This window comes from Stenotrophomonas sp. 17(2023) (assembly GCF_030345315.1).
GTDB lineage: Bacteria > Pseudomonadota > Gammaproteobacteria > Xanthomonadales > Xanthomonadaceae > Stenotrophomonas > Stenotrophomonas acidaminiphila.
In genome coordinates this window covers 1,414,508-2,322,577 of the sequence record NZ_CP128405.1, presented here as the reverse complement: position 1 = coordinate 2,322,577, position 908,070 = coordinate 1,414,508, and the positions used below count along the sequence as shown (strand labels likewise).

General features: G+C 68.9%; 812 protein-coding genes, 24 tRNA genes, 1 other RNA gene and 11 pseudogenes (2 of these 848 only partly in view). 346 read left to right on the top strand and 502 right to left on the bottom strand.

Annotation, left to right across the window (positions count from 1 at the left end; all coding sequences use genetic code 11):
* Window positions 1-1,017, bottom strand: the 5' portion of a protein-coding gene (locus tag QQA12_RS10460) for an alkaline phosphatase (RefSeq protein WP_226049931.1). The gene continues 681 nt to the left of window position 1, outside the view; the window shows 1,017 of its 1,698 coding nt (coding positions 1-1,017); it begins with the start codon at window positions 1,015-1,017; the stop codon falls past the left edge of the window.
* A gap of 146 nt (window positions 1,018-1,163) precedes the next feature.
* Here QQA12_RS10460 and QQA12_RS10455 point away from each other — a divergent pair, with 146 nt between their 5' ends.
* From QQA12_RS10455 to QQA12_RS10445, 3 genes are all read left to right on the top strand, one after another.
* Window positions 1,164-2,474, top strand: a complete 1,311-nt coding sequence (locus tag QQA12_RS10455) for a dicarboxylate/amino acid:cation symporter (protein ID WP_054666683.1) — start codon at window positions 1,164-1,166, stop codon at window positions 2,472-2,474.
* Between the two features lie 110 nt (window positions 2,475-2,584).
* Window positions 2,585-3,952: a pitrilysin family protein gene (locus QQA12_RS10450; RefSeq protein ID WP_054666681.1), complete on the top strand. Its 1,368-nt coding sequence runs from the start codon at window positions 2,585-2,587 to the stop codon at window positions 3,950-3,952.
* A 10-nt stretch (window positions 3,953-3,962) separates the two neighbouring features.
* A complete protein-coding gene (locus QQA12_RS10445) occupies window positions 3,963-5,384 on the top strand; it encodes a pitrilysin family protein (protein WP_226049254.1) in 1,422 nt (473 codons plus the stop codon).
* A gap of 132 nt (window positions 5,385-5,516) precedes the next feature.
* Here QQA12_RS10445 and QQA12_RS10440 read toward each other — a convergent pair whose 3' ends face one another.
* Window positions 5,517-6,263 carry a C40 family peptidase gene (locus tag QQA12_RS10440; RefSeq protein WP_226049253.1) on the bottom strand — a complete coding sequence of 249 codons (747 nt, stop codon included), beginning with the start codon at window positions 6,261-6,263 and terminating at the stop codon, window positions 5,517-5,519.
* A gap of 105 nt (window positions 6,264-6,368) precedes the next feature.
* A pseudogene (locus QQA12_RS10435) lies at window positions 6,369-6,967 on the bottom strand (C40 family peptidase).
* A gap of 45 nt (window positions 6,968-7,012) precedes the next feature.
* Here QQA12_RS10435 and QQA12_RS10430 point away from each other — a divergent pair.
* From QQA12_RS10430 to QQA12_RS10405, 6 genes are all read left to right on the top strand, one after another.
* Complete coding sequence (locus tag QQA12_RS10430; RefSeq protein ID WP_054666677.1) at window positions 7,013-7,495, top strand: peptidylprolyl isomerase; 483 nt, start codon at window positions 7,013-7,015, stop codon at window positions 7,493-7,495.
* Window positions 7,496-7,619: 124 nt separating this feature from the next.
* Complete coding sequence (locus QQA12_RS10425; protein ID WP_226049252.1) at window positions 7,620-8,840, top strand: DUF418 domain-containing protein; 1,221 nt, start codon at window positions 7,620-7,622, stop codon at window positions 8,838-8,840.
* Window positions 8,841-9,012: 172 nt separating this feature from the next.
* Entirely contained in the window at window positions 9,013-10,365 is a 1,353-nt protein-coding gene (gene gorA / locus QQA12_RS10420; RefSeq protein WP_226049251.1) for a glutathione-disulfide reductase, read from the top strand.
* Window positions 10,366-10,479: 114 nt separating this feature from the next.
* Window positions 10,480-11,388 carry a DMT family transporter gene (locus QQA12_RS10415; RefSeq protein WP_054668718.1) on the top strand — a complete coding sequence of 303 codons (909 nt, stop codon included), beginning with the start codon at window positions 10,480-10,482 and terminating at the stop codon, window positions 11,386-11,388.
* Window positions 11,385-11,729, top strand: coding sequence for an MGMT family protein (locus QQA12_RS10410; RefSeq protein ID WP_226049250.1), 345 nt, complete (start codon window positions 11,385-11,387; stop codon window positions 11,727-11,729). The genes QQA12_RS10415 and QQA12_RS10410 overlap by 4 nt, the downstream gene beginning before the upstream one ends.
* Before the next feature lie 138 nt (window positions 11,730-11,867).
* Window positions 11,868-12,536: a rhomboid family intramembrane serine protease gene (locus QQA12_RS10405; protein ID WP_226049249.1), complete on the top strand. Its 669-nt coding sequence runs from the start codon at window positions 11,868-11,870 to the stop codon at window positions 12,534-12,536.
* Window positions 12,537-12,654: 118 nt separating this feature from the next.
* Here the strand turns inward: QQA12_RS10405 and QQA12_RS10400 are convergent, their stop codons facing one another.
* Together QQA12_RS10400 and QQA12_RS10395 are read right to left on the bottom strand one after the other, a co-directional pair.
* Window positions 12,655-14,661, bottom strand: a complete 2,007-nt coding sequence (locus QQA12_RS10400) for a M13 family metallopeptidase (RefSeq protein WP_054668715.1) — start codon at window positions 14,659-14,661, stop codon at window positions 12,655-12,657.
* Window positions 14,662-14,803: 142 nt separating this feature from the next.
* Entirely contained in the window at window positions 14,804-16,900 is a 2,097-nt protein-coding gene (locus QQA12_RS10395; protein WP_226049930.1) for a M13-type metalloendopeptidase, read from the bottom strand.
* Window positions 16,901-17,055: 155 nt separating this feature from the next.
* Here QQA12_RS10395 and QQA12_RS10390 point away from each other — a divergent pair, with 155 nt between their 5' ends.
* Both QQA12_RS10390 and QQA12_RS10385 read left to right on the top strand, forming a co-directional pair.
* The gene (locus tag QQA12_RS10390) at window positions 17,056-18,657 is read left to right on the top strand and encodes an NAD(P)/FAD-dependent oxidoreductase (protein WP_226049248.1); all 1,602 of its coding nucleotides are present in this window, start codon (window positions 17,056-17,058) and stop codon (window positions 18,655-18,657) included.
* Window positions 18,658-18,837: 180 nt separating this feature from the next.
* Entirely contained in the window at window positions 18,838-19,542 is a 705-nt protein-coding gene (locus tag QQA12_RS10385; protein ID WP_226049247.1) for a sel1 repeat family protein, read from the top strand.
* Window positions 19,543-20,321: 779 nt separating this feature from the next.
* On the opposite strand, the gene QQA12_RS10380 is transcribed toward QQA12_RS10385, so the two are convergent.
* From QQA12_RS10380 to QQA12_RS10370, 3 genes are all read right to left on the bottom strand, one after another.
* Window positions 20,322-23,192, bottom strand: coding sequence for a TonB-dependent receptor (locus tag QQA12_RS10380; RefSeq protein ID WP_226049246.1), 2,871 nt, complete (start codon window positions 23,190-23,192; stop codon window positions 20,322-20,324).
* 53 nt (window positions 23,193-23,245) lie between these two features.
* Window positions 23,246-23,431, bottom strand: coding sequence for a hypothetical protein (locus QQA12_RS10375; RefSeq protein WP_226049245.1), 186 nt, complete (start codon window positions 23,429-23,431; stop codon window positions 23,246-23,248).
* Between the two features lie 62 nt (window positions 23,432-23,493).
* Window positions 23,494-25,527, bottom strand: coding sequence for a prolyl oligopeptidase family serine peptidase (locus tag QQA12_RS10370; protein WP_226049244.1), 2,034 nt, complete (start codon window positions 25,525-25,527; stop codon window positions 23,494-23,496).
* A 188-nt stretch (window positions 25,528-25,715) separates the two neighbouring features.
* Between QQA12_RS10370 and apbC the strand changes: the two genes are divergently transcribed.
* Window positions 25,716-26,573, top strand: a complete 858-nt coding sequence (gene apbC, locus QQA12_RS10365) for an iron-sulfur cluster carrier protein ApbC (protein ID WP_226049243.1) — start codon at window positions 25,716-25,718, stop codon at window positions 26,571-26,573.
* A 106-nt stretch (window positions 26,574-26,679) separates the two neighbouring features.
* Window positions 26,680-27,252 (top strand): dCTP deaminase, encoded by a 573-nt coding sequence (gene dcd / locus QQA12_RS10360; protein WP_054666666.1) that lies wholly within the window; start codon window positions 26,680-26,682, stop codon window positions 27,250-27,252.
* Between the two features lie 72 nt (window positions 27,253-27,324).
* Here the strand turns inward: dcd and QQA12_RS10355 are convergent, their stop codons facing one another.
* The 3 genes from QQA12_RS10355 to QQA12_RS10345 are packed head-to-tail and all read right to left on the bottom strand — an operon-like array spanning window position 27,325 to window position 28,601.
* Window positions 27,325-27,492 (bottom strand): DUF5668 domain-containing protein, encoded by a 168-nt coding sequence (locus QQA12_RS10355; RefSeq protein ID WP_162838910.1) that lies wholly within the window; start codon window positions 27,490-27,492, stop codon window positions 27,325-27,327.
* A gap of 30 nt (window positions 27,493-27,522) precedes the next feature.
* Window positions 27,523-27,945, bottom strand: a complete 423-nt coding sequence (locus tag QQA12_RS10350) for an HIT family protein (RefSeq protein WP_054666665.1) — start codon at window positions 27,943-27,945, stop codon at window positions 27,523-27,525.
* On the bottom strand, window positions 27,942-28,601 hold the full coding sequence (locus QQA12_RS10345; protein WP_226049242.1) for a dienelactone hydrolase family protein: 660 nt from the start codon (window positions 28,599-28,601) through the stop codon (window positions 27,942-27,944). The genes QQA12_RS10350 and QQA12_RS10345 overlap by 4 nt, the downstream gene beginning before the upstream one ends.
* 142 nt (window positions 28,602-28,743) lie before the next feature.
* On the opposite strand from QQA12_RS10345, the gene rimO reads away from it, so the two are divergent.
* Both rimO and QQA12_RS10335 read left to right on the top strand, forming a co-directional pair.
* On the top strand, window positions 28,744-30,105 hold the full coding sequence (gene rimO, locus QQA12_RS10340; RefSeq protein WP_226049241.1) for a 30S ribosomal protein S12 methylthiotransferase RimO: 1,362 nt from the start codon (window positions 28,744-28,746) through the stop codon (window positions 30,103-30,105).
* A 122-nt stretch (window positions 30,106-30,227) separates the two neighbouring features.
* Window positions 30,228-30,965 carry a DUF3025 domain-containing protein gene (locus tag QQA12_RS10335; protein WP_226049929.1) on the top strand — a complete coding sequence of 246 codons (738 nt, stop codon included), beginning with the start codon at window positions 30,228-30,230 and terminating at the stop codon, window positions 30,963-30,965.
* A 154-nt stretch (window positions 30,966-31,119) separates the two neighbouring features.
* Here the strand turns inward: QQA12_RS10335 and greB are convergent, their stop codons facing one another.
* Window positions 31,120-31,626: a transcription elongation factor GreB gene (greB, locus tag QQA12_RS10330; RefSeq protein WP_054666659.1), complete on the bottom strand. Its 507-nt coding sequence runs from the start codon at window positions 31,624-31,626 to the stop codon at window positions 31,120-31,122.
* A gap of 284 nt (window positions 31,627-31,910) precedes the next feature.
* On the bottom strand, window positions 31,911-33,416 hold the full coding sequence (locus tag QQA12_RS10325; RefSeq protein WP_054666657.1) for a helicase HerA-like domain-containing protein: 1,506 nt from the start codon (window positions 33,414-33,416) through the stop codon (window positions 31,911-31,913).
* Window positions 33,417-33,528: 112 nt separating this feature from the next.
* Between QQA12_RS10325 and QQA12_RS10320 the strand changes: the two genes are divergently transcribed.
* The 21 genes from QQA12_RS10320 to QQA12_RS10220 all read left to right on the top strand — a co-directional run bounded on the left by QQA12_RS10320 (window position 33,529) and on the right by QQA12_RS10220 (window position 60,234).
* Complete coding sequence (locus QQA12_RS10320) at window positions 33,529-35,118, top strand: transglycosylase SLT domain-containing protein (RefSeq protein ID WP_226049240.1); 1,590 nt, start codon at window positions 33,529-33,531, stop codon at window positions 35,116-35,118.
* 77 nt (window positions 35,119-35,195) lie between these two features.
* Window positions 35,196-35,693 (top strand): CinA family protein, encoded by a 498-nt coding sequence (locus tag QQA12_RS10315; protein WP_054666655.1) that lies wholly within the window; start codon window positions 35,196-35,198, stop codon window positions 35,691-35,693.
* A 37-nt stretch (window positions 35,694-35,730) separates the two neighbouring features.
* On the top strand, window positions 35,731-37,410 hold the full coding sequence (gene ubiB / locus QQA12_RS10310; RefSeq protein ID WP_226049239.1) for a 2-polyprenylphenol 6-hydroxylase: 1,680 nt from the start codon (window positions 35,731-35,733) through the stop codon (window positions 37,408-37,410).
* An 89-nt stretch (window positions 37,411-37,499) separates the two neighbouring features.
* Window positions 37,500-38,141: a transcriptional repressor LexA gene (gene lexA, locus QQA12_RS10305; protein ID WP_226049238.1), complete on the top strand. Its 642-nt coding sequence runs from the start codon at window positions 37,500-37,502 to the stop codon at window positions 38,139-38,141.
* Window positions 38,142-38,324: 183 nt separating this feature from the next.
* A complete protein-coding gene (recA, locus tag QQA12_RS10300; RefSeq protein WP_054666650.1) occupies window positions 38,325-39,359 on the top strand; it encodes a recombinase RecA in 1,035 nt (344 codons plus the stop codon).
* Between the two features lie 105 nt (window positions 39,360-39,464).
* A complete protein-coding gene (gene recX / locus QQA12_RS10295) occupies window positions 39,465-39,956 on the top strand; it encodes a recombination regulator RecX (RefSeq protein ID WP_226049237.1) in 492 nt (163 codons plus the stop codon).
* Window positions 39,957-40,054: 98 nt separating this feature from the next.
* Window positions 40,055-42,706 (top strand): alanine--tRNA ligase, encoded by a 2,652-nt coding sequence (gene alaS / locus QQA12_RS10290; protein WP_226049236.1) that lies wholly within the window; start codon window positions 40,055-40,057, stop codon window positions 42,704-42,706.
* A 139-nt stretch (window positions 42,707-42,845) separates the two neighbouring features.
* On the top strand, window positions 42,846-43,049 hold the full coding sequence (csrA, locus tag QQA12_RS10285) for a carbon storage regulator CsrA (RefSeq protein WP_054668711.1): 204 nt from the start codon (window positions 42,846-42,848) through the stop codon (window positions 43,047-43,049).
* A 75-nt stretch (window positions 43,050-43,124) separates the two neighbouring features.
* Window positions 43,125-43,217 (top strand) — tRNA-Ser (locus tag QQA12_RS10280).
* Window positions 43,218-43,445: 228 nt separating this feature from the next.
* Window positions 43,446-43,799: a transfer-messenger RNA gene (gene ssrA / locus QQA12_RS10275) on the top strand.
* Between the two features lie 685 nt (window positions 43,800-44,484).
* Entirely contained in the window at window positions 44,485-45,351 is an 867-nt protein-coding gene (locus QQA12_RS10270) for a CoA ester lyase (RefSeq protein WP_226049235.1), read from the top strand.
* A gap of 26 nt (window positions 45,352-45,377) precedes the next feature.
* Window positions 45,378-47,816, top strand: a complete 2,439-nt coding sequence (locus tag QQA12_RS10265; RefSeq protein WP_226049234.1) for a sodium:solute symporter — start codon at window positions 45,378-45,380, stop codon at window positions 47,814-47,816.
* A gap of 85 nt (window positions 47,817-47,901) precedes the next feature.
* Window positions 47,902-48,783, top strand: a complete 882-nt coding sequence (locus tag QQA12_RS10260; RefSeq protein WP_152984982.1) for a LysR family transcriptional regulator — start codon at window positions 47,902-47,904, stop codon at window positions 48,781-48,783.
* A 270-nt stretch (window positions 48,784-49,053) separates the two neighbouring features.
* The gene (locus QQA12_RS10255) at window positions 49,054-51,246 is read left to right on the top strand and encodes a TonB-dependent receptor (RefSeq protein WP_054666637.1); all 2,193 of its coding nucleotides are present in this window, start codon (window positions 49,054-49,056) and stop codon (window positions 51,244-51,246) included.
* A 302-nt stretch (window positions 51,247-51,548) separates the two neighbouring features.
* Entirely contained in the window at window positions 51,549-52,754 is a 1,206-nt protein-coding gene (locus QQA12_RS10250; protein WP_226049233.1) for a serine hydrolase domain-containing protein, read from the top strand.
* Window positions 52,751-53,692 (top strand): ribokinase, encoded by a 942-nt coding sequence (locus QQA12_RS10245; RefSeq protein ID WP_226049232.1) that lies wholly within the window; start codon window positions 52,751-52,753, stop codon window positions 53,690-53,692. The genes QQA12_RS10250 and QQA12_RS10245 overlap by 4 nt, the downstream gene beginning before the upstream one ends.
* A 29-nt stretch (window positions 53,693-53,721) precedes the next feature.
* Entirely contained in the window at window positions 53,722-55,911 is a 2,190-nt protein-coding gene (locus QQA12_RS10240; protein ID WP_226049231.1) for an SUMF1/EgtB/PvdO family nonheme iron enzyme, read from the top strand.
* A complete protein-coding gene (locus tag QQA12_RS10235; RefSeq protein WP_226049230.1) occupies window positions 55,908-57,767 on the top strand; it encodes a beta-L-arabinofuranosidase domain-containing protein in 1,860 nt (619 codons plus the stop codon). The genes QQA12_RS10240 and QQA12_RS10235 overlap by 4 nt, the downstream gene beginning before the upstream one ends.
* A 113-nt stretch (window positions 57,768-57,880) precedes the next feature.
* Window positions 57,881-59,074, top strand: a complete 1,194-nt coding sequence (locus QQA12_RS10230) for a CoA transferase (RefSeq protein ID WP_226049229.1) — start codon at window positions 57,881-57,883, stop codon at window positions 59,072-59,074.
* Window positions 59,075-59,087: 13 nt separating this feature from the next.
* Window positions 59,088-60,044, top strand: coding sequence for a transaldolase (locus tag QQA12_RS10225; protein WP_226049228.1), 957 nt, complete (start codon window positions 59,088-59,090; stop codon window positions 60,042-60,044).
* Window positions 60,045-60,060: 16 nt separating this feature from the next.
* Window positions 60,061-60,234, top strand: a complete 174-nt coding sequence (locus tag QQA12_RS10220; protein ID WP_226049227.1) for a hypothetical protein — start codon at window positions 60,061-60,063, stop codon at window positions 60,232-60,234.
* 235 nt (window positions 60,235-60,469) lie between these two features.
* On the opposite strand, the gene smpB is transcribed toward QQA12_RS10220, so the two are convergent.
* Complete coding sequence (gene smpB, locus QQA12_RS10215; protein WP_054666626.1) at window positions 60,470-60,973, bottom strand: SsrA-binding protein SmpB; 504 nt, start codon at window positions 60,971-60,973, stop codon at window positions 60,470-60,472.
* Between the two features lie 52 nt (window positions 60,974-61,025).
* Here smpB and QQA12_RS10210 point away from each other — a divergent pair, with 52 nt between their 5' ends.
* Window positions 61,026-61,454, top strand: a complete 429-nt coding sequence (locus QQA12_RS10210; RefSeq protein ID WP_056932956.1) for a type II toxin-antitoxin system RatA family toxin — start codon at window positions 61,026-61,028, stop codon at window positions 61,452-61,454.
* Window positions 61,455-61,457: 3 nt separating this feature from the next.
* Entirely contained in the window at window positions 61,458-61,715 is a 258-nt protein-coding gene (locus tag QQA12_RS10205) for an RnfH family protein (RefSeq protein WP_226049226.1), read from the top strand.
* A 21-nt stretch (window positions 61,716-61,736) separates the two neighbouring features.
* Here the strand turns inward: QQA12_RS10205 and bamE are convergent, their stop codons facing one another.
* Window positions 61,737-62,132: an outer membrane protein assembly factor BamE gene (bamE, locus tag QQA12_RS10200; RefSeq protein ID WP_056932960.1), complete on the bottom strand. Its 396-nt coding sequence runs from the start codon at window positions 62,130-62,132 to the stop codon at window positions 61,737-61,739.
* A 104-nt stretch (window positions 62,133-62,236) separates the two neighbouring features.
* Between bamE and fur the strand changes: the two genes are divergently transcribed.
* The gene (gene fur / locus QQA12_RS10195; RefSeq protein ID WP_054668708.1) at window positions 62,237-62,644 is read left to right on the top strand and encodes a ferric iron uptake transcriptional regulator; all 408 of its coding nucleotides are present in this window, start codon (window positions 62,237-62,239) and stop codon (window positions 62,642-62,644) included.
* 177 nt (window positions 62,645-62,821) lie between these two features.
* Here fur and recN read toward each other — a convergent pair whose 3' ends face one another.
* Window positions 62,822-64,486 (bottom strand): DNA repair protein RecN, encoded by a 1,665-nt coding sequence (gene recN, locus QQA12_RS10190; RefSeq protein ID WP_226049225.1) that lies wholly within the window; start codon window positions 64,484-64,486, stop codon window positions 62,822-62,824.
* Between the two features lie 186 nt (window positions 64,487-64,672).
* Between recN and grpE the strand changes: the two genes are divergently transcribed.
* From grpE to QQA12_RS10165, 5 genes are all read left to right on the top strand, one after another.
* Window positions 64,673-65,188: a nucleotide exchange factor GrpE gene (gene grpE, locus QQA12_RS10185; protein ID WP_054666618.1), complete on the top strand. Its 516-nt coding sequence runs from the start codon at window positions 64,673-64,675 to the stop codon at window positions 65,186-65,188.
* 141 nt (window positions 65,189-65,329) lie between these two features.
* Entirely contained in the window at window positions 65,330-67,252 is a 1,923-nt protein-coding gene (dnaK, locus tag QQA12_RS10180) for a molecular chaperone DnaK (protein ID WP_054666617.1), read from the top strand.
* A 133-nt stretch (window positions 67,253-67,385) separates the two neighbouring features.
* Window positions 67,386-68,516, top strand: a complete 1,131-nt coding sequence (gene dnaJ, locus QQA12_RS10175) for a molecular chaperone DnaJ (RefSeq protein WP_226049224.1) — start codon at window positions 67,386-67,388, stop codon at window positions 68,514-68,516.
* Window positions 68,517-68,640: 124 nt separating this feature from the next.
* Window positions 68,641-69,549, top strand: coding sequence for a pyridoxal kinase (pdxY, locus tag QQA12_RS10170; RefSeq protein WP_226049223.1), 909 nt, complete (start codon window positions 68,641-68,643; stop codon window positions 69,547-69,549).
* Window positions 69,550-69,554: 5 nt separating this feature from the next.
* Window positions 69,555-70,667 (top strand): prephenate dehydrogenase, encoded by a 1,113-nt coding sequence (locus QQA12_RS10165; RefSeq protein WP_226049928.1) that lies wholly within the window; start codon window positions 69,555-69,557, stop codon window positions 70,665-70,667.
* 394 nt (window positions 70,668-71,061) lie between these two features.
* Here QQA12_RS10165 and QQA12_RS10160 read toward each other — a convergent pair whose 3' ends face one another.
* The 5 genes from QQA12_RS10160 to QQA12_RS10140 all read right to left on the bottom strand — a co-directional run bounded on the left by QQA12_RS10160 (window position 71,062) and on the right by QQA12_RS10140 (window position 75,222).
* Window positions 71,062-71,253 (bottom strand): hypothetical protein, encoded by a 192-nt coding sequence (locus QQA12_RS10160; RefSeq protein ID WP_054666611.1) that lies wholly within the window; start codon window positions 71,251-71,253, stop codon window positions 71,062-71,064.
* 74 nt (window positions 71,254-71,327) lie between these two features.
* Window positions 71,328-73,097: an ABC transporter transmembrane domain-containing protein gene (locus QQA12_RS10155; RefSeq protein WP_226049222.1), complete on the bottom strand. Its 1,770-nt coding sequence runs from the start codon at window positions 73,095-73,097 to the stop codon at window positions 71,328-71,330.
* Between the two features lie 37 nt (window positions 73,098-73,134).
* Window positions 73,135-73,725 carry a YigZ family protein gene (locus QQA12_RS10150; RefSeq protein ID WP_226049221.1) on the bottom strand — a complete coding sequence of 197 codons (591 nt, stop codon included), beginning with the start codon at window positions 73,723-73,725 and terminating at the stop codon, window positions 73,135-73,137.
* A 79-nt stretch (window positions 73,726-73,804) separates the two neighbouring features.
* Window positions 73,805-74,707 (bottom strand): hypothetical protein, encoded by a 903-nt coding sequence (locus QQA12_RS10145; RefSeq protein WP_226049220.1) that lies wholly within the window; start codon window positions 74,705-74,707, stop codon window positions 73,805-73,807.
* Window positions 74,704-75,222, bottom strand: a complete 519-nt coding sequence (locus QQA12_RS10140) for an RNA polymerase sigma factor (protein ID WP_233324836.1) — start codon at window positions 75,220-75,222, stop codon at window positions 74,704-74,706. The genes QQA12_RS10145 and QQA12_RS10140 overlap by 4 nt, the downstream gene beginning before the upstream one ends.
* 204 nt (window positions 75,223-75,426) lie before the next feature.
* Here QQA12_RS10140 and QQA12_RS10135 point away from each other — a divergent pair, with 204 nt between their 5' ends.
* Window positions 75,427-78,330, top strand: coding sequence for an EAL domain-containing protein (locus QQA12_RS10135; protein ID WP_233324833.1), 2,904 nt, complete (start codon window positions 75,427-75,429; stop codon window positions 78,328-78,330).
* 240 nt (window positions 78,331-78,570) lie between these two features.
* Here QQA12_RS10135 and QQA12_RS10130 read toward each other — a convergent pair whose 3' ends face one another.
* The 10 genes from QQA12_RS10130 to purB form a co-directional block, all read right to left on the bottom strand.
* The gene (locus QQA12_RS10130) at window positions 78,571-79,164 is read right to left on the bottom strand and encodes a TIGR00730 family Rossman fold protein (RefSeq protein ID WP_054666604.1); all 594 of its coding nucleotides are present in this window, start codon (window positions 79,162-79,164) and stop codon (window positions 78,571-78,573) included.
* 114 nt (window positions 79,165-79,278) lie between these two features.
* Window positions 79,279-80,715 carry a dihydrolipoyl dehydrogenase gene (gene lpdA / locus QQA12_RS10125; protein ID WP_054666602.1) on the bottom strand — a complete coding sequence of 479 codons (1,437 nt, stop codon included), beginning with the start codon at window positions 80,713-80,715 and terminating at the stop codon, window positions 79,279-79,281.
* Between the two features lie 129 nt (window positions 80,716-80,844).
* Complete coding sequence (gene sucB, locus QQA12_RS10120) at window positions 80,845-82,038, bottom strand: dihydrolipoyllysine-residue succinyltransferase (protein WP_182212824.1); 1,194 nt, start codon at window positions 82,036-82,038, stop codon at window positions 80,845-80,847.
* Window positions 82,039-82,080: 42 nt separating this feature from the next.
* Window positions 82,081-84,912 (bottom strand): 2-oxoglutarate dehydrogenase E1 component, encoded by a 2,832-nt coding sequence (locus QQA12_RS10115; RefSeq protein ID WP_054666599.1) that lies wholly within the window; start codon window positions 84,910-84,912, stop codon window positions 82,081-82,083.
* 178 nt (window positions 84,913-85,090) lie between these two features.
* Window positions 85,091-85,996 (bottom strand): GNAT family N-acetyltransferase, encoded by a 906-nt coding sequence (locus tag QQA12_RS10110; protein ID WP_226049217.1) that lies wholly within the window; start codon window positions 85,994-85,996, stop codon window positions 85,091-85,093.
* Window positions 85,993-87,438 (bottom strand): cupin domain-containing protein, encoded by a 1,446-nt coding sequence (locus QQA12_RS10105; protein ID WP_226049216.1) that lies wholly within the window; start codon window positions 87,436-87,438, stop codon window positions 85,993-85,995. Before QQA12_RS10105 ends, QQA12_RS10110 begins: the two co-directional genes overlap by 4 nt.
* 57 nt (window positions 87,439-87,495) lie before the next feature.
* Window positions 87,496-89,748 (bottom strand): EAL domain-containing protein, encoded by a 2,253-nt coding sequence (locus QQA12_RS10100; RefSeq protein ID WP_226049215.1) that lies wholly within the window; start codon window positions 89,746-89,748, stop codon window positions 87,496-87,498.
* Between the two features lie 141 nt (window positions 89,749-89,889).
* Complete coding sequence (locus tag QQA12_RS10095; RefSeq protein ID WP_054666595.1) at window positions 89,890-90,177, bottom strand: hypothetical protein; 288 nt, start codon at window positions 90,175-90,177, stop codon at window positions 89,890-89,892.
* 170 nt (window positions 90,178-90,347) lie between these two features.
* Window positions 90,348-92,342, bottom strand: coding sequence for a methyl-accepting chemotaxis protein (locus QQA12_RS10090; protein ID WP_226049214.1), 1,995 nt, complete (start codon window positions 92,340-92,342; stop codon window positions 90,348-90,350).
* A 335-nt stretch (window positions 92,343-92,677) separates the two neighbouring features.
* Window positions 92,678-94,060, bottom strand: coding sequence for an adenylosuccinate lyase (purB, locus tag QQA12_RS10085; RefSeq protein ID WP_054666591.1), 1,383 nt, complete (start codon window positions 94,058-94,060; stop codon window positions 92,678-92,680).
* A 153-nt stretch (window positions 94,061-94,213) separates the two neighbouring features.
* Between purB and QQA12_RS10080 the strand changes: the two genes are divergently transcribed.
* On the top strand, window positions 94,214-95,611 hold the full coding sequence (locus QQA12_RS10080; RefSeq protein WP_226049213.1) for a class II fumarate hydratase: 1,398 nt from the start codon (window positions 94,214-94,216) through the stop codon (window positions 95,609-95,611).
* Between the two features lie 84 nt (window positions 95,612-95,695).
* Here the strand turns inward: QQA12_RS10080 and QQA12_RS10075 are convergent, their stop codons facing one another.
* From QQA12_RS10075 to QQA12_RS10045, 7 genes are read right to left on the bottom strand one after another with little or no spacing between them, the layout of a single operon-like run.
* Complete coding sequence (locus tag QQA12_RS10075) at window positions 95,696-96,130, bottom strand: hypothetical protein (protein WP_056932201.1); 435 nt, start codon at window positions 96,128-96,130, stop codon at window positions 95,696-95,698.
* A gap of 60 nt (window positions 96,131-96,190) precedes the next feature.
* Window positions 96,191-96,778 (bottom strand): DUF2884 family protein, encoded by a 588-nt coding sequence (locus QQA12_RS10070; RefSeq protein WP_226049212.1) that lies wholly within the window; start codon window positions 96,776-96,778, stop codon window positions 96,191-96,193.
* 37 nt (window positions 96,779-96,815) lie between these two features.
* Window positions 96,816-97,655: a DUF4097 family beta strand repeat-containing protein gene (locus tag QQA12_RS10065; protein ID WP_226049211.1), complete on the bottom strand. Its 840-nt coding sequence runs from the start codon at window positions 97,653-97,655 to the stop codon at window positions 96,816-96,818.
* A gap of 37 nt (window positions 97,656-97,692) precedes the next feature.
* Window positions 97,693-98,706, bottom strand: a complete 1,014-nt coding sequence (locus QQA12_RS10060; RefSeq protein ID WP_056932200.1) for a hypothetical protein — start codon at window positions 98,704-98,706, stop codon at window positions 97,693-97,695.
* The gene (locus tag QQA12_RS10055) at window positions 98,703-99,575 is read right to left on the bottom strand and encodes an ABC transporter ATP-binding protein (protein ID WP_056932199.1); all 873 of its coding nucleotides are present in this window, start codon (window positions 99,573-99,575) and stop codon (window positions 98,703-98,705) included. Before QQA12_RS10055 ends, QQA12_RS10060 begins: the two co-directional genes overlap by 4 nt.
* A complete protein-coding gene (locus tag QQA12_RS10050) occupies window positions 99,572-99,934 on the bottom strand; it encodes a GntR family transcriptional regulator (RefSeq protein WP_054666580.1) in 363 nt (120 codons plus the stop codon). The genes QQA12_RS10055 and QQA12_RS10050 overlap by 4 nt, the downstream gene beginning before the upstream one ends.
* Before the next feature lie 2 nt (window positions 99,935-99,936).
* Window positions 99,937-100,179 (bottom strand): hypothetical protein, encoded by a 243-nt coding sequence (locus QQA12_RS10045; protein ID WP_152985053.1) that lies wholly within the window; start codon window positions 100,177-100,179, stop codon window positions 99,937-99,939.
* 133 nt (window positions 100,180-100,312) lie between these two features.
* On the opposite strand from QQA12_RS10045, the gene QQA12_RS10040 reads away from it, so the two are divergent.
* The 5 genes from QQA12_RS10040 to QQA12_RS10020 all read left to right on the top strand — a co-directional run bounded on the left by QQA12_RS10040 (window position 100,313) and on the right by QQA12_RS10020 (window position 104,211).
* Complete coding sequence (locus tag QQA12_RS10040; RefSeq protein WP_056932197.1) at window positions 100,313-100,882, top strand: glutathione peroxidase; 570 nt, start codon at window positions 100,313-100,315, stop codon at window positions 100,880-100,882.
* A 100-nt stretch (window positions 100,883-100,982) separates the two neighbouring features.
* A complete protein-coding gene (locus tag QQA12_RS10035) occupies window positions 100,983-101,942 on the top strand; it encodes an FKBP-type peptidyl-prolyl cis-trans isomerase (protein ID WP_054666563.1) in 960 nt (319 codons plus the stop codon).
* A 22-nt stretch (window positions 101,943-101,964) separates the two neighbouring features.
* Window positions 101,965-103,314: a UDP-glucose/GDP-mannose dehydrogenase family protein gene (locus tag QQA12_RS10030; RefSeq protein WP_182334670.1), complete on the top strand. Its 1,350-nt coding sequence runs from the start codon at window positions 101,965-101,967 to the stop codon at window positions 103,312-103,314.
* Window positions 103,307-103,549 (top strand): SlyX family protein, encoded by a 243-nt coding sequence (locus QQA12_RS10025; protein ID WP_054666557.1) that lies wholly within the window; start codon window positions 103,307-103,309, stop codon window positions 103,547-103,549. The genes QQA12_RS10030 and QQA12_RS10025 overlap by 8 nt, the downstream gene beginning before the upstream one ends.
* Before the next feature lie 17 nt (window positions 103,550-103,566).
* Window positions 103,567-104,211 (top strand): DUF2058 family protein, encoded by a 645-nt coding sequence (locus tag QQA12_RS10020; RefSeq protein WP_226049210.1) that lies wholly within the window; start codon window positions 103,567-103,569, stop codon window positions 104,209-104,211.
* A gap of 109 nt (window positions 104,212-104,320) precedes the next feature.
* Here QQA12_RS10020 and QQA12_RS10015 read toward each other — a convergent pair whose 3' ends face one another.
* A complete protein-coding gene (locus tag QQA12_RS10015) occupies window positions 104,321-105,490 on the bottom strand; it encodes an MFS transporter (protein WP_226049209.1) in 1,170 nt (389 codons plus the stop codon).
* A 138-nt stretch (window positions 105,491-105,628) separates the two neighbouring features.
* Window positions 105,629-107,080, bottom strand: a complete 1,452-nt coding sequence (locus QQA12_RS10010) for an amidohydrolase family protein (protein ID WP_226049208.1) — start codon at window positions 107,078-107,080, stop codon at window positions 105,629-105,631.
* A 229-nt stretch (window positions 107,081-107,309) separates the two neighbouring features.
* Between QQA12_RS10010 and QQA12_RS10005 the strand changes: the two genes are divergently transcribed.
* Complete coding sequence (locus QQA12_RS10005) at window positions 107,310-108,191, top strand: LysR substrate-binding domain-containing protein (RefSeq protein ID WP_056932191.1); 882 nt, start codon at window positions 107,310-107,312, stop codon at window positions 108,189-108,191.
* 12 nt (window positions 108,192-108,203) lie between these two features.
* On the opposite strand, the gene QQA12_RS10000 is transcribed toward QQA12_RS10005, so the two are convergent.
* The 4 genes from QQA12_RS10000 to QQA12_RS09985 all read right to left on the bottom strand — a co-directional run bounded on the left by QQA12_RS10000 (window position 108,204) and on the right by QQA12_RS09985 (window position 114,396).
* The gene (locus QQA12_RS10000) at window positions 108,204-109,382 is read right to left on the bottom strand and encodes an amidohydrolase family protein (protein WP_226049207.1); all 1,179 of its coding nucleotides are present in this window, start codon (window positions 109,380-109,382) and stop codon (window positions 108,204-108,206) included.
* Between the two features lie 281 nt (window positions 109,383-109,663).
* On the bottom strand, window positions 109,664-112,345 hold the full coding sequence (metH, locus tag QQA12_RS09995; protein ID WP_226049206.1) for a methionine synthase: 2,682 nt from the start codon (window positions 112,343-112,345) through the stop codon (window positions 109,664-109,666).
* On the bottom strand, window positions 112,342-113,421 hold the full coding sequence (locus tag QQA12_RS09990) for a homocysteine S-methyltransferase family protein (RefSeq protein ID WP_226049205.1): 1,080 nt from the start codon (window positions 113,419-113,421) through the stop codon (window positions 112,342-112,344). The genes metH and QQA12_RS09990 overlap by 4 nt, the downstream gene beginning before the upstream one ends.
* Before the next feature lie 45 nt (window positions 113,422-113,466).
* A complete protein-coding gene (locus QQA12_RS09985; RefSeq protein WP_056932965.1) occupies window positions 113,467-114,396 on the bottom strand; it encodes a metalloregulator ArsR/SmtB family transcription factor in 930 nt (309 codons plus the stop codon).
* Window positions 114,397-114,602: 206 nt separating this feature from the next.
* Between QQA12_RS09985 and QQA12_RS09980 the strand changes: the two genes are divergently transcribed.
* The gene (locus tag QQA12_RS09980) at window positions 114,603-115,751 is read left to right on the top strand and encodes an acyl-CoA dehydrogenase family protein (protein WP_226049204.1); all 1,149 of its coding nucleotides are present in this window, start codon (window positions 114,603-114,605) and stop codon (window positions 115,749-115,751) included.
* Window positions 115,752-115,872: 121 nt separating this feature from the next.
* On the opposite strand, the gene QQA12_RS09975 is transcribed toward QQA12_RS09980, so the two are convergent.
* From QQA12_RS09975 to QQA12_RS09965, 3 genes are read right to left on the bottom strand one after another with little or no spacing between them, the layout of a single operon-like run.
* The gene (locus tag QQA12_RS09975; protein WP_226049203.1) at window positions 115,873-119,040 is read right to left on the bottom strand and encodes a multidrug efflux RND transporter permease subunit; all 3,168 of its coding nucleotides are present in this window, start codon (window positions 119,038-119,040) and stop codon (window positions 115,873-115,875) included.
* 18 nt (window positions 119,041-119,058) lie between these two features.
* Entirely contained in the window at window positions 119,059-120,237 is a 1,179-nt protein-coding gene (locus QQA12_RS09970) for an efflux RND transporter periplasmic adaptor subunit (RefSeq protein ID WP_226049202.1), read from the bottom strand.
* A gap of 20 nt (window positions 120,238-120,257) precedes the next feature.
* The gene (locus QQA12_RS09965; protein WP_232522677.1) at window positions 120,258-120,806 is read right to left on the bottom strand and encodes a TetR/AcrR family transcriptional regulator C-terminal domain-containing protein; all 549 of its coding nucleotides are present in this window, start codon (window positions 120,804-120,806) and stop codon (window positions 120,258-120,260) included.
* Between the two features lie 326 nt (window positions 120,807-121,132).
* On the opposite strand from QQA12_RS09965, the gene QQA12_RS09960 reads away from it, so the two are divergent.
* From QQA12_RS09960 to QQA12_RS09940, 5 genes are all read left to right on the top strand, one after another.
* Entirely contained in the window at window positions 121,133-126,112 is a 4,980-nt protein-coding gene (locus QQA12_RS09960) for an NAD-glutamate dehydrogenase domain-containing protein (protein ID WP_226049201.1), read from the top strand.
* 323 nt (window positions 126,113-126,435) lie between these two features.
* Window positions 126,436-127,206 (top strand): NAD kinase, encoded by a 771-nt coding sequence (locus QQA12_RS09955; protein WP_054666519.1) that lies wholly within the window; start codon window positions 126,436-126,438, stop codon window positions 127,204-127,206.
* Between the two features lie 51 nt (window positions 127,207-127,257).
* On the top strand, window positions 127,258-128,211 hold the full coding sequence (locus QQA12_RS09950) for a 5'-nucleotidase (RefSeq protein ID WP_054666515.1): 954 nt from the start codon (window positions 127,258-127,260) through the stop codon (window positions 128,209-128,211).
* Between the two features lie 20 nt (window positions 128,212-128,231).
* Window positions 128,232-128,933: a transferase gene (locus tag QQA12_RS09945; RefSeq protein ID WP_226049200.1), complete on the top strand. Its 702-nt coding sequence runs from the start codon at window positions 128,232-128,234 to the stop codon at window positions 128,931-128,933.
* 273 nt (window positions 128,934-129,206) lie between these two features.
* Entirely contained in the window at window positions 129,207-129,419 is a 213-nt protein-coding gene (locus QQA12_RS09940) for a cold-shock protein (protein WP_054666511.1), read from the top strand.
* A gap of 311 nt (window positions 129,420-129,730) precedes the next feature.
* Here QQA12_RS09940 and QQA12_RS09935 read toward each other — a convergent pair whose 3' ends face one another.
* The 15 genes from QQA12_RS09935 to asnS form a co-directional block, all read right to left on the bottom strand.
* Window positions 129,731-129,874: a hypothetical protein gene (locus tag QQA12_RS09935; RefSeq protein ID WP_226049199.1), complete on the bottom strand. Its 144-nt coding sequence runs from the start codon at window positions 129,872-129,874 to the stop codon at window positions 129,731-129,733.
* 27 nt (window positions 129,875-129,901) lie between these two features.
* Window positions 129,902-130,147: a hypothetical protein gene (locus tag QQA12_RS09930; RefSeq protein ID WP_054666509.1), complete on the bottom strand. Its 246-nt coding sequence runs from the start codon at window positions 130,145-130,147 to the stop codon at window positions 129,902-129,904.
* 9 nt (window positions 130,148-130,156) lie between these two features.
* A complete protein-coding gene (locus QQA12_RS09925) occupies window positions 130,157-130,477 on the bottom strand; it encodes a YkgJ family cysteine cluster protein (RefSeq protein WP_152985120.1) in 321 nt (106 codons plus the stop codon).
* Window positions 130,478-130,888: 411 nt separating this feature from the next.
* Entirely contained in the window at window positions 130,889-131,440 is a 552-nt protein-coding gene (locus tag QQA12_RS09920) for a DUF2939 domain-containing protein (RefSeq protein WP_054666508.1), read from the bottom strand.
* Between the two features lie 16 nt (window positions 131,441-131,456).
* On the bottom strand, window positions 131,457-131,927 hold the full coding sequence (locus tag QQA12_RS09915; RefSeq protein WP_226049198.1) for a hypothetical protein: 471 nt from the start codon (window positions 131,925-131,927) through the stop codon (window positions 131,457-131,459).
* Between the two features lie 74 nt (window positions 131,928-132,001).
* Complete coding sequence (locus tag QQA12_RS09910) at window positions 132,002-132,688, bottom strand: DUF2461 domain-containing protein (protein ID WP_054666502.1); 687 nt, start codon at window positions 132,686-132,688, stop codon at window positions 132,002-132,004.
* The gene (gene sbcB, locus QQA12_RS09905; protein ID WP_226049197.1) at window positions 132,685-134,127 is read right to left on the bottom strand and encodes an exodeoxyribonuclease I; all 1,443 of its coding nucleotides are present in this window, start codon (window positions 134,125-134,127) and stop codon (window positions 132,685-132,687) included. Before sbcB ends, QQA12_RS09910 begins: the two co-directional genes overlap by 4 nt.
* 56 nt (window positions 134,128-134,183) lie before the next feature.
* A complete protein-coding gene (locus QQA12_RS09900) occupies window positions 134,184-135,557 on the bottom strand; it encodes an NAD(P)/FAD-dependent oxidoreductase (RefSeq protein WP_226049196.1) in 1,374 nt (457 codons plus the stop codon).
* An 18-nt stretch (window positions 135,558-135,575) separates the two neighbouring features.
* A complete protein-coding gene (gene kynU, locus QQA12_RS09895; RefSeq protein WP_226049195.1) occupies window positions 135,576-136,850 on the bottom strand; it encodes a kynureninase in 1,275 nt (424 codons plus the stop codon).
* Between the two features lie 100 nt (window positions 136,851-136,950).
* Window positions 136,951-137,469: a 3-hydroxyanthranilate 3,4-dioxygenase gene (locus QQA12_RS09890; protein WP_182334649.1), complete on the bottom strand. Its 519-nt coding sequence runs from the start codon at window positions 137,467-137,469 to the stop codon at window positions 136,951-136,953.
* 16 nt (window positions 137,470-137,485) lie between these two features.
* A complete protein-coding gene (gene can, locus QQA12_RS09885) occupies window positions 137,486-138,148 on the bottom strand; it encodes a carbonate dehydratase (RefSeq protein ID WP_226049194.1) in 663 nt (220 codons plus the stop codon).
* 71 nt (window positions 138,149-138,219) lie between these two features.
* Window positions 138,220-138,858, bottom strand: coding sequence for an FMN-binding negative transcriptional regulator (locus QQA12_RS09880; RefSeq protein ID WP_226049193.1), 639 nt, complete (start codon window positions 138,856-138,858; stop codon window positions 138,220-138,222).
* A 7-nt stretch (window positions 138,859-138,865) separates the two neighbouring features.
* Window positions 138,866-139,180 carry a hypothetical protein gene (locus QQA12_RS09875; protein ID WP_054666485.1) on the bottom strand — a complete coding sequence of 105 codons (315 nt, stop codon included), beginning with the start codon at window positions 139,178-139,180 and terminating at the stop codon, window positions 138,866-138,868.
* Complete coding sequence (locus QQA12_RS09870) at window positions 139,177-139,482, bottom strand: hypothetical protein (RefSeq protein WP_054666482.1); 306 nt, start codon at window positions 139,480-139,482, stop codon at window positions 139,177-139,179. The genes QQA12_RS09875 and QQA12_RS09870 overlap by 4 nt, the downstream gene beginning before the upstream one ends.
* A 102-nt stretch (window positions 139,483-139,584) precedes the next feature.
* Window positions 139,585-140,979, bottom strand: a complete 1,395-nt coding sequence (gene asnS, locus QQA12_RS09865; protein ID WP_054666481.1) for an asparagine--tRNA ligase — start codon at window positions 140,977-140,979, stop codon at window positions 139,585-139,587.
* Window positions 140,980-141,124: 145 nt separating this feature from the next.
* On the opposite strand from asnS, the gene QQA12_RS09860 reads away from it, so the two are divergent.
* The 12 genes from QQA12_RS09860 to gyrA all read left to right on the top strand — a co-directional run bounded on the left by QQA12_RS09860 (window position 141,125) and on the right by gyrA (window position 156,296).
* Window positions 141,125-141,463 (top strand): iron-sulfur cluster assembly accessory protein, encoded by a 339-nt coding sequence (locus QQA12_RS09860; protein WP_054666478.1) that lies wholly within the window; start codon window positions 141,125-141,127, stop codon window positions 141,461-141,463.
* A 238-nt stretch (window positions 141,464-141,701) separates the two neighbouring features.
* The gene (rpsF, locus tag QQA12_RS09855; protein ID WP_054666476.1) at window positions 141,702-142,133 is read left to right on the top strand and encodes a 30S ribosomal protein S6; all 432 of its coding nucleotides are present in this window, start codon (window positions 141,702-141,704) and stop codon (window positions 142,131-142,133) included.
* Between the two features lie 11 nt (window positions 142,134-142,144).
* Window positions 142,145-142,375, top strand: coding sequence for a 30S ribosomal protein S18 (gene rpsR / locus QQA12_RS09850; RefSeq protein WP_054666474.1), 231 nt, complete (start codon window positions 142,145-142,147; stop codon window positions 142,373-142,375).
* A gap of 79 nt (window positions 142,376-142,454) precedes the next feature.
* The gene (gene rplI, locus QQA12_RS09845) at window positions 142,455-142,904 is read left to right on the top strand and encodes a 50S ribosomal protein L9 (protein WP_054666472.1); all 450 of its coding nucleotides are present in this window, start codon (window positions 142,455-142,457) and stop codon (window positions 142,902-142,904) included.
* Window positions 142,905-143,113: 209 nt separating this feature from the next.
* The gene (gene smc / locus QQA12_RS09840) at window positions 143,114-146,617 is read left to right on the top strand and encodes a chromosome segregation protein SMC (protein ID WP_226049192.1); all 3,504 of its coding nucleotides are present in this window, start codon (window positions 143,114-143,116) and stop codon (window positions 146,615-146,617) included.
* Window positions 146,618-146,663: 46 nt separating this feature from the next.
* Window positions 146,664-147,398 (top strand): cell division protein ZipA, encoded by a 735-nt coding sequence (zipA, locus tag QQA12_RS09835; RefSeq protein ID WP_226049191.1) that lies wholly within the window; start codon window positions 146,664-146,666, stop codon window positions 147,396-147,398.
* A 106-nt stretch (window positions 147,399-147,504) separates the two neighbouring features.
* Complete coding sequence (ligA, locus tag QQA12_RS09830; protein ID WP_226049190.1) at window positions 147,505-149,985, top strand: NAD-dependent DNA ligase LigA; 2,481 nt, start codon at window positions 147,505-147,507, stop codon at window positions 149,983-149,985.
* The gene (locus QQA12_RS09825; protein ID WP_054666461.1) at window positions 149,982-150,458 is read left to right on the top strand and encodes a GNAT family N-acetyltransferase; all 477 of its coding nucleotides are present in this window, start codon (window positions 149,982-149,984) and stop codon (window positions 150,456-150,458) included. Before ligA ends, QQA12_RS09825 begins: the two co-directional genes overlap by 4 nt.
* The gene (gene epmA / locus QQA12_RS09820; protein WP_226049189.1) at window positions 150,455-151,399 is read left to right on the top strand and encodes an EF-P lysine aminoacylase EpmA; all 945 of its coding nucleotides are present in this window, start codon (window positions 150,455-150,457) and stop codon (window positions 151,397-151,399) included. Before QQA12_RS09825 ends, epmA begins: the two co-directional genes overlap by 4 nt.
* A 227-nt stretch (window positions 151,400-151,626) precedes the next feature.
* Entirely contained in the window at window positions 151,627-152,277 is a 651-nt protein-coding gene (locus QQA12_RS09815) for a DUF3011 domain-containing protein (protein WP_226049927.1), read from the top strand.
* A gap of 23 nt (window positions 152,278-152,300) precedes the next feature.
* The gene (gene mtnA / locus QQA12_RS09810) at window positions 152,301-153,365 is read left to right on the top strand and encodes an S-methyl-5-thioribose-1-phosphate isomerase (protein WP_226049188.1); all 1,065 of its coding nucleotides are present in this window, start codon (window positions 152,301-152,303) and stop codon (window positions 153,363-153,365) included.
* Between the two features lie 234 nt (window positions 153,366-153,599).
* Window positions 153,600-156,296 (top strand): DNA gyrase subunit A, encoded by a 2,697-nt coding sequence (gyrA, locus tag QQA12_RS09805; protein ID WP_226049187.1) that lies wholly within the window; start codon window positions 153,600-153,602, stop codon window positions 156,294-156,296.
* Between the two features lie 217 nt (window positions 156,297-156,513).
* Here gyrA and QQA12_RS09800 read toward each other — a convergent pair.
* The 10 genes from QQA12_RS09800 to QQA12_RS09755 all read right to left on the bottom strand — a co-directional run bounded on the left by QQA12_RS09800 (window position 156,514) and on the right by QQA12_RS09755 (window position 162,562).
* Window positions 156,514-156,590: transfer RNA gene (locus QQA12_RS09800), tRNA-Arg, on the bottom strand.
* Between the two features lie 52 nt (window positions 156,591-156,642).
* Window positions 156,643-156,719, bottom strand: a tRNA-Arg gene (locus tag QQA12_RS09795).
* 62 nt (window positions 156,720-156,781) lie between these two features.
* Complete coding sequence (locus QQA12_RS09790) at window positions 156,782-157,624, bottom strand: alpha/beta fold hydrolase (protein ID WP_226049186.1); 843 nt, start codon at window positions 157,622-157,624, stop codon at window positions 156,782-156,784.
* Window positions 157,621-158,430, bottom strand: a complete 810-nt coding sequence (gene thiD, locus QQA12_RS09785) for a bifunctional hydroxymethylpyrimidine kinase/phosphomethylpyrimidine kinase (protein ID WP_226049185.1) — start codon at window positions 158,428-158,430, stop codon at window positions 157,621-157,623. The genes QQA12_RS09790 and thiD overlap by 4 nt, the downstream gene beginning before the upstream one ends.
* A 35-nt stretch (window positions 158,431-158,465) precedes the next feature.
* A complete protein-coding gene (locus QQA12_RS09780) occupies window positions 158,466-159,140 on the bottom strand; it encodes a YoaK family protein (protein ID WP_054666444.1) in 675 nt (224 codons plus the stop codon).
* A gap of 25 nt (window positions 159,141-159,165) precedes the next feature.
* Window positions 159,166-159,642 (bottom strand): hypothetical protein, encoded by a 477-nt coding sequence (locus QQA12_RS09775; RefSeq protein WP_226049926.1) that lies wholly within the window; start codon window positions 159,640-159,642, stop codon window positions 159,166-159,168.
* A 46-nt stretch (window positions 159,643-159,688) separates the two neighbouring features.
* Window positions 159,689-159,919 carry a hypothetical protein gene (locus QQA12_RS09770; RefSeq protein WP_054666439.1) on the bottom strand — a complete coding sequence of 77 codons (231 nt, stop codon included), beginning with the start codon at window positions 159,917-159,919 and terminating at the stop codon, window positions 159,689-159,691.
* 42 nt (window positions 159,920-159,961) lie between these two features.
* A complete protein-coding gene (locus QQA12_RS09765) occupies window positions 159,962-161,362 on the bottom strand; it encodes a PhoH family protein (RefSeq protein ID WP_054666437.1) in 1,401 nt (466 codons plus the stop codon).
* An 81-nt stretch (window positions 161,363-161,443) separates the two neighbouring features.
* Window positions 161,444-161,923, bottom strand: coding sequence for a peroxiredoxin (locus QQA12_RS09760; protein WP_054666435.1), 480 nt, complete (start codon window positions 161,921-161,923; stop codon window positions 161,444-161,446).
* Window positions 161,924-162,001: 78 nt separating this feature from the next.
* On the bottom strand, window positions 162,002-162,562 hold the full coding sequence (locus tag QQA12_RS09755; RefSeq protein WP_056931767.1) for a glycine cleavage system protein R: 561 nt from the start codon (window positions 162,560-162,562) through the stop codon (window positions 162,002-162,004).
* 162 nt (window positions 162,563-162,724) lie between these two features.
* Between QQA12_RS09755 and dapA the strand changes: the two genes are divergently transcribed.
* Together dapA and QQA12_RS09745 are read left to right on the top strand one after the other, a co-directional pair.
* The gene (gene dapA / locus QQA12_RS09750) at window positions 162,725-163,618 is read left to right on the top strand and encodes a 4-hydroxy-tetrahydrodipicolinate synthase (RefSeq protein WP_054666432.1); all 894 of its coding nucleotides are present in this window, start codon (window positions 162,725-162,727) and stop codon (window positions 163,616-163,618) included.
* A 31-nt stretch (window positions 163,619-163,649) separates the two neighbouring features.
* The gene (locus QQA12_RS09745) at window positions 163,650-164,159 is read left to right on the top strand and encodes a hypothetical protein (protein WP_226049184.1); all 510 of its coding nucleotides are present in this window, start codon (window positions 163,650-163,652) and stop codon (window positions 164,157-164,159) included.
* Between the two features lie 134 nt (window positions 164,160-164,293).
* Here QQA12_RS09745 and fdxA read toward each other — a convergent pair whose 3' ends face one another.
* A complete protein-coding gene (gene fdxA / locus QQA12_RS09740) occupies window positions 164,294-164,617 on the bottom strand; it encodes a ferredoxin FdxA (protein ID WP_054666428.1) in 324 nt (107 codons plus the stop codon).
* Between the two features lie 236 nt (window positions 164,618-164,853).
* Window positions 164,854-164,928, bottom strand: a tRNA-Glu gene (locus QQA12_RS09735).
* Window positions 164,929-164,969: 41 nt separating this feature from the next.
* Between QQA12_RS09735 and pcnB the strand changes: the two genes are divergently transcribed.
* The 6 genes from pcnB (at window position 164,970) to pgi (ending at window position 170,596) form a co-directional block, all read left to right on the top strand.
* Window positions 164,970-166,343, top strand: coding sequence for a polynucleotide adenylyltransferase PcnB (gene pcnB / locus QQA12_RS09730; RefSeq protein WP_054666426.1), 1,374 nt, complete (start codon window positions 164,970-164,972; stop codon window positions 166,341-166,343).
* Between the two features lie 5 nt (window positions 166,344-166,348).
* Window positions 166,349-166,837, top strand: a complete 489-nt coding sequence (folK, locus tag QQA12_RS09725; RefSeq protein WP_226049183.1) for a 2-amino-4-hydroxy-6-hydroxymethyldihydropteridine diphosphokinase — start codon at window positions 166,349-166,351, stop codon at window positions 166,835-166,837.
* Window positions 166,838-166,868: 31 nt separating this feature from the next.
* A complete protein-coding gene (gene panB, locus QQA12_RS09720) occupies window positions 166,869-167,684 on the top strand; it encodes a 3-methyl-2-oxobutanoate hydroxymethyltransferase (protein WP_182334624.1) in 816 nt (271 codons plus the stop codon).
* Window positions 167,681-168,523, top strand: coding sequence for a pantoate--beta-alanine ligase (gene panC, locus QQA12_RS09715; protein ID WP_054666420.1), 843 nt, complete (start codon window positions 167,681-167,683; stop codon window positions 168,521-168,523). Before panB ends, panC begins: the two co-directional genes overlap by 4 nt.
* A 181-nt stretch (window positions 168,524-168,704) precedes the next feature.
* Entirely contained in the window at window positions 168,705-169,085 is a 381-nt protein-coding gene (gene panD, locus QQA12_RS09710) for an aspartate 1-decarboxylase (RefSeq protein ID WP_054666417.1), read from the top strand.
* On the top strand, window positions 169,082-170,596 hold the full coding sequence (gene pgi / locus QQA12_RS09705; RefSeq protein ID WP_226049182.1) for a glucose-6-phosphate isomerase: 1,515 nt from the start codon (window positions 169,082-169,084) through the stop codon (window positions 170,594-170,596). Before panD ends, pgi begins: the two co-directional genes overlap by 4 nt.
* Before the next feature lie 127 nt (window positions 170,597-170,723).
* Here pgi and QQA12_RS09700 read toward each other — a convergent pair whose 3' ends face one another.
* Window positions 170,724-171,761: an AraC family transcriptional regulator gene (locus QQA12_RS09700; RefSeq protein ID WP_054666413.1), complete on the bottom strand. Its 1,038-nt coding sequence runs from the start codon at window positions 171,759-171,761 to the stop codon at window positions 170,724-170,726.
* A gap of 121 nt (window positions 171,762-171,882) precedes the next feature.
* On the opposite strand from QQA12_RS09700, the gene QQA12_RS09695 reads away from it, so the two are divergent.
* The 4 genes from QQA12_RS09695 to QQA12_RS09680 all read left to right on the top strand — a co-directional run bounded on the left by QQA12_RS09695 (window position 171,883) and on the right by QQA12_RS09680 (window position 178,335).
* Entirely contained in the window at window positions 171,883-173,100 is a 1,218-nt protein-coding gene (locus tag QQA12_RS09695; RefSeq protein ID WP_226049181.1) for a parallel beta-helix domain-containing protein, read from the top strand.
* A gap of 10 nt (window positions 173,101-173,110) precedes the next feature.
* Window positions 173,111-174,235, top strand: coding sequence for an SO2930 family diheme c-type cytochrome (locus QQA12_RS09690; protein WP_226049180.1), 1,125 nt, complete (start codon window positions 173,111-173,113; stop codon window positions 174,233-174,235).
* Between the two features lie 94 nt (window positions 174,236-174,329).
* Complete coding sequence (locus QQA12_RS09685) at window positions 174,330-176,801, top strand: TonB-dependent receptor (protein WP_226049179.1); 2,472 nt, start codon at window positions 174,330-174,332, stop codon at window positions 176,799-176,801.
* Window positions 176,802-176,922: 121 nt separating this feature from the next.
* Window positions 176,923-178,335, top strand: coding sequence for a coniferyl aldehyde dehydrogenase (locus tag QQA12_RS09680; RefSeq protein ID WP_226049178.1), 1,413 nt, complete (start codon window positions 176,923-176,925; stop codon window positions 178,333-178,335).
* A 199-nt stretch (window positions 178,336-178,534) separates the two neighbouring features.
* On the opposite strand, the gene QQA12_RS09675 is transcribed toward QQA12_RS09680, so the two are convergent.
* Together QQA12_RS09675 and QQA12_RS09670 are read right to left on the bottom strand one after the other, a co-directional pair.
* Window positions 178,535-178,996, bottom strand: a complete 462-nt coding sequence (locus tag QQA12_RS09675; RefSeq protein ID WP_054666404.1) for a phasin family protein — start codon at window positions 178,994-178,996, stop codon at window positions 178,535-178,537.
* Between the two features lie 91 nt (window positions 178,997-179,087).
* A complete protein-coding gene (locus QQA12_RS09670; protein WP_054666401.1) occupies window positions 179,088-179,363 on the bottom strand; it encodes a polyhydroxyalkanoic acid system family protein in 276 nt (91 codons plus the stop codon).
* Window positions 179,364-179,481: 118 nt separating this feature from the next.
* Between QQA12_RS09670 and QQA12_RS09665 the strand changes: the two genes are divergently transcribed.
* From QQA12_RS09665 to aroA, 4 genes are all read left to right on the top strand, one after another.
* Window positions 179,482-180,285, top strand: a complete 804-nt coding sequence (locus tag QQA12_RS09665) for an FHA domain-containing protein (protein ID WP_226049177.1) — start codon at window positions 179,482-179,484, stop codon at window positions 180,283-180,285.
* Window positions 180,286-180,427: 142 nt separating this feature from the next.
* Window positions 180,428-181,513: a 3-phosphoserine/phosphohydroxythreonine transaminase gene (gene serC / locus QQA12_RS09660; RefSeq protein ID WP_226049176.1), complete on the top strand. Its 1,086-nt coding sequence runs from the start codon at window positions 180,428-180,430 to the stop codon at window positions 181,511-181,513.
* A gap of 55 nt (window positions 181,514-181,568) precedes the next feature.
* Window positions 181,569-182,717 carry a prephenate dehydratase gene (gene pheA / locus QQA12_RS09655; RefSeq protein ID WP_054666395.1) on the top strand — a complete coding sequence of 383 codons (1,149 nt, stop codon included), beginning with the start codon at window positions 181,569-181,571 and terminating at the stop codon, window positions 182,715-182,717.
* A gap of 151 nt (window positions 182,718-182,868) precedes the next feature.
* On the top strand, window positions 182,869-184,179 hold the full coding sequence (aroA, locus tag QQA12_RS09650; RefSeq protein ID WP_226049175.1) for a 3-phosphoshikimate 1-carboxyvinyltransferase: 1,311 nt from the start codon (window positions 182,869-182,871) through the stop codon (window positions 184,177-184,179).
* Between the two features lie 69 nt (window positions 184,180-184,248).
* Here the strand turns inward: aroA and QQA12_RS09645 are convergent, their stop codons facing one another.
* The gene (locus QQA12_RS09645; RefSeq protein WP_226049174.1) at window positions 184,249-184,794 is read right to left on the bottom strand and encodes an energy transducer TonB; all 546 of its coding nucleotides are present in this window, start codon (window positions 184,792-184,794) and stop codon (window positions 184,249-184,251) included.
* Window positions 184,795-184,924: 130 nt separating this feature from the next.
* Window positions 184,925-185,575, bottom strand: coding sequence for an energy transducer TonB (locus QQA12_RS09640; protein ID WP_233324831.1), 651 nt, complete (start codon window positions 185,573-185,575; stop codon window positions 184,925-184,927).
* 127 nt (window positions 185,576-185,702) lie between these two features.
* Between QQA12_RS09640 and serS the strand changes: the two genes are divergently transcribed.
* The 13 genes from serS to QQA12_RS09575 all read left to right on the top strand — a co-directional run bounded on the left by serS (window position 185,703) and on the right by QQA12_RS09575 (window position 198,886).
* Window positions 185,703-186,983: a serine--tRNA ligase gene (gene serS, locus QQA12_RS09635; RefSeq protein ID WP_226049172.1), complete on the top strand. Its 1,281-nt coding sequence runs from the start codon at window positions 185,703-185,705 to the stop codon at window positions 186,981-186,983.
* A gap of 161 nt (window positions 186,984-187,144) precedes the next feature.
* Window positions 187,145-188,152: a LysR family transcriptional regulator gene (locus QQA12_RS09630; RefSeq protein WP_152985014.1), complete on the top strand. Its 1,008-nt coding sequence runs from the start codon at window positions 187,145-187,147 to the stop codon at window positions 188,150-188,152.
* A 69-nt stretch (window positions 188,153-188,221) separates the two neighbouring features.
* Window positions 188,222-188,311, top strand: a tRNA-Ser gene (locus QQA12_RS09625).
* Window positions 188,312-188,374: 63 nt separating this feature from the next.
* Window positions 188,375-188,839: an acetyltransferase gene (locus QQA12_RS09620; RefSeq protein ID WP_226049171.1), complete on the top strand. Its 465-nt coding sequence runs from the start codon at window positions 188,375-188,377 to the stop codon at window positions 188,837-188,839.
* Complete coding sequence (gene tadA / locus QQA12_RS09615) at window positions 188,836-189,348, top strand: tRNA adenosine(34) deaminase TadA (protein WP_054666380.1); 513 nt, start codon at window positions 188,836-188,838, stop codon at window positions 189,346-189,348. Before QQA12_RS09620 ends, tadA begins: the two co-directional genes overlap by 4 nt.
* A gap of 103 nt (window positions 189,349-189,451) precedes the next feature.
* The gene (orn, locus tag QQA12_RS09610) at window positions 189,452-190,036 is read left to right on the top strand and encodes an oligoribonuclease (protein ID WP_054666378.1); all 585 of its coding nucleotides are present in this window, start codon (window positions 189,452-189,454) and stop codon (window positions 190,034-190,036) included.
* Window positions 190,037-190,039: 3 nt separating this feature from the next.
* On the top strand, window positions 190,040-190,894 hold the full coding sequence (locus tag QQA12_RS09605) for an EcsC family protein (protein ID WP_054666375.1): 855 nt from the start codon (window positions 190,040-190,042) through the stop codon (window positions 190,892-190,894).
* 48 nt (window positions 190,895-190,942) lie between these two features.
* Window positions 190,943-191,479, top strand: coding sequence for a GNAT family N-acetyltransferase (locus QQA12_RS09600; RefSeq protein ID WP_054666373.1), 537 nt, complete (start codon window positions 190,943-190,945; stop codon window positions 191,477-191,479).
* 251 nt (window positions 191,480-191,730) lie between these two features.
* Window positions 191,731-192,354 (top strand): glutathione S-transferase family protein, encoded by a 624-nt coding sequence (locus QQA12_RS09595; protein WP_233324830.1) that lies wholly within the window; start codon window positions 191,731-191,733, stop codon window positions 192,352-192,354.
* A 42-nt stretch (window positions 192,355-192,396) separates the two neighbouring features.
* Window positions 192,397-194,673 (top strand): thiamine pyrophosphate-dependent enzyme, encoded by a 2,277-nt coding sequence (locus QQA12_RS09590; protein WP_226049169.1) that lies wholly within the window; start codon window positions 192,397-192,399, stop codon window positions 194,671-194,673.
* Window positions 194,674-194,681: 8 nt separating this feature from the next.
* Window positions 194,682-196,625 carry an asparagine synthase (glutamine-hydrolyzing) gene (asnB, locus tag QQA12_RS09585; protein ID WP_226049168.1) on the top strand — a complete coding sequence of 648 codons (1,944 nt, stop codon included), beginning with the start codon at window positions 194,682-194,684 and terminating at the stop codon, window positions 196,623-196,625.
* Between the two features lie 75 nt (window positions 196,626-196,700).
* Window positions 196,701-197,258 carry an NADPH-dependent FMN reductase gene (locus QQA12_RS09580; RefSeq protein WP_226049167.1) on the top strand — a complete coding sequence of 186 codons (558 nt, stop codon included), beginning with the start codon at window positions 196,701-196,703 and terminating at the stop codon, window positions 197,256-197,258.
* A gap of 212 nt (window positions 197,259-197,470) precedes the next feature.
* Window positions 197,471-198,886 carry a replicative DNA helicase gene (locus QQA12_RS09575; protein WP_054666361.1) on the top strand — a complete coding sequence of 472 codons (1,416 nt, stop codon included), beginning with the start codon at window positions 197,471-197,473 and terminating at the stop codon, window positions 198,884-198,886.
* A gap of 15 nt (window positions 198,887-198,901) precedes the next feature.
* Here the strand turns inward: QQA12_RS09575 and QQA12_RS09570 are convergent, their stop codons facing one another.
* Window positions 198,902-200,044: a membrane dipeptidase gene (locus tag QQA12_RS09570; RefSeq protein ID WP_226049166.1), complete on the bottom strand. Its 1,143-nt coding sequence runs from the start codon at window positions 200,042-200,044 to the stop codon at window positions 198,902-198,904.
* Window positions 200,045-200,275: 231 nt separating this feature from the next.
* A complete protein-coding gene (gene acnA, locus QQA12_RS09565) occupies window positions 200,276-203,032 on the bottom strand; it encodes an aconitate hydratase AcnA (protein ID WP_226049165.1) in 2,757 nt (918 codons plus the stop codon).
* 278 nt (window positions 203,033-203,310) lie between these two features.
* Between acnA and QQA12_RS09560 the strand changes: the two genes are divergently transcribed.
* The 4 genes from QQA12_RS09560 (at window position 203,311) to QQA12_RS09545 (ending at window position 207,494) form a co-directional block, all read left to right on the top strand.
* Complete coding sequence (locus QQA12_RS09560) at window positions 203,311-203,544, top strand: AbrB/MazE/SpoVT family DNA-binding domain-containing protein (RefSeq protein WP_054666355.1); 234 nt, start codon at window positions 203,311-203,313, stop codon at window positions 203,542-203,544.
* On the top strand, window positions 203,541-203,942 hold the full coding sequence (locus tag QQA12_RS09555) for a type II toxin-antitoxin system VapC family toxin (protein WP_054666354.1): 402 nt from the start codon (window positions 203,541-203,543) through the stop codon (window positions 203,940-203,942). The genes QQA12_RS09560 and QQA12_RS09555 overlap by 4 nt, the downstream gene beginning before the upstream one ends.
* Window positions 203,943-203,983: 41 nt before the next feature.
* Window positions 203,984-206,575, top strand: coding sequence for a bifunctional aconitate hydratase 2/2-methylisocitrate dehydratase (gene acnB, locus QQA12_RS09550; RefSeq protein ID WP_054666351.1), 2,592 nt, complete (start codon window positions 203,984-203,986; stop codon window positions 206,573-206,575).
* A 151-nt stretch (window positions 206,576-206,726) separates the two neighbouring features.
* Window positions 206,727-207,494, top strand: coding sequence for an SDR family oxidoreductase (locus QQA12_RS09545; protein ID WP_226049164.1), 768 nt, complete (start codon window positions 206,727-206,729; stop codon window positions 207,492-207,494).
* A gap of 33 nt (window positions 207,495-207,527) precedes the next feature.
* Here the strand turns inward: QQA12_RS09545 and QQA12_RS09540 are convergent, their stop codons facing one another.
* A complete protein-coding gene (locus tag QQA12_RS09540; RefSeq protein WP_056931741.1) occupies window positions 207,528-208,091 on the bottom strand; it encodes a response regulator transcription factor in 564 nt (187 codons plus the stop codon).
* Window positions 208,088-209,323: an ATP-binding protein gene (locus QQA12_RS09535; RefSeq protein WP_056931740.1), complete on the bottom strand. Its 1,236-nt coding sequence runs from the start codon at window positions 209,321-209,323 to the stop codon at window positions 208,088-208,090. The genes QQA12_RS09540 and QQA12_RS09535 overlap by 4 nt, the downstream gene beginning before the upstream one ends.
* 83 nt (window positions 209,324-209,406) lie before the next feature.
* Between QQA12_RS09535 and ispG the strand changes: the two genes are divergently transcribed.
* The 3 genes from ispG to QQA12_RS09520 all read left to right on the top strand — a co-directional run bounded on the left by ispG (window position 209,407) and on the right by QQA12_RS09520 (window position 212,259).
* Entirely contained in the window at window positions 209,407-210,672 is a 1,266-nt protein-coding gene (gene ispG, locus QQA12_RS09530; RefSeq protein WP_054668701.1) for a flavodoxin-dependent (E)-4-hydroxy-3-methylbut-2-enyl-diphosphate synthase, read from the top strand.
* Window positions 210,653-211,351: a phosphatase PAP2 family protein gene (locus QQA12_RS09525; RefSeq protein WP_226049163.1), complete on the top strand. Its 699-nt coding sequence runs from the start codon at window positions 210,653-210,655 to the stop codon at window positions 211,349-211,351. Before ispG ends, QQA12_RS09525 begins: the two co-directional genes overlap by 20 nt.
* A 260-nt stretch (window positions 211,352-211,611) precedes the next feature.
* The gene (locus tag QQA12_RS09520; protein WP_054668700.1) at window positions 211,612-212,259 is read left to right on the top strand and encodes a response regulator; all 648 of its coding nucleotides are present in this window, start codon (window positions 211,612-211,614) and stop codon (window positions 212,257-212,259) included.
* A 76-nt stretch (window positions 212,260-212,335) separates the two neighbouring features.
* Here the strand turns inward: QQA12_RS09520 and QQA12_RS09515 are convergent, their stop codons facing one another.
* Window positions 212,336-215,488, bottom strand: a complete 3,153-nt coding sequence (locus QQA12_RS09515; protein WP_226049162.1) for an Rne/Rng family ribonuclease — start codon at window positions 215,486-215,488, stop codon at window positions 212,336-212,338.
* A 409-nt stretch (window positions 215,489-215,897) separates the two neighbouring features.
* On the opposite strand from QQA12_RS09515, the gene QQA12_RS09510 reads away from it, so the two are divergent.
* On the top strand, window positions 215,898-216,887 hold the full coding sequence (locus QQA12_RS09510; protein ID WP_054666331.1) for an RluA family pseudouridine synthase: 990 nt from the start codon (window positions 215,898-215,900) through the stop codon (window positions 216,885-216,887).
* An 81-nt stretch (window positions 216,888-216,968) separates the two neighbouring features.
* Here QQA12_RS09510 and QQA12_RS09505 read toward each other — a convergent pair whose 3' ends face one another.
* Window positions 216,969-217,382 carry an energy transducer TonB gene (locus QQA12_RS09505; protein ID WP_226049161.1) on the bottom strand — a complete coding sequence of 138 codons (414 nt, stop codon included), beginning with the start codon at window positions 217,380-217,382 and terminating at the stop codon, window positions 216,969-216,971.
* Window position 217,383: 1 nt separating this feature from the next.
* A complete protein-coding gene (locus QQA12_RS09500; RefSeq protein WP_054668699.1) occupies window positions 217,384-217,728 on the bottom strand; it encodes a 4a-hydroxytetrahydrobiopterin dehydratase in 345 nt (114 codons plus the stop codon).
* Between the two features lie 90 nt (window positions 217,729-217,818).
* On the opposite strand from QQA12_RS09500, the gene QQA12_RS09495 reads away from it, so the two are divergent.
* The gene (locus QQA12_RS09495) at window positions 217,819-218,418 is read left to right on the top strand and encodes an NfuA family Fe-S biogenesis protein (RefSeq protein WP_054666326.1); all 600 of its coding nucleotides are present in this window, start codon (window positions 217,819-217,821) and stop codon (window positions 218,416-218,418) included.
* 18 nt (window positions 218,419-218,436) lie between these two features.
* Entirely contained in the window at window positions 218,437-220,161 is a 1,725-nt protein-coding gene (locus QQA12_RS09490; RefSeq protein ID WP_226049160.1) for a hypothetical protein, read from the top strand.
* 363 nt (window positions 220,162-220,524) lie between these two features.
* Here QQA12_RS09490 and QQA12_RS09485 read toward each other — a convergent pair whose 3' ends face one another.
* Window positions 220,525-220,986 (bottom strand): cytochrome c, encoded by a 462-nt coding sequence (locus QQA12_RS09485; RefSeq protein WP_054666321.1) that lies wholly within the window; start codon window positions 220,984-220,986, stop codon window positions 220,525-220,527.
* Between the two features lie 9 nt (window positions 220,987-220,995).
* The gene (locus QQA12_RS09480) at window positions 220,996-221,406 is read right to left on the bottom strand and encodes a c-type cytochrome (RefSeq protein WP_056931736.1); all 411 of its coding nucleotides are present in this window, start codon (window positions 221,404-221,406) and stop codon (window positions 220,996-220,998) included.
* A 205-nt stretch (window positions 221,407-221,611) separates the two neighbouring features.
* Between QQA12_RS09480 and QQA12_RS09475 the strand changes: the two genes are divergently transcribed.
* Genes QQA12_RS09475 through QQA12_RS09455 form a run of 5 tightly spaced genes read left to right on the top strand, consistent with a single transcriptional unit; the run spans window position 221,612 to window position 230,515 of the window.
* Entirely contained in the window at window positions 221,612-222,751 is a 1,140-nt protein-coding gene (locus QQA12_RS09475) for an efflux RND transporter periplasmic adaptor subunit (RefSeq protein ID WP_226049159.1), read from the top strand.
* On the top strand, window positions 222,748-226,239 hold the full coding sequence (locus tag QQA12_RS09470) for an efflux RND transporter permease subunit (RefSeq protein WP_226049158.1): 3,492 nt from the start codon (window positions 222,748-222,750) through the stop codon (window positions 226,237-226,239). The genes QQA12_RS09475 and QQA12_RS09470 overlap by 4 nt, the downstream gene beginning before the upstream one ends.
* Window positions 226,240-226,244: 5 nt before the next feature.
* Window positions 226,245-229,322 (top strand): efflux RND transporter permease subunit, encoded by a 3,078-nt coding sequence (locus tag QQA12_RS09465; RefSeq protein ID WP_226049157.1) that lies wholly within the window; start codon window positions 226,245-226,247, stop codon window positions 229,320-229,322.
* 52 nt (window positions 229,323-229,374) lie between these two features.
* The gene (locus QQA12_RS09460; protein ID WP_054666309.1) at window positions 229,375-230,088 is read left to right on the top strand and encodes a DUF4386 family protein; all 714 of its coding nucleotides are present in this window, start codon (window positions 229,375-229,377) and stop codon (window positions 230,086-230,088) included.
* 7 nt (window positions 230,089-230,095) lie between these two features.
* Complete coding sequence (locus tag QQA12_RS09455; RefSeq protein ID WP_226049156.1) at window positions 230,096-230,515, top strand: DUF6326 family protein; 420 nt, start codon at window positions 230,096-230,098, stop codon at window positions 230,513-230,515.
* Between the two features lie 24 nt (window positions 230,516-230,539).
* Here QQA12_RS09455 and QQA12_RS09450 read toward each other — a convergent pair whose 3' ends face one another.
* The 6 genes from QQA12_RS09450 to ykgO all read right to left on the bottom strand — a co-directional run bounded on the left by QQA12_RS09450 (window position 230,540) and on the right by ykgO (window position 235,177).
* Window positions 230,540-231,757 (bottom strand): TraB/GumN family protein, encoded by a 1,218-nt coding sequence (locus QQA12_RS09450; RefSeq protein ID WP_152985008.1) that lies wholly within the window; start codon window positions 231,755-231,757, stop codon window positions 230,540-230,542.
* Window positions 231,758-231,761: 4 nt separating this feature from the next.
* Window positions 231,762-232,292 (bottom strand): GNAT family N-acetyltransferase, encoded by a 531-nt coding sequence (locus QQA12_RS09445; RefSeq protein WP_054666303.1) that lies wholly within the window; start codon window positions 232,290-232,292, stop codon window positions 231,762-231,764.
* A gap of 15 nt (window positions 232,293-232,307) precedes the next feature.
* Complete coding sequence (locus QQA12_RS09440) at window positions 232,308-233,192, bottom strand: carbon-nitrogen hydrolase (RefSeq protein ID WP_054666300.1); 885 nt, start codon at window positions 233,190-233,192, stop codon at window positions 232,308-232,310.
* 139 nt (window positions 233,193-233,331) lie between these two features.
* Window positions 233,332-234,366 carry an agmatine deiminase family protein gene (locus tag QQA12_RS09435; RefSeq protein WP_054666296.1) on the bottom strand — a complete coding sequence of 345 codons (1,035 nt, stop codon included), beginning with the start codon at window positions 234,364-234,366 and terminating at the stop codon, window positions 233,332-233,334.
* A gap of 118 nt (window positions 234,367-234,484) precedes the next feature.
* Window positions 234,485-234,754: a hypothetical protein gene (locus QQA12_RS09430; RefSeq protein ID WP_226049925.1), complete on the bottom strand. Its 270-nt coding sequence runs from the start codon at window positions 234,752-234,754 to the stop codon at window positions 234,485-234,487.
* A gap of 297 nt (window positions 234,755-235,051) precedes the next feature.
* Complete coding sequence (ykgO, locus tag QQA12_RS09425; protein ID WP_005409283.1) at window positions 235,052-235,177, bottom strand: type B 50S ribosomal protein L36; 126 nt, start codon at window positions 235,175-235,177, stop codon at window positions 235,052-235,054.
* 189 nt (window positions 235,178-235,366) lie between these two features.
* On the opposite strand from ykgO, the gene cmk reads away from it, so the two are divergent.
* The 8 genes from cmk (at window position 235,367) to galU (ending at window position 243,652) form a co-directional block, all read left to right on the top strand.
* Window positions 235,367-236,044, top strand: coding sequence for a (d)CMP kinase (cmk, locus tag QQA12_RS09420; protein WP_054666292.1), 678 nt, complete (start codon window positions 235,367-235,369; stop codon window positions 236,042-236,044).
* A gap of 193 nt (window positions 236,045-236,237) precedes the next feature.
* A complete protein-coding gene (rpsA, locus tag QQA12_RS09415; protein WP_054666289.1) occupies window positions 236,238-237,929 on the top strand; it encodes a 30S ribosomal protein S1 in 1,692 nt (563 codons plus the stop codon).
* Window positions 237,930-238,018: 89 nt separating this feature from the next.
* Window positions 238,019-238,324, top strand: coding sequence for an integration host factor subunit beta (locus QQA12_RS09410; RefSeq protein ID WP_054666286.1), 306 nt, complete (start codon window positions 238,019-238,021; stop codon window positions 238,322-238,324).
* A 79-nt stretch (window positions 238,325-238,403) separates the two neighbouring features.
* Window positions 238,404-238,694: a lipopolysaccharide assembly protein LapA domain-containing protein gene (locus tag QQA12_RS09405; RefSeq protein ID WP_054666284.1), complete on the top strand. Its 291-nt coding sequence runs from the start codon at window positions 238,404-238,406 to the stop codon at window positions 238,692-238,694.
* 6 nt (window positions 238,695-238,700) lie between these two features.
* Window positions 238,701-239,879: a lipopolysaccharide assembly protein LapB gene (gene lapB, locus QQA12_RS09400; protein WP_054666281.1), complete on the top strand. Its 1,179-nt coding sequence runs from the start codon at window positions 238,701-238,703 to the stop codon at window positions 239,877-239,879.
* A 3-nt stretch (window positions 239,880-239,882) separates the two neighbouring features.
* A complete protein-coding gene (locus QQA12_RS09395; RefSeq protein ID WP_226049155.1) occupies window positions 239,883-240,869 on the top strand; it encodes a lipopolysaccharide biosynthesis protein in 987 nt (328 codons plus the stop codon).
* Window positions 240,870-240,872: 3 nt separating this feature from the next.
* The gene (locus tag QQA12_RS09390) at window positions 240,873-242,774 is read left to right on the top strand and encodes a nucleoside-diphosphate sugar epimerase/dehydratase (protein WP_226049154.1); all 1,902 of its coding nucleotides are present in this window, start codon (window positions 240,873-240,875) and stop codon (window positions 242,772-242,774) included.
* Window positions 242,774-243,652 carry a UTP--glucose-1-phosphate uridylyltransferase GalU gene (galU, locus tag QQA12_RS09385; RefSeq protein WP_054666275.1) on the top strand — a complete coding sequence of 293 codons (879 nt, stop codon included), beginning with the start codon at window positions 242,774-242,776 and terminating at the stop codon, window positions 243,650-243,652. The genes QQA12_RS09390 and galU overlap by 1 nt, the downstream gene beginning before the upstream one ends.
* Window positions 243,653-244,038: 386 nt before the next feature.
* On the opposite strand, the gene QQA12_RS09380 is transcribed toward galU, so the two are convergent.
* From QQA12_RS09380 to QQA12_RS09370, 3 genes are all read right to left on the bottom strand, one after another.
* Complete coding sequence (locus QQA12_RS09380; protein ID WP_226049153.1) at window positions 244,039-245,247, bottom strand: acetyl-CoA C-acyltransferase; 1,209 nt, start codon at window positions 245,245-245,247, stop codon at window positions 244,039-244,041.
* A gap of 68 nt (window positions 245,248-245,315) precedes the next feature.
* Window positions 245,316-247,688, bottom strand: coding sequence for a 3-hydroxyacyl-CoA dehydrogenase/enoyl-CoA hydratase family protein (locus QQA12_RS09375; RefSeq protein ID WP_226049152.1), 2,373 nt, complete (start codon window positions 247,686-247,688; stop codon window positions 245,316-245,318).
* Window positions 247,689-247,719: 31 nt separating this feature from the next.
* Complete coding sequence (locus QQA12_RS09370) at window positions 247,720-248,373, bottom strand: TetR family transcriptional regulator (RefSeq protein WP_226049151.1); 654 nt, start codon at window positions 248,371-248,373, stop codon at window positions 247,720-247,722.
* A gap of 209 nt (window positions 248,374-248,582) precedes the next feature.
* On the opposite strand from QQA12_RS09370, the gene ndk reads away from it, so the two are divergent.
* The 11 genes from ndk (at window position 248,583) to guaA (ending at window position 260,739) form a co-directional block, all read left to right on the top strand.
* Window positions 248,583-249,008 (top strand): nucleoside-diphosphate kinase, encoded by a 426-nt coding sequence (gene ndk, locus QQA12_RS09365; RefSeq protein WP_182334567.1) that lies wholly within the window; start codon window positions 248,583-248,585, stop codon window positions 249,006-249,008.
* A gap of 23 nt (window positions 249,009-249,031) precedes the next feature.
* Window positions 249,032-250,249, top strand: coding sequence for a 23S rRNA (adenine(2503)-C(2))-methyltransferase RlmN (gene rlmN / locus QQA12_RS09360; protein ID WP_054666259.1), 1,218 nt, complete (start codon window positions 249,032-249,034; stop codon window positions 250,247-250,249).
* Window positions 250,242-251,033 (top strand): type IV pilus biogenesis/stability protein PilW, encoded by a 792-nt coding sequence (gene pilW, locus QQA12_RS09355; RefSeq protein ID WP_056931721.1) that lies wholly within the window; start codon window positions 250,242-250,244, stop codon window positions 251,031-251,033. Before rlmN ends, pilW begins: the two co-directional genes overlap by 8 nt.
* 24 nt (window positions 251,034-251,057) lie before the next feature.
* A complete protein-coding gene (locus tag QQA12_RS09350) occupies window positions 251,058-251,897 on the top strand; it encodes a RodZ domain-containing protein (RefSeq protein ID WP_226049150.1) in 840 nt (279 codons plus the stop codon).
* Window positions 251,898-251,955: 58 nt separating this feature from the next.
* Window positions 251,956-252,597, top strand: coding sequence for a tetratricopeptide repeat protein (locus tag QQA12_RS09345; protein WP_054666255.1), 642 nt, complete (start codon window positions 251,956-251,958; stop codon window positions 252,595-252,597).
* The gene (bamB, locus tag QQA12_RS09340) at window positions 252,597-253,793 is read left to right on the top strand and encodes an outer membrane protein assembly factor BamB (RefSeq protein WP_226049149.1); all 1,197 of its coding nucleotides are present in this window, start codon (window positions 252,597-252,599) and stop codon (window positions 253,791-253,793) included. The genes QQA12_RS09345 and bamB overlap by 1 nt, the downstream gene beginning before the upstream one ends.
* Before the next feature lie 12 nt (window positions 253,794-253,805).
* The gene (gene der, locus QQA12_RS09335) at window positions 253,806-255,206 is read left to right on the top strand and encodes a ribosome biogenesis GTPase Der (RefSeq protein ID WP_054666251.1); all 1,401 of its coding nucleotides are present in this window, start codon (window positions 253,806-253,808) and stop codon (window positions 255,204-255,206) included.
* A gap of 99 nt (window positions 255,207-255,305) precedes the next feature.
* Window positions 255,306-256,445, top strand: a complete 1,140-nt coding sequence (gene moeB, locus QQA12_RS09330; RefSeq protein ID WP_226049924.1) for a molybdopterin-synthase adenylyltransferase MoeB — start codon at window positions 255,306-255,308, stop codon at window positions 256,443-256,445.
* An 81-nt stretch (window positions 256,446-256,526) separates the two neighbouring features.
* Window positions 256,527-257,411, top strand: a complete 885-nt coding sequence (gene folD, locus QQA12_RS09325) for a bifunctional methylenetetrahydrofolate dehydrogenase/methenyltetrahydrofolate cyclohydrolase FolD (protein WP_054666247.1) — start codon at window positions 256,527-256,529, stop codon at window positions 257,409-257,411.
* A 195-nt stretch (window positions 257,412-257,606) separates the two neighbouring features.
* Window positions 257,607-259,064, top strand: coding sequence for an IMP dehydrogenase (guaB, locus tag QQA12_RS09320; RefSeq protein WP_054668697.1), 1,458 nt, complete (start codon window positions 257,607-257,609; stop codon window positions 259,062-259,064).
* Window positions 259,065-259,173: 109 nt separating this feature from the next.
* On the top strand, window positions 259,174-260,739 hold the full coding sequence (gene guaA, locus QQA12_RS09315; RefSeq protein ID WP_182334560.1) for a glutamine-hydrolyzing GMP synthase: 1,566 nt from the start codon (window positions 259,174-259,176) through the stop codon (window positions 260,737-260,739).
* Between the two features lie 115 nt (window positions 260,740-260,854).
* Here guaA and QQA12_RS09310 read toward each other — a convergent pair whose 3' ends face one another.
* The 6 genes from QQA12_RS09310 to QQA12_RS09285 all read right to left on the bottom strand — a co-directional run bounded on the left by QQA12_RS09310 (window position 260,855) and on the right by QQA12_RS09285 (window position 266,658).
* Complete coding sequence (locus tag QQA12_RS09310; protein WP_056932797.1) at window positions 260,855-261,700, bottom strand: DMT family transporter; 846 nt, start codon at window positions 261,698-261,700, stop codon at window positions 260,855-260,857.
* 50 nt (window positions 261,701-261,750) lie between these two features.
* Window positions 261,751-262,791, bottom strand: a complete 1,041-nt coding sequence (gene murB / locus QQA12_RS09305; RefSeq protein WP_226049148.1) for a UDP-N-acetylmuramate dehydrogenase — start codon at window positions 262,789-262,791, stop codon at window positions 261,751-261,753.
* Window positions 262,788-263,843, bottom strand: a complete 1,056-nt coding sequence (locus tag QQA12_RS09300; RefSeq protein WP_054666119.1) for a quinone-dependent dihydroorotate dehydrogenase — start codon at window positions 263,841-263,843, stop codon at window positions 262,788-262,790. Before QQA12_RS09300 ends, murB begins: the two co-directional genes overlap by 4 nt.
* Before the next feature lie 5 nt (window positions 263,844-263,848).
* Window positions 263,849-264,619, bottom strand: coding sequence for a class I SAM-dependent methyltransferase (locus QQA12_RS09295; protein ID WP_226049147.1), 771 nt, complete (start codon window positions 264,617-264,619; stop codon window positions 263,849-263,851).
* Between the two features lie 7 nt (window positions 264,620-264,626).
* Complete coding sequence (locus QQA12_RS09290) at window positions 264,627-264,914, bottom strand: DUF4190 domain-containing protein (RefSeq protein ID WP_226049146.1); 288 nt, start codon at window positions 264,912-264,914, stop codon at window positions 264,627-264,629.
* Between the two features lie 211 nt (window positions 264,915-265,125).
* A complete protein-coding gene (locus QQA12_RS09285; RefSeq protein WP_226049145.1) occupies window positions 265,126-266,658 on the bottom strand; it encodes an aldehyde dehydrogenase family protein in 1,533 nt (510 codons plus the stop codon).
* A 152-nt stretch (window positions 266,659-266,810) separates the two neighbouring features.
* Here QQA12_RS09285 and QQA12_RS09280 point away from each other — a divergent pair.
* The 6 genes from QQA12_RS09280 (at window position 266,811) to thrC (ending at window position 273,967) form a co-directional block, all read left to right on the top strand.
* Window positions 266,811-266,887, top strand: a tRNA-Arg gene (locus QQA12_RS09280).
* A 55-nt stretch (window positions 266,888-266,942) separates the two neighbouring features.
* Window positions 266,943-267,644 carry an AraC family transcriptional regulator gene (locus QQA12_RS09275; RefSeq protein WP_054668690.1) on the top strand — a complete coding sequence of 234 codons (702 nt, stop codon included), beginning with the start codon at window positions 266,943-266,945 and terminating at the stop codon, window positions 267,642-267,644.
* A gap of 83 nt (window positions 267,645-267,727) precedes the next feature.
* Window positions 267,728-268,660: a DMT family transporter gene (locus QQA12_RS09270; protein ID WP_226049144.1), complete on the top strand. Its 933-nt coding sequence runs from the start codon at window positions 267,728-267,730 to the stop codon at window positions 268,658-268,660.
* 513 nt (window positions 268,661-269,173) lie between these two features.
* Entirely contained in the window at window positions 269,174-271,678 is a 2,505-nt protein-coding gene (gene thrA / locus QQA12_RS09265) for a bifunctional aspartate kinase/homoserine dehydrogenase I (RefSeq protein ID WP_226049143.1), read from the top strand.
* Window positions 271,675-272,625, top strand: a complete 951-nt coding sequence (locus QQA12_RS09260) for a homoserine kinase (protein ID WP_226049142.1) — start codon at window positions 271,675-271,677, stop codon at window positions 272,623-272,625. Before thrA ends, QQA12_RS09260 begins: the two co-directional genes overlap by 4 nt.
* A gap of 43 nt (window positions 272,626-272,668) precedes the next feature.
* Window positions 272,669-273,967 (top strand): threonine synthase, encoded by a 1,299-nt coding sequence (gene thrC, locus QQA12_RS09255; protein WP_226049141.1) that lies wholly within the window; start codon window positions 272,669-272,671, stop codon window positions 273,965-273,967.
* Between the two features lie 135 nt (window positions 273,968-274,102).
* Here the strand turns inward: thrC and QQA12_RS09250 are convergent, their stop codons facing one another.
* A complete protein-coding gene (locus QQA12_RS09250) occupies window positions 274,103-274,549 on the bottom strand; it encodes a hypothetical protein (protein ID WP_054666099.1) in 447 nt (148 codons plus the stop codon).
* Window positions 274,550-274,638: 89 nt separating this feature from the next.
* Window positions 274,639-275,397 carry a helix-turn-helix domain-containing protein gene (locus QQA12_RS09245; protein ID WP_054666096.1) on the bottom strand — a complete coding sequence of 253 codons (759 nt, stop codon included), beginning with the start codon at window positions 275,395-275,397 and terminating at the stop codon, window positions 274,639-274,641.
* A 109-nt stretch (window positions 275,398-275,506) separates the two neighbouring features.
* Here QQA12_RS09245 and hisS point away from each other — a divergent pair, with 109 nt between their 5' ends.
* The 11 genes from hisS to QQA12_RS09190 all read left to right on the top strand — a co-directional run bounded on the left by hisS (window position 275,507) and on the right by QQA12_RS09190 (window position 286,095).
* The gene (hisS, locus tag QQA12_RS09240) at window positions 275,507-276,913 is read left to right on the top strand and encodes a histidine--tRNA ligase (RefSeq protein ID WP_226049140.1); all 1,407 of its coding nucleotides are present in this window, start codon (window positions 275,507-275,509) and stop codon (window positions 276,911-276,913) included.
* Between the two features lie 132 nt (window positions 276,914-277,045).
* Window positions 277,046-277,372 (top strand): YerC/YecD family TrpR-related protein, encoded by a 327-nt coding sequence (locus QQA12_RS09235; RefSeq protein ID WP_056932785.1) that lies wholly within the window; start codon window positions 277,046-277,048, stop codon window positions 277,370-277,372.
* 10 nt (window positions 277,373-277,382) lie between these two features.
* Window positions 277,383-278,294, top strand: coding sequence for an ATP phosphoribosyltransferase (hisG, locus tag QQA12_RS09230; protein ID WP_056932784.1), 912 nt, complete (start codon window positions 277,383-277,385; stop codon window positions 278,292-278,294).
* Window positions 278,291-279,586: a histidinol dehydrogenase gene (gene hisD, locus QQA12_RS09225; RefSeq protein ID WP_226049139.1), complete on the top strand. Its 1,296-nt coding sequence runs from the start codon at window positions 278,291-278,293 to the stop codon at window positions 279,584-279,586. The genes hisG and hisD overlap by 4 nt, the downstream gene beginning before the upstream one ends.
* Window positions 279,583-280,665, top strand: coding sequence for a histidinol-phosphate transaminase (gene hisC, locus QQA12_RS09220; RefSeq protein ID WP_226049138.1), 1,083 nt, complete (start codon window positions 279,583-279,585; stop codon window positions 280,663-280,665). The genes hisD and hisC overlap by 4 nt, the downstream gene beginning before the upstream one ends.
* Window positions 280,662-281,735: a bifunctional histidinol-phosphatase/imidazoleglycerol-phosphate dehydratase HisB gene (gene hisB / locus QQA12_RS09215; protein WP_226049137.1), complete on the top strand. Its 1,074-nt coding sequence runs from the start codon at window positions 280,662-280,664 to the stop codon at window positions 281,733-281,735. Before hisC ends, hisB begins: the two co-directional genes overlap by 4 nt.
* The gene (hisH, locus tag QQA12_RS09210) at window positions 281,732-282,334 is read left to right on the top strand and encodes an imidazole glycerol phosphate synthase subunit HisH (protein WP_056932780.1); all 603 of its coding nucleotides are present in this window, start codon (window positions 281,732-281,734) and stop codon (window positions 282,332-282,334) included. The genes hisB and hisH overlap by 4 nt, the downstream gene beginning before the upstream one ends.
* The gene (gene hisA / locus QQA12_RS09205; RefSeq protein ID WP_226049136.1) at window positions 282,331-283,065 is read left to right on the top strand and encodes a 1-(5-phosphoribosyl)-5-[(5-phosphoribosylamino)methylideneamino]imidazole-4-carboxamide isomerase; all 735 of its coding nucleotides are present in this window, start codon (window positions 282,331-282,333) and stop codon (window positions 283,063-283,065) included. The genes hisH and hisA overlap by 4 nt, the downstream gene beginning before the upstream one ends.
* Complete coding sequence (gene hisF / locus QQA12_RS09200; protein WP_226049135.1) at window positions 283,059-283,835, top strand: imidazole glycerol phosphate synthase subunit HisF; 777 nt, start codon at window positions 283,059-283,061, stop codon at window positions 283,833-283,835. Before hisA ends, hisF begins: the two co-directional genes overlap by 7 nt.
* Complete coding sequence (gene hisIE / locus QQA12_RS09195) at window positions 283,825-284,460, top strand: bifunctional phosphoribosyl-AMP cyclohydrolase/phosphoribosyl-ATP diphosphatase HisIE (RefSeq protein ID WP_226049134.1); 636 nt, start codon at window positions 283,825-283,827, stop codon at window positions 284,458-284,460. Before hisF ends, hisIE begins: the two co-directional genes overlap by 11 nt.
* Before the next feature lie 108 nt (window positions 284,461-284,568).
* Complete coding sequence (locus QQA12_RS09190; RefSeq protein WP_226049133.1) at window positions 284,569-286,095, top strand: calcineurin-like phosphoesterase C-terminal domain-containing protein; 1,527 nt, start codon at window positions 284,569-284,571, stop codon at window positions 286,093-286,095.
* 154 nt (window positions 286,096-286,249) lie between these two features.
* On the opposite strand, the gene QQA12_RS09185 is transcribed toward QQA12_RS09190, so the two are convergent.
* The 3 genes from QQA12_RS09185 to QQA12_RS09175 are packed head-to-tail and all read right to left on the bottom strand — an operon-like array spanning window position 286,250 to window position 288,834.
* Window positions 286,250-287,227 carry a C13 family peptidase gene (locus QQA12_RS09185; RefSeq protein WP_226049132.1) on the bottom strand — a complete coding sequence of 326 codons (978 nt, stop codon included), beginning with the start codon at window positions 287,225-287,227 and terminating at the stop codon, window positions 286,250-286,252.
* 40 nt (window positions 287,228-287,267) lie between these two features.
* Window positions 287,268-288,293: a hypothetical protein gene (locus QQA12_RS09180; RefSeq protein ID WP_226049131.1), complete on the bottom strand. Its 1,026-nt coding sequence runs from the start codon at window positions 288,291-288,293 to the stop codon at window positions 287,268-287,270.
* Window positions 288,286-288,834 carry a sigma factor-like helix-turn-helix DNA-binding protein gene (locus QQA12_RS09175; protein ID WP_226049130.1) on the bottom strand — a complete coding sequence of 183 codons (549 nt, stop codon included), beginning with the start codon at window positions 288,832-288,834 and terminating at the stop codon, window positions 288,286-288,288. The genes QQA12_RS09180 and QQA12_RS09175 overlap by 8 nt, the downstream gene beginning before the upstream one ends.
* Before the next feature lie 126 nt (window positions 288,835-288,960).
* On the opposite strand from QQA12_RS09175, the gene QQA12_RS09170 reads away from it, so the two are divergent.
* On the top strand, window positions 288,961-289,644 hold the full coding sequence (locus QQA12_RS09170) for a hypothetical protein (RefSeq protein ID WP_226049129.1): 684 nt from the start codon (window positions 288,961-288,963) through the stop codon (window positions 289,642-289,644).
* Window positions 289,632-290,261, top strand: coding sequence for a cytochrome b/b6 domain-containing protein (locus QQA12_RS09165; RefSeq protein WP_226049128.1), 630 nt, complete (start codon window positions 289,632-289,634; stop codon window positions 290,259-290,261). Before QQA12_RS09170 ends, QQA12_RS09165 begins: the two co-directional genes overlap by 13 nt.
* A 24-nt stretch (window positions 290,262-290,285) precedes the next feature.
* On the opposite strand, the gene QQA12_RS09160 is transcribed toward QQA12_RS09165, so the two are convergent.
* A complete protein-coding gene (locus QQA12_RS09160; protein ID WP_226049127.1) occupies window positions 290,286-291,554 on the bottom strand; it encodes an amino acid permease in 1,269 nt (422 codons plus the stop codon).
* 214 nt (window positions 291,555-291,768) lie between these two features.
* Between QQA12_RS09160 and QQA12_RS09155 the strand changes: the two genes are divergently transcribed.
* Both QQA12_RS09155 and QQA12_RS09150 read left to right on the top strand, forming a co-directional pair.
* The gene (locus QQA12_RS09155) at window positions 291,769-293,589 is read left to right on the top strand and encodes a DUF885 family protein (protein WP_054666053.1); all 1,821 of its coding nucleotides are present in this window, start codon (window positions 291,769-291,771) and stop codon (window positions 293,587-293,589) included.
* A gap of 239 nt (window positions 293,590-293,828) precedes the next feature.
* Window positions 293,829-294,995 (top strand): metallophosphoesterase, encoded by a 1,167-nt coding sequence (locus QQA12_RS09150; protein WP_226049126.1) that lies wholly within the window; start codon window positions 293,829-293,831, stop codon window positions 294,993-294,995.
* Window positions 294,996-295,008: 13 nt separating this feature from the next.
* On the opposite strand, the gene QQA12_RS09145 is transcribed toward QQA12_RS09150, so the two are convergent.
* From QQA12_RS09145 to QQA12_RS09120, 6 genes are all read right to left on the bottom strand, one after another.
* The gene (locus QQA12_RS09145) at window positions 295,009-295,512 is read right to left on the bottom strand and encodes an MgtC/SapB family protein (RefSeq protein ID WP_054666049.1); all 504 of its coding nucleotides are present in this window, start codon (window positions 295,510-295,512) and stop codon (window positions 295,009-295,011) included.
* A gap of 205 nt (window positions 295,513-295,717) precedes the next feature.
* Window positions 295,718-296,416, bottom strand: coding sequence for an acireductone synthase (gene mtnC, locus QQA12_RS09140; protein ID WP_226049125.1), 699 nt, complete (start codon window positions 296,414-296,416; stop codon window positions 295,718-295,720).
* Window positions 296,417-296,578: 162 nt separating this feature from the next.
* Window positions 296,579-297,133 carry an acireductone dioxygenase gene (locus tag QQA12_RS09135; protein ID WP_054666045.1) on the bottom strand — a complete coding sequence of 185 codons (555 nt, stop codon included), beginning with the start codon at window positions 297,131-297,133 and terminating at the stop codon, window positions 296,579-296,581.
* Window positions 297,134-297,216: 83 nt separating this feature from the next.
* Window positions 297,217-297,864: a methylthioribulose 1-phosphate dehydratase gene (locus QQA12_RS09130; protein ID WP_226049124.1), complete on the bottom strand. Its 648-nt coding sequence runs from the start codon at window positions 297,862-297,864 to the stop codon at window positions 297,217-297,219.
* A gap of 208 nt (window positions 297,865-298,072) precedes the next feature.
* Window positions 298,073-299,506, bottom strand: coding sequence for an amino acid permease (locus tag QQA12_RS09125; RefSeq protein ID WP_056930836.1), 1,434 nt, complete (start codon window positions 299,504-299,506; stop codon window positions 298,073-298,075).
* 64 nt (window positions 299,507-299,570) lie between these two features.
* The gene (locus QQA12_RS09120) at window positions 299,571-301,049 is read right to left on the bottom strand and encodes an amino acid permease (protein ID WP_054666038.1); all 1,479 of its coding nucleotides are present in this window, start codon (window positions 301,047-301,049) and stop codon (window positions 299,571-299,573) included.
* A gap of 181 nt (window positions 301,050-301,230) precedes the next feature.
* On the opposite strand from QQA12_RS09120, the gene QQA12_RS09115 reads away from it, so the two are divergent.
* Window positions 301,231-301,788, top strand: coding sequence for an NUDIX hydrolase (locus tag QQA12_RS09115; RefSeq protein ID WP_226049123.1), 558 nt, complete (start codon window positions 301,231-301,233; stop codon window positions 301,786-301,788).
* 72 nt (window positions 301,789-301,860) lie between these two features.
* Here QQA12_RS09115 and serA read toward each other — a convergent pair whose 3' ends face one another.
* Entirely contained in the window at window positions 301,861-303,102 is a 1,242-nt protein-coding gene (gene serA, locus QQA12_RS09110) for a phosphoglycerate dehydrogenase (RefSeq protein WP_226049122.1), read from the bottom strand.
* Between the two features lie 206 nt (window positions 303,103-303,308).
* On the opposite strand from serA, the gene QQA12_RS09105 reads away from it, so the two are divergent.
* The 4 genes from QQA12_RS09105 to QQA12_RS09090 all read left to right on the top strand — a co-directional run bounded on the left by QQA12_RS09105 (window position 303,309) and on the right by QQA12_RS09090 (window position 307,139).
* Window positions 303,309-304,697 (top strand): FAD-binding oxidoreductase, encoded by a 1,389-nt coding sequence (locus QQA12_RS09105; protein WP_056930839.1) that lies wholly within the window; start codon window positions 303,309-303,311, stop codon window positions 304,695-304,697.
* 49 nt (window positions 304,698-304,746) lie between these two features.
* The gene (locus QQA12_RS09100) at window positions 304,747-305,046 is read left to right on the top strand and encodes a DUF2388 domain-containing protein (protein WP_056930840.1); all 300 of its coding nucleotides are present in this window, start codon (window positions 304,747-304,749) and stop codon (window positions 305,044-305,046) included.
* Window positions 305,046-306,779, top strand: coding sequence for a DUF4105 domain-containing protein (locus QQA12_RS09095; protein ID WP_226049121.1), 1,734 nt, complete (start codon window positions 305,046-305,048; stop codon window positions 306,777-306,779). Before QQA12_RS09100 ends, QQA12_RS09095 begins: the two co-directional genes overlap by 1 nt.
* 93 nt (window positions 306,780-306,872) lie before the next feature.
* Window positions 306,873-307,139 (top strand): DUF2249 domain-containing protein, encoded by a 267-nt coding sequence (locus QQA12_RS09090; protein ID WP_054666024.1) that lies wholly within the window; start codon window positions 306,873-306,875, stop codon window positions 307,137-307,139.
* Window positions 307,140-307,295: 156 nt separating this feature from the next.
* On the opposite strand, the gene yeiP is transcribed toward QQA12_RS09090, so the two are convergent.
* From yeiP to QQA12_RS09060, 6 genes are all read right to left on the bottom strand, one after another.
* The gene (gene yeiP, locus QQA12_RS09085; RefSeq protein ID WP_054666021.1) at window positions 307,296-307,862 is read right to left on the bottom strand and encodes an elongation factor P-like protein YeiP; all 567 of its coding nucleotides are present in this window, start codon (window positions 307,860-307,862) and stop codon (window positions 307,296-307,298) included.
* A 67-nt stretch (window positions 307,863-307,929) separates the two neighbouring features.
* On the bottom strand, window positions 307,930-308,700 hold the full coding sequence (locus QQA12_RS09080) for an SDR family NAD(P)-dependent oxidoreductase (protein ID WP_226049120.1): 771 nt from the start codon (window positions 308,698-308,700) through the stop codon (window positions 307,930-307,932).
* A gap of 74 nt (window positions 308,701-308,774) precedes the next feature.
* Complete coding sequence (locus QQA12_RS09075) at window positions 308,775-309,191, bottom strand: DUF4189 domain-containing protein (protein ID WP_226049119.1); 417 nt, start codon at window positions 309,189-309,191, stop codon at window positions 308,775-308,777.
* Between the two features lie 26 nt (window positions 309,192-309,217).
* Window positions 309,218-310,111: a hydroxymethylglutaryl-CoA lyase gene (locus tag QQA12_RS09070; protein WP_226049118.1), complete on the bottom strand. Its 894-nt coding sequence runs from the start codon at window positions 310,109-310,111 to the stop codon at window positions 309,218-309,220.
* Window positions 310,108-310,905: an enoyl-CoA hydratase-related protein gene (locus QQA12_RS09065; RefSeq protein ID WP_226049117.1), complete on the bottom strand. Its 798-nt coding sequence runs from the start codon at window positions 310,903-310,905 to the stop codon at window positions 310,108-310,110. Before QQA12_RS09065 ends, QQA12_RS09070 begins: the two co-directional genes overlap by 4 nt.
* 555 nt (window positions 310,906-311,460) lie before the next feature.
* Window positions 311,461-311,862, bottom strand: coding sequence for a hypothetical protein (locus QQA12_RS09060; protein ID WP_233324829.1), 402 nt, complete (start codon window positions 311,860-311,862; stop codon window positions 311,461-311,463).
* A gap of 344 nt (window positions 311,863-312,206) precedes the next feature.
* Between QQA12_RS09060 and QQA12_RS09055 the strand changes: the two genes are divergently transcribed.
* From QQA12_RS09055 to QQA12_RS09040, 4 genes are all read left to right on the top strand, one after another.
* Window positions 312,207-312,449 (top strand): helix-turn-helix domain-containing protein, encoded by a 243-nt coding sequence (locus QQA12_RS09055; protein WP_233324828.1) that lies wholly within the window; start codon window positions 312,207-312,209, stop codon window positions 312,447-312,449.
* A 524-nt stretch (window positions 312,450-312,973) separates the two neighbouring features.
* The gene (locus tag QQA12_RS09050) at window positions 312,974-313,219 is read left to right on the top strand and encodes a FeoA family protein (protein ID WP_054666005.1); all 246 of its coding nucleotides are present in this window, start codon (window positions 312,974-312,976) and stop codon (window positions 313,217-313,219) included.
* On the top strand, window positions 313,216-315,078 hold the full coding sequence (locus QQA12_RS09045; RefSeq protein WP_054666003.1) for a ferrous iron transporter B: 1,863 nt from the start codon (window positions 313,216-313,218) through the stop codon (window positions 315,076-315,078). The genes QQA12_RS09050 and QQA12_RS09045 overlap by 4 nt, the downstream gene beginning before the upstream one ends.
* Window positions 315,078-315,332, top strand: a complete 255-nt coding sequence (locus tag QQA12_RS09040) for a DUF6587 family protein (RefSeq protein ID WP_056930846.1) — start codon at window positions 315,078-315,080, stop codon at window positions 315,330-315,332. Before QQA12_RS09045 ends, QQA12_RS09040 begins: the two co-directional genes overlap by 1 nt.
* Window positions 315,333-315,417: 85 nt before the next feature.
* On the opposite strand, the gene QQA12_RS09035 is transcribed toward QQA12_RS09040, so the two are convergent.
* Window positions 315,418-315,999 carry an NAD(P)H-dependent oxidoreductase gene (locus QQA12_RS09035; RefSeq protein WP_226049115.1) on the bottom strand — a complete coding sequence of 194 codons (582 nt, stop codon included), beginning with the start codon at window positions 315,997-315,999 and terminating at the stop codon, window positions 315,418-315,420.
* A 480-nt stretch (window positions 316,000-316,479) separates the two neighbouring features.
* Here QQA12_RS09035 and dapB point away from each other — a divergent pair, with 480 nt between their 5' ends.
* From dapB to recJ, 6 genes are all read left to right on the top strand, one after another.
* On the top strand, window positions 316,480-317,208 hold the full coding sequence (dapB, locus tag QQA12_RS09030; protein WP_226049114.1) for a 4-hydroxy-tetrahydrodipicolinate reductase: 729 nt from the start codon (window positions 316,480-316,482) through the stop codon (window positions 317,206-317,208).
* Window positions 317,209-317,415: 207 nt separating this feature from the next.
* Entirely contained in the window at window positions 317,416-318,543 is a 1,128-nt protein-coding gene (gene carA, locus QQA12_RS09025; RefSeq protein WP_226049113.1) for a glutamine-hydrolyzing carbamoyl-phosphate synthase small subunit, read from the top strand.
* 109 nt (window positions 318,544-318,652) lie between these two features.
* The gene (gene carB / locus QQA12_RS09020; protein ID WP_226049112.1) at window positions 318,653-321,895 is read left to right on the top strand and encodes a carbamoyl-phosphate synthase large subunit; all 3,243 of its coding nucleotides are present in this window, start codon (window positions 318,653-318,655) and stop codon (window positions 321,893-321,895) included.
* Window positions 321,892-322,368, top strand: a complete 477-nt coding sequence (gene greA, locus QQA12_RS09015; RefSeq protein WP_054665989.1) for a transcription elongation factor GreA — start codon at window positions 321,892-321,894, stop codon at window positions 322,366-322,368. Before carB ends, greA begins: the two co-directional genes overlap by 4 nt.
* Window positions 322,369-322,614: 246 nt before the next feature.
* A complete protein-coding gene (locus tag QQA12_RS09010; RefSeq protein ID WP_226049111.1) occupies window positions 322,615-323,544 on the top strand; it encodes a phosphoglycerate mutase in 930 nt (309 codons plus the stop codon).
* The gene (gene recJ, locus QQA12_RS09005) at window positions 323,537-325,264 is read left to right on the top strand and encodes a single-stranded-DNA-specific exonuclease RecJ (protein WP_226049110.1); all 1,728 of its coding nucleotides are present in this window, start codon (window positions 323,537-323,539) and stop codon (window positions 325,262-325,264) included. The genes QQA12_RS09010 and recJ overlap by 8 nt, the downstream gene beginning before the upstream one ends.
* Before the next feature lie 42 nt (window positions 325,265-325,306).
* On the opposite strand, the gene QQA12_RS09000 is transcribed toward recJ, so the two are convergent.
* Window positions 325,307-326,497: an acyltransferase gene (locus QQA12_RS09000; protein ID WP_226049109.1), complete on the bottom strand. Its 1,191-nt coding sequence runs from the start codon at window positions 326,495-326,497 to the stop codon at window positions 325,307-325,309.
* 169 nt (window positions 326,498-326,666) lie between these two features.
* On the opposite strand from QQA12_RS09000, the gene QQA12_RS08995 reads away from it, so the two are divergent.
* Window positions 326,667-327,527: a LytTR family DNA-binding domain-containing protein gene (locus QQA12_RS08995; protein WP_226049108.1), complete on the top strand. Its 861-nt coding sequence runs from the start codon at window positions 326,667-326,669 to the stop codon at window positions 327,525-327,527.
* Window positions 327,528-327,622: 95 nt separating this feature from the next.
* Here QQA12_RS08995 and QQA12_RS08990 read toward each other — a convergent pair whose 3' ends face one another.
* Together QQA12_RS08990 and QQA12_RS08985 are read right to left on the bottom strand one after the other, a co-directional pair.
* Entirely contained in the window at window positions 327,623-328,966 is a 1,344-nt protein-coding gene (locus tag QQA12_RS08990; protein ID WP_226049107.1) for an ABC transporter substrate-binding protein, read from the bottom strand.
* A gap of 126 nt (window positions 328,967-329,092) precedes the next feature.
* The gene (locus QQA12_RS08985; RefSeq protein ID WP_226049106.1) at window positions 329,093-330,235 is read right to left on the bottom strand and encodes a PPC domain-containing protein; all 1,143 of its coding nucleotides are present in this window, start codon (window positions 330,233-330,235) and stop codon (window positions 329,093-329,095) included.
* 168 nt (window positions 330,236-330,403) lie between these two features.
* On the opposite strand from QQA12_RS08985, the gene prfB reads away from it, so the two are divergent.
* The 4 genes from prfB to QQA12_RS08965 all read left to right on the top strand — a co-directional run bounded on the left by prfB (window position 330,404) and on the right by QQA12_RS08965 (window position 336,580).
* A protein-coding gene (gene prfB / locus QQA12_RS08980; RefSeq protein ID WP_152984963.1) for a peptide chain release factor 2 occupies window positions 330,404-331,529 on the top strand; the annotation gives its coding sequence in 2 pieces (ribosomal slippage) (window positions 330,404-330,478 and window positions 330,480-331,529; 1,125 coding nt in all).
* A gap of 100 nt (window positions 331,530-331,629) precedes the next feature.
* On the top strand, window positions 331,630-333,147 hold the full coding sequence (lysS, locus tag QQA12_RS08975) for a lysine--tRNA ligase (protein WP_226049105.1): 1,518 nt from the start codon (window positions 331,630-331,632) through the stop codon (window positions 333,145-333,147).
* A 192-nt stretch (window positions 333,148-333,339) separates the two neighbouring features.
* Window positions 333,340-334,401, top strand: coding sequence for a two-component system response regulator (locus QQA12_RS08970; protein WP_082394009.1), 1,062 nt, complete (start codon window positions 333,340-333,342; stop codon window positions 334,399-334,401).
* A 1-nt stretch (window position 334,402) separates the two neighbouring features.
* Window positions 334,403-336,580 (top strand): response regulator, encoded by a 2,178-nt coding sequence (locus QQA12_RS08965; RefSeq protein ID WP_226049104.1) that lies wholly within the window; start codon window positions 334,403-334,405, stop codon window positions 336,578-336,580.
* Window positions 336,581-336,604: 24 nt separating this feature from the next.
* Here QQA12_RS08965 and QQA12_RS08960 read toward each other — a convergent pair whose 3' ends face one another.
* Window positions 336,605-337,492: a crotonase/enoyl-CoA hydratase family protein gene (locus QQA12_RS08960; protein ID WP_226049103.1), complete on the bottom strand. Its 888-nt coding sequence runs from the start codon at window positions 337,490-337,492 to the stop codon at window positions 336,605-336,607.
* Between the two features lie 157 nt (window positions 337,493-337,649).
* On the bottom strand, window positions 337,650-339,332 hold the full coding sequence (locus QQA12_RS08955; protein ID WP_056931354.1) for a long-chain fatty acid--CoA ligase: 1,683 nt from the start codon (window positions 339,330-339,332) through the stop codon (window positions 337,650-337,652).
* Between the two features lie 104 nt (window positions 339,333-339,436).
* Between QQA12_RS08955 and QQA12_RS08950 the strand changes: the two genes are divergently transcribed.
* Together QQA12_RS08950 and QQA12_RS08945 are read left to right on the top strand one after the other, a co-directional pair.
* Window positions 339,437-339,880, top strand: coding sequence for a hypothetical protein (locus QQA12_RS08950; protein ID WP_082394007.1), 444 nt, complete (start codon window positions 339,437-339,439; stop codon window positions 339,878-339,880).
* 286 nt (window positions 339,881-340,166) lie between these two features.
* The gene (locus tag QQA12_RS08945) at window positions 340,167-340,865 is read left to right on the top strand and encodes an OmpA family protein (RefSeq protein ID WP_152984964.1); all 699 of its coding nucleotides are present in this window, start codon (window positions 340,167-340,169) and stop codon (window positions 340,863-340,865) included.
* Between the two features lie 70 nt (window positions 340,866-340,935).
* On the opposite strand, the gene QQA12_RS08940 is transcribed toward QQA12_RS08945, so the two are convergent.
* Window positions 340,936-341,946 carry a GGDEF domain-containing protein gene (locus tag QQA12_RS08940; protein ID WP_226049101.1) on the bottom strand — a complete coding sequence of 337 codons (1,011 nt, stop codon included), beginning with the start codon at window positions 341,944-341,946 and terminating at the stop codon, window positions 340,936-340,938.
* 223 nt (window positions 341,947-342,169) lie between these two features.
* On the opposite strand from QQA12_RS08940, the gene QQA12_RS08935 reads away from it, so the two are divergent.
* The 4 genes from QQA12_RS08935 (at window position 342,170) to QQA12_RS08920 (ending at window position 348,098) form a co-directional block, all read left to right on the top strand.
* Entirely contained in the window at window positions 342,170-344,653 is a 2,484-nt protein-coding gene (locus QQA12_RS08935) for a prolyl oligopeptidase family serine peptidase (RefSeq protein WP_226049100.1), read from the top strand.
* 489 nt (window positions 344,654-345,142) lie between these two features.
* On the top strand, window positions 345,143-346,408 hold the full coding sequence (locus QQA12_RS08930) for a ferredoxin reductase family protein (protein ID WP_226049099.1): 1,266 nt from the start codon (window positions 345,143-345,145) through the stop codon (window positions 346,406-346,408).
* A gap of 573 nt (window positions 346,409-346,981) precedes the next feature.
* Window positions 346,982-347,251 (top strand): hypothetical protein, encoded by a 270-nt coding sequence (locus QQA12_RS08925; RefSeq protein WP_054665946.1) that lies wholly within the window; start codon window positions 346,982-346,984, stop codon window positions 347,249-347,251.
* Window positions 347,252-347,411: 160 nt separating this feature from the next.
* On the top strand, window positions 347,412-348,098 hold the full coding sequence (locus tag QQA12_RS08920; RefSeq protein WP_226049922.1) for a L,D-transpeptidase: 687 nt from the start codon (window positions 347,412-347,414) through the stop codon (window positions 348,096-348,098).
* A 121-nt stretch (window positions 348,099-348,219) separates the two neighbouring features.
* On the opposite strand, the gene QQA12_RS08915 is transcribed toward QQA12_RS08920, so the two are convergent.
* From QQA12_RS08915 to hutI, 9 genes are all read right to left on the bottom strand, one after another.
* Window positions 348,220-348,726, bottom strand: a complete 507-nt coding sequence (locus QQA12_RS08915; RefSeq protein ID WP_226049098.1) for an N-acetyltransferase — start codon at window positions 348,724-348,726, stop codon at window positions 348,220-348,222.
* A gap of 144 nt (window positions 348,727-348,870) precedes the next feature.
* The gene (locus QQA12_RS08910) at window positions 348,871-349,191 is read right to left on the bottom strand and encodes a DUF5056 domain-containing protein (RefSeq protein ID WP_226049097.1); all 321 of its coding nucleotides are present in this window, start codon (window positions 349,189-349,191) and stop codon (window positions 348,871-348,873) included.
* Window positions 349,188-349,757 (bottom strand): sigma-70 family RNA polymerase sigma factor, encoded by a 570-nt coding sequence (locus QQA12_RS08905; RefSeq protein ID WP_289211188.1) that lies wholly within the window; start codon window positions 349,755-349,757, stop codon window positions 349,188-349,190. The genes QQA12_RS08910 and QQA12_RS08905 overlap by 4 nt, the downstream gene beginning before the upstream one ends.
* A complete protein-coding gene (locus QQA12_RS08900; RefSeq protein WP_054665936.1) occupies window positions 349,750-350,115 on the bottom strand; it encodes a DUF6249 domain-containing protein in 366 nt (121 codons plus the stop codon). The genes QQA12_RS08905 and QQA12_RS08900 overlap by 8 nt, the downstream gene beginning before the upstream one ends.
* A 69-nt stretch (window positions 350,116-350,184) precedes the next feature.
* Window positions 350,185-351,711 (bottom strand): serine hydrolase domain-containing protein, encoded by a 1,527-nt coding sequence (locus QQA12_RS08895; protein ID WP_226049095.1) that lies wholly within the window; start codon window positions 351,709-351,711, stop codon window positions 350,185-350,187.
* A gap of 216 nt (window positions 351,712-351,927) precedes the next feature.
* Complete coding sequence (hutU, locus tag QQA12_RS08890; protein WP_226049094.1) at window positions 351,928-353,595, bottom strand: urocanate hydratase; 1,668 nt, start codon at window positions 353,593-353,595, stop codon at window positions 351,928-351,930.
* Window positions 353,592-354,437 (bottom strand): N-formylglutamate deformylase, encoded by an 846-nt coding sequence (gene hutG, locus QQA12_RS08885; protein WP_226049093.1) that lies wholly within the window; start codon window positions 354,435-354,437, stop codon window positions 353,592-353,594. The genes hutU and hutG overlap by 4 nt, the downstream gene beginning before the upstream one ends.
* Window positions 354,438-354,595: 158 nt before the next feature.
* Complete coding sequence (hutH, locus tag QQA12_RS08880) at window positions 354,596-356,131, bottom strand: histidine ammonia-lyase (protein WP_056931359.1); 1,536 nt, start codon at window positions 356,129-356,131, stop codon at window positions 354,596-354,598.
* A gap of 78 nt (window positions 356,132-356,209) precedes the next feature.
* On the bottom strand, window positions 356,210-357,418 hold the full coding sequence (hutI, locus tag QQA12_RS08875) for an imidazolonepropionase (protein ID WP_226049092.1): 1,209 nt from the start codon (window positions 357,416-357,418) through the stop codon (window positions 356,210-356,212).
* Between the two features lie 61 nt (window positions 357,419-357,479).
* Between hutI and QQA12_RS08870 the strand changes: the two genes are divergently transcribed.
* Both QQA12_RS08870 and hutC read left to right on the top strand, forming a co-directional pair.
* A complete protein-coding gene (locus tag QQA12_RS08870) occupies window positions 357,480-358,850 on the top strand; it encodes a formimidoylglutamate deiminase (RefSeq protein ID WP_226049091.1) in 1,371 nt (456 codons plus the stop codon).
* Window positions 358,851-358,869: 19 nt separating this feature from the next.
* Window positions 358,870-359,601: a histidine utilization repressor gene (gene hutC, locus QQA12_RS08865; protein WP_054665923.1), complete on the top strand. Its 732-nt coding sequence runs from the start codon at window positions 358,870-358,872 to the stop codon at window positions 359,599-359,601.
* Between the two features lie 21 nt (window positions 359,602-359,622).
* Here hutC and QQA12_RS08860 read toward each other — a convergent pair whose 3' ends face one another.
* The 76 genes and pseudogenes from QQA12_RS08860 to QQA12_RS08485 form a co-directional block, all read right to left on the bottom strand.
* Complete coding sequence (locus QQA12_RS08860) at window positions 359,623-360,714, bottom strand: restriction endonuclease (RefSeq protein ID WP_226049090.1); 1,092 nt, start codon at window positions 360,712-360,714, stop codon at window positions 359,623-359,625.
* Between the two features lie 85 nt (window positions 360,715-360,799).
* Window positions 360,800-361,588, bottom strand: coding sequence for a YggS family pyridoxal phosphate-dependent enzyme (locus QQA12_RS08855; RefSeq protein ID WP_226049089.1), 789 nt, complete (start codon window positions 361,586-361,588; stop codon window positions 360,800-360,802).
* A 113-nt stretch (window positions 361,589-361,701) separates the two neighbouring features.
* Window positions 361,702-364,227, bottom strand: a complete 2,526-nt coding sequence (locus tag QQA12_RS08850; RefSeq protein ID WP_226049088.1) for an EAL domain-containing protein — start codon at window positions 364,225-364,227, stop codon at window positions 361,702-361,704.
* 3 nt (window positions 364,228-364,230) lie between these two features.
* Window positions 364,231-365,307, bottom strand: a complete 1,077-nt coding sequence (locus QQA12_RS08845) for a chemotaxis response regulator protein-glutamate methylesterase (protein WP_226049087.1) — start codon at window positions 365,305-365,307, stop codon at window positions 364,231-364,233.
* Window positions 365,304-365,900 (bottom strand): chemoreceptor glutamine deamidase CheD, encoded by a 597-nt coding sequence (cheD, locus tag QQA12_RS08840; protein WP_054668680.1) that lies wholly within the window; start codon window positions 365,898-365,900, stop codon window positions 365,304-365,306. The genes QQA12_RS08845 and cheD overlap by 4 nt, the downstream gene beginning before the upstream one ends.
* The gene (locus QQA12_RS08835; protein WP_226049086.1) at window positions 365,897-366,742 is read right to left on the bottom strand and encodes a CheR family methyltransferase; all 846 of its coding nucleotides are present in this window, start codon (window positions 366,740-366,742) and stop codon (window positions 365,897-365,899) included. Before QQA12_RS08835 ends, cheD begins: the two co-directional genes overlap by 4 nt.
* Before the next feature lie 9 nt (window positions 366,743-366,751).
* Window positions 366,752-368,902 carry a methyl-accepting chemotaxis protein gene (locus tag QQA12_RS08830; protein ID WP_289211187.1) on the bottom strand — a complete coding sequence of 717 codons (2,151 nt, stop codon included), beginning with the start codon at window positions 368,900-368,902 and terminating at the stop codon, window positions 366,752-366,754.
* A 202-nt stretch (window positions 368,903-369,104) separates the two neighbouring features.
* A complete protein-coding gene (locus QQA12_RS08825) occupies window positions 369,105-371,483 on the bottom strand; it encodes a methyl-accepting chemotaxis protein (RefSeq protein WP_226049085.1) in 2,379 nt (792 codons plus the stop codon).
* 84 nt (window positions 371,484-371,567) lie between these two features.
* Window positions 371,568-371,948 (bottom strand): hypothetical protein, encoded by a 381-nt coding sequence (locus tag QQA12_RS08820; RefSeq protein WP_182334473.1) that lies wholly within the window; start codon window positions 371,946-371,948, stop codon window positions 371,568-371,570.
* A 114-nt stretch (window positions 371,949-372,062) separates the two neighbouring features.
* Window positions 372,063-372,554 (bottom strand): chemotaxis protein CheW, encoded by a 492-nt coding sequence (locus QQA12_RS08815; protein WP_054665899.1) that lies wholly within the window; start codon window positions 372,552-372,554, stop codon window positions 372,063-372,065.
* A gap of 85 nt (window positions 372,555-372,639) precedes the next feature.
* A complete protein-coding gene (locus QQA12_RS08810; RefSeq protein ID WP_226049084.1) occupies window positions 372,640-373,413 on the bottom strand; it encodes a flagellar brake protein in 774 nt (257 codons plus the stop codon).
* A gap of 133 nt (window positions 373,414-373,546) precedes the next feature.
* On the bottom strand, window positions 373,547-375,907 hold the full coding sequence (locus QQA12_RS08805) for a methyl-accepting chemotaxis protein (RefSeq protein WP_226049083.1): 2,361 nt from the start codon (window positions 375,905-375,907) through the stop codon (window positions 373,547-373,549).
* Between the two features lie 278 nt (window positions 375,908-376,185).
* Window positions 376,186-378,831 carry a methyl-accepting chemotaxis protein gene (locus QQA12_RS08800; RefSeq protein WP_226049082.1) on the bottom strand — a complete coding sequence of 882 codons (2,646 nt, stop codon included), beginning with the start codon at window positions 378,829-378,831 and terminating at the stop codon, window positions 376,186-376,188.
* A gap of 143 nt (window positions 378,832-378,974) precedes the next feature.
* Window positions 378,975-381,731: a methyl-accepting chemotaxis protein gene (locus QQA12_RS08795; RefSeq protein ID WP_289211186.1), complete on the bottom strand. Its 2,757-nt coding sequence runs from the start codon at window positions 381,729-381,731 to the stop codon at window positions 378,975-378,977.
* A 140-nt stretch (window positions 381,732-381,871) separates the two neighbouring features.
* Window positions 381,872-384,067: a methyl-accepting chemotaxis protein gene (locus tag QQA12_RS08790; RefSeq protein ID WP_226049081.1), complete on the bottom strand. Its 2,196-nt coding sequence runs from the start codon at window positions 384,065-384,067 to the stop codon at window positions 381,872-381,874.
* Between the two features lie 204 nt (window positions 384,068-384,271).
* Complete coding sequence (locus tag QQA12_RS08785; RefSeq protein ID WP_226049080.1) at window positions 384,272-385,432, bottom strand: porin; 1,161 nt, start codon at window positions 385,430-385,432, stop codon at window positions 384,272-384,274.
* Between the two features lie 212 nt (window positions 385,433-385,644).
* Entirely contained in the window at window positions 385,645-387,636 is a 1,992-nt protein-coding gene (locus QQA12_RS08780; protein ID WP_226049079.1) for a chemotaxis protein CheA, read from the bottom strand.
* Window positions 387,637-387,678: 42 nt separating this feature from the next.
* Window positions 387,679-388,044, bottom strand: a complete 366-nt coding sequence (locus QQA12_RS08775) for a response regulator (protein ID WP_054665888.1) — start codon at window positions 388,042-388,044, stop codon at window positions 387,679-387,681.
* The gene (locus tag QQA12_RS08770; RefSeq protein ID WP_226049078.1) at window positions 388,041-388,349 is read right to left on the bottom strand and encodes an STAS domain-containing protein; all 309 of its coding nucleotides are present in this window, start codon (window positions 388,347-388,349) and stop codon (window positions 388,041-388,043) included. The genes QQA12_RS08775 and QQA12_RS08770 overlap by 4 nt, the downstream gene beginning before the upstream one ends.
* A 149-nt stretch (window positions 388,350-388,498) precedes the next feature.
* Window positions 388,499-389,347 (bottom strand): annotated as a pseudogene (locus QQA12_RS08765) (chemotaxis protein CheW); the annotation flags it as partial.
* A gap of 8 nt (window positions 389,348-389,355) precedes the next feature.
* Window positions 389,356-390,138: a ParA family protein gene (locus QQA12_RS08760; protein WP_054665882.1), complete on the bottom strand. Its 783-nt coding sequence runs from the start codon at window positions 390,136-390,138 to the stop codon at window positions 389,356-389,358.
* A 128-nt stretch (window positions 390,139-390,266) separates the two neighbouring features.
* Window positions 390,267-391,091: pseudogene (gene motD / locus QQA12_RS08755) on the bottom strand (flagellar motor protein MotD); the annotation flags it as partial.
* 3 nt (window positions 391,092-391,094) lie between these two features.
* The gene (locus QQA12_RS08750) at window positions 391,095-391,835 is read right to left on the bottom strand and encodes a flagellar motor protein (protein WP_054665876.1); all 741 of its coding nucleotides are present in this window, start codon (window positions 391,833-391,835) and stop codon (window positions 391,095-391,097) included.
* 143 nt (window positions 391,836-391,978) lie between these two features.
* A complete protein-coding gene (locus QQA12_RS08745) occupies window positions 391,979-393,979 on the bottom strand; it encodes a chemotaxis protein CheA (protein ID WP_226049076.1) in 2,001 nt (666 codons plus the stop codon).
* A 4-nt stretch (window positions 393,980-393,983) separates the two neighbouring features.
* Window positions 393,984-394,601 (bottom strand): protein phosphatase CheZ, encoded by a 618-nt coding sequence (locus tag QQA12_RS08740; RefSeq protein WP_152984936.1) that lies wholly within the window; start codon window positions 394,599-394,601, stop codon window positions 393,984-393,986.
* Between the two features lie 5 nt (window positions 394,602-394,606).
* Window positions 394,607-394,999 carry a chemotaxis response regulator CheY gene (gene cheY / locus QQA12_RS08735; RefSeq protein ID WP_054665867.1) on the bottom strand — a complete coding sequence of 131 codons (393 nt, stop codon included), beginning with the start codon at window positions 394,997-394,999 and terminating at the stop codon, window positions 394,607-394,609.
* Window positions 395,000-395,012: 13 nt separating this feature from the next.
* A complete protein-coding gene (locus QQA12_RS08730; protein ID WP_054665863.1) occupies window positions 395,013-395,759 on the bottom strand; it encodes an RNA polymerase sigma factor FliA in 747 nt (248 codons plus the stop codon).
* Window positions 395,756-396,640, bottom strand: coding sequence for a MinD/ParA family protein (locus QQA12_RS08725; RefSeq protein WP_054665860.1), 885 nt, complete (start codon window positions 396,638-396,640; stop codon window positions 395,756-395,758). Before QQA12_RS08725 ends, QQA12_RS08730 begins: the two co-directional genes overlap by 4 nt.
* Window positions 396,627-398,345 (bottom strand): flagellar biosynthesis protein FlhF, encoded by a 1,719-nt coding sequence (flhF, locus tag QQA12_RS08720; protein WP_226049075.1) that lies wholly within the window; start codon window positions 398,343-398,345, stop codon window positions 396,627-396,629. Before flhF ends, QQA12_RS08725 begins: the two co-directional genes overlap by 14 nt.
* Before the next feature lie 163 nt (window positions 398,346-398,508).
* The gene (gene flhA, locus QQA12_RS08715) at window positions 398,509-400,617 is read right to left on the bottom strand and encodes a flagellar biosynthesis protein FlhA (RefSeq protein ID WP_054665851.1); all 2,109 of its coding nucleotides are present in this window, start codon (window positions 400,615-400,617) and stop codon (window positions 398,509-398,511) included.
* Window positions 400,614-401,744, bottom strand: a complete 1,131-nt coding sequence (flhB, locus tag QQA12_RS08710) for a flagellar biosynthesis protein FlhB (protein WP_054665848.1) — start codon at window positions 401,742-401,744, stop codon at window positions 400,614-400,616. Before flhB ends, flhA begins: the two co-directional genes overlap by 4 nt.
* 128 nt (window positions 401,745-401,872) lie before the next feature.
* A complete protein-coding gene (locus QQA12_RS08705) occupies window positions 401,873-403,957 on the bottom strand; it encodes an EAL domain-containing protein (protein WP_226049074.1) in 2,085 nt (694 codons plus the stop codon).
* 155 nt (window positions 403,958-404,112) lie between these two features.
* A complete protein-coding gene (fliR, locus tag QQA12_RS08700; protein WP_226049073.1) occupies window positions 404,113-404,904 on the bottom strand; it encodes a flagellar biosynthetic protein FliR in 792 nt (263 codons plus the stop codon).
* 8 nt (window positions 404,905-404,912) lie between these two features.
* A complete protein-coding gene (locus QQA12_RS08695) occupies window positions 404,913-405,182 on the bottom strand; it encodes a flagellar biosynthetic protein FliQ (protein ID WP_054665837.1) in 270 nt (89 codons plus the stop codon).
* A gap of 88 nt (window positions 405,183-405,270) precedes the next feature.
* On the bottom strand, window positions 405,271-406,053 hold the full coding sequence (gene fliP, locus QQA12_RS08690) for a flagellar type III secretion system pore protein FliP (protein WP_054665835.1): 783 nt from the start codon (window positions 406,051-406,053) through the stop codon (window positions 405,271-405,273).
* Between the two features lie 2 nt (window positions 406,054-406,055).
* On the bottom strand, window positions 406,056-406,442 hold the full coding sequence (fliO, locus tag QQA12_RS08685) for a flagellar biosynthetic protein FliO (RefSeq protein ID WP_162486525.1): 387 nt from the start codon (window positions 406,440-406,442) through the stop codon (window positions 406,056-406,058).
* Between the two features lie 35 nt (window positions 406,443-406,477).
* Window positions 406,478-406,837, bottom strand: a complete 360-nt coding sequence (fliN, locus tag QQA12_RS08680; RefSeq protein ID WP_056932954.1) for a flagellar motor switch protein FliN — start codon at window positions 406,835-406,837, stop codon at window positions 406,478-406,480.
* Window positions 406,830-407,846, bottom strand: coding sequence for a flagellar motor switch protein FliM (gene fliM / locus QQA12_RS08675; protein ID WP_054665826.1), 1,017 nt, complete (start codon window positions 407,844-407,846; stop codon window positions 406,830-406,832). The genes fliN and fliM overlap by 8 nt, the downstream gene beginning before the upstream one ends.
* A 10-nt stretch (window positions 407,847-407,856) precedes the next feature.
* Complete coding sequence (locus QQA12_RS08670; RefSeq protein WP_056932953.1) at window positions 407,857-408,390, bottom strand: flagellar basal body-associated FliL family protein; 534 nt, start codon at window positions 408,388-408,390, stop codon at window positions 407,857-407,859.
* Between the two features lie 148 nt (window positions 408,391-408,538).
* Entirely contained in the window at window positions 408,539-409,723 is a 1,185-nt protein-coding gene (locus QQA12_RS08665; RefSeq protein ID WP_226049072.1) for a flagellar hook-length control protein FliK, read from the bottom strand.
* Entirely contained in the window at window positions 409,720-410,172 is a 453-nt protein-coding gene (fliJ, locus tag QQA12_RS08660; RefSeq protein ID WP_226049071.1) for a flagellar export protein FliJ, read from the bottom strand. The genes QQA12_RS08665 and fliJ overlap by 4 nt, the downstream gene beginning before the upstream one ends.
* A complete protein-coding gene (locus tag QQA12_RS08655) occupies window positions 410,169-411,578 on the bottom strand; it encodes a FliI/YscN family ATPase (RefSeq protein WP_054665815.1) in 1,410 nt (469 codons plus the stop codon). The genes fliJ and QQA12_RS08655 overlap by 4 nt, the downstream gene beginning before the upstream one ends.
* Window positions 411,575-412,222 (bottom strand): FliH/SctL family protein, encoded by a 648-nt coding sequence (locus QQA12_RS08650; RefSeq protein WP_226049070.1) that lies wholly within the window; start codon window positions 412,220-412,222, stop codon window positions 411,575-411,577. Before QQA12_RS08650 ends, QQA12_RS08655 begins: the two co-directional genes overlap by 4 nt.
* Window positions 412,219-413,205, bottom strand: a complete 987-nt coding sequence (fliG, locus tag QQA12_RS08645) for a flagellar motor switch protein FliG (protein WP_054665809.1) — start codon at window positions 413,203-413,205, stop codon at window positions 412,219-412,221. Before fliG ends, QQA12_RS08650 begins: the two co-directional genes overlap by 4 nt.
* 13 nt (window positions 413,206-413,218) lie before the next feature.
* Window positions 413,219-414,862, bottom strand: coding sequence for a flagellar basal-body MS-ring/collar protein FliF (fliF, locus tag QQA12_RS08640; RefSeq protein ID WP_226049069.1), 1,644 nt, complete (start codon window positions 414,860-414,862; stop codon window positions 413,219-413,221).
* A gap of 13 nt (window positions 414,863-414,875) precedes the next feature.
* Entirely contained in the window at window positions 414,876-415,238 is a 363-nt protein-coding gene (gene fliE, locus QQA12_RS08635) for a flagellar hook-basal body complex protein FliE (protein ID WP_182212848.1), read from the bottom strand.
* Between the two features lie 295 nt (window positions 415,239-415,533).
* Window positions 415,534-419,025 carry a glycosyltransferase gene (locus QQA12_RS08630; protein WP_226049920.1) on the bottom strand — a complete coding sequence of 1,164 codons (3,492 nt, stop codon included), beginning with the start codon at window positions 419,023-419,025 and terminating at the stop codon, window positions 415,534-415,536.
* Between the two features lie 38 nt (window positions 419,026-419,063).
* Window positions 419,064-420,368 (bottom strand): CDP-glycerol glycerophosphotransferase family protein, encoded by a 1,305-nt coding sequence (locus QQA12_RS08625; protein WP_226049068.1) that lies wholly within the window; start codon window positions 420,366-420,368, stop codon window positions 419,064-419,066.
* Window positions 420,365-421,492 (bottom strand): DegT/DnrJ/EryC1/StrS family aminotransferase, encoded by a 1,128-nt coding sequence (locus QQA12_RS08620; protein ID WP_226049067.1) that lies wholly within the window; start codon window positions 421,490-421,492, stop codon window positions 420,365-420,367. Before QQA12_RS08620 ends, QQA12_RS08625 begins: the two co-directional genes overlap by 4 nt.
* 92 nt (window positions 421,493-421,584) lie before the next feature.
* Complete coding sequence (locus QQA12_RS08615; RefSeq protein WP_226049066.1) at window positions 421,585-422,868, bottom strand: ATP-grasp domain-containing protein; 1,284 nt, start codon at window positions 422,866-422,868, stop codon at window positions 421,585-421,587.
* A gap of 1 nt (window position 422,869) precedes the next feature.
* Window positions 422,870-426,754 (bottom strand): CDP-glycerol glycerophosphotransferase family protein, encoded by a 3,885-nt coding sequence (locus tag QQA12_RS08610; RefSeq protein ID WP_226049065.1) that lies wholly within the window; start codon window positions 426,752-426,754, stop codon window positions 422,870-422,872.
* A gap of 14 nt (window positions 426,755-426,768) precedes the next feature.
* Window positions 426,769-427,161, bottom strand: a complete 393-nt coding sequence (locus QQA12_RS08605; RefSeq protein WP_054665792.1) for an adenylyltransferase/cytidyltransferase family protein — start codon at window positions 427,159-427,161, stop codon at window positions 426,769-426,771.
* A 70-nt stretch (window positions 427,162-427,231) separates the two neighbouring features.
* Window positions 427,232-427,891 carry a TylF/MycF/NovP-related O-methyltransferase gene (locus QQA12_RS08600; protein ID WP_226049064.1) on the bottom strand — a complete coding sequence of 220 codons (660 nt, stop codon included), beginning with the start codon at window positions 427,889-427,891 and terminating at the stop codon, window positions 427,232-427,234.
* Window positions 427,892-427,903: 12 nt separating this feature from the next.
* Window positions 427,904-428,920 carry an XcbB/CpsF family capsular polysaccharide biosynthesis protein gene (locus QQA12_RS08595; RefSeq protein ID WP_226049063.1) on the bottom strand — a complete coding sequence of 339 codons (1,017 nt, stop codon included), beginning with the start codon at window positions 428,918-428,920 and terminating at the stop codon, window positions 427,904-427,906.
* Between the two features lie 141 nt (window positions 428,921-429,061).
* Window positions 429,062-430,513, bottom strand: coding sequence for a sigma-54 dependent transcriptional regulator (locus QQA12_RS08590; RefSeq protein ID WP_226049062.1), 1,452 nt, complete (start codon window positions 430,511-430,513; stop codon window positions 429,062-429,064).
* Complete coding sequence (locus QQA12_RS08585; RefSeq protein WP_054665780.1) at window positions 430,506-430,889, bottom strand: response regulator transcription factor; 384 nt, start codon at window positions 430,887-430,889, stop codon at window positions 430,506-430,508. The genes QQA12_RS08590 and QQA12_RS08585 overlap by 8 nt, the downstream gene beginning before the upstream one ends.
* 13 nt (window positions 430,890-430,902) lie before the next feature.
* Entirely contained in the window at window positions 430,903-432,318 is a 1,416-nt protein-coding gene (gene rpoN, locus QQA12_RS08580) for an RNA polymerase factor sigma-54 (RefSeq protein WP_226049061.1), read from the bottom strand.
* A gap of 266 nt (window positions 432,319-432,584) precedes the next feature.
* Window positions 432,585-433,217 carry a response regulator transcription factor gene (locus tag QQA12_RS08575; protein WP_054668677.1) on the bottom strand — a complete coding sequence of 211 codons (633 nt, stop codon included), beginning with the start codon at window positions 433,215-433,217 and terminating at the stop codon, window positions 432,585-432,587.
* 84 nt (window positions 433,218-433,301) lie between these two features.
* A complete protein-coding gene (locus QQA12_RS08570) occupies window positions 433,302-433,886 on the bottom strand; it encodes a PilZ domain-containing protein (protein WP_226049060.1) in 585 nt (194 codons plus the stop codon).
* The gene (locus QQA12_RS08565; protein WP_182212854.1) at window positions 433,883-434,191 is read right to left on the bottom strand and encodes a hypothetical protein; all 309 of its coding nucleotides are present in this window, start codon (window positions 434,189-434,191) and stop codon (window positions 433,883-433,885) included. Before QQA12_RS08565 ends, QQA12_RS08570 begins: the two co-directional genes overlap by 4 nt.
* 4 nt (window positions 434,192-434,195) lie before the next feature.
* Window positions 434,196-434,615: a flagellar export chaperone FliS gene (gene fliS / locus QQA12_RS08560; protein WP_054665771.1), complete on the bottom strand. Its 420-nt coding sequence runs from the start codon at window positions 434,613-434,615 to the stop codon at window positions 434,196-434,198.
* Between the two features lie 109 nt (window positions 434,616-434,724).
* Window positions 434,725-436,086: a flagellar filament capping protein FliD gene (fliD, locus tag QQA12_RS08555; RefSeq protein ID WP_226049059.1), complete on the bottom strand. Its 1,362-nt coding sequence runs from the start codon at window positions 436,084-436,086 to the stop codon at window positions 434,725-434,727.
* A 240-nt stretch (window positions 436,087-436,326) separates the two neighbouring features.
* Window positions 436,327-437,574 carry a flagellin gene (locus QQA12_RS08550; RefSeq protein ID WP_226049058.1) on the bottom strand — a complete coding sequence of 416 codons (1,248 nt, stop codon included), beginning with the start codon at window positions 437,572-437,574 and terminating at the stop codon, window positions 436,327-436,329.
* Between the two features lie 312 nt (window positions 437,575-437,886).
* Window positions 437,887-439,125, bottom strand: a complete 1,239-nt coding sequence (locus QQA12_RS08545; RefSeq protein WP_056932651.1) for a flagellin — start codon at window positions 439,123-439,125, stop codon at window positions 437,887-437,889.
* Window positions 439,126-439,187: 62 nt separating this feature from the next.
* A complete protein-coding gene (gene flgL / locus QQA12_RS08540) occupies window positions 439,188-440,390 on the bottom strand; it encodes a flagellar hook-associated protein FlgL (RefSeq protein WP_054665761.1) in 1,203 nt (400 codons plus the stop codon).
* Window positions 440,390-442,273 (bottom strand): flagellar hook-associated protein FlgK, encoded by a 1,884-nt coding sequence (gene flgK, locus QQA12_RS08535; protein ID WP_226049057.1) that lies wholly within the window; start codon window positions 442,271-442,273, stop codon window positions 440,390-440,392. The genes flgL and flgK overlap by 1 nt, the downstream gene beginning before the upstream one ends.
* A gap of 11 nt (window positions 442,274-442,284) precedes the next feature.
* The gene (gene flgJ / locus QQA12_RS08530; RefSeq protein WP_226049056.1) at window positions 442,285-443,487 is read right to left on the bottom strand and encodes a flagellar assembly peptidoglycan hydrolase FlgJ; all 1,203 of its coding nucleotides are present in this window, start codon (window positions 443,485-443,487) and stop codon (window positions 442,285-442,287) included.
* Between the two features lie 2 nt (window positions 443,488-443,489).
* Complete coding sequence (locus tag QQA12_RS08525; protein ID WP_056932661.1) at window positions 443,490-444,608, bottom strand: flagellar basal body P-ring protein FlgI; 1,119 nt, start codon at window positions 444,606-444,608, stop codon at window positions 443,490-443,492.
* 57 nt (window positions 444,609-444,665) lie between these two features.
* The gene (gene flgH, locus QQA12_RS08520) at window positions 444,666-445,358 is read right to left on the bottom strand and encodes a flagellar basal body L-ring protein FlgH (protein WP_054665753.1); all 693 of its coding nucleotides are present in this window, start codon (window positions 445,356-445,358) and stop codon (window positions 444,666-444,668) included.
* Between the two features lie 23 nt (window positions 445,359-445,381).
* Window positions 445,382-446,167 carry a flagellar basal-body rod protein FlgG gene (flgG, locus tag QQA12_RS08515; RefSeq protein WP_054665751.1) on the bottom strand — a complete coding sequence of 262 codons (786 nt, stop codon included), beginning with the start codon at window positions 446,165-446,167 and terminating at the stop codon, window positions 445,382-445,384.
* A gap of 100 nt (window positions 446,168-446,267) precedes the next feature.
* Window positions 446,268-447,017, bottom strand: a complete 750-nt coding sequence (locus QQA12_RS08510; protein WP_226049055.1) for a flagellar basal body rod protein FlgF — start codon at window positions 447,015-447,017, stop codon at window positions 446,268-446,270.
* Window positions 447,018-447,169: 152 nt separating this feature from the next.
* Complete coding sequence (flgE, locus tag QQA12_RS08505; RefSeq protein WP_226049054.1) at window positions 447,170-448,447, bottom strand: flagellar hook protein FlgE; 1,278 nt, start codon at window positions 448,445-448,447, stop codon at window positions 447,170-447,172.
* A gap of 34 nt (window positions 448,448-448,481) precedes the next feature.
* Window positions 448,482-449,156 carry a flagellar hook capping FlgD N-terminal domain-containing protein gene (locus QQA12_RS08500; protein WP_054665742.1) on the bottom strand — a complete coding sequence of 225 codons (675 nt, stop codon included), beginning with the start codon at window positions 449,154-449,156 and terminating at the stop codon, window positions 448,482-448,484.
* Between the two features lie 23 nt (window positions 449,157-449,179).
* Window positions 449,180-449,587 carry a flagellar basal body rod protein FlgC gene (gene flgC / locus QQA12_RS08495; RefSeq protein ID WP_054665740.1) on the bottom strand — a complete coding sequence of 136 codons (408 nt, stop codon included), beginning with the start codon at window positions 449,585-449,587 and terminating at the stop codon, window positions 449,180-449,182.
* Window positions 449,588-449,597: 10 nt separating this feature from the next.
* Entirely contained in the window at window positions 449,598-449,996 is a 399-nt protein-coding gene (gene flgB / locus QQA12_RS08490; protein ID WP_054665738.1) for a flagellar basal body rod protein FlgB, read from the bottom strand.
* Window positions 449,997-450,169: 173 nt separating this feature from the next.
* The gene (locus QQA12_RS08485; RefSeq protein ID WP_056932645.1) at window positions 450,170-451,114 is read right to left on the bottom strand and encodes a chemotaxis protein; all 945 of its coding nucleotides are present in this window, start codon (window positions 451,112-451,114) and stop codon (window positions 450,170-450,172) included.
* Between the two features lie 164 nt (window positions 451,115-451,278).
* Here QQA12_RS08485 and flgA point away from each other — a divergent pair, with 164 nt between their 5' ends.
* The 4 genes from flgA to QQA12_RS08465 all read left to right on the top strand — a co-directional run bounded on the left by flgA (window position 451,279) and on the right by QQA12_RS08465 (window position 453,928).
* The gene (gene flgA, locus QQA12_RS08480) at window positions 451,279-451,923 is read left to right on the top strand and encodes a flagellar basal body P-ring formation chaperone FlgA (RefSeq protein WP_182212856.1); all 645 of its coding nucleotides are present in this window, start codon (window positions 451,279-451,281) and stop codon (window positions 451,921-451,923) included.
* Window positions 451,924-451,988: 65 nt separating this feature from the next.
* Window positions 451,989-452,291: a flagellar biosynthesis anti-sigma factor FlgM gene (flgM, locus tag QQA12_RS08475; protein ID WP_226049053.1), complete on the top strand. Its 303-nt coding sequence runs from the start codon at window positions 451,989-451,991 to the stop codon at window positions 452,289-452,291.
* Window positions 452,292-452,293: 2 nt separating this feature from the next.
* The gene (locus tag QQA12_RS08470; RefSeq protein WP_182212908.1) at window positions 452,294-452,626 is read left to right on the top strand and encodes a flagellar protein FlgN; all 333 of its coding nucleotides are present in this window, start codon (window positions 452,294-452,296) and stop codon (window positions 452,624-452,626) included.
* 150 nt (window positions 452,627-452,776) lie between these two features.
* Window positions 452,777-453,928, top strand: a complete 1,152-nt coding sequence (locus QQA12_RS08465) for an ATP-binding protein (protein ID WP_226049919.1) — start codon at window positions 452,777-452,779, stop codon at window positions 453,926-453,928.
* A 55-nt stretch (window positions 453,929-453,983) separates the two neighbouring features.
* On the opposite strand, the gene QQA12_RS08460 is transcribed toward QQA12_RS08465, so the two are convergent.
* Both QQA12_RS08460 and QQA12_RS08455 read right to left on the bottom strand, forming a co-directional pair.
* The gene (locus tag QQA12_RS08460; RefSeq protein WP_226049052.1) at window positions 453,984-455,729 is read right to left on the bottom strand and encodes an EAL domain-containing protein; all 1,746 of its coding nucleotides are present in this window, start codon (window positions 455,727-455,729) and stop codon (window positions 453,984-453,986) included.
* Window positions 455,730-455,731: 2 nt separating this feature from the next.
* Window positions 455,732-456,463: pseudogene (locus QQA12_RS08455) on the bottom strand (sensor histidine kinase); the annotation flags it as partial.
* A 391-nt stretch (window positions 456,464-456,854) separates the two neighbouring features.
* Between QQA12_RS08455 and QQA12_RS08450 the strand changes: the two are divergent.
* Complete coding sequence (locus QQA12_RS08450; RefSeq protein WP_226049051.1) at window positions 456,855-459,644, top strand: EAL domain-containing protein; 2,790 nt, start codon at window positions 456,855-456,857, stop codon at window positions 459,642-459,644.
* A gap of 491 nt (window positions 459,645-460,135) precedes the next feature.
* Here QQA12_RS08450 and QQA12_RS08445 read toward each other — a convergent pair whose 3' ends face one another.
* The 6 genes from QQA12_RS08445 to QQA12_RS08420 form a co-directional block, all read right to left on the bottom strand.
* Complete coding sequence (locus QQA12_RS08445) at window positions 460,136-460,348, bottom strand: hypothetical protein (protein WP_152985152.1); 213 nt, start codon at window positions 460,346-460,348, stop codon at window positions 460,136-460,138.
* 82 nt (window positions 460,349-460,430) lie between these two features.
* Window positions 460,431-461,621 carry a methyl-accepting chemotaxis protein gene (locus tag QQA12_RS08440; RefSeq protein WP_054665716.1) on the bottom strand — a complete coding sequence of 397 codons (1,191 nt, stop codon included), beginning with the start codon at window positions 461,619-461,621 and terminating at the stop codon, window positions 460,431-460,433.
* A 52-nt stretch (window positions 461,622-461,673) separates the two neighbouring features.
* Window positions 461,674-462,297 (bottom strand): high frequency lysogenization protein HflD, encoded by a 624-nt coding sequence (gene hflD, locus QQA12_RS08435; protein ID WP_054665713.1) that lies wholly within the window; start codon window positions 462,295-462,297, stop codon window positions 461,674-461,676.
* Window positions 462,294-463,427: a tRNA 2-thiouridine(34) synthase MnmA gene (gene mnmA / locus QQA12_RS08430; RefSeq protein WP_056932912.1), complete on the bottom strand. Its 1,134-nt coding sequence runs from the start codon at window positions 463,425-463,427 to the stop codon at window positions 462,294-462,296. The genes hflD and mnmA overlap by 4 nt, the downstream gene beginning before the upstream one ends.
* Window positions 463,424-463,885, bottom strand: a complete 462-nt coding sequence (locus QQA12_RS08425) for an NUDIX hydrolase (protein WP_054665708.1) — start codon at window positions 463,883-463,885, stop codon at window positions 463,424-463,426. Before QQA12_RS08425 ends, mnmA begins: the two co-directional genes overlap by 4 nt.
* A 2-nt stretch (window positions 463,886-463,887) precedes the next feature.
* Window positions 463,888-464,364: a hypothetical protein gene (locus QQA12_RS08420; protein ID WP_054665705.1), complete on the bottom strand. Its 477-nt coding sequence runs from the start codon at window positions 464,362-464,364 to the stop codon at window positions 463,888-463,890.
* A gap of 105 nt (window positions 464,365-464,469) precedes the next feature.
* Here QQA12_RS08420 and clpS point away from each other — a divergent pair, with 105 nt between their 5' ends.
* Window positions 464,470-464,790: an ATP-dependent Clp protease adapter ClpS gene (gene clpS, locus QQA12_RS08415; RefSeq protein ID WP_054665702.1), complete on the top strand. Its 321-nt coding sequence runs from the start codon at window positions 464,470-464,472 to the stop codon at window positions 464,788-464,790.
* A gap of 278 nt (window positions 464,791-465,068) precedes the next feature.
* Window positions 465,069-467,348: an ATP-dependent Clp protease ATP-binding subunit ClpA gene (gene clpA / locus QQA12_RS08410; RefSeq protein WP_226049050.1), complete on the top strand. Its 2,280-nt coding sequence runs from the start codon at window positions 465,069-465,071 to the stop codon at window positions 467,346-467,348.
* A 129-nt stretch (window positions 467,349-467,477) separates the two neighbouring features.
* Here the strand turns inward: clpA and infA are convergent, their stop codons facing one another.
* The 3 genes from infA to QQA12_RS08395 all read right to left on the bottom strand — a co-directional run bounded on the left by infA (window position 467,478) and on the right by QQA12_RS08395 (window position 470,101).
* Complete coding sequence (infA, locus tag QQA12_RS08405; RefSeq protein WP_005409596.1) at window positions 467,478-467,696, bottom strand: translation initiation factor IF-1; 219 nt, start codon at window positions 467,694-467,696, stop codon at window positions 467,478-467,480.
* Between the two features lie 87 nt (window positions 467,697-467,783).
* Window positions 467,784-468,542: a leucyl/phenylalanyl-tRNA--protein transferase gene (aat, locus tag QQA12_RS08400; RefSeq protein ID WP_226050454.1), complete on the bottom strand. Its 759-nt coding sequence runs from the start codon at window positions 468,540-468,542 to the stop codon at window positions 467,784-467,786.
* A gap of 716 nt (window positions 468,543-469,258) precedes the next feature.
* Window positions 469,259-470,101, bottom strand: a complete 843-nt coding sequence (locus QQA12_RS08395; RefSeq protein ID WP_226050453.1) for an AraC family transcriptional regulator — start codon at window positions 470,099-470,101, stop codon at window positions 469,259-469,261.
* A gap of 101 nt (window positions 470,102-470,202) precedes the next feature.
* Between QQA12_RS08395 and QQA12_RS08390 the strand changes: the two genes are divergently transcribed.
* Window positions 470,203-470,760, top strand: a complete 558-nt coding sequence (locus QQA12_RS08390) for a peroxidase-related enzyme (RefSeq protein WP_054665694.1) — start codon at window positions 470,203-470,205, stop codon at window positions 470,758-470,760.
* A gap of 379 nt (window positions 470,761-471,139) precedes the next feature.
* Here QQA12_RS08390 and QQA12_RS08385 read toward each other — a convergent pair whose 3' ends face one another.
* From QQA12_RS08385 to trxB, 3 genes are read right to left on the bottom strand one after another with little or no spacing between them, the layout of a single operon-like run.
* Window positions 471,140-472,285: a GNAT family N-acetyltransferase gene (locus tag QQA12_RS08385; RefSeq protein ID WP_226050452.1), complete on the bottom strand. Its 1,146-nt coding sequence runs from the start codon at window positions 472,283-472,285 to the stop codon at window positions 471,140-471,142.
* On the bottom strand, window positions 472,282-473,175 hold the full coding sequence (locus QQA12_RS08380; protein ID WP_226050451.1) for a metallophosphoesterase: 894 nt from the start codon (window positions 473,173-473,175) through the stop codon (window positions 472,282-472,284). Before QQA12_RS08380 ends, QQA12_RS08385 begins: the two co-directional genes overlap by 4 nt.
* A 24-nt stretch (window positions 473,176-473,199) precedes the next feature.
* Window positions 473,200-474,177 carry a thioredoxin-disulfide reductase gene (trxB, locus tag QQA12_RS08375; protein ID WP_056932920.1) on the bottom strand — a complete coding sequence of 326 codons (978 nt, stop codon included), beginning with the start codon at window positions 474,175-474,177 and terminating at the stop codon, window positions 473,200-473,202.
* Between the two features lie 288 nt (window positions 474,178-474,465).
* Between trxB and QQA12_RS08370 the strand changes: the two genes are divergently transcribed.
* The 7 genes from QQA12_RS08370 (at window position 474,466) to QQA12_RS08340 (ending at window position 482,281) form a co-directional block, all read left to right on the top strand.
* A complete protein-coding gene (locus QQA12_RS08370) occupies window positions 474,466-476,823 on the top strand; it encodes a DNA translocase FtsK (RefSeq protein ID WP_054665686.1) in 2,358 nt (785 codons plus the stop codon).
* 90 nt (window positions 476,824-476,913) lie between these two features.
* Window positions 476,914-477,552 (top strand): outer membrane lipoprotein chaperone LolA, encoded by a 639-nt coding sequence (gene lolA / locus QQA12_RS08365; RefSeq protein ID WP_226050450.1) that lies wholly within the window; start codon window positions 476,914-476,916, stop codon window positions 477,550-477,552.
* A 74-nt stretch (window positions 477,553-477,626) separates the two neighbouring features.
* On the top strand, window positions 477,627-478,997 hold the full coding sequence (locus QQA12_RS08360) for a replication-associated recombination protein A (protein ID WP_056932922.1): 1,371 nt from the start codon (window positions 477,627-477,629) through the stop codon (window positions 478,995-478,997).
* A 68-nt stretch (window positions 478,998-479,065) separates the two neighbouring features.
* Window positions 479,066-479,452 carry a fluoride efflux transporter CrcB gene (gene crcB / locus QQA12_RS08355; protein ID WP_054665678.1) on the top strand — a complete coding sequence of 129 codons (387 nt, stop codon included), beginning with the start codon at window positions 479,066-479,068 and terminating at the stop codon, window positions 479,450-479,452.
* Window positions 479,453-479,505: 53 nt separating this feature from the next.
* Window positions 479,506-480,546 carry a glucokinase gene (locus QQA12_RS08350; protein WP_226050449.1) on the top strand — a complete coding sequence of 347 codons (1,041 nt, stop codon included), beginning with the start codon at window positions 479,506-479,508 and terminating at the stop codon, window positions 480,544-480,546.
* A 62-nt stretch (window positions 480,547-480,608) separates the two neighbouring features.
* The gene (locus tag QQA12_RS08345; protein WP_082595159.1) at window positions 480,609-481,547 is read left to right on the top strand and encodes a N(4)-(beta-N-acetylglucosaminyl)-L-asparaginase; all 939 of its coding nucleotides are present in this window, start codon (window positions 480,609-480,611) and stop codon (window positions 481,545-481,547) included.
* Window positions 481,544-482,281 carry a copper homeostasis protein CutC gene (locus QQA12_RS08340; protein ID WP_226050448.1) on the top strand — a complete coding sequence of 246 codons (738 nt, stop codon included), beginning with the start codon at window positions 481,544-481,546 and terminating at the stop codon, window positions 482,279-482,281. Before QQA12_RS08345 ends, QQA12_RS08340 begins: the two co-directional genes overlap by 4 nt.
* Window positions 482,282-482,314: 33 nt before the next feature.
* Here QQA12_RS08340 and QQA12_RS08335 read toward each other — a convergent pair whose 3' ends face one another.
* Both QQA12_RS08335 and QQA12_RS08330 read right to left on the bottom strand, forming a co-directional pair.
* Complete coding sequence (locus QQA12_RS08335) at window positions 482,315-482,683, bottom strand: DUF3693 domain-containing protein (protein ID WP_226050447.1); 369 nt, start codon at window positions 482,681-482,683, stop codon at window positions 482,315-482,317.
* Window positions 482,684-482,858: 175 nt separating this feature from the next.
* A complete protein-coding gene (locus QQA12_RS08330) occupies window positions 482,859-483,545 on the bottom strand; it encodes a hypothetical protein (RefSeq protein ID WP_233324844.1) in 687 nt (228 codons plus the stop codon).
* A gap of 89 nt (window positions 483,546-483,634) precedes the next feature.
* Here QQA12_RS08330 and QQA12_RS08325 point away from each other — a divergent pair, with 89 nt between their 5' ends.
* From QQA12_RS08325 to QQA12_RS08280, 10 genes are all read left to right on the top strand, one after another.
* On the top strand, window positions 483,635-483,793 hold the full coding sequence (locus tag QQA12_RS08325) for a hypothetical protein (protein ID WP_226050445.1): 159 nt from the start codon (window positions 483,635-483,637) through the stop codon (window positions 483,791-483,793).
* Window positions 483,794-483,903: 110 nt separating this feature from the next.
* Window positions 483,904-484,149, top strand: coding sequence for a hypothetical protein (locus QQA12_RS08320; RefSeq protein WP_226050444.1), 246 nt, complete (start codon window positions 483,904-483,906; stop codon window positions 484,147-484,149).
* Window positions 484,142-485,248, top strand: coding sequence for a replication initiation factor domain-containing protein (locus tag QQA12_RS08315; protein WP_226050443.1), 1,107 nt, complete (start codon window positions 484,142-484,144; stop codon window positions 485,246-485,248). Before QQA12_RS08320 ends, QQA12_RS08315 begins: the two co-directional genes overlap by 8 nt.
* A 39-nt stretch (window positions 485,249-485,287) precedes the next feature.
* Window positions 485,288-485,575: a hypothetical protein gene (locus QQA12_RS08310; protein ID WP_226050442.1), complete on the top strand. Its 288-nt coding sequence runs from the start codon at window positions 485,288-485,290 to the stop codon at window positions 485,573-485,575.
* Between the two features lie 12 nt (window positions 485,576-485,587).
* Entirely contained in the window at window positions 485,588-485,797 is a 210-nt protein-coding gene (locus QQA12_RS08305; protein ID WP_226050441.1) for a hypothetical protein, read from the top strand.
* Window positions 485,798-485,809: 12 nt separating this feature from the next.
* Complete coding sequence (locus QQA12_RS08300) at window positions 485,810-486,043, top strand: hypothetical protein (protein WP_226050440.1); 234 nt, start codon at window positions 485,810-485,812, stop codon at window positions 486,041-486,043.
* Window positions 486,044-486,185: 142 nt separating this feature from the next.
* Complete coding sequence (locus QQA12_RS08295) at window positions 486,186-487,592, top strand: hypothetical protein (protein ID WP_226050439.1); 1,407 nt, start codon at window positions 486,186-486,188, stop codon at window positions 487,590-487,592.
* A gap of 1 nt (window position 487,593) precedes the next feature.
* On the top strand, window positions 487,594-487,884 hold the full coding sequence (locus QQA12_RS08290) for a DUF2523 family protein (protein ID WP_226050438.1): 291 nt from the start codon (window positions 487,594-487,596) through the stop codon (window positions 487,882-487,884).
* A 1-nt stretch (window position 487,885) separates the two neighbouring features.
* A complete protein-coding gene (locus QQA12_RS08285) occupies window positions 487,886-489,028 on the top strand; it encodes a zonular occludens toxin domain-containing protein (RefSeq protein WP_226050437.1) in 1,143 nt (380 codons plus the stop codon).
* 51 nt (window positions 489,029-489,079) lie between these two features.
* Window positions 489,080-489,427 carry a hypothetical protein gene (locus tag QQA12_RS08280; protein WP_226050436.1) on the top strand — a complete coding sequence of 116 codons (348 nt, stop codon included), beginning with the start codon at window positions 489,080-489,082 and terminating at the stop codon, window positions 489,425-489,427.
* A 155-nt stretch (window positions 489,428-489,582) separates the two neighbouring features.
* Here QQA12_RS08280 and QQA12_RS08275 read toward each other — a convergent pair whose 3' ends face one another.
* The gene (locus QQA12_RS08275) at window positions 489,583-489,939 is read right to left on the bottom strand and encodes a hypothetical protein (protein ID WP_226050435.1); all 357 of its coding nucleotides are present in this window, start codon (window positions 489,937-489,939) and stop codon (window positions 489,583-489,585) included.
* Window positions 489,940-490,100: 161 nt separating this feature from the next.
* Window positions 490,101-490,364 carry a DUF3653 domain-containing protein gene (locus tag QQA12_RS08270; RefSeq protein WP_226050434.1) on the bottom strand — a complete coding sequence of 88 codons (264 nt, stop codon included), beginning with the start codon at window positions 490,362-490,364 and terminating at the stop codon, window positions 490,101-490,103.
* Window positions 490,365-490,920: 556 nt separating this feature from the next.
* Between QQA12_RS08270 and QQA12_RS08265 the strand changes: the two genes are divergently transcribed.
* Both QQA12_RS08265 and QQA12_RS08260 read left to right on the top strand, forming a co-directional pair.
* The gene (locus tag QQA12_RS08265; protein WP_226050433.1) at window positions 490,921-491,298 is read left to right on the top strand and encodes a hypothetical protein; all 378 of its coding nucleotides are present in this window, start codon (window positions 490,921-490,923) and stop codon (window positions 491,296-491,298) included.
* Between the two features lie 16 nt (window positions 491,299-491,314).
* A complete protein-coding gene (locus QQA12_RS08260) occupies window positions 491,315-491,725 on the top strand; it encodes a hypothetical protein (protein WP_226050432.1) in 411 nt (136 codons plus the stop codon).
* A 372-nt stretch (window positions 491,726-492,097) separates the two neighbouring features.
* Here the strand turns inward: QQA12_RS08260 and QQA12_RS08255 are convergent, their stop codons facing one another.
* Both QQA12_RS08255 and QQA12_RS08250 read right to left on the bottom strand, forming a co-directional pair.
* The gene (locus tag QQA12_RS08255; protein WP_226050431.1) at window positions 492,098-493,798 is read right to left on the bottom strand and encodes a serine hydrolase domain-containing protein; all 1,701 of its coding nucleotides are present in this window, start codon (window positions 493,796-493,798) and stop codon (window positions 492,098-492,100) included.
* A gap of 804 nt (window positions 493,799-494,602) precedes the next feature.
* Window positions 494,603-496,294, bottom strand: coding sequence for an EAL domain-containing protein (locus tag QQA12_RS08250; RefSeq protein WP_226050430.1), 1,692 nt, complete (start codon window positions 496,292-496,294; stop codon window positions 494,603-494,605).
* Window positions 496,295-496,505: 211 nt separating this feature from the next.
* Between QQA12_RS08250 and QQA12_RS08245 the strand changes: the two genes are divergently transcribed.
* The 5 genes and pseudogenes from QQA12_RS08245 to QQA12_RS08225 all read left to right on the top strand — a co-directional run bounded on the left by QQA12_RS08245 (window position 496,506) and on the right by QQA12_RS08225 (window position 502,388).
* Window positions 496,506-498,680, top strand: a complete 2,175-nt coding sequence (locus tag QQA12_RS08245; protein ID WP_226050429.1) for a methyl-accepting chemotaxis protein — start codon at window positions 496,506-496,508, stop codon at window positions 498,678-498,680.
* A 193-nt stretch (window positions 498,681-498,873) separates the two neighbouring features.
* A pseudogene (locus tag QQA12_RS08240) lies at window positions 498,874-499,145 on the top strand (transposase); the annotation flags it as partial.
* A gap of 617 nt (window positions 499,146-499,762) precedes the next feature.
* Window positions 499,763-501,535, top strand: a complete 1,773-nt coding sequence (locus tag QQA12_RS08235) for a ribonucleoside triphosphate reductase (protein WP_226050428.1) — start codon at window positions 499,763-499,765, stop codon at window positions 501,533-501,535.
* Complete coding sequence (nrdD, locus tag QQA12_RS08230; RefSeq protein ID WP_054665451.1) at window positions 501,532-501,726, top strand: anaerobic ribonucleoside-triphosphate reductase; 195 nt, start codon at window positions 501,532-501,534, stop codon at window positions 501,724-501,726. Before QQA12_RS08235 ends, nrdD begins: the two co-directional genes overlap by 4 nt.
* A complete protein-coding gene (locus QQA12_RS08225) occupies window positions 501,723-502,388 on the top strand; it encodes an anaerobic ribonucleoside-triphosphate reductase activating protein (RefSeq protein ID WP_226050427.1) in 666 nt (221 codons plus the stop codon). Before nrdD ends, QQA12_RS08225 begins: the two co-directional genes overlap by 4 nt.
* A gap of 151 nt (window positions 502,389-502,539) precedes the next feature.
* Here the strand turns inward: QQA12_RS08225 and QQA12_RS08220 are convergent.
* Window positions 502,540-503,115 (bottom strand): annotated as a pseudogene (locus QQA12_RS08220) (IS3 family transposase); the annotation flags it as partial.
* A 254-nt stretch (window positions 503,116-503,369) separates the two neighbouring features.
* Here QQA12_RS08220 and QQA12_RS08215 point away from each other — a divergent pair.
* Window positions 503,370-504,140, top strand: a complete 771-nt coding sequence (locus tag QQA12_RS08215; protein WP_226050426.1) for a class I SAM-dependent methyltransferase — start codon at window positions 503,370-503,372, stop codon at window positions 504,138-504,140.
* A gap of 146 nt (window positions 504,141-504,286) precedes the next feature.
* On the opposite strand, the gene QQA12_RS08210 is transcribed toward QQA12_RS08215, so the two are convergent.
* From QQA12_RS08210 to QQA12_RS08195, 4 genes are all read right to left on the bottom strand, one after another.
* Window positions 504,287-505,015: a cytochrome c biogenesis protein CcdA gene (locus QQA12_RS08210; protein ID WP_226050425.1), complete on the bottom strand. Its 729-nt coding sequence runs from the start codon at window positions 505,013-505,015 to the stop codon at window positions 504,287-504,289.
* A gap of 12 nt (window positions 505,016-505,027) precedes the next feature.
* The gene (locus QQA12_RS08205; protein WP_226050424.1) at window positions 505,028-505,480 is read right to left on the bottom strand and encodes a thioredoxin family protein; all 453 of its coding nucleotides are present in this window, start codon (window positions 505,478-505,480) and stop codon (window positions 505,028-505,030) included.
* A gap of 253 nt (window positions 505,481-505,733) precedes the next feature.
* Entirely contained in the window at window positions 505,734-506,375 is a 642-nt protein-coding gene (locus tag QQA12_RS08200; RefSeq protein WP_056932145.1) for a DUF1109 domain-containing protein, read from the bottom strand.
* Entirely contained in the window at window positions 506,372-506,950 is a 579-nt protein-coding gene (locus tag QQA12_RS08195; protein ID WP_226050423.1) for a sigma-70 family RNA polymerase sigma factor, read from the bottom strand. The genes QQA12_RS08200 and QQA12_RS08195 overlap by 4 nt, the downstream gene beginning before the upstream one ends.
* A gap of 505 nt (window positions 506,951-507,455) precedes the next feature.
* Between QQA12_RS08195 and QQA12_RS08190 the strand changes: the two genes are divergently transcribed.
* Entirely contained in the window at window positions 507,456-508,739 is a 1,284-nt protein-coding gene (locus tag QQA12_RS08190; protein WP_226050422.1) for an amidohydrolase, read from the top strand.
* A gap of 276 nt (window positions 508,740-509,015) precedes the next feature.
* Here the strand turns inward: QQA12_RS08190 and QQA12_RS08185 are convergent, their stop codons facing one another.
* Entirely contained in the window at window positions 509,016-510,071 is a 1,056-nt protein-coding gene (locus QQA12_RS08185; protein WP_226050421.1) for an NAD(P)-dependent alcohol dehydrogenase, read from the bottom strand.
* Window positions 510,072-510,194: 123 nt separating this feature from the next.
* On the opposite strand from QQA12_RS08185, the gene QQA12_RS08180 reads away from it, so the two are divergent.
* Window positions 510,195-511,088, top strand: coding sequence for a LysR family transcriptional regulator (locus tag QQA12_RS08180; protein ID WP_226050420.1), 894 nt, complete (start codon window positions 510,195-510,197; stop codon window positions 511,086-511,088).
* A 249-nt stretch (window positions 511,089-511,337) separates the two neighbouring features.
* Here QQA12_RS08180 and QQA12_RS08175 read toward each other — a convergent pair whose 3' ends face one another.
* Together QQA12_RS08175 and QQA12_RS08170 are read right to left on the bottom strand one after the other, a co-directional pair.
* Complete coding sequence (locus tag QQA12_RS08175) at window positions 511,338-513,710, bottom strand: catalase (protein ID WP_226050419.1); 2,373 nt, start codon at window positions 513,708-513,710, stop codon at window positions 511,338-511,340.
* Window positions 513,711-513,807: 97 nt separating this feature from the next.
* Window positions 513,808-514,467: a DUF6766 family protein gene (locus tag QQA12_RS08170; protein ID WP_226050418.1), complete on the bottom strand. Its 660-nt coding sequence runs from the start codon at window positions 514,465-514,467 to the stop codon at window positions 513,808-513,810.
* Here QQA12_RS08170 and QQA12_RS08165 point away from each other — a divergent pair.
* Window positions 514,442-514,840: a hypothetical protein gene (locus tag QQA12_RS08165; protein ID WP_226050417.1), complete on the top strand. Its 399-nt coding sequence runs from the start codon at window positions 514,442-514,444 to the stop codon at window positions 514,838-514,840. The two genes, QQA12_RS08170 and QQA12_RS08165, sit on opposite strands and share 26 nt — an antisense overlap.
* A 73-nt stretch (window positions 514,841-514,913) precedes the next feature.
* Here QQA12_RS08165 and QQA12_RS08160 read toward each other — a convergent pair whose 3' ends face one another.
* The 3 genes from QQA12_RS08160 to QQA12_RS08150 all read right to left on the bottom strand — a co-directional run bounded on the left by QQA12_RS08160 (window position 514,914) and on the right by QQA12_RS08150 (window position 516,936).
* On the bottom strand, window positions 514,914-515,930 hold the full coding sequence (locus tag QQA12_RS08160) for a CorA family divalent cation transporter (RefSeq protein WP_226050416.1): 1,017 nt from the start codon (window positions 515,928-515,930) through the stop codon (window positions 514,914-514,916).
* A gap of 2 nt (window positions 515,931-515,932) precedes the next feature.
* Window positions 515,933-516,535 (bottom strand): hypothetical protein, encoded by a 603-nt coding sequence (locus QQA12_RS08155; protein WP_226050415.1) that lies wholly within the window; start codon window positions 516,533-516,535, stop codon window positions 515,933-515,935.
* A gap of 149 nt (window positions 516,536-516,684) precedes the next feature.
* Window positions 516,685-516,936, bottom strand: a complete 252-nt coding sequence (locus tag QQA12_RS08150) for a hypothetical protein (protein ID WP_152985049.1) — start codon at window positions 516,934-516,936, stop codon at window positions 516,685-516,687.
* Window positions 516,937-517,242: 306 nt separating this feature from the next.
* On the opposite strand from QQA12_RS08150, the gene QQA12_RS08145 reads away from it, so the two are divergent.
* Window positions 517,243-517,590, top strand: a complete 348-nt coding sequence (locus QQA12_RS08145; protein ID WP_054665423.1) for a BON domain-containing protein — start codon at window positions 517,243-517,245, stop codon at window positions 517,588-517,590.
* Window positions 517,591-517,838: 248 nt separating this feature from the next.
* Here QQA12_RS08145 and ligD read toward each other — a convergent pair whose 3' ends face one another.
* The 8 genes from ligD to QQA12_RS08105 form a co-directional block, all read right to left on the bottom strand.
* Window positions 517,839-520,349 (bottom strand): DNA ligase D, encoded by a 2,511-nt coding sequence (ligD, locus tag QQA12_RS08140; RefSeq protein WP_226050414.1) that lies wholly within the window; start codon window positions 520,347-520,349, stop codon window positions 517,839-517,841.
* On the bottom strand, window positions 520,346-521,011 hold the full coding sequence (locus tag QQA12_RS08135) for a GIY-YIG nuclease family protein (protein WP_233324845.1): 666 nt from the start codon (window positions 521,009-521,011) through the stop codon (window positions 520,346-520,348). Before QQA12_RS08135 ends, ligD begins: the two co-directional genes overlap by 4 nt.
* A 2-nt stretch (window positions 521,012-521,013) precedes the next feature.
* Window positions 521,014-521,913 (bottom strand): Ku protein, encoded by a 900-nt coding sequence (locus QQA12_RS08130; protein ID WP_226050412.1) that lies wholly within the window; start codon window positions 521,911-521,913, stop codon window positions 521,014-521,016.
* A gap of 79 nt (window positions 521,914-521,992) precedes the next feature.
* The gene (locus tag QQA12_RS08125) at window positions 521,993-522,568 is read right to left on the bottom strand and encodes an isochorismatase family cysteine hydrolase (protein WP_226050411.1); all 576 of its coding nucleotides are present in this window, start codon (window positions 522,566-522,568) and stop codon (window positions 521,993-521,995) included.
* A 16-nt stretch (window positions 522,569-522,584) separates the two neighbouring features.
* Window positions 522,585-523,628 (bottom strand): SDR family oxidoreductase, encoded by a 1,044-nt coding sequence (locus tag QQA12_RS08120; protein ID WP_226050410.1) that lies wholly within the window; start codon window positions 523,626-523,628, stop codon window positions 522,585-522,587.
* A gap of 41 nt (window positions 523,629-523,669) precedes the next feature.
* Complete coding sequence (locus tag QQA12_RS08115) at window positions 523,670-523,882, bottom strand: hypothetical protein (RefSeq protein ID WP_054668664.1); 213 nt, start codon at window positions 523,880-523,882, stop codon at window positions 523,670-523,672.
* Between the two features lie 95 nt (window positions 523,883-523,977).
* A complete protein-coding gene (locus tag QQA12_RS08110; protein ID WP_226050408.1) occupies window positions 523,978-524,979 on the bottom strand; it encodes a DNA topoisomerase IB in 1,002 nt (333 codons plus the stop codon).
* Between the two features lie 898 nt (window positions 524,980-525,877).
* On the bottom strand, window positions 525,878-526,252 hold the full coding sequence (locus QQA12_RS08105; protein ID WP_054665411.1) for a hypothetical protein: 375 nt from the start codon (window positions 526,250-526,252) through the stop codon (window positions 525,878-525,880).
* A gap of 208 nt (window positions 526,253-526,460) precedes the next feature.
* On the opposite strand from QQA12_RS08105, the gene QQA12_RS08100 reads away from it, so the two are divergent.
* The 4 genes from QQA12_RS08100 (at window position 526,461) to QQA12_RS08085 (ending at window position 527,006) form a co-directional block, all read left to right on the top strand.
* Window positions 526,461-526,536, top strand: a tRNA-Ala gene (locus QQA12_RS08100).
* Window positions 526,537-526,590: 54 nt separating this feature from the next.
* Window positions 526,591-526,666, top strand: a tRNA-Glu gene (locus tag QQA12_RS08095).
* A gap of 141 nt (window positions 526,667-526,807) precedes the next feature.
* Window positions 526,808-526,883, top strand: a tRNA-Ala gene (locus QQA12_RS08090).
* Window positions 526,884-526,930: 47 nt separating this feature from the next.
* Window positions 526,931-527,006, top strand: a tRNA-Glu gene (locus QQA12_RS08085).
* Window positions 527,007-527,087: 81 nt separating this feature from the next.
* Here the strand turns inward: QQA12_RS08085 and QQA12_RS08080 are convergent.
* A complete protein-coding gene (locus tag QQA12_RS08080) occupies window positions 527,088-527,456 on the bottom strand; it encodes a response regulator (RefSeq protein WP_054668663.1) in 369 nt (122 codons plus the stop codon).
* A gap of 120 nt (window positions 527,457-527,576) precedes the next feature.
* Here QQA12_RS08080 and QQA12_RS08075 point away from each other — a divergent pair.
* Window positions 527,577-527,663 (top strand) — tRNA-Leu (locus QQA12_RS08075).
* A 132-nt stretch (window positions 527,664-527,795) separates the two neighbouring features.
* On the opposite strand, the gene QQA12_RS08070 is transcribed toward QQA12_RS08075, so the two are convergent.
* From QQA12_RS08070 to QQA12_RS08040, 7 genes are all read right to left on the bottom strand, one after another.
* Window positions 527,796-530,153: a Tex family protein gene (locus QQA12_RS08070; protein ID WP_226050406.1), complete on the bottom strand. Its 2,358-nt coding sequence runs from the start codon at window positions 530,151-530,153 to the stop codon at window positions 527,796-527,798.
* Between the two features lie 135 nt (window positions 530,154-530,288).
* Entirely contained in the window at window positions 530,289-530,504 is a 216-nt protein-coding gene (locus QQA12_RS08065) for a hypothetical protein (protein ID WP_054665407.1), read from the bottom strand.
* 129 nt (window positions 530,505-530,633) lie between these two features.
* Complete coding sequence (locus QQA12_RS08060; protein ID WP_226050405.1) at window positions 530,634-531,119, bottom strand: hypothetical protein; 486 nt, start codon at window positions 531,117-531,119, stop codon at window positions 530,634-530,636.
* An 8-nt stretch (window positions 531,120-531,127) separates the two neighbouring features.
* Entirely contained in the window at window positions 531,128-531,496 is a 369-nt protein-coding gene (locus tag QQA12_RS08055) for a DUF5329 domain-containing protein (RefSeq protein WP_226050404.1), read from the bottom strand.
* A complete protein-coding gene (gene phaC / locus QQA12_RS08050) occupies window positions 531,493-532,557 on the bottom strand; it encodes a class III poly(R)-hydroxyalkanoic acid synthase subunit PhaC (RefSeq protein ID WP_226050403.1) in 1,065 nt (354 codons plus the stop codon). The genes QQA12_RS08055 and phaC overlap by 4 nt, the downstream gene beginning before the upstream one ends.
* On the bottom strand, window positions 532,554-533,645 hold the full coding sequence (gene phaE / locus QQA12_RS08045) for a class III poly(R)-hydroxyalkanoic acid synthase subunit PhaE (protein ID WP_226050402.1): 1,092 nt from the start codon (window positions 533,643-533,645) through the stop codon (window positions 532,554-532,556). The genes phaC and phaE overlap by 4 nt, the downstream gene beginning before the upstream one ends.
* A 61-nt stretch (window positions 533,646-533,706) precedes the next feature.
* Window positions 533,707-534,321 (bottom strand): CDP-alcohol phosphatidyltransferase family protein, encoded by a 615-nt coding sequence (locus QQA12_RS08040; RefSeq protein WP_056932126.1) that lies wholly within the window; start codon window positions 534,319-534,321, stop codon window positions 533,707-533,709.
* A 164-nt stretch (window positions 534,322-534,485) separates the two neighbouring features.
* On the opposite strand from QQA12_RS08040, the gene QQA12_RS08035 reads away from it, so the two are divergent.
* Complete coding sequence (locus QQA12_RS08035) at window positions 534,486-535,133, top strand: class I SAM-dependent methyltransferase (protein WP_226050401.1); 648 nt, start codon at window positions 534,486-534,488, stop codon at window positions 535,131-535,133.
* Window positions 535,134-535,136: 3 nt separating this feature from the next.
* Here QQA12_RS08035 and QQA12_RS08030 read toward each other — a convergent pair whose 3' ends face one another.
* From QQA12_RS08030 to QQA12_RS08020, 3 genes are all read right to left on the bottom strand, one after another.
* Complete coding sequence (locus QQA12_RS08030) at window positions 535,137-535,625, bottom strand: 8-oxo-dGTP diphosphatase (protein ID WP_054665390.1); 489 nt, start codon at window positions 535,623-535,625, stop codon at window positions 535,137-535,139.
* 112 nt (window positions 535,626-535,737) lie between these two features.
* On the bottom strand, window positions 535,738-536,220 hold the full coding sequence (locus QQA12_RS08025; protein WP_226050400.1) for a DUF1249 domain-containing protein: 483 nt from the start codon (window positions 536,218-536,220) through the stop codon (window positions 535,738-535,740).
* A 49-nt stretch (window positions 536,221-536,269) separates the two neighbouring features.
* Window positions 536,270-537,091: a pyruvate, water dikinase regulatory protein gene (locus QQA12_RS08020; RefSeq protein ID WP_054665384.1), complete on the bottom strand. Its 822-nt coding sequence runs from the start codon at window positions 537,089-537,091 to the stop codon at window positions 536,270-536,272.
* A gap of 194 nt (window positions 537,092-537,285) precedes the next feature.
* Between QQA12_RS08020 and ppsA the strand changes: the two genes are divergently transcribed.
* On the top strand, window positions 537,286-539,664 hold the full coding sequence (gene ppsA / locus QQA12_RS08015; protein ID WP_054665381.1) for a phosphoenolpyruvate synthase: 2,379 nt from the start codon (window positions 537,286-537,288) through the stop codon (window positions 539,662-539,664).
* Window positions 539,665-539,849: 185 nt separating this feature from the next.
* On the opposite strand, the gene QQA12_RS08010 is transcribed toward ppsA, so the two are convergent.
* Complete coding sequence (locus tag QQA12_RS08010; protein WP_056932123.1) at window positions 539,850-540,674, bottom strand: glycine zipper 2TM domain-containing protein; 825 nt, start codon at window positions 540,672-540,674, stop codon at window positions 539,850-539,852.
* Between the two features lie 155 nt (window positions 540,675-540,829).
* Between QQA12_RS08010 and QQA12_RS08005 the strand changes: the two genes are divergently transcribed.
* Window positions 540,830-541,060 (top strand): DUF6116 family protein, encoded by a 231-nt coding sequence (locus QQA12_RS08005; protein ID WP_054665377.1) that lies wholly within the window; start codon window positions 540,830-540,832, stop codon window positions 541,058-541,060.
* A 3-nt stretch (window positions 541,061-541,063) separates the two neighbouring features.
* The gene (locus QQA12_RS08000) at window positions 541,064-541,834 is read left to right on the top strand and encodes a TatD family hydrolase (protein WP_054665374.1); all 771 of its coding nucleotides are present in this window, start codon (window positions 541,064-541,066) and stop codon (window positions 541,832-541,834) included.
* Window positions 541,835-541,876: 42 nt separating this feature from the next.
* Here the strand turns inward: QQA12_RS08000 and QQA12_RS07995 are convergent, their stop codons facing one another.
* Window positions 541,877-542,671, bottom strand: a complete 795-nt coding sequence (locus QQA12_RS07995) for a tRNA threonylcarbamoyladenosine dehydratase (RefSeq protein WP_226050399.1) — start codon at window positions 542,669-542,671, stop codon at window positions 541,877-541,879.
* A gap of 71 nt (window positions 542,672-542,742) precedes the next feature.
* Here QQA12_RS07995 and QQA12_RS07990 point away from each other — a divergent pair, with 71 nt between their 5' ends.
* A complete protein-coding gene (locus QQA12_RS07990) occupies window positions 542,743-543,174 on the top strand; it encodes a cytochrome c (RefSeq protein WP_056932120.1) in 432 nt (143 codons plus the stop codon).
* 109 nt (window positions 543,175-543,283) lie between these two features.
* A complete protein-coding gene (locus tag QQA12_RS07985) occupies window positions 543,284-543,775 on the top strand; it encodes a glycine zipper 2TM domain-containing protein (protein WP_226050398.1) in 492 nt (163 codons plus the stop codon).
* A gap of 82 nt (window positions 543,776-543,857) precedes the next feature.
* Here the strand turns inward: QQA12_RS07985 and QQA12_RS07980 are convergent, their stop codons facing one another.
* Complete coding sequence (locus QQA12_RS07980) at window positions 543,858-544,067, bottom strand: cold-shock protein (RefSeq protein ID WP_054665365.1); 210 nt, start codon at window positions 544,065-544,067, stop codon at window positions 543,858-543,860.
* Window positions 544,068-544,299: 232 nt separating this feature from the next.
* Between QQA12_RS07980 and QQA12_RS07975 the strand changes: the two genes are divergently transcribed.
* The 4 genes from QQA12_RS07975 to QQA12_RS07960 all read left to right on the top strand — a co-directional run bounded on the left by QQA12_RS07975 (window position 544,300) and on the right by QQA12_RS07960 (window position 547,672).
* Window positions 544,300-544,785, top strand: coding sequence for a DUF456 domain-containing protein (locus QQA12_RS07975; RefSeq protein ID WP_054665363.1), 486 nt, complete (start codon window positions 544,300-544,302; stop codon window positions 544,783-544,785).
* A gap of 117 nt (window positions 544,786-544,902) precedes the next feature.
* Window positions 544,903-546,042, top strand: a complete 1,140-nt coding sequence (locus tag QQA12_RS07970; protein ID WP_054668662.1) for a phospholipase A — start codon at window positions 544,903-544,905, stop codon at window positions 546,040-546,042.
* Between the two features lie 5 nt (window positions 546,043-546,047).
* Window positions 546,048-546,395, top strand: coding sequence for an arsenate reductase (glutaredoxin) (gene arsC / locus QQA12_RS07965; protein ID WP_226050397.1), 348 nt, complete (start codon window positions 546,048-546,050; stop codon window positions 546,393-546,395).
* Between the two features lie 167 nt (window positions 546,396-546,562).
* Window positions 546,563-547,672 (top strand): sterol desaturase family protein, encoded by a 1,110-nt coding sequence (locus QQA12_RS07960; RefSeq protein ID WP_054665358.1) that lies wholly within the window; start codon window positions 546,563-546,565, stop codon window positions 547,670-547,672.
* A gap of 68 nt (window positions 547,673-547,740) precedes the next feature.
* Here the strand turns inward: QQA12_RS07960 and QQA12_RS07955 are convergent, their stop codons facing one another.
* From QQA12_RS07955 to QQA12_RS07945, 3 genes are all read right to left on the bottom strand, one after another.
* Complete coding sequence (locus QQA12_RS07955; protein ID WP_054665355.1) at window positions 547,741-548,376, bottom strand: glutathione S-transferase family protein; 636 nt, start codon at window positions 548,374-548,376, stop codon at window positions 547,741-547,743.
* Between the two features lie 94 nt (window positions 548,377-548,470).
* On the bottom strand, window positions 548,471-548,791 hold the full coding sequence (locus QQA12_RS07950) for a hypothetical protein (protein WP_162486405.1): 321 nt from the start codon (window positions 548,789-548,791) through the stop codon (window positions 548,471-548,473).
* 76 nt (window positions 548,792-548,867) lie between these two features.
* The gene (locus QQA12_RS07945) at window positions 548,868-550,385 is read right to left on the bottom strand and encodes a fumarate hydratase (RefSeq protein WP_054665350.1); all 1,518 of its coding nucleotides are present in this window, start codon (window positions 550,383-550,385) and stop codon (window positions 548,868-548,870) included.
* Window positions 550,386-550,698: 313 nt separating this feature from the next.
* On the opposite strand from QQA12_RS07945, the gene QQA12_RS07940 reads away from it, so the two are divergent.
* From QQA12_RS07940 to QQA12_RS07920, 5 genes are all read left to right on the top strand, one after another.
* Window positions 550,699-551,343 (top strand): trimeric intracellular cation channel family protein, encoded by a 645-nt coding sequence (locus QQA12_RS07940; RefSeq protein WP_056932072.1) that lies wholly within the window; start codon window positions 550,699-550,701, stop codon window positions 551,341-551,343.
* A 61-nt stretch (window positions 551,344-551,404) separates the two neighbouring features.
* Entirely contained in the window at window positions 551,405-551,722 is a 318-nt protein-coding gene (locus QQA12_RS07935) for a BON domain-containing protein (protein WP_226050396.1), read from the top strand.
* 51 nt (window positions 551,723-551,773) lie between these two features.
* Entirely contained in the window at window positions 551,774-553,645 is a 1,872-nt protein-coding gene (locus tag QQA12_RS07930) for an ABC transporter ATP-binding protein (protein ID WP_226050395.1), read from the top strand.
* Window positions 553,646-553,813: 168 nt separating this feature from the next.
* Window positions 553,814-554,596 (top strand): ferredoxin--NADP reductase, encoded by a 783-nt coding sequence (locus QQA12_RS07925; protein WP_056932070.1) that lies wholly within the window; start codon window positions 553,814-553,816, stop codon window positions 554,594-554,596.
* A 109-nt stretch (window positions 554,597-554,705) separates the two neighbouring features.
* On the top strand, window positions 554,706-557,117 hold the full coding sequence (locus QQA12_RS07920) for an ATP-binding protein (RefSeq protein ID WP_054665337.1): 2,412 nt from the start codon (window positions 554,706-554,708) through the stop codon (window positions 557,115-557,117).
* Between the two features lie 12 nt (window positions 557,118-557,129).
* Here QQA12_RS07920 and QQA12_RS07915 read toward each other — a convergent pair whose 3' ends face one another.
* Window positions 557,130-557,588 carry a glutathione peroxidase gene (locus QQA12_RS07915; RefSeq protein ID WP_225546742.1) on the bottom strand — a complete coding sequence of 153 codons (459 nt, stop codon included), beginning with the start codon at window positions 557,586-557,588 and terminating at the stop codon, window positions 557,130-557,132.
* 173 nt (window positions 557,589-557,761) lie between these two features.
* On the opposite strand from QQA12_RS07915, the gene QQA12_RS07910 reads away from it, so the two are divergent.
* A complete protein-coding gene (locus QQA12_RS07910) occupies window positions 557,762-559,930 on the top strand; it encodes a M3 family metallopeptidase (protein WP_226050394.1) in 2,169 nt (722 codons plus the stop codon).
* A 69-nt stretch (window positions 559,931-559,999) separates the two neighbouring features.
* Here the strand turns inward: QQA12_RS07910 and cfa are convergent, their stop codons facing one another.
* Genes cfa through QQA12_RS07895 form a run of 3 tightly spaced genes read right to left on the bottom strand, consistent with a single transcriptional unit; the run spans window position 560,000 to window position 562,316 of the window.
* Window positions 560,000-561,115: a cyclopropane fatty acyl phospholipid synthase gene (gene cfa / locus QQA12_RS07905; RefSeq protein WP_226050393.1), complete on the bottom strand. Its 1,116-nt coding sequence runs from the start codon at window positions 561,113-561,115 to the stop codon at window positions 560,000-560,002.
* 16 nt (window positions 561,116-561,131) lie between these two features.
* The gene (locus QQA12_RS07900; protein ID WP_056932066.1) at window positions 561,132-561,965 is read right to left on the bottom strand and encodes a DUF3298 and DUF4163 domain-containing protein; all 834 of its coding nucleotides are present in this window, start codon (window positions 561,963-561,965) and stop codon (window positions 561,132-561,134) included.
* A gap of 57 nt (window positions 561,966-562,022) precedes the next feature.
* Entirely contained in the window at window positions 562,023-562,316 is a 294-nt protein-coding gene (locus tag QQA12_RS07895; RefSeq protein ID WP_056932065.1) for a GNAT family N-acetyltransferase, read from the bottom strand.
* Between the two features lie 201 nt (window positions 562,317-562,517).
* On the opposite strand from QQA12_RS07895, the gene QQA12_RS07890 reads away from it, so the two are divergent.
* Window positions 562,518-562,685, top strand: coding sequence for a hypothetical protein (locus tag QQA12_RS07890; RefSeq protein ID WP_169790237.1), 168 nt, complete (start codon window positions 562,518-562,520; stop codon window positions 562,683-562,685).
* Window positions 562,686-562,779: 94 nt separating this feature from the next.
* On the opposite strand, the gene QQA12_RS07885 is transcribed toward QQA12_RS07890, so the two are convergent.
* Together QQA12_RS07885 and QQA12_RS07880 are read right to left on the bottom strand one after the other, a co-directional pair.
* Window positions 562,780-563,400, bottom strand: a complete 621-nt coding sequence (locus tag QQA12_RS07885; protein WP_226050392.1) for a rhomboid family intramembrane serine protease — start codon at window positions 563,398-563,400, stop codon at window positions 562,780-562,782.
* A 2-nt stretch (window positions 563,401-563,402) separates the two neighbouring features.
* Window positions 563,403-564,998, bottom strand: coding sequence for an oligopeptide:H+ symporter (locus tag QQA12_RS07880; protein WP_054665321.1), 1,596 nt, complete (start codon window positions 564,996-564,998; stop codon window positions 563,403-563,405).
* A 147-nt stretch (window positions 564,999-565,145) separates the two neighbouring features.
* Here QQA12_RS07880 and QQA12_RS07875 point away from each other — a divergent pair, with 147 nt between their 5' ends.
* Window positions 565,146-565,955: an endonuclease/exonuclease/phosphatase family protein gene (locus QQA12_RS07875; RefSeq protein WP_226050391.1), complete on the top strand. Its 810-nt coding sequence runs from the start codon at window positions 565,146-565,148 to the stop codon at window positions 565,953-565,955.
* 96 nt (window positions 565,956-566,051) lie between these two features.
* On the opposite strand, the gene QQA12_RS07870 is transcribed toward QQA12_RS07875, so the two are convergent.
* The gene (locus QQA12_RS07870) at window positions 566,052-566,663 is read right to left on the bottom strand and encodes a superoxide dismutase (protein ID WP_054665316.1); all 612 of its coding nucleotides are present in this window, start codon (window positions 566,661-566,663) and stop codon (window positions 566,052-566,054) included.
* Window positions 566,664-566,902: 239 nt separating this feature from the next.
* Between QQA12_RS07870 and QQA12_RS07865 the strand changes: the two genes are divergently transcribed.
* Both QQA12_RS07865 and QQA12_RS07860 read left to right on the top strand, forming a co-directional pair.
* Window positions 566,903-567,361, top strand: coding sequence for a ribonuclease domain-containing protein (locus QQA12_RS07865; protein WP_226050390.1), 459 nt, complete (start codon window positions 566,903-566,905; stop codon window positions 567,359-567,361).
* On the top strand, window positions 567,358-567,801 hold the full coding sequence (locus QQA12_RS07860) for a barstar family protein (protein ID WP_182334343.1): 444 nt from the start codon (window positions 567,358-567,360) through the stop codon (window positions 567,799-567,801). The genes QQA12_RS07865 and QQA12_RS07860 overlap by 4 nt, the downstream gene beginning before the upstream one ends.
* A gap of 12 nt (window positions 567,802-567,813) precedes the next feature.
* Here QQA12_RS07860 and QQA12_RS07855 read toward each other — a convergent pair whose 3' ends face one another.
* The 3 genes from QQA12_RS07855 to QQA12_RS07845 form a co-directional block, all read right to left on the bottom strand.
* Window positions 567,814-568,236 (bottom strand): VOC family protein, encoded by a 423-nt coding sequence (locus QQA12_RS07855; protein ID WP_226050389.1) that lies wholly within the window; start codon window positions 568,234-568,236, stop codon window positions 567,814-567,816.
* 113 nt (window positions 568,237-568,349) lie between these two features.
* Window positions 568,350-570,245, bottom strand: a complete 1,896-nt coding sequence (locus QQA12_RS07850) for an ATP-binding cassette domain-containing protein (protein ID WP_056932060.1) — start codon at window positions 570,243-570,245, stop codon at window positions 568,350-568,352.
* Window positions 570,246-570,269: 24 nt separating this feature from the next.
* Window positions 570,270-571,175, bottom strand: a complete 906-nt coding sequence (locus tag QQA12_RS07845) for a LysR family transcriptional regulator (protein WP_056932059.1) — start codon at window positions 571,173-571,175, stop codon at window positions 570,270-570,272.
* A 97-nt stretch (window positions 571,176-571,272) separates the two neighbouring features.
* On the opposite strand from QQA12_RS07845, the gene QQA12_RS07840 reads away from it, so the two are divergent.
* Both QQA12_RS07840 and dbpA read left to right on the top strand, forming a co-directional pair.
* Complete coding sequence (locus tag QQA12_RS07840; RefSeq protein WP_056932058.1) at window positions 571,273-572,328, top strand: YeiH family protein; 1,056 nt, start codon at window positions 571,273-571,275, stop codon at window positions 572,326-572,328.
* Window positions 572,329-572,390: 62 nt separating this feature from the next.
* The gene (gene dbpA, locus QQA12_RS07835) at window positions 572,391-573,767 is read left to right on the top strand and encodes an ATP-dependent RNA helicase DbpA (protein WP_226050388.1); all 1,377 of its coding nucleotides are present in this window, start codon (window positions 572,391-572,393) and stop codon (window positions 573,765-573,767) included.
* 61 nt (window positions 573,768-573,828) lie between these two features.
* On the opposite strand, the gene QQA12_RS07830 is transcribed toward dbpA, so the two are convergent.
* The 3 genes from QQA12_RS07830 to QQA12_RS07820 form a co-directional block, all read right to left on the bottom strand.
* Window positions 573,829-574,359 (bottom strand): adenine phosphoribosyltransferase, encoded by a 531-nt coding sequence (locus QQA12_RS07830; protein WP_054665297.1) that lies wholly within the window; start codon window positions 574,357-574,359, stop codon window positions 573,829-573,831.
* Between the two features lie 23 nt (window positions 574,360-574,382).
* Complete coding sequence (locus QQA12_RS07825; RefSeq protein WP_226050387.1) at window positions 574,383-575,939, bottom strand: YdiU family protein; 1,557 nt, start codon at window positions 575,937-575,939, stop codon at window positions 574,383-574,385.
* Between the two features lie 162 nt (window positions 575,940-576,101).
* Complete coding sequence (locus QQA12_RS07820) at window positions 576,102-576,311, bottom strand: cold-shock protein (protein ID WP_054665293.1); 210 nt, start codon at window positions 576,309-576,311, stop codon at window positions 576,102-576,104.
* Between the two features lie 316 nt (window positions 576,312-576,627).
* Between QQA12_RS07820 and QQA12_RS07815 the strand changes: the two genes are divergently transcribed.
* The 4 genes from QQA12_RS07815 (at window position 576,628) to QQA12_RS07800 (ending at window position 581,086) form a co-directional block, all read left to right on the top strand.
* Entirely contained in the window at window positions 576,628-577,101 is a 474-nt protein-coding gene (locus QQA12_RS07815) for a YaiI/YqxD family protein (protein WP_056932055.1), read from the top strand.
* A 60-nt stretch (window positions 577,102-577,161) separates the two neighbouring features.
* Window positions 577,162-577,710 (top strand): YaeQ family protein, encoded by a 549-nt coding sequence (locus QQA12_RS07810; RefSeq protein ID WP_054665288.1) that lies wholly within the window; start codon window positions 577,162-577,164, stop codon window positions 577,708-577,710.
* Between the two features lie 25 nt (window positions 577,711-577,735).
* On the top strand, window positions 577,736-578,920 hold the full coding sequence (locus tag QQA12_RS07805) for an NAD(P)/FAD-dependent oxidoreductase (protein ID WP_226050386.1): 1,185 nt from the start codon (window positions 577,736-577,738) through the stop codon (window positions 578,918-578,920).
* Between the two features lie 93 nt (window positions 578,921-579,013).
* Window positions 579,014-581,086, top strand: a complete 2,073-nt coding sequence (locus tag QQA12_RS07800; protein WP_054665283.1) for an EAL domain-containing protein — start codon at window positions 579,014-579,016, stop codon at window positions 581,084-581,086.
* A 96-nt stretch (window positions 581,087-581,182) separates the two neighbouring features.
* Here the strand turns inward: QQA12_RS07800 and fabV are convergent, their stop codons facing one another.
* The 7 genes from fabV to QQA12_RS07765 all read right to left on the bottom strand — a co-directional run bounded on the left by fabV (window position 581,183) and on the right by QQA12_RS07765 (window position 588,913).
* Window positions 581,183-582,445, bottom strand: a complete 1,263-nt coding sequence (gene fabV / locus QQA12_RS07795) for an enoyl-ACP reductase FabV (protein ID WP_054665281.1) — start codon at window positions 582,443-582,445, stop codon at window positions 581,183-581,185.
* 205 nt (window positions 582,446-582,650) lie between these two features.
* Window positions 582,651-583,619 carry a protein translocase subunit SecF gene (gene secF / locus QQA12_RS07790; protein ID WP_056932052.1) on the bottom strand — a complete coding sequence of 323 codons (969 nt, stop codon included), beginning with the start codon at window positions 583,617-583,619 and terminating at the stop codon, window positions 582,651-582,653.
* A gap of 61 nt (window positions 583,620-583,680) precedes the next feature.
* The gene (gene secD / locus QQA12_RS07785) at window positions 583,681-585,522 is read right to left on the bottom strand and encodes a protein translocase subunit SecD (RefSeq protein ID WP_226050385.1); all 1,842 of its coding nucleotides are present in this window, start codon (window positions 585,520-585,522) and stop codon (window positions 583,681-583,683) included.
* A gap of 60 nt (window positions 585,523-585,582) precedes the next feature.
* On the bottom strand, window positions 585,583-585,912 hold the full coding sequence (gene yajC / locus QQA12_RS07780; protein WP_054665275.1) for a preprotein translocase subunit YajC: 330 nt from the start codon (window positions 585,910-585,912) through the stop codon (window positions 585,583-585,585).
* A gap of 262 nt (window positions 585,913-586,174) precedes the next feature.
* Window positions 586,175-587,305, bottom strand: coding sequence for a tRNA guanosine(34) transglycosylase Tgt (gene tgt / locus QQA12_RS07775; RefSeq protein ID WP_226050384.1), 1,131 nt, complete (start codon window positions 587,303-587,305; stop codon window positions 586,175-586,177).
* A gap of 67 nt (window positions 587,306-587,372) precedes the next feature.
* Window positions 587,373-588,407 (bottom strand): tRNA preQ1(34) S-adenosylmethionine ribosyltransferase-isomerase QueA, encoded by a 1,035-nt coding sequence (queA, locus tag QQA12_RS07770; protein ID WP_226050383.1) that lies wholly within the window; start codon window positions 588,405-588,407, stop codon window positions 587,373-587,375.
* A 74-nt stretch (window positions 588,408-588,481) separates the two neighbouring features.
* On the bottom strand, window positions 588,482-588,913 hold the full coding sequence (locus QQA12_RS07765) for an Lrp/AsnC family transcriptional regulator (RefSeq protein WP_054665268.1): 432 nt from the start codon (window positions 588,911-588,913) through the stop codon (window positions 588,482-588,484).
* Window positions 588,914-589,029: 116 nt separating this feature from the next.
* Here QQA12_RS07765 and QQA12_RS07760 point away from each other — a divergent pair, with 116 nt between their 5' ends.
* On the top strand, window positions 589,030-590,526 hold the full coding sequence (locus QQA12_RS07760) for an aminotransferase class III-fold pyridoxal phosphate-dependent enzyme (protein ID WP_226050382.1): 1,497 nt from the start codon (window positions 589,030-589,032) through the stop codon (window positions 590,524-590,526).
* Between the two features lie 97 nt (window positions 590,527-590,623).
* Here the strand turns inward: QQA12_RS07760 and QQA12_RS07755 are convergent, their stop codons facing one another.
* The 5 genes from QQA12_RS07755 to QQA12_RS07735 form a co-directional block, all read right to left on the bottom strand.
* On the bottom strand, window positions 590,624-592,054 hold the full coding sequence (locus QQA12_RS07755; RefSeq protein WP_226050381.1) for an efflux transporter outer membrane subunit: 1,431 nt from the start codon (window positions 592,052-592,054) through the stop codon (window positions 590,624-590,626).
* Window positions 592,048-592,785, bottom strand: a complete 738-nt coding sequence (locus QQA12_RS07750) for an SDR family oxidoreductase (RefSeq protein WP_054665262.1) — start codon at window positions 592,783-592,785, stop codon at window positions 592,048-592,050. Before QQA12_RS07750 ends, QQA12_RS07755 begins: the two co-directional genes overlap by 7 nt.
* Before the next feature lie 63 nt (window positions 592,786-592,848).
* The gene (locus QQA12_RS07745) at window positions 592,849-596,019 is read right to left on the bottom strand and encodes a multidrug efflux RND transporter permease subunit (RefSeq protein ID WP_226050380.1); all 3,171 of its coding nucleotides are present in this window, start codon (window positions 596,017-596,019) and stop codon (window positions 592,849-592,851) included.
* Window positions 596,020-596,129: 110 nt separating this feature from the next.
* Entirely contained in the window at window positions 596,130-597,344 is a 1,215-nt protein-coding gene (locus tag QQA12_RS07740) for an efflux RND transporter periplasmic adaptor subunit (protein WP_226050379.1), read from the bottom strand.
* A 213-nt stretch (window positions 597,345-597,557) separates the two neighbouring features.
* Window positions 597,558-597,785, bottom strand: coding sequence for a hypothetical protein (locus QQA12_RS07735; protein ID WP_226050378.1), 228 nt, complete (start codon window positions 597,783-597,785; stop codon window positions 597,558-597,560).
* 126 nt (window positions 597,786-597,911) lie between these two features.
* On the opposite strand from QQA12_RS07735, the pseudogene QQA12_RS07730 reads away from it, so the two are divergent.
* A pseudogene (locus QQA12_RS07730) lies at window positions 597,912-598,841 on the top strand (LysR family transcriptional regulator); the annotation flags it as partial.
* A 153-nt stretch (window positions 598,842-598,994) separates the two neighbouring features.
* On the opposite strand, the gene QQA12_RS07725 reads toward QQA12_RS07730, so the two are convergent.
* The 3 genes from QQA12_RS07725 to QQA12_RS07715 all read right to left on the bottom strand — a co-directional run bounded on the left by QQA12_RS07725 (window position 598,995) and on the right by QQA12_RS07715 (window position 602,206).
* Complete coding sequence (locus QQA12_RS07725; protein ID WP_226050377.1) at window positions 598,995-599,459, bottom strand: hypothetical protein; 465 nt, start codon at window positions 599,457-599,459, stop codon at window positions 598,995-598,997.
* A 240-nt stretch (window positions 599,460-599,699) separates the two neighbouring features.
* Window positions 599,700-601,076: a metallophosphoesterase family protein gene (locus tag QQA12_RS07720; protein WP_226050376.1), complete on the bottom strand. Its 1,377-nt coding sequence runs from the start codon at window positions 601,074-601,076 to the stop codon at window positions 599,700-599,702.
* Window positions 601,073-602,206: a phytase gene (locus QQA12_RS07715; RefSeq protein WP_226050375.1), complete on the bottom strand. Its 1,134-nt coding sequence runs from the start codon at window positions 602,204-602,206 to the stop codon at window positions 601,073-601,075. The genes QQA12_RS07720 and QQA12_RS07715 overlap by 4 nt, the downstream gene beginning before the upstream one ends.
* A 161-nt stretch (window positions 602,207-602,367) precedes the next feature.
* Between QQA12_RS07715 and QQA12_RS07710 the strand changes: the two genes are divergently transcribed.
* From QQA12_RS07710 to QQA12_RS07700, 3 genes are all read left to right on the top strand, one after another.
* A complete protein-coding gene (locus QQA12_RS07710) occupies window positions 602,368-604,695 on the top strand; it encodes a TonB-dependent receptor (protein WP_226050374.1) in 2,328 nt (775 codons plus the stop codon).
* A gap of 102 nt (window positions 604,696-604,797) precedes the next feature.
* A complete protein-coding gene (upp, locus tag QQA12_RS07705; RefSeq protein ID WP_056932041.1) occupies window positions 604,798-605,430 on the top strand; it encodes a uracil phosphoribosyltransferase in 633 nt (210 codons plus the stop codon).
* Between the two features lie 81 nt (window positions 605,431-605,511).
* The gene (locus QQA12_RS07700; protein WP_226050373.1) at window positions 605,512-605,811 is read left to right on the top strand and encodes a PsiF family protein; all 300 of its coding nucleotides are present in this window, start codon (window positions 605,512-605,514) and stop codon (window positions 605,809-605,811) included.
* Between the two features lie 60 nt (window positions 605,812-605,871).
* Here QQA12_RS07700 and QQA12_RS07695 read toward each other — a convergent pair whose 3' ends face one another.
* From QQA12_RS07695 to QQA12_RS07675, 5 genes are all read right to left on the bottom strand, one after another.
* Window positions 605,872-606,777 carry an alpha/beta hydrolase gene (locus QQA12_RS07695; RefSeq protein ID WP_226050372.1) on the bottom strand — a complete coding sequence of 302 codons (906 nt, stop codon included), beginning with the start codon at window positions 606,775-606,777 and terminating at the stop codon, window positions 605,872-605,874.
* Between the two features lie 98 nt (window positions 606,778-606,875).
* A complete protein-coding gene (locus tag QQA12_RS07690) occupies window positions 606,876-607,766 on the bottom strand; it encodes an MBL fold metallo-hydrolase (RefSeq protein WP_226050371.1) in 891 nt (296 codons plus the stop codon).
* Between the two features lie 109 nt (window positions 607,767-607,875).
* Entirely contained in the window at window positions 607,876-609,141 is a 1,266-nt protein-coding gene (glyA, locus tag QQA12_RS07685; protein ID WP_226050370.1) for a serine hydroxymethyltransferase, read from the bottom strand.
* Between the two features lie 69 nt (window positions 609,142-609,210).
* Entirely contained in the window at window positions 609,211-610,002 is a 792-nt protein-coding gene (locus QQA12_RS07680; protein ID WP_226050369.1) for a YggS family pyridoxal phosphate-dependent enzyme, read from the bottom strand.
* Window positions 609,999-611,228 (bottom strand): benzoate/H(+) symporter BenE family transporter, encoded by a 1,230-nt coding sequence (locus tag QQA12_RS07675; protein ID WP_226050368.1) that lies wholly within the window; start codon window positions 611,226-611,228, stop codon window positions 609,999-610,001. Before QQA12_RS07675 ends, QQA12_RS07680 begins: the two co-directional genes overlap by 4 nt.
* Before the next feature lie 106 nt (window positions 611,229-611,334).
* Between QQA12_RS07675 and QQA12_RS07670 the strand changes: the two genes are divergently transcribed.
* Window positions 611,335-612,810, top strand: a complete 1,476-nt coding sequence (locus QQA12_RS07670; protein WP_226050367.1) for a PLP-dependent aminotransferase family protein — start codon at window positions 611,335-611,337, stop codon at window positions 612,808-612,810.
* A 78-nt stretch (window positions 612,811-612,888) separates the two neighbouring features.
* Here the strand turns inward: QQA12_RS07670 and ggt are convergent, their stop codons facing one another.
* The 5 genes from ggt to rsmD form a co-directional block, all read right to left on the bottom strand.
* Entirely contained in the window at window positions 612,889-614,634 is a 1,746-nt protein-coding gene (gene ggt, locus QQA12_RS07665; protein WP_182212447.1) for a gamma-glutamyltransferase, read from the bottom strand.
* A complete protein-coding gene (locus tag QQA12_RS07660; RefSeq protein ID WP_054665222.1) occupies window positions 614,631-614,915 on the bottom strand; it encodes a YfhL family 4Fe-4S dicluster ferredoxin in 285 nt (94 codons plus the stop codon). Before QQA12_RS07660 ends, ggt begins: the two co-directional genes overlap by 4 nt.
* A gap of 126 nt (window positions 614,916-615,041) precedes the next feature.
* Complete coding sequence (locus QQA12_RS07655) at window positions 615,042-615,533, bottom strand: hypothetical protein (RefSeq protein ID WP_054665221.1); 492 nt, start codon at window positions 615,531-615,533, stop codon at window positions 615,042-615,044.
* A 45-nt stretch (window positions 615,534-615,578) separates the two neighbouring features.
* Entirely contained in the window at window positions 615,579-616,085 is a 507-nt protein-coding gene (coaD, locus tag QQA12_RS07650) for a pantetheine-phosphate adenylyltransferase (RefSeq protein WP_054665218.1), read from the bottom strand.
* Complete coding sequence (rsmD, locus tag QQA12_RS07645) at window positions 616,082-616,726, bottom strand: 16S rRNA (guanine(966)-N(2))-methyltransferase RsmD (RefSeq protein WP_054665215.1); 645 nt, start codon at window positions 616,724-616,726, stop codon at window positions 616,082-616,084. The genes coaD and rsmD overlap by 4 nt, the downstream gene beginning before the upstream one ends.
* 167 nt (window positions 616,727-616,893) lie before the next feature.
* Between rsmD and htpG the strand changes: the two genes are divergently transcribed.
* On the top strand, window positions 616,894-618,792 hold the full coding sequence (gene htpG / locus QQA12_RS07640) for a molecular chaperone HtpG (protein ID WP_226050366.1): 1,899 nt from the start codon (window positions 616,894-616,896) through the stop codon (window positions 618,790-618,792).
* An 82-nt stretch (window positions 618,793-618,874) separates the two neighbouring features.
* Here htpG and QQA12_RS07635 read toward each other — a convergent pair whose 3' ends face one another.
* Window positions 618,875-619,174, bottom strand: coding sequence for a hypothetical protein (locus QQA12_RS07635; RefSeq protein WP_056932031.1), 300 nt, complete (start codon window positions 619,172-619,174; stop codon window positions 618,875-618,877).
* Between the two features lie 111 nt (window positions 619,175-619,285).
* On the opposite strand from QQA12_RS07635, the gene ftsY reads away from it, so the two are divergent.
* The 3 genes from ftsY to QQA12_RS07620 all read left to right on the top strand — a co-directional run bounded on the left by ftsY (window position 619,286) and on the right by QQA12_RS07620 (window position 621,954).
* The gene (gene ftsY, locus QQA12_RS07630; RefSeq protein ID WP_226050365.1) at window positions 619,286-620,512 is read left to right on the top strand and encodes a signal recognition particle-docking protein FtsY; all 1,227 of its coding nucleotides are present in this window, start codon (window positions 619,286-619,288) and stop codon (window positions 620,510-620,512) included.
* A 77-nt stretch (window positions 620,513-620,589) separates the two neighbouring features.
* On the top strand, window positions 620,590-621,648 hold the full coding sequence (gene mutY, locus QQA12_RS07625) for an A/G-specific adenine glycosylase (protein WP_226050364.1): 1,059 nt from the start codon (window positions 620,590-620,592) through the stop codon (window positions 621,646-621,648).
* A 30-nt stretch (window positions 621,649-621,678) separates the two neighbouring features.
* On the top strand, window positions 621,679-621,954 hold the full coding sequence (locus QQA12_RS07620) for an oxidative damage protection protein (RefSeq protein WP_054665205.1): 276 nt from the start codon (window positions 621,679-621,681) through the stop codon (window positions 621,952-621,954).
* Window positions 621,955-622,005: 51 nt separating this feature from the next.
* Here the strand turns inward: QQA12_RS07620 and QQA12_RS07615 are convergent, their stop codons facing one another.
* From QQA12_RS07615 to QQA12_RS07570, 10 genes are all read right to left on the bottom strand, one after another.
* Window positions 622,006-622,464: a DUF6491 family protein gene (locus QQA12_RS07615; protein ID WP_182334299.1), complete on the bottom strand. Its 459-nt coding sequence runs from the start codon at window positions 622,462-622,464 to the stop codon at window positions 622,006-622,008.
* 123 nt (window positions 622,465-622,587) lie between these two features.
* Window positions 622,588-623,298 carry a lipoprotein-releasing ABC transporter ATP-binding protein LolD gene (gene lolD, locus QQA12_RS07610; RefSeq protein ID WP_226050363.1) on the bottom strand — a complete coding sequence of 237 codons (711 nt, stop codon included), beginning with the start codon at window positions 623,296-623,298 and terminating at the stop codon, window positions 622,588-622,590.
* Window positions 623,291-624,532, bottom strand: coding sequence for a lipoprotein-releasing ABC transporter permease subunit (locus QQA12_RS07605; RefSeq protein WP_054665198.1), 1,242 nt, complete (start codon window positions 624,530-624,532; stop codon window positions 623,291-623,293). Before QQA12_RS07605 ends, lolD begins: the two co-directional genes overlap by 8 nt.
* A 44-nt stretch (window positions 624,533-624,576) precedes the next feature.
* Window positions 624,577-625,005, bottom strand: a complete 429-nt coding sequence (locus QQA12_RS07600; RefSeq protein ID WP_226050362.1) for a hypothetical protein — start codon at window positions 625,003-625,005, stop codon at window positions 624,577-624,579.
* The gene (locus QQA12_RS07595; RefSeq protein ID WP_054665195.1) at window positions 624,956-625,210 is read right to left on the bottom strand and encodes a succinate dehydrogenase assembly factor 2; all 255 of its coding nucleotides are present in this window, start codon (window positions 625,208-625,210) and stop codon (window positions 624,956-624,958) included. Before QQA12_RS07595 ends, QQA12_RS07600 begins: the two co-directional genes overlap by 50 nt.
* A 112-nt stretch (window positions 625,211-625,322) precedes the next feature.
* Window positions 625,323-626,108, bottom strand: coding sequence for a succinate dehydrogenase iron-sulfur subunit (locus tag QQA12_RS07590; RefSeq protein ID WP_054665192.1), 786 nt, complete (start codon window positions 626,106-626,108; stop codon window positions 625,323-625,325).
* Window positions 626,109-626,126: 18 nt separating this feature from the next.
* On the bottom strand, window positions 626,127-627,917 hold the full coding sequence (gene sdhA / locus QQA12_RS07585; RefSeq protein ID WP_104938675.1) for a succinate dehydrogenase flavoprotein subunit: 1,791 nt from the start codon (window positions 627,915-627,917) through the stop codon (window positions 626,127-626,129).
* Window positions 627,918-627,920: 3 nt separating this feature from the next.
* Window positions 627,921-628,304: a succinate dehydrogenase, hydrophobic membrane anchor protein gene (gene sdhD, locus QQA12_RS07580; protein ID WP_054665186.1), complete on the bottom strand. Its 384-nt coding sequence runs from the start codon at window positions 628,302-628,304 to the stop codon at window positions 627,921-627,923.
* A complete protein-coding gene (gene sdhC, locus QQA12_RS07575) occupies window positions 628,301-628,693 on the bottom strand; it encodes a succinate dehydrogenase, cytochrome b556 subunit (RefSeq protein WP_054665183.1) in 393 nt (130 codons plus the stop codon). The genes sdhD and sdhC overlap by 4 nt, the downstream gene beginning before the upstream one ends.
* Before the next feature lie 53 nt (window positions 628,694-628,746).
* The gene (locus tag QQA12_RS07570; protein WP_082595062.1) at window positions 628,747-628,920 is read right to left on the bottom strand and encodes a DUF1674 domain-containing protein; all 174 of its coding nucleotides are present in this window, start codon (window positions 628,918-628,920) and stop codon (window positions 628,747-628,749) included.
* Between the two features lie 39 nt (window positions 628,921-628,959).
* Between QQA12_RS07570 and QQA12_RS07565 the strand changes: the two genes are divergently transcribed.
* Window positions 628,960-629,820, top strand: a complete 861-nt coding sequence (locus QQA12_RS07565) for a folate-binding protein (protein ID WP_226050361.1) — start codon at window positions 628,960-628,962, stop codon at window positions 629,818-629,820.
* Here QQA12_RS07565 and ugpC read toward each other — a convergent pair whose 3' ends face one another.
* Window positions 629,821-630,921, bottom strand: a complete 1,101-nt coding sequence (gene ugpC, locus QQA12_RS07560) for a sn-glycerol-3-phosphate ABC transporter ATP-binding protein UgpC (RefSeq protein WP_226050360.1) — start codon at window positions 630,919-630,921, stop codon at window positions 629,821-629,823.
* A 348-nt stretch (window positions 630,922-631,269) separates the two neighbouring features.
* On the opposite strand from ugpC, the gene zwf reads away from it, so the two are divergent.
* The 6 genes from zwf to QQA12_RS07530 all read left to right on the top strand — a co-directional run bounded on the left by zwf (window position 631,270) and on the right by QQA12_RS07530 (window position 637,522).
* The gene (gene zwf, locus QQA12_RS07555; RefSeq protein ID WP_054665178.1) at window positions 631,270-632,709 is read left to right on the top strand and encodes a glucose-6-phosphate dehydrogenase; all 1,440 of its coding nucleotides are present in this window, start codon (window positions 631,270-631,272) and stop codon (window positions 632,707-632,709) included.
* The gene (gene glk / locus QQA12_RS07550; protein ID WP_226050359.1) at window positions 632,706-633,713 is read left to right on the top strand and encodes a glucokinase; all 1,008 of its coding nucleotides are present in this window, start codon (window positions 632,706-632,708) and stop codon (window positions 633,711-633,713) included. Before zwf ends, glk begins: the two co-directional genes overlap by 4 nt.
* On the top strand, window positions 633,710-634,426 hold the full coding sequence (gene pgl / locus QQA12_RS07545; protein ID WP_182212450.1) for a 6-phosphogluconolactonase: 717 nt from the start codon (window positions 633,710-633,712) through the stop codon (window positions 634,424-634,426). Before glk ends, pgl begins: the two co-directional genes overlap by 4 nt.
* Before the next feature lie 134 nt (window positions 634,427-634,560).
* Entirely contained in the window at window positions 634,561-636,477 is a 1,917-nt protein-coding gene (gene edd / locus QQA12_RS07540) for a phosphogluconate dehydratase (protein ID WP_226050358.1), read from the top strand.
* A 43-nt stretch (window positions 636,478-636,520) separates the two neighbouring features.
* Window positions 636,521-637,180, top strand: a complete 660-nt coding sequence (gene eda / locus QQA12_RS07535) for a bifunctional 4-hydroxy-2-oxoglutarate aldolase/2-dehydro-3-deoxy-phosphogluconate aldolase (protein WP_226050357.1) — start codon at window positions 636,521-636,523, stop codon at window positions 637,178-637,180.
* Window positions 637,181-637,285: 105 nt separating this feature from the next.
* Window positions 637,286-637,522 carry a DUF2789 family protein gene (locus QQA12_RS07530; protein WP_226050356.1) on the top strand — a complete coding sequence of 79 codons (237 nt, stop codon included), beginning with the start codon at window positions 637,286-637,288 and terminating at the stop codon, window positions 637,520-637,522.
* Window positions 637,523-637,554: 32 nt separating this feature from the next.
* Here QQA12_RS07530 and QQA12_RS07525 read toward each other — a convergent pair whose 3' ends face one another.
* The 9 genes from QQA12_RS07525 to QQA12_RS07485 all read right to left on the bottom strand — a co-directional run bounded on the left by QQA12_RS07525 (window position 637,555) and on the right by QQA12_RS07485 (window position 650,405).
* A complete protein-coding gene (locus QQA12_RS07525; protein WP_226050462.1) occupies window positions 637,555-640,701 on the bottom strand; it encodes a discoidin domain-containing protein in 3,147 nt (1,048 codons plus the stop codon).
* Window positions 640,702-640,910: 209 nt separating this feature from the next.
* Window positions 640,911-641,747, bottom strand: coding sequence for a carbohydrate ABC transporter permease (locus QQA12_RS07520; RefSeq protein WP_054665165.1), 837 nt, complete (start codon window positions 641,745-641,747; stop codon window positions 640,911-640,913).
* Window positions 641,744-642,625, bottom strand: coding sequence for a sugar ABC transporter permease (locus tag QQA12_RS07515; protein ID WP_054665162.1), 882 nt, complete (start codon window positions 642,623-642,625; stop codon window positions 641,744-641,746). The genes QQA12_RS07520 and QQA12_RS07515 overlap by 4 nt, the downstream gene beginning before the upstream one ends.
* On the bottom strand, window positions 642,622-643,884 hold the full coding sequence (locus tag QQA12_RS07510) for a sugar ABC transporter substrate-binding protein (protein ID WP_226050461.1): 1,263 nt from the start codon (window positions 643,882-643,884) through the stop codon (window positions 642,622-642,624). Before QQA12_RS07510 ends, QQA12_RS07515 begins: the two co-directional genes overlap by 4 nt.
* Before the next feature lie 21 nt (window positions 643,885-643,905).
* Window positions 643,906-645,468 (bottom strand): glucoamylase family protein, encoded by a 1,563-nt coding sequence (locus QQA12_RS07505; RefSeq protein WP_225546741.1) that lies wholly within the window; start codon window positions 645,466-645,468, stop codon window positions 643,906-643,908.
* Between the two features lie 138 nt (window positions 645,469-645,606).
* On the bottom strand, window positions 645,607-648,570 hold the full coding sequence (locus QQA12_RS07500; RefSeq protein WP_226050355.1) for a TonB-dependent receptor: 2,964 nt from the start codon (window positions 648,568-648,570) through the stop codon (window positions 645,607-645,609).
* Window positions 648,571-648,655: 85 nt separating this feature from the next.
* Window positions 648,656-649,675 (bottom strand): LacI family DNA-binding transcriptional regulator, encoded by a 1,020-nt coding sequence (locus QQA12_RS07495; RefSeq protein WP_226050354.1) that lies wholly within the window; start codon window positions 649,673-649,675, stop codon window positions 648,656-648,658.
* A gap of 161 nt (window positions 649,676-649,836) precedes the next feature.
* Window positions 649,837-650,109 carry a BolA family protein gene (locus QQA12_RS07490; RefSeq protein WP_056932666.1) on the bottom strand — a complete coding sequence of 91 codons (273 nt, stop codon included), beginning with the start codon at window positions 650,107-650,109 and terminating at the stop codon, window positions 649,837-649,839.
* Complete coding sequence (locus QQA12_RS07485; protein WP_054665152.1) at window positions 650,106-650,405, bottom strand: YciI family protein; 300 nt, start codon at window positions 650,403-650,405, stop codon at window positions 650,106-650,108. Before QQA12_RS07485 ends, QQA12_RS07490 begins: the two co-directional genes overlap by 4 nt.
* Before the next feature lie 348 nt (window positions 650,406-650,753).
* Here QQA12_RS07485 and QQA12_RS07480 point away from each other — a divergent pair, with 348 nt between their 5' ends.
* The 3 genes from QQA12_RS07480 to QQA12_RS07470 are packed head-to-tail and all read left to right on the top strand — an operon-like array spanning window position 650,754 to window position 654,119.
* Window positions 650,754-651,656: a ScpA family protein gene (locus QQA12_RS07480; RefSeq protein ID WP_054665149.1), complete on the top strand. Its 903-nt coding sequence runs from the start codon at window positions 650,754-650,756 to the stop codon at window positions 651,654-651,656.
* 16 nt (window positions 651,657-651,672) lie between these two features.
* Complete coding sequence (gene scpB / locus QQA12_RS07475; RefSeq protein ID WP_226050353.1) at window positions 651,673-652,521, top strand: SMC-Scp complex subunit ScpB; 849 nt, start codon at window positions 651,673-651,675, stop codon at window positions 652,519-652,521.
* The gene (locus QQA12_RS07470; RefSeq protein ID WP_226050352.1) at window positions 652,518-654,119 is read left to right on the top strand and encodes a pseudouridine synthase; all 1,602 of its coding nucleotides are present in this window, start codon (window positions 652,518-652,520) and stop codon (window positions 654,117-654,119) included. Before scpB ends, QQA12_RS07470 begins: the two co-directional genes overlap by 4 nt.
* Window positions 654,120-654,320: 201 nt before the next feature.
* On the opposite strand, the gene QQA12_RS07465 is transcribed toward QQA12_RS07470, so the two are convergent.
* The 4 genes from QQA12_RS07465 to QQA12_RS07450 form a co-directional block, all read right to left on the bottom strand.
* The gene (locus QQA12_RS07465; protein ID WP_054665142.1) at window positions 654,321-654,752 is read right to left on the bottom strand and encodes a hypothetical protein; all 432 of its coding nucleotides are present in this window, start codon (window positions 654,750-654,752) and stop codon (window positions 654,321-654,323) included.
* Between the two features lie 105 nt (window positions 654,753-654,857).
* A complete protein-coding gene (locus tag QQA12_RS07460; RefSeq protein ID WP_226050351.1) occupies window positions 654,858-655,655 on the bottom strand; it encodes an amidohydrolase in 798 nt (265 codons plus the stop codon).
* Window positions 655,648-655,992, bottom strand: coding sequence for a hypothetical protein (locus tag QQA12_RS07455; protein ID WP_226050350.1), 345 nt, complete (start codon window positions 655,990-655,992; stop codon window positions 655,648-655,650). The genes QQA12_RS07460 and QQA12_RS07455 overlap by 8 nt, the downstream gene beginning before the upstream one ends.
* Complete coding sequence (locus tag QQA12_RS07450) at window positions 655,989-657,137, bottom strand: pyridoxal phosphate-dependent aminotransferase (protein WP_054665134.1); 1,149 nt, start codon at window positions 657,135-657,137, stop codon at window positions 655,989-655,991. Before QQA12_RS07450 ends, QQA12_RS07455 begins: the two co-directional genes overlap by 4 nt.
* 161 nt (window positions 657,138-657,298) lie before the next feature.
* Between QQA12_RS07450 and ccmA the strand changes: the two genes are divergently transcribed.
* The 13 genes and pseudogenes from ccmA to QQA12_RS07385 all read left to right on the top strand — a co-directional run bounded on the left by ccmA (window position 657,299) and on the right by QQA12_RS07385 (window position 667,928).
* Window positions 657,299-657,955 carry a heme ABC exporter ATP-binding protein CcmA gene (ccmA, locus tag QQA12_RS07445; RefSeq protein ID WP_226050349.1) on the top strand — a complete coding sequence of 219 codons (657 nt, stop codon included), beginning with the start codon at window positions 657,299-657,301 and terminating at the stop codon, window positions 657,953-657,955.
* A complete protein-coding gene (gene ccmB / locus QQA12_RS07440; RefSeq protein ID WP_054665129.1) occupies window positions 657,952-658,647 on the top strand; it encodes a heme exporter protein CcmB in 696 nt (231 codons plus the stop codon). The genes ccmA and ccmB overlap by 4 nt, the downstream gene beginning before the upstream one ends.
* 250 nt (window positions 658,648-658,897) lie before the next feature.
* Window positions 658,898-659,353 carry an azurin gene (gene azu / locus QQA12_RS07435; RefSeq protein WP_056932681.1) on the top strand — a complete coding sequence of 152 codons (456 nt, stop codon included), beginning with the start codon at window positions 658,898-658,900 and terminating at the stop codon, window positions 659,351-659,353.
* 141 nt (window positions 659,354-659,494) lie between these two features.
* Window positions 659,495-660,247: a heme ABC transporter permease CcmC gene (gene ccmC, locus QQA12_RS07430; RefSeq protein ID WP_054665123.1), complete on the top strand. Its 753-nt coding sequence runs from the start codon at window positions 659,495-659,497 to the stop codon at window positions 660,245-660,247.
* 59 nt (window positions 660,248-660,306) lie between these two features.
* Window positions 660,307-660,423, top strand: a pseudogene (locus QQA12_RS07425) (hypothetical protein); the annotation flags it as partial.
* Window positions 660,420-660,887, top strand: coding sequence for a cytochrome c maturation protein CcmE (gene ccmE, locus QQA12_RS07420; protein ID WP_054665118.1), 468 nt, complete (start codon window positions 660,420-660,422; stop codon window positions 660,885-660,887). The pseudogene QQA12_RS07425 and the gene ccmE, both read left to right, overlap by 4 nt.
* Window positions 660,888-662,816 (top strand): heme lyase CcmF/NrfE family subunit, encoded by a 1,929-nt coding sequence (locus tag QQA12_RS07415; RefSeq protein WP_226050347.1) that lies wholly within the window; start codon window positions 660,888-660,890, stop codon window positions 662,814-662,816.
* 95 nt (window positions 662,817-662,911) lie between these two features.
* Complete coding sequence (locus QQA12_RS07410; protein WP_232522679.1) at window positions 662,912-663,421, top strand: DsbE family thiol:disulfide interchange protein; 510 nt, start codon at window positions 662,912-662,914, stop codon at window positions 663,419-663,421.
* On the top strand, window positions 663,421-663,870 hold the full coding sequence (locus QQA12_RS07405) for a cytochrome c-type biogenesis protein (RefSeq protein WP_054668652.1): 450 nt from the start codon (window positions 663,421-663,423) through the stop codon (window positions 663,868-663,870). The genes QQA12_RS07410 and QQA12_RS07405 overlap by 1 nt, the downstream gene beginning before the upstream one ends.
* Window positions 663,864-664,886: a tetratricopeptide repeat protein gene (locus QQA12_RS07400; protein WP_226050346.1), complete on the top strand. Its 1,023-nt coding sequence runs from the start codon at window positions 663,864-663,866 to the stop codon at window positions 664,884-664,886. The genes QQA12_RS07405 and QQA12_RS07400 overlap by 7 nt, the downstream gene beginning before the upstream one ends.
* A 22-nt stretch (window positions 664,887-664,908) precedes the next feature.
* Complete coding sequence (locus QQA12_RS07395) at window positions 664,909-665,616, top strand: class I SAM-dependent methyltransferase (protein ID WP_226050345.1); 708 nt, start codon at window positions 664,909-664,911, stop codon at window positions 665,614-665,616.
* Window positions 665,617-665,794: 178 nt separating this feature from the next.
* Window positions 665,795-666,916: a homoserine O-acetyltransferase gene (locus QQA12_RS07390; RefSeq protein ID WP_226050344.1), complete on the top strand. Its 1,122-nt coding sequence runs from the start codon at window positions 665,795-665,797 to the stop codon at window positions 666,914-666,916.
* A 106-nt stretch (window positions 666,917-667,022) separates the two neighbouring features.
* Window positions 667,023-667,928, top strand: a complete 906-nt coding sequence (locus tag QQA12_RS07385; protein ID WP_226050343.1) for a DNA ligase — start codon at window positions 667,023-667,025, stop codon at window positions 667,926-667,928.
* Between the two features lie 144 nt (window positions 667,929-668,072).
* On the opposite strand, the gene cydC is transcribed toward QQA12_RS07385, so the two are convergent.
* Entirely contained in the window at window positions 668,073-669,761 is a 1,689-nt protein-coding gene (cydC, locus tag QQA12_RS07380) for a thiol reductant ABC exporter subunit CydC (RefSeq protein ID WP_226050342.1), read from the bottom strand.
* A complete protein-coding gene (gene cydD / locus QQA12_RS07375; protein WP_226050341.1) occupies window positions 669,758-671,461 on the bottom strand; it encodes a thiol reductant ABC exporter subunit CydD in 1,704 nt (567 codons plus the stop codon). The genes cydC and cydD overlap by 4 nt, the downstream gene beginning before the upstream one ends.
* Window positions 671,462-671,657: 196 nt before the next feature.
* Between cydD and QQA12_RS07370 the strand changes: the two genes are divergently transcribed.
* The 6 genes from QQA12_RS07370 (at window position 671,658) to QQA12_RS07345 (ending at window position 676,267) form a co-directional block, all read left to right on the top strand.
* On the top strand, window positions 671,658-673,226 hold the full coding sequence (locus tag QQA12_RS07370) for a cytochrome ubiquinol oxidase subunit I (protein WP_054665093.1): 1,569 nt from the start codon (window positions 671,658-671,660) through the stop codon (window positions 673,224-673,226).
* 15 nt (window positions 673,227-673,241) lie between these two features.
* Entirely contained in the window at window positions 673,242-674,393 is a 1,152-nt protein-coding gene (cydB, locus tag QQA12_RS07365) for a cytochrome d ubiquinol oxidase subunit II (protein WP_226050340.1), read from the top strand.
* A 25-nt stretch (window positions 674,394-674,418) separates the two neighbouring features.
* Window positions 674,419-674,529 (top strand): cytochrome bd-I oxidase subunit CydX, encoded by a 111-nt coding sequence (cydX, locus tag QQA12_RS07360; RefSeq protein WP_054665088.1) that lies wholly within the window; start codon window positions 674,419-674,421, stop codon window positions 674,527-674,529.
* A gap of 60 nt (window positions 674,530-674,589) precedes the next feature.
* Window positions 674,590-674,666, top strand: a tRNA-Pro gene (locus QQA12_RS07355).
* A gap of 152 nt (window positions 674,667-674,818) precedes the next feature.
* Window positions 674,819-674,895, top strand: a tRNA-Pro gene (locus QQA12_RS07350).
* Between the two features lie 157 nt (window positions 674,896-675,052).
* Window positions 675,053-676,267, top strand: coding sequence for an MFS transporter (locus QQA12_RS07345; protein ID WP_182334258.1), 1,215 nt, complete (start codon window positions 675,053-675,055; stop codon window positions 676,265-676,267).
* Between the two features lie 52 nt (window positions 676,268-676,319).
* Here the strand turns inward: QQA12_RS07345 and QQA12_RS07340 are convergent, their stop codons facing one another.
* From QQA12_RS07340 to QQA12_RS07290, 11 genes are all read right to left on the bottom strand, one after another.
* On the bottom strand, window positions 676,320-677,567 hold the full coding sequence (locus tag QQA12_RS07340) for a glutamate-5-semialdehyde dehydrogenase (RefSeq protein WP_226050339.1): 1,248 nt from the start codon (window positions 677,565-677,567) through the stop codon (window positions 676,320-676,322).
* A 55-nt stretch (window positions 677,568-677,622) separates the two neighbouring features.
* Complete coding sequence (proB, locus tag QQA12_RS07335; protein WP_226050338.1) at window positions 677,623-678,774, bottom strand: glutamate 5-kinase; 1,152 nt, start codon at window positions 678,772-678,774, stop codon at window positions 677,623-677,625.
* A gap of 4 nt (window positions 678,775-678,778) precedes the next feature.
* Entirely contained in the window at window positions 678,779-679,018 is a 240-nt protein-coding gene (locus QQA12_RS07330; RefSeq protein WP_056932613.1) for a YciI family protein, read from the bottom strand.
* A 137-nt stretch (window positions 679,019-679,155) separates the two neighbouring features.
* Window positions 679,156-680,448, bottom strand: coding sequence for an argininosuccinate lyase (gene argH / locus QQA12_RS07325; RefSeq protein WP_054665077.1), 1,293 nt, complete (start codon window positions 680,446-680,448; stop codon window positions 679,156-679,158).
* Between the two features lie 31 nt (window positions 680,449-680,479).
* Window positions 680,480-681,433, bottom strand: coding sequence for an N-acetyl-gamma-glutamyl-phosphate reductase (argC, locus tag QQA12_RS07320; protein WP_226050337.1), 954 nt, complete (start codon window positions 681,431-681,433; stop codon window positions 680,480-680,482).
* Window positions 681,430-682,041 carry a GNAT family protein gene (locus QQA12_RS07315; RefSeq protein WP_056932600.1) on the bottom strand — a complete coding sequence of 204 codons (612 nt, stop codon included), beginning with the start codon at window positions 682,039-682,041 and terminating at the stop codon, window positions 681,430-681,432. Before QQA12_RS07315 ends, argC begins: the two co-directional genes overlap by 4 nt.
* Before the next feature lie 4 nt (window positions 682,042-682,045).
* Window positions 682,046-683,362, bottom strand: a complete 1,317-nt coding sequence (locus tag QQA12_RS07310) for an acetylglutamate kinase (protein WP_054665067.1) — start codon at window positions 683,360-683,362, stop codon at window positions 682,046-682,048.
* A gap of 39 nt (window positions 683,363-683,401) precedes the next feature.
* The gene (locus tag QQA12_RS07305; RefSeq protein WP_226050336.1) at window positions 683,402-684,499 is read right to left on the bottom strand and encodes an acetylornithine deacetylase; all 1,098 of its coding nucleotides are present in this window, start codon (window positions 684,497-684,499) and stop codon (window positions 683,402-683,404) included.
* 186 nt (window positions 684,500-684,685) lie between these two features.
* Window positions 684,686-685,894 carry an argininosuccinate synthase gene (locus QQA12_RS07300; RefSeq protein ID WP_226050335.1) on the bottom strand — a complete coding sequence of 403 codons (1,209 nt, stop codon included), beginning with the start codon at window positions 685,892-685,894 and terminating at the stop codon, window positions 684,686-684,688.
* 71 nt (window positions 685,895-685,965) lie between these two features.
* Complete coding sequence (locus tag QQA12_RS07295; protein ID WP_182334250.1) at window positions 685,966-686,973, bottom strand: N-acetylornithine carbamoyltransferase; 1,008 nt, start codon at window positions 686,971-686,973, stop codon at window positions 685,966-685,968.
* A gap of 307 nt (window positions 686,974-687,280) precedes the next feature.
* Entirely contained in the window at window positions 687,281-687,838 is a 558-nt protein-coding gene (locus QQA12_RS07290; protein WP_056932604.1) for a hypothetical protein, read from the bottom strand.
* Between the two features lie 170 nt (window positions 687,839-688,008).
* Between QQA12_RS07290 and cysS the strand changes: the two genes are divergently transcribed.
* From cysS to QQA12_RS07275, 3 genes are all read left to right on the top strand, one after another.
* The gene (cysS, locus tag QQA12_RS07285; RefSeq protein ID WP_226050334.1) at window positions 688,009-689,382 is read left to right on the top strand and encodes a cysteine--tRNA ligase; all 1,374 of its coding nucleotides are present in this window, start codon (window positions 688,009-688,011) and stop codon (window positions 689,380-689,382) included.
* A gap of 76 nt (window positions 689,383-689,458) precedes the next feature.
* A complete protein-coding gene (locus tag QQA12_RS07280; protein WP_226050333.1) occupies window positions 689,459-689,899 on the top strand; it encodes a SufE family protein in 441 nt (146 codons plus the stop codon).
* Window positions 689,896-691,140: an MFS transporter gene (locus QQA12_RS07275; protein ID WP_054665052.1), complete on the top strand. Its 1,245-nt coding sequence runs from the start codon at window positions 689,896-689,898 to the stop codon at window positions 691,138-691,140. Before QQA12_RS07280 ends, QQA12_RS07275 begins: the two co-directional genes overlap by 4 nt.
* A 346-nt stretch (window positions 691,141-691,486) precedes the next feature.
* Here QQA12_RS07275 and gspD read toward each other — a convergent pair whose 3' ends face one another.
* The 12 genes from gspD to dksA all read right to left on the bottom strand — a co-directional run bounded on the left by gspD (window position 691,487) and on the right by dksA (window position 703,612).
* Entirely contained in the window at window positions 691,487-693,679 is a 2,193-nt protein-coding gene (gspD, locus tag QQA12_RS07270; protein WP_226050332.1) for a type II secretion system secretin GspD, read from the bottom strand.
* Between the two features lie 9 nt (window positions 693,680-693,688).
* Window positions 693,689-694,396, bottom strand: coding sequence for a general secretion pathway protein GspN (locus QQA12_RS07265; protein ID WP_226050331.1), 708 nt, complete (start codon window positions 694,394-694,396; stop codon window positions 693,689-693,691).
* Window positions 694,386-694,997 carry a type II secretion system protein GspM gene (gene gspM / locus QQA12_RS07260; protein WP_226050330.1) on the bottom strand — a complete coding sequence of 204 codons (612 nt, stop codon included), beginning with the start codon at window positions 694,995-694,997 and terminating at the stop codon, window positions 694,386-694,388. The genes QQA12_RS07265 and gspM overlap by 11 nt, the downstream gene beginning before the upstream one ends.
* Window positions 694,972-696,099, bottom strand: coding sequence for a PilN domain-containing protein (locus tag QQA12_RS07255; RefSeq protein ID WP_226050329.1), 1,128 nt, complete (start codon window positions 696,097-696,099; stop codon window positions 694,972-694,974). The genes gspM and QQA12_RS07255 overlap by 26 nt, the downstream gene beginning before the upstream one ends.
* The gene (locus QQA12_RS07250) at window positions 696,096-696,962 is read right to left on the bottom strand and encodes a type II secretion system protein GspK (RefSeq protein WP_226050328.1); all 867 of its coding nucleotides are present in this window, start codon (window positions 696,960-696,962) and stop codon (window positions 696,096-696,098) included. The genes QQA12_RS07255 and QQA12_RS07250 overlap by 4 nt, the downstream gene beginning before the upstream one ends.
* Window positions 696,959-697,600, bottom strand: coding sequence for a prepilin-type N-terminal cleavage/methylation domain-containing protein (locus QQA12_RS07245; protein WP_226050460.1), 642 nt, complete (start codon window positions 697,598-697,600; stop codon window positions 696,959-696,961). The genes QQA12_RS07250 and QQA12_RS07245 overlap by 4 nt, the downstream gene beginning before the upstream one ends.
* Before the next feature lie 2 nt (window positions 697,601-697,602).
* Window positions 697,603-697,995: a prepilin-type N-terminal cleavage/methylation domain-containing protein gene (locus QQA12_RS07240; RefSeq protein ID WP_226050327.1), complete on the bottom strand. Its 393-nt coding sequence runs from the start codon at window positions 697,993-697,995 to the stop codon at window positions 697,603-697,605.
* Window positions 697,992-698,429 carry a GspH/FimT family pseudopilin gene (locus tag QQA12_RS07235; protein ID WP_226050326.1) on the bottom strand — a complete coding sequence of 146 codons (438 nt, stop codon included), beginning with the start codon at window positions 698,427-698,429 and terminating at the stop codon, window positions 697,992-697,994. The genes QQA12_RS07240 and QQA12_RS07235 overlap by 4 nt, the downstream gene beginning before the upstream one ends.
* A gap of 81 nt (window positions 698,430-698,510) precedes the next feature.
* Window positions 698,511-698,939 (bottom strand): type II secretion system major pseudopilin GspG, encoded by a 429-nt coding sequence (gene gspG / locus QQA12_RS07230; RefSeq protein ID WP_226050325.1) that lies wholly within the window; start codon window positions 698,937-698,939, stop codon window positions 698,511-698,513.
* Window positions 698,940-698,971: 32 nt separating this feature from the next.
* The gene (locus tag QQA12_RS07225) at window positions 698,972-700,189 is read right to left on the bottom strand and encodes a type II secretion system F family protein (RefSeq protein ID WP_226050459.1); all 1,218 of its coding nucleotides are present in this window, start codon (window positions 700,187-700,189) and stop codon (window positions 698,972-698,974) included.
* Between the two features lie 338 nt (window positions 700,190-700,527).
* Window positions 700,528-702,234 (bottom strand): type II secretion system ATPase GspE, encoded by a 1,707-nt coding sequence (gspE, locus tag QQA12_RS07220; RefSeq protein ID WP_226050458.1) that lies wholly within the window; start codon window positions 702,232-702,234, stop codon window positions 700,528-700,530.
* Between the two features lie 274 nt (window positions 702,235-702,508).
* Window positions 702,509-703,612: an RNA polymerase-binding protein DksA gene (gene dksA, locus QQA12_RS07215; RefSeq protein WP_226050324.1), complete on the bottom strand. Its 1,104-nt coding sequence runs from the start codon at window positions 703,610-703,612 to the stop codon at window positions 702,509-702,511.
* Window positions 703,613-703,873: 261 nt separating this feature from the next.
* On the opposite strand from dksA, the gene yidD reads away from it, so the two are divergent.
* The 4 genes from yidD to QQA12_RS07195 all read left to right on the top strand — a co-directional run bounded on the left by yidD (window position 703,874) and on the right by QQA12_RS07195 (window position 707,159).
* A complete protein-coding gene (gene yidD, locus QQA12_RS07210) occupies window positions 703,874-704,146 on the top strand; it encodes a membrane protein insertion efficiency factor YidD (protein WP_152985112.1) in 273 nt (90 codons plus the stop codon).
* A gap of 1 nt (window position 704,147) precedes the next feature.
* The gene (locus QQA12_RS07205; RefSeq protein ID WP_054665043.1) at window positions 704,148-705,494 is read left to right on the top strand and encodes a dihydroorotase; all 1,347 of its coding nucleotides are present in this window, start codon (window positions 704,148-704,150) and stop codon (window positions 705,492-705,494) included.
* Window positions 705,494-706,345, top strand: a complete 852-nt coding sequence (locus tag QQA12_RS07200) for a M23 family metallopeptidase (RefSeq protein ID WP_056932608.1) — start codon at window positions 705,494-705,496, stop codon at window positions 706,343-706,345. The genes QQA12_RS07205 and QQA12_RS07200 overlap by 1 nt, the downstream gene beginning before the upstream one ends.
* A gap of 265 nt (window positions 706,346-706,610) precedes the next feature.
* A complete protein-coding gene (locus QQA12_RS07195; protein WP_226050323.1) occupies window positions 706,611-707,159 on the top strand; it encodes a DUF805 domain-containing protein in 549 nt (182 codons plus the stop codon).
* Between the two features lie 82 nt (window positions 707,160-707,241).
* Here QQA12_RS07195 and QQA12_RS07190 read toward each other — a convergent pair whose 3' ends face one another.
* Both QQA12_RS07190 and QQA12_RS07185 read right to left on the bottom strand, forming a co-directional pair.
* Window positions 707,242-707,931, bottom strand: coding sequence for a phytoene/squalene synthase family protein (locus tag QQA12_RS07190; protein ID WP_226050322.1), 690 nt, complete (start codon window positions 707,929-707,931; stop codon window positions 707,242-707,244).
* An 81-nt stretch (window positions 707,932-708,012) separates the two neighbouring features.
* The gene (locus QQA12_RS07185) at window positions 708,013-708,912 is read right to left on the bottom strand and encodes an AraC family transcriptional regulator (RefSeq protein WP_226050321.1); all 900 of its coding nucleotides are present in this window, start codon (window positions 708,910-708,912) and stop codon (window positions 708,013-708,015) included.
* A gap of 103 nt (window positions 708,913-709,015) precedes the next feature.
* On the opposite strand from QQA12_RS07185, the gene QQA12_RS07180 reads away from it, so the two are divergent.
* The gene (locus tag QQA12_RS07180) at window positions 709,016-709,453 is read left to right on the top strand and encodes a DUF6265 family protein (RefSeq protein ID WP_225546716.1); all 438 of its coding nucleotides are present in this window, start codon (window positions 709,016-709,018) and stop codon (window positions 709,451-709,453) included.
* On the opposite strand, the gene QQA12_RS07175 is transcribed toward QQA12_RS07180, so the two are convergent.
* Genes QQA12_RS07175 through efp form a run of 5 tightly spaced genes read right to left on the bottom strand, consistent with a single transcriptional unit; the run spans window position 709,432 to window position 713,496 of the window.
* Window positions 709,432-710,157 carry a phosphoglycolate phosphatase gene (locus QQA12_RS07175; protein WP_056932614.1) on the bottom strand — a complete coding sequence of 242 codons (726 nt, stop codon included), beginning with the start codon at window positions 710,155-710,157 and terminating at the stop codon, window positions 709,432-709,434. The genes QQA12_RS07180 and QQA12_RS07175 overlap by 22 nt on opposite strands.
* Entirely contained in the window at window positions 710,154-710,876 is a 723-nt protein-coding gene (gene ubiG, locus QQA12_RS07170) for a bifunctional 2-polyprenyl-6-hydroxyphenol methylase/3-demethylubiquinol 3-O-methyltransferase UbiG (protein WP_056932611.1), read from the bottom strand. Before ubiG ends, QQA12_RS07175 begins: the two co-directional genes overlap by 4 nt.
* Before the next feature lie 27 nt (window positions 710,877-710,903).
* Entirely contained in the window at window positions 710,904-712,247 is a 1,344-nt protein-coding gene (locus tag QQA12_RS07165) for a TRZ/ATZ family hydrolase (protein ID WP_056932612.1), read from the bottom strand.
* A gap of 39 nt (window positions 712,248-712,286) precedes the next feature.
* A complete protein-coding gene (locus QQA12_RS07160) occupies window positions 712,287-712,925 on the bottom strand; it encodes a TMEM175 family protein (protein ID WP_054665026.1) in 639 nt (212 codons plus the stop codon).
* A 4-nt stretch (window positions 712,926-712,929) separates the two neighbouring features.
* Window positions 712,930-713,496, bottom strand: a complete 567-nt coding sequence (gene efp / locus QQA12_RS07155; protein ID WP_054665025.1) for an elongation factor P — start codon at window positions 713,494-713,496, stop codon at window positions 712,930-712,932.
* A gap of 101 nt (window positions 713,497-713,597) precedes the next feature.
* On the opposite strand from efp, the gene epmB reads away from it, so the two are divergent.
* Complete coding sequence (gene epmB / locus QQA12_RS07150) at window positions 713,598-714,626, top strand: EF-P beta-lysylation protein EpmB (RefSeq protein WP_054665022.1); 1,029 nt, start codon at window positions 713,598-713,600, stop codon at window positions 714,624-714,626.
* Between the two features lie 45 nt (window positions 714,627-714,671).
* On the opposite strand, the gene QQA12_RS07145 is transcribed toward epmB, so the two are convergent.
* From QQA12_RS07145 to QQA12_RS07135, 3 genes are all read right to left on the bottom strand, one after another.
* Window positions 714,672-716,813 carry an EAL domain-containing protein gene (locus tag QQA12_RS07145; protein ID WP_226050320.1) on the bottom strand — a complete coding sequence of 714 codons (2,142 nt, stop codon included), beginning with the start codon at window positions 716,811-716,813 and terminating at the stop codon, window positions 714,672-714,674.
* A complete protein-coding gene (locus QQA12_RS07140) occupies window positions 716,810-717,691 on the bottom strand; it encodes a phosphate/phosphite/phosphonate ABC transporter substrate-binding protein (protein WP_226050457.1) in 882 nt (293 codons plus the stop codon). The genes QQA12_RS07145 and QQA12_RS07140 overlap by 4 nt, the downstream gene beginning before the upstream one ends.
* 98 nt (window positions 717,692-717,789) lie before the next feature.
* Window positions 717,790-718,545, bottom strand: coding sequence for an RNA methyltransferase (locus QQA12_RS07135; protein ID WP_054665014.1), 756 nt, complete (start codon window positions 718,543-718,545; stop codon window positions 717,790-717,792).
* A 120-nt stretch (window positions 718,546-718,665) separates the two neighbouring features.
* Between QQA12_RS07135 and QQA12_RS07130 the strand changes: the two genes are divergently transcribed.
* Window positions 718,666-719,493 carry an inositol monophosphatase family protein gene (locus QQA12_RS07130; protein WP_054665011.1) on the top strand — a complete coding sequence of 276 codons (828 nt, stop codon included), beginning with the start codon at window positions 718,666-718,668 and terminating at the stop codon, window positions 719,491-719,493.
* 931 nt (window positions 719,494-720,424) lie between these two features.
* Here QQA12_RS07130 and htpX read toward each other — a convergent pair.
* Window positions 720,425-721,288, bottom strand: coding sequence for a protease HtpX (htpX, locus tag QQA12_RS07125; protein ID WP_226050319.1), 864 nt, complete (start codon window positions 721,286-721,288; stop codon window positions 720,425-720,427).
* A 109-nt stretch (window positions 721,289-721,397) separates the two neighbouring features.
* Between htpX and gluQRS the strand changes: the two genes are divergently transcribed.
* The 3 genes from gluQRS to phaR all read left to right on the top strand — a co-directional run bounded on the left by gluQRS (window position 721,398) and on the right by phaR (window position 723,784).
* Window positions 721,398-722,282 carry a tRNA glutamyl-Q(34) synthetase GluQRS gene (gene gluQRS / locus QQA12_RS07120; RefSeq protein WP_054665002.1) on the top strand — a complete coding sequence of 295 codons (885 nt, stop codon included), beginning with the start codon at window positions 721,398-721,400 and terminating at the stop codon, window positions 722,280-722,282.
* 59 nt (window positions 722,283-722,341) lie between these two features.
* Window positions 722,342-723,085 (top strand): beta-ketoacyl-ACP reductase, encoded by a 744-nt coding sequence (locus QQA12_RS07115; RefSeq protein ID WP_226050318.1) that lies wholly within the window; start codon window positions 722,342-722,344, stop codon window positions 723,083-723,085.
* Between the two features lie 177 nt (window positions 723,086-723,262).
* Entirely contained in the window at window positions 723,263-723,784 is a 522-nt protein-coding gene (phaR, locus tag QQA12_RS07110; protein WP_054664996.1) for a polyhydroxyalkanoate synthesis repressor PhaR, read from the top strand.
* A 78-nt stretch (window positions 723,785-723,862) separates the two neighbouring features.
* On the opposite strand, the gene QQA12_RS07105 is transcribed toward phaR, so the two are convergent.
* The 6 genes from QQA12_RS07105 to QQA12_RS07080 all read right to left on the bottom strand — a co-directional run bounded on the left by QQA12_RS07105 (window position 723,863) and on the right by QQA12_RS07080 (window position 731,461).
* A complete protein-coding gene (locus tag QQA12_RS07105; RefSeq protein WP_226050456.1) occupies window positions 723,863-724,816 on the bottom strand; it encodes a TraB/GumN family protein in 954 nt (317 codons plus the stop codon).
* Between the two features lie 41 nt (window positions 724,817-724,857).
* Entirely contained in the window at window positions 724,858-725,787 is a 930-nt protein-coding gene (locus QQA12_RS07100) for a DUF1684 domain-containing protein (RefSeq protein ID WP_233324824.1), read from the bottom strand.
* Window positions 725,788-725,807: 20 nt separating this feature from the next.
* Window positions 725,808-727,652: a DNA mismatch repair endonuclease MutL gene (gene mutL / locus QQA12_RS07095; RefSeq protein ID WP_226050316.1), complete on the bottom strand. Its 1,845-nt coding sequence runs from the start codon at window positions 727,650-727,652 to the stop codon at window positions 725,808-725,810.
* A gap of 223 nt (window positions 727,653-727,875) precedes the next feature.
* Entirely contained in the window at window positions 727,876-729,420 is a 1,545-nt protein-coding gene (locus QQA12_RS07090; protein ID WP_226050315.1) for an N-acetylmuramoyl-L-alanine amidase, read from the bottom strand.
* Between the two features lie 80 nt (window positions 729,421-729,500).
* Window positions 729,501-729,980 carry a tRNA (adenosine(37)-N6)-threonylcarbamoyltransferase complex ATPase subunit type 1 TsaE gene (tsaE, locus tag QQA12_RS07085; protein WP_104940177.1) on the bottom strand — a complete coding sequence of 160 codons (480 nt, stop codon included), beginning with the start codon at window positions 729,978-729,980 and terminating at the stop codon, window positions 729,501-729,503.
* Window positions 729,981-729,988: 8 nt separating this feature from the next.
* Complete coding sequence (locus QQA12_RS07080; RefSeq protein ID WP_226050314.1) at window positions 729,989-731,461, bottom strand: NAD(P)H-hydrate dehydratase; 1,473 nt, start codon at window positions 731,459-731,461, stop codon at window positions 729,989-729,991.
* A 23-nt stretch (window positions 731,462-731,484) separates the two neighbouring features.
* Here QQA12_RS07080 and queG point away from each other — a divergent pair, with 23 nt between their 5' ends.
* The gene (gene queG / locus QQA12_RS07075) at window positions 731,485-732,567 is read left to right on the top strand and encodes a tRNA epoxyqueuosine(34) reductase QueG (RefSeq protein ID WP_226050313.1); all 1,083 of its coding nucleotides are present in this window, start codon (window positions 731,485-731,487) and stop codon (window positions 732,565-732,567) included.
* Window positions 732,568-732,648: 81 nt separating this feature from the next.
* Window positions 732,649-733,986 (top strand): exodeoxyribonuclease VII large subunit, encoded by a 1,338-nt coding sequence (gene xseA, locus QQA12_RS07070; RefSeq protein WP_226050312.1) that lies wholly within the window; start codon window positions 732,649-732,651, stop codon window positions 733,984-733,986.
* Window positions 733,987-734,103: 117 nt separating this feature from the next.
* On the opposite strand, the gene QQA12_RS07065 is transcribed toward xseA, so the two are convergent.
* Together QQA12_RS07065 and QQA12_RS07060 are read right to left on the bottom strand one after the other, a co-directional pair.
* Window positions 734,104-735,003 (bottom strand): M48 family metallopeptidase, encoded by a 900-nt coding sequence (locus QQA12_RS07065; protein ID WP_054664975.1) that lies wholly within the window; start codon window positions 735,001-735,003, stop codon window positions 734,104-734,106.
* 49 nt (window positions 735,004-735,052) lie between these two features.
* Entirely contained in the window at window positions 735,053-736,909 is a 1,857-nt protein-coding gene (locus QQA12_RS07060; RefSeq protein ID WP_226050311.1) for a formylglycine-generating enzyme family protein, read from the bottom strand.
* A gap of 94 nt (window positions 736,910-737,003) precedes the next feature.
* Here QQA12_RS07060 and rnd point away from each other — a divergent pair, with 94 nt between their 5' ends.
* The 4 genes from rnd (at window position 737,004) to QQA12_RS07040 (ending at window position 740,710) form a co-directional block, all read left to right on the top strand.
* Complete coding sequence (gene rnd / locus QQA12_RS07055) at window positions 737,004-738,098, top strand: ribonuclease D (RefSeq protein WP_226050310.1); 1,095 nt, start codon at window positions 737,004-737,006, stop codon at window positions 738,096-738,098.
* Window positions 738,099-738,179: 81 nt separating this feature from the next.
* Window positions 738,180-738,255, top strand: a tRNA-Ala gene (locus tag QQA12_RS07050).
* 176 nt (window positions 738,256-738,431) lie between these two features.
* Window positions 738,432-739,673 carry an integrase arm-type DNA-binding domain-containing protein gene (locus tag QQA12_RS07045; protein ID WP_226050309.1) on the top strand — a complete coding sequence of 414 codons (1,242 nt, stop codon included), beginning with the start codon at window positions 738,432-738,434 and terminating at the stop codon, window positions 739,671-739,673.
* A gap of 131 nt (window positions 739,674-739,804) precedes the next feature.
* Entirely contained in the window at window positions 739,805-740,710 is a 906-nt protein-coding gene (locus QQA12_RS07040; protein WP_226050308.1) for a toll/interleukin-1 receptor domain-containing protein, read from the top strand.
* Window positions 740,711-740,953: 243 nt separating this feature from the next.
* Here the strand turns inward: QQA12_RS07040 and QQA12_RS07035 are convergent, their stop codons facing one another.
* Both QQA12_RS07035 and yecR read right to left on the bottom strand, forming a co-directional pair.
* Complete coding sequence (locus QQA12_RS07035) at window positions 740,954-741,358, bottom strand: hypothetical protein (protein ID WP_226050307.1); 405 nt, start codon at window positions 741,356-741,358, stop codon at window positions 740,954-740,956.
* A gap of 40 nt (window positions 741,359-741,398) precedes the next feature.
* The gene (gene yecR / locus QQA12_RS07030; protein ID WP_226050306.1) at window positions 741,399-741,725 is read right to left on the bottom strand and encodes a YecR family lipoprotein; all 327 of its coding nucleotides are present in this window, start codon (window positions 741,723-741,725) and stop codon (window positions 741,399-741,401) included.
* A gap of 142 nt (window positions 741,726-741,867) precedes the next feature.
* On the opposite strand from yecR, the gene QQA12_RS07025 reads away from it, so the two are divergent.
* The 3 genes from QQA12_RS07025 (at window position 741,868) to QQA12_RS07015 (ending at window position 743,660) form a co-directional block, all read left to right on the top strand.
* The gene (locus QQA12_RS07025) at window positions 741,868-742,113 is read left to right on the top strand and encodes a helix-turn-helix transcriptional regulator (protein WP_325167377.1); all 246 of its coding nucleotides are present in this window, start codon (window positions 741,868-741,870) and stop codon (window positions 742,111-742,113) included.
* A 207-nt stretch (window positions 742,114-742,320) separates the two neighbouring features.
* Window positions 742,321-743,229: a ParB/RepB/Spo0J family partition protein gene (locus tag QQA12_RS07020; RefSeq protein ID WP_226050305.1), complete on the top strand. Its 909-nt coding sequence runs from the start codon at window positions 742,321-742,323 to the stop codon at window positions 743,227-743,229.
* A gap of 197 nt (window positions 743,230-743,426) precedes the next feature.
* Window positions 743,427-743,660, top strand: coding sequence for an AlpA family phage regulatory protein (locus tag QQA12_RS07015; protein WP_226050304.1), 234 nt, complete (start codon window positions 743,427-743,429; stop codon window positions 743,658-743,660).
* A gap of 174 nt (window positions 743,661-743,834) precedes the next feature.
* Here the strand turns inward: QQA12_RS07015 and QQA12_RS07010 are convergent, their stop codons facing one another.
* Together QQA12_RS07010 and QQA12_RS07005 are read right to left on the bottom strand one after the other, a co-directional pair.
* The gene (locus QQA12_RS07010) at window positions 743,835-745,385 is read right to left on the bottom strand and encodes a sensor domain-containing diguanylate cyclase (RefSeq protein ID WP_226050303.1); all 1,551 of its coding nucleotides are present in this window, start codon (window positions 745,383-745,385) and stop codon (window positions 743,835-743,837) included.
* Between the two features lie 152 nt (window positions 745,386-745,537).
* Window positions 745,538-745,613 (bottom strand) — tRNA-Phe (locus QQA12_RS07005).
* A 235-nt stretch (window positions 745,614-745,848) separates the two neighbouring features.
* On the opposite strand from QQA12_RS07005, the gene QQA12_RS07000 reads away from it, so the two are divergent.
* The gene (locus QQA12_RS07000) at window positions 745,849-746,388 is read left to right on the top strand and encodes a lipocalin family protein (protein ID WP_226050302.1); all 540 of its coding nucleotides are present in this window, start codon (window positions 745,849-745,851) and stop codon (window positions 746,386-746,388) included.
* A gap of 10 nt (window positions 746,389-746,398) precedes the next feature.
* Here the strand turns inward: QQA12_RS07000 and QQA12_RS06995 are convergent, their stop codons facing one another.
* From QQA12_RS06995 to QQA12_RS06975, 5 genes are all read right to left on the bottom strand, one after another.
* Window positions 746,399-747,859, bottom strand: a complete 1,461-nt coding sequence (locus QQA12_RS06995) for an amidohydrolase (RefSeq protein ID WP_226050301.1) — start codon at window positions 747,857-747,859, stop codon at window positions 746,399-746,401.
* Window positions 747,860-747,870: 11 nt separating this feature from the next.
* Complete coding sequence (locus QQA12_RS06990) at window positions 747,871-749,691, bottom strand: amidohydrolase family protein (RefSeq protein ID WP_226050300.1); 1,821 nt, start codon at window positions 749,689-749,691, stop codon at window positions 747,871-747,873.
* Between the two features lie 15 nt (window positions 749,692-749,706).
* Window positions 749,707-750,717, bottom strand: coding sequence for a FecR domain-containing protein (locus tag QQA12_RS06985; protein WP_226050299.1), 1,011 nt, complete (start codon window positions 750,715-750,717; stop codon window positions 749,707-749,709).
* Complete coding sequence (locus tag QQA12_RS06980; protein WP_226050298.1) at window positions 750,701-751,288, bottom strand: RNA polymerase sigma factor; 588 nt, start codon at window positions 751,286-751,288, stop codon at window positions 750,701-750,703. Before QQA12_RS06980 ends, QQA12_RS06985 begins: the two co-directional genes overlap by 17 nt.
* 61 nt (window positions 751,289-751,349) lie before the next feature.
* Entirely contained in the window at window positions 751,350-754,709 is a 3,360-nt protein-coding gene (locus tag QQA12_RS06975; protein WP_226050297.1) for a TonB-dependent receptor, read from the bottom strand.
* Window positions 754,710-754,883: 174 nt separating this feature from the next.
* Between QQA12_RS06975 and QQA12_RS06970 the strand changes: the two genes are divergently transcribed.
* The 6 genes from QQA12_RS06970 to QQA12_RS06945 all read left to right on the top strand — a co-directional run bounded on the left by QQA12_RS06970 (window position 754,884) and on the right by QQA12_RS06945 (window position 768,363).
* Entirely contained in the window at window positions 754,884-755,360 is a 477-nt protein-coding gene (locus QQA12_RS06970; protein ID WP_054664949.1) for an LEA type 2 family protein, read from the top strand.
* Between the two features lie 37 nt (window positions 755,361-755,397).
* Window positions 755,398-757,188 carry an acyl-CoA dehydrogenase C-terminal domain-containing protein gene (locus QQA12_RS06965; RefSeq protein ID WP_226050296.1) on the top strand — a complete coding sequence of 597 codons (1,791 nt, stop codon included), beginning with the start codon at window positions 755,398-755,400 and terminating at the stop codon, window positions 757,186-757,188.
* A gap of 77 nt (window positions 757,189-757,265) precedes the next feature.
* Window positions 757,266-757,931, top strand: a complete 666-nt coding sequence (locus QQA12_RS06960; RefSeq protein ID WP_054664943.1) for an HNH endonuclease — start codon at window positions 757,266-757,268, stop codon at window positions 757,929-757,931.
* Between the two features lie 333 nt (window positions 757,932-758,264).
* Window positions 758,265-760,175 carry a 1-deoxy-D-xylulose-5-phosphate synthase gene (gene dxs, locus QQA12_RS06955; RefSeq protein ID WP_226050295.1) on the top strand — a complete coding sequence of 637 codons (1,911 nt, stop codon included), beginning with the start codon at window positions 758,265-758,267 and terminating at the stop codon, window positions 760,173-760,175.
* Window positions 760,176-760,572: 397 nt separating this feature from the next.
* Entirely contained in the window at window positions 760,573-761,613 is a 1,041-nt protein-coding gene (gene bla / locus QQA12_RS06950; RefSeq protein ID WP_226050294.1) for a class A beta-lactamase, read from the top strand.
* Between the two features lie 603 nt (window positions 761,614-762,216).
* The gene (locus QQA12_RS06945) at window positions 762,217-768,363 is read left to right on the top strand and encodes a fibronectin type III domain-containing protein (RefSeq protein WP_226050293.1); all 6,147 of its coding nucleotides are present in this window, start codon (window positions 762,217-762,219) and stop codon (window positions 768,361-768,363) included.
* Window positions 768,364-768,589: 226 nt separating this feature from the next.
* Here the strand turns inward: QQA12_RS06945 and QQA12_RS06940 are convergent.
* The 39 genes and pseudogenes from QQA12_RS06940 to QQA12_RS06750 all read right to left on the bottom strand — a co-directional run bounded on the left by QQA12_RS06940 (window position 768,590) and on the right by QQA12_RS06750 (window position 808,363).
* Window positions 768,590-768,663 (bottom strand) — tRNA-Cys (locus QQA12_RS06940).
* Between the two features lie 77 nt (window positions 768,664-768,740).
* A tRNA-Gly gene (locus tag QQA12_RS06935) sits at window positions 768,741-768,816 on the bottom strand.
* 183 nt (window positions 768,817-768,999) lie between these two features.
* Window positions 769,000-769,075: transfer RNA gene (locus QQA12_RS06930), tRNA-Gly, on the bottom strand.
* 50 nt (window positions 769,076-769,125) lie between these two features.
* A complete protein-coding gene (gene pgsA, locus QQA12_RS06925) occupies window positions 769,126-769,740 on the bottom strand; it encodes a CDP-diacylglycerol--glycerol-3-phosphate 3-phosphatidyltransferase (RefSeq protein ID WP_054664925.1) in 615 nt (204 codons plus the stop codon).
* Window positions 769,741-769,747: 7 nt separating this feature from the next.
* Window positions 769,748-771,667 (bottom strand): excinuclease ABC subunit UvrC, encoded by a 1,920-nt coding sequence (gene uvrC / locus QQA12_RS06920; protein ID WP_226050292.1) that lies wholly within the window; start codon window positions 771,665-771,667, stop codon window positions 769,748-769,750.
* On the bottom strand, window positions 771,664-773,079 hold the full coding sequence (locus QQA12_RS06915) for a hypothetical protein (RefSeq protein WP_056930781.1): 1,416 nt from the start codon (window positions 773,077-773,079) through the stop codon (window positions 771,664-771,666). Before QQA12_RS06915 ends, uvrC begins: the two co-directional genes overlap by 4 nt.
* Window positions 773,076-773,564 carry a low molecular weight protein-tyrosine-phosphatase gene (locus QQA12_RS06910; protein WP_054664917.1) on the bottom strand — a complete coding sequence of 163 codons (489 nt, stop codon included), beginning with the start codon at window positions 773,562-773,564 and terminating at the stop codon, window positions 773,076-773,078. The genes QQA12_RS06915 and QQA12_RS06910 overlap by 4 nt, the downstream gene beginning before the upstream one ends.
* Window positions 773,561-774,334 carry a 3-deoxy-manno-octulosonate cytidylyltransferase gene (gene kdsB / locus QQA12_RS06905; RefSeq protein ID WP_054664914.1) on the bottom strand — a complete coding sequence of 258 codons (774 nt, stop codon included), beginning with the start codon at window positions 774,332-774,334 and terminating at the stop codon, window positions 773,561-773,563. The genes QQA12_RS06910 and kdsB overlap by 4 nt, the downstream gene beginning before the upstream one ends.
* A gap of 219 nt (window positions 774,335-774,553) precedes the next feature.
* On the bottom strand, window positions 774,554-775,576 hold the full coding sequence (lpxK, locus tag QQA12_RS06900; protein ID WP_056930783.1) for a tetraacyldisaccharide 4'-kinase: 1,023 nt from the start codon (window positions 775,574-775,576) through the stop codon (window positions 774,554-774,556).
* Window positions 775,576-777,321 (bottom strand): lipid A export permease/ATP-binding protein MsbA, encoded by a 1,746-nt coding sequence (gene msbA / locus QQA12_RS06895; RefSeq protein ID WP_056930784.1) that lies wholly within the window; start codon window positions 777,319-777,321, stop codon window positions 775,576-775,578. The genes lpxK and msbA overlap by 1 nt, the downstream gene beginning before the upstream one ends.
* Window positions 777,318-777,740, bottom strand: coding sequence for a biopolymer transporter ExbD (locus QQA12_RS06890; protein WP_054664904.1), 423 nt, complete (start codon window positions 777,738-777,740; stop codon window positions 777,318-777,320). Before QQA12_RS06890 ends, msbA begins: the two co-directional genes overlap by 4 nt.
* 6 nt (window positions 777,741-777,746) lie before the next feature.
* Window positions 777,747-778,406, bottom strand: coding sequence for a MotA/TolQ/ExbB proton channel family protein (locus tag QQA12_RS06885; protein WP_056930785.1), 660 nt, complete (start codon window positions 778,404-778,406; stop codon window positions 777,747-777,749).
* A pseudogene (locus QQA12_RS06880) lies at window positions 778,300-780,716 on the bottom strand (DNA internalization-related competence protein ComEC/Rec2). The gene QQA12_RS06885 and the pseudogene QQA12_RS06880 overlap by 107 nt, the downstream one beginning before the upstream one ends.
* Before the next feature lie 337 nt (window positions 780,717-781,053).
* Entirely contained in the window at window positions 781,054-783,162 is a 2,109-nt protein-coding gene (gene pnp / locus QQA12_RS06875) for a polyribonucleotide nucleotidyltransferase (protein ID WP_054664898.1), read from the bottom strand.
* Between the two features lie 147 nt (window positions 783,163-783,309).
* Window positions 783,310-783,570 carry a 30S ribosomal protein S15 gene (rpsO, locus tag QQA12_RS06870; protein WP_054664895.1) on the bottom strand — a complete coding sequence of 87 codons (261 nt, stop codon included), beginning with the start codon at window positions 783,568-783,570 and terminating at the stop codon, window positions 783,310-783,312.
* Window positions 783,571-783,752: 182 nt separating this feature from the next.
* Entirely contained in the window at window positions 783,753-784,664 is a 912-nt protein-coding gene (truB, locus tag QQA12_RS06865; protein ID WP_226050291.1) for a tRNA pseudouridine(55) synthase TruB, read from the bottom strand.
* Between the two features lie 431 nt (window positions 784,665-785,095).
* Window positions 785,096-785,488 (bottom strand): 30S ribosome-binding factor RbfA, encoded by a 393-nt coding sequence (gene rbfA / locus QQA12_RS06860; RefSeq protein ID WP_054664889.1) that lies wholly within the window; start codon window positions 785,486-785,488, stop codon window positions 785,096-785,098.
* A gap of 75 nt (window positions 785,489-785,563) precedes the next feature.
* Window positions 785,564-788,197, bottom strand: a complete 2,634-nt coding sequence (infB, locus tag QQA12_RS06855) for a translation initiation factor IF-2 (protein ID WP_056930788.1) — start codon at window positions 788,195-788,197, stop codon at window positions 785,564-785,566.
* Window positions 788,198-788,292: 95 nt separating this feature from the next.
* Window positions 788,293-789,804 (bottom strand): transcription termination factor NusA, encoded by a 1,512-nt coding sequence (nusA, locus tag QQA12_RS06850; protein WP_054664885.1) that lies wholly within the window; start codon window positions 789,802-789,804, stop codon window positions 788,293-788,295.
* 4 nt (window positions 789,805-789,808) lie between these two features.
* Complete coding sequence (gene rimP, locus QQA12_RS06845) at window positions 789,809-790,399, bottom strand: ribosome maturation factor RimP (protein WP_054664883.1); 591 nt, start codon at window positions 790,397-790,399, stop codon at window positions 789,809-789,811.
* A gap of 196 nt (window positions 790,400-790,595) precedes the next feature.
* A tRNA-Met gene (locus tag QQA12_RS06840) sits at window positions 790,596-790,672 on the bottom strand.
* Between the two features lie 207 nt (window positions 790,673-790,879).
* Window positions 790,880-792,340 carry an NADH-quinone oxidoreductase subunit NuoN gene (nuoN, locus tag QQA12_RS06835; RefSeq protein ID WP_226050290.1) on the bottom strand — a complete coding sequence of 487 codons (1,461 nt, stop codon included), beginning with the start codon at window positions 792,338-792,340 and terminating at the stop codon, window positions 790,880-790,882.
* A 37-nt stretch (window positions 792,341-792,377) separates the two neighbouring features.
* Window positions 792,378-793,889, bottom strand: coding sequence for an NADH-quinone oxidoreductase subunit M (locus QQA12_RS06830; protein WP_226050289.1), 1,512 nt, complete (start codon window positions 793,887-793,889; stop codon window positions 792,378-792,380).
* A 20-nt stretch (window positions 793,890-793,909) separates the two neighbouring features.
* The gene (gene nuoL, locus QQA12_RS06825; RefSeq protein ID WP_054664879.1) at window positions 793,910-796,048 is read right to left on the bottom strand and encodes an NADH-quinone oxidoreductase subunit L; all 2,139 of its coding nucleotides are present in this window, start codon (window positions 796,046-796,048) and stop codon (window positions 793,910-793,912) included.
* Between the two features lie 7 nt (window positions 796,049-796,055).
* The gene (gene nuoK / locus QQA12_RS06820; RefSeq protein WP_054664875.1) at window positions 796,056-796,361 is read right to left on the bottom strand and encodes an NADH-quinone oxidoreductase subunit NuoK; all 306 of its coding nucleotides are present in this window, start codon (window positions 796,359-796,361) and stop codon (window positions 796,056-796,058) included.
* Window positions 796,358-797,017 carry an NADH-quinone oxidoreductase subunit J gene (locus tag QQA12_RS06815; RefSeq protein WP_056930790.1) on the bottom strand — a complete coding sequence of 220 codons (660 nt, stop codon included), beginning with the start codon at window positions 797,015-797,017 and terminating at the stop codon, window positions 796,358-796,360. The genes nuoK and QQA12_RS06815 overlap by 4 nt, the downstream gene beginning before the upstream one ends.
* Before the next feature lie 10 nt (window positions 797,018-797,027).
* Window positions 797,028-797,516, bottom strand: coding sequence for an NADH-quinone oxidoreductase subunit NuoI (nuoI, locus tag QQA12_RS06810; protein WP_054664867.1), 489 nt, complete (start codon window positions 797,514-797,516; stop codon window positions 797,028-797,030).
* A 3-nt stretch (window positions 797,517-797,519) separates the two neighbouring features.
* Window positions 797,520-798,614: an NADH-quinone oxidoreductase subunit NuoH gene (nuoH, locus tag QQA12_RS06805; protein WP_054664865.1), complete on the bottom strand. Its 1,095-nt coding sequence runs from the start codon at window positions 798,612-798,614 to the stop codon at window positions 797,520-797,522.
* Window positions 798,611-800,869 carry an NADH-quinone oxidoreductase subunit NuoG gene (nuoG, locus tag QQA12_RS06800; protein ID WP_226050288.1) on the bottom strand — a complete coding sequence of 753 codons (2,259 nt, stop codon included), beginning with the start codon at window positions 800,867-800,869 and terminating at the stop codon, window positions 798,611-798,613. The genes nuoH and nuoG overlap by 4 nt, the downstream gene beginning before the upstream one ends.
* Window positions 800,866-802,203, bottom strand: coding sequence for an NADH-quinone oxidoreductase subunit NuoF (gene nuoF / locus QQA12_RS06795; RefSeq protein WP_054664860.1), 1,338 nt, complete (start codon window positions 802,201-802,203; stop codon window positions 800,866-800,868). The genes nuoG and nuoF overlap by 4 nt, the downstream gene beginning before the upstream one ends.
* A 3-nt stretch (window positions 802,204-802,206) precedes the next feature.
* Window positions 802,207-802,734, bottom strand: a complete 528-nt coding sequence (nuoE, locus tag QQA12_RS06790; protein WP_054664857.1) for an NADH-quinone oxidoreductase subunit NuoE — start codon at window positions 802,732-802,734, stop codon at window positions 802,207-802,209.
* 91 nt (window positions 802,735-802,825) lie between these two features.
* On the bottom strand, window positions 802,826-804,133 hold the full coding sequence (locus QQA12_RS06785) for an NADH-quinone oxidoreductase subunit D (RefSeq protein ID WP_226050287.1): 1,308 nt from the start codon (window positions 804,131-804,133) through the stop codon (window positions 802,826-802,828).
* Window positions 804,130-804,882 carry an NADH-quinone oxidoreductase subunit C gene (locus tag QQA12_RS06780; protein ID WP_226050286.1) on the bottom strand — a complete coding sequence of 251 codons (753 nt, stop codon included), beginning with the start codon at window positions 804,880-804,882 and terminating at the stop codon, window positions 804,130-804,132. The genes QQA12_RS06785 and QQA12_RS06780 overlap by 4 nt, the downstream gene beginning before the upstream one ends.
* Window positions 804,883-804,914: 32 nt before the next feature.
* Window positions 804,915-805,469 carry an NADH-quinone oxidoreductase subunit B gene (locus tag QQA12_RS06775; RefSeq protein WP_054664850.1) on the bottom strand — a complete coding sequence of 185 codons (555 nt, stop codon included), beginning with the start codon at window positions 805,467-805,469 and terminating at the stop codon, window positions 804,915-804,917.
* Complete coding sequence (locus QQA12_RS06770; RefSeq protein ID WP_054664847.1) at window positions 805,460-805,816, bottom strand: NADH-quinone oxidoreductase subunit A; 357 nt, start codon at window positions 805,814-805,816, stop codon at window positions 805,460-805,462. Before QQA12_RS06770 ends, QQA12_RS06775 begins: the two co-directional genes overlap by 10 nt.
* 112 nt (window positions 805,817-805,928) lie before the next feature.
* Window positions 805,929-806,013: transfer RNA gene (locus QQA12_RS06765), tRNA-Leu, on the bottom strand.
* A gap of 52 nt (window positions 806,014-806,065) precedes the next feature.
* Complete coding sequence (gene secG / locus QQA12_RS06760) at window positions 806,066-806,494, bottom strand: preprotein translocase subunit SecG (RefSeq protein ID WP_226050285.1); 429 nt, start codon at window positions 806,492-806,494, stop codon at window positions 806,066-806,068.
* 28 nt (window positions 806,495-806,522) lie between these two features.
* Entirely contained in the window at window positions 806,523-807,278 is a 756-nt protein-coding gene (gene tpiA / locus QQA12_RS06755; RefSeq protein ID WP_056930795.1) for a triose-phosphate isomerase, read from the bottom strand.
* Between the two features lie 149 nt (window positions 807,279-807,427).
* On the bottom strand, window positions 807,428-808,363 hold the full coding sequence (locus tag QQA12_RS06750; RefSeq protein ID WP_054664840.1) for a 2-oxoglutarate and iron-dependent oxygenase domain-containing protein: 936 nt from the start codon (window positions 808,361-808,363) through the stop codon (window positions 807,428-807,430).
* Between the two features lie 191 nt (window positions 808,364-808,554).
* On the opposite strand from QQA12_RS06750, the gene QQA12_RS06745 reads away from it, so the two are divergent.
* A complete protein-coding gene (locus QQA12_RS06745) occupies window positions 808,555-809,802 on the top strand; it encodes a glycosyltransferase family 4 protein (RefSeq protein ID WP_226050270.1) in 1,248 nt (415 codons plus the stop codon).
* A complete protein-coding gene (locus tag QQA12_RS06740; protein WP_056930797.1) occupies window positions 809,714-810,568 on the top strand; it encodes a polysaccharide deacetylase family protein in 855 nt (284 codons plus the stop codon). The genes QQA12_RS06745 and QQA12_RS06740 overlap by 89 nt, the downstream gene beginning before the upstream one ends.
* A gap of 114 nt (window positions 810,569-810,682) precedes the next feature.
* On the opposite strand, the gene glmM is transcribed toward QQA12_RS06740, so the two are convergent.
* The 6 genes from glmM to trpB all read right to left on the bottom strand — a co-directional run bounded on the left by glmM (window position 810,683) and on the right by trpB (window position 817,226).
* A complete protein-coding gene (gene glmM / locus QQA12_RS06735) occupies window positions 810,683-812,053 on the bottom strand; it encodes a phosphoglucosamine mutase (protein WP_226049975.1) in 1,371 nt (456 codons plus the stop codon).
* Window positions 812,053-812,940, bottom strand: coding sequence for an acetyl-CoA carboxylase, carboxyltransferase subunit beta (gene accD, locus QQA12_RS06730; protein WP_054664832.1), 888 nt, complete (start codon window positions 812,938-812,940; stop codon window positions 812,053-812,055). Before accD ends, glmM begins: the two co-directional genes overlap by 1 nt.
* Window positions 812,941-813,170: 230 nt before the next feature.
* Entirely contained in the window at window positions 813,171-814,358 is a 1,188-nt protein-coding gene (locus QQA12_RS06725) for an acyltransferase (RefSeq protein ID WP_226049976.1), read from the bottom strand.
* A 69-nt stretch (window positions 814,359-814,427) separates the two neighbouring features.
* On the bottom strand, window positions 814,428-815,231 hold the full coding sequence (trpA, locus tag QQA12_RS06720) for a tryptophan synthase subunit alpha (RefSeq protein ID WP_226050271.1): 804 nt from the start codon (window positions 815,229-815,231) through the stop codon (window positions 814,428-814,430).
* 7 nt (window positions 815,232-815,238) lie between these two features.
* Window positions 815,239-815,877 (bottom strand): hypothetical protein, encoded by a 639-nt coding sequence (locus QQA12_RS06715; RefSeq protein ID WP_226049977.1) that lies wholly within the window; start codon window positions 815,875-815,877, stop codon window positions 815,239-815,241.
* Window positions 815,878-816,008: 131 nt separating this feature from the next.
* Window positions 816,009-817,226 (bottom strand): tryptophan synthase subunit beta, encoded by a 1,218-nt coding sequence (gene trpB / locus QQA12_RS06710; protein WP_182212459.1) that lies wholly within the window; start codon window positions 817,224-817,226, stop codon window positions 816,009-816,011.
* 283 nt (window positions 817,227-817,509) lie between these two features.
* On the opposite strand from trpB, the gene QQA12_RS06705 reads away from it, so the two are divergent.
* A complete protein-coding gene (locus QQA12_RS06705; protein ID WP_056932908.1) occupies window positions 817,510-818,403 on the top strand; it encodes a LysR family transcriptional regulator in 894 nt (297 codons plus the stop codon).
* Window positions 818,404-818,427: 24 nt separating this feature from the next.
* Here the strand turns inward: QQA12_RS06705 and QQA12_RS06700 are convergent, their stop codons facing one another.
* The 8 genes from QQA12_RS06700 to prmB all read right to left on the bottom strand — a co-directional run bounded on the left by QQA12_RS06700 (window position 818,428) and on the right by prmB (window position 826,411).
* A complete protein-coding gene (locus QQA12_RS06700; protein ID WP_054664816.1) occupies window positions 818,428-819,087 on the bottom strand; it encodes a phosphoribosylanthranilate isomerase in 660 nt (219 codons plus the stop codon).
* Window positions 819,084-819,857: a tRNA pseudouridine(38-40) synthase TruA gene (truA, locus tag QQA12_RS06695; RefSeq protein WP_226050272.1), complete on the bottom strand. Its 774-nt coding sequence runs from the start codon at window positions 819,855-819,857 to the stop codon at window positions 819,084-819,086. Before truA ends, QQA12_RS06700 begins: the two co-directional genes overlap by 4 nt.
* Window positions 819,858-819,917: 60 nt before the next feature.
* Window positions 819,918-820,298: a VOC family protein gene (locus tag QQA12_RS06690; RefSeq protein WP_054664813.1), complete on the bottom strand. Its 381-nt coding sequence runs from the start codon at window positions 820,296-820,298 to the stop codon at window positions 819,918-819,920.
* Window positions 820,295-822,106, bottom strand: coding sequence for a FimV/HubP family polar landmark protein (locus QQA12_RS06685; RefSeq protein WP_226049978.1), 1,812 nt, complete (start codon window positions 822,104-822,106; stop codon window positions 820,295-820,297). The genes QQA12_RS06690 and QQA12_RS06685 overlap by 4 nt, the downstream gene beginning before the upstream one ends.
* A 125-nt stretch (window positions 822,107-822,231) precedes the next feature.
* A complete protein-coding gene (locus QQA12_RS06680; RefSeq protein ID WP_054664807.1) occupies window positions 822,232-823,257 on the bottom strand; it encodes an aspartate-semialdehyde dehydrogenase in 1,026 nt (341 codons plus the stop codon).
* Window positions 823,258-823,339: 82 nt separating this feature from the next.
* Window positions 823,340-824,392, bottom strand: coding sequence for a D-glycerate dehydrogenase (locus QQA12_RS06675; RefSeq protein WP_226049979.1), 1,053 nt, complete (start codon window positions 824,390-824,392; stop codon window positions 823,340-823,342).
* A complete protein-coding gene (aroC, locus tag QQA12_RS06670) occupies window positions 824,385-825,488 on the bottom strand; it encodes a chorismate synthase (RefSeq protein ID WP_226049980.1) in 1,104 nt (367 codons plus the stop codon). Before aroC ends, QQA12_RS06675 begins: the two co-directional genes overlap by 8 nt.
* Window positions 825,485-826,411 (bottom strand): 50S ribosomal protein L3 N(5)-glutamine methyltransferase, encoded by a 927-nt coding sequence (gene prmB, locus QQA12_RS06665; protein ID WP_054664802.1) that lies wholly within the window; start codon window positions 826,409-826,411, stop codon window positions 825,485-825,487. The genes aroC and prmB overlap by 4 nt, the downstream gene beginning before the upstream one ends.
* Before the next feature lie 204 nt (window positions 826,412-826,615).
* On the opposite strand from prmB, the gene QQA12_RS06660 reads away from it, so the two are divergent.
* From QQA12_RS06660 to QQA12_RS06640, 5 genes and pseudogenes are all read left to right on the top strand, one after another.
* Window positions 826,616-827,263 (top strand): SCO family protein, encoded by a 648-nt coding sequence (locus QQA12_RS06660; RefSeq protein ID WP_226049981.1) that lies wholly within the window; start codon window positions 826,616-826,618, stop codon window positions 827,261-827,263.
* On the top strand, window positions 827,260-828,102 hold the full coding sequence (gene asd / locus QQA12_RS06655; protein ID WP_226049982.1) for an archaetidylserine decarboxylase: 843 nt from the start codon (window positions 827,260-827,262) through the stop codon (window positions 828,100-828,102). Before QQA12_RS06660 ends, asd begins: the two co-directional genes overlap by 4 nt.
* Window positions 828,103-828,181: 79 nt before the next feature.
* Window positions 828,182-828,304, top strand: a pseudogene (locus QQA12_RS06650) (phosphatidylserine decarboxylase); the annotation flags it as partial.
* Window positions 828,305-828,383: 79 nt separating this feature from the next.
* Window positions 828,384-828,512 (top strand): annotated as a pseudogene (locus QQA12_RS06645) (phosphatidylserine decarboxylase); the annotation flags it as partial.
* A 55-nt stretch (window positions 828,513-828,567) separates the two neighbouring features.
* Entirely contained in the window at window positions 828,568-829,182 is a 615-nt protein-coding gene (locus QQA12_RS06640) for a DUF5625 family protein (protein WP_226049983.1), read from the top strand.
* Window positions 829,183-829,373: 191 nt separating this feature from the next.
* On the opposite strand, the gene QQA12_RS06635 is transcribed toward QQA12_RS06640, so the two are convergent.
* From QQA12_RS06635 to rlmE, 8 genes are all read right to left on the bottom strand, one after another.
* On the bottom strand, window positions 829,374-830,546 hold the full coding sequence (locus QQA12_RS06635; RefSeq protein WP_226049984.1) for a DUF6624 domain-containing protein: 1,173 nt from the start codon (window positions 830,544-830,546) through the stop codon (window positions 829,374-829,376).
* An 85-nt stretch (window positions 830,547-830,631) separates the two neighbouring features.
* Window positions 830,632-831,942 (bottom strand): ribosome rescue GTPase HflX, encoded by a 1,311-nt coding sequence (hflX, locus tag QQA12_RS06630; RefSeq protein ID WP_054664789.1) that lies wholly within the window; start codon window positions 831,940-831,942, stop codon window positions 830,632-830,634.
* Window positions 831,943-831,956: 14 nt separating this feature from the next.
* The gene (gene hfq, locus QQA12_RS06625) at window positions 831,957-832,232 is read right to left on the bottom strand and encodes an RNA chaperone Hfq (RefSeq protein ID WP_054668644.1); all 276 of its coding nucleotides are present in this window, start codon (window positions 832,230-832,232) and stop codon (window positions 831,957-831,959) included.
* Window positions 832,233-832,322: 90 nt separating this feature from the next.
* The gene (gene miaA / locus QQA12_RS06620) at window positions 832,323-833,276 is read right to left on the bottom strand and encodes a tRNA (adenosine(37)-N6)-dimethylallyltransferase MiaA (RefSeq protein ID WP_226049985.1); all 954 of its coding nucleotides are present in this window, start codon (window positions 833,274-833,276) and stop codon (window positions 832,323-832,325) included.
* Complete coding sequence (folP, locus tag QQA12_RS06615; protein ID WP_182334163.1) at window positions 833,276-834,172, bottom strand: dihydropteroate synthase; 897 nt, start codon at window positions 834,170-834,172, stop codon at window positions 833,276-833,278. The genes miaA and folP overlap by 1 nt, the downstream gene beginning before the upstream one ends.
* The gene (locus QQA12_RS06610) at window positions 834,172-834,351 is read right to left on the bottom strand and encodes a hypothetical protein (protein ID WP_152985084.1); all 180 of its coding nucleotides are present in this window, start codon (window positions 834,349-834,351) and stop codon (window positions 834,172-834,174) included. The genes folP and QQA12_RS06610 overlap by 1 nt, the downstream gene beginning before the upstream one ends.
* A gap of 189 nt (window positions 834,352-834,540) precedes the next feature.
* Entirely contained in the window at window positions 834,541-836,463 is a 1,923-nt protein-coding gene (gene ftsH / locus QQA12_RS06605) for an ATP-dependent zinc metalloprotease FtsH (protein WP_226049986.1), read from the bottom strand.
* Window positions 836,464-836,518: 55 nt separating this feature from the next.
* Window positions 836,519-837,154, bottom strand: a complete 636-nt coding sequence (rlmE, locus tag QQA12_RS06600) for a 23S rRNA (uridine(2552)-2'-O)-methyltransferase RlmE (protein WP_226050273.1) — start codon at window positions 837,152-837,154, stop codon at window positions 836,519-836,521.
* 58 nt (window positions 837,155-837,212) lie between these two features.
* On the opposite strand from rlmE, the gene yhbY reads away from it, so the two are divergent.
* Together yhbY and QQA12_RS06590 are read left to right on the top strand one after the other, a co-directional pair.
* Window positions 837,213-837,518, top strand: coding sequence for a ribosome assembly RNA-binding protein YhbY (gene yhbY / locus QQA12_RS06595; protein ID WP_226049987.1), 306 nt, complete (start codon window positions 837,213-837,215; stop codon window positions 837,516-837,518).
* Window positions 837,519-837,536: 18 nt separating this feature from the next.
* Window positions 837,537-837,920 carry an Mth938-like domain-containing protein gene (locus tag QQA12_RS06590; protein ID WP_226049988.1) on the top strand — a complete coding sequence of 128 codons (384 nt, stop codon included), beginning with the start codon at window positions 837,537-837,539 and terminating at the stop codon, window positions 837,918-837,920.
* A 90-nt stretch (window positions 837,921-838,010) separates the two neighbouring features.
* Here QQA12_RS06590 and QQA12_RS06585 read toward each other — a convergent pair whose 3' ends face one another.
* The 5 genes from QQA12_RS06585 to surE form a co-directional block, all read right to left on the bottom strand.
* The gene (locus QQA12_RS06585) at window positions 838,011-838,238 is read right to left on the bottom strand and encodes a hypothetical protein (RefSeq protein WP_054664771.1); all 228 of its coding nucleotides are present in this window, start codon (window positions 838,236-838,238) and stop codon (window positions 838,011-838,013) included.
* Between the two features lie 199 nt (window positions 838,239-838,437).
* Window positions 838,438-839,220: a peptidoglycan DD-metalloendopeptidase family protein gene (locus QQA12_RS06580; protein ID WP_226049989.1), complete on the bottom strand. Its 783-nt coding sequence runs from the start codon at window positions 839,218-839,220 to the stop codon at window positions 838,438-838,440.
* The gene (locus tag QQA12_RS06575) at window positions 839,217-839,831 is read right to left on the bottom strand and encodes a YqaA family protein (RefSeq protein WP_054664766.1); all 615 of its coding nucleotides are present in this window, start codon (window positions 839,829-839,831) and stop codon (window positions 839,217-839,219) included. Before QQA12_RS06575 ends, QQA12_RS06580 begins: the two co-directional genes overlap by 4 nt.
* A 20-nt stretch (window positions 839,832-839,851) precedes the next feature.
* Window positions 839,852-840,526 carry a protein-L-isoaspartate(D-aspartate) O-methyltransferase gene (locus QQA12_RS06570; RefSeq protein ID WP_226049990.1) on the bottom strand — a complete coding sequence of 225 codons (675 nt, stop codon included), beginning with the start codon at window positions 840,524-840,526 and terminating at the stop codon, window positions 839,852-839,854.
* Entirely contained in the window at window positions 840,523-841,302 is a 780-nt protein-coding gene (surE, locus tag QQA12_RS06565) for a 5'/3'-nucleotidase SurE (protein WP_054664760.1), read from the bottom strand. The genes QQA12_RS06570 and surE overlap by 4 nt, the downstream gene beginning before the upstream one ends.
* A gap of 173 nt (window positions 841,303-841,475) precedes the next feature.
* Here surE and QQA12_RS06560 point away from each other — a divergent pair, with 173 nt between their 5' ends.
* Window positions 841,476-842,015, top strand: a complete 540-nt coding sequence (locus QQA12_RS06560) for a Smr/MutS family protein (protein WP_226049991.1) — start codon at window positions 841,476-841,478, stop codon at window positions 842,013-842,015.
* 52 nt (window positions 842,016-842,067) lie between these two features.
* Here the strand turns inward: QQA12_RS06560 and truD are convergent, their stop codons facing one another.
* The 9 genes from truD to QQA12_RS06515 form a co-directional block, all read right to left on the bottom strand.
* Window positions 842,068-843,120, bottom strand: a complete 1,053-nt coding sequence (truD, locus tag QQA12_RS06555; protein ID WP_226049992.1) for a tRNA pseudouridine(13) synthase TruD — start codon at window positions 843,118-843,120, stop codon at window positions 842,068-842,070.
* 150 nt (window positions 843,121-843,270) lie between these two features.
* Window positions 843,271-843,768 (bottom strand): 2-C-methyl-D-erythritol 2,4-cyclodiphosphate synthase, encoded by a 498-nt coding sequence (gene ispF / locus QQA12_RS06550; RefSeq protein ID WP_054664758.1) that lies wholly within the window; start codon window positions 843,766-843,768, stop codon window positions 843,271-843,273.
* 54 nt (window positions 843,769-843,822) lie between these two features.
* A complete protein-coding gene (ispD, locus tag QQA12_RS06545) occupies window positions 843,823-844,518 on the bottom strand; it encodes a 2-C-methyl-D-erythritol 4-phosphate cytidylyltransferase (RefSeq protein WP_054664755.1) in 696 nt (231 codons plus the stop codon).
* A complete protein-coding gene (ftsB, locus tag QQA12_RS06540) occupies window positions 844,515-844,865 on the bottom strand; it encodes a cell division protein FtsB (protein WP_226049993.1) in 351 nt (116 codons plus the stop codon). Before ftsB ends, ispD begins: the two co-directional genes overlap by 4 nt.
* 5 nt (window positions 844,866-844,870) lie before the next feature.
* The gene (gene eno, locus QQA12_RS06535; protein WP_056932414.1) at window positions 844,871-846,163 is read right to left on the bottom strand and encodes a phosphopyruvate hydratase; all 1,293 of its coding nucleotides are present in this window, start codon (window positions 846,161-846,163) and stop codon (window positions 844,871-844,873) included.
* Window positions 846,160-846,654, bottom strand: a complete 495-nt coding sequence (locus tag QQA12_RS06530) for a hypothetical protein (RefSeq protein ID WP_226049994.1) — start codon at window positions 846,652-846,654, stop codon at window positions 846,160-846,162. The genes eno and QQA12_RS06530 overlap by 4 nt, the downstream gene beginning before the upstream one ends.
* 37 nt (window positions 846,655-846,691) lie before the next feature.
* Complete coding sequence (kdsA, locus tag QQA12_RS06525; protein WP_054664745.1) at window positions 846,692-847,525, bottom strand: 3-deoxy-8-phosphooctulonate synthase; 834 nt, start codon at window positions 847,523-847,525, stop codon at window positions 846,692-846,694.
* A gap of 157 nt (window positions 847,526-847,682) precedes the next feature.
* Entirely contained in the window at window positions 847,683-849,347 is a 1,665-nt protein-coding gene (locus QQA12_RS06520) for a CTP synthase (RefSeq protein ID WP_054664741.1), read from the bottom strand.
* A gap of 187 nt (window positions 849,348-849,534) precedes the next feature.
* A complete protein-coding gene (locus tag QQA12_RS06515; RefSeq protein WP_054664739.1) occupies window positions 849,535-849,786 on the bottom strand; it encodes a hypothetical protein in 252 nt (83 codons plus the stop codon).
* Between the two features lie 162 nt (window positions 849,787-849,948).
* On the opposite strand from QQA12_RS06515, the gene parE reads away from it, so the two are divergent.
* Both parE and QQA12_RS06505 read left to right on the top strand, forming a co-directional pair.
* Complete coding sequence (gene parE, locus QQA12_RS06510) at window positions 849,949-851,838, top strand: DNA topoisomerase IV subunit B (protein ID WP_226049995.1); 1,890 nt, start codon at window positions 849,949-849,951, stop codon at window positions 851,836-851,838.
* A 209-nt stretch (window positions 851,839-852,047) separates the two neighbouring features.
* The gene (locus tag QQA12_RS06505; RefSeq protein ID WP_226049996.1) at window positions 852,048-853,547 is read left to right on the top strand and encodes a peptidase S10; all 1,500 of its coding nucleotides are present in this window, start codon (window positions 852,048-852,050) and stop codon (window positions 853,545-853,547) included.
* A 90-nt stretch (window positions 853,548-853,637) separates the two neighbouring features.
* On the opposite strand, the gene QQA12_RS06500 is transcribed toward QQA12_RS06505, so the two are convergent.
* Together QQA12_RS06500 and QQA12_RS06495 are read right to left on the bottom strand one after the other, a co-directional pair.
* Window positions 853,638-854,759, bottom strand: a complete 1,122-nt coding sequence (locus QQA12_RS06500) for an inorganic phosphate transporter (protein WP_054664727.1) — start codon at window positions 854,757-854,759, stop codon at window positions 853,638-853,640.
* Between the two features lie 142 nt (window positions 854,760-854,901).
* A complete protein-coding gene (locus QQA12_RS06495) occupies window positions 854,902-855,528 on the bottom strand; it encodes a DUF47 family protein (protein ID WP_054664724.1) in 627 nt (208 codons plus the stop codon).
* 334 nt (window positions 855,529-855,862) lie between these two features.
* Between QQA12_RS06495 and QQA12_RS06490 the strand changes: the two genes are divergently transcribed.
* Window positions 855,863-857,122: a hemolysin family protein gene (locus tag QQA12_RS06490; RefSeq protein WP_233324826.1), complete on the top strand. Its 1,260-nt coding sequence runs from the start codon at window positions 855,863-855,865 to the stop codon at window positions 857,120-857,122.
* An 82-nt stretch (window positions 857,123-857,204) separates the two neighbouring features.
* A complete protein-coding gene (locus QQA12_RS06485; protein WP_225546738.1) occupies window positions 857,205-857,783 on the top strand; it encodes an exopolysaccharide biosynthesis protein in 579 nt (192 codons plus the stop codon).
* 102 nt (window positions 857,784-857,885) lie between these two features.
* Here QQA12_RS06485 and QQA12_RS06480 read toward each other — a convergent pair whose 3' ends face one another.
* The 3 genes from QQA12_RS06480 to QQA12_RS06470 form a co-directional block, all read right to left on the bottom strand.
* Entirely contained in the window at window positions 857,886-858,875 is a 990-nt protein-coding gene (locus QQA12_RS06480; RefSeq protein WP_226049998.1) for an LLM class flavin-dependent oxidoreductase, read from the bottom strand.
* Window positions 858,876-858,988: 113 nt separating this feature from the next.
* Window positions 858,989-859,735, bottom strand: a complete 747-nt coding sequence (locus tag QQA12_RS06475; RefSeq protein ID WP_054668642.1) for a sulfurtransferase — start codon at window positions 859,733-859,735, stop codon at window positions 858,989-858,991.
* A 27-nt stretch (window positions 859,736-859,762) separates the two neighbouring features.
* Window positions 859,763-860,128, bottom strand: coding sequence for a DUF6164 family protein (locus QQA12_RS06470; protein WP_054664712.1), 366 nt, complete (start codon window positions 860,126-860,128; stop codon window positions 859,763-859,765).
* A gap of 155 nt (window positions 860,129-860,283) precedes the next feature.
* Here QQA12_RS06470 and QQA12_RS06465 point away from each other — a divergent pair, with 155 nt between their 5' ends.
* Together QQA12_RS06465 and QQA12_RS06460 are read left to right on the top strand one after the other, a co-directional pair.
* Window positions 860,284-860,715, top strand: a complete 432-nt coding sequence (locus QQA12_RS06465; RefSeq protein WP_226049999.1) for an FKBP-type peptidyl-prolyl cis-trans isomerase — start codon at window positions 860,284-860,286, stop codon at window positions 860,713-860,715.
* Window positions 860,699-861,946 carry a TIGR03862 family flavoprotein gene (locus tag QQA12_RS06460; protein ID WP_226050000.1) on the top strand — a complete coding sequence of 416 codons (1,248 nt, stop codon included), beginning with the start codon at window positions 860,699-860,701 and terminating at the stop codon, window positions 861,944-861,946. The genes QQA12_RS06465 and QQA12_RS06460 overlap by 17 nt, the downstream gene beginning before the upstream one ends.
* 97 nt (window positions 861,947-862,043) lie before the next feature.
* Here QQA12_RS06460 and QQA12_RS06455 read toward each other — a convergent pair whose 3' ends face one another.
* The 5 genes from QQA12_RS06455 to QQA12_RS06435 all read right to left on the bottom strand — a co-directional run bounded on the left by QQA12_RS06455 (window position 862,044) and on the right by QQA12_RS06435 (window position 868,267).
* Window positions 862,044-863,666: an FMN-binding glutamate synthase family protein gene (locus tag QQA12_RS06455; RefSeq protein WP_226050001.1), complete on the bottom strand. Its 1,623-nt coding sequence runs from the start codon at window positions 863,664-863,666 to the stop codon at window positions 862,044-862,046.
* A 30-nt stretch (window positions 863,667-863,696) separates the two neighbouring features.
* Window positions 863,697-864,986 (bottom strand): nucleotide sugar dehydrogenase, encoded by a 1,290-nt coding sequence (locus QQA12_RS06450; RefSeq protein WP_226050002.1) that lies wholly within the window; start codon window positions 864,984-864,986, stop codon window positions 863,697-863,699.
* A 1,140-nt stretch (window positions 864,987-866,126) separates the two neighbouring features.
* Window positions 866,127-866,210: transfer RNA gene (locus tag QQA12_RS06445), tRNA-Leu, on the bottom strand.
* A gap of 143 nt (window positions 866,211-866,353) precedes the next feature.
* Window positions 866,354-867,763, bottom strand: coding sequence for an oxygen-independent coproporphyrinogen III oxidase (gene hemN, locus QQA12_RS06440; RefSeq protein WP_054668641.1), 1,410 nt, complete (start codon window positions 867,761-867,763; stop codon window positions 866,354-866,356).
* An 87-nt stretch (window positions 867,764-867,850) separates the two neighbouring features.
* A complete protein-coding gene (locus QQA12_RS06435; protein WP_226050003.1) occupies window positions 867,851-868,267 on the bottom strand; it encodes a group III truncated hemoglobin in 417 nt (138 codons plus the stop codon).
* A 187-nt stretch (window positions 868,268-868,454) separates the two neighbouring features.
* Here QQA12_RS06435 and QQA12_RS06430 point away from each other — a divergent pair, with 187 nt between their 5' ends.
* Window positions 868,455-868,742, top strand: a complete 288-nt coding sequence (locus tag QQA12_RS06430; RefSeq protein WP_182334107.1) for a hypothetical protein — start codon at window positions 868,455-868,457, stop codon at window positions 868,740-868,742.
* Window positions 868,739-869,851, top strand: a complete 1,113-nt coding sequence (locus QQA12_RS06425; RefSeq protein ID WP_226050004.1) for a 4Fe-4S dicluster domain-containing protein — start codon at window positions 868,739-868,741, stop codon at window positions 869,849-869,851. Before QQA12_RS06430 ends, QQA12_RS06425 begins: the two co-directional genes overlap by 4 nt.
* Before the next feature lie 12 nt (window positions 869,852-869,863).
* Here QQA12_RS06425 and QQA12_RS06420 read toward each other — a convergent pair whose 3' ends face one another.
* The 12 genes from QQA12_RS06420 to uvrB form a co-directional block, all read right to left on the bottom strand.
* Window positions 869,864-870,886, bottom strand: a complete 1,023-nt coding sequence (locus QQA12_RS06420; protein ID WP_226050005.1) for a TraB/GumN family protein — start codon at window positions 870,884-870,886, stop codon at window positions 869,864-869,866.
* Window positions 870,887-871,056: 170 nt separating this feature from the next.
* Window positions 871,057-871,133 (bottom strand) — tRNA-Pro (locus QQA12_RS06415).
* A gap of 66 nt (window positions 871,134-871,199) precedes the next feature.
* Window positions 871,200-871,556, bottom strand: a complete 357-nt coding sequence (locus tag QQA12_RS06410) for a MerR family transcriptional regulator (RefSeq protein ID WP_054664690.1) — start codon at window positions 871,554-871,556, stop codon at window positions 871,200-871,202.
* Window positions 871,537-871,836: an integration host factor subunit alpha gene (locus QQA12_RS06405; protein WP_054657702.1), complete on the bottom strand. Its 300-nt coding sequence runs from the start codon at window positions 871,834-871,836 to the stop codon at window positions 871,537-871,539. Before QQA12_RS06405 ends, QQA12_RS06410 begins: the two co-directional genes overlap by 20 nt.
* Before the next feature lie 23 nt (window positions 871,837-871,859).
* Window positions 871,860-874,241 (bottom strand): phenylalanine--tRNA ligase subunit beta, encoded by a 2,382-nt coding sequence (gene pheT, locus QQA12_RS06400; protein ID WP_226050006.1) that lies wholly within the window; start codon window positions 874,239-874,241, stop codon window positions 871,860-871,862.
* A 66-nt stretch (window positions 874,242-874,307) separates the two neighbouring features.
* Window positions 874,308-875,303 (bottom strand): phenylalanine--tRNA ligase subunit alpha, encoded by a 996-nt coding sequence (locus tag QQA12_RS06395; protein ID WP_056932292.1) that lies wholly within the window; start codon window positions 875,301-875,303, stop codon window positions 874,308-874,310.
* Window positions 875,304-875,665: 362 nt separating this feature from the next.
* On the bottom strand, window positions 875,666-876,025 hold the full coding sequence (gene rplT / locus QQA12_RS06390; protein ID WP_054664681.1) for a 50S ribosomal protein L20: 360 nt from the start codon (window positions 876,023-876,025) through the stop codon (window positions 875,666-875,668).
* Between the two features lie 11 nt (window positions 876,026-876,036).
* Complete coding sequence (gene rpmI, locus QQA12_RS06385; protein ID WP_010342861.1) at window positions 876,037-876,234, bottom strand: 50S ribosomal protein L35; 198 nt, start codon at window positions 876,232-876,234, stop codon at window positions 876,037-876,039.
* Between the two features lie 287 nt (window positions 876,235-876,521).
* On the bottom strand, window positions 876,522-877,046 hold the full coding sequence (infC, locus tag QQA12_RS06380; protein ID WP_225546736.1) for a translation initiation factor IF-3: 525 nt from the start codon (window positions 877,044-877,046) through the stop codon (window positions 876,522-876,524).
* A gap of 66 nt (window positions 877,047-877,112) precedes the next feature.
* Window positions 877,113-879,017, bottom strand: a complete 1,905-nt coding sequence (gene thrS, locus QQA12_RS06375) for a threonine--tRNA ligase (protein WP_226050007.1) — start codon at window positions 879,015-879,017, stop codon at window positions 877,113-877,115.
* A gap of 427 nt (window positions 879,018-879,444) precedes the next feature.
* Window positions 879,445-879,519: transfer RNA gene (locus QQA12_RS06370), tRNA-Val, on the bottom strand.
* A gap of 146 nt (window positions 879,520-879,665) precedes the next feature.
* A complete protein-coding gene (uvrB, locus tag QQA12_RS06365; protein WP_054668639.1) occupies window positions 879,666-881,681 on the bottom strand; it encodes an excinuclease ABC subunit UvrB in 2,016 nt (671 codons plus the stop codon).
* A 217-nt stretch (window positions 881,682-881,898) separates the two neighbouring features.
* Between uvrB and QQA12_RS06360 the strand changes: the two genes are divergently transcribed.
* Both QQA12_RS06360 and QQA12_RS06355 read left to right on the top strand, forming a co-directional pair.
* Window positions 881,899-882,408: a GspH/FimT family pseudopilin gene (locus tag QQA12_RS06360; RefSeq protein WP_233324823.1), complete on the top strand. Its 510-nt coding sequence runs from the start codon at window positions 881,899-881,901 to the stop codon at window positions 882,406-882,408.
* Window positions 882,409-882,483: 75 nt separating this feature from the next.
* Window positions 882,484-882,560, top strand: a tRNA-Asn gene (locus tag QQA12_RS06355).
* 92 nt (window positions 882,561-882,652) lie between these two features.
* On the opposite strand, the gene QQA12_RS06350 is transcribed toward QQA12_RS06355, so the two are convergent.
* From QQA12_RS06350 to QQA12_RS06325, 6 genes are read right to left on the bottom strand one after another with little or no spacing between them, the layout of a single operon-like run.
* Window positions 882,653-883,057, bottom strand: a complete 405-nt coding sequence (locus QQA12_RS06350; protein ID WP_289211199.1) for a type IV pilin protein — start codon at window positions 883,055-883,057, stop codon at window positions 882,653-882,655.
* A gap of 4 nt (window positions 883,058-883,061) precedes the next feature.
* Window positions 883,062-886,766 carry a PilC/PilY family type IV pilus protein gene (locus QQA12_RS06345; RefSeq protein ID WP_226050009.1) on the bottom strand — a complete coding sequence of 1,235 codons (3,705 nt, stop codon included), beginning with the start codon at window positions 886,764-886,766 and terminating at the stop codon, window positions 883,062-883,064.
* Between the two features lie 2 nt (window positions 886,767-886,768).
* The gene (locus QQA12_RS06340; RefSeq protein WP_226050010.1) at window positions 886,769-887,320 is read right to left on the bottom strand and encodes a PilX N-terminal domain-containing pilus assembly protein; all 552 of its coding nucleotides are present in this window, start codon (window positions 887,318-887,320) and stop codon (window positions 886,769-886,771) included.
* A complete protein-coding gene (locus tag QQA12_RS06335; RefSeq protein ID WP_056932287.1) occupies window positions 887,317-888,168 on the bottom strand; it encodes a prepilin-type N-terminal cleavage/methylation domain-containing protein in 852 nt (283 codons plus the stop codon). Before QQA12_RS06335 ends, QQA12_RS06340 begins: the two co-directional genes overlap by 4 nt.
* 5 nt (window positions 888,169-888,173) lie before the next feature.
* Window positions 888,174-888,656: a prepilin-type N-terminal cleavage/methylation domain-containing protein gene (locus QQA12_RS06330; RefSeq protein WP_225546696.1), complete on the bottom strand. Its 483-nt coding sequence runs from the start codon at window positions 888,654-888,656 to the stop codon at window positions 888,174-888,176.
* Window positions 888,647-889,126: a GspH/FimT family pseudopilin gene (locus QQA12_RS06325; protein WP_233324822.1), complete on the bottom strand. Its 480-nt coding sequence runs from the start codon at window positions 889,124-889,126 to the stop codon at window positions 888,647-888,649. Before QQA12_RS06325 ends, QQA12_RS06330 begins: the two co-directional genes overlap by 10 nt.
* Before the next feature lie 195 nt (window positions 889,127-889,321).
* Between QQA12_RS06325 and QQA12_RS06320 the strand changes: the two genes are divergently transcribed.
* Window positions 889,322-890,329 (top strand): histidine kinase, encoded by a 1,008-nt coding sequence (locus QQA12_RS06320; RefSeq protein WP_226050012.1) that lies wholly within the window; start codon window positions 889,322-889,324, stop codon window positions 890,327-890,329.
* Between the two features lie 93 nt (window positions 890,330-890,422).
* Here the strand turns inward: QQA12_RS06320 and ppnN are convergent, their stop codons facing one another.
* The 5 genes from ppnN to grxD all read right to left on the bottom strand — a co-directional run bounded on the left by ppnN (window position 890,423) and on the right by grxD (window position 897,098).
* Window positions 890,423-891,811: a nucleotide 5'-monophosphate nucleosidase PpnN gene (gene ppnN, locus QQA12_RS06315; protein WP_054664654.1), complete on the bottom strand. Its 1,389-nt coding sequence runs from the start codon at window positions 891,809-891,811 to the stop codon at window positions 890,423-890,425.
* Between the two features lie 114 nt (window positions 891,812-891,925).
* Window positions 891,926-895,216, bottom strand: coding sequence for a carboxypeptidase regulatory-like domain-containing protein (locus QQA12_RS06310; protein WP_233324821.1), 3,291 nt, complete (start codon window positions 895,214-895,216; stop codon window positions 891,926-891,928).
* A gap of 216 nt (window positions 895,217-895,432) precedes the next feature.
* Complete coding sequence (locus tag QQA12_RS06305) at window positions 895,433-896,026, bottom strand: YhgN family NAAT transporter (RefSeq protein ID WP_226050014.1); 594 nt, start codon at window positions 896,024-896,026, stop codon at window positions 895,433-895,435.
* The gene (locus QQA12_RS06300) at window positions 896,023-896,781 is read right to left on the bottom strand and encodes an SDR family NAD(P)-dependent oxidoreductase (protein ID WP_226050015.1); all 759 of its coding nucleotides are present in this window, start codon (window positions 896,779-896,781) and stop codon (window positions 896,023-896,025) included. Before QQA12_RS06300 ends, QQA12_RS06305 begins: the two co-directional genes overlap by 4 nt.
* Window positions 896,778-897,098: a Grx4 family monothiol glutaredoxin gene (grxD, locus tag QQA12_RS06295; RefSeq protein WP_054664643.1), complete on the bottom strand. Its 321-nt coding sequence runs from the start codon at window positions 897,096-897,098 to the stop codon at window positions 896,778-896,780. The genes QQA12_RS06300 and grxD overlap by 4 nt, the downstream gene beginning before the upstream one ends.
* Window positions 897,099-897,220: 122 nt before the next feature.
* Between grxD and QQA12_RS06290 the strand changes: the two genes are divergently transcribed.
* Window positions 897,221-897,799: a superoxide dismutase gene (locus QQA12_RS06290; RefSeq protein ID WP_056932283.1), complete on the top strand. Its 579-nt coding sequence runs from the start codon at window positions 897,221-897,223 to the stop codon at window positions 897,797-897,799.
* Between the two features lie 486 nt (window positions 897,800-898,285).
* Here the strand turns inward: QQA12_RS06290 and QQA12_RS06285 are convergent, their stop codons facing one another.
* Both QQA12_RS06285 and purE read right to left on the bottom strand, forming a co-directional pair.
* A complete protein-coding gene (locus tag QQA12_RS06285) occupies window positions 898,286-899,431 on the bottom strand; it encodes a 5-(carboxyamino)imidazole ribonucleotide synthase (protein WP_226050016.1) in 1,146 nt (381 codons plus the stop codon).
* Window positions 899,428-899,931, bottom strand: a complete 504-nt coding sequence (gene purE / locus QQA12_RS06280) for a 5-(carboxyamino)imidazole ribonucleotide mutase (RefSeq protein WP_054664635.1) — start codon at window positions 899,929-899,931, stop codon at window positions 899,428-899,430. Before purE ends, QQA12_RS06285 begins: the two co-directional genes overlap by 4 nt.
* 59 nt (window positions 899,932-899,990) lie before the next feature.
* Between purE and QQA12_RS06275 the strand changes: the two genes are divergently transcribed.
* The 4 genes from QQA12_RS06275 to QQA12_RS06260 all read left to right on the top strand — a co-directional run bounded on the left by QQA12_RS06275 (window position 899,991) and on the right by QQA12_RS06260 (window position 902,584).
* A complete protein-coding gene (locus QQA12_RS06275; RefSeq protein ID WP_054664632.1) occupies window positions 899,991-900,260 on the top strand; it encodes a Trm112 family protein in 270 nt (89 codons plus the stop codon).
* Between the two features lie 2 nt (window positions 900,261-900,262).
* On the top strand, window positions 900,263-901,132 hold the full coding sequence (gene nadC / locus QQA12_RS06270; protein WP_233324820.1) for a carboxylating nicotinate-nucleotide diphosphorylase: 870 nt from the start codon (window positions 900,263-900,265) through the stop codon (window positions 901,130-901,132).
* 116 nt (window positions 901,133-901,248) lie between these two features.
* Window positions 901,249-902,124, top strand: coding sequence for a DUF2272 domain-containing protein (locus QQA12_RS06265; RefSeq protein WP_226050275.1), 876 nt, complete (start codon window positions 901,249-901,251; stop codon window positions 902,122-902,124).
* 109 nt (window positions 902,125-902,233) lie between these two features.
* Window positions 902,234-902,584 carry a DUF3301 domain-containing protein gene (locus QQA12_RS06260; RefSeq protein WP_226050018.1) on the top strand — a complete coding sequence of 117 codons (351 nt, stop codon included), beginning with the start codon at window positions 902,234-902,236 and terminating at the stop codon, window positions 902,582-902,584.
* Window positions 902,585-902,653: 69 nt separating this feature from the next.
* Here the strand turns inward: QQA12_RS06260 and QQA12_RS06255 are convergent, their stop codons facing one another.
* The 6 genes from QQA12_RS06255 to QQA12_RS06230 all read right to left on the bottom strand — a co-directional run bounded on the left by QQA12_RS06255 (window position 902,654) and on the right by QQA12_RS06230 (window position 907,648).
* Window positions 902,654-903,091: a ClpXP protease specificity-enhancing factor gene (locus QQA12_RS06255; RefSeq protein ID WP_056932281.1), complete on the bottom strand. Its 438-nt coding sequence runs from the start codon at window positions 903,089-903,091 to the stop codon at window positions 902,654-902,656.
* 76 nt (window positions 903,092-903,167) lie between these two features.
* The gene (locus QQA12_RS06250) at window positions 903,168-903,803 is read right to left on the bottom strand and encodes a glutathione S-transferase N-terminal domain-containing protein (protein WP_054664619.1); all 636 of its coding nucleotides are present in this window, start codon (window positions 903,801-903,803) and stop codon (window positions 903,168-903,170) included.
* Window positions 903,804-903,954: 151 nt separating this feature from the next.
* Complete coding sequence (locus QQA12_RS06245) at window positions 903,955-904,698, bottom strand: cytochrome c1 (RefSeq protein WP_054664616.1); 744 nt, start codon at window positions 904,696-904,698, stop codon at window positions 903,955-903,957.
* The gene (locus QQA12_RS06240; protein WP_056932280.1) at window positions 904,691-905,953 is read right to left on the bottom strand and encodes a cytochrome bc complex cytochrome b subunit; all 1,263 of its coding nucleotides are present in this window, start codon (window positions 905,951-905,953) and stop codon (window positions 904,691-904,693) included. Before QQA12_RS06240 ends, QQA12_RS06245 begins: the two co-directional genes overlap by 8 nt.
* Before the next feature lie 2 nt (window positions 905,954-905,955).
* Window positions 905,956-906,576: a ubiquinol-cytochrome c reductase iron-sulfur subunit gene (petA, locus tag QQA12_RS06235; protein WP_054664611.1), complete on the bottom strand. Its 621-nt coding sequence runs from the start codon at window positions 906,574-906,576 to the stop codon at window positions 905,956-905,958.
* A 172-nt stretch (window positions 906,577-906,748) separates the two neighbouring features.
* Entirely contained in the window at window positions 906,749-907,648 is a 900-nt protein-coding gene (locus QQA12_RS06230) for a lytic transglycosylase domain-containing protein (RefSeq protein WP_226050019.1), read from the bottom strand.
* 308 nt (window positions 907,649-907,956) lie between these two features.
* Here QQA12_RS06230 and miaB point away from each other — a divergent pair, with 308 nt between their 5' ends.
* Window positions 907,957-908,070: the start of a tRNA (N6-isopentenyl adenosine(37)-C2)-methylthiotransferase MiaB gene (gene miaB, locus QQA12_RS06225; protein ID WP_233324825.1), read on the top strand. Its footprint extends 1,179 nt past the window's final position; only the first 114 of its 1,293 coding nucleotides appear in the window; its start codon is at window positions 907,957-907,959; the stop codon falls past the right edge of the window.

Sequence of the window (908,070 nt, the reverse complement as noted above, 5' to 3'; positions counted from 1 at the left end):
GTAGCCTTCCGGATGCCGCGACAGATTGGCGATGGCGGCGCGGGTCAGCTCGGCCAGCGACGGTTCGCCGGCCGGGTCACGGGCGCGGTCGTGCTCGTACTGCATGTGGTCCGGCTCGAACAGGCCCAGCAGCGCCGGGGCGTCGGCCGCGGCCTTGAGCTGCGCGGCGTTCCACACGTAGGCGCCCTGCGGGTGCGCGGCCTGCCACTCGGCCACCAGGTTGCGGCCGTCCAGGCGCAGGCCGACCTTGTCGGCGTATTCCGGGTCCTGCTCGTTGACGGTGGTGTACTGGGCGCGGCCGCCCCCCAGGGCGACCAGCGGGCCGCGGCCGTAGCGCGAGGTCGCCAGCAACTGCTGGGCGATGTCCACGCAGCCGGCGGCGCGGGCCGCTTCCGGCACGTCGGTGTCGTTCTCCCAGTTGCGGTCCGGCGAATGCGCGTAGGTCGCCGCCGGGGTGGCATGGGTCAGGCGCGCGGTGGAGACCATGCCGGTGGCCATGCCGGCGCTGTCGGCCAGCTGCAGCCAGGTCAGGGCATGCTTGCCCAGGCTGTCGGCGCAGTCGCTGCGGCGGCCGGCACTGACGCCGATCGCGCCCATGTGGGTCTTCACGCCGGTGGTGATGGCGGTCATGGTGCCGGCCGAGTCCGGCGTCTGCGAATCGGTGTTGTAGGTCTTGCTGAAGGCGGTGGCCGGGAAACGCTCCCAGGACAGCAGGTTCTCCTCGCCCGGGTTGCCATGGCGCTGGCCTTCGAGGATGCGCGCGGCGGCCACGGTGGTCAGGCTCATGCCGTCGCCCAGGAACAGGATCACGTTCTTCGCCTTGCCGGCCATCGCGCCGTTGCCGGCGGCCTGTGCCGCACCGGCGCGGTACCACCATTGCGGCGTCTCGCCCTGTGGGTGGCTGGCGGCCGGCACCTCGACGGCGAAGGCCTGCGGCGCCCTGGGCGCGGCGGTGCTGGCGCAGGCGCCGAGCAGCAGGGTGGACAGGGCGGCGAGCAGGGGTGTGGCGTTGCGCATGCGATCGACCATGAATCCGGGACAGGCGGCCATTATGACAATCCTGAAAAGGCATGCCGATGACACGCAGCTTTTCCGCCCGGGGATCGTGCCGCCAACGGGCTTGCGCTATCGTGCCGGTCCCTGAGAATTTCCCGGAACACCCTATGAAGCTGGTTTCTGCCTGGTTGCGGATTCCGTTCTGGCAGCGCGTGGCGGGCGGCTTCGTGCTCGGCGCGCTGGCCGGCTGGGTGCTGGGCCCGGCCGCCGAGGTCTGGTTCGGCCCGCTGGGCGAGCTGTACGTCACCCTGATCAAGATGATCGCCGTGCCGCTGGTGTTCTTCGCCGTGATCAGCGCCATCGGCTCGCTGCACGGGCAGAAATCGGTGGTGGCGCTGGGCGGGCGCACCTTCCTGTGGTTCATCATCACCGCCGCGCTGGCGGTATGCGTCGGCCTGGGCGTGGGCACGGTGATGCAGCCGGGCACCGGCGGCCTGAGCCTGGCCATGGACAGCGCCTATACCCCGCGCGACGTGCCTTCGGTGGCCAAGGTGCTGATGGACGTGGTGCCGTCCAACGTGTTCTACGCCCTGTCCGGCATCGGCACCCGGATCAATGCCGCCGGCGAGACCGTGCTGGCCGCCGGGCGCGGTTCGATCCTGCCGGTGATCTTCTTCGCCGGCCTGGTCGGCTTTGCCATGGTCAAGCTCGGCGACAAAGTGGGCGAGGCACGCAGGCTCACCGGGCAGATGAGCGAGATCATGATCCAGGTCACGCGCTTCGTGCTGGAAATGACCCCGCTGGGCACCTTCGGCCTGATCGCCGGCCTGGTCGGCAGCTATGGCTTCGAGAAGCTGCTGCCGCTGGGTAATTTCGTGCTGGCGCTGTACGTGGCCTGCGCGCTGCACATCGTGGTGGTCTACAGCGGCCTGCTGCTGGCGCACGGGCTGAACCCGATCAAGTTCTTCCGCGGCGCCGCGCCGGGCATGCAGGTGGCGTTCGTGGCCTCGTCCAGCTTCGCGGCGATGCCGGCGGCGATCCGCTCGATCACCGCCAACCTGGGCGTCAACAAGGACTACGCGTCGTTCGCGGTGCCGCTGGGCGCCAGCATCAAGATGGATGGCTGCGGGGCGATCTATCCGGCGCTGTGCGCGGTGTTCATCGCCCAGTACACCGGCGTGCCGCTGACCCCGGAGCAATACGTGGTGGTGCTGATCGCATCGGTGCTTGGCAGCTTCGGCACCGCCGGCGTGCCGGGTACGGCGGTGGTCATGGCCACCGTGGTGCTGAGCGCGGCCAACCTGCCGCTGGAGACCATCGGCTACCTGTATGCCATCGACCGCGTGCTGGACATGATGCGCACCATGACCAACGTCACCGGACAGATGGTGGTGCCGGTGATCGTGGCCAAGGAGACCGGGCTGCTCGACCGCCAGGTCTACGACGCCCCGGTGCGTCCCGGCGTCGGCGTGGACTGACCGCCCGTCACCAGCGCGGGATCGCCGGCGGATATCCGCGCGACGCGGGTGCATCATGGGGGCGGCGGCCGTCCGGCCTGCCTGCCCATGACAACGAAAGGAGTCGCTCCATGATGCTGCAACGAATGCTCCTGCTGGCCGGCTGTGTGCTGGCCGGCACGGCGGCTGCCGCCACTGCCGACCAGTGGCGGGTGCCGGTGGCGGTCGAGAAACTCGACAACGGCCTGACCGTGGTGGTGTCCGAGGACCACAGCGCGCCGGTGGTCGGGATCAGCGTGGTCTACCGCGTCGGCATGCGCCTGGAACCGCGCAACCGTACCGGCTTCGCGCACCTGTTCGAGCACCTGATGTTCCAGGGCACGCCGCAGGCGCGCAAGGGCGTGTTCGACAGCGTGATCACCGGCGGCGGCGGACGCAACAACGGCTCCACCCGCGCCGACTTCACCAACTACATCGAAACCGCGCCGGTCTCTGCGCTGGAACCGATGCTGTGGCTGGAAGCGGACCGGATGCGCACGCTGGACTTCAACCCGGAAACGCTGAAGAACCAGCAGGACGTGGTCAAGGAGGAAATCCGCAACAACGTCCAGAACCAGCCCTACGGCGGCTTCATGTGGATCGACATCGGCCAGCACGCGTTCTCCAAGTGGGAGAACAACCATGACGGCTACGGCAGCTTCCACGACCTGGAGAACGCCAGCCTCGACGATGTCCGCGCCTTCCATCGCGATTACTACGGTCCCAACAACGCGGTGCTGGCCATTGCCGGCGACGTCACCCCGGCGCAGGGCTTCGCCCTGGCCAGGCGCTACTTCGGTGACATCCCGGCGCGGCCGACGCCGCCACGCCCGGATTACCGGGAAGGGCTGAATACCCGCGAGGTCCGCCTGCAGCAGTCCGACGCGCTGGCGCAGGTGCCGGCGCTGGCAGTGGGCTGGAAGATGCCCGACCGCGGCAGCCGCGACCAGGCGCCGATGGCGGTGCTGGGCGCGCTGCTGGCCAACGGCGAGGCATCGCGCCTGCATCAGGGGCTGGTCAAGGAACGCCAGCTGGCGCTGAACGTCGATTCGCTCTACGGCCTGACCAGTGCCTGGGAGTACGACGGTCCCACCTTGTTCGTGGTGTTCGCGATGTACAAGCCCGACCACGACGCCGATGCGGTGCTGTCCGGGATCGACGCCGAGATCGCCCGGGTCGCCAGCGAAGGCGTGGACGCGGCCACCCTGGCGCGGGTCAAGACCCAACTGCTGGCGCAGTGGTACGACGGGCTGGAGATGTTCCTGGACCGCGCCGACGCGCTGGCCAAGCTGCAGGCGCTGTGGGGCGATGCCCAGGTGGTCAACCGGATCCCGGGATGGATCGAGGCGGTGGACGCCGCCGACGTACAGCGCGCCGCGCGCACCTACCTGACCACCGCCAACCGTACCGTCATCGACCGCAAGCCGGCGGCGATGCTGGCCCCCGCCGAGCAGAAGTGAGGACACCGCCATGATCAAGCCGATACCCTGCCTGCTCGCGATGGGCCTGGCCCTGTCGCTCGCTTCGACCGGCGCGGAGGCCACCCCCGCGGCGCTGCCCGCCGGCCTGCCGGACTATGCCGCCGACAAACCGCTGCCGGTGCCCGAGATTTCGCGCAGGACCCTGGCCAACGGCCTGGAAGTGTGGGTCGTGCCGCGCCAGGGCTTGCCGCGCGTGGACTACGTGCTGGCCATGCGTGGTGCAGGGCTGGCCGCCGATGCCGCCGCCACGCCCGGCTTCGCCACCGTGCTGGCGCGGCTGCTGAGCGCCGGCACCCAGACGCACGACGCACGCCAGATCGCCGAGCTGGCCCAGGGCATGGGCGGCAGCCTCAGTGCCGCCGCCAGCGTCGACGGCCTGCTGCTCAGCGGCTCGGCACTGGCCTCGCAGGCCAAGCCGATGCTGGCGCTGCTCGCCGAAGTCGCACGCACCCCGGCCTTCGCCGACAACGAAGTGGAACTGGCCCGGGCCAATGCCGCCCAGGAGCTGAAGGCGGCCGAGGCGCAGCCGGGCTTCCGTGCCTCGCGCGCGCTGTTGCAGGCGGTCTACGGCGACCACCCGTATGCGCGCAGGCAGCTCGACCACGCCACCTTGCCGGCCCTGACCCCGGCCGCACTGAAGCGCGAACACGTGCGCCGCTTCCATCCCGGGCATGGCCTGCTGGTGATCACCGGCAGGATCGATGCCGCCACCGCGTTCGCCGAGGCCGAACGGGCGTTCGGCGACTGGCGGGGACAGGGCGAGGCGGTCGCCGACACGGCACCGGCTCCGCGGCAGGTGCCGGTGCAGCGCACCCTATTGCCGCGACCCGGCAGCGTGCAGTCGACATTCCGGATCGGGCGCCCGGCCATCGCCGCCACCGATCCGGACTACGTGCCGCTGCAACTGGCCAGCACCGTGCTGGGCAGTGGCATCAGCAGCCGTCTCAACCAGAACCTGCGCGAGGAAAAGGGCTACACCTACGGTGCCGGCGCGGGTCTGGCGGCGCTGCGCGCCGGTGGCAACCTGGTGGCGTCGGCCGACGTGCGCAACGAGGTCACCGGTGCGTCCCTGCACGAGTTCATGAAGGAGTTCGACCGGCTGGGCAAGGAGCCGGTACCGGCCACCGAACTGGAGTCGACCAAGCGCTATGTCGCCGGCGGCTACCTGATCAGCAACCAGTTGCAGGCCGCGGTGGCCGGCACCCTGGCCAGCAACTGGCTCGCGGGGCTGCCGCCGGAGTTCCTGGGCCAGTACGTGGGCAGGATCCGTGCGGTGGACGCGGCGGCACTGCAGGCGGTGGCCGCGCGTTATTACGCACCGGACACGCTATCGGTGATCGTGGTCGGTGACCGCGACGCGGTCGCACCGCAGTTGGAGCCGTTCGGCCCGTTCGGCGTCGAGCAACGCTGAGGCACCCCCATCCGGGCCGGAGCGACTCCGGCCCGGATGCACGGCAGCCAGGGGGCCGGCATCGCCCGTGGACAGGCATGAAAAAAGCCGCGGCGGGGCCGCGGCTTTGCAGGAGGCAGGGCGGGGCGCCGGTTACAGGTCCAGGCGGCGCGCCTGCATGAACTTGTCGCCCCAGTATCCGCTGAGCAGGGTGTCGGTACGCACGTCCTTGCCGGTGCTGGGCGCGTGCAGGAAGCGGCCTTCGCCGACGTAGATGCCGACATGGTCGACGCGGCCCCTGCGGCCGAAGAACACCAGGTCGCCGGCGACCAGGGCCGAACGGTCCTTGATCAGCTCGTTGCTGGCCTGGCTGGCCATCTCGCGCGACACCCGCGGCAGCTCGATGCCCAGCGCGGTGCGGAACACGTAACCGACCAGGCCGCTGCAGTCGAAACCGGCGTCCGGCGAGGTGCCGCCCCAGCGGTACGGGGTGCCCAGCAGGGTCATGGCGCGGCGCAGGATCGACTGCACCTTGCCGTCGCTGTCGTTGGCCAGCGCCGAGTCGGTGGCGCCGGCCACGCTCTTGGACGCGTCATAGGCCGAGAGCAGGCGGCCGAGGTCGCCGGCGAACATGGCCGAGCGGTCCATCAGCGGAATGGTGTCGTTGGCGGCCAGGTGCGGGAGCAGGGCGGCCAGGGTAGCGGTAGCGGCGGCGTCGGCCTTGCTGCGCTGGGTGTCGGGCTTGGACGCGGCCGGCCGGGCGGCGGGCTCGGCTTCGGTGGCGCTCTGGGCGAACGCCGGCACGGCGGTGATGGCCAAGGCCGCGGCGCACAGCAGCCGGCGGAAGGCGGGAATTCGGTGACCGGGTTGACCCGGATGGGACGGATTTTCGTTCGTCACGCGGCAGTCACGGAAAAAATCGATGGGCGATCATGCCCTGTGAAAGGTGGGCATAGGTACAAATTTCGTTAAATTTTCATTATTTCCTATGACTTTTTTCACACTTCAGCGCAGCACGCGCTTGGCGCCGGTGTAGTGGTCCCGCCAGTAGGGGCCGTCCAGGTGATCCAGCCGGACCGTGCCGCCGGTGCTCGGCGCGTGCACGAAACGACCCTCGCTGACGTAGATGCCGACATGCCAGACGTTGCCCTTGTCACCGAAGAACACCAGGTCGCCGGCGGCCAGCTGGCGCGGTGCGATGCGGGGCCCCTGCAGGGCGGCCAGCTCGCGCGAGGTGCGCGGCAGGTTCAGCGCCAGCATGTCGCGGTAGACGTAGTTGACCAGCCCGCTGCAGTCGAACCCGGACTCGGGCGTGTTGCCGCCGTAGCGGTAAGGGGTGCCGACCAGCCCCAGCGCCCGCATCAGCACCGAGGCGGCGGCGGCCGGATCGGCCGGGGTCACCTGCGGCCAGGCATGGGCGGCCGGGGGCGGGGCGGGGTGTCTGGCGGGCGCATGGCCGCAGGCGGCGAGGACCGTGGCCACGGCGAACAGGGCTGGCAGCCGCCAGTGGCGGTACCGGAAAACTGGCGTGATGTGCATGGAGCCCGGATAATGCGCCACCTCAAGACGGCTGCCATGATGGCCGCCTCCCCGTCGGCCGGCAAGGCCGCCCCAACGTCTGCCAGCGGGCAGCCACTGAAGAGTTGCGCATGAAGATCGAAAAAGACCGCGTCGTCCGTTTCCACTACACCGTGTCCGAAGTCGGCCAGGAGCCGATCGAAAGTTCCCGCGAGCGTGGTGAGCCGCTGGCGATCCTGATCGGCCACGGCAACATCATCCCGGGCCTGGAGACGGCGATGATGGACAAGGAAGCCGGCGAGAGCTTCGGCGTTGACGTGAAGTCGGCCGACGCCTACGGCGAGCGCCGCGAGGGCCTGAGCCAGCGCGTGCCGAAGAAGCACTTCGGCAACACCCGCCTGGTGCCGGGCCAGCAGGTGATCCTGCAGACCAACTTCGGCCCGCGCGCGGTCACCGTCGAAAAGGTCGGCATGACCGTGGTCGACGTCGACCTGAACCACCCGATGGCCGGCAAGGACCTGCACTTCGACGTGGAGATCGTGGAAGTCCGCGAGGCCAACGAAGAAGAAGTGCAGCACGGCCACGTGCACGGCGACGGTGGCCACCACCACTGATTGCCCGACCGGCGATCTCGCAGCGAACGGCCCGCCCTGTGCGGGCCGTTTCGTTTCCGGCGCCGCGGACGGTGGGGATGGCCGCATGCTCTAATCGCCGGTCCATCCACGGGGAACCTCGGACGTGTCCAACGCCACTTTCCAGCCCATCGCGCCGGACGAGCGCATCGCCACGCTCGATGTCCTGCGTGGACTGGCGCTGCTGGGCATCCTGCTGATGAACATGGAGGCCTTCGTCGGCCCGCTGGACCTGTCCACCAGTGGCATAGATCCGCACTGGCAGGGCGTGGACCGCTGGGCGGATGCCTTCGTCTACATCTTCGTGCAGGGCAAGTTCTTCACCTTGTTCTCGCTGCTGTTCGGCGCCGGCTTCGCGGTGATGGCGCAGCGCGCCGAGGTTGCCGGGCGCGATTTCACCCGCTTCTACCTGCGTCGCAGCCTCGGCCTGCTGGGCATCGGCCTGGTGCATGCGCTGCTGCTGTGGTCCGGCGACATCCTGGTCGTCTACGCGTTGTTGTCGTTCCTGTTGCTGGCCTTCCGCGAAGCACCGCGTGCCTGGCTGCCGGTGATGGGCGTGCTGGCCTACCTGGCGGCGATCGGGTTGATGCTGTTGCTGGGCGCGCTGATGCTGCTGGTGCCGGACGAGGTCACCGCCGCGCAGGCAACCCATGCGCAGGCGGCGATCGAGGCGCAGCGGCAGGCCTACGGACACGGCACCTATGGACAGGCGGTGCTGCAGCGGCTGCGTGATTTCGGCGCGTCGCTGGGTGCGCTGCTGGTGGTGGGGCCGCAGGTGCTGGGCATGTTCCTGATCGGCAGCTGGTTCGCGCGCAGCGGCGCCATCGCCCATCCCGATGCACACCAGCGGTTGTTCACCTGGCTGCGCCGGGGCGCGCTGCCGCTGGGGCTTGCGCTGATGCTGGCCTGCACCTGGTACCAGCCGTGGCTGGCGCCGGGGCGCTTCGACCTGCGTTCGGCCGCGGTCTACGGCGGTAGCGCGCTCGCCGGCCTGCTGATGTGCCTGGGCTACCTGGCCTGGGGCGTGCGCTGGAGTCACGCGCTGCGCTGGCTGGCACCGGCCGGGCGCATGGCGTTGAGCAACTACCTGGGACAGTCGCTGGTGTGCACGCTGCTGTTCTACGGCTATGGTCTGGGATGGTTCGAGCAGATGGGGCGTGCGTGGCAACTGCTGTTCGCGGTGGCGTTGTTCGCCGCGCAGGTGGCGTTGGGCCGGGCCTGGCTGCGCCATTTCCGCTTCGGGCCGATGGAGTGGCTGTGGCGGGCGATCACCTACTGGCGATGGCCGCCCCTGCGCCGCGACGCAGCGGGCGCACCGCAACGGTAGCCGCCTGGCGCCGGCCTCGCCGGTCCGGTCGGGGCGTGTACAGGTCGGTGACGGCACGGCATGGCATGCTCGGGACCTGCATGGGCAACAGGAGTGGACGACTGATGGCCGATTTCATCAGTACACATGCGCCGGTGATCGATCCCTTGTCCCGCCGCACGGGGGCGCTCCGATGAGCCCGCCGTCGTTCGACGTGATCGTGCTCGGCGGCGGCTCCGGCGGGCTGGCGGCTGCGTTCCGTGCCGCGTCCCACGGCGCGAAGGTGGCGATGCTGGAACCGGCACTGCTGGGTGGCACCTGCGTCAACGTCGGCTGCGTGCCGAAGAAGGCGATGTGGCTGGCGGCCGACCTTGCCGAGCGCATCACGCTGGCCGCCGGGCTGGGGTTCGAGGTGCCGGCGGCGCCTCGCCTGTCGTGGCCGCGGCTGCTGCAGCGCCGCCAGCGCTACATCGACGGCATCCACGCCAGCTACCGCCAGCGGCTGCAGGACAGCGGCGTGGCGCATATCGCGCAGCGCGGGCGGCTGCTCGACGCGCGCACCGTGGAGTGCGGCGACGGTACCTTGCTGCATGCACGCCACATCGTGATCGCCACCGGCTCGCATGCGCTAAAGCCGCAGTTGCCCGGCGCTGCGCTGGGCGGGACCTCGGACGATTTCTTTGCCCTGCAGGCGCCGCCGGCACGGGTGGCCATCGTCGGTGGCGGTTATATCGCGGTCGAGCTGGCCGGCGTGATGCAGGCGCTGGGCAGCGACGTGACGCTGCTGGTGCGCGGGCAGCGCCTGTTGACCGGATTCGATGCCGGCATGACCGAACAGCTGGCGCGGAATCTGGCCGCGCAGGGCGTTGCCGTACGCTTCGGCTGCCAGGTGCAGGCGCTGCAGCGGCGCGGGGACGGCATCCAGCCGCACCTGCAGGGTGGCCCGGCCGATGCGGTGTTCGATACCGTGCTGTTCGCCACCGGCCGTGCGCCGAGCACACATGGGCTGGGGTTGGAGGCGGCAGGCGTGGCGCTCGACGACAAGGGCGCGATCGTGGTCGATGCGTTCCAGAACACTTCGGTGCAGGGCATCAGCGCGGTCGGCGACGTGACCGCGCAGGCGATGCTGACCCCGGTGGCGATCGCCGCCGCACGCCGGCTGATGGATCGCCTGTACGGCGGCCAGCCGGAGGCGCGGCTGGACTACGACAACATCCCCAGCGTGGTGTTCTCGCACCCGCCGCTGGGCAGCGTCGGCCTGAGCGAGGAGCAGGCACGCGAGCGCTTCGACAGCGTGAGCACGTACCACAGCCGGTTCCGGCCGATGCTGCAGGCGCTCGGCGACGGCGAAATGCGTTCGCTGTTCAAGATGGTCTGCGCCGGTGCGGACGAAAAGGTCGTCGGCATCCACCTGCTAGGCGAGGGCGCCGACGAGATCCTGCAGGGCTTCGCGGTGGCGCTCAAGGCGGGGGTGACCCGCCGGCAGATGGAGGATACGGTCGCGATCCACCCGACCTCGGCCGAAGAAGTGGTGCTGATGCGCTGAGTACGCCGCAGGCCGGATAATGCCGGGCTCATCTCCCCCGGATGCGGTCATACCGTGAATGTGTCCCCCAGGGGCGCCGCTGCGGCGCCGCCGCCGGCGCCTGTCGCCTCGCCGCTGCCGACCACGTCGCGGCGCCTGCTCGCCAGCGGCCTGCTGCTGGCCGGCGTGGGCGCCATCGCCGCATCCGGCAAGGCGGTGATCGTCAAGCTGGCCTACCGCCATGGCGCCGACGCGACCACGCTGCTGGCGCTGCGCATGCTGGTCGCACTGCCGTTCTTCGTGGCCATGGGCGCATGGGCGTCGCGCCGGGCACCGGCGCTGTCGCGCGGCGACCTGGGGCGGGTGGCGCTGCTGGGCTTCAGCGGCTACTACCTGTCCAGCTACCTGGATTTCCTGGGGCTGCAGTACATCAGCGCCACGCTGGAGCGGCTGATCCTCTACCTGAGCCCGACCCTGGTGGTGTTGATCGCGCTGGTGGTGCTGCGGCAGCGGCCGACGCGGCTGCAGGTGCTGGCGTTGCTGGTCAGCTACCTGGGCGTGCTGCTGGCCTTCGGCCACGACATCCAGCTCGATGGCCGGCGCACGCTGCTCGGCTCGGCGCTGGTGTTCGCCAGCGCGCTCAGCTATGCGGTCTACCTGTTCGGCAGCGGCCAGGCGGTGGTGCGGATCGGCGCGGTGCGCCTGACCGCCTACGCCAGCACCGTGGCCTGCGTGCTGTGCATCGGCCAGTACCTGCTGCTGCAGCCACTGGCGGCGCTCGGCAGGCAGCCGGCGCCGGTGTACTGGCTGTCGCTGCTCAACGGCACCGTGTGCACGGTGCTGCCGGTGCTGGCGATCATGCTCGGGGTCAAGCGCATCGGTTCCTCGCTGGCCGCGCAGGTGAGTATGCTGGGCCCGGTCTCCACCATTGTGCTGAGCGTATGGCTGCTGGACGAACCGATGGGCCCGTGGCAGGGCGCGGGCACCGTGCTGGTGCTGCTGGGCGTGCTGCTGGTGGGCAGCGGCGTGGCCCGCAAGCGGTGAGCGCGGCGACCGATGCGGCGGCGGCCCAGGCTCGCATCCTCGCGGTGATCCGCGCCATCCCGCGCGGGCAGGTGATGGGCTACGGCGAGGTCGCGGCCAGGGCCGGGCTGCCGGGCCGTGCGCGGCTGGTGGCGCGGCTGCTCGGCGGCAACGATGACCGGAGCCTGCCGTGGCACCGGGTGCTGCGTTCGGATGGGCGCATCGCCCTGCCCGAGGGGTCGGCCGGCTGGCGCGAACAGGCACAACGCCTGCGTGCCGAGGGGGTCCCGGTCGAGAACGGCCGGGTCCGCCGCGTGCGGCCGCTACGCGACCTGGATGCGGAGATCTGGGCGCCGGGCTAGGGGCCGATGGGCTGGCGGCCCGGCATCGTTCCGGCGGCCAGCGCCGAACCGCCCCCGGCAGCGACAGCGGTGTGCCGCCGGCACAAGGGCGATGGCGCATCCCCGGCTATCATGGCGGCAGTTCCCAAGGATGCCGCCATGTTCCCCCGATTGCCCACCGTCACCAAGGCGCTGCTGATCGCCAACGTCGTGCTGTTCGTCCTGCAGCAGCCGTTCCTGCTGGGAATGCAGACGTTCGAGCCGTTCATGCTGTGGCCGCTCAACGGCGGCGGCTTCGACCCGTTCTCGCCCGGACAGAACTTCCAGCCCTGGCAGCTGCTGACCTACGGCTTCCTGCATGGTGGTTTCACCCACCTGCTGTTCAACATGCTGGCCCTGTACATGTTTGGTGCGCCGCTGGAGCTGACCTGGGGCGAGAAGCGCTTCGCCACCTATTACCTGGTGTGCGTGGCCGGCGCTGGCCTGTGCCAGCTGCTGGTGGCGGCGCTGATCGGCGAGGGCGGCAAGGTGCTGGGCGCGTCCGGTGGCGTGTTCGGCCTGCTGCTGGCGTTCGGCATGCTGTTCCCGAACCAGCGGGTGATGCTGCTGTTCCCGCCGATCCCGATGAAGGCGCGCACCTTCGTCATTGTGTTCGGCGCCATCGAGCTGATGCTGGGGTTCACCGGCTGGCAGCCGGGCGTGGCGCATTTCGCGCACCTGGGCGGCATGCTGTTCGGCTGGCTGCTGATCCGTTACTGGCGCGGGCAGCCGCCGTTCAACCGCCGCGGCGGTGGCGGGCGTCCCAACCACCTGCGCCGGGTGAAGTGACCCGGCGCCGGCCGCGGCAGGAAGGCACCCGCGTGCGCTGAACAGGTCGCGCGCAGGACGCGAAAAGGAAAAAGGCGCGGAATCCCGCGCCTTTTTCGTGGGTCGAGGGGGTTGGCCGTCAGCGCCAGATCCGGATCTGCTCGGCCTCGGTGCGCTGCATCGGCTGGCCCGGCTTGCACTGGAACGCCGCGCCGAAGGCCGGCAGGTTGGCCAGCGGGCCGTTGGTGCGCCAGCGGCCCGGTGCACGGGGTTCGGCGGTCAGGCGCTGCACCGCCTCGTTGGGCGAGAGCTGCTGCGGCCACAGCGATGCCCAGGCGCGGAAGAAGGCCTGGCGGTCGGCCGGCTTGGCATCGGGCTGCGCGGCGGTGAACGCCTCCCAGGCGATTTCCACGCCGGAGATGTCGGCCATGTTTTCGTCGCGGGTCAGTTCGCCGTTGACCTTGGCATCCTTGACCCCCGGGAACGGATAGGCGCCGTACTGCGCGGCGACGCGGTTGCCGATCAGGGTCCAGGCACTCTTGTCGGCCGGCGTCCACCAGCTGCGCAGTTCGCCCTTGGCATCGACCAGCGCGCCCTTGGCGTCGATGGCGCGGCTGATCTCGTGCGCGACCAGGCTGCCATAGGCGCCGAACTTGCCGGGCAGGCCGTCGGCATCGGTGAAGATCGGCCCCTGCAGCGCGGCGGCGGTGACGATCAGGCGGTTCTGCGCCAGGTCGTAGGACAGCGCCGGCTGTTGCGGCAGCACGTCCCAGCGGCGGTCGGCGTTGCCCTTGCCGATGCGCTTCATTTCCTGGGCGTGGCGCCAGGTCGAGGCGATCAGGATGTTGCCGCCGAAGCTGCCGCGGCCCATCGGCTGCACGGTGTAGTCCAGGTCGCGCAGCGGCTTGCCGATCTCGATCTTCAACGCGGCCAGCTTGGCCTCGGCCTCGCTCCTGGCCTCGGCGCTCATCCAGGTGCTGCGCTTGACCGCGGCGATCTGCGCTTCGCGGATCTGGTCCACCATCAGCCCGGCCTGGCGCAGCGCGTCGCGGCTGACATGGGCCGCGGCGTACTCATGGCCCAGCATCGGGCCGGCGGCGACGTTGATCGCATCGAGCACCTGTTCCCAGCGCGCCGGCGCGATGGCCTGGCCGCGCAGCACGCGGCCGCGGAACTCGAATTCCGCATCGCGGTAGGCCTTGGACAGGTACGGCGCCATCGCATCGCCCACGCGCCAGCGCAGGTAGGCCTTCCACTGCTCGGCCGGCAGGCGGGTGATCATGCCGTTGAGCTGCTGGAACAGCGCCGGATCGGACAGCGACACCAGGTCGTCGTTGACGCCCTGCGCCTTGAGGAACGCATCCAGCTGCAGGTTGCGGTAGCGGCTGTTCAGGTCCTTGGTGGAGACCGGCGCGTAGTTGTTGAACGGGTTGTTGATGCCGGCCAGCGACTGCGCGTTGCGCGCCAGCTCGGTCTCCAGCTGGATCACCAGCGCCGACTCGGCGTCGAGCTTGTTGGCCGGGGTGCCGGTCAGCGCCAGGATCTGCTTCACGTAGGCGCGGTAACGGCCCATCAGCGCAACGGTGTCGGCGTCGGTGCGGGTGTAGAACGCCGGGTCGGGCAGGCCCATGCCGCCCTGCATGAAGTAGCCGATGTGGCGGTCCAATGCCTTGAGGTCGACGTCCGGGGCGAAGTTGAACGCCACCGGGATGCCGACCTGGTGCAGCGCGGCGATCGAGGCGGGGACGTCCTTGGCCTTCTTGATCGCGTTGATGCGGCCCAGCAGCGGCGCGATCGGCCTGGAGCCGTCGGCTTCCACCGCGGCTTCGTCCAGGCCGCTGGCCCAGAAGTCGCCCAGCAGCTTCTGCACGTTGCCCTGCGGCGCGGTCATCGCGCGCTCCAGCAGCTGGCGCTGCTGGGTGCGGGCGTTGTCGGCCAGTTGCCCCAGCGCCGTCACCGCGCCGACCTGCGGTACCGGGTTCGCCTTCAGCCAGGCCGCGTTGGCCTGGTCGTGGAAATCGGTGCAGGCCGGACTGACTGCCGGTGCGGGAGCCGCCTTCTTGCGGGCCGCGTCGGCGCCGGGCGCCGACAGCAGGGCTGCCAGGCCGAAGGACAGTGCCAGGGAAAGCGGGCGAACGTTGGGCATGTGGAGCGAATCCATCGAGGATTGGAAGTGGGCGGAGTTTAACAAGCCGGCACCGGCGCGGGTGTGGGCCCGCTCCCGCCGCGGAAACGCGAAGGCCCGGATCGCTCCGGGCCTTCGCGGGCAGCGTGCCGTCAGCCGCGGCTTACCAGATCACCACCTGCTTGTCGCCGGTGCGGACCATCGGCGCGCCGGCCTTGCACTGGAACGCGGCGGCGAAGGTCGGCAGGTTCGACGGCGCACCCATGGCGCGGAACTGCGCCGGGGCGTGCGGGTCGGTGGCCAGACGGACCTTGGCGTTCTCCGGGGTGTACTTGGTGCGCCACACGGTCGCCCAGTTGAAGAAGAAGCGCTGGTCGCGGGTGAAGCCGTCGATCTTCGGGTCTTCCTTGCCGGCGCTGGCCTTCTGCAGGGCATCGTAGGCGGTAGCCAGGCCGCCGAGGTCGGCGATGTTCTCGCCCAGGGTCAGCGAACCGTTGACGCTCTGGTCGCCCACCTTGTACTCGTCGAACTGCTTGACCAGCTTGCCGGTGAGGCCGGAGAAGCCCTTGGCATCGGCCTCGGTCCACCAGTTCTCGAAGTTGCCGGTCGGCCCGAAGCGGCTGCCCTGGTCGTCGTAGCCGTGGGTCATCTCGTGGCCGATCACCGCGCCGATGCCGCCGTAGTTGAGCGCGTCGTCGGCCTTGGGATCGAAGAACGGCGGCTGCAGGATGGCGGCCGGGAACACGATCTCGTTCTGCAGCGGGTTGTAGTAGGCATTGACCGTCTGCGGGGTCATGCCCCACTCGGTCTTGTCCACCGGCTGGCCGATCTTGGACAGCGCGAACTTGTAGTTGAACGCGTTGGCGGCGCGGATGTTGCCCAGGTAGTCGTCGTGCCGGGTCTGCAGGCCGCTCCAGTCACGCCACTTGTCCGGGTAGCCGATCTTCGGGGTGAAGGTCTCCCACTTGGCGATGGCCTTGGCCTTGGTCTCGGCGCTCATCCACGGCAGGTTCTGGATGCGGTCCTTCAGCGCCGCGGCCAGGTTCTTCACCAGTTCTTCCATCTTCGCCTTGGCTTCCGGCGAGAACGCGACCTTGACGTACATCTGGCCGAAGGCTTCGCCGGCGTCGTTCTCGATGGTGCCCAGAACGCGCTTCCAGCGCGGCTTGATTTCCTTCTGGCCGTTGAGCTCCTTGCCGTAGAACGCGTAGTTCTCCTGCACGAACGCATCGCTCAGGTACGGCGAGGCGCCGTCCACGGTGTGGAAGCGCAGGTAGGCGCGCCATGCGGCCGGGTCGGTATCGCCCAGCATCTTGCTCACTTCCTGGTGGAAGCTCGGGATGGCCAGCGAGAACTTCTCCGGCGCGGCGATACCCTGGGCCTCGAAGAACTTGCTCCAGCTGAAGTTCGGGGTCAGCGTGTCGGCGTCGGCCACGGTGACCGGGTTGTAGTACAGCGAGACATCGCGCGACAGCTCGACGCTGGACTTGGAGGCCTTGGCCAGGCGGGTCTCGAACTTGATCACGTCGCCGGCCTGCTTGGCGGCATCGGCGGCGGCCACGCCCGACAGTTCCAGCACCTTGGCCACGTGCGCCTGGTAGGCCTTGAGCTTGTCGGCCTTCTTCGCGTCGGTGTAGTAGGTGGTATCCGGCAGGCCCAGGCCGCCCTGGCTGGCGTAGGCCATGTTCATCGACGAATTCTTGAAGTCCGCTTCCGGGCCGAAGCCGAACAGCACGTTCTCGCCCTTGGCCGCGCTGGTGCGCAGGTAGTTGGCGATGGCGTCCTTGTCGGCCAGCGCGTCGATGGCGTCCAGGTCGGCCTTTAGCGGGGTGATGCCCAACGCGTTGATCTTGGCTTCATCCATGCCCGAGGCCCAGAAGTCGCCGACGATCTTTTCCACGCCGGTGGCGTTCTTCATCGCCGCGGCCTGTTCGGCCAGCTGGTGCTGCACGGCGACCGAGCGCTCGTCCAGGATGGTGAAGGCGCCCCAGCTGGTGCGGTCGCCGGGGATCTCGTTGGCGTTGAGCCACTTGTCGTTGACGTAGCCGCCGAAGTCGGTGCAGGCGTCCTTGCTGGGATCCAGGTCGGCCGCGGTGAAGGCGTTGTAGGCCGGCAGCTTGGACTCGTCCAGCTTCAGTTCGGCGGCGGCCTCGGGTGCAGCCGCGGGGGCGGCCGCGGCCGGGGCTTCTTCTTTCTTGCAGCCGACCAGCACGGCCGAGACGGCCAGGGTCAGCAGGAGAATCTGGGGTTTGCGAACGATCACAGGAGGCCTCCGGGCCGGATTCGGTGCATGGGTTGAGACCCCGATCACAGGGGCGTGCGCAGAAGATACGCCTGTAACCGTCGTGGAAAGGGTGTCGAAGGTCATGCCGGTTGCCGGCGCCGGCGGCCGCCGCGGGGTGATATACAGGCGTGATGACAGACAACGCTTCGCGGCAGTGGGATGCGCTCCTGGTCGGCGGCGGCCACAACGGGCTGGTGTGCGCGGCCTACCTGGCCAGGGCCGGCAAACGGGTACTGGTGCTGGAGCGGCGCGAGGTGGTCGGCGGCGCCGCGGTCACCGAGGAGTTCCACCCGGGGTTCCGCAATTCGGTGGCGTCCTACACGGTGTCGCTGCTGCAGCCGCGGGTGATCGAGGACCTGCAGCTCGAACGCCACGGCCTGCGCGTGGTCCCACGGCGGATCAACAACTTCCTGCCACTGCCCGGCGGCCGCTACCTGCTGGCCGGCGGCGGGCGCACCGGCGAGGAGCTGGCGAAGTTCTCCGCCCGCGACGCCGAACGCCTGCCGGCGTACGAGCAGCGCCTGGAGATCTTCGCCGACGTGCTGCGCGCGGTCGCGCTGCAGTCGCCGCCGAACGTGAGCGGCGGCGGCTGGCTGCATGCACTGCCGGAGCTGTGGAAGGCCGGCCAGCTGGGGCGGCGCCTGCAGGGGCTGGACGCGGGCCTGAAGCAGGAGCTGCTGGACCTGTTCACGATCTCGGCGGCCGAGTATCTGGACCGCTGGTTCGAAAGCGAGCCGATCAAGGCGCTGTTCGGCTTCGACGGCATCGTCGGCAATTACGCCAGCCCGTATGCGCCGGGTACCGCCTATGTGCTGCTGCACCACGTATTCGGGCAGAGCAACGGGGTCAAGGGGGCCTGGGGCCATGCCATCGGCGGCATGGGCGCCATCACCCAGGCGATGGCGCGTTCGGCGCGCGAGGCCGGCGCGGTGATCCGCACCGGGACCGGCGTGGAGCGGGTGCTGGTGGAGGGCGGGCGCGCCACCGGCGTGGTGACCACCGGTGGCGAGGTGATCCGCGCACGTGCGGTGGTCGCCAACGTGAATCCAAAACTGCTGTACGAACGGTTGCTGGAGCCGGCGGACGTGCCGGCGGCCACCCGCGAGCGGATGGCGAACTGGCGCTGCGGTTCGGGCACGTTCCGCATGAACGTTGCGCTGTCGCGGCTTCCCGATTTCAGCGTGCTGCCGGGGCAGGGCGACCATCTCACCGCCGGTATCATCATCGCCCCGAGCCTGGATTACATGGACCGTGCCTGGCAGGACGCGCGCCGCCATGGCTGGTCGCGCGAGCCGGTGGTGGAGATGCTGATTCCCAGCACGCTGGACGATTCGCTGGCGCCACCGGGACAGCACGTGGCCAGCCTGTTCTGCCAGCACGTGGCGCCGCAGCTGCCTGACGGGCGCAGCTGGGACGACCACCGCGAGGAGGTGGCCGACCTGATGATCGCCACCGTCGAGCGCCACGCCCCCGGCTTCGCCGCCTCGGTGCTGGGCCGGCAGATCCTCAGTCCGCTGGACCTGGAGCGCACCTTCGGCCTGGTGGGGGGCGACATCTTCCACGGCGCGCTGAGCCTCAACCAGCTGTTCAGCGCGAGGCCGATGCTGGGCCAGGCCAATTACCGCGGCGCGATCCCCGGGCTGTACCTGTGCGGTTCCGGTACCCATCCCGGCGGCGGCGTGACCGGGGCACCGGGGCATAATGCGGCGATCGAGGTGATCGCCGCATTGTGAGCAGGCAAGTCCAGTTCTGCATTTGCGCAGGGATTCATGCGCGATGGCACTTGTATCCGGGATCCAGGCGTGCGTGATGACAAACGGCAATGGCCCGCGATTGCCCGCGAATGCCGCCACGGGTTTTACTTTGCGTCGACCTGCCTCTAGGCTGCCCGCTCACCCAAGGAAGATGGACCGATGCGCCTGCGCTTGATTCCCCTGTTGTTGTTGCCATTGAGCATGCCTGCATTCGCTGCCGATACCCCTCCAGAGAGCAGCGAGGTCATGGTCAATGCCGGTTTCCTTGATGGTCATCCCGACATGATGTATCGGCAGTGGGGCGTGAACGCGCTTCATCGTGGCAAGGTCGATGAGGCCATGGAGAATTTCCGCCTGGCGGCCAGATATGCCGACAAACCCGCGCAGGGATACCTTGGCGAGATGTACTGGTTCGGGGTGGAGCGCCCTGCTGACCGGGTAATGGCCTTTGCCTGGATGGACGTGGCGGCCGAGCGCGGCTATCCGCTGTTTGTCGAGTTGCGTGACCAGTATTGGGCCGCGTTGCCCCTGGAGCAACACGAAGCTGCGCGTGAGCAGGCCCGCTTGTTGGCCGCGGAGTACGGCGATGCCGTGGCCAAGCCCCGCATCGACGCGGTGCTGATCAAGGGATTGCGGGCCATGACCGGAAGCCGCACTGGATCGATGTCCAACAACGTGGATATCGTCTATACCGAAGGCGGCATGACCCGGACGATCAAGGCCGATCGCTTTTACGACAAGAAGTATTGGGATCCCAAGCTCTACCAGCAATGGCAGGACGACACCTGGATGAAGATCCGGCGCGGCACGGTCGAGGTGGGGACGCCGGCGATGACGATTCCAACGGCTACAGACCAGCCCTGACAGCCCACCATTCGAGGGAGTTTTCCAGCATTGCTGGAAAATTCCCGGAAATCCGTCGCTCGTGAATCGTCTTGATGTGTGGCGGTCTGCCGCGTCGCAATGACGTAGCGGGCGTGCAAGCCCAGCAGGAGCGGGCCGGTTGGTCGGTTGGATGATGTTTCCGGGCAGCGCCTGCAAGGGATGCTGCCGGAATGTCGGCCGTGCTCCCGGTGCAAGTCTTGGAGCGCCGCTTCGTACAGGCCGTGTGCCATGGCCTTCGACGTTCCTCGCGACTCCTGATCGGCAGATGTTCTTTGTTGGCTCCAGTTGACCGCCTGGAGCTATGTCGTACTCCGGTCACGCCAGGTGGCGTGTGTAGGCGCTGGACCGTGATTCCGGCGTTTGCCGGGCATCCGGGCATTCCAGCGTCATGCTGGCTGGCGGGAATATTGTTTGTCCCGAGGTATGCCGTCGGTCATCCATGCCATCGTACTTTGGGCTGGGCATCGCCAAACCTTGGTGCCGTGCGTTCTTGCGCGCCCCGAGCAGCCTGTATTCCGCACGAGCGGCGCCATCCATTCCCCTCGAGACGGCTTGTGCTGCCGGCGGTCCGGGCACCGGCGTCTTGTGCAGGTCGCCGCTCTGTCGCTGCTTTCCGCGCCATGCGCTTGCCAGAACGATCAAGGCTGTCGTGATGCCGATTGAGCATGAAACGAAGCCGTTCCGGCCATCCTCGTGGCTTCACAACAAAAAAGGAGGCGGATTTCTCCGCCTCCTTTTCGTCAGGGTTCCGACTGCTATCAGAACTTGTACTTCAGGCGCACGAACGGAGTGCGGCCGTAGTAGTCGTACTGGGTTGCGAAGGCCGGGACATTGCCGTAGCGGGTAGCTGCGCCGGTGGACACCAGTGCCGGCTTCGTATCGAACACGTTGGCAATGCCCACCAGGATCTGCCAATCCGGCTGGTCGTAGCTCATCGATGCCGTATGGTAGAAGCGGGCGTCAGCGGTGATGTCACGATAGGAGTTCGGACGGCCCAGGTAGGTGAACTCGCGCTTCAGGTCCTTGTTCTCGGTTTCGCCGATGTACTGGGTCAGCCAGTTGTAGGTCCAGTCGCCACGCTTCAGGCTCAGGCCCATGTTGGCAACCAGTTCCGGCCGGCCGATGTAGCCCAGCTGGTTCGAGTCGCTCAGGCCGCTCGCCTCCGCGCTGTCAAACAGCTGCATCACGTCTTCCAGCGTGTAGGTGACCTGGGTGTCCAGGGAGAGCTTGCCGAAGCCGAACTCATGCTCCCAGTTCGCCGTCAGGTCCCAGCCGCGGGTACGCTGCTTGTTGATGTTGATGTACTGCGCACGCACCTCGGTGATCATGAACGGAGTGTCCGGATCATTCGCCGGATTACGGGACATCAGCTCGCAGAACTTGTTCGGGAAGCTCGCTGCACCGTAGCAGCCACTGACGATGTCGCCTGCACCGAGTGATGCAATCTGATCCTTGACTTCGTAATCGAAGTAATCGAGTGCCACGCTGAGGTTGGCAAACGTCGGCGTGAATACCAGGCCGACACTCTTGGCAGTCGAGGTTTCCGGCTTCAGCTGGCCGGCGCCGCCGCTGGTGTAGATGGTTGCGCTGGAGCCATTGCCGGCGTAGTCCTGCGGAATGCCAATGCTGCCGCAGTTCGCACGCAGCTGGTCATTGCTGCTTTCACCCCAGCGGATGCACGGATCAATGGCGGTCTGGCCCAGGAAGCCGGTCTGGTTGCCCAGGTACAGCTCGTACAGGCCCGGAGCACGATAGGACGTGCCAACGGTGCCGCGGATACGCAGTGCTGGGTTGATCTGCCAGTTCAGGCCGAGCTTCCACACGTTGTCCGATCCATCGACCGAGTCGTACTTGAAGATACGGCCGGAGGCATTGGCGGTCAGCGACTCAATGCCGGTAATGCCCTTGAGCAGCGGCACCTCGAACTCGACGAACGCTTCCTTGACCTTGTCATCACCCTTGGTGACGTCCGCACTGGACGAACCCCAGATGAACCCGTTTCGGGACTCCTGGCTCGGCTGGTCATTGATCTTGTAGTAGCGGTACTCAACGCCCGCGGCCATGCCTACGGCACCTGCCGGCATATTGAACAGTTCGCCACTGAAAATGGCGTTGACGGTAGCCTGGTCGAACGTGGTCTTGCCGGTGTGCCAGATGCCCAGGATATTGACGAGCTCGTCGACCTTGGCGCCGCTCAGGTAGCCCGGATCGAAGAAATTCGCCGCCGGGGTGTCGCCGCTGTTCTCTTCGCCCAGGTCACCCGTCAGGCGGGTGTCGATACCCAGGTTGCGATACGTTCCGCTGGAACGGCTGTAATTTGCATTGACTTCCCAGCCCCAGGTGTCGGAGCCAGCAAACAGGCCATCCAGCTTGTTGGCCAGGTAGTAATAGTCAACCTGGACCTGCGTGATCGACTTGAAGGGCATCACCGGCTGCGCGATACCACGGGCGGTACCCGGGGCCGGCAGGTACGGGAAGAACTGGCGCCACGAGAAGTTCTCGGTGTCACGCCGGTTGTACAGGAACTGGGTCTTCCAGTTGAAGGAATCGAAACCGAAGTCCGATGCCACATAGGCAGACTTGCGTTCCTGGCGGTTGATGATGTGGGCTTCACCATAACGACTGAAGTTGGTCGGGATCTGGGTGTAGGCCTCGGTGCTTCCGTTTGCGTAGGTCTTGTCCTGTCGCGGGACATAGCCAGCGAACGGACCGTTGGTGCTGCCGTCTGCCGAAGGAACCCAGAGCTTCGAGGTGCCGTATTCCGCGATGTAGTTGTGCTGCAGGTTGTTGCAGAACTTGCGGGGGCCGTAGATCGAGGCGTCGGTACGGTCGATGCGGTTGCCGTCTGCGTCCTTGACCAGGTCTTCCGCGCAACTGAAGAAGTCGCGGTCACCGCGGGTCAGCTCGTTGTGGCGATACCACTCGACGGCAGCAACGATGCTGCCCTTGTCGAAGTTCCAGCCATTGGCGATCGAGGCCGAGAACACTTCGCCGCCGCCGTGCTGGGGAATGCGCGAGGTCACGGTCAGTTCCGGGCGCTCGAAGTTCTTCTTGGTGATCAGATTGACCACGCCGGCCACGGCATCCGAGCCATAGATCGAAGACGAGCCGTCCTTCACGATTTCAGCGCGCTGCAGTACAGCAGTGGGGATGACATTCAGGTCGAATGCGCCGACAGCGCCGCGGGTACCGGCCGGACCGGGACGCTGGCCATCGAGCAGAACCAAGGTGCGGTTGGCGCCAAGGCCACGCAGCGAGAAGGTCTGCACGCCCGTGCCGCCGTCGACCACGAAGCCACCGAACTGGTGGGTGATCTGGGTTTCGGCAGCGCCGATGGCCGACTTCTGCAGGAACTCGCCTACGTTGACCTGACCCTGGGCGGTGTTGCGCTCAGTTTCAATGGTGAACACCGGAGAAGTGGTCTCGTAATCCGCGCGACGGATCAGGGAGCCGGTCACGGTCATCCGGTCAAGATCGGTGGTTCCCGGCTTCTTCGCCGGTTCGCTTGCGGCTTCCTTCTGGGTTTCGCTCGCATCCTGTGCCAGTACCGGCGCCGCCTGGAGGCAGGCAAGTACTGCCAGAGTCAACGGCAAGCGGATTGGCGAAATGTGGCTGTTCGCTTTGCGCATCTTGGTGATTCCCCACTTTTGTTATGTTTCGGTTAATGGAGTCTAGGTGTGCTTCAAGATAAATGCAACGTTAATGAAACCATTCTTTCAGACGGTTCTGTCATCACGTCATTCAGGTTGAGCACCCTGCTGGATGGTGGCGGGTGCTGCAGGGTGAAACGTGCCAGACGATCGAGGGATGCCACCACACACCCCCGCAACGCACTCCCTTCAGGGTCGAAGCGTTTGAGCGGATCCATTCAATCTCGAGTCTGGCGAGGCCTGGCCTTTCGGCACCGGCCTCGCCATGCCCGGCTCTGCCTTACAGGCCGCCTGGTCCGCAGTCGTTGCGGAGGAAGCTCTCCATGAGCGGCAGGGTGGCTTGGTAGTGGCGCGGATACCACGGCATGCTGTGCGGCATGTCGGGAATCAGCTCGAACTTCGCCGGCACCTTGCCCTGCACCGCGTTGTAGAAGCTGCGTGCATGGAAGGAGGGGGTGCGGACGTCGCGATCGCCCACGTACAGCAGTACGGGGATGTTTGCCTTGTCCGTGTTCTTCATCGGGTCCATGCCTGTCACGGTCTGTCCCTGCAGGATGCGCTGCAGGCGGTTCTCGCTCCAGGAAACGCCAAGTCGTGCCAGGTCGGTCACCGGCGCGCCTGCGATGGCGCACTGGAACGGCGACGGGCTGCGCACGGTGGCGGCCGCCGAGGCAAAGCCACCGTAGGAGTAGCCGAAAATGGCGATGCGGTCCTTGGTGGCAATCCCCTGCGACACCAGCCATGCGGCGGCATCGTCATTGTCATCCTGCATCGTCAGGCCCCACTGCTTGTCGCCAGCGATCCAGTGGTCGCGGCCGAAGCCGGTGCTGCCACGGTACTGCGGGCGTATGACGGCGTACCCGCGGGAAGTGAAGAACGGTACCCAGCCGGAAGCGTCCCAGCCGGTGTAGTCACGTGCCCAGGGGCCGCCGTGCGGGTGCACCAGTGCGGGCAGGGTGGGATCACCTTCCTTCCAGCCTGCGGGAAGGTCGATGATGGCCGGGATCTTGCGGCCATCGCGGGCGGTGTAGGTGACCCAGCGCTGTTCGCCGATCTGCTTGGTATCCATCCACGGACGTTCGCTGCCGAGGGGGACGACGCTCTTCTTGTCGGTCAGGACGTAGTAGGACGTGGGTTGGTTCGCCGCAGAGGTCGTGAACAGCACACGCGACAGGTCATCGTTGTAGCCGGTGATCGCAACATAGGTACCTGGATAGGCCTGCTTCAGGCTGTCATGCAGGCTCTTCATCGTCGGGTCGATGTAAACCGCCTCGCGTCGCGGGCCATCGACATAGAAGCCAAGTACCTGGTTGAAGTTGCTTGGCCGGGTGCCGAGGATCAGCCCGCTGATTGGGTAGTCGGGATGCGCCGCCAGCGGTTCCTTGTCGAAGGACCTGGTGGCCGGATCGTACTGCCAGGCCTGGACCTGATCGGAGAACTTGTCGGTGAGGATATAGAGCTTGCCAGTGGCATCGTCGATACCGGCGACATCCATCGCTTGACGATCGCTGAGCCGCGTCGTCAGGTTGTCGTGCTTTTCGAACTGGCCGCTTTCCTTGTTCTTGATCAGTATCTGCTGTTCATACTCGTTCGAACCGGCCGGTTCGATCTGGCTGCGCGTGAGCAGCTCGCCATTGCGCGGATGGAAAAGACCCGGTGCAGAACGCGCACCGCCGCGGAACAGCAGTTCGGTCTGCCCGGTCTTGAGGTTGTACAGGTAGTAATTGGCTGACAGCGTCAGCTCGTTCATCTGCGAGATGATCACCTTGTCCGGATCGAGCGGCAGCGAATGGACCAGGGAGGCAGTGCCCGCCAGTTCGAGGCATCGCTGGGTCTGCTCGCTGACGCCGAGCTTCCGGCTGTTGTCGGCGAATGCCTCATCGAACTTGGTCTGTGACGGATCGGTCAGGTAGGCCTTGGTCAGGAAGGTCTTGGTCGAGCCGGTCGAGTTGCCCTCGCCGCATCCTCCGAGCTGGCCCGTGAACTCCTGCCTGCCGAGGACGAGGGTTTTGCCGGCCTTCAGTGCACTGGCTGCAATGAACTTCATCCGATCACCGGATGGGGTGATGGAGGTCGGGCCCGCGGCAAGGTTGTCCATATCCCAGTTCGCCAGTGCGGTATCGGCATAGTTGCTGCCTGGCGCTGCGACAATCGCGACCAGGCGCTTTCCGTCGGCGCTCATCGTCACGGACTGGATCGCAGGGATCTTCGCGAAGCTCTCGGTGGGAATCGGCGTCGGCGCGGCGTGCGCGCTGGCCGCTGCGATCACAATGCCGGCGGCAAGCGCCAGCTTGGCTGGGGTGCGGTATTTCATCTGTCAGGACATCCTTGGCAAGGTTTGACTTTGCGGAATCGGGGCAAACATGTGTCGAAGATGAATGAACACTGTATCTGCGTCAACATTTGCGCAGACACAGCGCATCATTCATTGCTGCCGACGGCTGCGACGACCTGGGCTGCGGTGTGGCATGATCTACGCCGTTCTTGTGGCGTTTCAGGAAGATGCAAACCAATTCCCCCCTCCGAGCCCCCGCCCACCGCGTCCAGAAAGGCCTTTCGCCGCATCCCCGCATCCGCAACGTCATTGCCGTGGGCTCCGGCAAGGGCGGGGTCGGCAAGTCGACGACGGCGGTGAACCTGGCCGTGGCGCTGCAGCAGCTGGGCGCGCGGGTCGGGGTGCTGGACGCCGACATCTACGGGCCCAGCATGCCTGCGATGCTGGGGCTCAGCGGGCGTCCGGAGAGCCCGGACAACAAGTCGATCGAACCGATGCGGGCGTTCGGGGTGGAGACCATGTCGATCGGATTCCTGGTCGAGCAGGATTCGCCGATGATCTGGCGCGGGCCGATGGCGACGTCGGCGCTGACCCAGTTGTTCAACGACACCCGCTGGGACGACCTGGACTACCTGCTGGTCGACCTGCCGCCGGGCACCGGCGACATCCAGCTGACCCTGGCGCAGAAGATCCCGGTGGCCGGTGCGGTGATCGTGACCACGCCGCAGGACATCGCCACCCTGGACGCGCGCAAGGCGCTGAAGATGTTCGAGAAGGTCGAAGTGCCGGTGCTTGGCATCATCGAGAACATGGCGGTGCACACCTGCTCCAGCTGCGGCCACGTCGAGCACCTGTTCGGCGAAGGCGGTGGCCAGCGCATGGCTGCCCAGTACGGCGTGCCGCTGCTGGGCTCGCTGCCGCTGGAGATCGGCATCCGCGAGCAGGGCGACGCCGGCACCCCGATCGTGGCGGCAGCGCCTGATTCGGCGGCCGCCAAGGCCTATGTGGCCGCGGCGCGGCGCATGGTCGAGGAGCTGGGCAAGCGTCCGCGGGCGGGCATTCCCATCGTTTCCTCGCTGGTCTGAACCGGCCGCCGCGACGACCCGGCGGCCATGCCAGGCGCCGGGCTTGGGCTAGAATCGCTGTCCCTCCGGCCTGCGGGCCGGGTTCCATCGCCACCAGGAACATCGAATGAGCATCAAGAGTGACCGCTGGATCCGCCGCATGTCCGAGCAGCACGGCATGATCGAGCCCTACGAAGCCGGGCAGGTCAAGCAGCTTGATGGCCAGCGCATCGTCAGCTACGGCACTTCCAGCTACGGCTACGACGTGCGCTGTTCGCGCGAATTCAAGGTGTTCACCAACATCAACTCGACCATCGTCGACCCCAAGCACTTCGACCCGAAGAGCTTCGTCGACATCGAGGCCGACGAGTGCATCATCCCGCCGAACTCGTTCGCGCTGGCGCGCACGGTGGAGTACTTCCGCATCCCGCGCGACACGCTGGTGGTGTGCCTGGGCAAGAGCACCTATGCGCGCTGCGGGATCATCGTCAACGTCACCCCGCTGGAGCCGGAGTGGGAAGGCCACGTGACCCTGGAGTTCTCCAACACCACGCCACTGCCGGCGCGCATCTACGCCAACGAGGGCGTGGCGCAGATGCTGTTCTTCCAGGCCGACAAGGACGACGTCTGCGAAACGTCGTACCGCGATCGCGGCGGCAAGTACCAGGGCCAGACCGGGGTGACCCTGCCGCGTACCTGAGCGCGGGAGCCTGCGGCACGCGAAAAGGGCGCGGAATTCCGCGCCCTTCGTGTTTCCACCGGTTGCCGGGGCCTACTTGCCGCGCCCGAACAGCATGCCGATGCCTACGGCCACCAGGATGGCCGGCCACCAGGTGGCCAGCATCGAGCCGATGTTGCCGTTGATCCAGCCCAGGTTCTTGGCCAGGAAGAACAGGCCGACGACGATCAGGATCAGGGCGGCGATCAGGTTGGAGCGCATCGACTTGCGGGTCCTTGGATGAAGTGGCGGCTATCGTAGCCGCTGGCGCCAGATTTCGACACGCTCGGCCAGCACCCCGGGGTCGAAGCGCTGCGCCGGGCCGCTGCCCCAGACCGGGCCGGGCCAGGCGGCATCGCCTTCGTGGCGGCCGACCAGGTGGATGTGCAGCTGCGGCACGATGTTGCCCAGCGCGCCGATGTTGAGCTTGGTGACGTTGGGTTTCTGCTTCAGGTGGCGCGAGACCTGGTTGATCTCGGCCAGCAGCAGGCGCTGCTGGCTGCCGTCCAGGTCGATCCACTCGCTGGCGCCGGGGACGCGCGGGACCAGCACGACCCAGGGGAAGCGGTCGTCGTTCATCAGGCGGATCTGGGACAGCGGGCCGTCGGCGATCAGGACGCTGTCGGCGGCAAGGCGGGTGTCAAGCTCGAAATCGGACGTCACAACTTCGGTCATCGCAGGTTCTCGCTGAGGAAGGCCAAGGTGCGTTCGCGCGCCAGCGCGGCGCTCGGAGCGTGGTAATGCGCGCCGACCTCGCGGTTGAAGGCGTGGCCGGCCGGGTACACGTATACCTGCATCGACGGTTGCTTTTCACGGTGCGCTGCAACGGCGGCCGGCGGGATCGAGGGGTCCTGCGCGCCGAAATGGAAGATCGCCGGGGCCTTGAACGGCGCATCCAGGAACGGCACGTTGCGTGCGCCGTAATAGCTGGCCGAGGGCAGGCCAAGCCGCTGCGCGGCGAGCAGGGCGATGGTGCCGCCCCAGCAGTAACCCACGGTCCCGACCCTGCCGTGGCCGGACAGGGCGCGCGCGGCGGCATCGACGATGTCCACGGCGCGGTCCACGCCCAGCGCGTCCACCAGCGCCTTGCCCCGGGTGGTGCCGGCGGCGTCGTAGTCCAGCTCCAGCCCCGGTTCGATCGGGTCGAAGAAGGAGGGGGCCAGCACCGCGTAGCCCTCGCCTGCGTACTGGTCGGCGACGTGGCGGACATGGGCGTTGGCGCCGAAGATCTCCTGGATCACCACCAGCCCGCCACGCGCGGGGCCGTCGGGCAGGGCCTGCCAGGCGCGTACCGGGCCATGGGCGGTTGCGAGGGTGATCCAGTGGTTCATGGGCGACTCCGTGGCGCGCGGGGAATGGTCGATGCCCATGTTAAGGCCGCTGCCGGGTAGCGCCGGCACCCGGCCGGTATAATCGCCGCCCTCACGGCCCCGCGGCCATTCCGGCCCCGGCCTTACAGAACCGCCAGACCCCATGTCCCAGCTGAACCCCAAAGTCGGCTTCGTCAGCCTTGGCTGCCCGAAGGCCCTCGTCGATTCCGAGCGCATCCTCACCCAGTTGCGGGTGGAGGGCTACGACATCGTGCCGTCCTACGACTCGGCCGACGTCGTGGTGGTCAATACCTGCGGCTTCATCGACTCGGCCGTGGCCGAATCGCTGGACGCCATCGGCGAGGCGATGAACGAGAACGGCAAGGTCATCGTCACCGGCTGCCTGGGCAAGAAGTCGGAGATGATCCGCGAGCAGTACCCGGACGTGCTGTCGGTGTCCGGGCCGCAGGATTACGCCAGCGTGATGGACGCGGTGCATGCCGCGCTGCCGCCCAGGCACGACCCGTTCGTGGACCTGGTGCCGGATTACGGGATCAAGCTGACCCCGCGCCACTATGCCTACCTGAAGATTTCCGAGGGCTGCAACCACCGCTGCAGCTTCTGCATCATCCCGTCGATGCGCGGCGACCTGGTGTCGCGCCCGGTGGAGGACGTGCTGCGCGAGGCCGAGCGCCTGGTCAAGGGCGGCGTGCGCGAGCTGCTGGTGGTGTCGCAGGACACCTCGGCCTACGGCGTGGACCGCAAGTACGCGCCGGGCACCTGGCGCGGGAGGGAGTACGCCACGCGCATGAAGGCGCTGTGCGAGGGCCTGTCCGAGCTGGACGCATGGACCCGCCTGCACTACGTCTACCCGTATCCGCACGTGGACGACATCGTCCCGCTGATGGCCGAGGGCAGGGTCCTGCCGTACCTGGACATCCCGTTCCAGCACGCCAGCCCGCGCATCCTCAAGCTGATGAAGCGCCCGGGCGCGGTCGACAAGACCCTGGAACGGGTGCTGCGCTGGCGCGAAACCTGCCCGGACATCACCGTACGCTCGACCTTCATCGTCGGCTTCCCGGGCGAGACCGAGGCCGAGTTCGAGCAGCTGCTCGAGTTCCTCGATGCCGCCCAGCTCGACCGCGTCGGCGCCTTCGCCTACTCGCCAGTGGAAGGGGCGACCGCCAACCAGCTGCCGGACCCGGTGCCTGAAGCAGTGAAGCAGGAGCGTCTGGCCCGTTTCATGGAGAAGCAGGCGGCCATTTCCGCGGCCAGGCTCGAGGCCAAGGTGGGCAGCGTGCAGCAATGCCTGGTGGACGCCATCGAGGACGGCATCGCGGTGGCGCGCTCCAAGGCCGATGCGCCTGAGATCGACGGCCTGGTGCATATCCAGAATGCCGACGCGGCGGGGCTGCGCGTGGGCGATTTCGTCGACGTGGAAATCACCGACAGCGATGAGCACGACCTGTTCGGCGACGCGCTCGTCAAGCCGGGCGCCACGCCGTTCGACCTCAAGGTGCTGTGACCGGCCAGCCGCGTGGCGCGCGCGCGGCGCAGGACGATGCCGGCGCTGGCATCGGTCCGGATCGGCGGCGCTTCGTCGCGCCGCCGCGCGGGCAGGTCGATCCGGCGTGTTTCGGGCATCCGTTGCTGGAGTGCGATGCCGCTCACCGCACGCTGCTGGTGGCGACGGAATGGCCGGATATCGATGCGCTCAACGCGGCGCTGCCGCTGCCTGGGCGGCGCTTCGTCGTGCAGGACAAGGCGCTGCTCGGCGATGGCCTGCATTATGAAACGCGCATCGCCGCGCAGGGGCGCATCGCCACCCGCCCGGAGAACTGGCACGACCTGTTCAACGCGCTGGTCTGGGCGCGCTACCCGGCGATCAAGTCGGCGCTCAACGCGCGCCAGTGCCTGCATATCGACGCGATGGGTCCGCAGCGGCGCAACCGTGCGCAGCAGGCGCTGACCCAGTTCGACGAATGCGGGGTGATCGTGCGCATTGCCGATCCGGCCCTGCTGCCGCTGTGGGATGGCCATCGCTGGCACGCGCTGTTCGCCGCGCAGGCCGCGCGCTGGCATGACGGCGGCATCGGCGTGGCCGCGGTGATCGGGCACGCGCTGATGGAGCAGGCGCTGGTACCCGGGCGGCGCCTGGTCGGGCGCTGCGTGGCGGTGCAGGGCACGGACGATGCGGCCTGCGTGGCACGCGTGGCCGGGGCGATAGCCGCCGGCGAGATCCTCGGCGATCCGCTGCAGCTGCGTCCGCTGCCGCTGGCCGGGGTGCCGGGCTGGCAGCCGCGGCAGGACGATGCATTCTACGCCGAAGCCGGCTATTTCCGGCCGCTGCGCGAAGGGCGCACGTACCCCGCGCCGCTGCGCTGACGCATCCCGGGTTCGTCGGCCACGATCCGCTCGACCGCGCTCGCGGGGGTTGCCGGGTGGGCGTGCAGGCCAGCTGGCCTGGCCGGCGCAGGGCCGGGGGCGGGGCCCGGTCGCACGGCCGTTGCGGACCGGCTCGCCGCGCCGTGGCGGGGCATCACCCGGCGTCGTAGTCGATGCCGATGATGGCGAACCCCTGCCGTCCGCCGGGCAGTTCCACCTCGAATTCGTCGTCGATGCGCTTTTTCAGCAGCGCGCGGGCCAGCGGCGAATCGATGCTGATCCAGCCAGCGGTCGCATCGGTTTCATCCGGGCCGACGATGCGGTAGACGTGGACCTGGCCGGACTGGACGTTCTCCAGTTCCACCGTGGCGCCGAAGAACACCGCCTGCGGGTCGCTGGGGCGGGTATCCACCACCCGCAGCGCTTCCAGGCGCTTGCTCAGGTAGCGCACGCGGCGGTCGATCTCGCCGAGCTGCTTCTTGCGGTAGGTGTACTCGGCGTTCTCCGAGCGGTCGCCCTCGGCCGCCGCGGCGGCCAGCGCCTTCACCACTTCGGGCCGGCGCTGGCGCCACAGTTCGTCCAGTTCGGCCTTCAGCCGCGCATGGCCCCAGGCGGTGATCAGGGCGGTGCTTTTTTCTGCAGGGGGGCGCCAGCGGCTCATTGCGATGGAACATCGGGAAGACCGGGCGCATGGTAGCCGCGCACGCGTGCGCCCGGCCAATCGATGGCCGAAGCTGCGGCGCATCGACATGGATGCCGGGCACGGCCGATCCTGCCGCTGCGCAAGCCACCCACGGCGGCGACGCCGCCGCGGACGACACTAATTGCGGTCGGGGCCGATGCACGGGGCCATCGCGGCCGGCGGCAGGGCGACCCCCACCGTCGCATCGAGGCGCGCGGTTCGATGGCGCCCACGGTGAAAGCGATGGCGGCCGCGGGTTGCGGTCAGCGCTTGCCGCCGAATATCCCGCCGAGGATGCCGCGCACGATCTGGTTGCCCAGTTTGGTGCCGACCGTGCGCGTGGTCTGCTTGGCCATGGTCTCGATCATGCCCTGGCGGCGCCTGGTGCCGAAGATGGCGTCCTTGATGGCCTGGCTGAAGCCGCCTTCCTGGCCATCGTCCTGTTCGCGGGTGCGGGCGGCCGGCGCCTTGGCCTGTTCGGCTGCCTGCTGCGTGCGCCGGGCCAGGATCTCGGCCGCCGATTCGCGGTTGACCGCGTTGTCGTAGCGTCCTGCCACCGGGCTGCCGGCACGCACCTGGGAGCGCTCGGCATCGGTGATCGACCCCATGCGGCAGCGTGGCGGGGCCACCAAGGTCTTCTGCACGGGCGAAGGCACCCCCTTGTCCTGCAGGGTGGACACCAGTGCCTCGCCGGTGCCCAGCTGCGACAGCGTGGCGACCACGTCGAGCCGGGGGTTCGGGACGAAGGTCTCGGCCGCGGTCTTCACCGCCTTCTGGTCGCGCGGGGTGAAGGCGCGCAGCGCGTGCTGCACGCGGTTGCCGAGCTGGCCGAGGATGTTGGCCGGGACGTCGTCGGGGAACTGCGAGCAGAAATACACGCCCACGCCCTTGGAGCGGATCAGCCGCACCACCTGCTCGATGCGCTGCACCAGCGCGGCCGGGGCGTCGTCGAACAGCAGGTGCGCCTCGTCGAAGATGAAGACCAGCTTCGGCTTCTCCAGGTCGCCCACTTCCGGCAGTTTCTCGAACAGCTCGGACAGCAGCCACAGGAGGAAGGTCGAATACAGGCGCGGCTTGAGGATCAGCTGCGCCGCGGCGAGGATGCCGATCACCCCGCGGCCGTCGTGGTTGACGCGCATGATGTCGGCCAGTTCCAGCGCCGGTTCGCCGAAGAACTTCTCGCCGCCGTCCTGCGACAGGCGCAGCAGCGCACGCTGGATCGCCGCCACCGACTGCGCGCTGACCAGCCCGTACTCGGTGGACACGTCCTTGCGCTCCTCGGCCACCAGGTTGAGCAGGGCGCGCAGGTCGTCAAGGTCGAGCAGCAGCAGGCCGCGGTCGTCGGCCAGCTTGAACACGATGTCGAGCACCCCGGCCTGGGTGTCGTTGAGTTCGAGGATGCGCGCCAGCAGGGTCGGCCCCATCTCGCTGACCGTGGTCCGCACCGGGTGGCCGAGCTGGCCGTACAGGTCCCAGAACACCACCGGGCTGGCGGCCGGGGCATAGCCGGCCACGCCGATCTCGGCGGCGCGCTGGGCCAGCTTCTCGCTGCCGTCGCCGGGCACGGCCAGGCCGGCCACGTCGCCCTTCACGTCGGCCAGGAACACCGGTACGCCCAGCCGCGAGAAGCCCTCGGCCAGGGTCATCAGCGTCACCGTCTTGCCGGTGCCGGTGGCGCCGGCCACCAGGCCATGGCGGTTGCCGAAGCGCGGAAGCAGGGTGACGGCGATGTCGTCGGTGATGCCCTTGCCGATCAGGATGGGGTCCATGCAGTGCTCCCGGATGTTCGTGGGTGGATTCTAGCTGCCGACTGTATCGCCTGATCGTTCCGGTTGCCGGGCAGCGAGGCCGGCGGCTACCCTGCCAGCCTTTCCGCCCGTAATGCCGCTGATGCCCGCTTCCGTTCCGTCCGCCCGTCGTTGCTCGCTGCTGGTCGCCGCCTCGCTGCTGATCGCCATTCCCACCGCGCATGCGCAGCGCGTGTCCGCCCGCGACAAGGGGCGGATCGAGGCGATCGAACAGCGCATGGCCGCGGCCGAGAAGCGCTATACCGACGCGCTGCTGCTGGTCGCCAACGCCGACCCCAAGGGCACCGCCGAGGGCAATGCGGCGCTGGAGGACATGGAGGACGTGATCGACGCCTGCATCGGCCAGAAGGGCTGCCAGGTGGGCAACCTGCTGTCCACTTACAAGCGGCTGCTGAAGAAGCAGGCCGATGACAGCGCCGGCGATGCCGCGGACGAGGCCGGCGACACGCTGGAGGCAGACCCCGACCATGTCGGCCCGCTGGTGGCCGATGTGCCGGAGGCCGCCCGCGCGGCGGCGCTGCTCAACGACCACCGCCATGCCTTCGACGAGATGGTCGAATACAACCCGGCCATCCAGGCCGGCATCCGCCGCTGGCTGACCGACATGCGCCCGGCGCTGCTGACCAGCTACGAGAACTACATGAACCTGCGTGCGGTGATGTGGCCGGAGTGGGAAAAGCGCGGTCTGCCGGAGGCGCTGCTGTTCGGCATCATGGCCAAAGAGTCCAACGGCCGCGTGCACGCCTCCTCGCGCGCGGGGGCGGCGGGGCTGATGCAGTTCATGCCGGCCACCGGCCGCCGCTTCGGTCTCGGCCCGGACGGCACCGGCTTCGATACCCGCTTCGACGCGCGCAGTGCAGCCGAGGCCAGCGCCTCCTACATGAACGAGCGCATGGGCCAGCTCAACCGCAACATCGAGCTGGCGCTGGCCGCCTACAACGGTGGTGAAGGCCGCGCGCAGCGGGTGTTCAACCAGGGCGGCGGGCAGGGCTTCTGGACCGATTCGATCTACAACCAGTTCCCGGGCGAGACCAAGGACTACGTGCCGATGGTGATCGCCGCGGCGTGGATCTTCCTGCACCCGCAGCAGTACGGCGTCGAGTTCCCCAAGGTCAACGCGCAGCCGGCGACGATCCGCCTGGCCAGGTCCACCACGATCTACGAACTGACGATCTGCCTTGGCAGCGCCGGTACCCGCGACGGCTACATGCGCGTGCTGCGCAACCTCAACCCGCGCTACGAGGCCGATGGCTGGATTCCCGCCGGCACCACCATCAATGCCACCACCCGCATCGCCGGGCTGTACAACCGGCATTGCGTGAACGGGCCGCGCGCGGACCTGGCGCGGGCATTGATCACCGCCGATGTGAATGCCGCGATCAAGCGGCCGCAGGCCGCCAGCTACACCGGCAACGTGGCGGTGGGCGACGTGCAGGCGATGCAGGCGGCCGCGCCTGCCGCCACCGCGCCGGTCGCGCCGGCACGCCCGGCGCGGCGCCCGGCCGCGCGCAGCTACAAGGTCGCCAAGGGCGACACCCTCGGTCGCATCGCGGCACGTTTCCAGTGCGAGGTGCCGGCCCTGGCGCGTGCCAATGGACTGCGTGCGCCGGCCTATGCGATCAAGCCCGGGCAGACACTGAAGCTGGAAGGCTGCGACCGCTGAGCGCGGCGGACGCGGCGGCGGTTTCGCCGCCGCGCGTTTTTCGTTACAACGGGACAACCGTTCACGCAGGCGATGACATGGCCACCACGCCCGACGATCTCGAACTGGAGCGACTCGCCACCCGCATCGGCGAGCGCCTGCGCGCTGCGCGCGACCGCGTGGTCACCGCCGAGAGCTGCACCGGCGGCTGGATCGCCAAGGCCATGACCGGCGTGGCCGGCTCTTCGGACTGGTTCGACAGCGGCATGGTGGCCTACAGCTACGAAGCCAAGCAGGCGCTGCTCGGGGTGCGCCCGCAGACGCTGGAAAGCCAGGGCGCGGTGAGCCGCGAAACAGTGATCGAGATGGTTTCCGGTGCGCTGGTGCATTCCGGCGCCAGCGTCGCGGTGGCCGTCACCGGCATCGCCGGGCCGGGTGGCGGCAGCGCCGACAAGCCGGTCGGCACGGTGTGGATCGGCTGGAAGCGGCGCGGCGGCTACACCCATGCCGAGCGCTTCCACTTCGACGGCGACCGCGATGCGGTGCGACGGCAGACCGTGGCCCGCGCGCTGGAGGGGTTGGAGGCCCTGCTGTGATGCATGGCCAGCGGCCCCGCTGCGGAGGGCGCGCCTGATGTGGGAGGCGCTGGGTACGGTGCGCGACCTGGGGCGGCTGCAGGAAATTGCCGCCGTCCTGATCCGTTATGGTTTCGGCGACGTGGTCCGCCGCGTCGGCCTGGCCGATGTCCTGCAGCGCGCCGGGCGCCTGCTGCACTGGAACGATCCCGGCCAGATGCTGCAGATGTCCGCGCCGGTGCGGGTGCGGCGGGCGATGGAAGACCTCGGCCCGACCTTCGTCAAGCTGGGGCAGGTGCTGGCCACGCGCGTGGACCTGTTCCCGCCGGAGTGGATCGCCGAGTTCAGCGAACTGCAGAACGCGGTGCCGGCATTGCCCTACGAACAGGTGCGCGGGCAGCTGGAAGCCGACCTCGGTCAGCCGCCGGAACAGGCCTTCGCCCGGCTCGAGCAACGGCCGATGGCCGCGGCCTCGCTGGCGCAGGCGCACCGGGCCTGGCTGCACGACGGCACGCCGGTGGTGCTGAAGGTGCGCCGGCCCGGCATCCGCGAGGTGATCGAGGCCGACCTGCGCCTGCTGGCGCGGCTGGCCGTGATCATCGAGGCGCGCTTGCCGGACCTGCGCCGCTACCGGCCAGCGGAAGTGGTGGAGCAGTTCACCCGGTCGCTGCGCCGCGAGCTGGATTTCGCCGCCGAATGCCGCAATGCCGAGCGCATCGCCGGCAACTTCGCCGGTCATCCGGAGGTGCTGATCCCGCGCGTGCACTGGCAGTGGACCTGCGAGAGCCTCAACGTGCAGGATTTCGTCGACGGCATTCCCGGGCGCGACCTGGACGCGGTCGATGCCGCCGGCCTGGACCGCGTGGCGCTGGCGCACACCGGTGCGTCGATCATCCTCAAGATGGTGCTCGACGACGGTTGTTTCCACGCCGATCCACACCCGGGCAACATTTTCTACATGCCCGATGGCCGCATCGGCATCATCGATTTCGGCATGGTCGGGCGATTGTCCGAGCAGCGCCGCTTCCAGGTAGCGCGGTTGCTGCACGGACTGGTGACCCAGGACCCCGAAGCGGTGACCGACGTGTTGCTGGAGTGGGCCGGTGGCGTGGAGGTGGACGAATCGCGCCTGCAGCAGGACCTGGGCAGTTTCGTCGACCAGTACCGCGGGGTGCCGCTCAGGGACCTGCGCATCGGCCTGATGCTGGGCGAGGTGACCGCCCTGCTGCGCCAGTACGGGCTGACCCTGCCGGCCGACCTGGCGTTGATGATCAAGACCTTCCTGACCCTGGAGGGCATGGGCCGGCAGCTGGATCCGGACTTCGACATGGCCGGCGCCGCGCGTCCGTTCCTGGAGCGGATCATGCGCCGCCGTTATGCGCCGCGCGCGGTACTGCGGCGCAGTCGCCGCAGCCTGCTCGGCGCGCTGGACCTGGCCGGCGACCTGCCGCGCGACATGCGCCGCCTGCTGCAGGCCGCGCGGCGTGGGCGCATGCGCCTGATGGTCGACACGCCGGGACTGAAGGGCTTCGGCGACCAGGTCAACCGCGCCGCCAACCGCCTCACCGTCGGCATCGTCACCGCTGCCCTGATCATCGGCTCGTCCATCGTCATGAACAGCATCGGCAGCGGCAGCAACCGCTGGCTGCTGGCGCTGGGCGTGGCCGGCTTCCTCGGCGCCGGCCTGTGCGGGGTGTGGATCCTGTTCTCGATCTGGCGCAGCGGCAGGCGCCCCTAGGCCCGCCTGCCGGTGGCCCGTGAGCGGGCGCGAACCCGGCCGTCCCGAGGTACTTGCGGTGGCGTTAGTTAGTAGTAATACTACTAACCATGGACCTGACCCAGACCCAGCAGGCGATCCTGCAGATGATCGCCGAGCGCATCGATGCGGAAGGCATGCCGCCGTCGCAGACCGAGATCGCCCGCGCCTTCGGCTTCAAGGGGGTGCGCTCGGCGCAATACCACCTGGATGCACTGGAAGCGGCCGGCGCCATCGAGCGGGTGCCGGGCCGGGCGCGGGGCATCCGCCTGGTACGCCCGGCCGAGGAGGCCGATGCCGCCGCACCGCCGGCCGCGGCCGCGGAGCAGATGCTGCGGCTGCCGGTACTGGGGCGCGTGGCCGCCGGCCTGCCGATCGGCGCGGACATCGGATCGGACGATTTCGTGGTGCTCGACAAGGTGTTCTTCTCGCCGGCGCCGGACTACCTGCTGAAGGTGCAGGGCGATTCGATGATCGACGAGGGCATCTTCGATGGCGACCTGATCGGCGTGCACCGTACCCGCGACGCACGCTCCGGGCAGATCGTGGTGGCGCGCATCGACGACGAGATCACGGTCAAGCTGCTCAAGGTCGGCAAGGACCGCATCCGCCTGCTGCCGCGCAATCCGGACTATGCGCCCATCGAGGTCCTCCCGGACCAGGATTTCGCCATCGAAGGGCTGTATTGCGGGCTGCTGAGGCCGAACCGGTGACGGCATTTTCCCCATCGCAGGGGCGATGGTTTTCCTAAGGGCGGCAGGTACCGGCGCGGCTGCCGGTATCCTTCCCGCCCCGATAATCTGGCCGCATCGCCAACAGTCTCAGCCTATGCGATACGCCCCCGCTAAAGTGGACCCATGACGAAATCCATGACATCAACGACGAGGAAGACCCCGATGGACGATAACAAGAAGCGCGCGCTCGCTGCCGCCCTGGGCCAGATCGAAAAGCAGTTCGGCAAGGGGTCGGTGATGCGCATGGGCGACCGCGTGGTCGAGCCCGTCGAGGCGATTCCCACCGGCTCGCTGATGCTGGACATCGCGCTGGGCATCGGCGGCCTGCCCAAGGGTCGCGTGGTCGAGATCTATGGTCCCGAATCCTCGGGCAAGACCACCCTGACCCTGCAGGCCATCGCCGAGTGCCAGAAGCAGGGCGGCACCGCGGCCTTCATCGACGCCGAGCATGCGCTGGACCCGATCTACGCCGCCAAGCTGGGCGTGAACGTGGACGACCTGCTGCTGTCGCAGCCGGACACCGGCGAACAGGCGCTGGAAATCGCCGACATGCTGGTGCGTTCGGGCTCGGTGGACATCCTGGTGATCGACTCGGTCGCCGCGCTGACCCCCAAGGCTGAAATCGAAGGCGAGATGGGTGACCAGCTGCCCGGCCTGCAGGCACGACTGATGAGCCAGGCGCTGCGCAAGCTGACCGGCAACATCAAGCGCTCCAATACCCTGGTGATCTTCATCAACCAGCTGCGCATGAAGATCGGCGTGATGATGCCGGGCCAGAGCCCGGAAACCACCACCGGCGGCAACGCGCTGAAGTTCTACGCCTCGGTGCGCCTGGACATCCGCCGCATCGGCGCGATCAAGAAGGGTGACGAGATCATCGGCAACCAGACCAAGATCAAGGTGGTCAAGAACAAGCTGGCGCCCCCGTTCAAGCAGGTGGTCACCGAGATCCTGTACGGCGAAGGCATCAGCCGCGAAGGCGAACTGATCGACATGGGCGTGGATGCCAAGCTCGTGGAGAAGGCCGGTGCCTGGTACAGCTACGGCGACGAGCGCATCGGCCAGGGCAAGGACAACGCCCGCGGTTACCTGCGCGACAACCCGCAGGTGGCCGCCAGGCTCGAAGCCGAGCTGCGCGAGAAGTTCCAGCCCGCCGATGCCGCGCGTGAGGCCGGTGACGACGCGGACGAGGAGTGATTTTCCCGCGGGGACGGGCGGCGCATCGTCAGTGACGTCGCCCGGTCCCCGCGGTTTTCGCCGGTGCATGGCGTGCCCGGCACCGGTGCAGGGTGATGGCGGGCGATGAACGACAGCGAGGAACGGCCGGGGCGCCGCACCCGGCGACCGCGTGAACAGACGCCGTTGCAGCGCGCGCTCGGGCTGCTGGTGCGGCGGGAACATTCGCGCAAGGAGCTGGGGCGCAAACTCAAGGCCCGCGGGGTCGATCCCGAGGCGGTGGACGCCGCGGTGGCGCGGCTGGCCGAGGACGGCTGGCAGGACGACACCCGGTTCGCCGAGGCCCTGGTGCGCAACCGCACCGGTGGCGGCTACGGCCCGCTGCACATCCGTGCCGAACTGGGTACGCATGGCCTGGACAGCGACTCGATCGAGGCGGCGCTGGCCACCTTCGAGGGCGACTGGGCGGAGCTGGCCAGGGACCTGGTCTGCCGCCGTTTCGGCCCCGACGGGCCCCAGGACCTGGCGCAGCGCCGCAAGGCCGCGGACATGCTGGCCCGGCGCGGCTTCGATGGCGGCTGCATCCGCAAGGCCACCCGCTACGATCCTGAGGACTGAACGGACCGGGCCTGATACCCTTTCAGGGTTTCGGCCGTCCCGGGTCCACGCACCGCGTGGGGAGCCGGCTGCCGCCAGCCCGCCTATCGCCAGTCCTCATGAATACACCCGTAAAGTTCACCACCTCACAGATCCGCGCCGACTTCCTCGAATTCTTCAAGGGGAAGGGCCACACCATCGTGCCTTCGGCGCCGCTGGTGCCGGGCAACGACCCGACCCTGCTGTTCACCAACTCCGGCATGGTGCAGTTCAAGGATGTGTTCCTGGGCGCGGAGAAGCGCAGCTATGTGCGCGCAGCCGATGTCCAGCGCTGCCTGCGCGCCGGCGGCAAGCACAACGACCTCGACTCGGTCGGCTACACCGCCCGCCACCACACCTTCTTCGAGATGCTGGGCAACTGGTCCTTCGGCGACTACTTCAAGAAGGACGCCATCGCCTGGGCATGGGAGCTGCTGACCCAGGTCTGGAAGCTGCCGGCCGAGCGCCTGCTGGTCACCGTCTACCACAACGACGACGAGGCCTACGCGCTGTGGCGCGACATGATCGGCGTGCCGGAAGCGCGCATCGTGCGCATCGGCGACAACAAGGGCGCGCCGTATGCCTCGGACAACTTCTGGCAGATGGCCGATACCGGCCCGTGTGGCCCGTGCACCGAGATCTTCTTCGACCATGGCGAGCACATCGCCGGTGGCCCGCCGGGCTCGCCGGATGAGGATGGCGACCGCTTCATCGAGATCTGGAACCTGGTGTTCATGCAGTTCGACCGCCAGCCCGACGGCACCCTGGTGCCGCTGCCGGCGCCGTGCGTGGATACCGGCATGGGCCTGGAGCGCCTGGCGGCGATCCTGCAGCACGTGCACACCAACTACGAGATCGACCTGTTCCAGGCGCTGATCCGCCAGGCGGCCGGACTGACCGGCACCGCCGACCTGGAGAACAAGTCGCTGCGCGTGATCGCCGACCATATCCGCGCCTGCTCCTTCCTCATCGTCGATGGCGTGCTGCCGTCCAACGAAGGCCGCGGCTATGTGCTGCGCCGGATCATCCGTCGCGCCCTGCGCCATGGCTGGATGCTGGGCGTGCGCCAGCCGTTCTTCCACAAGCTGGTGCCGACCCTGGTCGAGCAGATGGGCGAGGCCTATCCGGAGCTGCCGGCCGCCGCCACCACGGTGCACAAGGCGCTGCTGGCCGAGGAGGAGCGGTTCGCCGAGACCCTGGACGCGGGCATGAAGATCTTCGACGACGTCGCGGCCAAGGTCGACGATGGCGTCATTCCGGGTGCCGATGCCTTCCGCCTGTACGACACCTATGGCTTCCCGGTCGACCTGACCGCCGACATCGCCCGCGAGCGCGGCATGACGGTGGACATGGCCGGCTTCGACAGCGCCATGGAACACCAGCGCGAGATGGCGCGCGCCGCCGGCAAGTTCGGCGGTGGCGTGACGCTGCCCGCCGAGCTGGTCGCGACCCTGTCGCCCACCGTCTTCCTGGGGTACGACCAGCAGCACGCCGACGGCCTCAAGGTGGTTGCCCTGCTCAAGGGCGGCCGTCCGGTGGAGGAGGTGCAGGCGGGTGACGAAGTGATCCTGTTCACCGACAGGACGCCGTTCTATGCTGAATCCGGCGGCCAGGTTGGCGATACCGGCATGCTGTCCGGCAGCGGCGTGGAGCTTGCGGTTGCCGATACGCAGAAGTTCGCCGGCCAGTTCCACGGCCACGTCGGTACCGTGAAGCAGGGCGTGATCAAGCTCGGCGACATGCTCGCCGGCGGGATCGACAGCGCCCGTCGCGGTGCCACCATCCTCAACCACTCGGCCACCCACCTGCTGCATGCCGCGCTGCGCGAAGTGCTGGGCAGCCATGTGCAGCAGAAGGGCTCACTGGTGGCGCCGGACCGCCTGCGCTTCGATTTCTCGCATTTCCAGCCGATCAGCAGCGAGGAACTGGCGCTCATCGAGCGCAAGGTCAACGAGCAGGTCCGCGCCAACAATGCCGCCGAAGTGCACCACATGGGCATGCAGGAGGCGCTGGATTTCGGGGCGATGGCACTGTTCGGCGAAAAGTACGGCGAGAACGTGCGCGTGCTGAAGATGGGTGACTACTCGACCGAGTTGTGCGGTGGCACCCACGTGTCGCGCACCGGTGACATCGGCCTGTTCAAGATCACCGCCGAGGGCGGCGTCTCGTCCGGCGTGCGCCGCATCGAGGCCGTCACCGGGCAGGGCGCGCTGGACCACGTGGATGCCGAGGAAGCCCGCCTGGCCGAGGCTGCCAGCCTGCTGGGCGGGGCGGCGACCGATGTGGTGGAGAAGATCCGCCAGCTCGGCGAGCGGCAGAAGCGGCTCGAGCGCGAGCTGGAGGCCCTCAAGGCCAAGCTGGCCTCGGGCGCGACTGCCGACCTCGGCGCTTCGGCGGTCGAGATCGGCGGCGTGAAGGTGCTGGCGGCGCGCCTGGAGGGTTTCGACGCCAAGGCGCTGCGCGAGGCGATGGACCGGCTCAAGCAGCAGCTGGGCGATGCGGTGATCCTGTTGGCCGGTACCCAGGACGGCAAGGCCTCCCTGGTCGCAGGCGTCAATGGCTCGGCAATGGGCAGGGTCAAGGCCGGGGAACTGTTGTCCCATGTCGCCGGTCAGATCGGGGGCAAGGGCGGTGGTCGTCCTGATCTGGCACAGGGTGGCGGTGAAGACGGTCCCCGGCTGGTCGCCGCGCTCGACGGCGTGCTGGAATGGATCAAGCCACACTTGGCATGAACGCAGGCAGCCGCGCGCCTTGAAGGTGCCTGCGGCCTGCCATTAACATTGGGAGTCTTTTCCCTTTGTCGTGGGGCGCAGGTTCTTGGCGCGCCAATGCCGGTGGGAAACCCCCACCGGTTCCATGGAGACTCGCACAATGTTGATCCTGACTCGCCGTGTAGGCGAAACCCTGATGATTGGTGACTCGGTCAGCGTGACCGTGCTCGGCGTCAAGGGCAACCAGGTACGTATCGGTATCACCGCGCCCAAGGACGTGGCGGTGCACCGTGAGGAAATTTTCCAGCGTATCCAGCGCGGCGACGAGCCCGCTGCACAGGGAAGTGAAGAAACTTCCGAATAAGGGTTTACCTTTCACCCCGTTAAACGGTATTCTTCGCGCCCTGCCACGGAACACGCGGCAGGGCAAAGAGAAAACGGAGTGATGCCCGAGAGGCCGAAGGGGCTCCCCTGCTAAGGGAGTATAGGGTCAAAAGCTCTATCGAGGGTTCGAATCCCTCTCACTCCGCCAGTTGAAAAACGTCTGCAAGCCCCGGGTTTGCGGACGTTTTTCGTTTCAGGATGTGTGTTCGTACCGCGGTCCTGGATTGGACGGACACGGCGCGTGACTGGAAGATGTCCACCCGGTCGCGTGCAGGTGACGCACCACGCCGCATCGCGTACCATGGCCGCTGTCGAGCATCGACCGGGCCGCATCATGGGTCAGGGCGATCAGTACGGAAGAATTCTTGAAGAAATCGGGGGTGCACTGGTTTCGACGGGGGTTGTGAAGTCGCTTGGCGCATGCCGAGGGGGTAGCTTTCCTCGTAAATCCAGCTGCACAACTCATAGTTGCCAACGACGACAACTACGCTCTGGCCGCTTAAGGCCTAAGCCCCGAAACAGCTTGTGTCCGTGCTCGCTGCGTAGGGTCATCATCACGGAATCGCATGGGGTGGCTGCCCGTCAGCCCCTAGCTAGATAAAGCGGGCTGGTTCCGGGATGCGCTTTGCGCGCCGTGCTGTTCCGGGGCGAGATACAACGGCGAGCTAAGCATGTAGTGCCGGGGATGGAGTGCCTTCGGACGGCGGTTCAATTCCGCCCACCTCCACCATATTGAGATACCGGGATTTTCCGGGAAGTCGCCCAAACCCCTGGGAAACCAGGGGTTTTTCTTTGGCTGTTGCCTGGCCGTGTCCGGGGTGGTCACCGGGGCACCGGGTCGCCGGGGCCGTGGAACCCGAGTTGGCGATGGGCGGGCGCCCTGGGAGGCGCGTGCCGCCCGGCCGGATCCCGGGGCGTGCGCTGCCCACGGCCCACGCGGCATGCGGCGTGCTTGCCGATGCTGTTTCCTGCTCGTCGAGCCCTTCGGGGTTATCGGTACCCGCCGTCGACGATGCTGGCGCCCATCCGGCTTCTGCCCGCCGCTGAGGCCGGGCGGGCGCGTCCGCACGTTTTCTCTGCGCCTCATTGACCGGGGGCGCCGGCAGCACCGCGTCGGTGCAGGTCCCGGGCTCCCGCGGGTGTGCCCGGGGCGCGGGTGGGCGCCAGCCCGGTTTGCCGATACCGGCCGCGTCCGCGACAGGGCGGAGCGGCCATGGTTCCTGGCGTGGCTGGGGGGCGTTGGGTGGGGCAGGGTTCCGCGCAGCGATTTCCCGGTGCGATCCCCTGTCTGGTGCCGCTCCGGGCCAACCGGGCAGGGTGGCAATGCAAACAAACGCTATCGCGTGAATGTCCGGGGATACACATTTTTCAGCGTTCCGAATCGCGCAGACTGCCCCGCAGGATGAGGGGGAACCATGCGTAGCAAGCTGTTCGTGCCCGGCGCACGCCCGGAACTGTTCGACAAGGCGATGGCCGGCGCGGCCGATGTCCTGTCATTCGACCTGGAGGACTCGGTCCCGGAGGCGGGCAAGGCCGCCGCGCGTGCGCAGGTCGCCAGCTTCCTCTCCCGGCCAGAGGTCGCGGACAGCGGCCGCCTGCTGATCGTGCGCAGCAACGGTACCGATACGGCCCATTTCGTTGCCGACCTGGCGGCGGTGGCGCTGCCGTCGGTGTGGCTGCTCAACCTCCCCAAGGTCGAATCGGTGGCGCAGGTGCACGCGGCGGTCGCGTCGCTGGAGCGCGCGGAGGCCGCCAACGGCGTCACCCGCCCCATCGGCCTGCTGCTCAATATCGAAACGCCATGCGGCCTGCGCATGGCCCCCGCGCTGGCCGCCGCGCATCCGCGCGTGGCCGGGCTGCAGCTCGGGTTGGGCGATCTGTTCGCGCCGCACGGCATCGCCCGTACTGCTACCAATGTCCACGCCACCCTGTTCGCGCTGCGCATGGCCGCTGCCGAAGCGGGCGTGTTCGCCTGCGATGGCGCCTTCCCCGATGTCGGCGACGACGATGGCTTCCGCGCCGAGGCCAGGCTGGCCCACGAGCTGGGCTTCATCGGCAAGAGCTGCATCCACCCGCGCCAGGTCGGACTGGCCAATGAGGTATTCGGCGCGTCCGATGCGGTGCTCGACGAGGCTTGCCGTATCGTCGCTGCCGCCGCGGATGCCGCTGCCCAGGGACGCGGCGCGTTCCTGTTCGAGGGACGCATGATCGACCTGCCTTTCCTGCGTCGCGCCGAAGCACTGCTGGCCGGCGCCGCCCGCCGCGCGCCCGCCGCGTCCTGATTCCCATGCCCTGCCGAGCCACATCGATGCCGATACCCGCAGTAGCGCACGCCTCCTCCCTTTCCCGACGCCTGCTGCGCGGGTTGCGCCTGTTCACGGCAGCGGCGCTGCTGGCGCTGGGCGGTACCGCGGCGGCGGACAACCTGACCAGCGTCGCGTCCGGCACGCTGGCGCCATTGCCGGCGGAGGCCGCCCAGCCACGGCTGCTGGTGGTCGATGGGCGCGACCTGGCGCTGTCCGCCGATGGAGCCTGGGCACTGGCCGGTGACGGCAAGGCCTGGCAGCCGCTGGCGCTGGCGCTGGCGCCGGCCGGGGCCGGTGCCGACATCCGCATGGCGGTCAACGCCGGTGGCCAGACCTGGTTGCTGCGCGGCGGCGACAGCGACAGCGACAGCAGCGACCGCCTGCAGAGCGCACGCCTGCAGGGCAATACGCTGTCGCTGGGGCGCACCCTGGCGCTGCCGGCGACGCTGCGCCAGGCGCAGGTCGCCGCGCTCGGGGAAGTGCTGTACGTGGCCGGCACCGGTGCCGATGGCTCGATGCACCTGTATCGGCACGCGCTGGCGGTGGAGGGGGGCGGCTGGCAGGCGCAGCCGGCGTGGCCTGCCGCCGGGCGCCTGGTGGCGCTGCAGGGCCAGAAGGGCGCCCTGTACGCCGCCGTTGGCGATGCCACCGGCGACGCGCTGTGGCGCTGGACCGCGGACAACGGCTGGCAGGAAGCGCCGGCGCCGGCGGGTCACATCCTGCCCGGCTCGCTGCGCGCGCTCGGCCAGGCGCACCTGCTGATGCTGGTGCGCGATGCCAACGGCATCGGCCTGCGCACCTTCCATACCATCACCAGTGCCTGGGCCACGCTCGACGCACCAGCCATGCCGGCCGGCGCGGCGCCGCTGGCGATCGCCGCGCGTGGCAACGGCCTGGCCTGGGCCGGCGCCGACGGTGGCATGCACTACGCCGAGGTGCAGGGCGGCAAGCACCTGCTCGGGTGGCTGGACTGGAGCGTGATCGTCATCTACCTGGCCGGCATGATCGGCATCGGCGTGTACTTCTACCTGAAGGACCAGACCGCGTCGGAATCGGAATTCTTCGTCGGCGGCCGCAGCATCCCGTTCTGGGCCGCGGGTATCAGCCTGTACGCCACCAACACCAGTTCGATCAGCTTCATCGCCATTCCCGCCAAGGCCTACGAGACCAACTGGCAGTACCTGACCAACAACCTGGTGGCGGTGCTGGGGCTGATGTTCGTGGCGGTGTGGATCGTGCCGCTGCTGCGGCGGCTGGACCTGATGAGCGTGTTCTCCTACCTGGAGACCCGCTTCCACCCGGCCATCCGCATGCTCGCCAGCGCCCTGGCCATCGCCATGCAGGTCGGCAGCCGGCTGAGCGTGATCCTGTTCCTGCCGGCGCTGGCGATCGCCACCATCACCGGCATCGACGTGGTCTGGAGCATCCTGATCATGGGCGTCTTCACCATCATCTACACGGTGATGGGCGGCATGCGCGCGGTGGTGTGGACCGACTTCGTGCAGGTGTTCGTGAAGATGGGCGGCGCGATCTTCGCCATCGGCTTCATCGTGTGGACCCTGGGCGCCGATTTCGACGGCATCCGCGAAGCGGCGATGGCCGAGCACAAGACCAAGCTGCTGGACTTCAGCTTCGACCTGACCAAGGCCACGGTGTGGGGGTTCATCTTCCTGGTGGTGTTCGACGTGGTGTTGACCTTCCCCAAGGACCAGGTGCTGATGCAGCGCACGCTGGCGACCAAGTCGGACAAGGAGGCCGGGCGTTCGATCTGGATCTTCGCCGCGATCATGATCCCCGGCGGCTTCATCTTCTACAGCATCGGCACCGCGCTGTGGATGTACTACAAGCACAACCCGGGCCGGCTGGACCCGCTGCTTCCGATCGACGCGACGTTCCCGCTGTTCATCGCCGCCGAGCTGCCGCCGGGCGTCACCGGCCTGATCATCGCCGGCATCTTCGCCGCGGCCATGTCCACGCTGTCGAGCATCATCAACAGCGTGGCGACGCTGCTGTCGGTGGATTTCTACGACAAGCTGGCGAAGAACCCGACCGAACGCGGCAGCGTGCGCTTCGCCGAGATCATGACCGTGGTCGTCGGCCTGGCCGGCATGGGCCTGGCGCTGGTGCTCTCGCGCTATGACATCCACTCGCTGTTCGACGTCTCGATCGAACTGGCCGGCCTGCTCGGCGGCGGCTTCGCTGGTGCCTATACGCTGGGCATGTTCACCCGCCGCGCCAACTCGCCGGGCGTGGCCATCGGCATCGCCGGCAGCATCGCGCTGACCCTGCTGGCATGGTCGCTGGACCTGGTGCACCCGTACTTCTACCTGGGCATCTCGATCCTGCTGTGCATCGTGATCGGCTACCTCGCCAGCCTGTGCTTCCCGGCGCCGGCGCGCTCGCTCAAGGGCCTGACCATCTACCGCCAGGACGCCACGTGAACGGCCGGCGCGCGACCGTGACGTTGGTCGGATGCCGCGCGCCGTGGCCTGCTGTAGCGTTGCCCCGGATCCAGAGGGCATAGTCGTGGAAACCCAGTTCCTCAACACGTTCGTCACCGTGGTCGATCGCGGCTCGATGGCCGCGGCGGCGCGCATGCTGCACATCACCCCGGCGGCGGTGGCGCAGCAGATCCGCACGCTGGAACGCGAGCTCGGCGCACCGCTGATCGCGCGCGCCGGGCGCACCGTCAGCGTCACCGCCGAGGGCGCGCGCATCCTGCAGCGTGCGCGCGACCTGCTGCGCGACGTGTCCGACCTGCGCAGCGTGGCCAACGAGAGCGGCATGGCCGGCGAACTGCGGCTGGGGGCCTGTCCGACCGCGCTGGCCGGGCTGGTGCCGGACATCCTGGCGCGCATGGTGGCCAAGTTTCCCGAGATCAACGTATTCATCCGCCCCGGCTATTCGGCCGACCTGTACGGCGCGGTGGAAGCCGGCGACCTGGACGCGGCGATGGTGCTGCAGGCGCCGTTCTCGCTGCCCAAGACCTGCGACTGGCAGCTGCTGCGCGAAGAGCCGATGGTGGTGCTGGCACCGGCGCGGCTGGCCGCGCGCGACCCGCACGACCTGCTGCGCGATGAGCCGCTGATCCGCTACGACCGCCATGAATGGGGCGGGCGCCAGGCCGACGAGTACCTGCGCCGCGTGGGCATCGTGCCGCGCGAACGCTTCGAGCTCAACGCGCTCAACGCCATCGCGGTGATGGTGGACCGTGGCCTGGGTGTGTCGCTGGTACCCGACTGGGCGCGGCCATGGCCCGAAGGGCTGGCGGTGGCGCGGCTGCCGCTGCCCGAACCGTGCGAGCCGCGGCGCATCGGCATGGTCTGGTCGCGTTCGTCGGTACGCATCCGCCAGGTCAACGCGCTGCTGGAAGAAGGCCGCGCCGAACTGTTGCCCGGCAGGGCCTAGCCGCGCCTGCCGGCGCAGCCCGTGCGCCTTTGCCGCACGCCCGCTACCGGCACGATCCGCAACAAATCCTAGGCAGTGAACATACGATTGCGCGCTTCTATCGTCATGAAGTCGCACCTAGTCTTCGGCCAAGACCGGCCGGTGCGTGACCAGATCCCGTAGAGGATCGTCCTCCACCCCGGCCCGACGGGCGCGAGCCCGGACGCGATATCCGGCACGTTCGACTCCCCGGTCGTCGGTGCCGCAATCCACTTCGGGGGGAGAGAATCAATGATCAAGCCACTTACGGCCGCCATCGGCATGGCCCTGCTCGCCGGCATGAACGGTGCCGCCTGGGCGCAGGACGCCCAGGACAAGAACCAGGACAAGGCCGTCGACCTGGACCAGGTGATCGTCACCGGTACCCGCACCGCCACCGCCATCGACAAGATTCCCGGCGCCATCACCCTGGTGTCCAAGGAAGAAGTGCAGCGCACGCTGAGCCTGACCGAAGACGCGACCGCGGTGCTGGCCCGCACCGTTCCCGGCTACGCCGAGTCCTCGCAGGCCATGAGCAACACCGGCGAAACCCTGCGCGGCCGCATCGCGCTGCGCCTGTTCGACGGCATCCCGCAGGGCTCGCCGCTGCGCGAAGGCAACCGCAACGGCACCTTCACCGACATGGGCGTGGTGGGGCGCATCGAGGTGATCAACGGCCCGTCCGCTTCCGAAGGCATCGGCGCGGCCGGCGGCATCATCAACTACATCTCCAAGGTGCCGACCGTCGAAGGCCACGAGACGGAAGTGATCTCGCGCTACTCCACCCAGTTCGGCGACGACAGCGCCGGCTGGAAGCTGGGCGTGAACCATGCCTACAAGGGCGATGACGTGGATGCGCTGCTGAGCGCCTCGTACATCGACCGCGGCATCTCCTACGACGGCAATGGCCGCCGCATCGGCATGAACACCAGCGGCTCGACCTCCGACTCCGAGGCCCGCAACCTGTTCCTGAAGGCCGGCTACAACTTCGGCGAATCCGGCGCGCAGCGCCTGCAGGCCAGCTACAGCCGCTTCAAGATCGACGGCAAGGCCAACTACCACCAGGTCGAAGGCTGCCGCTACGACCCAGTGTCGTGCCCGGTGCCGACCACCAATACCTCCGAGCGTGGCGCCATCGCCGGCTCGCTGGCCGAATTCAACGATTTCAAGCAGTTCGCGCTGAACTACAGCAACGGCGACCTGTTCGGCGGCACCCTGGTGGCCGACTACTACTGGGCCGACCAGGCCATGCGCTACCTGCCGGAGAACGGTGACGACAAGCAGCTGGTCAAGGTCGGCGCCGGCTTCGACGAAGCCCAGCGCATCTACGACCAGTCCGAGATCACCTCGAAGAAGCAGGGCCTGCGCAGCTCGTGGACCCGCGGCGACATATTCGGCCTGGAAGGGCTGCAGCTGCGTGCCGGCGTGGACCTGGTCAAGGACGAGGCCGCGCAGCGGCTGGCGCTGACCAACCGCCTGTGGGTGCCGCCGATGAAGTACACCAGCACCGCGCCGTATGCGCAGCTGACCTGGGACATCGGCCCGGTGACCGTCAGCGGCGGCCTGCGCCGCGAAGACGGCGAGCTCAAGGTCGACAGCTACACCACCACCGCCTACCGCAACGGCGTGTTCGTGCAGGGTGGGGGGCTCAAGTACGCCGAGAACATGAAGAACCTCGGTGCGATCTGGCGCGTGACCGACGAGCTGTCGGTGTTCGCGTCCTACGGCGAAGGCTTCGGCCTGCCCAACATCGGCATCCCGCTGCGCAACATCAACGTGCCGGGGCAGTCGGTGGACCGCATCTCCGACCTGCAGGCGATCATCGTCGACAACCGCGAGTACGGCTTCAACTGGCGCGGCGACCGCGGCGCGCTGGGCATGTCCTACTACGACAGCCGCTCCGAGTTCGGCACCTCGCTGGCCATCGATCCGCGCAGCAATGACTTCATCCTCAGCCGCGCACCGACCCGCATCAAGGGCTTCGAGGCCAACGGCGAGTGGCGCTTCAGCGATGCCTGGAAGGTGACGGCGCTGTATTCGCGCATCCGCGGCACCACCGAGTACTACCCGGGCTCGGGCCTGATCAAGAAGATGGGCGTGCTGGACATCAACCCGGACAAGATCGGCGCCTCGGTGGCCTGGAACTTCGTGCCCGAGGCCAACGTCACCCTCGGCGCGACCAAGCTGCTCGACCGCGATCTGCGCGCCACCCATACCCGCCCGAGCGATGGCGCGGTGTATACCAACGCGGAGAAGACCGAAGGCTACGTGCTGTTCGACCTGGTGGTGAACTACGACACCGGCCGCTACGGCAAGCTGTCGCTGGGCATCGAGAACCTGTTCGACAAGCAGTACATCCTGAGCTGGTCGCAGTTGCCCGGTTGGCAGAACTACTGGTCCGGCCGTGGCCGCATGGTCTCGCTGAGCCACAGCATCAAGTTCTGATCGTTTCACCCCCAGCGGCGTCCCGGTTCTCCGGGGCGCCGCTTTCGTTTGCAGGGCCCGGCGCTGCCGCCATCACCCCGGGATCGGTGTGGCCTGAAGCAAGCGGAGTTCCCTTTGCACCGGCGCGCCCTGCGTCTAGGCTGGTCCCGGCAAAGCGCCCCCGGCGCCAACGCACGCCCCGCTCGTTCCCGCGCCTGCACGGCCGGGCCATACGGAACCGCAGCATGCACTCCACGGCACCCACAACCGGCACCGCAGCATCCCCGGCATGGCGATCGCCAGCGCGCTGGCTGCTTTGCTGGATGCTCGCGGCCGCCTGCATCGCCCCGGCCGGCGCGCGCGACGATGACCGCTGGCAGCGGCTGGACGGCTTCCTCCAGGACAGTACCGGCAGCGGCCGCTTCCCCGGCGCGGTGGCGCTGGTCGAGCACCGCGGCCGCATCGTTTTCCATGGCCGCTGGGGCCATGCCGACAGCGCGGGCACCCGGCCGTTACACGAAGACGCCATTTTCCGCATCTACTCGATGACCAAGCCGGTGACCTCGGTCGCGGTGCTGATGCTGATGGAGGAGGGGCGGCTGGCGCTGGACGATCCGCTGTCGCGCTACCTGCCGGCATTCGCCGACCGCCAGGTCGTGGTCGGCGGCGACGCGCGGCATCCGCAACTGGCGCCTTCGCCGCGGGCGATCACCCTGCGCCACCTGCTCACCCATACCAGCGGGCTGGCGGCGGACTCGGCCGCGCACCCGGTCGCGACCGGGCTGCTGGATGCCGCCGGCATCGATGCGGCCACGTCGCTGGAGGACGTAGCCGCACGCCTGGCGACGCTGCCGCTGGCCGATGCGCCCGGTACCCATTTCCATTACGAAGGCAGCAACACCGAACTGCTGGCGCGGGTGGTGGAAGTCGTGAGCGGGCAGCCGTTCGCGCAGTTCCTGCAGCAGCGCATCTTCGATCCGCTGGCGATGCGCGATACCGGTTTCGTCGTGCCCGCCGCACAGCGCGGGCGCGTGGTGGAGCTGCCGATAGGCACCGACGATGGCCGCCTGCGCGTGGCCGGCACGCCCAGCGCGCTCAGCCCCGGCGTGCGCCTGAAGGGCTACGACAGCGGTGCCGGCGGCCTGTACTCCACTGCCGCCGACTACCTGGCATTCGCGCGCATGCTCCGTGACGATGGCCGTGCGGGCGGGCGCCGGCTGCTGGCGCGCAAGACCGTGGACCTGATGATGGCCGACCAGCTCGGTGGCTTCGTACCCGCCGTGCCGGGCCCGGCGCCCGGCGAAGGCTTCGGCCTCGGCGGTTACGTCGTCGTCGACCCGGCCGCGCGCGGCAAGCTGGGCAGTGCCGGGCAGTTCGGCTGGTCCGGCGCCGCCTCGACCTACTTCGCCATCGACCGCCGGGAACGACTGGTGGCGATCCTGATGCTGCAGTACCTGCCCGCCGGCCCACGGCCGCTGGCATCGCCTTCGACCCGCTTCTACAACCTCGTCTACCAGGCCATCCCATGAGCTCCACCGTCCTCGTCGCCGGCTCGGCCAATCTCGATTTCGTGGTGCGCGCCGCGCATGTGCCGGCGCCGGGAGAAACCGTGCTCGGTCGCCAGTTCCGTACCTTCCCCGGTGGCAAGGGTGCCAACCAGGCGGTGGCCTGTGCGCGTGCCGGCGGTGCCGATACGCGCATGCTGCTGGCCCTGGGCGAGGACGACTTCGCCAGGCCGATCGAGGCCTCGCTGGGCGACGCCGGGGTGCGGCTGCATGTGGTGCGCGATGCGCAGCTGCCGACCGGCACCGCCTTCATCTGCCTGTCCGACGATGCCGAGAACGCCATCACCGTCGCGCCCGGCGCCAACATGGCCCTGCAGCCGATGCACCTGCCGCCGCTGGACGGCGTGCAGTGGCTGCTGCTGCAGCTGGAGACGCCGCTGGACACCGTGCTCGCGCATGCGCGGGCCGCACGTGCGGCCGGGGTCAAGGTGGCGCTCAACGCCGCACCGGCTCAGGTGCTGCCGGCCGCGCTGCTGGCCGCGCTGGACATGCTGATCGTCAACGAGGGCGAACTGGACGTGGTCGCCGGCCACCCGCCGGACCTGGCCACCGGCCTGGCGCGACTGCAGGTGCCGTGCGTGATCGTCACCCTCGGCGCGCGCGGCTGCCTGGCGCGCAGCGAGGGCCGCATCCTGCTGCAGCCGGCATTTTCCATCCAGCCGGTGGACACCACCGCTGCCGGCGATACCTTCTGCGGCACGCTGGTGGCATCGCTGGCGCGCGGCCAGACGCTGCAACAGGCGCTGCTCCGCGCCAGCGCCGCGTCCGCGCTGGCCTGCACCCGGCTGGGTGCGCAGTCCAGCATCCCCGACCATGCCGAGGTCGCCGCACTGCTGGCCGATACCGCACGCGTCCCCGGTGCCGCCGCCCATGCCGCGCTGGCGACCGCCTGCGCGCTCTGACCCTTTCCGCTTTCCGTTGGATGAATGCCATGACCACGCCGTACACCACGCCCGATTACGACAACGAAGCCGCCGACCATGGGCGTGAGGCGATCACCACCGAATACAAGTTCTCCCACGTCACCACCGGCCGCTACCTGCCCACCCCGGGCAAGGCGCCGGCGTGGCCGTTCGCCGACATCGGCAGCTGGATGATCGACGCCAACGCCAGCGCCGCCGACTGGCTGACCGAACTGAAGGACTGGCGCCGCGAGCACCTGGTGCGGATCGGCTACACCGACGCCAACTACCGGCGCCCGGAACTGCAATGGGCGCAGCGCAACTTCGTGCATGCGCAGATGATGGTCGAGGACCGCTACTTCTTCGACGTGGATACCGCGCAGTACACCGTGGACCGCTACCTGGACGACCTGGTCGCGCGCTTCGGCGGGCTGGACTCGGTGCTGATCTGGTACATCTATCCGAACATCGGCATCGACGACCGCAACCAGTTCGACCTGGCGCACACGCTGCCCGGTGGCATCGAGGGCCTGAAGGCCGCGGTGCAGGCATTCCAGAAGCGCGGCGTGCGCGTATTCCTGCCTGCCAAGCCGTGGGACCACGGCACCCGCGACCCGGGCGTGACCCACTGGGACGGCATGGCCGCGATCATCAAGGCCACCGGCGCCGACGGCATCAACGGCGATACCTTCAACGGCGTGCCGCGCGCGTTCTTCGATGCGTGCGACGCCAACGGCAACCCGGTGGTGGTGCAGCCGGAGTCGACCATCAGCTCCGAGGAGCAGCTGATCTGGAACGTGCAGAGCTGGGGCAAGAAGGCGCCGGACGGCCCGGTGCCGCCGGTGTCCAAGTGGAAGTGGCTGGAGCCCCGGCACATGGTCAACTACGAGAACCGCTGGGGCCGCAACCGCAACCACGACCTGCAGTACTGCTTCTTCAACGGCATCGGCTATAACGCGTGGGAGAACATCTGGGGCATCTGGAATGCGTTCACCCCGCGCGACGGCGAGACCCTGCGGCGCATCGCGGCGATCTACCGCCAGTTCCCGCAGCTGGTGGTGTCGCTGGACTGGGAGCCGTACCAGGTCTGCTTCCAGGGCGGCATCTTCGCCAGCAGGTTCCCGGTCGGGGGCCTGACCCTGCACACCCTGGTCAACCGCAACGAGTACCCGGTCGACGGCGAGCAGATCGGCCTGGCGCACGTGGAGGGCACCCGCTACTACGACGTGTGGCATGGCGTGGAGCTGTCGCCGGTGGTGCGTGACGGCGTGGCGGTGATCGAGCTGCCGATGGAGGCGCGCGGCTTCGGCGCGGTACTCAGCGTGCAGCCGGGCGTGGTGGTGGATGGTTTCGACGCCTTCATGGCCACGGCCGCCACGCGCGCCCGGCAGCCGCTCAACAGCTACTCCGGCGCCTGGAAGGCGGCCCCGCAGCAGCTGCGCGAGATCCCGCCGACCGCGGCGCAGGCGGTCGCGCCGGACGGCATGGTCAGCATTCCCGCCGGCGAGTTCGTGTTCGCCGTCGGCGGCGTCGAGATCGAGGGCTTCAACTGGGCCGGGCAGGACGTGCAGTTCCCCTGGGAAGACTGCCCGCGCCGCCACCACCGCCGGCGCATGCAGATGGCGGCGTTCCACATCGACCGCCATCCGGTCACCAACGCGCAGTTCAAGGCGTTCATCGACGCCACCGGCTACCACCCGGCCGACGACATCAACTTCCTCGCCCACTGGGTGGACGGCGCGCCGCGTGCCGGCTGGGACAACAAGCCGGTGACCTGGGTATCGCTGGAAGACGCGCGCGCCTATGCCGCCTGGGCCGGCAAGCGCCTGCCGCACGAATGGGAATGGCAGTACGCCGCACAGGGCAGCGATGGCCGGCTGTATCCGTGGGGCAACGACTGGGACCCGGCCCGGGTGCCGCGGGTGAACCGCGGCCGCCGCATCCTGCCGCCGGACGACGTCGACGCTCACCCGGACGGCGCCAGCCCGTTCGGGGTGGAGGACCTGGTCGGCAACGTGTGGCAGTGGACCGACGAGTTCGTCGACGACCATACCCGCGCGGCGATCCTGCGCGGCGGTTCCAGCTACCAGCCGCAGACCTCGCACTGGTATTTCCCGCAGGCATACCGGCTTGACCAGCACGGCAAGTACCTGCTGATGGCGCCGGCCAAGGACCGCAGCGGCATGCTCGGCTTCCGCTGCGTGGTGGACGCGGCATGAGCGCGGCCATTGCCTGCGGCCAGCAGTGGGTGGGCCCGGCGGCGGTACGGCTCGACGGCCTGTTCGGGCAGATGCTGGCCGCCAACCGTGGCGGCCGGCTGAGCCACTTCATCGTCGATGAGGACAGCCCGTCGATCAGCATCTTCGGCCAGGCGCACAAGTGCCGGAACCAGGAAGGCGACTGGTACGGCGAGCATGCCGGCAAATGGCTCTCCGCCACCGCGCGGGCGGTGGCGCAGGGTGGGCAGCCGCAGCTTGAGGCCAACCTGCGCCGCGTGGCCGACTGGCTGGTCAGCCAGCAGGACGACGACGGCTATCTGGGCAACTACGCCGCCGACCGCCGCTTCACCGTGCCGCAGCCGCCCAGGCCCGAAAGCTGGAACGGCGAACCGGCGCTGCGCACCTGGGACATCTGGACCCACAGCTACCTGGTCCTGGGTTTCCTGGAAACCTGGCGCGCGCTGGGCGAGGTGCGCTACCTGCAGGCCGCGTGCCGCATTGCCGACCTGTGCTGGCAGGCGCTGGAGTCGGGCATCGACATCACCACGCTCGGCAACCACCATGGCATGTCCGCCACGGTGCTGCTGGACCCGGCCGCCGACCTGTACCTGGTGACCGGCGAGCCCCGCTATCTGGCGCTGGCCGAGAAGATCCTGCAGCAGGCCAATGCCAACCCGCGCCTGGCCCTGCTCGACAAGGCACTGGCCGGCGAGGACGCGGCCTTCATCGCCACCGGCAAGGCCTACCAGCTGTGCTGGAACCTGGTCGGGCTGGCCAAGCTGTACAAGGCTACCGGCAAGGATGAGTACCGCGTCGCCGTCGATGCGCTGTGGAACAACATCCGCACCCACCACCTCACCCTGGGCGGCGGCCCGTGGGGCGGGGTGGCGCACCGTTCGCGCGAAGTGTTCAACGCGCCGCGCACGTTCTTCCCGCAGGCCTACGTGGAGACCTGCTCGGTACTGGCATGGATACAGCTGAACCGCGAGCTGCTCGCGATCACCGGGCATGCGCGCCATGCCGACGAGCTCGAACGCACCGCCTACAACGACCTGCTGGCGGCGATGGCGCCCGATGGCGAGGACTGGTGCTACTACACGTTTCCCAACGGCAAGCGGGTGCACACCACCTACTGGCGCTGCTGCAAGTCCTCCGGCGCGATGGCGGTGGAGGAACTGCCGCAGGTCGCCTACGGCACCACCGCCGACGGCAGCCTGCGGGTCAACCTGTATGGCGCCGGGCAGGCGACCCTGCACCACGCCGAGGCCGGCGCGGTGACGCTGCAGCAGCAGACGCGCTATCCGTTCGACGGCCGGATCACGCTGCAGGTGACGCCGGAAAACCGCGCCACCTTCGGCATCGGCCTGCGCATCCCGGCCTGGGCCGGGGATGCGCGCATCCGGGTCAACGGCATCGAGGTGCCGGTGCAGGCAGGCGCCGACGGCTTCGTGCAGCTGCAGCGGCAATGGCAGGCCGGTGACAGCATCGCCGTGGTGCTGCCGATGCAGCCGCAGCTGCAGCGTGCGGCCAACGTCAACGTCCAGGAGTCGCGTGCGCCGGATGGCTCGCCGGTGGCGCAGGAAGTGCTGCGCTGGGAGTACGCCGGCCTGACCTACGGCCCGCTGGTCTACGCCACCACGCTGATCGACGGCTACAAGACCGACGAGACGGTGAAGCTGCCTGCCGGTGATCCGGCGCAGTGGTTGCGGGTCGGCGAGGACACGGGCGAGGGCGCGCCGCTGACGATGCAACTGGAATGCCGCGCACCGCTTCGGTTCGAGCCTTACTACCGCTGCGGTGGACGCGTGCACGGTGCCTGGCGGCTGACCTGGCTGTCGCTGGCGCCGACACCCTGACGGCGCCGCGCCACGGCCATTCGCCGCTTTAAGTCCTCGCTGAAAATACCCGCACGATATGTTTCTTCCCGGCCCTGCGGAGGAAACTGCAATCAAGGAATCGAGTGCACCCCATGCCCGCAAGCCCAAGCCCGTCACCCTTCGACATCGCCCGCCGCGACGGCGCCAGCGGCCCGCTGAGCGGCGTGCGCGTGCTCGATCTCAGCGCCTACATCGCCGGCCCCTACGGCTGCACGCTGCTGGCCGACCAGGGCGCGGAAGTGATCAAGGTGGAGCCGCCGGCCGGCGACAACCTGCGCAAGTATCCGTCCACGCTGGAAGCGGAAAGCCGCGCCTTCCTCGGCGTCAACCGATCCAAGCGCGGCGTGGTGCTCGACCTGAAGCAGCCCGACCAGCGCGCGGTGCTGATGCGGCTGGTGCGCGAGGCCGACGTGCTGGTGCACAACTTCCGCCCCGGCGTGCCGGCGCGGCTGGGCATCGACTTCGACAGCCTGCAGCGGCTCAACCCGCGGCTGGTGTACTGCGCGGTCACCGGCTACGGCGAGACCGGCCCGCTGCGCGACAAGGCCGGCTACGACCAGGTGCTGCAGACCATGACCGGCATGTGCGCGATGCAGGGCAAGCCCGGCGGCGCACCGGAAATCCTGTACGGCTCGGTGGTGGACTACTACGCCGCCGCGCTGGTGGCCGCGGGCGTGTCCTCGGCGCTGTACGAGCGCGAGCGCAGCGGCGAGGGCCAGTACGTGGGCGTGTCGCTGCTGCGCAGTGCGCTGACCATGCAGTCGGCGCGGATGATCTGGGCCGAGGGCGAGCCGGAAGCAGTCGGCCGCGACATGCGCTCGGGAGGTGTCACCGGCATCCATCCCACCGCCGATGGCTGGCTCTACATCTCGGCCAATACGCCGCATTTCTGGCAGGCGCTGTGCGAGAAGACCGGACTGCCGGAACTGGCTGCCGACCCGCGCTACGACACCGTGCGCAAGCGTGCCGCGCACTCGGACGAATTGCTGGCGCGGTTGCACGCGGCGTTGGCCGCGCGCAGCGCGCTGGAATGGGAATCGCTGTTCGGCGAGGACGTGCCGTGCGCGGCCGCGCGCAAGGTCGAGGACATGTTCGAGCACCCGCAGGTGCAGGCCGGCGAGATGATCGCATCGCTGCCGCACCCGGTGCTGGGCAGCTACCGCGGCATCACCCGTCCCATCGTGTTCGGCCGCACGCCGGGCCCGCAACCCTTCGCCGCGCCGGTATTCGACCAGGACACCGCTTCGGTCCTCGCCCGCGTCGCCGAAGACGGCGCCACGCCCTGACCTGGAACCTGCAATGACCCGATCCAAGCTCGCCCAGCTGCGCGGACTGTCCGTCGTGGTCGCCGATACCGGCGACTACGACGCCATCAAGCGCCTGCGCCCGGTCGACTGCACCACCAACCCGACGCTGGTGCGCAAGGCGCTGGACCTGCCGGTGTACGCCGGGCTGATCGAACGCGAGCTGCAATGGGGCCGTGCCCAGGCCGGCGACCGCGCCGAGGTCGCCCGGGCCGTGGTCGACCGCCTGACCATCGGCGTGGGCGCGATGCTGGCCGAGCTGGTGCCGGGTCGCGTCTCCACCGAGGTCGATGCCGACCAGGCCCACGACACCGCCGCGACCATCGCCAAGGCGCGCCAGTTCATCGCCATGTACGCAGCGGCCGGCGTGCCGCGCGACAAGGTGCTGATCAAGATCGCCGCCACCTGGGCCGGGGTGGAAGCCACCCGCGTGCTGCAGGCCGAGGGCATCGACTGCAACCTGACGCTGATCTTCAACCCGACCCAGGCGCTGGCCTGTTCGGAGGCCGGTGCGTTCCTGATCTCGCCGTTCGTCGGCCGCATCCTGGACTGGTACGTGGCCCACGGCCAGGCGCCGGCCAGCATCGACGAGGACCCGGGCGTGAGGTTCGTGCGCGGGGTGTACGCCGAGTTCAAGCGCCGCGGTTCGCCGACGGTGGTGATGGGCGCCTCGTTCCGCTCGACCGCGCAGATCGAGGCGCTGGCCGGCTGCGACCGCCTGACCATCTCGCCGGACCTGCTGGAAAAGCTCGACGCCGACCTGGGCGAGCTGCCGCGCAGGCTGGTGCCGGCCGCCGTCGAAGCGGTGGACGTCGCGCCGATCGACCAGGCGAAGTTCGACGCCGACATGGCCGCCGACCCGATGGCCACCGAGAAGCTGGCCACCGGCATCGATGCCTTCGCCAAGGACCTGCAGGCGCTGCGCCAGCGCATTGCCGACGAACTGGCCTGAGCCGGCGATGATGGCGATGCGCTCACGGCTCCTGCGTCTGCTCGCCACCGGCCGGTGCCTGCTGGCCAGCGCCTGTGCCACGCGGGCCGCGCGCGAGCCGGTGGCCGAGCTCGGCCCCGGCATCGCCCTGCCGCCGCCGGCGCCCGGATCGGCGGCATTGGCGCAGCCGTTGCCGGCCGCGGCCTACTGATTCCCCGCAGGTTACGTTACCGGTTGCTCTCTCCCTCCCTCCGGTATCGCCACGACCGTGCCGGCATGGCACGGTCGTTTTTTTTGCCGGGGAAGAACCGGGGGCCGCGTCGGATTCCCCGAGGCCACCGGCGTCAGGGGGAAGTAGAGCATTCGACTCCGCCCGCAGGTTTTGCCGCGCTCCCCCGTTTTATCGGTTTGATGGCGGAGCCAGCGGCCAGCGGCCGCCGCATCACTCAGGCGTTGCGGTTGTGGGCACGCAGCGCGCGCTGCTTCTCGCGGGCCCAGTCGCGGTCCTTGGCCGCATCGCGCTTGTCATGGGCTTGCTTGCCCTTGGCCAGTGCGATTTCCAGCTTGATCCGGTTCTTGCTCCAGTACATCGCGGTCGGCACCAGCGTGTAGCCGTCGCGCTCCACCCGGCCGATGAGCTTGTCGATCTCGCGCCGGTGCAGCAGCAGCTTGCGCTGGCGCCGGTCCTCCGGAACGGTATGGGTGGATGCCTGGATCAATGGCGTGATCTGCGCGCCGATCAGGAAGATCTCGCCGTCCTTCACGTAGGCGTAGGCGTCGGTCATGTTGCCGCGCCCGGCGCGGATGGCCTTGATCTCCCAGCCCTGCAGCACCAGCCCGGCCTCGAAACGCTCCTCCAGGTGGTATTCATGGCGCGCGCGCTTGTTCAGCGCGATGGTTTTGTCGGCCTGCGCGTTCTTTGCTTTATCCTTACCGGGTTTCTTGCTCATTTCCGTATTGTCTCCGATTAGGAGGCTTTCCGAACATCCGTCCGTATCCCGCATGCCTATCATCCGCCGCAGCGCCCTGGTCGAACAGCCGGCCGAGCGCATGTTCGACCTGGTCAACGACGTTGCCGCCTATCCGCGGCGTTTCCGCTGGTGTGAAGCGGCGCAGATCCTGGAATCGGGCCCGGAGCGCCTGGTGGCACGCCTGGACCTGGGGCTGGGGTCGTTCCGCACCTGGTTCATGACCGAGAACACGCTGCAGCGCCCGGGCAGCATCGACATGCAGTTGAAGGACGGCCCGTTCAAGCGCCTGCATGGCCGCTGGCAGTTCCAGCCATTGTCCGACGCCGCCTGCAAGGTGAGCCTGGAGCTGGAGTTCGAGCCGACCTCGCGCCTGCTCGGGCCGGCGCTGGCACTGGGCTTCCAGGGGCTGGCCGACCGCATGGTCAATGATTTCGTGCGCGTGGCCGAGCAGGGGGGCTGAGGCATGCGCGTGGAGGTGGTGCTGGCCTGGCCGGAGCGCTGCCTGCGGCGGGAGCTGGTGCTGCCGGAAGGGAGTACGGTCGCCGACGCGGTGGCGGTGGCGGCGCTGGATGCCGCTGGCGAATCCGTGGCCATGGCGGTGCATGGCGTACTGGCGCGGCCGCAGCAGGTGCTGCACGACGGCGACCGCGTCGAACTGCTCAGGCCACTGCTGGCCGACCCCAAGGAAAACCGCCGCCGGCGGGCGCGTGGCGGCGATTGATGCGGTGCGTGGCGCCTGGAATCAGCGGCCGCCGCGCTTCTTCTTGTCCTTGGGCAGGTTGCGGCCGAACTGGCGTACGCCTTCGCGCGCCAGCTCCGCGTCGTTGTTGGGGAAATAGTCGCCTTCCCAGCGGGTGACGCGGTCGTTCTCGAAGAACACGGTGAAGTTCTTCACCTCGGTCTTGCCCAGGCGGTTCACGCGCTGGCTGGAGGTGTAGTCCCAGCGCTGCGCATGGAACGGGTCGGGAATGGACGGCGTTCCCAGCAGCGCATTGACCTGCTGCTTGCTCTGGCCCGCCTGCAGTTGCGCGACGGACTTTTCTTGCAGCAGGTTGCCCTGGTAGATGGGCTGCTTGTAGATGATGCCGCAGCCGGTGGTGGACAGGGCGACAACGGCGATCAGCAGGAGGTTGCGCATTGGGACGGGCGAATGAGGAAATCCCGGCGATGATACACTCCCCGGCACCCAGCGCGATCTGACCGGAGGCAACTGGCGTCAAACCGCCAATGAACACGATGGCCATGGAATCCAACGACCTGCGCAAAGTCGGCCTCAAGGTGACGCATCCGCGGATGCGCATCCTCGCGCTGCTCGAGCAGAACACCCCCCACCACCACCTGACCGCCGAGGACATCTACCGGCAGCTGCTCGACTGCGGCGACGAGATCGGCCTGGCCACGGTGTACCGCGTGCTGACCCAGTTCGAGGCGGCCGGCCTGGTACTCAAGCACAATTTCGAAGGTGGGCAGGCGGTCTACGAGCTGGACCGTGGCGGTCACCACGACCACATGGTCGACGTGGACACCGGCAAGATCATCGAGTTCGAGAGCCGCGAGATCGAGGAACTGCAGAAAAGGATCGCGGCCGAGCACGGCTACGAGCTGGAAGAGCACTCGCTGGTGCTGTACGTGCGCAAGAAGCGACGCTGAGCCGCCCCGCACCGCCTGCATGCGTGAAGACACCGGCCTTGCGCCGGTGTTGTCGTTTCCAGGGGGGGGCTTCACGCCTTTCCACCGCCCGGACAGGGGGCAGGGGGAGGGCGCGGCGGGCAGGCCCCGGGTGGCATCCGCCGGCGCCGGGGCCGGGTAGCTGCCGGGGGGCCGGCCTCAGGCCTCGGCCAGCAGTTTGCGGGCCGCGGCGCGGGCTTCCCTGCTGACTTCGGCGCCCCCGAGCATGCGTGCCAGTTCTTCCTCGCGACCCCTGGCGTCGAGCAGTTCCACCGCGCTCTGGGTCATGCCCTCCACCGGGGCCTTGCTGACCCGGTAATGGGCGTGGCCCTTGGAGGCGACCTGCGGCAGGTGGGTCACGCACAGCACCTGGCGACGCTCGCCCAGGGCACGCAGCTTCTTGCCGACGATGTCGGCCACGGCACCGCCGATGCCCGAGTCGACCTCGTCGAACACCATGGTCGGCACCGCATCCAGGCCCAGCGCCGCCACTTCGATGGCCAGCGAGATGCGCGACAGCTCGCCACCGGAGGCGACCTTGCGCAGCGCCCTGGGCGGCTGCCCGGCGTTGGCGGCGACCAGGAACTCGAGCCGTTCGGCGCCATTCGGGTCGGGGCGCAACTGGGGTTGGGGTTCCAGCTCGATCAGGAACTGGCCGCCGCCCATGCCCAGCTCGCCGATCAGCGCGGTGGTGGTGTCCGACAGCGACCTGGCCGCGGTGGCGCGGCTGGCGGTAAGCAGGGCGGCCTGTGCCTGCCAGTGCGCGGCGGCCTTGTCGATCTCGCCCGCCAGCTGCGACAGCCTGGCGTCGGCGCCCCGCAGTTGTTCCAGCTCCGCGGCGATGCGCTCGCGGGTGGCCGCCAGCTCCTCCATCGACACCCGGTGCTTGCGCGCCAGGTCGTGCAGGCGGCCGAGCCGGCGCTCGATGTCCTCGAACGCCTCCGGGTCGCTGTCCAGGTCGTCCTGGACCCGGTCCAGCTGGGCCAGGGCTTCGTGCAGCTGGATGCCGGCGGCGTCGAGCATGCCGTCGATCTCGCCCAGCCGCGGGTCGTGCTGGCTGACCCGCGACAGCTCGTGCCGTACCTGCTGCAGCAGGCCGAGCAGGGACGGGCCGTCGTCGCCGTTGAGCGCGGCGCCGGCGTACTGGCAGGCTTCGATCAGCGCGGTGGAATGCGCCTGGCGGCGGTGGCTGGCGGCCAGCGCGGCCACCGCGGCCGGCTCCAGTTCCTCGCGCTGCAGCTCGCCGAGCTGGTGTTCCAGGAAGGCGATGCGGTCGGAGACGTCGCCCTGTTGCGACAGCGCGTCGCGCTCGTCGATCAGCGCCTGCCAGCGGCTGCTGGCGGCGCGTACCGCGGCGCGCTCGGCGTCGTTGCGGGCATGGGCATCGAGCAGGGCCAGCTGGCTGGGGCGCGACAGCAGCGCCTGTTGCTCGTGCTGGCCATGGATCTCGACCAGGAAGGCGGCCAGTTCGGCCAGCTGCGACACCGGCACCGGGCGGCCGTTGATGAAGGCACGCGAGCCGCCGTCGGCGCGGATCACCCGGCGCAGCTGGCACTGCTCCTCGTCGTCGAGCTCGTTGTCCCGCAGCCAGCGGCGTGCGGGGGCCTGGTCGTCGAGGTCGAACTCGGCCGAAAGCTCGGCCCGGCTGGCACCGTGGCGGACCACGCCGCTGTCGGCGCGCAGCCCGGACAGGAAGCCCAGGGCGTCGACCATCAGCGATTTGCCGGCGCCGGTTTCGCCGGAAACCACGGTCATGCCTGGCCCGAACTCCAGTTCGGTGGCGCGGACAACGGCGAAATCCTTGATCGAGAGATGTCTGAGCATGGTCGGCAGTGTGTGTGGCCGCGCAAAGCTAGCATGTGCATGCGGCGGGTCAATCCGGGAAGGGCGTTCCGGGCGTCACATTAATGCGCGCCGGTCGCACCGGGTGAGCCGGAGCCTTGAAACCCGGGGGGCAGCCCACATACGGGGGAGCAGGCAGGCGGCAGAACGACCGCCAGGGAACCGGAAATGAACCAAGACCACCCCGAATTCGAGACCGACAACAGCGCCGACGGCATGGCCGGGGCGCAGGACGCGCAGGTCCAGGCGCTGCGCGCCGAGATCGAGCAGCTCAAGGGCGAGTCGCTGCGCGAGCGCGCCGACCTGGAAAACCAGCGCAAGCGCGTGGCGCGCGACATCGAGCAGGCGCGCAAGTTCGCCAACGAGAAGCTGCTGGGCGAACTGCTGCCGGTGTTCGACAGCCTGGACGCCGGGCTGGCCGCCGCGGGCAGCGAGCCCAGCCCGCTGCGCGAAGGGCTGGAGCTGACCTACAAGCAACTGCTCAAGGTCGCTGCCGACAACGGCCTGACCCTGCTCGACCCGGTGGGCCAGGCCTTCAATCCGGAGCACCACCAGGCCATCAGCCAGGTCGATGCCCCGGCCGGGACGGCCCCGGGCGCGGTGGTCACCGTGTTCCAGAAGGGCTACCTGCTCAACGAGCGCCTGCTGCGGCCGGCGCTGGTGGTGGTGGCCCGGGTCGACTGACCCCGGCCGGCTGGCCGCTGCCTTAACGCCGGCGGCCGGCGGCAAACAGCGTTCCGGGGGTGGCTTGAATGTCATCCGGCCATCCCCCACATCCCGTTCATACCCGGCGGCTGCCGGCACACGAATCCTCAGGAGTCCCCCATGGGCAAGATCATTGGTATCGACCTCGGCACCACCAACTCGTGCGTGGCGATCATGGACGGCGGCAAGGCCCGCGTCATCGAGAACTCGGAAGGCGACCGCACCACACCTTCCATCGTCGCCTACACCAAGGACGGCGAAGTGCTGGTGGGCGCCTCGGCCAAGCGCCAGGCCGTCACCAATCCGAAGAACACCTTCTATGCGGTGAAGCGCCTGATCGGCCGCAAGTTCACCGACGGCGAGGTGCAGAAGGACATCGCCCACGTGCCGTACGGCATCCTGGCCCATGACAACGGCGACGCCTGGGTGCAGACCAGCGACGGCCGCAAGATGGCGCCGCAGGAAATCTCGGCCAAGGTGCTGGAGAAGATGAAGAAGACCGCCGAGGACTTCCTGGGCGAGAAGGTCACCGAGGCGGTCATCACCGTTCCGGCGTACTTCAACGACAGCCAGCGCCAGGCGACCAAGGACGCCGGCCGCATCGCCGGCCTGGACGTCAAGCGCATCATCAACGAGCCGACCGCCGCGGCCCTGGCCTATGGCCTGGACAAGGGCGACAACAAGGACCGCAAGATCGTCGTCTACGACCTGGGCGGCGGCACCTTCGACGTGTCGATCATCGAGATCGCCAACGTCGACGGCGAGAAGCAGTTCGAAGTGCTGGCCACCAACGGCGACACCTTCCTCGGCGGCGAAGACTTCGACAACCGCGTCATCGAGTACCTGGTGGACGAGTTCAACAAGGACCAGGGCATCGACCTGCGCAAGGACCCGCTGGCGCTGCAGCGCCTGAAGGACGCGGCCGAGCGCGCCAAGATCGAGCTGTCCAGCGCGCAGCAGACCGAGGTCAACCTGCCGTACGTCACCGCCGATGCGTCCGGCCCGAAGCACCTGAACATCAAGCTGACCCGCGCCAAGCTCGAAGCGCTGGTGGAAGACCTGATCAAGAAGTCGATCGAGCCGTGCCGCACCGCGCTGAACGATGCCGGCCTGCGTTCGAGCGACATCAACGAAGTGATCCTGGTCGGTGGCCAGACCCGCATGCCGAAGGTGCAGCAGGCGGTCAGCGAGTTCTTCGGCAAGGAGCCGCGCAAGGACGTCAACCCGGACGAGGCCGTGGCGCTGGGCGCCGCGATCCAGGGCGGCGTGCTGGGCGGCGACGTCAAGGACGTGCTGCTGCTGGACGTGACCCCGCTGTCGCTGGGCATCGAGACCCTGGGCGGCGTGTTCACCAAGATCATCGAGAAGAACACCACCATCCCGACCAAGGCCTCGCAGGTGTTCTCCACCGCCGAGGACAACCAGTCGGCGGTGACCGTGCACGTGCTGCAGGGCGAGCGCGAACAGGCCCGCTACAACAAGTCGCTGGCCAAGTTCGACCTGACCGGCATCGAGCCGGCGCCGCGCGGCCTGCCGCAGGTCGAGGTGTCCTTCGACATCGACGCCAACGGCATCCTGCACGTCTCGGCCAAGGACAAGAAGACCAACAAGGAGCAGAAGGTCGAGATCAAGGCCGGCTCGGGCCTGTCCGAGGACGAGATCAACCGCATGGTCGCCGACGCCGAGGCGCACCGCGAGGAAGACAAGAAGTTCCAGGAACTGGTGCAGGCGCGCAACCAGGCCGACGGCCTGATCCACGCCACCCGCAGCGCCATCACCGAGCACGGCAGCAAGGTCGGTGGCGATGTCATCGGCAAGGTGGAAGCGGCCCTGGCCGACCTGGAAACCGCGATGAAGGGCGACGACAAGGCGCAGATCGAGGCGCGTTCCAAGGCGCTGGAGGAAGCCGGCCAGTCGCTGTACGCCGCCGCTTCGGCCGGCGAGCAGGGCGCCCCGTCGCAGGGTGCCGGCGCCACGGGCACGCCGAACGACGACGTGGTCGATGCCGAGTTCACCGAGGTCAAGGACGACAAGAAGTCCTGACGTCCAGTGCCCCTCTCCCTGCGTGGAGAGGGGTTGGGGTGAGGGTTCGGGAGCGCATCGCGGTCCCGGGCCCTTGTCGCATCAACGAACCCCCGCCGCAGCCCTCCCCTGGAGGGGGAGGGAGAGGTAAAGCATGAGCAAGCGCGATTACTACGAAGTACTGGGTGTCTCCCGCGACGCCGGCGACGAGGAGCTGAAGAAGGCCTACCGTCGCTGCGCGATGAAGCACCACCCGGACCGCAATCCGGGTGATGCCGCGGCCGAGGCCGCCTTCAAGGAGTGCAAGGAGGCCTACGAGGTCCTGTCCGACGGCAACAAGCGGCGCATGTACGACGCCCACGGCCACGCCGCGTTCGAACACGGCATGGGCGGCATGGGCGGCGGCCCCGGTGGCCCGGACATGGGCGACATCTTCGGCGACATCTTCGGCAACATCTTCGGGGGCGGCGGTGGCGCCCGCCAGGCCCGTCGCGGCGCCGACGTCGGCTACGTGATGGAACTGGACCTGGAAGAGGCGGTGGCCGGCGTGGAGCGCCGCATCGAGATCCCGACCCTGGTCGAATGCGGCGACTGCGATGGCAGCGGCTCCGAGGACGGCAAGGTCGAGACCTGCAACGCCTGCGGCGGCCGCGGCCAGGTCCGCATGCAGCGCGGGATATTCGCCATGCAGCAGGCCTGCCACAACTGCGGCGGCCGTGGCCAGATCGTCGCCCGCCCGTGCAGGACGTGCCATGGCAACGGCCGCGTCGAGGAAGACAAGGTGCTGTCGGTCAAGGTGCCTGCCGGCGTCGATACCGGCGACCGCATCCGCCTGCAGGGCGAGGGCGAGGCCGGCCCGGCCGGTACCCCGCCGGGCGACCTGTACGTGGAAGTGCGCGTGCGCGAGCATCCGATCTTCACCCGCGATGGCGACGACCTGCACTGCGAGGTGCCGATCCGCATTTCGCAGGCGGCGCTGGGCGATGCCGTGCGCGTGGCCACGCTGGGCGGCGAGGCGGAGATACGCATTCCCGCCGAGACCCAGACCGGCAAGCTGTTCCGCCTGCGCGGCAAGGGCGTCCGCTCGGTGCGCAGCCGTACCGAGGGCGACCTGTACTGCCGCATCGTGGTGGAAACGCCGGTCAACCTGACCGCCGAGCAGCGCCGGCTGCTGGAGCAGTTCGAGGCCACCTTCGGCGGCGAGGAGGCACGCAAGCATTCGCCCAAGTCGGCCACCTTCCTGGATGGCGTCAAGGGCTTCTGGGACCGCATGACCTCGTCCTGACCCGGCGCGATCAATGCAATGCGATCACGAAGCCGCAGCCTGCTGCGGCTTCGTCGTTTCCGGCATTTGGTTGCGTGCGCATCCATGCCGCCGGCCGCGGTTTGCGCAGGCGTAGAATGCGGCGATGAACGACGTCGACCACAGCCATCTCGTGCACGGTCGCCGGCAACGCCCGGACGGGCCCTCGCCGGTGGACGTGATTTCCGTACAGTCGCAGCTGGTCTACGGCCATGCCGGCAACAGCGCGGCAGTGCCGCCGCTGCGCGCGCTGGGCCTGCGCGTGGCGGAGATTCCCACCACCCTGCTCAGCAACGCGCCGTTCTATGCGACGCTGCGCGGCCGCGTGCTGCCGGCGGACTGGTTCGCCGAGCTGCTGCAGGGGGCCAGCGAGCGCGGCCTGCCGCAGCGCGCCGGCGCGCTGGTGTCCGGCTATTTCGGCAGCGTGGCCAACGGCGCGGCGTTCGCCGACTGGCTGGATGCGGTGCTGCCGTCCTGCCCGGGCCTGCGCTACTGCCTGGACCCGGTGATCGGCGATACCCACACCGGCCCCTATGTCGAGCCGGGGCTGGAGCGCATCTTCGCCGAGCGGCTGCTGCCGCATGCCTGGCTTGTTACCCCCAATGCCTTCGAGCTGGGGCGCCTTACCGGCATGCCGGCGCTGCAGCAGGACGATGCCATCGCCGCTTCGCGCGTGCTGCTCGAGCGTGGCCCGCAGTGGGTGATCGCGCATTCGGTGTCCGGGGTGCCGGGCGAACTGGTGACGCTGGCGATCGGCCGCGAAGAAGTCTGGCGCTGGGCATCGCCGCACCTGCCGGTGGACGTGGCCGGCACCGGCGACGTGCTGATGTCGCTGCTGGTGGCATTCCTGCTCAAGGGCCATCGCTTCGAGGATGCGGTGGGTCGTGCCATTGCCGGCGTGCATGCCGCGCTGGAGGCGACGCTGGCGCACGGCGTGGAGGAGTTCGACGTATTGGCGGCGGCGCCGGCGGCGCTGGGCACACCGCACCGTTTCCGCGCCGAGCGGCTGGCGTGAGCGGAGTGCAGGCGCCGGTCGTCGGCATCGTCGGCAGCGGTGGCGCCTATGGCCGCTGGCTGCGTGGGTTCTTCCAGTCGCGCATGGGGCTGGAGGTGATCGGCCATGATCCGGTCGACGCCGCTTCGCAGACGCCGGAACAGCTGCTCGAGCGCGCCGACGTGCTGCTGTTCTCGGCGCCGATCCGGCATACGCCGGCACTGATCGACGCGTACGCGCAGCGTTCGGATGGGCGCGAACGCGGCAGGCTGTGGCTGGACGTGACCTCGATCAAGAGCGCGCCGATGGCGGCGATGCTGCGGTCGCAGGCCTCCGTGGCCGGGTTGCATCCGATGACCGCGCCGCCCAAGGCGCCCACGCTCAAGGGCCGGGTGATGGTGGTCTGCGAGGCGCGCGTGCAGCCGCACTGGCAGCCGTGGCTGCAACGCCTGTATGCCGCGCTGGAGGCCGAATGCGTGCCGGCCACGCCCGAGCACCACGACCGGGTGATGGCGCTGGTGCAGGCGATGGTGCATGCCAGCCACCTGGCCCAGGCCGGCGTGCTGCGCGGTTACGCGCCGCTGCTCGGCGAGCTGCAGGCGCTGATGCCGTACCGCTCGACCGCGTTCGAGCTGGATGCGGCGGTGATCTCGCGCATCCTGTCGCTCAACCCGGCGATCTACGAGGACATCCAGTTCGGCAATCCGCATGCGGGCGAGGTGCTCGACCGCCTGCTCGAGCAGCTGCAGCAGCTGCGTGCGCAGCTGGCCGATGGCAGCGACGCGGCGCGGGCGGCCTTCCGCAGGCAGTTCCTCGACGACAACCGCCAGGCGGTGGGCGAGCAGGTGCTGCGCGATGGCAACTACAGCTTCGAGCGCCTGGGCTACCTGCTGGCCGACCTGACCGACACGCGCGCGATGAGCGTGCACCTGCCCGAGGATAGAGCCGGTTCGCTGCGCGAGCTGCTGCATGTGTTCGAACGGCATGGCATCAGCCTGTCCTCGATCCACTCCTCGCGTACGCCTGGCGGCGAAGTACATTTCCGCATGGGCTTTGCCCAGCGCTATGCGCCGGAAGTGCTGGATGCCGCTGCACGCGAAATCGACCACAGCGGCATCGGCCGGGTACTGGATCGCTGAGCCGGCGTCATCCACAGCGGGTGTGGATGACCTGCGCACAAGCCTGTGGATGAACGCCGGCAGCCCTTGCGGCGCAAGGCTGTCAAGATGGGTGGCGAAATATTGACCGGGCATCGCCGACGATGCGGCGATGGCATCGGATGCGACTGTGTGGAGCCGGAATGCGCGCGCGCCGGCATGGCCGTCGTTGCCATGCGCATTCATCCACAGCGGGTGTGGATGACCTGCGCACAAGCCTGTGGATGAACGCCGGCAGCCGTTGCGGCACAAGGCTGTCAAGATGGCTGGTCAATTCTTCACCAGCCGGATGTGCGCACCGGAGGCGATGCCAGCGGGCAAGGCGGCAGGCTGGCGCGCGGGCGGCAGTCGCGGGCGGGGCGCTGCCGCCGGCCGTTCAGATGTGCAGCCGCACCTGTCCGTCGAGCGTGACGAATTCGCGCGCGTTGCGCCGCAGATGGCGGCCATCGTCCAGTTCATAACGCGGCGTGGTATCGCCGTTGCCGGTGCCTGCGGGCTCGGGAACGAACTCGATGATGATGCGGCTCTCGCCGTTGCTGTCGGTGGCGGGGAACTGGCGGAACGACATCGGCAACCTCCTGCGTGGCATGCAACCGGGTACGTCCGGGCCAGCCTGCATCGGCGCGCGTTAGCGCGGCGTCGTCAGTCGATGAACTGCAGCCGCGCCAGCTCCGCGTACAGGCCGCCCTCGCGCAGCAGCTGCTCGTGGGTGCCCTGCGCGACGATGCGGCCATGGTCCATCACCACGATGCGGTCGGCCTTGAGCACGGTGGCCAGGCGGTGCGCGATCACCAGCGTGGTGCGGCCGGCCATCAGCCGTTCCAGCGCCTGCTGCACCGCGCGCTCGCTCTGCGCGTCCAGCGCGCTGGTGGCTTCGTCCAGCAGCAGGATCGGCGCGTCCTTGAGCAGCGCGCGGGCGATGGCGATGCGCTGCTGCTGGCCGCCGGACAGGCGCGCGCCGCGCTCGCCCAGTTCGCTGGCATAGCCCTCGGGCAGGGCACGGATGAAGTCGTCGGCCTCGGCGGCGCGGGCGGCGGCGTACACCTCCTCGTCGCTGGCCTGCAGGCGTCCGTAGCGGATGTTCTCGGCGGCACTGGAGGCGAACAGGGCCGGTTGTTGCGGCACCAGCGCGATGCGCTCGCGCAGCGCCGCCGGTTCGGCCTGGCGCAGGTCGATGCCGTCGACGCTGATGGTCCCCGCCTCGGGGTCGTGGAAGCGCAGCAGCAGCGACAGTACCGTGCTCTTGCCGGCGCCCGAGGGGCCGACCAGGGCCACGGTCTCGCCCGGCCGTACGTGCAGGGTGAAGCCATCCAGCGCCGGGTGCCCGGGGCGCTGCGGGTAATGGAAGACCACGTCCTGGAAGCGGATGTCGCCGCGCAACGGCGTGGGCAGCGCCTGCGGCGCGGCCGGCGCGCGCACGCCGGGGCGTTCCTGCAGCAGTTCGGCGATGCGGCCCATGCCGCCGGCAGCGCGCTGCAGTTCGTTCCAGACCTCGGCGAGCGCGCCGACCGAGCCGCCGCCGATCAGCGCATAGAACACGAACTGGCCCAGCTCGCCCTTGCTGATGCGCCCGGCGATCACGTCGTGCGCGCCGGACCACAGCACCAGCACCACCGCGCCGAACACCAGGGTGATGACGATGGCGGTGACCAGCGACTGGGTGCGGATGCGCCCGCGTGCGGTGGCCACCGCCACCGCCACCGCGTCGGCGAAGCGGCCGGTCTCGTAGCCTTCGCGCGCGTGCGCCTGTACGGTGCGGACCGCGCCGAGGGTCTCGCTGGCGAGGTTGTTGGCATCGGCGACGCGGTCCTGGCTGGCGCGCGAGGCCTTCTCCAGCCGGCGCGCGCCGAAGATGATCGGCAGGACCGCCAGTGGAATGCCGACCAGGGTGAAGGCGGCCAGGCGCGGGCTGGTGACGAACAGCATCGCCAGGCTGCCGACCACGGTGACGGTGCTGCGCAGCGCCACCGACATGCTGCTGCCGACCACGCTGCGCAGCAGTTCGCTGTCGGCCGACAACCGCGAGACCAGTTCGCCGCTGCGGTTGCGGTCGTGGAACTGCGCATCCAGCGCGATCAGGTGCGCGTAGAGCTGGCGCCGCAGGTCGGCCACCACCTTCTCGCCCAGCAGCGATACGAAGAAAAAGCGCGCGGCGCTCGCCACGGCAAGCACCACCACCACCGCGAACACCAGCAGGAACACCTGGTCGATGTTGCTGCCGTTGCTGAAGCCGTCGTCGATCATGCGCCGGAACGCGACCGGGAAACTCAGCGTGGCCACCGAGGCCACCGCCAGTGCCACCAGCCAGGCGGTGAACAGCCCCATGTGGCGGCGCACGAACGGCCACAGCGCCCGCAGCGTGCCCAGCCTTGCCTTGGCGGAAGAAGAGGGAGCGATGGCGGTATCGGTCATGGGCGTGGCAGTGGGAAGGGAAAGGGCGGTGCCGGCGTCAGCCGCCGGCATCGAGCCAGCGCACCCTGTCACGGGTGGCGTCGCGCAGGTGGGTTTTCAAGCCGTCCACGCGCTCGGCGGGCAGTTCGATGGCCAGTTGTGCGCCGTGCTCGTCGAATGCCTCGCCCAGCTTGTCCGCCGCGTGCGTGGCCAGTTGCGCGTACACGGTGCCGAGTTCGTCGAACGGGCAGGCCAGCCGCAACCGGCACATCGCCACCAGCGGCAGGCGCGGCGCCAGCCGCAGGCATTCGGCCGCGGTGCCGCCGTAGGCGCGCACCAGGCCGCCGGCGCCGAGCTTGATGCCGCCGTACCAGCGGGTCACCACCACCGCGACGCGGTCGTAGCCCTGGCCATCGATCGCGGCCAGGATCGGGCGGCCGGCGGTGCCGGCCGGCTCACCGTCGTCGCTGGAGCGGTACTCGTTGCCGCAGCGGTATGCCCAGCAGTTGTGGGTGGCATCGGCCACCGAGACCGCGGCGACGAAGGACAGCGCATCGGCCGCGTTGCCGATCGGCATGGCCTGGGCAAGAAAACGGCTGTGCTTGATCTCCAGCAGGTGGCTGGCGGGCGCGGCGAGGGTATCGGGCATCGCCCCCATTCTAGGCCGCTGGCCGCGGGTTTGCCGCTCTGGCCCGGTGGGTTCGTCGCGGCCGCGGGCCCGCTGCCGCTCAGTTTCCCAGCAGCGGCCGCAGATCGCGCGGGATGCGGGCTTCCGGGTAGGTCTGCACGAAGCGCTCCAGGCTGGCACGTGCGCTGTCCAGGTCGCCTTCGGCGCGACGCGCGCGGATGCGCTCCAGCCATTGCCGGCGTGGAAGCTGCGCGTCCGCGTCGGCCGGTGCGACCGGCATGACCTCGATGCGTGCCTGTTCGCGCAGCGCGGATGCGGAGGCGCGCACCTGTGCATCGGCGGGTGCTGCCGCAGGGGCGGCGCGCAGGCGCATCTCCGGCTGTGCCGCGGCCTGCTCCACGGCAACGGGTGCCGGTTCCAGCGTGTAGGTGGGTGCGGCAAGTTCCGGCGCGGTTGTCGCTGCCGCTGCCGGCGTGGGCGCACCTGGCGGCGGAGGGGGGGCGGGTGCGACCGGTACGTGCGCCGGCGGCGCTGCGGCGCGGGGGGCCGCTGCCGGTTTCCGGGCGGGGGTGTCGGCGTGAGACTGGATGGGCGCCGCTGCCGGTGCGGGGATGGAGGGCGGTGGCGCGGGTATCGACGCCGCCGCTGCAGCCGCGTCGCGCGCATCCGCAGCGGCCGTTGGGGTTGGCAGCGTGGCCGCGGGCAGCGGTGGCGGCGCAGGCCGCAATTGCCAGGCCAGGCCGACAACCAGCACCAGCGACGCGGCGACGGCCAGCGACGACACCAGTCCGCGGCGCCAGCCGCGCCGCGTCCGGCCGGTGCCGATGCTGAACGTGGCCGGCGGCGCGGAGGGGCGCGGGGCCGGCGCGGATGCGGCGGGTTCGCGCGCGAGCGCGGCGATGGCCGCGTCGATCCGTGCCGACGGCGCGATGCCTGCGGCGGGACGGCCCAGCAGTCGTGCCAGTTCGCGTTCTTCGGGAGTCAGGGGTTCGGACGTGTTCATTCGCTCAGCCTCGCGCGCAGCTTGTCCATCGCATAGCGCAGCCGCGACTTGACGGTTTCCCGGCCCACGCCGGTGATCTGCCCGATCTCCTCCAGGCTCAGTTCCTGCTCCAGGCGCAGGATCAGGACTTCCTGCTGCTCCTGCGACAGTTCAGCCATGGCCTGACGCAGCCGCAGCCGCTCGGCCTGCTCGCCGGCCAGCAGTTCCGGGGTACAGGTGTCGGCCAGGCGCGCGGTGCGCTGGTCGGCATCGTCCGGGGCGGCGGGCCGGTGCCGTGCGGCGCGCCAGTGGTCGTTCAGGCGGTTGTGGGCGATGCGGAACAGCCAGGTGGCGAAGCTCGCCTCCGGCTTCCAGCGCGAGCGGGCCAGGATCATCCGCTGCCACACGTCCTGGAACAGTTCCTCGGCCAGCGAGCGGTCGCGCAGCTGGCCAAGCAGGTAGTGGAACAGCCGCGCGCGATGGCGCGCATACAGCTCGGCGAAGGCCTCGCCGTCGCCTTCGGCGTAGGCCAGCATCAGCGCTTCGTCGGTCGGGGCTTGGAGGGCGGTATCCACGGCGCCAGCCTAAGCGCTCGCCACGCCACTGCCTAGTCGCCGCCGGACAGGGGCCGGTGCGGGTTCAGCCAATCCCGGGGCGGGCGCACCGGAGGCGGGGGTTGCGGCATTATGCTGCGACAGGGGAGTTCCGGAGTGCCGGAACCCGGAACACGCATGGAGACCATGTCCCACAGCCAACTCGACGTACATGCCGGCAACGGCCGCGTGGACACCGATTCGCCCACCAACCGCGTGGTGGCGACGCTGCACGGCCTGCTGCCGCAGGGCAGCGCCGTGGCCTTGGCCTGGGACGATGTGGTGCTCGGGCAGGGCGATTGCGTCAGCCCGGGGGCCGATGGATTGCGCGGGGCGGTGCGCGGGTTGCTGGCCGGTGCGCCATTGGCGGATGGCCTGCGGCAGCCGCTGGTGGAACGCTGGACCGATGGTGACGAGGGTGCCCGCATCGTGGTGCTGGCCGAGATCGATGCCAGCTTCTCCGAGGCACAGCGGCAGGCCTGGCTGGGTACCGCGCACGCCCTGGTCGCGGCGGTGCTGGTGTCGTTGCGGCAGGGCGTGCAGATCGAACAGCTCGAACGCGCCAAGCGCCTGCAGCGGGCCCTGTTCGAGATCGCCGACCTCGCCGGCAGCGACCTGGAAATGCCGCAGATGCTGGCCCAGTTCCACCGCATCCTGTGCACGCTGATGTATGCGGACAACTGCTACATCGTCGAATGCGACGAGCACCAGAGCAGCCTGCGCTTCCTGTACTTCGCGGACAACCTGGACAACTTCGCGCCGCATCCGGAGCAGCGTTTCCGCTTCGAGGAAATGCAGGACAGCCTGACCTTCGCGGTGCTGCGCCTGGGCAAGACGATGCATGGCCCCTCGCGCGAGCTGCTGCAGGTGCTGGACCGGCAGCATTCGGTGCACAGCGGCCCGGACAGCACCGACTGGCTGGGCGTGCCGATGTGGCGCGACGGTGCCGTGTGCGGCGCGATCGTGGTGCAGAGCTACGAGAGTGGCGTGCAGTACGGCGACGAGGACCGGGCCGTGCTCAATTTCGTGGCCAAGCACATCCTGACCGCGATGGACCGGCGCCAGGCGCACGTGCAGCTGGAGCAGCACGTGCAGCGGCGCACGCTGGAACTGGAACGGGCCAATGCCAGCCTGCAGGAGGAGATCCAGGAACGGCGGCGCGCCGAGGCGCTGCAGGCGGCGCTGTTCAATGTCTCGGAGCTGGCGATGAACTGCGGCAGCCAGGCAGTGTTCCATGCCGAAGTGCACCGGGTGATCGGCGGCCTGCTGGACGCCAGCAACTTCTACATCGCGCTGGTCAACGAACAGGGCGACGGGCTGGATTTCGTCTATTCGGTGGACGAGTTCAACCGGGTGCGCGCCTCGCGCGCGTTCAGCGGCGGCCTGACCGAGTACACCATCCGCAGCGGCCAGCCGCTGCTGGCGACCCGCGCGGAGATCGACCAGCTGATCGCGCGCGGCGACGTCCGCGAGTTCGGTGCCAAGTCGTATTGCTGGCTGGGTGTTCCGCTGTTCAGTGACGACGAAGTGGTGGGCGTGATCGCGGTGCAAAGCTACAGCCCGCAGGTCAGCTTCACCGCGCACGACCAGCGGCTGCTGGCGTTCGTGGCACGCAACATAGGCAACAGCCTTGCGCGGCAGCGCGACCGCAACCGCTTGCTGCAGGCGCATGCCGAGCTGGAGCGGCGCGTGGCCGAGCGCACCCGCGAATTGGGCGAGGTCAACCAGAAGCTGCTGGCACAGATCGGCGAACGCATGCGCGTGGAGCAGCGCCTGACCCACCTGGCGATGCACGACGTGCTGACCGGCCTGCCCAACCGCCTGCAGTTGCTGGAAAAGCTGGAAGAAGCCATCGAGCACGCGCAACTGGGCATGGGCCCGTTGTTCGCGCTGCTGTTCCTGGACCTGGACCGCTTCAAGTGGGTCAACGACAGCATTGGCCACGCCGCCGGCGACCGCATGCTGGTGGAGGTGGCGCAGCGCCTGGTCGGCATGCTGCGCAGCGACGACGTGGTGGCGCGCCTGGGCGGCGACGAGTTCGCGCTGCTGGTGCGCTGCGACGGCGCCAAGAGCGCGATGGAGGTGGGCCGCCGGCTGCTGCGCTCGCTGGAACATTCGATGTGGGTCGACGGGCGCGAGCTGTTTCCCTCCGGCAGCATCGGCATCGCACTGTGGAGCCCGCGCTATACGTCAGGGGCCGAACTGCTGCGCGACGCCGATGCCGCGATGTACCGGGCCAAGGGCATGGGCCAGGACCGCTGCATGCTGTTCGACGAGGCCATGCGCGAGCAGTCGCTGCAGAGCCTGGAACTGGAAGCGGACCTGCGCCGGGCCATCATCAACAACGATTTCCTGCCGTTCTACCAGCCCATCGTGTCGCTGGCCGACGGCAGCGTGGTCGGCCACGAGGCGCTGCTGCGCTGGCAGCACGAGGGCAGGGGGCTGCTGCTGCCGGGCGAGTTCATCTCGCTGGGCGAGGAAAGCGGCCTGATCGAACAGGTGGACTGGCTGATCTACGAGCAGGTGGTGCGCGACCTGGCCGGTACCGCCTCGGGCTACGTTTCGGTGAATGTCTCGCCGCGCCACTTCCGCTCGTCCGAGTTCGCCACGCGCCTGTTCGGGCTGCTGGATGCGGCCGGCGCCGACCCGGGCCGGCTGCGGGTGGAGATCACCGAGATGGCGCTGCTGGAGGATGCCCCGCGCACGCTGCGCACGCTCTACCAGCTGCGCGAGCGCGGTATCGTGGTGCAGCTGGATGACTTCGGTACCGGCTATTCGGCGCTGTCCTACCTGCACCGGTTTCCGATCAGTGCGCTGAAGATCGACCGCAGCTTCGTGGCCGGGTTGCACGCCGACAATGGCAAGAGCACGCAGGCGCTGGTCGAGGGCGTGGTGTCACTGGCGCGGACCCTCGGCATCGAGACCATCGGCGAGGGCGTGGAGGACGAACGCCAGCTGCGCACCCTGTTCGAGATGGGCTGCAACTTCGGCCAGGGCTATCTGCTGGGCCACCCGATGCCACGCGAAGTGACGCTGCACAAGACGGAGTGAGCCGCCGTTCGTCGCGGGGCGGATACCGCGCCCGGGATGGGACGAGGCGCCGTCGATGCAGCGCCAGGCAGGGGAGGAGGCGCCAGCGAAATCCACCGCGTCGCCACGCGCCAGTGGGCTTACCGCAACGCTGCGCGCAGTTTCTCGTCGAACCGCGCCCTGCTGGAAGTGAGGCGCCGTTGATGCCTGCCGCGTCGCCACGCGCCAATAGGCTTGCCGCAACGCCGCGCGCCAGTGGACTTACCGCAACGCCGCGCGCAGTTTTTCGTCGAACCACTTCTCCGCCTGCGCCGGCGAATACGCGCGCATCCAGGCCAGCATCTGCCCAGCGTCGTCGCCGTACCACAGGTCCTGGCGCTGCTCGGGGTGCAGGAAGCGCTCTTCCACCATGTGGTCGATCATGCCGATCAGCTGCGCGTAGAAGCCATCGACGTCGAGGAACGCGCAGGGCTTCTTGCCGATGCCGAGCTGGCGCCAGGTCAGCATCTCGAAGATTTCCTCCGCGGTGCCGAAGCCGCCGGGCAGGGCGACGAAGGCATCGGACAGGTCGAACATGCGCGATTTGCGCTCGTGCATGGAGCCGACGATTTCCAGCGTGGTCACGCCCTGGTGCGCGACTTCCATGTCCACCAGGTGCTGCGGGATCACGCCGGTGACCTCACCGCCGGCGGCCAGCACGCCATCGGCCACCGCGCCCATCAGCCCGGTGCGGCCGCCACCGTAGATCAGGCGCAGGCCTTCATGGGCGATACGCGTGCCCAGTGCGGTGGCACGCTCGATGTACAGGGGGTTGGCGCCGGGGTTGGAGCCGCAGTAGACGCAGATGGATTTCATGGAGGTTCCTGCTGGAGGTGTGCGGATCGTGCCGATGCACAGGGCGCGATCTGGGGAATGCAAAAGCAAGAAGGCTCCGCCGGGGCGGAGCCTTCTCGGTCAGGCCGGTGTCGCTCAGTTGGCCTTGTGGATGGCGCGCTTGCTGACCGCCATCGCCGCGTCGTGGATCACTTCCGACAGCGACGGGTGGGCGTGGCAGATGCGGGCCAGGTCATCGGCCGAGCCGCTGAACTCCATGGTCAGCACGCCTTCGTGCACCAGTTCGGAGACATTGGCGCCGACCAGGTGCATGCCCAGCACGCGGTCGGTTTCGGCGTGGGCCAGCACCTTGACGAAGCCGGCCGGCTCGACCATCGCCACGGCACGGCCGTTGGCGGCGAACGGGAAGCTGCCGGCCTTGTACGGGATGCCCTCGGCCTTGAGCTGGGCTTCGGTCTTGCCGACCCAGGCCAGTTCCGGCTCGGTGTAGATGACCCACGGGATGGTGTCGAAATTGACATGGCCCGGCAGGCCGGCGATCAGCTCGGCAACCGCGATGCCTTCCTCGAAGCCCTTGTGCGCCAGCATCGGGCCGCGCACGCAGTCGCCGACCGCCCAGACGCCGTCGACGCCGGTGTGGCAGTGTTCGTCGACCACGATCTGGCCGCGCTCGTTGACCTGCACGCCGGTGCCATCGGCCAGCAGGCCCTTGGTCGCGGCGCGGCGGCCCACGGCCACCAGCAGCTTGTCGACGGTCAGGGTCTTCTCGCCTTCACCATCGGTGTAGGTGACCACCACTTCCTTCTTCTTGCCCTTGCCGGTCACGTCGGTCTTGCTGACCTTGGCGCCGAGCTTGATGTCCAGGCCCTGCTTCTTGAACTCGCGCGCGGCGACCTTGGCCACTTCGGCATCGGCGGCGGCCAGGAACTCCGGCAGCGCCTCGAGGATGGTCACTTCGGCGCCCAGGCGCTTCCACACGCTGCCCAGTTCCAGGCCGATCACGCCGGCGCCGATCACCGCCAGGCGGCCCGGCACTTCGGTGAAGTCCAGCGCGCCGACGTTGTCGACGATGGTTTCGCCGTCGAACTTGGCGAACGGCAGTTCGATCGAATCCGAGCCGGCCGCGATGATGACGTTGGTGCCCTTCAGCTCGACCTCGGTGCCGTCATGCTGCTTGACCTTGACGACGTTGCCGGCCTGCAGCTGGCCGAAGCCGTAGTAGGCGGCGACCTTGTTGGCCTTGAACAGCTGGGCGATGCCACCGGTGAACTGCTTCACGATGGCGTCCTTGCGGCCGACCATCTTCTCGACGTCCATCTTGGCGTCCTTGAAGCTGATGCCGTGGTCGCCAAAGATGTGGCCCATGTTCCAGTACTGGCGCGAGGAATCCAGCAGTGCCTTGGACGGGATGCAGCCCACGCGCAGGCAGGTGCCGCCCAGTGCCGGCTTGCCGTCCTTGCCCAGCGCCGCGTCGATGCAGGCGGTCTTCAGGCCCAGCTGGGCGGCGCGGATGGCGGCGTGGTAGCCGGCCGGGCCGGCACCGATGACGACGACGTCGAATTGTTCAGCCATTTGAGGTTCCTTGGTGCTTTCCTTCGGCTTCGGGGGCGAAGCCGGTGGCGCGGGGCGCCGGGGAAGGGGCGGGCGCTGGGCCGGCCCCGGAGCGACCGACCCCTCCGCTGGGGGAGGGGTCGGCGGGTCTTACAGACCGAACAGCATACGGCCCGGGTTTTCCAGCTGGTTCTTGATGTCCACCAGGAACTGCACCGCGTCCTTGCCGTCGATGATGCGGTGGTCGTAGGACAGCGCGATGTACATCATCGGCGCGATCACGACCTGGCCGTTCTCGGCGATCGGGCGCTCCTTGATCGTGTGCATGCCGAGGATGGCGCTCTGCGGCGGGTTGACGATCGGGGTCGACATCAGCGAGCCGAAGGTGCCGCCGTTGGTGACGGTGAAGGTGCCGCCCTGCAGGTCGTCCAGGGCCAGCTTGCCGTCACGCGCCTTCTTGGCGTAGTCGGCGATGCCCTGCTCGATCTCGGCGAAGGACATGCGCTCGACGTTGCGCAGCACCGGGGTCACCAGGCCCTTGTCGGTGGACACGGCGATGGAGATGTCCGAATAGCCGTGGTAGATGATGTCGTCGCCGTCGACCGAGGCGTTGACCAGCGGGAAGCGCTGCAGCGCGTTGGCAGCGGCCTTCACGAAGAAGCTCATGAAGCCCAGCTTGATGCCGTGGGCCTTCTGGAACTCGTCCTGCAGTTCCTTGCGCGCGGCCGAGACCTTGGCCAGGTTGACTTCGTTGAACGAAGTCAGCATGGCGATGGATTCCTTGGACTGCATCAGGCGCTCGGCGATGCGCTTGCGCATGCGGGTCATCGGCACGCGTTCTTCCGGACGCGCGCCACCGGCCTTGCCGACGCCGCCGTTGCGGGCGAAGTTGACGATGTCTTCCTTGGTCACCGCGCCATGACGGCCGGTGCCGGCGACATCGGCCGGGTTCACGCCTTCGGTGATGGCCGAGAAGCGGGCGCCCGGCGGCAGGCTGTCGGCGGCCGACTTGGCGGCCGGTGCCGGCGCGGCGGCGGCAGCAGCCGGGGCCGGGGCCGCAGCCTTCGGTGCCTCGGCGGCAGCCGGGGCCGGAGCGGCGGCAACCGCGCCTTCCTCGATGATCGCCACGACCTGGCTGCTGGTCACGGTGGCGCCTTCGGCGAACTTGATCTCCTTGATCACGCCATCGACCGGCGACGGGACCTCGAGTACGACCTTGTCGGTTTCCAGGTCAAGCAGGTTTTCGTCGCGCTTGACCGCGTCGCCGACCTTCTTGTGCCAGGTGGCGATGGTGCCGTCAGCGACGGATTCGGGCAGTACCGGGGCTTTGACTTCGGTGGCCATGCAGGGGCTTCCTGGTTCGTATTCTTCGTGAAAGGGGGAGAGTTATTCAGCGAACTGGTCGTTGAAGGGATTGACCAGCGCATCGGCAAGCAGCTGCTGCAGTTCGCGCAGGTGGTCGGCCATGTGGCCGACGGCCGGCGACGGCGAACGCGGACGGCCAGCGTAGTGCAGGTTCTGGCCGTCGGCCAGGCAGGCCTGCAGGTGGTGGCGGATCTGGTACCAGGCACCCTGGTTCATCGGCTCCTCCTGGCACCACACCACGTCCGCGGCCTTGCCGTACTTGTTCAGTTCGGCGGCCAGCAGCGTGCGCGGGAACGGGTACAGCTGCTCCACGCGGATGATGGCCACGTCGTCCTGGCCGCGCTTGGTCTGGTCTTCCAGCAGGTCGTAGTAGACCTTGCCCGAGCACAGCACCACGCGCTTGACCTTCTTGGCGTCGGCGTTGGCGTCGCCGATCAGGTGCTGGAATTCGCCATTGGCCAGCTCGTCCAGGGTCGAGACCGCCAGCTTGTGGCGCAGCAGCGACTTGGGCGACATCACCACCAGCGGCTTGCGGGTGGTCATGCACAGCTGGCGGCGCAGCATGTGGAACGCCTGGGCCGGGGTCGACGGCACGCAGACCAGCATGTTCTCCAGCGCGCACAGCTGCAGGAAGCGCTCCAGGCGCGCCGAGCTGTGTTCCGGGCCCTGGCCTTCGTAGCCGTGCGGCAGCAGCAGGGTCAGGCCGGAGATGCGGCCCCACTTGGCCTCGCCGGAGGCGATGAACTGGTCGATCACCACCTGGGCGCCGTTGGCGAAGTCGCCGAACTGGCCTTCCCAGATGCACAGCGTGTTCGGATCGGTGGTGGAGAAGCCGTACTCATAGGCCATCACCGCTTCCTCGCTGAGCAGCGAATCGATGATGGTGGCCTGCTCCGGCGACTGCACCAGCTGGCGCAGCGGCAGGTAATAGGCGTCGGTCTTCTGGTCGTGCAGGATCGCGTGGCGGTGGGTGAAGGTGCCACGGCCGACGTCCTGGCCGACCAGGCGCAGGCCATGGCCCTGGTCGAGCAGGGTGGCGTAGGCCAGGTTTTCGGCAAAGCCCCAGTCGCCCGGGATCTCGCCGGCGGCCATCCTGCGGCGGTCGTCATAGACCTTGGCCACGCGCGAGTGCAGTTCCACGCCCTCGGGGATGGTGTTGATCAGCTTGGCCAGGCGGGCCAGCTCGGCCATCGGCACCTGGGTGCTGACCGGGTCGGACAGCTTGCCGGCCAGCAGCTTCGGCCAGTCCACGTACAGCTTGCTGGTCGGCGGGGTCTTCTCGACCTGCGCCAGCTCGGTGGTGACTTCGCCCGAATCGAGCTTGTCGCGGTAGGCATCGACCAGCGCCTTGCCGCCGTTGGCGGGGATCACGCCGGCGGCCTCGAGCTTCTCGGCATACAGCTCGCGGGTGGTCTTGTGCTTGCGGATCACCTGGTACATCAGCGGCTGGGTGATCGCCGGCTCGTCGGCCTCGTTGTGGCCCCAGCGGCGGTAGCACACCAGGTCGATCACGACGTCCTTGTGGAACTGCTGGCGGAAGTCGTAGGCCAGCTGCGCGGCGAACACCACCGCTTCCGGGTCGTCACCGTTCACGTGCAGGACCGGCGCGCCGACCATCTTGGCGATGTCGGTGCAGTACAGGGTCGAGCGCGAGTCGTCGCGGTTGGAGGTGGTGAAGCCGACCTGGTTGTTGATGACGATGTGCACGGTACCGCCGACGGCGAAGCCGCGTGCCTGCGACATCTGGAACAGCTCCATCACCACGCCCTGGCCGGCGAACGCGGCGTCGCCGTGGATCAGGATCGGCATGACCTGCTTGCGCGCGGCGTCGCCGCGGCGTTCCTGGCGCGAACGCACCGAGCCGGCGACCACCGGGTCGACGATCTCCAGGTGCGACGGGTTGAACGCCAGCGCCAGGTGCACCGGGCCACCGGCGGTGGCGACGTCGGCCGAGAAGCCCATGTGGTACTTCACGTCGCCGGCGACGGCACGGTCGTCGTGTTCGAAGCGGCCTTCGAATTCGTCGAACAGCTTGCGCGGGTTCTTGCCCAGGGTGTTGACCAGCACGTTCAGGCGGCCGCGGTGGGCCATGCCGATCACCACGTCCTTGACGCCGTCCTTGCCGGCGCCGCGGATCACCGTGTCCATCATCGGGATCAGCGAGTCGCCGCCTTCCAGCGAGAAGCGCTTCTGGCCGACGTACTTGGTGTGCAGGTAGCGCTCCAGGCCCTCGGCGGCGGTCAGGCGCTCGAGCGTGCGGCGCTGGGTGTCGGCATCGAGGTTGTAGTTGCCGCCGGCGTTTTCCAGGCGCTGGTACAGCCACTGGCGCTGGTCGACTTCGGCGATGTACATGAACTCGGCGCCGATGGAGCCGGTATAGGTCGCCTTCAGGCGCGCCAGCAGGTCGCGCAGCTTCATGCGCGGCTGGCCGCCGACGCCGCCGGTGCTGAACTCGTCGTTGAGGTCGGCATCGGACAGGTGGTGGAAGGCAAGGCCCAGGTCGGGCGGGTTGACCGGCGGGGTCAGGCCCAGCGGGTCGAGCTGCGCGCCGAGGTGGCCGCGCGAGCGGTAGGCGGTGATCAGGCGTCCGACGTTGCGCTCGCGCTCGTCGCCGCCGCCGCTGCCGGCCACGGCGCTGGAGGCGTTGCGACCGGCCTCGGCGATGTGGGCGATGACGGCCGAATGCGGGACATCACCTGCCTCGCGGCCCTTGAAACCGTCGAAGTAGGACTTCCATTTGGGGTCCACACTGTCCGGGGAGACGAGGTACTGCTCGTACAGGTCCTCGATATAGGAGGCGTTGCCGCCGGCGAGTTGCGATGACTGCGCAAACTGCTTCAGGAGATTGTCCACGATGGAGGGTCGGATTCGCTTGTGGGGTATGGCTTCTGGAACCGGCGGGGACCTTGCAGCAGGGCGCCGCGCGGGCGTGATGAAACTGCTGAATTATACCCTCGCGGGGACAGGAAGGGGCACACACGCTGTCCCCCGGGTTAATGTCGGGCCATGCGTTGACCGCGCCCGACAGGGCTCAGATGCCGAGCGTCCGGAACCCTTCGCAGACCGCTGCCGCGTCCCATGCGCGCTGGAACAGCGCGTCCTGCTGGCGGGCCGGTGCGGGCATGTCCAGGCACAGCTCGCCCTCGAAGCGGTCACCCATTGGACGAAAGTAGCAGTCGCCGTTGTCATTGATGACGCTGGCCGGCGCCAGCGACGGGTCGCCCGGGTCCGCCGGCAGGCGCAGCGCGAATACGGTGGGCAGTCGCTGCAACAGTGCCAGCAGCGCCGTGGGCATGGCCGCGGGTTCGCCATCGTGGAGCAGTACCAGGGCCTGCTTGTCGTGGCGCCGGGTGGCGAAGTGGCGCAGCGCCTGCAGCACCGCCGGTTGCGCGAGCAGCGCGGTATCGCCGCCGCGGCAGCCGAGCAGGAGCCTGCGGCGGGCGCGGTGGATCACCGTCGCCATGGCTGCCTCGGCCTGGTCGGTATCCTGCACGCGCATGGCGCCGTCCATGCGGCGGCGCATGGTCTGGTGGACGATGCCGGCCTCGGTGAATGGCGCGCCCTCGGGCAGGAAGCCGTTGCGGGCATAGAAATCGCGGGCGTGGACCTGGGCATGCAGGGTCACCTCGCCCCAGCCGCGGCGTGCCGCTTCGGCCACCAGCGCCTGCAGCAGCGCCTCGCCGACGCCCTTGCCGCGCCATCCGGCCAGTACCGCCATGCGGCCGATGCGATGCTGCGGCGTCAGCCGGCCGGTGCCGATGGCGTGGCCATCGGCATCCAGCGCCAGGACATGGTGGCTGAGCGGGTCCAGGTCGTCGCTTTCCAGCGCGGCCGGGACCTGCTGCTCGTCGACGAACACGGCGCGGCGCACGCCATGCAGCAGGGCCTGCCGCGTGGCGTAGTCGGCCGCCTCCACATGGAACGCCGCCGGCGTCATGCCGCCGGGCCGTCCTCGTCGTCGCCGTCGTCGCAGATCACCACGACCTCGACGCCTTCCTCGTTCACCTGCACGGTGTCGATGGCGCCGCTGGCCGGCTCGCCTTCGCCGGCCTGGGCGTACTCGAACACCTCGATTTCCAGCTCCGGTGCGTCGGCTTCGTCGTCGAACGCGTCATCGAACGCTTCCTCCATGACGTCGAGCGCGTCCTGCTCGGCCTGCATCGCCGCCAGGGTCTCGGCGTCGAGCAACTGGTAGTGGCCGCCGGCAAGCAGTTCCATCACCGCGCTGCGGCCCTTGGCCGACAGCTTGCGGAACAGCGGTGCATCGATCCGTTCGGCCGCGGCCAGGCCCTGCGCGTCCTTGACCGGCAACGGGAAGGCATGGCCGCTGCTGTACAGCACGGCACCGCGGGTGGCGCGACGCCAGGCCAGCCGCGCCCACGGATGGCGCTCGAGCAGGCCACCCTCGTCCAGTATCCCGTCCACGTCCGTGAGGGCGGGCGGGGCCTGCGAGGGCAGGATGTCGCCGGCGGCGCGGTAGGTGGTGATGAAGCGGCCGAACCAGTCGCCCAGGCGGTCGGGGTCGTTCATGCGCAGCGCATTGAGCGCGGTGACCACGCGCTTCATCGCCGCCGCGTCGATCTCGTTGGGGTCTTCCGGCAGCTTCAGGTCCGGGTCCTGGTAGCGGATGGCCTCGTCGGCGTCGGCCACCAGGTCATCCAGCCAGTCGCTGATCAGCTCGGCCGAGGACGGCGCGCGCATGCCGAAGGAGAACGTCAGGCAGGGATCTTCGGCGACGCCGTGGTGCGGCACGTTCGGCGGCAGGTACAGCATGTCGCCCGGTTCCAGCACCCAGTCGTGGGTCGGCTTGAACTTGCGCAGCAGCTTCAGTTCGACGTCGGGGCGGAAATCCAGCGGCGGGCGCTTGCCCCTGGTCGATTCGCTGGCGTCGATCTGCCAGCGGCGGTGGCCGTGGGCCTGCAGCAGGAACACGTCGTACTGGTCGACATGGGCGCCGACCGAGCCGCCGGTGGCGGCGAAGCTGATCATCACGTCGTCCATGCGCCAGCGCGGCAGGAAGTTGAAGTGCTCGATCAGCGCGCGCACGTCCGGGTCCCATTTGTCCACGTCCTGCACCAGCAGGGTCCAGTCGTGGTCGGGCATGCCCGGGAAATCCTCTTCGCGGAACGGGCCGTTGCGCAGCGTCCAGCCGTCGGTGGCGCGGTCGTGGGTGACCAGGCGCGCCAGCGAGCCTTCTTCGCAGGCCAGTCCGGCCAGGTCTTCGGGCATCACCGGGGTCTGGAAATCCGGGAACGCGCCACGGATCAGCAGCGGGCGCTTCTGCCAGTAGTCGCGCAGGAAGCGCTCGGCGGGCATGCCCAGCGGATGGCGGGCGCTGGCCCTGATCTCGAGGGGCAGGGGGGAAGAGGTCTTTTTCATCGCGCGCAATACCATTGGAAACGGGGGCGGCGGTGTCCGCCGACGGAAACCGCATTGTCACCCAGTCGCCGCCGACGCGCCTAGCGCCGCCGGATGCGGGGCCGGCAGCGGCGGCGACGCAGCACCGTCCTGGAGCAGACGCTCCAGCATCGCCGCCGGGCAGGGCGGGCTGAAGCCGTAGCCCTGGGCCAGCGGGCAGCCTTCGGCGCGCAGGAACTCCAGGTGCCGGGGGTGCTCGACGCCCTCGGCCACCACCTCCAGGCCGAGGCTGTGGCCGAGGCCGATGATGGCGCGGCTGATCACCTCCAGCTCGGCGTCGCCGGGCAGGCCGGCGATGAAGCTCTTGTCGATCTTCAGCATGTGCAGCGGGAAGCGCTTGAGGTAACCCAGCGACGAATAACCCGTGCCGAAGTCGTCCAGCGCCAGCCGCACGCCGAGCGCGGCCAGGCCCCGCAGCGCGCCGAGGGTGGCGTTGCTGTCCTGCATCAGGTGGGTCTCGGTGATTTCCAGCACCAGGCTGGCTGCGGCCAGTCCGGTGTCATCGAGGATGGCGACCACCCGCGCGACGAAATCGTCCTGCTGCAGCTGGCGCCGGGACAGGTTGACCGAGCAGTACAGGTGCCGGTGCCCGGCCAGCTGCCAGGCCCGCGTCTGCCGGCAGGCCTCGCGCAGCACCCAGTCGCCGACCTGGACGATTTCCCCGGATTCCTCCAGCGAGGGGATGAACTCCAGTGGGGGGACCAGGCGCCCGTCGTGGCGCCAGCGCAGCAGCGCCTCGACCCCGACCATCGGCGGGTCGTGCGCGTCCAGGCGGTGGATCGGCTGGTAGTGCAGCACGAACTCGCCGCGTGCCAGCGCCTGGCCCAGCGCGCTCTCCAGCTCCAGCTGGCGCTGCGCGCTGGCCTGCAGCCCGGCGCTGTAGTGGGCGAACTGGGCCTTGCCGGCCTGCTTGGCCTGGTGCAGGGCAAGGTCGGCGGCCTGCAGGGCGTCGTTCAGGTCGGCGCTGGCCTGCAGGGTGGCGATGCCGATGCTGGCGTTGACCACCAGGGTGCGGTCGTCCACGCGCATCGGCTGGTGCAGGTGGCCGAGGATGCGCTGGGCGACCTGTTCGGCGCGCCCGGCACTGCCGGGGTCGGCCAGCAGCACCACGAATTCGTCGCCGCCGAAGCGGAACAGGTGGTCGTCGGCGCGCAGGCATTGCGCGAGCCGGCGGCCGACCTCGACCAGCACGCCGTCGCCGAACAGGTGGCCGAAGCTGTCGTTGATGAGCTTGAAGCGGTCCAGGTCGATGAACAGCACCGCGGCCTGGCCGTTGCCGGTTTCGTGCAGCTGGCGCTGGGTGTGCAGGAGCAGTTCGTCCAGGCGCAGGCGGTTGGCCAGCCCGGTCAACGGATCGTGGCGGGCGGCGTGGTGCAGCTGGTGCTCGACGGCCTTGCGCCGGCTGATGTCGCTCTGCGAGCCGGTGATGCGCAGTTGCCCGTCGCGTTCGGCCTCGGCCACGCCGCGGCTGAGCACCCACAGCCAGTCGCCATTGCGGCAGCGGATGCGGTATTCGTGGTGGATCCAGTGCGATTCGCCGTGCAGGTGCGCATTGATGGCCTGGTGCAGGCCGGACAGGTCATCGGGGTGGACGCGGGAAAACCAGGCGTCGCTGGTCTGGCCGAGGTGGCGCCGCTCCAGCCCGATCATCTCGGCCCAGCGTTCGGAGACGTAGAGCGTGTCCGCGCCCGGGTGCCAGTCCCAGATCCCGTCATGGGCGCCGCGCAGGGCGCGCGCGAAGCGGGCCTCGCTGTCCTCCAGCGCCTTGCGCTGGGCGGCGCTGTACGTGTCGATGGCCAGGGTCATGTCGAAGAACACCGCCTTGAGCAGGCTGGAAAACAGCTGCGCGTCGGCGCCCTGGCCGCACAGCGGGGCCAGCATCTGTTCCAGGTACAGCCGGTAGGCGGCCAGGTACCACTTCAGTTCGACCCCGTTGATGTGGTGGATCAGGCCGATGCGCAGGCGGTTGTCGAGGTAGTCGCGGTCGTAGGGCCCCTGCCACAGCCGCTGGTAGTACTCCAGCTGCCGTTGCTTGAGCCGGTGCACGGTGCCGGTGTCGCCGAGCAGCGCGGCCGGGGCGGGAAAGTCGTCGAGATGGCGGTAGAGCCGCTCGATGAAGGCGGCCTGCGCACCGGCCATGCGCGCGGCGTTCTCGTTCAGGCGCTGCGCATCGTCCTGCCGCCATTCCAGCAGGCGGCCGCGTTCGCTGATCTCTGCCTGCTCCAGGCCAATGCGCCGCATCAGCTCCTGCAGTGTGTCGACGGCACCCATGGTTTCCTCTTGCGTTGAAGGCCAGCATGAAAAAAGCGCCGTGGCGGCCGTCCCATCGGGAACGGCCGTCGCAGCGCTTCGTCTTGCAGGCCCGTGCGTCCTGCCCGGCAAAGCGGGTCCGCGCGCGGCGCGGCACCCGGGTCAAGCGGCGCCTGCCAGGTCCTCCAGCAGGCGGGTAAGGCGTTGCCGCAGCTGCCCCATCTCGCGCGAGCGGAAGGCGTGCCGGCTGCGCTCCAGGGTTTCGATGGCCTCGTACAGCGTGGCCTGGACCTGTCCGCTGGGTCCCAGCGGATCGGGATCGAGCCAACGGCACAGCGGCGCGCGGTCGCAGTCGCAGCTCTGCTGGATGACCTCGGCCTCGCCGGTCTCGGCCAGGAGCGTGCGCAGCCGCGTGGCCAGCCCCGGGTCAGTGCAGATGATCCGGGCCATGCCGCATTCCTGTGGTGGGGGACGCGGGCAGCGCCGCGGGCGCGGCGTCCGGTTCCGGATCGGGCCGGACGCGTCCGGCGCCGGGCGTGGGGTGGAGCATGCTCGACATCTGTTCCTGTTCCATGTTTGCGTGAAAAGCTTCCATCGTTTCCCGGCATGCGGGCATCCTCTCACCATGCCATCGCCGGTGCCGCGCGGGGTACCTCCATCGCGGCGTCCGGCGGCGGGGCAGCCAGCCGGAAGCGGGCCGCGGCGTGCGCCAGGCGGGTGGCCTCGCGCTCCATGTCATGGGTGGCGCATCCGGTTTCCTGCACCAGCTGCGCATTCTGCTGCGTGCTCCTGTCCATCTGCGCGATGGTCTGGTTGAGCTGCGCGATGCCCGCACTCTGTTCGCGCGAGGCGGTCGATATCTCGGCCGTGAGGGCGGTGACATGCTGCACCGAGGACACGATGTCGATCATGGTGCGGCGCGCCCTCTCCACCAGCGCCGAGCCGTCGGCGACCCTGTCCACCGAGTTGCCGATCAGGTCCTTGATCTCATGGGCGGCGATGGCCGAGCGCTGCGCCAGCGTGCGTACCTCGGCGGCGACCACGGCAAAGCCACGCCCGCTGTCGCCGGCGCGGGCGGCCTCGACCGCCGCGTTCAGGGCCAGGATGTTGGTCTGGAAGGCGATGCCGTCGATCACCCCGATGATCTCGCCGATCCTGCGCGAGGCGGTTTCGATGGCGCGCATGGTCAGTACCACCTCGTCGACCACCTGGCCGCCCTGGCGGGCGACCGTCGCGGCGCCCTCGGCCAGCTGGCTGGCGTGGTGCGCCGCCCCGGCATTGTCGCCGATGGTGGCGGTGAGCCGGTCCATCGAGGCGGCCGCCTCGCGCAGCGTGGCCGCCTGCCGCTCGGTGCGCGCCGACAGTTCGTCGTTGCCGGCGGCGATGCGGGTGGCGGCCGCCGAGATGTGGTCGGCCGATTGCTGGATGCCGGCGACGATGGCGGCCAGTTGTTCGGCGGTGGCGTTGGCATCGGTCTTCATCTGCCCGAACACCCCCTCGAAATCGCGGGTGATGCGGCGGCCCAGGTCGCCGCGGGACAACGCCGACAGCAGCTGGCGCATTTCGTCGGCGCTTTCGGCGGTGGCGTCGAGCAGCCGGTTCACGCCCCGCGACAGGCGTCCCATCAGGCCGGTCTCGCCGGTGGCGTGCAGGCGCTGGTCCAGCCGGCCCTGCGCGGCGCCATCGATGATCGTGGCAATGTCGTGCTCCATGCGGGCTTCGGCGGTGCGGTCGTGCCATTCGACGACGAAGCCGTGGCGCTGGCCGTCGCCGTCGACCATCGGCGTGACGTTCAGGCTGAAATGCGCCTCGCCGATCTGGATGCGCCCGGAATGGGTGCCGTCGAGCGTATCGAGCAGGGCGCGGATACGCGCCGGATCACGGTGGAAGCAGTGGATGCTGGCGCCGATCAGGCGCTCGGGATCGAAGTCGGGAAAGGCCTTGAGCAGCTCCCCGCGCTGGTTGCGCAGGATCGCGATGACGGCCTGGTTCGCGTAGACGATGTGATGCTCGCGGTCGGCGATCATCATGCCGGTGCGCAGCGCGCACAGCGCGGCCTCGACATGGAAGCCGGCGGGGGCGGTGCCTGCCGCGACGGGTGCCGGCGTGGTCGCCGGCGGCTCCTCGTGGGCAGGCTGGCGCACCGCCGCACCGGAACGCCGCAGCCGCACGGCGACCATGCAGGCGAACCCCGCCATGGCTGCGGCCCAGGCGATGTGCGGCCATGCCACCGTGGCGGCCGGCTGCAATGCCAACTGCGGCAGCAGCAGGCCCGTCGCCGCCAGCGCCAGCGGCACCCAGTCGCGATAGCACAGCAGCATGGCAACGACGGCCAGGCCGCCGGCATCGCCCAGGGCGGGCGGAGCGGCGGCCAGCGCCGCCGCCAGTGCCAGTGCGATCGCCAGGCGGCTGCGCCGGCTGCCGGGCGACCGCCAGACCTGGAACCCGGCGAACCCGGCCGTGGGCAGGCATGCCGCCACGAACAGGGCCCAGCTGCCCGAATCCAGTGCATGGGCCAGCGCCGCCATCCCCAGCAGCGCCAGCATCAGCAGGAACAGCCGGTCCGCCTCGATGGCCTCCGCATCCCGCGTCCGCGATGTCTCGACAGCACCCATGAATCCCCCTGTTGAAAACCTGGGCATTAAAAAAGCGCCATGACAGCCACCCCGGGGGAGTGGCTGTCATGGCGCTTCGTCTTGCAGGCCCGTGCGTCCTGCCCGGCAAAGCCGGTCACCGCGGCTGGCGGTACCTCAACCGCGCTTTTCTACACGATTGGCGGCGTTTGTTCCAGACGTCGGCCGCGTGCCGGCGGCAGGCCGGCGTGGGGGGCGCCGCCGGGCGGGGCCGGCAGTGGCGATGGCCCCGGCGGATACGACAACGGCCAGGCGCTGGCCTGGCCGTTGTACGCGCGGCGAACCCCGATACCCGCGGGATATCGGCCGGGCCGCGGTCAGATCGCCCGGGCCAGCTGCGCGGCCAGGCCGGCGTAGCCGCCGGGGGTGAGCTCGCGCAGGCGCTGCTTGGCATCGGCCGGCAGGTCCAGCGATTCGATGAAGCCGCGCATCGATTCGGCGGTGATGCCCTGGCCGCGCGTCAGCGCCTTGAGCTGCTCGTACGGATTGGGCAGGCCGTGGCGGCGCATCACCGTCTGCACGGCTTCGGCCAGGACTTCCCAGGCCGCGTCCAGATCGGCGTCCAGGCGCTGCGGGTTCACCTCCAGCTTGCCCAGGCCCTTGGCCAGCGATTCCAGCGCCACCTGGGTGTGGCCGAACGCGGTGCCCAGCGCGCGCAGCACGGTGGAGTCGGTCAGGTCGCGCTGCCAGCGGCTGATCGGCAGCTTGGCGCTGAAGTGCTCGAACAGCGCGTTGGCGACGCCGAAGTTGCCCTCGGCGTTCTCGAAGTCGATCGGGTTGACCTTGTGCGGCATGGTCGAGGAGCCGACTTCGCCTTCCTTGAGCTTCTGCTTGAAATAGCCCAGCGAGACATAGCCCCAGATGTCGCGGGCCAGGTCGATCAGGATGGTGTTGGCGCGGCGCGTGGCATCGCCGATCTCGGCGACGTTGTCATGCGGTTCGATCTGGGTGGTGTAGGGGTTGAACACCAGGCCCAGCGAGGTGACGAAGCGTTCGGCGAAGGCCGGCCAGTCCACGTCCGGGTACGACACCAGGTGGGCGTTGTAGTTGCCCACCGCGCCGTTGATCTTGCCGGTCAGCTCGACCGCGCCGATCTGGCGGATCTGCCGCTCCAGGCGCGCGACGACATTGGCCACTTCCTTGCCCAGCGTGGTCGGCGAGGCGGTCTGGCCGTGGGTGCGCGAGAGCATCGGCTGCGCGGCCTGGGCGTGGGCCAGCTGGCGCAGCGAGGCGGCGATGCCCTGCAGGGTCGGCAGCAGCACCTGGCTGCGCGCCTCGGCCAGCATCAGCCCGTAGGACAGGTTGTTGATGTCCTCGCTGGTGCAGGCGAAATGCACGAACTCCAGCGCCGGCGCCAGTTCGGCATCGTCCTTGAGCCGCTCCTTGATGAAGTACTCCACCGCCTTGACGTCGTGGTTGGTGGTGCGCTCGATGTCCTTGACGCGGGCGGCGTCGGTCACCGAGAAACCATCGGCCAGTGCGCGCAGGCGTGCCTTGGCGGCGTCGGAAAAGCCGGCCAGCTCGCCGATGCCGGGCTCGGCGGCCAGCGCCAGCAGCCACTCGATCTCCACCTTCACCCGCGCGCGGATCAGGCCGTACTCGGAGAAGATCGGGCGCAGCGCGTCGACCTTGGACGCATAGCGGCCGTCGAGCGGTGACAGGGCGAGCAGGGCGGCTTCCGGGCGGGACGTTTCGGTCATGTCGGCGGGCAGGGGCTGGGACGGGGGCGCATATTCTACGGCCTGCGTGGAGCGGCCGCCCGCGGCGCCGGTCCAGGCGCCGCGCGCACCCCGGCGTGCGTGCGCGCGGCGTATCCTCGGGCCCTTCCTTGGGCAATGGCTGGGAGAATGCCGATGAGCGGGAAATACCGGATCGAACACGACAGCATGGGCGAGCTGCAGGTGCCGGCCGGGGCCTTGTGGGGCGCGCAGACCCAGCGCGCCGTGGAGAACTTCCCGGTATCGGGGCAGCGCATGCCGCGCGCCTTCATCCGCGCGCTGGGGCTGATCAAGGCCAGTGCCGCCGAGGTCAACACCGGGCTCGGGCTGCTGCCCAGGGGCGTGGGCCGGGCGATCCGCGCGGCGGCGCTGGACGTGGCCACCGGCGGCCATGACGCGCATTTCCCGATCGATGTCTACCAGACCGGCTCGGGCACGTCCTCGAACATGAACGCCAACGAGGTGATCGCCACGCTGGCCAACCAGGGCGGCAGGGCCGGCAAGACCCGCGTGCACCCCAACGACCACGTCAACCTCGGCCAGAGTTCCAACGACGTGATTCCCACCGCCATCCGGGTCTCGGCGCAACTGCAGACGGTGGAGACGCTGCTGCCGGCGCTCAGGCACCTGCGCCGCACCATCGACCGGCGCGGGCGCGCGCTGGGCAAGGTGGTCAAGACCGGGCGCACCCACCTGATGGACGCGATGCCGCTGACCTTCGCGCAGGAGTTCGGCGCGTGGTCGGCGCAGCTGGAATCGGCGCAGGGGCGCATCGAGGACGCCCTGAAACGGCTGCGCCGGCTGCCGCTGGGCGGCACCGCGATCGGCACCGGCATCAACGCCGATCCACGCTTTGGCGGCAAGGTGGCGCGCGCGCTGTCGGCCGCGACCGGCACCCGCTTCGAGAGCGCACAGAACAAGTTCGAAGGGCTGGCCGCGCAGGACGATGCGGTGGAACTGTCCGGCCAGTTCAACGCGCTGGCGGTGGCGCTGATCAAGATCGCCAACGACCTGCGCTGGATGAACTCGGGGCCGCTGGCCGGGCTGGGCGAGGTCGAGCTGCCGGCCCTGCAGCCGGGCAGTTCGATCATGCCGGGCAAGGTCAACCCGGTGATCCCGGAGGCGACGGTGATGGCCGCCGCGCAGGTGATCGGCCACCACACCGCGATCACCGTGGCCGGGCAGACCGGCAACTTCCAGTTGAACGTGGCGCTGCCGCTGATCGCGGCCAACCTGCTCGACTCGATCCAGCTGCTGTCCAGCGTGATGACCCTGCTGGCCGACAAGGTGTTCGCCGGGCTGGTGGTCAAGCAGGAACGGGTGCGCGAAGCACTGGCGCGCAACCCGATCCTGGTGACCGCGCTCAACCCGATCATCGGTTACGAGAAGGCCGCGGCCATCGCCAAGCGCGCCTACCGGGAGCAGCGTCCGGTACTGGAGATCGCCCGCGAGGACAGCGGCCTGCCGGAAGCGGAGCTCAGGCGCCTGCTGGACCCGGCGGCGTTGACCCGCGGCGGCATCCACGACCATTGATGCGCTGGCTGGTTTGCGCCGCCGTGCGGCGGCGCGGACCGGCGGGCCGGTACCGCGGGCGGCCGTGGCGTGGTGCGCGGGCGGTCAGCGCAGTGCGCGCGGATTGGCCAGCGCTTCGCTGTACTGCTTGAACTCGGGAATGCGCTCGGCCAGGTCCGGCGGGAACGGGGTCTGCCCGGCGGGCACGTCCAGCGGGATGGTGCGGCCGCTGGCATCGGCCGGCGCGGTCGATTCGGTCAACGTGTTCTGGCGCAGGATCTGCAGCTTGACGAAGCTGGTCCGCAGCAGTTCGCGCTGCCCGTCGTCGAGCGGAATCTCGATGTCGTCCACGCGCAGCCTGCCATCGGGCAGGATGTCCAGGTTCGGGTACGGCGCACGCCGCACCGACACCACGTTGGCGCCCACTTCCATCTTCGGCTTGCTGCGCTCGGCGCGGTGGGCGGTGTACTGCTCGCGGTCGCCGCAACCGGCGACGGTGGCGATGCAGGCCAGCAGGAGGGACAGCAGCAGCTTGTTCATGGCGGGGTGCAACGGTACGGCGGGGGAGCGGCGATTCTACCGCTCCCCCGCCGCGGGCGGTCAGCGCGTGGTCACCCGGCCGTCGCGGCATTCATCGATGTCGCTCTGGTCCATCCTGGCGTAGGGCTTGAACTCGGGGATGGCCGCGGCCAGCCGCTGCTGGGTGGCGAGCATCGCCGGCAGCTGGTCGCAGATCCGGGTCGCGCTCTGCTCAAGCTTCCTGGCCTCGGCCTCGATCCGCTTCTCGATCTGCTCGGTGTCGCCGGACAGGACACCCTTGAGCGCCTCGCCGGCGGCGCGCACGCCGAGGTTGGCGCCCTGCACGCCGATCTCGATGCCGGCCTCGGCCACCTGGACGACCTGGGCGCGGTATTCCAGCAGGAGCTTGCGCTGGCTCTCGTCGATTGCGATCGCGCGGCCGTCGATCAGCAGGTCGCCGGTGGGCGAGATCTCGACCTTGGCGCCGCCGTCGCTGGAAATGCTGATGTTCTTCTCGGTGATTTCCTTGCGTGCGCGGTTGGTCGCTTCACGTACTTTCTGGCCGATGCTGGCTTCGCCCAGCGGGTCGTCGGCCTGGGGGCGTTCGTCGCAGGCGGCCAGCGGCAGGCACAGCAGCAGCGCGAACAGGGGGGCTTTGAGCGTTTTCATATGGGTGCTTCCGTGGCAGGCGGGAAGGGAAATGGGATCAACGCTTTTTCGGCAGTTCCACGGCACCGCGGATGCCTGAGTGGTCGACCGAGCCGCTGCCGGTGTGCCGTACCCGCAGGCTGCCGGCATCGCGCACGCGCAGGTCGCCCGAGCCCAGGGTGCCCAGGGTGACCGTGCCGCGGACGGCACCGACGTCGGCGTCGCCCGAGCCGATGCTGGCGATGTCGACGTTGCCCTGCACGTCGCGCAGTTCCAGGTCGCCCGAGCCGATGCTGCCGATACTGGCATCGCCGCGCACGCCGCCGACGCGGACATCGCCGGAGCCGATCGAGACCACGTGCAGCGCGCCGACGTTGTCCAGCTCGATGTCGCCCGAGCCGACCGCGGCCGTGGCCAACGCCTTGATGTCGCGCGCCTTCACGTCGCCGGAGCCGACGTCGGCGCTCATCGCCTGGGCGCCACTGAGCGAGGCATCGCCGGATCCGACCTTGAGCTGCACCATCATCGTGTCGGGCAGGGTGCCGGCGATGTCCAGCCAGGCGTAGCTGGAGCCGAAGCTGATGTTCATCCCGCGGCTCTCGCGCTGCAGGCGGACCACGAGCTTGTCGCCGACCTTTTCCTGGGTGAGCGACAGCTGGCCGAGCAGGTCCTGGCTGGAAGCGCAGGCGCGGCCGGACAGCGCGGCGCGGGCAGCGGACGATGCCTGCAGCCTGAGGTCGTGGCTGTTGACCTCGAACACCACCGCCTTGACGCCGGCCAGGTCCAGGTCCATTGCCTGGGGCTGGCTGAACTTGCAGTGGTCGTCGGCCAGGGCCACGCCGGGCAGCAGGGCCAGGGCGAGCAGCAGGGGCTTGATCGTCGTGTGCTTGATGTTCATCGGGTTCCTCGGGATCACGGCAGGCAGGAAAGGGAGCTCAGGTGTCGTCGCGGCGCTGGCGCAGCCAGATCGCCGCGGCGATGAACACGGCGCCGACCACCACGCCGACCCACAGCTCGGGGTTGGCCAGGCCGGCCAGCTGCACGCTGGGCGAGAAGCCGTTGAGCATCGACTTGACCGACTCGCCGGTAGGCGTGGGGCTGCGGTAGGCCAGCTCGATGCCCGGGGTGGCGCTGAGCAGCAGGCGGCTGACCACGTGGCCCCAGAACCAGCCGCTGTTCAGGCCGAACAGCTTCATCACGTCGAACCAGCTGACGATGACACCGGCGAACACCGGCAGCATCACCGCCCACAGGAACGGCTTGCTGCGGGCCCAGGCCGAGCACAGCAGCAGCCAGCCGGCGGTGGGCATCGCCCACAGGGCGTAGACCGGGATCCATGCCAGGTGGCTGGCGGCGATCGAGAACGGGTTGGACGAGGCCCAGATCAGGGTGAGCGGGTTGCCGCCGTGGAACAGCACCACCAGGCTGATCATGATCATGAAGCCGAACATGGTGATGATCGCCGCGACCACCGCCAGCAGCGGGGCGATGACCAGCGCGCCGACCAGCTTGGACAGCACCGTCTGCGTATCGGAGATCGGCATCGATTTCCAGAACAGCACGCTGCGGTCGCGGCGGTCGTCGTACAGCGCGCCCAGGCAATAGAAGAACACCACGAACGCCAGGGTGATGAACGGCCATGCCGAGCTGAGCAGCAGGGTCATGTTCATGCCCTCGCCGAACTTGGCCATGTCCGCCGGGGTCATGTGCTGGGTCAGCATGCCAAGGTCCAGGCCGTTGACCTGGATGCCGTTGATGTGCAGGTCGCCCTTCTCGGCGGCGCGGCGGGCGGCGATCAGGCCGGCGACGATCGCCATCAGCGACAGCAGCAGCGAGATGCCGCCGGCCACCAGCGGCGCGCGCAGGAAGCCGCCGCGGTTTTCCCAGTATTCGCGCTTGAGCAGCCACTTGAACCTGCCCAGCGGGGTGATGTGATGGACGGCGTTCATGCGTAGGTTCCCTTCATGATGGCCACGAACAGGTCGGCAAGGCCGGGGTTGCGGGTTTCGCCCAGGGCGTCGAGCTGGGTGCGGTCGGCGCCGTCGTAGAGCAGCACGGTCTTGCCGAACGGCAGCGAACGCTCGTCGATGGGTGCCAGCTCGCGCGCGGCCTGCAGGGTGTCGGCCGACGCCAGCAGCTCGACGTAGCGCTCGGATACGCTCTCCATGTCGGCCGAGAGCACGATCCTGCCGTCGCGGATGAACAGCACGTCGGTGAGGATGTGCTCGATCTCCTCGACCTGGTGGGTGGTGACGATGATCGTCTTCTGCTCGTCGAAGTAGTCCTCCAGCAGGCGCTGGTAGAACTCCTTGCGGTAGAGGATGTCCAGGCCCAGGGTCGGCTCGTCCAGCACCAGCACGCGCGCGTCGATGGCCATCACCAGCGCCAGGTGCAGCTGCACCACCATGCCCTTGGACATCTCGCTCACCCGCTGCTTCGGCTGCAGCTTGGTGTTGGCGAGGAAGCGCTCGCAGCGGGCGCGGTCGAAGCGCGGATGCACGCCGGCGACGAAATCGATGGCTTCCTTGACCCGGATCCAGCGCGGCAGCACCGCCACGTCGGCGATGAAGCACACATCGTTCATCAACGCGTTGCGCTGGGTGCGCGGGTCCATGCCGAGCACGCGCAGGTCGCCCTCGACCGCGGTCAGCCCGAGCAGCGCCTTGAGCGCGGTGGTCTTGCCGGCGCCGTTGGGGCCGATCAGGCCGACGATGCGGCCCGGGGCGATGGTGAAACTGGTGTTGTCCAGTGCCGGCTTCTGCTTGTAGGCCTTGCGCAGGCCCTGGGCGGAAACGACGGCTTCGACGGCGGCATTCATGGTGTGGTCCCCGGTGGCAGCAGATCTTCCAAGGTCAGGCCCAGGCGCTGGATGCGTTCCAGTACGCCGGGCCACTCTTCATTGAGAAAACGGTCGCGCTCGCTGCCGCGCAGTTTGCGCGCGGCTTCCTCGGTCATGAACATGCCCAGGCCGCGGCGCTTCTCGACCAGGTTCTCGTCGGCCAGTTCCTGGTAGGCGCGCGAGACCGTGATCGGGTTCAACTGGTACTCGGCCGCCACCTGGCGTACCGAGGGCAGGGCGTCACCCGGCTTGATGACCCCGTCCAGCATCATCGCGATCACGCGATCCTTCAGCTGGCGGTAGATGGGAGCGCCATCGCTCCACTGGATATCGCTCATGGTCAGCTCCGTGGGTTCAGCGACTGTGCGAATGAGAAGTAGGGCAGGGAAAGGCTGGTCCGCATCCGCCGGATCGGGCGCTTCTTTTCCTGCGCGTTGGCCTCCTGCTCTTCGCCGGTGGTCCCGGCGGCATAATCCTGGACCTGGCCACGGCCGGCAGGCAGGGACAGCGTGCAACCGATCAGCAACAACGTGCCGGCAGCGGTCAGTGCCGGGAGAAGATGTCGGTGGTGCCTTCGGCTCATGGCGGTCCCCCTGTGTAGGGTGGCTGGTGTTGTATGCAACTATAACACCGACACGCCGACATGCAACTCCCCTGTAACCCAACTGATGGCCTAGTCTGCGCACGCCGCTGCCACACCCCCCAGGAGAACTCCGATGTCCATTCGCAAGTGTCTGATTGGAATTATTTTTTCCCTGTCCGTAGCAGGCGCGGCCGGTGCCGCCGATGGCGCGCTGCTGGATCGCGACTACCGGCCGCTGGCCGGAAAGGACCCGGTGAACCTGAACCGCGAGTACGGCGGCAAGGTGCTGCTGGTGGTGAACACCGCCTCCAAGTGCGGCTACACCCCGCAGTACGAGGGGCTGGAGGCCCTGCACCAGGCGCTTGCCGGGCGTGGGTTCTCGGTGCTGGGCTTTCCCTCCAACGACTTCAAGGGCCAGGAGCCGGGCAGCGAGGCGGAGATCCAGGAATTCTGCACGCTGACCTACGGGGTGAAGTTCCCGATGTTCCAGAAAGTGCACGTGACCGGCGCGGAGGCCACCCCGCTGTACCGTGACCTCACCCGCCTGACCGGCGTGGCGCCGGGCTGGAACTTCCACAAGTACCTGATATCGCGCGATGGCCGGGTGGTGGCGCAGTTCCCCAGCAAGGTGCGGCCGGACGACCCGGAACTGCGCGCGGCGATCGAGCGCGAACTCGCGCGGCCGGTGCCGGGCCGCCGCTGATGCGCGCGGCGGCGCACCGCCTCGACATCGCCGGTGCGCGTGCGACAATGGCGCCCTTCGCGCCGATGCCGGCGTCTGTTCACTTCCAGGAAAGCAGCGAATGAAGATGGGAAAGCGCGGCGCCGTGGCGTCGCTGATGATTCTGGCGTTGGCGGTCCCCGCGGCCGTGATCGCGCAACAACCTGCCGCCCCGGCGGCCACCAAGGAGAAGTCCGTTTTGACCTCGGAACGTGAAAAGATCGGCTATGCCATCGGCGTGGACGTCGCCAGTTCGTTCGAACCCATCGCCTCGGAAGTCGACGTCGCCGCGCTGCGCCGTGCCGTGGAGAACGCCTTCGCCGGCGGCCAGCCGCTGCTGTCGCAGGAAGAAGCGCAGAAGACCGACCAGGCGCTGCGCATGGCGATGATGATCCGTTCCGGCCAGCAGGTTCCGGGCATGGCGCCGGGCAGCCAGCCGCCGGCGGTGGACCGCGAGAAGGTCGGCCTGATGCTGGGCAGCTACGCGGTCGGCCCGTCGCTGGCGCCGATCCGTGGCGACATCGACCTGGACTCGGTGTTCCAGGCCATCGGCACGATCTTCGCCAAGGGCACGCCGCTGATGGACCGCCAGCAGGCGCAGGCCACGCTGCAGGCGTTCAGCACCGCCAAGCAGGCCGCCGCCGCCGGCAAGAACCGCGAGGAAGGCAATGCGTTCCTGGCCAAGAACAAGACCCAGCCGGGCGTGGTGACCACCGCCTCGGGCCTGCAGTACCAGGTGCTGCGCGCCGGCAGCGGCGAGCGCCCGGTGGCCACCAGCCGCGTGCGCGTGAACTATGAAGGCAAGCTGCTCGACGGCACCGTGTTCGACAGCAGCTACCAGCGCGGCCAGCCGGCCGATTTCGGCCTGAACCAGGTGATCAAGGGCTGGACCGAAGGCGTGTCGCTGATGCCGGTCGGCTCCAAGTACCGCTTCTGGGTCCCGTCGGAACTGGCCTATGGCAGCAACGGTACCCCGGGCGGCCCGATCGGGCCGGACGCGACGCTGACCTTCGACGTCGAGCTGCTGGGCGTCCTGCAGTAAATCCCACGGAGCCACTGCACCCATGCGCGTTGCGATTTTCGGTACCGGCTACGTCGGACTCGTCACCGGGACCTGCCTGGCCGAGGTAGGGCACGACGTTGTCTGCGTCGACATCGACCAGGCCAAGGTCGACGGCCTGAACCGGGGCGTCATCCCGATCTACGAGCCGGGACTGGAACCGATGGTCAAGGCCAACCATGCCGCGTCGCGGCTGGCCTTCACCACCGACGCCGCCAGCGCGATCGCGCATGGGCAGGTGGTCTTCATCGCGGTCGGCACGCCGCCGGACGAGGACGGCAGCGCCGACCTGCAGTACGTGCTGGCCGTGGCCCGCACCATCGGCCGGCACCTGCAGGTGCCGACCGTGGTGGTCAACAAGTCGACGGTGCCGGTGGGCACCGCCGACAAGGTGCGCGCGGCGATCGCCGAAGAGCTGGCCGCGCGTGGCGTCGAGATCGCCTTCGACGTGGTTTCCAACCCCGAATTCCTCAAGGAGGGCGATGCGGTGGCCGACTGCATGCGCCCGGACCGCATCATCATCGGTGCGGCCAGCGACGCGCCGGTGGCGGTGATGCGCCGCCTGTACGCGCCGTTCAACCGCAACCACGACCGCGTGGTGGAAATGGACGTGCGTTCGGCCGAACTGACCAAGTACGCAGCCAACGCGATGCTGGCGACCAAGATTTCGTTCATGAACGAGATCGCCAACATCGCCGAGCGCGTCGGCGCTGACATCGAGCATGTCCGCCAGGGCATCGGCTCGGACCCGCGCATCGGCTGGCACTTCATCTACCCCGGCGCCGGCTATGGCGGCTCGTGCTTCCCCAAGGACGTGCAGGCGCTGGCCCGCACCGCCGCGCAGTACGGCCATGCGCCCCTTCTGCTGCAGGCCGTGGAAGCGGTGAACGAGGCGCAGAAGGGACACCTGTTCGAACTGGTCCAGCGTCATTACGACCGTGGCGAGGACGAAGGCGTGCGCGGCAAGACCTTCGCGGTGTGGGGGCTGGCGTTCAAGCCCAACACCGATGACATGCGCGAAGCCTCCAGCCGCCGCCTGCTGGCGCAGCTGTGGGAGGCCGGCGCGCAGGTACGCGCCTACGACCCGGAGGCGATGCACGAGGCGCGCCGCGTCTTCGGCGAGCGCGACGACCTGGTGCTGTGCGACTCCGCGTTCGAAGCGCTGGAAGGCGCCGATGCGCTGATCGTGGTCACCGAATGGAAGCAGTTCCGCAGCCCGGACTTCGCCCGCATCCGCCAGGCACTGGGCGACGCGGTGGTGTTCGACGGGCGCAACCTGTACGACCCGCGCGAGATCGAAGCGGCGGGGCTGGCCTACTACGGCATCGGCCGGGGGCGCTCCCTGCATGTCTGACCTGCTGCCGAGCGCCCGCGAACAGGCACTGGAAGAGCGCCTGATCGAACTTGAAATGCGCGTGTCCTTCCAGGAACAGGCGCTGGCCGAACTGAGCGAAGCCCTGGCCGATGCGCGCATGCAGGGCAGCCGCAACGCCGACGTGCTGCGCGTGCTGCTCGAGGACCTGGGCAAGGTGCGCAACGCGCTGAACGCCTCCGATCCGGCGAGCGAACCGCCGCCCCCGCACTACTGATACGACGTATTCCACGCATGAGCGACACTCTCCGCGACCAGCTCCTGGGGCTGGGTTTCAAACCCGCGCCCAAACCCGAGCGCAAGCCCGATACCCGCCGCGACGGCCGCCCGCAGGGCCGGCCCGCGCAGGCCCGCCCGCAGGCTGGCAACAAGCCCGGCCATGCCGGCAGGCCGGCGCACGGCCCCAAGGCCGCGCAGGGCGGCCCGCAGGGGCAGCGCAAGCCGCGCTCGCAGGAAGACATCGACCTGGCCAAGGCGTATGCGATCCGCGCGCAGCGCGAGAAGGACGAACGCATCGAAGCCGAGCGGCAGAAGCAGGAAGAAGCCCGCCTGCGCCGCGAAGCCAAGGCCCGGCTGGACGAACTGATCAAGGACAAGGGCCTCAACGACCCGGCTGCCGACATCGCCCGCCATTTCCCCTACGGCGGCAAGATCAAGCGCATCTACGTCACCGCCGACCAGCTCAAGGCGCTCAATGCCGGGCAGCTGGGCGTGCTGCAGCAGAACGGCCGCTACCTGCTGGTGACCGCCGAACTGCTGGCCGAGGCCGAGCGCATCTTCGCCCCGGCCGTGGCGCTGAAGGTCGATCCCGACGCGCCGGCCGAGGACGACCCCTACGCTGACCCGATGTACCAGGTGCCCGACGACCTGGTCTGGTAAGTCCGCAGGTGCGGGGCTTGCCCGCACCCTGCCGGTCGCGATGTGCGCAGGCGCGCCCCGGTGCTGACGGGGCATTTCCCGGCGAGGCCGGTCGTGGCGGAAGCCGCTGCTACTTGCGTCGTTCCGGCACGAAGCAGAACGCGATCACCGCGCCGGCCAAGGCAAAGCAGCCGCCGGCGATGAAGGCCACCCTGCCATCGCCGAACGGCCACAGCTGGCCGGCGATCAGCGCGCCGAACACGCCGCCCAGGCCCGACGAGAACCCATAGAACAGCCCCTGGCCGTGGCCGTTGAGGTTGCCCGGGAAGTAGCGCGCCAGCAGCTGCATCGCCGAGGCGAAGAACGCGGCGAAGCCCAGGCAGTGGGTGGCCTGCGCCACCAGCATCACCGGCAGGTTCTCCGGCCACAGCGCGGTGGCCCACCAGCGCAGCGCGGCGCTGGCCATGGAGATGATCAGCAGCCAGCTGGCATCCCAGCGCCGGAAGAAGCCGGCGATCAGGAAGAACACCGCCACCTCGAACACCACGCCCACGGTCCACATCAGGCCCAGCAGCGAGGTGCTGTAGCCATGCTGGTCCATGTACAGCGAGAAGAACGTGTAGTACGGCCCGAACGAGAGCTGCTCGAGGAACGCGGCGATGAAGAACGCCAGCACCGGTGGCCGCCGCACGATCGACCAGAAACCCTGCACGTGCGCGGCATGGGTGCCGACATGGCGGGCATAGCGGTTGACGAAGGACGCGCCGGTCATCAGCACGAACAGCGGCAGCATCAGCCATGGCAGCAGGCCGGCGCCGTGGCGTTCGATGATCCAGCCGAACAGCGTGACCACGGCGATGAAGCCCAGCGAGCCCCACACCCGGATCATGCCGTAGCGATGGCTGTCGCTGCCCAGGTGGGTGAGGGTGATGGACTCGAACTGCGGCATCACCGCGTTGTAGAAAAAGCAGAATCCGACCATCACCGCGTACAGCATCCATGTCGGCTGCGGCAGCAGGAAACCGGTGAAGCTGAGCACGGTCAACACGCAGCCGATGCGCAGCCAATGGATCGGGCGCGGCGATACCGCCGCCAGCGAGGTCCAGGTGCTGGGCGCGACCACCCGGGTGGCGTACCACAGGCTCATCATCACGCTGATCGCGGTCACGCCCATGCCGCGCGACTGCAGGTACAGGCTCCAGTACGGGGTGAACGCGCCCAGTGCGGCGTAATAGAAGAAATAGAAGCTGGACAGCCGGGCGACGGGAACCGTTGGCTGCAGCGTGGTCGGGGAGGTCATGAACGGGCGCGCGGGCGCGGAAAGCAGGGCGCCTATTGTGCGCCCTGCGCCGCGCTTCGTCCCGTCGAAGGCGTGCCGTCGCCTGCCGGCCGGGAACGGGGCCGCAGCGGCTGCGCCCGTATCGTGGGCGACGGGGGATCAGCGGGCGACTTCGGCGTTCCAGGCCGCGACCCGGGCGCGGACCCCGGCGAGCATGGCATCCAGCGCGGCACGGTCGTACACGACGCCGCGCATCACCACCGTGTCGATGCCGCGGGTGGCGCCGATGTCCTGCAGCGGGTTGCGTTCGAGCAGTACCAGGTCGGCGGCCCTGCCGGCGGCGATGGCACCGTAGCGGTCGAGCCTGCCGAACCAGGCCGGGCCGTTGCGGGTGGCCGTGGCCAGTGCCTGCGCGGGCGTCAGCCCGTGGCGGACATACAGCGCCAGCTCGTTGTGCAGGCCGATGCCGGGATAGTTGTACGAATTGAGGAAGCCGGCGTCGGTGCCGGCCATGATGCGCACGCCGGCCTCCTGCAGCAGCGGCAGCACCGCCGCGACCCGGGCATGGCGCGCATGGCGCGCCTGGATCTGTTCGGGCGTGGCGCTGGCGGCGCGCTCCACGCGCCAGGCGTAGGTCCTGCGCAGGCCCGGGCCGATGTAGGCCAGGTACGGGTCGTCAGCGTGCGTTTCGCTGTCGAGGAAGCTGAGGATCCGGCTGCCGTCGAGCGTGGGCGTGACCGCGACCCCGCGTTCGGCGAAACGGCGATAGGCGGCCATCGCGGTGGCGCGGTCGAAGCCTTCGTGCAGGCGGCGGCTGGCTTCGGCGCGGTCGATGCGGCCGGCGGCGAAATCGGCGGCGATCGCCGCCTCGTCCGGGATCCCGGCCTGGAACGCGTAGTCCAGGTGTTCGATGGAACTGATGCCGGCATCGACGGCCTGGCCGACGGTCAAGGCCATCGGGATATGGCCGGAGGTGCGCAGGCCGCGCTTCTTCGCTTCGGACAGCGCGTACAGGAACAGCTCCGGCTTGAGCGTGCTGTCGGTGATCTTGACGAAATCCACCCGGTCGCGCTGCTCGCGGTCCAGCGCGGCGTCCACGCCGGCCTCGTCGCCGGCTTCCAGGGTGCCCTTCCACACCGGTGCGATGCCCTCGATCTTGGCGCCGGAGGTGAACAGCTGCGGCCCGAACAACTGGCCATTGGCGATCTGCGCGCGCCACGCCAGCACCTGCCCGGGCAGGTCGCCGGACGCGTCGCGCACGCTGGTGATGCCGTGGGCGACGTACAGCGGCAGCAACGCCTTGTTTTCTTCGACCAGCGCCGGGCCGCCGCCGAAGTGCACGTGCATGTCCCACAGCCCCGGAATCAGGTAGCGGCCGCGTGCGTCGACGGTCCTGCGCGCGCGCCACTGCGCGGCCAGCGTCGCGTCCTCGCCCACCGCGACGATGTCCGCGCCGCGGATCGCCACGGCCTGGCCGGGCAGGGCGCGGGCGTGCTCGACATCGACGAGGGTGGCGTGGCGGACCAGTACATCGGCGTCCTGGCGCGCCGCCAGGGCGGGTGAGGCCAGCGCCAGCAGCGAGAAAAGGGCGAGGCAGAGCGTGGTTTTCATTGGGCAGGTTCCAGTGGCGCGCGGCGGGCCGCACGACGGGCAGGGGAGACCGGTGGATGCCGGCCGGTCACGTGGCGGGCATCGGCGCAGCCAGGTGGTAATGGCCGGGCATCGCCTGTCCCGGTCGGCATCGCGTGCGGGTGCGCCGTGAGGGGGGCGGGCCGGTGTTTGCGTGCGGTCCGGGTCGATGCTACAAGCCGTTGCCTCCATCCAGAAATGAAATGTGTCGATGGAAAACAGTCCGAAATCGAATAGGGTGCTGTTCGACCTCGACCTGCTGCGTGCCCTGTTGACGGTGGCCGACTGCGGCAGCTTCACCGCCGCCGCCGCGCGTCTGCATTCCACCCAGTCGACGATCAGCCAGAAGGTGCGGCGGCTGGAGGAGCTGGCCGGGCACCGCCTGCTCGACCGCGGCGTGCGCGACGTGCGTCCCACCGATACCGGCGAGACCGTGCTGGGCTATGCGCGGCGCCTGCTGGCACTGAACGAGGAACTGGGCGAGGCGCTGTCCGGCGCGCACGTGGCCACCACCCTGCGGCTGGGCGTACCGGAGGATTTCGCCGGCGGCCGGACCACGCACCTGCTGGCCGATTTCAGCCGGCGCCACCCGCGGGTGAAGCTGGAGGTGAGCAGTGGCCTGAGCCGTGCGCTGGCCGAGGGCTACGACCGTGGCGAACTGGACCTGGCGCTGGTCAAGCAGCGCCGCGGCAGCCGCGAGGCGCTTGCGCGCTGGCCCGAGCCGATGCGCTGGATCGACAGCGCGGCCAGCCCCGCGTTCGCGCTGGACCCGGTGCCGCTGGTGGCGTTCCCGCCACGCGGCCTGTACCGCGAGGACATGATCGACGCGATCGAGGCGCTGGGCCGGCGCTGGCGCATCAGCTTCACCAGCTCCAGTCTCGGCGGCATCCAGGCGGCGGTCGCCGATGGCCTCGGCATCAGCCTGCTGCCGGCGCGCACGGTGACGCCGGCGCACGTCGTGCTGGGAGCGGAAAGCGGCCTGCCGGAGATCGACAGCATCGAGCTGGCGATCCTGATGCGGCCCTCGGCCGACCCCGAGGTGCGGGTGTTGGCCGACATGCTGGTGGAGATGCTGGGCCAGTCGCGCGGCTGAGGCGCGGCCGGATCAGGACGCGGTTGCGTCCACTGCCCATTGGCCGCGGCGGACGATGCGCCGGCGGCATGGCACCCCGGCCACCGCGGCCGCGGCATTGGGTGCATCCAGCACCAGGAAGGTGGCCTCGTTGCCGACTGCCAGGCCATGGCCCTGCAGGCCGATCACGCGCGCGCCGGCGCCGCTGGCCATTTCCAGTGCCATGCACAGTTCCTCGTCGGCATGGAATCCGGAGCGGTAGCCCAGCAGCATGGCCCGTTGCAGCATGTCGCCGTTGCCATAGGGCCACCAGGCGTCGCGGATGTTGTCGTTGCCCAGGAACACCTCCACGCCGGCCGCGCGCAGATACCGCACCGGCGGGAACGGGCGGTCGCCCGGGGCGTTGGTCATGATCGCCACGCCGGCATCGGCAAGCGTCGTGGCGATGCGCTCCAGCTGTGCCTGGCCGACCTCACCCAGCGCATAGGCGTGGCTGACCGCAACCCGCCCCTGCATGCCCAGGGCGCGGCTGCGTTCGGCGATGCGCCGCAACTGTTCGATGCCGCCCAGGCCGGGTTCGTGCAGATGGATGTCGACCTTGGCGGCGTAGCGCCCGGCGATGCCGAAGACCACGTCGAGCTGGCCCGCGCTGTCGCCATCGAGCGTGTCCGGGTCGATGCCGCCGACCACCTGCGCGCCTTCGCGCATCGCCGCATCCAGCACCTGTGCGGTGCCGGGGCAGGACAGCACCCCGGCCTGCGGGAACGCGACCAGCTCGATGTCGACGGTACCGCGCCAGCGTTCGCGCACCGCGTTCACCGCGTGCAGGTTGTCCAGCCCGGTGGTGGCGTCGACGTCGACATGGCTGCGCATCGCCACCGTGCCGAACCCGGCCGCCTGCGCCACCAGCGCGTCGGCGCGTTCGACGATGGAGGGCGATACCGCCAGCTCCTGCTTTTCGATGGCCAGGCGCTCGCGCAGGGTGCGTGCGGGGCGATGCGGATGCCAGCGGTCGCCGACGAAACTCTTGTCCAGGTGGATATGGCCATCGACCAGGCCCGGCAGCACCAGCTGCCCGCCCAGGTCGATCTGTTGCACGCCGTCAATACGCGGCAGGGCCGGACCGATGGCGGCGAAACGGCCGCTGGCGACGGCCAGCTCCAGCGGCGCACCGTCGGCACCGACGGCGTTGGTGAACAGGTGGTCGAACATGGCGGTGTCGTGGGCGAGGGCTCGGGGCCGCCACCATAGGCCCGCGGCCGACGCACCGGAAATGAAGTATCGCGATGGGGGCCATTCGGCCCGGCACTGGCCGGCCGCCGGGGCCGCGGGTCCGGGCATGCCCGCCCATCGACGGCCATGCGCGCTGCCATCAGCGCCGTGCGGCGCCTTTCACTCCGGGGCGTGGTCGGCGCCGTGGGACAACCGGGGCGTCGAGCGCGCCGGGTGCGCCGCCACGTGCGCGGCGCCGACACCGCCCGCGAGCTGTCTTCTCATTCGGGGTCGTAGTCCAGGTTCGATGCCAGCCACCGCTCGGCCTGCGCGCGGTCCACGCCCTTGCGCCGCGCATAGTCGGCCACCTGCTCCCGCGACACCCGCCCGACCACGAAGTACTGGCTTTGCGGATGGCTGAAGTAATAGCCCGACACCGCCGCGGTGGGCAGCATGGCGAAGCTCTCGGTCAGCGACATGCCGATGCCTTCGGCACCGAGCAGGGCGAACAGCGTGCGCTTCTCGCTGTGTTCCGGGCAGGCCGGGTAGCCGGGCGCGGGGCGGATGCCGACGTAGCGCTCGGCGATCAGCGCCTCGTTGTCCAGCGCCTCGTCGGCCGCATAGCCCCAGTACCCGGTGCGCACGCGATGGTGCAGGCGCTCGGCCAGCGCCTCGGCCAGGCGGTCGGCCAGGGCCTTGAGCAGGATCGCGTTGTAGTCGTCGTGGTCGGCCTCGAAGCGCGCCACGTGCGGCTCGATGCCGATGCCGGCGGTGACCGCGAAGGCACCGATCCAGTCCTGCCTGCCGCTGTCTTCCGGGGCGATGAAGTCGGCCAGGCAGAAGTCCGGGCGCTCGGCCGGCTTGTCCACCTGCTGGCGCAGGAAGTGCAGGGTGGCCTGGCCGTCGGGCAGCGATACCACCACGTCGTCGCCGCGGCTGTTCGCCGGCCACAGCCCGAACACGGCACGCGCGGTCAGCCATTTTTCCTTGATGATCGTGTCCAGCATCGCGCGCGCGTCGCGGTACAGCGCGCTGGCCTGGGCGCCGACGATCTCGTCGTCGAGGATCGCCGGGTACTTGCCGGCCAGCTCCCAGGCGCTGAAGAACGGGCTCCAGTCCAGGAACGGCAGCAGGTCCTGCAGCGGCCAGTCCTCGAACACATGCAGGCCCGGCTGTGCCGGGACCGGTGGCGCGTACTGCGCCCAGTCGCAGCTGAAGCGCTGGCCGCGCGCATGTTCCAGCGAGACCAGGCGCTTGGCGTCGCCGCGGTTGCGGTGGCGCTGGCGGATGTCGGCGTAATCGGCATCGTTGGCCGCCACGAACGCGCCGCGCAGCTCCTGCGAGATCAGCGACTGCGCCACGCCCACCGCGCGCGAGGCGTCCTTCACCCACACCGTGGGCGCGCTGTAGTGCGGGTCGATCTTCAGCGCGGTGTGCGCGCGCGAGGTGGTGGCGCCGCCGATCAGCAGCGGCGTGCTGAAGCCCTGGCGCTGCATCTCGCGGGCGACGTGGCTCATTTCCTCCAGCGAAGGCGTGATCAGCCCGGACAGGCCGATCAGGTCGGCGTTCTCGGCGCGCGCGGTGTCCAGGATCTTCTGCGCCGGGACCATCACGCCCAGGTCGATCACCTCGAAGTTGTTGCAGGCCAGGACCACGCCGACGATGTTCTTGCCGATGTCGTGCACGTCGCCCTTGACCGTGGCCATGACGATCTTGCCGTTGCTCTTGCCGGCGTCGCCGGTGCGCAGCTTCTCGGCCTCGATGAAGGGCAGCAGGTAGGCCACCGCCTTCTTCATCACCCGTGCCGACTTGACCACCTGCGGCAGGAACATCTTGCCGGCGCCGAACAGGTCGCCGACCACGTTCATGCCGTCCATCAGCGGGCCTTCGATCACGTCCAGCGGCCGGCTGGCCTGCTGCCGCGCTTCCTCGGTGTCCTCCTCGACCCAGCTGTCCAGGCCATGCACCAGCGCGTGCGCCAGCCGCTCGCGCACCGGCTTGCGGCGCCAGGCCAGGTCCTCGGCCTTCTTCTCGCCCTTCCTGCCCTTGTAGCGCTCGGCGATCTCCAGCAGGCGCTCGGTGCCGTCGCGGCGGCGGTTGAGGATCACGTCCTCCACGCGCTCGCGCAGTTCCGGTTCCAGTTCGTCGTAGATCGGCAGCGCGCCGGCGTTGACGATGCCCATGTCCATGCCCGCGCGGATGGCGTGGTACAGGAACACCGCGTGGATCGCCTGGCGCACGGTCTCGTTGCCGCGGAAGGAGAACGAGACGTTGGACACGCCGCCGGACACGTGGCAGTGCGGCAGCGTGCGCTTGATGATGCGGGTGGCTTCGATGAAGTCCACCGCATAGTTGTCGTGTTCCTCGATGCCGGTGGCGACGGCGAAGATGTTCGGGTCGAAGATGATGTCCTGCGGCGGGAAGCCGACCTGCTCGACCAGGATGCGGTAGGCGCGGGTGCAGATTTCAACCTTGCGCGCGCAGGTGTCGGCCTGGCCGTCCTCGTCGAAGGCCATCACCACCGCGGCGGCGCCATAGCGGCGCACCAGCCGGGCGTGCTCGATGAACGCCGCTTCGCCCTCCTTGAGCGAGATCGAGTTGACCACGCTCTTGCCCTGCAGGCACTTCAGCCCGGCCTCGATCACGCTCCACTTGGACGAATCGACCATCACCGGGATGCGCGCGATGTCCGGCTCGGACATGATCAGGTTGAGGAAGCGGGTCATCGCCTTCTCGGAGTCGATCAGGCCCTCGTCCATGTTGACGTCCAGGATCTGCGCGCCGCTGGCGACCTGCTGGCGCGCCACCTCCACCGCTTCCTCGTAGCGCTCTTCCTTGATCAGCTTGCGGAACTGCGCACTGCCGGTGACGTTGGTGCGTTCGCCGACGTTGACGAACAGCAGGTCCGGGGTAATGACCAGCGGTTCCAGGCCGGACAGGCGGGTATATGGCAGGGTGTTCATGCGGCCTGCTCCCGGGCCTGCGGCAGGGCCCGCGGCGGCACCCCGGCCACGGCCTCGGCGATCGCCTTGATGTGCGCCGGAGTAGTGCCGCAGCAGCCGCCGACCAGGTTCAGCAGGCCGGAGGTGGCGAACTCCTTCAGCGTGGCGGCCATTTCCTCCGGCGTCTCGTCGTACTCGCCGAAGGCGTTGGGCAGGCCGGCGTTGGGGTGGGCGCTGACGTAGCCGTCCGATACCTGAGCCAGCGTCTCCACGTGCGGACGCATGTCGTTGGCGCCCAGCGCGCAGTTGAAGCCGATCGACAGTGGCTGGCCGTGCGCGACCGAAGCGTGGAAGGCCTCGGCGGTCTGCCCGGACAGGGTGCGGCCGGAGGCGTCGGTGATGGTGCCGGAGATCATCACCGGCAGGCGCCCGCCCCGCGCGTCGAAGGCTTCCTCGATGGCGAACAGCGCGGCCTTGGCGTTGAGCGTGTCGAAAATGGTCTCCACCATCAGCGTGTCGGCACCGCCGTCGATCAGGCCGTCGATGGCCTCGCGGTAGGTCGCACGCAGTTCATCGAAGCTGGTGTTGCGGAAGCCCGGGTCGTTGACGTCGGGGCTGATCGAGGCGGTGCGGCTGGTCGGGCCGAGCACGCCGATCACGAAGCGCGGCTTGTCCGGGGTCTTCGCCTCGACGGCGTCGCAGCATTGCCGCGCCACCTGCGCGCCGGCCTTGTTCAGTTCGTACACCAGGTGCTGCAGGTGGTAGTCGGCCTGGCTTACCGAGGTGGCATTGAAGGTATTGGTCTCGACCAGGTCGGCGCCGGCCTCCAGGTAAGCGGTGTGGATGCCGGCGATGATGTCCGGCCGGGTCAGCAGCAACAGGTCGTTGTTGCCCTTCAGGTCATGGCCGCAGCCGGGGCCATGCACGTGGGCGCTGTCGAAACCCTCCACGAAGCGCTGCCCGCGGTAGTCGTCCTCTTCCAGGCCGTGGCGCTGGATCATCGTGCCCATGGCGCCGTCGATGACCAGGATGCGCCGGGCGAGGGCGTGCAGCAGCTTGGCGACGCGTTCGGGATGGAGCCAGGGGAGGGCGTGCATGGGCGGACCGTGGGCTGGAATCGGGGAGGGGGTGGGGGCGCCGGCTCAGGGGCGGTGGGCGATCAGCGAGATCACCTCGAAATGCGGCGGGCGCTTCTCGCGGGTGACGGTCTCCAGACTGGACACCTCCAGCCCGGCCTTTTCGACGAACCTGCGCAGCTCCTTGCCGGTGAAGCCGAGGTTGACGTGGCCGTAGGCTTCCACCGCGGCCTTGTGCTCGTGGCGGGCCAGGCTGCACAGCATCAGCCGCCCACCCGGGCGCAGCACCCGCGCGCCTTCGGCCACCGCCTTGGACGGGTGGCTGGCGTAGGTGAGGGCGTGCATCAGCACCACCAGGTCGAAGCTGCCGTCCTCGAACGGCAGCTGGTGCATGTCGCCCTCGCGCACTTCCACGTTGGGCAGCTTGCGCAGGCGCTCGCTGGCCGCGGCGACCACGCGCGCGCTGGTGTCGATGCAGACATAGCGCTGCGCGTGCGGGGCCAGCAGTTCGGCCAGCACGCCGTCACCGGAGGCGATGTCGAGCACGTCGCCGGTTTCCAGCAGCGGCAGCGCGCTGCGTGCCAGCGCTTCCCAGGTGCGTCCGGGCGAGTAGTGGCGTTCCATGTCGCCGGCCACGCTGTCGGCCCAGTTCTGGTCGGCCGCGCGCATCGCCAGCACCGACGGCACCCGCTCGGCGTCCTGGCGCAGCAGCGGGTCGTCGCTGCCGTTGCTCAGCGCATGCCACAATGCGCGCTGCGCCGGATCCAGCGCGGCGTCGTCGAAGCGGTAGTAGGCCGACACCCCGGCGCGACGGTCGCGGACCAGCCCGGCTTCCTTCAGGCGGGCCAGGTGGGTGGACACGCGCGGCTGCGCCAGCGTGGTGATGGCCGACAGTTCGGCCACGGTCAGCTCTTCCTGTTCCAGCAGCGTCAGCAGGCGCACGCGGGTGGCGTCGGCGAACACCTTTAGGCGGGTCGACCAGTCTTCCAGATCCATAAATATCTACCTATCGAGATAGAGAGATATTTTGCTGCTGCGGCGCGGCAGGGTCAAGGCGCGGCCTGCATGGGCCGGGTGAACGGGCGCGCAGGTCGACGTGAATGGCGCTGCCCACCCTGCGCCGTCTGCCGCGGCTTGCCCCCTCTTTGCCGATCACGGCAACAGTTACAATCGCAACTTCGTAATGCCCTGGGAGGGGTGTAGTGGATTTCAGCTTTTCCGACGAACAACTGATGCTGCAGGATGTCGCCCGCCGCATCGCCCAAGAGAAGATCGGCCCCAGCGCCGAGCACCACGATGCCACCGGCGAATATCCGCTGGAGAACATCCGCCTGCTCGGCGAGAACGGCCTGATGGGCATCGAGGTACCCGTCGAGTACGGCGGCGCGGGCATGGACCCGGTGTCCAGCGTGCTGGCGATCATCGAGGTGTCCGCCGCCGATGCCGCGCACGCAACCATCATGTCGGTCAACAACTCGCTGTTCTGCAACGCAGTGCTCAGCCACGGCAGCGAGGAACAGAAGCAGCTGTACGTGCGCGCGATCGCCGAGGGCCGCGAGATCGGTGCCTTCGCCCTGACCGAATCGCAGTCCGGCTCCGACGCCACCGCCATGCGCTGCCGCGCGGTCAAGCAGGCCGACGGCACCTATGTGATCAACGGCCAGAAGAGCTGGATCACCTCCGGCCCGGTGGCACGCTACATCGTGCTGTTCGCGATGACCGACCCGTCGCAGGGCGCGCGCGGCATCACCGCCTTCATGATCGACACCACCCGCCCGGGCTTCGGCCGCGGCAAGACCGAGCCCAAGCTCGGCGTGCGCGCCTCGGCCACCTGCGAGATCGAGTTCCAGGACTACGTGGCCCGCGCCGAGGACGTGATCGGCGCCGAGGGGCAGGGCTTCAAGATCGCCATGGGCCTGCTCGACTCGGGCCGCATCGGCATCGCCGCGCAGGCGGTGGGTATCGCCCGCGCCGCCTACGAGGCGTCGCTGGCCTACGTGCGCGAGCGCAAGTCCTTCGGCGCGCCGATCGGCAGCTTCCAGATGATCCAGGCCAAGATCGCCGACATGAAGTGCAAGCTGGACGCGGCGCTGCTGCTGACCCTGCGCGCGGCCTGGACCAAGGCCCAGGGCAAGCGCTTCTCCACCGAGGCCGCGGTCGCCAAGCTCACCGCCTCGGAAGCGGCGATGTGGATCGCCCACCAGGCCGTGCAGGTCCATGGCGGCATGGGCTATTCCAGGGAAATGCCGCTGGAGCGCTACTTCCGCGACGCCAAGATCACCGAGATCTACGAAGGCACCAGCGAGATCCAGCGCCTGGTCATCGCGCGCAACGAAACCGGCGTGCGTTGAGCCGCGGCGGACGCCGGGTGGGCCCCGGTGTGGCGGGAGTCGGCGGTCCAGCCGCCGGTTGAGGAACAAACAAGAAGCCCCGGCATTGCCGGGGCTTCGTCGTTTCAGGATCAAGGTCCGGTCAGCGATCCTGCTGCACGGTACGCACCTTGTGCTGCCCGATGAACTGCTTGGACGGTTCGTCCAGCTTGTCGCCGAGCACGCGGCGCACGGTGACGAAGAACAGCGGGATCAGCAGCACGCCGATGACGGTGGCGAACAGCATGCCGCCGATGACGCCGGTACCCAGCGAGTGGCGGGCGTTGGCGCCGGCGCCGGTGGAGATGGCCATCGGCAGCACGCCCAGGATGAACGCGAACGAGGTCATCAGGATCGGCCGGAAGCGCAGGTGCGCCGCTTCGATCGCGGCCTCGCGCAACGTCTTGCCGGTGGCGCGCTGTTCCACCGCGAACTCCACGATCAGGATCGCGTTCTTCGCGGCCAGGCCAATGACCGTCACCATGCCGATCTTGAAGTACAGGTCGTTGGGCAGGCCGCGCAGCAGCGAGAACACCACCGCGCCGAGGATGCCGACCGGCACCACCAGCAGCACCGAGACCGGGATCGACCAGCTTTCGTACAGCGCGGCCAGGCACAGGAACACCACCACCACAGACAGCACCATCAGCAGCGCCGCGGCGTTGCCGGCCAGGATTTCCTGGTAGGACATGCCGCTCCAGTCGTAGCCGAAGCCGTTGGGCAGGTCGTTGCGCACCAGGTTCTCCATGGTCGCCATCGCCTGGCCGGAGCTGCCGCCCGGGGCCGGCGAGCCGACGATGTTCACCGCCGAGTAGCCGTTGTAGCGGCTCAGCGCCGGCGGCGCGTAGATCCACTCGGACTTCACCACCGTGCTGAGCGGGATCATCGAGCGCTGGCCGTCGGCGTCCTTGCTCAGCGAGCTGGGCACGTAGTAGCTGCGCAGCGATTCGGGACCGGTGCGGTAGGCGGCATCGGCCTGCATGTTCACGCGCTTGATGCGGCCGCCGTAGAAGAAGTCGTTGACGTACACCGGCGCCAGCATCATCTGGATCGCGGTGTAGACGTCGTTGACCGACACGCCCATGGCCTGGGCCTGCACGCGGTCCACCTTGAGCTGCAACTGCGGCGAATTCTCGAGAGTGTTGGGGCGCACGCCGACCAGCGACTTGTCGGCCGATGCCGCGCCGATGAGGGTGTTGCGCGCCTCCATCAGGGCATCCTGGCCGGCGCCGGCGCGGTCCTGCAGCCACATGTCGAATCCACCGAACTGGCCCAGGCCCTGCACGGTGGGCAGGTTGACGAAGAAAACCTGCGCGTCCTTGATGCCGACGAACGCCTTGCCGTTCATCTTCTGGATGAACTCCGGCGCGGTCTCCTTGCGCGCGTCCCAGTCCTTGAGGCGGATGAAGGCCATGCCGACGTTCTCGCCGGAACCGATGAAGCTGAAACCGGTGACCTGCATCATGCCCTCGAAGGACGGGTCGTCCTTCATCATCCCCAGCAACTGGTCGAACACCACCGAGGTGCGGGTCTTGGTCGCGCCCGGCGGCAACTGCACGATGGCCAGCGCATAGCCCTGGTCCTCTTCCGGCAGGAAGCTGCCGGGCAGGCGGGTGAACAGGAAGCCGCACAGCACCAGCAGCAGCGCGAACACCATCAGCCAGCGCGGACTGTGGCGGATGACGCTGCCGACGCTGCCGACATAGCTTTTTTCCAGCTTGCCGTAATAGGTGTTGAAGGTGCGGTAGATCCAGTTCGGCCTGTCGTTGTGGGTCGGCTTGAGGAAGGCCGCGCACAGTGCCGGGGTGAAGCTCAGCGCCAGCAGCGCCGAGAAGCCCATCGACATGGCGATGGTCAGCGCGAACTGCTTGTAGATCTCGCCCGAGGCGCCGGGCTGCATGGCGCTGGGAATGAACACCGCGGCCAGCACCACGGTGATCGCCACCACCGCGCCGGTGATCTGGCCCATCGCCTTCTGCGTGGCCGGCTTGGGGTCGAGCTTTTCCTCGCTCATGATGCGTTCGACGTTCTCGATCACCACGATCGCGTCGTCGACCACGATGCCGATCGCCAGCACCATCGCGAACAGGGTCAACTGGTTGATGGTGAAGCCGATCGCCAGCATGCCCATGAAGGTGCCGAGCAGGGCCACCGGGATGACCAGGGTGGGGATGATCGTCGCGCGGAAGTTCTGCAGGAAGATCAGCATCACCAGGAACACCAGCACGACGGCTTCCACCAGCGTGTTGACCACCTCCTTGATGGAGATGTTGACGAAGGTGGTGCTGTCGAACGGGGTGAACCAGCTCACCCCCGGCGGGAAGCTGGGGGCGAGGTCATCCATCTTGGCGCGTACCGCCTTGGACACGTCCAGGGCATTGGCGCCGGGCAGCAGCTGGATGGCGAAGGCGGCCACCGGCTTGCCGTTGTAGCGGGTGTCGAAGCCGTAGTTAGAGGCGCCGAAGGCGACGCTTGCCACGTCCTTGAGGCGCACCACGCTGCCGTCGGCGTTCGCCCGCAGGATGGTGTTCTCGAACTCCTCCGGCGAGCTGTAGCGGCCCTCGGCGGCGACGGTGGCGGTGAACGCCTGGCCGTTCGGGGCGGGATCGCCGCCAACCGAACCGGCGGCGAACTGCAGGTTCTGGGTGCCGATGGCGTTGTACACGTCGGTGGCCGACAGGTGGTAGCCCTGCAGCTTCTCCGGGTTGAGCCAGATGCGCATGGCGTACTCGGAACCGAACTGCTGGGTACTGCCGACGCCCGGCACGCGCGAGATCTGGTCGAGCACGCGCGAACCGACGATGTCGTTGAGCGCGTCGCGGTCCACCGAGCCGTCGTCCGAGCGCACGCCGATGGCCATCAGGAAGCCGGCGTTGGCCTTGGCCACCACCACGCCCTGCTTGGTCACTTCCGACGGCAGCCGCGGGGTCGCCAGCGCGACCTTGTTCTGCACCTGCACCTGGGCGATGTCCGGGTCGGTGCCGCTGTCGAACGTCAGGGTGATGGAGACGCGGCCGGTCGAGGACGAGGACGAGCTGAAATAGACCAGGTTGTCGATGCCGGTCAGCTGCTGCTCGATCACCTGGGTGACCGATTTCTCCGCGGTGGCGGCACTGGCGCCGGGGTAGGTGGCGCTGACGGTGACCTGCGGCGGGGCGACGCTGGGGTAGGACTCCACGCCCAGGTTGAGGATCGAGATCACGCCGCCGAGCGAGATCAGGATGGCCACCACCCAGGCGAATACCGGGTGGTCGATGAAGAATTTAGGCATGGCGGGTTCCCGTTTCCCTTACTTGGCCGGAGCCGGCGCGGCGGCGGGCTTGGCGGCGGGCTGGGCCGCGGCCGGCTGCCACGGCGAGGGCTTGGCCGGCGCGCCTTCCTTGACCTTCTGCACGCCCGAGACGATGACCTTGTCGCCGCCGGCCAGGCCGGAGGAGACCAGCCAGCTGCCGTTCTGCTGGCCGTCCAGCACCACGTCCTTGCGGACCACGTTGCCGTCGCTGCCCACGACCAGCACATAGCCACCGCGGGTGTCGCGCAGTACCGCCTGCTGCGGGATCAGGAAGGCGTTCTTGCGCTCTCCCAAGTTGGCCTTGAAGCTGACGAACGAGCCCGGCAGCAGGGTGCGTTCGGGGTTGGGCAGCTGCGCGCGCAGCGAGACCGCGCCGGTGGCCGGGTCGACCGTGGTGGCCGAGAAGTCCAGCGTGCCCTGGTGGGTGTACGGGGTGCCGTCGGGCAGGTTCACCTGCACCGTGGTCCTGCCGTCGCCGGCCAGGGCCACCGCGCCCTTGTCCTGGGCGGCACGCAGCGCGCTCAGTTCGTCGGCGGTCATCGAGAAGTTGACGTACAGCGGGTCGACCTGGTCGACGGTGGTCAGCAGGGTCGCCTCGCCCTGTCCGACCAGTGCGCCCTCGGTCACCTGCTGCTTGCCGGCCACGCCGGCGATGGGCGAGGTGACGTTGGCATAGCCCAGATTGATGCGGGCGGTGGCCACGGCGGCCTGCGCCTGCTGCACGGACGCGGCGGTGGTGCGTTCGGCGGCCTCGGCGTTGTCCAGGTCGGACTTGGACACGTAGCTCTGCGGCGCCAGCGAGCGCGCGCGCTCGGCGGTGGTCCTGGCGTTGGCATGGCTGGCACGGGCCGCGGCCAGCGCCGCTTCGGCCGAGGCCAGCGAGGCACGCAGCGGCGCCGGGTCGATCTGGAACAGCAACTGGCCTTCCTTCACCGCGCTGCCTTCCTCGTAGGCGCGCTTGAGCAGCACCCCGGAAACCCGCGCGCGCACATCGGCCGAGCGGAACGGCGACAGCCGGCCGACCAGTTCCCGCTGCAGCGGCAGGGTCTGCGCCTTGGCTTCGATGACACCGACGTCCGGCGGCGGCGGGGCGGCCTGTTCCTGGGGCTTCTTGCAGGCGGTCAGGCCCAGGGCCAGGGCGCCGGTAAGGGCGAGGATGCGGAGCGGGGAGGTCATCGTGAAACTCCGGAGGTTGTTTAGCGAGTGCCGGGGATGCCGGCCGGCGGCGCCGGGAAGGCGCGCAGGAAGGCATCAACGGCGAATTCGGCCCACCGGCGGCGCAACTCGGGGACGTCGCGGTAGGGGGCGTGGAACCGTTGTCGTTCGAAATCCTGGCCAGCGATCATGCTTATTAACATTTCAGCCATGAAATGCGCATCGTCATGGATGATGCGGCCGCGGGCCATCTCGGTTCGCATCCATTCAGCCAACTGGTCGCGCAGGACATCGGCGCTGTCGTGGTAAAGCGCGCGCGCTTCCTCGCGGAATTCCAGAGTGCCGCTGGCGATCACCTGCGCGGCCTGGCGGACACGCGGCTGGTTGCGGTGTTCCAGATAGTGCACGGCGAAATCCAACAGTACCTCACGCAATGGGCGCTCGTCGCCAGCGGCCAGCGGGGCGGCGGCGACGCTGGCGTGCCGCCGCATCGCCAGGCTGAGCAGTTCGCGCTTGCTGCCGTAGCGGCTGTAGAGGGTCTGTTTGGAGCAGCCCACGTAGGCGGCCACCGCGTCCATGCTCAGGTGCATGCCCTGGGTTGCCAGCAGCTCGCGCACGGCGTCGAAAACGCGCTGGTCGCGCGCCTCGGCAGGCGTGGGTCGGGAGGGGGTGGGATGCACGATTTGGACTATACCGTCCAGTTTACAATTGGTAAAGCGGCGCGAAAACGGGTTTTTCCAGGCCAGGTGCGGTTCGTCCGGAAAAACCCGGAACGCATCATTTTGTTGTTTTAAAACAATGCGTTGCATTGGTTATCGGGGGTGTTTGGAGGGGGTGATTGCGGCCCTGCAACAATGCTCTTCGAATGGCGGGGGCTACAATCGCGCCTCCCCAGGAGCCCACTGAAAGCTCAACCATGAAATCGCAAAACAACGCTGCCAAGTCCGCAAAAACGAAATCCCAACCGGCTGCCAAGCAGAGTGTTTCCGAGGCCGGCCTGTCCCTGGAGCCGGTTTTTGCGGCTTTGCGCAAGCGTTACCCCGCCGCGGCCCAGGCCCAGGCGGTCGCCTTCGCTTCGGCGTTCTACAAGCGCATGGAGACTGATGAATTCGGCGCGCACCGCGCCGAGGACTGGGCGGCGCTGGCCGCCGGCATGCTGGAGTTCGCCCGCGTGCGCAAGCCGGGCAAGGCCAATGTCCGCGTGTTCAACCCGGGCCTGAAGACCGACGGCTGGGAAACCGCCCACACCGTGCTGCAGATCGTCAACGACGACATGCCGTTCCTGGTGGACACGGTGTCGCTGGCGCTGGCCGACATGGGCGTTGGCGTGCACGTGCTGGGCCACCCGGTGATCGCGCTGGGTCGCGACAAGGCCGGCAAGCTCACCGCCGTGGGCGAAGGCGCGCTTGAATCGGTGATGCTGCTGGAGATCGACCGGCAGCCGGCCGACGCCATGGAAGCGGTGGCCAGGCGCGTGAACGAGGCGCTGGAAGACGTGCGCGCCATCGTCAAGGACTGGGAGCCGATGCGCGACAAGGCGCTGGCCCTGGCCGACGACCTGGGCCAGCGCACCCTGCCGGTGAGCGACGAGTCGCGCCAGGAGGCGCAGGAGTTCCTGCGCTGGGCCGCGGACAACCATTTCACCTTCTTCGGCTACCGTGAATACAAGGTCGAGAAGCAGGGCCGCGAGGACGTGCTGGCGGCGCAGAACGGCACCGGGCTGGGCCTGATGCGCGGCAAGGACACCTCGGTGGCGCGCCCGGTCAAGGGGCTGGCGGCGCAGGGCCTGAACACCACCAGCGGCCTGACCGACGCGCTGATCCTGACCAAGACCAACGCCCGCTCGCGGATCCACCGCGGCGGCTACATGGATTACATCGGCGTGCTGGAATTCGACGCCAAGGGCCGCATCATCGGCGAGCAGCGCTTCCTGGGCCTGTTCACCTCCAGCGCCTACAACCGCCGCCCGTGGGAAATCCCGCTGGTGCGCCAGCGCTACGAGAACGTGATGAAGCGCTCGGGCCTGAGCCCGTCCAGCCACAGCGGCAAGGCGCTGCGCCACATCCTCGAATCGCTGCCGCGCGAGGAGCTGTTCCAGTCCAGCGAGGACGAGCTGTTCCGCACCGCGATCGGCGTGCTGGGCCTGCAGGAGCGCGTGCGCAGCCGCCTGTTCCTGCGCCGCGACAAGTTCAGCCGCTTCATTTCCGCGCTGGTGTTCCTGCCGCGCGAACGCTTCAACACCGACGTGCGCCTGCGCATCGAGGGCCTGCTGCGCGATGCGCTGCAGGGCGAGTACGTGGATTCCAGCGTGGTGCTGGGCGACTCGCCGCTGGCGCAGGTGCACCTGATCGTGCGCCCGAAGGCCGGGCAGAGCCTGGACCTGGACACCGACGGCCTGGAGAAGCGCCTGGCCCACGTGCTGCGCAACTGGCAGGACGACCTGCGCGAGGCGCTGGTCGGCCGCCACGGCGAAAGCGAAGGCCTGCGCATCGCCTCGCGCATCGGCAAGGCGCTGCCGGCCGGCTACATCGAGGACTCCAGCGCCGAGATCGCCGCCGCCGACGTGGTCCAGCTCGACGCGCTGACCGGTCCGGACGACCTGCGCCTGAGCCTGCAGACCATCCACCGCGAAGGTGCCGATGGCCTGCGCATGAAGCTGTACCGCCAGCTCAAGGACATCCCGCTGTCCGACGTGCTGCCGATGATGGAGAACATGGGCCTGCGCGTGATCGCCGAGCGCCCCTACCGGCTGATGGTGGACGACGCGCCGGTCTACGTGCAGGACTTCGAGGTCGAATCGACCGTCGGCGCGATCGACGCGACCGCCGCCAGCGCGGCCTTCGCCGAGGCCTTTGCCCGGGTGTGGCACGGCGAGGCCGAGAACGACGGCTTCAACCGCCTGGTGCTGGCCACCGGCCTGGACTGGCGCCAGGTCTCGATGCTGCGCGGCTACTGCAAGTACCTGCTGCAGATCGGCGTGCCGTTCTCGCAGGCCTACGTCGAAGGCACCTTCAACCGCTACCCGCTGCTGGCGCGGCTGATCGTGGAGCTGTTCGAAGCCCGCTTCGACCCGGCACCGGCCACCGACAAGGCCACGGCCGATGCGCAGCTGGCGCAGTTCAAGGCGCTGGCCGGCGGCGATGCCGCCACCATCAAGCTGCTCGAGGGCGTGGTCAAGGCGCGCGGCGGCAGCCGCGACGCGCGCATGGCGCTGGTCCACGACACCCTGGTCAAGCTGCTGGACGGCGTGTCCAGCCTGGACGAGGACCGCATCCTGCGCAGCTTCATCGGCGTGATCCAGGCCACCCTGCGCACCAGCTACTACATGCCGCGCAAGGACGGCCTGCGCGCCGACGGCGGCCCGGCCGACTACATCAGCTTCAAGTTCGATGCCGCCAAGGTGCCGGACCTGCCCAAGCCGCGTCCGTACCGCGAGATCTTCGTGTGCGGCCCGCGCGTGGAAGGCACCCACCTGCGCTTCGGCCCGGTGGCCCGTGGCGGCCTGCGCTGGTCCGACCGCCGCGAGGATTTCCGCACCGAGGTGCTGGGGCTGGTCAAGGCGCAGATGGTGAAGAACACGGTGATCGTGCCGGTCGGCTCCAAGGGCGGCTTCTACGCCAAGCAGCTGCCGGATCCGGCGCTGGACCGCGATGCATGGTTCGCCGAGGGCGTGGCCTGCTACAAGCGCTTCATCAACGGCCTGCTGGACATCACCGACAACATCGTCGGCAACAAGATCGTGCCGCCGCAGGGCGTGGTGCGCCACGACCAGGATGATCCGTACCTGGTGGTCGCCGCCGACAAGGGCACCGCGACGTTCTCCGACACCGCCAACGGCATCGCCCGCGCGCACGGCTTCTGGCTGGACGACGCCTTCGCCTCGGGCGGCTCGGTGGGCTATGACCACAAGGGCATGGGCATCACCGCGCGCGGTGCGTGGGAGTCGGTCAAGCGCCACTTCCGCGCGCTGGGCCGCGACTGCCAGAAGCAGGACTTCACCGTGGTCGGCATCGGCGACATGTCCGGCGACGTGTTCGGCAACGGCATGCTGCTGTCCGAGCACATCCGCCTGGTGTGCGCGTTCGACCACCGCCACATCTTCCTCGATCCGAACCCGGTGGCGGCGTCGTCCTTCAAGGAACGCGCGCGCATGTTCAAGGTGCCGCGTTCGAGCTGGGCGGACTACGATGCCAAGCTGATCAGCAAGGGCGGCGGCGTGTACCCGCGCTCGCTCAAGTCGATCGAGATCACCCCGCAGGTGCGCGAGGCGCTGGGCATCGACGCCGGCATCAAGTCGATGACCCCGACCGATCTGATCAACGCCGCGCTCAAGGCGCCGGTGGACCTGGTGTGGAACGGCGGCATCGGCACCTACGTGAAGTCGGCCAGCGAGAGCAACGCCGACGTCGGCGACCGTGCCAACAACGGCCTGCGCGTCAATGGCGGCGAGCTGCGCTGCAAGATCGTGGGCGAGGGCGGCAACCTGGGCATGACCCAGCTCGGCCGCATCGAGGCCGCGCACAACGGCGTGCTGCTCAACACCGATTTCATCGACAACTCCGCCGGCGTTGATACCTCCGACCACGAGGTCAACATCAAGATCCTGCTCAACGACGTGGTGCGGGCCAAGAAGCTCACCGTCGAACAGCGCAACAAGCTGCTGGCGTCGATGACCGACGAGGTCGCCGGGCTGGTGCTGATGGACAACTACCGCCAGAACCAGGCCATCAGCCTGATGGAGCGGATGAGCGTCAAGCGCCTGGGCTCCAAGCAGCACTTCATCCGCACGCTGGAGCGGCAGGGCCTGCTCGACCGCCAGATCGAGTTCCTGCCGTCCGACGCCGAGCTGTCGGCGCGCAAGGTGCGTGGCCAGGGCCTGACCCGTCCGGAACTGGCGGTGCTGCTGTCCTATTCCAAGATCGTCGCCTTCCAGCAGCTGCTGGAGTCGGACATCCCGGAAGATCCGTACCTGTCCAAGGAGCTGCTGCGCTACTTCCCGCAGCCGCTGCAGAAGAAGTACGCCGACGCGATGAACGGCCACCGCCTGAAGCGCGAGATCATCGCCACCGCGGTGACCAACCAGACCATCAACCGCATGGGCGCCACCTTCCTGATGCGCATGCAGGAAGACACCGGCCGCAGCGTGGCCGAGGTCGCCAAGGCCTACACCATCAGCCGCGAGACGCTGGATGCGCGCGCGCTGTGGACGCAGATCGACGCGCTCGATGGCACCCTGCCCGAGGCCGTGCAGGTCGATGCCCTGGAAGTGATCTGGAAGCTGCAGCGTTCGTTCGTGCGCTGGCTGCTGAACCGTCCGGGCGCGATGCCGGGCATCACCGCCGCGGTCGAGCGCTACCAGGGGCCGTTCAACGACATCCGCGTCGCTTCGGGCGTGCTGCCGGATTCGCAGCGCCCGGCCTACGAGGCCAGCGTCAAGCAGTGGAAGGAGAAGGGCCTGCCGGCGGCACTGGCGCAGCAGCTGTCCGAGCTGCAGTTCCTGGAGCCGGCGTTCGACATCATCGAGCTGGCCCGCACCCGCAAGCTCAAGCCGGTGGACGTGTCCAAGGTCCACTTCCGCCTGGGCGAAGCCCTGCAGATGCCGTGGCTGTTCGAGCAGATCGACGCGCTGGAGGTCAACGGCCGCTGGCACGCGGTCGCCCGTGGCGTGCTGCGCGACGAACTGGCCGCGCACCAGCGCAACCTGGCCGGCCAGGTGCTGTCGATGAAGGGTGGCAGCGCCGAGGCCAAGGTCGCCGCGTGGCTGGGCCGCGACGACAGCAGCCTGCGCTTCACCCTGGCGATGCTGGCCGAACTGGCCGAGCAGAAGACGCTGGACTACCCGACCGTCTCGGTCGCGGTGCAGCGCCTGGGCCAGCTGGCGGCGCACGGGGTTTGAATCCCGTGGTCGGGCCGGTTCTACCGGCCCGACCCAAAAGTCCGCGGCGCGAACTTTTGGCACCGCCCTCGGGCTTGCCTGTCCCCGCGGCTGTCGCCGCGCCCCCTTGCACAAAGGGGGCTTTGCTCCAGAAAGATGGCAGGGGGGCCGACCACGGGTCGGCATCTGCCGGACAAAGCACCGCGGCCAGGGCCGCTCCTGTGAAAGCAACGGATGTTGCGGCAGGAGCGGCCCTGGCCGCGGTGCTTTCCGGCTTCCTGCTCCCGGCAAAGGCAGGGTTCGCGATTGCGGGTTATCCTCGGTAATCCTCACCGCAACCGACGATGGCCATGTCCCCCCGCATCGCCTTTCTCGCCAGCAGTACCGACACCGCGCAGCAGGCCCGCGAAGGCCTGGCCGCGCGCTATGGCGACCACGCCCCGGATGCGGCCGACGTGCTGTGCCCGCTGGGCGGCGATGGCTTCATGCTGCAGACGCTGCACCGCTTCGGCAGCATGGGCAAGCCGGTGTTCGGCATGAAGCTGGGCACGGTCGGGTTCCTGATGAACCACCATCGCGACGACGACCTGCTGCACCGGCTGTCACAGGCGGAGCCGGCGCACCTGCGCCCGCTGGAGATGATCGCGCGCACCGAATCCGGCACCACGGTCGGCTCGCTGGCCTACAACGACGTGTCGATGCTGCGGCAGACGCGGCAGGCGGCGCATATCGGCATCGACCTCAACGGCCAGCAGCGCGTGGAGGAGCTGATCTGCGACGGCGTGCTGGTCTCCACCCCGGCCGGCAGCACCGCCTACAATTACTCGGCGCACGGGCCGATCCTGCCGCTGGGTTCGAACACCATCGCGCTGACGCCGCTGGCACCGTACCGGCCGCGGCGCTGGCGCGGGGCCATCCTCAAGGCCGAGACCGAAGTGCGCTTCCGGGTGCTGGACCCCTACAAGCGGCCGGTCAGCGTCACCGCCGACTCGCACGAGACCCGCGACGTGGTGGAAGTCACCATCCGCGAGTCGCGCGAACGCCAGGTGACGCTGCTGTTCGACCCCGAGCACAATCTGGAAGAACGCATCCTCAGCGAACAGTTCATGTTCTGAGCGGGTGCGCGGGCAACAACGCCGGCAACGGCAAGGCAATGGATCAGGAACATGGGTGACAACACTCCCAGGCTGTTGACGGTGGCAGTGACCTCGCGGGCGCTGTTCGACCTCGAGGAAGGGCATGCGCTGTTCGAGCGCGAGGGCGTGGAGGCCTACGCCGCATACCAGCGCGAGCACGAGGACGACGTGCTCAAGCCGGGGGTGGCCTTCCCGGTGGTGCGCAAGCTGCTGGCGCTGAACGAGGGCGCTCCCATGGAGACGCCGCGGGTGGAGGTGATCCTGCTCTCGCGCAACTCGGCCGATACCGGGCTGCGCATCTTCAATTCGATCCAGCACTACGGCCTGGGCATCGTGCGCGCGACCTTCACCGCCGGCGAGCCGACCTGGCCGTACGTCAAGCCGTTCGGTACCGACCTGTTCCTGTCCGCCAACCCGGAATCGGTGCGGCGCGCGCTGGTGCACGGCATCGCCGCGGCCACCATCCTGCCGCGTGGTCCCGGCGAGGTATCCGCGGCGGCGGCCACCGACACCGGGCGGCCGCCGGCGCAGCTGCGCATCGCCTTCGATGGCGACGCGGTGATCTTCGGCGACGAGGGCGAGCGCATCTCGCGCGAACACGGCGTGGAAGCCTTCGGCCGCCACGAGCGCGAGAACGCGCACGCGCCGCTCAGCGGCGGGCCGTTCCGCAGCTTCCTGTCGGCCCTGCACGCGTTGCAGGCCGCGTTCCCGGCCGGCGAGGAGGCGCCGATCCGCACCGCGCTGGTCACCGCGCGCTCGGCGCCGGCGCATGAGCGGGTGATCCGCACCCTGCGCGAGTGGGGGGTGCGCCTGGACGAGGCGTTGTTCCTCGGCGGACGCCACAAGGGGCCGTTCCTGGAAGCCTTCGGCGCCGACATCTTCTTCGACGACTCCCAGCACAACATCGACAGCGCCCGCCAGCACCACAGCGTCGCCGCCGGTCATGTGCCGCACGGTATCGCCAACGCCGACCGCGCCGGATGAGCGGCGGCGGAGGCGCGCACGTGCGCCGTACCTGGCGGCACGTGGAGCTGCAGTTCCAGGGCGACGTCACCCAGACCCGGATGTCGCGCTGGTTCCCGCAGCGCCTGCACGTCGGTTACACCCGCACCATGCTCGCCGCGCTGTGGCTGCATCCGGCACCGCGGCGCATCGGCATCATCGGGCTCGGCGGCGGTGCGCAGGCCAAGTTCTGCCATCGCCATCTGCCGCAGGCAGGCATCGAGGTGGCCGAGAACAATGCCGAGGTGATCGCGCTGCGCGATGCGTTCCGCATCCCGGCCGACGACGCGCGGCTTCACGTGGCGTGCGTCGATGGCGCGCGCTGGCTGCGTGGCCAGCGCGGCCGCTTCGACCTGCTGCTGCTCGACGCCTACGATGCGCAGGGCATTCCCGCTGCGCTGTCCACCCAGGCGTTCTATGACGATTGCCGCGCCGCGCTGGGCGCCGACGGGGTCATGGCCAGCAACCTCTACGACACCGACACCCGCGCGCACCTGACGCGGCTGCGGCGCAGCTTCGACGGGCGCGTGCTGAAGCTGGACGAGCCGGGCATGAGCAACAAGGTCGCGATCGCGTGGAACGGCGCGCCGCATCCGGCGCCGGTCGATGCCGCACTTGCGGCGCTGCCATGGGCGGCACGGGGGCAGCTGCGGGCCGGTTTCCGGCGGCTGTCGCAGGCCTGGGCACGGTCCACACCGCACTGAGTTCCGGGCTGGCGGATGCCCGGCCGGCAGCCGGCGCGCCGGTCACGATGTGGTGCGTGCCTGGCGCCCGAGGCTGAACCGCGGCCAGCACCGGATTTGCTTTGCGCGCGCCAAGCCTCTACCGTGGTCGCGCTGAATGACAAGGGTCACCTTGAATCGTGGCCCGATGCTGTAGAGGTTGCCTTCTACACTGTTGCACCCGCTTCTCAATTCTCCTTGGAATCAGCGTCCTGCCGCCAAGCGCGGCGCCCATCCGCAACAAGGAGCATTGAAATGTCCCAGTCCCAAACCGGTACCGTGAAGTGGTTCAACGACGCCAAGGGTTTTGGTTTCATCACCCAGGACGGCGGCGGTGAAGACCTGTTCGTCCACTTCCGTTCGATCGAATCGTCCGGCTTCAAGTCGCTGCAGGAAGGCCAGAAGGTCACCTACGTGGCGGTGAAGGGCCAGAAGGGCATGCAGGCCGACCAGGTCCGCGTGGTCTGAACTGACCGGCAATCGCCGTGATCGGAAAGCCCGGCCTCGTGCCGGGCTTTTTCGTTGCGGCCGTGCGTGGCGCGCAGGCGCTACAGGGTGATAGCCGCCCGCACCCGGCAGGCGCAGGCGTGGGCGGTAAGCATGCGGCCGTCGGTCTTTACCCGTGCCCGCTGGCTGGCGGGTGCCGCCAGGGCACCGGCGCGCCGGTGGCGCATCCGTGCCACACCCGCGCGTCGGCGTGGCATGGCGTCCCGTGATCATGCAGTGCGGTGCGAAGCTCTACACGGGCTGCGCGGAGCTGGCTATGGCCGTCAGGAGCGTCAGGATGTGGATGCCGGCGGGTCGGCCGGACAAGTTGCCTGGGTGCCGTTGGGGGCGCGCTTCCTGGCGAGCTTCTCGTCCTTCTGCTTCTTCTTGGCCAGCTCGCGCTGGCGTTTCTCGTATGAGTAATTGATCTTGGCCAAGTTCGTCGTCCGTCGGGGGAGGGGAGGTCAGGTCTTTTCCGGGGTGCGCTCGGCGACCGCCGGCTTGCCGCCACGGCCGGACGGTTTCGGACTCTCGACCTTGCCGCGCAGCGGGGTGTTGCCGAGCGTTTCTATCTTTCCGCCGGCGCGGTCGAACGCGGCCAGGTCCTCGGCAATGCGCTCACGGGTCAAGGGCCCTGATGCGGACGGACCGGCGAAGGCCGACGATGTTTTCCTCGGTGCGATGGAACCGGATTTGCGCGGTGTACTCATGTGCTCTCCTCATGCCAGTGTCGATTCGATGGTGCGGCTTCCGGAGCGCGCGTATGCCGCGCGCACCGAGCGGCAGCAGGGCCCGCCCATGGCGAAGGATCTGCAGACCGCCGGCCGGCTTGCATGGATCCGGCAGTTCATCCGTTGCCCGTCCACGGCCACGCACCAGCCCTCCGGATCGCGGGCCATGACCCGCAGCCCGTGGAGCCGGGTGGTCATGTGCGCGGGCACGTCGTCTTCGCTGTCCAGCACCACGGTCAGGCGGCAGCAGACCGCGTCGCAGGACGTGCAGTGGACGCTGGCAGCGGCCTGCCTGGATGACGGGTTCAGGCCCCGTCTCCACGCAGGTCGTGTGCTGCCGGTGCCCTTGCGGGCAGGTGCCTGGCGACGCCGATGCCGGGCCGGCGTGATGCCGGTGTTTCGCGGATGCAATGTGCGGTCATGGAGACTCCCGTTGAGCGGCCGCCCGGACGCACCGGAGCGGATGACGCAGGAAAGGGAGCGGAGCGGGCAACTGCCTGGGCGGCTGCGCGGAACGCGCGGGGCAGGCATTGCCTGCCCGGCCATGCTACCACCTTGCGGCTGGGCCGGTTTCACGTACCGTGCCGTTTCCGGCATGCGCTGGATCGATCGCGTCCGCGATCGATGCGCAGCGACGGCGAACGCAGTCCACCGGCAACGCCGCCCGCGCGCTGTCTGGGGCGCCAAGGCCCGGCGCCCCGGGACGGCGCGGCAGGGGACTCAGTGCGGGGCGTCCAGGGGCAGGGTGATGTCGGTCAGGCGCCAGTGCAGCCCCTGGCGGGACAGCACGAAAACCACGCTGCCGCCGTCGTCGAGCGGCCGGGTAGCGGTGAAGCGCGACAGCGATTCGTAGCGCCCGCGTGCGCCCTGCAGGGGGCGGGCCGGCGCGGGCGGGCCCCAGGTATCGCCGTCGGCGGTGTCGCCAGTGGCGCGCTTCCACACCCCATGCCCCTGCAGCAGCGCGGAGATGCCGGCGGGGGTGACCATCACGTCCACCGCCGCGCCGGTCAGGCGGCCGGCCACGCCCAGCGCCATGACGCCGAACAGGCTGGACTGCATGTCGCTGCCGGCGCGCCGCACCAGCTGGTCGTCGAGTTGCGCCTTGAGGTTGATCCGCAACGCCGGGAAATCGACATGCCGGGCAAGTCGTGCGGCGTCGCGCTGTTCGATCGCCTCGGAGATGCCGCGGATCGCCAGCCAGGGGCCGGCGGCCACATAGGCGGCGAGCAGCACCAGCAGCAGGGCGATGGTCGGCAGCAGCCATTTCTTCATCGTCGCGCTCCGTGGCTCAGGTCGGCCGTTCGGGGTGGGATTCGGCCCAGCGCCGCAGCAGCACCAGGGTCTCGGCCCACGCCTGGCTGCAGAAGCCGAGGAACTCGCTGTCCGGATCCCAGCCCAGGTGGCGGAACTCGAGCACCGTCATCGGTTCGCCCTCATGCGGCAGGCCGCGCCAGGCGCCGGGACTGGCGCGGCGCGACAGTTCGAAGCGGATCTCGGTGCCGGTCCACGCCGAGGCCGGGCTCTGTACCGGGTGCCGGCTGATCACCTCCCAGCGCACGCAGTGCGCGGAGGTTTCCAGCACCTTCATGGCAACCACGCCATGCGCCGGCCCCGGGTTGTGGCTGAGCACGGCGTCGCCGTCGATCACGCTGGCGGTGTGGGCGACCCACCAGCGCCCCAGTCCCTGCGCGGTGGCCAGGCCGGCGTGTACGCTGGCCAGCGGTGCGTCGATCCAGATCTGGTGATGGATGGCGGCCATGGCGGCGGCTCCGTCGGGCGTTGCCCGCTAGGGTGCCGCAAATCCACCGGCGTGGCGTGAATCCCGGCGTGTGCTCAGAACTCCAGGTCCAGCGCCGCGCACAGGTAATCGACGAACGGCCCCAGCGCGGCGAGGTCGGCGGCCAGACTCTGGCGCAGCCGCGGGCCGGTCATGAGCGTGTCGTCCAACTGGCGCCACAGCACCCAGTTGCGATGCTTGAGGTCGTCGATGAACTCGAAATCGGCCGGGAACCCACGCGGTGCGCGCACCAGTTTCTCGCTGGTTTCGAACGCGTAGCGGCGGCGCGTGGCCGGCGCATGCGCGGCTGCCTTCCAGCTGCCGGGGTTGTCGAAGATGAACTGGCGGATGCGGCGTTGCGTATCCGGCTCCGGGTGCCAGATGCCGGCACCCACGAAGCTTTCGCCCGGTGCCAGGTGGATGTAATACGACGGCGCCGGCACCTGCTTGCGGCGCTCATGGAACAGGCGCGCGCCCTGCCAGGTCTTGTACGGCGTCTTGTCGTTGGAGAAGCGCGAGTCGCGGTAGATGCGGAACAACGAGCCGCCGACGGTGCGCGGGTCGGCACGGAAATGCGCGCTGACCTGCGCCAGGTCCGGTTGCAGGTCGGCGATCAGGCGCAGGAACGGCTGCCGCACGTGTTCCTCGTACTCGTGCTTGTGCTCGGCGAACCACGGCTTCTCGTTGTGGCGGGCGAGTCCGCGCAGGAAGGTGAAACTTGCGTCGCTGAAGTATCGGCTCATAGCGATTGCTGCAGGTTCTGGCCCCACTGGTCCAGTGCATCGAGCAGGTCCAGCGCGGCGGGGTTGTCGTGGTGTTCGGTACGCAGGGCAAGAACCTGCGCGAAGTAATCGGGCAGGGTCTGTTCGCCGAGCCCGGGGCTGTCCAGCAGGCGCTGGCGGCGATAGCCGTCCCAGCGCGTGCGCTCGCCGGCGTCCAGGGTCTGCGGGTGGTTGCGTGCGCGATAGCGGAACAACAGCTCCGGCAGGCGCGGGTCGCGGAAGCTGTCGGCCATCTGCGCCAGCGCCTCGGGCGGGCAGGCGCGCACGCGCGCAAGCTGTGCCCGGTCACCCTCGGCCAGGAAGCCGTCGTACAGCGCGCCATCGGGATCGGGCGGACCCTCGGCCGGACGCTCGCGGGCGAATACCCGGCGCATCTTCTCGGCCAGCGCCGGGCCGTGTGCGCGCAACTGCGCGGCGCGTGACTCGGTCGCCACCGGGTCGATGCCCAGCCGCTTGAAGTCGGGCGCGCGCAGATGATTCCAGGCCACCAGCGCCGGCACCTTGTTCAGGTGTACTTCCTTGAGCGGAATGCGCTGCTGGCCTTCGGGCAGGTCGGCGGCGCGGGTGTACAGCCGCTGCGCGATCTCCTCCACGGACAGGTCGAGCAGCATCTGCGGATCGCCGTCCAGGTCGAACACGATCACCCGGTTGCCGATGTGCGGGTGGGTCGCCAGCGGCAGCACCGGCGCCGCGCACAGGCGACTGGCGGGGTAGCGCATCGAAATGTGCAGCGCCGGCTGCATCGCCACCACGTCCAGCAGGCTGGCGGCGAAGCGCTTGTCGCGCAGCTTCAGCGCGTAGTCCCACATGCGCGGCTGCGCCTGCCGGAACGCGCGGGCCATGCCGATGGTGGCGTACACGTCGGACAGCGCCTCATGCGCATCGCCCTGGCGCACGCCGTTGGCCAGCGCCAGATGCTCGAGCTTGAACGAGGTGGCGCCATCCTCACGCTGCGGCCAGTGGATGCCCTCAGGGCGCAGCGCGTGCACCAGCCGCAGCATGTCCAGCAGGTCCCAGCGCGAATTGCCGCCGCGCCACTCGCGCTCGTACGGATCGAAGAAGTTGCGGAACAGGCCGTGGCGGACGAACTCGTCGTCGAAGCGCAGCGTGTTGTAGCCCAGCGTGCAGGTCTGCGGACGCGCCATCAGTTCGTTGATGCGCGCGAACGCCTCGGCTTCGCCCAGGCCCTCGGCCAGCGCGTGCTGCGGGGTGATGCCGGTGATCAGGGTGGCGATGGGCGAGGGCAGCAGGTCGTCGGCCGGCCTGACGAAGAAGCTCACCGGCTCCTCCACCACCTGCAGCTGCGCATCGGTGCGCACCGCGGCGAACTGCGCGATGCGGGTGCGGCGCGGGTCCTGGCCGAAGGTCTCGAGGTCGTAGAACAGGAAGGTGTCGGGCATGGGCGGTTACCGTGGCCGCGATGCCGGTGCGATTGGGCGCTGGCAGATGCGTGCCATCAGTGCGCGCCCTCCAGTACCGGCAGCTGGGCGAAGATGGTGCGCTCCAGCGCGGGCCAGTCGATGCCGGCCAGGCTGGCATGGCCGGCGGTGGCCTCGGCCAGGATCCGCTGCTGCAGCCGGGTGCGTTCCAGCGCCAGCGCATACGGCGTGTGCAGGAAGGTCACCATGGTGTAGTGCGGCACGAAGCGCGTCGGCCAGCGCCGCTGCAACTCCTGCTCCAGCTCGCGCTGCAGCAGGAAGGCCGGGTCGGCGACGCGGTCGCGCATCTCCAGGTAGTTGTCCAGCGCCATCTGCTGGATCGCCGCGGCGTTGGGCTTGCGCTCGCTCTCGAACGCGGCGAACGCCTGCGCGGTGTCCGGGTGCGCCTCCAGCAGTTCCGCCAGTGCGACGCAGTCCTCGAAGGCGCAGTTCATGCCCTGGCCGTGGAACGGCACCATCGCGTGCGCGGCGTCGCCCAGCAGCACCGCCTTGCCGCCCAGGTGCCAGCGTTCCAGGTACAGGGTGCCCAGCAGCCCGGGCGGATGCTGCTCCCAATCCCGGCGCAGGTGCGGGATCAGCGGCAGCGCATCGGCGAACTCGCGGGCGAACAACGCCTCGGCCTCGGCGCCGCTGCGTACGCTGGAGAAACCCGGGTCACCCTCGTTGGGCAGGAACAGGGTGACGGTGAAGGTGCCTTCGTCGTTGGGCAGGGCGATGCACATGTAGCGGCCGCGTGGCCAGATGTGCAGGGCGTTGGCCTCGATCTGGAAGCCGCCATCGGTGCCGGGCGGGATCTCCAGCTCCTTGTAGGAGTGGTCCAGGAACTCGGTGCGCTCGCCCAGCGGCGACTTGCGGTTCATCGCCGCGCGCAGCGCCGAACCGGCGCCGTCGGCGCCGACCAGCGGGGTGTCGAAGTGGATGTCGTGCGGGCTGTCGTCGCGGTCGTCGATGAAGCGCGCATAGCCGGCATCGAAATCCACCGTATGCAGGCGGCGGTGGAAATGGAAGCGTGCGCCGGCGTCCTCGGCCAGCTGCAGCAGGGTGACGTTGAGGTCCTTGCGGTGCACCGACCAGATCACTTCGCTGTCGTCGCGGCCGTAGCGCTGCAGTTGCGGCGGGCCGCCATCGCGCGGGTGCACCATGCGCCCGCGCATCATCACCGTGCGCGCCATCACCGCGTCCTCGACGCCGGCATGGCGCAGCGCGTTGCGGCCGCGCTCGGCCAGCGCCAGGTTGATCGAACGGCCGCTTTCGTAGTCGGCCACCCGCGGATCGCCACGGCGCTCGTAGACGGTGACGCGCCAGCCGCGGCGGGAGAGCAGGATGGCGAGCAGCGAGCCGGCCAGGCCGGCGCCGATCAGGGTCAGGTGACGCGGGGGGGAAGGGTTCAATTCAGTGTTTCCGGTGGATCAGGGGCCGGCCCAGGCTTCCACTTCCTCGACGAAGCGCAGCACGTCGCGGTAGCGGTTGTACATCGGGGTCGGGGAAATGCGGATCACGTCGGGTTCGCGCCAGTCGCCGAGCACGCCGACCGACTGCAGGTACTCGAACAGCGAGCGTCCGTGTTCGCGCCCGCCGGCCACGCGCAGCGACAGCTGGCAGCCGCGCCGCTCCGGCTCGGCGGGGGTGATGATCTGCAGCACGCTGGACAGGCGCGCGCGTACCAGCGTTTCCAGGTAGCCGGTCAGCCGCAGCGACTTGGCCCGCAGCGCCTGCATGCCGGCCTGGTCGAACAGCTCCAGCGACGCGCGCAGCGGCGCCAGTCCCAGTACCGGCGGATTGCTCAACTGCCATCCTTCGGCGCCGAGCTCGGGTACGAACTCCGGGGCCATGCGGAAGCGCGTGGCCTGCTCGTGGCCCCACCAGCCGGCGAAGCGCGGCAGGGTGGTGTCACGGGCATGGCGCTCATGCACGAAGCAGCCGGCGACCGCGCCCGGGCCGCCGTTGAGATACTTGTAGTGGCACCACACCGCGAAGTCGGGGGCCACGTCATGCAGCGCCAGCGGCATGTTGCCGACCGAATGGGCGAGGTCGAAACCGATATTGGCGCCGTGCGCGCGCGCCAGCCGGGTGATCGCGTCCAGGTCGAATGCCTGGCCGGTGCGGTACTGCACGCCCGGCCACAGCACCAGCGCCACCCGCCGGCCGTGCTCGGCCAATGCCTGCTCGACCGCGGCCATCGACAGCGTGCCGCTGGTCTGGTCCGGCTGCACTTCGATCAGGTCGGTGGCCGGGTCGAAACCGTGGAAGCGGATCTGCGCTTCGACCGCATGGCGGTCGGTGGGAAACGCGCCGGCTTCCATCAGGATCGCCGGGCGCTCGCGGGTCGGCCGGTAGAAGCTGACCATCATCAGGTGCAGGTTCACGCTCAGCGTGTTCATCGCCACCACTTCCACCGGCTGCGCGCCGACAACGCGGGCCAGCGCGTCGCGCACCAGACGGTGGTAGTTCATCCAGTGGGTCGGGCCGGTGAAATGGCCTTCGACCGCGATGCGCGCCCACAGGTCCATCACCTCCTGCACCATCGCCTGCGCGCCGCGCGGCTGCAGGCCGAGCGAGTTGCCGACGAAGTAGGCCTGGTCGGCCCCCTGGTGTTGCGGGAACAGGAACTGGCCGCGCAGGTGGCGCAGCGGATCGGCGGCATCGAGCGCAGTGGCGTGGGCCGGGGACAGGAGTTCGTTCATCGGGGCGCGCGCATTGAAAACGTGCTCGCAGTGTACCGCCCGGCCGCGGGACACGGTTGCAACCCCGGCAGTGGCCGCGCTCGTCGTGCGCGCCGGCCGTTCAGTCCTGCGCGGCGGGCAGCGGATGCAGCGCGCCGCATGCCCCGCAGGTGCGGTGCGCCAGCGAGGAATGGAAGCGGTCGAACACCTTGGGCAGGTCGGTCTCGATGTTGCCCAGGTGGAAGAACTCCTCGTACAGCTTGTGGTTGCACTGCTCGCAATGCCAGGCCACGCCGTCGAGCTCGTGCGGCAGGCGCTTGCGCTCGACCACCAGGCCGATGCCGCCTGGCGGGCGCCGCGGCGAATGCGGCACCCGCGGCGGCAGCAGGAAGATCTCGCCGGCGCGGATCGGGATATCGCGTACCGCGCCGTCCTCCTGCACCTTGAGCACCATCTCGCCCTCGAGCTGGTAGAACCACTCCGGGCCTTCGTCGTAGTGGAAGTCGGTGCGCGCGTTGGGGCCGCCGACCACCATGACGATGAAGTCGCCGTTGTCGATCATCCTGTTGCCCACCGGCGGCTTGAGCAGGTGGCGGTTGTCCTCGATCCAGGCGTGCAGGTTGATGGGCGCGGCGAGCATGGTCGGTTCCGGTCGGTCAGTCGCGCCGGCCCTGGCGCGGTACGAAGGCCAGGGCGTTCTCGTAGGCCTGCTTCAGGTCTTCGGACGCGCCCACGTCGATCCCCATCTCGCTGACGCGGCCGTCCTTGAGGCTGTACACCCAGCCGTGCACCATCAGCTTCTGGCCGCGGGCCCAGGCGTCTTCGACGATGGTCGAGCGGCACAGGTTGGCGACCTGCTCGATCACGTTCAGTTCGCACAGGCGCGCATGCTTGAGCTCGTCGTCCTCGATCGCATCGAGGATCGCCGCGTGCTTCTGCACCACGTCGCCGACATGGCGCAGCCAGTTGTCGGCCAGGCCGACGCGGGTGTTGTGCAGGCAGGCGTGGACGCCGCCGCAGCCATAGTGGCCGACGATCAGGATGTGCTTCACCTTGAGCTGGTCGACCGCGTACTGGACCACGCTCAGGCAGTTCAGGTCGCTGTGCGCCACCACGTTGGCGACGTTGCGGTGCACGAACACCTCGCCCGGCGCCATGCCGATGATCTGGTTGGCGGGCACGCGCGAATCGGAGCAGCCGATCCACAGGTATTCCGGGTGCTGCTGCTTGGCCAGGTGCTGGAAGAACTCGGGGTCTTCCCGGGCGATCCGGTCGGCCCATTCGCGGTTGTTCTGCAGCAGCTTGTGGATGTCTTTCATCTCGGGTGTCCCTGACGTTGATGGGTAGGAAGGCGCGGCCGCGGTGGCCGCGTTGTCGGGAATCGGGGCGCTCAGTCGCCGGTGGCGGCCTGCTCGCGGTGCCGGCGCATCCACTGCGCCAGCTCATGGGAAGCGGGGTCCTGCAGCCGTTCCAGTGCGGCGATCACCGCCTGCTGGTTGGCGTCGGGATGGTTCTGGCTCAGTTTCAGCTTGATCTGGACCTGTTCGACGTGGAAGCGGAAGCCGACGATGCCGCGCAGCTGGCGGCGCTGCTCGTCGCGCTCCGGTTCGAAGCGCCAGGCCTGGCCGACCGCGGCCTCAAACCGCTCGCTGAGCGCGCCGACCAGCGCGGCCAGCGCGTCCTCGCCGTCGAAGGGTTCCAGGTGGCCGCGCAGTTCGGCGCTGGCGTAGTTCCAGGTCGGCACCCGCGCGGCGCTGTCCTTGTCCGGATACCAGCTGGCCGACACATAACCGTGCGGGCCATCGACCAGCACCTTGGCCGTACCGGCATCGCGCGCCTGCGGGTTCGCCCGGGCCCAGTGGCCGCGCAATTCGATGCGTTCGCCGTCGCGCCGGTACATCACCGGCAGCCGGGTCAGTTCGGGCAGGCCGTCGGTGCCGGTGGTCAGCAGCGTGACGAACGGATCGCGCTCCAGCAGGCGATCCAGCCAGACCAGATCATGCTCGGCGAAGGCGCGCGGGGTGAACATCGGCCGCTCAGGCGCGCCCACCCAGTGACTGCACCATGCGTCCGCGCAGTCCGGCGTCGCTGGCCGCCTGCGGCGGCTGCACCTCGTGCAGCGAGAAGCCACGCGCCAGCGCATCTTCCTCGTCCAGCCCGTCCCAGGCGACGAATTCGGCGTCGAACAGCTGCGCGCGCGCGGTGTCTTCGCTGTCATAGCTCAGGGTGTTGCCGTCACTGTCCAGCACCTCGGCGGTACCGGCCGGGCGCACGCGCAGGCGCGCCCAGACCAGGGTGGTGCCGAGGCTGGCCAGCCACCATTGGTCGGCGCAGGTGTCGATGTCGTTCATTTCAGTACCAGGGAATAGAGCCAGAGCAGGCCGGCCATGCCCAGCCCGGCCCAGATCACCCACATGGCGATCCGCGCCGGTGTGGCCAGGCCGCTGAGCGCACGGTCGTCGAGCGCGCGGTAACCGCCGCCGACCAGCCAGCGCAGCGCACTGCCGTCGAGGAAGGCGAAGTCGCCGAAGCCGGCGGCGACCGCCGGGTGGCGGTCGCGGACATGCACCAGGGTGAGTGGCCAGAAGATCAGGAATGCGCTGAACCCGGCGATGGCCACGCCGACGAAGCACAGGGCCAGGAACAGGGTCATGGCCGGCGCGGGAACGGGGAGGCGGACAACGAGGGAAGGGCGTACCGCTGCGCCGGTCTGGCTGTTGTTCGTTCCTCGTTCCTCATCATTCCTTCCTCGTTGTCAGAATTCCGCCGAGCCCGGCGCGCGCGGGTAGGGGATGGCGTCGCGGATGTTGGACAGGCCGCAGACATATACCACCAGCCGCTCGAAGCCCAGCCCGAAGCCGGCGTGCGGCACCGAACCGTAGCGGCGGAAGTCGCGGTACCACTGGTAGTGCTCCGGATCCAGGCCGAACTGCGCCATGCGCGCGTCGAGGATGTCCAGGCGCTCCTCGCGCTGGCTGCCGCCGATGATCTCGCCGATGCCGGGGGCCAGCACGTCCATCGCCGCGACGGTCTTGCCGTCGTCGTTCAGGCGCATGTAGAAGGCCTTGATGTGCTCGGGGTAGTTGGTCACCACCACCGGGCGGCCGACGTGCTCCTCGGTCAGCCAGCGCTCGTGCTCGGTCTGCAGGTCCAGGCCCCACTCGACCGGGTAGTCGAACTTCCTGCCCGACTTCTGCAGCAGGCTGACCGCATCGGTGTATTCGATGCGCTCGAACGGTGCGTTGACGAACGTCTCCAGGCGGGTGATGGCGTCCTTCTGCACGCGCTCGGCGATGAAGGCCATGTCGTCGGCGCGCTCGTCGAGCACGGCGCGGAACAGGTACTTCAGGAAGTCCTCGGCCACGCGCGCGTCCTCGGCCAGGTCGGCGAAGGCGATCTCCGGCTCCACCATCCAGAACTCGGCCAGGTGGCGGGTGGTGTGGCTGTTCTCGGCACGGAAGGTCGGACCGAAGGTGTAGACCTTGCTCAGCGCCAGGCAGTAGGCCTCGACGTTGAGCTGGCCGGACACGGTCAGGAAGGTCTCCTTGCCGAAGAAGTCGCGGCTGAAGTCGATGCCGCCGTTCTCGCCGCGCGGCAGGTTGGCCATGTCCAGGGTGGAGACGCGGAACATCTGCCCGGCGCCCTCGGCATCGGACGTGGTGATGATCGGCGTGCTGATCCAGTAGTAGCCGTTCTCGTGGAAGTAGCGGTGCACGGCCTTGGCCAGGCAGTCGCGGATGCGGGTGACGGCACCGAACAGGTTGGTGCGCGGGCGCAGGTGCGCCACTTCGCGCAGGAACTCGGGCGACATCGGCTTGGGCTGGATCGGATAGGTCAGCGGGTCCTCGACCCAGCCGACGATCTCCAGGCCCTGGCCCTGGATCTCGAAGCTCTGGCCCTTGCCCTGCGACTTGACCAGCCTGCCGGTGGCGATGACCGAGCAGCCCGGGGTCAGGCGCTTGATGTCGTCGAAATTGGCCAGCGCGTCGGTGGCCACGACCTGGATCGGGGCGAAGCCGGAGCCGTCGCTGACATTGACGAAGGCCAGCCCGTTGGAGGCACGGACCGTGCGAACCCAACCGCGAACCGTGACTTCTCCGCCTTCCGGGATCTTCCCGGCCAGGGCGTGCGCAACGCTGACCACCGTCATGACTTGAATCCTCTGCTGATCGACTCGATCTGTGAACACGGAATTCTAGCGGCTGCGCGGCCGGACAGGCGAGGGATCCGCCATCCGCGGCCGGTACAGCCGGGTTTTCCTATAATCGCCCCGCAATCCCCGGAGTCGCATGCCCATGGCCATCCATCTCACTCCCGTCGCCTTCGCCCGCGTCCAGCGCTTCGTCGAGCAGACCCCCGGCGCGCTGGGCCTGCGTTTCGGCGTGACCCGCACCGGCTGCTCCGGCTGGGGCCATACCACCGACCTGGCGCGTGAACAGCGCGAGGACGACACCGTGTTCGAGCAGGACGGCGTGCGCATCTTCGTCGACGCCGAGAGCCTGGCGCTGGTGGACGGCACCGAGATCGATTTCGGCAAGCAGGGCCTGAGCGAGACCTTTTTGTTCAGGAACCCGAACGCCACCGCCGAGTGCGGGTGCGGCGAGAGCTTCACCACCGACGAAACCCACCGCTGAGGCCATTGCCCGCCTGGCCGGTGCCTGGCGCCGGCCCACGGGCGGTGCGGCCACGGCGCGCCGGGCGGCCGGCAGGTCCGGGTGGAAGGCTGCCCGGCACGGGGTGGCTTGCCCGCAGGCCGGGGGCGGTGGATAATGCGCGGCTCCCTGCGCCTCCGGTGCGGGGGTCCTTGCCCCACCGCGTTGCGTGCGGGGGGCTGTCCGGCCCGACAGGGCTACATCCGAAAGGTAGAAAAACATGAGTCGTCATTACGAAGTCGTGTTCCTGGTCCACCCGGACCAGAGCGAACAGGTCCCGGCCATGGTCGAGCGCTACAAGGCGCTGGTCGAGGGCGGCAACGGCAAGATCCACCGCCTGGAAGACTGGGGCCGCCGCCAGCTGGCGTACCCGATCCAGAACCTGGTCAAGGCCCACTATGTTCTGATGAACATCGAAGCCGACCAGTCGGTGCTGAACGAACTGACCGAAAGCTTCCGTTTCAACGACGCCGTGCTGCGCAACCTGGTCATCAAGCGTGACGAGGCCGAGACCGAGCAGTCGCTGATCATGAAGAGCAAGGACGAGAAGGGCGACAAGCCCGAGCGTGGCGAGCGCCGTCGTCGTGACGACGAAGAAGCTGCCAATTCCAACAATGAAGAAGCCGGCGACGACGCCGCCTCTGCCGAATAAGGAGTCAGCTCATGTCCAAGTTCTTCCGTCGCCGCAAGTTCTGCAAGTTCACGGCTGAAGGTGTGAAGGAGATCGACTACAAGGATCTCAACACCCTGCGCCAGTACCTGACCGAGAACGGCAAGATCGTGCCGAGCCGCGTCACCGGCACCAAGTCCAAGTACCAGCGCCAGCTGTCCACGGCGGTCAAGCGCGCCCGTTTCCTGGCGCTGATCCCGTACACGGACAACCACGACGTCTGATACGTCCAACCGTCCATTCGGACAGCAAGCGTTGCGGTGTCCCTCGCGGGACATCGCTAACGAATAACGGAGCAAGAAAATGAAGCTGATTCTGCTGCAGAAGGTGACCAACCTGGGCAACCTGGGTGACCTGGTCGACGTGAAGCCGGGCTACGGCCGCAACTTCCTGGTGCCGCACGGCAAGGCCGTGCCGGCCACCGAAGCCAACGTTGCCGCCTTCGAGGCCAAGCGCGCCGAGTACGAGGCCAAGGCCAAGGCGTCGCATGACGATGCCGAAGCCCGCGCCGCCAAGTTCGCCGACGCCAGCGTCACCATCGGTGCCCACGCCTCGACCGAAGGCAAGCTGTACGGCTCGGTCGGCCCGCGCGACATCGCCGAAGCCTTCACCGCTGCCGGCCTGCCGCTGGAGAAGAGCGAAGTCATCCTCGGCGAGGGCGCTTTCCGTGCCGTCGGCGAGTACGATGTCCTGATCAAGCTGCACGCCGACGTGGAAGTCACCGTCAAGGTCATCGTCGAAGCCGACGCCTGATCCCTGCGGTTCAAGCTGTACCTGGAACGGGCGCCGCAAGGCGCCCGTTCTTTTTGCCCTCCCCGGGCCCCGGCGGCCCGCCGCCGCGCACCCCCGCGCCACGGCGGAAGAGGGGCTTATACTCCCCGCAGACTGCTGTTCCCAAGCCCTGATCCCCCGCAGAACCCACGGTGCCGCCCCCGGCCCGGCACTGGAACCTTGCCTGCCCCATGCGTCTATCCACGATCAAGCTCTCCGGTTTCAAGTCGTTCGTCGATCCCACGACGCTGCATCTGCCGACCAACATGACCGGCGTGGTCGGGCCCAACGGCTGCGGCAAGTCCAACATCATCGATGCGGTGCGCTGGGTGATGGGTGAGAGCTCGGCCAGCCGCCTGCGCGGCGACTCGCTGACCGACGTGATCTTCTCCGGTTCGGCCGGGCGCAAGCCGGTGTCGCAGGCCACGGTCGAGCTGATCTTCGACAACACCGACCACACCATTGCCGGCGAGTACGCCTCGTTCAACGAGATATCGGTCAAGCGCACGGTCAGCCGCGACGGCAGCAGCAACTACTACCTCAACGGCACCAAGTGCCGGCGCCGCGACATCACCGACCTGTTCCTCGGCACCGGGCTGGGCCCGCGCAGCTACTCGATCATCGAGCAGGGCATGATCAGCCAGATCATCGAGGCGCGCCCGGAAGACCTGCGCGTCTACCTGGAAGAGGCCGCCGGCATCTCCAAGTACAAGGAGCGCCGCAAGGAGACCGAGACCCGCATCCGCCACACCCGCGAGAACCTGGACCGCCTGAACGACCTGCGCGAGGAGATCGGCAAGCAGCTCGAACACCTGCGCCGGCAGGCGCGCCAGGCCGAGCAGTACCAGGCGCTGCAGGAAGAGCGCCGGGTCAAGGATGCCGAATGGAAGGCGCTGGAGTACCGCGGGCTGGACGCGCGCCTGGGCGGCCTGCGCGAAGCGCTGGCACGCGAGGAAACCCGGCTGCAGCAGCTGGTGGCCGAGCAGCGCGAGGCCGAGAGCCGCATCGAAACCGGGCGCGTGCGCCGCGAGGAAGCCGCCGAAACGCTGTCCCGCGCACAGGCCGATGTCTACCAGGTCGGCAGCACCCTGGCGCGGCTTGAACAGCAGATCCAGCACCAGCGCGAGATGGCGCAGCGCCTGCACAAGGCGCGCGACGAGACCCGCCAGGCCCTGGCCGAGCTGGGCCAGCACATCAGTGGCGACGAAGCGCGGCTGATGGTGCTGCGCGAGGCGGTGGAGAACGCCGAACCGCAGCTGGAACAGCTGCAGGAAGAAAACGAATTCCGCCAGGAAGGGCTGCGCGAGGCCGAGGCCGCGCTGCACGACTGGCAGCAGCGCTGGGAAGCGCACAACCGCAACACCTCCGAAGCCACGCGCTCGGGCGAGGTGGAGCGCACCCGCGTCGATTATCTCGACCGGCAGATCCTGGAGGCCGACCGCCGCCGCGAGGCGCTGGCGGCCGAGCGCGCCGGGCTCGACGTCGAGGCCCTGGCCGAGGCGTTCGAGCAGCTGCAGCTGCAGCACGAATCGCAGGCCGCGGTGCTGGACGAGCTGAACGAGCAGGTGGAACTGCGCAAGGAGGGCGCGGCGACGCTGCAGGAACGGCAGCGCGCCAGCCAGGCCGAACTGGCCGAGGTACGCAAGCAGGCACAGGCCGCGCGCGGCCGCCTGTCCTCGCTGGAAACCCTGCAGCAGGCCGCGCTGGGCCAGGAACAGGGCGCCGCGGTGGCCTGGCTGAAGGCGCACGGGCTCGACTCGGCCGCCCGCGTGGGCGAACGCATCAGCGTCGAAAGCGGCTGGGAAAACGCGGTGGAAAGCGCACTGGGCCAGCTGATCGAGGGCGTGCTGGTCGAGGCCCCCGAAGCGCTGGTCGATGCGCTGGGCGAACTGGGCGAAGGCCGCATCGCGCTGGTGTCCGGCGCCGAGGGCAGCGCCGACTTCGCACCGACCTCGCTGGCCGCGCGCGTGCAGGGCCCGCTGGCGATCCGCCGGCTGCTGGCGCGCCTGCATGGCGCGCCGGACCTGGCCGCCGCACGCGAGCTGCAGCAACGGCTGGAGGATGGCGATTCGGTCATCACCCGCAACGGCGAGCGCCTGGGCGAGGGCTGGGTGCGGGTGTCGCGGCAGGGGGCGGCCAAGCAGGGCGCGCTGCTGCGCGAGCGCGAGATCGTCACCCTGCGCGGGCAGATCGAGGAACTGCAGGAGCGCGAGGGCGAGCTCGAACGCCAGCTCGGCGCGTTCCGCGAACAGTTGCTGGCGGCCGAGCAGCAGCGCGAGGAAGCGCAGCGGGCGCTGTACCAGGCGCATCGCAGCGTGTCCGAGCTGGCCGGGCAGGTGCAGAGCCAGCGTGGCCGGCTGGAATCGGCGCGTACGCGCATCGAGCGCATCGAGGCCGAGCTTGCGCAGTTGCTGGAAGCGCTGGACGCCAGCCGCGAACAGGCCGGCGAGGCCCGCGTGCGCCTGGAGGATGCCGTTTCCAGCATGGGCGACCTGGAGACCACGCGGCAGGCGCTGGAGGGCGAGCGCCGCCAGCTGACCGAGGCCCGCGACCTGGCCCGCGACGCGGCGCGCAACGTGCGCGACAGCATGCATGCGCTGGCGCTCACGCTGGAGTCGCAACGCGCGCAGATCGCCTCGCTGTCGCAGTCGCTGGAGCGCATGAGCACCCAGCGCGGGCAGCTGGATTCGCGCCTGGGCGAGCTGCATTCGCAGCTGGACCAGGGCGACACGCCGGTGCAGGCGCTGGAGGCCGAACACCAGAACGCCCTGGCCGAGCGCGTGCGCGTGGACCGGGTGCTGGCCGAGGCGCGCGCGCATCTGGATGGCATCGATGCCGAACTGCGCACGCTGGAGCAGACCCGCCACCAGCGCGACGAGCAGGCCCTGGCGCAGCGCGAGCGCATTTCCCAGCGCAGGCTCGACCAGCAGGCGCTGGTGCTCAGCGCCGAGCAGCTGCAGGCGGCCGTGGAGAAGGCCGGCTTCGTGCTGGAGGACGTGGTCAATGCCCTGCCCGAGGACGCGCGCATCGGCGAATGGGAGCAGGCGGTGCAGCAGATCGATGCGCGCATGCGCCGGCTGGAGCCGGTCAACCTCGCCGCCATCCACGAATACGGCGAGGCCTCGCAGCGTTCGGAATACCTGGAATCGCAGAACGTGGACCTGACCACCGCGCTGGAAACGCTGGAAGAGGCGATCCGCAAGATCGACCGCGAGACCCGCGGCCGCTTCAAGGACACCTTCGACCGCGTCAACGCCGGTGTCCAGGCGCTGTATCCGCGCCTGTTCGGTGGCGGCCATGCCTACCTGGAGCTGACCGGCGAGGACCTGCTCGATACCGGCGTGACCATCATGGCGCGCCCGCCCGGCAAGCGCGTATCGAGCATCTCGCTGCTGTCCGGCGGCGAGAAGGCGATGACCGCGGTGGCGCTGGTGTTCGCCATCTTCCAGCTCAACCCGGCGCCGTTCTGCCTGCTCGACGAGGTGGACGCGCCGCTGGACGAGGCCAACGTCGGCCGCCTGGCCAACATGGTCAAGGAAATGAGCGAGAAAGTGCAGTTCCTGTTCGTCAGCCACAACAAGGCGACGATGGAGGCCGCGCACCAGCTCTCCGGCGTCACCATGCGCGAGCCGGGCGTCAGCCGCCTGGTCAGCGTGGACCTGGAAGAGGCGGCGCGTTTGGCGGGCGCGGCCTGACGTGCCATTCTAGTTACCTGAACGAACCAGCCGGAGAACCTATCGAATGTCCGACACGGCACTGTTGCGTATCGGCATCCTTGCCGCCGGACTGCTGCTGATCGCGGCGATCCTCCTGTTCGGACGGCCCCGGAAGCCGGCGCAGGGCAAGCGCCGCGAACCGGCCGAGAGCGGCGAGCGGCCACGGCGCGAGCCGGTGCTGGGCGCGGGCGAGGAGGCGGGCGAGGGCCTCGCCGGGGCCGAGGCGGGCGAGGTGGCAGCCCAGCAGGAACTGGGGTTGCCGGACGTGGAAGCGCCAGGCAGCGAACTGGGCAAGCGCGCCACCCAGGATTTCGACAAGATCGTCTCGCTCTACGTGGCCGCACGCGCCGGGTTGTCGCTGCGCGGCGAGGACATCGTGGTCGCCGCAGAGAAGACCGGGCTGGTGTTCGGCTACATGAACGTGTTCCACCGCATGGTCGAAGGCCATCCCGAGCGCGGGCCGATCTTCAGCATGGCCAGCATCATGAAGCCGGGCAGTTTCGACATGGCCCATATCCGCGAGATGGAAACCCCGGCCATCGCCTTCTTCCTGACCCTGCCGGCGCCGATGACCGCGCTCGATGCCTGGGAGAAGATGCTGCCCACCGTGCAGCGCATGGCCGAGCTGCTCGACGGCGTGGTCCTGGACGACAGCCGCAACGCGCTGGGGCGCCAGCGCATCGCCCACATCCGTGATGAACTGCGGGCCTACGACCGCCAGCACCAGGCGCCACCGCTGACCAAGCCGCCGCGCTGGTGAGCGCGGTGCGGTAGCCACGGCAAGGGGCGTCGCGTGCGGCGCCCCTTGCTGTTTGAGCGGGCGGCCACACGCGTTGCGTATACGCGTGCGCGGGTAAAATCAGGGCATGACTTCCGAAGCCACCGCCCGCCGCCGCATCGCCGAACTCCGCCAGCAGCTGGCCACGGCCGCACAGGCCTACCACGAGCACGACGAGCAGCTGATTCCCGATGCCGACTACGACCGGCTGCTGCGCGAACTCGAAGCGCTGGAGGCGGCCCATCCGCAGCTGGACAGCGACGATTCGCCCAGCCACCAGATCGGCGGCAGGCCGTCGTCGCGGTTTCCCGAGGTGGTGCACGCGGTGCCGATGCTGTCGCTGGGCAATGCCTTCAGCGACGAGGAAGTGCGCGACTTCGTGCGCCGCATCGACGAACGCCTGCAGCGCCGTACGCTGGTGTTTTCGGCCGAGCCCAAGCTCGACGGGCTGGCGATCAGCCTGCGCTACGAGGACGGCGTGTTCGTGCAGGGCGCGACCCGCGGCGACGGCAGCCGCGGCGAGGACGTCACTGCCAACCTGCGCCAGATCAAGGTGATCCCGGCCCGGCTCGAAGGCGCGGGCTGGCCGGCGGTACTGGAAGTGCGCGGCGAGGTGTACATGCCGCGCGCCGATTTCGAGAAGTACAACGAGCAGGCGCGCCTGCACGGCGGCAAGGTGCTGGCCAACCCGCGCAACGGCGCCGCCGGCTCGCTGCGCCAGCTCGACCCGAAGGTCAGCGCCCAGCGTCCGCTGAGCTTCTATGCCTATGGCACCGGCGAGGTCGACGGCGGCCAGCTGCCGCCCACCCATTCGGCGACGCTGGCACGGCTGGCGCAGTGGGGGTTCCCGGTGAGCGAACTGTGCCGGGTGGTCGAGGGTGCCGATGGCCTGCTCGACTACTACCGCGACATCGGCGCGCGCCGCGACGGGCTGGCGTTCGACATCGACGGCGTGGTCTACAAGCTCGACGACCGCGACGGCCAGCGCGAGATGGGCTTCGTCGCCCGCGCGCCGCGCTGGGCCATCGCCCACAAGTTCCCGGCGCAGGAGCAGACCACCACGGTCGAGGCGATCGAGATCCAGATCGGCCGCACCGGCGCCGCCACGCCGGTGGCGCGCCTGCAGCCGGTGCAGGTGGCCGGGGTGACCGTCACCAACGCCACCCTGCACAACGCCGACCAGATCGCGCGCCTGGACGTGCGCGTGGGCGACAGCGTCATCGTGCGCCGCGCCGGCGACGTGATCCCCGAAGTGGTGAGCGTCATCCCCGGGCGCCGCCCGCCCGGCGCGCTGCCGTGGACGATGCCGCCGGCGTGCCCGGTATGCGGTGCCGAGATCGTGCGCGAGGAGGGTGCGGCGGTTTGGCGCTGCTCGGGCGAGCTGAGCTGCCCGGCGCAGCGCAAGGAGGCCATCGCCCATTTCGCCTCGCGCCGCGCGATGGACATCGACGGGCTCGGTGACAGGTACATCGAAATCCTGGTCGACGCCGGCATCGTGCGCGGCGTGGCCGATCTGTACCGGCTGCAGCGCGACACCCTGCTGCTGCTCAAGCTGGCGCTGGACGCGGCCGATCCCTCGGCGCTGGCCAACGGCATCGCCCCGCACCTGCCGGCCGAGGGCAGCGGTGAATGGCTCAAGGCGCTGCTGCGCCTGGACGGCAACGATCCGCGATGGCGCGCGCAGGCGCTGGCGTTGCCGGCACGCTTCGAGTGGAACCCGAAGAAGATCGCCACCCGCTGGGCCGACAACCTGATCGCGGCCATCGACGCCAGCCGCACCACCACGCTGGAGCGGCTGCTGTTCGCGCTGGGCATCGAGCATGTCGGCGAGAGCACCGCCAAGGCGCTGGCGCAGTGGTTCGGCGACCTGGAACTGATCCGCCAGCTGCCGTGGCCGCTGTTCAAGCGCGTGCCCGATATCGGCGGCGAGGTGGCGCGCTCGCTGGGTCATTTCTTCGAGCAGGAAGGCAACCAGCAGGCGATCGACGCGCTGCTGCAGGTCGGGCGGGTACGCATCGGCGACGTCCACCCGCCGTCGCCGCGGCTGCGCGAAGGGCTGGACCTGGCGCAACTGCTGGTCGAAGCCGAGATTCCGGGCATCACCCGGCTGCGCGCGGAGAAACTGGTGGCGGCGCTGCCGTCGGCGCAGCAGATCCTGGACGCCGAGCCGCAGCACCTGCTTGCCGCCGGCCTGCCAGAGGACACCGCGCACGGCCTGGCGCAGTGGCTGGACAGCGACAACCACGGGCAATTGCTGCTCAGGGGCGAGGCGCAGATGCAGCGCCTGCTGGAACTGGCCCCGGTGGCGGCCGCGCAGCCGGCCGGGCCGCTGGACGGCCAGACCGTGGTGCTGACCGGCACGCTGTCGGCGCTGACCCGCGACGCCGCCAAGGCGCGGCTGGAAGCGCTGGGCGCCAAGGTCGCCGGCAGCGTTTCGAAGAAGACCGCCTTCGTGGTTGCCGGCAGCGAGGCCGGCTCCAAACTGGACAAGGCCACCGAACTGGGCGTGGAGGTGTGGGACGAACCGCGCCTGCTCGCCTTCCTCACCGAACACGGACAACACCCATGAACCTGCGTTTCCGCCTCGCCACGCCCGAGGATTTCCCGCACCTGCTCGCCATGGTGCGCGCGTTCTATGCCGAGGACCAGATCGCCTACGACGCGGCGCTGGTCGAGCCCGGCCTGCGTACGCTGCTGGCCGAGCCGGCCTGCGGCGCGGCCCTGCTGCTGGAGGGCGACGATGTGGCCGAGGCCGGCTACATCACCCTGGGCTGGTGCTTCAGCGTGGAGCAGGGCGGTCGCTTCGTGCTGCTCGACGAACTGTACCTGGCCCCTGCCGCGCGTGGCCGCGGCTGGGGGCGGCAGGCGCTGGCGCTGGCGCGCGACTGGGCGATCGTCGAGGGCGCCAGCGTGATGCGGCTGGAGGTGAACCACCACAATGCCAGGGCCAAGGCGCTGTACCTGTCGGCCGGCTACCGCGACGACGAGCGTGACATCCTGACCCTGCCGCTGGCGGTGTCGCCGGCGGGCCTGCATCCGTGATCGAGGCGCTGCGCCGGCGCGCGCGCCTGAACGCGCTGATCCGCGATTTCTTCGCGCGCCGCGAGGTGCTGGAAGTGGAAACGCCGATCCTGTCCGCGGCCGGCAACACCGAGCCCAACATCGAGGGTTTCCAGACCCGCTTCAGCGGCCATGTCGATGCGGGTTCGGCGGTGCGCTGGCTGCGCACCTCGCCGGAGTATCCGCTCAAGCGGCTGCTCGCCGCCGGCGTCGGCGACTGCTACGAGCTCGGCCGGGTGTTCCGCAACGGCGAGGCCGGCGGCCGCCACAACCCCGAGTTCACCATGCTCGAGTGGTACCGCGTCGGCTGGGATCACCATCGCCTGATCGAGGAGACGGTGGAACTGGTGCGTGCGGCGCTGGCGCTGGTCGCGCGCGAGGCGGCGCTGCAGGTAATGACCTACCGCGAGCTGTTCGTCGGCACGCTGGGCGTGGATCCATTCAGCGCCGACGAGGCGCAGCTGCGTGCGCCACTGGCCGGCGTCGGCATCACTGCCGACGGCCTCACCCGCGACGACTGGCTCGACCTGCTGATGACCCACCGCATCCAGCCGCACTTCCCCGTCGACCGCATCACCGTGATCCATGACTGGCCGGCCACGCAGGCCGCGCTGGCGCGCATCCGCCCGGGCCAGCCGCCGCTGGCCGAGCGTTTCGAGCTCTATCTGGGCGCGGTGGAACTGGCCAACGGCTACCACGAGCTGAACGATGCGGTGGAACAGCGCCAGCGCTTCCAGCGCGACCTGGCGGTGCGTGCCGCGCGCGGTGACGTGCAGCCGCCGCTGGACGAGCCGTTCCTGGCGGCATTGCCGGGGTTGCCGCGCTGCGCCGGCGTGGCGGTGGGCGTGGACCGGCTGTTGATGGCGCTGGCCGGGACCGGCCGCATCGCCGACGTGCTGGCCTTCGATTTCGCCAGCGCCTGAGCGCCTTTCCCGCACCGGCGGGCCCGTGAAACGGGCGGCGATCGCTGCCCGTGCACCGCTGCCCGCGCGGCATGCCGCGCACGCACGTATTGCCTGCGCACCGCCGATGATGCTCTGATCATGCCTGCGGACGCAGCGTCTGTGCCGGCGGCGTCCATCGGATTGCAGGGTGGGAAGGTCTGATGAAAGGTGTGTGCGGCCTGTTGCCAACGCTGTGGCTGTTGCCGATGCCGGCCTTGGCGGGGCAGGACGGCGCGACGCCGGCGGAGACCCCGGTGGTGCGTTGCGAATCGGACGAGGGTACGCGCCAGCGCTGCGCGATGGACGTCTCGCGCGGCGTGCAGCTGGTGCGCCAGCTTTCCACCCAGAGCTGCATCCGCGAGACCAGCTGGGGCATGGACGAGCAGGGCATCTGGGTCAGCCGCGGCTGCCGCGCCGAGTTCGCTCCCGAACAGCCTGCGCCCGGGCAGCGCCTGGTGCGGCGCATGGTGCGCTGCGAATCCAAGGGCCGCACCGTGACCTGCCCGGTACTGCTGCGCGGCGCGCCGGTACGCCTGATCCGCCAGCAGTCGCTGCTGCCCTGCCGCGAAGGGCGCACCTGGGGATACGGGCGCAACGAGATCTGGGTGAGCCGCGGCTGCCAGGGGCAGTTCGAAGTGGGCGCCGAGGACGGCTCCGGGTTCGTGGATGTTCCGCGCCAGGTCATCTGCGAATCCAAGAGCGAGATGCGCCGGGAGTGCGGGGTCAGCGTCGAGCGCAAGGTCACGCTGGTCCGGCAGCTGTCCAATGCGCCCTGCGAGGAAGGGCGCAGCTGGGGCTGGGACCGTGCCGGCGTCTGGGTGGACAAGGGCTGCCGCGCCGAGTTTTCCGCCGACTGACGGCGGCCCCGTACAATGGCGCGATGAACGACAACCACGCCATCGATTACGCCCGTTACGACCATATCCGCCCGATCCGCTGGACCGGCGATGCACTGGAGCTGCTGGACCAGCGCAAGCTGCCGTTCGTCGTCGAGCACGTGCTGTGCAGCGACAGCGACGCGGTCGCCGCGGCCATCCATGCGCTCACCGTGCGCGGTGCGCCGGCGATCGGCATCGCCGCGGCCTGGGGCGTGGTGCTGGCCGCGCGGGGGCTCGATGCCGGCGACGGCGCCGCCGCGCTGCAGGCACTGGAACCGGCGATGGCGCGGCTCAATGCCGCGCGCCCGACCGCGGTCAACCTGGCCTGGGCGCTGGCGCGCATGCGCGGTGTTCTGGCCGCCGCGGGCAGCGACTGGAAGCAGGTGCTGGCGCTGGAAGCGCAGGCCATTGCCGACGAGGATCTCGCTGCCAACCGCCACATGGGCGAGCGGGGCGCGGGCCTGATCGCGCCGGGCAGCGGCGTGCTGACCCACTGCAACACCGGCTCGCTGGCCACCGCCGGCTTCGGCACCGCGCTGGGCGTGATCCGTGCCGGCGTCGCCCAGGGGCGCATCGCACGGGTGTTCGCCGGCGAAACCCGGCCGTGGCTGCAGGGCGCGCGCCTGACCGTGTGGGAACTGCAGCAGGATGGCATCGATGCGACCCTGGTCGCCGACTCGGCGGCATCGCACCTGATGAAGACCGGCGCGGTGCAGTGGGTGGTGGTCGGCGCCGACCGCATCTGCGCCAACGGCGATACCGCCAACAAGATCGGCACCTACCAGCTGGCCATCGCCGCGCGCCACCACGGCGTGAAGTTCATGGTGGTGGCGCCGTCCTCGACCGTGGACATGGGCACCGCGCATGGCGACGCGATCGAGATCGAGCAGCGCGATCCGGGCGAACTGTTCGGCGTCGGTGGCGTGCGCACCGTGGCCGAGGGCATCCAGGCCTGGAACCCGGTGTTCGACGTGACCCCGGGCAGCCTGATCGACGCCATCGTGACCGAAAAGGGCGTGATCCTGGACCCGGACGCCGCGGCCATGCGGGCGGCTTTCGGCGGCTGAACCCGGGCCCGGGCCCGGTACCGGCGGCGGTATCTGCGCGGCGGTTCGTGGAAACCGCCGCCCACCCCCGCGGACAGCGGCTAAGTCCCTGATTTGCTCCGTTAAAAGTGCTGCTTCCCGAGTCGGCAGACGGCGCCGTGTGGTAAACTCGGCTACTTGAATCGGGCTTGTGCCGGGACCGCCCACAAAGGCCGTCGGCGCTGCTCCGGACCGCTACCAGAATACGGAATCCGAATGGCAGAAACCGCCAAGGAAATCATCCAGGTCAACCTGGAAGACGAGATGCGCAAGAGCTACCTCGATTACGCCATGAGCGTGATCGTGGGGCGCGCGCTCCCCGACGCCCGCGACGGCCTCAAGCCGGTCCATCGCCGCGTCCTCTACGCGATGCAGGAGCTTGGCGCGCACGCCAACAAGCCGTATTACAAGTCGGCGCGTATCGTCGGTGACGTCATCGGCAAGTACCACCCGCACGGCGACAGCGCGGTCTACGACACGCTGGTGCGCATGGCGCAGCCGTTCTCGCTGCGCTACATGCAGATCGACGGCCAGGGCAACTTCGGTTCGGTCGATGGCGACAGCCCGGCGGCGATGCGTTACACCGAATCGCGCCTGTCGCGGATCAGCCACGAGATGCTGGCCGACATCGACAAGGAAACCGTCGATTTCCAGCCCAACTACGACGAGAAGGAGCTGGAGCCGACGGTCCTGCCGACGCGCTTCCCGAACCTGCTGGTCAACGGCTCGGCCGGCATCGCGGTGGGCATGGCCACCAACATCCCGCCGCACAACCTGACCGAGAGCATCAATGCCTGCATCGCGCTGATCGACAACCCGTCGATCGACGTGGACGGGTTGATGGAGTACATCCCCGGCCCTGACTTCCCGACCGCCGGCATCATCAACGGTACCGCCGGCATCATCGCCGGCTACCGCACCGGCCGTGGCCGCGTCCGCATCCGCGCCAAGGCCGATATCGAAGTGGCCGACAACGGCCGCGAGTCGATCATCGTCACCGAGATTCCCTACCAGGTGAACAAGGCGCGGCTGATCGAGAAGATCGCCGAGCTGGTGAAGGAAAAGAAGCTCGAGGGCATCAGCGAGCTGCGCGACGAGTCCGACAAGGACGGCATGCGCATCTACATCGAGGTCAAGCGCGGCGAATCGGCCGAGGTCGTGCTGAACAACCTGTACCAGCAGACCCAGATGGAGTCGGTGTTCGGCATCAACATGGTGGCGCTGGTCGACGGCCGCCCGAAGCTGCTGAACCTCAAGGAGATGCTGGAGGCGTTCGTCCGCCACCGCCGCGAGGTCGTCACCCGCCGCACCATCTTCGAGCTGCGCAAGGCGCGCGCCCGTGCGCACGTGCTGGAAGGCCTGACCGTCGCGCTGGCCAACATCGACGAGATGATCGAACTGATCAAGACCTCGTCCAACCCCGCCGAGGCCAAGGAGCGGATGCTCGCCAAGGTGTGGGAGCCGGGCCTGGTCGGCGCGCTGCTGGGTGCCGCCGGGGCCGAGGCCTCGCGTCCGGAGGACCTGCCCCGCGGCATCGGCCTGGTCGATGGCCGCTACCAGCTGTCCGACGTGCAGGCCACCCAGATCCTGGAAATGCGCCTGCATCGCCTCACCGGGCTGGAGCAGGACAAGCTCACCGAGGAATACAGGCAGCTGCTGGACGTGATCGCCGGGCTGATCCACATCCTGGAAAACCCCGACCGGCTGCTGCAGGTGATCCGCGAGGAGCTGGAGAGCGTGCGCGCCGAGTACGGCGACGAACGCCGTACCGAGATCCGCCACAGCGAGGAAGACCTGGACATCCTCGACCTGATCGCGCCGGAGGACGTGGTGGTGACGCTGTCGCGTGCCGGTTACGTCAAGCGCCAGCCGGTATCGGCGTACCGCGCGCAGAAGCGCGGCGGCCGCGGCCGCAGTGCGGCGGCGACCAAGGACGAGGATTCGATCGAGCAGCTGTGGCTGGTCAACACCCATGACACGCTGCTGACGTTCACCAGTTCCGGCAAGGTGTTCTGGCTGCCGGTGTACCAGTTGCCGGAGGCCGGCTCCAACGCGCGCGGGCGCCCGATCATCAACTGGATCGCACTGGAGAACGGCGAGCGCGTGCAGGCGGTGCTGCCGGTGCGCGAGTACGACGACAACCACTTCGTGTTCTTCGCCACCCGCAACGGCACGGTGAAGAAGACCCCGCTGAGCGAATTCGCGTTCCGCCTGGCGCGCGGCAAGATCGCCATCAACCTCGACGAGGGCGATGCGCTGGTCGGCGTCGGCCTGACCGATGGCGAGCGCGACATCCTGCTGTTCGCCTCCAACGGCAAGACCGTGCGCTTCGGCGAGGACCGCGTGCGGTCGATGGGCCGGACCGCCACCGGCGTGCGCGGCATCAAGATGGCCAAGGGCGAGGAAGTGGTCAGCCTGATCGTGGCCGAAAGCGCCGGTGGCGCCGAGGACGAGAACGAGGACGACACCGGTGCCGAGGACATGCTGGTCGACGCCGGCGAGATCATCGAGTCGGCCGACGATGCGGGCGTGCAGTACATCCTTACCGCCACCGAGAATGGTTACGGCAAGCGCACGCCGCTGGCCGACTACCCGCGCAAGGGCCGTGGCACGCAGGGCGTGATCGGCATCCAGACCAGCGAGCGCAACGGCAAGCTGGTCAGCGCGGTGCTGCTGGGCACGGGCGACGAGGTGCTGCTGATCTCCGATGGCGGCACCCTGGTGCGTACCCGCGGTTCGGAAATCTCGCGCGTGGGCCGCAACACCCAGGGCGTGACCCTGATCCGCCTGTCCAAGGGCGAGAAGCTGCAGGCGGTCGAACGCCTGGATGCCTCGCTGCAGTCGGGCGACGATGCCGACGAGGATGTGGCGTCCGGGGATGCGGAGCCGGCCGTGGCGCCGCCGCAAAGCTGAAAGGCAGCGGTTCGCGTTGAATGAAAGCGCCGGCGCAAGCCGGCGTTTTTTTTTACGCTCGTCCATGCGCCGGGTCCCCGGGGAATCGCCGGGCATGCTTGCGGGCGCGGCCCTGTCTGCCGGCGATGCGCGCGGTGGGGTGGCGGGCCCGTGGTCGCGGTCGTGGCGTTTGAAAACGCAAAAAAAAACAGCAGGCAAAGCCTGCTGTTCGGTGTAATGGCGCGCCCGGAGAGATTCGAACTCCCGACCGCCTGGTTCGTAGCCAGGTACTCTATCCAACTGAGCTACGGGCGCGTTTTACCTTTATTGTTCTGACGGGGAACGCTGCTGGTGCAGTGTTCCAAACTGGCGCGCCCGGAGAGATTCGAACTCCCGACCGCCTGGTTCGTAGCCAGGTACTCTATCCAACTGAGCTACGGGCGCGTCGTCAGGAGCGGAATTATGCGGATATGACGCGCATGCGTCAACGCTTTTGTGAAATTTTCCTATAACGATGCCGATGCCAGCGCATCGGCGACGATGGCCGGCGATTTCATCCAGCTGAAGTGGTCGGCAGGCGCGCCCAGTTCGTCGCCGGACAGGATCCGCAGCGTCGCCGGCGCGGCCGGCATCTTGGACAACAGGTGGCGCATGGAGCCGGCCGGGGCGAGCCAGTCGGCGTCGAACAGCAGCGCCTGCACCGGCAGCGCGAGGGCATGCATCGCCGCATCCAGGTCGACCGCCAGTCCTGCCGCGGCGTAGTGCCCGCTGAGGCCGACCCGGGCCCAGTCGTGGATCAGGCTGCGTGCCTCGGTGCCGCCGAAGCCGAGCCGGCGCCCGGGCAGCGCCCCGCGCCGTTGCGCCAGCCAGGGCAGGAAGCGATAGGCCGGTGGCAACAGCCAGCGCCGCGGCGCCGGAAAGCCCTGCCACCACGGGGTGCCGCTGGCGACCAGCCAGAGCGCGGCGAAGGCGTCCGGATGCAGGCCGGCATGGCAGCACGCCAGTTGTCCGCCGAGGCTGTGCCCGCCCAGCCGCAGCGCGAGGCCGGGCAGCGCCGAGCGGACCGCTGCCTCGGCGGCGGGCAGGTCGTGCTGCAGCAGCTCGCGGTAACCCCAGTCGCCGTTCCTGCCGGCGCGCAGGCTGCTGCTGCCGTTGCCACGCCATTCATGCACGAACACGGCGGTGCCGCGCCCCGCCAGGGCGTCTGCCAGCGGCAGGTAATGGCGCGCGGCCACGCCCAGTGCGGGCAGCCACAGCACCGCCGCACGGGGCTGCGATGGCAGGTGGGCGAGCAGCTGGAAGCGGTGTCCGTCCGCCGCCGCGACGTCGAGGACGGAGTGCGCGCTCATGCCGGGCCAGCCGCGCCGAAGTGATCCAGCACCATGACCTCGCCGCGCCCCGGGTGGTAGCCGTTGCGCAGGCCGCGCGCCACGTAGTCGATGGCGGCGCCGCAGGCATTGGGCAGCGACAGCCCGCGGCACAGCTGCGCGGCGACGGCCGCGGCCAGGGTGCAGCCGGTGCCGTGCGCCTCCACCGGCAGCCGGGCGTGGCTGAATTCCTCGCCGGTGACGCCATCGAAGTAGCGGTCGATCACGCGCGGGCCTTCATCCAGGTGCCCGCCCTTGAGCAGGACCGCCCCGGCGCCGAGCCCGAGCAGCGCGGCGGCGGCGTCTTCGGCCTCGGCGGCATTGCCGATGCGGCGCCCGAGCAGCAGCTCGGCCTCGGGGGTGTTCGGGGTGAGCAGCGTGGCCAGGGGCAGCAGGCGCTCGCGCAGCGCGCGCAGCGCGCTGGCTTCCAGCAGGCGGGCGCCGCTGGTGGCGACCATCACCGGGTCCAGCACCACCTGCGGCGGGCGGTGCGTTTCCAGTACGTCGGCGACCAGGTGGATGACGTCGGCGTTGGCGAGCATGCCGAGCTTGACCGCGTGGATGTCGAAATCCTCGAAGCAGGCATCGAGCTGGGCCTGCAGGAATTCCAGCGGCGGCACGTGCACGGCGATGACACCGCGGGTGTTCTGCGCGGTCAGTGCGGCGATCGCGGACAGGCCATGCACGCGATGCGCGGCGAAGGCCTTGAGGTCGGCCTGGATGCCGGCACCGCCGCCCGAATCGGAGCCGGCGATGGTCAGGGCGGAAACGGGTGTGGAAGGCGTCATGGCACGATTGTGCCGTGTTTGGCCTGCTGCTGCCGTCAGGGGGCGGTGTACAGGCGCTGGGACAGCCGGTAGATGATGTAGGTGGCACCGGTGCAACCGGTCAGCAGCGCCGGTGCGAGCAGCGCGTCGTAGCCGTAACGCTGGAACAGCCAGGCGCCGATGACGCCGCCGGCCAGGAAGCCGCTGATGATCAGCCCGCTCAGTGTCAGCCGTCGCATCTGCAGCGGCAGCCCGCGCAGCAGGTGGCCCAGGCCGATGCCCAGGTCGGTGAACATGCCGCTGAGATGGGTGGTGCGCACCACCGCGCCGCTGAAGGTGGTGACCATGGCGTTCTGCAGGCCGCAGGCCATGGCCGCGGCCAGCGCGCCCCAGATCTGCTGCTGCTTGAACAGCGGGATCGCCACCAGCAGCAACAGCGATTCGATGGTCAGCACCACGCCGTAGCGACGGCCCAGCCGCAACGTGCCGTCCTGCACGATGAGCCCGCTCAGCATCGCTCCCAGCGAGAACGCGATCAGCATCCCCCACAGGTGCGCGACGCTGCGCCAGTCGTGCTGCACCAGCGCCATGCCGAGCTGGCTGGTGGTACCGGTGAGGTGGCTGACCGCCTGGTGTTCGAAACCGAGGAAGCCGACCACGTTGACCATGCCGGCCACGCAGGACAGCGCGATCGCGCCGATCCATACCCAACGGGGGAGCTGTATGCCCATGGCGTTGACGGTACGGCCGGCCCGCTCAGAAACCGCCGTTGGTGGCGATCCCGGAGAAGCTGCCGGTCTGCGGGTCGTACACCGCGCCCCAGAAGGCGGCGCCGCCGTCGCAGACGCGCACCGCTTCGCGCGCCGGGTTGGTCTTGTCGTGGTCGGGCAGGGTGAAGGCGTTGATGTAGATCAGCTGCCGGCCGCCGGCGATGAAGCCCACATACTGGCGCCCCGAGCGGGTGGGCTCGGCGATGGTGGGCTGCAGTTGCTGCAGGCGGCTTTCCAGCGCCTCGATCTGCGCACGGCTGGGCGCCCAGTAGCCGCTGATGCCATCGGGTTGCCTGGCCGGGCTGTCGCGCGAGCAGGTGTCGAGCACCTGCGCGGCGACGATCGGGCGCGTGACCACCCACGACTGCCCGGCCTTGATCGCCGTTGGTACGGACGCGCCGGGCTTCACGTTGGCCGGCGTGCAGGCGGCCAGCGCGAGCAGGCAGGTGGCGAGCAGGGGCAGGGAATGGGCGGCTTTCACGGCGACTCCGGGCAGTGCATGGCGGGCTTCAGGCGGCGGGGGCGGGGGCGTAGCTCTCAAGGTAACCACAGCCCGTGCAGCGGTAGGTGCGCGTGGCCAGTTTCTCACGCGGCGTCTTCAGGCCCATCCAGAACGATTTCTGCGGCTGGCCTTCGACCCAGGCCGTGATCGAGCGTTCGTTGGCATGGCCTTCCTCCAGCAGGTAGCCGGGGTGCATCGGGGCATGGCATTTGCAGCATTCCAGTTCGGGAGCGGTCATGGGCATGGGCGGTCGGGAGGGATGGGCGTGGCGTCGGCGAGGTCACAGTACTTCGGATGCGTAGTCGGCCAGCCGCGAGCGTTCGCCCCGGCGCAGCGTGATGTGCGCGCTGTGCGGCCAGTTCTTGAAGCGGTCCACGGCGTAGGTCAGGCCCGAGGTGGTCTCGGTCAGGTAGGGCGTATCGATCTGCTCGACGTTGCCCAGGCAGACGATCTTGGTGCCCGGGCCGGCGCGGGTGATCAGCGTCTTCATCTGCTTCGGGGTGAGGTTCTGCGCCTCGTCGAGGATCAGGTAGCGCGACAGGAAGGTGCGCCCGCGCATGAAGTTCAGCGAGCGGATCTTGATGCGCGAGGCGAGCAGGTCGTTGGTGGCCGCACGGCCCCAGGCGCCGCCTTCCTGGTTGTGGGTGAGCACTTCCAGGTTGTCGGTGAGCGCGCCCATCCACGGCGTCATCTTCTCTTCCTCGGTGCCGGGCAGGAAGCCGATGTCCTCGCCGACGCTGACCGTGGCGCGGGTCATGATGATTTCCCGGTAGCGCTGGGTATCCATGGTCTGCGCCAGGCCGGCGGCCAGCGCCAGCAGGGTCTTGCCGGTGCCGGCGGTGCCGAGCAGGGTGACGAAGTCGATTTCCGGGTCCATCAGCGCGTTGAGCGCGAAATTCTGCTCCCGGTTGCGTGCGGTGATGCCCCACACCGAATGCGCGCCGTGGCGGAAGTCATCCACCAGGGTCAGGGTGATGCGGCCGTCGGCCTCGACCCTGGCGACCTTGAGTTCGACCTCGTCATCGCCCGGCAGGTAGACGTACTGGTTGGGGAACCACTGTTCGTCGTCGGTGGCGCGGATCTCGTAGCTGGTGCGGCCCTTGTCGCTCCAGCTGCGCAGGTCGCCCGAATGCTTCTTCCAGAAATCCTCGGGCAGGGCCGATGCGCCGGTGTACAGCAGGCTGAAGTCGTCCAGCGCGCGGTCGTTCTCGTAGTCCTCCGAGTCGATGCCGGCGATGGCCGCCTTGATCCGCAGGTTGATGTCCTTGGAGACGAACACCACCGGCACGTCCGGGGTCTGTTCCTTCAGCGCGAGGATCGCGCCGAGGATCGCGTTGTCCGGGATCACCGCGCCGAAGCTCTTGCCGGCCTCGAAATGGCTGGTCTGGAAGTACAGGTGGCCGGCGCTGCGCGCGCCGCGCAGCTGCAGTCCCTGCGGCAGCACCAGCGGGACGCCCTTGGCGATGCCGCCGATGCCGGAGGCCTCGATCAGCTCGTTGAGGAAGCGGCTGACCTGGCGCGCGTTGCGGCTGGCCTCGGAGGTGCCCTTCTTGCCGTTGTCCAGTTCCTCGATCACCTGCATCGGCAGGTAGACGTCGTGCTCCTCGAATTTGAACAGCGCGGTCGGATCGTGCATCAGCACGTTGGTATCCAGCACGTAGATGCGCTTGCCTCGGGTCATCGTCGATTCCTGGTTACGGGCAGGGAAAAACCGCCACGACCTGCGGGGCAGGGGCGCGGCGGACGAGGTGGGCGATGGGACTCACTTGGACCGGGCGGCCTTCAGGGCGTCGAGCACGGCCTGGGCATGGCCGGCGACCTTGACCTTGCGCCAGGCCTGCACCAGGGTGCCGTCGGGCGAGACCAGGAAGGTGCTGCGTTCGATGCCACGCACCTGCTTGCCGTACATGTTCTTCATGCGGATCACGTCGAAGGCCGTGCACAACGCCTCGTCGGCATCGCTGACCAGCGGGAACCCGAAGCCCTGCTTCGCGCAGAAGTTGTCGTGCGACCTGACCGAGTCGCGCGAGACCCCGAACACCACGGCGCCGGCCCGCTTGAACTGCGGCAGCAGGGCGTTGAAGTCGATGCCCTCGGTGGTGCAGCCGGGGGTGCTGTCCTTCGGGTAGAAGTAGAGCACCAGCCAGTGGCCGGCCTGCGCGGCGAGGGTGGTGGTGGCGCCGCCGGACAAGGCCAGCGGCAGCTCGAGGGTGGTGCGGTCCAGGGTATCGCCGATGTTCATCAGATCCTTTCCGGAGCCTGGGGTACTTCCATTGCAGCTACATGAAACGCCGCCCGCCCGTGACGGACGCGCGAATGTTCAGAACTTCATCGGGTCCATGATGGCGTCCAGGTTGAGGTGGTCGCAGAACTCGAGGAAATCGTCGCGCAGGGCGGCGATGTGCATGTTGGCCGGCACGCCGATGGTGATCTGCGCAGAGAACATCTCCGCGCCGGTCTGCATGGCCTGGTAGCGGGTGCTCTGCAGGTTCTCGATGGTGATGCCCTGACGGTCGAAGAAGTCGGCCAGCTGGAACAGGATGCCGGGCTTGTCCGCGGCGATCACTTCCACGATGTAGGGCAGCAGGTTGGACTGGGCCTGCTTGGCGGCGGTGCGGTACCACACCAGCTTCAGGCCTTCCTCGCGCTCCAGCCGGGTCAGCATCGCCTCGAGCTTGGCCACCGCGTCCCACGAACCGGTGGCCAGCGTGGTGACCGAGACATCGCGCCCCACCGTGGACAGCCGTGCATCGACCAGGTTGCAGCCGCTGTCGGCGATGCGGCGGGTGACGGACAGCAGGGGGGACTCCGGATGCGTCGTGTAGGCGTTGATCAGGAGGTGGTTTTCGGTCGGCTGCGGCCGCGGGGTGCTGTTGGTCAAGGTGGTTCCGGGATGCTCTGTGAGTCTGAACGGCGCCGGCGCGGGCACGTTCGCTGGCACCCAGCATACTTGCCCGTGCTTTCGACCGGCAAGTAACATGCCCCCGGTCACGAACCCGCCGCCAGGCGGGATTCCCAGCCCCCTCGAAGAACGGCGTTTCCCTTGTCCATTTCCGGCCTCATCACCGCCCTGGCGACGCCTTTCCTTGCCGACGGCGCGCTCGATGGCGAGGGTTGGCGGCGCCTGCTGGCGCGGCAGGTGGCCGGCGGTGCGCAGGGCGTCGTGGTGGCCGGGTCCACCGGCGAGGCGGCAACCCTGTCCGAGGCCGAATACGACACCCTGCTGCGCACCGCCGTGGAGGTCCTCGGCGGCCGCATGCCGGTGCTGGCCGGGACCGGCCATTCCGGTACCGCCCGGACCATCGAGGCGACCCGCCGCGCCGCGCGCAACGGCGCCACCCATGCGCTGGTGGTGACTCCGCCCTATGTACGCCCGACCCAGGAGGGCCTGCGCCAGCATTACTTGGCCGTGGCCGAGCAGGGCGGGCTGCCGGTGGTGCTGTACAACGTGCCCGGCCGCACCGGCTGCGACCTGTTGCCCGAGACCGTGGCGCAACTGGCGGCGCACCCGCGGATCGTCGGCATCAAGGAGGCGGTCAGCGACATGACCCGCATGAAGGCGCTGCTGGCGCTGCGCGGCGATGGCTTTGCCATCCTCGGTGGCGACGACGCCAGCGCCGCGCGTACGCTCCTGGCCGGTGCCGACGGCCTGGTTTCGGTCGGCTCCAACGTCCTGCCGGGCGCCTTCCGTACCCTGTGCGACCTGGCGCGCGCCGGCAACCATGCCGCCGCCGAAGCCTGGGACGCACGCTTGCAGCCCTACCACGATTTCTTCACCCTCGAGTCCAACCCGATCCCGGTCAAGGCATTGCTGCAGCGCCTGGGCATCGGCCATGGACTGCGCCTGCCGCTGTTGCCCCTTTCCGCTCCGCACCACGCCGCCGCCGACCACCTGGCGGCCGACGTGGGCGCACTTGAAGAACTATCCAGCCACTGAACCTGCAGTGGCCAGAACCTGGAGATCCACCATGCGTCATTCCCGTTCCGCTGTCCGCGCACTTTCGCTGGCCCTGCTGGCCATCGCCACCACCGTCACCGCGACCGGCTGCTTCAAGCGTGGCGCGCGCGGCGACTACGCGCTGGCGCCGGAAATGCGTCCGCTCGAAGTGCCGCCGGACCTGACCCTGCCCAACACCGCCGGCGCATCGCAGGTGCCGGCGCTGGCATCCGCCGCGCGTCCGGCCCAGCCCGCCGCGGCCCAGCCGGCGCAGGGCGGCTTCACCGTCAGCGGCAGCCGCGACGAGGTGTTCGGCAAGGTCGGCGACGCGCTGGCCACGATCGACGGGGTAACCATCGCCAGCCGCGCGCAGCTGCTGGGCTCGTACGACGTGGCCTATGAAGGCAGCAACTTCCTGGTGCGTGTGGTCGGCGTCGATGCCGGCGCCTACGTGTCGGCGGTCGATCCGCGTGGCCTGCCGGCCACCGATCCGGCGGCGATCAAGCTGCTCGGCGCACTGAAGGCCAAGCTGGCGCCGTAAGCGCCGCCGCCGCGACCCATGGCGGCGTGCCGCCATGGGCAGTGGTGCTTCCCGGGCCGGGCATCACCGGCGACCGGGCGCGGGAAACGAAAAGGGCGCCGATGGCGCCCTTTTCCGCGTGGCCTGTTGCCGGCTCAGCGTTCCAGCAGCTTGAGCTTGTCCGGCTTGCCATCCCATTCGGCGGCATCGGCCGGCGGATCCTTGCGCACCGTCAACACCGGCCAGACCTTGGCCAGTTCGGCATTCAGCGCGACAAAGCCTTCCTGGCCCCCGGGTACGTCGTCTTCCGGATAGATGGCGCTGACCGGGCATTCCGGCTCGCACAGGGTGCAGTCGATGCACTCGTCCGGGTCGATCACCAGGAAGTTGGGGCCTTCATGGAAGCAGTCCACGGGGCAGACTTCGACGCAATCGGTGTGTTTGCACTTGATGCAGTTTTCGGTGACGACAAAGGGCATGACGGGGTCCGGCGTTGAACCCGGTAATTCTAGAGCAGGATGCACGCGCTGGGCGGGACCATTTTCATTCGCGATGCCTGCCGGCGCGCATGGGGCGGGCCGCGGTGGCGCCGGCACGGCAGGGCGATGGCGCGGCGTCGCGGCCGAAGCCGGTGGCGGTCGTCCTTGCGGCCGGCCGTGGCGCGGGCAACAAAAAACCCCGCACAGGCGGGGCTTCTTGATTTCGCGGACGGAGTTGGCGCTCCCTAGGGGACTCGAACCCCTGTTTTAGCCTTGAGAGGGCCACGTCCTAACCACTAGACGAAGGGAGCGTTTGGTCGCGTCCGGCGAGCGCGCTAGTATATGCACCTGTTTGCCGTCAGGCAACCCTGCAACCCCAACCGGAATCGCCAACATCAATTCCACAGTTACAACGCCGTTCACCCTGCGCGTCATCCCGCGCGACCAGCACACCATCTCGCGCAAGGACGTCAGTCCCAATGCGCTGCGTGTGCTCTACCGCCTGCGCGAGGCCGGGTTCGGTGCCTACCTGGTCGGCGGCGCCGTCCGCGACCTGCTGGTGGGGGGGCGGCCCAAGGATTTCGACGTGGCCACCGACGCCACGCCGGAGCAGATCAAGCAGCTGTTCCGCAACTGCCGGCTGATCGGCCGCCGCTTCCGCCTGGCACACGTGGTGTTCGGCCGCGAGATCATCGAGGTCGCCACCTTCCGCGCCAACAGCGACGACGGCAGCGGCGACCGCGAGGTCGAGAACGGCATGCTGGTGCGTGACAACGTCTATGGCAGCATCGAGGACGATGCGCTGCGCCGCGACTTCACCTGCAACGCCCTGTATTACGCCATCGAGGATTTCTCGGTGCGCGACTACGTCGGCGGCTTCGAGGACGTGCTGGCGCGGCGCATGAAGCTGATCGGCGACCCCGAGCAGCGCTACCGCGAGGACCCGGTGCGCATGCTGCGCGCGGTACGCCTGGCGGCCAAGCTCCAGTTCGGGATCGAGCCGGCCACCGCCGCGCCGATCCCGCGCCTGGCCGGGCTGCTGGAAGAGGCCGCCCCGGCGCGCCTGTTCGAGGAGGTGCTCAAGCTGTTCCTGTCCGGGCACGGCGTGGCCAGCTTCGAGGGACTGGAGCGCCATGGCCTGCTGCCGGCCCTGTTCCCGGAGAGCGCGGCCGCGCTGAAGAGCAACCGCAGTGGCGCCTTGCGCCGCTTCGTGGTCGAGGGGCTGCGCAGCACCGACGAGCGCGTGGCCAACGACGAGCCGGTGTCGCCGGCCTTCCTGTTCGCGCTGCTGCTGTGGCCGGCGTTCTGCCGCACCCTGATCGCGCTGCAGCGGCAGGGGCTGGCACCGGAAGAGGCACAGCGCCGCGCCGCCGACCGGGTCACCCTGCACCAGCTGACCACCATCGCGCTGCCGCGCCGGTTCTCGCTGCCGATGCAGGAGATCTGGCTGCTGCAGTCGCGCTTTGCCACGCGCCAGCGCAAGCGCGTGTTCCGCACCCTGACCCATCCGCGCTTCCGCGCCGCGTTCGATTTCCTGGTGCTGCGCCAGGCCGCCTCCAGCGAACATGCCGCCGACATCGCGTTCTGGCGCGAGGCGCAGCAGCAGTCCGGGCGCGAACTGGAGTCCGCGCTGGACTCGCTGCATGCCGAGGGCGTTGCCGAAGAGGGGACGGCGCCGCGGCGTCGCCGCCGTCGCCGCCGCAGCAGCGCCGCCGCGGGCGAGTAGGCCACATGGTCATGGCGTGCGTCGGGCTGGGCGCCAACCTCGGCGACGCGCCGGCGACGGTGCGCGCGGCGGTGCAGGCGCTGGCGGTGCTGCCGCAGTGCCGGCTGCTCGCCGCCTCGCGGCTGTACCGCACCCCGGCCTGGGGCAACCCGGACCAGCCGGACTTCATCAATGCCGCGGTGGCGCTGGAGACCACGCTGGCGGCGCCGGTGCTGCTGGAGCGCCTGCTGGCGACCGAGCAGGCGTTCGGCCGCGTGCGCATGGCCGGCGAGCGCTGGGGGCCGCGCACGCTCGACCTGGACCTGCTGCTGTACGGGGAGCAGGTGATCGACCTGCCACAGCTCAAGGTGCCGCACCCCCACCTGCACGCACGCGCATTCGCCCTGCTGCCGCTGGCCGAGGTGGCGCCGGAGGCGGTGATTCCCGGCCATGGAACGGTGCGTGGCGCGCTGGCCGCCATCGAAACCTGCGGTATCACGCCGATAGGGGGATAATGCGCGGCTCATCACCGATCGTTATCCCCACATGAGCACCCACGCAGACAGCAAGCCCTGGACCGTCCCGGCGCTGGCCGAGGCCAAGCGCAACGGCCAGAAGCTGGTGATGTTGACCGCCTACGACGCCGGTTTCGCCCGCGCCTTCGACGCCAACGGGGTCGACCTGATCCTGATCGGCGATTCGCTGGGCATGGTGGTGCAGGGGCACGACTCGACCCTGCCGGTCACCGTCGCCGACATCGCCTACCACACCACCGCGGTCGCGCGGGTGCTGCAGCGCGCGCTGCTGGTGGCCGACCTGCCGTTCGGCGCCGACGCCACCCCCGAGCGTGCGTTCGAGGCCTCGCTGCAGCTGCTGCGCGCCGGCGCGGAGATGGTCAAGATCGAGGGTGCCGGCTTCAAGCTGGACGTGATCCGTTACCTGGTCGAGCGCGAGATCCCGGTGTGTTCGCACCTGGGCCTGACCCCGCAGTCGGTGCTGACCCTGGGCGGCTTCAAGGTGCAGGGCCGCGGCGAAGCCGCCGAGCGGCTGCGTGCCGACGCCCGCGCCGTGGCTGCCGCCGGCGCCGCGCTGCTGGTGCTCGAATGCGTGCCGTCGCCGCTGGCCGCGCAGGTCACCGCCGACGTGGCGATTCCCACCATCGGCATCGGTGCCGGCCCCGGCTGCGACGGCCAGGTGCTGGTGATGCACGATTTCCTCGGCCTGGACAGCGGCCACCGCCGGCCCAAGTTCGTCAAGGATTTCCTTGCCGAAGGCGGTTCGGTGGCCGGTGCGGTCCGCGCCTACGCCGACGCGGTCCGCGCCGGTACCTTCCCCGACGCGGAGCATGCGTACGCATCATGATCGAAACCGTCACCGAACTTTCCCGGCTGCGCGCCATCGTCGGCGGCTGGAAGCGCGAAGGGCTGCGGGTGGGCTTCGTGCCGACCATGGGCAACCTGCACGCCGGCCACTATTCGCTGGTCACGCTGGCGCGCCGGCATGCCGACCGCGTGGTGTCCAGCGTGTTCGTCAACCCGACCCAGTTCGGCCCGAACGAGGACTTCACCCGCTACCCGCGCACCCCCGAGGCGGACACCAGCGGGCTTGAGCAGGCCGGCTGCGACGTGCTGTGGCTGCCCACGGTCGAATCGATGTACCCGTTTGGCGTGGAGCTGGCGGCCAAGGTGCATGTGCCGGGGGTCAGTGCGCTGCTCGAAGGCGCCCACCGCCCGGGCCATTTCGACGGTGTGTGCACCGTTGTCTCGCGCCTGTTCAACCAGGTGCAGCCGGACATGGCCGCGTTCGGCCGCAAGGACTACCAGCAACTGGCGGTGATCCGGCAGATGGTGGCCGACCTGGCGTTCCCGATCGAGATCGTGGGCGGCGACATCGTACGCGAGGACGATGGCCTGGCGATGAGCTCGCGCAACCAGTACCTCACCGCCGACACCCGCCCGCAGGCCGCGGTGATCCGGCGCGTGCTGCTCGGCATGCGCGATGCCAGCCTGGCCGGCACCCCGCGGGCGCAGGTCGAGGCCGAGGGTGCGGCACGGCTGCAGGCGGCTGGTTTCCAGGTCGACTACGCGGTGGTGCGCCTGCCGGACCTGGGCGAGCCGGGCGAGGGCGCGGGCGGTGCACGCGTGGCGCTGGTCGCCGCCCGGCTGGGCAATACCCGCCTGATCGACAACATCGAGTTCTGACCCGGCCCCGGCCGGGACTCCCATTGTCCCGGCCGATGCGGCCCGATGTCCTGCAATGGCGCCCTCGTGGCGCCATTTTTCTGCCCGTGCGGCCGGGCGCGGCCGCTCATGTTGCAGTGCGGGCAAGGGCCCCGGCCGGTGCTAGACTGCGTGCTTTCTTTCGCAGTTTCCCGGCATCGCCATGCAACTTTCCCTGCTCAAGACCAAGATCCACCGCGCCACCGTCACCCATTCGGAGCTGAACTACGAAGGCTCCATCGCGATCGACGGCGACCTGCTGGAAGCCACCGGCATCCGCGAGTTCGAACAGGTGCACATCTGGGACGTGACCAACGGCGCGCGTTTCTCCACCTACGCCATCCGCGCCGAAGCCGGCAGCGGGGTGATCTCGCTCAACGGCGGCGCCGCGCGCCACGTGCAGGTGGGCGACATCATCATCATCGCCGCCTTCGCCAGCATGAGCGAGGCCGAGGCCGACAGCTTCCAGCCCAGGCTGGTCTACGTCGACGGCAACAACCGCATCACCCACACCAACCACTCCATCCCCACACAGGCCGCATGACCACGCACAACGGATTGACCGCATTGCACGCCCACGCCCAGCGTCTGCAGGGCACGGGTATTCCTTCGCTGTTGGCTGCCGAGCCGGACCGGGTGAAAGCCCTGGCATTCAAGGTCGGTCCGTTGTACGTGAACTTCGCGCGGCAGAAATACGACCGCGCCGCCCTGCGGGCGCTGCTGGAGCTGGCTGGCGCGCGCGATGTCGCCGGCGGCTTCGCGCGCCTGTTCGGCGGCGAGCGGATCAACCTCACCGAGGACCGCGCGGTACTGCACAGCGCGTTGCGCGGTACGGCCAGCGAAGCCCCGGCAGCGGTGGCCGCGCATGCCGAAGCCGCTGCCGTGCAGGCGCGCATGGGCGCCCTGGTGCAGGCGCTTGAGGCCAGCAACGTCACCGATGTCGTCAGCGTCGGCATCGGCGGTTCCGACCTGGGCCCGCGGCTGGTGGCCGATGCGCTGCGCCCGGCCAGCGGCGCGCGCTTCCGCGTGCATTTCGTCTCCAACGTCGACGGCGCTGCGATGCAGCGCACGCTGGCCGCGCTGGACCCGGCGACCACCGCCGGCATCCTGATCTCCAAGACCTTCGGCACCCAGGAAACCCTGCTCAACGGCGCGATCCTGCGCGATTGGCTGGGCGGCAGCGAGCGCCTGTACGCGGTCAGCGCCAATCCAGAGCGCGCCGCCCGCGCCTTCGACATCGATGCCGGGCGGGTGCTGCCGATGTGGGACTGGGTCGGCGGCCGCTATTCGCTGTGGTCGGCGGTGGGTTTCCCGATCGCACTGGCGATCGGCTTCGAGCGCTTCGGCCAGTTGCTGGCCGGTGCGGCGGAAATGGACGCGCATGCGGCCAGCGCGCCGCTGGAGCGCAACCTGCCGGTGCTGCATGCGCTGACCGACATCTGGAACCGCAACGTACTGGGCTGCGCCACCCACGCGGTGATGACCTACGACCAGCGCCTGGCGCTGCTGCCGGCCTACCTGCAGCAGCTGGTGATGGAAAGCCTGGGCAAGCGGGTCAGGCTCGACGGCAGCCCGGTCGAGACCGACACCGTGCCGGTGTGGTGGGGCGGGGCGGGTACCGACGTGCAGCACAGCTTCTTCCAGGCGCTGCACCAGGGCACCAGCATCGTGCCGGCCGATTTCATCGGCTGCGCGCGCGGCGACGACCCGTACACCGTCAACCACCAGGCGCTGCTGGCCAACCTGCTGGCGCAGACCGAGGCCCTGGCCAACGGCCAGGACAGCGACGACCCGCACCGCCAGTACCCGGGCGGTCGCCCGAGCACGCTGATCCTGCTCGATGCGCTCACCCCGCATGCGCTGGGCGCGCTGGTCGCCATGTACGAGCACGCGGTCTACGTGCAGTCGCTGGTGTGGGGCATCAACGCCTTCGACCAGTTCGGCGTCGAACTGGGCAAGCAGCTGGCCAACCAGCTGCTGCCGGCGCTGCAGGGCGAGGCGGTGGAGATCGCCGACCCGATGACGCGCGAGGCGCTGGCCCAGCTGCGCGGCTGAGCGGTCGCGCCCGGCGCCGGGTGCCGGGCCATGGGTGCAGGACCGACGCCGCGCAGTGATGCGCGGCGTTGTCCGTTCTGCGCCCGGCATCCGTCATGGTGCGCCGCATGCGCCTCCCGGCGCGCGTTCAATCGCCGGAGCGTCGTGCCTGGCTCGGCGCGCGTCCGGTCCAGCGCTTGAACGCGCGGCGGAACTCGCGGGCGTCGTTGAAGCCGAGCCGGCCGCCGATGGCGACGATGGACAGGCTCGGGTCGCGCAGCAGTTCCATCGCCCGCTTCGTGCGCACGCGGTCGTGGATCGCGCTGAACGAGGTGCCTTCCTCGGCCAGTTGCCGGCGCAGGGTGCGTTCGCTCAGGTGCAGCGCCGCGGCCATCTCGGCCATCTGCGGGTTTTCGCGCAGGCGGGTGCGCAGGTGGCTCTCCAGCGCGGCGGTGGTCTCGCCGCATGCCGGGCGGGCGTCCATCTGCATGCGGCACAGGGTCATCACCTGGTTCGACGTCACCGGGTTGTAGCTGGTGAATGGCAGTTCCAGCCAGCGCCGGTCGATCACCAGCGCATGCCGCGGCTGGTCGAAACGCACCTCGCAGCCGAACACGTCGCGGTAGCGCTGCGCATGGTGCGGCGCCTTGTATCCAAGCTCCAGGCGCTGCGGGCAGAACCCGGGGCCGACCAGTTCGCGCACCAGCTGCAGCACGCTGGAAAACAGTTCCTCGCACAGGAATGGCTGCAGGTCGCGGGCCTCCTCCGGGGCGCTGGCGACCGCCGCCACGCAGCCGTCGCCCTGTTCGGCCAGGGTGATGTCCATCAGCGCGCCGCTGTTGCGCTGGTAGGCCAGGCCGACGCGTACCGCCTCGCCGAAGTCGGGCGCGGTCTTCATCGCCAGCCCGAGCAGGCCGAAGTTGCCCAGGTTCTGGCGGCCGCCCAGCACCAGGCCCAGGTCCTCGACCGCCAGCGCGGCCAGCGCACGCCGGATCACCGTGCTCGCCTGCCGGTAAGAGATGCGGGTGTCGGGGTTGCTGATTTCCTCGGGCTGCAGGCGGGTTCCGGCGAACCAGGCGTTGCAGTCGGTTCCCCTCTCGGCGGCGAACTGCATCAGCCCGCAGAGGATGTTGGTCGGTCGGTCGGCGGAGGACAGGTCGTCGCCGATTGCGGTGTTCAAACGCATCCGAGGTCCTTCCGATTGTCCGTTTTGCCCCCCTTTGTATGCCGCTTATGCCCTTCGCGCAATGTGCCCGGGCGCACCAGACTGCGGCGCAGACTTGGCGAGCACGTACGGGAGAGAATTCATGCAATGCAGCATTCTTGTCGGCACGATCGGCGCCGTTGTGCTCGTCCTCTCCGGGTGCCGGAAGGCGCCCGAGGCTCCGGTTCCGGCGCCCGCTGACGCCGGCTTCGCCAAGGTGCTGCAGGAGAAGCTGCTCGATGCCAGGCCCGGTGACGTGATCGAGGTGCCGGAGGGTACCTTCCGGTTCGACCGCAGCCTCAGCCTGCGCGTGGACAACGTCACCCTGCGCGGCAAGGGCATGGACAAGTCGATCCTCAGCTTCAAGGGCCAGAAGGCCGGCGCCGAGGGCCTGCTGGTGAACGCCAACGGTTTCACCCTGGAGAACCTGGCGATCGAGGACAGCAAGGGCGACGGCTTCAAGATCAGCCAGTGCGAGAACGTCACCGTCCGCGGCGTGCGCGTGGAGTGGACCGGCGGGCCGAAGACCAGCAACGGCGGCTATGGCCTGTACCCGGTGCTGTGCAGGAACGTGCTGATCGAGGACTCGGTGGCCATCGGCGCCTCGGATTCGGGCATCTACGTGGGCCAGTCGCGCGACGTCATCGTCCGCAACAACCGTGCCGAGCGCAACGTGGCCGGCATCGAGATCGAGAACACCATCAACGCCGACGTCCACGACAACCTGGCCACCGGCAACACCGGCGGCATCCTGGTGTTCAACATGCCGGCGCTGACCCAGCAGGGCGATGCGATCCGGGTATTCCGGAACAAGGTGCTGGAGAACAACCACGACAATTTCGGCGCCAAGGGCACCCCGGTTGCCAGCGTGCCGGCCGGCAGCGGCGTGGTGATCAACTCCAACGACAACATCGAGATCTTCGACAACGACATCGGCGGCAACCGCACCGCCAACATCATCGTTTCCAGCGTGTATTCCACCGGCTACAAGGACGACAAGGCCTCCGACGGGTTCGATCCGTACCCGGAACGCATCCACGTGCATGGCAACCGCCTGTCCGGTGGCGGCGATTCGCCCGACCGCATGGACTTCAAGGCCCTGAAGGTGGCGATGTACGGCCTGACCGGGAGCTTCCCGGACGTTCTGTTCGACGGCTACGTCAATCCGCGGCGCGCCGAAGGCCCGCAGATCTGCCTGCGCGACGTCTCCGGCGTGCTCAATGCCGACGGCCCAGGCGGCTACAAGAACCCGAGCAAGGACGCCACGCGCTACGACTGCACGTTGCCGTCGCTGCCGGCGGTCGACCTGAAGCGCGGTTGAGGTGGGGCGCATGTCGCTGCATCGGATCCTGCTGGGACTGGCCGGACTGCTCGCCCTGGGCGCCTGCACGCGTGCGCCGGCGCCCGTGCACTTCTTTGCCGAGGGCCAGCCCGAACGCCTGTCCGACTGGAACGTGCTGTACGTGGCCGACGGCCGCCTGCGGCTCAATGCGCAGGTGCTGCCGTACGACCTGGACAGCGCGCTGTTCACCGACTACGCGCACAAGCTGCGCACCGTGTGGATGCCGGCCGGCACGCCCGCGCGCTACCGGCAGGACGGGGCGATCGATTTCCCGGTCGGCACCATCATCAGCAAGACCTTCTATTACCCGCGTGGCGAAGGCGACACGGTGCTGCGCAGCGACGACACCGGCGCGGACACGGACGGTGGGCTGACGCTGGGCAAGGTGCGGCTGGTGGAGACGCGGCTGCTGGTACGTCGTGCCTCGGGCTGGATCGCGCTGCCCTACGTGTGGAACGCCGGGCAGACCGAGGCACGGCTGATGCGCACCGGCGAACTGGTGCCGCTGACCCTGGCCGGTGCGGACGGCAGGCGCCAGCCGCTGGAATACATGGTGCCCGACGAGAACCAGTGCGCCGGCTGCCACGGCACCGACCTCACCTCCCGGCAGATCTTCCCGATCGGCCCCAGGGCACGGCATCTCAACCATGACTTCGCCTATGCCGGCGGCAAGGCCAACCAGCTGCGGCACTGGCAGGACGTGGGCTACCTGGGCGACCTGCCTGCCGGCGAACTGCCGCGGAACGTCGCCTGGAACGACCGCGCCGCGCCGCTGGAGGCGCGCGCGCGTTCGTACCTGGACATCAACTGCGGGCATTGCCACAGCCCGAGCGGCGCGGCACGCACCTCCGGCATGTGGCTGGATGCCGGCACCCGCGATCCGCTGCGGCTGGGGCGCTGCAAGCTGCCGATCGCCGCGGGGCAGGGGACCGGCAACCGCGCCTGGGACATCGTGCCCGGCGCGCCGGACGATTCGATCCTGACCTACCGCATGCAGAGCGTGGACCCCGGCGTGATGATGCCGGAGCTGGGGCGCGGCCTGGTCCACGAAGAGGGCGTGGAGCTGATACGGCAGTGGATCGCGGCGATGCCCGCGCAGGACTGCGGCGCCTAGCGCCGGAACCACACGTACGACGGGAAGGGTGCGGCCCGGGTATCGCCGCGCGCCGATGCTGGCAAGGGGGACTCACATGGGAAAGGGGAACGCGATGACATACAACCGATTGTCGCGCGGCGTCCGCAGGGCGCTGCTGACCTCGCTGCTGGCCACGCCGGCACTGGCCGTGCAGGCGCAGGTGCAGCATCCGCCGCCAGCACCACCGGAGGCGATCGAGCTGGACCGGATCGTGGTGACCGCGCAGAGCCGCGAGCAGGAGCTCAAGGATGTCCCCATCGCCCTGCAGGTGGTCGGCCAGAGCGTCATCGAACAGACCATGGCCGAGAACCTGGGCGACCTGGACAGTTTCGTCCCGGGCCTGTCGATCAGCGACGACCAGCCCACCCAGGCCAGCTTCAAGCTGCGCGGCCTGAGTACCGGTGACTTCGGCATCGGTACCGACCCGACCGTCGGCGTCTATGTCGATGGCGTCTACGCCGGCCGCGGCGGCGGCACCGTGCTGCCGTTCTTGGACGTCGAGCGCATCGAGGTGCTGAAGGGCCCGCAGGGCACCCTGTTCGGGCGCAATACCGCCGCCGGTGCGGTGTCCATCGTGACCCGGCGGCCCGACGACCAGTTCGGCGGCCGCGCGCGGGTGCGCGTGGGCAACCATGGCAAGCAGTACTTCGACGGCATGCTCAACCTGCCGGCGGGCGAGAGCACGGCCTTCCGCTTCAATGCGATGAACAGCCAGACCGACGGCTGGGTCAGGGACGCGGCCACCGGCAGGCCGCTCGACGACGGCCGCAACTGGGCCACGCGCGCGGCGCTGCGCTGGGACATCGACGACAACACGCAGATGCTGCTGAGCTGGGACCACGAGGACCTTGACCAGCGCTCGCGCCCGGCCATCGGCATCGTCGCGCTGCCGCCGGCGCCGGGGCTGCCGCTGGTGCCCGCCGATCCGGCGCACTACCAGGACCCGATCGGCCACGCCGCCCATACCGACGTGGCGGACAACAACGAGACGCGCACGTTCGATGGCGCGACCCTGATCCTCGACCACGCGTTCGAATGGGGCCACCTGGTGTCGACCAGCGCCTGGCGCAGCTTCGATACCTACAACCGCGCCGAGGAAGACGGCACCCACCGCCGCGAGCTGTACCTGGATACCATCAACATCGAGGACAACACCACCTGGTACCAGGAGTTCAAGTTCAGCGGCAACACCGGGCGGCTGGACTGGGTGGCCGGTGCCAGCTGGTTCCAGGAAAAGGCGCGCCAATCCAGCGTGGTCGACCTGACCAGCGACAGCATCAATACGGCGGCGGCCGGCCTGTACGGGATGCCGCTGTTCGGCATGCTGCAGGATGCGGCCGACTTCTACGGCCTCCCGGTGCAGCTGTTCGGCCACCCATGGCGCGAGGCGTACGACAACACCGTCGATTCCACCGCCTACGCGCTGTTCGGCGACGTGATCTGGCACGCCACCGACACGCTCAACCTGACTTTCGGCCTGCGCTATACGCGCGACCGCAAGGCGTTCACCTGGTTCAACGACCACCACCGCGCCGATGCCCTGAACCAGGCGCTGCAGGCGCTGGAGCAGTACGGCGTGCTGCCGCAGCCGGTACCGTGCCAGGCGCTGGGCCTGTGCGCCATGGATACCGACGGCGATGGCCTGATTCCGATCGATGCCGCGTTCCTGGCCGGCTTCGACCTGGCCTTCAGCGACCCGGTCTCGATGGCCAACAAGGGCGTGACCAGCCGCGCCAGCCACGCGTGGAGCGACTGGAGCCCGCGCCTGGTCATCGACTACCACCCGTCCGCCGACACCATGCTGTTCGCCTCGGTGGCCAAGGGCTACAAGGCCGGCGGCTACAACGCGTTCTCGCCGGGCGCCAGCTTCGCCAACGAAAGCGTCTGGAACTTCGAGGCCGGCATCAAGCGCGACCTGCGCGACCTGCGCATCCAGTACGAAGCGTCGGTGTTCCACTATGTCTACGACAACCGCCAGGCGATCCGGCTGGACACGACGTCCGACATCCCGCGCTATGTGGTCAGCACCAGCGACCTGGCCGCGCACGGTGTCGATTTCAGCGCGCGCTGGCAGGCCAGCGAGCATCTGAGCCTGGATGTCGCCGTCGAATGGATCGACTCCACCTACAAGAACTACGTCACCCCGGAAGGGATCGACCTGGGGGGGCAGCCGACCGGCGAGCCGAGCCTGTCCTTCGCCGCCGGGGCGGCCTACACCGTGCCGCTGGGCGCGCATGGCGAGCTGATGTTCTCGGCACGCCATTCCTATGGCGGCAGTGCGCGCTGCAACGCCGGTTCCCTGAGCCAGGGCAACTGCGGGCGCTACGCCGCCTTCACCATCGGGGAGGAACGCAACCGCACCGACCTGTACCTGCGCTGGCGCTCGCCGTCCACGCACTGGAGCGTGGCTGCCTACGCCAACAATGTCTTCGACAACCGCTACGTGAACGGGCTCTACACCTATGGCACCACGGTGGTCGGCACCACCGCTGCCGGCGTCAGCGAGCCGCGGTTCTACGGCATGGAGCTGATGTACCGGTTCTGATCGCCCGGCCAGCGGGGCCCCGGTGCACTGCCGGTACCCCGCTGGCCCGGGCAGTCCCTGCTTCCGGCCCGCCGCAGGCGTCGCGTCGCGCGCACCGCGGTGCAGCCACTAGACTCGACCCATGGACACCACCACCATCGCCACGCCCATTTCCGAACTGCGCCCGACGCTGGATCGCCTGCGCGCCGCCTGGCAGGCGCACAAGCCGGACCGCGCGCAGCGCAGCGCCGACCTGCTGCGCCTGCGCCAGGCCCTGAAACGGCGGCTCGAGGCGATGGCGCAGGCCATTGCCGCCGATTTCGGCCACCGTTCACTGCACGAATCGCGCATCGCCGACGGCATGGCCGTGCTCAACGAGATCGACCACCTGCGCCGGCACCTGCGCCGCTGGATGAAGCCGCGCCGGGTCGGCGTGGGCTGGCGCTTCCTGCCGGCACGCGCGGAGATCCGCGCCGAGCCGGTCGGCGTGGTCGGCGTCATCTCGCCCTGGAACTACCCGGTCAACCTGGCGCTGATCCCGCTGGCCACGGCCATCGCCGCCGGCAACCACGTCTACCTGAAGCCGTCCGAGCATACGCCGCGCACCAGTGCCTTCCTGCGCGAACTGCTGGCCGAGGTGTTTCCGGACGGGCGCGTGGCCCTCGCCGAAGGCGGTGCCGAGGTTGCCGCCACGTTTGCGGCGCTGCCGTTCGACCACCTGGTGTTCACCGGCTCCACCGCGGTCGGGCGCAAGGTGATGGCCGCAGCCGCGCCGAACCTGACCCCGCTGACGCTGGAACTGGGCGGCAAGTCGCCGGCGATCGTCTGCGACGACTATCCGCTGGAACTGGCCGCGGCACGGCTGGCCACCGGCAAGTGGTTCAACGGCGGGCAGACCTGCATCGCCCCGGACTACGTGCTGGTAGGGGCCGCACGCCGCGACGCGCTGGTGCAGGCACTGCGCACCCAGGTGCGCGCGCGCTACGGCCAGGTGCTGGCCGGCAACGAGGACTACAGCCGCATCATCAACGCCGGCCAGTACGCGCGCCTGCAGGGGTATGTGGACGACGCCCGCGCCCGTGGCCTGGAGGTGATCGAGCTGGGCCAGGCCGATCCGGCGCAGCGGCTGTTCCCCCCGACCCTGGTGCTGGAACCGGGCGACGACGCCACGGTGATGCAGGAGGAGATCTTCGGCCCGGTGTTCCCGATCCGCAGCGTGCGCTCGCTGGATGAGGCCATCGACTACGTCAACGCGCACGACCGGCCGCTGGCGCTGTACCCGTTCAGCCACGACCGCGCGCAGGTGGAGCAGATCCTGCGCGCTACCCTGGCCGGTGGCGTCTGCGTCAATGACACGCTGTTCCATTTCGCCATCAACGACCTGCCGTTCGGCGGCATCGGCCCCAGCGGGATGGGGGCCTACCACGGCCGCGCCGGTTTCGATGCGATGAGCAAGCAGCTGCCGATCCTGTGGCAGGCGCGGCGCAGCGGCGGCGACCTGCTGAAGCCGCCGTACCGGCAGGCGCAGTGGCTGATCGACCTGATCGTGCGCTGAGTCGCTCCGGGTCCGGGCCAGGCGCTCCGCGCGCCCCGGCGCCGGGCCTGCCGCAGCCAATGTCGGGGGTGGGGCGCGGTTCCCCCGGGCGACGGGCACAAAAAACCCGCCATCCGGTGCCGTGAGGGGAGGGAGACAAACGGCGCGGTACTGCTGGCGGGTGAGTGGATTCTTGCTCAGTTGATGCTGCTTTGCAACATCAGGATTCGTCGGGGGCGGGCCTGGCGCTGGCCTGCGCTTCGGCGCGGTTCAGGCGCGCATTGAGCGCGTCCAGGCGCGCGTTGAGCGCCTCTATGTCCGAGCGGCTGGGAATGTCCATGCGCCGCAGCACCCGCTGCACCCGGTCCTCGAAGGACTTCTCGACCCGGTCCCAGGTGCCGGCCGCGCGGTCGCGGGCGTTGCCCAGGGTGGTCTCGACCGAATCGCGCAGGCTTTCGCCGCGCGGCGATTCCTCGCGGCTGCGGGCCTCCATCGATTCGCCTTCGCGGACCAGCGATTCGAACAACCGGCTGCCCTCGGCCTGGGCCCGCGACAGCGCGCCAAGCCCGGCCAGCCAGACCTGCTGTGCCGATCCGCTCAGCGTGCGGCCGGCGCGCGTAGTGTGCTCGGAACCGCCCGCGCCCGCGGCGCGGCCTGCATTGCCGTGTTCATGGGTACTCATGGGGGACGTTCCTCCGTTGGGTCAGTCACCGCTACCGTAGCGACAGGGATGCCTGCGTCGCGTGATGGAAGTCGGCGCCGTGCGCAGCCGTTCAGCCGAGCTTTTCGGACAGTACCCGCCGGATCTCCGCTTCCACCATGCCCTTCATGGCCGACAGCAGGAAGCCGAGTTCGGCCTTCACCCGCACCGCACCGGGCAACAGCTCGATCACCCCGTCGACCCCGGAACGGGTGAAGTGCAGGTTGGCCCCCTCCCAGCGCGTGCTCACTTCGAAGCGCTCCTGCAGCTTCCGCGCGACCTCGCCGATGGCCTCGCGGGCGCGCTCGTCGGTCAGCGGGTGGGCGTGGTGGATATCGATGGTGGACATGCAGGGCTCCTGGCGGTGGGCGTGGAATGCGGGTGCGGCATTGTGCGTACCGGTGCGGCGCAGTCCAAGTCCCGCGCCTACCTTATGCACGCTCGGCCAACCTGCTAGGCTGCCGCCGGTGCGCACCCTGCAAGTCCATTTCAGCAATCGCCAGCAACCGGATCAGCGCCTAGCGCCGGGGGTGCAGCGCATCGTCCGCGACGCGAGCGGGCAGGTCCGCCTGGGCGACGACAGCGTCGGCCCGCTGCTGCTGGCCCGGTTCTGTACCGACGAGCGCGGGGTCTGGCTGCAGGTGGCCAGCGGCAGCCGCGGCATCCACGTCAACGGCCGCCCGGTGCGGCGCATGGCGCTGCTGCGCGCCGGTGACTCGGTCTACGCCGATGGCGTGGAGATGCTGTTGCGTGGCGAATCCGAGCCGGTCGTGCAGCCGCCGGCGGCGAGCGGCGAGCACAGCGACGACCTGCGCGTGCTGCTGCGTGGCGTCGGCGGCCAACACCACGGCCGCTGCTACCCGCTCGACCGGCCCCGCACCATCGGCCGCGAGCGCACGGTGGACGTGGTGATCGACGACCCGGCCTTTCCCGAGCAGCATGCCCGGTTCGAGCGCCATGGCGACCGCGTGCTGCTGCGCGACCTGGGCTCGCCTGACGGGTGCCGGGTCAACGGCATCGCGGTCCGGCACTGCTGGCTGCAGGGGGGCGACCAGGTGGTCTTCGAGGGCAACCAGCGCTTCGTGCTGGAAGTCCCGCTGGACGCCCGCGCGGCCATGTTCGCCGCGGTGGCCGACGCGCCCGGCATGGCGCCCGACGCGCGCGCGGAAGACGACACGCCGCCGCGTGCGCGGCGCTGGCCCTGGCTGCTGCTCAGCGCGCTGCTGCTGGGCGGCGCGATCAGCGCGCTGCTGCTGTTCGGCGCCCGCTGAAGCCGGGCACCGTTTCCGTGCGCGGCCGCCTGGCCGGCGGCTGTCGAACCCCGGGAAAATTGGCTGCAGATGCAACCTTTTCCGCGCCCCCAAAGCCTGTTGCGCTGCGGCATACTTGGGGTTCCCCTCGGACAGGTGTGACATGACGCGCGCGTTCAATTTCAGTGCCGGCCCAGCGACCCTGCCGGAATCGGTCCTGCGCCAGGCGCAGGCGGAAATGTTGGAATGGAACGGCGTGGGCGCGTCCATCGTCGAGATCAGCCACCGCAGCGCCGACTTCATGCAGGTGGCGGCGCAGGCCGAAGCCGACCTGCGCACCCTGGTCGGCATCCCCGACGACTACGCCGTGCTGTTCCTGAGCGGCGGCGCGACCACCCAGCAGGCGCTGCTGCCGTTGAACCTGGCCGCGCCCGGACAGCGCGTGGACTACGTGGTCAGCGGCCACTGGGGCAAGACCGCGGCCCGGCAGGCGCGGCCCTACGTGGACGTGAACATCGCCGCCGACAGCGAGGCCGGTGGTTTCCGTGACATTCCGGCACCCGCGCAGTGGCGGCTGTCCGCCGATGCGGCCTACGTGCACATCACCGCCAACGAGACCATCCATGGCGTCGAATTCCGCGATGCACCGGACGTGGGCGCGGTGCCGCTGGTGGCCGATTTCAGTTCGTCGATCGCGTCCGAGCCGGTCGATGTCACCCGCTATGGCGTCATCTACGCCGGCGCGCAGAAGAATCTCGGCCCGGTCGGCATCACCGTGGTCATCATCCGCCGCGACCTGCTCGAACGCGCCGGCCAGCCGCGCGCGGACATCTTCGATTACCGCCTGCACGCCGCGCGCGACTCCATGCTCAATACCCCGCCGACGTGGAACTGGTATCTGCTCGGCCTGACAGTGAAGTGGATGCTGGCGCAGGGCGGCACCGCCGAGTTCGCCCGCCGCAACGCCGCCAAGGCAGCGCTGGTCTACGCCGCCATCGACGGTTCGGGCGGGTTCTACCGCAACCAGGTCGCACCGGCGGTGCGTTCGCGCATGAACATCCCGTTCTTCCTGCCCAGCGCCGAGCTGGACGCGCGCTTCGTTGCCGACGCCAAGGCCGCCGGCCTGTTGGCGCTCAAGGGCCACAAGGCGGTCGGCGGCATCCGCGCCTCGCTGTATAACGCCATGCCGCTGCAGGGCGCGCAGGCGCTGGTGTCGTTCATGCACGACTTCCAGCAGCGCAACGGTTGAAACACATGCCGCCGCCTGCGGGCAGCGGAAAGCAGACGTCATCGAGGAAGGCAACGTGGCCGCAAAGCCGAAGAAGTCCACCGTAGACAAGCCGCCGGCCAGGGCCGCCGACGCGGCGGCCGCTCCGCCGGCGCTGGCCGACGTGCGCGCCAAGATCGACCAGATCGACCGCAGCATCCAGTCGCTGATCGCCGAGCGCGCGCGCTTCGCCCACCAGGTCGGCAAGGCCAAGGGCAAGCTCGCCGCCGCCGTCGATTACTACCGCCCCGAGCGCGAGGCGCAGGTGCTGCGCATGGTGGTCGACCGCAACGAAGGACCGCTGTCGGACGAACTGCTGGTGCACGTTTTCCGCGAGATCATGTCGGCCTGCCTGGCGCAGCAGGAACCGCTGAAGATCGGCTACCTCGGCCCCGAAGGCACCTTCAGCCAGCAGGCCGTGCTCAAGCATTTCGGACGTTCGGCACTGGGCCTGCCGCTGGCCAGCATCGAGGAAGTGTTCCAGGAAGTGGAAGCGGGCAACGCCGACTTCGGCGTGGTGCCGGTGGAGAACTCGGGGCAGGGCACGATCCAGATCACCCTGGACATGTTCCTGACCTCCTCGCTCAAGATCTGCGGCGAAGTGGAGCTGCGCGTGCAGCAGTTCCTGATGTCGCGCAACGGCCGGCTGGAGGACATCGAGCGGGTCTACGCGCACCCGCAGTCGTTCATGCAGACCTCGGCATGGCTGCGCGCCAACCTGCCCAAGGCCGAGAAGGTGCCGGTGTCGAGCAACGCCGAAGGCGCGCGCCGGGCGCGCAACGCCGACGACGCGGCGGCCATCGGCGGCGAGAGTGCCGGCCACGTGTACGGGCTGAAGAAAGTGGTGACCAAGCCGATCCAGAACGACGCGGACAACACCACGCGCTTCCTGGTGATCGGCCGCCAGTTCTTTCCCTCCTCGGGCCACGACCGCACCTCGGTGCTGGTGTTCATCCACGACAAGCCCGGCGCCCTGTTCGACGTGCTCAGCCCGTTCGCGCGGCACGGCATCAGCATGAACCGCATCGAATCGCGCCCTTCGCACCAGGCCAAGTGGGAGTACGCGTTCTTCATCGACCTGGCCGGGCATATCGAGGACGCCTCGATGCAGGCGGCGCTGGCCGAGCTCGAGGCCCATTCGGCGCAGATCAAGGTGCTCGGCTCCTACCCGGTCGCCGTGCCCTGATCTGAAGCCGCTTTCTTCCCGGCGCGGCGGGGGTCGGCGAACATCTTCCGGTCCGCCACCGCGCGCACGGCATCGCGCCGGCGCATGGCGCGGCGGACGCGCACGGGCCTGATCCGCCCTGCATGGCAATCGAACAACCAGAGAGACCCGCATGACCTCCCAGCCCCACTGGATCGCAAGCAAAGGCCAGCCCCTGCAGGGCGCGCTCGACATCCCCGGCGACAAGTCGGTTTCGCACCGGGCGGTGATGTTCGCCGCGCTGGCGGACGGCGTGTCGCGCATCGACGGTTTCCTCGAGGGCGAGGACACCCGCGCCACCGCCGCGATCTTCGCCCGCATGGGCGTGCGTTTCGAAACCCCGTCGCCGTCCACGCGCATCGTCCACGGTGTCGGTGTCGATGGCCTGAAGGCACCCGACGGCGAACTGGACTGCGGCAATGCCGGCACCGGCATGCGCCTGCTGGCCGGGTTGCTGGCCGCACAGCCGTTCGACAGCGTGCTGGTCGGCGACGCGTCGCTGTCGCGGCGGCCGATGCGCCGCGTCACCGGCCCGCTGGCGCAGATGGGCGCCCGCATCGACACCCGCGACGACGGCACGCCGCCGCTGCGCATCCATGGCGGCCAGCCGCTGCACGGCATCGACTATGCATTGCCGGTGGCCAGCGCGCAGGTGAAGTCGGCGGTGCTGCTGGCCGGCCTGTACGCCAGTGGCGAGACTTCGGTGGTCGAACCGCATCCGACCCGCGACTACACCGAGCGCATGCTGCGCGCCTTCGGCGTGGAGATCGAGTTCGAGCCCGGCAGGGCGCGCCTGCGCGGTGGCCAGCGGTTGCGCGCCACCGACATCGCGGTGCCGGCGGATTTCTCCTCGGCCGCGTTCTTCATCGTGGCCGCCAGCGTCATTCCCGGCTCGCAGGTGCGGCTGCGCTCGGTGGGCCTGAATCCGCGCCGTACCGGCCTGCTGGCCGCGCTGCGGCTGATGGGCGCGGACATCGTGGAGGAGAACCCCGCCGAACACGGGGGCGAGCCGGTGGCCGACCTGGTCGTGCGCCACGCGCCGCTCAGGGGAGCCCGGATTCCCGAGGAACTGGTGCCGGACATGATCGACGAGTTCCCCGCGCTGTTCATCGCCGCGGCCGCGGCCGACGGCCCGACCGTGGTGCGTGGTGCGGCCGAGCTGCGGGTGAAGGAATCGGACCGCCTGGCGGCGATGGCCACCGGCCTGCGCACGCTGGGCCTGCGCATCGACGAGACCGACGACGGCGCCACCATCCATCCCGGTGCGCTGGGCAGCGGCACCATCGAGAGCCATGGCGACCACCGCATCGCCATGGCCTTCTCCATCGCCGGCCAGCTGAGCAGCGGGGAGGTACGGATCAACGATGTCGCCAACGTCGCCACCTCGTTCCCGGGCTACGACCGGCTGGCGCGCGGCGCCGGCTTCGCGTTGACGGCCGGCTGAGCGCTGCAGACCGCAGAATGGGCCGGCCGCGGGATGCGGCCGGCCCGTCGTCATTGCAGCGGCCTGCGGTCAGCGGCCTGTGCGGAAATCCACCGGCACCCGGACCACGGTCGCCACCGCGCGGCCGTCGCGCAGTGCCGGCTCGAAGCGCCAGCCACGCAGCGTGTCCAACACGGCGCGATCAAGGTCGCGGCTGCGCTGGCCGTCATGCGACACGATGCTGGCATCGGTGACCTTGCCCTGCGCGTCGACCTGCAGGCTGGCCACGACGCTGCCCTCGATCCCGGCGCGGAGCGCGGCCGGCGGATAGGCCGGGGCGGGATTGCCCGCCAGCGGCCGCGCCTGGCGGTCGCGCACCACGGCTGGCTTGCGCTGGAGCGGGGCGGGCGCCGTTTCCGGTGTTGCCACCTCCGTCGCGGGCGAAACCGCGGTGGGCGTGGCCGGGGCGCTGGCCGGCAGCGCCGGTGCCGGCGCGTCATGGCGCCGGATCAGGGTGAACACGCCGAGCAGGATCGCCAGCAGCAGTCCCATCCACAACACGGGCGAGACGGCATGGTTGCGCGATTGTCCGCTGTGTGCGGCGGCATCCAGTTCATGGGCATGGGTGGCACTCATCGTCGGCTCCTTATGCGTCCAGTGACGCCTGGAGTCTGGCCCGATGCGCATGGCGCTGGTGTAAGCAGGACGTCAATGCAGCGCCGCCGGGTCCGCCGCAGTTCAGCGTGCGGCGTACGTACGGTTCAGCTTACTGGGCGGGCTGGAAGTCGATCGGGATTTCCAGGCTGCCGGCCATCGGCTGGCCATTGCTCTGCGCCGGCTGGAAGCGCCAGCCGCGCACGGCTTCCAGTGCCGCGCGGTCGAGGTCGCGCGAGCCGCTGCGCTGGATGATGCGGGCGTCCAGCGGCATGCCGCTGGCGTCGACGTCGACGCGCACCACGACGGTGCCGCTTTCGCCGCGCCGCAGCGCGGCCGGTGGATAGGACGGTGGCGGGCTCTGGCCCGGCAACGGCACCGGCCGGTCGCTCGGCGCGGCGGCGGCCGGCGGTGCGGCCGGATTGGCCGGGGCCGCGGCCACCGGCGCTTCGGGCAATGGCTGCGGCGCTGCGGGTGCGGTCTCCAGCACCTGCGGCGCTTCGTCGGCAACCGCTTCCGGGCGTGCATCGGGCATGTCGCTGGCGCCGGTTGCGGCCGGCAACGGCTCGGGCAGCGGCATGGCCTGGCTTGCCTGGACCTGCGGCTGTGCCGGGTCGGCCCGGTAGAAATCGTTGTGCCGGCGCGCGTTCAACCACACCACCACGAACAGCAGCAGCCCGCCACAGAAGGCGATGCCGGCGATCTTCAGGGCGTTGCGGGGCAACTGGAAGGTGATGGTCTGGTCGGAACGGGAGGCGGGCATGGGCGGCGCGGGCAGGGGCGTGGCCGGAAGGAACGCCCGGATTCTGGCACAGGAACATGCTGGCGCGCGGCAGAGTGGCGCGGTTCGGGCGATAATCGCGTTCCGTATCCGTTTACAGTGCCGCCCCATGCTCGATCCCGCCCTTCTCCGACAGCAGCCCGCCGAACTGGCGCAACGCCTGCGCGACACGCGCGGCTTCGAACTCGACGTGGCCGCGATCGAGTCCCTGGAGGCCGACCGCAAGCGCATCCAGGTGCGCACCCAGGAACTGCAGAACCTGCGCAACAGCCGCTCCAAGGCGATCGGCCAGGCCAAGGCCAGGGGCGAGGACGTGTCGGCGATCATGGCCGAGGTGGCCGCCTTCGCCGATGAGCTGAAGGCATCGGAAGTCCAGCTGGACGAGCTGCGCGCGCGGATCGAGGCGATCTCGATGGGCATCCCGAACCTTCCGGCCGATGACGTGCCGGCCGGTGCCGACGAGAACGAAAACGTCGAGCAGTCGCGCTGGGGTACGCCGCGCACGTTCGACTTCGCGGTGCTCGACCACGTCGAACTGGGCGCCCGCAACAAGTGGCTCGACGGCGAGACCGCGGCCAAGCTGTCCGGTTCGCGCTTCACCGTGCTGCGCGGTCCGCTCGCGCGCCTGCACCGTGCGCTGGCCCAGTTCATGCTCGACCTGCACAGCGGCGCGCACGAGTACCAGGAAACCAACGTACCGGTGATCGTCAATGCCGACAGCCTGTACGGCACCGGTCAGCTGCCCAAGTTCGAGGAAGACATGTTCATCACCCAGCTGGGTGAGCAGAAGCGTTATCTGATCTCGACGTCGGAGATCTCGCTGACCAACATCGTGCGCGACGAGATCGTCGAGGCCGAGCGCCTGCCGCTGCGCATGACCGCGCACTCGCTGTGTTTCCGTTCCGAGGCCGGCAGCGGTGGCCGCGACGTGCGCGGCATGATCCGCCAGCACCAGTTCGAGAAGGTCGAACTGGTCTCGATCTGCCGCCCGGAAGAAAGCGATGCCGAGCACCAGCGCATGACCCGCTGCGCCGAAACCGTGCTGGAAAAGCTGGGCCTGCCGTACCGCAAGGTGCTGCTGTGCACCGGCGACATGGGCTTCTCGGCGGTGAAGACCTACGACCTGGAAGTCTGGTTGCCGTCGCAGCAGACCTACCGCGAGATTTCCTCGTGCTCCAACTGCGGCGACTTCCAGGCCCGGCGCATGCAGGCGCGCTGGCGCAACCCCGCCACCGGCAAGCCGGAGCTGGTGCACACGCTCAACGGCTCCGGCGTGGCCGTGGGCCGGGCGATGATCGCGGTCATGGAGAACTACCAGAACGCCGACGGCTCGATCACGGTTCCCGAGGCGCTGCGCCCGTACATGGGCGGCCTGGAGCGGATCGGCTGAGCCCGGCCGTCGTCTTCGTCCATCCCCGAGGCCCGCAGCGATGCGGGCCTCGGTGTTGTGGGGGCGCGGAAAAGAGGCGGCAGGTCGGTTCATACAGGACCGTTTGAGGTCTGATTTGTAAAATCAGGACAAAGGTGGTTGAATTTCACCATTCGTTCCAGTTGTGGGATCAATCCATGCAGGACCTCAACGACCTCTACTACTTCGCGATGGTGGTGGATCATGGCGGTTTCGCCGCCGCCGAGCGTGCGCTGGGCATTCCCAAATCGCGCCTGAGCCGGCGCATCAGCCAGCTGGAAACCGATCTGGGGGTGCGCCTGCTGCAGCGCTCGACGCGCCGCTTCGCGGTGACCGACGTGGGCATGAGCGTGCACCGCCATGCCCAGACCATGCTGGCCGAGGCGCAGGCCGCGCGCGAGGTGGTGGACCGGCTCAGTGCCGAGCCGCGCGGGCTGGTGCGCGCCAGCGTGCCGGTGTCGCTGGCGCAGATGCAGCTGCCCAAGCTGCTGCCGAAGTTCCTGGAGCAGTATCCGAAAGTGCGGTTGCAGCTGAACATCAGCAACCGCCGGGTGGACATCATCAACGAGGGCTACGACGTGGCGCTGCGGGTACGCTCGCGGCTGGACGACGATGGCAGCCTGGTGATGCGCAGCTTCGGCCAGGTGCAGGAACTGCTGGTGGCCAGCCCGAAGTACCTGGACCGCGCCGGCCGCCCGAAGACGCCCGAGGACCTTGCCCAGCACGTCACCCTGAGCATCAGCGAGGACGAGGCGCGGCAGCGCTGGGAACTGCACGGCCCGGGCGGCGTGGTCAGCCGCGTGGACCTGCAGCCGCGCGTGGCCGGTTTCGATTTCCCGCTGCTGCAGAGCATGGTCAAGGACGGCTTCGGCATCACCATGCTGCCGGAAACGGTCTGCGCCGAAGCGGTGCGCAGCGGCGAACTGGAAGTAGTGCTGCCGGACTGGTCGCTGCCGCAGGGCATCTGCCATGCGGTGTTCGCCTCGCGGCGCGGGCTGTTGCCCGCGGTGCGGGTGTTCATCGACTTCCTCGCCGAGCACCTGCCGCCACAGCTGGAAGCCTCGCGCCTGGACTGTGGCGGCGCCTGCGAGCGCGCCAAGGAGAAGATCCGCGCCTCGACCATGGGCGCGCTGGCGATCGAGGCCGGTTGAGCAAAAGCAATGGCAGCGTGCGAGAATGCGCGCCGCTGGCCGGTGCGCAGGCATCGGCGCCACAGACAAGGGCAGATGGCCGAGCGGTTTAAGGCACCGGTCTTGAAAACCGGCGAAGGGTCAAACCTTCCGTGGGTTCGAATCCCACTCTGCCCGCCATTCCCGCGGTCCGGGCACGCAATGCCCGGTACCCGTTGCGGGACTCTTGCGGATTTCCGAATCATGCCGACACTGCGTCCATCGCGCCCGCAAGACGGCGCCCGGGTCATCGACATATGGCGCCGCGCCGTCGATGCCACGCACCACTTCCTGGCCGACGCCGACCGCCAGGCCCTCGACGCCGAGGTCAGCGCCCTGCTGCCGCAGGCGCCGCTGCTGCTGGCGGTGGATGCCGCCGACGTGCCGCTGGCCTTCATGTGGGTCGTGGACGGCCACATGGAGGCGTTGTTCGTCGATCCCCTGCATAACGGCCGCGGGCTGGGACGCCGGCTTGTGCAGCAGGCGCTGCGCGAATACCCAGGCCTGGGCACAGACGTCAATGCGCAGAATCCGTCGGCCATGGCGTTCTACACGCGGCTTGGCTTCGTCGAGACCGGGCGCTCGGCGCTTGATGGCCAGGGGCGGCCGTATCCGCTTGTGCACCTGCGCCATACCGGTGCGACGGCCATGCCGGAACAGGCGGCATGAGCGACCCCGTCGTCGTGGCCGATGCGCAGGCCGACGAGCGCTGGATGCGCCACGCGCTGGCGCTGGCCGAGCGCGCGCAGCGCGAGTTCGACGAGATTCCGGTGGGGGCTGTGCTGGTCGGTGCCGACGGGCAGTTGCTGGGCGAGGGCTGGAACCTCAACATCGCCCGCCACGACCCCAGCGCGCATGCCGAGATCGTGGCGATGCGCGAGGCCGGCGCGCGGCTCGGCAACCACCGCCTGGTCGGCTGCACGCTGTACGTGACGCTGGAGCCGTGCGCGATGTGCGCGATGGCGCTGGTGCACGCGCGGGTGGCGCGGGTGGTGTATGCCGCCACCGATCCGAAGACTGGTGCCTGCGGCAGCGTGTTCGACCTGCTGGGCGACCCGCGCCACAACCACCGCGTCGCGGTGGCCGGTGGCGTGCTGGCGCGCGAGGCAAGCCTGCGCCTGACCAACTATTTCCGCGCCAAGCGCGGCCGCCCGCTGCTGCCGGCCGACGGCGGCTGAGGCGTGGCCGGCGCGCACGCGGCGTGGTGAACCCGCGGCGTATCATGTGTGCCCGATACCACGGCCGGCAGCGTCGCCGCCGGCCCCCTGCACGAGGCGCCACATGACGGACAACAGCACAGGCAACGACCGGTTGATCTGGATCGATCTGGAAATGACCGGGCTGGACACGGACAACGATTCGATCATCGAGATCGCCACCGTGGTCACCGATGCCCAGCTCAACGTGCTGGCCGAAGGCCCCGAGTTCGCCATCGCCCACCCGCTGGCGACGCTGGAGGCGATGGACGAGTGGAACCGCAACCAGCACCGCCGTTCCGGCCTGTGGCAGCGCGTGCTCGACAGCGAGATCAGCCTTGGCCAGGCCGAGGCGCGGACCATCGCCTTCCTGCAGGACTGGATCAAGGCCGGCGCGTCGCCGATGTGCGGCAACTCCATCTGCCAGGACCGCCGCTTCCTGCACCGGCAGATGCCGCGCCTGGAGCGCTATTTCCATTACCGCAACCTGGACGTGTCCACGGTCAAGGAACTGGCCAGGCGCTGGGCACCGGCCATCGCCGCCGGCGTCGGCAAGACCTCCAGCCACACCGCGCTGAGCGATGTGCACGATTCGATCGCCGAACTGCGCCATTACCGCCAGTACATGGGCGCGCTGGCCGGCCTGCCGGGCGTGTCGGAACCGGCCTGAGCGATGGGCGAACTGGCGCCGACCCTGGCCGACAGCCCGCAGGACATGGCCGACCTGCGGCGCGCGGTGGCGCTGCTGGAGGCGCCGACGCTCAGCGCGCGCATGGCCAACCTGGTCGGCTCGCCGCTGGAGTTCGCCGTGCGCCGGCTGCCCGCGGGCGTTTCCAGGCGCATCCAGGGGGTTGCCGAGGCCGCCCTGCACAAGGCCGCGCAGGCCGCTTTCTGGAGCATGGACCGCACCCGGCCGGGCAAGCCGGCGTCGCCGCGCCTGCACAAGCTGGCGGCGGCCGCTTCCGGTGCGCTGGGCGGTGCCGGCGGGCTGCCGGCACTGGCGATCGAGCTGCCGCTGTCGACCACGATCATCATGCGCGCGGTGGCCGACATCGCCCGCAGCGAAGGCTTCGACCTGGATGACTTCGCTACCCGCCAGGCCTGCCTGGAGGTGTTCGCGCTGGGCGGCAATTCGGGCGGCGACGACGCCAGCGAAACCGGCTATTACCTGGCGCGCGGCTTCACCACCGAACTGATGCGGCACCTGTCGGCCGAGCTGGCCGGCACCACCCTCGGCGGCAGCCACGGCCTGCTGCTGGGGCTGGGGCCGAAGGAAGCCGGCAAATGGCTGGCACGGATCGTGGAAAAGGTCGCCGCCCGCTTCGGCGTGGTGGTATCGGAGAAGTTCGCCGCGCAGGCGGTACCGGTGCTCGGCGCGGTGGCCGGCGCCACCTTGAACACCCTGTTCACCGGCTACTACCAGGACATGGCGCGGGGCCATTTCATTGTCCGCCGGCTGGAGCGCAGGTACGGCTTCGAGACCGTGCGCCTGGCCTACGGGGCGGTCAGCGGGCGCATGAGCGCCTGAACGCCGCGCGGTGGTAGCGTGGCCTGCCGGACACATGGAGAGCCCGCGATGAGCATTTTCGACCTGCGCCTGGAGACCGCGCGGCTGCTGCTGCGGCCCCCCTGCGCGGAGGATTTCGCTGCGTTCGCCGCGTTCTGCGCCGACCCGCTGCCGATGCGGCACCTGGGGGGCGTGCAGGCGCCGTCGGTGGCGTGGCGCAGCCTGGCCACCCTCACCGGCAGCTGGCACCTGCTCGGCTATTCGATGTTCTCGGTGATCGAGAAGGACAGCGGGCGCTGGGTGGGCCGGGTCGGCCCCTGGCAGCCGCACGGCTGGCCAGGGCCGGAGGTGGGCTGGAGCATCGTGGCGGACCGGTGGGGGCACGGCTACGCGCCGGAGGCCGCGCGCGCGGCCATCGACTGGGCCTTCGACACGCTGGGCTGGGAGCGGGTGATCCACACCATAGCCCCGGACAACCACAATTCGCAGGCGGTTGCGCGCAAGTTGGGGTCGCAGGTGCTGCATGCCACGCGCCTGCCGCCACCGCACGAGGTCGATGTCGAGGTGTGGGGCCAGTCGCGCCAGGCGTGGCTGGCCCGTCGCTGAGGCATCGTTGCGGTTGTATCCATCCTGCCCGGTGCGGGCATCGCGCGTGCCGGGGCCGGCGCCGAATACGCGGCCCTGCGATCGGTGCCCACACCGCGCCGGTGCGCTCCGGGCGCGGTGGTGGATTTTGCTGCGGTCGCAGCTTTACCAAAGTGCCCCGATTCCGGTCATATGGCAGGATCGCCTGCCAGTCGGCAGTGTGGGGAATCGTGTCGTTGAGCAATCCAGGTGCTGCGTTGACGGTGTATGGCATGTCCACTTCGGGCAACTGCCACAAGGTCCGTTTGCTGCTGGCGCAGCTGGGCACGCGCTACCGCTGGGTCGAGGTGGACAGTGCCGCCGGCCAGACCCGCACCGAGGCCTTCCTGGCGCTCAATCCGAACGGCAAGGTGCCGCTGATCGAACGCGGCGACGGGCGCGTGCTCACCGAGTCCAATGCGATCCTGTTCTGGCTGGCCGAGGGCACGCCGTTCCTGCCGGCTGATGGCTGGCAGCGTGCGCAGGCGCTGTCGTGGATGTTCTTCGAGCAGTACAGCCATGAGCCGTATATCGCGGTGGCGCGTTTCATCCGGGGCTGGACGCCGCCGGATTCGCCGCGGCGGCAGGAACTGCCACGGCTGCGCGAGCGCGGCCATGCGGCGCTGGCGGTGATGGAGCGGCACCTGGCCGACCATGCCTGGTTCACCGGGCCGGAGTACGGCATCGCCGACATCGCCCTGTTCGCCTATACCGCGGTCGCCGCCGACGGCGGCATCGAACTGTCTTCCTATCCGGCCATCGGCCGCTGGCTGCAGGCGCTGCGCGCCCGGCCCGGCTTCGTGGCCATGCCCGATCCATCCCCGGAGGTGCTGCGCAACTTCGCCGCGTCACCCTGATCCTTCCTTTCCCAACCTGTCTGCACCGTGGAGTCCTGCCTGATGTTCGCCCGTGTACCCAACCCCATCCCGGCCCGCATGAAGGGCCTGAACCGTGCCGAGATCTGCGATACCAATTTCATCGAATTCGTGAAGGGGCTGGGGCAGGGGCCGGCCGGCGCGCCGCAGGAGGGGGCCCCGGTGCTCCCGGGCAGCGCGCTGGACGTGCGTGGGTTCCGCGAACTGTTCGAATCGCAGCTGGTAAGCCGCCATCTCGACCTGATGGCGCGCGTGCTGCGCGTGCAGAACAAGGTCTTCTACACCATCGGCTCGTCCGGGCATGAGGGCAATGCCATGGTGGCGCGCGCCACCCGGCATACCGATCCGGCGTTCCTGCACTACCGCTCCGGCGGATTCATGGCCGAGCGCTTCCGCAAGTTGCCGGGCATGGACCCGATCATGGACTCGGCGCTTAGCTTCGCCGCCAGCGCCGAGGACCCGGCCAGCGGCGGCCGCCACAAGGTGTGGGGCAGCAAGCCGTTGTGGGTGTTGCCGCAGACCTCGACCATCGCATCGCACCTGCCCAAGGCGCTGGGCACGGCCCTGGCGATCGAGGCCGGCAAGCGCCTCGGGGTGGAGTTGCCGGTGCCGGGCGACAGCATCGCCATCTGTTCCTTCGGCGACGCTTCGGCCAACCATGCCACCGCGCAGACCGCGTTCAACGCGGCCTCGTGGACGGCCTACCAGAAGCTGCCGGCACCGGTGCTGTACGTGTGCGAGGACAATGGCATCGGCATTTCGGTGAAGACCCCCGGTGGCTGGATCGCCGAGAGCTTCCGCAACCGCCCGGACCTGGATTATTTCTTCGCCGACGGCCTGGACCTGGCCGCCGGCTACGCCGACGTGCAGCGTGCGGTCGAGCATTGCCGGCGCACGCGGCGGCCGACCTTCCTGCACCTGCGCACCACCCGCATCATGGGCCACGCCGGTACCGACTTCGAGATCGAATGGCGCGCGCTGGAGGAACTGTGCGCGGTGGAGGCGGGCGATCCGCTGCTGCGCTCGGCGCAGATCGCGGTCGAGTCCGGGGCGATGAGCGTCGACGAGGTGCTGGCGCTGTACGAGCGCACCCGCGCGCGCTGCTTCGCCGCCGCCGAGGACGCCGACACGCGCCCGCGGCTGACCTCGCTCAAGGACGTGATGGCACCGCTGGCGCCGTATACCCCGGAGCGGGTGCGCGCCGAAGCCACCCGCGCCGACTACGCGCAGCGCCGCCTGCAGGTGTTCGGCAGCGAGGCGTCGTTGCCCGAGAACCTGCCGCCGCGCCACCTTGCCATCCAGATCAACCAGGGCCTGCACGACCTGTTCTGCAAGTACCCGGACACCCTGCTGTTCGGCGAGGACGTGGCGCAGAAGGGCGGCGTGTACACGGTGACCAAGGGCCTGCACAAGGCGTTCGGCCCGCGCCGCGTGTTCAATACCCTGCTCGACGAGACCATGATCCTGGGCATGGCCCAGGGGTTCGCCAACATGGGCATGCTGCCGGTGCCGGAGATCCAGTACCTGGCCTACCTGCACAACGCCATCGACCAGGTGCGCGGCGAAGCCTGCTCGCTGCAGTTCTTCTCCAACGACCAGTACCGCAACCCGATGCTGATCCGCATCGCCGGGCTGGGCTACCAGAAGGGCTTCGGCGGCCATTTCCACAACGACAACTCGATCACCGCCATCCGCGACATCCCGGGGCTGGTGGTCGGTTGCCCGTCGCGCGGCGACGACGCGGCGATGATGCTGCGCACGCTGGCGGCGCTGTCCAGGGTCGACGGACGCGTGTGCGTGTTCCTCGAGCCGATCGCGCTGTACATGACCAAGGACCTGTACGAGGCCGGCGACGGCCAGTGGCTGTTCCCGTACCCGGCGCCGGAGCAGGCGCTGGAGCTTGGCCAGGGCCGTGTCTACGGCGAGGGCAACGACGACCTGGTGGTGTTCACCTACGGCAACGGCGTGCCGATGGCCCTGCGCGCGGCCAGGGCCATCGAGGCGGCGCAGGGCTGGAAGGTGCGGGTGGTGGACCTGCGCTGGCTGGTGCCGCTCAACGCCGCCTATGTCGCCGAGCAGGCCCGCGGTGCCAGGCGGATCATCGTGCTGGACGAGGGCCGGCACAGCGCGGGCGTGGGCGAGGGCGTGATCACCGCGCTGGCCGAGGCCGGCTTCGGTGCCGTGCCGCTGCGCCGGGTCACCGGCGCCGATACCTACACGCCACTGGCCGGCGCGGCACTGCTGGTGCTTCCGGGCGACAATGACGTGGTGAGCGCCGCAGCCGAGCTGGCGCGTGGATAACGATCTGTATGTGCGGACTGGCGGGAATCCTGCAATCGCAGGCGCGATTGCAGGAAGCGGAGTTGACGGCCCTGGCCGGCGCGATGGGCGATGCGCTGGCCCATCGCGGTCCCGATGACCGCGGCGTCTGGGTCGATGCCGCCGCCGGGGTGGCGCTGGCGCACCGGCGGCTGAGCATCCTCGACCTGTCGCCGCTGGGCCACCAGCCGATGCGGTCCAGCGACGGCCGTTACTGGCTGGCCTACAACGGCGAGATCTACAACTTCGCCGCGCTGCGCGCCGAGCTGGAGCCGCTCGGCCACCGCTTCGGCGGCCACTCCGATACCGAGGTGCTGCTGGCCGCGGTCGTGCAGTGGGGGCTGGAGGCGACGCTGCGGCGTTGCAACGGCATGTTCGCCATCGCCCTGTGGGACCGCCGCGAGCAGCGCCTGTCGCTGGCCCGCGACCGGGTCGGCAAGAAGCCGCTGTACTACGGCTGGGCCGGCGACGCGCTGGTGTTCGGTTCCGAACTGAAGGCGCTGTGGCGGCACCCGGCCTTCGACAACGGCATCGACCGCGACGCGCTGACCCTGCTGCTGCGGCTGGATTACATCCCGGCACCGCACTGCATCCACGAGCGTGCGTTCAAGCTGATGCCGGGCCGGGTGCTGCACCTGGACGCGGCGGCGGTGGCGGCCGGTGCCGCCGCGCACCGGCCGGCGCAGGCGCAGGTGGCCTACTGGGACGCACGCGAGCGCATGGCTGCCTGCCTGGCCGCGCCGTTCGCCGGCAGCGAGGCCGAGGCGGCCGATGCGCTGGACGGGCAGCTGCGCCAGGCCGTGGCGCTGCGCATGGTGGCCGACGTGCCGGTGGGAGTGTTCCTGTCCGGCGGCACCGATTCGGCCCTCGTCGCGTCGCTAATGCAGGCGCAGAGCGCGGCCCCGGTGCACAGCTTCAGCATCGGCTTCGAGGACTCCGACCACGACGAGGCGCCGCTGGCCAGGGAGGTGGCCACCCACCTGGGCTGCGACCACACCGAGCTGTACGTCAGCGGCGCCGATGCGCTGGCGGTGGTCCCGGAGCTGCCGGCGATGTTCGACGAACCGTTCGCCGATGCCTCGCAGGTGCCGACCGCGCTGGTCGCGCGGCTGGCGCGGCGCGGGGTCACCGTGGCGCTGTCCGGCGATGGCGGCGACGAACTGTTCTTCGGCTACACCCGCTACCAGCGCGCGCTGCGCAACTGGTACGCACTGCAGCGCGTGCCGGCGCCGTTGCGGCGCTGGCTGGGACGCCATGCCCACGCGCAGGGCGAGGCATCGCGTGCCGGCGGCCTGGCCGCGCTGCTGGCCGAGGCCGGCGCCACCGGCATCGGCGATGTCTACCGCAACCGCATCTCGCGGTGGCGCGACCCCGCTGCGGTGGTGCGCGGGGCGCACGAGCCGGCCACGTTCTACAGCCTGCCCGATCCGCTGCAGGGGCGGGGCGGGGCGGCCGATGCGATGATGCTGGCCGACTTCACCACCTACCTGGCCGACGACCTGCTGTGCAAGGTCGACCGCACCAGCATGGCGGCCAGCCTGGAGGCGCGCGCGCCGCTGCTGGACTGGCAGGTGGCCGAGTTCGCCTGGTCGCTGCCGCTGGACATGAAGCTGCGCGACGGCATCACCAAGTACCTGCCCAAGCAGGTGCTGCGGCGCTACCTGCCCGACGCGATGGTGTTCCGCGGCAAGCGCGGCTTCGGCGCGCCGGTGACGCAGTGGCTGCGCGGCGACCTGCGCGACTGGGCCGGCGACCTGCTCGATCCGCGGCGGCTGCGCCAGGACGGGGTGTTCGAAGAGGCCGCGGTTTCGGCGCTGTGGCAGCGCTTCGGCCAGGGCGAGCGCAAGTGGCATACCCACCTGTGGAACGTGCTGATGTTCCAGGCCTGGCAGGCCCACTGGCAGGCGCAGCGGGCGCAGGTGCGCGCCGGCTGACGGCCCTGGGTGCCTTCACCGGCCGCGAAGGCGCGGCCGGCTAGGCTGGCGTTCCCTTTCCGGAGCGAGGTCGTCATGCAACCGTATCGCATCGCCGTACTTGTCGGCAGCCTGCGCAAGGAGTCCCACAACCGCCGCCTGGCGCTGGCCCTGGAAAGGCTGGCCGGCGAGCGCGCGCGGTTCGACTACCTGCGCATCGACGACATCCCGCTCTACAACCAGGACCACGACAGCGACTTCCCGGCGCAGGGCACGCGCCTGAAGAATGCGATCCGCCAGGCCGACGCGGTGCTGTTCGTCACCGCCGAGTACAACCGCTCCATTCCCGGCGTGCTCAAGAACGCCATCGACACCGCCTCGCGTCCCTACGGCGACGGCGCTTTCGACGGCAAGCCGGCGGCGGTGATCGGCACCTCGCCCGGCGCGGCCGGTACGGCGATGGCGCAGCAGCACCTGCGCAACGTGCTGGTGTTCGTGAACCTGTCGGTGATGGCCCAGCCCGAAGCCTTCCTGCAGTACAGGGACGGGCTGATCGAGGCCGACGGCAGCGTGACCAACGACGGTACCCGCCGCTTCCTGCAGGCCTATGTCGACCGCTTCCTGGACTGGGTCGGGACGCACGCGCCACGCTGAACGCCCCGGCGGGACGCGAACAGGCGATAATGCCGGCCCCGGTAGCGGCAAGCGGCCGGGGCTCCCGTGCCGGTGGCGCGGCGGCCCTTGAGAAGCGGGCCCGGCGGCCACATCCACGGGCTGCCGACAGCTTGTCCACGGACTTATCCCCACATTGCCGGCCTGCATCGGCCTACCATGGCCGGGTCGTTTCCCGCTGCACAAAGGTTTTCATGTCTGCCCGTCCTGGCTTCCGTTCCGACCGCAACGACCGCGCAGAGCGCGGCGAACAGCGCATCGACACCCTGCGCGTGCCCCCGCATTCGGTCGAGGCCGAACAGGCGGTGCTCGGTGGCCTGATGCTGGCGCCGGAGGCGTTCGACCGGGTCAACGAGGCATTGACCGAAAAGGACTTCTACCGCCGCGACCACCAGTTGATCTACCGCGCCATCCGCGAACTGTCCGAGCGCGACCGCCCGTTCGACGCGGTGACGCTGGGCGAGTGGTTCGAATCGCAGGGCAAGCTGGAGCAGGTCGGCGACGGCGCCTACCTGATCGAACTGGCCAGTACCACGCCGTCGGCGGCCAACATCGGTGCCTACGCCGAGATCGTGCGCGACAAGGCGGTGCTGCGGCAGCTGATCCAGGTGGGTACCGACATCGTCAACGACGGCTTCCAGCCCGAGGGCCGCGACAGCACCGAACTGCTGGCATCGGCGGAAAAATCGGTGTTCGCCATTGCCGAGCAGGGCGCGCGCGGACGCACCGACTTCGTCGCCATGCCCGGTGCCCTGAAGGATGCGTTCGAGGAACTGCGCAACCGTTTCGAGAACGGCGGCAACATCACCGGCCTGCCGACCGGTTACAACGAATTCGATGCGATGACCGCCGGCCTGCAGCCGACCGACCTGATCATCCTGGCCGCGCGCCCGGCGATGGGCAAGACCACCTTCGCCCTGAACATCGCCGAGTACGCGGCGATCAAGTCGAAGAAGGGGGTGGCGGTGTTCTCCATGGAAATGTCGGCCTCGCAGCTGGCCATGCGCCTGATTTCCTCCAACGGCCGCATCAATGCCACGCGCCTGCGCACCGGCCAGCTCGAGGACGAGGACTGGAGCCGCGTCACCAGCGCCATCCGCATGCTCAAGGAGACCAAGATCTTCATCGACGACACCCCGGGCGTGTCACCGGAAGTGCTTCGCTCCAAGTGCCGCCGGCTCAAGCGCGAGCACGACCTGGGGCTGGTGGTGATCGACTACCTGCAGCTGATGAGCGTGCCGGGCAACAGCGAGAACCGCGCCACCGAGATTTCCGAGATCAGCCGCTCGCTCAAGGGCCTGGCCAAGGAGCTGAACGTGCCGGTGATCGCCCTGTCCCAGCTCAACCGCTCGCTGGAAACGCGTACCGACAAGCGCCCGGTGATGGCCGACCTGCGCGAATCCGGCGCCATCGAGCAGGACGCTGACATGATCGTGTTCATCTACCGCGACGAGTACTACAACAAGGAAAACTCGCCGGACAAGGGCCTGGCCGAGATCATCATCGGCAAGCACCGCGGCGGCCCAACCGGCTCGTGCAAGCTGAAGTTCTTCGGCGAGTACACCCGCTTCGACAACCTCAGCCACGACAGCGTCGGCGCGTTCGAGTAACGCGCCGCGGCGGCGTCAGCCGTCGCTCCAGATGTCGCCGAAGGCACGGGCGAAGTTCGCGCCCAGCACCTTGTCCACCACGCGCGGCGCATGTCCGCGGCGGAGCAGGGCATCGGCCACCTGCAGCAGCTTGCGCGGGGTATTGGCGTCGGGCAGGTAGGGCGTGCGGTTCTCGCCCGGCGCGCCGGTACCGGCCAGCCTGCGCTCGCGCATCTGCCGGTCCATTTCGCGGATGTCCTCTTCATCCACGGGGAAGAACAGCGCGTCGCTGCCGATCCCGACGTGGTCTTCGCCGCATACGCGCAGCGCATGCTCCAGGTGCGCGATGTAATCGGCCAGCAGCGGCTGGCGGCTGTCCTCGGTGAGGAACGGCAGCATGTAGATGCCAACCACGCCACCCTTGTCGGCCATCGCCCGCAGCTCGGCGTCGCGCTTGTTGCGCGGATGGTCGAACACCGCGCTGCAGCCGGCATGGGTGATCAGCGGTGGCGCGCGGCTGGCGTCGATGCCTTCGCGGGTGGCCAGGGCGCTGGAGTGGCTCAGGTCCAGCGCCACGCCGCAGGCGTTCATGCGGGCGATGGCCTCGCGCCCGAGCGGGCTCAGCCCGCTGGGCGCAGCGTCCAGGCAGCCGCCGCCGAACGGCGATGCATGGTTGTAGGACAACTGCATGACGCGCACGCCGAGTCCGCGGAACAGGTCGATGCGCTCGACCTTGCCCTCGAGCATGGTGGCGGCCTCGAACGAGAAGATCAGCGCCACCTTGCCTTCGCGCTTGGCACGCGCCAGGTCGCCATGGCTTGTGACCTTCAGAAACATCGCCGGCTGCGACTCGACCAGTTGCTGCGCGCGGGCGATGTCGGCGACGGTTTCCTCGAATGAACCGGCCGCGCCGCCGAGGGTGGTCTTGATCACGCTGATGCCCGACTCGCGGATCTGGCGCAGGTGCAGGGCCTGGGCGTCGTCGTGCAACAGGGCACCGATCGACGCCAGCGCATTGGCATCCAGGACCAGGGCGCTGGCGTAAAGCGCCGTGCTGTCCGGGCCGGCGGCGAGGGGAGGCGCTGTGGCGGCCGTTGCAGCGGCTGCTGGCAAGGCCATCCCCGCCAGCAGGCCGCTCCCCCATCCCAGCACGCGGCGACGCGATGCATCGATACCCATCGAACTCCCTTCGTGGCGATGACAGACGGCGATGATGACCCACACGGACTGCCCTGCACAAACCCGGACCCCGCGCGTTGCATGGGCCGGGTCTCCTGCGTTGTCCAATGGATGCCGGTCCCGTCGCCATTGCTGACCGCTGTCGCTCCTCCCGCGCGCGGCACTGCCGCGCGGTCCAGGCGAACGCCCCGCGCGTTGCGCGGGGCCGGGCCTGCGTGTTTCAGCAGGCGATCACGCTGCCTTCTTCGCTGCCAGCTGGCGGAGTACGTACTGCAGCAGGCCGCCATTACGGAAGTACTCGACTTCCTTCGGGGTCAGCAGCAGCACATGCGCCTGGAAGGTGGCCGTGCGGCCGTCGGCATGGGTCGCGGTGACGGTGGCGCGCCTGGAGTGGCCGTCTTCCAGTCCGCTGATGTCGAACACCTCCGAGCCGTCCAGCCCCAGCGTCTGCGCGTTCTCTCCCGGCAGGAACTGCAGCGGCAGCACGCCCATGCCGACCAGGTTGGAGCGGTGGATGCGCTCGAAGCTCTCGGCGATCACCGCCTTGACCCCGAGCAGGTTGGTGCCCTTTGCCGCCCAGTCGCGCGAGGAGCCGGTGCCGTACTCCTTGCCGGCCACCACCACCAGCGGCGTGCCGGCGGCCTTGTACTTCATCGCGGCGTCGTAGATGGACATCTTTTCCGGCGGCTGCGCACCGAAGTACAGGGTGTTGCCGCCTTCCTCGCCACCGAACATCAGGTTCTTGATGCGGATGTTGGCGAAGGTGCCTCGTACCATCACGTCATCGTTGCCGCGGCGGCTGCCGTAGCTGTTGAAGTCGGCCGGCTGCACGCCGCGCGACTGCAGGAAGCGGCCCGCGGGCGAATCCTTCTTGATGTTGCCGGCCGGGGAGATGTGGTCGGTGGTGATCGAGTCCCCGAACAGGCCGAGCACGCGCGCGCCGTGGATGTCGGCGATGCGGCCCACGGCCATGGTCATGCCGTCGAAATACGGCGGGTTCTTGATGTAGGTCGACTCGGCGTTCCAGCGGTAGGCCTGGCCTTCCGGCGACTCGATCTGCGCCCAGCGGCTGTCGCCCTTGAACACGTCGGCATAGTTCTGCTTGAACATCTCCGGGCCGACGGTGGCGGCGATGACGTCGCCGATCTCCTTGTTGCTCGGCCAGATGTCGCGCAGGTAGACGTCGTTGCCGTCGCGGTCCTTGCCCAGCGGTTCGCGGGTCAGGTCGATGTTGACCGTGCCGGCGATGGCGTAGGCCACCACCAGCGGCGGCGAGGCCAGGTAGTTGGCCTTGACCTCCGGGTGCACGCGGCCTTCGAAGTTGCGGTTGCCCGACAGCACCGAGGCCACCACCAGGTCGCCGGCGGCGATGCCGGCACTGACCTCGGTGGGCAGCGGGCCGGAGTTGCCGATGCAGGTGGTGCAGCCGTAGCCGACCACGTAGAAGCCGAGCTTTTCCAGCTCCTTCAGCACGCCGGCCTTTTCCAGGTAGTCGGTGACCACCCGCGAGCCCGGCCCCAGCGAGGTCTTGACCCAGGGCTGGCGGGTCAGGCCGCGTGCGGCGGCGTTGCGCGCCAGCAGGCCGGCGCCGATCATCACCGCCGGGTTGGAAGTGTTGGTGCACGAGGTGATGGCCGCGATCACCACCGCGCCGTCCTTCAGCCGCACCTTGCGGCCGTCGATCTCGACGTCGGCATGGCCCTTGGCCAACTGCTCGTTGCCCACCGCGGCGCCGCCGCCCTCGTTGATGAAGTCGGCCACCTCGCCGTTGCGCCGGTCGCGGTTGGCGGTCAACCCACCCAGCGCGTCGGCGAAGTTGCCGCGCACGTCCTGCAGCAGCACGCGGTCCTGCGGGCGCTTGGGCCCGGCCAGCGACGGCTGCACCGTGGACATGTCCAGTTCCAGCGTGGCGCTGTAATGCGCGTGCGGCGACCCGGGCGTGTGCCACAGGCCCTGAGCCCTGGCATAGGCTTCCACCAGGGCGATCTGCGCCTCGCTGCGCCCGGACAGGCGCAGGTAGTTCAGCGACTCGACATCAATCGGGAAGATGCCGCAGGTGGCGCCGTACTCCGGGGCCATGTTGGCGATGGTGGCGCGGTCGGCCAGCGGCAGGTGCTGCAGGCCATCGCCGTAGAACTCGACGAACTTGCCGACCACGCCCAGCCTGCGCAGCATCTGGGTGACGGTCAGCACCAGATCGGTGGCGGTGGCGCCCTCGGGCAGGCGGCCGCTGAGCTTGAAGCCGACCACCTGCGGGATCAGCATCGAGGAGGGCTGGCCGAGCATGGCCGCCTCGGCCTCGATGCCGCCCACGCCCCAGCCGAGCACGCCGATGCCGTTGATCATGGTGGTGTGCGAGTCGGTGCCGAACACGGTGTCCGGGAAGGCCCAGCGGGTGCCGTCGACCTCGCGCTCCATCACCACCCGGGCCAGGTTCTCCAGGTTCACCTGGTGCACGATGCCGGTATTGGGTGGCACCACCTTGAAGTTCTCGAACGCCTTCTGGCCCCAGCGCAGGAAGCTGTAGCGCTCGCGGTTGCGCTCGAACTCGATGCGGCCGTTGAGGTCCAGCGCGTCGGCGCGGCCGAACACGTCCACCTGCACCGAGTGGTCGATCACCAGTTCCGAGGGGATCAGCGGATTGATCTGCTCGGCGCGCCCACCCAGCCGGGTGACCGCGTCGCGCATCGCCGCCAGGTCCACCACGCAGGGCACGCCGGTGAAATCCTGCAGCACCACCCGTGCCGGCATGAAGGCGATCTCGGTGTCCGGTTCGGCCTTCGGGTCCCAGGTGGCCACGGCCTCGATGTGCTCCGGGCCGACCGTCTGCCCCCCATCCTCGTGGCGGAGCAGGTTCTCCAGCAGGATCTTCATCGAGTAGGGCAGGTGCGAGATGTCGAAGCGCTCGCCCAGCCGGGACAGGCTGCAGTACGTGTAGGTCTGGTCGCCGACGGTGAGTTGGCTGCGGGTGGAGAACGAATCGCTCATGGCTGACTCCTGTGTTGCGGATGGCGTGCGGCGGCGCGCGGGGCGCCTGCTGGCTGGGGGCGAACCCCGTTCAGTAACGGCTGCCCGAGTATGGACGATCTTCCCCGGGGCGGGGCCGCGCATGCCCTTGAGCATACGCACCGGTTTGTTGCAGCCGTGTCACGAGGCCGTCGCCGGCCCTTGCGTGGCAAGGCCTGCGCCGTCGCCAGCGGTACTGGCAAGGTTTGGGTATGCCCGTGCAAGTATGTATAATTCGTACATACTCAGGAGGGCGCCCGATGGAAGCCACCGTTGCTGAACGTGGACAGATCACCCTGCCCAAGGCCGTGCGCGACGCGCTGGGCCTGACCAAGGGCACGCTGCTGAAGGTCGAGCTCGAAGGCAGTCGCATCATCCTGCGCAAGAGCGTGGACGATGCCATTTCCCGTGCCCGCGGCAAGTTCGCGCTGGACGGCTTCCCGTCGGCCGAACAGGCCGTGCGCAGCGTCCGCGACGAGGCCGGCGAGGCATGATCGCGGTCGACTCCCCGGTACTGATCGAACTGCTCAGCGACGGCCCCCGCGCCGACGCGGTGGAGGCCTGCCTGCGGCAGGCGCTGGTCGGTGGCCGGGTGGTGGTCTGCGGCACCACGCTGGCCGAACTATGCGCCTCGCTGCGCGGCGGCGCGCAGGTGCAGGAGGCGCTGGAGGAAATGGGCATCCATTTCAGCCCGCTGGAGGCCAAGTCGGCGCTGCGCGCCGGCGAGATGCACCGCCGCCACCGCCAGCGCAACGCCGGCGACACACGCCGCATCGACGATTTCATGGTCGGCGCCCATGCGCTGCTGCAGTGCGACGGCCTGATCACCTGGAACGACACATTTTACCGCGACTACTTCAAGGGCCTGAAGCTGATCGTGCCGCAAGCCTGAGCCCATACCCCATTCCTCATCCGTACCACCCGGGAGTTGTCATGTTGGAAGCCTACCGCCACCACGTAGCCGAGCGCGCCGCGCTTGGCATCCCGCCGCTGCCGCTGAGCGCACAGCAGACGGCCGACGTCATCGAACTGCTGAAGAACCCGCCGGCGGGCGAGGCCGAGTTCCTGCTCGACCTGATCACCCACCGCGTGCCGGCCGGCGTGGACGATGCGGCCAAGGTCAAGGCGTCCTACCTGGCCGCCATTGCCTTCGGCACCGAGAAAAGTGCCCTGATCAGCCGCGAGCGCGCCACCGAGCTGCTGGGCACCATGCTCGGCGGCTACAACGTCGCGCCGCTTATCCAGCTGCTGGACGACGCCCAGGTCGGCGCCATCGCCGCCGGCGCGCTGAAGCACACCCTGCTGGTGTTCGATGCGTTCCATGACGTGCAGGAAAAGGCCAAGGCCGGCAACGCCAACGCGCAGTCCGTGCTGCAGAGCTGGGCCGACGCCGAGTGGTTCACCAGCAAGCCGGAAGTACCGCAGAGCCTGACCATCACCGTGTTCAAGGTGCCGGGCGAGACCAACACCGACGACCTGTCGCCGGCGCCCGACGCCACCACCCGCCCGGACATCCCGATGCACGCCCTGGCGATGCTGAAGAACAAGCGCGACGACGCGCCGTTCACCCCGGAGGAGGACGGCAAGCGCGGCCCGATCCAGCAGATCCTGTCGCTCAAGGACAAGGGCCACCTGGTCGCCTACGTCGGCGACGTGGTCGGCACCGGTTCCTCGCGCAAGTCGGCGACCAACAGCGTGCTGTGGTGGACCGGCGACGACATCCCGTACATTCCCAACAAGCGCGCCGGCGGCGTGTGCCTGGGCGGCAAGATCGCGCCGATCTTCTACAACACCATGGAAGACGCCGGTGCGCTGCCGATCGAGCTGGACGTGTCGAAGATGGAGCATGGCGACGTCGTCGAGCTGCGTCCGTACGACGGCAAGGCGCTGAAGAACGGCGAAGTGATCGCCGAGTTCGAAGTGAAGTCCGAAGTGCTGTTCGACGAAGTGCGCGCCGGTGGCCGCATTCCGCTGATCATCGGCCGTGGCCTGACCGCCAAGGCGCGCGAGGCGCTGGGCCTGCCGGCCACCGACCTGTTCCGCCTGCCGGTGCAGCCGGCCGATACCGGCAAGGGCTACTCGCTGGCGCAGAAGATGGTCGGCCGCGCCTGTGGCCTGCCGGAAGGCAAGGGCATGCGCCCGGGCACCTACTGCGAACCAAAGATGACCTCGGTGGGCTCGCAGGACACCACCGGGCCGATGACCCGCGACGAGCTCAAGGACCTGGCCTGCCTGGGCTTCTCGGCCGATCTGGTGATGCAGTCGTTCTGCCACACCGCCGCCTATCCGAAGCCGGTGGACGTGAAGACCCACCACACCCTGCCGGAGTTCATCTCCACCCGCGGCGGCGTGTCGCTGCGTCCGGGCGACGGCGTGATCCACAGCTGGCTCAACCGCATGCTGCTGCCCGACACCGTCGGCACCGGTGGCGACTCGCATACCCGTTTCCCGGTGGGCATCTCGTTCCCGGCCGGTTCGGGCCTGGTCGCCTTCGCCGCCGCCACCGGCGTCATGCCGCTGGACATGCCCGAGTCGGTGCTGGTGCGCTTCAAGGGCCAGATGCAGCCGGGCGTGACCCTGCGCGACCTGGTCAACGCGATTCCGCTGTACGCCATCAAGCAGGGCCTGCTGACCGTGGCCAAGGCCGGCAAGAAGAACATCTTCTCCGGCCGCATCCTGGAAATCGAGGGCCTGCCGGACCTCAAGGTGGAGCAGGCGTTCGAGCTGTCCGACGCCTCGGCCGAGCGTTCCGCCGCCGGTTGCAGCGTGCGCCTGAACAAGGAACCGATCATCGAGTACCTCAACAGCAACATCACGCTGCTGAAGTGGATGATCGCCGAGGGCTACCAGGATGCCCGCTCGCTGGCGCGCCGCGTCGAGAAGATGGAAGCGTGGCTGGCCGACCCGCAGCTGCTCGAGCCCGATGCCGACGCCGAGTACGCCGCGGTCATCGAGATCGACCTGGCCGACATCCACGAGCCGATCGTGGCGTGCCCGAACGACCCGGACGACGTCAAGACCCTGTCCGAAGTGGCCGGCGCCAAGATCGACGAGGTGTTCATCGGCTCGTGTATGACCAACATCGGCCACTTCCGCGCGGCCGCCAAGCTGCTGGAAGGCAAGCGTGACATCCCGACCCGGCTGTGGGTGGCCCCGCCGACCAAGATGGATGCCTCCGAGCTGACCAAGGAAGGCGTGTACGGCACCTTCGGCAGCGCCGGCGCGCGCATGGAAATGCCGGGCTGCTCGCTGTGCATGGGCAACCAGGCGCAGATCCGCGAAGGCTCCACCGCGATGTCGACCTCGACCCGCAACTTCCCCAACCGCCTGGGCCGCAACACCAACGTGTACCTGGGTTCGGCGGAACTGGCGGCGATCTGCTCGCGGCTGGGCCGGATCCCGACCAAGGAGGAGTACATGGCCGACATCGGCGTGATCAACGCCAACGGCGCGCAGATCTACCGCTACATGAACTTCGACCAGATCGCGGACTACAAGGACGTGGCCGACACCGTCGCGGCGTAAGCCCCGGCAGCACTCAGCACGCAGCACGCGGAAAGCCCGGCACATGCCGGGCTTTCCGTTTTCATGCGTGCGCCAATGCCATGTCCGATAGCGGCGAGCGCCATGCGCCGCGCGCCTTCATCCTGCGCGCTCCATCCATCGGGAGCAGGACATGAAGGCATTGCACGACAAGACCGTATTGATCACCGGCGCCAGTTCCGGCATCGGCCGCGCCGCCGCGCTGCTGTTTGCCGCCGAAGGCGCGCGGGTGGTGCTGGGCGCGCGCCGCGGCGCCGAGCTGGAGGCGCTGGTCACGCGCATCCAGGCCGCGGGCGGGGCCGCCACCTGGCTGGCCGGCGACGTGCGCGAAGAGGCCTACGCACAAGCGCTGGTGCGCCATGCCGAAGACACCTTCGGCCCACTGCATGCGGCGTTCAACAACGCCGGCGTACTGGGGCCGCTGCAGCCCACGCCCGAGGTCGCGCTGGCCGACTGGCACCACGCGCTGGAGGTCAACCTGACCGCTGCCTTCCTCGGCGCCAAGTACCAGATCCCGTCGCTGCTGCGCGCCGGCAGCGGCGGCAGCCTGGTGTTCACCTCGACCTTCGTCGGCCACACCGCCGGTTTTCCATGCACGGCCGCGTATGCGGCCAGCAAGGCCGGGGTCATCGGCCTGGTGCAGTCGCTGGCCGCCGAGCTCGGGCCGTCCGGGGTGCGCGTCAACGCGCTGCTGCCCGGGGGGACCGACACGCCGATGGCCCGCGAGATGAACCCCGACGAGGCGGCGCTGGGCGCGGTGGCGCGGCTGCATGCGCTGCGGCGGCTGGCGCAGCCCGAGGAGATCGCGGCCGCGGCGCTGTTCCTGGTCTCGCCGGCATCCTCGTTCGTCACCGGCACCGCGATGCGGGTCGATGGCGGGGTGTCCATCCAGCGCGGGTGAGGCGCCCCGTTTCCGGAGCGGCGGCGCGCAGCGTCAACGGTGCGGGTCGCGCTCCGGGCTCGGCCGCTTGAGCAGCTTGCGCTGCAGCGAGCGGCGGTGCATGCCGAGCAGGCGTGCGGCGGCCGAGACGTTGCCGCCGGTTTCGTGCAGCGCCTGCTGGATGTGTTCCCACTGCAGGCGGCTGATCGGCGTCATCGCGTCGGGGGGCTCGATGTCCTCGTGCTCCTCGCCGTTCTCGTCGGCTTCGCCGAGCGCGCGCAGGATCATCGGCACGGTCGCCGGCTTGGGCAGGTAATCGTCGGCGCCAAGCTTGATCGCTTCCACCGCGGTGGCGATGGAGGCGTAGCCGGTGACCAGCAGGATGCGCATGTCCGCGCGCAGCGTGCGCAGCGGCTGGATCAGCGCCAGCCCGGATTCGCCGCCGAGCTTGAGGTCGATCAGCGCGAACGCCGGCGGCGACTGCGTGGCCTGCTCCAGCGCGCTGGCGATGTCGTGGGCGGTGACGGTCTCGATCTCGCGGCGGGCGAGGCTGCGCTGCAGGGTGCGCACGTACAGCGGATCGTCGTCGACCAGCAGGCCGTGGGAAGAGGAGGTCATGGATTCGCTTCCATATTGACAAGGGGCAGGCGGAAACCGACGCGGGTACCGCGGCCTTCGGCCGGGCGCATCCACAGTTCCCCGTGCAGGCGTTCTATCGTGGCGTGCGACAGCGCCAGGCCCACGCCCATGCCGCCGCTCTTGCCGCTGTTGAACAGGGTACCCGGCAGCGCCGCGTGGGCGGCGTCGTTGGCCTTGAAGCCGGGGCCGTAGTCGCGGACTTCGCCGTACAGGTGGTCGTCGCGGATGCGGATGTCCAGGTCCACCTGGCCATGGCCGGTCTGTTCGCCGGCGTCGGCGGCGTTGTTCAACAGCACCTGCAGCAGGTGGCCGACGCCCGGGTCCAGCGCCAGCTGCAGCGGTGCGTCGGCATTGCGCCGCAGGTGCACGGTCGGGCGCACCAGCCGCCATTGTTCGAGTACGTTGCCGATCGACACCCGGGCGCGGCTGCGCGCGCCTTCCGCCGGCGCCGCCAGCGCCAGGACCCGCTCGCGGCATTGCACCAGCAGGCCGCGCAGGGTGTCCATGTCCTCCTGCATCGCCGGGTCGTCGGCGTACTGCTCGGCGATGTCGTCGGCCAGCAGGGTCATGGTCGCCAGCGGCGTGTTCAGTTCATGCGCCACCGACGCCGCGTGGGTGGCCAGGGCGACGATGCCCTCGTTGCGCACGAAGCGCTCGCGCAGCAGCGCCAGCTGGTTCTCGCGCTCGCGCAGCGCCGCGGCCAGCCGCGTGGAAAACACCAGCACGACCACGCTGGAGAGCAGGAAGTTGGCCGCCGCGCCCCACAGGTGCAGGCTCATCGAATCGAAGTAGCCGCCGTGCAGCGGCAGCCCGAAGATCGCGCTTACCGCATAACCGGCCACGCAGGCCGCGGCCACCGCATGGGTCCAGCGCAGGGGCAGGGCCAGCGCGGCCAGCGCGATCAGGATCAGGAACAGCGAGCCGAACGGATTGGCGATGCCGCCGCTCCAGCCGACCATCCAGGTCAGCACGGTGACGTCCACCAGGATGTGGCCGAAGGCGGTGACCGGGGCAGGGTCGCTGTCGTGCACGCGCAGCTGCACGTAGAGGTTGAACAGCGCCAGCACGCACACGCCGCTCCACAGCGGCAGCTGCGGCAGGTCGAGCCCCAGCAGCCCGGTGGCGACCAGGATCGCGCTGGCCTGGCCGGCGGTGGCCAGCCAGCGCAGGCTGCACAGGGTGCGGAGGAACGAGGTATCTGGGGAATCCATGCGTGCATCGTAATGCGTCCCGGCCCGCCGGCGCTCGCCGTGGTTCATGCCGGGACAGCGGCCGGCGCGCTAAAATGCGCGCCATGCACGACGCCGTCACCCGCCCGACTCCTCCCGCCGACGCCACCGCCTGGCCCCGCCGCATCACCCATGCCGTCGATATCGGCGGAGTGAAGGTCGGTGGCGGCCACCCGGTGGTCGTCCAGTCGATGACCAATACCGACACCGCCGATGTCGCCGCCAGCGTCCGCCAGGTGGCCGAGCTGTGGCGCGCCGGTTCGGAAATGGTGCGGCTGACCGTCAACAACGCCGAATCGGCGGCGGCCATTCCGCGCATCGTCGACAAGCTGCGGATGATGGGCATCGACGTGCCGCTGATCGGCGACTTCCATTACAACGGCCACCAGCTGCTGGCACAGGAGCCGGCCTGCGCCGAAGCGCTGGCCAAGTACCGCATCAACCCGGGCAACGTGGGCTTCGGCAAGAAGAAGGACACCCAGTTCGCGCAGCTGATCGAGTTCGCCATCCGCTACGACAAGCCGGTGCGCATCGGCGCCAACTGGGGCTCGCTGGACCAGAGCCTGGCGGCCCGGCTGATGGACGAGAACAGCCAGCGCGAACAGCCGTGGGACGCCGGCCGGGTGCTGCGCGAGGCACTGATCCGCTCGGCGCTGGATTCGGCGCAGACCGCGGTGGAACTGGGCCTGCCGCGCGAGCGCATCGTGCTGTCGGCCAAGGTCAGCGGCGTGCAGGAGCTGATCGCGGTGTACCGCGACCTGGCCAACCGTTCCGATTTCGCCCTGCACCTGGGGCTGACCGAGGCCGGCATCGGCAGCAAGGGCATCGTCGCCTCGTCGGCGGCGCTGGCGGTGCTGCTGCAGGAAGGCATCGGCGACACCATCCGCATCTCGCTCACGCCCGAGCCGGGGCAGCCGCGCACGCAGGAAGTCATCGTCGCCCAGGAACTGCTGCAGACCACCGGGCAGCGTGCGTTCACGCCCATGGTCACGGCCTGCCCGGGCTGCGGCCGCACCACCTCCGAGTTCTTCCAGGAGCTGGCCAAGGTGGTGCAGAACCACGTGCGCGAGAAGATGCCGGTGTGGCGCGTCAGTCACCCGGGCGCGGAGAACATGACCCTGGCGGTCATGGGCTGCATCGTCAACGGCCCGGGCGAGTCGCGCCATGCCAACATCGGTATCTCGCTGCCGGGCACCGGCGAGGCGCCGGCCGCGCCGGTGTTCGTCGACGGCGAGAAGAAGGTGACGCTGCGGGGCGAGAACATCGCGCAGGAGTTCGTGGCGCTGATCGACGAGTATGTCGAGAACCGCTATGCGCGCGACGCAGGCTGAATCCCGCCGCGAAGCCGCCGGCGTGCGCGACTGGCTCGCGCACAACGCCTGGCGTCTGCTCGTGCTGTTCGTCTGCCTGCTGCTGCCGCTGGCCGGGTTCGTGGCCCTGGCCGAGGAAATCCACGAGGCCGAGTCGCTGTACTTCGACCAGGTGCTGCTGTGGCGCATGCATGGGCTTGCCTCGCCCGCGCTGGACGCGTTCTTCCTGCTGATGTCGCGGCTGGGCTACCAGTGGGGCGTGATTCCGCTGGACCTGCTGCTGGTGGCCGTGCTTGCATTCCGGCGGCGCTGGCGCAACACGCTGTTCGCCGCCACCGCCTTCGCCGGCTCGGCGCTGTTGAACATCGGCAGCAAGCAGTTGTTCCAGCGCGAGCGCCCGAGCCTGTGGGAATCGATCGCGCCGGAAAGCACCTTCAGTTTTCCCAGCGGGCACGCGATGGGGTCGATGACGCTGGCCGCCACCGCGCTGTTCCTGGCATGGAACACGCGCTGGCGCTGGCCGGTGGCGATCACCGGCGGCATCTTCGTGTTCTGCGTCGGGTTGTCGCGCGTCCATCTGGGCGTGCATTACCCCTCCGATATCCTGGGCGGCTGGTGCGCTGCGCTGGCGTGGGTGACGGGCGTGCATGTACTGCTGTTCCGTCGCCGCTGGTCGCCATCGGCTGCGGCGAAACCCTAATTGCCTGCGAGGGATGCACTGATGGCCGCACAACGCTGCGGCGCACAGCATGTCATGGCCGGTCACCCGGCGCCGATCACGGCCGGGTCATGCGTGGACAGGGGAGTTGTCCAAGTGTGCCGTCCCCATGGGGCGGGACCGGCTTCTTGACTGATAATGGGCGCGGCCTGCGCGATGGCGGATCCACCGCCCGGCTCCGGATGGCGGAGCTGCATGGCCGGCTGCGACTGTCACTGGGTGTCGGGGGGAGGAAGCGGGTAGTGACGATAACGGTATTTCTCATTGACGACCACGCGCTGGTGCGCACCGGTCTGCAGATGATCCTTGCCGGTGAAACCGGTATCGAGGTGGTTGGCGCCGCGGACAGCGGCGAAGCGGCCCTGCCGCAGATCCGCCGGCTGAAACCGGACGTGGTGCTCTGCGACCTGAACCTGCCGGGGCTGAGCGGGCTGGAGATCACCGAGCGCATCGTCAAGGGCGACCACGGCACCCGCGTGATCATCGTGTCGGTACTGGAAGACGGGCCGATGCCCAAGCGGCTGCTGGAAGCCGGAGCCTCCGGTTATGTCGGCAAGGGCGGTGACGCCCGCGAACTGGTGCGCGCCATCCATGACGTGGCGCTGGGCCGACGCTACCTGGCCAGCAACATCGCCCAGAACCTGGCCCTGTCCAACATAGGCGGCGACGAATCGCCGTTCGACGGTCTCTCGCCGCGCGAACTGGAAGTGGCCCTGCTGCTGGTGCAGGGACACCGCCAGGAAGAGATCGCCCGTCGCCTCAGCCTGAGCGCCAAGACCGTCAACACGCACAAGTCGCGCCTGTTCCAGAAGACCGGCGTGCACGACAACATCGCACTGGCGCGCCTGGCTGCGCAGTACGGCGTGGGCGATCCGTCGAAGGCGATATGACAGCGTCCGGCGGCGCCGGAGGCACATGAAAAAAGCGGCCCGTGGGCCGCTTTTTTCATTCCGGGACGCGCTGCCTTCAGGCGTTGCGGTGCGGCTCGTCCGGGTTCGGCGCGCTGGCCTCGGTCTCGGTCTCGGCCGCAGCCTCGACTTCGGCGGTGGCGATCGCAGCGGCTTCGGATTCAACACTCGTGGCCAGCGGTGCCTGGTCGCCGGACGCGTGCTGCTCGCCGGTTGCCGGCGCCGTCACCGGTGCCTCGGCGAACAGCTGTCCGTTCTCCGGCAGGGCCGGTTCCGGCGTGGCAGCCGGGACCGGCATCGGCTCTGCCGCAACCGCAACCGGTTCGGCGGCCACCACCACTGACTCGACCGGCGCCGCAGGCTCGGCGACGGCCGCCGGCTCCGGGGCTTCCTGCTGCACGGCTTCCGCCACCGGAGCGACGACCGGTGCGGCTTCCGCTGCCGGTACGACGACGGGTGTGGCTTCCGCCGTCGCCACCACGGTTTCCAGCACGGGTTCCGGCTGCGCGATGGCCGTGGTTTCCGGTTCGGCGGCGATGCCCACCGCCGCGATCGCGGCGGCAGGCGTTGCAGCGGGCTCGGCCTGCGGCGCGACAGGCGCTTCGGCGCGCGCAGGGCGCGGTGCACGTGCAGGCGCATGGGCGATAGCCGGCTCGTCGTCGAAATCGAACTCCGGCTGGGCCGCGGCCGGTACGGAGTCCGTTCCGGTGGCCTCGTTGCCGGCGTCCTCGCCCTCGTCGGCGATGTCGTCATCGTTGCCCAGCACGTCGGTATCGGCGTTGCCGGTGCCTTCGGCATTGCCGCGGCGACGGCGGCGGCCGCCACGGCGACCACGGCGGCGGCGGCTGGCGCCGTCGCCAGTGCCATCGTCGGTGGCCGGGGCGGTGGTCTCATCGGTCGCAACAATGGCCTGCTCGGCGGTGGTGGTCACCGCTGCGGTGTCCTCCACGACCGGCAGCTGCACCTTGGCCGGTGCCTCGGTGGCGTCCGTATCCACGGTGGCGACCACGGTTGCCGCAGCCATGGCCGGGGCGGCTGCCACGACCGGGCGCGGGGCCTCGGCCTGCGGCTGCCGTGCCGGCTTTTCGCTGGCCGGCTGCACGGCCTTGTCCGCTTCCTGCTGCGGCTTGGGCTGCTTGGGCTGCTTCTGCGGCTTGGGCTGCTGCTGTTCGTTGTTGCGCTGCTGCTTGCCCTGGGGGGGCTGCTGTTCGCCACGCTGCTTGGGCTGCTGCTGGCCGGCGTTCTGCTGCTGCGGGTTGCCGCCGCCGCCCTGGCGACGCTCATCACGACGCTCATCACGACGCTCGTCGCGGCGCTGTTCGTCGCGACGGTTGCCGTTGCCATTGCCGCCGTTGCGTGCCGGCTGGCCGTTGGCGCCGTTGTTGCCGTTGCGGCCGTCGCGGCGCGGGTTGTTGCGCTCGTTGCGGTTGCCGCGGCCGCTGTCCTGGCGGGGCTGCGGCTGGGCCGGTGCCGCCGGTGCGGTTTCGCCACCGAAGATGCGCTTGAGCCACCCCATCACGCCGCCGCTTGCCGGCACGGCAGGCGCCGGTGCGGCGACCGGAGCCGGGACCGGCGTCTGTGCCGGTTCCGCGATCTCGCGCACCGGGGCCGGCTGGCTGTGCTTGACGTGGGTCACCGCCGGTGCCGGCGGGATGTTCAGCTGCGCCTTGGTCAGGGCGTGCACCGGCAGCTTGCGCGGGGTGCCGCGCTGGTAGCTCGGCCTGCCCGACTCCTCGCCCAGCTCGTTCTCGCGCAGGCGGGTGACTTCGTAATGCGGGGTGTGCAGCTGCTCGTCGGCGACGATGATGATCGGCGCGTCGTGGCGGCGCTCGATCTCGCGCAGCGCGCTGCGCTTCTCGTTGAGCAGGAAGTTGGCGATCTCGACCGGGGCCTGGACCAGCACCTGCCCGGTGTTTTCCTTCATCGCGTGCTCTTCGGCGACGCGGATGATCGACAGCGACAGCGACTCGACGCTGCGCATCCGGCCCTGGCCGTCGCAGCGCGGGCACACGATCTGGCTGGACTCGCCCAGGCTCGGGCGCAGCCGCTGGCGGCTCATTTCCATCAGCCCGAAGCGCGAGATGCGGCCCAGCTGCACGCGCGCGCGGTCATACTTCAGCGCGTTCTGCAGGCGGTTCTCGACTTCGCGCTGGTGCTTGTTCGAGGACATGTCGATGAAGTCGATCACCACCAGGCCGCCCAGGTCGCGCAGGCGCAGCTGGCGGGCCACTTCCTCGGCGGCTTCCAGGTTGGTCTGGAACGCGGTGTCCTCGATGTCGCTGCCCTTGGTGGCGCGGGCCGAGTTCACGTCGATGGCGGTCAGTGCTTCGGTCTGGTCGACCACGATCGAGCCGCCGGACGGCAGGCGCACGTTGCGCTCGTAGATCGCCTCGATCTGCGATTCGATCTGGAAGCGGTTGAACAGCGGGATGTCGTCCTTGTAGTGCTTGAGCTTGCGCAGGGTCTGCGGCATCACCTGCTGCATGAACTCGCGCGCGGTCTCGTACAGCTCCTCGGTGTCCACCAGGATCTCGCCGATGTCGGCGCGCAGGTAGTCGCGCAGGGCGCGCACGATCAGGCGCGACTCCTGGTAGATCAGGAACGGCGCGGGCTTGGCCAGCGCGGCCTCGGCGATGGAACGCCAGACCTGCAGCAGGTAGTCCAGGTCCCACTGCAGTTCCTCGGCATCGCGGCCGACGCCGGCGGTGCGGATGATCACGCCCATGTCGTCGGGGATGTTCAGCTTGTCCAGCGCGTCCTTGAGCGCGGCGCGATCCTCGCCCTCGATGCGGCGCGAGACGCCGCCGGCCGACGGCGAGTTCGGCATCAGCACCATGTAGCGGCCGGCCAGGGAGATGAACGTGGTCAGGGCGGCGCCCTTGTTGCCGCGCTCCTCCTTGTCGACCTGGACCACGACTTCCTGGCCCTCGCGCAGCAGCTCGCGGATGCCGGCCTTGTTGTGGTCGACACCGGCCTGGAAGTAATCGCGGGAGATTTCCTTCAGCGGCAGGAAGCCATGCTTGTCACCGCCGTATTCGACGAAAGCCGCTTCGAGGGAGGGTTCGAGCCGGGTGATGCGGCCCTTGTAGATGTTTGACTTCTTCTGTTCCTTGGACGGCTGTTCGATGTCGATGTCGTACAGGGTCTGGCCGTCCACGATGGCCACGCGCAGTTCTTCGGCCTGCGTGGCATTGATCAGCATTCGCTTCATTGTGCGTTCCTCGCGCGCTGCTACCGCGCGGAACGCCATGGCGTTTCGCCTCTGGACACGGGTCGCCGCCCCTCGCGCAGGCGCGGGTAGGGCGGCTTGGGTTTCCAGCGCTACGACACCACGGCAGGCCGCGGGAGCGCTTGTGTTCTTGGTTTCAGGTGTTTCGGGGCCGGCGGCCGCTCCGGCCGTGGCCGGGGCGTCGCACGGGACATGTTTTTTCGTCCAGCACGGATGCTTTTGGCATCCGGCGATGGCCGGGAGCGCCGACGAGCCGCTAACATGGCCGCCCCGGGGGCGGTGGCCGCGCACTGTGCCGGATCCGTCGGAAGCCGGGCTTCTGGCCCTGATCAACTTCCAACGAAATCAAACCCTTATATCGCTCCCCGAGTGTAACAGAATAAACAGGCAGATGACTGACTCCGAAGACCGCCGCATACCGCCTGCGGGCAAATCCAGCGTGCGCCTGATCAAGGTTCCGGAAGACCGGGCCGGGCAGCGGCTGGACAACTTCCTGCTCGGCCAGCTCAAGGGCGCCCCGCGCAGCCTGGTCTACAAACTGGTGCGCAGCGGCCAGGTGCGGGTCAATGGCGGCCGAGCCAAGGCCGAGCGCAAGCTGGAGGCGGGCGAGGAGGTGCGCGTGCCGCCGGTCAATCTCGCCGAGGTCGGAGACAAGGCGCCGCCGCCGGCCGGCTTCCTGCAGCGCATGGAGCAGGCCATCGTGTTCGAGGACGCGCGGCTGCTGGTCATCAACAAGCCTTCCGGGGTGGCCAGCCATGGCGGCAGCGGCATCAGCCATGGCGCGATCGAAACCATGCGCGCCCTGCGTCCGAACCAGGGGCTGGAACTGGTGCACCGGCTGGATCGCGACACCTCGGGGCTGCTGGTCATGGCCAAGAAGCGCTCGGCGCTGTCCGAGCTGCAGGCGCTGCTGCGCGAGGACCACGACGGCACCGGGCCCGGCGGCATCCGCAAGCGTTACCTGACCCTGCTGGTCGGGCGCATGCCCGACGGGGTGATGAGCGTGGATGCGCCGCTGCACGTGGGCCTGCGCCAGGGCGGCGAACGCCATGTGCAGGTGAATGCGGCCGGCAAGCCATCACTGAGCCATTTCAGGGTGCTGGAGCGGCGCGGCGGTCATTCGTACTGCGAGGTGAAGATCGATACCGGGCGTACCCACCAGATCCGCGTGCATGCCCAGCACATCGGTCATCCAGTCGCCGGTGACGACAAGTACGGTGATCCTGCCGTCAACAAGCGGCTTCGCGAGCAGATCGGGCTGAAGCGGCTGTTCCTTCACGCCGCCTCCCTGGAGTTCGCGCTCGATGGCGGCAAGGTGCCCTACGTGCTCAACGCACCGCTGGCGCCGGAACTGGCCGAGGCGCTGGACCGGCTGCGCTGAACCGGCGCGCATGCGGCCCGGCTGCATGCGCGGCATCGGGTCTGGTGCCCGTGCCGCCACGCCGGGTCGATGCGGTGGGGGTCAGCCGCCGCGCCGCATGCGTTCCTCGATGGCGAAGCAGCTGTCCGGCTTCGGCTGCGGCGGGTTGAAGCTCACCGGAACCTGGATGGTGGTCGGCACCGCCTGGCCATTGCGGGTGGCGGCCTTGAACTTCCATTCGCGCACGCGCTGGATCGCCGCATCGTCGAGCTGGCTGTTGCCGCTGCTGGTGAGCAGCGTGACTTCGGTCGGGGTGCCCTGCGGCCCGACCACGACCTTGAGCACGCTCTGTCCGCCGACGCCGCTGCAGGCCAGTTCGACCGGGTAATCCGGCGGTGGCGTCTGTACCGCGGCCACCTCGGTGGGGGCGATCGCCGGCGCGGCCGGTTCGGAAGGGCCGCAGGCGCTGAGTGCGATGGCGGTGGCGAGGGAGCCCAGCAGGAGATGCGCTTTCATGTCATTGCTCCACAAGTGCGGATGCCTTGGCGGCACAGATGAAGTCGTTCTCGCTCAGCCCGCCCACGTCGTGGGTGGAAAAGCGGACGATCGCGCGGTCGTAGTGCACCCCCAGGTCGGGGTGGTGGTCCTCGCGGTGCGCGACCCACGCCAGGGCATTCACGAACGCCATCGTGCCGTGGTAGTTGTCGAAGCTGAACGTGCGCACCAGGGCGTGGCCGTCCTCGGCCAGCTCCCAGCCCGGGACCTGTGGCAGCAGTTCGGCCAGCCGCGCCGCCCCAAGCCGGTGTTCGCTGCCCCTGCGCGGAATGCAGTGCGCCTGCGCGAGTGGAATCAGATCGGCCATGGGAATCTCCATCGACAAGGGGCTGAACGGCGCTGCGCGTGGAATCAGTGTCCCATCAGCAGTCGCCTAGACACGGCTAGAATACCCCGCATGATCCAGATTTCAGATACCGCACAGAGCCATTTCCGCAAGTTGATCGAACGTGAGGCCGTGCCCGGCATGGGCGTGCGCCTGAGCGCGGTCGAGCCGGGGACGCCACGCGCCGACGCGCGCCTTGAGTTCGCCGAGCCGGCCGATCTGCTGGGCGACGAATGGGCGGTGGACTGCGACGGCTTCACGCTCTACGTGGCGGCCACCAGCGTGGCCTGGCTGGACGGCGCCGAGATCGACTACGTCACCCAGGCGGCCGGTACCCAGCAGCTGACCATCAAGGCGCCGAAGATCAAGGGCGAAGCGCCCGGCGAGGCGGCGTCGATGGTCGAGCGCGTGCATTGGGTCATCGAGAACGAGGTCAACCCGCAGCTGGCTTCGCACGGCGGTCGCGTGGCGGTGCAGGAAGTGTCCGCCGACGGCGTGGTGCTGCTGCGTTTCGGCGGGGGCTGCCATGGGTGCGGCATGGCCGACGTGACCTTGAAGCAGGGCATCGAGAAGACCTTGATGGCCCGCGTGCCTGGCGTCACCGCGGTGCGCGACGCGACCGACCACGCCAGTGGCCAGGCGCCCTACATTCCGCGCGGCAGCGCGGGCTGAGCCTCTCCGCACGTGCCGGTGACGACGGTTGCCGACCTGATCGACCTGCTGGCCGCCCGGCGCAAGGGCAGCCTCCTGCACGACCGCCGCACCGGTTTTCCGTACAGCTGGAGTGCCTGGCTGCGCGGCGGGTCGCCGGCGAAGGGGCTGGCATTCGCCGGCGCGGATGCGGCCGCCGCGGCGCCGCCCTGGAAGGGGCCGCGTTCCCGTGGAAGCGGGCGGGCGACGTCGTTCCCGCATGCGCTGCTGCAGGTGTTGCGCTGGGCAGGCGACGATCCGCCTGCCGGCGACCAGCGCCGCCTCCGCTGGTTTTCCGCCTTGTGCAGCGTGGCCCTGCATCTGCTGTTCGCGGTGCTGCTGGTGTGGGTGGCGCTGGTCCGCAGCAACGTGCCCGAACCGGGGACGGACGCCGGCGAGCGCGTCCGGATCGAGTACATGGGCCGCGGCACTCCGGAGGACCCGGGCGGGGGGGCGCCGCAGGCCGCAGGCGCGCCGGCGACCACTGCGCAGGGGGCAGCGGCCAGCGCCGTAGCCGCTGCCGCGTCGCCGCAATCCCGATCACAGCCACAATCCGCGGCGCAGGACAGCAGCGCCGGCAGCGCGTCGGATGCAGCGCCGGCGGACGTGCCGCAGCCCGCGTCCGACACGCAGGCGCCGCAGCCGCTGCAGGTCACAGAGGTGCCGCGGCCGACCGGCGATTTCGTGTTGCCGCCGGCCACGGTGGCCGCGCCGGCGCTGCGCGTGCAGGTGCCTCAGGTGCGCGAGCGTACCGTCGAGACCATGCCGGAGCAGCCGGCGCAGGTGCGGGTGTTGCCGTTGCCGGATGTCGCCGCGCGGGCCCCGGCGATGCCGCAGGTGCAGGTGCGCGAGCGTCCGGTCGAGACCGGGCCCGTGCAGCCGGTGGCGATGGCGCAGGTCCGCCCGCGCGAGGCGGATGTGCGCCTGGCGGGCGCGGCGCCTGCGGTGCGCGAGCGGCAGATCGAAGCCGCGCCGCGGCAACAGGTGACGATGGCCACGGTGCCGGCGCGCGAAAGCGGGGTGCAGGTTGCGACGGCAGACCTGCCGGTGCGCGAGCGGCAGGTGCCGGGTGTCGCCGATGCCGTTCCCGCGCCTGCCGCCGGTTCCGCTGCGGCGGCGCCGATCAGCCAGGGCGCCGCGGCGGGCGGGCAGGGGACTAGGAGTGCACCGCAACCAGGTACCAGCACGGGGGCCGGCCCGCGGCCGCAGGACCGCAGCGGCGGCTGGGCCGCGCCGGTCCGTTCGGACGATTGGGGGGCTTCGCAGCGGCAGGCATCGGGTGGCAGCGGCGCTGCGTCCGACGCTGGCCGCGGCCTGTACAACAGCGATGGCAGCGTGCGCCTGGCGGGCGATGCCGGAAAGGATGCGGCGCCCGCTGGCCGCGGTGCGCCGGGCGGCGGGTCGGACAGCTGGAGCCGCGAGCAGATCGATCGTGCCGGCACCTGGCTCAAGCGGCCGCCCTATGACCACGCGCCGACCTCGTTCGACAAGTACTGGGTGCCCAACGAATCGCTGCTGGCCGAGTGGGTGCGCAAGGGCGTCAAAAGCATCGAGATCCCGATCCCGGGCACCGGCACCCGCATCTCCTGCGTGGTGTCCATCCTTCAGTTCGGCGGCGGCTGTGGCCTGAGCAACCCGAACATGCAGGAGCAGCCGGCCAGCGCGCGGCCGCCGCCGGACGTGCCGTTCAAGCAGGAACTGCAGGAAGACAACGGCAGCCGTTGAGCACGCGAAAGGGCGCGCGTGCCGCTGTGCCGCGGGGCGTGGATGGTTATCGATCCCTGCCGTGTCGCAGGCCGCGTGCCACGGTGTGCATCAGATGCGCATCGGCAGCATGCCGCAGGCGAGCGGTGCGAGGAGTCCGGTCACTGCAGTCGGGCCGGCCCATGGCGGATCGGTGGCGGGCAGTTCCGGGCATGCGCGGATACCGGCGAATCCGGCCAGTGCCGCCAGCGGGGGAAACCAGGGCAGGGGGCCTTCGACGGGAGGGATGCATCGGCCACTCATGTCCGGCTGGGCGGTTCATGCCCAGCCAACCCATGCCGCCCGGATCAGTGGCGCCGGCACGCGCGTGCCGGCGCGCCGCGGCTACTTGAGGCCGTGCAGATCGCGCAGCTGGCTTGGGCGCGAGCCGAAGTAGGCCGCCAGGTCGGAGATGTCCTGGTCGCTCAGGCCGGCCGCCTGCGGCGACATCAACATGTGCTCGCGGTCGCCGCTGCGATACGCCTGCAGGGCGTGGGCGAGGTAGTCGCCATACTGGCCGCCGAGCCGTGGATAGCCCGGATCGATCGGGGCGTTGCCATCGGCGCCGTGGCAGTCGATGCAACTCTGGCCGGTGGCCTTGCCCTTGCTGTTGGCCAGCTGCTCGCCGGCGGCGATGCGCCCCTGCGGCAGGCCGGCCGAAGAGCTGGAACCGTGTTCGCCACTGGCATGGCCGGGGTCGGCGGCGGACTTGCCGCTGGACTCCACCTCCGACTGGGTACAGGCGGCCACGGCGCAGGCAGCGAACAGTGCGATGGCGAGACGCGAAGCGTGCTTGGCTTTCGACATGAGCGGTGCTTACTTGAGAGTGGACAGGTAGGCGGCGAGATCAGCGATTTCCTGCGTGCTGAAGCTCATCGATTGCGCCTGCATGGTCGGATGCTTGCGCTTGCCTTCGCGGTATTCGGTCAACGCCTGGGCCAGGTACTGCGCCGACTGCCCGCCGATCTTGGGCACGCGGTAGCTCGGGTAGGCGTTCTTGTAGCCGGTGATGCCATGGCACCCCTGGCAGGTGTAGGCCAGGGTACGCCCGGCTTCGGCATTGCCTGCGGCCGACGGCGCCGCGGCGGCAGGCGCAGCAGCGGGGGCCGAAGCAGGCGCGGGAGCGGGAGCGGAAGGTTCAGACTGCTGCGGGTCGGCTTGTGCGGCGGCCCCGAAGGGCAGGGCCAGAGCCAGGGCGAGACATACGGCAAACGGCTGCGAGCGCATGGTTTCCTTGTCCGGTATGCGGGTCTGTTCGTTCCGCCGTGGGGACACGGAACGGGCCGAGTATAGCCCGCGTATTCACCGGTTCGGAACCATTCATGAATGCTGCGGTGCGGTATGCATGCATGACCTTTGGGGCATGGTGTCGTTGTGGGGTGGTGCAATACTTTGCTACAACACCAGCCACTGCATCTCCAGGGACCCCACGATGTCGCCATTCCTTACTCCGTACGGCCGCACCGGACGCTGCGCCGCCGCTCTCCTCGTCACCACGGTGCTGCTGCTGGGCGGCTGCAAGGCCGACGGCGAGGGCGCCAAGGACACGCCCAAGGAAGAGCAGAAGGCAAGCGACGCGGTCCCGGTCGAAGTGGCCAAGGCGGCACGCCGCGCCATCGCCGCCAGTTACACCGGTACCGCCTCGCTTGAGCCGCGCGCCGAGTCGCAGGTGGTCGCCAAGACCTCGGGCGTGGCGCTGGCGGTGATGGTCGAGGAAGGCCAGCACGTCAGCGCCGGGCAGCCGCTGGTACGGCTGGACCCGGATCGCGCGCGCCTGGCCGTTGCGCAGAGCGAAGCGCAGATGCGCAAACTGGAAAACAGCTACCAGCGCGCGCAGAAGCTGGTCCAGCAGCAGCTGGTCAGCGCCGCCGACATCGACCAGCTGCGCTTCGACCTGGAAAACGCGCGCGCGCAGTACCGCATGACGGCACTGGAGCTGTCCTACACCACGGTGGTGGCGCCGATTTCCGGCGTGGTCGCCTCGCGCGACATCAAGCCGGGCAATTTCGTGCAGATCAATTCGCCGATCATCCGCATCGTCGATGCCGGCAAGCTGGAAGCCACGCTCAACGTGCCCGAGCGCGAGATCGCCAAGCTCAAGCCGGGACAGGCGGTGGAGCTGGTCGCCGACGCGTTGCCGGGGCGCACGTTCGGTGGTGTCGTGGACCGCGTGTCGCCGGTGGTGGACACCGGTACCGGCACGTTCCGCGTGGTGGCTTCGTTCTCGGGTGAGAGCGACCTGCAGGCGGGCATGTTCAGCCGCCTGAGCATCAACTACGACCAGCGCGCCGATGCGCTGGTGGTGCCGCGCACCGCGCTGCTCGAGGACGGTGGCGAGCCCGCCGTTTACGTGGTGCGCGACGGCAAGGCGATGCGCACCCGGCTCAAGCTCGGCTACGACGATGCCGGCTGGATCGAGGTGCGCGAAGGCCTGCAGCCCGGCGAGGAAGTGGTCGTGGCCGGCAAGGCGGCACTGCGCGAGGGCAGCGCGGTGCAGGTGATCGGCAAGGAGAAGGCGGTCGCCACCGCCGCTCCCGCCAAGGCGCCGGCCGCACAGGCGGCCAAGCAATGAGTGCGCGTGATCCGTCGGTTCCCGGCGGTGGCGGCTTCGACCTGATCGAATTCGCCACCCGCCGCCGCGTCACCATCGCGATGATGACGCTGACCCTGGTGCTGTTCGGTCTGATCTCGCTGTCGAGCCTGAAGGTCGAGCTGCTGCCCGACCTGAGTTATCCCACGCTCACCGTACGCACCGACTACGAAGGCGCGGCGCCGGCCGAGGTGGAGACGCTGATCTCGCAGCCGGCCGAAGAAGCGCTGGGCATCGTCAAGGGGCTGCGCAAGCTCAAGTCGATCTCGCGTACCGGCCAGAGCGACGTGGTCCTGGAGTTCGCCTGGGGCACGGACATGCAGCAGGCCGGGCTGGACGTGCGCGACAAGATGGAGACGCTGCAGCTGCCGCTGGAGGCCAAGCCGCCGGTGCTGCTGCGCTTCAATCCGTCGACCCAGCCGATCATGCGCCTGGCGCTGTCCTCGAAGCAGGACGGTGGCAGCGACGCCGACGCGGTGCGCCGGCTGATGGAACTGCGCCGTTATGCCGACGACGACCTCAAGCGCAAGCTCGAGCCGGTCAGCGGCGTGGCCGCGGTCAAGGTCGGCGGCGGCCTGGAGGACGAGATCCAGGTGGATATCGACCAGCGCAAGCTGGCGCAGCTGGGGCTGTCGCTGGACAGCGTGATCCAGCGCCTGCAGCAGGAGAACGTGAACCTGTCCGGCGGCCGCCTGGAAGAGGGCTCGCAGCGTTACCTGGTGCGTACCGTCAACCAGTTCGCCACGGTCGAGCAGATGCGCGAGATGCTGCTCAATACCGCCGCCGGCTCGGGGGCCTCCTCGGCCGGTGAGAACCGCCAGCTGATGACCGCCATCCTCGGCAGCCGCGATCCGAACGTGATCGCCGCGCTGCGCAGCGATGGCAGTGGCGGCGGCACCTCGCCGGTACGCCTGAAGGACGTGGCCGACGTGCGCCAGGGCTACAAGGAGCGCGAGGCGGTGATCCGCGCCGGCGGCCACGAGGCCGTCGAGCTGGCCATCTACAAGGAAGGCGACGCCAACACCGTTTCCACCGCCGATGCGCTGGAAAAGAAGCTCGAGGCGATCCGCAAGCAGATGCCCAAGGACATCGAGATGACCACGGTGGAGGACCAGTCGGTCTTCATCCGCCATGCGATCAAGGACGTCAAGATCGATGCGGTGATCGGCGGCCTGCTGTCGGTGCTGATCATCTTCCTGTTCCTGCGCGATGGCTGGAGCACGTTCGTCATCTCGCTGTCGCTGCCGATCTCGATCATCGCCACGTTCTTCTTCATGGGCCAGCTCGGCCTGAGCCTGAACGTGATGTCGCTCGGCGGCCTGGCGCTGGCCACCGGCCTGGTGGTGGACGACTCGATCGTGGTGCTCGAATCGATCGCCAAGGCGCGCGAACGCGGCATGGGCATCCTCGAAGCCGCGATCAAGGGCACCCGCGAAGTGTTCATGGCGGTGGTCGCCTCGACCCTGACCACGATCGCGGTGTTCCTGCCGCTGGTGTTCGTCGAGGGCATCGCCGGGCAGCTGTTCCGCGACCAGGCGCTGACCGTGTCGATCGCCATCGCGGTGTCGCTGGTGGTGTCGATGACGCTGATCCCGATGCTGAGCGCACTGAAGGGGCGCCCGCCGCTGGAGTTCCCGGCCGAGGATCCGCGCCAGCCGTGGCGCCCGGAACGCCGCTGGCAGAAGCCGGCCGCGTTCGCCGGCCGCGGCATCGGCGCGCTGGTCCGCTATGGCTTCTATGCCGCGGCGTGGCTGGTGGTGCGGATGTTCCGTGGCATCGCCGCGGTGGTCGGCCCGATCATGCGCAAGGCCAGCGACATCGCCATGGCGCCGTATGGCCGTGCCGAACGCACCTACCTGCGCCTGCTGCCCGCCGCGCTGGCGCGGCCATGGCCGATACTCGGCGGCGCGGCGCTGGCGTTCGCGCTGACCCTGGCGGTGTTGCCGATGCTGGGCGTGGACCTGATCCCGCAGCTGGCGCAGGACCGCTTCGAGATGACCGCCAAGCTGCCGCCCGGCACGCCGCTGGCGCAGACCGACGCCCTGGTGCGCGAAGTGCAGCGCAAGCATGCCGGCGAGGACGGCGTGCGCCTGTTGTACGGCGTGTCCGGCACCGGCACGCGGCTGGACGCCAGCCCGACCGAGAGCGGCGAGAACATCGGCAAGCTGTCGGTGGTGATGAGCGACACCTCGCGCGAGCCGGAGCTGACCGAGAAGCTGCGCCAGACCATGAAGGCGTGGCCGGCCGCACAGGTGGATTTCGCGCGCCCGGAGCTGTTCGCGCTGTCGCCGCCGCTGGAGATCGAGATCGAGGGCAATACGCTGGACGCGATCCGGGTGGCCGGCAACCGCCTGGCCGGCATGCTGCGGCAGAATCCGCACTACGCGGACGTCAAGTCGACGGTCGAGCAGGGCTTCCCGGAAATCCAGGTGGTGTTCGACCAGGACCGCGCCGCGGCGCTGGGCCTGACCACGCGCCAGATCGCCGATGCGGTGGTCAACAAGGTGCGCGGCAACGTCGCCACCCGCTACAGCTTCCGCGACCGCAAGATCGACGTGCTGGTGCGCGTGCAGGAGTCCGAGCGCTCCTCGGTCGAGGACATCCGCCGCCTGATCGTGCACCCGACCGGTGGCAAGCCGGTTGAGCTGTCGTCCGTGGCCGAAGTGGTGGCGACCACCGGGCCCAGCGAGATCCATCGCGCCGACCTGCGCCGGGTGGCGATCGTCTCGGCCAACCTGCGCGGCATCGACCTGGGCACGGCGATCACCGAAGTGCAGAAGATGGTGGCCGACAACCCGCTGGGCACCGATGTCGGCATGCACATCGGCGGGCAGGGCCAGGAGCTGGGCGAATCGATCCGCTCGCTGCTGTTCGCCTTCGCCCTGGCGGTGTTCCTGGTGTACCTGGTGATGGCATCGCAGTTCGAATCGCTGCTGCACCCGTTCGTCATCCTGTTCACCATCCCGCTGGCGCTGGTCGGCGCGGTCGCGGCGCTGCTGCTGTCGCGCTCGCCGGTGTCGGTGGTGGTGTTCATCGGCCTGATCCTGCTGGTCGGTCTGGTGGTGAAGAACGCGATCATCCTGATCGACAAGGTCAACCAGCTGCGCGAGGAAGGCGTGGCGAAGCGCCAGGCGCTGGTGGAGGGCGCGCGCTCGCGCCTGCGCCCGATCATGATGACCACGCTGTGCGCGGTGTTCGGCTTCCTGCCGCTGGCGCTGGCCTTCGGCGAAGGCGCGGAGGTGCGCTCGCCGATGGCGATCACCGTGATCGGCGGCCTGCTGGTCTCGACCCTGCTGACGCTGCTGGTGATCCCGGTGGTGTACGACCTGCTGGACCGCAAGGCCGACGCGTTCTATGCCGAGCGTGGCCGCCGTGCGCGGCAGCAGGCACAGCAGGTCGAGCAGGTGCTGGCGCACGAGCATGACGCGCTGGGTGAAGGCGGCGCCGGCGGCGACGGGCTGAAGGGCTGATACGGATGAACATCACCGAGCTGTCCATCCGCCGCCCCGTCACCACCATCATGCTGTTCGTGTCGATGGTGGCGATCGGCCTGATCGCCGCCTTCCGGCTGCCGCTGGAGGCCGAGCCGGAAGCCACCATCCCCTTCTTCTTCGTGTCGCTGCCGTACCCGGGGTCGACGCCGGAGGAAGTGGAGCGCAACCTGCTGCGGCCGGTCGAGGAAGCCATCGCCACGATGCCTGGCATCAAGTCGATGAACGCCCGCGCCAATGCCGAGGGCGGGCAGATCCAGGTCGAATTCAGCGACTGGAACCGCGATATCGCCATGGCCGCGTCCGAGGCGCGCGAGCGCATCGATGCGGTGCGCGACCAGTTGCCGGACGATTTCCGCCGCTACTACGTGCAGCGCTGGAGCACCAGCGACCGCGAGGCGATGAGCCTGCGCCTGACCAGCGACGAGGACCTGACCGCGCGCGCGGACCTGATCGAGCGCAGCATCAAGCAGCGCCTGGAACGCCTGCCCGGGGTGGCCCGGGTCGAGGTCGAGGGTGTCGCCAAGCAGGAAGTGCTGGTGGCGCTGGACAAGGACCGGCTGAGCGCGCACGGGGTGGCGCTCAACGAACTGGTGCAGAAGCTGCAGGCGGCCAACTTCTCGGTGTCTGCCGGGCAGATCACCGAGGCCGGCCGGCGCCTGCGCGTGCAGCCGCGCGGCGAGCTGCTGGAACTGCAGGCGCTGCGCAACCTGCCGGTCGACAAGCGCGGCACCCGGCTGTCGGATATCGCCGAAGTCAGCCTGCAGCCGCAGCGCATGAACTACGTGCGGCAGATGGAGGGCAGGCCCAGCGTCGGCGTCGACGTGTACAAGGAGCGCTCGGCCAACCTGGTGGATCTCTCGCGCGCGGTGCGCGCCGAGATCGAGCGGCTGCAGGAAGATCCGGCGATGCGCGGCGTCGGCATCGAAGTCACCGACGACCAGGGACAGGCGGTCACCAGTTCGCTGCTGGCGCTGGCCGAGGCCGGCGCGATCGGCCTGCTGCTGTCGGTGATCGTGCTGTACGCCTTCCTGCGCCACTGGCCGTCGACGCTGATGGTGTCGCTGGCCATCCCGATCTGCTTCATCATGACTCTGGGGTTCATGTACTTCGCCGGCATCACCATGAACATCATTTCGATGATGGGCCTGCTGCTGGCGGTGGGCATGCTGGTGGACAACGCGGTGGTGGTGGTCGAGAGCATCTACCAGGAGCGCGAGAAGTACCCCGACCAGCCCTCGCTGGCCTCGATCATCGGTACCCGCCACGTGGCCATCGCGCTGTCGGCCGGCACCCTGTGCCACTGCGTGGTGTTCCTGCCGATGATGTTCGGCGAGAAGAACATCATCACCATCTACCTGTCGCAGCTGGCGGTGACGATCTCGGTCTCGCTGCTGGCCTCGTGGCTGGTGGCGGTGAGCCTGATCCCGATGTTGTCGGCGCGGATGAAGACCCCGCCGGCGCTGAAGTCGCCGCTGATCAACCGGATGCAGGAACGCTATGCGCGCGCGCTGCGCTGGACGCTGCAGCACCGCGGCTGGGCGGTGGGCGGCATCCTCGCCATTTCCCTGGCCAGCGTGTATCCGATGACGCATACCACCGGTGGCGGCGACGACGGCGATCCGAGCGAGATCAACATCTTCTACCAGTGGCGCGGCGCCTACTCCAAGGAGGAGATGGGCCGGGAAGTGGCGCGGGTGGAGGCATTCGTCAATGTGCACCGCAAGGAATTCCACGTCGAACGCGTGTTCAGCCGTTACAGCGAGCAGGGCTGGGCGCAGACGCGGCTGTTCCTGGACACCGAGGACCCGGCGCTGAGCGAGAAGATCAAGGAGGAGGTGCGCAAGGGGCTGCCGCAGTCGGCGCGCGCCAAGATCGGCATCGGCTGGCCCGGTGGCATGGGCAGCGACGGCCAGGGCATCCGCTTCAGCCTGGTGGGCGATTCGACCCAGACGCTGAAGGAACTGGCCGACGACATCCTGCCGATACTGGCACGCGACCCGAAGCTGCGCGACGTACGTGTGGATACCGGCGACGCCAACACCGAACTGGCGGTGCGGGTGGACCGTGAGCGCGCCGCCGCCTACGGCTTCAGCGCACAGCAGGTGGCGCAGTTCGTCGGCATGGCGCTGCGCGGCTCCTCGCTGCGCGACTTCCACCGCGACGACGTCGAGATCCCGGTCAACGTGCGCTTTGCCGGCTCTGAGAGCTATGGCATCGAGGACCTGTCGTCGTTCATGGTGCGCACTGCCGGCGGCAAGGAAGTACCGCTGCTGGCGATGGTCGACGTGAGCGTCAACCCGGCGGCCAGTTCGATCCAGCGGCTGAACCGGCAGACCATGCTGCGGATCGAGGCGGGGCTGGCCAAGGACGTGCCGATGGACCAGGCGCGCAAGTCGGTGGAGGCCACGCTGGAAGGCGTGCAGTTCCCGCCCGGTTACGGCTATACCTTCGCCGGCGCCGGTTTCAACATCAACTTCGATGGCATGCAGCAGATGGTGAACAGCATCTTCATCGCGCTGATCCTGATGGTGGTGATCATGGCCGCGGTGTTCGAGTCGCTGCTGTTCCCGGCGGCGATCATGTCCTGCGTGCTGTTCTCGATCTTCGGCGTGTACTGGCTGTTCTGGCTCACCGGCACCGAGATGAACATCATGGCGGTGATCGGCATCCTGGTGCTGATGGGCGTGGTGGTCAACAACGGCATCGTGATGATCGAGCACATCAACAACCTGCGCCGGCGCGGCATGGCACGTACCGACGCGCTGGTGGAAGGCAGTCGCGAGCGCCTGCGCCCGATCATGATGACGATGGGCACCGCGATCCTGGCGATGATCCCGATCGCGCTGAACACCAAGACCGCCGACGGCATGCCGCCGTACTACCCGATGGCACGCGCCATTGCCGGCGGCCTGGCGTTCTCGACCGTGGTCAGCCTGCTGTTCCTGCCGACCATCTACGCCATCCTCGACGACCTGCGCACGGGAACCGCGCGCCTGGTGCGGCGCGCGCGCGGGCTGGCGCCGCTGCCGGCGGCCGGGGCGGCGCCCGTGCAGGAGTAAGGCTGTCGCGCTCCCGCCACTCCGGCGGGAGCATTTTCCAGGGAGACCGCGGATGCCACATGCACTTCACCCGGGCGGCCGGCTTGCCGGTGTCCTGTACCTGATCGTCGTCGTCACCGGCATCTTCTGCCTGGCCTACGTGCCGGCGCAGCTGGCCGGCGCCGACGCGGGCGCGATGCTGGACAACGTGGTCGCCAGGCAGGCGCTGTTCAAGCAGGGCGTGGCGGCTTTCGTCGTCGAGCAGGTGGCGTACCTGCTGCTGGCACTGGTGCTGTACCGCAGCTTCCAGGATGTCAGCCGCAGCGCGGCGACGCTGATGCTGGCGTTCGTGGCGATGGCGGTTCCGTTGGCGTTGGCGGCGTTGTCGCACCGGTTGCAGGCGCTGTCGCTGCTGACCGACGCCGACAGCGCGCAGCTGTTGTCGCCGGAGCAGCGCCAGCAGCTCGCGCATGCGGCGTTGAAGGCCTACCGCGGCGGCATGCAGCTGGTGCGCGTGTTCTGGGGGCTGTGGCTGTTGCCGCTGGGCTGGCTGGTGCTGCGCTCGCGGCGCCTGCCGCGCCTGCTGGGCGCGCTGCTGGTGCTGGGCGGGCTGGGCTATGTGCTGGATGTGCTGGCGGAACTGCTGGTACCCGGCTACGCGGATTGGTGGATATCGGCCCACCTGACGCTGCCGGCCTCCGTCGGCGAGATCGGCACCTGCCTGTGGCTGCTGCTGTTCGGCCTGCGCGCGGCGCGCCCCGCCGCATCACGTTCCCTTGCCCAGTGAGGTCATCATGCAGACCCGATCTTCCCGGACCGCGCTGTCCGATCCGCCGCTTCCTCTGCGCCTGAAGCTGTCCGCGCTGTGGGCCAGCCTGACGTTCTGCTACCTGTACGGCGATTACTTCGGCCTGTACCGGCCCGGCAAGCTGAAATACATGCTCGATGGCGGCGGTCCGATGGGGCCGAGCAGCCAGGGCTCGTTGTTGTTCGTGGCCCTGCTGCTGGTCGTGCCCGGACTGATGGTGTTCCTGTCGCTGGCCCTGCCGGCGCGGCTGACGCGCTGGCTCGGCATCGGGCTGGCCCTGTTCTACGCCGCCTTCGTCGCGCTCACCATGCCGGGCGCATGGTGGTTCTACCTGGCCTACAGCAGCATCGAGATCGTGCTGTGCCTGCTCATCGTGGGCCTGTCCTGGCGCTGGCCGCGTGCCTGATGGCCGCGGTGGCGCCGTAGCCGGTCACACCAGCTTGCCGTAGACGGTGAAGCCGGTCAGCCACAGGCCGAGCATGCTGCCGAGGTTGGTGAGCATGAAGGTCAGCACGACGCGCGTGACCCGGTTGCGGTACCAGCCCTTGAGCGACTGCGCGTCGTCGCGCAGCCGCAGGAAGTCGGCATAGGCCGGCCGGCGCAGCCGCGTTTCCACCAGCGCTGAGAACGCGCCGGTGGGGATGCTCAGGCGGAACGGCTTGAACGGCGCCACCACCACCGCGGTCAGGATGCTCAATGGATGGCTGCCGGCCAGCAGTGCGCCGAGGCCGGCCAGGCCGCCGGTGTAGAGCGCCCAGGTCGCGAGCATGTCAGCGCCCATGCCCATGCCGCCCTTCCAGAAGCCGACGCCGATACCGGCCAGGATCACGGCCAGGATGGTCAGCGTGATCCACGGCACGTTGCGCTTCTTCGGTACCGCTTCCAGCGCCTGGCGCAGCGGGCCGGGGGCCACGGTATCGGTTTCCAGGTAGCGCGCCAGACCGGCCAGGTGGCCGGCACCGACCACCGCCAGCACGTTGCGCTGGCTGTCGCTGCGCTCCTCGCGCAGGCGCGTGGCCATGTAGCGGTCGCGCTCGCCGATGATGCTCTCGTACAGCGCCGGGCTCTCGCTGGCGAACTCGCCGAAGCTGGATTCGAGCATGTCGCCCTGCTTGAGCTTCTCGATCTCATCCTCGCCCACGTCCTCGGACGAGAACAGGCCGGCGCCGAGCCCGGCGACGAGCTTGAGCTTGCCGATGAAGCCCAGGCGCTGCGAGGCGCGGCGGAAGGTCAGGCCGACATCGCGGTCGATCAGGTGCACCGGCAGGCCGCGTTCCTGCGCCAGCGTCACCGCACGCTTGAGCTCGGCGCCCGGTTCGATGCCCAGCTGCTCGGCGAGCCGGCGCTGGTAGGCGGCGAGGGCGAGGTTGGCGGCGAACAGAGCGACCCGGTTCTTGCGGATCACCTCGACCAGGTCCAGCTGCGCCAGTGCATCCGGGTTGGTCAGGGCCTGCAGCCGCTGCGGATCGAGCTCGACCGCGACGGCATCGTACTGGCCGCTGCCGATGGCCTGTTCCACCGCCTGCACGCTGGCGGCGGAGACGTGGGCGGTGCCCAGCAGGGTGTAGCGCACGCCATCGCGTTCGACGATGCGCAGCGGCTGGCCGGCGAGCAGTTCGCTGCCGCTTTCAGAGTGGGTGTCGGTCATTGCGTCATTCATTGGAGGGGGCGCGCTCGCTGCCATCGCCGAGCGCGCGTTGCATCTGCACCGTGTCGAGCCAGCGGCCGTGTTTGCGACCCAGGCCGCGGAACACGCCCACGAGCTGGAACCCGAAACGCTCGTGCAGCCTGATCGACGCGGTATTGGCCGGCTCGCCGATCACCGCGACCATCTGCCGGTAGCCGCGCGCGGTGCAGGCGTCGATCAGCGCCTGCAGCAGCGCGCTGCCCACGCCGCGGCCCTGGAAGCGCGCATCGACGTAGACCGAGTTCTCCACCGTCCACTGGTAGGCGATGCGGCTGCGGTAGGTGTTGGCGTAGGCGTAACCGGCGACCTGGCCGTCGATCTCGGCGACCAGGTAGGGAAAGCCGCGGGCGAGGATGTCCTGCATGCGCCGCAGCATCTCGGCCTCGTCCGGCACCTCGTATTCGTAGGTGTTGACGAAGTCGGTCACTTCGACCGCGTAGATCGCGGCGATGGCGGCGATGTCGGCCGCGCCGGCATCACGGATGTGCACGGCCATGCGCAGGTGTCCCGGTCAGTCGATGTAGCGCTTGAGCAGGTCGCCGTAGGCGTCGATGCGACGGTCGCGCAGGAACGGCCAGATGCGGCGCACGTGTTCGCTGCGCTGCAGGTCCACCTCGCAGACCAGCACGGTCGGCTCGGCGCCGGCCTCGGCCAGGAACTCGCCCTGCGGGCCGAGCACGTGGCTGTTGCCCCAGAACTGGATGCCCGACGCGCCCAGCGGCGAAGGTTCGTGGCCGACGCGGTTGCACGACAGCACCGGCACGCCGTTGGCCACGGCATGGCCACGGTGGCTCAGTACCCAGGCGTCGCGCTGGCGGTTCTTCTCGTCCTGTACGTCGTCCGGATCCCAGCCGATGGCGGTGGGGTAGAGCAGCAGCTCGGCGCCGGCCAGCGCCATCAGGCGCGCGGCTTCCGGGTACCACTGGTCCCAGCACACCAGCACGCCGAGGCGGCCCACCGAGGTGTCGATCGGCTTGAAGCCGATGTCGCCCGGGGTGAAGTAGAACTTCTCGTAGAAGCCCGGGTCGTCGGGGATGTGCATCTTGCGGTACTTGCCGAGCAGGGTGCCGTCTTTCTCGAACACCACCGCGGTGTTGTGGTAAAGGCCGGCGGCGCGGCGCTCGAACAGCGAGCCGACGATGACCACGCCGTGTTGCCTGGCCAGTGCGCCCAGGCGCTCGGTGCTCGGGCCGGGGATCGACTCGGCCAGGTCGAACTCGTCCACCGATTCGTGCTGGCAGAAATACGGGCCGTTGTGCAGTTCCTGCAGCAGCACCAGCTTGGCGCCCTGCGCCGCGGCTTCGGCGACGCGGGCCTCGATCACGGCCAGATTGGCGGCGGCATCGCCGTGGTTGCGCTCCTGGATCAGGGCGACGGTGAGGGAATGGGTCTTCATGCGGGCATTGTAAACCGGGAGGAGCAACCGCCCCTGCACACGGGGCGGTTGGCGGCAAGGGCGTGAATGGGGGGGGGGCGGTATGCCGGGACCCCGGGCCTGCCAGGCAGGCCGGGGAAACAGGCGAGGGTGCCGGGCTTCAGTCGATCAGTCCGCTCGGCAACTGCATGGTGATGCAGTGCAGGCTGCCGTTCTGCCAGATCAGCGGGCGGCATGGCACCTGTACGATCTCGCGGTCCGGGAAGGCACGCGCCAGCACTTCGCGCGCGGCGTCGTCGGCGGGGTCGCCATAGGCCGGCATCAGCACCGCGCCGTTGATGATCAGGAAGTTCGCGTAGGACGCGGCCAGGCGGCGCCCCTCGTCGATCACCGGCTGCGCCCACGGCAGCGGGAACAGGCGGTAGGGCTGGCCATCGCGGGTGCGCAGCGCGGCCAGTTCGGCCCCCATCGCCTTGAGCTCGGCATGGTGCGAGTCCTGCGGGTCATCGCAGTCCTGGTAGACGATGCTGTCGGCCGAGGCGAAGCGGGCGAGGGTGTCGACGTGGGCGTCGGTGTCGTCGCCTTCCAGATAGCCGTGGTCCAGCCACAGCACGCGTTCCTGGTGCATCCACTGCGCCATGTCGGCGCCGAGCGATGCGCGGTCGCGCTCCGGGTGGCGCTCGTGCAGGCACTTCCAGGTGGTCAGCAGGGTACCGTCGCCGTCGGTGTCGATGGCGCCGCCTTCCAGCGCGAAGGCGATGCTGCGCACCTGGGCGTTGTTGAAGGCGCCGGCCTCGTGCAGCACGCCGACCAGCTGGTCGTCCAGGCTCGCCTCGAACTTGCCGCCCCAGCCGGTGAAGCGGAAATCCAGCAACTGGAAGCCGCCGTCGGCCCGCCGGAGGGTGATCGGGCCGGAGTCGCGCAGCCAGGTGTCGTCGTAGGGCGCGGTGATGAAGCGCACGCGCTGCATGTCGATGCGGTTGGAGCGCAGGCGCATTTCCGCATAGGTCTCGATGTCGTCGTCGGCCACGCAGATCAGCACCGGCTGGAAGCGGGTGATGGCGGCGACCAGCGCGATATAGGTCTCCTCGACCTCGGCCAGGCGTTCGGCCCAGTCGGTGTCGACGTGCGGCCAGGCGATCAGGACGCCGGACTGGGCCTCCCATTCGGCGGGAAAACGAAGTGCATCGGTCATTGCGGGTAGGTGCTCGGATCATGCCCGGAGCGGAGTCCGGTGCGTTGGCGCACCTCCCGGTGCCGGGAGGTGCAGGGAGTAATGGCGTGCAGGCCGCCGACGCGGCGGCGGGCGTGGATCAGCGGACCGGCGGTTTGGGGCCGATCTCGTCGGGGCCCGCCTGGTTGGCGACCACGTCGATCACCCGCTGCTTCTCGAAGTAGACGGTGAAGGCGGGATAGACCCAGCGGTTGATCGTCGGCCACTGCCGCTTCTGGCCGCCGCGCGGCTCCAGCCGCTCCTGCGGGTCGCCGAAGCGCGCCTGGACCTGCCCCATCGACTCGCCGCGCGCCGGGAGCGCGCCCGCCGGCTTTTCCTGCGCCCGCTCGATCAGCAGGGTGTCGGCCATCGCCGTGGTGGGTGCCGCGATGATCGCGGCGGTCAGGGCCAGGGCCCGGATGGTCTGCTTCATGGTCGCTTCTCCCCGGAGGACAAGTGGCGATTACAGCAAAAAAACGGCGTCGATAAAGCGGCAGGCAGCCCTGTTCCGCGCTGCCGGGCGCGGGATGCGCGCGGCGGACATGGCGGGTGCAGGATACGCGGCCGGTCGTGAGCAGGGGACGAAGATGCAAAAAGCCGCCCTGGGGCGGCTTTCTGCGAATACCGGAACCCTCGCGGATTCCGCTGGCGGCGGGCGCCAGTCGGCTCAGCGCTGGCGAGCCTTGAAGCGCGGGTTCGACTTGCAGATCACGAAGATCTTGCCGCGACGGCGAACCACCTTGCAGTCACGGTGACGGGCCTTCGCCGACTTCAGGGAGGACAGGACTTTCATGGCATACCTCGGCGGATACGTTGGAGTTCTACAGGGAGCGTAGCCGCGGATATGCAGGTTGACGCTCGTTCAAGCCCGCCATTCTACCGGGCAATTCCATGTGGGTTCAAGTGGTTGCGTGCAATCGGCGTCAGTCGGGCCGGAGCGGGCGCTAGAATGGCCCGATTCCCGTTCCCGCGCAGGCCGCAGATGAGTCCACTTCCCCCCGTTCTTACCATCGACGGCCCGTCCGGGGCCGGCAAGGGTACCGTCAGCCGCATCGTCGCGCACCGGCTGGGCTGGCATTACCTGGATTCGGGGGCGCTGTACCGGGCGGTGGGCGTGGCTGCCAGCTGGGCCGACATCGATACCTCCGACGCCTCGGCGCTGGTGCGCTGCACGTTCGACACCCGGATCCGCTTCGTCGAGCGCGGCGAGAGCCTGCGGGTGCTGGTCAACGATACCGACGCCACCGACGAGCTGCGCCTGGAGACCACCGGCGCCCTGGCCTCGGCGATCGCCGCCATCCCGGAGGTGCGGGCCGCGCTGAAGGAGCGCCAGCGCGCATTCAGGATGGCGCCGGGGCTGGTGGCCGACGGCCGCGACATGGGGACGGTGATCTTCCCGGACGCCCCGTTCAAGGTGTTCCTGACCGCCAGTGCCGAGGAGCGCGCGCACAGGCGGCATAAACAGTTGAAAGAAAAAGGGGTTTCGGTTAACTTTGATGACCTCCTGCGCGAGATCATGGCCCGCGACGCCCGTGATGCACAGCGCGCAGTGGCGCCCCTGAGGCCGGCCGATGACGCCGTTCTCATCGACACCAGCGGTATCGGCATCGACGACGTCGTTGCCAAGGTGCTGGGCCTGCTTCCTTCGCCGGAAGCGTGACCCGCGGTTCCGTGAGAGCGGCCGGTGACGGCCGCCGTCGCGCAAATCGAAGTCGTACAAGGCTCCGTCGTGCAGGGTGCACGGCGGTTTTTCCACTCCACACACGGCCGCCGGCACGGGGTCGACCAACAGGCGGGCGGCACGCATTCCCCGAAGGGAGCGGCCTGCCCATGTGTTCAACTGAGTAAATCCAATGACCGAATCATTTGCAGAACTGTTTGAAGCCAGCCAGGCCAATCTGGCCAAGCTGAAGCCGGGCGCCATCGTCGTCGGCACCGTCGTCGACGTCCGCGGCGACGTGGTGGTGATCAACGCCGGTCTGAAGTCCGAAGGCATCGTGCCGATCGAACAGTTCCGTAACGACGCTGGCGAAATCGACGTGGGCGTGGGCGACCAGGTGAAGGTCGCGCTCGACTCGATCGAGAACGGCTTCGGCGAAACCGTCCTGTCGCGCGAGAAGGCCAAGCGCGCCATGGTGTGGGACGAGCTGGAAGAAGCGTTGGAGAAGAACGAGACCATCACCGGCCGCATCAGCGGCAAGGTCAAGGGTGGTTTCACCGTCGACATCAAGGATGTCCGCGCGTTCCTGCCGGGTTCGCTGGTCGATGTGCGCCCGGTGCGCGACCCGGCCTACCTGGAAGGCAAGGAGCTGGAGTTCAAGCTCATCAAGCTCGACCGCAAGCGCAACAACGTGGTCGTTTCCCGCCGCGCGGTCGTCGAGAGCGAGCACTCGGAAGAGCGCGAGCAGCTGATGGACAAGCTGCAGGAAGGCGCGATCCTGAAGGGTGTCGTCAAGAACCTGACCGACTACGGCGCGTTCGTGGACCTGGGTGGCATCGACGGCCTGCTGCACATCACCGACATGGCGTGGAAGCGCGTGCGCCATCCGTCCGAAGTCGTGAACGTCGGCGACGAGCTGGACGTGCGCGTGCTGAAGTTCGACCGCGAGCGCAACCGCGTTTCGCTGGGCCTGAAGCAGCTGGGCGAGGATCCGTGGGACAACATCTCGCGTCGTTACCCGGCCAACAGCCGCGTGTTCGGCAAGGTCTCCAACGTCACCGATTACGGCGCGTTCGTCGAGATCGAGCCGGGCGTGGAAGGCCTGGTGCACGTGTCCGAGATGGACTGGACCAACAAGAACGTCAACCCGTCCAAGGTCGTGCAGGTCGGTGACGAAGTCGAAGTGATGGTGCTGGACGTCGATGAAGAGCGTCGCCGCATCTCGCTGGGCATGAAGCAGGTTGCCGCCAATCCGTGGGAAACCTTCGCCGCCACCCACAAGAAGGGTGACAAGGTCTCCGGCCAGATCAAGTCGATCACCGACTTCGGCATCTTCATCGGCCTGGACGGCGGCATCGACGGCCTGGTCCACCTGTCCGACATCAGCTGGAACACCACCGGCGAAGACGTCGTTCGCAACTTCAAGAAGGGCGACACCCTGGACGCCGTCGTCCTGGCCGTCGATCCGGAGCGCGAGCGCATCTCCCTGGGCGTGAAGCAGCTGGAGCAGGATCCGTTCGGCCAGTACATGGCGGCCAATCCGAAGGGCTCCAAGGTCGAAGGCGTGGTGAAGGAAGTCGACGCCAAGGGCGCCGTGATCGAGCTGGCTGACGGCATCGAAGGCTACGTCTCGGCCCGCGACATCAGCCACGACCGCGTCGACGACGCCTCGCAGCACCTGAAGGTGGGCGACAAGGTCGAAGCCAAGTTCGTGGGCATGGACCGCAAGGGCCGTACCATGCAGCTGTCGATCAAGGCCAAGGATGAAGCCGAGACCGCCGAAGCGCTGGCCGAGTACAACAAGTCCTCGACCGAAGCCGCTGCCGGCACCACCAGCCTGGGTGCGCTGCTGCGCGCGCAGCTGGGTGGCAACAAGTCCGAGTAATCGGCCTTGAGCTTGTCGTAGATGCAACCTGGGCGGCCCGGACGAAAGTCCGGGCCGCTTCGGGGTTTTACCTTCGTGACGAGTCCGCAATGACCAAATCCGAGCTGATCGAAATCCTTGCGCGCCACCAGGCGCACTTGAAGGCCGATGATGTCGATCTGGCCGTGAAGTCGTTGCTGGAGATGATGGGCGGCGCGCTGGCTTCCGGCGACCGCATCGAGATCCGTGGCTTCGGCAGCTTCTCGCTGCACTACCGGCCGCCGCGCATGGGGCGCAACCCGAAGACCGGCGAATCGGTCGCCCTGCCGGGCAAGCACGTCCCCCATTTCAAGCCGGGCAAGGAGCTGCGCGAGCGCGTGAGCGACGTCGTGCCGCTGGAAAGCGACCCGGCCTGAGTTTCTTTGATCCGCCTGCTGCGGATCGAGGCCACGGCCGTTAAGCTAGTGGCTCCGTGGACATGGAGCAGGCTGCCGCATGAAGGCTGTCCGTCTGTTGATTCTGCTGGCCGTGCTGGTCGGCGGCCTGGTGATAGGCTCGCTCAATTCGCAGCCCGTCGATATCCGGCTGGCGTTCTGGGCGCTCCACACCACATCCGGGCTCGCGATCATCGTGTCGCTGCTGCTCGGGGCGCTGGTTGGCGGTGGCCTGGTGCTGGCGGGTGTGGTCATTCCTCTTTATTCCAGGCTCCGGCGAGCCAACAAGGCCGCTGCAGCCCCTGCCGCCGCGCCCGCGCCGCAGGCACCTTCTCCCTTCGACGGACGCTGATCGACGATGGCCTTCATCAGTGAGTGGTTCTGGTTCTTCCTGTTCCTGCCGATCGCCGCGCTCTGCGGCTGGGTCATTGGCCGGCGTGGCGGGCAGCGCCACAGCGAGAACCAGGTCAGCCGCCTGTCGAGCACCTATTTCCGCGGCCTGAACTACCTGCTCAACGAGCAGCCGGACAAGGCCATCGAACTGTTCCTGCATATCGCCGAACTGGACCGGGAGACCTTCGAGACCCAGCTCGCGCTCGGTCACCTGTTCCGTCGCCGCGGCGAGGTGGACCGCGCCATCCGCCTGCACCAGGGGTTGGCCAACCGCCAGGACCTGTCGGACCACCAGCGTGTCCAGGCCCTGCTCGCGCTGGGCGAGGACTACATGAAATCCGGCCTGCTGGACCGTGCCGAGACCGTGTTCACCGATCTTGCGCGCATCGACCAGCGCGCGCCGCAGGCATTGAAGCACCTGATCGGCATCTACCAGGCGGAGCGCGACTGGGAGAAGGCGATAGAAAACGCGACCCGCTACGAACAGGTCACCGACGAGCCGATGGGCAAGCTGATCGGGCAGTTCGAGTGCGAGCTGGCCGAGCGCCATCGTGCCGCCGGACGCCTGGACGAGGCGCGTGCGGCGATCGAGCGCGCCAACGCCGCCGACGCCATGAGCGTGCGCGCCGGCATCATCGAGGGCCGGCTGGAAAGCGATTTCGGCAACGATGAAGCCGCCGTGCGTGCCTTCGAGCGGGCTGCGCGCAACGACCCCGACTATCTGCCCGAGATCCTGCCGCAGCTGCTCAAGAACTACCGCAACGTGGGCGACCTGGCCGGCGCGCGCGCGTTCCTGGCGGAAATGACCGAACACTACCGCGGCATCGCCCCGGTGCTGGCGCTGTCGCGGTTGATGGAAGAGCAGGAGGGTGCCGGCCCCGCACGCGCCTATCTGGGGCGCCAGCTGAAGGACCGTCCCTCGGTACGCGGCGAATCGGCGCTCATCGACCTCACGCTGGCCGAGGGTGCCGACCCGGTGGCGACGTTGCAGGACCTGAAGCACATCACCGACCAGTTGCTGGTGCGCAATCCGGCCTATCGCTGCACCCGCTGCGGTTTCGGTGCGCGTACCCACCATTGGCAGTGCCCCAGCTGCAAGGAATGGGGGACGGTCAAGCCGCTGCTGAACTACGCGGTGCTCTGATCGATGCAGCCGGCATGGATGGTCCCGGGGCTGCTTGCGGTCGTGCTGGTCGCGGCATGGCTGACGGCCATGGCACGCGGCTATGCGCTGCGCCGGCAGTTGCTGGACCAGCCGGGGGAGCGCAGGAGCCATGCGGTCGCGACGCCACGCGGGGGGGGCATCGCCATCGTCGCCTCGCAGCTGCTCGCCTGCCTGTGCATCGGCGTCCTGTTTCCCGCGGCGGCGGCGACGCTGGCGGTGTTTTCCGCCGGCCTGCTGCTGGTGGCGGGAATCGGCTGGTGGGACGATCACAGGCCCTTGCCGGCACTTCCGCGGCTGGCCGTACATGTGCTGGCCGGCCTGCTGCTGGCGGGCCTGGTGTGGCATTGGACCGGGGATGCGTTCCGGGCCGCTTCCAGCGCCTTGCTGGCGATTGGTCTGATCAACGTCTGGAACTTCATGGACGGCATCGATGGCCTGGCTGCAACGCAGGCGTTGCTGGCAGCACTGGCCTACGCCCTGCTGCTGCCCACCCCGGTTGCCGCGTTGGCGCTGGTCCTGGCGGCGGGCGTAGCGGGGTTCCTCCCATTCAATTTCCCCAGGGCGCGGATCTTCATGGGCGATGTCGGCAGCGGCGCGCTGGGCTATCTGCTGGCCGGGCTGGTCGCGTTGGGGCTGGCGACGCGCAGCGCGCCCCTGGCCGTACTGCTGATCCCGCTGTCCGCGTTCCTCGTCGATGCCGGCCTGACGCTGGCTGGCCGCATCCTCAGGGGGGAGCGCTGGATGGAGCCGCACACCCAGCATCTGTACCAACGCTGGGTAAAATCCGGCCACAGTCACGTCACAGTCACGTTGGGCTACGCATTGTTCGGCGTTGCCGGAATCGCGCTGACACTGGTTTCCCACCGGCTTTCCTCGCCGTGGAACCAGCTGGCGGCCATGGCCTGGGGGGCGGTGGCAGCGGGTCTCTGGTTCGCTCTACGGAACACGTCCAACAATAGGGAAGGATGACCAATGGCGGTCTGGCGACAGCTGGCAGGGAATTTTCCACGCATCGCGGTGATGCTGCATGACCTGGTGATGGTGTGGGCATGCTGGCAGCTGCTGCACGTCGCCCGCTATGCGATGCTGGAAGGCGCGCCTGTCATTCCCCTGATCAGCTTCGATCTCGTCATCGTCATGCTGCTGCAGGCCATGGCGTTCCATTACGTGGGCCTGTACCGCGGGCTTTGGCGCTTTGCCAGCGTCACCGACCTGGTCAACATCTTCAAGGCCTGTTTCATCGGCATGGGCGCGATCGTCCTGGTGTTCAGCTATCGGCGCCTGAACGGCATTCCGATGTCGGTGCTGGCGATCTACCCGTTCGCGCTGGCGGCCCTGCTGGGTGGACCACGCCTGCTGTACCGGGCGTGGAAGGACTACCAGTCGATCCATTCCGACGCGCGCGCGCGCCGGGTGCTGGTACTTGGGGCGGGGCACGCCGCCGAGGCGCTGGTCAAGGACCTGCGCCGCTCAGGCGATTACGAGCCGGTGGGCCTGCTTGACGATTCGCCGCACCTGAAGGGGGCCAAGCTGCAGGGCATCCCGATCCTGGGAACCATTTCCGACGTTGCGTCCGTGGCCAGGGAAACGGCAGCGAAACTGCTGGTGATCGCCATTCCCACCCTGGATGCGGCCGGGATGCAGCGGATCGTGGCGCTGTGCGAGAGCACCGGCCTGCCGTTCCGGACCGTGCCAAGGCTGAGCGATGTCCTGGAAGGAAGCATGCTGCCCGGGCAGCTCAAGGAAGTGGCCATCGAGGACCTGCTCGGCCGCAAGCCCATACAGCCGGACTGGGCGCTGATCCGTGGCTGGCTGCGCGGGCGCACGGTGATGGTGACCGGCGCCGGCGGATCCATCGGCTCCGAGCTCTGCCGCCAGTGCGCGCGCCATGGTGCAGGCAGGATCGTGCTGCTGGAAATCAGCGAGATTCTCATGCTGAACATCCAGAGCGAACTCTGCCGCAACTTCCCGCACCTGGAAATCGAGTGCGTGCTGGGCGACTGCGGCGATCCTGCCGTCGCCCGCCGTGCGCTGGGCCTGTACCGCCCGGATACCGTGTTCCATGCCGCGGCCTACAAGCAGGTTCCGCTGCTCGAAGGGCAGATGCGGGAGGCCATCCGCAACAATACGTTGGCGACCGAATGCATGGCCCGCGCCTGCCAGGAACACGGCGTGGACAATTTCGTGTTCATTTCCACCGACAAGGCGGTCGACCCGGCCAATGCGCTGGGTGCGACCAAGCGTTATGCGGAAATGATCTGCCAGAGCCTCAACGAAAAGAAGGGGACCCGCTTCGTCACCGTGCGCTTCGGCAATGTGCTGGGCTCGGTAGGCAGCGTGGTTCCGCTGTTCCGCGAGCAGATCCGCAAGGGCGGGCCGGTGACCGTGACCCATCCGGAAGTCAGCCGTTATTTCATGACGATCCCGGAGGCGTGCCTGCTGATCCTGCAGGCGGCGGCGTCCTCGTCGCGCGGTGCGATCTATATGCTGGACATGGGCGAGCCGGTGCTGATCCGGGTGCTGGCCGAGCAGATGATCCGGCTTGCCGGGCACCAGCCGGGTACCGATATCGCCATCGTCTATACCGGGCTGCGTGCGGGCGAGAAGCTGCATGAAAGCCTGTTCTATTCTGACGAGAACAGCCGGCCCACCGCCCATCCCAAGGTGCTCGAGGCCGGTGTCCGCGAATTCTCCACCGAGCGCGTGCTGGGCAGCCTGCCGCGCCTGCGCGAGGCGGTAGCCGGCTATGATGTCGAGGCGATGCAGGCGATCCTGTCTGCCGTCATCCCCGAGTATTCGCCACTGGGCGAAGCGACGGAGCCGAGCACGAAAACCAATATTGTCCCGTTTCCCAAAGAGGCTGGTAGGAACTGATGTCCCGACGCATTCGCAAGGCGGTTTTTCCTGTCGCAGGTCTCGGCACGCGCTTCCTGCCCGCTACCAAAACCGTTCCCAAGGAGATGCTGCCGATCATCGATCGCCCGTTGATCCAGTACGCCGTCGATGAGGCGATCGAGGCCGGTTGCGACACCCTGGTGTTCATCACCAACCGCTACAAGCACGCGGTTGCGGACTATTTCGACAAGGCTTACGAACTGGAGCAGAAGCTCGAGCGCGCCGGCAAGCAGGAACAGCTGGAAATGATCCGCCACGTGCTGCCCGAGGGCGTGCGGGCGGTCTTCGTGACCCAGGCCGAAGCGCTGGGCCTGGGCCATGCGGTGCTGTGCGCCAGGGCGGTGGTCGGCGACGAGCCGTTCGCCGTGCTGCTGCCGGACGACCTGATCTGGAACCGTGGCCATGGCGCGCTGAAGCAGATGGCCGATCTCAACGAGGCCAGCGGTGCGAGCGTGATCGCGGTCGAGGACGTGCCGCACGACAAGACTGCCAGCTACGGCATTGTCGCCACCGAGGCGTTCGATGGCCGCAAGGGCCGTATTTCGCAGATCGTGGAGAAGCCGAAGCCGGAAGATGCCCCCAGCGATCTGGCGGTGGTCGGTCGCTACGTGTTGAGCCCGAAGATCTTCGACCTGCTTGAGCAGACCGGCAGCGGCGCCGGCGGCGAGATCCAGCTGACCGATGCCATCGCGCAGCTGCTGAAGACCGAAGAGGTCGATGCCTACCGCTTCGAGGGCACCCGCTTCGACTGCGGCACGCACCTGGGGCTGGTGGAGGCGACGATCCGCTTCGCGCTGGACAACCCCAAACTGGCGGGCCCTGCACGCGAGAAGCTGGCGGCGATGCTGGCGGAATAGGGGGTTTTCAGGCGCTCCGTCGCGCCTTCCCGCCGGGCGTGGGAGGCGTGCGGGCAGGTCCGGCAGGACACACCGTAGATCCATCCGCAGGATTCGTTGGCGCCATCCATGATGCCAATGGTCCCGCGGCGACCTGTCCACGCCTCTGCACAGTTCCTGTGGGCGCGTAGGGGAAGGGCGGAATGAAGATCAGAGCAGAAACGGGAAAGGCAGCCATCGGCTGCCTTTCCTGTTTCCACAACGGGTATTGAATCGGGCGCCGATCCCTTTACGCGGCGGAGGGCTCCGCCAAACCCCGATGGACGGGTTTACGGCGTATCCCGGGCGGTCTCTTGCCCGCCCGGGACCACGGCAGACAGACACGCCCGCCGGCAACGCTTTGAACCTTACAGCGCCTCGAAAATACCCGCAGCGCCCATGCCGGTGCCGATGCACATGGTCACCATGCCGTACTTCTGCTGGCGACGGCGCAGGCCGTGCAGCAGGGTCGCGGTACGGATCGCGCCGGTGGCGCCGAGGGGATGTCCCAGCGCGATCGCGCCGCCCAGCGGGTTGACCTTGGCCGGGTCCAGGCCGCAATCGCGGATCACCGCCAGCGACTGCGCGGCGAAGGCTTCGTTGAGCTCGATCCAGTCCAGCTGGTCCTGGCTCAGGCCGGCCTGCTTCAGTGCCTTCGGGATCGCGGCGATCGGGCCGATGCCCATCACTTCCGGGCGCACGCCGGCCACCGAGAAGCTGACGAAGCGCGCCAGCGGAGTGAGGCCGTAGTCCTTGATCGCCTGCTCCGAGGCCAGCAGCACGGCACCGGCGCCATCGCTCATCTGCGACGAGTTGCCGGCGGTGACGGTGCCGCCGAACTGGCCGTTGCGGAACACCGGGCGCAGCTTGGCCAGGCCTTCGGCCGAGGAATCCGGGCGCGGGCCTTCGTCGGTGTCGGCGATCCTGTTGCGGGTGATGATGCGCTGGCCGTCGGCCAGGTCCGGCAGGTGCGAGACGATCTCGTACGGGCTGATCTCATCCTTGAATTCGCCGGCCTGGATCGCGGCCATGGCCTTCTGGTGCGAGGCCAGGGCGAACGCGTCCTGGTCTTCGCGCGAGACCTTCCACTCTTCGGCCACCTTCTCGGCGGTGATGCCCATGCCGTAGGCGATGGCCACGTGGTCGTTGTCGAACACGCTCGGCGCCATCGCGATCTTGTTGCCCATCATCGGCACCATCGACATCGATTCGGTGCCGCCGGCCAGCATCAGGTCGGCGTTGCCCAGGCGGATCGCGTCGGCGGCCTGGGCCACGGCCTGCAGGCCGGAGGAGCAGAAGCGGTTCACGGTCTGCGCGGCGATGGTGTTCGGCAGGCCGGCCAGCAGCACGCCGATGCGCGCCACGTTCATGCCCTGCTCGGCTTCCGGCATGGCGCAGCCGATGATCGCGTCATCGATGCGCTTGACGTCCACGCCCGGCGCCTGGGCCACGACGCTGCGCAGGACGTGCGCCAGCATGTCGTCGGGGCGGGTATTGCGGAACATGCCCTTGGGCGCCTTGCCCACCGGAGTGCGGGTGGCGGCGACGATGTAGGCGTCCTGGATTTGCTTGGTCATTGCGGTGATCTCTCGAATAGGGGTTGGAAGAGGGGCCGGCCCGTGGCCGGCACTGCCGTTGTCTTCCGTCAGTTCCGCAGCGGCTTGCCGGTCTTCAGCATGTGCGCGATGCGGGCCTGGGTCTTTTCCTGCTGGGCCAGCTCGACGAAGTGCCTGCGCTCCAGGGCCAGCAGCCACTGTTCGTCGACCAGGGTGCCGCGGTCGACCTTGCCACCGCACAGCACGGTGGCGATGCGCTCGGCGATCTCGTAGTCGTACTCGCTGATGAAACGGCCTTCGAGCATGTTTACGAGCATCATCTTGAAGGTCGCGATGCCGACGTCGCCGGCGACCTGGATGCGGCGCGCCGGCAGCGGCGGACGGTAGCCGGCTTCGGCCAGCGCACGTGCTTCGGCCTTGGCGATGTACAGCGCCTCGTAGCTGTTGAACACCACCTTGTCGGTGCCGCGCAACAGGCCCAGCTCCTTGGCGTTGACCGCCGAGTTGGACACCTTGGCCATCGCCACGGTCTCGAAGGTCTTCTTCAGTTCGGCGAACACGTCGCCGCCCGGGCCCGCGGCCTGCGAGGCGCGCACGGCCAGTTCCTTCAGGCCGCCGCCGGCCGGCAGCAGGCCAACGCCGGCCTCGACCAGGCCGATGTAGCTTTCCAGGAAGGCCACGGTCTTGGCGCTGTGCATCTGGAATTCGCAGCCGCCGCCCAGGGCCAGGCCGCGCACCGCCGCAACCACTGGCACCAGCGAGTACTTGATGCGCTGGCTGGTGCGCTGGAAGTTGGCGACCATCTGTTCGAACTGGTCGACCTTGCCGGCCTGCAGCAGGCCCAGCGCGCCGGCCAGGTCGGCGCCGGCGGAGAACGGCTCCTTCTGCTGCCAGATCACCAGGCCCTGGAAGTCCTTCTCGGCGCGGCTGACGCATTCCTGCAGGCCGTCCAGCACCTGGTCGGAGACGGTGTTCATCTTGGTCTTGAAGCTGACCACGGCGATGCCGTCGCCGTCGTGCCACATGCGCAGGCCGTCGTTCTCGAACACGGTCTCGCCCGGGGCGAACTTCTCGCCCAGCAGCGGGTCCGGGAAGCGCTGGCGCTGGTAAACCGGCAGCGACGAGCGCGGCAGCTTGGCGTTGCGCGATGGGCTGTAGCTGCCCTCGGCGGCATGCACGCCGTCGCGGCCGTCGAACACCCAGTCCGGCAGCGGCGCGCTGCTCATGCTCTTGCCGGCGACGATGTCATCGGCGATCCACTGCGCCACCTGCTTCCAGCCGGCGGCCTGCCAGGTTTCGAACGGGCCCAGCGACCAGCCGTAGCCCCAGCGGATGGCCAGGTCCACGTCGCGCGCGGTCTCGGCGATGTCGGCCAGGTGATAGGCGCTGTAGTGGAACAGGTCGCGGAAGGTCGCCCACAGGAACTGCGCCTGTGGGTGCTGGCTCTCGCGCAGCCTGGCGAATTTCTCGGCCGGGTTCCTGATCTTCAGGATCTCGACCACCTCCGGCGCGGCGGTGCGGTCGGCCGGGCGGTAGTCCTGCTTTTCCAGGTCCAGCACGACGATGTCCTTGCCGACCTTGCGGAAGATGCCGGCACCGGTCTTCTGGCCCAGCGCGCCCTTGGCGATCAGCGCCTCCAGCCACTTCGGCGACTTGAAGAACGCATGCCACGGGTCGTCCGGCAGGGTGTCGCCCATGGTCTTGATGACGTGGGCCATGGTGTCCAGGCCGACCACGTCGGAGGTGCGGTAGGTGGCCGACTTCGGGCGGCCGACCAGCGGGCCGGTCAGGCCGTCCACTTCATCGAAGCCCAGGCCGAACTGCTGGGTGTGGTGGATGGTGGACAGGATCGAGAACACGCCGATGCGGTTGCCGATGAAGTTCGGGGTGTCCTTGGCGTACACCACGCCCTTGCCCAGGGTGGTGACCAGGAATTCCTCCAGGCCTTCGAGCACGGCGGCGTCGGTGGTGGTGGCCGGGATCAGCTCGGCCAGGTGCATGTAGCGCGGCGGGTTGAAGAAGTGCACGCCGCAGAAGCGGTGGCGCAGCTGCTCGGGCAGCACGTCGGCCAGCTTGTTGATGCCCAGGCCCGAGGTGTTGGAGGCCAGCACCGCGTGGTCGGCCACGAACGGCGCGATCTTCCTGTACAGGTCCTGCTTCCAGTCCATGCGCTCGGCGATGGCCTCGATGATCAGGTCGCAGTCCTTCAGCTGCTCCAGCCCGGACTCATAGTTGGCCGGGGTGATGGCTTCGGCCAGCGAGGTGCTGGCCAGCGGCGCCGGGCTGAGCTTGCCCAGGTTGGCGATCGCCTTGAGCACGATGCCGTCGGCCGGGCCTTCCTTTGCAGGCAGGTCGAACAGCACGGTGTCGACGCCAGCATTGGTGAGGTGGGCGGCGATCTGGGCACCCATGACGCCGGCACCCAGCACGGCGGCGCGGCGGATCAGCAGGGAATTGGACATGGTGTAGGGCCTTTGTTGGTACCGGGTGGAATCAGGGGGAGGCGGGCGGGATGGCGCCATGCGCGCTGGCGCGGAACCCGGCCTCGGCGAAATGGATCAGTTCGTTGGCGGCCTTGCTGCGATGCGCGGCCTCGCTGATGCCGTGCGGGCGCTTGATCAGGCCGAAGTCGGCCATCGCATAGGTCAGCGCGCCGGCGAGGAAGTCGAGCCGCCAGTAAAGTTCTTCCTTGCTCAGGCCGGGCACGCAGGCGCCGATGGCCTTGCCGAACTCGCGCAGCACATGGCCGTAGTGGTCGGACAGGAACTTGCGCAGGTTGTCGTTCTTCTCGGCATAGGCGCGGGCGATCACCCGCACGAACGCGCCGCCACTCTGCCGGTCCTGGGCCATCGCCAGCGCCGGCTCGACGAAGGCGGCCAGCACCGCGCGCAGGTCGCCCGGGTGGGTGGAGCGGGCCTGCTCCAGCTGCGCCAGGCGGGCGGCGGTCATCTCGTCCATGCGCCGGCGGAACACCTCGTTGACCAGGTTTTCCTTGGAGCCGAAGTGGTAGTTGACCGCGGCGATGTTGACGTCGGCGTGACTGGTCACCTGGCGCAGCGAGGTGCCGGAGAAGCCGTATTGCGCGAACAACTCCTCGGCGGCGCCGAGGATGCGGTCCTTGGTGGAGAAGCTGGCGGGTTTGCCCATGGCGATGGAATCAATCAAACGATTGTTTGGATGCTACGCCCGGTGGGTGCCCGGGTCATGCTGCTATGCAGCATCATTCATCTGGCGCTGTGCAAAGCCCCGGGCCACCCGTTAGAATTGGCAACCGCAATTCAGGCTAAGCCCGCGTCCGCACGCGGGTTTTTTTCATGTACCCTCGGGCCGACCGGCCCCAAATCCGGAGAATTCCCATGGCGCTGGAGCGCACCCTTTCCATCATCAAGCCCGATGCCGTCGCCAAGAACGTGATCGGCGAGATCTACGCCCGCTTCGAGAAGGCCGGCCTGAAGGTCGTGGCCGCCAAGTACAAGCAGCTGTCGCGCCGCGAGGCCGAGGGCTTCTACGCCGTGCACCGCGAGCGTCCGTTCTTCAACGCGCTGGTCGAGTTCATGATCTCCGGCCCGGTGATGATCCAGGCCCTGGAAGGCGAGAACGCCGTGCTGGCCCACCGCGACCTGCTGGGCGCCACCAATCCGAAGGAAGCCGCGCCGGGCACCATCCGCGCCGACTTCGCCGAATCCATCGACGCCAATGCCGCCCACGGCTCGGACTCGGTCGAGAATGCCGCGATCGAGATCGCCTACTTCTTCGCCGCCACCGACGTGGTTTCGCGCTGAGCGGCAGGTAAAAGGTTGAATCCGTGAACGAGGTCGTACAGTCCCCCGCCATCCAGCCGCTGCCGAAAACCACGCCGGCGGCTGGCAAGCAGAACCTGCTCGACCTCGATCGCGCGGGCCTGGAGAAGTTCTTCGTCGAGACCCTCGGCGAGCAGAAGTTCCGTGCCCACCAGGTGATGAAGTGGATCCATCATCGCTACGTCACCGATTTCGACCAGATGACCGACCTCGGCAAGTCGCTGCGCGCCAAGCTGCAGCAGCATGCCGAGGTCGTCGTCCCCAATGTCGTGTTCGACAAGCCTTCCGCAGACGGCACCCACAAGTGGCTGCTGGCGATGGGCGTGGATGGCAGGAATGCCATCGAGACCGTGTACATCCCGGACAAGACCCGCGGCACGCTGTGCGTGTCCTCGCAGGTCGGCTGCGGCCTCAACTGCACGTTCTGTTCGACCGCCACCCAGGGCTTCAACCGCAACCTGACCACCGCCGAGATCATCGGCCAGGTGTGGGTCGCGGCCCGTCACCTGGGCAACGTGCCGCACCAGATGCGCCGCCTCACCAACGTGGTGATGATGGGCATGGGCGAGCCGCTGATGAATTTCGACAATGTCGTGCGCGCCATGAGCATCATGCGCGACGACCTGGGCTACGGCCTGGCCAACAAGCGCGTGACCTTGTCCACTTCCGGGCTGGTGCCGCAGATCGACCGCCTCTCGGTCGAGAGCGACGTGTCGCTGGCGGTGTCGCTGCATGCGCCCAATGACGAGCTGCGCGAGACCCTGGTGCCGCTCAACAAGAAGTATCCGATCGCCGAACTGATGGCGTCCTGCGCGCGCTACCTGCGCGGCAACAAGCGGCGCGATTCGGTGACCTTCGAATACACCCTGATGAAGGGCATCAATGACCAGCCCGAGCATGCCCGCCAGCTGGCGCGGCTGATGCGCCAGTTCGACAACGCCGTGCAGGCCCGGGACTCGGGCAAGGTCAACCTGATCCCGTTCAACCCGTTCCCCGGTACCCGCTACGAGCGTTCCGACGAAGAGCAGATCCGCGCCTTCCAGAAGATCCTGCTCGATGCGCAGGTGCTGACCATGGTGCGGCGGACCCGCGGCGACGACATCGATGCCGCCTGCGGCCAGCTCAAGGGGCAGGTGATGGACCGCACCCGCCGCCAGGCCGAGTTCAACCGCCTGCTGCAGGCCCAGGACGCGCTCCCGGCGCAGCGGGACGCGCTTGGTTGAGCGCCTGCTCGCGTCGGTGCTGCTCCTGCTGCTGCTTGCCGGCTGCGGGCATGGCACCAAGGCGACCAAGGTCCGCTGGGGCCAGGAGATGGCGCAGCCGGTCGAGGTGCATGACGACCGCCAGGTGCGTGCGCGCCTGCGTTACCAGGAACTGCTGCGCTTGGTCGGTGACCGGCTGGGCCGCGACGATCTGGATGGTGCCTTCAAGCACGCCCGCTCGGCGCAGAAACTGGCGCCGGACGATCCGGCGGCCTACACCCTGCAGGCGGTCATCGAGGGGCGGCGTGGCCACGTGGAGGCAGCCGGCAAGCTGTACCGGCGCGCCGCCGAGCTTGCGCCGGCCCAGGGCGACGTGCTCAACAACTATGGTGCCTGGCTGTGCGCCAACGGGCATCCGGCCGAAGCGCTGGTCTGGTTCGATCGCGCCGTGGCCGATCCGGGCTACCTGCAGCGTGCCGATGCGCTGGCAAATGCCGGCGGCTGCGCGCTGGAAGCGGGGCAGGGCGAGCGCGCCGGGCAGGACCTGCGGCAGGCGCTCGAGCTTGACCCGGACAATGCCTACGCGCTGGAGGCGATGGCGCGCAACGAGTTCCGGCTGGGGCGGTATTTCGAGGCGCGGGCGTTCTACCAGCGGCGGCTGGCGGCTGCGCCAGCAACGGTTTCCGTGTTACAACTTGCCATTCAGATTGAAGAACGGCTGGGCGACAGCAGTGCCGTCAGCCGATACCAGCAGCGGTTGCGTGAGGAATTTCCTGCCGGCGCAACCCCGAATTCCCAGGGCTGATGCATTGTGAGCAATGATCCGGGTATGAACGCTTTTGAGGGGGCGGTGGGCTGCGGGGAGCAGCTTCGCCAGGCGCGTCAAGCGGCCGGCCTGTCGCTGGAAGAGGTGGCAGGGCGGCTGCACATGCCGCTGCAGGTGGTTGCCGCGCTGGAGGAAGAGCGTTGGGAGCGGCTGGGGGCGCCGGTGTTCGTGCGCGGCCAGCTGCGCAGCTACGCGCGCCTGCTGGGCGTCAACCTGGACGGGCTGCTGCAGCAGGCGCGGATCGCGCCGGTCGAGCCGCCCAGGCTGGTCAGTCATACGCATACCCCGCGCGTCCGCCGCGTGGCCGAAAGCCTTGGCCGCCGGGCGGTATACGTGGTGATCACCGCGGTGCTCGCGGTACCGGTCTGGTATGCCTTCCAGAGCAAGTTCGGCGAGGCCGTGCCCAGTACCGCATCGCTGGACGTGGTGCCGGATGCGGCCTCGGTGGCTGCGGCTGCCGGTGGCGCCGGCGCCGACGACGCGGCGGTGCGCCCGGCATCCGAGCGCGCGCCCTATATCGCATCGATGGCGCCGCTGGCGCGACAGGCGGCCGAGCCGCAGCTGGTGGCGGCCTCGCCGGGCATGAGCCTGGAGTTCCGCGGCGACAGCTGGGTTGAGGTCTCCGCACCGGACGGCTCCATCGTCGAGAAAGCGCTGATCCGCGCTGGCGAGAAGCGCAGTTACACCCCCGGCCAGGTCGGCCGGATGAAGGTAGGCAACGCCTCGGAAGTCGACTTCCGGCAGGGCGCTGGCAGCGTCGACCTGGCGCCGTATACAAGCGGTAATAATGTGGCCCGCTTTACGGTATCCTCTGACGGCTCCGTGGCGCCGGTTTCGCACTGAAACAAGCGCAGATCAAAACACCAAGGCTCCCCCGGCAGGATTGGAGCGAGAGTTACGCATGGCGATTGACGACCTGCTCGACGAGCATGAACAAGGCGAACGTGTCCGCACCTGGCTGCGCCAGAACGGCGCTGGAATCATTGGCGGGGTAGTGCTTGCGCTGGCCTTGATCATGGGCTGGAAGTGGTGGCAGAACGATCAGGTAGGCAAGCTGGCCCAGGCCAACAGCCGCTACGATGCCGTTTCCCGCAGCCTGCAGTCCAAGAACCTGGACGAGGCGGCCAAGGAAGTGGCGGCGCTGGAAGGCAGCAAGGCCGGCATCTATGCCGACCTGGCAGCGCTGGAGCTGGCCAAGGCGCAGGTCGAGGCCGGCAAGAACGACGACGCGATCAAGACCCTGCGCGGGTTGAAGGTCGAGGGCGAGTTCAAGATGCTGATCGACCAGCGCATCGCGCGCCTGCTGATCGAAACCGGCAAGCCGGCCGAAGCGCAGGCGATGCTCGGCAACGCCGACGACAGCGCCGGCCTCGAGATCCGCGGTGACGCACTGGTCGCGCAGGGCAAGCGCGAGCAGGCCCGCGAGCTGTACGCGCAGTCGCTGGCCAAGCTCGACGTCGCCGCGCCGCAGCGTCGCCTGCTCGAAATCAAGCTGATGGACGCCGGCGGTACCGTCGCCGATCCTGCGGCGGAGAAGAACTGATGAAACTCAAGCATGTGGCGGGCATCGCGCTGGTCGCGGTGGCGCTGAGCGGTTGCTCGACGGTGAAGGGCTGGTTCGCGGGCAAGGATGCCGAAGCCAAGAAAGCGCTGGAGCCGGCGGAACTGGTCAAATTCGAGCCCACCCTCAAGGTCAACCGCATCTGGTCGGCCAACGTCGGCAAGGGCGAAGGCCGGATCGGCGTGCGCCAGGGGCCGGCCGTGGCCGATGGCCGGGTCTACGCCGCGGCGGTCGAAGGCGGCGTGCATGCGCTGGACCTGCAGACCGGCAAGCAGGTGTGGGAATACACGCCCGCCAAGGAAAAGAAGAAGGCCAGGCTGCGCCTGTCCGGTGGCCCGGGCGTGGGCGAGGGGCTGGTCGTCATCGGCACCCTGGACGGGCAGGTGATCGCGCTGGACGCGGCCAACGGCAGCGAGAAGTGGCGCGCGCGCGTGCCCGGCGAGATCATCGCCGCCCCGGCGGTTGCGCAGGGCCTGGTGTTCGTGCGCAGCAACGACGGCCGCACCACCGCGCTGGACGCCGGCAGCGGCGAGCGGCGCTGGTTCAATTCGCAGGAGCTGCCTTCGCTGACCGTGCGCGGCAATGCGCCGGTGGTCGCGGGGCCGGGCGTACTGTTCATCGGCAACGACGATGGCACCCTGGCGGCGCTGGCGATGCAGGATGGCCGTCCGCTGTGGGAGCAGGCCATCGGCACGCCGGAAGGCCGCACCGAGCTGGAGCGCATGGCCGACGTGGACGGCGCCCCGGTGCTGGAAGGCAACAACCTGTACGTGACCAGCTTCAAGAACGAGACCATGGCGATCGAGGGCCCGAGCGGCCGTCCGCTGTGGTCGCGCGACCATGGTGGCGGCGGCGGCCTGGCCGTGTCCTCCGGCCACGTGCTGGTGACCGACGGCAAGGGCACCGTCTACGGCCTGGACAAGACCTCGGGCGCGGCGATGTGGTCGCAGCAGGCGCTGGCGCGGCGTTCGGTGACCGGCCCGGCGATCCAGGGCGATTACGTCGTGGTCGCCGATTACAAGGGATACCTGCACTGGCTGCAGATGGGCGATGGCGCCCTGGCAGCCCGCGAGAAGAGCGGGGGCGACCCGGTGGTCGCGCAACCCATCGTCGCCGAAGGCGTACTGCTGGTGCAGAACGTGGACGGCAAGCTGACCGCCTGGCGGTTGGCGAACTAAGGAGTCCAAGCGATGCTGCCTTTGGTCGCCCTGGTTGGACGGCCGAATGTCGGCAAGTCGACCATCTTCAATGCCTTGACGCGTACGCGCGACGCCCTGGTCCATGACCAGCCGGGCGTCACCCGCGACCGCAACTACGGCGTGTGCCGGCTCGACGAGGACAACCCGTTCCTGATCGTCGACACCGGTGGCATCGCCGAGCAGGAGGAGGGCCTTGCCGGCGCCACCGCGCGCCAGGCCCGTGCCGCCGCCGCCGAGGCGGACCTGATCCTGTTCGTGGTCGATGCCCGCGACGGTACCTCGGCGCTGGACGACGAGATCCTGGCCTGGCTGCGCAAGCTGTCGCGCCCGACGCTGCTGTTGATCAACAAGATCGACGGCACCGACGAGCAGGAAGTGCGTTCGGAATTCGCGCGCTATGGCTTCGGCGAGATGCTCACGGTCTCGGCCGCGCACCGCCAGGGCCTGGACGACCTGCTGGCGGAAGTCGTCGAGCGGCTGCCGGAAGAGGGCACGACCGAGACCCTGGACAACGATCCGGCGCGGATCCGCATCGCGTTCGTCGGCCGTCCCAATGTCGGCAAGTCCACGCTGGTGAACCGCCTGCTCGGCGAGGAGCGCATGATCGCTTCCGACGTGCCCGGCACCACCCGCGATTCGATTTCCGTGGACCTCGAGCGCGACGGGCGGTTGTACCGGCTGATCGATACCGCCGGCCTGCGCCGCAAGTCGCGCGTGGACGAGGTGGTCGAGAAGTTCTCGGTGGTCAAGACCCTGCGCTCGATCGAGGAGTGCCAGGTCGCGGTGCTGATGCTCGATGCCAGCGAGGGCGTCACCGACCAGGACGCCAGCGTGCTTGGCGCGGTGCTCGATGCCGGCCGCGCACTGGTGATCGCGATCAACAAGTGGGACGGGCTGACCGACTACCAGCGCGAGCAGGCCGAAACCCTGTTGTCGCTCAAGCTCGGCTTCGTGCCCTGGGCCGAGGTGGTGCGGATCTCCGCCAAGCACGGTTCGGGCCTGCGCGAACTGTTCCGCGCGGTACACCGCGCGCATGCCTCGGCCACCCACGAATTCAGCACCAGCGAAGTGAACAAGGCGCTGGAAATCGCCTACGAGAGCAACCCGCCACCGAGCATCCGCGGCCATGTCTCCAAGCTGCGCTACGTGCACCCGGGCGGCACCAATCCGCCGACCTTCATCGTGCACGGCACGCGCCTGAAGGAGCTGCCGGACTCGTACAAGCGCTACCTGGAGAACTTCTTCCGCAAGCGCTTCAAGCTGGTGGGCACGCCGGTGACCTTCCTGTTCCGCGAGGGCGCCAACCCCTACGAGGGCAAGAAGAACGTGCTGACCGAGCGCCAGGTCAAGGCCAAACGGCGCCTGATGAAGCACGTCAAAGGCAGGAAGTGAGCATCCCGGGGCGGCCGCAAGGCCGCCCTTTGCGGTAGTGGCCAGCGGTTGAAGGCAGCCGCTACCGCCCACGGCGGGCGCATGACCGATAATCCCGGCATGAGCATTCGCGAACTGACCCCGGAACAGGCCCGCGCCCGGCAACAGGCCGGCGCGGCGATGATCGACGTGCGCGCCGCGCACGAGCGCGCCGCCGGCATGGCCGAAGGCGCGCGCGGGGTTGCCGGCGGCGAGCTGCTGGCGGCGCCCGGCAGCGTCCTGCCATCGCCGGAACAGGAAATCATCCTGATCTGCCAGAGCGGCAGGCGCTCGCTGGATGCGGCCGTGGCCCTGCAGGCGGCCGGATACACGCAGCTGGCGTCGGTCGCTGGCGGAACGGTCGCGTGGCGGGCGGCGGGACTGCCGCTGGTGCAGCCCGGGCTGGATGCGGGCGAGCGCGACTTCTACGACCGCTATTCGCGGCACCTGCTGCTGCCGCAGGTGGGCGAGGCCGGTCAGCGGCGCCTGCAGCGCTCGTGCGTGCTGGTGGTCGGTGCCGGCGGGCTGGGTGCGCCGGCGGCGTTCTACCTGGCCGCGGCCGGGGTGGGGCGGCTGCGCATCGTCGACGACGACGTCGTGGATCGCAGCAACCTGCAGCGCCAGATCATCCATACCGATGCCGCGATCGGCAGCGCCAAGGTCGAATCCGCGCGCGCGCGCCTGCTGGCGCTGAATCCGCACATCGAGGTGGACGCAGTCGCGCAGCGGGTGACATCGGCCAACGTCGACGCGTTGATGGAGGGCGTGGACGTGGTGCTGGACGGCTCGGACAACTTCCCGCTGCGCTACCTGCTCAACGACGCCTGCATCAAGCACGCGCGGCCACTGGTGTACGCCGCGATCGAGCGGTTCGACGGGCAGGTCGGCGTGTTCGATGCCGGCCGCCGGCGTGGCCAGGCGCCATGCTACCGCTGCCTGTTCCCCGAGCCGCCGCCGCCGGAGTTCGCGCCCAACTGCGCCGAGGCCGGGGTGCTCGGCGTGCTGCCGGGGCTGGCCGGCGTGATCCAGGCCACCGAAGTGCTCAAGCTGCTGCTGGAGATCGGCCAGCCGCTGGCCGGGCGGCTGCTGCGCTTCGATGCGCTGGGCATGCGTTTTGCCGAGACCCGCGTGCCTGCCGACCCCGGTTGCGCGGTGTGCGCGCCGGGCCGCGCGTTTCCCGGCTACATCGACTACGCCGCGTTCTGCGCCCATCGCGGCTGATCGCGGCCGCCGGCCACGGCGCGGGATGTCGTGCCGCGCCGAATCGGGGACAATAGCCGGCCCGTTCCCGCCTCCACGCCCATGACCCTGCCTGCCGAAGCCTCCGCGGCCACTTCCCGCATCCTCGATGGCCGCCGCATCGCCGAAGAACTGCTCGACGACCTGAAGCTGCGCGTCGATGCGCGGATCGCGGCCGGGCGTTCGCGGCCGGGGCTGGCGGTGGTGCTGGTCGGCGGCGACCCGGCCTCGGCGGTGTACGTGCGCAACAAGCGCCGTGCCGCGCAGAAGGTCGGGATCGAGGCCTTCGACCATGACCTGCCCGAGGGCACCACCGAGGCGCAGCTGCTGGACCTGATCGACCGGCTCAACGCCGATCCGAAGATCCACGGCATCCTGATCCAGCTGCCGCTGCCGGGCATCGCCGACGCCAACCGGCTGATCCAGCGCATCGATCCGCGCAAGGACGTGGATGGCTTCCATCCGCAGAACGTGGGGCACCTGGCACTGCGCGAATTCGGCCTGCGCCCGTGCACGCCGCGCGGCATCATCACCCTGCTGGCGCATACCGACCAGCCGGTGCGCGGCCGCAATGCCACCATCGTCGGGGTCAGCAACCATGTCGGCCGGCCGATGGGGCTGGAACTGCTGATTGCCGGCTGCACCGTCACCAGCTGCCACAAGTTCACCCCGCGCGAGGAACTGGAGCGGGCGGTGCGCAACGCCGACATCCTGGTGGTGGCGGTGGGCATCCCGCAGCTGGTGCCGGGCGAGTGGGTCAAGCCGGGTGCGGTGGTGATCGATGTCGGCATCAACCGCATGGACGACGGCCGCCTGGTCGGCGACGTGGGGTTCGAGGCGGCGTCGCGGCGTGCCAGCTGGATCACCCCGGTGCCGGGCGGTGTCGGTCCGATGACCGTGGCCACGCTGATGCAGAACACCATCGAGGCGGCCGAAGCGGCGGGCTGAACCACCGCGGTGGTGGCGGCCATCCAGCGGCAATCGAGGCGCTCCCCGCGCCGGGCAGGATCGCCGGGCGGTGGCCGTCCGGTCCCGCGGCCCGGAACCACGGGCGCCGGCGCGACACTGCGTCGCACCGGCCCCCTGCCATCGGCGCCCGAACAAGGGTAAAATGACGCGCTTCCCCACATCTCGGGTATGCCGATGCTGCGCATCCAGGCTGAAGCACTGACCTACGACGACGTCTCGCTCGTCCCCGCCCACTCCACGATCCTGCCCAAGGATGTCGACCTCGGCACGCGCCTGACCCGCGACCTGCGGCTGAAGCTGCCGATCGTCTCGGCGGCCATGGATACGGTCACCGAAGCGCGCCTGGCGATCGCCATGGCCCAGCTCGGCGGCATCGGCATCATCCACAAGAACTTGCCGCTGGAGCAGCAGGCCGCCGAAGTGGCCAAGGTCAAGAAATTCGAGTCCGGCGTGATCCGCGACCCGATCACGGTCGGCCCGGAAACCAGCATCCGCGAAGTGCTGGCGCTGACCCAGGCGCACAACATCTCCGGCGTGCCGGTGGTGGGCAGCGACGGCCAGCTGGCCGGCATCGTCACCCACCGCGACATGCGCTTCGAGACCGAGCTGGACGACCCGGTCCGCCACATCATGACCAAGAAGGACCGCCTGGTCACGGTCAAGGAAGGCGCGGCCTCGGACGAAGTGCTGTCGCTGCTGCACCGGAACCGCATCGAGAAGGTGCTGGTGGTCAACGACGCGTTCGAACTGCGCGGCCTGATCACCGTCAAGGACATCCAGAAGAAGAGCGACAACCCGAACGCGGCCAAGGACGCGGCGACGCGCCTGCTGGTCGGTGCCGCGGTGGGCGTCGGCGGCGACACCGACCGCCGTGTCGAGGCGCTGGTCGCCGCCGGCGTGGACGTGCTGGTGGTGGATACCGCCCACGGCCACTCGCAGGGCGTGCTGGACCGCGTGCGCTGGGTCAAGAAGCACTTCCCGCAGGTACAGGTCGTCGGCGGCAACATCTGCACCGGCGAGGCGGCGCTGGCGCTGCTGGACAGCGGCGCGGACGCGGTCAAGGTCGGCATCGGCCCGGGCTCGATCTGCACCACGCGCGTGGTCGCCGGCGTCGGCGTGCCGCAGGTCACCGCGATCGACCTGGTCGCCGAGGCGCTGCAGGACCGCATCCCGCTGATCGCCGACGGTGGCATCCGCTACTCCGGCGACATCGGCAAGGCGCTGGCCGCCGGTGCGTCGACGGTGATGATCGGCGGCCTGCTGGCCGGTACCGAGGAATCGCCGGGCGAGACCGAACTGTTCCAGGGCCGCTCGTACAAGAGCTACCGCGGCATGGGGTCGCTGGCGGCGATGGAAAAGGGCTCCAAGGACCGCTATTTCCAGGACGCGGCCACCGCCGACAAGCTGGTGCCGGAAGGCATCGAGGGCCGGGTGCCGTACCGTGGCCCGGTCGGCGGCATCATCCACCAGCTGGTCGGCGGCCTGCGCGCGACCATGGGCTACGTGGGCTGCGGCACCATCGAGGACATGCGCAGCAAGCCGAAGTTCGTGAAGATCAGCGGCGCCGGCCAGCGCGAGAGCCACGTCCACGACGTGCAGATCACCAAGGAACCGCCGAACTACCGCGCCTGACGCGGAACGAGCGAAGAGGAACGCGGACCCGGTCCCGTTCCTCTTTCTCTATACGCCACCGGCACCCGCATCGCCCCGCAACCCGACTCATCGATCCGTTCCAGGCCTCATGACCAACATCCACAACGACAAGATCCTCATCCTCGATTTCGGCGCCCAGTACACGCAGCTGATCGCGCGCCGCATCCGCGAGTTCGGCGTGTATTGCGAAATCTGGGCCTGGGACCATGATCCGGCCGAGATCGCCGCCTTCGGCGCCAAGGGCATCATCCTGTCCGGTGGCCCGGAATCGACCACGCAGGCCGGTGCGCCGGCCGCGCCGCAGGAAGTGTTCGACAGCGGGCTGCCGCTGCTGGGCATCTGCTACGGCCTGCAGACCATGGCCAAGCAGCTGGGCGGCGGCACCGAAGCCGCCGACCAGCGCGAATTCGGCCACGCCGAAGTGCGGCTGCTGGGCCACGACGGCCTGCTGGGCGGGCTGTCCGACCACAATGGCGAGCCGCGCCTGGACGTGTGGATGAGCCATGGCGACCACGTCACCCACGTGCCGCCGGGCTTCGTCATCACCGCGGTGACCGACCGCATCCCGGTGGCGGCGATGGCCAACGAGGAAAAGCGCTGGTACGGCGTGCAGTTCCATCCGGAAGTGACCCACACCAGGCAGGGCTCGGCGCTGCTCAAGCGTTTCGTCACCGAAATCTGCGGCTGCGCCACGCTGTGGACCGCGGCCAACATCATCGACGACCAGATCGCCCGCGTGCGCGAGCAGGTCGGCAGCGACGAGGTGATCCTGGGCCTGTCCGGTGGCGTCGATTCGTCGGTGGTCGCCGCGCTGCTGCACAAGGCCATCGGCCCGCAGCTGACCTGCGTGTTCGTCGACACCGGCCTGCTGCGCTTCCAGGAAGGCGACCAGGTCATGAAGATGATGGCCGAGAACATGGGCGTGAAGGTGGTGCGGGTCAATGCCGCAGACCGCTATTTCAAGGCGCTCGAAGGCGTGTCCGACCCGGAAGCCAAGCGCAAGATCATCGGCAACCTGTTCGTGGAGATCTTCGACGAGGAGTCGAACAAGCTCAGCAACGCCAAGTGGCTGGCGCAGGGCACGATCTACCCGGACGTGATCGAATCGGCCGGCAGCAAGACCGGCAAGGCGCACGTGATCAAGAGCCACCACAACGTGGGCGGCCTGCCGGAGGACATGAAGCTCAAGCTGGTCGAGCCGCTGCGCGAGCTGTTCAAGGACGAGGTGCGCCGCCTTGGCGTCGAACTGGGCCTGCCGCGCGCCATGGTCTACCGCCACCCGTTCCCCGGCCCGGGCCTGGGCGTGCGCATCCTCGGCGAAGTGAAGCGCGAGTACGCCGAGCTGCTGGCCAGGGCCGATGCGATCTTCATCGAGGAGCTGCGTGCGGCCGACCTGTACGACAAGACCTCGCAGGCGTTCGCGGTGTTCCTGCCGGTGAAGTCGGTGGGCGTGGTCGGCGACGCGCGCGCCTACGAATGGGTGATCGCACTGCGCGCGGTGGAAACCATCGACTTCATGACCGCGCACTGGGCGCACCTGCCGTACGACTTCCTCGGCCGCGTGTCCAACCGCATCATCAACGAACTGCGCGGCGTCTCGCGCGTGGTCTACGACATCTCCGGCAAGCCGCCGGCGACGATCGAGTGGGAGTGATTCCGGGCTGAGGGCCTGGCCCGTGTTGCACGGGGCAGGCCAACCGGGGCCGCCGGCTGCCCCTGGCATCCGCCACCCTCGTGGCCGCGCGTACCTGTGGGGTGCCGCCGGGGGTTCAGGGCGCCTGGGTCCGCCGACGACGCGCCAGTACCGCTTCGCGGTGGGCGATGTAGGCGTTGGCGGCGAGGATGATGGCCGCGCCCAGCAGGGTCCAGCGGTCCAGGGTTTCACCGAATAGCAGCCAGCCCAGCGCCACCACCAGCGGCAGCTGGGTGAAGCTGATCGGGGTCAGTGCCGAGACTTCGCCCAGCCGCAGTGCGCGCGTCCACAGCAGTTGGCCCACGGTCCCGAGGATGCCGGTGGCGAGCAGCCACAGCCAGGCGATGCCGGTTGGCCAGGTCCACACGAACAGCGCCGGCAGCAGCGACAGCGGCACCCAGAACACATAGGTGTAGAACACCACCGTATCCGGGCCGTCGACGCGGGTGAGCTGCTTGATCTGGATCGATACCAGCGCGCTGAGCATGGCCGCCGATACCGCGATCAGGCTGCCGGCCTGGAAGCCGTGCGCGCCGGGCCGCACGATCACCAGCACGCCGATGAAGCCGGCGATCACCGCCGCCCAGCGGCGCACGCGCACGGTTTCGCCCAGCCACAGCACCGCGGCGATGGTCACGAACAACGGCGTCGAATAGGACAGCGAGACGGCCTGCGACAGCGGCAGGTGGCCCAGCGCCCAGAAGCCGCACAGCATCGAGGCCAGGCCGATCGCGCTGCGCAGCAGGTAGCGCGGCAGCTGCTGCGTGCGCAGCGGCGCGTGGCCCGGGCGCAGCAGCACCGGCAGCAGTGCGAGCAGGCCGAAGGCGTTGCGGAAGAACGCCACTTCCTGGGTTGGCACGTAGGCCGTTGCCAGGCGGATGGCGATGGCCATCAGGCCGAAGGCCATGGCACTGCCGAACATGAGCAGCGCCGCACGCAGCGGGGCAGGGCCGGGCGCGGCCGCGACGGCGTTCACCAGCGCGCGCCGACCAGCCGCGGTTCGGGTTCGATGGGGACGCCGAAGGTCTCCAGCACCGATGCGGAGATGCGGCGGGCGAAGGCCAGCAGCTCGGCGCCGCTGGCGTTGCCATGGTTGACCAGCACCAGCGCATGGTCGGGCGAGACGCCGGCATCGCCCTCGCGCCGTCCCTTCCAGCCGCAGGCCTGGATCATCCACGCCGCCGACAGCTTGCGGTTGCCCTCGTCGTCGCCCGGGAACACCGGCAGCGCCTGATGCTGGCGGGACAGCAGCTCGGCCTGTTCGCGCGGCAGCATCGGGTTCTTGAAGAAGCTGCCGGCATTGCCGAGCACGTCCGGGTCGGGCAGTTTGCGGCGGCGGATGGCGATGACCGCGTTGGCGACATCGGCGGCCACCGGCAGCTCCACTCCCATCGCCTGCAGTTCCTCGCGGATGCCGGCGTAGTCCAGGCGCAGTTCGTGCAGCAGCGGCAGGCGCAACTGCACGGCGGTGATCAGGTAGCGGTCGGGCTCGTGCTTGAACAGGCTGTCGCGATAGCCGAAGCGGCAGGCCTCCTGGTCAAGCTGTACCCACTGCGCGTGCAGCGTGTCCCAGGCCTCCACCGACTGGATGAACTCGCCGACCTGGGCGCCGTAGGCGCCGATGTTCTGGATCGGCGCGGCGCCGACGGTGCCGGGGATCAGCGCCAGGTTTTCCAGCCCGGACAGGCCTTCGGCCAGCGACCACATCACCAGTTCGTGCCAGACCACGCCGGCACCGGCGCGGACCACGGCATGGTCTGCGCGGTGCTCGAGGATCGTGATCTCGCGGTTGTCGAAGCACAGCACGGTGCCCTCCGGATCGGCGGCGAGCAGCACGTTGCTGCCGCTGCCCAGCACCAGCAGCGACGATGGCGCCACCGCAGCCAGGGCCTCGGGGAGCGCGGCCACGTCGCGCACGCGCAGCAGCCGTGGCGCACGTGCGGCGACGTGAAAGGTATTGAGGGAATGCAGCGGGGCGTCTGTGGTCAGCGACCAGGGTGCAGCGGTTGTCATAGCGGGGCGACGGCGCCTCGGGACGGAGCCTCGCGGCGGCGGCGGATGGCATCGACGCATTCGCCGATCAGCGCCGGGCCGCGGAAGATCAGGCCGCTGTAGCACTGCACCAGGGTCGCGCCGGCGGACATCTTGGCCACCGCATCGGCACCGGACTGGATGCCGCCCACGCCGATCAGCGGGATGCGCTCGGGCAGGCGCGCGCGCAGCCGGCGCAGCACCAGGGTGGACTGCCCCAGCAGCGGCGCGCCGGACAGGCCGCCGCTCTCGGCCGCGCGGCGGTCGTGCTCAACGCCTTCGCGGCCGATGGTGGTGTTGGTGGCGATCACGCCGTCCACTTCCAGTTCGCTCAGTACCCGGGCGGCCGCTTCGATGTCGCGGTCGCTCAGGTCGGGCGCGACCTTGACCAGCATCGGCACGCGCCGGCCGTGCTGGGAGGCCAGGCGTTCCTGCGCCTCGCGCAGGCCGCCGACCAGCCGTCGCAGCGCCTGTTCCTCCTGCAGTTCGCGCAGGCCGGCGGTGTTGGGCGAGGAGATGTTGACGGTGACGTAGTCGGCCAGCGGGTACACCTTCTCCAGGCACGCCAGGTAGTCGGACAGCGCGTCCTCGTTGGGCGTGTCCTTGTTCTTGCCGATGTTGATGCCCAGCGGGCCGGTGCGCTGGCTGCTGCGCTCGACGTTGCGCACCAGCGCGTCGACGCCGGCATTGTTGAAGCCCATGCGGTTGATGATGGCCGCGTGCTGCGGCAGCCGGAACAGGCGCGGCTTCGGGTTGCCTGCCTGGGGCCGCGGGGTGACGGTGCCGATCTCGACGAAACCGAAGCCCAGGCCGAACAGCGCGTCGATATGCTCGCCGTTCTTGTCCAGCCCCGCGGCCAGCCCCACCGGGTTCGGGAAGTCCAGGCCGAACACCGACGTGGGCATCGGCGCCGGCCGCGCCGCCAGCAGCGGCGTGGTGCCGGTGCGCCACGCCAGTTCCAGCGCGGACAGCGCCAGGCCGTGGGCGCGCTCGGCGTCGAAGGCGAACAGGAAGGGGCGTACAAGCGGATACATGGGGTTCAGTCCAGCGTGCCGACGAAGGCACGGGTTCGGTATTCGAAGGCGACCCGTCCGTCCACCGCATGGGTGTCGAACAGGCCGCGCAGGGCGTCCAGCATCGGCGCATGCCGGGGATGGCCGGCCGGCGGCGCATAGGAGGAGGACTGCAGCCGGCCGCGCAGGCCGTCGAAGTCCAGGTATTGCGTGTTGGGCAACTGCACCTGGCCGCGCAGACCGTCACCGAACCATGCGCGCATGGTGGCGTCGTCCTGGTAGCGTTCGGCCACCGCGGCGTAATCGGTGCCGTAGTCGAGCAGCAACTGCTCGTAGGCGGACAGGAAGGGCGAGGCGTCGAGCAGGCGCGAGTTCCAGTACACCAGCGCCATGCCGCCCGGGCGCAGGATGCGGCGCCATTCCGGCCGCAGCGCTTCGGTGTCGAACCAGTGGAAGGCCTGGGCGGCGCTGACCAGGCCGACGCTGGCGTCGGCCAGCGTGGTCGCTTCGGCGGTGCCGGCGACGAAGGTCAGCTGCGGATGACCGGCTGCCAGCCAGTGCTCGGCGGCCGCGCGCATCGCGGCGTTGGGTTCGACCGCGATCACCGGGTGGCCGGCGTCGAGGAACAGGCGGGCGGAGATGCCGGTGCCGGCACCGATGTCGGCGACCGGCGTGGTGGCCGGGATGCCGATGTCGCGATGCAGCCAGTCCAGCAGCGCCGGCGGATAGCCGGGGCGGTAGCGGACGTAGTCCGCCACCCGGTTGCTGAAACGCTCGGTCGGACCGTTGGGCTGCACGCCAGCCTCAGGCGTTCAGCGTGGCCAGCCAGGCCAGACCGCCGAAGAACAGGATGAAGGCGAGGATGGCGATGACCCACAGCGCCACCGACGCCCAGCCCAGCACCAGCCCGGTGATGGCCAGGCCGTCGCCATCGAGCTGGCCGTTGCTGCGGCGGATCTCGCCGCGTGCCATGTGGCCGAAGACGATGCCGCCGAGGCTGCCCAGGAGCGGCAGCAGGGTCCAGCCGAGGATGCCGGCGACCAGGGCGATCACGGCATAGTTGCTGGTCTGTCGTGGTGCGGGAATGCTCATGGTTGGGACTCCGTTGCTGGGATGGAGCCCCTCTCCGGGCAGGAGAGGGAAGGGGGAAGGGGCGGGCTTGGCCGCCCCCTCGTCCAGTGCCTGGCGCCGCCACCGCGCGGCATGGTCCGGCCACGCCTTGGACCAGGCCCTGCCGCTGGCTTCGCCGTACGACGCGGCCGTGTGGCCGCATCGTCATTTCAATCGGCGAAGGCCGATGCCATCACAGGTCGAACTTGATGCCCTGGGCCAGCGGCAGCGAGTCGGAGTAGTTGATGGTGTTGGTCTGGCGACGCATGTAGACCTTCCACGCGTCCGAGCCGGACTCGCGGCCGCCGCCGGTTTCCTTCTCGCCGCCGAACGCGCCGCCGATCTCGGCGCCGGAGGTGCCGATGTTGACGTTGGCGATGCCGCAGTCGCTGCCGGCCGCGGACAGGAACTTCTCGGCCGACTTCAGGTTGGTGGTGAAGATCGACGAGGACAGGCCCTGCGGCACGCCGTTCTGCATGTCGATGGCTTCATCCAGGGTCGAGTACTTCATTACGTACAGGATCGGGGCGAAGGTCTCGTGCTGGACGATCTCGTCGGTGTTCTTCAGGCCGGTGACGATGGCCGGCAGCACGAAGTTGCCCGGGCGGTCGATGGCGGTGCCGCCGGTCTCGACGGTGCCGCCGGCGGCCTTGGCCTTTTCGATCGAGGCCAGGAACTGCTGCACGGCCTCGGGGCTGTTCAGCGGGCCCATCAGGTTGGCCGGGTCGGTCGGGTCGCCGATCTTGCCTTCGACCTGCTTGTACGCCTTGACCAGGGTGGCCAGCACGTTGTCGTAGATCGATTCGTGCACGATCAGGCGGCGGGTGGTGGTGCAGCGCTGGCCGGCGGTGCCGACGGCGCCGAACACGATGCCCGGCACGGCCAGCTTCTGGTCGGCGGTCTCGTCCAGGATGATGGCGTTGTTGCCACCCAGCTCCAGCAGGCAGCGGCCCAGGCGGCGGGCGACGCGCTCATTGACGATGCGGCCGATCTGGGTCGAGCCGGTGAAGGAGATCAGCGGCACGCGCTTGTCGTCCACCAGCTTCTCCGACAGCGCGGTGCCGGCGTCGTTGATCAGGAAGAAGATGTCCGGGAAGCCGCCCTGCTTGAGCGCCTCGTTGCAGATCTTCATCGTGGCGATGGCGGTCAGCGGGGTCTTGTTGGACGGCTTCCAGATGCACACGTCGCCGCAGATCGCGGCCAGGAACGCGTTCCAGGCCCACACCGCGACCGGGAAATTGAAGGCCGAGATGATGCCGACCAGGCCCAGCGGGTGGTACTGCTCGTACATGCGGTGGCCGGGGCGCTCGGAATGCATGGTGTAGCCATACAGCATGCGGCTCTGGCCCAGCGCGAAGTCGGCGACGTCGATCATCTCCTGCACTTCGCCGTCGCCTTCGGGCTTGGACTTGCCCATTTCCAGGGCGACCAGCGAACCCAGCGCGTCCTTGTGCTTGCGCAGCGCCTCGCCGCACAGGCGCACGGCCTCGCCACGGCGCGGTGCCGGGGTGGTGCGCCACGCCTTGAAGGCTTCCTGCGCGCGGGCGACAACGGTCTCGTAATCGGCTTCGGTGGTGGCCTGCACCTGCGCGATGACCTCGCCGGTGGTCGGGTTGCGCGGCGAGAGCACGCCCGCGTCAGTGGCCGCTGACCACTGGCCATTGCCGAGGTAGGTGCCAGCGTTGGAAGCGTCGAGGCCGAGCGCCTTGAGCATTTCGAAGGACATGAAATCTCCTGATTGCTTTGCGTTGGGGGGCGCAGCCGCTGGCAGCGGTGGGGTGCGGCATGCAGAACGACGATTTTAGCAGAGCCGCGCGCCCTTCTTGGCCCCGGGTGGATGCCGGATGTGGTGGCGGCATGCCACAATACGCGTCCGCAGGCCCCGTAGCTCAGCTGGATAGAGCGGTCCCCTCCTAAGGGACAGGTCGCACGTTCGAATCGTGTCGGGGCCGCCATCGTCCCGCCTGCCGCGCGATGCCCCGCGGCGGCGCCCCTGCGCAGACCGCCCGCATGTCCGCCAGCGCCAGCATCCCCCATCTGCGTCGTTACCTCCGGCCCACCGGGCTGGAGTGCCACGACCATGCGCAATGGGTGCTGCCGGTGCATGGCGAGCTGCCATTCGAGGTGGGCGGTGCCGGCGCCCACCTGGACCGGTTGCTGGGTGCCTTCGTCGCCCCCGGCCAGACCCATGACCTGGAGGTGCTGGGCGACAACTGCTGCCTGATCGTTGATTGCGCTGCCGGGGTGCTGGACGACGACACGCTCGAACACCTGCGTCGCAGGCCATGGCTGGCGGTGCCGGCGGACATGCGCCAGCGCCTGCAGGGATTGCCCGGCAGCCGGGCCATGGGCGACCCGCTGCCGCACCTGCTGCGGCATTTTGCCCCGGCCGGCAGCGGCGCGCGGCTGCAGGGCGTGTGCATGGCCGTGGTCGCGGCGCCGGGCCTGGACTGGTCGGTGGCGCGCATGGCCGCCATGGCCGGGGTCAGCGGCAGCCGCCTGCATGCGCTGTTCGTCCGCGAGTTCGGGCTGCCGCCGCTGGCCTGGGTCAGTGCCGCGCGCCTGCGCTGGGCCAGGCAGCAACTGCTGGGCAGCGATGCCAGCATCAGCGACATCGCCCTGCGCGCCGGCTACTCCGAACACAGCGCGTTCGCCCGTGCACTGCGGCGCGAGAGCGGGCGCACGCCGCGGCAATGGCGCGCCCGGCAGTAGCCCGGGTCAAGACGCGGCCCGCCGCGGTGCCTACACTGCGCGCCGTTCTCCATGGCAATGGTGCGGCAAGCGTGAGTCGTTCGATGAGTGTCGGGATCGCCAACGGCGTGGCTTCCGGGGCGCTGTGGGGCGTGGTGTTCCTGGCCCCGGCGGTGCTGTCCGGGTTCGCGCCGCTGCAGCTGGCGGCTGCGCGCTACCTGGTCTACGGCGCCCTGGCGCTGGTGCTGCTGGTGCCGCGCTGGCCGGCCCTGCGTTCGCGCATCGGCCGTACCGAATGGACCGCGCTGGCCTGGCTCAGCCTGCTGGGCAACCTTCTGTATTACGTGCTGCTGTCGGTTTCGGTGCAGTGGAGCGGCGGCGCGGCGGCATCGCTGATCGTCGGCATGGTGCCGGTGCTGGTGGCGGTCACCGCCGCGCGCGAACCGGGCGCGGTGCCACTGTCGAAGCTGGCTCCGGCGCTGGCGCTGTGCGTGGCCGGGGTGGTGCTGATGGGGTGGGCGGCGATGGCATCCTCGCATGTGCATGCCAGTACCGGGCGGCGCCTGGTCGGCCTGCTGTGCGCGGTGGGCGCGCTGCTGTCATGGACGGTGTATTCGGTAGGCAATGCGCGCTGGCTGGCGCGGTGCCCGGACGTGTCCGGGCATGACTGGTCGTTGTTGACCGGAGTGGCGACGGGCGGGCTGGCGCTGCTGGCGGCGCCGATCGCATTCGCCGCCGGAGGGCAGGGCCGGCCTGGTGCCGAATGGGTGCAGTTCTGGCTGGTCGCCGCGGCGGTGGCGGTGCTGGCCTCGATCCTCGGCAACGCCTGCTGGAACCGCGCCAGCCGTGCCTTGCCGCTCAGCCTGGGCGGGCAGATGATCGTGTTCGAGACGCTGTTCGGCCTGCTCTATGGCTTCCTCTGGCAGCAGCGCTGGCCGTTGCCGCTGGAGCTGCTGGCGGCCGGCTGCCTCCTGGCCGGCGTGGTGCTGGCCGCCGCGGCGCACCGGCCAGCGCCCGCGGCGTTGGCACAGCACTGACGGCGCCACGACCCGGGCGCAGGTGCGTGTTCCGCGCAGATCCGGCCGGAACCTGCGGGTCGGGAATGTCGGCGCGGTGGGCATGTGCCGCCGCAGGGTGGCGGGTCCCGGCGCACCGTTGCCGCTTTCGAACCGGACTTTTGTCGATGCTTGCGGTGTAGATGGCCGATGATCGGCGTTGATGACATTTGCAACCGATAAGTGCGTGTTCGCCGACGATGGGCGCAAGTGGTCTTTTGCGTCGCAGCACTTGACAGCGCATTCACCCGTGTTGTCCTCTTGACCGCATGCACATGCCGTCGCCCCTCTTCGCCATCGACCCGCCGCCCGCAGGCGCGCGGCCGGGCGACCGCGGCGGCCTGTCCATTACCACCACCACCATTACCGTCACCACTCGCCCGGTGCGGCCCGTCGTCTTCGCGTAATTTCCGAAAACCACGGCCCCGCACCCGGATCAGGATGCGGGGGATCCCATCCTGATGCGTGTCGGGGCCTCCAGCCGAGGTTCATCCGATGTCGCCAGTTGCCGCTCCCTCCCTCGCTCCCGCCACGGACGCCGTCGTCCGCCGCGTGGTCCACAAGTTCGGTGGCACCTCGGTGGCCGACGCCGACCGCTATCGCCACGTGGCGCGGCTGCTGCTGGCACGCGACGAGGACCTGCAGGTCACCGTGGTGTCGGCGATGAAGGGGGTGACCGACGCATTGATCGACCTGGCGCGGCTGGCGGCCGCCGCCGACCCGGGCTGGGACGAACGCTGGCATGAGTTGCGCGCCCGCCACCGCGCGGCGGCGGTGGCGCTGCTGGCCGAGAACGCCGGGCCGAGCATCGAGTGGCTGGATGCGCGCTTCAATCGCCTGCGCGAGATCCTCGCCGCGTTGGCGGTGATCGGGGAGCTGCCGCAGGAGGTGCTGGACCGGGTGCAGGGCCTGGGCGAGGTGTTCTCGGCGCACCTGCTCGGCCATCACCTGCAGGCGCTGGGCGAAGACGCCGACGTGCTCGACGCACGCGAGGTGCTGGTGGTCGACCATGGCGAACTCGGCGTCGACGTGGACTGGAAGGCCAGCGCCGCCAAGCTGGCGCTGTGGCGCGACGCGCACCCGGCGCGGCGGCTGGTGGTGACCGGCTTCGTCGCCCGCGACCGCAAGGGCAACATCACCACGCTTGGCCGCAACGGCAGCGATTTCTCCGGCGCGATCTTCGCCGCGCTGTTCGCCGCCGACGAACTGCACATCTGGACCGATGTGGACGGGGTGCTCTCGGCCGATCCGCGGGTGGTGCCCGAGGCCGTGCAACTGGAAGCCCTGAGCTACGACGAAGCCTGCGAACTGGCCTATTTCGGGGCCAAGGTGGTGCACCCGCAGACCATGTCCCCGGCGATCGAGCGCGGCCTGCCGATCATCATCCGCAATACCTTCCACCCCGAGCATCCCGGTACCCGCATCACCGCGGTCAGCGCCGGCAGGGGGCCGATCAAGGGGCTGACGCTCAGCCCCGACCTGGCGGTGCTGAACGTCGAGGGCACCGGCCTGATCGGCGTGCCGGGTACCGCCGAACGCGTGTTCGCGGCGCTGCGCAACGCGCATGTGTCGGTGGTGATGATCTCGCAGGGCTCGTCCGAGCACTCGATCTGCTGCGTGGTGCGCCAGGCCGAAGCGGCGCGCGCGCGCGATGCGCTGGTGCAGGCGTTCTCGCATGAACTGGCCGCCGGCCAGGTGCAGCGCGTGCAGCTGACCGGGGACGTGAGCGTGCTGGCCGCGGTCGGCGATGGCATGGCCGGCCAGCCGGGCGTGGCCGCGCGCCTGTTCGAGGCACTGGGGCGGGCGCAGGTCAATATCCTGGCCATCGCGCAGGGGTCGTCGGAGCGCAACATTTCCGTGGCCATCGATGCCCGCGACGCGACCAAGGCGCTGCGTGCCGCGCATGCCGGGTTCTGGCTGTCGCCGCAGACCTTCTCGGTCGGGGTGATCGGGCCGGGCAACGTCGGCGCCGCGCTGCTGGAGCAGCTGCACCTGGCCCAGCCGCAGTTGCTGGCGCGGGCGAAGCTGGACCTGCGCCTGCGCGCGGTGTTGTCGCGCAACCGCATGCTGCTGGACGCGCGGGGCGTGCAGGGCGACTGGAAGGCCGCGTTCGAGGCCGGCGCCGAGCCGGCCGACCTAGACCGTTTCACCGAGCACCTGTTGTCCGCGCGCCTGCCGCACGCCCTGGTCATCGACTGCAGCGGCAGCGCGGACGTGGCCGACCGCTATGCCGGCTGGCTCGCCGCCGGCATCCACGTGGTCACGCCCAACAAACAGGCCGGTTCCGGGCCGCTGGCGCGCTACCAGGCGATCCGCGAGGCGGCCGCCGCCACCGGCGCGCGCTTCCGTTACGAGGCGACGGTAGGTGCCGGGTTGCCGGTCATCACCACCCTGCGCGACCTGGTCGATACCGGCGACGAGGTCACCGCGATCGCCGGCATCTTCTCCGGCACGCTGGCCTGGCTGTTCAACAAGTACGACGGCAGCGTGCCGTTCTCGCAGCTGGTCGCGCAGGCGCGGGCGATGGGCTACACCGAGCCGGATCCGCGCGACGACCTGTCCGGGGTGGACGTGGCGCGCAAGCTGGTGATCCTGGCGCGCGAGGCCGGGCACGCGCTCAGCCTGGAGGACGTGGCGGTGGAAGGCCTGGTGCCCGCGGAACTGCAGCAGGGCGGCGTGGAGGACTTCATGGCCCGCCTGCACGAGGTCGATGCCGGCTTCGGCCAGCGCCTGGCCGACGCCCGCGGGCGCGGCAACGTGCTGCGCTATGTCGCGCGCTTCGAGCCGGGGCAGCGGCCCACGGTCGGCCTGGTCGAGCTGCCTGCTGACCATGCCTTCGCCAACCTGCGCCTGACCGACAACGTGGTGCAGTTCTGCACCCGCCGCTACTGCGACAATCCGCTGGTGGTGCAGGGGCCGGGCGCCGGCCCGGAAGTGACGGCCGCCGGGGTGTTCGCCGACGTGCTGCGGGTGGCTGCGGGGGAGGGAGCGCGACTGTGAGCGGGCAAGCAACGCAGGCGGTGGCCGGCCGGGACCAGGCGCGCGCCTTCGCGCCGGCCTCGGTGGCGAACGTGGCGGTCGGATTCGACCTGCTCGGCTATGCCGTGGCCGGTGTCGGCGACACGGTGACGGTACGCCGCATCGATGCCCCGGAGGTCCGCATCGCGGCGATCCGCGGCGCCGCCGTGGACCTGCCCAGGCAGGCGGCCGCCAACACCGCCGGTGCGGCGCTGATCGCGCTGAGGCAGGCATTGGCCCTGCCGTTCGGCTTCGAGATCGAGATCGACAAGGGTATTCCGCTCAGTTCCGGCATGGGCGGCTCGGCGGCCTCATGCGTGGCCGCGCTGGTCGCGGCCAATGCGCTGCTGGATGCGCCGTTGGGCCGGGACCAGCTGTACCTGCATGCGCTCGACGGCGAGGCCGTGGCCAGTGGCAGCCGCCATGGCGACAACCTCGGGCCGATGTTCCTGGGCGGACTGGTGCTGTCCACCCTGGAGCGGCTGGTGCCGGTGCCGGTGCCGCCAAACTGGCACAGCCTGCTGGTGCATCCGGATGCGCAGCTGGAAACCCGTCGCGCGCGCGCGGCGCTGCAGGGAAGCTATGCGCTCGGGGAATTCGTCGCGCAGAGCACCAACCTGGCGCTGGTGCTGGCCGGTTGCCATGCCGGCGACGCCGGGCTGGTCCGCGCAGGCCTGCGCGATGTGCTGGTCGAGCCGCGCCGCGCACCGCTGATCGCCGGCTTCGCCGCCGCCCAGCAGGCGGCACTGGCGGCCGGCGCCATGGGCGCGAGCATTTCCGGCGCCGGCCCCAGCGTGTTCGCATGGTTCGAGACCGCCGAAGCCGCGCAGGCCGCCGCAGCGGAGGTGCGGGCCGCTTTCGCCGCTGCCGGCTTCGACAGCCAGAGCTGGGTGACGCCGCTGGACAGCCCGGGCGCGCGCCTGCTTTGAATCCCCGCCCTCCCGCGGGGCGCTTTCACGGAATCCTCTCCCAATGCACTTCATCTCCACCCGCAACAACGCACCTGCCGCCACGCTCAGCCAGGCCATCGCCGCCGGCCTTGCGCCCGATGGCGGTCTCTACGTGCCGCAGCAGATGCCGGCGCCCCGGACCCTGCAGGCGGGCGCTTCGCTGGCCGATACCGCATCCACGCTGCTGCAGCCATTCTTCGCCGGCGACGGACTGGAGCCGGAGCTGCCGCGGATCTGTGCCGAGGCGTTCGACTTCCCGGCGCCATTGCGCCGCCTGGCCACCCGCAACGATCACGTGCTCGAGCTGTTCCACGGCCCCACGGCCGCGTTCAAGGATTTCGGCGCGCGCTTCCTTGCCGCCAGCCTGTCGCGGCTGCGGGCGGGCCAGGCGCGGCCGCTGACCATCGTGGTCGCGACCTCCGGCGACACCGGCGCGGCCGTCGCCGCCGCATTCCACGGCCAGCCCGGCCTGCAGGTGGTGGTGCTGTACCCGGATGGGCGGGTGTCGCCGCGTCAGGCGCACCAGCTGGGCTGCCTGGGCGGCAACATCCGCACGCTGCGCGTGTCCGGCTCGTTCGACGATTGCCAGGCCATGGTCAAGCAGGCATTGAACGACGCGGACCTGCAGGCGCGGGTGCCGTTGAGTTCGGCCAACAGCATCAGCCTCGGCCGCCTGCTGCCGCAGATGGCCTACTACGCGCACGCGGCACTGGCCCACCAGGCCGCGCAGGACGCACTGCTCAACGTCGTGGTTCCCACCGGCAACCTCGGCAACGCGATGGCGGCGGTCATGGCGCGCGCACTGGGCGTGCCGCTGGGCCGGATCGTGCTGGCCACCAATGCCAACCGGGTGTTGCCTGACTACTTCGGTGGCGGCCCGTACCAGGCCCGTGCCAGCGTGGCCACCCTGGCCAATGCGATGGACGTCGGCGCACCCAGCAACTTCGAGCGGCTGCGCTGGCTGTATGCCGGCGACGACACCGTGCTGCGTGCCCAGTTCGTCGCGCGCGCGGTCGATGACGAGGCCATCGCCGACACCATCGCCGCGCGCCATCGACGGCATGGCGAAGTGCTGTGCCCGCATACCGCTACCGCGGTGCGGGTGCTGGAGCAGCTGCGCGCCAGCGGCGAGGCCGCGGCGCACGAGCACTGGGCGGTGGTGGCGACGGCGCATCCGGCCAAGTTCGAGGCGGTGGTCGAGCCCCTGATCGGCTGCGAGGTGCCGGTGCCGCCGGCACTGGCCGAGCTGCTGCGGCGCCCGGCCCATGCCGAGCCCTGCGCCCCGGAGTACGCCGCGCTGCGCGATACGCTGCTGCGCTGACGCCGGCACCCGCCGCGTTGTCCACAGCGGATGTGGAGCGTGCCGAGGAAAGCCTGTGGACAAGTGCCCGCCGCGCCAGCAGCGGCGGGCGTTCGCGCCGGTCTGGCGAAAATGGCGCCAGACCGGCATGCGGACTCAGGCCGCGCGTGGCCTGGGCAGGGGGCCGGAGGGCTGGTGCCGGTTGCCGCGCCCGCGCAGGCCCAGCAGCCACGTCGCCAGCGGCAGTGCGGCCAGCATCAGCAGCCAGCCGGCAACGATGAAGCCGCCGGCGGAGAACACCGGCAGGCCGGCCGCGACCGTGAACGCGGTGGCGAAGGTGAGCGTCGCCAGCGCGCAGTGGAAGCGCAGCCGGTCGCGGCCCAGCCGCCGCAGCAGCCACGCCGCCGGCAGGGCGAGCAGCAGGTTGATCGCGAAGTCCTGCAGGGTCAGCGCGCCGTACCAGGCGGTGCCGGACAACCCGGCCTGCGCCAGCCATGCGGGGAGCGCGTTGTAGGCGGCGATGGCCGGCCAGGCGTAGAGGACCAGCAGCATGAAACCGATGCCGATGGCGATGGAGAGCAGTGTGGCGATCAGGCGCGACATGAGACCTCCCGGGTCAGCCGCCGGCGGTGGCACGGCGGTCGCGCCCAGCTTGCAGGGCCGGGCGGGGGGCGTCAAACGCGGGCCGGGGCTCAGCCGAGGTCGTCGTTGGCCAGCCGCTGCAGGCCGGTGAAGTCGAGGATCTCGACCACGTTCAGGTGCGGCAGGGCGATCAGCCCCTGCTGGCGCAGCTTGGTGAAGGTGCGGCTCACCGTTTCCATGGTCAGGCCAAGGTGGTCGGCGATGTCGCCACGGCCCATCGGCAGCGCCACGCGGTTGCCGACCTGGCCCAGCATCGCCTCGCGCGCGGCCAGGCGCAGCAGGAAATCGGCCAGCCGTTCCGGCGGCTGCAGCCGGGCCAGCGCCATGGCGTTGTCCTGGGCGGCATCCAGTTCCTGGCAGGCGCGTTGCAGCAGCTTGCGCTCCAGGTGCGGATAGCGCTGGCGCAGGTCGCGCATCTGCGAGGTCGCCACCCGGCACACCCGGCTGTCGGCGATGGCCTCGATATCGTAGCGGTGCAGGTCGCTGCCGCTCAGGCCCACGTAGTCGCCGGGCAGCACGAACCCGTTGACCTGGCGGCGGCCGTCGGCCAGCGTGCGGACCAGCCGCAGCGCGCCTTCGGTGACCGTGAAAACGTGCGCGCGGGGCTCGCCGCTGCGCGCCAGCGTGGCGCCCATCGGCACCGGCATGGACAGGGTGATCTGTTCCAGCGCCCGCACCTCGTCGCAGGACAGCGCCGAGCACACCGACAGGTGCCGCACCGAACAGTGCAGGCACTCGCGGGCGCCGCTTCCTTCGGAAACGGGGGGCGGTACGGAGTTTGGCTCGGAACCGGGAACGGACCGGGTCATGGCGTCGCGGCGGGGGGTGTGCGCCCATGATACTTCATGCGGTCGGCGTGGGCGGGGTGGCGCTAGAATTGGCGTCCGCTCATCCCCACTGTTTGCAGGAGTTTCGCCCGTGATCAAGCCCCGTACCCCGCCCGGCATCATGGAATTGCTGCCGCGCGAGCAGATTGCGTTCCAGCGCATGCTGGACGTCATCCGCCGCAACTACGAGCGCTTCGGGTTCCTGCCGGTGGAGACCCCGGTGTTCGAGCTGTCCGACGTCCTGCTGACCAAGTCCGGCGGCGAGACCGAGCGCCAGGTCTATTTCGTGCAGTCCACCGGGGCCCTGGCCAATGCCGCCGGGGCCGCCGAGAAGGGGCTGCCGGAGATGGCGCTGCGCTTCGACCTGACCGTGCCGCTGGCGCGCTACGTGGCCGAGCACGAGCACGAGCTGACCTTCCCGTTCCGCCGCTACCAGATGCAGCGGGTGTACCGCGGCGAGCGCGCCCAGCGCGGCCGTTTCCGCGAGTTCTACCAGTGCGACGTGGACGTGATCGGCAAGGATGCGCTGAGCATCCGCTACGACGCCGAGGTGCTGGCGGTGATCCACGCGGTGTTCTCGGAACTGCGCATCGGCAGCTTCGCGGTACAGCTGAACAACCGCAAGCTGATGCGCGGCTTCTTCGAGGCCCAGGGCGTGTCCGATCCGCAGCTGCAGGCACTGGTGCTGCGCGAGGTCGACAAGCTCGACAAGCGCGGTGCCGACTACGTGCGCGAGACCCTGGTCGGCGCGGATTTCGGCCTTCCTGCCGCCGCCGTGGAGCGCATCCTGGCCTTCGTCGAGGTGCGCTCGCAGTCGCATGCCGACGCGCTGGCCAGGATCGACGCGGTGCTGGCCGATGCCGGTGCCGCAGCCAGCGAATCGCTGCGTGCCGGCGCCGCCGAGCTGCGCGAGGTGCTGGAACTGGTCAAGGCGCTGGGAGTGCCGGAAAGCGCCTATTGCCTGAATTTCTCCATCGCCCGCGGGCTGGACTACTACACCGGTACCGTCTACGAGACCACCCTGCTGGACCACCCGCAGATCGGTTCGATCTGTTCCGGCGGGCGCTACGAGGACCTGGCCAGCCACTACACCAAGAGCCGGCTGCCGGGCGTGGGCATTTCCATCGGCCTGACCCGCCTTTTCTGGCAGCTGCGCGAGGCCGGCCTGATCGAGGGCATCGCCGAGAGCAGCGTGCAGGCCATGGTGGCGCTGATGGACGAGGCGGCGATGCCGCAGTCGCTGGACATCGCCCGCCGCCTGCGTGCCGGCGGGATCAACACCGAAGTGCAGATGGAGCCGAAGAAGATCGGCAAGCAGTTCCAGTACGCGGCCAAGGCCGGCATCCGCTTCGTGGTACTGGCCGGCGACGACGAGCTGGCGCGCGGCGTGGTCGCGGTCAAGGACCTGTTGCGCGAGCAGCAGTTCGAGGTCGCCCGCGACGAGCTGGCATCCACCCTGCAGGTGGAACTGGAACAGGCTCGCGCCATGGCGCGCTGAGCGCCCGCGCCGCGTCCGGACCCGAGGCCCCGCATCGCGGGGCCTTTTTCATGCCCGGAAGCCGGCGCCGCGCCCGTTTGACCGGGTGGATGGTTTGGACTAATGTATTAGCACGCTATTACATTGGTACGTATGAAACCGCGCCCAGACCCCGACCGCGAAAAGGCCTCCGACGCTTCCCTCAGGGCGCTGGCGCGTGCGTTCGCCGCGCTGGAGCGGCCGCAGGACGTGCAGGCGTTCCTGCGCGACCTGTGCACGCCGGCCGAGCTGGAGGCGATGGCCGACCGCTGGCGGGTGGTGCCGTTGCTGCGCAAGGGCGTGCCGTATCGCGAAATCTACGACCTGACCGGGGTGAGCGTGACCACCATCGGCCGGGTCGCGCGTTCGCTCGAGCATGGCGCCGGCGGGTATGCCGTCGCCATCGAGCGCCTGTCCGCGCGCAAAGCCGAATCCAACTGAGACAAGACCCATGAGTGCTTCCTCCTCCGCGCCGGCCCGCGACCGGCTGCGTATCGCCATCCAGAAGAGCGGGCGCCTGGCCGACCCGGCGCGCAGCCTGCTGGCCGCCTGCGGGCTGAGCTGGCGGCAGAGCCGCGACAAGCTGTTCTGCTTCGGCGAATCGCTGCCGGTGGACCTGCTGCTGGTGCGCGACGACGATATTCCCGGGCTGATCGCCGATGGCGTCTGCGACCTCGGCGTGGTCGGCCTGAATGAACTGGACGAGCAGGCCAAGGCGCGCCGCCAGCAGGGCCTGCCCGACGCCTACCAGCCGCTGCGCGGGCTTGGCTTCGGCCAGTGCCGGCTGATGATCGCCGTGCCCGAGGACTGGGACTGGCAGGGCGTGGCGCAGCTGTCGGGCAAGCGCATCGCCACCAGCTACCCGGCCATCCTGGCGGCATGGCTGCGCGACAAGGGCGTGGACGCGCAGGTGGTGGAACTGTCCGGTTCGGTGGAGATCGCGCCGAAGCTGGGTACCGCCGACCTGATCTGCGACCTGGTGTCCAGCGGCGCCACGCTCGCGGCCAACCAGCTCAGGCCGGTGGAAACGCTGCTGGACAGCGAAGCGGTGCTGGCCGGCCCGGTGCACGAACTGGACGACGCCCGCGCCGGGCTGATGGCGATGCTGCTGCGCCGCCTGGACGGCCTGAGCAGGGTGCAGGACCGCAAGCTGCTGATGTTCTCGGCCGCCGAAGAGCGCGTGGACGCGCTGGCGCGGCTGCTGCCCGACGCCGAGCCGCTGCTGCGGCTGCCGGGCAATGGCACGTCGGTGCGCCTGCAGACCATGTGCAACGGCGCGCTGAGCTGGCAGCGGCTGGAGGAACTCGAGCGCGCCGGCGCCCAGGGGTTGATGGTGCTGGCGGTGGAGAAGTCGCTGGCATGAACATCATCGACTGGAACGCACTGGATGCCGACGCGCAGGCACGCGCGCTGACCCGGCCGGCACAGGCGGTGGCCGCGCAGACCCGCGCCGCGGTGGAGGCACTGATCGGGCAGGTCCGCGAGGGCGGCGACGCCGCGCTGCGCGACATCACCGCGCGCCTGGACGGGGTGGCGCTGGAACGCTTCGAGGTGAGCGAAGCCGAGTTCGCCGCCGCCGAACAGGCGGTGCCGGCGGAACTGCGCATCGCCATGCAGCAGGCGGCCGAACGCATCGACACCTATCACCGCGCCGGCATGGCCCAGCCGTACTCGGTGGAAACCGCGCCGGGCGTGGTCTGCGGCAAGGTCGTCCGCGCCATCGCCCGCGTCGGCCTGTACGTACCGGCCGGCAGCGCGCCACTGCCGTCGACCGCGCTGATGCTGGGCGTGCCGGCGAAACTGGCCGGTTGCCGCCAGGTGGTGCTGTGCACGCCACCGCGCCGCGATGGCACCGCGGATCCGGCCGTACTGGTGGCCGCCCGGCTGACCGGCGTGCACCGGGTCTACAAGATCGGCGGCGCGCAGGCGATCGCGGCGATGGCCTGGGGCACCGCAACCGTTCCGTCCTGCGACAAGCTGTTCGGGCCGGGCAATGCCTACGTCACCGAGGCCAAGCAGCAGGTGGCGCAGGCCGGTGCCGCGGCCATCGACATGCCCGCGGGGCCGTCGGAGGTGCTGGTGATCGCCGATGCCGGTGCCAATCCGGTCTTCGTCGCCGCCGACCTGCTGTCGCAGGCCGAACACGGCCCGGACTCGCAGGTGCTGCTGCTCAGCGACGACGCCGCGTTGATCGCCGCGGCGCGCGACGAAGTGGAACGGCAGGTGGCGCGGCTGCCGCGCGAAGCCATCGCCCGGCAGGCGCTGGCGGCCTCGCTGCTGGTCCAGGTCGCGTCGATCGAGCAGGCGTTCTCCATCTCCAACCGCTACGCGCCCGAGCACCTGATCCTGGCGCTGCGGCAGCCGCGCGACTGGCTGGAGCGGGTCGAGGCGGCCGGTTCGGTGTTCCTGGGCGACTACACGCCCGAAGCGCTGGGCGACTACTGTTCCGGCACCAACCACGTGCTGCCCACCGCCGGTGCCGCGCGCGCCTACAGCGGGGTCAGCGTGGCCAGCTTCCAGAACCAGATCAGCGTGCAGGCCGCCAGCGCGCAGGGCATTGCCGGGATCGGGCCGTGCGCGCTGGTGATGGCCCGCGCCGAAGGGCTGGACGCGCACGCCAACGCGGTCGCGCTGCGGCTGGAGGTGGCGCAATGAGCGGCGTGCTCGACCTGGTGCGCGAGGACCTGCGCGGCTTCGCCGGATATGCGTCCGCGCGCAGCACCCGGCTGGAAGGCGAGATCTGGCTCAATGCCAACGAATCGGCGTGGCCCAACCCGGGCGATGCGGCGGCGCTGTGCCGGCGTTATCCCGAGCCGCAGCCGCAGGCGCTGCGCGAACGTCTGGCCGCGCTTTACGGCTGCACGTCCGAGCAGTTGCTGCTTGGGCGCGGCAGCGACGAAGCCATCGACCTGCTGGTGCGCGCGCTGTGCGCGCCCGGCCGCGATGGCGTGCTGTACACGCCGCCGGTGTTCGGCATGTATGCGGTCAGCGCGCGGCTGCAGAACGCGCCCGCGCTGGAGGTGCCGCTGCGCGACGGCCCGGCGGGGCTGGAGCCGGACATCGAGGCCATCATCGCCACCGCGAAGCAGGGCAACGCACGCCTGGTGTTCCTGTGCTCGCCCTCCAACCCGGGCGGGTCGAGCATCGGCCTGGCGCAGGTCGAGCGGGTGGCCGCGGCGCTGCGCGGGCAGGCGCTGGTGGTGGTCGACGAGGCCTATGCCGAATTCGCCGACGAGCCTTCGGCGGCAAGCCTGCTGCCGCGGCATGAAAACATCGCCGTGCTGCGCACGCTGTCCAAGGCGCATGCGCTGGCGGCGGCGCGCATCGGCTGCGTGATCGCCGATGCCGGGCTGATCGCGGTGCTGCGCAACTGCCAGGCACCGTACCCGATCCCGGCGCCGTGTTCGGCGCTGGCGCTGGCCGGGCTGGACGACGCGGCGCTGGCGCGCACGCGCGAACGCATCGCCCTGGTGCGCGCCGAGCGCGAGCGCCTGCGCGCCGCGCTGGCGCAGTTGCCCGGCGTGCGCCGGGTGTACCCGTCCGACGCCAATTTCCTGCTGGTGCGCTTGGTCGACGCCGAGGCCGCGTTCCAGCGGCTGCTGGTCGCCGGGGTGGTGGTGCGCGACCAGCGCGGCGCGCCGCAGCTGCACGACGCGCTGCGCATCACCCTCGGTACCCCTGAACAGAACGCGCGCGTACTGGGCGTGCTTGCCACGCTGGAGCCTGCAGCATGACCCCCATCCTGTTCGTCGACCGCGACGGCACCCTGATCGAGGAGCCGGCTGATTTCCAGATCGACGCCTACGAGAAGATCCGCTTCGTCAGGAACGTGATCCCGGCGATGCTGCGCCTGCGCGACGCCGGCTACCAGTTCGTCATCGTCTCCAACCAGGACGGGCTCGGCAGCGACAGCTACCCGCAGGCAAGCTTCGACGGCCCCAACGACCTGATGCTGCAGATCTTCGCCAGCCAGGGCATCGTGTTCCGCGACGTGCTCATCGACCCGAGCTGGCCTGCCGACAACAGCCCCAACCGCAAGCCGGGCATCGGCATGATGCTGCCGTACCTGCAGGACCGCTCGATCGACTGGGCGCGCTCGGCGATGGTCGGCGACCGGCCCACCGACATCCAGTTCGCGGACAACATGAAGATCCGGGGCTTCCAGCTGCGCACCGCGCAGTTCGGCGGCGACTGGGACTGGGACGGCATCGCCCACGAGCTGGCCGATGCGCCGCGCCGCGCCGTCGTGCAGCGCGATACCAGGGAAACGCAGATCCGCGTCGCCGTCGACCTGGACCGGGTCGCGGCGTCGCAGGTGGATACCGGCCTGCCGTTCTTCGACCACATGCTCGACCAGATCGGCCGCCATGGCGGCTTCGCGCTGGAGGTGCAGGCCAGGGGCGACCTGCACATCGACGAACACCACACCATCGAGGACACCGGCCTGGCGCTGGGCCAGGCGCTGCGCGAGGCGCTGGGCGACAAGCGTGGCATCGGCCGCTACGGCTTCACCCTGCCGATGGACGAAACCCTGGCCAGCGCCGCGCTGGATTTCAGCGGCCGCCCGTACTTCGTGTTCGAGGGCGTGTTCAAGCGTGAGCGGGTCGGCGACATGCCCACCGAGCTGGTGCCGCATTTCTTCCGCTCGCTGTGCGATGCGGCCGGGTTGAACCTGAACCTGAAGGTCGAGGGCGACAACGACCACCACAAGGTCGAGGCCTGCTTCAAGGCGCTGGCCCGCGCCCTGCGCCAGGCGATCCGTCGCCAGGGCACCGAGCTGCCATCGACCAAGGGGGCGTTGTGAGCACGGTCGGCCTGATCGATGCCGGCGGCGCCAACCTCGGCTCGGTGCGCTATGCGCTGGAGCGGCTGGGCGTGGCGGTGCGCATGGTGCGCGAGCCCGCTGGCCTGGAAGGCGCCTCGCGGGTGATCCTGCCCGGCGTCGGCGCCGCCGCCGAGGGCATGCGCCGGCTGCACGCCCAGGGGCTGGTGCAGCCGCTGCGCGAACTGCAGGTGCCGCTGCTGGGCATCTGCCTGGGCATGCAGCTGCTGTTCGAGCGCTCCGAGGAAGGTGGGGTGGAGTGCCTGGGGCTGTTGCCCGGGGTGGTGCGACGCCTGCATCCGGCGGTGGGCGTGCGGGTGCCGCACATGGGCTGGAACAAGCTGCTTGCGCTGCGCGAGTCGCCGCTGCTGGACGGCGTGACACCCGGCTCCAGCGCCTATTTCGTGCACAGCTACGCCGCACCGGTCACCTCCGATACCGTGGCCGCGTGCCACCACGGCGGCCTGTTCACCGCGGTGGTGCAGCGTGGCCGCCTGTGCGGTGCGCAATTCCATCCCGAACGTTCGGCCGGCCCCGGCGCGCGCATCCTGCGCAATTTCATCCAGAGCGATCTTTCATGAGCTTTACCGTCTATCCCGCGCTCGATATCCGCGACGGGCAGGTGGTGCGCCTGCTGCAGGGCGACTACGCGCAGCAGACCACCTACGGCGACGATCCGTTGCCGCGCGCACAGGCCTTCGCCGCTGCCGGCGCGCAGTGGATGCACCTGGTCGACCTGGACGCGGCCAGGGCCGGTGGCTACACCCTGGCGTCCCTGCTGGCACGGATCGCCGCGGACACCCGGCTGCAGGTGCAGACCGGTGGCGGCGTGCGTTGCCGCGACGACGTGGCCCGCATCCTCGATGCCGGCGCCAGCCGCGTGGTGGTCGGTTCGCTGGCGGTACGCGAGCCCGCGCAGGTGCTGGCGTGGCTGCACGAGTTCGGCGCCGCGCGGCTGACCATCGCGCTGGACACGCGGCAGGGTGACGATGGCGTGTGGCGGTTGCCGGTGCACGGCTGGACCGAGACCGCCGATGTCACCCTGGACGAACTCGCCGTGCGCTATGCGCAGGCGGGCATGCAGCACCTGCTGTGCACGGACATCGCCCGCGACGGCATGCTGTCCGGGCCCAACCTGGACCTGTACGCGCATCTGTCGCGGCTGCTGCCCGGGGTGGCGGTACAGGCTTCCGGCGGTGTGCGCGATGTCGCCGACGTGGCCGCGGCGCGTGCGGCCGGCTGTGCCGGCGCGGTACTGGGCAAGGCGCTGCTGGAAGGCCGGCTGCAACTGCAGGAGGCGCTGGCATGTTGAGCCGCCGCATCATTCCCTGCCTGGACGTGCGCGATGGCCGCGTGGTCAAGGGCGTGCGCTTCCGCGACCATGTCGACATGGGCGGGATCACCGAGCTGGCGCTGCGCTACCGCGACCAGGGCGCCGACGAACTGGTGTTCTACGACATCTCGGCCAGCCCGGAGGGACGCTCGGTGGACCGGGGCTGGATCGAGCGTGTCGCACGCCTGATCGACATCCCGTTCTGCGTGGCCGGCGGCATCCGCGACGTGGGAACCGCGCGCGCCATCCTCAATGCCGGCGCCGACAAGATCTCGATCAACACCCCGGCGCTGGAGCGGCCGGCGCTGATCGGCGAGCTGGCCGGGGCGTTCGGCCAGCAATGCGTGGTCGTCGGCATCGACTCGATCCGCGAACCCGACGGGCAGTGGCGCGTGCGCTCCTACACCGGCGACCCGGCCCGCACCCGCGACGAGGCACGGCTGACCCTGGACTGGCTGCGCGAGGCGCAGCAGCGCGGTGCCGGCGAGATCGTGCTCAACTGCATGGACAGCGATGGCGTGCGCAACGGCTACGACATCGCCCAGCTGCGCCAGGCCCGCGCCCTGTGCAGCGTGCCGCTGATCGCCTCAGGCGGTGCCGGCACGCCCGGGCATTTCGCCGACGTGTTCGAACAGGCCGACGTCGACGGCGCGTTGGCGGCCAGTGTGTTCCACTCCGGGGCCATCGCCATTCCTGAACTCAAGCGGTTCCTGCGCGAACAACAGATCGAGGTGCGCGATGTCTACTGAAACAAGCTTCGACACGACCGCGCTGGACTGGGACAAGGTCGGCGGGCTGATGCCGGCCATCGTGCAGGACGCGGCGACATTGCGCGTGCTGATGCTCGGCTACATGGACCGCGCCGCGCTGGACCGGACCCTGCGTGACGGCCGGGTGACCTTCTTCAGCCGCAGCAAGCAGCGCCTGTGGACCAAGGGCGAGACCTCCGGCCACCACCTGGAGCTGGTGGCCATCCGGGCCGACTGCGACGGCGATACCCTGCTGGTCAGCGCGCACCCGCACGGACCGACCTGCCACACCGGCAGCAACAGCTGTTTCGGCGACGCGCCGGGGCAGTTCCTGGGCGCGCTGGACGCACTGGTCCGGCAGCGCGAACACGACCGCCCGCTCAACAGTTACACCACCAAGCTGTTCGAGAAAGGCACCCGCCACATCGCCCAGAAGGTGGGCGAGGAAGGCGTGGAGACGGCGCTGGCCGGCGTGGTCCAGCGCGATGACGAGCTGCTGGGCGAGTCGGCCGACCTGCTGTTCCACCTGGTCGTGCTGCTGCGCGCGCGCGGGCTGTCGCTGGACGATGCGGTGGCGGTGCTGGAACAGCGCCACGCCAGGGCCGCGGAGAAGGCGGCACGCTGAGCGCAGGTGTGGCACGGGCGCCTGCCGTCCCTGGCCGGCGTGGCGCCATGCGCGCGTGGCATGACGGCGCGATAATGGCGGCCTGTCCGTTCTCTTGACGAGGCTCGCATGCGCCATTCCCTGTTCGCCGGCCTGTTGCTGGCCTGCGCACCGCTGACCGCGGCCGCGTCCTGCGTGGAGGGCGCGGTGTTCGACGATGCCAACGGCAATGGCGTGCGCGACCCGGGGGAACAGCCGCTGCCGGGCATCCGCGTGTCCGACGGCGAGCACATCGCCGTCACGGGCCACGACGGCCGCTACCGGCTGCCGGATTCGGCGCAGCCCATCGTGTTCGTCATCAAGCCCGCGGGCCGTGGTGCCGCCGCGCGTGCCGATGGCCTGCCGGACATCTGGCGCCCGCGCGCGGGCGAGGTGGCGGGTACCCAATGCCGTCCGTTCGCGCTGGTGCCGCAGGCGGATGCGGCGGACAGTTTCCAGGCCCTGGTGATGGCCGACAGCCAGACCTCCAGCACGCTGGACGTGGACTACTTCGAGCGCGACATCGTCGCGCCGCTGCGTGGCCGCCACCAGGCGCGGCTGGGCATGACCCTGGGCGACATCAGCAACGACGACCCGGCGCTGTATCCGCTGCTGGTCAAGGCGGTGACCTCGCTGGGGGTGCCGTGGCTGCACGTGCCCGGCAACCACGACATGGACCTGGGCGCGCGCAGCGATGCCGACGCGCTGGACAGCTTCCACCGCCAGCTCGGCCCGGACACCTATGCCTGGGAGGAACCGTCGATGGTGTTCATCGGCCTGGACGACGTCATCGCCCGACCGGGGCAGAAGCCGGCGTATGTCGGCGGCCTGCGCGAAGACCAGTTCGCTTTCCTCGAGCGCTACCTGCCGACCCTGCCAAGGGACCGGCTGGTGGTGCTGGGCCTGCACATCCCGCTGTTCGACCGCGGCTTCCGCGCAGAGGACCGCGCGCGCCTGTTCGCGCTGCTGGAGAAGCTGCCGCACCCGCTGGTGCTCAGCGGCCATACCCACAACCAGAGCCAGGTGTTCTGGAGCGCGGCGCAGGGCTGGAAGGGCGCGCGGCCGCTGCACGAGTACAACGTCGGTGCCGCCTGCGGTGCGTTCTGGTCCGGTGTGAAGGACGCACAGGGCATTCCCGACACCACCATGTCCGATGGCACGCCCAACGGTTACGGCCTGCTCAACGTGCAGCCGCAGGGCCGCTACAGCGTGGAGTACCGCGTCGCCCGTGCGCCGGAGGACATGCAGATCGCGCTGCATGCGCCCCGGGTGCTGCGGCATGGCGCGTACCCGGCGTGGGGGGTGTACGCCAACGTGTTCATGGGCCATGACGGCCTGCCGGTGGAGTTCCGCGTCGACGGCGGCGACTGGCAGCCGATGAAGCGGGTCGAGCAGCCCGATCCGCGCCTGCTGGCCGAGAACGTGGCCGACGACCAGGCCGACAGCCTGCGCGGCTACGACCGTTCGCCCGAAGCCACGCCGTCCTCGCACCTGTGGCGCGCGGCGTTGCCGACCCGGCTGGAGGTGGGCGAACACACGGTCGAGGTACGCACCACGCTCAACGGCAGGGAGTACCGCAGCCACACCACCTACCGGCTGCAGGACGCGCAACCCTGAGCCAGCGGGCGGGTGGTGCGGGCGCTACAGCCGCCCGTGCACCCAGGGCAGGCCGATCTACGCAGCGCTGGAGCGGCGCCGGTGCGTGCGCACGGGGAGGGGGTGGAGGGCACGCGACTGCGGCTGCGTTGACCCGGCGGCGTCCTCCAGGCGGTCAGCGCGTCCCGGGGCTGGCCGATGCCGCACCTGGCGCGGCCGACGGCGCATGCACGAACGGATAGGGCACCGGCGCACTTGCCGGCAGCCCTGCGCGCCAGCGCGCCAGCACCGGCGCGATCGCCTTGCCGGCGACGAACTGCGGATGCGATGGCAGCTCGCCCTCCTGCTTCTCGCGCCGGCGGACGCTGTCGCGGGCCATGGCGAAGGCGGCGGCGAAGTCGTCGGTGGCGTTCAGCGCCTCGACCAGGAACGCACGGCCGAACCAGGTGGCGCTGTCGGTATTGCCGCAGCCGAAGGAGGGGCGGTCGCTGCGCGCAGCGGTGATGACCATGCGGTTGGCGGCCTTCAGCACCGGCACGAAGCCCCCCGAATAGCAGGCCGAGACCACGATCACCGCATTGCCGATGCCGGCCTCTTCGAGCAGCTGCGCCAGGTCCTCCGGCGTCAGGTAGTCCTCCTGGTCCGGTCCGGTGTGAAGGTAGAGGCTGCTGTCGTCCAGGCCATGGCTGCTCAGATACACGAACAGCACGTCCTCGCGCGGGTCGAGCACCTGCCCCAGCCCGTCCAGCGCGCGGCCGATGCTCTCGTAGGTCGCCGGCGGCAGCGGCGCCTCATCCGGCAGCGTGTCCGGCTGGTTGACCAGCGCCAGCATGCGCCCGGGCGCATCCCAGCGCCGTGCCGACAGCTGCCGCAGGTAGGCGACCTCGTTGCGGAACACGTCCTCGTCGGCATCGCCGGCCACGCCCAGCACGTACACGTCGCCCACGCCCGGGCGTTGCGGCGGCAGCCGCGCGAGCATCTCCTCGAGCAGGGCCTGCTGGCGGTCGTCCAGCGCCGGCGTGGTCGGTTCCCAGGGCGGGGTGTCCGGGGTCTGCGCCAGCGCCGGCCAGATCGCGCAGGCCAACGCGCAGGCCAGGGCGATGGCGCGTGGCTGCCGGGTGCGGCGGATCGGTGCGGTGATGGCGGCAGGCATGGGCGCGGGGGTCGGCGGAACCGGATGATCGTATGCATTATCAGCCCGCCGCGGGAACCGCTGGTGCCCGGTCCAGCACGTCGCGCCAGTTCAACCACCACGCCTTGGGGGGGCGCGGGATCTGTTCCCACCACAGGTTCATGGCCTGCACGTCGCCGTGCAGCCACGCCGCGCGGTGCCCTGGCGGAGGCGCGCTGTCGAACATTGTCGCCAGCCGGGTGTACAGCGGCCCGGAGGCCAGCGCCGGATAGCGGGTAAGCAGGGTGAGCAGGCTGAACCGGTCCGCGGCCGTCGCTTCGCGGGCGACCTGGGCCTCGGCATCGGGGGGGCGCTGGCCGGCGGCCATCGCCTGGTCGAAGCGGATGACGGCCGTGCGGAAGCCGGCGGCCGCGTCGCTGGCCAGTGGAATGCCGCTGCGTTCGGCGCTGAAGTCGAGGGTCGAACCGGCCGGCACCAGGGTTTCCTGGCCTTCCACGCGGTGCATGACCCAGCCGCTGGTGACGCGCAGGGTGCCGTCGCCCTGCGGCGAGCGGCTCATCTCGAACGCGCATCCCAGGTCGACGGTTTCGCTGCTGCCGGTGGCGATGCCGAAATGGCCGGGTGGCGCCCAGATGCGCGCACGGATGCGGCCTTCCAGCAGTTCGATGCGGTGGTGGCCGGTGCGGGTGTCCGTGAGCCGGACCCGGGTCCCTGGCAGCACCTGCATCCGGCCGATGCGCGCCACCTGCAAAGTGGCCGACTGCGTTGCCGCCGTCGCCAGCGTCTGTCCGACCGCCAGCGTCGCCGGCAGGGTGCGGGCATCGGCTTCGACCTCGACCGCCCACTGCCGGTGCTCGCTCCACTGCAGGCGCCATGGCAGCCACGCGGCGACGATGGCCATGCCGGCAACCAGCACGGCGGCCGCGGCCCCCGGCAGGACCCGCCTGCTGCGCCTGCGGCGCAGCGCCGGCGCGGTGGGCAGCGGCCCGGGGACATGGCGGTAGCTGCCCAACAGTGTCGTCAGCCGCTCGAGTTCGCGGTCGCCCGGCAGGTCCGGGTCCCACAGCGGATCGGGTGTCTCAACCATCGCTCGTTTGCTCCTGCCGGGGGATGCCCAGCGCATCGCGCAGCCGCTGCATGCCGCGGTGAAGGTTCACCCGGACCGATTGCGGGGTCAGTCCGGTGAGGCTGGCTATCTCCGGTCCGCTGAGGCCTTCGACCAGGCGCAGGATCAGGGTCTCGCGGTAGGCCTCGGGCAGGGTGCGGATCGCGTGCAGTGCCTGGCCGGCCTGCGCCATCGCGTCCGGGCCCGCCCCCGGCCAGACCGGCTCGTCGGCGTCGGCCAGTGCATGTTCGTCGAGGGCTGTTGGGGGCCGGTTGCGGCGCGCGATCATCGCGATCCATGGCCCGAAGCGCGCCGGCTCGCGCAACTGCTCCAGCCTGCCGAAGGCGATGACGAAGGTTTCCTGGGTCAGCTCCTCCGCCCGCGCACGCGGCGCCATGCCCAGGTGGATGGCATGCACCAGCGGGGCGAAGGTGCGGTAAAGCCAGGCGAACGCCGCCTGCGACCCGCGGCGGGCTTCCTGTACCTGCCGGGCGATGTCCAACGGGAGGGTCGCGGCCTTCATGTCCTGGAGGGTCGGGGGGACACGGGGAAAGAGGGAGCGGCAGTGTGGAGTGTTAACAGGGCGACGCGGTTAACGCCGAGGCGGTGGCAGCGCTCTTCATCATGGCCCCCTGCCTGGAGCATCCGCATGCAACGATCCACCGGACTGTCGATCCCGTACCCTGCATCCCCCGCCGCACCGGCCGCGCGCGTGCCGCTGCTGTTTGTCCTGCTGGCTACCTGCAGCGCTGCCGGCGCCGCTACCACGCCGGTCGTCGGGCGGCCCTGCGAGGACTGCGAGGTGGCGCTGATCGGGTTGCCGGCCGCGCCGGCGGCCAGCGCCCGGTTGGCACCGGTCGACGAGCCCGGCCAGCGGCTGCGCCTGCATGGGCGTGTTGCCGATGCGCACGGGCGGCCGCGCCCGGGTGTGGTCGTCTATGCGCACCAGACCAACCAGCAGGGCCTCTACCCGGGCGAGAAGACCGACCGCACCCCGGGTGTCCGCCAGCACGGACGACTGCGCGGCTGGGCCGCCACCGATGCCGACGGGCGCTATGCGTTCCTCACCGTGCGCCCGGGCAGCTACCCGGGAACCCGCTTGCCCCGGCACATCCACCTGTACGTGATCGAGCGTGGCTGCGCGCTGTACTACATCGACGACGTGTTGTTCCGCGACGACCCGCACCTGACGCCCGCGGTCGCGCGCAAGGCGTCGCCGGGCCGTGGTGGCCCGGGCATCGTCACACCGGTGCGGGTCGGCGATGGCTGGGAGGCGCAGCGCGACATCGTGCTGGGCCGCAACATCCCCGGATACCCGCAGTGCGCGCAGTGAACGGCGGGCATGCGCAGCGTTATCCGCTGGCCCTGCGGCTGCTGCACTGGCTGCTGGCGCTGCTGCTGGTGCTGCAGATCGCACTGGGGTTCATGGCCGAGTACGCGGCCACGCCGGAATACTCGGCGGCGCTGCTCCCGCTGCATTTCCGGCTGGGCATGCTGATCCTGTGCCTGACATTGCTGCGCCTTGCCCTGCGCCTGTGGCTGCCGGTCCCCGGGGCCGACGATGCCACGCCCTGGAGCGGGCGGATCCGCACCGGGGTCCATGGCCTGCTTTACGCGCTGGCGCTGCTGCTGCCGGTGAGCGGCCACGTGATCTGGGTCTGGATGGGCGCGGACCGGACCCTGTTCGCCGGCGTGCAGGTACCGGCGCTGTTCGTTCCGCCGGCCGACGAAAGCGGGCGGGCGCTCGCCTGGTACGTGCATGTGTATGGCGCCTGGGCGCTGTCGGTCCTGGCCGGCCTGCATGTGGCGGCCGCAGTGTCGCGCCATTGCAGGCAGGGCGATGGTTTCATCACCCGGCGCATGGGGTTGGCCAGGTTGCCCGGCAGGCCCGTAGACGGTGGCTCGGCGCGACGCCACGACGCGGGCGCGGCACCGCAGGTCGAGGAATGAAGCCGGTTGCCGGCCGGCGCTGTCTCAGCGCCGCCGCAGCCAGAAATAGATCGGCAGCCCGGCCAGCACCAGGCCTGCGCCCCACAGCAGCGCTTCGGTGCCGATGCCGCCCAGCGCGTAGAGGCTGAAGGCCAGCGCGCCGGCGGCGGCCAGCCGCGAGCCCCGGCCATCGCCGCGCCACAGCCAGGCGGCTGCGCCGGCAAGGTAGGGCAGCAGGGTGGCGGCGGTGGACAGCAGCACCGAGAACTTGAACAGGTCCACCAGCGAGCGGTTGTAGTTGCTGATCACCAGCACGCTGGCCAGCAGGCAGCTGACGATGACGCCGAAGGCCGGGGCGCCGCGCGCGTTCTCGCGGGCGAAGGCGCGCGGCAGCACGCCGTCGCGGGCCGCGGCCATCGGCAACTGCGCCGCCAGCAGGGTCCAGCCGTTGAGCGCGCCGACGCAGGACACCGCCATCACCACCGCCAGCAGCACGCCGGCCGCCGGGCCCCACAATGCAGCCGCGGCGTCGGCCATCGGGGCGCTGGAACGGGCCAGCACGTCGGCCGGCAGCAGGCCCAGCACGGTGGTGCAGGCCAGTACCGTGGCGATGCCGGCGATCGCGGTGCCGGCCACGGTGGCGCGGGCCACGGTCCGCGGGGCATCGTCCACCGATCCGGCCGGCACGGTCGCCGCTTCCAGCCCGATCATCGCCCACAGCGTCAGCGCCACGGTGGCGGCGGCAACGCTGCCCAGTGATTCACCGCTGGGATTGAACGGCACGTAATGGCGGGTGTCGACGAACCACAGCGCCACCAGCCCGAACAGCAGCAGCGGCACCACTTTCAACACGGTGGTCAGCAGTTGCACGCGGCCGGCCTCGCGCAGCCCGGCCAGGTTCACGCCGGCGCACAGCCACAACGCGACCAGGCCGCAGCCGGCCGCGCGCACCGGGGTGGCGGTCAGGGACGGGAAGATGGCGCCGATGCTGCCGGCGAACGCCACCGCGATGGCGGCGATCGCGCACCACATCGAGATCCAGTAGCTCCACGCCACCACGAAGCCGGGCAGTTCGCCGAACGCGTTGCGCGCGAACACGTACGGTCCGCCGGTCTGCGGCCAGCGGCGCGCCAGGCGGGCGAAGGTGACGGCCAGCAGCAGCGCGCCGCACAGGGTGATGGCCCAGCCGACCAGGGTGGCGGCACCGTAGGGCGCCAGCGTGGCCGGCAGCAGGAAGGTACCCGAGCCGATCATGCTGCCCACGACCAGGGCGGTGGCGGACCAGAAGCCCAGCGGGCGGTGGGAGGTAGTCATCGGGAGCGCGCGGAACAGGGCGCGGCCGCGGGTGCCGTGGGCACCGGACCGGGCGGTAGGGGGAGCGCCTGCCGGAACGGGCGCTGGAGCGGGCGCGGATTATGACGCGTTGCCGGCGCGGCCGCGATGGTCGCCGCGGCAATGACCTTTGGCCCTTTCCCCGGCGGGAGCGCTGCGTGGACGCTGGCGGCTTCCTGCATCCGATGGATTCCCGATGAAGCTGCGTCCCCTGGCCCTGTCCGTTTCGCTGTCCCTGGCCACCGTGCTGGCCGCCTGTTCCCCGTCCACGCAACCGGCCGCGGGCGATGCCGCCAGCCAGGCGCCGCAGGCCGACAAGGCCGCCCGGCTCAACCAGCTCTATGCCGACTACTGGGAGGGCGTGCTGAAGCTGAACCCGTTGCAGGCGACCTTCCAGGGCGACAACCGCTACAACGACCAGCTGCCGGATTTCGGCTCGGCGCAGTTCCGCAAGCAGAGCCACGACTTCACCCGCGAATGGCTGGACAAGGCGGAGAAGATCGGCGATGCCGGGCTGGCCGGGCAGGACCTGCTCAGCTACCGCATCTTCGTCCAGGAGCAGAAGCAGTCGCTGGAAGGCGAGAAGTTCCCCGGCTGGATGATGCCGGTCAACCAGATGGGCTCGACCGTGAGCTACGCGGTGATGCTGGGCTCGGGCCAGGTCGCGCAGCCGTTCAAGACGGTGAAGGACTACGACAACTGGCTGGCGCGCGCCGCGCGCATCCCGGTGCTGCTGGATACCGAGATCGCCAACATGCGCGAAGGCATGAAGGCCGGAGTGGTGCAGCCGCGCGTGCTGATGGAAAAGGTGGTGCCGCAGTTCGACGAGATCCTGGCGGCCAAGGGCGCCGAGGACAGCCAGTTCTGGGGGCCGATCAAGGCGATGCCGGCCGATTTCGCGCAGGCCGACAAGGAACGCCTGGCCGCGGCTTACCGCACGCTGATCGAACAGCAGCTGCTGCCGGCGATCAGGAAGCAGCGTGACTTCATCGCCAACGAGTACCTGCCGGCGACCCGCGACACGGTGGGCCTGGACGCGTTGCCCGACGGCAAGGCGTGGTATGCCTTCAACGCCAAGGAGAGCACCACCACCGCGCAGACCCCGGAGCAGATCCACGAGATCGGCCTGAAGGAAGTGGAGCGCATCCACGGCGAGATCCGCACGGTGATGCAGCAGGTCGGCTTCAAGGGCTCGCTGCAGGACTTCTTCAAGTTCATGCAGCACGACAAGCAGTTCGAATTCGGCTCGGAGGCGGCGCTGCTGGAGCATTACCGTGGGCTGGAGGCGAAGATCAACGCCAACGTGCCCAAGCTGTTCTCGCTGACGCCGAAGGCCGGTTTCGAGATCCGCCCGATCGAGGCGTTCCGCGCCAAGTCGGCGGCCGGCGGCGAGTACATGCAGCCCAGCGAGGACGGCAGCCGCCCGGGCATCTTCTACGTCAACACCTACGATCTGCCGACCCGCAAGACATGGGACGCGGAGGACCTGTTCCTGCACGAGGCGATTCCGGGCCACCACTTCCAGCTGGCGCTGCAGCAGGAACTGCAGGGCGTGCCGGCGTTCCGCCGCTTCGGCGGCGAGACCGCCTTCATCGAAGGCTGGGGCCTGTACGCCGAAAGCCTGGGCAAGGACCTGGGCGTTTACACCGATCCGTACAGCTATTTCGGCCGCCTGCAGGGCGAGCTGTGGCGCGCGGTGCGGCTGGTGGTGGATACCGGGCTGCACGCCAAGGGCTGGAGCCGGCAGCAGGTGCTGGACTACATGTTCGCCAATTCCTCGGTGAGCGAGCCCGATGCGGTGGCCGAGGCCGAGCGCTACATCGCATGGCCGGGCCAGGCGCTGGCCTACAAGACCGGCGAGCTGAAGATCCAGGAGCTGCGGCGGCGCGCGGAACAGAAGCTGGGCGGCAAGTTCGACATCCGACAGTTCCATGCCGAGGTGCTGAAGGACGGTTCGGTGCCGCTGGACGTGCTGGAAGAAAAGGTCGACGGCTGGATCGCCACCCAGGGCGGCTGAGCAGCGCCGGGCGTGGACGGGGGTGGCCGTGTTGCCGCCTCCGTTGCCCGGTGATGCCGGCGGCGTCGCCGGCGTCAGCTGCCGCCGACGTCCGCCTGTCGCCACGCTGCAGCAACGCACTGGTGCAGCCGCCGCTCTCGCCGCCGGTGCGGCCGTGCCGCATGATTCCTGCTTCACCTTGAACGACTCCATGGCGGCCGGACGGCAACGTCCGCGCCGGCCCGCCCGCTCCCCCGCAGATGACCCTGATCGTATCGTTGCTCCTGCCGCTGCTTGCCCTGTGGTTGTGGTGGCCCGTGCAGTTTTCCGGAAGGCGGCAGCGCCGCTGGCACCTTGGCGCCAGCGTGGCGCTGGCCGTGGCGGGAGTGGGCCTGGCCGCGCTGTGGCGGATGGACGTGCTGGCGTACGCGGCCGAAGCATGGATCCAGCTGGTGTTCGGCTGGGTGCTGGCGATGTTCGTGATGCTGCTGGTCTGGCTGGCGCTGCGCGAGCTCGGCTGGCTGCTGTCGCGGCTGGCGCCCCGCACCTCCGCCCTGGCCACGGTCTGGCATGGCGCACGCGCCAACCAGGCCGCCGCCGCGCTGATCGTGCTGCTGGCCACGCTTGGCATCGTCAATGGCCTGAAGCCGCCACGGGTGCATGAGCGTGCGCTGGTGGTGCCGGGCCTGCCACAGGAACTGGACGGACTGCGCATGGCGGTGATCGCCGACCTGCACGCCAGCCCGGTCAAGCGCACCTGGCGCACGCGCCGCGTCGTTGACGCGGTGATGGCCACGCACCCTGACCTGATCGTGCTGCCCGGCGACATGGTCGACGGCGAGGTCGAGGACACGGCGGCGTTCGTCGCCCCGCTGGCCGAACTGGCCGCGCCGCACGGCGTATGGGTGGCGCCGGGCAACCACGAGTACTACCACGGCTACCGGCGCTGGATGGCGCACTTCCGCGGCATGGGCCTGGGCGTGCTGGAGAACCAGACCGCCCGGCTCGACATCGGCGGCCGCACGCTGGCGGTGTCGGGCGTGGGTGACCTGGCCGCGCTGCGCCCCAGCGCCTACACGCGCGGCGGGCTCGCCCCCGACCTGCCGGCGGTGATCGCTGCGGGCAAGGGCAGCGACGCCCACATCCTGCTTGCCCACCAGCCAAAGCAGGCACGCGCGGCGGCAGCCACCGGCGCGTTCGACCTGCAGGTATCCGGCCACACCCATGGCGGGCACATGCTGGGGTTCGACCGCTGGGTGGTGGCGCCGGCCAACCACGGCTACGTGCGTGGCGACTACCGGGTCGGGGCCATGAGCCTGTTCGTCAGCAGCGGTGCCGGGCAGTGGGACGGCTTCAGCGTGCGCCTGGGTGTCCCGTCCAGCATCGACGTACTGGTATTGAAGGCCGGGCGGCTGCCCGGCCGTTGAGGCGCCGGCGCTCCTAGTCCCCGGCGGCCATGCCGCCGGCCGCGGCCTTCCTGTCCGGCATCAGTCGCGGCAGCGTGCTGACCACCGCCAGCGCGGCCACGGTGGTGGCCAGCGCCACCATCTGCATGCCCATGCCGGCGGCCATGCCGATCGCCGCGGTCATCCAGATGCCGGCGGCCGTGGTCAGGCCCTGCACGCGTTCCTTGCGGTCCTGCTTGAGGATGGCGCCGGCGCCAAGGAAACCGATGCCCGAGACGATGCCCTGCATGACCCGGGTGACATCGGCGCCGCTGATGCCCATCTGCAGCGGCGCCAGCACGAACAGCGCCGATCCCACCGACACCAGGATGTGGGTCTTCAACCCGGCCGCGCGGCCCTTGCTCTCGCGTTCCAGTCCCAGTGCCCCGCCGAGCACGATGGCGGTGAGCAGGCGGGTGGCGACGACGGTCAGGGTGCCGACGTCGGGGATGGCGAATTCGGCGGCCAGCGCCTGGCCGACCTGCGTGGTGATGCTCATCGGATGCCTCCGGCACGGTTGCGGTGCGTGTCGACGCACGGGATGTCGGCGCACGCTAGCATCGCGCCGATGCGGCCCGGGTGATGACCGCGCCGGTGCCGGCGCCTGCGACCGTCAGGGGGCAATCGCACCGGCAGCGGCGTGCAGACGGCAACGGCCCCGTCAGCGGCCGTCGTGATGCCGGGTGGAGAGCCGCCGGCTGAGCTCAGGGCGCGATCTGTTCGAAGTTCTCCACCCGGACGTGGCCATGCGTGGCGTCGCCGGTGCGTGGCATCGGGTAATCGTCGCAGCGGTCCAGCAGCACCGTGCGCAGCCCGGCCTCGCGCGCCGCGTCCAGCTCCTCGACGATGTCGGACAGGAACAGGATGTCGTGCGCCGCGATGCCGATGGCACTGGCGATGCGCGCATAGCTGCCGGCCTCGCGCTTGCCGCCGATCTCGGTATCGAAGTGGCCGGAGAACAGGCCGGTGAGGTCCCCGGCGTCGCTGTAGCCGAAGAACAGCTTCTGCGCCGGTACCGAGCCGGAGGAATACACGTACAGCGGGATGCCGGCGGCATGCCAGCCACGCAGCACCGCAGCCACCTCCGGGTACAGGTGCGCGGTGTAGTCGCCGTTGCGGTAGCCGGCGTCCCAGATCATGCCCTGCAGCGCCTTGAGCGCGGTGTGCTTGCGGTCCTGGTCGATCCAGCCCTGCAGGGCCTCGACGACGACCTCGTCCTGGCAGGCGCTGGCGGCGATCTCGGTGGCGACCGCATCGAGCCAGCGGCGCACCTCCGGTTCCTGCCCGTGCGCGCGGACGAAGCCGGGCAGGGCGGCGCGTGCATAGGGGAACAGCACTTCCTTGACGAAGGAGATGCTGGAGGTGGTGCCTTCGATGTCGGTGAGGATGGCGCGGACGGTCATGACGGTGGTTCCGGTTCTTTCCCCGCCGGGGGAAGCTGCCGCGTGGGGCGGGTGGGGCGATGGCATCGCGCGGCGGCGCGGATGCGCGGGTGGGTCAGGTGCGGCGCGGCACGCGGCGGGCGTGAACCCGCCCCGCGCACGGCGCCGCGCAGGCGTCCGCGATCAGGCCGGTCCCGGCGTGTAGCGCGGGAACTTGCGCGCGATGTCGGTGCCGGTGAAGTGACCGACCCAGCCATCGGGCTCGGTGAAGAAGCGGATCGCGACGAAGCTCGGTTCCGGACCCATGTCGAACCAGTGGGTGGCGCCATCGGGTACCGCGATCAGGTCGTCCTTGACGCACTCCACCTCGTAGACCTTGTCGCCCACGTGCAGGGTGAACAGGCCCGAGCCGGCGACGAAGAAACGCACTTCGTCCTCCTTGTGGTAGTGCTCGTCGAGGAACTTGAGGCGGATCTGTTCGCGGTCGGGGTTGTCCGGCGCGATAGACGCCACGTCCACGCTCTTGAAACCATGCGCGGCGACCAGGCGGTCGATGTCCTCGCGGTAGGCGGCGAACACTTCGTCCTGGCTGGCGCCCGGTGCGACCGGATGCCGGGCCTGCCAGCGCTCGAAGGTGACGCCGATCTTCTCCAGTTCGGCGCGGATGACCGCGCCATCGCGGCTGTCCAGCAGCACGGTGTCGGGGTCGGTGTCGTTGAAGATGCGCAGTCGGCTCATGGCGGCGGCTCGAGGCGTGGGGAACGGGAAGGGTAGCAGGGCAGCCGGCGCCACCGGCGCGCGGATGCCCGCGGGAAACGGGCTCAGACGGCGGCGCGCAGCCGGCGCAGCTCCAGCTCGCAGTGGAGCAGGAACTCGAACGCTTCCAGGTGGCGGCGCGCCTCGGCCATGTCGCGGCCCCAGGCGTACAGGCCGTGGCCATCGATCAGGTAGCCCCACATCGGGCCCTTGTCGAGTTCGGCTTCCACCTGCGCGGCGAGCACGTCCATGTCCTGGGTGTTGGCGAACACCTTCAGGTCCACCGCGGTCTCGTGGGTGGCGTTGCCGTGCAGCGCCTTGAGCAGCTCGTAGCCCTCCAGGCGCACGTGGCTGTCGCCGCCATACAGGCGCGAGGCGATGGTCTGCACCGGCGAATGCGTGTGCAGCACGCAGTTCACTTCGGGAAAGCGCGCGTAGAGCTGGGTATGCAGCAGGGTCTCGGCCGATGGGCGCAGCGGCCTGCCCACGGCCTTGCCGTCGAAGTCCACGACCATGATGTCGGCCTCGACCAGCCGCCCCTTGTCCTTGCCGGACACGGTGATGGCCGCATGGCGGTCGTCCAGGCGGTGCGAGAAGTTGCTGCTGGTGGCCGGCGTCCAGCCGGCCCGGGCCAGTTCGCGGATGTTGTCGATCAGCAGCTGCGCCAGTTCGCTCAGCCGCTGGGCATCATAGGGGACAGTGGGGGCATTCATGCAGCGCATTCTACCCAGCCGGGGACGCTGTTAGGGGCCGCTGGGCGCCATGTCCGCGGCGGAAAGTGCCGTGTGCCCTGGATCATCCCTGTCGCGGAGACGATCCAGCCCCGCGCGTGGGATCTGCGGCGTCGAAGCGCATCGCCGGAGCACAGAAAAGCCCGGGTGTCTCCACCCGGGCTTCGAAGCGGCCGGCGCTGTGGCCTGCTCAGCCGTTGCGGCCGCCCAGCTTGCTGTGGCGCATGCCGTAGGCGAAGTAGATGATGAAGCCGGTGGCGGTCCACAGGCCCATCAGCATCCAGTTGTGCAGGGTCATGGCGGTCAGCAGGGCGATGCAGCTGAGCACGCCGAGGCTGCAGATCAACCAGGCCATCGGGATGCGGAACGGGCGCGGCAGGTCCGGCTGGGTGCGGCGCAGGACCAGCACGCCGGCGCAGACCGCGGCGAAGGCGATCAGGGTGCCCATCGAGGTCAGTTCGCCAAGGATGTCCAGCGGGAACAGCGCGGCGAGCAGGGCGATGCCGATGCCGGTGATCACCGTGTTGATGTGCGGCGTGCGGTACTTGGGGTGGATCCTGGTGAACACCGGCGGCAGCAGGCCGTCGCGGCCCATGATCATGAAGATGCGCGGCTGGCCGATCACCATCACCAGCACCACCGAGGACAGGCCGATCAAGGCGCCGATCTCGACGATGATGCGCAGCCAGTCCAGCTGCGGATGGGCGGCGACCGCGGTCACCACCGGCTCGGCGGTACCCAGCAGCTTGTACGGGACCAGGCCGGTCATTACCGCGGCCATGGCGATGTACAGCACGGTGCAGATCACCAGCGACAGCAGCATGCCGATCGGCAGGTCGCGCTGCGGACGGTGCGATTCCTGGGCGGCCACCGAGACCGCCTCGAAGCCGATGTAGGCGAAGAACACCATCGCCGCGCCACGCAGCACGCCGTCGAAGCCGTACTTGCCCGGGCCTTCGTTGGCGGGAATGAACGGGGTCCAGTTGGCCGGGTCCACGTATTTCCAGCCAGCGACGATGACCAGCAGGATCAGGCCGGTCTTGAGGATGACCATGGCCATGTTCATCGCCGAGGACTTGCTGATGCCCACGTAGCACAGCCAGGTCAGCAGCAGTACCAGCACGGCGGCGGGGATGTTGGCGATGGCGCCGGTCGGGCGCAGCTGGGCGTCCAGCGGCGCGCTGACCAGCGCCGCCGGCAGGTAGATGTCGAAATGGCTGAGCAGGCTGAGGAAATAGCCGGTCCAGCTCACCGCCACCGCCGAGGCGGAGACACCGTACTCGAGCACCAGCATCCAGCCGATGAACCAGGCCGAAAGCTCGCCGAAGGTGGCGTAGGTGTAGGTGTAGGCGCTGCCGGAGACCGGCACCATCGAAGCGAATTCGGCGTAGGCCATCGCGCAGAACGCGCAGCACACTGCCGCCAGCACGAAGGACAGCATGATCGCCGGGCCGGCGTGGTTGGCCGCGGCCTGCCCGGTGATGACGAAGATGCCGCCGCCGATGACCGCGCCGATGCCCAGTGCGGTCAGGCCCCAGGGGCCCAGGGTGCGGCGCAGGCTCAGGCCATTGGCCTCTTCATGGGCGGCGTGCGGATGTTTGGTGGCCCACAGTTGCTTGAACATGGTGCGTGTTCGCTCGTCGTGCGTACGGGAACGGCCGGCGCGGGGCCGGCCGGAAGGAATGGAATCAGGCGTTCCGGTTCAGTTTGCTGTGGCGCATGCCGTAGCCCAGGTAGATGGCTACGCCCAGTACGTTCCACAGCACGAACACCAGCCAGTGCGCGGCGAAGGCCATCGCGAACAGGCTCAGGCAGATCAGCGCGCCCAGCGGCGCGACCAGCCACACCGCGGGCACCCGGAACGCGCGCGGCATTTCCGGGCGGGTGCGGCGCAGGATCAGCACCCCGATGCAGACCGTGGCGAACGCCAGCAGGGTGCCCATGGCGACCAGTTCGCCCAGCACGTTCAACGGCACCAGGCCGGCCAGTGCGGCGGCCAGTGCGCCGACGATGACGGTGCTCAGGTGCGGCGTGCGGAACTTCGGATGCACCCGGCCGAATATCTCCGGCAGCAGGCCATCGCGGGAAATGGTGTAGGCGATGCGGGTCTGGCCCATCATCATCACCAGCACCACCGAGGACAGGCCGGCGATGGCGCCGATCTCGACCCAGGTCTTGAGCCACGCCAGGTTGGCATAGGCCTCCAGCGCGGTGGCCACCGGCTTGTCGGTGCCCAGCTTGGTGTAGTGCATGAGGCCGGTCATCACCGCACAGACCACGATGTAGATGATCGTGCACACCGCCAGCGAGCCGAGCAGGCCGATCGGCATGTTCCGCTGCGGGTTCTTGGTCTCGCCGGCGGCGGTGGAGACCGCATCGAAACCGATGTAGGCGAAGAAAACGATGGACGCGGCGCGGAACACCCCGCTCCAGCCGAACTCGCCGAACACGCCGGTGGTGTTGTCCGGGATGAAGGGCGTCCAGTTCTCGGGATTGACATACATCGCGCCGAAGCCGACGAACAGGCAGATCACCGCCACCTTGATCGCGACGATCACCGCATTGACGAAGGTGGACTGGGTCACGCCGACGTACAGCAGCCCCGAGATCACCGCGATGATCAGCACGGCCGGCAGGTTGAGCAGTTTGCCGGAGGCGACGAACTGGCCGTTCTCCCACGCGATCGGCGCGGCGGTCAGCGCCTCGGGGAAGGGCAGGTGCAGGGTACTGGTGAGGAAACTGAGCAGATAGGCCGACCAGCCCACCGCCACCGACGAGGACGCGAACAGGTACTCCAGTACCAGGCACCAGCCGATGAACCAGGCCATGCCTTCGCCGAGGGTGGCGTACGAGTAGGAATAGGCGCTGCCGGAGACCGGCATCATCGCCGCGAACTCCGCGTAGCACAGGCCGGCGAAGGCGCAGGCCAGGCCGGCGAGCACGAACGACAGCATGATCGCGGGGCCGGCGTGGTGGGCCGCCGCCTGCCCGGTGATGACGAAGATGCCGGCGCCGATCACCGCGCCCATGCCCAACAGGATCAGGTGCCTGGCTGTGAGGGTGCGCTTGAGCGTGGCTTCGCCCTGCAGGCTGCCTTCGACCGGCTCGCCGGCGTCCACGTGTGCGGCCGGCTCGACCGGTTTGACCCTCAACAGTGTTTTGAGCATTCGCTGTTTTTCCAGACCTGATGGTGTTTCCGCGCATCCACCGGGGATGCGCATGGGTGTGGCAAGCTGAACCGCTGGCAACGGCCTACCTTGCCAAAGCCCGGCCAAACCGACAAGCGCAGGTGCAGCATGGGCGGTGATAATGGCCGCCTGGTCGGACCGATGGGATGTGCCTGCAGTCATGTACGAACACGATGGGAGCCTGCGCGATGCGTTGCAGGACTATGCGCGAAGGGTGCCCGAGCATGCGGAGGTGGCCGCGGGATTCCTGGGCCTGCTGGACGGGCAGGGCGCGGATCCGTTCCAGCGCTCGCGCCTGGACGGGCACTTCACGGGTAGCGCCTGGCTGGTCAGTGCCGATGGCCGGCGCGCGCTGCTGACCCATCACCGCAAGCTGGGGCGCTGGCTGCAGTTGGGCGGGCATGCCGACGGCGAGCGCGACCTGGCGGCGGTGGCGCTGCGCGAGGCGCAGGAGGAATCGGGCCTGCCTGGGTTGTCGCTGCAGGCGCAGGCGCCGTTCGATCTTGACCGGCACTGGATTCCCGAGCGTGGCGACGTGCCCGGCCACTGGCACTACGACGTGCGCTACGTGGTGCGTGCCGGTGCGGACGAGCGCTTCCTGGTCAGCGAGGAGTCGCTGGACCTGGCATGGCGCGAGATCGATGCCATCGCCGCCGATGCGCAGGCCGACGCCTCGCTGCGGCGCATGGCGCTGCGCTGGCTGGCGCACGCGCGCTGAGGCCGGGCGCCGCAGCCTCGGCGGCGCTTGACCGGCCCGCGGCGGGATGGCGCCCGTCGGCGGGCGCCGTGCTCAGTACAGGATGCGGGTGCGCAGCGTGCCGTCGATCGCGGCCAGTTCGTCGCGGATCGCGTTGGCCTGTTCCACGGTGGCGGTGATGTCCACCACCACGTAGCCCAGCTTGGGGTTGGTGCGCAGGAACTGGCCGTCGATGTTGAGGTTGTGGCGCGAGAACACTTCGTTGAGCCGCGACAGCACGCCCGGTACGTTGCGGTGGATGTGCAGCAGGCGCAGGCTGCGCTCGTGCTCGGGCAGGGTCACTTCGGGGAAGTTGACCGCCGACAGGGTGCTGCCGTTGTCGCTGTAGCGCACCAGCTTGGCCGCCACCTCGACGCCGATGTTGTCCTGCGCCTCCAGCGTGCTGCCGCCCACGTGCGGGGTCAGGATCACGTTGTCGTGGGCGGCCAGCGGCGATTCGAAACGGTCGCCGTTGCCCTTCGGCTCTACCGGGAACACGTCCACCGCGGCGCCGCCGATGTGTCCCGAGCGCAACGCCGCGTCGAGCGCGTCGATCACCACCACGGTGCCGCGCGCGGCGTTGATCAGGTGCGCGCCGCGCTTCATCTTCGCCAGTTGCGGCGCACCGATCATCCACTGCGTGGCCGAGGTTTCAGGCACGTGCAGGGTGACGATGTCGGCGCGGGCGAGCAGGTCGTCCAGGCTGGCGGCCGGCTGCGCGTTGCCCAGCGACAGCTTGGTCTCGATGTCGTGGAAGATCACCTGCATGCCCAGCGCCTCGGCCAGCACGCCGACCTGGGTGCCGATGTGGCCATAGCCGATGATGCCCAGGGTCTTGCCACGCACCTCGTGGCTGCCGTCGGCCGACTTGGACCAGCCGCCGCGGTGGCATTCGGCGTTCTTCTGCGGCACCCCGCGGGTGAGCATGATGGTCTCGGCGATCACCAGTTCGGCCACCGAGCGGGTGTTGGAATACGGGGCGTTGAACACCGGGATGCCGGCCAGTTCGGCCGCCTCCAGGTCCACCTGGTTGGTGCCGATGCAGAAGCACCCCACCGCGATCAGGCGCTTGGCATGCGCCAGGACGTCGGCGTCCAGCTGCGTGCGCGAGCGGATGCCGATGATGTGTGCCTCGGCGATGCGCGCCTTCAGCTCATCTTCGGGCAGCGACTTGGTGTGGTACTCGATCTGCGAATAGCCGGCCGCCTTGAAGGTATCCACGGCGGTCTGGCTGACCCCCTCCAGCAACAAAACGCGGATGTCCTGCTTCGGGAACGAGGTCTTCTTGGGCGACATGGCGGCCACGGCGGTTGGAGGGGGATGGACTGTTCACTATGCCAGAACCGCACCGGATTTTGGTGCGCTGCGCCATGTGGCAACGCCTTGAACACAAAAGGTTTCATCTGAATTTACTGCCGCCATCGCGGGCCCTGTCGCGGTGACTGGACGGGCCGCTGCCGGGCTGGCACGCTTGCCGGCTTTCACGCCTTCGAAGCAACGCCATGACCGACCCGCGCCTGGACACCCTGCTGCACGCCTGCCCGGGGCTGCGCCTGAAGACCGACCCGGCCGACCTGGAGCACTACGGGCGCGACTGGACCCGGCGCTGGGCGCCGGCACCGCTGGCCATCGCGCTGCCTGGCAGCGTCGAGGAGGTGCAGGCGGTGGTGCGCTGGGCCAACCAGAACACCGTGGCGGTGGTGCCCTCGGGAGGGCGTACCGGCCTGTCCGGCGGCGCGGTGGCGGCCAATGGCGAACTGGTGCTGAGCCTGGAACGCCTGAACAAGGCGCTGGATTTCAACGCGGTGGACCGCACCCTCACCGTGCAGGCCGGCATGCCGCTGGAGGCCGTGCACAACGCCGCCCGCGAGCACGGCCTGCAGTACCCGGTGGACTTCGCCGCGCGCGGGTCCTGTTCGATCGGCGGCAACATCGCCACCAATGCCGGCGGCATCCGCGTGATCCGCTACGGCAATACCCGCGAGTGGGTGGCCGGCCTCAAGGTCGTGGCCGGCAACGGCGAACTGCTCGAGTTCAACAAGGGCCTGATCAAGAATTCCAGCGGCTATGACTTCCGCCAGCTGATGATCGGCTCGGAGGGTACGCTCGGCATCGTGGTCGAGGCGACGCTGAAGCTGGTCGATCCGCCGCCGGCGACCAACGTGATGCTGCTGGCGCTGCCTTCGTTCGAGGTGCTGATGCAGGTGTTCTCGGCGTTCCGCGAGCGCATGCAGCTGGAGGCGTTCGAGTTCTTCACCGATCGCGCGGTGCACCACGTCAGCGCGCATGGCGCGCAGTACCCGTTCGCAGAGACCTACCCGTACTACGTGGTGACCGAGTATGCCGCGGCCGACGAGGCGGGCGAGGCCGCGGCGCTGGCAGCGTTCGAGCACTGCATGGAACAGGGCTGGGTGCTGGACGGGGTCATCAGCGCCAGTGAGGCCCAGGCACAGCAGTTGTGGCGCCTGCGCGAGGGCATCACCGAGGCGCTGGCGCGCTACCGGCCGTACAAGAACGACGTGTCGGTGCGCATCTCGGCGATGCCGGCCTTCCTGGCCGAGGCGCAGGCATTGATCGGTGGCGCGTACCCGCATTTCGACGTGGTCTGGTTCGGCCATATCGGCGACGGCAACCTGCACATCAACGTGCTCAAGCCCGAGGACACCAGCGATGCCGAATTCCTGGGCCAGTGCGAGCACGTGACCAAGCTGCTGGCGCAGGTGCTGCACCGTTTCCATGGCAGCATCTCGGCCGAACATGGCATCGGCCTGGTCAAGAAGCCCTACCTGTCCAGCACCCGCGATGCGGCGGAAATCGCGTTGATGCGCGGGGTGAAACAGGCATTCGACCCATTGGGTTTGATGAATCCGGGCAAGGTGTTCGACCTGTAGCCGGCGGCCGGTTACGCTCGCCTCCTGTCCCCCAGTGTTGCCTCCGCCGATGATCCGTCCGTTCCTGTCCTGCGTCCTGCTCCTCGCCTCCGCGCCGCTGCTGGCCTCCAGTTTTGCCGGCAGCACCGCCGGCACCTCCGCGGGCGCCTCGTCCAAGGGGTCGAGCAGTTCCTCGGGCGATGACAAGGTGATCCAGGCCGCGCGCGAGGAAGCCGCCGGCTTCGTCGCCAGCGATGGCCGCCTGCGCGGTGCACGCCTGCAGGCCGCGCTGCTGCACCTGCGCCAGCGCGATGCCGGGGCTGCCCAGGCCAGCGACATGCAACTGGCGCGGGCCATCCTCGCCCGCTGATGCGCCTGGCCACGGGCCTGGCCGCCGCGCTGCTGCTGGCCAGTGGCAGCGGCCGGGCACTGGAACTGGCATTGGACCCGGCCGGGTTGGACCCGCCGGCGCAGCAGCGCGCGCGCGACCTGCTTGCCCGGGCCCGCGAACGCCTGCCCGGACACTGGCAGGCCGACCCGCGGCGGCTGACGCTGCGCTTCGATCCGCGCCTGCCGGCCGACATTGCCGGCCGCCACCGGCGTGGCCAGCTGCGGCTGTCGCCGGAACTGCTGGAGGTGCCGGCCACGGCCGCCGCGCACGACCTGGCCCGGGCCACCGTGTTGCATGAGATCGCCCACGCCTTCGACCGGGGCGAAGGCGGCGGCTGGTCGCGGCAACCGGCGTTCCGCCGGCTTGCCGGATGGGACCGGCGCGGTGCCAACCCGTACACGCTGCGCAGCCCGGACGGCTACGAGCGGCGCAGTCCGGCCGAGGCATTCGCGGTCAACCTGGAGTGGTACCTGCTCGACCCGCAGTACCACTGCCGGCGGCCGGCGCTGGCGGCGTGGTACCGGCAGCAGCTGGGGCCGGCGCCGGGGGCCGCGACGGCCTGCGGCACTGGGCTGCCGCTGCTGGTGGCCGGCGCCGCGCCGGCGCAGCTGGAGCTGGAAGCGCTGGATCCGGCGCGTGTCTACGCGGTGGATTACCTGCTGGCCGGTGCTGGCGACGCGGCGATGAGCCGCTTCGGTCATTCCATGCTGCGGCTGGTGGTCTGCGCGCCGGGCCGCGAACCGGGCCCGCGTTGCCGGATGGACCTGGCCTACCACCGGGTGCTGTCCTTCCGCGCCTTCGTCAACGACGTGCAGATCTCCAACTGGCGTGGACTGACCGGGGCCTACCCGGCGCGGCTGTTCGTGCTGCCGCTGGACCAGGTGATCGACGAGTACACCCGGATCGAGCTGCGCGACCTGCAGGCCTGGCCGCTGTCGCTGTCGCCGGCGCAGATCGACGCGCTGCTGCAACTGGCCGCCCGCGCGCACTGGAGCTACGACGGGCGCTATCGCTTCATCGGCAACAACTGCGCGGTGGAGAGCGGGCGCCTGCTCGACCTGGCGTTGACCCCGTCGCGACGGCGGCTGCAGGCCATCACTCCGCGCGGCGTGCTGCGACGCCTGCAGGACGCCGGCCTGGCCGCACGCCAGGCGCCGTCGCCGGATGCCGGCCAGGGCCTGTACTTCGCCTCGGCCCGGCAGGACTACGCGCAACTGTTGCATGGCCTGCAGCAGGCGGGCAGGGTGCCGCCGCTGCCGCTCGAACGCTGGCTGGAGAGTCCCCCACGACAACGCGGCGAGCCCGCGCCGGACCTGCCGCTGCAGGCCGCCGCGGCCTGGTGGGTGCTGGAGACCGCGGCGCTGCGCCGTGCCGAACTGCGCGCGCTCGCCCGGCTCAAGCGGCACCTGGATGGCGCCACGCCCGAACTGCAGGCGCGGGTGGCCGACTGGCAGCAGTTCAGCGGTCTGCTCGATGCGCCGGCGGCACTGCTGCCGGCCGGGGGCTACGGCATCGCCCAACCCGATGACCTTGGCGTGCTGGAGCAGGCACTCGCGCGGCTTGGCGAAGACGGGCAGGCGCGCTGGCAGGCGCTGCATGAAAGCGCCGAACGGGCCCTGCCACCCGCACAACGCCAGGAACTGGAGCAGACCCGGCAGCGGGTGCGCTGGCTGGCCGAACGCATGCGCGCGTTGGCGGCCGCGCCGGACTGAGCCGCGGCATCGGCGCCGTTCTTGACCCCGGTCAGGGCGACGGCGCTGGCGCGGCCTAGCATGGGCCGGGTTTCCCACGATGGAGTTCCCGCAATGCCTGTTTCCCTCGATCCGGCCCCGCACGTGCACGTCTTCGATGCGCGCGGCGTGGCGCGGCGGTTCCGCCACTCGGCGATCTTCGGTGCGCTGGGTGCGCTGCGCAACGGCGAGACCATGCGTTTCATCAACGACCACGACCCGATCCCGCTGCTGGACCAGCTCGGCCAGCGCTTCGGCGCGCACCTGTCGATCAGCTACCTGCAGCGCGGGCCGGATGCGGTGGTGATCGATTTCGGCGTCCAGGGGCTGCCCGAGGAGTGATCTGCAGCGGGGGGCGCGGCCGCCAGTGGCGTGCCGCGGCTTCCGGCGCAGGCATCGGCGGGACCTGCTGACAGCGCCGGGTCGCGTACCGCCGCCGATGACCATGAACGACGACGGCGCCCGCGGGCGCCGTCGCATGCCGTGTCCAGCCGTGGATCAGTCGGCGCGGCCGCCGAACTCGCCGGTGGTGGTGTTGACCAGGATGCGCTCGCCGTTGGCGATGTACTCCGGGACCATGATCTCGATGCCGGTGTTGAGCTTGGCCGGCTTCGGGCGCTTGGTGGCGGTGCCGCCCTTGAGTTCCGGCGGGGTCTCGACCACTTCCAGGGTCACGTGCTGCGGCAGCTGGATCGCCACCGGCTGCTCGTCGATCACCTGCACGTAGATGCCGGTCAGGCCCTCGGTGATGTAGCCGGCGTCGTCGCCGATCACGTCCGCGTCCAGCGTGTACGGGGTGTAGTCCTCGTCGTCCAGGAACACGAACGCATCGCCGTCCATGTACGAGTAGGTGGACTGGCGGCGCAGCAGCTCGACCTCGCTCAGGTTGTCGTCGGCGTCGAAGCTGGCGTCGAGCTTGTTGCCGCCCGGCACGCTGTACATGATGAAACGGAAGCGGACGTTGCCGCCGCGGCCCTGCGGCGAGCTGCGCTCGATGTCGCGGATCTGGTAGACGCCGTTGTTGTATTCGACGACGTTGCCTTTCTTGATATCGCTGGCTTTCATGCTTGGAAAGTCGGTTGGGGTAAGGGTGGAATCGAAGCGGGCGCCTTGTGGGCGCCCGCGGGATGGATCACTTGGGCGCCAGGCGCACGGCGCCATCCAGGCGGATGGTCTCGCCGTTGAGGTAGGTGTTGCCGATGATGTGGCCGACGAGCGCGGCGAAATCATCCGGCTGGCCCAGGCGCGAGGGGAACGGGATCGAGGCGGCCAGCGACTCCTGCACGCTGGCCGGCATGCCGTCGACCATCGGCGTCCAGAACACGCCCGGGGCGATCGTCATCACGCGGATGCCGAAACGCGACAGCTCGCGCGCCATCGGCAGGGTCATGCCGACCACGCCGCCCTTGGAGGCGGAATAGGCGGCCTGGCCGATCTGGCCCTCGTAGGCGGCGACCGAGGCGGTGTTGATGATCACGCCGCGCTCGCCGTCGACGCCGGCCTCGTTGTGCTGCATCAGGTCGGCGGCGGCCTTGGCCACGTTGAAGCTGCCGACCAGGTTGACCATCACCGTGGCCTGGAAGTTGGACAGCGGCATCGGTGCCTCGCGGCCGAGCACGCGGCCGGCGCCGAGGATGCCGGCGCAGTTCATCACCACGTTCAACCCGCCCAGGAACTCGCGCGCGGCGGCCAGGTTGGCGGCCACGCCGGCCTCGTCGGTGACGTTGGTGGTGAAGTAGCGGGCATTGTCCGTGCCCAGCTCGGCGACCGCGGCGGTACCTTTTTCCTCGTTGAGGTCGAACAGGGCGACCTTGCCGCCGTTGGCGACCAGGTGCCGGGCCACGGCCAGGCCGAGGCCGGAGACACCGCCGGTGACGACGGCGCGGACGGAGGACAGCTGCATCGGGACGCTACCTGCAATGGGTTGGTCGTTGATTCTAGCCGATGCCGCCGTCCCTACAGCAGGACGGCGGCCGCTCAGTACGGGCGGGGTGCGGGGACGGACATCGGCGGGTGCGCAGGCAGGCGGAGGGTGGCGGGTACCGGCCGTTCCCGCCACAGGAACTCAAGCTGGCAGTCGTCCGCCGCGCGCCGGCACATGGCCAGGGCCTTGTCGATCGCGGCGCGCTCATCGCGCTCACCCAGCGCATGGCCGAACGCGGCGCTGCCGCTGGCGATGGCCGAGTATCCGCTGTCGGCCGACGTGCTGGCCACTTCGGTGCAGTTGCCCGAGCGCCGCGCGCAGTGGCCGATGGCGGTCTGCAGGGCAACGCTTGCCGACGGCTGGTTGTAGCCGAAGCCGTAGGCGCCGGTATCGGAGAAGGCTACGGCCGAGGCGGCCATGGCGCTGCCTGCCGGCAGCAGGGTGGCGATGAGCAGGGTGGTGCGGAGCATGCGGGAGCGTGCTTTCGTTGCGTTCATCAGGGGGGCGTCATGGCCTGCCCGGCCTTGCTGCCGTTGCCGCGGCCGAGCACGCCGGCCAGCCAGCGCCCGGTGTCGGCCAGTGCCGGCAGGTCGATGCCGGTGTCCATGCCCATGCCGTGCAGCATGTAGACCACGTCCTCGCTGGCGACGTTGCCGCTGGCGCCGCGCGCGTAGGGGCAGCCACCGGTGCCGGCCACCGCCGAATCGACCACGCGCACGCCGTCCTCCAGGCAGGCGGCGATGTTGGCCAGTGCCTGCCCGTAGGTGTCGTGGAAGTGCACCGCCAGCGCCGCCATCGGCACTTCGGCGGCCACCGCGCGCAGCATCGCGCGCGCCTTCCGCGGGGTGCCGACGCCGATGGTGTCGCCCAGCGAGATCTCGTGGCAGCCCATCGCGTGCAGCGCGCGCGCCACGCGCACCACGTCGGCCAGCGGCACCTCGCCCTGGTAAGGGCAGCCCAGCACGGTGGACACGTAACCGCGCACCGCGATGCCGTCGGCCCTGGCCCGTTCCAGTACCGGTGCGAAGCGCTGCAGCGATTCGTCGATGCCGGCATTGGTGTTGGTGCGGTTGAACTGCTCGGAGGCAGCGGTGAACACCGCCACTTCGCTGGCCCCGGCCGCGAGCGCGCGCACGTAGCCCTGTTCGTTCGGCACCAGCACCGGATAGGCGATGCCGGGGCGGCGGGCGATGCCGGCCATGACCTCGGCGGCGTCGGCCAGTTGCGCCACCCACTTGGGGCTGACGAAGCTGGTGGCCTCGATGGTGCGCAGGCCGGTGACCGAGAGGCGGTCGATCAGCGCGATCTTGTCGGCGGTGGCGACCTGCTGTTTCTCGTTCTGCAGGCCATCGCGCGGGCCGACCTCGACGATGCGGACGAAATCGCTCATCGCCGATCCCCCGCGGCCCAGCGCGGCGGACGCTTCTCGAGGAACGCCGACAGGCCCTCGCGGCCCTCGTCCGAAGCCCGCAGCGCGGCGATCAGCCCGGCGTTGGCACGGTCGAGCGCATCGCGGTCGGCCGTGCCGGCGTGCACCTCGCGCACCAGCACCTTGGCCGACGCCGCGGCGACCGGGCCGGCCTTGCCGATCAGCTCCAGCTGCCGCTGTACGGCGGCGTCGAGCGCGTCGGCGGCGACCACCTGGTGCACCAGCCCCATGCGCAATGCGTCGGCGGCGTCGAAGTGTTCGCCGGTGGCGAACCAGCGCCGCGCCTGGCGTGGGCCGATGGCGGCGAGGACATACGGCGAGATCACCGCCGGCAGCAGGCCCAGGCGGCTTTCGGTCAGGCCGAAGCGGGCGCCCTCGGCGGCGATGGCGATATCGCAGCAGGCCACCAGCCCGACGCCCCCGCCGAAGCTGGCACCGTGGACGCGGGCGATGGTCGGCTTGGGCAGTTCGTCCAGGGTGCGCATCAGCCGCGCCAGCGCCAGCGCGTCCTGGCGGTTCTCCTCCTGCGAGGCGCCGGCCATGGCGCGCATCCACTGCAGGTCGGCGCCGGCCGAGAACGAGGGGCCATGCCCGGCCAGGACCACCGCGCGTACCGCCGGGTCGGCGGCGGCCGCTTCCAGCGCCGCGGTCAGGGTGGAAATCAAGCCGGCGTCGAACGCGTTGTGCAGCTCCGGACGGTTCAGGTAGAGCGTTGCCACGGCCTTGTCGTGGCGAACGAGCAGAGCCTCGCTCATCGGATTCCATGCATGTCTTGGGTGCACGGATTGTGGCCGGACACCAAGATTGATTAAAGGGACAAAGCGGGAAAAGTCGGGATGAAATGGGACGAAAACGCCCGTCATCACTGGGTTCTAGCGGCTTTCCGCTGTGCGCGCGCCCGGACAACTCCGGTTTGCAAAATGTACCGGAAATCGACCTGACGGACACCAGAAACGCAAAACGGCCAGCGCCAGGGCTGGCCGTTCGATTGGCGTTTGAGACCCCTATCTGGCAGGAAGGTCGTCTGGCAGGTCGCACAGCGTCATCGCGTTCTCCACCAAACCCTGCAAGTGTTCAGCCAGCCCCTCCAACTGAGGGGTATCCAGGTGCTGCAGAGACGGCACCCTTGCCCTGTCCAGGGCCATCTCTACAGCATCCCACCAGCCATACCGCATTGCGATACGGGTGATTTCCCGGATCGCACGCGCTCGGGCGCCTTGATTCAATGACCGGACCACCAGCCCCCCCGCCTCCATCACCTGCACGTGCCTGCGGCACTGCCTCGGTCATGAGCCGCGCGAGTCTAGCGATCAGCTGCTGTCACCTTTGCCACCTCCTTGAGCTAAACCAACTGCCCGCCGGGCCAGTGGGATCACCTCCGCTTGGGGGAGCCCGCTGCCAAGCAGTTCGTACACGAGCATCGCGGCCTCAGCGCGCTTTGGCGCGGGAAGCACTGCGTCCGTGGCCGTCAGCACGTCCTCGACCGTCTGCAGGGCTAGCGTAAGGCGCGCCTGGTTCAAATCCTGAGACTGAACAGGGGGCGCTCCAAGATCCCGCCCGGCTTCAAGCCGGTCTGAGCCGTGCCCGGTGATAAGCCAGCTACCGCTCCAGCCTTCCTGTATCAGCGGCGCCAGCATCAATGCGTCCGGGACTCGCTCGTTCCGCTCATAGCTGGCGTAGGTCCGCTTGGCGACGCCCATGACATCGGCCATCTCTTGCTGATTGCGAGAGGCGCGAACGTGCCTCAATCGCGCGCCGAGGTCATTTCGCACTTCAAGCCCCCCAAGTGCGAAGCGAAGCGTGAAGCGGTTTAGGTCCTTTCGCAGTTTAGGCAAGCTTTTGATCCATATAGGAAATCACCCGGAAAGGCTTGTTCGTTCCTCGTTGCGTGAAGTGCGAAGCAACTTTGCGCTTGGCGAAGGGAGCAGGCGTGTCCCATATTTGCCTCATAGACACCGGCAACGAATTTCCAGAAACGTGACGGCATTAAAGGCGCCAAAAAAAAGCCAGTCCCCCGAAGGACTGGCACCCAGCCGAAGTTGTCGCCCAGCTGCGCATGAAGGGCTACTCCCTTCGTCAGTTGAGCAACATCAACGGCTACAGGAACCCGAACAGCCTGGCGAAGGCGCTGCACCAGCCGTATCCGCTGGGCATCAGCGCCTCCGACATCTGGCCGAGCCGGTACGGCGCGGACGGCAAACCCAACGGCAAACGCTGCCAGAAGGCCCTGATTCCTGCTTCTGCCAAGCCTAGCAGGCTGCGCCTTGTCCGCAATCCACAAGACGGGAGCGCGGAATGAACAGCACACCCCTCCAGCCGGCGTACCAGGCACGTTCGATCAACAGCCTGGCCCGGGCAAACGGGTGGGGATCAGCCGGTAAGTGCCCCGCGTTGGCATGCGCGAAAACCCCGGCAGTTGGGGAGCAGGTAAGGCCCGCCACAGCTCACTCCGCCTGTGGGACCCAGCCGGTCAACGATGAGGGCATCCGCGCATGGCCGAACTGGAACGGTCGGCAGGCGTCTTTGGAGCCGGTTCCTGCCTGACCGGCCGGGCACGACGCTGGGAAGCAGAGATCGGGGGGGGGGGATGGCTTCCTTGCGACGTTTGCCGGGCTTGGCGTTGGCCCCGGCGAATGAGCGTTCAAAGGCTGATCGAGGGCCGTTCAAGCCCCAGCCTGGCAGTTGGCAAACCATCTGTCCCGACTTCGCAAACCATGTGTCCGCCTACATGGATCATAGCCGAGCGCCCGGGGCAGCAAGACGCCGCGCGACGGTGCTACAATTGATAACCATTCTTATCAACCTACTCAAAGGCGCCATTCAGTGACGTTGTCAGATTTGCCGCTGCATGCACCCGCGCAGGTGGAGGCGGTGCAGGACCTGCATCCCAACGATGCGATTGCGCGGCGATTGAGGGAGCTGGGATTCGTCGATGGCGAGGACGTGCGGGTGGTCGCGCGCGGGCCGGTGGGCGGTGAGCCGCTGCTGGTGCAGATCGGCTTCACCCGCTTCGCGCTGCGGCGCAGCGAGGCCGCCCGCATCCGCATCAGGCAGGAGGAAGCGGCATGAACGCAGCGACGACCGTGTCGCGGCTGGCGCTGGTGGGCAACCCGAACAGCGGCAAGACCGCGTTGTTCAACCAGCTCACCGGCAGCCGGCAGAAGGTGGCCAACTACGCCGGCGTCACCGTCGAGCGCAAGGAAGGGCGCATGCGCGCCCCGTCCGGGCGCGAATACGCGGTGCTGGACCTGCCCGGTGCCTACAGCCTGCAACCGGCGAGCCTGGACGAGGCCATCACCCGCGACCTGTGCCGCGGCTTCTATCCGGGCGAGCCGGCGCCCGATGCGCTGGTGTGCGTGGTCGATGCCACCAACCTGCGCCTGCACCTGCGCTTCGCGCTGGAAGTTCGCGAGCTGGGCAAGCCGATGATCGTGGCACTGAACATGGTCGACGCGGCGCGCCGGCGCGGTATCGCCATCGACGTGGCGGCGCTGGAACGGGCGCTGGGCGTGCCGGTGGTTGAAACCATCGCGGTGCGTCGCAACGGCGCCAGCGAACTGGTCGCGCGGATCGACGCGATGATGCCGCAGGTGGCGTCGATGGCGCCGCCGCAGGTGGCGCCTGCCGCCGACCACCACGCCCAGGTGCGCGACATCCTCGCCGCCGCGGTGAGCATGCCCACGCGCACGGCGAAGATCGACGACGCGCTGGACCGCTGGCTGCTGCACCCGGTGGTCGGGCTGCTGACCCTGGCGGTGGTGATGTTCCTGATCTTCCAGGCGGTCTATGCCTGGGCCACGCCGTTGATGGACGGCATCGAGGCCGGCTTCGCCTGGCTTGGTGCCCTGGTCGGCTCGACCCTGCCGGAAGGGCCGCTGAGCAGCCTGCTGGTGGACGGCATCATCGCCGGCGTCGGCGGCGTGCTGGTGTTCCTGCCGCAGATCCTGATCCTGTTCTTCTTCATCCTCGCGCTCGAGGAATCCGGCTACCTGCCGCGCGCGGCGTTCCTGCTGGACCGGATGATGGCGGCGGCCGGCCTGTCCGGGCGCTCGTTCATCCCGCTGCTGTCCAGCTTCGCCTGCGCGGTGCCGGGCATCATGTCCACGCGCAGCATCCAGGATCCCCGCGACCGGCTGGCGACGATCCTGGTCGCGCCGCTGATGACCTGTTCGGCGCGGTTGCCGGTGTATGCGCTGCTGATCGGTGCCTTCATCCCGCAGAAGACCGTGTGGGGCGTGTTCAACCAGCAGGGGCTGGTGCTGTTCGGCCTGTATGCCGCCGGCATCTTCAGCGCGCTGGCGATGTCGTGGACGATGAAGAAGTTCCGCCGCGACAAGGCCGAGCACCCGCTGCTGCTGGAACTGCCGTCCTACCGCCTGCCGCACCTGCGCGACCTGGCGGTCGGGCTGTACGAGCGCGGCATGATCTTCCTCAAGCGGGTCGGCGGCATCATCCTGGCGCTGACCATCCTGCTGTGGTTCCTGTTGTCGTTCCCGGCGGCGCCGGCCGACGCCACCCTGCCGGCCATCGACTACAGCTTCGCCGGGCGCATCGGCCACGCGATGGCGGTGTTCTTCGCGCCGCTGGGCTTCAACTGGCAGATCTGCATCGCGTTGATTCCCGGGCTTGCGGCGCGCGAAGTGGCGGTGGCCTCGCTGGCCACGGTGTACGCGCTTTCGGCGGCCGACGACGATGCCGCGGCGCAGGCGCTGACCCCGCTGATCAGCGATGGCTGGTCGCTGGCCACCGCGCTGTCGCTGCTGGTCTGGTACATCTACGCGCCGATGTGCATCTCCACGCTGGCCACGATCAAGCGCGAGACCAACTCGTGGAAGCAGATGGCGTTCGCCGCCGGCTACCTGTTCGCGGCGGCGTGGCTGGCCTCGCTGGTCACCTACCAGGTCGCCGTGGCGCTGGGGGCGGGCTGATGGACCGGGGCCTGCTGCTGCAGTACGCCATCATCGCCCTGGCCGTGCTGGCCAGCGCGTGGGTGGTGCTGAAGAAGCAGTTCCCCGGTACCGTGCGCCGGCTGCGCGGGGCATTGGTGCTGTGGCTGGTGAAGCCGCAGCGCTCGCCGCGGCTGCAGGCGCTGGGGCGCCGGCTGGCGCCGCCGGCAGGCGGCGGCGATGACGGTTGTGGTGGCTGCGGCGGCTGCGGGCCGAATCCACCGCGGCAACACTGAAGCGCGCGCCGGTGGCGATGGGGCCGGCCGGGCACGACCCAGGCAGTGGCGGACGGGCAGCCCCTGGAGCCTGCGCTTGCACCGCTCAGCCTGCGCGTGACCCGAGTTCCGACGCCAGCGCCAGCCACCGTTCGCGTTGTGCCGGGGTGCTGTTGCGCACCACGCCCAGGCGGCTGACCCGCACCGGGCGGATGCCGCAGAATTCCAGGATGGTGGCGCGGACCTGGGCGATTCCGGGGTCGCGGTAGATCCAGCGGTAGTACCACGACGGTGTGTCCAGGGTGGTGATCACCCGTGCGCTGCGACCGGACAGCAGGCGATCCCACCAGAGCGAATCGTGCCGGTAGCGGAAGGCGAAGCCCGGCAGCAGCACGCGATCGAAGAAGCCCTTCAGCAACGCCGGCATTCCGCCCCACCAGGTGGGGTAGACCAGCACCAGGTGGTCACAGGCGCGGATCGCTTCGGCCGCATCCTCCAGGCCCGGTTCCAGCGGCTGGACCTGGTGGTAGCCATGGTGCAGCACCGGATCGAAGGCCAGCTCGCCCAGCGCGATCAGGCGCACCCGGTGGCCGGCAGCCCCGGCGGCGGTGGCGTAGTTGTGGGCGAGGGCGCCGCACAGGCTGTCGCGGTCGGGATGGCCCAGCAGGATCAGGATGGAGCGGGACACGGCAACCTCCGGCAAGGGAAAGGACGCGATACAGGGCACTGCCCGCGGGGCAGGGCCACGCCGGGCGGGTGCGGCTGCCCGGGTGCGGTGTGCGGTGACTGCCGCGGCGACCGTGTGCAGGGCGAAGCCGGCCCGGCGCGGTCGCGCACGCCCGGCCGCAGCGTGTGTTGTGCGGGGGAGCATGAATGGCCGGCCCTGCCGGCGTTGCGTGCCGGCCATGACGACCAGGCCGATGGTCCCGCGCCGGGGCCGGGCGGATCGGCCGGCGCCATGCGGCGCCCTGCGCAGCGCAGTGGCGGTACCTGTTCAGGCGCGGCACCGCGGCATCGGCAGGCCGCCACACGTTGTGTCCACGCTGGCACCGCGTGGTCCCGCCGCGCCGCTGGGCATCGGGCGATGGCCATCCATTGCATGAAGGGATGTTCAGCCTAGCAGCGCCGGCGCTTGCCCGGGCAGGCATGCTGCCGCTAGCCTGCGGGCATGAACCAGACTCCGCTGCGATTGCTCATATACGGCGCTTCCGGGCGCATGGGCCAGGCCCTGCTGCGGCTGGCCGCAGACGACCCTTCGCTGCAGGTGGTCGCCGCGGTGCTGCGCAAGGCGCCGGCACAGCGCGTGATCGATGGCGTGCCGCATTTCGCCGCCAGTGAAATGCCGGGCGCTCCCGAATTCGACGTGGCCATCGATTTCAGCCTGCCGGCCGGGTTCGATCCGGTGCTGGCGCTGTGCGTGGACCGTGGCACGGCGTTCGTTTCCGGTACCACCGGCATCGACGCGGCGCAGCAGGCGGCGCTGGCGGCCGCGGCGCAGCGCATCCCGCTGACCTGGGCGACCAATTTCAGCCTGGGCGTCGCGGTGCTGGCCGAGCTGGTGGAACGGGCCGCGGCGAGCCTGCCGGGCTGGGACTGCGACATCGTCGAGTCGCACCACGTGCACAAGAAGGACGCGCCGTCCGGGACTGCGCTGACGCTCGGGGAGTCGGCGCTGCACGGTGGCGCCGAGCCGCGTTACGCCAGCCTGCGCGCCGGCGACATCATCGGCGAGCACCTGGTCCAATTCACCGGGCTGGGCGAGCGCGTGGAGCTGGTGCATCGCGCCACCAACCGCGACATTTTCGCGCGCGGCGCCCTGCACGTGGCGCGGCAGCTGCATGGGCGCGCCGCCGGGCGCTATTCGGTGCGCGACCTGGTAGCGCCCGGCGCAAACTGAACAGGCGCCGCGGCGGGGCGCTGCAGGACGACGCGGCGGCGTACGCGGCGCTGGCGTCGATGGCACCCATGCCTTTACAATTCCCGCTCGCCGAATCACGTCAGCCGGACCGGTTTAACACCGCCGTCCGCGCTTTTTTGCAACCGGTTTTTGCCGTGAGCGCAGGCGTGGCTTCGGAGCCCCCTCGGTAGCCAAAGTGAGATTCCCGTGACCCAAGCCGCAATCCTCGTGCTCGAAGACGGCACCGTATTCGAGGGCGAATCCGTAGGCGCGCCCGGCCTGTCCGTGGGTGAGGTGGTGTTCAACACCGCCATGACCGGTTACCAGGAAATGCTGACCGATCCGTCCTACGCCCGGCAGATGATCACCCTGACGTACCCGCACATCGGCAACACCGGCACCACCGAACAGGACAACGAGGCGTCGCAGGTCTGGGCCGCGGGCCTGATCGTGCGTGACGTGCCGCGCCGTCCGAGCAGCTGGCGCAACCAGCTTTCGCTCCAGGACTGGCTGCAGCAGCGCGGCGTGGTCGCCATCGCCGGCATCGATACCCGCAAGCTCACCCGCATCCTGCGCGAGCGCGGCGCCCAGAACGGCGCGCTGATGGCCGGCCCCGGCCTTGACGTGGACAAGGCGCTGGAAGCGGCGCGCAAGTTCCCCGGGCTGAAGGGCATGGACCTGGCCAAGGTGGTCAGCACCGACAAGCCCTATGCCTGGCGCGAAGGCCAGCTGGACCTGGACCAGGGCCAGTTCGTCCAGGCCGAGCCGAAGTTCAAGGTCGTCGCCTACGATTTCGGGGTCAAGACCAACATCCTGCGCATGCTTGCCGAGCGCGGCTGCGATCTCACCGTGGTGCCGGCACAGACCCCGGCCGCCGAGGTGCTGGCGATGAACCCCGATGGCGTATTCCTGTCCAACGGCCCGGGCGATCCGGAACCGTGCGACTACGCGATCGACGCGATCAGGACCTTCCTCGAGAAGAAGATCCCGACCTTCGGCATCTGCCTGGGCCACCAGCTGCTGGGCCTGGCCTCGGGCGCCAACACCATGAAGATGGGCCACGGCCACCACGGCGCCAACCATCCGGTGCAGGACATCGACAGCGGCCGGGTGATGATCACTTCGCAGAACCACGGCTTCGCCATCGACGAGGCCACGCTGCCGCCCGGCCTGCGGGTCACCCATCGCTCGCTGTTCGACCAGACCATCCAGGGCGTGGAGCGCACCGATGCGCCGGCGTTCTCCTTCCAGGGCCACCCGGAAGCCTCGCCTGGCCCGCACGACGTGGCACCGCTGTTCGATCGCTTCATCGCGATGATGGCCCAGGCCAACTGATCCAGCCGCCGGACCGGCCTCCCGTTCCGGCAAGGCCGCGACGGATGCGGCCATCCAGCGCACGTCTTCACTCACTGCGGCCCGCCGCAGCCCCCATGCGAGTACTGAAATGCCAAAGCGCACCGATCTAAAAACCATCCTGATCATCGGCGCCGGCCCGATCGTCATCGGCCAGGCCTGCGAGTTCGACTACTCCGGCGCGCAGGCGTGCAAGGCACTGCGCGACGAGGGTTACCGCGTGGTGCTGGTCAACTCCAACCCGGCCACGATCATGACCGATCCGGAGATGGCCGACGCCGTCTACATCGAGCCGATCAACTGGCAGACCGTCGAGAAGATCATCGACAAGGAGCGCCCCGACGCGCTGCTGCCGACCATGGGCGGGCAGACCGCGCTGAACTGCGCGCTGGACCTGGCCGACCACGGGGTGCTGGAGAAGTACAACGTCGAGCTGATCGGCGCCAAGCGCGAGGCCATCCGCATGGCCGAGGACCGCGAGCTGTTCCGCGTGGCGATGCAGGAGATCGGCCTGGAGTGCCCGAAGGCCGCCGTCGCCCACACGCTGGAAGAGGCGCTGGAGATCCAGACCCGGGTCGGCTACCCGACCATCATCCGCCCGTCGTTCACCCTGGGCGGCAGCGGCGGCGGCATCGCCTACAACCGCGAAGAGCTGATCGAGATCGTCAACCGCGGCCTGGAACTGTCGCCGACCACCGAAGTGCTGGTCGAGGAGTCGGTGCTGGGCTGGAAGGAGTTCGAGATGGAAGTGGTCCGCGACACCGCGGACAACTGCATCATCGTCTGCTCGATCGAGAACCTGGACCCGATGGGCGTGCACACCGGTGACTCGATCACCGTGGCCCCGGCGCAGACCCTGACCGACAAGGAATACCAGCGCCTGCGCGACGCTTCGATCGCCGTGCTGCGCAAGATCGGGGTGGACACCGGCGGTTCCAACGTGCAGTTCGGCATCAGCCCGACCACCGGCCGGGTGGTGGTGATCGAGATGAACCCGCGCGTGTCGCGGTCCTCGGCGCTGGCCTCCAAGGCCACCGGCTTCCCGATCGCCAAGGTCGCCGCCAAGCTGGCCGTGGGCTACACCCTGGACGAGCTGAAGAACGAGATCACCGGCGGCCTGACCCCGGCCTCGTTCGAGCCGTCGATCGACTACGTGGTCACCAAGATCCCGCGCTTCGCCTTCGAGAAGTTCCCGGCCGCCGACGCGCGCCTGACCACGCAGATGAAGTCGGTGGGCGAGGTGATGGCGATGGGCCGCACCTTCAAGGAATCGCTGCAGAAGGCGCTGCGCGGCCTTGAGACCGGCAAGATCGGCCTGGACCCGACCGGCCTGGACCTGGGCAGCGAGGAAGACATCGCCACGCTCAAGCGCGAACTGAAGGCACCGGGGCCCGAGCGCCTGTTCTACGTGGGCGACGCCTTCCGTGCCGGCATGAGCGTTGACGATGTCTACGGCCTGTCCTGGATCGACCCGTGGTTCCTGGACCAGGTCGAGGACATCATCGCCGACGAGAAGCAGGTGCGCGCCGAGGGCATCGACGCGCTGGACGGCAAGCGCCTGCGCGCGCTCAAGCGCGCCGGCTTCTCCGACGCGCGGCTGGCGCAGCTGACCGGCACCAACGAAGCGGCGATCCGCGCCCTGCGCCGCGCGCACAAGGTGCGCCCGGTGTACAAGCGGGTGGATTCGTGCGCCGCCGAGTTCGCCACCAGCACCGCCTACCTGTATTCGACCTACGAGGACGAGTGCGAGGCCAACCCGAGCGATCGCGACAAGATCATGATCCTCGGCGGCGGCCCGAACCGCATCGGCCAGGGCATCGAGTTCGACTACTGCTGCGTGCATGCCGCGCTCGCCCTGCGCGAGGACGGCTATGAAACCATCATGGTCAACTGCAACCCGGAGACCGTCTCCACCGACTACGACACCTCCGACCGCCTGTACTTCGAGCCGCTGACGCTGGAAGACGTGCTGGAGATCGTCGAGCTGGAGCAGCCCAAGGGCGTGATCGTGCAGTACGGCGGGCAGACCCCGCTCAAGCTGGCGCGCGCGCTGGAAGCCAACGGCGTGCCGGTGATCGGCACCTCGCCGGATTCCATCGACCTGGCAGAGGACCGCGAGCGGTTCCAGAAGCTGGTGCAGGAACTGGGCCTGAAGCAGCCGCCGAACCGTACCGCGCGCACCGCCGACGAGGCGCTGGTGCTGGCCCGCGAGATCGGCTACCCGCTGGTGGTGCGCCCGAGCTACGTGCTCGGTGGCCGCGCCATGGAGATCGTCTACGGCGAATCCGACCTGGCGCGCTACGTGCGCGACGCGGTCAAGGTTTCCAACGACTCGCCGGTGCTGCTGGACCACTTCCTCGACGCGGCGGTGGAAGCGGACGTGGACATCATCTGCGACAAGGACGGCAACGTCCTGATCGGCGGCGTGATGGAGCATATCGAGGAAGCCGGCGTGCATTCGGGCGATTCTTCCTGCTCGCTGCCGCCGTACTCGCTGTCGCCGGCCACCCAGGACGAGCTGCGCCGCCAGGTGCGCGAGCTGGCCAAGGCACTGAACGTGATCGGCCTGATGAACACCCAGTTCGCGATCCAGCCCGATGCCGACGGCAACGACGTGATCTTCCTGCTGGAAGTGAACCCGCGCGCCTCGCGCACCGTGCCCTTCGTGTCCAAGGCCACCGGCGTGCCGCTGGCCAAGATCGCCGCCCGCTGCATGGCCGGCATGAGCCTGGCCGAGCAGGGCGCGACCGGCGAAGTGGTTCCGGACTACTACTCGGTGAAGGAGGCGATCTTCCCGTTCGCCAAGTTCCAGGGCGTGGACCCGATCCTGGGGCCGGAGATGCGCTCCACCGGCGAGGTGATGGGCGTGGGCCGCAGCTTCAGCGCCGCGTTCGCGCGCGCGCAGGAGGCCGGCGGCATCAAGACCCCGCCTCTGGGCAAGGCCTTCATCTCGGTGCGCGATGCCGACAAGCCGCGCGTGCTGCCGGCGGTGCAGGGCCTGGTCGAGCGCGGCTATTCGGTGGTGGCCACCCGTGGCACCGCGGCCTGGCTGCAGCAGCAGGGCATCGCCTGCGAGGTGGTCAACAAGGTGGTCGAAGGCCGCCCGCACATCGTCGACAGCATCAAGAACGGCGAGATCGTCTACATCGTCAACACGACCGAAGGCCGTGCCGCGATCAACGACTCGTTCTCGATCCGCCGTGAGGCGCTGCAGCAGCGCGTCACCTATTCGACCACGGTGGCCGGCGCCAAGGCGCTGGTGCAATCGCTGGAATTCCGTGGCACCGGCCCGGTCTGGTCGCTGCAGGAACTGCACAAGGAGTTGAACGCATGAGAGCCCCCATTACCCTCAAGGGCGCGCAGCGGCTGCGCGAGGAGCTGGATCACCTGAAGACCGAAAAGCGCCCGAAGGTGATCGCGGCGATCGCCGAGGCGCGCGAGCACGGCGACCTCAAGGAGAACGCCGAGTACCATGCCGCGCGCGAGGAGCAGGGCTTCATCGAAGGCCGCATCAAGCAGCTGGAAGGCGAGCTGTCGCATGCCGAGATCATCGACATCAGCAAGCTCAATGCCGGCAGCCGCGTGGTGTTCGGCGCGACGGTGACGCTGGCCGACGTGGAGAGCGACGAGGAGAAGCGCTACCAGATCGTCGGCGACCTGGAAGCGGACATCAAACTGGGCCTGATCGCCATCTCCTCGCCGGTGGCGCGCGCACTGATCGGCAAGAACGAGGGCGACACCGTCGCCATCGCCGCGCCTGCCGGCCAGCGCGAGTACGAGATCGTCAGCGTCGAGTACCTCGATTGAACCCGGCGGCGCGGGTCGTACCCCCCGCCATGCCTGCCGGCTGACGCACCTGCATGACCGCCGCCGCTCCGGCAGGGAGCGGTGGCCAGGGCGCCCGCCATCGGGCCGCGGCCCCGGGAGCCGGCGATGTTTGGCGGCCGATGGTTTCGCCCGTACCCTCGTCCATGCCATCCGGGCCGGCTGCGCCGCGTACCCCGGCATCCCGCCGGGGCGTTTGTTGCAGGCAACAGGACCGCAGAGCCTTCCATGACCCACGCCAAAGCCACCTTGCTGCTTCCCGCCCGCAGCCGCTTCCCGGGCGGTTCCCTGCCGGCACCGGTGGCCAGCGCGTTTGGCCGCGCCGACCGCAGTACCGGCGCCGCCGGCGAGTCGGCGCAGTTGCGCCGGCATTTCCAGGTGCAGCCCGATGACTGGTCGGCGGCCGCGTTGACCCGCGAGGTCGACGCTGGCGATGCCGCCGGCAGCCTGTGGCTGCGCGCCGACCCGGCCAACGTGATGCCGGACATGCAGGGCGCGCGGTTGATGGCCTCGGCCGAGAGCCTGCGCCTGGAGCCGGCCGATGCGGCCGCATTGCTGCCTGCGCTGCAACCGCTGTTCGCCGGGTTCGGCTTCCAGCTCGACGCGCCTTCGCCATCGCGCTGGTACCTGCGCCTGCCCGACGACACGCCGCTGCCGGCCTTCACCGCGCCCGATGCCGCGCTCGGCGACGACCTGTTCGAACACCTGCCCGAGGGCGACAACGGCCGCCAGTGGCGGGCGCTGCTGACCGAAGCCCAGGTGGTCCTGCACCAGCATCCGTGGAACCAACAACGCGTCGCCGAGGGCAGGCGCGCGGTCAATTCGCTTTGGTTCTGGGGCGCCGGCCGCCTGCCGCAGTCGGTGCGGACCGGGCATGCCCAGGTCCGCAGCCGCGATGCCCTGCTGCAGGGGCTGGCGGCCATGGCCGGCGTGCGCATCGACGGCGACCAGACGGTCGATGCACTGGTGGACCTGCGCCAGCTGCGTTCGCTGGAGCAGCTCACCCGCGATGCCATCGCGCCGCTGCTCGATGCCATCGGCCGTGGCGAACTGCGCGAACTGCAGCTCGATTTCGAGGACGGCACCTGCTACCGCATCCACCGTGGCCAGCGCTGGCGCTTCTGGAAGAAGCCGCTAGCGGCCCTGCACGATGCGTGATGCATTGAAGATCGTCCGCCGGCCCGACGGCCCGGCCGGGCAGTGGGATGCGGCCACCCTGCCGCTGCTGCGTCGCATCTATGCCGCGCGCGGCGTGTGCAGCGCCGAGCAGGCGCAACCGAAGCTGGCGCAGCTGCATGCACCGGACCTGCTCGGCGGCATGCATGCCGCGGTGCAGCTGCTGGCCGCGGCGATCGCCTCCGGCCGGCGCATCCTGGTCGTCGGCGATTTCGACTGCGACGGCGCCACCGCGTGCGCGGTCGGCGTGCGCGGGTTGCGCCTGCTAGGCGCGTGCGACGTGGTGCATGCGGTGCCCAACCGCATGGTGCACGGCTACGGCCTGTCGCCGTCGCTGGTGGCTGAACTGGCCGCGCTGCAGCCGGACCTGCTGGTGACGGTGGACCATGGCATCGCCTGCCACGCCGGCGTGGCCGCGGCCAAGGCGCTGGGCTGGCAGGTGCTGGTGACCGACCACCACCTGCCCGGCGAGCAGTTGCCGGCGGCCGACGCCATCGTCGATCCGAACCTGGATGGCGACGCGTTCCCGAGCAAGGCGCTGGCCGGTGTCGGGGTGATCTTCTACGTGCTGATGGCGTTGCGCCGGCACCTGCGCGAGGCCGGCGCGTTCGCCGATGGCAAGGGTCCGGACCTGACCCCGCTGCTGGACCTGGTGGCGGTGGGTACCGTTGCCGATCTGGTGGCGCTGGACGACAACAACCGTGCCCTGGTCGCGGCCGGCCTGCGCCGGCTGCGCGCCGGCCAGGGCTGCGTCGGCCTGCGGGCGCTGATCGAGGCCAGCGGCCGTGATCCACGGCGGTTGACCGCCAGCGATATCGGCTTCGCCCTGGGCCCGCGCCTGAACGCCGCCGGCCGGCTCGAGGACATGGCCCTGGGCATCGAACTGCTGTTGACCGAGGACCCGGCGCAGGCGCGCGAAATCGCCGCGTTGCTGGAAGAGATCAACGCCGAGCGCCGGGCGGTGCAGCAGACGATGACCGACGACGCCGAGCTGGCGGTGTCACGGGTACTGCTGGACGGCAATGGCGGGCATCCGGTCGCGGCCTGTCTGTTCGATGCGCAGTGGCATCCCGGCGTGGTCGGGCTGGTGGCCTCGAAGATGAAGGACCGCCTGCATCGCCCGGTGATCGCCTTCGCCCCGGCCGAACCGGGAGCACAGGCGCTGCGCGGGTCGGCGCGCTCGATTCCCGGTTTCCACATCCGCGACGCCCTGGCCGCGGTGGATGCGCGGCACCCCGGGCTGATCGACCGTTTCGGTGGCCATGCCATGGCCGCGGGCCTGAGCCTGCCGCTGGCACGGCTGGAGGCGTTCCGCGCCGCGTTCGAACAGCAGGTGCTGGCGACGCTGGACCCGGCGCTGCTGCAGCAGCAGCTGCTCAGCGACGGCGAACTGTCCGTGGCCGAACTGGATTTCCGCCACGCCGAGGCGCTGCGGCTGGCCGGGCCATGGGGGCAGGGGTTCCCGGAACCGCTGTTCGATGGGCACTTCGAGGTGGCGCAATGGCGCGTGCTCAAGGAACGCCACCTGAAACTGGAACTGCGCCTGCCCGGCATGGCCGGTACCCTCAATGCCATCCACTTCGGCGGCTGGAGCGGCGTCGCCCCGGGCCGCCACGTGCACCTGGCCTACCGCCTGGTCGGCGACGATTACCGCGGTGGCGGCGCGATCCAGTTGATCGTGGAGCACTGCCAGGCGGCCTAGCGGCGGCCGTCATCCGCAGCGCGGATAGTGGCCGATGCGCACTCAGCGGCGGCCATCGACCAGCGCCGGCACCGGCGGGGCAGGCGCCACGGGCCTGAGCCCGAACAGCGGCCGCAGCCAATCGACGCGCCGGATCACCGCGTAGGCGCCCAGGCACAGCGCGAAGGTCGCCACCACCAGCAGCACCGCCTCGGCCGTGGCGGGGATGTGCAGGGGCTTGAGCGCATGCGCCAGCACCACGATCACCGTCTGGTGGAGGATGTACAGCGGGAACACCGCCAGGCTCAGGTAGCGCAGCAGCGGACTGTCGACGTCGCGCCAGCGGTAGGCGAAGCCGAGCAGGGCGGCGATGGCGCACCACTGGTCCAGCGCCCAGGCCGCGCGCAGCCATTGGCGCAGCGCTTCGGGTACCGGATGGGTTTCGTCATGGCCGGCGAAGTACCAGGTATGGACCAGCAGCGCATAACTGGCGGCCGCCAGCAGCAGCGCCGGCCAGCGCAGGCGCTGCAGGGACAGCCAGAAGCCTTCGTTGAAGGCCACCAGGAAGCCGATCAGGAACACGCTCGCGTACTGCGCGTGGTTGTACCAGTCGTCCACCAGGGCGTGGGTCTGCTCGAAGCGCGCGGCCAGCAGTAGGCGTGCCGCCGCCAGCAGCAGCACCGGCAGCAGCAGCGCGCCCCAGCCCTGCAGCAGGCGGGCGGTGCCGTCGCGCAGCGCCGCCAGGGCCGGTGCCGGCAGCAGCCACAGCAGCCAGGCCAGCAGCGTGTAGCACCACAGGTAGGGCAGGAACCACAGGTGGTTCCAGGTCGGCAGGACCAGACACTTGCCGTCGCTGCCGCAGAAGCCCTGGTAGGCGCCCAGGTATTTGCCATAGAAATCCAGCGCGCCGCCGGAATAGCCGCCGGGCAGCTGTTCGACCACCTGCAGGTAGGCCTGCGGCGGCACGATCACCAGCATGCCGAACAGCAGCGGCAGCAGCAGCTGGCGCGAGCGCCGTCGCACGAAGCCCGCGGCGCTGCCGCGCAGCATGAAGGCGGTGGCCACGCCGGAGACCAGGAACAGCAGTGACATCCGCCAGGGGCTGGTGAGCAGCATGAACGGTTCCGGCGTGGTGCTGGCCGCGGGGCTTTTCACGTGCCAGCCCCAGCTCACGTAGTACATGCCCACGTGGTAGAGCACCAGCAGGCAGAAGGCGAAGACGCGGACCCGGTCCAGGTCGTGGCGGCGTTGCATCGTGGTTGCATCCGGTCGTGTCGGGAAGGGCGCCAGCCTTGCCGCGCCGGGCCCGCCGGGCCACTGCGAGGGGACGGCCGGGGGGCGCGCAGGGACGAATGGTGGGCGCACGGGGACCGCCGGGACGGTGCCAGCGGCTAGAATGCGGCCGATGCGAGATGCCGGACCGATGCCATACGAACGCTATCTGCCGTGGAGGCGCTGGGTCGAGATCGGCTTCTGGTTGGTGATGATCGGCGGCAACTGCGTGGCCAACAGCGTGGTCACGCTGATGGACCTGCGCCGCCGCGGTTCGGATATCCCGGCATGGGAGCCGGCGCTGTGGGAAGCGAGCAGCGCGCTGATGTGGCTGCTGCTGATCCTGCCGGGCATGGCGTGGTTCACCCGCCGCCATCCGTTCCAGTGGAGCGGGTGGGCACGCCAGGGGCTGCGCTATTTCGCCGCCAGCCTGGTGGTCTGCGCGGTGCACGTGCTGGGCATGGTCGCGCTGCGCGCGTCCGTGTACGCCGGCGTCGGCATGGACTACGACTTCGGCCCCTGGGCGCGCGGGCTGTTCTACGAGTACCTGAAGGACATCCGCAGCTTCGCCTACATCGTGTTGACCATGGAGGCCTATCGCGCCCTGCTGCGGCGCTGGCAGGGCGAGGCCAGCCTGCTGTCCGAGCCGGACGAAGGCCCGGCGCTGGAGCCGGTCGAGCGCCCGGAGCGTTTCCTGGTGCGCAAGCTCGGCCGCGAGTTCCTGGTCGCCGCCGGCGACATCGAATGGCTGCAGGCCGCCGGCAACTACGTCAACCTGCGGGTGCGCGGCCATGACTACCCGCTGCGCAGCACCATCGCCGGGATCGAGGCCCGGCTGGATCCGGACCGCTTCGTGCGCATCCACCGCAGCTACATGGTCCACCTGGCGCAGGTGGTATCGATCGAACCGCTGGACAGCGGTGATGCACGCGTGCACCTGCGCGACGGCACGGTGCTGCCGTGCAGCCGCCGCTACCGCGCCGCGCTGCGCGCGCGTGGCGGCATGGAGTAGGCCGGCCGCGCGCGGCGGCCGGCCCGGTTCCGGGCGGCGGCGACGACGCAGGCCGGCGGTTGCCCACCGGCCTGCGCGGAGCTGCCGCCGGTGGCTTACCTGCGGCGGACCAGCAGCCGGTAGGTGCCCGCCGCATACGGGTCGAAGCTGTGCGCCATCAGTATGTACCGGCCGGCATCCAGCTCGATCTCCAGCTGCGGATCCAGGCTGGTGTCGCTGTCGTCCTGCGAGGCGACTTCCTCGCCGTCGCGCATCAGGGTGATCATGCCGTCCAGGCCGTTGCTGCCGGTCATGCTGATGACGTAGTGGCCCTTGCGCGGGACCTCGAGCGTGTACAGGCTGCGCGAGCCGGCGATCAGCTGGCCGCTGGTCTCGCGGCCGGGAACGAGCACCGGGCGGGTCGGGCCGTCCGGCGCCGGCGCGGTGCTGGTGGCCAGCTGGAAGATGCCGCCGCGGCCGTTCACCGAGCGCACCGAGACGTTGTACTCGCCCGGGTCCAGCACCTGCGACAGGCGCGCGTTGACCGCGCCGCCGCCATCATCGTCGGTGAGCGTGAAGTCGGCGCCCTGCAGGGTCAGGAACGGATCGATGTCGCCGCTGCTGGCATCGAACTGCACGCGGCGGCGCTCCGGCAGGGAAAACACGAAACTGCGGGTCTGGTCGGCGCCGACGAAGCTGCTGGCCAGGCCTTCCAGCGGCAGCGCGCTGCCGTCCTCGAACACCAGGCCTTCCGGGAAATCGGCCCGTTCCACGCCCAGGTAGAACGCGCCACCGTTGCGCGAGAAGGCGCTGGCGGTGAGCGTGTAGCGTCCCGGCTGCAGCGGCGCCACCAGCCGCGAGTCGGTGCCGTTGCCGCCATCGTCGTCTTCCAGCGTCACGCCGTTGCCACTGAGTTCCAGCCGGGTATCGAACGCGTCCGACTCCAGCGAGACGGTGTACAGGCCGGGCGCGTCGACCTGCAGCGTGTAGGTCTGGCGCTCGCCGACCAGCCAGTCGGTGATGCGCTGGCCGGCCGCCAGCGGCTTGCCGTCATAGGCGACGATCGGCGTGGCGGTGAGGTGGAACGGGCCGAAGGCGCGGGCATCGGCGCCGCTGACCGCGATCAGGTACGGGCCGGCCTTGTCGGCGCGCACGCTGAGCTGGGCGCCTTCGCCGCAGCCGCATTCGGTGCGGCCGACCAGCATGTCGCGGTGGAACACCGCCAGCGTGCCGTTGAGCGGGCCGTCCAGCTTCAGCGATACCGCCTGGCCGGCCGCCAGTTGCAGGCTGAACAGCTGGCTGCGGCTGCCATCGCTGTAGTTGAGCGCGGTGGCGGAGGTGATTTCACCCGCGGCTTCGCCGTTGCTCGGGAGCGGGCGGATGGTGGGGGCGGCATGCACGGGGGCGTTCAGGCCGGCGGCGATGGCGAGGGTCAGCAATCCAGCTGCGAGTCGCTTCACGTTGGTTTTCCTTGGTCTGTTGCAGGGGGACGGCCACGGCCGGATGCGGCGTGCGCGAACCGACGGTACGTGTGGCCGGTGGGAAGCGTCCCGGTGGCAGGCGGGGCCCGCCACCGGGGGCATGCTTCAGTTAGCTGCCGCCGCCTCGGTTGCCGCCTCGGCGGCATCCTTGCGGTTGCTGTTGGCCGGCGTGGCGGGTTCATCCCCCAGGTCGGTGGTTTCCAGCTCGAACACGCCCTGCTGGCTGCCGAAGCTGGAGACAGTCACGGTATAGCGGCCCGGACCCAGCTGCAGCACCAGCCGCGCGTTGGTGCCGTTGCCGCCGTCATCGTCCTCGGCATCGATACCGGGACCGCTGATGCGCAGCACCGAATCGAAGTTGTCGGCGATGGCATCGAACTGCAGGTGGCGCGCGGCGTCCAGGTCGAGCACGAAGCTGCGGCGCCCGCGCGAATCGACCATGCCCTGCGCGGTCCGGCCGATCACCAGCGCACTGCCGTCGCGGATGATCAGGTCCTTGTCGACCGGGGTCAGCGCGACCTTGAGCTTGAACGCGCCGGTGCTGCCGTTCAGCGACGAGGTACCGATGGTGTAGTCGCCCGGCTCCAGGTAGGCACGGATGCGGGCATTGAGGTTGCCGCCGCCGTCGTCGTCCTCGATGTCGATGCCGTGGCCGCTCAGGTGCAGGTACGCATCCAGCGCCCCCGATTCCATGGCGATGGTGTAGATGCCGGCCTTGTCGACCTTGAGGGTGTAGTCCTGCTTGTCGCCCATGAGCCAGTCGATGGCTTCGCTGCCCGCGCCCAGCGGCTTGCCATCGTAGGGAGTGACCTGGCTGCTCTTGAGCTTGAACGGGCCGAACGCGTCCGCGCCGGCGCTGTTCACCGCCACCAGGTAGGTACCATCCTTCGGTGCCTTGAACGCCAGGCTGACCTCGCTGGTGCCGGCCTCGCCCTCGTAGCCGCGCGACGACGCGCTGGCCAGCAGGCTCTGGCCGTCGAACACCGACAGCTGGCCATCGAGCGCGCCGCCCAGCTCCAGTGCCACGGCCTGGCCGCTCTTCAGTGTCACCCTGTAGCCCTGGTGGCGGCTGCCGTCGTTGTAGTTCAGGCGGCTGGAGGAGGTGATTTCACCGGAGACGCTGTCGCCGACGGCCAGGCTGGGGGCAGTGTCGCCATCGCCGCCGCCACCGCTGCCGAGCTTCTGGCAGGCGGCCAGGGCCAGGGTGAGGGAAAGGGCTGCGAACAGGCGGGTGGGGCGTGTATTCAAGCGAGAGTCCTTGATCGGTTGAAAGGGCCGCGCCGCGACGCGGCTGGCCGGGATTCTACCGGCAAGCGCGGGGCTTCCCCATCCACCCGCCCCCGCGTGCGGCATCGCCGACGGCGCCGGTGCGCGATGCTAGAATTGCCGGCTTGTCTGCACCTGCATGGACCGACCATGATCGAACTGAATCCGATCCGCCAGCGAATCACCGATCTGACCGATCGCGTGGTCTCGCTCAGGGGGTATCTTTGACTACGACGCCAAGAAAGAGCGTCTTGAGGAAGTAACCCGGGAGCTGGAAAGCCCCGACGTCTGGAACAACGCCGAATACGCGCAGAACCTGGGCCGCGAACGCGCCAGCCTGGAGAAGACCGTGCTCGGCATCGCCCGCGTGCTCGACGGCATGGCCGAGTGCGGCGAACTGCTGGACCTGGCCGAGAGCGAGCAGGACGAGGACACCGCGTTGGCGGTGGTCGCGGACCTGGACACGTACCAGGCGCAGATCGAGAAGCTGGAGTTCCAGCGCATGTTCTCCGGCCAGATGGATTCGGCCAACGCCTTCGTCGACATCCAGGCCGGTGCCGGCGGCACCGAGGCCCAGGACTGGGCCGAGATCCTGCTGCGCATGTACCTGCGCTGGGCCGAGAGCCGCGGCTGGAAGACCGAACTGCTGGAAGTCTCCGGCGGCGAAGTGGCCGGCATCAAGTCGGCGACGTTCCGCGTGGAGGGCGATTTCGCCTACGGCTGGCTGAAGACCGAGATCGGCGTGCACCGCCTGGTGCGCAAGAGCCCGTTCGACTCGGACAACCGTCGTCACACCAGCTTCACCTCGGTGTTCGTGTCGCCGGAAGTGGATGACAACATCGACATCCAGATCAACCCGGCCGACCTGAAGACCGACGTGTACCGCTCCTCGGGCGCCGGTGGCCAGCACGTCAACAAGACCGAGTCGGCCGTGCGCATCACCCACGTCCCCAGCGGCGTGGTGGTCGCCTGCCAGACCGAGCGCAGCCAGCACGCCAACCGCGACCGTGCGATGAAGATGCTGGCCGCCAAGCTGTACGAGCTGGAGATCCAGAAGCGCAACGCCGAGAAGGACGCGGTGGAGGCCACCAAGTCCGACATCGGCTGGGGCAGCCAGATCCGCAACTACGTGCTGGACCAGAGCCGCATCAAGGACCTGCGCACCGGCATCGAGCGCAGCGACACCCAGAAGGTGCTCGACGGCGACCTGGACGAGTTCGTCGAGGCCAGCCTCAAGTCCGGCCTGGAAGCCGGCTCCAAGCGCATCGACGCGTAACCCGCGCGGCCGCGATGGCGGCCGCGCATTCGCCTTGCCGCCCGTCCATCGGCATGATGGACGGGCCTGTTTCCTCCCCCGCAACCACCAAGCCAACGCCATGAACGACCAGACCCCCGCGCCGCAGCCCCCCGTCGACGAGAACAGCCTCATCGCCGAGCGCCGCGCGAAACTCACGGCGTTGCGCGGGCAGGGGATCGCCTACCCGAACGACTTCCGCCGCGAACACTTCGCCGGCGCGCTGCAGGCCGAGTTCGCCGATGCCGGCACCTGGACCGCCGAGGCGCTGGAAGCCTCCGGCCGTACCGTGAAGATGGCCGGCCGGCTGATGGCCAAGCGGATCATGGGCAAGGCCAGCTTCGCCCAGATCCAGGACGAATCCGGCCGCATCCAGCTGTTCCTGCAGGCCACCGCGCTGGACGAGGCCTATGCCGCGTTCAAGGGCTGGGACGTGGGCGACATCATCGCGGTCGAGGGCGGCCTGACCCGCACCAAGACCGGCGAACTGTCGGTCAAGGCGACCGCGCTGCGGCTGCTGACCAAGTCGCTGCGCCCGCTGCCGGACAAGTGGCATGGCCTGGCCGACGTCGAGCAGCGCTACCGCCAGCGCTACGTGGACCTGATCGTGACCCCCGAGTCGCGCGAGGTGTTCATCAAGCGCTCCAGGATCATCCGCGCCATGCGCGCCTGGCTGGACGCACGCGACTTCCTCGAAGTCGAGACGCCGATGATGCATTACATACCCGGTGGTGCCACCGCCAAGCCGTTCACCACCCACCACAACGCGCTGGACCTGGACCTGTACCTGCGCGTGGCCCCGGAGCTGTACCTCAAGCGCCTGGTGGTCGGCGGCCTGGAGCGGGTGTACGAGATCAACCGCAACTTCCGCAACGAGGGCGTGAGTACCCGCCACAACCCGGAATTCACCATGATGGAGCTGTACGAGGCCTACGCCACGTACAACGAAGTGATGGACCTCACCGAGGGCGTGATCCGCGATGTCGCCCGGCAGGTGCTGGGTACCACCACGGTGGAGTGGGACGGCGCGAGCATCGACCTGGCCCCGGCCTTCCGCCGCTGGCGCATGGACGAGGCGGTCCGCCACCACAATCCGGAAATCAGCGTCGCCGACTGCACCGACCGCGACGCCCTGCTGCGCCATTGCGAGCGGCTGAAGATCAAGGTCAAGCCGTCCTGGGGCTGGGGCAAGCTGCTGCTGGAAATCTTCGAAGCCACGGTCGAGTCCACCCTGGTGCAGCCGACCTTCATCACCGACCACCCGGTCGAGGTGTCGCCGCTGGCCCGTGCCAGCGACAGCGAGCCGGGCTATACCGACCGCTTCGAACTGTTCATCAACGGCAAGGAGATCGCCAACGGCTTCTCCGAACTGAACGACCCCGAGGACCAGGCCGCGCGTTTCCAGGCGCAGGTGGAGGCCAAGCAGGGCGGCGACGACGAGGCCATGCACTACGACTCGGACTACATCCGCGCCCTGGAATACGGCATGGCCCCGACCGGCGGCCTGGGCATCGGCATCGACCGGCTGGTGATGATGCTGACCGGCCGCGCCTCGATCCGCGACGTGCTGCTGTTCCCCTACATGCGTCCCGAGAACTGAGCGCGGGCATGTCCGCCCGCTGCCGTGCGCCGGCGTCCGGGCACCCCCGGGGCGCCGGCGTATTGCAGGGCCGGCGCATGCAGTTGATGATGCGATGTCCGCCGGACCGCGCCCGCAGGGGCCGGTGAGGAGGCGCGGCGTGCTGGGAGCCTGACTTCCCGGCAACAGCGGTTTCATCGGACAGACAGTCACATGCGCTTGGAAATCGTCATCGTCGACGACCAGACATCGGCCCGCAGCATGGTGCGGCATGTGCTGGAAGACATCTCGCCGGAACTGGGCGTGTACGACTTCGCCGATCCGCTGGAGGCGCTGGTCTGGTGCCAGTCGCACGATACCGACCTGCTGCTGCTCGACTACCGCATGCCGAACATGGACGGGCTGGAGTTCGCCCAGCGCTTCCGGCGCCTGCCCGGCAACCGCGACGTGCCCATCGTGCTGATCACCGTGGTCGGCGACGAGCCGCTGCGGCAGAGCGCGCTGGAGGCCGGGGTCATCGATTTCCTGGTCAAGCCGATCCGCCCGCGCGAACTGCGTGCGCGCTGCAACAACCTGCTGCAGCTGCGGCGCCACAGCCAGAGCGTGCGCCAGCGGGCGTTGTCGCTGGAACAACGGCTGCTGGCCAGCATGCACGAGGTCGAGGAGCGCGAGCGCGAGACCCTGTCGCGGCTGGCCCGGGCCATCGAGTACCGTGACGCCGGCACCAGCGCCTTCCTCGAGCGCATGGCCCACGTCGCCGGGCTTATCGCCGACGAGCTGGGGCTGCCCAGCGAAGACGTGCGCACCATCGAGATGGCCGCGCCGCTGCACGACATGGGCAAGATCGCCATTCCCGATTCCATCCTGCTCAAGTCCGGCAAGCTGGACGAGGACGAGCTGGCGATCATGCGCCGCCATCCGCGCATCGGCCACGAGCTGCTCAGCGGCAGCAACAACCGCTTCATCCAGGTCGGCGCGACCATCGCCCTGCGTCATCACGAGCGCTACGACGGCAGCGGCTATCCTGATGGCCTGGAGGGCGAGGACATCCCGCTGGAAGCACGCATCGTGGCGGTGGCAGACGTGTTCGACGCACTGCTGTCGCCGCGCCCCTACAAGGAAGCCTGGTCGATGGACGCCACACTGGCCTACCTCTACGCCCAGCGCGGGCGCCTGTTCTGCCCGCGCTGCGTCGATGCCCTGCTGCAGGCGCGCGAGCGCCTGGAGCAGGTCTGCGCACGCTACTCGGCCGCGTTCCCGAGACCGGAAGCCTGACATGACGAGCGCGTTCGCCTGGCTCCGGCAGCGCCTGCGGCAACGCGGGGACAGCGAGCACGCGCAGGCGCTGGTGCGCATCGTGATGATCGCGCTGATCCTGTGCTACGTGCTGTTGTCGGCCAACCGCTGGAGCCTGCCACCGGGACAGCTGCAGCTGGTGATCACCCTGATCCTGATCGCGCAGGGGCTGTCGCTGGTGCTCATGGGCTGGCTGCTGTGGAAGCCCGGGCGCTCGGACCTGCGCCGCATCCTCGGCATGGTCGACGACTACGCGCTGATGTGCACGGCGATGAGCACCATCGGCGAGCCGATGGCCTGCATCTACGTGGTGGTGATGTGGGTGACCGTCGGCAACGGCATGCGGTTCGGCAACCGCTACCTGATGCTGGCCGTGGTGATGGCGACCACCAGTTTCGGCATCACCCTGGCGTTGAGCGACTACTGGCAGCGCAACCTGGCGCTGGGCATCGGCCTGCTGGTCGGGCTTGCGGCCATTCCGCTGTACTTCTCCAGCCTGCTGCGGCAGTTGACCCGGGCCATGGCCGAGGCGCGCCGCGCCAGCGATGCCAAGAGCCGCTTCCTGGCCAACATGAGCCATGAGTTCCGCACTCCGCTCAATGGCCTGTCCGGCATGACCGAGCTGCTCGCCACCACCCGCCTGGACGAGGAACAGCGCGAGTGCCTTGGGACGATCCAGGCATCGGCCCGGACCCTGCTGGCGCTGGTGGAGGAGGTGCTCGACATCTCCGCGATCGAGGCCGGCAAGCTGCGCATCAACGCCCGCGACTTCTCGCTGGCCGAGCTGGTGCATTCGATCGGCCTGATCCTGGCGCCACAGGCGCGCGCCAAGCGCCTGGACTACCGCGTGTTCGTCGAATCCGGGGTGCCCGACGGGCTGCATGGCGACGTTGGCCACCTGCGCCAGATCCTGCTCAACCTGGCCGGCAATGCGGTCAAGTTCACCGACCATGGCCAGGTGGAAATCCGGGTATCGGTGAGCCAGTCGGGCGAGGGGGTGCCGCTGCGGCTGCGCTTCGAGATCCTCGATACCGGCATCGGCGTGCCACCTTCGCTGCGGCCGCGGCTGTTCGACGCCTTCGAGCAGGCCGACGTGTCCATGGCCCGGCGCCATGAGGGAACCGGGCTGGGTACGGCCATCGCCAAGGGCCTGGCCCAGGCCATGGGCGGCGAAATCGGCTACCGCGAGAACCTGCCGGCCGGCAGCTGCTTCTGGGTGGAGCTGCCGCTGGGCCGCGCCCTGGCGCCGGTCGCGGCCGATGCCGGCCCGGCCGCGGGCGCGGAACCGGTGGCCGCCGAGGACCCGGGCAACGTCATCGCCTTCACCGATCCGTTCCGTCGCCACCGCGCGCGCGTGCGCAGCCTGGACATCCTCGTCGCCGACGACCACGAGGCCAACCGCATGGTGCTGCAGCGGCTGCTGCAGAAGGCCGGCCACCGCGTCACCTGCGTGCACGGCGCCGAGGAGGCGCTCGACGCCATGGCCGCGCGCGAATTCGACGTGGCCATCACCGACCTGCACATGCCGGGCATGAGCGGCCTGGACCTGCTCAGGCAACTGCGGGTGATGCAGGCCGGCGGCGGCCCGCGCACGCCGGTGGTGATCCTCAGCGCCGATGTCACGCCCGAGGCCATCCAGCGCTGCAACCAGGCCGGTGCGCACGCGTTCATGGCCAAGCCGGTGGTGGCGGCCAGGCTGCTGGAAACCATGGCCGACATCGCCAGCGGCGCGGCGGCGGGTACCCGCGACATGGCCGCGGTGATCCCCACCTTCGCCGATGGCGACGCCGTGCTCGATACCGGTGTGCTCGACGAGCTGAGTGCACTGGGCATGGGCAAGGGCTTCGAACGCGAGTTCGTGCGCCAGTGCCTGGAAGACCTGGAAAGCGGCATCGGCGCCTTGCCCGGCGACGCGCAGGGCGAGGACTGGGCGCGTCTGCGCGAGCACGCACACGCGATCAAGGGCGTGGCCGCCAACCTGGGATTGTTGAAAGTCGCCCGGCAGGGGGGAGAATTGATGCGCATGGCCGACTGGCAACTCAAGGGCGAGTGGAAACCGCTGCACGCGCGCATCGGTGCCGCGCTGCTGGAGGGACGCCAGGCGCTGGATGCGCGCGCCCAGGGGCGCGCGCAATCGCACGACGACGTGACCGGCTGAGTTCCATCGCCGTCCCGCTGCCGTTCAACTCCGCACCTGGCCGCTGCGGCGGGTCTGCGCCTTGACCAGCCGGTCCATGGTGCGCAGCGACTTCTCGTCCAGCGCCAGCGCCGCATCCACCCAGACCCGGGTGATGTCCATCAGCTCCTGGTAGTCGACCCGGTTGGAGATGCCGCGTACCGCGTTCATCGCCAGGTACGACTGCGGGATGCGCTGCTGCTGGCGGATCAGGTCGTTGACCGCCTGTTCGCCCTGGCCGCGCGGTACCAGGATGTCGACCACGCCCATGGCGTGCATTTCCTCGGCGCTGTACACCCGCCCTTCCAGAATGATGCGCTCGGCCAGCTGCGGCGACACGCGACGGCTCAGGAAGTTGTAGGCGCCCATGCCCGGGAACAGGCCGAACAGCACTTCCGGCAGGCCCATCCCGACGCCTTCCTCGGCGACGATGGTGTGGCAGGACAGGGCCATTTCCAGGCCGCCGCCGAGCGCGTCGCCCTGCAGCAGGGCGATGGTGCGGAAGCTGCCGTCCAGGCCGGCATGGAAGCGGTACACGCCATCGACGCAACTACGCGCGTAGCGCAGCAGGCCGTCGCCGTCGCGCGCGCGGATCAGTGCGGAGAACACGTCCAGGTCGCCGCCGAGGTTGAACGCGTCGGCCGCCGACGCCAGGACCAGGTGGCGCAGGCGCTCGGGCCTGGCCTGTGGGTTGCCGGTGATGCCGTCCAGGTAGGCGTGCATCTCGGTCATCAGCGGCTTGCGGAAGCAGGGGCGCACGCCGGGGCCGGCGTCGGCGTGCATGTGCAGCCAATGCACGTCGCCGGCGGCGTCGGCGTGCACGCGGATGGTGGAGTAGGGCGGGGCGTAGGAGGTGGCGGGGGTGCCGACAGGCAACAGTTCGATCGCGTTCATGGGCTGGGTCCTTGCAGGAGGCCCGCAGAATCGGAAGCGTGGGCGGCGGGCCGGACGCTGGCACTCCGCGATCCTACACGTGGCAGGGTCCAGCGAATGCGCAAAGGCCCCGCCGGAGCCGGCGGGGCCTTCGCGGGAACGGCTGCAGCGGCGGGCTTCAGCCGGCCGGCGGCGCGTCGCGCAGTTCGCGGCGCAGGATCTTGCCGACGTTGGTCTTGGGCAGCTCCTTGCGGAACTCGACGATGCGCGGATGCTTGTAGCCGGTCAGGTTGGCACGGGCGAACTCCTTTACCTGCTCCTCGGTCAGGTTGGGGTCCTTCTTGACGATGACCACCTTGACCACTTCGCCGGATTTCTCGTTCGGCACGCCGACCGCGGCCACTTCCAGGACCCCGGGCATCATCGCGATCACGTCCTCGACCTCGTTCGGGTACACATTGAAGCCGGACACCAGGATCATGTCTTTCTTGCGGTCGACGATGTAGAAGAAGCCCTTCTCGTCCATGCGCGCCATGTCACCGGTATGCAGCCAGCCACCTGCATCCATCGCCTTGGCGGTCTCGTCCGGGCGGTGCCAGTAGCCCTTCATCACCTGCGGGCCGCGGATGCACAGCTCGCCGACTTCCCCGGCGGCCAGCATGTTACCGTCGTCGTCCTTCACGCAGGCGTCGGTGGAGGAGATGGGCAGGCCGATGGCGCCGTTGTATTCGGCCAGGTCCAGCGGGTTGATGCAGGCCGCCGGCGAGGTTTCGGTCAGGCCATAGGCCTCCACCAGGGTGGTGCCGGTGATCTTCTTCCAGCGCTCGGCCACCGCCCGCTGCACTGCCATGCCGCCGCCCAGGGTGACCTTGAGCGAGGAAAAATCCACGTCCTCGAAGCCCGGCGTGTTGAGCAGGCCGTTGAACAGCGTGTTGACGCCGGTGATGGCGGTGAAGCGGTTGTTGCGCAGTTCCTTGACGAAGCCCTTCATGTCGCGCGGATTGGTGATCAGGTGGTTCAGGCCGCCCAGTTTCATGAAGACCAGGCCGTTGGCCGTCAGCGCGAAGATGTGGTACAGCGGCAGCGCGGTGATGATCACCTCCTCGCCGGGCTTGACCCCCGAGGCGGAGATCCATGCCGAGGCCTGCTGCATGTTCGCCACCAGGTTGCGGTGGGTCAGCATGGCGCCCTTGGCCACCCCGGTGGTGCCGCCGGTGTACTGCAGGAAGGCGATGTCGTCGTGGTCGATCTCCACCGGCGGCATGGCATGGCGCGCGCCCAGGCGCAGCGCCTCGCCGAAGCGGATCGTGCCCTTGATCCGGTAATCCGGCACCATCTTCTTGACGTACTTGAGTACGAAATTGACGATCGCCCCCTTGGGGAAGCCGAGCATGTCACCCAGCCCCGTGGTGATCACCTGCTTGACCGGGGTCTCGGCGATCACCTGCTGCACGGTGTCGCCGAAGTTGTCCACCACCACGAGCGCCGAGGCGCCGCAGTCGACCAGTTGGTGCTTCAGTTCGCGGGGGGTATAGAGCGGGTTGACGTTCACCACGGTCAGGCCGGCGCGCAGGATGCCGAAGATGGCGATCGGGTACTGCAGGCAGTTGGGCATCATCACCGCCACGCGGTCGCCCTTCTTCAGCTGCAGCTCGCCCAGCAGGTAGGCGGCGAACCGGGTCACCAGGGCGTCGGTCTGCCCGTAGGTCAGCACCTTGCCGAAATTGGAGTAGGCGGGACGATCGCGGAACTTGGCCACGGAAGCATCGAATACCGCGGCGACGGAGCGGAACTCATCGACGTCGATCTCGGCAGGCACGCCAGCGGGATAACTCTGCAGCCAGGGACGTTCCAGATTCATTTTCCCCTCCAGGAAATGGTTGTGGTCTAGTTGGCATGGCGGCCGTGCGCCATGCTGGCCGTTACCGCAGCATACCGTCCAGAATGGAAAAGGCGAAGGGAGCAATGATCCGAACGGTCTTCAATTGCGTGCGTATTGCATTGATCGTGCTGGCCGTTGGCGCCTGCGCGCGGCAGGCCCCGGAGCAGCGCCTGCGCGACACGGTGGCGCGGATGCAGGCAGCGGTGGAGCAGGGCAAGCCGCGGGATTTCATGGCGGGCGTGGCTGCCGACTTCATCGGCAACGACAGCCTGGACCATGACGGCCTCGAGCGGCTGCTGCGCGGGCAGTTGTTGCTCAATGCCAGGGTGGGGGCACGCACCGGGCCGCTGCAGGTGACGATGGGACAGGGCGGTACCGCGACGGTGCGCTTCAGCGTGTTGCTCACCGGCGGTGACGGCCGTTTCCTGCCCGAGCGCGGGCAGTTGCAGCAGGTCAGCAGCCACTGGCGGGACAGGGACGGGCAGTGGCAGCTCTACAGCGCGACCTGGTCGCCGGCCGGGGAGTAGCGCCGCCGCGGGAGAGGGGCGGGCCCGGTGGCCGGACGCCATCGCGCATCCGCTGGACTGGCGATCCGCTGCCGCACCGAGGCATGGCGGTGCCGGCACGGCACACCGGGGCGATGCTCAACAATCGCGGCGCGACGCGATGCCGGCGACGCGATTTCCTCCTTGGACAGCTACCTGAATGGCGCCCCGGCCGCGGGTGGCTTCGTCATGCGCCAATCGCGCCGGGCTGTTTATCCTGCCTGCGCAATCCACGCTGGCACGGCCGGCCCTAGAGGAGATTCCCCCGATGAGCACCCGCACCGTTATCCGCAACCTTTCCATCGGCCTGGCAAGCGCCGCCGTGCTGTCGGCCTGCGCCACCGGCGGCTCCTATGTGCAGAGTGATCCGTACGGCAATCCCACCCAGCAGCAGAACCGCACCGGCAAGGGTGCGCTGATCGGTACCGCCATCGGCGTGGCCGCCGGCCTGCTCAGCGGCGACAACGCCACCGAGCGCCGCCAGCGCGCCATGGTCGGCGCCGGCATCGGCGCGCTGTCAGGCGCGGCCATCGGCAACTACCAGGACCGCCAGGAGCGCGCCCTGCGCGAGCGCACCGCCAACACCGGTATCGACGTGCAGCGCCAGGGCGACAACATCACCCTGAACCTGCCCGACGGCATCACTTTCGACTTCAACAAGACCACGCTCAAGCCGCAGTTCTACGGCGCCCTCAATGGCGTGGCCGCGACCCTGGCCGAATACAACCAGACCATGATCGAAGTGGTCGGCCATACCGACAGCATCGGCACCGACGCGGTCAATAACCGCATCTCCAAGGAGCGCGCCGACGCCGTGGCCGCCTATCTCGCCGCGCAGGGCGTGCAGCGCGAGCGCATCGAGACCCTGGGTGCCGGCAAGAACTACCCGATCGCCAGCAACGATACCGATGCCGGCCGCGCGCAGAACCGCCGTGTCGAGATCCGCGTCATTCCGCTGCGTTCGTGACCGTCCCGTAGCCCCACCCCGGAAGAGCCGCGCATGCGGCTCTTTCCTTTTTCGCCATGGGTATTAGCCCTCAGCCCAGGTCGTCGGCGATCACCACGCTGTTGCGGCCGTTGCCCTTGGCCAGGTACAGCGCCGCGTCGGCGCGCGAGAACCAGTCCTGCCAGTACTGTTCACCGGCGTACATGGCCGCGCCCAGCGAGATCGTGATGCCGCCGCCGGGACCGTGCAGCGACTGCTGGACCGATTCGCGCACCCGCTCGGTGAAGCTGGCCAGCGTCTCGCGGCTGCCGGCCTCGGCCAGGATCACGAACTCCTCGCCGCCGAAGCGGAAGACCTTGTCCTGTTCGCGCAGCTCCAGCCGCAGGATCGCCGCCAGCTCGACCAGCGCATTGTCGCCTGCGGTATGCCCGTAGTGGTCGTTGACGTCCTTGAAGTGGTCGATGTCCAGGATCACCAGTGCGCTCCGGAAGCGCCCGTTGCGGGCGCTGCCGATCTGCTGCATCAGGGTTCTCTCCAGCGCGCGGCGGTTGGGCAGGCCGGTCAGCTCGTCCAGCGAGGCCAGCAGCTCGAGCTGGGTGCGGTCGCCCTGCAGGCGCCGCGATAGGCGGAAGCCGAAGCCCATGATCAGTGCGATCACCAGCAGCGCCTGGGTATCGAGCGCCGGCGTGCGCAGCACTCCGGGGATGGCCAGCAGGCCTGCCAGCAGCAGCAGGTTCGCCGGCGTTGCGATGCGGTTGTGGACCAGGAAGAAATTGGCCATCAGCGCCAGCAGCGACCAGGGCAGGGCGCGGTGGCCCATTTCACCGGCGGCCAACAGGCAGCCGGCCACGTTCACCAGGCACAGCAGCAGGCCGGCGCTGGACAGGTGCGTGGCGCGCCTGTGTGCCAGCCAGGTGGCGACTGCGGCCGGCGCCGCGCAGGCCAGTGCCGCCAGCGACTGCAGCGGCAGCCGCTGCCACGCCAGCCAGGCGGCGAACACGATCAGTGCCAGCGTGGCGACCGGGGCGATGGTGCGCAGCGGTGCGCTGTGCAGCTCGCGCGGCAGCGAAGGGGGCGTCGGAGGTCCGGCGGCAGGTCTCATGGCGTTGGCAACATAGCAAGTAAGAGGGCGTCGTTCTTTCACCCGGTGCGCATCTTCAGCGTGCATTCGGCAGGCCGCCCGCCACGCGGCCCCATGGCGGGCGCGGCAGGTCCGCATCCGGCCATACCCCTTGCTTCCGGCCCATCCGTCGGCCGCCCGCGCGGTGCTAGATTCGGTTGCCACCGGCCTGCGGCCGGCGTCTTTCCAGCGCATGAGGGAAACCATGAGCATCCGTTGCAGCGTCTGGTCCGCGGCACTGGCCGCGACCGCCACCACCTTGCTGCTCAGCATGCCTGCGCATGCCGAATACGCCAAGCCACCGGCCGAACTGTTGAAGGTATTGACGGCGCCGCCACCGCCGATGCCCAGCGTCGACCCCACCGGCAAGCGCCTGCTGCTGACCACCAGCCAGACCTATCCGTCGATCAGCCGGGTCGCACGGCCCTACCTGAAACTGGCCGGCCTGCGCCTGGAGCCGGGCAACCGCAGCCGCCACGATACCCCGGGCGGCTACGGCATACCTGCCTGCGTCGCCGACTTCACCCTGGTGGACATCGCCAGTGGCGGGCAGGTCCGCGTGCCGCTGCCCGCCGATGCCTGCGCCGGCGGTGCGCTGTGGTCGCCGGACGGCCGGCGCTTCGCCTTCCAGAACGTGGTCGCCGATTCGGTGCAGCTGTGGGTCGGCGATGCCGCCAGCGGCCAGGTCCGGCAGATCCCCGGCGCACGCCTGAACCCCATGTTCGGCAGTACCGTGCAATGGCTGGACGGCGGCAACCGCCTGCTGGTCAAGCTGGTGCCGGCCAACCAGGGCCCGGTGCCGGCCGGTGACGATGTCTATGGCCCGGACGTGCAGGAATCGCTCGGCGCCAAGGGCGAGAGCAGCACCTACGAAACCCGCGACACCCTGGCCAGCGCCCACGACGAGCGCCTGTTCGCCTACTACGGCCAGTCGCAGCTGGCGGTGGTCGATGCCGGTTCCGGCGCGGTCCGTCCGGTGGGCGCGCCGCAGCTGTACAACGGCGTCAACGGCGCACCCGATGGCGTGCACGTGCTCACCCAGACGCTCAGGCCGCCGTTCTCGCACGCGGTCACCTACCAGCGTTTCGCCTACGACGTGGACGTGCTGGACCTGGCCACCGGCAGGCATGCGCGCATCGCCTCGCTGCCGCTGGCCGAGCGGGTGCCGGTGCACGGCGTGCCCGAAGGCCCGCGCGATTTCGACTGGCGCGCCACCGACCCGGCCACCCTGGTGTGGGCCGAGGCGCTGGACAAGGGCGACTGGAACGTCAGCGTGCCGCAGCGCGACCGGCTGATGCTGCAATCGGCGCCGTTCACCGACCCGCCGCGCGAGATCGCCCGCACCACCCAGCGCTTTGCCGGCTTCGACTGGACCTTGCAGCCGCGGCGCAGCTTCCTCAACGAGTATGACGAGAACCGCCACTGGCGGCAGACCCGCATCGTCGACATCGATGACCCGAAGCAGGAAGCACGCCTGCTGTGGGACCTGTCCAGCGATGAGCTGTATGGCGATCCCGGGAGCTTCGTCTACCAGCGCCTGGCCAATGGCGCGGTGGTGGTGCGCGAGGAAGACGGCAAGGTGTTCCTGCGCGGGCAGGGCAGTTCGCCGCAGGGCGACCGCCCGTTCCTCGACCGCCTGGACCTGGCCACGCTCAGGAGCGAGCGCCTGTTCCGCAGCGCGGCCGATGCCTATGACCAGTTCCTGGGATTCACCGCCGAACCGGGCCGCTACCTCACCTGGCACCAGTCGGTGATCGACCCGCCCAATGCCTGGCTGCGCGAGCTGGGCGCGCGCGACGCCGCGGCGCGGGACGGCGAGGCGCAGTACGCCGTCGAAGGCCGCCAGCTGACCCGTGTCGCCGACCCCACTCCGGAGGTGCGGCAGATCCAGAAGCGGCTGGTCACCTACAAGCGCGCCGACGGTATCGACCTGTCCTTCACCCTGTACACCCCACCGGGCTACAAGGAAGGCCAGCGCCTGCCGGCAATCCTCTATGCCTATCCGGCCGACTTCGCCAACAGCGCACAGGCCGGGCAGGTGTCCGGATCGCAGCAGACCTTCACCCGCCTGGCGCCGTACCGGCTGATGCTGCTGGCCGGCTACGCGATCATCGACAATGCCTCGTTCCCGATCGTCGGCGACCCGAAGACGGCTTACGACACTTACCTGGAACAGCTCACCGCCGATGCCAGGGCCGCGGTGGACAAGGCCGTCGAGCTGGGCGTGGTGGACCGCAACCGCATCGGCGTCACCGGCCACAGCCACGGCGGCCTGATGACCGCCAACCTGATCGCCCACACCGACCTGTTCAAGGCCGGCGTGGCCACCAGCGGCTCGTACAACAAGACCTTCACCCCGTTCGGCTTCCAGAACGAGCGCCGCTCGGTATGGCAGGCGCAGGACGTGTACCTGAAGGCCTCGCCGTACTTCCATGCCGACAGGATCAAGCTGCCGCTGCTGCTGGTGCACGGCGAGGACGATGCCAACCCCGGCACCGAACCGTTCCAGTCGCGCAAGCTCTACCAGGCGATCCGCGGCAATGGCGGCACCACCCGGCTGGTGATGCTGCCGCACGAACCGCACTGGTACACCGCGCTGGAATCCAACTCGCAGCTGGTGGCCGAAATGCTGGCCTGGTTCGACCGCTACGTGAAGAACGCACCGGCGCAGGCGGCATCCACCCGGTGATCATGTCGCGCTGATCGTGCAGTACGGGAAGCCCGCGCATGCGGGCTTCTTTATTGCGCGCGGGGAGCGGCGCCAGCCGCACGCAGCCTGGCCCCTGAAGCGCCACGTCCGCGGCTCCACCCGTCCCACGCGCGTATCGGCGTGCGGACGGCGCGGACCGTGCCCGTAAGCTGCCGCGGGGCACCGCCCTGCCAGTGCAGGGCGTCGTCCTGGCGGGGTGGTCCGCATAAAGCGCGGGCTCCTTCGTAAGCCATCCCGGGCGACCTGTCGGTTTGCACGCGCAGTGGCGTAGACCCTTGCCGCCTGGCCGGGAGCGCGGCCGTCGCGGTTGCGTCGATGGGGCCGTCATGCCGGGTAGCGGAACCCCTTGTCATGGCCATTGATGACGCGCCAAGCGCAGCGTGGATCCCGGCGTTTGATCCCGATCAGTTCGATTTGGCCACAAGCGGTCATACTCATCTCGTCCATTGAAAATGACTGGGGTTCGTCATGCGGCTGGGGTCGCGTTCACTGATCATTCCCGTGGTGATGGCCGGCTTCATCCTGCCGGCATTGGCGGTTCCCCACGGCACCTGGCCGACAACGGCCATGCTCAGTCTGGGCTCGGGCGTCACCGCGGTCTCGCTGATGGCGCTGGCCGCGGTGCTCGGCGCGCGCTGGAAGGCCGTCGAGTCGCTGTTCGATGGCCTGGACCGCGTCTACGAGACGCACAAGTGGCTGGGTGTGTGGGCGCTCGTGTTCGCCTCGATACACCTGGTCTTCAAGGCCGGTGTGCAGGAGTGGGAGGTGGCGCCGATCCTGGCCCTGCCCGGGCCTGTGACGCGCCTCGTCCGCCAGCTCAGCTTCGTGGCGATAATGCTGATCGTGCTGCTGGCACTGAACCGCAAGATCCCTTATCGCAGCTGGCGCTGGTGGCACAGGTTGTCGGGGCCGCTGTTCCTGATCGTGATCGCGCACTGGCTCAGCTTCAAGTCGCCCATCGTGCTGGGCAGCGCGGCCGGCGTGTGGCTGGCACTGCTGTCGCTGCTCGGCGTGGCGGCGGCGTTCTACAAGCTGCTGTTGTATCCGCTGTGGTCGCGGCATGCGCGCTACCGGCTGGATGCCGTTTCCTCGACCGGCAACGCGGTCTATCTGCAGCTGCGGCCGGAGGGGAAGGCGATTCCGTTCCAGCCCGGCCAGTTCGCCTTCCTGTCGTTCGAGCAGGACGGCCTGCGTGAGCCGCACCCCTTCACCATTGCCAGCGCAGGACGCACCGATGGAGGCATCGCCTTCATGGTACGTGCCCTGGGCGACTACACCGAGCGGTTGGTGCGCGAGGCAAGGCCAGGCTTGCTGGCGGAGGTATATGCACCGTTCGGCCGTTTCCTGCGGGAGCCGGGTGATGGCCCGGAAATCTGGATTGCCGGCGGCGTCGGCGTGACACCGTTCATTTCCTGGCTGCAGGATGCCGATGCGGTCGGGCTGGAGCGGGTGACCTTCTTCCACTTCTACACGCCGGGACGTGAGCTTCCGGAGGTGCTGGATCTACAGGGGCTGGCTGCGCGTCGCGGGGTCGAGCTGGTCGAGATCGCCAGCGGCCCGGGCGATGCCGGGTTCCGCGAACGCTTCGCCCAGTCGGTCGAGGGACGCGGCACATCGGCGCCGACGATCCATTTCTGTGGTCCCGCCGGACTGCTCAGGCAGGTACGCCAGTTGATGCGCGAAACCGGCGTGGCGGAAGAGCGCCTGCACCGTGAGCTGTTCGAGTTCCGTTGATGCCGCATGCAGCCCGGACAGGACATGCGTGTGGATGGCCTGTTGGCAACGAGGCGTTGGTTCACTGAACGGAGCGCCGATGAGCGCAATGACGGAACAACTGATCCCGTGCTGGGCCGTCCTGCGCAGGCTGCTATCGGTCCGCGGAGAACATCCCGCGAAGGATGAAAGTGGTTGCGGGCAGTCGTCCGTCCGCCTGGATGCCGGCCGCGATCGAACGTCGTGTCGCGGGACCCAACAATCCGCAAGGGATGCGATGTGCGCGTTGGACATCGCGTCCTGGGAGACATGCTGACGACAACCTCTGCCGGTGTACTGCCGGCACCTGGGGAAGCGGGAGCGATCGATGCCGAATACCGGTCTTTCATCGCCCGCAATCGCCTCAGACAGGTTCGTGATGGCGTGTCGGGAATCTGTGCATTGCACGGTGAATTGCCGGATTGGAAGCATGATTCCAGCATGTTTTCGCATCTTCACAGTCCATCCACGTGTGCCAACATCAGCTGAAGCTGTGGTCATTGCTTCTGCGAAAAGGCCGCTATATTCCAAGCTCCCCGACCAAGCAGGAGTGGAATGTTCATGACCCGACAACATCTCAAGAGCGCCGGCATGCTGGGTGTCGCACTCGTCGCAACGCTCGGCCTTGGCGCATGCGCGACCTACAAGAACGAGTTCGCCAACATCAACAGCCGCCTCGACCAGCTCGACGCGAAGGTGCAGGGCGCGGCGCAGAGCGCTGAATCCGCAAACCAGTCCGCACAGCGCGCCAACCAGCGCCTGGACCAGATCGAAGGCCGCGTCCAGCAGCTCGAATCCGCACCGCGCCGCGCGGCACGCGGTTGATGGTTCCCGCACCCTTCGCGGTGCGTCCATGAAGCGGAATCCGGTGGCCGTCACCGGCCACCGGATTCCTTGTCGCCAGGCAGTTGCCATACCCATGGAGTCCCCCATACGCATGTACAGACACCCTGCAATCCGTGCCGTCCATGGCGGCGTGCTGGCGATGGCGCTGGCATGTGCCGGCAGTGGCGTTGCCCAAGCCCACGAGGATGCAGGTGCGCAACCGGCGGCCGCCGTCGATCAGCTGCCGCAGGGACAGGAAGTGTCCGAGACAGTGATCGAACTGGCTGGCTGGGTGGTCGCCAGCCGCGACACCGAAGGCTATCCCTTCGCGATCATGGACAAGGCCGCGGCGCAGATCCTGGTGTTCGGCGGCGATGGCCGCCTGCGTGGCGCGGCGCCTGCGCTGTTCGGCTCGGCGGTCGGCGACCACATCGCCCCGGGCATTGCCGGCCTGGCACTCCGCGAGATTCCCGGCCGCGACCGCACGACCCCCGCCGGTCGCTTCGTGGGTGGCTACGGCTCCTCGCTCGATGCCGGGCGCGTGTTGTGGGTGGACTACGATTCGGCGGTGTCGATCCATCCGACCGCAACCGGTGTTCCCGCCGAGCGGCGCCCGGAACGGCTGGCCTCGCCGACGCCGGACGACAACCGCGTCACCCATGGCTGCATCAATGTCTCACCGGAGTTCTACGAGCAGGTCGTGCGCCAGACGTTCGAGCGAGGCGGCGTTTTCTACATCCTGCCGGACAAGGAATCGCTGGCCAAAACGTTCCCGGAGTTCGCGCACAGCCGCACGGCGGCACAGCGCGGTGGCGGCGGAAAGGACGCGGGACGCGCCAGCCATTGAGGCGCGCCTGGCCTGCCCGGATGGGCGGGCGGCGCCACTGCCGCGCGGTGGAGAGCTGGCGATGCCTCGGCCGCACGCCACGCACACCTTCCACGCACCGGTGCTCTGCACGCCGGCGCCATCAGGCAACGGCTTCGAAGGCCGGGTGATAGCTCACTTCGGCGACCGGTATTTTTCCGGCCAGCGGCAACGCCTGGAAATACTCCGCGGGTACACCGGGCAACACCAGTTGTTCGCATGCCCTGAATCCGAAGCGCGCGTAATAGCGCGGATCGCCCAGCAGCACGCAGCCGGCGGCGTGCCGGGCCTTGAGCCGTTCGATGGCCTCGACCACCAGTGCCGAGCCGATGCCATGGCCCTGCCGGTCCGGGCGTACCGAGATCGGGCCCAGCCCGTACCAGCCGCGGTCGCCGGAGGACAAGGCCACCGGCGACAGTGCGACATGGCCGACGAGCGCATCGCCTTCCAGCGCCACCAGTGAAACGCTCAGCTGCCCGGCCTGGCGCAGTGCACCGACGATGAACTGTTCGGTGTGGCTGGCATGCGGCGCGTTGGCGAACGCCGCCTCGGTGACGCGGGCGATGGCGTCCACGTCGCCCGGAGTTTCATCGCGGATGCTCGGATTCATGGCAGGTTCCGGTGAACGAGTCGCCCTGGCCGCCGTTCCGGTTGCGCTGGGCGTTGCAGGCATGCGCGCAGGTACCGTCGGCGAGGGCTTTGTGTTGCGGCAGGGTGCCGTGGAGGTGGCTGCCTGTCCACACCGGGCTGGCGCTCAGCGTGGCGCGGCTGCCGACAATGCCCACGCCGCCGCCAGCCAGGCGACGCCCATCGCCATGAGCCACATGCCGATACCGGCAGCCGAGAACTGGCCTGCGAGCCAGTCCTGCCAGCCGATGCGGAGCAGGGGCGTACGTGCAAGCGCCAGCCCGGCAGCGCTTGCGCCCGCGGACAGCCCCAGCCACATCGGCCAGCGCCGGCTGCGGCGCGGCGGCAACTGCCGCATCACCCGGTCGCTGAAACCACCGTCCGCAACCGGGCCTTCGAATTCACGGCGCAGGAGCGTGTCCAGGTCGCGCTGTCGTGGATCACTCATGGGGGTGTTTCCTCACTGTCGTCATCGCGCCACGCCGCCAGGCACGCCTTGAGTTTGGCCTTGCCGCGCAAGGCATGGGTCTTGACCGTGCCCAGTGGCATGGCCAGCACATAGGCGGCCTGGTCATGGCTCAGGCCCATCTGCACGCAGTGCAGCAGGACGGTCTGCTCGGCGGCGGACAGGCGACCCATGCAGCGCTGCAGGTCCAGCTGCAGGTCGATGCCATGTGCCGGTGCCGGCAGCAGGTCCAGGCTTTCCGGTTCCGTGCGCTCGCGCTGCGCGGGCTGGCGGCGCGACTGCAGGAAGCAGGTGTAGGCGATGCGGTACAGCCATGTCGAGAACTGCGCATCGCCGCGGAACTGCGCCAGCTTGCGCCAGGCCAGGAGAAAGGTCTCCTGGGCCAGGTCGTCGGCCAGGCTGTGGTCGCCATGCAGCAGGCGCCGCAACTGCGCGCGCACCATGCCCTGGTGCCGCCGCACCAGGTGCTCGAATGCCTGCCGGTCGCCGTGCCGGGCGCGTGCGGCCAGGGCCTGGTCGACGCGCGCGGCCGCGGCATCGTCAGCCACGCATGCCGTCCCGGCGGTCCAGGTAGGCACTGGCCAGATACCCCAGGCCGGTGGCCAGGGGCAGCAGGCCGATACCCCACAGCCGGCTGACCGCCAGGCCGCTGTCGAACCCGCCGGGCAGGGCCAGGAACATCGCCATCAGCCCGAGACCGCCACCGACCAGGACCAGCCCGTGGCGTCGCTGGACGTCGGCTGCGGGCGGCTCCAGCAGTTGTGCGCCCAGGTCCACGCCCTTGTCGGCCAGTGCCAGCAGGGCGGTGTAGCGGGCCTGGGCCTGCAGGTAACGGTAGCGCAGCACGATCAGCACGATCAGCACCGGCGCAAGCATGACGACAACGGGAATGAGCAGAAAATCCATGGCTATGGCTCCGTGCAACGTTCGGGAGTGGGGGAAGGACGGGAACGACGGGAACGCGTGGTGCGGGGGTCAGGGCCCGGGTGCGCTGGCGGCGAGCAGGTCCGCGATGCGCTCGGCCAGCATCCAGTTCTGGCTCTCTCCCTGATTGCTGGTCAATGCGACGGTCGCCCCGGTCTCCCAGACCATGGCCAGGTTGGCGGTGGTGCCCTCGATGCCGCCGGCGTGCCCGCGGATGTGCCGGCCGTGCGACAGCCGCTGGCCGAACCCGGCGGCATAACCGCCGGGGCCCGCGGGCACCGGATCGGCGAACATCCGTTCCAGGGTGGCCGGCGTGACCAGTTTGCCGGTACGCAGCGCCTGTGCGAACCGCAGCAGATCGGCATTGCTGGAGTAGCCCCCGCCGGCCGGGCCGCCCTTGTAGCCCAGCTTGAGCCAGGCCGCTTTCCAGGTGCTGGAGAAAAGCCCGTCGCGGTAGTAGCCGACCGCCAGCCGCGGCACCACCTGGTCGAGCGTGTCGAAGCCGCTGTCGTGCATCTGCGCGGGGGCGAAGACGTGGCGCTGCAGGTAGTGGTCATAGGGCTCGGCAGAGGCTTTTTCGACGATGCGGCCGAGCAGCATGTAGCCGGCGTTGCTGTAGTTCCATTGCGTACCGGGTTCGGCGACGCGCGGTTGCCGGGCGATCAGGTCCAGGTAGTCGCCCGGATCGACGAAGCGCTGCGAGTCGGCGAAGTACTCCGGTACCAGGAAGTCCCCGAGCCCGGCGGTATGGTGCAGCAGTTGCCACAGGGTGATCCTGCGCGCACTGGCCTGGTCGGGATACTCGGGCAGGTGCTGCGCCAGGGTGTCGTCCCACGACAGCTTGCCGGCTTCCACCAGCTGCGCGATGGCCACGGCGGTGAACATCTTGTTGATCGAGCCGATATGGAAGCGGGTGCGGTGATCGGCCGGAACGCCGAAGTTGCGTTCGGCAAGGCCGCGGCATTCGTCGAACACCACGCTTCCGGCCTGCTGCACGGTCAGGCAGCCGGAGAAGTCCTCGTGCTGCGCGAGGCGGTCGAGCGCGCCCTGCAGCAGGCGGGTCAGCACTGCCCCGGTGGCACCGCCTTGCGCCGGCCAGCCGGCATACAGTTGCGGATCGTCCATCGGCAATGCCATCGCCTCGGACAGCCGTCCCGGGTTGCCGGGATCACCGGTCAACCACAGCAATGCCGGCCGACCGTCGCGGCGCGCCTTGACGGCGATGCCAAGCACGCCGGGATGTCGCTTGTCGGTGCGTACATCGAACACCTCCAGTCCGCCACCGTCGCGCGCGGCGGAGACCAGCCCGGCCACGAACGCGGCCTTGTCCTGGTTGCCGATGGTGTCGGACAGGATGCCCGGCAGCCATTGCTCCAGCTGTGCCGGCGCGGCACTGTCCACCTGCTGGAGCAGTTGCCGGGCGACGCGGCCCGTGGCGGTGTCCGGCAGCGCCGGGGTGGCATCCGCGGCGGCCAGGGCGGGGCCGGCGAGCGCCAGCAGGGCCGCGGCGCGGCAACCGGCGACGAGTCGGCGGCCGATCGGGCCCGCACGGCGGGAAGGGGGGCGGTGGGTGTGCATGCGTCCTCGCTGTCATGCCGCCATCGGGCGGGTTCATGGCTTGGATGCAGCAAGTGCGCGGTTTGGATTCAGCCGCTTTGCGGATGCGACCGGAAGCGGGGGCTACCCGGTCGGGTAGCGTGGCCGGTGCGCGGCCGGTCCCGGCTCCGCGCCCGGGCCGCCGGCGGCCTGCCACTGGTGCGCCCCGCCAGCGGAGCGCGCCAGTGGCGGGGTGGATCAGCCGAGGATGCCCGGCAGGTCCAGTCCCTTTTCCTTCGCGCAGTCGATGGCGATGTCGTAGCCGGCATCGGCGTGGCGCATGACGCCGGTACCCGGGTCGTTCCACAGTACGCGGGCGATGCGCCGGTCGGCGGCCTCGCTGCCGTCGCAGACGATGACCACGCCGGAGTGCTGGCTGTAGCCCATGCCGACGCCACCGCCGTGGTGCAGGCTGACCCAGGTGGCGCCGCCGGCGACGTTGAGCATGGCGTTGAGCAGCGGCCAGTCGGACACGGCATCGCTGCCGTCCTTCATCGCCTCGGTCTCGCGGTTGGGCGAGGCGACGCTGCCGCTGTCCAGGTGGTCGCGGCCGATCACCACCGGTGCCTTCAGTTCGCCGTTGCGCACCATTTCGTTGAAGGCCAGGCCGAGCTTGTGGCGCAGTCCCAGACCGACCCAGCAGATGCGCGCGGGCAGGCCCTGGAAGCTGATGCGCTCGCGCGCCATGTCCAGCCAGCGGTGCAGGTGCGGGTCGTCGGCGATGATTTCCTTGACCTTGGCGTCGGTCCTGTAGATGTCCTCGGGGTCGCCGCTCAGCGCCACCCAGCGGAACGGGCCGACGCCGCGGCAGAACAGCGGACGCACGTACGCCGGCACGAAGCCGGGGAAGTCGAAGGCGTTCTTCAGGCCTTCGTCGAAGGCCATCTGGCGGATGTTGTTGCCGTAGTCGACGGTCGGGATACCGGCCGCATGGAACGCCAGCATGGCCTCCACGTGCACGCGCATGGCCGCTTTGGCGGCGTCGCGCACCTTCTCCGGGTTGGCCTTCTGTCCGGCCAGCCACTGTTCCACCGTCCAGCCGATCGGCAGGTAGCCGTGCACCGGGTCGTGGGCGCTGGTCTGGTCGGTGACGCAGTCCGGGCGCACGCCGCGGCGCACCAGCTCCGGCAGGATCTCGGCGGCGTTGCCGAGCAGGGCGATCGACCTGGCTTCACCGGCAGCGGTGTACCTGGCGATGCGCGCCAGCGCGTCGTCGATGTCGTTGGCCTGCTCGTCCACGTAGCGGGTGCGCAGGCGGAAGTCGATGCTGCTCTGGCGGCATTCGATGGTCAGGCTGCTGGCGCCGGCCAGCGACGCGGCCAGCGGTTGCGCGCCGCCCATGCCGCCCAGGCCGGCGGTGAGGATCCACTTGCCGGCCAGGCTGCCGCCGTAATGCTGGCGGCCCATCTCGACGAAGGTTTCGTAGGTGCCCTGCACGATGCCCTGCGAGCCGATGTAGATCCACGAGCCGGCCGTCATCTGCCCGTACATCATCAGGCCCTTTTTATCGAGCTCGTTGAAGTGCTCCCAGTTGGCCCAGTGCGGTACCAGGTTGGAGTTGGCGATCAGCACGCGCGGCGCGTCGGGATGGGTGGGGAACACGCCCACCGGCTTGCCGGACTGCACCAGCAGGGTCTGGTTGTCGTCCAGGCGCTTGAGCGTTTCCAGGATCGTGTCGTAGCTCTCCCAGTCGCGCGCGGCGCGGCCGATGCCGCCGTAGACCACCAGCGAGGCGGGGTCCTCGGCCACTTCGGCGTCGAGGTTGTTCTGCAGCATGCGGAACGGCGCCTCGGTCTGCCAGGACTTGCAGTTGAGCGTGTTGCCGCGCGGCGCGCGCGGGCTGCGGGAAGGATCGTGACGGGTCATGCGTTTCTCCGGGTAGCGAATTCCAGACAGGCGCTGAGCACCTGCTGCAGGGTGTTGCGCACGGGCGCTGCGTGTTCGGGGTCGTACGGCGTGGGCCAGCTGTGCTCGTCCACCTTGGCCGGTTCGTGCATGTAGCCGCGGCAGCCCAGCTCCATCTGCAGGGTGTGCACGCCGCCGGCGACGTCGCTGTAGTGGCGGGTGATCCAGCCGCCCTTGAAGCGGCCATTGCGCACATGGCCCAGGCCACTGAGCGCGCACAGGTTCTCGACCACGTCGGTGAGTGCGTTGTCGCAGGACGTGTCCGGCTCGCCGCCGGGGCCGGCGCTGCCGATGTTGAACTGCGGCAGCTCGCCGTCGAACAGGTGCGGGATGCGCGAGCGGATCGAATGCGCGTCGTAGACCACCACGGTGGGGTGGCGGCGGCGCAGCCGCGCGATCTGCGCGGCCAGCGCGGCGTGGTAGGGCATGAAATAGGCATCGCGGCGGCGCGCGATCTCGGCCGCGTCGGGCGCATGGCCGTCGCGGTACAGCGGCTGGTTGTCGAAGGTGGTCAGCGGGCACAGGCCGGTGGTGTTCTGGCCGGGGTACAACGACACCCCGGACGGATCGCGGTTGACGTCGATCACCGAACGCGAGACCGCGGTGCGCACGGTGGTGGCACCCAGTCCGCGGGCGAACGCATACAGCTCGTGCACCCACCAGTCGGCATCACGCCGCGCCAGCCATGGCGACACGAAATGCCCGGCCAGCGCGTCGGGCAGCTCGGTGCCGGTGTGCGGGAAGCTGACGATCAGCGGCGCATCGCCTTCGTGGATCTGCAGCCAGTCGGGGAGAGTGTTCATCGGGAAACCTTCGGGTTCGCGTGGATGCATGCGTCCGCCATCGGCACGGGATCGCCAGGCGGCGGGCGAGGGTGGGCAGGGTGCCGTGTGGAAGCAGGCGATGCCGGGCCTCGGTCCTTGTCCCCCCGCCGCAATCGCCGCGGCGGGGAGACGCGGCCTTACGCCTCGACGTGCGGCAGCACCTCGTGCAGGCCGGTGGCCAGCGCGCCGCTGCGTACCAGCGCCGTGGCGGCCACCATGTCCGGGTGGAAGTAACGGTCGTCCTGCAGGGTCGGCACCTGCGCGCGCACGCTGGCGCGCACCCGCTCCAGCGCGTCGCTGGAGCGCAGCGGGGCATGGAAGTCGCAGCCCTGCGCGGCGGCCAGCAGTTCGATGCCGACGACATGGGCGGCGTTGCCGGCCATCGCCAGCAGGCGCCGCGCGCCGTGCGCGGCCATCGACACGTGGTCTTCCTGGTTGGCCGAGGTCGGGATCGAATCGACGCTGGCCGGGTAGGCGCGCTGCTTGTTTTCCGAAACCAGTGCTGCGGCGGTGACCTGCGGGATCATGAAGCCGGAGTTCAGACCCGGCTTCGGGGTCAGGAACGCCGGCAGGCCGCTCAGCGCCGGATCCACCAGCATGGCGGTGCGGCGTTCGCTGATCGAACCGATCTCGCACACCGCCATCGCCAGCATGTCGGCGGCGAAGGCCACCGGCTCGGCATGGAAGTTGCCGCCGCTCAGGGCTTCACCGGTATCGGTGAACACCAGCGGGTTGTCGGACACGCCGTTGGCCTCGATTTCCAGCGTGGTCGCGGCCTGGCGGATCACGTCCAGGGCCGCGCCCATCACCTGCGGCTGGCAGCGCAGGCAGTACGGGTCCTGCACGCGCACGTCGTTGTCACGGTGTGACTCGCGGATGGCCGAGCCGGCCATCAACGCGCGCAGCGCAGCGGCGGTGGCTATCTGCCCGCGCTGGCCACGGATCTGGTGGATGCGCGGGTCGAACGGCGTGTCCGAGCCCTTGGCCGCTTCCACCGACAGCGCCCCGGTGACCAGCGCGGCCTGGAACACGGTCTCGATCTCGAACAGCCCGGCCAGTGCGTAGGCGGTGGAATACTGGGTGCCGTTGAGCAGGGCCAGGCCTTCCTTGGCGCCGAGCACCAGCGGCGCGTGGCCGATCCGCGCAAGCGCCTCGGCGGCCGGCATCCGCACGCCCTCGACGATGGCTTCGCCGACGCCGATCATCACCGCGGCCAGGTGCGACAGCGGCGCCAGGTCGCCGGAGGCGCCGACCGAACCCTGGCACGGCACCACCGGTATGAAATCGTGCTGCAGCAGTGCCTCCAGCAGCGCCAGGGTCTGCGGGCGGATGCCCGAGGCGCCCTGTGCCAGGCTGGTGAGCTTGAGCGCCATCATCAGCCGCACCACGTTGCCGGGCATCGGCTCGCCGACGCCTGCGGCGTGCGACAACACGATGTTGCGCTGCAGGGTTTCCAGGTCCTCGCGCTCGATGCGCACGCTGGCCAGCTTGCCGAAGCCGGTGTTGATGCCATACACCGGCTCGCCCCTGGCGACGATGGCCTCCACCACCTGCGCGCTGCGCAGCACGGCGGCCTGTGCCGCGTCGTCCAGGCGCACCCGGGCGCCGCGGTAGATCTGGCGCCACTGGGCCAACGGAACATGGCCGGGACGAAGCGTGAGGTGCGAATTCATCGGATTACTCCAGGTTCTCAAGGTCAGGTGCGCGGCCGGCCGCGCACGGGTGGTTGCGATGTGCGGGACGGGCCCGCGCTACGTTGTCGGTTCGCCGCGGAACACGCGCGCGTGCAGCGGGTTGAAGCCCATGCGGTAGACCAGGTCGGCCGGTGCGTCGATGTCCCAGATGGCAAGGTCGCAGTCCATGCCGGCGGCAATCCGGCCGACGCGGTCGAAGCGGCCAAGCGCGCGCGCCGCTTCGCGGGTGAAGCCGGCGATGCACTCGGGCACGGTCATGCGGAACAGGGTCGCGCCCATGTTCATCGCCAGCAGCGGGCTGGTCAGCGGCGCGGTCCCCGGGTTGCTGTCGGTGGCCAGCGCCAGCGGCACCCCGGCGGCGCGCAGGTTGTGGATCGGTGGCACCGTGGTGTCGCGGGTGAAATAGAACGCGGCCGGCAGCAGCACCGCGACCGTGCCGGCCGCGCGCATCGCCGCGATTCCGGCCTCGTCCAGGTGTTCGATGTGGTCGGCGGACAGCGCGCCATGCCGCGCCGCCAGCTCTGCGCCATGCTGGTTGCTCAGCTGTTCGGCATGGATCTTCACCGCCAGCCCGTGGCGATGCGCGGCCTCGAATACCTGCGCGGCCTGTTCGCGCGAGAAGGCGATGTTCTCGCAGAACACGTCCACCGCCTCGGCCAGGCCTTCGCCGGCAATGGCCGGGATCATGACGTCGCAGACCTCGTCGATGTATTCCTGTGCCTGCCGGCCCGGCGGTACCGCATGCGCGCCGAGGAAGGTGGGCACCACCTCGACCCGGCGCAGCCGTTGCAGCTGCCGGGCCACGCGCAGCTGCTTGCGCTCGTCGTCCAGCGTCAGGCCGTAGCCGGACTTGATTTCCAGCGTGGTCACGCCCTCGGCGAGCATTGCATCCAGCCGCGGCAGGGTCGCCGCGATCAGCACGGCGTCGTCGGCATCGCGGGTGGCGCGCACGGTGGCGACGATGCCGCCGCCGGCGCGGGCGATGTCGGCGTAGCTGACGCCCTGCAGGCGTTGTTCGAATTCGTTCGCGCGGTTGCCGGCGTAGACCAGGTGGGTGTGGCAGTCGACCAGCCCGGGGCTGATCCAGCGGCCGTCGCAGTCGATGCGCCGGACGGCGTCGAAGGCCGGTGCGGTCGCGGCCGGACCGGCATGCACGATGCGCCCGTCGCGGGCGGTGACGACGCCGTCGCGGACGATGCCCAGGCCGCCCGTGGCATCGTCGAGGGTCATCAGGTGGGCGTTGTGCCAGACCGTATCGCAGTGCATGTGCACCCTTCCGCGTTTATTTGTATATACAATAATCACCACCCACGCAGAGTGTCCAGTGATGGCGAACGAAGCTTCCAGCCCGAACCGTTTCCATGCCGCCCAGGCGTTGCTGCCGCAGGGCTGGGCGGACAATGTGCGCATCGATTGCCTGCACGGCCGCATCGTGTCGGTGGCGGCCGGGGCACCGGCCACGCCCGACGTGCAGCCGCTGGGCGTGGTGGTGCCCGGGCTGGGCAATCTGCACAGCCATGCCTTCCAGCGCGCCATGGCCGGCCTGACCGAGGTCGGCGGGCGGTCGGGTGACAGCTTCTGGAGCTGGCGCGAGCTGATGTACCGCTTCCTGGACCGGCTCGGTCCGGCCGAGTGCCAGGCGGTGGCGGAACAGGCCTACATGGAAATGCTGGAATCGGGATTCACCCGGGTCGGCGAATTCCACTACCTGCACCATGCGCCCGATGGCCAGCGCTACGCCGGGCACGCGGAGATGGCCGCGCGCATTGCCGCTGCCGCATCCGCCACCGGGCTGGGCCTGACCCTGCTGCCGGTGTTCTACGCGCACAGCGATTTCGGCGGCGTCGCGCCGCTGCCGGCGCAGCGGCGGTTCCTGCACGATATCGACGGCTTCGCCGCGCTGCTGGACGGCTGCCGGCAGGCGCTGCGCGAGGTGCCGGGCGCGGTGCTGGGGCTGGCGCCGCACAGCCTGCGCGCGTGCACGCCGCAGGAACTGCAGGCGCTGGTGGAACTGGCGCCGGGCCCGATCCATATCCATATCGCCGAGCAGGTGCGCGAGGTCGAGGCCTGCCTGGCCTGGAGCGGCCAGCGTCCGGTGCACTGGCTGCTGGAGCATGCGCCGGTGGACACCCGCTGGTGCCTGGTCCACGCCACCCACCTGGACCAGGACGAGGTACGTGGCATCGCCGCCACCGGCGCGGTCGCCGGGCTGTGCCCGGTCACCGAGGCCAACCTCGGCGACGGCCTGTTCCCGATGTGCGATTTCGTCCACCACGGCGGGCGTTTCGGCGTCGGTTCGGACTCCAATGTGCTGATCGACGCAGCCGAGGAACTGCGCCTGCTCGAGTACGGCCAGCGGCTGGCGCTGCGCGGGCGCAACGTGGTTTCGCCGGGGGCGCTGTCCAGCGGCCGCTGGTTGTACCAGCAGGCCCACGCGGGTGCCGCGCAGGCGCTGGGCGTTGCAGCCGGCCTGGCCGTCGGTGCGCCGGCGGACCTGGTCGAACTGGACGCCGGGCATCCGTCGCTGCATGGCCGCAGCGGCGACGCGCTGCTGGACAGCTGGGTGTTCGCCGCGCGCGGGGGCGCGGTGCGTTCGGTGTGGCGCGACGGCCGGCAGTGGGTGCGCGACGGCCGCCATGTGCACCGCGACGGGATCGCCGCGCGCTATCGGACGGCGTTGCAGCGGATACTGGGCTGACTCCAGGCAGGAATCACGCGTGAAGAACAGGAAGGTGCCTAGCCTCAACCAGCGTATCCGCGGCGATATCGAAGGCCGCATCCTCAGTGGCGAGTGGGCGCCGGGTTTCCGCATTCCCTACGAGCACGAACTGATGGCGCAGTACGGCTGTTCGCGGATGACGGTGAACAAGGTGCTCACCGCACTGGCCGAGAGTGGCATGATCGAGCGCCGCCGCCGCGCCGGCTCCTTCGTCGCGCGGCAGCCGCCGCACCTGGAGCAGGTGGCGCTGGAGATTCCCGACATCGCGCTGGCGGTGAACGAGCGTGGCCACCGCTACGGTTTCAGGTTGCTGGAGCGGCAACTGCGTCGTGCCGACGCGGCGGCGCCGGAGGAACTGCGGCTGGTCGGCGAGGGCGAGCTGCTGGCGATGCGCTGCCTGCACCTGGCCGACGACCGCCCGCTGGCGCTGGAGCGGCGCCTGATCAACCCCGAGGCCGTGCCGGAGACGCTGGCGGTGGATTTCTCCACCCATGCGCCCGGCAGCTGGCTGCTGCAGAACGTGTCGTGGACGCGTGGCCAGCACCGCATCAGCGCGGTGGCGGCGACCGCCGCCGAGGCCGCATTGCTGGAGGTGCCGGTGGGCACCGCGTGCCTGGTGATCGACCGCCAGACCTGGCGCGGCGAGATGCCCATCACCTGGGTACGGCAGAAATTCCTGGGCGATGCCTACGACCTGGTGGCGCGTTTCGCGCCGGGTAACAAGCTCTAGGAGCCAGCGCCCCGGACCTGGTCAGAACGTGCGGCACTGGCGCCAGCGCACCGGCTCGCCGGTACCCGGGCGCGGGTTGAGCTGGACCCGCACGGTGCGCAGCGCCGGGTAATGCTCGACTTCACGGCAGATCAGCGGCCACACCGTGGCGTCGTCGGCACTGCGCTCGACCGACAGCGTGGAGCGGGTCAGCCAGATGCCGCTGATGACCCCGGGCGTGGCGGCCAGCTTCTTGGAAACCGCCTGCTGGTAGCGCAGCAGGGTGTCCGGGTCGGGATCTTCCTGCAGGTCGCCGGCGGCGGCCTTGTCGATGCGGGCGGCGGCCGCAGTGGTCGCAGTGGCAGGTGCGGCGGGAGCGGGGGAGGAACCGGTCTGCGCGGCAGTGGTCCCGGCCTTCGCTGCTGCCTGTGCGGGAGCCGGGGCGGGTGTGGTGGGCGCCGGGCGCGGGGCGGGCGCCGGTGGTACCGCCGCTGCCGTGGCGGAGGCATCCGGGGCGCGCCTGTTCAGGTTCTCGTCGACCTGCAGGGTCATATAGCCCAGGCCGGCCAGCAGGCCCACCGCCAGCGCGCCGAGGGCGGCGATGCCGGTCTGCCGCACGGCCTCGCGGCGGGCAATGCCTTCCACCATCGTGCGCATGTCCGCCGGAACACAGGGGGCGAGCACCTGCCACAGTACGCGCCCGTCCAGCACTTCGATGGATTCCTTCTCGGCCGCGGCCAGGCCGTCGCGCTCGACCCGACCCTCGGTGATGAGGATGCCACTGGCCGCACCGGTCAGGTGCAGGGCGGCGCCCAGTTCGCTGATCGCCGGTGCGCCGATGCGGTAGGCGCGGCCGTGCTTGCACGACAGCAACCAGCGCTGGCCGTCGCGTTCCATCAGGAAATCGCTGCTGGTGCCGCGGTCGCTGCTGTCCTCGCCGGACAGATCGCGCAGGCCGCGCTGCTCACTCATGGCGCGCCGCACGATCTGCGAGAACTCGCGCCAGCGCATCCCCGCCAGCGCGGCCAGGCCATGCTGGGTTTCGGTCTTCCGGCGCTTGACCATCCACAGCCAGGCGGAGGTCACGCCCCAGACGAACAGTGCCAGCAGCAGGGCCAGGATCCAGGAAAACATCGTCGCGTCCGGTGAACAAATGTGAGTGGAGGCGCGCAGTTTATAGCGCTTCGTGCGAAGCCGATGCGACGCCGGCAGCCCCTGTTCAGCGGGTGCCGACCGGCCAATAATGGCTGTCCGGAACCGCGCGCGCGCCGAAGATGGCCTGGCCGACGCGCACCACGGTGGCGCCCTCCTCGATGGCGATCTCGAAATCGCCGGACATGCCCATCGACAGCTCGTCCAGGCCGATGCCGTCCGGCGCCTGCTGGCGCAGGCGGTCGCGCAGCTCGCGCAGGCGCACGAAGCAGGCGCGCACCCGCGCGGCATCGTCGGAGAACAGCGCCAGGGTCATCAGCCCGCGCACCCGCAGGCACGGGAACCGCGGCAGTCCGGCGATGAAGCCGGGCACGTCGGCCGGCGCCAGCCCGTACTTGCTGTCCTCGCCGGAGGTGTTGACCTGCACGAACACGTCCAGCTGGCGGCCTTCCAGCTGCAGGCGGCGGTCCAGGGTCTCGGCCAGGCGCAGGCTGTCCAGCGCCTGGAACTCGCTGGCGAAGCGTGCCACCAGCTTGGCCTTGTTGGTCTGCAGGTGGCCGATCACCGACCAGTGCAGGTCGGCCAGGTCCTGCATCGCCTCCCACTTGTGGTGCGCTTCCTGCACCTTGTTCTCGCCCAGGAAGCGGCAACCGGCGGCATAGGCCTGGCGGATGCGGGCCTCGTCGATGGTCTTGCTGACCGGCAGCAGGCGTACTCCGGCCGGGTCGCGGCCGGCGCGGTGGCAGGCCGCGGCGATGCGTGCCTGCACCACCGCCAGGTTGTGGCGGAAATCGTCGGCGGTCTCGGCACGGGGATAGCGACCATGCTGGTCGTGGAGGGTGGGGGTGTCGGTCATGGGGTGTTCCTGGGGCAACGACAGTGCTGGCGCATTATCGGCGTTCCGGGTGGTGCGTGGCGCGCGGCGTCCCGCTGGCTGCCGCCGCTGCCGCGACAGCCCGGCGGCCGGGATCAGTGCCGGGGCGACGGTGCGTATGCGCGCTCGCCCAGCCATTGCTCGAGGGCGCCGGGGGAAAGCGCCGGTGAGAACAGGTAGCCCTGCAGTGCCGGTGAACCATTGTCGATCAGGAACCGACGCTGGGCGTCGGTTTCCACGCCCTCGGCGACCACGTGCTTGCCCAGGCTCTCGCCGATGCGCAGCACCGACAGGATCAGTGCGCTGGCCGCGGGGTCGTGTCCGATCTCGCTGATGAAACTGCGGTCGAGCTTCATCTCGCTGATCGGCAGGCGGTGCAGGTGGCTGAGGCTGGAATAGCCGGTGCCGAAGTCGTCCAGCGACAGGCGCACGCCCAGCGCATGCAGCGCGTGCAGGTTGGCCGATACCTGCGATTGTGCGGAGAGCATGACGCTCTCGGTGATCTCCAGCACCAGCGACCCGGGCGACAGGCCATGGCGCTCGAGCAGCTGGCGCACCTGCTCGACCAGCGAGGGCAGTTCGAAGGCGCTGGCCGACAGGTTGACCGCGACCCGCGGGATCGCCAGGCCGCGCCGGCGCCAGTCGGCGTGCTGGCGGCAGGCCTCTTCCATCACCCAGTGGCTGAGCTCGGCCATCAGCCCGCATTCCTCGGCCAGCGGTACGAAACGGTTGGGCGGAATGTCGCCCAGATGGGGGTGGCGCCAGCGCAGCAGCGCTTCCACGCCGTACAGGCCGCGGCCGTCACCGCGCACCTGCGGCTGGTAGTGCAGGCGCAGCCCGCCCTGGCGCAGCGAGTCGCGCAGCGTGGCTTCCAGCAGCAGCCGCTCCTGCGCCAGTTGGTTCATGTCCGCGCTGAAGAAACGGAAGCGGCCGCCACCCTCGTCCTTGGCCCGGCGCATGGCCAGGTCGGCGTGGCGCAGCAGGGTCTCCATGGCGCGGCCGTCCTCGGGGAACATCGCAACGCCGATGCTGGCGCTGGCATGCAGGGTCATGCTGCCGACCACGGTGGGCGTGGCGATCATCGCCAGCAATTGCTCGCACAGCGCCGCGGCCTGGTGCTGCGCACAGCACGGCACCAGCACGGTGAATTCGTCGGCGACCTGGCGGGCGACCACCGACTCGGGGCCGACGATGTCGTGCAGGCGCCGCGCCAGGTCGCGCAGCAGGCCGTCGGCGGCGGCATGGCCCTGGCTTTCGTTGATGCGCTTGAAGCGGTCCAGGGTCACGAACAGCAGCGCCATCGGCGTCCCCTGTTGTTCGGCCTGGATCAGCGGCTGTTCGCTGAGCGCGTTGAACATCAGGCGGTTGGGCAGCCCGGTGAGCACGTCGTAGAACGCCAGGCGGTGCATGCGCGAGCGCGCCTGTTCGCGTTCCAGCGCCAGCGCGCACAGGTGCAGGCACAGGTCGGCCAGGCGGCGGTGCCAGGCGGTGGGCGGGCCCGGGCGGTGGCAGTGGAAGGCCAGCGTGCCCAGGACCTGGCCGGCGGTGGAGCGGATCGGGTTGGACCAGCAGGCGCGCAGGCCCAGCGCCAGCAGCGCGTCGCGCTGGCTGTCGAACAGCGGGGCGCTGGCGATGTCCTCGATGACCACCGCGCGGCCGCGGCGCAGCGCCTGCATGCAGGCCGGATGCTCCCAGCCGGAGGCGCCGGCCGCCATCAGCGGCGCGGGTGCGGCGAGGGTACACAGCTGCCCGTCGGCCTCGCCGCGGGTCACCACCACGCGCAGGTCGGGGGCGACCCGCTCGACCTCCTGGCACATCAGCGCCATGGTCGTCGCCAGCGGCTCCTCGCGCACCAGCGCGTCCAGCACCTTGCCGTTGAGGACCTCGTGGGTCTTGGCCTCGGTGATGTCGGTGAAAACGTTGACCAGGCTGCCGCTGGCGTCGGCCAGCGGCGTGGCGACCACCGACAGCCACAGCGGGCTGCCGTCCTTGCAGTAGCCGAGCAGGTGCTCGCGGTGGGCGCGACCGGCACGGTGCTGCTCGCCCAGCCGGTCCAGCGTCGCCACGTCGGTATGCGGGCCGCGGATCAGCTCGCGCGGCTGCTTGCCCAGGGCTTCTTCCGGCGCATAGCCGAGCATGCGCACGAACCCGGCGTTGACGTAGCGGATGCGCGACTGGCCGTCGCACAGGAAGATCGCGTTGTCGCTGCTGTCCAGCGCCTGCGACAGCAGGTGGATGTGCGCCTGTTCGTACATGCGCGCATCGGCCGGGCGCAGCACCGCCATGCCGCGCAGGCAGCCTTCGCCGGCGCACAGCCACAGGTCGCCGGGGCGGCCCGGGCGCGCCTGCGCCGCCAGCAACAGCGGCGCAGGCGGGTATTGGAGCCAGCGCTCGCGCTCCTCGGGCGTCAGCAGTTCAGGCAGCGCGAGCGGGGCCGCGCTCGCGCCGATGCCGAGCAGTTCGCAGGCCTTGCCATTGCCGAATACCACGCGTGCGTCGCGGTCGAGCAACACGATGCCGTCCGGCGCGTTCTGCAGGCATTGCCGCAGCGCCGTTTCGGCGGACGTGCCGGGCGGCTCGGGGGGCGCTGCCTGTGGCCCGGGCGGGTCGGCGGGCGACATGCCTTATCCCTGTTGCGCCCAGGCCAGCAGGCGCGCGGCGACCTGTTCCAGCGGCACCACCTCGTCGGCGGCGCCGAGCTTGAATGCCGCGCCGGGCATGCCCCAGACCACGCTGGTTGCCTCGTCCTGCACAAGGGTGCGGGCGCCGGCCTGCTTCATTTCCAGCAGCCCGCGTGCGCCGTCGTCGCCCATGCCGGTGAGGATGGCACCGATGGCATTGGCGCCGGCATTCTGCGCGACCGAACGGAACAGCACGTCCACGGCCGGCTTGTGCAGGTTGACCGGGGGGCTGTCATCGATGCGGCAGCGCCAGCGCGCACCGTCACGGATGATGCGCAGGTGGCGTCCGCCCGCGGGCAGGTAGGCATGCCCGGGCAGGATCGCCTCGCCGTCGCTGGCCTCGCGCACCGACATCGCCGAATGGCGGTCCAGGCGCTCGGCGAAGGCCGTGCTGAAACTGGCCGGCAGGTGCTGGGTGAGGACGATGGCGGGGGCATCGGCGGGCATCATTTCCAGCACCACGCGCAGCGCTTCGGTGCCGCCTGCCGAGGCACCGATGGCGATCAGGCGGTCGGTGGTGCGGAACTTCAGCGACGAGGCGCCGGCCGCGGCCGGGGCGATCGTGTCCAGGGTGCGCTTGGCCTGCGCCGGCACCGCCAGCGCCCGCACCCGCGAGCGGGCGGCCATCTTGACCTTGGCGCAGATCTCGGCGGCGTAGCTTTCCAGCCCGCGGGCCACGTCGAGCTTGGGTTTGGCGACGAAATCCACCGCGCCCAAAGCCAGCGCCTGCAGCGTGGTGTCGGCGCCGCGCTCGGTCAGCGACGAGACCATCACCACCGGCAGCGGATGCAGGCGCATGAGGTTTTCGAGGAAGGCCAGCCCGTCCATGCGCGGCATTTCCACGTCCAGGGTCAGCACGTCCGGGTTCAGGCGCTTGATCTTCTCGCGCGCGATGATCGGGTCGGAGGCGGTGCCGACGACTTCGATGCCGGGGTCGCGGGCCAGCAGATCGGACAGGATCTGCCGGACCAGCGCCGAGTCGTCCACCACCAGGACCCGGCAGGGGGCTTGAAGGCTCATTCGAACAGCTCCACGCCACCGGTGACCGGGGCTTTGGCCAGGCGGGCGCGCACGGCCGATTCGGCGGCGGCGACTTCGGCTTCGTGGGCGTGCGGCAGGCGCTGCACCACCACCCGGCCGGTCTGCGGGAAGAACCATACCTTGCGCGGATGGATGCCGAGCAGGTCCTCGGCGATCACCGGGATGTGCTCGGCGCGCAGGTACTGGCGCACGAACTCGGCATTGCGGGTGCCGACCGGGTTGCTGGTGAAGCCCTTGAGCACGTTGGCGCCGCCGAACACCTTGGCTTCCAGGCGCTTGCGGTGGGCGCCGCGCTTGAGCAGGTCGTTGATCAGCAGCTCCATCGCGTAGCTTCCATAGCGCGCCGGGGCGCCGTCGCCGACGTTGCCGTCGGGCAGCAGGAAGTGGTTCATGCCGCCGATCTTGAGCACCGGGTCGCGGATGCAGGCGGCCACGCACGAGCCCAGGGTGGTGGTCAGCGCGGTGTCGTCGTCCACCACCAGGTACTGGGTGGGCAGCAGCTTGGCAGCGATTGTCTGGAAACGCGTGTCGCGGTAGCGCATCACGTCGTCGGCGTGGGCGGGCAGGCTCATGCGCCGGCCCCGCGCACGCGGCGGTACAGGGTGCGGCCGCATGGCTGGATCAGGTCGGCCGCGTGCAGGTAGTTCTCGGAATGGCCGGTGTAGAGCAGGCCGTCGTCGCCCATGTGCTGTACCAGCCGCGACAGGATGGCGCGCTGGGTCGGCTTGTCGAAGTAGATCATCACGTTGCGGCAGAACAGGGCGTCGTAGGGCCCGCCGACGTCGTAGCGCGGGGCCAGCAGGTTGAGCTGGCGGAACTCGATCAGCTTGCGCAGCGCCGGCACTACCCGGCACTTGCCTTCATTGGGGCCGGTGCCGCGCTGGAAGTAGCGGCGCTTGAGCGCCGGGTCGAGGCCGGCGATGCGCTCGAGCGGATACATGCCCTGGGCGCCGGTGGCCAGCACCTGGGTATCGACGTCGGTGGCCAGTATGTGCACCGGCGGGGTGAGGCTGCCGAATGCCTCGCAGGCGGTGATCGCCAGCGAATACGGCTCCTCGCCGGTGGATGCCGCGCACGACCAGATCTGCAGCGGCGCGCGGTGGGCGCGCGCCAGCAGTTCCTCGCGCAGTTTTTCGAAATGATGCGGTTCGCGGAAGAATGAGGTCAGGTTGGTGGTCAGGGCGTTGGTGAATGCCTGCCACTCGTCGCCGCCGTCGCGCTCGAGCTGGTCCAGGTAGTCCTGGAACGAATGCAGGCCCAGCGCACGCAGCCGGCGCGACAGGCGTCCGTACACCATGTCGCGCTTGGCCGGTACCAGCGCGATGCCGGCGCGCTTGTGGATCAGTTCGCAGACGCGGCGGAAGTCGCGGTCGTTGAACTCGAAATCACGGGAGGCGGGAGCGGGCAGGGACACCGTGGCACCTCAGCTGGCCAGTGCCAGGTCGCGGGGCGCGTGGGACGACGCCTGCAGGCGGAAGGCCGAGACCGCGTCGCTCAACTGCTGCGCCTGCTCTTCCATGGCCCGCGCCGCGGCGGTGGCTTCCTCCACCAGCGCGGCGTTCTGTTGGGTGGTCTCGTCCATCTGGGTGACGGTCTGGTTGACCTGCTCGATGCCGGCGCTCTGTTCCTGCGAAGCGGCGGAGATCTCGGCCATGATGTCGGTCACCCGCTGCACCGAGGTCACGATCTCGCCCATGGTGCTGCCGGCCTGGTGGACCAGCGCCGAGCCTTCTGCGACCTTGTCGACCGAGTTCTCGATCAGCTCCTTGATCTCCTTGGCGGCCCCGGCCGAGCGCTGCGCCAGGGTGCGTACTTCCGAGGCGACCACGGCGAAGCCGCGGCCCTGTTCGCCGGCGCGGGCGGCTTCCACCGCGGCGTTGAGCGCCAGGATGTTGGTCTGGAAGGCGATGCCGTCGATGACGCTGATGATGTCGGCGATCTTCTTCGACGAGGCCTCGATGTCGGTCATGGTGGTGACCACCTGGCCGACCACCTGGCCGCCCTGCGAAGCGACCCCGGCCGCGCCCTGCGCCAGCTGGTTGGCCTGGCGGGCGTGTTCGGCGTTCTGGCGCACGGTGGAGGTCAGCTCCTCCATCGAGGCGGCGGTTTCCTCCAGGTTGGCGGCCTGCTGTTCGGTGCGGCGGGAGAGGTCGTTGTTGCCGGTGGCGATCTCCGAGGCGGCCAGGTTGATGCTGGATGCGGCGGTCTGGATGCGGCCGACGATCGAGGTCAGCTGCGCGACGGTGGCGTTGGCGTCGTCGCGCATCCGTGCGAACACGCCCTGGAAATCACCGTGCATGCGCGCGGTCAGGTCGCCGCGGGCGATGGCCTGCAGCAGGCTGGAGGTCTGCGCCAGGCTGTGGTCGGTGGCCTCCATCATCGCGTTGAGGTTGTGCACCATCTGCCGGAAATCATGCTCGAAGCGCTGCTCGTCGCCGCGCTGGCTGAAATCGCCCTCGGCCGCGGCGCCGCTCAGGCGGCGGATCTCGCTGCTGATCGCGGTGAGGTTGCGCTTGATGGTGGCCATGGTCTCGGTGATCTCGGCCTTCTCGCCGGGCAGCGCCGGCATGTCGCGGCTCAGGTCGCCCACGGCATAGCGCTGGGCCAGCTCGATCACCTGCATCTTCACGCCGATGTGGTTGCCGACCAGCTGGTTGGTGCCGGCGACCATCACCCCGTAGTCGCCGGGGAAGGCGGCCTGGTCCATGCGGTAGCTGATGATGCCGGCGTCATGCTGGCGGCCCATTTCCTGCTGCGCGGCGATCACTGCCTGCAGCTGCGCCTGCATGCGCTGCATGCTGCCCAGCAGCTGGCCCGGCTCGTCACGCGAGGTCTGGGCGATGGCGTTGTCCAGGCGTCCGCCGGCGATGGCATCGGCGACGGCCGTGGCCTTGCGCAGCGGCAGCACGATGCGGCTGCCGATCACCCAGCTCAGCGCGAACACCAGCAGCACCAGCACGCCGCCGGCGACCGTCATGATGCCGGTGAAGCGCAGCGCCTGGGACTGCACGTCGTCCATGTAGACGCCGGTGGAGACCACCCAGTTCCAGGGCTTGTACATGCCGGCATAGGCCAGCTTGGGGATCGGCTTGCTCTGGCCGGGCTTGGGCCATGCGTAGCCGACGTAGCCGCCGCCGCTCTTGGCCGCCTCGACCTGGTCGTGGTACATGCGCACGCCATCCTCGCTGCGGAAATCGGCCATGTCCTTGCCGACCAGGTCCTTGCGGAAGGGATGCATCAGCACCACGTAGTCGGCGCTGTAGATATTGAAGTAGCTGGAGTCGCCCTTTGTGCGCATGGCTTCCAGCGCGGCCATGGCCTCGGCCTGCGCGCGCTCAAGTGGCAGGCTGCCGTCCTTGGCGCGGGCGGCGTAGTGGTCAAGCACACCATAGGCCAGTTCCACGTCGCTCTGCAGCGCGGCCTTGCGGGTCTCGTAGAGATCCACGTACTGCATGCGCGCCGCGACCACCGCCAGGGTGACCACGCCGACCGCGATGATGGCCGTGAGCAGATTGAGCTTGGCGCGCACGGTGATGTTGGAGATGAAGCTCGACCAGGTACGGAAAATGTTCATGCGCGATAGGGGATATGGAGGGAGGGCGGCCGCGACGTGGCACGTGGCGGCGGGGGCTTCACTTGTGGATATCGGCCATGCCCGGCGCAAGTTGAGCCATGCCGCTGCGGGGGAGCGCCGGTAGCCCAGGCCTGCGTGGCCGGCCACCGGGGCGATGGCCGACAGCAGAACCCCGGCATGCGCCGGGGTTCTGTGGGATGGATCAGAATTCCTGCCAGTCCGAATCAACGGCCTCGGCAACGGCCACGCGGGCCGGGGCGCGTGGCCTCGGTTGCGGCGTGTTGGCCACCGGTGCTGCCGGCGCTGCGCTGGCGACCACCACCGGCGCCACCTTGGCCGCGGCGGCCGGTGCGTCGTTCGCATCGAGGCGGAACAGCGACACCGCTTCAGCCAGGTGCGCGGCCTGTTCTTCCATGGAACGCGCGGCGGCGGTGGCTTCCTCCACCAGGGCTGCGTTCTGCTGGGTGGTCTCGTCCATCTGGGTGACGGTCTGGTTGACCTGCTCGATGCCGGCGCTCTGTTCCTGCGAAGCGGCGGAGATCTCGGCCATGATGTCGGTCACGCGCTGCACCGAGCTGACGATCTCGCCCATGGTGCTGCCGGCGCGGCGCACCAGCTGCGAACCTTCGCCGACCTTGCCGACCGAGTCCTGGATGAGCTCCTTGATCTCCTTGGCCGCACCGGCCGAGCGCTGCGCCAAGGTGCGTACTTCCGAGGCGACCACGGCGAAGCCGCGGCCCTGTTCGCCGGCCCGGGCGGCTTCCACCGCGGCGTTGAGTGCCAGGATGTTGGTCTGGAAGGCGATGCCGTCGATGACGCTGATGATGTCGGCGATCTTCTTCGACGAGGCTTCGATGGCCGACATGGTGGTGACCACCTGGCCGACCACTTCGCCGCCCTGCGAGGCGACACTGGCCGCGCCCTGCGCCAGCTGGTTGGCCTGGCGGGCGTGTTCGGCGTTCTGGCGCACGGTGGAGGTCAGTTCCTCCATCGAGGCGGCGGTTTCCTCCAGGTTGGCGGCCTGCTGCTCGGTGCGGCGCGACAGGTCGTTGTTGCCCGACGCGATCTCGCCGGCCGCGGAATTGATCGCGGCGGTGGACTGCTTGATGCGGCCGACAATGGCGGTCAGCTGCTCGGTGGTGGCGTTGGCGTCGTCGCGCATTCTGGCGAACACACCCTGGAAATCGCCCTGCATGCGCACGGTCAGGTCGCCCTGCGACAGTGCCGACAGCAGGCCGGAGATCTGCGCCAGGCTGGTGGCGTTGGCATCGAGCAGGCTGTTGAGCTGGCGCGCCAGCTCCAGGAAGAAGCCGTCCTTGCCCTCGGTGCCGATGCGGCCGCTGAGGTCGCCCGCGGCGGCGGCGTCGATCACCTGCGCCACTTCGCGTTCCACCATGGCTTCGGTGGTGCGGTCGCGCCATTCGACGACATGGCCGACCACGCTGCCGGCGTCGTCGCGGATGGCCGAGATGGTCTGGGCGAACTGGGCGTCGCCGTAACGCATCTCGCGCGAGGCCACGCCGGTGCGCTGCAGCGCGTCGAGCACGCCGTGGTCCATCTCGCCGCGGAACTCCAGTGCGGTCACGTGCTGGCCGACCAGCGGACGCGAGGCATCGTAATGGTCCAGTGCGGCCCTGACGTCGTCGGCGTAACGCTCCAGCGTATGCGCCAGCGCCCGGTTGGCATAGACGATCTGCAGGTCGTTGTTGGTCAGGTAGACGCCGGTGGAGGAGTAGTCCAGCGCGGTGCGGATGCGCAGGTTCTCGGCGGCCACGGCCTGGTCGCGCTCGATGCGCTCGCGCAGGTCGCGCTGCATGCGCTGCATGGCGCGCAGCAGCTCGCCCACTTCATCGGCGCGGCGGGTATCGATGGTGCCGTCGAGCTTGCCGCTGGCGATCTCGTTGGCCACGTCCACCGCGCCGCGCATCGAACCGACCAGCGAGCGCGCGAACAGCCAGGCCAGCAGCAGGCCGGCGCCGACGCCGACCAGCACCGCGATCACGGTGACGATGACGGAGGCGGAGTAGGTATCGGCGGCACGGTCGCTGGCGGCCAGGGCGCGGGCGTTCTCGTCGGCCGACAGCGCTTCGAGCGAGGCATAGGCCTTGCGATGCAGGTCGCGGGTTTCGCCAACGAAGGTGTCGATGGCGTCGTCGGGCAGGTCGAGCTCCAGCAGCTCGGCCACCGAATCGTAGGATTTCTTGGCGGCTTCCCAGTCGGCGACGAAGGTATCGAGCAGCTTGCGCTGCTGCGGATTGTCCACCAGCTCGGAATACTTCGCGATGGATTCGTCGATGTGCTTGCGCAGCTCGGTGGCGCGGGTCCTGGCCTCGGCCTTCACCTCGGTGCTGGCGCGGATCAGGCTCTGGTAGGAGGCGTTGCGGTACTCGCTGACCATGCCGGCCAGCTCGCCGCCGGTGCGCAGGCCCGCCATGCGCTTGTCCGCGATCTCGGTGGTGACGCCATCCAGCGAGTGCAGGCCGCGGTACGCCACGATGCCCTGGATCAGCATCACGAGCAGGACGACGCCGAAGGTGAGCATCAGCTTCGGCATCAGGTTGAGGTTCTTGATCCACTGCATGGGTGCACGGTCTCCTGCTGCGTTCCCCGGCATGCATGCACCGGGACCGCGCCGGCCGGGCCAGCGCGGCATCGACGGGATGGATTACTTGATGTTGGCCAGCTTCAGGCTCGACGGCGAGGTGACTTCGATCTCGGCGCGCGAGGAATCGCGCTGGATCTTGCCGATCGCGCACACGGTCTTGCCCTCAAGCGTCATCAGGTCGAAGCCGAAGTTGCCGCGCGCCGAGCCCGGGATGCGCGCCGAGAAGGTATGGCGCGGGAACGCGCCGCCCATGTGCAGGAACGTCGGCTGGCCTTCGGAGCCTTCGGCGTAGCGGGCCTTCTCGACCTTGCCGCAGACCATGCCGTCCTTGCCGGCGAAGCGGGACGCGCTCTCCGGCGGGATCATCTCGTCGGCGGCGGCGACCAGGGAGACGCTTGCCAGCAGGGCCGCGGACATCAGCGAAATGAAGGGCTTGGACATCTTTTTCTCCGGATTGGGTTGCACCGGCAAACAGCCGGCCATGCGCTGGGTATCGGCCGGCGCTGGCGATGATTGATAGGCCGTGCCTGGAAGTGTGATGCGTGCCACGCTTTGTCAGGCGGCGGCTTCTTCGATGGTCGCGGCCTGGCCGAGGTCGGCGGTGTCGAGCAGGGTCTCGATGTCCAGCAGGATCAGCATGCGCTCGTCCTGGGTGCCGATGCCCGAGATGAAGCGGGTGTCCACCGCCGCGCCGAACTCCGGCTTGGGACGGATCTGCTCGGCGCTCAGCGGGATCACGTCCGAGACGCTGTCCACGACGATGCCGACCACCCGGTCCTCGACGTTGAGCACGATCATCACCGTGAAGGCGTCGTAGCGGGCTTCGTCCAGGCGCAGCTTCAGGCGCAGGTCGATGACCGGCACGATGGTGCCGCGCAGGTTGATCACGCCCTTGATGTAGTCCGGCGCATCGGGCACGCGGGTGACCGCGTCGTAACCACGGATTTCCTGTACTTTGAGGATGTCCACCCCATAGTGCTCGTTGCCAAGGGTGAAGCTGAGGTACTCGCCGCCGGAAGTGGCAGCGTGGGCGCTGGTGTCGTTCATACGGGGTCCTGATCCTGGCGGCATGCGGCTACGGAGATGCTTCACTCCGTGTATCGGCACTGGCCGCCGGAACTTTAGACGCGCCTTATGCGCCGCCGTTCTTGCGCGCCTTGCGCTCGCGGTCGACCCGGAAAATGTAGCGCTGGATGGCGGCATCGGCGCCGCGCGGCAGGTCCTCGAAGCGCAGGCCCACGCGCTGTTGCTCCATGCCGTTGGCCTGCTTGCGCACCAGCTGGCTGCAGACCACCAGGCTGACCGCGATCGGGGCCGAGTCGGGCAGCTGCAGTTCGCAGCCGGCCAGGCGCTGCTGCAGGCGCAGCAGGTTCAGGTCGGGGGGCAGCAGCACGGCGATGCCGCCGGCACTGATGTCGACCACGCGCCAGCGCAGCGGGTCCGCGCCCTGCGGGTCGGGAAACACGCACCAGGGCGAATCGCCGACCGGAGTCTCCAGCCGGTACAGTTCGCGGCGCTGCAGGTGGTAGGCCTCTTCCGGCAATGCGAGGCGGAACGCGGTGCGCCCATCTTCGACCAGCACCTGCGGGTAGTCCAGGCGGAAGCGCACCATGACCCGGTCCACCTGCGCGAAGCACAGCAGGTGGGAGGCCTCGCCGACGCTGCGGTTGACCGCAGGCAGCGGACTGCCGTCGAGCAGCAGGGCGTTCTCGTCCACCTCCAGCACCGCGCTGGGATAGGACTGTTCGTGGCCATCGGGATGGACCGCGATCGTGGCGCGCTGGTCGATCATCGCCTGCAGCAGCAGGCGGATCTGGCGCGGATTGCGAACCATGTACTTCTCGTCGGCATACAGGCTGCCGGCGAAGGAGGAAGGGGCGGATTCCGTCGGTTCGCGCTCTGACATGATCTCTGGAACAGGGAGGGCGGAGGCCTGGGGGCAACAGCATACCGGCAGGGTACCTCCGTGTATCGGCCCCATCACGTGGCTCTTTAGCACCGCAGGGATGGCGCCGGCGTTTCCGGCCGGCACCGGCGGCTCAGAATTCCCGCCAGTTGCCGCCGTCCGCGGGAGGCGCGGGACGTTGCCGCGCCGGTGCCGGCGGTTGCGGTCGTGCCGGCGCTACCACCTTGAGGACCGGGCGCGCCGGCGGCGTGCCACGGCTGGTCGTGGTGCGGAACATCGATACCGCCGTGGCCAGCTGGTTGGCCTGGTCTTCCATGGAACGCGCCGCGGCGGTGGCTTCTTCCACCAGTGCGGCATTCTGCTGGGTGGTCTCGTCCATCTGGGTGACGGTCTGGTTGACCTGCTCGATGCCGGTGCTCTGTTCCTGCGAGGCGGCGGAGATCTCGGCCATGATGTCGGTCACCCGCTGCACCGAGGTCACGATCTCGCCCATGGTGCTGCCGGCCTGGTGGACCAGCGCCGAGCCTTCGGCGACCTTGCCGACCGAGTTCTCGATCAGCTCCTTGATCTCCTTGGCGGCACCGGCCGAGCGCTGCGCCAGGGTGCGTACTTCCGAGGCGACCACGGCGAAGCCGCGGCCCTGTTCGCCGGCCCGGGCGGCTTCCACCGCGGCGTTGAGCGCCAGGATGTTGGTCTGGAAGGCGATGCCGTCGATGACGCTGATGATGTCGGCGATCTTCTTCGACGAGGCCTCGATGTCGGTCATGGTGGTGACCACCTGGCCGACCACCTGTCCGCCCTGCGAGGCGACGCTGGCCGCGCCCTGCGCCAGCTGGTTGGCCTGGCGGGCGTGTTCGGCGTTCTGGCGCACGGTGGAGGTCAGCTCCTCCATCGAGGCGGCGGTTTCCTCCAGGTTGGCGGCCTGTTGCTCGGTGCGGCGCGACAGGTCGTTGTTGCCGGTGGCGATCTCCGAGGCGGCCAGGTTGATGCTGGAGGCGGCGGTCTGGATGCGGTCGATGATGCCGGTGAGCTGGATGACGGTGGCGTTGGCGTCGTCGCGCATGTCGGCGAAGGTGCCACGGTAGTCGCCCTCCATCTGCACGGTCAGGTCCCCCTGCGAGAGTGCGCGCAGCACGCCGGACACCTGCTCGACGCTGCTGCCGATGGCCGCCAGCAGGCCATTGAGCTGCCCCGATATCTGCAGCAGGAAGCCGCTCTTGTCCTCCAGCCGGATGCGGCCGGAGAGATCGCCGTGCGACGCAGCCACGATGATGTCGCTGACCTCCTTCTCGGTCTGCACTTCGATGGTGCGGTCGTCCCATTCCACCACGTAGCCGATGCGCCGCCCCTCGGCGTCGGTCACCGGGTTGATGATCTGGCGCATGACATGCCCGCCGACCGTGATCTGCGCGCGATGGGTGCCGTTGAGCCCGCCGAGCAGGTTGCGCTGGTGCGCCGGGTGCTTGTGGAAGATGTCGATGTTGCTGCCGATCAGCGTCTGGGTGTTGAAGTGGGGCAGGTCGCGGCGCATGTCCTGTTCGGCCTTGCCCAGCATCTCCATCAGCGGCCGGTTGACGTAGATGATGTTCAGGTCGGCGTCGGCGATCATCACGCTGGTGGTGACATCGTCCAGCGCGGTGCGGATGCGCAGGTCCTCGGCGGCACGGGCGCGGTCCTGCCCGGCACGGGTCTTGAGCTGGACGATCATCTCGCCGATCGCGGCGTACATCTGCCCGATCTCGTCGCGCGAGCGGTAGTCCACCCGCACGTCGAGGTCGCCGTGCGAGACTGCCTGGATCGCACCGAGCGCACCGGACAACGGGCGCAGGATGGAGCGGGCGATCAGCCAGCACGCCAGCAGCGCCGACAGCAGTACCAGCACGCCGGCCAGGATCAGCACCCTGCCGAAGCTCCAGGCGCGCGCGGCGATGTCGTCGGTGTATTCGCCGCTGCCGATGATCCAGCCCCAGCGCTTGTGCAGGCCGACGTAGGATATCTTCTGCACCGCGCCCTCGACCCCGGGCTTGGGCCAGGTGTAGTCGAGGAAGCCGCCGCCATTGCGCTGCGCAAGCCTGACCATCTCCACGAAGATCTTCTTGCCGTCGGCACTGGTGGCGTCGCTGAGGTCCTTGCCGTTCAGCGCGGTCTGGTACGGATGCATCAGCATCGTGGGGTGCTCGTCGTTCACCCACAGGTAGTCGCTGCCGTTGGCGCTGCGCAGCGACTCGATGGCCGCCAGTGCCTGGCGGCGGGCCTCGTCCTCGCCCAGTTCGCCGGCGGCGGCGCGGTCGGCATAGCGGTTGGCCAGTGCCAGCGCTGCTTCCACGCGGGTATGCAGGGCGCTGCGCTCGTTGCGCAGCAGCTCGTCGTGGTTGCGCCGGGCCGTGACCAGGCACAGGGCGATGATCCCGGTTGCCAGGATCGCCAGCATCAGTACGAATTTCCGACGCAGCGGCAGGTCGCTGAAGATGCGCAGGGCGGGGTGGGTGTTCATGCGGCTGTTTCCTTTTCCGTCACCGTGCATGGAAGAACAGGCCCTGCAGCCCGTGCCACGACATGGCCGCCTGCCTTCCCGCGATATCGGCGCCACGTCCCGCGGCTGCAGCCCTGGTGACGGGAACATGGCATTTCCATGACGGCATGCGGGATTGCGGTGCGACCGGTATCACGGAACGGGCTGTACGCGGGATGGCGCACCCCCGGCATTGCGTCCCGCCTCCGTGGCGGGCCAGGCGCCGACGGGCCCGCCGGTCAGGGCCCGTCGGCGTTGGATCAGAACTCCTGCCAGTCGTCGCCGTCGGCCAGTGCCGCTTCGGCCTTGCGTGCAGCCACCGGCGCCGCGCGCCGCGGCGTCGGCGCGGGACGGGTGTCGTTACGCCGGGGCGCAGGTTGCGCATCGGCGGAGGCACGGGCAGGTGGCGCGGTGGCGTTGTCGAGGTGGAACAGGGCCACCGCTGCCGCCAGCTGGTTGGCCTGGTCTTCCATGGAACGCGCCGCGGCGGTGGCTTCTTCCACCAGCGCGGCATTCTGCTGGGTGGTCTCGTCCATCTGCATCACGGTCTGGTTGACCTGTTCGATGCCGGCGCTCTGTTCCTGCGAGGCGGCGGAGATCTCGGCCATGATGTCGGTCACCCGCTGCACCGAGGTCACGATCTCGCCCATGGTGCTGCCAGCCTGGTGGACCAGCGCCGAGCCTTCGGCGACCTTGCCGACCGAGTTCTCGATCAGCTCCTTGATCTCCTTGGCGGCACCGGCCGAGCGTTGCGCCAGGGTGCGCACTTCCGAGGCGACCACGGCGAAGCCGCGGCCCTGTTCGCCGGCCCGGGCGGCTTCCACCGCGGCGTTGAGCGCCAGGATGTTGGTCTGGAAGGCGATGCCGTCGATGACGCTGATGATGTCGGCGATCTTCTTCGACGAGGCCTCGATGTCGGTCATGGTGGTGACCACCTGGCCGACCACCTGTCCGCCCTGCGAGGCGACGCTGGCCGCACCCTGCGCCAGCTGGTTGGCCTGGCGGGCGTGTTCGGCGTTCTGGCGCACGGTGGAGGTCAGCTCCTCCATCGAGGCGGCGGTTTCCTCCAGGTTGGCAGCCTGCTGTTCGGTGCGGCGCGACAGGTCGTTGTTGCCGGTGGCGATCTCCGAGGCGGCCAGGTTGATGCTGGATGCGGCGGTCTGGATGCGGCCGACGATCGAGGTCAGCTGCGCGACGGTGGCGTTGGCGTCGTCGCGCATCCGTGCGAACACGCCCTGGAAATCACCGTGCATGCGCGCGGTCAGGTCGCCGCGGGCGATGGCCTGCAGCAGCGCCGAAACGTCGGACAGGTTGCTGTCGGTGGTTTCCATCAGGCGGTTGAGACCGGCCACCATCTCGCGGAAATCGTGCTCGAAGCGGTCGGCATCGCCACGCACGCTGAAATCGCCCGCGGCGGCCGCGCTGGCCAGGCGCCTGATCTCGGCGTTGATCGCCGACAGGCTGGCCTTGGTCTCGTCCATGGCCCGGGTGATGGCGGCCTTTTCGCCCGGCAGGCGGTCCATGTCCACCGACAGGTCGCCGTGCGCGTAGCGCTGCATCACTTCCACGATCCGCGCGGTCACGTCCAGGTGGCTGGACACCAGCTGGTTGGTGCCGGCGACCATCACCCCGTAGTCGCCGGGGAAGCGGGACGCATCGATGCGGTGGCTCACGCTGCCGGCGTCGTGGCTTGCGGCCATTTCGCCCTGCGCCTGGATCACCGCCCGGATCTGGTCGCGCATGTGCGACTGCGCCCGCAGCAACTGGCCGAGCTCGTCGTTGCGGCGCGCGGGAATGGTGGTGTCGAGCTTGCCCTGGGCGACGTCGGCGGAGACGCGCACGGCGTCGGCCAGCGGGCGCAGTACCATCGCCCGCAGCAGCAGCCACAGGCCGGCACAGAGCGAGGCGGCGGCCAGCAGGCCGACCAGGGCCACCAGTTCCAGCAGCGAGCGCGCCTGCGCGGTGAGCAGGTCGCGCGGCACCATCACCCCCAGCGCGAAGCGGCGGTCGCTCTTGCCGATGCGCAGCGGCGCATAGACCTCGACCATCCCGCCTTCATCGGCCTGGAAATTGCTGTAGAGCTTGTCCTCGGCCACGGCCGCCAGGATCGCCCGGGTGGTGTCGTCGTCGCGGGTCTTGCCGACGTTGGCCGCGTCCGGCGAGGCCACCACCATGCCCATCGGCGACAGCAGTTCGGTACGGCCCTGGCCCATCGGCCGGAGCTGGGCGATGCGTTCCTGCAGGGCGGAAAGCTCGAAGTCGGAGGTGACCACGCCGAGCACCTTGTCGCCATCCATGATCGGAATGGCGATGGTGGTCAGCATCAGCGTCTTGCCGCCGACCTCGTAGGGATACGGCTCGATGATGACCGGCTTCTTCAGCGTCCGCGGGCTCACGTACCAGGCGCCGAGCTTGGGATCCTCGTAGTCGCGCAACGGCTCGCTGACCAGCTCGCCGCCGACCCGCGCCCAGTAGCTCATGAAGCGGCCGGTGGCGTCGTGTTCGGGGGCATCGACGAACTGCGCGTCGTTGCCGTCGAACGCATCCGGCTCCCACAGCACGCACATGCCGGCACGCTCGGGATGCAGCTCCATCTGCTGCCTGAAGGTCTGCGAGATGGCGGCGCGGCTGATCTGCCCGCGCTGGGTGCCCAGGTTCTCGGCCAGCGTCTGCACCGCGTCGTAGGTCTGGCTCATCTCGGTGGAAAGATGCTGGGCCTCGTAGCGGGCCAGGTTCTCCAGGGTGGCCTGCGAGGACGCCAGCAGCGCGCGGCTGCTCTTCCAGTAGCTGATGGCGGCGGTGAGGCCGAAGGCGGCCAGGGCGATCAGGGCGATGCCCAGCATCAGGCGGGTGGCGACGCTGCTCTTGCGTTCGCCGGAGGGGGAGCGTGAGGACGAGGCGGGCATGGATGGACCGATAAGGGCGGAATCCCTTGCTTCATCGGTCGGTGGCGGCGGTTCTTGAGGGCCTTCGCTGCCGTCCGTCGGAAAACCCGCACCCGCTCGCCGGCCCTGGCCAGGGCCGGCGGCGGCTTATTGCACGGATCCGCTCAGAACTCCTGCCAGTCGCCGGCATCGGCGATGGTCGTCGAATCGACCGCGCGTGGAGCGGGGGCCAGCTTCGGTACCGGGGCCCGGGGCGCGCTGGCAGCTGGCGCGGCGCGGGCCACCGGTGGGAGGACGGCGCCGGCATTGCCGGCCGTGGTACGGAACACCGATACCGCCGCGGCCAGCTGGTTGGCCTGGTCTTCCATGGAACGCGCCGCGGCGGTGGCTTCCTCCACCAGCGCGGCATTCTGCTGGGTGGTCTCGTCCATCTGCATCACGGTCTGGTTGACCTGCTCGATGCCGGCGCTCTGTTCCTGCGAGGCGGCGGAGATCTCGGCCATGATGTCGGTCACCCGCTGCACCGAGGTCACGATCTCGCCCATGGTGCTGCCGGCCTGGTGAACCAGCGCCGAGCCTTCGGCGACCTTGCCGACCGAGTTCTCGATCAGCTCCTTGATCTCCTTGGCGGCACCGGCCGAGCGCTGCGCCAGGGTGCGTACTTCCGAGGCGACCACGGCGAAGCCACGGCCCTGTTCGCCGGCCCGTGCGGCTTCCACCGCGGCGTTGAGCGCCAGGATGTTGGTCTGGAAGGCGATGCCGTCGATGACGCTGATGATGTCGGCGATCTTCTTCGACGAGGCCTCGATGTCGGTCATGGTGGTGACCACCTGGCCGACCACCTGTCCGCCCTGCGAGGCGACGCTGGCCGCACCCTGCGCCAGCTGGTTGGCCTGGCGGGCGTGTTCGGCGTTCTGGCGCACGGTGGAGGTCAGCTCCTCCATCGAGGCGGCGGTTTCCTCCAGGTTGGCGGCCTGCTGCTCTGTGCGGCGGGAGAGATCGTTGTTGCCGGTGGCGATCTCCGAGGCGGCCAGGTTGATGCTCGATGCCGACTGCTGGATGCGGCCGACGATAGAGGTCAGCTGCGCGACGGTGGCGTTGGCGTCGTCGCGGATGCGGGCGAACACGCCCTGGTAGCTGCCTTCCATGCGTGCGGTCAGGTCGCCGCGCGACAGCGCGCCGAGCAGGGTGGAGACCTGGCCGACGCTGCTCGCGAAGCTGTCCAGCAGGCCGTTCAACTGTTCCGACAGCTGCAGCAGGAAGCCGCTCTTGCCTTCCAGCATGATCCGCCCGGAAAGCTCGCCGTTGGCCGCGGCGGCGACGATGCCGCTGACTTCGCGCTCGACCTGCACCTCGGTGGTGCGGTCGTCCCACTCCACCACGTAGCCCAGGCGACGGCCGTCGCCGTCGGTCACCGGGTTGATGATCTGGCGCATGATGTGGTTGCCGACGGTGATCTGCGCGCGGTGGGTGCCGTGCAGTTCGCCGAGCAGCTTGCGCTGGTGCGGCGGATGCTTGTGGAACACATCGATGTTGCTGCCGATCAGCGTCTTCATGTCGAAGTTCGGCAGGTCGCGGCGCATGTCCTGCTCGGCCTTGCCCAGCATCTGGAACAGCGGCCGGTTGGCGTAGATGATGTTCAGGTCGGCGTCGGCGATCATCACGCTGGTGGTGACGTCGTCGAGCGCGGAACGGATGCGCAGGTTCTCGGCGGCGATGGCGGCATCGCGCTCGATGCGCTCGCGCAGGTTGGCCTGCATGGTCTGCATGGAGCGCATCAGGGTGCCGATCTCGTCCTGGCGGGTGGCTTCGATGCGGCCGTCGAGCTTGCCATGGGCGATGTCGTTGGCGACGCCGGCGGCGGCCGCCAGCGGCAGTACCACCTGGCGGCGCAGCAGCACGAACAGCGCCGTGCACAGCGCCAGCGCCGCCAGCAGGCCCACCGCGGCGACGATGTACAGCAGCACGTCCGCCTGCCGGGTCAGCAGCGACTGCGGGACGATCACGCCGAGGGCGAAATGCTGGGCGGCGTCGCCCACCTTGATCGGCACGTACACCGCGACATTGCCGTCGGCGTCGGGCTCGAATGCCTCGGCGACCTCGCCCTTGGCGATGCGCGCGAGCACGGCACCGGTGGCCGCATCCTGGCGCTGGGTACCGATCCCGGCCGGGTCGCGGCTGGCCAGCACGCGGCCGGCCGGCGACAGCAGTTCGACGTGGCCTTCGCCCATCGGCGACAGCCGGGACAGGTGCTCCTGCAGCGAAGACAGGGCGAAGTCCACCGTCACCACGCCGAGGAAACGCTCCTGCTCGACGATCGGGATCGACAGGGTCGTCATCAGCACCTGCTTGCCGTTGATGGTGTAGCTGTACGGCTCGACCAGCGTGGGCTGGCGGCTTTCGCGTGGCTTGAGGTACCAGTCGCCATCACCGGCCACGTCATAGCCGCGCAGCGCCTCGGTCACCGGCTTGCCGTCCGCCCAGGCCCAGTAGCTCATGAAGCGGCCGCTCGAATCGTGGCCCTCATCATCCACGTGCGTGGCATCGGCGCCGTCGAACGCGTCCGGCTCCCACAGCGTGCTGACCCCGACCCACTCCGGATGCGCGAGCAACTGCTGCTTGAGCAGTGCCGATACCCCCTGGCGGGTCAGGATGCCCTGTTGTTGCTGCAGGCGCAGGGTGCCGGCCAGGGTGGTTGCGGTGTCATAGGCCTCGCCCAGTCCGGCCGAAACCCGCTGCGCTTCGAGGCCGGCCAGGTTGCGCATTGCATCCTGCGACGACGAAAGCAGGGCGTGGCTGCTCTTCCAGTAGCTGATCGCGGCGGTGACACCGAAGGAAATCAGCGCGATCAGCGCCACGCCCAGCATCAGGCGGATGACGATGCTGGAACCGGAACCGGAACCGGAACGGGGATGGGACACTGCTCTCTCCTGCGGCCACGTGCCCCTGCATGTCGGGGCACTGGCTCATGACTTTTGTGATGAAGGGGTGGCGCGGATGTTGGGTCACCGCCACCCCGTAATGCCTGCGCGCAGCCCCTGGGGGGCCGCGCACGGATGCCTCAGAACGCCTGCATGCCTCCTGCGGCCAGGCCGATGCCGTACCCGGTGGACGCAGCCGAAGCGACAGCGCCGACCCGGGCCGTGGGCAGCGCGGCCGCGGTCAGCCGGAACTGCGAGACCGCCTCGCTCAACTGCTGCGCCTGCTCTTCCATGGCCCGCGCGGCGGCGGTGGCTTCCTCCACCAGGGCGGCGTTCTGCTGGGTGGTCTCGTCCATCTGGGTGACGGTCTGGTTGACCTGCTCGATGCCGGCGCTTTGTTCCTGCGAGGCGGCGGAGATCTCGGCCATGATGTCGGTCACCCGCTGCACCGAGGTCACGATCTCGCCCATGGTGCTGCCGGCCTGGTGGACCAGCGCCGAGCCTTCGGCGACCTTGCCGACCGAGTTCTCGATCAGTTCCTTGATCTCCTTGGCGGCACCGGCCGAGCGCTGCGCCAGGGTGCGCACTTCCGAGGCGACCACGGCGAAGCCGCGGCCCTGTTCGCCGGCCCGGGCGGCTTCCACCGCGGCGTTGAGCGCCAGGATGTTGGTCTGGAAGGCGATACCGTCGATGACGCTGATGATGTCGGCGATCTTCTTGGACGAGGCCTCGATGTCGGTCATGGTGGTGACCACCTGGCCGACCACCTGGCCGCCCTGCGAGGCGACGCTGGCCGCGCCCTGCGCCAGCTGGTTGGCCTGGCGGGCATGCTCGGCGTTCTGGCGCACGGTGGAGGTCAGCTCCTCCATCGAGGCGGCGGTTTCCTCCAGGTTGGCGGCCTGCTGTTCGGTGCGACGCGACAGGTCGTTGTTGCCGGTGGCGATCTCCGAGGCGGCCAGGTTGATGCTGGAGGCGGCGGTCTGGATGCGGCCGACGATCGAGGTCAGCTGCGCGACGGTGGCATTGGCGTCGTCGCGCATCCGTGCGAACACGCCCTGGAAATCGCCGTGCATGCGCGCGGTCAGGTCGCCGCGGGCGATGGCCTGCAGCAGGCTGGAGGTCTGCGCCAGGCTGTGGTCGGTGGCCTCCATCATCGCGTTGAGGTTGTGCACCATCTGCCGGAAATCGTGCTCGAAGCGCTGCTCGTCGCCGCGCTGGCTGAAGTCGCCCTCGGCCGCGGCGCCGCTCAGGCGGCGGATCTCGCTGCTGATCGCGGTGAGGTTGCGCTTGATGGTGGCCATGGTCTCGGTGATCTCGGCCTTCTCGCCGGGCAGCGCCGGCATGTCGCGGCTCAGGTCGCCCACGGCATAGCGCTGGGCCAGCTCGATCACCTGCATCTTCACGCCGATGTGGTTGCCGACCAGCTGGTTGGTGCCGGCGACCATCACCCCGTAGTCGCCGGGGAAGGCAGCCTGGTCCATGCGGTAGCTGATGATGCCGGCGTCATGCTGGCGGCCCATTTCCTGCTGCGCGGCGATCACTGCCTGCAGCTGCGCCTGCATGCGCTGCATCGAGGACAGCAGCTTGCCGACCTCGTCGCGGCGCGAGGCGTCGATGCGGCGGTCGAGCTTGCCCGCGGCGACATCGTCGGCCACGCGTACCGCCTCGCCCAGCGGCTGCATGATCGAGCGGATGATGGCCCAGCCCAGCAGGGCGGCCAGCACCAGCGACAGCGCCATGCCGGCGGCCACCGCCATCAGCGACCGCTGGTAGGCCTGCCTGGACGCGGCCACGTCCCGGGCCAGCTGCTCCTGGTTGTACTGGGACATCAGCTTGAGCTGGTCGAACAGCAGGCGTCGCAGCTTGCGCGATTCGTCCGAGGAGATGCTCCGCGCGGTATCGAAATCGTCGGCGGCGATGGCGGCGGCGATGCGCTCGTGCGCGGCGAAATACGCCGCGCGGTGCTGCTTGAGCTTTTCGTACATCGCCTGTTCTTCCGGCGTGTAGTCGGTTTCGATGTCATCGTAGGCCTTCTCGGCGGCCTCGATCAGGCCGCGGGTGTCGGCCAGGCGCTTGTCGTAGTCTGCCAGCTGCCCGGGGTTGCCCTGGTAGCCCAGCTGCGCCTGCTCATAGGTACGGAACTCGCCGAGCTGCGCGCGCATCTCGCCCAGTTGCTGGACTGCCGGCATCCAGTTGTTGTTGATCTGCTCGATCTGGGTGTTGGCGAGCATCATCCGCCACAGCGAGAACCCTCCCATCAGCAGGGTGATCATGCAGGTGATGCAGAAGGCGAGGACAAGCTTCCGCGTGATCGAAAGGTTCTGGAACCATTTCATCGCAGATATCTCCAGTGACAGGCTCAGCGACAGGCAGGCCCGGCGCACCTGCGCGACGTCATCAATGTGGAATGGCCGCGACGGGAGGCCCGCACCGTATGGTGCACATTTGCGGTATCGGCGCCGGCGTCCACTTCTTGACGCCTGTCCGGTCGCCCGGCAGCGGGATGCCGACAGGCGGCGGACCGGTGCCTGCGGGCGCCGTCAGAAATGCAGCTGCGCGCGCAGCTGCACCACTTCGGGCTGCCAGTGCAGGGTGCCGCGCCGGGCATCGGCACGGACGTAGTTGGCCTGGAACTTCAGGTGGTTGCCCGCGTACCAGTTCGCGCCCACGGTCCAGTTGTTTTCGCGGCCGCCACGGACCAGGCCGTCGTCCAGGTCGATGCGGCTGTAGCGCGCCAGCAGCTCGATGGCGCCGCGCTTGCCTGCCGGGCGCGGATTGGCGACGTTGCCGCCGCTGTAGGTGCGCGATTCGCCGGTGAGCAGCCAGCTGCCTGCCAGGTACCAGCCATCGCCACGATAGTGCGGCAGGCCGTGGCGGTGCGTGGTCTGCTGCAGGTATTCGCCCTGCAGCGACCACGGGCCTTCGATCCAAAGCGCCTCCAGACCGCGCCGGTCGATGCGCTCGACGTCGCGCAGGGTGCCCGAGTCGACCAGCCGCAACGGGGTCAGCGACGCCTCCGGCCTGGCGCGCCAGCGCACGCTCGGCGCGACCTCCACGCCCAATCCATTGGTTTCGGCGTCGGGACGCTCGCGGGTGCCGGAAACGCCCAGGTGCAGCACATGCGAGGGCTGCTTGAGCGGGGTCCAGGCCAGCCGCGCGGCCACGCTGTCGCCGCGGTTGTTGCCCTGCAGGTCGTGGCTGTAGGCGCCGGCATTGAACAGCCAGCGCGGCCGTTCCAGGGCCCAGTCCACGCCGATGCGGCGGCCCTCGTAGAACGCCTGCGTGGGCAGTGCGTTCTCCATGAAGGCGCCGCTGCGGGTGGCGGTATTGCCTTCGAAGCCCAGCGGCAGCTTCATCTGGCCGATGCGCCATTTGCCGAGGTCGCGGCCGGTCAGGCCCTTGCTCTCCAGGCGCAGCGCCACGTCCATCCAGGTGTCGGACTGGAAGTCGTAGGACGCGGTGAAGTCGTACAGACCCTTGCGCTTGATGGCGAGACCGAATTCCTTGCGGCGCCAGTCCTGGTCGTTGTCGAGGGCGGTACCGTCGGCGTCGAAGCGGTTGATGTCCCAGGCGAAGTTGCCGGTGAGCGTAGCCTCGGTGCCGCCGGCCAGCGCCAGCCGCGGGGGCCATGCGTCGGCCTGCGTGCCGGCCAGGGCCGGTGCGGCGAGGGTGAGCAGGGCGAGCGGGGCGAGGCGATGCATGCGGATGTCCTGGAGCGAGGGCGGCGGCACGCCGGGGCGTGGGCCGGGGGTCGGTGTGGCGCCCACGGTCCTGCGGCAGCAGGGTGCGCGCGTGGCAAGGGCACGGGGCGGCGGCAAGGGGCCGGCTGCCACGCCGCCGGCAGGCGACGGCGCGCTGTGACCGCCGCGGAATGCGTCGGTGGCGGCCCGCCGCGAACGGCGGAAACGTGGGGTCAGGCGGCCTGCGGCAGGCGCAGCGAGCGCACCAGGCCGCCGACATCGACGATCAGCGCGACCCGCCCATCGCCGAGGATGGTGGCCCCGGAAACGCCGCCGATGCGGCGGTAGTTGTTCTCGATGTTCTTGACCACGACCTGCTGCTGGCCGAGCAGTTCGTCCACTTCCAGGGCGATCTTCTGCCCGTCGCCCTCGACCACCACCACCAACGGGTCGGCATGGCTGTCCTGGCGGTAGCCGTAGTACTGGCCCAGCGACAGGATCGGCAGGTACTCGCCGCGCACGCGCAGCACGCGGCCTTCGCCGGCCATGGTGCGGATGTCTTCGGCCTTGGGCTGCAGCGCCTCGAGCACGTAGGCCAGCGGCAGGATCAGGGTCTCGCCGGCAACCGAAACGGTCATGCCGTCGAGGATGGCCAGGGTCAGCGGCAGGCGGATCAGCACCCGGGTCCCTGCGCCGGCCTGGCTTTCCAGCTGCACTTCGCCACCGAGCGCCTGGATGTTGCGGCGGACCACGTCCATGCCGACGCCGCGGCCGGACAGGTCGGTGACCGCATCGGCGGTGGAGAAGCCGGGCTGGAAGATCAGGTCCCAGACCTGGGTATCGGTCGGGTTGTCGGGAATCGCCAGGCCGCGTTCGTGGGCCTTGGCCAGGATCTTGTCGCGGTTCAGGCCGCGACCGTCGTCGCTGACCTCGATGACGATGTGCCCGCCCTGGTGCGAGGCGGCCAGGGTGATGGTGCCCATCTCGTCCTTGCCGGCCTGGCGGCGCACGTCGGGCATTTCCAGGCCGTGGTCGATCGAGTTGCGCACCAGGTGCACCAGCGGGTCGGCGATCTTCTCGATCAGGCCTTTGTCCAGCTCGGTGCCTTCGCCGATGGTGCGCAGGCGGACCTGCTTGCCCAGGCGCGAGGACAGGTCGCGCACCAGCCGCGGGAAGCGGCGGAACACCGCGTCCACCGGCAGCATGCGCACGCCGATCACCGCTTCCTGCAGGTCGCGGGTATTGCGTTCGAGCAGGTCCAGGCCGGCCAGCAGGCGTTCGGCGTGCGACGGGTCCAGGCCACCGGAGACCTGCTTGAGCATGGCCTGGGTGATGACCAGCTCGCCGACCAGGTTGATCAGCGCGTCGACCTTGTCGACGCTGACGCGGATCGAGCTTTCGGCCTCGTGTGCACCACCAGCGGCAGTGGCTGCGGCGGCAGCCGGACGTGCGGCCGCGGCGACCTCGGCGGCCACTTCCTGGGCAGCGGTCGGGGCGTGGGTGGCCAGGCTCGGTGGGGCGATGATCGGCTGGATGTCCAGCTCACAGTCGTCCACGACCCAGGCGAAGGTGTCTTCGATCTTGCTGCGCGGGATGCGTCCGGTCAGGCCCAGGTCCCAGGCGATGTAGGCTTCCAGCGGGTCCATCTGCTCGAACCCGGGCAGACGCTGCATGCGCGCCTCGACCTGCAGCGGGCCGAGGGTTTCCAGCTCGCGGATGATGCGCAGCGGATCGTTGCCGCTCATGAACAGCGAGGGTGCGGGGACGAAGCCGATCTGCCAGCCTTCCGGCTCGGCCGCGGGCTGTTCCTGCCGGGCCGCGACCGGTGCGGCGGCGGTACCGGAGAGCACCGCTTCCAGGCGTGCCTTGACCGCGGCGACCGCGGCCGGGTCGGCGGCCTGGCCGTGTTCGGCCTCGCGCAGCAGTGCGCGCAGCACGTCCACCGAGGACAGCATGGCATCGACCGCGGTGCTTTCCAGCGCCCGCTTGCCGGCACGCAGCTCGTCCAGCAGCGTTTCCAGCACGTGGGTCAGCCCGGCGATGGCCTCGAAGCCGAAGGTGCCGGCGCCGCCCTTGATCGAATGCGCGGCGCGGAACACCGAGTTGATGATTTCCGGATCCTGCTGCCCGTCCTCCAGTGCCAGCAGCCCGGCCTCCATGGCGTCCAGTCCTTCGCGGCTTTCCTCGAAGAAGGTGGCGTGGAAACGTTGCAGGTCCATGCTCATCGGCGCGCTATCCGGTCTGGGTTCGGTGCGGTGGGAGGGCGATCAGCCCAGGACTTTCTGGACGGTGGCGACCAGCTGTTCGGGGTTGAACGGCTTGACCAGCCAGCCGGTCGCGCCGGCGGCCTTGCCTTCGGATTTCTTGTCGGCGGCCGACTCGGTGGTCAGCATCAGCATCGGGGTGAACTTGTAGTCCGGCAGCTGGCGCAGTTCGCGGATGAGCGAGATGCCGTCCATGTTGGGCATGTTCACGTCGGTGACCACCGCATTGAACCTGGCGCCCTTGGCACGGCCCAGGGCGACGGCGCCGTCTTCGGCTTCCTCGACGGAAAAGCCGGCCGAGGTGAGGGCGAAGGCCACCATCTGGCGCATCGACGCCGAGTCGTCCACCACCAGGATTCGAGCGCTCATGCAACGTTCTCCACAGAATTCGATTTGTCAGGGGTTGCGTCCAGACCCAGGGTCTGGAGGACGCCGAGCAGGCGCGCGGCGTCACGGAAGGTGTCGGTAGCGTCGTCGAAGACGGTGGCATGGCCGGCTTGGCGGCGGGCCAGGACGAAGGCGCACAGCACCTGGATGGCGGCGGTGTGCACCCGGGCCACCTGGCTGGCATCCACGCGCAACGCGCCGCTCCGGCCCAGGTGCGGGGCCAGGTGTTGCTTCAGGTCGCAGGTGGACTCGATGCCCAGGTCCTGCGCCAATGCCACAGTGCTCATCGTTGCTCCGGAGAGACGGTACTGGACCAGTTAACGGCAGTGCTGGAACGATCTTTAAGGCGCCGGATCAAATGCATGTGAATCCGTGAACTGGCGCACGGAACGCGGTCCGTGCCGGGTGCGGACTCAGTGCAGGGCGGCATGGTGCTTCAGCGCTCGCACTGCAGCAGTTCGGTGGCATCGAGCAGGATCATCGGCTGCTGGCCGATGCGGGCCACGCCCCGGAACAGGGTGTTGGATATCTGGCAGATGCGGGCGGTATCGGGCGGCTCGATCTGCGACTCGGTCAGGTTGGCCACGTCCTCGACCGCGGATACCCGCAGGCCCAGCACCTCGCCCTTCTCCTCGAGTACCACGATGCGGGTCTGGCTGCCTTCGCCGACCGCGGCGAAGCCCAGGTGCAGGCCCAGGTCGATCACCGGCACCACCTGGCCGCGCAGGTTCATGATGCCGAGCATCGAGGCGGCAGTGCCGCGCAGGCCCAGTAGCGGCACCGGCAGCACCACCTCCTGCACCTTGAGCAGTTCCAGCGCATAGGCCTGGGCGCCGCAGCGCAGGCGCAGCCAGCGCGAGGTGCGCTCGCTGGCGCGGCGCTGGGGCCGGTACGGTTCGCGCGCCTGTGCCTGCAGCGCGGCCCATACATTGTTGCCGTCGGTCGCCGCCGCAGCCGGCGTCTCGCCTTCGCTGACTGCCGGTGCGGCCGCACTGCGCGCCGGTGCCGGTACAGGCGCAGGGGCAGGGGCTGGCACCGCAACCGGTGCAGGCGCCGCAACAGGTGCCGGGGCGACCGGTGCCACCGGCCTGGCCGCTACTGCCGCAGGCGCCGCCGGGACGGGGGTGGCGGGTGCGGGTGCAGGTGTGGGCGGCGGCGCGATGGCGTCCGGCTGGGCCGGCTGGGCCGGCGCAGCCGCCGCGGCAGGCACTGCCGGCACCTGCATCGGTGCCGGTGCGGGGATCGCGTCGAGCAGCAGTTCGCCCAGATAGTCGTCCAGTACGTCGGTACCGTTCATGCCGCGCGCTCCAGTTGCGCGGCATCTTCGGCGCGCAGCCATTCGAGTGCGCGGCGGTAGGCCGACAGGCCGCGGCCCGGGTAGGCGTCGTCATGCGCCGGGGCGGTGAGGGTGGCCGGCGTGCTGATCCGGGTATCGATCGGGATCGCGTCTTCCCAGACGCGCTCGCCATGCCGGTCCTGCATCTGCTTGAGTGTTTCATTGCCGGTCCGGGTACGCCGGTCGAACAGGGTCGGCAGGATCGACACCGGCAGCGGGCGGCCGCGCGAGCGCTCGACCATCTGCCCGGTGCGCACCATGCCTTCCAGCCCGTGCAGCGCCAGCGGTTCGGCCTGGGTGGGAATGATCAGGCGGTCGGCAGCGGCCAGCGCGTTGATCATCAGCAGGCCCAGGGTCGGCGCGCAGTCGAGCAGGATGTAGTCGTGGCGCTGCCCGTGCTGGGCCAGCGCGTGCTGCAGCGCCAGGCCCAGGCCGGGCTGGTTGGCGCTGCGCCGTTCCAGGGTGGCCAGCGCGGCCTGCGCGCACAGGTAGTCCAGCCCGGGAATGGCGCTGTCGCGGGCCAGCGTGGCGATCTCGCCGGGCGGGGTGGCGAACAGTTCCAGCACGCCCTGCGGCGGCGGATCCAGCGGCACGCCGAAGGCCCGGGTCAGCGAGGCGTGGGGATCGAGGTCGATCAACAGCACGCGCTGGCCGAGCGCGGCCAGGCCGCGGCCCAGCGCCAGTGTCGTGGTGGTCTTGCCGACGCCGCCCTTCTGGTTGGCAATGGCCCAGATACGCATCAGTGCACTCCTTCTATTGCTGCCGGCAATGCCGGCCCGGACGTGCGCGCCGGCGCCTCGGCGCCAGCGGCATCGCGGGTGGGTTGTGCGGCGTCGACCGTGGTCGCGCCGTCGGCCAGCGCGTCGGCGCTGGCGGCCGAGTCGGCCAGGATGATGACCATGACCCGGCGGTTGCGGTTGCGGCCCTCGGCCTGCGCGTTGCTCTCGCGCGGGCGGAACTCGCCGTAACCCATCATCGCCAGCCGCTGCGGCTGCACGCCATGGTCGGCGAACAGGTGGACCACGCTGGCCGCGCGTGCCGCCGACAGTTCCCAGTTGGACGGGTACTGCGCGGTGGCGATCGGCATGTTGTCGGTATGGCCTTCCACGCGCACGCCGTTGGGTACGTCCTGCAGCACGTCGGCCAGCTTGCCCAGGGTCTGCCGCGCTTCGGTGTCCAGTGCCGCCGAACCGGTGGCGAACAGGATGTCGCTGTTGATCTCGACCTCGATCCACAGCTCGGTGCGGCGCACGGTGATCACGCCCTGGTTGACCAGCGGTGCCAGCGCCCGGGTCAGCTTCTCGGCGATCTGCCCCAGCTGGCGTTCGGCGCGCTGCAGCTGCTCGCGGTCGCGCAGCGATACCGGGCGCGTCATCTGCGATGCCATCGACGGCAGCCGGGTCGGGTCGGAGACCGCGCCGCCGGTCATGCTCGGCGCGCGGATCACCGCCGGTGTGTCGTGGCCGCCGCCCTGCAGCTGCTGGTGGCCGACCTGGACCTGGGTGATGGTGCGCGGCGCGCCGCCGAAGGCGGTGGTCAGGGCATCGGCCATCACCCGGTACTTGCCCTCGTTGAGCGAGGAAATGGCGTACATCACCACGAAGAAGGCCAGCAGCAGCGTCATCAGGTCGGCATAGGGGATGGCCCATGCCTCATGGTTGGCGTGCTCTTCGTGGGACTTGCGGCGTGCCATGGTTCAGCCCACGAAGCCGGCCAGACTGGTTTCGATGTTGCGCGGGTTCTCGCCATGGGCGATGGCGATCAGCCCTTCGATGATCATCTCGCGCTCGCGGCTGTTGTACGCGATCACGCTCTTGAGCTTGGCCGCGACCGGCAGGAACAGCAGGTTGGCCGAGGCGATGCCGTAGATGGTGGCGGTGAACGCGGCGGCGATGCCATGGCCGAGCTTGCTCGGGTCGGCCAGGTTCTTCATCACCGCGATCAGGCCCAGCACCGCGCCGATGATGCCCAGGGTCGGGGCGTAGATGCCCATGCCCTCGAACACCTTGGCCGCGGCCAGGTCGCGGTGTTCCTGGCCGCTGAGTTCGATTTCCAGCATGTGCCGGATCGCGTCGGGCTCGACGCCGTCCACCACCAGCTGCAGGCCCTTGCGCAGGAACGGGTCGTCCTGCATCTCCACCTGCGGCTCCAGCCCGAGCAGGCCCTGGCGGCGGGCGATGTTGCTCCACTCCACGATCTGCCGGATCAGTGCCTGGCGGTCGCTGGGCGGCGGCTGCACCACCCAGCGCACGATCCTGAAGGCATGGCGGAAGATCGCCGGCGAGGTGTGCAGCAGGATCGCCGCCACGGTGCCGACGATGACGATCACGAATGCCGCCGGCGACCACAGCGAGGACAGTCCGGCTCCCTTGAGTATGCTGCCGCCCACCAGCGAGGCCAGTGCGAGGAAGAGTCCGATGATGCTGAGTCTGTCCATTTAACGAATATCGGCGTGTGCGCGGGGTACTTGAACGGTGGGGACGGGTCGTCACTTCGCTAGGGGACGCCGGGCGGGCCCCGGCGGCGCGGGGCGCGGCCGCCGCACATGCAACGGTGCCGGCGCGGGCGGGGCAGGCGGGCTTACTCCTGGCTGCGCAGCCCGTCCACGTCCAGGATCAGCGCCATGCGGCCGTCGCCGATCAGGGTGGCGCCGGCATAGCCCTTCAGCCCGCGCAGTGCCTTGGGCAGTGGCTTGATCACCACTTCCTCGCGGCCGCGCACCTGGTCCACGACCAGGCCGAAGCGGGCCTCGCCGATCTGCAGCACCACGATGGTGAGCAGGGTCGACTGCGTCGGCTCCACGTCCAGCCACTGGCGCAGGTCGACCAGCGCCAGCGTGTGCGACTTGCGATCGAGCACTGCGCGGCCGTCGAACCAGCCCAGCGAGGTGCGCGGCGCGTGCAGCACTTCCATCACCCGTGCCAGCGGCAGGGCGTAGATGTCCTCGCCGGCCTGCACCAGCAGGGTCGGCAGGATCGCCAGGGTCAGCGGCACGCGGATCAGGAAGCGGCTGCCGCGGCCCAGTTCCGACTGGATCTGGATCTGCCCGCTCAGTTCGCGGATGCGCGACTGCACCACGTCCATGCCGACGCCGCGGCCGGAAATGTCGGTGACCTGCTGCTTGGTCGAGAAGCCGGGCAGGAACACCAGGTGCAGGCATTCCTCGCTGCTCAGCCGTGCCGCCGCCTCCGGGTCCAGCAGGCCCTTCTCGCGGGCCTTGGCCCGCAGCCGCTCGGGATCGATGCCGGCGCCGTCGTCCTGCACTTCGATGCTGACGTAGTCGCCTTCCTGCTGCGCCGACAGCCGTACCCGGCCCATGCGCGGCTTGCCCTGCGCTTCGCGCAGGTCGGGCATTTCCACGCCGTGGTCGATGGCGTTGCGGACCAGGTGCACCAGCGGGTCGGCCAGCGCCTCGACCAGGTTGCGGTCGAGCTCGGTCTCGGCGCCGACCAGCTCCAGGTCCACTTCCTTCTTGAGGCTGCGGGCGACGTCGCGGGCGACCTTGGGAAAGCGCGAGAACACCTTGCCCACCGGCTGCATGCGGGTGCGCATCACCGCCGACTGCAGGCGCGCGGTGGCGATGTCCAGGGTGGACACGGCGCGGTCGAGTTCTTCGTCCTTCAAGCGCGTGCGCAGGGTCTTGAGGCGGTTGCGCGAGAGCACCAGTTCGCCGATCAGGTTGACGATGGCATCCAGGCGCTTGGTGTCGACGCGCACGGTCTGTTCCGGCTCGACCGCGGCCTTGGCCGCGGCCGGTGCCGGCGTGGCCGCGCGGGCAGGTGCCGCCGGAACGGGAGCCGGGGCCGGTGCCGCGGCGGGCACGGCCGCCGGCATTGCACGGGCGCCGGGAGCGGCGCCGGCATGCAGGGTGTCGAGCAGGGCCTCGAATTCGTCCTCGCTGATCAGGTCGTCGCCGCCCCGGGCCGGTGCGGCCGGGCGGGCGGTGGCCGCGACGGGGCGGGTGCCGGGGGCGGCGCCGCCATGCAGCTGGTCGAGCAGGCTCTCGAACTCGTCCTCGGTGATCAGATCGGCGCCCTTGCCACTGGCGGCCGGGCTGACGCTGGCCGCGGCGGGACGGGTGCCGGGGGCGGCGCTGCCGTGCAGCTGGTCGAGCAGGCTCTCGAATTCGTCCTCGGTGATCAGGTCGCCGGCTGGCGCCGCGACCGCGGCGGCCGCCGCGACCGGGGCCGCGGGTGCCGGCGCCGCATCGACGTCGAACAGCGCGATCAGCGACGGCGGCGCGTGCTGCGGATCGGTGCCGGCCGAAACCGCGTCGAGCATCGCCTGCAGCCAGTCCAGCGACTGCTGCGCGGCGTCGAAGTGGTGCGCCTGCAACACCGCCTTGCCCGAGCGCGCCATGCCCAGGGTTTCCTCGGCGGCGTGGCACAGCTCGACCATGGCGTTGATGCCCAGGAAACCGGCGCCGCCCTTGAGCGTGTGGAAGCCGCGGAACACCGCGTTGAGCTGGTCGTTGTCCTGGGGCGACTGCTCCAGGGCGACCAGCTGTTCGCCGAGGCGATCCAGGATTTCCTGGGCCTCGATGATGAAATCGGCGGCGATGTCGTCGGCGAAGGCGCTCATGGCATCACAGCCCCAGGTTGGAGAGCAGGTCGTCGGCGTCGTTCTGGCTGACGGCGTGGCGGTCGATGCCTTCCAGCGCCGGGCCGGCGAGGCCGCGGCCGCGTGCCTCCTCTTCCGGTGGCGGCAGGCCCAGCGCGCCGAAGCCCTCGTGCACGCGGCGCACGATGCCGACCACGCGGCGGATGATCTGGCCGGTCAGGTCCTGGTAGCTCTGGGTCAGGGCGATCTCGGTCAGGTTGTGGCGGATGCGCTCCAGCGCCTGCTCGTGTTCGATCGCCGGCACGCTGCCCTCGCGCAGCCCGGTGACCAGCTCGCGGCACTGCTCGGCCAGGTCCAGGGTGCGGTGGGTGGCCTTTTCGGTCATCTCCACCACGTGGTCCAGGCGCGCGCAGGCGTCGTCCAGCTCGCCGGCCTCGGTCGGCACCGTCGGCAGCTCGCCCAGGGCCTGGCCCAGCTCGCGCGCAAGGCGCCCGAGCCCGGCCATCATCGGCTGCGTGCGCAGCGCGGCCAGCGCGTCGATTTCCCGGCGCCAACCGTTCTCGTCGCCGCCTTCCAGCGCCGCCAGCGCGTCCTGCAGGTGTTGCACCAGGACTGATTTCTCGCTCGGAGTTCCGCTGGACATGGTCATCAGGCGCTCGCTGCCAGGCGCTCGAAGATCTTGCCCAGCTTCTCTTCCAGGGTCTGTGCGGTGAACGGCTTGATGATGTAGCCGTTCACGCCGCACTGCGCGGCCTCGATGATCTGCTCGCGCTTGGCCTCGGCGGTGACCATCAGTACCGGCAGGGTCTTGAGCCTGGCGTCGGCGCGGATCGCCTTGAGCAGTTCGATGCCGGTCATCACCGGCATGTTCCAGTCGGTGACCACGAAATCGAACGGCTGGCTGTTCAACAGCGCCAGCGCGGCATGCCCGTCCTCGGCTTCGGCGGTGTTGGTGAAGCCCAGGTCGCCCAGCAGGTTCTTGACGATGCGCCGCATGGTCGAGAAGTCGTCGACGATCAGGATCCGCATGTTCTTGTTCAAAGGGTGTTCCTCTTCATGGTTCGACGAGGCCGGCGTCGGCCGCCTCGAAAATCTTCAACCGGCCACGCAGCCGCAGCATGGCCTGGCCGTGGATCTGGCACACGCGCGACTCGCTGACCCCGAGCACCGCGCCGATCTCCTTCAGGTTCAGCTCCTGCTCGTAGTACAGCGACAGCACCAGCTGTTCGCGCTCGGGCAGCTGGCCGATGGCCTTGCCCAGTTCCTCGCCGAACTGGCTGCGCTCGAGCACCTGCTGCGGGGTCGGGCCGCCGGTGGCCGGCGTGTCCAGTTCGCCCTGGTCCTCGATCCGCGATTCCAGGCTCAGCACCTGGCCGCGCGCGGCGTCCTCGATCAGCCGCATGTACTCGGGCAGCGGTATGTCCATGGCCTGCGCCACTTCGGTCGCGCTGGCGGCACGGCCGGTGCTCTGCTCGATGCGGCGGATGGTGGCGGCGGCGTCACGGGCGCGGCGATGCACCGAGCGCGGCACCCAGTCGCCACGGCGGATCTCGTCGATCATCGAGCCGCGGATGCGGATCGAGGCGTAGGTCTCGAACGAGGCGCCCTGTTCGGCGTCGTAGCTGCGCGAGGCTTCGATCAGGCCCATCATGCCGGCCTGGATCAGGTCGTCGATCTCGACGCTGGCCGGCAGGCGCGCCGCCAGGTGGTGGGCGATGCGCCGCACCAGGTCCGAATGGCGGGCGATGCAGTCGTTGGCGCTGGCGCGCTGGACTTCGCGGTAGTGGGCGGCCGGGTTCATGTCGCCACCCCGCGCTGGATGATGCGCTCCAGGAAGAACTCGACGCCGCCGCGCGGCTCGGTCGGCGCCTGCCAGCGGGCGGTGCGGCGGGCGATCTCCTGCAGCGCCAGCGCCGCCGGCGACGACGGGTACAGCTTGACCACCGGCTGCTGGCGCTGCACCGACAGGCGCAGCCAGTCGTCCTGCGGCACGCAGCCCAGGTAGTTGAGCGAGACGTCGGCCAGGAACTTCTCGCACACCCGCACCAGCTTCTCGTACAGCATGCGGCCTTCGTTGGGATCGCGGGCCATGTTGGCCACGACCTGGATGCGGTCCACCCCGCGCTCGCGCGAGAGCACCTTGATCAGCGCGTAGGCGTCGGTGATCGAGGCCGGCTCGTCGCAGACCACCACCACGGTGTCCTGCGCGGCCTGGCAGAAGGTCAACACGCTGTCGGTGATGCCGGCGGCGGTGTCGATGATCATCACGTCCAGGTCGCGTTCCAGCTCGGAGAACACGTTGACCAGGCCGACGTGCTCGGCCGGCTGCAGTTCGGCCATGTGCCGGCGGCCGGACGCGGCCGGCACCACCAGCAGGCCGTCGGGGCCTTCGATGATGACGTCCTCCAGCGTGCAGCGCCCGGCGACCAGGTCGGCCAGGGTGTGCTTGGGCTGCAGGCCGAGGATGACGTCGATGTTGGCCAGGCCGAGGTCGGCGTCCAGCAGCAGCGTGCGCTTGCCCATGCCGGCCAGCGCCACGGCCAGGTTGGCCGAGACGTTGGTCTTGCCCACGCCGCCCTTGCCACCGGTCACCGCGATGGTGCGCACGGGGCCGGCGGGCTGGCGGCGGGTGGCCGACAGCGGGAAGGCATTGGTCAGCTTGGCGTACTCACGCGACGGCATGGTTCAACTCCGGGTTGCAGGGCATATCGGCCGCGCGGCGCAAATCTTCAAGGCGAAGCACCAGATTGGCCGCCGAGGCGCGGTGCAGGTCTTCCGGCACGTCCTGCCCGTCGGTCACCCAGGTGATCGGCAGGCGGTGGTCCACGGCCACCGAAAGGGCCGAGCCGAAGCGGCCGGTCTCGTCCAGCTTGGTCAGCACCAGGCCCTGCGGGTTGGCCGCGCCGAAGCGGCGCACCACCTCGTCCATGTCCTGGAAGCTGGTGTTGGCCGGCAGCACCAGCAGGGTGCGGATCTGGCCGGCGGCGCGCAGCCACTGCAGCTGCGCGGTCAGGGCGCGGTCGCGCTGGCCCAGTCCGGCGGTGTCGATCAGCACCAGCTTGTAGTCGGCCAGGCGCTCCAGCAGCTGGTTGAGGTTGGTGCCGCTGCTGGCTTCGTGCACGGCGATGCCGAGCTGGCGGCCGAAGCCGTACAGCTGCTCGCGGGCGCCGATGCGCTGGGTGTCGGTGGTGACCAGGGCCACGTCGCGGGCGGCGTGGGCCTCGGCGAAGCGCGAGGCCAGCTTGGCGATGGTGGTGGTCTTGCCGGCGCCGGTCGGGCCGACCAGGGCGATGACCCCGCCGGCCTCGATCGGGTCGACCGGGGCGATCGGCAGTTTCTTCGAGATCAGGCCCAGCATCAGCCCGCGGGCGCGTGCCGGGTCGATATCGGCCGGCATCTGCACCGCCACGTCGCGGGCCAGGCCGGCGTCGAAGCCGTACTCGTCCATCAGGTCCAGGGCGTTGGCGCGCACCGGGCTGCCGCGCAGGCGTTCGTCGGTGAAGCGGTTCATTTCGCGCTCGATCAGCTGGCGCATGCCGGCCACTTCCTGGCGCAGCTCGGCCAGCTGGCGGTCGTCGCGCGGCATCGCGGCCACCACGCTCAGTACGGGGGCGGCGATGGCGGCTTCGGCGGCAGGCGCCGGAACATTGACGGTGGTGGCCGGGACGGGAACGGGCACTGCCGGTTCGGCCGGCGCGGCCGGTACGAGGGCATCGACCATGGCGGGCGGGGCGATGGCCGCTTCGATCCGTGCGCCTGGCGCGGTGACCTGCGGGACGACCGGTGCCTCGGATGGCGGATCGATCGCGAAGTGGGCGCGGTTGCCGGCGGCCGGAGCCGGCACGGGTGCCGGTGCGGCGACGGCGAAGCCCTCCGGGCGGAACGCCGGCACCACCGGCGCATCGTCGGGTACCGCCGGGAAGGTCGCGAAGATCTGCTCCGGCAGCCCGGGCTGGCGTGCGACAGCGGGGGCAGGAGCGGGGACAGGAGCAGGCTGCGGCTTGAGCAGCGACGAGAAACGGCTGCCCGGGGCCAGCTCGATGCTGCTGTCGATGGATCGGCCGGTGGCGCCGACCGCCGAGCGGGCGAGGGCGGCAACGGCCGAGGCGGTGGCCACCACCGGTTCCGGCTCCGGAGTCTTGCGGCGGGTCACCGCGGCGATGATCGCCTCGGCGGCGCTGCGCGGCTTCGGCGCCGGCGGCGGTGCCGGGCGGGCGGCTTCCAGGGCGCGCTGCACGACGCTTTCGTCGTAGTGGGCAGCCGCCACGATCTCGACGCCTTCCTCGATCCGGCGATTGGACAGGATGACGGCGTCGGGGCCATGTTCCTTGCGCACCAGGTTCATGGCGGTGCGCATGTCGGCGGCGACGAAACGTTTGATCTTCATGCTGGAGTACCGGGAATTCGTGTGCGGGTGCGACGCGGGAGCAGTGGCGTTGGCGGTGTCGTGCATGGCGGTGCGTGCTCCTCGTCCTTCGTGTGTGGCGGTGGCCGGCCAGGTGTCCGTTCTTTGACGTCGTCCTGCGCCGCCGCCGGTTTCCAGGCTGTCCTCAGCTGATCGTGCCGACCAGCTTCAGGCGCTTGTCTTCCGGTACCTCGCTGTAGGCCAGCACCGACAGCGAGGGGACGCTGTGGCGGACCATCCGCGCGAGGGCGGCGCGGACCGGGCCCGGTACCAGCACCACGGCCGGCTCGTTCCGCGCCTCCTGCTTGCCGACACATTCGGCAAGACTCTGGTGGAGGCGCTCGGCGAGACCGGGTTCCAGCGCGGCACCGTTGCCCTGCGTGGATTCCTGCAAGACCCGTTCCAGTTGCGGGTTCAGGGTGAACACCGGCAGTTCCGGCGACATGCCGGCGATCTCCTGCACGATGAACCGGCCCAGCGCGTTGCGCACCGCCACGGTCAGCGCGGTCGGGTCCTGGCTGAGCGGGGCGTTCTCGACCAGCGCCTCGGCGATCTTGCGCAGCTGGCGGATCGGGATGCGCTCGATCAGCAGGTTCTGCAGCACCCGCGCCACCACCGAGATCGGCAGCGCCTTGGGGGTCAGGTCCTCGACCAGCTTGGGCGCGCTCTTGGCCAGGGTCGCCAGCAGCTGCTGCACTTCCTCGTGGCCCAGCAGTTCCGGCGCGTGCTCGCGGATCAGGTGCGACAGGTGGGTGGCGACCACCGTGGCCGGATCGACCACGGTGTAGCCCAGCGACTCGGCATGGGCGCGCTGGTGCGGCTGGATCCAGGTGGCGTCCAGGCCGAAGGCCGGGTCCTTGCCGGGAATGCCGTCCAGCTGGCCCATCGCGCTGCCGGGGTCCAGCGCCAGCTCGCGGTCGGGATGGATCTCGGCGCTGGCGACCGGCACGCCGTGGATCAGCACCCGGTAGGTGGTGGGCGCCAGCTCGAGGTTGTCGCGGATGTGCACCGACGGGATCAGGAAGCCCACGTCCTGGGTGAGCTTGCGGCGCACGCCCTTGATGCGTGCCATCAGTTCGCCGCCCTGGGCCTTGTCCACCAGCGGGATCAGCCGGTAACCGACCTCCAGTCCCAGCGGGTCGACCGGGCGCAGTTCGTCCCAGCTCAGTTCGGCGGTCGGCGCCGGCTGTGCGCCGAGCAGGCCGGGGATCTCGCCGGCGGTGGCCGCGCCGGCCTCGGCGCCGGCGGCCGCGGCGGCGGCCGTGTCGCGCTTCCACAGCTTCCAGGCCAGGAAGCCAAGGATCGACGCCAGCACCAGGAACGCCACGTTGGGCATGCCCGGGACCAGCCCGACCAGGCCGATGATGGCCGCGGCGATGGCCAGCGCCCGGTACTGGCCGAACACCTGGCCCATCATGGCCTGGCTCATGTCCTGCGCACGCGAGGCGCGCGTGACCAGCATCGCCACCGCACTGGACACCAGCAGTGCCGGCAACTGCGCCACCAGGCCGTCGCCGATGGACAGCAGGGTGTAGGTGGAGGCCGCGTCGGCGAACGGCATGCCATGCTGCAGCACGCCGACCGCCAGGCCGCCGAGCAGGTTGATGAACAGGATCAGGATGCCGGCGATGGCATCGCCGCGGATGAACTTGCTGGCGCCGTCCATCGCACCGTAGAAATCGGCTTCCTCGCGCACTTCCTCGCGCCGCGCCTTGGCTTCCTCGCGGGTCAGCAGGCCGGCGTTGAGGTCGGCGTCGATCGCCATCTGCTTGCCGGGCATGGCGTCGAGGATGAAGCGCGCGGTCACTTCCGACACGCGTCCGGCGCCCTTGGTGATGACCACGAAGTTGATGATGGTCAGGATCGCGAACACCACGATGCCGACCGCGTAGTTGCCGCCGATCACGAATTCGCCGAACGAGGCGATGACCTTGCCCGCCGCCTCGTGGCCGTTCTGGCCGTTGAGCAGGATGACGCGGGTGGAGGCCACGTTCAACGCCAGCCGCAGCATGGTGGTGACCAGCAGCACGATCGGGAAGATGGTGAAGTCCAGCGGCCGCTTCACGTACACCACCGCCAGCAGCACCATCAGCGAGATGGCGATGTTGAAGGTGAACAGCGCGTCCAGCACCGGTGCGGCCAGCGGCACCACCACCATCGCCAGCAGCGCCAGGACGATCAGCGGCGCGCCGAATCCCTGGCGGATCGCGTCGAGCAGGCGGCGCGCGGTGGCGGGCATGGGCTGGGCGCTCATGGGCGGGCCCCCTTGCCGAACTCGTCGATGTCGATGGCCGGCTGCTGCGGCATCGGCCCGCCGCGCCAGGTGCGCAGCTGGTAGACGTAGGACAGGATCTGGGCGACGGCCGAATACAGTCTCACGGGGATTTCCTTGCCGAGTTGGCTTTCCCTATACAAGGCGCGTGCCAGCGGCGGTGCCGAGACGATGGCCACGCGGTTGCCGTCGGCGACCTGGCGGATCCGCAGGGCCAGCTCGTCCACGCCGCGGGCCACCACGGTCGGCGCGTTCATGCGTCCGGCCTCGTACTTGAGCGCCACCGCGTAGTGGGTCGGGTTGACCACGACCACGTCGGCACCGGGAACGGCCTCCATCATCCGCCGCTGCGACAGCTGCATCTGCATCTGGCGGATGCGGCCCTTGACCTCGGGGCTGCCCTCGCTTTCCTTCATCTCGCGGCGGACCTCGTCGCGGGTCATCTTCAGCTTGCGCAGCCAGTTCCAGTGCTGGTACGGCGCATCGATCGCGGCCAGCAGCAGCAGCGCACCGGCCGTGGCCAGCAGCAGCCGCAGGGTGAAGCCCAGCCCGTCGAGCACCGCCCGTTCCAGCGGCATCTGCGGCAGGGTGCGCAGGGCGTCGAAGCCGTGCCAGATGCACAGCCCGGCGGCGGTGCCGACGAACAGCATGCGCAGCAGCGACTTGGCCAGTTCCGCCAGCGACTGCATGCCGTAGATGCGCTTGAGCCCGGACATCGGGTTCATGCGGTTCAGGTCGGGCATGAGCGCCTTGGACGACACCCGCAGCCCGCCCATGATCAGCGGCGAGACGAAGCTGGCGAGCAGGCACGCCAGCAGCAGCGGCCAGGTCGCCAGCATCAGCCGCAGCAACAGCATCCCGGCATGGCCGAACAGCGCGTCGGGGGTCTGGAACAGGCCCGGCTCCGGGGACAGCGCCGTCCGCATCCAGGCGCGTGCATTGCCGCCGATCACCCCGGCCAGGGTAGCGACGGCGATCACCCCGGCACCGAACACCGCGGCGGTGGCCAGTTCGCGCGAACGCGGTATGTCGCCCTTCTCGCGGGCGTCGCGCAGCCGTTTGCCGGTAGGTTGTTCGGTTTTTTCGGTGCCGTCTTCGTTCTCAGCCATGGCCTGGCGCGGGTACTGGATCCGGCCTGGGTCGTGCAAGAACCGGGCCAGCGCCGTGGCGGCGCGTGTCCGCCGGGGCAGGCGGTGGCCTGGCCGTTCCCGGGTACCGTCGCGTCAGGCGTCGCGGGTCACAGGCCGCCGCCACCGTACAGGCGCATGAAGCTCTCCGGGCCGACCGGCCGCCCCAGCTGGTAGCCCTGCAGGTGGTCGCAGCCCAGGCGTTCGGCGTAGGTGCGCTGGCCCGGGGTCTCGATGCCCTTGGCCACCACCTCCATGTTCAGGGCGTGGCCCAGCGCCACGATCGCCGCGACCACCACCACGTCCTCGTCGCTGTCTTCCAGCGCCATCACGAAGGCGCGGTCGATCTTGATCTCCGTGGCCGGGAGCCGGCGCAACTGCAGCAGGCTGGAGAAGCCGGTGCCGAAGTCGTCTATGGAAATGCCCACGCCCAGGGCGGCGATGGCGCGCAGCACGGCCACGGCGGCTTCGGCATCGCGGGTCACCGCGTTCTCGCTGACCTCCAGCACCAGTCGCGACGGCTCCAGTTCATGGCGCTGCAGGACCTGGCGCACCTGTTCGACAAGGCCCGGCGAACCGAGCTGCAACCCCGACAGGTTCACCGACACCTGCCAGCCGGTATGGCCGGCGTCGTGCCAGCTGCGCATCTGCCGGCACGCCTCGTCCAGCACCCATTGGCCGATCCCCTCCATCAGCCCGTTCTGTTCGGCCAGGCGGATGATGCGCCCGCTGGGTACCGGCCCGTGCACGGGATGGCGCCAGCGCAGCAGCGCCTCGGCGCCGGTGACCAGCCCGCTTTCGGCGTGCACCCGCGGCTGGTAGTGCAGGCCCAGCTGCGGCGTGCCGACGGCCTGGCGCAGGTCCTGCAGCAGGCGCCGGTCCTGTTCGGCGTCGGCGCTCATCCATTCGGCGAACCGGGCGTGGGTGTTGCGGCCGGCCAGCTTGGCGTGGCTGGTGGCGATCTCGGCATGCGCCACCAGCGGCGCGGCCGTGGTGCCATGCGCCGGGTACAGCGCCACCCCCAGGCTGGCGGTGACGCGCATGTCGCGCCCGTCCACGCGCACCGCCCCGAGCGCGACGACGATGCGCTCGGCCAACGGCGTGGCGCCGGCATCGTCGGCCAGCGGCAGCGCGATGACGTACTTGTCGCCGCCCAGGCGGCCGACCAGGCCATCGTCGGGCAGCAGCCGGCGCAGCTGCTCGGCCACGTCGACCATCACCGCGTCGCCGGCCTGTGCGCCGAACGCGCTGTTGATGTGGCGGAACTCATCCAGGTCCAGCGCCATCACCGCGCATGCGAGCCGGGCCGCGTGGCAGTGCTGCAGCAGCTGGTCGATGCGCTCGTGCGAGAGCTGGCGGTTGGGCAGGCCGGTCAGCGAATCGTGGCGGCTGGCATGGAACAGCTCCTTGCGCGCATCGTCCAGCGAGGCCGACAGCGTCGAGTTGCGCCGCTGCAGCACGCGCGCCTGCGTGTGTTGCTCGAACAGCGAGATGACCAGCACCACCGCCATCATCGCCACGGTCAGCAGCACCACGCAGGCCGCCAGCCATTCCACGCCGATCCCGCCGCCGGCGGCCACGGCGCACACCGAGCCGGAGGGAAACCGTGCCGCGGCCATGCCGGTGTAGTGCATGCCGGCGATGGCCAGGCCCATCACCACGGCGGCGGCCACGCGCTGCGGCAACGCGCCTTGCCGCGCGCGCATGCGCAAGGCGATGTGCAGCGCCGCCCACGAGGCGAGCACCGCGATCAGGATGGAAAGCGCGACCCGCGACGGTACGTAGTCGATGGCCGGGTCCATGCGCAGCGCGGCCATCCCGACGTAATGCACCCAGGCGATGCCCAGGCCCATGAGCAGCGCGCCCAATGCCAGCCGCGTGTACGACAGGGTGGGGCGGGACACCAGCCACAGCGCGAACAGCGAGGTGGCGATGGCGACCAGCAGCGATTCGAAGGTGGGCCAGAAGGCATAGCCGAGCGGGACCGGCAGGCGGAAGGCAAGCATGCCGACGAAGTGCATCGACCAGATGCCGGTGCCCATGGCGACGGCGCCCGCCAGCAGCCAGCCGGTGGCCGCGCCGCGATGGTGCGAGGCCGATACCCGCGCCGCCATGTCCAGCGCGGTGAACGAAGCGAGCACCGCGACCAGGACCGACAGCACGACCAGCAACGGGTTGTAGCTTCCTGCAAGCATGGCACCCTCCCTCTGCGCCCGGTGGCACGCCGAGCGTGCCACGCTTCCGTGGATGCCGGCCGAATCCATGCCGGCATGGGTTCCAGACTATCCCGGCCCGGCGCGCGGCAGGCAAGCGGGCAGGTGCTGAATGCGACCGCCGGCGCGCTGCCGGCTCACCCCGTCACTTGCCGTGCGGCCTCGAACGCGCTGTCGAGCAGGCGCTGCACCGGCATCGCCATTTCCCCGGCCAGCAGCGCCAGCAGGATCAACCCCAGCAGCAGCGATACCGGCAGGCCCAGCTGCATCGGGTGCAGGGCAGGTGCGGCCCGCGCCAGTACGCCGAAGGCCAGGTTCACCGCCAGCATCGCCACCACCAGCGGCAGCGCCAGGGTCAACGCGCCGCGGAACACCTGCAGGAACAGGGTCGGGGCCAGTGCGGCCATCGCGTGCGGGTCTGGCAGCGCGGTACCGATCGGCAATGCCCGGTAGCTGTCCACCAGCAGCGAGATCAGCGCCAGGTGGCCGTTGCTGGTGAAGAACAGCAGCCCGAACAGCAGGTAGAACCATTGCCCGACCACGCCGGAGCTGCCGCCGCGCAGCGGGTCGCTCATCTGTGCGAATGCCAGGCCCGTGCCCTGCGCGACCAGTTCGCCGGCCATCGCGCCGGCCTCGAAGATCAGCCGCAGCAGGAAGCCGATGCTCACCCCGACCGCCAGCTCGCGGGCGATGCCCAGTACCGTGGCCGCGTCGAAGCCGCTCCACGTCGGTACCGGCGGCAGCACCGGTGCCAGCGCCACCGACAACGCCACGGCGAGCAGCGCCCGCACCCGCGCCGGTACCGCGCGCGAGCCCACCATCGGCATGGCCATCAGCATCGCGCCGATGCGCAGCATGACCCACAGCGTGGTGCCGATGATGGCGAAGGCCTGCTGGCCGTCGATCATCATCCGGGTGATCGGATCCATGGCGCCGCCTAGCCGATCAGGTGCGGGATGCGCTGGAACAGCAGGGTGGTGAATTCCACCAGGTGGCCGAGCAGCAGGCTGCCCAGCGCGAACAGCGCCGCGGTCAGCGCCGCGGCCTTGGCGATGAAGGCGATGGTCGGCTCGTTGAGCTGGGTGGCGGCCTGGATGATGCCGATGACCACGCCGACCACCAGCACCACGACCAGCAGCGGTCCGGCGATCCAGAGGGTGGCGACCAGGCCGCCGCGCAGTTCGGTAAGGGCAAGTTCGGGGGACATGGGAAGCCGGGGGTCAGGGGGGCGGGGCCGCGGCGCGGACGCGCGCCGGGACGTCGACGGTGGACGACAGGGACGGGCGCGCGGTGCTTCAGACCGCGTTGAAACTGGCCGCCAGCGTGCCCACCACCAGCACCCAGCCATCGACCAGCACGAACAGCAGGATCTTGAACGGTGCGGAGATCAGCATCGGCGAGAGCATCATCATGCCCATCGACATCAGCACGCTGGACACCACCAGGTCGATGATCACGAACGGGATGAAGATCAGGAAGCCGATCTCGAACGCGGTCTTCAGCTCGCTGGTGACGAACGAGGCCACCAAAACCGGGAACGGGATCGCCTCCGGGCCCGCGTAGGGCCCCTGGCCGGCCAGCCCGGCAAAGGTCATCAGGTCGGTCTCGCGCACCTGCGCCAGCATGAACGCACGCAGCGGCTGGGTGGTCAGGGTCCACGCGGTCTGGAAATCGATCTTGCCGTCCAGATACGGGGCCATGCCGGTGGACCACGCCTTGTCCCAGACCGGCATCATGATCATCGCGGTCAGGAACAGCGCCAGCCCGAGCAGCACCTGGTTGGAGGGCGTCTGCCCGGTGCCCATCGCCTGCCGCAGCAGGCCCAGCACGATGATGATGCGGGTGAAGGCGGTCAGTACCAGCAGCAGCGACGGCAGCAGGGTGATCGCCGTCATCAGCAGCAGCGTCTGCAGCGGCAGGCTGACCGGGGCGCCGCCGATCTTGCCGACGTTCACGTCGGGCAGGGCCGGCATCTGCGGTGCGGCGGGGGTCGCCCAGGCCAGCAGTGGCAGGGCCAGCAGCGCGAACACGATCGCCAGCTGGCAGCAGAAACGGGAGTTGAAGCGTTGCGGCAGCATGCTCAGGCGTCCTTGCGCAGCTTCTGTTGCAGCAGCTGCGCGAAATTCGGTAGGTGTTTGAGGTTGGGCAGGGTGGCCGGCGCCACCGGGGGCAGCGGCTCGGGCAGGGTGTGCAGGGTGCTGATGCCGCCGCCGGTCACGCCCAGCAGCAGTTGCTGGCCGTTGACCTCGACCACCACCACGCGCTCCTTGGCGCCGACGTTGAGGCTGGCCACCAGCTTCAACCCCTCGGCGGGGCGGAACCCGCTGCCGGGCATGCGCTTGAGCAGCCAGCCCAGGCCGACGATCAGCGCCAGTACCGCCAGCAGCGCCATCACCGCGCCGAACAGGCCCGGCGCGGTGGCCGCGTGCTGGCCGACCGGCGCCGCCTGCGGATGGCCCTGGGCCATCGCGGCGACGGCCAGGGCGGTGGCCGGCAGCAGGCTCAACGCAGTCTCCGGATGCGCTCGCTGGGGCTGACCACGTCGGTCAGGCGCACGCCGAAGCGGTCGTTGATGACCACCACCTCGCCGTGTGCGATCAGGGTGCCGTTGACGAACACGTCCAGCGATTCGCCGGCGCCGCGCTCCAGTTCCACCACCGAGCCCTGGTTGAGCTGCAGCAGGTTGCGGATCGGCACGCGCGCACGCCCGACTTCCAGCGACAGCGTCACCGGCACGTCCAGGATCACGTCCAGGTTGAGGTCGGCGTTGCCGTCGCCCTCGGCCTGCAGGTTGGCGAACTGGGCCGGCTCGGCGGCGGGCGCGGCGGGTGCGGTGGTCTCGGAGGGATCGTGCTCAGTCATGGGAATTTTCCTGGGACGCGGACGGGCGCGGCGGCCTGCCCGGCGGATGGGTAGCGGTGATCTTGATGGCGTTGCGGTCGCCGGCGATGCCGAACTCGCCGGTGAACACCGGGATGCCTTCGACGCACAAAGGCACTTCCTTCAGCATCTCGATGGGCAGGATGTCGCCGACCTTCAGCCGGCTGAGCTCGCGCAGGCTCATGCGCCGGCGCGCGATCACGCTGGACAGCTCCACCTCGGCGGTGTCCAGCTGCTCGCGCAGCATGATCGCCCAGCTCTCGTCGCGGTCGTTGCGGTCGCTCTGGATGCCGGCATCGAGCAGTTCGCGGATCGGTTCCAGCATCGAGTACGGCAGGGTGATGTGGATGTCGCCGCCACCGCTTTCCAGCTCGACGTGGAAGCGGCACACCACCACGTACTCGCGCGGGCTGACGATGTTGGCGAAGTGCGGGTTGATCTCGGAATTGATGTAGTCGAAATCGACGTTCATCACCGGGCTCCAGGCCTCGCGCAGGTCGACGAAGGCCTGCTTGAGCATCAGCTGGATCACGCGCATCTCGGTGGCGGTGAACTCGCGGCCCTCGATGCGGGTGTGGTAACGCCCGTCGCCGCCGAAGAAGTTATCCACCACCGCGAACACCAGGGTCGGCTCGAACACGATCAGGCCGGTGCCGCGCAGCGGCTTGAAACGGACCAGGTTGAGGTTGGTGGGCACGTACAGCGAATGCAGGTAATCGCCGAACTTGATCAGCTCGATGCCGCGCACCGAGATCTCGGCCGAACGCCGGATCAGGTTGAACAGGCCGATGCGCCACAGGCGCACGAAGCGCTCGTTGACCATCTCCAGCGTGGGCATGCGCCCACGGATGATGCGGTCCTGGCTGGCGAAATCGTAGGGCCGCGCCTCGCCCGGGGGCGAATCGGGCTCCACGGTGTCCACCGTACCGGAGTCGACGCCATGCAGCAGGGCGTCGATTTCATCCTGGGACAGCAGGTCGTTGATGCTCATCGGCGTCGCCTTACTGGGTGACGAAGCTGGTGAACAGCAGGTCGTCGGCGGTCTTCTTGCCGGTCTCGGCCTTCATCAGCTTCTGCACTTCGGCCAGCGCGGCGGCCTGCAGGCGCTCCTTGCCGGCGCGGTCGGCGATCTGCTCGGGCTCGACCTGGGAGAACAGCATCAGCAGCTTGGCGCGGATCGCCGGTGCGTGCGTCTGCAGCGCCGGCAGCGCTTCCGGGTCACGGGTCATCAGCTGCACTTCGACCTGCAGGTAGCGCGGGCCGTCCACGCGTCCGTTGAGGTTGACCACGAAGGCCGGGTCGAGCGCGAAGTACTGTGCCGGGGCCGGCGTGGCCGGCGCCGCGGCCTTGGCCTTGGACGGCGCCGCATCGGCGTGGCGCTGGGTGAAATACCAGACGGCACCACCGGCGCCACCGGCGGCGATCACGGCGATCAGGATGGTTGCCAGCAGCGAGCGGCGCGGCTTGCCGGTGGCGTCCTTGTCCTTGTCCTTGGAAGTGTCTGGCTTGCGGGATTTGTCGGCGGCGGCTGCCACGTTGTGCTCCTCAGGGTTGCTGCCCCTGGATATGCAATACGCGTGCCGCAGCGCAGGCCGGTGGCAATGACGGAAAGTTGACGGGCCAGCGCCGGGGGCGGGTGCCCCGGCGCGCAGGGCCCACGTCCCCGGGGGCCCTGCCTACGACTCAGGCATAGGCGTCGAGCAGGCCGCGCAGACGCAGGGGGCGGGCAGTGTGCTCGGGCAGGGAGCCGGCATCGCCGGGCTCGCCGTCGTGGCCCGTGCCGGCGCCGCCGGCGTTGGGCGAACCGGACTCGGACTGACGGTGGCCGACATCGGCCTGGGCCAGCTGCAGGCCCTGTTCGCCGAGCATTTCACGCAACCGCGGCAGGCCGCTTTCCAGCGCCTGGCGGACCTCGGCATGGGCGCTGGAGAAGGTGGCGTGGACGCGATCGCCCTCCAGCTGCAGCTTCACTTCCACCGGCCCCAGATCGTTCGGGGTGACGCGGATGTGGGCATGGCCGATCTTCTGGTCGGCCAGCCAGCCGACGCGCGCGCCGATGGCCTCGTCGAAATCCGCGCCCTGCATGTCCACCGGCGCGGACAGCGCCGGCGGGAAGGCCGGCGCCGGACGGGCGTCGGCCACGCTGGCCAGATTCTGCAGCAGCGGGCCGAACAACGCCGCGCCGGCACCTGGATCCATGGGCGCTGGCGCATTGCCGGCGCCGCCGCGTGGCAGCTCCGGCGTGGCATCCAGGCTGGCCAGCTGCGCCAGGACGTCGGCCTCGGTCGTGGCCGCCGGGACGGCGGCGGCAGCGGTGGCAGCGGCCTGCGCGGGGGGCGCTGTCTGCGGCGGCGCGACAGCCATCGGCAGCAGCGTGGCCGGCGCGGATGTCGCTGGCGCCAGCGGGGTGGTGGACGGCGGCAGGTCGCTGCCACCCCCGGCGACCGCCGGGGCGGGGGCCATCGCCGCCATCGTCGCCGGCACCGGCGGGGTGCCCGGCAGCAGCCCGGCAAGACCGGGCGGCGGCCATTGCGGCGCGTCGGCGTCGCTGTCGTCCTGGCCGCGACCCTCGTCGCTGGCTGCCGGTTTCCCGGCGTCACCGGCCGCGGAGGCCTCGCTGCCCGGCGTCGTGTCCGCAGGTGCCGCCGGTGCGGCGGCCGGATCGCCGCCGTCACGGCCCGGCGTGTCCGCGGCCGGCGTGGACGTGGGCTTGGCGCGCGGCGCCGGCTGCGGCGCCGACTGTGGCGCGGCCTGCAGCAGCGCATCGAAGCCGCCGGCCTGCCTGTCATTGCCGGCGCCGGTCCGTGCCGGGGTACCGGTCGCGGGCGGCGCGCTGGCCGCGGCGGCGCCCAGGGACAGTGGCGTCATGGGGTCTCGTCCTCGCCCGAGAGCTGGGCCTGGCGGGCGCGGCGCGCGCCGAGGTCGTCCATCTCGCGCTGGTCGCGGCGCTCCTCCACCTGTTTTTCGCGGGCACGGTAGCTGGCTGCCAGCTGTTCCAGCACCTGCTTGTCGCGGCTGGCCAGCAGCAGCCGCGCGCGCTCGGCATCGACGCGTTCGCGGTTGCGGTCCACGGTCTGGCTCTGCTGCTGCACGGCGCTGTCCAGGCGGTCGAGGAACGCGCGCCGGTTCATCAGCTGCGACGGACTGGTGGCGGCCATCTGCGCGCCGGCGTATTCGTCGGCGTAGCGGCGCAGTTCCTCCAGGCGCGACAGGTGCATGTCCAGCGCCTGCTGGCGTTCGGCCAGGGCGCGGGCGACCTCGTCTTCGTGATCCTGCGCACGGCGCAGCAGGGGGTCCAGGCGACGGGATTGCTTCATGGGACGTTCTCGCTTTCGACCAGGCGTTTCAAGGCGGCAAGGCTGTGGGGTAGGTCGGCGGCCAGGCTGACGTCCTGGCCGAGGAATTCGAGGATTTCGGGCCAGCGCTCGAGCGCTTCGTCGGTGGCCGCATCGTTGCCGCGCTGGTAGGCGCCGATGGCGATCAGGTCGCGGTTGGCCGAGTAGGCCGCCACCAGCCGCTTGAGCTTGCGGATGCGCAGGCGCCAGGCGTCGTCGGCGATGTCCTGGACCACGCGGCTGACCGACGATTCGACGTCGATGGCCGGGTACAGGCCGGAATCGGCGACCCGGCGCGAGAGCAGGATGTGGCCGTCGAGGATGGCGCGGGCCGCATCGGCGATCGGGTCCTGCGGGTCGTCGCCCTCGGTGAGCACGGTGTAGAAGGCGGTGATCGAGCCGCGCCCCTTGGCGCCGTTGCCGGCGCGTTCCACCAGCGCCGGCAGTTTGGCGAACACGCTGGGCGGGTAGCCGCGGGTGGTCGGCGGTTCGCCGACGGACAGGCCGATCTCGCGCTGCGCCTGGGCAAAGCGGGTCAGCGAATCCATCAGCAGCAGCACGTTCAGGCCCTGGTCGCGGAACCACTCGGCGATCGCGGTGGCCCGGTAGGCACCATGCAGGCGCGCCAGCGGCGGGCGGTCGGCCGGTGCGGCCACGACCACGGCGCGGCGCAGGCCTTCCTCGCCCAGGGTGGTCTCGACGAAGTCGCGCACTTCGCGGCCGCGTTCGCCGATGAGTCCGACCACGATCACGTCGGCCGAGGTGAAGCGGGTCATCATTCCCAGCAGCGTCGATTTGCCGACGCCGGAACCGGCGAACAGGCCCACGCGCTGGCCGCGGCCGATCGGCAGCAGCGCGTTGATCGCGCGCACGCCCACGTCCAGCGGCTGGGTGATGGGTTCGCGCGCCAACGGGTTGATCGACACGCCGGCCATGCTGGCGCTGCCTTCGGCGCGGATCGGGCCCTTGCCGTCCAGCGGCACGCCGTCGCTGTCGATGACGCGGCCGAGCAGGCCTTCGCCGACCTCCACGCCGCCGCGCCGGTAGGACGGCACCACGCGCGCGTTCGGCAGCAGCCCGTGCAGTTCGGCGCTGGGCATCAGGTAGGTGCGTTCGCTGGCGAAACCCACCACCTCGGCATCGACCCAGCCGCCGTCGACTTCGACCTTGCAGGTGGCGCCCATCGGCGCCTCGCAGCCGACCGCTTCCAGGGTCAGGCCCACCGCGCGGCGCAGCACGCCTTCGCGGATCAGGCCGCGCCCATGGCCCGGTTCGATGTCGATGGCGTCCAGCCGTGCCGCCAGCCGCAGGTTGCGCGCGGCCGACCAGGCCGCGGGTGCCGGTGGCGGCCGGTCGGTCGGCGGGGTATCGGTGAAGGCGGGGCTCATTGGCTGGCTCCGGCCTTGCGCATCACCGTGGACAGGGCCGCGCGCAGGCGTGCCTCCAGTGTGCCGTCGATGCGCACGCTCTCGGCGTGCACGCGCAGGTCGCCGCGGCTCAGGCCGGGGTCGGGGCTCAGGCGCTGGCCGGGTGCCAGCTTCAGCAGCGGCGCCAGCGCGGCGATGTCGTCCGGGTGCAGGCGTACCTCGACCTCGCGGCTGCTGCCGCCAACCGCTTCGAGGGCCTCGTTGACCAGCTCCTGCAGCAGCGCCGGCTCGGCCTGGTAGGCGCGACCCAGCAGCTGCCCGGCCACGCGCACGGACAACTCGCCCAGCGCGGCCACCACTTCGCCTTCCAGGCGCAGCAGCGGGCGGCTGAAGTTGTCCAGGATGCCTTCGATCTGCGCCACCAGCCGGCGTATCTCGGCCTGGCCCTGGGCAAGGCCTTCGGCATGGCCTTCGGCGTGTCCCTGTTCCAGTCCTTCCTGGCGGGCGGCGTCCTGGATGGCCTGGATTTCCTCCAGCGTCGGTGGTTGCAGCAGCGGTTCCGGCGGCATGTCCGGCGCATCGGCCGGGTAGCCGTCGGCCAGGTCCTGCGCCGACGCCTGCGCGACGGTGAGATCGGGGGCCATCCAGCGCACGACGGGACTCACAGCATGGTCTCCGCATTGCCACCGATGGTGACCGTGCCTTCATCGGCCATGCGCTTGACGATGGCCAGGATCTCGCGCTGCGCGGCTTCCACGTCGGACAGCTTGACCGGGCCGCGGGCCTCCATGTCCTCGAGCAGGATCTCGGCGGCGCGCTGGGACATGTTGCGGGTGATCTTGTCGCGCACCTTGATGTCGGCGCCGCGCAGGGCCAGGCCGAGGCGTTCGCCGCTGACTTCGCGCAGCACCAGCTGCATCTCGCGGTCGTCCAGGTCCACCAGGTCGTCGAACACGAACATCAGGTCCTGGATGCGGCTGCCCAGCGGCGCATCGACCTGCGCGATCGAGCTGAGGATCGCCTGGTCCTGGCCGCCGTCCATGAAGTTGAGGATGTTGGCCGCGCACTGCACGCCGCCGATGTTGGACGACTTCAGGTTCTGGTTGCCGGCGAACTGGCGCTCCATGATCTCGTTGAGTTCGTTCAGCGCGTTGGGCGGGATGCCATCGAGCGTGGCGATGCGCAGCAGTACGTCGACCCGGGTGCGTTCGGGCAGCAGCTTCAGCGCTTCGGCGGCCTGGTCGTTCTCCAGGTGCGACATGACGATGGCGATGATCTGCGGATGCTCGTTGCGCACCAGGTCGGCGACCGCGCGCGGATCCATCCACTTCAGCGTGTCCAGGCCGGTGGTGTTGCGGCCGAGCAGGATGCGGTCGATCAGGTTGTTGGCCTTCTCGTTGCCCAGCGCCTGCACCAGCATGTTGCGGATGTAGTCGTCCGAGCCGACGCTGAGCGAGGTCTTGTTGCCGAGTTCGTTGCTGAACTCGTCCATGACCTGCTGCACCTGCTCGCGGCTGACGTCGGTCAGGGTGGCCATGGCGATGCCGATCTTCTGCACCTCCTTGGGCTCCATGTGGCGCAGCACTTCCGCCGCGTCGGCTTCGCCCAATGACAGCAGCAGCACGGCGGCGCGCTGCACGCCGTTCATGGGAACGATGGAGTCAGTCATTGGCCACCCATCCCTTCACCACCTGGGCCACGCGCTTGGAGTCCGAGCGCACCGCCTCGCGCGCCATGCGCAGGCGTTCCTCGTAGGCATCCAGCGGCAACGCCAGCGGCGCGGCGCCGCCCAGCTGCAGGTGGTCGTTGGCCAGCCCGGGCAGGCCGTCGCCGTTGTCGACCAGGTGTACGTCGGCGCGCAGCGGATCATCGTCCGGTGCGGCCAGGGCCTTCGGCGGGCCGGCGATCTGGCGCAGCGCCGGGCGCAGCACGCCGAACAGCAGCGCCAGCACCACGATCGCGCCCAGCACCAGGCGCAGGCCGTCGCGGACCTGCGGCATTTCCCACCACTTGATCGGTTCGACCGGGGTGGCATCGCGCACGAACGGCGCGTTCATCACCGACACCGTGTCGCCGCGTGCGGCATCGAAGCCGACCGCCTGCTTGACCAGCCCCTCGACCCGGGTCAGTTCGGCGGCACTGAGCGCCTGGTCGCTGATCTTGCCGTTGCTGCCGGGGCGCGGCACGTGGTCGACCAGCACCGCAACCGACACGCGCTTGACCCGCCCGGCGGGCTGCCGGGTGTGCTGCAGGGTGCGGTCCAGCTCGTAGTTGCGGGTGGCGTTCTTGCTGCTCTCGCTCGGCGTGGCGGCGGTGGCCGGTGCGGGCTGCGGGCCGGGCGGGGTGTTGCTGGCCGCGCCGGGAACGCCCTGCGGACCCTGGGTGGTGGTGGTGTTCTCGCTGATCTGCTCGCTGCGCACCTTCTGCGGCTCGCCGTTGTACAGCTCGCGCGCTTCCTCGGTCACCGAGAAGTCCATGTCCACGCTGACTTCCGGATTGACCCGGCCGGGGCCGGTCATCGGCTCCAGCAGCTCGCGGATGCGCTGGTTGTAGGAGGTCTCCAGGCGCCGCACCTGGTCGAACTGCGCGGCGTTCATGGCCGCGTCGCTGTCAGGGTCGGCGATGGTCAGCATGCGCCCGCTCTGGTCGACCACGGTGACCCGTTCCGGCGCCAGGTCCGGAATGCTGGAGGCGACCATGTGCACGATCGCGTCGACCTGGTTGCGCTCCAGCTGCTGGCCGGGGCGCAGTTCCAGCACCACCGAGGCGCTGGCGACATCGCGCTGGCGGGTGAAGGCGCTGGGCTTGGGAATGGCCAGGTGCACGCGTGCGTCGCGTACCGGGCGCAGGGTGGTGATGGTGCGCACCAGCTCGGTTTCCAGCGCGTGCTGGTAACGGGCGGTTTCCATGAACTGGCTGACGCCGAAACCGGGGTCGCGCTCCATCAGCTCGAAACCGAGCCGGCCGCTGTCGGTCAGGCCGGAACCGGCCAGCTTGAGGCGGGCGTCGTGGATGTTCTTCTCCGGCACGCTGATCGCGCCGGTGGCCGCATCCAGCTCGAACGGGATCTGCGCGGCGCGCAGCAGGTCGGTCGCCTCGGCGGTCGCCTTCTGGTCCAGGCCGGTGTACAGCGGCGCCATCGGCGACTTCTGTGCCCAGAAGAACACGAACAGGCCGGCGGCCACGGCGATGCTGATCATCGCCATCAACCCCAGCCGCCGGGTGATCTGCAGGCTCTGCAGCCGGTCGAACCAGGCGCCGGCCTTTTCCGAATTGATTGAATCCTTGGACAGCGCGAGTGCCATGGCGACCGGTTCCTTACAGCGGCATGTTCATCACGTCCTGGTAAGCCTGGACGAGACGGTTGCGGACTTCCACGGTGGCGCGGAACGCCAGCTGGGACTGCTGCGACGCGACCATGACCTTGGCCAGGTCGGCGCCGGGCTCGCCGCGCTCGAAGGCGGCGGCCAGTGCGCCGGAGACCTGCTGGGCGCGGTTGACGTCGGCCAGGGCACCTTGCAGCGTGTCGGTGAAGCTGGCCACCGGCGCGCTGGCGGGCCGGATTCCGGCCAATCCTTCGATGGCATTGCTGCGCGCGACGTCGGCGGCCGGCAACGGCTGGCTGGCCTGGGTCTGGTAGCTGCGGATCTGGGAAAGGATGGAATTGACGGAGTGGGACATCGACAAGGTTCCGGGACAGGGGAGTACTGCCTGTTCATGTGCAAGTCGTGTGCCGGAACCCCGCAGGGCGGGAAAACCGCCGGAGCGCGTCCATCAAGGGGCGAGGCGGTGGTTCCTGCGACGGTTTTCCGTCGGTGTAGCCAGAGAACCGTGGGGCTTGGCGCCCGTGGAAAGCCGGGGCGCCGGATCGAAAGTCACAGGCGACGGGAAGCCGGCGTCGGGTCTGGTGGGCACCCGCCGGATGCCGGTGGCGGCGCAGCCATCGCGGCTCCGCCGCGCGCGTTCATCCGCGCATTCAGGGCAGCCAGGCGGCCTGCCATTGCGCCAGGCCGGCGTCGGCCAGCATCCAGTCGCGGTGTACCGCGGCACGCAGCGCGTCGCCGGCATCGGCACGGGCGCCGGCGTCGGCCAGATGCGCGCGGATCGCCGCGACCCAGTCGCGGTGGCGGTTGCGCACCCGGGTCACCGGCAGGCTCCCGTCGCGGTAGGGGCCGACATCGCTGCAGACCACGGGAACCGCGCAGGCGCCGTACTCCAGCAGGCGCAGGTTGCTCTTGCACTCATTGAAGCGGTTCTGCTCGAGCGGGGCGATCGCCAGGTCCAGGTCGAGGCGGGCCAGGTAGCGCGGATACGCTTCGATGTCGACACCGGGATGGAACTCGGCCACGTGCGGGCGCAACCGCTCCGGGCACATGCCGAAGAACACCCAGTCCACTTCCCCGGCCAGTTCGGCCACCACGTCGGCCACCATCTCCAGGTCGCCGGTATGGCCCACGCCGCCGGCCCAGCCCACCCGCGGCCGCGTACCGGTGCCGCGGCGCGGTGCCGGCAGGCCCGTCCACCAGCCCGGCGGCAGGCGGTTGTGGGCGATGCGGATGTCCGGGTGCAGGCCGGCGAGGGCCTCGGCCAGCGCCGGGGTTGAGACCACGACCCGGTCGACCCGTGCGAACGCCTGCCGCAGGGTGCGCAGGATGTCGCGCGGCATGTGTTCGCGATGCGCGCTCTTGGCCGGGAGGTTCGGCAGGTAGTCGTCCAGCTCGTAGATCTTCAGCGCGCGCGAGAAGCGCGGCATGCGCCGCATGCGTTCCAGGTCCTCGTCGGAAATCCGGCGCTGCAGTACCACCACGTCGGGATCGATGCGTGCCTGCTCGACCGGGTCCAGCAGCGTGGCGTAGAGCGCGCCCTCGGCATGGCCGGCGCCGCGCAGTGCCTCGAACGGCTGGATCACCCGGTACTGGCCGCTGCCCCACGGGTCGGCCGGATGCGCAAGCACGCGCGGTATCGGCCGCCACGGCAGCGGCTGCCAGGAGAAGTCCGATTCGCCCAGGCTGAAGCCACCGGCCACGTCCAGCCGCAGGCTCGGGTTGTAGGCCGGATCGTGGGCCAGGGCAGGCAGCCAGCGCTCCAGCAAGGCGTCGGTGGCGGCGTCCGCCAGCGGCGTCGCCTGCACCGAATGCAACAGCAGCGCATGCGGGGTCCACACCGTGAGGTAGCCGCGCTGGCGCGCGCGCAGGCACAGGTCGACGTCGGCGCCGGCGTCGGCGAAGGCGGCATGGTCGAAGCCGTCCAGTTCGGCGAACAGCGCCTTGCCGACCAGCAGGCAGCTGTCGGCCACGGCCGAATAGTTCTGCGCCACCTGCAGCCGGTGCATGTAGCCCGGGGCGTCCATCCGTGCGCCGGCGAAGGCGCGGCCGCCGCAGTCCAGCAGGCCGGGCACCAGCCCGGCGTGGGTGATCGCGCCATCGGCGGAGATGGTCTTGCCGCCGACGATCCCCACTTCCGGACGCAGCCCGTGGTTGAGCAGTTCGTGCAGCCACTGCGGCTGCAGCGCCGCCACGTCCGGACGCAGGAACAGCAGGAACTCGCCGGCGGCCTGGGTGGCGGCCACGTTGCAGGCGGCGGCGTGGGCCAGCGGCGGGTCGAAGGCGAATGCGCGCACGCGGCCGGCGGCCAGCGCCTCCACCTGCTGCATCCACTGGCGGACCCCGGCGCTGGCCCCGTTGTCGACCAGCAGCAGCTCGTAGTTCGGATAGGCGGTCTTTTCCAGCAGCGACACCACGCAGCGTTCCAGCGCGGCCAGCGCGGTGTCCGCCGCGACCACCAGCAGCATCGATACCGCCGGTTGCTGGTCGTGGCCGTAGTCGATCCGGTGCAGGCCGTCGCCGGCGCTTTCCAGTGTCGCCGCGGGGTAGCCGCGCGCGTGCAGGTGGCGCAGGATGGCGCGCCGTATCGCCTGCGCGTCCAGGCGCGGTGGTGCACAGGTCAGCAGCGGCTCGGGCAGGTGCATGATGCCGTCGAAGCCGTGCTTCTGGATCAGGCGCAGGATCAGGTCCAGTTCCGCGGCGGCGCCGGCATCCGCATCGAACCCGCCGGCCGCGAGCACCGCGTCGCGGCGCAGTACCCAGTGCCCGGCCAGCATCGCCGGGTTGCCGAGCAGCAGGTCGAGATTGAGGTCGGGGCGCAGTGCCGGCGCCAGGTCGGCCGGGCTCGCGCGGTGCCATTCGTCGGCGAAGACCGCGTGCAGCCCGTCCCCGGCCACCGCCAGCTGCAGCAGCAGGCGGATCATCCCGCCGGGGGTGAACGTCGCCTCGGCATCGACATGCAGCAGCCAGTCCACGTCCCAGTCCGCACACAGCGTTTGCAGCGGCGCCGCCGACGCGGCATCGCCCAGCCACTGGATCGCATGCACGGTGGCCGGGGGCGCGTAACGCGGCGGCAGTACGCCGGTTGCCCTGACACTGATCCGAGCGGCCAGCTCTACCGGCAGGAACGCCAGGCCGGACAGGATGCGGCGCATCGCGGCGGGGTCGGCGCCGGCGCGGATCACCACCCCCAGGCGGCCGTGCCGCCCATGGCCGGCAACGAACTCGCGCACGATCCGCAGCTGCGCGCCGTTGGGACGCCGGCGGCCATGCCATGCGCGCAGCGGGTGCGTGGCGTGCGCGATGGCCAGGGCCTGTTCCAGGGCCGCGCCCAGGTCGATCCGTGCCGCCGGCCGCGAGCCGTCCAGCGGTGCGACCGCGACCTGGCGGGTGTCCCCGCCGCGGTACCAGCCTAGGGCGCGGATCGCCTGGCGGAACGCGTCGTGGTTGTCCTGGCCGATGCCGGGCGTGTCGCGCCCGTGCTGGCTGAACTGGTGCCGGGAGATGCGGAAGCCCAGCAGCGGGCGGCAGCTCATCGCCACCGGGCCGCTGCGCATCAGCTTGACGTACATCGCCAGGTCGGCCACCCAGGCGATACGGGTGTCGCCGAGGAACGGCAGCCGGTCGCCCAGTTCCAGCGCGTGCGCGCGCCGGCACATCGCCGCGCTGGGTTCGCCGAGGAAATTGACCGTATGGTCGGCGAGGAAGTCGATCAGGTCGTGGCCGTCGATCAGCACGTCCTCGGCCGCCGGGAAAGCGGTCGCCAGTTCGTCGCGGATCAGTCCGGAGCGTTCGTCGATCAGGTGGCGCCGGGCGAAGGCCAGGGCGAGCCCTGGAACGCGCGCGAAGGCGTCGACCAGCGTGGCGATGCAGTCGTCGTACAGCACGTCGTCATCGTGCAGGAACTTGACGAACTCGCCGCTGGCCAGCGCGATGCCGCGCGCGGTGCTGCCGGTTTCGCCCAGGTGCGCGGGGTTGCGCGCGTAGTGCACCGGGAAGTCCACCCGCGCGGCGAATGCCTGGACGATGTCCCTGACCCGGTCGCCCCTGGAGTCGTCGCAGACCACCAGTTCCAGCGGGCGATGGGTCTGCCGGCGCACGCTCTCCAGCGCATGCGGCAGCCATGCCGCCTTGTAGGCGGGCATCACCACGCTGACCAGAGGGGTGGCGGGGGAAGCATTCATCAGGCGTGGGTTCCGGCAAGAGTGTCGTGTATCCGTTCCACCAGCCGGCGCGCATTGCAGGCGTCGTCGTGGCGGAAGAACAGGCGGCGGGCATTGCGGTAGCGCTCGTCGGGCGCGAAGCGCGGTGCCGCCAGGCGCGCTTCCAGCGCATCCAGCAGGGCATCGAACGTGGTCGTCACCGGCCCCGGGAACGCCAGGTCCAGGTCGTACAGCAGGCCGTTCTGGCGCTGCCGGTAGTCGTCCAGGTCATGGGCGAAGCCGATCACCGGCAGGTCCAGGCACAGCGCATCGATGTAGACCGAGGAGTAGTCGGTCAGCACCAGGCTGCTCTCGCGCAGCAGCGGCGCGATCTCGTGGAAGTCGGCATGGCCCAGGTCGACGATGGCGTCACCGTCGGCGTGGCGCGCCAGGCCCGGTTCCGCCCTGGCGGCTGCCACGTAGTGCCCGCGGAACCCCAGTACCGCATCGTGGCGCCGCAGCAGATGCTTCAGCCGCGCCACTTCGGCGTCGCTGAAGGCATAGTCGCGGTCGCCTGCGGCGCTGGCGTCACGGTAGGTGGGCGCATAGAGCAGCAGCCGGCGGCCGCGGCGCAGGGCGCGCACCCGGGCCAGCTCGGTGCGCAGCGTGGCCGGCAGCTCGGCCTCGGGCATGCGCAGGAAATCGGTGCGCGGCAGTCCGGTGACCCAGACGTTGGCCGGCGGAATCGGATGGAAGATCGCTGCCATCGCATTGGCATCCACTTCCGATGACGCCACCAGCCCCGTGTAGAAGCGGCGCTCGCGACGGCGGAAACGGTCGCGGTCGCCGTGCCGGCGCTGGCTGGGATTGGCCAGGGCGAACAGCCGCTTGAGCGGAATGCCGTGCCAGAGGTTGACCACCAGCCTGCGGCGCAGCGCGGGCCGCGGCGCGCCATGGCCGCCGTCGCGCCAGGCCAGCGACATGTCCAGCGCGGTGGAGTTGGTCAGCAGCAGGACCCCGCAGCGGGCCAGTTCCAGCAGCCCGGCCAGGGTGTCCAGGGCCACGATCCGCACGCGCGCCGACTCCTCGATGCCGCGCGGGCGATGGCCGCCGCGCACGAATATGCGGATCTGCACGCGCGGGTCGTCGCGCACCTGTTCGTACACCGCACGCGCGTTCTCGATGAACTGCCCGCGCTTGAGCGGGTGGTCGAAAAATGCCCAGCGTTCACTGCGCTTGGGCAGTACCCAGTCCAGTACCCGCCACAGCGCCAGCAGGGGGACGCCCAGCCGGGCATCCACGATCCGGCGGTGGTGCAGCAACGGGCGTGTCCCGGGCCGGGTCATGCCGCATGCATGCGCAACTGCGCAACGATCAGGTCACATACCCGGTCGACCTCGGCGGAGGCGAGGTCCGGGTGGATCGGCAGGCACAGCACGCGGCGTGCGGCGGCGTGCGCGACCGGCAGGTTGCCCGGGGTTGCCGAGGGCAGGCCCCGGTACATCGGGAACTCGCTGATCAGCGGGTGGAAATAGCGCCGTACCAGGATGTTCTGCGCGCGCATGAGCTGGTAGAGCGCATCGCGGCTGATCGGGAAATCCTCGTCGATCATCACCGGGAAGTAGGCATGGTTGCCCATGTCCCGGCTGACCCTGGGCAGGCAGTGCAGGCCGCGGATCGCGGACAGGCGCTGGCGGTACTGCGCATCGATCTCGGCACGCCGCGCCAGGGCGCGGTCGATGTGCCGGAGCTGCAGCAGCCCGAAGGCGGCGCTGACCTCGTGCATCTTGCCGTTGATGCCGGGGGCGACCACGGTGGTCTCGTTGACGAAGCCGAAGTTCTTGAGGTGGTCGATGCGCTGCTTGGTGCGCGCGTCCGGGCATACGATGGCGCCGCCCTCGAAGGTGTTGAACACCTTGGTGGCGTGGAAACTGAGGATCGACAGGTCGCCGTGGCGCAGCACGCTGCCGCGTGCGTCGCGCACCGCGAAGGCATGGGCAGCGTCGTAAATGACCTTCAGGTTGTAGGTGTCGGCGATGCGGGCGATGGCCGATACGTCGCAGGGCGTGCCATAGCAGTGCACCGGCATGATCGCCGTGGTCTGCGGGGTGATCGCCGCCTCGATCTTGGCCGGATCCAGGTTGAGTGTTTCCGGGTCGATGTCCACGAACACCGGCTTGACGCCGTTCCACAGCAGCGAGTGCGCGGTGGCCACGAAGGAATAGGGGGTGGTGATGACCTCGCCGGTGATGCGCAGTGCCTGCAGCGCGGTGACCAGGGCCAGCGTGCCGTTGGCGAACAGGGCGATGTGCTTGACCCCCAGATAGCTGCACAACGCCTTCTCCAGCGCCTGATGCATGCTGCCGGCGTTGGTCAGGATGCGGCTTTCCCAGATCCGCTCCAGGTACGGGATGAACTCCTCCAGCGGTGGCAGGAGGGGGCTGGTGACGTGGACGGGCTTGGTTTTCATCCAGGGCTCTGGTTCGGCATGCCTGCGCGGCGCTGGTTCCGATGCAAGACCCGTTCCAGCCGCGCGCCCGTATGTGCCGGGCCGGGCCGATGTCAGCTGCGGGTGTCCAGCAGCTGCTCGACGGCATCCAGGTCGAAGACCGGGATGCCGGTGGCTTCCCGCACCTCCCGGCGTTCGCTGAAGGCGTCGTCGATGAAAATCGCTGGCAGATCGCTGGCGATGGCGGCACTTTTCGCTGAGCCGTCGCGCAGGTGCACGATCCGCGCGAACAGTGCCGGGCACAGCCGGTGCTGTTCCAGGGTCTGGCGCGGGCAGGCGCGGTGGCGGGTCAGCAGCACCACCTCGATGTCCGCCGCGCTCCACTGGTAGAGCAGGGCGGCGATGATCGGGTTGACCTTGCCGTCGAGGATCAGGGTGTCGTCCAGGTCCAGGTAGACGCGGCGGTAGTGCAGCCCGGTGCGGTAGCGGTTGCCGAGCGCGCGGTCGAGCTGGACCGCGTGGTCCAGCGGCAGCACCGAGAACGGGCGATCCAGGTACGCATAGACATGGAGCAGGGCGAAGTTGACGCCGCGCATCCGCGACAGCGCCATGGAACCGGCGATCCGCGGCGCGACCTCGAGCAGCCTGGGCACGCCGTGGACGTCGCGCCGCGCCTGGAAGAACCAGGCCCCGCGCAGCCGCAGTTCGCCCGCGATCGCCGCGGCCATCGCCACCAGGTCGGGTACGTCGGCCGGCTCGGTGCGCACGCTGATGCCGTTGCGGGTGCGGGCCCGGCACCGCGGCGCGGCATGCAGCAGGCGGCCGTCGGCGGCCGACAGGCAGTCCACCGTGTATTCCTCGCCGGGCAGGTATTCGCTGAATACGTAGGGTTCGCCGGCTTCCAGCAGCTGGCGGTGGCGGTGTGCGTCGTCGACGCGCTCGGCGCCGCGGCTGCCCTGGCCGATGGCCGGCTTGGCGAACAGCGGATAGTGGCCGCCCACCGGGCCGGCGTCCGCGGGCACGATGCCCAGCGGGCGCAGGCGTGCGTAGGTCGCGCGTTTGTCCCGGCACAGCATCGCCAGTCCGGCGTCGGGCACCGCGGCGGCGGCGCGCAGCCGCCCGCGCTGCGCGGCCAGCAGCGGAATCACGTCGTCGTGCGCGGGCACCACCAGGTCGATGCCCCATTCGTCGATCAGGGCGTTGAGTTCGGCGACGAGATCGCCGGAACGGGTATCGGCTGCGATGCGCCGGTAGCGGCGATAGACGAACTCGCCGTGATCGTCCACCGACGATGCCCCGTGCAGGACGATGTCCTTGGCCTGGCGCAGGGCGGCATGGATCTCCAGCCCGATCTCCGAACCGCAGGGGAACACCAGTACGTGGATGCGCGCGGCCATCTCAGCCGATGCCCGCCACGGCGCGCTCGAACTGGGCCAGTGCGCGTTGCGAGTAGGCTTCGGCGTCCCAGGCCGCGGCCACGTGCGGGTGCTCCAGCCAGGCGCCCATGCCCTGGGCCAGTCCTTCGGTCGAGTCCGGTACCAGTGCGCCGCAGCCTCCGCCCAGTACGCTGCGCGGGCCGGGAATGTCGGTGGACAGCACCGGGCGGCCGAGCGTCAATGCCTCGAGCAGGACGATGCCCTGGCCCTCGTAGTGCGAGGACAGCACGAACAGGTCGAGCGCGCGCATCACCGGGTAGGGGTTGGCCAGCGCGCCGGTGAGCAGCACGTCGTGCTCCAGCCCCAGCTCGGCGATGCGCTGCTGCAGCAGCGGCCGTTCCGGGCCCTCGCCGACGATCACCAGGCGCACCCGCGGGTGGCGGCGGCGCACCTGCGCGAAGGCGTCCAGCAGCCGGCGATGGCCTTTCTCCGGCGACAGCCGGCCCACCGTCCCCAGCAGTACATGGCCATCACGCCAGTCGGCGAGCCCGGCCGGGAGCGGCTCCCGCGCATGGCGCCGGATGAACGCGGGGTCGATGCAGTTGTCGACGCTGTGGAAGCGATCGGCCTGCTGGCCCGGTACCGGGCCAAAGCGGCGCCGGTTGACCGCATCCAGGCTGTCGGACACCGATATCAGCGCGTCGCACAGCGGGTACTGCTCGAATACCTTGGCCAGCTGCGGGTGACGGCTGCGGAATTCCTGTTCCATGTCGTTGTGCAGGTACGCCACGCAGCGCGTTCCCGGTGGGCGGCCGCGTGCGAACAAGGCGGTCCAGAACGCCGCATAGCCGGAAAAATCCACCACCGCGTCGAAATCGGCGCTGCCGAACTGGCGCGCGTACTCGCGGACGTAATAGGTCTGCAGCAATGCCATCTGGCGCGGGTTGAGCACTTCGCGGCTGCCCTGGCGGGTACTGAGCCACGCCTGCTCGCGGTTGGCCACCGGGAAGCTGATGCGCCCCCAGCGCGCCACGTGCGCGGGCAGCTCGGCGAAGCGCTCCATGCGCTGCGGGTAGCTTTCCAGCGTCCACGGGTCGACGATCACGGTCAATGCCATCTTCGACGGGTCGATCGACCCGGCCAGGCGGTTGAACGAAGCGGTCACCCCGTTGGGGCTGAAATTGCCGACCTGGAACAGCAGGGTGCGCTTGCTCCGCGGTGGCCTGGCGACCTCATGCCGGGTATCGCCTTCGAAGAAGAAGCGGACGGTCCGCGCCGCCGATCCACCGTCCTCCAGCGGCCAGTACGCCTGGCGCGCGGCCTCGCGCCGGGCCGCATCGTCATGCCCGGGCGTGCGCGCGGCCAGCGCCTGCGACAGCGCCTGTTCGAGCGCGTCGGCGGTGTGGCAGGCCTGCACCGGCAGGGTGTCGATGTCGAAGTACAGCCCGCGCTCGCGGCGGTATTGCTCCAGGTCCGGAACGTACAGCACCACCGGGCGGCCGCTGGGCAGGAAATCGAACAGGATCGAGGAGTAGTCGGTGACCAGCACGTCCACCACCGCCATTAGCTCGGTGATGTCGGTTCCGGCCGGCACCGGCATCGCGCCTTCCGGCAGCGGCCCGAGCTTGCGGGCCACCATGTGGTGGCCACTGAACAGCACGGTGGCGCCATGCCCGGCCAGGCGTGCGATCGCGCCGGACACCAGCTCGGCATCCAGCGACGCGCCGTCCAGGCTGCCGCGCCAGGTAGGGGCGTACAGGACGATGCGCGCATCGGCATCCAGGCCCAGGCGCTGCCTGATCCGCGCACGGGCGTGGGCGTCGGCGTCGAGCATCAGGTCGATCCGCGGCTGGCCGGTGTCGGCGATGCGGCCGCCGATCACCTCGGCCACCTGCATCGACTCGAGCAGCACCTGCCGGGTGAAGGCGTTGGGCATTGCCAGGTGCGTGGCCTGCAGCAGGTTGCGCACGGCGTTCTTGTGGTCGAACAGGGCACCGGGAATATCGGCACCCAGCTTCTTCAGCGGCGTGCCGTGCCAGGTGTTGAGATAGCGCTGCTGCGGGCGCCGCACGAAGTACGGCATGAACGTGTTGTTGTTCACCAGCCAGCCGGCGGTGGCCAGGTAACGCGCGTACAGGGGGCTGCCATGGCGGACGAAGACCACGTCCGGCGCGGCGGCCAGGTCCGGCGGAATGACCGCGTGCGGCTTGACCGCCCAGACATGCAGCATGCCGCGCCCGGCCAGGTGCGCGCGCGCCGCGCGGAACACCGCCAGCGGGTTGCAGCTCACCGAGTCGCCATGGAAGCTTTCGTACAGGACCACCTCGTCGCGGACCGGCAGGGTCTCGATGAACTCGGCGTACTCGAGCTTGATGTCGCGCGCGGACTGGGCCGGGTTGCCGGTGTCCTCGGGAACAATGTCGAAGTCGCGCCGGAACAGGCGGGTGTCGAGGAACGCCAGGCAGGCTTCGGCATCGCGCCCGGCGCGGTGCAGGACCACGCCCAGGCGGTAGTGCAGGCGCGGGCAGTGGGTGTCATGGCGGGCAGCGGCGGCGTGGTAGGCCGCGGCGGCCTCGGCGTCAAGGCCCAGGCGCTCGCAGGCCTGGCCGAGCTCGACGTGCGCGTGCGCGTCGACCCTGTCGATGCACAGCCGCTCGCTCCACGCCTGGCGCTGCCGTGCCGTATCCGGGTCCGCGGCGGGCAGGGCCTGCGGCTCCTGCGGCAGGCATTGCAGCCATGCCGCGATCGCCGCGCCGGTATCGCCGCTGGCATGCAGGCATACGCCCTGCCGGTAGCGCCAGTCGCCATCCTCGCGCAGCGCCAGGGCGCGCGCGTAGGCCGCGGCTGCGTCGGCCGGGCGCTGCAGGCGCTCCAGCATCCAGCCGTGGCGGTAGTGCCATTCCGGTTGCGATGGCTGCAGCGCGAGCGCGGCGCGGTAGGCCTCCACGGCCTCTTCCCAGCGGTGCAGCATCTCCAGCAGGCGGCCATGGGCGAAACGCAGTGGCGCATTGCCGGCCTGGCCCGGCTGCTGCAGGCGCTGCCGGTAGGCACACTCGGCGCCGGCCCAGTCCTTCTCCCGCTCATGCCACAGGCCGATGCCCAGTACCGCCGCGTCCGCATCCGAAGCGATGGCGCGGGCGTAGCAGGCCTCGGCGGCCTGGGGATGCCCGCGCCGTTCTTCCACGCGGCCGAGCCGGTAATGGGTATCGGTGTTGCATCCGTCCAGCGCCAGTGCCCGGGCGTAGGCGCTGGCGGCATCGTCCAGCCAGCCCAGGCGCTCGCAGGCCACGCCCAGCTCATGGAACCAGTCGGCGCGGTCGTCCTGCAGGGCGGTGGCGGTGCGCAGCGCGGTCACCACCCGCCGCCAGCCATTGCGCCGGGCCACGATCGAGCCGAGCAGCGCGTGGTGCGCGGCGACCCCGGGCTGCAGGTCGCAGGCGCACACCGCGAACATGTCGGCCACGTCCCACAACTGCATCCGCGCCAGGTTGGCAGCGATGCGGGCGAACACCGTGCCCGGCGCGTCCAGGGCCTCGAGCAGTGCCAGCGTGCGCAGGTTGAAGCGGGTCTTGGCGGCCACCTCCAGGCGTTCGCCAGCGGCCAGGCTGGTCTGCAGGCCCTGCGCCTGGCCGATGCGGGCGTAGTGCGCCACCGGGTCGCGGCGATGGTCGCCCTCCAGGTGCATGGCCTGGTACCACCACAGGTCGAACGTGGCCGACGGGTTGCGGTACTCACGCCAGCCGTGGTCGCGGAAGTGCTCCCACGCGCCGTCGTCGGTACCGGCAAGATCCGGGTTGCCGGCGCGGTAGAAGTCCGCGTCGAACCATGCCGGCACGGCCGGCTGCTGGGCAGCGCCGGCCTCGGCGGCAGCCGGGGCCGGGGACGGGATGGCGGTGGTGTCGTTCATCGGGACGCTGCCGCTTACTGCATCGAGCGGATGCTGGCCTTGAGGGCGGAGCTGGAGATGTTCTCGGTACGCGGCAGGTAGCGGACCTGGCAGTAGCGCGACAGCTCGTCGAAATGGCCCCGCCAGTCCGAGCCCATCACCAGGACGTCCGCGCCGAGCCGGCGGATGTCGTCGGCCTTCTGTTCCCAGCTGTCCTCAGGGAACACGTCGTCGACGTAGCGGATGGCGCGCAGCACCGCTTCGCGGTCGGAATAGCTCTGCGTGGCGCGCTTGTCCTTGATCGCATTGAAGCTGTCCGAGGACAGGCCCACGACCAGCGAGCTGCCCAATGCCCGCGCGCGCCGCAGCAGGTTGACATGACCGATATGCAGCAGGTCGAAGGTGCCGTAGGTCAGGACGATGGTCATGCCGGATTCCGTGCGAACGTTGATGGCCGGGGGCATGCAAGGTGCATGCCGGCAACCGCCGCCGGCGCGGTCAGCGGGTGATCCGGACCGCCACCTGGACCCATTCCGATTTCCACAGGTATTCGAAGTCGCGGTCGTACCGCTGGCACCAGTCGAGCAGGGCGCGGTGTTCGTCGTCGCGGAAGTCGTCCCCGGCCTGCATGAAGTACTCGTCGAACAGGATCACCGTGCCCGGCGCGATCCGCGCCTCCAGGCCGGCCAGCGCCTCAAGCGTGGAGCTGTACAGGTCGGCATCGGCATGGATCAGCGCCAGCGGGGCGTCCAGCCGTGCGGCCACGCCGTCGACGGTGTCGCTGAACCAGCCCGGCACCACCTCGACATTGGCGGCCTCGAACACCGGGATGTCTTCCGGCGCCAGCGCGAAGGCGCCCTTGCGCCACGCGCCCATCCAGTCCTCGGGCAGCCCCTCGAAGCTGTCCAGCAGGTACAGCCTGCGCCCGGCCGGCATGCGCGCATGCAGGAAGCGTGCGCACTGGCCCTTGAACACACCCAGTTGCAGGAAATCGCCCGGCAGGCGCACGTCGCGCACCGCCTCGTCCAGCGCGGTGAACTTGTAGCTGTACCAGCGGTCCTCATCCGGACCGAAGCTGCGGGTGGGCAGCTCGGGCACGCCGGGCAGGCGCGTGCGCACGCGCAGGAAACGCTCGGCCAGGCGGGGGTCGACAGGCATCGGCGGCTCCACTCAGGACCGGTTCGCGGCGCGCAGCGCGTCGAGCTGGGCAGGATCGACATCGACCCCGCACAGCAACTGGTTGAGCAGGGTCACCTGCAGCCCCAGCGACGCCGGCGCCACATCCGGGTGGTCGCTGATCGCCGGGTTCTGCACGTCGATGAAGGCCATGTTCCGGCCTTCCGCCGAGGCCATGGCGATATCGCGGATGTAGGGCAGCTGCGGCGACTGGCTGGAGTAGATCAGCAGCCGGCGTGCCGGCGGGCAGGCCGTGGCCAGGGCCGCGCTGAACAGCTCGCGCTTGTCGCGCGGGAACACGCCGCAGGTGAAATGCGAGTCGCGATAGCGGCGCACGTAGTAGTCGTCGGACAGGATCGGCTCCACGCAGACCGCGTTCAACCCGGTGCGCAGCGAATGCAGCAGGGCGCCGGAGCCGCCCTTGGAGGCGCCGTACAGGACCGTGTGCCGCGGCTCGATGTCCAGCTCGGCCATCACCCGGGTGATCAATGCGGACACGCGGGCCTCGTTGTCCGGCTGCGCCAGCGTATCGGTGTAGAACGCGCCGACCACGCCGCCGAGGTCGGCGATGCGCAGGATCGCCGTATCCCACGGCATGTACTTCGGCGCCTGGCTCAGGTTCCGTGCGAGGTAGCGCGCCGAGAACCCGGCCTCGTACATCTGGTCGACCTGCGACATGCTGGAAAAGACCACCAGCAGGCGCCGCGCCGGGGCATGTGCCGGCTTTTCCAGCAGGTAGCAGACGCCGTCGTGCTCGCGCAGGCCGAACTGTGTATGCCTGGCCCAGAACCGGGGCGCCGCCTTGGCATGCACGAACGAGGTCACGGCGCCGTCGTCGTTGCTGAACTTGTAGACCAGGAAGCCCTGGCCGACCAGATGCAGCAGCAGCGCCTTCAGTTGCGGGTCCCTGCGCGACAGGTGGATCAGGTTGCTGTCGCCGGGGTGCCGCAGGTGCACGAACCGGGTGTCGGCCAGGTCGGCATGGGCCGCGTCGTCGGCATCAAGGTCCATGGCAAGCGCCATTGTTCGGTATCTCCTGCGATCGTATGCGGCATGCGCCTCCCGCCCTTGTCCGGTACGGGCCAGGGGCGCCCACCGATGTCCTGCAAGCGGCGTGCCCGGCAGCGGGAGTCGGCTCCCGCGGCGGGGGCGTCAGGGGGTTTCGTTCTGCTCGCGGTCGATCCCGTACTTGCGCAGCTTCTCCACCAGGGTGGTGCGGCGCAGGCCGAGCAGCTGCGCGGCATGGGCGACCACGCCCTGGGTGCGTTCGAGTGCCTCGTTGATCAGTTTCAGCTCGATGCCGGCCATGTGGTCGCGCAGGTCCAGGCCATCGTCGGGCAGCCGTGCCGGCGCCGTGCCGCCCCCGGCGGCGGCCGGGGCGGGCGTCGGCACGCTGGCCGACAGGCTGGCCAGCGGCCGCTCGTCATCCAGCGCCACCGGCGGCGGGGCGGCCTCGCTGCGGTAGCGCGCGGGCAGGTCCTGGACCCGCACCAGCCCGCCCGGGTGCAGCACCGCCAGGCGCTCGACCAGGTTGGTCAGTTCGCGCACGTTGCCCGGCCAGCGATAGGCGGCCAGCGCCTGCAGTGCTTCGGCGGCGAAGCGGACCTCGCCACGGCCGGTACGCGCCAGCTGCGCGGCGATGGTCTCCACCAGCGCCGGAATGTCGCTGATGCGTTCGCGCAGCGCCGGCACGTCGATCGGGAACACATTCAGGCGGTAGAACAGGTCCTCGCGGAACTTGCCTTCGGCGATGCGGGTTTCCAGGTTGCGGTGGGTGGCGGCGATCACCCGCACGTTGCAGCGGATGGTCTGGTTGCCGCCGACGCGCTCGAAGCTGCGTTCCTGCAGCACGCGCAGCAGCTTGACCTGCATCGGCAGGCTCATGTCGCCGATCTCGTCCAGCAGCAGGGTGCCACCCTCGGCCATTTCGAAACGGCCCTTGCGCGCGCTCAACGCACCGGTGAAGGCACCCTTCTCGTGGCCGAACAGCTCGCTTTCCAGCAGGTCCGGCGGGATCGCGCCACAGTTGATGGCCACGAACGGGCCGTCGCGGCGCGGCGAGCGCAGGTGGATGGCGCGTGACACCACTTCCTTGCCGGTGCCCGATTCGCCGAGCACCAGCACCGTGGTGTCGAACCCGGCGACCTGTTCGATCAGCTGGCGCAGCTCGGTCACCGCCGGACTGGTGCCGGTGGGGCCGGTGTCCTCGCCGCCGCCGGAATGGTGCTCGGCGTCCAGCCGCTTGAGGCTGGCGCGGCGCAGCAACGCCTCCATCTGCGCATGGCGCATGGGCTGTTCGAGCGGCCAGACATTGGCCTCGTGCAGGCCGTAATGGCGCGCGAACGCCAGCGGGTCGCTCTCGGCCAGCAGCACCGGCGGCATACCGGTGCCGGCCAGCCAGTTGAAGAACGGCGCGGCCCGTGCCGGATCCTCGATGGTGCCCACCACCAGCGCCATCCAGTCGTTGACCCGGTGGCGGCTGGTGTCGATGTCGCCCACGTCGGTGACCCAGCGCGGGTTGAGGTCCATGAACTCCAGCAGCGCCACCGTACGCTCGGCACGGACGCCCTCGCTGTCGATCACGAGGATGCGCGATTCACTCATGGCCCTGTTCCTGCCGTACGCCTTCCAGGATCGGCATGACCTCCTGGATGTAGGACAGCTTGCTGACGAAATTGTCGGCGCCGGCGCGCTGGGCGTGCTCGCGGTGCTCGGCGTCGTCGAAATGGCTGGCGATCACGATGTACGGCGGCTCGTCCTGGGTCTTGATCAGGCGCGTGGCCTGCAGCCCGCCCATCTCCGGCATCGCCAGGTCCATCAGCACCACCTGCGGGCGCAACGCCTCGGAGCGCTCGATCGCCTCCAGCCCGTTGGCGGCGCTGCCGACGACCTGCAGCCAGTCGACCTTGCGGAAATGGCGCATGGCCGCGTTGATGAAGCCTTCATGGTCGTCGACCAGCAGAACGGTGAGCTTGCTCATTGGATTCCTCGGATCAGCCTACGCGGGCCAGCAACGGACGCGCATTGTGCCGCTTCCGCTCGCGTGCCGGGGCGATGTCCAGCTGTTCGCGGTATTTCGCCACGGTGCGACGGGCGATGTTGACCCCCTGCCGCGACAGCAGTTCGGCGATGGCCTCGTCGGCGAGCGGGCGTGCCGGCGGCTCGGATTCGATCAGCCGCCGCACCATCGCCTTGACCGCCTGCCCGGAGATGCTGGCGCCGTCCAGGCGCACGGCGAAGAAGTGCTTCAGCTCGAAGGTGCCGCGCGGGGTCTGCATGAACTTGCCGGAGGTGATGCGCGAGACGGTGGACTCGTGCATGCCGATGGCGTCGGCCACTTCCTTCAGGGTCAGCGGCGCCATGGCTTCCTCGCCCTCGGCCAGGAACGCGGCCTGGCGTTCGACGATGACCCGCGCGGTGCGCAGCAGGGTGTCGTAGCGCATGGACAGGCCACGGGTGAACCAGCGCGCTTCCTGCAGCATCTCGCGCATCGGCTGGGTAGCGGCGCTGCCTTCGCTGGCGACCAGGGCGCGTTCGTAGGCCGGGTTGAGGCTCACGCGCGGCGTGGTGGCCGGATTCAGCGCCACCCGCCACTGGCCGTCGGCGCGCCAGGCCACCACTTCCGGAATGACCGCCGCGTCGGCCTGCGGCTGCAGCGTGTCGCCGGGGCGCGGCTGCAGCGACAGGACCAGGCGGAACGCTTCGAGCACATCGGCCTGTTCGGCATCGAGCTGGCGCGCGATGGCGGCATAGTCGTGGCTGGCCAGCAACTGCAGATCCTCGCCCAGCAGCCGCGCCGCCAGGTGCCGGGCCGGCACCGTGCCGGGCATGGCGGCCAGCTGCGCCTGCAGGCACTCGCGGAGGTCGCGCGCGGCCATGCCGGCCGGTTCGCCCTGCAGCAGGCGCTGGCGGATGCTCTCCACATGCGCGCCGTCGCGGTCGAAGCGGGCGCTGGCCAGCAGGGTCAGCTGCGGCAGCGGCGCCTGCAGGTAGCCGGCGTCGTCGCAATGCTCCAGCCAGAACGCGGCGATCGCCAGGTCACCCTCGTCCAGGTCCAGCGACAGTGCCTGCAGGATGCGCAGGTGCGGGTCGCTGGACTCGCCCATCGCCAGGCGCGCGGTACGGTCCTCGTCGGCGTCGTTCCAGCTGGCGCCGGCCACGTCCCACATCGAGCTCTCCGGCAGTTCGTCGAACGCGGCGGTCTCCAGCTGCGGGTCGCCGTCGGTGGTGGCTTCTGCCACGCCGGGGGCGGCGTCTTCCTCGATCTCCAGCAGCGGGTTGTTCTCCAGTACCTGGCGGATCTCCTGCTCCAGCTGCAGGCCATTGAGCTGCAGCAGGCGGATGGACTGCAGCAGGGCGGGCGTGAGGTGGAGCTGTTGCCCGAGCTGGGTGGCGAGCGTGGCTTTCATGTCGTCTGATCCCCGTGGCCGCCATGTGACGCGACCGTGATGGAACACATCTTGCGTAGGGGGTGTCAGGGAATGAATAGGAGAAAACCCTGCGCCGTCAGGGATGCACCTGACACGACGTAAGGATTCACCCTACATTTCGTCATTAATCTGTCGCGGCCGTGGAGCCGGGGTTTTGCGTATCAAGGACTTACGGAATTCTGACGCAGCAGGCGCCGGATTTCCGAATCTGTGACGCGATTCCAACGCCGGCCAACGTCACCGGTTCAGGCGAGTTCCTGCTGGTGGCGCACCGCCAGCAGCAGCAGGTCGTTTGCGCGACGGCAGCCCAGGGCTTCCATCATGCGCGCGCGGTGGGTCTCGACCGTCTTCACGCTGATCCCCAGCTCGGCGGCGATTTCCTTGGTGGTACGGCCATTGCCGAGCTGGCGCAGGATCTGCCGCTGGCGCGGCGACAGTGCGGCGATGCCGGTGGGGCGTTCGCGACCAAGCATGGGCGCGAGCATCCGCGTGGAGATCTGCGGGCTCAGGAACACCTGCCCGGAATGGGCCGCGCGCAGGGCAACCTCCAGCTCCTGCGGGGCGGCATCCTTGACCACGAACCCGACCGCGCCGCGGTCCAGCGCATCGCGCACGTGCGCGGTGTCGTCGTGCATCGACATCATCACCACGCGCGCCTGCGGCACCCGGCGGCGGATGTCGGACAGGGCTTCTAGGCCGCTGCGGCCGGGCAGGGAAAGGTCCATCAGCACCACCTCGGGGTGATGCTGCACGGCCAGTTCCAGCGCCTGGTCGGCGTTGCTGGCTTCGCCGACCACGAGCACACCGCCGAACGTCTGCAGCAGGCGGCACAGGCCGGCACGCACCAGCGTATGGTCATCGACGATCAGGACACGCACGGCCACGGGCACCGCTTGGGAATGGCCGCACCTTAGCCGAGCGCGCGCGTGCGCGCCAAGCGGCAAAGGTCATGAACGGGCGGATCAACGCGGGCGCCGGCTGTCGGCGACCTGGCGCCGGTGCAGGCGGAACAGGTGGCGTTCCAGCGCGGTGTCCAGCGCGTCGCCGGTACTCTGCAGGCGCAGCCACAGGTAGAGCCCGCCGTTGCCCGAGGCGGCTTCGCCCAGCACCTGTACCGGCAGTTCGATGTGGTCGGGCAGCCAGTCGGCCGGCTGCAGGCGCACGATGCCGGCGCTGCCCTGGACCGCGCCGGTGCGCTGGCCCAGTTCGAGCCGCAGGCCCCGGCGCGACCAGCGCACCGGGCGCAGCGGCAGGGCCTGGGTGGATTGCCGCAGCAGGCGCCCCAGCAGCACCAGGGCCAGGTCCATGCGGGCTTCCAGCCGCGCCAGTTGCTGGCTGCCTTCGGCACCACGCTCGTCGGAATCGTCGGTGCCGCGCGAGTCTTCCACCAGCGCCACGCTGCGCAACAGCATTTCCGCCGCGCCGGCACGGATCGCGCCGCTGCCCGGCTCGAACACCGCCGGCAGCGAGACGTCGCAGGTCAGCGTGTCCTCGAACAGCTCGACCTCGGCCGGGTGGTGCACGATGCTGGCGCCGGGCGCGTTCATGCCAGCGATTCGGCCTGCTGGTAGGCGTGCGCGGCGCGCACCGACTGGCGTCCGGCGCGCAGCCGCGCGGCGGCGATGTCACGACGTACCAGCATGTCGGCCATCAGCGACTGCTGCAGTGCCAGCAGGTTGCGCAGGCCGTTGGCCGCGGCCTGGGCGCCGCAGGCCTCCACGAACTCGCGCAGGCGGCGGTCGTGGCCGTTGGCGATGCGCTCGGCCTGGGCGTGGTCTTCCTGCTCCACCGCCACGCGCAGCGCTTCCAGGTCGTCGTGCAGGGCCTTCAGGGTGTGATCGGGGTCCATCATGTCCTCAGGCTCCGGTGACGGCGGGGCGTTGGCGCTGGTCGGAAGGGATCGCGTTCCAGGCCGACTCGATCTCGCCCATGAGCGACAGCGACTCCTGCAGGGCCAGCACGTCGTTGTTGAGGTTGGCTTCGGTCAGGCGCTGGATGACGTAGTCGTACAGTGCCGAGAGGTTGCCGGCGATCTCGCCGCCGGCCTCGTGGTCGAGCGAGCCGTTGAGGTGGCCGATGATGGCGCAGGCTTCGCCGATGGCCTTGCCCTTCATCGCCTGGTCGCCCTGGGCAAGAAACGCCTCGGCGCGACGGATGCGCTCGCCGGCCCCTTCGAACAGCAGGGCCACCAGTTTGTGCGGATCGGCATCCACAACCTTGGTGGACACGCCGACCTTGCGGTACTGCTCGGCGTAGTTGCGGCTGGAACCGTACATGGTGAGAGTCTCCTGGGACCTGTCCGGCGCGCGGTCCGGGCGGCGTCGGCAATGATGGGGTGGTATCCGTGTATCGGCCGTCATGGCCGTTTACTTGAATGACGGACGATTATTTCTGCAGTGCAGCAAGCTGCTGGGCAAGGTAGTTGCTGGTGCCCTGCATCTGCGCGACCAGCGAGTCCATCGCGGTGAACTGCCGGGTGTAGCGCGCCGACACCTTCTCCATGCGCGCGTCGAGGTCGTCCAGGTCCTTTTCCAGCTTCTTGATCTGCTTGTTGAGCGCGTCGGTACGCAGGGTCAGGGTGCCGGTGCCGGTGTCCAGGTTGCTCTTGAGCAGCTTGGACAGGCCGTCGGACAGGGTGCCGTCCTTGCCCAGCAGGCGCGCGGCCGCGTTCGGGTTCTCGGCCAGGGTCTTGTCGAACGTGCTGGCATTCAGCGCCAGGGTGCCGTCGGTGTTGATGGTCAGCCCCAGCGCCTTCATGTCCACGACGTTGGCGCTGAGCTGGCCGCGCAGCTGCTGCTGCAGGCCGCGCACCAGCGAGTCGCCGGTCAGGGTCGATGCGCGCTTGTTGGTGGCGTCGTAGGCGCTGGAGTTCTTGAGCAGGTTGACCGAGGCGTTGTAGGCGCTGACGAAGGCCTGCAGGTTGATCTTCAGCGGCGCGTTGTCCTGGCTGACGGTCAGGGTCCTGGTGGTGCCTTCCTCGGCCTTGTTCAGGTTGAGGGTGATGCCGGGGATCAGGTCGCTGATGCTGTTGCTGCTGGACTCGCGTTCGAAGCCGTCCACCCGCACCCGGGCATTGGTGGCGGCCACGGTCTGGGCGAGGCCGCCGCTGGTGCCGTCCCAGGTCAGGGCGGAAAGCCCACCGTTGCCGCCGCTGGCCGAGACGGTCAGGGCGCCCTTGGTGCCCGCGTCCACGGCATTGAGCACCAGGTGCTGGCCGTCGCTGGCGGTGATGACGGTGGCGTTGACGCCCTTGCCGTTGGCGCTCTTGTTGATCGCCGCGGCGATGTCGGCCAGGGTGCTGCCGGGCTTGATCTCGACGTCGATCGACTTGTCGTCCCAGGCGATCTTCAGGGTGCCGTCACCGACCGCCGCATCGGCGGCGAACGCCCCGGAACTGAGCTTCTGCGGTTGCGCCAGGCTCAGCACTTCGACGTTGTAGGAGCCGGCCACCGCCAGGGTCTTGCCGGTGGTGGCATCGGTCACCACGGTCGCGCCGAAGCCGCTGCCTTCCGGAACCGAGGTCTTGTAGGCCTGGTTGCTGGCGCCCTTGACCAGCGCATCCAGCGCCGACTGCATGCTGCTCAGCGAGCTCTTGATGCTGCCCAGCGCCGAAAGTTTGGCGGTGACCGTCGATCCCTGGGTATTGATGCGGTCGGCGGCCGGCTTGCGCTCGTTGGCGACCAGCTGCGAGACGAGGGTGGGGATGTCCAGGCCGGAGCCGACGACGGAGAGGGAGGACGAGGCCATCTGGATTCCTTTTGCGCAAATGGACACCCTTGCAGGCATCCCGGATATCGGCACGTGCCGGGGCTTCTTTAGCCCGGGGACGGCTTTGGGTCCCGCCTTGGGTGCAAGTCCCGTGCCGGGAGCGCCCCCGGGGCCCGCCGCCGGACCGGGCGGCGGCCTTCGCGGCTGCAAATGGATGAAGCCCCCGCCATCGCTGGCGGGGGCTTCGGGTCATGGCCTGGTCGGGCTGACCCCGACGGATCAGCGCAGCAGGCTGAGCACGTTCTGGGTCGAGCTGTTGGCCTGGCTCAGCATCGCGGTGCCTGCCTGCTGCAGGATCTGCGTGCGGGTCATCTCGGCCGTTTCCTTGGCGTAGTCGGCGTCGCGGATGCGGCTGCGCGAAGCGGACAGGTTTTCCGAGGTGGTGGCCAGGTTGGCGATGGTGGAGCTGAAGCGGTTCTGGATCGCACCCATGTCGGCGCGCGAGCTGTTGACCGCGGTCAGCGCCTTGTCCACCACTTCCAGGGCGCGCTGGGCGCCGACGAAGGAGGAGATGTCCATCTTGCCGGCGACCGTTTCCTGGGCCGGGGCGGTCACCGCGGCGGCGGTCTGGGCGGTGAAGGCGGTGGCACCCGCGGTCACGCCGGTGGCCTGGCCGGTGACGGCGTCGGTGATGGTGCCGAAGGTGAAGCCGGTGGTGTACTGGTTGCCCTTGACCGCCTGCAGCTTGACCGCGCCGGCGCTGTCCAGGGTGGCGTAGACGCCGGTCTGGTCCATCTTGTCGTTGATGGCGGTGGCGACCTTCTGGTTGATGGTCTTGACGCTGTCGCCGGCATTGAACTTGACGTCGTCGATGTTGATCGTCTGCGCCGCGCTGGCGCCGACCTGCTGCACGCTGATCTTGACGCCCGAGATCTTGCCGGCGGCGGCGGCGACGCCCGAAGCGGTCGCGGCAACCACGTTGACGGCGGTGGTGTCGGAGGCGAAGTTCATCTTGCCCAGGTTGGCGGTGCGCGAATCGACGATGTTGTTGATGCCGATGGTCTGGCCGGCGTCGGCGCCGACCTGGAACAGCGCGCCGGTGAAGCTGCCGTCCAGCAGCTTGGTGCCGTTGAAGCTGGTCTGGTTGGCGACGCGGTCGATTTCCTTCAGCAGCTGGTTGACTTCGGCGTTCAGTGCGTCGCGGTCGGTGCCGGAGTTGGTGGCGTTGGCCGACTGCACGGCCAGTTCGCGGATACGCTGCAGGTTGTTGCCGATTTCGACCATAGCGCCTTCGGCGGTCTGCGCCAGCGAGATGCCGTCGTTGGCGTTGCGGGTGGCAACGTCCAGGCCGCGGATCTGGGTGGTGAAGCGCTCGGAAATCGCCAGGCCGGCGGCGTCATCCTTGGCGCTGTTGATGCGCATGCCCGAGGACAGGCGCTGGATGCTGGTCGCCAGGCTGGTGGCGCTGGTGTTCAGGTTGCGCTGGGCGTTCAGCGACATGATGTTGGTGTTGATGACTTGTGCCATGATTCGGATTCCTTTTTGGCGTTTGATCCGGCAGCTCAACCTGACCGGTACTGAGTGCAGTGGAGTGGCGTAGGGCGCCGCAGTACCGCTGCTGATACCAATAACGGCAGCATCCCCGGCAGCTTTAGGGCCTGCCCGGAAAAACGGATCGCACGATCCGCGGATGCTTCCGGATGCATGCGTCATACGGAAACGGCGCTGGAACCCAGGGTTCCAGCGCCGTTGTTTTTTCCACCGCCGGTGCGGCCGTCCCCGGAAAGACAGAGCCCCGGGCGTGCCGGGGCTCTGCTTCCTGCCGCTTCCGGTGCCGGCTTACTTGAGCAGGTTGAGCACGTTCTGCGGGACCTGGTTGGCCTGGGCCAGCATCGCGGTGCCTGCCTGCTGCAGGATCTGCGTGCGGGTCATCTCGGCCGTTTCCTTGGCGTAGTCGGCGTCGCGGATGCGGCTGCGCGAAGCGGACAGGTTCTCCGAGGTGGTGGACAGGTTGGCGATGGTGGAGGTGAAGCGGTTCTGGATGGCGCCCATCTCCGCGCGCGAGCCGCTGACCGCGGTCAGCGACTTGTCCACGATTTCGAGTGCGCGCTGGGCGCCGGCGAAATTGGAGATGTCCAGGTTCTCCAGGTGGTTGATGCCACCGCCGGCCGCTGCGGTGCCGGCCGAGGCCACCGAGGCCGGCAGGTCGGCGGCCAGCGACAGGGTGATGCCGGTGCCGCCGCTGAGGGTGCCGTTGCTCACGCCCTCGAAGTCCTGGCCGGCCTTGAGCGAGGTCAGCCTGATGTTGCCGCCGCTGACCTCGGCGTACAGCCCGGTCTGGTCGAGCTTGTTGTTGAACGCCTGGGCGATCTTCTTCTGCACGGCCGCGGCATCGTCGCCCACTTCGATCTTGACGTCGTCCAGGGTGATGGTGGTGACACCGGCGGCGCCGGCCGGGGCGCCGGCGGCGCGGATCGACACGGCGATGCCCTTGATCGCGCCCGAGGCGGTGGCCGCGGTGCCGCCGACGCCGGCGCCGCTGACGGTGTCGGCGAAGCCGGCACGGCCCAGCTGGTCGATGTTGGCATCGACGATGCTGTTCACCGCGATGGTCTGGCCGGCGTCGGCGCCGACTTGGAACAGCGCGCCGGTGAAGCTGCCGTCCAGCAGCTTGGTGCCGTTGAAGCTGGTCTGGTTGGCGACGCGGTCGATCTCGCTCAGCAGCTGCTGCACTTCGGCGTTGAGCGCGTCGCGGTCGCTGCTGGAGTTGGTGGCGTTGGCCGACTGCACCGCCAGTTCGCGGATGCGCTGCAGGTTGCTGCTGATCTCGACCATCGCGCCTTCGGCGGTCTGCGCCAGCGAGATGCCGTCGTTGGCGTTGCGGGTGGCAACGTCCAGGCCGCGGATCTGGGTGGTGAAGCGCTCGGAAATCGCCAGACCGGCGGCGTCGTCCTTGGCGCTGTTGATGCGCAGGCCCGAGGACAGACGCTGGATGCTGGTCGCCAGGCTGCTGCCGCTGGTGTTCAGGTTGCGCTGGGCGTTCAGCGACATGATGTTGGTGTTGATGACTTGTGCCATGGGACTTCTCCGTTGTGCTCGGGTCTTGCGTGATATGGGAAGGCGGTTTGCGTTTGTCTGGATCAGCGGATCATGTTGAACAGCGACATGGACTGCATTTGCGTGAACACGGTCTGTGCGGCCTGCAGGGCGGCGCCTTCGAGCTTGTACTGGCCGATGGCCTCGGCGTAGTCGAGGTCACGCAGCTGCGAAAGCGAATCCTTCAGGGTGATGGCATTGGCCTCGCGCAGCGAGGCGGCGTTGTCGATGGCACTGAGCTGCGCGCCACCGGATGCGCGCGAATCGATCATCTTTTCCGAGGCGCGGGCCACGTCGCGCAGGCTCGACTGCAGCAGGTTCTGCTGCGCGGTGCGGCCGGCGAGGGTGGAAGTGTCCATCTGCAGCGCCTGGGACAGGCGGTCGATGGTGGAGAACACATCGCGGTTGCCGGCCTGGCCGACCGTGAACTCGTCGCCGGCCGCCGGCACGCCGGTCATGCGTACGCGCAGGCCCTGGAAGACGATGTCGTCGCCCTCGGCATAGGTGCCGCTGCCGACCGTGGCACCGCCGCCGTCGAGGATGTCGTAGGCGCCGGGGCCGGTGAAGCGCACCGTGTAGCTGTCGCCATTCCAGCTGGCGCTGCCGTCGCGGCTGGCGCCGGTCAGCACCGCCTGGCCGGTGTTGCCGGCCGCGGCGCTGCCGTCGATGGTGCCGTCGCCGGTGCGGATGCGCATGAAGATCTCGCTGCCGGGCAGGGCGTCCTGCACGAAGCTGCCGGGCGCGACCTCGACCTGGCGCTGGGTCTGGTCGCCGTTGTACAGGATGCTGCCGTTGTTGGCCGAGAACGGGGCCACGCCGTCGGCGGTACCACCGAACAGGAAGCGGCCGTTGCCGTCGGTGCTGTTGGCCAGCGACAGCAGCGACTCGCGGATCGAGCGCAGCTCGGCGGACACGCTCTTGCGGTCCTCCGCCGACAACGCGGCGTTGTTGGACTGGATGGCCAGGTCGGAGACCCGCTGCAGCAGTTCGCCGGCCTGCGCCAGGGCGTTTTCCTGCAGGCCCAGCCGGTTCTGCACGTTCGCCGCGTTCGAACCCAGCTGGTCCAGTTCGGCCAGGATGCGGTCCATGCCCACGGCGGTGCCGGAGGCGACCGGGTCGTCCTTGGCGGAGACCAGCTTCTGGCCGGTGGCCAGCTGGCGTTCCAGGTGGTTGAGCTTGCTCTGCTTGGCGAGCATCAGGAACACCGACTGGTCGTACATCATGCTGCTGGAGATGCGGTTGTTCATCAGCCCACCGCCCGCAGGATCGACTGGAACATGGTGTCCGCCGTGGAGATCAGCTGCGAGGCGGCCTGGTAGGCCTGCTGCAGGCGGAGCATGTCCGCCGCTTCCTCGTCCAGGTTCACCCCGGAGATCGAATCGCGCGTGGCCTGCGCGTTTTCGTTGATCACCTGCTGCGCCTGCAGCGAGTAGTCGGCCGCACGCGCGGCTGCGCCGATCTGCGTGGTCAGCCCGCCCAGCGCGCCGTTGAGCGTCACGGTGCCGCCGTTGAAGGCCTTGGCCTCCTCGACCCCGGCCATGCGCGTGGCGTTGCCGTTGTCGCTGGAGCCGGCCTGGGTGCGCGACACGGTGAAGGTATCGCCGGCGGCAGGCTTGCCGTCGAGCACCAGGCTCCAGCCGTTGGCGGCGATGGTCTGGCCGGGCGTGTAGGGCAGCGGCGGGCCACCGTTGATGGTGTAGTTGTTGGCGTCGATGAAATCGATGCTGACCGGGTCGAGCAGGGCGCCATTGGCGGCATCGGTGATGTCGAGCTTGCCGGCCACGCCGGTGCCGACGTTGCCGAGGTCGGCCTTGGCACGCACCGGATTGGCGGCGGCGATGCGCGAAGGGTCGCTGATCGCCACCGCCAGCCCGCCGGGCGCGGCCGCGGTGGGCTGCACCAGGAAACGGTCGTTCAGTGCCGGGGTGCCGCCGACCACCAGTTCGATGCCATTGACCACGAACGGATCGGCGGCGCTGCCGCTGCCGCTCATCGGCACCTGGGCGCCGGTGTCGGTGCGGGTGGCCACCCAGCTGCTGCCGTCGAAACGCAGCTGCAGGTTCTGGCCGTCCAGCGCGGCGACGTCGCCATAGCTGGCGCTGACCGTGGCGGTGCTTGTGCTGCTGTTGCCGCTGTGCGCGGCGACCTTGGGCGGGGCGAGGCTGAAGAAATCCACGCCCATGTCGCCGTACAGGTCCATGCCTTCGCGGTGGCTCTCGTTGAACGCCTGCGCCAGGCCGACGGCGATGCGGCCGAGTTCGGCCTGCGCCGGGGTCAGCACGGTGTCGCGGAATTCGAGCAGGCCGCCGATGCTGCCGCCCAGCGCCTTGCCATCCAGGACGATGGTCTGGCCCTGGGTCTTGAGCGCCAGCTGCAGGCGTTCGGGCTGGTACGGATCGGCCACGGTGGTGACCTGCGAGGCGGTGCCGCCGACCACCAGCGCATGGCCGCCGGCCGAGTACACGTTCATGATGCCGCCATCCTGGATGACGGCGGTGCCACCGGTGTAGCCCACCAGCTGGGTGATCAGCTGGTCGCGGCGATCGAGCAGGTCCGGCGCGACGCCGGTGATGTCGCCGCCGATGGTGCTGTTGATCTGCGCGATCTCCCGGGCCAGGCGGTTGATCTCGCCGGTGCCGGCGATCAGGCCGTTGTTGACCTCGTTGCCGAGGGTGTCCAGGTTGCCGTTCAACTGCTTGAAGCGGTTGACCAGGTCGTTGGCGTTGTCGAGCATGCTGCGGCGGTCGGCGGTGCCGGCGGCGTTGGCCGACAGGCCGCTGACCGAATCGAAGAAGTTGGACCAGATGCCATTGAGGTTGGTCGCGCTGTCGGAGAACAACGCATCCACCCGGTCGGCCAGCCCGGAAAGCTGCTTCAGCCGGGCCAGTTCGCCGCTGCTGTCGAGCAGGCGCGAGATCGCCAGCTGGTCGGCCACGCGGCGGATGTCGGTGATGCGGGTGCCGTTGCCGACGTCGCCATAGCCCAAGTCGGTGGGGTTGCGCGTGGCGAAATCGACCTTCTGCCGGCTGTAGCCGTCGGTCTTGATGTTGGCCACGTTGTGGCTGACGGTCGCCAGCGCCCGCTGGAAGGCGATGAGGGCGCTGCTACCGGTGGAGAGGACACTGGACATCGGGTTCTATCTCAACGGCGGGTGATGCCGGCCAGGCCGGCGGCTTGGGCGAAGGTCTGGCCGAGGCGGGTGCCGGCCTGGCCGATGGCGGCCACGGCGCGGTCGATGGTCGGACCTGCGGCGATGGCGGCGATCTTGGCGGCGTAGCCCGGATCGGTTGCATACCCGGCACGTTGCAAGCCCTGTGCAAAACCGCGCACGTCGCTGCCGGCCTTGAGCGCGGCCTGGTAGCGCGGGCTGTTCTTGAGCATGCGCACGTAGTCGCCGAAGCTCTCGGCCGGCGACTCGTAGGCACGGAAGCGCGCGGTCTGGCTGTGGCGCTGGCCGTCGACGTACTCGTGGGTCGCGGCGCTGGCGCTCTCGCCCTTCCAGCCGCTGGCCTTGATGCCGAACAGGTTGTGGCTGCTGGTGCCGTTGTCGCGCTTGATGTGGCGGCGGCCCCAACCGGTCTCCAGCGCGGCCTGCGCGACCAGCGCACGCGGATCGACGCCGAGTTCGCGCGCGGCCTTCTCGGCATGCGGCCAGATGCTGGCGACGAAGCCTTCCGGGGTGTGCTTGCCGAGCTGGTCGGCGGCGGCGTTGGCGGTGGCCATGTCCACGCCATCGGTACGGGGTGCGGCCGGACCGACGCCGCTCCAGCGGTCGTTGGCCAGGGCCCAGTCGGCCGTTGCCGCGGCGGTTTCCGGGACCACGCCGCGGCCGCCGATGGCCGCATGCAGGCTGCCGCTGTCGCGGCCGGCGATCAGGTCCAGCATCTGCTCCTGCGGCATGGCCGGGGCGCTGGCCATGGCCTGCAGCGAATCCGCTCCAGGCGGATCCGCCTGGAGCGCGGCCTGGGGGCCCGGCAGCGCCATCGGCGCCGTCGCGGCGGCAGGGGCCAGCAGCCGGTAGGCCTGCGCGGCCTTCGCCGCCGGGACCAGCGAGGTGTCCAGCGGCTGGGTCGCCTTGTCGGTGCCGCCGAGCTGGCGCGCGATCATCGTCGACAGGCCCAGGCCACGGCCCTTGGTCATGGCCTCGGCAATGCGCTGGTCGTACATCTCGCGGAACATCTGGTTCTCGCCGGGGAACAGCGAGTCGCCAAAGCTGGCCGCGCGCATGCTCTTGATCAGCATCTGCGCGAACTGGCCTTCGAGCTGGCGCGAGACCTTGTCGATCTTCGCCGGGTCGTTGCCGGTGACCGCGTTGAGCTCCAGTGACGGGGCAGCGATGCGCATGATCAGATCACCTCCAGCTCGGCACTGAGCGCACCGGCCTGCTTGAGGGCTTCCAGGATCGCGATCAGGTCGCCGGGCGCGGCGCCGACCTCGTTCACCGCACGCACGATCTCGTCCAGCGTGGTGCCGCCGTCGAAGCGGAACATGCGGCTGCCTTCGTTGCTGGCGGTGATCGTGGACTGCGGCGCGGTCACGGTCTGGCCGCCACCGAGGGCATTGGGCTGGCTGACCTGGGTGGCCTCGTTGATCGTCACCGTCAACGAGCCATGCGCGATCGCCGCCGGGCTGACCCGTACCTGCGAGCCGATGACCACGGTGCCGGTACGCGAATTGACCACCACCCGCGCCGGCGCGGTGCCGGGCGAGAGTTCGATGTTCTCGATGCGTGCCAGCAGGCCGATGCGCGCGCCCTGGTCGCTCGGCGCCTGCACCGCGACCGTGACGCCGTCGACCGCGCGCGCGGCGCCCTCGCCGAAGGCGTTGTTGAGTGCGGCCACCATGCGCGCGACGGTGGTGAAATCGTTCTGGTGCAGGTTCAGGGTGATTTCGCCGCTGGCGCCGAACACGTCCGGCAGGGCGCGTTCGACGGTTGCACCACCCGGGATGCGGCCGACGCTGGGCACGTTCACCGATACCCGCGAACCATCCTTGCCCTGCGCGCCGAAGCCGCCCACCACCAGGTTGCCCTGGGCAATGGCATAGACCTGCCCGTCGGCACCCTTGAGCGGGGCCATCAGCAGCGAGCCGCCACGCAGCGAGATCGCGTTGCCGATGGAAGACACGGTGATGTCGATGGTCTGGCCAGGCTTGGCGAACGGCGGCAGCTCGGCGTGGATCGCCACGGCGGCCACGTTCTTCAGCTGCGGGTTGACGTTCGGCGGAACGTTGACGCCCAGCTCGCCAAGCATGTTCTTCAGGCTCTGCACGGTGAACGGCGCCTGGCTGGTGCGGTCGCCGCTGCCGTCCAGGCCGACCACCAGGCCGTAGCCGACCAGCGCATTGCCGCGCACGCCACCGACCTGGGCCAGATCCTTGATGCGCTCGGCGTGCGCCGGCAGTGCCAGCACCAGCAGCAGCGCGGCCAGCCCCAGGGGCTTACAGGTGCCGCGGAGGCCGTGCATCAGGCGCTGCATGCGCGCGGCCAGTGTGCGGGAGGTAACCGTCATCATCCGTCCTCCTCAGTACGGCGCCAGGCGCGAGTTGAAGAACCGCCCCAGCCAGCCCATCGCGTTGGACTGCGCCACCGCGCCGCGGCCGCCATAGGCGATGCGCGCGTCGGCGACCTTGCTGGAAGGGATGGTGTTGTCGGTGGCGATGTCGGCCGCGCGCACGATGCCCTGGATCTGCACCAGCTCGTCGCCCTGGTTCAGGCGCAGGCTCTTCTGGCCCTGCACCACCAGGTTGCCGTTGGGCAGGCGCTGGATCACGGTCACGGTCACGCTGCCCTGCAGGCGGTTGCTCTGCGCGCTGCTGCCCTTGCCGGTGAAGTCGCGCTCGCCACGGGCGCTGGCGGCCAGCACCTCCTTGCCGCCCAGGGTCACCGGCGCGCCGAACAGGCTCGGCGAACCGATGTCCATGCTCGACTTCTTGCCGATGGCGGTATTGGCGCTGGTGGTGGCCGAGGTGCTCTCGACCAGGGTGATGGTCAGCAGGTCGCCGACGTCGCGGGCGCGGCGGTCGCCGTAGAGATTCAGGCCCGGGCCGGCGGCGTAGATCGCGCCGGCCGTGGCCTCGGCCGCCGGCGCGACCACCGGCACCACCGGCGCCATGGCCGGGTAGGGGCGGATGTCGCCGGCGACCACGCAGCCACCCAGCAGCACCAGGCTGGCGGCGGCGCAGGAAAGACGGAGGACGTTGGACAGGCGGGCCATGGCGGGTTCCGTAAGCGGCACGATCAGACGTTGTTGTTGAGGTAGCCGAGCATCGAATCGGTGGTGGAAATGGCCTTGGCGTTCATTTCGTAGGCGCGCTGGGTTTCGATCATCGCCACCAGTTCCTCGACCACGTTGACGTTGCTGCCTTCCAGCGCGCCCTGGACGATGCCGCCGAGGCCGTTGAGGCCGGGGGTGCCGTTCTGCGCAGGGCCCGAGGCCGTGGTTTCCAGGTACAGGTTCTCGCCCTTGGCCTGCAGGCCGGCGGGGTTGATGAAGTCGGTCAGCGTCAGCGAACCGATCTCCACCGATGCCGCATCGCCGGCCATCTTCACGCTGACGGTGCCGTCCGCGCCGATGGTCAGCGACTGCGCGCCTTCCGGGATCTGGATGCCGGGCTGCACCGGGTAGCCGCTGCTGGTGACCAGTTCGCCCTGCGGACTCATCTGGAAGCTGCCGTCGCGGGTGTAGGCCGAGCTGCCGTCGGGCAGCATCACTTCGAAGAAGCCGCGGCCGTTGACCATCACGTCCAGGGCGCGGCCGGTCTGTTGCTGGCCACCCTGCTGGAAGTTCTTGGAGGTGGCCACCACGCGCACGCCGGTGCCCAGCTGCAGGCCGGTCGGCAACTGCGTCTGCGCCGAGGACGAGCCGCCGGGCTGGCGCACCTGCTGGTACAGCAGGTCCTCGAAACTGGCGCGGTCCTGCTTGAAGCCGGTGGTGTTGGTGTTGGCGAGGTTGTTGGAGACAACGGACATGCGCGTCTGCTGCGCATCCAGGCCGGTCTTGGCGACCCACAGTGCCTGATTCATGAGCGGTTCCTCTGCGGCGGGTGCCGGCCCTCAGGGCCGTTGCAGGATGTAATGCATGGCCTGTGCCAGAACCGCGCGCCAATCGGCCGGCGCGGCGGCGTCAGCCGTTCAGGCGCAGCAGCGTGTTGGCGCTGCGCGCGTTCTCGTCGCCGTGCTTGATGACCTTGACCTGCATCTCGAACTGGCGCTGCAGCTGGATCATCTGCACCAGCGCGCCGGCCGCGTCGACGTTGCTGGACTCGAGCATGCCGCTGTCCAGCGCCTTGCCCTGGACCTGCGCGAACGGCTGTTGCGGGTCGGTGTTGCGCATCAGCCCGTCGAGGCCGCGCTGCAGCCGTGCGTCCGGTGCCTGCACCACGCGCAACCGCCCGACCATGGCCATGGTCTGCGGTCCTTCGCCCAGCGGGATGACCGACAGCGTGCCGTCGTGGCCGATCTCGATGGCCTGGTGCGGGGGCACCGCCAGCGGGTTGCCGTTCTCGTCGAGCACGGCATTGCCGTCGGCGGTGACCAGCTGGCCGTTGGGGGTGAGCGTCAACGCACCGGCGCGGGTGTAGGCCTCGCTGCCGTCGCGCGACTGCACCGCCAGCCAGCTGCCCGGCTGCAACGACAGGTCCAGCGCGTTGCCGGTGATCTGCTGCGCGCCGATGCGGCGGTTGAAACCGGCATCGACATGCAGGGCGTCGATGCGCGAGGCATAGCCCTGGCCCTGGATCGGGAACGCCTCGGTGTTGGCCAGCGCTTCCTTGAAACCGGGCGTGTCGGAGTTGGCCAGGTTGTGGGAAACGGTGGCCTGCGCCTGCAGCGAGGCACGGGCACCGGTCATGGCGACGTAGAGGGCTTTGTCCATCGGGGGCGGGGACCTGGAAGCGGGGAGCGGGAAGTGGCGCGGTGCCGGAGGCGGAAGGCGCGGGAGGCGGAAGGCGCGGGAGGCGGAAGGCGCGGGAGGCGGAAGGCGCGGGAGCCGGGGCGGCGCGCGCCCCCGCTCCCGCCGGATCCGGCTTAGCGGATGTTGATCACCGTCTGGGTGATCTGGTCCTGGGTCGAGAGCATCTGCGCATTGGCCTGGAAGTTGCGCTGCGCGGTGATCATGTTGACCAGCTGCTGGGTCAGGTCGACGGTGGAAGCCTCCAGCGAACCGGCCTGGATCTGGCCCAGGTCGGAGCTGTCCGGCGCGCCGGTACGCGGCGTGCCCGAGGCAAAGGTCTCCGACCACAGGTTGTTGCCTTCGCCCAGCAACCCCTGCGGGTTGTTGAAGTTGCTCAGCGCGACCTGGCCGAGCGCGACGTCCACGCCGTTGGAGTAGCGCGCATACACCACGCCCTTCTCCGAGATGTTGATCTCGTTGAGCTTGCCCGAGGCGTAGCCGTCCTGGCCGGTGTTGTGCTGGTTGAACTTCTCGCCGTACTGGGTGGAGCCGGACACGTCCACGCTCATCGCCAGCTGGCCGGCGCCGGTGCTCGGGGTGAACGCACCCAAGGGAATCTTGCCATCGGCGGGCGTGGTCAGCGCGCCGCTGTCGGAGAACTGCAGCAGGGTCGGGGTGCCGATGACCGCCGGGACCGGCGGGGTGGCGGTGGGGTCGCCGGGCACGCTGCCATTGTTGACCGGCACGCCGTCGACGAAGTTGTAGACCGCCCACTCGTTGGGGTTGGCGGTCTTGACGAAGTACGAGGTCTGGATGTGGCTGACGCCCAGCGAGTCGAACACGGTGATGCCGCCACTGGAATGGCTGTAGCTGTTGCTGACGGCCGGATCGAACGGCGTGATCGTCGGTTCCTTGGCGTTGGCCGGCAGGGTGAAGGCCAGCTCGAGCTGGCTGGTCGGGCGCGGCGCGCTGTCGCCGGACAGCAGGCGCAGGTCGGTCAGGGCGCCATCGAAGCGGGTGCCGTCGGCACTGGGCGCGTAGACCTGCAGGCGTGCACCCTGCGGATTGACCACGTAGCCGTTCTTGTCGGCCTGGAAGTTGCCGGCACGCGAATACACCCGCGAACCATTCATGTTCAGGGTGAAGAAGCCTTCGCCGGCGATCGCCAGGTCCAGGCTGCGGCCGGTCTGGTCGATGTTGCCCTGCGAGAACTGCTGGGCCACGTTGGTCAGGCGTGCGCCCGAACCTATGGCGTTGTTCTGCAGGCCATAGCCGGTCGCGGTCAGGACGTTGGCGAACTCGGCGCGCGATTCCTTGAAGCCGACGGTGTTGACGTTGGCGATGTTGTTGGCGGTGACGCTCAGGTCGGCATTGGCGGTGCTGATGCCGGACAGGGAGGCGTTGAAGCCCATGGCGATACTCCTGGGAATCCGTGGAAGAGGGGGCTCAGCTGACGCGGAGCACGTAGTCGAGCGGGGCCGCGCCGAGCCCCTTGAGGTTCAGGTAGAGGCCGTCGGATCCGACCGTCACGCTCTCCACCTCGGCCTCGACGTAGGTGCTGAGCTTGGTCTGCTTGCCGCTGGCATCGGTGTAGGTGGCGGCGATGGTGTAGGCGCCGGCCGGCATGCGCTTGCCGTTGGCGTCGGTGCCGTCCCACTGGAAGGGCACTTCGCCCGAGGCGTCGGCCGCAACGCTGATCTGGTCGACCTTGTTGCCGTTGGCATCGGTGATGTCGACGACGATCGTGCCGGCGCCCGGCGCGGCCAGGGTGCCCCCGGTCGAGCCGTCGTCGCCGAGCATGAACTTGGTCGAGGGCACCAGCACGTCGTGGCCGACCATGGCCGCGCCGCGCAGGATCTGGTCGCCGGCCATCGATTCCTGGAAGCCGGTGACGCTCTTGTTCAGGTCGTTGATGCCCTGCACCGTGGACAGCTGCGCCATCTGCGCGACCATCTGGCTGTTGTCCATCGGCTTGAGCGGATCCTGGTGCTGCAGCTGGGTGGTCATCAGCCGCAGGAAGTCGGCCTGGTCCAGCGCGTCCTTCTTCTTGGTGCTCTTCGCGGCCGGGGCGTTGAGCCCGAGCGCGCCGAACAGGTCGCTATTGGTGTTGATGCTGCTCATGACGGAATCCTGTGGCGGCCGGCTCAGCGGCCCATGGTCAGGGTGGCCAGGGTCAGTTCCTTGGCGGTGTTGAGCATCTCCACGCCGGCCTGGTAATTGCGCGAGGTGGAGATGAGGTTGACCATCTGCGCCACCGGGTCGATGTCCGGCGAATACACGTAGCCGTCGCCGTCGGCCAGCGGATGGTGGGGTTCGTAACGCTTGAGCGGCGGGGCCTCGCTCTGCGTGACCTGCTTGACCTCCACCCGGGTCAGGCGCGGGTCCTCGCGGCTGGTGACCGCCTGGAAGACCGGTTCCAGCGGCTTGTAGGCCGCGTCGGCCGAACCGGCCACGGTATCGGCGTTGGACAGGTTGGAGGCGATGGTGCTCATGCGCACCGACTGCGCCTGCAGCGCCGAGCCGGCGATGTCGAAGATGGGCAGGTTGCTCATGGCGCTCCCCTTACTGGCCGGTGATGGCGGTGGTCAGGGTGCGTACCTTCGACTCGACGAAGCTCAGCGAGGCGCGGTACTCCAGCGCGGCGCGGCCGTAGGCGGCGCGCTCGGCATCCGGATCCACGGTGTTGCCGTCCAGGCTCGGCTGCACGCCGGGGCGCAGCACCTGGAAGGGATTGAGGCCGTCACCGCCGATGCGGTAGTGCTGTTCGGCGGTGGCGGTCAGCAGGCCGTTGCCATCGGCGCCGCTGGCGCTGCGCAGGGCGGCATCGAAATCCAGGTCGCGGGCCTTGTAGCCCGGGGTGTCGGCGTTGGCCAGGTTGCCGGCGATCAGCTTCATGCGCTGCTCGCGCAACGGCATGGCCTGGGCATGGATGCCCAGGTAGTTGGAAATCAGGTTGGGCATGGCGCGCCTCCCGGGGGAACGATGCCCGGAAGGCTGCAAGTGGCGTGCCAGAAGACGGGCGCCGGGGGCGGGCAGGCACGGCCATGCCCGGTGGCGGGTTCAACCGCGCGGCTGTCGCGGCGCTTGCGCGGGACGGCCCGGGCCGCCCCGCGGCAGGCGGCCCGGAAGCGGCATCACGCCGCCGCGGCCACCTGGCGCAGGCGCTGCAGGACGAAATCGGCCAGTTCGTGGGCGCTGTACTTGGGCACGAAGGCGTTGGCGCCGACGCGCTCGACCATGGCGTTGTTGAACACGCCCGACAGCGAGGTATGCAGCAGCACGAACAGCCCGGCCAGCCCCGGATGGCGGCGGATTTCCGTCGTCAGGGTGTAGCCGTCCATGGCCGGCATCTCGATGTCGGAGATGACCATGGCATAGCGTTCGGCGGGGTTTTCGCCCGCGGCATGGATCTGCAGCAGGTGGTCCAGGGCCTGCTTGCCGTCGGACAGCAGTGTGGCGGTGACCCCCAACTGGTCGAGCACGCTGCGGATCTGCTGGCGGGCCACGCGCGAGTCGTCCACCACCAGCACCTGCATCGGCGGCGCGCCGGCGGGCAGGACCATCGACGGATCGAGCACCGCATCCTTGCTGATCTGCGCAATGTCGGCCAGCACGCTCTCCACGTCGATCACCTGGATCAGCTCGCCCTGGAAGCGGGTGACCGCGGTCAGGTAGCTGGCCTCGGCGCCCAGTTCCGGCGGTGGCTGGATGTCTTCCACCGCGATGTTGACGATCCGTTCCACGCCGCTGACCAGGAAGCCCTGCACCGAGCGGTTGAATTCGGTGACGACCAGGTAGCCGGGCGAGGTGTCCGCGTCGGGCTCGCGCTCGGGGTGGCCGATCGCCAGCCCCAGGTCCAGCACCGGCACCGAGCGGCCGCGCACGTCGGCCACCCCGGAGAACTGCGATGGCAGGCCGGGCACCTGGAACAGGGGCGGGCGCCGCAGCACTTCCTGCACCTTGAAGACGTTGACGCCAAAAAGCTGACGGCCGCCGAGACGGAACAGCAGCAGGGCCAGTCGGTTGTGGCCGGCCAGCCGGGTGCGCTGGTCGATGCGGTTGAGCAGGTCATGTGACATGCAGCCGGTATCGGCAGGGCGGGGCCGGGACTTGAGGGTGGCTGCGGGCGATCCCGCATGCCGTTGCCCCGTGCGACGCGGCAGTGATCGCGGGCGGCGGGGGCGTGGCATTCCGGCACGCCGCTTGCAGGGCTGTGGCCATTGTTTTCGTGGTGGAGTTTCCCATGCGCCTGTCGGCCCTGCTTTGCCTGCTGCTGGCCCTCCCGGTCCAGGCCGCCGATTTCCAGTCGGTGGCCTCGATCCGCGCGGCTGCGCTGTCCACCCTGGACCCGGCCACCGAGGCCGAGGCCAGCGTCGATGCCAGCCTGCGGCTGCCTGCCTGCCCGTCGCCCCTGCAGGCCCGGGCGACCGGCAACCGGACCGTGGAAGTGGCCTGTCCCCAGGCCGGCGGCTGGAAGCTGTTCGTACCGGTGACGGTGCGGCGCGAGCAGGACGTGCTGGTCCTGACCCGCGGCGTCGGTGCTGGAGAAGTGCTGGCCGCCGCCGATATCGGCAGTGTGCGTCGTGACACCGCGCGCATCGCCGGCGCGGTATTGTCCGATCCACAATCGGCCATCGGCCGGGTGGCGCGGCGCGCAATGGGTGCCGGGACCCTGCTGTCGGCCGGCGATCTGGTCTCCCCGCGTATCATCCGGCGTGGAGACAGCGTCGCCCTGGTGTCCCGGCGCGGCGGGGTCGAGGTACGGGTGGCGGGCAAGGCGCTCGCCGATGCGGGTGAGGCCGACCGGGTGCCGGTCGAGAACCTGTCCTCGCGGCGGGTGGTGCAGGGCGTGGCCACGGCCAGCGGCGATGTTCTGGTTTCCCGGTAGATTCCACTAAAGATCAGTCCCCCCTTGCCGTTAACCCTTGTGTACCGAATCAGGACTTCCATCACATGAGCCAGAAAATCGACGGCGGGATCACGGCAAGCGCCCAGTTGCGCCCGCTCGCCACGCCCGCCAAGGCCGCCCCCGCCGGTGGCGGCGAGACCCGTCCGGTCGAGGCCGCCGACAGCGTGCGCCTGACCGGCGAAGCCACCAGCCTGCAGGCCATGCAGCGCGAACTGTCCGCCGCCCCGGCGATCGACACCGCGCGCGTGCAGGCCGTCCGCGAAGCACTGGAGAACGGCAGCTACCAGATCAACCCGGACGCCATCGCCAAGCGCATGCTGGATCTGGACGGACAACTGCAGGCATGAAGCTGGGCGTGGCCGATCCATTGCAGCAGTTGAGCGACGCGCTCGATGGCGAGCGCCAGGCGCTGGTCGAGCACGACGTGCAGGCGCTGGTGGCGGCCACGAGCCTGAAGCTGGAGGCGCTGCGCATCCTCGAGGCGCGGCCGCCGCTGGAACACGCCGACCGCCTGCGCGAGCTGGCCGAGCGCAACCGCGCCAACGGCGTGCTGCTGGCCCGGCGCCGCCGCGAGGTCAGCTGGGCACTGCGCCAGCTCGGCCGCAGCGAGGCCTCGTCGGCCTACGACGCCAAGGGCCAGGCGCACCTTCTGCACACCCGCAAGCCGCTCGCCGTCGCCTGACGGAAGCCCCCCGCCAGGCCTCTCGCGCCTGCGCCGCCGCGGTTATAGTGGGCGACCGTTCAGCCGACCCGCCGCCCCGTGGCCGATACCGCCCCCCCTCCGTTCGCGCCCTTTCCCTCTCCTGCCGTGCTGCGTGCGCTGAGCGACCGCATGCGCGACGGCATGCTGCTGTTCAACGACAGGGGCGAAGTCGCCCTGGCCAACGACGTCGTGCGCGAACTGTTCGGCGCGCAGCCAGGTGACGTGGCCGGGCTGGCACGGCGCCTGGTCGACCTGCTGCCGGCGGCGGCGCTGGGCCAGGCCCGCGAATCGGGCTGCTGGAGCGGCAGCCTGCCGCTGGGCGCGCGTGCGGTGATCGTCCACCTGTACCACCACGAACACCAGGGCGAACACGCCTGCCTGGCGCTGTTCCGCCACATCGACGACCAGGAAGACTACGAGAACGAGCTGCAGCGCCGCCATGCCGAACTGCGCCAGGCCTACCTGCGGCTCAACGGCGCCCAGGAGAAGCTGCTGCAATCGGAAAAAATGGCCTCGATCGGCCAGCTCGCGGCCGGCGTGGCCCACGAGATCAACAACCCGATCGGCTATGTCCATTCGAACCTGGGCAGCCTGCAGGAATACCTGCGCAGCCTGTTCACCGTCATCGAGGCCTACGAGCGCGCCCTGCGCGCGCCGGACCCGAAGGCGCTGATCCCGGAGATCGACGACATCCGCGACCGCCTGGACATCGACTTCATCAGCCGCGACCTGCCGCAGCTGATGGCCGAGTCGCGCGAGGGCATCGAGCGGGTGACGCGCATCGTGCGCGACCTCAAGGACTTCTCGTACTCCGGGCGCGACGAATCGTGGAAGCTGGCCGACCTGCACGCGGGGCTGGAATCGACCATCAACATCATCTGGAACGAGCTCAAGTACAAGGTCACCCTTGAGCGCCGCTACGGCGAGCTGCCGATGGTCGAGTGCCTGCCGTCGGAGTTGAACCAGGTGTACATGAACATGCTGCTCAACGCCGGCCATGCCATCGCCGACCGCGGGCATATCGTGGTCAGCACCGGCGTGGACGGCGAAGAGGTCTGGATCGAGTTCCAGGACAACGGCTCGGGCATTTCCCCGGAACTGCGCCAGCGCATCTTCGATCCGTTCTTCACCACCAAGCCGGTGGGCAGCGGCACCGGGCTGGGCCTGTCGATCTCCTACGGCATCGTCAACAAGCACCACGGCCGCATCGACCTGGACAGCACGGTGGGCGAGGGCTCGCGCTTCCGCATCGTGCTGCCGATCCGCCAGCCCAAGGGCTGAGCGCCAGCGCTGCCGGTGCCCGGCAGCGGCGCTGCTGGGCCGACCCGGGGTCGGCTCATTCCATGCCGTTGATCGAGCGGCCCTGGCTGCCGACGCGCTTCTCGTCGTGGGTGCGGAATGCCTGGCGGATGTGCTCGCGCAGCTCGTCGTCGTTCCAGGGCTTGGTCAGGAAGCGGTAGATCGCGCCGCGGTTGATCGCGTCGGTCACGGTGTTGAGGTCGGTGTAGCCGGACAGCACCAGCCGGATCGTGTCCGGGTAGAGCATCTTCACCCGGCCCAGGAACTCGGTGCCGCTCATGTCGCTCATGCGCTGGTCGGACAGGATCACCTGCACGTCGTTGATCGCCAGCAGGTCGAAGGCATCGCGCACGTTGCCGGCAGCGAGGATGCGGTACCCGTCGCGGCGGAACAGGCGCACCAGCGAGCGCAGCACGTTCTCCTCGTCGTCCAGCAGCAGCAGGGTGCGGTCCGGGCGGGTCTCGGCGAACGCCTCCGGGCGCAGGTAGCGCCGGCGCAGGGTCATGCCGGCGGCTTCGACCGACATCGGCTCGCCGAACAGATAGCCCTGGAACACATCGCAGTCGTTGCGGCGCAGGAAGCCCAGCTGCGCCTGCGACTCGACCCCGTTGGCGATCACCGTCATGCCCAGCTGGTGGCCCATGGCGATGATCGCGCGCGAGATGGCGGCCTCGCGGTTGGCTGCCGGCGCGCTCTTGATGAAGCTGCGGTCGATCTTGAGCTTGTCCACCGGGTAGCGCACCAGCGCGCTTAGACTGGAGTCGCCGGTGCCGAAATTGTCCAGGCTCAGGCTGATGCCCTCGTTGCGCAGGTTGGCCAGGGTCTCGTACACGAAGTTGACGTTGTTGGTCAGCGCGCTCTCGTTGATTTCCAGGGTCAGCATGCGCGCCGGCACCCCGGTGGACTGCAGCAGCGCCATGGTCTCGGCGAAGAAGCTCGGCCGCAGCAGCTGCAGGGTGGACACGTTGACCGCAATGTTGAAATCGTCGAAGCCCTGGTCGCGCCAGATGCGCGCCTGGCGCAGGGTCATTTCCAGCACCCAGGCGCCGATCTGGACGATGATGCCCAGCCGTTCGGCGGTACGCATGAAGCGTTCCGGCACCAGCATGCCCAGCGTCGGCGACTGCCAGCGCAGCAGCGCCTCCATGCCCACGACGTGGCCGTCGCGGGCGCTGACCAGCGGCTGGTAGCGCAGGCGCAGTTCGCCGTTGTCGATGGCGTCCACCAGCTGCCGGGAAATGATGCTCTCGCTGTGCGCGCTGAGTGGCTTGTGCAGCATGTGCACCTGCACCACGTTGCCGCCTTCGCGGCCCGCCTGGTGCAGCGCGTCCTCGGCCAGGTCGAGCAGCCGGCTCGGGTCGGTGGCATGTTCCGGGCTCAGCGACACGCCGATCTTGGCGGTCAGGAACAGGGTGTAGGGCAGCACCGAAAGCGGCAGCTCCATCTGCTGGCGCAGCTGTTCGGCCATTTCCTCCGGCAACGGCACCCCATCCGCCCGCGGGATCGCCAGCACGAACTCGTCGCTGCCATGCCGCCACAGCCGGCCGCGGCCGCGCAGGTGCTCACCCAGCCGCTGCGCGATCAGGACCAGCGCCTGGTCGCCGACGTCGGCGCTCATGTTCTCGTTGACCGAGGCGAAGTGATCGATGTCCAGGTGCAGCAGCATCAGCGGCGTGCCGCCGGCGGCGGCGTCGGCGACCATGGCCGCCAGCTCCGGGTTGCCGGCGCCCAGGCGCGGCGGGGCGGGCGTTCCGGCGGCGGGCGGCGGGGCGGGGTTCCACATCCTCAGGCTCCCTGGCAGGCGGCCGCCTGCGGCATGCGGTAGGGCAGGTGCAGCTCGACCTGGGTACCTTCGCCCGGCGCGGTGTGGATGCGCAGCCAGCCGCCGACGCTCTGCGCGCGCTCGCGCATCACCACCAGCCCCAGCCCGCGCGGGCCGTCCGGATCGAAGCCTTCGCCGTCGTCGGTCACGCGCAACCGCAGCCGGCCGCCGCCATCGTCCTCCAGGCACAGCCGGACCTGGCTGGCCAGCGCATGCCGCAGGGCATTGGTCAGGCTTTCCTGGGCAATGCGGAAACAGGCCTGCTCGACCTCGTTGTCGGGGCGTTGCGGCAGGTCCTCTACATCCATGAGCAGCTCCACCGGCGAGGAACGGAACAGTTGCCCGGCCTGCCAGCGCAGCGCCGCCTCCAGCCCCAGCGCATCGAGTTGCGGCGGGCGCAGCAGCATCGACAGGTTGCGCAGCCGCACCACGGTACTGTCGACCAGTTCCACGATCTGCTCCAGATCCTCGCGGCGGCGCTGGGCATCGTCCTCGTCCATCGCCGCATGCGCGGCCAGCTTGATCGCGGTGACGGCCTGGCCGATATCGTCGTGCAGGTCACGGGAAATCGCCCGGCGCTCATCCTCCTGCACCGAGAACAGACGCCCGGCCATGGCCTGCAGTTCCCGGTTTCCCGTCTCCAGCGCCTTGCGACTGGTCTCGAGCTCGCTGACGTCGCGCGCCGCCAGCACCCGTACCCGGGCCAGCCGCGGCAGGAGCAGGAGCAGGGCCAGTGCCATGTAGGCGGCAACCAGGATGACGGAGGTCACACTCCAGGCCAGCGGATGGGCCGGAATCGCCCGCCAGGTCCAGGGCAGCAGGCCGCACAGCAGGATCAATGCGCCGCCTGCCGCCACAACACCATATGTAGTGCGTTGCAGGCCGGCCATTGCCGACTCGGTGGGGGCCGGATGGCGTGAAGGGAGGGAGCCGTTTTGCATGTGCCGTGGCAGGGTGCCGAGTTCGATCCAGCGACATCTTAACGGGCCATCGCAAACCGCGATGACGCAGTACTCAATTTCCATGAACGGCTGCCGCTATCCCTAGAGTTCCCGGACCTCGGGTGTTTGACTGGAGCGGTAGCGCGTGGATCAGGGCGTGATTGCGAGCATGATGAGCCACCCGCTGGAGGGGGCGATCGTGCTGCTCGATCCGGAGGGCCATCCGCTGGCCGCCAATGCCACGGCCCGCACCCTGGATCTGCCGCGTGGCCTGCAGTTGCATCGGCTGGCCCTGCTGGGCCTGCGCGACCGGGTCGCCGACCAGGGACTGCTGCCGTGTTCGGTGCCCGTCGGGGAGCAGCGCATGGACGGCTTCCTGAGTGCTGCGCGCGCGCAGGACGGTACGGTCTGCGCGTACATCTTCAGTGCCGCCCCGGCCGCCTCGCTGGTGGACGGGCGCTGGCCGCAGCTGCTGCATGACGCCGGCCACGGCGTCTGGGAGTGGGACGTGCCGGCGCACCTGCTGGCGTACCTGGAGCGCAGCGCCGGAGCCGCCCCCGTCACCGGCACCGGCACCGTGCACGAATGGCTGCAACGCACCCACCCGGACGACCGCGCCATGCAGCAGGCCGCTCTGCGGTCGCACCTGCGCGACCCTGCCGTCGCCTACGCCTGCCGGCTGCGCGTGCGCCGCGCCGATGGCGGCTGGCAACAGGTGCACGATCATGGCCAGGTGGTGGCGCGGACGGCCGACGGCCAGGCACTGCGCATGGCCGGTATCCGCATCGGCATCACTTCGGCGGATGCGCCGGGGGCCGATGCGCAGGAACAGCAGGCGCAACTGCGCCACCTGCAGCGCATCGCGGGCCTCGGGACCTGGTCGTGGGAGCGTGACAGCGGCTTTTCCTGGTCGGACGAGATGCTCGCCGCCATCGGCCGTCCCCCGGGCAGCATGCCGTCGGGCCGGCGCTGGCTGGACATGCTCGACGCCGATGCCCGCGCCCAGGTGCTGGCGGCGTGGCGACGGCTGCACCGCGAAGGCCAGCCGCACGCATTCGAACTGGTGCTGGCGGCGGCGCCGATGGAAGTCCCGGGCATCCACCTGCGGGTGTGGATGCATCCCCGGCACGACGCCAGCGGGCGCGTGCGGCGCGTGGCCGGGCAGCTGCAGAACGTGACCGAGCAGCGCCAGACCGACGCCCTGATCCGCTGGCGCACCGAACTGCTCAACCGCGTTTCGGCGCTGGGCCGCATCGGCGGCTGCGAGATCGAGGTGACCACCCGCGGCATGCTCTGGACCGATGAGTGCTACCGCATCCACGGCCTGCGCAAGGAGCCGGTGACGCTGGAGCAGACGCTGGCGCTGTACACGCCCGATTCGCGCGACAGCTTCGAAGCCGCGCTTACCCGCATCGCCGAAGGTGGCCTGCCCGAACAGCTGGACCTGTGCTTTTACCGGCATTCCGGGCAGCGGGTGTGGGTGCAGGTGCAGATCGAGCTGGACCGGCGCGAAGGCCTGCCGGAGCGCTTCGTGGTGCTGTTCCGCGACATCACCCGCGAACGCGAGGCCAACGAGCGCATCGAGCTGTTGGCCCATTACGACCTCCTGACCGGGCTGCCCAACCGCATCCTGCTGCGCGAGCAGACCGAGGAGGCCATCGCCGAGTCGCGCCGCAACGGCAAGATCCTGGCGATGCTGTTCGTCGATCTGGACGGCTTCAAGTCGATCAACGACACCTTCGGCCACGCCACCGGCGACATGCTGCTCAAGGCGGCCGCGGCGCGGCTGCACCAGAACCTGCGCAACGCCGACCTGTTCGGCCGCTTCAATGGCGACGAGTTCGTCGTGGTGCTGCGCCACCTCGCCGACCCGGCCGATGCCGGCCATGTCGCGCGCAAGCTGATCGCCTCGCTGGCCTCGCCGCTGCACCGTGGCGACACCACGCTGAAGGTGGGGGCCAGCGTGGGCATCGCGCTCGCCGACGACAGCCATCGCGATTTCGACACCCTGCTGCGCGCGGCCGACGCCGCCATGCACGCGGCCAAGGAGGCCGGTCGCAACACCTACCAGTACTACAGCCAGGACGTGCTGGCCGGGATCCAGCGACGCCTGCAGATCGAGCACGCGCTGCACGGCGCGCTCGAGCGCGAGGAATTCCAGCTGGTCTACCAGCCCCTGGTCAATGTCGATGGCACACGGCCGCCGGCGATCGAGGCACTGCTGCGCTGGGTCTGTCCGGAACTGGGGCCGTGCAGCCCGGCCGAGTTCATCCCGGTGGCGGAGAAGTGCGGCGAGATCACCCGCATCGGCGAATGGGTGCTCAACGAAGCCTGCCGACAGGCGGCCGCCTGGCATGCCGCGGGGCTGATGTTCGAACGCATCGCGGTGAACGTATCGGCCATGCAGCTGCGCGAGCGCGGCTTCGCCGAGCAGGTGATCGCCATCTGCGAACGCCACCGCTGGCCACCGCACCGGCTGGAACTCGAGCTCACCGAATCGGCCCTGATCCGCGACAGCGACGCGCTGCGGCAGTGTTTCGACACCTTCGAGCGCAACGGCGTGCTGCTGGCCGTGGACGACTTCGGCACCGGTTTCTCCAACCTGCATTACCTCAACCGTTTCCCGGTACAGCGCCTGAAGATCGACCGCAGCTTCGTCCAGCGCATGCTGCACGATGCCGGCACCGCCGAGGTCACCCAGGCCATCGTCCACCTCGGCCATGCGCTGGGCATGCAGGTGGTGGCCGAGGGCGTGGAAACGCGCCAGGAAGAGGCGATGCTGCTGCGCCAGGGGTGCGACGAGATCCAGGGCTACCTGTACTCGCGCCCGCTGCCTTCGCGGGACATGGCCCAGTGGCTGCGTCGCTGCGACGAGGGTGACGGCCCGGGCCCGCAGGCACCCACGCAGGCGGACCTTCCGGCCACCGTCGGCTGAGCATCGGCTCGGCCCCCATGCCGCTTCCTGCTGCGTCCAGTCCCCAGGTGGAGCGGGGCTGCCACGCCCGTGCCACGATGCCCACGCGTTGCTCCCGCCACCCTGACCGCAGGCGTGGCCGGAGCGCAGCCCACCACCTTGCCCGTTGAATCGCCCGCACACCGTCGCGGGGTGCGACAGAGCGTGGCAGCCGCGAGCAACCGGCCGACGGCAGGCACGCGTGCACGGTCTGTCGCCCCGGGGTGGTGCCGGGCCTGCAGGTCGAGGGAGCGGAACCGGCGTGTCCGCATCGCACCGGCCGGCACCCGTGGCTGCAGGCGGGCGGGGAGGGGCGGTCGGCCTGGGCGGCGAAGCAGTCGGGGATGCCGGCAGCGACGGCATGCGCCGGCTGGTGCGCCCGGCATGCGGCAGGTCGCGGGGCGCGCGGCGCGGATGCTTCCGCGGCGGATGGCGTGGCTCGCCGGGACCCGGCAGTCGTCAAAGTGGCGCGGTTACTCGATCACAGTGCGCGCCGCACGTCGGCAGAAGGCCAGGTCCCAGGCCACCAGGGTCGCCGACGGATCATCCTGCTCCGGCAAATCCGCCATCGGCAGCTGCCCGCTGCGTTCCAGTTCCTGCTGTACCAGGGCCTCCAGTGCCGCCAGGCGGGCACGCGCGGCGGCGGCACCGGCACCGGGCACGGCTTCCGCCGTCTGTGGGCTCACCGCTGCCTCGACCTCCGCCCAGCCGGCCGGCAACGACAAAACCCCGGCCGGGGCCGGGGTCGTTGTCGCATCGTGGCGGGAATCAGAACAGCTCAACCGTTCCCGCGCCCATGCTCTGCTGTGCCACCGGCTTGTGCGGCGGGCGTTCCCATTCGCTGCGCATCTCACGCAGGCGGCTGCCGGTACGCTGCAGCGCGAGCACCAGCTCGCCGTCGAGCACGCCGCCACTGCGATGCAGCAGCTCCTGCAGCGCCACGGCTTCGCGGTTGATCGCGGTCAGGCGGTCCAGGTGGGTGTGCACGCCGCCCAGCGCCTGGGTGGCGATGTCCTCGAACTGCAGGGCACGCACGGCGTCGGCGACGCTGCTGTCGATGGCACGGCCGCATTCGGAGATCTCGCGCATGCCATCGCCCAGCGAGTTGTTGATCGCCGCCACGTTCTCCAGCATGGCCGCCGCCTCGTGGCGCGCCTCGCGGGAGCGGTCCATGTCGCGCGAAGCCATGTGCGAGACGGTCTCGCGGACCTTGGCGATCGCGTCCTTGGAGCTGTGCGCGAGCTTGCGGATCTGCTCGTTGAAGGTGGTCGAGCGCTCGGACAGGTTGCGCACCTCGTCGGCGACCACCGCGAACCCGCGCCCGGCCTCGCCGGCACGCGCGGCCTCGATGGCGGCATTCAGCGCCAGCAGGTTGGTCTGGTCGGCGATCGACTTCACGTCCTCCAGCAGGGCGAAGATGCCGTCCAGGTGCTGGGCCATCTGGTCGATGTGCTGCACGGTGTTGCTGCTCTGGCCGCTGACCTGCTCCAGCGCCTCGACCAGCTGCTCCATCTGGTGGCTGGCGTGCTGGGCGAAACGCGCCACGTCCACGCCGCCACCGCCATCCTCGCCGGCGCGGTCGACGATGCGGGCCAGCGCCTGGCTCTGCTGGCGCGACTTGCGGTTCATCGCATCGAAGCTGCTGCCCAGCCCGGCGACCGCCTGGCGGATCAGTTCGCGGGCGCGCTCGATCTCGCCGCGCGAACCATCGATCTCGTTGCTGACGAAGCTGCGCAGCTCGTTGAGCAGCTGGTCCTGCTCCTTGAGCACGCGGGCGTGCTCGGGCGAACGCTGCGACTGGCTGTAGGCGCTCCAGTAGGCGAACACCAGCCAGCTCAGCGCCATCGTGGTCAGGACCGCCCACACAACGGCCGCGGGCCATGCGAAGGCCAGCGCCAATGCCAGCAGGAAGGTAAGGGCCAGCGGGGCGGCCAGGCGGATTGCAATGCGTGAATACATGGACGTTCTCGGGAGAGTCACGATTGCAGTATCGGCCGTGCCGGTCGGGTCTTTAGCCGCCGCCGCGCAACCTTCGCGAGATCGCTTCGAGCATGGCCTTGCGCGAGAACAGGAAGTCCCAGTAGCTGCCGCCGAGCTGGCGCCACAGCACCGCCGAGCGCACCGCCGCCAGCAGCAGGGCACGGATCTCGGCGACCACGCCCGCCTGTCCCAGGTAGTGCGGATTGCCCTGCACCATGATCCGCGGCTTGAGCTGGCTGATGGTGTCCGCGTACAGGCCGCCCATGGCGCCCAGTATTTCGGGGTGGGCCGGGTCGCCCAGCTCGCGGGCCTGCGCGGCGGCGCGCTCGATGCCGGCCTGGACCTTGTCCACGGTGGCGCGTTCGCGCACGAAGCGGCGTTCGAGCTGCATCACCGACAACGCCAGGCGCGGCAGCAGCGCGTCCTTGCCCTGGTTGCCGAAATAGTCGCGCAGCAGGCGCAGCCCCGGTTCGAGCTGGTGGCTGTCGCCGTATACCGCGGCAGGGGACGGGGCGTCGATGCGCATCACGCTGTCCATCGCGGTGCGGACCACCGCGCTGTCGGAATGGCCGGTTTCGGCGATGCGCCGCACCTGCTGCAGGGCCTGGGCGATGCCGGCCAGTGCCAGGACACGGTCGTCGAAGGAAGAACTCATGCTTGCCTCTCAAGGGAAACGGGCCAGGGCGCACGCTGTTCGAGCGCAGCGTCGGTGGCGGCGATGACCGCGCCGCCCAGGCATTCGGGGCCGTCATACAGCACCAGCGACTGGCCGGGCGTGACCGCCCGCTGCGGCCGCTCGAACTGTACCTGCACGGTGCCGTCGTCACCCACGCTCACGCGGCAGGGTTCGTCCGGCTGCCGGTAGCGGGTCTGCGCGGTACAGGTGAAGGTGGCGGCGGGCGCGCTGCCGGCGATCCAGTGCATGGCTTCGCTACGCAGCCGGCTGGACTGCAGCCAGGGGCTGTCGTGGCCCTGGTCGACATACAGGATGTTGGCCGCCACGTCCTTGCCGACCACATACCAGGGGGCCGCCGGCCGCCCGCGCACCCCGCCGATGTTCAGGCCCTCGCGCTGGCCCAGGGTGAAATAGAAAACGCCCGGGTGGCGGCCGATGGGCTGTCCGTGCGGATCGCGGATCTCGCCTTCGCGCGCGGGCAGGTACTGGCCCAGGAACTGGCGGAAATCGCGCTCGCCGATGAAACAGATGCCGGTCGAGTCCTTCTTGGCGTGGGTCGGCAGCCCGCTTTCCCGGGCGATCCGGCGCAGCTGGCTCTTTTCCAGGTGGCCGATCGGAAACATGGTGGCGGCCAGCTGCGCCTGGCCCAGCTGGTGCAGGAAGTAGCTCTGGTCCTTGCCGCGGTCGGCACCGCGCAGCAGCCGCCAGCGCCCGCCCGACTGTTCCACCCGGGCATAGTGGCCGGTGGCGATGCGTCCGGCGCCCAGTTCGCGGGCGGCGTCCAGGAAGTGCTTGAACTTGACCTCGCGGTTGCACAGCACGTCCGGGTTCGGCGTGCGCCCGGCCGCGTACTCGGCCAGGAAATGCTCGAACACGCCCTGCCAGTACTCGGCCGAGAAATCGCGGAAATGGAACGGGATGCCAAGCCGCCCGCACACGGCCACCGCGTCGCGGCGGTCGTCCTCGGCGCGGCAATGCCCGCTGCCATCGTCGGCCCAGTTCTGCATGAACAGACCGGCGACATCCAGCCCCTGCTGCACCAGCAGCAGGGCGGCGACGGAGGAATCGACCCCGCCGGAGACCCCGACCACCACGTCAGGGCGGCTCATCGCAGCTGCCTCACGATGGAAAGCGGATGGCGCTGCCCGGCCAGCCAGTCCGATACGGTCTGCCACACCAGCGGGCTGCGCAGCCGCGCCATGTCCGCCTGCAGCGCCGCCGGGGTCAGCCACAGCGCCTGCACGATGCCGCTGTCCAGCGGCTGCTGCGGATGATGCCGCAGCGGTTCGGCGGCAAAGGCGAAGCGCAGGAACGGCGTGCCGTCGGGCGCGTTCCACTGGTAGGTGCCGATGAACGCGGTGGGCCGCACCTCCCAGCCGGTTTCCTCGCGGGTTTCACGCACGGCCGCCTCGACCAGGCTCTCGCCGGCATCGAGGTGGCCGGCCGGCTGGTTCAACACCCGCCGCCCGTCCTTTTCCTCCTCCACCAGCAGCAGCTGCCCGGCGCGGCACACCACGGTGGCCACGGTGACGTGTGGCGCCCAGCGCTGGGAGCTCAACGCATTCACCCTCAGTACTCGTCCTTCGCCGTCAGTTCCAGTTCCATCGCATCGGCGCTCTTGATCGCCGCGTCGATGGCGTCGCTGAGCACGTCGGCCTTGGCATCGGCGTCGATCTTGACCACGAACATGGCCAGGTCGCCCTGCTTTACCCAGCCACCGAGCTTGGAGTCGTTGGCGTCCTCCAGCAGGCGGTTGGCGACCAGTGCCGGAAACTGCGGGCCGGGGGCCTTGTAGCCCGGCGACCAAATCTCGCGCACGCGATGGGCGCCATAGGTCTCGACCGACGAGCGCACGAACACCAGCTGGGTGCGTTCGTCCTCCATGTCGAACACCAGGCGGTAATCGCCATCCTCGTCGACCTCATACTTGTATTCCAGCGAGTCGAGCAGCCGGCCGACGGCGGCATCGGGCTCGCCGGCGAGGGCGTTCCCGGCCATGCCGGCGCACATGCCCGCCACCATCATTGCTGCCACGTACTTCTTCATGCGTTCCCTGCGGGATTGGTTGATCAGGCGCAAATTGTGCGGTGGGCAGGGTGTTCACGTCCAATTCGGCGCAGCTGCACCGGGCCAGCCGCTATAATTCCGGGCATGCCCCGCAAGCTCCAACACGAGAACGACCATGGCCTGCTGGTGGAACCCGGCAAGCCCGAGGTCGCGCCGCCGCCGCTGTACCAGGTGATGCTGCTGAACGACGACTACACCCCGATGGATTTCGTGGTGGCCGTACTGCAGAACTTCTTCGCCATGGACCTGGACAAGGCCACCCAGGTGATGTTGCACGTCCATACCCGTGGCCGCGGCATCTGCGGGGTCTACAGCCGCGAAGTCGCCGAAACCAAGGTCGCGCAGGTCAACGAGTTCTCGCGCATGAACCAGCATCCGCTGCTGTGCACGATGGAGAGGGCCTGAGCGCCCCGCCGCGCCGGCGAGGCTGGCGCACACCGCACTCGCGCCACCAGCGGTCCGCACTGTTCCGGGCATGCTGCTGGTGATCGTATTGGCCATCGCCGGACCCGCATCCATTGTGGGCATGCCACCCCGGTGGATGCCGCTTTCCGGTGTGGGAAACGGCCGCTGCCGCCCCAGTCCGGCCTCTGCTAACGCCGTCTGAACACCGGCATCCGGTAGGGTGATGGAAAACGTGCAGTCAGGCCGCATATTGTCTCCAACCGCAGTCGGAGTCCCCCATGTTCAGCAAAGACCTCGAACAGACGATTGGCCAGTGCTACAAGCGCGCCCGCGAGGCACGTCATGAGTTCATGACGGTCGAACACCTGCTGCTCGCCCTGCTCGAAAATCCTTCCGCCCAGGCCGTGCTCAAGGCCTGTGGCGCCGACCTGGACCGCCTGCGCCGGGATCTGGAACAGGCCGTGGAGACCTCGGTCTCACGCCTGGCCGACGATGATGGCCGCGATACCCAGCCCACGCTCGGTTTCCAGCGCGTGCTGCAACGCGCCGTCTACCACGTGCAGTCATCGGGCAAGAAGGAAGTCACCGGCGCCAACGTGCTGGTGGCGATCTTCGGCGAGAAGGATTCGCACGCGGTCTACTACCTCAACCAGCAGGACGTGACCCGGCTGGACATCGTCAACTACCTGTCCCACGGCATCGCCAAGTCCGGCGACGAGGGCGACGCTTCGCCCTCCATCGACGGCGAGGGCCGCGCCGAGGGCGGGGAGGGCGAGGCCAAGGGCGACGCACTGGCCGAATACGCCAGCAATCTCAACGAGCAGGCCCGTGCCGGCCGCATCGACCCGCTGGTCGGCCGCCGCGACGAGATCGAGCGCACCATCCAGGTATTGTGCCGGCGCCGCAAGAACAATCCGCTGTACGTGGGCGAGGCCGGTGTCGGCAAGACCGCCATCGCCGAGGGCCTGGCCAAGCGCATCGTCGACGGCGAGGTGCCGGAGGTGCTGGCCGACGCGGTCATCTACTCGCTCGACCTGGGCGCCCTGGTCGCCGGCACCAAGTACCGGGGCGATTTCGAGAAGCGCCTGAAGGGCGTGATCGGCGCGTTGAAGAAGGTTCCCAACGCGGTGCTGTTCATCGACGAGATCCATACCATCATCGGTGCCGGGTCGGCGTCCGGCGGCACCATGGATGCCAGCAACCTGATCAAGCCGGCGCTGGCTTCCGGCGAGCTGCGCTGCATCGGCTCGACCACGTTCCAGGAATACCGCGGCATCTTCGAGAAGGACCGGGCACTGGCGCGCCGCTTCCAGAAGATCGACATCGTCGAGCCCACCGTGGGCGAGGCCTACGAGATCCTCAGGGGCCTGCGCCCGAAGTACGAGGCGCACCACAGCGTCACCTACGCCGACGACGCGCTGCAGGCGGCGGTGGACCTGTCGGTGAAGCACATCGGCGACCGCCTGCTGCCGGACAAGGCCATCGATGTCATCGACGAGGCCGGCGCGCGCCAGCGCCTGCTGCCGGAGGCCGAGCGCAAGGCGACCATCGACGTCGAGGAGGTCGAGGCCATCGTCGCCAAGATGGCGCGGATTCCCGCCAAGCAGGTCACCGCCACCGACAAGGACGTGCTGCGGCACCTGGAGCGCAACCTGAAGATGGTGATCTTCGGCCAGGACCCGGCGATCGAATCGCTGGCCTCGGCGATCAAGCTGTCGCGCTCGGGGCTGGGCAACCCGGAGAAGCCGATCGGCAACTTCCTGTTCGCCGGCCCCACCGGCGTGGGCAAGACCGAGGTCACCCGCCAGCTCGCGCTGCAGCTGGGCATCGAGCTGGTGCGCTTCGACATGAGCGAGTACATGGAGCCGCATTCGGTCAGCCGCCTGATCGGCGCGCCCCCGGGTTACGTCGGCTTCGACCAGGGCGGGCTGCTGACCGAGAAGATCGTCAAGACGCCGCACTGCGTGCTGCTGCTGGACGAGGTCGAGAAGGCGCACCCGGACATCTTCAACATCCTGCTGCAGGTCATGGACCGCGGCATCCTCACCGACACCAACGGCCGCGAAGCCAACTTCAAGAACGTGATCCTGGTGATGACCACCAACGCCGGCGCGGCGCAGGCCTCGCGGCGCTCGATCGGCTTCACCCGGCAGGACCATGCCACCGACGCGATGGAAGTGATCCGCAAGAGCTTCACCCCGGAGTTCCGCAACCGCCTCGATGCGGTGGTGCAGTTCCAGGAGCTGGGGCTGGACCACATCCTGCGGGTGGTGGACAAGTTCCTGATCGAACTGGAAATGCTGCTGCAGGACAAGCACGTCGCGCTGTCGGCGACCGCGGCCGCGCGCGACTGGCTGGCCCGCCACGGCTTCGATCCGCAGATGGGCGCGCGGCCGATGGCCCGCGTCATCCAGGACCAGATCAAGCGCCCGCTGGCCGACGAACTGCTGTTCGGCAAGCTGGTGGGCGGCGGCAGGGTCAGCATCGACGTGCGCGACGGCGAACTGGTGGTCGAGACCGAGGCCGAGCCGGAGCATCTGCTGCCGGCCACGGTCTGAGGCGGGCAGGGCCCTGCCTGGCGACGGCGGCTGCGGCCGCCGTCGTCGTTTCCGGCCTGGTTCACGCGGATCGCAGGCACGCAAAAAAGCCAGCCCAGGGCTGGCTTCGGGGATGCACGGCTACCGCGCTTACTTCATGCGGTAGGTGATGCGACCCTTGGTCAGGTCGTACGGCGTCATTTCAACCTTGACGCGGTCGCCGGTAAGGATGCGGATGTAGTTCTTGCGCATGCGGCCGGAAATGTGGGCGATGATCTCATGCCCGTTTTCCAGTCGAACGCGGAAAGTGGTGTTCGGCAGCGTCTCGCTGACGGTGCCCTCGAACTCGATGGAGTCGTCTTTCGACATGTAATCCTGTGCGGTTCTGCGGATGGCCTTTTCAGGCCCGGAAGCCGCGCATTTTACCCCGCGCCGCGCCATCATGCAAAGTTTGCGTTAAACCGCGTTCCCGCCCGCCAGAACCGCGGCCGGCCAGCGGCCGAAACGGCGGGTCCAGCTCCCGCCCGGTGGGCTTTCCGCCTCCCGGACCAGCGCCCGTACCCGGGCCAGGAACAGATCGCGCGGCAGGTGAACGGCCCCCATGCGCAGCAGGTGCGGGTTTTCCACCTGGGCGTCGATCAACGGCCAGCCCCAGCCATGCAGGACATGCGCCAGCGCCGCCAGGGCGACCTTGGAGCCCCCGCTGCGGCCACTGAACATGCTTTCGCCGAAGAACATGCGGCCGATGGCCACGCCATAGATGCCGCCGACCAGTTGCGGGCCGTCGAACACCTCCACCGAATGCGCATGCCCGAGCCGGTGCAGTTCCACATAGGCGCGATGCATGCCGGCGGTGATCCAGGTGCCGTCCTGGCCCGGCCGTGGCGCACTGGCGCAGGCCTGCATCACCTCGGCGAACGCGGTGTCCGCGGTGACCGTCCAGGCGCTGGCGCGCAGCGCCCGGCGGAAGCGCGATGACAGGTGTACGCCATCGGTATGGAACACCATGCGCGGGTCCGGCGACCACCACAGGATCGGCTGGCCTTCGGAAAACCACGGAAAGATGCCGCCGGCATAGGCGTTGAGCAGGCGTACCGGCGTCAGATCGCCGCCGACCGCGAGCAGGCCATTGGGCTCGGCCAGCGCGAGCTCCGCCGGCGGGAACGCCGCGTCGGGTGGCGCGGCAAGCAGAAATGGATGCGCTGCGCGACTCATGCGCCGTTGCCGTCACCGAATGGGGCGTGCTGCCGCTGCACCAACGGGCAGCGCCTGGACGCCAACGCTGTGCAGGAGAACCCTGCTGGCAGCAGGAAGCGTTTCACGGGTGATCGCCGCATGTTCGAGGCCAGCATGCCCGGCCCGGCGGGCGCGATGACGCCGTCGCGGGGAACGATGAAGGTCCCGGCGAGGCCTGCTGCCTCCGTGGCAGGTGGCGGGCACGAAGCAAGGGGAGTGCGCATCCTGGTGTTGGTTGACCTGAGCCTGTTCGCGCGATCCTGGGCACGCAGTCGCGCCGATGCGGAATGGCATCATAAATGGCTTTCCGGCGTGCCGTGGAATGCCGATGCCCTGATTGAACGGGTTGGCGCAGGCAGACGGTCACGGACGCGTCGTCTCGAGCCGGGAGCCGATTGGCCCGGCGCACGCCTGGGCATGGGCTACCCGGGCCATCGGGTGTCACGGGACCGGGCGCGCCTGTATCTGCCGGCTCCGGCGTGCTGATTCCGGCCTGCGTTTCATCGATGCCCGCGCATCATCGAACAGCGCGAGTTCTTCGGGCGGAGTGGATACGCGCCGCGGGTTCCCTGCGCGACGCGAAGGCCGGCCATGTGCCGTAATGGAGCAGGCTTCTCCCGGCATGGGCCCTGCCAGCCGGGCCGCATCCGGGGATCCGCCGGCCCCCGATCCAGCATCAGGTCCGGCGTCCGTGCTCAGTGCGAGGGCGATGCGCCCGATGCGGACAACCAGACCGTGGGCGAGGTGCCCGCATGCCGTGCCGCGAAGGCGCGTGCGAATGCCGATGCACTCGCATAGCCGACGTCCAGCGCCACGTTCTTCAGCGGTTGCCCACGCTTGAGCAGCGTCTTGGCGACGCTGATGCGCCAGTCGGCGAGATAGTCGCCGGGCGGGGTCCCGACGACATGGTGGAAGTGCGCCGCGAAGCGCGCGCGCGACATGCCGCTGACCCGCGCCAGGCCGTCCAGGGTCCAGGCATCGCCCGGAGCGCCGTGCATGGCGTTCAGTGCTTTCGCCAGGCGCGGATCGGCGAGACCGGCGAGCACGCCTTGTGCGACCACGCCAGCAGTCATGCAATGGCGCAGCAACTGCAGAATCATCAGTTCACTGAGCCGGTCCAGTGCCGCCTGCCGTCCGCAGTGCCCGGCGAAAGCCTCCTCGAACAGCAGTTCGAGGGTGCCGCGCAGCAGCGTGTTGTCGCGCAGTGGCAGTACCAGCCGCGCGGGCAGGCTGCGGGTCAGCGGGTTGCCGGCATCGGCCCCCAGCTCGATGGACGAGCACACCAGGTCCGCGCCCTGCGTGCCTTCGCCGCGGATCCAGTGCGGAGCCGGTCGCGGATAGAAGATCAGGCTGGGCTCGTCGATCGTGGTCTCGCCGGCCACGGCGTCGCCGATCCGCAGCGTGCCGCCGCGCAGCACGTGAAGGTGGCCGACGCCGTCATGGGCGTCGAAGTCGGCGGTGTCGCACAGGCTTCCGGTATGGAAGACCCGGGCGCGCAGGCGGAAGCAGTCGAGCAGTGCGCTGAGCCGGTCGTGCATGTCGAGACGATCTGTGTATTTTAGTGGACTAAATGATACCAGTAGTATCAACCCGGTAGGCACAGTAACGGCTCCCCATCACGGCTTCCAAGGAGCCCGCCATGACTGCCGCATCCCCCCGCATCGCTCCGCTCGACCCGGCCTCGGCCGATCCCGCTGTCGCCGCCACCCTCGCTTCGGTCAAGGCCAAGCTCGGTGTGGTGCCCAATCTGTTCCGCACGTTTGCCCGCTCGCCGGCGGCGCTCGACGGTTACCTCGCCCTGTCGGACGCCCTGGCGGGCGGTCGCCTGAGCGCCGGCCAACGCGAGATCGTCGCGCTCTCGGTCGGGCAGGCCAACCGCTGCGGCTATTGCCTGGCCGCGCATACGCTCATCGGCAAGGGCGCCGGCCTGTCCGAAGCGGACATCCATGCGGCGCGCACCGGTACCGGCGCCGATCCGCACGACACCGCGCTGGCAGCATTCGCACGGCGCCTGACCGAACAACGGGGCGTCGTCAGCGACGACGAACTGGCGGCGTTCCGGCGCGCCGGTTTCGATGACGCCGTCGCGCTGGAAGTGGTGGCGCTGGTCGCGCTCAATACGCTGACCAACTACACCAACCACCTCGCCGGGACGGCAGTGGACTTCCCGCCGGTGCCGCTGGAAATCGCGGGCTGAGCAACGTCCGCCACGACGATGCGGGACGCGCTTGCCGGCGCGTCCCGCTTCACGGCGTCTGACGGCCATCCGGCTTGGCCGGGCGCAAGCCGATGGCCAAGTCCGTCGCCGCGCACATCGGCACAGGTAATGTCATGGCCGTTGCGCACGAGTACGTGCTTGGATGCGCGGCTCGAGGCGTTGGCACCATGCGCTGCGGATGCCGGTCGCAGGTCGCCGGTAGTGCCGTAGCCGCCAACGCAACGGCATGCAGTGCCCGTGCGCCTGCGACGCGCACGCCGACAGGTTGCCGCCAACGGCGGCCCAGCCAGCGCCCGTTACGCCTGCGCGAACGCCGCGTCGGGCGGCGTGGGACGCACAGTCGGATGCACTGCCCGGCTCAAGTGCCGTCCTCGTCGCCTTCGCGGAACGGGGAATGCTGCCGCAGCGCCTGCATGTAGCGCGCGACATCACGCTCCTCGCGTGCGCACCACCCGCGCAGCGCCTGGCGGAACTGCGGGGCGGCGATCCAGTGCCGGCTGCGCACCGGTACCGGCAGGAACCCGCGCGCCAGCTTGTGTTCGCCCTGCGCACCCGGCTCGAAGCGCTGCAGCCCTTCGCGCAGGCAGTACTCGATGCCCTGGTAATAGCAGGTCTCGAAGTGCAGGCCGGGCAGGGCGGCGCCTCCCCAGTAGCGGCCGAACAGCGTGTCGCCGCCGCGCAGGCACAGCGCACCGGCGATCGGCCGTTGGTCCTGGAGGGCGAGGAACAGCACCAGCTGGCGTGGCATGGTGCTGGCCAGGTGCCGCAGGAACGGCAGGGTCAACGCCGGTGCGTTGCCATACTCGGCGAAGGTCTGCAGGTAGAAGCCGTGCATCGCCTCCAGGTCGCCGGCCGTCGCCTCGTCGCCATGGACCACGCGGAAATCGATGCCGCTGCGCGCCACCCGGGCGCGCTCCTGGCGGATGTTCTTGCGGCGCTTGTGGTCCATCGCACCCAGGAAATCATCGAAACTCCGCCAGCCCGGCCGGCGCTGCCACTGGAACTGCACGTCCACGCGCCGCAGCCACTCCGCGTCGAACAGCGCATCCTCGTGGCCGGGATGGAAATTGACATGGGCCGAGGACAGCCCGGTCTCCTGTACGTGGCCGGCGATGGCCTGCAGCAGCTGCCGGCGCCGCGTGTCGTCGCCGGCCAGCAGGCGCGGGCCGGTGACCGGCGAATAGGGAACCGCGCCCAGCCACTTCGGGAAATAATCCAGCCCGTGCCGCGCGTACGCGTTGGCCCAGGCATGGTCGAACACGAACTCGCCATGCGAGTTCTCCTTCAGGTAGCCCGGCACCGCCGCCACCAGCGCGTCGTCGTGCCACAGGGTGAGGTGCCGGGGTTGCCAGCCCCACTCCGGGCGCAGGCAGCCGTGCTGCTCCAGCCCGGCAAGGAAGGCATGGCTGACGAAGGGATTGCGCCGGTCGTGCAGGGCATCCCATTGCGCCGCTTCCACCTGTGCCAGGGACGGGAGTACGCGCAGTCGCGGGGGCAGGGTCATGGCCGCAGCTGCAGCACGTCGATGGTGGGCGGGTTGAACAGGCGCAGCGGCAGGCCGACTTCGCCCACGCCGCGGGTGGTGAACACACGCACCGGGCCGGCCGCCGCCGGCGCCACCTGTTCGCCGCGGTCGAACCCGTGGGCGCTCGGGATGACCTTGCGGTACAGCCACGGGATGCGGATCTGCCCGCCATGGGTGTGGCCGGCCAGGACGATGGCCGCATCGCCCGGCAGCAGGTCCATGGCGCTGTCGGGATTGTGGGCGACGACGATCGCCGGCAGGTGCCCGGGTACCTCGCGCAGGAAGCGCGGGTCGTCCTTGCCCGCCCAGCGGTCGCCCAGGCCGGCCCAGCGGATGCCGTCGGCATCGGTGAAGCGCATGCCTTCGATGATGCGCACGCCATTGGCGCGCAATGCAGTGCGCAGGGCGGCATCGATGTCCGGGCCCGGCGCCTGCTGGTCGTGGTTGCCGAGCACGGCGTAGACCGGCACCCGCAGCGCCGACAGCGGCGAGAACGCCTCGGACAGCACCAGCCGCTGCGGTTCATAGGTCAGGTCGCCGGCGATGACCACCGCATCCACCGGCAACGTATCGAGCCGCGCCACCAGCCGCTGGAGGAAGCGGCGGTCCTTGTAGACCCCCAGGTGGATGTCGCTGACCAGGGCGATGCGGACCTGCATGCCGGTGCCGGGCAGCTCGGTATGGGCCACCCGGATCCACTGCGGCTCGATGAACCGCGCCCACGCGAACAGGCCGCAGCCGAGCAGCAGGACCCCGAGCACGGGGCGGTACCGGCGCTCGCGGCGCCAGCGCCACAGCAGCCAGGCGATGGCGGGGAGCACCAGCCAGCTGCCGTGGAACAGCAGTTGCTTGGCGAGCACCTTGTCCATGCCCGGCTGCCGGAACGGCCGGGCTCAGTTGCCCTGGGCGTCGAGGAAGCGCTCGGCGTCGAGTGCGGCCATGCAGCCGAAGCCGGCCGAAGTGATGGCCTGGCGGTAATGCTGGTCGGCGACGTCGCCGGCCGCGAACACGCCCTCCACCGAGGTCTGGGTGGCGTTGCCGCCCAGGCCCGAGCGGATTTCCAGGTAGCCGTTGTTCATGGCCAGCTGGCCCTTGAACAGGTCGGTGTTGGGCTGGTGGCCGATTGCGACGAAGAAGCCGTGCGCGGCGATGTCGCGGGTGCTGCCGTCCTGGGTGGACTTCACCCGTACGCCGGTCACGCCCATCTCGTTGCCCAGCACTTCGTCGACCTGGTGGTGCCACACGGTTTCGATCTTGCCGGCGGCGACCTTGGCGAACAGCTTGTCCTGCATGATCTTTTCCGCCTTGAGCGTGTCGCGGCGATGCACCAGGTAGACCTTGCGGGCGATGTTGGACAGGTACAGCGCCTCTTCCACGGCGGTGTTGCCGCCACCGACCACGACCACGTCCTGGTCCTTGTAGAAGAAGCCGTCGCAGGTGGCGCAGGCCGACACGCCGCGGCCCTTGAACGCGTCCTCGGACGGGATGCCCAGGTACTTGGCGGTGGCGCCGGTGGCGATGATCAGCGCATCGCAGGTGTACCGGGCACTGTCGCCGGTGAGCGTGAACGGCCGCTGCGACAGGTCGGCGGTATGGATGTGGTCGAACACCACCTCGGTGTCGAAGCGCTCGGCGTGGGCCTGCATGCGCGCCATCAGGTCCGGCCCCATCAGGCCGTGGGCGTCACCCGGCCAGTTGTCCACTTCGGTGGTGGTCATCAGCTGCCCACCCTGCTGCAGGCCGGTGATCACCACCGGCTTGAGGTTGGCGCGCGCGGCATAGACCGCGGCGGTCCAGCCGGCGGGGCCGGAGCCCAGGATGACGAGCTTCTGGTGGCGGGTGGGCAGGGACGGGGCGCTGGAAGTGCTCATGTATACTCGCGGGAAGTCGGGATTGGCGGCGCGATCGCGGTACATGGCGACCGTCCGGGCTGGTAATAGAGTGGAGACCGGGCTCCGGTGAATCAAGGCGCAGGGATGGAACTGCGCGGCCCGCCCGGTCGCTCCCGTCGCCGCCCGCAGCCCGTTCCCGGTGCTCCGCACGCGCTCCGATGTCCTTGCGCCCCCCGTCCCGTCGCCCGCCGCAACAGGCGGATGAAACGGCGCCGCCTGTCGTTTAATATCAATCACTAACCATGCATTTCTAAGGTCTGGTCCAAGGTGGCGAAACAGGTCCCGGAACGTGACAAGGGCGCTGGCCCGAGCGGCAACGCGCGCAAGCAGGCGGCCGCCGCGGACAATCCACGCCGCAACAAGCTGTGGCGCGATCTGGCGCTGATCGCGATCGCGCCGGCACTGCTGTACCTGCTGGCCAGCCTGTTCACCTATTCGCCCACCGACCCGGGCTGGTCGCAGGCCGGCTCGGTGGTCGCCCCGATCCACAACATGGGCGGCCGGGTGGGGGCGTGGATCGCCGACGTACTGCGCCAGCTGTTCGGCTACGTCGCCTATCTCATCCCGCTGATGCTGGCGGCGGTCGCCTGGATCGCCATGTTCGGGCTCAACCGCGAGAACCGCGGCAACGACGACCTCGGCCCGGCGTTGCGCCTGGTCGGCATCGTCGGCTTCCTGATCGGCGCCACCGGTTTCCTGTACCTGCGCCTGCCGCCGGGCGATGTCGCCCGCGCCGGCGGCGGCCTTGGCGTGCTGGTGGGCAAATCGCTGCAGAGCGGCTTCGGCCCGGTCGGCAGCAACCTGTTCCTGCTGGTGCTGCTGCTCACCTCGATCACCCTGGCCACGGGGCTGTCGTGGTTCTGGGTGATGGAGAAGATCGGCAAGTGGGTGCTGGCGCTGGGCCCGCTGCTGGACCGCAAGAAGGAACAGGCCAGCGCCTGGCAGCAGACCCGTGCGCTGCGCGAGGAGCGCGAGGAAGTGCGCAAGGTCGATGCCGAGGTGCGCGCCAGGCGCGAGCCGGTGAAGATCGAACCGCGCCCGGTGCCGGTGATCGAAAAGAGCGAACGCGCCAAGCGCGAGACCCAGATCCCGATGTTCCAGGGCGTCAACGGCGACGGTTCGGACGTGCCGCCGCTGGCCCTGCTGGACGACCCCAAGCCGCAACCCAAGGGCTACGACGAGCAGACCCTGGAAACGCTGTCGCGGCAGATCGAGTTCAAGCTCAAGGATTTCCGCATCGATGCGCTGGTGGTCGGCGCCTATCCGGGCCCGGTCATCACCCGTTTCGAGATCGAGCCGGCGCCGGGCATCAAGGTCAGCCAGATCAGCTCGCTGGACAAGGACATCGCCCGCGGCCTGTCGGTGAAATCGGTGCGCGTGGTCGACGTGATCCCGGGCAAGTCGGTGATCGGCCTGGAAATCCCCAACGTCACCCGCGAGATGATCTTCCTGTCCGAGCTGCTGCGCTCGAAGGAATACGACAAGTCGGCCAGCGTGCTGACCCTGGCGCTGGGCAAGGACATCGCCGGCCGCCCGACCGTGGCCGACCTGGCGCGCATGCCGCACCTGCTGGTGGCCGGCACCACCGGCTCGGGCAAGTCGGTGGCGGTCAACGCCATGGTGCTGAGCCTGCTGTACAAGGCCAGCCCGAAAGACCTGCGCATGCTCATGATCGACCCGAAGATGCTGGAGCTCAGCGTCTACCAGGGCATCCCGCACCTGCTCGCGCCGGTGGTCACCGACATGAAGGAGGCCGCCAACGGCCTGCGCTGGTGCGTGGCTGAAATGGAGCGCCGCTACAAGCTGATGAGCGCGGTGGGCGTGCGCAACCTGGCCGGCTTCAACAAGAAGATCAAGGACGCCATCGACGCCGGCCAGCCGCTGATGGACCCGCTGTTCAAGCCCAACCCGGAAATGGGCGAGGCGCCGCGCCAGCTCGAGCCGCTGCCGTTCATCGTAATCTTCATCGACGAATTCGCCGACATGATGATGATCGTCGGCAAGAAGGTCGAGGAACTGATCGCGCGCCTGGCGCAGAAGGCGCGCGCCGCCGGCATCCACCTGATCCTGGCCACCCAGCGCCCGTCGGTGGACGTGATCACCGGCCTGATCAAGGCCAACATCCCGACCCGCATCGCGTTCCAGGTCAGCTCCAAGATCGACTCGCGCACCATCCTCGACCAGTCCGGCGCCGAGGCGCTGCTGGGCAACGGCGACATGCTGTACCTGCCGCCGGGCACGGCGATGCCGGACCGCGTGCACGGCGCGTTCGTCTCCGACGAGGAAGTGCACCGGGTGGTCGAGCACCTCAAGGCCAGCGGCCCGGCCGATTACATCGAGGGCGTGCTGGACGAGGTCCAGACCATGGGCGACGGGGTGGTGGTCGGCGCCACCGGCCTGCCGGAATCCAGCGGCGGTGGCGACGAATCCGACCCGCTCTACGACGAGGCGCTGCGCATCGTCACCGAGACCCGGCGCGCCTCGATCTCCGGCGTGCAGCGGCGCCTGAAGATCGGCTACAACCGCGCCGCGCGCCTGATCGAGGCGATGGAAGCGGCCGGCGTGGTCAGCGCGCCGGAGCACAACGGCGACCGCAGCGTGCTGGCACCGCCGCCGCCCAAGTGAATGCCGGGGCGGCATTCGATCGCGATTGCCGCCCATTCAGTTTATCCCGGGCAGACTCTGCCCATTCCCCGTCCATCGATGACAACCGCCATGAACGTCTTCCTGCGTCCCACGTTGATCGCCGTCGCCCTGGCTGCCGCCGGTTCCGCCGCCGACGCCCATGCCGGCGCACGCGACGACCTGAAGTCCTTCACCAACGGCCTGCGCGGCCTGGACGGGCAGTTCAGCCAGCAGGTGTTTGATGCCCGCGGCAAGCTCAAGGAGTCGTCCAGCGGCCGCGTCGCGCTGTCGGCGCCGCGGCTGTTCCGCTGGGAGTACACCCGCCCGCATCCGCAGCTGATCGTCGCCGACGGCAGCAAGGTGTGGGTCTACGAACCCGACCTGGAGCAGGCCACCGTGCGCAGCCAGGGCGAGGAGGAGCAGAACAGCCCGTTGACCGCGCTGATCAACCCGGCGCAGCTGGAGCGCCAGTACGACGTCAGCGAGGAAGCGGCCCCGCGCGATGGCCTGCAGTGGCTGTCGCTGAGCCCCAAGCGCGAAACCGATGCCAGCTTCCAGTACGCCGCGCTGGGCTTCGGCCAGGGCGGACTGAGCCGCATGGAAGTGGTCGATGCGGTGGGGCAGCGTACCGTGATCGACTTCAGCGGCTGGAAGAAGAATCCGGGCTTCGCCGCCGGCACCTTCCGCTTCACCCCGGCCAGGAACGTGGACGTCATCGGCGAGCGCTGAGCGAAGAAGGCCAGCCACGGCTGCCGCCGTGCGATGACCGTCGCCGGCGCGGACGGCCACGCTAGAATGCCGGCGTGGCCAGATCCAGAAACACGTTCTCCGACCCTCCTGCCGACCTGTTGAGCGCGGACCGGGAGGGCATGCGCCCGCTCGCCGAACGCATGCGCCCGCGCACGCTCGACGAGATGGTCGGGCAGAAGCGCCTGCTGGCGCCCAATACCGCACTGCGCCGCGCGATCGAGTCCGGCCGCGTGCACTCCATGGTGCTGTGGGGGCCTCCGGGGTGCGGCAAGACCACCCTGGCGCTGCTGCTGGCACGCTATGCCGATGCCGAGTTCCGCGCGATCTCGGCCGTACTGTCCGGCCTGCCCGAGGTGCGGCAGGTGCTGGCCGAGGCGGCGCAGCGGTTTGCCGAAGGCCGGCGCACGGTGCTGTTCGTCGACGAGGTGCACCGCTTCAACAAATCGCAGCAGGACGCCTTCCTGCCGCATATCGAACGCGGCACGATCATCTTCGTCGGTGCCACCACCGAGAACCCGTCCTTCGAGCTCAACTCCGCCTTGCTGTCGCGCTGCCGGGTGCACGTGCTCGAGGCGGTGTCGCCCGAGGACGTGGCCGAAGCCCTGCAGCGCGCCCTGGACGATGGCGAGCGCGGGCTCGGTGGCGAGGACATCCGCGTTTCCGGCGATTCGCTGCTGGAGATCGCACGCGCCGCCGACGGCGACGTGCGCCGCGCCCTGACCCTGCTGGAGATCGCCGCGGAGCTGGCGGCGGGCGAGGGCGGGCAGATCACGCCGGAAACCCTGCTGCAGGTGCTGGCCGACCGCACCCGTCGCTTCGACAAGGGCGGCGAGCAGTTCTACGACCAGATCTCGGCGCTGCACAAATCGGTGCGCAGCTCCAACCCGGACGGCGCGATCTATTGGCTGGCACGCATGCTCGACGGCGGCTGCGACCCGTCCTACCTGCTGCGGCGCCTGACCATCATGGCGGTGGAGGACGTCGGGCTGGCCGACCCGCGCGCCCTGGAAATGGCGATCAACGTCTGGAACGCCTACGACCGCATCGGCGCGCCGGAGGGCGACATCGCGCTGTCCAACCTGGTCGTCTATCTGGCCAGCACCGCCAAGTCCAACGCCGCCTATGCGGCGCTGAACGCCGCCCGTGCCGACGTCGGCGAACTGGGCTCGCTGCCGGTTCCGCTGCACCTGCGCAACGCGCCGACGCGGCTGATGAAGAACCTCGGCTACGGCAAGGGCTACCAGTACGACCACGACGTCGCAGGCGGCATCGCCCTGGACCAGACCGCGTTCCCCGACGAGATGGGCGAGCGCGTGTACTACCGGCCGGTCGAGCGCGGGCTGGAAATCAAGCTCAAGGAAAAACTCGACCGCCTGCGCGCGGCGCGCGAACAGGCCAGGGGCGGCGACTCGACAAAGGACTGAGCGAGGCCTCGTGCCGCGCCCGTCAACCTTCCGCGGCATTCCATGACAGCAGCAGGAGATAGCAGCCGATGTGGCTTTCCTTTGTGGCGATAGGCGTCGGAGCGGCCATCGGGGCATGGCTGCGGTATGGCCTGAGCGTGTGGCTCAACCCGCTTCATTCCAACGTTCCTCTGGGCACGCTGGCCGCCAATCTGCTCGGTGGCTACGCCATCGGCCTGGCGCTGGCGTGGTTCGCGGTACGCCCGGACATCGCGCCACAGTGGCGCCTGTTCGTGGTGACCGGCCTGCTCGGCGGTCTGACCACTTTTTCCACCTTCTCCGCCGAGGTGGTGCAGCTGTTCCTGCGCCAGCAACTGGGCTGGGCGCTGGCGACGATGGGCCTGCACCTGGCCGGCTCACTGTCGATGACCGCATTGGGCTGGACCACCTGGCGACTGTTGCGCCCCTTGGCGTGAACCGGCTTTCCAACGCATGATCCGCTTTCCCCACGTAACGATCGAAACAAGACATGCCGGTAGAGCAGGGTAGAGTGAGCGAGCCGGTACCGGCAACGACCATCATCGGCGCCGACGTCGGCGGAACCTACGCCCGGCTGGGCTGGGCCATCCTGCGACCGGGCGAGCCGATCAAGATCAACGATTTCCGACGCTATGCGTGTGCCGAGCACCCGAGCCTGGCGGCGATCCTGCACGACTATGCCGCCGGCCTGCGCGCCAATCCGGTACTGCCGCCGCTCGGCGGCGCAGTGGTGGCCATCGCCGGGTTGCTGGATGGCGACCGCCTGCTCAACACCAACCTGGCGTGGCCGGTTTCGCTGGACGCGACCCGTCGTGAGTCGGGGATTGGCGAACTGGAACTGATCAACGACTTCGTGGCCGTGGCCCAGGCCATTCCGCACGTCGCGCGCACGGCGCTGCACCCGTTGTCCGCCATCCCTGGCCATCACGCCGCCGGCCCGGCACTGGTGCTCGGCCCCGGCACCGGCCTGGGCGTGGCACTGCGCCTTGAGAACAGCCAGCCGCCCGTGCTGGCCAGCGAAGGAGGGCACGCCGCACTGAGTGCCGGCAACGCGCTGGAGCTGGACGTGCTGCGCATGCTGCTGCAGCGCCATGGGCATGTGGACAGCGAGCGCATCCTGTCCGGCCCCGGGCTGATGACGCTCTACGCCTGCCTGTGCGAGCGCGAAGGCGTGGCACCGCGCTGGCAGACGCCTGCAGAACTGGTGCAGGCCGCGCGTTCTGCCGATGACCCGCTCGCACTGGCCAGCATCCGCGCATTCTGCGGTTGGCTGGGCAGCGTTACCGGGGACCTCGCGCTCACCTTCGGCGCCCGCTCGGTCTACCTCACCGGCGGCATCACCGGCCATCTCGCCCAGTGGCTGCACGAGGGCGGCTTCCAGCAACGCTTCCTCGCCAAAGGTGCGCTGTCGTCCGCCCTGCAGCAGGTATCGGTGTGGCGCATCGACGACGGCGAACTCGGCGTGCTGGGCGCGCTGGCCTGGCATGCAGAGACCAGCCGCCACGCCGCCACCACCGGAGACAGGCATTGAACACACGCAGAAGTTTCCTGCAGGCCAGCGCGCTGCTGGCCGCCGCCGGCGCCGCGCCGCGCATGCTGGCATCGCCCATGGCCGCCAATGGCGCGCGCGTGGTGTCGACCTGGGATTTCGGCGTCGGCGCCAACCAGGCCGCCTGGAAGGTACTGGCGGCCGGCGGCAGCGCCCTGGATGCGGTGGAGGCCGGCGCCCGCTGGGCCGAAAGCGACCTGTGCAACCCGACCGTGGGCCGCTGCGGCAACCCCGACCGCGATGGCGTGCTTACCCTGGATGCCAGCATCATGGGCGGCGATGGCCGTTGCGGATCGGTCGCGGCGCTGAGCGACATCCTGCACCCGGTATCGGTCGCACGCCGGGTGATGGAACAGACCCCGCACGTGATGCTGGTGGGCGAGGGCGCGCAGCAGTTTGCCGTGCAGCAGGGCTTCGAGCGGCGCAGGCTGCTGACCGAGGACGCGGAACGGGCCTGGCGCGAATGGCTCAAGACCGAGCACTATGCGCCGCAGATCAACGCCGAGCGTCGCGGACGCCCGGGCGACAAGGACAACCACGATACCCTCGGCATCCTCGCCATCGATGCCAACGGACACATGGCCGGCGCCTGCACCACCAGTGGCATGGCCTTCAAGATGCACGGCCGGGTCGGCGACAGCCCCATCATCGGTGCCGGTCTGTACGTCGACAACGAAGTGGGCGCGGCCACGGCGTCGGGCATGGGCGAGGAAATGATCCGCAACGCAGCGTCCTTCCTGGTGGTGGAACTGATGCGCCAGGGACGCCCGCCGGCCGACGCCTGCCGCGAAGCCATCGAGCGGGTAGTGCACAAGCGCCCCGAAGCCAGCCGTACCCTGCAGGTGTGCTTCCTTGCCATGGACAGGAAGGGGGAAGTCGGCGCATACGCCCTGCATCGCGGTTTCGTGTACGCGGTATGCGATTCGCGCAGGCAGGACACGCTGCTGGATTCCCGTTCGGTCTACACCAGCGAGCAGACATGAGCGGGCGCCGCCTGCTGGAGATCGCGAGCAATTCGGTCGCCTCGGCGCTGGCCGCGCAGGCCGGCGGTGCCGACCGCATCGAACTGTTCGACAACCTGGCCCAGGGCGGCACCACGCCATCGCGCGGCAGCGTCGCCGTAGCCCGCGACCGCCTGCGGATCCCGCTGTTCGTACTGATCCGGCCACGACCGGGCGATTTCCATTACGACGCCCAGGAAGCCGAGATCATGCTGCGCGACATCGAAAGCTGCCGGCAGCTGGGCTGCGACGGCGTGGTGATCGGTGCGCTGACTGTCGATGGCGACATCGACGCTGCACTGTGCCGGGAACTCGTTGCCGCCGCGGGCCCGCTGGGCATCACGTTCCACCGTGCGTTCGACGCCGCCCGCGATCTGCCCGCGGCCATGGAGCAGGTCATCGGCCTGGGCTGCCAGCGCATCCTCAGCTCCGGCGGCGCCGCCAGCGCAATGGACGGCAGGCAGACGCTGCGGCAACTGGTCACCCGGGCCGGCGACCGCATCCGGATCATGGCCGGCGCGGGCCTGGATGCTACCAACATCCTCGCCGTGGCCAGCCAGAGCGGCTGCACCGAACTGCATGCATCCGCCAAGACACCACGTACGTCGGCCATGCGCCACCACAACCCGGCGCTGGTCGGCCTGGAGAACGACTGGGTGCAATCGGACACGGCGCAGGTGAGCGCGCTGCGCCGTGCGTTGGATCAGATGGGATGAGTGGACGGCGCGGTCACTACTGCAGTCTGGATTTTACATAATATACATTGACGTACTTTCAGGCTTCGTAAGCTGTTGAATTTGAGCAGCTTTTACATGTCCTGGCATCGAGGCTCCAACCATCAGCAAGAGCGCCACGGCGGTCGCTGCTAGCCGCTTCCAAAACGTCCGCTCGGGCGACGTAAGTGCGGCCTGTTTCATGATCTGAATCGCCGCCTTTTCCGGCTCCGGATGCCCCTGTATTCGCAGAGCATCAGCCACCACCCAGACCTGAGGCACACGGCGACCTTGACGGTAATGGCCTATGGCGCCGTCCGTTATGCCGAGCATTGGTGCGAGCTTCGAAAAGCTCTCTGCCCCAGCCGCCACGCGCGTCTTCTCGAAAAAATCACTCCAATCCATACCGGCTCGCCCTCTATCTGTACGGCCGTAGCCTACGACTGTTGACGCCTACGGGTGTAGGCAGATATAAAGCAGCTTCCGCCTACGCGTGTAGACGATCTCGCCCGCCCCTTAGGACAGTGGAGTGGGCTTCCGGGCAAATAGAGGGGGGGGTATGTACACGTGGCCGCTGTGCCTAACCATCAAGGAGCTCATCCTCCTCTTGCTTGAGCTTCATGGCTATTCGGCTCTTAGTTTTGTCGAGCTGCGCTCTCGTTTCGGAAAGAGCTCGAAGCATCTCAGGAAGCGGCGAAACTACATCGCAAAGCAACTCCCCCAGCTCTTCAATCCTCTCGATGTGGGTCAGGATTATGAAGCTCTCGCCTCCTCCGTTTTGGCAGATGTCAAGCAAATCCCTAGCCAAGTCACAAGCAACCTGCGATCGCAACCGACTAACCATAAGGCGCTCGCGCAGGCTGCGCGGGAAGTCCACCTCATCCTGGGCTGTCCATGGAGTGTCGCCCAAGCTATTCACGACAGAAATCAGATTATCTGTAAGCAGCCCTGGTCTCCCGCCAGAACGCTGAAAGTTGGAAAAGTACTCTCCCATCATTTCGACAGTCTTGTTCCACCTCCTAACAGCAGACAGCTTCGCCCCTACAGTCGTGAGCGCTTTTATGTTGTCCTTGTAGAGCAGCTGGCGTCGCTCGTGCAACTTCAATTGGTAATCGTTCGCTGCAAACTTAGTCGCCCCAAATCCGATCATCCACGTACCCAAAGCCGCGACCCAGTCTGCTGCGCTCCCTGGATTGTCGAAGATCATCAGCCCCCCAGGTCGAAGCCCCGCGATAACCACGGCACAGAGCACCATCAGTATGACCATGAAGACAATCGTGGTCGCCGAAATTCGCTTAATTCGTCGCTTTCGCATTGCGCCCCCCTAGGCGTCCGTTCCGTTCGGGAGATTCTGGCATGACGGCCGTCCTCCTGTTCCTCGCCTGCGCATTCGCCGTGATCGGCAGCGCTCGCCTATTCGTTGCCGTCCTGGACTACCGCGATGCCCGCGCCCTGGCTGCCTTCCGAGCCGAGCAGTTGGTGGCAACCGCGCGCCAGGAGGTGCGTCGTGGTTGACCTACCTGGCTGGATTCCCGGCGCGATGCTGATAGTGCTGCTGGTCACCCTCATTCCTCGTCTGATCGCGCTCTATGTCGCGTGGAGGGTAGGGCTCCGTGGCTAGCCGCATGTCGCATCTGGACGCCGAAGTCGAAGCCCTGCGCACGCTGCCGGAGATGGAGTACTTCATCGAGCAGCGCACGCCCGGCGGGGAGTGGCAGCGCAAGTGTCGCTATGGCGACAACCTGGACCTGCCTGTCTCTCGCGTCCGCTACTGGAACCGCCTCTTGCGCGGCCGCCGTCGCTTCCGCGTTGTCGCGGTCATCGGTGCCAGTCGCACGGTGGTGTACGCCGAAGGGGCCGCTGATGCTTGACGTACCCCCCTCCATCAGCAGCCGCGAGCGCGCCTTCTGGTCGCGTGCTGGTGCCATAGAACACCCCTTTTCACCGGCCGAGCCCTGCAACCAGCAGGACGCCGCAGGGCCGGCAGAGCCGGCTGGCCCGAGCAGTAACACGGGCCAAAAGTCTCCGAAGGGCAGCAGTCTCACCGCTCCCATCATCGATTTCTGCACCCTGGTGCTCGACTCGGAAAAAGCCATCCGGCTGTTCCGCAAGATGCACGCCTCGGATGTCCTGGCCTACGTGTTCGGCACGGCAGGTTCCATCGTCTGTGGCCCGATCACCGAAAAGCTCTGGAATTTCCGCTACGAGTACAGCGCCACGCTGATCGATGAAACGTCCAGCGTCTGCGGAAAGATCGGCCTTACCGCCAAGGGCGAGTACTGCATCAGCTTGACAGGGCAGGGGTGCCAGCACGTCCCCAACTGGCGCTATGTCGAGCGTGTTGCCCAAGACCTTGATGCCCACCTCACTCGTCTGGACATCGCTATCGATGACCTCACTGGCGAAACCTTCGATATCCATCGCTTCCACGATCTCTATCTCAACGGGGAATTCACCATGAACGGTCGCCCGCCCGAAGGCCGCTGGGTCGATGACATGGGCAGCGACAAGGGCTGTTCGCTGTACATCGGCCAGAAGGGCCACAAGCAGCTCAACGTCTACGAAAAGGGCAAGCAGCTGGGGGACCCCGAAAGTGGCCACACCCGCTGCGAGCTTCGGCTATACGCCAAGCGGCTCGATCTTCCCCTGGATGCGCTGAGCAATCCCGGCAAGTACTTCGGTGCTGCCTATCCCATGTTGGCCGAGTTCGTTATCGGCGAGTGCGAACGCATCGATCTCAAACGCCAGATGGTCAACGCATCGGCAAAGGCCATGTTGCGCTTCCTCTACAACCAAGCCGGGACGGCTCTGCAGCTGGTTCTGGAATCCCTGGGCGAGGAGAACGGCGTCGCCCTGATCAAGCAGTACATCGCCCGGCAAGGTCGCCCCGGTCGATACAAGTCATTCGTAGGCGACCTCCATGGCTTCGTCCGAACGCAACTGTCCGAATACGTCGACGCGGCCGCCTGATTTCGTCACTCGTTACCAATCCCATCCAAGGAGATACCCATGAAAGTCACCGTCACCTCCACCGCTGTCCAGGAAAAGCAGTGGCGCAAGGACAACCGTTCGGGCGTGATTCGCACGCAGGAGGCGGTGGCCGAGTGCCCCAAGTTCCGTCAGCGCATCAAGCTCGACCTGGGCAGTGCTGATGCCTATCCGGTAGGCGACTACAACTGCGACCTTGAGGACGCGCTCAACGTCAACCAGTTCGGCGATCTCAAGCTGGGCCGCCTGGTTCTCACGCCCGCATCGCGCCCGGCGTCTGCGCCGGCTCCCGTGGCCAAGGCCAGCTAAGCGGATACGGCCATGGAAGAGACCGTGCTGGTTGCCTACTGCAAGGCGTCTGACTACGACGCCACCACGGGTGTCTGCGCGGCTCCCTTCTATGGCCCAGCGTCCAGTTTCCCCCCGCCGCTGGACGCGGCCGAGGGTCTTGCAGTCAGTGGCTTGATCGCCGGCTGCTGGGCCATCGGCTTTTTCATCAGGCAGGGACGGCGTATTGCCGAACAAACCTAAAGAGGTCACACCATGGAGAAGTCCGTGAAGAAGTCTGCTTCCCGTTTCGCCCCCGCCAAGGTCGCCGCTGCGATCACCGGTGCCGCCACCGCCGTCATGGGCGGCTCCGCCTTCGCTGCCGGCGAAGTTACCGCCGCCCTCACCGACAGCATCGACAAGTCCGACCTGTGGACTGGCGGCGCCGTCATCCTGGGCGCTTGCGCGGTCATCGCGATGATCAACCTCGGCCGTCGCCTGGCGCGTTAATTAATCGGGCGTGCCGCCCGTGACCGTCGCTTGCGGCGGGTGCGGGCGGTGCGCCCGATCCACTTCTGGGGGTGCATATGGCATATGCAGGCTATTTCGTGATGATCGCGCTCCTTGGCGCGCTCTGGCTGGCGCTCGACTCGTGATCGCGCGCTTCCTTCTCCTGCTGGTTGCGTTGCTGCTCTGCGCGCTCTTTAGCGGCTCAGCGTCGGCGCAAACGGATCGTTGGGATGTGCTTTTTCAGTCCCAGGGCGAGGCCTATTCCGCATGCCTATCTGACTTCAAGGCTGCTCAGGCCAAGGCAAACTCGGTCTATCCAGGGCGTTATGACATTCCGTCCTGTAACGATCTCTCAAACCGATATTGGGGAGTGTACGAGTGCGTCGCCAGAAGCAGTTCTGGCAGGCCCGATTTCATGTGCCGCAACGAGACAAAGCAGTACTACTACTATCCCATCGACAAGACATGTGCCAACGAATCCGACTATACCGGCGCGCTGCCTTGGGCTTCCTATGTCGGCACCGTGACCAACGGCAGTATCGGCTGTCGCAGCGGCTGCGACGGAATATGGACTGGCAGCGGCGATGGCCAGACGGGCACCTGGACACCCACCGGCAGCCTTTGTCCAGCGGATCCCAAGGCCAACTGTGAGCAGATGGGCGCCCCGTACTACTGGAACGCCATCCTCGGCGTCTGTTCGCCTCTCGAGGTCGAATGCCCCGATGGTCAGGTGAAGGATTCCGGGGGCAGCTGCAAAGAAGCCTGTCCGAATGGCATGGTTCTCATGTCCGATGGAACCTGCAAGATCAAGGAGAACGAGTGTCCTCCTGGCAATGTAAAGGCCCCCTCTGGCGAGTGTCTGCCTGGCGAGGGGCAATGTGCCGCGGGTGAGGTCAAGGGCAAGGATGGCACCTGCAAGCGCGATTCTGACGGTGACGGCAAGCCCGATGATGGCGAGGATGAGGGCACGACCGATGAAACGTTTGCCGGCGGAGACAGCTGCAACGCCCCGCCTGCCTGTAGCGGCTCGCCCATCTTGTGTGGCCAGGCACGCATCCAGTGGCGCATTGATTGCAACACCCGCAGGAACCGAAACATCTCAGGTGGCGCTTGCTCTTCGCCGCCGGTCTGCACCGGCGAGAAGTGCGACGCCATGGAGTACAGCTCTCTACTCATGCAGTGGCGGTCTGCATGCGCTCTGGAGAAGCTCGCCGGCAAGGGCGATGGGGAAGGGGACGGAAGTCAGCCTGAGTGGACCAAGGTCACCGGCATGAGCCAGGACCCCGGTGCCGGCGAAGGTCCAGGCGACACTCCAACTGTTGGCGAGAAGGAGTTCTCCACCTCCGATCTGGATCAGTCCGGTTTTGGTGGTGGCATGTGCATGGGTTTTCCCGGTGGCGGCGGTTCCGGTGTAGTGGGGCAGGCCTACTCCGCGGAGTTCGGTGCTCCTAACCCTGAATGGTGTCTTCTCATTTCTCGGCTCCGCGCCTCTCTCATCGTCTGTGCCGCGGCTGTCGCCTGTTTCATCATTGCTCGCGGAGTCGCATGACATGCCCCAGATTCTTGGCGCCTTGGTGGCGCTCCTGTTCCAAGCTGCTCGTCAGTACCTGCCTGGCATCGTTGGCCGCATCCTCCTGGCGTTCGGTATCGGCATGTTCACCCATAAGGTGGCACTGCCAGCAATGAAGTCCTTCATCAGTGCGCTGCTGCCTTCCATGGGCCCGGTTGGCATGGCCTATTTCGAGGCCAGTGGTATCGGCGTGGCGATCACGCTGATCCTTTCGGCGTATGCCGCAGCGGTTGGACAGAAGGTCTTCATGGCCAAGTTGAAGGCGTCCTGACATGGCCCTGTACCTGGTTACTGGCCAGCCCGGTCACGGCAAAACGGCCTATGCCGTAGATCTCGCCTTCAAGTTCCAGAAGGAGGGGCGGACCATCTACTCCTCCGGCATCAAGGACTTCGATTACGAGAAGGCGGGGTGGCTTCAGCTCGCGGACCCCACCCAGTGGGAGCAGTTGCCAGATGGCTCCGTGGTGCTCCTGGACGAGTGTTACAACGTCTTTCCCAACCGCAACGCCGGCTCCAAGGTGCCGCCGCACGTCGATGCCATGGCGCGTCATCGGCATCGCGGTTTCGACTTTATCCTGGTCGCTCAACAGGGCCTTCAACTCGATCCGTTCCTGCGCGGGCTCTATGAGAGCCACGTTCACGTCCGCCAAAACTCGGTGTGGAAGCGGAAAACCAAGCTAAAGCGCTGGGATGCCTACCAGGGCGCAGTGAATGGCCCCTGTGCCGACGTGGTGGACTGGATCAGGCCTAAGTACGTTTTCGAGTACTTCACGTCTACCACTTTGGTCACGACCAAGCGCAGCATGCCGATGTGGATGCGTTGGGTCATCGTCGGCGTCGTGTTTGTCGTGGCCATGGCCTTCTACCTGAAGCATCGAATGCAGGCGCGTATCCAGGAGGCCGGGGAGGTTGCCACGTCAGCCGCATCACCTGGTGCTGTCGGTTCGGTCGCACCTGGTGCCGGCCCCTCTCCCCGGACATTTGCCACGCCGCTCGACTACGCCAAGGCGCACCTGCCGCGTTTTGCCACCATGCCCGAGACCGCTCCGATCTTCGATGATCGCCCGCCCGTCTCGCAGCCGGCGCTTTACTGCATGTCCTCGATGGGTGGGGTCGATGCCCAGGGCAATAGGCAGGAGCCGAGTTGTACGTGCCTGACAGAGCAGGGCACACGTTACGAAATCACCCAGCCTGAGTGCCGCACCGTCGCGCGCCATGGCCAGCCCTACAACCCGTACAAGATGCCCTCGGTTACGCCAGCAGCAATGCCCGCCGCTCCCGCCGTGCAGTCCTCAGCGCCGTCGTCTCCATCCTCGGCCATCGTTGGCTACAAATCGGGGGAGCGTGGTGACGTTTTCCCGCAGAACCCGGCCCAGACGATCGGCGGCTACACGGGGCCTACAACTACACTTTAGTAACGCGTTACTTTAATATTCCATGATCGGCAGCGCAAAAGGAATTTGGTCATGCGTGATGAAAAAGACCCGGGCACCCTGGACATGATCCCGGCCAAGCGTGGCCGGCCGGTGCTCAATGCCGATTTCGGTCCAATGACGCCGGCCGAGAAGCAACGCCGCTACCGCGAGCGTGTTCGTTCCAGGGCAAGGACGGCCACGAGTCAGGCGGCGCGCATGAAGCCGGGCGGTCTGAATCCGCTGGTGGACTACAGTGACGTGCAGCTGCTTGAGGCAATCCGTCAGCAGATGGATTTGCTCGCCGCTATGGAGGCTAGCGGGGGCAGGGCGAAGGATTCGACCAAGAAGCCCATCGGCGCCCTGGTCGGCGAGCTTGCCCGCCGCTATCCGCAAAAGTAACGCGTTACGAAAAGGAACAGGGCATGGATTGGAATTCTCCCGGGGCCATCGTCATGGCGCTCATCTTCATCGTCGCGCCGATCATCGGCATTGCCTCGGCTGAGGTTGAGCTCTTCATCAAACGCTGTCGTGCGCGGAAGTAACGCGTTACGGAATTAGCAGCGTTCCCCGGGCACGTTTTCCCAGCCACCTGGAATCTTCCGAAACGGCGTCCCATCAATGCAGCGCCAGGTGGCGCGCTCCTTCAGGTATTCCTCGGCGGCTTCCCGCCGTTGGCGGATCCGCCGAATTTGCTCCGCGTGGTCGTCGGCCTGAATCGCAATGGGCGGCGCTGATGCCGGCGTCACCTTCGGGCGGTTGAATCGAGCTTCCCATGCGGTCTGCGTGGCCAGGTGCTGCTTCACGCCGTACCCGGCCAATACCAGGATGGCAAGGCCTATCACCAGTAGCCAGGGAAAGCTCCAGCGCCGCCGCCCGATGGGTGGCAGGTACTCCGGCCGCTCTCGTTCCATGAATCCCCCTGTGCGTCGTCCTGGGCGCATTCTAGCGCCGGGGGTGGGGCAGAGCCCCACGGAAAACGCCTCACCCGCGCCTGGGCGGCCTTGGCCCCCGTCGATTCTGGTCCACCGGCCTTGGCGCGGCGAACCTCGCGCCATCATCCGCTGACGACCGCCTAGCCGGCACGGCCGAAGTGGCGGTCCCGCCAGTCGTCGAGCTCCACGATGACCACCTTGACCTTTGCGCCATATTGGCGCGCACGAGTACCGGCCTCGGCCTTGCGTCTGGACGCATAGCCGGCGCGGCGCAGCTCCATGGAATCGCGCCACGCCAGACCGCGCAGGCGCTCGGCGGTCATGTGGTCGCCATCGGGCGAAACGAGGTAACGGCCGTTCTCGGTCCAGCGCCAGCCGGTCCAGCTGTGGTTTCCATGCGTCATGCTGCAAGCTCCGTGTCCTTGGGGGTGCGGTGCCGGTCGACCAGACCAGCAAGCCACCACCGGATGCAGGAGCCGAGCCATGACCGAATGGCCACTGCGAGCTTTAACATAATATACATTATGCGAAATTACTAAGGCATCGCTCCTGCGCCGGCTACGCTGGATTTGGCTCTGGATCACCTCTTGCCTGTCGCAGAGTCAACCGTCCGATACGGAGATTGAGGCGTGAGCGACACCTACGAAATCGACCACAGGCCGCCATGCTGGCCTGCCGGCACACCTTGCCCGAACAGCTGCGCTCGCGACCACGCGCGGCACGTCCTGGACAACCACGTGCAGTTGCACGGGCCGTGGGCCGGTTGGCGACTCGCCGGCCGCGACCTTGTGACCCCCAGCGGCGAACGCATCCCAGAACGCCGCCTGCGCGTCCGCCCCCATCGGGTTGGCGGGCGGCGCATCAATCTATGTCTGCGTTGGAGGCGCACCTCTTTCATACGTCGACCCACATGGCCTGCTGCGCTTCCATCCATGGGTCAAGCGCCAATATCCGAACACCGTGAACTACATCAATGCCACGCGGGATCGGATGACGGCGACGAAGTACGAGGGATTTTCCCGCGCCGCGGACACCGGAAGAAAACACTTGGATGAGCTGCTGGACCCATGTGCCGGCCCGGTAGTGACGCCGGACCGGCTGAAACACGATCACGGAAGATACACGAATGGCTCCGGTGAACTCTTTGTGCACCGGAGCTACTTCGATAGATTCGAAGCCGGCGACCGAAGCCCCGAACTACTGGACATTCTCAATCGCACCATTGAGCATGAACTGGTTCACTTTTCAGAATACTTCTGGAACAGAAACAGAAGCACGATCGAAGAAGGCTGGCGTTATGAAAACATTGTCTACGGCACACCGATCCCGAGGAACTAATGCACGGGCGCTCTTCTTGAGTACCCTCTTCTCGCTATCTGGCATCAGTTGTTCGCGCCCGTTGACGGCTTCAATGGAAGAGATATGCCCACCTCTAGACTTGCTTGAGGCGGTCCAGCGTGATCCAGATATTAGGCTCTATGCAAATGGCTTCTTCGAAGAACCGAGGCTGCTGATCTACTGGCGCAACATGCCGACAGAACTGGAGAAATGCAGCAACGGCGGCGATCATCTACGCTTTGTCAGGCCCTCGAACCCAGGGATTTCGAAAGGCTCCGAATTCATCCTGATCGAACAAATGTACTTCGATGAGGACGCAGCATTTGTCAATGCGTACCTATACCCCTCCGGCAAAAATATCGATGCGTTCTTGCGGAAGAGAGATGGCCAGTGGCAGGTAACGCAAAGATCACTGTGGGAGAATTGATCAATTCCGGATTGGAGGCAGGAGCACCTAGCTATCGGCTGGGTGTTTCGCATCTTATGTGGCGCAGGAGGCAAGAATTCCTAGAGCCAGCCCAACACAAGCACACCGAAGGGCGATTACCAAGCGAAATGCACTATCGATTTCGTCCTGCCCGGCATCTCATCTCGGTGAGTATCGGGCTGATGGTATCGATAGTCTGGTCACTCATTGGATCAAAGTCCCCTTCAAAGTAGTGGGGAAGTGGGGCAGATTGAGTGTGGGAAGGGTGGCCTTGGCCACCCTTTTTTCTCGAACAATGCATGCCGTCTGCAGCCGCGCATAGCTACCTACACGTATCTCGGCTGAAGCCCCCTGACAGCTCGAGCCCAGGTTTCACTCCTTCCGAAAGGTCAATCCCAGGTAGGTCATGACCTCCCCCCCCGTATCGGTACCGAACGACACCGCATCGCCCGTCATGCTCGGGCCCAGGCCGCCGGTCCGTGCCTCGTCCGCGGCGACCGGCACCAACGGATAGGTGAACGTGCCCGTGTTGTAGCGGACCTGCAGCACCGGCAGGCCATCGTCCTGCAGGCGAACCTCGGCCTCGGCGATCTTCTCGAACCCCGGCATCGTGTAGCCGAACGGCCGGTAGCGGCCCAGCCGCTTCGTCCACACGGAGCCCAGCGCTTCGCCCGCGATGCGGTAGCCCAGTTGCCGCTCACCCTGCCCCCGGCGCCAGAACAGCACGTGATACGGCCCGATATCGCGGAAGTAGTAGAGATCGCCGTCCGCCTCGCCGGCGCCCTGCACGGCGAACACACCAGGCGATGTCTCGGTCGCCGGGTAGGTCTCGGCGTCACGCCGGATGGACAGGCCCGTCTCGGTCTCCTCCACCTTCGCGTAGCCGTTCTTCTGCGCGTAGTAACCCGCATGCCGCGAGCGGGGAATGGTGTGAGATACGGGCAATGGCGCCGGTTGCGGGACAATGTCCTTCACCGAAAGGCCATGGCCTTCCAGCCAGCGGAACGCGAACTGCTCGCAGACCGCATCGCTCCCCACCGTGTTGGCCAGGATGACCGCGGCCGTCCTCTGCTCCGGGATCAACAGCACCGCGGCATTGGAATAGAGCGTGCTGCCGGCATGGTAGGCGGCGAAGCGGCTGTCGTTGCGGAACAGGAACCACCCCAGTCCCTTCTTGTTGGTGTCGATGGGGATATCGGTCCGCAGGGTGAACATCGACCGGATCGTGGCCTGTTTGAGCAGAGGGGATGGCTCGCCGTGATATGCGCTCATCAGGGCCACCGCATAGGCGGCCAGGTCTTCGGCCGTGGAATAGATGCCGCCAGAGGCGATATCGCGCAGTTCAAAAGCTGCCGCCTCGGCACCGTCCGGCCCATAGGCCTTGCTCCGGCTGGCCGCATGCGGGTCGTCGGCGAATCCGGTGTTCTTCATGCCCAATGGCACGAAGATCCGCTGTTTCAGGTAATCCGGGTAATCGACGCCGCTGGCCTTGGCCAGCGCGTGCCCCAACAGGTTGTAGCCAGCGTTCGAGTACAGGCCCACGGTGCCCGGCGTATGCGCCAGTGCGGTCCGGTTGAGCAGCGTCACCACATCGGTATAGCGGGCCTGATCGCTCCGCATGTCGCGGAAAACGTCAGTCGGCACGCCGGAACTGTGGGTGATCAGGCGCCTGAGCGTGACCTGGTTGCGATCTTCGCCATGCGTGCGGATGCGGAACTCGGGCAAGTAGCGGGACAACGGCTGGTCGATATCGACCACGCCCTGCTCCTGCAACTGCATGGCCGCCAGCGCGGTGAACGTCTTGGTCACAGAGCCGATGCCGACCTGGGTGCCGGGTGTCATGACGACGCCGGCACTCTTGTCCGCATAGCCGAACCCCTGTTTCCACAGGACCTTGCCGTCCACGACCAACGCTGCCGACACGCCGACCACGCCGCTGTCCTGCTGGCGCTGCGCCAGCCACTGGCTGAGCTCCGCGATATCGGTGGATGCCTGCGGTCCGGCGCACCACGCCATCGCCGGCAGGGTCGACCACAGCACGGCCAGGAAAACGCCGATGTTCTTTGCTTTCATGGCGAGGCGTGTACTCCTTCAATAGGGGTTTGAGGCGCGTTTGAAAGCTCTGTTCAGGCACACTTCTGATCCCGAAGAACAAGGCCCAGATCTGGGACTCTTCTGTAGGTGAAACTGGCTTTGCCGGGCTGACCCGCCGAGCATCTTTCTGATCTGATGCCAGCCGTGTTCGCAACGCGTCCTGCGCTCTCGCCGGAAACTCTCAAAACCCGTTCATGACGGCCAATCGTAGAGTATGTCCAGTACTTGCCGATACGCTCAGGACGGCCTGCCAAGGAGCAGCCCGCCACCGGATGTGCAGGGAAGCAGGGAATCCATACACCTACCCCAGCCGCATACCGCCGCCGACAGCCTGGCGCCAGCTTCCCGGATCGGCGTGAGCCGAAACAACCCATGCAAGCTCCCCGCGCAGACCCGGTGCGGGGACGCCTCCACGCCGCCGCGACTGGAATGCATACAGGATGACGCACAGTGGGATTCATGGAACGGGAGCACCCGGAGCACCTGCCCGCATTCCGAATGGACCAGGTCGCCACGGGTCATCCTCGTGGAAACCCTGCCCTGCCCCATGCTTCGAGGCGGCGAGAAGGCCATTTCTATGGAAGGTGGCCTCATGCAGCTGTACCGGGCATTCCTGCGGGTGGCACCAGGGATCCGGTACGCGCCCATGATCGGTCGCAATGGCTGTGTGCGCCCCCCGTCATGCAGCCGGTCGCCCATGCCAACACGGCAGAAGCAGCTGGGGCGCGCAGCAGCCCCGGGCCGTGGTCCGCGCCGCTGCCTCAGAGGTTACCGGCGCCGTATCTATGAAGCCTTCACGGCATCATGCGCCACGACGACCTCCTGCCCGGCGCTCGCCGGCAAGGAGTCCAGAACCTGGGAAAAAGAGATGGGACGGCCAATGAGATACCCCTGGAGTTCGTCGCATCCGTGCTTCAACAGCCATTGGCGCTGCTCCTCGTCCTCTACGCCTTCCGCGACTACCTTCAGCCCGAGCCCGTGCGCAAGCCGGATGAGGGAGGCGCAGATCAGGGCCTGCCGGTCATTGACGAAAATCTGCCCGATGAACGTGCGGTCGAGCTTGATCACATCTGCCGGCAGACGATCCAGGTACGAGAGCGAATTGAAACCCGTACCGAAGTCGTCGATGGCCACATGCACGCCCATGTAGCGCAGAAGTGCGAAGCTCTTGCGCCAATGGGCATCGTCGTCGATAAGTGCGGATTCGGTGACTTCAATGCCGATACAGTCCGGCCGGATGCCATGCCGCTCACTGAACGCCAGCAGTTCGTCCGGCAGGTCTGCCAGGACGGAAGCAATGGCAGGTACGTTGACGGTGACCAGGCAATCCAGGCCACGCTCCCGCAGCGTGGTTACCACCTCGAATGACCGCTTCATTATCAGGCGTAGAAGCTCCTTGCTCAGCCCGACGCTCTCTACGATCGGAATGAACTCGGAAGGCGGTACGGACTCGCCATTCAACTGCCAGCGAGACAATGCCTCGTACTTCCGCAGGTGCGTGCCGCCGTCATTCTCCACAGCACGAACAATCGGCTGGAAATAGACTTCGATCTCCTCCTCGCGTATCGCGCGCCGCAGCTCAACGGCCAACCGCCGCCGGCGCCGGGAGCGCTCGCCAAGCGCGGCCGTGTAGACGGAGGGTGCGGCCGGATTGCTCTCCACTCGACGCAACCTTGCCGCAAGTCCGGCACACGCAATTATCTGCTCAGCCCGGCTTCCGTCATGGGGAAAGCGAGACAGGCCGCAGCGAAGATAGATCTGCCATTGGCTGCCCTCAGCAGGTACCGGCTTTTCCAGAAAATCACTGGCCTTGACCACCAGTTCCCGCAGGCTTTCCGCATGCGCACTGGCCACCAGGATGCAGTTGGGGGCCTGGAAGCCCCAGAGATCCCCTCCTCTTCCGGATTGCAGGAAAAGAATGACCTCTTTGGCGACAGTGAGCGCGACACTGCTGCCAAACAGCTCGGATACCTCCGTGAGCCCCTGCAGGCGCAGGCTGGCAATCTCGTAGTGGGATCCCAGCAGGCCGGCATCGAGCAAATGGGCCAGGGTGCCCGGATTGAGCAGGCCCGTAGCCGCATCATGCTTCGCCATGTGCTCCAGGGCGCGCGTCATCGATGTGAACGAGCTCACGTCCTCAACCAGTGCCAGGCGCAGGCCGCATCCAGGCGGCAACAGATCCACGGTGGTTACGCGGACGTCCAGTCCAGTGCCGTTCTTGGCCAGATGCTGCCAGACCCTCGACCTGTTCGCCTCGATGCGATCCTCGTTTTGTGCGAGCAGGGCCACCTCTGGACGATCCTCTGCCGGGCGTATATCCAGAATGGTCATCTGCTGAAAATCCGCCAGGCTGTAGCCATACAGATCGATGGCAGCCGCATTGGCCCAGACGAAGCGGAGGGTTGGTATTTCGTAGACCCACATCGGCAGTGGGCTGGCCTCGAGAAAGTGCTGGAAGTTTGAGGGATCGAACATTACAGCGCTCCGTCAATTGGCACCTGGGCCCAGGTCGAGCTGGCCAGAACAGCAGTCGGCTATATCCGGCAGCGGCCGCAGGCCGCTGAACTTGAGGCCTGGAAAGTGTCGGGGGAAATCCTACGACCATTGACGTAGCAAGGTTCCCATCCCGTTGCCGCTAATTACGACAACCTGGATGGCGAGCATTGGGCCCGCTGGAGAAAGCGAAATGAAAACGATACTCATGAGGCTCAGGGTGGGTGCGCGACTCGCACTCGCTTTCTCCACCCTGATCGTACTGGCAGCTGCAATCTGTGTATTTGCCATCCTGCAGCTGAGAAACATCCAGCAGCAGATGGATGAGGTGATCGGACGCAACCTGGCGGTAATTGAGCAATCGGCGGAAATGCAGTCGTCGAACGCGGCAATCATTGCCGCGATGGACATACTCACAATGGTCAAGGGCGAGGAAGAGAATCGACAGGCGCTTGCCGAGATCGAGGCCCGTCGCAAGCAGTACTCGGAATCTGCAAAGAAGATCGAGCAACTGACCACCGACGCAGAGGGAAAAGCGCTGTTGAAGCGCATCTCCGACGTGCGCGCCCAGGCCCGGCAGCACAACGATGAGGTCATCGCGCTTGCGCTGGCGGATCGGAATGAAGAGGCACAGGCGATGCTGCTGTCCAAGGCGAGGCCCGCGATGGCCGCGTGGCAGGCACTCCTGAAGGAGGCCGGCAACGCACATGGGCGCAAGGCTGTGGCTGCATATGAAGTTGCCAGGAAGGCGGCCAACCGGGCCAGGGCAGTGCTGTTGACCGCTCTGGGCGTCTTCGTGACCCTGGGGGCCATCCTGTCCTGGGCGATCACCCGGAGCCTGGTGCAGCCCCTCACTCGCGCGACCCGGGTGGCGCATGCAATCGCCGGAGGAGAGCTTCAGAACGACGTGGAGACCTCTGCGACCGACGAACCCGGCCAGCTTCTGCGTGCCATGGGGCAGATGCAGGATGAGATACGCAGGTTCTCCAGCGAGACCGGCCGGATGATCTCGCAACATGCGGGCCCCGATATCGCGCACCGGATGCCGACGGACTTCCCCGGAACGTACGGCGACCTGGCGAAGGGCATCAATACGATGATGTTCGAACACCTCGACGCCATCGTGGATGCCATCGATGTGCTCAACGCGTATGCGAAGGGCGACTTGAGCCGCGACGCGCGGCGCCTGCCTGGCAGCCGCGCGGTACTGCACGAGGCCATGGATGCCGCAAAAGCAAGCCTGATGGCGATAAACGAAGAGATCAAGCGACTGGCACACGCGGCGGCGGCCGGTGATTTCTCGGTCCGCGGCAATGCAGCCAGCTTCGATCATGACTTCAGGATCATGGTTGATGGCCTGAATGCCATGATGGAAGTCAGTGATCAGAACCTGGGCAAGTTGTCGGAACTGCTGCGTGCGCTGGCCGAAGGCGACCTGACCAACCGGATGGAGGGAGACTTCCAGGGCGTCTTCGCCACAATGCGGGATGACGCAAACGCGACCATTGTCCAGTTGGCGGACATCGTCGCCCAGATCCAGGCAGCGGCCCAGAGTACCGACACCGCGGCTACCGAGATCGCCACGGGAAATGACGATCTTTCACGGCGTACCGAGCAGCAGGCGGCGAATCTGGAAGAAACGGCAGCGTCAATGGAGGAGCTCACTTCCACGGTCAGGCAGAATGCGGAGCACGCGCGCCAGGCCAACCAACTGGCACGTTCGGCCGCCACGATCGCGTCGCAGGGGGGCGAGGTGGTGAGCCAGGTAGTGGAGACGATGTCGGGCATCGAGACCAGTTCCAAAAAGATGGCTGAAATCATCTCCGTGATCGATGGAATTGCATTCCAGACGAACATCCTCGCCCTGAATGCAGCGGTCGAAGCGGCGCGTGCTGGCGAGCAGGGGCGTGGTTTTGCCGTGGTTGCCTCGGAGGTCCGCACACTGGCTCAGCGCTCGGCCAACGCCGCCAAGGAGATCAAGCAGTTGATCGACGCGTCGGTGGAGCAGGTCGCGGACGGTTCGAGCCTGGTGCGCAGGGCCGGGACCACCATGGGCGAGATCGTCGGATCGGTCCAGCGGGTCACGGACATCATGGAAGAGATCTCCGCAGCATCCCAGGAGCAGTCTGCGGGGATCGAACAGGTCAACCAGACCATTACCCAGATGGACGAGGCGACCCAACAGAATGCTGCCCTGGTGGAAGAAGCAACGGCCGCAGCCCGTGCGATGGAGGAGCAGGCAGCCGAGCTGTCGAGGGCGGTGTCTCAGTTCCGGCTTTCCAGGACGACGACATCCGACGCTCGCCCCCCGGTAGTCGCGCATCGAGCACGCGCGCCACTGGCTTTCGTGCCCGCAGCGGCCATGTGACAACGTCCGTAGGCTTCACGGCGGGGCCTGCGCACTACGCGCAGGCCCCGCATCGGTTCATCAGCTCGTCTCGCTGATTGGCCATCGTTGGCTGATTGGCTGGTTGGTAGGGAACGATACGCCGCACTCCGGTTTCCAGCAGCGGGTTGAATTGGAGTCCAACGGGACGAAGATTTGACGTGAAGAGGCGTTTATTGAAGTTCAGATCATCGGCTTCCTGCACGAGGCCGAAGCTGGCGTGGCGGTGAAGGACGTGTGCCGGCGACACGGGTTCAGCGAGGTCTCCCACCCTCTTTGACGCAGCAGGTTCGGCGGCAGGCGCATGCCGGAAGCCAGGCGGCTCAAGGTTATGGAGGCGACAACACGCGGCTGAAGAAGCTGTTGGCCGAGCAGCTGTTCGAGACCAACATCATCAAGGACGCCTTACGAAGAATTAGTCCGCATCGGCGCAGGAGTCTAGTGCGGCATTAAGCTGAAACAGCGAAGAACTTGGCCGAAGTTGAGCGGCAGCTGAGGACTGCGCCACGAATGCAACGCCATGCGCCGCGCGCGCCGCTGCGATCCGGGCAACGCTGCATGCATGGGCGGCGGCTTGGGCGTATCGAAGGCGGCTGGAGTGACCTGCCGCACGAGCCCTGCTGATTCCGCAACGCGCTACTTCCGCGGATGGCGGCGAGCTCCACGCAGATGGACCGCCATCACCCTGCCTGGGCTGAAAGCGCTGCTGCCCCCCCTGCGGCGTCAGCCTGGAAAGGACCTGTGACCGTGCCCTGCCCTGCTTCGGGTTCGCGGCGACCACCGTGGCAGCGAGGTCGCGGCAGTCGACCTGCCCACCCTGTGGCGCATTCACGTGTACCGCCGCCTGCACGGCAAGCCCCTGTGAGCAGGCACGGGCCGCCAACCCTCCTGCCCCGGCCCAAGGGGGGAAACAACGCCAACAGTCTCACCGCCTCTGCGTCGACCACCGAGGGTTACGGCCCATGGGACAACCAGGCCAACAGCCGCTCTCTTGATCCATGTCATACAACATGTAGTATCAATACGCGAACATCTCCACAACATATTGTTTATGGAGGTGATCCATGGAACCTGGATACGTGGCGGCAACCACCCCGTTGATCGACCCGGTTCGATCGATGGAGGAATACCTGACCCGCTCCGACTGGCGGGTCAACGCCAATGCCAACCAGGGCTTCTCACTGGGCGGGCTGATCCTGAACGTGTCCGGCAAGGTCACCGCCAACTACTGGCTCTCGCACCTGTATCCGGCCGAGATCGGTCGCGCCCATCGCGAGGCCGACCTGCATATCCACGACCTGGACATGTTGTCCGGCTACTGTGCCGGCTGGTCGCTGCGCACCCTGCTGTACGAAGGGCTCAACGGCGTGCCCAACAAGGTCGAGGCCGGCCCGCCCAGGCACCTGTCCTCGGCGGTGGGGCAGATCGTCAACTTCCTGGGCACCCTGCAGAACGAATGGGCCGGCGCGCAGGCATTTTCCTCGTTCGACACCTACATGGCGCCGTTCGTGCGCAAGGACGCAATGGCCTACGAGGAGGTTCGCCAGTGCATCCAGGAACTGATCTTCAACCTCAACGTGCCCTCGCGCTGGGGTACGCAGACGCCGTTCACCAATCTCACCTTCGACTGGGTATGCCCGCAGGACCTGAAGCACCAGACGCCGTTCATCGGCGGCGAGGAGATGCCGTTCACCTACGGCGAGCTGCAGGCCGAGATGGATCTGATCAACCGTGCCTACATCGAGGTGATGAGCGGGGGCGACGCACGCGGCCGGGTGTTCACCTTTCCGATTCCTACCTACAACATCACCGCGGACTTCCCATGGGAGTCGGAGAACGCGCAGCGGCTGTTCGAGATGACCGCTAAGTACGGCCTGCCTTACTTCCAGAACTTCATCAACTCCGAGCTGGATCCGGGGATGATCCGCTCGATGTGCTGCCGTCTGCAGTTGGACCTGCGCGAGCTGCTCAAGCGTGGCAACGGCCTGTTCGGCAGCGCCGAGCAGACCGGCAGCCTGGGCGTGGTGACGATCAATTGTGCGCGGCTGGGCTACCTGCATCGCGGTGACGAAGCGGCCCTGTTCGCGCGGCTGGACGAGTTGCTGGAACTGGGCCGGCGCAGCCTTGAGATCAAGCGCGAGGTGGTGCAGAAGCTCATCGACGACGGCCTGTACCCCTACACAAAGCGTTATCTCGGCACCCTGCGCAACCACTTCTCGACACTGGGCGTGAATGGCATCAACGAGATGGTCCGCAATTTCACGGGCGATGCCCACGACATCACCAGCCAGTGGGGCCATGCATTCGCCCTGCGCCTGCTCGACCACGTGCGCGCACGGATGGTCGAATTCCAGGAGCAGACCGGCCACCTCTACAACCTCGAAGCCACGCCCGCCGAAGGCACTACCTACCGCTTTGCCAAGGAAGACCGCCGGCGCTGGCCGGACATCCTGCAGGCCGGCAGCACCGACAGGCCGTACTACACCAATTCATCCCAGTTGCCCGTGGGCTTCACTGACGATCCATTCGAGGCGCTGGAACGGCAGGAGGCACTGCAGGCGCGCTACACCGGCGGCACCGTACTGCACCTGTACATGGGCGAACGCCTGTCCAGTGGTGAAGCCTGCCGTGAACTGGTGCGGCGCGCATTGACCCGCTTCCGCCTGCCCTACATCACGATCACGCCCACCTTCTCGATCTGCCCGGTGCACGGCTACCTGGCAGGCGAGCACGAATTCTGCCCGCGCTGCGACGAGCGGTTGCTGGCCGAACAACAGGCGGCAACCGTGTCGCCGACCACCGTCGATGCCCTGACATCCAAGGAGACATACGCATGAACAACAATCCACTCTCTGCCGCCGCCGCGTCGCTGTGCGCCGAGGATCGCCAGCGCTGCGAAGTCTGGACGCGGGTGATGGGCTATCACCGCCCGGTGTCCAGCTTCAACATCGGCAAGCAGGGTGAGCACGCCGAGCGGCGCTTCTTCGCCGAGCGCACCGACGCCATCGCGGTGGCCGGCGCCGCATGATCCGCGTGGCCGGAATGACACCGCTGACCACCATCGACTTTCCCGGTCGGCTGGCGGCGGTGTTGTTCCTGCAAGGCTGCCCGTGGCGCTGCAGCTACTGCCACAACCCGGAACTACTGCCGGCACGCGGTGCAGGCGGCCTCGACTGGGATGCGGTGCAGGACTTCCTGGGGCGCCGTCGCGGCCTGCTCGACGGCGTGGTGTTCTCAGGCGGCGAACCCACTTCCCAGGCGAGGTTGCCTGATGCCATTGCGCGGGTGAAAGCAATGGGCTTCCAGGTCGGCCTGCACACCGGCGGCATGTACCCGGCGCGGCTGCAACGGCTGCTGCCCTTGCTGGATTGGGTGGGGCTCGACATCAAGGGGCCGGCGGCACATCACGATGCCATCACCGGCCGGCGCGGCAGCGCGGCACCGGTCGAACTGTCACTGGGGTACCTGCTGGAAAGCGGCGTTGCCTTCGAATGCCGCACTACCTGGCACTCGGACCTGTTCCCGACACAGGCACTGTATCAACTGGCCGAACAACTGGCCGCACGCGGCGTCAGGCGCTGGGTATTGCAGGAATGTCATGAACCAGGCCGTAGGCGGCATGGGGGTGACCCGGCAGACCTGGCGCGCCTTGGCAGCCACTTCCAGTACTTCACCTTCCGCGGCGGCTAGAGCCTTCCAGCATTTGAGCTCGGAGTTGAAGGCAACCTGCGCTACCCCCGATAACGCGCCAGTGTCGGTGCGCCACGCATTCATCCGCCCACATCGGATTCGGCGCGTTGGCCGTGCCACGCACATGGACCGGCCCGAGTTCTGTAGACAATCAGTCGTCGTTCTGCGCGTATCGCCGTTCAAACTCTACCGGTGACACACCGCCAGCGGCACCATGCCGGCGGATCGGGTTGTAGAACATATCGATGTAATCGAACACGTCCGGGGCAGCCATGGCGCGTGTCGGGTAGATCCGCCGCTTGATCCGCTCCTTCTTCAAGACGCTGAAGAAGCTCTAGGCCTCGGCATTGTCGTGGCAGTTCCCGCGGCGGCTCATGCTCGGCACCATCCGGTGCGCTTTCAAGAACGACTTCCAGTCGCTGCTGGTGAACTGACAGCCCTGATCCGAATGCACCAGCACACGTGGGCCCGGCTTGCGCCGCCAAGCCGCCGCCACCAGCGCCTGCAGTACCAGATCACGGGTCATCGTCGGGGCCATCGCCCAACCGACGATCTGCCGCGAGTACAGATCCATCACCGGCGCCAGCAACAGCCAGCCCTCGTAGGTCCGGATATAGGTGATGTCCGTGACCCAGACCTTGTTCGGTGCCTCTGGTGCGAGATCCCGGTTGAGTACGTTGGTCGCCACACCCACGGAGCCTCCGCGATAACGCGGCTTGCGGCCATGTCGCGAGACCGCCCCGCCCCATGCCATGGATGCCGAAGTCCGCCACGCTGGCCACGGCATCAGACAGCCAGCCCATACCGCCGGACGAGTACGCGACCCCTTCATATCTCGACACACCTGTCGCCTGCCTGCTGTTTCAATCAGGCCCGTGCCGGTGTCCACAAAGGCACCGGAAGGGCGCAATCGCGCTTGCCCGACTGTATGCTGCGCGGCCAGATGCGAATGGGATCGCAGCTCGGCTGCACGGGAGAGGAATGGAAAATCGTTACGGAAGGCTCGCGTCATGGGTCTACAACCTGGACAAGCCGGTCGGCCGGTCGTTCGGTGATGTGGAGTACTACCGGCAGCTGCTCGGGGAGTGCGCAGGCCCGGTTCTGGAACCTGCGGTTGGCAACGGGCGGATTCTGGTACCGTTGCTCAAGGCTGGATTCGCGGTCGAAGGGTTCGACACCTCCGAGGAAATGCTGGGCTACTGCCGCGAGGCATGCCGGACGCATGACGTAGCCGCGAACCTGACGCGCCGCCGTTTCGAAGACTTCGCCTATGACAGGAAGTTCGCCGCGATCATCATTCCGGCCGGATCCCTGCAGCTGATCACGGACGCTGCGGCGGCCTCCGCCGTGCTCAGGCGGTTCCATCAGCATCTGCTGCCGGGTGGCAAGCTGGTCCTCGACCTCGATGCGATCGACGGTTTCCTGGGCCCGTCCGGCGCATTGCGTAGCTGGACCACCGAGGAAGGTGAACTGTTGACGCTGATGGATCATCGGGTCGAAACAGACTACATCGCGCAGACGACCCTGTCCCACCTGCGCTATGAACACTGGCGAAGCGGCAACCTGGCAGCGACGGAGCTCGACCTGTTCAAGCTGCGCTGGTGGGGAGTTGAGGAGTTCGCTCTCGCCTTGTGCGCAGCCGGCTTCACGGACGTGGTCGTTTCAGGCAATTACCAGCGCGGTCGCCGCCCCCGGAAGGGCGACCAGGTCGTCACCTTTGAAGCGACACGCCCGGCGAGCGGAACGGCCTGAGCCCGGCCTCCGCGATGGCCCGCATGCCCTGCGGTGCCGCGGCCCGCATGCAGGGCATGGCCCCTCCGCCATGACCGCAGCAGCACGGTGCGCAACCGGGATGCGGCCATGCGGGCGGCATCCCGGGCACAGGGCGCCACCCGTCCTCAGAACGCGGTGGACAGGCGCATCATCCAGTCCGGCAGGTGATCCAGGGCAAAGGTCTCGAGCCGGCGGTCCCAGCCGCTGAGGATCAGGCCGCCGACCAGCAGCAGCAGGACGCCCAGCAGCTGTTTGCCGCGGCTGCCGGCGCCCATCAAGCGGCCACGCCAGCGGTCCAGGGCACCGCGTGCGGCGAAGGCGATGACCAGCAGCACGCTGGCGATGCCCAGGCCGAAGGCCAGCATCACCAGCAAGGCCGCGCCCAGGCTCTGGCCTGCCGCCGCCAGTGCGATGGCCGCCCCCAGCGTCGGGCCGACGCACGGTGCCCACACCACGCCCAGCAGCATCCCGACCAGGGCCTGGCCCCACAGCCCTCCGCGTGCATCGAATGCAAGCTGGGTGCGGCCCGCCCAGTTCGCCAACGGCGTGGCGGCGCGGGTCAACAGGCGCTGCAGCGGTGGCAGCAGCAACACCAGTCCGGCCAGGCACAACACCACCGCGCCCGCTGCGCGTACCGCCAGGGTGTCGATCCCCAGCGACTGCCCGAAGGCCGCCACCACGAAGCCGGTGGCGGTGAACGCAAGTACCAGGCCGGCCGACAGCGCCAGCGGTGCCAGGCGGTGCCGCTGCGCCGCCGACGACAGCACGATGGGCACCAGCGGCAACACGCAGGGAGAAAGGATGGTCAAGGCACCGGCCACGTAGGCCAGTGCCGGGTTCACGCCCAGGCTCATGCAGTGGCGGCCTCAGCTGCCGGACAGGGTCGAGCGCAGCACCGGCGCGACCCGGGCCAGGTCGCTCTCGTGCGCCACGCGGCCGGTTTCACGCTTGCCATGGAATCCGATCAGCGTGGACTGCATGGTGGCCCCGAACTTCTGCCACAGTGGCTTCTGGGTATCGAAATCGATGCGCAGCACCACCAGGTCGCGGTACGCCGGATCGGCGGTGATCTCTTTGATCGCCTTCTCCTGCTCGCGGCACACCGGGCACCACGGTGCGTGCACCCAGACCAGGATGGGCTTGTTGGCTGCCTGTGCCTGGTCGAAGGCCATCTGGTCGTACGCCCGGATCGCGACGCCGGGCGCCATGGCCATGGTCATCGCCGGGGACGGCGTGGGCGTGGCAGCGGCCATCGCGTCGGTGGCGGGCACGGTGGCGGCCAGCGCAGCGGTGGCAAGCAGGGCATGGATATGACGCATTGGAATCTCCAGTGGGTAGGTGGATATCCATTCGCACGAGGCGCACCGCCGGTTACACCGACGCGAGCATGCCGGTGGCCACGCTCACCTGAGATGCACCGGAGCTCCCGCCTGGAGGCCACATTCCGGCCTACCCGCGTCGCTGGCGACGATGACCGCTGCATGGCGCGGCAGCGAGCCATGCCTGGCCCGATGGCGACGCATGGCTTGCATGCAGCCGGCAGTTGCCGTGGATCACCGCGCCGGCTGCGCATCACCACCGCAACAGGCGCGGCCCCGCCATTGCCCCTGCGGCGGTCGGCAGCGATAGCCCCAGCACGTACCACAAGGCCCAGAACGGGGCGTCCATCTCCGGGCAATGCAGGCAGTAGACGAGGGTTGCCGCGGCCCCCGCCAGCAGCCCAGCTGAAGCGCCGGCAAGTCGCAGCCGCGTCGGCGCCAGGCCGCGCACCGCCCAGAACGTCGTGCCCATCAGCGGCAGCGAGAGAAGGGCGATGCTGAAGGCGCAGCTGCGCCAACTGCGCCCCATGAGCATCGCCAGGCGTTCGTCGCCCGATGCCAGCCACAGCACCGCCGCCGCCCCGCCCCACAGCAGCAGCAGCGGAATCCCCAGCCCCGACCATGCCGCCGCGACCGCCTGCCCCGGGCGTGACAGCCGCAGCGTCACCCACAGCGCACCGCAGAACATCGCCAGCGCAAATCCCGCCTTGGCCCAGAACATGGGCTGGATGGATGCCTCCGCCAGGTCCGGGCGCAGCCCGAAGCCGGCCAGCAGCAGTCCCAGCGACATCAACAGGCCCAGTGGCAGGGCCAGGCCGAACCGGCGCGCAGCCGCATGCCGTTGCACCGGCATGGGATCACTGGCCAGCAGATCGATCAGCTCATGGGTTTTCATACTGCACTCCGTATCTTCAATGCCAGCGCCTTCAGGCCGCGGTGGATGCCTACTTTCACCGCCGACTCGGACATGCCGGTCAGGCGTGCGGTTTCGCTGACCGACAGGCCGCCGAGCTTGACGTGCAGGATCGGCAGGCGATGACGGTCCGGCAGCGCCTCCAGCAACTGGCCGATATCGTGCCGGGCCTGGGCCGATTCGGTGTCGCTGGCCGCGAACACGTCCTGCGCCGCTTCCAGCGGCAGGTTCAGCGCTTCGCGCCGGTGATGGCTGCGATGGAAGTCCATGAGCTTGTAGCGGGCGATGGCATAGACCCATGCGGTCAGTGGTTCGCCGCTGCGGTAGGTATGGCGGCTGTTGTGGATGGCCAGCAAGGTCTCCTGCAGGATGTCCTCGACGTCATCCGGCGCCCCGCCCAGCCGACGACGCAGGAACGCTCGCAGGCGTGCGCTCAACGCGTCCAGGAAGCACCGGTAGGCCGCGGGATCGCCTTCCAGCCCGGCCTCGAACAACGCACGCAGCACGGCCTCGACCGGATCAGCGGGCGATGCCGAGGTGGGGGCCGGCGCGGACATGGTGCGGCTCACCTGCCCCCCTTCGCTGCGCCTGGATCGGGACGGACGCATGGCCAACCCACCCTGCCCGCACCCCGCCGGGGGCGCGGGCACGGGAAGGGGTGGGTGGACAGGCACTTGTCTGGCAAGGAATCGGTCATCCAGGGGAGTTCGTTGCAGGGCGCCTTCCGGTTACATGGTCATTGCAGTGCCATTGGACGCGATTCATCCACGCATCCCACGGCATGCGCGGACGTCAATCGGCACCTGCGGCACCTGTTGCCCTGTACCCGTACGCTGTCCTGGCATGGAATCATGCCCCCGGTTGCCTGCGACTGCCGTGGGGCCGCGATTCACCGGAAGGCTGCAGGCGACCGTACCACCGCAGCGGCTGGCGATCCTGCCGGCGCAGGCAGCCGGAGGCACTCGGCGCGGGGGAACAACCGCCCCTGGTCCCGGTTTCGCCTTTTTCGCCCCGGTAACGGGTGCAGGCGCAGCGTGGTGCCGGCTTTCCGGAGGATCGACCATGAACCCGCTGACCGCCGCGCTGGAACCGTTGTTCGCGCACCTGCAGCCACGCCTCGTGGATATCTACCAGGACCTGCACCGACATCCGGAGTTGTCGATGCAGGAGCATCGCACCGCCGGCATCGCCGCCGACCACCTCGAACGGCTCGGCTATGCCGTCACCCGCGGCGTGGGCGTCACCGGCGTGGTGGGCGTGCTGCGCAATGGCGACGGCCCGACGGTGATGCTGCGTGCCGATATGGACGCGCTGCGCATGGCCGAGCAGACCGGCCTGCCCTACGCCAGCACCGCCACGGCTACCGATGGCGACGGGCAGACCGTCAGCGTGGCCCATTCCTGCGGCCATGACCTGCATGTGACCTGGTTGATGGGGGCCGCACAGGTGCTTGCCGGGGCGCGTGATGCATGGCCCGGCACGGTGATGGCCGTATTCCAGCCTGGCGAGGAGACCGCACAGGGTGCCAGTGCGATGGTCGGCGACTGGGATCACCTCGGCCTGCCGCATGCCGACGTGGTGCTGGGCCAGCATGTGATGGTGGGCATGGCCGGTACGGTGCGCTATCGGCCCGGGGTGATCCTGTCTGCGGCCGACAGCATGAAGGTGAAGCTGTTCGGGCGCGGTTCGCACGGCTCGCAGCCGCAGACCGCGGTGGATCCGGTGGTGATGGCCGCGGCCACGGTGATGCGCCTGCAGACCGTCGTCTCGCGCGAGGTGTCGCCGCTGGACAGCGCGGTGCTCACCATCGGTTCGCTGCAGGCCGGCACCAAGGAGAACATCATTCCCGACGATGCCACCCTCAAGCTCAACATGCGTACCTATGACGAGGCGGTGCGCACGCACCTGCTGCAGGCGGTCAGGCGCATCTGCTGCGCCGAGTGCGATGCCTCCGGCGCACCGCGGCCGCCGGAGTTCACCACGCTCAGCAGCTACCCGATGACCGACAACGACCGCGAGGCCACCGCACGCGTGGCCGCGGCATTCCATGCCCAGTTCGGCGAGGACGCGCGCGAAGGAAAGCCGATGTCCGCCAGCGAGGACTTCAGCGTGTTCGGCCGTACCTGGGGCGTGCCGTATGTGTTCTGGTTCGTTGGCGGCACCGACCCTTCAGCCTATGCCAGGGCGCAGGCCGAAGGCGCCCTCAACGCGCTGCCAGGCAACCATTCGCCGCGCTTCGCGCCGGTGCTCGAACCGACCCTGAAGGCCGGGCTGCAGGCCATGCTCAGCGCGGCGGCGGCATGGCTGTGCGTGGCCGCCGACACCCCACGGAATGTGGCCCCCTGACAGACGGCAGTACCAGGACCGGCGTCATCGGTGATGACGCCGGGTGAGCGGATGATCGTGCTGGACATCAGGCGCCATTGGATGCGGCTGCGCCGGGCGATCCAACACTTAGTGGCGCTGGCACCTGCCGGCCCGGCATGGCGTCGCACCATGCATCCGCGCCGGGTCGAGAGAGACCGCGCGGGCGCGCAACGCGCCCGGCGGCATGCGCATCCGCCCGGCAAGGGGGTACGGCTGTCGTGCCCCGGCCCGTCCCGGCTGACGGGCCAGGCGGTATCAACCGGCCAGGGTGGCGTTGTCGATCACGAAACGGTACTTCACGTCACCGGCGAGCATCCGCTCGTAGGCGGCGTTGATGCCATCGGCGGCGATCAGTTCGATGTCGGCGACAATGTCGTGCTCGGCGCAGAAATCGAGCATCTCCTGGGTCTCGGGGATGCCACCGATCATCGACCCGGCCAGGGTGCGGCGCTGGGTGATCAGATTGAACACATTCGGCGAAGGGTGCGGGGTGGCCGGCGCGCCGACCAGCACCATGGCGCCGTCACGACGCAGCAGCGCCAGGAAGGCGTCCAGGTCGTGCGGCGCAGCCACGGTGTTGACGATCAGGTCGAAACTGCCGGCGTGCGCCGCCATCGCATCGCGGTCGCGCGAAACCACCACCTCGTCGGCGCCCAGCGCCAGCGCCGCCTCGCGCTTGGACTCGGACGTGGTGAAGGCGACCACGCGCGCACCCAGCGCATGGGCCAGCTTGATGCCCATGTGGCCGAGGCCGCCGATGCCGACGACGCCGACCTTGCGCCCGGGGCCGGCGTGCCAGTGGCGCAGCGGCGACCAGGTGGTGATGCCGGCGCACAGCAGCGGTGCCACCGCGGCCAGTTGGGCCTCGGGGTGGCGGATGCGCAGCACGTAGCGCTGGTGGACGACGATGCGCTGCGAATAGCCGCCCAGCGTCCAGCCCGGTGCGTCGGCGGTCTTGCCGTTGTAGGTGCCGACCATGCCGTGGCAGTAGTTCTCCAGGCCGTCGGCACAGTCATCGCAATGGCGGCAGCTGTCCACGATGCAGCCCACGCCGACCAGGTCGCCGGCCGCGAAGCCGGTTACCTCGGCGCCGACGGCCGATACCCGACCGACGATTTCATGGCCGGGCACGCAGGGGAAATGGGTGCCGTGCCACTCGGCGCGCACCTGGTGCAGGTCGGAGTGGCAGATGCCGCAGTAGGCGATCTCGATCTGGACGTCGTGCGCGCCAGGCGCACGCCGGGTGATGTCCATCGGCTCCAGCGGGCGATCGCCGGCGTGGGCGCCATAGGCTTTGACGGTCTGGGTCATGTCGGCTCTGTATCCGGGTGGGAGGTGATGCATTCTGCACCGGCTTCATTGCGGTGATTAGCCGATGGATTCTTTTAGGCTCTATTAGTCATTCTAATCAATCAGGCGTGCCACACTGGGGCCATGGCACGACGCAATCTCAACGACCTGCTGGCTTTCGTCACCGTCGCCCGCGAGGGCAGCTTCACCCGCGCGGGCGCCACCCTGGGCGTGTCCCAGTCCGCGCTCAGCCAGGCCATCAAGGCGCTGGAGGAACGCCTGCGGATCCGCCTCCTGACCCGCACCACGCGCAGTGTCTCCCCCACCCCGGCCGGCGAGCGGCTGCTGGGGGCGATCGGCAGCCGCTTCGACGAGATCGAGGCCGAACTGGAGGCACTGAGCGAACTGCGCGACACCCCGGCCGGGCGGGTACGGATCACCTGTGGCGAACATGTGCTGCGCACCGTGCTGTGGCCGCGGCTGCTGCCGCTGATGCAACGCTACCCGGACATCGGCATCGAGTTCGATGTCAGCTATGGCCTGCGCGACATCGTCGCCGACCGGTTCGATGCCGGCGTGCGCCTGGGCGAGAGCATCGATCGCGACATGGTGGCCCTGCCGATCGGCCCGAAGCTGCGCATGGCGGCGGTCGCCTCGCCGGCCTATTTCAGTGGCCACCCGCCACCCCGGATCCCCGAGGACCTGACCGGGCACAATTGCATCAACATCCGCTTCCCCACCGCCGGCGGCCTGTACGTGTGGGAATTCGAGCGTCGTGGCAGGCAGGTGAACGTGCGCGTGGAGGGACAGGCGATCTTCAACGCGACGCAGCCGATCGTGCAGGCCGCGCTCGATGGCCTGGGCGTGGCGTTCCTGCCGGAGGGTGAGTTCGCCCCGCACATCGAGGACGGTCGGCTTGTACGCGTGCTGCAGGACTGGTGCCCGCCGTTCTCCGGCTACCACCTGTACTACCCGAGCCGGAAGCAGCACTCGCCGGCATTCGCCCTGGTGGTGGAGGCGTTGCGCGCGGGCGGATGAGCACGCGGCGCGGCAGCCATTTCCTGGCCAGTGCGCGCTGACGCCGTGCATGCACCGCCCGCCGGCGGGTCGTGGATGCGGCGGAAGATGCCGTCGCCCTGGCGGACGTCCGCACTCCCGGGCGACGGCTACGCCACACGTCCCCTCCCCGCCCATCGCCGTCCGGGCAGGACTCCGCGGCACAGCCCTGCGCGGGCGCGGGGCGACACCGCCAGCAACCGCCAGGGCCATCGTCTGCCGCGCCCGGTCTCAGAGCATCGCCGGTTCACGCTCCGGATAGCGGTGCCGGGCGATGGCGGCTGCGAAGCGCTCCACGGTATCGTCCGCATCCGCTCCGGCGAACAGCAGCAACGGATCGTTGTCCAGCGGCGTCACCCCGGTCGCATCCCACACCTGGCGCCCCTCGCCGACGAACAGCAGCGGTTTGCCATGGCGGTAGCCGTCGCGGAGGTGCTCCAGTGCCCGTACGTCGGCGGCCAGTACCGCCGCGGCCGCCGCGCCGCCCACGACCGCCAGCGCATCGAACAACACGCCCGGCTCGTTCTCCAGCGATGCGTCGGCATCGAACGCGGCGCCGTCCGCATCCTGCAGGCGGCCCACGTGCGGCCCGAGCAGGCGCACCACCGCGCCCTGCGCGGTCAACCCCTCATGCAGCGTCGTCACGTCCATCGCGCGACTGCCATCGGCCACCAGCACCGCGATCCGGCGGGTTCGAATCCCGTCCTCACCGGGTCGCGACAGCAGCGACAGCGCAGGCGACAACGCCACTTCCGGGGTCACCGGGGTGGTGCACACGCGCGGCATTGCCGGCGGCAGCGCCATGCCCAGTCCGCGCGCGACCTCGGCGGCCAGTTCCCCGGAGACGTTGCGCAGCATCGATACCACGCGCCGACGCACCGCCGGAACCGTCACCTTGCTCAGCTCGAAACGGAATGCATCGGCGATGTGGCGGCGCTCGGCCGGACTCTGGCTGTCGTAGAACAGCGTCGCCTGCGCATAGTGCTCGGCGAACTTCTCCGGCTTGCCGCGCACCTCGTCGCCCTGCGGCGGCTCGGCGAAGGATACGAAGCCGGCGGCTCCGGCCTGGAACGGGCAGCCACCGGCCAGGGAGTTGGGCTCGTAGGACACCCGGCCGCGATGGATGGCCTGGCGATGCATGCCATCGCGCTGGTTGTTGTGTGCCGGCGCCACCGGGGCGTTGATCGGCAGTTCGTGGAAGTTGGGGCCACCCAACCGGCTGATCTGCGTGTCCACGTAGGAGTGGATGCGTCCGGCCAGCAGCGGGTCGTTGCTGAAGTCGATACCGGGGATGACGTGCGCCGCGCAGAACGCCACCTGCTCGGTTTCAGCGAAGAAGTTGTCCGGGTTGCGGTCGAGCACCATGCGTCCCACCGGCAGGATCGGAACCAGTTCCTCGGGCACGATCTTCGTGGCGTCGAGCACGTCGAAGCTGAAGCCCTCGGCCTGTTCCTCGCTGAACACCTGGATGCCCAGCTCGTACTCGGGATGGTCGCCGGCCTCGATCGCCTCCCACAGGTCGCGGCGATGGTAGTCCGGGTCCGCGCCGGAGATCTTCACCGCCTCGTCCCACACCAGCGAGTGCGTGCCCAGCCTTGGCGTCCAGTGGAACTTGCAGAACACCGATTCGCCGTGCGCATTGACCAGCCGGAAGGTATGCACGCCGAACCCCTGCATCATCCGGTAGCTGCGCGGAATCGCGCGGTCGGACATCTGCCACATCAGCATGTGGGCGGACTCGGGCATCAGCGACACGAAGTCCCAGAAAGTGTCGTGCGCCGACGCCGCCTGGGGCATGCCATGGTGCGGCTCGGGCTTGACCGCGTGCACCAGGTCCGGGAACTTCATCGCGTCCTGGATGAAGAACACCGGCATGTTGTTGCCCACCAAGTCCCAGTTGCCCTGGTCGGTATAGAACTTCACCGCGAAGCCGCGCACGTCGCGCGCGGTGTCCTTGGAGCCACGCTCACCGGCCACCGTGGAGAAGCGCACGAACACCGGGGTGATCTTGCCCGCCTGCTGGAACGGCGCGGCGCGGGTGAGTGCGGAGAGATCCTCGTAGGCCTCGAAGTAGCCATGCGCGCCGGAACCGCGCGCATGCACCACGCGCTCGGGGATGCGTTCATGATCGAAATGGGTGAGCTTCTCGCGCAGGATGAAATCCTTCAGCAATGCCGGCCCGCGCAGACCGGCCTTGAGACTGTTCTGGTTGTCCGCGACCGCCACTGCCTGGTTGGTGGTCATGTGCCTGCCCGAGCCGTCGTTGCGCGCCCGCTGCAGCGGCGCTGCATTGGCGTCCTGGCCTGCGGCCGCGGCGGCGCCGACCTTTGCGCCGGCGTTCGCTTCGCTCGTCGTACTGGCGCCTGCCGCCGTGGCGGGTTCCGGAAAGTGTTCGCCCTGCGGGGGCATGCCCGCGGCACTGCCGTACTCGGCGGACTTGTCGGCGTTGTGGGTACGCTGGCCAGCCCACCCATCAACCAGGCCCGGCACCTCGTCCTCGGGCTGCAGCGGCCGCCGTGACCGGCTGTCGGCCGGGCCGCTGTCCGAACGCGCCGCGGCCTTGCCGTGTGGAGGATGGGAAGAAATGCCTTTCTTGCTGGCCATGGGAGCACCTGATGTGGAACGGGCCTCCACCCTATTTGCCTGCGGTAAAACATGCGTGACCCGGTGCCGGCATCCCCTCACGGCACCTTGATCGCGCTCATGCCCCGGTCTGCGAATGCGGCGCCTCCACCGGCTTGGATTCGGGCGAGTCCTTCTGCCGCAGGTAGATGCTCAACAGCACGATCGACAGCACGGCCAGGAACTCGCTCTGCCAGTTCTGCATCGATTCGAACCAGAACCGCGCACTGCCAAGGTGGTCGTCGAGCCCGATGCCCGCTTGTCCCTCCAGTGCGCGCTGCTGGTTCTCATGTCGCCAGCTTCCGTAGCAATGCCCGGCGAACGCCAGCGCGAACAGCACCAGGTAGGCCAGCGACAGCGAGTTGGCGTACAGGACCTTCCACACCCCGCCCCGGCGCACCGGCCACGGGGGCGTTCCGGGCTCTATCTCGTCCACCTCCGCATCCGGCTCCAGCTTGCGCGACTCGGCCGAACCACGCTGGCGCAGCACCACCGTCAGCAGTACGTACATGCCCATCTGCAGGAATTCACTTTCCCAGTTCTCGAATGTGGCCGAGACGAAATGGCCGCTATGCAGGTACTGGCCCAACGTGAGTGCCGCTGCACCGCTTTGCGCCAACTCCGCGTTGAATGTGCGCAGCCCGGTCCAGATCTGTCCAGCCAGCGAGACCGCAAACAGCGCAAGCAAGGCCAGCGACAGCCCGTTGCGGTGGATGAACGACGCACTGTGCTTGTTCATGGGCTTCCTCCGGTCCGCGGCAGACGTTGACCAGCGTCCACGAAAGCCCGCGTCAAGGACCGTGGCATCCGTCTTCCCGACAGGTCACATCGATGAACGAAGCGCCATCGGCATGCACGGCGCATGCAGTTGCTTCACGCCGGCCACCGCCCGTGCTGCCAACAATCCGGTCTCCCCCAGCGAGGACACCGTCATGAGTCGAGACCGCAAAGACCCGCCCGCTACCGATGCCGAACGCGATGTCAGTGAAACCCCGCAGCAGCGCCGCGAGCGCAAGCATCACGAAAGCCGTAACCACGACGAGGCACTGGAGGAAACCTTCCCGGCGAGCGATCCCGTCTCGCCGTTCGTGCCGGCAAAGACGCCGGAATAGGCCACGACCCGAAGCGCGGGCGGCCGCGCGCCGCCCGCACCCCGCAGGCACGCGCCAGGGACCGCGAGAACCGCTAGAACCAGTGCTGGCGGCGGCCCAGCACGAACGCACCCAGCCCCATCGCCACCAGCCCTGCAAGCGCTGCATAGAAGCCGGCATCGCCACTGTCGAAGAGCCCGGCGCCGAAGTTCATGCCCAGTGCGCCGACGATGGTCGCCATCAACCCGGTCACCACGGTGACGAAGGTAAGCACCCGCATGGCCTGGTTGGTGCGCAATGCGGTCTGGTTGCTGAACAGCTCGAAGCTGCCCAGCACCTGGTCGCGCGCGTTCTCGACCATGTCCAGCGCCCGTTCGAAACGCATGTTCAAGGCGTTGAAGTGACGGTCCGCCTCGCGCCCTTCGTCAGGCCGGAAATCCGGGCGTGACATCGCACCGAACACCACCCGGTGCGGTGCCAGCATGCGCCGCAGGCGCGACGCCCAGCGACGCAGGCGCTGCAGTTCCTTGAGCGCATCACATGCGCCCTTGCCGAGGATGCTGACCTCCAGCCGTTCGATCGCCAGTTCGTGCTCGTCGATGGCCTTGAAATAGCTGCCCAGCAGGCGGTCGAGCACGGTGGCCACGAAGCTCTCCGCGCCGAGCACGCCCACCCTGCCCGGCTGCTGCGTGCGCATCTCCTCCAGGAACGCAACCGGCTCCCGGCGGAAGGTGACCACGCGGTCGGCACCGGCCACGCAGACCAGTACGACTCCGTTGACCCGGTCCTTGTTGTCGCCGCCGCCGGCAACCACCGTGCGTACCCAGAAGAAGGCCTCGTTCTGCCCGACCTCGGGCACGCTGCCGCCGTCCAGGAACGGGCGGGCGGCCTGCGGCAGCTTCCATGCCGCCCACACCGCATCGACCTGTTCGTCCGAGGGATCGCACAGGTCGACCCAGGCCAGCGTATCGCGCGCCGGCTGGCAGGCGGCCAGCGAGCACTGGCTGATCGCCTGCGCGTTTCCGCGCGCGTCGAACAGCCTGCAGAAGAAGCCGGCGCGCGCCGCTCCGGCCGCCTCGGCCGCATCACCATTGCCGCCGGCCGCCTGCATGACTACAGGTAATCCTGCCGCGCCTTCTCCGCGCGCGCCGCACCGATGGCGGTCTGCACGTCCTTCTGCTCTTCCGGCGGCGGCAGTACCGCGGGCATGCCCAGGCTGCGGATCCACAGTTCACGTGCCCATCCGCGCGTGTGATAGAGGTGATGGTCCTCCTGCGTCTCCACCGCGGCATGGGCCTGCGCGAGCAGCTCGGCGTGCGCCCCGCCCTGTTCGGCGACCTGGCCGATCAACTCCCAGTTCATGTGATCCTTGGTCTCGGCCAGCACGACGCATTCGGCCGCGACCAGCTCCGCGTCGGCGGGCTTGGCATTGGCTAGCGCCATTTCGATCGCAGCGACCAGCGACGCCCCCTGGTGGGCGACGACGTCGCGTCCCGGACTGGGGGTTTCCGGGTCCAGGCCCATCTCCTCGAACACGCGCATCAGGATCCGTTCGTGGTTGCGGGTTTCCTCGAGGTAGCCCTCCCACTCCTGCTGCAGGTCCTTGTTGCGTGCCGCACGGATGGCCGCGGTGTACACCTCGATGCCACCACGTTCGGTTTCCAGGGCCTGCAGCAGCAGTTCGCGGACCTGCGCCGCATGGATCTTGGAAGTCATGGATGTTCTCCTGGGTTGAGGAACGCCCGGTATAGACAGGCAACTGCAAGGAGGCCGTGATCGGGCGTGAAGCCGGCGTGGCCACCTGCGGACATGCATGCGTTGCAACGGGGGCGGGCCCTCGTCGCGCGACAGGCCCGCCCATTCCCTCACCCGACCACCAGCGACCAGGGAATTTCCGAGCCCTTGAACTTGTAGCGGAATCCCTCGCAGTCGATCTGCCTTGCCAGGTTGCCCTGGTCATCGGCCAGGGTGCTGATCTCGATCAGCGTGTTGGCCGCCACGGGCGCGCTCCTGGCGGGAATGCCCATGGTCTTGATGTCGGCCAGCTCCGTGGCGATGCGCCTGACCGGGCGGCGCTCTTGTCCCGGTCCCACCAGATAGAGTTGAACACCTTTCACAGCAAGATTTCCTCATGGTTGTTCCCGCCCCGGCATGCACCATTTAGCCTGCGCGAAGTGAAGCCATTGCGTGCGTGGCGCGGTCGTGGCGTGAAACCCTGAAACCGGTCACGAACCGGTGCCCCGTGGCTCTGTTGCCCATGATCCGTGCCAACGCATGCGCTGCGTCCGCCATGCATTTCGCGCCGGGCACGCACGCGGCACCCGCTGCGCGTGCACATGGCCATCACCGATCTGCTGCATGGTCTTAATCGCCCGCCAGCCATCATGGCCTCGGAGCACTTCCGCTCCGCGTGGAGAATCGACATGGACACCAGCAAGATGAAGCACTTCCTGCTCATGGGCATCGTCGCGGCCGCCAGCGCGGGTGCCATCACCACGGGCCATGCCGCCCCCCAGGCGCATGGCACGCAGGAACACGAATCGGCGCAACCCGGCAGCGACACCTGGATCACCACCAAGGTCAAGGCCGATCTTCTCGCCACCAAGGACATCCCCGGCATGGCGATCAAGGTCGAGACCGTCAATGGCGTCGTATCGTTGAGTGGCGACGTGGACAGCAAGGTCGAAGCGGACAAGGCTGTCGCCGTCGCCAAGGGCATCAAGGGCGTCAGCCGCGTGGACAACCGGCTGGTGGTACGCGCCGGCAAGTGACTTCGCCGGGCGGCGCGTGGGCCCTGGCCGACGGCCGCCCGTGCATCTGCACCGGAGCCACCCCGCGCCTCACATGCTGCTGCGTGGTTGCCACCGCTGGCCGGTCATGCCGGCGCCCCGAGCGTGGGGTGGTGCGCGACAGGGGCGCGCGCTTGGTACGCCTGCACATCGTCATGCGCGTAGCGGGCGGACGGCGCGGCTGGCGGACGCGGCGCCGCCGCACGGATGACTGCACCGATGCAGCGCACTCATGAATCTGGTCTGCGTGGGTTGCGCCCGGCCAGGCGCGCGGCAATGGGCGCCAGATCCTGCCGGATCCGGTCGATGTCGCCCCAGGGATGCTGCTTCATCCGCTTCATCCGGCGTGGTGCCGAGGCGATGTCGTAGGCGTCTGCGCGCCGGACCCTGCCCAGCTCCTCCCAGCGCAATGGCATGGCCACCGGCGCGCCCGGCCGGGCCCGCAACGAGAATGACGCCACGCTGGTGGCACCCCGGCCGTTACGCAGGTAGTCGATGAAGATGCGCCCCTTGCGCTGGCGCTTGCTGGCCGTGGCCACGTAGGCCAGCGGATCGGCAGTCGCCATGGCTTCGGCGAAAGCACGCGCGAAGGCCTTCACCTGCGACCACTCGCAGGCCGGCCGCAGCGGCACCACCACGTGCAGGCCCTTGCCGCCGGAGGTGCGCACGAACGATTCCAGGCCCAGTTCGCGCAGGTGATCGCGCACCTGCCGGGCCGCTGCCACCACCCGGGCCCAGGCCACCCCCGGGCCAGGATCGAGATCGAACACGATGCGGTCAGCGAGGTCCGGCGCATCGGCCCGCGCGCCCCACGGATGGAACTCCAGCGCATTGAACTGCACCAGCTCGAGCAGCCCGGCCGCATCGCGCACCACGATGTAGTCCGCGCGGGTGCCGCCCTCCTCCTCGATCGGCACCGTGCCGACATGCCCGGTGCCGGGCGGCAGGTGTTTCTGGAAGAAACACGGTCGCTGGGTGCCCTGCGGACAGCGCACCACCGACACCGGCCTGTCGACGATCTCCGGCAGCAGCCACGGCAGCATGTCGCGGTAGTAGGCGAACACTTCCTGCTTGCGGATGCCGGCGTCTGGATACACCACGCGGCTGGGGCTGGTCAGCGCAACATCGGCGGCGGCAGCTGACGACCCGGGCATATGGTCAGGCATGCTGTGTTCCTCCGGTACTGGAACCGGCGCCGCGGCGCGCAGCTCGGCCACGTTCCGGTCGGCGCGGATGGTCTTGAACGACGCCTGCCGCAGCAGGCCGTGATTGCCGGTGCCATGATGGAACACTTCCACCACCATGACCGGCTTCACCCATTGCACCCTGCCCGGCCCGACGGCCCCGGCGGTGATGGCCGGTACCGGTGTGTCGCGGGCGAGCGGCGACAGCCGCCGCACCAGTGCGTCGAGCGTGTGCTGGTTGAAACCGCTTCCCACCCGGCCGGCATAGCGCCAGCCCCTGCGGCCCACGGGCGTGGCCAGCAGCAGCGCCCCCAGCCCACTGCGGCTGCCCTTGGGTGCGGTGAACCCAACCACCACGAACTCGTCGGACATGCGGTGCTTGACCTTGCGCCAGTGGTCGCCGCGACCGCTGCGGTAAGCCGCCGCGGCACGCTTGGAGATGATGCCCTCCAGGCCGCGTTCCACCGCCATGGCCAGGGCGCGCTGGCCATCGGCCACGTGCGAGCTGTACACCAGCGGCGGCGATGCCGATTCCAGCAGCGTGGCCAGCAACGCCTTGCGGTCGTCCTGGCGGCAGCCACGGACATCGACATCGCCCAGTTGCAGGATGTCGAACAGCACATAGGACAGGGGCGCGGCGCGCTCACCCGACAAGCTGGCCTGCAGCAGGCCGAAATCCTGCTGGCGTCCGGCCCCGGCCACCAGCTCGCCGTCCAGCACCGCCACGACATCGAGCGCCTGCAGGGCCTGCACGATCGCGGGCAGCCGCTGCGTCCATTCCAGCGCGTTGCGCGACCACAGCCGCACCCGGTCGCGGGCCAGCTGCGCGATCAGCCGATAGCCATCCCATTTGGCTTCGTGCAGCCAGCCGTCCCCGTCCGGCACCGCCTCCACCAGGGTGGCCAGCTGCGGCGCGTGGAATGCAGGTTCTGCGCGGGTGCGGCGGGCACCGGGCAGTTTGGCCGCGGCTGCCAACAGGCGCCGGCCCCGCGCCGGCACGGGGCGTGGTCGCGTGCCCGCGGCCGGCCCCCGCCCGGGCGGGGCAGCGTCCAGCAGGTCGTCCGCCTCCAGTGGGGCCGCGTACGCGTCGCGCGCCTTGAACAACAACCATTCCGGCTGCCGCCCACGTGCACCCGAACGCACCAGGTGCCATCCGCCCCTGAGCTTGCCGCCGAACAGCTGGAAGCGCAGGTGCCCCCTGGCCAATTGCTCCTCCGCATCGCCGTCGGTAGCCCAGGTGCCGTGGTCGAAGATCGCGACATGGCCGGCGCCATACTGGCCTGCGGGGATATCCCCTTCGAAATCCGCGTAGTCCAGCGGATGGTCTTCCACCTGGGCCGCCAGCCGCTTTACGGACGGGTCCAGGCTCGGCCCCTTCGGTACGGCCCAGCTGCGCAGGGTGCCGCCCACCTGCAGGCGGAAGTCGTAATGGCGATGGCTGGCGTGGTGCAGCTGCACCACGAAAACGGGGTGCATGCCGCGCGCGCGACGGCGGTCCACCGACGGCTCGGGGGTCCGGTCGAACCGGCGCTTGCGTCGATAGTCGTACAGACTCATCGCCGCTCCAGGCCCGGCGTTGGTGACATGGCAGGCAACGGTACCCCGCTGTTGCGCCGATGCCATGCATCCAGCTCAGCCTGGCCCAGGTCATCGGGCATGGTCTCCAGCAGCACGCAGGCGTCCAGTACATCGCGCAGCACGCCCAGCGGCGTGCCAGGCACCGCCGGCGGCCAGTACGCGACCGCGCCGAACCGCTCGACCATTGCCTGCACGTGGTGCTGCAGGTCTGCCCCTGCCTGCAACAGGCGCTGGCGTACCCAGCCGCGCAGCGGGGCGTGCGCCACGAAGCCCTGCGCGACCTGCGCATCGCGCCAGCCGGCCAGTGCCGACAGCGCGCCGCGGACCCACTCGGTGCGGCCGCCGGCGCGCGCGGGGACCAGCAGCGGCGCCGGCGCGGCATGCGCCCGCAGCTGGCGCTTGAGCGTGGTTTCCCATGTCCGCGCCTCGGCCACGGTGGCGGCCTCCAGCAGCCAGCCGGCATCCAGGTCGAAGAATTCGTAGTAGCGTGAAGAGAACGCCTGCATCCGCACCAGCGGATCACCGGCGATGCCCAGCTTGGCGTGGTCCTCATTCGCACAGGGCAGCACGTAAAGGAAAGTCGTGCCGTAGACCCGCCGGCCGATGCTGCCGACTGGAATCAAGCGACGGCCGCCGCCCATGCTCAGGGCACCGCCTTCCGGCGCGTGGACGTGCCTGCCTTCTTCGCGGCGGACTTGCGCGGTGCCGCCTTCTTCGCCGGTTTCCGCTTGCCGGCAGGCGTGCGCTTGTTCTCTTCCAGGCTTTTCTGCAGCAGCGCCATGAAATCGACGACGTTGGTGGTGGCATCCTCCGCCTCGGTGTGTTCGTCGATGATCCGGGTGGTGGCGCCCTTGGCCTTCAGGCGCTTGCGGATGATCGCCTCGAGCCGGCCACGGAACTCGTCCTGGTAATCGTCCGCACGCCACGGCACCGACATCGATTCGATCAGGCTCGCAGCCATCTCCGTCTCGCGCCTGGAGATACGGTAGTCGGCAGGCTTGCCCCCGGGCAGCCTGTACTCGGCCGGGTCCACCAGTTCCTGCGGATAACGCAGCATCATCAACAGCAGCGCCTCGCCCTCGGGCACCACCGCGCACAGGTACTCGCGGGTGCGGATGACAACGCGCGCGATGCCGGCCCTGCCGGTGTCGCGCAGCGTCTCGCGCAGCAGCACGTAGCCCTTCTCCGCCTTCTTGCCGGGAACGATCACATACGGCTTTTCATAGAAGCGCAGGCTGATCTCGCCGCGCTCGACGAACGCTTCCACGTCGATGGAGTCGTGGGTCTGCGGCGCAGCCGAGGCGATGTCCTCCTTTTCCACCACGACATAGCTGCCCTTGTCGTACTCGAATGCCTTGACGATGTCCTTCCATGGCACTTCCTCGCCGGTTTCGGCATTGACCCGTTCGAAGCGGATCGGCTTGCGGTCACGCGAGTCGAGCATGCGGAAGCTGATGTCCACCCGGCGCTCGCCGCTCATCAGCGACACCGGGACGTTCAACAGGCCGAAAGACAGGGTTCCCGTCCAGATCGGACGTGCCATGGCGTGCATACCGTTGTGAACTGGCGACAACGCTGGCCAATACCGGCTAAAGCAGGCGTGAAGAACCGCCCCGGCACGTTCACGCCCGTACCGGAAATATCCCGCGGACGTCACGCGAGCGGGCCACCGGTGCCAGCAGCGAATGCGCCACCACCGCCAGCGCATCGCGCTTGCGCCGTGCGCTGATCGCGGCCACGCAGTCGGCCGGCACCCACAGCCCGAATTCATGCATCTTGGCGTCCTGCGCGGTCGCCAGCACGCACGAATCGGCGGCAATCCCGGTCAGCACCAGCCGGCGGACGCCCAGCTTGCGCAGCAGGATCGCCAGCGGCGTGGCATGGAACGCCGAGTGCTTGGGCTTGAGCACGTGGTAATCGCCGGGCCGTGGCGACAGCCGCTCCACCGTGGCTGCGGCATGGCCACCGGCTTTGGCGCAGGCTTCGACCAGGTCGCCTAACTGTCCCCGCCAGCGGGCGAAGTTGTCGTTGACATGGATCACCGGCTGCGCTGCCGCATCGAACCGCCGGCGCAGGTCGGCGATCGGCCGGCAGATCGCGACGGCGCCTGCGCCGAGCGCGTCGCCGCCTTCGAAATCGAACAGGTTGACCATGTCCAGGATGATCAGCGCGGTCGCGTTGGCCTTGCCGGTCGCCATGCTCGCCCTGCCGCACTCAGCCGCGCGGGCCGCCCATGACCGGCAGGACCACGCCGCTTATGTAGCTGGCGGTCACCGGCGAAGCCAGGAACACGTAAGCCGGCGACACCTCCTCGGGCTGCGCCGGCCGCCCCATGTCGCTGTCGCCGCCAAACCGGGCGACATCGCCGGCATCCTTGTCCGCCGGGTTCAGTGGCGTCCAAACCGGGCCCGGCGCGACGCAGTTGACGCGGATGCCACGGGGCAGCAGTTGCGCCGCCAAGGACAGGGTAAGGGCATGGATCGCGCCCTTGGTCGCCGAATAGTCGATCAGCGACGGACTGCCGAACAGCGCGGTCTCCGAACCGGTGTTGATGATGCTGCCGCCCTGGCCAAGGTAAGGCAGCACCGCGCGCGCCATGTGGATATAGCCCGCGATGTTGGTCTGCAGGGTCTCTTGCAGGTGCAGATCGCCCAGATCCTCGAGCCGGTGGCAATGCAGCTGGAAGGCCGCATTGTTGACCAGGATGTCGATGCCGCCCAGCGCCCGGTCCGCCTGCCGCGCGGCCTGGTCGCAGAATGCAGGGTCACGCACGTCACCGCTGATGGCGATGCAGCGCCGGCCCTCTTTCTCGACCGCGGCGCACGTGGCCCGCGCATCCTCGTGCTCGTCCAGGTACAGGATCGCCACGTCGGCACCTTCGCGCGCGAACAGGACGGCCACTGCCCGGCCGATCCCCGAATCGCCCCCGGTGACCAGTGCGCGCATGCCCTGCAGTTTGCCGCTGCCGCGGTAAGCGGGTGCCTGGTAGCGTGGCGGCAGCTGCAATTCATGCTCGTTGCCCGGCTTGTCCAGGTGCTGTGCCGGCATCTTCGCCGGTTGCCGGTGGACGCCGGCCTGGACGCCTCCATCGGAGGATGCGGGCTTGCCCGCGCCCTGCCTGCGGGCCTGTGTCTGCAGTGCGCGCTGCCGCGCGGCGGTGGTGTCCGCGCCTGCCCCGGCGGTCTTCGCGCGACCCTTGCCGGGTTGCACCGAGGCCGTGGACTTCCCGCTGCCGGATGTCTTCCTGCCAGTAGCCATGGATCATGCTCCTTGTACGGGTATGGAGGGCTATCAGGCATTCATGCGGCCGCGTGGCGGGCGCAGTGTTCGCAACAATGGACCACGCCCGCGGACTCGATGCCATGGCCGATCACCGCGCATCGGCAATGCGCGCAGCGCGGCGCCATGGCGTGGATCGCGCATTCGAACGAATCGAAGGTGCCGGTGACGGCCCCTTGGGTCACCGTGAAACTGTTGGCATATTCATTTCCACAGACGTCGCAGGTCGCCATGGCCATGTCCTCGATGCAGATGGAGTGCTGATTGTCCGCAGCGCCGCCGCTGCCCGGCCGTGAAAGGACGTGGACGCCATGTGCATGAGGGGCCGTCAGCGGTGGCAAGCGCGCAGCAGGCGCAACGCGGCCGCCTCCAGCTGGCGTATGCCACGAAGTGCGCGCAGGGGTTCAAGCCGGCCGGCGCGCCAGGCATCGAACACGCAGGGGTCTATGTAGGACGCGCGACACACCGCCGGAGTATTGCCGAGAGTGGCCGCCACCGATGCGACCACCTGGTTCTGCATCGCGGTGCAGTGCGTCGCACTGGCATCCGCAGGCAGTGGCAACCGCACCAGTTCCATCAGGGCGGTCAGGGTTGCTCCCCATGTGCGGAAGTCCTTGGCGCTGAACGCAGCGCCGGTCGCCTGCCGCAGGTAAGCGTTGATATCGCCGGAATCGACCGGCCGCACCTGGCCGTCGTCGTCCAGGTACTGGAACAGCATCTTGCCGGGCAGGTCATGGCAACGCCGGATCAATCCCACCAGCCGGGCGTCGTCGATGTGCAGCACGTGCACGCGGCCTGACTTGCCGGCGAACCGTATCTGCGCGACGCGCTTTGCCGGCAGGCGCACGTGACGGGTGCGCAGCGTGGTCAGGCCGTAGGAGCGATTGCTGCGCGCATAGGCCGCATTGCCGACCCGCGCATACGTCCGGCCCATCACCGATACGACCAGGGCCAGGACCTTCTCGCGTGGAAGCCCGCCCAATGCAAGGTGCCGACGCACCTGCCTGCGCAGCGCCGGCAGTGCCTTCCCGAACGCCAGGATGCGATCGAACTTGTCCGTACCACGCCGCCGCACCCAGTCCGGGTGGTAGCGGTACTGCTTGCGCCCGCGCGCGTCGCGACCGGTCGCCTGCAGGTGCCCGTCGGCGCTGGTGCAGATCCAGACGTCCTTATAGGCCGGCGGGATTGCCAGCTGGCGGATCCGCTGCAGGGTCTGGCGGTCGCGCACCGTCGCACCATCGGCGTCAACGTAGCGGAAGCCCTTTCCGGCGCGCAGCCTCACGATGCCCGGTTGCCGGTCATGGACGTGGCGCAGGCGGCTCTCACCCATGGCCTGGCCCGATCATGGAAACCCATCGCGCAGGCATGGCCGCATGGCGATCCAGCACGCCGCTCACCAGGGCGGAACGACCATCACGAGTACCAGCAGCAGCACCACGGCGCCTATGAGCACCATCCAATGACCACGTTTCATCCGGACATCACCTCGCAAGCAACAATCGATCCACGGCCGCCGCGCCGCATGCGGTCCCGCGTGGATACCGGGCACACCACCGCTTCCCTTGCGCGCGGCAATACCGATGACCCATGCCCGGAACCGGAATGGAACGCGCGGCAGGACCTACAGGCATCCTCTCCGGCACTCCGTCGCAGGCACCGTGCGCAGACACTCAGTACAGGGCCGACGCGCTGGACCAGAGCGACTGCGCCGTGACCGCCGCAAGCGCCCCCAGCGACATGTAAACAACGGCTGACAGACCCCGGGAGAGCAACCGCCTCATCACCCTTCTCCTGCGATACGGCCGGGCTACAGTCATAACGCCCGCTGCGTGACCGGCGCGGGAAGATCGGTGCAGATGTCGTGAACACGGCGCTTCAATGGCCTGCCGCGATCACGTCGCAGGAATCACCGGCATGCCACCGGTAACACCCTGGCCACTGAGCACCTACTACCTGCATGCGCGCACGGGGCGGTGACTGCTCCTATCGCGTCCCGGCATCGGCCGGGGGCACCTGCCCAGGCAGGAGATCCGCAGCGCGCACGAGCGCCCATCCCCCACCAGCTGATGATGGGCGGCCAGGTGCGCGTCCGACGGCAGTGGTGGACGCGGCGTCCCGGACTGCCCTTGGCGGGCGTCCCGCTGCAGGGAACAGCCCATTGCCGGGGATACCGGCATCCGCATGGCAGGTCCGCCTTGCCGGTCGGCAGTTGCTGCTCAAGGCTGCTCTTACCAGCAGGCTTCGTGGACCCGGTTGTCCCAATGGCTGGAAAGCGCGAAGCCCCGCTTCAGCCCTGCTTTGCGGAACGCCGCATCGCGCCCTTTCCGCGCCCTCGCACAGGCATCTTCCGCGGGGCGCGCATTGCGCCGCGCAGGGGCGGTGCGCCGGGACCGCGGTGCGGCGCGCGTGGCCGGCCGAGGCACTGCGGGCGGACCCGCCGTCTGCAGCAGCCGCTGCACGGTCCAGACCTTCACCGGCGGCCCGGCGCATGGCTGGGACTGATAGGCCACCTGGCCGCCATCGAGGCACTTGAACACCTGCAGCGGCACCACGTGCGGCGCGCTGGCCGCCACCAGCAGTAACAGGAATCCAACTTTCGCCATCACCGGTTCCGTTCAGGCTGTCCGGACCCCATCATCGCGTCGGGCATGGGCGGGAAACATCAGCGGCACATCCCTGCCGGGGTCGTCACGCTGCCCTGTTCGAGGTCGGACAACCGGCCATGCGCGCATGGAGTTTTTTTTTTCACAAATGGCTTGCTCGGCCCGAAAAGCCGGGCTATCATTTCTTTCTCGGCAACAACGCAACAACGGGGCCATAGCTCAGCTGGGAGAGCGCCTGCATGGCATGCAGGAGGTCAGCGGTTCGATCCCGCTTGGCTCCACCAAATCCGGACATTAGGCCGTCTGGAAAGCCGAAAAAAACTTGATGAAGTTTACGCGTCCCCATCGTCTAGAGGCCTAGGACATCACCCTTTCACGGTGGCGACCGGGGTTCGAATCCCCGTGGGGACGCCATTCATCGAAAACAAAGACCCCGGTTTCACAAGGGTCTTTTTTGTTGGAGGCATTGCCCTGCCCAACAGGCAATGAGGAAGAGAAAAAGCTTCCACTCCGACAAAGAGTCCGGTAATATTCCGCGCTCGAAAATTTGGATACGGGGCCATAGCTCAGCTGGGAGAGCGCCTGCATGGCATGCAGGAGGTCAGCGGTTCGATCCCGCTTGGCTCCACCAAATCCGGACATTAGGCCGTTCGGATTGATTGACAACGAAGCATACGCGTCCCCATCGTCTAGAGGCCTAGGACATCACCCTTTCACGGTGGCGACCGGGGTTCGAATCCCCGTGGGGACGCCAATTCAAGGAAGCTCTGCCCAGGCAGGGCTTTTTTGTTGCCCGCAAGAAGAGGCGCTCCCCTGATCCGGCCTGCGGCCCCACTCATTGCGGCCGTAGGGCCTTGGCCAGGGCCTGGCGCAGGTCGCTCCCGGTATAGGGCTTGGCCAGCGTCACGCCGGCATCGAATATCCCGGGCAGCCGCGATGCATCCATCCCGGTCGCGACCAGGAACGGGATCCCGCGCCCGGCGAGTACCTCGGCAACCGGCGTACTGTCTTCGTCGTCGGCCAGGCAGAAATCGAGCAACGCCAGTTGCGGGTGCAGCACATCGATCATGTCCAGCGCGGACCGCACGGTTTCGGCCACGCCCACGACGTGCAATCCCTCGCGCTCGAGCTGCAACTGCAGCAGCGTCGCGTTCAAGTCGTCGTTCTCCACGATCATCACACGCATGGAGTGCAGCGAATCCATCGCCATCCCTTGCTCACGGATGACGGAAGTATAGCCATCCGGGCCCCGGGTTACTTTGCGAAAACCGCCGCCAAGGCCTGCCCAACCCCCAAGCCCTCCGTTATACTTGCGCCCCTGCCAGCCGAAGTGGCGGAATCGGTAGACGCAGCGGACTCAAAATCCGCCGCCCTTAAAAGCGTGTGGGTTCGAGTCCCACCTTCGGCACCAGCACAGCAAAGGCCAGGCAGCGATGCCTGGCCTTTTTGCGTTCGTACGTCATTCCCGCTGGACGAGCGTCGCAGGAAGGCCCCGGGCAACAGGGCCTTCCTCGCCGCGATCTCCACGGAGGTCAGCGCCGGATCAGTTGCGGCGTGCGCGTGCGAACGCCTCGGCCAGCGCATTGTTGGCCGGTGGTGCCGAACTGCCCGGGCGCGTGCCCCGCGACGGTTCGCCACGCCCACCATCACGGCGCCCCGCCGTACCCCGCCCCGCACCCTGCTCCGCGCCCTTGTCGGCGCGCCTGGCCGGTGCCGGGCTGTCGTCCAGGCGCCGGGTCAACGCGATGCGCTTGCGCGCGACATCGACCTCCAGCACCTTCACCTTGACGATATCGCCGGCCTTGACCACGTCGCGCGGGTCCTTGACGAAAGTGTCCGACAGCGCGGAGATGTGGATCAGGCCGTCCTGGTGCACGCCGATGTCGACGAACGCGCCGAAGGCGGCCACGTTGCTGACCACTCCTTCCAGCACCATGCCCTCGCGCAGGTCCTTGATGTCTTCCACGCCATCGGCGAAACGCGCCGCCTTGAACTCGGGACGCGGATCGCGGCCGGGCTTTTCCAGTTCCTTCAGGATGTCGCGCACGGTCGGCACGCCGAAGGTCTCGTCGGTGAACTGCTCGGCCTTGAGCCCACGCAGGAAGCTGCCGTCGCCCAGCAGTGTCTTGATCGGCCGCTGCGCCGCGGCGACGATGCGCTCGACCACCGGATAGGCCTCCGGGTGCACGGCCGAGGCATCCAGCGGCTCGTCGCCATCGGCGATGCGCAGGAAGCCGGCGCATTGTTCGAAGGTCTTGTCGCCCAGGCGCGGCACCTTGAGCAGGTCGCGGCGGCGCCGGAACGGGCCGTTCTCGTCGCGATGGCGGACGATGTTCTCGGCCACCGTCGACGACAGGCCCGACACCCGCGACAACAGCGCGGCCGAAGCGGTGTTGACGAACACGCCCACCGCGTTGACGCAATCCTCCACGCGCGCGTCCAGCGCCTTGGCCAGGCGGAACTGGTCCACGTCGTGCTGGTACTGGCCGACACCGATCGCCTTGGGCTCGATCTTGACCAGTTCGGCCAGCGGATCCTGCAGGCGCCGCGCGATCGATACGGCCCCGCGCAGCGACACGTCGAGGCCGGGGAACTCGCGGGCCGCGAGCTCGGACGCCGAGTACACCGAGGCACCGGCCTCACTGACCACGACCTTCTGCAGCTTCGGATTGTCGCAGGCCTTGATGACCTCCCCAGCGAGCTTGTCGGTTTCGCGGCTGGCGGTGCCGTTGCCGATGGCGATCAGTTCGACGTTGTGCCGGGCGCACAGCAGCCTGAGCGTCTGCAGCGATTGTTCCCACTGGCGCCTGGGTTCGTGCGGATAGATCGTCTCGGTCGCCAGCAGCTTGCCGGTGGCATCGACCACGGCGACCTTGCAGCCGGTGCGGATGCCCGGGTCCAGCCCGAGCACGGTCCTGGGACCGGCCGGTGCGGCCAGCAGCAGGTCCTTGAGGTTGTCGCCGAACACCGCGATGGCTTCGGCCTCGGCCTTCTCGCGGGCCTGGTTGAACAGGTCCAGCAGCAGGTGCATGTGCAGCTTCGCGCGCCAGGTCAGGCGACAGGCGTCCAGCAGCCAGCGGTCCGCCGCGCGGCCGTGGTCGGCGACGCCGGCGCTGCGCGCCACCCGGCCTTCGGCGTACTGGTGGCCGGCGTCCGCATCGCTGCCCGGATCCAGTTCGAGGAACAGGATTTCCTCGCGGCGCGCGCGGAACAGCGCCAGCAGCCGGTGCGAGGGAATCTTCGCCAGCGACTCGGCATGCTCGAAGTAATCGCGGTACTTGGCGCCTTCGGTTTCCTTGCCTTCGGCGACGCGGGCACGGATCACCCCGACCTCGCCCAGCCACTGGCGCAGCTCGCCGACCAGCGCCGCGTCCTCGCCCCAGCGTTCCATCAGGATCGCGCGCGCGCCTTCCAGCGCGGCCTTGGCATCGGCCACGCCCTTGTCGGCATCGACGAAACCGGCGGCGAAGGCCTGCGGATCCCGGGTCGGGTCTGCGAGCAGGCCGTCGGCCAGCGGTTCCAGCCCGGCTTCGCGGGCGATCTGCGCGCGGGTGCGGCGCTTGGGCTTGTACGGCAGGTACAGGTCCTCCAGCCGCGACTTGGTGTCGGCAGCCAGGATCTCGTTGCGCAGCTCGTCGCTCAGCTTGCCCTGTTCCTCGATGCTGGCAAGCACCGCGGCACGGCGGTCTTCCAGTTCGCGCAGGTAGGTCAGGCGCACTTCCAGGTTGCGCAGCTGGGTGTCGTCCAGGCCGCCGGTGACTTCCTTGCGGTAGCGGGCGATGAACGGAACGCTGGCGCCTTCATCGAGCAGGGCGATGGCGGCCTTGGCCTGTGCGGGCTGGGCGCCGATCTCGTCGGCGATGGTCTGCGCGATCTGCTGCGCGAGCTTGCTGTCTTGCATGGATTCCAGGGGCTACCGCTACTCGGGAAGCCCGCATTCTGGCAGCGCGTCCCGGGAGGGGAAAGCCATTGACAGCCCGGCCCGGGGTTGCTTCGCGCCGGTGTCGGCAGACGACCGGCGCAGCTGCCGGCGCGCCTAGCCCAGATGCCGGTTCAGGCGCTGGAAGGCAATGTCGTCGCGCAGGCTCTCCAGCACCATCACCCGCACCCTGCCCTTGCCGCTGACGTCCATCATCCGCTCCACGTAGATCTCAGGGCCAGCGTCGGTGTCCCTGCGGGTCTTGCTGAAGCCATAGGGCACCACGCCCTTCTCGCCATCCTTGCTGCCACCGATATAAAGAACGACTGCCATGGTGACCCGTACTCCTGTTGCGTCTGTAACGGCACCACTCTAGGTGGGCGGGCGTTACCAGGATGTACAAAAAAGGTTGAGGCTGCATGACCGGGCGGTTGCGCGCCGAAGACAGGTGCCGGCAACCGCTCAGGAAACACCCGGCCACCAGCCGCGCCCCTGCAATGCATAGCGGTCGGCCGCGCGCTCGAACGGATTGCGGACGCTGACCCCACCGCAGGCCAGGTAGACCGGCAGGAACAACGGCCCCAGCACCATGTACTGGAACACGTGCGCGCGCTCATGGTCGCCGAGGCGGACCTGCGGATGGCGGCAGCGGCCGGCGCGGTGTTCGTAGGTCGTACACGCCGCGTCGAGGGTATCGCCGGTGTGCAGGATCACCATGCCCAGGGTGATTGCGCCGCCCGGCCCCCACGGCCAACGATGGAACACCAGCGCGCAGTCGCGCCGGTTCCAGTGCGGCCTGGCCCCCGCCGGCATGCCCGCCAGCCCCGCGGCCAGGCCGAGCAGGGTGTTGGGCGCCGTCCACAGCGCGCCCAGCAGGCGCGCCAGGCGCAGGCCCCATGCCGCAACGCGGCCACATGCGCCTGCGGTTGCGGTGGAGGGGCGCTGCATTCGAGCCGTCAACCGCCGCGCAGCCGCAGCAACTGCTGGCGGAACCAGGGCGCGGCGTCCTGCTCGGCACGGCCCGGGCACGCCACCCGGTAGGGCTTGCCGCTGATGCTGCTGCGGCTGGCGGCACGCTCGATGAACTGTTCGGCGCTGTCGGCCAGGCCGCGCTTGAGCAGGTAGTCGTACTTGCGCTGCAGGTGGCTGCGCGCTTCGGCCGCATCGTGCCAGCTGCCGTTGCGCTGGAAGCGACAGCCCGAATCCTCCAGTGCCTGCATCAATCCACCGATCTCGGCGCGGGCGGTGGCGCCGGGCGCGGCGTGCAGCGTGGACGGAACCACCGCCACACCCAGGAGCATCGCCAGCAAGATGCCGCGCGTCATGGGCGTTCGCTCAGCCAGCCGTGGATGGCGCTGGGTACCTCGCGCTGCGCGCGTGCCGAGACATAGATGCCGATATGGCCGCCGCGGAAACCCAGCTCCGTGTAGTCGTCGCTGCCGGTGCGTTCGCGCAGTGCCCTGGACGCCGCCGGCGGCACCAGGTGGTCCTGCTCGGCGTAGATGTTGAGCACCGGCATCCGCAGGTTTTCCAGGTCCACCACCTCGGCACCGATGCGGATGCCGCCATGCATCAGCCCATTGGCCTGGTAGAACTGCTTGACGAACTCGCGGAACGCCTCGCCGGCCAGGTCGGGCGAGTCGAAGATCCACTTCTCCATGCGCAGGAAATCCTCCAGCGCCTGCCGGTCGTCGAGGATGTCCACCAGTCCCACGTATTTCTGCACATTGAGCCGGAACGGCTTGAGCATCAGGTAACTGGCGTTCATCAGGTCGGCCGGGACATTGCCCAGCGTATCGACGAACAGGTCCACGTCGACGTGCCGGGCCCAGTGCGAGAGCATGTTGTCCGCGGTGTGGAAATCCACCGGCGTGACCATGGTCACCAGGTTGCGCACCTTGTGCGGGCGCAGCGCGGCGTAGCACAGCGAGAACACCCCGCCCTGGCAGATGCCCAGCAGGTTGGGCGCCCCGCCATGCTGCGCATGCAGGTGGTCGACGGCGCCGTCGAGGTAGCGCAGCAGGTAGTCCTCCAGGGTCAGGAAACGCTCGGAGCGATCCGGGTAGCCCCAGTCCAGCACGTACACATCCTGGCCGGCGGCGAGCAGTTTCTGCACCAGCGAGCGGCCGTCCTGCAGGTCCACCATGTACGGCCGGTTGACCAGCGCGTAGACGATCATCAGCGGCGGCTGCCCGGACGGCGCCCCGCTACCGACGAAGCGGTACAGCGTGACCTTGCCGTCGCTCCACACCGGCTGGCGTTCGGTGACGCCATAGTCGACGTCCTCCATGCCCGGCAGCAGCTTCAGCCCGTCGGCCAGCTTGCGCTGCAGCTGCAGGGTCTCCTGCAGCAGGTCGTCCATGCCGAACCCGAGCGGCCCCTTCATGGCTTGCCTCCGCGCCGCGGCGTGGCCGGGCGGGACGCGGTCCTGGCCGCGCGGACGCTGGCGGGTGCGGCCGGCTTGCCGGCCTTCGTTGCCGCCGCGGGCCGGTTCTTCGGTGCGGCGCCGCCGCCGTGCGCGGACTTCGACTTCACCGTCGACTTCGCCGTCGTCCTCGCCCTCGCCTTCGCTGGCGCCGGGGCGGGCGCCGGGGCGGGCGCGGTGCCGGTCGCGGCCATGCGCCGCATCCAGCGCTCCAGTTCGGCGATGCGGCGGTGGGCGGCATCCATCTCGGTGCGCGTCGGCACTCCCATCAGCTCGCAGGCGCGCTCGAGCTCGTGCTGGGTGGCGGCGCGCAGGCGCATCTGGGTATTGGCCAGATCGGCGTAGATGCGCTGGAAATCCTCGGACATGGCCACCGTGGCATAGGCCTCTTCGGCGGCGTCGATCCACAGGTCGAACATCGCGCGGGCACTGGTGAGCTGGCTGCCGGGGGCCTCGTGCTCGGCCAGCTTGGCCTCGAAGCGATGGAAGGCATCATCCAGCACGCCGCGGATGGAGCCGACATAGGCCTCCATGCGCGCCTGGTGCTCCTGCTGCGCACGCAGCAAGGCCTGCCAGCGCGCCTGGTGCTCGCGGGCCGGGCCGAAGGTCGGCGCGTTCAGCCAGCCGCCCTCGCCATGGCCGGACTGCAGCGCATGGACGAAATCGCGAATCCAGGGCTGGTCGCCCAGCGCGTTGCCACCGCGGGCCGCATCGAGCATCCAGCGCACCATGGCGTCGCCCTGCCCCTCCACGGCGTCGCGCCAGGCGCCGGCGACTTCGGCGGCACTGCTGTCGCGGCCGGCGAAACGGGCCGCGACCTGCTGCATCGTGCCCAGCCAGTCACCGGCCTGCTGCTGGAAGCGGGCGCCGAGCTCATGCACCTGCGGCGCGGCGCCGGTGCTGACCAGCCGCGTCCACTGCGCGATGCCCTCCTGCCAGGGAAAGGCGTCCGGCGCGCCTGCGGCGCCCTGGCCCACGGCCTGCTGCCATGCCTCCCAGGCGCGCTTCAGGCCGGCGTCGAAACCCGTGCTGTCGTTGTCCTCGGCCACTGCCGCTGCCCTGCTCCGCCGTTGTCACGACGATGATAGCAACGCGGCCGCGCCGCAGCGGTCAGGGCTTGGGAATATGCAGGGTCTTGCTGATCATCAGCGAACCGGACAACGCGAACAGCAGCACCAGCGGATGCAGCTGCCACGGCCCCAGTTGCCAGACGCCGCCCCACAGGTTGGCGCCGATCGCGCCGAAATGGGCCGCCATCGCCAGCACGACCACCAGCGCCAGGCTGGTGGGGATCGGGGTTCCCTCGAAGTACGGGACCTTGTCCGAGTCGCCGGCGATTTCCTCGGCGGTGACGTTGTAGCGCGCCAGCCGGCTGACGCCGCAGCAGACGAAGTAGCTCAGCACCAGCCAGTCCCAGCCGCCCTGCATGCCGCAGGCGTAGGCCAGCGCGGCGGGGGCGACGCCGAAGGAGATCACGTCGGCCAGCGAATCCAGTTCGCGCCCCAGGGTGGAGGACGACTGCCGCCAGCGGGCGATACGGCCATCGAGCGCATCGAACACGAACGCCAGCGGGATCAGCGCCATGCCGAACAGCAGGAAGCCGCGCTGGCCGTCCTGCAGGAAGCGCATCGCCGCAAACACCGCACCGGTGCCGCAGAAGGCGTTGCCAAGCGTGAACCAGTCCGCGAGGCGGAACTCGCGCAGCATCGAGAAGTGACGTTTCATGGGGACTCGCCGGACATGTACCCGGACAGGTTACCGCGAGCGCCCACGACCGCGACAGCACCGCGGGCACCGGACACCCACCTTGCGCCGGCACACCGGGGATCGCCATCATCGGTCATGGACCCGCCGCCGCCACGTCCGCCCCCCCTGAACGGACGACGACGATGCTGGACATTCCCACCCTGGCCGCACAGTTGCGGCACCCCCATGGCGACGCCGCAATGGCCGTGGCCGAGTCGATGAACCGCAGCAATGGCGCGCTGAACCGCGCCGCGATCGCATTGCTGGCCGTCCAGGCCAACGAGCACATTCTGGAAATCGGCCCCGGCAACGCGGCCTTTGCCCCGCTGCTGCTCGCCGCACCCGGCAGCCGTTACCTGGGCATCGAGCTGTCCAGCGAGATGGTCCGCGCCGGCAACGCGCTCCTGCGCGGCAACGGGCTCGCCGGGCGCGCGCAGCTGCAGGCCGGCGATGCGCAGGCGCTTGCCGTGGGCAACGCCCGCTTCGACGCCGTACTGGCCGTGAACACCCTGTACTTCTGGCCGGACCTGCCCGGCGTCCTGGCGCGGCTGGCCGCGGCGCTGCGCCCCGGGGGCCGGCTGTGCCTGGCCTTCGGCGATGCCGCGTTCATGCGCAGCCTGCCCTTCACCGCCCATGGCTTCCACCTGTACGAACGGGCCCGGGTCGAGCACGCGCTGCACGCCAGCGGCTTCCCGGCCTGGATCCACCGGACCCACGCCGAAACCGGCACCAGCAACGACGGCCGCCGGGTCGACAAGCAGTTCCACCTGCTGCTGGCCCGGCGCGGCTGACGCTTACAGGCGGCTATAGCTCCAGGACTGCATGCGGCCGTCGCGGTACGGCATCACCCCGTGGAACGGCCGCGGATCGGCATCGAACACCAGTGGCAGGAAATGGCGGTCGCCCTCCCACAGCGGCAGCGACTCGAGCCGGTCCACCGGCACCCATTCCAGCGTGCCCTCGGGGTTGGACTGCAGCGGCGTGCCGGTCCAGTCGTCGATCACGAACACGAAGGCGAACCAGTCTTCGCCGTGCTTGCCGAAGCCCGGCCAGCTCAGGGTGCCGCGCAGGCGGGTGGTGCCGCATTCGATCCCGGCTTCCTCGCGGATCTCGCGGTGCATGCATGCCAGCGCGTCTTCCTCCGGCTCCATCTTGCCGCCCAACCCGTTGTACTTGCCCAGGTGCATGTCGCCGGGACGGGTGTTGCGATGGATCATCAGGGCCTGGGTGCCGTCCCTGGACATCACGTATCCCAGGGTGGCGAGAATCGGGGTATAGGGCATCGGAATCGGGGCGTGCGGCGAAAACACGCAGTATGACCGATCGCCCCGCCACGCGAATGCGGCGCCGGGAACGGCGCGCCCGGCACCGGCATCGTCCGCGCGTGCGCCGGGCTCACATCGGCATGCCGGCCTCGTCGAGCCGGCGCAGGGTGGCCACGCCATGCCCGCGCTCGGCCAGGTATTCCAGCCATTTGCCGAGGAAGGTATTCATGCGCAGGCGATGGCTGACCAGTTCGTCCGCCGGGGGATACATGCCGATCGCGTCCTGCCAGCGCCGGCCGACATAGCAGTGGGTGGTCTCCACCTGCTTCGCATCGCGGTACAGGCGCACGTAGGCCGACGGATCGGGCTCGCCGGTCAGCGGGTCGAGGATGCCATAGGTCATGCGCAGTTCGACCGTGTAGCGGTGGCACTCGATCACGTCCAGGTACAGGTCCAGGCCATCGCCGATGGATGAGGCATAGCGCCCCTGGTGCAGGTGGTCCGGTGCGAACAGCCGCACCAGGTGCTGGTAGTTTTCCGCGTACAGCCCCATCAGCCAGCCAAGGCGACCAAGCCGGGGAATGCGATCGACGCGGGAAAGAGCCTGGTTCATGGGGTGATCGTACACGGCCCCCCTGGCCGCGGCATGCGCTGCGGCGGCCTCAGAACATCTCCCGCTGCAGCCCCAGCGTGCCGAGCACCTTGCTGGAGATCTCCTCGATCGAGGTATGCGTCGTGCTCAGGGTCGGGATGCGCTCCATCCTGAACATGGTTTCGGCCGCGGCCACCTCGCGGCGGCAGACCTCGGCGCTGGCGTAGCGCGAATTGGGCCGCCGCTCCTGGCGGATCTGCTGCAGCCGCTCGGGGTCGATGGTCAGCCCGAACAGCTTGTGCCGGTACGGGCGCAGCCGCGGCGGCAGGCGGTCGCTCTCCAGGTCCTCCTCGGTCAACGGATAGTTGGCCGCGCGGATGCCGTAGTGCAGCGCCAGGTAGATGCAGGTCGGGGTCTTGCCGGCGCGCGACACGGCCACCAGCACCACGTCGGCCTCGTCGTAGTTCACCGCGATGCCGTCATCGTGGCTCAGGGCGAAGTTCATGGCGTTGATGCGGCGGTGGTAGGTGTCGAAGTCCACCATGCCGTGGGCCTGGCCGATCTTGGAGTGGCGGGTGGCCTCCAGTTCCTGTTCCAGCGGGCCGATGAACGGCACGAACACGTCCAGTACCAGTGCCCCGCTCTCCTCCAGGATCCGCCCCAGCGCCGAGTCGACGCAGGAGCTGACCACGATCGGCCGGACCTGGTAGCGCTCGCCCGCGGCGCGGATGCGGCGTGCGGCGTCGTGCGCCTTGTTGGCATCGTCCACGAACGACATGCGATCGGTCACGAAACTGAAGCCGGAGAACTGGGTCAACAGGCTGTGGCCCACGGTCTCGGCAGTGATGCCGGTACCGTCCGAGACATAGAACACCGGTCGGATCGCCGTCATGCAGGACTCCTTTGGAGGGGGAATGGCGCGGGGGGCGACGGATGACCCGCCGCTGTCCCGGGAAAGACAAGCACAAGACAAAGTAATGTCACAAGCTTGTGCCGCTTAGGTGTGCACTGCATCATATTGGCTTCTTCCTACGGACGTGGCCATACCAGCCCGCCTCGGGCGATGGCCTCAACGGAGCATCGCGCTTGAACGAGAACATCCTGTGGTTGCATGAACTGCGCTTGGCCGACCTGGCCCGCGTGGGGGGCAAGAATTCCTCGCTCGGCGAGATGATCGGCAACCTTGCCGGCCTGGGAGTCTCGGTACCTGGCGGCTATGCCACCACCGCCGAAGCGTTCAAGGACTTCATCGCCCACAACGACCTGTCCAAGCGCATCTTCGACCGCCTGGCCACGCTGGACGTGGAAGACGTCAACGCGCTGACCGCGGCCGGCGGCGAGATCCGCGGCTGGGTGATCGACGCGCCGCTGCAGCCGGCGCTGGACAAGGACATCCGCGACGCCTACGCGCGCCTGTGCGCCGACAACGGCGGCGGCGAAGTGGCCGTGGCGGTGCGTTCCTCGGCCACCGCCGAGGACCTGCCCGATGCCTCCTTCGCCGGCCAGCAGGAGACCTTCCTCAACGTCACCGGCGCCGACGACGTCGTGCGCAAGGTCAAGGAAGTGTTCGCCTCGCTGTACAACGACCGCGCCATTGCCTACCGCGTGCACCATGGCTTCAAGCACGAGGACGTGTTCCTGTCCGCCGGCGTGCAGCTGATGGTGCGCTCGGGCGTGGGCTCGTCGGGCGTGCTGTTCACCCTGGACACCGAATCGGGCTTCCGCGACGTGGTGTTCGTCACCTCCTCGTTCGGCCTGGGCGAGATGGTCGTGCAGGGTGCGGTCAACCCGGACGAGTTCTACGTCTACAAGCCCACCCTGCAGGCCGGCAAGCCGGCGATCCTGCGCCGCGCGCTCGGCAGCAAGGCGATCCGCATGGTGTATTCGGATGTCCCCGGCGAGCGGGTCAAGGTCGAGGACACCCCGGCCGAACTGCGCAACACCTTCTCGATCAGCGACGAAGACGTGCACGAGCTGTCCCGGCAGGCGCTGACGATCGAGAAGCACTACGGCCGCCCGATGGACATCGAGTGGGCCAAGGACGGGGTCAGCGGCAAGCTGTTCATCGTGCAGGCGCGCCCGGAAACGGTGAAGTCGCGCAGCCATGCCACCCAGATCGAGCGCTTCGCGCTGACCGAAAAGGGCGGCAAGGTACTGGCCGAAGGCCGTGCGGTCGGCGCCAAGATCGGTGCCGGCGTGGCCCGCGTGGTCAAGACCCTGGACGACATGAACCGCGTGCAGCCCGGCGACGTGCTGATCGCCGACATGACCGACCCCGACTGGGAGCCGGTGATGAAGCGGGCCTCGGCCATCGTCACCAACCGCGGTGGCCGTACCTGCCACGCGGCGATCATCGCCCGCGAGCTGGGCGTGCCGGCCGTGGTCGGCTCGGGCAACGCGACCCAGGTCATCGAGGACGGCCAGCTGGTCACCGTCAGCTGCGCCGAGGGCGATACCGGCTTCATCTATGAAGGCAAGCTGGGCTTCGAGCGCGCGACCACCGACCTGGGCAACATGCCGCCGGCGCCGCTGAAGATCATGATGAACGTGGCCAACCCCGAGCGCGCCTTCGATTTCGGCCAGCTGCCGAACGCCGGCATCGGCCTGGCCCGCCTGGAAATGATCATCGCCAGCCACATCGGCGTGCACCCGAACGCGCTGCTGCAGTACGACCGCCAGGATGCGGCCACGAAGAAGAAGATCGACGAGAAGATCGCCGGCTACAAGGATCCGGTGAGCTTCTACGTGGACCGCCTGGCCGAAGGCATCGCCACCCTCACCGCCTCGGTCGCGCCGAACCCGGTGATCGTGCGCCTGTCGGACTTCAAGTCCAACGAGTACGCCAACCTGATCGGCGGCAGCAATTACGAGCCGCATGAAGAGAACCCGATGATCGGCTTCCGCGGCGCCAGCCGTTACGTCGACCCGAGCTTCTCGGCCGCGTTCGCCCTGGAGTGCCAGGCCGTGCTGCGCGTGCGCAACGAGATGGGCCTGGACAACCTGTGGGTGATGATCCCGTTCGTGCGCACCCTGGAGGAAGGCCGCAAGGTGGTCGAGGTGCTGGCGCAGAACGGCCTCAAGCAGGGCGAGAACGGCCTGAAGATCATCATGATGTGCGAGGTGCCGTCCAACGCGCTGCTCGCCGACGAGTTCCTGGAGATCTTCGATGGCTTCTCGATCGGCTCCAACGACCTGACCCAGCTCACGCTCGGCCTGGACCGCGACTCCTCCATCGTCGCCCACCTGTTCGACGAGCGGAATCCGGCGGTCAAGAAGCTGCTGTCGATGGCGATCAAGGCCGCCCGTGCCAAGGGCAAGTACGTCGGCATCTGCGGCCAGGGCCCGTCCGACCATCCGGATCTGGCCGAATGGCTGATGCAGGAAGGCATCGAGTCGGTGTCGCTGAACCCGGATACCGTGGTCGACACCTGGCTGCGACTGGCCAAGAGCAAGGCCGCGTCCTGATCCAGGCACGCGCGATGGCCCGCTGATCCAGACCAGGCCCCGGGAAACCGGGGCCTTGTTTCATGCGCCCCCGGCGGCGCCGGCCGGCACGCCTGTCCGGCCCGGGGAACTCCGGAAAAGACAACGCCCCGCGAGGGGGCGTTGTCTCCTTGCGAACTTCGGGATGGCCGCGCCATCCACCGGGCTCAACGCCGGGTGGACGCCGCATCCACCGCTGCCGTCTGCGTCACCACCTGGCCGTCGATGACCGGCAGGCGATCGCTGGCCGGCTTGTCATCCATGCGGACCTTCTTTTCCTGCCCGTTGAAACGGTAGGTGACGTCGTAGCCGACCGTGCGGCTGGCATTGCCGAGGGCGACGCGGCTGCCCGGCTGCTTGTCCATGCGCATGCTGCCGGTGCTGCCGTCGGCCTTGCGGTAGGTGACGTTGTAGCCGGTGACCCGCGAGGATTCCGACGCGGTCTGCTCGGTATGGCACTGGCGCTCGGTACGCTGCACCACGCGACCGCCGACATGGCGCTTGTCGATCTGGTTGCCGATCACCCCGCCGGCGACCGCACCGGCCGCGGTCGCCGCCTTGCGGCCGTCGCCCTTGCCCACCTGGTTGCCCAGCAGGCCACCGATGACCGCACCGGCAACCGTGCCGCCGACGTTGCCATCGCGCTCGGGCAGGCGCTCCTGCACCACCACGTCCTCGCACACCTCGCGCGGCACCGTGGTGGTGGATGTCTCGCGGACCGGCTCGCTGCCGATCACGGTGGCATAGGCCGGTTCGCTGCGGGTGACCGGCTCGACCTTGAGCACGTCGGCGTACTCCAGCGTGCCCTGGCTCGGGGCGAGGGCATTGCCGGCCGCCGCGTCATCGGCCAGCGGTGTGCTGTCCAGCACCGGCGTTCCACCCTGCGCCAGCGGCGCGGCCTTGTCGCGGCTGCTCATGAACGCGGCGGTGGCGATACCTCCCACCAGCAAGGCACCGGCAGCCACCAGAACAGTAGTCGTGTTGCTCTTCATCGTCTGCTCCCAGCGGGTCGCCCGCCTGTTGACCTGCGCGCAATTCCAGCACGATAAACCTGAACGAAGGCATCCACCGGGCCCGCCCCTGGATGAAAAGCCGGCCGGCTGTCGCAATATTGCACCTGCGCCCCTCCCTCTCCAAGGATTCCGCCATGTCCAGCCCGATGCTGCTGCCCTTCATGGAATGGGCGCGCAAGCTGCGCTACCCGACGCTGTTCAAGATCACCGCCGCACTGTTCATGCTGAGTGCGCTGCTGCCCGATCCGGTTCCCTTCGTCGACGAGATCCTGTTCGGCCTTGGCACCCTGCTGCTGGCCAACTGGAAGCGGCGCAAGGATCCGGTTGCCGCCACCGAGCCCCCCGCCCTCCCGCGCAAGCGTTGACCGGTGCGCCTGGTAGACAGCCACTGCCACCTGGACGCGCCGGCGTTCGATGGCGACCGTGGCGCGGTACTGGCCCGCGCCCGGGCCGCCGGCGTGGCGGCGATGGTGGTGCCGGCGATCACCGCGGCGGGCTGGCCGGGATTGCGCCAGGCCTGTGCCGCCGACCCCGCACTGCACCCGGCCTACGGCCTGCACCCGATGTTCCTGGCCGAGCATCGCCCGCAGCATCTGGACGCGCTGCGCACCTGGGTGGAGCGCGAGGCGCCCTGCGCCATCGGCGAGTGCGGGCTGGATTTCTTCGTTGAAGGCCTGGACGCCAGCACCCAGCGCCACTACTTCCACGCGCAGCTGCAGCTGGCGCGGGAGGCCGGGCTGCCGGTGATCGTGCACGCCCGCCGTGCCACCGAGGAGGTGATCCAGGCGCTGCGCCGCACCGGCGGCCTGCGCGGGGTGGTCCACAGCTTTTCCGGCAGCCCCGAGCAGGCCCGGCAACTATGGGACATGGGCTTCCTGATCGGGCTGGGCGGGCCGCTCACTTACCCGCGCGCCAACCGCCTGCGTACGCTGGCGGCAACGATGCCGCTGGAGTTCCTGCTGCTGGAAACCGACGCGCCCGACCAGCCCGATGCGGCCATCCGCGGCCAGCGCAACGAACCGGCGCGCCTGCCCGGCATCGCCGCGACCATCGCCGGGCTGCGCGGCCAGGCGGTGGAGGAGATCGCCGCGCGCACGACCGACAACGCACGGCGCCTGTTCAACCTGCCGTTGGCGTGAACGACCGCGGCGGCGGGCAATCCCCACGCCGCGCCGCCGCGCTCACCGCGCCTTGGGCTTGAGCAGCATCTCCAGGGCCTTGCCGACCGCGGCGAAGGCGAATGCGCCGGTGATGTGGGTGGCCGCGCCGAGGCCGGCACCGCAATCGAGCTTCAGCGCCGCATCGGCGCCCAGGTTGGGCCGCAGCCCGCAGACGCTGCCATCGGCCTGCGGGTACTTCACGTTCTCCAGCGAATACACCGCCGGCACGCCGAAGTAGCGTTGCGGGTTCTTGGGAAAATTGAACTCGCCGCGCAGCTTCTTGCGGATCAGCGCCAGCATCGCGTCGTGCTCGGTCCGTGACACGTCGCGCACCCGCACCAGGGTGGGATCGGTGCGCCCTCCCGCCGCGCCGACGGTGATCAGCGGCAGTTTGCGTCGGCGGCACCAGGCGATGGCCTCCACCTTCACCCGGAAGCTGTCACAGGCGTCGATGACCAGGTCGAATCCGCGATCTAGCAGCTCGGCCATGTTGGCTGCGGTCAGGAACGCTTCCACCGCCTCGATGCTGGCACCGGGATTGATCGCGCGGCAGCGCTCGGCCATCGCCACGGCCTTGTTGCGCCCGTACTGGCCCGCCATCGCCGGCAACTGCCGGTTGGTATTGGACACGCAGATGTCGTCGGCATCGATCAGGACCAGGTGGCCCACCGCCGAACGCACCAGCGCCTCGACCACCCAGGACCCGACGCCGCCCATGCCGACCACCGCCACCCGGCAGGCCGACAGCCGCTCGATCGAGCCGGCGCCATACAACCGGTCGATGCCGGCAAAACGTTCGCGCAGTTGTGCTTTCATGCGCGCATTCTAGCCGTGGCCGCAAACGTGCCGTGCGTCGTACCATCGGGGCATTCCCAAGGAGCCCGGCCATGACCGAACCCAGCCGTACCCAGTCCAACGCATCCCGCTACCTGTTCGTGCTGATCGCCGGCCTGCTGGTCGGCATCGTCGCCACCGTGATGGCGATGCGGGCCATCCAGGCCCGGCAGGATCCGTTCCCGAACAGCCTGATGAACGTCATGGCGCGCCAGTCCCAGCTGCTCGGCGACAGCCGCAAGCAGAACCGCTGCAGCATCAACGACTCGACCCCGCGCCTGCAGACGCTGCGCCTGCTGAGCAACGACATGGACCTGGCCTTCCCCGGCCTGCGCGACGACACCCGCTTCCAGCAGCACGCCAGCCGCTTCCGCGCCACCTTGAACGATGCCCTGGCCTCGCCGCCGGCCGACTGCACCGCGCTGGCCGCCGTCACTGAACAGCTTGGAAACGACTGCAAGGCGTGCCACCAGGATTTCCGGTGATTCGACCTGGGTTTCACGCGTGGTTGGCTCGCCATTCACGCGTGGAACGGGAGGATTCACCGTGCCGGGTATGGTCATACCCGCTACCCATTTGGCAAGGAGAATCACCATGAAGATCCAGTTGATCGCTGCGAGCGCCATCGCCAGCCTGGCCCTGGCCGGCTGTGCCACCTCCCCCGGCTACGGCGGCAGCAGCTACGGCGGTGGCTACAACAACGGCGGTTACAACAGCGGCGGCTACAACAACAACCGTTGCGCCGACTGCGGCATCGTCACCCGTATCGACACGGTGGCTTCCGGCCGTACCGCGCCGTCGGCCACCGGCGCCATCCTCGGTGGCATCGTCGGCGCCGTGGCCGGCCATGAAATCTCCAGCCACACCGGCGGCAGCAAGGGCAACCAGAACGTCGCCGCCGCCGCGGGCGCCGCTGCCGGCGCACTGGCCGGCAACAAGATCCAGCAGAACGTCACCGGCGATTCCTACGACATCCAGGTGCGGATGGATGACGGCCGCGTGATCGTGGTCAACCAGAAGGACCTGGGCGGCATCCGCGAGAACACCTACGTGCGCGTGGTCAACGGCCGCGTGGTGCTGCGCTGAGGCAGGACCACCCTGGATGCTGCGCCCATGGAAAAGGCCCGCGTTCGCGGGCCTTTTCCTTTGTGCTGTTCCGCGGGCTGTATCAGACCGGTTGCACGGCGTCAGCCTGCAGGCCCTTCTGCCCCTGGACCACGGTGAAGGTGACCTTCTGGCCTTCCTTCAGGCTCTTGAAGCCCTGGGTCTGGATGGCGCGGAAGTGCACAAACACGTCTTCGCCATTCTCGCGGCTGATGAAGCCGAAGCCCTTGGCGTCATTGAACCACTTGACAATGCCGGTTTCGCGATCGGACATCTCGACTGACTCCCTGTTGCTCTCACGTTTGATGGATACGCCCCGGAAGGCGGCTGACTGCAAGGAGGAAGCGAGGTGTAACGATGCAGCAAATCATGCGATCTACCCATCAGGCCACGATTCACGGTGACCTTGCCAAGCTCAGCGGCTGAAACTTAACCCGACCATAACCAAAAATCAATCGGGGAAAGACAATCTTGTCAACCCCTTTTGGTCCTGTCCCGGAACCCGCATGGACTATTCATTCATACTGTATCTGCTAGCGGCCCTGCTGGTGATCGTCGGCATCGCCGGTGTCATCCTGCCCGCCCTGCCCGGCCTGCCGCTGGTTTTCGCCGGCCTGCTGGTGGCGGCCTGGGCAGATGGGTTCACCCGCGTCGGCTGGCTGCCACTGGTGGTCCTGGGGGTGTTGACCGCGCTGTCCATCGTGGTAGACGTGCTCGCAACCACCCTGGGCGCGCAACGGCTCGGCGCCAGCCGGATGGCGCTGGCCGGGTCGGTGCTGGGAACCGTGGCCGGGCTGTTCTTCATGCCCATCGGCCTGTTCGTCGGCCCGTTCCTGGGCGCCCTGCTTGGCGAATACCTGCACGGCCGCCGGCTGGGCCAGGCCACCCGGGTCGGCTTCGGCACCTGGCTGGGCATCGTGCTGGGCGTGGCGCTCAAGCTCGGACTGGCAGTGGCGATGCTCGGCGTGTTCGCCATCGCCTGGTTCGTCTGAACCCGGGCCACATCGGCCATGACTCCCGCTGCACAGGGCAATGACCGACAATCGCTGCCCTGGATCACGCCCTGCGTCGCCGGGCGCCACCCCCTTGTACCGATGGACCGCTTCCGCATGCATACATCCCGCGCCCGCCCTGTCCTGCTGCTGGCCCTGTCAGGCTGTTCCGCCGCCGCCCTGGCACAGGAGTCGATCACCACGCCGGCCTCGCCGCAGGCCTGCTTCGCCCTGGATTCGGACGCCGCCCGCCTGAGCTGCTACGACAGTGCGCTCGGCCGCACCCCGGCCGACACGCGCGCCGCGGACGCGGCGGCCAGCGCCGCGCAGCAGACGCTCAAGGAAGCCAGGGCCGGCGCCAAGGAGCCGGAGCAGCCGTCGTCGCCGCGCAATGAGCTCTTCGCCCACGACGACCTCGCCTCGGCCGTGGCCAACGCCGGCCGCGGCTCGATGCTGGACAGCCGCTGGGAGCTGGCCAAGGATTCCAAGCTCGGCCTGTTCCAGCTGCGCGCCTACAAGCCGGTGTACCTGCTGCCCGCGTTCTGGAGCAGCAAGCCGAACCGGCTGCCGCACTCGCCCAACCCGGCCAACACCGCGACCGAAGCCGAGGACCTGGACGCCACCGAACTGAAGTTCCAGCTCAGCTTCAAGACCAAGGTCGCCGAGAACCTGTTCGGCGACAACGGCGACATCTGGGTCGGCTATACCCAGAGTTCGCGCTGGCAGGCCTACAACAGCGAGATCTCGCGCCCGTTCCGCGAGACCAACTACGAGCCCGAAGCCATGCTGGTGTTCCGCAACGGCTATTCGCTGTTCGGCTGGAACGGGCGCATGACCGGCATCAGCCTCAACCACCAGTCCAATGGCCGCAGCGACCCGCTGTCGCGCAGCTGGAACCGGGTGATCCTGAATGTCGGCCTGGACCGCGACAACTGGGCGATCATGCTGCGGCCGTGGTATCGCATCCCGGAAAACGGCCGCGACGACAACAACCCGGACATCGAGGACTACATCGGCCGCGGCGACGCGACCGTGGTCTACAACCGCAACGGCCACGAGTTCTCGGTGACCGCGCGGCATTCGCTGCGCGGCGGCGACCGCTCGCACGGCTCGGTACAGCTGGACTATGGTTTCCCGCTCAGCCGGCTGCTGCGCGGCCACGTCCAGGTGTTCGACGGTTATGGCGAAAGCATGATCGACTACAACCACCGCGCCACCTATGTCGGCGTCGGCATCTCGCTGCTGGAATGGTTCTGAAGGCAATGAAAGCAACGATCTGGCACAACAACCGCTGTTCGAACTCCCGCGGCGCGCTGGCCCTGCTGCAGCAGGCCGGTGCCGACATCGAGGTCATCGACTACCTGGCCACGCCGCCCGACCCGGCCACCCTGCGCCAGCTGCTCGACGAGATGGGCATCCCCGCGCGCGACCTGCTGCGCAGCAAGGAGCCCGCCTACGTCGAACTGGGGCTGGCCGACCGGCTCGACGACGAGGCGACCCTGGTCGAGGCGATGGCGATGCACCCGGCGCTGATCAACCGGCCGATCGTGCGCACGCCCAAGGGCACCGCGCTGTGCCGCCCGCCGGAGACGGTGCGCACCCTGCTGTAGTCCGCACGAGTACATGCCGGCAACGGCGCAGGCCCGAGCGGCGGCGGGCAATGCCACTGCCGCGGGCCGCCACCGCCACTGCGCCCCCTGCCCCCGGCAGGGCCGGACTTGTCGCCCTTCACCGGGTACAGGCAGAATCCGGCGGCCCCTCGACAGGAAGTCCGCGCATGGCCCGACCGCACCGTTCCTTCTTCGCCCATGCCTCCGCGCTGCTGGGGCTGTTGAGCCTGATGGCGGTGGCCTGTTTCCATTTCCCGGAACTGCTGACCAGCCGCGAATTCCGCGCCGTCTACAACGAACAGTTCGCCCGTCACCTGCTGCTGGTCGGCCTGGCCGCCGCATTCGTGCTGGGTACGCTGGCCATCCTGCGCGACCGCAACAAGCGCATCGCCACGATCGGCGTCGGCAGCGCGACCCTCGCGGTGCTGCTGGGCGGCACCAACGTGCAGTTCGACGCGATCGGACAGACGCCCTACTCGCTGGGACTGGACTGGTTCGTGCTGTCGCTGTTCTTCTCGGCGCTGGTGTTCGTGCCGCTGGAGCGCTACCTCGGCAAGCGCACGCTGTCGCCGCTGCGCCCGGGCTGGCGCACCGACGTGGCCTACTTCTTCATGAGCCACGTGCTGGTGCAGTTCATCCTGATCCTGGTCACCGCCTCCACCTCCACCATCGCCGGTCTGGCCGCGTTCCCGTCACTGAAGGCCGCGATCCAGTCGCTTCCGGTCTGGGCGCAGTTCCTGATCGCGGTGTTCGTGGCCGACATGGCGCAGGCGCTGCTGCACCGCGCGTACCACAACATCCCATGGCTGTGGCGCTTCCACGCCGTGCACCATTCCAGCCGGCACATGGACTGGCTGGCCGGCTCGCGCATCCATTTCATCGAGATCGTGATGACCCGCAGCGCGGTGCTGCTGCCGCTGCTGGTGCTGGGCTTCTCGACCCCTGCGGTCAATGCCTACGTGATCCTGGTCGGGCTGCAGGCGGTGCTGGCCCACGCCAACCTCGGGCTCCGCTTCGGCTGGCTGGAGTACCTGGTGGTGCTGCCGCGCTACCACCACTGGCACCACGCCCGGCAGAAGGAATACGTGGACGTGAACTACGCCATCCACCTGCCGCTGGTGGACATGCTGATGGGCACCTTCAAGCTGCCGCGCGACCCGGCGCAGTGGCCGCAGGAGTACGGCGTGATGAAACTGGAGACGGTGCCCAAGGGCATCGTGCGCCAGCACCTGATGCCGTTCCAGGGCGGCCGCAGATTCGACGACTACGTGGATTGAGCCATGCCCGGCCGGCCCGTGCCCGGCAGTGCCCCCACCCACGCAGGCAAGGGCCCGGGGGCGCGGGCTCAGGTCCAGTCGCTGATGCCCTCGCGGCGGTAGACCTCGGCCAGCGCGGGGCGGTCCTTCATCCGCCGCGCATGCGCGGCCAGCACCGGCCAGGCGTCGCTCGGGCATGGCATGTTGCGCGACCAGCGCATCAGCATGGTCATCATGAAGTCCACAACCGAAACCTGCGCGCCGAGCATGTACGGCCCTTCGTCCTGCAGGTGATCGGCCACCTGCTGCCAGGCGGCCTCCAACTGCACCCGTGCACGCCCCTTAACCGCATCGGCATTGGCCTCGCCGGCGGGCTCATGCGGATAGAACCACGCCCGGTAGGCCGGCATCAGGGTATAGACGCAGAAGCACATCCAGCGGTAGTACGCGCCGCGTGCCGCGGTGCCTGGCGCCGGCGCCAGGCCCGCCTGCGGGTGCAGGTCGGCCAGATGCATGGCAATGGCGGCCGATTCGGTGAGCACCTGGCCGTCGATCAGCAGCGTCGGCACCCGTCCGGCCGGATTGATCGCCAGGTAACCCGGCGACTTCTGCTCGTTCCGCTCGAAATCGAGCTGGTGCAGCTCGTGTTCGATGCCCAGCTCGATCAACAGCCAGTGCACCACCAGCGATGCGGTGCTTTGCGATCCATACAGGACGACGGACATGCGGCTCTCCCTGGCAGTGGTGCGCCATCTTAGCGTCGCCCGCTGTCACGGCGGGACAGCCCCGCCGCAGACAGGCCCGCGGCGGCGGGGCCGCTCAGTTGCAGCCGGCCATGCAGCTGTTCAGGCGCTCGCCGCATACCGCCGCCGCCGAGCGGTTCTGGCAGAACGCCTGCGACGTCTGGCAGGCGCCGCGCAGCTCGGGGTTGGTGATCGTGTCGCACTGGTTGTCGCGGCTGGCCTGGCCGCAATCGCCGTAGCCGCGGGGATTGGCGTTGCAGCGCTGATAGGCGTTCTGGCAATGGTTCACGCAGGCGGCCGGGTCGTCGCGCGGCGGATCGCGCCATCCCCCGTCGCTGGAACAGCCTGCCACCAGCAACGTCATGCCCACCCGCATCGCCCACAACCCAGCACGCATGCCCGCACCTCCCGATGAGAAACGGCCCGAGCATACGCCCGGGCCGCTTCAAAGACACCGCAGGGGCGGCCGCGCCTTACTCCACGACCACCGGGATCTTGCCGATGCGGGCCTGCCATTCGCGCGGGCCGGTCCTGTGCACCGACTCGCCGGTGGAATCGACCGCCACCGTCACCGGCATGTCCTGCACGGTGAACTCGTAGATCGCCTCCATGCCCAGGTCGGCGAACCCGACCACCTTCGAGGCCTTGATCGCCTTGGACACCAGGTAGGCCGAGCCGCCGACCGCCATCAGGTAGGCCGACTTGTTGTCGCGGATCGCCTCGATCGCCGCCGGGCCGCGCTCGGCCTTGCCGACCATGCCCAACAGGCCGGTCTGCTCCAGGATCTGGCGGGTGAACTTGTCCATGCGGGTCGCCGTGGTCGGACCGGCCGGCCCCACCACCTCGTCGCGCACCGGATCGACCGGGCCGACGTAATAGATGAAGCGGCCCTTCAGGTCGACCGGCAGCGGCTCGCCCTTGTTGAGCATGTCGACCATGCGCTTGTGCGCGGCGTCGCGCCCGGTCAGCAGCTTGCCGTTGAGCAGCAGGGTCTGGCCCGGCTTCCAGCTGGCCACTTCCTCCGGGGTGACGGTGTCCAGGTCGACACGGGTGCCCTTGGAAGCGTCGTAGGTGATCTGCGGCCAGTCTTCCAGCGACGGCGGATCCAGCATCACCGGGCCACTGCCGTCCAGGGTGAAGTGCGCATGGCGGGTCGCGGCGCAGTTCGGGATCATCGCCACCGGCAGGTTGGCGGCATGGGTCGGGTAGTCCTTGACCTTGATGTCCAGCACCGTGGTCAGGCCGCCCAGGCCCTGCGCGCCGATGCCCAGCGCATTGACCTTGTCGTACAGCTCCAGGCGCAGCTCCTCGGCGCGGTTGGACGGGCCGCGGGCCTTGAGCTCGTTGATGTCGATCGGCTCCATCAGCGCCTCCTTGGCCAGCAGCATCGCCTTCTCGGCGGTGCCGCCGATGCCGATGCCGAGCATGCCCGGCGGACACCAGCCGGCGCCCATGGTCGGCACGGTCTTGAGCACCCAGTCGACGATGGAGTCGGACGGGTTGAGCATGGCGAACTTGCTCTTGGCCTCGGAACCGCCGCCCTTGGCGGCGACGATCACCTCGACGGTATCGCCCGGCACGACCTTGACGTTGACCACGCCCGGGGTGTTGTCGCGGGTATTGGTGCGCTTGCCGGCCGGATCGGCCAGCACCGAGGCGCGCAGCTTGTTGTCCGGATAGGCGTAGGCGCGGCGGATGCCCTCGTTGGCCATGTCCTCAACGCCCATGGTGGCGTCGTCCCAGCGCACGTTCATGCCGATCTCGAGGAACACGGTGACGATGCCGGTGTCCTGGCAGATCGGGCGGTGGCCCTCGGCGCACATGCGCGAGTTGATCAGGATCTGCGCCATCGCCTCCTTGGCCGCCGGCGACTCCTCGCGCTCATAGGCAGCGGCCAGGTTCTTGATGTAGTCGACCGGGTGGTAGTACGAGATGTACTGCAGCGCGTCGGCGATGGACTGGATGAGGTCTTCCTGCTTGATCGATGTCACGGCTTGCTCGAGGCTGGCGGGGGTTGAGCTGCGTATTTTACGCCCTGCCGTCCATGACGGGCGCCCTGCGGGCCAGCGCTGCGCGCTGTTGGAAACCGCTCCCGGCGGTTTCCTGTCCGCCCTGCCGTCCATGGCGGGCGCCCTGCGGGCCAGCGCTGCGCGCTGTTGGAAACCGCTGCCGGCGGTTTCCTGTCCACCCTGCCGTCCATGGCGGGAGCCCAGGGGGACCGCCACGGCGGCCGAACCGCTTCCCGCCGGTACGTCCGCTGGCCGCAATGGCCTCCACCGGCGGCAGGCCGCACAATACGGCCGCATGGGAACCCTGGTCCTGATCCTCGACCTCATCGGCACCTTCGTCTTCGCCCTGTCCGGGGCGACGATGGGGGTGCGCCGGCGGCTGGACATCTTCGGCGTGCTGGTGCTGTCCTTCGCCGCCGCATTGGCCGGCGGCATCACCCGCGACCTGCTGATCGGCGCCACCCCGGTGGCGGCGATCAGCGACTGGCGCTATCCGGCCATCACCCTGGCCGCGGGCATCATCACCTTCTTCCGGGCGCCACTGATCGAGCGCATGCAGTACCCGGTGCGCATGTTCGATGCGATGGGCCTGGCGCTGTTCGCGGTGGCCGGCACGCAGAAAGCGCTGGCGTTCGGCATCGCCCCGCCGATGGCCGCGGCGCTGGGCATGCTTACCGGCATCGGCGGCGGCATCGCCCGCGACGTGCTGCTGGCGCAGGTGCCGCTGGTTCTGCAGGCCGAACTGTACGCCGTGGCCGCCCTGGCCGGCGCGGCGGTGGTGGCGCTCGGCTACTGGCTCGGGCTGCCGCCGCTGCCGTGCGCGCTGGCCGGCGCCGGGCTGTGCTTCGGGCTGCGGATGATGGCCATGCATTACGGCTGGCACCTGCCGGTGGCGTTGCAGTCCTCCGACCCGCCGCCCCCCGAGGGACCGCGCCGCTGAGGTGACGGGGCGCTCACGGCGACCGCGCCATGCTCGAGTCCCCTTCCGGCAGGAGACGGCCATGGCCGCGCAACGTTCCGATACGCTGATCGGTGACGAGGTGGTACGCACGCTGGGTGCGCAGGGCCGCTTCTCGCAGGTGCTGGCACAGGTCAGCGAGGGCCAGGTCACGCTCTCCGGCGACGTGCCCGACGCGGCGGCGAAGCGGCAGGCGGAGGCCGCGGTGGCCTCGATCGAAGGCGTGCGTGGCGTGCGCAGCCACCTCAACATCGACGGCGGCAGCCACTCCTTCGGCCCGCGCGGCCGTGCGGTGCGCGACAATCCGGACGGCAGCGATGCAACGCGCAGGGCCGGCATCGACCTGGACGAAAACGACTGACCGCGGCGGGCAACGGTTAATCTGAACCGGCCCCGCCCCCCCGAGTCCCGCATGCCGCACGCGCCGTCTGCTCCCGTTTCCGCCCCCGGCAAGCGCCCCAGTTTCCGCGAGCGCATGAACGCCATGCGCAACCTGCCGCCATTCCTGCGGCAGGTATGGCAGACCAGTCCGGCGCTGACCCTGGCCAGCCTGTGCCTGCGCCTGCTGCGCGCGCTGCTGCCGGTGGCGATGCTGTACGTGGGCAAGCTGATCATCGACGAGGCGGTGCGCTTGGCCGGCGCCGGCGCCATGCCGCCGCTGGGCGAGGCGCTGGCCAGCGGCCACCTGGACACGCTGCTGGAACTGCTGGCGCTGGAACTGGCAATCGCCATCGGCTCGGACCTGCTGGGGCGGGTGGTCAACTACGCCGATGCGCTGCTGTCCGAACTGTTCACCAACGCGACCAGCGTGCGGCTGATGGAGCACGCCGCCGAACTCGACCTGGAGGACTTCGAGGACCCCGAGCTGCAGGACAAGCTCGACCGCGCCCGGCGCCAGACCATGGGCCGCATGAACCTGATGAGCCAGCTGCTCGGGCAGGCGCAGGACATGGTCACCGTGATCAGCTTCGCCGCCGGCCTGGTCGCCTACGCGCCGTGGCTGATCGCCCTGCTGGCGCTGGCGCTGGTGCCGGCGTTCCTGGGCGAGTCGCACTTCAACACGCTGGGCTATTCGCTCAATTACAGCTGGACCCCGGAGCGGCGCCAGCTCGACTACCTGCGCCAGGTCGGCGCCAGCGTGGAAACCGCCAAGGAGGTGAAGATCTTCAACCTCCACCGGTTCCTGATCGACCGCTACAAACTGCTGGCCGGGCGCTTCTACCAGGCCAACCGCAAACTGGCCCGCAAGCGTGCGCTCTGGGGCACGGTGCTGGCGGCGCTGGGCACGCTGGGCTACTACGCCGCCTATGCCTACATCGCATGGCGCACGATCCGCGGCGACTTCAGCATCGGCGACCTGACCTTCCTGTCCGGCAGCTTCCTGCGCCTGCGGCAGCTGCTGGAAGGCCTGTTGACCGGGTTTTCGCAGGTCGCCGGGCAGGCGCTGTACCTGGACGACCTGTTCTCGTTCTTCGCCATCGAGCCGGAGATCCGCTCGCGCCCGGATGCGCTGCCGGTACCGCGCCCGATCCGCGATGGGTTCGTGTTCGAGGACGTGGGTTTCCGCTACCCCGATGCCGAGCGGTGGGCGGTGCGCCACCTCGACTTCCGGCTGGGTGCCGGCGAGGTGATCGCCCTGGTCGGCGAGAACGGCGCCGGCAAGACCACCCTGGTCAAGCTGCTGGCACGGCTCTACGACCCGGACGAGGGCCGCATCCTGCTTGATGGGCGCGACCTGCGCGACTACGACCTGGACGACCTGCGCGCCAACATGGGCGTGATCTTCCAGGATTTCGTGCGCTACCACCTGTCGGCCGGCGAGAACATCGGCGTCGGCCAGGTCGATGCGATGTCCGACACGGCGCGCATCCGCGACGCCGCACGGCGGGCGCTGGCCGACGAGGTGATCGATGCCCTGCCCGGCGGCTACGGGCAGTTGATCGGCCGCCGCTTCAAGAACGGCGTGGACCTGTCCGGTGGCCAGTGGCAGAAGATCGCCATCGCCCGGGCCTACATGCGCGATGCGCAGGTGATGATCCTGGACGAACCCACCGCCGCACTGGACGCACGCGCCGAGTTCGAGGTGTTCCAGCGCTTCAAGGAACTGTCCGCGCAGCGCACCGCGGTACTGATCTCACACCGCTTTTCCTCCGTGCGCATGGCCGACCGCATCCTGGTGCTGGCCGATGGCCGCATCGAGGCCAGCGGCACCCATGCCGAGCTGATGTCACAGGGCGGGCGCTACGCCGAACTGTTCGAGCTGCAGGCCGCCGGCTACCGCTGACCGCCCCGGCCCGGGGCGCCGGCCGGCCCTCCCTTTCGGGCCGCGGCCGCGCCTGCGACTCCCCTCATCGCCGGGCCGGCCGGCAGCAGCGACAAACGGTCGCATTACGGCCGCATCGGGACCGTTTGCTAGAATGGGCAGGTTTACATCCCCCCGAAGAATCCCGGCATGTCTTCCGCTTACGGCACCGAAACGGTGCTTGAAGTCCGTCACTGGACGGACGCCTACTTCAGTTTCTCCACCACCCGTGACAACGGCTTCCGCTTCGAGAACGGCCAGTTCGTAATGATCGGCCTGGAAAACGAAGGCGGCCGTCCGCTGATGCGCGCGTACTCCATCGCCAGCGCCAACTGGGAAGAGCAGCTGCACTTCTTCAGCATCAAGGTGCAGGACGGCCCGCTGACCTCGCGCCTGCAGCACCTCAAGCCCGGCGACACCATCCTGGTCGGCAGGAAGCCCACCGGCACCCTGCTGATCTCCGACCTGCATCCGGGCAAGCACCTGTACCTGCTGGGTACCGGCACCGGCCTGGCGCCATGGCTGAGCATTGTCAAGGACCCGGAAACCTACGAACGCTTCGAGAAAGTCATCGTCTGCCACGGCGTGCGCTACGAGCGCGACCTGGCCTACCGCGACTACTTCGAGAAGGAACTGTTCGAGGACGAGATCCTCGGCGACATCGTCCGCGACAAGCTGCTTTATTACCCGGCGGTCACCCGCGAGCCGTTCCGCAACCAGGGCCGCCTGACCACGCTGATCGAAACCGGCGAGATGCCGCGCACCCTGGGCCTGCCGGCGTTCGACCCGGCCAACGACCGCTTCATGATCTGCGGCAGCCCGCAGATGCTGGCCGACCTGCGCGTCGTGCTGGACGCGCGCGGCTTCGAGGTCTCGCCGCGCATCGGTTCGCCCGGCCACTACGTGTTCGAGCGCGCCTTCGTCGAAAAATAGGCCTGTAGGGAATTCACCTACAGGCAGCGCCTTTGAAGCGCCATGTCGATCGTTTAACGTACCGGCCGGATCACGAAGATCCGGCCGTTTTCTTTACAGGACACAGTTCATGGATCCAGTCGCTTCACGCAGCAGCTTCATCGACAGACAGCGCACCGTGCTGCTTGAAGAACTGGCCCAGTGCCGGCAACGACTCGACAGCGCCAAACAGGCGCTCGGCAGCGCCTACCCCACCGCCTGCCAGGCCGCCCAGGCCATGCGCCCGGCGTTCGAACAGGGCCTGGAGCAGGCCCGCCGCGACGCGCTGCAGGCCGCGCGCAAGGGCACCCTGGGACAAGCGCTGAGCCTGAAGGCGGCGCTTGGCACCGGTGGCTTCCGGCTGCTGGTCTGGCTGGGCATGCTCGGCAGCCTGGTGCTGTACTTCCAGCTCAGCCAGGTATTCACCTTCTACAGCTATCGCTTCCCGTTCCCGGTGAGCCTGCTGTTCGGCCTGTGCGCCGTGGTGCCGCCGGCGCTGCCGCTGTACGCGGCACTGGTGTGGCTGGGCCGGCGCCGGCTGGTACGACGCAACGCCGCCCCGGTGCTGGCCTCGATCGACGAACTGGGCAAGCGCCAGCTGCAGCTCAACGCCTTCGGCAGGAAGCACGAGGACGGCCGCACGCATCCCTACCCGGTGGTGCGGGCGCCGGCACCGTCGGCGGACAAGCTCGGCATCAGCTGGCAGCTGGCCGACAAGCACGACAATTCCCACGCGGTGATGGTCGGCCTGGGTACCGACATCGCCGCCGACAAGGACCCGGACATCTTCATCCGGTTGCCGCTCAACGGCCATCCGGGCGGTTTCGTGCGGGTCCGCGCCGAGGTCGATGGCCACCGCGCCACCTGGGAGCCGCTGGCTGCCAGGCTGGCGCCGCTGCTGGCACCGTTTGCACCGGCCATCATCGAACTGCAGCAGCTCAGTGCGCCGCATGAGCGCGAGCAGCAGGTGCTGCAGTCGCTGCTCACCCGGCTGGGTTCGCTCGACAAGATGGAGGCCAACTGGCAGGACGTGGCCATTCCCGAGGCGACCCTGGAGCAGGTGGTCAAGCTGGTCGACCGGTTCGCCGCCGGCCAGCCGCCGCTGCCCAAGGGCATGCTGCTGTGGGGCCCGCCGGGTACCGGCAAAACCCTGATCGCGCGCAAGCTGGCCCAGCACGTGGACTGCAACTTCGTCGCCGTCACCATCGCCGACCTGAAGGGCGAGCACATCGGCCACACCGGCCCCAAGGTCAAGAAGCTGTGGGAGCAGGCACGCGGCAAGGGCCCGACCATCCTGTTCGTGGACGAATGCGAAAGCGCGTTCGCGCGCCGCGGCAGCCGCGACACCGACAATTTCGGCAACGAGCTGGTGCAGACCTTCATCGCCGAATGGGACGGCTTCAACCAGGGCGGCGGCAACGTGCTGGTGATCGGCGCCACCAACCGCCGCGAACTGATCGACGACGCGGTGCTGTCGCGCTTCACCGTGTCCATCGAGCTGCCGGCCCCGGACGCGGCCGCGCGCGAACGCATCCTGCAGGCGGAATTCGGCAAGGCGCAGCTGGCCCTGCCGGTGACCGAGGCACTGGTGCGCGAGACCAGCGGCATGTCCGGGCGCGACCTGTCCACGCTGGTGACCAGCGTGGTCTCCACCCACCCGGCCGGCCGCCCGGCGGCGGAGGATTTCAGCGCCGCCATCGCCCGCCTGCGCGGCAAGAATTCGACTTCGGTGCAGGCGCTGGGCTGGGACGACGTGATCCTGCCCGCCTCCACCCGCGCCGAGTTCGAAAGCCTGGGCAAGGAACTGCTGCACGCCGAGGAACTGGCGCGGATGAACATCCCGGTGCCACGCGGCATCCTGCTCTATGGCCCGCCGGGTACCGGCAAGACCCAGATCGCGCGCGTGCTGGCCAGCCAGTCCGGGCTGTCGTTCATCGCCGCGTCCTCCACCGAGGTCAAGGGGCAGTTCCTCGGCGACGGCGGCGCGCGGGTCAAGCAATTGTTCGAGAAGGCACGTGCGCAGGCACCGTGCATCGTGTTCCTCGACGAGATCGACACCATCGCCCCGCCGCGCGGCGGCGATGGCTCGGACAAGCTCAACGCCGAGATCGTCGCCCAGTTGCTGCAGGAACTGGACGGCGTGGGCACCCGCCAGGGCCAGGTATTCCTGCTGGCCGCCAGCAACCACCCCGATGCCATCGACAGCGCCCTGCTTTCGCGCCTGGAACGCAAGATCCGGATCGGCCTGCCCGACGCCGATGCGCGTGCCGCCATCCTGCGCCTGCAGCTGGCCGGCAAGCCGCTGGACTTCGCCATCGAGGACGTGCTGGACACGCTGGCCGCAGCCACCGAAGGCAGGTCCGGGCGCGACCTGCAATCGCTGGTCACCGCTGCCACCCGCCGCGCCCTGCAGCGGGCGATGGCCCAGGACGGCGACCCGACCCGCACCCGCCTGCAGCACCAGGACCTGCTGGAAGCGGCCGCCGACGCGACGCCGGCCTGAGCGGCCAGCCGCTCAGCCCAGCGCCGCCCGGATATCGCCTTCCAGCGATTCCGGGCGTGCGGTCGGCGCGTAGCGGGCGATCACCCGGCCATCGCGCCCGACCAGGAACTTGCTGAAATTCCACTTGATCGCGGCGATCCCCAGCGCGCCGCGCTTCTCGCGCTGCAACCAGCGCCACAGCGGGTGGGCACCGGCGCCGTTGACCTGCAGCTTGGCCGACATCGGGAAGCTGACCCCGTAGTCGAGGCTGCAGAACGCCTGGATCGCGGCCGCGTCGCCCGGCTCCTGGTGGCCGAACTGGTCGCAGGGACAGCCCAGCACCACCAGCCCCTGCGCCGCGTACTGGCGCCACAGCCGCTCCAGCCCCGCGTACTGCGGGGTGAAGCCGCAGCGCGAGGCGGTGTTGACCACCAGCAGGACCTTTCCGGCGTAGGCCGACAATGGCAGCGGCGTGCCATCCAGCGCGGTCAGTTCGAAGTCGGTGGCGAGGGTCACGGCAGGCTCCAGGCGGAGCCCCAGCGTACGCCATCGCCGGCATGGCTTTGCAACAGCAGGCGTTCCGCCGCAACCCTGCCATTCGACACACCCGCCGGCCGGGCCGCCGGGTTACCCTGAAGGTTCAGTATTTTCCGGAGTTTCCGACCTTGAACACCCGTCTTGCTCTCGCCCTGGCCGTGTCCCTGGGCGTCGCCCTGCCGGCCTACAGCCTGACCGCGATCGCCGCCACCGGGCAGACCGCCCAGCAGGCCAACCCGTTCTTCGCCGAGAGTCCGCTGCCGTTGCATTACCCGCAGTTCGACAAGATCAAGGACGCCGATTTCGCGCCGGCCTTCGACGCCGGCATGAAGCAGCAGCTCGATGAAGTCGAGGCCATCGCCAACAATCCGGCGCCGCCGACCTTCGACAACACCCTGATCGCGCTGGAAAAGAGCGGCGCCATCCTCGACCGCGCCACCACCGTGTTCTTCTCGCTGATCGGCGCCGACACCAACGACGCGCGCAAGCAGCTGCAGGCCGACTACTCGGCCCGGTTCGCCGCCCACAGCGACGCCATCAACCTCAACGGCAAGCTGTTCTCGCGCATCGAGACCCTCTACAACAACCGCGCCAAGCTGGGCCTGGACGCCGAAGGCCTGCGCTTGGTCGAGAAGTACCACGACAACTTCGTGCGGGCCGGCGCCAAGCTGTCCGACGCGGACAAGGCCAAGCTCAAGGACATGAACGCCGAGCTGGCGCGGCTGGGCACCAAGTTCAGCCAGAACGTGCTGGCCGAGGTCAACGCCTCGTACATCGTGGTCGACGACGCCAAGCAGCTCGATGGCCTGTCGGCCGAGCAGATCGCCGCCGCCGCCGAAGCCGCCAAGGCGCGCAAGCTGGACGGCAAGTACGTCATCGCCTTGCTCAACACCACCGGCCAGCCGGCGCTGACCAACCTGACCAACCGCGACCTGCGCCGCCGCATCTACGAGGCCTCGGTATCGCGCGGCAGCAAGGGCGGCGAGTACGACAACACCGCGCTGGTCTCGCGCATCATGACCCTGCGCGCGCAGAAGGCCGCGCTGATGGGCTTCGCCAACTACGCCGCGTATGGCCTCGGCAACCAGACCGCCAAGACCCCCGAGGCGGTCAACGCCATGCTCGGCCAGCTGGCCCCGGCCGCCGTGGCCAACGCCAAGCGCGAAGCCGCCGACCTGCAGGCGATGATCGACGCCGAGCAGAAGGCCGCCGGCAAGCCGGGCTTCGAGCTGCAGCCGTGGGACTGGGCCTTCTACAGCGAGAAGGTGCGCCAGGCCAAGTACAACTTCGACGAATCCCAGCTCAAGCCCTATTTCGAGCTGAAGAACGTGCTGGAGAACGGCGTGTTCTTCGCCGCCGGCAAGGAGTTCGGGCTGAGCTTCAAGCAGCGCACCGACCTGCCGGTGTACCACGACGACGTCACCGTCTATGACGTGTTCGACGCCGACGGCAGCCAGCTGGCGATCTTCATCTTCGACCCGTATGCGCGCGAGTCCAAGCGCGGCGGTGCGTGGATGAACGCCTACGTGTCGCAGTCGGGCCTGACCGGCGACAAGCCGGTGGTGGCCAACCACCTGAACATCCCCAAGCCGCCGGCCGGCAAGCCGACGCTGCTGACCTGGGACGAAGTGACCACCACCTTCCACGAGTTCGGCCACGCCCTGCATGGCATGTTCTCGGACGTGAAGTACCCCTACTTCTCCGGCACCGCGGTGCCGCGCGACTTCGTCGAGTTCCCCTCGCAGGTGAACGAGATGTGGGCCGACGAACCGACCATCCTGGCCAACTACGCCAAGCACTACCAGAACGGCTCGGCGATGCCGCAGGCACTGCTGGACAAGGTGATCGCCGCCTCCAAGTTCAACCAGGGCTTCGCCACCACCGAGTACCTGGGCGCGGCGATGCTGGACCAGAGCTGGCACCAGATCGGCGTCGACCAGGTGCCCGCGGCGCAGGACGTGGTCAAGTTCGAGCACGAGGCGCTGGTCAAGGACGGCATCTACTACGCGCCGGTGCCGCCGCGTTACCGCACCACCTACTTCAGCCACATCATGGGCGGCTATTCGGCCGGCTACTACGCCTACATCTGGTCCGAGGTGCTCGACGCCAACACCCAGAAGTGGTTCCGCGACAACGGCGGTCTGTCGCGCGCCAACGGCGACCATTTCCGCAAGACCCTGCTGTCGCGCGGTGGCAGCGTCGATGCGATGGAGCTGTTCCGCAACTTCGCCGGCCACGAGCCGCAGATCGGGCCGCTGCTGGAGAAGCGTGGCCTGACCGGCGCCGAAAGCAAGTAAGCCGGCAACTGGCCGTCCGCATGAAGCCGCCCGGTTCGCCGGGCGGCTTTTTTGTTGCCGCCAGCGCGGTCAGCGCGGCGCGATGTACCCGCCCGGCACCCCGCGCGGCGACAGCACCAGTTGCCACAGCTGTGCGTGGCGTGTGCGGAAGCTGGCCATCGAAGCAGCCAGGTAGAAGCGCCACATGCGCCGGAAACGTTCGTCGTAGCGCGGGTCGAGCCGCTCCCAGGCCGCTTCCACGTTGTCCCGCCACGCCTGCAGCGTGCGGTCGTAGTCGGTGCCGAAGCTGTGCCAGTCCTCGAGCACGAACAGGCCTTCCATCGCCGCGGTGATCTGCGCGGCGGAGGGCAGCATCGAGTTGGGAAAAATGTAGCGCGCGATCCACGGATCGGTGCGGTCGCGGCTGACGTTGCTGCCGATGCTGTGCAGCAGGAACAGCCCCTCCCCGCGCAGGCAGCGCCGCACCACCTCGAAATACCCGCGGTAGTTCTTGACCCCGACGTGCTCGAACATGCCCACCGACAGGACCGCGTCGAACGGCTCGTCCAGTTCGTGGTAGTCCTGCAGGCGGATCTCCACCGGCAGGCCGGCGCACAGTCCGCGGGCGAACTCGGCCTGTTCCCGCGAGATGGTGATGCCCACGCCTTCCACGCCATGGCGCTGCGCAGCGTACTGCAATGCCTCGCCCCAGCCGCAGCCGATATCCAGCACGCGCATGCCCGGGCGCAGGCCGAGCTTGCGGCAGATCAGGTCGAGCTTGGCCTCCTGCGCGTCATCCAGGTCGCCGGCATCGCGCCAGTAGCCGCAGCTGTAGACCAGCCGCCTGCCCAGCATCGCCCGGTACAGGTCGTTGCCGAGGTCGTAGTGGCGCTTGCCGACCTCATAGCTGCCCTGCCCGGCCTGCAGGTTGAACAGCCTGGCCTTGAGCGCGTCCCAGACCTCGCCGCCGCCATGCACGCGCTCGTCCAGCCGCGCCTCCAGCAGGTGGGCAAGGAACGTGTCGAGCGAACGCGCCCGCCACCAGCCGTCCATGTAGCTCTCGCCCAGGCCCAGCGAGCCGTCGGCCAGCACCCGCGCATGGAAGCGCGGGTCGAGGATGTCGATGTCCTGCGGGCGTCCCCCGCCGGGGGTGATGCCCGCCTCGTGCAGCAGTGCTTCGACACGTCGTTGCAGCCCTGCATCCATCGCTGGCCTCCGCGGTTCAGGGGTGTGCGAACAGCTCCCGGTAGCCGGCGGCCACGTGCGGCAGCAGCACGGACGCCGGAACGTCCACGGTCTGCGTGCCATCGGAGTACGGGCCGACCTGGTAGGGCGGGAATACGAAACGCAATGCGGCAATGCGGCCGCCGGCGTCCATCACCGGTTCGAACTGTGCGAAATTGGCCGCGTCCGGGGTGGTGCCCTGGTCGATCATCTTCGACAGATTGCGCACCTGGGCCTGCTGCTCCTCCGGCGTCAGGTCCTCGCCCTGGGCGCGCAGCATCGCCTGCTCCAGCAGCTTGTCGCGGGTGTAATCGCTGACCGCCTGCCAGCCCTTGGGCGAATCGACCAGGGCCTGGGCGGTCAGCAGTTCCTGCCGTTCGGGCAACCAGACGAAGCGCGCCACCAGCGGCTGCCCATGCGCGCCGCCGGTATAGCTGCTGCCCTCGGCCGACACCGCCACCACCTTCGGCGTGTCCACGGCCATGTCGAAGGCCAGCGACAGTTCGTATGGCGCGGTGGGGGTGTCGTTGCCCAGCTCGTCCACCGCCTTGAGCAGCTCGGACCTGGCCTGTCCCGCATAGTCGGACAGGGCCCTGGCAAGGCCGGGATGCGCATTGGCGGCAGGCGGGTAGCTGATGCCCAGCACGTAGCGGGCATTGGTGTCGATCACGTCATGCAGCTCCACCGCCGCCGGCGCGGCATCGACCGGTGCCTCCACCGCCGGCGCCGCTTCCGGCGCGGCTGCCGGCGCCGGCGCATCGTTTTTCCCGCATCCTGCGATCGCCAGTACGATCAATGCCGCCGCACAGGCTCCCTGTCCCGACCTTTTCATGTCCTTTCCCTTGTGGATGGATCGCGCGGCTCCGCCCGGAACCGCGTCCGCCGCGGATTATCCCAGCAGGTCCGCGTATTCTCCATGGCGCTGCATGAAGGTAGCCGCGTAGCTGCATTCGGGCACCACCTTGAGCCCGCCTGCACGCGCATGCGCCAGCGCCGCCCGGGTCAACAGCGCGGCGATGCCGCGGCCGCCGATGGCGTTGGGGACGCCGGTGTGGGTGATGACCATCGCGCCGTCGCGCTGCAGGTAGTCGAGTACCGCCTGGTGGCCGTCCACGGCCAGGGTGAAGCGATGCGCGGCGGCGTCGTGCGCCACCACGGGAAGCGCGGAGTCATCATGGCTCATGGCTGGGCTCGCGGGACCGGGGATGCCATTGTGCCGTGGTCGCAGGCCGGTGTGACGTGAAAGGTGGCATGCGCCGCCGCGGTACGTCACTTTCCGACACGTCTGCCGCTGCATCCCCGTCACCCAGCCTTGCCGTGGTGGTGCGTGACACGCTGGCACGCGGCTTGCTCCATGGCGCGGACGTTTCCCGTTCTCCGCCCCATGTCCGTACCGTTCGACGCCTCGCTCCCGCTGCCCCCCGACGACCCCGACGCACTGCTGCTGGAAGGACTGTTCCAGCTGGCCTTCAGCGGTGAAACCCACGGCTGGGAGTTCAAGAAGATCGACGAGGAAGTCCACGCCCGGCTGCTGGCGGCCTACGCCGCCTAGACGCGACAGGCCCGCGACCAGCCACGGCCGCGGGCCTGCTCCTTGCTTGCCCACCTCGGCATCCGCCCCGGCGCCGTGCCGGCGGCGGCGCGCCTCAGCGGCCGAAGCGCGGGTTCATCAGCTGCTCCAGGAACACCTGCATCACCTGCGGCTCCATGAACAGCATGAACATCACCCCGAACGCGGCACCGGCCAGGTGTGCGCTGTGGTTGATGTTGTCGTTCCCGCGCTTGTCCATCCAGATGCTGTAGCCCACGTAGAACACGCCATAGAGGATCGCCGGGGCCGGGATGAAGAACACGAAGATCAGCGACCACGGCGAGATCAGGATGAAGGCGAACAGCACCGCCGACACCGCGCCGGACGCGCCCAGGCTCAGGTAGTTCGGGTTCTTCTGGTTCTTCAGGTAGCTGGGCAGGATCGAGACCACCAGCGCCGCCACGTAGAACAACGGGTAGGTCCACCAGTTGCCGGTGACGCGCAGCATGATCTGCTCGATCAGCCGCCCGAAGAAGAACAGCGTGACCATGTTGAACAGCAGGTGGGCGAAATCGGCGTGGATGAAGCCGTAGGTCACCAGCCGGCCGTACTGGCGATGGCGATCCACCGCCGGCGGCCACAGGATCAGCCGGTCGGCAAGCTTGCGGTTGCTGAACGCCAGCCACGAGACCAGGCTGGTGACGGCGATCAGGAACAGGGTTATCGGTCCTTGCATGCTCAGGCTGCCCGGTAGTTGTCGACCATCCTGTAGCGGCGCGCGTACAGGCCGAATGCCAGTGCCGCCACGAACGCGAAACCGGCGAAGAAGAACATCAGGAACGCCGCCTCGCTCAACCCGGTGCCGGCAATGCGCGCGGTCACCGAGTCGTTGCGCACCGCCGCGTTGGACAGCAGCACCCACAGGTTGCCGATGGTGGTGGTCAGGTTCCAGAAGCTCATGACCACGCCCTTCATCGAGGCCGGGGCCTGGCTGTAGGCGAATTCGAGGCCGGTGGCCGACACCAGCACCTCGCCGAAGGTCAGCAGCGCGTACGGCAGGATCTGCCAGAAGATGGACAGGGCGTCGCCGCCGTCCATCGCCACCTGCAGGCTGCCCACCACCACCCAGGCCAGGCCGCTGAAGGCGATGCCGGCGGTCATGCGCCGCAGCGCGGTCGGCTCGAAGCCGAAGCGGCGCAGCATCGGGTACAGCACCAGGTTGTTGAACGGGATCAGGATCATCACCAGCAGCGGGTTGATCGCCTGCATCTGCGAGGCGGTGAACCATGCCGGCATGGTCATCTGCTGGCCCTGCAGCACCCAGGTCGAAGCCTTCTGGTCGAACAGCGAGAAGAACGGGGTGGTCAGGGCGAAGATCACCAGCACCTTGAGTACCGCGCGCACGCCTTCCACCGCGCTGTCCGGGTGCGCGCCGCGGGCGCGATCCAGCTGCAGCATGGTGCCGCCACCGATGCCGGCCAGCAGTGCAACCAGCGCCAGGCACAGGTAGATCACCACGCCCAGCCCGCCTTCATGCAGGCCACCCAGGCTCATCGCCGCCAGCACCAGCGCCCACAGTGCCAGCGCGATGCCGGCCAGCGCCACCAGCAGCCCGGCGTTGCCCTGCCCCGGCCCCCGCGCCAGCAGCGCGGTGCGCACCACGTTGGCGAACGAATGCGGGTCCTTCGGCGGCAGCGGCACCAGCACGTAGCGCCGGCGTCCCAGCCAGAACACGAACGTGGCCACGAACATCAGGATGCCGGGGATGCCGAACGCCCATTGCGGGCCCAGATTCTTCAGCGCCAGCGGGATCAGCAGCGAGGCGAACAGCGAGCCGAAGTTGATGATCCAGTAGAAGGCGTCGAACACCAGCTTGGCCAGGTGCTTGTTCGACTGGTCGAACTGGTCGCCCATGAACGAGGCCACCAGCGGTTTGATGCCGCCGGCCCCCAGCGCGATCAGGCCCAGCCCCAGGAAGAAGCCCTGGCGGCTGTTCTCGAACAGCGCCAGGCACAGGTGGCCGGCGCAGTAGACCAGGCTGAACCACAGGATGGTGCGGTACTTGCCGAAGAAGCGGTCGGCCAGCCAGCCGCCGAGCAGCGGGAAGAAATACACGCCGATCATGAAGCTGTGCATGATGTCCTTGGCCTCGCCGGCGCGGCCGTCGGCGGTCAATTCCTGCAGCAGCAGCGATGTGATCAGGAACTGCACCAGGATGTTGCGCATCCCGTAGAAACTGAAGCGCTCGCAGGCTTCGTTGCCGATGATGTAGGGAATCTGGCGGGGCATGCCGGCCTTGCCGGCGGGGGCTGCTGCCACGTCGTTGCTCGTCATCTGTAAGGCGATCCTGCGAATGCAAAGGGGGCAAGGGTAACGCAAGCGGCCACCCGCGCGCCCGCGGCAGCGCACGAGGCCGCGCCTGCACGGGCCCTAGACAGCGCCGCACGCTAGCATGGCAGCAGGTCCGTACTGGTTTTCGCAATGAAGCACTGGGGCTGTCTGGCGCTGCTCGCCTTGTCCTTCGCCGTGGCCGCCGAGCCCGCCACGCCGGTGCTGCGGATCGCCAGCCTGCGCCTGCCGCAGGACAGCGCCCAATGGGAACGGCAGCGCGGGCGGATCCTGACCCTGCTGGCCGGGCTGCGCGCGGACGTGATCGCGGTACAGGACGTGCGGCAGTCGCCGGGGTCGCCCAACGCCGCCTGCTGGCTGGCCACCCGGCTCAGGTACAGCTGCGATTTCATCACCGCCGACCCGCCCAGCCACGCGCAGCGGCGCGGCAACGCCATGCTGGCCGGCCTGGACGTGATGGAGGACGGCCTGACCCTGCTGCACGGCCAGGGCCAGCTCACCGCCGCCGGCATGCAGCGCGCACGCCTGGAACGCAGGGCGGTCAACATCTACATCGCGCGCATCGCCCCGGACGGCAATGATCCGCAGGTGCGCGCACAGCAGGCGGCGGACCTGCTCGCCTGGATCGGTGCGACCGACGAGGACGAGCCGTCACTGGTCGTGGGCGAGTTCTCCGCGCCCACCGAAGAACTGGTCCGGCAGCTGCCCGGCTTCCAGCCGGCGCGGCAGAATCCGTCGACACGGCAGCCGGCCGCGGGCAGCGCGCCGGGCAGCCGCGCGCACGGCCTGGACGTGCTCTACCAGGTGCGCAGCTTCGCCGATGTCGCCCAGCAGGCGGTGGAACTGGCGCCGGAAGGCGAGGAACCGGCACCGCTGGCGCTGGGAGTGATGACCACCCTGCGCCTGATCGCGGGCGAAGCAGCCGACCCGACCGCGCCCTGAACGACGAAGCCGGACGTTTCCGCCCGGCTTCGCCTGGTCATCCGTGCGCAGGCGGGGCCACGCCCCGCGCGCGCCGGTCGCCGTCGCCGTCGCCGATCAGGCCACGGCCTCCTCGTAACGGCGTTCGACTTCCTTCCAGTTGATCAGGCTGTAGAAGGTCTCGATGAACTCGGCGCGGCGGTTCTGGAACTTCAGGTAGTAGGCGTGTTCCCACACGTCGATGGTCAGCACCGGGGTACGGCCCTCCATCAGCGGGCTTTCCTGGTTGCCGGTCTTCTCGACCACCAGCTTCTTGTCGGCGGTCACGCTCAGCCACGCCCAGCCCGAACCGAACTGGGTCAGCGCGGCCTTGGTGAAGGCTTCCTTGAACTTGTCGAAACCGCCGAGCTGCTCGTCGATGGCCTTGCCCAGCGCGCCACCCGGGGTGCCACCGGCGTTGGGGCCGATCACGTCCCAGAACAGCGAGTGGTTGCCATGGCCGCCGCCCTGGTTGCGCACGCCCTGCTGCAGGCTTTCCGGCAGGGTCTTGACCTTGCGCAGCAGCTCGTCGATCGGCAGGTCGGCATATTCGGTGCCCTCGACCAGCGCATTGAGGTTGTTGACGTAGGTCTGGTGGTGCTTGGAGTAATGGATCTCCACGGTGGCCGCATCCATGTACGGTTCCAGCGCGTCGTAGGCGTAGGGCAGCTTGGGCAGGGTGTAGGCCATGAGGGATCTCCTTGGGTTCGATGCCTGGGTTCGTGTGTCCGGCGCATGCCGGACGGTGCACCGGCAATGGTAGGCAGGAAGCGGCAACTTACCAAGGCCGATGTAAAGGAAACTTCGTCCTGTGGCGGGTACAAACGCCACGCCGGCCGCGCGGGCGCCGGCTGCGATGGCCCGCGTTCAAGAAAAATCCCGCGCAGACGCGATAATCGACGTTTCCACGCCACCCGGGCTCCTGCTCCATGCGCAAACCGTTGCTCCTGCTCACCGCCGTGATCGTGCTGGTGGCCGGCCTGTGGGCCATGCGCGTGCTGCAGCAGCCGCCACCCCCGCAATTCGCGCCGTCGCTGGGCGGACCCGCGGCGGCGGCCGTCGGCGAGGAACCACGCCAGCCCGGCACGGGCGGCACGCTGCCGGCCTTCCTGCCACCCGAAGCGCACGACACCATCGCGCTGATCCTGCGCGAGGGTCCGTTCCCGCACCGCCAGGACGGCAGCGTGTTCGGCAACCGCGAGCGGCGCCTGCCGCAGCGCCCGCGCGGCTACTACCGCGAATACACGGTGCGCACGCCGGACCTGGGCCACCGCGGCGCGCGCCGGATCGTCACCGGCGGCGACCCGCCGGAAGCCTGGTACTACACCGACGATCATTACGAGACCTTCCGCGGTTTCGAAGTACCGGCCACCGGAGGCACGCAATGAGCGACAGTGGATTCGACATGGGCCTGGAGGATGTCGGCCAGGCCGGCGTATACGGCGTAGCCCACGGCGACCTCGGCGGGCTGGCCGCGGCCGCGCGCGATGCCGGGCTCAAGGTGCTGCGGGTGGACCTGGAATCATGCACCGACAAGCGCACCCTGCTGCTGCGCATCGGCACCCAGCTGGATTTCCCGGCGGGTTGGGGCCGCAACTGGGATGCGCTGTCCGATGCGCTGCGCGACCTGTCCTGGCTGCCGGCCAACGGCTACGCGCTGCTGTTCGGCGATGCCGGCGACCTGCGCCAGGCCAGCCCCGCTGATTTCGACACGCTGCTGGACATCCTCGCCGAAGCGGCGGCCAGCTGGGCCGGCGACAACGTACCGTTCTGGGCGTTCTTCGAGCTGCCCGGCGGCGGCGGGGCCGGCGACCCGGGCGACGCCTGAACCGGCATCACGTCAGGCCGGCGGGCATGCCGGCCCTTTCAGTTCGATCACGTTGCCGTCGGGATCGGCGAAATAGAGCGAAAGCCCGTCGCCCTCGGCGCCGAAATTGAGCTCCGCCGCCGACGGCACCAGCCCATGGCGGCGCAGGTGCGCGGTGATGGCCGCTGCATCGAACGGCTCGATGCGCAGGCACAGGTGGTCGACGTTGCGCGCGCCCTCGCCCGCGGCAGCACCGCCACGCGCACCCAGGGGGCTGTCCACGCTCACCAGATCGATCATCGACGCGCCGGCCCGCAGGTGGACCAGGCCAAGGGGCTCGCGCCACCTGACCACCTCGCATCCGAGCACGCTCCGGTAGAACGCGATGCTGCGCGGCAGCTCGCGGACGCGGAAGACCACGTGGTCGATGCGCTGCACCGAAGAAGGCATTGCCATCGCGCGCTCCATGGGGGAAACCGGGGAAGCGCGCCATCCGGCCGCGGCGCTTCCCGCGGCGATTGTCACATGGGCCACGGGCGCCGCCACGCGGCATGCCCGGGCCTGCCCGCTCAGCCGTCCAGCTCTTCCCAGCGCGCGTAGGCCGCGTCCAGTTCGGCCTGCACCCTGGCCAGCTGCTGCGTGTGCGCGGTGACCTCGGCGCTGGAGCGGGTGTAGAACGCCGGATCGTTCATCGCGCCGGTCAGGCCTTCCACGTCGCGCTCGAGCTGCTCGATCCTGGCCGGCAGCTGCTCCAGCTCGCGGGCATCCTTGAAGCTGAGCTTGCGCCTGGCCGGCGCCGCCTCGGCCACCGCCGCCGCCACCGGTTTCGCGGCCGGCACCGCCGTGGCCGAGGCCCTGGCCACGGCCATGCCGTTCTGCGCCGGTGGCGGGCGCTGGCGCAGCGAATCGGTATAGCCGCCGACGTAGTCGCCGACCCGGCCCTCGCCTTCCAGCACCAGGGTGGAGGTGACCACGTTGTCGAGGAAATCGCGGTCGTGGCTGACCAGCAGCAGGGTGCCGGTGTAGTCGCCCAGCAGCTCTTCCAGCAGCTCCAGGGTTTCCACGTCCAGGTCGTTGGTCGGTTCGTCCATCACCAGCAGGTTGGACGGCTGCGCGAACAGCTTGGCCAGCAGCAGGCGGTTGCGCTCGCCGCCGGACAGCCGGGTGATCGGCGCGCGCGCCCGTTCCGGGGTGAACAGGAAATCCTGCAGGTAGGCATGCACGTGCTTGCGCTTGCCGTTGAGATCGATGAAGTCGGCACCTTCGGCCACGTTCTCGATCGCGCTCCAGTCCTCGCGCAGGGTGGCGCGGTACTGGTCGAAGTAGGCGATCTGCAGGTTGGTGCCCTGGCGCACCTCGCCACGATCCGGCTGCAGCTCGCCCAGCAGCAGCTTGAGCAGGGTGGTCTTGCCGCTGCCGTTGGGGCCGATCAGGCCGATGCGGTCGCCGCGCATGATCGTGGTCGAGAAGTCCCTGATCATCACCCGCTCGCCGAAGGCGAAGCTGACGTCCTTGACGTCGATGACCTTCTTGCCGGAGTTCTCGCCCGCGGCCGCTTCCAGGCGCACGTTGCCGCCCAGCTCGCGGCGCTGGCCACGCTCCATGCGCATGGCCTTGAGCCTGCGCACGCGGCCCTCGTCGCGGGTGCGGCGGGCCTTGATGCCCTGCCGGATCCACACTTCCTCCTGGGCCAGCAGCTTGTCGAAGCGCGCATTCTCCTGCGCCTGGGCGTTGAGGCGCTCCTCGCGGCGGCGCTCGTAGTTGTCCCAGTCGCCCGGCCAGCTGGTCACCTGGCCACGGTCGATCTCGACGATGCGGGTGGCCAGTGCGCGCAGGAAGCGGCGGTCGTGGGTGACGAACACCACGCAGCCGTTCCAGCCCTTGAGGAAGCCCTCGAGCCAGTCGATGGCCTCGATGTCCAGGTGGTTGGTCGGCTCGTCCAGCAGCAGCACGTCCGGCCCGGCCACCAGCGCACGCGCCAGCAGCACGCGGCGCTTCATGCCGCCGGACAGGCGCCCGAACTCGGCATCGCCGTCCAGCTCCAGCTTGGTCAGGGTTTCGGAAACGCGCTGGTCCAGCGCCCAGCCGTCGGCCGCGTCGATCCTGGCCTGCACCTTGCCCATGGCGTCGCCGTCGAAGGTTTCGGCATGGCTCAGGCGGTGGAACTCGGCCAGCCAGTGGCCAAGCTCGCCGAGGCCATCGGCGACGACGTCGAACACGCTGCCGGAAGCGCCATGCGGCACCTCCTGCTCCAGGCGGGTGACGCGCACGCCCTGCTGGACGCGCACCTCGCCGTCGTCCGGCTTCAGTTCGCCGGCCATCAGTTTCATCAGGGTGGATTTGCCGGCGCCGTTGCGGCCGATCAGGGCGATGCGCTCGCCACTTTCGATCGACAGTTCGGCTTTTTCCAGCAACAACGGGCCGCCGACGCTGTAGTCGACGTTCTGCAGGGTGATCAAAGGCATGCGCGCATTGTACGGGAGCCGCGCTCAGGCGTCGGCGAACACACCTTCATCCAGCGCCAGCAGGCGGCGCAGACTGGCCGCCACCCGCTTGCCGGGGTGCCGCACCAGCCACAGCTGGCGGCGCAGCGGCGGCAGCGGCGTGGCCAGTTCATGCAGCCGCCCCAGCGCGACCAGGTCGGTCACCGCATGCCGCGACAGGCACGCCAGCCCGAGCCCGGCCACCGCGCCCTGTTTGATCGCCTCGGTACCGCCGAGCTGGAGCACTTCGGAAAAACCATGCAGGTGCGGCAGCAGCGCCTGCTCGGCCGCCTCGCGGGTGCCGGAACCGGGCTCGCGCAGCAGCCAGCAGGCGCCGCGCAGCTGCGCCATGTCGGCACCGGCGCGCAGCGCCGCCGCCTGCCGGTGGCGATCGCCGAACACGATGACCAGTTCGTCCTCGCGCCAGGCCGCCACGTCCAGCCCCGGTTCGTGGCACGGGCCCTCGATCAGGCCGATGTCCACCTCCAGCCGCTGCACCGCACTGGCGACTTCGCGGGTATTGCCGATCACCAGGTCGACCCGCGCATGGTCGTTGCCATCGCGCAGGTCGGCGATGCGCGCCGGCATCAGGTAGTTGCCGATGGTGGTGCTGGCCCCCACCCGCCAGCGCACCGGGGCGGTGGCCTCGCCGCCCCCGCGGTAGCGGCGTTCGATGTCCTCCGTGGCCGCCAGCAGGGCGCGCGCCTCGGGCAGCAGCGCGCGGCCATGGCCGTTGAGCACCAGCCGTCGGCCGACGCGGTCGAACACGGCAAGCCCGAGCAGGTGCTCCAGCTCGCCCAGCGCCGCGCTCACCGCCGATTGCGACAGACCGATGGTGTCCCCGGCGGCAGTGGTGGTTCCGGTCTCGGCGATGGCGGAGAAGATCTGCAGCTGGCGCAGGGAAAGACGCATTAATTACCCATAAAACAGGTTGTTCATACGAATATAATCCGTTTTACAGGTGATTGGCGCGGAATCAGGATGGGCCATCCCCTGATGATCCACCGTCATGAACACCGTCACACACAGGCAGGCCAGCGCCCGCCCGCCGCGTCTCCCCGGCCTGCTGCTTACCGCCGCCATCGCCGCCCTCGCCCTCTGGCTGGGCACCGTGCCGTGGCTCCAGGCCCATGGCATCGGCGCGCTGACACTGGCCATCGTGATCGGCATCGTCGTCGGCAATACCGTCTACCCCACGTTCGCGCCGCGGGTGGCAACCGGCGTCGGCGTCTCCAAGGCCACCGTGCTGCGCGCGGGCATCGTCCTCTACGGCCTGCGGCTGACCGTGCAGGACATCGGCCAGGTCGGCGCCGCCGGGGTGCTGATCGACGCGCTGGTACTGTGCTCCACCTTCGCCCTGGCGTGGTGGCTGGGCACCCGCGTACTCGGGCTGGAGCGCAACACCGCGCTGCTGATCGGCGCCGGCAGTTCCATCTGCGGCGCCGCGGCGGTGATGGCCGCCGAGCCGGTGGTCAAGGGCCGGGCCGAACAGGTCGCCATCGCCGTGGCCACGGTGGTCGTGTTCGGCACCCTGGCGATGTTCCTGTACCCGCTGCTGTACCGGTGGGGCGTGCATGCCGGCTGGATGCCGCTGGACGACACCGGCTACGGCGTGTTCACCGGCTCCACCGTGCACGAAGTGGCGCAGGTGGTGGCCGCCGGCCGCGCCGTCAGCCAGCCGGCCGCCGATGCCGCGGTCATCGCCAAGATGGTGCGGGTGATGATGCTGGCGCCGTTCCTGGTCGGCCTGTCGGCACTGCTGGCGCGCGGCGGCAACGACGGCAACCGCCAGCGCTCGGCGATCACGGTGCCCTGGTTCGCCTTCGGCTTCATCGCCATGGTCGGCTTCAACTCGCTGCAGCTGCTGCCCGCCGGGCTGGTCGCCACCCTGGTCGAGCTGGACACCGCGCTGCTGGCGATGGCGATGGCCGCGCTGGGCCTGACCACCCATGCCTCGGCCCTGCGCCAGGCCGGCCCCAGGCCGATGCTGCTGGCCGCGCTGCTGGCCGCCTGGCTGGTGGGCGGCGGCCTGCTGATCAACCTCGCGGTACGCGCCCTGTGCTGAACCCGCCGCGCCGCGACGGCAGCCGGAGCGGCACGGCCTGCCGGCATCTGCGAAAATACGGCATGACCGATTTCTCCTCGTTGCCGCTGATCCCGGCCCTCGCACCCGGCATCGATGCGCTGGGCTATACCACCATGACGCCGGTGCAGGCGCTGGGCCTGCCGCCGATCCTGGAGGGACGCGACGTGATCGCCCAGGCCCCCACCGGCAGCGGCAAGACCGCCGCCTTCGGCCTGGGCCTGCTGAACCGGCTCGACCCGGCCACCATCCGGACCCAGGCGCTGGTGTTGTGCCCTACCCGCGAACTGGCCGACCAGGTCGGCAGGCAGCTGCGCAAACTGGCCACCGGCATCCCCAACCTCAAGCTGCTGGTACTGACCGGCGGCGTGCCGCTGGGCCCGCAGCTGGCCTCGCTGGAGGCGCACGACCCGCAGGTCGTGGTGGGCACGCCCGGCCGCGTGCAGGAACTGGCGCGCAAGCGCGCGCTCAACCTCGGCCAGGTGCGCAGCTTCGTCCTCGACGAGGCCGACCGCATGCTCGACATGGGCTTCGAGGAGCCCATCCGCGAGATCGCCGGGCGCACCCACAAGGAGCGGCAGAGCCTGCTGTTCTCGGCCACGTTCCCCGATGCCATCCGCGAACTGGCGCGCGCCCTGCTCAATGACCCGGTGGAAGTCACCATCGACGGCCAGCAGGAAGCCCCGGCGATCCAGCACCTGTTCTTCGAGGTCGAGCCGGCGCACCGGCAGAAGGCGCTCGCCGGGCTGCTGCTCAGGTACACGCCCGAATCGGCGGTGGTGTTCTGCAACACCCGCAAGGACGTGGACGATGTGGCCAATTCACTGCGCCAGTTCGGCTTCTCGGCGCTGGCCCTGCATGGCGACATGGAACAGCGCGACCGCGACGAGGTCCTGCTGCAGTTCGCCAACCGCAGCTGCAACGTACTGGTCGCCAGTGACGTGGCCGCGCGCGGCCTGGACGTGGAAGACCTGGCGGCGGTGGTCAACTACGAGATGCCCAGCGACCTGGACACCTACCGCCACCGCGTCGGCCGCACCGCCCGCGCCGGCCGCCGCGGCCTGGCGCTGAGCCTGGTCGCCGGCCGCGAGCGCCACCGCGCCGATGCGCTGGAAACCGACCAGGGCACCGCCCTGGACTGGCAGAAGACCCCGCTGGCCACCGCGCGCCCGGCACAGCTGCCGCAGGCGGCGATGACCACGCTGCGGATCGACGGCGGCAAGACCGACAAGCTGCGCGCCGGCGACATCCTCGGCGCGCTCACCGGTGACGCCGGGCTGTCGGCCAAGGCCATCGGCAAGATCGACATCTTCCCCACCCGTTCCTACGTGGCCATCGCCCGCGAGCAGGCCGGCAAGGCGATCGCGCGGCTGGAAGCCGGCAGGATCAAGGGCAAGCGCTTCCGCGTGCGCAGGATGTGATGCCGGGCGCCGGGTTTCAGCGCCCGGCGCGCACCGCGGCGCCGGAGTGCAGGCGCCGCGTTCAGTACGCCAGCGTGGCCTGCAGCGGCAGGCCGTCGGGCCAGCGTTGACGCCCGCCCAGGCCGTCCAGTTCCACCAGCACCGCCGCGCCGAGCACCTCGGCCTCGAGCCGGCGCGCCAGCAGCAGCGCCGCGGCCAGCGTACCGCCGGTGGCCAGCACGTCGTCGATCAGCAGCACCCGGGTCCCCGGTGCGATGGCGCCGGCACACACCTCAATGCGGTCGCTGCCGTATTCCAGCGCGTACTCCTGCGCCAGGGTGGCGCCGGGCAGCTTGCCCGGCTTGCGTACCGGCACGAAGCCGGCGCCCAGTTCCAGGGCCAGCGCGGCGCCAAGGATGAAGCCGCGCGCTTCCACGCCCAGCACGGCCTGCACGCCGGCAGCGCGCCACGGGTCGGCCATCGCCGCAACCGCGGCGCGGAAGCCATCGGCATCGGCCAGCAGCGGGGTGATGTCCTTGAAACGGATACCGGGCCGGGGGAAGTCGGCCACGTCGCGGATCGCGCCGGCCCAATGGGGATAGGGGTTGGTCATGGGGTCACTGGAAATGGAAGGAATCAGGAACTGCACGACAGCATGGAGCAGCCGGCGCGCGCACGCGCCCAGTCCGGGCGCCGGCAGGCGAACGCCTCGCGGCCGGGCTGTTCGTCGCAGGGGCGCCGCATCACCTCCAGCAGGTCGGTGATGCCGCCGGTGTCGCCCTGCGCGGCGCGGTCGATGGCCTGCTGCACCAGCCAGTTGCGCAGCACGTATTTGGGGTTGGCCGCCTGCATGACCGCACGCCGCGCGGCATCGTCCAGGCCCGCATCGCGCACGCGTGCGGCATGGCGCCGCAGCCAGTCCAGCAGGTCCGGCATCACCCGCTCGCGGCGCTCCGGGGAATAGAACGCCGCCTCCAGCGCAGCCGCATCCGGCCGCTGCGGGTCGACGTCGGGCAGCGCACGGAACGCCAGGGTCATGTCCATCTCGCCCGCGTGCAGCAGCTCCCGGAACCGCGCCATGAGCGCATCGTCGCCCTGGCGGTATTCGCCCAGGCCGAGCTTGGCGACCAGATGGGCGCGTTCGTCGGCCGCGTAACGGGCCTGGAACGCATCCAGCCCGGCCTGCAGCGGCGCCGCGTCGGCGAACAGCGGCGACAGCGCCTGCGCCAGCCGGACCAGGTTCCAGTACGCCACCTGCATCTGCGTGCCGAAACGGTAGCGGCGGCCCTGTGCGTCGGTGGTATTCGGCGTCCAGTCCGGGTCGTAGTCCTCGATCCAGCCATACGGGCCGTAATCCAGGGTCAGGCCGAGCACGGACATGTTGTCGGTGTTCATCACCCCATGCACGAAGCCCACCCGCATCCAGTGCGCGACCATCGCCGCGGTGCGGGTGCAGACCTCGGCGAACCAGTCGGCCTGGCGCGAAGGGCCGGGCGCCAGGTGCGGGAAATCACGGTCGATGCAGAAATCGACCCAGCGCCGCAGCAGCGCCACGTCACCGCGTGCGGACGGCAGTTCGAAGCTGCCGAAGCGGATGAACGAGGGCGCCACCCGGCACACCACCGCCCCCGGTTCGTCGCACGGATGACCGTCGTAGAACATGTCGCGCGCCACCGTCTCGCCGGTGGCGACCAGGCTCAGGGCCCGCGTGGTCGGGACCCCGAGGTGGTGCATGGCTTCCGAACACAGGAATTCGCGGATCGACGAGCGCAGCACCGCACGGCCATCGGCCCCGCGCGAGTACGGCGTCGGTCCCGCGCCCTTGAGCTGCAGCTCCCAGCGCCGGCCATCGGCCAGCAACTCGCCGAGCGAGATGGCGCGGCCGTCACCCAGCTGCCCGGCCCAGTGCCCGAACTGGTGCCCGCCGTAGTTCGCTGCCCATGGCTGCATGCCGTCGTACAACGCGTTGCCGGCGAACACCGCGGCGAAGTCCGGCGCCTGTACGGCCGCGTCGTCGAAACCCAGCATCGCCGCCACGTCCGGCGCATGCGCCAGCAACCGCGGCGCCGCCACCGGGCCGGGCATGACCTGCGACCAGGCCGCGCGCAGCACCTCGCGCCGGCGCGATCCGGTTTCGGCATCGCCGGGCAGTTCGCGCAGGAAACGGTTGTCGAATTTCAGCCGCGGGGTCATTGCCAGGATGTGGGGACGTCGGGCGATGTCACAAGCTACGGTACCCGGCCCCAGCGCCGAACACGGGCATGCAAGGCGCCGGCGCGGCGGGCGGACACGAACAAAAACGCCGGAAGCTTTCGCTTCCGGCGTCGTGGCGACCTTGCGGTTGCTGGGGCTGGATTACAGCGCCTGCACCTGGTCAGCCTGCATGCCCTTCTGGCCCTGCACGGCGACGAAGGTCACCTTCTGGCCTTCCTGCAGCGACTTGAAGCCGGTGCCCTGGATGGCGCGGAAGTGCACGAACAGGTCGGGGCCGCTTTCCGGGGTGATGAAACCAAAACCCTTGGCATCGTTGAACCACTTCACCGTGCCGGTCTGACGCTCAGACATTACAAACTCCTGGAACTATTGATTGGAAATCGCAGCCGCCGGGGATCGGGGCCGAGACTGAGTTGCAGGCGTTGGTAAAACGGAACGATGAGCGGATCGGTGAGATCAGCTGCATCAGGCCACGATTCACGGTGACCCTTGCAAGCACAGTGGGGCGAAAGATACGCGGCTTTCCGGCAAAAAGCGACAAATACCGCATTCATCCGTACCGAAACCCCGCTTCCCGGCAACAATCCCGCTAAATTCATTGGCTTGGCGCACCACACGGGTACGCATGCAGCCGCCACCGGGCCGCGCAGCGGCTAGACTGCGCGGCATGGAATCCCCCCTTGCCGCCCCCTCCCCCCGTATCTGGGTGGACGCCGACGCCTGCCCGGCGGTCATCCGCGACATCCTGTACCGCGCCGCCGAACGTACCCGGATCGAAGTGATCCTGGTCGCCAACCGCTGGCTGCAGACGCCCTCCTCGCGCTTCATCCGCGCCATGCAGGTCGCCGGCGGCCCCGACGTGGCCGATGACGCCATCGCCGAACGCGTCGCCGCCGGCGACCTGGTCGTCACCCAGGACATCCCGCTGGCCGCGCGGGTGCTGGCCAAAGGCGCCGCGGCGCTGGACCCGCGCGGCGTGCCGTTCAGCCCCGACAGCATCGCCCAGCGCCTGTCGATACGTGACTTCATGGCCGAACTGCGCGGCGCGGGCGTGCAGACCGGCGGCCCGCCCAGCCTGCACGCGCGCGACCGCCAGGCGTTCGCCGCGCGCCTGGACCAGTGGCTGGCACGGCAACGCTGAAGCAGCGCCCGCCGCGGCTGCGCCCGCGCAGTAGAATGGCGGTCTTTGCCCCGTGATCCCATGGCCCTTACCGCCACCATCCGCAAGGCCGAGCTGCAGATCAGCGACATGGACCGCGGCTACTACGCGACCCACCACCTGACCCTGGCCCAGCATCCCTCCGAAACCGACGAGCGCCTGATGGTGCGCCTGCTCGCCTTCGCATTGAACGCCGACGACCGCCTGGAGTTCGGCCGCGGCCTGAGCACCGACGACGAACCGGACCTGTGGCAGCACGACTACACCGGCGACATCCTGCAGTGGATCGACCTGGGCCACCCCGACGAATCGCGGGTGCGCAAGGCGTGCAACCGCAGCCGCCAGGTGCAGGTGATCAACTACGGCGGCAACGCCTCGGACATCTGGTGGCACAAGCAGGGCAAGGGCCTGGCCCGGTTCGGCAATCTCTCGGTGGTGGACCTGGACGCCGGCTTCGTCGAGCGCTGGGGGCAGCAGATCCAGCGGGCGATGCGCTGGAGCGTGCTGATCCAGGACGGCGAGCTGCAGATCCTCAACGACCAGGTCCAGCTCGACGTCACCCCTGCCTGGCGCAAGCGCGCGACGGCTTGAGCGCGCGGTGGCGATGAATCCGGGCATGACGCCCCAGCACTGCGACGTCCTGGTGATCGGCGCCGGTGCCGCCGGGTTGATGTGCGCGCTCACCGCCGGCCGCCGCGGTCGCGTCGTGCAGGTGATCGACCATGCCAACAAGCCGGGCAAGAAGATCCTGATGTCCGGCGGCGGACGCTGCAATTTCACCAATACCGGCACCAGCGCCGCCAACTTCATTTCCGCCAACCCGCATTTCTGCAAATCGGCGCTGGCCCGCTACACCCCGGCCGATTTCATCGAAATGGTGGAACGGCACCGCATCGCCTGGCACGAGAAGGAACTGGGGCAGCTGTTCTGCGACATCTCCTCCAAGCTGATCGTGCGCATGCTGCTGGACGAATGCCAGCAGGCGGCGGTGCGCATCCGCACCGACTGCGCGGTGGAGGGCATCGAGCGCGGCGCCGACGGCTTCCGCGTGCGCACCGGCCACGGCCTGTTCCACTGCGCTTCGCTGGTGATCGCCAGCGGCGGCCTGTCCATTCCCAGCATGGGCGCCAGCGGCTTCGGCTACGAGGTCGCGCGCCAGTTCGGCCACGCGGTGCTGCCCACCCGCGCCGGGCTGGTTCCGCTCACCCTCAGCGGCAGGCACCAGGAACGGCTGGCCGACCTCAGCGGCGTGGCGCTGCCGGTCGAGGCGCGCTGCAACGGGCAGGCGTTCCGCAACTTCATGCTGCTCACCCACCGCGGGGTCAGCGGCCCGGCGATCCTGCAGATCTCCTCGTACTGGCAGCCCGGCGACGACCTGCGCCTGGACCTGCTGCCGGGCCACGACCCACTGCAGTGGCTGCGCGACATGAAGCGCGAGCGCGGCGCCTCGGAGCTGCGCACGGTACTGGCCGAGGTCATGCCCAAGCGGATGGCGCAGCGCCTGTGCGAGCACTGGCTGCCGGACCGGCCGGTGCGCCAGCTCGACGAGCCGCAGCTGAAGCAGGCCGCGGCGCTGCTGGGCGATTTCCCGCTGGCGGCCAGCGGCACCGAGGGCTACCGCACCGCGGAAGTGACCCTGGGCGGGGTGGATACACACCAGGTGTCGTCCTCGACCCTGGAGTCACGGCAGGTACCGGGGCTGTATTTCGTCGGCGAGGTGCTGGACGTGACCGGCTGGCTGGGCGGCTACAACTTCCAGTGGGCCTGGGCCTCCGGGCACGCGGCCGGACAGGCGGCCTGAAGCCGGCGCAGGAACCGCGTCACAGCCAAGCGATCAACGCATGGACGGCACCGCGGCCATGTTGTATTAAACCCGGTCAGAGGGGAGTCCCGAATGCAGAACGGCAAAGAATCAACCCTGCGCCTGCTGATCGTCGACGACAGCGCCGAGAACGCCGAGGCGATCGTCAGCACCTTGCGCAACAGCGGCATCGCCGTCCGTCCATTCCGGCCGCAGGCGCCGGCGGAACTGGTGGAGATCCTGTCCAGCCAGAGCATCGACCTGGTGCTGTGCGCGCCCTCGCAGGTGATTCCGCAGCTGCTGCTCAGCCAGCAGATCGCCGCCAGCGGCAAGGACATCCCGATGATCGGGCTGGCCGACCAGGTCGACGAACGGATGCTGGTGGAATCGGGCGCCAATGGCATCCGCGCCATTGCCCTGCGCCATCGCCCCGAGCACCTGCTGGCGGTCGTGCGCAACGAATGGACCGACCTGCAGGCGCGCCGCGGCCTGCGCCGGATCGAGGCGCAGATGCGCGAGACCGAGCGCCGCTGCGACGCGCTGATCGCCTCTTCGCGCGACCCGATCGCCTACATCCACGAAGGCATGCACATCCGCGCCAACGAGGCCTACCTGGAGATGTTTGGCTACGACACGTTCGAGGACGTGGAAGGCATCTCGCTGCTGGACATGGTCGCGCCGCAGCACGTGGAGGATTTCAAGCAGCTGCTCAAGGCGCTGGGCAAGGGCGAGCCGCCGCCACCGCAGTACGAAGTGCACGCGCGCAACCAGGACGGCGACAGCTTCCCGGCGACGATGGAGTTCACCGCCGCCACCTACGAGGGCGAATCCTGCTTCCAGGTGGTGTTCCGCCGCCGCGAGGAATTCGATCCCGAGCTGGCGCGCGAGGTCGAGGAGCTGCGCCAGCGCGACCAGGTCACCGGCCTGCTCAACCGCCCCACCTTCATGGTGCACCTGGAAAACGCCGTGGCCCAGGTCAGCCGCAGCGATGGCCAGTACGGCTTCCTGCTGGTGGAGCCGGATCACTACGCGCGGCTGCTGCCCGACATCGGCCTGGACTCGGCCGACGCGCTGGTCGCCGCGCTGGGCCAGCACCTTGCCGCCACGCTCGGCGACGGCCTGTCGGTCGCCCGCTTCGGCGAGCACAGCTTCGCGATCCTCGCCCAGGGCGACTACGCGCACACCATGGGGCTGGCCGAGCGCGTGCGCGGCGCCTTCGCCTCGCACGTGTTCAGCATCGGCGCGCGCTCGGCGACGGTCACCGTCAGCATCGGCGGCGTGCAGGTCGGCGAGAAGATCGCCAGCGTCGGCCAGGTGCTGGCGCGCGCCAGCGACTGCATCCGCACCGCGACCGAGCTCGGTGGCAACACGGTCAAGGTCTTCGACCCGGGCGCCGCCGACCGCGTCGAGGAAGAGCGCATCCAGCGCTGGGTGGAGCTGATGCGCGGCGCGCTGGAAGGCGACGGCTTCCAGCTGCGCTTCCGCCCGGTCATCAACCTCATGGGCGAGGCGATCCAGCTGTACGACACCTCGCTGCAGCTGCGCAACAACAACGAGATGGTCGGGCCCTCGACCTTCCTGCCGATCGCCGAGGACCAGGGCCTGCTGGCGCCGATCAACCGCTGGGTGGTCGGGCATGCGATCCAGGCGCTGGGCGAACGCCGCCGTGCCGGCCATCGCACCCACATGATGGTGCGGATCACGCCCGAATCGTTCTCCGATCCGCAGCTGCTGGCGGTGATCCGCGACGGCCTGCAGGCCGAGGGCGTGTCCGGCGACCAGTTGTGGCTGCAGGTTCCCGAGGCCAAGGTGTTCACCCACCTGCGCAACGCCCAGCAGTTCCTGGCCGCGGCCGCGGCGCTGGGCTGCAAGGTCGGGCTGGAGCAGTTCGGTTCCGGTCTGGATTCGTTCCAGTTGCTGGCCCACTTCCACCCGGGCTTCCTCAAGCTGGACAGCAGCTTCACCGCCGACCCGGCGCTGGCCCGCGAGCAGTTGCCCAAGATCCAGGAAATCACCGCCCGCGCGCAGTCGCAGGACATCCGCACCATCGCCGAGTTCGTCTCGGATGCGGCGACGATGAGCCTGTTGTTCAGTTCCGGAGTGGATTACGTGCAGGGCGATTTCGTCGGCGCGGCCGGCCCCGAGATGAACTTCGATTTCGGCTGACGCCAGGCCGGGCGCGCATGCCCGGCATCGAGTGGCGCGCGGGGGCACGCCCGCCACAGACGCAAAGGCCGGCGTGGACGCCGGCCTTTGCGCATATCAGGTCAGATCGACCAGGTTCTCGATCTTTACGTCCGGGTTGACGTCGGCGTCGTAATCCACGCCATCGATGCCGAAGCCGAACAGGCGCAGGAAATCGGCCTTGTAACCGGCCAGGTCGCTGATCTCGTACAGGTTCTCGTTGCTGACCTGCGGCCACAGCGCGACCACCCTGCCCTGCACCTCCGGCGCCATCTCCTTGTAGTCAGCGCGCAGGCGGCCTTCGTCGTCGACCAGGGCGATGCTGCGTCCCTTGCCGTCGACCAGCGCGGGACGGATATGGTCGGCCGCATTGGCGCCGCCCTGCGGGCCGTTGTAGAGGATGTCGTACAGGGTATCGAGCTGCTCGATGCAGCCTTCGTGGGTGCCCTCTTCCTTCATCACCTTGAACAGCAGCGACAGGTACAGCGGCATGGTCGGGATCGCCGAGCTGGCCTGGGTGACCACCGCCTTGAGCACCGACACGCGCGCATCGCCGCCGATGCCCTGCAGGCTGGCGCGGATGTCCTTGACCTTGGCGTCCAGGTCCTTCTTGGCGGCGCCGATGGAGCCGTTCCAGTAGATCGCCTGGGTGATTTCCTCGCCGACATAGGTGAACGCGGTGGTGGTCGCGCCCGGTGCCAGCACGCCGGCTTCCAGCAGCGCATCGATCCACATCTGCCAGTCCTCGCCGCCCATCACCTGCACGGTGCCGGCGATTTCCTCGGCGCTGGCCGGCTGCAGGGTGGTCTCGGTCAGCACTTCCTTGTCGGTATCCAGCCCGCGCAGGGTGATCGGCTCGCCGATCGGCTTGAGCGTGGAGCTGATGACCTCGCCGGTCTTCGGGTGCTTGCGGCGCGGCGACGCCAGGCTGTAGACCACCTGGTCCACCTGGCCCAGGTCGGCCTTGATGATCTCGATCACCTTGGCCTTGACCTCGTCGGAGAACGCATCGCCGTTGACGCTGCGCGCGTACAGGCCGGCCTGGTGGGCGTACTTCTCGAATGCGGCCGAGTTGTACCAGCCCGCCGTACCCGGCTTGCTCTCGCTGCCCGGGCGCTCGAAGAACACGCCCAGGGTGGCGGCATCGCTGCCGAACGCGGCCTTGATGCGCGCGGCCAGGCCGTAGCCGGTGGAAGCGCCGATCACCAGCACCTTCTTCGGGCCGTGGGCGAGCCTGGGCTGCGCCTTGATGTAGTCGATCTGTTCCTTGACCGCCGCGTCGCAGCCGGCCGGATGGGTGGTGACGCAGATGAAGCCGCGCACACGCGGTTTGATGACCATGGAAACCTCGGTTGGATGCGGGAAAACAGCGCCGCGGCACACGCCGGGCAGGCGCCGAACCGCGAGGATCGTAGTGCGCGCCCGCAGTGAAAACAACCGACGCCACCGCATGGATCGGCCGCGGCGGCAGGGCCGCGGCACCGATGGCGCAAAAGAAAAGAGCCGCGCGGTGCGCGGCTCTTTTCCCGAACAGGCGCGGCCGGACTTACGGGCGGCGCGCCAGTTCCTCGACGTCCTTGGCCTTGGGCAGCAGGTCCTGCTTGGAGACCTTGAACGGCCCGATGCTCAGCAGCGGGACGGCCACGATGATCGACGACACCACCACGATCACCGCGCCCACCATGTGGGTTTCGGCCAGGCCTTCCATCGACTCGCCGCCGTACAGGTACAGCGCCAGCGCCGACAGGAAGAACAGCACCGCGGTGATCACCGTACGCGACAGCGTCTGGTTGATCGAGCGGTTCAGCACCTCCAGCGGTTCCACGCGCAGGCTGCGGAAGTTCTCGCGCACGCGGTCGAACACCACGATGATGTCGTTGATCGCGAAACCCATCACCGACAGCATGCCGGCCAGCACGGTCAGGTCGAACTCGCGGCCCAGCAGCGACATGTAGGCCACGGTCAGGATCAGGTCGAAGAACGCGGTCAGGCTGGCCACCATCGCGAACTTCCACTCGAAGCGCGCGGCGATGTAGATCAGGAAGCCGATCACCATGAACAGCGTCGCGTAGATGCCGTTCATGACCAGGTCCTTGCCGACCTGCGGGCCGACGAACTCGCCCGGCTGCGTGGTGGCCACGTTGTCGGCCGTGCTGATCGCGGCACCCACCTTCTCGGCGACCTTCTGCGCGGCATCGGCGGCGTTGTTGTGCTCGCCTTCGGGCGGCAGGCGGATCATCAGGTCGTTGCCGCCGCCCACGCTCTGCACCTGGGCGTTCTCGAAGCCGGCCGTGGCCAGGCGTTCGCGCACCGCTTCGACATCGACGCTCTTCTCGAAGTGGGTGCGCACCACGGTGCCGCCGGTGAACTCCAGCGCGTAGTTGAAGCCCTTGAAACCGATGATGGCCAGCGACACCAGCAGCAGCGCCACCATCAACGCAAGCACCGGCTTGCGATGGCGCATGAAGTCGATGTTGGTGTCGTTCGGGACGATGTGGAGCGGAAATAGTTTCATGCAGGGATTTTCCTTTAAAAACCCGCGCACGCATGCGCGGGCTTTCGCGAAGGGATTCGCGTCAGATCGCCACGGACTGGAGCTTGTTGCGACGGCCGTAGATCAGCACCGCCAGCGCGCGCGACACGGTGATCGCGGTGAACATCGAGGCGAAGATGCCGATGATCATGGTCAGCGCGAAGCCCTTCAGCGGGCCGGTACCGAACGCATACAGCGCCACGCCCACGATCAGGCCGGTGAGGTTGGCGTCGAGGATGGTGCCCGAGGCCTTCTCGTAACCGGCGGCGATGGCGGCCTTGCCCGGCATGCCCAGCCGCAGCTCCTCGCGGATTCGCTCGTTGATCAGCACGTTGGCGTCCACCGACAGACCGACCGACAGCGCCAGGCCGGCGAAGCCCGGCAGGGTCATGGTCGCGCCGAACAGCGACATCACCGCCACCACGATCAGCAGGTTGAACAGCAGCGCCACCGAGGTGATCGCGCCGAACATGCGGTAGTAGACGGTGAAGAACACCAGGGTGAACACGAACGAGAACACCACCGCCTTGACGCCGCGGGCCACGTTCTCCGCACCCAGGCTGGGGCCGATCACGTATTCCTCGACGAAGTCCATCGGCGCGGCCAGCGAGCCGGCGCGCAGCAGCTTGGCCAGGTTGTCGGCCTCGGTCTTCTCCAGGCCGGTGGTGATGAAGTTCTTGCCCAGCGGGCTGTTGATGTTGGCCACGGAGATGACTTCTTCCTTGACCCGGAAGCTGCGCACTTCCTTGCCGTCGACCGTGGTCACCTGCGGGATGCGCTCGGTGTAGACCACGGCCATCGGCTTGTTCACGTTGACGCTGGTGACGTCGAACATGCGCTGGCCGCCGACGCTGTTGAGCGTGACCGCGACCGCCGGCAGGCCGTTCTGGTCGGTGGACACCTCGGCCTTGACCATCTGGTCGCCGGTGACGATGGTGCGCTTGTTCAGCAGCACCGGCATGCCGCGACGGTCGCGGTACAGGCGCGCTTCCGGCGGGATGCGGCCGCTGGTCATGGCGTCCTGCGCGTTGCCGTCCACCACCAGGCGGTACTCCAGGGTGGCGGTCGCGCCGATCATGCGCTTGGCTTCGGCGGTGTCCTGCACGCCCGGCAGTTCGACCACGATGCGGTCGTCGCCCTGGCGCTGGATGATCGGCTCGGCCACGCCCAGCTCGTTGACGCGGTTGCGCAGGGTGGTCAGGTTCTGCTCGATGGCGCCGGAGGCGATCTGCAGCATCTCGGCCTGCGGCACGCTCACGGTGATGCGCTCGCCGCTGCCCGAGTAGGTCAGGGTCGGCTGCGCCTTGACCAGCGCGGCACGGGCCTTGTCGGCGTCGGCGGCATTGGCCAGCGTCACCTGGATGTCGTTCTCGCCGCGGCGCTCGACCGAACGGTAACCCACCCGGTTGTCGCGCAGCGTGGTGCGGATGTCCTCGGCGAACGCGTCGAAGCGCTTGTCCACGGCGGCCTTCTTGTCCACCTGCAGCGCGAAGTGCACGCCACCGACCAGGTCCAGGCCCAGCACCATCGGCTTGCCGCCGAGCCCGGCCAGCCAGTCCGGCACGGTCGAGGCCAGGTTCAGGGCCACGGTGTAGTTCTCGCCGGCCTTCTCGCGCAGCACGTCGTTGGCGCGGGTCTGGGCGTCGAGCGAACCGAGGCGGACGATCAGGCTCTCGCCTTCCTTCTCCACCGACTTGGGCGTGACCCCGGCCTCGCCCAGCGCCGCGCTGACGCGCTGCTTGAGGGCATCGTCGATCTGCCCGCCGCGGTTGGCGGTGATCTGCACGGACGGGTCCTTCTGGTACACGTTGGGCAGCGCGTACAGCGCGCTGACCGCCAGGACGACCAGGATCAGGAAGTACTTCCAGCGTGGAAATTCAAGCATTGCAGGTTCCTGCGCGACGCCGGTCCCGGCGCCGCGTCATGACGGAAGGGAAACTCGGGCTCAGGCCGCGGACTTCAGCGTGCCCTTGGGCAGCACGTTGCCGATGGCGCCCTTCTGCACGCGGATGCGGACGTTGTCGGCTACTTCGACGGTGATGAAGTTGTCGCCGATGTCGGTCACCACGCCGGCGATGCCGCCGTTGGTCAGCACCTCGTCGCCCTTGGAGATCTTCTCCAGCATCGCCTTGTGTTCCTTCTGGCGCTTCATCTGCGGGCGGATCATCAGGAAGTACATGACCGCGATCAGGGCGATCGGCAGCAGGAAAGTGCCCATGCCCGGGGCGGCCGGAGCGGCCTGGGCGACGGGAAGCAGGATAGCCATCGGGTTCATCGTGTGTCCTTAACTGTCGGGCGGTGCCTGCCGGTGCCGGCGCCGCGGAACGGATTCAAGCGTGGAAGTATGCCATAGAGGCGGGCCGGTCCAATTGCAAGGCAGCGCCGCCGCCGACCGTCGAGCAGCTCCCTCCCCGGCGCCAGGAGCGCCCGGCCCGTGGGGCGCCGCAGCGTGCACGTCCACCGGCCCCACCCTTGCCGATGGCCTTGCCGTGCAGGCCGGCCAGACGGCCGGCTCGCCCCTTGGGCGGGGAAAGGCGCTACAGCGCCGGCGCAACCGCCCCGCGCGCCGCATAGAAGGACTCGCGGAAGGCCAGGAAGGTTCCCGCCTCGATGGCCGCGCGCATGTCGGCCATCAGCTTCTCGTAGTAATAGAGGTTGTGCAGGGTGCCCAGCATCGGCGCCAGCATCTCGTTGCAGCGGTCCAGGTGGCGCAGGTAGGCACGCGTGTAGCCGCTGCTGCAGGCATGGCAGCCGCAGCCCGGCTCGATGGTGTCCATGTCGCGCTCGTAGCGGGCGTTGCGGATGCGCACCGTGCCGGTGGAGGTGAAGTAATGGCCGTTGCGCGCGTTGCGGGTCGGCATCACGCAGTCGAACATGTCCACGCCGCGGGCCACGCCCTCGACCAGATCCTCCGGGCGGCCCACGCCCATCAGGTAGCGCGGGCGGTCGGCCGGCAGGATCGGGTGCATGTGCTTGAGCATGGCGTTGCGCTCGTGCTCGGGCTCGCCCACCGCCAGCCCGCCGATGGCGTAGCCGTCGAAGCCGATCTGCTGCAGGCCCTCGGCCGAGCGGCTGCGCAGGTCGGTGTGCACGCCGCCCTGGACGATGCCGAACAGCGCCGCGTCGTTGCCCAGCGCGTCATGGGCATCGCGCGAGCGCCGCGCCCAGCGCAGGCTCAGCTCCATCGAGCGCCGCGCCACGTCCTCGGTGGCCGGGTACGGGGTGCATTCGTCGAAGATCATCACGACGTCCGAATCGAGCACCTTCTGGATCTTCATGCTCTCCTCCGGGCCCAGGAACACGCGGGCGCCATCGGTCGGCGAGGCGAAGGTGACGCCCTGCTCGGTGATCTTGCGGCGGTGCGCCAGCGAGAACACCTGGAAGCCGCCCGAGTCGGTCAGGATCGGCCCGTTCCAGCGGCAGAAGCCATGCAGGCCGCCGTGGTCGCCGATCACCTCCAGGCCCGGGCGCAGGTACAGGTGGAAGGTGTTGCCGAGGATGATCTCGGCACCGAGCGCGCGGATCTGCTCGGGCAGTACGCCCTTCACCGAGCCGTAGGTGCCCACCGGCATGAACGCCGGGGTCTGCACGGTGCCGCGCGGGAACGAGAGCTGGCCGCGGCGCGCGTTGCCGTCGGTGGCCTGGAGCGTGAACTGCAGTCTGGACATGGGTGTGCTTCGGTCGGTCTGCCGTCCATTGTCGCGGATCGGCGACGACGGCGCAGGAAAGGCGGGGTCAGGCGTCGGGCTGCGGGAACAGCAGCATCGCGTCGCCGTAGCTGAAGAACCGGTAGCGGCCGGCGATGGCATGGGCGTAGGCGTCGAACACCCGCTGCTTGCCGGCGAAGGCCGAGATCATCATCAGCAGGGTGCTTTCCGGCAGGTGGAAATTGGTGACCATCGCATCGACGCTGCGGATGCGGTAGCCCGGGGTGATGAAGATCTGCGTCTCGCCGGCGAACGGGCGCAGTTCGCCCTCGCGCATCGCACTCTCCAGGGCCCGCACCACGGTGGTGCCGACACCGATCACGCGGCCGCCGGCAGCGCGGGTCCGCCGCACCTGCTGCACCAGTTCGGCGCCGACATTGAGCCATTCGCGGTGCATCACGTGCTGGGACAGGTCGTCCACCCGCACCGGCTGGAAGGTGCCCGCCCCCACGTGCAGGGTGATGTGGCCGAAGCCGACGCCGCGCGCGCGCAGCCGCTCCAGCAGCGCCTCGTCGAAGTGCAGGCCCGCGGTCGGCGCCGCCACCGCGCCCACCTGGCGCGCGAACACCGTCTGGTAGCGCTCGCGGTCGTCGGCCCCGGGCTCGCGGTGGATGTACGGCGGCAGCGGCAGCCGGCCCGCATGCACCAGCCAGGACTCCAGCGACTCGGGCACATCGAACCGCAGCAGGTAGAACTCGCCGTCGCGGCCGAGCACCTCGGCCTCGCCACCGGCGTCGAGCTGGATGCGGCTGCCGGGCTTGGGCGACTTGCTGGCGCCGACCTGGGCACGCGCCTGCTGGCCGCCGAGCAGGCGCTCGATCAGGATTTCGACCCGGCCACCGCTGGCCTTGTGCCCGAACAGCCGCGCCGGGATCACCCGGGTATCGTTGAACACCAGCAGGTCGCCGGGCTGCAGCAGTTCCGGCAGATCGCGGACATGGCGGTCTTCGAGGGCGGCCGGTGCCGGCGGCACCACCAGCAGGCGGCTGGCGGAACGCTCGGCCAGCGGCGCCTGGGCGATCAGTTCCTCGGGCAGGTCGTAGTGGAAATCGGACTTCTTCAAGGCCGCGACATCGGACGGGGGGAGCCGGCCATTGTACCGGCACCGGCGTACCCGTCCCCTGCCCGGCTGCCGGTTCAGCGCTCGAACTTGGTCGACAGGATGATGGCGCTGGTGGTGCGCTCGACCCCGTCGATCACGCCGATGGCATCGGTGACCACGTCCATCTCGCCGACCCCGCCGACCACCACCATCGCCACCAGGTCGTGGGCGCCGCTGACCGAGTGCAGGCTGCGGACCTCGGCGATCTCGCGCAGCGCCTTGACCACGGCCGGCATCTTGCGCGGCGATACGGTGATCAGCACGTGCGCGCGCACCTGGCCCTGCTCGTAGTCCTCGTGGGTACGCACGGTATAACCGGCGATCACCCCCTGCTGTTCGAGCCGGTCGATGCGGCTCTGCACGGTGGTGCGCGACAGCCCGAGCCGGCGCGCGATCTGCGCGGTGGAAGCCCGCGCGTCCTCGCGCAGTACGGACAGCAGGCGTTCGTCGGCGGGAGAAATCTTCACATCGCGGGCCGGTTTCGTCGATCCGACGAAATTAACCCGATTTTCGACGGAATGACAGCTGCCATATGACCAGAATCTCCAGATAATGACTGTACAAGACCTTTCTGGAGATGAGCATGACCGTACTCGGCCCACTCGCCGCGCTCCGCGCGCACGCCGGCACCCGCCTGACAACGGGGCTGGACGATGCCGCCATCGAACGCCTGGCCGCCGCCCATCCCGACCTGGTTGCCGCCATCGCCGCGGCCGCCAGTGAATATGCCCGCATCAAGGACCAGGCCGCCGACCTGCTGGACCTGGACGAGAAGGACCAGATCGCCGCGATGCAGGCCGGTTTCGTCAATTTCTACGCCGACGACGCGGTGGTGCCGTACATCGCCCTGGCCGCCTGCGGCCCATGGGTGGTCTCGCTCAAGGGCGCGGTGCTGTACGACGCCGGCGGCTACGGCATGCTCGGTTTCGGCCACACCCCGGCCGAGGTGCTGGCCGCCGCGGCCAAGCCGCAGGTGATGGCCAACATCATGACCCCGAGCCTGTCCCAGCGCCGCTTCGTGCAGGCGCTGCGCAAGGAGATCGGCCACACCCGCGGCGGCTGCCCGTTCTCGCACTTCATGTGCCTGAACTCCGGCTCCGAGGCGGTCGGCTTGGCCGCGCGCATCGCCGACATCAACGCCAAGCTGCAGACCGACCCGGGTGCGCCGCACGCCGGCGCCACGGTCAAGCGGGTGGTCATCAAGGGCAGCTTCCACGGCCGCACCGACCGTCCGGCGCTGTACTCGGATTCGACCCGCAAGACCTATGACCGCTTCCTGGCCAGCTACCGCGGCGAGGACAGCGTGATCGCCATCGCCCCGTACGACGAGGCGGCGCTGCGCAAGGTGTTCGACGACGCCAAGGCCCACAACTGGTTCATCGAGGCGGTATTCCTGGAGCCGGTGATGGGCGAAGGCGACCCGGGCCGCGCGGTACCGGTCAGCTTCTACAAGCTGGCGCGCGAACTGACCCGCGCCCACGGCAGCCTGCTGCTGATCGACTCGATCCAGGCGGCGCTGCGCGCGCACGGCACCCTGTCCTTCGTCGACTACCCCGGCTACGAGACCCTGGACCCGCCGGACATGGAGACCTACTCCAAGGCCCTGAACGGCGCCCAGTTCCCGCTGTCGGTGCTGGCCGTCACCGAGCACGCCGCGCACCTGTACCGCAAGGGCGTGTACGGCAACACCATGACCACCAACCCGCGCGCGCTGGACGTGGCCTGCGCCACCCTGGCCCGCCTGACCCCGGACGTGCGCCGCAACATCCGCGAACGCGGCGAGCAGGCGGTGCACAAGCTCGAGGCGCTCAAGGCCCGGCTGGGCGGGTTGATCACCAAGGTCCAGGGCACCGGCCTGCTGTTCTCCTGCGAACTGGCCCCGCAGTTCAAGTGCTACGGCGCCAATTCCACCGAGGAATGGCTGCGCATGCACGGCGTCAACGTGATCCACGGCGGCGAGAACTCGCTGCGCTTCACCCCGCATTTCGGCATGGACGAGGCCGAGCTGGACCTGCTGGTGGACATGGTCGGCCGCGCCCTGGCCGAAGGCCCGCGCCGCGAGCAGGCCGACGCGGCCTGATCCACACCGCTGCGCGAGCGGCAAACTGAAGAGGCGGCCACTGGCCGCCTCTTCGTTTCCATGTCCCGGCCTGCGGGCCAGGCCACGAACGTCGCACTCACCGCACCTCGACCACCGCCACCGACGGCGCCGACGGCGATGCCTGACCCCATCCGCCCAGCGCCTTGTAGACGGCGACCACGCTGACGTTGACCCCGGCCTCGGCGGCGGCCAGCGCGTCGTCGGCCGCCAGTTGGCTGCGCTGCGCATCGAGCAGCGCAAGGAAGTCCTCCGAGCCCTCGCGGTAGCGCACGCGGGCCAGCGCCTCGGCGCGACGCGCGGCCTGCGCCTGTTCGGCGACGATCGACAGCCGTGCCTGCTGCCTGGCATAGCGGGCCAGCGCATTCTCGGCATCCTCCAGCGCCAGCAGCACCGTCTTCTCGTACTCGGTCGCCGCGCCGTCGGCCTGGGCACGGCTGGCGCGCAGCCGCGCGCGCACGCTGCCGACGTCGAACGCGCTCCAGCTCAGCGACGGCGCCAGCGACCAGGCCTTGTTGCCGCCGTTGACCAGACTGCCGGCATCGCCGCCGAGGAAGCCGACGAAGCCGGTCAACGACAACCGCGGGAACAGGTCGGCGGTTGCCACGCCGACCCGCGCGGTGGCCGCGGCCAGGCGGCGCTCGGCCGCGCGTACGTCGGCGCGTCGCTGCAGCAGCATGCTGGTATCGCCCAGCGGCAGGGCCCTGGCGAACGCCGGCATCGGGCGCGGTTGCAGCAGCGCGTCCAGCGAACCCGGACGCTGTCCCAGCAGCACCGCCAGCCGGTGCCGCGACTGCGCCAGCGCCAGTTCCAGCAGCGGGATGTCGGCCTCGATCGCCTTCAGCCGCGCACGACTGCTCTGCACGTCGAGTTCGCTGCCCGCGCCCAGCTTCCAGCGGGTCTCGGTCAGTGCCTGGGTGTCGCGCAGGTTGAGCAGGGTCTGCTCGGCCACGGCGATGCGCTTCTGCGTGCCGCGCAGCTCGAAGTAGTTGCGCGCGACCTCGGCGGCCACCAGCACCTGCGCATCGACCAGGTTGGCCCACTCCGCGTCCAGGTCGGCGCGCGCCGCCTCCGCGGCCCGCCGCTGGCGCCCGAACAGGTCCAGTTCCCAGCCGGCATCGAAGCCGAGCTGGTAGCGCTCGCCGGACACGCGCGCCCCGTCCTGCGCCGGGTCCGGCTGCCGGTAGCGTTCCTGGCTGGCGGCCGCGGTGACGTGCGGCGCCTGGTCGAACCGGCGCTCGACGAACACCGCGCGCGCCTGCTGCACGCGCGTCAGCGCCAGCGTGAGGTCGAGGTTGTCGGACAACCCCGCATGCACCAGCTGGCCGAGCACCGGATCATCGAACTGCGCCCACCAGCCGGCCACCGGCGACTGCGCGCTGTACACCGGCGCGGTAGCGCCGTGCAGCACCACCGGCTGCTGCGCCGGGGCGTGGTAATCCGGGCCGACGCTGGCGCAACCGGCCAGCAGCAGGCCGGACAGCGCCGCGGCCAGTGCCGCCCTCACCATGGCAGCACCTGCCCGAGATGGGTGAAGCTGCCGCTCGGCCCGTCAGCGTCGAGCAGCGCCATCTGCACGCTGGAGCGCGCGCCGTCGGCGACGTCGATCTCGCCCTCGCCCGCGTTCATGTCGGTCCTCACATAGCCCGGGTGCACGGTGTTGACCTTGATCGGCGTGGCGCGCAGTTCGTAGGCCAGCGACAGGGTCCAGTTGTTCACCGCCGCCTTGGATGCGTTGTAGGCCGGCACCTTGAAGTCGTAGATGGGCGAGGCCGGATCGGCATGCAGCGCCTGCGAGCCGAGGATGCTCGACACGTTGACGATGCGCCCGGCCGCCGAGCGCCGCAGCAGCGGCAGGAACGCCTGGGTGACGGCCACCAGCGCATGCACGTTGGTGTCGAAGGTCCGCCGCCAGGTGTCGAGCGGCTGCGCCGACGGCGGCAGCGAAGGATCCTCCAGCAGCACGCCGGCGTTGTTGACCAGGATGTCGAGCCGGCCGTGGCGTTGCCCGACATCGCGCACCGCCGCGTCGATGCTGCCGGCATCGGTGACGTCCAGTTGCAGTGCCTCCACCGGCAGTCCTTCGGCCTGCAGTTCCAGTGCCAGCACCAGCGCCGTTTCGCGCTTGCGGCCGGCGAGTAGCGTATGCACGCCGGCGCGGGCCAGCTGGCGTACCGTTTCCAGGCCGATGCCACGGGTGGCGCCGGTGACCAGCGCGATCTTGTTCTGTTGGGTATTCATGGATGCATGTCTCGGTTGGATGTGCCGTCGCCCGATGGCGTCGGGCGACGGCGGAAGGCAGGGTCAGTGGTGCAGGGTCGGTTCGCCATGCTGCACCAGCTGGCCGCCGCCGTTGCGGGTGACGAAGGTGCGCAGCGCGACGTAGAACACCGGGGTCAGGAACAGGCCGAACAGGGTCACGCCCAGCATGCCGGCGAACACGGTGATGCCGGTGACCGAGCGCACTTCGGCGCCGGCACCATGCGACAACACCAGCGGCACGGTACCGGCGATGAAGGCGATGGAGGTCATCACGATCGGGCGCAGGCGCAGGCGGCAGGCCTCCAGCGCGGCGTCGACGATGCCCTTGCCGCCCATCTCCAGTTCACGGGCGAACTCGACGATCAGGATCGCGTTCTTGCACGCCAGGCCCATCAGCACCACCAGCCCGACCTGCACGAACACATTGTTGTCGCCGCCGGTCAGCCACACCCCGAACAGCGCCGACAGCAGCGTCATCGGCACGATCAGGATCACCGCCAGCGGCAGCGACCAGCTCTCGTACAGCGCCGCCAGCACCAGGAACGCGAGCAGGATGGCCACCGGGAACACGATGAAGGCGGCCTTGCCCTGGGTGGCCTGCTGGTAGCTCAGGTCGGTCCATTCGGTGGTCATGCCCACCGGCAGCACCTTGGCGGCGATGGCGGTCAGCCGGTTCATCGCCTCGGCCGAGGACAGCATGCGCGGATCGGCCTCGCCGGCCAGGTCGGCGGCCGGGTAGCCGTTGAAGCGCAGCACCGGGTCCGGGCCATAGGTTTCCCGCAGGGTCACCATCGACCCGATCGGCACCATCTCGCCGCGGTCGTTGCGGGTGCGCAGCCGGGCGATGTCCTCCACGTTTTCGCGGAACGGGCCGTCGGCCTGCGCGATCACCTGCCAGGTGCGGCCGAACTGGTTGAAGTCGTTGACGTAGGCCGACCCCAGGTAGGTCTGCAGGGTGTCGAACAGCTCGGTGAGCTGCACGCCCTGCGCCTTGGCCTTGACCCGGTCCACCTCCGCGTCCAGCTGCGGCACGTTGGCCTGGTAGCTGGTGATCGGGAACGCCATGCCCGGGGTCTGCGCCACCGCGCCCTGCATCGCCTGCACCGCGTTCTGCAGCGCGCCGTAGCCGAGGTTGCCGCGGTCCTCGATGAACAACTGGTAGCCGTTGCCATTGCCCAGCCCCAGGATCGGCGGCGGCATCATCGAAAACGCGAAGCCTTCCTGCAGGCCGGCGATCTTCTGGTTGATCTCGGCGTTGATCTGCGCCGCGGTGCGGCCATTGCGCTCGTTGAACGGCTTGAGCGGGATGAACGCCACGCCGGTGTTGGGGGTATTGGTGAACTGCAGCGCGTTAAGGCCCGGGAACGAGATGGTGTGGGCCACGCCGTCGGTTTCCTGGGCGATCTTCGCCACCTTGCGCAGCATGGCGTCGGTACGCGCGATCGACGCGCCTTCCGGCAGCTTCACCCCGGCGATCAGGTACAGCTTGTCCTGGGTCGGGATGAAGCCCGGCGGCACCAGCTTGAAGATCACCCCGGTACCGGCCAGCAGGATCGCGTAGACCACGAACACCGCGCCGCGACGGCCGAGGATCCTGGCCACGCCCCGCTCGTAGCGTTCCGAGCTGGACCTGAAGAACCGGTTGAACGGGCGGAACACCCACCCGAACAGGCGCTCGATCAGGCGGCTGGGGCCGTCCTTGGGCGCACCGTGGGGCTTGAGCAGGCGCGCGGCCAGCGCCGGCGACAGGGTCAGCGAATTGATCGCCGAGATCACCGTGGAGATGGCGATGGTGACCGCGAACTGCTTGTAGAACTGCCCGGTGACGCCGGACAGGAAGGCCATCGGCACGAACACCGCGCACAGCACCAGGGCGATGGCGATGATCGGCCCGGACACTTCCTTCATCGCCTGGTGCGCGGCGGCCGTGGGCGACAGGCCTTCCTCGATGTTGCGTTCGACGTTCTCCACCACCACGATCGCGTCGTCGACCACGATGCCGATCGCCAGCACCAGGCCGAACAGGCTCAGCGTATTGATCGAGAAGCCAAGCAGGTACAGCGCGGCGAAGGTACCGACCACCGACACCGGCACCGCGATCATCGGAATGATCGAAGCCCGCCAGGTCTGCAGGAACAGGATCACCACCAGCACCACCAGGGCGATGGCTTCCAGCAGCGTGGAGACCACCGCCTTGATCGAATCGCGCACGAAGATGGTGGTGTCGTACACCGCCTCGTATTTGACGTCGGCGGGGAAGGTCTTCTGCATGCCGTCCATGGTGGCGATGACCTTGTCGCGGATCTCCAGCGCATTGGCGCCGGGCGCCTGGAAGATGCCGATGCCCACCGCGTTCTTGCCGTCCAGCTGCGAGCGCAGGGTGTAGTCGCCGGCACCCAGTTCCAGCCGGGCGACGTCGGACAGGCGCACGATCTCGCCGTCGGTGCCGCTCTTGAGCACGATGTCGCCGAATTCCTGCTCGCTCTTCAAGCGGCCCTGGGCGTTGATCAGGGTCAGGAAGCGGCTGTCGGGCAAGGGTTCTGCCCCCAGCTGGCCGGCCGAGACCTGCACGTTCTGTTCGCGCATGGCGCGCACCACGTCGCTGGCGGTCAGGCCGCGCGCGGCCACCTTGCCCGGGTCGAGCCAGGCACGCATGGCGTAGTCGCCGCCGCCGAAGATCTGCGCGTCGCCGACCCCGGGGATGCGCGCCAGCGCATCCTTGACGTGCAGGCGCGCGTAGTTGCGCAGGTACAGGGTGTCGTACTTGCCGCCCGGCGAGGTCAGGTGCACCACCATCAGGAACGTCGGCGACTGCTTCTGCGTGGTCACCCCCTGCCGGCGCACGTCCTCGGGCAGGCGCGCCTGCGCCTGCGCCACCCGGTTCTGCACCTTCACCGCCGCCGCGTCCGGGTCGGTGCCCGGGCGGAAGGTGACGGTCATCTGCAGCACGCCGTCGGAGCCGGCCACCGACTTGAGGTACATCATGCCCTCGACGCCGTTGATGGCCTCCTCCAGCGGGGTGGCGACGGTCTCGGCGATGACCTTGGGGTTGGCGCCCGGGTACACCGTGCGCACCACCACCGACGGCGGCACCACTTCCGGGTACTCGCCGACCGGAAGGATCGGGATCGCGATCAGGCCCGCGGCGAAGATCATGATCGACAGCACCGCCGCGAAGATCGGCCTGTCGATGAAGAAACGCGAAAAATCCATCTGCTTGAGTCCTTGCAGTGGCCGGCGCCGGCATGCAGCCACCCTGCCCTCGCCCATCCAGGCAAAGGCCAGGCACCCGGCCGGCGGCCGGCATCAGGTTGAAGCGGGGGTCAGTTCAGGGCGGTGGCGTCGCGTCCGGCGCCGGCCGCGGTGGCAGGCTGCATCGCCACCGCCCGCGCCTGCACCGGCATGCCCGGCATGAACACCTTCTGCACGCCGTCGACGATCACCCGGTCGCCCGGCGCCAGTCCGGCCTCGACGATGCGCAGGCCTTCGGCGCTGCGCCCGAGCTGGACATCGCGACGCTGCGCCTTGCCGTCCTTGTCGACCACGTACACGTATTTGCGGTCCTGGTCGGTTAGCACCGCCCTGTCGTCGATCAGCAGGGCGTCGAACGCGCCGCTGCCGAGCAGCCGCACGCGGGCGAACAGGCCCGGGGTGAACTGGCGGTCGCGGTTGTCCAGCAGCGCGCGCACGCCGATGGTGCCGGTGCTGCGCGCGACCTGGTTGTCCAGGAAGTCGACCTTGCCCTCGTGCGGGAAGCCCTCCTCGCCGCTCAGCGCCACCTTCACCGGCAGCGCGGCCTCGCGCTCGCTGGGGCGCTCGCCGGAACGCGCCATCCTTGCGTAGCGCAGGAAAGTACCCTCGTCGGCATCGAAGTACACATGCACGGTGTCCAGCGACACCAGGGTGGTCAGCACGCTGGCGCTGTCGCCGGCGGTGACCAGGTTGCCGGCGGTGACCATGGCGCGGCCGGCGCGGCCATCGATCGGCGCGCGCACCCGGGTGAATTCCAGGTTGAGGCGGGCCGCATCCACCGCGGCCTGCGCCGCCTGCACCGCGGCACCGGCCTGCTCGGCGGCGGCGCGGCGCTGCTCGGCGGTCTCCGCGGCGATGGCCTGCTGCTCGGCCAGGCGGCGCGCGCGTTCGGATTCGCTGCGTGCCAGCGCGGCCTGGGTCCGGGCGCGCGCCAGCTCGGCGCGGGCGCGGTCGTACTCGGCCTGGTAGCTGCGCGCATCGATGGTGAACAGCACCTCGCCCTTCTTCACTTCCTGGCCTTCGGTGTAATTGACCTTGTCGATGTAGCCGGACACCCGCGGGCGCAGTTCCACGCTCTGCACCGCCTCGACGCGGCCACTGAACTCGTCCCATTGGCTGACCTGCCTGACCAGCACCGGTGCGGCGCTGACCTCCGGTGCCGGCAGTGCCGCGGCATCCTGCGCGTGGCCGCCGCTGCACGCGGCCAGAACGGCGAGGGTCAGCGCCGACATGCCGGCCAGGGCAAGGCGTCGCGCGAGGCGTGGAGTGTTGGAGATACCTTTCATGTCATGCATCCATCAGGGGAAAGAGGGGCGCCGGGGTGGGCATGGAACGGGCCGGTGCCGGGTGCGTCGCGCAGTGTGCGCGGGGGCTGCTGACAGCCACTGTCAGCAGCCGGGGACGGCGGCACGGGAATCCGTGCATGGCGCGCGCCTTCCGCGCAAACGCCGCGCTGTCCCGCGGGCCGGAGGTGGGCGCCGGCATTTTCACTGTCCCGCTCACGGAAATTTTTCTCCCACAGGCGGGACAAACACCGTCGCCAAGCGCACGGCCAGTCGTCGCAGCAGCGGCCGCGGCGGGGCCACGGTCGTCGCCTCACGCATTGCGCGCAGCGCGGCGAAGTGCAGTGGATTCAAACCGTTGTCCCGCCTGGAGCGGCGGTCGGCGGCGGCAAACGCCGGCGCACGGCGCGTCGGCAGGAAAGCGGGAAGGTGGCGCAGGCGCATGGCTGCAGGTCCGTTCGGTGCGGAGGCGGCCAAGTTACGCCCCTAATCCATACTTGATTAGTACGGATTGAGGGGAATAATCGTCCCGTCGCCGGCACAATCCCGCTGCCGCAGGAACCGTCTCCCATGGCCCACGATCTCAACGACACCCTGATCTTCGTCAAGGTGGTCGAACAGGGCAGCTTCACCGCCGCCGCACGCCTGCTCGGGCACCCCAAGACCACGGTCAGCCGCAAGGTGCAGGAACTGGAGGAACGGCTCGGCGCGCGCCTGCTGCACCGGACCACGCGCCGGCTGGGGCTGACCGAAGCCGGCACGGTCTATTACGAACACTGCCAGCGCATCGCCCGCGAGCTCGAACAGGCGCAGAGTGCGGTCAGCCAGCTGCAGTCCGGCCCGCGCGGCTGGCTGCGCTTCACCGTGCCGTACGCGGTCGGCGTCAACTGGATCGCCCCCCTGCTCGGCCAGTTCCAGGCGCAGTACCCGGAAATCCGCGTGGACATGCACCTGGGCAACGAGATGCTCGACCTGATCTCCGGCGAGACCGACCTGGCGCTGCGCGTCGGCCCACTGCCCGACTCCAACCTGATCGCGCGCAAGCTCGGCAGCCTGCGTACCCAGGTATTCGCCAGCCCCGCCTATCTCCAGCGCCACGGCGAACCGCGGCATCCGGACGAACTGCAGCATCACCGTACGCTGGCGCTGCGCAAGCACCAGCAGGGCCAGAACAACCGATTCGCCTGGTCGCTGGCCGAAGACGGCGGGCAGATGCGCGAGTTCCCGGTCAATCCGCTGATGGTGGCCAACGACACCGCCGCGCTGAACTCGATGCTGGTCGGTGGCGAGGGGCTGATGCTCAGCAGCGACGTGATGGCCAAGCCGTTCGTCGAGTCGGGCATGCTGCGCCGGGTGCTGGCCGGCTGGACCGGCCCGGACTACGACTTCAGCGCGGTGTTCGCCGGCGGCGGCATGGTCTCGCCCAAGGTGCGCGCCTTCGTCGACTTCCTGGTGGAAAAGCTCAACCTGGACGCCAACTACATGCTGCTGCAGTGCCCCAACGCCAAGCATCTGATCGAGCGCGAACCCAGCTACTGCCAGCGCGGCCTGGAGGTCGCCGAACTGCGGGTGCTCGAGACGCTCAGCGCCTGATGGTCACGGCGCCGGTTATGGCAGCCGTGGCCGCCGTCATCCGCGGTTGCGTCGTCGGGGTCAATAGCCGCGGCCGTACGGCCACAGCGGTACCACCTGTACTTCCTTGCAGCCGTCGTAACGGCTGCAGCTGCCGAAGTAGCCCGGTCCGGAATAGCGCTGGCGGGCATCGCGGTTGTACGGGCTGTTGTAGAAATCCGGGCGGAAGAAGTGGCCCGCGCCGTGGTAGCGCATCGGCGTCCGCGGCGCCGCGAAGGGTTGCACCGGGGCTGCGGCCACCGCGTCGCTGCCGGTGTCGGCGCCGGTGACATAGCCTTCCTGTGGGTCGTAACGCACCATGCGGTAGTAAATGGTCTGGCCGCCCTGCTGGCGCGTGCGCAGCGCCTGCAGCGCGCCGTCGGCATGCACGTATGGCCGGCCGTTCTCGAACACCACCTCGGAAGGGTTGACCTGCTCCTCCTCCAGCGGCGGCTGCGCCAGCGCGCTCCCCGCCAACCCGGCCAGCAGCAGCGCTGTCCCTGCCACGATCCCTATCCTGCCTGCGCGCATGACGTTCCTCCCTGGGGTTGTCCGGCGTCACCCGCGACGCCGGCCTGCGACCGCCGCCCCTCGACGGCGCGTACCGACGACGTCCCCGGGCGACAGGCCGGTTGCGCGCGCCTGGCGGCACGCGATCGCGGCGAGTATAGGCGGCGGTGCTTCCACTGGCATCCCTCGAGGCGCGGAAGCTTGACGGCCGTCGCTGCCTACCCCCGGTCCCGCCATCTACTCCCAGCAGCGGTCGCCGCGGCCCTTGGGCGAGAGCGGGCGCGGGCAGTCACGCGGCCCGATGCGGTCCTCGCTGCGTTCGTGCAACTGCCTGCCGTCGCCATCGCGCACCAGCTCGAACGCGTCGTACAGGCGCCCGGTGGCGGTGCGCGCCTCGTAGCGCAGGTGCTGCCCATCGATGCGCAGCACCTGGAACAACTGCGTGTCCTCGGCCACCGGCGCCATGCTGGCGCGTGCCTGCGTCGACAGCCGGTACTGCTTGGCGCCGGCCACCGACACCAGGTACTGCGGCGTGGCCTGCCCGGCCACCCGGCCGCCGCGGCGGCCATAGACATGGTCGTGGCCCTGCAGCACCAGATCGACGCGGTGCCGCTCCAGCACCGGCAGCACATGCTCGCGCAGCAACCGGTTCTCGCGATCCTGGCGCGGCGAGAACATCGGCTGGTGGACCATCACCAGGTTCCAGCGGGCCGGGCTGCCGGCCAGCACCTGCTCGAGCCAGCGCGCCTGCGCCTGCGCCGTGCCCAGGTCCAGCGCCGAGGTGCCGTCGAGCACCACCACGCGGGCGTCCTGGTAGTCGAACCAGTAGCTGGTGGCCTGCGCGCCCGGCGCGCCGTTGCCCGGCAGGGCGAAGGCCAGCGGCCAGTGCGCACCGAGCACCCGGCGTTCCCGGGGCGTGTCCTCGAATTCCTCGAAGTACTCGTGGTTGCCCGCCGCCGGCGCCACCACCATCGAGGTCGGCAGTGCACCGGCCGCCTCGAACCACTCGCCCCACTCGTTGTCGTCCTCGCCGTCGCCGCCGCTGACCAGGTCGCCCGCGTACAGCGCCAGGCGCGCATCCGGCGCATGCCGCATCGCCTCGCGCACCACCCGCGTGGTCAGGCTGACGTTCTTGTTCTGGGTATCGCCGAAATACAGCAGGGTCAACGGCTGGCCCGGCGCAGGCGCGGTCCGGGTGTGGTGCCAGGCGCTCCAGGTACGGTCGCCCTGCACCCGCCAGGCATAAAGCGTGTCCGCCTGCAGGCCATCGACGCGGACATGGTGCTGGTGGGCCTGGCCATTTTCCGTGGCCTGTGCCCGGCTGGCGGCCGCCAGCCGCCGCGGTGCGCCCATATCGGGGGAATCGCCGGCGACGACGATTTCCAGGATCGGCGCGGAGACCGACGCGTCGGTCCGCCACGACACCGCGAAACCGCCGGCGCCGTCCTGCAGCGGCGAGGCCACGATGCGGTCGGGAAAGCCACTGGGCGCGTAGTGCATCACCGCCGCCGGCACCCGTGTATTGGGCTCGACCGCGGTGTTCGCCTGCGCACCGCCTGCCAGCGCGAGCAGCAGCAGCACGCCCCGGCGCAGCGCGTCCTGGCGCGCGCTCATTGCGCGCACGCCGGCAGCGACAGCGCGCTGGCGACGTCGCGCCAGTCGAACGCGGCCACGCCCTGGTCCAGGTGCGAGGCGTAGAACACGCCCTGCGGGAAGCGCGCGTCGCCGCGCGGGTCCAGCCACACGCCGTCGGTCAGGCCGGTGACCTGGCCGGCGAACGAGCCGACGTGCGCCAGCCCACGGCGCTCGAACAGGTGGAACACGGTGCGGTCGGCGAACTGGTCACTGGCCACCCACCAGCCGCTGCCATCGGCGCAGGCCATCAGCGCGATGCCCTCGGCCTGCGCCCGGTACTGCCCGGCGCCGACGTCCCGACCCAGGTAGCGCCCCTGCAGGTCGTACTCGCGCAGGCGGGTGCCGGTGGGCACGTCTTCCTCGGCCACCAGCAGGCGGTCGTGGGCCGGGTCGCCGAACAGCGACTCGGGCACGCGGATCGCGCCCGCCGCGCTGGTGTCGCCGAAGGCACCGGCCGCACGTGCGCTCCAGCCATCGCCAGCGCGCGCCACCTGGTAGCGACGGAAGCGCCGGTCCAGCTGGTCCAGGGGCGGCACGATGTCGTCGCCGTTGGCATCCTCGCCGGCCATGTAGGCATCGCTGACCAGCACCTCGTAGCCGTCGCCGCTGGCACGTACCCACAGGCCATAGGGCTGCTGCAGTTCGGCCGCGCCGAACACCAGCAGCGGGGTGAACTCCGGCAACCGGAACATCTGCACGCGCCGGTTGTCGCGCTCGACCACGAACAGATAGCGGTCGTCGATGGTCGCCACGCCGTTGGGGCGCTGCAGCCGTCCCGGTGCCGTACCCGGGCCGCCCACCGTGCGCAGGCGCTGGCCGGTGTCTCCGTCGTACACCACCAGCGCATCGGTGGCCTTGGCCGTGGCCACAAGCATGCGCCGGCCGTCCTGCAGCCAGCTGGCCGGCGAATCGATGTTCTCCTCCGGCGTGGCCGCGGTCACGAACGCCTCGCGCACGACCACGTGCGGCACCGGGTGGTCGCGCAGCAACACATCGTCGGCGTCGTACTGGTCCGGCTCGCGGTCGGCCACGACCGGGGCGACGGAACACGCCGCGAGCGGCAACAGCAGCAACAACGGCAACAGGCGGAGCGGGCGGCGCGACGTCATGGAATCCTCGATGCGGCAGGGGTAGCCGCGCATCGTATGACCCCAATGTGACAGCGCGGAGAAGCGACATGCGGCTGTCATCATGCAGCATCGCTGTCACGCCGCTGCCATACCGCGAGGTGAAAGTTCCGTTCATTTTCAACCCACGGACCTTCCACCCGATGAAACGCAACACCTTGGCCCTGCGCCTGTCGCACGCCCTCGTCTGCGCCACCCTGCTGCCGGCAGGCGCGACGTTCGCCCAGGCCAGTCCGGATGGCGCCACGGACGGCACGGGCGAACCGAAGCAACTGGACACCGTCGTGGTCCAGGGCGAGATCGCCTACCGCAACCGCACCGCCGACATCGAGCCGGTGCTGTCCTACGACCTGGAGTACTTCCAGCGCTTCGAGCCCAATACCGTCGGCGACATGCTCAAGCGCGTGCCGGGCATGACCTTCGTCGGCTCGGACATCATGGAGTTCGACGGCGCGATGATGCGCGGCATGGCCGCCGGCTATACCCAGGTGCTGATCAACGGCAAGAAGGTGCCCGGCGCCGGCGACGACCGCTCGTTCTGGGTGGACCGCATCCCCGCCGAAATGGTGGACCACATCGAGATCCTGCGCAGCGCCAGCGCCAACCGCAGCGGCGATGCGATGGCCGGCACCATCAACATCGTGCTGCGCGACGCCTACCAGTTCGACGGCAGCTACCTGCGCGTGGGCGTCAACCGCTGGTTCGACGGCGAGCTCAACCCCACCTTCGGCGCGGTGACCAGCGGAAAGGCGCTGGGCGGGCGCCTGCTGGCCGGCGTCAACGTGCAGGACCGCTACCGCGGCAAGATCAAGCGCTCGGACCGTTACACCGACCCCGGCCGCGGCGAGCTGCTCAGCTGGGAGGACCAGAACGAGGTCAAGGACGGCCGCGACTACTCGGCCAACGTCTCCTACAGCGCCGACATCGGCGACAGCGGCCGGCTGAGCGTGGACGGTTTCTTCGTGAAGACCGACCGCGACGTCACCGAGGTCTCGCACGAAGTCGAGTACGACGATGGCGACGTCATCGAGTCGCGGGTGCCGGGGCTGAACCCGGTGGACCAGCAGAACTGGGGCATCGGCGCCGGTTACCGCTTCGACATGGCCGGCGGCAGCACCCGGCTGGACCTGGATTTCGCCCGTTTCCAGGACGGCAGCGCCGAGCGCGAGGAGAAGCACGAATACCTCAACGGCAGTTGGGACGCCTCCGAGGCCGAGGCCGAAGCGGTGGACGCGCGCGATACCGAAGTCGGCGCCAAGCTCGCCCATGTGCGTCCGCTCGGCGCCGCCGAGCTGGAGTTCGGCATCGATTACCGGCGCAAGAAGCGCGACGTGTCCTACACCCGCTACGCGTGGGAGGCCGCGCGCGAAGGCGACACGGTGGACTATGCGCTGGACGGCGTCATCGGCTCGCTGATCGAGGAAACCCGGCTCGACCCGTATGCGATGCTGTCCGGCCATGCCGGCGCGTTGTCCTGGGAAACCGGCCTGCGCTACGAGACCACCCGTTCGGACGTACGCCACCACGAAGATGGCGATGCCGGCGGCCAGGTCCGTCGCGACTACAACGAACTGCTGCCGTCGCTGCACCTGAAGTGGGACGTGAGCGAACAGACCCGCATCAACCTGTCGCTGGCCCGTACCGTCAAGCGCCCGAACTTCAACGAACTCATCCCCGCACTGCTCGACGGCGAGTACGGCGACAACGACTACGTCGGCAACCCGCGGCTGTCGCCGGAAACCGCCAACGGCATCGACCTGGGCTTCGAGCGCCGGCTCGGCAAGCACGGCGTGGTCGGCGTGAACCTGTTCTACCGCGACGTCAGCGACCTGATCGAACTGGTCAACACCGGGCAGTGGAGCGAGGACGCGCAGGACAGCTATGCCAAGGACCTGAAGAAATTCCTGGCCAAGAACCCGGGCGCCAGCGAAAAGGACTTCACCTTCGCCCCGGAAAGCTGGCTGTTCACCTCGGCCAACGTCGGCGACGGCACGGTCCGTGGCGTGGAATTCGACCTGTCCACCCCGCTGACCGCACTGGGCCTGCCCAATACCGGGCTGTTCCTCAACTACTCCTGGCTGGACAGCAAGGTCAGCGACTTCCGTGGCGAACGTCGCTTCAACGACCAGGCGCGCAGCGTCTACAACATCGGCTTCATCCACGACATCCCGTCGCTGGCGGCCAGCTTCGGCGCCACCTTCCGCAGCCAGGGCGATGCCTACAGCCGCATCCTGGCCGAGGAAGTGACGGTGAAGTACGGCGACGACCTGGAGATGTTCGTGGAGAAGCGTTTTGGCCGGAACCTGTCCGTGCGCCTGAGCGCGGCCAACCTGCTGGATGCATCCAAGGACGAGTTCTTCCACAAGTTCGACAACCTGGACGACCAGCTCGGCCGCAAGTACGACGAGTACGAGCTGGAGACCGAACAGGCCGGCCCCAGCTACCAGCTGGTGATGCGCTGGGCGTTCTGAGCGTCGCGGACACGGGGAAAAGCCGGCCTCGCGCTGGCTTTTCTTTGTGGAAACGCCGGCTTGTAGTGCAGACTTCCCGCACTTCCCCCTGCCCGGCCCGCCATGAAGATCGTCGAAGTCCGCCACCCCCTCGTCCAGCACAAGATCGGCCTGATGCGCCAGGCCTCGCTCAGCACCAAGGAATTCCGCGAGCTGACCGACGAACTGGGCAGCCTGCTCGCCTACGAGGCCACCACCGACCTGGAAACCGAGCCGTGCACGATGCAGGGCTGGGCCGGCCCGGTCACCGTGCAGCGCATCGCCGGCGCCAAGATCACCCTGGTGCCGATCCTGCGCGCCGGGCTGGGCATGCTCAACGGCGTGCTGTCGCTGATCCCGGCCGCACGCGTCAGCGTGGTCGGCCTGCAGCGCGACGAGGAAACCCTGCAGCCGGTCCCCTACTTCGAGCGCCTGACCGGCCGCCTGGAAGAGCGCGACGCGCTGATCCTGGACCCCATGCTGGCCACCGGCGGCACCCTGATCGCCACCATCGACATGCTCAAGCGTGCCGGCGCACGCCGCATCAAGGGCATCTTCCTGGTTGCCGCCCCCGAGGGCCTGCGCGCGGTCGAGGCGGCGCACCCGGACGTGGAGATCTACACCGCGGCCATCGACGAGCGCCTGAACGAAAAGGGCTACATCCTGCCCGGGCTGGGCGATGCCGGCGACCGCATCTTCGGCACCCGCCTGCATTAAAAAAACTACATCGCGGCTTCACGGCGGCTTGCACCCGCGCAGGCGGATGCTTGCGCCCGTCATCCACCCCGGAGCCGCGCCATGTACCGTCCCGTCCTGCTTGCCTGCCTGCTGTTGGCCGCCACCGCGTCGTTGTCGGCCATTGCCGGCACGCCCACCCCGCAACAACAGCGCATGGCCGAATGCTCGGCCAGGAACAAGGGCCTCAAGGGCGATGCCTACAAGGACGCCCAGCGCACCTGCCTCAGCGGCCATCCCGCCGCCACGGCCGCGACCACCCCGCAGCAGCGCATGACCCGATGCAACGCCGACGCCGCGACCCGGCAGCTGAGCGGCGATGCCCGCAAGACGTTCATGAGCAACTGCCTGCGCAGCCACTGATGGCCGCCGGGCCACGCAGCGGAGCGCACGCGACCCGCGCCATGGCGACAACCGGCCGGGTCAGCGGCGCAGCCCGCGTTCGCCCGCCGGCGGCGCTGCATCCAGCCACTGCCGCGCCGGCTCATCGCCCAGCAGCCGCGATTGCAGGAATGCGGTCCCCAACTGCCGGGCACGCTCGAACAGCGCTTCCGGCTCCCCGCCGATCAGGTTGTGGCCACCGCCGGGGAGCACCACCGCACGCCGGTCGCCGGCCGGCGCGGTCTGCACCGGATACAGATGGTCGGCCGGGTCGGTGACAAAGCCCGGCACCCGGTCCTCGTCGCCGGTCACCAGCAACAGCGGCACCGCCAGCGATGCATAGGAATCCGGCCCGATCAGTCCGGCGATGCGGCCGGGCGAGGAATAGCCCAGCACCGCCACCACCGTGGGATCGCGCAGCGGCCCGAGCTCGGCCAGGGCACCCCCCAATACCGCCGAGATCAGCGTGCCCAGGCTGTGCCCGGCCGCGGCCACCGGCACATCCGGCCAATGCGCCCTGGCATAGGCGCTGGTCGCACGCATGTCGGCCAGGCGCTCGCCGAACCCCTGCTGCAGCGAGAACGCTTCGCGCCCCGGGTACCTGAGCGAGTCCACGTGCAGCGGCGCCAGCACCACGAAACCGGCGTCGGCCCAGGACTGCAGCAGGCGCTCGTAGCGCTCCGGCCAGGCACCATGCCCGCTGGAGAACAACACCACGCCGCGTACCTGCGCCGGCTCCCAGATCGCCAGCGTAGTGGCACGCCCGGGCGATACCTGCAGCGGCTGCGTGGCACTGGGGGCGGCGACGGCGTGCTGGGCCACGCCCAGCATGGCCAGCACCAGCGCGAGCATGCCACCAAAGACATGGCGCGTGCCCATGGCGCGCACCCGCCCATGCCGGCCGTCGGCCGGCCGCCGTGGAAGACGACTGTCCTGCTGCTGTTTCATGCTCGATCCCGTGTTGGAAGACGGGACCAGTCTGGGCAACGCGGCCGCACGCGGCACGGGCCGGCGGTCACCCGTGCGCGGTGCCGGAAGTCACTTTTTCAGGCTGCCAGCGAACGCGCGCGCAGTTCGGCGACCTCGTGGGCGACGCCGAAGCGGCCCTTGTCGTCGCGGGTCACCCGGGCCATCGCACACTGCGGGTCGTGGGTGAAGAACAGGTGCACGTTGCGGGCCAGCTTGTCCTCGAGGAAGGCGCGCTTCTCGTCGATCAGCAGTTCCGCGTTGCGGTCGTAGCCCATGGTGATCGGCACGTGCACCCACGAGCGGCCCGGGATCAGGTCGGCGCAGAACACCAGGCCGCCATGCGGCTGGCCGCCGATACGCTCCGGGCCGACGATCTCGGCCAGCATCAGGCCCGGCGTATGCCCGTCGCTGAAGCTGAAACGCACCGACTCGCCCAGCGCCTGCGAATGCGCGCCGGAGACGATTTCCAGGCGTCCGCTGGCCTCCAGCAGCCCCGGCAGTTCCGGGATGAAACTGGCGCGGTCGCGCGGATGCGGATGCCGCGCCCGCTCCCAGTGCGTGGCGCCGACCACGATGGTCGCGTTGGGAAACAGCAGTTCCGGCCCGCGCCCTTCCGACCAGGGCGCCAGCAGTCCACCGGCGTGATCGAAGTGCAGGTGGCTGAGCACCACCACGTCGATGTCCTCGTGCTCGAAGCCGGCTTCGCGCAGCGAGTCGATCAGGACGTGGCGCGACTCCTGCACGCCGTAGCGTTCGCGCAGCTTCGGCTCGAAGAACGCACCGATGCCGGTCTCGAACAGCACCGTCTTGCCGCCCAGCGGGCTGGCCAGCAACGCGCGGCAGGCCAGCTCGATGCGGTTCAGGTCATCGGCCGGCGACCATTTTTCCCACACGGCCTTGGGCGCGTTGCCGAACATCGCCCCACCGTCCAGCTTCTGGCTGTTGCCACGGATCGACCATAGTTTCATGTGAAAAATTCTACCGCCGTTGCGTTAAATATTCGCAAGCCGGCGACGGTCCTGGCATCGCCCCCGGGGGCGCCTCCGGGGGCCATTGCCGCGGCTGCCGCGACGGTACTCAGCGATACACCGGATGCGCCCGGCACAGCGCCACGACCTGCCCGCGGATGCGCGCGGCGACCTGCGCATGCGCGCCCTCGCCCAGCGCATCGAGCACGTCGCACAGCCAACCGGCCAGCTGCGTGCACTCGGCCACGCCAAAGCCGCGGGTGGTCACCGCCGGGGTACCGATGCGCAGGCCCGAGGTCACCCACGGCGGGCGCGCATCGCCCGGAACCGAGTTCTTGTTGGTGGTGATGCCGGCATCGTCCAGCGCCGCATCGGCCTGGGTTCCGGTATACGGGCGGTCGCGCAGGTCGATCAGCATCAGGTGGTTGTCGGTACCGCCGGACACGATCCGATAGCCGCGCCGCTGGATCGCCGCGGCCATCGCCCGCGCATTGGCCAGTACCTGTCGCTGGTAGGCCCTGAACTCCGGCCGCAGGGCCTCCTTGAAGGCCACCGCCTTGGCCGCGATCACATGCATCAGCGGGCCGCCCTGCACCCCGGGGAACACCGCCGAGTCGAGCTTCCTGTAGAAATCGGCACCCTGCCCGCTGGCCAGGATCAGGCCGCCACGCGGGCCGCGCAGGGTCTTGTGCGTGGTGCTGGTGACCACGTGCGCATGCGGCAGCGGGTCCGGGTACTCCCCGGCCGCGACCAGCCCGGCCACGTGCGCCATGTCTACCCAGAACAACGCGCCGACACGGTCGGCGATGGCCCGCATGCGCGCCCAGTCCTTGTGCCGCGAGTAGGCCGAAAAGCCGCCGATCAGCAGCCGCGGCCGCGTCTCCAGCGCGATGCGCTCCATCGCGTCGTAGTCGACCAGCCCGGTTTCCGGATCGAGCCCATAGGGCACGATGTGGTAGTGCCGGCCGGAGAAGTTGGACGGGTTGCCGTGGGTCAGGTGCCCACCCTGGGCCAGGTTCATGCCCATCACCGTGTCGCCAGGATCGGCCAGGGCCAGGAACACCGCGGCATTGGCCTGGGCGCCGGCATGCGGCTGCACGTTGGCGTAGTCGCAGCCGAACAGCTGCCTGGCGCGTTCGATCGCCAGGCGTTCGGCCACGTCCACGTTGCCGCAGCCGCTGTAGTAGCGGCGACCTGGATAGCCCTCGGCGTACTTGTTGGTGAACACCGAATCCTGCACCGCGCGCACCCGCGGGCTGGCGTAGTTCTCCGATGCGATCAGTTCGACATGGTCCTCCTGACGGCACTCCTCGGCGTGGATGGCCGCGGCCAGTTCGGGATCGAAATCGGCAAGGCGCGACGATGGGTCATGCATGGGGGCGGCTCCTGGGCTTGGATCGGGAACGGACCGGCAGGTCCGGCGTGGCGTGGGAAAGCGGCCGGCTCATGGACCGGCGGCCGGCCAGTAATGGCTGTCGGGGGTGTCGCGCGCGCCGAAGATGGCCTGGCCGACGCGCACCACGGTGGCGCCCTCCTCGATGGCGATCTCGAAATCGCCGGACATGCCCATCGACAGCTCGTCCAGGCCGATGCCGTCCGGCGCCTGCTGGCGCAGGCGGTCGCGCAGCTCGCGCAGGCGCACGAAGCAGGCGCGCACCCGCGCGGCATCGTCGGAGAACAGCGCCAGGGTCATCAGCCCGCGCACCCGCAGGCACGGGAACCGCGGCAGTCCGGCGATGAAGCCGGGCACGTCGGCCGGTGCCAGCCCGTACTTGCTGTCCTCGCCGGAGGTGTTGACCTGCACGAACACGTCCAGCTGGCGGCCTTCCAGCTGCAGGCGGCGGTCCAGGGTCTCGGCCAGGCGCAGGCTGTCCAGCGCCTGGAACTCGCTGGCGAAGCGTGCCACCAGCTTGGCCTTGTTGGTCTGCAGGTGGCCGATCACCGACCAGTGCAGGTCGGCCAGGTCCTGCATCGCCTCCCACTTGTGGTGTGCTTCCTGCACCTTGTTCTCGCCCAGCAGGCGGCACCCCGCGGCGTAGGCCAGGCGCAGGCTGGCTTCGGGCTTGGTCTTGCTCACCGGCAGCAGGCGTACCCCGGCCGGGTCGCGGCCGGCGCGGTGGCAGGCCGCGGCGATGCGCGCCTGCACCGCCGCCAGGTTGCGGCGGAAATCGTCGACCACTAGCGCCTGCGGGTAGCGGCCGTGGCGTTCGTGCGAAGTAAGGGTGGCCGGGATCATGGACGGCTTGCTCCCGTGTCGGCCAGCGCCGGCTGCCTGCCAGCCGGCAGCCGGCCGTTGAGCAGCAGGTGCGCCAGCAACCCGATCACCAGCCCCCAGAACGCGCCACCGATGCCGAACAGGGTGATGTTGGCGGCCGCGGCCAGGAAGGTGATCAGTGCCGCCTCGCGGGTGCGCGCATCGGCCACCGCCGCGGCCAGGCTGCCGCCCAGGGTGCCCAGCAGGGCCAGCCCCGCCAGCGTGGTGATGAAGGTCGCCGGCAACGCCATGAACAGCGCCGCCAGCGTCACCCCGAACATGCCCACGAGCAGGTAGAACACGCCGGCGGCGACACCGGCGATCCAGCGCCTGGACGGATCCTCGTGCGCCTCGCGCCCGGTGCATATCGCCGCCGTGATCGCGGCGATGTTGATGGCATGCGACCCAAACGGCGCCATCAGCAGCGAACCGAGCCCGGTGGTGGTGACGATGGGATCGGCCCGGGTCCGGAAGCCATCGTTGCGCAGCACCAGCATGCCCGGCATGTACTGCCCGGTCAGGGTGATAAGGAACAGTGGCAACGCGACGCCCAGCAGCGCATTGAAAGTGAACACCGGCATGGTGAACACCGGCGTGGCCAGGCGCAGTTCCAGCCCACCCAGGTCGATGCGTCCCTGTGCCAGCAGCAGGCCCAGCCCCGCCAGCAGGATGCCGACCACCGCATAGCGCGCGCTCACGCGCTTGAGCACCACGTAGGCCAGGATCAGCACCGCGGCCAGCAGCGGGTCGACGTCCAGTCCCGCGAACGCCTTGATCCCGAACTGCAGCAGGATGCCCGCCAGCAGGCCGGCGGCGACCGCCGGTGGCACCCGCCGGATCACCCGTTCGAACCGGCCCGACAGGCCCAGCATGACGAAGCCCGCGGCCGAGAGCAGGAAGGCCCCCACCGCTTCGGCCCAGGGCGTGGTCGCCAGCGCGGTGACCAGGAACGCGGCGGCCGGCGTCGACCAGGCAGTGATGATCGGCTCACGGTAGCGCCAGCTCAGCAGCAGCCCGGTCAGGCCCACGCCGATGGAGACCGACCCTACCCACGAGGCGGTCATCTGCGGCCCGAGGCCGGCGACCTTGGCGGCCTGGAACACCAGGATGAAGGTGCCGCCGTAGTTGACGATGACCGAGACCAGCCCGGCCATGACCGGGTGTGGCAGGTCGCGCAGGCGAAGTGCGGGAACGGCGGGGGATGGCATGGGTGGACGGTGGCTCCAGGCGGTTGACGGGGCGGGCCCGGGGCTGTTTTATAGCTGCGTAATGGACTGATTTACCCATCCACTTTTTCACCTGGATACCGACCAATTGTTCCGCCACGCCCAGCTTGAATCGGTCAAGGCCTGGGTCGCCGACCCGGCGCATGCCGCGCTGCCGCTGCACGCACGGGTCCAGCGCGCCCTGCGCCAGCTGATCCTCGACGGCGCGATCGACGTGGGCCGGCCCTTGCCGGCATCGCGTGCGCTGGCGCGCTCGCTGGCGGTCTCCCGCGACACCGTCGAGGCCGCTTATGGCCAGTTGCACGCTGAAGGCTTCATCGAGCGGCGCGTGGGCAGCGGCAGCTTCGTGTCGGAGCGCGTGCGGCGGCGCCGCACCGCGGCGCGCCGGGCCGGCCCGGCACCGCTGGCCGCCGCCCTGAGCCGGCGCGGCGCGGCGTTGTTCCGGGACGGTGGCGTGCGCGACTTCCTGGCCCCGCGCGCCTTCGCCCCCGGCCTGCCCGAAACCCGCCAGTTCCCGCTGCAGACCTGGGAACGCCTGCAACGGCAGGTGCTCAGGGAGCATGGCAGCGCCGCCCTGCTGCACAGCCCGCCACAGGGCATGGAAGCGTTGCGCCAGGCCATCGCCGACTACGTCAATCTCGAACGCGGCGCCCGCGCCACGCCCGGACGCGTGCTGGTGCTGACCAGTTCGCAACAGGCGCTGGCCCTGTGCGCCAGCGTGCTGCTCGATGCCGGCGACCGCATCTTCATCGAGGACCCGGCCTACCACGGCGCGCGGCGCGCGTTCGAGGCCGCCGGGCTGGAATGCGTGCCGGTGCCGGTGGACGCCGATGGCATGCGCGTGCAGCAGCTGCACGAGGCGGCACCTGCGCGCGCGGTGTTCCTGACCCCGTCGCACCAGTTCCCGACCGGCGCCACGCTGGCGCTGGACCGGCGCCTGGCCGTGATCGAATGGGCGCGGCGGCACGGCGCCTGGATCATCGAGGACGACTACGACAGCGAGTTCCACTACGCCGGCAAACCCACCGCCTGCGTGCAGGGCCTGGACCCCCACGAGCGCACGATCTACATCGGCACGTTCACCAAATCGCTGTTCCCCGGCCTGCGCATCGGCTACATGCTGCTGCCGCCGGCACTGGTGGAACCGATGACCGTGGCGCGCACGCTGCTGGACGGGCATAGCGCACCGGTTCCGCAGCTGACCCTGGCCCGCTTCATCGAAGGCGGCCATTTCGGCGCGCACGTGCGCGCCATGCGCCAGCTCTATGGCGAGCGCCGCGACCTGCTGGCGCGGCTGGTCGGCCGCCATCTCGGAGGCTACCTGCAGCCGCGCGTGCCGGCCGGCGGCATGCAGATGCCCTGCCTCCTCACCCGTGCCATCCCCGAAGCCAGGGCGGTGGATGCGGCCCGCCGCGCCGGCATCGACCTGCTGGGGCTGGGCGGGCTATACGCGGGGAAAGCAGACCAGAGCGGCTTCCTGATGGGCTTCGCCGCGCACGCGCCGGATGAACTGGAAGCCGCGGTACGCACGCTGGCCGGGGTGTTGCGCGGCCTCGAACGCTGAGCGCGGACGGCGGGCCTGGAACGCGAGACCCCGCCTCGCGGCGGGGTCTCGTGTCAGCTTCGGCGTGCGTTGGGGGACTCAGTCGCCCTTGCCCGTCCTGCGCACTTCGGCGCTGCCGACCGGGTTGCGCGGATCGCTGCCGCCGCTGAGGGTGTTGCTGCGCCGGTTCCATTCCACCGTCTGCAGGTTGCCCCACACGTGGCTGGAGCCGCGCCCGCCGTCGGCGCTGTCGCCGGGCAGGTCGACCTTGTGGCCCATGGCCTGCAGCTGGCGCGCCACTTCCGGGGTGAACGCGCCGCTCTCGGCCGAGATCTCGTCCGGCAGCCACTGGTGGTGGTAGCGCGGCAGCGCCGCGACCTGCTGCGCATCCAGCCCGGCGTCGTAGCCGAGGATGCCCAGCAGCACCATGGTGATGATGCGGCTGCCGCCCGGGGTGCCGATCACGATCACCTTCTCGTCGTTCTCCATGAAGGTCGGCGTCATCGAGCTGAGCATGCGCTTGCCCGGCTTCGGTGCGTTGGCCTCGTAGCCCATCACGCCGAAGGCGTTGGGCGTCCCCGGCTTGAGCGCGAAGTCGTCCATCTCGTTGTTGAGCAGCACGCCGGTGCCGGCCGGGATGAAGCCCGAGCCGTACAGCAGGTTCACCGTCTGGGTGCCGCCGACGCGGTTGCCTTCGCCGTCGATGATCGAGAAGTGGGTGGTCTCGTCGTCCTCCAGCGGCGTCGGGTTGCCCGACAGCAGGTCGCTCGGGGTGGCCTTGTCCGGGTGGATGGTCGCGCGCAGCCCCTGCGCGTAGTCGCGGCTGGTCAGCACCTTCTGCGGGATCTGCACGAAGTCCGGATCGCCGAGGAAGAAGGTACGGTCGCGGTAGGCCCGGCGCATCGCTTCCACCACCAGGTGGGTGCGGTGGGCGTCGTCCAGCCTGGCCAGGTCCCAGCCCTCCAGGATCTGCAGCATCGACGCCAGCGCGATGCCGCCGGAGGACGGCGGCGGCGCGGTGGTGATCTTCCAGCCGCGATAGTCGAACACGATCGGCTCGCGTGCCTTCACCGTGTAGCCGGCCAGCTCGGCGGCGGTCCACTGGCCGCCGGCCTTCTTCACCCCGGCCAGCAGCTTCTGCGCGGTCTGCCCGCGGTAGAAGCCGTCAAAGCCCTTGTCCGCCAGCAGCCGCAGGGTATGGGCCAGTTCCGGCTGCTTGAAGATGTCGCCCTCGGCGATGGGACGGCCGTTGCGCAGGTACACCTCGCGGGTGCCGGGATAGCGCTCCATCACCTCGCGCCGCGCGGCATAGCCGCGCGCCATGCGCGCATACACCGGGAAGCCGTCGGTGGCCACGCGGATGGCCGGCGCCAGCGACTCGGACAACGGCAGCCGGCCGTGTTCGCGTGCGACCTGCACCAGCAGCGCCGGCAGCCCGGGGATGCCGGCCGACCACGGCCCGTTGACCGAGCGGTCGCGGTCCAGGTCGCCGTTGCCATCCAGGAAACGCTCCGGCGTGGCCGACGCCGGCGAGGTCTCGCGCGCGTCGAGCATCACGTCCTTGCCGGTGCGCGCGTCGTGCAGCATGAACAACCCGCCACCGCCCAGACCGGAACTGATCGGCTCGACCACGGCCAGCGTCGACGACACCGCCACCGCGGCATCGAACGCGTTGCCGCCCTTGGCCAGGATCTCCATGCCGGCCTTGGTCGCCAGTTCGTGGCCGCTGGCGATCGCCGCGCCGTCGGGGTGCGTGGCCAGCGCCTGCGGCGCGGTCTGCGCCGCCCATGCCGCCGGTGCCAGCACCAGCGCGAACAACAGGAAGGAGCGCGCGAAATGTTTCATGCCGAGGGAGTCTCCGGTTCGTACAGTTCGGGGTGGTCGCGCTGCAGCGCGTACAGCTTGGCCAGCAACTGGTCGTGGGTCTCGGGAATGTCCGGATCCGGGTCGATGCACTCGACCGGGCACACCACCACGCACTGCGGCTCGTCGAAATGGCCGACGCATTCGGTGCAACGGGCCGGATCGATCACGTAGATCGTCTCGCCCATCGAGATGGCCTTGTTCGGGCAGGCAGGCTCGCAGACGTCGCAGTTGACGCAGAGCTCATTGATTTTCAGAGACATGGAACGGCTCCATGCCCGCGCCTGCCGACGCCAGGCCGGGGGCGCGTGGCGCCACCGGCTCCATGCGGCCCGTTGCCGGGCCGGCAGTGGCCGGGCATGCGCGAGGCACGCCCGGCCGGACACGGGTCACTTGGCTTCAACGAAGATGTAGTCGGCGCCGGTCGGCTGCACGATGGTCTGCACGCGGGCGTTGTCGGCGGCATCGCCGATGTACACCACGCGCACGCCCTTCATGGAATCGGCCTGCACGCCCTTGAACGCGGTCTCGATCAGGTCGGCCATCTTCGACGAGGCCGACGAACCGAAGGCCAGCATGTTGCCCGGCGACACGCCACGGCCGATGGCGGCGGTGGCGCTTTCGACCTGGCGCTCGTACTTGGCGGCGAACTCCGGGTCCGACTCCGGCACCAGGTAGTACAGGAACGGGTTGTTGGTGATGTTGCCCATGTTCTGCACGGCCACGGCCTGCAGGTACTTGCGCCAGCCGGCGTCGTCGTCCTTGGCCGGGGCCACCAGCGCCTGCTGCGCCTCGGCGGCCGGAGCGGCCTCTTCCTTCTTGCAGGCGGTGAAGCCCAGCACCAGCGAAGCGGCCAGCATCACGCGCATCGTGTTCTTCATGGATCGTCTCCCTCTATTTGGATTCGTTGCAGCTGTTGGGATGGGTCAGGCGCCCACGCGGGATTCGCGTGCCTTGCGCAGCGCTTCCAGCACCGTGGCCGGCACGAAGCCGGACACATCGCCTCCGAGCCGGGCGATTTCGCGCACCAGCGAGGAAGAAATGAAGCTGTGCTGTTCGGATGGGGTCAGGAACAGGGTCTCGACCTCCGGGATCAGGTGGCGGTTCATGCTCGCCATCTGGAACTCGTACTCGAAATCGGACACCGCGCGCAGGCCGCGCAGCAGTACCCCGGCATGCATCGAGCGCACGAAATGCGCCAGCAGGGTGTCGAAACCCACCACCTCGACGTTGTCATGCCGGGCCAGCGCCTCGCGCGCCAGTTCCACGCGCAGCGCCAGCGGCAGCGTCGGCCCCTTGGACGGACTCTGCGCCACGCCGACCACGATCTTCTCGAACAGCGGCGCGGCCCGGTGCACCAGGTCGATGTGACCGTTGGTGATCGGGTCGAACGTGCCTGGATAGACGGCGATGCGCGGGTTGGACTGGGTCATGCGGACGGAGTCGCGTTCAGGTCGTCGTGAAGTGTAGCAGCGGCGCGAACGTACAGGGCATAACCGACGTCGCGGGTGCCGCCCTCGCGGTGCAGGCGCCAGCCTGCAGGCACCTGCGGCACGGCGTCCGCGGGCGCCTCCACGTACAGCCACGCGTCCGCGGCCAGGTGCCGCGGCAGCCGCTCGAACACCTGCGGCCACAGGCCGGCGGCGAACGGCGGGTCGATGAACACGATGTCGGCCTGCATCGGCGCGGCGGTCTGCAACCAGTGCAGCGCGTCGGCGGCGGCGACCTGCACCTGGCCGGCGGCACCGAGCCGCTCGACCACGCCGCGCAATCCCGCGGCCAGCGCCGGATCGCGTTCGACCAGCTGCGCCGAGGCAGCGCCGCGCGACACCGCCTCCAGCCCCAGCGCGCCGCTGCCGGCGAACAGATCCAGCACCCGCGCACCGGGCAGCCTGGGCATCAGCCAGTTGAACAGGGTCTCGCGCACGCGGTCGCTGGTCGGGCGCAGGCCCTCCAGCGACGGCACCTGCAGCCGCGTATTGCGCCAGCGGCCACCGATGATGCGCACCTGCCCTTCCCCGCCATGCGCGGGACGCCGGGAAGCCGGGGCGTGGAATCGTGGTGGACGGGGCATGCGGCAGGCGACGGGAACGGGCCCGCATGATAAGCCGAATCGGCCGCCTGGCCCGGTCGCACGCCCGCCCGAAGCGCCCATCGATCTTGAAATCCGCCATCCGGCCCACATCCGTGAGGCCATCGGCCGCCAACGCGCGGCCAGGCAACCATGGAGCGAACCCGACGATGACCGCCGAAGCCCACAAGGAAACCCGCGGTTTCCAGACCGAGGTGAAGCAGCTGCTGCACCTGATGATCCACTCGCTGTACTCGAACAAGGAAATCTTCCTGCGCGAGCTGGTCTCCAATGCCGCCGATGCCGCCGACAAGCTGCGTTTCGAGGCGTTGACCCGGCCGGAACTGCTGGAAGGCGACGGCGCGCTGCGCATCCGCATCGAGGCCGCCCCGGCCGCGCGCACGCTGACCATCGACGACAACGGCATCGGCCTGAGCCGCGACGAGGCCGTCACGCACCTGGGCACCATCGCCAAGTCGGGCACCGCCGATTTCCTGAAGAACCTGTCCGGCGACCAGAAGAAGGACGCCAACCTGATCGGCCAGTTCGGCGTGGGCTTCTATTCGGCCTTCATCGTCGCCGACCAGGTCGACGTCTACAGCCGCCGCGCCGGGCTGCCGGCCAGCGAGGGCGTGCACTGGTCCTCGCGCGGCGAAGGCGAGTTCGAGGTCGCCACCATCGACAAGCCCGAACGCGGTACCCGCATCGTGCTGCACCTCAAGGACGGCGAGGAAGGCTTCGCCGATGGCTGGAAGCTGCGCAGCCTGGTCAAGAAATACTCCGACCACATCGGCCTGCCGATCGAAATGCGCCGGGAAGCGCAGGACGAGGAGCAGCCGGCGGCGCCGGAGTGGGAGGCGGTCAACAAGGCCAACGCGCTGTGGACCCGGCCCCGGTCGGAGATCAGCGACGCCGAGTACCAGGAGTTCTACAAGCACATCGCCCACGATTTCACCGACCCGCTGGCGTGGAGCCACAACAAGGTCGAGGGCAAGCTGGAATACACCTCGCTGCTGTACACGCCCGGCCGCGCGCCGTTCGACCTGTACCACCGCGACGCCGCCAAGGGCCTGAAGCTCTATGTGCAGCGCGTTTTCATCATGGACCAGGCCGAGCAGTTCCTGCCGCTGTACCTGCGCTTCATCAAGGGCGTGGTCGACTCCAGCGACCTGCCGCTGAACGTCTCCCGCGAGATCCTGCAGTCCGGGCCGGTGATCGACTCGATGAAGTCGGCGCTGACCAGGCGCGCGCTGGACATGCTGGAAAAGCTGGCCAAGGACGCGCCCGCCGACTACCAGCGCTTCTGGAAGGAATTCGGCCAGGTGCTCAAGGAAGGCCCCGCCGAGGACTTCAACAACCGCGAGAAGATCGCCGGGCTGCTGCGCTTCGCCTCGACCCACGGCGGCGACGGCGCGCAGGACGTGGCGCTGGCCGACTACGTGGGCCGCATGGTCCAGGGCCAGGACAAGATCTACTACCTCACCGGCGAGAGCTACCTGCAGGTCAAGGACAGCCCGCACCTGGAGGTGTTCCGCAAGAAGGGCATCGAGGTGTTGCTGATGACCGACCGCGTCGACGAGTGGCTGATGAACTACCTGCACGAGTTCGACGGCAAGTCGTTCGTGGACGTGGCCCGCGGCGACCTGGACCTGGGCACGCTGGATTCGGAGGAAGAGAAGAAGGCGCAGGAAGAGACCGCCAAGGCCAAGGAAGGGCTGGCCGCGCGGATCAAGACCGCGCTGGGCGAGGACGTGGCCGAAGTGCGCGTGTCCCACCGCCTGACCGATTCGCCGGCGATCCTGGCCATCGGCGAGCAGGACCTGGGCCTGCAGATGCGGCAGATCCTGGAGGCCAGCGGCCAGAAGGTGCCGGAGAGCAGGCCGGTGTTCGAGTTCAACCCGGCGCATCCGCTGATCGAGAAGCTCGACGCCGAGCCCGACATGGACCGCTTCAACGATCTGGCGCGGGTGCTGTTCGACCAGGCGGCGCTGGCCGCCGGCGACGGCCTCAAGGATCCGGCAGGCTACGTGCGCCGGCTCAACAAGCTGTTGCTGGAACTGTCGGCCTGAGTCCAGAGCCCCCTTTGCGCGCAAGGGGGGCAGCCGGCCCACGCTGGCCCGGCGCTGCGCCGGGCCTCCCCGGGTGCGGTAGTCAGGCGAATGCGTCGAACAGCGTCCCCAGCATTTCGCTGTTGCGCCGGATCACCACCGCGTTGGCGGCAAAGGCCACCTCGTAGGTCCGCGCCGCCAACAGGTCGGCGACCATGTCCGGCGCGCCCTCGCCGCTGGTGACCTGCGCGCTGGCGCCGCCACCGGCGATGGTCTGCACCGCCAGCACCTGCCGCGGCCCCACCGGCTGCACCGGCTGCACGGCGATGTTCTGCGCGGCCACGCGCACGCCCATCACGGCCACGCGCATGCCGGAGGCGGCAATCGAGGGAATCGCGTTCATGCCTTGTCATCGGCCGGCCAGGCGCCGACTTTAGCCCGTTTCACGCTCCTGCGGACCGGCCGGCGCCAGCGCCGGTGGTAGCATGTCCACCTGCCCCGGTTTTTCTCTTCCATGCTCAGTTTTTTCCGTCGCAAGAAACCCCAGGACGCGCCTGCGGTCGGCAAGCCCCCGCAGTTCAGCGCCGAGGAACTGGCCTCGGCCATCCCCGCGCCCGCCGAACCGCCGGTTCCGGCTGCGGACATCGCCGATGCGGCTCCCGCCAGCGACGCCGGAGCGGCGCCCGGATCCGACGCGCCAGCGCCTGCCGCCGTGGTACCCGCGCCAGCCGCGGACATCGCCGTACCGGTCCAGGCACCGGCGGCGATGGATACGGCCGATGCCGCCCTGATCCCCGCCAATGCCGCCCCGGCCGCCGCGGCGGGCAAACCCGGCTGGCGTGACCGCCTGCGCAACAGCGCCTTCGCCCGCAGTTTCGGCGGCCTGTTCTCGCGCAACCCGCGGCTGGACGACGACCTGCTGGACGAGATCGAGACCGCGCTGCTGACCGCCGACGTCGGCGTCCCGGCCACCACCGCGCTGGTCGAGGACCTGCGCAAGCGCATGAAGTCGCGCGAATTCACCGACGCCAATGCCCTGCTCGCCGCGCTTCGCGCCGACCTGATCGCGCTGCTGCAGCCCGTGGCCAGGCCGCTGGTCATCGACCGCGACGCCAGGCCGTTCGTGATCCTCACCGTCGGCGTCAACGGTGTCGGCAAGACCACCACCATCGGCAAGCTGGCCAAGCGTTTCAAGGACGAGGGCCACAGCCTGATGCTGGCCGCCGGCGACACCTTCCGTGCCGCCGCGGTGGCGCAGCTGCAGGTATGGGGCGAGCGCAACGGCGTGGCGGTAATTGCCCAGGGCCAGAACGCCGACGCGGCCTCGGTGGCGTTCGACGCGCTGCAGGCCGGCAAGGCACGCGGCACCAGCGTACTGATCGCCGACACCGCCGGCCGCCTGCACACCCAGGCCGGGCTGATGAACGAGCTGAGCAAGATCCGCCGCGTACTGGGCAAGATCGACGCCACCGCGCCGCATGAAGTGCTGATGGTGATCGACGGCACCACCGGCCAGAACGCGCTGAACCAGCTGCGCCAGTTCCACGCCGCCGCCGGCGTCACCGGCCTGGTGGTGACCAAGCTCGACGGCACCGCCAAGGGCGGCGTGGTGTTCGCGCTGGCCCGTGAGTTCGGCATTCCGATCCGCTTCGCCGGCATCGGCGAGCGCCCGGAAGACCTGCGCGTATTCGATCCGGAAGCCTTCGTCGACGCGCTGCTGCCGGAGGCGCTGGGCAGCTGATGGCGCACGCAGGCGTGGCGTCCGGCATCGCGGCGGGCGCCACCGAGGCCACTCCCGGCGCAGGTACAGATGCTCGCATGAGCCGGTCCGCCGATGCTTTTTCCTCGCGCCTGCTCGACTGGTTCGACCGCCATGGCCGCCATGACCTGCCCTGGCAGCATCCGCGCACGCCCTACCGGGTGTGGCTGTCGGAGATCATGCTGCAGCAGACCCAGGTGGCCACGGTCATCCCGTACTTCCAGCGCTTCGTGCAATCGTTCCCGGCCCTGCCCGACCTCGCGGCGGCCGACGACGACGCGGTGATGGCGCACTGGGCCGGGCTGGGCTACTACGCCCGCGCCCGCAACCTGCTCGCCGCGGCCAGGCGCTGCGTGGAGCTGCATGGTGGCGACCTGCCGCGCGATCCGGACGCACTGCTGGCACTGCCCGGCATCGGCCGCAGCACTGCCGGTGCCATCCTCGGCCAGGCCTGGAACGACCCGTTCCCGATCCTCGACGGCAACGTCAAGCGCGTGCTGACCCGCTACCACGGCATCGCCGGCTACCCGGGACTGCCCGCCGTCGAAAGGCAGTTGTGGGCGCTGGCCCAGGACCATGTCGTGCACGTGCCGGCCGGGCGCATGGCCGACTACACCCAGGCGCAGATGGACTTCGGCGCCACCCTGTGCACCCGCGCCAACCCGGCCTGCATCCTGTGCCCGCTGCGCGACAGCTGCGCGGCGCACGCGCAGGCCAGGGTGGATTCGCTGCCCACGCCCAGGCCGGGCAAGGTGTTGCCCGAGCGCGAGGCGCGCGCCCTGCTGCTCGAGGACCACCAGGGCCGCATCCTGCTGTGCAGGCGGCCGCCCACCGGCATCTGGGCCTCGTTGTGGACGCTGCCGCAGGCCGATACCGATGCCGGGCTGCGCGCCTGGTTCGACGGCAACATCGACGGCGACTACGACGCCGCGGGCGAACTGCCGCTGATCGTCCACACCTTCAGCCACTACCGGCTGCACCTGCAGCCGCTGCACCTGCGCAAGGTCGCCCTGCGCGCACGGGTGGGCGACAATGGCGACCTGCGCTGGGTCGCCCGCGCCGACCTGCCCGCGCTGGGCCTGCCGGCACCGATCCGCAAGCTGCTCGACCGCCACTGAGGCGGCCCGCTCCACCGACAGGAACACCGCATGCCACGCTCCGTCTTCTGCCAGTACGAACAACGCGAAACCGAAGGCCTGGACTTCGTGCCCTACCCCGGCGAACTGGGCCAGCGCATCTTTGCCGGCGTCGGCAAGCAGGCCTGGGCGGCGTGGCTGGCGCACCAGACAATGCTGATCAACGAGAACCGGCTGTCGCCGCGCGACCCGAAGCACCGCGCGTTCCTGGAGCAGGAGCTGGTCAAGTTCCTGTTCGGCGGCGGCGCGGACAAGCCGGCCGGCTACGTCGCGCCCGACGCCCCCTGAGCCCCAGGTGGGGGGGCCGTTTCCAGCCCCCTGGACAGTTGCCTGGCCGGGTCAGTTGCCGCCCTGGTCCTCGGCGCGCGCCTCGATCCTGGCCTCGCGCAGTTCCTTCTCGGACGCGCGCAGCGCCTTCACGTCCAACGGCTGGATGGTGTCGATCCGGCATGGCACCCGCATCATGTTCGGGCCGCCACCGCGCACGATCACGCGGTCGAACTTGGCCGATACCCGGCCCATCATGTTGGTCACGCTGATCGCCGGGGCATAGGACAGGTCCATGCACGGGCCGCTCAGGTTCAACAGCCAGGCTTCATTGGGCTTGGTCCATACCGCCAGCGCGCTGTCGCCGAGTTCGGTCCAGCCGTTGAGGGATCCGAAGTACTGGAAATCCTTGACCGGTGCGCCGGCATGGGCGCGATACAGCTGCAGCCGTTCGCTGCTGGACAGCTTGCCGGTGGTGGCGCAGCCAGCCAGCGCCGCGACGGCAAATAGGGCGATTGCCAGACGTTTCATGACGCACCTCCTGCTGGGGAATACTTCCCCCATCTTGCACCGCGCCATGTGACACGCAAGCAATGGGCGCGGCCCTGTTCAGCCCGCGTCCGGATGGGGCCCGCCCGGCACCCGGGCGGACGTTCAGACCTCGCTGGACGCCAGCGGGTGCAGCCGCGCCTGGCGCAGCTCCAGCACCCGGTCCAGGCGCCGGGCCAGGCCGCGGTCGTGGGTGACCAGGACCAGGCTGGTGCGCTGCGCGCGGTTCAATTCCAGCATCAGTTCGAACACCGTGGCCGCGGTCTTGTCGTCGAGGTTGCCGGTGGGCTCGTCGCCGAGCACGCAGCCGGGGCGGTTCACCAGGGCCCGCGCCACCGCCGCGCGCTGGCGCTCGCCCCCGGACAGTTCGCCCGGCTTGTGCTCCAGCCGATGGCCTAGCCCGACCGACTCCAGCAGCGCCCGCGCCCGCTGCTCGGCATCGGCCACGCCGCTGCCGCCGAGCATGACCGGCATCATCACGTTCTCCAGCGCGGTGAACTCCGGCAACAGGTGGTGGAACTGGTAGACGAAGCCCAGCGAGGTGTTGCGCAGGCGCCCGCGCTGCGCATCGGACAGTGCCGACATGCGCTGGCCGGCTACGTACACCTCGCCGGCGGTCGGCACGTCGAGCCCGCCCAACAGGTGCAACAGGGTGCTCTTGCCGGCACCGGACGCACCGACGATGGCCACCGTTTCGCCCGGTGCCACGTCCAGTTCGAGGCCGTCGAACACCGGCGTGTGCATGCGCCCTTCGGCGTAGGTCTTGGCCAGCCCTTCGGCGCGTATCACCGATTCCATGCTCGCGTTCTCACTCATAGCGCAGCGCCTCCGCCGGCTGGGTGCGCGCCGCGCGCCAGGCCGGGTACAGCGTTGCCAGGAAACTCATAAGCAGCGCCACCGCGGTGATCACCACGATGTCGCCGGTCTGCATGTCGGTCGGCAGGCCGGTGATGTAGTACACGTCTTCCGGCAGCAGCTTGATGTCGAAGGTCGACTCGATCAGGCCGAGGATGCGCTCCAGGTTGAGGGTCAGGGTGATGCCGCCGACCACGCCCGCCACCGTGCCCATCAGCCCGATCAGGCTGCCCTGCACCATGAACACCTGCATCACCCCGCGCGGGGTCAGCCCCAGCGTGCGCAGGATGGCGATGTCGGCCTGCTTGTCGGTGACCAGCATCACCTGCGAGGACACCAGGTTGAATGCGCCCATGGCCACGATCAGCGACAGCAGGATTCCCATCACCGTCTTTTCCATGCGCAGCGAGTGGTAGAGGTTGGCATTCTCCTGGGTCCAGTCGCTGACCCGGTAAACGCCCTCCAGGTTCAGCGCCAGGTCGCGCGCCACGGTGTAGGCCTGGTCCATGTCGTGCAGCTTCAGGCGCACGCCGGTCACCCCGTCCACCCGCAGCACCCGCTCCAGGTCCCGCATGTTGACGAAGGCCACGCCGCGGTCGATCTCGTTGGAACCGGCCTCGAAGATGCCACTGACCTTGAAGCGCTTGGTCCGCGCCATCGCGCCGACCGGGGTGCCCTGGATCTCGGCCAGCGTCGCCACCACGCTGTCGCCCACGTCCACGCCCAGCCACAACGCCAGCTCCTTGCCGAGCAGGATGTTGAACTCGCCCGGCTGCAGGCTGTCCAGCGAGCCCTTCTGCATCTTCTCGCCCAGCACCGACACCTTCGGCTCAAGCGCCGGATCGACGCCCTGCACGATCGCACCCTGCACCCGCGGGCCGGCCAGCATGCCCTGGATCTCGATGTAGGGCGCGGCACCGGCCACGCGCGCATCGCGCATCGCCACGTCCACCGCATGCTGCCAGTCGCTCATCGGTGCGCCATCGGCACTGACCGTGGCGTGCGCGGACATCTGCAGCAGGCGGTCGCGGATTTCCTTCTGGAAACCGCTCATCACCGCCAGCGTGGTGATCAGCACGGTGACCCCGAGCGCGATGCCGAGGATCGAGGCCATGGAGATGAAGGAAATGAAGCCGTTGCGGCGCTTGGCCCGCAGGTAGCGCAATCCGATTGCGACGGGTAAGGGTCTGAACATGCGCGTGTGCCGATGGAGTGGCGCCATGTTGCCATCCCCGCCGGCTAACGGGAAACGGCGTGGGCACGCACGGCCAGTCGCAGTTCACGTCGCCGCGCGCGTGGCAGCGTATCGGGCCAGAACAGCAGCTGCCCGCGCCGCCCGTCACCGCGCCAGCGCAGCACCAGCAGCGGGCCGCGTTCCAGCAGTTCCAGCGCCTGGATCGTACTGCCGTCCACATCGGCCGCGGCCGGTGGCGGCGGCACCCGCAGCCGTCGTGCCGGCTGGCGCAGTCCGCGTCGTGCCTGGGCCAGCCCCCGGCCCGCGGCCAGCACCGCCGCAGGCCATGCGACGGTGCGCGGCAACCCGCAGTTCACCAGCGCGACGGCGGCCAGCAGGCCCAGCAGGCACATCGCGCCGGCCTGCCAGCGCGAGGGCCGCCACTCACAGCGGAAGGGTGCGGATGTACTCCAGCAGGGTCGCCTGCTGCGCATCGGGACAAGCCTCGTAGCCCATGGACCAGCGCCACAGCTTGTCGTCTTCGGTTTCCAGCAGCTGCAGGAAAACAGCGCGTTCGGCTGTCGGTGCCTGCCCCCATCGCTGGTCGAGATAGCGCCCGAACAGCTGGTCAAGTTCGCGCATGCCGCGCCGGCAGCGCCAGCGCAGCTTCTTCAGTTCGATGTCGTCTTCAGGGCTCATCGCTCACCTGCCGATGCCACGGACGAGCCGTGGCGTAAACGAAGACGGCACCGGCCCGAGGGACCGGTGCCGCCATGGCCGCGATGCGCGGGGCATCGCGCGGGCCGGCGCATCAGGCGCGGCGCGCCATCATCAACTTCTTGATCTCGGCGATCGCCAGTGCCGGGTTCAACCCCTTCGGGCAGGTCCGGGCGCAGTTCATGATGGTGTGGCAGCGGTACAGCTTGAACGGATCCTCCAGATCGTCCAGGCGCGCACCGGTGTCCTCGTCGCGCGAGTCGATGATCCAGCGGTAGGCCTGCAGCAGGATCGCCGGGCCCAGGTAGCGTTCGCCGTTCCACCAGTAGCTCGGGCAGCTGGTCGAGCAGCAGGCGCACAGGATGCACTCGTACAGGCCGTCGAGCTTCTTGCGGTCTTCCGGCGACTGCAGGCGCTCGCGGTCCGACGGCGCCGGGGTCTGGGTGCGGATCCACGGCTTGATCGACGCGTACTGCGCGTAGAAGTGGGTCAGGTCCGGCACCAGGTCCTTGACCACGTCCATGTGCGGCAGCGGGTAGATCGGCACCTCGGCCTTGGTGCAGTCGGAGATGGCGCGGGTGCAGGCCAGCGTGTTGGTGCCGTCGATGTTCATCGCGCACGAACCGCAGATGCCCTCGCGGCAGGACCGGCGGAAGGTCAGGGTCGGGTCGATCTCGTTCTTGATCTTGATCAGCGCGTCCAGGACCATCGGGCCGCACGCGTCGAGGTCGACCTCGTAGGTGTCGGTACGCGGGTTCTGGTCGTCGTCCGGACTCCAGCGGTAGATCTTGAAGGTGCGCACGTTCTTGCCGCCGCTCTTGGCGGGGAAGTGCTTGCCCTGGGTGACCCGGGAGTTCTTCGGGAGTGCAAATTCAGCCATGTTCGTAGGTTCCCCGGATCAGTAGACGCGCGGCTTCGGCGGCACGACGGCAACGTCGTCGGTGAGCGTGTACATGTGCACCGGACGGTAGTCGAAGCTGCACTTGCCCTTCTCGTCGACGGTGACCAGCGTGTGCTTCATCCAGTTGGCGTCGTCGCGCTCCGGATAGTCCTCGTGCGCATGCGCGCCGCGGCTTTCCTTGCGCTGCTCGGCCGAGTTGATGGTGGCCACGGCGTTGAGCAGCAGGTTGTTGAGCTCGTAGGTCTCGATCAGGTCCGAGTTCCAGACCAGCGAGCGGTCGGAGACCTTGACGTCCTGGAACGAATCGAACACTTCGGCCATCTTGGCGCAGCCCTCGGCCAGCGTCTTGCTGGTGCGGAACACCGCGGCGTCGGCCTGCATCGTGCGCTGCATGCGGTCGCGGATGACGGCGGTCGGGGTGTCGCCATTGGCATGGCGCAGCTTGTCCAGCAGGCCCAGCGCCTTGTCGCAGGCGTCCGAACCCAGGGTCTTGTGCGGCGCGCCCGGCTTGATGGTCTCGGCGCAGCGGTTGGCCACAGCGCGGCCGAACACCACCAGGTCGAGCAGCGAGTTGGAGCCCAGGCGGTTGGCGCCATGCACCGACACGCAGGCCGCCTCGCCGATGGCGTACAGGCCCGGCACCACCGCATCGGGGTTGTCGCCGACCTTGCGCACCACTTCGCCGTGGTAGTTGGTCGGGATGCCGCCCATGTTGTAGTGCACGGTCGGGATCACCGGGATCGGCTGCTTGTGCACGTCGACGCCGGCGAAGATGCGCGCGCTCTCGGCGATGCCCGGCAGCTTCTCGTCGATCACGCCCGGGCCCAGGTGGGTCAGGTCGAGCAGGATGTGGTCCTTGTGCTCGCCGACGCCGCGGCCTTCGCGGATCTCGATGGTCATCGAACGGCTGACCACGTCGCGCGAGGCCAGGTCTTTGTAATGCGGTGCGTAGCGCTCCATGAAGCGCTCGCCGCTGCTGTTGCGCAGGATACCGCCTTCGCCGCGCACGCCTTCGGTGATCAGGCAGCCGGCGCCGTAGATGCCGGTCGGGTGGAACTGCACGAATTCCATGTCCTGCAGCGGCAGCCCGGCACGGGCCACGAGGCCGCCGCCGTCACCGGTACAGGTGTGCGCCGAGGTGGCGCTGAAATAGGCACGGCCGTAGCCGCCGGTGGCCAGCACCACGCCATGGGCGCGGAACAGGTGCAGGGTGCCCTCGGCCATGTCCAGCGCCAGCACGCCGCGGCACACGCCCTCTTCGTCGAAGATCAGGTCGAGCGCGAAGTACTCGATCATGAAGCGCGCGTTGTGCGCCAGCGACTGCTGGTACAGGGTGTGCAGCATGGCGTGGCCGGTACGGTCGGCGGCGGCGCAGGTGCGCTGCGCGGACGGGCCTTCGCCGTACTTGGTGGTCATGCCGCCGAACGGACGCTGGTAGATCTTGCCGTCCTCGGTGCGGCTGAACGGAACGCCGTAGTGTTCCAGCTCGATGATCGCCGGGATCGCCTCGCGCACCATGTATTCGATGGCGTCCTGGTCGCCCAGCCAGTCCGAACCCTTGATGGTGTCGTAGAAGTGGTAGCGCCAGTCGTCCTCGCCCATGTTGCCCAGCGCGGCGGAAATGCCGCCCTGCGCCGCAACGGTGTGCGAGCGGGTCGGGAAGACCTTGGTGATGCACACGGTCTGCAGGCCCTTCTGGGCCAGGCCGAAGGTCGCGCGCAGGCCGGCGCCGCCGGCGCCGACGACCACCATGTCGACCTTGTGTTCAGTGATGTTGTAAGCGGACATGTATCAGTTCCCAAGCGCGACGCGGGCGACCGCGAAGATGCTGACGATCGCGCCGAGCACGGCGACGAACTTGACCGAGGTCTGCAGGGCCAGGGCCAGCAGCGAATTGTGGATGTAGTCTTCGAGCACGACCTGCAGGCCGAGCTGCGCGTGCCAGAACATGGCCACCAGGAAGCCGACCAGGGCGATCGCGTTCCACGGCTTGGCCACGGCGGTGACGGCGGTGACGTAGTCGGCGCCGATCAGGCTCAGCACGAAGCACAGGAACCACAGGGTCAGCGCCACCAGCGCGGTGGCGGTCAGGCGCTGGTGGATGAAGTGCACGGTGCCGGACTTGGCGCTGCCGAGGCCACGCGCATTCTTCAGCGGGGTGCGGAAATTGTTCATGCGGCGCCTCCGAAGCAGACGTAGGCCCAGACCAGCGCGGTGATGACCAGCGAGCCGATCACCGACAGCCAGCTGCTGCGGATGAAGGTCGGCTTGCTGTAGCCGATGGCGAAGTCCTGGACGATGTGGCGGATGCCATTGCACAGGTGATAGGCGAAGCACCAGGTCCAGCCGAACAGGATCACCTTCCCGTACCAGGCGCTGGCATGGGTGGTGAAGCAGTTCCAGGACTCGGGGCCCATCATCAGGGCGAGCAGGCCGCCGGCAATGATCAGGGCTCCGACGGACAGAACGATGCCGGTGGCTCGATGCAGGATCGAGGTGGCCATCTGGATCTGCCAGCGATACACCTGCAGGTGCGGAGAAAGGGGGCGGGGTCTGTTCGCCATTCGCTGACTCGTTATCTCGGCTGGGCGGCGGTTGCCGCGTTGGCTGACGCTGCTCAGAAATCGATGCAGCGACCGTTTTTCTCCCAATCGCCGTAACGCACCGGATCAAGTCCGCCGCGTCCGCCGATTTCCTGCGGTACCGCTCCGGCATCGGGAAGCGGCTGCTTCTCCGGTTCCGGCGGGGCTGGGGTTCCGTCCTCGGGAGTGGGGGTTGTTTGGCCTATCATGGTCGGTCTCGCAACGCACAAATTTTAGTCCCCGTTCACGTGTCTGACAACCTCGCCCCCTTCTTCAGCGGTTTGCGCGCACTGCGCCAGCCCCAGGTACTGGCCCTTTCCGGCCCGGATGCGGTCGCCTTCGCCCAGGCCCAGTTCGCCAACGACGTGCCGTCGCTGGCCGACGGCCACTGGCAATGGAACGCCTGGCTGACCGCCAAGGGCCGCGTGCTGGCGGTGTTCCAGCTGCTGCGGCTGGATGCCGGGCAACTGCTGCTGGTCTGCCACGACGGCGGCATCGAGGCGATGGCCGACCAGCTGCGGCGCTTCGTATTCAGGCGCAAGGTCAACATCGCCCGCGCCGACGCCCTGGCCATCGAAGCAGCGCTCCAGCCGCCGTTGCGCGCCCAGGGCGCCGCGCTGGCCCACCTCGAAGGGGGCGTCATCGAGCTGGACGTGGGCACCGCAGCCTGCCCGCGCACCCTCCACCTGACCACGGCCGGCAGCGCCCCGCACGACGCCACCGCCGAGCTGGCCTGGCGCCAGTGGGACCTGCGCTTCGGGCTGCCACGGCTGGACGCCTCGCAGCAGGAGCAGTGGACGCCGCAGCAGCTGGGGCTGGACCGGCTTGCCGCCTACAGCGTGAAGAAGGGCTGTTACCCCGGCCAGGAAATCGTGGCGCGCACCCATTTCCTGGGCAAGGCCAAGCGTTCGCTGGTACTGCTTCATGGCGACGTCGCCAGCCGTCCCGGTGACACGGTGACGCAGGCGGGCGCCAGCGTCGGCACCGTTGCCAGCAGCGCCGGCACGCTGGCACTGGCGGTGCTGCCGCTGGACCTGCCCGCAGGCGCGCTGGAAGTGGCGGGCGGAACGGTCGAACGCCTCGACCTGCTCGACGGCCTGGCGCGCTGATCAGGCTGCCTGCGCCGCATCCAGGCGCAGGCCGCTGGCCGCATCGAAGAAGTGCAGCGCCGCGGGAACGACGGCCACGTCGATGCCCTCGCCCGCCGCCGGCAGCACCTGCGGCGGCACCCGCATCACCAGCGCCCGGCCGGCATGGCGCAGGTTCACGAACATCTCGTTGCCGACCGGCTCGATACTGTCGATCAGCACCCCGAACGCGGCCTCGCCGGCGCCCGGCTGCAGGTGCTCGGGACGCACGCCGACCACCACCTCGCGCCCCGACCAGGCGGCCGGCAGCGGCGCACGGCCGAGCGGAACCCGTCCTTCCTGGTCCATGTCCAGCGCGAAGTATCCGCCTGCCAGCGCCTGCAGCCGTCCCTTCAGCGTGTTCATCGCCGGGCTGCCGAGGAAGCCCGCGACGAACAGGTTGGCCGGCCGCTGGTACAGCGCCATCGGCGTGTCGATCTGCTGCACCATGCCGTCGTTGAGCACCACGATGCGCTGCCCCAGGGTCATCGCCTCGACCTGGTCATGGGTGACGTAGATCATCGTCGTGCCCAGCTTGCGGTGCAGGTGCGCGATCTCGGTACGCACCGAGTGCCGCAGCTTGGCATCCAGATTGGACAGCGGCTCGTCCAGCAGGAACACCGCCGGCTCGCGCACCAGCGCCCGCCCCAGCGCCACGCGCTGGCGCTGCCCGCCGGACATCGCCCGCGGCAACGTGTCGAGCATTCCGCCCAGGCCCAGCATGTCGGCGGCGCCCTGCACCCGCCGCGCGATCTCGGCCTTGTCGTGACCGCGCAGCTTCAGCCCGAAGGCCAGGTTTTCGGCGACGGTCATGTGCGGGTACAGCGCATAGTTCTGGAACACCATGGCGATGTCCCGGTCCTTCGGCGCCACGTCGTTGACCACGCGCCCGCCGATGGACAGCGTGCCGTCGCTTATTTCCTCCAGCCCCGCCACCATCCGCAGCAGTGTGGACTTGCCGCAGCCCGATGGCCCCACCAGCACCATCAGCTCGCCGTCGGCGATGTCGAAGCTGGCCCCGTGCACGGCTACCCGGCCGTTGTCGTAGACCTTGCGCACCCCGTCGAACCGCACGTCCGCCATCGCCTGCCTCATTGGATCCGGCCATGCCCACGGCGGCCGGCGAAGTGGATGGCGACGCACGCCGCCAATGCGGTCGGGACGACCGCTTCCGAATACGAATACAGTGGAAACATTCTGCCACGCAAGCGTTGTCCCATGGCACCATCCATGGTTCGCGGCAGCGCCCGTGGAAGCCCGCACCGGCGCATGCAGACACGCCCGGACCGCCCCCCCTCCAGGCCCGCCCGCTGCCCGCTCCCGGGTACGGCGCAGGCGCGGCCCGGAGCCGCGGGACCCCCACCGGAACAGCAACCAGAACATAGCGAAGGGCAATTGACAACGATGTCACCAGAACACGAAACTCGAGCCATGCACGACACCCTCCTCCTGTTCGGTGCCACAGGCGACCTGGCCCAGCGCTACCTGTTCCCTTCCCTGCTGCGCCTGCTCGGCGACGGCCTGCTCCCGGAGGATTTCCGGGTGCGCGCGATGGCGCTGTCGCCGCACGACACCGACAAGTTCCGCGACATCCTGCGGCCACGCCTGGAACAGGCGCTGCCCCAGGCCAGCCAGGACGACATCAACAACCTGCTGCGACGCATCGACTACCGTTCGGTGGACCTGCGCGACCCCGGCTCGATCGCCGACGCGGTGCGCGAGTTCAACGGCCGCCATTGCGTCAGCTACCTGTCGATCCCGCCGGGCCTGTACATCTCCACCTGCGAGGGCCTGGCCCTGGGCGGCGCGCTGTCCGCACCGCACCGGCTGATGCTGGAGAAGCCGATCGGCTCGGACAGCGACAGCGCCGCGCAGATCCTGCAGTCGATCGGCGCGCTGATCGACGAGGACCGGGTGTTCCGCATCGACCACTACCTGGGCAAGGCGGCGGTGCAGAACCTGATGGCGCTGCGCTTCGGCAACACCCTGCTGGAAGCGGTGTGGAACCGCAATTACATCGAGTCCGTGCACATCATGGTGGCCGAGAGTGACGGCGTCGACGGCCGCGACTCGTACTACTCGCGCTCCGGCGCGATGCGCGACATGGTGCAGAGCCACATCCTGCAGCTGCTGTGCCTGGTGGCCATGGAACCGCCGGCCTCGCTCGAAGCCGACCGCATCCGCGACGAGAAGGTCAAGGTGCTGCGCGCACTGCGCCCGCTCGACGCCCGCCACGCCGCCAAGGACAGCGTGCGCGGCCGCTACACCGCCGGCACCATCAATGGCCAGCCGGCGCAGGCGTACCAGCCGCCGGAAGGCAGCGAGGCCGAGACCTTCGTCGGCGTCACCGCGCACATCGACAACTGGCGCTGGGCCGGCGTGCCGTTCCACCTGGTCACCGGCAAGCGCCTGCCCGAGCGCACCACCCGCATCGAGGTCAACCTCAAGCCGGTCACGCACTGGTTGTTCGAACGCCCCGACCGGCGCCACGCCCAGCCCAACCGGCTGACGTTCCAGCTGCAGCCGCAGGAGAACATCCAGCTGGGGCTGATGAGCTCGCTGGCGGGCCCGGAATGGGGTGCGCTGGAACTGCAGCCGCTGGAACTGGAACTGTCGGTGCCCACCGGCCTGCACCGCCGCATCGCCTACGAGCGCCTGTTCCTGGATGCCTTCAACGGCAACCATGCGCTGTTCGTGCGCGACGACGAAGTACGCGCGGCCTGGGCCTGGATCGACAGCGTCACCGACGCCTGGAAGGCCGCCGACCTGCCGATGCAGCCGTATCCGGCCGGCAGCTGGGGCCCGGACCAGGCGCACCTGTTCCTGCCCGCGGCGATCGTCGCCGACGAGCGTTCGGACGACGCACTGTGAACGGCCCCGCCGGACACGTGCTGGTCGCCGATATCGGCGGTACCAACGCGCGCTTCGCGCTGGCCGATACCAGCAGCGCCACGCCGCTGGACCCCGGCAGCATCGGCGAGTACCCGGTGGCGCAGTTCGCCTCGCTGGCCGATGCCGCCGCCTGCTACCTGCGCGAGCGCGGCGCCCGTGCCCGCGGCGCGGTGTTCGCGGTGGCCGGGCGCGTGGATGGCGACGAGGCGCGCATCACCAACCACCCATGGGTGATCTCGCGCTCGCGTACCGCCGCGCAGCTGGGCCTGTCGCAGTTGCACCTGATCAACGACTTCGTCGCCCAGGCGATGTCGGTCGCGCTGCTGCAGCCGGCCGACGTGGTGCAGACTGGCGGTGCCGCCTGGCAGCCGGCCGCGCCTACGCTGCCGCGCAACTACTGCGTGATCGGCCCGGGCACCGGGTTGGGCGTGGGCGGGCTGGTGGTCCGCGACGGCCGCTATTACCCGTTGGCGACCGAGGGCGGCCATGCCAGTTTCGCGCCGACCACCCCGGAACAGATCCGCATCCTGCAGATCCTTGGCCAGCAGTTCGGCCGCGTTTCCAACGAGCGGCTGATCTGCGGCCCCGGCCTGGTCAACCTGCACCGGGCGCTGAGCGAGATCGCAGGCCAGGACCCGGGGCAGCTGCAGCCCGCGCAGGTCAGCGAACGCGCCGCCGCCGGCGACCCGGTCGCCATGCGCGCGATCGAGGTGTTCATGGACATCTTCGGCGCCGTCGCCGGCGATGCCGTACTGGTCCAAGGCGCCTGGGACGGCGTGTTCCTGACCGGCGGGCTGGTGCCGCGGCTGCTCGGGCCGTTGCGCCATTCCGGGTTCCGCAGCCATTTCGAGAACAAGGGCCGCTTCAGCGCGACCCTGTCGCAGGTGCCGTCGCTGGCCATCGTCCATCCCTCCCCGGGCCTGCTGGGTGCGGCCGCATACGCGCTGGACTTGGAGCAGGCCCCGTCCGGAGCAACCGCATGAGCGCCCTCGCCGAACGCCTCACCCTCGTCCGCCACTCCGACGAGGAAGCCTGGACCGAGAACGTCGCCGCAGAGATGGCGACGATCCTGGGCCATGAAATCGCCCAGCGCGGCCGCGCGCGCATGCTGCTGTCCGGCGGCACCACGCCGGCCCCGGTCTACGAACTGCTGGCCGAGCAGCCGCTGGAATGGGCGCGCGTGGAAGTCGGCCTGGCCGACGAGCGCTGGCTGTCGCCGCAGGACCGCGACAGCAATGCCTGGCTGGTGCGCCACAGCTTCCTCAACCTCGCCGAGGGCGCGCATTTCGACCCCCTGGTGCGCGTGGGCAAATCGCTGGCCGAATGCGTCCACGACGCCAACCTGCAGGCGGAATACTCGCAGCCGGCCTGCCTGGTCGTGCTGGGCATGGGCAACGATGGCCACACCGCCTCGCTGTTCCCCGGCTCGCGCGATCTCGAACGCGCCCTGCACGGCAGCAAGCCGTATGCGGCGCTGGATGCCAGCGGCTGCCCGGTCGCCCGCGACTGGCACCTGCGCATCACCCTGACCCCACGCGGGCTGGCGTCCATCGGCAACCGCCTGCTGCTGCTGCGCGGCCGGCAGAAGCTCGAGGTCCTGGAGGCCGCGCTCGCCTCGGGCGACGTGCACCGCTACCCGGTGCTGGCCGCCATCGACGCCCCCGGCACCAAGCTGCGCGTGCATTGGTGCGCCTGATCACGGCGAACGCCAGCCGCGCGCCGCGGCGCCTCGACCCGCGGCAGCGGGTCGTCGTCGATCCCCCGCCGCCGCCCCGCGCCCGCCCACCGTTCCGCAGCGCCCCGCTCCCCCTTCCCCGCCGGTAAACGTCCATGAGCCTGCATCCGAAAATCCACGCCATCACCGAACGCATCCGCCTGCGCAGCGCCCCGTCGCGCGCGGCCTACCTGGCGGGCATCGATGCCGCGCTGCGCTCCGGTCCGTTCCGCTCGCGCCTGAGCTGCGGCAACCTCGCCCATGCCTTCGCCGCCTGCGGCCCGACCGACAAGGGCCGGCTGCGCGGTGACGTGACGCCCAACCTGGGGATCATCACCGCCTACAACGACATGCTCTCGGCGCACCAGCCGTTCGAGCACTACCCGCAGCTGATCCGCGATGCCGCGCGCGAACTCGGCGCCACCGCGCAGGTCGCCGGCGGCGTGCCGGCGATGTGCGACGGCGTCACCCAGGGCCGCGGCGGCATGGAGCTGTCGCTGTTCTCGCGCGACATCATCGCCCAGGCCACCGCCATCGGCCTGAGCCACGACATGTTCGACGCCACCATCCACCTGGGCGTATGCGACAAGATCGTGCCGGGCCTGCTGATCGGCGCGCTGGCCTTCGGCCACCTGCCGGCGGTGTTCGTGCCGGCCGGGCCGATGACCCCGGGCATACCCAACAAGAAGAAGGCCGAGGTGCGCGAGCGCTACGCCGCCGGCGAAGCGACCCGCGAGGAACTGCTGCAGGCCGAGGCCGACTCCTACCACGCGCCGGGCACGTGCACCTTCTACGGCACCGCCAACTCCAACCAGGTGCTGCTCGAGGCGATGGGCGTGCAGTTGCCGGGGGCGTCCTTCGTCAACCCGGAACTGCCGCTGCGCGATGCGCTGACCCGCGCCGCCACCGCGCGCGCGCTGGAGATCTGCGCGCTCGGCAGCGACTTCCGCCCGCTGGGGCGGCTGATCGACGAGCGCGCCATCGTCAACGCCGTCGTCGCGCTGATGGCCACCGGCGGCTCCACCAACCACACCATCCACTGGATCGCGGTGGCGCGTGCGGCCGGCATCGTGCTGACCTGGGACGACATGGACCAGCTCTCGCAGATCGTGCCGCTGCTCGCCCGCGTCTACCCCAACGGCGACGCCGACGTGAACCGTTTCGCCGCCGCCGGCGGGCCGGGCTTCGTGTTCCGCGAACTGATGGACGCCGGCCTGATGCATGACGACCTGGCGACCATCGCCGAGGGCGGCATGCGCGCCTATGCGCAGGAGCCGCGGCTGATCGACGGCAAGGTCGTCTACGCGCCGGCCGTCGCGCACAGCGCCGATACCGAGGTCGTGCGTCCGGCCACGGAGCCGTTCGAAGCCCAGGGCGGGCTGCGCCTGCTCAAGGGCAATATCGGCAGCTCGCTGATCAAGCTGTCGGCGGTGAAGCCGCAGTACCGCACGATCGAAGCGCCGGCCGTGGTCGTGGACGCGCCGCAGGCGCTGAACAAGCTGCATGCCGCCGGCGCCCTGCCGCAGGATTTCGTGGCCGTGGTCCGCTACCAGGGGCCGCGGGCAAACGGCATGCCGGAACTGCATTCGCTGGCACCGCTGCTGGGGCTGCTACAGAACCAGGGTCGGCGCGTGGCACTGGTCACCGACGGGCGCCTGTCCGGCGCATCGGGCAAGATCCCGGCCGCCATCCATGTCACCCCCGAAGCCGCCCGTGGCGGCCCGATCGCCCGTATCCGCGAGGGCGACATCATCCGCCTGGACGGCGAGGCCGGCACCCTGGAAGTGCTGGTGGACGCCACCGAGTGGGCCACCCGCGCCGTCGCCGCCAATACCGCGCCGGCGGGCCACGACCTGGGCCGCAACCTGTTCGCGATGAACCGCCGCGTCGTCGGCCCTGCCGACCAGGGCGCCATTTCGATCTCCTGCGGCCCGGCGCGGGCCGATGGCAGCGTATGGGCGTACGACGCCGAGTACGAACTCGGCCACGACGCCGCCGCTGCCGCGGCCCCGCACGAAGCCAAGGACGCCTGACATTCACGGCCCGCACCACGCCCCGCCCCACCGGAACCCCGCCATGACCATCGCCCAGCACCAGGACCGCGCAGAACACCTGCTCACCGCCGCCGGCATCCTGCCCGTCGTCACCGTCCACACCCTCGACCAGGCGCGCGCGGTCAGCGCCGCGTTGCTCGAAGGCGGCCTGCCGGCCATCGAGCTGACCCTGCGCACGCCGGTGGCGATGGACGCCTTGTCCATGCTCAAGCGCGAGCTGCCCGACGTGGTGGTGGGCGCCGGCACGGTGCTGACCGTCGAGCAGATGCGCCAGGCCATCGACGTCGGCGCCGACTTCCTGGTGACCCCGGGCACCCCGGCGCACATGGCCGAGGCGCTGGCAAAGGCGCCGCTGCCGGTGGTGCCCGGCGCCGCCTCGCCCACCGAACTGCTGGCGCTGCTGGCACGCGGTTTCCGCGTCTGCAAGCTGTTCCCGGCCACCGCCGTGGGCGGGCTGGCGATGATCAAGGGCGTGGCCGGGCCGATCCCCGAACTGAAACTGTGCCCCACCGGCGGCATCACCGAGGACACCGCCGCCGATTACCTGAAGCAGAAGAACGTGCTCTGCATCGGCGGCTCGTGGATGGTGCAGGATGCCTGGATCCGCAGTGGCCAGTGGGACCAGGTCAGGCAGTCGGCCGCCGCGGCCGCCGCCATCGTGCGCGCGGTCCGCGCCGGCTGAGCCCCAGGCCGGGGCTTTGCGCGCACACCGCGAACGCCCGGACGCCCGGACGCAGCATGCGTGTTTGCCCGCGCCGCGCCGCGCAGGACCAGGCCCCGCACGCGCATGCGCAACCTGTTCCTCCCGCGCGGCCTGGCCGCCGATGACCCCACCATCGTGCGCCTCGCCCGCGGCCACCGGCTGCCGCTGGAAACCGGTATCGAGCAGACGCCGCCCTGGAACAAAGGGCAGCACCAGTTCGTATGCGGGAAGATCGACGACGGCGGCGCCGGGGCCCGCCTCGTCGCGCGATCGAGCACGCCCTTGCACGCGCACACCGGCCGCGCCCGCATTACCGGCTGAGCCGACGGCGGCATCGCCGGCCGCCGGCCGCCTCAGCGCCGGCCGCGCTCGCTGCGGCGCAGGTCGGCGGGGATCTCGATCTCGACCTTCGCCGGCAGCGTGGTGATCCGCAGTTCGGTGCCCGACCACGCCGCCGGTTCGCCGTTGATGCGGGCCTGCCCAGGCTCGCCCGCATAGGGCCATGGCAGCACCAGCCCGCCGCTGGGCAGGCGCAGGCCGTCGGCGACCTTCAGGGTCAACTCCCGTTCGTCGCGCACCAGCGAGTAACGCAGCGGGCCGTGCGCGGTGCGCAGCCCCTCGATGGCGATGCCCTTGCCCGCCAGCCATGCCGCCGGCACCCCGGCGGCAAGCACGACGGCGTCGTCGATCTCGCGCTCGTAGGCGAACATGTCCAGCGCCGAGCGCACGAAATCCGAAGCCACCCACGCGTGCGGCAGGTCGCCGACGAAGAACGGCGTGCGCGGCGTGGAGGACACCACCTCGGCCCACTGGTTCCAGGCCGGCGGCGCGCGGTCGCGGAAGAAGAACTCGCTGGCCTCCCAGGCGCGCTCGCGCCAGCCCAGGCGCACGAAGGCACCGACGTTGCGCCACTCGTACGGGGTGTAGTCCTTCCACTGGCGCTTGCCGTCGCGGCGCTCGACGAACTGCTGCCAGTAGCGCTCGAAGGTGGTGTCCAGCGCCGGTTGCGGCAGCCGCCCCTGCTCGCCACCCGGCGCCAGCGCGATGGTGGTCGAGGTCGCGTCGAAATCGCCCAGCTCGACCGAGCCCGGCAGGTAGTCGATGCGGTGCGCGGCCATGCTCGCGCGCAGCGAGGCGTCCAGGTCCTGGCGGAACTGGTCGCGCGAAGCGGCCATCGCTTCGGCCTCGGTGGCCAGGCCCAGCGCCACGGCCATGTCGGCCGCGTCCTTGTAGCCACGCAGCGCCCAGAAATCGTCCCAGTACGAATGCACCGGCTTTGCCGAATAGCCCTCGTGGCTGATCGACGCGGGCATCATCCCGTAGAAGCCCGGGTTGCGCGCACGGTTGTCCTCGCTGCGCTCGCTCAGCCGCAGGTCTTCCATGTAGCCCCACGCGGCCAGTACGTGCGGCCACATGCGCTGCAGGAATTCCAGGTCGCCGGTGTGGCGCCAATAGCTGGCGATGGCATGGATCAGCTCGCCATGGCTGTCGTTTTCCGGCACCGGGTCGCTGCCGCGCGCGTCCACGCAGCACGGCACCATGCCGCTGTCGAACTGGTAGGGCGCATACCATTCCAGGTACTGCCGCACCGCGTCCTCGCGGCCCAGCCGCAACAGCCCTTCGGAGATCATCGCGCCGTCGCGGATCCAGCTGCGCGCATACGAGCGCGTGCCCGGCTGCAGGCTCGGCCCCACCCGCGAGATCAGCATGTGCGCCAGCGCGGTGCGCAGCGTATCGGCCAGCGGCTGGCCGGCCTCGGGCAACTGCAGCCGCACCTGGTCCAGCTTCTGCCGCCACATCGCCGCGACCTGCTGCTGTGCCTTGTCCGCGTCGAAACGGCCGGGCATCGACCAGTTGCCGGTCTGCGGCAGCACCAGCGCGACCTCGCGGCTCTGCCCCGGCTCCAGTTTCCAGGTGTAGAGCATCGCGCCGGACGCCAGCCCGCCCGGGTCGCTGACCTCGCGCGTGCCCGGCAGGGTCTTGTCGGCCAGGTGGGTGACGTCGAACTTGCTGTCGAACGCACTGGCGAAACCGGCATCGGGCGGCGTCGCGGCGAACACCCGCGGCTGGCCGTTGACCGCCACCCGGGCACCCTGGATCGCCAGCCGCTCGATCCGGCTCACGCCGCCGACGGTATTGAGGAACTGGCTGGGCGGGTTGACCTGGAACGGCCGCACCGCCAGCGCCAGCCGGTATTCGTGCGCCACCTTGTCAGGGTTGTGCAGGCGGTAACGGGCCACCAGCTGCGCCTGCTCGGGGCGGCCCTGCACGAAACCGGTGACCTGCAGGCCGAATCGGTCGTGCTTCCATTCGACCGAGGGAATCGGCAGGTAACCGTCCTGCAGGCGCTGGCTGGCGCTCACGTCGGCCCAGCCCAGCACCTTGCCGTCGAGCACCACGAACGGCTCGATGCTGAAGCCGGCGCGCGCCGCCTCCAGGGTGCCGTCCTCGCCCATCAGCGCCTGCTCGCGGCCGCCGTCCAGGCCCAGCAGGGTCCAGTACGGCTGCTCGCCGGAGAAGCCCCGCGGCAGCGACCCGCGCGGCAGGTCGCGCGCGACCGAGCGCACGAAATCATTGGGCGTGGCGGCGAACTCCAGCGGTTTCAGGCTGATGTCGCGGATGCCATAGCGCCAGTTGGGCCCGTCGACCAGATCGAACCGCAGGTAGCGCGCTTCGGTCTCGGGCAGGGCCAGCCAATCGCGGCCGCCACCACCGGCGGTCACCTCGCGCAGCCGGTGCCAGTCGCGGCCGTCGACCGAGGCCTGCACGACGTAGCGCGAGGCTTCCAGCCCCGGCACCCACTGGATCACCGCGCCGCCGAACTCGCGCACCTTGCCCAGGTCCAGGCTGACGGTCTGCTGCTTGACCCCGCCGCTGATCCACACCGTATCCGGCTTGCCGTCGGCGATGCGCTGCTGCAGCGCGGTCGCGGTATCGGCGATCACCGTGGTGGTGAGCGCCGAGGTGTCCTCCTTCGGCAGCGGCTGCAGGGTGAGCTGGTCGAAGCACACCGTGCCCTTGCCCCCCACCTTGCTGTAGATGGTGAACTCCACCGCGGCGCTGCGCCGCAGGACCCGGTCCTGGCCCGGCCCCCAGGCCTTTTCGATGTGGCGCTTGCGGTAGCTCACCCGGGTCCAGTCCTTCGGGAAGCTGTAACCGCTGCGGTTGACCCACCACACGTTGTCGCCGCTGGCGTCGATCAGCTTGAACTGCAGGTCGTTGGCCGGCGAATCGCCGCGCAGGCCGAAACTCACCTGGTAGTTGTCCGGCCAGGTGACATCCAGCCGGCGGCGGATGCCGGCATAGCCGGACACCTCGTGGAAGTCGTAGTCCAGGCACAACGCGCGGCCGCCGTTGCCGGTCACCGGCCGCAGCGAGCCGCTGACCTGCGGCGAGGTGATCAGCTGCCAGGCGCCGATGTCGTCGAACTTCGCCAGCACCCGGCTTCCCGTCTCGGCGGCCAGGCCGTTGCCGGCCAGCGTCGCGGTGGAAAGCAGCATGGCGGCAAGGAAGATTCTCATCGCGGTGGATCTCGGTGCGGGGGCAACGGCCATGGTGGGATTTTCGCAGAACTCAGGGCGGCTGCAGGCGGTGGTCCGGCAGTTCTGCGTCGCCCTCACGGGCGCGACGCCGGCGGCTCCGGAGCGCCCGGCCCTCCTTGCCCACACCCCCGCGGACGCGCGGGGCAGGCCCAGGCAGGCGCGCCGGCTCACCCCTTCACGCTGCCCAGCAGCAGCCCCTGGATGTAATAACGCTGCAGCAGCAGGAACAGCGCCAGCACCGGCACCACGGTGATCACCGCGCCGGCCATCATCATTTCCACGTCCATGATGTGCTCGCGCGAAAGCGAGGCCAGTGCCACCGGCAGGGTGTAGTGCTCCTGGTCGGTCAGCACGATCAGCGGCCACATGAAATCGTTCCATGCGCCCATGAACGTGAAGATCGCCAGCGTCACCAGCACCGGCTTGAGCATGGGCAGCACGATCTGGAAGAAGATCCGCGCCTCGCTGGCGCCATCGATGCGTGCGGCCTCCAGCAGCTCGTCGGGGATCGAGCGCGCATACTGCCGCACCAGGAAGATGCCGAACACGCTCGCCAGCGCCGGCACCACCACCCCGCCCCAGGTGTTGACCAGCCCCAGCTGCTTCATCAGCAGGAACAGCGGCAGCATCGCCACCTGCGCCGGGATCACCAATGCCGCCAGCAGCGCCTGGAACACGCGCTCGCGGCCGGCGAAGCGCAGCTTGGCGAAGGCGTAGCCGGCCAGGGTGTTGAACAGCAGCGAGCCCAGGGTGATGCCTACCGACATGCCCAGGCTGTTTAGGAAATTGCCGGCCATGCCGGTGCGCGCGAACAGTTCGCGGTAGTTGTCCAGGGTGGGCTGCGCCGGCAGCAGTGGTGGCGGGAACTGCGAGGCCTGTCCGCTGGGCATGAACGACACCGACAGCATCCATGCCAGCGGCGCCAGGCTCACCAGCGCCAGGACCAGCAGGGCGCCATTGATCCAGCCGCCCCAGGCGCGCGATTGACCGATCTCGCGGCTCATACCAGCTCCCTGCGCCGGCCGAAGCGCAGCATCAGCGTGGTCACACCCAGGATGATCAGGAACAGCAGGAACGCCACCGCCGAGGCGCGCCCCAGGTTCCACCACTTGAAGCCTTCCTCGAACATGTAATACAGCACGCTGACCGTACTCTGCAGGGGGTCGCCGCGGGTCATCACGTAGGGCTCGGCGAACAGCTGGAAGTAGCCGGACACGGTGATCACCCCGACCACCAGCAGCACCGGCCCGAGCATCGGCAGGGTGATGTGCAGGAACTGCTTCCAGCGCGAGGCGCCGTCGATCCGCGCGGCCTCGTACAGGTCGCGCGGGATGGCCTGCAGCCCGGCCAGGAAGATCACCATGTTGTAGCCGAAGTTCTTCCACACCGCGAACAGGATGATGGTCGGCATCGCCCAGTGCGGGTCGCCGAGCCAGTCCACCGGGTCGATGCCGGCATGCCCCAGCGTCCAGTTCACCAGCCCGTAGCGGGTATGGAACAGGTAGCGCCAGATCACCGCGACCGCCACCAGCGTGGTCACCACCGGGGCGAACAGCGCGGTTCGGAACAAGGGCTTGAAACGCGCCACCGGCGCATTGAGCAGCATCGCCGCGCCCAGCGACAGGGCGATGGACAGCGGCACGCCGAGCACCACGAAATACGCGGTGTTGCCCAGCGACTTCCAGAACATCGGCGTGCGCAGCAGGTCCAGGTAGTTGTGCAGGCCGACGAAGCGCAGGTTGTGCGGATCGGCCAGCGCGTACAGGTCGAAATCGGTCAGGCTCAACGCCAATGCGGACAGCACCGGCAGCCCGAAGAACACCCCGATCACGATCAGTGCAGGCGCGGCGAACACCCAGCCGGCGAGCATGCCCCGCTTCATCGTGCGGCCTCCTGCGCTGCCTGCTGTTCGACGATCCAGCGCCGCTTGGCGAGGATGTCGTCCACGCGCGCGTCCAGCCGCCTGACCGCGGCATCCTGGTCCAGGCCGCCGCGTACCACCTGTTCGCTGACGATGCGCATCTCCTGGGCGATGCGCTCCCACTCCAGTACCTTCGGCGTGGGCCGGACCCGCTCCAGCTGCTCGCCGAACGCGGCGGCCAGCGGGTCCTCGCCCAGCGCCGCGCGCTTCCACACGCTGCGGCGCGGCGGCAGGTCGCCGATGATGGCGTGGAAACGCTGCTGTACCGCAGGCCGCGACAGGAACTCGACCAGCTTCCATGCCGCCTGCTTGTGCGGCGACGACTGGAAGACCACCAGGCTGGTGCCGCCGGCGATGCCGCCCCCCGGGCCGTGCGGGCCCGGCAGCGGCGCGGTGCCCCACTCACCCTCCAGCGACGCCGGCTGGCGCTGCCGGAACTCGCGGATGTTCCACGGCCCGGACAGGTAGAACACGGTGAAGCCGCGGAAGAACTCGTCCCAGACATTGGATATCTGGGTCTCGGACATCTTCGGCGCCCAGCCCTGCTCGAACATGTTGGCGTAGAAGCCCAGCGCGCGGCGGAACCCGGGGCTGGCGAAATTGCCGCGGGTGTCGTGGTCGCGCAGCAGCGCATCGTCCTGCTGCAGCGCCAGTGACAGCTGCGGCTCGAACTCGTTGAGCGGCATCAGCACCGGGTAGCGGCCAGGTCCGAGCACCTGCTTCAGCGCCTGGTTCATCCGCTCCCACTCGGCCCAGTCGCGCGGCGGGTGGTCGTAACCGGCCTTGCGCAGCAGGTCCTTGCGGTAGAACAGCAGCCGGGTATCGACGTACCAGGGAATGCCGACCAGCTGCCCCTGGACCACGTTGGTATCCCAGATTCCCGGGAAGTAGTCGGCGGGCACGACCTCGCGCGACGCGTCCACGTACGGCTGCAGCGGGGTCAGCGCGCCCAGGGTGGCGAACTCGGGTATCCAGGTATTGCCGAGCTGGCAGATGTCCGGCAGGCCATCCGCGGCATAGGCCGTCAGCAGCTTCTCGTGCGCCGCCGTCCACGGGATGTTCTGCACCTCGACACGGATGCCGGGGTTCTCCGCCTCGAACTCGCGCACCAGTTCGCCGACCACCTCGGCTTCGCGCCCCATCGCCCAGAAGCGCAGGGTGATGCCCTCCTGCGGCCGCGCGCAGGCGGCCAGCAGGACCAGGCACAACAGGACGGGCAGGCGCAGCGTCACCGGTCCGCCCTACTGTGGCCGCGCGGCGGGTTTGTCCGCCGCCTTCTGTTCCTGCGCGGCGGCGGCCCGCGATTCGGCGATGCCCACCGCGCGCGCGGCCGCGGCCTTGTCGTCCTTCTGCAGCGGCTGCCACTCCTCCCCTTCCGGCAGCAGCCAGCCACCGGCGAAGCCGGCGCGCTCCAGGCCCTTGCGGATGTAGGGGTTCTTCTTCATCACGTTCCAGACGAACTCGTCGCGGTAGTTGGCGATGCCGGCCAGTATCGGCCCCTGGTCGATGGCGATGTAGTCGCTGGCCACCCAGCCGCGGTCGGGGATCAGGCGCCCGGTCTTGAGCGGGATGTCGTAGTCGAAACTGGGGTTGAACGAGTCCAGGAAGCCGTAGCTGGAGTACAGGTAATCGCCATAGCGCCGGTGCATTTCCTGGGTGGCGGGAATCACCACTTCCGGCGCGAACGGCAGCGAGGAGATCGCCGCCGACGGCACGATGGTGCCGTCGTCGAAATTCTCGCGCAGGCCGGCGCCGCGCGCCGAGTAATGGCGGAACTGGCGCTGCTCGCCCTTGTATTCCTGGGTGGTGTTCTGCGGGCCGTCGCCGGCGGTCAGCCCCCAGACGTTCTCGCCATACTCCTTCCACTGCATCGGGTTGGCGATGGCGTACTCGCGCTGGGCCAGCGTGGCGCGGCGGCTGTTGAGGAAGTAGTCGATGCCGCGCTCGCGCATGTAGGCATCCTGGATGTCGCGGAAGTCGATCCAGACGTGGCTGTACTGGTGGCCGAACAACGGCCCGAACGACAGGTATTCCTGTCCCTGGAACACGCCCCAGTCGTTGTCGTAGGTACGCGTCCACACCGTCCACGCATCGGGCTCGACAGGATGCGTCGGCGAGCCCAGCGCCAGCACGTAGAGCATCATCGCTTCGTTGTAGCCCATCCAGTCGTGCTGGATGAAACCACTCTCGGGGAACCAGCCCATCGACACCAGCGGTTTGTTGCGCTGCAGCCACTGCCAGTCCACGCGCCGGTAGAGCGTGTCGGCGATCCTGCGGATCTCCTTCTCGCGCGCGTCGTCGCCATCGTAGTAGGACTGCGCGAACAGCACGCCCATCAGCAACAGTGCGGTATCCACGCTGGACAGCTCCACCCAGCTGTCGTAGCGGCGGCCGTCGTGCATGTCCAGGAAGTGGTAGTAGAAGCCCTTGTAGCCGGCCTTGCCGGTGCGCTGCGGGCCGGTCGGCACGTCGCGCAGGAAGCGCAGCGTGGTCAGGGTTCGGTCCACCGCCTGGGTGCGGCTGACCCAGCCGTTCTCGATGCCGATCGGATAGGCGGTCAAGGCGAAACCGACCGAGGCGATGCTGGCGAACGGACGCGACGGATAACGGTCCGGCGTGAGCCCGTTGCGCTCGTTGGTGGTGTCCCAGAAGAACTGGAACGTGCGCCGCTCGATGTCGTCGAACAGCGGCGGGAGTTCGGGTTTCATCGGCCGCGGCGGCAGGTCCGGCTCGATCAGGATCACCTGGGGCACCACTTTCGGGGTCGGCTCGGGCGCCTTGCCGCACCCGCCCAGGAGGCCCAGTGCGAGCCCGGCGGCGGTGCACAGCAACAGCTTGGTGGTACGCGGGATGCTCAAGACGCTTTCCGTTGGTGGAACCGTGGGATGGAGGCTGGCGCGGCGGCGGCCCGGCCGCCATTGCCGGCGGCCGGGCGCGTGGCCTTACCAGTCCAGGCCGAAGGACAGCTTGAAGGTGCGGGTGGCGTACTGGTCCCAGCTGTTGATCACGCCGGTGTTCCAGTTGATGCCGTACCCGCCCCAGTTGGTCCAGTTGAACACATTGATCACGTCGGCACGGACCTTGAGCTTCAGGTCGGTGCCGGTGTCCCAGGTCTTGGTCAGCGACATGTCGAACTGCTTGAAGCCATAGGTGCCGTCCGGCTCCCAGCTGCGTGGACGCTCATAGCCGCTGGTGCCGTCGACGTCCCAGCGCTTGGTCTTGCTGGCCAGGGTCAGCTTGCCGGCAACGCTCATGCCCCACGGCAGATCGGTAAAGCCACTGACCACCACGCGGTGGCGCGGCGTCCACGCGCCGTCATACCAGCCTCCGCCGGGGAAGTACCAGCCGTAGACCGGATCCTTCTCGTGGATGTTCTGCCTGGCATCGGTGAAGGTGTAGGCGACATTGAGATTCCACGGGCTCTCGGCCGTGTATGGCTTGTCGGCACTGAGCAGCAGTGCGTTGCTCCTGGACTGGAAACCGTTGGTCGCCAGGATCAGCCCGCCCAGCCCCGGCAGCCCGCCACCGCTCCAGGGACTGCCGGAGGCGTTGTAGTAGCTGCCGTCGCCACGGCGGTTGCCGCGCATGATCAACAGGCCATCCTTGTAACGGATGTGCTGCAGGGTCGCCGACGTGTTCCAGTCGTGGCCCGCGAGCTCGAACGTGTTGCGGATGCCAAGGCTGACCTGGTCCGAGTACGGTGTCTTCAGGTCGTTGTCGAACATCCATACCTCGCGGCCGGCCTGGGACGAATTGGCCAGCGACATCAGGTATTCGCGGTCGAGCAGCTGCGGGTTCCAGGCCAGGCAGTTGGATGCGGCCGGGTCGCAGGCGTGGCCCGGCGAGTTGATCATGAACTCGCGGGTCGGGAATGTGGCCTTGGTCAGCTCCAGCTGCAGGTAATCGAACAGGTTGCGGTCGTAGGAGCGGCCGATGCCGCCGAACAGCACGTGGCGCTCGTCGCCGCTGAGGTCATACGAGAACCCGATGCGCGGCTGGATGGCGCTCTTGAACGCCTTGCGGTTGTTGCCGGTGCTGATGAAACGGTTGATGTCGATGCCGCCCAGCGCCAGCGTCTGCGCATAGGTCTGGCCCACCGCGGCGCCTGCCTGCGGATCCTGGGTATTGAGCGAGGCCAGCACGTCGGCGCTGGTCGCGTAGTCCAGGTAGGAGGGGGTTTTCTCGTAGTCCCAGCGCAGGCCGAGGTTCAGGATCAGGCGATCGGTGACGTCCCAGTCATCCTGGATGTAGAGGCCGAACTGCTTGTTCTTCGAGGTGACGGTACCGCCGCTGGTGCCGATGGCCGGGCTGCCGAAACGCACGAAGTACGGCACCATGCCGCCCTGGTTGATGTCGTAGTAGAACTGCGGGTTGTACGGCTGCTGCTCGGTGGTCTCAAGGTCCACCTGCTTGTACTTGATGCCGAACTTGACGGTATGGCCTTCCCAGCCGAAGAACGTGGTGTCGTTCTGCATCGACCAGCCCTTCTGCCCCTTGTTCTGCAGGCCGCCGTTGCCCGCGCCGATGCGGAAGATCTGCCTGCCGTCGTTGGACGAGCCGTCGGTGAGCACCATGCCGTTGCCGTAGTTGGCCGGCTCCATGCTCCAGAACGCCTTCTCGTAGGTGAGGTGGGCGTCGTTGAGCCAGTTGCTGTTGGAGAACTGCCAGTGCAGATCGTAGCGGTCCTCGTTGACGCCGACGTCGGTGCCGTAGCTGCGCGCGCTCTGGCCGCCGACATTGCTGATGTCGCTTTCCTCGCGGCGCTTGTAGCTCAGGTCGACCACGTTCTCGTCGTTGATCGACCAGTCCAGTTTGCCGAAGTACAGATCTTCCTTGAACGGCGTGCTGGCCGCGCCCAGCTGGTCGCGCCAGGCCTGCGGCAGGTCCGCGGCGGTGCGTCCCTCGCCCGGGGTCAGGTCCTGCGGGGCGTTGTATTCCTTGGCCTCGTAGGTGACGAAGAAGTGCGCCTTGTCCTTGACGATCGGGCCACCGAACGCCGCGCCATACTGCTTTTCGCCCGAACGGGTCTTGCCGGCGCCGTTCTTCTCGCCCTCGCGCGATTCGCGCCAGTTCTGGTTGGTGTAGTCCCAGAAGAACGAGCCGGAGAAATCGTTGGTGCCCGACCGGGTCGCCGCGGTCACCGCCGCAGAGCTGATCTGGTCGTACTCGGCCTTGTAGTTGGAGGTGATGACCTTGTACTCGCCGATCGCCAGCTGCGGGAACGGGTTGCCGCGGCTGGAGTCCTGGCCGGTCAACCCGCCCTGGGTGACGTAGTTCTTCTGGCCGACGCCGTCGATGTAGACGTTGACGTTGTTGGCGCTCTGCACGCCGCCGCGCAGTTTGGTGGCGCCGTTGGCCGGGTTCTGCTCGAAGCTCATGCCCGGCACGGTGTCGGCGAAGGCCAGGAAGTTGCGCGTGGCCTGCGGCAATGCCTGGATCTGCTGCGGTGTGATGTAGGTGGCGATCTCCGAGGTCCGGGTCTCGATCGGCGCCTGCGCCGTCACCTGTACCGCGTCCAGCGTGGTGGCGCTGCCGCCGGAGGTTTCGGCCATGCCGCCGACGCCGAGGTTGACGGTCGCGGTCTGCCCGACCTGCACGGTGATGTTCTGGCTGCTGGTCTTGCCACCGGCGGCGACGTCCACCCGGTAGGTGCCCGGCGGCAGGCCGGCCAGCGAGTAGCTGCCATTGGCGCTGCTCTGCACGCTGCGGGTCAGGCCGGTGGCGAGGTTGGTCGCGGTCACCTGCGCCTGACCGGCCGGGGCCGAATCGGCCATCACCTGGCCACGGATGGTGGCGCCGGTGCTCTGCGCGAACGCCGGCGCGGCGCCAAGCAGGAGGCAACTTGCCAGCGCACAGCTGAGCAGCCTGCGGGCGGGATGTGTCTTGCGGGTAGCGGGATGGTTCATGTTGCTCTCCGGGTGCGGCAGCGCGGCTGCCATTCGGTTTGTTCGGGCGCCTTGCCGCCGGGGACTCCGGCGCATCGGCGGTGGATCAGGAAACCTCTCGTCGGGACGTCGAGTCGCGCACGATCAAGCGGGGGACGAGTGTCGTTCCAGCGCCCCCTTCCGATGCATCGTCACGGTCGATCAGGTGCAGCAGGTGCGATGTCGCCCGCCCGCCGAGATCGGCGATGCTGACCTGCATCGTGGTCAAGGAGGGGTGAACGAAACGTGCCAGCGGGATGTCGTCGAATCCCGCCAGCGCAACCTGCTGCGGCACGCGGACGCCCGCCTGGCTGAAGGCGTACAGGCAGCCCAGCGCCATCATGTCGTTGGCCGCGAACACCGCATCGGGCAGGCGCGGTTCGCGCAGCAGTGCCTGCCCGGCCGCGTACCCGGATGCCTCGTCGAAGCCGCCTGCCAGGACCCTGCCCTCGGCGGCGGCGGATGCGGCCATGGCGTCCTCGAAGCCACGCTGGCGCTCGCCGGCGTCATGGTTGCCGTCGGGGCCGGCGATGAAGGCGATGCGGCGATGGCCGGACTCCAGCAGGTAGCGGGTCATGGCTAGGGCGCCGGCATGGTCGTCGATGCCGAACGCCGGGTACTGGCCATCCACCACCGGCGTGTTGATCAGCACGGTAGGCAGTGCCGGCGGCAGGTTGTCCATCAGGAAGCCGGCGTCGGCCGTATAGGGCGACATGACCAGCAGGCCGTCGACGCGGCCACGCATGGCCTGCAGGGCAACGCCCTGCTGCTCCCGGTCGCCGTGGTAACTGGAGACCAGCAGGTGCCAGCGGTGCATGCGCGCGACGCCGTCGATACCGCGCATCAGTTCGGAAAAGAACTCGCCATGCAGGTCGGGCAACACCAGGCCGATGGTCTGCGTGCTGCGGCTGCTCAGGCTGCGCGCAGCCGCGTGCGGGGCGTAGCGGAGCCGGCGGGCCACTTCCAGCACCTGCTGGCGTACCGGTTCGGCGACGTTCTCGTGGCCGTTGAGGGCACGCGACACGGTGGCGACGGAGACCTTCGCCTCACGGGCAACATCCTTGATGGTGATTGCCGGTTTCGCCACCGCCATACCCTCCGCAGACCGGGGTCGCGGCGACTGTAAGCGTTTCCATGCCGATTTGTAAACAATTTGTTACAGGCGATCCCTCACCCGACAGGGCCGCCCCGGCGCGCCCGCGATCCGTCCCGGACAGGGCGCATGGCCCCGTCCGCCCCCACCCCGGTTCAGGCGTCGGCTTCGGCCGGTGTCCGCGCCTCGATCGACAGCGCGTGGATATCGGTCTGCATCATCCCGCCCAGGGCGGCGTACACCGCACGATGGCGCGCCAGCGGCGGCTTCCCGGCGAACGCCGTGCTGACGATGCGCACATTGAAATGCCCCCGGCCGTCGCGCGCGCCGGCGTGGCCGGCATGGCGATGGCTGTCGTCCTCCACCTCCAGCCGGGTCGGGGCGAACGCGGCCTCCAGCGCCGCCCGGATCTGCTCGACCCGGCTCACGGCAACACCTTGCGGAACGGCCGCACGTCGACCCGCTGGTAGACGCCGGCCGCCACGTAGGGGTCCGCACCGGCCCAGGCGCGGGCCGCGTCCAGGTCGTCGAAGCTGGCGATCACCACGCTGCCGCTGAAGCCGGCCGCGCCCGGGTCCTCGGCGTCGATCGCCGGACAGGGGCCGGCCAGCAGCAGCCGCCCCTGCTCCTGCAGCGCCTGCAGCCGCGCCAGGTGCGCCGCCCGCGCGGCCAGGCGCGCCGCCAGAACATCCTGCCCGTCGTAGCCTTCGATCACATACCACACGGCTCGCCGCTCCCTTGTCCGCTGAATGATGGCCGGCAAGTCTAGCGCCTGGACGCTGGACACCGCCCGGCCGGGGCGATTACTCTTTACGCCATTGCACGCAGCCGGCCTGTAACGGCCCGGAGCGGCGGCAGGCAAGGCCACCGCCGTCCGACCGATCCGCGATTCCGTCCCGGACTGTGTAGACGACCTCCTCGCGATGACGTTGCCGCATGACAGCGCGGCATGTCGCGTTGTTGATGTGCACGCACGCCGGACAGGCGCGCATGGCTTTCAATCCAGAAGGCTGGACCCTGTCCCGGGCGGGAACCCGGAACGTAAAGGCTCGCAACACCCGATGTCGCCCTGATGACTTCAGAACTCGCGCCCGTCGCGAACCCGCCAGCGCCGCCCACCGTTCCGCAGCAGCAGGAAATGCCGCTGGCGGTGGTGCATGGGCAGCCGGTCCTGCAGATCCCGCAGGACCTGTACATCCCGCCGGATGCGCTGGAAGTCATCCTCGACGCCTTCGAAGGCCCGCTGGACCTGCTGCTGTACCTGATCCGCCGGCAGAACCTGGACATCCTGGACATCCCGGTCGCCGAGATCACCCGCCAGTACGTCGAGTACATCAACGTCATGCAGGAGCTGCGCTTCGAGCTGGCGGCCGAGTACCTGGTGATGGCCGCGATGCTGGCCGAGATCAAGTCGCGCATGCTGCTGCCGCGCCCGCCCAGCCAGGATGGCGAGGAAGCCGACCCGCGCGCCGAGCTGGTGCGCCGGCTGCAGGAGTACGAACGCTTCAAGCAGGCCGCCGAGGACATCGACGCCCTGCCCCGCCAGGACCGCGATACCACCCCGGCCCACGCCTTCGTGCCGGACCGGACCACGGTGAAGGTGCCGCCGCCGGTGGACCTGAAGGAAATGCTGCTGGCCCTGCACGACGTGCTCAAGCGCGCCGAGCTGTTCAGCGGCCACGCCATCAAGCGCGAGGCACTGAGCGTGCGCCAGCGCATGGGGGACGTGCTGGAACAGCTCGAGGACGGCAAGTTCTACCGCTTCGAGACCCTGTTCACCGCCGAGGAAGGCAAGCTCGGCGTGCTGGTCACCTTCCTGGCGCTGCTGGAACTGGCCAAGGAACAGCTGCTGGACATCGTCCAGGAAGCGCCGCTGGCGCCGATCTACGTGAAATCGCTGGCCGCCGGCAACACCAACGCGCCGCTGCAGTTTTCGAGCGAATTCGACGACGCCGACACCACCGACCCCGCCTGAGCGACATTCCCGACACATGGATCAACCGCTGATCAACCGCATCGTCGAAGGCGCGCTGCTGGCCTCCAGCCAGCCGCTGACCCTGGCGCAGCTGCAGGAGCTGTTCCCCGAGGAGCAGCCGGCGCCGCCGGGCAGCGTCGAACGCGCGCTGGAACTGCTGCGCGAAGGCTGCCAGGGACGCGGCGTGGAGCTGGTCGAGGTCGCCTCCGGCTTCCGCTACCAGATCACCCGCGAGGTGCATGGCTGGGTCTCGCGGCTGTGGACCGAACGCAAGACCCGCTACACCCGCGCCACCCTGGAGACGCTGGCCCTGATCGCCTACCGCCAGCCGATCACCCGCGGCGAGATCGAGCAGGTGCGTGGCGTGGCGGTCAGCAGCAACATCATCCAGGCGCTGGAAGAGCGCGAATGGATCCGCGTGGTCGGCCACCGCGACGTGCCCGGCAAGCCGGCGCTGTTCGGCACCACCCGCGCGTTCCTGGACTACTTCGGCCTCAAGCGCCTGGACGAACTGCCGCCGCTGTCCGAACTGCGCGACATCGGCGAACTGGAGCCGCAGCTGCCGCTGGGCGACGACGGCCAGCTGGCCGCCCCGCTCGCCGCCGCCGCGGCCACCCCCGAAGCCGCCGCAGCGGACGATGATGCCGGCCACGGCGACACCGACACCGCGGCAGCCCCGGACGACGGGGACGCCGCACCCGACACCGCCCCCACGGGCGAACCCGACGCCGCGCCGGGAGAGCGCGCGGCGGAAGTGGAAGACACCGGAAACAACGCCGTCGCGACGACGACCGTGGCTGTTGACGAAGCCGATCCCGAACCTGAGGCCGACGAAGAAAGCGCCGGCCGGAGCCAAACAGAATGAGTGACACCCCCCGCAAGCCGTCGTTGAACAAGCTCTCGCTCAAGCGCGAAGCCGCTGTCGAGCAGCCCCGGCTGGAAGAACGCCTGCACAAGGTCCTGGCCCAGGCCGGCCTGGGCTCGCGCCGCGCGCTGGAGCAGCGCATCGCCGACGGCCTGGTCAAGGTCAACGGCGAGACCGCGCAGACCGGCATGTCGGTCAAGAGCGGCGACAAGATCGACCTCGACGGCCGCAGCTTCGTCGCCAGCGCGCTGACCGACCCGTCGCGCGTACTGGTCTACAACAAGCCCGAAGGCGAAGTGACCACCCGCGAGGACCCCGAAGGCCGCCCGACCGTGTTCGAGTCGCTGCCGCCGCTCAAGGGCGCGCGCTGGATCGCCATCGGCCGCCTGGACATCAACACCACCGGCCTGCTGCTGCTCACCACCGACGGCGAGCTGGCCAACGCCATGATGCACCCGTCGTTCGAGGTCGAGCGCGAGTACGTGGTGCGCGTGCGCGCCCCGGAAGGCCAGGAAAAGGTGCCGGACAACGTCGTCGACCGCCTCGCCCGCGGCGTCGCGCTGGAAGACGGCCCGGCCAAGTTCGACGAGATCGAACGCATCGGCGGCACCGACTCGCATGACTGGTTCCGGGTGGTGGTCAAGGAAGGCCGCAACCGCGAAGTGCGCCGCCTGTGGGAATCGCAGGGCTGCCAGGTCAGCCGCCTCAAGCGCACCCGCTACGGCAAGGTCGAACTGCCGCGCGAATTGCTGCGCGGACAGTCGGTGGAACTGCCCAATGCCCAGGTCGAGGCGCTGCGCGCCGAGCTGAAGCTGGAAGAAGGCGCGCCGTCGGCGCTGACCCTGCAGCCGGTGATAGGCCAGCGCAAGGCGGCCAAGACCACCGTGCGCGTGCGCGAAGGCGGCCGCGGCAATGCCTACGTCAACGGCCACAACACCGCCGACGAAGGCCGCGAACTGCGCCGCTTCGACACCCTGCGCGAAGACCGCGGCCGTGGCCGTGGCGGCAAGGGCGGCGGCTTCAAGGGCGGCCTGACCGTCAGCGGCGAAGCGGCGGCCAAGCAGTCGCAGAAGCCGTTCAAGCAGCGCAAGCCCAAGGGCGACCGCAGCCTGCCGGAAGGCAATCCCGCCGCGTTCCGCACCTGGTACGTGCCCGAAGGCGTGAGCACCGGGCCCAGCGGCCACCGCAACGCCGGTCCGTCCGGCAACCGCGGCCCCGGCCGTGGCCCGGCCGGCGAAGGCCAGGGCCGCCCGTACGGCAAGCCGCGCCCGGGTGCCGGCGGCGCCGGGCGCACCGGCAGTGGCCAGGGGCGTCCGCAGGGCGGCGGCCAGTCCGCCGGTCAGGGGCAGGGCCAAGGCCAGGGTCAGCGCAAGCATCCCTACGGCCATCCGGGCAATGCCCCGAGCTTCCCGTCCGACCACGCCAACCCGGGCTTCAGCCCGTACGGCGCGCGTCCGGCCGGCAACCGTCCTTCCGGCGCGCCGCGCGGCGGCAACCGTCCCGGCGGCAGCGGCCGTCCGGCGGGCCGCCCGGGCGGTGGTCGTCCCGGCGGTGGTGGTCGTCCCGGCGGCGGCGGTCGCGGGCCGCGCGGCGGCTGATGCGCAGGCCGGCCGCCACGGCCCGCCTGCCCGCGCATGACTGCGAACGCCCGGCCCAGCGCCGGGCGTTCGCGTAGGGGCGCTACACGCCCGTTGCCGCAGTCGCTGTCACCCGGCGTGAGCGGGCCGCGGGTGATGTTGGGCGCGTTGCCCGCGGCGGACGGACGCTGCGGCCGCCACGCCGGTCACGCGCACACCGGCTCAGCGCCGTTCGATCACGAATTTTCCGAAACCCACGCCCAGATCCCAGCCACGGCCGGTACCGGCCAGGGCCAGCGAAATGTCGCCCTTGGTCACCACCTGGGCGTTGCTGGAACGGGATGCGCCGGCATGGACCTCGGCCCCACCGTAGGTGCCGATCAGGTCGTTGACGCTATAGGCGCCGGTGAACTTGCCGCGGCCATCGCTGACCGTGGACTTGCCGACCGTCAGGCCGCCGCCCTTGGCACGGATCTTCACCGGGATGCTGGCGCCGTTGTCGCAGGTGATGGTGCCGTTGCCGGTGGCGGTCTTGTAGAAGATCGACCAGCCGGACAGATTGAAACGCAGTTCGCAGTCGATGTTGCCGGCCGCGTGCGCGGACGGCGCAACGACACCAGCCGCCAGCAGCAGGGCTCCCGCCAGGATCTTCATGGTTCGTTCTCCACTCGCAAGGGACGCGGCGAGCCTAGCAGCGCGCCCGCGTCCGCAGACAGGTACCGGCCGCGCCATCCGGCCGGCGTTCAGCGTCGCCCCGGGTCAGCCCAGGGTGAAGGCATCGGCATCGAGCATCGCCGGGAAGCGCTCGCGGTGCTCGGCCAGCGCCTGCGCCGAGACCACGGTGGTCACCACCTGCTCGCGCTCGCGGATTTCCACCTGCGGCTGGCCCAGGAAGTCGATCAGCGCGCTGTCACCTGCGTAATGCAGGCCGTTGCCGTCCACGCCCACGCGGTTGACCACGGCCACGTAGCACAGGTTCTCGATCGCCCGCGCGCGCGCCAGCGTGCGCCAGGCATGGGCGCGCGCCGACGGCCAGTTGGCGACGAAGATCTGCAGGTCGAAATCCATCTGCCCGGGGCGCTCGACGTCGTAGCGGTTGCGGCAGAACACCGGGAAACGCAGGTCGTAGCAGATCTGCGGATTGATCCGCCACCCCTTCAGCTCCACGCACAGGCGCTCGCGCCCGGCGGCATAGCGCTTGTGCTCGCCGGCATAGCGGAACAGGTGGCGCTTGTCGTAGTGCCGCAGCTCGCCATCGGGCGTGGCCCACAGCAGGCGGTTGAAGACCCCGCCATCGACGCGCAGCTGCACGCTGCCGGTGACCGCCGCGCCCAGTGTACGGGCCTGTTCGCGGATCCAGCGCACGGTCGCGCCGTCCATGTCCTCGGCCTTGTCGATGGCGTCGTTGGAAAAGCCGCTGGTGAAGGTCTCCGGCAGGATCACCAGGTCGGTGCTGCCGGCCAGCGGCGCCAGCAGGGCCGCATAGTGCCCGCGGTTGCCTGCCGGGTCGTGCCAGCGGGTGTCGCCCTGTACCAGTGAAATACGGAGGTCATTCATCGGTATCACCCTCACCGTCATAAGGCACGAACGCGAGGTCGTAGCCGAAAGGATTTCCGCGCGGCGGCTGGTCCGGCGGTGTCTCGTGGATTTCAACCCGCCCCGCCATCTCGAAGCCGACCTTGCCGCAGATGAAACGGAGCATGTCCACGGCCTCGTCCGCATCCGTGGCCCATCCCTTCATCGCCATCACCGCCGGCCCCGGACGGCATTGGAAGCCGTCCGTGAGCGCGCCGGCAACGCGGTCGGCGACGAGCGAATAATGCTGGAATGGCGTGGTGGCGCGCCCATAGCGCAACTTCAGTTTCCAGTCGTTGCCAAGCGGCTCCTCGGTCACAGCTTCACCAGGCGCTCGATCGCCGCATCCAGCGTGGCGTCGTTCTTGGCGAAGCACAGCCGCACCAGGCGCTGCCCGGCCGGCGCGGTTTCGTAGAACGGCGACAGCGGGATCGCGGTGACGCCCTTGTCGATGGTCAGCCACTTCACGAACTCATGGTCCGGCAGGTCGCTGATGGCCGAATAGTCCACCAGCTGGAAGTAACCGCCCGGCACCGGCAGCGGCTGCAGCCGCGTGGTCAGCAGCTGCTCGCGGAACCGGTCGCGCTTGGCCTGGTAGAACGCACCCAGTTCCAGGTGGTGCTCCGGCTCATCGCGGATCATCGCCGCGAAACCATACTGGGCCGGGCCGTAGGTGGTGAAGGTGTTGTACTGGTGCACCTTGCGGAACTCGGCGCTCAGCGCCGGCGGGGCGATGGCGTAGCCGATCTTCCAGCCGGTGCAGTGGTAGGTCTTGCCGAAGCTGGAGATCACGAAGGCGCGCTCGCGCAGCTCCGGGTAGCGCAGCGCCGATTCGTGGCGGGCGCCGTCGTAGACGATGTGCTCGTAGACCTCGTCGGAGATGAGGTAGATGCCGGTGCCGCGCAGCACGTCGGCCAGCGCCTGCATGTCGGCGGCCGAGAGCATCGCGCCGGACGGGTTGTGCGGGGTGTTGACCATCAGCATGCGCGTCTTGGGCGTGATCGCCGCGCGCACCTTGTCCCAGTCCACGGCGAAGGTCCGCGGGTCCAGCGCCACATGCACCGCGCGCGCGCCCGCCAGGTCGATGGCCGGCTCGTAGCAGTCGTAGGCCGGATCGAGCACGATGACCTCGTCGCCGGCCCGTACCACCGCATGGATGGCGTTGAAGATCGCCTCGGTGCCGCCGGACGTCACCGTGATCTCGGTGTCCGGGTCGACCTGCGCGCCGTAGCAGTCCAGTACCTTCTGCGCGATGGCCTGGCGCAGCGGCGCCACGCCGGTCATCGGCGCGTACTGGTTCAGGCCCTCGCGCATGGCCCTGGCGGTCTCGTCGATCAGGCGCTGCGGCGCCGGGAAATCCGGGAAGCCCTGGCCCAGGTTGACCGCGCCGTGCTCGGCGGCCAGCTGCGACATCACGGTGAAGATGGTGGTGCCCACCTTGGGCAGCTTGGTCTGCGGTTGCATCGATGCGTCGGCGTCGGGGGAAGGGAAACGACGAGTTTACGCAATGCCGGCGGCAACGGCCGCCCGGCCCGCGCTTCGGCACCGGCGGCAATGCCTATAATGTCGCGCCCGATGCGCCAGCCTGCCTGCGCTCCCACCCAAGGACGGAAGCGCCCGATCCGATGACCGCGACCCTGAACACCCCGCCGCTGCTAGACGCGCGCGGACTGCGCTTCACCCGCAACGACGACCCGGTGTTCGGGCCCCTGGACCTGCACGTGGACGCCGGCGAGGCGCTGCTGGTACAGGGTGGCAACGGCGCCGGCAAGACCACCCTGCTGCGCGTGCTCGCCGGGCTGCTGCGCGCCGACGAAGGCACGATCCACATCGACGGCCGTGCCGCCGGCGCCGGCGACCGCTCGCGCTACATCGCCTACCTGGGCCACCTGCCCGCGCTCAAGCAGGACCTGGGCACGCTGGAGAACCTGCACGTGCTGTGCGGCCTGCAGGGCCGCCGGGTGCGGCAGATGCCCGGCAACGCGCTGGCCATCGTCGGCCTGGCCGGCTACGAGGACACCCTGGTGCGGCAGCTGTCGGCCGGCCAGAAAAAGCGCCTGTCGCTGGCCCGGCTGTGGCTGTCGCCGGCACCGGTGTGGCTGCTGGACGAGCCCTACGCCAACCTCGACCTGGACGGCATCAACCTGGTCAACCGCATGATTTCAGCACACCTGCGCAGCGGCGGCGCCGCCCTGGTCACCACCCATGGCGCCTACGCCGCGCCACCGGTGCGCAACCGCACGCTCACCCTCGGCTCGGCCGCGGTGGAGGCCGCCGCATGAGCCTGCCCGGCCCGCAGCCCTCGCTGCTCGACGCCGCCCGGGCGCTGCTCGCGCGCGACCTGAAGCTGCTGTGGCGGCGCCGCGGCGACGCCGCGCAGCCGATCCTGTTCGCGCTGCTGGTCGTGGCCCTGTTCGCCCTGGCCCTGGGCGGCAATCCTGACCTGCTGCAGCGGGTGGCCGCGGCGGTGCTGTGGCTGTCGGTGCTGCTGGCCGGGCTGCTGTCGCTGGACACCCTGTTCCGCGGCGATGCCGAGGACGGTTCGCTGGAGCAATGGCTGCTGTCGCCGGTGCCGTTGCCGTGGCTGGTCGCGGTGCGGGTGTTCTCGCACTGGCTGACCACCGCCTTCCCGCTGGTGCTGGTCAGCCCGCTGCTGGCCGAACTGATGCAGTTGCCGCGCGCGCAGCTGCCGGTGCTGGTGGCGTCGCTGGCGCTGGGCACGCCGCTGCTGAGCCTGCTCGGCGCGGTGGTTGCCGCGCTCACCGTGGGCATGCGCCGTTCCGGCATCCTGCTGGCGCTGTTGGTGCTGCCGCTGTACGTGCCGGTGCTGGTGTTCGGTGCCGGCGCGGTGGCCGCGGCAGCGCAGGGCTTCGACGCCAGCGGCGCGCTGCTGCTGCTCGGCGCCGGGCTGGTGGTCAGCCTGCTGCTGGCGCCGCTGACCGCCGCGGCAGCGATCCGCATCGCCAACTCCTGACCCTCCCGGGGGCTCCCACGACCACGGCATACGGGCGCCGCCGGTGGCCGTCGCGGGCGGCTGCGCCGGAGCCGTGCTGGCGCCATGCCGGCCCGGCGTTCGGGGCCGTGTGAAGACCGGGCATGCAGCATCCGGCGCATGCTCCGGGCCTGCGACATTGCGTCGCTTGCCAACCCCGAACGCCGGCGACAGCATGGCCGGCCATTCGCCCGCAGCCGCGTGCCCATCCCCGCAGACAGGAGCTTTGAAGATGTTCCGCAAACTGATCCTCGCCTCCACCCTGGCCCTCGGTGCCGCCGGTGCCGCCCATGCCGCAGGCAGCTGCTCGGTGAACCTGGAGGGCAACGACGCCATGCGCTACAACATGGCCAACATCGACGTACCCAAGAGCTGCTCCAGCTTCACCATCAACCTCAAGCACACCGGCAAGATGGCCAAGAACGTGATGGGCCACAACGTGGTCGTCGCCAAGGCCGCCGACATGAACGGCATCGATGCCGACGGCATCAAGGCCGGGCTGGCGGCCGACTACGTCAAGGCCGGGGACACCCGCGTGATCGCCCACAGCAAGGTGGTCGGCGGCGGCGAAAGCACCTCGTTCAGCATCCCGGTGGCCAAGCTCACTGCCGCCGGCGCGCCGCTGTCCTTCTTCTGCAGCTTCCCAGGCCACGCGGCGCTGATGAAGGGCACGCTCACCCTGAAGTGACCGCCACGGCGCGGGCTGGCCGTGCCAACCGCGCCGTCTTCGGCTAATCTTCACGAGCCGCCGGGCGCACGTGCTTCGCGGTGCCCGGCAACGGGGTGGGAGGGGTCCACCCCGCCATCGTTTTCCTCGACGAGCGAGCGGATGTTCAAAGGTTTGCCAGGTTGGTTCCATCGGCTGGGGTCCCCTGCCTATTTCGACGCATTCGCCGCCCGTTGGTCGCCATGGTGCTACGTGGCGTCGCTGCCGCTGTTCGCCTTCGGCCTGTGGCAGGCGCTGGCGGTGGTGCCGGCCGACTACCAGCAGGGCGACAGCTTCCGCATCCTCTACATCCACGTGCCCTCGGCCTGGATGAGCCTGTTCGTGTTCGGGCTGATGGCGTTCTACAGCACCATCGCCCTGGTCTGGCGGGTCAAGCTGTGCGAGATCCTGGCCATGGCCTGCGCGCCGATCGGCGCCGCCTTCACCCTGATCACCCTGCTTACCGGCAGCATCTGGGGCAAGCCGATGTGGGGCACCTGGTGGGACTGGGACCCGCGCCTGACCACCGAGCTGATCCTGCTGTTCCTGTACCTGGGGGTGATGGGCCTGTATGGCGCCATCGACGACCGCCGCGCCGCCGCCCGCGCCGCCGGGCTGCTGTCCATCGTCGGCGTGGTGCTGCTGCCGGTCATCCGCTATTCGGTGGTGTGGTGGAACTCGCTGCACCAGGGCCAGACCATCCGCATGTTCGGCGAGTCCAGCATGGACGACAGCATGATCCTGCCGCTGTGGCTGATGGTGCTGGCCACCAAGTTCTGGTTCGCCGGCTCGCTGCTGGCCCGCGCCCGTGCCGACAACCTGCGCCGCGAGGCCGGGAAGGCCTGGGTACGCGAGCGCGTGGAGAAACTGACATGACCTACTTCCAGTACGTGGCCCTGGCCTATGCGGTGTTCTTCGTGGTCCTGGCCTGGGATTTCGCCATCCCGCGCCTGCAGGTGCGGCGGCAGCTGCGCGAGGTACGCAACCGCCTGGCGCGCTCCAGCCGCAATGCCGCGGCCGCGGCGCCCGGCGACGAGGAACTGAGCCGATGAGTCCCGTCCAACGCCGCCGCCTGCTGCTGGTGCTGCTGGTGCTTGCCGTGGCCGGCATCGCCGCCGCGCTGGTGGCCACCGCCCTGCAGCGCAACATCGCCTATCTGTACACCCCGGCCGAGGTGAAGGCCGGCAAGGTCGCGCCCGACGCGCGCTTCCGCCTCGGCGGCATGGTCGCCAAGGGCTCGTTCCAGCGCGCCCCGGGCGCGCTGCTGGCGCGCTTCGAGGTGACCGATGGCGACGCGCGGTTGCCGGTGACCTACGACAAGATCCTGCCGGACCTGTTCCGCGAGGGCCAGGCGGTGGTCGCCACCGGGCGCATGGCCGGCGGCGTGTTCGTGGCCGAGGACGTCCTGGCCAAGCACGACGAGACCTACATGCCCAAGGAACTGGCCGACAAGATGGGCGTGGCCCATGACAAGCACCAGGTTCCGGCCACGGCCACGCCGGCGGAGTCGCGCTGAGTGCTCGCCGAGATCGGACAGGTCCTGCTGATCCTCGCGCTGCTGGCGGCACTGCTGCAGAGCGTCCTGCCGCTGGTCGGCGCGCAGCGCGGCATCGCCCCCTTCATCGCCATCGCGCGCCCGGCCGCGGCACTGCAGCTGGTCATGGTGCTGGGCGCGTTCGTGGTGCTGACCGCGGCCTTCGTGCGCCAGGATTTCTCGCTGCGCTACGTGGCCGAGAATTCCAATTCGCTGCTGCCGATGATCTACCGCTATTCGGCGGTATGGGGCGCGCACGAGGGCTCGCTGCTGTTGTGGACGCTGGTGCTGGCGCTGTGGACCGCGGCGGTGGCCGGGTTCTCGCGGCGCCTGCCGCCGCCGGTGATGGCGCGCGTGCTGGCGGTGATGGGCCTGATCAGCGTGGGCTTCCTGGCGTTCCTGCTGTTCACCTCCAATCCGTTCGAGCGGCTGCTGCCGGCGCCGGTCGAGGGCCGCGACCTGAACCCGCTGCTGCAGGACCCGGGCCTGATCATCCACCCGCCGATGCTCTACCTGGGCTATGTCGGCTTCGCGGTGCCGTTCGCCTTTGCCGTCGCCGCCCTGCTCGATGGCCACATCGACGTGCGCTGGCTGCGCTGGACCCGGCCGTGGACCAACGTGGCCTGGGCCTTCCTCACCCTGGGCATCGCGCTGGGCAGCTGGTGGGCCTACTACGAACTGGGCTGGGGCGGCTGGTGGTTCTGGGACCCGGTGGAGAACGCCAGCTTCATGCCATGGCTGGCCGGCGCGGCGCTGCTGCATTCGCAGGCCGCCACGGAAAAGCGCGGCGTGTTCATCGGCTGGACCCTGCTGCTGGCCATCACCGCGTTCGCGCTGTCGCTGCTGGGCACCTTCCTGGTGCGCTCGGGCGTGCTGACCAGCGTGCACTCGTTCGCCGCCGACCCGGCACGCGGCCTGTTCATCCTGGTGTTCCTGGCGCTGGTGATCGGTGGCGCGCTGCTGCTCTACGCGCTGCGGGCCCCTGCGATGGGCGGCCCGGCCGATCCGCGCCGCGCCTACGCGCTCAATTCGCGCGAAAGCCTGCTGCTGGCCAACAACCTGCTGCTCAGCTGTGCCTGCGCCATGGTGCTGCTGGGCACGCTGTACCCGCTGCTGGCAGATGCGCTGGACCTGGGCAAGGTCTCGGTGGGGCCGCCCTACTTCGGCACGCTGTTCCTGCTGCTGATGGCGCCGCTGGTGCTGCTGCTGCCGTTCGGCCCGCTGACCCGCTGGCAGCGCGAACAGGGCCTGCGCCCGCTCGCCCTGCTGGCGCCATGGGCGGTGCTGGCCGTGCTGCTGGGCGTGGTGGCCTGGTTCATGGCGCCGCAGGGCAAGCTCAAGACCGCCGTCGGCATCACCGCCGCGGCATGGGTGGGCGCCGGCACCGTGTACGTGCTGTGGCAGCGCCTGCGCGGCGGTGGCCGTCCCAACGCCGAGACCTGGGGCATGCTGATCGCCCATGCCGGCATCGCCGTGTTCCTGGTCGGCGCGCTGCTGGTGGAGTCGCTGAGCATCCAGCATGAAGTGGCGCTGACGCCGGGCAGCGCGGTCGAGGCCGGCGGCTACCGCCTGGCATTCGAGGGCGTGGACGCCAGCGACGGCCCCAACTACCACTCCGACCGCGGCCACGTGCGTGTATTCCGCGGCGACCGCGAGGTCGCCCTGCTGCACCCGGAAAAGCGCATGTACGCCAGCGGCGGCATGCCGATGACCGAGGCCGGCATCCATCCGGCGCTGGGCGGCGATGTGTATGTTGCACTCGGCGAATCGCTGGGCGATGGTGCCTGGGCGGTCCGCGTGCAGGTCAAGCCCTTCGTCCGCTGGATCTGGCTGGGCGCGCTGCTGATGGCCCTGGGTGGCTTCGTCACCGCCGTCGACCGCCGCTTCCGCCGGCTGCCCGAGAAATCCTGATGTCCGACACCTCGCCCACTCCGAATCCTCCCCACCGCCTGCCGCCGGTCGCACTGATCATCGGCGCGCTGTTCTTCCTGGGCCTGGTCGGCCTGATGCTCTATGGCGTGAGCCGTTCCGACCGGCCCGACCGTGACAGCCTGCCCTCGGCGCTGATCGGCAAGCCCGCGCCGGACTTCTCGCTGCCGGTGCTGCACGACCCCGCGGTCAAGGTCAGCGGCCACGACCTGCGCGGCGCGCCCTACCTGCTCAACGTGTGGGGCAGCTGGTGCCCGACCTGCCGCGACGAGCACCCGATCCTCACCCGGTTCGCCGAGACCAAGCGCGTGCGCGTGATCGGCTACAACTGGAAGGACGAGCGCGCCGACGCCCTGCGCTGGCTGGAACAGCTGGGCAATCCCTACATGGTGGTGGTGGCCGACGAAGAAGGCCGCACCGCGCTGGACTGGGGCATCGCCGCCGCGCCGGAGACCTTCCTGGTGGACGGCAGCGGCATCGTGCGCTGGAAGTACAGCGGCGCCATCACCCAGGACGTGCTCGACCGGCAGCTGATCCCGGCGCTGGAGAAGATCGAGGCCGGCGCCGGCGGGAAGACCGCGCGATGATGCGGCTGGCGGCCATGCTGCTCGCGCTGTGCCTGCCCTGGCTGGCGATGGCGCAGCCGATGGGTGATCCGGCCCCGCTGCAGTACCGCGACCGTGCCGAGGAAGCGCGCTTCCACGCGCTGGCCGCCGAACTGCGCTGCGTGCAATGCCAGAACCAGTCGCTGGCCGACTCCAACGCGCAGATCGCCCACGACCTGCGCCGCGAGGTCCTCAACCTGATGCGCGAAGGCCGCAGCGATGCGCAGATCAAGCAGTTCCTGGTCGAGCGCTACGGCGAATTCGTGCTCTACCGCCCGCGCATGGAAGGCAGCACCCTGCTGCTGTGGCTGGGCCCCGGCGTCCTGCTGGTGGCCGGCGCGGTGCTGCTGTTCGTGCACGTGAGCCGGCGTGGGCGCGTCGCGCCCGCCCCGGCCGCCGCGGATGCCAACCAGGATGAACGCGAATGGTGAAGGCGGTATTCCTGTCGCTGGCCGCACTGCTGGCCATCATTGCCGGCGGCGCCATGCTGTGGCCGCTGCTGCGCGCCGGCAAGCGCGCCATCTGGGGCACCCTGGTCGGCTCGATCGCGGTCGCCACCGTGGGCCTGTACCTGTGGCTGGGCACGCCGGCGGCGCTGCAGGCGCCGGACGAGGCGCCGCCGCAGAGCCTGGAGCAGGCGGTCGAACAGCTGCGCGCGGTGCTCGACGAGCACCCCGAGCGCACCGAAGGCTGGGTTCTGCTGGCCCGCTCGCAGCTCGAGCTCGGGCGTGTGGCCGATGCCGCCGCCTCGTTCGAGCGCGCGTTGAAGCTCGACCCCGACCAGCCCGAGCTGTTGATCGAAGCGGCGCAGGCGCGCGCCCGCGCACATCCGAAAATGCTGTTCGACGACACCGGCGTGGAATGGCTGCAACGCGCCCGCAAGGTGGCGCCGGACAACCAGCGCGCGATCTGGCTGATCGGCATCGTGCAGCGCCAGCGCGGCCAGGACGAAGCCGCCGTGCGCACCTGGGAAAGCCTGCTGCCGCGGCTGGAACCCAATGCCGCCGCGGCGCTGCGCGAACAGATCGACGCCGCCCGTGCCGACGCCGGGATGCCGCCTTCCACGCCCGCCCTGGCTCCCCCCGCGGCCGGCAGCGCCGGCGCCCATGCCATCACCGTGCAGGTCACCCTGGCACCGTCGCTGCAGGCGCGCGTCGCCGCCGGCAAGGACACGGTGTTCGTCATCGCCCGCGTTCCCGGCGGCCCGCCGATGCCGGTCGCGGTCGAACGCCACCCGGTGCAGGCCGGACCGCTCACGGTCACGCTCGACGACGGCGACAGCCCGATGCCGACTCAGAAGCTGTCCGCGCTGGGCGAGGTGGAGGTATTCGCGCGACTGTCCGCCAGCGGCACCGCGATGCGCCAGGACGGCGACGTGGAATCGGTACCGGTGAAGGTCGTCCTGCCTGCGGGTGAGCCGCTGCGGATCACGCTCGGCCAACCGTGACCCACACGTCGGAGCGGATGCGGTGAACCAGGACGAAATCAAACTGCTGTTCGACCAACAGGCGGCCGGCTACGACGCGCAGTGGGCCAAGACCCACCCGATCCGCGATTGCCTGCACCTGCTGCTGGATTCGGCCTTCGCCACGCTGCCGCCGGATGCGCGCATCCTCTGCGTGGGGCTCGGAACCGGCGCGGAGCTGATGCATCTCGCGCGGCAGCATCCCGGCTGGCGGTTCACCGCGGTGGAACCGTCCGGCGCGATGCTCGCCCTGTGCCGCCAGGCGGCCGAACGGGAGGGTATTTCGGCGCGTTGCCACTTCCATGAAGGCTATCTGGAATCGCTCCCGGACACGGCCAGCTTCGACGCGGCCACCTGCTTCCTGGTATCCCAGTTCATTCTCGATCCGGCAGCCCGCTCCGGGTTCTTCCAGGGCATCGCGCGCCGGCTCGCACCGGGCGCGATGCTCGCAAGCTCCGACCTGGCCTCGGACGTGCAGTCGCCCGCCTACGAGGTGCTTCTGCGCGCATGGATGAGCCTGATGGCCGCAGCCGACGTTCCGGCCGACGCCCTGGAGCGCATGCGTGCCGCCTATGCCCGGGATGTCGGGATACTGCCCCCGGAGCAGATCGCTTCAATCATCGCCGCGGGCGGTTTCCAGCCCCCCGTGCCGTTCTTCCAGGCCGGGCTGATCCACGGCTGGCTGTCCATGCGCGCCGATCAGGCCCGCTGAGTCCCGGCAACCGGCGCGCCGCAGCGCCCGCCCGCTTCCGTTCCGGCTGCTGGCACCATCATGCGGCGACAGCTGCGGCACCGATCACCGCGGCCGTGGTAACCACGGCTCATGCCCTGATAACGCCGGGGCATTGCGTGCCATCCCCGTATCGGTGCACGGCCGGTAGAATCGGCAGATGACCGAGTTCATCCCCGAAGGCAGCCGTTTCCACGCACTGGCCTCGCCATTCCCGATGAAGCGTGGCGGCCAGCTGCATGGCGCGCGCATCGCCTACGAAACCTGGGGCACGCTGGCCGCCGATGCCGGCAATGCCATCCTGATCGTCACCGGGCTGTCGCCCGACGCCCACGCCGCCAGCCATCCCGGCAACCCCGCGCCCGGCTGGTGGGAGCCGATGCTCGGCCCCGGCAAGCCGATCGATACCGACCGCTGGTTCGTGGTCTGCGTCAACTCGCTGGGCAGCTGCAAGGGCTCCACCGGCCCGGCCTCGCTGGATCCGGCCACCGGCAGGCCGTACCGGCTGTCGTTCCCCGAACTGTCGGTGGAGGACATCGCCAACGCGGCCGCCGGGGTGGTGCGCGCACTCGGCATTCAGCAGCTGGCGTGCCTGATCGGCAACTCGATGGGCGGCATGACCGCGCTGGCCCTGTTGCTGCAGCACCCGGGCATCGCCCGCACCCACATCAACATTTCCGGCAGCGCGCAGGCCCTGCCCTTCTCCATCGCCATCCGCTCGCTGCAGCGCGAGGCCATCCGCCTCGACCCGGCCTGGAATGGCGGCGACTACGACGACGCCCACTACCCGGAATCGGGCATGCGCATGGCGCGCAAGCTGGGTGTCATCACCTATCGTTCGGCACTGGAGTGGGACGGCCGTTTCGGCCGCGTGCGGCTGGATTCCGAGCAGGGCGACGACGATCCGTTCGGCCTCGAGTTCCAGGTGGAAAGCTACCTGGAAGGCCACGCACGCCGCTTCGTGCGCCGCTTCGACCCCAACTGCTACCTGTACCTGGGCCGTGCGATGGACTGGTTCGACCTGGCCGAGTACGGCGACGGCGACGTCATGGCCGGGCTGGCGAAGATCCACGTGCCACGGGTGCTGGCCATCGGCGCCAACACCGACATCCTGTTCCCGGTCGAACAGCAGCAGCAGATCGCCGACGGCCTGCGCGCGGGCGGTGCCGACGCACAGTTCATCGGCATGGACTCGCCGCAGGGCCATGACGCCTTCCTGGTGGATTACGACCGTTTCGGCCCGGCGGTAGGCGGCTTCCTCGATACGCTCCCCGGCCTTTGACCGACGGTGCGGTGTGGCATAGGCCCACACCGCACGCCGCCTGCGCCCGATGCCGGCACCCCGGCTGCGCCCCCATGCTGTCCCTCCGCCACCGCCTGGAGGGCGCATGCGACACCTGCCGACCGTGCTGCTGTACCTGTTGCTGCTGCCATGGAGCGCTGCCGCGGCCGCGCCGTCGCCGATGCTGGCCAGCCAATGGCGCGACGGGCCGGACGTCTCCCGGTATTGGGTGAGCGAGAAGCTCGACGGCGTCCGCGCACGCTGGGACGGGCATGCACTGTGGACCCGCGCCGGCAACCGCATCGACGCCCCGGACGGTTTCACCCGCGGCTGGCCGCGGCAGCCCCTGGACGGCGAACTGTGGGCGGGGCGCGGCCGCTTCGAACACGCCAGCAGCACCGTGCGCCGCTACCCGCCCGATGCGGCCGCCTGGCGGAGCCTGCGCCTGATGGTCTTCGACCTGCCCGCACACCCCGGCACCTTCGACCAGCGCCTGGCAGCCCTGCGCGTCCTGTTCGAGCGCACCGCCTCGCCGACGCTGGAGCTGATCCCGCAACAACGCATCGCCGACACCCCCGCACTGCGTCGCCAGCTGGAGGCCACCGTTGCCGCCGGTGGCGAAGGGCTGATGCTGCACCACCAGGACAACCGCTACATTGCCGGCCGCAGCGCCGGCCTGCTCAAGCTCAAGCCCTGGAGCGATGCCGACGCGCGGGTGGTCGCGCACCTGCCCGGCAAGGGCCGGTACGCCGGCATGCTGGGTGCATTGCTGGTGGAGCGCGCCGATGGCGTCCGCTTCCGCATCGGCAGCGGCTTCAAGGACGCGCAGCGCATGGCACCCCCGGCGATCGGCAGCCTGGTCACCTATCGCTACACCGGTTTGACCGCCAACGGCCTGCCACGCTTCGCCCGCTTCCTGCGCGTGCGCGAGGAAGCGCCGGCGCAAACGGACAAACGCCTCCGGCGCACCCCGGCCCCCTCACCACCAGGCAGCGGCACCCGCTATCGATGACCACGCGCATTACGGCCTGCGGCTGGCGTGCGTCAGGTGCACGCCGGCCGGTTGCCCGGCACGGCCCGCACGGGGAAAACGCCACCTTCGACCGGGGACGCAGCGAGGGTGCCGGTCGCGGCCGGCACCCGGTTCCTGCCGGCCTCAGCCCTGCGCCTCGCCACCCACTTCCAGCAGACGCCCCCGCTGCAACCGGTACTGGCGGTGCACCACCCCGTCGGGCAGGTGGCCGTGGGTGATCATCAGCAGGCTGCGCGGGCCCAGGGCCGCGGCCATGTCGACCAGCAGCGCCTCGGCGGTATCCACGTCCAGGCCTTCGGTCGGTTCGTCCAGCACCATCAGCGGGGCGTCGCGCAGCAACGCGCGTGCCATCGCCAGGCGGCGCGCCTGGCCTGCGGACATGGTGGCGCCGTTCTCGCCGACCCAGGCCGACAACCCGCCCTGCCGGCGCGCCCAGTCGCCCAGCCTTACCTGTTCGAGCACCGCCCACAACCGCGCCTCGTCGGCCTGCGGCTGGCCCAGGCGCAGGTTGTCGGCGATGCTGCCGGCGAACACCGGCGCGCCCTGCGGCAACCAGGCGACATGGCGATGCCAATCGTCCTGCGCGACCTCGCGCAGGTCCACCCCGCCCCAGCGCACCGCCCCCGCCTGCGGGTCCCACAGCCGCAGCAGCAGGGCCGACAGCGTGGTCTTGCCGCAGCCGCTGTCACCGCCGATGGCGATGCGCTCGCCGGGCCGTATCTGCAGGTCGATGCCGTCGAGCACGCGCCGGCTCTCCCCGGGCCAGGCGAACACCACCTGCTCGAACGAAAGCGTGGCCGGCGGCGCCGGCAGCGGACGCGGATGCGCCGGGTCGGATACCGAGGGCTGCTGCTCGACGATGGCCTGCAGGCGCCCGGCCGATACGCGTGCCGACTGCAGCGCCTGCCAGGCCAGCCCGCACCCGGCCGCGACTTCCAGCAACGCCACGGTCAGGAACACCAGCGCGGCGGCCAGCGGCGCCGTCACCCGGCCGTCCTGGAAGGCGGAAAGCGCCAGCCACAGCATTGCCAGCAGGCCGAGCCCGGCGCAGGCCGAGTGCAGCACGTTGCCGGCGATCAGGCGGCCGCGGCGGCGGTGGTCGTCGCCGGCGAGCTGGCGCGCCGCGCCGTCGACGCGTGCGCGCCAGGCATCGCGCGCGTCCAGCGCGGCAAGGTCGGCGGCGCCTTCCAGGCCTTCGTAGGCCAGCGTGCGCAGCCGGGTACGATGCCGCGCGCGCTCGGCTTCGCCCGCGTCGCCGCTGTGCACCGCCAGCAACGGCACGCCGATGCCGATCAGCAGCGACAGCAGCAGCAACGCCACCGCCGCCGGCCAATGGATGGCGGCGGCCACGGCGATGCTGGCCAGGGCGATGCCGGCCAGCGCCAGCAGCGGCCCCACCGCGCGCACCAGCAGGCCATCGACCTCGCCGATATCGGACATCAGCCGCGCGAGCAGTTCGCCGGTACGCGTGCCGCCCAGGCGTGCCGGCGCCAGCGGCAACGCCCGGCGGAAGAACCACACCCGCAGGTCGCGGGCGATGCGCAGGGTCGCGTCATGGCCGACCAGCTTCTCGAAGTAGCGCGAAACGATGCGCACGAAGGTCAGGGCGCGGATCCCCGCCGAGGGCGAGAAGAAGTTGAAGGTGGTCCCTGCGCCCAGCGCCCCGGCCAGCGCGGCGGCGGTCAGGAAGCCGCCGGACAGCCCCAGCAGGCCGACCCCGGCCAGCATCGTCAGCAACAGCAGGACCACCGCCAGCAGCAGCCGTACGCGATGCCGCGCGAACACCGCGCGCAGGGAATCGTCGCCGCTCATGCGCGGACCTCCTCATGCAGCCGCACCACGCGATCGGCCCACTGCATCGCCGTCGCGCTGTGGGTGGCCATCAGCACCGCGCGGCCACGGGTGAAACAGGCCAGCGACTGCAGCAGGTCGGCCTCGGTCCGCGGATCCAGGAAGGCGGTGGGCTCGTCCAGCAGCAACAGGTCCGGATCGCGCAGCAGCAGCCGCGCCAGCCCGATGCGCCGGGCCTCGCCACCGGACAGGCCGAACCCCCGTTCGCCGATCACCGTGTCCAGTCCCTTGGGTAACTGCGCGGCGAAGCGCATCACCTGCGCGGCCTCGGCCACCGCGCGCAGCCGCACGTCGCTGGCGCCGGGATCGGCCAGGCGCAGGTTGTCGGCGATGGAACCGTGGAACAGGTATGGACGCTGACCGGCGTAGCCCACGCGCACGCCGTCGCGCAGCGCGATGCGCCCGCCCCGCGGCGGCAACCAGCCCGCCAGCGCCTCCAGCACGGTGCTCTTGCCGCTGCCACTGGGCCCGACCAGGGCCAGGCGTTGTCCCGCATCGATGTCCAGCGAGAAATCCGTCACCACGTCGTGGCCGGCGCCGATGGGGCGCAGCACCAGCGCCGCCGCCGCCAGCAGCGGCGCACGCGCCTGCGCCGGTTCCGGCACGCGCACGGCGGGCACGGGCACGGTGGCGTCCGCCGCCGGGTCGCCGCCGTCGAGCAGGCGCTCGACTTCGGTGGCGGCGGCCAGCGCGTTGGCGCGGTCGTGATAGTGCGTGGCCAGGCGCCGCAGCGGCGCATAGAACTCCGGCGCCAGCAGCAGGCAGAACACGCCCGTGCCCAGCGTCGGCACCGTGGCATGCAGCGCCAGCATGCCCAGGTAGCTCAGGCCCAGGTACAGGGCCACCATCGCCACGCTCACCGAGGCGAAGAACTCGAGCACGGTGGAGGACAGGAAGGCGATGCGCAGCACCTTCATGCTGCGTACGCGCACGCCCTCCGCGGCGGCGGCGATACCGGCCAGTTCGTCCTCGCCACGCCCGTACAGGCGCAACAGGCCCAGGCCCTTGATGCGGTCGGCAAAATGCCCACCCATGCGCGCCAGTTCCTGCAGCTGCTCACGACCGGCCGCTTCCGCGCCCAGTCCCACCAGCATCATGAACACCGGCACCAGCGGCCCGGTGCACAGCAGGATCAGCGCCACCGTCCAGTCGACCCAGGCCACCGCTGCCACGATCAGCAGCGGCACCACCATCACCTCGACACGGACCGGCTGGAACCCGGCGTAGTAGCCCTCGATGGCGTCGCCATGGGCGAGCAGCAGCTCGCCCAGTTCACCGCTGCGCTGGCGCCGCAGCCACAGCGGTCCGCGCTCGAACAGGCGCCGGTAGACCTGCTCGCGCAGCGCCAGCCGCGCGGCATCGGCAACCTCGCCGGCCGCCTTCTGCGCCAGCCCGCCCAGCGCGCTGCGCGACAGCAGGACCAGCGCCAGTGCACCGAACACCGGGGCAAGCTGCGCCAGCGGGCGGTGCTCGACGAGCACGGCCTGGACCAGCCAGGCGATCGCAGCGGCCTGCGCCACCAGCAGCGCGCCGGACAGGCAGGCCGCCAGCGCCGCGATCCGCTGCTGCCCGCATGCGGTGGCGGCCAGCGCGGACAGCCATTGCTGGTGCCGGCGACGCTGCTGGCGCGCGGCATCGGCCGGGGGTGGGATTTCACTCAAGACGGGCAACCTGCAGGGAGGGATCGATTCGCCGGGACGCGCATGATGGCATCCACGCGCGCGGCACGTTCACTGCTGCGACGCCATGTCGCATTGATCCAGGTCAAGGGCGGGATCACCATTCATTATTGAAAATTCACGGCACTCCCCCCCTTCACTCCGCCATGATGCACGCAATCCGCAAGGTAGCCAGGCCATGATCGATCCGACCGTCGTAGAACTGTCGCGGCTGCAGTTCGCGCTCACCGCGATGTACCACTTCCTCTTCGTCCCGCTCACGCTGGGGCTCTCGTTCCTTATCGCGATCATGGAAAGCGTCTACGTCATGACCGGCAAGGACGTCTGGCGCCGGATGACGCTGTTCTGGGGCGTGCTGTTCGGCATCAACTTCGCCATGGGCGTGGGCACCGGCATCGTGATGGAGTTCCAGTTCGGCATGAACTGGTCCTACTACAGCCATTACGTCGGCGACATCTTCGGTGCACCGCTGGCGATCGAAGGCCTGATGGCGTTCTTCCTGGAAGCCACCTTCATCGGCCTGTTCTTCTTCGGCTGGGGCCGGTTGAGCAAGGTCCAGCACCTGACCGTGACCTGGCTGATGGCGCTGGGCACCAACCTGTCGGCGCTGTGGATCCTGATCGCCAACGGCTGGATGCAGAACCCGGTGGGCGCGGTGTTCAACCCGGAAACCATGCGCATGGAAGTCGTTGACTTCATGGCCGTGCTGTTCAATCCGGTGGCACAGGCCAAGTTCGTGCACACGGTGTCGGCCGGCTATGTCACCGGCGCGGTGTTCGTGATGTCGATCAGCGCCTTCTACCTGCTGCGCAACCGCCACCACGACGTCGCCCGCCGCTCGTTCGCGGTGGCCGCCGCGTTCGGCCTGCTGTCCTCGCTGTCGGTGGTGGTGCTCGGCGACGAGAGCGGCTACGCCGCCAACGAGCACCAGAAGATGAAGCTGGCCGCGATCGAGGCGATGTGGGAGACCGAGCGTGCCCCGGCGGACTTCACCGCCTTCGGCATCCCCAACCAGCAGACCCACCAGAACGACTACGCGGTCAAGATCCCGTACCTGATGGGCCTGATCGCGACCCGCTCGCTGGACCAGCCGATCCCCGGCATCCTGGAGCTGGTCGAGCGGGCCGAGCACCGCATCCGCGGCGGCCAGCTGGCCTACGGCGCGCTCGAGCGCATCCGTGCCAACAAGAACGACCTCGAGGCGCGGGAAATGTTCGACCGCCACTGGCAGGACCTGGGCCATGGCCTGCTGCTCAAGCGCTACCGCGACGACATCCTCAACGCCACCCCGCAGGAGATCTCGCAGGCGGCCATGGACACGGTGCCGCGGGTACTGCCGCTGTTCTGGACGTTCCGGGTGATGGCCGGCCTGGGCTTCTACCTGATCGCTTTCTTCGCGGTGGCGTTCTACTACTCCTGCCGCCACAACTTCCAGGACAAGCGCACGTTCCTGAAGATCGCGCTGTGGACGCTGCCGGCGCCCTGGATCGCAATCGAGTGCGGCTGGTTCATCGCCGAGTACGGGCGGCAGCCGTGGGCGGTGGAAGGCGTACTGCCCACCTTCTACGCCGCCTCCGGCCTGGCCCTGCACCAGATCGTGCTGACCCTGGCCGGGTTCGTGGCCCTGTACACGGTACTGATGATCATCGAGATCAAGCTGATGCTGAAGGCCATCCGCAAGGGCCCGGGCGACGCCCTGGCCGCGCCGCAGCCGTCCGTTTCCCACCATGCCACCGGCCAGGCCTGAGGCAGGAGCACACTCATGGATTTCATTTTTCTGGACTACACCACGCTGCGCGTGATCTGGTGGCTGCTGCTGGGCGTGCTGCTGGTCGGTTTCGCGGTGATGGACGGTTTCGACCTGGGCGTGGGCACGCTGCTGCCGTTCGTGGCCAGGACCGACGAGGAACGCCGCCTGGTGATCAACACCGTCGGCCCGGTATGGGAAGGCAACCAGGTATGGCTGGTCCTGGGCGGCGGCGCGATCTTCGCCGCGTGGCCGCCGCTGTACGCGGTCAGCTTCTCCGGCTTCTACCTGGCCATGTTCGTGATCCTGTTCGCGCTGATCCTGCGCCCGGTCGGGTTCAAGTACCGTGGCAAGCTGCAGAGCCAGGCCTGGCGCGACAACTGGGACCGCGCGCTGTTCGTCGGCGGCTTCGTGCCGGCGCTGATCATGGGCGTGGCCGTGGGCAACGTGCTGCTCGGCGTGCCGTTCCACTTCGACGACACCCAGCGCGTGTTCTACACCGGCAGCTTCTTCGGCCTGCTCACGCCGTTCGCGCTGCTGGCCGGCCTGCTCAGCGTGGCCATGCTGGTCGCCCATGGCGCGTCCATGCTGGTGCTCAAGACCGACGGTCCGGTGGCCGAGCGCTCGGCACGCCTGGGCAGCATCGCCGCGCTGATCAGCTTCGTGCTGTTCGCCGCCGGCGGCGCGTGGGTGGCGCTGGGCCTGCCCGGCTATGCGATCACCTCGCAGGTGGTGACCGACGGCGCCAGCAACCCGCTGCTCAAGAGCGTGGCGATCACCGCCGCCGGTGGCTGGCTGCACAACTACTCCACCATGCCGGCCACGCTGCTTGCACCGGCGACCGGCCTGCTCGGCGCGCTCGCCGCGGCGGTGCTGCTGCGCAGGCGTCGCGGTGGACTTGCGTTCATCGCATCGGGCGCGTCGATCGCCGGCATCATCCTCACCGTGGGCTTCGCGGCCTTCCCGTTCCTGCTGCCGTCCTCCAGCCAGCCCGGCTCCAGCCTGGTCGCCTGGGACGCCTCGTCCAGCCATCTGACCCTGTGGATCATGCTGCTGGCCACCGTGCTGCTGCTGCCCATCGTCATCGCCTACACCATCTGGGTGTACCGCGTGCTCAAGGGCAAGACGACGCTGCAGGAAATGGGCGAAAACCCCAACGCCTACTGACAACGACACACCAAGGAGTTTCCCCATGTGGTATTTCGCCTGGATTCTCGGCGTCGGCCTGGCCTCCACCGCCGCCATCCTCAACGGCATGTGGTTCGAGGCGCGCGAGCAGCGCAGGACCGAAGCGAAACGATAGGAAAACACGCCCGCGGTATTGCAAGAATGCGTGCCGGGGAGTATCTTTCCGCCTCCTTCGCGGGGTGTAGCTCAGTCTGGTAGAGCGCTACGTTCGGGACGTAGAGGTCGCAGGTTCGAATCCTGTCTCCCCGACCAAGGGTCGAAACACGCAAGCCCGGCCGACGGCAACGTCGGCCGGGCTTTTTCGTACTGCACGCGCCGATGCCGGCGGCCGCGCGCGATGGCCCGGATGGACACTGAAAACAGTTGCACGGTCCCCCCCTCGCCGTTATCATAGGCGGCTCCTTCGGGGTGTAGCTCAGTCTGGTAGAGCGCTACGTTCGGGACGTAGAGGTCGCAGGTTCGAATCCTGTCTCCCCGACCAGTTCGACAAAAGCCGGCCTTGTGCCGGCTTTTGTTTTTTCGCCACCATGTCGAACCCGCCGGGCCATCGACGGGCGATGCCAGGAACCGCTCCCGGCGGTTCCTTTCGTTATTCCGCGGACTGCGCGGTCGCGCGTCGTCCGCGCCGGAGCCACGCAATGTCCAATTCCGCGTCCACGGCACCACGGGCTTCGCTGCTCAAGGGCCGCCTGCTGGCCTTCGCCGCCATCATCCTGGTCTCGGCCAACCTGCGCAGCGCGGTCACTTCGCTGACACCGCTGCTGGACCGGCTCGGCCACCTGTTCGACTTCGGCAGCACCATGACCGGCGTGCTCGGCATGATGCCTACCGCCGCGTTCGCCGTGTTCGCGCTGGGCACCCCGCGCCTGATCCGCTGGATCGGGCTGGAACGCACCGCGGTACTGACCATGCTGCTCGCCACCGCCGGCCTGCTGCTGCGCGCCAGCGCCGGCAGCGTCGGCATGTTGCTGGCGGGCTCGGCGGTGGCACTGGCCGGCATGGGCATCGGCAACGTGGTGGTGCCGCCGCTGGTCAAGCGCTACTTCGCCGACCGCGTCGGCACGCTGAGCACGCTCTACATCACCGTGCTGCAGGCCGGCACGATGGTCCCGGCGCTGCTGGCGGTGCCGGTGGCCGACCGTTTCGACTGGCGCGTCTCGCTGGGCATGTGGTCGCTGCTGTCGCTGGCCGCGCTGCTGCCGTGGGTGCTGCTGGCCCGGCGCACGCCGCGGCCCCGGCACGCGGCGGACACCGCCGTGGCGCACGCGCCCGGGCGGGTGTGGAAGACCTCGCTGGGCTGGGGCATGGCGCTGATGTTCGGCATGACCTCGCTGGGCACCTATTCGCTGTTCACCTGGCTGCCCAAGGTCATGGTCGAGGCTGGCGCGAGCGAAGCCTTCGGCGGCGTCATGGTCGCGCTGTACTCGGCCATCGGCCTGCTGCCGTCGCTGCTGGTGCCGGCATTGGCGGTACGCATGCGCAACCCGTTTCCGATCGCGATGCTGGTGGTCGGGCTCAATGCCGTCGCTTTCGCCGGCCTGCTGTGGGCGCCGATGCAGGCGCCGTGGCTGTGGGTTGTGATCGCCGGCCTGGGGCCGTCGACGTTCCCGCTGGGGCTGACCCTGATCAACCTGCGCACCCGCACCCCCGCCGGCTCGGCCGCACTGTCCGGTTTCATGCAGGGCGTGGGCTACAGCCTGGCCAGCCTCGGCCCGCTGCTGTTCGGCTGGCTGCATGGCCTCAGCGGCGGCTGGGCAGGATCGTTCGCCTTCCTGATGCTGTGCTCGCTGGTGCTGCTGGTCGCGGCATGGTTCGCCTGCAAGCCACAGCAGCTCGAAGACCACTGGGCGTGAGCACGCCGCGCCCGGGTGCGCGCTGCGCGGCGGCCAACGCTGGGCCGCGCGGTTACGAGCGGACCTGGCCTTCGCCGCGCACCACGAAGCGCTCCACGGTAAGTGCTTCCAGCCCCATCGGGCCGTAGGCGTGCAGGCGCGTGGTGGAGATGCCGATCTCCGCGCCCAGGCCCAGTTCGCCACCATCGGAGAAGCGCGAGGAGGCGTTGACCATCACCACCGCCGAGCGCAGCGCGTGCACGAAGGCGTCGGCATGGGCCGGATCGGCGGTGGCGATGACTTCGGTGTGGTCGGAGGTATGGCGGCGGATATGGGCGATCGCCGCATCCAGCGAATCGACCACCCGCACCGCCAGGATCAGGTCCAGGTATTCGGCGGCGTAGTCGGCCTCGTCCGCCGGCGCCACGCCGGCGACCAGCGCCCGGGTGGCGGCATCGCCGCGCAGCTCGACCCCGCGTGCGCGCAGCGCGTCGGCAGCCAGCGGCAGGAAGCGCGGCGCGATGTCGGCATGCACCAGCAGGGTCTCCAGCGAATTGCAGGCCGCCGGGCGCGACACCTTGCCGTCCAGCAGCAGGCCCAGCGCCAGCTGCAGGTCGGCGCTGTCGTCCACGTACAGGTGGCACACGCCCTTGTAGTGCTTGATCACCGGTACCCGCGCATGCTCGGCGACGAAGCGGATCAGGCCCTCGCCACCGCGCGGGATCGCCAGGTCGACGATGTCGTTGAGCTGCAGCAGCTCCAGCATGGTCTCTCGGCGCAGGTCCTCCACCAGGGTCAGCGCGGCATCGGGTACGCCAGCCTGGCGCAGGGCGCGCTTGAGCGCGGCGGCGATCGCGGTATTGGAATGGATCGCCTCCGAGCCGCCGCGCAGGATCACGCCGTTGCCGGCCTTGATGCACAGCGCCGCGGCGTCGGCGGTGACGTTCGGGCGCGCCTCGTAGATCATCGCGATCACCCCCAGCGGCACGCGTACCTTCTGCACGCGGATGCCATTGGGCCGCGTGTCGTCGCGGGTCACCTGGCCTACCGGGTCCGGCAGCGCGGCAACCTCGCGCAGGGCGTTGGCCACGCCGGCCAGGCGCTGCCGGTCCAGGGCCAGGCGATCGAGCATCGCCGCGCCCACGCCCTTGTCGCGCGCGGCCTGCAGGTCGCGTTCGTTGGCAGCCAGGATGGCGCCGGCATCGGCGTCGAGCGCATCGGCCATCGATGCCAGCAGTCCGCGCCGTGCATCGCCGGAAAGGCGCGCCAGCACCTGCGAGGCGTCGCGGCACTGCCCGGCAAGGGTCTTGATGTCGGTCATGCGTACAGCTCCCGGGAATATGCTGACCGGTCGTGGCTGTCGTGCGCCGGGGCGGTCACGGCAGCAGCACCAGGTCGTCGCGGTGGATCACGTTGTCGCCATAGGTGTAGCCGAGGATGGCCTGGATCTCGCGGGTGTGGCGGCGGCCGATGCGGCGCACGTCCACCGCCGAGTACTGGCTGATGCCGCGCGCCACGCAGGCTTGCCCGCCCTCGCCGTCCACCCGTACCTCGATCATGTCGCCGCGGCGGAACTCGCCCAGCGCATCGACCACGCCACCGGGCAGCAGCGAAGCACCCTTCTCGCGCAGCGCCCGCGCCGCGCCCGCGTCGACCAGGATTGCCCCCGGCTCGACCGGCGCATGCCGCAGCCAGTACTTGCGCGCGGCGATGCGCGAACGCCCGGCGTGCAGCCGGGTACCGCGCAGGCGCCCCTGCGCCAGGCCACGCACCACCTCGCCACTGCGTCCATTGAACAGGAAGGTATCGATGCCGGCGGCACCGGCCTTGGCCGCGGCCTGCAGCTTGGTATGCATGCCGCCGGTGCCGACCGCGCTGCCGCTGCCGCCGGCCATCGCCATCACCGCGGCGGTCAGCTCGACGACCTCGTCGACCGGCCGCGCCTGCGGGTCGCGGCGTGGATCGGCGGTGTACAGCCCGTCGATGTCGGTGGCGATGAACAGCGCGTCGGCATCGACCAGCGCGGCGACGATGGCCGCCAGGTTGTCGTTGTCGCCCAGCTTCAGCTCATCCACCGAAACGGTGTCGTTCTCGTTGACCACCGGCAAGGCGCCCAGTGCCAGCAGCTCGTTGAGCGTGGCGCGCGCGTTGAGGTAGCGGCGGCGGTTGCGCAGGTCGTCGTGGGTGAGCAGCACCTGCGCCACCGGGCACTCGAAGAAGCGTTGCCACAGGGCGATCAGCTGCGCCTGGCCGAGCGCGGCAAGCGCCTGCCGCGCGGCCATCGTCGCGCTGGCCTCGGCCGCCTTCGGCACGATGGCGCGCCCGGCGGCCACCGCGCCGGAGGAGACGATCACCACCTCGCGGCCGGCCAGCAGGTTGGCCGAGACGAACTGCGCCAGCCCCAGTGCGAAGCGCGGGGTCAGGCCGCCGCCATCGGCGGCCAGCAGGCTGCTGCCGACCTTGAGCACCGCCCGCCGCCACGGTGGCAGCGCCTGCTCGGCGAAGGGCGAAGGCGCGGTGTCGTTCATGGGCTCAACGCGTGTTCCATTCGTGGACGGTCAGGTCCGAGCAGTCCTGCAGGACCAGTGGATCGGTGGCGACGATGGCGCGTGCCTGCGCCAGGTCGTCGACGTTGCACAGCACGTAGGCGCCGCCGCTGCCGTCGCCGAAGCCGCCGGTCAGGTACAGCCGCCCCTGCGCGCGCAACGCATCGAGGAAAGCCTTGTGCGGTTCGATCACGCTCGCGTCGAACGCCGGCCTGCGCATGGCCATCACCAGGTACAGCTTCACGTCGTGCTCCAGGGCGGGAAGTACCGCCACGCATGTTGCACTGCCGCGCGGCGGATGTGGACGATGCTTTCGTTTCCAACCAACCGGCGTGCTCCGCGCGGCGCGTGCGCCGCATGAACCTACAGGGCGGCCCAGCGGGCCTGCAGTTCGTCCAGCCGCAGGTCGGCCGCCGCACCCGGCGACACGCGCGCGGCGAGGCTGCCTTCCGGCGTGCGCCCCTGCCCGGCCGTGTCCGCCGCCGCGGCGGCCGCCTTGTAGGCTTCGCGGAACGGTACGCCGGCCACCGCCGCCTCGACCGCCACGTCGGTGGCGTACATGCCCGAATCGATGGCGGCGCGGATGTTGTCGTCGCGCCAGTCCAGGTTGGACAGCAGCGCCGGCAGCAGTTCCAGCGCCGACAGGCCGCGGCCGAAGCCATGGAAGATCGCGCCCTTGGACGCCTGCAGGTCGCGGTGGTAGCCCGACGGCAGCGACAGCAGCTGCTCGATCTCGGTACGCGCGGCGGCCACGCTGGCATGGGTGGCGCGCATCAGTTCGATCACGTCCGGGTTGCGCTTGTTGGGCATGATCGAACTGCCGGTGGTGTACTGCGCCGGCAGCGCCACGAAGGCGAACTCGCCGGTGGTGAACAGCGACAGGTCCCAGGCGATGCGGCGCAGGTCCAGCGTGGCCCCGCCCAGCGCCTCCAGCGCGGCCAGTTCGAACTTGCCGCGCGAGAGCTGTGCATAGAGCGGGCTGATCTGCATGCGCGCGAACTCCAGCGCACGCGTGGTGTGTTCGCGGTCCAGCGGCAGGTTGACGCCGTAGCCGGCGGCCGTGCCCAGCGGGTTGCAGTCGATCAGCCGGCGCGTATCGGCGGCGCGTACCGCGTTGTCGATGAAGGCCTCGGCCCAGCCCGCCCACCACATCCCGGCCGAGGACACCACGGCGCGCTGGATATGGGTGTAACCGGGCAGCGGCTGCCGCTGTTCGGCGACGGCGCGGTCCAGCGCCACCTTCGCCACCTCGCGGCTGAGCGCGGCCAGGCGTGCCAGCTTCTCCTTCAGCCACAGGCGGGTGGCGACCAGGATCTGGTCGTTGCGGCTGCGGCCGGTATGGATCTTGCGGCCGGCATCGCCCAGGCGCTCGGTCAGGCGCGCCTCGATCGCCGAATGGCAATCCTCGTACTGCTCGTCCAGCACGAACGCACCGCTGCGGAAATCATCGGCCAGCAGCGCCAGTTCGCGCTTGAGCGCGGCCAGCTCTCCGGCCGACAGGATGCCGATGTGCTGCAGGCCCTCGGCATGCGCGGTACTGGCCTGGATGTCGTGCAGGAAGAACTCGCGGTCCAGGATCACGTCGTCGCCGGCGAGGAAGGCCTGGATCTTCGCGTCCACCGCGACGCCGGGTTTCTGCCACAACAGGTTGGTCATCGGAAGTCTCTCGGAATGGGCTTGGGGCGGGTCAATGCGGGATCGCGGTCAGCTCGGGCAGGCCCAGCGCGAGGTTGAGGTTCTGCAGTGCCTGCGCCGCCGCGCCCTTGAGCAGGTTGTCCAGGGTCGCCACCACCACCACGCGCTTGTTGCCCGGGGCCAGGGTGAAGCCGCCGATCTGCACGCCATGGCGGCCGGCGATGCGGCTGACCCACGGCGCATCGTCCACCACCTCCACCAGCGCCTCGCCGGCGTAGCACCGCGTGTACAGCGCCACCACCTGCTCGCGGGTGAGCGGCTGCTGCAGCCACAGGTTGACGGTCATGGTGATGCCGCGGAAGTGCGGGGCGACGTGCGGCATGAACTCCACCGGCACGCCGAGCCGGGTGGACACCTCACGCTCGTGCACGTGGTTGGCCAGCGCGTACGGCATCAGGTTGTCGCGCAGCAGCACGGTGTTGTTCTTGTCCGACGGCGCGGTACCGGCGCCGGAATAACCCGACACGCCGAAACAGGCCGGCGGCCCGGCCAGCTGCGACAGCAGCGGCGTGATCGCCAGCTGCATTGCGGTAGCGTAGCACCCCGGGTTGCTGATGCGCTTCTGGCCGGCGTAATCGTTGCGGGTAAGCTCCGGCAGGCCGTAGTACCAGCCGTTGTCGAAGCGGTAGTCGGCGGACAGGTCGACGATCACGGTCTCGGGCCGGCTGGCGTCCAGCGCAGCTACGAAGGGCTCGGCCTTGCCGTTGGGCAGGGCCAGGATCACCGCGTCGGCGCCCTTGGCGGCCACCGCCTGCGGATCGAGGCTCTCATAGCGCAGCGGGCCGCTGTAGCCGGCGTTGTGGTCGGCCACGGGCTGCCCGTCCAGTTCGCGCGAGGACACGAAGGCCAGCTCGATCCGCGGGTGCGCGGCAATCAGCCGGATCAGCTCGGCGCCGGTATGGCCGCGGGCACCGACGATGCCCAGCGAGAATTTCCTGTCGGTCATGAATGCGAATCCAGTAGTGACTGCAGATGGCGGCGCACCGCCGGCCATTCGCTGTCGATGATGGAAAAAACCACGGTATCGCGCGGCGTGCCGTCGGCGTGGCGCCGGTGGTTGCGCAGCACCCCGTCCTGCCGGGCGCCGAGCCGGGCGATGGCCGCGCGCGAAGCCTGGTTGAACCAGCTGGTCTCGAAGCCGACGCCGATGCAGCCCATCGCCTCGAAGGCGTGGCGCAGCAACAGCAGCTTGGCCTCGGTGTTGAGGCCGGTGCGCTGCACCCGCCGCTGGTACCAGGTGTAGCCGATGTTCAGCCGCGGCACGCCGGCATCGAGCGCGTAGTAGCGGGTGCAGCCGACGACCTCGCCGGCACTGTCGGCAACCACGAACGGCAGCGCGCTGCCCTGCGCCTGCGCCTCCAGTGCCGCCACCACGTAACGCTCCACCGCATCCGGCGCCGGCACGTTGGCGTACCACAGGCGCGACAGCTCGCCCTCGCCCAGCGCCCGGCGCAACGCCGGCACATGCGCCATGGACAGCGGTTCGAGCGCGACATGGGTGCCGCGCAGCTCCGGCACAGTGCTCCAGCAGGCGTCGGCCGCGGACCGGGTCATGACGTCATCCCTGCAGGCTGGGCTTGCGCCGCGCGCAATGCTCGACGAAGCCACGGATGCGGTCGAAGTCGCTGGCGCCGAACCAGAACACCTTCCAGTGGTCGAGCTTGTAGCAGCCGTCGGACTCGGCGTAATAGAAATGATTGACCGGGTTGCCGTTGCGCGAGCGCCAGAACAGCTGCGGGGTTTCCTCCTGCATCACGTTCCACACCGCGCGCCCCAGGCCTTCGCCCTGCGCGTCGTCGAGCACCGCGAACTTGTCCAGGTACACGCCTTCCGCCTCGTCGGTGAGGATCACCGCGGTGCGGTAATGCTCGCTGACGTAGGCGCGCAGCAGCTTCGTCTTCTCGAAGTAATCCGGCACCAGCTGGCGGCCGAAGCTGGATTCGATCAGCGCCTTCAGCCGCGCGGTGTCCAGCTGCTCCCACGACGTCGCCCTGAGCACCTTCTCGCCGCGGCGGACCAGGGTGCCCGAGCCCTTGTGGGTGAACAGCTCCTTGGCCAGGTCGGCCGGGCGCGTGATCGATACCGAGGATTCCTCCGGCAGCTTGTCCAGCAGGTCCTTGATCTGTTCGATCTTGACCTTCATGCCACCGTGCAGCCACGGCTGCTGGATCAGGTGTTCGTACTCGGTGGACAGGTTGATCGAATCGATCAGCCTGCCATCGGCATCGAGCAGGCCGCCGGTGCCGGTGAGGAAGATGATCTTGTACGGCTGCAGCTCCTGCACCAGCTCGTTGGCGGCGAAGTCGGCGTTGACGTTGAGGATCTGCCCGCTCGGGGTCTCGCCCAGCGAGGTGATGACCGGGATCGAACCGGCGCGCAGGCTGGCCTCGATCGGCGCCAGGTTGACCCGCTTCACTTCGCCGACCAGCCCGTAGGTATCGCGGTCCAGGTACTCGGCCTCGAACACGCCGCCGGTGATGGAGGTGGCGCGGGCGCCGTTCTGCTGCAGCGCCTCGACCAGCTGCAGGTTGGACTGCTGGAACACCTTGCGCACGATCGCCAGCGCTTCGGGGGTGGTCACGCGCAGCCCGTTGACGGTGCGCTTCTCGATGCCGGCGGCCGACAGCTCGGCATCCAGCTGCGGGCCGGCGCCGTGCAGCACGATCGGGGTCAGCCCGACTTCCTGCAGGAACGACAGTGACGACGTCAGCGCCTCCAGGTCGTCGCGCAATACCGCGCCGCCGACCTTGACCACGGCGAAGCGCTTGGCGTCCAGCTGCGAGAAGCGCTTGAGGTACTGGCTGATTTCCTTCGCGCTGGCCATGCTCGAAAGCAGGCGCACGATGGTCTGGCGGGTCTGGCGGTGGGGTTGCATGGTGGGCAGTTCGTCTGTCGTGGGGGTGGAACGCGGCGATCAGGCGCCGCGCTGCAGGATCGTGAGAACCGAACCGGCGTAGCGCTGCAGCTGCTCCAGCGTCACGAACTCGTCGGCGGTGTGGGCCTGGGCGATGTCGCCGGGACCGTAGACCATGGTGGTGTAGCCGGCGGCCGAGAACAGCGAGGCCTCAGTCCAGAAATCGACCGCATTGCCGATCGGCAGGCCCAGCTCCTCGGCGACGTCGCGTGCGGCCAGGCGGCGTTCCTCGGCGCGGGCGATGTCGCCGGACGGCAGGCTCGGGCCGCGGAAGGTCTCCTCGAAGTGCGCGGCCGCCGGCTCGGCGAAACCGGCGAAGGTCGCCAGCAGCTGGTCGATGTCCATCGACGGCAGCGGGCGGAAACCGAAACGCAGCTCGGCCTCGGGCGCGATCATGTTGGCCTTGATGCCGCCTTCGACGCGGCCGATGTTGAAGCGCAGCCCGGTCAGGCCGCCGAAGCGCGCATGCGCCAGCGACTGCACGTGGTCCAGCGCGCGGCCGCCCCAGCGCATGGCCTGGTGCAGCGCGCTGGCCGCCGCGTCCTGCTGGCCGGAGGCATGGCCGGCGCGGCCGCTGAATTTCATCAGCACCGAGCTGATGCCGCGGTGCGCCAGCACCGCCTCGCCCAGGGTCGGCTCGGCCACCAGCACCGCTTCATACGGGATGCCGCGGGCCAGGAAGGCGGCGATGCAGCGCGGGTCGTTGGCTTCCTCGTCCGAGGAAAACAGGAACGCCGCATCGCCGTCGGTGCGGTTGGCGGCGGCCACCAGCGCAGCCGCGGCGCCCTTGATGTCGCATACGCCGAGCCCGACCACGCGGTCGTCCAGGCGCCGCATCACGTGCGGATCGGCACTCCAGCGCGGCGAATCCGGCACCGTGTCCAGGTGCACGTTGAACAGGTACTTCGGCGCGCCACGCACCGCGTACAGGCTCACCGCGCCGGCGCCGTGGTCGACCACCTCGACCTGGAACCCGGGCAGGTTCGCGCGCAGGTAATCGAAGATGCCGCCGGTGGTGATCGCGCGCGGCGGGTTGCGGGTGTCGAAGGACACCAGCTTTTCCAGGTGCGAGAGCGTGGATTCGAGCAGGTCGGTCATGGTCTGTCGGGAGCTGTCAGTGGCAGGCGGCTGGCGCGTACGGGAAACGAGGATGGCGGGAACGCCCGGCCGCATGCGGGCGCCCATCGAAGGCGTTGACCGCATTCGCGCCCCGGAATCCAGGGGCGCGGGCGGGCCGGGGTCTGCAGGCACCCTTCCCGCGCCGTGGCGGGAAGGACGCCGGCATCAACCGTGGTTGACCTGCGCGTACAGCGTGGAGCTCATGCCGAACAGCTTGATGAAACCCTCGGCCTCTTCCACGCCCCAGTCGGCCGACTGCGCGTAGGTCGCCCCCTTGGCGTTGAGCAGGTGCGGCGAACGCACCGCCACCGCATCGACGCGGGCGCCACGGGTCTCCAGCACCACCTCGCCGTTGACCTTGCCCTGCGACGACTGCAGGAACGCCTCCAGGTCGGTCTTCAGCGGGTCGTGATAGAAGCCTTCGTAGACCAGTTCCACCCACTTGCGCGCCACGTCCGGCTTGAAGCGGTTCTGCTGCTTGGTCAGCACCGCGTCCTCCAGCGCGCGGTGCGCGGCCAGCAGCGCGGTCAGGCCCGGCGCCTCGAACACGATGCGGCCCTTGAGGCCGATCACGGTGTCGCCGGTGTACACGCCGCGACCGACGCCGTACGGGGCGAACAGCTTGTTGAGCCTTGCCAGGATCTGCTCGCCCGGCAGCGCCTTGCCGTCCAGTTCCACCGCCTCGCCCTCGACGAACTTCAAGGTCACGGTCAGCGGTTCGATCGGCCACGCGCTGCGCGGCGCGCACCAGCCGCGCGCACCCTCGCCCGGGGCTTCCCACCTGTCGATTTCGCCACCGGACATGGTCACGCCCAACAGGTTCTCGTTGATGGTGTAGGCCTTCTGCTTGGCGCGCACGCCGAAGCCGCGCTCCTCCAGGTACGCCTGCTCGTAGGCGCGGGTCTGGGTGTGCTCCTTCTGGATCTCGCGGATCGGGGCGAGGATGCGGTAATCGCCCTGCGCCTTCACCGCCAGGTCGAAGCGCACCTGGTCGTTGCCCATGCCGGTGCAGCCGTGGGCGATGGCGTTGGTGCACAGCTCGGCGGCGCGCTTGAGGACGGCATCGACGATCAGGTAGCGATCGGACACCAGCAGCGGATACTGGCCCTGGTAGCCCTCGCCAGCCCACACGAACGGCTTGACGAAGCCTTCCCAGATCGCCGGGCCGCCATCGACGGTGACGTGGCTGGCCACGCCCAGTTCGGCGGCGCGCTTCTCGATGGTCTCGCGCTCCTCGGCGTCCACGCCGCCGGTGTCGGCGAACACGGTGTGCACGTTCCAGCCGCGCTCCTTCAGGTAGGGCACGCAGAAGCTGGTGTCCAGGCCGCCGGAGAAGGCCAGGACGATGTCGCGGGATTCGTTGGGAGTGGTCATGTGGGGGATCTCGTTGGGCGACGCGCGGGCCGCCGTTGCTGAATCGGGTAAAGGGAAAGCGGCGGGATGGATCAGCGGACCAGTGCGGCCATGATCGCCTTCTGCACGTGCAGGCGGTTCTCGGCCTCGTCGATGGCGATGCACTGCGGCGAATCCATCACCGCGTCGGTGGCCTTGACGTTGCGCCGCAGCGGCAGGCAATGGCTGAACACGCCGTTGTTGGTGAGCGCCATCTTGGCCTCGTCGACGATGAAGTGCTTGTACTGGTCGCGGATCGGCTTCTCCGGCGCCCAGTTGCCGAAGTACGGCAGTGCGCCCCAGCTCTTGGCATAGACCACGTCGGCGCCGCGGTAGGCGCTTTCGATGTCGTGGCTGACCGTCAGCGAGCCGCCGCTTTCGGCCACGTTCTGCGCGGCCCAGCCCATGTAGCGCTCGTCGAGGATGTACTGCTCGTCCGGGCACAGCAGGGTCACGTCCATGCCCATGCGGGTGGCGATGGTCAGCGCCGAGTTGGCCACCGCGGTGTTCAGCGGCTTGGGGTGGTAGGTCCAGGTCAGCACGTACTTCTTGCCACGCAGGTCGCTGCTGCCGAAGTGCTCCTGCAGCGCCAGCGCATGCGCCAGCTCCTGGCACGGATGGGTGATGGTCTCCATGTTGATGACCGGCACCGGCGAGTACCTGGCGAATGCCTTGAGCACGATGTCCTGGCGGTCGTACTGCCAGTCGACGAACTTCGGGAAGGCGCGCACGCCGATGAGGTCGACGTAGCGGCCCAGCACCTTCGCCACTTCGGCGATGTGCTCCTCGGTGTCGCCGTCCATCACCGTGCCCAGGTCGAACTCGATCGGCCACGCGTCCTTGCCCGGCTGCAGCACGATGGCGTGGCCGCCGAGCTGGAACGCGCCCAGCTCGAAGCTGGTGCGGGTGCGCATCGACGGGTTGAAGAACACCAGCGCGATGGACCTGCCCTTCAGGTCGTCGCCCAGCTTGTTGCGCTTGAACAGCGCCGCCTGGGTCAACAGCGCGTCGAGTTCGGCGCGGCTCCAGTCCTGGGTGTTCAAGAAGTGCTTCACAGACATCGATCCATCCTTTGCTGGTGCGGGGGACCACCGTTGCCGGCGGCAGGATGCGCGGACGCGCGGCTCATTGCAGTTGAAACTTTCGTGGAACAGAAACGAAAAAACCCAGCCGGGGGCTGGGTTTTCCGAACAGACAGCACGAGGCTCCGGTTTACCCAGCGAATATGTGGGATTCCGGTCGGCGGGCACGCGAAGTCATGCCGGAGGCCATCCGGGCGGTGCTGGTTTCGTGCTGGAAGCTGTTCGCCTTCATCGTCGCGCATGGTCGCACGCGCCCTGGCACCACGCAAGTGCCGCGGCGCAGCAATCAGGGATTGGCCGGTCCCTGTTCCAGGCCCTCGCCCAGCTCGGGGGTGATCGACACCCGCAGCTTGAGGCGGTTGCCGGGGTCTTCGGGCAGGCGCGAGCGGAACTTGATGCCCTTGTAGACGTAATCCACGTCGTAGGCGATGGGCCGGCGGAACTCGCGCCCCACCTCGATGATGCGGCATTCGGGGGTGAGCAGCGCGCCATTGTTGCCGGCACCCGCCGCACGCACCTCCGCATCGGCCTCTTCCTCGCCGTCCTGGTGGCTGAAGATGCCCTTGACCGAATCCCAGAAGCGGCGGAAGCCACCCTTCTGCTCCTCGCCCTTGACCTCCACCGGCGCCAGGGTGAGCGTGGAGACGGGCTCGCAGTGCTCCTCGGTGCGGGTGGCGCGCAGGGTCTGGAACACCGGCTCGACGTTGAGCACCTGCGCATAGTCGTAGCGCACGTTCTCGACGACCACCACCCGGTTGCGCAGGTCGGCGTTCTGCGCCCCGGCCGGCATGGCGGAGACGGCCAGCAGGCAGGCCATGGACAGCGACACGGGAGCGTGCTTCATCGACACTTCAACGGAGATGGATGAGGGATGACCACCGATATAGTGTAGGCGCGACAAGGGATGGAGGCTGAACATTACCCGTCCATCGCGCCGCTGCACAGCCCGGGCGTGCCCGCCCGGCCCCGGCCCGCTAGAATTGCCGGCTCTGTTTTCGCTCCCACGGCACGCCCATGGCCCTGCACCTGTACAACACCCTGACCCGGCAGCTGGAGCCGTTCGCCCCGCTGGACCCGGCCGCCCCGACCATGTACGTGTGCGGCCCGACCGTCTACAACTACGTGCATATCGGCAACGCCCGCGGCCCGGTGGTGTTCGGGGTGCTCGCGGGCCTGCTGCGGCGCCGCTTCGGCGGCCTGCGCTACGCCCGCAACATCACCGACGTCGATGACAAGATCAATGCAGCGGCCCGCGAACAGGGGGTGCGGATCTCGGCGATCACCGACCGCTTCGCCGCCGCCTACCGCGACGACATGGCCGCACTGGGCGTGGCGCCGCCGGACATCGAGCCCGAAGCCACCGCCCATATCCCGCAGATCATCGCCATGATCGAGCGGCTGATCGAGGCCGGGCACGCCTATGCCGCCGAAGGCCACGTGCTGTTCGCGGTCGCCACCTTCGACGGCTACGGCAAGCTGTCGCGGCGCGACCCGGACGAAATGCTGGCCGGCGCCCGCGTCGAGGTGGCCCCGTACAAGCGCGACGCCGGCGATTTCGTGCTGTGGAAGCCATCCAGCGACGACCTGCCCGGCTGGGAATCGCCCTGGGGCCGCGGCCGCCCGGGCTGGCATATCGAATGCTCGGCGATGGCCGCCGCCCACCTGGGCGACACCATCGACATCCATGCCGGCGGCGTCGACCTGCAGTTCCCGCACCACGAGAACGAGATCGCGCAGAGCGAATGCGCCCACGGCGGGCGTACCTTCGCCCGCTTCTGGCTGCACAACGGCATGCTCAACTTCGGCGGCGCCAAGATGAGCAAGTCGCTGGGCAACATCGAGCGCGTGCACGACCTGGTGCGCCAGCACCCGCCCGAAGCGCTGCGCTACGCGCTGCTGTCGGCGCACTACCGGCAGCCGCTGGACTGGTCGGACGCCCTGATCGAGCAGTCCGTGCGCACCCTGGACCGGCTGTACGGCACGCTGCGCGACCTGGACGAGGTCGACGCCGGCGCTGCGATCCCGGCCGCGGTCGAGGCCGCGCTGGACGACGACCTCAACACGCCGCTGGCACTGGCCGAGGTGGCGCGCATCGCCAGCGAGGCGCGCAAGGCCGAAAGCGACGGCGAGAAGGCGCGCCTGAAGGGCGAACTGCTCGGCGCCGGGCTGGCCCTGGGCCTGTTGCAGCAGGCACCGTCGGCGTGGTTCGGCCGCGGCGCGGGCAGCGACGACGATGCCCGCATCCAGGCCCTGATCGATGAACGCATCGCCGCCAAGCAGGCCCGCGACTTCGCCCGTGCCGACGCCATCCGCGAGCAGCTGGCGGCGGAGAACATCGTGCTGGAGGACACCCCGCAGGGCGTGCGCTGGGTGCGCAGGCGCGCCTAGCCAATGCCCGGCCGGCGCATCCGGCGCCGCTCCAGCCATGCCGCGGACGGCAAGGCCCTCCCCTGACGGAACCAAGATGACCGACTCCCCCTTCCCGCTCGAAGCCACCGCCGCCGAAGCCCAGGCCGCGATCGCCGACGAATTCTCCTTCTTCGGCGACTGGTCCGAGCGCTACCAGTACCTGATCGACCTCGGCCGCAAGCTGCCGCCCTTCCCGGATGCGTGGAAGACCGAGGCGCACCGCCTGCACGGCTGCCAGTCGATGGTATGGATCGTGCCGGGAGGCAATGCCGACCGGCTCGTGTTCCACGCGGTCAGCGACTCGGCCATCGTTTCCGGGCTGATCTATCTGGCGCTGCGCGTCTACTCCGGCCGCCCCGCCGCCGAGATCCTGGCCACCGAGCCGGAGTACGTCGCCTCCATCGGCCTGGCCCGGCACCTGTCGCCGACCCGCAGCAACGGGCTGGCGGCGATGCTGTCGTTCATCCGCGACACCGCGCGGTCGCAACCACAGTGACCGCCGGCAGCGGCGATGCCGGCGTAGGCGCGCTGCTGCGCCAGCCCGGCTTCGCGCACCTGCTGGCCTACCGCATCACCGCGATGCTGTCCTACCAGATCGTCGCGGTCACGGTCGGCTGGCACATCTACGAGATCACCCGCAATCCGTTCTCGCTGGGCCTGGTCGGGCTGGCCGAAGTGCTGCCCTATTTCTGCGTGGCGCCGTTCGCGGGCTACCTGGTGGACCACCTGCCACGCCGCCGCCTGGGCATGGCGGCCAGCCTCGGGCTGGTAGCCACCGCGGCCATCCTGTGCGCGGTCGCGCTGGGCGCGTTGCCGTTCCAGGGCGTGTGGCCGATCTACCTGGCGATCGCCCTGACCGGGATGGTCCGCGCCTTCCTGTCGCCGGTCTACAACGCGTTGTTCGCGCGGGTGCTGGCGCGCGGGCAGTACGCGCGCGGCGCCGGCTTCGGCAGCGTGGTGTTCCAGGCCGGCATGGTGCTCGGTCCGGCGCTGGGCGGCGTCCTGGTCGGCTGGGGCGGCAAGGCCCTGGCCTATGCCGTGGCCGCGGCGATGGCGGCGCTGGCCATGGCCGCGCTGGCCCTGCTGCGCGTGCACGAAGCGCCACCGCCGCAGACCCGCGCGCCGATCTTCGCCAGCATCGCCGAGGGCGCGCGTTTCGTACTGTCCACACCGGTGATGCTCGGCGCGATGGCGCTGGACATGTTCTCGGTGCTGCTGGGCGGCGTGGTGGCGATGCTGCCGGCCTTCATCCAGGAAATCCTGCATTACGGGCCGGAAGGCCTGGGCATCCTGCGCGCGGCGCCGGCGCTGGGATCGGTATGCGTGGGCCTGTGGCTGGCCCGGCACCCGCTGCACCGCAACGCCGGGCGCGTGCTGCTGTACGCGGTGGCCGGCTTCGGGCTGTGCGTGATCGGCTTCGGCCTGTCGCGCAGCTTCTGGCTGTCGGCGGCGATCCTGCTGTTCTACGGCGCGTTCGACGGCGTGTCGGTGGTGGTGCGCTCGACCATCCTGCAGCTGGCCACGCCCGACGAGATGCGTGGCCGGGTGTCGTCGATCAACGGCATCTTCATCAGTTCGTCCAATGAACTGGGTGCGTTCTACGCCGGCACCATGGCGCGGCTGCTGGGACTGGTGCCGGCGGTGGTGGTCGGCGGCTGCGCGGTGCTGGGCGTGGCGGGCCTCACCGCGTGGAGGAACCCCACGCTGAGGCGACTGAACCTGCGCGACCTGCAGTAGCCCTGGGCAGCAGCAACAGGCACATGCGCCACCAGCCGGGAGCACGGCATCTGCAACTGCCGTCCAGCCGCGCGCCGGCTCGCCCGCTTTTCCAACCCATGGCAGACAACTGTGCCGGCAAGGCACTGAGCATATAGGAGCATGCAAGGAGCACTACCCGGAAGCGGGGCAGCCGATCACGAAATCGTGCTGAGGCCAGCTCGGTCACCTTTCCCTACGCGCACTACCACGTCAGGCATCAGGAACGGCGCAGCCGGCGGTTCGGGCCAGATAGAAGCCCCGCAGGATGTACCCATTGCGGGCACGTGTGGCACTGAAGGACGGGATCCATTCGCCTGGGCACCCCTCATTTCGATGCGGGTTGCGAGGTTCTCATCGGCTCCAATGCCCTGAACTTGGAACCATATTCATCGGTGAGACTGCGCGCCTCCTGCGGGTTGCGAACGATCGTCGGAGTCAACAGTACGATCACCTCACTTCGACGGGTGTTCTGTGTCTTGCGCCCGAACAGTCCACCAATCACTGGAAGACGGCTCAATCCTGGAAAACCGGATGACCCGCGCGTGGCACTATCCTCGATCAGGCCCGCAAGCATCACCGTATCCCCGGCGCTTACCGCGGCCTCGGTCTTCATGCGCCGCGTGTTGATGCGCACGTTGCCGTTGGCGTCCGCCTCGCCTTCAGGAGCACTCACTTCCTGCACGATGTCCAGGAACACCATACCGTCGCGTGTGACCCGCGGCCGCACCTTCAGGATGGTACCCGTCTCAAGATACTGCACCTGCGCATACTGGTTGTCGCTGATGCCGGATATGGAGACCGAGTAGACCGGGATCTTGCTGCCGACATTCAACGTGGCCTCTGCGTTGTTGCGCACGAACAGGGACGGCGTCTGCAACAGCCGCACATCGGTAACCTGATCCAGCGCAGTGATCACCGCCGCCGCGTTCTTGCCCAGGAACGTCCAGCTCAACCCACCTCCACCCTTTCCGTCGCCGGGCAGGATGGAGCCGGCGATATCACCCCAGATGCCCCGCCCCAGCGCGGAGGGCAACCCGGCACCACCACTGCCCACCGGTGCGTTCACAGCCTGCTCGAAGTACCAGTTGACGCCATAGCTGAGCTCGCCGGTCAACGCAACTTCGGCAACCTGCGCCTCGATGTGCACCTGCAGCGGCATCACGTCGAGCTTCTCCACCACTTCCCGGATCGACCGCCAGGCTTGAGGCGTGGTCCGCACCAGCAGCGTATTGGTCTCCTCCACCGCGGAAACGCCCACGCGGTCCCCTTCCACCTCCAGTGTGATATTGGCGTTGCCGCTGTCATGCGGCGAAAGCGCCAGCGATTCGCGCACGCCACTGCCAAGTCCGGCTGCGGCCCCATCCGGCGAAGCATTGTCCGAGCCGATGGAAATCGCCGGCCCTGTCGTCCCCTCGAGCACAACCGGCGTTGCACCGGGAGCAAGTGCGGGCAGCCGTCCCTCACCGCGGGTGCCCGCACCGAACACCTCTCCCAGCCGTTCGGCCAGGTCCTTGGCCTTGATGTACTTCAACTCATGGGAAAAAAGCCGCGCACTTCCGCCGGCGCTGTCAATGCGGTCGAGCCACTGCTGTATCTGGTCCAGGTAACGCGCCTGCGGGGTGATCACCAGCACCGCGTTGGCATTGTCCAGCGGCAAGAAGCGGAACATACCGGCGCTGGGCGTCCTGCTGCTTTCGCCGAATACCCTCTCCAGGTCACTGGCCACCTGCGAGGCGCGGCCGGACTGGATCGGGAACACCCCGACCGACATGCCCGACAACCAGTCCACGTCGAATATCTCGACCGTGCGCAGGTAATTTTCCAACTCGGCGCGGGTCCCCCCCAGAGTGATGAGATTGCGCGAAGCATCGATGCCGACGATGGCGTTGGAACGCGCGTATGGCTCCAGCACCTTCTTCATCTCGTTGGCGGAGATGTACTGCAGGGGCACCACCCGCACCTCATAGCCGCGCATGACCGAAGCCGGTGCGGTGCTGGGCGCGACCGTGCCAGCCAGCGACTGGTCGGCAGGCACAACGTTGTAGCGCCCAGCACTGTACAGCAGGCGGGCATTGTTCCAGCCCAGCACCATCTCCAGCAGATTCAATGCCTGCGCCGGCGATACCGGCTTCGGCGTCGCCAGGGTGACCGTTCCCTGTACCCCGGGAGCAATCACGTAATTCTGGCCCAGCATGTCGCCCAGGATCGCCTTGGTGACGGCCTGCACGGATTCACCCTCGAAATTGAACACCGCCGTCCCATTACCGGCGCCGGCCAAGGGGGATGGCATGGCAGCACCCGCGGCCCGGCCGATCATCCGCCCGCTGCCATGGCGGATGACCGCGCGCTCGGACCGCAGCTCGGCTTCAGATCCACCACCAACCTGCTCCACCGGCCCGGTCCTGGCCGCTTCAGCGCGGCCTGCCGCGCTCTCACGACGGATGTCAGGAGTGGATGCCGTCGCACATGCGCTCAAGGCACCGACCATCAGGAAAACAGGAGCAATACGTTGCGTCATGCGTTCACTCTACGGATTCTGGTTGGCCGGTCGTACGGCCGGGTTCTGTTGCTGGAGCTGGAGCTGGCGTCGACGCGCCTGGATGCGCTCGCGGATCGCATGGATCTGCGCTTCCGTGGCGACGGCACCCGCCGTCGGCGCCGCTTGTGTGGCCGGGACTGCAGGTGGAGCCTGTTCTTGCATCCCCTGCGTTCCCTGCGCCGCAACTGCTGGCTGATCCGCTCCGGCTCCGGATGCGACCCCACTGCCGCTGAATACCTGCAGCACCAGTTCGATCGTACCGCTGGGTCCATCCACTACGGCACTGCGCGGTCGAAGGGATATCAGCCGCCAGCCGGACTCCGGCTCCCCGCCCAGGCGCAGGCGCAGCGATTGTCCCTGCTCCGTAGTCACGGTCGCCATTTCCAGCCCCGGTGTCATCAGGACCCCGGTAAGTCGGACTGCCCCGGTTTGGCTCTGCGCACCTTCCAGAAGGAACCGGTGGGGTCGGCGATCAGCGGCGAACACGGGTCTGGCCAGGGCCTCTGCGTTGTCCAGCGCGGCTGGATCGGTGGTCAAAGCAGCCGGCAAAGCTGGCAGGTCCGGCACATCCGTTGCCGGGTTGCCCGCGCCTGTGCGGCCGCCCAGTCCAAGCAGTGTGGATATCCAGACCGCCAGCGCCCAGATGGTGAACCCGGCAATCCACCAAGTGCGCAAACCAGCCGTGTCACTGCGCACGGGTCACCTCCAGGACGACGCCTGCTGGTGTGGGGCGAAGGAAACCGCTCAGCTCGAAGCTCACGTCAAGACCATTGCCGCCATCGGGAGCACCTGCCAGGGACAGGATATCCACTCTCCGCATACTGAGTTGCTGCGCACCGCTCTCCAGTGATTGCAAAACGCGCATCCACTCGTCCATGCCGCAGCGCAATCGCACCTGCACCACCACGCGCACAAAACGACCCGAAGTATCAGCCTGCATCGGCGAGCGGTCGCTGATGGCGCAGCTGCGACCGTCCGGGCTGGCCTCACGCACCGCCGCTTCCAGACGCTGCACCAGTTGCGACGTTGCCAGCTCCACCGAGCCTTCGGGCATGAAGCCCGGCTGTGCCGTCAGCAGTTGCAGCGCCTGCTGCAGGCGCTCGGCGACCTGTGGCGCCTGCTTCAATTGAAGATCGATGCGTTGGCGGCGCTCCTGCAACCGGGCAATCTCGGCATCCAGCGCCTGCAGCGGCTTGACCAGCAGCGGATGCACGACAAGCAGATAGAGCACAGCGACCGCCGCCAGCAGCAGGCCGAAGGCCATCCAGCGATCACGGCGACCGGGCTGCAGCGCCATCGGCGGCCTCCGGATCAGCGACGCGCAACTCGGCCGCAAGAGTGAATCGCTCGCGCCCACCACGGGGTCCGGCTTGCAGCACCCCGGTAAGCGTCGGGGTTTTCCACAGTGGAGAGCCATCCAGTCCGGCAACCAGCGACGACGCACTGCCGCTCATGCCGATCAGTTGCATCCGGTCTTCCTCGATGCTGAGCTTTTCCAGCGAAGTGTCGTCGCCGAGGCGATGGCTGAGCTCGTTGATGATCCGGGTCCGCGTGGCCTGCTGCGCTCTTTGCGCAGCAAAGAAGGCATGACCATCCAGCAGATCCTGCAATTGCTGTCGCTGGCCGGCAACCACCCGCGCTCGCGCGGCCGACGCCTCTACTTGGGCGGCCAGCCGTGCTGCCGCCTGACGACGATTGTCCAGCAACTGCCAGCCGGCCAGCACCAAGAACACCATTGCAGTGAATAGCAGCAGCCGGTCAAGATTCCGCAGCGGGTACGTCTGCCGTCGCCGCTGCGACGCAGGCAACAGGTTTACCCCCAGCGTCTGACCCGACGCATCGACCACATCCACGCCGTCAAGTTGACCCTGCCATGCCTCTCGTGGCACAAGCAGGGTCTCCACGGCGTGGCGTGGGGCAACCACCAGTTCGACCTCAATCTGGCCGCCAGCATGGCGCTGCATTACACGCGCGTCGTAATACACCTGTTCGGCGCTGAACGGAGTCTGCCGGTCGATCTCGAAACGCAGGGCATCGCGCAGGTGTGCCTCGGCAGCAGCCGGCAGGCGCAACGATCTGCGCAACGCGGAGCCCGCCGACAGCAGGGCGAAACGCGGCAGCATGCGGTCTCGCGCCGGAAGCGAGGCATCCATCGCTGTTGGCTGCAGCGACGATGTCGTCTCGGCCAGCAGCACCCTGCTCGCGCCCTGCGCATACCAGATCCGCATACCTTCCTCGCTCCGCGCCAGCAACAGGCGGGTATCGGACAAGCCAAGAAGGGCCTGCCAACGCGCCGGCAACCCGGATACAAGCGACGCCTTCCACCAGGCCCAGAATCCGCCGCCCCCTGGCGTCAGGCGCGCTACCACCTGCTCCAGCCTTTCGCGCACCGCCATCATCTCGATACCGCTCCCTGTTCCCACCGCAACACTGTATAGGGCGCACCACCCGCACCGTCCGGCGCCAGCCGCACCAGGGCCCGCAGCACGGCCCTGCGTCCGCTCCCCATCAGCACTTGGCTGTCGACACTATAGATGCCACTGCCGGTCAGCGTGGGCGCGGGCAAGTACCCAGTCGGTCCAGGCATGGCGCCGGCGTCTTCCCGTTCGCGCTGGGCGAGTATCAGTTTGGCATCCAGCCCCATGGCTGCAAGTACCGGCGCGGACGCAAAGCGCACGTCGGGATGCGCGTTGCCATACACCGTCACCCAAGGTGCCAGCCGCTCGTAGAGCGCCGTATCCATGCCCAGCAGCCGCTGCAACTCAGCAATGCCATCAAACTGTGCGTTCTTGGCGCCGTAAGGGAAGTCCACGGCCAGATAATCTGCCGTCTCCGCGCCACCACCGGGCTGTTGCAGGTCGTCTGCATCGCGCCAGTCCATGATGGCACCCACCAGCCGCGTGGCACGCGCCGGTTCCACCTCCAACGCATGCAGCAGCCCTTCCAGCAGAGGACGCCCGGCCTGGTTGAGGTCGACCTTGGCGGATTCATCGGTGATGCGCAACTCAACCGTGCGATCAGCGAACGACCAGCGGTAGCGCCGACCATCTGCGTGCCAGGCCGGCTGCGTTGGTGTGGCGCGCATCCGCGACAGTGCATAATCGATACCGGCATGGGCGATCTCCTGCCCCGCTGCAAGGTCAGCGGCTCCGCGGCCCTGCATGTATTCCACACGTGCACTCAGCGCAAAGGCGCCGATGGTCGCAGCCAGCAAGGCGATCAACCACAGCACCAGCACCAACGCCGCGCCGCGCGCCTTCATCGCCAACGTCCCCGAACGCCCTGTTGCTGCGGCAACGCCACCACCAGCGGCGGCCAGGCAGCGCCGGTCATTGTCACGATGTCTACTGAGACCAGCAGTGGCATCCGGCCTTGCACCTGCCATTGTTCCTGCCACGGCCCCAGCGCGCCGGTAGCGGGGTCAATACCCCGGTATCGCAGCCGCACCTGCCTCAATCCATCGGCCAGGAGCTCTGGTGCACGCGGCGGGCTTTCCTCCACCGTCCGCCCCGCCTGCAGGAGGGTCATGCCGATATACAGTGCCTGCGCATCGCCGCTGCCGGTGACTTCCAGCGTATGGAGATAAGGACCGCCACGTCCGAGATAACCCGGCACTTCCGCCACGAAGCGCATCTGCTTCGGATTACCGAGAAAGACGACGATCGCGCCCCCGCCCGGATCATCATTAAATTTCAATGGCAAGGCCGATGCCAGGCGGCGACGCAGGAATCCATCCACCGCACGGATGCGTTCATTCTGACTGGCGATGGCTTCCCCCCGCATGCTGATGGCTGATGCCGAGCGCACCAGCGCGAACGCCAGCGATATGCCAGCGGCCAGCAACACGGTCGCCAGCAGCACTTCGACCAGTGTGAAACCGCGTGCCCGCCGGGCCTGCAGGGTCATGGCCCGGTCTCCACGGAACTGCCACTTCGCATCCGGAGGCTACGCCAGTGAAGCTGGTCACGTGCCTCATCGCCCCAGCGCACCCGCAGGTCAAGCTGCCAGAGTCTGGAGTCCACTCGTCGCGGTTCGATATACGGCGCCACATCCAGCGTCCAGTGGTAGCGCCCCTGCTCCCATTGGCCCTGCCGCCTGCCCGCCGCCAATGGCACCTCAATGCCAATTGTCGCCAGCAACGATTGCGCATGCATGGCCGCACGCCCCTGCATATCTGCGTTTTTCACCTGTCGTGCAGCACCGGACAGGCTGCCAAGCAACAACGTCGCCGCAAGCGCCATCAACACGAAAGCGACAATGACCTCGATCAGGGAAAAGCCACGCTGCCGTCTCACGGAGCCTCCGTGCGCACCGGTCCGGAGCGCACCTCGCCGGTGATCCAGCCGATATCGATGCGCCACACCGCTTCACCGGTCAGCAGATCGATGCGCCCCCCGGTGGAGGCGCCATCCTCAAAGAAGCGCACGACCCCTGTCCCCTGCTGCATCTGTACTTCACGAGCCCCCGTGTAGCGCACAGCCACAGAGGCAGGCAGCTCGCCGTGCCGGCCTCCTACGCCGTGCCACCGGCGGCTGCGTACATCCAGTTGGAACTGCTGCGGCTCGCCAGTGGTGATGGCGCGCACGCGCGCATGCCGCAGTTCGGCCGCCAGGGTCTTGCCGGCGCTGCGCAGACGCATGCCCTCGGTACCACCCCGCGTGGCCATCGCCGCCATCAGGGTCATGGCAGCCACCAGCACCAGGACCAGCATGACTTCCAGCAAGGACATGCCCGCCATCCCATACCGGCACAAGCCGGCGAGCGGCAAGCCAGCAGAGCAACGGCAGGGACGCGGCACGCCTGTTCCTCCTTACTCGTTGCGGATATCTGCGTTGTAGCTATCCCCGCCGGGCTGACCATCGGCTCCGAGGCTGAGCAGCTCGAACGGATGCCCCTCGCCCGGCACACGGTACTGGATCGGGTGCCCCCAGGGATCGTTGAACTCCGCCGGTTTGGCATATGGCCCCAGCCAGCCGGCGACGCCGGCTGGCTGGGTAGCCAGATCATCGAGCTTGCCCGGTAGCCCGCCGGTATCGAGCTGATAGTTCTCTACCTTGCCGGCGAGGGTCTGGACATGGGTGCGGGCAAGATTGGCCTTGCCGCGATCTGCCCCACCCAGCACGCGACTGCCCACCAGCGTGAGTACCGCGCCGATAAGCACGATCACGATGATGATTTCGAGCAGGCTCATGCCGGCCTGGCGGCTGCGGGGTACGGGGTGTCTGGTGGATCGCTTCATGCTTGGGGTCCTCTTTGCAGCAATGTCTGGCATCAGCCGATGGCGTTGGTCAGGTCGTACAGCGGCACAAGCACGGCGAAGATCACCACGCCGACCACTGACGCCAGCACGAGCGTGATCACCGGCACCAGTGCGGACAGCATGCGGTCGATGGTGCGCGCGCTTTCCTGCTCGAACACATCGGCGGTCCTTAGCAACATGCCATCCAGCGTGCCCGACTCTTCGCCAACTTGGATCATCTGTACCGCCAACCGGGGGAAACGGCCATTGCGGGCCAGCGATGTGGAGAGGCCTGCACCGTTCCTGACCGCTTCTGATGCCTCGACCAAATCAGAGGAAAGCGCGCGATTGCCCAGCACGTTGCGAGCGATGCGCAGCCCGGCAAGCAGGGGCACGCCGTTGCGCAGCAGAGTGCCCAGCGTACGTGCCAGGCGCGCGGTCTCCAGGCGAGCCACCAACGCGCCGATCATCGGGCGCTTCAGCAGCCAGCCATCAAAGGCCAGGCGGAAATCCGGATTGTGGCGCTTGCGCTCAATCCATAGCAGCCCCATGGCAGGCACCGTGACGGGCACGATCCACCACTGGCGCACCCACAACCCGACTTCCAGCACAGCACGCGAGAACCACGGCAGCGTGACGTCGAGGCTTTCATACATATGTGCGAACTGTGGCACGACATATCCCAGCAGGAACAGCAATGCGCCACCGACCACCAGCAAAAGGATGACCGGGTAAACCAACGCATTGACGATGCGCCCCTTCAACACCTCGCCATGTTCCAGATGATCGGCCAACCGGTGCAGCGTTTCGTTCAGGCTGCCACCGCTCTCGCCAGCACGCACCATGTTCACATAAAGCCGCGAAAACAGGCCGTCGTGGCGCTCCAGCGCCTGCGACAGAGGCGCACCGCCGCGCACCGCGTCACGGATATCCGCGATCACCCGCCGCGAGCGTTCGTCGTCAGGGACTTCCAGGAGAGTGGTCAGTGCCCGGTCCAGCGGCTGGCCAGCCGACAACAACGTACCCAGTTGACGCGTGAATTGTGCCTGCGCAGCCCCCTGCAGCCGCGGCCTCTGGAACAATCCGCGCCAGTCACCGCGCCCCGCGCCGCCATCGACGCGCCGCGTGGTCAAGGGGAGGTGTCCCTGTTCCTGCAGGCGTGCGGCCACCTCGGCGTCGCTGGTCGCCTCCATGCGCCCGTCGAAAGCCTCTCCATGCCTGTCCAGCGCTCTGTAGCGGTAATGCGGCATCGTTGCGTGACCAGTGAAATCCCTGTCGGCATGGTATCCCGGCTCCATGTAGCCAGCAGCTGGAAACAACACGGCACGGGCAGAACACCATACGGGAGCAAGACGACCACTTGCGACACTGCTCCAACGCAGACAACACCACGTACGCCGACCTCAGGATCTAGCGGTACGCAATGCCATCTCTGCCGGCCTTTCCGCCCGGGGCGGGGTACCCCACGTATACGTGGTGGCACGGATCGCCCGCAGGCAGCACCCAGCCCTGGAACACAACCAACCACATTCCCGGGCTGCGGCTGTCAAGCTGCAGCGTGATAATACCCTTGCATGGCAGCTACATGCTAAGCCTGCATGTCTTCCCCGATAACCCGCAGCACCTCTTCCAATGTAGTTTCGCCATTCAGGGCCTTGGCTAACCCATCCTCAAACATCGTGCACATGCCCGCCATACGTGCCAGATGCTCGAGTTCGGTGGTTGGCGCGCGACGCATGACCGCGGCCCGCAGGGCATCATCCATGACAAGCAACTCGGCGATGGTGGTACGACCCAGGTACCCGGTTGGCGCCAGCATTGAAGGCTGGGGTCGGTAAAGATGGATCTGCCCTCGTGGCTGGAAGCGGCGCAGGCCGAACCGCTCGATCTCTTCGGGCGTGGCCGGATATCGCTGTGCATGCGTCGGCTCCAGCTTTCGTACCAGGCGCTGGGCCAGGATGCCGTTGACCGCCGAGGTCAGCAGGTAATCCTCCAACCCCATGTCCAGCAGCCGGGTAATACCGCCGGCGGCATTGTTGGTATGCAGCGTGGACAACACCAGATGGCCGGTCAGCGCAGACTGGATGGCGATACGCGCGGTTTCCAGGTCGCGCATCTCGCCGATCATGATGATGTCCGGATCCTGGCGCACGATGCCGCGCAGGGCGTTGGCGAAATCCAGCCCGATCTGTGGCTTGGCCTGGATCTGATTGATGCCCTCGAGCTGGTACTCGACCGGGTCCTCGACGGTGATGATCTTGACCTTGTCGGTATTGAGCTTGCTCAGTGCGGTATACAGGGTGGTGGTTTTTCCGGAACCGGTGGGGCCGGTGACCAGCAGAATTCCATGCGGTTGCGCCAGCACCTTGCCGAAGCGCGGCATGAAGTCCGCGTTGAACCCAAGCCGCTGGAAGTCGAACACCACCGTTTCACGATCGAGAAGACGCATCACCACGCTTTCGCCATGCGCGGTCGGCATGGTGCTTACGCGCAGGTCCAGCTCCTTGCCCTGCACGCGCAGCATGATGCGACCATCCTGCGGCAGGCGGCGCTCGGCGATATTGAGCTTGGCCATGATCTTAATACGACTGATCACCGCTGCGGCGAGATTGAGCGGGGGGCTCTCGCCATCCACCAGTACGCCATCCACCCGGTAACGCACACGCAGTCGGTTCTCGAACGGCTCGACGTGGATATCCGACGCGCGCAACTCCACGGCATGCTGGATGAACAGGTTCACCAGGCGGATAACCGGAGCCTCGGATGCAAGGTCGCGCAGATGCTCGATATCGTCGAACGGGACCGGCTCGTCACCGGCGGCCTCCAGAATGGCACCCATGGTGCTGCGGCCCTGACCGTGCCAGCGCTCGGTGACCTCATCGATCTCGCTGCGCAGGCCGACGACCGGCACGACATCACGCCCCATCGCCAACCTGGTTGCGCCTAGGGCGTAGCCGTCATGGGGGTCGGCCATCCACAGGCGGATGCTGCCCTGCTGCTCTTCCAACGGCAGTACGTGGAACTGCTTGAGAAATCGGAGGGAAATTGGCGACTCTTCGTCCAGCCCCTCTGGCGGCGACTCGGGCAGATCCTTCGCTGCAAGCCGCGGCAACCCCAGTACCAACGCACATGCTTCCGCATGGTCCCGCTCGGACACCAGCCCCAAGCGCCCGAGCAGGGCCAGCAGATCGCCGCCGGCCTCGCGCTGCAGATGACGCGCCTTGGCGAGGTCGACGTCTTTCAAGGATCCCTGCCTCAGCAGCAGATCGACGATCTGCTGCACCGATGCATCCATGTGCGGGGTGTCGTTCACTTACTAGCCCGGTAAAGCCACTGGGTATGCCGAACTCTAGCATCCATGCGTCACATGGACATGCCCGGAACCGAAAGCAGCCCCCTCCCCCCGGAAGCAACCCGGTCTGGTTCTGGCATACCGGCGACTGCACATTGGTATAAAAAAAACACCCCCAGGCGGGGGTGTTTTCAATCGGCGGCTGAGGCAGCTTGCCGGAGTACTCGGAATGCGTCTGACGTCAATGCACTTCCGATGCCGGAGGTTGCCTTGAGCCTCAATCGCCCTGCTGCTTCTGCATGTGTTCCCAGCGTTCCTGCGCATCGATGGTGCGCTCGGCGGTGAGGCGCGCCTCCAGGCGCTCCAGGCCGATTTCCTCGCCGGTGTCCACGCAGTAGCCGTAGTCGCCCGACTCCAGGCGCTTGAGCGTGCTGTCGATCTTGCCGATCAGCTTGCGGTAGCGGTCGCGGGTGCGCAGTTCCAGCGAATTCTCGGTCTCGCGGGTGGCGCGCTCGGCCTCATCGCCGATGTCGCGCACTTCCTCGCGCAGGTTCTCGATGGTCTGCTTGGATTCCTCCACCAGGTCGGCGCGCCAGTCCTGCAGGCGCTGGCGGAAGTACTCCTGCTGCAGCGGGCTCATGTACTCCTCGTCCGCCGAGGGCTTGTAGCCGGCCGGCAGGATCGGGCGACCGGTCGCCTCGTCGGTCTTGTATTCGACCACTTTGTGCTTGCTGCGCGGGGCCGGGGCGGCCGAGCGTGCGGTTACGGCAACTGCAACCTTGCCGACCGGACGGACGGCGGCGGGTGCGGCGGACTTGATTGCGGTCTTTGCGGGGGATTTCGAAACAGGCACGGGATTCTTGGATTGCGGGGCCTTGGCTGCCGAAGCCGGTGCCTTGGCCGCCGGCGCGGGGGCCGGGGCGGGTACCGTCTTGGCGACTGTGGCCGGGACAGGCTTGGCCGGCACCGGCTTGGGAGCCGGCTTCGGTACGGACTTGACGACGGGTTTGCTGACCGGGGACTTGGACGCCTTGGCCGCGGTCTTGGCGACGGCCTTCTTGACCACCGGCTTGGCGGCCTTGGCCACCTTGGCCGCCGGGGCGGCCACCTTCTTCGCCGGGGCCTTGCTGGCGGCCACCTTCTTGACTGGGGCTTTCTTGACCGGGGCCTTCTTGGCCACCGTCTTCTTGGCGGGCGCTGCCTGCTTGGCCGGGGCCTTCTTGGCCACCACCTTCTTGGCAGGCGCCTTCTTCGCAGCTGGCTTGGCGGGCTTGGCGGCCGGTTTCTTGACTACCGGCTTCGGCGCCGCCTTCTTGACTGCAGGTTTGGCGGTTTTCTTGGCGACCTTGACGGCCTTTTTTGCAGGTTTTTTAGCAGCCACGAAACGCTCTTCCTTGTTTCCCCCGGGGCCCGGGAAAGCGGGCCTTTATAGCCTACCCGACCAGCAGCGGCAACCGCGCCGACCGCCCCGACATGAACGGATGCCCGAGCTGCCCCGGAACGGCCCGGCGGCATCGCCGGACCCTCCCGCGCGGTTCGGAACGTGACCGGGCACGAGCGGCGTACCCCGGTGGGCGGCCGGCGTCCCAAGTCCGCCTGCCACCTGTCCGGCATCGTGCGACAAATCCTTGGGCAATGCCAGCTGGCTTATCATCCAGGGGTGATAAGCCGACTCCTCATCGCCCTGCTGCGCTTCTACAAGCGCTTCATCAGCCCCCTGCTGGGGCCGCGCTGCCGCTTTGTCCCCAGCTGCTCCGAGTACTCGATGGACGCGATCCGCCTGCACGGCCCGTTGCGGGGCAGCTGGCTTACGCTGCGCCGGCTGGGCCGCTGCCACCCGCTCCATCCCGGCGGCTTCGACCCGGTTCCGGACAAGGCCCACTCCCCCTCTTGCCGCTGCACAGGAAAACACTGACATGTCCTCCACGCTCATCACCAATGCCCGCATGGTCAACGAGGGCCGCACCTTCGATGGCGACCTGCGCATCGAGGACGGCCGCATCGCCCTGATCGGCAGCGGGCTGGCGCCGCGCGCCGGCGAGGAAGTGGTCGATGCCGCCGGCCGCTGGCTGCTGCCGGGCATGATCGACGACCAGGTGCATTTCCGCGAACCCGGACTGACCCACAAGGGCGACATCGCCAGCGAGTCGGCGGCGGCCGTTGCCGGCGGCCTCACCAGTTTCATGGACATGCCCAACACCAACCCGCCGACCCTGGACTCGACCATCCTCGAAGCCAAGTACGCGCTGGCGCACGGCCGCGCATGGGCCAATTACGGTTTCTACCACGGCGCCAGCAACGACAACCTGGACGCCATCCGCATGCTCGACCCGAAGAAGGCGCCGGGCGTGAAGGTGTTCATGGGCGCCTCCACCGGCAACATGCTGGTCGACGACCCGGACACGCTGGACGCGATTTTCCGCGACTGCCCCACGCCGATCATCACCCACTGCGAAGACACGCCGATGATCGACGCCAACATGAAGGCGTTCCAGGAAAAGTACGGCGATGCGCTGACCGCGGAGATGCACCCGGACATCCGTTCGCGCGAAGCCTGCATCAAGTCGACCCGGCTGGCGATGTCGCTGGCGCGCAGGCACGGCACCCGCCTGCACGTGCTGCACATCTCCACCGCCGACGAACTGGCGCTGTTCGAGAAGGGCCCGCTGGTGCGTGCCGATGGCAGCCGCAAGCAGATCACCGCCGAGACCTGCGTGCACTTCCTGCATTTCGCCCGCCCGGACTACGCCACCAAGGGCAACCTGATCAAGTGCAACCCGGCGATCAAGGACGTGGCCGACCGCGAGGCGATCATCGCCGCGCTGGCCGACGACGTATTGGACGTGCTGGCCACCGACCATGCCCCGCACACCTGGGAAGAAAAGCAGAAGCCCTACGCGCAGGCGCCGTCCGGCCTGCCGCTGGTGCAGTACGCGCTGGTCGCCGCGCTGGAACGCGTGCACGAGGGCAAGCTCACCCGCGAACAGGTGGTGCAGAAGTTCGCCCACGCCCCGGCGCAGCTGTTCGACGTGGAGGAACGCGGTTTCCTGCGCGAAGGCTATTTCGCCGACCTGGTGCTGGTGGAGGACGTGCCGTTCACGGTCAGGCGCGAGGACGTGCTGTCCAAGTGCGGCTGGTCGCCGTTCGAAGGCACTACCTTCCGCTCGCGCATCGCCTCGACCTGGGTCAACGGCCAGCGGGTGTGGGACGGCAGCCGGCTGGTCGGCAGCCCGGCCGGCCAGCGCATGACCTACGCCCGCTGATGCGCTCGATGCTCCTGTCGGGGGTGCTGTTGTTCGCCGCCCCCCTGCTTGCGGCCCAGGGCGTGCTGGCGCAGGACGGCATCGCCGACCTGATCGACAACCGCGTGGTGTTCCCGGCCAGCGCCTCGCAAGGCGCGATGGTGATCGGCAAGGTGCCAGCCGGCAGCCGCGTGCGCCATGCCGGCCGCGACCTGCGGGTCAGCGGCTACGGCAGCGTGGTATTCGGCATCGGCCGCGACGAGACCGGCCCGCTGCAGGTGCAGGTGCACCGCCCGGATGGTTCCGAGGAGACCGCGGTGATCGCAGTGGCGGCGCGCGACTGGCCGCTGGAACGGGTCAATGGCGTGCCGCCGAAGACGGTGAACCCGCCGCCGGCCATCGCCGAACGCATTGCCCGCGAACAGGCCCGGGTCACCGAGGCGCGCCAACGCGACGACAACCGCACCGACTTCGCCCAGACCTTCCTGTGGCCCGTCCAGGGCCGCATCAGCGGCCGCTTCGGCAATGCCCGGGTCTACAACGGGCAGCCCGGCGCCGGCCATTCGGGCATGGACATCGCCGCGCCGACCGGCACCCCGGTGAAGGCGCCAGCCGCGGGCATCGTCACTTTCGCCGACCCGGGTCTTTACCTGACCGGCGGCACCCTGGTGCTCGACCACGGGTTCGGCATCAGTTCCAATTTCCTGCACCTGTCGCGGATCGACGTGAAGGTCGGCGACCGCATCGCGCAGGGACAGGTGATCGCCGCGGTCGGTGCCACCGGGCGCGCGACCGGGCCCCACCTGCACTGGGGCATGAACTGGTTCGACACCCGCATCGACCCGCTGCTGGTGCTCGAACGCGGCAAGTAGCCCGTCCGCACCCGGCACGGACGCGGGGCGCCGGATTTCTCACCCCCCTGCGCCGCTCCCCGCGTCGCCCGATGGGAGCCCCAGAGGCGGGGAATGGCCGCCGCACGGCTCCCGGGCCCGAGGCCGCCTTGCCGACGGTCCCGCGCCCCTGGAGACTGCGCCGCCGGGGCCGTGTCGGGTCCATGTCGGGGGCATGTCCTCACCGTTGGCGGGCATCCGGCAGGATGATGGTGGAAACCCGAGCCCACTGCCCCGAGGAATCCCCATGCATGTCAACGGCACCCGACTTCGCGAACTGCGCCTCGCCCGCCAGTGGTCGCAGGAGCAACTGGCCGCATTGAGCGGCTTGAACCTGCGGACCATCCAGCGCCTGGAATCGGGCGCGAAGATTTCCACCGAATCCCTGCGGGCCCTGGCCGCCGTCTTCGAAGTACCGGCCGGGAGCCTGCTGCTGGGCGAGCCGGCGCCCAGCCAGCCGGCGCTGCAGGCCATGCGCGAGGGCGTACTGCGTGGCCTGGAGTTCAAAGGCACCACGCCACGCGCGGATTTCTGGTGGTTCGCACTGGCCGTGGCGATGCTGCTGGCCTTCGCCCAACTGCTTGCAGAGGCCGTCGGCCCGCTGCCGCTGCAGCTGGCTTCGCTGCTGGTGCTGGTGCCGTGGCTCGCGGCCTGCACGCGGCGCCTGCGCGACGCGGGCTTCAACCCCTGGTGGCAGTTGATCAGCCTGGCGCCGGTAGCCGGCATCCTGGCTCTGCTCTACCTGCTCACCTATCCGACCAGGGCAAGCGAGCCACTCACCGCTCCACCAGCGTGACCTGTTCCTTCCATGGCGACCGACTGCCGCCGGCCAAGGCCCCTGCCGTCGACGATCGCCGGCGTCCGCGGGCCTCGGGCGATCAGCCCCGGGCCGCCCACCACCCACGCCACAGCAGCGCCGCCGGGGCGGGCTGGTAGTCGCCGCCGCGGATGCGGGCCTGCAGGCGGGCACGGGCCAGCGCCGCATACAGCCGGCGTGGCCGCGGCCCCGCGACCCGCGCCGGCCAGCGCGCCAGCAGAACCTGCTGCCAGGCGGCTTCGCCACCGGCGGCGCTGGGCACCGCGGCGGCGCCCAGGTCCTGCACCCGCTGCGCCAGCAGCTGGGTCAGCACCGCAGCACCGGCGGCGGACTGCAGCGGCGCATCGAACAGGGCCGCCTCCACCGCCGCCACCGCATCGGCGAAGCGTTGCAGCGTGCTGCGCGCCTGCGCTGGATCGGCCACGACATCGCGGGCCTCGGTCAGGTCCGGCAGGGCTTCGGCCAGCTGCGCCCAGGGCGCGCGCACCGGCTCCAGCACGCGTCCGAGCGGATGCCGCGAGCGCTGCCCGGCCCAGCTGCGCAGTTCCTCGCCCCACCAGCCGAGCTTGGCATTGGCGGGCAACGGATCGCCGGCGATGTTGAGCATGTCGTCGAATTCCTGCAGCAGCGCGAACCACGCCACGGTGCGGCGATGCAGTTCCGGTGCGACGAAACGGTCCACCAGCGACCACTCGGGCCAGCGCTCGCGCCATTTGTCCAGGAAACCGTCCAGCGAATCAGATCCAGTCATGCGCCCATTGTAAGAATCCGCCCACCCGCCGTCTGCCGTCCTGCGCCGCTGGCAACCACCGGGCAGGCGCCAGCAGTGGGATCAGGTGCCGTCGGAACGGCGCGTTGCCATCCTGCAATGTGTGCCACGCGCCAGTGCCGCGGGCCGGGCGCTGGTGCCGCGCACGAAGGCCGCCGCCAGGCGCAGCGCATCGTCGCCCTGCCGGTCGCCGCGCAGCGCACGCAGCAGCCGGGCCGGGGTGGTGCCGGTCCAGCTGAGCAGGTCGTGCGTGGCGTGGGCCTGGTCGCTGTAGCCATGGCGTGCGGCGGCATCGGCGATGTCCGCGTCTTCGGCATCCAGCGTACGCAGCAGCGCCTGCAGGCGACGCACGCGGGCGTACTCCTTCGGGGTCATGCCGACTGCCGCAAGGAAGCGCGGCTGCAGGGTGCGCAGTCCGGTGCCGAGCCGCTGTGCCAGTGCGGTGATGCGCAGGTCGCCATCTGCCGCGTCGAGCATGGCCACCGCGCGCTCGATGAGCGCATCGGGTGTGAAACCGGCGCACTGCCCGTGCAACAGGCGCCACAGGGGGTCCGGCGACTGCGTGGCGGCGCACGCATGCGCGGCCTCGCCGAAGCGCGTGGCGAACCCCGGGTCCAGCGTGTACAGGTCGGGGGCATGGTCGCGCAGCGCCGGCAACCGCGCGCCGGCCACCAGCGCGCTGCTCGCTGGCGCCAGCCGCACGCCGATGCAGAACACCGCACCGGTCGCCTGCAGGCGGATCGGGCCGCGCTGCTGGGCGGCGAAGCAGAACGGCTGGTCGGCGCGGACCTGCCCGTCGGCGCCGTGGAAGCGCAGCGGCACGCCCAGTTCGGCCAGCAGCTCGCAGCAACCGTCCGGATAGATCACCTGCGGCTCGCCATCAGGGGCAGCGTCGCGCAGCACCCACAGGCAGCGCACGTGGCGCCGCAGTCCCGGCGGCGGCGGATGCTCGCTGTAGTCCATGCGCCATCGAACCGCGCGCTGCGCGTTTTTACAAGCGCCGCGGCAGGGGCGCCGCTAGCCTGCCCCCATCCATCGAGGAGGCGGGAACATGGCAAAGGCGGCAATGGTGCTGGGGGTGGGCATGGCATTGGCAGGTGGGACCGCCGTGGCCGGCGAATTCGACTGGCTCGCGGGCCAATGGTGCGGCGGCAGCGCGGAACGGAAGATCGAGGAGGCCTGGCTGCCGGAAGCCGGCGGTGCGCTGCTGGGCATGTCGCGCACGCTACGCGGCGGCGGCACCGAGTCGTTCGAATTCATGCGCCTGGTGCCTGCCGGCGGCGAGGCGGGTTTCCATGTCCAGCCCAACGGCGCGGCGCCGACCGTGTTCGCCATCGCCGGGCGCGGCGATGGCTGGGTGGTGTTCGCGAACCCCGGACATGATTTCCCCCAGCGCATCGAATACCGGCGCGACGGCACGCGATTGCGCGCCGCCATTTCCGGGACCGGAGCGGACGGCATGCCGCTGGAGATCCGGTTCGACTACCGCCGCTGCGCCGACTGAACCGCCTCCGTGCGGTCCGCGCGCAGGCCGCGCGGCCGCGGCCAGGCCGCCGGCTCCAGCAGCGCGGCCGGAGTCGCCACCATCACGTCGGCCTGCCACAGCGCCGGGTCGTCGCCGTCCGGGCGGTAGCCCCACAGCGCCGCGACCGACGGCATGGCGGCCGCGGATGCGGCCTGGATGTCGCGCTCGTCGTCGCCGACGTAGACGCAGTGCTGTGGCGCCAGCCCGATCCGCTGTGCGGCCACCTGCAGCGGCAGCGGGTGCGGCTTGCGCTCGGCCAGGGTGTCGCCGCCGATGAGTACCGCGCAGCGCTGCTCCCAGCCCAGCTGCGGCAGGATCAGCCGCGCCAGGTATTCGGGTTTGTTGGTGACGATGCCCCAGCGGCTGCCCGCCTGCTCCAGCGCATGCAACATGCTGGCGATGCCATCGAACAGCCGCGCGTGGCGGCCGATCAGCGACTGGTAGACGTCCAGGAACTCGGGCACCAGCGCATGCCGCTCGCTTTCGGCCATCTGTGGGAAGGCCACCGCCAGCATCGCCCGCGAGCCCTTGGACACCACCGGGCGCAACCGCTCGGCGGCCAGCGCCTGCATGCCGCGCGCCTGGCGCATGGCATTGGCGGTGACCACGAAGTCCGGTGCGGTGTCGAGCAGGGTGCCATCCAGGTCGAACAGCACCACCGGCGGGAACGCGGCCACGGTCAGGCCTGGTCCGGCTTGACCGCGAAGGCCAGGTAATTGATGTCGGTGCGCCGGCTCAGGCGCGCGCGGTTGCGCCACGGCTCGTAGGCCATGCCGCTGACGTCCTGCAGCTGCAGCCCGGACTGGCGCAGCCATGCGCCCAGCTCGGCCGGCTTGATGAACTCCTGGTAGTGGTGCGTGCCCCTGGGCAGCAGCCGGGCGATGTACTCGGCGCCGACCACCGCCACCGCGAACGCGGCCGGAGTGCGGTTGATCGTGGACAGGAACAGCTTGCCGCCGGGACGCAGCAGGCGCTGGCAGGCGGCGATGATCGCGCCCGGGTCCGGCACGTGCTCCAGCATCTCCATGCAGGTCACCACGTCGAACGTGCCGGCCTGCTCGGCGGCCAGATCCTCGGCTGCCTGCACCCGGTAATCGACCTGTACCCCGGATTCCAGCCCGTGCAGGCGTGCGACCTTGACCAGTTCCGGCGCCAGGTCGATGGCGGTCACCTGCGCGCCCTGCTTCGCCAGCGCTTCGCTGAGCAGGCCGCCGCCGCAGCCGATGTCGAGCACCCGGGCGCCGCGCAGCGCGGCGCGTTCGGCCACGTACTGCAGCCGCACCGGGTTGAGCGCGTGCAGCGGCTTCTGCGGGCCGTCGGCGTCCCACCAGCGGTTGGCCAGCGCGGCGAACTTGTCCAGTTCGGCCTGATCGAAGTTGTTGGACGTCGGTGCTGCGGTCATTTCAGGGTCCTCGTGAAACCGCCGCGCTCAGGCGCGGATGGAACGGATGCGGTCGCGCCACTGGCGGGCATTGGCGGTGATCGCCGCCACGTCCATGCCGACCAGTTCGCGCTGCACCAGCTTGGGCTGGCCGGCGATCCACACGTCGCTGACCTGGTGGCGGCCGGCGGCGTAGACCAGCTGCGACAGCACATGGTGCAGCGGCTGGGTCTCCAGCGCCGACAGGTCCACGCACGCCAGGTCGGCCTGCTTGCCGACCTCGATCGAGCCGATCTTCTCACCGAAACCCAGCGCACGCGCGCCGCCCAGGGTCGCCGCGCGCAGCGTGGTGGCCGCGTCCAGCGCGGTGGCGTCGTTGGCCACGGCCTTGGCCAGGATCGCCGCGGTGCGGTTCTCGCTGAACATGTCCAGGTCGTTGTTGCTGGCGCAGCCGTCGGTGCCGATGGCCAGGTTCACGCCCGCGCGCACCAGCGCGCAGGCCGGGCAGAAGCCCGAGGCCAGCTTCAGGTTCGACTCCGGGCAGTGCACCACGTGCACGCCGCGCTCGGCGCACAGGTGGATCTCGGCGTCGGTGAGCTGGGTCATGTGCACCGCGATCAGGCGGTCGTTGACCAGGCCCAGACGGTCCAGCCGCGCCAGCGGGCGCTGGCCATGCAGCCTGATCGAGTCGCTGATTTCCTGCGCGGTCTCGTGGGTATGCAGGTGCACCGGGATGTCGAGCTGGTCGGACAGCATCCGCACCCGCTCGAAATTGGCGTCGTTCACCGTGTAGGGCGCGTGCGGGGCGAACGCGGTGCCGATCAGCGGGTCGCCGCGCCACTGGTCGTGCAGCTCGCCGGCGCGGGCGAAGTACTCGTCGTCGCTGCGGGCCCAGGCGCTGGGGAAGTCGATGATCACCGAGCCGACCAGCGCGCGGAAGCCGTGCTTCTTGTACACGGCGGCCTGCACGTCGGCGAAGAAGTAGTTCTCGTTGGCGCAGGTGGTACCGCCGCGCAGCATCTCGGCGATCGCCAGGGTGGTGCCGTCGGCGACGAACTCGGGGCCGATCACCGCCGCCTCGACCGGCCAGATGTGTTCGCGCAGCCAGGTCATCAGCGGCAGGTCGTCGGCGATCCCGCGCAGCAGGGTCATCGGGTTGTGGGTGTGGGCGTTGACCAGCCCCGGGATCAGCGCCGCCTGCGGGCGCGACACCACGTCGGCGGCCTGGAAGCGCGCGCGCGCCTCGGCGCGCGGCAGCACCGCCACGATCCGGCCGCCGCTGACCGCCACCGCGTGGTCTTCCAGCACCACCGCATGCGGCTCGACCGGCACCACGTAGCCGGCTTCGATCAGGAGGTCGCAGCGGGACGCCGCGGTTTCAGGGGTTGTCATTGCAGAGCTTCCTTCCGGGGCCGGGCCCGTGGCGCGCACTCACCCGCCGCGGGCGAGGATGCGCCGCCGGGCGAGCATGGACAGCGGGAAAATCAACGCGAACACCAGCGCCGCCCATTTCCCCGGGACGAACAGGCCCAGCGGGATGGCGCAGGAGAACACCAGCAGCGGGATCAGCCCGCGCACCAGCAGCAGCCGGGCCTGCGCCGCGCCGAGCCGGGCGCGCAGGTCCTCCTGTGCCACCACCGTGCGCCGGAGCAGCCAGGAAAACAGCGAAATGCCGGTGAGCACCAGCGCATAGACCACGAAATGCTCGGATACCTGGCGGGTCGCGAACGGCATCAGCACGACGAAGAACAACTGCAGCAGGGCCAGCCACACCAGCTTGGCGTTGACCCGCCGCACGTGTTTCCAGGTGAGCATGTGCCCGACCCAGAACAGCCCGGTCACGAAGAAGCTGATGACGTACGCCAGCAGCACGCTGGAGGTCTCGCCCCAGGCCTGGTCGGCGCCCACCCGCTCGATCAGCTCGCTGCCCGGCAGGCGCAGCTCGATGGCCAGCAGGGTGATGACGATGGCGAACACCGCGTCGCAGAAGTTCACCACCCGCTCATGCGGAAACCGGTCCTCGCGGACCGGTTCCTCGACAGCCTGCTCGACGCCGGCGGGTTCGCGCATGGGCTTACTTGACGCGCGCGGAGTATTCGCCGGAGCGGGTGTCGACGCGGATCACCTCGTCCTGGCCGACGAACAGCGGCACGCGCACCACCGCACCGGTTTCCAGGGTGGCCGGCTTGCCGCCGCCGCCGGAGGTATCGCCGCGCACGCCCGGGTCGGTCTCGGTGATCTTCAGTTCGACGAAGTTCGGCGGCTGCACGGCGATCGGCTCGCCGTTCCACAGGGTCACCACGCAGGACTCCTCGCCCTTGAGCCACTTCTCGGCGCCGCCCATGCCGGCCTTGGTCGCCTGCACCTGCTCGAAGGTCTCCGGGTCCATGAAGTGCCAGTACTCGCCATCGCTGTACATGTAGTTCATGTCGGTGTCGACGACGTCCGCGGCATCCAGCGAATCGGTCGACTTCATGGTGATTTCCTGGGTGCGGCCGTCCTTGATCAGGCGGTACTTCACCCGGGTGAACGCCTGGCCCTTGCCCGGCTTGACGTACTCGGTGTCGATGATGACAGCCGGTTGGTTGTTGACCAGGATTTTCATCCCGTTCTTCACGTCGTTCATGCCGTAGCTGGCCATGCTGGAACTCCTGATAAGTGGCAAAACCGGCGCGCGCGTGGCGGCCGGATTAGAATGGAACGCCCGCCGTCGAAGGCGGGCATCTGTTTTTCTGGTCGCCCATGATAACCGCAGCCCTCGCCCCCGCTCCACAGGAATCCCCCGCCCCCCTGCCCGCCGGCCGCTGGCAGGCGCATTGGCGGCAGGCGATCCGTGACCCGGCCGAGCTGCTGGCCGGGCTGGGACTGGAAGCCGCCGACCTGGGCGTGTCGGCGCAGGCGCTGGCGCAGTTCCCGCTGCGGGTACCGCGCGGCTTTGCCGCGCGCATGCGTCCGGGCGACCCGGCCGACCCGCTGCTGCGGCAGGTGCTGCCGGTCGATGCCGAGATGCGGGTGGTTCCGGGGTTCAGCTTCGACGCGGTCGGCGACGGCGCGGCGAAGAAGGCCACCGGCGTGATCCAGAAGTACCGCGGACGCGCCCTGCTGGTGGCCACCGGCAGCTGCGCGATCAACTGCCGCTATTGTTTCCGCCGCCATTTCGACTATGCCGGGGAAAACGCCGCCCGCGGCGCCTGGGAAGAGGCGCTGGCGGCCATTGCCGCAGACCCGTCGATCGACGAGGTGATCCTGTCCGGCGGCGACCCGCTGGCGCTGGCCACCGCCAAGCTGGCGGAGCTGACCACGGCGCTGGCCGCGATCCCCCACGTGCGCCGCCTGCGCATCCACAGCCGGCTGCCGGTGGTGCTGCCCGAACGCGTGGACGACGAACTCGTGCACTGGCTGGCCGGCCTGCCCTGGCCGCTGGCCTTCGTGATCCATGCCAACCACGCCAACGAGTTCGACGCCAGCGTCGATGCCGCGCTGGCGCGCCTGCGCGGCGCCGGTGCGCAGCTGCTCAACCAGGCGGTGCTGCTGCGCGGGGTCAACGACGACATCGACGTACTGGCCGCGCTGAGCGAGCGCAGCTTCGCCGCCGGCGTGCTGCCCTACTACCTGCACCAGCTGGACCGGGTGCAGGGCGTGGCCCATTTCGAGGTCGACGACGCGCGCGCGCTGGAACTGCACGCCGCGCTGCGGGCACGCCTGTCCGGCTACCTGGTACCGAAACTGGTGCGCGAGATCGCCGGCGACACCGGCAAGCGCCCGCTCTGACCGGCGCGCGGCGGCGCACCGGCGGCCGTGCGCCGGTGGCGGCCTTCAGGCCGGGTTCGGCGCGGCGTCCAGCAGCCGCACCAGATCGTCCGAATCCAGCGGGCGTGCCAGCCAGTAGCCCTGCACCAGGTCGCACCCGCGCTCGTTGAGCAGGTCGAACTGGGCCTGGTGCTCGATGCCCTCGGCGACCACGGTGATCCCCAGCGCATGGGCCATCGCGATGATCGCGCTGGTCAGGGCCAGGTCGTCCGGGTCGCGCTGCAGGTCGGCGACGAAGCTCTTGTCGATCTTGACCCCGTCCACCGGCACCTGGCGCAGGTGGCTCAGCCCGGAGAAGCCGGTGCCGAAGTCGTCCAGCCAGACCTTGACCCCGGTGCGATGCAGCTTCTCCAGCAGCGAGGCGGCCAGCATCTCGTCGCCGATCACCGCCGTCTCGGTCAGTTCCAGGTGCAGGCGCGAGGCGGCCAGCCCGGAGACATGCAGGCACTGCTCCACCGCCGCGGCCAGGTCGCCGCTGCGCAGTTGCCGCGGCGACACGTTGACCGAAACGAACAGCTCCTCCCCGGCTCCGTTGCACGGCCACTGCCGCGCCCGCAGGCAGGCCGCATGCAGCACCTTCGGGCCCAGGGTCTGGATCAACCCGCTCTGTTCGGCGATGTCGATGAACATCGACGGCGGGATCGCGCCCAGCACCGGGTGCTGCCAGCGCAGCAGCGCCTCGACGCCGATCAGCATGCGGTCGAGGGTGCGGAAGATCGGCTGGTAGACCAGGTGCAGCTCGCCGCGCTCCCAGGCGCCGCGCAGTTCCTGTTCGAGGTGCAGGCGCCGCTCGACCGCATGGTCCAGCGCGCGGCTGTAGTAGCGGAAGCAGCTCTTGCCGGCCAGCTTGGCCTGGTACATGGCGATGTCGCCGTTCTTGAGCAGCCCGGTGGCGTCGGTGGCATCCTCCGGGAACAGGGTGATGCCGATGGAGCTGCCCAGGAAGATTTCGCGCTCCTGCACCTGCAGTGGCGACCCGAGGTCGGCCACCAGGCGCTTGGCCAGGGCGGTGGCCATGTTCTCCACGCGGCCCGCGTCGTTGCCGATCAGGATCACGAATTCGTCGCCGCCGAAGCGGGCCAGCAGGGCGTCGTCGCCACCATCCTGCCCCACCGCCGCGGCGATGCGCTGGGCGAACTGCAGCAGCGCGTCGTCGCCGGCCTCGTGGCCGAGGGTGTCATTGACCCGCTTGAACTCGTCGATGTCGATGAACAGCAGCGCCAGCCCCTGGCCGGAGGCGCGGGCACCAAGCAGGCGGTGGTCCAGCGCCTCGCGGAACGCCAGTCGGTTGGTCAGGCCGGTGAGCGAGTCGGTGTAGGCCATCTGCCGCACTTCGCGGTCGTGGCGGGCGATGCTCTGGCCCATCCGCCCGAACGTGCGCAGCAGCTCGCCGATCTCGTCGCCACGGCGGGTGTCCTGCTGCTCGACCTGGTAGTCGCCGGCCTCGATGCGGCGCGCGGTCGCGCCAAGCCAGCGGACCGGCTGCACCAGGGTGCGCTGCACATACAGCGCCACCAGGCACGCCAGCCCGACCAGCGCCACCATCATCAATATCACCCAGGCCAGCTGGCGGCGGTTGGCCAGCCCCATGCGCTGCTCCAGCGCGGCCTTGGCCCCGGCCTCCTGGGCGCGTACCGGCGCCAGGTCCATGCCCAGCCGCAGCCCGCCGATGCGCTGCTCGCCGATGCGCAGCGGAAGGTCCACCTCCAGCACCATCGGCGACTCCTGCATCCGCAGCTGCTCGGCGTTGATCGCGCCCTGCGCCAGCGGGTCCTGCATCTGCCGGCCGTAGCCCGCGACCTCGACCGAGCCGTCGTGGATCAGCCGGCCCTCGGCATCGTGCACCAGCACGTAGCTGACCGACTTCTGGCTGGCGGTGCTGCGCACCAGCGCGCCGATCGCGTCCAGGTCGGAGAAGTACAGCGGGTTGACCAGCGCGTCGGCCAGCGACGTCGCCAGCGACGTCCCCTGCTCGCGCACGCTGTCGTCGAACACCTGACTGACCACGCTGCTGCTGGCCTGCAGCAGTTCGCGCTGGGCCGCCGCCTGCCGCGCCAGCAGCACCGCGACGATCGCGATCACCACCAGCACCGCGCCGGCGGCCACGCACAGGAAGCGGGCCTGCAGCCCGAAGCGCGGCCGTTTCATTCGACCTCCATGCGCACCCGGGCCAGGCCGGCGCGCAGCCGGTCGAGCGCGCGCTGGCTGGCCGGGTCCAGGCGATGGAACGCCGAGGTACCGAAGAACTTGCGCAGCGCCGGGCCGGCCGTCGGGTCGTTGCTGGCTTCCAGCAGCACCTCCTGCAGCCGCCTGCGCACCGCCGGATCCATGCCCGGCCGCACCATTTCCACCGCGCGCGGCACGTCTTCGGTCTCGTAGAGCACGCGCATGTCGCGCCGGAACACCGCCGGCACCCGGCGCTCGTCGAGCCAGTCGATACTGCTGACCACGCCGGCGTCGACCACGCGCTTGTGCACGAAGGTCGAGATGTTCAGCTCCGAGCGCGCGAACACATAGCCCACGGTGTCGGCGGTGGGCGTGTCCTGCGGGGTCAGCAGGATTTCCGGGCGCACCCCATGGGCCAGCAGTTCCATCACCGGCACCAGGTAGGAACTGGTGGACCAGACGCTCTGCATCGCCAGCGAGCGCCCCTTCAGCTCCTCCAGGGTGTTGATCGGGCTGTCGCGGCGGACGAAGAACACACTATGGTAGGCCGCCACACCCCCGCGCTCGGTCAGCAGCAGCGGCTCGGCGCCGCTGCGCTGGCGCAGCGCCATGGCGGTACCGGCCGTCTCCGTCACCCAGTCCACCCGCCCCCGCCGCAGGTAGCTGGCCATCTGCTGCATGTCCTTGGCCATCAGGATGCGGCCTTCGACGATCCCCACGTCGCGCATCCTTGGAATCACGTAGTCCAGCAGCGGCTTGAGTTGTTCGTAGTGCGACTTCGGATCGTCGCTCAGACGCCCCAGCACCAGTACCGAACGCTCGGCTGCCGCCGCCACGGCGGGCAACGCCACGGACAACACCAGCGCGGCCCCCCAGAGCCATCTTGAAACACGCAAACCGGCGCTCCCCCAAGAGTGTCCGCACAGACTATCCGAAAAAAACCCGAATGACGGATGTCTCAGTTCTGCCGTTCGTTCGCCAGCCTGGCCATGCGCTGGGCGTCGGACAATATGCCGCGCAGCAGGCGCACCTCCTGCTCGGACAGGTCGGCCTTCATGAACAGGCGGCGGAGCTTGCGCATGGCCGATTCCGGGGCGCGGCCCTTGTGGAAATCGATCTGGTCCAGGGTGTCGCCGAACTGCCCGAACAGCCCTTCCAGCTGCGCGTGGCTGGCCGGCGCCTCGCCGTACCCCGGCTCCGGTGGCGGCGCGGCCTGCCCTTCCAGCTGCGCCATGCGCACCTCGTAGGCCAGCACCTGGACCGCCGCGGCCAGGTTCAAGGAACTGAACTCCGGATCCGAAGGAATGTGCACCGCGGCATGGCACAGCTGCAGCTCGTCGTTGCTCAGGCCGGTGCGCTCGCGGCCGAACACGAAGGCCACCTCCGCCGGCTCGGCCGCCCGCGCCACCGCACGCTGGCCGGCCACCTCCGGCAGCAGCTCCTCCAGCTGGACCCGGCGCGCACGCGCGGTGCAGCCCAGTACCAGCCGGCAATCGGCCACCGCCTCGGCCAGGGTGGCGAACACCGGGGCATCGCCCAGCACGTCCTCGGCACCCGCCGAACGGCGGAAGGCGACCTCGTCCAGCGGCTGCTCCGGGGCCACCAGCACCAGCCTCGACAGCCCCATGGTCTTCATCGCCCGCGCCGCCGCGCCGATGTTGCCGGGATGCTGGGTGCCGACGAGGACGAAACGGATGCGGGTGGAAGCGGACATGGCGAAAAAAGTCAGGAGCGGGACAGCCGCAGATGGTAAACTGCGCGGCCGGCCCGTGCGCCGGGACCGCTCTTTTCCTCCGCCAGTCCGACCCATTCGCCTTCACGGGAGCCCTTCGCCATGCAGAAACCCGCCGTCACCGTCATGGTCAAGGCCGCACGCCTCGCCGGCAACGTCCTGTTGCGCAACATCAACAAGCTCGAAGCGCTCAACGTGGTGCAGAAGGGCCGGATGGACTATGCCAGCGAAGTCGATGGCGACGCCGAGAAGGTGATCGTCAAGGAACTCAAGCGCGCCTACCCGGACTACGGCATCTACGGCGAGGAAGGCGGCCTGCAGGGCAACGGCCGGCAGATGTGGGTCATCGATCCCCTGGACGGCACCAGCAACTACCTGCGCGGCTTCCCGCACTACTGCGTGTCGATCGCCCTGGTCGAGAATGGCGAACCCACCGACGCGGTGATCTTCGACCCGCTGCGCAACGAACTGTTCACCGCCTCCAAGGGCGCCGGCGCGGTGCTCAACGACCGCCGCATCCGCGTGGCCGAGCGCAAGGACCTGGAAGGCACGATGATCCACACCGGCTTCGCCCCGCGCGAGCGCGCCCGTGCCGGCAGCCAGCTCAAGACCGTGGATACCCTGCTGGTGCAGGCCGAGGACATCCGCCGTACCGGTTCGGCGGCGCTGGACCTGGCCTACGTGGCCTGCGGCCGCGCCGATGCCTACTTCGAGGCCGGGGTGAAGGCATGGGACATCGCCGCCGGCGTGCTGCTGGTGCGCGAGGCCGGCGGCAAGGTCTGCAATTACCGCGGCGCCACCCTGGCGCGCATGGACGACAAGGGACCGGAGACCCAGCAGGTGGTGGCCGGCAATCTGAAGGTGTGCGAGGCGCTGCAGAAGGTGATCGTCAACACCGGCCACGCCGCCGAGTTCGATCCGAAGTTCTGATCCGGCCTTTCCCGCGATCCCGGACGGCGCCCGCGAGGGCGCCGTTTCTGTTTCTGGCATGACGTCCGTTGCGGGAGCCGCGAACCGGCGGCCCGCGGCTGCTCCCCCATTCAATGTCACCAGATGAAGGCCTTGGCCTTGGCCTTGTCTTGGCCTTGGTCTTGGCCTTAGCCTTGGCCTTGGCTTTGGCTTTGGCTGTTGCTGTTGCTGGTGCTGTTGCTTTTGACTTCCGGCTCCCCTTCCGCAGCGACGGAGCCGACGGGAATAACCCGAAGGGCGGCGCGCATGGACGCGCGTCGTTTTTCGACGAGACATGGATGTCTCGTCGAAAAATCCCGCCGGCGGAGTGGACCCAGCCCGCTGCGCGGGCTGGGCGCGGAGGCAGGGGCGTGTTTCTCTTGGTTACTTCTCTTTGCACGAACAAAGAGAAGTAACTCGCTCCTGCGAAGCAGGGGCGAAAGCTCTGCTTTCAATCTTCCGCTTTCATGCTTGGCCTCTGGCTTGGCCCTTTGACTATCGCGTTGGTACAGACGTCCAGGGAAAGCCAGAGCAAGGGCGGGAACAGGATCAAAGGCTTTCGCTCCCCTTCGGGGCGCGAGCCACCTTTCTTTGCTCGTGCAAAGAAACGTGGCCCAAAGAAAGCACGCCCTGCCTACGCGCCCGACGCGCTGCGCGCGTCGGGTCCACTCCGCCGCCGGGATTTTTCTACGCGACATCCCTGTCGCGTAGAAAAACGGCGTGCGTCCCTGCACGCCGCCCTTCGGGTTATTCCCGTCGGCTCCGTCGCTGCGGAAGGGGATGCATAGTCAAAAGCGCAGGAGCCAAGGCACAAGCAAGAGCGAGAGCGAGAGCGAGAGCGGAAACGCTGCTCCAATGAAAAACGCCCGGCATCTGCCGGGCGTCCTTGGGGTACCGCGGGTTGTCGAACCGGTTACGCCACCGTCGAAGAACGCAGCGCGGCGATGCGCTCCTCCAGCGGCGGATGGCTCAGGAACAGCTTCTTGGCGGTCGCGCCGGCGATGCCGAACGCCGCGATCTGCGTCGGCAGCGTGCTCTGCCCGTGGTTGAGCTTGAGCCGCTCCAGCGCGGCGATCATCTTCTGGCGGCCGGCCAGGCTGGCGCCACCGGCGTCGGCGCGGAACTCGCGGCGACGCGAGAACCACATCGCGATCATCGTCGCGAACAGGCCGAACACCATCTCCAGCAAGAACACGATGATGTAGTAGGCAAAGCCGCGGCCACTGTCGCGGTTGCCCGACAGCGCGCTGTCGATGATGCCGCCGACCACGCGCGCCAGCACGATCACGAAGGTGTTGAGCACGCCCTGCAGCAGCGCCATGGTGATCATGTCACCGTTGGCGACATGCGAGATCTCGTGGCCCAGCACCGCCTCGGCCTCTTCCTCGCTCATGTTGTGCAGCAGGCCGGTGGACACCGCCACCAGCGCGTTGTTGCGGTTGGCGCCGGTGGCGAAGGCATTGATCTCGGGGCCGTCGTACACCGCCACTTCCGGCATGCCAATGCCGGCCGCCTTGGCCTGGCGCGCCACGGTGTCCAGCAGCCAGCGCTCGGTCGGGTTGCGCGGCTCGGTGATCACCACCGCGCCGGTGCCACGCTTGGCCATGAACTTGGACAGGAGCAGGGAAATGATGGAGCCGCCGAAGCCGAAGATCGCGGCCATGACCAGCAGGCCGCTCATCTGCGACGGGTTGACGCCCAGCACCGACATCACGATGCCGGCCAGGATCAGCACGGCAAGGTTGGTCAACAGGAACAGGCCGATACGGGTAAACATGCGGAAGGGTCCGGTAGGGGTTGGATGAACACGCTAAATCTGCGGTGCGGACAGGTTGAATTCAAGCGCGATTCTGACCGACGATTCAGCTTCGCTGCCTTCCACGTCGATGCCTTCCTCCCCCTACCGCGGCCGCTTCGCCCCCTCGCCCACCGGCCCCCTGCACCTGGGGTCGATGCTGGCCGCCTTCGGCAGCTGGCTTCTGGCCCGGCATGCCGGCGGCCGGTGGCTGGTGCGCATCGAGGACGTGGACCCGCCGCGCGAAGTGGCGGGTGCCGCCGCATCGCAGCTGGCAACGCTGGCCGCGTTCGGCCTGCAGCCGGATGAACCGGTGCAGTACCAGAGCCGCCGCCATGGCCTCTACCGCGCCGCCCTCGAACGCCTGCTGGCCGACGGCAGGGCCTTCCCCTGCCATTGCAGCCGCACCGACCTGGCCGGCCAACACGGCATCCACCGCCACTGCGTCGGCGGTCGCCAGCGGCCGCACCCGGCGATCCGCCTGCGCGTGGCCGACGACACTCATGTCGCCTTCGACGATGGCCTGCAGGGCCACTTCGGGCAGTGGGTGGACCGCGCGGTCGGCGACGTGGTGCTGCTGCGCGCCGACGGTTGCTGGGCCTACCAGCTGGCAGTGGTGGTGGACGATGCCGCGCAGGGCATCAGCGACGTGGTGCGCGGCGCCGACCTGCTCGATTCCACGCCGCGGCAGATCCTGCTGCAGCGCGCGCTGGGGCTGCCGCAGCCGCGCTACCTGCACCTGCCGCTGCTGCTCGACGCGCAGGGCGCCAAGCTCTCCAAGTCGCTGGCGGCACGGCCGGTGGACGCCACCGATCCCTTGCCGACGCTGCGCTGGCTGTGGGCCGCGCTCGGCCAGGAAGCCGCCGAACTGGAGGGCATCGACGCGCTGCCGGCGCTGCTGCAGCGCGCGGTGGCCGCCTTCCAGCCGGGCCGGCTGCGCCGCGACGCCATCCCCGCCGCGCGGCCATTGCCGTGAGGGCGCCCGGTTCACATAGAATCCAGGGTTCCCCAGCGCCTGCGCCTGGAGCGCACACCATGACGACATCCCGTATTGCACTGGTCACCGGCGGCACCGGCGGTATCGGTACCGCGATCTGCCAGCGCCTGGCCGACCAGGGCCATCGTGTCGCCACCAATTTCCGCAATGCCGAGAAGGCCAACCTCTGGCAGCAGCAGATGCGCGCCCGCGGCTACGACATCGCGCTGTTGCCGGGCGACGTGTCCACTCCGGAAGGCGGCCAGCAGCTGGTGCAGGCGGTGGAAGCGGCGGTGGGCCCGGTGGAGATCCTGGTCAACAATGCCGGCATCACCCGCGACACCACGTTCCACCGCATGAGTCCGGAACAGTGGCACGAGGTGATCAACACCAATCTCAATTCGGTGTTCAACGTCACCCGCCCGGTCATCGAGGGCATGCGCCGGCGCGGCTGGGGCCGGGTGATCCAGATCAGCTCGATCAACGGCCTCAAGGGCCAGTACGGCCAGGCCAACTACGCCGCGGCCAAGGCCGGCATGCACGGTTTCACCATCTCCCTGGCGCGCGAGAACGCCGGCTTCGGCATCACCGTCAACACCATTTCGCCCGGCTACGTGGCGACCGACATGGTGATGGCGGTACCCGAGGAAGTGCGCGCCAAGATCATCGCCGACATCCCCACCGGGCGCCTCGGCAAACCGGAGGAGATCGCCTATGCGGTGGCCTTCCTGGTCGCCGAGGAAGCCGCCTGGATCACCGGTTCCAACCTGGACATCAACGGTGGCCACCACATGGGCTGGTAAGCCCCGGCGCCGCCCGCCGCGGCCGTTCTGGCGGCCCATGCTGCGCAGCATGGCATCGATGCTGCACGCCGCCACCGACACCCTCCCCGGGGCATCCCCCCTGTACTTATGGCGGTTGCAAGGCCTGCTGCACTGCGCCATGCTGCGCCCCTACCGTGAAGGAAGAGTGACTGCTTAATGGCTGCGACCCGCATCATCAAGAAGTATCCCAACCGGCGGCTCTACGACACCGAGATCTCCAGCTACATCACCATCGAGGACGTCCGCCAGCTGATCCTGGATGGCGAGGACTTCGAGGTACGCGATGCCAAGAGCGGCGAGGACCTGACCCGCTCGGTGCTGCTGCAGATCATCGCCGACAAGGAGCAGGACGGCGAACCGATGCTGTCCACCCAGCTGTTGAGCCAGTTGATCCGCTTCTACGGCGACTCGCTGCAGGGCTTCATGGGCAACTACCTGGAGCGCAGCATGCAGGTGTTCCTGGACCAGCAGCAGCAGTTCCGCCAGCAGATGGGCAACCTGCTCGGGCAGACGCCGTGGGCGATGATGAACCAGCTCACCGAGCGCAACCTGGAGCTGTGGCAGGAATTCCAGCGCAGCATGGGCGCAGGCTTCGGCCGCCCGCCGGCCGCCGGCGGCAAGACGCCCGAGCCGCCGCCGGCGCCACCACCGGCCGGCAAGACCCGCGGCAACCGCTGAAAGCACGAAGGCCGACGCAAGCGTCGGCCTTCGCATTTGTGTGGCCGCGGCCGCAACCCCGGCCTGGCACCGCGCGCCTCAGTTGCGGCTGCGGGCCGCTGGCGCCGTTGCCGCCGGAGCACGCCGCGCGGGCGAGGTGCAGGCCGAACAGATCCGCTCGACCCTGTAGCCACGCGCGCGCAGCTTCTCGACCACGCCGTCGCTGCCGAGCAGGTGCAACGCGCCGACCACCACCAGGGTCGTGCCCTGCCCGGCCTGCAGGCGCTCCTGCAACGGCAGCAGCCAGGCATCGTTGCGCTCGGTGTTGATGCGCCGGTACAGCGCCGGGTAGTCGCGCTTCATCTGCGCGGCCATGTCGCGCCACAGGGTCACGTCATCGCCGCGCCGCCAGGCGTCGTGCAGGCGCCGGCTCTGTTCGTCGCCCTTGTCCACCTGCTCCAGCGCCTCGCGCAGCAGTTGCCGCTGCTCGTCGCCGCTCATGCCATCGAGCATCGCGATCTGCGCCGCCGCGCTCTCCAGCCCCTGCGCCGGCTTGCCGGCGGTGGCGGCGCGCGCCATCAGGTGCCGGTCCAGCCCGGCCTGCGCATCCAGCCCCTGCCGCGCCATCTGTCCCAGGCTGATGGTCAGCCCCACGAACCAGGGCTTGAGTCCGGCGAGGCGATCGATCGGCAGCCCGTTGGCGGCGGCGTAATCCTGCAGTCGCCGCCAGGTATCCGCATCCAGTTCGTCCTTGAGCAGGCGGCCATCGCGGCGCAGTGCGGCCTGCGCCATCTGCGTGGCCAGCGCGGGCGAGTTCATTTCCTCCGGCGCCAGCTCGAACAGCAGTTGGCCCGAAGCGTCGAAGGCCGCGTCCACGTCCGCCGACAGCGGGTAATCATCGGCCCTGAGCAGGTGAAACGAACCCAGCAGGTAGAGCTCGGCGCCCTTGGGCCCGCTCGCCTTCCACAGCAGCGGCACCGGCGGCGCCTTGGCCGGAGTAGCGGCCGCCGGCACCTGCCGCGCCAGCAACGGCGCCGGCGTGCCCAGCAGCATCACCGATCCCAGCAGCAGCGCCGCGGCGCGGATCATCCATTTCATGTCGCGTCTTCCTGTGCGGGTTTGACGTAGGCTTTCTCGCCGGCTTCGACCGGCAGGTCCAGCCGGTTCTCCGGCGGCGGCAACGGGCAGGTGGCGAACGGGGTGAACGCGCACGGCGGGTTGTAGGCGCGGTTGAAATCGATCACCACCTGGCTCTTGTCGTCCGGCGTCTCCAGGTCGATGTAGCGGCCGGCGGCATAGCTGCCGTGGCCGCTGGTGCGGTCGGCGAAGATCACGAACAGCGGCCGGCCCGGCTCGCCCAGCGCCTCCAGCCGCCAGGTGCGGCCATCGCGCTCGAATTCGATGGCGCCGGCGTTGGCCTGTTCGGTGGTCAGGCCGGTGATGTCGACCACCGGCAGGGTCTTGCCGGCATCGTGCGGCATGAAACGCGCGGTGATGCGCCAGGACGCATCGGCCGGCCAATACTCCAGGTGGCCGAAATGGGCGCGTGCCGGAGCGTCGGCGTGCCTGACCCGCAGCGCGTGGCGCGGCCCGCGATGGATCAGGCTCAACGTGCCCTTGCCCCCATCGAAGGTGATCATCGTGGGACTGGGCTCGTCATCGGCATGGAACGGGATTCGGCCTTTCACCGGCTTGCCGTCGACCTGCACCGCGACGCCCCGCTCGGGCGTGAACCAGTAGCGCCCCGCCTCGTGCACCACCATGCCCAGCCGTGGCGGGCCCATCGCCAGGCGGATGCCACTGGTGCTGCCGCTGCCGATGTAGTGGGCCTTCAGTTCCAGCCAGTGCAGGCCGATCAGGCTGGTCCAGCCATCGGGCTGCAGCAATTCGGCCTGGCGCTGTTCGCGCCAGATGTCGTTGTTCATCAGGAACGCCGGATCGAAGCGCGGCGCGTCGGGCCCCGGTGCCGGCCGGTCGCCGCCACCGCAACCGGCCGTCGCCATCGCCGCCAGCAGCAGTGCCATGCCTGCCCATCGTTTCATCGTCAACGCCCCCGCAGGAACCAGCGGTCGATCTCCGCCAGCGAAAAGCGCGCCCAGGTCGGGCGGCCGTGGTTGCATTGCCCGGAGCGCTCGGTGGCTTCCATGTCGCGCAGCAGGGCATTCATTTCCGGAACCGTCAGCCGCCGGTTGGCGCGCACCGCGCCATGGCAGGCCATGGTCGAAAGCAGTTCATCGCGCGCGCTGGCCACGCGCCGGCTCTGGCCGTGTTCGCGCAGGTCGGTGAGCACGTCGCGCAGCAGCCCCTCCGGTTCGGCATTGGCCAGCAGCGCAGGAATGCTGCGCACGTGCAGCGAACCGGGGCCGGAGCGGGTCACCTCGAAGCCGAGTTCGGCCAGCGTCGCCGCCTCGCGCTCGGCGGTGTCGGCATCGCGTTCGCCCACCGCCAGGGTGATCGGCACCAGCAGCGGCTGCGCATGCAGGCCGATGCCATCGTGCGCGGTCTTGAGGCGCTCGTAGCCGATGCGCTCGTGCGCGGCATGCATGTCCACCACGATCAGGCCTTCGGCATTCTCGGCCAGGATGTAGATGCCGTGCAGCTGCGCGATGGCATAGCCCAGCGGTGGCACTCCGCTGTCGGCGGTCGTCGCCGGCAGGCCCGGGCTGCCGCCAGCAAGCGCGGCCGGTGTCGCGGCGTCGGCCGGCGGCGCATACAGCGCGGCATAGGCCGCCGGCGCCTCGGACACCTGCAGCCCCAGCGGCGACTGCCGCGGTGCCCAGCCACCACCACCGGTGCTGCCCGGCGGCCGCGACAGGTAGGCACCGGCCTGCGCGCCCGCGGACAGGGACGGCGCGGCGGCCGCACCCGGCAGCCCGGCCGCCGGCTCCAGGCCCGCGCGGGTTTCGGCCAGCGCATCCTTGAGCGTGCGGTAGACGAAATCATGGATCAGCCGCGCATCGCGGAAACGCACTTCGTGCTTGGCCGGATGCACGTTGACGTCCACCCGCGCCGGGTCCAGTTCCAGGAACAGCACGTAGGCCGGCTGGCGGCCGTGGTAGAGCACGTCGCCGTAAGCCATCTTCACCGCATGCGCGACACTGCGGTCGCGTACCGAGCGGCCATTGACGTACAGGTACTGCTGGTCGGCGCTGGCGCGCGAGTACTGCGGCTGCGCGATCCACCCGTGCAGACGCAGGCCGGCCGCGCTGTGGTCCACGCGCAGCGATTGCCGCGCGAAGTCCTCGCCCAGGGTTTCGCCCAGGCGCGCATCGGAGTACAGGTCGCCGGGCTTGTAGCGGCGCGACGGCTTGCCGTTGTGCGACACCCGCAGTTCCACGTCCGGACGCGCCAGCGCCAGTGAACGCAGCCATTCCTCGATATGGCCCAGTTCGGTGCGCTCGGCGCGCAGGAACTTGCGCCGCGCCGGCACGTTGTAGAACAGCTCGCGCACTTCCACGGTGGTGCCCGGCGCATGCGCACGCGGCGTCACTTCACCGATCTTGCCGCCCTCGATCTGCAGCGCGGCGCCGTGTTCGTCCTGCGGCTGGCGCGACGCCAGGGTGAAGCGGCTGACCGAGGCGATCGACGGCAGCGCCTCGCCGCGGAAGCCCAGCGTGGCGACAGACTCCAGGTCGTCGAGCGAGGCGATCTTGCTGGTGGCATGGCGCGACACCGCCAGCGGCAACTGCGCCGCGGCGATGCCGCCGCCATTGTCGCGGATGCGGATCAGGCGCACGCCGCCTTCCTCGAGGTCGATGTCGACACGGGTGGCGCCGGCATCGAGTGCGTTCTCGACCAGTTCCTTGACCACCGACGCGGGGCGCTCGACCACTTCGCCGGCGGCGATCTGGTTGATCAGTATCTCGGGGAGCGGACGGATGGTGCTCATGCCGCGCGTTCCGGGAAACCAGCGGGGCGCAGCAGGGGAATGAAATCGCTATCTCGCATCGCTAGATGATAGCCGCCCCGCCGCCGGGTGTAGCAGCCAGTCGCCCCTCACCCCGCCAGTGGCGGCACTGCGCCCGGGGCACGGGAGGTGCGGGTCGATGACGGATGCGATCCGAATGACTGCAGCCGCCGGACGGGATGCACGGCGCTGGCGCGCGCCGTGTTTACTTGCTGCCGCCGGCCACGGTGCCCGCGGCGGCTTCCATCTCGGCCTGCGCACGCGCGGCGAACAGCGTGCCCGGCGGCGGCTGCCGGCTGAAATAGGTGTGCACGCCGTCGAGCACGGCACCGGCGACGCGGCGCTGGTAGGCCGGGTCGGTAAGGCGGCGCTCCTCGTCCGGGTTGGAGATGAAGGCGGTTTCCACCAGCATCGCCGGCATGTCCGAGGTGCGCAGCACCGCGAAGTTCGCCCGCTCCAGGTTGGGCTTGTGGTTGTTGCCGATCCGCTTCAGCCCACCCAGCACGTGGCTGGCGGCATCTTCGGAGGCCTTCATGTTGCCGCTCTGGGCCAGATCCAGCAGCACGTTGGCCAGGGTGCCCTCGGTCCGCTGCAGGCTGACGCCGCCGATCAGGTCGGCCGCGTTTTCCTTGTCCGCCAGCCAGCGCGCGCGCTGCGAGGACGCGCCCTTGGTGGAAAGCACGTACACCGACGAGCCGGTGGCGGCGCGGTTCTCCGCCGCGTCGGCATGGATCGAAATGAAAATGTCGGCCTTGGCCGCGCGCGCACGCTGGGCACGCTGCGGCAGCGGGATGAACACGTCGGTGTCGCGGGTCAGGTAGGCGCGCAGGCCGGGCGTGGCATTGACCTGCCGCGCCAGCTCGCGCGCCACCGCCAGGGTGACGTCCTTCTCGCGCTTGCCGGTCGGACCGATCGCCCCCGGGTCCTGGCCGCCATGGCCGGGATCGATGGCGACCACCAGCGTGCGCATGCCCGGCTGCATGCGGATGCGCGAAGCATCGCTGGGCATGACCGGACGCGGGGCCGGCTGTTCGTCGGCCGGTACCGGTACAGGCGCGGGTGCCGGGGTCGGTGCAGTCGCCGAGGCGACCACGGCCGGCACGCTCGCCTGTCCGTTGAGAATGGCGGCCGGCGAAGGCGCGTTCGTGGCGGCCACCGCCGTCGTGGTGGGCACAGGGGTGTTGGCGACGGTAGCCGGCGGGGCAGGCGCGGCGGACGCCTGCTGCACCACCGCCGCGGTCAGTGCCGCCGTGGCACGGGCGGCCTCGCGGCGCGCCTCGGCGCTGCCGGGCTGCGCCGGCAGCGGGGTCGCGGACGCATTCGCCGCCACCGGCCGGGTACTGGCGCCGCTGGTCTCGCCGGGCCATTCGATCAGCAGCCGCGACTCGGCGCCCTGCCCCTGCAGCTGCGGCTTGAACGCCACCACCGACTCGGCCAGGTCGAACACCACCCGGAACGTGCCCGGCGCCGGGATCCCGGTGCGCACGGCGGTGACGACACCGGCGGCGGCGGGCAACTTGAGCCCGCGGACGGCGGTCGAATCCGGGAAATCCACCACCAGGCGGTTCGGCCCGGCCAGCGACAGGGTCTTGTAGCTGCCACCGCCGGCCAGCTGGATCTCGGCACGGGTACCGGTGCTCCCGGCCTGCACGGCGACGCTGCGGATCTCACCCGCCCACGCCGAAGCGCCAGCCAGGCAGAGTCCGGCGACACAGGCAGACAGGGCGATCAGGCGGCTTCCCTTGAGCATGGGCGGATTCAATCACCGGAATTGCGTAATTGCAACACCTTTTCCCTTAATAATCCGCAACCTGCCACACTTTCCTTCCATCAGGCGGCAGGAAACCCCTGCAAGTGGCCCGATTGCCCCAGGCGCGACAGCCATGCCTGGCCGGCCGGGGAGCAGGCCTGCAGCCGCGCCCGGCGGCCCGCACCGTGCATGTCCAGCGCCACCCGCAGGTCCAAGGGCGGCAGTGCCGCGCCGCCCCGCTCCGGCCATTCGACCAGCCACAGGTCGGCCTCGGCCTCGTCCAGGCCCAGGAAATCCAGTTCGCCGGCATCGCCGATCCGGTACAGGTCCAGGTGCCAGGCCTCGCCGGCCGGCAGCGGGTAACGTTCGACCAGGGTATAGGTGGGGCTGCGGATCGCCCCCTGCACGCCGAGCGCCCGCAGCAGCGCGCGCGCCAGGGTCGATTTGCCGGCACCCAGGTCGCCGTGCAGGTGGACCACCGCCGGCGTCGGCCGGGTCGCCGCCAGGGCCGCGCCCAGCTGGTCGGTGGCCGCGGCATCGGGAAGAAACAGTTCGATCATGGCCGTCATTATGGATTGGCACGGGCGCGCAGGTGCGGCAGCAGGTCACGCGGCAGGAGTCCGCGCTGGCCGTCCGCGGCCGCCGCGTCGCCGGCCAGGCCATGCAGCAGCGCGCCGGTGCTGGCTGCGTCCAATGGCGACAGGCCCTGCGCCAGCAGCGCGGCGATCACCCCGGTCAGCAGGTCGCCCATGCCGCCCACCGCCATGCCCGGATTGCCCGCCGCGATCACCCGCGGCCGCTGCCCCGGCGCGGCGACCACGGTGCCCGCGCCCTTGAGCACGACCACCGCCGAAAACCGTTCCGCCAGCGCCTGCGCCGCGGCGAAACGGTCGCGCTGGATGGCGGCGTCGTCGACCCCAAGCAGGCGCGCCGCCTCTCCCGGGTGCGGCGTGAGCACCGCTGTGGGCAGCGCTCGCGGCTGCTGCGCCAGCAGGTTCAGCGCGTCGGCATCCACCACCAGCGGCCTGCCGCCGTCCACCGCCGCCAGCCACAGCCGGCGCCCCCACTCGTCCTGGCCAAGCCCTGGCCCGAGTGCGACGACACCGGCACGCGCCAGCAGCGGCGCCAGGTCGAATGCGTCCTCCACCGCATGCACCATCGCTTCGGGGCAACGTGCCAGCAGCGGCGCCACGTGCGCCGCGCGGGTGGCCGCGCTGGCCAGCCCCGCACCGCTGCGCAGCGCGGCCTCGGCGCACAGCATCAGCGCGCCACCGCTGCCATGGTTGCCACCGACGCACAGGACGTGGCCGGACTCGCCCTTGTGGGTGTTGAGGCGCCGCGGCGGCAACTGCGCCGGCAGCCGCGCCGCACTCCAGCGCGATGCGGCCGGCGCCACGCCGTCAAACGCCTGCGCGGGAACATCCAGCGCATCCAGCAGCCGCTGCCCGGCGTGCTCCAGCGCGGCGCCGGTGTACAGGCCACGGTGCGGCACGATGAACTGCAGCACGCGCGCGGCATGGATCGCCGCGCCCGGCACCGCACCGCTGTCGGCGTCGACGCCGCTGGGCACGTCCAGCGCCAGCACCGGCGCGGCGGCGGCGTTGACCGCGGCGATCAGCCGCGCGGCCTCCGCATCGGGCGCGCGGTCCAGGCCGATGCCGAACAGCGCGTCGACCACCAGGTCGGCATCGCGCAGGCAATCGGCGGCAAGCTCCACCCGGCCGCCAACGGCCAGGTAGTCGGTACAGGCACGCTGCGCCAGCGGGGTGCGTGGCGCGTGCCCGGGCAGGTGCAGCACGCACACCGCGCTCCCGGACTGGCGCGCCAGCCGCGCCAGCACATAGCCGTCGCCGCCGTTGTTGCCCGGGCCGCACACCACCACGATGCGCCGCGCCTGCGGCCAGTACTGCAGCGCGCACTGCCAGGCGGCCTGGCCTGCGCGCTGCATCAACAGGTAGCCGTCGCCACCGAGCGCGGCGGTGGCCTGCGCGTCGATGCGGCGCGCGGCGGCGGTATCGAACAGTCCATCGGGCTGGCTCATGCCCGCGATTCTATACTTGCGCCATGCCTGGAGCCGTTGCCACCGCCGACATGGCGCAGCTGTCGCTGCGCATCCGCCAGCTCGCGCGCGAGGCCGGCTTCCAGCGCTGCGGCATCAGTGGCGTCGACCTGGGCGAGGACGCGGCGCACCTGGCCGACTGGCTGGGCAAGGGCCTGTACGGGACCATGGAATGGATGGCGCGGCACGGCGCGATGCGCGCGCGGCCGCAGGAGCTGTTGCCGGGCACGGTGCGGGTGATCTCGGTGGGACTGGACTATGGCCACAAGGACGATGCCGCGGCCTGGGCCACCCTGGACGACGCCGAGCGCGCCTACGTGGCGCGTTACGCGCTGGGCCGCGATTACCACAAGCTCATGCGCAACCGCCTGCAGAAGCTGGCCGCGCGCATCGCCACCGAGATCGGCCCCTTCGGGTACCGCGTGTTCGTCGATTCGGCGCCGGTGCTCGAACGCGCGCTGGCGCGCAACGCCGGGCTGGGCTGGATCGGCAAGCACACCTGCCTGATCGACAAGGACGGCGGCTCGTGGTTTTTCCTCGGCGAGATCTACATCGACCTGCCGTTGCCGGTGGACGCCCCGGCCAGCGCGCACTGCGGCAGCTGCACGCGCTGCATCGACATCTGCCCGACCGCGGCGATCATCGCCCCGCACCGGCTCGACGCGCGCCGCTGCATTTCCTACCTGACCATCGAGCACGAGGGCGCCATCCCGCTGGAAATGCGCCCACTGATGGGCAACCGCATCTATGGCTGCGACGACTGCCAGCTGATATGCCCCTGGAACAAGTTCGCGCGGCGCACCGACGAGCCGGACTTCCGCGCGCGCAACGACCTGGACACGGCCACCCTGCCGGAGCTGTTCGCGTGGGACGAAGACGAGTTCCTGCGCCGCACCGAGGGCAGCCCGATCCGCCGCAGCGGCCACGAACGCTGGCTGCGCAACATCGCCGTGGCGCTGGGTAACGCGGCGCCCTCGCCTGCCGCGCGGCAGGCGCTGCTCAGCCGCCTGGACCACCCGTCCGAACTGGTGCGCGAACATGTCGCCTGGGCGCTGCGGCGCCACGACCCGGCGCACGATTCCCGATAGCGGCGGCGTGAGCGGCAGCCCAGGCATTGGCTTTGGCGCCCGCGCGCGGGAACAATAGCGTCCCGTTCCCCCGCGCCGACCATGGACAACGTCCTCAGCCCCAGCCAGCTCAACACCCTCGCCCGCGACCTGCTCGAGGGCGCGTTCCCGCTGGTGTGGGTTGAAGGCGAACTCGGCAATGTCAGCCGCCCTGCGTCGGGGCACCTGTACTTCACCCTGAAGGACGCACGCGCGCAGGTGCGCGCGGCGATGTTCAGGCCCAAGAGCCAGTGGCTGAAGTTCGTCCCGCGCGAGGGCGTGCGCGTGCTGGCGCGCGGCCGCCTGACCCTGTACGAGGCGCGCGGCGAATACCAGTTGGTGCTGGACCACATGGAAGAAGCCGGCGAAGGCGCGCTGCGCCGCGCCTTCGAGGCGCTCAGGGCGCAGCTGCAGGCCGAAGGCCTGTTCGACCCGGCGCGCAAACGACCGCTGCCGGCCCATGTACGCCGGCTGGCGGTGATCACCTCGCCCAGCGGCGCGGCGGTGCGCGACGTGCTCAGCGTGCTGGCGCGGCGCTTCCCGCTGCTCGAGGTGGAACTGCTGCCGACCCTGGTGCAGGGCGACGCCGCGGCCGCGCAGATCACCGCACTGCTGCGCCGCGCCGATGCCAGCGGCCGCTACGACGCGATCCTGCTGACCCGCGGTGGTGGCTCGCTGGAAGACCTGTGGGCGTTCAACGACGAACAACTGGCGCGGGCCATCGCCGCAAGCGCCACGCCGGTCGTCTCCGCGGTCGGCCACGAGACCGATTTCAGCCTGTCCGATTTCGCCGCCGACCTGCGTGCACCCACGCCGTCGGTGGCCGCCGAGCTGCTGGTGCCGGACCGGCGCGATCTCGACGCGCGCCTGCACGGCCTGCAGCGGCGGCTGGCGCAGTTGCAGGCGCACGCACTGGGCCAGGCGATGCAGCGCGCCGACCGTGCCGCGCTGCGGCTGCAGGCGCAGGGCCCGCAGGCGCGTCTGGCGCTGTTGCGGCAACGCCAGGAGGCGGCATACGCGCGCCTGCACGGCGCGTGGCAGCGGCAACTGGAACAGCGCCGCGCGCGCCTGGCGCATGGCCATTCGGTACTGCGCGCGGTGCAGCCCGCGCAGCGGATGGCACTGCTGCGCCGGCGCCTGGACGCACTGGCGCCACGCGCCCAGGCGGCCATGGCGCGCCAGTTGCAGCGCGACGCCATGCACCTGCGCGGCATCGCCCGTTCGCTGGAGGCGGTGAGCCCGCTGGCCACGGTCGCGCGCGGCTATGCGATCGTCACCCGCAGCACCGATGGTGCGCTGGTGCGTTCGACCACCCAGGTCCGGCCCGGCGACGCGCTGCAGGCGCGGGTGGGCGATGGCGTGCTGGACGTGCAGGTCATCGCGACCGGCGGTGCCTCCTAGCAACGGCACCTCCCCGCCCTGCCGCCCGCCCGGCGTGCCGAGGGCGGGCCTGCTTCGCCATGAGGCCACGCAACGCGCCCGGCCTCGCCGGCCGGGAACAGCGGCCGGTACCGCCGCTCAGCGTGCCTGCGCGGTCTCACAGAACCGCTGCCGGTACTCCATCGCCTTGGGCATCAATGCCTGCAGGTTCTGGATACGGGTGCCGGGATTGGGATGGGTCGAGGCGAACTCCGGCGGCGCCTGGCCGCCGCTGGCCGCCCCCATGCGCTCCCACAGCGGCACCGCTTCCTCGGGGTTGAAGCAGGCCGCGGCGGCCAGCATCAATCCGACTTCGTCGGCCTGGGTTTCGTGGCTGCGCGCATACGGCAGCAGGTAGCCGTAGCCGAAGGCCGACATCAGCATCTGTTGCTGCTGCGCGTCCATGCCACCGGCGGCACCGGCCATCTGCCCGATCTCGGTCAGCTTCTGCTGGGCCATGCGCTGCGCGCCATGGCGCAGCAGCGCGTGGGCGATCTCATGCCCCATCACCACCGCCATCGCGTCGGCATTGCGCGCCACCGGCACCAGCCCGGTGTAGACGGCCATCTTTCCGCCCGGCAGGCAGAACGCGTTGGCCTGGTCGGACTGCAGCACGTTCACCTCCCAGTCGAAGGTGCGCGAGAAATGGTTGGGCGGCTGGCCGTGCTCGGTGGCCAGGGCGGTCTCCACCACGTCGACCTTGGCGATCAGGCGCTGGGCGATCGCGCGGATCTGCCGCGCCACCTGGGCATCGGGATCGACCGGCCGCTCCTGCGCCATGATCTGCTGGTAGGCCTGCAGCCCCAGCGCCTTCTCGCCCTCGGCATCGAGCGTCTTGTCGATCAGCACCTTCTCGCCGGTATACGGGTCCACGGCGCGGTTGCCGAAGTAATAGCAGCCACCGTAGACCGCGAAGCCGATCAGGATCAGCCAGCGCAGGCCGCCGCCGATGCCGCGGCGCCGGTTGCCAGGCGGGTTGCCGAGAGGATCTTGTCGCATGGTGGACTCCGCCGGGAACGGTTGGACGGGACGATGGTAGCGCGCCGCCTCAGATGCCGCGCACCAGCCGGAAGCCGATGCGCGCACTGGTCACGTCCGAGTCCTGCGACAGCCGCCAGGCGGCACGGGTCTGCTCCGGCGCGTTGGCCCAGTTGCCGCCGCGGACCACGCGCTGCCGGCACCCCGGGTTGTACCAGGCCGCGCCATCGGGCGGCGCGCGCCGGTAGCTGGCATGCCAGCAGTCGGCCACCCACTCGCTGAGGTTGCCGGCCATGTCGTGCAGGCCCCAGGCGTTGGCGCGGAAGCTGGCCGCCGGTGCCGCGCCCCAGTAGCCGTCGCCGTAGCCGAGGAACGCGTTCTTCCAGTGGCGGCCGCTGGGCGAGACATCGAGGCTGCCGGTGAAATTGCCGCTGCCTTCCGGCGGCACCCCGGCGTCGCCCCAGGGATAGCGGCCGGTGGTGCCGGCGCGCAGCGCATACTCGAACTCCGCCTCGCTCGGCAGCCGGTAATGGCGGCCGGTCTGCGCCGACAGCCAGGCCGCATAGGCTTCGGCGTCGCGCACGCTGACATGCATGACCGGGTTGTCCGGCGGCGCCTTGGCGCCGTTGTAGCCGGCCTGCCAGTCGGCGCCGTTGCGGCGCACGAAATTGCCGCTGCGCTCGTCATAGACGATCGAATGCCCGCGCCGGGTCGCGCGCGGCCGCGCATTGGTCGCCGCCACGAAGCGGCCGAACTCGGCCACCGTCACTTCGGTGATGGAGATCGCGAAACCACGGTCGAAGCGCACGTAGTGCTGCGGGCGCTCGGCGTCGCTGGCGCCCGGCTCCCCGTAGCCGGCGCCCATCTGGAAGCCGCCATGCGGCACCACGATCATCTGCGGGCCGCGCCCACCGTCCTGCAGCGCGTCGCTGAACACCTGGCCCGGACGGAAGCTGCCGTAATGGGCGACCAGGTCGATGCGCTGCCGCAGCACCGCCACCGCCGCGTCGCCGGGCGCGGCGATGCGCAGCGCCTGCTCCAGCTTCTCGCGCGCCGCCTTGAGCCCCTTGGGCGAGGTGAGATCGCGCAGGCCGCCGTCGCGCAGGGCGGCGAGTTGGGCCATGCGCATCGCCTCGATCCGCACCCGCGCATCGGCTACCGTCGGCGCGTCCTCGCGGATGCGCGAGGCGCGCTGCAGCCACTCCAGCGCCGCGTTGAAATCGGCATGCGCCGCGGCGTCCTCCGCCTGCCGGATCAGGTCGCTCTCGACCGCGGCCAGGCCCTGCCGGGCGCGGCTGTTGCCCGGTTCCAGCTCCAGCACCTGGGCGAATGCGCCGGCGGCCAGGGCCGGGCTGCCGCTGCGCAGCGCCTCCTCGCCCGAGCGGTTCAGCGCCAGCAGGCGCCGCGCCGCCTGTACGCGCTGCTGCAGCTCCAGCTCCGCCCTGCCCTCCGGCGCCAGGTACACGAGTACCGCGGCCTGGGTGGCCGCTTGGGCCAGCGCCTTGCGCTGTTCTTCCGGTTGTTGCAGCAGCGCGCGCACCGAAGCGAGCAGGCGCGCGTGGGCCTTCTCCAGCCCGCGCCTGGCCTCGCGCTGCTGCGGCTGCAGCGCCAGCACCGCCAGGTACAGCGGGATCGCGTCGTCCGCCGCCTGGTACAGGCGGTCTTCGGCCAGCGCCACGCCCGCCCGCTTCAACGCGTCGCGTACCTGCTCCGGCTGCAGCTCGACCGGCGGCGGCGACCAGGCCGGCAGCGGCACCGCGGCCGGGTCCGGTGCGGCGACCACCTGCAGCTCCTGCGCCGCGACCGGCGCCACCGGCTCGGCCACGACCGGCTGCGGCGCGCTGGCCGCAGGCGGCTCCTGCCTGCAGGCGGCGCTCGCCAGCGCGACGGACAGGGCCAGACAGGCCAACGGGCCGGTTGTACGCAAACTTCCTCCCATACAGGCTCTGCGCGCTCGGGTGCGCTGCGACGTTAGGCTATTCTCGCCTGCCTGGGCAAACCCTGCAGTTGATGGAATAGACGTGGCTCACTGGATCAAACACCCGGCGGAACTGGAAGAACGCTACCGCCAGCGTCCCGACCGCATCGGCCTGGATACCGAATTCATCCGCGAACGCACCTACTGGCCGCAACTGGCGCTGGTGCAGATGGCGGTGGGCGACGAGATCCTGCTGGTCGACCCGCTGGTACCGGGCATGGCCGATGCCCTGCGCCCATGGCTGGAGGATGCCTCGATCCTCAAGATCATGCACAGCGCCAGCGAGGACCTGGTCGCGTTCAAGTGCGCCTGCGGCGTCCTGCCACGGCCGCTGTTCGACACCCAGATCGGCGCCGCGCTGGCCGGCATCGGCGGCGGCATGGGCTACCAGAAGCTGGTCGCGCAGGTCACCGGCGTGGTCCTGCCCAAGGGCGAGACCCGTTCGGACTGGATGCGCCGGCCGCTGTCCGACGCGCAGCTCGAGTATGCCGCCGACGACGTGGAGTACCTGTTCGCGCTGCACGACGCGATCGACGCGCGCCTGCGCGAGCTCGGCCGCCGCGACTGGCTGCAGGACGACGCGCAGCGGCTGCTGGCGTCGGTCGAGAACGATGAGGGCGAGCGCTGGCCGCACCTGTCGATGCGCGCGGCGCAGTTCCTCGAACCGGACGCGCAGCGCCGCCTGCTGCGCCTGTTGCGCTGGCGCGACCAGCAGGCCCGGCACAGCGACCGGCCGCGCAGCTGGATCCTGGACAACGAACTGGCCACGCTGCTGGCACGCACGCCGCCGGCCGACTACGAGGCGCTGCTGCGGCTGTTCGAACGTTTCCCGAAGGCGCCGCGCAAGCTGGCCCAGGCCGTATGGCAGGCGCTGCAGACGCCGCTGGCCGACGAGGACCAGGCACCGCAGGCGCTGGCCGCCACCGATGGCAACAAGGCCGCGCTCAAGCGCCTGCAGGACGCGGTGGCCCGGCGTAGCGCCGACCTCGGCCTGCCCGACGGCCTGCTGGCCTCGCGCCGGCACCTGGAAGCGCTGCTGGAGGGCGGCGACTGGCCGGCCGCGCTCGGCGGCTGGCGCCGCGAGCAGTTGCAGACGCTGCTGCAGCCCCTCTTGGCGACGGCGCCGGCATCGCGTTAGAATTCGCTGGCGATGTGATGCAGTCACACGGCTGACGGGGTCCCGCCCCCACCCAGCGCACTGCATTCACCAGAGAAGTACGGGGCCATAGCTCAGCTGGGAGAGCGCGTCGTTCGCAATGACGAGGTCGGGAGTTCGATCCTCCCTGGCTCCACCAAATTTCCGTCCTAGACGGTGCGACCAAGGCTGGAAAGACCTGATTTTAAGGGATTTCTAGCCTTTTTCGTATCCAGCGCAGTCCAGCCCAGACCCGCCAAATCCGGCGGTAAGAGGCGGTAGGTTTGGCGGTAGCCGGGGCACTCCCTTAGCCTGTTACCGTCAAGGAGCTGCCCGATGCCTCTCACCGATACCGCCATCCGCAAGGCGAAGCCTGCCGACAAGCCGCAGAAGCTGCGCGATGGCAATGGCCTATACCTACTCCTGCAACCAGATGGCGCACGCTGGTGGCGTTATGACTATCGCCGCCCCATCACTAGCAAGCGCAACACGCTCTCATTCGGCACCTACCCGGAAGTGAGCCTTGCAGATGCTCGCGAGAAGCTCGCAGAAGCGCGCGGCCAACTGGCGGCCAAGATCGATCCCGGTGAACAGCGGAAGGCCGTCAAGGCCGCTGGCGAGGCCGCAGCTGCCAACAGCTTCGAGGTCGTCGCCCGCGAATGGTTCGCCAAGCAGCAGAAGGAATGGAGCACCCAGTACGCGGACAAGGTCATCCGCCGCTTGGAGAGCGACATCTTCCCGTGGATCGGCAGCCGCCCAGTCGGGGCCATCACTGCGCCAGAGCTATTGAGGCATCTGGAGCGGATCGAGCAGCGGGGAGCCATCGAGACCGCCCACCGCGCCCTACAGACCTGCGGCGCGGTCTTCCGCTATGCCGTGAGGACTGGACGAGCCGACGGCGATCCGACCGGAGCCCTAAAGGGCGCGCTGACGCCATGGCGCCCCATGCCATTCGCCGCCGCGACGACTCCAGCAGCGGCGACCGCCCTACTAAGGAAGATCGACAGCAGCACCAGCAGGCCAATTGTTCGGAGCGCGCTGCGCCTGGCCCCATTGCTCTTCGCCCGCCCCGGCGAACTTGTCCGCATGAGGTGGACCGAGTTGGATTTGGACGCAGGCCAATGGCGCTACTTCGTAACCAAGACTAAGCGCACCCACATCGCCGCGCTTTCCTCACAAGCAGTGGAAATCCTGCGCGATCTGCATCCCCTGACCGGACGCGGCGAGTTCGTGTTCCCTGGCGGACGCGATCCGCGCAAGCACATGTCGAGCAATGCCATTCTGGTAGCCGCACGACGCTGTGGCATCGAGAAGGACCAGAGCACCATTCATGGCTTCCGACACATGGCAAGCACGCTACTCAATGAAATGGGCGGCTGGAACCCCGATGCAATCGAATCAGCACTGACCCACAAGATGCCCGGAGTACGCGGGGTCTACAACCAAGCTCAGTACCTAGAGGAGCGCCGAACGATGATGCAGTCTTGGGCGGACTACCTCGACACACTGAAAGCTGACGCCACTAGTAAGGTCGTCCCCTTCAAGCAGAGAATAGCGCACAAGCAGGCTCTGAACTAAGGTCTAGGCGCGGGCTTAGAGCGATCGTCGACCTCAGCGCGAGATTAAAGCAGCTTCCTTGTTCTCGCTAAGAATCGAGCTTAATGTCCGTTTGATGCATACTGCCTAAATATTAATAGCCAGGAACGCGCATGTACAACTTGCTAATGGCCTACCAGGAAGGTACGTGGGATCAGGATGAATTTGTCCTTGGGCTACCCCGGTATCTTGAGTACACCGCCCAGCCCCTTGTTGAGCGATTCGGGTCCCTAGATGAACCAACGATCCAGCATCTCAAGGATATTCCCACCCTATTTGCATATGAGGATCGAGGCCGTGATGTCGGTATCGCCGCCAGGGTCGGCAGGGTTGATGATATCCAGGTCAGATACGGCGGAGTACGAATTAAATGGTCTTTCGACGCTGGTGTGGGGCCGATTACCGCTTTAGCGTTGAGGGAAATGTTTGGTTCACTCGATATTTCGGAGCGAAACTGGGAACACACGAGGACCCATTGGGCCTTAAAGGATGTGGATCTCTATGACGTGCTTCAGCGATATGGACATCTTGAGAATGACCCGACACCGCCGCCAAGAGTATTCGTGTCGTATTCCTGGGACTCCCAAGAGCACATTGAGTGGGTGAGAGACTTGGTAAACACACTGCGAGCAAACGGCATTGATGCCATATCCGACAAAACGCATCTGAGATTTGGCCAAAATTTGCCTCATTTTATGGAGCAGGCCGCATCTTGCGAGCGTGTGATCGTCGTTTGCACTGAGAATTACATGAACCGAGCCGATGGACGGGTGGGAGGTGTCGGCTACGAGCATCTGGTGACCGCGGCTGAGCTCGCGCACGACCCGCTTTCGATACGGTTCATTCCGGTGATCCGCGATTCAAGAGATGCCGCTCATATGCCTACGAACCTTAGAGGCCGTTTTTATGCCGACCTTTCCCATGGGCCGAACTTCAATGCGAACTTACAAGAGTTGGTAAGAGATCTGCACAGCGCGATGCCGTCGATTCCACCAATTGGTCGCAGACCAAGTTTCTGATGTCCCGCAAGACCTCGCGCGCTCGCCTGAACGGTTGCGACCTCTTTGCGAGCACGAGTTATTGTGAACTGGATAACCCGGAAGGCCGTAGACAACCACTTTCTTTCTGAGTGTACGCAACTGGCTAAGAGCAGACGTTTGATCAGAACCAACGGAATGGCCAGGCGCAACCTGGCACTGATGCTCAGGTGAACCAGAATCTGCATCCATACCTCTCGTGCAAATTCAGACAATTGGCCCACTTCAGGCTACTCGGTGCAACAAAATGAACGAATCGCGGGCCCGCACGAGCCCCAGCCTTATCTCCGTGATGGAGTCCACGGGCTTATCCATGTAGAACGCCACATCGTCAGGCGATCCGATCATGGCTTCCAGCACGTCAAGCTGCGTCCCCGCAATTGGTGGGCTTGCGACTTTGCCATAACTGAGAGAGTCCGCGAGGCTTTTCAGGCAGATTGCAATGAAGTAGGTCTTCTCTGCGGCATCATGTCCGGCACTAGTAGCAACGAAATCCGCTTTCGCCTTCACCGCTGAGGCTAGCGCTTCCACGGCATTGATACTTTGACGAAACCGCCAGAAGTTCCAAAGGTAACGTACAAGCCAAAGACCGGCTGCGCAGATCGCGACTGTCCCTATGAACTCAAGCATTGAGCCTCCTGCATCAACGGCATCTGTATCATTTCGGTGACTACTGCTGACCAGGTGAGCCGGTGCACTGGAACTCGACTGTGACGCGCCTTGATCCGCAGTTTCCGAAGCCCCGGCGTGACAGGCACTCTGTGCTTTGCGATCCGAATGGTTCCGCCCCTCTGTAGCCCCAGTTCTTGCACTTCTGCTCGGCAAGCTGGATTGCCTGCTGCTCGCTCATGTCGAGGCGCTGGAACTCGTTACGCTCATAAGAGAGCGCGACCACGCCGTCTGCACGACTTGCCTTGGTAACAAGCCAATCCGCATGCGTAGCACATGCGCTGAGAACAAGTGCGGCCGCGGCGATACCGCAGGACTTCAACTTCATCGTGATCCCCCTTGTGTCAGATCGAAGAGCGCTTAGCAAACCAGCGCCCACGAATCATAGGGCTCGCACTACAAATTGTCACCCATAGAGCGTGACCTCATAGGGCGTGGCCCGATAGAGGGTGCACCGGCATCGTTCTCTCATGAAGAAGGAAGCGATGCCCACCGATCCCCGTATCCTGTTTGGACTCCGACTTGCCGAAGTCAGGAGAGCCAAGGGGCTATCCCAAGAGCGCCTAGCCTTGGAGAGTGGCCTTGCTCGCAGCTACCTGGGCGGCGTCGAGCGCGGGCAGCGCAACATCGCCCTGCTGAACATCTATCGCCTTGCCGATGCACTTGGAGTGCCCCCGGCCTCCCTGTTACCGCCCCCCTCTACCCCTCCTCACTAGCCTGCTTATCCAGACTAGCTTGCTTGTCCAGCGCGAATGACATGAAACCAAGTCATTGATTCAAAAGATAAAGTGATTTGGTACGCATATAGAGCGAGAGAACGCACGCCTCTCCTTGCGCGCGGCTGCAAGCTAGCCCAGAGCTATCTATAAGGACGGAGCCCCGTCGGCGTCCGCGTGCCTCCCGTGCGACACAAGGAGGTAGCCATGTCATTTCACGATGTATTACAGCAGTTCCAATCCGCATCCACTCAGTCGATCCCACTGAAGGCCATACAGACAAGGGACGCGTTGCAACCCAGAGTCACCCGCCTCATCCCCATAAGAGACAAGGGGCGCGCCGAAGAAAGTAGGGAGCAGCACATCGCCTCGCTTCGCTTGGTACTGGAAGCAACAGAGCGAAACCAGCTTGATCCAGTGTGGCTTGCAGAATTAGATACGGCAGCTCCACAGGGCCTTTCTCTAATAGATGGCCATCACCGGCTAAGGGCATACGCGCAGGCGGGAAGAGAGACGATCCCCGCGAAAGTACTGCGCCTTGACTGGAACACCGCAGTGATCGTGTCAAAGCTGGTGAACTGCACAGGCAGATCGCTCGCGTTGCATCCCGAGCAATGCCGGGACGCCGCATGGCAATACCTCGCAAGCATCACCAAGCGCGGGACAACCGGCCTGCCCCCAGGGGAATCACTGCGCTCAATCGCGGCAAAGTTCAGCATCAGCAAGAACACAGTAAGCAGCATGCTGTCCTATCTTCCCGACGTGACGCCCACCAATTTCACCTCATTCGCAATAGACCCTGGCACTGATTGGCCTAGGTGGCGATATGTCAGGGAGGCAAAGAGCGATTGGCATACGAACCTGCCCGCATCCCACGAAGAGCAGCTGAATCGGGATGCGGAAAGAGTAGCAAGGCAGATCATGAAAATAGTGGATGCGTCATCACCTGCGGTACGCGCAAGGGCGCTAGAGATGTTAGCCAATGAAGAGGTTCAGGCTGCAAATCAGCTGGATTCTGTGGAGCTTCTCGCTCACTTCAGTCCACCGCCATCGCCTCTTTCTGTCCCAATTGGGACACCCTCTGTCCCATCGCAACTGGCGCATCTGGACACCTGACGTACCGAACCAGACTTGGCCGCCTCATAGGCAAGAGACCGGACCAAATTCTGCTGCGCTATTGCGCGCTGCCACTCCGATCATAGAACGCTCTATCGCCCCCCATACCCCCTAGACCGGGCACCTCCCGCGATAGCCCCTCCCAGCAAGGCTCGCTGCGCACCTGTGCAGCGGGCCTTTCTCATTTCAAGGAACCCATGACGACTCAACCACAGACGACGCTGCCGTATCACTTCATGCGCTTGCCCGAGGTCATCGCGACCGTCGGCGTGAGCAAGTCCACGCTCTATGCTTGGGCGGCAGCGGGCAAATTCCCGAAGCCAGTACAATTCCCCGGCGGCAACATCGCTGCCTGGGTGTCCACTGAAGTGGCGGCATGGATGTGCGCAGCGGTCACCGCGCGCGATGCTGGACATAGCCTAGCCGCCTGATGTTGGCGGTAACTATGGCGGTAACAGCCAAAGCAAGAATTCTACAATCCCTTGCATTACAGTGGTTTACCGGTATTATTTCGGAGACCCTGGCCCACCAAACGGAAAACCCCGGGTATCCCCCGGGGTTTTTTCTTGCCCGGCCCCACGCCGGATGCGCGCATGCCGAGCCGTTCAGGCCGGCGGCGTGTAGATCTCCACCCGGTTGCGTCCGCCGCGCTTGGCCACGTAGAGCATCTCATCGGCGGTCTTGAACACGGTGGCGATATCCTGGCTGCTTTCCGGCCAGGCGGACACGCCCAGCGAAACCGTCACCCGGTCGACCGGTGCCATGTTGGCGCGCTCGATCTGCAGGCGCAGGCGTTCGGCGACCTGCGCGGCGCTGGCCACCGAAGCGCCGGGCAACAGCAGCACGAACTCCTCGCCGCCCACCCGGCAGGGCGCGTCGTCCACCCGCGAGATGTCCTGCATGTGCATGGCCAGCTGCTTGAGCACCAGGTCGCCGACGTCGTGGCCCCAGGTGTCGTTGACCCGCTTGAAATGGTCGATGTCCAGCGACACCACCGCGAACGGCGTGGCCCGCTCCTGCAGTTCCTGCACCCGCGCCTGCAGATGGCGGCGGTTGCCCAGTCCGGTGAGCGGATCGGTGTTCACGTCCTCGCGCAGCTTGCTGATGCTCTTCTGGAACAGGCCGATGCCCAGCAGCATCGCCTTTTTCAGTTCGCGCGATTCGAAGTACCAGGAGCGCACCGAACGGATGCGCTGCGAAGTGCCGGGCTGGTCCATGTTGCGCGCACCGTAGGCCAGCATGCGCAGCGGGTGGGCGATGATGCGCGCGCACCACCACAGCAGCAGCACGGTGACCAGGGCCAGCGGCAGCGTCTTGACGAACACGGTGCGCATCAACGAGGTCAGCGGCGCCAGGGTGACATCGCGCGGACGCTGCGCGATCACGCCCCAGCCGGTGGCGGCGACCGGGGCATACCCGGCCAGCATGACCTTGCCCTTGCTGTTGACGATGGAGGCCGTGCCGCTGCCGCCACGGGTCACGTCGTCGACCGCCTGGTTGCCGGCCACCACCTTTCCGATGCGGCTCAGGTCGGGGTGGTAGATGATCCGCCCCTCGCTGTCGACCACGTACAGGTAGGAGCCGTCGTGGTAGAAGTGCTGGCCAAGCAGCCGGTCAAGGATGTTCTCCTTCTGCAGGTGGATGGCACCGCCGATCGCGCCGAGGAACCCGCCGCGCGGGTCGCGGATCGGGCTGACCATGAGCACGATGAAATTACCCGCCGCCGACAGGTAGGGCCGGCTGATCAGCGGCTGGCGCGAGCGGATCGACTCCCTGACCGCGGCGCTGGCGAGTACCTTGCCCTGCAACTGCAGCGTTTCCGGCGAGGTCGCCAGCACCTTGCCGGCATCGTCGAAGATGACGATGGAATTGAAGCTCTTGCTGGTCAGCCGCAGGCGGGCGGCTTCCGTATCGAGCCGGGCCGGGTCGTCCATCTCATCGACCAGGAGCTGGGCGGTGTAGTCCAGCTGCAACTGCGCCGACTGCACGAAATCGTCAGTGCTCTTGGCCAGCTTGGTGGCGTACGCCAGGTTGCTTTCCAGGGTGCTGTCCAGCAGTTGCTGCCGTTGCACCTGGTAGCTGGCATGCAGCGTCTTGGCGAACGGAATGAAAGCACCCAGCAGGGCCAGTGCCAGTATCAGCTTGCGCAGGTCCATAGCCGTCGTTGCCCTCCCGCACCGGGATGAACGACTGACCGGGCCAGCGCCTGCAGGCGAAGGTTCCGGCGCCGCATGCCGGCACCTTCGCACAACCGGCGGCCATGCGTACAGAAAAAAAGGCCTGCATTACTGCAGGCCTTTTGTATTCGTGGTGGCCGGGGAGGGAATCGAACCCCCGACACGGGGATTTTCAATCCCCTGCTCTACCAACTGAGCTACCCGGCCACTTTGTCTTCGCGACGTTCCCGCCGGCGAGGACGCGCATGATACGGAGGTCTTCCAGTTTCGGCAAGCGTTCCACGCAAATTTTTTTTCAGCGCCTGCAATCAGCCCGCGGCCGCGTGCCGATCGCGGCAGCCGCCGATTGACGCGCAGGCGCCGTGCCCCGCATCAACAAAACCTTTACTTCCCCGCCCGCGGCTTTGCATAGCCTGCATCCCAACCAAGGAGGTCACGGACCATGCACCATCGCCTGCTCCTGTCGTTGCCCCTGTCGTTGCTGCTCGCCTCCGCCGCACAGGCGGCATCGCCGGTCGAATCGGTCGGGCGTTTCGAGCTGGACCGCTATGCCGGCCAGTGGCACGAGATCGCCCACCTGCCGGTGTCGTTCCAGAAGAAATGCGTGGCCGACATCACCGCCAGCTACCGGCTGCGCGCCGATGGCCGCATCAGCGTGCTCAACCGCTGCCGCACCAGCGACGGCGACATGATCGAAGCCGAGGGCGTCGCACGCCCGGTCAGCGGCCACCCGGGGCGCCTGCAGGTCCGCTTCGCACCGGACTGGCTGTCCTGGCTGCCGTGGGCGTGGGCCGATTACTGGGTGATCGCGCTGGATCCGGACTACCAGTGGGCGATGGTCGGCGAGCCGGGGCGCAGATACCTGTGGATCCTGTCGCGCACGCCGTCGATGGACGACGCCCTGCTCGAGCGGCTCAGGCGCCAGGCCACCGACATGGGCTACGACCTGGCGCCGCTGAAGATGATGGCACCGGTCGACTGAGCGGTCGCGTTCATCGCGCCGAAGGCTTGCGCCGGTAATCCAACGGCGGCGCGTCGCGCTGCAGCAGCGGCACGTAGCGGAAGTTCGCGCCGCGCCGCTGGCCGAACTCGTCCCTGGCCTTGCCGACGATATCCGGCGACTGGAACAAGCGCACCGCGGCCAAGGCCAGCGCCTTGGCCGCGTTCAGCGCGCCCTTGGCGCCCACCGAGGCACCCGATGCGGCCACCGCCTGCCAACTGTGCGCCGGCGTGCCCGGCACCCAGGTGGCGGTGCCCAGGCCGGCGGTCGGCACGTTCCAGCTGACGTCGCCGACATCGGTCGACGCGCTGCCGGCCACGTCCGCGCGGTACGGCTGCAGCTGCATCGCCACGTCCAGTGGCGGGCGCCGCTCCAGGCTCTGCTGCAGCGTCTGCGCGAAGGCCTGCTCCTTCGCGTCGTAGCGCACGCCGCCGACCTGCTCCAGCGCCGCCTGCATCACCTGCCCCAGGGTGTCGTTGGGCAGCAGCGAGAACACCCCGCCGGTCTGCTCGAACTCGACCGTGGTGCCGGTGCCCAGCGCCGCGCCGTCGGCTGCCCTGCGCAGGCGCGCGAACACCTCGCGCACCACCGCCGGATCGACATGGCGCACGTAGTAGTAGGCCTCGGCGAAATCCGGCACCACGTTCGGCGCGCTGCCGCCATTGCTGATCACGTAGTGGATGCGGGTCCCGTCGGGCACGTGTTCGCGCATCAGGTTGGCCATGTGGTTGAACGCCTCCACCGCATCGAGCGCGGAACGGCCACGCTCCGGCGCGATGGCCGCGTGCGCGGCGAGGCCGTGGAAACGGAACTTGCCGCTGATGTTGGCCAGGCTGGTGCCCTGCGCCGCCGAGTTCTCCGCGGCCGGGTGCCAATGCAGCACCACGTCCACGTCGTCGAACAGCCCGGCCCGGGCCAGGTAGACCTTGCCCGAACCACCCTCCTCGGCCGGCGTGCCGTACAGGCGCACCTCACCCGGCGTGCCGGTGGCCTGGAGCCACTGCGCGACGGCACGCGCGGCACCGACCGACGCGGCGCCGAACAGGTTGTGGCCGCAGGCCTGGCCGGCATCCTGCCCATCGATCGGCAGGCGCACCGGCTCGGCCGCCTGCGCCATGCCCGGCAGCGCGTCCATCTCGGCCAGCAGCGCGATCACCGGGCCGCTGCCACGCGTGCCGGAGGACGCGACAAACGCGGTCGGCATGCCAGCCACTCCGGTTTCGATGCGGAAACCCGCTTCGCGCAGTTCCTGCTGCAACAGGCGCGAGGAGCGCTCCTCCAGATAGCCCAATTCGGGTTGCCGCCACAATGCCTGCGCCACCTGCGACTGGCGCGGCGCATAGGCGTCCAGCACCTGCAGCACGTCCGGCCCGGCGGCCCAGGCCGCCCCGGTGCCGCAGGCCAACAACCCGGCACCCAGCCGGATACGGAACCACGCCCGCCTCGCGCCCATCGTCCGCACCCTCAGTAGAAGCCCACGTTGTCGATCTCGAACCACACCTTGCCGCCGGCCTCGCCGCCGGCGGAGAACACCAGTTGCTGCACGTCGTCGCCCTTCCATTCGGCTACCGGCCCCTTGCCGCGGTAGGGCGGTTGGCCCTGCAGCGCGGAGAACGGGATTTCAACGGTGCGCCATTGCGGCGCGGCATCGACCGGGGCGATGAACCGGCGGTCGCCCAGCGCCCTGGCCTCCAGCCGCAGCACAGACGTGCCGCCGCGTACGTCGAAGCGGATGCCGCGGTACGCGCGCAGGTCCACCGGGGCGACCGAGCCGCGGCTAAGCGGCAGGATCGCCGCGGCATACGCCGTGGGCTTGGTGGACAGCCGGGCCTGGACCGAGAGCGCCTTGCCGCCGGTCTCGCGGGCGACGGTTTCGCTGACCTGCACGGTGCGGTCGTTGCCGCCATCGGCTTCGTCGATGCGCAGCGTATCCAGCGCGGTGCGCCCGTCGGCGCGCTCGAAATCATCGACCAGCGGCGCCAGTGGCTCAGCCGGCAGCGACAGCGCGCGGTTGCCGGCCGGCAGTACCGTGCCCTGGCCGTGCACCTGGCGGCCGGCGACGTAGACCCGCTGCGTGTTGCGGATGTCGGCGATGCGCTCCCATGGCCGTCCCTTCACCAGCAGCAGGTCGGCACGCTTGCCGACCTCGATGGTGCCGCGGTCGTCCACGCCCAGCGCGCGGGCGCTGTTGGCGGTGCCGGCGACCAGCGCTTCGGCCGGGGTCAGCCCCGCCTCGACCAGCAGCTCCAGCTCGCGCAGGGTCGATGCGCCGTGCGGCGTGCCGGTCATGCCGGCGTCGGTCCCGACCACCACCGGGACGCCGGCATCGTGCAGGGTCTTCACGTTGCGCAGGGCATCGGCGAAGTTGCGCTCGCGTTGCCGCAGCACCTCCGGGCGGGTGCCCGCGGCGCCGCTGCCATCCACGCGCGCGGGCAGGTACACCGCCAGCGACGGCGCATAGGCGGTGCCATGCTCGCGCATCAGCTGCACCAGTTCGCCGTCCACCGGCATGTCCTGCACGCTGTGCGCGATCACGTCCACGCCGGCGCGCGCGGCGACCTTGCCACGCTTGACCATCACCGTGTGCGAGAACACCTTCAGCCCGTGCCTGTGCGCCTCGTCCACCAGCGCGGCCAGGGTCTCCTCGTCCATGCTGCTGTTGTCGGCGGCGTTGGAATAGCGCCAGCCGTCGGTGAAGGCCTTGATGAAGTCCGGCCTGTAGGCGGCCACGGCACGCACGCCTGCGCGCGCGGCCTCCGGCGAATTCACCCAGCGGGTGGTGTTCTCGTCACCCCAGTCGGCACCGTGGCCGAGCGGCGTGCTCATGCGCGCGGCGAACTTCACGTCCGGCGCGGCGATGTCGGCCAGCCACGCGCGGCGCGGCGCATACGCTTCCGGCGGCTCGTGGAAATCGCTGACGGTGGTGACGCCGGCTGCCATGTACAGGTTGGCGATCTGCGGCAGCTCGGCCGGGCGCGCATTGGGCGTCCAGTGCGTGTGCAGGTCGAACAGCCCCGGCAGCAGCGCCTGGCCGCGGGCGTCGACCACGCGCGCGCCCTTGGGCGCTGCCAGCGCCTGCCCGGCAGCGGCGATGGCCGCGATGCGGCCGTCCCGTACCAGCACGCTGCCCGGATACGCCGGGCGACCGGTGCCGTCGAACACCATGGCACCGCGGATCAGCAGTGCGCTGTCGGCGGAAGTGGCGGCCACGCTGGCCTGCCCGGTGGACAGCAGAAGCGCGGTGAGCAAGGCGAGCGCGCGGGTGCGGCGGGGGTTCATGTTCATGGGTTCAATCCAGAGTCATTGCATGGAATGCGCCGCGTGCGGCGCGCTCTCCGGGGTGCGCAGGCGCACGACCTTGCCCTGCTGCTCGACCACCAGCCCCAGGCTCAGGGCGACGCTGCGGGCGAAGCCCAGCGGGTCGCTGGCCGAGTACAGGCCGACGATGCGGCGGCTGCCGACCACCGGGTCGTCGATGACGATGCGGGTATCGCTGTAGCGCAGGAACTGCGCGGCCGCCACCGACAGCGTGTCGCCGTTGAAGGACAACATGCCCTCGCGCCAGGCCAGCTGCTGTTCCAGGTCCTCGGCGGGCACGGCCTCGATGCGGATGCCGTGGCTGCGGTTGGCCAGCGCGCGGTAGTTGGCCAGCAGCCGCGCCGGTGCCACCGCGCCCTGGGTATCGGCCACGTCCACCACGCCCTCGCGCACCAGCACCTCGACACCGCCGCTGCGGCGCTCGTTGAGGCTGACCGCGAAACTGGTGCCCACCGCGGTGACGTCGGTCTCCTGCGCACGCACCACGAACGGGCGGCCGGGATTCTTGGCCACGTCGAACAGCGCTTCGCCCTGCAGCAGGGTGATGCTGCGCCGCTCACCGGTGTAGTGCACGCGCACCTGCGAGTCCGAATCCAGGGTGATCGCCGAGCCATCCTCCAGCGGCACCCGCAGGATCTCGCCCCGGCGCGTGGCGTAGTACTCGGCGTCGTCGTGCTGGCGGTGCACGCCGATCGCCAGCAGGCTCAGTACCGCCGCCATGCCGGCCGCCCAGCGCAGCACCCGCCGCGCACGCCGGAAGCGCGGCGGCGCAGGATCGGCGGCGATCGCGGCCGTGCCATTGGACAACGCACGCGCACGCGCGGTGCGCGCCAGCACGGCGTGGGCCCGCGCATAGGCACCGAAGTGGCGCACATCGGCCTGCAGCCAGGCATCGCGCGCCATCGCATCGCCGGCGGACAGCGGCGCCCGGTCCTCGCGCGCGACCCAGGCCGCGGCGATATCGTCGATGCTGCGTTCATCGTGTGCGCGCATGGCGTGTTCCTCCTGCTCCGAGCCGTTCCCTGCCCTCTTCCGCGCCTTTCCCGTCGCGCTTCATCGAATCCATCAATACCCGGATTCCCTTGCAGATGTGTTTCTCCACGGTGTTCTCGCTGATCTGCATCCGCTGGGCGATCTCGCGCTGCGAGTAGCCCTCGACCCGGCGCAGGACGAAAGCCTGCCGGCATTTGTCCGGCAGGCTGTCGATCAATGCGCCGATCCGTGCCAGCTCCTGCCGCGAGGACGCGGTGCGTTCCGGACACGCCTCCTCGCCGCCGATGGCCACCCGCTCGATCTCGGCCACGGCCTCGATCGACACCACCTGCGCGCGCCGCAGCTGCTGCAGCACCACCGACTGCGCCACCGAATACACGTAGGCGCGCGGCTGGCGCACGTGCGACACGTCCGCCATCGCCGCCAGGATGGCGTAGGTCTCCTGGATCACGTCGTCCACGTCCTGGCGCACCGGCAAGCGCCGCTGCAGCCAGTCGCGCAGGGCCGGCTCGCACGGCAGCACGTGCTCGGCGAGCCACAACGAGCGCTCCGCCGCCAGTGCCGCGCTCATCGCGGCACCCCCGCGGTGCCCGGCACCTGCCGGGCGTTTTCACGGACAACGCCCGGGGTCATCAGAACGCCTTGGTCACATTGACGTACCAGTACCGCGGATAGGCCTGGTACACGGCCGAGGAATAGCCGAACGCGTCGCTGGACACCGGCGGCCGCTTGTTGGCCAGGTTGTTGGCGCCCACCTTCAGCGACAGTCCGTCCACCCAGCCATCGCCCCTGAAGTCGTACTTGACGAAGGCGTTGGCCAGGGTCTGCGACTTCACCGTCCACGGCGTGCCGTCGGCCAGCACCAGTCCGTTCTCGACGAACGAGCTGCTGTAGCGCGCGCTGGCGCCGACCGACACCTGCTGGTAGCGCCAGGTGAGCGTGCCGGACCACTTCCACTGCGGGTTGCCGCCGTTGCCGATCAGGTTGCCGCCGCCGGTGACCCGGATCGACGGATCGACCAGGCCGCTGCCCTTGGCGTCTTCCAGTGCCTGCAGTGCCGGCGAGCGTTGGCGGTAGAACTCGATCAGGCGGGTGCCGTTGAGCGACACGTCGAAACGCCCGGCGCGGGTTTCCGGCGAGGCCCAGCTGAAGCTGTAGTCCACGCCGCGCACGGTCTGCGGCTCGAGGTTGACGTACTGGTCCCTGACGTAGAGCACCTTGCCCGCGGCCTCCAGGCCGGTACCGGCGTAGCGCGCGATGTCGTCGGCGGTGGGGTCGGCGCGCACCACGTCGGCGTTGCTGCTGCCCTGCTGGCGCAGCACGTAGTCCAGGATCAGCGCGTTGCCCTCGCCGAACAGGCCGATGATGCCTTCCTGCGCGTACTTGTAGTAATCCACCGCGAAGGTGAAGCGGCCGAAGTTCTCGGGGATGAACTGCGGCTGGAACACGATGCCGGCGCTGGTGTTGGTCGAGGTTTCCGGCTTCAGGTCCGGGTTGCCCGAACGGCGCGCGGTGGTCGAGGCGGTGTAGCCCTTGCAGGCCGCCATCGAAGCCTGCGCGCCGCTGCGCACGTCGGCCAGGCACTGGACCCAGTCGGTGCGGCTGTTGGAGCGGCTGACCATGGTCGCGTTGACCTGCTCCAGGTTCGGCGCGCGGAAGCCCTTGGCCCAGGACGAGCGCACGGTCAGGCCGTCGATGATCTGCCAGCCCAGCGCCAGCTTCGGCTTGGCCACGCTGCCGAAGTCGTTGTAGCGCTCGGCGCGGCCGGCCACCTGCAGGTCCAGCGAACGCACCAGCGGGATGTCCATCCCCGGCGAGACCAGCGGCACCGAGAACTCGGCGAACACGCCGGCGACGGTACGCGAACCATAGGTATCCGGGGTCGGGCTGACGCCGTACATGTCGCTCGGGTACTGGATGCCGGTGATCGCATCGGTGAAGGTCAGCGAACCGTCGACGTGGGCATCGCGGTCGTCGCGCTGGGTCTCATGACGCACTTCCAGGCCGGTCGCCATGCCGACGTCGCCGGCCCAGGTGCGGAACAGGTCCGGACGCGATGCCTTGACGTCCCACAGGTACAACTCGGTCTCGCTCTGGCGCCTGGCCTTGTAGAAGAACCGGTCCAGCTTGCTCCAGTCGTTGCAGCCGCCGCAGAACGGGTTGTAGGCCGCCGACGTCGAATCGGCCAGCGCCTGCTGGAACAGGGTCATGCTCACCGCGTCCTGGGTATCCTCGACCTTGGCCTTGGAGTACAGCGCCGCGCTTTCCCAGTCGAAACCGAAGTGGTAGCCGCGCAGGCCGGCCAGTGCGCGCACCTGGGTGTTCTTGACCTCGATCCGGGTCGGGCGCTCGAAGCGATAGCTGGTGATGGTCACCGGCAGGCCATCGGCGCCGATGTTCAGGCCCTGCAGCCGGTTCGGGTTGAGCGTGCCGTCGGGCAGGTACATCGCGCCGAACGGATTCCAGTAATTGCTGGCGGCCACCGTCATCGGCAGCGAGGAAATGGTGTTCACGCCGTTCTGCAGGCTGTAGGCGCGCGAGTCGTACAGGCCGGCCTCGCTGAACAGCGAGATGCCGTTCTCGAAATCGTGCTTGCCGGTGGCGAACACGTTGATGCGGCGCACGTCCGGCGCGATCGACACCGGGTACAGCGACTGGTGGTTGTCGCGCAGGTTGGCGTCGGCACCCGAGGTGGCCTTGCTGCCGGACTGCATGCACAGGCCGTCGCCGAGGGTCGCGCCGCAGTTGCCGTTGCTGGTCGGCTTGACGTGGAACGCGCCGGCGGCGGTGGTCAGCCACTTGCCGTTCTGCGACACGCGCGCGCCGTTGGCGGTGAAGTTGCCCCACGGGCTGTTGGTATTGCGGTTGTCCACCCCGGCCAGGCCTGCGTACGGGGTACCGGCGAAGTCGTCGATGCGGTTGCCGCTGCGGGTCCAGTCCTGGTCCAGCGAGTTCAGGCCGGTGGTGTTGTAGTAGTTGAAGGCGATGGTGACGTTGGAGCGCAGGTCCTGTGAGTTCCTGCCCCACATGCCGTTGACCGACACGTCGCTCAGGTGGGTGCCCTCGCCCACGCCCTTCTGCACGCTCAGGGTGCCGCCATCCATGTCGTCGCGCAGCACGTTGTTGACCACGCCGGCCACCGCGTCGGTGCCGTAGATCGCGGCGGCGCCATCGAGCAGCACCTCGACCCGGCGCAGGTTGGCCACCGGCACGGTATTGGCGTTGTAGGTCAGCACCGGCACCAGGTTGCCGTCGGCCTGGCTGGTCGGGTGCACCACGGTGCGGCGGCCGTTGATCAGCAGCAGCGTGTTGCCCACGCCCAGCCCGCGCAGGTTGACCGAGGCGATGTCGCCGCGCGCGTAGTTGGAGCTGTTGCCGCCATTGGTGCCGCTGAAGGACACATTGCCCATCTGCGGGATGGAGCGGTACAGGTCGTCGCCGGAAACCGCGCCGGTGGCCTCGATCTGCTCGGCCTGCAGGGTCGCCACCGGCAGGATCGCCGCCGACTTGCTGCCCTTGATCTGGCTGCCGACCACGGTGATCTGGTCCAGCGTGTTGACCGGCCCGCTGGCCGGCGTCTCCTGCGGCGCCGCGGCCGCCGGCTCCGGCTCGGCGGCCTGCGCCACGGCCAGCCCGCCCAGCCCGCCCAGCGAGGCGAGCATCGGCGTGGCGGCACGCAGGGTGATGGTACGGCCGTCGTCCGAGGCGACCGCCAGCCCGGTGCCGCTGAGCAGGCGGTTCAATGCCTGCCGCGGATCCATCTGCCCCTTCAGCTGCCCGACCTCGATCCGCCCCTCGTCGCCCATGGCGGCCGGCGCGATGATCTGCAGGCCCGCCTGGCGTGCGAATTCAGGCAGCACCTCCTCGATGCGGCCACCGTTGATATCGAACTGCGGCGGTGCGGCCAGCGCCGGCATGGCCACGCACAGCGCGGTGGCGGCCAGGCCGCCACGGATCGCGCTTGCCAGCGGCAACAACTTGAATGAACGCATTGATCAACCCCTCTCCGGTATATGCGAATGCGGCGACGCTGTCGGTCCCCTCACATGCCTAGATGAGCCTGCGCGGAAGTTCCGCCATCGGCCGCACCATCGCCCCCCGGCCATGCCCGCCATACGGCGTAGTATCCTTTGGCCAACCCCTCCGGATCCCGAGGACCGAGCAGTATGCGTTTTCGCCCACAGTACGTCCTGACCGCAGTTCTCAGCCTCACCCTCGCCGCATGCGGCGGCGGCATGGTGAAGCGGGTTTCCGAACCCGCCGCCGGCATCCAGCAGCTCACCGTCGCCAACGACGGCAGCTGGGACGTGGAGCTGCGCCTGCGCAACTACAGCTCGATGCCGATGCGCTTTGACGACGTGTCCCTGCGGATCAAGGTCGGCGACGAAGCCGCCGGCACCCTGAACGCCGCCCCGGGGCTGTCCATCGGCCCCGAATCGGCCGACGTGATCAAGGTCCGCCTGCAGCCGGCCTCGCCGGCCCGCATCGTCGTGGCCGACGCCCTGGCCGGCGGCCGCTCGCTGTTCTACGAACTGGAAGGCACGGTCAAGGCCACGCCCGAAGAAAAGAAGCAGCGCAGCTTCGAGGTGAAGGCGCGCAACACCCTGAACCAGGCGCCGGGCCTGCCTGGCGTGCTGCGCTGACCCGCCTCCCCCTTCCGTTCCAGCAGAGATCGCACCGATGAGCAACTACAAGGCACCCGTTACCGACCTCCGTTTCGCCCTGCACGACGTGCTCAAGGCCGAGTCGCTGTTTGCCGCGATGGGCCACGCCGACGCCAGCGCAGACGTCATCGACGCCGTGCTCGAGGAAGCCGGCCGCTTCAGCGCCAGCGTGCTGGCACCGCTGAACGCGGCAGGCGACCAGCATGGCTGCACGCTGGACAAGGCGACCGGCGAGGTCACCACCACCCCGGGCTTCCGCGAGGCCTATGCGCAGTTCGTCGAAGGCGGCTGGACCGGCCTGACCGCCGCGCCGGAGTTCGGCGGCCAGGGCATGCCGGAGACGCTGGGCATGGCGCTGAGCGAGATGGTGTCCTCGGCCAACCTGGCCTGGAGCCTGTTCCCGATGCTGTCGCACGGCGCGGTCGAAGCGCTCCGGCACTATGGCGAGGACTGGCAGAAGGAAGCCTTCCTCAAGCCGCTGGTGGCCGGCACCTGGACCGGCACCATGTGCCTGACCGAGCCGCATGCCGGCACCGACCTGGGCCTGCTCAAGACCCGCGCCGAGCCCAACGCCGATGGCAGCTACGCCATCACCGGCACCAAGATCTTCATCACCGCCGGCGAGCACGACCTGAGCGAGAACATCGTCCACCTGGTGCTGGCCAAGCTGCCCGACGCCCCGCCCGGGCCGAAGGGCATCTCGCTGTTCGTCACCCCCAAGTACAAGGTCGGCCGCGACGGCACGATGGGCGAGCGCAATGCCCTGCGCTGCGGCGCGCTGGAACACAAGATGGGCATCCACGGCTCGTCCACCTGCGTGATGAACTTCGACGGCGCCCAGGGCTACCTCGTCGGCCAGCCGCACAAGGGCCTGCAGGCGATGTTCGTGATGATGAACTCCGCCCGCCTCGGCGTCGGCATCCAGGGCCTGGCGCAGTCCGAGCGCGCCTACCAGGGCGCCCTGGCCTATGCCCGCGAGCGCCTGCAGTCGCGCGCGCCCAAGGGGCCGCAGCTGGCCGACAAGCCGGCCGATCCGATCATCGCCCAGCCCGACGTACGCCGCATGCTGCTGTCGATCAAGGCGCTGACCGAAGGCGGCCGGCTGCTCGCCGCGCACGCCTACACCCAGCTCGACGCCGCGCAGAGCGCCGGTGACGCGCAGGTGCGCGCCGATGCCGAGACCCTGGTCAGCTTCCTCACGCCCATCGTCAAGGCGTGCCTGACCGAATGGAGCATCGAGTCCACCTACAACGCGCAGCAGTGCTTCGGCGGCCACGGCTATATCGCCGAGCACGGCATGGAGCAGCTGGCCCGCGACGCCCGCATCACCACCCTGTACGAAGGCACCACCGGCATCCAGGCGCTGGACCTGATCGGCCGCAAGACCGCCATGTCGCAGGGTGCGGGGCTGAAGCTGTTCCTGGCCGAGATCGAGGCGTTCATCGCCGCCAATGCCGGCAACGCCGCCGTCGCCGAATTCCTGCCGGTGCTCGGCGCCAGGGCGCGCGAATGGGGCCAGCTGACCAGCGCCGTCCTGCAGCGCGCGGCGGCCAACCCGGAAGAACTGGGCGCGGCCAGCTGGGACTATCTGTTCTACAGCGGCTACGTCGCCCTGGCCTACTGGTGGGCGCGCGCAGTGGCCGCGGCGCAGGAATCCACCCACCCGCAGGCCTTCAGGCAGGCCAAGCTGGAAACCGCGCGCTTCTACTACGCGCGCATCCTGCCGCGCACCCTGGCCCATGCCGCCAGCATGGAAAGCGGCGCCGAGCCGCTGATGGCCATGGACGCCACGCGCTTCGGCGAGTGAGCCCGGCCCGGCCGCCATCGTCGATGGCGGCCGGGTTTACACAAACTGTCACGCTTCGTGTATAAGCTGTTTTCCCGATGGAGACAGACACTACACCGCGTGGTCTGATCGATACCGGAGTCGCCGCATCCGCTCCGGACGTGGAGTTTTCGCTCCCGCCCTCCCTGCACCGCCTCGGTTCCGTGCGACTGCTGTCGCTGGATGCGCATGGCCGCGTACTCGACTGGATCAACTGGCAGGAGGCCTCCTGCCTCTATGCCCGCGGCGCGGTGGCATGGACCCTGGGCGATCCCTGCCTGCACGTGCATGGCGCCATCAACCGCGCCAGCGGCCTGCGCAGCGGCCTGGACCTGCACCCGATCATCGCCTCGCGCGGCCATGCCCGCTCGCGCGCCATCGACCCGACCCCCAACCTCACCAATACCGCGCTGTTCGCCCGCGACGCCCAGTTGTGCCTGTACTGCGGCCAGCAGTTCAGCCGCCCGCACCTGACCCGCGACCACGTGATGCCGCTGTCCAAGGGCGGCCGCGACATCTGGGAAAACGTGGTCAGCGCCTGCTTCCAGTGCAATTCGCGCAAGAGCAACCGCACCCCGCAGCAGGCCAACATGCCGCTGCTGGCGGTCCCGTACCGGCCGAGCTGGATCGAGCACCTGATCCTGTCCAACCGCAACATCCTGGCCGACCAGATGGCGTTCCTGAAGGCACAGCTGCCGAAGAAGGCGTTGCGACGCAGCGCCTGACCCCGCGCAACAGCGGCCGGCCCATGCCCGTTGCGCGCGGCACGGCTCCATTCACCCGGCCCGACCCGCCGGCCGCCATGCCGGCGTCGTCGCCCCCGGCGCGCCCAGCCACCGCCGCCGGCCCGCTCGCCGTAGCGCGGCAGCGGTGAACCGCCGGCGCTTGTGCCCGGGCGCGGAAAAGCGCGCACGCCACCAGAACGCCCCCGGCACAAGCTGAACCACGCCCGCATCCACGCCCCCGAAGTCCCCATCGGCGGCCCGCGCCACCGGCGGTTTGCTTGCCCCACCCCGGAATGGGGGCGAAAATACCGGTCCGGCTGAAACGCGAAGAAAATGATCGACTCCGTCCGCTATCCGCGCCTGTCGCGCATCCAGACCCCGCACGACCTGCGCGCGTTCGATGAAACCGAACTGACCGCGGTCGCCGGCGAGCTGCGCGATTACCTGATCGAATCCGTGGGCCGGAGCGGCGGCCACTTCGCCGCCGGGCTGGGCGTGATCGAACTGACCGTCGCCCTGCACTACCTCTACGACACCCCGGTCGACCAGCTGGTGTGGGACGTGGGCCACCAGACCTACCCGCACAAGATCCTCACCGGCCGCCGCGACACCATCCACACGGTCAAGCAGAAGGATGGCGTGGCGCCGTTCCCCAAGCGCGAGGAAAGCGAGTACGACACGTTCGGCGTCGGCCATTCCTCGACCTCGATTTCCGCCGCGCTCGGCATGGCCATCGCCCGCCAGCGCCAGGGCGACGAGCGCCGGATGGTGGCGGTGATCGGCGACGGCGCGATGACCGCAGGCATGGCGTTCGAGGCGCTGGCGCATGCCGGCGGCATGGACGAGGAGCCGAACGTGCTGGTCATCCTCAACGACAACAACATGTCCATCTCCGAGGCGGTCGGCGGGCTGACCAAGATGCTCGGCCGCGCCACCGCCAGCCGCACCCTCAACGCGTTGCGCGAGGGCGGCAAGAAGATCCTCGGCGACAAGCGCCACAGCCCGCCGGCGCGCTTCGTCAAGCGCTGGGAAGAGCAGTGGAAGGGCATGTTCGTGCCCTCCACGGCGTTCGAGCAGATGGGCTTCCACTACACCGGCCCGATCGACGGCCACGACCTGCCGCTGCTGCTGTCCACGCTCAAGACCCTCAGGGGCAAGAAGGGGCCGCACCTGCTGCACATCATGACCACCAAGGGCAAGGGCTACGAGCCGGCCGAAGGCGACCAGATCGGCTACCACGCCGTCGGCCCGTTCGACCCGAGCAAGGGCCTGCCAGCCAAGAGCGCGCCGAAGAAGCCGACCTACACCGACGTGTTCGGCGACTGGCTGTGCGATGCCGCCGCCGCCGAGCCGCAGCTGATGGGCATCACCCCGGCGATGCGCGAGGGCTCGGGCCTGGTGCGTTTCAGCCGTGAATACCCGCAGCGCTATTTCGACGTGGCCATCGCCGAGCAGCACGCGGTGACCCTGGCCGCGGGCATGGCCACCCAGGGCGCCAAGCCGGTGGTGGCGATCTATTCCACCTTCCTGCAGCGCGCCTACGACCAGCTGGTGCACGACGTCGCCATCCAGGACCTGGACGTGCTGTTCGCCATCGACCGTGCCGGCGTGGTCGGCCCGGACGGCGCCACCCATGCCGGCAACCTCGACCTGAGCTTCCTGCGCTGCGTGCCGAACATGCTGGTGATGGCCCCGGCCGACGAAGCCGAATGCCGGCAGATGCTCAGCACCGGCCTGCAGTACAAGGGCCCGGCGGCGGTGCGCTACCCGCGCGGCACCGGCCCGGGCGTAGCCCCGGGCGTCGATCTGTCCACCTTGCCGGTCGGCAAGGCGCAGCTGCGCGCGCAGGGCCAGCGCCTGGCCATCCTCGCGTTCGGTTCGACCGTGGCCGCCGCCGAGCAGGTCGGCCGCGAGCTCGGCCTGACCGTGGTGAACATGCGTTTCATCAAGCCGCTGGACCGGACCCTGCTGCTCGAACTGGCCCGCACCCACGAGGGGTTCGTCACGGTCGAGGACAACGTGGTCGCCGGCGGTGCCGGCTCGGGCGTGTCCGAACTGCTCAACGCCGAAGCCATCGTCATGCCGGTGCTGCACCTGGGCCTGCCGGACAGCTTCCAGCACCATGCCAGTCGCGAAGACCTGCTGGCCGAAGCCGGCATCGACGCGGCCGGCATCCGCGACGCCATCTTCCGGCGCTGGCCGGACGCGCGCACCCCGGCCACCGCGATGAGCGTGGCCGGCTGACCGGCGACGGCGTGCCCGCCGCCAGGCTCGCGTCGGCCACACCGCTCCGGCGCTTGCCGACAGGAGGCGCCCGACATGCCCATCGCCGCCCCGCGACCCGCAAGGCGCCACCGGTCCGCACCGCCTGACACGAACGCCGCAGCGTAGCTGCCCTCCGCCCTGCGGCAATGACAGGGTGCTGGCATACAGGCCGGATCCATGCATTGCAGGCACGAGCCTGGCCCTGCCGCAACGGCTGCCAGGCCGCCGATCCCCGATCGCTGCCTGGAAGAAGACACATCGAAGGCCACCCGCCGGCGGGTGGCCTTCGCTACGCCCGGGGGTGCCGCGCGGCTCCGCCATGCCGTTACCATGCCGGTCGCGCTTTCACATCCGTTCCGTTGCCAGAGGATCTTTCATGACCGTCCGCGTCCGTCGTTCCCCGCACCCGCGCCTGCAGGCGTCCCTGCTGGCCTCGGCCCTGCTGCTGGGCAGCCTGTGGGCTACGCCGGCACCGGTCCTGGCGCGGCCGGCGCCAGCGCAGACGACCGCGCTGCAGACCGAGGCCGAGCGTCTTGCGGCACAGCTCCCGGGCGACGTCGGCGCGGCGCTGGTGCACCTGGAAAGCGGCCGCGCGGTCTACCTCAACGCCGACCAGCCGCTGCCGATGGCCAGCACCATGAAGGTGCCGGTGGCGGTGCACATCCTCAAACTGGTCGACGAAGGCAAGCTGGGCCTGCAGCAGCAGGTACTGCTGGGGCCGGAGGACATCTACCCCGACATGGGCGGGCCGATGGACACCCACCTCAGCGCCGGTTCGGCCATCACCATCCGCGACCTGCTGCACATGATGATCACGGTCAGCGACAACAACGCCACCGACATCCTGGTGCGCACCGGCGGCGGCCCCGAAGCGGTGCAGCAGCGCATGCGCGCGCTGGGCGTCGATGGCCTGCGCGTGGACCGCTACATCTGGGAGCTGCTGGCCAACTATTACGGTGATGCCGCCTCGCACGCGCATCCGCTGGGGCCGGCCGCCTACGGCGAGCTGTCGCGCAGCGAGCGCAGCCAGGAGCAGCGGCGCACCAACATGGACGCCTGGAACGCCGATCCGCGCGATACCAGCAGCGCCCGCGCCATGGCGCAGCTGCTGCAGCGCACATGGAAGGGCGAGATCCTGTCGCCGGCCTCGACCGCCGTATTGCAGCAGATCATGCTCGACACCCGCACCGGCAGCGCGCGGCTGCGGGGCATGCTGCCCAGCGGCACGCCGGTGGCGCACAAGACCGGCACCGTCGGCGACGTGATCAACGACGTCGGTGTGATCGAACTGCCCAATGGCCGCGGCCACGTGGTGGCGGCGGTGTTCATCCGCTCGCGCGCCTCCAGCGAAGCGCGCGATGCCGCCATTGCCCAGTTGGCACGCGCCGCGCACGACTACTACCTGTTCGTGCCGTGATCGTACGGGCGCGCCGGCCGGCGCGCCCGTCCCCTTGCCCGTCAGCCCCGGTGGTCGGCCGGGGCCACCGCCGTGCCCGTCGTCATCCGCACCGCCACCTGCCGACCACACTCCGCCGGCGCGCAGGTGAACGCCGGCGCGGCGCCGCTCCCACCGGCCTGGCGGCAACCATTCGCGATCCCCTGTATCCGCGGCAGCGCCACTGCCAGCACCGGTGCAGTCGCCGCGGAGGCGTCACGCCCGGCGTACGAGGTCTTCATGGTGGGCCGGGAGTGCGCCGGAACACCCTGGCCGCCCCTGCCCCGGGCCACCGTCGTCTGCCAGCGGAGCCGTCCGCGGCACACCCCGGCCATGCCGCCCCCTGCCCGGGCCCGTGCCCGCCCCCCCGGTGCCGATTCCACTTCCCGCAGCCCGCCCAGGACTGCTAGATTCACCGCGCCTGCGCGAGCGGGCGCGTAGGACACCGACGTTGCGACAGGGCCCGTCCGGGGCGTGATCGGATCCGGCTGCTTTCTACGGTAGGGGATATTGAAGGGTTCATTTACGTGGGCGGGCCGCCATCGGGGGGTCCGCCCCTTTGCCTATGCTGTCCAGGGGAAACGCATGTCGACCATCATCCACGATGTCACTCCAGCCTCGCGCCTGCGGGCGTGGCTGCGGCGGAGGACTGCCCTGCTGGGGAAAGCCGCACCGGCCGTGGCGCTTCTGGTCGGATTGCTGGCCAGCCCGCTGGCCGTGGCCGCCACCCCGACCAACGGAACCACGACCTTCGGCTCCGGGGGCGGCGACACGCCGCTGGTATCGGGAAGCGGCGCGACCGGCCTGAGTGTCGACAACATCGTCGGCTCGGGGTGGGACGTGAGCGTGTATACGAACACGCCCGCCCAGATCTATATCGCGGCAGGTGACCTGTACTTCAGTACCGACGATGGCATCTACTACGGCGACGCGGCGTACGACGGCGAACCGCTGAACTCGTTCCGGGTCGCCTCCAACGACAACAGCGTCTTCGACCTGGGTAGTTTCCAGTATTCCGCGACGGACAACGGCAGCGGCGCCACCGTCTACTTCACCGTGACCGGCTACCTCAATGGCATGGAGGTACCCGGCGCCAATCTGGGTTTCTCGATCAGCGGCCCGGGGGGCAACTGGCCCTTGAACACGGTGGACACATCGGGCGTTGCAGCCTTCGCCGGCATCGATGAATTCCGCATCACCGTGGCGGGCCCGGCGCAGGCCAACTTCTTCGCCATCGACAACATCAATGTGAGCAACGTACGGCTGCCCGACACCACGCCGCCCACCGTCTCCAGCATCAACTCCAGCACGACCAACGGTACCTACAAGGCCGGCGACGTCATTTCCGTGCAGGTCAATTTCAGCGAGAACGTGTTCGTCACCGGTACGCCGCAGCTGACCCTGGAAACCGGCGCGACCGACCGCACCGTCAACTACGCAAGCGGCAGCGGCACCAGCACGCTGACCTTCAACTACACCGTGCAGGCTGGCGACACCAGCGCCGACCTGGACTACGTGACCACCAGCGCGCTGGCCCTCAACAGCGGCACCATCAAGGACCTGTCCGGCAACGCCGCGGTATTGACGCTGCCAGCGCCTGGTGCGGCCAATTCGCTGGGCGCGAACAAGAACATCGTCATCGACGGCGTGCTGCCCACGGTCAGCTCGGTCACGGCCAGCAACGCCGACGGGACCTACAAGATCGGTGATGTGCTGTCGGTGCAGGTCAATTTCAGCAAGATGGTGACAGTCACCGGCACGCCGCAACTGACCCTGGAAACCGGCGCGACCGACCGCATCGTCAACTACGCAAGCGGCAGCGGCACCAGCACGCTGACCTTCAGCTACACGGTGGTTTCCGGCAACACCAGTGCCGACCTGGATTACGCATCGACCAGTTCGCTGTCGCTCAACGGCGGCACCATCAAGGACACGACCGGCAACAACGCCACCCTGACCCTGCCCGTACCGGGCGCGGCCAACTCGCTGGGTGCGAACAAAGCCCTGATCATCGACGGCGTGGCACCCAGTGTCAGCAGCATCGTGGTCAGCGGTTCGCCTGCCAGCACCGACGCCTCGATCGCCTTCACGGTGACCTTCAGCGAGCCGGTGAACAACATCTCCACCGACGACTTCACCCTGGTGAGCACCGGCGGCGCGACCGGCAGCATCGCCAGCGTGTCGGCATCCAGCGGCAGCACGGTCGACGTCACCATCGCCTCGATCAGCGGCAACGGCACGATCAGGATCAACCTCAACGGCTCGACCAACGTCATCGACAACGCCGGCAACAGCATCGCGTCCTACAGCAGCGGCAGCACCCACACCGTCGCCATCCCGACAGCCCCACCGGCACCGACCATCGGTACGGCCACCGCCGGCGACGGCCAGGCCACGGTGACCTTCACCGCGCCGTCCAGCAATGGCGGCTCGCCCATCTCGACCTACACCGCCACCGCCAACCCCGGTGGCGCCACCGGCAGCTGCGCCGGCCCGGCGGCGTGCACGATCACGGTCGGATCGTTGACCAACGGCACGGCCTACACCTTCACGGTGACGGCAACCAACGGGATCGGCACCGGCACGGCTTCGGGGGCCTCCAACAGCGTCACCCCCAAGGCCGACCAGATCATCACCTTCGCCCAGCCGGGCAACTACAACTTCGGCACCACGCCGACCCTGGGCGCCACCTCCGATTCCGGGCTGACGGTGAGTTTCAGCTCGTCCACGACCGGGGTGTGCACGATCACCTCCGCGGGTGCGCTGACCTTCGTCAGTGCCGGCACCTGCACCATCGATGCCGACCAGGCCGGCAACGCATCCACCAACGCCGCCACCACGGTAAGCCACAGCTTCACCGTGAACGCCGTCGCCCCCGATGCGCCGACCATCGGCACGGCCACCGCCGGCAACCAGCAGGCCACGGTCAGCTTCACCGCGCCGGGCAGCAACGGCGGCAGCAGCATCAACAGCTATACGGTGACCGCCAACCCCGGCGGCAATACCGGTACCGGTTCGGGCTCGCCGATCACCGTCACCGGCCTGACCAACGGGGTGAGCTACAGCTTCACCGTCACCGCAACCAACGGCGCCTCGCTTACCGGCGCGGCGTCGGCTGCGTCCAACGCGATCACCCCGGCCGCACCGCAGACCATCACCTTCAACAATCCGGGGGCGCAGAATTTCGGCACCACGCCGACACTGACCGCGACCTCCGATTCGGGCCTGACCCCGACCTTCAGTTCGTCCACGACCGGGGTGTGCACGATCACCGGCGGCGGCGCGCTGACCTTCGTCACCGCCGGCACCTGCACCATCAATGCCGACCAGGCTGGCGATTCGAGCTATCTGGCCGCATCCCAGGTCAGCCAGTCGTTCACCGTCAATGCGGTGGTGCCTGCTGCACCCACCTCGATCACGGCCGTTGCTGGCGACACCCAGGCCAGCGTCGCCTTCGTCGCACCGGGCAACACTGGCGGCAGCAGCATCCTCGGCTACACGGTCACCGTAAGCCCGGCGGACGTGGCGCCGATCAACGGCGCCGGCTCGCCGATCGTGGTGACCGGCCTGACCAACGGCCAGCCGTATACGTTCACCGTCAGCGCCGAAAACATCGCCGGCACGGGGCCTGCGTCGAGTGCCTCCAACAGCATCACCCCGGCAGCGGTCCAGACCATCACCTTCAACAATCCGGGGGCGCAGACCTTCGGCACCACGCCGACGCTGACCGCAACCTCCGATTCCGGGCTGACCCCGACGTTCAGTTCATCCACGACCGCGGTGTGCACGATCACCAGCGGCGGCGCGCTGACCTTCATCACCGCCGGCACCTGCACCATCAATGCCGACCAGGCCGGCAACGGCAGCTATCTGGCCGCGACCCAGGTCACCCGTTCGTTCACCGTCAACGCGGTGGCCCCGGGCGCGCCGACCATCGGCACCGCCACGGTGACCGGTCCCGGACGCGTATCGGTGGCCTTCAGCGCACCGGCGTCCAGTGGCGGCAGTGCGATCATCGGCTATGCGGTGACACCAAGCCCGACGGTGCCGGGTGCGCCATTCGTGGGAACCACTTCGCCGATCACGATCAACGGCCTGGACACCGGTACCCGCTACACCTTCACGGTGAACGCGACCAACAGCGCGGGCACCGGCCCGTCGTCGGCGGCCTCCAACGAAGTCACCACGGCGGTGACCCAGGTGATCACCTTCGCCAACCCGGGGGCGCAGGCGTTCGGCACCACGCCGACGCTGGTGGCCTCGGTCGACTCGGGCCTGCCGCTGCGCTTCGCGTCGTCCACGCCGTCGGTGTGCACGGTCACGGCCGCCGGGGTGCTGGGCTTTGCCAGCGCCGGCACCTGCACGGTGACGGTGCACCAGGACGGTGATGCCAGCCACCTGGCAGCGTCGCTGACGCAATCGTTCAGCGTGACCGCGCTGGTGCCGCAGGCACCGGTTGTGGGCGAGGTGAGCGTGCTCGGCTCGGGCGAGGTGGAAGTGGCATTCACGCCATCGGCGGCCACCGGCCAGCCGGTGACCTACACGGTCACCGCGCAGCCCGGCGGCATCACCGCCAGCGGCAGCGGCTCGCCGATCACGGTGCGCGGACTTACCGACGGGGTGAGCTACACCTTCACCGTCACCGCCTCGGCCGCGGCCGGCAACAGCGCGCCGTCGGCGCCCTCGGCACCGGTGGTGCCGCAGGTACTGCAGACGGTGATCTTCGAGGAAGTGGGCACGCAGCGCTTCGACCAGGTGCCGGTGCTGTCCGCGCGCGCCGACTCCGGGCTGCCGGTGACCTTCGCCTCGCAGACCCAGGACGTGTGCACGGTCACGACCGACGGCCAGCTGGCCTTCGTGCAGGCCGGCAGCTGCACCGTTGTCGTCACCCAGGCCGGCGATGCCACCCATCGCGCGGCCTCGGCCACGCGCACGTTCCGGATCGACCCGGTGCCGCCGGGCGTGCCGGAGATCCAGACGCTGACGCCGGTCGGCCCCGGGCAGGTGAGCGTGGCATTCACGCCGCCGGCGTTCACCGGTGGTGCGCCCATCGAAGGGTACCGGGTGGTCGCCACCCCGCAGGGCAGCGCCCTGCGCACGGCGGGCCTGCGCGCGGCCGCCACCGCAGGCGTGGTCAGCGCCAGCGGCAGCGGTTCGCCGATCCTGGTGCAGGGGCTGGCCGACGGAGTGGACTACGTGTTCACCGTGGCCGCCTACAACCTGGCCGGCGAAGGCGAGGCGGACAGCGCCACCGAACTGGTGGCCGCGCCGGACCTGGGCTGGGTCGGCGACCTGCAGAAGATGTACGGCCAGGCCGATTTCGAGCTGCCGCTCCCGCGGAGCAACAGCCCCGGCGCATTTACCTTCACCAGCAGCAACCCCGCCGTGGCCACGCTCAACGGCCGTACCGTGACCCTGGTGGGCGAAGGCACGACCACGCTGACCGCCACCCAGGCGGCGACCAGTCACTACCTCACCGGTGTGATAACGATCACGCTGATGGTCAACGCGCGCCCGGACCCGACGCTGGATGCGCAGGTCAGCGGCAGCCTGCAGGCCCAGGTCGACGCCAGCGTGCGCTTTGCCCAGGTACAGGGCGACAACATCCGCGACCGCCTGCGACAGGTGCGTTCGGGCCGCAACGCCAACAGCGTCAACCTCGCCCTGGCCTACGCCGGCAGCGCGGGCGTGCCGGGGCTGTCGATGCCGGTCGGGCGCGTGGCCGAAGCGGCCCTGCCGGCGCTGCCGCAGGGCTGGGGCATGTGGCTGGCCGGTACCGCGACCTTCGGCACGACCGGCCGCAACGGCCGCGCCGGCGGCGGCTTCGACTTCAACACCGGTGGCCTGACCCTGGGCGCGGACCGCGCGGTCGGCGAGCACGTGTTGCTGGGCCTGGCAGGCAGCTGGGGCCGGCAGGGCACGGACTTCGACGACAGCCCGTCCAAGGTCGACGCCGACCAGCGCTCGCTGGCGGTCTACGGCCTGTGGCGGCTGGGCGAGCACCTGTTCGTGGACGGCCTGCTGGCCAACGGCCGGCTGGACTTCGACCTGACCCGCTGGAGCGAACTGGCCAACGCCAGCGCCCAGGCCACGCGCAGTGGCGACCAGTGGTTCGGGGCGCTGACCTTCGGCTACGAACACCGCAGCGCGTCGGGGCTGAACCTGACCGGCTATGGCCGCTATGACGGCCACCGGGCGACGCTGGACGGCTACCGCGAGAACGGGCTGGGTGCCTATGGGCTGGGCTATGGCCGGCAGCAGGTGGACAACAGCACGCTGGCATTGGGGCTGGAAGGCAGCATGATGTTCCAGCGCGAGCGGCTGAGCTGGCGCCCGCACTGGCGCATCGAGTACCGCGGGGCACTGGAGAACCGCGGCGACGTGGCGGTGAACTACCTGCAGCGCCCGCGTGACGCCGACTACGTGCTGGCCATGCGCAGCTACAACGACGACACGCTGGCGCTGGGTGCGGGCATGGACCTGCAGCTGGACAGCGGCTGGCTGTTCTCGCTGCTGCTGGGCCGCGAGCAGGGCCGCAACGCGATGCGCAGCACCAGCATCGGCCTGCAGGTGCGTTACGGGCAGCCGGCTGCCGGCGCGTCGATGTACGCCGAGGATGGCGACGTGTTCAAAACGGACATGACCGGCGATACGCGCCAGCGTTGCCGTGGCCCGGCACCGCGCTGCGCGGCCGCGGCCGCAGCGGCCAACGCGACCACCACCCGCCCCTGAGCCACACGACCGCGCCGGCACCACCGGCGCGGCTTCCTGAACCCGGAAACCGGGGCCAGAGTCGAATTCTCCACGTACGCCCCGAGCCGGCAGGCGCCCGGGAGGAGAATTCGAATCTGGCCCCGGTTTCGCTGTTTCCGGGTTTGCCGAGTCGCTCCGCTGCCCTGCCCCGGCGAACGACAGGCAAAGAAAAACCCCTGATTTCTCAGGGGTCGAATATCAAATCTGGAGGCCTGGGTCGGAATCGAACCGGCGTACGCGGATTTGCAATCCGCTGCATAACCACTCTGCTACCAGGCCAGAATAATCTGATTGTACAGGAGGAAAAACTTCCTCCCGATATGAAAAAACCCCGCTCGCGGGGCCTTTTCGTAATTTGGAGCGGGAAACGAGACTCGAACTCGCGACCTCAACCTTGGCAAGGTTGCGCTCTACCAACTGAGCTATTCCCGCTTGGGAGCCGTGCATTCTACAGACTTCGTAGGTGTTGCGCCAGCCTTTTTAACAACTTTCTTCACGCTCTTGGGAAGCTCTTGGCCTCCCTGTGCATCCCGCATGCAGTCGCTTGACTGCTCGATATACACGAGGTGAATCCCTTGATGATGCCCCGTTGAAAACCCGGAAACTTCATCGAACTGGAGCGGGAAACGAGACTCGAACTCGCGACCTCAACCTTGGCAAGGTTGCGCTCTACCAACTGAGCTATTCCCGCTTGGGAGGCGAAATTCTACATGCAATCGCCTACCTGTCAACAGCCCTGTTTCATCTTTTTTTTGCCTGCGAGCGCGCGGCGATTTCGTCCTCGCGCAGGCTCGGCCAGGCGGCACGCAGGTACTGCACCGCCGACACCAGCGTCAGCATCGCGGCGATCGCCAGCATCCAGTCGCCGATGTGGAATATCGGCCCGCCCATCCAGATGTCGGTCACCGGCGTGTTGGGCGATACCGAGTACAGCAGGCACAGCAGCGCGATCATCTGCGCGGTGGTCTTGATCTTGCCGATCATCGCCACGCGCACCTTGGCGCGCTGGCCGATCTCGGCCATCCATTCGCGCAACGCGGACACCGCGATCTCGCGGCCGACGATCACCGCGGCCCAGAACGCCATCCATGCGGTCGGATGGCCCTGCACGATCAGGAACAGCGCCACCGCGACCATCAGCTTGTCCGCCACCGGATCGAGGAAGGCACCGAACGCCGAATGCATCTGGTAGCGGCGCGCGACCCAGCCATCGAGCCAGTCGGTGATCGCCGCCAGACCGAACACCGCGGCGGAGGCGAAGTTCGTCCACGTGTACGGAAGGTAGAACACCAGCACCAGCACCGGGATCATCACGATCCGCAGCAACGTCAGCCAGGTGGGTACGGTCAGGGTCATTACAGCTTTACTCCGCTGCCGGATCCGGGATCGACAGTCCGTGAAGGTTAGCGTAGATGCGCGTTGCAAGGGCGGCATTGATGCCTTCCACGCGCGCGATCTCGGCCTCACCGGCCGCTTTCAGGCCGGCCAGTCCACCGAAATGCTTGAGCAGGCTGGCGCGGCGTCGCGGACCGATGCCGGGAATATCCTCCAGCCGGCTGGTCATGCGCGCCTTCTGCCGGCGTCCACGGTGCCCGGTGATCGCGAAACGGTGCGCTTCGTCACGCACCTGCTGGATGAACTGCAGCGCCGGCGATGCCGCGCCCGGGCGGATCTCGCGCCCATCGGGCAACACCAGCGCCTCGTGGCCGGCGCGACGCTCGACGCCCTTGGCGACCCCCACCAGCAGCACGCCCTCGACACCAAGGTCGGCCAGCGCGGCCTGCGCCTGCGCCAGCTGCCCGGCGCCGCCATCGATCAGCAGCACGTCCGGCAATGCCGGCAGGTCGCCGCTGCGCGGCGTGGCGCGGGGACGCCTGCCGTCGCCGGAGTCGGCATCTGCCGCCTGCATCTGCTCCATCTCCAGCGCGCGCCGGAACCTGCGGTCGATGGCCTGGCGCATCGCCGCATAATCGTCGCCGGGCTCGATGCCGCTGATGTTGTAGCGCCGGTACTGCGCGCGCACCGGGCCGGCCGCGTCGAACACCACGCAGGACGCCACCGTGGCCTCGCCCATGGTGTGGCTGATATCGAAACACTCCACGCGCCGGACCGGTTCGGCCAAGCCCAGCATCTGCCGCACCGCCTCGCTGCGCGCATGCTGCGCGCCGCGGCTGTCCAGTTCGCTGACCAGACTGATCTGCGCGTTGCGGCTGGCGAGTTCGATGTAACCGGCACGCTCGCCGCGCACGTTCCACTTCAGCACGACCTTGCGCTCGGCAGCCGTGGCCAGCGCCGCTTCGATCATCTCGGCATCGGGAATCTCGCGGTCCAGCAGCACTTCCGGCGGCGGCGCATGCTCGGCGTAGTACTGCGACACGAACGCGGCCAGCACTTCCTCGGCGCTGTCCTCGCCGTTGGTACGCGGGAAGAAGGCGCGCGTGCCGAGGTTGCGGCCATCGCGGAAGGCCAGCAGCAGCACGCAGGCGCTTGCGCCCTGCATGGCGCAGGCCAGCACGTCCAGGTCGGCGGCGCGGCCGTCCACGTACTGCCGGTTCTGCATGCTGCGCAGCGACGCGACCAGGTCGCGCAGGCGCGCGGCACGCTCGAACTCAAGGGCGTCGCTGGCCTGCTGCATCGCCTGCATCAGTTCGTCGGCCAGCTGGTCGCTGCGGCCTTCGAGGAACAACGCCGCGCGCCGCACCGATTCGTCGTACTCGGCCTGCGCCACGAGTTCCACGCAGGGCGCGCTGCAGCGGCCGATCTGGTACTGCAGGCACGGCCGCGAGCGGTTGCGGAACACGCTGTCCTCGCAGCTGCGCAGCTTGAACAGCTTGTGCATCAGGTTCAGGGTCTCGCGCACGGCGCCCACGCCCGGATACGGGCCGTAGTAGCGTCCGGGCATCGAGCGCGGGCCGCGATGCAGCGCGATGCGCGGCCATTGCTCGCGGGTGAGCAGCACCTGCGGATAGGTCTTGTCGTCGCGCAGGGAGACGTTGTAGCGCGGCGCCAGCGACTTGATCAACTGGTTCTCCAGCAGCAGCGCCTCGGCCTCGGTGCGGGTGACGGTCACGTCCATCCGCGCCACCTGCGAGAGCATCATCATGATGCGCCGGCTCTTCGGCGAGCCGTTGAAGTAGCTGCCCACGCGCTTGCGCAGCGCGCCGGCCTTGCCGACGTACAACAGGGTGTCGTCGGCCGCATACATGCGGTAGACGCCCGGCGCCGTGCTCAGCGCCGCCGCATACGCCTTGCCGTCGAACCCGCTTGTCGCCGTGCCGCTCATTCCTCGATCGGCACGTGGCCCAGTTCGCCGCTGACCGGGTCGAAACGCAGGATCGCATGGGCATCGGTCTCGGCGATCCATACCGCGCCCGCGGCCACCGCCAGCGCGGCCGGGCCGTGCAGGCGCCGCGGCAGGTTGACCGTGGTCAGGTCGCCACCGCCCAGGCGCAGCATGCGCAGGCACCCGTTGCCGGCGTCGGCGATCCACAGCAGCGGCGACTCGCTGCCCATCGCGATGGCCTGCGGATACTGCAGGTGCGCGCGGGCGCGCGAGCCGTCGGCATTGCCGAACTCCCACGGCCCCTGCCCCACCAGCGTCTGCACCACATCACCACGCAGCTGCACCGAACGGATCGCCGAACCCAGCGCGTCGCAGACGTACAGCACCTGCTGCACCGCCACCACGCTGCAGGGCTGGGCGAATGCCGCCAGGTGGCCACCGCCGTCGCGCACTTCCACCGCGCCCGCGCCTGCACGCCAGCGCAGCGAGCGGATGCCCAGGTCATAACTCCAGACATGGTTGTCGCCGGCCATGGCGATGTGCAGCTGGTTGTCGGCGATGGCGATGTCCAGCGGGTGGTTCAGCGGGCTGTCCCAGGGCTGCGAGAGCACGCCGGCGACCGGATCACCGGCGCGCCCGGTGCCGCACAGGGTGTCGACCTGCCCGCTCGGCAGGTGGATGCGACGCACGGCGTGGTTGCCGGTGTCCGCGACGTAAAGCACCTCGCGCTCGAGCGCCAGCCCATGCGGCCGGTTGAATGCACAATCGGCTGCCGGCCCGTTCACCAGGTCCGCACTGCCGACGCCGAACTGGCGCAGCACGCGACCGCCGTGGGTGCATTCGAGGATGCGGTGATGGCCGGTATCGGCGACATAAAGCCGGTCGGCGCTGGCCGCCAAGCCTGCGGGAAAGCGCAGCGGCAGGCGCGGTTCCACGTTGGTTTCCGCAACCGGGCGCAGGTCCTCGTCACGTGGCTGCGCCAGCCCTTCGCACAGGGCGTTTAGGCTGCGCTCCAGGTCGCCTGCCGCGCCCACCAGGCGCTCGCGCTCCTGGCCCTGGGCATCGAGCAGCAGCAGGGTCGGCCATGCCTCGATGCCGAAGCGTCGCCACGCCTCCCATTGTGCGTCCAGCAGGATCGGCGCGGTGACGCCGTGCCGGCGCAGCAGCTTCAGCGCCGGTTGCGGTTCACGCTCGAAATCGAAGCGCGGCACCTGCACCACCAGCAGTTGCAGGCGCCCGGGGTTGCGGGCCTGCCACTGCAGCACTTCGAGCAGCCGCTGCACGCACCAGACCGAGGCAGCATTGACGAAGGCCAGCACCAGTGGACGGCCAGCGTGGTCCTGCAACGTGGACGGCGCCGCATTGAGCCAGATGCCGGACTTGGGAAGATCCATCGCAGGCTGAGCGTTCATGGGCCGATTATGCCGGAGTCGGGCCGGGCCGACAGGCGCCTGACCACCGCCTCGGCCGCCGCTTCCAGCAGCGACCAGCTGTGCTCGAAATCCGCATCGCCGCCGTAGTAGGGGTCCGGGACCGTGCTGGCGTGGGTGATGCCGGCCCAGGGCAGCAGCAACGCGGCCTTGCCGCGCGCCTGCGGGGGCGCCAGCGCCAGGGCCTCGTCCAGGTTGTCCGGGTCCGCGCACAGGATGTGGTCGAACCGCAGGAAGTCGTCGGACTGCAGCTGGCGCGCACGCAGCCCGGAAATATCCACGCCGTGGCGCCGGGCGCAGGCCACCGCCCGCGGGTCCGGCGCCTTGCCACGGTGCCAGCCGGCGGTGCCGGCCGAGTCCACCTCCACCCGCCCGGCCAGCGGCGAGCGCTCGATCCGCGCGCGCAGGGCGCCCTCGCCCATCGGCGAACGGCAGATGTTGCCCAGGCACACCACCAGCAGCTTCAACGCACGGTCTCCAGCAGCGCGGCCGCGCGCGCGAGATCTTCCGGGGTATCGATGCCCGGCGGGAACGGCTCGGGCGACAGCGCAACGGCGATGCGGAAGCCGGCCTCCAGCACGCGCAGCTGCTCCAGCGATTCGATCTGCTCCAGCGTGCCCGGCGCCATCGCCGCGAACTGCTGCAGGAAACCGGCGCGGTAGCCGTAGATGCCGATATGGCGCAGCCATTGCGCCTGCGGCAGCTGCGCCGTGGAACGGGCGAAGGCATCGCGGTGCCAGGGGATCGGCGCGCGGCTGAAGTACAGCGCGTCGCCCTGGGCGTTCCGCACCAGCTTGACCACATTGGGATCGAACAGGGTCGCGGCGTCCTCCACCGGGGTGGCCAGGGTCGCCATCGGCGCACCGCTGGCCGCCAGCGTCGCGGCCACGGCGCGGATGCCCGCTGCCGGCGCGAACGGCTCGTCGCCCTGCAGGTTGACCACGATGGCCTGCTCGTCCCAGCCGGCGTGGCGCGCGCATTCGGCCAGCCGGTCCGTGCCCGAGGCATGGTCATCGCGGGTCATCGCCACGCATATGCCGTCCAGGCCATCGAGCGCATCGGCGATCCGCCGGTCGTCGGTCGCAACCCACACCTCGCGCGCGCCGGCCGCCAGGGCGCGCCGCGCCACGTGCACCACCATCGGCTGCCCGGCCAGCAAGGCCAGCGGCTTGCCCGGCAGGCGGGTGGACGCATGACGCGCCGGGATCGCCACCACGAACTCAGGAACCACGTTCATCTGCACTCCTTGCCCGCTGCGGGCAACACTTGACGGTCCCTCACCGCGCGATGGCCGCATGGCCACGCGGGGAAGGAAATCCGCGGTGAGGATAAAGGCTGGAACCGTCGCGACGCACGGCCGCGTGACCAGGTTTCGACCGGGTTCGCATTTGCCTTGCACGCCGGGCCCGCGGCAGCCTCCAACACACTGCCGGCGGGCACGCCCGCCGCGTGGCCATTACGCCCGCGCCAGCTTGCCCAGCCGGTCCAGCAGCGCGACCCAGAATGCCGCGGGCAACTCGGCCTGCAACGGCACCGCGTAGTGCCAGTCGGTGGCGAACGCCCTGCACTTCACCGCGTCCTTCTCGGTCATCAGCACCGGTAGCTCGCTGCCGAAGGACAGGTCCGATGCCTGGTAGCGATGGTGGTCGGCGAACGCATGCGGGACCACGCCGATGCCGCGCGCGCGCAGCATCTGGAAGAAGCGCTGTGGATGCGCGATGCCGGCAACGGCGTGCACCCGTTGCCCGGAGAATCCATGCAGCGGGCGTTCGCGCCCCCCACGCAGCGGGCGGGCGCTGTCGATGCGCAGGCGCATCGTCCATTCGCCGAACCCGGACCCTGGCGGCACCTGTCCGGCGTCGCTGGCCTGGCCCAGGTTGACCACCCGGAAATCGCAGTCGCGCGCCCGTGCCGCCGGCTCGCGCAGGGGGCCGGCCGGCATCAGCAGGCCATTGCCGTAGCGCCGCTGCGCGTCGACCACTTCGATCTCGATGTCGCGCGCCAGCCGGTAATGCTGCAGGCCGTCGTCGCAGACCACCACGTCGCAGCCAGCCGCGAGCAGTGCGCGGGCCGCGGCGACGCGGTCGCGGTCCACGCGTACCGGTACGCCGGTCTTCCAGGCGATCAGCACCGGTTCGTCGCCCCCCAGGCCGGGCGCCAGGTCCGGGGTGACCCAGCGGGCGGTGCCGGCCTCGTCGCGGCCGTAGCCGCGACTGGCCACGCCCGGCTTCCAGCCGGCCTCGCGCAGGCGCTCAACCAGCGCGATGGTCAACGGTGTCTTGCCGGTGCCACCGGCGGTGATGTTGCCGACCACGATCACCGGCACCGGCACCTGCCGGCTGCGCAGCCAGCCGCGGCGATAGAGCCCGCGGCGCAGGCCGGCGACGGCGCCGTACAGCGGCGCCAGCAGGCGCGCCGTCCACGGCACCGGGGCGCCGTCATACCACCATGGCGGCGTCTGCGTTCCCTTGCCGGCCATCAGACCTGCCTTTCCCGGAACTGCATCCGGTAGAGGTGCTCGTAAAGTCCACCCAGCGCCAACAGCTCCTGGTGGGTACCGCGTTCGACGATCCGCCCCTGGTCCATCACCAGCACCTGGTCGGCGTGTTCGATGGTGGACAGGCGGTGCGCGATCACCAGCGTGGTGCGGTCGGGCATCAGCCGCTGCAGGGCATCCTGCACCAGCCGTTCGGACTCGTTGTCCAGCGCCGCGGTGGCTTCGTCCAGGATCAGGATCGGCGCATCCTTGAGCATGGCGCGGGCGATCGCCAGGCGCTGGCGCTGTCCGCCGGACAGGCGCCCGCCCTTGGCCCCGACCTGGGCGTCCACGCCCTGCGGCAGCTGCTCGACGAACTCACGCGCATTGGCACCGACAATGGCCTGCTGCAGCCGTTCGGCATTGCTGTCCTGCAGTTCGCCGTAGGCGATGTTCTGGGCGATGCTGCCATCGAACAGCACCACCTGCTGGCCGACCAGCGCGATCTGCCGGCGCAGGTCGGCCAGGCGGTATTCCTGCACCGGGTGGCCATCGAGCAGGATCTGCCCGGATTCGGGCTCGTAGAAGCGCGGAATCAGCTTGATCAGGGTGGACTTGCCGCTGCCCGAACGCCCGACGATAGCGGTCACCGTGCCCGGGCGCGCGACGAAACTGACGCCTTCCATCGCCGGCCGCGCCTGCCCCGGGTAGCGCGCGGTGACGTCGCGGAACTCCAGCAGCCCTTCGGCCCGCTGCAGGCCCCGCGTGCCGGTGTCCGGCTCGTCCGCGGCATCGAGCACCACGAACAGGCGCTGCGCCGAGGCGATCCCGCGCTGGGTCATGTTCTGCACGTTGGTCAGCTGTTTGAGCGCGGGGATGATCGTCATCATCGCCAGCATCATCGAGACGAAGTCGCCCACCGACAGGCGCCCTGCGGCGGCCTCGTGCCCGGCGATCAACAACAGCGCCGCCAGGCCCACCGCACCGATCAGCTGTACCATGGCCGAGGAGATGCTGCGCGTGGCTTCCACCTTCATCGCCAGCTTCAGGTTGGTATCGGCCAGCGCGCCGTAGCGGTCCAGCTCGCTGCGCTGCGCACCGTAGATCTTCACTTCCTGGTGGCTGGACAGGGTCTGGTCCGCGGCCTGCAGCAGCTCAGCCCCGCTCTCCTGGATGCGGTGGCTGATGCGCCGGTAGCGCTTGGCCACCTTGTTCATCACCCATGCCAGCGGCGGCGCCAGCACGAAGATCGCCAGCGTCACCTGCCAGCTGTACCACAGCATCGCCGCCAGCGAGACCAGCACCTGCAGGGACTGCTGCAGGACCACCTTCATCGCATCGACCGCGGCCTGCGCCACCTGGTCGCTGTCCGAGCCCAGCCGCACCAGCATCGACGGCACCGGCTCGTTGTCGAACTGCAAACCGGGCAGGCGCAGGTACTTGCCCAGCACGCGCACGCGCAGGTCGCGGGCGATGCTGCGCGCGGCCTTGCCCATGCCGATGTCGGTCAGGTATCCGGCGACGCCGCGCAGCAGGAACAGGCCGATGATGGCCAGCGGCATCCACCAGTTGATGTCCTTGGGGTTCACCAGGTTGTTGGTGATCGGACTCATGAGCATCAGGAAGCCGCCACCGGCGGCCGCTTCGATCAGCATGCCCAGCGCGGCCATCATCAGCAGCCCGCGATAAGGCTGTGCGAAAACCAGCAGGCGCCGGTAGGTCTGCCAGGGGGTCTCGTTCGTGCTCATCGCTGCACCTCCGGCGCGGTCGCGATGGCGATGCGGCGGAAGCCGAGCTGCCCCAGCGCATCCTGCACCGTCACCACGGCCTGGTACGGCGTGCGCGCGTCGGCGCGCAGCAGCACGGTCTGCCCGCGGTCATCGCCGGCGACCTGGACGATGGTCCGCTTCACCGATTCCACGTCGGTGCGCAGCACCTCGCGGTCGTTGATGAAATAGCGGCCATCGGCGTTGACCAGCACGCTGAGCGAGCGCGGCGGCTCGGCATTGCGCTGGTCGCTGGCGGTGGGCAGCTGCACCTGCAGGGTGGAGCGCGCGTCGAAGGTGGTGGTGACCACGAAGAAGATGATCAGCACCAGGATCACATCGATCAGCGGCACCAGATCGATATGCGGCTCTTCCTGGGCCCGGTCGTTGCGGATGCGCATGCGGGGTCAGGCCTTGGCCACTGCCGCTGCCTGCGGGGCCGGCTTGGCGGCGGCCATCACCGCCGGGCGGCCGTCGAGGGTATCCAGCAGCGCGCCGGCCTCGTGCTCCATCTCGATCACGTAACCGTCGACGCGCGCGCGGAAATAGCGGTGGAACATCAGCGCCGGGATCGCCACGATCATGCCGGTGGCGGTGCATACCAGCGCCTTGCCGATGCCGCCGGCCAGCTGGTTCACGTCGCCCACGCCATGGTCGAGGATGCCCAGGAACATCTGGATCATGCCGATCACCGTACCCAGCAGGCCGAGCAGCGGGCCGGCCGAGGCGATGGTGCCCAGCGCGTTGAGATAGCGGCCCATCCGGTGCACCAGGTGGCGACCGGTGTCCTCGATGCGCTCGCGGATCTGGTCGCGCGGACGGTTGCGGGCTTCCAGCGCCGCGGCCAGCAGCGCGCCGAGCGGCGAGTTCGCGCGCAGCGATTCGATGTGGGAAGCATCCAGCTTGCCGCGCGCCGCCCAGTTGCGGACTTCCTGCCCCAGCCCCGGCGGCAGCACCTCGTTACGCCGCAGGCTCCAGAAGCGCTCCAGGACAATCGCCAAAGCCAGTACGCCCAACAGCAGCAGCGGCACCATCGGCCAACCGCCGGCCTTGACCAGTTCCCACACGTTTCAACCCTCCGGCACGACGGCCGTGTTTTCATCCTCCGATAGGATAACAGCCGCCCGCGCCCGCCCAGCAGCATCCCACAGGCGACGCCGCCATTGCCGGCGCTCGCGCACCTGCAGGCCCTGCGCCCCCAGCCAGACCCTGACTGCGCCACTGGCGGGCGTCGCCAGCACCTCGGCTCCCGCCGCGCGCCAGCGCTCGACCACCTCCGCCCGGGGATGGCCAAAGCGGTTGCCATGGCCGGCCGACACCAGCACCAGGCGCGCCTGCGTGGCCGATACGAATCCCGGCAGCGACGAGCCGGCGCTGCCATGGTGAGGGGCCACCACCACCTCGGCCCGCAGCGACGGCCGCTGCCGCCGCACCAGTCCGTTCTCGATGACCTCGCCGATGTCGCCCGCCAGCAGCACCGCGCCATGTGCCGACCCGACCCTGAGCACGCAGCTGGACTCGTTGCCCAGGTAGGGAAAGCCGGTGTGCGGATGCAGGTACTCGAACTGTACGCCGTCCCACTGCCAGCGCAGGCCCTTGCCGCAGTGGCGGGCCGCCAGCGCCGGGCGCATGCCCGGGGGAGCATGCCAGTCCATGACCGGTACCGCCCTGCGCACGGCCTCGGCACCGCCGGCATGGTCGTTGTCGCCATGGCTGACCACCACGGCATCGAGCCGGCTCACCCCCAGCGCCCGCAGCGCCGGCACCACCACCCGCTCGCCGGCGTCGAAGCCATCGCGCACCGCCGGCCCGGCGTCATAGAGCAGGCGGTGGTCGCGGGTGCGTACCAGGACCGACAACCCCTGCCCCACGTCGAGCAGCACCAGCTCCACCTCGCCATGCCGTGGAAGCTCGCGTACCGGCCACAGCAATGGCAACCACAGCAGCAGCGCCAGCGCCTTGCCCGGAACCGCGCGCGGGAGCAGCAGCCACGCCGCACCGGCCAGGGCCAGGGGCAGCGCCATGCCGGCGGCCTCGGGCAGCCACCACAACGCGAAGCGGCTGCCCCCCAGCCACGACAGCGCTGGCCAGCTCAGTTCGAAGCACCAGGCCGATGCACGCCACGGCCAGTTGCCGGCACCGGGCACCACCGCCTCCAGTCCCGTTCCAAGCAGGGCCAGTGGCACTACCACCAGGCTCCACCACGGGATCGCCAGCAGATTCGCCAGCGGCCCGGCGAGCGATGCCTGGTCGAACAGCACCGCGGTGAGCGGCAGCAGCCCCACGGTGGCCACCGCCTGGGCGGACAGGAAGCCACGCAACCAGTGCAGGCGCTCGGGCAGGCACCCGGCCAGCCAAGCCACGCCGGCGAAGCTCAACCAAAACCCGGCCGTCAGCATCGCCAGCGGGTCCCAGCCCAGCACCAGCAGGGCGGCCAGCGCCAGCGCACCGGTCACGCTGGCCGGGCGACGCCCCAGCCTGGCCAGCGCGATCACCGCCACCATCAGCACCGTGCGCACCGTCGGCAGGGCGAAACCAGCCACCGCCGCGTAGCCCGCGGCCCCGGCTACCGCGGCGACGGCCGCGGCATGGGAGCGGGGACAGCAACGTCCCAACCATGGCAACAGCCACCACACCGCGGATGCGGCCACGGCGATGAAGCCCGCTACCATGCCGACGTGAAAGCCGGAAATCGCGATCAGGTGGGTCAGGCCGGTGGCACGGAGCATGTGCCAGTCGCCATCGTCCAGCGCCCGGGTATCGCCGACCGCAAGGGCCCGCACATAGCGCGAGGCGGGAGTACCGATGGCCACGTCGATCCGCCCGGCGATGCGTTCGCGCCAGGCATCGATTCCGGCCGGGGGCGCCAGTTGCCGCGCACCGCGCCTCAGCACCCATCCTGTGGCGACGATCCGTCGCGCCAGTGCGTTGCGCTCGGCATCGGCGCCACCGGGATTGGCGAGCCCACGCGGGGCGCGCACCCGCACCTGGAAGCGCCAGCGCGAGCCGGCACCCAGGGCCAGCCGTGGCCCGGGCCGCACGCTGCCGAAATCGTCATACCAGGCCAGTTGCAGCAGCCGCCCGCGCACCGCGTCAGGCTGGGCAGCGTCGCCGTCGACCCGGAAGCGGAAACGTGTCCGCCGGGGCTCTACCTCGGGCAGCGACACCACGGTGCCGGCGATGGCAACCACGCCGCGCTCCAGCGCCGGTGGCAACTGCGCCTGCAGCGCCCAGCCGGCATGCAGCGCGGCCCAGCCGGCACCGGCCAGCAACGCACCGCTCCAGGGCACGCGGCTGCCCACCCAGAGCACCAACCCGGCCAGCAGCGCGGCCCAGCGCAACCAGGGAAGCGGCAGCGCCGGCATCCACAGCACCATGCCGATGCCGGCCAGGAAGCAGGCCGCGGTGGCCTTGCCCAGCAACGGGCACGCCACCGGTCCGCCCTTCCATCGCCACATCGTGGCCAAGCCGAAGCCGGGTCGTTCCCGCATCGCCCGCCCCTTTCCGCCAACCCGCCTCCATGCTGCCCGGGCGCCGGCAGCATCGCTGTAGGCAGGTCACGCACCCGCGGCGCGGGAAATGCCGCGGTGATGGCCAGCGTCTCCTTCCAGCCACTCCGCGGCAGCCGGTGCAGGGAAATGCCAGCGCCGGCGACCGCGCAAAAGAAAAGCGGGCCATAGGCCCGCTTTCCGGATGCAGCACAGGTACCCGGGCTTACTCGGCCGGGGTGCCCTCGCCTTCCTCGACAGCCTTCATCGACAGGCGGATGCGGCCCTGCTTGTCCACTTCCAGCACCTTGACCTTGACCACGTCGCCTTCCTTCAGCTTGTCGCCGACCTTCTCGACGCGCTCGCTGGAGATCTGCGAGACGTGCACCAGGCCGTCCTTGCCCGGCAGGATGGTGACGAACGCGCCGAAGTCCATGATCTTGGCGACCTTGCCTTCGTAGATGCGGCCCGGCTCGACGTCGGACGTGATCTGCTCGATGCGGCGCTTGGCTTCCTGCGCGGCGGCGTTGTTCACCGAGGCGATGGTGATGGTGCCGTCGTCCTGGATGTCGATCTGGGTGCCGGTTTCCTTGGTGATCGCCTGGATCACCGAACCGCCCTTGCCGATCACTTCGCGGATCTTGTCCGGGTGGATCTTGATGGTCAGCAGGCGCGGCGCGTAATCGCTCAGCTCTTCGCGCGGCGCGGTCAGCGCCTTGGCCATCTCGCCGAGGATGTGCAGACGGCCGGCCTTGGCCTGCTCCAGCGCCTGCTTCATGATCTCTTCGGTGATGCCTTCGATCTTGATGTCCATCTGCAGCGCGGACACGCCTTCGGAAGTACCGGCGACCTTGAAGTCCATGTCGCCCAGGTGGTCTTCGTCACCCAGGATGTCGCTCAGCACGACGAAACGGTCGTCTTCCTTCACCAGGCCCATGGCGATGCCCGCCACCGGTGCCTTGACCGGCACGCCGGCATCCATCAGCGCCAGCGAGGAGCCGCACACCGAGGCCATCGAGGAGGAGCCGTTGGACTCGGTGATCTCCGACACCACGCGGATGGTGTACGGGAATTCCTCGATGGTCGGCATCACCGCCAGCACGCCGCGCTTGGCGAGGCGGCCGTGGCCGATCTCGCGACGCTTCGGCGCGCCGAAACGGCCGCACTCGCCCACCGAGTACGGCGGGAAGTTGTAATGGAACAGGAAGTTTTCCTTGTACTCGCCGGAGACGGCATCGATGATCTGGCCGTCGCGGGCGGTGCCCAGGGTGGTGACCACGATCGCCTGGGTCTCGCCGCGGGTGAACAGCGACGAACCATGGGTGCGCGGCAGCACGCCGGCCTTCACGCTGATCGGACGCACGGTGTCCAGGGCGCGGCCGTCGATGCGGACCTTGGTGTCCAGCACCGAATCACGCATGGTGCGGTACTCGAGCTCGCCGAACTCCTTGGCCAGTTCGGCCGGGTTCCAGCCCTCGGCGGCGACGCGGCCGGCCAGCTGCTCGGTCACGTCCTTCTTGATCGCGGCGATGGCGTCGCGGCGCTGCAGCTTGTCGCGCACCTGGAAGGCTTCGGCCAGCTTGCTGCCGACGGCTTCCTTGAGCGCCGAGATCAGCGCTTCGTTCTTGGCCGGGGCGACCCAGTCGCTCGGCTTGGTGCCGGCTTCGACGGTCAGCTCGTTGATCGCGTTGATGACCTTCTGCATCTCGCGGTGACCGAAGGTCACGGCGCCCAGCATCACGTCCTCGGACAGCAGCGCGGCCTCGGACTCGACCATCAGCACGGCATTGGCGGTACCGGCCACGACCAGTTCCAGCTGCGATTCCTTCAGTTCCGACACGGTCGGGTTGAGGATGTACTCGCCGTTCTTGTAGCCGACCTTGGCGGCGCCGATCGGGCCCTTGAACGGAGTGCCGGCCAGCGCCAGCGCCGCCGAGGCACCGATCAGGGCCGGGATGTCGCCGTCCACTTCCGGGTTCAGCGACATCACCGTGGCGATGATCTGCACTTCGTTCTTGTAGTCTTCCGGGAACAGCGGACGGATCGGACGGTCGATCAGGCGCGAGATCAGCGTTTCCTTCTCCGTGGCGCGGCCTTCGCGCTTGAAGAAGCCACCCGGGATGCGGCCACCGGCGTAGAACTTTTCCTGGTAATCAACGGTCAGCGGGAAGAAGTCCTGGCCTTCGCGCGCGCTCTTGGCGGCGACGGCAGTGACCAGCAGCACGGTGTCGTCCATCTTGACGATGACGGCGCCGCTGGCCTGGCGGGCGATCTCGCCGGTCTCAAGCGTGACGGTGTGCTTGCCGTACTGGAAGGTTTTGGTGATTTTTGCCACGGAGGGTGTCCTTGGGGATGCTGTCTGCGAATGGACCGTCGGCGACCCTTGTCACCGGCGGGCGGCCGGTTGTTCCGGCCCTGGAAATGCTACTGAACTGCAAAAACAAAACCGCGGCGCATCGCTGCGCCGCGGGGGGATTGTTGCTTAGCGACGCAGGCCAAGCTTTTCGATCAGGCCCTTGTAGCGCTCGACGTCCTTCTTCTTCAGGTAGTCGAGCAGGCTGCGGCGGCGGTTGACCAGTTGCAGCAGGCCGCGGCGGCTGTGGTGATCCTTCTTGTGCTGCTTGAAGTGCTCGGTCAGCTGCTCGATGCGGGCGGTCAGCAGGGCCACCTGGACTTCCGGCGAACCGGTGTCGTTGGCGCCGCGCTTGTTGTCTTCAATAACTTTCTGGGTGTCGATCGACATGATGTTTTCTCTGGATGCGTGGCCGGCAGGAACGTGCTGTTGACGCACCGCGCAGCTCGCCGTTTAAGGAATTCGGCCCGCCGACGGCGGACCGGTGCCCGGCAAAGGGCCGCAGAATTGTAACGATCCGCGCCTGCGGCCACAAGGCGCAACCTGTATCCGACCCCGCCGGGGGCACCCGGTCAGAGATTGAAACGGCGCTGCGGCGCCAGCATGCCGGCCGCGTCCACCTGCCCCAGCCCCAGGGCCTTGCCGTCATCCGCGAACACCGCCACCAGCCCGCCCGGCCACGCAGGGTCGCGCAGGCGCTGGCCCATGCAGAAGCGCTGCGCGCGCGGGGCATCCAGTTCGACCCGGCCGAAATGGCTCAACCCGGCCTCCAGCGGCAGCAGCCATTGCAGCAGGGCCGCGTCGTCCCCGGCTTCGGCCAGCCCGCGCAGCGCGTCCAGGCCGATCATCCGCGGCGTCAGGAACGGCTCCACCCACAACCGGCGCAGTGCGGTGATGTGCGCGCCGCAGCCCAGCGCTTCGCCCAGGTCGCGGGCGATGCTGCGGATATAGGTGCCCGAGCCGCAGGTCACGCGCAGCCGCAGCCATTCAGGTTGCTGTTCCAGGATCTCGATCGACTGCACGTGGACATCCCGCTCCGGCGCCTCGATGGCGTCGCCGCGGCGCGCCTTCACGTACAGCGGCTCGCCGCCCTGCTTCAGCGCCGAGTAGATCGGGGCGCGCTGGCGGATGTGCCCGGTCAGCGGCTCCAGTGCCTGGCGCAGCGCCTGCGCGTCGAGGGCCGGCACCGGACGCTGCCGCAACACGGTGCCGTCGGCATCGTCGGTGTCGGTGGTCGTGCCCAGCGCGATCTGCGCGTCATAGGCCTTGGCCGAGCCCAGCAGCAGGCCGGCGATCTTGGTCGCCTCGCCGAAGCACAATGGCAGCAGCCCGGTGGCCAGCGGATCGAGACTGCCGGTATGCCCGCCCTTCTCCGCACGGAACAGCCGCCGCGCCACCTGCAGCGCGGTGTTGGAGCTCATGCCGGCGGGCTTGTCGAGCAGGACGATGCCGTCCAGGCGGCGGAATTGGATACGGGGACGCATTGGGGTGCCTTGCTCTGCCTTGTTGCTGCGGTTGCAGTTGCCTTTCGGCCTTTGATCTTAGGGCTTCCTTCCGCGGCGACGGAGCCAGCGGGGAAACCGCGGGGCGGGACGCAGGGATGGCGCCGGCTTTCGAAGGGAACCGGGACGTCTCGGCGAAAATCCCATCGACGGAGTGGGCCCGCGGCGCGCAGCGCGTCGGGCACGCTGGCAGGGCGTGTTTGCCAGCCATCGGCAATTGCGAAGCGCCGCTCTGGATCACATCTTCCTTGCACGGGCAAAGCGAAGTAATCCCGGGCCGGGGAGTGGAATCAGCCGCTTTCGCCTCGGGCGACCCTTGCCGGGAAGCGCTGCGCGGTTCGCCGTCGCCCGCTTCGCCCGCGCCCCCCCTCCGGCGAACATTTCCCGCCGGGAGAAGACACGCGCGCGAACGCTCAGGCTTTCTCGCCTTCCTCGTCGCCAGCACCGGACTGCGCCGACTGCACATCCGGCAGGTCGCGCAGCAGGTTGTCGATGCGCTCACCGCGGTCCACCGAATCATCGTAGTGGAAGTGCAGTTCCGGCACGTGGCGCAGCTTCATCGCCCGGGCCAGGCCCATGCGCAGTTCACCGGCCAGCTCGCGCAGGCCCTTGACCGCCTCGAGCGAACGCTCCGGCATCAACGCGGTGACGAACACCTTGGCATGGGCCATGTCGCGGGTGACCTCCACATCCGAAACGCTGACCGACGGCAGCCCGTGCTCACGCACGGCGGCATGCACCAGCGTGCCCAGATCACGGCGGATCTGCGCGGAAACTCGGTCGGTACGGTGGAAAGTCTTGGGCACGGAATCTCGCTCGTCTGGTTGTTGCGGGGGAAACGCGGCCGGCCCGCGTCGCGCGGGCCGGCCGGTACTGCGTCGTTACAGGGTGCGCGGCACTTCGATGCGCTCGAAGCACTCGATCTGGTCGCCCGCCTTGACGTCGTTGTAGGCCTTCACGCCGATACCGCACTCGGTACCGTTGCGGACCTCGTCCACGTTCTCCTTGAAGCGGCGCAGCGATTCCAGTTCGCCCTCGAACACCACCACGCTGTCGCGCAGCACGCGGATCGGCTTGTTCCGCTTGACCACGCCCTCGACCACCATGCAGCCGGCGACCGCGCCGAACTTGGAGCTGCGGAACACGTCGCGGACCTCGGCGATACCGATGATCTCTTCGCGGATCTCCACGCCCAGCAGGCCCGAAGCCACCTGCTTCACCTGGTCGATCACGTCATAGATGATCGAGAAGTAGCGCAGGTCGACGCCGTTGGATTCGATGATGCGACGGGCCGAAGCATCCGCACGCACGTTGAAGCCGATGACCGTGGCCTTGGAGGCCACCGCCGAGTTGGCGTCGGATTCGGTGATGCCGCCCACGCCGGAGTGGATCACGTTGATCCGGATCTCGTCGTTGGACAGGCCCACCAGCGACTGGCTCAGCGCCTGCACGGAGCCCTGGACGTCGGCCTTGATCAGCAGGTTCAGCACCTGCTGGCCTTCGCCCTTGCCCATCTGCGCCATGATGTCTTCCATGCGGCTGCCGGCACTGGCGACCAGGCGCGATTCGCGGCGCTTGGTCTCGCGCTGCTGCGCCACGTCCTTGGCCAGGCGTTCGTCGTCGACGACCACGAAGTCGTCGCCCGCATCCGGCACGCCGGACAGGCCCAGCACCTGCACCGGGATCGACGGGCCGGCCTCGGCCACCTGGCGGCCGGTTTCGTCGAACAGCGCACGCACGCGGCCGTACTGGATGCCGCACACCAGGTAGTCGCCCTTCTTGAGCTGACCCTGCTGCACCAGCACCGTCGCGACCGGGCCACGGCCCTTGTCCAGCGAGGATTCGATGACCACGCCATTGGCGCGGCCTTCGGCCACGGCCTTCAGCTCCAGCACTTCGGCCTGCAGCGAAATCGCATCCAGCAGGTCGTCGATGCCCTGGCCGGTCTTGGCCGAGATCTCGACCATCTGCGTGTCGCCACCGAAGTCCTCGGCCACGACCTGCTCGGCGAGCAGTTCGTTCTTGACCCGCATCGGATCGGCCGACGACTTGTCGATCTTGTTGATCGCCACCACGATCGGCGCATTGGCCGCACGGGCGTGCTGGATGGCTTCGCGGGTCTGCGGCATGACGCCGTCGTCGGCCGCCACCACCACCACCACCACGTCGGTCAGCTGCGCGCCACGGGCACGCATCGAGGTGAACGCGGCATGGCCGGGGGTGTCGAGGAAGCTGATCACGCCCTTGGGCGTTTCCACGTGGTACGCGCCGATGTGCTGGGTGATGCCGCCGGCCTCGCCGTTGGCGACCTTGGTGCGGCGGATGTAATCCAGCAGCGAGGTCTTGCCGTGGTCGACGTGGCCCATGATGGTAACCACCGGCGGACGCGGCACGGCGTCGCCCTGGTGGGAATCAGTGATGGCCAGCAGCGCGTCCTCGGCATCGTTGTTGCCGGCGCGCACGACCTTGTGGCCGAGCTCTTCGGTCACCAGCGCCGCGGTGTCGTGGTCGATGGACTGGGTGATGGTCGCCATGACGCCCATCTTGAACAGCGCCTTGACCACTTCGCCGCCCTTCAGCGCCAGCTTCTGCGCCAGATCGGCCACGGTGATGGTGTCGCCGATGGCGACCTCGCGCACCACCGGTGCGGTCGGACGCTCGAAGCCGTGGCTGCCGCCACCGCCGCGCGACTGCTCGGCGCCACGACGGCCCTGCGGCGCGCGTGCGCCCGGGCGGCCACGGGAATTGCTGTTGTTGCCGCCGCGGCGGGCGCGGTCGGACGGCGACAGGTGCAGCTGGCCGCCGAAGCGGTTGCCGCCGTTGTCGTCGGACGACTGCGGGCCGCGCGACTTGCTGCCCGGCTTGGCATGCGCGGCACGATCGTCGCGCACGGCGTGCGGACGGCTCGGCGACGGCGCATGGCGCACGTTCTTCACCACCGGCTCCTCGTCCTCGTCCTCGGCGGCGCGGGCCGGCGCCTGGGGGGCCTGCGCGGCCTCCTCGGCTGCCTTGCGCTCGGCTTCGGCACGCAGCCGCTCGGCCTCCTCGGCCGCCTTCTGCCTGGCGATTTCCTCGTCGCGCGCGCGGTCCTTCTCGGCCAGCATGCGCTGCTCGTCGAGGTTGCGCTGGCGCGACTCCTCGAGCTTGCGCAGGATCTCGGCGCGCTCGGCATCGGCATCCATCGGCGCGCCGGCGGCCGGCTTGACGTAGGTGCGCTTCTGGCGCACTTCGACGTTGACCGTGGTCTTGCTGCGGCCGGCGTTGACCGTCACTTCCTGCTGCGTGCGGCGGCTCAGGGTGATCTTCTTCGGCGCGGCGTCAGCCTCGTCGGCGACCTGCTCGTCCTTGCCGTGGGAACGGCGAAGGAAACCGAGCAGCTTCACTTTCTCGGCACTGGTCACGACCTGGTCGGGACCGCTGAACTTCATGCCGGCCTTGGCCAGCTGTTCCAGCAGTTTCTCCACCGGCGTGTTGACCAGTTGGGCGAGCTTGCGGATGGTGGTTTGCTGCGACATTCGGATCCTATGATCTTGTTGGCGCCCCCTCGATACGGACGAAGGCAGCGCGGAGTCTACGCCCTGAGCGGCTCAGGGCCCTGTTCATCGCTGGCTCATTCGCCGCGCTCCAGACGGGCGATCTCCTCGGCGCGGGCTGCCAGGACCAGCGCCGCGGCGCGCTCCAGGTCCATGCCCTCGATGCCGAACTCCAGGACTTCGTCGGCCGCCAGGTCCGACAGGTCCTCGCTGGTGCGCACGCCGTTTCCGGCCAGCGCGTAGGCCGTGGCCTCGTCCATGCCCGGCAGCGCCAGCAGGTCGGCGGTCGGCACGCCTTCCTCGGCGCCCTCCTCCACCGCCAGCGCCTCGTTGAGCAGCGCGTCGCGGGCACGGGCGCGCAGTTCCTCGACGATGTCCTCGTCGAAGCCCTCCACGGCCAGCAGCTCGCCGATCGGCACGTAGGCGATTTCCTCGACGGTGCTGAAGCCCTCGCTGACCAGGATGCCGGCGATTTCCTCGTCCACTTCCAGCTTGTCCATGAACAGCTGGCGGGCGACGGCCTGCTCGGCCTCGGACTTGGCGGTGACCTGGTCCTGGGTCATCACGTTGAGCTGCCAGCCGGTCAGGCGGCTGGCCAGGCGCACGTTCTGGCCGCCCTTGCCGATGGCCTGGGCCAGGCGCTCTTCGGCCACGGCCAGGTCCATCGAGTGCTTTTCCTCATCGACGATGATGGACTGCACTTCGGCCGGCGCCATCGCATTGATGACGAAGTTGGCCGGGTTCTCGTTCCACAGCACGATGTCCACGCGCTCGCCGTTGAGCTCGTTGCTCACCGCCTGCACGCGCGAACCGCGCATGCCGATGCAGGCGCCGATCGGATCGGTGCGGCTGTCGTGGGCGATGACCGCGATCTTGGCGCGGTCACCCGGGTCGCGGGCGCAGGCCTTGATCTCGACCAGGCCCTGGCCGACTTCCGGCACTTCCAGCTTGAACAGCTCGATCATGAACTCGGGCGCGGCGCGGCTGATGAACAGCTGCGGGCCACGCGGCTCCGAGCGCACTTCGGCCAGGTAGCCGCGCACGCGGTCGCCGGCGCGCAGCACGTCGCGCGGGATGCCCTTGTCCTTCGGGATGAAGGCCTCGGCGTTGCCGCCCAGGTCGACGTAGATGTTGCCGCGCTCGGCGCGCTTGACCACGCCGGTCACCAACTCGCCGACGCGATCCTTCCACGCGTCCACGACCTGCTGGCGCTCGGCTTCGCGCACGCGCTGCACGATCACCTGCTTGGCGGCCTGCGCGGCGATGCGACCAAAATCCGGGTTCTCGATCTGTTCCTCGATGTAGTCGCCGACCTCGACGCCATCGGCCTCGTCGATCGCGTCCATCAGGCGGATCTGGCGGTCCGGCGATTCCATCACCACGTCGTCGGCCACGACTTCCCAGCGACGGAAAGTCTCGTAGCTGCCGTCCTTGTGGTCGATCGAAACGCGCGCGAGCACGTCCTGGTCCACATAGCGCTTCTTGGCCGCGGAGGCGAGCGCCGCCTCGATCGCATCGAAGATCACTTCGCGCGGCACGCCTTTCTCATTGGCGACCGCGTCGACTACCAGCAGAAGTTCCTTGCTCATCGGCTTACTCCGCGCGCGGCTTTCGGGCCGCGGTTTCGTTATTGGATTTGTTCCTGGCCGCGCTCCCCTGCCTGGGGGCCGGACCGGTCGGTTTGGTCGGAGCCAGGCCAAGCGCGGCCCAGTCCGGAATGATGCGCGCCTTGTCGATGTTGTCGAAGGCCGCCACGAACGGCTTGCCATCGACCACGAAGGTCACGGTGCCGGCATCGGCGTCCACCGCGGCGATCTCGCCCTGCAGGCGGCGCCGGTTCTCCTGCGGCAGCTTCAGGCCGACCTTGGCGGACTCGCCCAGGTGGCGCTCGAACTGCTCCAGCGTGAACAGCGGCCGGTCCACGCCCGGGGAGGACACCTCCAGCGTGTAGTTGCCGCTGATCGGATCCTCGACATCCAGCTGCGCGGAGACCTCGCGGCTCACCCGCTCGCAGTCGTCGATGTTGACCACGCGCTCGGGCTGTTCGGCCAGCGGCACGTCGATGTACAGACGCAGCGTGGCGCCGCCCGGCGCCGGCAGATACTCGGCGCCCAGCAGATCCAGGCCCAACGCCTGCACGGTGGGGCCCAGCAGATTCGCGATTTCAGTAGCCTTGTCGCTCACAGCCTGCCTTGATTTGGTAATGGGTAAACGGGAAAAACCGGCCGGACTTTTCGTTTTGCGGAAACAACAAAGGGCCCGACTGGGCCCTTTGTCCGGTATGAATCCGGTGACTGGATTCCGGTTGCAGGAACGGAAGCAATCGTTCCTGCGAGCCCAGATTCAGCCTTCGACAACAGATGTTGAAGAAGGCCGGAACTGGTAGCGGGGGCAGGATTTGAACCTGCGACCTTCGGGTTATGAGCCCGACGAGCTGCCAGACTGCTCCACCCCGCAGCAGAAGCGGAATTATGAAGTAATTGGACCGTTACCGCAAGTCTTTTTTACTTCATTGTTTCAGGAAATCCGGGGATTCCGCTGAAACCCGGAACGCTCCACGTTCCGGCTAACCATCCTTGGATGGTCTGGCGATACCGGCTTGCCGGCACCGCCATCAACTCAGTGCGCGCATATTACATGAATCGCGCCGTTTTGTATCGCTTTTTATGACAAATGAGCAAATGCATTGCGCATCCAGGCCAGCAGCGGCCCCAGGGCAACCGGCAGCAGCAGCAGGGCCACGCAGTTCACGCCCAGCACGATGCCCAGGAGACGGTCATTGTTGCGCGGCAGCGGCTCGCCCACCGGCTCGTCGAAGTACATGACCTTGACCACGCGCAGGTAGTAGAAGCAGCCCACCACCGCACTCATGACGCCCAGGATCACCAGCCACAGCAGGCCACCGTTGACCGCGGCGCCCAGCACCGCCAGCTTGGCCCAGAAACCCAGGAACGGCGGGATGCCGGCCAGCGAGAACATGGCGCACAGCATGAGCCCGGCCATCCACGGATTGCGTGCATTCAGGCCCTTGAAGTCGTCGATGCTCTCTGCCTCGAAGCCGGAGCGCGACAGCGCGACGATCACGCCGAAAGCGGCGGTGGACATGATCGCGTAGGCCACGGCGTAGAACATGGCCGAGGAGTACCCGGCGGCGCCACCGCCGGCCACGCCCATCAGCAGGAAACCGATGTGCGAGACGGTCGAATAGGCCAGCATGCGCTTGAGGTTGACCTGGGCGATGGCCATCAGGTTGCCCACCACCAGCGACAGCGCGGCAAGGCCGGCGAGCACGTACTGCAGTTCGGCCGACAGCGGGCCGACACCGGCTTCGAGCAGGCGGTAGGCCATGCCGAACGCAGCCAGCTTCGGCGCCGAGCTGATGAACAGCGCGATCGGCGCCGGCGCGCCCTGGTAGACGTCGGGCAGCCACATGTGGAACGGCGCGGCGCCGAGCTTGAAGGCGACGCCGGCGACCATGAACACCGCACCGGTCAGCAGCAGCACGCGCTCGTCCGAATGCGCGGCGGCGGCGTGGATCACGTCAAGGTGCAGCGAACCGGTGGCGCCGTAGACCAGCGACATGCCGTACAGCAGCAGGCCCGAGGCCAGCGAGCCGAGCACGATGTACTTCATGCCCGCTTCGGCGGCCAGCTTGTTGTCGCGGTTGCTGGCCACCAGCGCATACGAGCACAGCGCCAGCAGTTCCAGCCCCAGGTAGACCATCAGCAGGCTGCCGGCGGAGACCAGCAGCATCATGCCCGCGGTGGCGAACAGGACCAGCACCGCGATCTCGCCCTGGTACAGGTTGCGCTCGCGCAGGTAGCTCCACCCATAGATCAGGGTCAGGCCGCTGACCAGCACCACCACCGTCTTCATGACGTCGGCGGCGTTGTCGCGGATGAACATGCCATGGAATACCTCGCCCTGCCCGCCCACGCCGCCAAGCAGCATGGCGAAAGCAACGGCAAGGATCGCGACCGACAGGAAGTGGGTCCAGACCTTGTGGCGGTTGCTGATGAACAGATCGAGGATCAGCAGGGCGAAGGCCCCGCCGATCACCACCAGTTCTGGCAGCAACGGCGGGAGGTCGGCGGCGGTCAACGGCAGTAGCGTCGGCGTTGTCATCATCAAATCCTGGAATCAATACTCTCGACGGGGCCGCTTACAGCAGCTTGCTCGATGCGATCTGCATCGCCAGCTTGGCGATGGAGGGCTCCATCAGTTCGGTCAGCGGCCGCGGGTACAGGCCCAGTGCCAGCGTACCGATGGCGAACACGCCCAGCACCAGCCATTCGCGCCCGTTGATGTCCTTCATCCCGGCCACGTGGGCGTTGCCCACCTCGCCGAAGAACACGCGCTTGTACAGCCACAGCGAATACGCCGCGCCGATGATCAGCGTGGTGGCCGCACCCAGCGCCACCAGCGGCTCCCACTGGAAGCTGGCCAGCACCACCATGAACTCGCCCACGAAACCGCTGGTGCCCGGCAGGCCGGAGTTGGCCATGAAGAACAGCAGCGCGAACGCGGCGAACCAAGGCATCACGTTGGCCACGCCGCCGTAGTCGGCGATGCGGCGGGTATGCAGCCGGTCATAGAGCACGCCGATGCAGGAGAACATCGCGCCGGACACGAAGCCGTGCGAGACCATCTGCACCATCGCGCCCTGCAGGCCCAGGCGGGCGGCGTCGGCGTTGCCCGCCTCGCGCACCAGCCACAGCGCGGTGAACGTACCCAGGGTCACGAAGCCCATGTGCGCGATCGACGAATAGGCCACCAGCTTCTTCATGTCGTCCTGCACCAGCGCCACCAGGCCGACGTAGATCACCGCCACCAGCGACAGCGCGATCACCAGCCAGGCCCACTCGTGGCTGGCATCGGGCACGATCGGCAGGTTGAAGCGCAGGAAGCCGTAGCCACCGATCTTCAGCGCGATCGCGGCCAGGATCACCGAGCCGGCGGTCGGCGCTTCCACGTGGGCGTCCGGCAGCCAGGTATGCACCGGGAACATCGGCACCTTGACCGCGAAGGCGATCAGGAACGCGAAGAACACCCAGGTCTGCTCCCTGGCCGACAGCTGCAGCTGGTACAGGTCGGCCAGCTGGAAGCTGCCGCCCTTGATGTACAGGTAGATCAGCGCCACCAGCATCAGCACCGAGCCGAGGAAGGTGTACAGGAAGAACTTCAGCGCGGCATAGATGCGGCGCGGGCCGCCCCAGACACCGATGATCAGGAACATCGGGATCAGCATGGCTTCGAAGAACACGTAGAACAGCATCGCGTCGGTGGCGGCGAAGATGCCCACCGTCACGCCTTCCAGGATCAGGAAGGCGGCCACGTACTGGTTCACGCGCTTGTCGATCACGCCCCAGGCGCCGATCAGTGCCAGCACGCCCACCAGGGTGGTCAGCAGCACCAGCGCGATGGCGATGCCGTCCACCGCCAGGTTGTAGCCGATGCCGTAGGCGGGAATCCACGGGTGCTGCTCGACGAACTGCATCACGTCGGCTGCGGCGCGGTCATAGCCGCTGAGCAGGCCGAGGCTCAACAGGAAGGTGAGCAGTGCCACCGCCAGGGATGCCCAACGGGCAGCCTGGGCGTTGCGCACGGCAAGAATCAACGCACCGCCGAGGATCGGCAGCCAGATGAGGATACTGAGTAGGGGCCAGTTCGACACGTCTTCTTATTCCGTACAGGTCAACGCGAGAAATGCATCAGCAGGCCCAGCAGGGCGATCAGGCCGATGATCATCACGAAGGCGTAGTGGTAGAGGAAACCGGATTGGGTGCGGCGCAGCAGGTTGGCGGCAAGCTCGACCACGCGGGCCGCACCGTTCACCACCCCATCCACCACGTTGCTGTCCACGGCACGGGCGGCCTTGCCAAGCTTGACGCTGCCACCGGCGAAACCATCGATCCACAGCTTGTCGAAACCGTACTTGTTCTCCAGCACCGATACGACCGGCGCCAGGGCCTTGCGGGACTTGCCTGCCAGCTCGGGCTTCCAGATATAGAACACCCAGGCCAGGATGAAACCGGCCACCGTCAGCCAGAACGCCGGCATCTTCATGCCGTGCAGCGCATAACCGACCGAACCATGCCAGAACTCCCTGCCGACGGCGGCGATGGTGTCGCGGGCCGGATCGTAGAAGTCGACGATACCGGTGAAGAACGACAGGGTCTGGCCCGGCACGCCGGTTGCCGCGGCATGGCCGTCCCAGCCGGTGCCGAACAGCATCGGGCCGATGGTGAAGAAACCGATCAGGATGGACGGGATCGCCAGCAGGATCAGCGGCAGGGTCACCACCCACGGCGACTCGTGCGGCTCGTGCGCGCCATGTCCATGATGGTCGTCATGGTGGTGGGCGTCGTGGCCGTGGTCATCGTGCGCGTCGCGGAAGCGTTCCTTGCCGAAGAAGGTCAGGAACAGCAGGCGGAAGCTGTAGAAGCTGGTGACGATCACGCCGCCCAGCACCGCCCAGTAGCCGTAGGTCGCCACCCAGTTGTCCGAGGTGTGGGCATGCAGCGCGGCGGCCTCGATGATGGTGTCCTTCGAATAGAAACCGGCGAAGAACGGGGTACCGACCAGCGCCAGGGTACCGATCCACATGGTGATGTGGGTGATCGGCATGTACTTGCGCAGGCCGCCCATCTTCATCATGTTCTGCTCGTGGTGCATGCCGATGATGACCGAGCCGGCGCCCAGGAACAGCAGCGCCTTGAAGAAGGCGTGGGTCATCAGGTGGAACACCGCGCCCGAGTAGGCCGACACGCCCAGGGCCACGGTCATGTAGCCCAGCTGCGACAGGGTCGAGTAGGCGACCACGCGCTTGATGTCGTTCTGCACGATGCCGATCAGGCCGGTGAAGAAGGCCGTGGTGGCACCGATGAACAGCACGAAGTTCAGCGCGGTCTGCGACAGCTCGAACAGCGGCGACATGCGGGTCACCATGAAGATGCCGGCGGTGACCATGGTGGCGGCGTGGATCAGCGCCGAGATCGGGGTCGGGCCTTCCATCGAATCGGGCAGCCACACGTGCAGCGGCACCTGCGCCGACTTGCCCATCGCGCCGATGAACAGGCAGATGCAGATCAGGGTGGCGATCGACCAGATCACCGGCTCGCTCAGCACCTGCACCGGATGGCCGAACAGGTTGATCGAGCCAGACCACACCTGGACCAGCGCGTTGGGGTCGTTCAGCAGCGGCGCGTTGGCGAACACCGTCGCGTAGTCCAGGGTGCCGAACACCCACAGCACGGCGGCGATACCCAGCAGGAAGCCGAAGTCGCCGACGCGGTTGACCAGGAACGCCTTCATGTTGGCGAAGATCGCGCTGGGCTTCTTGAAGTAGAAGCCGATCAGCAGGTACGACACCAGGCCCACCGCTTCCCAGCCGAAGAACAGCTGCAGGAAGTTGTTGCTCATCACCAGGGTGAGCATCGAGAAGGTGAACAGCGAGATGTAGCTGAAGAAGCGCTGGTAGCCGTCGTCATCGGCCATGTAGCCGATCGAGTAGACGTGCACCAGCAGCGACACGAACGTCACCACCACCATCATCATCGCGGTCAGGCGGTCGACCATGAAACCGACGTGCGCGGCGTACTGGCCGACTTCGAAGAAGGTGTAGATGTTCTGGTTGAACGGCTGCGCCCCGCCCCACAGCAACTGGTAGAGGGTGTGCATCGACAGCGCGCAGCTGACCGCGACGCCGAGGATGGTGGCGTACTGGGCACCCTTGCGCCCCACCTGGCGACCGAACAGGCCGGCGATGATGCTGCCGAGCAGCGGTGCCAGCACCACTGCGATCAACAGACTCTTGGAGAGAGTGATTTCCATCTGTGGGTCAGCCCTTCAACGAATCGACTTCGCCAACGTTGATGGTGTGGCGGGTACGGAACAGGGTCACCAGGATCGCGAGGCCGATGGCGGCTTCCGCCGCGGCCACGGTCAGGATGAAGAACACGAACAGCTGGCCGGCGGTATCGCCGAGCTGCCGCGAAAAGGCGACGAAGTTGATGTTCACCGACAGCAGCATCAACTCGATCGACATCAGCAGCACGATGATGTTCTTGCGGTTGAGGAAGATGCCGGCGACGGAGATGCAGAACATCACCGCGCCCAGCGCGAGCATATGGCCCAGGGAAATCATGGCTTGGCCTCCTCGCCGCCTTCGTTGTGCGTGGTGTCGGTCAGCGGCACCGGCTTCTCGGCCGCCATCTTCACGATGCGCAGGCGGTCGCTGGCGCGGACGCGGGTCTGCTCCGACGGGTTCTGCGACTTCACGCCGGTGCGGCGGCGCAGGGTCAGCATCACCGCGGCGATCACCGCCACGGTCAGGATCACCGCGGCGAACTCAAACGGCAGCAGGTATTCGGTGAACAGGCTGCGTGCCAGCCAGGTGATGTTGGAGCTGTCGGCGGCGACCGCGGCGGCATTGTCGGCCGGAAACGGCGCGGCCATGCGGGCCTTGATGCCGATCAGGGTCAGCATCTGCAGCAGCATCACCACCGCGACCACCAGCCCGACCGGCAGGTAGCGCACCCAGCCTTCACGCAGGCTGTCGGTCTCGACATCCAGCATCATCACCACGAACAGGAACAGCACCATCACCGCGCCCACGTACACCAGCACCAGGGTGACACCCAGGAACTCGGCGCCGACCAGCAGCCAGACGCAGGCGATGGAGAAGAACGTCAGGATCAGGCACAGCACGGCATACACCGGGTTGCGCACGCTGATCACCGACAGGGCCGAGAGCCCTGCCACGATCGAGAAGAACCAGAAAGCGATATTTACCCAATCCATCTTTCGGTCCTCAACGGAAGGCGGCGTCGGCGGCGCGGCGCTCGGCGATCTCGGCCTCCAGCCGATCACCGATGGCCAGCAGCTGCGGCTTGGTGACGATATTCTCGCCACGGTTCTCGAAGTGGTACTCCAGGATATGGGTTTCCACGATCGAGTCCACCGGGCAGCTCTCCTCGCAGAAACCGCAGAAGATGCACTTGAACAGGTCGATCTCGTAGCGCGTGGTGCGGCGGGTGCCGTCCTCGCGCTTGGCCGAGTCGATGGTGATGGCCAGCGCCGGGCATACCGCCTCGCACAGCTTGCAGGCGATGCAGCGTTCCTCGCCGTTCGGATAACGGCGCAGCGCGTGCAGGCCGCGGAAACGCGGCGACTGCGGGAACTTCTCCATCGGGTACAGCACGGTGTACTTGGGCTTGAATGCGTACTTCAGCGTCAGCCACATGCCGGAGACGAGCTCCAGCAGCAGCAGGCTCTTGAAATAGTGGGTGATCTTTTTCATGAATCAAACGCCTCTCTGGATCACGCCGTAGAACACGAGCAGTGCGGTCACCGCGATCCACGCGATGGTCAGCGGGATGAACACCTTCCAGCCCAGACGCATGATCTGGTCGTAGCGGAAGCGCGGGAACGTGGCACGGAACCAGATGTAGGAACTGGCGAAGAAGAAGACCTTGGCCAGCAGCCACGGCCAACCGCCGTTCCAGATCCAGTTGACCCAGGGCGACACGTCCGCCGTGACCCAGCCCTGGATCGGGCTCAGCCAGCCGCCCATGAAGAAGATCGAGATCAGGAAGCTGATCAGGATCATGTTGGCGTACTCGGCCAGGAAGAACAGCGCGAACGCACCACCGGAGTACTCGACCATGTGGCCGGCGACGATTTCGGACTCGCCTTCGACCACGTCGAACGGAGCGCGGTTGGTCTCGGCCACGCCGGACACCCAGTACACGACGAACAGCGGCAGCAGCGGCAGCAGGAACCAGTCGAACAGGCCGGAACTGCCCTGCTGCGCCAGCACGATCTCGCTCAGGTTGAGGCTGCCGGCGGCGATCATCACGCCGACCAGCGCGAAGCCCATCGCGATCTCGTAGCTGACCATCTGCGCGGCCGAACGCATCGCGCCGAGGAAGGCGTACTTGGAGTTCGACGCCCAGCCGGCCAGGATCACGCCGTAGATGCCCAGCGAGGTCATCGCCAGCAGGTACAGCAGGCCGACGTTGGCGTTGGACAGCACCAGCTTGTAGTCGAACGGGACCACCGACCAGGCCGCGAACGACGGTGCCAGCACGATCAGCGGCGCCAGCACGTACATCGCCTTGTGCGCGTTGGCCGGGCGCACGATTTCCTTGAACAGCAGCTTGGTGACGTCGGCGAAGGCCTGCAGCAGGCCGCCGAGGCCGACGTACATCGGCCCGTGGCGCACGTGCATCCAGCCGATCAGCTTGCGCTCCCACAGCACGTAGAACGCCACCGATATGATGATCGGCATGGCGATGACCAGGATCTTCAGCACCGTCCACAGCACGATGCCGATGTCGCCCAGCGCCAGCAACCACTGGTGCAGCGGATCGACCGCGTTCAACAGCAACTCGTTCATGCAGCCACCACCGTTACCCGAGCGGCGCCCAGCGGCGCGGTGGCGCCGTGGCCCGATTCAATCCAGACCGTACCGGCGGCGACGCGCGCGTCGACCACGACCGGCAGGGTCGCCTTGCCGGCATCGGTGCCGACCTTGGCCATCTGCCCTTCCACCAGTTGCAGGCGCGCGGCGTCATCGGCGTTGAGCACGATGCGCGGCGCGTTGTTAAGCGGATGCGCCTGCAGCGCCTCGGCACGGCGGACCACCGCATCGGTGCGGTAGATCGCGGCGGTCGAAGCCACCTCCAGGCCCTCGCCCGCCACCTGCGGCTGCGCCGAGGCGGCCACGTCGACCTGCACCGGCTGCAGGCCGGCACGCAGGCCTGCCAGGTCGGTGAAGCCGAAACCGGCCAGCTGCAGGTCGCCGCCCAGGGCGCGCAGCACGCGCCAGCCCTCGCGGGCCTCGCCCGGCAGCTTGCCACCGGCACGGGCCTGCTGCTCGCGGCCGTCGAGGTTGGTCAGGGTCGCGTCGACTTCCGGCAGCGCGCCGATCGGCAGGATCACGTCGGCCACGTCGCGGGTCGAGGCGCAGGCGAACTGGCTGAACGCCACCACCTTGGCGCCGGCCAGCGCCTTGCGCGCGGCGGCGCTGTCGGCGAAGTCCAGGCCCGGCTCGATGCCGTACAGCACGTAGGCCTTGCGCGGCTGCGCAAGCATCGTGGCGACGTCCTTGCCGGCCGGCAACACGCCGGCGCGGGACAGGCCGACGGCGTTGGCACCCTGCGGGATGCGGCACAGCCTGGCGCCGGTGGCGGCGGCGAAATCGCGCGCGGCGGCGCGGATCGCGGCGGCCTGCGGGTGATTCTCGGCGATGCCACCGACGATCAGAACGGTGTTGCCACCGCCCTGCACCGCCGAACGCAGCTCGGCGCTGGCCAGGGCTTCGGCGAACCTGGACGGGGCGACGATCTGCTTGCCGGCCAGGCTGAACGCGAAGTCGAAATCGACCGGGTTGACCGCGAAGATCCGCGCGCCGTTCTTGGTCTGCGCCTTGCGCAGGCGGGCGTGCAGCAGCGGCAGCTCGTGGCGGACGTTGCTGCCCAGCAGGACGATGCGGTCGGCCGCTTCGATCTCGGCCAGCGGGGCCGCGAACACTTCGGCCGTGGCCGCGTCCGAGAAATCGCGGTTGTCGATGCGGTGGTCGATGTTGCCGCTGCCCAGGCCGGTGGCCAGGCGGGCCAGCAGCGCGCCCTCCTCGTTGGAGGTGGACGGATGCACCAGCACGCCGAGGTCGTCGCCGCGGTTGCCGTCCAGGATCTCGCGGGCGGCGGCCAGGCCTTCGGCCCAGCTCACTTCCTTCCACTCGCCGTTGACCTTCTGCAGCGGCTTGAGCGCGCGGTCGGCGGCATACAGGCCCTGGTGCGAATAACGGTCGCGGTCGGACAGCCAGCACTCGTTGACCAGTTCGTTGTCGCGCGGCACCGCGCGCAGCACTTCGCCGCGCCGCACGTGCAGGAACAGGTTCGAGCCCATCGCGTCGTGGTAGCCGAGCGACTCACGCGCGGTGAGTTCCCACGGACGCGCCTTGAACTGGAACACCTTGTTGGTCAGCGCGCCGACCGGGCACACGTCGATCACGTTGCCGGACAGCTCGGTGGTCAGCGGCTTGCCGTCGTAGGTGCCGATCTGCAGGTTCTCGCCGCGGTACATGCCGCCCAGCTCGTAGGTACCGGCGATCTCGGCGGTGAAGCGCACGCAGCGGGTGCACTGGATGCAGCGGGTCATCTCGGTGGCGACCAGCGGCCCCATGTCCTCGTCGGCCACCACGCGCTTGCGCTCGTTGAAGCGGCTGACCGAGCGGCCGTAGCCCAGCGACACGTCCTGCAGCTCGCACTCGCCGCCCTGGTCGCAGATCGGGCAGTCCAGCGGGTGGTTGATCAGCAGGAACTCCATGACCGAGCGCTGGTACTTCAGCGCCTTTTCGTTGCGGGTCTGGATCTTCATGCCGTCCATGACCGGCGTGGCGCACGCCGGCGACGGCTTGGGCGACTTCTCGACGTCGACCAGGCACATGCGGCAGTTAGCCGCGATCGGCAGCTTCTCGTGGTAGCAGAAGCGCGGAATCGAAATGCCGGCCTTGTCGGCGGCCTGGATGATCATCGACCCCTTGGGCGCGAACAGCGTCTGCCCATCGATCTCGATGGTGACGTGTCCTTCCGGCACCACGGGTGCCTCGCTCGGGTTTCCGCTCGGATTTACAGGTTGCGCGCTCATGCGGCAGCAGCCTCCACCTTCTTGCCGTCAACCATCGAATGACCGTTGACGATGTAGTACTCGAATTCGTCCCAGAACTGGCGCAGGAACCCCTGGATCGGCCAGGCCGCCGCTTCGCCGAAGGCGCAGATGGTGTGGCCTTCGATCTGACCGGCGACGGTGCGCAGCTGGTGCAGGTCTTCCATCGTGGCCTTGCCGGCGACGATGCGCTCCAGCACGCGGTGCATCCAGCCGGTGCCCTCACGGCACGGGGTGCACTGGCCGCACGATTCCTTGTGGAAGAACTGGCTGATGCGGCACGCGAACTTGACGCAGCACACGCTGTCGTCCAGCACCACGATGGCCCCGGAGCCCAGGCCCGAGCCCAGCGCGCGGATGGTGTCGTAGTCCATCGGCAGCCCCTTGAGCTGCTCGGCGGTCAGCACCGGCATCGACACGCCGCCCGGGATCGCCGCCTTCAGCTTGCGGCCCGGACGCAGGCCACCGGCCATTTCCAGCAGTTCGTCGAAGGTGGTGCCCAGCGGCACTTCGAAGTTGCCGCCCTTCTGCACGCAGCCGGAGACGGAGAAGCACTTCGGGCCGCCGTTGGCGGTCTTGCTCAGGCCCTTGAACCACTCCGGGCCGTTGCGGATGATCGCCGGCACCGAGCCGTAGGTTTCGGTGTTGTTGATCGTCGACGGCTTGCCGTACAGGCCGAAGTTGGCCGGGAACGGCGGCTTGTAGCGCGGCTGGCCCTTCTTGCCTTCCAGCGACTCCATCAGCGCAGTTTCTTCGCCGCAGATGTAGGCACCGGCGCCCAGCGCCGCGTAGATGTCGATGTCCACGCCGCTGCCCAGCACGTTCTTGCCCAGCCAGCCATGCTTGTAGGCATCGGCCAGGGCCTGCTCGAAGTGCTCGAACGGCTCGTGGTGGAACTCGCCGCGCAGGTAGTTGTAGCCCACGGTCGAGCCGGTGGCGTAGCAGGCGATGGCCATGCCCTCCACCACCGAATGCGGGTTGTAGCGCAGGATGTCGCGGTCCTTGCAGGTACCCGGCTCGGACTCGTCCGAGTTGCACAGGATGTACTTCTGCGGCGCGTCCTTGGGCATGAACGACCACTTCAGGCCGGTCGGGAAGCCTGCGCCGCCGCGGCCGCGCAGGCCGGACTGCTTGACCATCTCGATCACGTCGGCCGGCGCGATCTTCTCCTCGAGGATCTTGCGCAGCGCGGCGTAGCCACCGGTCTTGAGGTAGTTCTCGTACGACCACGGGGTGTCGTAGTGCAGCGTGGTGTAGACCACGTTGTGCGGAAGCGGCGCCGGACCGACCGGGCCCCTGGATTCGTGGTGTGCCATGCCTTACTCCAGCCCGTCCAGCAGCGCGTCGACCTGGTCCAGCGTCAGGCGCTCGTGGTAGTGACCGTTGATGACCATCATCGGCGCGCCCGCGCAGCCGGCCAGGCACTCTTCCTCGCGCTTGAGGTAGACGCGGCCGTCCGGGGTCGATTCGCCGTGCTTGATGCCCAGCTTCTTCTCGCAATGGCGCACGATGTCCTCGGCGCCATTGAGCCAGCAGCTGATGTTGGTGCAGATGGCGACGTTGTTGCGGCCGACCTTCTCGGTCTCGAACATCGAGTAGAAGCTGGCGACCTCGTAGGCCCACACGAACGGCAGGTCCAGGTACTTGGCCACCGCGGCGATCAACTCGTCGCTCAGCCAGCCCTGGTTCTGCTCCTGCGCGGCATGCAGGCCCTGCAGCACCGCCGAGCGCTTGCGTTCCGGCGGGAACTTCGTCAGCCAGTGATCGATGTGAGCACGGGTCTTGTCGCTCAACACCACCATCGGGTCGACGTCACGCGCCGCCTCGAAATTACCTGTCGCCTTCATCGGCCGACCTCAACCAATAGCAGATCCTGGGAAACCGGTGCCTGCAGCAGCATGGCCGCGCTGGCACCGGGCGTTGTACGCATGCCCGGCATTACCGGTCGACCTCGCCGAACACGAGGTCGTAGGTGCCGATCATCGCCACCACGTCGGCCAGCATGTGGCCGCGCACGATCGAATCGATCGAGGACAGGTGGGCGAAGCCCGGCGCACGCAGGTGCACGCGGAACGGCTTGTTGGCGCCGTCCGAGACCAGGTAGCAGCCGAATTCGCCCTTCGGCGCCTCGACCGCGGCGTAGGTCTCGCCGGCCGGCACGCAGTAGCCTTCGCTGAACAGCTTGAAGTGGTGGATCAGCGCTTCCATGTCGTCCTTCATCTCCGCACGCTTGGGAGGGGCGACCTTGAAGTTGCGGACCATGACCGGGCCGGGGTTGGCCTTCAGCCAGCGCACGCACTGCTGGATGATGCGGTTGGACTGGCGCATTTCGGCGACGCGGACCAGGTAACGGTCGTAGCAGTCGCCATTGGTGCCCAGCGGGATGTCGAAGTCGACCGCGTCGTACTTGGCGTACGGCTGCTTCTTGCGCAGGTCCCAGGCGATGCCCGAGCCGCGCAGCATGGCGCCGGTCATGCCCCACGCCAGGGCGTGCTCCGGGGTGACCACGCCGATGCCGACGGTACGCTGCTTCCAGATGCGGTTGTCGGTGAGCAGGGTTTCGTACTCGTCGACGCGCTTGGGGAATTCGCTGGTGAAGTTCTCCAGGAAGTCCAGCAGCGAGCCCTCGCGGGCCGCGTTCAGGCGCTTGAGCGCATTGCCCTTGTGCCAGCGCGATTCCTTGTACTTCGGCATCGTGTCCGGCAGGTCGCGGTAGACGCCGCCCGGGCGGTAATAGGCCGCGTGCATGCGCGCGCCGGAGACCGCCTCGTAGCAGTCCATCAGCTCCTCGCGCTCGCGGAACGCATACAGCATCACCGCCATGGCGCCGAGGTCGAGCCCGTTCGAACCCAGCCACATCAGGTGGTTGAGGATGCGGGTGATCTCGTCGAACATCGTGCGGATGTACTGCGCGCGCTCCGGCACCTCGATGCCCGCCAGGGTCTCGATGGCGCGGACGTAGGCGTGCTCGTTGCACATCATCGAGCAGTAATCCAGGCGATCCATGTAGCCGATCGACTGGTTGAACGGCTTGGACTCGGCCAGCTTCTCGGTGGCGCGATGCAGCAGGCCAACGTGCGGGTCGGCGCGCATGATGGTCTCGCCGTCCATCTCCAGGATCAGGCGCAGCACGCCATGCGCGGCCGGGTGCTGCGGGCCGAAGTTCATGGTGTAGTTGCGGATCTCCTGCCGGGCTTCGGCGGGATTGCTGGCGAAGGCCCCGGTGGCCTGGTGGAACTCGCTCACTTGCTTGCCTCCCTCTGCGCGCGCTCGCCTTCGGCGGTCTCGAAGCGGGCGTCGTCGCGGATCACGCGCGGCACGCCCACGCGCGGTTCGACCGAAGTCACCGGCTCGTAGACCACGCGCTTCTTTTCTTCGTTGTAACGCACTTCGACGTTGCCGATCAGCGGGAAATCCTTGCGGAACGGATGGCCGACGAAACCGTAGTCGGTCAGGATGCGGCGCAGGTCCGGGTGGCCTTCGAAGATCACGCCGTACAGGTCGAACGCCTCGCGCTCGAACCAGTTCAGGCCCGGCCAGACGCTGGTCAGCGACGCCACCACCGGCAGCGACTCGCTCGGGGCGAAGCAGCGCATGCGCAGCAGCTGGTTGTGCTGGTAGGAACGCAGCTGCACGACGACCGCAAAACGCTGCCTGGGCAGCGCGTCGGGCTGCGCGCCATCGGCGGTTTCATGGCTGGGGAACTCGCCCCAGGCGAAGCGGCCGGCGCCCTTGCCTTCCACGCCACGGCTGAAGCCCTGCGAGGAAACGTCGGAAGTGTCCCACTCGTCGCTGCCGTAGCCGAGGTAATCGACGCCGCACAGGTCGGTGGCGTGCTCGAAGCCGAACTCGTCGCGCAGTGCGACGGCGACGGCATGCCAGTCGGCCGACGGAACCTCCAGCGTCACTTCGCCGCGCGGTTCGACCACGGAGACCTGCGCACCGGCGAAACGCGCGCGAAGTCGGTCGATGAGTGAAGGTGCTTGCTGGGCCATGGGGGCTGGCGTGCTCTTGACTTGAAAGGGAATCAGCGGGCGATGGTCTGGGTGCGCCAGATCTTCTTCTGCAGCTGCAGGATGCCGTACACCAGCGCTTCGGCGGTTGGCGGGCAGCCCGGGACGTACACGTCCACCGGCACCACGCGGTCGCAGCCGCGCACCACCGCGTACGAATAGTGGTAATAGCCGCCGCCGTTGGCGCAGCTGCCCATCGAGATGACCCACTTGGGGTCGGGCATCTGGTCGTAGACCTTGCGCAGCGCCGGGGCCATCTTGTTGACCAGGGTACCGGCGACGATCATCACGTCGGACTGGCGCGGCGACGGGCGGAACACCACGCCGTAGCGGTCCAGGTCCAGGCGCGAGGCGCCGGCGTGCATCATTTCCACCGCGCAGCAGGCCAGGCCGAAGGTCATCGGCCACATCGAGCCGGTGCGCGCCCAGTTCAGCAGGGCGTCGACGCTGGTGGTGACGTAGCCCTTCTCGAGCAGCGGATTGTCGCCTTCGGGCCGCAGGATGTCGTCAACCCGCCCTTCCGGGATGGGGTTGTTCATCAGGCCATCGAGAGTCTGAATCACTCCCATTCCAGCGCTCCCTTCTTCCACACGTAGATAAAGCCGAGGAACAGCATGCCCACGAACAGGCCCATGGTGACGAGCGAGCGGGCGCCCAGCTCCATGAATACCTGGGTCCAGGGCACGATGAAGATGATTTCCAGGTCAAAGACGATGAACTGGATGGCGATGAGGTAGTAGCGCACGTCGAACTTCATGCGCGCGTTCTCGAACGCCTCGAAGCCGCACTCGTACGGCGACAGTTTCTGCTCGTCGGGGCTGCGGGGGCCAAGGAAACGACCGATCAGCATCAGGGCGACGCCGATGCCGGTGGCGACGATCAGAAACAGCAGGGACGGCAAATATTCGGCCAGCACAGCGATTCTCTCTTGCCTCTGCCCGGACACCTGCAGGCGCCCGCGCATGGGGATTGACGGGACTTGCCTCGGCGGGAGCTGCCGCATCCCGCATACCCGCATAACAAACTCATGGTGCCCAAGAGGGGACTCGAACCCCTACGACTTGCGTCGCTACCACCTCAAGGTAGTGCGTCTACCAATTCCGCCACCTGGGCTTACTTACGTCAGCGCACCGGCTCTGCAGTGCGGCGCGTATTGTAACCGTCTTCAGTCTTTATGCGAGCCCTCGGCGGGCTTTTCTTCGCTCTGCGCCGGATTATTTGCCGCAGGCGCCGCCTGCGGCACTTCGCCCGCGGCCGCGGCCTGCGGAACGGACTGCAGCTCGCCCGCCGGGGCGGCCGGGGCCGGGGCCGGGGCCTGCGCCTGGGACATCACGCCCAGCCCCTGCTCGGTCGGGCGCGCGCCATGGCTGGCGTACCAGGCCATGAACAGGCTGATGCCGAAGAACACCACGGCCAGCCACTTGGTGGACTTGGACAGGAAGTTGGAGGCGCCACGGGCGCCGAACACCGTACCCGAAGCGCCGGCACCGAAGCCCGAGCCCGCCGCCGCGCCGGAGCCGCGCTGCATCAGGATCAGCGCGATCATCGCGACCGCCACCAGCACATAGACCACATTGAGGATCAACATCAGCATTTGAAATCCGTCCCGGACAATTCCACCGTTAGCGACCGGCTGCCGCCCTCGCGATGGCCAGGAAATCTGCCGCCACCAGCGAAGCGCCGCCTACCAGCCCGCCATCGACGTCAGGCTGTGAAAACAGCTCTGCAGCATTGTCGGGCTTGACGCTGCCGCCATACAGGATCGGCAACGAATCGGCGATTCTAGCATCGCGCCCGGCGACTTCGCCACGGATGAAGGCATGCACGGCCTGCGCCTGCTCCGGACTGGCCGTGCGGCCGGTGCCGATGGCCCAGACCGGCTCATACGCCACCACCGCCCCGGCGAAGGCATCGACCCCGGCCAGCTCCAGCACCGGTGCCAGCTGCGCGGCGATGACCTGTTCGGTCTGCCCGGCCTCGCGCTGCTCCAGCGTCTCACCGACACACAAGACCGGGACCAGGCCGGCATGCACCGCGGCCACGAACTTGCGGGCCACCAGTTCGCTGCTTTCGTGGTGGTACTGGCGGCGCTCGGAATGGCCGACCAGGCCGTACCTCGCCCCCACGTCCACCAGCATGGCGGCCGAGACCTCGCCGGTGTAGGCCCCCTTCTCGTTGCTGCTGACGTCCTGCGAGCCGAAGGCCAGCGCGGTGCCCTCGAAGTCCTCGACCAGGTCCCCCAGGTAGGGCAGCGGCGGCAGGATCACCAGCTCGACCCCCTGCAGCGGCAGGCCGGCGGCCACCTGTCCCACCAGTTCGGTGGCGAATTGACGGCTGCCATGCAGCTTCCAGTTACCGGCGACGATCGTGCGGCGCATTCAGGAACGACTCCCAGTGAAAAGTGGGCGAAGGATAGCCCACTACGGACAGTCACAGGACAATCGACGGACAACGCGGGACACCACCATGGCATCCGTCACGCCGGCGGCCATGACGGCGAAGGCCGCCTCGCGGCGGCCTTCGTTGCTCATTTCAGCTTGATCTCGCGCAGGCGCTCCTCGAGGAAGCCGTGTGCGGTGATCGGCTCCGGATACCGGCTCGGGTTGTCCGGGGTGATGCACGACGGCAGCACGTCGATCAGGAAGTCCGGGTTCGGATGCAGGAAGAACGGCACCGAGTAACGCGGCTGGCGGGCCAGCTCGCCCGGGGGATTGACCACGCGATGGATGGTCGACGGGTACACATGGTTGGTCAGGCGCTGCAGCATGTCGCCGATGTTGACCACGATGGTGTCCGCATCGGACGTGAACGGCACCCACTCGCCATCGTGCGACTGCACTTCCAGCCCCGCGGCGCTGGCGCCGACCAGCAGGGTGATGAAATTGATGTCGCCATGCGCGCCGGCGCGCACGTTGGGAATGTCGTCGGTGGTGATCGGCGGGTAGTGGATCGGGCGCAGGATCGAGTTGCCGTTGTTGGTCTTGTCGGCGAAGAAATCCTGCGGCAGCCCGATGTGCAGGGCCAGCGCCGACAGCACGCGCGACCCCAGGTTGTCCAGCGCCTGGTACAGGCCATAGCCGCGCTCGCGGAACCCGGGCACTTCGCTCGGCCACAGGTTCGGCGGCATCACCTCGCGGTACTTCGAGTCATCCGCGATTTCCCGGCCGATGTGCCAGAACTCCTTCAGGTCGAAGTGCTTGGAGCCCTTGGCGGTCTCCACGCCGAACGGGGTGTAGCCGCGGGCGCCGCCGCCACCGGCCACGTGGTACTTGCGCTTGACCTCCTCCGGCAGGGCGAAGAAGGCCTTGAAGGCATCGTAGGCCGCGTCGATGTCGGCCTGCGGGATGCCGTGGTTGCGGATGCCCGCGAACCCCCACTGGCGATAGGCCGCGCCCAGCTCGGCCACGAAGGCCTCGCGGTCGCTGTCGAAGCGGGTGATGTCGAGGGTTGGGATCTTGCTCACAGCGGTTCCTGGCTTGTCGTGGATATGCGGGCCGGCAGCACCCTGTCGCCCGTCTGAATATTGTGACAGATCGGCCTTGCGGCCGGCCGCTGACACATTGATACAAAAGGATACAATTTGGGCGCCCGCGGGGGCGCCGGACCGGCGCCCTGCCCCGGCCCCTCCCCACCACCCGCCCCCCCCCCCCCCGCATGCAACCTGCCGCGCTGACGGACCGCCCACTGAAGATCCTGCACACCGAAGCCGCCCTCGGCATGGGTGGGCAGGAGATCTACCTGCTCCGCCACCTGCTGGCCATGCGCGCGCGCGGACACGACATGTCGCTGCTGTGCCAGCCCGGCGCCCGCCTGGCCGAGGCGGCGCGCGACCACGGCTTCGTCGTGCACACCCTGGAGATGGGCGGGCTGGGTCGGCTGCTGCGGGGCATTCCCGCAGTACGCCACCTGGTGCGTGCGCACCGCTATGACGTGGTCAATGTCACCAGCCGCCGCGACGCGCTGATCGCCGCCGCCGGCGCGCGCCTGGCCGGTGCCCCGCTGGTGGTGCGCTCGCGCCACCTGATGAGCCCGGTGCACTCGCTGCTGACCTACACTTGGCTGCCGCACCGGGTGATCACCGTCAGCCGGTTCGTGATGCGCCTGCTGCAGGAACGGGGCATCGCCCCGGGGCGGATCGGCGTGGTCCCGCCGATGGCGCAGTCGCCGCTGGACAGCGGCGAGGAACCGGCCGCGCGCACCTGGCCGGAACTGCAGCAACTGCGCACCGGAGTACGCGGCGAGCTGGGCTTCGGCGACGACGATGTCGTCGTCGGTTGCGTGGCCGTGCTGCGCGAACCCAAGGGCCACCTCGACCTGCTCGACGCGATCGCGCCGCTGTGCCGGGAGAACCCGAAACTGCACCTGCTGATCGTCGGCGACGGCGAGCCGGTCATGTCGCGGCTGAAGGCGGCGAGCGCGCAGTACGGCATCGAGCGCCAGGTCCACCTGCCCGGCTATCGCGCCGACGCCGCGCGGCTGATGGCCGGGTTCGACGTGTTCGCCCTGCCCAGCCACAAGGAGGCCGCCGGAACCGTGTTCCTGGAGGCCGCCCAGGCCGGCGTGCCGATCGTCGCCACGCGCGTGGGCGGCATTCCGGAAATGGTGGCCGAACAGGCCAATGCTATCCTCGTCACGCCCGCGGACCGGGACGCGCTGACCGCCGCCCTGCGCACGCTGGCGGCGTGCGGCGAACTCCGCCAGGCGATGGGCCGCGCCGGCCTGGACTGGATCCGCAGCGAACACCGCTTCACGGCGGCGGGGCATTGCGAAGCCACCGAACATCTCTACCACCAGTGGCTCGAGGAATTGGGACATGGCCCACGCCAAGTCGGTACCGGTGCTGATGCACCACCACGTCAGCCCGTCGCCGGGCATGATCACGGTCTCCCCGGAGAACTTTGAAAGCCAGATCGCCTGGCTGGCCGCCGACGGCTGGACCGCGCTGACCATGCAGCAGTACGCCGGCTTCCTGGCCGGCGCGCCGGTACCGCGCAAATCGATCCTGATCACCTTCGACGACGGCTACCTGGACAACTGGGTATACGCCCACCCCATCCTGCAGAAGTACGGCATGCGCGCGGTGGTGTTCCTGGTCACCGGCTGGATGGGCCAGGGCGAGGTGCGCCCGCATGCAGGCCAGCAGGGCGCGGCGTTGCCGCCCACCCCGGACCACCGCGGCTGCGAGGACGCGATCTTCCGCCTGGACCGCGCCGACGAGGTGATGATGCGCTGGAGCGAGGCGCGCGCGGCCATCGCCGCCGGCACCTTCGAGATGCACTGCCATACCCATACCCATACCCGCTGGCTGCGCAGGCCGGTCAGCCGCGAGGAGAAATGCGCGGGCATCCGCGACGACCTGGTGCGGGCGCGCGAGCAGCTGCTCGGCGAACTGGGCGAAGCCTCCGACACCCTGTGCTGGCCCTACGGCGATTTCGACGAGGACTACGTGCGGATCGCACGCGAACTCGGCTTCCGCTACCTGCACACCACCCATCCGTTCGGCCGCAACCTGGTGGGCGGCGATCCGGAGCACATCTACCGTTTCGCGATCCGCAACCGTCCCGCGAAGTGGCTGCGCAAGCGCATCGCCAGCAGCTACAACCCGGTGATCGCGCCACTGTTCAACAGGTTCAAGGCGCGCCGCCGGGGCATGGTCGCCGGGCCGTGACAGGCGCCGGGCGCCCGCCACCGCCGCGGGGCAGCACATGTCGCCGGCACGCCAGGCTGCCTTCAGGGATGGCGGGAAGCCAAAGCAAAACGCCCCGGGATCCGGGGCGTTTCATCATGCCGCGGCGGCCTTGACCGCGTCGGCCAGGCGCTCGAGCGTGGTCTGCATCAAACCGGCGTCGTCGGCCTCCACCGTCACCCGCACCACCGGCTCGGTGCCGGACGGACGCAGGAAGGCGCGTCCGCGCCCGACGATCGCGACCTGCGCGCCGGCCAGTGCCGCGACCACCCCGGATGAGCGGACGATGTCCTTGGCCGACATGCCCTGCCCGACCCGGACGTTGATGGTCTGCTGCGGCACCCGGCTGAGCCCGGCCAGCGCGTCCTGCAGGGTGGTGCCGCGGCGCCTGAGCACCTCCAGTACCTGCAGCGCGCTGATGATGCCGTCGCCGGTGGTGGCCCGGTCCAGGCACAGCAGGTGGCCCGACGCTTCGCCGCCGAGCACGCCGTGGTGATCCAGCAGCGCCTTGTGCACGTAACGGTCGCCGACGTCGGCGCGCAGGAAGCCGATGCCGGCCTGCGCCAGCGCCTGCTCGAACCCGTAATTGGTCATCAGCGTGCCCACCACCGGCCCGTGCAGGCGGCCACTGGCCTTCCAGTCCATCGCCAGCAGGTACAGAAGGTCGTCGCCATCGTGCACCACGCCGTCGCTGTCCACGAACAGCAGGCGGTCGCCGTCGCCGTCGAAGGCGATGCCCAGGTGCGCCCCGCTGGCGCGCACCCGCGCGGCCAATGCCTGCGGGTACATCGAGCCGACGCCATCGTTGATGTTCACGCCATTGGGCTCGACGCCCATCGCCTCGACGCTGGCACCCAGTTCGCGCAGCACCAGCGGCGCCACCTGGTAGGTCGCGCCATTGGCGCAATCGACCACGATGCGCATGCCCTGCAGGTCGAAGTCGCGCGGCACCGAATTCTTGCAGGCCTCGACATAGCGGCCGATCGCATCGCGCGTGCGCACCGCCTTGCCCAGCTGCTCGGAGGCCACGGTGGCGAACGGCTGCTCGAGCGCGGCCTCGATCGACAGCTCGGTCGCGTCGTCGAGCTTCTCGCCCTGCGCGGAGAAGAACTTGATGCCGTTGTCGTGGTGCGGGTTGTGCGAGGCGGAGATGACGATGCCGCCATCGGCGCGCAGCGAGCGGGTCAGGTGCGCCACCGCCGGCGTCGGCATCGGCCCCATCAGCTGCACGTGCACCCCGGCCGCCACCAACCCGGCCTCCAGCGCAGCCTCGAACATGTAATTGGAGATGCGGGTGTCCTTGCCGATCACCACCAGCGGCTTGCGGCCGCTGCCGCGCGCCTCGGTCGCGCGCACCAGTGCCTGGCCGTAGGCATTGCCCAGGCGCAGCACGAAATCGGCGGAAATCGCGCCTTCACCGACCCGGCCGCGGATGCCGTCGGTGCCGAAATACCTGCGGGCCACCATCAGGCGGCGGCCACGTCGTCGGCCGGGCGCTCCCGGCGCATCAGCATCGCCAGCAGGTCGGCCAGGCGCTGGCGCATCTCGCGGCGGTCGCAGATCTGGTCGATGGCGCCGTGCTCGAGCAGGAACTCGGCACGCTGGAAGCCTTCGGGCAGCTTCTCGCGCACGGTCTGCTCGATCACGCGCGGGCCGGCGAAGCCGATCAGCGCCTGCGGCTCGGCGATGTTGATGTCGCCCAGCATCGCGAACGAAGCGGACACGCCACCGGTGGTGGGATGGGTCAGCACCGAGATGTACGGCAGGCCGGCGTCGCGCAGCTTGCCCAGCGCAGCCGATGTCTTGGCCATCTGCATCAGCGAGAACAGGCCTTCCTGCATGCGCGCGCCGCCGCTGGCGGAGAAGCACACGAAGGGCGCGCCGATTTCCAGCGCGGTCTCGGCCGCCAGCGCGAAGCGCTCGCCGACCACCGAGCCCATCGAGCCGCCCATGAAGGCGAAGTCGAACGAGGCCGCGACCAGCGGATGCCCCTTTAGGGTGCCACGCATCGCCACCAGCGCGTCGTACTCGCCGGTGTTCTTCTGCGACGCCTTGATGCGCTCGGCGTACTTCTTCTGGTCCTTGAACTTGAGCAGGTCGGTCGGCCCGAGGCGCGCGGCGATCTCGGTGGTGCTGTCGGCATCGAACAGCGACGCCAGGCGGGCCCGGGCGCGGATCGCCATGTGGTGGCCGCACTTGGGGCAGACCTCCAGGTTCTCCTCCAGCTCCGGCCGGTACAGGGCGGCACCGCAACTGCTGCACTTTTCCCAAAGCCCCTCGGGGACGCTGCGTTTCCGGTTGGGCGTGTTGTCGGTGCGGATGCCCGAAGGCATCAATTTGCTGAGCCAGCTCATGCGGGATGACGGTTCCGTTCTAGGCGGCCCGGGGGCCGCGACAGGGCCGACAGTCTAGCGCGCGGCGGCAAACCGACGGTAGCGTACAGAGCCGGGGCCATGCCATCGCCCGGAAACGCGATGACAGCCCCGCTCCGCCCGACCGCCATCCCTCCCGGACCATCCCGCCGGCCAGGCGCGGGTCGCGTGGGTGACCGCCCGGCGCCTGCCGCGGACAGGCCGGCGCGGCACTAGGGGCGAGCGCCGTCCAGGGGCGCGGGCGCCACGCCCGGCCGGCCACTGCCCGGCGCGTCGTGCGCCCCCAGCCAGCGCCGCCGCACCGCGCGGTCGCAGGGGTCGGAATAGAACCGCGCCAGCAGCGCCCCGAGCGCCCAGCACAGGCCCAGCAACGGCAGGTACCACCAGAACCCGGAACGGATGTCGCTGCCACCGTGCCGGTACAGCGCCACCAGCCCGAACACGACGAACATGTGGGTCAGGTAGATCTCGTAGCTCAGCCGGCCGAAGGCACGCAGCCAGCCCAGTCCGCGCATCGGCGCGCCTGCGCCGCGCACAGGCTGAAGGCCGGCGATCAGCATCGCCGCCGACCCGGTCAGCACCAGCATGTAGCCGTTGCCGAGCGACGCCCACAGCTCGCGCCCATAGAGCGGCACCGCCAACAGGCCCAGCACGCCCGCCCCGCGCAGCAGCCGCGCGGTCCGCGGCGGCGCCGGCCAGCGCTCGATCAGCAACGCGGCCAGCACGCCGGTGGCGATGGCCGCCATTCCCGGCAGATAGGCCTTCTCCTGCCATATCTCGTTGCCCGCCAGGGCGGCGCGGGTGAACGGCAACGACAGCGCCGCCAGCGCCAGCAGCACGAGCAGCGGCGTGCGCCGGCGCAGCAGCAGGCACAGCAGCGGGAACCCCAGGTAGAACACTTCCTCGATCGACAGCGACCACAGCACGTCCCAGCCGCCGGGCAACCAGCCGGTGCGGCCCTCGTACCAGTTCAGGTGCAGGCCCAGTGCCGAGAACAGCGCGCCGCCCAGCGACTGGCCTTGGCCGTCGATCACGTAGAACGGCACGCCGGCCAGGTGCAGCACGCTCAAAACCGCCAGCAGCAGCAACAGGCATGGCAGGATGCGCGCGGCCCGGCGCACGTAGAAGGCGCGCAGGTCGATGGACGACAGCGCGCCCCAGCGCCGCAACGAATGCGAGGCGATCAGGAAGCCGGACACGACGAAGAACACGAAGACCGCCTCGTAGCCGTTGTAGCTCAGCGCGTTGAGCAGGCGCCGCGGCAGCACGTCGCCCAGCGCGGTATCGCGCAGCGGGATGCGCAGCGCCAGGTGGTGCAGCACCACCATCACGATCGAGACACCACGCAACGCGTCGATGCCGGGGTTGCGGCCACCGGCCTGCATCATTGAACCGTTCAAGCGCCATCCTGCGGAACCGGGCCGGCCCGCATTATCCATGCCGGCACCGGCGAGCGGCGGTTGCGCCGCTCAGGCGTCCAGCGCCTGCCGCAGCGGCGCAAGGAAAGCACCGGCGCTGCGCGTCGCCGCTTCCACCGAGTCGGCCGTGGCCAGCGCCGCGACCAGCGCGCTGCCCACCACCACGCCATCGGCGTCGACCGCCATCGCCGCCGCACTGGCCGCGTCCTTGATCCCGAACCCCGCCACCACCGGCGCCTTCGAGCGGCTGCGCAGCAGGCGCAGGCGCTCACCGGCGGCGGCACTGTCCAACCGTTCCGAAGCGCCGGTGACCCCGGCGAAACTGACGTAGTACAGGTAGCCCTGGGCGGCGTCGCACAGGCCATCGAGCCGCGCCTGGCTGCTGGTCGGCGAGGCCAGCAGGATCAGGGCCAGCCCGGCGGCGCTGAACGCGGCGCGGATCTCGCCGGCTTCTTCCGGCGGCAGGTCGACCAGCAGCACGCCATCGACCCCGGCCTCCACCGCCTCGGCGGCAAACCGGGCGGCCCCGCGGATCTCCACCGGGTTGAGATAGCCCATCAGCACCACCGGGGTGAGCGCATCGCGTGCGCGGAACCGGGCAACGCTGTCCAGCACGTAGCGGCGGCCGGCGCCGCGCGCCAGCGCGCGCTCGGAACTGCGCTGGATCGTCGGGCCGTCGGCCATCGGATCGGAAAACGGCACGCCCAGCTCGATCACGTCGGCGCCGGCGGCGACCAGTGCATGCATCACCGGCACGGTGGCGTCCAGCGCCGGATCGCCGGCGGTGATGAACGGGATCAGCGCCTTGCGCCCGGAGGCGCGCAGGCGGGCAAAGCACTCGTCGATACGTTTCACGGTCATCTCAGGCACATCCTTCAATCAGTTCCACCGCATCCGGCCGGCCCCAGTAGATCGAGGTCACCACGCCGTCGAGGGTTTCCAGGCGCAAGGCCAGCTTGGCCTGCGCGTCGGTCCAGGTCAGGTAGTCGCCGTTGGGCGATACGTAGGCATGCGGGCTGACCACCACGCCGGCCGGCAGGCGCTTCCGGGCCTCGGCCACGTCCATGCCCACCCACAGCCCGAACGGCGCGACGGGCGCGGTGGCCGGCCGCGTGTCCACGCGTACCCCCGGGTCGCCTTCGCCATCGACGTCGAAGCGCGCGATGTGGTCGGCGATCACCATCATCGACATGCCCTGCGGCAGGGTGCCGCGGTCGTAGTATTCGCAGTCGCCCTCCATCGCCTCGCGCATGCCGGCCGATACGAAGGCCGCATCGCCCGGCGCCTTGCCGAACGCGGCGCCGATCCGCAGGTCGCCGACGGCGCCCAGCTGCGCCGCGGCATCCCCCGCTTCCGTAGCGGCTGCGGGCGCTGGAGCGGCGGGCGGGGTCGGGGTCGGGGTCGGGGTCGGCGCGGTGACCGGTGCCGGCGTGGCCGCGGGCTGCTCCGGCGTGCACGCTGCCAGCGCCAGCACGATGCAGGCCAGCGCGATGCCGCGCATGGTCGGCGCGCACCGGACCGGCCTGCCGGCCGTGGCGGATCGGATCAAATGCGGCGTACAGGCGATGCGCGGGCTTTCCGCGCAGCACGTGGTGGACGCACGGTGAGTGCAACGCGGGTGGGTGCAGGCACTCACAGCGACAGCCCTTCGCGCGCGGCGATGGTATGCACGTCCTTGTCGCCGCGACCAGACAGGTTGCACAGCACCAGCGCATCCCGGGGCAGCTCGCGCGCCAGCTTGATCGCCTGCGCCACCGCATGGCTGGATTCCAGTGCCGGCAGGATGCCCTCGGTACGGGTCAGGCGATGGAATGCCGCCAGTGCCTCCTCGTCGGTGATGCCGACGTAGTGCGCGCGGCCGCTGTCGGCCAGGAAGGCATGTTCCGGGCCGACGCCCGGGTAATCCAGGCCGGCGGAGATGGAGTGGGTCTCGGTGATCTGGCCGTCGTCGTCGCACAGGACATACGTGCGGTTGCCATGCAGCACGCCGGGGCGACCGGCCGAGATGGAGGCCGCATGGCGGCCGCTGGCGATGCCGTCGCCGGCCGCTTCGGCGCCGTAGATCTTCACCTCGCGGTCGTTGAGGAAAGCATGGAACAGGCCGATCGCGTTGGAACCGCCGCCGACGCAGGCGGTGATCGCATCGGGCAGGCGGCCGTAGTCCTCCAGCATCTGCGCGCGGGCCTCGCGCCCGACGATGGCGTTGAAGTCGCGCACCATGCGTGGATACGGGTCCGGGCCGGCGACGGTGCCGATGATGTAGAAGGTGTCGCGCACGTTGGTCACCCAGTCGCGCATCGCCTCGTTGAGCGCGTCCTTGAGCGTGGCCGAGCCGCTGCTCACCGGCACCACCGTGGCGCCCAGCAGCTTCATCCGGTAGACGTTGATCTTCTGCCGCTCGATGTCGGTGGCGCCCATGTAGACCACGCACTCCAGGCCCAGGCGCGCGGCCACGGTGGCGCTGGCCACGCCATGCTGGCCGGCACCGGTCTCGGCGATGATACGGGTCTTGCCCATGCGCGCGGCCAGCAGCGCCTGGCCGATGGTGTTGTTCACCTTGTGAGCGCCGGTGTGGTTGAGATCCTCGCGCTTGAGCAGGATCTGCGCGCCGCCGACGTCGCGGCTCAGGCGTTCGGCATGGTAGATCGGGCTGGGCCGGCCGACGTAGTGCTTCAGGTCCTTGTCGTAGGCGGCAATGAACGCCGGATCGACCCGCGCCTGGTCGTAGGCGGCAGCCAGTTCCTGCAGCGGCCCGACCAGGGTCTCGGCGACGAAACTGCCGCCATAGCGGCCGAAATGCCCGTGGGCGTCGGGGAAAGCATGGAAATCGGGGATCGGTGCGGCGGTCATGGCATCACGCGGGGCAGGACAGGCCTGCACCGTAGCGCACGCGCGCGCCGGTGAAAATCGATATATGCGCCTTTTTATGTTAGAAAAACTCACATGAAAGAACGACAGGGCAGAGGCTGTCCACGGCAGAGCCGCCCGCAGGATGGCGCAGGGCTGGCTTCTGCTCCTGCAAAACCGGCATTCCCGCCATCCATGGCGGTCAGGTGTGCGCCATGAAAGAACGGCAGGACAGCCGTTGTTCACGGCGGAGCCGCCCGCAGGGTGGCGCACAAGGACGTGCGCCATGAAAGACGATCACGCCCTGCCCTCGCTCAATGCCCTGCGTGCCTTCGAGGCCGCTGCCCGCCTGCGCAGCGTCAGTCTTGCCGCCGCGGAGCTGCACGTGACCCATGGCGCGGTCAGCCGCCAGGTGCGGGCCCTGGAGGAGGAACTGGGGGTCCCCCTGATCGAACGCGACGGCCGCGGCATCCGCCCCACCGCCGCCGGCAGGCGCCTGCAGGAAGCCGCCTCCGGGGCGTTCTCGCAGCTGCGCGACTGCGTGGCCGCCCTGCGCCGGGGCAAACGCAACGACGCCTTCGTGCTCGGCTGCCCGGGCAGCGTGCTGGCGCGCTGGATGATCCCGCGCCTGCAGCAGCTGCAGCAGGACCTGCCGGGCCTGACCCTGCACCTGGCCGCGCAGGATGGCGATTTCGCGCCACGGCTGGCCGGACTCGATGCCGCCCTGCTGCTCGGCCAGGCGCCGTGGCCGGCCGGCTGGACCGTGCACGGCCTGGGCAGCGAGCGCATCGGCCCGGTGTTCAGCCCGTCCATGCATGGCGCGCAGCGGCTCGTGCACCAGCCGCCGGAGGCACTGCTCGAGCACGCGCTGCTGCACACCCGTTCGCGGCCCCAGGCCTGGCCCACCTGGGCCACGCTCAACGACCTGGACCCGGCGGCGCTGCGCCAGGGCACTGGCTTCGAACACCTGTACTACCTGCTCGAAGCAGCGGTCGCCGGCCTCGGCATCGCCATCGCCCCCGAGCCACTGGTGGCCGATGATCTGGTCAACGGCCGCCTGGTCGCGCCGTGGGGGTTCGTCGACACCGAAGGGCAATGGGCACTGTGTACCGCCGGCGGCGACCGGCACCCGCGGATCGAGGCGCTGGCGGACTGGCTGCGGCGGCAGTTGGCCGCATAGCAGCCCCGCCGCCGCGGCGGAAGCCTACGCGGACACCTCGTGCATGTCGGCGCGGCGCACTTCCTCGACGAAGCGGCGCATCCGCTCGCCATCCTTGATGCCCGGTGCCGACTCGATGCCGCTGGAGACATCCACGCCCCACGGCTGCACCCGGGTGATCGCATCGAACACGGTGTCCGGGCGGATGCCACCGGCGAGCAGGAACGGCCGGTGCAGGCCGGCCGGCACCTGCGACCAGTCGAAGGCCACGCCGCTGCCGCCGCTGCCACCCGGCGCGTGGCTGTCCAGCAGGAAGCCGGCCGCATGCGGGTGGGTCTGCTGCAGGCCGCGCGCGGTGACCGCCTCGGTCCCGCCCATCGCCACCGCCTTCAGGTACGGCATGTTGAAGGCGCGGCAGAAGGTGTCGTCCTCGTCGCCGTGGAACTGCAGCAGGCTCGGCCGTACCGTGCGCATCACCTCGCGCACCTCCTCGCGGCTGTTGTCACGGAACAGCGCGACCACGTCGACCATCGGCGAGATCGCCTGGCGCATGGCGCGGGCTTCGGCCGGCGCCACCCGTCGTGTACTGCCGCGGGCGAACACGAAGCCGATGGCGTCCACGCCCAGCTCGCTGGCCAGGCGGATGTCGCCGGCGCGGGTCATGCCGCAGAACTTGATGCGGGTGCGGAACAGCATGCGGGTCATAGCGTCACCTCGGCCGGCAGTTGCCACTGGTCAGGATACAGCGGGCCGACGAATACCAGCCCCTGCGGCGGCGCGGTCGGCCCGGCCTGCGTGCGGTCACGCAGCGCCAGCAGCTGCGCGATCCACGCCTCGGGCTTTTCCCCGGCGCCGACCAGCAGCAGCGAGCCGACGATGTTGCGCACCATGTGGTGCAGGAAGGCGTTGGCCTGCACCTGCACCTCGACCACCTCGCCGTGGCGCGCGACCGAGATCGACTGCAGTTCGCGGCGGGCATGCAGCGCCTGGCACTGCACGCTGCGGAACGAACTGAAGTCGTTCTCGCCCAGCAATGCCTGCGCCGCGCGGTGCATCGCACCGGCATCCAGCGGACGACGTTCCCAGCTCAGCGTCTGCCGGTACAGCGCCGGCCGCACCTGGCGGTTGAGCAGGCGATAGCGGTAGCGCCGCGCCCGCGCCGAAAAGCGCGCATGGAAATCGTCGGCCACCGGCACGCACCAGCGCACGCACACCGACGGCGGCAGGCGCGTGGTCGTACCCAGCACCCAGCCGCGCGGCTCGCGCACAACGTCGCTGTCGAAATGCACCACCTGGCACTCGCCATGCACGCCGGCATCGGTGCGCCCGGCGCAGACCACGCTCACCGGGGCATTGGCGACCGACGACAGGGCCTCCTGCAAGGTGGCCTGCACGCTGGCACAGCCGTTCTCACCCAACTGTTGCCAGCCCTTGAAATCGCTGCCGTCGTATTCCACGCCCAGCGCATAGCGCATCGTCAAACCTCTCATCTCGCCGGCCGCGGCCGGGGCTGCAATCCCCCGGCGGGCGCCTGTTCAATCCGCGTCGCGCTGGGACCACACCGCCAGCTCGTTCCCGCCCGGCTCGATGAACTGGAAACGGCGGCCACCGGGGAAGGTGAATTCGGGCTTGCTCAGCAGCCCGCCATGCGCCAGCACCGCCGCCTGCAAAGGCGACAGCCGGGTGGCCTGCAGCACCACCAGTGGTGCGCCGGCTGCACTGGTCGCCGGCTCGCCGCGGAAAAATCCCCCCTGCAGACCGCCGTCGTCGAACGCGGTGTAGTCCGGACCGTAGTCCTCGAAACTCCAGCCGAACACCTGTTCGAAGAAGCGCCGGCTCGCCGCGGGGTCGCGCGAAGCGAACTCCACGTAGTCGATGCGCCGCTCATGCTTCACCGCCGCCTGTTGTCCGCTCATCGCAGTCGCCCCAGCAGTTCCATCGCTTCGGCGCGTGCCAGCGCATCCTCGCCCGCCGCCACCTCGTTCAGCAGCGTGCGCGCGGTCTCCGCATCGCCCAGGTCCAGATAGGCGATCGCCAGTTCGAGCCGCTCGCGGCCGGCCGGGGCCGGATTGAGCGGTGCCAGGCTGGCCATGTCGGCGGCCGGCCAGGCGTCCGTCTCCTGTGCAGCCGGCTCCGCCGGCGCGTCGTCATCGGTTGGCAGCGGTGCCGCTTCGGGCGACAGCACCGGTTCCTGTCGCGCCGGACGCGATGCGGGGGCACCGGCGGATGGCCTCGACCAGAACGGCGCAGCCTCGGCCTCGACCTCGGGTTCGTCACCGACGGGCGCATGTCCCTGCTGGCCAGGCACATCCCGGGCAGCGGTTTCCGCCTCCACCGCCGGCATCGCCGCGGCCAGCGCGGACAGCTCCATGCCGGCAGCGGCACCCACGGCCGGCGACGGCGGAAGCGGCGACGGCCGGCGACGGCGCGACAGCCACCAGCCCGCCGCGGCCACCACCAGCAGCAGCACACCCAGCCAGGCCCACGGCGCGGTACCTGCCGGCTCCTTCTTCGCGACCTCGGCCAGGCGCTGCTGCGCCGCGGCCAGGTTGCCGTCCTTCATCTCGATCAGCGACTGCTGCTGCGCCTGCAGCTTTTCCAGCTCGGCCACGCGCTCGCGCAGCTCCTGCAGTTCCGCATCGCGCGTGGCGAGATCTTCCCTGGCCTGCCGCAGTTGTTCGTTCGCCACCATGTCACCCTCGCCACCGGCCTCGAGCCCGGTCGTCGTTCCTGCCGTCTGCCGCGCACCGGCCACCGCCGGCGCGATCTCCAGCCGTGCATCGTTTGCCGCCACCGGCGCCGCCGCCGGCCTGGCGGCGGCAGTCGCCGCGCCGGCCACCGCCGGCTGCGGGATCGGCGCGCGCGCCTGGCGCCACTGCGCGACATGCTCGCGTACCAGCACGCGTGCAGCGGCGCTGTCGATGCGTTCCAGCTCGCCGTTTCCGGGCACGCGCAGCACCGCGCCCTGGCGGAGCAGATTGACGTTGCCGCGGATGAAGGCCTCGGGATTGGCGCGCAGCAGCGCCACCATCGCCTGGTCAAGGGAAACCCCATTGTCGCGGGCCAGGTCGCGGGCGATCCCCGACAGGGTCTGGCCGCGCTGCACCGGCGCCAGCGTGCCGGCGGCCGTGGCCGTTGGCCGCGCCGCGGACGCTGCCGGTGCTGGCACCGGCCCGGTGGACGCCGCGACCGGGGCCGTGGCCTTGGCCGGGGTGGGTTGTGGTGCGGGTGCGGGTGCGGGTGCCGGCAACGGCGCAGGCTCGCGCACGATCAGGTTGGACGGGGCCGCCGCTGGTGCCTCGATCACCGGCTCGGCCACCGCGGTGGCGGTCTCGGGCGCGGCGACCAGCGCGGAGTATTCGCGCACCAGCCGCCCCTGCCCCCAGTCGACCTCGATCAGGAAGCTCAGCGCCGGCACCTGCACCGGCGTCGCGCTGGTCACCCGGACCACGGCGCGGCCCTTCGCATCCTGGGCGAACTGGAACTGCAGCTCGCCGACCAGCCCCTCCGGGCGCGACAGGCCGACGCGCTCGAACGTCGCCGCCGACGCCAGCCCCACCGTGGCGCGCTCCAGTTCGCCCGGGTCGCTGGAGATCACCGGGATCTCGGCCACCAGCGGCTGCCCCGGCTTGGACAGGACGCGGATATTGCCCAGGCCGAGGGCAAGCGCGGCGCTGCTGTACAGCCCCAGCGCGAGCAACAGTACGCCTTGTATCGAGCGCATCGCGCCCCTGCCCCTTGGTTTCATGCAGGCAATATACCGGCAGACCCGGATTCCGAATACCGCACCGGAAACGCGGACGCCGGCATCGCGCCGGCGCCCCGCCCGCTCCCGCCGCCGGGATGGCCTCAGCCGCCGCTGGCGACCAGCTCGGCCAGCTGCACCGCATTGAGCGCGGCGCCCTTGCGGATGTTGTCGGCCACCACCCACATGTTCAGCCCACGCGGGTGCGAAAGATCCTCGCGGATACGGCCGACATAGACCGGATCGGTACCCGAGGCATGGGTGACCGGGGTCGGGTAGCCACCGGCCCTGCGCTCGTCGACCACCTTCACGCCGGGTGCGGCGGCCAGCAGTTCGCGCGCCTGCTCGACGCTGATCTTCTTGCGGGTTTCAATGTTCACCGCCTCGGAGTGGCCATAGAACACCGGCACCCGCACCGCGGTGGGGTTCACCTGGATGCTGTCGTCGCCGAGGATCTTGCGGGTCTCCCACACCAGCTTCATTTCTTCCTTGGTGAAGCCGTTGTCCAGGAACTCGTCGATATGCGGGATCAGGTTGAAGGCGATCTGCACCGGGAACTTGGCCGGCTCGATCTCCTGGAACCCGAGCAGCTGCGCGGTCTGCTTGCCCAGCTCCTCCATGCCGGTCTGGCCGGCGCCGGACACGGACTGGTAGGTGGCCACGTTGATGCGCTCGATGCCGTACTCGCGGTGGATCGGGGCCAGTACCGGCATCAACTGCATGGTCGAGCAGTTGGGGTTGGCGATGATGCCGCGCGGGCGGTTGCGGGCCGCCTCCGGGTTGACTTCGGACACCACCAGCGGCACGTCGTCGTCGTAACGGAACGAGGACGAATTGTCGATGACGACCGCGCCGGCGGCGGCGAACTTCGGCGCGTACTCCCTGGAAATGCCGCCACCGGCGGAGAACAGGGCGATCTCGACGCCGGCAGGATCGAACGTGGCCAGGTCCTGGATGGTGACCTTTTCGCCGTTGAACTCGACCTGCTGGCCGGCCGAGCGCTCGGACGCCAGCAGACTCAGCTTGCCCACCGGGAATTCGCGCTCGGCGAGGATCGACAGCATGGTCTGGCCGACCGCGCCGGTGGCACCGACGACGGCTACGTGGAAACGACGGACTTCATTGCTCATGGGGCGTACTCGAAGGAAAGAGATGGGGGGACACGCATCGAGCCAGGTTCGGGGAACCTCCGGCGACAGCCACGGAGGCTCCCTATCGTTTGTTGATGTCGATCTTGCGGCCGGCATCGCCCATGCCGGTACCGCCATCGGCCAGCACGCCGGCGTTGAGCACGTTGGCCGGGCGGCCGGCATCCGGACCGATGCCCAGGCCCGCCAGCAGGTTGTCCACCGCCAGCTGCACCATCGCCCGGCGCGTGGCCAGCGATGCACTGCCGACATGCGGGGTCAGCACGATGTTGCGCAGGGCCCGCAGTTCCGGGCGCACCTGCGGCTCGTTCTCGTAGACATCCAGCGCGGCTGCGGCCAGCCGGCCCTGGGCCAGCGCGTCGGCCAGCGCAAGCTCGTCGACCAGGCCGCCACGGGCGATGTTCACCAGCGTGGCGCCGGGCTTCATCTTCGCCAGCGCGACGGCATCGATGACATGGTGGTTCTGCGCGGTGTACGGCAACGCCAGCAGCAGGTGATCGACGCTGCCCAGCAGTTCGTAGAACCCCGCGTAACGCGCGCCGACCGCCTGCTCCACCTCCGCCGGCAGCCGCGAGCGGTTGTGGTACAGCACCCTCATGCCGAAGCCATGATGGCCACGGCGGGCGATGGCCTGGCCGATGCGGCCCATGCCCAGGATGCCCAGGGTGCTGCCATGCAGGTCGGCGCCGAGCATGGTGGTGAACGACCATTGCCCCCAGTGGCCCTCGCGCAGCCAGCGGTCGGATTCGACGATGCGCCGCGCCGCGGCCATCAATAGCGCGAAACCGAGGTCGGCGGTGGTCTCGGTGAGCACGTCCGGGGTGTTGGTGGCGATGATGCCCGCCGCGCTCAGCGCCGGGATGTCGAGGTTGTTGTAGCCGACGCCGACGTTGGCGACGACCTTCAGCGACCGGGCGCCGGCGATCTCGTCCGCGCCGATGCGCTCGTTGAGCGTGACCAGGGCGCCATCGACCCCGGCCAGGTGCGCCGCCAGCGCGGCACTGTCGTGCGCGCTGACGACCGGCGTGGCCACCATGTCGCAGTACGCGGCCAGCTGCGCGACGGTATCGTCGAACAGCGGCTGCGCCACCCAGACGCGGGGCCGCCGGTCAGCCATCGAGGCTGCCGGGGATGCGCGGCGCCATCGTGCCCACGTCGCCGCACTGCGCGCGGTGGCGCAGCGCCTGGTCCATCAGCACCAGCGCCAGCATCGCCTCGGCGATTGGGGTGGCGCGGATGCCGACGCACGGGTCGTGGCGGCCGGTGGTGACCACGTCGACCGCATTGCCGTGCACGTCCACCGTGGCGCCCGGCAGGCGCAGGCTGGAGGTCGGCTTGAGCACCATCGAGGCGACGATCTGCTGGCCGGTGGCGATGCCACCGAGGATGCCGCCGGCATGGTTGGACTGGAAGCCGTCCGGCGTGATCAGGTCACGGTGTTCGGTGCCCTTCTGCGCGGCGCTGGCGAAACCGTCGCCGATCTCCACGCCCTTGACCGCGTTGATGCTCATCAGCGCCGCGGCGATCTCGCCGTCGAGCTTGCCGTAGATCGGCTCGCCCCAGCCCGGCGGCACGCCGTCGGCGACCACGTTCACCCGCGCGCCGACCGAATCGCCGGACTTGCGCAGAGCGTCCATGTACGCCTCCAGCTCCGGCACCTGCGCGGCGTCGGGCCAGAAGAACGGGTTGTCCTCGACCGCGCTCCAGTCGAATCCACGCGGGGTGATCCCGCCCAACCGCGACAGCCAGCCGCGCACGGTCACGCCGTGGCGCTGCAGCAGCCACTTCTTGGCGATCACCCCGGCGGCCACGCGCATGGTGGTCTCGCGCGCCGAGGAGCGGCCACCGCCACGCGGGTCGCGGATGCCGTACTTCTGCCAGTAGCTGTAGTCGGCATGGCCCGGGCGGAACTGCGCGGCGATGTTGCTGTAGTCCTTGCTGCGCTGGTCGGTGTTGCGGATCAGCAACGCGATCGGGGTGCCGGTGGTGCGGCCTTCGTACACCCCGGACAGGATTTCCACCTCGTCGGCCTCGCGCCGCGCCGAGGTGTGCCGGCTCTTGCCGGTGGCGCGGCGCTGCAGGTCGTGGGCGAACTCCTCCGGCGCGATCTCCAGCCCCGGCGGGCACCCATCGATCACGCAGCCGATCGCCGGCCCGTGCGACTCGCCGAAGGTGGTGACCGTCAACAGCTTGCCGAAGGCGTTGGAGCTCATCGCTGCGCCGCCAGCTCGGCGATCCGCGCGTGGTGCGCGCGCAGCTCGGCGGCCTCGACCGCGAAGATGCCCATCTGCCCGACCTTGAACTCGATCCAGGACATGAAAACTTCCGGCAGCAGCTTGACCAGGTGCTGCTCGGAATCCCCCACTTCGCAGATCAGCAGGCCGTCCTCGCTCAGGTGGTCCGGCGCGTCGCGCAGGATCTTCAGCACCAGGTCCAGGCCGTCGTCGCCGGCGCGCAGCGCCAGTTCCGGTTCGTGCGCGTATTCGCGCGGCAGCGCGTCGGTCTCGTCGTTGGTGACGTACGGCGGGTTGGTGACTATCAGGTCGTAGACGCGGCCCTGCAGGCCGGCGAACAGATCGCTGCGGACCAGCTCGACGTTGTGCGCGAGCAGGCGCTCCTTGTTCTCGGCCGCCAGCGACAGCGCGGCTTCGTTGATGTCGCTGCCGTCCACCTGCCAGTTCGGGTAGTAATGGCCCATGGCGATGGCGATGCAGCCCGAACCGGTGCACAGGTCCAGCGCGCGGGTGACGTCGCGCCCGGCCAGCCACGGTTCGAAACCGTTGAGGATGAGTTCGGCGATCGGCGAACGCGGCACCAGCGCGCGTGCGTCGCTCTTGAAGCTCAGGCCGGCGAACCAGGCCTCGCCGGTCAGGTAGGCGGCTGGCACGCGCTCGGCGATGCGGCGCTCGAACAGCGCCAGCACCTGCTGCTTTTCCTCTGCCAGCAGCCGCGCCTGGCCATAGGCCGGGCCCAGGTCCGGCGGCAGGTGCAGGGTATGCAGCACCAGGCTGGTGGCTTCGTCCAGCGCATTGTCGTAGCTGTGTCCGAAGGTCAGGCCCGCGGCATTGAAACGGCTGGCGCCGTAGCGGATCAGGTCGATGATCGTGTGGAGTTCGGCGGCCGCCTGGGCTGTCATGGCAATACGGGGGACAAGGATGGTCTGCGATTATAGGCGTGCACCCGGTATATTGAGCGCCCGGTTGCAGCCGAAACTGCGGCGATGTCCCGGCATCGGCCCGCAACGCCCCGGCAAGCGGCCGCCAGCGCGCACTGCCACCGCCCCCGCAGACCCGCGCCCCGCCCTGGCGGGGCCGCCACCACCCCTACGGAGAAACGGTCCATGTTCAACCGCAATACCGGCATCGTCCTGGCCATCGCGCTGGCGGCAGGGCTGGGCCTGTTGCTGGCGCAGAAGGTATTCGGCCCGGCCGGCAACGGCGGCCACCAGGCCGGTTCGATCATTTTCTACCCCACGCCGCGGCCGCTGCCCGATTTCAGCCTCAGCCAGTCCGACGGCACCCGCCTGATTCCCGGCGAGCTGCGCGGGCACTGGACGCTGGTGTTCCTGGGCTTCACCTCCTGCCCGGACGTGTGCCCGACCACCCTGTCCGAACTGGCCATGGCGCAGAAGCAGTGGGAGCGCATCCCCGAAAGCCTGCGCCCGCGGGTGGTGTTCGTGTCGGTCGATCCCGAGCGCGATACGCCGGCGCGGCTGGGCGAATACGCCCACGCCTTCCACAAGGACACCCTTGCCGCGACCGCCGACGTGCCGTCGCTGGAGCGCTTCGCCACGCCGCTGGGCCTGGTGTTCCAGAAGGCGCCGGGAAAGAACTACAAGACCAACCCGAACGACTACAGCATGGACCACTCGGCCAGCATCGCGGTGCTCGATCCCGAGGGCCGGCTGGCCGGGCTGATGCGCCCGCCGTTCGACCCGAAGCTGATCGCCAGCGACCTGACCAAGCTCACCGGAACCACCGCACCATGAGTCTGTTGACCACGCTCACCCATGCCCTGCCCCATCGCCTGTTGTCGTCGATGGCGCGCTCGCTGGCCTATTCGCGCAGCCCGCGCGTGTCGCGCTGGCTGATCGATACGGTGACGCGCAGGTTCGACGTCAACCTGGCCGAGGCGGCCAACCCGGATCCACGCAGCTACCCCAGCTTCAATGCCTTCTTCACCCGCGCACTGGCCCCCGGCGCGCGCGTGGCCGATGCCGACCCGCGTGCGCTGTTGATGCCGGCCGACGGGCGCATCAGCCAGCTCGGCCCGATCGAGGACGGTCGCATCTTCCAGGCCAAGGGCCAGTCGTTCACCGCCGCCGAACTGCTCGGCGACGCCGCCGCTGCCGAACCCTTCGCCAACGGCCTGTTCGCCACCGTGTACCTGTCGCCACGCGACTACCACCGCGTGCACATGCCCTGGACCGGCACCCTGCGCGAAACCGTGCACGTGCCCGGGCGCCTGTTCAGCGTCGGCCCTGCCGCGGTGGCCCACGTGCCACGCCTGTTCGCCCGCAACGAGCGGCTGGTGTGCCACTTCGACACCGACTTCGGCCCGATGGTGCAGGTGATGGTCGGCGCGTTGCTGGTCAGCGGCGTGGAGACGGTCTGGAGCGGCGAGGAAATCCCCGCCTACGGCGACCGCATCACCCGCAAGGACTGGCGCGGCAAGGGGATTACGCTGGAACGGTTCGCGGAGATGGCCCGTTTCAACTACGGCTCCACCGTGATCGTGCTGCTGCCGCCGGACGTGGCACAGTTCGATCCCGCGCTGACGGCCGAAAGCCCGGTGCGGCTGGGGCAGGCACTGGCGCGATTGAAGTAATGGCCTGTTCCGACGCGGCCACATCACGACGCGTGGCGACGCGCCCACCTCTCAGACGCCCTGGTCTCATTGAGGCGCGGCCCGCTTCAATTACGGCTCCACCGTGATCGTGCTGCTGCCGCCGGGTGTGGCGCAGTTCGATCCCGCGCTGAAGGCCGAAAGCCCGGTGCGGCTGGGACAGGCACTGGCGCGGTTGACGTAATGGCCTGTTCCGACGCGGCCACATCACGACGCGTGGCGACGCGCCCACCTCTCAGACGTCCTGGTCTCATTGAGGCGCGGCCCGCTTCAACTACGGCTCCACCGTGATCGTGCTGCTGCCGCCGGGCGTGGCACAGTTCGATCCGGCGCTGAAGGCCGAAAGCCCGGTGCGGCTGGGGCAGGCACTGGCGCGATTGAGCACCCGCTGAGCGCATGCCGACCGGAGCGGACACTGTGCGCGGATTTCTTCACAGGCAGCGTCGGTTGCTCCTGCTGCTGGCACTGTTGGTCACCTGGCTGTCGCTGTTTTCCGCCTGGTCGCGCTGGATCACCGCCAAGCCGCTGGACGTGTCCATCGCGCTCGCGCCAGCCGGCATGATCGACAGGAAAATCCAAATCGTCGTCCCGGAGCATTGCACACTCGCGTTCCGCTTCGATCGCACCAGCGAGTCGCTCAAACACCTGCAGATCGCGGTGGGTGGCGTTGCTTCGACATCGGCTGGGACACCGATTCCCATCCGGTGGTCGCTGGCACGTGTGTCCGATGGGCGGATCGTGGCATCGGGGGAAGCCGACACGCGCGGCATGCATGGCTGGTCGACCACCTTCGTCGAGCGCGATGTCGGGGGCATCCGTGTCCCCAGCGGACGCTACCGCTTCAAGGCGCAGGTGCTGCAGGACATTCCGGGGCTTGCGCACGCCGATACACGGCTGGTGATGCAGCTTTCGCCCAAGGCGTATTGCACCTGGCAACTGTACCTTGTCTGGTGGGGCTCGATCGCCAACGTCCTGTTGATCGGCCCGCTGGCAATCCTCGTGCTGCTGGTGCTGCTGTGGCGCGCGGCCCGTGCGTACCATAGCGCCAGGACGGCCAGCTGACTGTCACCAGATCGTTACTCGCCACCGGCAACCCGCTCACCGGCAACAGGCATTGGCGGCAGAAACGCCAAGACCTGCACCCACGACGCCGGACCGCTCCATGCGCATGCATGCAGGGCAGCCATGAGGAATGAAGGACGCGCCATGGCTACGCTTTCGTTCCCGCCCCCTCTCCACTGACCCGTTGCCTTTCAGTTGCCGGATCCGGTGGATTCGACAGTCGCGCCCAACTGCCTGGCGACCGTATCCAGATAGCTGGCGAGCGTGCCCATCGCCATGCGCGCCCGGCGCGCATCCACGTTTTCCGGGTCGGTCAGCGGAAGCACCGCGACCTTGCCCTGCTCGACCTTGTATTGGGTCCCATACAGCTGCGGCTGGTCCTGGGCCAGCAATACGCGGTCGGCCAGCATCGCGTATTGCTGCCGCGACAGGTCGCGGCGCTGCATCAACGGCTCGGCCAGCGCCAGTGCGTGCGCCTGGAAGACCGGATCGTCGTCGGCATGCTGCACCAGCAGGAACACGGACGAGACACCGTCGCGACCGATCATCTCCGGGGTCGGGAAGCCATGCCTGTCGAAGATGTCCCGCAGGCTGGCGCGGTTCTCCGCATCGATGCGTTCGATCTGCCGGTCCAGCGCCTTGCGCCGTTCTTCATCACCCTGCCTCATCGCGGCTATCGCCTCGCCACGGAGGTCCTGGTCGCGATTGACCATCCGTCCGACGCGACGACGCAGCTCGGGCTCGGTCAGCGGCCGATACGCACCCATCGCCAACGGCGGCGAAAGCACCGCAGCATCGAGGCTTCCGCCGGCGTCCAGCGCGGCCTGCAGCCCTGCCAGCCATTCCTCCACCGGCGGCAGTCCCAGGAAATCCCGCCAGAAGCGCGGGGTTCTTTCGGGCTTCGGCGACAACCCCAGCGTGCCGCCCTCCGCCGCGATGAGCGTGCCGAACTGCTGCGGACGACCATGCTGCACCTGGATCGTATCGTTGAGCCAGGCGTACCCGAACGCATCGATATCGATGCCGACCCGCTCCTGCACCAGGTCGATGACCTGCTCCTGGAACGCGCTGTCGGCACTGGACCGCAGCAGCAGCTGGCCCGCGGCATCGACACCCTGCCGGCCAGCGGAGGGCAGGCCCGGCCAGCCGCAGGTGCGCAGATGCTGCTTGAACTGCTCCAGCCGTATCGGGTCCAGCGCCCCGTTGCCGTCAGGAACCAGCGCCAGCAACCGTGCCAGGCAGGCCCGGTCGACTTCATCGGCCTTGCTGATGACGTAACGGGGTTCGGCGGGCGTCTGTGCCTGCGCCCAGGCCGAGGCCCAGGCAAGCAACGCACATGCCACCAACTTCCATCGTGCCTTCATCGTCCCCTCCTTGTGATGATCCGCCGTCCGTTCTCCCTGCCGATAGCCCCGGCCTACACGCCGGGTTTGATGTCCGCGTTACTGCTCACCACTCCGGTTCGCGCTCCGGCAGCAGCGCCCGGATCACCTGGCCGTCGGCACCGGCAGCCAGCTTCTCGGCCTCGGCGATGGGAATGTCCACCTCGATCAGCCAGCCTTCCTCGTCGGCCTGTTCGCTGCGGATGACCTCCAGCTGGTGCAGGCGCGAGCGCAGCCGGCCGGCGCTGGGCGGCAGGCGCACGCGGCCGGTGACGTGCTGCAGGCCCAGGCGCTTGCCCAGCACCGACTGCAGCAGGTCCAGGCCGCGGCCGTCGCGCGCGGAGATCCACACCCGCTCGCGGCGCGCCTCGTCCGGCACGCCGTCCTGCGCGTCGTGGCGCACCTCGGCACCTTCGATGCGGTCGATCTTGTTGAACACCAGCAGTTGCGGAAGCTCGCCCGCGCCCACCGCCTCCAGCACTTCATCGACCTGGGCGATGCGTTCCTCGCGCAGCGGATCGGCGGCATCCACCAGGTGCAGCAGGAAATCGGCCTCGCGCGCCTCGCTCAGGGTCGAGCGGAACGCCGCCACCAGTTCGTGCGGCAGGTCGCGGACGAACCCCACGGTGTCGGCCAGCATGGCGTTGCCGCCGGGCAGCGCGATGCGGCGCACGGTCGGGTCGAGGGTGGCGAACAGCTGGTCGGCGGCGTAGGCGCCGGCACCGGTCAGCGCATTGAACAGGGTCGACTTGCCGGCGTTGGTATAGCCCACCAGGGCCACCCGCGGCATTTCGCTGCGCACGCGCGCGCGGCGCATCTGGGTGCGTTGCACCTCGACCTTTTCCAGCCGCTTCTGCAACTGCTCCACCCGCTTCTGCAGCAGGCGACGGTCGGTTTCCAGCTGGGTTTCGCCGGGGCCACGCAGGCCGATGGAACCGCCGCGCTGGCGCTCCAGGTGGGTCCAGCCGCGTACCAGGCGCGTGGCCAGGTGGCGCAGTTGCGCCAGCTCCACCTGCAGCTTGCCTTCGTGGCTGTGCGCACGCTGGGCGAAGATGTCCAGGATCAGCCCGGTGCGGTCGATCACGCGCCGCTCCAGGAACCGCTCCAGGTTGCGTTCCTGCACCGGGGTCAGGGCATGGTTAACCAGCACCAGGTCGGCGCCGGTGGCGTCGGCCATGGCCTTGACCTCGTCCAGCTTGCCGCTGCCGATCAGGGTGGAGGGATTGGGGCGGTCGATGCGCGCGGTCACGGTGGCCGCGATGCTGGCGCCGGCCGAGCGGGCCAGGTCAGTGAACTCTTCCAGCACATCCTCTTCCAGCCGCCCCGAGTGCGGCTGGATCAACAGCGCGTGTTCGCCTCGTTTGGAGCGGTCAAACACGCGCCACGTCCTGCTTATTCGTTGTCGTCATCGCCTGCCTGATTGCTGTCGGCCGATTGCACGTAGCCGCCGCCCGGCCCCACGCGTACGTTGCGCGCCGGCACCACGGTGGAAATGGCGTGCTTGTAGACCATCTGGCTGACCGTATTGCGCAGCAGCACCACGAACTGGTCGAACGACTCGATCGTGCCCTGCAGCTTGATGCCATTGACCAGGTACACCGAAACCGGCACGCGCTCGCGGCGCAGTGCGTTCAGGAACGGGTCCTGCAAAGATTGCCCCTTGGACATCTTCAACTCCTCTTTATTGTTCTTATCGACCCGGGCCATGCGGCTTCCCCTGCCTGCCCGGAACGGGGATGTTACACCGCCCGGCGCGCTTCATCGCCCCAGGAACAGGGAAACCGCGTCCTGCAGGCGGCCGGCATCGGTGGCCGGATCGAACCAGCGCGCGTCCAGCTCGCCGCGCAGCCAGGTCAATTGGCGCTTGGCCAACTGGCGGGTGGCGAAGATCGCCTTGTCGCGGAAACCCGCGGCGCTGTCGCACCCGTCCAGGAACTGCCAGGCCTGGCGATAACCCACCGCGCGGATCGCCGGCAGGTCGAGCGGCGCCGGCACCCCGGCCATCGGCGGCAGCGCGCGCAGGCGCCGTACCTCGTCGAGAAAGCCGGCCTCCAGCATCAGGTCGAAGCGGCGTTCGATGCGGGCATGCAGCACCGCGCGGTCGGCCGGCGCCAGCACCAGCTTGAGCACGCGCGCCGCCAGCCGGGCGACGCCGGGCAGCGCCTGCCAATGGCTGATCGGCTTGCCGGTGAGCCGGTACACCTCCAGCGCGCGCTGGATGCGCTGCGGGTCGGTGGCATGGATGCGCCGGGCCGCGGCCGGATCGATCCGGGCCAGCTGCGCATGCAGCGCCGGCCAGCCCGCCACTTCGGCTTCGGCCGCGATTTCCGCGCGGAGGGCCGGGTCGGCTTCCGGCATCGGCGACAGCCCCTGCAGCAGCGCCCGGAAATACAACCCGGTACCGCCGGCGAGGATCGGCAGCCGGCCACGCGCGACGATGTCGCGCACCGCCGCGGCGGCGTCGACCGCGAACTCGGCGGCCGAATAGCTCTGCCAGGGGTCGCGCAGGTCCAGCAGGTGATGCGCAATGCCGGCGCGTTCGGCCAGGTCGGGCTTGGCTGCGCCGATCTCCAGGCCGCGGTACACCAGCGCCGAGTCGACGCTGACGATCTCGCCGCCGTGGCGCCGGGCCAGTTCGATCGCCGCGGCGGTCTTGCCCGACGCGGTGGGGCCCATCAGCGCGATCGCCAGCGGCCGCGTGTCGGCCGCCATCAGTCCTCGTCCGGCCAGCGCGGCGGCGCCACGCGGTCGGCACGGGGCGCCGGTACCGCGTCGAGCGCGGCCAGCACCTTCAACGCATCGACCGTGGCGGCGACGTCGTGCACGCGCACGATGCCGGCGCCGCGCTGCACCGCCAGCAGGTGCGCGGCGACCGAGCCGGCCACGCGCTCGGCGGCAACGGTGCGGCCGGTGACCTCGCCGATGCAGCGCTTGCGCGACAGCCCCGCCAGCACCGGCACGCCCAGCGCCAGCAGTTTTTCCTGCGCGGCCAGCAGTGCGAAATTCTGCGCGGTGTCCTTGTTGAAGCCGTACCCGGGATCGACCACCAGCCGGTTGCGGGCGATGCCGGCCATCTCCGCGGCGAACAGGCGCTCGGCGAGGAAACGCTGCACGTCGCCGGCGACATCGTCGCTGTCCCAGGCCACGCCGGCGTCATGCGGGCCACCGACCGCATGCATCAGCACCACGGCCACGCCGGAACCGGCCACGACCTCCAGCGCGCCGGGCTGACGCAGCGCCTGCACGTCATTGACCATGCCGGCACCGGCCGCCACTGCGGCGCGCATCACCTCCGGCTTGAAGGTATCCACGCTGAGCGGCACCGGCACCCGCGCCGCCAGCGCCTCGATCACCGGCGCCACGCGCTCGATTTCCTGCTGCGCCGATACCTGCCCGGCACCGGGCCGGGTCGACTCGCCGCCGATGTCGAGAATGTCCGCGCCCTGTTCGACCAGCGCCAGCGCATGGGCGATGGCCGCATCGGTACTGAAATGCCGCCCGCCGTCGGAGAACGAATCCGGGGTGACGTTGACGATGCCCATCACCCGCGGGCGGTCCAGCCGCAACGGCCGGCCGGCGCAATCCACGACCGGCGAGGTATCGAACATCAGCGCCGGCTCCTGGCACGCACCACGGTGCCCAGCACGCTGAGCGCCACGCCCAGCACGATGCCGATGAAAATGCCCGTCAGGTAGTGGCCGGTCTTCACCCCGAAGGCGACGCCGGCCACGGTGGCGATCACCATCTCGGGGATGTGGGTGGAAGTGCTGGGAGAAGGTTCGTTCATGCTGCGAAGGGTAGCCGAGGACGGGGGGAAAAGCCTGCCGTCAGGGTGATGGGGAGACGCGGCCAGACGCATCGGCGGTCGCGGCGCCGCGGCCGGAGGTGCCACGGACATGAGCGTGCCAGGCCGGGCATAAAAGCAACGGGCCGGGGAAAACCCGGCCCGTCGTGCGTGCATGGCGACGCCGCTGGCTCAGTGCTGGCCGGCCGGGTCGGTGATCGGTGCCACCGGGCGTTCGTCGCCGCCCTTGTCGCCGTCGGACGGGTCGCTCTTGCCCTTGTCGACCCAGCCGGCCGGCGGCGAGGGCTTGCGGCCTTCCATGATCGCCTTGACCTGCTCGGCGTCGATGGTTTCCCAGTCCAGCAGCGCGGCGGTCATCGCTTCGACGATGTCGCGCTTTTCTTCCAGGATGCGGCGCGCCACGTTGTACTGCTCGTCGAGGATGCGGCGGATCTCCGCGTCCACCTTCTGCTGGGTGGCCTCGGAAATGGTCTTGCTGTGCATGCCGTAGCCGGCTTCCTCGTCGGCATAGACCATGGTGCCCAGCACGTCGGACATGCCGTACTTGGTGACCATGCCGCGGGCCAGCTTGGTGGCGCGCTCGAAGTCGTTGGAGGCGCCGGTGGACATCTCGCCGACGAAGATCTCCTCGGCGATGCGGCCACCGAACAGGATCGCCAGCTCTTCCAGCATGCGGTCCTTGTACTTGCTGATGTGGTCGTGCTCGGGCAGCTGCCAGGTCACGCCCAGCGCCCAGCCGCGCGGCATGATGGTGACCTTGTGCACCGGGTCGGCCTTGGGCAGCGACATGGCGACCACCGCGTGGCCCGACTCGTGGTAGGCCGTGTTGCGGCGCTCGTCCTCGCGCATGACCATGCTGCGGCGCTCCGGACCCATGTAGATCTTGTCCTTGGCGTCCTCGAAGTCCTGCATGCTCACTTCCTGCTTGCCGCGGCGCGCGGCGAACAGGGCGCCCTCGTTGACCAGGTTGGCCAGGTCGGCGCCGGAGAAGCCCGGGGTACCGCGCGCCAGCACTTCCGGCCTGACGTCGTCGGCGGCCGGCACCTTGCGCAGGTGCACGCGCAGGATCTGCTCGCGGCCCTTGATGTCGGGCAGGCCGACCATGACCTGGCGGTCGAAGCGGCCCGGGCGCAGCAGCGCCTTGTCGAGCACGTCCGGCCGGTTGGTGGCGGCGATCACGATCACGCCCTCACCGCCCTCGAAGCCGTCCATCTCGACCAGCATCTGGTTCAGGGTCTGCTCGCGTTCGTCGTGGCCACCGCCCATGCCGGAACCGCGGTGGCGGCCGACCGCATCGATCTCGTCGATGAAGATGATGCACGGCGCGTGCTTCTTGGCCTGCTCGAACATGTCGCGCACGCGGCTGGCGCCGACGCCGACGAACATCTCGACGAAGTCCGAGCCGGAGATGCTGAAGAACGGCACCTTGGCCTCGCCGGCGATGGCGCGCGCCAGCAGGGTCTTGCCGGTACCAGGCGGGCCGACCATCAGCACGCCGCGCGGGATCTTGCCGCCGAGCTTGGTGAACTTCGACGGGTCACGCAGGAAGTCGACCAGTTCGCCCACCTCTTCCTTGGCCTCGTCGCAACCGGCCACGTCGGCGAAGGTGACCTTGATCTGGTCCTCGCCCTGCAGCTTGGCGCGCGACTTGCCGAAGGACATCGCGCCCTTGGCGCCGCCGCCACCGCCCTGCATCTGCCGCATCATGAAGATCCAGAAGCCGATCAGCAGCAGCACCGGCAGGAACTGCAGCAGGATCGACCAGAAGCTCGGCCCGGTGGCCGGCTTCATGCGCACGATGTCGACCTTCTTGGTGTAGAGCTGGTCGATCAGCTTCTCGTCGCGCGGCGCGTACAGCGAACCCTCGCTGCCGTCGCTGCGCTTGAAGCGGATCGCGTTGGTGGTCAGGGTGGTGTCGTCGGTGAACTCCACCGACTTGATCCGGCCCGCGTCCACTTCCTGCAGGAACTGGGTGTAGTTGCTGGCGTCGCCGACCGCCGGCGTGCCGCCGCGCGGGGCGAAGCTCTGGAACACCACCATCAGCACGACGGCGACAACCACCCATAGCAGGAGGTTCTTGGTCAGGTCGTTCATCCTCATCGGCTCCGGTGTTCCTCTAATTTCTGTCGCGATTCGTATGGTGTCGAGCTTACTTGATCTGCGTGCGCTTGCCCTGCCCGAGCGCATAGACCTCGGGCGAGCGCTTGCGCGAGGCTTCCGGCTTGCGGATCACGACCTTGTCGTAACGGCGGCGCATTTCCCGCACGTAGTCGTCAAAGCCGACGCCCTGGAACAGCTTGATCAGGAACGCCCCACCCGGCTTGAGATGGTGATCGGCGAAATCCATCGCCAGCTCCGCCAGGTGCATCATCCGCGGCTGGTCCACCGCATCCATGCCACTCTTATTGGGGGCCATATCCGACAGGACAAGGTCTACCGGCTGGCCGCCGAGCATGGCCTCGAACTGGGATAGGACCGTTTCTTCCCTGAAGTCACCATGAAGGAAGTCCACGCCGGCCAGCGGCGGCATCTCCAGGATGTCCAGCGCCAGCACCCGGCCACTGCCGCCCAGCTGTCTCCGCACCTGCTGCGACCAACCGCCCGGCGCTGCGCCGAGGTCGACCACCACCATGTTCGGCTTCAGGAGCCGGTCGCGCTGGAGCAGCTCCTCCAGTTTGTAGGCAGCGCGCGAGCGCATGCCCTCGGCCTGCGCCTTCTTCACGAAGGGGTCGGAGAAATGCTCCTTCAACCAGCGTTGACTGCTCTTGCTGCGGGACATCGGAATGCGGCCTGTAGGGGTGGTCATGATACCCTGAACCCCCTTGATAACCCGTAATCACTGCATGTCCATCGTCCTCACCCCGGCCCAGAACCGATTCCTGCGCGGCATGGCCCACGATCTGAAAGCACTGCTGCAGATCGGCGGCAAGGGGGTCACCCCCGCCTTCCTGGCGGAACTGGACGAGGTGCTGGAACGCCATGAACTGATCAAGGTGAAGATCGCCGCCGAGGACCGCGAGGCGCGCGAGGCGATGGCCGCCGAGCTGGTCCAGGCCAGCGGTGGCGCGCTGGTCCAGCGCATCGGCCATGTCGCCGTCCTGTACCGCCCGGCCCGGGAAAAGCGCCAGATCGTGCTGCCCCGCGGCTGATCCGCCGAGAAGCGAACGATGCAACTGAGCCGCGAACTGCCCGACTACATCTATGCCCTGCGCTCGGCCGACGGCCATCAGGCCCGGGTCAACGACCGGACGCTGGCGCGCAGCTTCATCCTCGCCCCCGACCAGTTGATCGAGGACTGGGCAGTGGCCGCGGCCGGCCAGCTCAGCGTGGCCGACCTGGCACCGGCACTGGAACAGAACCCGGCCGTGTTCATCCTCGGCACGGGCGAGCGCCAGGTGTTTCCGCCGATGGAAGTCATGGCCGCCTGCCTGACCCGCGGCGTCGGCATCGAAGTGATGAACAACGCATCGGCCGCGCGCACCTTCAACGTTCTGGCCGGCGAAAACCGCCGCGTGGTCGCGGCCTTCATCCTGGACGCCCCGGGCAGCTGACCCGCACCGTCGACAGCCGGAGCGCCAGCCCGCGGCAGGCACGACCGGCGGCAGCGCGCCCTCACCCGTGTCCGGCGCCCTGGCTTTAGGTCAGCGCAGGGGCTCGCCCTTGAGCCAGCACGCCAGCAGCAGCGCCACGACCACGCCCGCATTGCAGGCGGCGAAGCGGACCGGAGCGGCCGCTGGCGGGAAGACCACGAAGCTGGCAACCAGCAGCGCGGCCGCGCTGGCGTAGGCGAGCCATCCCTGCCACGCAAGCGGCCAGCCCCAGCCCCACCCCAGCTCCTTGGCGGCGAACCAGTAACGGGGTCTGTCCATGCTGTTGCTCCTTGGTCGATGGCGGGCGCGCATGCATGCCCGGTCGCTGTCACGCCACGGTCTGCGGTGCGGCACACCCGCCGGGCAGGCGGATACCCGATGGTCCGGAAACGACGCAGGAGCGGCACCATGCCCGGCCGCGACGCGCATTCCATCCCGCCAGGGCATGGCCGCCAGCCTGCGGCCCCGACGCCGTGGCTTACTTCTGCGGCAGGTATTGCAGCGGATCCACCGGCTTGCCGTTGTAGCGGATCTCGAAGTGCAGCATGTCGCGCGACGTGCCGGTGCGGCCCATTTCCGCGATCTGGTCGCCGGCCTTGACGTTCTGCCCCTCGTTGACCAGGCGCTTGCGGTTGTGGCCGTAGGCCGACAGCCACTGCTCGTTGTGCTTGATGATGATCAGTTCGCCGTAGCCGACCAGGCCGGCACCGGAATACACCACCACGCCCGGGCCAGCAGCGCGCACCGGCTGCCCGCTGCTGCCGGCGATGTCGATGCCCTGCTTGGTGGTCTCGCCGGCGACGAAGCGGCCGACCAGCGCGCCGTCGGCCGGCCAGCGCCAGCCGATGCCGCTGTTGGCCGGCGCCGGCGTCGCCGCGGGCAGCGGTGCCGATGGCCGCGCGGCCGACCCGCTGTTGCCCGTGGCCGGGCGCGACGCGCCGGTGCCACCCGGATACAGGCGCAGCGTCTGCCCCGGATAGATCGCGTTGGGGTTGGACAGGCCATTCCACGCCGCCAGGTCGCCGGGGGTGATGTTGTGGATGCGGGCCAGCGCGTACAGCGTGTCGCCCCGGCGCACCACCGCGGTCTGCCCCGGCTTGGGCACCGACGTGCGCGGCGTGGCCGCGGCCCTGGACGAACTGCCGCCGGAAGACTTGACCACCGTGGCGGTGCCGCAACCGGCCGCCATCGCCACCAGCAGCAGCGCCGCCATGCCGGCGACCGCCCTGGAAGCGCCCTTGATCCCTACCTCTGCATTCATGCGAATTTCGCCCTCCATACCAGCCAGCCCACCAGGCCGACGACCAGCGCGGTCGCGATCCAGCCCAGCGGTTCGATCCAGCGTCGCAGCGCATCGGCCGCACGCGCGCCGCCGAAGCGGATCACCGCCGCCAGCACGTATACGCGCTTCCCGCGCCCGACCAGCATGCTCAGCACGTACTGTGGCAGCGGCACGCCGACGATACCGGAAGCCCAGGTGAACACCTTCATCGGAATGGGCATGAAGCCACCCAGCACCAGGAAGGTGAACACCGCCCACGGCGATTCGACCATCTTCGCCTGCAGCGTGGCGATGCCCGACTCGATCGCCGGCAGCATGCCCAGCGCGGCGAACAGCGGCTTTATCGCTTCGAACGCATAGTGGCCCAGCGCATAGCCGACCATCGCGCCAACCATCGAACCGGCCAGGCTCAGGGTGGCGAAGCGCCAGCCCTTGCGCGGCTGCGCCACGCACATCGGCATCAACATCACTTCCGGCATCACCGGAAAAATGATGGCCTCGATGAAGCTCAGCACCGTCAGGTAGGTGGGCGCACGCTTGTGGCTGGCCCAGTACAGCGCGCGGTCGTACAGCGGCCCGAATATCTTCATCGTCGCGAGGTTCCCGTGTGTCAGTCCAGCATGCCCGACAGCAACGGCACGAAGCTGACCGGTGCCAGTTCCTCCTGCACGATGCCGTCGGCCTGCCGGGTAAGTTGCAGCAGCACCTGCCCGCCGGGGCCGCCGACCGGCGCCACCAGGCGGCCACCAACGGCCAGCTGTTCGATCAATGCATCCACCAGCGCCGGTGCCGCGGCGGTGACGACGATGGCGTCGTAAGGGCCATGCTCGGGCCAGCCGATGCGCCCGTCGTCGTGTTTGCTGCGTACGTTCATCCCCAGCTGCCGCAGGCGCTTGCGGGCCTGCCGCAGCAGGTCGCCGATGCGCTCGACGGTGAACACCTCCATGCCGACCGCGGCCAGGATCGCCGCCTGGTAACCCGAGCCGGTGCCCACTTCCAGCACCGTCCTGGGCGCCACCTGCAGCACCGCCTCGGTCATGCGCGCCACCACCCACGGCTGGGAGATGGTCTGGCCATGGCCGATCGGCAGCGCGGTGTCCTCATAGGCGCGCGAGGCCAGCGCTTCGTCGATGAACAGGTGCCGCGGTACCACCCGCACCGCGTTGAGCACGCGCTCGTCGCCGATGCCCACCTCGCGCAGGCGATCAACCAGGCGGTCGCGCACCCGCTGCGAGGTCATGCCGCTGCCGACTGCTTCCGGGGAAAGACGCAGCCGCGGGGTCATGCCCGCGGCCCCAGCGTGGCGGACAACCCGCCCACCCAGCTGGCCACCTTTTCCAGCGCCTCGTAGCGGGTGAGGTCGACCTGGATCGGGGTGATCGAGATATGCCCGGTACGCACCGCGTGGAAATCGGTACCGGGGCCGGCATCCTGCTCGGAACCGGCCGGACCGATCCAGTACACGGTATTGCCGCGCGGGTCGGTGGCCGGGATGCAGGCCTCGGCGCGGTGGCGGTTGCCCAGCCGGGTGACCTCGAACCCGCGGATCTGCTCCCATGGCAGGTCCGGCACGTTGACGTTGAGGATGGTGTCGGCGGGCAACGGGTCGGCCTTCAACCGCGCCACGATCTCGATGGCCGCACGCGCCGCGCTGAGGAAATTGCGTGCCTCATGGCGCTGGGTGACCAGCGATACCGCCACCGACGGCAGGCCGAGGAAGCGCCCTTCCATCGCCGCGGACACGGTCCCGGAATAGATCACGTCGTCGCCGAGGTTGGCGGCATTGTTGATGCCCGAGACCACGATGTCCGGCTCGTGCTCCAGCATGCCGGTCAGCGCCAGGTGCACGCAGTCGGTCGGCGTTCCGCTTACCGCGCAGGTGTAGTGGTCGATCCGGCGCAGCCGCACCGGCTGGTCCAGGGTGAGGGAGTTGCTGGCGCCGGAACGGTCACGGTCCGGCGCCACCACGGTGACTTCGTGGCCGGCATTGCGCAGTTCCTCGGCGAGCATCTTGATGCCGGGGGCGTCCACGCCGTCGTCGTTGCTTACAAGTACGCGCATTGAAGACCTGAATCGCTGAATCCATGACGGCGCCACTGCAGCCTCGCCGTCCACCGCCATCCCGGCGGCGTGCTGCACGCCGGCCGGCATGGCCCGATCCGGCATGATACCGGAATGCGCCCACCGCCTTCCCGTGACGCCCTCCCCATTGCCGCAGCCGTTACGCTATGCGCATGTCGCACCCAGAAGACGAAGACGACGGCGCCCTGTTCCGCTCGGCCATCGGCGAGGTAAAGCCGCTGCGCAAGGTGGAAACGTCCGCCATCACCCGCCCGCGGCCCAGGCCGCGCGCGCGCATGGCCGAGCAGGACGAGGCCCAGGCGCTGGGCGAGTTCGCCCGGCTGCTGCATTCCAGCACGCCGCTGGAAGCCGGTGACGTGGCCAGCTACCGCCGCGACACCCTGCCCGCGCGCATGTTCCAGCGGCTCAAGCGCGGCCAGTATTCGGTGCAGGACGAACTGGACCTGCACGGCGCCGGCGTCGCCCAGGCCGAGCAGCTGCTGCGCGAGTTCCTGCTCGAGGCCCATGCGCACGACCACGGCTGCGTACGCATCATCCACGGCAAGGGCCTGCAGTCCGATGGCGGCGCGCCGGTGCTCAAAAACCTGGTGGACCGCCTGCTGCGCCAGCGCAACGACGTACTGGCGTTCCATTCGGCGCCGCCGGCGCAGGGCGGCACCGGGGCGGTGCTGGTGCTGCTGGCGCGACGCTGAGCGCGACCAGGCGGGTGCAGCCCGCCTGCGCACCGCGAAGACAGCCGCGGGCTTACTCCGCCGCCGCCGGCGCCGCGGCGCGGCTGGCGTCGGCCACGGACCCCAGTTCATGCAGCACCGCGGTGGCATAGCACCCCGGCGGCAACGCGAAGGCGAGCTCCAGTACGTCGTCCTGCAGCCAGGCATGCCGCATCAACGCCGGGCGCAGCCGCAACGCGCGGCGCTCCTGCTTGAGGCCGGCCTGCTCCAGTCCGGCACGCAGCGCCAGCGCCTGCTCATCGGCCAGCGCCGCCTGTTCCAGTGCCAGTGCCGCGCCGGCAGCGCGCAGTTCGCCCGCGCCCCACAACGGTCCGCTGGGGTGGATGTCGAACCGCGCCAGGCGTTCGGCCAGCGCCTCGCTCATCGGCTCGGGACCGAACACCGAACGGCTGCCGTCGAGCATCCACACCTCGCCCTCCAGCGCACCGTCCCAGTTGCCCTGCTCCACCCGCGCGGCGAGCACCCGGTTGAACAACGCCGAGCGCGCCGCCGACAGCAGCATGGAGCGCTGGTCCTTGCGCACCCTGCGGCCGCCAAACATCGCCAGTGCCGCCGGCACGTTGCCCCCGTCGCGGCCGAAGCGCTGCTCGCCGAACCAGTTGGGCAGACCGCGCGTGGCGATGGCCTGCAGCCGCGCCTCGATCGCCGCCCGCTCGCCCTGCACGCCACGCAGCACCAGCGTGAAGCGATTGCCGGCCAGCGCACCGCGCTGCAGCTTGCGGTTGTGCCAGGTGGACGCCAGGACATGCACCTCGTCCGATTCCAGCAGCGCCAGGTCCGGCGCAACCCGCTTGGGCAGGTGCACGCTGAAACGCTGCGTGGTCACCGCATGCCGGTCCTTCTGCCCGGCATAGCTGACACCCATTTCCGGCACGCCGGCCCACTGCGCCAGCTGCCTGGCCACGGCCACGGTATTGGCGCCGCGCTTGCGGATGTCCAGCAGCAGGTGCTCGCCCTCGCCGCTGGCCTCGAAGGCGGTTAGTTCGTCGACCTGGAAGTCCTCCGGCACGCTGCGCATCGACGCGCTCAACACCGGGGCGCCATAGGCAAGGGGAAGATCCATCATGTCGGTCCTGAACAATGGCCCGGCTCGCCTGCAGCGGCCGCGCCAGTGACGGCGGGTCCGCCGGGCACGCCGTGCGGAGGGCGGCGATGCTGCCGGCGGAGCGCCGGGCAACGCCCGGTCGCAACCGATGACACGCCTGCGGAATGGGAATTATGCGGGAAGCAGCAGCACCACCGCCTGCGCGGCGATGCCTTCCTCGCGGCCGGTGAAGCCCAGTTTCTCGCTGGTGGTGGCCTTGATGCTCACCCGGTCCAGCGCAACGCCCAGCAGCCGCGCCAGCGTTTCGCGCATGGCCTGCGCGTGCGGGCCGACCTTGGGCCGCTCGCAGATCACGGTGATGTCGGTGTTGCCCACCTGCCACCCGCGCTCGCGCAGCAGGCCGTTGCAGTGGCGCACGAAATCGCTGCTGTCCGCGCCCTTCCAGCGGTCGTCGCTGGGCGGGAAATGCTGGCCGATGTCACCCAGCGCCAGCGCCCCCAGCATCGCGTCGCACAGGGCGTGCAGGATCACGTCGCCGTCGCTGTGGGCGAGCACCCCGCAACGGTGCGGCACGCGCACGCCGCCGAGCATGACGTGGTCGCCTTCGCCGAAGGCGTGCACGTCATAGCCCTGGCCGATGCGGATGGGAGGAAAGGCAGGAGGATTCATGGCGTCGGATCAGGTTGTCGTTTCGGGCCCGGCACGGGATTCGCCGGGCGGGATTCAGCCACGCCGCGACAGCTCGAACTCGAAGCGGGCCAGGTCGGCCGGCGTGGTGACCTTGAAGTTGCACTCGTCGCCTTCGACCAGCAACGGCCGCGCGCCCTGGCGCTCCATGGCCATGGCCTCGTCGGTCACCTCGACACCGGCGCCGGTCGCTTCCAGCAGGGCACGGGTCAACTGGTGGCGCCGGAACAGCTGCGGCGTGAGTGCGCGCCACAGCCGCTCGCGCGGCTCGGTGCGGTCGATGCCGCCGTCGTCGCCGGCGCGCTTGAGGGTGTCGCGCACCGGCGCGGCGAGGATGGCACCGACCGGGTCGGCACGCCCCACCTCCAGCAGCCGGCCCAGGTCGGCGGCCGGCAGGTTCGGGCGCGCGGCGTCGTGCACCAGCACGAAATCGTCAGCGCGCACGCTTTCCGGCAACGCCTGCAAACCGGCCAGCACCGAGGCGGCGCGGCTGTCGCCGCCGGTGCAAGTCAGTACCGGCTTGCCGGCGAAGTCATTCCAGCCCGGCCAGTCGGCATCGTTCTCGGCGATGGCCACCATCACCCCGGCCACGCCCGGGTGCGACAGCAGCGCCTCCAGCGCATGCGCCAGCAGCGGTTCGCCCGCAGCCAGCAGGTATTGCTTGGGCACGGGCCCGCCGAAGCGGGTGCCGCGGCCGGCGGCCGGCACCACGGCCCAGACCTGGGTGGTCATGGCACGACCTCCTGCGTCGCGGCATCGTGCGTGCCGGGCTGGGCCACGCCCGGCCGCGCGGGCGGCGCATCCTCGACCACGCGATAGAACTTCTCGCCGGGCTTGATCATGCCCAGTTCGCTGCGCGCGCGCTCCTCGATGGCGGCCTCGCCTTCCTTGAGGTCCTTGACCTCGGCGGCGAGCGCGTCGTTGCGCTGCTGCAGGCCTTCGTTGTCCCGCTTCTGGTTGCTGACCTGGGCCTCGAGCATCATCACCTCGCCCGAATTGCCCGGCCCGAACCAGAAGCGGTACTGCAGCAGCGCCAGCAGTACCGCGAGCACCAGCAGCAGCCAGCGCCAGTCACGCATCGGCGTCAGCGCTTGAGCGAGACGAACGCGTCACGCCCGGCGTAGCGCGCGTTGCCACCGAGGGCTTCCTCGATGCGCAGCAGCTGGTTGTACTTGGCCACGCGGTCGCTGCGGCACAGCGAGCCGGTCTTGATCTGGGTGGCGGTGGTGGCCACGGCGATGTCGGCGATGGTGGTGTCCTCGGTTTCGCCGGAGCGGTGCGAGACGATCGCCGCGTAATGCGCCTTGTCGGCCATGGCGATCGCTTCCAGGGTCTCGCTCAGGGTACCGATCTGGTTGACCTTGATCAGGATGGCGTTGGCGGTGCCCGACTCGATGCCTTCGGCGAAGATCTTCGGGTTGGTGACGAACAGGTCGTCGCCGACCAGCTGCACCTTGCCGCCGATGCGCTGGGTCAGCAGCTTCCAGCCGGCCCAGTCGTTCTCGGCCAGGCCGTCCTCGATGGTGATGATCGGGTACTGCGTGGTCCAGTCGGCCAGGAAGTCGACGAACTGCTCGGAGGTCAGGCGCTTGTTCTCGCCGACCAGGTTGTACTTGCCGTTCTCGTAGAACTCGCTGGAGGCCACGTCCAGGCCCAGCAGGATGTCCTCGCCGGCGGTGTAGCCGGCCTTGCCGATGGCTTCCAGGATGGTGTCCAGCGCCTCGACGTTGCTGCGGAAGTCCGGCGCGAAGCCGCCTTCGTCGCCCACCGCCGTGCTCAGGCCGTGGCCCTTGAGCACCGACTTGAGCGCATGGAAGATCTCGGTGCCGGCGCGCAGCGATTCGCCGAACGAGCCGAAGCCGACCGGCAGCACCATGAATTCCTGGAAATCGACGTTGTTGTCGGCGTGCGCGCCGCCGTTGATGATGTTCATCATCGGCACCGGCAGCGACGGCGTGGCGCCGGTCTTGCCGGCCAGGTACTGCCACAGCGCCTGCTTGTTGGAAGCGGCGGCGGCGTGCGCGGCGGCCATCGAAACGCCCAGCAGCGCGTTGGCGCCCAGGCGGCCCTTGTTCTCGGTGCCGTCCAGGTCGATCAGGCGGCGGTCCAGCCCGGCCTGGTCCTGCGCATCGAAATCCTTCAGCGCCGCGGCGATCGGGCCGTTGACGTTGGCCACCGCGTCGCGCACGCCCTTGCCCAGGTAGCGGGTCTTGTCGCCATCGCGCAGTTCCACCGCTTCCTTGGTGCCGGTCGATGCGCCCGAGGGCACGGCGGCGCGACCAAACGAGCCGTCGGCCAGGGTGACTTCGGCTTCCAGCGTGGGGTTGCCACGGCTGTCGAGGATTTCACGGGCGTGGATCTTTGCGATGTTGGTCATGGTTGATTCGGGTCGAGGTGGGTAAGTGAGGATTCCACGGCGGCCAGTTGGGTGGCGGCGTTGGGGGTCTTGTCCAGGCGAAAGGTACCATTCATCGGCACGATCCGGTCGCCCCGCGCCTGTGGTTTCATCGCAAACAAAACATAGTCCCCACCCTGCTGCAGCACGACCTCGCAGCTGGTGGGGCCGTTGCGGACCAGCGCATCGACCGGAACCTCTCCCTTCAGCAGGCGGTTCACGGTGAAGCGCACGGAAGGCGCGGGTGGCACGAAGAACCCGCCATCGGCCGTGGCAAACATGCGGTCCGTCTCAGCCCGCTCCCTGGCGGTCAGGCGCGCGACATGATCCACGTGGATGACGGCGACGATGTCTGCGGCGCGCGCGGCGTCGGCAGGCGCGGGGGTGGTCATCGGCGGGTTGGTGGCACATGCGCCGGCATTGCCCGTCATCGCCACAAGCACGCCGGCAACGGCAAGAGCGGCCCGTTTCACGCGGGTCGCTCCTGCGCGGACTCGCCGCAATCGCCCATCAGACCGCGCTCTCCAGGAACCCGTTCTTCTTGGTGATCGAATCCAGCGCCAGCAGCGTTTCCAGCAGCGCTTCCATCTTGTCCAGCGGCCACGCGTTTGGGCCGTCGGACAGCGCCTTGGACGGATCGGGATGGGTCTCGGCGAACAGGCCGGCCACGCCGACCGCCACCGCCGCGCGCGCCAGCACCGGCACGAACTCGCGCTGGCCACCGGAACTGCTGCCCTGCCCGCCCGGCAGCTGCACCGAATGGGTGGCATCGAACACCACCGGGCAGCCGGTGTCGCGCATCACGCTCAACGAGCGCATGTCGCTGACCAGGTTGTTGTAGCCGAAGCTGGCGCCGCGCTCGCAGACCATGATGTCGTTGTTGCCGGTGGAGCGCGCCTTTTCAACCACCGGCTTCATGTCCCACGGCGACAGGAACTGGCCCTTCTTGATGTTCACCGGCCGCCCGGCGCTGCACACCTTCTTGATGAAGTCGGTCTGGCGCACCAGGAACGCCGGGGTCTGCAGCACGTCGACGACCGAGGCCACCTCGTCCATCGGCGTGTATTCGTGCACGTCGGTCAGCACCGGCACGCCGATCTGCTTCTTCACCTCGGCCAGCACCTTCAGGCCCTCTTCCAGCCCCGGTCCGCGGAAGCTGGTGCCGGAGGTGCGGTTGGCCTTGTCGAAGCTGGACTTGAAGATGAAGTTCATCCCCAGCTTGCCGGTGATTTCCTTGAGCTTGCCGGCGGTATCGAGCTGCAGCTGCATCGACTCGATCACGCACGGGCCAGCGATCAGGAACAGCGGTTGGTCCAGGCCGACTTCGAATCCGCAGAGCTTCATTCAACTACCTCGTGTTTGAAGCCCCTCTCCCGGCGGGAAAGGGGTTGGATGAGGGGCCGGGGCCAGGCCCTTGCGGAACCGGGAACCCAGGCCTTCGCCGGGCTCCCGTCCGCCCCTACGGTGCGCCTTCCCCCGCGGGAGAAGGCGGAAACGAGCGTCAGGCCCGCGCTTCCTTCAACAGCTTGCCGCCGGCCTTCTTCTCGCGCGCGGCGCGGATGAAACCAATGAACAGCGGGTGTCCTCCGCGCGGCGTGGACAGGAACTCCGGGTGCGCCTGGCAGGCCAGGAACCACGGATGCACGTCGCGCGGCAGCTCCACCACTTCCACCAGGGTGTCGTCCATCGACTTGCCGGAAATCACCAGCCCGGCGTCCTCCAGCTGGGTGCGGTAGCGGTTGTTGAACTCGTAGCGGTGGCGATGGCGCTCGGCCACCACGTCCTTGCCGTACAGCTCGCGCGCCAGCGTGCCCGGCTTCAGCCGCTGCTCCTGCAGGCCCAGGCGCATGGTGCCGCCCAGGTCGGACTTCTCGTCGCGCTTCTCGACCTCGCCGCTGGCGGTGCGCCACTCGGTGATCAGGCCGATCACCGGGTTCGGCGACTGGCGATCGTTCTCGGTGCTGTTGGCGCCCTCCAGCCCGGCCACGTGGCGGGCATAGTCGACCACCGCCGCCTGCATGCCGTAGCAGATGCCGAAGTACGGCAGCTTGTGCTCGCGGGCATATCTGGAAGTCAGCACCTTGCCCTCGAAACCGCGGTCGCCGAAGCCGCCGGGCACCAGGATGCCGTCCACGCCCTCGAGCGCGGCCATCCCGCCTTCTTCCAGGTCCTGCGCTTCCAGCCACTTGAGGTTGACCCGGGTGCGCTGACGCAGGCCGCCGTGCTTGAGCGCCTCGCCGACCGACTTGTAGGCGTCCTGGTGGTCCACGTACTTGCCGACCACGGCGATGGTCACCTCATCCAGCGGGTGCAGGGCCGCATCCAGCACCGCCTCCCACTCGGACAGGTCGGCCGGACCGGCCTTGTCGGCCAGCTTGAGCTGGTTGACCACGATCTCGTCCAGGCCCTGCGCATGCAGGCCCATCGGTACGCGGTACAGCACGTCCACGTCCGGCACGCTGATCACCGCGCGCTCGGAGACGTTGGTGAACAGCGAGATCTTGCGCCGCTCAGAATCGGGGATGGCCTGCTCGGAGCGGCACAGCAGCACGTCCGGCTGGATGCCGATCGAACGCAGTTCCTTGACCGAATGCTGGGTCGGCTTGGTCTTCAGCTCGCCGGCGGCGCCGATGTAAGGCACCAGCGTCAGGTGCATGAACAGCGCCTTCTCCGGGCCGCGCTCGGTGCGCACCTGGCGGATCGCCTCCAGGAACGGCAGCGACTCGATGTCGCCGACGGTGCCGCCGATTTCCACCAGCGCCACGTCGTAGCCCTCGGTGGCCTCGTCGATGCAGCGGCGGATCTCGTCGGTGATGTGCGGGATCACCTGCACGGTCGCGCCGAGGTAGTCGCCACGGCGCTCCTTGCGGATCACGTTCTCGTAGATGCGCCCGGTGGTCACCGAGTTCTTGCGGCTCAGCCGGGTGTGGACGAAGCGCTCGTAGTGGCCCAGGTCCAGGTCGGTCTCGGCACCGTCATCGGTGACGTAGACCTCGCCGTGCTGGAAGGGACTCATGGTGCCCGGATCGACGTTGATGTACGGATCCAGCTTCATCATCGTGACCTTCAGGCCACGCGCCTCGAGGATGGAGGCCAGCGACGCGGCGGCGATGCCCTTGCCAAGCGAGGACACCACACCGCCGGTAACGAAAATAAGGGGGGTCATGGCTCACTTGCCTCCCGGAAAGCCCTAGTTTAAAGGTTGTCGCGCGAACACCCAAGCACCGGATGCGGCGACCGCGGAAAATCCTGCCCGCGCCGCGCCGGGCGTACGGCCCGGCCGCCACGGGGCCGTAACAAAAAAAGACGCCCCGGCCTGCGCCGGGGCGTCCACGTACACCGGGAAACCCGCATCAGCGACGCTTGCGGGCTTCCTCTTCTTCCTCTTCGCGCGGGGCCGGCTGCTCGCCCCTGGCCTTTTCCTGGGCAGCGGCGGCGGCGCGGCGCTTGGCCTTCTGCTCGGCCTCGCTCTGCGCCTTGTCGGCGGCGGCATTCTGGGCGGCCTCGCCCGTCTTGGCCTTGTCCGCGCTCTGCGCCATCACCAGCGGCACCGCAACGACGGCGGCGGCAGCCACGGCCAGAACCAGCAATTTCGACGATTTCATAGTCATCCTCCGGAGTTCTCGCCGGCACATGGGGCGCCGGCTGCGTACTTTCCAGTGCCAACAGGATACCCCTGGCCGCCCCTCCCGGCACTGAACACCGGCGTGCAAATTTCCCCGGCAGACCGCAAACTTGCCCGTCGCATCAGCGCCTTATCGAGATACATGAACGCCCGCTACAACGCCGCCGACATCGAAGTCCTCTCCGGCCTGGACCCGGTCAAACGCCGTCCAGGCATGTACACCGACACCGCGCGCCCGAACCATCTGGCGCAGGAAGTCATCGACAACTCGGTGGACGAGGCGCTGGCCGGGCACGCGAAAACGGTCGAGGTCGTGCTGTTCAAGGACGGCAGCTGCGAGGTCAGCGACGACGGCCGCGGCATGCCGGTGGACATCCACCCGGAGGAGAAGATCCCCGGCGTCGAACTGATCCTGACCCGGCTGCACGCCGGCGGCAAGTTCAGCAACCGCAACTACACCTTCTCCGGCGGCCTCCACGGCGTGGGCGTTTCCGTGGTCAACGCGCTGTCCACGCTGGTGGAGATCCACATCAAGCGCGAAGGCAGCGAGCACCGCATCAGCTTCCGCGACGGCGACCGCGCCAGCCCGCTGGAAGTGGTCGGCTCCGTCGGCCGCAGGAACACCGGCACCCGGCTGCGCTTCTGGCCGGACCCGAAGTATTTCGACACCCCCAAGTTCAACGTGCGCGCGCTGCGCCACCTGCTGCGCGCCAAGGCGGTGCTGTGCCCGGGCCTGACCGTCCGGCTGACCGACGAGGCGACCGGCGAGACCGAGACCTGGTATTACGAGGACGGCCTGCGCGACTACCTGAAGACCGAGCTGGGCGAACGTGAAATGCTGCCGGCCGACCTGTTCGTGGGCGTCCTGAAGAAGGAAACCGAGGCGGTGGACTGGGCCGTGGCCTGGCTGCCGGAAGACGAACTGGTGCAGGAAAGCTACGTCAACCTGATTCCCACCGCCCAGCACGGCACCCATGTCAACGGCCTGCGCACCGGCCTGACCGAGGCGCTGCGCGAGTTCTGCGATTTCCGCAACCTGCTGCCGCGCGGCGTCAAGCTGGCGCCGGAAGACGTATGGGACCGGGTGTCGTTCGTGCTCTCGCTGAAGATGACCGACCCGCAGTTCAGCGGCCAGACCAAGGAACGCCTGTCCTCGCGCCAGGCCGCCGGTTTCGTCGAGGGCGCCGCCCACGATGCCTTCAGCCTGGCCCTGAACCAGAACGTGGAAGTCGGCGAGAAGATCGCGCAGATCGCCATCGAGCGCGCCAGCGCGCGCCTGAAGACCGAGAAACTGGTCGTCCGCAAGAAGGTCACCCAGGGCCCCGCCCTGCCCGGCAAGCTGGCCGACTGCATCAGCCAGGACCTGTCGCGCACCGAGCTGTTCCTGGTGGAAGGCGACTCGGCCGGCGGCAGTGCCAAGCAGGCCCGCGACAAGGATTTCCAGGCGATCCTGCCGCTGCGCGGCAAGATCCTCAACACCTGGGAAGTGGCCTCGGGCAGCGTGCTGGCCTCGGAGGAAGTGCACAACCTGGCCGTGGCCATCGGCTGCGACCCGGGCAAGGACGACCTGTCGGGCCTGCGCTACGGCAAGGTGGTCATCCTGGCCGACGCCGACTCCGACGGCCTGCACATCGCCACCCTGCTGGCTGCGCTGTTCCTGAAGCACTTCCCGGCGCTGGTCGCCGCCGGCCACGTGTTCGTGGCGATGCCGCCGCTGTTCCGCGTGGACGTGGGCAAGCAGGTGTTCTACGCGCTGGACGAGGAAGAGAAGCGCTCGCTGCTGGAAAAGGTCGAGCGCGAGAAGATCCGCGGCCAGGTCAGCGTCACCCGCTTCAAGGGCTTGGGCGAGATGAACCCGCAGCAGCTGCGCGAATCCACCATCCACCCCGACACCCGTCGCCTGGTGCAGTTGACCGTGGACGACGAGGAGCAGACCCGCTCGCTGATGGACATGCTGCTGGCCAAGAAGCGGGCCAGCGACCGGAAGGGGTGGCTCGAGAGCAAGGGCGACCTGGCCTCGCTGGAAGTCTGATTCCGGCGCGGGCGGCAGCTGTCGTGGCGATGGCGCAGGCACGCAGGCGCGGCCGCCGTCACGCCCCGGGGCAGCGGCGGAGCTCCCCCGCCTGCGCCGCTTCGCGCCCGGGATTGCACCCTTGGGCCGGCCCCACATGGCTTTGGGCACATTTGCCGCTCCCGCCACGGGCCTAGGATCGTCCGCTCCCCGATCCTGTGGTCATCCGCATGAAACACCTGCTGTACGTGGCCGCGCTCGGCGCCGGCCTGCTGTTCGCCGCGCCCGCCCCGGCCAGGCCCGCCGCCGACGCCGGTGAAGACAAGGCCGCTGCGGCCGCTGCAGCCGCTCCCGCGGCGCTGCCGGCCGATGCCTCGGTCCGCCAGAGCATGCGCCTGGAAGGCCGCACCCTGGACTACACCGCCACCGTCGGCTCGCTGCCGGTGCGCGATGCGCAGGGCAAGGCCATCGGCGATGTCGTGTTCACCGCCTACACCATGCCCGGCAAGGACCGCCCGGTCACCTTCGCGCTCAACGGCGGCCCGGGCGCCTCGTCGGTGTACCTGAACCTCGGCGCGGTGGGCCCGAAGGTGGTGGCCTTCGGCAGCGAGGGCGACAGCGCCTCGGCGCCGGCCACGCTGCGCGACAACCCCGGCACCTGGCTGGATTTCACCGACCTGGTGTTCATCGACCCGATCGGCACCGGCTTCAGCCGTTCGCGCATTCCCGACGAGGAAGCGAGGAAGCAGTTCTTCAACCCGACCGCCGACATCGAGTACCTGTCGCGCGTGGTCTACGACTGGCTGCTGAAGAACCAGCGCATGACCGCGCGCAAGTACCTGGCCGGCGAGAGCTACGGCGGCTACCGCGGTCCGCGCATCACCCACTACCTGCAGACCCGGCTGGGCGTGGCGATGAACGGCCTGGTGCTGGTCTCGCCGTACCTGAGCCCGACCCTGGAGGACAACAGCGACGTCTCGCCGATGGCCTGGATCCAGACCCTGCCCTCGATCGCCGCCGCGCACCTGGAGCGCCAGGGCCGGCTCACCGATGCGGCGATGCGCGACGTGGTCGAGTACGCCCGCGGCGACTACGCCACCGCGCTGATGAAGGGGCGCTCAGACCCGCAGGCGACCGAGGCGATGCTGCGCCGGGTCACCGAGTTGACCGGCCTTGACCCGGCGTTCGTGCGCCGCGCCGGCGGCCGCCTGGAAACCCAGGCCTACCTGCGCGAGGTATTCCGCGACAAGGGCACGCTGGGCAGCCGCTACGACTCCAACGTCACCGCCTTCGACCCGTTCCCCACCGACCCCGGACAGCGTGCCAACGACCCGTTGCTGGACAGCATCATCGCCCCGACCACCACCGCCATGGTGGACTTCGTCACCCGCGTGGTCGGCTGGAAGGTCGACGCCCGCTACAACGCGCTGAGCTACGAGGTGAACCGCCAGTGGGACCGCAACGGCGACCTGCGCGCCGGCGCGGTCACCCAACTGCGCCAGGCCGTGGCCATCGACCCGCGTCTGCAGGTGCTGATCGTGCATGGCTGGAACGACCTGTCGTGCCCGTTCATGGGCTCGATCCTGACCGTGGACCAGATGCCGGCCATGGGCAGCGACCCGCAGCGGGTGCAGGTGCGCAGCTACCCGGGCGGACACATGTTCTACAGCCGCGCCGACAGCCAGGCCGCGTTCCGCCGCGACGTGCGCGCCATGTACCAGCGCAACTGAAGCCGCCGCTGGCGCACAAACGAAAGGCCCGCCGGGAAGGCGGGCCTTTGCGCATGCGTCGGCCGGCATGCCGGCAATCGCGTCGACCGCTCAGTTCCAGCCGGCCAGCTCGAACACTTTCAGGATCAGGTAGGCGCAGCCGCCGGCCGCCGGGATGGTCAGGATCCAGGCCCAGATGATGCGCTCGATCACCCCGATGCGCAGCGACTTCGGGTTCTTGGCGAAGCCAACGCCCATGATCGCGGTGGAGATGCTGTGGGTGGTCGAGACCGGCATGCCGAAGTGCGCGGCCAGGGTCAGGATGGTGGCCGAGCTGGTCTCCGCGGCGAAGCCGTGGATCGGGTGCAGCTTGACCATCTTGTGGCCCAGGGTCTTGATGATCTTCCAGCCGCCCGAAGCGGTACCGGCGGCCATCACCACCGCACAGGTCAGCACGATCCACATGGCGATGCCGTCGCCGGCATGCGCGTCCGGGTGCATGAACGCCAGCCACGACGGCAGGTTGTCCAGTGCGCCGGTGGCCTCCGCGCCGATCAGGGTCATGGCGATGATGCCCATGGTCTTCTGCGCGTCGTTGTGGCCGTGGGCGAAGCCCATGTAGGCGGCCGAGACGATCTGCGCCTTGCCGAAGAACGCGTTGACCCAGCGCGGGCGCGCCAGCCGGCGCAGCACGCCACCGGCCCGCGCCATGCCGGCGATGATCGCCCACAGCAGGCACATCACCACGATGCCGAGCAGGAAGCCGGCGATCGGCGAGGTGATCATCGGCACGAACACCTTCCACAGCAGGCCCTTGTTCTGCGCCCAGTTGCCGAGGTTCTGCGACCAGATCAGCGCGTCCCAGTTGTTGTGCGCGGCGGCCAGGCCGGCACCGCACAGGCCGCCGATCAGCGCGTGCGAGGACGAGGACGGCAGCCCTTTCCACCAGGTGATCAGGTTCCAGACGATGCCGCCGAGCAGCGCGCACAGGATCACCTGCGGGGTGACCTCGACCACGCTGGTGTTGAGCAGGCCGTTGGCGATGGTCAGCGCCACCGCGGTACCGGTCAGCGCGCCGATCAGGTTCATGCCCGCGGCCAGCATCACCGCCCAGCCGGGCGAGAGCACCTTGGTCGCCACCACGGTGGCGATGGAGTTGGCGGTGTCGTGGAAGCCGTTGATGAACTCGAAGACGAGCGCCGCCAGGATCACTACGAGGACAAGGGTCAGCATCGCAGCTGCCCCCTTGGATCAAGCGAGCAGTCCTGCCGCGCCGCGGCGGGAAGGGGGATGTGGAAGCGCGGCTCGCGGGCATCGGCACGGCCGATGCCCCCGCTTCCGAAGCCGGAAATGCACGGGATCCGCATCATGGCAATCACGAGTTCTTCAACACGATCTGGTAGACCACCACCCCCGCCTCGCGGCAGCGGTCGATGGCCTTCTCCAGGATCTCGAAGAATTCCTTGAGCAGGAACATCTGCAGGTTGTCCAGGCGCCCGGAATAGATTTCCCGGTACAGCTCGAGCATCAGCCGGTCGGCCTCGTTCTCCAGCGCGCGCAGCTTCTCGTTCATCGCCGTCATGCGGTCGATGTTCATGTGGCGCAGGTCCTTGACCATGTCCACCACCACGCCGGCGGCCTGCTCCAGCATCGCCGCGCGCGGGGCGAAGTCGATGTGCGCAAGGTGCTGGGTGGCCAGCGCATAGCGGTCGGCGAACTTCTCGATCTGCTTGGGAATCTTGTACAGCGCCGAGCCCAGCGCCTCGATGTCCTCGCGCTCGATCGGGGTCATGAAGCTGTCGACCAGCGCCTGGCTGATCTTGTCCGAGGCCGCGCGCTCGCGCAGGCGCGCCAGCTTGAATGCATCCAGGGCGGGCTCGCGGTCGGCTTCGCGCATCATCGCGTGCAGCGCCTTGGCGCTGTCGGCGGCGGCCTGGGCGGCCTCGTCGAGATAGGTGTAGAACTGCTTGCCGGAGCCGAAAATGGTCTGCAATGAAAACATTGGAAATGCCTGTCCGCCGTCGCGGAAGGGACGGCACCGGGGCGAATTATGACGGCTGGATGACTTCTCGGGTATTCCCGGCCCGTTTCCGGCCGCGAAAATGAACAGGCGGTTGCAGGCACCGCATGCCGGTTTGCTAAGATGCGCCGGCGCCCTCCGCGGGCGCACCTTATGGACGACGACCCTTACCCCCCGCCGCAGCGCCCGGGCACGCCCCTGAGCCCCTGCCGCCACCGCAAGCACCCTCCCTCCCTGCCAACAACCCGGGGAGCGACCCGTGTTTGAACTGATCCTCATCGTTTTCGCCCTGATCCTGCTCAACGGCTTCTTCGCCATGTCCGAGATGTCGGTCATGACCTCGCGCAAGAGCCGGCTCAAGCAGATGTCCGCCACCAGCAAGCGCGCCGAGCGCGCCCTGGCGCTGGCCGAGAAGCCCGAGAACTTCCTGTCCACCGTACAGATCGGCATCACCGTGATCGGCGTGCTGACCGGCTTCCTCGGCGGTGAAGCGCTGGGCGAAGCCATCGCCGTCTGGATCCAGGGCCTGATGCCGGGCTTCGCCTATGCCAGCGCGGTCGGCAAGGCGCTGGCGGTGACCCTGATCACCTTCGTCACGCTGATCTTCGGCGAACTGGTGCCCAAGCGGCTGGCGCTGACCCGTTCGGAGGACATCGCCGGGCTGGTGGCGATGCCGATGGGCTGGCTGGCGACCCTCGCCTTCCCGTTCGTGTGGCTGCTGTCGCGGACCACCCGGCTGGTGCTGCGCCTGCTGGGGCTGGGCAACACCGACTCGGCGTCGGTGACCGAAGAGGAAATCCGCATGCTGGTGGCCGAAAGCCACGAGGCCGGGGTGATCGACATCCACGAGCGCGACATGATGAACCGGGTCATGCGCCTGGGCGACCGCACCGCCGACAGCCTGATGACCCCGCGCAACCGCATCGCCTGGCTGGATACCAACGCCGACCTCGAGAAGAACCTGGAGACCATGCACGAGCATGCGTTCTCGCGTTACCCGGTGTACCGCGGCAACGACCAGGACATCGCCGGCATCCTCGAGGTCAAGTCGCTGGTCACGCGCCGCCTGCAGGGCGACACCCATGCGTTGTTCGAGAACCTGCGCGAGACGCTGTATGTCTCCGAGTCCACCCATGCGATGAAGCTGCTGGAGATCTTCCGCGAGGAACACCAGTCGATGGCGCTGGTGGTGGACGAATACGGCGAGATCCAGGGCCTGGTGACCATCAGCGACCTGATGGGCGCGGTGGTCGGCCGCCTGCAGGCGCCGGAGAACACCGACGAGGATGCACTGGTGGTCACCCGCGAGGACGGTTCGCTGCTGGTGGACGGCTCGCTGCCGGTGGACGACCTGCGCGAGCTGATGGGCGGGGTCGAGCTGCCCGATGCCGAGGAAGGCGACTACTACACGCTGGCCGGCATGTGCATGCACTTCTTCGGACGCATCCCGCACGCCAGCGAGTACTTCGACTGGTCCGGCTGGCGCATCGAGATCGTCGACCTGGACGGCGCCCGCATCGACAAGCTGCTGCTGCGCCGGCTGCCGGAAGAAGACGAAGATGACACCACCGGCTGAGCCGCAGGACGGCGGGCCGGAAGGCGGCGGCGGCCCGGCGCCGGGCGCTTACCGCAACGAGGGCATCCGCACCCTGCTGTCGATGTTCGAGCATGGCGATCCGGAGGAACAGCAGCCGCTGGGCAGGATCCTGCAGGGCCTCCAGGAAAGCGCGTTCGGCGTATTCCTGTTCATCGCCATCCTGCCGGCATTCATTCCCGTGCCCGGCATCGGTGGCGCGGTCAGCGGCCCGCTGGTGCTGCTGATCGGCCTGCAGATGATGGCCGGCCTGTCGCGGCCCTGGGTGCCGGGGTTCATCGCCCGGCGCGGGCCCAGGCGCGGCACCATGCACCGCTTCCTCGGCCGGATCGACCGGCCGCTGCGGCGCCTGGACCGGATGCTCAAGCCGCGCCTGTCGGCCCTGGTATGGCCACTGCCGGCGCGGGTGTTCACGGGGCTGCTGCTGGTCATGACCGGGGTCCTGCTGTCGCTGCCGATTCCGCTGACCAACTATCTGTTCGGCTTCCAGCTGCTGCTGTTCGCGCTGGCACTGATCGAGCGCGACGGCGCGCTGATGCTGTTCAACTGGATCGCGGCACTCGCCGCCTGCCTGTTCTTCGGGCTCGGCTCCGGGCAGCTGGTCAGCCACAGCATCGACCTGTTCCAGCGCTGGACCAGCTGAGCCGCGGCAACCGCGGCCATCAGGCGGGTCGCCCGCTCCAATTGCCCGTGATCGCCACGGCCGGCCCTGTGCGCCGGCGCCGCCGCGATCCGGGCACAGGGCTCAATGCCGTGCCTGCCAGGCCTGCATCGCCAGTTCGAACGAGCGCAGCCGTGCGCCATGGTCGAAGATGTTGGCGGTGAGCATCATTTCATCCGGCCGGTGGCGCGCGGCGAAAGCCGCCAGCCCCTCGCCCACCTGCTCCGGGTCGCCGAGGACGGTGCAGGCCAGCGCCCGCTCCACCCCGGCCTTCTCGTGCGGTTCCCAGAACGCCTCGATATCGTCGACCGGCGGCGGAATCCGCCCCGGGCGGCCACGCCGCAGGTTGACGAAGCCCTGCTGCTGGGTGGTGAACAGGCGTCGCGACTGTGCCTCCGACTCGCTGGCCACCACGTTCAGCGCCAGGATCGCCCACGGCGTGCGCAACCGTGCCGACGGCCTGAAATCGCGGCGGTAGAGCGCCAGGGCCTCGTCCATCGCGTCCGGGGCGAAATGCGAGGCGAACGCGAACGGCAGGCCCATCGCCGCCGACAGCCGTGCGCTGAACAGGCTGGAGCCCAGCAGCCACACCGGCACCTCGATGCCGGCGCCCGGCACTGCCTGCACGGCCTGGCCCGGCTGCACCGGTTCGAAGTAATGCAGCAGTTCGGTCACGTCCTGCGGGAACTGGTCGGCGCTGTCGAAGTAGCGGCGCAGCGCGCGGGCGGTGGCGTGGTCGGTACCCGGCGCGCGGCCCAGTCCCAGGTCGATGCGTCCGGGATACAGCGAAGCCAGCGTGCCGAACTGCTCGGCCACCTGCAGCGGCGAGTGGTTGGGCAGCATGATGCCGCCGGCACCGACGCGGATGCGCGAGGTGCCGCCGGCGACATGGCCGATCAGCACCGAGGTGGCCGCGCTGGCGATGCCCGGCATGTTGTGGTGCTCGGCCAGCCAATAGCGATGGTAGCCCCAGCGCTCGGCATGGCGCGCGAGGTCGAGCATGTTGGCGAACGCCTGGCCGGGCGTCGCGCCTTCGCAGACGGGGGCCAGATCGAGGACGGAAAGGGGAATCATGCGGCGGTTTCCGGCAGGGGATGGGCAGGACATGGGGCGCGCGGCGCGGTTTCCCATCCCCTAGCGCGGCGCCGGCGGCCGAACACTGTTTTCCAGCGCCCCTGCTGCGGGGCTCAGGCCGCCGCGTCGTCCACCAGCGGCTGCAACTGCGGGTCCAGGGCCACGCGCTCGTCGAACACGAAGCAGCGGCCATCGTAGCCCTCGCCGCCGACCTCCTCGAAGTAACCGAGGATCCCGCCCTCCAGCTGCAGCACGTTGTCCATGCCGTCGTTGCGCATCCACAGCGCGGCCTTCTCGCAGCGGATGCCGCCGGTGCAGAAACTCACCACGGTGGCGTCGGCCAGCGCGGCGCGGTGCGGCTCCAGTGCCGCCGGCAGGTCGGTGAAGCGGGCGATGGGCAGGGTCAGGGCGCCGGCGAAGGTGCCATGGGCGAACTCCTGCGCGTTGCGGGTGTCGAGCATCACCACGCGCCTGCCATCGTCGTCATGGCCCTGCCGCAACCAGCGCGCCAGCGTGGCCGGCTCCACCGAGGGTGCGCGCGGGTAGTCCAGCGGCTGGCCGTCGTCGCGGCGGAAGCTGATGATCTCCTGCTTCACCTTGGCCTTGAGCCGGGCAAACGGCTGCATGCGGCTGTAGCTGTACTTGACGCGCATGGCGGCAAAGCGCGCATCGGCCTTCAGTTCGGCGTAGAAACCATCGATGCCGTCGCGGCTGCCGGCCAGGAACAGGTTGATGCCCTCGTCCGCCACCAGCACGGTGCCGCGCAGCGCGTGCGCCTGCGCCCGTTCCAGCAGGCGGGCGGCCAGCGCGTCGGCATCGGCGACGGGGACGAAGTGGTAAGCGGCGGTGTTGACGATCATCGGCATATTTTACGGCGCGCGCGGGCCTCAGCCACGCAGCAGCATGAACGGCAGCAGCACCAGCGCCGCCGCGGCCAGCATGCCCAGCAGCACCGCAATCACGTACAGCGGCCGCCGCCGCAGCAGCGAGCCGAACGTCTCGGCGGTGCCGTCGCGCAGCGCGGCCTCGCGTTCGGCGCGCACGCGCTGCCCGCGCTCGGCCTGGTAGCCATCCATCAGGGCCCGCGCGCGCGCATGGTCCTGGCGATCACGCAGCCACAGGCCGCCACTGGAAATGCCCCAGGGGCTGGGCTCGGTGCGGTACCAGGCGATACCGTGACGGTCGAGCAGTTCGCAGACCTCGCGGCTTTCGTCTTCGCCGACATTACGCAGATTGAGCAGCAGTTTCGCCATCGCGCCATGATACCCGCTGGCGATGCGCTACCCTTGCGCGCCATGGCCGTGACTCCCCCATGCGGTACGCGCCTGCGCGTGCGCGGGGCCGGCTCGCCGCCCCTCCCCTGGCCTGCCCCGCATCCCGCGCGGCCGCCTTCAACCTGGAGCCCACCATGCGTCGCCTGTTCGTGCCGTTGCTGTTGTCCCTGCTTGCCGCCGGCTGCACCCCGCCCGGTCCGCCCCCGGGGGGCAGCATCGCCGCCTTCGAGCGCATCGACACGGTACCGGGCAGCGGCACCGAAGCGGTACCCGGCGCCCGGGTCACCGTGCACTACACCGGCTGGATCTACGACGAGCGCCGCGCCGACAGGCATGGCGAGAAGTTCGACAGCTCGCTCGATCGTGGCGAGCCGTTCACCTTCGATCTCGGCGAGAAGCAGGTCATCCGCGGCTGGGACGAAGGCGTGGCCGGGATGAAGGTCGGTGGCAAGCGCACGTTGATGATCCCGGCCGACTACGGCTACGGCAACCGCCGCGCCGGCCCGATCGCGCCGGGTTCCTCGCTGGTGTTCGACGTCGAACTGCTCGATGTCCAGCCCCGCTGAACCCGGGCGCGCCGGCAAGCGCGTGGCGGTGGTCGGCGGCGGTCCCGCCGGGCTGTTCGCCGCCGAGCGCCTGCGCGCGTGCGGCCTGTCGGTCGATCTGTACGAGGCCAAGGGCTCGCCCGGGCGCAAGTTCCTGGTCGCCGGCAAGGGCGGGCTCAACCTCACCCATTCCGAACCACGCCCGCAGTTCGACCAGCGCTACCGCGAACGCGAGGCCGAAGTCGCCGGCTGGCTGGACGGCTTCGACGCCGATGCCCTGCGCGACTGGGCGCGCGGCCTGGGTGTGGACACCTACGTCGGCAGTTCCGGGCGGGTGTTCCCGCTGGACCGCAAGGCCGCGCCGCTGCTGCGCGGCTGGGTGCGGCGACTGAAGGAACAGGGCGTGCGCTTCCACGTCCAGCATCGCTGGCTGGGCTGGAACGGCGACGGCTCGCTGCGCTTGCAGTGCGGCGAGGACGAGATCGCCGTGACCGCCGACGCCACCGTACTGGCACTGGGCGGCGGCAGCTGGCCTGAACTCGGCTCGGACGGTGCCTGGGTGCAGGCGCTGCATGCGCGCGGCGTGGACGTCGCGCCGCTGCAGCCGGCCAACTGCGGCTTCGACCTCGACTGGAGCGGGCATTTCTGCCAGCGCCATGCCGGCAGCCCGCTGAAGCCTGTCGTCGCGCACTGGCGCGACCTGCATGGCCGGCCGCAGCAGCTGCAGGGCGAATGCGTGGCCAGCGAATACGGCATCGAGGGCAGCCTGGTCTATGCCATCGCCGCCGACCTGCGCGAAACCATCAACCGCGACGGCCATGCGCTGCTGGAACTGGACCTGGTGCCCGGCCGCGACGCGGTACGCCTGCATGCCGACCTGTCGCGCCCGCGCAAGGGGCGCAGCTTCGGCGAGCACCTGCGACGCGCTGCGGGCATCGATGCGGTCAAGGCCGCGCTGGTATTCGAACGGCTGGGCAAGGATGCCGGCGACGACCCCGATGCGGTGGCGCGCACGCTCAAGCGCCTGCCGCTGCGCCTGCTGCGGCCGCGGCCGATGGCCGAGGCCATCAGCACCGCCGGCGGCGTGCGCCTGGAGGCGATGAATGCGGGGTTGATGCTGCAGGCCCTGCCCGGCGTGTTCTGCGCGGGCGAGATGCTGGATTGGGAAGCGCCGACCGGTGGCTACCTGCTCACCGCCTGCTATGCCAGCGCGCTGCGCGCGGCCGAGGGCGTGGTCGACTGGCTGCGCTGAGCGCACCGCGGTGGGCATGCCACGACGGCGAGGCACCGTACTTCCACCCGGTGCCCGGCCCGCCGCCCCAGCCTCTCCCCCGGGAGGGGCGTGGGTTTCAGTGCAGCTTGGTACCGCGCAGCGCCGCGATGCGCGCGGGCGGTTGGAACGAATCGCTGCGCGCGTCCGCCCAGTACTCGCGGAACACCGCATGGCCCGGCACCCGGTCGATCAATTCGCCCGGCGCCAGGTAGCGGTACAACGTCGCCATCGAGCGGATCTCGATCGGCGACACCCGCCGCAGGATGTGCTCCGGGCCCAGTTCCGAGGGGTCGTTCAGGCCGGCCGCGCCGAGCAGGTCGCGCAGCGCGCGCAGGGTGTTCTCGTGGAAATTGCGTACCCGCTCGGCCTTGTCGGTCGGGTCCAGGTGGCGCCAGCGGCTGGGATCCTGGGTGGCGATGCCGGTCGGGCACTTGTCGTTGTGGCAGCTCAATGACTGGATGCAGCCCAGCGCGAACATGAAGCCACGCCCGGCGTTGCACCAGTCTGCCCCCAGCGCGATGGTCCGCGCGATGTCGAAGGCGCTGGTCACCTTGCCGGCCGCGCCAATGCGGATACGGTCGCGCAGGTTCAGGCCCACCAGCGTGTTGTGCACCAGGATCAGCGCCTCGTTCATCGGCACGCCGACGTGGTCGATGAACTCGGCCGGCGATGCGCCGGTACCGCCCTCGGCGCCATCGACCACGATGAAGTCGGGCAACAGCCCGGTCTCGTGCATGGCCTTGGCGATACCGAACCATTCCCACGGATGGCCGATGGCCAGCTTGAAGCCGGTCGGCTTGCCGCCGGACAGCTCGCGCAGGCGCGCGACGAACTGCAGCAGTTCCACCGGCGTGGAGAACGCCGAGTGCCGCGACGGCGACACGCAGTCCACACCCATCGGCACGCCACGGGTGACCGAAATCTCCGCGCTGACCTTGGCCGCGGGCAACACCCCGCCATGGCCGGGCTTGGCGCCCTGCGACAGCTTGATCTCGATCATCTTGACCTGGTCGTGGTTGGCGTTCTCGACGAAGCGCTCCTCGCTGAAACGCCCCTGCTCGTCGCGGCAACCGAAATAGCCCGAACCGATCTCCCACACCAGGTCGCCGCCGTTCTCGCGGTGGTAGGGCGAAATCGAGCCTTCGCCGGTGTCATGGTAGAAGCCGCCCATCTTCGCGCCCTTGTTCAGCGCGCGGATGGCGTTGGCCGACAGCGAACCGAAGCTCATCGCCGAAATGTTGAACACGCTGGCCGAGTAAGGCCGTGCGCAGCCGGCGCCGATGACCACGCGGAAGTCGTGGTGCGGGATGCTGGTCGGCGCCATCGAGTGGTTGATCCACTCGTAGTCCACCGCGTAGGTACTGCGCAGCGTGCCGAACGGCACCACGTCCATCACGTTGCGCGCACGCTGGTAGACCAGCTGGCGCTGCTGGCGCGAGAACGGCACGTCCTCCAGGTCGCTCTGCACGAAGTACTGGCGGATTTCCGGGCCGATGGATTCGAAGCCGTAGCGGAAGTGCGCCAGCACCGGATAATTGCGCCGCAGCACGCTGCGCCGCTGCAGCATGTCCCAGGTACCGATCAGCGCCATCGCGGCGAACAGGCCGACGCCCCAGTACCACGCGGGCCAGTGCGCCGCCAGCACCAGCGATACCGGCAACAGGACCAGTGCCAGTACATAGACCAGATAACGATGCATTGCCGTCCTCGTGACCGGGGATGGCGGATTCTACAACCGGTCGTCCACCACGTGCCGCGGCCATACCGACTTGACGTCGTAGACCACCATCTCCGGCACGCCCAGCGCACGTATGCGCGCGGCGTCGAGCTCGCGGAACTGGCGGTGCGCGACCGCCAGCACCACCGCGTCGTAGTGTCCCTGCGCGGGCGCATCGACCAGGCGCATGCCCGATTCGCGCTCGGCCTCGGCCGCATCCGCCCATGGATCGAAGGCATCGACCTGCGCGCCCTGCCCGGACAGCAGGCGGGCCAGATCCAGCGCACGGCTGTTGCGCAGATCCGGGCAGTCCTCCTTGAAGGTCACACCCAGCACCAGCACCCGGGCACCGCGCAGCGGCTTGCCCTTGCCGGCCAGCAGTGCGTCCACCCGCGCCACCACGTGCGCGACCACCCGGTTGTTGACCTGGCGCGCGGTGTGGATCAGGTCGGGGTGGTAGCCCACGCTCTCGGACTTGTGCAGCAGGTAGTACGGGTCCACGCCGATGCAGTGGCCGCCGACCATGCCCGGGCGGAACGGCAGGAAGTTCCACTTGGTGCCGGCCGCCTCGAGCACGTCCAGGGTATCGATGCCGAGGCGGTCGAAGATCAGCGCCAGTTCGTTGACCAGGGCGATGTTGACGTCGCGCTGGATGTTCTCCACCACCTTGGCCGCTTCGGCCACGCGCAGCGACGGCGCGCGCCAGGTACCGGCGGCGATGATGCGGCGGTACAACGCGTCCACCACTTCGGCCGCTTCCGGCGTGGATCCGGAAGTGATCTTGCGGATGTCCGGCAGGCGCCGCTGGCGGTCGCCCGGATTGATCCGCTCCGGGCTGTAGCCGCACCAGAAATCCTGGTTGAAGTGCAGGCCCGAGCCCTGCTCCAGCAGCGGCACGCAGACTTCCTCGGTGGTGCCGGGATAGACGGTGGATTCGTAGATCACCAGGTCACCGCGCTTGAGCACCCCGGCGATCAGCTGGCTGGCCGCGCGCAACGGCTCCAGGTCAGGCTGCTCCCACGCATCGATCGGCGTGGGCACGGTGACGACGAACACATTGCACCGGGCCAGTTCCGCCGCGTCGGCGCAATAGCGCAGGCAGGTGGCCGCCGCCAGTTCGGCGGCATCCAGCTCCAGCGTGCGGTCGTGGCCCTGGCGCAGCTCGGCCACGCGCGTGGCATCGATGTCGTACCCAAGCGTGTCCAGCGTCCGCCCGAACTCGACCGCCAGCGGCAGGCCCACATAGCCCAGGCCGACGACGGCGATGCGCGGCGCACTGGCTGCGGAAATGTCGGCGCTCATCCCATCCCTCAAGGTTGCATGCTGGTGCCCGGAGCCGGAATCGAACCGGCATGGGGTTGCAGCTGGCAAACTTTAAGCAATGCCACTCGCAAATGGTAGAGCAACGTCCCGGGAAATTTCCACACCTGATCACCGCCAACCACCAAAATGGCGGAATTTCCAAATGCCCGCGATAGGCAGAGTTTTACAAAGACTAAGATAGGAATAGAATACGAAAATATCAGCGCCACCTGCACACAGCAACTACCTCAATACCATATATAAAAAAGCAACATCACATCACACACCACAATAAAGACATATCAATGGAGTGGAGCAAGGGTCCAAATTAGCGTACAAGTTACTGCAGGAACAGTCGTCATCCCGCTAATCAAGTTATAAGAACACTGATAAACACTCTCGTTAGATTTTGACGTAATCCATATGGAGGAAGCATGTACTTGCACCTCAAATCCAGAAGTACTTGTCGTAGTAGAAACGGGAGTTGAGCACTTCCCCGCCGGAACCCCCAAACTCGTCACCCTAGACACACAAAACGAAACTCGCCCATTTGCATTATTAAAGAACCAAGTTCCACCAGCCGCCGCTTCACCAGAATGCTGAGATATAGCACCAATATCTGCCGACACACTCCCATTAAAAACAATTCCAACAGTCAACACAGATGCCATTATAAGCGAACGACCAATACCCATACGTCCTCCAAAGATGAATAATCACCCACACAGAAAAGCAACTCCAATACAATCAAAACACTGGAAATAAAATACCAAATGTAAAATAAACCATCATTTATATATAACAATAGGAAAAATACCAGTTGCAGCGTAGGAAATTCCTTACACCACATAAACTCCTCACCATAGATGTGGCGTCCAGATGCCGGGGCAAACCTAGCCCCGCCCCCCCGTAGTGAGCGGCATCCACTTCCCAGCGAGCAACGGTCGAAACAAAAAACGGATCTTGCCGGCGACATTCGCCAAGCGCAGCGCCAACTTCGGCCACACCTGGGGGAGGGGGATGACCGAACACTAAGTTCGCAACCGCTGCGGCGCCAAGGTCACCCCGACGCGATGAATTGCGGAAATGCCGCCTTCATTGCGGAAATGAAAAAGGCGGCCGAAGCCGCCTAAGTCATTGTGCCCGGAGCCGGAATCGAACCGGCATGGGGTTGCCCCCGGCGGATTTTAAGTCCGATGCGTCTACCAGTTTCGCCATCCGGGCATCGCGATAGCCTGCCTGATCGGCACGCGCTTGTGAATCCGAACGATGCCATGCGGTCGAACCCCGCCATCGCGGCGGGGCTGCGGCGGCGGTTCCCAACGCGGGCGTGGCCGTCGCACGCCGGCCACGCCCCGCGGCGGCGTTCAGATCGCCCGCGAGTACCGTGCCGGCTGCTGCGGCGCCTGCAGGTAACGGTCGAAGCACATGGCGATCAGGCGCAGCAGTGGCCGCCCCTGCCGGGTCGCGGCGACGACGCCGTCGTGGTACCGGGCCAGCCCATCGGCGGCCAGGTGCTGCAGCGCCGCCAGTTCGACGGCGAAGTACTGCTCGAAATCGATGCCGTGGCGCGCCGCCAGGGCGTGGCCGTCCACGCGGCCATGGCACATCAGCTGCTGGATCAGCTCGGCACGGAGCACGTCGTCGGCATCCAGCTCCAGCCCGCGCCATACCGGCAGGCCGCCAGCATCGATCCGCGCCTCCCAGTCCTTCAGGTCACGCGGGTTCTGGCTGTAGCTGTTGTCGATCCGGCTGATGGCGCTTACGCCCAGCCCCAGCAGGTCGCTGTCGGCATGGGTGGTGTAGCCCATGAAATTGCGGTGCAGGCTGCCGGCGCGCTGCGCGCGCGACAGGTCTTCTTCCGGCAGCGCGAAATGATCCATGCCGATGTACTGGTACCCCGCCGCCGACAGCCGCTCCACCGCCAGCCCGAGCAGCGCCAGCTTGCGTTCGGCGTCGGGCAGCTCCGCATCGACGATCTGCCGCTGCGCCTTGAACAGGTGCGGCATGTGCGCGTAGCCGTAGATCGCCAGCCGGTCCGGACGCACCGCCAGCACGGTTTCCAGCGTGCGTGCGAAGCCTTCCAGGGTCTGCTTCGGCAGGCCGTAGATCAGGTCGACGTTGACCGAGCGCAGGCCATGGCGGCGGCAGGCGTCGATGATCGCCAGCGTCTCGTCCACGCCCTGCACGCGGTTGATCGCCTGCTGCACCGCAGGGTCGAAATCCTGCACACCGAGGCTGGCGCGGTTGAAGCCCAGCTGCGCCAGCACGGCGATATCGTCCGGACTGACCGAGCGCGGGTCCAGTTCGATGGAGAAATCGCGGCCGGTATCGCCGCTGAAGCAGAAACGCTGGCGCAGTCCCTCGACCAGGCGCGACAACTGTTCCGGCTCTAGGAAGTTGGGTGTGCCGCCGCCGAAGTGCAGCTGGGTGACCTCGCGCCCGGGTGCGAACAGCGGCGCCACCCGGTCCGCTTCGGCAAGCACGCGGTCCACGTACGGCGCCCCCTTGTCACGGTCGCGGCTGATGACCCGGTTGCAGCCGCAGTAGAAGCAGGGACTGGTGCAGTACGGCACGTGCACGTACAGCGACAGTGGCCGCGCCGATGCATTGCTGCGCGCGATGGCCTCGCGGAACTGCCCGGCACCGTAGCCATCGTGGAAATGCGGCGCGGTGGGGTAGGACGTGTAGCGCGGTCCCGGCCGGTCATGGCGGCGCAGGATGTCGGGATCGAAGGTCCAGCCCAGGGGATCGGGAAATGCAAGGGGAGTGTCCATGCGCGCAGACTGCCCGATGCCGCGCGCGGCTGCCTTGAGCCAGATCAATGGAGCCGCCGCACGCCCCGGCCCGGAGCGTGGCCGGCCCTAGGGGTCCAGCACCGTCAGCGTGGGCCAGCGCGACATCTGGAACCGGCGCCAGAAATTGCCGGCGATGCGCTCGGCGGCATCATCGGCCAGCCGCTGCATCGGCACGTTGCCCAGTTCGGCCGTGGTCTGCCGGAACAACTGCAGCCAGCGCTCGAACAGTTCCTCGCGCAGTTCGTCGATCACCATGTGTTTCTGCATCGGCGCGCCCTGGAAACGGCGGGTGCCGCGCAGCAGTGCCGACCAGAAATCGACCAGGTGCCGCATGTGCGCCTCCCAGTCGTCGACATGCGCCTCGAATACCGGCCCCAGCAGGTCGTCCTTGCGCACGCGCCCGTAGAAGCGCCGTACCAGGCGGTCGATCTCCTCCTCGCTGCACAGGTCCGCCGCCGGCTGCGGCAGGCGTTCATCGTTCATTGCTGCAAAGCTCCTCGCCTGGCGGCCATTGTGCTGAACGGCTTCCGGGCATGGCTTGATCCAGATCAAGGCTGCCCGGCCCGGGGCTGCCTAGGCTGAAGGCAAGTCCGCCCTTGCCTTCACCGCCGCTTCGGCGAAGCGGCAAGCACCGATTGTACGCCCGACAGGCCCCGCGTCCGATGTCACCATGATCGACCCCGACACCTCGTCCCCCACGCCCCCCTCCCCGGTACAGAAGCTGGGCGCGGTGCTGTGGCCGAGCTTCTTCGTCGCGGTGGTCGCGTCGGTGCTGTTCTTCGCCTTCTTCGACCCGCTGGACCTGCAGCGCATCGGCTTTCCGCAACATGCGATCAGCCGCGGCCTCGGCTATACCGCCGGCTTCTTCCTGGCGTGGCTGGGCACGTTCTGCGCCTGCAGCGTGACCGCCCTGCTGCTGCGCGCGCCCGGTGGCGACGAAGAGCCGCCGCTGGAATGAGCAGCATCCAGCGCCCCGGCTACTCCGCGACCGCGCACCCGGCCGCGCCCACACGCCGGGCACCGGTGCAGCGGCGCCATGTCGCGCAATGGCTGGTGCTGGCGCTGATGCTGGGCCTGTTCTACGGCGTGCCATGGCTGCGCTGGCATGATGCCCCCTTGCTGCTGTTCGACATCGAGGCACGCCGCATCCACTTCTTCGGCCTTGGCCTGCGCACCGATGCGATCGTGCCACTGCTGTGGCTGGCGCTGGCAGGACTGACCGCGCTGTGCCTGGTCACCAGCCTGTACGGCCGGCTGTGGTGCGCCTATGCCTGCCCGCAGACCGTACTGACCCGCCTGCACCGCGCAGTGCGCCGCCTCACCACGCTCAACGGGCGGGCCGGCGGGCGCACCGAGCCAGTCCTGCGGCACGCGCTGTGGGCCGCGGTATCGCTGTGGACCGGCATCACCTTCGTGGGTTATTTCTCACCGATCGGCGGCCTGGTCGGCGGCTTGCCCGCCTTCGAGCTCGGGGGCTGGAAAGTATTCTGGATCGCCTTCTACGCCCTGGCCACCTGGGCCAACGTGCTGTTCCTGCACGAGCAGGTCTGCACCTACCTGTGCCCATACGGCCGCGTGCAGCCATGGCTGACCGACGCCTTCACCCCGTCCATCCACTATGACGCGCGGCGCGGCGAGCCACGCGGCGCACGCGCGGCCGGCGGCGGCAGCGTGATGCAGCGTGCGCGTGGCCTGCTGGATCCGGTGACCGCGCGCGACTATGTGTTCCGCGCCGCACACCCGGCCAGCGCCGGCCCGCGCCCGACCTTCAGCGACGCCCATCTCGGCGACTGCACCGATTGCGACGCCTGCGTGCGTGCCTGCCCGATCGGCCTGGACATCCGCAACGGCCGCAACGACTCGTGCATCGAATGCAATGCCTGCACGGATGCCTGCGACGACACCATGGCCCGCAACGGCTTCCCTGCCGGGCTCATCCTGCGCACCAGCATCGCCCGCATCGAGCAGCGCCCCCCCGCTACCTTCCGCGCCCGGCCGCTGCTGTTCGGCGCGCTGACCGCGCTGTTCCTGGTCCTGGCGATCACCGGGCTGCTGGCGGCCAGCTGACGCCGCGCCGGCTCAGGGCGCTTCCACCGCATAGCCACGCGCCTGCAGCCGGGCCAGGTAGCCATCGGCAGCCAGCAGGCCGTCGACCGGCAACATCGCGAACGTCTCGCGGTTCCGGCCCAGCGCCTCCTCGGCGATCGTCATCCAGTGCCGGTAGCCGCGCTCGCGCAGATCGCCATAGCCGCGGTTGCGGGCGAAGCCGGAATCGGCAACGGCACGCAGGCAGGCGCCATCGGCGTCTTCCAGGCGCAACTGGCGCAACGCCTCGACGTCACCGACCGCCCAGGCATTGGCGCGCTCCACCAGCCGCGGCAGGTCGCGCTCGACCGACGCCAGCTTGTGCTCGAAGCAGGCCACGTCATCGAAACCGCCGGCTCGGAACTCGCGGATCGCCGCCTTCGGGTCGTCGATCTCGAACTTCAGCGTCGTCGAGGTCGGCTTGATGCCGGCGGCCTTGGCCGCCTTCTGCACCACCGGCCAGACCACCGGCTTCTGCCCCAGTCCGGCCGACTTGATCGCCGCCGCGTACAGTTCGCTGGCGGCGATCATCGGCCGCTTGCGCTCGACCCCACCGTCGCGCCCCAGGTAGCGGCGCTTCTGCGCCTGCCAGCGCGCATACAGCGCCGGTGGCAGCACATCCTCCAGCTTCGCGCCATCCTCGTTGCGCATCGCTTTCCACGCAGCCGGCGCCAACGCCAGCATGCCGAAGAAGCCCACGTCGGCATTGAACGACAAGGACGGCGGCAGCAGTACCTGCTGCGAGCGCGCGACGATCGCTTCCACCTCACCCGACTGCCACTGGATCCGGTCGGGCAGCGGCGACGCCGTCCCCAGGATCCACAGCACGTGGTCGTCCTTGCTGACCTTCCACAACCCCGGGCCGGGCTGCACGCCATGCACCACCAGGGTTTCCAGATCGCGGATCGGCGCCGGGTCCGGCGTGCTCGCGGGTACGGCGGGCGGCGCAGCCGCATGCAACTGCGAGAGCGAAACCAACCACAACCCCACCAGCACACTCCATCGGGCAACGCGCATGTCCGTTCCTGACATCCGGGAAAGGCGCGAATCTAGCCGGTTCCACGCCCCTGCGCGTTAAGGTGGCGGGAGTTGCCGACGACGCCCGCTCTCAGCAGTGGCAGCGCGCATGGCGCAACGAAAAACGGCCTGCACCATGAAGTGCAAGCCGTTGATCAGCAAACAGTAATTGGTCGGGACGGCCGGATTCGAACCGACGACCCTCTGCCCCCCAGGCAGATGCGCTACCAGGCTGCGCTACGCCCCGATCGTTACTGCATGCCGCCACCGTGGTGGCGAGCCGGCGATTATACGCGTATTGCCGTGGAAGCGGTCAACGCCGCAGCAACTGCAGCACTTCCTCCAGCTCCATGCGCACCTGCCTGATGATCTGGTTGCTCAGCGCCGACTCCTGCCGCGCACCCTCGCCTTCAAGACGCAGGCGGGCACCGCCGATGGTGTAGCCCTGTTCGTACAGCAGGCCGCGGATCTGCCGCACCATCAGCACGTCGTGGCGCTGGTAGTAGCGGCGGTTGCCGCGGCGCTTGGCGGGCTCCAGGCTGGGAAACTCGGTTTCCCAGTAACGCAGCACGTGCGGCTTCACGTCGCACAGCTCGCTGACCTCACCGATGGTGAAGTAACGCTTGGCCGGAATCGGCGGAAGTTCGCGGTTACTGCCCGGATCCAGCATATGCCTCCACCCGCTCCTTGAGCTTCTGGCCCGGACGGAAGGTGACCACCGTGCGGGCGGAAATCGGAATCTCCTCCCCGGTCTTGGGATTGCGGCCCGGGCGCTGGTTTTTGCGCCGCAGGTCGAAATTGCCGAAGCCGGACAGCTTCACCTGACGTCCCTGTTCCAATGCATCGCGCAGCACGTCGAAGAACGCATCGACGAACTCCTTGGCCTCGCGCTTGTTCAAGCCGACCTCGTCGAACAACCGGTCGGCCATCTCCGCCTTGGTCAATGCCATGCCTGTTCCCTGTTACCTGCGCTTCAGCCCCGGATCCTGGCGCCGTGTTCATGCTCGACGGCGGCCACCACGGAGGCGACCACGGCGTCCACGTCGCGGTCCGTCAGAGTGCGCGAGGTGTCCTGCAAAATCAAGCCCATAGCCAGACTCTTGAATCCGGGTTCGACGCCCTGGCCGACGTAGCGGTCGAACAGCACGACCTCGCGCAGCAGGCTGCCCGCGGCCTGGCGGATGGTCGCCAACAGCGCCGCCCACTCGACCGCCTCGGCCGCCACCACGGCCAGGTCGCGGCGTACCGCCGGGAACCGCGACAGCTCGCCGGCGCGTGGCAGCGCACGCGCGGCCAGCGGCTCCAGGTCCAGCTCGAACGCCAGCACTTCCACGTCGATCTCCATCGCCGCGGCCAGGCGCGGGTGCAGCTGGCCGATCCAGCCGATGCGCTGGCCGTCGCGCCAGACGTCGGCCGACCGTGCCGGGTGCGCGAACGGGTGCTGCGCGACACGGAACTCAAGCTGCGCCCCGGCGGCGGCGGCCAGCGACTGCAGGTCGCCCTTGAGGTCATGGAAATCGACCTTGCGCGCCTTCTCGCCCCATTGCAGCGCAGCGGCATCGCCACAGACCGCCGCGGCGACGCGCACGGTTTCACGCGGCGCCTGCCCGGCTTCGCCGGCCTGCTGCGCGAACACGCGCCCCAGTTCGAACAGGCGTACGCGGCCGGCCTGGCGCGCGACATTGCGACCCAGCGTGGCCACCAGACCCGGCAGCAGCATCGGCCGCATCACCGCCAGCTCCGCCGACAGCGGATTGGCCAGCGCCACGCGATCGTCCAGCAGCGACCAGTGGTCCAGCAGCTGCGCATCGACGAAGGCGTAGTTGATGGTTTCCAGCATGTCGCGCGCCACCAGCTGGCGGCGCACGCTCAGCTCGTCCAGGCGGGTTTCGCTGGGCATGGCGATGCGTGCCGCACCCGCGGGCAGCGTGGTCGGGATCTGCTCGTAGCCGTGGATGCGCGCGAGCTCCTCGATCAGGTCCTCTTCGATGGCGATATCGAAGCGCCGGCTCGGCGCGGTGACATTCCAGCCTTCGGCCGCCGGCGCCACCTCCATGCCCAGCGCGCGCAGGATGCGCTCGACCTCGGCATCGTCGATGGCGATCCCGAGCACGCGCGCGATGCGTGCGCGGCGCAGCAGGATCGTGGCCGCCACGGGCAGGTCGGCCTCGCGCACGGCCTCGGTGACCGGCGCCGGCACGCCGCCGGCCAGGTCCAGCACCAGGCGGGTGGCGTATTCGATCGCGGTGCGCGGCAACTGCGGATCGACGCCGCGCTCGAAACGGTGGCCGGCATCGGTGTGCAGGCCCAGCTTGCGGCCGCGGCCCATGATCGCGGCCGGCGCGAAATGCGCCGCCTCGAGGAACACGTTGCTGGTGGCGTCGGTGACCCGGGTATCGAAGCCCCCCATCATCCCGGCCAGGCCGACCGGGCGGTCGGCATCGGTGATCACCAGGAAGCTGTCGTCCAGGGTCGCATCGCGGCCATCGAGCAGCTTCAGGGTTTCGCCGGCGCGCGAGCGGCGCACGCCGATGCCGCCCTTGAGCGTGTCCAGGTCGTAGGCATGCATCGGCTGGCCCAGTTCCAGCATCACGTACTGGGTGATGTCCACCAGCAGCGACACCGGGCGCACGCCACTGCGGCGCAGGCGCTCGGCCATCCACGAAGGCGTGGCCGCACGCGCATCGACGCCTTCGATCACGCGGCCCAGGTAGCGCGGCGCCTCGGCGCCGGCCTGCAGCGTGATGGCCAGCTCGCGCGCGCCCTGCGCCGGCACCGCGTCGGCGGTGAACGGCTTGACCTGGCTGCGGGTGGCGGCGGCGACGTCGAAGGCGATGCCGCGCACGCTGAAGCAGTCGGCGCGGTTCGGGGTGAGCTTGATCTCGATGCTGGCGTCGGGCAGGCCGAGGTACTCGACCAGCGCCGTGCCCACCGGCGCGTCATCCGGCAGCTCCAGCAGGCCGGAAGCGTCGCTGTCCAGGCCCAGTTCCCTGGCCGAGCACAGCATGCCGTTGGATTCCACGCCACGCAGCCTGGCCGGCTTGATCTTGAGCTCGCCGATCTGCGCGCCGACCAGGGCCAGCGGCGCCACCAGGCCCGGGCGCGCGTTCGGCGCTCCGCAGACGATCTGCAGCAGCTCGCCCCGGCCCGCATCGACCTTGCACACCTGCAGGCGGTCGGCCTCGGGATGGCGCACCGCCTCGACGATGCGCGCCACCACCACGTGGTCCAGGCCCTGGCCCAACGCCGTCACGTCCTCGACCTCCAGGCCGATGGCGGTCAGCACCGCGCTCAGCGCGTCGCGCGAGGCGTCGGTGGGGACATGGCTGCGCAGCCAGTTTTCGGAGAATTTCATCGTTGCTCGATCCGTTGTGCGGGCCATCGCCCGCCGTGTGTGCCTGTGGGAACCTGCTGCCGCGCCTCAGGCGAACTGGCGCAGGAAACGCACGTCGTTGTCGAAGAACGCGCGCAGGTCGTTCACGCCATAGCGCAGCATCGCGAAGCGCTCCACGCCCAACCCGAAAGCGAAGCCGGTGTAACGCTCCGGATCGATGCCGCAGTTGCGCAGCACGTTCGGGTGCACCATGCCGCAGCCCAGCACCTCCAGCCAGCGGGTGCTGCCGTCGGGCTGCTGCCAGGCGATGTCCACCTCCGCGCCCGGCTCCACGAACGGGAAATAGCTCGGGCGGAAGCGCATCTCGAAATCGCGCTCGAAGAAGGCGCGCACGAACTCGCTCAGCGTGCCCTTGAGATCGGCGAAGGTGGAGTGCTCGTCCACCAGCAGGCCCTCGACCTGGTGGAACATCGGCGAATGGGTCTGGTCGCTGTCGCTGCGGTAGACCTTGCCGGCGGCGATCATGCGCAGCGGCGGGCGGTGGTCGCCCATGTAGCGCACCTGCACCCCGGAGGTATGCGTGCGCAGCAGGCGGCCATCGCCGAAGTAGAAGGTGTCGTGCATGGCGCGCGCCGGGTGGTGCGGCGGGAAGTTCAGCGCCTCGAAGTTGTGCCAGTCGTCCTCGATCTCCGGGCCTTCGGACAGTTCGTAGCCGAGCCGGCCGAAGATCTCGGTGATGCGCTCCAAGGTGCGCGTGACCGGATGCAGGCCGCCGCGCCCGCCATCGCGCCCGGGCAAGGTGACATCGATGCGCTCGGATGCCAGGCGCGCGTCCAAGGCCGCGTTCTCCAGCAGCGCCTTGCGCTCGCCCAGCGCCGCGGACACCGCATCACGCGCGCGGTTGATCGCCTCGCCCGCCGCCTTGCGTTCGTCGGCCGGCAATGCGCCCAGCTGCTTGAGCTGCGCGGTGATGCTGCCGCTCTTGCCCAGCAGGGCCACGCGCAGGTTCTCCAGCGTTTCCGGATTCTGCGCCGCGGCCACGTCGGCCAGCGCCTGGGTGGTCAGGGATTGGATGTCACTCATGGATCGACGGATCTCGGATGGGTCGCCTCACACGTTCCGCGCCGGGGCGATATCCCGGAGCTCCCAGTCCCCTTCCGGTGGAAGAAGATCGAGGTGAGGGCACGAGCGAATCCTAGCGTAGTCGGATTGCGCTGACGCCGATGCACCGATTGTTTCCCAATCCGGTGCGTGGCGACGCGTTCAACCCCGCTACTGCCGCGGGCTCCTGCGGCGCGCCCTCATCCGCCCCCTCGGGGCGCCTCCTCCCGAGGGAAGAGGGAACGGCCAAGCTGGAAAAAGAAATGGGGAAGGACTTGCGCCCTTCCCCATGCATTGTCTCATTCACCACCGCCGCGGGTGAACCGCGCCGGCAGGGGAAGGACTTATGCCGCCAGCGCGCTCTTGGCCTTCTCGGCCAGCGCGGCAAAACCCGCCGCGTCGTGCACGGCGATGTCCGCCAGCACCTTGCGGTCCAGGGTGATGCCAGCCTTGAGCAGGCCGTTCATGAAACGGCTGTAGCTCATGCCGTTGATGCGGGCAGCCGCATTGATGCGGGTGATCCACAGCGAACGGAAATTGCGCTTCTTCTGCTTGCGGCCGATATAGGCGTACTGCTGCGCCTTGATGACCGCCTGCTTGGCGACGCGGAAAACCTTGCGGCGGGCATTGTAGTAGCCCTTCGCCTGGCTGATGATCTTCTTGTGGCGGCGGCGCGCCTGCACACCACGCTTGACTCGTGCCATGGTTCAGTTCCTCAGAGGTAGGGCAGCATGCGGTCCAGACGGCCTGCGTCTTCTGCGCGGACGTGGTTCGTCTGACGCAGGTTACGCTTCCGCTTGGTCGCCTTCTTGGTGAGGATGTGGCTACGGTTGGCGTGGCCAGCCTTGTACTTGCCGGAAGCGGTCTTGCGGAAACGCTTGGCCGCCGCCCGGTTGGTCTTGATCTTGGGCATTGCTATGTCCTTGATGGTCTCTTTTTACTGGCCGGGCGGTGGCTTGCGCCACGCTTTCCATCCTTGCCCTTGCCTGCTTGAAGCCCGCACTCCCGATGGAGGCAGGCAGGTCCTGTTGGGTGTTGCAAACAGCAAACCCGGCGAACCGGGCCGCCCATTATGCCCGGGCCCCAGCACACTTGCAAACGCAGGCGGCAGCGGGGACAGGCAAATGAATACGGGACGGGAAGCCGGCGCCAGGCCCCTCCCCGTCCGCGGGTACGGCTGCGGCCCGGGCCGCGGCGCCGTTACTTCTTCTTCGGCGCGATCATCATGACCATCTGCCGGCCTTCCAGGCGCGGGCGCGATTCGATCACGATGTCCTCGCCCAGGTCCGCCTCGATGCGACCGGCCATCTCGCGACCCAGCTCCTGGTGGCTCATCTCACGGCCACGGAAGCGGATGTTGACCTTGACCTTGTCGCCCTCCTCGAGGAAACCACGCATCTTGCGCAGCTTGATCTGGTAGTCGCCCTCGTCCGTGACCGGACGGAACTTGACTTCCTTGATCTCGACCTGGCGGCTCTTCTTCTTGGCCTCGTTGGCCTTCTTCTGCTGTTCGAACTTGAACTTGCCGAAGTCCATGATCTTGCAGACCGGCGGATCGGCCTGCGGCTGGATCTCGACCAGGTCCAGGCCCTCATCCTCGGCCATCGACAGCGCTTCGTCGCGCGTCAACACGCCGATCATTTCACCGTCGCTGCCGATCACGCGCACGCGCGGCACGCGGATTTCATGATTGCGACGATTCTGCTTGTTGTCAGGGGTACTGATATTGCAATCTCCGGATGGAATCGAACCGGCCCCGGCGGAGCGTCCGCGGGGACCGGGGCTGGATGCTTACTGCCTGTGTTCCGCCTGCAGGCGTTCGATGAAGGCCTGGAGCGACATGCTGCCCAGATCCTCGCCCGAACGGGTGCGTACCGCCACCGCGCCGTTCTCCTTCTCGCGGTCGCCGATGACCAGCAGATACGGCACACGCTGCAGCGTATGCTCGCGAATCTTATAGCCGATCTTCTCGTTCCGCAAATCGGCGGTGACCCGGAACCCTTGCTCCGCAAGGGTTTTGCGAACCTGCTGAACGTATTCAGCCTGGGCGTCGGTGATATTGGCCACCACCACCTGCACCGGCGCCAGCCAGGTCGGGAACGCGCCGGCATGGTGCTCGATGAGGATGCCGATGAAGCGCTCCATCGAGCCCACGATGGCCCGGTGCAGCATCACCGGGTGCCGTTTCTGGCTGTTTTCGTCGACGTACTCGGCACCGAGCCGGCCCGGCATCATGAAGTCCACCTGCATGGTGCCCAGCTGCCAGGTCCGGCCGATGGCGTCCTTCAGGTGATACTCGATCTTCGGGCCGTAGAAGGCACCCTCGCCGGGCAGTTCCTGCCATTCCACGCCACAGCTGGACAGCGCAGAACGCAGGGCGTCTTCGGCCTTGTCCCAGGTGGCGTCGTCACCCAGGCGCGATTCCGGGCGCAGCGCGATCTTGATCTGGATGTCCTCGAAGCCGAAATCGGCATAGACCTTCAGCGCCTGGGCGTGGAACGCGCGGACCTCGGACTCCACCTGCTCCTCGGTGCAGAACACGTGGCCGTCGTCCTGGGTGAAGCCGCGCACGCGCAGGATGCCGTGCAGCGCACCGGACGGCTCGTTGCGGTGGCAGGCGCCGAACTCGCCGTAGCGGATCGGCAGGTCGCGGTAGCTGTGCAGGCCCTGGTTGAACACCTGGATGTGGCCCGGGCAGTTCATCGGCTTGACCGCGTAGGTGCGCTTCTCCGACTCGGTGAAGAACATGTTGTCCTGGTAGTTGTCCCAGTGGCCGGACTTCTTCCACAGGCTCACGTCCAGGATCTGCGGGCAGCGCACCTCGCCATAGCCGCTGCTGCGATAGACGCGGCGCACGTACTGCTCGACCACCTGCCACAGCGCCCAGCCCTTCGGGTGCCAGAACACCAGGCCCGGCGCCTCTTCCTGCAGGTGGAACAGCTCCTGCTGCTTGCCGATGCGGCGGTGGTCGCGCATCTCGGCTTCCTCGATGCGCTTGATGTAGGCCTCGAGCTGCTTCTTGTCGGCCCATGCGGTGCCGTAGATGCGCTGCAGCTGCTCGTTCTTGGCGTCGCCGCGCCAATAGGCGCCGGAAATACGGGTCAGCTTGAAGGCCTTGAGGAAACGCGTGTTCGGCACGTGCGGGCCACGGCACATGTCCACGTATTCCTGGTGGTAGTACATGCCCATGGCCTGGATGTCGGCGGACATGTCCTCGATCAGGCGCAGCTTGTAGTCCTCGCCGCGGGCCCTGAAGATCTCGACCACCTCGGCGCGCGGCGTCATCTTCTTGATGACGTCGTAGTCCTGCGCGATGAGCTCGCCCATGCGCTTCTCGATCGCAGCCATGTCATCGGGCGTGAACGGGCGCTCGGAGTAGATGTCGTAGTAGAAGCCCTCGGCGATGACCGGGCCGATCACCATCTTCACGTCCGGGTACAGCTGCTTGACCGCATGGCCGACCAGGTGGGCGCAGGAGTGGCGGATGATCTCCACGCCCTCCTCGTCCTTGGCGGTGATGATGCGCAGCGCGGCGTCGTGGTCGATGACGTCGCTGGCATCGACCAGCACGCCGTCGACCGCGCCGGCGATGGTGGCCTTGGCCAGGCCGGCGCCGATGGACTGGGCCACGTCCATGACGCTGACCGGGTTTTCGAACTGACGGACGCTGCCGTCGGGGAGAGTGATGTTGATCATGGCTTCACCTGGGGGATGGCCCGCCGGTCGCGGCGGATCGCGGGGCACGCGATGCGGGAATGCGCCTGCGGAGAATCGGGGCAATAAAAAAGCGCCACGAAGGCGCCTGCTGCAGGGCCGTGGCGGAATCTGGCGTCAGGAGTGGGTAGTGCTCATGTCGCACGCTCGGCCGGCGTTTCCGCGGGCCACCTTTTCCGGAAGGAGGTCGGGCACGATGGTAAACCAATCGCGGCCATTCCGCCTCCATCGCGCGTGTGCCGGCGTCCCTCTGTCCGGCCGGCAACCGCGCCGCGCGCCAGCGCGGCGGGCCACGGGAAACCAGGGGAAAGCAGGCCTGGGCGACACATTCCGGCGGGTCGCCCGGCCCGGATCGACGGCCACAAAAAACCCGGCATCTGCCGGGCCATTGATCCACTCCTCACCGGAGTGGTGGGCGGTACAGGGTTCGAACCTGTGACCCCTACCATGTCAAGGTAGTGCTCTACCGCTGAGCTAACCGCCCTTTTCGCCGCAACAAATTGCTTGCTGCGAGGGCGCGTATCTTATGCCAGCGGTTCGGCAAGAGCAACAGGTTTCCGGAAAAATTTTCACATCGCCCTCCATGCGCCCCGCCCCACCCGCGGGCAAGGCACCGGCAAGGCGCGCGACTCATCCCAGGCTTGCTTCCTTCATGCGGCGGATCTGGTCGCGCACCCGCGCCGCGTCCTCGAACTCCAGGTCGCGCGCATGCTGGTACATCCGCTGTTCCAGCTCCTTGATGCGGGCCGCCAGCCTGGCCGGCTCCAGCGACAGATAGTCGGCCTCGGGCTCTGCCACCCGCCGCCCCTTGCCCTTGGCGCCGGACTTGGCCGATCCCTCTTCATGCGCGCCCTCGAGGATGTCGATGATCGGCCGCGCCACCGACTTGGGCACGATGCCGTGCGCCTCGTTGTGCTCCACCTGCTTCTGGCGACGGCGGTCGGTCTCGTCGATGGCCGCCTGCATCGAGCGGGTGATCCTGTCGGCATAGAGGATCGCCTTGCCGCGCAGGTTGCGGGCGGCGCGGCCGATGGTCTGGATCAGCGAGCCGGTCGAACGCAGGAAGCCTTCCTTGTCCGCATCCAGGATCGCCACCAGCGAGACTTCCGGCATGTCCAGGCCTTCGCGCAGCAGGTTGATGCCGACCAGCACGTCGAACTTGCCCAGGCGCAGGTCGCGGATGATCTCCACGCGCTCGACCGTATCCACGTCCGAATGCAGGTAGCGCACGCGGATGCCATGCTCGCCGAGGTACTCGGTGAGGTTCTCGGCCATGCGCTTGGTCAGGGTGGTGACCAGCACGCGGTCGCCCATGCTGATGCGCGCGTGGCACTCGGACATCAGGTCGTCGACCTGGGTGGCCACCGGCCGGATCTCGACCTGCGGGTCGACCAGGCCGGTCGGGCGCACCACCAGCTCGGTGATCTCGTCGCCCGACTCGCGCAGCTCATAGGGTCCGGGGGTGGCCGATACGTAGATGCTGCGCGGCGAACGCGCCTCCCACTCCTCGAAACGCAGCGGGCGGTTGTCCAGCGCCGATGGCAGGCGGAAGCCGAACTCAACCAGGGTTTCCTTGCGCGAGCGGTCGCCCTTGTACATCGCGCCGATCTGCGGGATGGTCACGTGTGACTCGTCGATCACCAGCAACGCGTCCGGCGGCAGGTAGTCGAACAGGGTCGGCGGCGGCTCGCCGGCGGCCTTGCCGGTCAGGTGCCGCGAGTAATTCTCGATGCCACTGCAGTAGCCGACCTCGGCCATCATCTCCAGGTCGAACTGGGTACGCTGGGCCAGGCGCTGCGCCTCGACCAGCTTGTTCTGCGCGTACAGCTGCTCCAGCCGCTCCTTGAGCTCGGCCTTGATCGTCTCGATCGCCGCCAGCACCCGTTCGCGGGTGGTGGCGTAGTGGGTCTTGGGGTAGATCGTGTAACGCTGCATCCTGCGCAGGCTCTCGCCGGTGAGCGGGTCGAACATGCCCAGCTGCTCGACTTCGCCATCGAACAGCTCGATGCGCACCGCCTCGCTGTCCGACTCGGCGGGAAACACGTCGATGACCTCGCCGCGCACGCGGAAGGTGCCGCGCTGCAGTTCGTACTCGTTGCGGGTGTACTGCAACTGGGTCAGGTGCTTGATCAGGTCGCGCTGGTCGATGCGCTCGCCCTTGGACAGGATCAGCCGCAGCGACAGGTAGTCCTCGGGCGCGCCGAGGCCATAGATCGCCGAGACCGTCGCCACCACCAGGGCATCGGGCCGTGACAGCAGGGTCTTGGTCGCGGCGAGCCGCATCTGCTCGATATGCTCGTTGATCGAGCTGTCCTTCTCGATGAAGGTATCCGAGGCTGGCACGTAGGCCTCGGGCTGGTAGTAATCGTAGTAGCTGACGAAGTACTCGACCGCGTTGTGCGGGAAGAACGACTTGAACTCGCCATACAGCTGCGCCGCCAGCGTCTTGTTCGGCGCCATCACCAGGGTCGGCCGCTGGACCTGCTGCACCACGTTGGCGATGGTGTAGGTCTTGCCCGATCCGGTCACGCCCAGCAGGGTCTGCTTGGCGATGCCGGCCTCGAAGTTGGCGACGAGTTTGGCGATCGCGGCCGGCTGGTCGCCTGCCGGCGAATAGGGCGATACGAGCTGGAAACGGTCGGACATGGCGGCGCCGGCGGTATGGACCGGCAAGTATAGCCATCGCACGGATGACGGCCGGCTGAGGACATTTCCCATGCCCGCCTGCACCCTGCGGCCGATTCCCGTCGCCAACGTATCGGCCCAGTCTGCCTGCAGTCGCGCTGCGCGCCGTTCCGCGGGAAAGCCCTGCATGGCCTGGACACCCCTAGCATCCCCTCCTCCCTCGCCGCATCCGCGCGGCATGAGCCTGGTGGAAATCCTGGTGGGCGCGTTCATCCTGGTGACCCTTGCCATCGTCGCCCTGCCATCCATGGAGGGACTGATCGAACGGCAACGCACCCGGGCCGCGACCTATGCGCTGCTCAACAACCTCGCCCTGGCCCGCCTCACCGCGGTCAGCAGGCGCGGCATCGCCGCGCTCTGCCCTTCCACGGATGGCACCACCTGCACGCGTTCGAGCGACTGGAGCAATGGCTGGCTGCTGTTCCTCGACCGCGATGGCAACCGCCGCCCCGACACACCGGACGACATCGTGCGGCAGGACATACCCCCGGCATCGCGCCACATCCGGGTTGTCAGTTCCGCCGGACGACGACAGGTCCGCTACCTGCCCGATGGCCGCAGCGCCGGCAGCAACCTGACCATCTCGCTGTGCAACACCAAGGGGCGTCTGTTGGCACGGGTGATCGTCAACAACGCGGGCCGCGCGCGCACTGCCCGCCCCAGGACGCCGACTGCATGCCCGCGTTGAACGCCCGCGCCCGCGCCCGCGACGCGTCGGCGGGGCTTGCACGCCCCGGCGTCGCTGCGTAGAATGCGCGTCCCCGCCCGAATAGCTCAGCCGGTTAGAGCACTTGACTGTTAATCAGGGGGTCGTTGGTTCGAGTCCAACTTCGGGCGCCAGATAAAAAGCCTGCGAGCGATCGCAGGCTTTTTTATTTGCCTGGCCGACCTCCCCTGTCGGCCCACGCCCCCCCGCGCACCACTCCGCCGGATTACCAGCAGCCAGGGCTGCTCGGGGATTTCACGCCCAACTGGTTGATGCTCAACGTTCCGCACGAATCACCCGACTGCTTGCCCTTGGGCGCGGCGGAGACCGTGTAAGTACGCGCACCGACATTCCTGCTGAAGGTGTAATAAAGCAGCGCATCACTGTCGCATGAAGCGGTCAACGTGGCGATGTTCGGCGCCGCCGCATAACTCAGGTCGGTCGTGTACACGCGCTCCAGTCTTTGCGCCACCGCCGCCGCACATGCCGCACCCGCTGCCCGGCGCGCCTTGCGCATGTGTTCGTTGTAGCTGGGCAATGCGATGCTGGCGAGAATCGCCAGTACCGCCACCACCACCATCAGCTCGATCAGGCTGAAGCCAGATTCCCGAGCGCCTCGCCCACTCTTCATTTTCTCAATCTCCCTTCAGATCGCGCCAGGAAACCCGCTCCCAGCGGGGTGGAATCGTCGGCACGGCCACGATTTCGCCGTTGCTGCCCGCGACCAACATGACGCCGCGCATCAGGTTTGGCAACGTAGGCATGCCCACGCCCGCGTCCACCGAGCCGACCGGCAGATTGTTGATCGTGTCGTTGGTCGAGGAGTTCTTGTCCAGGTCGAAATAGGAGCTGCCCGCACTGGTCCCGGTAAACGCATCCAGCGCATTGATGTAACCGCGGCCATCCGCATCACAGGCATTGCCGGTCGGTATCATGCTGGCGGTGAGCAGGAAGCTGGATACCACCTGGGCGTCCTGCACGATCCGCTCGCCCGCCTCGGGCAGGTCGATGTACCAGCCCTTGGATCCGGCAGGCAGGCTGGCCTTCCCCTGGAAGGCCCGCACCGGGTACCCGCTCGAGGTGCCCGACGTCACCTGGACGGTGCGCTGGGTCAGATCTGAACGGCTGATCGTCGCCCCCGTGTCCATGAACCCGTACATGCTCTGCACGTTGACGTTGCTGGAATCGGCATCTTCCGTCGTGAGGTAGCGGCCGGTACCGAAGAATACCCAACGCTTGTTGGTCCACGGATGGGTTGCCACGGTGACGCCCGCACTGATCGGCTGCGCCTTACCGGTTGCGTCCTGCGCAGTGAAAAGCCGGGTGGCGGTCCATGCAGCCGCCGAGGTATTGGTCAGGTCGAACTTCCACACGTTGCCGAGCATGTCCCCGGCATACACATAGGCCAGGGTCTTGCCGTCAGGACCGTAGATACCGGTCGGCGCGGAAAGACCGTTGGGTGCCGAGGACGAACCCGCACCGGTATCGATCTCGCGGATGACGGCACCGGTCACGGCATTCAGCACCACGAGCACGGCCCGGTCGTGACTGCTGTTGACGCCGTTGCCGAAAACGACGGCGGCATTGGTGGTTCCCTGCACATTGGCCAGGATGGGCCGGCCCAGCACCTGACCCATGTTGCCATCGGTGGTTTCCGAACGCTCCCACAGGGAAACACCACTCGCGGTGGCGGACGCCGGTGCGGTCACGTTCAACGCATACAGGCCCTTGCCGCCCCTGCCCAGGCTGCCCACCAGAATGTTCTTGTTGGGCGTCAACGCGCGGTTGGTCACGACCACCGGGCCATCGACGAAGAACTTGTGCGAATAGTCGCCCCGGCTCAGCGTGGCAAGCTGGGTGAAATTGATGATGTTGGGCACGTAGGCGAACAGCTCCTGGCCGCTGGTGCCGTTGAAGGCATGCAGCATGCCGTCATTGGCGCCCACGTACAGGGTGTCCGTCTCCCTCACATAGAAGGGGGAAGAGCCGACAATGTCCCCCAGCACGGTGCTGGGCCGGTTGCGCAGCAGACCGCCATTGCGCTCTTCATTGCTGCTGTCGCCCTTGATGTACGCCGCGTTGTCCGCCCCCGTCACCGCGTAGTCCGCCGGCCCGCCGACGCGCGTCAGCGCCGCCTGCTGGCTCGTCGTGGGGAAGGTTCCACCGTAGGTGAACACCTTGCGGGTCGCCAGTGGCGGAATGCTGGACGTCCAGCCACTACCCACGCCATCACGGGTCACCGTCTGACCCTTCACCGTACCGGTCCAGGTACCGGAGACGTAGCTGGCACTGAACACCTTGGAGCCGGCATTGAGCGATGCGGAGTTGGTGGCGACGTTGGAGAACGACCCGGTGCGCTGCGCGATCGCCGCGAGCGCCTTGCCCAGCCCGGCGGTGAACTCGGACGGACTGGATGCGGACACGAACTGGCCATGCCCATTGACCGCGGCATGCAGCAGGTCGTCGATGCGCCGCGCGTTGTCCGTGCCGGGATTGGAGGTGTCCGGGTCGGGCCAGGCCGGATTGGCCGGCACGCTGTCGACGCTCGACCAGCCCATGGTGGTCTTCAGGCCGATCGAGATGCCAAACGTGACCATGTGCTGCCAGAACGCGGGATCGGCGTCCGTCGCCGGCACATTGTTGTTGTCCGGCCTGGACGTGTTCCCCATGTAGTCTTCGGTACGCAGGTCCGTCTTCCAGTACTTCATCGCCACGTCGGCCAGCGTCCTGGAATAGCTGTCGCTGTAGGGGGCCGCCGCCGTATACGTATAGGTCTTGTTCTTGGGGCCCTTGATGGTGCTGCCATTGGTGCCATCGGCGTTGCCACTGTCGACCGTCGAGGTGTTCCAGTAGCCGTCGGTGGTCAGGATCGAGAAGTTCTGCCGGCAGGAAAGCTGGTCACTGCCTGATTCGGGGCCATACGGACCGTTCGAATCGGAGCGGCTGAAGTAGGTGCCGGCATCGTCCAGCGCCTGCTGCAGTGGCGTGCCATTACTGGCCCCGGCGGCGAACAACCGGTTGTACCAGGTCGAACGCGACGTGGTGCTGGTGCTGCCAGCCACCGTGGGGTCGGCCACGTTGTTGACGAAGCGCCCGTCGTTGCCGTCGCGGACCGGGATGTCGAACGTATTGCGGCCCCAGATGGTGCGGAACCCGACGCGCACCTTGCTGTTCAACGGACTGAACGCCTCGGCGGCACCTGCCTTGGCCGCCTTGGTGCGGGTGCGGTGGTAGGAGTACCAGGTAGCGAAATTGGCCTTCTCGTCCGCCACCGTATTGGCCGAGCCCGTACGCGATGCAGGCAGCGCCGCGGCACAGTCGATCCAGCCATAACCACTGCCCTGTCCATCACAGCTGTTGGTGGTGTAGCGCTGTGCGGAAATCTGGTAGCCGGTGCTGTTGTTGGTGTTGCGCTGCACCCTGACCGTGTATTGGCCAGCGGCCGTCTCGGGCACCTGGCAGAACCCGGAACTGTTGCGCGACGAAACGCCGGAGCAGACGACATTTCCGGAAGGGTCGTAAACCCAGTAATTGAGGGTCCGGGAATTGTTGGAGCTGGTGTTGTCGATGGTGATCTCGAGCACTGCGCCGGCAGATACCGAGGCCAGCCGGTTGTCGACGGCCGTATTGTTGGAAAGAGTACCGGTGGCCGTATTGCTGCCACCCACCTGCACCGTCTGCTTGGCGGTGGTCACCACCGTGCCGTAGACGCCGCGCAGGATGTCCCCGCTGCCCGGTATGATCTGGTAGCGGTAGTAATTGGATACGTTGGAAAGATAGGAAGCAGCGGTATTGGCGGTGTTCTTGGGCACGTAGAACGTCTGGATGTTCGCCGACAGATCCTTCGAGCCGCCGTTGGTTCCGGCACCGGAGTGCGTCACCACCAGATCACTGCTGTACACCCGGGTAAAGTCCATGCCACCCGTGAGGCGATTGCCATCGGCATCCATCCACGGCTTGTAGGTCACCGCCGGGTTGTAGTACAGCGTATTGGTCGCATAGCTCTGCATGTACAGCCTGGAGTTGTCCAGGGTTTCCGTGGTGACGCCGGTACCCGAGGACACGCCGTTGGCATCGGGCCGGCTGCTGAACGAGCCGGGGCCGGTGATTTCGGTGACGTCCTGGTTGTTCATGTTGCGCCAGGCCATCGATCCCGAGTCATCCAGGATGAACAGGATGTTGGGGGCTACGCGCGCCGCCGTGGTCAATGGATCGTCGGGGATCACGATGCCTGCGTTGACCGGCAAGGCCAACATGCTGGCCAGGAACGCGGCAGGGCCGGCCCACCACTGGCGCCCGGTCGGCTGGGATGTCCCGTGCTTGGAATGCTTGCGCTTCATGATCATTGTCCCGGTGATGGGGTACGACTGGCCACGTTGGCCTGCAGCACGACATCCGCCCGCCCGACGGAACGGCTGCGCGCGGTGATGCGGAAAAGCGGGCTCTCGCAGTCCGGCGAAGGCGGCAGGCTGTCGCAGTTGCCCTTGTAGCCCGGCCCGACGCCCAGGTACTCGATCCAATACTGGGGCGCCGCCCCCAAACGCGTGTCGTAGGTGCCTGCAGGCAGGCTCGCCCAGACCGCAGCCGCCCCGGTCGGACAGACACTTGTGCTGGTGCAATCGGCGGCTGCCGGGATCGTTCCCGCTTCCCAGGCCGAATTCCCGGCCAATACCACATCCTGCGCGTAACGCAGGGCGGTTTCGGCTCCCTGGAAGGCCAGGCTGCGGTCACGCATGTTGGCGCTCATGCGCTCCTGCATGGCCGAACTGCGGAGTATCGCGATGCCCAGGACCGACAGTATCAGCAGCAATATCAACACCACCAGCAAGGTGATGCCCCGCTGCGCGCGGCTTGCCGCCAGAGTGGGGCCGCCGGTGCCGACGGAAAGGCTCATAGCGTACGACTCCGGAGGCTGAAGATATTGGACGAATTGCGGGTCAATGCCTTGCCATCCACATCCCGCCCGGTGAGCACCATGGTGGCACGCACGCTGATGACCGATGACCAGTCGGCGGGGGTAGCCGTATAGCTAGCGCCTCCCTGCTGCAGATAGGAGAAGGCGATCGACTGGACACCGTCGGTGACTTCCTCGCCCGCGCCGCCGAAGCGCGAGACATAGAGCGAGTTGCCACCACGACCATTGGCGGCGACATACCAGCGCGCGCTGCGCAACCGCCCCACCACCACGGAGGATGGCGGTGCGTGCTGGTCGGCGCCGGGGTTGTAACCGCCCGGCAGCGCGGCGAACCCGACGGTACTGCTGCTTACGCTGGTGGCCTGCACCACGAAACTCTTGCGCGCATTGCACAGCAGCAGCCAGTCGCCCACCTCGAATTTGTCCGTGGCATCGGAAACCTGCGCCGAATCCAGGGTGATGGAGGTCGAGGTCGATGCGGTGACCTTATAGGCCGCATCTTCCCCGGAAACCACGGTCAGCTGGCTGGCATTGCCGGTGATCGGATTGTCACGGAACGCATCGGACTGGGCGCCCGTGGTTTCCACGACCGAGGCCGTGGAGCAGGCAGACCCGCCGGCCGAGCGGATGTCCTGCGACATCACCTCGAACGCGACCCGCGCGCTTTCCTGGATGCGGTTCAGCCCTTCGTTGGCACGAAACGAGTTCTGATTGGACTGGAACATGACGAACGCCGCACCCAGCACCATCAACCCCAGCACCAGGGCGATCATCAACTCGATCAGGCTGAAGCCCGCCGAGCGGCGGCGGCCTGCACGGTAAGCCATGCCATTCATATGCGCACCTCGGTTGCCACCTGGCGGGTGCTGCTGCCGCCGGCGCGCTGGTCGTCCCACTGAACCGTGATCCGGTAGCGGCTGTTGCCGAGCGCCTCGATCCGGCCGCAGGTACTGGTGTCGCCTGCCACGCCCATCGTGCTCTTGAGCGCGTTGATCCAGGCTGCCTGATCGTTCTGCGCCAGACTTCCGCCCGAACCCGCGCTACAGGTCATGGCCATCGCATAATTTCCTGCATTGAGCCGGTTGGCGCGCATCGCCTCGGCGATCGACGTCGTCTGCATCACCGCCTGGCTGCTTTCCAGCGAGCCCTGCCCGCCGCGCAGTGCCAGCGCCTGCATCGCAGCGATGCCAAGCAGGCCGATACCGAGAATCAGCACCGAAATCATGACTTCCAGCAGGCTGACGCCCCGCTGGTTGCGTGCCAAATGCCGCCCCGTCGGCCGACGCGGGCCGTGGACGGCGCCGTTCATGGACATGCCCCACCTCCATTGTTCTTGGTGGTGGTGACTCCACCACCGACCAGCATGGTCACGACCCGCTGGTTGTCACCCACGGTGCTCACCGGCAGGCAGACCGTCATGCTGGCCTGCGCATCGAGCAGGCCCGTGGGGCGGAAACGGATGCCGGCGGCCGGCCCGGCGACCTGCATGTCACCAGACGCGGCCGAATCGCGGATCACTTCGCTGCTGCCGTCGGCATTGTCGCGACCGGTCACGATCCAGCGGCTCCAGTCGGTCGTGCTGGCACAACTCGTGCCGTTGTCGCTGCCGCAGACCGTGACGGGCGCATTGCGGCGGATGGCCTCCGAGCGCGCCAGCTGCAGGGCGGTGACCAGCTCCGTGGATGTGGCGCTGAGGCGGTTGGCGGCGATCAGCCCCTGCATGGCAGGCACGGCGATCGTGGCGATGATCGCCAGCACGGCCACCGTCACCATCAGTTCGATCAAGGTAAACCCAGCCCCTGCCGATGGCCGCGGAGTTCCAGCATCCCGTAGCGACATGACACTCCCCATGATTTTCCAAACCGACAGTAACCGCGGCGTCCGGTCCATTTCCATACGATTGCGACGAGCGGGCCGATCCCGGGAGCCAGCGGTCGCCCGCGGTGGCTATGATCCCGGTTCCCCGCCCAGGTTGGTGCCGTGTCACATCCCCATCGCCCGATCGACATCCTGCTCAGCCCGGCGACCCTGATCGGGGTGGTCCTCGCCGGGGAGGCGCTGGCCGCGCTGCTCGCCCTGTCTCCGGCGCCGGTGGACGACCGGCTGGTACTGTTCGGACTGGCATCGCTGGGGATCCAGTGGGCGACCCTGGGCACGCTGGCTTTGGTCCATCTGCTTCGCCCACTCCTCGGGCGGCTGAAGCCACAGCCGCTGGCATGGACCTGCCTGGGCCTGTTGCTGGTCACCACCCTACTGATGGCCGCGGCATCCTGGAAGTTGATGAGCTTCCGCCATGCGCCGGGCGACCACGAAGGCACCCTGTTCGTGCTGCGCGCGCTGGCATTGGCGCTGGTGGCCGGCCTGCTGGTACTGCTCGCGTTCCAGAACCACTGGCGCGTGCGGCAACTGGCGCTGCGCGCCAAGCAGGCGGAACTGGATGCCCTGCAGGCGCGCATCCACCCGCACTTCCTGTTCAATACGCTCAATACCGGGGCCGCGCTCGTGCATCAGCAGCCGCAGAAGGCCGAGCAGTTGCTGCTGGACCTGGCCGACCTGTTCCGCGCAGCCCTGACCGATTCGCGGCAGGTCCCGCTGCACGAGGAAGTGGAGCTCGCCCGCCGCTATATCGATATCGAGCAACTGCGCTTCGGTGCGCGGATGCAGGTGGAATGGACCTTGCCCGACACGCTGCCCGCCGTCGCAGTACCGATCCTGTCGATCCAGCCGCTGGTGGAAAACGCCATCCACCATGGCGTGGAGCCCTCGCCCGGGCCATGCCGGCTGCAGATCGCCATCCAGCCGGAAGCCGGTGGGGTCAGGATCACGGTCAGCAACGACCTGCCCGCGCCCATGGCCAGCAGCATCCACCGTGGCCACAGCGTCGGCCTGCAGGCGTTGCGCGCACGGGTCCAGATGATGGGCGGCGATGTCCACACGCAGGCAGCCGATGGGCGCTACCAGGCCTCGCTGAGGATGCCGGCGGCCTGAGCAGGCGGACGTACCGGCGCCAGCGCCCGGAACCCGATGCCGCGCCCCGGATGGCACCGGGTACGCGGCACCGCGTCGGCGCCGCAGGTCAGGTCAGGTCACGACCTGGTAGCAGGGGTGATACTCACCCGAAATCTTCATGCGCCGCTGTTCGACGAAGGCCCGCAGCAGCGCATCCAGCGCCTGCATCATGTCCGGGTCGCCGTGGATCCTGAACGGCCCGAAGCGCTCGATCCGCTGCATGCTGTCCTCCTTGACGTTGCCGGCGACGATGCCCGAGAACGCACGCCGCAGGTCCGCCGCCAGCTCCGGTGCGGGACGACCGTGATGCAGGTCCAGGGCGGCCATTGCCTCATGCGTCGGAACGAACGGCTGCTGGTACTCGTGCGGAATCTCCACCGACCAGTTGAAGAAGAACGAATCCTTGTGCGCCAGCCGGTACTCGCGCACCCGCTTGATGCCCTGGGTCATGCGCCGCGACACCGCCACCGGGTCGCCGACGATGATCTCGTAGCGGCTGGCCGCCTCCTCGCCCAGGGTCATGCGTATGAACCGGTCGATCTGCTCGAAGTACGGCGCGGCGATGGTCGGGCCGCTGAGGATCAGCGGGAACGGCAGCGCCTTGTTCTCCTCGCGCAGCAGGATGCCCAGCAGGTACAGGATTTCCTCGGCGGTGCCGACGCCGCCCGGGAATACGATGATGCCGTGGCCCATGCGCACGAACGCCTCAAGGCGTTTCTCGATGTCCGGCATGATCACCAGGTGGTTGACGATCGGGTTCGGCGACTCGGCGGCGATGATGCCCGGCTCGGTGATGCCGATGTAACGGGTATTGGTCCTGCGCTGCTTGGCGTGGGCGATCGTCGCGCCCTTCATCGGTCCCTTCATCGCACCCGGGCCGCAGCCGGTGCAGATGTCCAGACCACGCAGCCCCAGCTCATAGCCGACCTGCTTGGTGTACAGGTATTCGTCGCGGGAAATCGAGTGGCCACCCCAGCACACGACCAGGTTCGGCTCGCTCGGCTGCAGGATGCGGGCGTTGCGCAGCACGCCGAACACCGCGTTGGTGATGCCCTCGGATGTCTCCAGGTCCGAGGCATACTCCGGCCCCAGCTCGATGGCCATGTACGCCAGGTCGCGCACCACCGAGAACAGCAGCTCGGCGATGCCGCGGATGATCTCGCCGTCGACGAAAGCCATCGCCGGCGCATTGGTGAGGTCGATGCGGACGCCGCGGTCCTGCTGCGCCACCTGGATGTCGAAGTCGGGATAGAGGTCGCGCGCCGCGCGCGGGTCGTCCGATGCGCTGCCGCTGGTGAGCACGGCCAGCGCGCAGCGCCGCAGCAACTCGTGCATGCCGCCGCTCGACGCGTCGCGCAGGCGCGCGACCTCCGCCCGAGACAACACGTCCAGACCACCGCGCGGGTAGATCCGCGCATCCTGCACCGGCAGCGCCCGTGCCACCGCCTCTTTCGTCGTCATTTCCATCCTCGGTTCCGCCTTCACAGTTGGTCGAATGTAGCGCTGCCCCCATGAAAAGGAAAACGGCCGGGTTGCCCCGGCCGTTTTACCGTTTGGTTCCGATCAGTGGATCGCTCAGAACTTGTAGCGGAAACCAACCTGCAGCGACCAACGGGACTCCGGATCGGTCAGGAAACGCTTGTACACCTTGCTTTCGTCGAAGTTGTACACGTACTTGCCCGTAGCCTTGTCCACGCCCACGAACTCGACGGCACGCATGTCGCTATACGGCGACTGGTAGGCGATGTGGCCCCAATCCTTGTTCAGCAGATTGCCGACATTCATGATGTCGAGCCAGATCTCCGACTTGTGGCCCTTGAAGAAGCCCGGCAGCTCCTGGCTGATACGCACGTCGAAGTTGTTCACCCACGGGTTGCGGCTGCTGTTACGCGGAGCAACGCGCCCCTGATAGCTCAGCAGCTCGGGGTTCTTCTTCAGCCAATCGAAGAAGGAGGTCTCCATCGCTGCGCCGCCACTGAACAACACATCACCCAGACCTGCCGGGACGTACAGCAGATCATTGGTATAGCCATCACCGTTCATGTCGTTCAGGTAGCGCCAGCTGTAGGGAGTACCCGAGCGGCCTTCGTAGAACGCGGTGATGGTGGTGTTGTAGTTGCCGAAGAATGCCTTGCGGAAGGTCAACGATGCAGTGACGCGATCCTTGATCTCGTAGTTCGACGTCGACGCGACATCGTCGTTCGGGTCGAACACGCCGATGTTCTGCCAGTTGGAAATGGCGCGCGAGGAGGTCAGCGGATTGACTTCCGTCGCATCGGTGTAGGTGTAACCCACCATCCAGCCCCAAGTGTCTTCCAGCGGCTTGCTCAGGCTGACGGTGAACTGGCTGCTGCGGCCCTTGTCGGTGTTCTTCAACAGGATCACGCCATCGTTGTGCCAACCGGTCACGTTCTCGTAGCCCGGAATGGTGTCAGCGATCTGCGCGATGGTCTGGCCATTGACGATGCCACCGTTTGCACGCGTGCCGGACGCCTTGCCGTACAGGTTCTTCCAGTACAGGTTACGACCGTCGACACCCTGCGTGTAGGTCGGAGCCCCCAGGTCCAGGCGCTGGAAGTACAGCGCATTGTTGACCTTGGTCAGCAGCAGTTCCGCAGATGCCACGATGCCGTGCCACGGCAACTCGGTATCGAACGCAAGGTTGGCCTTCCATACCGACGGCTGCTCGATCCCCTTGTCCATCAGGTTGACCATCATCTGGTAACCCGCGGCCGGATTCGGCGTGGTGGGATTGTCCGCATCCAGCGAAACCGGCAGCTTTGCCCAGATTTCCTCACGCTGGGCCGGGGTCAGGCCGGCGATACCATTCGGGAAGGCGTTGTAACCAATCAGACCGAAACCGGAGTTCTGGTAGGAGTTACCGACCCACACGTTCGCGGCAGCGCCCTGGAACAGGCCCAGGCCACCACGCAGCTGCGTCGGACGCTCGCTGTCGAAGGTGTAGTTGAAGCCGAAGCGCGGCTGCAGCAGGGTCTTGTCCAGCGTGTACCGGTTGTCCAGCCCATAGACCTTCTGGACCAGCTCATTGTGCATCGGCACGTCATCCAGCGACGGGATATCCGCACGAAGGCCGAACAGCAGGGTCAGGTTGTAATTCACCGCCCAGCTGTCCTGCACGAACAAGCCGGTATTGCGGTGCTTGTAACGCATGGCCACCGAATCCATGCCCAGACCCGGCACCGGCGCGTTCAGGCGATAGTCGCCGTAATGGCCATTGCGGAAGTTCTCGATGCTGGAGAACGTGTACGAGCCCCAGATGTTCTGGGCGTACAGGTTGTATACGTCGTTCTTTTCCCAGTCGAAGCCGAACTTCAGGGTATGGTCACCGACGTACCACGTACCGGCACCGTAAGCCGTATCGGTCGTGGTGTTGATCTGGTTGCCGTGACGGAACTCGTCCGCACCGAAGTTCAGGTAGGGCGATGCGGCGACGTCGCTGTCGGTGGCGCTGGTGCGGAAACCGATGCTGATCTGCGGCATCTTGGTGTTGACCGAGCTCAACGAATCATAGGTACGGCGACCGATCTTGAATTCGGTGGAGAAGTTGTCGCTCCAATCGCTGAACAGCTGGGCGACGGAGGTCTCCACGGTCTTGTTCACCGCATACCAGCGGCTGTCCAGGCCCAGCGAGGTGCTGCTGGAACCAGCCAGCGTCGGATCAACCTGCTCAAGCTTCGAAAAACGCGCCGAGAGGCGATGCTTGTCGCTGATGTTCCAGTCGATCTTGGCCGCGTACTCTTCGATTTCCTGCTTGATGCTGCTCGGCGCGTTGAAGCTGCCGATGTCGACGCCGTACTTATCCTTGGCGATCTGCTGCACTTCGGCGATCTGCGCCGCGGTGATGTTCACCTCGTTGGTCGCACCCGAACCGACCGGACCAAACGAGCTGCCTGCACGATCCTGCTCGAACTTCTCGTAGTTCACGAAGAAGAACAGCTTGTCCTTGACCAGCGGGCCACCAAAAGTTGCACCGTAGGTCTTTTCCTTGTTGAAACCGCTGAACGGAGCATTGTTGGTCGGATTGTCGCCAACCATGTCCTTGTCGCGGTAGACGCCGTAAACCGAACCATGGAATTCGTTGGTACCGGACTTGGTCACCGCATCGATCACTGCACCGGTGGCGCCGGTGATCGTGGTGTCGTAATTGGAAATATCGACGTTGATGGCTTCAATCGCATCCATCGACACCGGCTGGCGCTTGGTCGGGAAGTTGTTCGACTCCAGGCCAAAGGTATCACTGGTGTTCACGCCATCGATGCGAATGGCGTTGTAGCGCGGGTTCTGGCCGCCAACGGTCAACTCGCCACGCGACTTGTCGCTCTGGCTGATGCGCGGGTCAAGGCGCACGAAGTCCTGGATGTTGCGATTGATCGAGGGCAGCGCCTCGATCTGCTCGCGGGCCAGGTTCGTGCCAGTGCCCATCTTGCTGGAACTGAAGATCTCAGAACCACCGCCAACCGCCATGACCTGCACGGCTTCCAGAGTGGTCGCGGCGAGATCGCCGCTCAGTGCCGTATTGACCGTATTGACCTGGTTCAGGCTCAGGTACACACCCTCTTCCGTCTTGGTGCCCTCACCCGGCTTGGTCACGGTGATGGTGTACGGACCACCCACGCGCAGGCCGCGCGCGTTGTAACGACCCGACGTATCGGTCGTGGCGCGGCTGACCGTGCCCGACTCGACGTGGGTGATGGTGACTTCGGCACCGGCCACCGGCGTACCGCCGTTGTTGGTGACCAGGCCGCCGACGCCGGCGGAGGTGCTCTGTGCGAAAGCCGGCGCGGCCGCGAGAGCGGCAACGAGACCAAGGGCAAGCTTGGACATCCGGATGCGAGGGTGGTTCATTCTGGGTAGCCTCGATACGAGTTGGCGATTGGGAAAAAACGCGATCCATCAGCCCCGGGGCCACCGGGCGCCTGATCGGCTTGAATCTGGGGGTACCTTCCGCGGCGGTTACATGCGCAACGGTTAAGATAAGGTTAACACGGTAAGCATCAAATATGACCGCAGCAAGACAGCCATCTTGCACTGCAGCAAAGGCCGTACTGGCGAATCAAAGACTTACGGAATGGACGCCAGGTAGGTAGCGACACCATCAAGCAACATTTGCACGGAAATCGCGACGAGCAGCATGCCCATCAGGCGTTCCAGCGCGGTCAGCGCCCTCGCCCCGAGCAGCTTGTAGAGCAGCGTGGCCGACATCAGGATCGCCGCCGTGCCCCCCCAGGCCAGCAGCAGCGCCAGGCTCCACTCCCCCAGCCGATCGGGCTCGTTGCTGCCCATCAGCATGACCGCCGCCATGCCCGACGGACCGGCCACCAGCGGGATCGCCATCGGCACGATGAACGGCTCGCCGTCCGGCACCGCGCCCATCAACCCTTCCGGCCGCGGGAAGATCATGCGGATGCCGATCAGGAACAGCACGATGCCGCCGGCGATCGATACCGACTCCTGGCGCAGGTGCATCAGCTCCAGCGCGTACTTGCCGCCCCACAGGAAAGCCATCAGCACGCCCAGCGCGATCAGCAGCTCGCGTACCAGGACCACGCGCTGGCGACGGGGCGCCAGCGGCTTGAGCAGGCTGAGGAAGACCGGGATGTTGCCCAGCGGATCCAGGATCAGGAACAGCAGCAGCGCGGCGGAGAGGATGGTCACCCGCGCAGTTCCAGCACCTTGCCGCGCCAGGCCGCGCCATCGGCGGCCAGCAGCTGCACGCAGGCATCGGCGCAGACCGCCGGGTCGACCGGCTCGTAGTCGGTTTCGTGGGTGAAGGCGCGCGCCCGCAGCGGCGTGCGCATCGGCCGCGGCTGCAGCCCGCTGACCCGCACCGGACTGCTGCGCAGTTCGTGATGCAGGGTATCGAGCAGGCCACGCAAGCCATACTGGGCCACGCCATAGCCGCCCCAGTAGGCCTGGCCGACCCGCTGCGGGTCGTCCAGCGCGAACACCACCGCCGCGTCCTCGCGCTGGCGCAGCAGCGGCAGGCAGGCCTGGGTGAGCCAGGCGCGGGCGGTGAGATTGACGTGGATGGCACGGGCGAACGCCGCCGGGTCGCCCAGCGCGAAGGGCGTGAGCCCGGCGAAGTCGGCCGCACAGTGCAGCAGGCCATCGAGCCGGCCGACTTCCGACTCCAGCCGCGCGGCCAGTTCGGCATAGTCATCCGGCGAGGCACCCTCCATGTCCAGCGGATACAGCAGCGGCTCGGGACCGAGCTGCGCGGCGCTGTCGTAGACCCGGTTGAGCTTGGCGACCTTGCGCCCCAGCAGCACCACCGTGGCGCCGGCGGCCGCACAGGCCCGCGACGCCGCCGCACCCAGGCCACCGGCGGCACCGGCGACCAGCACGACGCGCCCGTCCAGGCGGGAACCCGGGGCCGGCGCGTTGCCGGCGTCGATCGATTGCGCGCTCATGCCTGCCCCGCTTCGGCGACGATGCGCTTGAGTTCGCCCGACTCCAGCAGTTCCAGGATGATGTCGCAGCCGCCGATCAGTTCGCCGTGCATGAAGAACTGCGGGAACGTCGGCCAGTTGGAATAGCGCGGCAGGTTGGCCCGCACTTCAGGCAGCTCGAGCACGTTGACGGTACGCAGGTTGACCGCGCCCGCCGCCAGCAGCGCCTGCACGGCCCGGGCGGAGAACCCGCACATCGGATACTGCGGCGTCCCCTTCATGAACAGGACGAGGGGATGCTGTTCCACCTCCGCCTGGATTTGCTCCATCACCGCCATTGCAATCTCCCAGCTGCTGCGAAGGAACGGTCCGTCCGGTCGGATAGACTCTTCCTCCGTGGCTGCCGATTGTAAGCCGAGCCAGCCGGCTCCCGGCGCCCCAGACCGAAAAGAAACGGACCATGCCCGTCGAACTGCCCGACCTGCCCTATCCCCGCGACGCCCTGCAGCCGCACCTCACGGCGGCGACACTGGACCTGCACCACGGCCACCACCAGCGTGCCGATGTCGATGCGCTCAACGCCCGCATTGCCGGCACCGAACTGGCGGACCTGGCACTGGAGGAGATCGTCCGCGCCAGCCAGGGCAGCCTGTTCGAAGCCGCCGCACAGGCCTGGAACCACGCCTTCTACTGGCAGTGCCTGCACCCACGGGCCGGCGGCGAGCCGCACGGCGCGCTGGCCGACCGCATCGCGCGCCAGTTCGGCGACACCCAGAAGCTGCGCGAGGAGTTCAACCGGGCCGCACTGGCCCTGTCCGGCTCGGGCTGGGCGTGGCTGGTGCAGCACCCGGATGGCCGCCTGGCCATCGTCACCACCCGCAACGCCAACACGCCACTGACCGGCGACAGCACGCCGCTGCTGGCCTGCGACCTGTGGGAACACGCCTATTACGCCGACTTCCAGGACGACCGCGGGCGCTACCTGCAGGCGTTCTGGAAACTGGTGAACTGGGATTTCGTCGGCGCCCGGCTGCGCTGAGGACGCGGACCCGGGCGGCAGGCCTGGGCCTGGAACCCTCCCGCCCGGCACACGCACGGCACCGCCGCGCTGCCCAGCCGCCATGACCCTTGCCGCGGGCCCAGCCGCGGGCATCCACCGCCCCCGGCACCCGCACCACGCCGGCATGGAGTGACACTGCCGCACCCGGCACGGCGTCCCGGGCGCCGGGTCGAAATGTGGGGATGCAGCCATCGCGACGCGGCATCAGCGCCAGCGCGATCGGCGCGCGGCCTGCACGCCGCCACCGCCCGGCGTCATGTCGCCCGGGCATATCGGCGAAGGCCTGCGCGGTTTGCCCTGCCCCACCCAGGTTTGCGGCGGGCTTCGTTGCAGCCCGGCTGGTGGCGACTGCGATTCAAGCGATCGCCACGCCTGGCGTGCAGGCACGCGCGGGAACGCGCCGCTACGCAGCTGATCCCGGGGCATTGCCGGTCCCGGGCCGGCGACACAAGGTGGCTGGCGCGATCAGCGCTCGCGCAGTGCGCGCACCACCGGTTCCACCTGCGCCTGGCGGGCGAGCGCCAGCCCTACCCGCTCCAGCGCGTCGGCCAATGCCGCGGCATCGTCGTCGCGCAGGTTCGCATGGCCCACCTTGCGGCCGTCGCGCGGTTGTTTGCCGTAGTCGTGCCAGTGGCCGGAGGGCTCGGCCAGCACCGCACGCGCATCGGGCATCCGGCCGAGCCAGTTGAGCATGCAGGCGTAGCCAAGCACGCGGGTATCGCCCAGCGGCAGCCCCAGCACCGCGCGCAGATGGTTCTCGAACTGCGAGGTCTCCGCGCCGTCGCTGGTCCAGTGGCCGGAATTGTGTACGCGCGGGGCCATTTCGTTGGCCAGCAGTTCGTCGCCGCGGCAGAACAGCTCCAGCGCGAACACGCCCACGTAGTCCAGCCGCTCGGCCACGCGACGCGCGTAACCGATGGCGGCCTCGTGCTGCGCCACGCTCGCCGGCGCCGGTGCCAGGCTCGCCGACAGCACGCCATCGACATGCCAGTTGCCGGTCAGCGGCCAGGCACGGAACTCGCCATCGCGGCCGCGCACGGCCACCACGCTGACCTCGCGGTCGAAGGCGACGAAGCCTTCAAGGATCAGGCCGGTCGCATCGACCTGGGCGCCCAGCGCCTGCCAGGCGGCGTCGATGTCAGCCTCGCCACGGATGCGGAACTGGCCCTTGCCGTCATACCCCAGCCGGCGCGTCTTGAGGATGCAGGGCATGCCGAACTCGACCGCCTTCGCCGCCAGCTCGTCGCGGCTGCGGATATCGGCGAACGGCGGCAGCGGGATGCCCAGTTCCTGGAACAGCGTCTTCTCGCTGAGCCGGTCCTGCGCCACGGCCAGCGCGGCCGGGTTGGGAAATACCGGCCTGCGCTCGGCCAGCCAGCGTGCGCTGGTGGCCGGCACGTTCTCGAAATCGAAGGTGACCACGTCCACCCGCGCGGCGAACTCGGCCAGCGCGGCGGTATCGTCGAACGCACCCACCTGCAGTGGCGCCAGCTGCCCCGCGCAGGCATCGGCCGCTGGATCGAACACCACGAAGCGCAGGCCCAGCGGGGCGCCGGCCAATACCATCATGCGGGCCAGCTGCCCGCCACCGAGGATGCCGACCGTGGTCATTGGCGTGGGTCGTCGGCGGCCATCACATCGGCGGTCTGGCGCGTACGGAACGCCTCCAGCGCCTGGCCGATGGCAGGGTGCGCCGGCGCCAGCATCGCCGCTGCGAACAGCGCCGCATTCGCGGCACCGGCAGTGCCGATGGCGAAGGTCGCCACCGGTATTCCCGCCGGCATCTGCACGATCGACAGCAGCGAATCCATGCCGTTCAGCGCCTTGGACTGCACCGGCACGCCCAGCACCGGCACCGCGGTCTTGGCCGCGATCATGCCTGGCAGGTGGGCGGCGCCGCCGGCACCGGCGATGATCGCGCGCAGTCCGCGCGGGCCGGCCTGTTCGGCATAGGTGAACAGCACGTCCGGCGTGCGGTGCGCCGAAACCACCTTCACTTCATAGGGCACGCCCAGCGCGTCGAGCTTCTGGGCCGCATGTTGCATGGTCTCCCAGTCGGACCGGGAACCCATCACGATGCCGACGAGCGGCGCGGAGGAATTGGGGGTCATTGGCCGTCACCTGCTGCAAAGACGTATTCTAGCCGTCTTCCACGCAAGACCACGACCCGATGGACCGCAAACTGCTTGACCTGCTCGTCTCGCCCGATACCCGCCAACCGCTGGCCCTGCTGGACAGCGCCGGGCTCGAAGCGCTGAACCGCGCCATCGCCGCCGGCGGCGTCGCCCGTGCCGACGGCAGCGCGCAGGCCGAACCGCTGCGCGAGGCGCTGGTCACCCGCGACCGCAAGCAGGTGTTCCGGGTCGAGGACGGCATTCCGGTGCTGCTGGCCGATGAGGCCATCGTCACCGCGCAGATCGACGGCTTCCCGGGCAAGTGATGGTGCCGCAGCCGCCGGCCGCCCCGCCGCTGGAGCAGATTGAGGCCGACGTCGCCCGTGCCCTGGCCGAGGACATCGGCAGCGGTGACGTCACCGCCGCACTGCTGCCCGACACCGCCGACAGCGCCTATCTGCTGTGCAAGCAGGACGCGGTGGTCGCCGGCCGCCCCTGGTTCGACGCCACCCACCGCGCGCTCGATCCGCAGGTCAGGATCGACTGGCGGGTGCGGGAGGGCGAGCACGTCGCCGCCGGCACCGTGCTGGCCACCCTGCAGGGCCGCAGCCGCGCCCTGGTCAGCGCCGAGCGCACATCGCTGAACTTCATGCAGACGCTGTCGGCCACCGCCACCACCACCGCGCGGTACGTCGCGGCCGTGGCCGGTACCGGGGCGCGCATCCTCGATACCCGCAAGACCCTGCCCGGCCTGCGCCTGGCGCAGAAGTACGCGGTGCGCTGCGGCGGCGGCGAGAACCACCGCCTCGGCCTGTACGACATGGTCATGCTCAAGGAAAACCACATCCGCGCCGCCGGCTCGCTGACCGCCGCGGTACGCGCCGCGCGCACGTGCCAGCCGGCGCTGCCGCTGGTGGTCGAGGTCGAGGACCTGGCGCAGCTGGAAGAAGCCCTTGCCGCCGGCTGCGACCGCATCCTGATCGACGACTTCACCCCGGCCATGCGTCGCGACGCGGTCCGCATCGCCGCACGCCAGTCGCACGGCCGGCACATTCCGCTGGAAGTCTCCGGCAGCGTCGGCCTGGACGGGCTGCGCGCAATTGCCGAGGACGGCGTGGACTGCATTTCCATCGGCGGGCTGACCAAGCACGTGCAGGCGATCGACCTGTCGCTGAAGCTGGGTCCGCCGCCCCGCTGATTTCACGACACGGCCACGGCCGGCTCTGCGAGGCTCGCATGCACGCCCGAAGGGAACCTGCCGTGGTCCACCGCTTCCTGCTCTGCTGTGCGCTGTCGCTGCCTGCCCTGCCGGCCATGGCCGTGGAGGTCTGCGACATTCCCCCGCGCTATGGCGTGGGCGAGATCGCCAAGGCCATCGTCCGCGCCGCCTGCGGCGAACACCGCCTCTGGTACCGGCCCTTCATCGACCGCGATGGCCGCATCGCCAGCCTCGCCGTCACCGAGGCCGAGAGCAGCAGCCTGGCCGATGATGGCCTGATCGCCTGGCAGCGGGTGGCCGGCTATTGGCGCGAGAGCGGCACGCTGTCGCCGATGGGTGCCCTGCCCGGCGCCCGCAGCTGCATGGCCATGCCCGGCGAACGCACGACCGACAACGACTGCCGCGCCTTCCTGGTCGACAACCCGTGGTCGGCCGCCTTCGTTTCCTGGGTCATGGCACGCGCCGCGGTACCGGGCTTCGCCCGTTCGCCACGGCATATCGACTACATCCGTGCCGCCCGCCGCACCGGGGGCGACGGCGGGCCGTACCGGCTCACCGACCCGGCACTGGAAAAGCCGGCACCCGGCGACCTGCTGTGCTTCCTGCGCGAGCGCAGCCGGCCACTCAGCTACAGCGGCCTGGCCCAGGCCCTGGACAGTGGCGGCGCCGACCGCTGGAAGTCGCATTGCGAAGTGGTCGTGGCCGCCAATGCCGGCGGCGACCAGACCCTGTACCTGATCGGCGGCAACGTCGCCAACACGGTGGTCATGCGCAAGCTGCCACTGGACCGTACCGGCCGCCTGGTCATGCCGTCGCAGGCCGATGCACCGCCGGCAGCGCTGGAAGCGGCCTGCTCGCCGGGCCGCGAAGAGACGTGCGACTTCAACCGGCAGGACTGGGCTGCGCTGCTGAAGCTGGTCGAAGCGCCGCCGGCTCAGCCGCCACCGGGCACGACTGAGACACCGCGGTAGGCAGCGCGACAGGACGCCCGATCCCTGGCCGCCTCGCTGCCGATGCGCACGCACCCGCCACCGCACCGGCGTGGTTCCGCTTTTGCGCGCGCGCGCCTAAAGTGGCGCCATGCCTACCTTGTTGATTCTGATGATCGTCGGCGCCATCGGCTATGCCTTCTGGGATGCGTCCCGGGCCGCGGCCGAGCGCGCGACCGAACTGGGCCGCAATGCCTGCCAGGCCGCGGACGTGCAATGGCTGGACCAGAGCGTGCACGCGACGGGCATGCGCCTGTGCCGCCTGCCCAGCGGCTGGCTGGGCTTCGAGCGCAGCTTCCGTTTCGATTATTCCTACGACGGCGTCGAGCGCCACAGCGGGCGCATGGTGTTGCGCGGCAGGCAACTGGTGTCCTTCGTCGGACCGGCAACGGCGCGGGTGAGCACGCTGCAGCCGCGCACCGAGGAAGCCGAAGACATCTGAGCGGCGGCCGCCGCCCCCTGGTCGCACGCACGCGCAAACGAAACCGCCGCCTCGCGGCGGCGGTGTTGCCTACTTCACGACCCGCAGGAACGGGCGCTTGCCCGAGGGTTGCGGTGGATCCGGCGGCGTGGGCGGCGGCGTATCGTCGTCATGCGGCTCCGGACCATCGGTGCCCGGGATGTCGTCGGGCAATGCCATGCCCTGCCCGGTTTCGCGGGCATAGACCGCCAGCACCGCGGCGATCGGCACGTTCACCGGGAAGCTGACGCCGGAGAAGCGCGCGGTGAAACTCACCGCATCGTTGTCGATGTGCAGCCGCATCACCGCGCGCTCGGCGATGTTGAGCACGACCCGCTCGTCCTTGACCGCGCTGGCCGGCACCTGCACGCCCGGCACGCCGGCGTCGACCATGATGTGCGGGGTCATGCCGTTGTCGTTGATCCACTCCACCAGCGCCCTCAACAGGTAGGGACGATGGCTGCTCATGCGGAAAGATTCTTCACTCATGTGACAAGTGTACGCGGCATCGAGCACCATCACCGCCAATGGGCGGTGATCGATAAGTCTGCATACAGCAGATGCGTCAGACCGGCAGGTCGCGCAGCTTCTTTTCCTGCTCGGTGAGACTGCGGATGAAGCCCGGGTTGCGGAAGATGCGGTTGCCGTAATCCTCGATCGCCTTGCCATCCTTGGGCAGCGGGATGCCGAGTGACTCGAGTCGCCAGACGATCGGCGCCATGGCGCAGTCGGCCAGGCTCATTTCCGGGTTGAGGAAGAACTTGGACGCCTTGAACAGTGGCACCGACTGCGCCACCAGTTCCTTCAGGCGCTTGCGGGCCGCCTCGGCCTGGGTCTTGTTGCCCAGCTGGATCGCCTGCACCTGCGGCACCCAGTCATGCTCGATGCGCAGCATCGCCAGGCGCAGGCGCGCCCGCGACAACGGGTCCACCGGCATCAGCGGCGGATGCGGGTAGCGCTCGTCGAGGTATTCGCTGACCACGGAGGCCGCATACAGCACCAGCTCGCGCTCGACCAGGGTCGGTACCGAGTGGTAGGGGTTGAGGTCGATGAGGTCTTCCGGCGGATTCTGCGGATCGACCGGCACCAGATCGTAGGTGACACCCTTCGCCGCCAGCACCAGCCGCACCCGGTGGCACAGGACATCGTCATTGGCCGAGAACAACGTCAGGATATTTCGCATGCGCACACTCGCCGCCATCAAGGGCTCTCCAAGGGCCGGAATCCGCCAGCCTTACGGCGCCGCGGGCCCAGCGCCCGCGGTCCGCCACCTTCCCTGAGTGTGCAGTCAGCCGCTGCCGATGCCAAGTGCCGGGCAACTTCCCCCAGCGGCCCGGCGACCCACCCTCGCGTCAATGCACGTCCGTCCAGTACTCGTTCTTGAGCAGGTAAGCCAGGAAGGAGAGCAGCGCCAGGAACAGTATCACCCACACGCCCAGGCTCTGGCGCTTGAGCGCGGCCGGCTCGCCGGCGTACTCGAGGAAGTTGGTGATGTCGCGGACGGTCTGGTCGTATTCCTGCGGCGTCACCCGGCCCGGGCTGGTGACCACCAGCCGCTCCGGATGCCGCTCGCCGGCGGCGTCGGGCTCGCCGAACTCGGCGTGCTGCAGACCCTGCAGCTCCCACAGCGGATTGGGCATGGAGGCGTTCGGGAACAGCTTGTTGTTCCAGCCCAGCGGCCGCGACTCGTCCAGGTAGAACGACTTGAGGTAGGTGTAGACCCAGTCGCTCTGGCGCACGCGCGCGATCAGGCTCAGGTCCGGCGGCATCTTGCCGAACCACTTTTCACCCTGCTCCTTGGTCATGGCGACGTGGATCTGCTCGCCGAACTTGGCGCCGGTGAAATTCAGGTTGTCCATCACCTGCTGCTCGGTGAGGCCGAGGTCGGATGCCATGCGCGAGTAGCGCAGGTACTTCAGCGAATGGCAGCCCGAGCAGTAGTTCATGTACGCCTGGGCACCGCGCTGCAGCGATGCCTGGTCGGACAGGTCGTTGCCGGCCTGCTGCAGCGCTCCTTCGGTAGCGGCGAAGGTGGTGGCCGAGAACAGGAGCGCAGCAGCGGCCGTTGCCAGCAAGGCAATCCATTTCTTAGTCATGCGTCGTCACCCGCTCCGGCACCGGCTTGGTCTTGTCCAGCTTGGTCCACACTGGCATGGTCAGGAAGAAGAGGAAGTAATACGCGGTCAGGAAGCGGCCGATGATGGTCTCCACCGGGTCGGTACCCGGGCCCGCGCCGATCTTGCCCAGCCACACGAAGCTGATCGCGAAGCCGAACAGCAGCAGCTTGGACAGCAGGCCGCGGTAGCGGTAGGACTTGACCTTGGCGCGGTCCAGCCACGGCACCAGGAACAGGATCGCGATGGCGCCGAACATCACCAGCACGCCGCTGAGCTTGTGCGGGATAACCCGCAGCATCGCGTAGTAAGGCGTGTAGTACCACACCGGCTTGATGTGCGCCGGGGTCACCAGGCTGTTGGCCTCGGTGAAGTTGTCGTGCTCGAGGAACCAGCCGCCGAATGCCGGGGCGAAGAAGATGATGAAGGCGGCGATGACCATCATCGCGAACACGTAGAAGGTGTCCTTCACCGTGTAGTACGGGTGGAACGGCACGCCGTCGGCCGGGGCGGTCGGCGACCAGCGGTTGCCCTTCGGCCCCTTCTTGATCTCCACGCCGTCGGGGTTGTTGGAGCCCACCTCGTGCAGCGCGCCCAGGTGCAGCACCACCAGCAGCAGCAGCACCAGCGGCACCGCGATGACGTGCAGGGCGAAGAAGCGGTTCAAGGTGGCGTCGGACGGCAGGTAGTCGCCCATGATCCACTCGGTCAGGCCGTTGCCGATCACCGGAATGGCGCCGAACAGCGAGATGATGACCTTCGCGCCCCAGAACGACATCTGGCCCCACGGCAGCACGTAGCCCATGAAGGCTTCGGCCATCAGCGCCAGGTAGATCAGCATGCCCAGGATCCACACCAGCTCGCGCGGCTTCTTGTAGGAGCCGTACATCAGGCCGCGGAACATGTGCAGGTAGACGACGATGAAGAACAGCGAGGCGCCGGTGCTGTGCATGTAGCGGATCAGCCAGCCCCACTCCACGTCGCGCATGATGTACTCGACCGAGGCGAAGGCTTCCGCCGCGCTGGTCTTGTAATGCATGGTGAGGAAGATGCCGGTGACGATCTGGTTGACCAGCACCACCATCGACAGCACGCCGAAGATGTACCAGATGTTGAAGTTCTTCGGCGCGTAGTACTCGGACATGTGCTTCCGGTACATCGGCATCAGCGCCGGGGCACGGTCGTTGACCCAGCCCATCACGCCGTTGGCGGCGCGAACGAGGATGTTGTCAGCCATGATTACGCCGCCCCCTTGGGATCGACACCGATGACGATGGTGTTGTCGTCGGCGTAGTGATGTGGTGGCACGACCAGGTTGGTCGGTGCCGGCACGCCCTGGAACACGCGTCCGGCCATGTCGAAGCGCGACTTGTGGCAGGGACAGAAGTAGCCGCCCTTCCATTCCGGGTCATACGGCTCGGGCTTGATTTCGGCGGCCATCTCCGGCGAGCAGCCCAGGTGGGTGCACAGGCCGACCAGCACCGAGATTTCCGGCTTGATCGAGCGCAGCTCCGGACTGGCCTTGCGCACGTAGTCCGGCTGCTGGTCCAGGTTCTCGGACTTGGGGTCGCGCAGGCGGCCATCGAGCGTCGGCAGCGCGTCGAGCACCGCCTTGGAGCGCTTGACGATCCAGATCGGCTGGCCTCGCCACTCCAGCACCAGGCGCTGCCCCTCCTGCAACGCGCTGATGTCGGCATTCACCGGTGCGCCGGCCAGCTGGGCCTTGGCACTGGGATTCCATGACTTGATGAAAGGAACTGCTGCGAAACCTGCCCCGACTGCGCCGACCACGGCGGTGGTCGCTGTCAGGAAGCGCCGGCGTCCGGCATTTACTGGATCGTTTACCCCATCGTTGGCCATCCGGCCCTCCGATATTGATTAGGTGGCTTGCGGCTGCCTGCGCCCGGTGGAACCGGACCGCTCAGAATCGAATCTCCCCCGAGTTTAGCTGAACGTTCAGCGGCCGCACAACGCGATGAAACACGAGTGCATGACTTTTGTCACGTGCTCCCGGAATTAAGCGCAAAAGTACTCATTGGCGCGAGCCCAGCTCGCCACGGTAGCGGTCGGCCAACTGCGCAACGCGCTTCACGTAGTACCGGGTTTCGCTGTAGGGGGGCACCCCGCCATGCCGGTCCACGGCGCCCTCGCCTGCGTTGTATCCGGCCGCGGCCAGCGTCAGGTCGCCGTTGAAGCGGCGCAGCAGCCACGACAGGTACTGCACCCCGCCGCGGATGTTCTGGCTGGCGTCGTAGGCGTCGCTCACGCCGAAGCGGCGCGCGGTGGCCGGCATCAGCTGCATCAGCCCCTGCGCGCCGGCGCGGCTCAGGGCGGTGGGATTGAATGCCGACTCGGCATGGATCACCGCGCGCACCACGGCCTCCTCGACCCCGAACTCACGCGCCGCGGCGGCGATCTCCGAGCTGTAGGCCTGGGTGTTGAGCCGCACCGTGCCGAAGTTCACCCCGGGGTTGGCGCCACAGGCGTAGCAGCGCTCGATGTAGCTGTAGCGGATGGTGCGCACTTCGCCCAGGCTGGCGACCTGTGCCGGCCGGGCGCTGGTGTAGTGGCGCACGCCGTCCTTCATGTAGGTATAGACCTGCCCGCTGACCACCCGTTGCGCGCGGCTGGGGCCGGCGGTGGAGCGGGCCGGTGCCGCGCTGGCCGTCGACGTCGCCGCTGCCGGTGGCGTGGCAGCGGGAGCCGGCGTGGCGGTGGCCACCGCGGGGGTCGGCCGCCGCTCGGCCGGCCGGGAGGTGGCGGACGACGGCCGGTAGCTGCCGACCACGCTGCAGCTGGCGCCACGAATGCGCTTGCTGACGTAATTGGAGACGCCGTCGGCACCGAGACACTTGTACAGGGTACCGGCACTGGCCGGCACAGCCGTCAGCGCGACGATCAATACCCCAGCGATCCCCAGTGCGGTCTTCATTGCGGGCGGAAGTGTCCCAGTTTCCCGGCCGGAATGCCAACTGCCGGCCCTGGCCGGTACGCCCCCGGCGGCAACCCCGGTACAATCGCCCCCCGCCGCGGCGCCAGCGCCGCCTGCCCGCCCACCCGTCTGGAATAAGCGCCATGCCCGGGACGCCAGCCTCCCCCCTGCCGAACGTGGCGGTTTCCGCCATGCCTTCCGTCGAAATGAATACCCCCGAACTGATCCCCCTGCCCGGGCGCGGGCGCGACGCCGCTGCCCGCTCGCCGGCGCGTGGCAAGCTCTATATCAAGACCCATGGTTGCCAGATGAACGAGTACGACTCGGCCAAGATGGCCGACGTGCTGGCCGAAGCCGAGGGCCTGGAGCTGACCGACAACCCCGAGGAGGCGGACGTGGTGCTGGTCAACACCTGCTCCATC

Excerpts from the sequence above, each read along its gene's own strand:
- QQA12_RS09040 (WP_056930846.1), top strand. The coding sequence starts at position 315,078 with ATGGACCGGGGCCTGCTGCTGCAGTACGCCATCATCGCCCTGGCCGTG.
- QQA12_RS08210 (WP_226050425.1), bottom strand. The coding sequence starts at position 505,015 with ATGAGCCTGGGCGTGAACCCGGCACTGGCCTACGTGGCCGGTGCCTTG.
- QQA12_RS06425 (WP_226050004.1), top strand. The coding sequence starts at position 868,739 with ATGAGCAGCATCCAGCGCCCCGGCTACTCCGCGACCGCGCACCCGGCC.
- QQA12_RS10100 (WP_226049215.1), bottom strand. The coding sequence starts at position 89,748 with ATGGGTGCCGTCGACACACTGCAGGAGCTGATGCGGCGCATTGGCCTG.
- QQA12_RS08525 (WP_056932661.1), bottom strand. The coding sequence starts at position 444,608 with ATGCACGGCCTCCGCGGCACCTGTAAGCCCCTGGGGCTGGCCGCGCTG.
- QQA12_RS09950 (WP_054666515.1), top strand. The coding sequence starts at position 127,258 with ATGGGTGACAACACTCCCAGGCTGTTGACGGTGGCAGTGACCTCGCGG.
- QQA12_RS09455 (WP_226049156.1), top strand. The coding sequence starts at position 230,096 with ATGCAGACCCGATCTTCCCGGACCGCGCTGTCCGATCCGCCGCTTCCT.
- QQA12_RS08850 (WP_226049088.1), bottom strand. The coding sequence starts at position 364,227 with ATGTCGCCCGCCGACCCGCCCGGGCCACAGGCAGCGCCCCCCGAGCCG.
- QQA12_RS09770 (WP_054666439.1), bottom strand. The coding sequence starts at position 159,919 with ATGACCGCTCCCGAACTGGAATGCTGCAAATGCCATGCCCCGATGCAC.
- QQA12_RS09150 (WP_226049126.1), top strand. The coding sequence starts at position 293,829 with ATGACCCTGATCGTATCGTTGCTCCTGCCGCTGCTTGCCCTGTGGTTG.
- QQA12_RS08125 (WP_226050411.1), bottom strand. The coding sequence starts at position 522,568 with ATGGCGACCGGCAAGGCCAACGCGACCGCGCTGATCATCCTGGACATG.
- QQA12_RS07530 (WP_226050356.1), top strand. The coding sequence starts at position 637,286 with ATGCGCAACCTGTTCCTCCCGCGCGGCCTGGCCGCCGATGACCCCACC.
- QQA12_RS10390 (WP_226049248.1), top strand. The coding sequence starts at position 17,056 with ATGACAGACAACGCTTCGCGGCAGTGGGATGCGCTCCTGGTCGGCGGC.
- QQA12_RS07755 (WP_226050381.1), bottom strand. The coding sequence starts at position 592,054 with ATGGTGAGGGCGGCACTGGCCGCGGCGCTGTCCGGCCTGCTGCTGGCC.
- QQA12_RS06515 (WP_054664739.1), bottom strand. The coding sequence starts at position 849,786 with ATGAAATCGTCGAAATTGCTGGTTCTGGCCGTGGCTGCCGCCGCCGTC.
- mutL (WP_226050316.1), bottom strand. The coding sequence starts at position 727,652 with ATGAGCACCATCCGTCCGCTCCCCGAGATACTGATCAACCAGATCGCC.
- phaC (WP_226050403.1), bottom strand. The coding sequence starts at position 532,557 with ATGAAGGGGCCGCTCGGGTTCGGCATGGACGACCTGCTGCAGGAGACC.
- QQA12_RS08910 (WP_226049097.1), bottom strand. The coding sequence starts at position 349,191 with ATGAGTGATCCACGACAGCGCGACCTGGACACGCTCCTGCGCCGTGAA.
- QQA12_RS08570 (WP_226049060.1), bottom strand. The coding sequence starts at position 433,886 with ATGAACGCGCCCGGCGCCAGCATCGTGCACCACCCGGCCGAGGTCGAG.
- QQA12_RS09275 (WP_054668690.1), top strand. The coding sequence starts at position 266,943 with ATGTCCGCCAGCGCCAGCATCCCCCATCTGCGTCGTTACCTCCGGCCC.
- fliD (WP_226049059.1), bottom strand. The coding sequence starts at position 436,086 with ATGGCCTCGTCCTCCCTCTCCGTCGTCGGCTCCGGCCTGGACATCCCC.
- QQA12_RS10090 (WP_226049214.1), bottom strand. The coding sequence starts at position 92,342 with ATGGGTGCTGTCGAGACATCGCGGACGCGGGATGCGGAGGCCATCGAG.
- QQA12_RS07920 (WP_054665337.1), top strand. The coding sequence starts at position 554,706 with ATGGATCCAGTCGCTTCACGCAGCAGCTTCATCGACAGACAGCGCACC.
- QQA12_RS09310 (WP_056932797.1), bottom strand. The coding sequence starts at position 261,700 with ATGTTCGGCAGTGCCATGGCCTTCGGCCTGATGGCCATCGCCATCCGC.
- cysS (WP_226050334.1), top strand. The coding sequence starts at position 688,009 with ATGGCCCTGCACCTGTACAACACCCTGACCCGGCAGCTGGAGCCGTTC.
- QQA12_RS10020 (WP_226049210.1), top strand. The coding sequence starts at position 103,567 with ATGAGCGACACTCTCCGCGACCAGCTCCTGGGGCTGGGTTTCAAACCC.
- QQA12_RS07000 (WP_226050302.1), top strand. The coding sequence starts at position 745,849 with ATGCACCATCGCCTGCTCCTGTCGTTGCCCCTGTCGTTGCTGCTCGCC.
- QQA12_RS08225 (WP_226050427.1), top strand. The coding sequence starts at position 501,723 with ATGATCCGCGTGGCCGGAATGACACCGCTGACCACCATCGACTTTCCC.
- ccmA (WP_226050349.1), top strand. The coding sequence starts at position 657,299 with ATGACCGCGACCCTGAACACCCCGCCGCTGCTAGACGCGCGCGGACTG.
- QQA12_RS08380 (WP_226050451.1), bottom strand. The coding sequence starts at position 473,175 with ATGGACAAGGTGCTCGCCAAGCAACTGCTGTTCCACGGCAGCTGGCTG.
- QQA12_RS08110 (WP_226050408.1), bottom strand. The coding sequence starts at position 524,979 with ATGGGTGAGAGCCGCCTGCGCCACGTCCATGACCGGCAACCGGGCATC.
- QQA12_RS08725 (WP_054665860.1), bottom strand. The coding sequence starts at position 396,640 with ATGCCGTCGCGTGAGTACGCCAAGCTGACCAATGCCTTCCCGCTGTCG.
- QQA12_RS08940 (WP_226049101.1), bottom strand. The coding sequence starts at position 341,946 with ATGAGACCTGCCGCCGGACCTCCGACGCCCCCTTCGCTGCCGCGCGAG.
- QQA12_RS09590 (WP_226049169.1), top strand. The coding sequence starts at position 192,397 with ATGTTCGCCCGTGTACCCAACCCCATCCCGGCCCGCATGAAGGGCCTG.
- QQA12_RS08340 (WP_226050448.1), top strand. The coding sequence starts at position 481,544 with ATGAGCGGGCGCCGCCTGCTGGAGATCGCGAGCAATTCGGTCGCCTCG.
- QQA12_RS08485 (WP_056932645.1), bottom strand. The coding sequence starts at position 451,114 with ATGTCACATGACCTGCTCAACCGCATCGACCAGCGCACCCGGCTGGCC.
- QQA12_RS09375 (WP_226049152.1), bottom strand. The coding sequence starts at position 247,688 with ATGTCCAATTCCCTGCTGATCCGCCGCGCCGCCGTGCTGGGTGCCGGC.
- QQA12_RS09555 (WP_054666354.1), top strand. The coding sequence starts at position 203,541 with ATGATCGCGGTCGACTCCCCGGTACTGATCGAACTGCTCAGCGACGGC.
- QQA12_RS06780 (WP_226050286.1), bottom strand. The coding sequence starts at position 804,882 with ATGGCCCAGCAAGCACCTTCACTCATCGACCGACTTCGCGCGCGTTTC.
- QQA12_RS07800 (WP_054665283.1), top strand. The coding sequence starts at position 579,014 with ATGCAGAACGGCAAAGAATCAACCCTGCGCCTGCTGATCGTCGACGAC.
- ccmE (WP_054665118.1), top strand. The coding sequence starts at position 660,420 with ATGAGTCCCGTCCAACGCCGCCGCCTGCTGCTGGTGCTGCTGGTGCTT.
- QQA12_RS06490 (WP_233324826.1), top strand. The coding sequence starts at position 855,863 with ATGTCCGAGATGTCGGTCATGACCTCGCGCAAGAGCCGGCTCAAGCAG.
- QQA12_RS07470 (WP_226050352.1), top strand. The coding sequence starts at position 652,518 with ATGAGTGACACCCCCCGCAAGCCGTCGTTGAACAAGCTCTCGCTCAAG.
- tadA (WP_054666380.1), top strand. The coding sequence starts at position 188,836 with ATGAGCGACCCCGTCGTCGTGGCCGATGCGCAGGCCGACGAGCGCTGG.
- ligD (WP_226050414.1), bottom strand. The coding sequence starts at position 520,349 with ATGAGTCTGTACGACTATCGACGCAAGCGCCGGTTCGACCGGACCCCC.
- QQA12_RS08790 (WP_226049081.1), bottom strand. The coding sequence starts at position 384,067 with ATGAAATGGTTCCAGAACCTTTCGATCACGCGGAAGCTTGTCCTCGCC.
- QQA12_RS08020 (WP_054665384.1), bottom strand. The coding sequence starts at position 537,091 with ATGACGGCGATCCGACCGGTGTTCTATGTCTCGGACGGTACCGGCATC.
- panC (WP_054666420.1), top strand. The coding sequence starts at position 167,681 with ATGATCGAAACCGTCACCGAACTTTCCCGGCTGCGCGCCATCGTCGGC.
- recN (WP_226049225.1), bottom strand. The coding sequence starts at position 64,486 with ATGCTCAGACATCTCTCGATCAAGGATTTCGCCGTTGTCCGCGCCACC.
- htpX (WP_226050319.1), bottom strand. The coding sequence starts at position 721,288 with ATGTTTACCCGTATCGGCCTGTTCCTGTTGACCAACCTTGCCGTGCTG.
- QQA12_RS08080 (WP_054668663.1), bottom strand. The coding sequence starts at position 527,456 with ATGGATTCGCTGCACTCCATGCGTGTGATGATCGTGGAGAACGACGAC.
- rimO (WP_226049241.1), top strand. The coding sequence starts at position 28,744 with ATGTCCCAGCTGAACCCCAAAGTCGGCTTCGTCAGCCTTGGCTGCCCG.
- QQA12_RS09780 (WP_054666444.1), bottom strand. The coding sequence starts at position 159,140 with ATGGGCATACAGCTCCCCCGTTGGGTATGGATCGGCGCGATCGCGCTG.
- QQA12_RS07370 (WP_054665093.1), top strand. The coding sequence starts at position 671,658 with ATGATCGATCCGACCGTCGTAGAACTGTCGCGGCTGCAGTTCGCGCTC.
- QQA12_RS08785 (WP_226049080.1), bottom strand. The coding sequence starts at position 385,432 with ATGCATCGCCTCGCCCCGCTCGCCCTGCTCACCCTCGCCGCACCGGCC.
- grxD (WP_054664643.1), bottom strand. The coding sequence starts at position 897,098 with ATGGCGGTGATGGAGCAAATCCAGGCGGAGGTGGAACAGCATCCCCTC.
- QQA12_RS07405 (WP_054668652.1), top strand. The coding sequence starts at position 663,421 with ATGCGGCTGGCGGCCATGCTGCTCGCGCTGTGCCTGCCCTGGCTGGCG.
- QQA12_RS07515 (WP_054665162.1), bottom strand. The coding sequence starts at position 642,625 with ATGAAGCGGGGCATGCTCGCCGGCTGGGTGTTCGCCGCGCCTGCACTG.
- QQA12_RS09440 (WP_054666300.1), bottom strand. The coding sequence starts at position 233,192 with ATGAAGACCCATTCCCTCACCGTCGCCCTGATCCAGGAGCGCAACCAC.
- QQA12_RS09080 (WP_226049120.1), bottom strand. The coding sequence starts at position 308,700 with ATGCAGCTGTCCTCCGTCCGCGCCGTCGTCACCGGCGGTGTCTCCGGC.
- QQA12_RS09290 (WP_226049146.1), bottom strand. The coding sequence starts at position 264,914 with ATGAGCATTCCCGCACCACGACAGACCAGCAACTATGCCGTGATCGCC.
- QQA12_RS09640 (WP_233324831.1), bottom strand. The coding sequence starts at position 185,575 with ATGCCCGCCTCCCGTTCCGACCAGACCATCACCTTCCAGTTGCCCCGC.
- flgG (WP_054665751.1), bottom strand. The coding sequence starts at position 446,167 with ATGAATCAGGCACTGTGGGTCGCCAAGACCGGCCTGGATGCGCAGCAG.
- sdhC (WP_054665183.1), bottom strand. The coding sequence starts at position 628,693 with ATGGCGAACAGACCCCGCCCCCTTTCTCCGCACCTGCAGGTGTATCGC.
- QQA12_RS06265 (WP_226050275.1), top strand. The coding sequence starts at position 901,249 with ATGGCCGTGGAGGTCTGCGACATTCCCCCGCGCTATGGCGTGGGCGAG.
- QQA12_RS06675 (WP_226049979.1), bottom strand. The coding sequence starts at position 824,392 with ATGGCTGACCGGCGGCCCCGCGTCTGGGTGGCGCAGCCGCTGTTCGAC.
- QQA12_RS07410 (WP_232522679.1), top strand. The coding sequence starts at position 662,912 with ATGCTCTATGGCGTGAGCCGTTCCGACCGGCCCGACCGTGACAGCCTG.
- QQA12_RS07975 (WP_054665363.1), top strand. The coding sequence starts at position 544,300 with ATGGACTATTCATTCATACTGTATCTGCTAGCGGCCCTGCTGGTGATC.
- nuoI (WP_054664867.1), bottom strand. The coding sequence starts at position 797,516 with ATGAAAAAGATCACCCACTATTTCAAGAGCCTGCTGCTGCTGGAGCTC.
- QQA12_RS07950 (WP_162486405.1), bottom strand. The coding sequence starts at position 548,791 with ATGCGTGCTGGGTTGTGGGCGATGCGGGTGGGCATGACGTTGCTGGTG.
- QQA12_RS09515 (WP_226049162.1), bottom strand. The coding sequence starts at position 215,488 with ATGAAGCGAATGCTGATCAATGCCACGCAGGCCGAAGAACTGCGCGTG.
- QQA12_RS09955 (WP_054666519.1), top strand. The coding sequence starts at position 126,436 with ATGGCCATGTCCCCCCGCATCGCCTTTCTCGCCAGCAGTACCGACACC.
- QQA12_RS09545 (WP_226049164.1), top strand. The coding sequence starts at position 206,727 with ATGAAGGCATTGCACGACAAGACCGTATTGATCACCGGCGCCAGTTCC.
- QQA12_RS06685 (WP_226049978.1), bottom strand. The coding sequence starts at position 822,106 with ATGCGCTCGATACAAGGCGTACTGTTGCTCGCGCTGGGGCTGTACAGC.
- QQA12_RS08870 (WP_226049091.1), top strand. The coding sequence starts at position 357,480 with ATGGCGAACGAAGCTTCCAGCCCGAACCGTTTCCATGCCGCCCAGGCG.
- truB (WP_226050291.1), bottom strand. The coding sequence starts at position 784,664 with ATGCGTCCCCGTATCCAATTCCGCCGCCTGGACGGCATCGTCCTGCTC.
- QQA12_RS10160 (WP_054666611.1), bottom strand. The coding sequence starts at position 71,253 with ATGTCGTTCCGCCAGTTCCCCGCCACCGACAGCAACGGCGAGAGCCGC.
- QQA12_RS10070 (WP_226049212.1), bottom strand. The coding sequence starts at position 96,778 with ATGAAAACGCTCAAAGCCCCCCTGTTCGCGCTGCTGCTGTGCCTGCCG.
- scpB (WP_226050353.1), top strand. The coding sequence starts at position 651,673 with ATGGATCAACCGCTGATCAACCGCATCGTCGAAGGCGCGCTGCTGGCC.
- hutG (WP_226049093.1), bottom strand. The coding sequence starts at position 354,437 with ATGAACACTCTCCCCGACTGGCTGCAGATCCACGAAGGCGATGCGCCG.
- bamE (WP_056932960.1), bottom strand. The coding sequence starts at position 62,132 with ATGCGCAACCTCCTGCTGATCGCCGTTGTCGCCCTGTCCACCACCGGC.
- QQA12_RS07890 (WP_169790237.1), top strand. The coding sequence starts at position 562,518 with ATGTCCGTACCGTTCGACGCCTCGCTCCCGCTGCCCCCCGACGACCCC.
- QQA12_RS10140 (WP_233324836.1), bottom strand. The coding sequence starts at position 75,222 with ATGCTGGCCTACGCCGAAGGCGACGGCGAGGCCTTCGCCGAGCTGTAT.
- QQA12_RS08780 (WP_226049079.1), bottom strand. The coding sequence starts at position 387,636 with ATGAGCATGGACCTGCAACGTTTCCACGCCACCTTCTTCGAGGAAAGC.
- QQA12_RS07675 (WP_226050368.1), bottom strand. The coding sequence starts at position 611,228 with ATGCCATCCCCCGCCGTTCCCGCACTTCGCCTGCGCGACCTGCCACAC.
- argH (WP_054665077.1), bottom strand. The coding sequence starts at position 680,448 with ATGACCAACCTGTTGTGGCAGAAACCCGGCGTCGCGGTGGACGCGAAG.
- QQA12_RS09055 (WP_233324828.1), top strand. The coding sequence starts at position 312,207 with ATGAAGGGCTACTCCCTTCGTCAGTTGAGCAACATCAACGGCTACAGG.
- yecR (WP_226050306.1), bottom strand. The coding sequence starts at position 741,725 with ATGAAGTTGAAGTCCTGCGGTATCGCCGCGGCCGCACTTGTTCTCAGC.
- QQA12_RS07745 (WP_226050380.1), bottom strand. The coding sequence starts at position 596,019 with ATGGATTTTTCGCGTTTCTTCATCGACAGGCCGATCTTCGCGGCGGTG.
- QQA12_RS09435 (WP_054666296.1), bottom strand. The coding sequence starts at position 234,366 with ATGACCGATGCACTTCGTTTTCCCGCCGAATGGGAGGCCCAGTCCGGC.
- QQA12_RS10015 (WP_226049209.1), bottom strand. The coding sequence starts at position 105,490 with ATGACCTCCCCGACCACGCTGCAGCCAACGGTTCCCGTCGCCCGGCTG.
- QQA12_RS10345 (WP_226049242.1), bottom strand. The coding sequence starts at position 28,601 with ATGAACCACTGGATCACCCTCGCAACCGCCCATGGCCCGGTACGCGCC.
- QQA12_RS08290 (WP_226050438.1), top strand. The coding sequence starts at position 487,594 with ATGCCCCAGATTCTTGGCGCCTTGGTGGCGCTCCTGTTCCAAGCTGCT.
- pgl (WP_182212450.1), top strand. The coding sequence starts at position 633,710 with ATGAGCGCCCTCGCCGAACGCCTCACCCTCGTCCGCCACTCCGACGAG.
- clpS (WP_054665702.1), top strand. The coding sequence starts at position 464,470 with ATGCCCCGCAAGCTCCAACACGAGAACGACCATGGCCTGCTGGTGGAA.
- QQA12_RS07300 (WP_226050335.1), bottom strand. The coding sequence starts at position 685,894 with ATGACCACTCCCAACGAATCCCGCGACATCGTCCTGGCCTTCTCCGGC.
- QQA12_RS08460 (WP_226049052.1), bottom strand. The coding sequence starts at position 455,729 with ATGTGGAACCCCGCCCCGCCGCCCGCCGCCGGAACGCCCGCCCCGCCG.
- miaA (WP_226049985.1), bottom strand. The coding sequence starts at position 833,276 with ATGGCGGCCGACACGCGGCCGCTGGCGATCGCGCTGATGGGCCCCACC.
- QQA12_RS10230 (WP_226049229.1), top strand. The coding sequence starts at position 57,881 with ATGCCCGCAAGCCCAAGCCCGTCACCCTTCGACATCGCCCGCCGCGAC.
- moeB (WP_226049924.1), top strand. The coding sequence starts at position 255,306 with ATGAGCATTCGCGAACTGACCCCGGAACAGGCCCGCGCCCGGCAACAG.
- QQA12_RS08120 (WP_226050410.1), bottom strand. The coding sequence starts at position 523,628 with ATGGCTACTGGCAGGAAGACATCCGGCAGCGGGAAGTCCACGGCCTCG.
- hfq (WP_054668644.1), bottom strand. The coding sequence starts at position 832,232 with ATGTCCAAGGGGCAATCTTTGCAGGACCCGTTCCTGAACGCACTGCGC.
- QQA12_RS06500 (WP_054664727.1), bottom strand. The coding sequence starts at position 854,759 with ATGCTGACCCTTGTCCTCGTAGTGATCCTGGCGGCGCTCGTCTTCGAG.
- dbpA (WP_226050388.1), top strand. The coding sequence starts at position 572,391 with ATGACCGATTTCTCCTCGTTGCCGCTGATCCCGGCCCTCGCACCCGGC.
- QQA12_RS09065 (WP_226049117.1), bottom strand. The coding sequence starts at position 310,905 with ATGAGCGAGGCTCTGCTCGTTCGCCACGACAAGGCCGTGGCAACGCTC.
- gyrA (WP_226049187.1), top strand. The coding sequence starts at position 153,600 with ATGGCAGAAACCGCCAAGGAAATCATCCAGGTCAACCTGGAAGACGAG.
- QQA12_RS10325 (WP_054666657.1), bottom strand. The coding sequence starts at position 33,416 with ATGGACCCCATCCTGATCGGCAAGGGCATCACCGACGACATCGCCGTC.
- QQA12_RS09985 (WP_056932965.1), bottom strand. The coding sequence starts at position 114,396 with ATGGATCTGGAAGACTGGTCGACCCGCCTAAAGGTGTTCGCCGACGCC.
- mtnA (WP_226049188.1), top strand. The coding sequence starts at position 152,301 with ATGAACGACAACCACGCCATCGATTACGCCCGTTACGACCATATCCGC.
- fliE (WP_182212848.1), bottom strand. The coding sequence starts at position 415,238 with ATGTCCCACTCCGTCAATTCCATCCTTTCCCAGATCCGCAGCTACCAG.
- QQA12_RS08900 (WP_054665936.1), bottom strand. The coding sequence starts at position 350,115 with ATGGATTTTCTGCTCATTCCCGTTGTCGTCATGCTTGCGCCGGTGCTG.
- parE (WP_226049995.1), top strand. The coding sequence starts at position 849,949 with ATGAACGCCCGCTACAACGCCGCCGACATCGAAGTCCTCTCCGGCCTG.
- QQA12_RS07615 (WP_182334299.1), bottom strand. The coding sequence starts at position 622,464 with ATGAAACGTCTGGCAATCGCCCTATTTGCCGTCGCGGCGCTGGCTGGC.
- QQA12_RS08800 (WP_226049082.1), bottom strand. The coding sequence starts at position 378,831 with ATGCCCGCCTCGTCCTCACGCTCCCCCTCCGGCGAACGCAAGAGCAGC.
- QQA12_RS06575 (WP_054664766.1), bottom strand. The coding sequence starts at position 839,831 with ATGAAGATATTCGGGCCGCTGTACGACCGCGCGCTGTACTGGGCCAGC.
- eda (WP_226050357.1), top strand. The coding sequence starts at position 636,521 with ATGACCATCGCCCAGCACCAGGACCGCGCAGAACACCTGCTCACCGCC.
- QQA12_RS09645 (WP_226049174.1), bottom strand. The coding sequence starts at position 184,794 with ATGAGTGCCACCCATGCCCATGAACTGGATGCCGCCGCACACAGCGGA.
- QQA12_RS09380 (WP_226049153.1), bottom strand. The coding sequence starts at position 245,247 with ATGACCAAGCAAATCCAGGACGCCTACATCGTCGCCGCCACCCGCACT.
- QQA12_RS06345 (WP_226050009.1), bottom strand. The coding sequence starts at position 886,766 with ATGAAGCGCAAGCATTCCAAGCACGGGACATCCCAGCCGACCGGGCGC.
- QQA12_RS06230 (WP_226050019.1), bottom strand. The coding sequence starts at position 907,648 with ATGAAGACCGCACTGGGGATCGCTGGGGTATTGATCGTCGCGCTGACG.
- QQA12_RS06975 (WP_226050297.1), bottom strand. The coding sequence starts at position 754,709 with ATGCGTTCATTCAAGTTGTTGCCGCTGGCAAGCGCGATCCGTGGCGGC.
- QQA12_RS07660 (WP_054665222.1), bottom strand. The coding sequence starts at position 614,915 with ATGTCTCTGAAAATCAATGAGCTCTGCGTCAACTGCGACGTCTGCGAG.
- QQA12_RS09145 (WP_054666049.1), bottom strand. The coding sequence starts at position 295,512 with ATGAGCATCACCACGCAGGTCGGCCAGGCGCTGGCCGCCGAATTCGCC.
- QQA12_RS06495 (WP_054664724.1), bottom strand. The coding sequence starts at position 855,528 with ATGTTTTCATTGCAGACCATTTTCGGCTCCGGCAAGCAGTTCTACACC.
- QQA12_RS08995 (WP_226049108.1), top strand. The coding sequence starts at position 326,667 with ATGCCATACGAACGCTATCTGCCGTGGAGGCGCTGGGTCGAGATCGGC.
- QQA12_RS09970 (WP_226049202.1), bottom strand. The coding sequence starts at position 120,237 with ATGACCTCCCCGCTCCGCATCCTCGCCCTTACCGGCGCCCTGGCCCTG.
- QQA12_RS08030 (WP_054665390.1), bottom strand. The coding sequence starts at position 535,625 with ATGCCCTATACCCCGATTCTCGCCACCCTGGGATACGTGATGTCCAGG.
- csrA (WP_054668711.1), top strand. The coding sequence starts at position 42,846 with ATGTTGATCCTGACTCGCCGTGTAGGCGAAACCCTGATGATTGGTGAC.
- QQA12_RS08195 (WP_226050423.1), bottom strand. The coding sequence starts at position 506,950 with ATGTCCGCGCCGGCCCCCACCTCGGCATCGCCCGCTGATCCGGTCGAG.
- QQA12_RS10225 (WP_226049228.1), top strand. The coding sequence starts at position 59,088 with ATGACCCGATCCAAGCTCGCCCAGCTGCGCGGACTGTCCGTCGTGGTC.
- QQA12_RS09190 (WP_226049133.1), top strand. The coding sequence starts at position 284,569 with ATGCGCCATTCCCTGTTCGCCGGCCTGTTGCTGGCCTGCGCACCGCTG.
- nuoG (WP_226050288.1), bottom strand. The coding sequence starts at position 800,869 with ATGAGCGCGCAACCTGTAAATCCGAGCGGAAACCCGAGCGAGGCACCC.
- QQA12_RS09560 (WP_054666355.1), top strand. The coding sequence starts at position 203,311 with ATGGAAGCCACCGTTGCTGAACGTGGACAGATCACCCTGCCCAAGGCC.
- QQA12_RS09410 (WP_054666286.1), top strand. The coding sequence starts at position 238,019 with ATGACCAAATCCGAGCTGATCGAAATCCTTGCGCGCCACCAGGCGCAC.
- QQA12_RS09505 (WP_226049161.1), bottom strand. The coding sequence starts at position 217,382 with ATGAAAGCGCATCTCCTGCTGGGCTCCCTCGCCACCGCCATCGCACTC.
- QQA12_RS07805 (WP_226050386.1), top strand. The coding sequence starts at position 577,736 with ATGACGCCCCAGCACTGCGACGTCCTGGTGATCGGCGCCGGTGCCGCC.
- phaR (WP_054664996.1), top strand. The coding sequence starts at position 723,263 with ATGGCTGCGACCCGCATCATCAAGAAGTATCCCAACCGGCGGCTCTAC.
- QQA12_RS08920 (WP_226049922.1), top strand. The coding sequence starts at position 347,412 with ATGGCGCTGGCATGTGCCGGCAGTGGCGTTGCCCAAGCCCACGAGGAT.
- QQA12_RS08500 (WP_054665742.1), bottom strand. The coding sequence starts at position 449,156 with ATGAGCAGCATCAACACCAATAGCGACCTGTTCGGCGCGCTCGGGCTC.
- fliN (WP_056932954.1), bottom strand. The coding sequence starts at position 406,837 with ATGACTGAGCACGATCCCTCCGAGACCACCGCACCCGCCGCGCCCGCC.
- flhA (WP_054665851.1), bottom strand. The coding sequence starts at position 400,617 with ATGAGCGCCCAGCCCATGCCCGCCACCGCGCGCCGCCTGCTCGACGCG.
- cydC (WP_226050342.1), bottom strand. The coding sequence starts at position 669,761 with ATGAGCGGCGACGATTCCCTGCGCGCGGTGTTCGCGCGGCATCGCGTA.
- QQA12_RS09890 (WP_182334649.1), bottom strand. The coding sequence starts at position 137,469 with ATGCTCGCCGCGCCCATCAACCTGCACGCCTGGATCGAGGACAACCGC.
- QQA12_RS06300 (WP_226050015.1), bottom strand. The coding sequence starts at position 896,781 with ATGAGCGCGCAATCGATCGACGCCGGCAACGCGCCGGCCCCGGGTTCC.
- QQA12_RS06915 (WP_056930781.1), bottom strand. The coding sequence starts at position 773,079 with ATGAACGCTCAGCCTGCGATGGATCTTCCCAAGTCCGGCATCTGGCTC.
- QQA12_RS10450 (WP_054666681.1), top strand. The coding sequence starts at position 2,585 with ATGATGCTGCAACGAATGCTCCTGCTGGCCGGCTGTGTGCTGGCCGGC.
- QQA12_RS06995 (WP_226050301.1), bottom strand. The coding sequence starts at position 747,859 with ATGGGCGCGAGGCGGGCGTGGTTCCGTATCCGGCTGGGTGCCGGGTTG.
- QQA12_RS07605 (WP_054665198.1), bottom strand. The coding sequence starts at position 624,532 with ATGTTCAGACCCTTACCCGTCGCAATCGGATTGCGCTACCTGCGGGCC.
- nrdD (WP_054665451.1), top strand. The coding sequence starts at position 501,532 with ATGAACAACAATCCACTCTCTGCCGCCGCCGCGTCGCTGTGCGCCGAG.
- QQA12_RS10320 (WP_226049240.1), top strand. The coding sequence starts at position 33,529 with ATGCCGCTGATGCCCGCTTCCGTTCCGTCCGCCCGTCGTTGCTCGCTG.
- QQA12_RS07695 (WP_226050372.1), bottom strand. The coding sequence starts at position 606,777 with ATGAAACAGCAGCAGGACAGTCGTCTTCCACGGCGGCCGGCCGACGGC.
- QQA12_RS06470 (WP_054664712.1), bottom strand. The coding sequence starts at position 860,128 with ATGGCGAAACTGCTGCTCAATCTGCGTAATGTCGGCGAAGACGAAAGC.
- flgE (WP_226049054.1), bottom strand. The coding sequence starts at position 448,447 with ATGGGCTTCAACGCCTCCCTGTCCGGCATCAGCACCGCCAATGCCGAC.
- cydB (WP_226050340.1), top strand. The coding sequence starts at position 673,242 with ATGGATTTCATTTTTCTGGACTACACCACGCTGCGCGTGATCTGGTGG.
- hutU (WP_226049094.1), bottom strand. The coding sequence starts at position 353,595 with ATGACCCGTCACGATCCTTCCCGCAGCCCGCGCGCGCCGCGCGGCAAC.
- QQA12_RS09070 (WP_226049118.1), bottom strand. The coding sequence starts at position 310,111 with ATGAGCGATTTCGTCCGCATCGTCGAGGTCGGCCCGCGCGATGGCCTG.
- arsC (WP_226050397.1), top strand. The coding sequence starts at position 546,048 with ATGAAAGCAACGATCTGGCACAACAACCGCTGTTCGAACTCCCGCGGC.
- tsaE (WP_104940177.1), bottom strand. The coding sequence starts at position 729,980 with ATGATCGAACTGTTTCTTCCCGATGCCGCGGCCACCGACCAGCTGGGC.
- QQA12_RS08280 (WP_226050436.1), top strand. The coding sequence starts at position 489,080 with ATGCGTGATGAAAAAGACCCGGGCACCCTGGACATGATCCCGGCCAAG.
- rpsA (WP_054666289.1), top strand. The coding sequence starts at position 236,238 with ATGACCGAATCATTTGCAGAACTGTTTGAAGCCAGCCAGGCCAATCTG.
- recX (WP_226049237.1), top strand. The coding sequence starts at position 39,465 with ATGAACGACAGCGAGGAACGGCCGGGGCGCCGCACCCGGCGACCGCGT.
- QQA12_RS09760 (WP_054666435.1), bottom strand. The coding sequence starts at position 161,923 with ATGAACATCGGCGATACCCTGGACCGCACCACCCTCGAGCTGCCGCTG.
- dcd (WP_054666666.1), top strand. The coding sequence starts at position 26,680 with ATGAGCATCAAGAGTGACCGCTGGATCCGCCGCATGTCCGAGCAGCAC.
- hisA (WP_226049136.1), top strand. The coding sequence starts at position 282,331 with ATGAGCTTTACCGTCTATCCCGCGCTCGATATCCGCGACGGGCAGGTG.
- QQA12_RS07160 (WP_054665026.1), bottom strand. The coding sequence starts at position 712,925 with ATGCGCGAACCCGCCGGCGTCGAGCAGGCTGTCGAGGAACCGGTCCGC.
- QQA12_RS09825 (WP_054666461.1), top strand. The coding sequence starts at position 149,982 with ATGAACCTGCGTTTCCGCCTCGCCACGCCCGAGGATTTCCCGCACCTG.
- QQA12_RS10025 (WP_054666557.1), top strand. The coding sequence starts at position 103,307 with ATGTCTGACCTGCTGCCGAGCGCCCGCGAACAGGCACTGGAAGAGCGC.
- QQA12_RS09965 (WP_232522677.1), bottom strand. The coding sequence starts at position 120,806 with ATGCACCTGAGCATGGACGCGGTGGCCGCCTACGTGGGCTGCTCCAAA.
- QQA12_RS08065 (WP_054665407.1), bottom strand. The coding sequence starts at position 530,504 with ATGGCAGTCGTTCTTTATATCGGTGGCAGCAAGGATGGCGAGAAGGGC.
- sbcB (WP_226049197.1), bottom strand. The coding sequence starts at position 134,127 with ATGCCCGACACCTTCCTGTTCTACGACCTCGAGACCTTCGGCCAGGAC.
- QQA12_RS08185 (WP_226050421.1), bottom strand. The coding sequence starts at position 510,071 with ATGACCCAGACCGTCAAAGCCTATGGCGCCCACGCCGGCGATCGCCCG.
- QQA12_RS08245 (WP_226050429.1), top strand. The coding sequence starts at position 496,506 with ATGAAAACGATACTCATGAGGCTCAGGGTGGGTGCGCGACTCGCACTC.
- serS (WP_226049172.1), top strand. The coding sequence starts at position 185,703 with ATGCTCGATCCCGCCCTTCTCCGACAGCAGCCCGCCGAACTGGCGCAA.
- flgC (WP_054665740.1), bottom strand. The coding sequence starts at position 449,587 with ATGAGCAACCTGCCCATCTTCGACATCGCCGGCTCGGCGCTGCAGGCG.
- QQA12_RS08105 (WP_054665411.1), bottom strand. The coding sequence starts at position 526,252 with ATGGCGAAAGTTGGATTCCTGTTACTGCTGGTGGCGGCCAGCGCGCCG.
- infA (WP_005409596.1), bottom strand. The coding sequence starts at position 467,696 with ATGTCGAAAGACGACTCCATCGAGTTCGAGGGCACCGTCAGCGAGACG.
- proB (WP_226050338.1), bottom strand. The coding sequence starts at position 678,774 with ATGAACGACACCGCGCCTTCGCCCTTCGCCGAGCAGGCGCTGCCACCG.
- QQA12_RS07020 (WP_226050305.1), top strand. The coding sequence starts at position 742,321 with ATGTCATTTCACGATGTATTACAGCAGTTCCAATCCGCATCCACTCAG.
- QQA12_RS09045 (WP_054666003.1), top strand. The coding sequence starts at position 313,216 with ATGAACGCAGCGACGACCGTGTCGCGGCTGGCGCTGGTGGGCAACCCG.
- lysS (WP_226049105.1), top strand. The coding sequence starts at position 331,630 with ATGAACGACCAGACCCCCGCGCCGCAGCCCCCCGTCGACGAGAACAGC.
- QQA12_RS08285 (WP_226050437.1), top strand. The coding sequence starts at position 487,886 with ATGGCCCTGTACCTGGTTACTGGCCAGCCCGGTCACGGCAAAACGGCC.
- QQA12_RS08615 (WP_226049066.1), bottom strand. The coding sequence starts at position 422,868 with ATGGCCGCGCGCATCCACGTACTGGTGTTCCCCTGCGGTTCGGAGATC.
- QQA12_RS08655 (WP_054665815.1), bottom strand. The coding sequence starts at position 411,578 with ATGAGCCCCGCCTTCACCGATACCCCGCCGACCGACCGGCCGCCACCG.
- QQA12_RS09185 (WP_226049132.1), bottom strand. The coding sequence starts at position 287,227 with ATGCCTGCCGCCATCACCGCACCGATCCGCCGCACCCGGCAGCCACGC.
- QQA12_RS09670 (WP_054666401.1), bottom strand. The coding sequence starts at position 179,363 with ATGTCCACCATCGATATCCACCACGCCCACCCGCTGACCGACGAGCGC.
- QQA12_RS08860 (WP_226049090.1), bottom strand. The coding sequence starts at position 360,714 with ATGTTTTCCTGGATCCTGGCCCTGCTGCTGGCACTGTTCGTCTGGGGC.
- QQA12_RS06310 (WP_233324821.1), bottom strand. The coding sequence starts at position 895,216 with ATGAACCACCCTCGCATCCGGATGTCCAAGCTTGCCCTTGGTCTCGTT.
- QQA12_RS10240 (WP_226049231.1), top strand. The coding sequence starts at position 53,722 with ATGACCACGCCGTACACCACGCCCGATTACGACAACGAAGCCGCCGAC.
- QQA12_RS09685 (WP_226049179.1), top strand. The coding sequence starts at position 174,330 with ATGACATACAACCGATTGTCGCGCGGCGTCCGCAGGGCGCTGCTGACC.
- QQA12_RS07195 (WP_226050323.1), top strand. The coding sequence starts at position 706,611 with ATGCATGTCAACGGCACCCGACTTCGCGAACTGCGCCTCGCCCGCCAG.
- QQA12_RS08145 (WP_054665423.1), top strand. The coding sequence starts at position 517,243 with ATGGACACCAGCAAGATGAAGCACTTCCTGCTCATGGGCATCGTCGCG.
- QQA12_RS06465 (WP_226049999.1), top strand. The coding sequence starts at position 860,284 with ATGCGTCGCCTGTTCGTGCCGTTGCTGTTGTCCCTGCTTGCCGCCGGC.
- crcB (WP_054665678.1), top strand. The coding sequence starts at position 479,066 with ATGTGGCTTTCCTTTGTGGCGATAGGCGTCGGAGCGGCCATCGGGGCA.
- bamB (WP_226049149.1), top strand. The coding sequence starts at position 252,597 with ATGAAACTCAAGCATGTGGCGGGCATCGCGCTGGTCGCGGTGGCGCTG.
- QQA12_RS06330 (WP_225546696.1), bottom strand. The coding sequence starts at position 888,656 with ATGTCCATGAACGGCGCCGTCCACGGCCCGCGTCGGCCGACGGGGCGG.
- QQA12_RS08325 (WP_226050445.1), top strand. The coding sequence starts at position 483,635 with ATGACGGCCGTCCTCCTGTTCCTCGCCTGCGCATTCGCCGTGATCGGC.
- flgA (WP_182212856.1), top strand. The coding sequence starts at position 451,279 with ATGCGCCTGTCGGCCCTGCTTTGCCTGCTGCTGGCCCTCCCGGTCCAG.
- QQA12_RS10005 (WP_056932191.1), top strand. The coding sequence starts at position 107,310 with ATGGAAAACAGTCCGAAATCGAATAGGGTGCTGTTCGACCTCGACCTG.
- ugpC (WP_226050360.1), bottom strand. The coding sequence starts at position 630,921 with ATGGCGGACGTGCGGTTCGACGGGGTGCGCAAGGTCTACGACAACGGC.
- QQA12_RS07715 (WP_226050375.1), bottom strand. The coding sequence starts at position 602,206 with ATGACGTCGCGCCGCCCGCTCCGCCTGTTGCCGTTGTTGCTGCTGTTG.
- QQA12_RS06455 (WP_226050001.1), bottom strand. The coding sequence starts at position 863,666 with ATGCATCGTTATCTGGTCTATGTACTGGCACTGGTCCTGTTGCCGGTA.
- QQA12_RS10255 (WP_054666637.1), top strand. The coding sequence starts at position 49,054 with ATGATCAAGCCACTTACGGCCGCCATCGGCATGGCCCTGCTCGCCGGC.
- QQA12_RS07620 (WP_054665205.1), top strand. The coding sequence starts at position 621,679 with ATGCCACGCTCCGTCTTCTGCCAGTACGAACAACGCGAAACCGAAGGC.
- gorA (WP_226049251.1), top strand. The coding sequence starts at position 9,013 with ATGAGCCCGCCGTCGTTCGACGTGATCGTGCTCGGCGGCGGCTCCGGC.
- QQA12_RS08585 (WP_054665780.1), bottom strand. The coding sequence starts at position 430,889 with ATGAGCAAGCTCACCGTTCTGCTGGTCGACGACCATGAAGGCTTCATC.
- QQA12_RS06580 (WP_226049989.1), bottom strand. The coding sequence starts at position 839,220 with ATGAATGCAGAGGTAGGGATCAAGGGCGCTTCCAGGGCGGTCGCCGGC.
- QQA12_RS07995 (WP_226050399.1), bottom strand. The coding sequence starts at position 542,671 with ATGAAAGCACAACTGCGCGAACGTTTTGCCGGCATCGACCGGTTGTAT.
- QQA12_RS08815 (WP_054665899.1), bottom strand. The coding sequence starts at position 372,554 with ATGAACGACACCAGCGCCCACGCTGCCACTTCCGGCGGCGAGTACCTC.
- rpsF (WP_054666476.1), top strand. The coding sequence starts at position 141,702 with ATGAGTCGTCATTACGAAGTCGTGTTCCTGGTCCACCCGGACCAGAGC.
- gspG (WP_226050325.1), bottom strand. The coding sequence starts at position 698,939 with ATGAAGCGATCCACCAGACACCCCGTACCCCGCAGCCGCCAGGCCGGC.
- nuoF (WP_054664860.1), bottom strand. The coding sequence starts at position 802,203 with ATGGCACACCACGAATCCAGGGGCCCGGTCGGTCCGGCGCCGCTTCCG.
- QQA12_RS07870 (WP_054665316.1), bottom strand. The coding sequence starts at position 566,663 with ATGGCCTACACCCTGCCCAAGCTGCCCTACGCCTACGACGCGCTGGAA.
- QQA12_RS07930 (WP_226050395.1), top strand. The coding sequence starts at position 551,774 with ATGCCGCACGCGCCGTCTGCTCCCGTTTCCGCCCCCGGCAAGCGCCCC.
- lolD (WP_226050363.1), bottom strand. The coding sequence starts at position 623,298 with ATGAGTGAGAACGCGAGCATGGAATCGGTGATACGCGCCGAAGGGCTG.
- QQA12_RS10105 (WP_226049216.1), bottom strand. The coding sequence starts at position 87,438 with ATGAAAAAGACCTCTTCCCCCCTGCCCCTCGAGATCAGGGCCAGCGCC.
- QQA12_RS06520 (WP_054664741.1), bottom strand. The coding sequence starts at position 849,347 with ATGACCCCCCTTATTTTCGTTACCGGCGGTGTGGTGTCCTCGCTTGGC.
- QQA12_RS09370 (WP_226049151.1), bottom strand. The coding sequence starts at position 248,373 with ATGGGCAAACCCGCCAGCTTCTCCACCAAGGACCGCATCCTCGGCGCC.
- QQA12_RS07310 (WP_054665067.1), bottom strand. The coding sequence starts at position 683,362 with ATGCAACCCCACCGCCAGACCCGCCAGACCATCGTGCGCCTGCTTTCG.
- mutY (WP_226050364.1), top strand. The coding sequence starts at position 620,590 with ATGAGCCGGTCCGCCGATGCTTTTTCCTCGCGCCTGCTCGACTGGTTC.
- QQA12_RS10270 (WP_226049235.1), top strand. The coding sequence starts at position 44,485 with ATGCGTAGCAAGCTGTTCGTGCCCGGCGCACGCCCGGAACTGTTCGAC.
- QQA12_RS06980 (WP_226050298.1), bottom strand. The coding sequence starts at position 751,288 with ATGAGCGCGGCACTGGCGGCGGAGCGCTCGTTGTGGCTCGCCGAGCAC.
- smc (WP_226049192.1), top strand. The coding sequence starts at position 143,114 with ATGCGTCTATCCACGATCAAGCTCTCCGGTTTCAAGTCGTTCGTCGAT.
- QQA12_RS08005 (WP_054665377.1), top strand. The coding sequence starts at position 540,830 with ATGTCCAGCCCGATGCTGCTGCCCTTCATGGAATGGGCGCGCAAGCTG.
- QQA12_RS07330 (WP_056932613.1), bottom strand. The coding sequence starts at position 679,018 with ATGGCCATGCGCAGGCCGGCGTTCGACGCGAGCGTGATCGAACCGCAC.
- yajC (WP_054665275.1), bottom strand. The coding sequence starts at position 585,912 with ATGAACCCGATGGCTATCCTGCTTCCCGTCGCCCAGGCCGCTCCGGCC.
- QQA12_RS07235 (WP_226050326.1), bottom strand. The coding sequence starts at position 698,429 with ATGTCCTTGCTGGAAGTCATGCTGGTCCTGGTGCTGGTGGCTGCCATG.
- QQA12_RS08595 (WP_226049063.1), bottom strand. The coding sequence starts at position 428,920 with ATGGACCTTGATGCCGACGACGCGGCCCATGCCGACCTGGCCGACACC.
- QQA12_RS07130 (WP_054665011.1), top strand. The coding sequence starts at position 718,666 with ATGCAGAAACCCGCCGTCACCGTCATGGTCAAGGCCGCACGCCTCGCC.
- QQA12_RS10010 (WP_226049208.1), bottom strand. The coding sequence starts at position 107,080 with ATGAAAACCACGCTCTGCCTCGCCCTTTTCTCGCTGCTGGCGCTGGCC.
- fliS (WP_054665771.1), bottom strand. The coding sequence starts at position 434,615 with ATGTACGGTTCCAGCCGCAACTACGCCGAGCAGTACCGCAAGGTCGGC.
- QQA12_RS07065 (WP_054664975.1), bottom strand. The coding sequence starts at position 735,003 with ATGCGACAAGATCCTCTCGGCAACCCGCCTGGCAACCGGCGCCGCGGC.
- QQA12_RS09175 (WP_226049130.1), bottom strand. The coding sequence starts at position 288,834 with ATGAAGGCCGCGACCCTCCCGTTGGACATCGCCCGGCAGGTACAGGAA.
- QQA12_RS08130 (WP_226050412.1), bottom strand. The coding sequence starts at position 521,913 with ATGGCACGTCCGATCTGGACGGGAACCCTGTCTTTCGGCCTGTTGAAC.
- QQA12_RS06775 (WP_054664850.1), bottom strand. The coding sequence starts at position 805,469 with ATGGGAGTGATTCAGACTCTCGATGGCCTGATGAACAACCCCATCCCG.
- QQA12_RS07280 (WP_226050333.1), top strand. The coding sequence starts at position 689,459 with ATGACCGACTCCCCCTTCCCGCTCGAAGCCACCGCCGCCGAAGCCCAG.
- QQA12_RS09390 (WP_226049154.1), top strand. The coding sequence starts at position 240,873 with ATGGCGGTCTGGCGACAGCTGGCAGGGAATTTTCCACGCATCGCGGTG.
- QQA12_RS07880 (WP_054665321.1), bottom strand. The coding sequence starts at position 564,998 with ATGACGAGCAACGACGTGGCAGCAGCCCCCGCCGGCAAGGCCGGCATG.
- flhF (WP_226049075.1), bottom strand. The coding sequence starts at position 398,345 with ATGAAGATCAAACGTTTCGTCGCCGCCGACATGCGCACCGCCATGAAC.
- QQA12_RS07700 (WP_226050373.1), top strand. The coding sequence starts at position 605,512 with ATGTACCGTCCCGTCCTGCTTGCCTGCCTGCTGTTGGCCGCCACCGCG.
- QQA12_RS06590 (WP_226049988.1), top strand. The coding sequence starts at position 837,537 with ATGCAACTGAGCCGCGAACTGCCCGACTACATCTATGCCCTGCGCTCG.
- QQA12_RS08625 (WP_226049068.1), bottom strand. The coding sequence starts at position 420,368 with ATGACCCGGCCCGGGACACGCCCGTTGCTGCACCACCGCCGGATCGTG.
- QQA12_RS07655 (WP_054665221.1), bottom strand. The coding sequence starts at position 615,533 with ATGAAGAACACGATGCGCGTGATGCTGGCCGCTTCGCTGGTGCTGGGC.
- fdxA (WP_054666428.1), bottom strand. The coding sequence starts at position 164,617 with ATGCCCTTTGTCGTCACCGAAAACTGCATCAAGTGCAAACACACCGAT.
- QQA12_RS07990 (WP_056932120.1), top strand. The coding sequence starts at position 542,743 with ATGACCGAACCCAGCCGTACCCAGTCCAACGCATCCCGCTACCTGTTC.
- QQA12_RS09880 (WP_226049193.1), bottom strand. The coding sequence starts at position 138,858 with ATGTTCACCCCGCGCGCCTTCGCCGAGCATGATCTGGTCTGGCTGGAT.
- QQA12_RS07205 (WP_054665043.1), top strand. The coding sequence starts at position 704,148 with ATGTCCTCCACGCTCATCACCAATGCCCGCATGGTCAACGAGGGCCGC.
- QQA12_RS07190 (WP_226050322.1), bottom strand. The coding sequence starts at position 707,931 with ATGACTGGATCTGATTCGCTGGACGGTTTCCTGGACAAATGGCGCGAG.
- QQA12_RS08395 (WP_226050453.1), bottom strand. The coding sequence starts at position 470,101 with ATGCACGACCGGCTCAGCGCACTGCTCGACTGCTTCCGCCTGCGCGCC.
- ftsB (WP_226049993.1), bottom strand. The coding sequence starts at position 844,865 with ATGCGTGACTGGCGCTGGCTGCTGCTGGTGCTCGCGGTACTGCTGGCG.
- QQA12_RS06335 (WP_056932287.1), bottom strand. The coding sequence starts at position 888,168 with ATGGCTTACCGTGCAGGCCGCCGCCGCTCGGCGGGCTTCAGCCTGATC.
- flgL (WP_054665761.1), bottom strand. The coding sequence starts at position 440,390 with ATGAACAACCGCATCTCCAGCAGCATGATGTACGACCAGTCGGTGTTC.
- QQA12_RS07720 (WP_226050376.1), bottom strand. The coding sequence starts at position 601,076 with ATGAGCGCGCGCCAGGACGCGCTGCGCCGGGGCGTGCTGCTGCTGCTC.
- QQA12_RS09460 (WP_054666309.1), top strand. The coding sequence starts at position 229,375 with ATGCCACATGCACTTCACCCGGGCGGCCGGCTTGCCGGTGTCCTGTAC.
- QQA12_RS07760 (WP_226050382.1), top strand. The coding sequence starts at position 589,030 with ATGACCGTACTCGGCCCACTCGCCGCGCTCCGCGCGCACGCCGGCACC.
- queG (WP_226050313.1), top strand. The coding sequence starts at position 731,485 with ATGCCTGGAGCCGTTGCCACCGCCGACATGGCGCAGCTGTCGCTGCGC.
- QQA12_RS10235 (WP_226049230.1), top strand. The coding sequence starts at position 55,908 with ATGAGCGCGGCCATTGCCTGCGGCCAGCAGTGGGTGGGCCCGGCGGCG.
- QQA12_RS06745 (WP_226050270.1), top strand. The coding sequence starts at position 808,555 with ATGCAACCTGCCGCGCTGACGGACCGCCCACTGAAGATCCTGCACACC.
- fliP (WP_054665835.1), bottom strand. The coding sequence starts at position 406,053 with ATGCTGCCGCAACGCTTCAACTCCCGTTTCTGCTGCCAGCTGGCGATC.
- QQA12_RS08055 (WP_226050404.1), bottom strand. The coding sequence starts at position 531,496 with ATGACGCGCGGCATCTTGCTGGCGATGCTCCTGGGTGTGGCGGTGGTT.
- QQA12_RS07145 (WP_226050320.1), bottom strand. The coding sequence starts at position 716,813 with ATGAAACGGCCGCGCTTCGGGCTGCAGGCCCGCTTCCTGTGCGTGGCC.
- QQA12_RS09745 (WP_226049184.1), top strand. The coding sequence starts at position 163,650 with ATGCGTCATTCCCGTTCCGCTGTCCGCGCACTTTCGCTGGCCCTGCTG.
- QQA12_RS08950 (WP_082394007.1), top strand. The coding sequence starts at position 339,437 with ATGATCCGAACGGTCTTCAATTGCGTGCGTATTGCATTGATCGTGCTG.
- nusA (WP_054664885.1), bottom strand. The coding sequence starts at position 789,804 with ATGAGCAAGGAACTTCTGCTGGTAGTCGACGCGGTCGCCAATGAGAAA.
- lpdA (WP_054666602.1), bottom strand. The coding sequence starts at position 80,715 with ATGGCTGAACAATTCGACGTCGTCGTCATCGGTGCCGGCCCGGCCGGC.
- QQA12_RS08955 (WP_056931354.1), bottom strand. The coding sequence starts at position 339,332 with ATGAATCTGGAACGTCCCTGGCTGCAGAGTTATCCCGCTGGCGTGCCT.
- QQA12_RS07960 (WP_054665358.1), top strand. The coding sequence starts at position 546,563 with ATGGCCCGACCGCACCGTTCCTTCTTCGCCCATGCCTCCGCGCTGCTG.
- bla (WP_226050294.1), top strand. The coding sequence starts at position 760,573 with ATGACCGTCCGCGTCCGTCGTTCCCCGCACCCGCGCCTGCAGGCGTCC.
- QQA12_RS08330 (WP_233324844.1), bottom strand. The coding sequence starts at position 483,545 with ATGGTCATACTGATGGTGCTCTGTGCCGTGGTTATCGCGGGGCTTCGA.
- QQA12_RS10145 (WP_226049220.1), bottom strand. The coding sequence starts at position 74,707 with ATGAACACGTCCGAACCCCTGACTCCCGAAGAACGCGAACTGGCACGA.
- QQA12_RS07855 (WP_226050389.1), bottom strand. The coding sequence starts at position 568,236 with ATGGCAATGCCTTCTTCGGTGCAGCGCATCGACCACGTGGTCTTCCGC.
- QQA12_RS07985 (WP_226050398.1), top strand. The coding sequence starts at position 543,284 with ATGAAGATCCAGTTGATCGCTGCGAGCGCCATCGCCAGCCTGGCCCTG.
- lapB (WP_054666281.1), top strand. The coding sequence starts at position 238,701 with ATGGCCTTCATCAGTGAGTGGTTCTGGTTCTTCCTGTTCCTGCCGATC.
- apbC (WP_226049243.1), top strand. The coding sequence starts at position 25,716 with ATGCAAACCAATTCCCCCCTCCGAGCCCCCGCCCACCGCGTCCAGAAA.
- sdhD (WP_054665186.1), bottom strand. The coding sequence starts at position 628,304 with ATGAACAATTTCCGCACCCCGCTGAAGAATGCGCGTGGCCTCGGCAGC.
- QQA12_RS10060 (WP_056932200.1), bottom strand. The coding sequence starts at position 98,706 with ATGAACGCCGTCCATCACATCACCCCGCTGGGCAGGTTCAAGTGGCTG.
- QQA12_RS09470 (WP_226049158.1), top strand. The coding sequence starts at position 222,748 with ATGAGTGCGCGTGATCCGTCGGTTCCCGGCGGTGGCGGCTTCGACCTG.
- QQA12_RS10040 (WP_056932197.1), top strand. The coding sequence starts at position 100,313 with ATGTCCATTCGCAAGTGTCTGATTGGAATTATTTTTTCCCTGTCCGTA.
- QQA12_RS07465 (WP_054665142.1), bottom strand. The coding sequence starts at position 654,752 with ATGAAGATCCTGGCGGGAGCCCTGCTGCTGGCGGCTGGTGTCGTTGCG.
- coaD (WP_054665218.1), bottom strand. The coding sequence starts at position 616,085 with ATGACCCAGTCCAACCCGCGCATCGCCGTCTATCCAGGCACGTTCGAC.
- carB (WP_226049112.1), top strand. The coding sequence starts at position 318,653 with ATGCCAAAGCGCACCGATCTAAAAACCATCCTGATCATCGGCGCCGGC.
- QQA12_RS06250 (WP_054664619.1), bottom strand. The coding sequence starts at position 903,803 with ATGGCGGCGAGTGTGCGCATGCGAAATATCCTGACGTTGTTCTCGGCC.
- QQA12_RS09500 (WP_054668699.1), bottom strand. The coding sequence starts at position 217,728 with ATGGCCGATCTGATTCCACTCGCGCAGGCGCACTGCATTCCGCGCAGG.
- QQA12_RS07600 (WP_226050362.1), bottom strand. The coding sequence starts at position 625,005 with ATGCGCAGCAGGCGACCCTGCTGGAGTACATCCGCACCCTTCCGCTGT.
- QQA12_RS08420 (WP_054665705.1), bottom strand. The coding sequence starts at position 464,364 with ATGAAGAAGTACGTGGCAGCAATGATGGTGGCGGGCATGTGCGCCGGC.
- QQA12_RS08440 (WP_054665716.1), bottom strand. The coding sequence starts at position 461,621 with ATGTATTCACGCATTGCAATCCGCCTGGCCGCCCCGCTGGCCCTTACC.
- QQA12_RS09990 (WP_226049205.1), bottom strand. The coding sequence starts at position 113,421 with ATGCACGCCCTCCCCTGGCTCCATCCCGAACGCGTCGCCAAGCTGCTG.
- QQA12_RS09940 (WP_054666511.1), top strand. The coding sequence starts at position 129,207 with ATGTCCCAGTCCCAAACCGGTACCGTGAAGTGGTTCAACGACGCCAAG.
- QQA12_RS09445 (WP_054666303.1), bottom strand. The coding sequence starts at position 232,292 with ATGGCCGTGCACATCCGTGATGCCGGCGCGGCCGACATCGCCGCCATC.
- QQA12_RS07015 (WP_226050304.1), top strand. The coding sequence starts at position 743,427 with ATGACGACTCAACCACAGACGACGCTGCCGTATCACTTCATGCGCTTG.
- QQA12_RS06245 (WP_054664616.1), bottom strand. The coding sequence starts at position 904,698 with ATGACTAAGAAATGGATTGCCTTGCTGGCAACGGCCGCTGCTGCGCTC.
- QQA12_RS07180 (WP_225546716.1), top strand. The coding sequence starts at position 709,016 with ATGGTGCTGGGGGTGGGCATGGCATTGGCAGGTGGGACCGCCGTGGCC.
- ggt (WP_182212447.1), bottom strand. The coding sequence starts at position 614,634 with ATGAAACATTTCGCGCGCTCCTTCCTGTTGTTCGCGCTGGTGCTGGCA.
- QQA12_RS07500 (WP_226050355.1), bottom strand. The coding sequence starts at position 648,570 with ATGAACCATCCCGCTACCCGCAAGACACATCCCGCCCGCAGGCTGCTC.
- QQA12_RS09130 (WP_226049124.1), bottom strand. The coding sequence starts at position 297,864 with ATGAATGCCCCCACTGTCCCCTATGATGCCCAGCGGCTGAGCGAACTG.
- QQA12_RS09540 (WP_056931741.1), bottom strand. The coding sequence starts at position 208,091 with ATGACCTCCTCTTCCCACGGCCTGCTGGTCGACGACGATCCGCTGTAC.
- QQA12_RS07520 (WP_054665165.1), bottom strand. The coding sequence starts at position 641,747 with ATGAGCCGCGAGATCGGTCAATCGCGCGCCTGGGGCGGCTGGATCAAT.
- QQA12_RS09475 (WP_226049159.1), top strand. The coding sequence starts at position 221,612 with ATGTCGCCATTCCTTACTCCGTACGGCCGCACCGGACGCTGCGCCGCC.
- QQA12_RS08200 (WP_056932145.1), bottom strand. The coding sequence starts at position 506,375 with ATGAAAACCCATGAGCTGATCGATCTGCTGGCCAGTGATCCCATGCCG.
- ispF (WP_054664758.1), bottom strand. The coding sequence starts at position 843,768 with ATGAATCCTCCTGCCTTTCCTCCCATCCGCATCGGCCAGGGCTATGAC.
- fliF (WP_226049069.1), bottom strand. The coding sequence starts at position 414,862 with ATGGCACTCGCGCTGTCCAAGGATTCAATCAATTCGGAAAAGGCCGGC.
- QQA12_RS07885 (WP_226050392.1), bottom strand. The coding sequence starts at position 563,400 with ATGCAAGGACCGATAACCCTGTTCCTGATCGCCGTCACCAGCCTGGTC.
- QQA12_RS07970 (WP_054668662.1), top strand. The coding sequence starts at position 544,903 with ATGCATACATCCCGCGCCCGCCCTGTCCTGCTGCTGGCCCTGTCAGGC.
- QQA12_RS09345 (WP_054666255.1), top strand. The coding sequence starts at position 251,956 with ATGGCGATTGACGACCTGCTCGACGAGCATGAACAAGGCGAACGTGTC.
- flgJ (WP_226049056.1), bottom strand. The coding sequence starts at position 443,487 with ATGCGCATCGCTGCCCCGTCACTGGAGCTCAACGCGGTCACCGGCAAC.
- glyA (WP_226050370.1), bottom strand. The coding sequence starts at position 609,141 with ATGCATGACCCATCGTCGCGCCTTGCCGATTTCGATCCCGAACTGGCC.
- QQA12_RS10385 (WP_226049247.1), top strand. The coding sequence starts at position 18,838 with ATGCGCCTGCGCTTGATTCCCCTGTTGTTGTTGCCATTGAGCATGCCT.
- QQA12_RS08510 (WP_226049055.1), bottom strand. The coding sequence starts at position 447,017 with ATGGACAAAGCCCTCTACGTCGCCATGACCGGTGCCCGTGCCTCGCTG.
- QQA12_RS09270 (WP_226049144.1), top strand. The coding sequence starts at position 267,728 with ATGAGTGTCGGGATCGCCAACGGCGTGGCTTCCGGGGCGCTGTGGGGC.
- QQA12_RS06450 (WP_226050002.1), bottom strand. The coding sequence starts at position 864,986 with ATGAGCGCCGACATTTCCGCAGCCAGTGCGCCGCGCATCGCCGTCGTC.
- secF (WP_056932052.1), bottom strand. The coding sequence starts at position 583,619 with ATGAAACTATTTCCGCTCCACATCGTCCCGAACGACACCAACATCGAC.
- QQA12_RS08600 (WP_226049064.1), bottom strand. The coding sequence starts at position 427,891 with ATGCCTGTCGACCCCCGCCTGGCCGAGCGTTTCCTGCGCGTGCGCACG.
- QQA12_RS09600 (WP_054666373.1), top strand. The coding sequence starts at position 190,943 with ATGAGCATTTTCGACCTGCGCCTGGAGACCGCGCGGCTGCTGCTGCGG.
- QQA12_RS07900 (WP_056932066.1), bottom strand. The coding sequence starts at position 561,965 with ATGAAAAGGTCGGGACAGGGAGCCTGTGCGGCGGCATTGATCGTACTG.
- QQA12_RS08345 (WP_082595159.1), top strand. The coding sequence starts at position 480,609 with ATGCTGGCATCGCCCATGGCCGCCAATGGCGCGCGCGTGGTGTCGACC.
- galU (WP_054666275.1), top strand. The coding sequence starts at position 242,774 with ATGTCCCGACGCATTCGCAAGGCGGTTTTTCCTGTCGCAGGTCTCGGC.
- yhbY (WP_226049987.1), top strand. The coding sequence starts at position 837,213 with ATGTCCATCGTCCTCACCCCGGCCCAGAACCGATTCCTGCGCGGCATG.
- QQA12_RS06965 (WP_226050296.1), top strand. The coding sequence starts at position 755,398 with ATGAGCAACTACAAGGCACCCGTTACCGACCTCCGTTTCGCCCTGCAC.
- QQA12_RS09915 (WP_226049198.1), bottom strand. The coding sequence starts at position 131,927 with ATGGCCGCCATCCATCACCAGATCTGGATCGACGCACCGCTGGCCAGC.
- thrS (WP_226050007.1), bottom strand. The coding sequence starts at position 879,017 with ATGATCAACATCACTCTCCCCGACGGCAGCGTCCGTCAGTTCGAAAAC.
- QQA12_RS09580 (WP_226049167.1), top strand. The coding sequence starts at position 196,701 with ATGCAACCGTATCGCATCGCCGTACTTGTCGGCAGCCTGCGCAAGGAG.
- QQA12_RS08750 (WP_054665876.1), bottom strand. The coding sequence starts at position 391,835 with ATGGACAGACTCAGCATCATCGGACTCTTCCTCGCACTGGCCTCGCTG.
- QQA12_RS08925 (WP_054665946.1), top strand. The coding sequence starts at position 346,982 with ATGTTCATGACCCGACAACATCTCAAGAGCGCCGGCATGCTGGGTGTC.
- QQA12_RS06480 (WP_226049998.1), bottom strand. The coding sequence starts at position 858,875 with ATGATTCCCCTTTCCGTCCTCGATCTGGCCCCCGTCTGCGAAGGCGCG.
- QQA12_RS09395 (WP_226049155.1), top strand. The coding sequence starts at position 239,883 with ATGCAGCCGGCATGGATGGTCCCGGGGCTGCTTGCGGTCGTGCTGGTC.
- QQA12_RS07040 (WP_226050308.1), top strand. The coding sequence starts at position 739,805 with ATGTACAACTTGCTAATGGCCTACCAGGAAGGTACGTGGGATCAGGAT.
- QQA12_RS08820 (WP_182334473.1), bottom strand. The coding sequence starts at position 371,948 with ATGTCCAAGCCCTTCATTTCGCTGATGTCCGCGGCCCTGCTGGCAAGC.
- QQA12_RS09285 (WP_226049145.1), bottom strand. The coding sequence starts at position 266,658 with ATGTCCTTCGAAATGCTCAAGGCGCTCGGCCTCGACGCTTCCAACGCT.
- QQA12_RS08320 (WP_226050444.1), top strand. The coding sequence starts at position 483,904 with ATGTCGCATCTGGACGCCGAAGTCGAAGCCCTGCGCACGCTGCCGGAG.
- QQA12_RS07290 (WP_056932604.1), bottom strand. The coding sequence starts at position 687,838 with ATGAAGCACGCTCCCGTGTCGCTGTCCATGGCCTGCCTGCTGGCCGTC.
- rplI (WP_054666472.1), top strand. The coding sequence starts at position 142,455 with ATGAAGCTGATTCTGCTGCAGAAGGTGACCAACCTGGGCAACCTGGGT.
- cmk (WP_054666292.1), top strand. The coding sequence starts at position 235,367 with ATGAGTCCACTTCCCCCCGTTCTTACCATCGACGGCCCGTCCGGGGCC.
- fur (WP_054668708.1), top strand. The coding sequence starts at position 62,237 with ATGGAATCCAACGACCTGCGCAAAGTCGGCCTCAAGGTGACGCATCCG.
- QQA12_RS08935 (WP_226049100.1), top strand. The coding sequence starts at position 342,170 with ATGAGCATCCGTTGCAGCGTCTGGTCCGCGGCACTGGCCGCGACCGCC.
- QQA12_RS07955 (WP_054665355.1), bottom strand. The coding sequence starts at position 548,376 with ATGTCCGTCGTCCTGTATGGATCGCAAAGCACCGCATCGCTGGTGGTG.
- QQA12_RS06430 (WP_182334107.1), top strand. The coding sequence starts at position 868,455 with ATGATCGACCCCGACACCTCGTCCCCCACGCCCCCCTCCCCGGTACAG.
- htpG (WP_226050366.1), top strand. The coding sequence starts at position 616,894 with ATGACCGCCGAAGCCCACAAGGAAACCCGCGGTTTCCAGACCGAGGTG.
- QQA12_RS07105 (WP_226050456.1), bottom strand. The coding sequence starts at position 724,816 with ATGCTGCTGGGCACGCCGGCGCCGTTGCTGGCGCGGCAGGTGCCGGCG.
- rpsO (WP_054664895.1), bottom strand. The coding sequence starts at position 783,570 with ATGTCGATCGACACCCAGAAAGTTATTGAAGACAACAAGCGCGGCGCC.
- QQA12_RS08960 (WP_226049103.1), bottom strand. The coding sequence starts at position 337,492 with ATGAACGCGATCGAACTGTTGCCTGTCGGCACCCCCGCCACCTCCTAC.
- dxs (WP_226050295.1), top strand. The coding sequence starts at position 758,265 with ATGATCGACTCCGTCCGCTATCCGCGCCTGTCGCGCATCCAGACCCCG.
- QQA12_RS06275 (WP_054664632.1), top strand. The coding sequence starts at position 899,991 with ATGGACCGCAAACTGCTTGACCTGCTCGTCTCGCCCGATACCCGCCAA.
- QQA12_RS07345 (WP_182334258.1), top strand. The coding sequence starts at position 675,053 with ATGTCCAATTCCGCGTCCACGGCACCACGGGCTTCGCTGCTCAAGGGC.
- QQA12_RS06475 (WP_054668642.1), bottom strand. The coding sequence starts at position 859,735 with ATGATCGTCAACACCGCCGCTTACCACTTCGTCCCCGTCGCCGATGCC.
- QQA12_RS09405 (WP_054666284.1), top strand. The coding sequence starts at position 238,404 with ATGAAGGCTGTCCGTCTGTTGATTCTGCTGGCCGTGCTGGTCGGCGGC.
- QQA12_RS06690 (WP_054664813.1), bottom strand. The coding sequence starts at position 820,298 with ATGAGCGGACAACAGGCGGCGGTGAAGCATGAGCGGCGCATCGACTAC.
- QQA12_RS06945 (WP_226050293.1), top strand. The coding sequence starts at position 762,217 with ATGTCGACCATCATCCACGATGTCACTCCAGCCTCGCGCCTGCGGGCG.
- QQA12_RS07940 (WP_056932072.1), top strand. The coding sequence starts at position 550,699 with ATGGGAACCCTGGTCCTGATCCTCGACCTCATCGGCACCTTCGTCTTC.
- fliJ (WP_226049071.1), bottom strand. The coding sequence starts at position 410,172 with ATGAAGCAATCCCGTCGCCTGGACCCCCTGCTGCGCCGTGCGCAGGAT.
- QQA12_RS08155 (WP_226050415.1), bottom strand. The coding sequence starts at position 516,535 with ATGACTTCCAAGATCCATGCGGCGCAGGTCCGCGAACTGCTGCTGCAG.
- fliO (WP_162486525.1), bottom strand. The coding sequence starts at position 406,442 with ATGGCCCAGGGCCATCCGCAGGCGGCGCCGGTCGGCCAGCACGCGGCC.
- aroC (WP_226049980.1), bottom strand. The coding sequence starts at position 825,488 with ATGAGCTCCAACGCCTTCGGCAAGCTGTTGACGGTCACCACCTTCGGC.
- QQA12_RS07315 (WP_056932600.1), bottom strand. The coding sequence starts at position 682,041 with ATGACCCGGTCCGCGGCCGACGCCTGCTGGAGCACTGTGCCGGAGCTG.
- lexA (WP_226049238.1), top strand. The coding sequence starts at position 37,500 with ATGGACCTGACCCAGACCCAGCAGGCGATCCTGCAGATGATCGCCGAG.
- fabV (WP_054665281.1), bottom strand. The coding sequence starts at position 582,445 with ATGGTCATCAAACCGCGTGTGCGCGGCTTCATCTGCGTCACCACCCAT.
- QQA12_RS10455 (WP_054666683.1), top strand. The coding sequence starts at position 1,164 with ATGAAGCTGGTTTCTGCCTGGTTGCGGATTCCGTTCTGGCAGCGCGTG.
- lpxK (WP_056930783.1), bottom strand. The coding sequence starts at position 775,576 with ATGGCCGGCAAGGGAACGCAGACGCCGCCATGGTGGTATGACGGCGCC.
- thrA (WP_226049143.1), top strand. The coding sequence starts at position 269,174 with ATGTCGCCAGTTGCCGCTCCCTCCCTCGCTCCCGCCACGGACGCCGTC.
- QQA12_RS06410 (WP_054664690.1), bottom strand. The coding sequence starts at position 871,556 with ATGCTGGATCCGGGCAGTAACCGCGAACTTCCGCCGATTCCGGCCAAG.
- greA (WP_054665989.1), top strand. The coding sequence starts at position 321,892 with ATGAGAGCCCCCATTACCCTCAAGGGCGCGCAGCGGCTGCGCGAGGAG.
- QQA12_RS07815 (WP_056932055.1), top strand. The coding sequence starts at position 576,628 with ATGGAATCCCCCCTTGCCGCCCCCTCCCCCCGTATCTGGGTGGACGCC.
- acnA (WP_226049165.1), bottom strand. The coding sequence starts at position 203,032 with ATGAGCGATTCGTTCTCCACCCGCAGCCAACTCACCGTCGGCGACCAG.
- QQA12_RS08040 (WP_056932126.1), bottom strand. The coding sequence starts at position 534,321 with ATGAAACGTCACTTCTCGATGCTGCGCGAGTTCCGCCTCGCGGACTGG.
- QQA12_RS08745 (WP_226049076.1), bottom strand. The coding sequence starts at position 393,979 with ATGAGCGCCTTCGCCGACGACATCGCCGCCGATTTCATCATCGAGGCC.
- QQA12_RS08390 (WP_054665694.1), top strand. The coding sequence starts at position 470,203 with ATGACTGCCGCATCCCCCCGCATCGCTCCGCTCGACCCGGCCTCGGCC.
- QQA12_RS10155 (WP_226049222.1), bottom strand. The coding sequence starts at position 73,097 with ATGACCGATACCGCCATCGCTCCCTCTTCTTCCGCCAAGGCAAGGCTG.
- dnaJ (WP_226049224.1), top strand. The coding sequence starts at position 67,386 with ATGAGCAAGCGCGATTACTACGAAGTACTGGGTGTCTCCCGCGACGCC.
- QQA12_RS08545 (WP_056932651.1), bottom strand. The coding sequence starts at position 439,125 with ATGGCACAAGTCATCAACACCAACATCATGTCGCTGAACGCCCAGCGC.
- hisD (WP_226049139.1), top strand. The coding sequence starts at position 278,291 with ATGAACATCATCGACTGGAACGCACTGGATGCCGACGCGCAGGCACGC.
- QQA12_RS06255 (WP_056932281.1), bottom strand. The coding sequence starts at position 903,091 with ATGAGTGAAGAATCTTTCCGCATGAGCAGCCATCGTCCCTACCTGTTG.
- QQA12_RS09170 (WP_226049129.1), top strand. The coding sequence starts at position 288,961 with ATGCAACGATCCACCGGACTGTCGATCCCGTACCCTGCATCCCCCGCC.
- nuoK (WP_054664875.1), bottom strand. The coding sequence starts at position 796,361 with ATGATTTCCCTGGGCCATATGCTCGCGCTGGGCGCGGTGATGTTCTGC.
- zwf (WP_054665178.1), top strand. The coding sequence starts at position 631,270 with ATGCACGACACCCTCCTCCTGTTCGGTGCCACAGGCGACCTGGCCCAG.
- QQA12_RS09535 (WP_056931740.1), bottom strand. The coding sequence starts at position 209,323 with ATGGATTCCCCAGATACCTCGTTCCTCCGCACCCTGTGCAGCCTGCGC.
- aat (WP_226050454.1), bottom strand. The coding sequence starts at position 468,542 with ATGAGTCGCGCAGCGCATCCATTTCTGCTTGCCGCGCCACCCGACGCG.
- ftsY (WP_226050365.1), top strand. The coding sequence starts at position 619,286 with ATGCTCAGTTTTTTCCGTCGCAAGAAACCCCAGGACGCGCCTGCGGTC.
- QQA12_RS09300 (WP_054666119.1), bottom strand. The coding sequence starts at position 263,843 with ATGTATCCGCTTGTACGCCCCTTCCTGTTCGCCTTCGACGCCGAGCGC.
- QQA12_RS07450 (WP_054665134.1), bottom strand. The coding sequence starts at position 657,137 with ATGCAACCGCAGACCAAGCTGCCCAAGGTGGGCACCACCATCTTCACC.
- mnmA (WP_056932912.1), bottom strand. The coding sequence starts at position 463,427 with ATGAGCCGCCCTGACGTGGTGGTCGGGGTCTCCGGCGGGGTCGATTCC.
- QQA12_RS09135 (WP_054666045.1), bottom strand. The coding sequence starts at position 297,133 with ATGAGCCGACTGCGCATCTTCAACGACACCGACCCCGACACCGTGCTG.
- QQA12_RS06740 (WP_056930797.1), top strand. The coding sequence starts at position 809,714 with ATGGCCCACGCCAAGTCGGTACCGGTGCTGATGCACCACCACGTCAGC.
- QQA12_RS09510 (WP_054666331.1), top strand. The coding sequence starts at position 215,898 with ATGACTGACTCCGAAGACCGCCGCATACCGCCTGCGGGCAAATCCAGC.
- folP (WP_182334163.1), bottom strand. The coding sequence starts at position 834,172 with ATGTTCGATACCTCGCCGGTCGTGGATTGCGCCGGCCGGCCGTTGCGG.
- QQA12_RS07865 (WP_226050390.1), top strand. The coding sequence starts at position 566,903 with ATGCGCAAACCGTTGCTCCTGCTCACCGCCGTGATCGTGCTGGTGGCC.
- QQA12_RS08770 (WP_226049078.1), bottom strand. The coding sequence starts at position 388,349 with ATGAGCACTGTGGCATTGGCGCAGGACCTGGGCATCGAGTCCACCTGC.
- QQA12_RS07100 (WP_233324824.1), bottom strand. The coding sequence starts at position 725,787 with ATGGCACTGCTGCTGGCGGCGATGGCGACGGCCGGTTGCGGTGGCGGC.
- gspE (WP_226050458.1), bottom strand. The coding sequence starts at position 702,234 with ATGGATGCATCGGTGCAGCAGATCGTCGATCTGCTGCTGAGGCAGGGA.
- QQA12_RS08300 (WP_226050440.1), top strand. The coding sequence starts at position 485,810 with ATGGAGAAGTCCGTGAAGAAGTCTGCTTCCCGTTTCGCCCCCGCCAAG.
- orn (WP_054666378.1), top strand. The coding sequence starts at position 189,452 with ATGACGGACAACAGCACAGGCAACGACCGGTTGATCTGGATCGATCTG.
- QQA12_RS07025 (WP_325167377.1), top strand. The coding sequence starts at position 741,868 with ATGAAGAAGGAAGCGATGCCCACCGATCCCCGTATCCTGTTTGGACTC.
- QQA12_RS09160 (WP_226049127.1), bottom strand. The coding sequence starts at position 291,554 with ATGACTACCTCCCACCGCCCGCTGGGCTTCTGGTCCGCCACCGCCCTG.
- ispD (WP_054664755.1), bottom strand. The coding sequence starts at position 844,518 with ATGACCACCCAGGTCTGGGCCGTGGTGCCGGCCGCCGGCCGCGGCACC.
- QQA12_RS08620 (WP_226049067.1), bottom strand. The coding sequence starts at position 421,492 with ATGAAAACCAAGCCCGTCCACGTCACCAGCCCCCTCCTGCCACCGCTG.
- QQA12_RS09525 (WP_226049163.1), top strand. The coding sequence starts at position 210,653 with ATGCGCGCGACGCAGGCTGAATCCCGCCGCGAAGCCGCCGGCGTGCGC.
- prmB (WP_054664802.1), bottom strand. The coding sequence starts at position 826,411 with ATGACAGCCCAGGCGGCCGCCGAACTCCACACGATCATCGACCTGATC.
- QQA12_RS09920 (WP_054666508.1), bottom strand. The coding sequence starts at position 131,440 with ATGAAGAAATGGCTGCTGCCGACCATCGCCCTGCTGCTGGTGCTGCTC.
- QQA12_RS08010 (WP_056932123.1), bottom strand. The coding sequence starts at position 540,674 with ATGAAGAGCAACACGACTACTGTTCTGGTGGCTGCCGGTGCCTTGCTG.
- asnS (WP_054666481.1), bottom strand. The coding sequence starts at position 140,979 with ATGACGGTGGTCAGCGTTGCGCACGCCCTGGCCGGGAAGATCCCGGAA.
- QQA12_RS10405 (WP_226049249.1), top strand. The coding sequence starts at position 11,868 with ATGTTCCCCCGATTGCCCACCGTCACCAAGGCGCTGCTGATCGCCAAC.
- uvrC (WP_226050292.1), bottom strand. The coding sequence starts at position 771,667 with ATGAGCGGCACGGCGACAAGCGGGTTCGACGGCAAGGCGTATGCGGCG.
- QQA12_RS08805 (WP_226049083.1), bottom strand. The coding sequence starts at position 375,907 with ATGAACACCCACCCCGCCCTGCGCATCTTCAGCGACCTGCCGCTGCGT.
- gluQRS (WP_054665002.1), top strand. The coding sequence starts at position 721,398 with ATGCCTTCCTCCCCCTACCGCGGCCGCTTCGCCCCCTCGCCCACCGGC.
- dnaK (WP_054666617.1), top strand. The coding sequence starts at position 65,330 with ATGGGCAAGATCATTGGTATCGACCTCGGCACCACCAACTCGTGCGTG.
- QQA12_RS06485 (WP_225546738.1), top strand. The coding sequence starts at position 857,205 with ATGTTCGAGCATGGCGATCCGGAGGAACAGCAGCCGCTGGGCAGGATC.
- recA (WP_054666650.1), top strand. The coding sequence starts at position 38,325 with ATGGACGATAACAAGAAGCGCGCGCTCGCTGCCGCCCTGGGCCAGATC.
- QQA12_RS09765 (WP_054666437.1), bottom strand. The coding sequence starts at position 161,362 with ATGACCCGAGGCAAGCGCATCTACGTGCTGGATACCAACGTGCTGATG.
- QQA12_RS07115 (WP_226050318.1), top strand. The coding sequence starts at position 722,342 with ATGACGACATCCCGTATTGCACTGGTCACCGGCGGCACCGGCGGTATC.
- QQA12_RS08565 (WP_182212854.1), bottom strand. The coding sequence starts at position 434,191 with ATGATGGACCCCGATCACACCCTGAAGGCCCTGCACGACGACCTGGAA.
- QQA12_RS09010 (WP_226049111.1), top strand. The coding sequence starts at position 322,615 with ATGACCCACGCCAAAGCCACCTTGCTGCTTCCCGCCCGCAGCCGCTTC.
- hisB (WP_226049137.1), top strand. The coding sequence starts at position 280,662 with ATGACCCCCATCCTGTTCGTCGACCGCGACGGCACCCTGATCGAGGAG.
- QQA12_RS10150 (WP_226049221.1), bottom strand. The coding sequence starts at position 73,725 with ATGCCCGATACCCTCGCCGCGCCCGCCAGCCACCTGCTGGAGATCAAG.
- QQA12_RS09090 (WP_054666024.1), top strand. The coding sequence starts at position 306,873 with ATGCCTGTTTCCCTCGATCCGGCCCCGCACGTGCACGTCTTCGATGCG.
- kynU (WP_226049195.1), bottom strand. The coding sequence starts at position 136,850 with ATGAACGAACTCCTGTCCCCGGCCCACGCCACTGCGCTCGATGCCGCC.
- QQA12_RS07875 (WP_226050391.1), top strand. The coding sequence starts at position 565,146 with ATGAAGCACTGGGGCTGTCTGGCGCTGCTCGCCTTGTCCTTCGCCGTG.
- QQA12_RS06340 (WP_226050010.1), bottom strand. The coding sequence starts at position 887,320 with ATGAGCCTTTCCGTCGGCACCGGCGGCCCCACTCTGGCGGCAAGCCGC.
- QQA12_RS06715 (WP_226049977.1), bottom strand. The coding sequence starts at position 815,877 with ATGCGCGGCATCGCGCTGGCCTGCATCGTGCTGGCGCTGGCAGCGTGC.
- nuoL (WP_054664879.1), bottom strand. The coding sequence starts at position 796,048 with ATGGAAATCACTCTCTCCAAGAGTCTGTTGATCGCAGTGGTGCTGGCA.
- truA (WP_226050272.1), bottom strand. The coding sequence starts at position 819,857 with ATGCGCTATGCGCTGGGCGTGGAATACGACGGCAGCGATTTCAAGGGC.
- QQA12_RS06990 (WP_226050300.1), bottom strand. The coding sequence starts at position 749,691 with ATGAACATGAACCCCCGCCGCACCCGCGCGCTCGCCTTGCTCACCGCG.
- QQA12_RS08215 (WP_226050426.1), top strand. The coding sequence starts at position 503,370 with ATGGAAAATCGTTACGGAAGGCTCGCGTCATGGGTCTACAACCTGGAC.
- QQA12_RS08550 (WP_226049058.1), bottom strand. The coding sequence starts at position 437,574 with ATGGCACAAGTCATCAACACCAACATCATGTCGCTGAACGCCCAGCGC.
- nuoH (WP_054664865.1), bottom strand. The coding sequence starts at position 798,614 with ATGAACGAGTTGCTGTTGAACGCGGTCGATCCGCTGCACCAGTGGTTG.
- QQA12_RS06350 (WP_289211199.1), bottom strand. The coding sequence starts at position 883,057 with ATGAAGAGTGGGCGAGGCGCTCGGGAATCTGGCTTCAGCCTGATCGAG.
- QQA12_RS08170 (WP_226050418.1), bottom strand. The coding sequence starts at position 514,467 with ATGAACAAGCACAGTGCGTCGTTCATCCACCGCAACGGGCTGTCGCTG.
- pgsA (WP_054664925.1), bottom strand. The coding sequence starts at position 769,740 with ATGACCCTGACCGTACCCACCTGGCTGACGTTGCTGCGGATCGTGATG.
- QQA12_RS10250 (WP_226049233.1), top strand. The coding sequence starts at position 51,549 with ATGCTCGCGGCCGCCTGCATCGCCCCGGCCGGCGCGCGCGACGATGAC.
- QQA12_RS06970 (WP_054664949.1), top strand. The coding sequence starts at position 754,884 with ATGCGTTTTCGCCCACAGTACGTCCTGACCGCAGTTCTCAGCCTCACC.
- QQA12_RS08970 (WP_082394009.1), top strand. The coding sequence starts at position 333,340 with ATGCGCTTGGAAATCGTCATCGTCGACGACCAGACATCGGCCCGCAGC.
- hisG (WP_056932784.1), top strand. The coding sequence starts at position 277,383 with ATGAGTGCTTCCTCCTCCGCGCCGGCCCGCGACCGGCTGCGTATCGCC.
- QQA12_RS09000 (WP_226049109.1), bottom strand. The coding sequence starts at position 326,497 with ATGCAACGCCGCCACGACCTGGACCGGGTCCGCGTCTTCGCCTTCTGC.
- surE (WP_054664760.1), bottom strand. The coding sequence starts at position 841,302 with ATGCGCGTACTTGTAAGCAACGACGACGGCGTGGACGCCCCCGGCATC.
- QQA12_RS08915 (WP_226049098.1), bottom strand. The coding sequence starts at position 348,726 with ATGAATCCGAGCATCCGCGATGAAACTCCGGGCGACGTGGACGCCATC.
- QQA12_RS09100 (WP_056930840.1), top strand. The coding sequence starts at position 304,747 with ATGATCCGTCCGTTCCTGTCCTGCGTCCTGCTCCTCGCCTCCGCGCCG.
- QQA12_RS07045 (WP_226050309.1), top strand. The coding sequence starts at position 738,432 with ATGCCTCTCACCGATACCGCCATCCGCAAGGCGAAGCCTGCCGACAAG.
- metH (WP_226049206.1), bottom strand. The coding sequence starts at position 112,345 with ATGAACACCCTGCCATATACCCGCCTGTCCGGCCTGGAACCGCTGGTC.
- QQA12_RS09235 (WP_056932785.1), top strand. The coding sequence starts at position 277,046 with ATGAAACCGCGCCCAGACCCCGACCGCGAAAAGGCCTCCGACGCTTCC.
- QQA12_RS07635 (WP_056932031.1), bottom strand. The coding sequence starts at position 619,174 with ATGAACGCGATTCCCTCGATTGCCGCCTCCGGCATGCGCGTGGCCGTG.
- QQA12_RS08775 (WP_054665888.1), bottom strand. The coding sequence starts at position 388,044 with ATGAGCGCTCGAATCCTGGTGGTGGACGACTCGGCGTCGATGCGCCAG.
- QQA12_RS07845 (WP_056932059.1), bottom strand. The coding sequence starts at position 571,175 with ATGCGTCTTTCCCTGCGCCAGCTGCAGATCTTCTCCGCCATCGCCGAG.
- QQA12_RS07980 (WP_054665365.1), bottom strand. The coding sequence starts at position 544,067 with ATGTCCGATCGCGAAACCGGCATTGTCAAGTGGTTCAATGACGCCAAG.
- rpsR (WP_054666474.1), top strand. The coding sequence starts at position 142,145 with ATGTCCAAGTTCTTCCGTCGCCGCAAGTTCTGCAAGTTCACGGCTGAA.
- hisF (WP_226049135.1), top strand. The coding sequence starts at position 283,059 with ATGTTGAGCCGCCGCATCATTCCCTGCCTGGACGTGCGCGATGGCCGC.
- edd (WP_226050358.1), top strand. The coding sequence starts at position 634,561 with ATGAGCCTGCATCCGAAAATCCACGCCATCACCGAACGCATCCGCCTG.
- QQA12_RS06405 (WP_054657702.1), bottom strand. The coding sequence starts at position 871,836 with ATGGCATTGACCAAGGCGGAGATGGCCGACCGGTTGTTCGACGAGGTC.
- acnB (WP_054666351.1), top strand. The coding sequence starts at position 203,984 with ATGTTGGAAGCCTACCGCCACCACGTAGCCGAGCGCGCCGCGCTTGGC.
- QQA12_RS08830 (WP_289211187.1), bottom strand. The coding sequence starts at position 368,902 with ATGAACATTTTCCGTACCTGGTCGAGCTTCATCTCCAACATCACCGTG.
- QQA12_RS06985 (WP_226050299.1), bottom strand. The coding sequence starts at position 750,717 with ATGCGCGCACACGATGAACGCAGCATCGACGATATCGCCGCGGCCTGG.
- QQA12_RS08845 (WP_226049087.1), bottom strand. The coding sequence starts at position 365,307 with ATGAGCCTTCAAGCCCCCTGCCGGGTCCTGGTGGTGGACGACTCGGCG.
- QQA12_RS06435 (WP_226050003.1), bottom strand. The coding sequence starts at position 868,267 with ATGAACGATGAACGCCTGCCGCAGCCGGCGGCGGACCTGTGCAGCGAG.
- accD (WP_054664832.1), bottom strand. The coding sequence starts at position 812,940 with ATGAGCTGGCTCAGCAAATTGATGCCTTCGGGCATCCGCACCGACAAC.
- QQA12_RS09570 (WP_226049166.1), bottom strand. The coding sequence starts at position 200,044 with ATGGGTATCGATGCATCGCGTCGCCGCGTGCTGGGATGGGGGAGCGGC.
- QQA12_RS07225 (WP_226050459.1), bottom strand. The coding sequence starts at position 700,189 with ATGCCGCATTACCGCTACAGAGCGCTGGACAGGCATGGAGAGGCTTTC.
- ccmC (WP_054665123.1), top strand. The coding sequence starts at position 659,495 with ATGTTCAAAGGTTTGCCAGGTTGGTTCCATCGGCTGGGGTCCCCTGCC.
- panD (WP_054666417.1), top strand. The coding sequence starts at position 168,705 with ATGCAACTTTCCCTGCTCAAGACCAAGATCCACCGCGCCACCGTCACC.
- QQA12_RS08705 (WP_226049074.1), bottom strand. The coding sequence starts at position 403,957 with ATGCTTGCAGGAAGCTACAACCCGTTGCTGGTCGTGCTGTCGGTCCTG.
- QQA12_RS08965 (WP_226049104.1), top strand. The coding sequence starts at position 334,403 with ATGACGAGCGCGTTCGCCTGGCTCCGGCAGCGCCTGCGGCAACGCGGG.
- trxB (WP_056932920.1), bottom strand. The coding sequence starts at position 474,177 with ATGAGCACTTCCAGCGCCCCGTCCCTGCCCACCCGCCACCAGAAGCTC.
- QQA12_RS06505 (WP_226049996.1), top strand. The coding sequence starts at position 852,048 with ATGAAACACCTGCTGTACGTGGCCGCGCTCGGCGCCGGCCTGCTGTTC.
- QQA12_RS08945 (WP_152984964.1), top strand. The coding sequence starts at position 340,167 with ATGAGCACCCGCACCGTTATCCGCAACCTTTCCATCGGCCTGGCAAGC.
- QQA12_RS09485 (WP_054666321.1), bottom strand. The coding sequence starts at position 220,986 with ATGTCGAAAGCCAAGCACGCTTCGCGTCTCGCCATCGCACTGTTCGCT.
- epmB (WP_054665022.1), top strand. The coding sequence starts at position 713,598 with ATGATAACCGCAGCCCTCGCCCCCGCTCCACAGGAATCCCCCGCCCCC.
- QQA12_RS07820 (WP_054665293.1), bottom strand. The coding sequence starts at position 576,311 with ATGTCTGAGCGTCAGACCGGCACGGTGAAGTGGTTCAACGATGCCAAG.
- QQA12_RS09815 (WP_226049927.1), top strand. The coding sequence starts at position 151,627 with ATGCCGGCCTTGGCGGGGCAGGACGGCGCGACGCCGGCGGAGACCCCG.
- QQA12_RS07255 (WP_226050329.1), bottom strand. The coding sequence starts at position 696,099 with ATGATGGCGGTGCGCGAAAGGCTGGAGCAGGTGGTAGCGCGCCTGACG.
- QQA12_RS10220 (WP_226049227.1), top strand. The coding sequence starts at position 60,061 with ATGCGCTCACGGCTCCTGCGTCTGCTCGCCACCGGCCGGTGCCTGCTG.
- QQA12_RS10210 (WP_056932956.1), top strand. The coding sequence starts at position 61,026 with ATGCCTATCATCCGCCGCAGCGCCCTGGTCGAACAGCCGGCCGAGCGC.
- QQA12_RS06420 (WP_226050005.1), bottom strand. The coding sequence starts at position 870,886 with ATGCGCGTTGCCCGATGGAGTGTGCTGGTGGGGTTGTGGTTGGTTTCG.
- QQA12_RS06360 (WP_233324823.1), top strand. The coding sequence starts at position 881,899 with ATGAGCCTGGTGGAAATCCTGGTGGGCGCGTTCATCCTGGTGACCCTT.
- QQA12_RS08205 (WP_226050424.1), bottom strand. The coding sequence starts at position 505,480 with ATGCGTCATATCCATGCCCTGCTTGCCACCGCTGCGCTGGCCGCCACC.
- QQA12_RS08305 (WP_226050441.1), top strand. The coding sequence starts at position 485,588 with ATGGAAGAGACCGTGCTGGTTGCCTACTGCAAGGCGTCTGACTACGAC.
- QQA12_RS09675 (WP_054666404.1), bottom strand. The coding sequence starts at position 178,996 with ATGAGTACCCATGAACACGGCAATGCAGGCCGCGCCGCGGGCGCGGGC.
- QQA12_RS08465 (WP_226049919.1), top strand. The coding sequence starts at position 452,777 with ATGCGCGACGGCATGCTGCTGTTCAACGACAGGGGCGAAGTCGCCCTG.
- QQA12_RS09060 (WP_233324829.1), bottom strand. The coding sequence starts at position 311,862 with ATGGCCGATGTCATGGGCGTCGCCAAGCGGACCTACGCCAGCTATGAG.
- QQA12_RS09680 (WP_226049178.1), top strand. The coding sequence starts at position 176,923 with ATGGACACCACCACCATCGCCACGCCCATTTCCGAACTGCGCCCGACG.
- QQA12_RS10375 (WP_226049245.1), bottom strand. The coding sequence starts at position 23,431 with ATGGATCCGCTCAAACGCTTCGACCCTGAAGGGAGTGCGTTGCGGGGG.
- QQA12_RS09180 (WP_226049131.1), bottom strand. The coding sequence starts at position 288,293 with ATGGTTGAGACACCCGATCCGCTGTGGGACCCGGACCTGCCGGGCGAC.
- clpA (WP_226049050.1), top strand. The coding sequence starts at position 465,069 with ATGTTCAGCAAAGACCTCGAACAGACGATTGGCCAGTGCTACAAGCGC.
- flgH (WP_054665753.1), bottom strand. The coding sequence starts at position 445,358 with ATGGCCCGCCTGTCCAACGTCCTCCGTCTTTCCTGCGCCGCCGCCAGC.
- purB (WP_054666591.1), bottom strand. The coding sequence starts at position 94,060 with ATGACCGAAACGTCCCGCCCGGAAGCCGCCCTGCTCGCCCTGTCACCG.
- QQA12_RS08070 (WP_226050406.1), bottom strand. The coding sequence starts at position 530,153 with ATGCAAGACAGCAAGCTCGCGCAGCAGATCGCGCAGACCATCGCCGAC.
- QQA12_RS07735 (WP_226050378.1), bottom strand. The coding sequence starts at position 597,785 with ATGCGCCTGCGCCACCTTCCCGCTTTCCTGCCGACGCGCCGTGCGCCG.
- nuoE (WP_054664857.1), bottom strand. The coding sequence starts at position 802,734 with ATGAAGGCGACAGGTAATTTCGAGGCGGCGCGTGACGTCGACCCGATG.
- QQA12_RS09870 (WP_054666482.1), bottom strand. The coding sequence starts at position 139,482 with ATGACCCTGTTCCTGGCCCTGTGCTTCGTCGGCGTGGCCATCGCCGGG.
- purE (WP_054664635.1), bottom strand. The coding sequence starts at position 899,931 with ATGACCCCCAATTCCTCCGCGCCGCTCGTCGGCATCGTGATGGGTTCC.
- fliG (WP_054665809.1), bottom strand. The coding sequence starts at position 413,205 with ATGAACGGCGTGCAGCGCGCCGCCGTGCTGCTGCTGTCATTGGGCGAA.
- QQA12_RS07840 (WP_056932058.1), top strand. The coding sequence starts at position 571,273 with ATGAACACCGTCACACACAGGCAGGCCAGCGCCCGCCCGCCGCGTCTC.
- QQA12_RS07710 (WP_226050374.1), top strand. The coding sequence starts at position 602,368 with ATGAAACGCAACACCTTGGCCCTGCGCCTGTCGCACGCCCTCGTCTGC.
- QQA12_RS10000 (WP_226049207.1), bottom strand. The coding sequence starts at position 109,382 with ATGTTCGACCACCTGTTCACCAACGCCGTCGGTGCCGACGGTGCGCCG.
- QQA12_RS09620 (WP_226049171.1), top strand. The coding sequence starts at position 188,375 with ATGCCGACACTGCGTCCATCGCGCCCGCAAGACGGCGCCCGGGTCATC.
- tpiA (WP_056930795.1), bottom strand. The coding sequence starts at position 807,278 with ATGCGCCGCACGATCGTCGCCGGTAACTGGAAGCTGCATGGCAGCCGT.
- hisIE (WP_226049134.1), top strand. The coding sequence starts at position 283,825 with ATGTCTACTGAAACAAGCTTCGACACGACCGCGCTGGACTGGGACAAG.
- QQA12_RS08895 (WP_226049095.1), bottom strand. The coding sequence starts at position 351,711 with ATGCACACCCACCGCCCCCCTTCCCGCCGTGCGGGCCCGATCGGCCGC.
- dapB (WP_226049114.1), top strand. The coding sequence starts at position 316,480 with ATGAACCAGACTCCGCTGCGATTGCTCATATACGGCGCTTCCGGGCGC.
- QQA12_RS10095 (WP_054666595.1), bottom strand. The coding sequence starts at position 90,177 with ATGGCCCGGATCATCTGCACTGACCCGGGGCTGGCCACGCGGCTGCGC.
- QQA12_RS09105 (WP_056930839.1), top strand. The coding sequence starts at position 303,309 with ATGACCGACCCGCGCCTGGACACCCTGCTGCACGCCTGCCCGGGGCTG.
- QQA12_RS08350 (WP_226050449.1), top strand. The coding sequence starts at position 479,506 with ATGCCGGTAGAGCAGGGTAGAGTGAGCGAGCCGGTACCGGCAACGACC.
- QQA12_RS08825 (WP_226049085.1), bottom strand. The coding sequence starts at position 371,483 with ATGCAGTGGATCAAGAACCTCAACCTGATGCCGAAGCTGATGCTCACC.
- flhB (WP_054665848.1), bottom strand. The coding sequence starts at position 401,744 with ATGGCTGAGAACGAAGACGGCACCGAAAAAACCGAACAACCTACCGGC.
- QQA12_RS07400 (WP_226050346.1), top strand. The coding sequence starts at position 663,864 with ATGGTGAAGGCGGTATTCCTGTCGCTGGCCGCACTGCTGGCCATCATT.
- QQA12_RS08315 (WP_226050443.1), top strand. The coding sequence starts at position 484,142 with ATGCTTGACGTACCCCCCTCCATCAGCAGCCGCGAGCGCGCCTTCTGG.
- trpB (WP_182212459.1), bottom strand. The coding sequence starts at position 817,226 with ATGACCGCCGCACCGATCCCCGATTTCCATGCTTTCCCCGACGCCCAC.
- QQA12_RS10130 (WP_054666604.1), bottom strand. The coding sequence starts at position 79,164 with ATGAAATCCATCTGCGTCTACTGCGGCTCCAACCCCGGCGCCAACCCC.
- QQA12_RS07390 (WP_226050344.1), top strand. The coding sequence starts at position 665,795 with ATGACCGAGTTCATCCCCGAAGGCAGCCGTTTCCACGCACTGGCCTCG.
- sucB (WP_182212824.1), bottom strand. The coding sequence starts at position 82,038 with ATGGCCACCGAAGTCAAAGCCCCGGTACTGCCCGAATCCGTCGCTGAC.
- QQA12_RS09350 (WP_226049150.1), top strand. The coding sequence starts at position 251,058 with ATGAACGCTTTTGAGGGGGCGGTGGGCTGCGGGGAGCAGCTTCGCCAG.
- cydX (WP_054665088.1), top strand. The coding sequence starts at position 674,419 with ATGTGGTATTTCGCCTGGATTCTCGGCGTCGGCCTGGCCTCCACCGCC.
- QQA12_RS10245 (WP_226049232.1), top strand. The coding sequence starts at position 52,751 with ATGAGCTCCACCGTCCTCGTCGCCGGCTCGGCCAATCTCGATTTCGTG.
- QQA12_RS10265 (WP_226049234.1), top strand. The coding sequence starts at position 45,378 with ATGCCGATACCCGCAGTAGCGCACGCCTCCTCCCTTTCCCGACGCCTG.
- QQA12_RS09605 (WP_054666375.1), top strand. The coding sequence starts at position 190,040 with ATGGGCGAACTGGCGCCGACCCTGGCCGACAGCCCGCAGGACATGGCC.
- QQA12_RS07200 (WP_056932608.1), top strand. The coding sequence starts at position 705,494 with ATGCGCTCGATGCTCCTGTCGGGGGTGCTGTTGTTCGCCGCCCCCCTG.
- asnB (WP_226049168.1), top strand. The coding sequence starts at position 194,682 with ATGTGCGGACTGGCGGGAATCCTGCAATCGCAGGCGCGATTGCAGGAA.
- QQA12_RS08035 (WP_226050401.1), top strand. The coding sequence starts at position 534,486 with ATGCTGGACATTCCCACCCTGGCCGCACAGTTGCGGCACCCCCATGGC.
- QQA12_RS10055 (WP_056932199.1), bottom strand. The coding sequence starts at position 99,575 with ATGAATGCCGCCGTCGAAGCCGTCGTTTCCGCCCAGGGCCTGCGCAAG.
- QQA12_RS06285 (WP_226050016.1), bottom strand. The coding sequence starts at position 899,431 with ATGACCACGGTCGGCATCCTCGGTGGCGGGCAGCTGGCCCGCATGATG.
- QQA12_RS06290 (WP_056932283.1), top strand. The coding sequence starts at position 897,221 with ATGCCCGTCGAACTGCCCGACCTGCCCTATCCCCGCGACGCCCTGCAG.
- QQA12_RS07460 (WP_226050351.1), bottom strand. The coding sequence starts at position 655,655 with ATGAATGACCTCCGTATTTCACTGGTACAGGGCGACACCCGCTGGCAC.
- QQA12_RS06260 (WP_226050018.1), top strand. The coding sequence starts at position 902,234 with ATGCCTACCTTGTTGATTCTGATGATCGTCGGCGCCATCGGCTATGCC.
- thiD (WP_226049185.1), bottom strand. The coding sequence starts at position 158,430 with ATGACGCCTTCCACACCCGTTTCCGCCCTGACCATCGCCGGCTCCGAT.
- argC (WP_226050337.1), bottom strand. The coding sequence starts at position 681,433 with ATGACCGACAGGAAATTCTCGCTGGGCATCGTCGGTGCCCGCGGCCAT.
- QQA12_RS07850 (WP_056932060.1), bottom strand. The coding sequence starts at position 570,245 with ATGCCTTTGATCACCCTGCAGAACGTCGACTACAGCGTCGGCGGCCCG.
- QQA12_RS07135 (WP_054665014.1), bottom strand. The coding sequence starts at position 718,545 with ATGTCCGCTTCCACCCGCATCCGTTTCGTCCTCGTCGGCACCCAGCAT.
- QQA12_RS06240 (WP_056932280.1), bottom strand. The coding sequence starts at position 905,953 with ATGGCTGACAACATCCTCGTTCGCGCCGCCAACGGCGTGATGGGCTGG.
- QQA12_RS09495 (WP_054666326.1), top strand. The coding sequence starts at position 217,819 with ATGATCCAGATTTCAGATACCGCACAGAGCCATTTCCGCAAGTTGATC.
- upp (WP_056932041.1), top strand. The coding sequence starts at position 604,798 with ATGAAGATCGTCGAAGTCCGCCACCCCCTCGTCCAGCACAAGATCGGC.
- QQA12_RS08235 (WP_226050428.1), top strand. The coding sequence starts at position 499,763 with ATGGAACCTGGATACGTGGCGGCAACCACCCCGTTGATCGACCCGGTT.
- QQA12_RS08665 (WP_226049072.1), bottom strand. The coding sequence starts at position 409,723 with ATGACGCCACTGTCCCTGGGCGCCGCCGCGGCCAGCGCGCCGCCCGCG.
- QQA12_RS09690 (WP_226049180.1), top strand. The coding sequence starts at position 173,111 with ATGTCGCTGCATCGGATCCTGCTGGGACTGGCCGGACTGCTCGCCCTG.
- QQA12_RS07340 (WP_226050339.1), bottom strand. The coding sequence starts at position 677,567 with ATGACCGACATCAAGACCCTTGCCGGGCAGTGCCGCGACGCCTCGCAG.
- QQA12_RS07250 (WP_226050328.1), bottom strand. The coding sequence starts at position 696,962 with ATGAAGGCGCGCGGCGCGGCGTTGGTGCTGGTGCTGTGGTTGATCGCC.
- QQA12_RS06635 (WP_226049984.1), bottom strand. The coding sequence starts at position 830,546 with ATGAAGGCACGATGGAAGTTGGTGGCATGTGCGTTGCTTGCCTGGGCC.
- hisC (WP_226049138.1), top strand. The coding sequence starts at position 279,583 with ATGAGCGGCGTGCTCGACCTGGTGCGCGAGGACCTGCGCGGCTTCGCC.
- greB (WP_054666659.1), bottom strand. The coding sequence starts at position 31,626 with ATGAGCCGCTGGCGCCCCCCTGCAGAAAAAAGCACCGCCCTGATCACC.
- QQA12_RS08610 (WP_226049065.1), bottom strand. The coding sequence starts at position 426,754 with ATGAACGACACCACCGCCATCCCGTCCCCGGCCCCGGCTGCCGCCGAG.
- gspM (WP_226050330.1), bottom strand. The coding sequence starts at position 694,997 with ATGGCGCTGCAGCCCGGTCGCCGTGATCGCTGGATGGCCTTCGGCCTG.
- QQA12_RS07590 (WP_054665192.1), bottom strand. The coding sequence starts at position 626,108 with ATGGCTGAATTTGCACTCCCGAAGAACTCCCGGGTCACCCAGGGCAAG.
- rplT (WP_054664681.1), bottom strand. The coding sequence starts at position 876,025 with ATGGCACGAGTCAAGCGTGGTGTGCAGGCGCGCCGCCGCCACAAGAAG.
- aroA (WP_226049175.1), top strand. The coding sequence starts at position 182,869 with ATGACCTCCCAGCCCCACTGGATCGCAAGCAAAGGCCAGCCCCTGCAG.
- QQA12_RS06660 (WP_226049981.1), top strand. The coding sequence starts at position 826,616 with ATGTTCAACCGCAATACCGGCATCGTCCTGGCCATCGCGCTGGCGGCA.
- msbA (WP_056930784.1), bottom strand. The coding sequence starts at position 777,321 with ATGAGCACGAACGAGACCCCCTGGCAGACCTACCGGCGCCTGCTGGTT.
- gspD (WP_226050332.1), bottom strand. The coding sequence starts at position 693,679 with ATGACGCAACGTATTGCTCCTGTTTTCCTGATGGTCGGTGCCTTGAGC.
- recJ (WP_226049110.1), top strand. The coding sequence starts at position 323,537 with ATGCGTGATGCATTGAAGATCGTCCGCCGGCCCGACGGCCCGGCCGGG.
- QQA12_RS08605 (WP_054665792.1), bottom strand. The coding sequence starts at position 427,161 with ATGACCATCGTCCTGACCTACGGCACCTTCGACCTGCTGCATATCGGT.
- kdsB (WP_054664914.1), bottom strand. The coding sequence starts at position 774,334 with ATGAACGTGGTTCCTGAGTTCGTGGTGGCGATCCCGGCGCGTCATGCG.
- thrC (WP_226049141.1), top strand. The coding sequence starts at position 272,669 with ATGCACTTCATCTCCACCCGCAACAACGCACCTGCCGCCACGCTCAGC.
- QQA12_RS07810 (WP_054665288.1), top strand. The coding sequence starts at position 577,162 with ATGGCCCTTACCGCCACCATCCGCAAGGCCGAGCTGCAGATCAGCGAC.
- QQA12_RS10045 (WP_152985053.1), bottom strand. The coding sequence starts at position 100,179 with ATGAGCCGAAGGCACCACCGACATCTTCTCCCGGCACTGACCGCTGCC.
- uvrB (WP_054668639.1), bottom strand. The coding sequence starts at position 881,681 with ATGTCCGACCGTTTCCAGCTCGTATCGCCCTATTCGCCGGCAGGCGAC.
- QQA12_RS08175 (WP_226050419.1), bottom strand. The coding sequence starts at position 513,710 with ATGGCCAGCAAGAAAGGCATTTCTTCCCATCCTCCACACGGCAAGGCC.
- QQA12_RS09930 (WP_054666509.1), bottom strand. The coding sequence starts at position 130,147 with ATGAGTACACCGCGCAAATCCGGTTCCATCGCACCGAGGAAAACATCG.
- grpE (WP_054666618.1), top strand. The coding sequence starts at position 64,673 with ATGAACCAAGACCACCCCGAATTCGAGACCGACAACAGCGCCGACGGC.
- QQA12_RS10135 (WP_233324833.1), top strand. The coding sequence starts at position 75,427 with ATGTCCCACAGCCAACTCGACGTACATGCCGGCAACGGCCGCGTGGAC.
- QQA12_RS10445 (WP_226049254.1), top strand. The coding sequence starts at position 3,963 with ATGATCAAGCCGATACCCTGCCTGCTCGCGATGGGCCTGGCCCTGTCG.
- zipA (WP_226049191.1), top strand. The coding sequence starts at position 146,664 with ATGTCCGACACGGCACTGTTGCGTATCGGCATCCTTGCCGCCGGACTG.
- QQA12_RS07935 (WP_226050396.1), top strand. The coding sequence starts at position 551,405 with ATGGCCGCGCAACGTTCCGATACGCTGATCGGTGACGAGGTGGTACGC.
- pdxY (WP_226049223.1), top strand. The coding sequence starts at position 68,641 with ATGAACGACGTCGACCACAGCCATCTCGTGCACGGTCGCCGGCAACGC.
- QQA12_RS08385 (WP_226050452.1), bottom strand. The coding sequence starts at position 472,285 with ATGACCCTGCCCCCGCGACTGCGCGTACTCCCGTCCCTGGCACAGGTG.
- QQA12_RS09860 (WP_054666478.1), top strand. The coding sequence starts at position 141,125 with ATGGCCATCCATCTCACTCCCGTCGCCTTCGCCCGCGTCCAGCGCTTC.
- QQA12_RS07165 (WP_056932612.1), bottom strand. The coding sequence starts at position 712,247 with ATGACAACCCCTGAAACCGCGGCGTCCCGCTGCGACCTCCTGATCGAA.
- QQA12_RS09245 (WP_054666096.1), bottom strand. The coding sequence starts at position 275,397 with ATGACCCGGTCCGTTCCCGGTTCCGAGCCAAACTCCGTACCGCCCCCC.
- QQA12_RS07595 (WP_054665195.1), bottom strand. The coding sequence starts at position 625,210 with ATGAGCCCTGAAGACGACATCGAACTGAAGAAGCTGCGCTGGCGCTGC.
- QQA12_RS08060 (WP_226050405.1), bottom strand. The coding sequence starts at position 531,119 with ATGCAGCGCCCCTCCACCGCAACCGCAGGCGCATGTGGCCGCGTTGCG.
- QQA12_RS07385 (WP_226050343.1), top strand. The coding sequence starts at position 667,023 with ATGCGACACCTGCCGACCGTGCTGCTGTACCTGTTGCTGCTGCCATGG.
- QQA12_RS07480 (WP_054665149.1), top strand. The coding sequence starts at position 650,754 with ATGACTTCAGAACTCGCGCCCGTCGCGAACCCGCCAGCGCCGCCCACC.
- QQA12_RS08810 (WP_226049084.1), bottom strand. The coding sequence starts at position 373,413 with ATGTCAGAGCGCGAACCGACGGAATCCGCCCCTTCCTCCTTCGCCGGC.
- eno (WP_056932414.1), bottom strand. The coding sequence starts at position 846,163 with ATGACCAACATCGCAAAGATCCACGCCCGTGAAATCCTCGACAGCCGT.
- QQA12_RS07825 (WP_226050387.1), bottom strand. The coding sequence starts at position 575,939 with ATGACCCCGCGGCTGAAATTCGACAACCGTTTCCTGCGCGAACTGCCC.
- hutH (WP_056931359.1), bottom strand. The coding sequence starts at position 356,131 with ATGAATTCGCACCTCACGCTTCGTCCCGGCCATGTTCCGTTGGCCCAG.
- QQA12_RS09250 (WP_054666099.1), bottom strand. The coding sequence starts at position 274,549 with ATGTCGCGCCTGATCGCCACACTGCTCTCCATCGCCATCGGCATCGGT.
- QQA12_RS07740 (WP_226050379.1), bottom strand. The coding sequence starts at position 597,344 with ATGAAAGGTATCTCCAACACTCCACGCCTCGCGCGACGCCTTGCCCTG.
- QQA12_RS07525 (WP_226050462.1), bottom strand. The coding sequence starts at position 640,701 with ATGCTGCTTTCCACCGCGACGCTGGCCGGCAACGGCCTGGCCGCCGAG.
- ftsH (WP_226049986.1), bottom strand. The coding sequence starts at position 836,463 with ATGAACGACCTGACCAAGAACCTCCTGCTATGGGTGGTTGTCGCCGTC.
- ykgO (WP_005409283.1), bottom strand. The coding sequence starts at position 235,177 with ATGAAAGTCCTGTCCTCCCTGAAGTCGGCGAAGGCCCGTCACCGTGAC.
- QQA12_RS09975 (WP_226049203.1), bottom strand. The coding sequence starts at position 119,040 with ATGCCTAAATTCTTCATCGACCACCCGGTATTCGCCTGGGTGGTGGCC.
- serC (WP_226049176.1), top strand. The coding sequence starts at position 180,428 with ATGACGCGCGCGTTCAATTTCAGTGCCGGCCCAGCGACCCTGCCGGAA.
- cfa (WP_226050393.1), bottom strand. The coding sequence starts at position 561,115 with ATGGATGCAGGGCTGCAACGACGTGTCGAAGCACTGCTGCACGAGGCG.
- truD (WP_226049992.1), bottom strand. The coding sequence starts at position 843,120 with ATGATGGATCTTCCCCTTGCCTATGGCGCCCCGGTGTTGAGCGCGTCG.
- QQA12_RS09155 (WP_054666053.1), top strand. The coding sequence starts at position 291,769 with ATGAAGCTGCGTCCCCTGGCCCTGTCCGTTTCGCTGTCCCTGGCCACC.
- QQA12_RS09465 (WP_226049157.1), top strand. The coding sequence starts at position 226,245 with ATGAACATCACCGAGCTGTCCATCCGCCGCCCCGTCACCACCATCATG.
- QQA12_RS06570 (WP_226049990.1), bottom strand. The coding sequence starts at position 840,526 with ATGACCCCGCGGCTGCGTCTTTCCCCGGAAGCAGTCGGCAGCGGCATG.
- azu (WP_056932681.1), top strand. The coding sequence starts at position 658,898 with ATGTTCCGCAAACTGATCCTCGCCTCCACCCTGGCCCTCGGTGCCGCC.
- QQA12_RS10050 (WP_054666580.1), bottom strand. The coding sequence starts at position 99,934 with ATGAGCGATATCCAGTGGAGCGATGGCGCTCCCATCTACCGCCAGCTG.
- QQA12_RS07305 (WP_226050336.1), bottom strand. The coding sequence starts at position 684,499 with ATGACCGACCTGCTCGAATCCACGCTCTCGCACCTGGAAAAGCTGGTG.
- ccmB (WP_054665129.1), top strand. The coding sequence starts at position 657,952 with ATGAGCCTGCCCGGCCCGCAGCCCTCGCTGCTCGACGCCGCCCGGGCG.
- QQA12_RS06700 (WP_054664816.1), bottom strand. The coding sequence starts at position 819,087 with ATGACCCGCATGCTGTTCCGCACCCGCATCAAGTTCTGCGGCATGACC.
- rpmI (WP_010342861.1), bottom strand. The coding sequence starts at position 876,234 with ATGCCCAAGATCAAGACCAACCGGGCGGCGGCCAAGCGTTTCCGCAAG.
- can (WP_226049194.1), bottom strand. The coding sequence starts at position 138,148 with ATGAAAGACATCCACAAGCTGCTGCAGAACAACCGCGAATGGGCCGAC.
- asd (WP_226049982.1), top strand. The coding sequence starts at position 827,260 with ATGAGTCTGTTGACCACGCTCACCCATGCCCTGCCCCATCGCCTGTTG.
- QQA12_RS10035 (WP_054666563.1), top strand. The coding sequence starts at position 100,983 with ATGAAGATGGGAAAGCGCGGCGCCGTGGCGTCGCTGATGATTCTGGCG.
- QQA12_RS06610 (WP_152985084.1), bottom strand. The coding sequence starts at position 834,351 with ATGAACGAACCTTCTCCCAGCACTTCCACCCACATCCCCGAGATGGTG.
- sdhA (WP_104938675.1), bottom strand. The coding sequence starts at position 627,917 with ATGTCCGCTTACAACATCACTGAACACAAGGTCGACATGGTGGTCGTC.
- QQA12_RS09075 (WP_226049119.1), bottom strand. The coding sequence starts at position 309,191 with ATGCTCCGCACCACCCTGCTCATCGCCACCCTGCTGCCGGCAGGCAGC.
- QQA12_RS08740 (WP_152984936.1), bottom strand. The coding sequence starts at position 394,601 with ATGTCCAGCGGAACTCCGAGCGAGAAATCAGTCCTGGTGCAACACCTG.
- QQA12_RS08760 (WP_054665882.1), bottom strand. The coding sequence starts at position 390,138 with ATGCGTATCTGGGCCATTGCCAACCAGAAGGGCGGCGTCGGCAAGACC.
- QQA12_RS09875 (WP_054666485.1), bottom strand. The coding sequence starts at position 139,180 with ATGAACGACATCGACACCTGCGCCGACCAATGGTGGCTGGCCAGCCTC.
- flgB (WP_054665738.1), bottom strand. The coding sequence starts at position 449,996 with ATGCCCAACCTGATTTCCAACTACCTGGGCATCCATGCCCAGGCCATG.
- QQA12_RS08160 (WP_226050416.1), bottom strand. The coding sequence starts at position 515,930 with ATGCAGGCGGCCGGCGGCAATGGTGATGCGGCCGAGGCGGCCGGAGCG.
- petA (WP_054664611.1), bottom strand. The coding sequence starts at position 906,576 with ATGGCCAACGATGGGGTAAACGATCCAGTAAATGCCGGACGCCGGCGC.
- QQA12_RS07925 (WP_056932070.1), top strand. The coding sequence starts at position 553,814 with ATGTCTTCCGCTTACGGCACCGAAACGGTGCTTGAAGTCCGTCACTGG.
- QQA12_RS08135 (WP_233324845.1), bottom strand. The coding sequence starts at position 521,011 with ATGGGCGGCGGCCGTCGCTTGATTCCAGTCGGCAGCATCGGCCGGCGG.
- hemN (WP_054668641.1), bottom strand. The coding sequence starts at position 867,763 with ATGGACACTCCCCTTGCATTTCCCGATCCCCTGGGCTGGACCTTCGAT.
- QQA12_RS08630 (WP_226049920.1), bottom strand. The coding sequence starts at position 419,025 with ATGCCCGCCTACAAGGCGGCATGGCTGCCGCATGCGCTGGAGAGCGTG.
- QQA12_RS07080 (WP_226050314.1), bottom strand. The coding sequence starts at position 731,461 with ATGAGCCAGCCCGATGGACTGTTCGATACCGCCGCCGCGCGCCGCATC.
- flgM (WP_226049053.1), top strand. The coding sequence starts at position 451,989 with ATGAGCCAGAAAATCGACGGCGGGATCACGGCAAGCGCCCAGTTGCGC.
- mtnC (WP_226049125.1), bottom strand. The coding sequence starts at position 296,416 with ATGACCGTCCGCGCCATCCTCACCGACATCGAAGGCACCACCTCCAGC.
- lolA (WP_226050450.1), top strand. The coding sequence starts at position 476,914 with ATGAACGTCTTCCTGCGTCCCACGTTGATCGCCGTCGCCCTGGCTGCC.
- ispG (WP_054668701.1), top strand. The coding sequence starts at position 209,407 with ATGCACGACGCCGTCACCCGCCCGACTCCTCCCGCCGACGCCACCGCC.
- QQA12_RS07570 (WP_082595062.1), bottom strand. The coding sequence starts at position 628,920 with ATGATAGGCCAAACAACCCCCACTCCCGAGGACGGAACCCCAGCCCCG.
- guaB (WP_054668697.1), top strand. The coding sequence starts at position 257,607 with ATGCTGCGCATCCAGGCTGAAGCACTGACCTACGACGACGTCTCGCTC.
- QQA12_RS09115 (WP_226049123.1), top strand. The coding sequence starts at position 301,231 with ATGTACGAACACGATGGGAGCCTGCGCGATGCGTTGCAGGACTATGCG.
- QQA12_RS08255 (WP_226050431.1), bottom strand. The coding sequence starts at position 493,798 with ATGAAAGCAAAGAACATCGGCGTTTTCCTGGCCGTGCTGTGGTCGACC.
- QQA12_RS07090 (WP_226050315.1), bottom strand. The coding sequence starts at position 729,420 with ATGCTCAAGGGAAGCCGCCTGATCGCCCTGTCTGCCTGTGTCGCCGGA.
- QQA12_RS07185 (WP_226050321.1), bottom strand. The coding sequence starts at position 708,912 with ATGGACTACAGCGAGCATCCGCCGCCGCCGGGACTGCGGCGCCACGTG.
- QQA12_RS10075 (WP_056932201.1), bottom strand. The coding sequence starts at position 96,130 with ATGAACAAGCTGCTGCTGTCCCTCCTGCTGGCCTGCATCGCCACCGTC.
- folD (WP_054666247.1), top strand. The coding sequence starts at position 256,527 with ATGACCCTGCCTGCCGAAGCCTCCGCGGCCACTTCCCGCATCCTCGAT.
- QQA12_RS08855 (WP_226049089.1), bottom strand. The coding sequence starts at position 361,588 with ATGACCGACACCCCCACCCTCCACGACCAGCATGGTCGCTATCCCCGT.
- QQA12_RS06960 (WP_054664943.1), top strand. The coding sequence starts at position 757,266 with ATGGAGACAGACACTACACCGCGTGGTCTGATCGATACCGGAGTCGCC.
- QQA12_RS08165 (WP_226050417.1), top strand. The coding sequence starts at position 514,442 with ATGAACGACGCACTGTGCTTGTTCATGGGCTTCCTCCGGTCCGCGGCA.
- secG (WP_226050285.1), bottom strand. The coding sequence starts at position 806,494 with ATGCTGATGTTGATCCTCAATGTGGTCTATGTGCTGGTGGCGGTCGCG.
- QQA12_RS08695 (WP_054665837.1), bottom strand. The coding sequence starts at position 405,182 with ATGTCCCCCGAACTTGCCCTTACCGAACTGCGCGGCGGCCTGGTCGCC.
- serA (WP_226049122.1), bottom strand. The coding sequence starts at position 303,102 with ATGTCGCCCAAGAAGACCTCGTTCCCGAAGCAGGACATCCGCGTTTTG.
- flgK (WP_226049057.1), bottom strand. The coding sequence starts at position 442,273 with ATGTCCAGTGTCCTCTCCACCGGTAGCAGCGCCCTCATCGCCTTCCAG.
- fliM (WP_054665826.1), bottom strand. The coding sequence starts at position 407,846 with ATGAGCATCAACGACCTGCTGTCCCAGGATGAAATCGACGCCCTGCTG.
- QQA12_RS10355 (WP_162838910.1), bottom strand. The coding sequence starts at position 27,492 with ATGCGCTCCAACCTGATCGCCGCCCTGATCCTGATCGTCGTCGGCCTG.
- QQA12_RS07680 (WP_226050369.1), bottom strand. The coding sequence starts at position 610,002 with ATGATCCCGGCCACCCTTACTTCGCACGAACGCCACGGCCGCTACCCG.
- QQA12_RS08275 (WP_226050435.1), bottom strand. The coding sequence starts at position 489,939 with ATGGAACGAGAGCGGCCGGAGTACCTGCCACCCATCGGGCGGCGGCGC.
- QQA12_RS06585 (WP_054664771.1), bottom strand. The coding sequence starts at position 838,238 with ATGGACAGACCCCGTTACTGGTTCGCCGCCAAGGAGCTGGGGTGGGGC.
- QQA12_RS06460 (WP_226050000.1), top strand. The coding sequence starts at position 860,699 with ATGTCCAGCCCCGCTGAACCCGGGCGCGCCGGCAAGCGCGTGGCGGTG.
- QQA12_RS06680 (WP_054664807.1), bottom strand. The coding sequence starts at position 823,257 with ATGAGCAATGAAGTCCGTCGTTTCCACGTAGCCGTCGTCGGTGCCACC.
- QQA12_RS08930 (WP_226049099.1), top strand. The coding sequence starts at position 345,143 with ATGCGGCTGGGGTCGCGTTCACTGATCATTCCCGTGGTGATGGCCGGC.
- infB (WP_056930788.1), bottom strand. The coding sequence starts at position 788,197 with ATGTCGCAGCAAACCACCATCCGCAAGCTCGCCCAACTGGTCAACACG.
- QQA12_RS08730 (WP_054665863.1), bottom strand. The coding sequence starts at position 395,759 with ATGAACCCGGCCGCCCACTACCGCGAAGTCCAGCGCGCCAGCGCCAAC.
- QQA12_RS08250 (WP_226050430.1), bottom strand. The coding sequence starts at position 496,294 with ATGTTCGATCCCTCAAACTTCCAGCACTTTCTCGAGGCCAGCCCACTG.
- QQA12_RS06560 (WP_226049991.1), top strand. The coding sequence starts at position 841,476 with ATGTCGCACCCAGAAGACGAAGACGACGGCGCCCTGTTCCGCTCGGCC.
- QQA12_RS08310 (WP_226050442.1), top strand. The coding sequence starts at position 485,288 with ATGAAAGTCACCGTCACCTCCACCGCTGTCCAGGAAAAGCAGTGGCGC.
- ubiB (WP_226049239.1), top strand. The coding sequence starts at position 35,731 with ATGTGGGAGGCGCTGGGTACGGTGCGCGACCTGGGGCGGCTGCAGGAA.
- tgt (WP_226050384.1), bottom strand. The coding sequence starts at position 587,305 with ATGTCCAGACTGCAGTTCACGCTCCAGGCCACCGACGGCAACGCGCGC.
- QQA12_RS06815 (WP_056930790.1), bottom strand. The coding sequence starts at position 797,017 with ATGGATTGGGTAAATATCGCTTTCTGGTTCTTCTCGATCGTGGCAGGG.
- xseA (WP_226050312.1), top strand. The coding sequence starts at position 732,649 with ATGGACAACGTCCTCAGCCCCAGCCAGCTCAACACCCTCGCCCGCGAC.
- QQA12_RS07010 (WP_226050303.1), bottom strand. The coding sequence starts at position 745,385 with ATGGACCTGCGCAAGCTGATACTGGCACTGGCCCTGCTGGGTGCTTTC.
- ppnN (WP_054664654.1), bottom strand. The coding sequence starts at position 891,811 with ATGACGACGAAAGAGGCGGTGGCACGGGCGCTGCCGGTGCAGGATGCG.
- QQA12_RS08590 (WP_226049062.1), bottom strand. The coding sequence starts at position 430,513 with ATGAGTGAATCGCGCATCCTCGTGATCGACAGCGAGGGCGTCCGTGCC.
- murB (WP_226049148.1), bottom strand. The coding sequence starts at position 262,791 with ATGACAACCGCTGCACCCTGGTCGCTGACCACAGACGCCCCGCTGCAT.
- QQA12_RS07895 (WP_056932065.1), bottom strand. The coding sequence starts at position 562,316 with ATGAGCCATGATGACTCCGCGCTTCCCGTGGTGGCGCACGACGCCGCC.
- QQA12_RS10110 (WP_226049217.1), bottom strand. The coding sequence starts at position 85,996 with ATGACGCCGGCGGCGTTCCATGTGGAGGCGGCCGACTACGCCACGCGG.
- QQA12_RS09095 (WP_226049121.1), top strand. The coding sequence starts at position 305,046 with ATGCGCCTGGCCACGGGCCTGGCCGCCGCGCTGCTGCTGGCCAGTGGC.
- QQA12_RS07750 (WP_054665262.1), bottom strand. The coding sequence starts at position 592,785 with ATGAATACCCAACAGAACAAGATCGCGCTGGTCACCGGCGCCACCCGT.
- QQA12_RS07035 (WP_226050307.1), bottom strand. The coding sequence starts at position 741,358 with ATGCTTGAGTTCATAGGGACAGTCGCGATCTGCGCAGCCGGTCTTTGG.
- nuoN (WP_226050290.1), bottom strand. The coding sequence starts at position 792,340 with ATGACAACGCCGACGCTACTGCCGTTGACCGCCGCCGACCTCCCGCCG.
- QQA12_RS08025 (WP_226050400.1), bottom strand. The coding sequence starts at position 536,220 with ATGAACCAGGCTCTTTCCCGCGTCGATCGCATTCCCCGGCTTGGTCGC.
- QQA12_RS09695 (WP_226049181.1), top strand. The coding sequence starts at position 171,883 with ATGCAATGCAGCATTCTTGTCGGCACGATCGGCGCCGTTGTGCTCGTC.
- QQA12_RS07860 (WP_182334343.1), top strand. The coding sequence starts at position 567,358 with ATGAGCGACAGTGGATTCGACATGGGCCTGGAGGATGTCGGCCAGGCC.
- QQA12_RS10430 (WP_054666677.1), top strand. The coding sequence starts at position 7,013 with ATGAAGATCGAAAAAGACCGCGTCGTCCGTTTCCACTACACCGTGTCC.
- QQA12_RS09575 (WP_054666361.1), top strand. The coding sequence starts at position 197,471 with ATGTCTGCCCGTCCTGGCTTCCGTTCCGACCGCAACGACCGCGCAGAG.
- QQA12_RS10400 (WP_054668715.1), bottom strand. The coding sequence starts at position 14,661 with ATGCCCAACGTTCGCCCGCTTTCCCTGGCACTGTCCTTCGGCCTGGCA.
- QQA12_RS07295 (WP_182334250.1), bottom strand. The coding sequence starts at position 686,973 with ATGTCTGTGAAGCACTTCTTGAACACCCAGGACTGGAGCCGCGCCGAA.
- QQA12_RS08180 (WP_226050420.1), top strand. The coding sequence starts at position 510,195 with ATGGCACGACGCAATCTCAACGACCTGCTGGCTTTCGTCACCGTCGCC.
- der (WP_054666251.1), top strand. The coding sequence starts at position 253,806 with ATGCTGCCTTTGGTCGCCCTGGTTGGACGGCCGAATGTCGGCAAGTCG.
- QQA12_RS09595 (WP_233324830.1), top strand. The coding sequence starts at position 191,731 with ATGTCCACTTCGGGCAACTGCCACAAGGTCCGTTTGCTGCTGGCGCAG.
- QQA12_RS10380 (WP_226049246.1), bottom strand. The coding sequence starts at position 23,192 with ATGCGCAAAGCGAACAGCCACATTTCGCCAATCCGCTTGCCGTTGACT.
- QQA12_RS10205 (WP_226049226.1), top strand. The coding sequence starts at position 61,458 with ATGCGCGTGGAGGTGGTGCTGGCCTGGCCGGAGCGCTGCCTGCGGCGG.
- QQA12_RS09910 (WP_054666502.1), bottom strand. The coding sequence starts at position 132,688 with ATGAGCCGATACTTCAGCGACGCAAGTTTCACCTTCCTGCGCGGACTC.
- smpB (WP_054666626.1), bottom strand. The coding sequence starts at position 60,973 with ATGAGCAAGAAACCCGGTAAGGATAAAGCAAAGAACGCGCAGGCCGAC.
- QQA12_RS09125 (WP_056930836.1), bottom strand. The coding sequence starts at position 299,506 with ATGTTCAAGCAACTGTGGGCCACCAAACATCCGCACGCCGCCCATGAA.
- efp (WP_054665025.1), bottom strand. The coding sequence starts at position 713,496 with ATGGCCAGCTACGGCATGAACGACGTGAAGAACGGGATGAAAATCCTG.
- rsmD (WP_054665215.1), bottom strand. The coding sequence starts at position 616,726 with ATGCCCCGTCCACCACGATTCCACGCCCCGGCTTCCCGGCGTCCCGCG.
- QQA12_RS10030 (WP_182334670.1), top strand. The coding sequence starts at position 101,965 with ATGCGCGTTGCGATTTTCGGTACCGGCTACGTCGGACTCGTCACCGGG.
- QQA12_RS09700 (WP_054666413.1), bottom strand. The coding sequence starts at position 171,761 with ATGCGTTTGAACACCGCAATCGGCGACGACCTGTCCTCCGCCGACCGA.
- panB (WP_182334624.1), top strand. The coding sequence starts at position 166,869 with ATGAGCACCCACGCAGACAGCAAGCCCTGGACCGTCCCGGCGCTGGCC.
- QQA12_RS10350 (WP_054666665.1), bottom strand. The coding sequence starts at position 27,945 with ATGACCGAAGTTGTGACGTCCGATTTCGAGCTTGACACCCGCCTTGCC.
- folK (WP_226049183.1), top strand. The coding sequence starts at position 166,349 with ATGGTCATGGCGTGCGTCGGGCTGGGCGCCAACCTCGGCGACGCGCCG.
- QQA12_RS07830 (WP_054665297.1), bottom strand. The coding sequence starts at position 574,359 with ATGACCAACCCCTATCCCCATTGGGCCGGCGCGATCCGCGACGTGGCC.
- QQA12_RS10315 (WP_054666655.1), top strand. The coding sequence starts at position 35,196 with ATGGCCACCACGCCCGACGATCTCGAACTGGAGCGACTCGCCACCCGC.
- ubiG (WP_056932611.1), bottom strand. The coding sequence starts at position 710,876 with ATGACCGCAGCACCGACGTCCAACAACTTCGATCAGGCCGAACTGGAC.
- cheD (WP_054668680.1), bottom strand. The coding sequence starts at position 365,900 with ATGAGCCTGCCCGCCCACGCCGACGACGTGATGCGCTACCGCGACACG.
- QQA12_RS10065 (WP_226049211.1), bottom strand. The coding sequence starts at position 97,655 with ATGAACATCAAGCACACGACGATCAAGCCCCTGCTGCTCGCCCTGGCC.
- alaS (WP_226049236.1), top strand. The coding sequence starts at position 40,055 with ATGAATACACCCGTAAAGTTCACCACCTCACAGATCCGCGCCGACTTC.
- QQA12_RS09430 (WP_226049925.1), bottom strand. The coding sequence starts at position 234,754 with ATGGCCGACACCCTGCTGATCGAGCGGGCGCAGGAAAAGCCGGCGGGC.
- QQA12_RS09480 (WP_056931736.1), bottom strand. The coding sequence starts at position 221,406 with ATGCGCTCGCAGCCGTTTGCCGTATGTCTCGCCCTGGCTCTGGCCCTG.
- secD (WP_226050385.1), bottom strand. The coding sequence starts at position 585,522 with ATGCTTGAATTTCCACGCTGGAAGTACTTCCTGATCCTGGTCGTCCTG.
- QQA12_RS09790 (WP_226049186.1), bottom strand. The coding sequence starts at position 157,624 with ATGAGCGCGCACTCCGTCCTCGACGTCGCGGCGGCGGACGGACACCGC.
- QQA12_RS08115 (WP_054668664.1), bottom strand. The coding sequence starts at position 523,882 with ATGGCGACCTGCGACGTCTGTGGAAATGAATATGCCAACAGTTTCACG.
- QQA12_RS08335 (WP_226050447.1), bottom strand. The coding sequence starts at position 482,683 with ATGGATTGGAGTGATTTTTTCGAGAAGACGCGCGTGGCGGCTGGGGCA.
- hflD (WP_054665713.1), bottom strand. The coding sequence starts at position 462,297 with ATGAGTTCTTCCTTCGACGACCGTGTCCTGGCACTGGCCGGCATCGCC.
- hutI (WP_226049092.1), bottom strand. The coding sequence starts at position 357,418 with ATGCACTGCGATACGGTCTGGCACAACGCCCACCTGATGACCCTCGAC.
- QQA12_RS09120 (WP_054666038.1), bottom strand. The coding sequence starts at position 301,049 with ATGCTCAAAACACTGTTGAGGGTCAAACCGGTCGAGCCGGCCGCACAC.
- QQA12_RS07690 (WP_226050371.1), bottom strand. The coding sequence starts at position 607,766 with ATGAAACTATGGTCGATCCGTGGCAACAGCCAGAAGCTGGACGGTGGG.
- QQA12_RS09960 (WP_226049201.1), top strand. The coding sequence starts at position 121,133 with ATGAAATCGCAAAACAACGCTGCCAAGTCCGCAAAAACGAAATCCCAA.
- QQA12_RS06395 (WP_056932292.1), bottom strand. The coding sequence starts at position 875,303 with ATGAGTGACATCCAATCCCTGACCACCCAGGCGCTGGCCGACGTGGCC.
- QQA12_RS08270 (WP_226050434.1), bottom strand. The coding sequence starts at position 490,364 with ATGACGCATGGAAACCACAGCTGGACCGGCTGGCGCTGGACCGAGAAC.
- QQA12_RS10370 (WP_226049244.1), bottom strand. The coding sequence starts at position 25,527 with ATGAAATACCGCACCCCAGCCAAGCTGGCGCTTGCCGCCGGCATTGTG.
- ligA (WP_226049190.1), top strand. The coding sequence starts at position 147,505 with ATGACTTCCGAAGCCACCGCCCGCCGCCGCATCGCCGAACTCCGCCAG.
- QQA12_RS06890 (WP_054664904.1), bottom strand. The coding sequence starts at position 777,740 with ATGCGCATCCGCAACGACCGGGCCCAGGAAGAGCCGCATATCGATCTG.
- QQA12_RS09450 (WP_152985008.1), bottom strand. The coding sequence starts at position 231,757 with ATGACCGACACCCACTCTGAAAGCGGCAGCGAACTGCTCGCCGGCCAG.
- guaA (WP_182334560.1), top strand. The coding sequence starts at position 259,174 with ATGACCAACATCCACAACGACAAGATCCTCATCCTCGATTTCGGCGCC.
- yeiP (WP_054666021.1), bottom strand. The coding sequence starts at position 307,862 with ATGAAAGCCAGCGATATCAAGAAAGGCAACGTCGTCGAATACAACAAC.
- rpoN (WP_226049061.1), bottom strand. The coding sequence starts at position 432,318 with ATGAAAGCCACGCTCGCCACCCAGCTCGGGCAACAGCTCCACCTCACG.
- pgi (WP_226049182.1), top strand. The coding sequence starts at position 169,082 with ATGACCACGCACAACGGATTGACCGCATTGCACGCCCACGCCCAGCGT.
- pheT (WP_226050006.1), bottom strand. The coding sequence starts at position 874,241 with ATGAAATTCTCCGAAAACTGGCTGCGCAGCCATGTCCCCACCGACGCC.
- QQA12_RS10080 (WP_226049213.1), top strand. The coding sequence starts at position 94,214 with ATGAGCGGGAAATACCGGATCGAACACGACAGCATGGGCGAGCTGCAG.
- QQA12_RS06705 (WP_056932908.1), top strand. The coding sequence starts at position 817,510 with ATGAAAGACGATCACGCCCTGCCCTCGCTCAATGCCCTGCGTGCCTTC.
- fliR (WP_226049073.1), bottom strand. The coding sequence starts at position 404,904 with ATGGATCCGATCACCCGGATGATGATCGACGGCCAGCAGGCCTTCGCC.
- ndk (WP_182334567.1), top strand. The coding sequence starts at position 248,583 with ATGGCGCTGGAGCGCACCCTTTCCATCATCAAGCCCGATGCCGTCGCC.
- kdsA (WP_054664745.1), bottom strand. The coding sequence starts at position 847,525 with ATGAAGCTCTGCGGATTCGAAGTCGGCCTGGACCAACCGCTGTTCCTG.
- glmM (WP_226049975.1), bottom strand. The coding sequence starts at position 812,053 with ATGGTGGCCCGCAGGTATTTCGGCACCGACGGCATCCGCGGCCGGGTC.
- QQA12_RS08190 (WP_226050422.1), top strand. The coding sequence starts at position 507,456 with ATGAACCCGCTGACCGCCGCGCTGGAACCGTTGTTCGCGCACCTGCAG.